The sequence below is a fragment of the Microbacterium sp. PI-SA-G genome, assembly GCF_057215335.1.
The window spans coordinates 1,126,870-2,034,602 of the sequence record NZ_CM170103.1; the positions used below are offsets into that span (position 1 = coordinate 1,126,870).

General features: G+C 68.7%; 837 protein-coding genes, 9 tRNA genes, 6 pseudogenes and 2 riboswitches (1 of these 854 running past the window's edge). Of the genes and pseudogenes, 336 read left to right on the plus strand and 516 right to left on the minus strand.

Going from position 1 to position 907,733, the window contains the following annotated elements; genetic code table 11:
* Positions 1-51: 51 nt before the first annotated feature.
* Positions 52-711: an O-methyltransferase gene (locus AC2D10_RS05635; protein ID WP_484711021.1), complete on the minus strand. Its 660-nt coding sequence runs from the start codon at positions 709-711 to the stop codon at positions 52-54.
* Between the two features lie 51 nt (positions 712-762).
* Entirely contained in the window at positions 763-1,707 is a 945-nt protein-coding gene (locus AC2D10_RS05640; protein ID WP_484711022.1) for a CPBP family intramembrane glutamic endopeptidase, read from the minus strand.
* Between the two features lie 89 nt (positions 1,708-1,796).
* Here AC2D10_RS05640 and AC2D10_RS05645 point away from each other — a divergent pair, with 89 nt between their 5' ends.
* On the plus strand, positions 1,797-3,026 hold the full coding sequence (locus AC2D10_RS05645; RefSeq protein WP_484711023.1) for an APC family permease: 1,230 nt from the start codon (positions 1,797-1,799) through the stop codon (positions 3,024-3,026).
* A gap of 3 nt (positions 3,027-3,029) precedes the next feature.
* Here AC2D10_RS05645 and AC2D10_RS05650 read toward each other — a convergent pair whose 3' ends face one another.
* The 4 genes from AC2D10_RS05650 to nhaA (AC2D10_RS05665) all read right to left on the minus strand — a co-directional run bounded on the left by AC2D10_RS05650 (position 3,030) and on the right by nhaA (AC2D10_RS05665) (position 7,096).
* A complete protein-coding gene (locus AC2D10_RS05650; protein WP_484711024.1) occupies positions 3,030-3,839 on the minus strand; it encodes an SGNH/GDSL hydrolase family protein in 810 nt (269 codons plus the stop codon).
* Positions 3,840-3,888: 49 nt separating this feature from the next.
* Entirely contained in the window at positions 3,889-5,160 is a 1,272-nt protein-coding gene (locus AC2D10_RS05655; RefSeq protein ID WP_484711811.1) for a histidine--tRNA ligase, read from the minus strand.
* An 83-nt stretch (positions 5,161-5,243) separates the two neighbouring features.
* On the minus strand, positions 5,244-5,846 hold the full coding sequence (locus AC2D10_RS05660) for a nucleoside triphosphate pyrophosphohydrolase (protein ID WP_484711812.1): 603 nt from the start codon (positions 5,844-5,846) through the stop codon (positions 5,244-5,246).
* Between the two features lie 59 nt (positions 5,847-5,905).
* Positions 5,906-7,096: a Na+/H+ antiporter NhaA gene (nhaA, locus tag AC2D10_RS05665; RefSeq protein WP_484711025.1), complete on the minus strand. Its 1,191-nt coding sequence runs from the start codon at positions 7,094-7,096 to the stop codon at positions 5,906-5,908.
* Between the two features lie 84 nt (positions 7,097-7,180).
* Here nhaA (AC2D10_RS05665) and AC2D10_RS05670 point away from each other — a divergent pair, with 84 nt between their 5' ends.
* Positions 7,181-9,877 carry a phosphoenolpyruvate carboxylase gene (locus AC2D10_RS05670; protein ID WP_484711026.1) on the plus strand — a complete coding sequence of 899 codons (2,697 nt, stop codon included), beginning with the start codon at positions 7,181-7,183 and terminating at the stop codon, positions 9,875-9,877.
* Positions 9,878-9,924: 47 nt separating this feature from the next.
* A complete protein-coding gene (gdhA, locus tag AC2D10_RS05675; RefSeq protein ID WP_484711027.1) occupies positions 9,925-11,295 on the plus strand; it encodes an NADP-specific glutamate dehydrogenase in 1,371 nt (456 codons plus the stop codon).
* Positions 11,296-11,352: 57 nt separating this feature from the next.
* Here gdhA and AC2D10_RS05680 read toward each other — a convergent pair whose 3' ends face one another.
* The 3 genes from AC2D10_RS05680 to mfd all read right to left on the minus strand — a co-directional run bounded on the left by AC2D10_RS05680 (position 11,353) and on the right by mfd (position 15,830).
* On the minus strand, positions 11,353-11,961 hold the full coding sequence (locus AC2D10_RS05680) for a gamma carbonic anhydrase family protein (RefSeq protein WP_484711029.1): 609 nt from the start codon (positions 11,959-11,961) through the stop codon (positions 11,353-11,355).
* A 43-nt stretch (positions 11,962-12,004) separates the two neighbouring features.
* Positions 12,005-12,166 carry a hypothetical protein gene (locus AC2D10_RS05685; protein ID WP_484711031.1) on the minus strand — a complete coding sequence of 54 codons (162 nt, stop codon included), beginning with the start codon at positions 12,164-12,166 and terminating at the stop codon, positions 12,005-12,007.
* Positions 12,167-12,254: 88 nt separating this feature from the next.
* Positions 12,255-15,830: a transcription-repair coupling factor gene (mfd, locus tag AC2D10_RS05690; protein ID WP_484711033.1), complete on the minus strand. Its 3,576-nt coding sequence runs from the start codon at positions 15,828-15,830 to the stop codon at positions 12,255-12,257.
* Between the two features lie 56 nt (positions 15,831-15,886).
* Between mfd and AC2D10_RS05695 the strand changes: the two genes are divergently transcribed.
* Both AC2D10_RS05695 and AC2D10_RS05700 read left to right on the plus strand, forming a co-directional pair.
* Complete coding sequence (locus tag AC2D10_RS05695; protein ID WP_484711034.1) at positions 15,887-16,450, plus strand: GNAT family N-acetyltransferase; 564 nt, start codon at positions 15,887-15,889, stop codon at positions 16,448-16,450.
* A gap of 69 nt (positions 16,451-16,519) precedes the next feature.
* Positions 16,520-17,383, plus strand: coding sequence for an Fpg/Nei family DNA glycosylase (locus AC2D10_RS05700; RefSeq protein WP_484711035.1), 864 nt, complete (start codon positions 16,520-16,522; stop codon positions 17,381-17,383).
* Between the two features lie 25 nt (positions 17,384-17,408).
* Here AC2D10_RS05700 and AC2D10_RS05705 read toward each other — a convergent pair whose 3' ends face one another.
* The 3 genes from AC2D10_RS05705 to AC2D10_RS05715 are packed head-to-tail and all read right to left on the minus strand — an operon-like array spanning position 17,409 to position 20,438.
* Positions 17,409-18,497, minus strand: coding sequence for a LacI family DNA-binding transcriptional regulator (locus tag AC2D10_RS05705; RefSeq protein ID WP_484711036.1), 1,089 nt, complete (start codon positions 18,495-18,497; stop codon positions 17,409-17,411).
* Positions 18,498-18,525: 28 nt separating this feature from the next.
* Complete coding sequence (locus AC2D10_RS05710) at positions 18,526-19,416, minus strand: PfkB family carbohydrate kinase (RefSeq protein WP_484711037.1); 891 nt, start codon at positions 19,414-19,416, stop codon at positions 18,526-18,528.
* Between the two features lie 20 nt (positions 19,417-19,436).
* Positions 19,437-20,438: an SIS domain-containing protein gene (locus AC2D10_RS05715; RefSeq protein ID WP_484711038.1), complete on the minus strand. Its 1,002-nt coding sequence runs from the start codon at positions 20,436-20,438 to the stop codon at positions 19,437-19,439.
* A gap of 274 nt (positions 20,439-20,712) precedes the next feature.
* Between AC2D10_RS05715 and AC2D10_RS05720 the strand changes: the two genes are divergently transcribed.
* The 8 genes from AC2D10_RS05720 to ribH all read left to right on the plus strand — a co-directional run bounded on the left by AC2D10_RS05720 (position 20,713) and on the right by ribH (position 28,350).
* Positions 20,713-22,032 carry an ABC transporter substrate-binding protein gene (locus tag AC2D10_RS05720; RefSeq protein ID WP_484711039.1) on the plus strand — a complete coding sequence of 440 codons (1,320 nt, stop codon included), beginning with the start codon at positions 20,713-20,715 and terminating at the stop codon, positions 22,030-22,032.
* On the plus strand, positions 22,001-23,008 hold the full coding sequence (locus AC2D10_RS05725) for a carbohydrate ABC transporter permease (protein WP_484711041.1): 1,008 nt from the start codon (positions 22,001-22,003) through the stop codon (positions 23,006-23,008). The genes AC2D10_RS05720 and AC2D10_RS05725 overlap by 32 nt, the downstream gene beginning before the upstream one ends.
* Positions 23,008-23,841, plus strand: coding sequence for a carbohydrate ABC transporter permease (locus AC2D10_RS05730; RefSeq protein WP_484711043.1), 834 nt, complete (start codon positions 23,008-23,010; stop codon positions 23,839-23,841). The genes AC2D10_RS05725 and AC2D10_RS05730 overlap by 1 nt, the downstream gene beginning before the upstream one ends.
* Positions 23,838-24,689 (plus strand): sugar phosphate isomerase/epimerase family protein, encoded by an 852-nt coding sequence (locus tag AC2D10_RS05735; protein WP_484711044.1) that lies wholly within the window; start codon positions 23,838-23,840, stop codon positions 24,687-24,689. The genes AC2D10_RS05730 and AC2D10_RS05735 overlap by 4 nt, the downstream gene beginning before the upstream one ends.
* A 48-nt stretch (positions 24,690-24,737) precedes the next feature.
* A riboswitch (FMN riboswitch) is annotated at positions 24,738-24,882 on the plus strand.
* 54 nt (positions 24,883-24,936) lie between these two features.
* Positions 24,937-25,968 carry a bifunctional diaminohydroxyphosphoribosylaminopyrimidine deaminase/5-amino-6-(5-phosphoribosylamino)uracil reductase RibD gene (ribD, locus tag AC2D10_RS05740; protein ID WP_484711045.1) on the plus strand — a complete coding sequence of 344 codons (1,032 nt, stop codon included), beginning with the start codon at positions 24,937-24,939 and terminating at the stop codon, positions 25,966-25,968.
* The gene (locus tag AC2D10_RS05745) at positions 25,968-26,615 is read left to right on the plus strand and encodes a riboflavin synthase (RefSeq protein ID WP_484711046.1); all 648 of its coding nucleotides are present in this window, start codon (positions 25,968-25,970) and stop codon (positions 26,613-26,615) included. Before ribD ends, AC2D10_RS05745 begins: the two co-directional genes overlap by 1 nt.
* Entirely contained in the window at positions 26,612-27,880 is a 1,269-nt protein-coding gene (gene ribA, locus AC2D10_RS05750; protein WP_484711047.1) for a GTP cyclohydrolase II, read from the plus strand. The genes AC2D10_RS05745 and ribA overlap by 4 nt, the downstream gene beginning before the upstream one ends.
* Positions 27,877-28,350: a 6,7-dimethyl-8-ribityllumazine synthase gene (gene ribH / locus AC2D10_RS05755; protein ID WP_484711048.1), complete on the plus strand. Its 474-nt coding sequence runs from the start codon at positions 27,877-27,879 to the stop codon at positions 28,348-28,350. Before ribA ends, ribH begins: the two co-directional genes overlap by 4 nt.
* A gap of 171 nt (positions 28,351-28,521) precedes the next feature.
* Here the strand turns inward: ribH and AC2D10_RS05760 are convergent, their stop codons facing one another.
* Positions 28,522-29,343: an endonuclease domain-containing protein gene (locus AC2D10_RS05760; protein WP_484711049.1), complete on the minus strand. Its 822-nt coding sequence runs from the start codon at positions 29,341-29,343 to the stop codon at positions 28,522-28,524.
* Between the two features lie 227 nt (positions 29,344-29,570).
* A complete protein-coding gene (locus tag AC2D10_RS05765; RefSeq protein WP_484711813.1) occupies positions 29,571-30,557 on the minus strand; it encodes a LacI family DNA-binding transcriptional regulator in 987 nt (328 codons plus the stop codon).
* 159 nt (positions 30,558-30,716) lie between these two features.
* On the opposite strand from AC2D10_RS05765, the gene AC2D10_RS05770 reads away from it, so the two are divergent.
* The 5 genes from AC2D10_RS05770 (at position 30,717) to AC2D10_RS05790 (ending at position 37,312) form a co-directional block, all read left to right on the plus strand.
* Complete coding sequence (locus AC2D10_RS05770) at positions 30,717-31,634, plus strand: carbohydrate ABC transporter permease (protein WP_484711050.1); 918 nt, start codon at positions 30,717-30,719, stop codon at positions 31,632-31,634.
* Positions 31,635-31,686: 52 nt separating this feature from the next.
* Complete coding sequence (locus tag AC2D10_RS05775; RefSeq protein WP_484711814.1) at positions 31,687-32,532, plus strand: carbohydrate ABC transporter permease; 846 nt, start codon at positions 31,687-31,689, stop codon at positions 32,530-32,532.
* A gap of 61 nt (positions 32,533-32,593) precedes the next feature.
* Positions 32,594-33,955 carry an ABC transporter substrate-binding protein gene (locus tag AC2D10_RS05780; RefSeq protein ID WP_484711051.1) on the plus strand — a complete coding sequence of 454 codons (1,362 nt, stop codon included), beginning with the start codon at positions 32,594-32,596 and terminating at the stop codon, positions 33,953-33,955.
* A gap of 67 nt (positions 33,956-34,022) precedes the next feature.
* On the plus strand, positions 34,023-35,759 hold the full coding sequence (locus AC2D10_RS05785; RefSeq protein WP_484711052.1) for a glycoside hydrolase family 35 protein: 1,737 nt from the start codon (positions 34,023-34,025) through the stop codon (positions 35,757-35,759).
* A gap of 95 nt (positions 35,760-35,854) precedes the next feature.
* Positions 35,855-37,312: an MFS transporter gene (locus AC2D10_RS05790; RefSeq protein ID WP_484711053.1), complete on the plus strand. Its 1,458-nt coding sequence runs from the start codon at positions 35,855-35,857 to the stop codon at positions 37,310-37,312.
* Positions 37,313-37,375: 63 nt separating this feature from the next.
* On the opposite strand, the gene AC2D10_RS05795 is transcribed toward AC2D10_RS05790, so the two are convergent.
* Complete coding sequence (locus AC2D10_RS05795) at positions 37,376-38,407, minus strand: S66 family peptidase (RefSeq protein ID WP_484711054.1); 1,032 nt, start codon at positions 38,405-38,407, stop codon at positions 37,376-37,378.
* A 174-nt stretch (positions 38,408-38,581) separates the two neighbouring features.
* On the opposite strand from AC2D10_RS05795, the gene AC2D10_RS05800 reads away from it, so the two are divergent.
* Together AC2D10_RS05800 and AC2D10_RS05805 are read left to right on the plus strand one after the other, a co-directional pair.
* Entirely contained in the window at positions 38,582-38,788 is a 207-nt protein-coding gene (locus tag AC2D10_RS05800; RefSeq protein ID WP_484711055.1) for an AsnC family protein, read from the plus strand.
* A gap of 66 nt (positions 38,789-38,854) precedes the next feature.
* Positions 38,855-40,741: an ABC transporter ATP-binding protein gene (locus AC2D10_RS05805; RefSeq protein ID WP_484711056.1), complete on the plus strand. Its 1,887-nt coding sequence runs from the start codon at positions 38,855-38,857 to the stop codon at positions 40,739-40,741.
* A 150-nt stretch (positions 40,742-40,891) separates the two neighbouring features.
* Here AC2D10_RS05805 and AC2D10_RS05810 read toward each other — a convergent pair whose 3' ends face one another.
* On the minus strand, positions 40,892-42,754 hold the full coding sequence (locus AC2D10_RS05810; RefSeq protein WP_484711815.1) for a phosphoenolpyruvate carboxykinase (GTP): 1,863 nt from the start codon (positions 42,752-42,754) through the stop codon (positions 40,892-40,894).
* A gap of 109 nt (positions 42,755-42,863) precedes the next feature.
* Here AC2D10_RS05810 and AC2D10_RS05815 point away from each other — a divergent pair, with 109 nt between their 5' ends.
* Positions 42,864-44,306, plus strand: a complete 1,443-nt coding sequence (locus tag AC2D10_RS05815) for a helix-turn-helix domain-containing protein (RefSeq protein ID WP_484711058.1) — start codon at positions 42,864-42,866, stop codon at positions 44,304-44,306.
* Positions 44,307-44,316: 10 nt separating this feature from the next.
* Here AC2D10_RS05815 and AC2D10_RS05820 read toward each other — a convergent pair whose 3' ends face one another.
* Positions 44,317-45,363 carry a winged helix DNA-binding domain-containing protein gene (locus AC2D10_RS05820; protein WP_484711059.1) on the minus strand — a complete coding sequence of 349 codons (1,047 nt, stop codon included), beginning with the start codon at positions 45,361-45,363 and terminating at the stop codon, positions 44,317-44,319.
* A 51-nt stretch (positions 45,364-45,414) separates the two neighbouring features.
* Between AC2D10_RS05820 and AC2D10_RS05825 the strand changes: the two genes are divergently transcribed.
* A complete protein-coding gene (locus AC2D10_RS05825) occupies positions 45,415-46,758 on the plus strand; it encodes an amidohydrolase (protein ID WP_484711060.1) in 1,344 nt (447 codons plus the stop codon).
* A 115-nt stretch (positions 46,759-46,873) separates the two neighbouring features.
* On the opposite strand, the gene AC2D10_RS05830 is transcribed toward AC2D10_RS05825, so the two are convergent.
* From AC2D10_RS05830 to AC2D10_RS05860, 7 genes are all read right to left on the minus strand, one after another.
* A complete protein-coding gene (locus AC2D10_RS05830) occupies positions 46,874-47,863 on the minus strand; it encodes a methyltransferase family protein (protein WP_484711061.1) in 990 nt (329 codons plus the stop codon).
* An 81-nt stretch (positions 47,864-47,944) separates the two neighbouring features.
* Positions 47,945-48,652, minus strand: a complete 708-nt coding sequence (locus AC2D10_RS05835) for an alpha/beta fold hydrolase (RefSeq protein WP_484711062.1) — start codon at positions 48,650-48,652, stop codon at positions 47,945-47,947.
* Positions 48,653-48,686: 34 nt separating this feature from the next.
* Complete coding sequence (locus tag AC2D10_RS05840; protein WP_484711063.1) at positions 48,687-49,274, minus strand: TetR/AcrR family transcriptional regulator; 588 nt, start codon at positions 49,272-49,274, stop codon at positions 48,687-48,689.
* 77 nt (positions 49,275-49,351) lie between these two features.
* Positions 49,352-50,185 carry an ATP-binding cassette domain-containing protein gene (locus AC2D10_RS05845; RefSeq protein WP_484711064.1) on the minus strand — a complete coding sequence of 278 codons (834 nt, stop codon included), beginning with the start codon at positions 50,183-50,185 and terminating at the stop codon, positions 49,352-49,354.
* Positions 50,182-51,993: a dipeptide/oligopeptide/nickel ABC transporter permease/ATP-binding protein gene (locus AC2D10_RS05850; RefSeq protein WP_484711065.1), complete on the minus strand. Its 1,812-nt coding sequence runs from the start codon at positions 51,991-51,993 to the stop codon at positions 50,182-50,184. Before AC2D10_RS05850 ends, AC2D10_RS05845 begins: the two co-directional genes overlap by 4 nt.
* Positions 51,990-52,931 carry an ABC transporter permease gene (locus AC2D10_RS05855; RefSeq protein ID WP_484711066.1) on the minus strand — a complete coding sequence of 314 codons (942 nt, stop codon included), beginning with the start codon at positions 52,929-52,931 and terminating at the stop codon, positions 51,990-51,992. The genes AC2D10_RS05850 and AC2D10_RS05855 overlap by 4 nt, the downstream gene beginning before the upstream one ends.
* 69 nt (positions 52,932-53,000) lie before the next feature.
* Positions 53,001-54,530 carry an ABC transporter substrate-binding protein gene (locus AC2D10_RS05860; RefSeq protein ID WP_484711067.1) on the minus strand — a complete coding sequence of 510 codons (1,530 nt, stop codon included), beginning with the start codon at positions 54,528-54,530 and terminating at the stop codon, positions 53,001-53,003.
* Between the two features lie 210 nt (positions 54,531-54,740).
* Between AC2D10_RS05860 and AC2D10_RS05865 the strand changes: the two genes are divergently transcribed.
* Positions 54,741-55,112 carry a DMT family transporter gene (locus tag AC2D10_RS05865; RefSeq protein ID WP_484711068.1) on the plus strand — a complete coding sequence of 124 codons (372 nt, stop codon included), beginning with the start codon at positions 54,741-54,743 and terminating at the stop codon, positions 55,110-55,112.
* Complete coding sequence (locus AC2D10_RS05870) at positions 55,109-55,432, plus strand: DMT family transporter (RefSeq protein ID WP_484711069.1); 324 nt, start codon at positions 55,109-55,111, stop codon at positions 55,430-55,432. Before AC2D10_RS05865 ends, AC2D10_RS05870 begins: the two co-directional genes overlap by 4 nt.
* Positions 55,433-55,448: 16 nt before the next feature.
* Here the strand turns inward: AC2D10_RS05870 and AC2D10_RS05875 are convergent, their stop codons facing one another.
* The gene (locus AC2D10_RS05875; protein WP_484711070.1) at positions 55,449-56,411 is read right to left on the minus strand and encodes an aldo/keto reductase; all 963 of its coding nucleotides are present in this window, start codon (positions 56,409-56,411) and stop codon (positions 55,449-55,451) included.
* A 130-nt stretch (positions 56,412-56,541) separates the two neighbouring features.
* On the opposite strand from AC2D10_RS05875, the gene AC2D10_RS05880 reads away from it, so the two are divergent.
* From AC2D10_RS05880 to AC2D10_RS05905, 6 genes are read left to right on the plus strand one after another with little or no spacing between them, the layout of a single operon-like run.
* On the plus strand, positions 56,542-57,276 hold the full coding sequence (locus AC2D10_RS05880) for an SDR family NAD(P)-dependent oxidoreductase (RefSeq protein ID WP_484711071.1): 735 nt from the start codon (positions 56,542-56,544) through the stop codon (positions 57,274-57,276).
* A gap of 19 nt (positions 57,277-57,295) precedes the next feature.
* Positions 57,296-58,411 (plus strand): zinc-binding dehydrogenase, encoded by a 1,116-nt coding sequence (locus tag AC2D10_RS05885; RefSeq protein WP_484711072.1) that lies wholly within the window; start codon positions 57,296-57,298, stop codon positions 58,409-58,411.
* A gap of 8 nt (positions 58,412-58,419) precedes the next feature.
* The gene (locus AC2D10_RS05890) at positions 58,420-59,379 is read left to right on the plus strand and encodes an aldo/keto reductase (protein ID WP_484711073.1); all 960 of its coding nucleotides are present in this window, start codon (positions 58,420-58,422) and stop codon (positions 59,377-59,379) included.
* A gap of 44 nt (positions 59,380-59,423) precedes the next feature.
* Positions 59,424-60,446 carry an alpha/beta hydrolase gene (locus AC2D10_RS05895; protein WP_484711074.1) on the plus strand — a complete coding sequence of 341 codons (1,023 nt, stop codon included), beginning with the start codon at positions 59,424-59,426 and terminating at the stop codon, positions 60,444-60,446.
* Entirely contained in the window at positions 60,443-61,453 is a 1,011-nt protein-coding gene (locus tag AC2D10_RS05900; protein WP_484711076.1) for an alpha/beta hydrolase, read from the plus strand. Before AC2D10_RS05895 ends, AC2D10_RS05900 begins: the two co-directional genes overlap by 4 nt.
* Complete coding sequence (locus AC2D10_RS05905) at positions 61,450-62,721, plus strand: multidrug effflux MFS transporter (protein WP_484711077.1); 1,272 nt, start codon at positions 61,450-61,452, stop codon at positions 62,719-62,721. The genes AC2D10_RS05900 and AC2D10_RS05905 overlap by 4 nt, the downstream gene beginning before the upstream one ends.
* Here the strand turns inward: AC2D10_RS05905 and AC2D10_RS05910 are convergent.
* Both AC2D10_RS05910 and AC2D10_RS05915 read right to left on the minus strand, forming a co-directional pair.
* Complete coding sequence (locus AC2D10_RS05910) at positions 62,687-63,352, minus strand: SDR family oxidoreductase (protein WP_484711078.1); 666 nt, start codon at positions 63,350-63,352, stop codon at positions 62,687-62,689. The two genes, AC2D10_RS05905 and AC2D10_RS05910, sit on opposite strands and share 35 nt — an antisense overlap.
* 43 nt (positions 63,353-63,395) lie before the next feature.
* Positions 63,396-63,947 (minus strand): hypothetical protein, encoded by a 552-nt coding sequence (locus AC2D10_RS05915; RefSeq protein WP_484711079.1) that lies wholly within the window; start codon positions 63,945-63,947, stop codon positions 63,396-63,398.
* 66 nt (positions 63,948-64,013) lie between these two features.
* Here AC2D10_RS05915 and AC2D10_RS05920 point away from each other — a divergent pair, with 66 nt between their 5' ends.
* Both AC2D10_RS05920 and AC2D10_RS05925 read left to right on the plus strand, forming a co-directional pair.
* Entirely contained in the window at positions 64,014-64,598 is a 585-nt protein-coding gene (locus AC2D10_RS05920; protein WP_484711080.1) for a TetR/AcrR family transcriptional regulator, read from the plus strand.
* Positions 64,599-64,709: 111 nt separating this feature from the next.
* The gene (locus tag AC2D10_RS05925; protein WP_484711082.1) at positions 64,710-66,707 is read left to right on the plus strand and encodes a primary-amine oxidase; all 1,998 of its coding nucleotides are present in this window, start codon (positions 64,710-64,712) and stop codon (positions 66,705-66,707) included.
* 59 nt (positions 66,708-66,766) lie between these two features.
* On the opposite strand, the gene murQ is transcribed toward AC2D10_RS05925, so the two are convergent.
* Positions 66,767-67,699: an N-acetylmuramic acid 6-phosphate etherase gene (gene murQ, locus AC2D10_RS05930; protein WP_484711083.1), complete on the minus strand. Its 933-nt coding sequence runs from the start codon at positions 67,697-67,699 to the stop codon at positions 66,767-66,769.
* Positions 67,689-68,591, minus strand: a complete 903-nt coding sequence (locus AC2D10_RS05935; protein ID WP_484711084.1) for a BadF/BadG/BcrA/BcrD ATPase family protein — start codon at positions 68,589-68,591, stop codon at positions 67,689-67,691. Before AC2D10_RS05935 ends, murQ begins: the two co-directional genes overlap by 11 nt.
* A gap of 82 nt (positions 68,592-68,673) precedes the next feature.
* Here AC2D10_RS05935 and AC2D10_RS05940 point away from each other — a divergent pair, with 82 nt between their 5' ends.
* From AC2D10_RS05940 to AC2D10_RS05980, 9 genes are all read left to right on the plus strand, one after another.
* Positions 68,674-69,537, plus strand: coding sequence for a MurR/RpiR family transcriptional regulator (locus AC2D10_RS05940; RefSeq protein ID WP_484711085.1), 864 nt, complete (start codon positions 68,674-68,676; stop codon positions 69,535-69,537).
* A 91-nt stretch (positions 69,538-69,628) separates the two neighbouring features.
* Positions 69,629-70,585: an AraC-like ligand-binding domain-containing protein gene (locus AC2D10_RS05945; protein WP_484711086.1), complete on the plus strand. Its 957-nt coding sequence runs from the start codon at positions 69,629-69,631 to the stop codon at positions 70,583-70,585.
* Between the two features lie 216 nt (positions 70,586-70,801).
* On the plus strand, positions 70,802-71,602 hold the full coding sequence (locus AC2D10_RS05950) for a MoaF C-terminal domain-containing protein (protein ID WP_484711087.1): 801 nt from the start codon (positions 70,802-70,804) through the stop codon (positions 71,600-71,602).
* Positions 71,603-71,604: 2 nt separating this feature from the next.
* The gene (locus AC2D10_RS05955; RefSeq protein WP_484711088.1) at positions 71,605-72,015 is read left to right on the plus strand and encodes a nuclear transport factor 2 family protein; all 411 of its coding nucleotides are present in this window, start codon (positions 71,605-71,607) and stop codon (positions 72,013-72,015) included.
* Positions 72,016-72,080: 65 nt separating this feature from the next.
* Complete coding sequence (locus tag AC2D10_RS05960) at positions 72,081-73,250, plus strand: ABC transporter substrate-binding protein (RefSeq protein WP_484711090.1); 1,170 nt, start codon at positions 72,081-72,083, stop codon at positions 73,248-73,250.
* Between the two features lie 114 nt (positions 73,251-73,364).
* Positions 73,365-74,225 carry a branched-chain amino acid ABC transporter permease gene (locus AC2D10_RS05965; protein WP_484711091.1) on the plus strand — a complete coding sequence of 287 codons (861 nt, stop codon included), beginning with the start codon at positions 73,365-73,367 and terminating at the stop codon, positions 74,223-74,225.
* The gene (locus AC2D10_RS05970) at positions 74,212-76,002 is read left to right on the plus strand and encodes a branched-chain amino acid ABC transporter ATP-binding protein/permease (RefSeq protein ID WP_484711092.1); all 1,791 of its coding nucleotides are present in this window, start codon (positions 74,212-74,214) and stop codon (positions 76,000-76,002) included. Before AC2D10_RS05965 ends, AC2D10_RS05970 begins: the two co-directional genes overlap by 14 nt.
* On the plus strand, positions 75,999-76,691 hold the full coding sequence (locus AC2D10_RS05975) for an ABC transporter ATP-binding protein (RefSeq protein WP_484711094.1): 693 nt from the start codon (positions 75,999-76,001) through the stop codon (positions 76,689-76,691). Before AC2D10_RS05970 ends, AC2D10_RS05975 begins: the two co-directional genes overlap by 4 nt.
* A 38-nt stretch (positions 76,692-76,729) precedes the next feature.
* The gene (locus tag AC2D10_RS05980) at positions 76,730-77,380 is read left to right on the plus strand and encodes an HAD-IA family hydrolase (RefSeq protein WP_484711095.1); all 651 of its coding nucleotides are present in this window, start codon (positions 76,730-76,732) and stop codon (positions 77,378-77,380) included.
* Positions 77,381-77,608: 228 nt separating this feature from the next.
* Here the strand turns inward: AC2D10_RS05980 and AC2D10_RS05985 are convergent, their stop codons facing one another.
* Together AC2D10_RS05985 and AC2D10_RS05990 are read right to left on the minus strand one after the other, a co-directional pair.
* A complete protein-coding gene (locus tag AC2D10_RS05985; RefSeq protein ID WP_484711097.1) occupies positions 77,609-78,424 on the minus strand; it encodes an SDR family NAD(P)-dependent oxidoreductase in 816 nt (271 codons plus the stop codon).
* A 49-nt stretch (positions 78,425-78,473) separates the two neighbouring features.
* Positions 78,474-79,313 (minus strand): SDR family NAD(P)-dependent oxidoreductase, encoded by an 840-nt coding sequence (locus AC2D10_RS05990; protein ID WP_484711098.1) that lies wholly within the window; start codon positions 79,311-79,313, stop codon positions 78,474-78,476.
* Between the two features lie 174 nt (positions 79,314-79,487).
* Between AC2D10_RS05990 and AC2D10_RS05995 the strand changes: the two genes are divergently transcribed.
* The 3 genes from AC2D10_RS05995 to AC2D10_RS06005 are packed head-to-tail and all read left to right on the plus strand — an operon-like array spanning position 79,488 to position 83,473.
* On the plus strand, positions 79,488-80,939 hold the full coding sequence (locus AC2D10_RS05995; protein ID WP_484711099.1) for an APC family permease: 1,452 nt from the start codon (positions 79,488-79,490) through the stop codon (positions 80,937-80,939).
* 49 nt (positions 80,940-80,988) lie between these two features.
* On the plus strand, positions 80,989-81,828 hold the full coding sequence (locus AC2D10_RS06000) for a molybdenum cofactor biosynthesis F family protein (protein ID WP_484711101.1): 840 nt from the start codon (positions 80,989-80,991) through the stop codon (positions 81,826-81,828).
* Position 81,829: 1 nt separating this feature from the next.
* Positions 81,830-83,473, plus strand: coding sequence for an amidohydrolase (locus tag AC2D10_RS06005; protein ID WP_484711102.1), 1,644 nt, complete (start codon positions 81,830-81,832; stop codon positions 83,471-83,473).
* A gap of 74 nt (positions 83,474-83,547) precedes the next feature.
* On the opposite strand, the gene AC2D10_RS06010 is transcribed toward AC2D10_RS06005, so the two are convergent.
* The 3 genes from AC2D10_RS06010 to AC2D10_RS06020 all read right to left on the minus strand — a co-directional run bounded on the left by AC2D10_RS06010 (position 83,548) and on the right by AC2D10_RS06020 (position 87,195).
* A complete protein-coding gene (locus tag AC2D10_RS06010; RefSeq protein ID WP_484711103.1) occupies positions 83,548-85,020 on the minus strand; it encodes a GMC family oxidoreductase in 1,473 nt (490 codons plus the stop codon).
* A 3-nt stretch (positions 85,021-85,023) separates the two neighbouring features.
* Positions 85,024-86,463: an aldehyde dehydrogenase family protein gene (locus tag AC2D10_RS06015; RefSeq protein ID WP_484711105.1), complete on the minus strand. Its 1,440-nt coding sequence runs from the start codon at positions 86,461-86,463 to the stop codon at positions 85,024-85,026.
* Between the two features lie 294 nt (positions 86,464-86,757).
* Positions 86,758-87,195 (minus strand): Lrp/AsnC family transcriptional regulator, encoded by a 438-nt coding sequence (locus tag AC2D10_RS06020; RefSeq protein ID WP_484711816.1) that lies wholly within the window; start codon positions 87,193-87,195, stop codon positions 86,758-86,760.
* A 156-nt stretch (positions 87,196-87,351) separates the two neighbouring features.
* On the opposite strand from AC2D10_RS06020, the gene AC2D10_RS06025 reads away from it, so the two are divergent.
* The 4 genes from AC2D10_RS06025 to AC2D10_RS06040 all read left to right on the plus strand — a co-directional run bounded on the left by AC2D10_RS06025 (position 87,352) and on the right by AC2D10_RS06040 (position 92,370).
* Positions 87,352-88,464 (plus strand): thiamine pyrophosphate-dependent enzyme, encoded by a 1,113-nt coding sequence (locus tag AC2D10_RS06025; RefSeq protein WP_484711817.1) that lies wholly within the window; start codon positions 87,352-87,354, stop codon positions 88,462-88,464.
* Positions 88,465-88,565: 101 nt separating this feature from the next.
* Positions 88,566-89,537, plus strand: coding sequence for an alpha-ketoacid dehydrogenase subunit beta (locus AC2D10_RS06030; protein WP_484711818.1), 972 nt, complete (start codon positions 88,566-88,568; stop codon positions 89,535-89,537).
* On the plus strand, positions 89,534-90,931 hold the full coding sequence (locus AC2D10_RS06035) for a dihydrolipoamide acetyltransferase family protein (RefSeq protein WP_484711106.1): 1,398 nt from the start codon (positions 89,534-89,536) through the stop codon (positions 90,929-90,931). Before AC2D10_RS06030 ends, AC2D10_RS06035 begins: the two co-directional genes overlap by 4 nt.
* A 119-nt stretch (positions 90,932-91,050) precedes the next feature.
* Entirely contained in the window at positions 91,051-92,370 is a 1,320-nt protein-coding gene (locus tag AC2D10_RS06040) for an MFS transporter (protein WP_484711107.1), read from the plus strand.
* A 58-nt stretch (positions 92,371-92,428) separates the two neighbouring features.
* Here AC2D10_RS06040 and AC2D10_RS06045 read toward each other — a convergent pair whose 3' ends face one another.
* The 6 genes and pseudogenes from AC2D10_RS06045 to AC2D10_RS06070 all read right to left on the minus strand — a co-directional run bounded on the left by AC2D10_RS06045 (position 92,429) and on the right by AC2D10_RS06070 (position 100,144).
* Complete coding sequence (locus tag AC2D10_RS06045) at positions 92,429-93,730, minus strand: hypothetical protein (protein WP_484711108.1); 1,302 nt, start codon at positions 93,728-93,730, stop codon at positions 92,429-92,431.
* The gene (gene ptsP / locus AC2D10_RS06050; RefSeq protein WP_484711819.1) at positions 93,727-95,412 is read right to left on the minus strand and encodes a phosphoenolpyruvate--protein phosphotransferase; all 1,686 of its coding nucleotides are present in this window, start codon (positions 95,410-95,412) and stop codon (positions 93,727-93,729) included. The genes AC2D10_RS06045 and ptsP overlap by 4 nt, the downstream gene beginning before the upstream one ends.
* A 117-nt stretch (positions 95,413-95,529) precedes the next feature.
* A pseudogene (locus AC2D10_RS06055) lies at positions 95,530-96,240 on the minus strand (HPr family phosphocarrier protein); the annotation flags it as partial.
* On the minus strand, positions 96,240-96,881 hold the full coding sequence (gene dhaL, locus AC2D10_RS06060; RefSeq protein ID WP_484711109.1) for a dihydroxyacetone kinase subunit DhaL: 642 nt from the start codon (positions 96,879-96,881) through the stop codon (positions 96,240-96,242). The pseudogene AC2D10_RS06055 and the gene dhaL, both read right to left, overlap by 1 nt.
* Positions 96,881-97,873 carry a dihydroxyacetone kinase subunit DhaK gene (gene dhaK, locus AC2D10_RS06065; RefSeq protein WP_484711110.1) on the minus strand — a complete coding sequence of 331 codons (993 nt, stop codon included), beginning with the start codon at positions 97,871-97,873 and terminating at the stop codon, positions 96,881-96,883. The genes dhaL and dhaK overlap by 1 nt, the downstream gene beginning before the upstream one ends.
* A 144-nt stretch (positions 97,874-98,017) precedes the next feature.
* Complete coding sequence (locus AC2D10_RS06070; protein ID WP_484711111.1) at positions 98,018-100,144, minus strand: DEAD/DEAH box helicase; 2,127 nt, start codon at positions 100,142-100,144, stop codon at positions 98,018-98,020.
* Between the two features lie 92 nt (positions 100,145-100,236).
* Between AC2D10_RS06070 and AC2D10_RS06075 the strand changes: the two genes are divergently transcribed.
* On the plus strand, positions 100,237-100,656 hold the full coding sequence (locus AC2D10_RS06075; protein ID WP_484711112.1) for a pilus assembly protein CpaE: 420 nt from the start codon (positions 100,237-100,239) through the stop codon (positions 100,654-100,656).
* A gap of 35 nt (positions 100,657-100,691) precedes the next feature.
* On the opposite strand, the gene AC2D10_RS06080 is transcribed toward AC2D10_RS06075, so the two are convergent.
* Positions 100,692-101,303 carry a TetR/AcrR family transcriptional regulator gene (locus tag AC2D10_RS06080; protein ID WP_484711113.1) on the minus strand — a complete coding sequence of 204 codons (612 nt, stop codon included), beginning with the start codon at positions 101,301-101,303 and terminating at the stop codon, positions 100,692-100,694.
* A gap of 120 nt (positions 101,304-101,423) precedes the next feature.
* On the opposite strand from AC2D10_RS06080, the gene AC2D10_RS06085 reads away from it, so the two are divergent.
* From AC2D10_RS06085 to AC2D10_RS06145, 13 genes are all read left to right on the plus strand, one after another.
* Positions 101,424-102,614, plus strand: a complete 1,191-nt coding sequence (locus AC2D10_RS06085; protein ID WP_484711114.1) for a thiolase family protein — start codon at positions 101,424-101,426, stop codon at positions 102,612-102,614.
* Positions 102,607-103,347: an enoyl-CoA hydratase/isomerase family protein gene (locus tag AC2D10_RS06090; protein WP_484711115.1), complete on the plus strand. Its 741-nt coding sequence runs from the start codon at positions 102,607-102,609 to the stop codon at positions 103,345-103,347. The genes AC2D10_RS06085 and AC2D10_RS06090 overlap by 8 nt, the downstream gene beginning before the upstream one ends.
* Positions 103,344-104,201 (plus strand): 3-hydroxyacyl-CoA dehydrogenase family protein, encoded by an 858-nt coding sequence (locus tag AC2D10_RS06095; protein WP_484711116.1) that lies wholly within the window; start codon positions 103,344-103,346, stop codon positions 104,199-104,201. Before AC2D10_RS06090 ends, AC2D10_RS06095 begins: the two co-directional genes overlap by 4 nt.
* Positions 104,198-106,288: a phenylacetic acid degradation bifunctional protein PaaZ gene (gene paaZ, locus AC2D10_RS06100; RefSeq protein ID WP_484711117.1), complete on the plus strand. Its 2,091-nt coding sequence runs from the start codon at positions 104,198-104,200 to the stop codon at positions 106,286-106,288. Before AC2D10_RS06095 ends, paaZ begins: the two co-directional genes overlap by 4 nt.
* Before the next feature lie 8 nt (positions 106,289-106,296).
* Complete coding sequence (paaI, locus tag AC2D10_RS06105; RefSeq protein WP_484711118.1) at positions 106,297-106,680, plus strand: hydroxyphenylacetyl-CoA thioesterase PaaI; 384 nt, start codon at positions 106,297-106,299, stop codon at positions 106,678-106,680.
* A 10-nt stretch (positions 106,681-106,690) separates the two neighbouring features.
* Positions 106,691-107,992: a phenylacetate--CoA ligase PaaK gene (gene paaK, locus AC2D10_RS06110; RefSeq protein WP_484711119.1), complete on the plus strand. Its 1,302-nt coding sequence runs from the start codon at positions 106,691-106,693 to the stop codon at positions 107,990-107,992.
* Between the two features lie 76 nt (positions 107,993-108,068).
* Positions 108,069-109,046 (plus strand): 1,2-phenylacetyl-CoA epoxidase subunit PaaA, encoded by a 978-nt coding sequence (gene paaA / locus AC2D10_RS06115; protein WP_484711120.1) that lies wholly within the window; start codon positions 108,069-108,071, stop codon positions 109,044-109,046.
* Positions 109,046-109,351: a 1,2-phenylacetyl-CoA epoxidase subunit PaaB gene (gene paaB, locus AC2D10_RS06120; RefSeq protein ID WP_484711121.1), complete on the plus strand. Its 306-nt coding sequence runs from the start codon at positions 109,046-109,048 to the stop codon at positions 109,349-109,351. Before paaA ends, paaB begins: the two co-directional genes overlap by 1 nt.
* Complete coding sequence (paaC, locus tag AC2D10_RS06125; protein ID WP_484711123.1) at positions 109,348-110,184, plus strand: 1,2-phenylacetyl-CoA epoxidase subunit PaaC; 837 nt, start codon at positions 109,348-109,350, stop codon at positions 110,182-110,184. The genes paaB and paaC overlap by 4 nt, the downstream gene beginning before the upstream one ends.
* On the plus strand, positions 110,178-110,708 hold the full coding sequence (gene paaD, locus AC2D10_RS06130) for a 1,2-phenylacetyl-CoA epoxidase subunit PaaD (protein WP_484711124.1): 531 nt from the start codon (positions 110,178-110,180) through the stop codon (positions 110,706-110,708). The genes paaC and paaD overlap by 7 nt, the downstream gene beginning before the upstream one ends.
* Positions 110,708-111,874, plus strand: a complete 1,167-nt coding sequence (gene paaE, locus AC2D10_RS06135) for a 1,2-phenylacetyl-CoA epoxidase subunit PaaE (protein ID WP_484711125.1) — start codon at positions 110,708-110,710, stop codon at positions 111,872-111,874. The genes paaD and paaE overlap by 1 nt, the downstream gene beginning before the upstream one ends.
* 11 nt (positions 111,875-111,885) lie before the next feature.
* Positions 111,886-112,656, plus strand: a complete 771-nt coding sequence (locus tag AC2D10_RS06140) for an enoyl-CoA hydratase/isomerase family protein (RefSeq protein WP_484711126.1) — start codon at positions 111,886-111,888, stop codon at positions 112,654-112,656.
* A gap of 55 nt (positions 112,657-112,711) precedes the next feature.
* Positions 112,712-114,235, plus strand: a complete 1,524-nt coding sequence (locus AC2D10_RS06145) for an ATP-dependent DNA ligase (protein ID WP_484711127.1) — start codon at positions 112,712-112,714, stop codon at positions 114,233-114,235.
* Positions 114,236-114,284: 49 nt separating this feature from the next.
* Here AC2D10_RS06145 and AC2D10_RS06150 read toward each other — a convergent pair whose 3' ends face one another.
* Positions 114,285-114,794 carry a phosphoribosyltransferase gene (locus tag AC2D10_RS06150; protein WP_484711129.1) on the minus strand — a complete coding sequence of 170 codons (510 nt, stop codon included), beginning with the start codon at positions 114,792-114,794 and terminating at the stop codon, positions 114,285-114,287.
* A gap of 165 nt (positions 114,795-114,959) precedes the next feature.
* Between AC2D10_RS06150 and AC2D10_RS06155 the strand changes: the two genes are divergently transcribed.
* Entirely contained in the window at positions 114,960-116,621 is a 1,662-nt protein-coding gene (locus AC2D10_RS06155) for a thiamine pyrophosphate-binding protein (protein ID WP_484711131.1), read from the plus strand.
* Positions 116,622-116,648: 27 nt separating this feature from the next.
* Entirely contained in the window at positions 116,649-117,992 is a 1,344-nt protein-coding gene (locus AC2D10_RS06160) for a PhzF family phenazine biosynthesis isomerase (RefSeq protein WP_484711132.1), read from the plus strand.
* Between the two features lie 87 nt (positions 117,993-118,079).
* Here the strand turns inward: AC2D10_RS06160 and AC2D10_RS06165 are convergent, their stop codons facing one another.
* Complete coding sequence (locus AC2D10_RS06165) at positions 118,080-119,999, minus strand: endonuclease/exonuclease/phosphatase family protein (protein ID WP_484711133.1); 1,920 nt, start codon at positions 119,997-119,999, stop codon at positions 118,080-118,082.
* A 220-nt stretch (positions 120,000-120,219) separates the two neighbouring features.
* Between AC2D10_RS06165 and AC2D10_RS06170 the strand changes: the two genes are divergently transcribed.
* Both AC2D10_RS06170 and AC2D10_RS06175 read left to right on the plus strand, forming a co-directional pair.
* Positions 120,220-121,725, plus strand: a complete 1,506-nt coding sequence (locus AC2D10_RS06170; protein ID WP_484711135.1) for an HNH endonuclease signature motif containing protein — start codon at positions 120,220-120,222, stop codon at positions 121,723-121,725.
* Positions 121,726-121,739: 14 nt separating this feature from the next.
* Complete coding sequence (locus AC2D10_RS06175) at positions 121,740-122,132, plus strand: VOC family protein (RefSeq protein WP_484711820.1); 393 nt, start codon at positions 121,740-121,742, stop codon at positions 122,130-122,132.
* 22 nt (positions 122,133-122,154) lie between these two features.
* Here the strand turns inward: AC2D10_RS06175 and AC2D10_RS06180 are convergent, their stop codons facing one another.
* From AC2D10_RS06180 to AC2D10_RS06205, 6 genes are all read right to left on the minus strand, one after another.
* The gene (locus AC2D10_RS06180; protein WP_484711136.1) at positions 122,155-122,529 is read right to left on the minus strand and encodes a VOC family protein; all 375 of its coding nucleotides are present in this window, start codon (positions 122,527-122,529) and stop codon (positions 122,155-122,157) included.
* A gap of 96 nt (positions 122,530-122,625) precedes the next feature.
* A complete protein-coding gene (locus tag AC2D10_RS06185; RefSeq protein ID WP_484711821.1) occupies positions 122,626-123,252 on the minus strand; it encodes a response regulator in 627 nt (208 codons plus the stop codon).
* A complete protein-coding gene (locus tag AC2D10_RS06190; RefSeq protein WP_484711137.1) occupies positions 123,252-124,442 on the minus strand; it encodes a sensor histidine kinase in 1,191 nt (396 codons plus the stop codon). Before AC2D10_RS06190 ends, AC2D10_RS06185 begins: the two co-directional genes overlap by 1 nt.
* 9 nt (positions 124,443-124,451) lie before the next feature.
* Entirely contained in the window at positions 124,452-125,207 is a 756-nt protein-coding gene (locus tag AC2D10_RS06195) for an ABC transporter permease (RefSeq protein ID WP_484711138.1), read from the minus strand.
* Between the two features lie 2 nt (positions 125,208-125,209).
* A complete protein-coding gene (locus AC2D10_RS06200; RefSeq protein WP_484711140.1) occupies positions 125,210-126,184 on the minus strand; it encodes an ABC transporter ATP-binding protein in 975 nt (324 codons plus the stop codon).
* A 112-nt stretch (positions 126,185-126,296) separates the two neighbouring features.
* Positions 126,297-128,174, minus strand: a complete 1,878-nt coding sequence (locus AC2D10_RS06205) for an FAD-dependent monooxygenase (protein ID WP_484711141.1) — start codon at positions 128,172-128,174, stop codon at positions 126,297-126,299.
* 151 nt (positions 128,175-128,325) lie between these two features.
* Here AC2D10_RS06205 and AC2D10_RS06210 point away from each other — a divergent pair, with 151 nt between their 5' ends.
* Positions 128,326-129,030, plus strand: a complete 705-nt coding sequence (locus AC2D10_RS06210; RefSeq protein ID WP_484711142.1) for an IclR family transcriptional regulator — start codon at positions 128,326-128,328, stop codon at positions 129,028-129,030.
* Between the two features lie 183 nt (positions 129,031-129,213).
* Here AC2D10_RS06210 and AC2D10_RS06215 read toward each other — a convergent pair whose 3' ends face one another.
* The gene (locus AC2D10_RS06215) at positions 129,214-130,593 is read right to left on the minus strand and encodes an MFS transporter (protein ID WP_484711143.1); all 1,380 of its coding nucleotides are present in this window, start codon (positions 130,591-130,593) and stop codon (positions 129,214-129,216) included.
* A gap of 142 nt (positions 130,594-130,735) precedes the next feature.
* Between AC2D10_RS06215 and AC2D10_RS06220 the strand changes: the two genes are divergently transcribed.
* The 7 genes from AC2D10_RS06220 to AC2D10_RS06250 are packed head-to-tail and all read left to right on the plus strand — an operon-like array spanning position 130,736 to position 137,994.
* Entirely contained in the window at positions 130,736-132,292 is a 1,557-nt protein-coding gene (locus AC2D10_RS06220; RefSeq protein ID WP_484711144.1) for a fumarylacetoacetate hydrolase family protein, read from the plus strand.
* On the plus strand, positions 132,289-132,990 hold the full coding sequence (locus AC2D10_RS06225; RefSeq protein ID WP_484711145.1) for a GntR family transcriptional regulator: 702 nt from the start codon (positions 132,289-132,291) through the stop codon (positions 132,988-132,990). The genes AC2D10_RS06220 and AC2D10_RS06225 overlap by 4 nt, the downstream gene beginning before the upstream one ends.
* Positions 132,987-134,480 carry a 5-carboxymethyl-2-hydroxymuconate semialdehyde dehydrogenase gene (gene hpaE, locus AC2D10_RS06230; protein WP_484711146.1) on the plus strand — a complete coding sequence of 498 codons (1,494 nt, stop codon included), beginning with the start codon at positions 132,987-132,989 and terminating at the stop codon, positions 134,478-134,480. The genes AC2D10_RS06225 and hpaE overlap by 4 nt, the downstream gene beginning before the upstream one ends.
* A 14-nt stretch (positions 134,481-134,494) precedes the next feature.
* Positions 134,495-135,631: a 3,4-dihydroxyphenylacetate 2,3-dioxygenase gene (hpaD, locus tag AC2D10_RS06235; RefSeq protein ID WP_484711147.1), complete on the plus strand. Its 1,137-nt coding sequence runs from the start codon at positions 134,495-134,497 to the stop codon at positions 135,629-135,631.
* A 14-nt stretch (positions 135,632-135,645) separates the two neighbouring features.
* The gene (locus tag AC2D10_RS06240; protein ID WP_484711148.1) at positions 135,646-136,431 is read left to right on the plus strand and encodes a fumarylacetoacetate hydrolase family protein; all 786 of its coding nucleotides are present in this window, start codon (positions 135,646-135,648) and stop codon (positions 136,429-136,431) included.
* On the plus strand, positions 136,416-137,216 hold the full coding sequence (locus AC2D10_RS06245) for an HpcH/HpaI aldolase family protein (protein WP_484711149.1): 801 nt from the start codon (positions 136,416-136,418) through the stop codon (positions 137,214-137,216). Before AC2D10_RS06240 ends, AC2D10_RS06245 begins: the two co-directional genes overlap by 16 nt.
* A 55-nt stretch (positions 137,217-137,271) precedes the next feature.
* Positions 137,272-137,994 (plus strand): DUF6882 domain-containing protein, encoded by a 723-nt coding sequence (locus tag AC2D10_RS06250; protein WP_484711150.1) that lies wholly within the window; start codon positions 137,272-137,274, stop codon positions 137,992-137,994.
* 104 nt (positions 137,995-138,098) lie between these two features.
* Here AC2D10_RS06250 and AC2D10_RS06255 read toward each other — a convergent pair whose 3' ends face one another.
* Both AC2D10_RS06255 and glyA read right to left on the minus strand, forming a co-directional pair.
* Positions 138,099-138,983 (minus strand): bifunctional methylenetetrahydrofolate dehydrogenase/methenyltetrahydrofolate cyclohydrolase, encoded by an 885-nt coding sequence (locus AC2D10_RS06255; protein WP_484711151.1) that lies wholly within the window; start codon positions 138,981-138,983, stop codon positions 138,099-138,101.
* A gap of 177 nt (positions 138,984-139,160) precedes the next feature.
* Positions 139,161-140,435, minus strand: coding sequence for a serine hydroxymethyltransferase (gene glyA / locus AC2D10_RS06260; protein WP_484711152.1), 1,275 nt, complete (start codon positions 140,433-140,435; stop codon positions 139,161-139,163).
* A gap of 47 nt (positions 140,436-140,482) precedes the next feature.
* A riboswitch (ZMP/ZTP riboswitch) is annotated at positions 140,483-140,569 on the minus strand.
* A gap of 53 nt (positions 140,570-140,622) precedes the next feature.
* Between glyA and AC2D10_RS06265 the strand changes: the two genes are divergently transcribed.
* From AC2D10_RS06265 to AC2D10_RS06290, 6 genes are all read left to right on the plus strand, one after another.
* Positions 140,623-142,143, plus strand: coding sequence for a family 20 glycosylhydrolase (locus tag AC2D10_RS06265; protein WP_484711153.1), 1,521 nt, complete (start codon positions 140,623-140,625; stop codon positions 142,141-142,143).
* Positions 142,140-143,312: an N-acetylglucosamine-6-phosphate deacetylase gene (nagA, locus tag AC2D10_RS06270; RefSeq protein WP_484711154.1), complete on the plus strand. Its 1,173-nt coding sequence runs from the start codon at positions 142,140-142,142 to the stop codon at positions 143,310-143,312. The genes AC2D10_RS06265 and nagA overlap by 4 nt, the downstream gene beginning before the upstream one ends.
* 467 nt (positions 143,313-143,779) lie before the next feature.
* On the plus strand, positions 143,780-145,945 hold the full coding sequence (locus AC2D10_RS06275; RefSeq protein WP_484711155.1) for a sigma-70 family RNA polymerase sigma factor: 2,166 nt from the start codon (positions 143,780-143,782) through the stop codon (positions 145,943-145,945).
* Between the two features lie 9 nt (positions 145,946-145,954).
* The gene (locus AC2D10_RS06280; RefSeq protein WP_484711156.1) at positions 145,955-146,326 is read left to right on the plus strand and encodes a YrdB family protein; all 372 of its coding nucleotides are present in this window, start codon (positions 145,955-145,957) and stop codon (positions 146,324-146,326) included.
* Positions 146,323-147,699 carry an FAD-binding oxidoreductase gene (locus AC2D10_RS06285; protein ID WP_484711157.1) on the plus strand — a complete coding sequence of 459 codons (1,377 nt, stop codon included), beginning with the start codon at positions 146,323-146,325 and terminating at the stop codon, positions 147,697-147,699. The genes AC2D10_RS06280 and AC2D10_RS06285 overlap by 4 nt, the downstream gene beginning before the upstream one ends.
* Positions 147,692-148,102 carry an NUDIX hydrolase gene (locus tag AC2D10_RS06290; protein ID WP_484711158.1) on the plus strand — a complete coding sequence of 137 codons (411 nt, stop codon included), beginning with the start codon at positions 147,692-147,694 and terminating at the stop codon, positions 148,100-148,102. The genes AC2D10_RS06285 and AC2D10_RS06290 overlap by 8 nt, the downstream gene beginning before the upstream one ends.
* A 16-nt stretch (positions 148,103-148,118) precedes the next feature.
* On the opposite strand, the gene nagB is transcribed toward AC2D10_RS06290, so the two are convergent.
* From nagB to AC2D10_RS06315, 5 genes are all read right to left on the minus strand, one after another.
* On the minus strand, positions 148,119-148,898 hold the full coding sequence (gene nagB / locus AC2D10_RS06295) for a glucosamine-6-phosphate deaminase (protein WP_484711159.1): 780 nt from the start codon (positions 148,896-148,898) through the stop codon (positions 148,119-148,121).
* A complete protein-coding gene (locus AC2D10_RS06300) occupies positions 148,891-149,856 on the minus strand; it encodes an ROK family protein (RefSeq protein ID WP_484711160.1) in 966 nt (321 codons plus the stop codon). The genes nagB and AC2D10_RS06300 overlap by 8 nt, the downstream gene beginning before the upstream one ends.
* Before the next feature lie 34 nt (positions 149,857-149,890).
* Positions 149,891-151,078 (minus strand): ROK family transcriptional regulator, encoded by a 1,188-nt coding sequence (locus AC2D10_RS06305; protein ID WP_484711161.1) that lies wholly within the window; start codon positions 151,076-151,078, stop codon positions 149,891-149,893.
* Positions 151,079-151,152: 74 nt separating this feature from the next.
* Entirely contained in the window at positions 151,153-154,452 is a 3,300-nt protein-coding gene (locus AC2D10_RS06310; protein ID WP_484711162.1) for a family 20 glycosylhydrolase, read from the minus strand.
* Positions 154,443-155,660, minus strand: a complete 1,218-nt coding sequence (locus tag AC2D10_RS06315; protein ID WP_484711163.1) for a type III PLP-dependent enzyme domain-containing protein — start codon at positions 155,658-155,660, stop codon at positions 154,443-154,445. The genes AC2D10_RS06310 and AC2D10_RS06315 overlap by 10 nt, the downstream gene beginning before the upstream one ends.
* A gap of 25 nt (positions 155,661-155,685) precedes the next feature.
* On the opposite strand from AC2D10_RS06315, the gene AC2D10_RS06320 reads away from it, so the two are divergent.
* Entirely contained in the window at positions 155,686-156,090 is a 405-nt protein-coding gene (locus AC2D10_RS06320) for a RidA family protein (RefSeq protein ID WP_484711164.1), read from the plus strand.
* 101 nt (positions 156,091-156,191) lie between these two features.
* Positions 156,192-157,676, plus strand: coding sequence for a L,D-transpeptidase family protein (locus AC2D10_RS06325; RefSeq protein ID WP_484711165.1), 1,485 nt, complete (start codon positions 156,192-156,194; stop codon positions 157,674-157,676).
* 85 nt (positions 157,677-157,761) lie between these two features.
* Here the strand turns inward: AC2D10_RS06325 and AC2D10_RS06330 are convergent, their stop codons facing one another.
* Positions 157,762-159,981, minus strand: coding sequence for an NADP-dependent isocitrate dehydrogenase (locus AC2D10_RS06330; RefSeq protein WP_484711166.1), 2,220 nt, complete (start codon positions 159,979-159,981; stop codon positions 157,762-157,764).
* Positions 159,982-160,109: 128 nt separating this feature from the next.
* Here AC2D10_RS06330 and AC2D10_RS06335 point away from each other — a divergent pair, with 128 nt between their 5' ends.
* The gene (locus AC2D10_RS06335) at positions 160,110-160,568 is read left to right on the plus strand and encodes a GNAT family N-acetyltransferase (protein ID WP_484711167.1); all 459 of its coding nucleotides are present in this window, start codon (positions 160,110-160,112) and stop codon (positions 160,566-160,568) included.
* A 64-nt stretch (positions 160,569-160,632) separates the two neighbouring features.
* On the opposite strand, the gene AC2D10_RS06340 is transcribed toward AC2D10_RS06335, so the two are convergent.
* Positions 160,633-161,604, minus strand: a complete 972-nt coding sequence (locus AC2D10_RS06340) for an acetylxylan esterase (protein ID WP_484711168.1) — start codon at positions 161,602-161,604, stop codon at positions 160,633-160,635.
* Positions 161,605-161,785: 181 nt separating this feature from the next.
* On the opposite strand from AC2D10_RS06340, the gene AC2D10_RS06345 reads away from it, so the two are divergent.
* From AC2D10_RS06345 to AC2D10_RS06370, 6 genes are all read left to right on the plus strand, one after another.
* On the plus strand, positions 161,786-162,799 hold the full coding sequence (locus tag AC2D10_RS06345) for a LacI family DNA-binding transcriptional regulator (RefSeq protein WP_484711169.1): 1,014 nt from the start codon (positions 161,786-161,788) through the stop codon (positions 162,797-162,799).
* A 128-nt stretch (positions 162,800-162,927) separates the two neighbouring features.
* On the plus strand, positions 162,928-164,235 hold the full coding sequence (locus AC2D10_RS06350) for an ABC transporter substrate-binding protein (protein ID WP_484711170.1): 1,308 nt from the start codon (positions 162,928-162,930) through the stop codon (positions 164,233-164,235).
* A gap of 56 nt (positions 164,236-164,291) precedes the next feature.
* Positions 164,292-165,254 (plus strand): carbohydrate ABC transporter permease, encoded by a 963-nt coding sequence (locus AC2D10_RS06355; RefSeq protein ID WP_484711171.1) that lies wholly within the window; start codon positions 164,292-164,294, stop codon positions 165,252-165,254.
* Positions 165,254-166,141, plus strand: coding sequence for a carbohydrate ABC transporter permease (locus AC2D10_RS06360; RefSeq protein ID WP_484711822.1), 888 nt, complete (start codon positions 165,254-165,256; stop codon positions 166,139-166,141). Before AC2D10_RS06355 ends, AC2D10_RS06360 begins: the two co-directional genes overlap by 1 nt.
* Complete coding sequence (gene yicI / locus AC2D10_RS06365; protein WP_484711172.1) at positions 166,141-168,375, plus strand: alpha-xylosidase; 2,235 nt, start codon at positions 166,141-166,143, stop codon at positions 168,373-168,375. The genes AC2D10_RS06360 and yicI overlap by 1 nt, the downstream gene beginning before the upstream one ends.
* Entirely contained in the window at positions 168,372-169,814 is a 1,443-nt protein-coding gene (locus AC2D10_RS06370; RefSeq protein ID WP_484711173.1) for a GH1 family beta-glucosidase, read from the plus strand. The genes yicI and AC2D10_RS06370 overlap by 4 nt, the downstream gene beginning before the upstream one ends.
* Before the next feature lie 27 nt (positions 169,815-169,841).
* Here AC2D10_RS06370 and AC2D10_RS06375 read toward each other — a convergent pair whose 3' ends face one another.
* The 9 genes from AC2D10_RS06375 to AC2D10_RS06415 form a co-directional block, all read right to left on the minus strand.
* Complete coding sequence (locus tag AC2D10_RS06375; RefSeq protein ID WP_484711174.1) at positions 169,842-170,648, minus strand: hypothetical protein; 807 nt, start codon at positions 170,646-170,648, stop codon at positions 169,842-169,844.
* Positions 170,649-170,727: 79 nt separating this feature from the next.
* Complete coding sequence (locus AC2D10_RS06380) at positions 170,728-172,539, minus strand: ABC transporter ATP-binding protein (protein WP_484711175.1); 1,812 nt, start codon at positions 172,537-172,539, stop codon at positions 170,728-170,730.
* Positions 172,536-174,401, minus strand: coding sequence for an ABC transporter ATP-binding protein (locus tag AC2D10_RS06385; RefSeq protein ID WP_484711176.1), 1,866 nt, complete (start codon positions 174,399-174,401; stop codon positions 172,536-172,538). Before AC2D10_RS06385 ends, AC2D10_RS06380 begins: the two co-directional genes overlap by 4 nt.
* 349 nt (positions 174,402-174,750) lie before the next feature.
* Positions 174,751-175,800, minus strand: a complete 1,050-nt coding sequence (locus AC2D10_RS06390; RefSeq protein WP_484711177.1) for a dipeptidase — start codon at positions 175,798-175,800, stop codon at positions 174,751-174,753.
* A 91-nt stretch (positions 175,801-175,891) separates the two neighbouring features.
* Positions 175,892-176,404 (minus strand): methylated-DNA--[protein]-cysteine S-methyltransferase, encoded by a 513-nt coding sequence (locus tag AC2D10_RS06395; RefSeq protein WP_484711178.1) that lies wholly within the window; start codon positions 176,402-176,404, stop codon positions 175,892-175,894.
* Positions 176,401-177,909, minus strand: a complete 1,509-nt coding sequence (locus AC2D10_RS06400) for a DNA-3-methyladenine glycosylase 2 family protein (protein ID WP_484711179.1) — start codon at positions 177,907-177,909, stop codon at positions 176,401-176,403. The genes AC2D10_RS06395 and AC2D10_RS06400 overlap by 4 nt, the downstream gene beginning before the upstream one ends.
* A 92-nt stretch (positions 177,910-178,001) precedes the next feature.
* On the minus strand, positions 178,002-179,609 hold the full coding sequence (gene purH / locus AC2D10_RS06405) for a bifunctional phosphoribosylaminoimidazolecarboxamide formyltransferase/IMP cyclohydrolase (RefSeq protein WP_484711180.1): 1,608 nt from the start codon (positions 179,607-179,609) through the stop codon (positions 178,002-178,004).
* A 67-nt stretch (positions 179,610-179,676) separates the two neighbouring features.
* Positions 179,677-180,264 carry a phosphoribosylglycinamide formyltransferase gene (gene purN / locus AC2D10_RS06410; RefSeq protein ID WP_484711181.1) on the minus strand — a complete coding sequence of 196 codons (588 nt, stop codon included), beginning with the start codon at positions 180,262-180,264 and terminating at the stop codon, positions 179,677-179,679.
* 9 nt (positions 180,265-180,273) lie between these two features.
* Positions 180,274-181,578: a cell division protein PerM gene (locus AC2D10_RS06415; RefSeq protein WP_484711182.1), complete on the minus strand. Its 1,305-nt coding sequence runs from the start codon at positions 181,576-181,578 to the stop codon at positions 180,274-180,276.
* Between the two features lie 93 nt (positions 181,579-181,671).
* Here AC2D10_RS06415 and AC2D10_RS06420 point away from each other — a divergent pair, with 93 nt between their 5' ends.
* On the plus strand, positions 181,672-183,144 hold the full coding sequence (locus AC2D10_RS06420) for an NCS2 family permease (protein ID WP_484711183.1): 1,473 nt from the start codon (positions 181,672-181,674) through the stop codon (positions 183,142-183,144).
* Between the two features lie 120 nt (positions 183,145-183,264).
* Here the strand turns inward: AC2D10_RS06420 and sucD are convergent, their stop codons facing one another.
* Positions 183,265-184,167, minus strand: coding sequence for a succinate--CoA ligase subunit alpha (gene sucD / locus AC2D10_RS06425; RefSeq protein WP_056508436.1), 903 nt, complete (start codon positions 184,165-184,167; stop codon positions 183,265-183,267).
* A gap of 29 nt (positions 184,168-184,196) precedes the next feature.
* Positions 184,197-185,363, minus strand: a complete 1,167-nt coding sequence (gene sucC / locus AC2D10_RS06430; RefSeq protein WP_484711184.1) for an ADP-forming succinate--CoA ligase subunit beta — start codon at positions 185,361-185,363, stop codon at positions 184,197-184,199.
* 119 nt (positions 185,364-185,482) lie between these two features.
* Here sucC and AC2D10_RS06435 point away from each other — a divergent pair, with 119 nt between their 5' ends.
* Both AC2D10_RS06435 and AC2D10_RS06440 read left to right on the plus strand, forming a co-directional pair.
* Positions 185,483-186,145: a TetR/AcrR family transcriptional regulator gene (locus AC2D10_RS06435; protein WP_484711185.1), complete on the plus strand. Its 663-nt coding sequence runs from the start codon at positions 185,483-185,485 to the stop codon at positions 186,143-186,145.
* A 104-nt stretch (positions 186,146-186,249) separates the two neighbouring features.
* The gene (locus AC2D10_RS06440; RefSeq protein WP_484711186.1) at positions 186,250-187,485 is read left to right on the plus strand and encodes an acyl-CoA dehydrogenase family protein; all 1,236 of its coding nucleotides are present in this window, start codon (positions 186,250-186,252) and stop codon (positions 187,483-187,485) included.
* A gap of 40 nt (positions 187,486-187,525) precedes the next feature.
* On the opposite strand, the gene AC2D10_RS06445 is transcribed toward AC2D10_RS06440, so the two are convergent.
* The gene (locus tag AC2D10_RS06445; protein WP_484711188.1) at positions 187,526-188,017 is read right to left on the minus strand and encodes a hypothetical protein; all 492 of its coding nucleotides are present in this window, start codon (positions 188,015-188,017) and stop codon (positions 187,526-187,528) included.
* A 70-nt stretch (positions 188,018-188,087) separates the two neighbouring features.
* On the opposite strand from AC2D10_RS06445, the gene AC2D10_RS06450 reads away from it, so the two are divergent.
* Positions 188,088-189,539: a phytoene desaturase family protein gene (locus AC2D10_RS06450; RefSeq protein ID WP_484711189.1), complete on the plus strand. Its 1,452-nt coding sequence runs from the start codon at positions 188,088-188,090 to the stop codon at positions 189,537-189,539.
* A 57-nt stretch (positions 189,540-189,596) separates the two neighbouring features.
* The gene (locus AC2D10_RS06455; RefSeq protein WP_484711190.1) at positions 189,597-190,640 is read left to right on the plus strand and encodes an ATP-dependent DNA ligase; all 1,044 of its coding nucleotides are present in this window, start codon (positions 189,597-189,599) and stop codon (positions 190,638-190,640) included.
* A gap of 5 nt (positions 190,641-190,645) precedes the next feature.
* Here AC2D10_RS06455 and ligD read toward each other — a convergent pair whose 3' ends face one another.
* From ligD to AC2D10_RS06490, 7 genes are all read right to left on the minus strand, one after another.
* The gene (ligD, locus tag AC2D10_RS06460; protein ID WP_484711191.1) at positions 190,646-191,719 is read right to left on the minus strand and encodes a non-homologous end-joining DNA ligase; all 1,074 of its coding nucleotides are present in this window, start codon (positions 191,717-191,719) and stop codon (positions 190,646-190,648) included.
* 43 nt (positions 191,720-191,762) lie between these two features.
* The gene (locus tag AC2D10_RS06465) at positions 191,763-192,950 is read right to left on the minus strand and encodes an SseB family protein (protein ID WP_484711192.1); all 1,188 of its coding nucleotides are present in this window, start codon (positions 192,948-192,950) and stop codon (positions 191,763-191,765) included.
* Between the two features lie 41 nt (positions 192,951-192,991).
* On the minus strand, positions 192,992-195,457 hold the full coding sequence (locus AC2D10_RS06470; protein WP_484711193.1) for an ATP-dependent helicase: 2,466 nt from the start codon (positions 195,455-195,457) through the stop codon (positions 192,992-192,994).
* Positions 195,458-195,628: 171 nt separating this feature from the next.
* Positions 195,629-196,165: an LPXTG cell wall anchor domain-containing protein gene (locus AC2D10_RS06475; RefSeq protein ID WP_484711194.1), complete on the minus strand. Its 537-nt coding sequence runs from the start codon at positions 196,163-196,165 to the stop codon at positions 195,629-195,631.
* The gene (locus AC2D10_RS06480) at positions 196,132-198,516 is read right to left on the minus strand and encodes a lamin tail domain-containing protein (RefSeq protein ID WP_484711195.1); all 2,385 of its coding nucleotides are present in this window, start codon (positions 198,514-198,516) and stop codon (positions 196,132-196,134) included. The genes AC2D10_RS06475 and AC2D10_RS06480 overlap by 34 nt, the downstream gene beginning before the upstream one ends.
* A gap of 123 nt (positions 198,517-198,639) precedes the next feature.
* Positions 198,640-199,656 (minus strand): ABC transporter permease, encoded by a 1,017-nt coding sequence (locus AC2D10_RS06485; RefSeq protein ID WP_484711196.1) that lies wholly within the window; start codon positions 199,654-199,656, stop codon positions 198,640-198,642.
* Complete coding sequence (locus AC2D10_RS06490) at positions 199,653-200,660, minus strand: ABC transporter ATP-binding protein (RefSeq protein WP_484711197.1); 1,008 nt, start codon at positions 200,658-200,660, stop codon at positions 199,653-199,655. Before AC2D10_RS06490 ends, AC2D10_RS06485 begins: the two co-directional genes overlap by 4 nt.
* Positions 200,661-200,916: 256 nt before the next feature.
* Between AC2D10_RS06490 and AC2D10_RS06495 the strand changes: the two are divergent.
* Positions 200,917-201,312: pseudogene (locus AC2D10_RS06495) on the plus strand (YccF domain-containing protein); the annotation flags it as partial.
* Positions 201,313-201,346: 34 nt separating this feature from the next.
* On the opposite strand, the gene AC2D10_RS06500 reads toward AC2D10_RS06495, so the two are convergent.
* A complete protein-coding gene (locus tag AC2D10_RS06500) occupies positions 201,347-202,333 on the minus strand; it encodes a glycerophosphodiester phosphodiesterase family protein (RefSeq protein WP_484711198.1) in 987 nt (328 codons plus the stop codon).
* Positions 202,334-202,421: 88 nt separating this feature from the next.
* Between AC2D10_RS06500 and AC2D10_RS06505 the strand changes: the two genes are divergently transcribed.
* Entirely contained in the window at positions 202,422-203,333 is a 912-nt protein-coding gene (locus tag AC2D10_RS06505) for a Bax inhibitor-1/YccA family protein (protein ID WP_484711199.1), read from the plus strand.
* Positions 203,334-203,512: 179 nt separating this feature from the next.
* On the plus strand, positions 203,513-203,788 hold the full coding sequence (locus tag AC2D10_RS06510) for a GlsB/YeaQ/YmgE family stress response membrane protein (protein ID WP_484711200.1): 276 nt from the start codon (positions 203,513-203,515) through the stop codon (positions 203,786-203,788).
* 86 nt (positions 203,789-203,874) lie between these two features.
* Here the strand turns inward: AC2D10_RS06510 and AC2D10_RS06515 are convergent, their stop codons facing one another.
* From AC2D10_RS06515 to AC2D10_RS06535, 5 genes are all read right to left on the minus strand, one after another.
* Entirely contained in the window at positions 203,875-205,167 is a 1,293-nt protein-coding gene (locus tag AC2D10_RS06515) for an RNA polymerase sigma factor (RefSeq protein WP_484711201.1), read from the minus strand.
* Between the two features lies 1 nt (position 205,168).
* Positions 205,169-205,594, minus strand: a complete 426-nt coding sequence (locus tag AC2D10_RS06520) for a YciI family protein (protein WP_484711202.1) — start codon at positions 205,592-205,594, stop codon at positions 205,169-205,171.
* Between the two features lie 246 nt (positions 205,595-205,840).
* Positions 205,841-207,238, minus strand: coding sequence for a glycosyltransferase (locus AC2D10_RS06525; RefSeq protein ID WP_484711204.1), 1,398 nt, complete (start codon positions 207,236-207,238; stop codon positions 205,841-205,843).
* Between the two features lie 3 nt (positions 207,239-207,241).
* Positions 207,242-208,828, minus strand: a complete 1,587-nt coding sequence (guaA, locus tag AC2D10_RS06530) for a glutamine-hydrolyzing GMP synthase (protein ID WP_484711205.1) — start codon at positions 208,826-208,828, stop codon at positions 207,242-207,244.
* A complete protein-coding gene (locus tag AC2D10_RS06535) occupies positions 208,825-209,355 on the minus strand; it encodes a DUF3817 domain-containing protein (RefSeq protein ID WP_484711206.1) in 531 nt (176 codons plus the stop codon). The genes guaA and AC2D10_RS06535 overlap by 4 nt, the downstream gene beginning before the upstream one ends.
* A gap of 91 nt (positions 209,356-209,446) precedes the next feature.
* Between AC2D10_RS06535 and AC2D10_RS06540 the strand changes: the two genes are divergently transcribed.
* Both AC2D10_RS06540 and AC2D10_RS06545 read left to right on the plus strand, forming a co-directional pair.
* Positions 209,447-209,725: a type II toxin-antitoxin system Phd/YefM family antitoxin gene (locus AC2D10_RS06540; protein ID WP_484711207.1), complete on the plus strand. Its 279-nt coding sequence runs from the start codon at positions 209,447-209,449 to the stop codon at positions 209,723-209,725.
* Positions 209,722-210,117, plus strand: a complete 396-nt coding sequence (locus AC2D10_RS06545; RefSeq protein WP_484711208.1) for a type II toxin-antitoxin system VapC family toxin — start codon at positions 209,722-209,724, stop codon at positions 210,115-210,117. Before AC2D10_RS06540 ends, AC2D10_RS06545 begins: the two co-directional genes overlap by 4 nt.
* Positions 210,118-210,133: 16 nt before the next feature.
* Here AC2D10_RS06545 and AC2D10_RS06550 read toward each other — a convergent pair whose 3' ends face one another.
* From AC2D10_RS06550 to AC2D10_RS06575, 6 genes are all read right to left on the minus strand, one after another.
* On the minus strand, positions 210,134-211,111 hold the full coding sequence (locus AC2D10_RS06550; RefSeq protein WP_484711209.1) for a class I mannose-6-phosphate isomerase: 978 nt from the start codon (positions 211,109-211,111) through the stop codon (positions 210,134-210,136).
* A complete protein-coding gene (locus tag AC2D10_RS06555; RefSeq protein ID WP_484711210.1) occupies positions 211,108-212,316 on the minus strand; it encodes an ADP-dependent glucokinase/phosphofructokinase in 1,209 nt (402 codons plus the stop codon). Before AC2D10_RS06555 ends, AC2D10_RS06550 begins: the two co-directional genes overlap by 4 nt.
* Before the next feature lie 37 nt (positions 212,317-212,353).
* Positions 212,354-213,217: a ketose-bisphosphate aldolase gene (locus AC2D10_RS06560; RefSeq protein ID WP_484711211.1), complete on the minus strand. Its 864-nt coding sequence runs from the start codon at positions 213,215-213,217 to the stop codon at positions 212,354-212,356.
* Positions 213,218-213,263: 46 nt separating this feature from the next.
* Positions 213,264-214,109, minus strand: coding sequence for a carbohydrate ABC transporter permease (locus AC2D10_RS06565; RefSeq protein ID WP_484711212.1), 846 nt, complete (start codon positions 214,107-214,109; stop codon positions 213,264-213,266).
* A 2-nt stretch (positions 214,110-214,111) separates the two neighbouring features.
* A complete protein-coding gene (locus tag AC2D10_RS06570) occupies positions 214,112-215,035 on the minus strand; it encodes a carbohydrate ABC transporter permease (protein ID WP_484711213.1) in 924 nt (307 codons plus the stop codon).
* 80 nt (positions 215,036-215,115) lie between these two features.
* Complete coding sequence (locus AC2D10_RS06575) at positions 215,116-216,420, minus strand: ABC transporter substrate-binding protein (RefSeq protein WP_484711214.1); 1,305 nt, start codon at positions 216,418-216,420, stop codon at positions 215,116-215,118.
* Between the two features lie 233 nt (positions 216,421-216,653).
* Here AC2D10_RS06575 and AC2D10_RS06580 point away from each other — a divergent pair, with 233 nt between their 5' ends.
* On the plus strand, positions 216,654-217,460 hold the full coding sequence (locus tag AC2D10_RS06580) for a DeoR/GlpR family DNA-binding transcription regulator (protein WP_484711215.1): 807 nt from the start codon (positions 216,654-216,656) through the stop codon (positions 217,458-217,460).
* A gap of 66 nt (positions 217,461-217,526) precedes the next feature.
* On the opposite strand, the gene AC2D10_RS06585 is transcribed toward AC2D10_RS06580, so the two are convergent.
* The 3 genes from AC2D10_RS06585 to AC2D10_RS06595 form a co-directional block, all read right to left on the minus strand.
* The gene (locus AC2D10_RS06585) at positions 217,527-222,149 is read right to left on the minus strand and encodes an ExeM/NucH family extracellular endonuclease (protein ID WP_484711216.1); all 4,623 of its coding nucleotides are present in this window, start codon (positions 222,147-222,149) and stop codon (positions 217,527-217,529) included.
* A gap of 237 nt (positions 222,150-222,386) precedes the next feature.
* A complete protein-coding gene (locus AC2D10_RS06590; protein WP_484711823.1) occupies positions 222,387-223,142 on the minus strand; it encodes an SURF1 family protein in 756 nt (251 codons plus the stop codon).
* 58 nt (positions 223,143-223,200) lie between these two features.
* A complete protein-coding gene (locus AC2D10_RS06595) occupies positions 223,201-224,316 on the minus strand; it encodes a GuaB3 family IMP dehydrogenase-related protein (protein WP_484711824.1) in 1,116 nt (371 codons plus the stop codon).
* Between the two features lie 74 nt (positions 224,317-224,390).
* Between AC2D10_RS06595 and AC2D10_RS06600 the strand changes: the two genes are divergently transcribed.
* Positions 224,391-225,476, plus strand: coding sequence for an FAD-dependent oxidoreductase (locus tag AC2D10_RS06600; RefSeq protein ID WP_484711217.1), 1,086 nt, complete (start codon positions 224,391-224,393; stop codon positions 225,474-225,476).
* Positions 225,477-225,493: 17 nt separating this feature from the next.
* Here AC2D10_RS06600 and AC2D10_RS06605 read toward each other — a convergent pair whose 3' ends face one another.
* The 10 genes from AC2D10_RS06605 to guaB form a co-directional block, all read right to left on the minus strand.
* Positions 225,494-227,182: an ABC-F family ATP-binding cassette domain-containing protein gene (locus AC2D10_RS06605; protein WP_484711218.1), complete on the minus strand. Its 1,689-nt coding sequence runs from the start codon at positions 227,180-227,182 to the stop codon at positions 225,494-225,496.
* Positions 227,183-227,277: 95 nt separating this feature from the next.
* Entirely contained in the window at positions 227,278-229,071 is a 1,794-nt protein-coding gene (locus AC2D10_RS06610; RefSeq protein WP_484711219.1) for a PAS domain-containing sensor histidine kinase, read from the minus strand.
* Positions 229,068-229,415 carry a response regulator gene (locus AC2D10_RS06615; protein WP_484711220.1) on the minus strand — a complete coding sequence of 116 codons (348 nt, stop codon included), beginning with the start codon at positions 229,413-229,415 and terminating at the stop codon, positions 229,068-229,070. Before AC2D10_RS06615 ends, AC2D10_RS06610 begins: the two co-directional genes overlap by 4 nt.
* Positions 229,412-229,561 (minus strand): hypothetical protein, encoded by a 150-nt coding sequence (locus AC2D10_RS06620; protein WP_484711221.1) that lies wholly within the window; start codon positions 229,559-229,561, stop codon positions 229,412-229,414. The genes AC2D10_RS06615 and AC2D10_RS06620 overlap by 4 nt, the downstream gene beginning before the upstream one ends.
* Positions 229,558-231,045: a glycosyltransferase family 2 protein gene (locus tag AC2D10_RS06625; RefSeq protein WP_484711825.1), complete on the minus strand. Its 1,488-nt coding sequence runs from the start codon at positions 231,043-231,045 to the stop codon at positions 229,558-229,560. Before AC2D10_RS06625 ends, AC2D10_RS06620 begins: the two co-directional genes overlap by 4 nt.
* Entirely contained in the window at positions 231,045-231,761 is a 717-nt protein-coding gene (locus tag AC2D10_RS06630; protein ID WP_484711222.1) for a PHP domain-containing protein, read from the minus strand. Before AC2D10_RS06630 ends, AC2D10_RS06625 begins: the two co-directional genes overlap by 1 nt.
* Positions 231,758-232,747, minus strand: coding sequence for an ATP-grasp domain-containing protein (locus AC2D10_RS06635; RefSeq protein WP_484711224.1), 990 nt, complete (start codon positions 232,745-232,747; stop codon positions 231,758-231,760). Before AC2D10_RS06635 ends, AC2D10_RS06630 begins: the two co-directional genes overlap by 4 nt.
* Positions 232,747-233,790, minus strand: coding sequence for a PIG-L deacetylase family protein (locus AC2D10_RS06640; RefSeq protein ID WP_484711225.1), 1,044 nt, complete (start codon positions 233,788-233,790; stop codon positions 232,747-232,749). Before AC2D10_RS06640 ends, AC2D10_RS06635 begins: the two co-directional genes overlap by 1 nt.
* Positions 233,791-233,953: 163 nt before the next feature.
* The gene (locus tag AC2D10_RS06645; protein WP_484711227.1) at positions 233,954-234,268 is read right to left on the minus strand and encodes a DUF2277 domain-containing protein; all 315 of its coding nucleotides are present in this window, start codon (positions 234,266-234,268) and stop codon (positions 233,954-233,956) included.
* A gap of 33 nt (positions 234,269-234,301) precedes the next feature.
* A complete protein-coding gene (guaB, locus tag AC2D10_RS06650; RefSeq protein ID WP_484711228.1) occupies positions 234,302-235,807 on the minus strand; it encodes an IMP dehydrogenase in 1,506 nt (501 codons plus the stop codon).
* Between the two features lie 292 nt (positions 235,808-236,099).
* Between guaB and AC2D10_RS06655 the strand changes: the two genes are divergently transcribed.
* From AC2D10_RS06655 to AC2D10_RS06670, 4 genes are read left to right on the plus strand one after another with little or no spacing between them, the layout of a single operon-like run.
* The gene (locus tag AC2D10_RS06655; protein ID WP_484711230.1) at positions 236,100-237,407 is read left to right on the plus strand and encodes a branched-chain amino acid ABC transporter permease; all 1,308 of its coding nucleotides are present in this window, start codon (positions 236,100-236,102) and stop codon (positions 237,405-237,407) included.
* 5 nt (positions 237,408-237,412) lie between these two features.
* A complete protein-coding gene (locus AC2D10_RS06660; RefSeq protein ID WP_484711232.1) occupies positions 237,413-238,390 on the plus strand; it encodes a branched-chain amino acid ABC transporter permease in 978 nt (325 codons plus the stop codon).
* Between the two features lie 49 nt (positions 238,391-238,439).
* Positions 238,440-239,405 carry an ABC transporter ATP-binding protein gene (locus tag AC2D10_RS06665; RefSeq protein ID WP_484711826.1) on the plus strand — a complete coding sequence of 322 codons (966 nt, stop codon included), beginning with the start codon at positions 238,440-238,442 and terminating at the stop codon, positions 239,403-239,405.
* Positions 239,402-240,172 (plus strand): ABC transporter ATP-binding protein, encoded by a 771-nt coding sequence (locus tag AC2D10_RS06670; RefSeq protein WP_484711234.1) that lies wholly within the window; start codon positions 239,402-239,404, stop codon positions 240,170-240,172. Before AC2D10_RS06665 ends, AC2D10_RS06670 begins: the two co-directional genes overlap by 4 nt.
* A 342-nt stretch (positions 240,173-240,514) precedes the next feature.
* On the opposite strand, the gene AC2D10_RS06675 is transcribed toward AC2D10_RS06670, so the two are convergent.
* The 3 genes from AC2D10_RS06675 to groES all read right to left on the minus strand — a co-directional run bounded on the left by AC2D10_RS06675 (position 240,515) and on the right by groES (position 243,252).
* Positions 240,515-241,777 carry an ABC transporter substrate-binding protein gene (locus tag AC2D10_RS06675; RefSeq protein ID WP_484711236.1) on the minus strand — a complete coding sequence of 421 codons (1,263 nt, stop codon included), beginning with the start codon at positions 241,775-241,777 and terminating at the stop codon, positions 240,515-240,517.
* Between the two features lie 146 nt (positions 241,778-241,923).
* Positions 241,924-242,856: an EamA family transporter RarD gene (gene rarD / locus AC2D10_RS06680; protein WP_484711238.1), complete on the minus strand. Its 933-nt coding sequence runs from the start codon at positions 242,854-242,856 to the stop codon at positions 241,924-241,926.
* Between the two features lie 99 nt (positions 242,857-242,955).
* On the minus strand, positions 242,956-243,252 hold the full coding sequence (gene groES / locus AC2D10_RS06685; protein ID WP_484711239.1) for a co-chaperone GroES: 297 nt from the start codon (positions 243,250-243,252) through the stop codon (positions 242,956-242,958).
* 142 nt (positions 243,253-243,394) lie between these two features.
* Here groES and AC2D10_RS06690 point away from each other — a divergent pair, with 142 nt between their 5' ends.
* Positions 243,395-244,612 carry a class I SAM-dependent methyltransferase gene (locus tag AC2D10_RS06690; protein WP_484711240.1) on the plus strand — a complete coding sequence of 406 codons (1,218 nt, stop codon included), beginning with the start codon at positions 243,395-243,397 and terminating at the stop codon, positions 244,610-244,612.
* Positions 244,613-244,618: 6 nt separating this feature from the next.
* Here AC2D10_RS06690 and AC2D10_RS06695 read toward each other — a convergent pair whose 3' ends face one another.
* From AC2D10_RS06695 to coaA, 10 genes are all read right to left on the minus strand, one after another.
* Positions 244,619-245,872: a hypothetical protein gene (locus AC2D10_RS06695; RefSeq protein ID WP_484711241.1), complete on the minus strand. Its 1,254-nt coding sequence runs from the start codon at positions 245,870-245,872 to the stop codon at positions 244,619-244,621.
* A 5-nt stretch (positions 245,873-245,877) separates the two neighbouring features.
* Positions 245,878-246,381: a hypothetical protein gene (locus AC2D10_RS06700; RefSeq protein ID WP_484711243.1), complete on the minus strand. Its 504-nt coding sequence runs from the start codon at positions 246,379-246,381 to the stop codon at positions 245,878-245,880.
* Positions 246,378-247,445: a tRNA (adenosine(37)-N6)-threonylcarbamoyltransferase complex transferase subunit TsaD gene (tsaD, locus tag AC2D10_RS06705; RefSeq protein WP_484711244.1), complete on the minus strand. Its 1,068-nt coding sequence runs from the start codon at positions 247,443-247,445 to the stop codon at positions 246,378-246,380. The genes AC2D10_RS06700 and tsaD overlap by 4 nt, the downstream gene beginning before the upstream one ends.
* Positions 247,442-247,978, minus strand: coding sequence for a ribosomal protein S18-alanine N-acetyltransferase (rimI, locus tag AC2D10_RS06710; RefSeq protein WP_484711245.1), 537 nt, complete (start codon positions 247,976-247,978; stop codon positions 247,442-247,444). Before rimI ends, tsaD begins: the two co-directional genes overlap by 4 nt.
* Entirely contained in the window at positions 247,975-248,598 is a 624-nt protein-coding gene (tsaB, locus tag AC2D10_RS06715) for a tRNA (adenosine(37)-N6)-threonylcarbamoyltransferase complex dimerization subunit type 1 TsaB (RefSeq protein ID WP_484711246.1), read from the minus strand. The genes rimI and tsaB overlap by 4 nt, the downstream gene beginning before the upstream one ends.
* 141 nt (positions 248,599-248,739) lie before the next feature.
* Entirely contained in the window at positions 248,740-249,225 is a 486-nt protein-coding gene (gene tsaE, locus AC2D10_RS06720) for a tRNA (adenosine(37)-N6)-threonylcarbamoyltransferase complex ATPase subunit type 1 TsaE (protein ID WP_484711248.1), read from the minus strand.
* Positions 249,222-250,328 carry an alanine racemase gene (alr, locus tag AC2D10_RS06725; RefSeq protein WP_484711250.1) on the minus strand — a complete coding sequence of 369 codons (1,107 nt, stop codon included), beginning with the start codon at positions 250,326-250,328 and terminating at the stop codon, positions 249,222-249,224. The genes tsaE and alr overlap by 4 nt, the downstream gene beginning before the upstream one ends.
* The gene (locus AC2D10_RS06730) at positions 250,325-250,684 is read right to left on the minus strand and encodes a holo-ACP synthase (RefSeq protein ID WP_484711251.1); all 360 of its coding nucleotides are present in this window, start codon (positions 250,682-250,684) and stop codon (positions 250,325-250,327) included. The genes alr and AC2D10_RS06730 overlap by 4 nt, the downstream gene beginning before the upstream one ends.
* A 219-nt stretch (positions 250,685-250,903) precedes the next feature.
* Positions 250,904-252,751: a glutamine--fructose-6-phosphate transaminase (isomerizing) gene (gene glmS / locus AC2D10_RS06735; protein WP_484711253.1), complete on the minus strand. Its 1,848-nt coding sequence runs from the start codon at positions 252,749-252,751 to the stop codon at positions 250,904-250,906.
* A gap of 62 nt (positions 252,752-252,813) precedes the next feature.
* A complete protein-coding gene (gene coaA / locus AC2D10_RS06740) occupies positions 252,814-253,758 on the minus strand; it encodes a type I pantothenate kinase (protein WP_484711254.1) in 945 nt (314 codons plus the stop codon).
* 73 nt (positions 253,759-253,831) lie between these two features.
* Between coaA and AC2D10_RS06745 the strand changes: the two genes are divergently transcribed.
* The 4 genes from AC2D10_RS06745 (at position 253,832) to AC2D10_RS06760 (ending at position 257,720) form a co-directional block, all read left to right on the plus strand.
* Positions 253,832-254,800: a Ppx/GppA phosphatase family protein gene (locus AC2D10_RS06745; RefSeq protein WP_484711256.1), complete on the plus strand. Its 969-nt coding sequence runs from the start codon at positions 253,832-253,834 to the stop codon at positions 254,798-254,800.
* Positions 254,801-254,810: 10 nt separating this feature from the next.
* A complete protein-coding gene (locus AC2D10_RS06750; protein WP_484711257.1) occupies positions 254,811-255,275 on the plus strand; it encodes a VanZ family protein in 465 nt (154 codons plus the stop codon).
* The gene (locus AC2D10_RS06755) at positions 255,272-256,018 is read left to right on the plus strand and encodes an arsenate reductase/protein-tyrosine-phosphatase family protein (RefSeq protein ID WP_484711258.1); all 747 of its coding nucleotides are present in this window, start codon (positions 255,272-255,274) and stop codon (positions 256,016-256,018) included. Before AC2D10_RS06750 ends, AC2D10_RS06755 begins: the two co-directional genes overlap by 4 nt.
* Before the next feature lie 106 nt (positions 256,019-256,124).
* A complete protein-coding gene (locus AC2D10_RS06760) occupies positions 256,125-257,720 on the plus strand; it encodes a tyrosine-protein kinase domain-containing protein (protein WP_484711259.1) in 1,596 nt (531 codons plus the stop codon).
* Here the strand turns inward: AC2D10_RS06760 and AC2D10_RS06765 are convergent.
* Complete coding sequence (locus AC2D10_RS06765; protein ID WP_484711260.1) at positions 257,711-258,802, minus strand: hypothetical protein; 1,092 nt, start codon at positions 258,800-258,802, stop codon at positions 257,711-257,713. The genes AC2D10_RS06760 and AC2D10_RS06765 overlap by 10 nt on opposite strands.
* Before the next feature lie 542 nt (positions 258,803-259,344).
* On the opposite strand from AC2D10_RS06765, the gene AC2D10_RS06770 reads away from it, so the two are divergent.
* From AC2D10_RS06770 to AC2D10_RS06785, 4 genes are all read left to right on the plus strand, one after another.
* Complete coding sequence (locus AC2D10_RS06770) at positions 259,345-260,241, plus strand: helix-turn-helix transcriptional regulator (RefSeq protein ID WP_484711261.1); 897 nt, start codon at positions 259,345-259,347, stop codon at positions 260,239-260,241.
* Between the two features lie 193 nt (positions 260,242-260,434).
* Complete coding sequence (locus AC2D10_RS06775) at positions 260,435-260,977, plus strand: hypothetical protein (protein WP_484711263.1); 543 nt, start codon at positions 260,435-260,437, stop codon at positions 260,975-260,977.
* A 99-nt stretch (positions 260,978-261,076) separates the two neighbouring features.
* Positions 261,077-262,066 carry a MauE/DoxX family redox-associated membrane protein gene (locus AC2D10_RS06780; protein WP_484711264.1) on the plus strand — a complete coding sequence of 330 codons (990 nt, stop codon included), beginning with the start codon at positions 261,077-261,079 and terminating at the stop codon, positions 262,064-262,066.
* A 69-nt stretch (positions 262,067-262,135) separates the two neighbouring features.
* Complete coding sequence (locus tag AC2D10_RS06785; protein WP_484711265.1) at positions 262,136-262,642, plus strand: hypothetical protein; 507 nt, start codon at positions 262,136-262,138, stop codon at positions 262,640-262,642.
* Positions 262,643-262,711: 69 nt separating this feature from the next.
* Here AC2D10_RS06785 and AC2D10_RS06790 read toward each other — a convergent pair whose 3' ends face one another.
* Positions 262,712-263,761, minus strand: coding sequence for an acyltransferase family protein (locus AC2D10_RS06790; RefSeq protein WP_484711266.1), 1,050 nt, complete (start codon positions 263,759-263,761; stop codon positions 262,712-262,714).
* An 86-nt stretch (positions 263,762-263,847) separates the two neighbouring features.
* On the opposite strand from AC2D10_RS06790, the gene lepB reads away from it, so the two are divergent.
* Complete coding sequence (lepB, locus tag AC2D10_RS06795) at positions 263,848-264,549, plus strand: signal peptidase I (RefSeq protein ID WP_484711267.1); 702 nt, start codon at positions 263,848-263,850, stop codon at positions 264,547-264,549.
* An 18-nt stretch (positions 264,550-264,567) separates the two neighbouring features.
* Here lepB and AC2D10_RS06800 read toward each other — a convergent pair whose 3' ends face one another.
* Positions 264,568-266,421, minus strand: a complete 1,854-nt coding sequence (locus AC2D10_RS06800; RefSeq protein ID WP_484711269.1) for a DUF4012 domain-containing protein — start codon at positions 266,419-266,421, stop codon at positions 264,568-264,570.
* 111 nt (positions 266,422-266,532) lie between these two features.
* Between AC2D10_RS06800 and AC2D10_RS06805 the strand changes: the two genes are divergently transcribed.
* Positions 266,533-267,666, plus strand: coding sequence for a nucleotidyltransferase family protein (locus AC2D10_RS06805; protein WP_484711270.1), 1,134 nt, complete (start codon positions 266,533-266,535; stop codon positions 267,664-267,666).
* 69 nt (positions 267,667-267,735) lie between these two features.
* On the plus strand, positions 267,736-269,355 hold the full coding sequence (locus tag AC2D10_RS06810) for a hypothetical protein (RefSeq protein ID WP_484711271.1): 1,620 nt from the start codon (positions 267,736-267,738) through the stop codon (positions 269,353-269,355).
* A gap of 88 nt (positions 269,356-269,443) precedes the next feature.
* Here the strand turns inward: AC2D10_RS06810 and AC2D10_RS06815 are convergent, their stop codons facing one another.
* Positions 269,444-270,751 (minus strand): UDP-glucose dehydrogenase family protein, encoded by a 1,308-nt coding sequence (locus tag AC2D10_RS06815; protein WP_484711273.1) that lies wholly within the window; start codon positions 270,749-270,751, stop codon positions 269,444-269,446.
* 347 nt (positions 270,752-271,098) lie between these two features.
* Here AC2D10_RS06815 and AC2D10_RS06820 point away from each other — a divergent pair, with 347 nt between their 5' ends.
* Positions 271,099-272,307 carry an O-antigen ligase family protein gene (locus AC2D10_RS06820; protein ID WP_484711275.1) on the plus strand — a complete coding sequence of 403 codons (1,209 nt, stop codon included), beginning with the start codon at positions 271,099-271,101 and terminating at the stop codon, positions 272,305-272,307.
* A 70-nt stretch (positions 272,308-272,377) separates the two neighbouring features.
* Here AC2D10_RS06820 and AC2D10_RS06825 read toward each other — a convergent pair whose 3' ends face one another.
* The 12 genes from AC2D10_RS06825 to AC2D10_RS06880 form a co-directional block, all read right to left on the minus strand.
* On the minus strand, positions 272,378-273,580 hold the full coding sequence (locus AC2D10_RS06825) for a lipopolysaccharide biosynthesis protein (RefSeq protein ID WP_484711277.1): 1,203 nt from the start codon (positions 273,578-273,580) through the stop codon (positions 272,378-272,380).
* A gap of 31 nt (positions 273,581-273,611) precedes the next feature.
* Positions 273,612-274,688 carry a polysaccharide pyruvyl transferase family protein gene (locus tag AC2D10_RS06830; RefSeq protein WP_484711279.1) on the minus strand — a complete coding sequence of 359 codons (1,077 nt, stop codon included), beginning with the start codon at positions 274,686-274,688 and terminating at the stop codon, positions 273,612-273,614.
* Positions 274,685-275,812: a glycosyltransferase gene (locus AC2D10_RS06835; protein WP_484711281.1), complete on the minus strand. Its 1,128-nt coding sequence runs from the start codon at positions 275,810-275,812 to the stop codon at positions 274,685-274,687. The genes AC2D10_RS06830 and AC2D10_RS06835 overlap by 4 nt, the downstream gene beginning before the upstream one ends.
* A gap of 64 nt (positions 275,813-275,876) precedes the next feature.
* On the minus strand, positions 275,877-277,007 hold the full coding sequence (gene wecB / locus AC2D10_RS06840) for a non-hydrolyzing UDP-N-acetylglucosamine 2-epimerase (RefSeq protein WP_484711282.1): 1,131 nt from the start codon (positions 277,005-277,007) through the stop codon (positions 275,877-275,879).
* A gap of 2 nt (positions 277,008-277,009) precedes the next feature.
* A complete protein-coding gene (locus tag AC2D10_RS06845) occupies positions 277,010-278,104 on the minus strand; it encodes a polysaccharide biosynthesis C-terminal domain-containing protein (protein ID WP_484711284.1) in 1,095 nt (364 codons plus the stop codon).
* Positions 278,101-279,153: an SDR family NAD(P)-dependent oxidoreductase gene (locus AC2D10_RS06850; protein ID WP_484711286.1), complete on the minus strand. Its 1,053-nt coding sequence runs from the start codon at positions 279,151-279,153 to the stop codon at positions 278,101-278,103. Before AC2D10_RS06850 ends, AC2D10_RS06845 begins: the two co-directional genes overlap by 4 nt.
* Positions 279,150-280,373 carry a glycosyltransferase family 4 protein gene (locus tag AC2D10_RS06855; RefSeq protein WP_484711287.1) on the minus strand — a complete coding sequence of 408 codons (1,224 nt, stop codon included), beginning with the start codon at positions 280,371-280,373 and terminating at the stop codon, positions 279,150-279,152. Before AC2D10_RS06855 ends, AC2D10_RS06850 begins: the two co-directional genes overlap by 4 nt.
* On the minus strand, positions 280,370-281,035 hold the full coding sequence (locus tag AC2D10_RS06860; protein ID WP_484711288.1) for an acetyltransferase: 666 nt from the start codon (positions 281,033-281,035) through the stop codon (positions 280,370-280,372). The genes AC2D10_RS06855 and AC2D10_RS06860 overlap by 4 nt, the downstream gene beginning before the upstream one ends.
* The gene (locus AC2D10_RS06865) at positions 281,028-281,651 is read right to left on the minus strand and encodes a sugar transferase (protein ID WP_484711289.1); all 624 of its coding nucleotides are present in this window, start codon (positions 281,649-281,651) and stop codon (positions 281,028-281,030) included. The genes AC2D10_RS06860 and AC2D10_RS06865 overlap by 8 nt, the downstream gene beginning before the upstream one ends.
* A 1-nt stretch (position 281,652) precedes the next feature.
* A complete protein-coding gene (locus AC2D10_RS06870) occupies positions 281,653-282,768 on the minus strand; it encodes a DegT/DnrJ/EryC1/StrS family aminotransferase (protein ID WP_484711291.1) in 1,116 nt (371 codons plus the stop codon).
* A gap of 14 nt (positions 282,769-282,782) precedes the next feature.
* A complete protein-coding gene (locus AC2D10_RS06875; RefSeq protein WP_484711293.1) occupies positions 282,783-284,630 on the minus strand; it encodes a polysaccharide biosynthesis protein in 1,848 nt (615 codons plus the stop codon).
* A gap of 237 nt (positions 284,631-284,867) precedes the next feature.
* Positions 284,868-286,058 (minus strand): hypothetical protein, encoded by a 1,191-nt coding sequence (locus tag AC2D10_RS06880; RefSeq protein ID WP_484711294.1) that lies wholly within the window; start codon positions 286,056-286,058, stop codon positions 284,868-284,870.
* Positions 286,059-286,179: 121 nt separating this feature from the next.
* Here AC2D10_RS06880 and AC2D10_RS06885 point away from each other — a divergent pair, with 121 nt between their 5' ends.
* Together AC2D10_RS06885 and AC2D10_RS06890 are read left to right on the plus strand one after the other, a co-directional pair.
* A complete protein-coding gene (locus tag AC2D10_RS06885; RefSeq protein ID WP_484711295.1) occupies positions 286,180-287,559 on the plus strand; it encodes a tyrosine-protein kinase domain-containing protein in 1,380 nt (459 codons plus the stop codon).
* A gap of 77 nt (positions 287,560-287,636) precedes the next feature.
* A complete protein-coding gene (locus AC2D10_RS06890; RefSeq protein WP_484711296.1) occupies positions 287,637-289,070 on the plus strand; it encodes a tyrosine-protein kinase domain-containing protein in 1,434 nt (477 codons plus the stop codon).
* Here AC2D10_RS06890 and AC2D10_RS06895 read toward each other — a convergent pair.
* Positions 289,067-289,528, minus strand: a complete 462-nt coding sequence (locus tag AC2D10_RS06895; RefSeq protein ID WP_484711298.1) for a GtrA family protein — start codon at positions 289,526-289,528, stop codon at positions 289,067-289,069. The genes AC2D10_RS06890 and AC2D10_RS06895 overlap by 4 nt on opposite strands.
* Positions 289,529-289,588: 60 nt before the next feature.
* On the opposite strand from AC2D10_RS06895, the gene AC2D10_RS06900 reads away from it, so the two are divergent.
* Complete coding sequence (locus tag AC2D10_RS06900) at positions 289,589-290,374, plus strand: glycosyltransferase family 2 protein (protein WP_484711299.1); 786 nt, start codon at positions 289,589-289,591, stop codon at positions 290,372-290,374.
* On the plus strand, positions 290,371-291,816 hold the full coding sequence (locus tag AC2D10_RS06905) for a hypothetical protein (protein WP_484711301.1): 1,446 nt from the start codon (positions 290,371-290,373) through the stop codon (positions 291,814-291,816). Before AC2D10_RS06900 ends, AC2D10_RS06905 begins: the two co-directional genes overlap by 4 nt.
* Before the next feature lie 121 nt (positions 291,817-291,937).
* On the opposite strand, the gene glmM is transcribed toward AC2D10_RS06905, so the two are convergent.
* Genes glmM through rplM form a run of 3 tightly spaced genes read right to left on the minus strand, consistent with a single transcriptional unit; the run spans position 291,938 to position 294,270 of the window.
* A complete protein-coding gene (glmM, locus tag AC2D10_RS06910; RefSeq protein WP_484711302.1) occupies positions 291,938-293,296 on the minus strand; it encodes a phosphoglucosamine mutase in 1,359 nt (452 codons plus the stop codon).
* A 14-nt stretch (positions 293,297-293,310) separates the two neighbouring features.
* Positions 293,311-293,796 carry a 30S ribosomal protein S9 gene (gene rpsI, locus AC2D10_RS06915; protein ID WP_484711303.1) on the minus strand — a complete coding sequence of 162 codons (486 nt, stop codon included), beginning with the start codon at positions 293,794-293,796 and terminating at the stop codon, positions 293,311-293,313.
* Between the two features lie 27 nt (positions 293,797-293,823).
* On the minus strand, positions 293,824-294,270 hold the full coding sequence (rplM, locus tag AC2D10_RS06920; RefSeq protein WP_484711304.1) for a 50S ribosomal protein L13: 447 nt from the start codon (positions 294,268-294,270) through the stop codon (positions 293,824-293,826).
* 971 nt (positions 294,271-295,241) lie between these two features.
* Here rplM and AC2D10_RS06925 point away from each other — a divergent pair.
* Positions 295,242-296,240, plus strand: a complete 999-nt coding sequence (locus AC2D10_RS06925; protein ID WP_484711305.1) for a hypothetical protein — start codon at positions 295,242-295,244, stop codon at positions 296,238-296,240.
* Positions 296,241-296,917: 677 nt separating this feature from the next.
* Here the strand turns inward: AC2D10_RS06925 and AC2D10_RS06930 are convergent.
* The 4 genes from AC2D10_RS06930 to AC2D10_RS06945 form a co-directional block, all read right to left on the minus strand.
* Positions 296,918-297,586: an endonuclease/exonuclease/phosphatase family protein gene (locus AC2D10_RS06930; RefSeq protein ID WP_484711306.1), complete on the minus strand. Its 669-nt coding sequence runs from the start codon at positions 297,584-297,586 to the stop codon at positions 296,918-296,920.
* A gap of 43 nt (positions 297,587-297,629) precedes the next feature.
* A complete protein-coding gene (truA, locus tag AC2D10_RS06935) occupies positions 297,630-298,526 on the minus strand; it encodes a tRNA pseudouridine(38-40) synthase TruA (protein WP_484711308.1) in 897 nt (298 codons plus the stop codon).
* 30 nt (positions 298,527-298,556) lie between these two features.
* Complete coding sequence (locus AC2D10_RS06940) at positions 298,557-300,098, minus strand: APC family permease (RefSeq protein WP_484711309.1); 1,542 nt, start codon at positions 300,096-300,098, stop codon at positions 298,557-298,559.
* A 98-nt stretch (positions 300,099-300,196) separates the two neighbouring features.
* Complete coding sequence (locus tag AC2D10_RS06945; protein WP_484711311.1) at positions 300,197-300,562, minus strand: winged helix-turn-helix transcriptional regulator; 366 nt, start codon at positions 300,560-300,562, stop codon at positions 300,197-300,199.
* Between the two features lie 93 nt (positions 300,563-300,655).
* Here AC2D10_RS06945 and AC2D10_RS06950 point away from each other — a divergent pair, with 93 nt between their 5' ends.
* On the plus strand, positions 300,656-301,510 hold the full coding sequence (locus AC2D10_RS06950; protein ID WP_484711312.1) for an SDR family oxidoreductase: 855 nt from the start codon (positions 300,656-300,658) through the stop codon (positions 301,508-301,510).
* A 133-nt stretch (positions 301,511-301,643) separates the two neighbouring features.
* Here the strand turns inward: AC2D10_RS06950 and AC2D10_RS06955 are convergent, their stop codons facing one another.
* From AC2D10_RS06955 to AC2D10_RS06990, 8 genes are all read right to left on the minus strand, one after another.
* On the minus strand, positions 301,644-302,009 hold the full coding sequence (locus tag AC2D10_RS06955) for a hypothetical protein (protein ID WP_484711313.1): 366 nt from the start codon (positions 302,007-302,009) through the stop codon (positions 301,644-301,646).
* Positions 301,991-302,611, minus strand: coding sequence for an Asp23/Gls24 family envelope stress response protein (locus tag AC2D10_RS06960; protein ID WP_484711314.1), 621 nt, complete (start codon positions 302,609-302,611; stop codon positions 301,991-301,993). The genes AC2D10_RS06955 and AC2D10_RS06960 overlap by 19 nt, the downstream gene beginning before the upstream one ends.
* A complete protein-coding gene (locus AC2D10_RS06965) occupies positions 302,608-303,108 on the minus strand; it encodes an RNA polymerase sigma factor (RefSeq protein ID WP_484711827.1) in 501 nt (166 codons plus the stop codon). The genes AC2D10_RS06960 and AC2D10_RS06965 overlap by 4 nt, the downstream gene beginning before the upstream one ends.
* 183 nt (positions 303,109-303,291) lie before the next feature.
* Positions 303,292-303,753: an Asp23/Gls24 family envelope stress response protein gene (locus AC2D10_RS06970; RefSeq protein ID WP_484711315.1), complete on the minus strand. Its 462-nt coding sequence runs from the start codon at positions 303,751-303,753 to the stop codon at positions 303,292-303,294.
* A gap of 118 nt (positions 303,754-303,871) precedes the next feature.
* On the minus strand, positions 303,872-304,348 hold the full coding sequence (locus tag AC2D10_RS06975) for a heme-degrading domain-containing protein (RefSeq protein ID WP_484711316.1): 477 nt from the start codon (positions 304,346-304,348) through the stop codon (positions 303,872-303,874).
* Entirely contained in the window at positions 304,348-304,641 is a 294-nt protein-coding gene (locus tag AC2D10_RS06980) for a hypothetical protein (RefSeq protein WP_484711317.1), read from the minus strand. The genes AC2D10_RS06975 and AC2D10_RS06980 overlap by 1 nt, the downstream gene beginning before the upstream one ends.
* A gap of 4 nt (positions 304,642-304,645) precedes the next feature.
* On the minus strand, positions 304,646-304,975 hold the full coding sequence (locus AC2D10_RS06985; RefSeq protein WP_484711319.1) for a DUF7882 family protein: 330 nt from the start codon (positions 304,973-304,975) through the stop codon (positions 304,646-304,648).
* A gap of 90 nt (positions 304,976-305,065) precedes the next feature.
* Positions 305,066-305,512 (minus strand): MarR family winged helix-turn-helix transcriptional regulator, encoded by a 447-nt coding sequence (locus AC2D10_RS06990; RefSeq protein WP_484711322.1) that lies wholly within the window; start codon positions 305,510-305,512, stop codon positions 305,066-305,068.
* 186 nt (positions 305,513-305,698) lie between these two features.
* On the opposite strand from AC2D10_RS06990, the gene AC2D10_RS06995 reads away from it, so the two are divergent.
* Entirely contained in the window at positions 305,699-306,256 is a 558-nt protein-coding gene (locus AC2D10_RS06995; RefSeq protein ID WP_484711323.1) for a MarR family transcriptional regulator, read from the plus strand.
* An 84-nt stretch (positions 306,257-306,340) separates the two neighbouring features.
* Here AC2D10_RS06995 and AC2D10_RS07000 read toward each other — a convergent pair whose 3' ends face one another.
* The 7 genes from AC2D10_RS07000 to AC2D10_RS07030 form a co-directional block, all read right to left on the minus strand.
* Positions 306,341-306,511: a CsbD family protein gene (locus AC2D10_RS07000; protein ID WP_484711326.1), complete on the minus strand. Its 171-nt coding sequence runs from the start codon at positions 306,509-306,511 to the stop codon at positions 306,341-306,343.
* A 103-nt stretch (positions 306,512-306,614) separates the two neighbouring features.
* A complete protein-coding gene (locus AC2D10_RS07005) occupies positions 306,615-308,654 on the minus strand; it encodes an NHL repeat-containing protein (protein WP_484711327.1) in 2,040 nt (679 codons plus the stop codon).
* Positions 308,655-308,710: 56 nt separating this feature from the next.
* The gene (locus AC2D10_RS07010; protein ID WP_484711329.1) at positions 308,711-309,718 is read right to left on the minus strand and encodes a hydroxyacid dehydrogenase; all 1,008 of its coding nucleotides are present in this window, start codon (positions 309,716-309,718) and stop codon (positions 308,711-308,713) included.
* Positions 309,715-310,626 (minus strand): carbohydrate ABC transporter permease, encoded by a 912-nt coding sequence (locus AC2D10_RS07015; protein ID WP_484711331.1) that lies wholly within the window; start codon positions 310,624-310,626, stop codon positions 309,715-309,717. The genes AC2D10_RS07010 and AC2D10_RS07015 overlap by 4 nt, the downstream gene beginning before the upstream one ends.
* Positions 310,623-311,552 carry a carbohydrate ABC transporter permease gene (locus AC2D10_RS07020; protein ID WP_484711333.1) on the minus strand — a complete coding sequence of 310 codons (930 nt, stop codon included), beginning with the start codon at positions 311,550-311,552 and terminating at the stop codon, positions 310,623-310,625. The genes AC2D10_RS07015 and AC2D10_RS07020 overlap by 4 nt, the downstream gene beginning before the upstream one ends.
* A 2-nt stretch (positions 311,553-311,554) precedes the next feature.
* Positions 311,555-312,850 (minus strand): ABC transporter substrate-binding protein, encoded by a 1,296-nt coding sequence (locus tag AC2D10_RS07025; RefSeq protein ID WP_484711335.1) that lies wholly within the window; start codon positions 312,848-312,850, stop codon positions 311,555-311,557.
* Positions 312,851-312,950: 100 nt separating this feature from the next.
* Positions 312,951-314,045, minus strand: coding sequence for a LacI family DNA-binding transcriptional regulator (locus tag AC2D10_RS07030; protein ID WP_484711337.1), 1,095 nt, complete (start codon positions 314,043-314,045; stop codon positions 312,951-312,953).
* Between the two features lie 149 nt (positions 314,046-314,194).
* Between AC2D10_RS07030 and AC2D10_RS07035 the strand changes: the two genes are divergently transcribed.
* From AC2D10_RS07035 to AC2D10_RS07045, 3 genes are read left to right on the plus strand one after another with little or no spacing between them, the layout of a single operon-like run.
* Positions 314,195-315,124, plus strand: a complete 930-nt coding sequence (locus AC2D10_RS07035; RefSeq protein ID WP_484711339.1) for a carbohydrate ABC transporter permease — start codon at positions 314,195-314,197, stop codon at positions 315,122-315,124.
* Complete coding sequence (locus tag AC2D10_RS07040) at positions 315,124-316,077, plus strand: carbohydrate ABC transporter permease (protein ID WP_484711340.1); 954 nt, start codon at positions 315,124-315,126, stop codon at positions 316,075-316,077. Before AC2D10_RS07035 ends, AC2D10_RS07040 begins: the two co-directional genes overlap by 1 nt.
* 60 nt (positions 316,078-316,137) lie before the next feature.
* Entirely contained in the window at positions 316,138-317,499 is a 1,362-nt protein-coding gene (locus AC2D10_RS07045) for an ABC transporter substrate-binding protein (RefSeq protein ID WP_484711342.1), read from the plus strand.
* 19 nt (positions 317,500-317,518) lie between these two features.
* Here the strand turns inward: AC2D10_RS07045 and AC2D10_RS07050 are convergent, their stop codons facing one another.
* Entirely contained in the window at positions 317,519-318,853 is a 1,335-nt protein-coding gene (locus tag AC2D10_RS07050; protein ID WP_484711343.1) for a cytochrome P450, read from the minus strand.
* A 179-nt stretch (positions 318,854-319,032) separates the two neighbouring features.
* On the opposite strand from AC2D10_RS07050, the gene AC2D10_RS07055 reads away from it, so the two are divergent.
* Positions 319,033-319,470 carry an SRPBCC family protein gene (locus tag AC2D10_RS07055; protein ID WP_484711344.1) on the plus strand — a complete coding sequence of 146 codons (438 nt, stop codon included), beginning with the start codon at positions 319,033-319,035 and terminating at the stop codon, positions 319,468-319,470.
* Positions 319,471-319,492: 22 nt separating this feature from the next.
* Here the strand turns inward: AC2D10_RS07055 and AC2D10_RS07060 are convergent, their stop codons facing one another.
* Positions 319,493-320,677, minus strand: coding sequence for an alcohol dehydrogenase catalytic domain-containing protein (locus AC2D10_RS07060; protein WP_484711347.1), 1,185 nt, complete (start codon positions 320,675-320,677; stop codon positions 319,493-319,495).
* 231 nt (positions 320,678-320,908) lie between these two features.
* Between AC2D10_RS07060 and AC2D10_RS07065 the strand changes: the two genes are divergently transcribed.
* The 3 genes from AC2D10_RS07065 to AC2D10_RS07075 are packed head-to-tail and all read left to right on the plus strand — an operon-like array spanning position 320,909 to position 323,655.
* A complete protein-coding gene (locus tag AC2D10_RS07065; protein WP_484711349.1) occupies positions 320,909-321,790 on the plus strand; it encodes a manganese catalase in 882 nt (293 codons plus the stop codon).
* On the plus strand, positions 321,787-322,830 hold the full coding sequence (locus AC2D10_RS07070) for an SDR family oxidoreductase (protein ID WP_484711351.1): 1,044 nt from the start codon (positions 321,787-321,789) through the stop codon (positions 322,828-322,830). Before AC2D10_RS07065 ends, AC2D10_RS07070 begins: the two co-directional genes overlap by 4 nt.
* Before the next feature lie 21 nt (positions 322,831-322,851).
* Complete coding sequence (locus AC2D10_RS07075; protein ID WP_484711353.1) at positions 322,852-323,655, plus strand: SDR family oxidoreductase; 804 nt, start codon at positions 322,852-322,854, stop codon at positions 323,653-323,655.
* Between the two features lie 60 nt (positions 323,656-323,715).
* Here AC2D10_RS07075 and AC2D10_RS07080 read toward each other — a convergent pair whose 3' ends face one another.
* The 3 genes from AC2D10_RS07080 to AC2D10_RS07090 all read right to left on the minus strand — a co-directional run bounded on the left by AC2D10_RS07080 (position 323,716) and on the right by AC2D10_RS07090 (position 324,868).
* Positions 323,716-324,153, minus strand: a complete 438-nt coding sequence (locus AC2D10_RS07080; protein WP_484711354.1) for a hypothetical protein — start codon at positions 324,151-324,153, stop codon at positions 323,716-323,718.
* Positions 324,150-324,494, minus strand: coding sequence for a PadR family transcriptional regulator (locus AC2D10_RS07085; protein ID WP_484711357.1), 345 nt, complete (start codon positions 324,492-324,494; stop codon positions 324,150-324,152). The genes AC2D10_RS07080 and AC2D10_RS07085 overlap by 4 nt, the downstream gene beginning before the upstream one ends.
* A 68-nt stretch (positions 324,495-324,562) precedes the next feature.
* Positions 324,563-324,868, minus strand: coding sequence for a hypothetical protein (locus AC2D10_RS07090; RefSeq protein ID WP_484711358.1), 306 nt, complete (start codon positions 324,866-324,868; stop codon positions 324,563-324,565).
* Between the two features lie 78 nt (positions 324,869-324,946).
* Between AC2D10_RS07090 and AC2D10_RS07095 the strand changes: the two genes are divergently transcribed.
* On the plus strand, positions 324,947-325,252 hold the full coding sequence (locus AC2D10_RS07095; protein WP_484711360.1) for a DUF7882 family protein: 306 nt from the start codon (positions 324,947-324,949) through the stop codon (positions 325,250-325,252).
* 27 nt (positions 325,253-325,279) lie between these two features.
* Here the strand turns inward: AC2D10_RS07095 and AC2D10_RS07100 are convergent, their stop codons facing one another.
* The 5 genes from AC2D10_RS07100 to AC2D10_RS07120 all read right to left on the minus strand — a co-directional run bounded on the left by AC2D10_RS07100 (position 325,280) and on the right by AC2D10_RS07120 (position 331,747).
* Complete coding sequence (locus AC2D10_RS07100; RefSeq protein WP_484711362.1) at positions 325,280-325,957, minus strand: DUF6766 family protein; 678 nt, start codon at positions 325,955-325,957, stop codon at positions 325,280-325,282.
* 174 nt (positions 325,958-326,131) lie between these two features.
* Positions 326,132-328,501 (minus strand): glycoside hydrolase family 65 protein, encoded by a 2,370-nt coding sequence (locus AC2D10_RS07105; protein ID WP_484711364.1) that lies wholly within the window; start codon positions 328,499-328,501, stop codon positions 326,132-326,134.
* Between the two features lie 144 nt (positions 328,502-328,645).
* The gene (gene ctaD, locus AC2D10_RS07110; RefSeq protein WP_484711366.1) at positions 328,646-330,406 is read right to left on the minus strand and encodes an aa3-type cytochrome oxidase subunit I; all 1,761 of its coding nucleotides are present in this window, start codon (positions 330,404-330,406) and stop codon (positions 328,646-328,648) included.
* Positions 330,407-330,515: 109 nt separating this feature from the next.
* A complete protein-coding gene (locus tag AC2D10_RS07115) occupies positions 330,516-331,268 on the minus strand; it encodes an MBL fold metallo-hydrolase (RefSeq protein WP_484711369.1) in 753 nt (250 codons plus the stop codon).
* Entirely contained in the window at positions 331,265-331,747 is a 483-nt protein-coding gene (locus AC2D10_RS07120; protein WP_484711370.1) for a DUF6098 family protein, read from the minus strand. Before AC2D10_RS07120 ends, AC2D10_RS07115 begins: the two co-directional genes overlap by 4 nt.
* Before the next feature lie 188 nt (positions 331,748-331,935).
* Here AC2D10_RS07120 and AC2D10_RS07125 point away from each other — a divergent pair, with 188 nt between their 5' ends.
* Positions 331,936-332,409 carry a DUF4383 domain-containing protein gene (locus AC2D10_RS07125; protein ID WP_484711373.1) on the plus strand — a complete coding sequence of 158 codons (474 nt, stop codon included), beginning with the start codon at positions 331,936-331,938 and terminating at the stop codon, positions 332,407-332,409.
* Positions 332,410-332,415: 6 nt separating this feature from the next.
* Here AC2D10_RS07125 and AC2D10_RS07130 read toward each other — a convergent pair whose 3' ends face one another.
* From AC2D10_RS07130 to AC2D10_RS07145, 4 genes are all read right to left on the minus strand, one after another.
* Positions 332,416-332,910, minus strand: a complete 495-nt coding sequence (locus tag AC2D10_RS07130) for a GAF domain-containing protein (RefSeq protein ID WP_484711375.1) — start codon at positions 332,908-332,910, stop codon at positions 332,416-332,418.
* Positions 332,911-332,923: 13 nt separating this feature from the next.
* Positions 332,924-333,421 carry a metallophosphoesterase family protein gene (locus tag AC2D10_RS07135; protein ID WP_484711377.1) on the minus strand — a complete coding sequence of 166 codons (498 nt, stop codon included), beginning with the start codon at positions 333,419-333,421 and terminating at the stop codon, positions 332,924-332,926.
* A 155-nt stretch (positions 333,422-333,576) separates the two neighbouring features.
* Positions 333,577-334,521: a PDR/VanB family oxidoreductase gene (locus AC2D10_RS07140; RefSeq protein ID WP_484711379.1), complete on the minus strand. Its 945-nt coding sequence runs from the start codon at positions 334,519-334,521 to the stop codon at positions 333,577-333,579.
* Positions 334,522-335,148, minus strand: a complete 627-nt coding sequence (locus AC2D10_RS07145; RefSeq protein ID WP_484711381.1) for an MSMEG_1061 family FMN-dependent PPOX-type flavoprotein — start codon at positions 335,146-335,148, stop codon at positions 334,522-334,524.
* 240 nt (positions 335,149-335,388) lie between these two features.
* Here AC2D10_RS07145 and AC2D10_RS07150 point away from each other — a divergent pair, with 240 nt between their 5' ends.
* The 3 genes from AC2D10_RS07150 (at position 335,389) to AC2D10_RS07160 (ending at position 337,717) form a co-directional block, all read left to right on the plus strand.
* Positions 335,389-336,537, plus strand: coding sequence for a zinc-dependent alcohol dehydrogenase (locus AC2D10_RS07150; protein ID WP_484711382.1), 1,149 nt, complete (start codon positions 335,389-335,391; stop codon positions 336,535-336,537).
* 2 nt (positions 336,538-336,539) lie between these two features.
* Complete coding sequence (locus tag AC2D10_RS07155; RefSeq protein ID WP_484711384.1) at positions 336,540-337,103, plus strand: hypothetical protein; 564 nt, start codon at positions 336,540-336,542, stop codon at positions 337,101-337,103.
* 77 nt (positions 337,104-337,180) lie between these two features.
* Entirely contained in the window at positions 337,181-337,717 is a 537-nt protein-coding gene (locus AC2D10_RS07160; protein WP_484711385.1) for a hypothetical protein, read from the plus strand.
* Between the two features lie 83 nt (positions 337,718-337,800).
* Here AC2D10_RS07160 and AC2D10_RS07165 read toward each other — a convergent pair whose 3' ends face one another.
* Complete coding sequence (locus tag AC2D10_RS07165) at positions 337,801-338,409, minus strand: hypothetical protein (RefSeq protein WP_484711828.1); 609 nt, start codon at positions 338,407-338,409, stop codon at positions 337,801-337,803.
* Positions 338,410-338,752: 343 nt separating this feature from the next.
* Between AC2D10_RS07165 and AC2D10_RS07170 the strand changes: the two genes are divergently transcribed.
* Entirely contained in the window at positions 338,753-339,841 is a 1,089-nt protein-coding gene (locus tag AC2D10_RS07170; RefSeq protein ID WP_484711387.1) for a YihY/virulence factor BrkB family protein, read from the plus strand.
* 10 nt (positions 339,842-339,851) lie between these two features.
* On the opposite strand, the gene ykgO is transcribed toward AC2D10_RS07170, so the two are convergent.
* The gene (gene ykgO, locus AC2D10_RS07175) at positions 339,852-339,974 is read right to left on the minus strand and encodes a type B 50S ribosomal protein L36 (RefSeq protein ID WP_036311902.1); all 123 of its coding nucleotides are present in this window, start codon (positions 339,972-339,974) and stop codon (positions 339,852-339,854) included.
* Positions 339,975-340,056: 82 nt separating this feature from the next.
* Between ykgO and AC2D10_RS07180 the strand changes: the two genes are divergently transcribed.
* Entirely contained in the window at positions 340,057-341,067 is a 1,011-nt protein-coding gene (locus tag AC2D10_RS07180) for a GTP-binding protein (RefSeq protein WP_484711388.1), read from the plus strand.
* A gap of 29 nt (positions 341,068-341,096) precedes the next feature.
* The gene (locus AC2D10_RS07185) at positions 341,097-341,534 is read left to right on the plus strand and encodes an SRPBCC family protein (protein ID WP_484711390.1); all 438 of its coding nucleotides are present in this window, start codon (positions 341,097-341,099) and stop codon (positions 341,532-341,534) included.
* Positions 341,535-341,562: 28 nt separating this feature from the next.
* Here the strand turns inward: AC2D10_RS07185 and AC2D10_RS07190 are convergent, their stop codons facing one another.
* From AC2D10_RS07190 to AC2D10_RS07210, 5 genes are all read right to left on the minus strand, one after another.
* Positions 341,563-343,227: an alpha-amylase family protein gene (locus AC2D10_RS07190; protein ID WP_484711392.1), complete on the minus strand. Its 1,665-nt coding sequence runs from the start codon at positions 343,225-343,227 to the stop codon at positions 341,563-341,565.
* Entirely contained in the window at positions 343,224-344,189 is a 966-nt protein-coding gene (locus tag AC2D10_RS07195; protein ID WP_484711393.1) for a TIGR03885 family FMN-dependent LLM class oxidoreductase, read from the minus strand. The genes AC2D10_RS07190 and AC2D10_RS07195 overlap by 4 nt, the downstream gene beginning before the upstream one ends.
* Positions 344,190-344,276: 87 nt before the next feature.
* The gene (locus AC2D10_RS07200) at positions 344,277-344,693 is read right to left on the minus strand and encodes a hypothetical protein (RefSeq protein ID WP_484711394.1); all 417 of its coding nucleotides are present in this window, start codon (positions 344,691-344,693) and stop codon (positions 344,277-344,279) included.
* Between the two features lie 718 nt (positions 344,694-345,411).
* On the minus strand, positions 345,412-345,549 hold the full coding sequence (locus AC2D10_RS07205; protein ID WP_484711395.1) for a hypothetical protein: 138 nt from the start codon (positions 345,547-345,549) through the stop codon (positions 345,412-345,414).
* Positions 345,549-346,499, minus strand: a complete 951-nt coding sequence (locus tag AC2D10_RS07210) for a manganese catalase family protein (protein WP_484711396.1) — start codon at positions 346,497-346,499, stop codon at positions 345,549-345,551. The genes AC2D10_RS07205 and AC2D10_RS07210 overlap by 1 nt, the downstream gene beginning before the upstream one ends.
* Positions 346,500-346,823: 324 nt before the next feature.
* Between AC2D10_RS07210 and AC2D10_RS07215 the strand changes: the two genes are divergently transcribed.
* Positions 346,824-347,129, plus strand: coding sequence for a hypothetical protein (locus AC2D10_RS07215; RefSeq protein WP_484711397.1), 306 nt, complete (start codon positions 346,824-346,826; stop codon positions 347,127-347,129).
* A 361-nt stretch (positions 347,130-347,490) separates the two neighbouring features.
* On the opposite strand, the gene AC2D10_RS07220 is transcribed toward AC2D10_RS07215, so the two are convergent.
* The 11 genes from AC2D10_RS07220 to AC2D10_RS07270 all read right to left on the minus strand — a co-directional run bounded on the left by AC2D10_RS07220 (position 347,491) and on the right by AC2D10_RS07270 (position 355,432).
* A tRNA-Met gene (locus AC2D10_RS07220) sits at positions 347,491-347,564 on the minus strand.
* A 34-nt stretch (positions 347,565-347,598) separates the two neighbouring features.
* Positions 347,599-347,670 (minus strand) — tRNA-Thr (locus AC2D10_RS07225).
* 68 nt (positions 347,671-347,738) lie between these two features.
* Positions 347,739-348,959, minus strand: coding sequence for a M23 family metallopeptidase (locus AC2D10_RS07230; RefSeq protein WP_484711398.1), 1,221 nt, complete (start codon positions 348,957-348,959; stop codon positions 347,739-347,741).
* Between the two features lie 121 nt (positions 348,960-349,080).
* Positions 349,081-349,893: an inositol monophosphatase family protein gene (locus AC2D10_RS07235; protein ID WP_484711399.1), complete on the minus strand. Its 813-nt coding sequence runs from the start codon at positions 349,891-349,893 to the stop codon at positions 349,081-349,083.
* Complete coding sequence (locus tag AC2D10_RS07240; RefSeq protein ID WP_484711400.1) at positions 349,890-350,921, minus strand: hypothetical protein; 1,032 nt, start codon at positions 350,919-350,921, stop codon at positions 349,890-349,892. The genes AC2D10_RS07235 and AC2D10_RS07240 overlap by 4 nt, the downstream gene beginning before the upstream one ends.
* Before the next feature lie 116 nt (positions 350,922-351,037).
* Positions 351,038-351,835 (minus strand): enoyl-CoA hydratase/isomerase family protein, encoded by a 798-nt coding sequence (locus AC2D10_RS07245; protein WP_484711401.1) that lies wholly within the window; start codon positions 351,833-351,835, stop codon positions 351,038-351,040.
* Between the two features lie 49 nt (positions 351,836-351,884).
* Positions 351,885-352,370, minus strand: coding sequence for an FBP domain-containing protein (locus AC2D10_RS07250; RefSeq protein WP_484711402.1), 486 nt, complete (start codon positions 352,368-352,370; stop codon positions 351,885-351,887).
* A 17-nt stretch (positions 352,371-352,387) separates the two neighbouring features.
* Positions 352,388-354,361, minus strand: coding sequence for a sigma-70 family RNA polymerase sigma factor (locus tag AC2D10_RS07255; RefSeq protein WP_484711403.1), 1,974 nt, complete (start codon positions 354,359-354,361; stop codon positions 352,388-352,390).
* A 394-nt stretch (positions 354,362-354,755) separates the two neighbouring features.
* The gene (locus AC2D10_RS07260) at positions 354,756-354,938 is read right to left on the minus strand and encodes a hypothetical protein (protein WP_484711404.1); all 183 of its coding nucleotides are present in this window, start codon (positions 354,936-354,938) and stop codon (positions 354,756-354,758) included.
* A 27-nt stretch (positions 354,939-354,965) separates the two neighbouring features.
* Complete coding sequence (locus AC2D10_RS07265) at positions 354,966-355,136, minus strand: hypothetical protein (RefSeq protein WP_484711405.1); 171 nt, start codon at positions 355,134-355,136, stop codon at positions 354,966-354,968.
* Positions 355,133-355,432, minus strand: coding sequence for a DUF3263 domain-containing protein (locus AC2D10_RS07270; protein WP_484711407.1), 300 nt, complete (start codon positions 355,430-355,432; stop codon positions 355,133-355,135). The genes AC2D10_RS07265 and AC2D10_RS07270 overlap by 4 nt, the downstream gene beginning before the upstream one ends.
* On the opposite strand from AC2D10_RS07270, the gene AC2D10_RS07275 reads away from it, so the two are divergent.
* Genes AC2D10_RS07275 through AC2D10_RS07300 form a run of 6 tightly spaced genes read left to right on the plus strand, consistent with a single transcriptional unit; the run spans position 355,427 to position 357,863 of the window.
* Positions 355,427-355,726, plus strand: a complete 300-nt coding sequence (locus AC2D10_RS07275) for a hypothetical protein (RefSeq protein WP_484711408.1) — start codon at positions 355,427-355,429, stop codon at positions 355,724-355,726. The two genes, AC2D10_RS07270 and AC2D10_RS07275, sit on opposite strands and share 6 nt — an antisense overlap.
* Positions 355,727-355,766: 40 nt before the next feature.
* Positions 355,767-355,910, plus strand: a complete 144-nt coding sequence (locus tag AC2D10_RS07280) for a hypothetical protein (protein ID WP_484711409.1) — start codon at positions 355,767-355,769, stop codon at positions 355,908-355,910.
* A complete protein-coding gene (locus tag AC2D10_RS07285) occupies positions 355,907-356,140 on the plus strand; it encodes a hypothetical protein (protein ID WP_484711410.1) in 234 nt (77 codons plus the stop codon). The genes AC2D10_RS07280 and AC2D10_RS07285 overlap by 4 nt, the downstream gene beginning before the upstream one ends.
* A complete protein-coding gene (locus AC2D10_RS07290; RefSeq protein WP_484711411.1) occupies positions 356,137-357,447 on the plus strand; it encodes an oligosaccharide repeat unit polymerase in 1,311 nt (436 codons plus the stop codon). Before AC2D10_RS07285 ends, AC2D10_RS07290 begins: the two co-directional genes overlap by 4 nt.
* Positions 357,448-357,485: 38 nt before the next feature.
* The gene (locus AC2D10_RS07295; RefSeq protein WP_484711413.1) at positions 357,486-357,671 is read left to right on the plus strand and encodes a hypothetical protein; all 186 of its coding nucleotides are present in this window, start codon (positions 357,486-357,488) and stop codon (positions 357,669-357,671) included.
* A gap of 18 nt (positions 357,672-357,689) precedes the next feature.
* A complete protein-coding gene (locus AC2D10_RS07300) occupies positions 357,690-357,863 on the plus strand; it encodes a hypothetical protein (protein WP_484711414.1) in 174 nt (57 codons plus the stop codon).
* Between the two features lie 59 nt (positions 357,864-357,922).
* Here AC2D10_RS07300 and AC2D10_RS07305 read toward each other — a convergent pair whose 3' ends face one another.
* From AC2D10_RS07305 to AC2D10_RS07570, 54 genes are all read right to left on the minus strand, one after another.
* Positions 357,923-359,956, minus strand: a complete 2,034-nt coding sequence (locus AC2D10_RS07305) for a hypothetical protein (protein ID WP_484711415.1) — start codon at positions 359,954-359,956, stop codon at positions 357,923-357,925.
* A gap of 1 nt (position 359,957) precedes the next feature.
* Positions 359,958-360,419 carry a hypothetical protein gene (locus tag AC2D10_RS07310; protein WP_484711417.1) on the minus strand — a complete coding sequence of 154 codons (462 nt, stop codon included), beginning with the start codon at positions 360,417-360,419 and terminating at the stop codon, positions 359,958-359,960.
* Positions 360,420-360,423: 4 nt separating this feature from the next.
* On the minus strand, positions 360,424-360,771 hold the full coding sequence (locus tag AC2D10_RS07315; protein WP_484711418.1) for a hypothetical protein: 348 nt from the start codon (positions 360,769-360,771) through the stop codon (positions 360,424-360,426).
* 3 nt (positions 360,772-360,774) lie between these two features.
* Positions 360,775-361,092, minus strand: coding sequence for a hypothetical protein (locus AC2D10_RS07320; protein WP_484711420.1), 318 nt, complete (start codon positions 361,090-361,092; stop codon positions 360,775-360,777).
* Complete coding sequence (locus AC2D10_RS07325; protein ID WP_484711421.1) at positions 361,079-361,444, minus strand: hypothetical protein; 366 nt, start codon at positions 361,442-361,444, stop codon at positions 361,079-361,081. The genes AC2D10_RS07320 and AC2D10_RS07325 overlap by 14 nt, the downstream gene beginning before the upstream one ends.
* Before the next feature lie 92 nt (positions 361,445-361,536).
* The gene (locus tag AC2D10_RS07330) at positions 361,537-362,349 is read right to left on the minus strand and encodes a M15 family metallopeptidase domain-containing protein (protein ID WP_484711423.1); all 813 of its coding nucleotides are present in this window, start codon (positions 362,347-362,349) and stop codon (positions 361,537-361,539) included.
* 26 nt (positions 362,350-362,375) lie between these two features.
* On the minus strand, positions 362,376-363,077 hold the full coding sequence (locus tag AC2D10_RS07335; RefSeq protein ID WP_484711424.1) for a hypothetical protein: 702 nt from the start codon (positions 363,075-363,077) through the stop codon (positions 362,376-362,378).
* On the minus strand, positions 363,077-364,153 hold the full coding sequence (locus AC2D10_RS07340; protein WP_484711425.1) for a hypothetical protein: 1,077 nt from the start codon (positions 364,151-364,153) through the stop codon (positions 363,077-363,079). The genes AC2D10_RS07335 and AC2D10_RS07340 overlap by 1 nt, the downstream gene beginning before the upstream one ends.
* A 9-nt stretch (positions 364,154-364,162) precedes the next feature.
* Positions 364,163-364,900 (minus strand): hypothetical protein, encoded by a 738-nt coding sequence (locus AC2D10_RS07345; RefSeq protein ID WP_484711426.1) that lies wholly within the window; start codon positions 364,898-364,900, stop codon positions 364,163-364,165.
* 2 nt (positions 364,901-364,902) lie between these two features.
* Complete coding sequence (locus AC2D10_RS07350; protein ID WP_484711427.1) at positions 364,903-367,689, minus strand: phage tail tape measure protein; 2,787 nt, start codon at positions 367,687-367,689, stop codon at positions 364,903-364,905.
* 51 nt (positions 367,690-367,740) lie between these two features.
* Entirely contained in the window at positions 367,741-367,968 is a 228-nt protein-coding gene (locus AC2D10_RS07355) for a hypothetical protein (protein WP_484711429.1), read from the minus strand.
* Positions 367,969-368,003: 35 nt separating this feature from the next.
* On the minus strand, positions 368,004-368,645 hold the full coding sequence (locus tag AC2D10_RS07360; protein ID WP_484711430.1) for a hypothetical protein: 642 nt from the start codon (positions 368,643-368,645) through the stop codon (positions 368,004-368,006).
* A gap of 79 nt (positions 368,646-368,724) precedes the next feature.
* Positions 368,725-369,237: a phage tail tube protein gene (locus AC2D10_RS07365; protein WP_484711432.1), complete on the minus strand. Its 513-nt coding sequence runs from the start codon at positions 369,235-369,237 to the stop codon at positions 368,725-368,727.
* Between the two features lie 3 nt (positions 369,238-369,240).
* Positions 369,241-369,438 carry a hypothetical protein gene (locus AC2D10_RS07370; RefSeq protein ID WP_484711434.1) on the minus strand — a complete coding sequence of 66 codons (198 nt, stop codon included), beginning with the start codon at positions 369,436-369,438 and terminating at the stop codon, positions 369,241-369,243.
* Complete coding sequence (locus AC2D10_RS07375; protein WP_484711435.1) at positions 369,435-369,842, minus strand: hypothetical protein; 408 nt, start codon at positions 369,840-369,842, stop codon at positions 369,435-369,437. The genes AC2D10_RS07370 and AC2D10_RS07375 overlap by 4 nt, the downstream gene beginning before the upstream one ends.
* Before the next feature lie 29 nt (positions 369,843-369,871).
* On the minus strand, positions 369,872-370,249 hold the full coding sequence (locus AC2D10_RS07380; protein ID WP_484711436.1) for a hypothetical protein: 378 nt from the start codon (positions 370,247-370,249) through the stop codon (positions 369,872-369,874).
* On the minus strand, positions 370,246-370,638 hold the full coding sequence (locus AC2D10_RS07385) for a DUF6093 family protein (protein ID WP_484711437.1): 393 nt from the start codon (positions 370,636-370,638) through the stop codon (positions 370,246-370,248). Before AC2D10_RS07385 ends, AC2D10_RS07380 begins: the two co-directional genes overlap by 4 nt.
* Positions 370,638-371,033, minus strand: coding sequence for a hypothetical protein (locus tag AC2D10_RS07390; RefSeq protein ID WP_484711438.1), 396 nt, complete (start codon positions 371,031-371,033; stop codon positions 370,638-370,640). Before AC2D10_RS07390 ends, AC2D10_RS07385 begins: the two co-directional genes overlap by 1 nt.
* A gap of 16 nt (positions 371,034-371,049) precedes the next feature.
* Complete coding sequence (locus AC2D10_RS07395; RefSeq protein ID WP_484711439.1) at positions 371,050-371,361, minus strand: hypothetical protein; 312 nt, start codon at positions 371,359-371,361, stop codon at positions 371,050-371,052.
* 17 nt (positions 371,362-371,378) lie between these two features.
* Positions 371,379-372,335, minus strand: a complete 957-nt coding sequence (locus tag AC2D10_RS07400; protein WP_484711440.1) for a major capsid protein — start codon at positions 372,333-372,335, stop codon at positions 371,379-371,381.
* 48 nt (positions 372,336-372,383) lie between these two features.
* Positions 372,384-373,076, minus strand: coding sequence for a hypothetical protein (locus AC2D10_RS07405; RefSeq protein WP_484711441.1), 693 nt, complete (start codon positions 373,074-373,076; stop codon positions 372,384-372,386).
* Positions 373,051-373,926, minus strand: a complete 876-nt coding sequence (locus tag AC2D10_RS07410) for a VG15 protein (RefSeq protein WP_484711443.1) — start codon at positions 373,924-373,926, stop codon at positions 373,051-373,053. Before AC2D10_RS07410 ends, AC2D10_RS07405 begins: the two co-directional genes overlap by 26 nt.
* Positions 373,901-375,412, minus strand: coding sequence for a phage portal protein (locus AC2D10_RS07415; RefSeq protein ID WP_484711444.1), 1,512 nt, complete (start codon positions 375,410-375,412; stop codon positions 373,901-373,903). Before AC2D10_RS07415 ends, AC2D10_RS07410 begins: the two co-directional genes overlap by 26 nt.
* Positions 375,413-375,427: 15 nt before the next feature.
* Positions 375,428-376,990, minus strand: coding sequence for a hypothetical protein (locus AC2D10_RS07420; protein ID WP_484711445.1), 1,563 nt, complete (start codon positions 376,988-376,990; stop codon positions 375,428-375,430).
* Positions 376,991-377,070: 80 nt separating this feature from the next.
* Positions 377,071-377,502 (minus strand): phage terminase small subunit, encoded by a 432-nt coding sequence (locus AC2D10_RS07425; protein WP_484711446.1) that lies wholly within the window; start codon positions 377,500-377,502, stop codon positions 377,071-377,073.
* A 669-nt stretch (positions 377,503-378,171) separates the two neighbouring features.
* A complete protein-coding gene (locus AC2D10_RS07430) occupies positions 378,172-378,354 on the minus strand; it encodes a hypothetical protein (protein WP_484711447.1) in 183 nt (60 codons plus the stop codon).
* Positions 378,355-379,497: 1,143 nt separating this feature from the next.
* The gene (locus tag AC2D10_RS07435) at positions 379,498-380,055 is read right to left on the minus strand and encodes a hypothetical protein (RefSeq protein ID WP_484711448.1); all 558 of its coding nucleotides are present in this window, start codon (positions 380,053-380,055) and stop codon (positions 379,498-379,500) included.
* A complete protein-coding gene (locus AC2D10_RS07440; RefSeq protein WP_484711449.1) occupies positions 380,048-380,413 on the minus strand; it encodes a hypothetical protein in 366 nt (121 codons plus the stop codon). Before AC2D10_RS07440 ends, AC2D10_RS07435 begins: the two co-directional genes overlap by 8 nt.
* Positions 380,410-380,898, minus strand: a complete 489-nt coding sequence (locus AC2D10_RS07445; RefSeq protein WP_484711450.1) for a hypothetical protein — start codon at positions 380,896-380,898, stop codon at positions 380,410-380,412. Before AC2D10_RS07445 ends, AC2D10_RS07440 begins: the two co-directional genes overlap by 4 nt.
* On the minus strand, positions 380,895-381,710 hold the full coding sequence (locus tag AC2D10_RS07450; RefSeq protein WP_484711451.1) for a hypothetical protein: 816 nt from the start codon (positions 381,708-381,710) through the stop codon (positions 380,895-380,897). The genes AC2D10_RS07445 and AC2D10_RS07450 overlap by 4 nt, the downstream gene beginning before the upstream one ends.
* A gap of 139 nt (positions 381,711-381,849) precedes the next feature.
* Positions 381,850-382,194, minus strand: a complete 345-nt coding sequence (locus tag AC2D10_RS07455) for a hypothetical protein (protein WP_484711452.1) — start codon at positions 382,192-382,194, stop codon at positions 381,850-381,852.
* A complete protein-coding gene (locus AC2D10_RS07460) occupies positions 382,194-382,562 on the minus strand; it encodes a hypothetical protein (RefSeq protein ID WP_484711453.1) in 369 nt (122 codons plus the stop codon). Before AC2D10_RS07460 ends, AC2D10_RS07455 begins: the two co-directional genes overlap by 1 nt.
* A 38-nt stretch (positions 382,563-382,600) precedes the next feature.
* The gene (locus tag AC2D10_RS07465; protein ID WP_484711454.1) at positions 382,601-383,749 is read right to left on the minus strand and encodes a DNA-methyltransferase; all 1,149 of its coding nucleotides are present in this window, start codon (positions 383,747-383,749) and stop codon (positions 382,601-382,603) included.
* The gene (locus tag AC2D10_RS07470; protein WP_484711455.1) at positions 383,746-384,393 is read right to left on the minus strand and encodes a hypothetical protein; all 648 of its coding nucleotides are present in this window, start codon (positions 384,391-384,393) and stop codon (positions 383,746-383,748) included. The genes AC2D10_RS07465 and AC2D10_RS07470 overlap by 4 nt, the downstream gene beginning before the upstream one ends.
* A gap of 192 nt (positions 384,394-384,585) precedes the next feature.
* Positions 384,586-385,257: a DNA-methyltransferase gene (locus AC2D10_RS07475; protein WP_484711456.1), complete on the minus strand. Its 672-nt coding sequence runs from the start codon at positions 385,255-385,257 to the stop codon at positions 384,586-384,588.
* 124 nt (positions 385,258-385,381) lie between these two features.
* The gene (locus AC2D10_RS07480; protein WP_484711457.1) at positions 385,382-385,582 is read right to left on the minus strand and encodes a hypothetical protein; all 201 of its coding nucleotides are present in this window, start codon (positions 385,580-385,582) and stop codon (positions 385,382-385,384) included.
* Positions 385,575-385,853: a hypothetical protein gene (locus AC2D10_RS07485; protein ID WP_484711459.1), complete on the minus strand. Its 279-nt coding sequence runs from the start codon at positions 385,851-385,853 to the stop codon at positions 385,575-385,577. The genes AC2D10_RS07480 and AC2D10_RS07485 overlap by 8 nt, the downstream gene beginning before the upstream one ends.
* A gap of 76 nt (positions 385,854-385,929) precedes the next feature.
* The gene (locus AC2D10_RS07490) at positions 385,930-386,877 is read right to left on the minus strand and encodes a hypothetical protein (RefSeq protein ID WP_484711460.1); all 948 of its coding nucleotides are present in this window, start codon (positions 386,875-386,877) and stop codon (positions 385,930-385,932) included.
* 108 nt (positions 386,878-386,985) lie between these two features.
* Entirely contained in the window at positions 386,986-387,627 is a 642-nt protein-coding gene (locus tag AC2D10_RS07495) for a hypothetical protein (RefSeq protein WP_484711461.1), read from the minus strand.
* Positions 387,627-387,866, minus strand: coding sequence for a hypothetical protein (locus AC2D10_RS07500; protein ID WP_484711463.1), 240 nt, complete (start codon positions 387,864-387,866; stop codon positions 387,627-387,629). The genes AC2D10_RS07495 and AC2D10_RS07500 overlap by 1 nt, the downstream gene beginning before the upstream one ends.
* Entirely contained in the window at positions 387,863-388,681 is an 819-nt protein-coding gene (locus tag AC2D10_RS07505; protein WP_484711464.1) for a PD-(D/E)XK nuclease-like domain-containing protein, read from the minus strand. Before AC2D10_RS07505 ends, AC2D10_RS07500 begins: the two co-directional genes overlap by 4 nt.
* Positions 388,678-389,217: a hypothetical protein gene (locus AC2D10_RS07510; protein WP_484711465.1), complete on the minus strand. Its 540-nt coding sequence runs from the start codon at positions 389,215-389,217 to the stop codon at positions 388,678-388,680. The genes AC2D10_RS07505 and AC2D10_RS07510 overlap by 4 nt, the downstream gene beginning before the upstream one ends.
* The gene (locus tag AC2D10_RS07515) at positions 389,214-389,381 is read right to left on the minus strand and encodes a hypothetical protein (RefSeq protein ID WP_484711466.1); all 168 of its coding nucleotides are present in this window, start codon (positions 389,379-389,381) and stop codon (positions 389,214-389,216) included. Before AC2D10_RS07515 ends, AC2D10_RS07510 begins: the two co-directional genes overlap by 4 nt.
* A complete protein-coding gene (locus tag AC2D10_RS07520; RefSeq protein WP_484711467.1) occupies positions 389,378-389,527 on the minus strand; it encodes a hypothetical protein in 150 nt (49 codons plus the stop codon). The genes AC2D10_RS07515 and AC2D10_RS07520 overlap by 4 nt, the downstream gene beginning before the upstream one ends.
* Before the next feature lie 231 nt (positions 389,528-389,758).
* Positions 389,759-390,013: a hypothetical protein gene (locus tag AC2D10_RS07525; protein ID WP_484711468.1), complete on the minus strand. Its 255-nt coding sequence runs from the start codon at positions 390,011-390,013 to the stop codon at positions 389,759-389,761.
* A gap of 257 nt (positions 390,014-390,270) precedes the next feature.
* On the minus strand, positions 390,271-390,735 hold the full coding sequence (locus tag AC2D10_RS07530) for a hypothetical protein (protein WP_484711469.1): 465 nt from the start codon (positions 390,733-390,735) through the stop codon (positions 390,271-390,273).
* Positions 390,732-390,986 carry a hypothetical protein gene (locus tag AC2D10_RS07535; RefSeq protein ID WP_484711470.1) on the minus strand — a complete coding sequence of 85 codons (255 nt, stop codon included), beginning with the start codon at positions 390,984-390,986 and terminating at the stop codon, positions 390,732-390,734. Before AC2D10_RS07535 ends, AC2D10_RS07530 begins: the two co-directional genes overlap by 4 nt.
* A gap of 448 nt (positions 390,987-391,434) precedes the next feature.
* Positions 391,435-391,698: a hypothetical protein gene (locus AC2D10_RS07540; RefSeq protein WP_484711471.1), complete on the minus strand. Its 264-nt coding sequence runs from the start codon at positions 391,696-391,698 to the stop codon at positions 391,435-391,437.
* 339 nt (positions 391,699-392,037) lie between these two features.
* Positions 392,038-392,340 carry a hypothetical protein gene (locus AC2D10_RS07545; protein ID WP_484711472.1) on the minus strand — a complete coding sequence of 101 codons (303 nt, stop codon included), beginning with the start codon at positions 392,338-392,340 and terminating at the stop codon, positions 392,038-392,040.
* Complete coding sequence (locus AC2D10_RS07550; protein WP_484711473.1) at positions 392,337-392,483, minus strand: hypothetical protein; 147 nt, start codon at positions 392,481-392,483, stop codon at positions 392,337-392,339. The genes AC2D10_RS07545 and AC2D10_RS07550 overlap by 4 nt, the downstream gene beginning before the upstream one ends.
* A complete protein-coding gene (locus AC2D10_RS07555; RefSeq protein WP_484711474.1) occupies positions 392,480-393,265 on the minus strand; it encodes a phage antirepressor KilAC domain-containing protein in 786 nt (261 codons plus the stop codon). The genes AC2D10_RS07550 and AC2D10_RS07555 overlap by 4 nt, the downstream gene beginning before the upstream one ends.
* The gene (locus AC2D10_RS07560) at positions 393,262-393,759 is read right to left on the minus strand and encodes an HNH endonuclease signature motif containing protein (RefSeq protein ID WP_484711475.1); all 498 of its coding nucleotides are present in this window, start codon (positions 393,757-393,759) and stop codon (positions 393,262-393,264) included. The genes AC2D10_RS07555 and AC2D10_RS07560 overlap by 4 nt, the downstream gene beginning before the upstream one ends.
* Positions 393,756-393,941 carry a helix-turn-helix transcriptional regulator gene (locus tag AC2D10_RS07565; RefSeq protein WP_484711476.1) on the minus strand — a complete coding sequence of 62 codons (186 nt, stop codon included), beginning with the start codon at positions 393,939-393,941 and terminating at the stop codon, positions 393,756-393,758. Before AC2D10_RS07565 ends, AC2D10_RS07560 begins: the two co-directional genes overlap by 4 nt.
* Positions 393,938-394,177 (minus strand): helix-turn-helix domain-containing protein, encoded by a 240-nt coding sequence (locus AC2D10_RS07570; RefSeq protein WP_484711477.1) that lies wholly within the window; start codon positions 394,175-394,177, stop codon positions 393,938-393,940. Before AC2D10_RS07570 ends, AC2D10_RS07565 begins: the two co-directional genes overlap by 4 nt.
* 77 nt (positions 394,178-394,254) lie before the next feature.
* Here AC2D10_RS07570 and AC2D10_RS07575 point away from each other — a divergent pair, with 77 nt between their 5' ends.
* From AC2D10_RS07575 to AC2D10_RS07585, 3 genes are read left to right on the plus strand one after another with little or no spacing between them, the layout of a single operon-like run.
* Positions 394,255-394,701 (plus strand): helix-turn-helix domain-containing protein, encoded by a 447-nt coding sequence (locus AC2D10_RS07575; protein WP_484711478.1) that lies wholly within the window; start codon positions 394,255-394,257, stop codon positions 394,699-394,701.
* 17 nt (positions 394,702-394,718) lie between these two features.
* The gene (locus AC2D10_RS07580; protein WP_484711479.1) at positions 394,719-395,156 is read left to right on the plus strand and encodes an ImmA/IrrE family metallo-endopeptidase; all 438 of its coding nucleotides are present in this window, start codon (positions 394,719-394,721) and stop codon (positions 395,154-395,156) included.
* Positions 395,149-396,315 (plus strand): tyrosine-type recombinase/integrase, encoded by a 1,167-nt coding sequence (locus AC2D10_RS07585; protein WP_484711480.1) that lies wholly within the window; start codon positions 395,149-395,151, stop codon positions 396,313-396,315. The genes AC2D10_RS07580 and AC2D10_RS07585 overlap by 8 nt, the downstream gene beginning before the upstream one ends.
* A 62-nt stretch (positions 396,316-396,377) precedes the next feature.
* Here AC2D10_RS07585 and AC2D10_RS07590 read toward each other — a convergent pair.
* Together AC2D10_RS07590 and AC2D10_RS07595 are read right to left on the minus strand one after the other, a co-directional pair.
* Positions 396,378-396,459, minus strand: a tRNA-Tyr gene (locus AC2D10_RS07590).
* A gap of 86 nt (positions 396,460-396,545) precedes the next feature.
* On the minus strand, positions 396,546-397,475 hold the full coding sequence (locus AC2D10_RS07595; RefSeq protein WP_484711481.1) for a PfkB family carbohydrate kinase: 930 nt from the start codon (positions 397,473-397,475) through the stop codon (positions 396,546-396,548).
* Positions 397,476-397,559: 84 nt separating this feature from the next.
* On the opposite strand from AC2D10_RS07595, the gene AC2D10_RS07600 reads away from it, so the two are divergent.
* Positions 397,560-398,153, plus strand: coding sequence for a hypothetical protein (locus tag AC2D10_RS07600; protein WP_484711482.1), 594 nt, complete (start codon positions 397,560-397,562; stop codon positions 398,151-398,153).
* A gap of 230 nt (positions 398,154-398,383) precedes the next feature.
* Here the strand turns inward: AC2D10_RS07600 and rpoC are convergent, their stop codons facing one another.
* From rpoC to AC2D10_RS07630, 6 genes are all read right to left on the minus strand, one after another.
* Positions 398,384-402,259 (minus strand): DNA-directed RNA polymerase subunit beta', encoded by a 3,876-nt coding sequence (rpoC, locus tag AC2D10_RS07605; RefSeq protein ID WP_484711483.1) that lies wholly within the window; start codon positions 402,257-402,259, stop codon positions 398,384-398,386.
* Positions 402,260-402,342: 83 nt separating this feature from the next.
* Positions 402,343-405,846, minus strand: coding sequence for a DNA-directed RNA polymerase subunit beta (gene rpoB, locus AC2D10_RS07610; protein WP_484711484.1), 3,504 nt, complete (start codon positions 405,844-405,846; stop codon positions 402,343-402,345).
* A gap of 207 nt (positions 405,847-406,053) precedes the next feature.
* Positions 406,054-407,739, minus strand: a complete 1,686-nt coding sequence (locus AC2D10_RS07615) for an ABC transporter ATP-binding protein (protein WP_484711485.1) — start codon at positions 407,737-407,739, stop codon at positions 406,054-406,056.
* A complete protein-coding gene (locus AC2D10_RS07620; RefSeq protein WP_484711486.1) occupies positions 407,736-408,686 on the minus strand; it encodes an ABC transporter permease in 951 nt (316 codons plus the stop codon). Before AC2D10_RS07620 ends, AC2D10_RS07615 begins: the two co-directional genes overlap by 4 nt.
* Positions 408,687-408,720: 34 nt before the next feature.
* Positions 408,721-409,725 (minus strand): ABC transporter permease, encoded by a 1,005-nt coding sequence (locus AC2D10_RS07625; protein WP_484711487.1) that lies wholly within the window; start codon positions 409,723-409,725, stop codon positions 408,721-408,723.
* A gap of 120 nt (positions 409,726-409,845) precedes the next feature.
* Positions 409,846-411,519: an ABC transporter substrate-binding protein gene (locus tag AC2D10_RS07630; RefSeq protein WP_484711488.1), complete on the minus strand. Its 1,674-nt coding sequence runs from the start codon at positions 411,517-411,519 to the stop codon at positions 409,846-409,848.
* Between the two features lie 171 nt (positions 411,520-411,690).
* On the opposite strand from AC2D10_RS07630, the gene AC2D10_RS07635 reads away from it, so the two are divergent.
* A complete protein-coding gene (locus tag AC2D10_RS07635) occupies positions 411,691-412,611 on the plus strand; it encodes a sugar kinase (RefSeq protein ID WP_484711489.1) in 921 nt (306 codons plus the stop codon).
* Positions 412,612-412,631: 20 nt separating this feature from the next.
* On the opposite strand, the gene AC2D10_RS07640 is transcribed toward AC2D10_RS07635, so the two are convergent.
* From AC2D10_RS07640 to AC2D10_RS07660, 5 genes are read right to left on the minus strand one after another with little or no spacing between them, the layout of a single operon-like run.
* A complete protein-coding gene (locus AC2D10_RS07640; RefSeq protein ID WP_484711490.1) occupies positions 412,632-413,516 on the minus strand; it encodes a MurR/RpiR family transcriptional regulator in 885 nt (294 codons plus the stop codon).
* 12 nt (positions 413,517-413,528) lie between these two features.
* A complete protein-coding gene (locus AC2D10_RS07645) occupies positions 413,529-415,010 on the minus strand; it encodes a glycoside hydrolase family 3 N-terminal domain-containing protein (protein WP_484711491.1) in 1,482 nt (493 codons plus the stop codon).
* Positions 415,007-415,840 (minus strand): carbohydrate ABC transporter permease, encoded by an 834-nt coding sequence (locus AC2D10_RS07650; RefSeq protein ID WP_484711492.1) that lies wholly within the window; start codon positions 415,838-415,840, stop codon positions 415,007-415,009. The genes AC2D10_RS07645 and AC2D10_RS07650 overlap by 4 nt, the downstream gene beginning before the upstream one ends.
* Complete coding sequence (locus tag AC2D10_RS07655; RefSeq protein WP_484711493.1) at positions 415,837-416,817, minus strand: carbohydrate ABC transporter permease; 981 nt, start codon at positions 416,815-416,817, stop codon at positions 415,837-415,839. Before AC2D10_RS07655 ends, AC2D10_RS07650 begins: the two co-directional genes overlap by 4 nt.
* Before the next feature lie 10 nt (positions 416,818-416,827).
* Positions 416,828-418,120, minus strand: coding sequence for a sugar ABC transporter substrate-binding protein (locus AC2D10_RS07660; RefSeq protein WP_484711494.1), 1,293 nt, complete (start codon positions 418,118-418,120; stop codon positions 416,828-416,830).
* A 144-nt stretch (positions 418,121-418,264) separates the two neighbouring features.
* Here AC2D10_RS07660 and AC2D10_RS07665 point away from each other — a divergent pair, with 144 nt between their 5' ends.
* The 4 genes from AC2D10_RS07665 to AC2D10_RS07680 all read left to right on the plus strand — a co-directional run bounded on the left by AC2D10_RS07665 (position 418,265) and on the right by AC2D10_RS07680 (position 421,598).
* Positions 418,265-419,512: an LCP family protein gene (locus AC2D10_RS07665; protein WP_484711495.1), complete on the plus strand. Its 1,248-nt coding sequence runs from the start codon at positions 418,265-418,267 to the stop codon at positions 419,510-419,512.
* Positions 419,513-419,541: 29 nt separating this feature from the next.
* Complete coding sequence (locus AC2D10_RS07670) at positions 419,542-420,402, plus strand: spermidine synthase (protein WP_484711496.1); 861 nt, start codon at positions 419,542-419,544, stop codon at positions 420,400-420,402.
* 123 nt (positions 420,403-420,525) lie between these two features.
* A complete protein-coding gene (locus AC2D10_RS07675) occupies positions 420,526-421,053 on the plus strand; it encodes a hypothetical protein (RefSeq protein WP_484711497.1) in 528 nt (175 codons plus the stop codon).
* 56 nt (positions 421,054-421,109) lie between these two features.
* The gene (locus AC2D10_RS07680) at positions 421,110-421,598 is read left to right on the plus strand and encodes a SprT-like domain-containing protein (protein ID WP_484711498.1); all 489 of its coding nucleotides are present in this window, start codon (positions 421,110-421,112) and stop codon (positions 421,596-421,598) included.
* A gap of 9 nt (positions 421,599-421,607) precedes the next feature.
* On the opposite strand, the gene AC2D10_RS07685 is transcribed toward AC2D10_RS07680, so the two are convergent.
* The 9 genes from AC2D10_RS07685 to AC2D10_RS07725 all read right to left on the minus strand — a co-directional run bounded on the left by AC2D10_RS07685 (position 421,608) and on the right by AC2D10_RS07725 (position 430,066).
* A complete protein-coding gene (locus AC2D10_RS07685; protein WP_484711499.1) occupies positions 421,608-422,072 on the minus strand; it encodes a DUF3054 domain-containing protein in 465 nt (154 codons plus the stop codon).
* 80 nt (positions 422,073-422,152) lie between these two features.
* Positions 422,153-422,779 carry a 2-phosphosulfolactate phosphatase gene (locus AC2D10_RS07690; protein ID WP_484711500.1) on the minus strand — a complete coding sequence of 209 codons (627 nt, stop codon included), beginning with the start codon at positions 422,777-422,779 and terminating at the stop codon, positions 422,153-422,155.
* 61 nt (positions 422,780-422,840) lie between these two features.
* On the minus strand, positions 422,841-424,298 hold the full coding sequence (locus AC2D10_RS07695) for an ABC transporter permease (RefSeq protein WP_484711501.1): 1,458 nt from the start codon (positions 424,296-424,298) through the stop codon (positions 422,841-422,843).
* Positions 424,295-425,056 carry an ABC transporter ATP-binding protein gene (locus tag AC2D10_RS07700; protein ID WP_484711502.1) on the minus strand — a complete coding sequence of 254 codons (762 nt, stop codon included), beginning with the start codon at positions 425,054-425,056 and terminating at the stop codon, positions 424,295-424,297. The genes AC2D10_RS07695 and AC2D10_RS07700 overlap by 4 nt, the downstream gene beginning before the upstream one ends.
* A gap of 113 nt (positions 425,057-425,169) precedes the next feature.
* The gene (locus AC2D10_RS07705) at positions 425,170-425,805 is read right to left on the minus strand and encodes a response regulator (protein ID WP_484711503.1); all 636 of its coding nucleotides are present in this window, start codon (positions 425,803-425,805) and stop codon (positions 425,170-425,172) included.
* Positions 425,806-425,833: 28 nt separating this feature from the next.
* A complete protein-coding gene (locus AC2D10_RS07710) occupies positions 425,834-427,039 on the minus strand; it encodes a sensor histidine kinase (RefSeq protein WP_484711504.1) in 1,206 nt (401 codons plus the stop codon).
* Between the two features lie 62 nt (positions 427,040-427,101).
* Positions 427,102-427,893 (minus strand): class I SAM-dependent methyltransferase, encoded by a 792-nt coding sequence (locus AC2D10_RS07715; protein WP_484711505.1) that lies wholly within the window; start codon positions 427,891-427,893, stop codon positions 427,102-427,104.
* Between the two features lie 47 nt (positions 427,894-427,940).
* Positions 427,941-429,098, minus strand: coding sequence for an AMP-binding protein (locus AC2D10_RS07720; protein ID WP_484711506.1), 1,158 nt, complete (start codon positions 429,096-429,098; stop codon positions 427,941-427,943).
* Positions 429,099-429,154: 56 nt separating this feature from the next.
* The gene (locus AC2D10_RS07725) at positions 429,155-430,066 is read right to left on the minus strand and encodes a 1,4-dihydroxy-2-naphthoyl-CoA synthase (protein ID WP_484711507.1); all 912 of its coding nucleotides are present in this window, start codon (positions 430,064-430,066) and stop codon (positions 429,155-429,157) included.
* A gap of 158 nt (positions 430,067-430,224) precedes the next feature.
* Between AC2D10_RS07725 and AC2D10_RS07730 the strand changes: the two genes are divergently transcribed.
* Positions 430,225-431,208, plus strand: a complete 984-nt coding sequence (locus AC2D10_RS07730; protein ID WP_484711508.1) for an o-succinylbenzoate synthase — start codon at positions 430,225-430,227, stop codon at positions 431,206-431,208.
* Between the two features lie 6 nt (positions 431,209-431,214).
* On the opposite strand, the gene AC2D10_RS07735 is transcribed toward AC2D10_RS07730, so the two are convergent.
* A complete protein-coding gene (locus tag AC2D10_RS07735; protein WP_484711509.1) occupies positions 431,215-431,838 on the minus strand; it encodes a TetR/AcrR family transcriptional regulator in 624 nt (207 codons plus the stop codon).
* A gap of 132 nt (positions 431,839-431,970) precedes the next feature.
* Here AC2D10_RS07735 and AC2D10_RS07740 point away from each other — a divergent pair, with 132 nt between their 5' ends.
* The 3 genes from AC2D10_RS07740 (at position 431,971) to AC2D10_RS07750 (ending at position 437,416) form a co-directional block, all read left to right on the plus strand.
* Positions 431,971-434,772: an MMPL family transporter gene (locus AC2D10_RS07740; RefSeq protein ID WP_484711510.1), complete on the plus strand. Its 2,802-nt coding sequence runs from the start codon at positions 431,971-431,973 to the stop codon at positions 434,770-434,772.
* Positions 434,769-436,739 carry a YhgE/Pip domain-containing protein gene (locus AC2D10_RS07745; RefSeq protein WP_484711511.1) on the plus strand — a complete coding sequence of 657 codons (1,971 nt, stop codon included), beginning with the start codon at positions 434,769-434,771 and terminating at the stop codon, positions 436,737-436,739. The genes AC2D10_RS07740 and AC2D10_RS07745 overlap by 4 nt, the downstream gene beginning before the upstream one ends.
* 77 nt (positions 436,740-436,816) lie before the next feature.
* Complete coding sequence (locus tag AC2D10_RS07750) at positions 436,817-437,416, plus strand: 2'-5' RNA ligase family protein (protein WP_484711512.1); 600 nt, start codon at positions 436,817-436,819, stop codon at positions 437,414-437,416.
* A 26-nt stretch (positions 437,417-437,442) separates the two neighbouring features.
* Here the strand turns inward: AC2D10_RS07750 and ccsB are convergent, their stop codons facing one another.
* From ccsB to AC2D10_RS07775, 5 genes are all read right to left on the minus strand, one after another.
* Positions 437,443-438,429: a c-type cytochrome biogenesis protein CcsB gene (ccsB, locus tag AC2D10_RS07755; protein ID WP_484711513.1), complete on the minus strand. Its 987-nt coding sequence runs from the start codon at positions 438,427-438,429 to the stop codon at positions 437,443-437,445.
* A gap of 4 nt (positions 438,430-438,433) precedes the next feature.
* Positions 438,434-440,191 carry a cytochrome c biogenesis protein ResB gene (resB, locus tag AC2D10_RS07760; RefSeq protein WP_484711829.1) on the minus strand — a complete coding sequence of 586 codons (1,758 nt, stop codon included), beginning with the start codon at positions 440,189-440,191 and terminating at the stop codon, positions 438,434-438,436.
* A gap of 34 nt (positions 440,192-440,225) precedes the next feature.
* A complete protein-coding gene (locus AC2D10_RS07765; protein ID WP_484711514.1) occupies positions 440,226-440,993 on the minus strand; it encodes a cytochrome c biogenesis CcdA family protein in 768 nt (255 codons plus the stop codon).
* Between the two features lie 16 nt (positions 440,994-441,009).
* On the minus strand, positions 441,010-441,660 hold the full coding sequence (locus AC2D10_RS07770; RefSeq protein ID WP_484711515.1) for a TlpA family protein disulfide reductase: 651 nt from the start codon (positions 441,658-441,660) through the stop codon (positions 441,010-441,012).
* An 84-nt stretch (positions 441,661-441,744) separates the two neighbouring features.
* Positions 441,745-442,374 (minus strand): histidine phosphatase family protein, encoded by a 630-nt coding sequence (locus AC2D10_RS07775; protein ID WP_484711516.1) that lies wholly within the window; start codon positions 442,372-442,374, stop codon positions 441,745-441,747.
* A gap of 168 nt (positions 442,375-442,542) precedes the next feature.
* Between AC2D10_RS07775 and aspS the strand changes: the two genes are divergently transcribed.
* On the plus strand, positions 442,543-444,318 hold the full coding sequence (gene aspS / locus AC2D10_RS07780) for an aspartate--tRNA ligase (RefSeq protein WP_484711517.1): 1,776 nt from the start codon (positions 442,543-442,545) through the stop codon (positions 444,316-444,318).
* Between the two features lie 84 nt (positions 444,319-444,402).
* Here aspS and AC2D10_RS07785 read toward each other — a convergent pair whose 3' ends face one another.
* Entirely contained in the window at positions 444,403-445,248 is an 846-nt protein-coding gene (locus tag AC2D10_RS07785; protein ID WP_484711518.1) for a sulfite exporter TauE/SafE family protein, read from the minus strand.
* 25 nt (positions 445,249-445,273) lie between these two features.
* Between AC2D10_RS07785 and AC2D10_RS07790 the strand changes: the two genes are divergently transcribed.
* The 5 genes from AC2D10_RS07790 (at position 445,274) to AC2D10_RS07810 (ending at position 449,868) form a co-directional block, all read left to right on the plus strand.
* Positions 445,274-445,783, plus strand: coding sequence for a GNAT family N-acetyltransferase (locus tag AC2D10_RS07790; RefSeq protein ID WP_484711519.1), 510 nt, complete (start codon positions 445,274-445,276; stop codon positions 445,781-445,783).
* Between the two features lie 134 nt (positions 445,784-445,917).
* Positions 445,918-447,057, plus strand: coding sequence for an ABC transporter substrate-binding protein (locus AC2D10_RS07795; protein ID WP_484711520.1), 1,140 nt, complete (start codon positions 445,918-445,920; stop codon positions 447,055-447,057).
* Entirely contained in the window at positions 447,054-447,992 is a 939-nt protein-coding gene (locus tag AC2D10_RS07800; RefSeq protein WP_484711521.1) for an ABC transporter permease, read from the plus strand. Before AC2D10_RS07795 ends, AC2D10_RS07800 begins: the two co-directional genes overlap by 4 nt.
* Complete coding sequence (locus AC2D10_RS07805; protein WP_484711522.1) at positions 447,989-448,780, plus strand: ABC transporter permease; 792 nt, start codon at positions 447,989-447,991, stop codon at positions 448,778-448,780. Before AC2D10_RS07800 ends, AC2D10_RS07805 begins: the two co-directional genes overlap by 4 nt.
* The gene (locus AC2D10_RS07810; protein ID WP_484711523.1) at positions 448,777-449,868 is read left to right on the plus strand and encodes an ABC transporter ATP-binding protein; all 1,092 of its coding nucleotides are present in this window, start codon (positions 448,777-448,779) and stop codon (positions 449,866-449,868) included. The genes AC2D10_RS07805 and AC2D10_RS07810 overlap by 4 nt, the downstream gene beginning before the upstream one ends.
* Before the next feature lie 110 nt (positions 449,869-449,978).
* Here AC2D10_RS07810 and AC2D10_RS07815 read toward each other — a convergent pair whose 3' ends face one another.
* The 3 genes from AC2D10_RS07815 to AC2D10_RS07825 are packed head-to-tail and all read right to left on the minus strand — an operon-like array spanning position 449,979 to position 452,378.
* Positions 449,979-450,734 (minus strand): amino acid ABC transporter ATP-binding protein, encoded by a 756-nt coding sequence (locus tag AC2D10_RS07815; protein ID WP_484711830.1) that lies wholly within the window; start codon positions 450,732-450,734, stop codon positions 449,979-449,981.
* Positions 450,731-451,528, minus strand: coding sequence for an amino acid ABC transporter permease (locus AC2D10_RS07820; RefSeq protein WP_484711524.1), 798 nt, complete (start codon positions 451,526-451,528; stop codon positions 450,731-450,733). Before AC2D10_RS07820 ends, AC2D10_RS07815 begins: the two co-directional genes overlap by 4 nt.
* A gap of 34 nt (positions 451,529-451,562) precedes the next feature.
* Positions 451,563-452,378, minus strand: a complete 816-nt coding sequence (locus AC2D10_RS07825) for a basic amino acid ABC transporter substrate-binding protein (protein ID WP_484711525.1) — start codon at positions 452,376-452,378, stop codon at positions 451,563-451,565.
* A 244-nt stretch (positions 452,379-452,622) separates the two neighbouring features.
* Here AC2D10_RS07825 and AC2D10_RS07830 point away from each other — a divergent pair, with 244 nt between their 5' ends.
* The 3 genes from AC2D10_RS07830 to AC2D10_RS07840 are packed head-to-tail and all read left to right on the plus strand — an operon-like array spanning position 452,623 to position 458,436.
* On the plus strand, positions 452,623-453,192 hold the full coding sequence (locus tag AC2D10_RS07830; RefSeq protein ID WP_484711526.1) for a hypothetical protein: 570 nt from the start codon (positions 452,623-452,625) through the stop codon (positions 453,190-453,192).
* Entirely contained in the window at positions 453,182-457,117 is a 3,936-nt protein-coding gene (locus tag AC2D10_RS07835) for a Pls/PosA family non-ribosomal peptide synthetase (protein ID WP_484711527.1), read from the plus strand. The genes AC2D10_RS07830 and AC2D10_RS07835 overlap by 11 nt, the downstream gene beginning before the upstream one ends.
* A complete protein-coding gene (locus AC2D10_RS07840) occupies positions 457,114-458,436 on the plus strand; it encodes a M1 family metallopeptidase (protein ID WP_484711528.1) in 1,323 nt (440 codons plus the stop codon). Before AC2D10_RS07835 ends, AC2D10_RS07840 begins: the two co-directional genes overlap by 4 nt.
* On the opposite strand, the gene AC2D10_RS07845 is transcribed toward AC2D10_RS07840, so the two are convergent.
* The 7 genes from AC2D10_RS07845 to AC2D10_RS07875 all read right to left on the minus strand — a co-directional run bounded on the left by AC2D10_RS07845 (position 458,409) and on the right by AC2D10_RS07875 (position 460,970).
* Complete coding sequence (locus AC2D10_RS07845) at positions 458,409-459,032, minus strand: 4'-phosphopantetheinyl transferase family protein (protein WP_484711529.1); 624 nt, start codon at positions 459,030-459,032, stop codon at positions 458,409-458,411. The genes AC2D10_RS07840 and AC2D10_RS07845 overlap by 28 nt on opposite strands.
* A gap of 33 nt (positions 459,033-459,065) precedes the next feature.
* Positions 459,066-459,368 carry a Dabb family protein gene (locus AC2D10_RS07850; RefSeq protein WP_484711530.1) on the minus strand — a complete coding sequence of 101 codons (303 nt, stop codon included), beginning with the start codon at positions 459,366-459,368 and terminating at the stop codon, positions 459,066-459,068.
* Positions 459,365-459,661: a glutaredoxin family protein gene (locus AC2D10_RS07855; protein ID WP_484711531.1), complete on the minus strand. Its 297-nt coding sequence runs from the start codon at positions 459,659-459,661 to the stop codon at positions 459,365-459,367. The genes AC2D10_RS07850 and AC2D10_RS07855 overlap by 4 nt, the downstream gene beginning before the upstream one ends.
* Positions 459,658-459,960: a rhodanese-like domain-containing protein gene (locus AC2D10_RS07860; RefSeq protein WP_484711532.1), complete on the minus strand. Its 303-nt coding sequence runs from the start codon at positions 459,958-459,960 to the stop codon at positions 459,658-459,660. The genes AC2D10_RS07855 and AC2D10_RS07860 overlap by 4 nt, the downstream gene beginning before the upstream one ends.
* A gap of 83 nt (positions 459,961-460,043) precedes the next feature.
* Positions 460,044-460,142, minus strand: a complete 99-nt coding sequence (locus tag AC2D10_RS07865) for a 30S ribosomal protein bS22 (protein WP_003792170.1) — start codon at positions 460,140-460,142, stop codon at positions 460,044-460,046.
* Positions 460,143-460,280: 138 nt separating this feature from the next.
* Positions 460,281-460,472 (minus strand): helix-turn-helix domain-containing protein, encoded by a 192-nt coding sequence (locus tag AC2D10_RS07870; RefSeq protein WP_045279170.1) that lies wholly within the window; start codon positions 460,470-460,472, stop codon positions 460,281-460,283.
* Between the two features lie 81 nt (positions 460,473-460,553).
* Complete coding sequence (locus AC2D10_RS07875) at positions 460,554-460,970, minus strand: ArsR/SmtB family transcription factor (RefSeq protein WP_484711533.1); 417 nt, start codon at positions 460,968-460,970, stop codon at positions 460,554-460,556.
* 104 nt (positions 460,971-461,074) lie between these two features.
* Here AC2D10_RS07875 and AC2D10_RS07880 point away from each other — a divergent pair, with 104 nt between their 5' ends.
* Positions 461,075-462,505, plus strand: a complete 1,431-nt coding sequence (locus tag AC2D10_RS07880) for a TrkH family potassium uptake protein (protein ID WP_484711534.1) — start codon at positions 461,075-461,077, stop codon at positions 462,503-462,505.
* A complete protein-coding gene (locus AC2D10_RS07885) occupies positions 462,498-463,169 on the plus strand; it encodes a potassium channel family protein (RefSeq protein WP_484711535.1) in 672 nt (223 codons plus the stop codon). The genes AC2D10_RS07880 and AC2D10_RS07885 overlap by 8 nt, the downstream gene beginning before the upstream one ends.
* 14 nt (positions 463,170-463,183) lie before the next feature.
* Here AC2D10_RS07885 and AC2D10_RS07890 read toward each other — a convergent pair whose 3' ends face one another.
* Positions 463,184-463,471, minus strand: a complete 288-nt coding sequence (locus AC2D10_RS07890) for a DUF1905 domain-containing protein (RefSeq protein ID WP_484711536.1) — start codon at positions 463,469-463,471, stop codon at positions 463,184-463,186.
* Between the two features lie 2 nt (positions 463,472-463,473).
* Positions 463,474-464,313, minus strand: a complete 840-nt coding sequence (gene proC / locus AC2D10_RS07895) for a pyrroline-5-carboxylate reductase (RefSeq protein WP_484711537.1) — start codon at positions 464,311-464,313, stop codon at positions 463,474-463,476.
* Positions 464,314-464,375: 62 nt separating this feature from the next.
* Between proC and AC2D10_RS07900 the strand changes: the two genes are divergently transcribed.
* On the plus strand, positions 464,376-465,347 hold the full coding sequence (locus AC2D10_RS07900) for a cation diffusion facilitator family transporter (protein WP_484711538.1): 972 nt from the start codon (positions 464,376-464,378) through the stop codon (positions 465,345-465,347).
* 53 nt (positions 465,348-465,400) lie between these two features.
* On the opposite strand, the gene AC2D10_RS07905 is transcribed toward AC2D10_RS07900, so the two are convergent.
* A complete protein-coding gene (locus AC2D10_RS07905) occupies positions 465,401-465,856 on the minus strand; it encodes a nucleoside deaminase (protein WP_484711539.1) in 456 nt (151 codons plus the stop codon).
* Positions 465,857-465,908: 52 nt separating this feature from the next.
* Here AC2D10_RS07905 and upp point away from each other — a divergent pair, with 52 nt between their 5' ends.
* Complete coding sequence (gene upp / locus AC2D10_RS07910; protein ID WP_484711540.1) at positions 465,909-466,541, plus strand: uracil phosphoribosyltransferase; 633 nt, start codon at positions 465,909-465,911, stop codon at positions 466,539-466,541.
* Between the two features lie 742 nt (positions 466,542-467,283).
* Here the strand turns inward: upp and AC2D10_RS07915 are convergent.
* From AC2D10_RS07915 to nadE, 3 genes are all read right to left on the minus strand, one after another.
* A complete protein-coding gene (locus AC2D10_RS07915; protein WP_484711541.1) occupies positions 467,284-467,976 on the minus strand; it encodes a hypothetical protein in 693 nt (230 codons plus the stop codon).
* Positions 467,973-471,491: a TM0106 family RecB-like putative nuclease gene (locus tag AC2D10_RS07920; RefSeq protein ID WP_484711542.1), complete on the minus strand. Its 3,519-nt coding sequence runs from the start codon at positions 471,489-471,491 to the stop codon at positions 467,973-467,975. The genes AC2D10_RS07915 and AC2D10_RS07920 overlap by 4 nt, the downstream gene beginning before the upstream one ends.
* A gap of 130 nt (positions 471,492-471,621) precedes the next feature.
* Positions 471,622-472,440 carry an ammonia-dependent NAD(+) synthetase gene (nadE, locus tag AC2D10_RS07925; protein WP_484711543.1) on the minus strand — a complete coding sequence of 273 codons (819 nt, stop codon included), beginning with the start codon at positions 472,438-472,440 and terminating at the stop codon, positions 471,622-471,624.
* A 114-nt stretch (positions 472,441-472,554) separates the two neighbouring features.
* Here nadE and AC2D10_RS07930 point away from each other — a divergent pair, with 114 nt between their 5' ends.
* On the plus strand, positions 472,555-473,112 hold the full coding sequence (locus AC2D10_RS07930) for a phosphorylase family protein (RefSeq protein ID WP_484711544.1): 558 nt from the start codon (positions 472,555-472,557) through the stop codon (positions 473,110-473,112).
* A 23-nt stretch (positions 473,113-473,135) separates the two neighbouring features.
* On the opposite strand, the gene AC2D10_RS07935 is transcribed toward AC2D10_RS07930, so the two are convergent.
* The 4 genes from AC2D10_RS07935 to AC2D10_RS07950 form a co-directional block, all read right to left on the minus strand.
* The gene (locus tag AC2D10_RS07935) at positions 473,136-476,138 is read right to left on the minus strand and encodes an AAA family ATPase (RefSeq protein ID WP_484711545.1); all 3,003 of its coding nucleotides are present in this window, start codon (positions 476,136-476,138) and stop codon (positions 473,136-473,138) included.
* Positions 476,138-477,307 carry an exonuclease SbcCD subunit D gene (locus tag AC2D10_RS07940; protein WP_484711546.1) on the minus strand — a complete coding sequence of 390 codons (1,170 nt, stop codon included), beginning with the start codon at positions 477,305-477,307 and terminating at the stop codon, positions 476,138-476,140. The genes AC2D10_RS07935 and AC2D10_RS07940 overlap by 1 nt, the downstream gene beginning before the upstream one ends.
* Positions 477,308-477,357: 50 nt before the next feature.
* Positions 477,358-478,803 carry an MFS transporter gene (locus AC2D10_RS07945; protein ID WP_484711547.1) on the minus strand — a complete coding sequence of 482 codons (1,446 nt, stop codon included), beginning with the start codon at positions 478,801-478,803 and terminating at the stop codon, positions 477,358-477,360.
* Between the two features lie 194 nt (positions 478,804-478,997).
* A complete protein-coding gene (locus AC2D10_RS07950; RefSeq protein ID WP_484711548.1) occupies positions 478,998-479,306 on the minus strand; it encodes a GNAT family N-acetyltransferase in 309 nt (102 codons plus the stop codon).
* Positions 479,307-479,633: 327 nt separating this feature from the next.
* Between AC2D10_RS07950 and AC2D10_RS07955 the strand changes: the two genes are divergently transcribed.
* Genes AC2D10_RS07955 through AC2D10_RS07965 form a run of 3 tightly spaced genes read left to right on the plus strand, consistent with a single transcriptional unit; the run spans position 479,634 to position 481,591 of the window.
* A complete protein-coding gene (locus AC2D10_RS07955; protein ID WP_484711549.1) occupies positions 479,634-480,350 on the plus strand; it encodes a winged helix-turn-helix domain-containing protein in 717 nt (238 codons plus the stop codon).
* A 53-nt stretch (positions 480,351-480,403) separates the two neighbouring features.
* A complete protein-coding gene (locus AC2D10_RS07960; protein ID WP_484711550.1) occupies positions 480,404-481,363 on the plus strand; it encodes a DNA-3-methyladenine glycosylase family protein in 960 nt (319 codons plus the stop codon).
* 21 nt (positions 481,364-481,384) lie between these two features.
* Positions 481,385-481,591, plus strand: a complete 207-nt coding sequence (locus AC2D10_RS07965) for a hypothetical protein (protein WP_484711551.1) — start codon at positions 481,385-481,387, stop codon at positions 481,589-481,591.
* Positions 481,592-481,619: 28 nt separating this feature from the next.
* Here the strand turns inward: AC2D10_RS07965 and AC2D10_RS07970 are convergent, their stop codons facing one another.
* Genes AC2D10_RS07970 through AC2D10_RS07985 form a run of 4 tightly spaced genes read right to left on the minus strand, consistent with a single transcriptional unit; the run spans position 481,620 to position 485,434 of the window.
* Positions 481,620-482,375, minus strand: a complete 756-nt coding sequence (locus AC2D10_RS07970; RefSeq protein WP_484711552.1) for an iron ABC transporter ATP-binding protein — start codon at positions 482,373-482,375, stop codon at positions 481,620-481,622.
* Complete coding sequence (locus tag AC2D10_RS07975) at positions 482,372-483,412, minus strand: iron chelate uptake ABC transporter family permease subunit (RefSeq protein WP_484711553.1); 1,041 nt, start codon at positions 483,410-483,412, stop codon at positions 482,372-482,374. Before AC2D10_RS07975 ends, AC2D10_RS07970 begins: the two co-directional genes overlap by 4 nt.
* Complete coding sequence (locus AC2D10_RS07980; protein ID WP_484711554.1) at positions 483,405-484,394, minus strand: ABC transporter permease; 990 nt, start codon at positions 484,392-484,394, stop codon at positions 483,405-483,407. The genes AC2D10_RS07975 and AC2D10_RS07980 overlap by 8 nt, the downstream gene beginning before the upstream one ends.
* 50 nt (positions 484,395-484,444) lie before the next feature.
* Positions 484,445-485,434 (minus strand): siderophore ABC transporter substrate-binding protein, encoded by a 990-nt coding sequence (locus AC2D10_RS07985; protein WP_484711555.1) that lies wholly within the window; start codon positions 485,432-485,434, stop codon positions 484,445-484,447.
* A 102-nt stretch (positions 485,435-485,536) separates the two neighbouring features.
* Between AC2D10_RS07985 and AC2D10_RS07990 the strand changes: the two genes are divergently transcribed.
* The 6 genes from AC2D10_RS07990 (at position 485,537) to AC2D10_RS08015 (ending at position 489,038) form a co-directional block, all read left to right on the plus strand.
* A complete protein-coding gene (locus AC2D10_RS07990; protein WP_484711556.1) occupies positions 485,537-486,304 on the plus strand; it encodes a siderophore-interacting protein in 768 nt (255 codons plus the stop codon).
* 135 nt (positions 486,305-486,439) lie between these two features.
* Positions 486,440-486,664 carry a hypothetical protein gene (locus AC2D10_RS07995; protein ID WP_484711557.1) on the plus strand — a complete coding sequence of 75 codons (225 nt, stop codon included), beginning with the start codon at positions 486,440-486,442 and terminating at the stop codon, positions 486,662-486,664.
* 73 nt (positions 486,665-486,737) lie between these two features.
* On the plus strand, positions 486,738-487,748 hold the full coding sequence (locus AC2D10_RS08000; protein ID WP_484711558.1) for an FUSC family protein: 1,011 nt from the start codon (positions 486,738-486,740) through the stop codon (positions 487,746-487,748).
* Positions 487,749-487,788: 40 nt separating this feature from the next.
* Complete coding sequence (locus AC2D10_RS08005) at positions 487,789-488,187, plus strand: DUF1801 domain-containing protein (protein WP_484711559.1); 399 nt, start codon at positions 487,789-487,791, stop codon at positions 488,185-488,187.
* 72 nt (positions 488,188-488,259) lie between these two features.
* A complete protein-coding gene (locus AC2D10_RS08010) occupies positions 488,260-488,526 on the plus strand; it encodes a glutaredoxin family protein (RefSeq protein ID WP_484711560.1) in 267 nt (88 codons plus the stop codon).
* Between the two features lie 98 nt (positions 488,527-488,624).
* Positions 488,625-489,038, plus strand: coding sequence for a VOC family protein (locus tag AC2D10_RS08015; protein WP_484711561.1), 414 nt, complete (start codon positions 488,625-488,627; stop codon positions 489,036-489,038).
* 19 nt (positions 489,039-489,057) lie between these two features.
* Here AC2D10_RS08015 and thrC read toward each other — a convergent pair whose 3' ends face one another.
* From thrC to AC2D10_RS08030, 3 genes are all read right to left on the minus strand, one after another.
* Complete coding sequence (gene thrC / locus AC2D10_RS08020; protein WP_484711562.1) at positions 489,058-490,461, minus strand: threonine synthase; 1,404 nt, start codon at positions 490,459-490,461, stop codon at positions 489,058-489,060.
* Between the two features lie 89 nt (positions 490,462-490,550).
* A complete protein-coding gene (locus AC2D10_RS08025) occupies positions 490,551-491,153 on the minus strand; it encodes a response regulator (RefSeq protein WP_484711563.1) in 603 nt (200 codons plus the stop codon).
* Positions 491,150-492,349 (minus strand): sensor histidine kinase, encoded by a 1,200-nt coding sequence (locus AC2D10_RS08030; protein WP_484711564.1) that lies wholly within the window; start codon positions 492,347-492,349, stop codon positions 491,150-491,152. The genes AC2D10_RS08025 and AC2D10_RS08030 overlap by 4 nt, the downstream gene beginning before the upstream one ends.
* Before the next feature lie 157 nt (positions 492,350-492,506).
* On the opposite strand from AC2D10_RS08030, the gene AC2D10_RS08035 reads away from it, so the two are divergent.
* From AC2D10_RS08035 to AC2D10_RS08075, 9 genes are all read left to right on the plus strand, one after another.
* Positions 492,507-493,046, plus strand: coding sequence for a small multidrug efflux protein (locus AC2D10_RS08035; RefSeq protein WP_484711565.1), 540 nt, complete (start codon positions 492,507-492,509; stop codon positions 493,044-493,046).
* 45 nt (positions 493,047-493,091) lie between these two features.
* Positions 493,092-493,451 carry a Cd(II)/Pb(II)-sensing metalloregulatory transcriptional regulator CmtR gene (gene cmtR, locus AC2D10_RS08040; RefSeq protein ID WP_484711566.1) on the plus strand — a complete coding sequence of 120 codons (360 nt, stop codon included), beginning with the start codon at positions 493,092-493,094 and terminating at the stop codon, positions 493,449-493,451.
* Complete coding sequence (locus tag AC2D10_RS08045) at positions 493,448-494,128, plus strand: cation diffusion facilitator family transporter (RefSeq protein ID WP_484711567.1); 681 nt, start codon at positions 493,448-493,450, stop codon at positions 494,126-494,128. The genes cmtR and AC2D10_RS08045 overlap by 4 nt, the downstream gene beginning before the upstream one ends.
* Before the next feature lie 52 nt (positions 494,129-494,180).
* On the plus strand, positions 494,181-494,783 hold the full coding sequence (locus AC2D10_RS08050; protein WP_484711568.1) for a hypothetical protein: 603 nt from the start codon (positions 494,181-494,183) through the stop codon (positions 494,781-494,783).
* Between the two features lie 122 nt (positions 494,784-494,905).
* Positions 494,906-495,571 (plus strand): copper resistance CopC family protein, encoded by a 666-nt coding sequence (locus AC2D10_RS08055; RefSeq protein ID WP_484711569.1) that lies wholly within the window; start codon positions 494,906-494,908, stop codon positions 495,569-495,571.
* Positions 495,568-496,125, plus strand: coding sequence for a copper chaperone PCu(A)C (locus AC2D10_RS08060; RefSeq protein WP_484711570.1), 558 nt, complete (start codon positions 495,568-495,570; stop codon positions 496,123-496,125). The genes AC2D10_RS08055 and AC2D10_RS08060 overlap by 4 nt, the downstream gene beginning before the upstream one ends.
* Positions 496,125-497,363: a Dyp-type peroxidase gene (locus AC2D10_RS08065; RefSeq protein WP_484711571.1), complete on the plus strand. Its 1,239-nt coding sequence runs from the start codon at positions 496,125-496,127 to the stop codon at positions 497,361-497,363. The genes AC2D10_RS08060 and AC2D10_RS08065 overlap by 1 nt, the downstream gene beginning before the upstream one ends.
* Positions 497,360-498,736, plus strand: a complete 1,377-nt coding sequence (locus AC2D10_RS08070; RefSeq protein WP_484711572.1) for a PepSY-associated TM helix domain-containing protein — start codon at positions 497,360-497,362, stop codon at positions 498,734-498,736. The genes AC2D10_RS08065 and AC2D10_RS08070 overlap by 4 nt, the downstream gene beginning before the upstream one ends.
* Before the next feature lie 9 nt (positions 498,737-498,745).
* Positions 498,746-499,639 (plus strand): SDR family NAD(P)-dependent oxidoreductase, encoded by an 894-nt coding sequence (locus tag AC2D10_RS08075; protein WP_484711573.1) that lies wholly within the window; start codon positions 498,746-498,748, stop codon positions 499,637-499,639.
* A gap of 195 nt (positions 499,640-499,834) precedes the next feature.
* On the opposite strand, the gene AC2D10_RS08080 is transcribed toward AC2D10_RS08075, so the two are convergent.
* From AC2D10_RS08080 to AC2D10_RS08090, 3 genes are all read right to left on the minus strand, one after another.
* On the minus strand, positions 499,835-501,127 hold the full coding sequence (locus tag AC2D10_RS08080; RefSeq protein WP_484711574.1) for a hemolysin family protein: 1,293 nt from the start codon (positions 501,125-501,127) through the stop codon (positions 499,835-499,837).
* A gap of 105 nt (positions 501,128-501,232) precedes the next feature.
* The gene (locus AC2D10_RS08085; protein ID WP_484711575.1) at positions 501,233-502,261 is read right to left on the minus strand and encodes a TerC family protein; all 1,029 of its coding nucleotides are present in this window, start codon (positions 502,259-502,261) and stop codon (positions 501,233-501,235) included.
* Positions 502,262-502,465: 204 nt separating this feature from the next.
* Entirely contained in the window at positions 502,466-504,511 is a 2,046-nt protein-coding gene (locus AC2D10_RS08090; protein ID WP_484711576.1) for an alkaline phosphatase family protein, read from the minus strand.
* Between the two features lie 260 nt (positions 504,512-504,771).
* On the opposite strand from AC2D10_RS08090, the gene AC2D10_RS08095 reads away from it, so the two are divergent.
* Both AC2D10_RS08095 and AC2D10_RS08100 read left to right on the plus strand, forming a co-directional pair.
* Positions 504,772-505,716 carry an SDR family oxidoreductase gene (locus AC2D10_RS08095; protein ID WP_484711577.1) on the plus strand — a complete coding sequence of 315 codons (945 nt, stop codon included), beginning with the start codon at positions 504,772-504,774 and terminating at the stop codon, positions 505,714-505,716.
* Positions 505,717-505,836: 120 nt separating this feature from the next.
* Complete coding sequence (locus tag AC2D10_RS08100; protein ID WP_484711578.1) at positions 505,837-507,045, plus strand: metallophosphoesterase family protein; 1,209 nt, start codon at positions 505,837-505,839, stop codon at positions 507,043-507,045.
* Between the two features lie 69 nt (positions 507,046-507,114).
* Here AC2D10_RS08100 and AC2D10_RS08105 read toward each other — a convergent pair whose 3' ends face one another.
* A complete protein-coding gene (locus tag AC2D10_RS08105) occupies positions 507,115-507,783 on the minus strand; it encodes a class I SAM-dependent methyltransferase (RefSeq protein WP_484711579.1) in 669 nt (222 codons plus the stop codon).
* Between the two features lie 37 nt (positions 507,784-507,820).
* On the opposite strand from AC2D10_RS08105, the gene AC2D10_RS08110 reads away from it, so the two are divergent.
* Complete coding sequence (locus AC2D10_RS08110; protein WP_484711580.1) at positions 507,821-509,314, plus strand: dihydrolipoyl dehydrogenase family protein; 1,494 nt, start codon at positions 507,821-507,823, stop codon at positions 509,312-509,314.
* Between the two features lie 9 nt (positions 509,315-509,323).
* Here AC2D10_RS08110 and AC2D10_RS08115 read toward each other — a convergent pair whose 3' ends face one another.
* On the minus strand, positions 509,324-509,965 hold the full coding sequence (locus tag AC2D10_RS08115; protein ID WP_484711581.1) for a CDP-alcohol phosphatidyltransferase family protein: 642 nt from the start codon (positions 509,963-509,965) through the stop codon (positions 509,324-509,326).
* Positions 509,958-510,623, minus strand: coding sequence for a TVP38/TMEM64 family protein (locus tag AC2D10_RS08120; protein WP_484711582.1), 666 nt, complete (start codon positions 510,621-510,623; stop codon positions 509,958-509,960). The genes AC2D10_RS08115 and AC2D10_RS08120 overlap by 8 nt, the downstream gene beginning before the upstream one ends.
* Before the next feature lie 137 nt (positions 510,624-510,760).
* On the opposite strand from AC2D10_RS08120, the gene AC2D10_RS08125 reads away from it, so the two are divergent.
* From AC2D10_RS08125 to AC2D10_RS08140, 4 genes are read left to right on the plus strand one after another with little or no spacing between them, the layout of a single operon-like run.
* Positions 510,761-512,002: an ABC transporter substrate-binding protein gene (locus AC2D10_RS08125; protein WP_484711583.1), complete on the plus strand. Its 1,242-nt coding sequence runs from the start codon at positions 510,761-510,763 to the stop codon at positions 512,000-512,002.
* The gene (locus AC2D10_RS08130) at positions 511,999-512,874 is read left to right on the plus strand and encodes an ABC transporter permease (protein ID WP_484711584.1); all 876 of its coding nucleotides are present in this window, start codon (positions 511,999-512,001) and stop codon (positions 512,872-512,874) included. Before AC2D10_RS08125 ends, AC2D10_RS08130 begins: the two co-directional genes overlap by 4 nt.
* A 4-nt stretch (positions 512,875-512,878) precedes the next feature.
* A complete protein-coding gene (locus tag AC2D10_RS08135) occupies positions 512,879-513,745 on the plus strand; it encodes an ABC transporter permease (RefSeq protein ID WP_484711585.1) in 867 nt (288 codons plus the stop codon).
* Positions 513,742-514,803 carry an ABC transporter ATP-binding protein gene (locus AC2D10_RS08140; RefSeq protein ID WP_484711586.1) on the plus strand — a complete coding sequence of 354 codons (1,062 nt, stop codon included), beginning with the start codon at positions 513,742-513,744 and terminating at the stop codon, positions 514,801-514,803. Before AC2D10_RS08135 ends, AC2D10_RS08140 begins: the two co-directional genes overlap by 4 nt.
* Before the next feature lie 56 nt (positions 514,804-514,859).
* Here the strand turns inward: AC2D10_RS08140 and AC2D10_RS08145 are convergent, their stop codons facing one another.
* The 3 genes from AC2D10_RS08145 to AC2D10_RS08155 are packed head-to-tail and all read right to left on the minus strand — an operon-like array spanning position 514,860 to position 517,902.
* Entirely contained in the window at positions 514,860-515,720 is an 861-nt protein-coding gene (locus AC2D10_RS08145) for a hypothetical protein (RefSeq protein WP_484711587.1), read from the minus strand.
* On the minus strand, positions 515,713-516,366 hold the full coding sequence (locus AC2D10_RS08150; RefSeq protein WP_484711588.1) for a helix-turn-helix domain-containing protein: 654 nt from the start codon (positions 516,364-516,366) through the stop codon (positions 515,713-515,715). Before AC2D10_RS08150 ends, AC2D10_RS08145 begins: the two co-directional genes overlap by 8 nt.
* 51 nt (positions 516,367-516,417) lie before the next feature.
* Positions 516,418-517,902, minus strand: a complete 1,485-nt coding sequence (locus tag AC2D10_RS08155; protein ID WP_484711589.1) for a hypothetical protein — start codon at positions 517,900-517,902, stop codon at positions 516,418-516,420.
* Positions 517,903-518,054: 152 nt separating this feature from the next.
* Between AC2D10_RS08155 and AC2D10_RS08160 the strand changes: the two genes are divergently transcribed.
* The 3 genes from AC2D10_RS08160 to nhaA (AC2D10_RS08170) all read left to right on the plus strand — a co-directional run bounded on the left by AC2D10_RS08160 (position 518,055) and on the right by nhaA (AC2D10_RS08170) (position 520,467).
* Entirely contained in the window at positions 518,055-518,840 is a 786-nt protein-coding gene (locus tag AC2D10_RS08160) for a DNA/RNA non-specific endonuclease (protein ID WP_484711590.1), read from the plus strand.
* 59 nt (positions 518,841-518,899) lie between these two features.
* Entirely contained in the window at positions 518,900-519,073 is a 174-nt protein-coding gene (locus tag AC2D10_RS08165) for a hypothetical protein (RefSeq protein ID WP_484711591.1), read from the plus strand.
* Between the two features lie 65 nt (positions 519,074-519,138).
* The gene (nhaA, locus tag AC2D10_RS08170; protein WP_484711592.1) at positions 519,139-520,467 is read left to right on the plus strand and encodes a Na+/H+ antiporter NhaA; all 1,329 of its coding nucleotides are present in this window, start codon (positions 519,139-519,141) and stop codon (positions 520,465-520,467) included.
* On the opposite strand, the gene AC2D10_RS08175 is transcribed toward nhaA (AC2D10_RS08170), so the two are convergent.
* The 3 genes from AC2D10_RS08175 to AC2D10_RS08185 form a co-directional block, all read right to left on the minus strand.
* The gene (locus AC2D10_RS08175; RefSeq protein WP_484711593.1) at positions 520,401-521,258 is read right to left on the minus strand and encodes a class C sortase; all 858 of its coding nucleotides are present in this window, start codon (positions 521,256-521,258) and stop codon (positions 520,401-520,403) included. The genes nhaA (AC2D10_RS08170) and AC2D10_RS08175 overlap by 67 nt on opposite strands.
* Positions 521,259-521,366: 108 nt before the next feature.
* Positions 521,367-522,890, minus strand: coding sequence for a SpaH/EbpB family LPXTG-anchored major pilin (locus AC2D10_RS08180; protein WP_484711594.1), 1,524 nt, complete (start codon positions 522,888-522,890; stop codon positions 521,367-521,369).
* A 91-nt stretch (positions 522,891-522,981) separates the two neighbouring features.
* A complete protein-coding gene (locus AC2D10_RS08185; protein WP_484711595.1) occupies positions 522,982-527,337 on the minus strand; it encodes a DUF7933 domain-containing protein in 4,356 nt (1,451 codons plus the stop codon).
* Between the two features lie 305 nt (positions 527,338-527,642).
* Here AC2D10_RS08185 and AC2D10_RS08190 point away from each other — a divergent pair, with 305 nt between their 5' ends.
* The 4 genes from AC2D10_RS08190 to AC2D10_RS08205 all read left to right on the plus strand — a co-directional run bounded on the left by AC2D10_RS08190 (position 527,643) and on the right by AC2D10_RS08205 (position 533,100).
* Entirely contained in the window at positions 527,643-530,372 is a 2,730-nt protein-coding gene (locus AC2D10_RS08190; protein WP_484711831.1) for a helix-turn-helix transcriptional regulator, read from the plus strand.
* Positions 530,373-530,460: 88 nt separating this feature from the next.
* Positions 530,461-531,288, plus strand: coding sequence for an alpha/beta fold hydrolase (locus AC2D10_RS08195; protein WP_484711596.1), 828 nt, complete (start codon positions 530,461-530,463; stop codon positions 531,286-531,288).
* A gap of 26 nt (positions 531,289-531,314) precedes the next feature.
* Positions 531,315-532,148: an alpha/beta hydrolase gene (locus tag AC2D10_RS08200; RefSeq protein ID WP_484711597.1), complete on the plus strand. Its 834-nt coding sequence runs from the start codon at positions 531,315-531,317 to the stop codon at positions 532,146-532,148.
* A gap of 82 nt (positions 532,149-532,230) precedes the next feature.
* Positions 532,231-533,100, plus strand: a complete 870-nt coding sequence (locus AC2D10_RS08205) for an alpha/beta hydrolase (protein WP_484711598.1) — start codon at positions 532,231-532,233, stop codon at positions 533,098-533,100.
* Between the two features lie 50 nt (positions 533,101-533,150).
* On the opposite strand, the gene AC2D10_RS08210 is transcribed toward AC2D10_RS08205, so the two are convergent.
* The gene (locus AC2D10_RS08210; protein WP_484711599.1) at positions 533,151-534,002 is read right to left on the minus strand and encodes an AraC family transcriptional regulator; all 852 of its coding nucleotides are present in this window, start codon (positions 534,000-534,002) and stop codon (positions 533,151-533,153) included.
* A gap of 121 nt (positions 534,003-534,123) precedes the next feature.
* Between AC2D10_RS08210 and AC2D10_RS08215 the strand changes: the two genes are divergently transcribed.
* Positions 534,124-534,669 (plus strand): carboxymuconolactone decarboxylase family protein, encoded by a 546-nt coding sequence (locus tag AC2D10_RS08215; protein ID WP_484711600.1) that lies wholly within the window; start codon positions 534,124-534,126, stop codon positions 534,667-534,669.
* Positions 534,670-534,727: 58 nt separating this feature from the next.
* Here the strand turns inward: AC2D10_RS08215 and AC2D10_RS08220 are convergent, their stop codons facing one another.
* On the minus strand, positions 534,728-536,311 hold the full coding sequence (locus AC2D10_RS08220; RefSeq protein WP_484711601.1) for an SLC13 family permease: 1,584 nt from the start codon (positions 536,309-536,311) through the stop codon (positions 534,728-534,730).
* 165 nt (positions 536,312-536,476) lie between these two features.
* On the opposite strand from AC2D10_RS08220, the gene AC2D10_RS08225 reads away from it, so the two are divergent.
* Complete coding sequence (locus AC2D10_RS08225; RefSeq protein WP_484711602.1) at positions 536,477-537,826, plus strand: serine/threonine-protein kinase; 1,350 nt, start codon at positions 536,477-536,479, stop codon at positions 537,824-537,826.
* Here the strand turns inward: AC2D10_RS08225 and AC2D10_RS08230 are convergent.
* Positions 537,823-540,360, minus strand: coding sequence for an MMPL family transporter (locus tag AC2D10_RS08230; RefSeq protein WP_484711603.1), 2,538 nt, complete (start codon positions 540,358-540,360; stop codon positions 537,823-537,825). The two genes, AC2D10_RS08225 and AC2D10_RS08230, sit on opposite strands and share 4 nt — an antisense overlap.
* Positions 540,361-540,430: 70 nt before the next feature.
* On the opposite strand from AC2D10_RS08230, the gene AC2D10_RS08235 reads away from it, so the two are divergent.
* Both AC2D10_RS08235 and AC2D10_RS08240 read left to right on the plus strand, forming a co-directional pair.
* Positions 540,431-541,021: a TetR/AcrR family transcriptional regulator gene (locus AC2D10_RS08235; protein ID WP_484711604.1), complete on the plus strand. Its 591-nt coding sequence runs from the start codon at positions 540,431-540,433 to the stop codon at positions 541,019-541,021.
* Between the two features lie 91 nt (positions 541,022-541,112).
* Entirely contained in the window at positions 541,113-541,523 is a 411-nt protein-coding gene (locus AC2D10_RS08240; RefSeq protein WP_484711605.1) for an ACT domain-containing protein, read from the plus strand.
* 6 nt (positions 541,524-541,529) lie between these two features.
* Here AC2D10_RS08240 and AC2D10_RS08245 read toward each other — a convergent pair whose 3' ends face one another.
* From AC2D10_RS08245 to AC2D10_RS08255, 3 genes are read right to left on the minus strand one after another with little or no spacing between them, the layout of a single operon-like run.
* On the minus strand, positions 541,530-541,793 hold the full coding sequence (locus AC2D10_RS08245) for a DUF6510 family protein (protein ID WP_484711606.1): 264 nt from the start codon (positions 541,791-541,793) through the stop codon (positions 541,530-541,532).
* Positions 541,793-542,518 (minus strand): FAD-binding oxidoreductase, encoded by a 726-nt coding sequence (locus AC2D10_RS08250; protein WP_484711607.1) that lies wholly within the window; start codon positions 542,516-542,518, stop codon positions 541,793-541,795. Before AC2D10_RS08250 ends, AC2D10_RS08245 begins: the two co-directional genes overlap by 1 nt.
* Positions 542,515-543,096, minus strand: coding sequence for a sulfite oxidase-like oxidoreductase (locus tag AC2D10_RS08255; RefSeq protein ID WP_484711608.1), 582 nt, complete (start codon positions 543,094-543,096; stop codon positions 542,515-542,517). The genes AC2D10_RS08250 and AC2D10_RS08255 overlap by 4 nt, the downstream gene beginning before the upstream one ends.
* Before the next feature lie 176 nt (positions 543,097-543,272).
* Between AC2D10_RS08255 and AC2D10_RS08260 the strand changes: the two genes are divergently transcribed.
* Both AC2D10_RS08260 and AC2D10_RS08265 read left to right on the plus strand, forming a co-directional pair.
* Positions 543,273-544,079, plus strand: a complete 807-nt coding sequence (locus tag AC2D10_RS08260; protein WP_484711609.1) for a CGNR zinc finger domain-containing protein — start codon at positions 543,273-543,275, stop codon at positions 544,077-544,079.
* Positions 544,080-544,204: 125 nt separating this feature from the next.
* Positions 544,205-544,465: a hypothetical protein gene (locus AC2D10_RS08265; RefSeq protein ID WP_484711610.1), complete on the plus strand. Its 261-nt coding sequence runs from the start codon at positions 544,205-544,207 to the stop codon at positions 544,463-544,465.
* Between the two features lie 30 nt (positions 544,466-544,495).
* Here the strand turns inward: AC2D10_RS08265 and AC2D10_RS08270 are convergent, their stop codons facing one another.
* From AC2D10_RS08270 to AC2D10_RS08290, 5 genes are all read right to left on the minus strand, one after another.
* On the minus strand, positions 544,496-544,822 hold the full coding sequence (locus AC2D10_RS08270) for a hypothetical protein (RefSeq protein WP_484711611.1): 327 nt from the start codon (positions 544,820-544,822) through the stop codon (positions 544,496-544,498).
* 252 nt (positions 544,823-545,074) lie between these two features.
* Complete coding sequence (locus AC2D10_RS08275; protein ID WP_484711612.1) at positions 545,075-545,959, minus strand: phosphotransferase; 885 nt, start codon at positions 545,957-545,959, stop codon at positions 545,075-545,077.
* A 217-nt stretch (positions 545,960-546,176) separates the two neighbouring features.
* Complete coding sequence (locus tag AC2D10_RS08280) at positions 546,177-547,052, minus strand: helix-turn-helix transcriptional regulator (protein ID WP_484711613.1); 876 nt, start codon at positions 547,050-547,052, stop codon at positions 546,177-546,179.
* A 62-nt stretch (positions 547,053-547,114) separates the two neighbouring features.
* On the minus strand, positions 547,115-547,714 hold the full coding sequence (locus AC2D10_RS08285) for an NAD(P)H-binding protein (protein WP_484711614.1): 600 nt from the start codon (positions 547,712-547,714) through the stop codon (positions 547,115-547,117).
* Complete coding sequence (locus tag AC2D10_RS08290) at positions 547,714-548,595, minus strand: aldo/keto reductase (protein WP_484711615.1); 882 nt, start codon at positions 548,593-548,595, stop codon at positions 547,714-547,716. Before AC2D10_RS08290 ends, AC2D10_RS08285 begins: the two co-directional genes overlap by 1 nt.
* Positions 548,596-548,696: 101 nt before the next feature.
* Here AC2D10_RS08290 and AC2D10_RS08295 point away from each other — a divergent pair, with 101 nt between their 5' ends.
* Entirely contained in the window at positions 548,697-550,100 is a 1,404-nt protein-coding gene (locus AC2D10_RS08295) for an MFS transporter (protein WP_484711616.1), read from the plus strand.
* A gap of 70 nt (positions 550,101-550,170) precedes the next feature.
* On the opposite strand, the gene AC2D10_RS08300 is transcribed toward AC2D10_RS08295, so the two are convergent.
* Complete coding sequence (locus AC2D10_RS08300) at positions 550,171-550,902, minus strand: SDR family oxidoreductase (RefSeq protein WP_484711617.1); 732 nt, start codon at positions 550,900-550,902, stop codon at positions 550,171-550,173.
* Positions 550,903-551,123: 221 nt separating this feature from the next.
* Between AC2D10_RS08300 and AC2D10_RS08305 the strand changes: the two genes are divergently transcribed.
* Positions 551,124-551,579, plus strand: coding sequence for a hypothetical protein (locus AC2D10_RS08305; RefSeq protein ID WP_484711618.1), 456 nt, complete (start codon positions 551,124-551,126; stop codon positions 551,577-551,579).
* Between the two features lie 150 nt (positions 551,580-551,729).
* Here the strand turns inward: AC2D10_RS08305 and AC2D10_RS08310 are convergent, their stop codons facing one another.
* The 4 genes from AC2D10_RS08310 to AC2D10_RS08325 form a co-directional block, all read right to left on the minus strand.
* Positions 551,730-552,806: a family 43 glycosylhydrolase gene (locus AC2D10_RS08310; protein ID WP_484711619.1), complete on the minus strand. Its 1,077-nt coding sequence runs from the start codon at positions 552,804-552,806 to the stop codon at positions 551,730-551,732.
* Positions 552,797-554,854 carry a hypothetical protein gene (locus tag AC2D10_RS08315; protein WP_484711620.1) on the minus strand — a complete coding sequence of 686 codons (2,058 nt, stop codon included), beginning with the start codon at positions 554,852-554,854 and terminating at the stop codon, positions 552,797-552,799. The genes AC2D10_RS08310 and AC2D10_RS08315 overlap by 10 nt, the downstream gene beginning before the upstream one ends.
* 195 nt (positions 554,855-555,049) lie before the next feature.
* Positions 555,050-556,414, minus strand: a complete 1,365-nt coding sequence (locus AC2D10_RS08320) for an MFS transporter (protein ID WP_484711621.1) — start codon at positions 556,412-556,414, stop codon at positions 555,050-555,052.
* Between the two features lie 39 nt (positions 556,415-556,453).
* On the minus strand, positions 556,454-558,622 hold the full coding sequence (locus AC2D10_RS08325) for a glycoside hydrolase family 2 TIM barrel-domain containing protein (RefSeq protein WP_484711622.1): 2,169 nt from the start codon (positions 558,620-558,622) through the stop codon (positions 556,454-556,456).
* A 13-nt stretch (positions 558,623-558,635) separates the two neighbouring features.
* On the opposite strand from AC2D10_RS08325, the gene AC2D10_RS08330 reads away from it, so the two are divergent.
* The 7 genes and pseudogenes from AC2D10_RS08330 to hrpB all read left to right on the plus strand — a co-directional run bounded on the left by AC2D10_RS08330 (position 558,636) and on the right by hrpB (position 567,267).
* Positions 558,636-558,989, plus strand: coding sequence for a hypothetical protein (locus AC2D10_RS08330; protein ID WP_484711623.1), 354 nt, complete (start codon positions 558,636-558,638; stop codon positions 558,987-558,989).
* Positions 558,990-559,131: 142 nt separating this feature from the next.
* Positions 559,132-559,782: a TetR/AcrR family transcriptional regulator gene (locus AC2D10_RS08335; protein ID WP_484711624.1), complete on the plus strand. Its 651-nt coding sequence runs from the start codon at positions 559,132-559,134 to the stop codon at positions 559,780-559,782.
* 280 nt (positions 559,783-560,062) lie between these two features.
* A pseudogene (gene ruvA / locus AC2D10_RS08340) lies at positions 560,063-560,551 on the plus strand (Holliday junction branch migration protein RuvA); the annotation flags it as partial.
* A 172-nt stretch (positions 560,552-560,723) separates the two neighbouring features.
* The gene (locus AC2D10_RS08345; protein ID WP_484711625.1) at positions 560,724-562,169 is read left to right on the plus strand and encodes an MFS transporter; all 1,446 of its coding nucleotides are present in this window, start codon (positions 560,724-560,726) and stop codon (positions 562,167-562,169) included.
* Positions 562,170-562,363: 194 nt separating this feature from the next.
* Entirely contained in the window at positions 562,364-562,792 is a 429-nt protein-coding gene (locus AC2D10_RS08350) for a MarR family winged helix-turn-helix transcriptional regulator (RefSeq protein ID WP_484711626.1), read from the plus strand.
* A gap of 108 nt (positions 562,793-562,900) precedes the next feature.
* Positions 562,901-564,508 (plus strand): SPFH domain-containing protein, encoded by a 1,608-nt coding sequence (locus AC2D10_RS08355; protein ID WP_484711627.1) that lies wholly within the window; start codon positions 562,901-562,903, stop codon positions 564,506-564,508.
* Positions 564,509-564,717: 209 nt separating this feature from the next.
* Positions 564,718-567,267 (plus strand): ATP-dependent helicase HrpB, encoded by a 2,550-nt coding sequence (gene hrpB, locus AC2D10_RS08360; RefSeq protein WP_484711628.1) that lies wholly within the window; start codon positions 564,718-564,720, stop codon positions 567,265-567,267.
* 124 nt (positions 567,268-567,391) lie between these two features.
* Here the strand turns inward: hrpB and AC2D10_RS08365 are convergent, their stop codons facing one another.
* The gene (locus AC2D10_RS08365) at positions 567,392-568,894 is read right to left on the minus strand and encodes an L-serine ammonia-lyase, iron-sulfur-dependent, subunit alpha (protein ID WP_484711629.1); all 1,503 of its coding nucleotides are present in this window, start codon (positions 568,892-568,894) and stop codon (positions 567,392-567,394) included.
* A gap of 141 nt (positions 568,895-569,035) precedes the next feature.
* Here AC2D10_RS08365 and AC2D10_RS08370 point away from each other — a divergent pair, with 141 nt between their 5' ends.
* A complete protein-coding gene (locus AC2D10_RS08370; RefSeq protein ID WP_484711630.1) occupies positions 569,036-569,386 on the plus strand; it encodes a hypothetical protein in 351 nt (116 codons plus the stop codon).
* 104 nt (positions 569,387-569,490) lie between these two features.
* Here AC2D10_RS08370 and AC2D10_RS08375 read toward each other — a convergent pair whose 3' ends face one another.
* Entirely contained in the window at positions 569,491-571,221 is a 1,731-nt protein-coding gene (locus AC2D10_RS08375) for an L-aspartate oxidase (protein WP_484711631.1), read from the minus strand.
* Positions 571,222-571,298: 77 nt separating this feature from the next.
* Between AC2D10_RS08375 and AC2D10_RS08380 the strand changes: the two genes are divergently transcribed.
* A complete protein-coding gene (locus AC2D10_RS08380; RefSeq protein WP_484711632.1) occupies positions 571,299-572,246 on the plus strand; it encodes a LysR family transcriptional regulator in 948 nt (315 codons plus the stop codon).
* Between the two features lie 120 nt (positions 572,247-572,366).
* Here AC2D10_RS08380 and AC2D10_RS08385 read toward each other — a convergent pair.
* Together AC2D10_RS08385 and AC2D10_RS08390 are read right to left on the minus strand one after the other, a co-directional pair.
* Positions 572,367-572,442, minus strand: a tRNA-Arg gene (locus AC2D10_RS08385).
* A 65-nt stretch (positions 572,443-572,507) separates the two neighbouring features.
* A complete protein-coding gene (locus tag AC2D10_RS08390) occupies positions 572,508-573,089 on the minus strand; it encodes an asparagine synthase (protein ID WP_484711633.1) in 582 nt (193 codons plus the stop codon).
* A 136-nt stretch (positions 573,090-573,225) separates the two neighbouring features.
* On the opposite strand from AC2D10_RS08390, the gene AC2D10_RS08395 reads away from it, so the two are divergent.
* Entirely contained in the window at positions 573,226-574,062 is an 837-nt protein-coding gene (locus AC2D10_RS08395; protein ID WP_484711634.1) for an SDR family NAD(P)-dependent oxidoreductase, read from the plus strand.
* 19 nt (positions 574,063-574,081) lie between these two features.
* On the opposite strand, the gene AC2D10_RS08400 is transcribed toward AC2D10_RS08395, so the two are convergent.
* The 11 genes from AC2D10_RS08400 to AC2D10_RS08450 form a co-directional block, all read right to left on the minus strand.
* Positions 574,082-574,939, minus strand: a complete 858-nt coding sequence (locus AC2D10_RS08400; RefSeq protein ID WP_484711635.1) for a hypothetical protein — start codon at positions 574,937-574,939, stop codon at positions 574,082-574,084.
* Positions 574,940-574,950: 11 nt separating this feature from the next.
* On the minus strand, positions 574,951-575,196 hold the full coding sequence (locus tag AC2D10_RS08405) for a hypothetical protein (protein WP_484711636.1): 246 nt from the start codon (positions 575,194-575,196) through the stop codon (positions 574,951-574,953).
* An 85-nt stretch (positions 575,197-575,281) separates the two neighbouring features.
* On the minus strand, positions 575,282-575,941 hold the full coding sequence (locus tag AC2D10_RS08410; protein WP_484711637.1) for a GntR family transcriptional regulator: 660 nt from the start codon (positions 575,939-575,941) through the stop codon (positions 575,282-575,284).
* An 80-nt stretch (positions 575,942-576,021) separates the two neighbouring features.
* The gene (locus AC2D10_RS08415; RefSeq protein ID WP_484711638.1) at positions 576,022-576,663 is read right to left on the minus strand and encodes an NADPH-dependent F420 reductase; all 642 of its coding nucleotides are present in this window, start codon (positions 576,661-576,663) and stop codon (positions 576,022-576,024) included.
* A gap of 51 nt (positions 576,664-576,714) precedes the next feature.
* Positions 576,715-577,656: a GNAT family N-acetyltransferase gene (locus AC2D10_RS08420; protein WP_484711639.1), complete on the minus strand. Its 942-nt coding sequence runs from the start codon at positions 577,654-577,656 to the stop codon at positions 576,715-576,717.
* Entirely contained in the window at positions 577,653-578,096 is a 444-nt protein-coding gene (gene sufU / locus AC2D10_RS08425; RefSeq protein ID WP_484711640.1) for a Fe-S cluster assembly sulfur transfer protein SufU, read from the minus strand. Before sufU ends, AC2D10_RS08420 begins: the two co-directional genes overlap by 4 nt.
* Positions 578,093-579,400: an aminotransferase class V-fold PLP-dependent enzyme gene (locus tag AC2D10_RS08430; RefSeq protein ID WP_484711641.1), complete on the minus strand. Its 1,308-nt coding sequence runs from the start codon at positions 579,398-579,400 to the stop codon at positions 578,093-578,095. The genes sufU and AC2D10_RS08430 overlap by 4 nt, the downstream gene beginning before the upstream one ends.
* 94 nt (positions 579,401-579,494) lie before the next feature.
* Positions 579,495-581,249, minus strand: coding sequence for a malto-oligosyltrehalose trehalohydrolase (treZ, locus tag AC2D10_RS08435; RefSeq protein WP_484711642.1), 1,755 nt, complete (start codon positions 581,247-581,249; stop codon positions 579,495-579,497).
* Entirely contained in the window at positions 581,246-583,594 is a 2,349-nt protein-coding gene (gene treY, locus AC2D10_RS08440) for a malto-oligosyltrehalose synthase (RefSeq protein WP_484711643.1), read from the minus strand. The genes treZ and treY overlap by 4 nt, the downstream gene beginning before the upstream one ends.
* Complete coding sequence (gene glgX, locus AC2D10_RS08445; protein WP_484711644.1) at positions 583,591-585,804, minus strand: glycogen debranching protein GlgX; 2,214 nt, start codon at positions 585,802-585,804, stop codon at positions 583,591-583,593. The genes treY and glgX overlap by 4 nt, the downstream gene beginning before the upstream one ends.
* Positions 585,801-586,127, minus strand: coding sequence for a hypothetical protein (locus AC2D10_RS08450; protein WP_484711645.1), 327 nt, complete (start codon positions 586,125-586,127; stop codon positions 585,801-585,803). Before AC2D10_RS08450 ends, glgX begins: the two co-directional genes overlap by 4 nt.
* A 143-nt stretch (positions 586,128-586,270) precedes the next feature.
* Between AC2D10_RS08450 and AC2D10_RS08455 the strand changes: the two genes are divergently transcribed.
* Positions 586,271-586,918, plus strand: a complete 648-nt coding sequence (locus tag AC2D10_RS08455; RefSeq protein WP_484711646.1) for a LysE family translocator — start codon at positions 586,271-586,273, stop codon at positions 586,916-586,918.
* A gap of 21 nt (positions 586,919-586,939) precedes the next feature.
* Here AC2D10_RS08455 and AC2D10_RS08460 read toward each other — a convergent pair whose 3' ends face one another.
* Together AC2D10_RS08460 and AC2D10_RS08465 are read right to left on the minus strand one after the other, a co-directional pair.
* Positions 586,940-587,560 carry a GyrI-like domain-containing protein gene (locus AC2D10_RS08460; protein WP_484711647.1) on the minus strand — a complete coding sequence of 207 codons (621 nt, stop codon included), beginning with the start codon at positions 587,558-587,560 and terminating at the stop codon, positions 586,940-586,942.
* A gap of 173 nt (positions 587,561-587,733) precedes the next feature.
* The gene (locus AC2D10_RS08465) at positions 587,734-588,597 is read right to left on the minus strand and encodes an AraC family transcriptional regulator (protein WP_484711832.1); all 864 of its coding nucleotides are present in this window, start codon (positions 588,595-588,597) and stop codon (positions 587,734-587,736) included.
* A gap of 166 nt (positions 588,598-588,763) precedes the next feature.
* Between AC2D10_RS08465 and AC2D10_RS08470 the strand changes: the two genes are divergently transcribed.
* Positions 588,764-589,279: a hypothetical protein gene (locus AC2D10_RS08470; protein WP_484711648.1), complete on the plus strand. Its 516-nt coding sequence runs from the start codon at positions 588,764-588,766 to the stop codon at positions 589,277-589,279.
* A gap of 18 nt (positions 589,280-589,297) precedes the next feature.
* Here AC2D10_RS08470 and AC2D10_RS08475 read toward each other — a convergent pair whose 3' ends face one another.
* Complete coding sequence (locus tag AC2D10_RS08475) at positions 589,298-590,629, minus strand: aminotransferase class III-fold pyridoxal phosphate-dependent enzyme (protein WP_484711649.1); 1,332 nt, start codon at positions 590,627-590,629, stop codon at positions 589,298-589,300.
* A 127-nt stretch (positions 590,630-590,756) separates the two neighbouring features.
* On the opposite strand from AC2D10_RS08475, the gene AC2D10_RS08480 reads away from it, so the two are divergent.
* Positions 590,757-592,313: a PucR family transcriptional regulator gene (locus AC2D10_RS08480; RefSeq protein ID WP_484711650.1), complete on the plus strand. Its 1,557-nt coding sequence runs from the start codon at positions 590,757-590,759 to the stop codon at positions 592,311-592,313.
* A gap of 4 nt (positions 592,314-592,317) precedes the next feature.
* Here the strand turns inward: AC2D10_RS08480 and AC2D10_RS08485 are convergent, their stop codons facing one another.
* The 7 genes from AC2D10_RS08485 to AC2D10_RS08515 form a co-directional block, all read right to left on the minus strand.
* Positions 592,318-593,883 (minus strand): CoA-acylating methylmalonate-semialdehyde dehydrogenase, encoded by a 1,566-nt coding sequence (locus AC2D10_RS08485; RefSeq protein WP_484711651.1) that lies wholly within the window; start codon positions 593,881-593,883, stop codon positions 592,318-592,320.
* A gap of 123 nt (positions 593,884-594,006) precedes the next feature.
* Positions 594,007-594,678, minus strand: a complete 672-nt coding sequence (locus AC2D10_RS08490) for an HAD family hydrolase (protein ID WP_484711652.1) — start codon at positions 594,676-594,678, stop codon at positions 594,007-594,009.
* Between the two features lie 25 nt (positions 594,679-594,703).
* Positions 594,704-596,026 (minus strand): M20 family metallopeptidase, encoded by a 1,323-nt coding sequence (locus AC2D10_RS08495; protein WP_484711653.1) that lies wholly within the window; start codon positions 596,024-596,026, stop codon positions 594,704-594,706.
* A complete protein-coding gene (locus tag AC2D10_RS08500; RefSeq protein WP_484711654.1) occupies positions 596,026-596,784 on the minus strand; it encodes an ATP-binding cassette domain-containing protein in 759 nt (252 codons plus the stop codon). Before AC2D10_RS08500 ends, AC2D10_RS08495 begins: the two co-directional genes overlap by 1 nt.
* Positions 596,785-596,795: 11 nt before the next feature.
* Positions 596,796-597,839 (minus strand): ABC transporter permease, encoded by a 1,044-nt coding sequence (locus AC2D10_RS08505; RefSeq protein WP_484711655.1) that lies wholly within the window; start codon positions 597,837-597,839, stop codon positions 596,796-596,798.
* A gap of 4 nt (positions 597,840-597,843) precedes the next feature.
* A complete protein-coding gene (locus tag AC2D10_RS08510) occupies positions 597,844-598,851 on the minus strand; it encodes an ABC transporter substrate-binding protein (RefSeq protein WP_484711656.1) in 1,008 nt (335 codons plus the stop codon).
* A gap of 205 nt (positions 598,852-599,056) precedes the next feature.
* Positions 599,057-599,806, minus strand: a complete 750-nt coding sequence (locus tag AC2D10_RS08515) for a GntR family transcriptional regulator (protein ID WP_484711657.1) — start codon at positions 599,804-599,806, stop codon at positions 599,057-599,059.
* A gap of 188 nt (positions 599,807-599,994) precedes the next feature.
* Between AC2D10_RS08515 and AC2D10_RS08520 the strand changes: the two genes are divergently transcribed.
* On the plus strand, positions 599,995-601,008 hold the full coding sequence (locus AC2D10_RS08520) for an SIS domain-containing protein (protein ID WP_484711658.1): 1,014 nt from the start codon (positions 599,995-599,997) through the stop codon (positions 601,006-601,008).
* Positions 601,009-601,085: 77 nt separating this feature from the next.
* Entirely contained in the window at positions 601,086-601,907 is an 822-nt protein-coding gene (locus AC2D10_RS08525; RefSeq protein WP_484711659.1) for a PfkB family carbohydrate kinase, read from the plus strand.
* Positions 601,908-601,951: 44 nt separating this feature from the next.
* On the opposite strand, the gene AC2D10_RS08530 is transcribed toward AC2D10_RS08525, so the two are convergent.
* The 4 genes and pseudogenes from AC2D10_RS08530 to AC2D10_RS08545 form a co-directional block, all read right to left on the minus strand.
* A complete protein-coding gene (locus AC2D10_RS08530; RefSeq protein ID WP_484711660.1) occupies positions 601,952-602,086 on the minus strand; it encodes a methionine/alanine import family NSS transporter small subunit in 135 nt (44 codons plus the stop codon).
* Positions 602,083-603,708, minus strand: a complete 1,626-nt coding sequence (locus AC2D10_RS08535) for a sodium-dependent transporter (RefSeq protein ID WP_484711833.1) — start codon at positions 603,706-603,708, stop codon at positions 602,083-602,085. The genes AC2D10_RS08530 and AC2D10_RS08535 overlap by 4 nt, the downstream gene beginning before the upstream one ends.
* Before the next feature lie 195 nt (positions 603,709-603,903).
* Positions 603,904-604,137 (minus strand): annotated as a pseudogene (locus AC2D10_RS08540) (MmcQ/YjbR family DNA-binding protein); the annotation flags it as partial.
* Between the two features lies 1 nt (position 604,138).
* Positions 604,139-604,639, minus strand: coding sequence for a MarR family winged helix-turn-helix transcriptional regulator (locus AC2D10_RS08545; protein ID WP_484711661.1), 501 nt, complete (start codon positions 604,637-604,639; stop codon positions 604,139-604,141).
* An 84-nt stretch (positions 604,640-604,723) separates the two neighbouring features.
* Between AC2D10_RS08545 and AC2D10_RS08550 the strand changes: the two genes are divergently transcribed.
* Positions 604,724-605,779, plus strand: a complete 1,056-nt coding sequence (locus tag AC2D10_RS08550) for an LLM class flavin-dependent oxidoreductase (protein ID WP_484711662.1) — start codon at positions 604,724-604,726, stop codon at positions 605,777-605,779.
* Entirely contained in the window at positions 605,776-606,447 is a 672-nt protein-coding gene (locus tag AC2D10_RS08555) for an NADPH-dependent F420 reductase (RefSeq protein ID WP_484711663.1), read from the plus strand. The genes AC2D10_RS08550 and AC2D10_RS08555 overlap by 4 nt, the downstream gene beginning before the upstream one ends.
* 34 nt (positions 606,448-606,481) lie before the next feature.
* On the opposite strand, the gene AC2D10_RS08560 is transcribed toward AC2D10_RS08555, so the two are convergent.
* Positions 606,482-606,913 (minus strand): DUF6069 family protein, encoded by a 432-nt coding sequence (locus tag AC2D10_RS08560; RefSeq protein WP_484711664.1) that lies wholly within the window; start codon positions 606,911-606,913, stop codon positions 606,482-606,484.
* Between the two features lie 103 nt (positions 606,914-607,016).
* Here AC2D10_RS08560 and AC2D10_RS08565 point away from each other — a divergent pair, with 103 nt between their 5' ends.
* Both AC2D10_RS08565 and AC2D10_RS08570 read left to right on the plus strand, forming a co-directional pair.
* Positions 607,017-607,634, plus strand: a complete 618-nt coding sequence (locus tag AC2D10_RS08565) for a TetR/AcrR family transcriptional regulator (RefSeq protein ID WP_484711665.1) — start codon at positions 607,017-607,019, stop codon at positions 607,632-607,634.
* Positions 607,631-609,577, plus strand: a complete 1,947-nt coding sequence (locus AC2D10_RS08570; RefSeq protein ID WP_484711666.1) for a glycoside hydrolase family 9 protein — start codon at positions 607,631-607,633, stop codon at positions 609,575-609,577. Before AC2D10_RS08565 ends, AC2D10_RS08570 begins: the two co-directional genes overlap by 4 nt.
* A 47-nt stretch (positions 609,578-609,624) precedes the next feature.
* On the opposite strand, the gene AC2D10_RS08575 is transcribed toward AC2D10_RS08570, so the two are convergent.
* Positions 609,625-610,077, minus strand: a complete 453-nt coding sequence (locus AC2D10_RS08575; protein WP_484711667.1) for a MarR family winged helix-turn-helix transcriptional regulator — start codon at positions 610,075-610,077, stop codon at positions 609,625-609,627.
* Positions 610,078-610,145: 68 nt separating this feature from the next.
* Between AC2D10_RS08575 and AC2D10_RS08580 the strand changes: the two genes are divergently transcribed.
* Both AC2D10_RS08580 and AC2D10_RS08585 read left to right on the plus strand, forming a co-directional pair.
* Positions 610,146-611,024, plus strand: a complete 879-nt coding sequence (locus AC2D10_RS08580; protein ID WP_484711668.1) for an NmrA/HSCARG family protein — start codon at positions 610,146-610,148, stop codon at positions 611,022-611,024.
* Positions 611,025-611,067: 43 nt separating this feature from the next.
* Entirely contained in the window at positions 611,068-611,964 is an 897-nt protein-coding gene (locus AC2D10_RS08585) for an NADP-dependent oxidoreductase (RefSeq protein WP_484711669.1), read from the plus strand.
* 48 nt (positions 611,965-612,012) lie between these two features.
* Here AC2D10_RS08585 and AC2D10_RS08590 read toward each other — a convergent pair whose 3' ends face one another.
* Positions 612,013-612,960 (minus strand): GlxA family transcriptional regulator, encoded by a 948-nt coding sequence (locus AC2D10_RS08590; RefSeq protein WP_484711670.1) that lies wholly within the window; start codon positions 612,958-612,960, stop codon positions 612,013-612,015.
* A gap of 135 nt (positions 612,961-613,095) precedes the next feature.
* Here AC2D10_RS08590 and AC2D10_RS08595 point away from each other — a divergent pair, with 135 nt between their 5' ends.
* The 3 genes from AC2D10_RS08595 (at position 613,096) to AC2D10_RS08605 (ending at position 616,634) form a co-directional block, all read left to right on the plus strand.
* On the plus strand, positions 613,096-613,737 hold the full coding sequence (locus AC2D10_RS08595; RefSeq protein ID WP_484711671.1) for an isochorismatase family protein: 642 nt from the start codon (positions 613,096-613,098) through the stop codon (positions 613,735-613,737).
* Between the two features lie 134 nt (positions 613,738-613,871).
* Complete coding sequence (locus AC2D10_RS08600) at positions 613,872-616,361, plus strand: excinuclease ABC subunit UvrA (RefSeq protein ID WP_484711672.1); 2,490 nt, start codon at positions 613,872-613,874, stop codon at positions 616,359-616,361.
* Between the two features lie 69 nt (positions 616,362-616,430).
* The gene (locus AC2D10_RS08605; RefSeq protein ID WP_484711673.1) at positions 616,431-616,634 is read left to right on the plus strand and encodes a hypothetical protein; all 204 of its coding nucleotides are present in this window, start codon (positions 616,431-616,433) and stop codon (positions 616,632-616,634) included.
* A 22-nt stretch (positions 616,635-616,656) separates the two neighbouring features.
* Here the strand turns inward: AC2D10_RS08605 and AC2D10_RS08610 are convergent, their stop codons facing one another.
* Positions 616,657-617,319 (minus strand): SAM-dependent methyltransferase, encoded by a 663-nt coding sequence (locus tag AC2D10_RS08610; protein ID WP_484711674.1) that lies wholly within the window; start codon positions 617,317-617,319, stop codon positions 616,657-616,659.
* Between the two features lie 5 nt (positions 617,320-617,324).
* Positions 617,325-618,341, minus strand: coding sequence for an NAD(P)/FAD-dependent oxidoreductase (locus AC2D10_RS08615; protein ID WP_484711675.1), 1,017 nt, complete (start codon positions 618,339-618,341; stop codon positions 617,325-617,327).
* 69 nt (positions 618,342-618,410) lie between these two features.
* On the opposite strand from AC2D10_RS08615, the gene AC2D10_RS08620 reads away from it, so the two are divergent.
* Positions 618,411-618,992 (plus strand): helix-turn-helix domain-containing protein, encoded by a 582-nt coding sequence (locus AC2D10_RS08620; RefSeq protein WP_484711676.1) that lies wholly within the window; start codon positions 618,411-618,413, stop codon positions 618,990-618,992.
* A 3-nt stretch (positions 618,993-618,995) separates the two neighbouring features.
* Here AC2D10_RS08620 and AC2D10_RS08625 read toward each other — a convergent pair whose 3' ends face one another.
* The 8 genes from AC2D10_RS08625 to AC2D10_RS08660 form a co-directional block, all read right to left on the minus strand.
* Positions 618,996-619,130: a hypothetical protein gene (locus AC2D10_RS08625; RefSeq protein ID WP_484711677.1), complete on the minus strand. Its 135-nt coding sequence runs from the start codon at positions 619,128-619,130 to the stop codon at positions 618,996-618,998.
* 134 nt (positions 619,131-619,264) lie between these two features.
* Entirely contained in the window at positions 619,265-620,089 is an 825-nt protein-coding gene (locus AC2D10_RS08630) for a carbonic anhydrase (protein WP_484711678.1), read from the minus strand.
* 74 nt (positions 620,090-620,163) lie between these two features.
* Positions 620,164-620,658: a MarR family winged helix-turn-helix transcriptional regulator gene (locus AC2D10_RS08635; RefSeq protein ID WP_484711679.1), complete on the minus strand. Its 495-nt coding sequence runs from the start codon at positions 620,656-620,658 to the stop codon at positions 620,164-620,166.
* A gap of 81 nt (positions 620,659-620,739) precedes the next feature.
* Entirely contained in the window at positions 620,740-621,690 is a 951-nt protein-coding gene (locus AC2D10_RS08640; RefSeq protein WP_484711680.1) for an ABC transporter substrate-binding protein, read from the minus strand.
* Positions 621,687-622,460 carry an ABC transporter permease gene (locus tag AC2D10_RS08645; protein WP_484711681.1) on the minus strand — a complete coding sequence of 258 codons (774 nt, stop codon included), beginning with the start codon at positions 622,458-622,460 and terminating at the stop codon, positions 621,687-621,689. Before AC2D10_RS08645 ends, AC2D10_RS08640 begins: the two co-directional genes overlap by 4 nt.
* Positions 622,460-623,161 (minus strand): ABC transporter permease, encoded by a 702-nt coding sequence (locus AC2D10_RS08650; protein WP_484711682.1) that lies wholly within the window; start codon positions 623,159-623,161, stop codon positions 622,460-622,462. The genes AC2D10_RS08645 and AC2D10_RS08650 overlap by 1 nt, the downstream gene beginning before the upstream one ends.
* Positions 623,162-623,307: 146 nt before the next feature.
* Complete coding sequence (locus AC2D10_RS08655) at positions 623,308-623,763, minus strand: MarR family winged helix-turn-helix transcriptional regulator (RefSeq protein ID WP_484711683.1); 456 nt, start codon at positions 623,761-623,763, stop codon at positions 623,308-623,310.
* A 1-nt stretch (position 623,764) separates the two neighbouring features.
* A complete protein-coding gene (locus AC2D10_RS08660) occupies positions 623,765-625,525 on the minus strand; it encodes a DHA2 family efflux MFS transporter permease subunit (RefSeq protein WP_484711684.1) in 1,761 nt (586 codons plus the stop codon).
* Positions 625,526-625,637: 112 nt separating this feature from the next.
* On the opposite strand from AC2D10_RS08660, the gene AC2D10_RS08665 reads away from it, so the two are divergent.
* The gene (locus tag AC2D10_RS08665; protein WP_484711685.1) at positions 625,638-626,432 is read left to right on the plus strand and encodes an SDR family NAD(P)-dependent oxidoreductase; all 795 of its coding nucleotides are present in this window, start codon (positions 625,638-625,640) and stop codon (positions 626,430-626,432) included.
* A gap of 32 nt (positions 626,433-626,464) precedes the next feature.
* On the opposite strand, the gene fdhD is transcribed toward AC2D10_RS08665, so the two are convergent.
* From fdhD to AC2D10_RS08690, 5 genes are all read right to left on the minus strand, one after another.
* Positions 626,465-627,337 (minus strand): formate dehydrogenase accessory sulfurtransferase FdhD, encoded by an 873-nt coding sequence (gene fdhD / locus AC2D10_RS08670; RefSeq protein ID WP_484711686.1) that lies wholly within the window; start codon positions 627,335-627,337, stop codon positions 626,465-626,467.
* A gap of 1 nt (position 627,338) precedes the next feature.
* Complete coding sequence (locus AC2D10_RS08675) at positions 627,339-629,675, minus strand: FdhF/YdeP family oxidoreductase (RefSeq protein ID WP_484711687.1); 2,337 nt, start codon at positions 629,673-629,675, stop codon at positions 627,339-627,341.
* A 69-nt stretch (positions 629,676-629,744) separates the two neighbouring features.
* Positions 629,745-630,542, minus strand: a complete 798-nt coding sequence (locus AC2D10_RS08680) for a carbohydrate ABC transporter permease (RefSeq protein ID WP_484711688.1) — start codon at positions 630,540-630,542, stop codon at positions 629,745-629,747.
* Positions 630,535-631,398, minus strand: coding sequence for a carbohydrate ABC transporter permease (locus AC2D10_RS08685; protein WP_484711689.1), 864 nt, complete (start codon positions 631,396-631,398; stop codon positions 630,535-630,537). The genes AC2D10_RS08680 and AC2D10_RS08685 overlap by 8 nt, the downstream gene beginning before the upstream one ends.
* Entirely contained in the window at positions 631,391-632,731 is a 1,341-nt protein-coding gene (locus tag AC2D10_RS08690) for an ABC transporter substrate-binding protein (RefSeq protein ID WP_484711690.1), read from the minus strand. Before AC2D10_RS08690 ends, AC2D10_RS08685 begins: the two co-directional genes overlap by 8 nt.
* A gap of 184 nt (positions 632,732-632,915) precedes the next feature.
* On the opposite strand from AC2D10_RS08690, the gene AC2D10_RS08695 reads away from it, so the two are divergent.
* From AC2D10_RS08695 to AC2D10_RS08705, 3 genes are read left to right on the plus strand one after another with little or no spacing between them, the layout of a single operon-like run.
* Positions 632,916-634,430, plus strand: coding sequence for an LLM class flavin-dependent oxidoreductase (locus tag AC2D10_RS08695; RefSeq protein WP_484711691.1), 1,515 nt, complete (start codon positions 632,916-632,918; stop codon positions 634,428-634,430).
* On the plus strand, positions 634,427-635,653 hold the full coding sequence (locus AC2D10_RS08700; protein WP_484711692.1) for an acyl-CoA dehydrogenase family protein: 1,227 nt from the start codon (positions 634,427-634,429) through the stop codon (positions 635,651-635,653). The genes AC2D10_RS08695 and AC2D10_RS08700 overlap by 4 nt, the downstream gene beginning before the upstream one ends.
* Positions 635,653-636,879: an acyl-CoA dehydrogenase family protein gene (locus tag AC2D10_RS08705; RefSeq protein ID WP_484711693.1), complete on the plus strand. Its 1,227-nt coding sequence runs from the start codon at positions 635,653-635,655 to the stop codon at positions 636,877-636,879. Before AC2D10_RS08700 ends, AC2D10_RS08705 begins: the two co-directional genes overlap by 1 nt.
* Here the strand turns inward: AC2D10_RS08705 and AC2D10_RS08710 are convergent.
* Positions 636,852-637,454 (minus strand): TetR/AcrR family transcriptional regulator, encoded by a 603-nt coding sequence (locus tag AC2D10_RS08710; protein WP_484711694.1) that lies wholly within the window; start codon positions 637,452-637,454, stop codon positions 636,852-636,854. The two genes, AC2D10_RS08705 and AC2D10_RS08710, sit on opposite strands and share 28 nt — an antisense overlap.
* Positions 637,455-637,616: 162 nt before the next feature.
* On the opposite strand from AC2D10_RS08710, the gene AC2D10_RS08715 reads away from it, so the two are divergent.
* Positions 637,617-638,330 carry an SDR family oxidoreductase gene (locus tag AC2D10_RS08715; protein WP_484711695.1) on the plus strand — a complete coding sequence of 238 codons (714 nt, stop codon included), beginning with the start codon at positions 637,617-637,619 and terminating at the stop codon, positions 638,328-638,330.
* Positions 638,331-638,452: 122 nt separating this feature from the next.
* Here the strand turns inward: AC2D10_RS08715 and AC2D10_RS08720 are convergent, their stop codons facing one another.
* Together AC2D10_RS08720 and AC2D10_RS08725 are read right to left on the minus strand one after the other, a co-directional pair.
* The gene (locus tag AC2D10_RS08720) at positions 638,453-639,493 is read right to left on the minus strand and encodes a methionine synthase (protein WP_484711696.1); all 1,041 of its coding nucleotides are present in this window, start codon (positions 639,491-639,493) and stop codon (positions 638,453-638,455) included.
* A gap of 20 nt (positions 639,494-639,513) precedes the next feature.
* Positions 639,514-640,506: a DUF1852 domain-containing protein gene (locus tag AC2D10_RS08725; RefSeq protein WP_484711834.1), complete on the minus strand. Its 993-nt coding sequence runs from the start codon at positions 640,504-640,506 to the stop codon at positions 639,514-639,516.
* A 94-nt stretch (positions 640,507-640,600) separates the two neighbouring features.
* Here AC2D10_RS08725 and AC2D10_RS08730 point away from each other — a divergent pair, with 94 nt between their 5' ends.
* Positions 640,601-641,542 carry a LysR family transcriptional regulator gene (locus AC2D10_RS08730; RefSeq protein WP_484711697.1) on the plus strand — a complete coding sequence of 314 codons (942 nt, stop codon included), beginning with the start codon at positions 640,601-640,603 and terminating at the stop codon, positions 641,540-641,542.
* Positions 641,543-641,977: 435 nt separating this feature from the next.
* Here AC2D10_RS08730 and AC2D10_RS08735 read toward each other — a convergent pair whose 3' ends face one another.
* The 3 genes from AC2D10_RS08735 to AC2D10_RS08745 all read right to left on the minus strand — a co-directional run bounded on the left by AC2D10_RS08735 (position 641,978) and on the right by AC2D10_RS08745 (position 645,319).
* Positions 641,978-643,813, minus strand: coding sequence for a hypothetical protein (locus AC2D10_RS08735; protein WP_484711698.1), 1,836 nt, complete (start codon positions 643,811-643,813; stop codon positions 641,978-641,980).
* Positions 643,814-644,421: 608 nt separating this feature from the next.
* Positions 644,422-644,510: transfer RNA gene (locus AC2D10_RS08740), tRNA-Ser, on the minus strand.
* 80 nt (positions 644,511-644,590) lie between these two features.
* The gene (locus tag AC2D10_RS08745; RefSeq protein WP_484711699.1) at positions 644,591-645,319 is read right to left on the minus strand and encodes a FadR/GntR family transcriptional regulator; all 729 of its coding nucleotides are present in this window, start codon (positions 645,317-645,319) and stop codon (positions 644,591-644,593) included.
* Between the two features lie 119 nt (positions 645,320-645,438).
* Here AC2D10_RS08745 and AC2D10_RS08750 point away from each other — a divergent pair, with 119 nt between their 5' ends.
* Genes AC2D10_RS08750 through AC2D10_RS08785 form a run of 8 tightly spaced genes read left to right on the plus strand, consistent with a single transcriptional unit; the run spans position 645,439 to position 654,472 of the window.
* The gene (locus tag AC2D10_RS08750; RefSeq protein ID WP_484711700.1) at positions 645,439-646,812 is read left to right on the plus strand and encodes an MFS transporter; all 1,374 of its coding nucleotides are present in this window, start codon (positions 645,439-645,441) and stop codon (positions 646,810-646,812) included.
* Complete coding sequence (locus AC2D10_RS08755; protein WP_484711701.1) at positions 646,809-648,548, plus strand: dihydroxyacetone kinase family protein; 1,740 nt, start codon at positions 646,809-646,811, stop codon at positions 648,546-648,548. Before AC2D10_RS08750 ends, AC2D10_RS08755 begins: the two co-directional genes overlap by 4 nt.
* Complete coding sequence (locus AC2D10_RS08760) at positions 648,541-649,011, plus strand: ribose-5-phosphate isomerase (protein ID WP_484711702.1); 471 nt, start codon at positions 648,541-648,543, stop codon at positions 649,009-649,011. The genes AC2D10_RS08755 and AC2D10_RS08760 overlap by 8 nt, the downstream gene beginning before the upstream one ends.
* Positions 649,011-649,769, plus strand: a complete 759-nt coding sequence (locus tag AC2D10_RS08765; protein ID WP_484711703.1) for a triose-phosphate isomerase family protein — start codon at positions 649,011-649,013, stop codon at positions 649,767-649,769. The genes AC2D10_RS08760 and AC2D10_RS08765 overlap by 1 nt, the downstream gene beginning before the upstream one ends.
* A complete protein-coding gene (locus AC2D10_RS08770) occupies positions 649,766-650,560 on the plus strand; it encodes a sugar phosphate isomerase/epimerase family protein (RefSeq protein ID WP_484711704.1) in 795 nt (264 codons plus the stop codon). Before AC2D10_RS08765 ends, AC2D10_RS08770 begins: the two co-directional genes overlap by 4 nt.
* Entirely contained in the window at positions 650,557-651,411 is an 855-nt protein-coding gene (locus AC2D10_RS08775) for a phosphogluconate dehydrogenase C-terminal domain-containing protein (protein ID WP_484711705.1), read from the plus strand. Before AC2D10_RS08770 ends, AC2D10_RS08775 begins: the two co-directional genes overlap by 4 nt.
* A 29-nt stretch (positions 651,412-651,440) precedes the next feature.
* Positions 651,441-653,210 carry a D-apionate lactonase family protein gene (locus AC2D10_RS08780; RefSeq protein WP_484711706.1) on the plus strand — a complete coding sequence of 590 codons (1,770 nt, stop codon included), beginning with the start codon at positions 651,441-651,443 and terminating at the stop codon, positions 653,208-653,210.
* The gene (locus AC2D10_RS08785) at positions 653,207-654,472 is read left to right on the plus strand and encodes an MGH1-like glycoside hydrolase domain-containing protein (RefSeq protein WP_484711707.1); all 1,266 of its coding nucleotides are present in this window, start codon (positions 653,207-653,209) and stop codon (positions 654,470-654,472) included. The genes AC2D10_RS08780 and AC2D10_RS08785 overlap by 4 nt, the downstream gene beginning before the upstream one ends.
* Positions 654,473-654,590: 118 nt before the next feature.
* Here AC2D10_RS08785 and AC2D10_RS08790 read toward each other — a convergent pair whose 3' ends face one another.
* Together AC2D10_RS08790 and AC2D10_RS08795 are read right to left on the minus strand one after the other, a co-directional pair.
* Positions 654,591-655,595 carry a LacI family DNA-binding transcriptional regulator gene (locus AC2D10_RS08790; RefSeq protein ID WP_484711835.1) on the minus strand — a complete coding sequence of 335 codons (1,005 nt, stop codon included), beginning with the start codon at positions 655,593-655,595 and terminating at the stop codon, positions 654,591-654,593.
* Positions 655,592-656,599: a LacI family DNA-binding transcriptional regulator gene (locus AC2D10_RS08795; RefSeq protein WP_484711708.1), complete on the minus strand. Its 1,008-nt coding sequence runs from the start codon at positions 656,597-656,599 to the stop codon at positions 655,592-655,594. The genes AC2D10_RS08790 and AC2D10_RS08795 overlap by 4 nt, the downstream gene beginning before the upstream one ends.
* 231 nt (positions 656,600-656,830) lie before the next feature.
* Between AC2D10_RS08795 and AC2D10_RS08800 the strand changes: the two genes are divergently transcribed.
* From AC2D10_RS08800 to AC2D10_RS08810, 3 genes are all read left to right on the plus strand, one after another.
* Positions 656,831-658,135, plus strand: a complete 1,305-nt coding sequence (locus tag AC2D10_RS08800) for an ABC transporter substrate-binding protein (protein WP_484711709.1) — start codon at positions 656,831-656,833, stop codon at positions 658,133-658,135.
* 81 nt (positions 658,136-658,216) lie between these two features.
* On the plus strand, positions 658,217-659,098 hold the full coding sequence (locus AC2D10_RS08805) for a carbohydrate ABC transporter permease (RefSeq protein WP_484711710.1): 882 nt from the start codon (positions 658,217-658,219) through the stop codon (positions 659,096-659,098).
* A 9-nt stretch (positions 659,099-659,107) separates the two neighbouring features.
* Entirely contained in the window at positions 659,108-660,016 is a 909-nt protein-coding gene (locus AC2D10_RS08810; RefSeq protein ID WP_484711711.1) for a carbohydrate ABC transporter permease, read from the plus strand.
* A gap of 32 nt (positions 660,017-660,048) precedes the next feature.
* Here AC2D10_RS08810 and AC2D10_RS08815 read toward each other — a convergent pair whose 3' ends face one another.
* Positions 660,049-660,879, minus strand: coding sequence for an NAD-dependent epimerase/dehydratase family protein (locus AC2D10_RS08815; protein ID WP_484711712.1), 831 nt, complete (start codon positions 660,877-660,879; stop codon positions 660,049-660,051).
* A 146-nt stretch (positions 660,880-661,025) separates the two neighbouring features.
* On the opposite strand from AC2D10_RS08815, the gene AC2D10_RS08820 reads away from it, so the two are divergent.
* The 10 genes from AC2D10_RS08820 (at position 661,026) to AC2D10_RS08865 (ending at position 675,586) form a co-directional block, all read left to right on the plus strand.
* On the plus strand, positions 661,026-663,632 hold the full coding sequence (locus AC2D10_RS08820) for a family 78 glycoside hydrolase catalytic domain (protein ID WP_484711713.1): 2,607 nt from the start codon (positions 661,026-661,028) through the stop codon (positions 663,630-663,632).
* Positions 663,629-664,315 carry an aspartate/glutamate racemase family protein gene (locus tag AC2D10_RS08825; protein WP_484711714.1) on the plus strand — a complete coding sequence of 229 codons (687 nt, stop codon included), beginning with the start codon at positions 663,629-663,631 and terminating at the stop codon, positions 664,313-664,315. Before AC2D10_RS08820 ends, AC2D10_RS08825 begins: the two co-directional genes overlap by 4 nt.
* The gene (locus tag AC2D10_RS08830; RefSeq protein WP_484711715.1) at positions 664,315-666,297 is read left to right on the plus strand and encodes a glycoside hydrolase family 127 protein; all 1,983 of its coding nucleotides are present in this window, start codon (positions 664,315-664,317) and stop codon (positions 666,295-666,297) included. The genes AC2D10_RS08825 and AC2D10_RS08830 overlap by 1 nt, the downstream gene beginning before the upstream one ends.
* Positions 666,298-666,301: 4 nt before the next feature.
* Positions 666,302-667,555 (plus strand): RuBisCO large subunit C-terminal-like domain-containing protein, encoded by a 1,254-nt coding sequence (locus AC2D10_RS08835; protein WP_484711716.1) that lies wholly within the window; start codon positions 666,302-666,304, stop codon positions 667,553-667,555.
* The gene (locus tag AC2D10_RS08840; protein WP_484711717.1) at positions 667,548-668,921 is read left to right on the plus strand and encodes a four-carbon acid sugar kinase family protein; all 1,374 of its coding nucleotides are present in this window, start codon (positions 667,548-667,550) and stop codon (positions 668,919-668,921) included. The genes AC2D10_RS08835 and AC2D10_RS08840 overlap by 8 nt, the downstream gene beginning before the upstream one ends.
* 71 nt (positions 668,922-668,992) lie before the next feature.
* On the plus strand, positions 668,993-669,370 hold the full coding sequence (locus AC2D10_RS08845; protein WP_484711836.1) for an L-rhamnose mutarotase: 378 nt from the start codon (positions 668,993-668,995) through the stop codon (positions 669,368-669,370).
* A complete protein-coding gene (rhaI, locus tag AC2D10_RS08850; RefSeq protein ID WP_484711718.1) occupies positions 669,367-670,533 on the plus strand; it encodes an L-rhamnose isomerase in 1,167 nt (388 codons plus the stop codon). Before AC2D10_RS08845 ends, rhaI begins: the two co-directional genes overlap by 4 nt.
* 2 nt (positions 670,534-670,535) lie before the next feature.
* Complete coding sequence (locus tag AC2D10_RS08855) at positions 670,536-671,849, plus strand: MFS transporter (RefSeq protein WP_484711719.1); 1,314 nt, start codon at positions 670,536-670,538, stop codon at positions 671,847-671,849.
* A gap of 37 nt (positions 671,850-671,886) precedes the next feature.
* Entirely contained in the window at positions 671,887-673,923 is a 2,037-nt protein-coding gene (locus tag AC2D10_RS08860; protein ID WP_484711720.1) for a bifunctional aldolase/short-chain dehydrogenase, read from the plus strand.
* Positions 673,924-674,173: 250 nt separating this feature from the next.
* Positions 674,174-675,586: a rhamnulokinase gene (locus AC2D10_RS08865; RefSeq protein WP_484711721.1), complete on the plus strand. Its 1,413-nt coding sequence runs from the start codon at positions 674,174-674,176 to the stop codon at positions 675,584-675,586.
* Positions 675,587-675,696: 110 nt separating this feature from the next.
* Here AC2D10_RS08865 and AC2D10_RS08870 read toward each other — a convergent pair whose 3' ends face one another.
* From AC2D10_RS08870 to AC2D10_RS08905, 8 genes are all read right to left on the minus strand, one after another.
* Positions 675,697-676,938, minus strand: coding sequence for an LCP family protein (locus AC2D10_RS08870; protein WP_484711722.1), 1,242 nt, complete (start codon positions 676,936-676,938; stop codon positions 675,697-675,699).
* A 52-nt stretch (positions 676,939-676,990) separates the two neighbouring features.
* Positions 676,991-677,075 (minus strand) — tRNA-Ser (locus AC2D10_RS08875).
* A gap of 46 nt (positions 677,076-677,121) precedes the next feature.
* Positions 677,122-677,943, minus strand: a complete 822-nt coding sequence (locus AC2D10_RS08880; RefSeq protein ID WP_484711723.1) for an HAD family hydrolase — start codon at positions 677,941-677,943, stop codon at positions 677,122-677,124.
* Complete coding sequence (gene serS / locus AC2D10_RS08885; RefSeq protein ID WP_484711724.1) at positions 677,940-679,232, minus strand: serine--tRNA ligase; 1,293 nt, start codon at positions 679,230-679,232, stop codon at positions 677,940-677,942. Before serS ends, AC2D10_RS08880 begins: the two co-directional genes overlap by 4 nt.
* A 29-nt stretch (positions 679,233-679,261) precedes the next feature.
* The gene (locus AC2D10_RS08890; RefSeq protein WP_484711725.1) at positions 679,262-680,455 is read right to left on the minus strand and encodes an aminotransferase-like domain-containing protein; all 1,194 of its coding nucleotides are present in this window, start codon (positions 680,453-680,455) and stop codon (positions 679,262-679,264) included.
* 85 nt (positions 680,456-680,540) lie between these two features.
* Positions 680,541-681,230, minus strand: a complete 690-nt coding sequence (locus AC2D10_RS08895) for a methionine ABC transporter permease (protein WP_484711726.1) — start codon at positions 681,228-681,230, stop codon at positions 680,541-680,543.
* Positions 681,224-682,249, minus strand: coding sequence for a methionine ABC transporter ATP-binding protein (locus AC2D10_RS08900; RefSeq protein ID WP_484711727.1), 1,026 nt, complete (start codon positions 682,247-682,249; stop codon positions 681,224-681,226). The genes AC2D10_RS08895 and AC2D10_RS08900 overlap by 7 nt, the downstream gene beginning before the upstream one ends.
* 42 nt (positions 682,250-682,291) lie before the next feature.
* Positions 682,292-683,245, minus strand: coding sequence for a MetQ/NlpA family ABC transporter substrate-binding protein (locus AC2D10_RS08905; RefSeq protein ID WP_484711728.1), 954 nt, complete (start codon positions 683,243-683,245; stop codon positions 682,292-682,294).
* Between the two features lie 254 nt (positions 683,246-683,499).
* Here AC2D10_RS08905 and AC2D10_RS08910 point away from each other — a divergent pair, with 254 nt between their 5' ends.
* Positions 683,500-684,495, plus strand: coding sequence for a diacylglycerol/lipid kinase family protein (locus tag AC2D10_RS08910; RefSeq protein ID WP_484711729.1), 996 nt, complete (start codon positions 683,500-683,502; stop codon positions 684,493-684,495).
* A gap of 43 nt (positions 684,496-684,538) precedes the next feature.
* Here AC2D10_RS08910 and AC2D10_RS08915 read toward each other — a convergent pair whose 3' ends face one another.
* Together AC2D10_RS08915 and AC2D10_RS08920 are read right to left on the minus strand one after the other, a co-directional pair.
* Positions 684,539-685,294: a hypothetical protein gene (locus AC2D10_RS08915; protein WP_484711730.1), complete on the minus strand. Its 756-nt coding sequence runs from the start codon at positions 685,292-685,294 to the stop codon at positions 684,539-684,541.
* A 38-nt stretch (positions 685,295-685,332) separates the two neighbouring features.
* Positions 685,333-686,349: a LacI family DNA-binding transcriptional regulator gene (locus AC2D10_RS08920; RefSeq protein WP_484711731.1), complete on the minus strand. Its 1,017-nt coding sequence runs from the start codon at positions 686,347-686,349 to the stop codon at positions 685,333-685,335.
* Between the two features lie 157 nt (positions 686,350-686,506).
* Here AC2D10_RS08920 and AC2D10_RS08925 point away from each other — a divergent pair, with 157 nt between their 5' ends.
* The 4 genes from AC2D10_RS08925 (at position 686,507) to AC2D10_RS08940 (ending at position 691,741) form a co-directional block, all read left to right on the plus strand.
* The gene (locus AC2D10_RS08925) at positions 686,507-688,522 is read left to right on the plus strand and encodes a beta-galactosidase (protein ID WP_484711732.1); all 2,016 of its coding nucleotides are present in this window, start codon (positions 686,507-686,509) and stop codon (positions 688,520-688,522) included.
* A complete protein-coding gene (locus tag AC2D10_RS08930; RefSeq protein ID WP_484711733.1) occupies positions 688,519-689,448 on the plus strand; it encodes a carbohydrate ABC transporter permease in 930 nt (309 codons plus the stop codon). Before AC2D10_RS08925 ends, AC2D10_RS08930 begins: the two co-directional genes overlap by 4 nt.
* Complete coding sequence (locus AC2D10_RS08935; RefSeq protein WP_484711734.1) at positions 689,445-690,344, plus strand: carbohydrate ABC transporter permease; 900 nt, start codon at positions 689,445-689,447, stop codon at positions 690,342-690,344. The genes AC2D10_RS08930 and AC2D10_RS08935 overlap by 4 nt, the downstream gene beginning before the upstream one ends.
* Positions 690,345-690,409: 65 nt before the next feature.
* Positions 690,410-691,741: an ABC transporter substrate-binding protein gene (locus AC2D10_RS08940; protein ID WP_484711735.1), complete on the plus strand. Its 1,332-nt coding sequence runs from the start codon at positions 690,410-690,412 to the stop codon at positions 691,739-691,741.
* Positions 691,742-691,848: 107 nt separating this feature from the next.
* Here AC2D10_RS08940 and cls read toward each other — a convergent pair whose 3' ends face one another.
* Entirely contained in the window at positions 691,849-693,309 is a 1,461-nt protein-coding gene (cls, locus tag AC2D10_RS08945; RefSeq protein WP_484711736.1) for a cardiolipin synthase, read from the minus strand.
* A 91-nt stretch (positions 693,310-693,400) separates the two neighbouring features.
* Positions 693,401-693,574, minus strand: a complete 174-nt coding sequence (locus AC2D10_RS08950) for a hypothetical protein (protein ID WP_484711737.1) — start codon at positions 693,572-693,574, stop codon at positions 693,401-693,403.
* Between the two features lie 122 nt (positions 693,575-693,696).
* Between AC2D10_RS08950 and AC2D10_RS08955 the strand changes: the two genes are divergently transcribed.
* On the plus strand, positions 693,697-694,833 hold the full coding sequence (locus AC2D10_RS08955) for a DUF4192 family protein (protein WP_484711738.1): 1,137 nt from the start codon (positions 693,697-693,699) through the stop codon (positions 694,831-694,833).
* Here the strand turns inward: AC2D10_RS08955 and lysS are convergent.
* Positions 694,826-696,364: a lysine--tRNA ligase gene (gene lysS / locus AC2D10_RS08960; protein WP_484711739.1), complete on the minus strand. Its 1,539-nt coding sequence runs from the start codon at positions 696,362-696,364 to the stop codon at positions 694,826-694,828. The two genes, AC2D10_RS08955 and lysS, sit on opposite strands and share 8 nt — an antisense overlap.
* An 80-nt stretch (positions 696,365-696,444) precedes the next feature.
* Between lysS and AC2D10_RS08965 the strand changes: the two genes are divergently transcribed.
* Complete coding sequence (locus tag AC2D10_RS08965) at positions 696,445-698,268, plus strand: DUF2207 domain-containing protein (protein ID WP_484711740.1); 1,824 nt, start codon at positions 696,445-696,447, stop codon at positions 698,266-698,268.
* A 346-nt stretch (positions 698,269-698,614) separates the two neighbouring features.
* Here AC2D10_RS08965 and AC2D10_RS08970 read toward each other — a convergent pair whose 3' ends face one another.
* The 10 genes from AC2D10_RS08970 to hpt form a co-directional block, all read right to left on the minus strand.
* Positions 698,615-699,307 (minus strand): DUF2520 domain-containing protein, encoded by a 693-nt coding sequence (locus tag AC2D10_RS08970; RefSeq protein ID WP_484711741.1) that lies wholly within the window; start codon positions 699,305-699,307, stop codon positions 698,615-698,617.
* A complete protein-coding gene (locus tag AC2D10_RS08975; RefSeq protein WP_484711742.1) occupies positions 699,297-701,315 on the minus strand; it encodes a PH domain-containing protein in 2,019 nt (672 codons plus the stop codon). Before AC2D10_RS08975 ends, AC2D10_RS08970 begins: the two co-directional genes overlap by 11 nt.
* On the minus strand, positions 701,312-701,893 hold the full coding sequence (locus AC2D10_RS08980; protein ID WP_484711743.1) for a PH domain-containing protein: 582 nt from the start codon (positions 701,891-701,893) through the stop codon (positions 701,312-701,314). Before AC2D10_RS08980 ends, AC2D10_RS08975 begins: the two co-directional genes overlap by 4 nt.
* Entirely contained in the window at positions 701,844-702,326 is a 483-nt protein-coding gene (locus AC2D10_RS08985) for a DUF3180 family protein (RefSeq protein ID WP_484711744.1), read from the minus strand. Before AC2D10_RS08985 ends, AC2D10_RS08980 begins: the two co-directional genes overlap by 50 nt.
* Complete coding sequence (folK, locus tag AC2D10_RS08990) at positions 702,323-702,862, minus strand: 2-amino-4-hydroxy-6-hydroxymethyldihydropteridine diphosphokinase (RefSeq protein WP_484711745.1); 540 nt, start codon at positions 702,860-702,862, stop codon at positions 702,323-702,325. Before folK ends, AC2D10_RS08985 begins: the two co-directional genes overlap by 4 nt.
* Positions 702,859-703,254 (minus strand): dihydroneopterin aldolase, encoded by a 396-nt coding sequence (gene folB / locus AC2D10_RS08995; RefSeq protein WP_484711746.1) that lies wholly within the window; start codon positions 703,252-703,254, stop codon positions 702,859-702,861. Before folB ends, folK begins: the two co-directional genes overlap by 4 nt.
* Positions 703,255-703,301: 47 nt before the next feature.
* The gene (gene folP / locus AC2D10_RS09000; protein WP_484711747.1) at positions 703,302-704,111 is read right to left on the minus strand and encodes a dihydropteroate synthase; all 810 of its coding nucleotides are present in this window, start codon (positions 704,109-704,111) and stop codon (positions 703,302-703,304) included.
* Positions 704,108-704,713, minus strand: coding sequence for a GTP cyclohydrolase I (gene folE / locus AC2D10_RS09005; RefSeq protein WP_484711748.1), 606 nt, complete (start codon positions 704,711-704,713; stop codon positions 704,108-704,110). Before folE ends, folP begins: the two co-directional genes overlap by 4 nt.
* A gap of 2 nt (positions 704,714-704,715) precedes the next feature.
* Complete coding sequence (gene ftsH, locus AC2D10_RS09010) at positions 704,716-706,716, minus strand: ATP-dependent zinc metalloprotease FtsH (RefSeq protein WP_484711749.1); 2,001 nt, start codon at positions 706,714-706,716, stop codon at positions 704,716-704,718.
* Between the two features lie 76 nt (positions 706,717-706,792).
* Complete coding sequence (hpt, locus tag AC2D10_RS09015) at positions 706,793-707,344, minus strand: hypoxanthine phosphoribosyltransferase (RefSeq protein ID WP_484711750.1); 552 nt, start codon at positions 707,342-707,344, stop codon at positions 706,793-706,795.
* 138 nt (positions 707,345-707,482) lie between these two features.
* Here hpt and AC2D10_RS09020 point away from each other — a divergent pair, with 138 nt between their 5' ends.
* The gene (locus tag AC2D10_RS09020) at positions 707,483-708,007 is read left to right on the plus strand and encodes a DUF937 domain-containing protein (protein ID WP_484711751.1); all 525 of its coding nucleotides are present in this window, start codon (positions 707,483-707,485) and stop codon (positions 708,005-708,007) included.
* Here AC2D10_RS09020 and tilS read toward each other — a convergent pair whose 3' ends face one another.
* Positions 708,008-708,997, minus strand: coding sequence for a tRNA lysidine(34) synthetase TilS (gene tilS, locus AC2D10_RS09025; protein ID WP_484711752.1), 990 nt, complete (start codon positions 708,995-708,997; stop codon positions 708,008-708,010). It abuts the gene before it with no gap.
* A 121-nt stretch (positions 708,998-709,118) separates the two neighbouring features.
* Here tilS and AC2D10_RS09030 point away from each other — a divergent pair, with 121 nt between their 5' ends.
* Entirely contained in the window at positions 709,119-709,610 is a 492-nt protein-coding gene (locus AC2D10_RS09030) for an inorganic diphosphatase (RefSeq protein ID WP_484711753.1), read from the plus strand.
* A 100-nt stretch (positions 709,611-709,710) separates the two neighbouring features.
* Here AC2D10_RS09030 and AC2D10_RS09035 read toward each other — a convergent pair whose 3' ends face one another.
* Positions 709,711-711,114, minus strand: coding sequence for a M23 family metallopeptidase (locus AC2D10_RS09035; RefSeq protein WP_484711754.1), 1,404 nt, complete (start codon positions 711,112-711,114; stop codon positions 709,711-709,713).
* Between the two features lie 211 nt (positions 711,115-711,325).
* Here AC2D10_RS09035 and AC2D10_RS09040 point away from each other — a divergent pair.
* The 3 genes from AC2D10_RS09040 (at position 711,326) to AC2D10_RS09050 (ending at position 711,646) form a co-directional block, all read left to right on the plus strand.
* Positions 711,326-711,398: transfer RNA gene (locus tag AC2D10_RS09040), tRNA-Glu, on the plus strand.
* A 28-nt stretch (positions 711,399-711,426) separates the two neighbouring features.
* A tRNA-Asp gene (locus tag AC2D10_RS09045) sits at positions 711,427-711,500 on the plus strand.
* A gap of 73 nt (positions 711,501-711,573) precedes the next feature.
* Positions 711,574-711,646, plus strand: a tRNA-Phe gene (locus AC2D10_RS09050).
* 204 nt (positions 711,647-711,850) lie between these two features.
* Here the strand turns inward: AC2D10_RS09050 and AC2D10_RS09055 are convergent.
* Positions 711,851-713,290 (minus strand): HipA domain-containing protein, encoded by a 1,440-nt coding sequence (locus AC2D10_RS09055; RefSeq protein ID WP_484711755.1) that lies wholly within the window; start codon positions 713,288-713,290, stop codon positions 711,851-711,853.
* Entirely contained in the window at positions 713,290-713,541 is a 252-nt protein-coding gene (locus tag AC2D10_RS09060; protein WP_484711756.1) for a helix-turn-helix transcriptional regulator, read from the minus strand. Before AC2D10_RS09060 ends, AC2D10_RS09055 begins: the two co-directional genes overlap by 1 nt.
* A gap of 179 nt (positions 713,542-713,720) precedes the next feature.
* Between AC2D10_RS09060 and AC2D10_RS09065 the strand changes: the two genes are divergently transcribed.
* Entirely contained in the window at positions 713,721-714,035 is a 315-nt protein-coding gene (locus tag AC2D10_RS09065; protein WP_484711757.1) for a hypothetical protein, read from the plus strand.
* Positions 714,036-714,038: 3 nt separating this feature from the next.
* Here the strand turns inward: AC2D10_RS09065 and AC2D10_RS09070 are convergent, their stop codons facing one another.
* Positions 714,039-715,676 (minus strand): amidohydrolase, encoded by a 1,638-nt coding sequence (locus tag AC2D10_RS09070; RefSeq protein WP_484711758.1) that lies wholly within the window; start codon positions 715,674-715,676, stop codon positions 714,039-714,041.
* A 28-nt stretch (positions 715,677-715,704) separates the two neighbouring features.
* Positions 715,705-717,021, minus strand: coding sequence for an MFS transporter (locus tag AC2D10_RS09075; RefSeq protein ID WP_484711759.1), 1,317 nt, complete (start codon positions 717,019-717,021; stop codon positions 715,705-715,707).
* Between the two features lie 114 nt (positions 717,022-717,135).
* On the opposite strand from AC2D10_RS09075, the gene AC2D10_RS09080 reads away from it, so the two are divergent.
* Complete coding sequence (locus tag AC2D10_RS09080) at positions 717,136-718,035, plus strand: LysR family transcriptional regulator (RefSeq protein WP_484711760.1); 900 nt, start codon at positions 717,136-717,138, stop codon at positions 718,033-718,035.
* Positions 718,036-718,056: 21 nt separating this feature from the next.
* On the opposite strand, the gene AC2D10_RS09085 is transcribed toward AC2D10_RS09080, so the two are convergent.
* The 3 genes from AC2D10_RS09085 to AC2D10_RS09095 form a co-directional block, all read right to left on the minus strand.
* The gene (locus AC2D10_RS09085) at positions 718,057-719,145 is read right to left on the minus strand and encodes an alkene reductase (RefSeq protein WP_484711761.1); all 1,089 of its coding nucleotides are present in this window, start codon (positions 719,143-719,145) and stop codon (positions 718,057-718,059) included.
* 54 nt (positions 719,146-719,199) lie between these two features.
* Positions 719,200-720,516 (minus strand): peptidoglycan DD-metalloendopeptidase family protein, encoded by a 1,317-nt coding sequence (locus AC2D10_RS09090; protein WP_484711762.1) that lies wholly within the window; start codon positions 720,514-720,516, stop codon positions 719,200-719,202.
* A 101-nt stretch (positions 720,517-720,617) separates the two neighbouring features.
* Positions 720,618-720,908 (minus strand): hypothetical protein, encoded by a 291-nt coding sequence (locus AC2D10_RS09095; protein ID WP_484711763.1) that lies wholly within the window; start codon positions 720,906-720,908, stop codon positions 720,618-720,620.
* 136 nt (positions 720,909-721,044) lie between these two features.
* Here AC2D10_RS09095 and AC2D10_RS09100 point away from each other — a divergent pair, with 136 nt between their 5' ends.
* Positions 721,045-721,350, plus strand: a complete 306-nt coding sequence (locus tag AC2D10_RS09100; RefSeq protein WP_484711764.1) for a DUF7882 family protein — start codon at positions 721,045-721,047, stop codon at positions 721,348-721,350.
* A gap of 63 nt (positions 721,351-721,413) precedes the next feature.
* Positions 721,414-722,826 carry a cell division initiation protein gene (locus AC2D10_RS09105; protein ID WP_484711765.1) on the plus strand — a complete coding sequence of 471 codons (1,413 nt, stop codon included), beginning with the start codon at positions 721,414-721,416 and terminating at the stop codon, positions 722,824-722,826.
* Between the two features lie 58 nt (positions 722,827-722,884).
* On the opposite strand, the gene AC2D10_RS09110 is transcribed toward AC2D10_RS09105, so the two are convergent.
* The 4 genes from AC2D10_RS09110 to AC2D10_RS09125 all read right to left on the minus strand — a co-directional run bounded on the left by AC2D10_RS09110 (position 722,885) and on the right by AC2D10_RS09125 (position 726,821).
* Complete coding sequence (locus AC2D10_RS09110) at positions 722,885-723,916, minus strand: fatty acid desaturase family protein (RefSeq protein ID WP_484711766.1); 1,032 nt, start codon at positions 723,914-723,916, stop codon at positions 722,885-722,887.
* Positions 723,917-724,137: 221 nt separating this feature from the next.
* A complete protein-coding gene (locus AC2D10_RS09115) occupies positions 724,138-724,425 on the minus strand; it encodes a hypothetical protein (protein WP_484711767.1) in 288 nt (95 codons plus the stop codon).
* Between the two features lie 202 nt (positions 724,426-724,627).
* Positions 724,628-725,596 (minus strand): intradiol ring-cleavage dioxygenase, encoded by a 969-nt coding sequence (locus AC2D10_RS09120; protein ID WP_484711768.1) that lies wholly within the window; start codon positions 725,594-725,596, stop codon positions 724,628-724,630.
* A 67-nt stretch (positions 725,597-725,663) separates the two neighbouring features.
* Complete coding sequence (locus tag AC2D10_RS09125) at positions 725,664-726,821, minus strand: low temperature requirement protein A (RefSeq protein WP_484711837.1); 1,158 nt, start codon at positions 726,819-726,821, stop codon at positions 725,664-725,666.
* A 337-nt stretch (positions 726,822-727,158) separates the two neighbouring features.
* Here AC2D10_RS09125 and AC2D10_RS09130 point away from each other — a divergent pair, with 337 nt between their 5' ends.
* The 3 genes from AC2D10_RS09130 to AC2D10_RS09140 are packed head-to-tail and all read left to right on the plus strand — an operon-like array spanning position 727,159 to position 731,022.
* Entirely contained in the window at positions 727,159-728,691 is a 1,533-nt protein-coding gene (locus AC2D10_RS09130; RefSeq protein ID WP_484711769.1) for a sugar transferase, read from the plus strand.
* A gap of 4 nt (positions 728,692-728,695) precedes the next feature.
* The gene (locus AC2D10_RS09135) at positions 728,696-729,892 is read left to right on the plus strand and encodes a DUF1972 domain-containing protein (protein ID WP_484711770.1); all 1,197 of its coding nucleotides are present in this window, start codon (positions 728,696-728,698) and stop codon (positions 729,890-729,892) included.
* Positions 729,889-731,022, plus strand: coding sequence for a glycosyltransferase family 4 protein (locus AC2D10_RS09140; RefSeq protein WP_484711771.1), 1,134 nt, complete (start codon positions 729,889-729,891; stop codon positions 731,020-731,022). Before AC2D10_RS09135 ends, AC2D10_RS09140 begins: the two co-directional genes overlap by 4 nt.
* Before the next feature lie 28 nt (positions 731,023-731,050).
* Here the strand turns inward: AC2D10_RS09140 and AC2D10_RS09145 are convergent, their stop codons facing one another.
* From AC2D10_RS09145 to AC2D10_RS09185, 9 genes are all read right to left on the minus strand, one after another.
* Positions 731,051-732,382 (minus strand): MATE family efflux transporter, encoded by a 1,332-nt coding sequence (locus AC2D10_RS09145; RefSeq protein WP_484711772.1) that lies wholly within the window; start codon positions 732,380-732,382, stop codon positions 731,051-731,053.
* Between the two features lie 4 nt (positions 732,383-732,386).
* Positions 732,387-735,032, minus strand: a complete 2,646-nt coding sequence (locus AC2D10_RS09150; protein ID WP_484711773.1) for a right-handed parallel beta-helix repeat-containing protein — start codon at positions 735,030-735,032, stop codon at positions 732,387-732,389.
* Positions 735,033-735,218: 186 nt separating this feature from the next.
* Positions 735,219-736,571 (minus strand): tyrosine-protein kinase domain-containing protein, encoded by a 1,353-nt coding sequence (locus tag AC2D10_RS09155; RefSeq protein WP_484711774.1) that lies wholly within the window; start codon positions 736,569-736,571, stop codon positions 735,219-735,221.
* Between the two features lie 55 nt (positions 736,572-736,626).
* Positions 736,627-737,934, minus strand: coding sequence for a hypothetical protein (locus tag AC2D10_RS09160; protein WP_484711775.1), 1,308 nt, complete (start codon positions 737,932-737,934; stop codon positions 736,627-736,629).
* Positions 737,935-738,095: 161 nt separating this feature from the next.
* Positions 738,096-742,802, minus strand: a complete 4,707-nt coding sequence (locus tag AC2D10_RS09165) for a PKD domain-containing protein (protein WP_484707266.1) — start codon at positions 742,800-742,802, stop codon at positions 738,096-738,098.
* A gap of 110 nt (positions 742,803-742,912) precedes the next feature.
* On the minus strand, positions 742,913-743,464 hold the full coding sequence (locus AC2D10_RS09170; RefSeq protein WP_484707267.1) for a hypothetical protein: 552 nt from the start codon (positions 743,462-743,464) through the stop codon (positions 742,913-742,915).
* A gap of 177 nt (positions 743,465-743,641) precedes the next feature.
* Complete coding sequence (locus AC2D10_RS09175) at positions 743,642-744,259, minus strand: arsenate reductase/protein-tyrosine-phosphatase family protein (RefSeq protein ID WP_484707268.1); 618 nt, start codon at positions 744,257-744,259, stop codon at positions 743,642-743,644.
* Positions 744,256-744,975, minus strand: coding sequence for a CDP-alcohol phosphatidyltransferase family protein (locus AC2D10_RS09180; protein WP_484707269.1), 720 nt, complete (start codon positions 744,973-744,975; stop codon positions 744,256-744,258). The genes AC2D10_RS09175 and AC2D10_RS09180 overlap by 4 nt, the downstream gene beginning before the upstream one ends.
* Positions 744,966-745,919 carry a glycosyltransferase family 2 protein gene (locus AC2D10_RS09185; protein WP_484707270.1) on the minus strand — a complete coding sequence of 318 codons (954 nt, stop codon included), beginning with the start codon at positions 745,917-745,919 and terminating at the stop codon, positions 744,966-744,968. The genes AC2D10_RS09180 and AC2D10_RS09185 overlap by 10 nt, the downstream gene beginning before the upstream one ends.
* Positions 745,920-746,150: 231 nt before the next feature.
* On the opposite strand from AC2D10_RS09185, the gene AC2D10_RS09190 reads away from it, so the two are divergent.
* On the plus strand, positions 746,151-748,100 hold the full coding sequence (locus AC2D10_RS09190) for a glycosyltransferase (RefSeq protein WP_484707272.1): 1,950 nt from the start codon (positions 746,151-746,153) through the stop codon (positions 748,098-748,100).
* A 31-nt stretch (positions 748,101-748,131) separates the two neighbouring features.
* Here the strand turns inward: AC2D10_RS09190 and AC2D10_RS09195 are convergent, their stop codons facing one another.
* Positions 748,132-749,331: a glycosyltransferase gene (locus tag AC2D10_RS09195; RefSeq protein WP_484707273.1), complete on the minus strand. Its 1,200-nt coding sequence runs from the start codon at positions 749,329-749,331 to the stop codon at positions 748,132-748,134.
* A 177-nt stretch (positions 749,332-749,508) separates the two neighbouring features.
* Here AC2D10_RS09195 and AC2D10_RS09200 point away from each other — a divergent pair, with 177 nt between their 5' ends.
* The 3 genes from AC2D10_RS09200 (at position 749,509) to AC2D10_RS09210 (ending at position 752,159) form a co-directional block, all read left to right on the plus strand.
* A complete protein-coding gene (locus AC2D10_RS09200; RefSeq protein ID WP_484707274.1) occupies positions 749,509-749,964 on the plus strand; it encodes an FAD synthase family protein in 456 nt (151 codons plus the stop codon).
* A 90-nt stretch (positions 749,965-750,054) separates the two neighbouring features.
* On the plus strand, positions 750,055-750,318 hold the full coding sequence (locus AC2D10_RS09205; RefSeq protein ID WP_484707275.1) for a glutaredoxin family protein: 264 nt from the start codon (positions 750,055-750,057) through the stop codon (positions 750,316-750,318).
* Positions 750,319-750,401: 83 nt separating this feature from the next.
* Positions 750,402-752,159: an aldehyde dehydrogenase family protein gene (locus tag AC2D10_RS09210; RefSeq protein WP_484707276.1), complete on the plus strand. Its 1,758-nt coding sequence runs from the start codon at positions 750,402-750,404 to the stop codon at positions 752,157-752,159.
* 65 nt (positions 752,160-752,224) lie between these two features.
* Here AC2D10_RS09210 and AC2D10_RS09215 read toward each other — a convergent pair whose 3' ends face one another.
* The 4 genes from AC2D10_RS09215 to AC2D10_RS09230 all read right to left on the minus strand — a co-directional run bounded on the left by AC2D10_RS09215 (position 752,225) and on the right by AC2D10_RS09230 (position 755,810).
* Positions 752,225-753,241 carry a phosphodiester glycosidase family protein gene (locus AC2D10_RS09215; protein ID WP_484707277.1) on the minus strand — a complete coding sequence of 339 codons (1,017 nt, stop codon included), beginning with the start codon at positions 753,239-753,241 and terminating at the stop codon, positions 752,225-752,227.
* Between the two features lie 179 nt (positions 753,242-753,420).
* On the minus strand, positions 753,421-753,912 hold the full coding sequence (locus tag AC2D10_RS09220) for a hypothetical protein (RefSeq protein ID WP_484707278.1): 492 nt from the start codon (positions 753,910-753,912) through the stop codon (positions 753,421-753,423).
* On the minus strand, positions 753,912-754,952 hold the full coding sequence (locus AC2D10_RS09225) for a LacI family DNA-binding transcriptional regulator (RefSeq protein ID WP_484707279.1): 1,041 nt from the start codon (positions 754,950-754,952) through the stop codon (positions 753,912-753,914). Before AC2D10_RS09225 ends, AC2D10_RS09220 begins: the two co-directional genes overlap by 1 nt.
* A gap of 45 nt (positions 754,953-754,997) precedes the next feature.
* Positions 754,998-755,810 (minus strand): protein phosphatase 2C domain-containing protein, encoded by an 813-nt coding sequence (locus AC2D10_RS09230; RefSeq protein WP_484707280.1) that lies wholly within the window; start codon positions 755,808-755,810, stop codon positions 754,998-755,000.
* A gap of 144 nt (positions 755,811-755,954) precedes the next feature.
* On the opposite strand from AC2D10_RS09230, the gene AC2D10_RS09235 reads away from it, so the two are divergent.
* The 4 genes from AC2D10_RS09235 (at position 755,955) to AC2D10_RS09250 (ending at position 759,977) form a co-directional block, all read left to right on the plus strand.
* On the plus strand, positions 755,955-756,878 hold the full coding sequence (locus AC2D10_RS09235) for a carbohydrate ABC transporter permease (protein ID WP_484707281.1): 924 nt from the start codon (positions 755,955-755,957) through the stop codon (positions 756,876-756,878).
* Positions 756,879-756,922: 44 nt separating this feature from the next.
* Complete coding sequence (locus tag AC2D10_RS09240) at positions 756,923-757,726, plus strand: carbohydrate ABC transporter permease (RefSeq protein WP_484707282.1); 804 nt, start codon at positions 756,923-756,925, stop codon at positions 757,724-757,726.
* Between the two features lie 41 nt (positions 757,727-757,767).
* Entirely contained in the window at positions 757,768-759,084 is a 1,317-nt protein-coding gene (locus tag AC2D10_RS09245) for an ABC transporter substrate-binding protein (RefSeq protein ID WP_484707283.1), read from the plus strand.
* Positions 759,085-759,323: 239 nt separating this feature from the next.
* Complete coding sequence (locus tag AC2D10_RS09250) at positions 759,324-759,977, plus strand: YdcF family protein (RefSeq protein WP_484707284.1); 654 nt, start codon at positions 759,324-759,326, stop codon at positions 759,975-759,977.
* A 48-nt stretch (positions 759,978-760,025) separates the two neighbouring features.
* On the opposite strand, the gene ypfJ is transcribed toward AC2D10_RS09250, so the two are convergent.
* Complete coding sequence (gene ypfJ / locus AC2D10_RS09255; RefSeq protein ID WP_484707285.1) at positions 760,026-760,910, minus strand: KPN_02809 family neutral zinc metallopeptidase; 885 nt, start codon at positions 760,908-760,910, stop codon at positions 760,026-760,028.
* 51 nt (positions 760,911-760,961) lie between these two features.
* Here ypfJ and AC2D10_RS09260 point away from each other — a divergent pair, with 51 nt between their 5' ends.
* Positions 760,962-761,951 carry a malate dehydrogenase gene (locus tag AC2D10_RS09260; RefSeq protein WP_484707286.1) on the plus strand — a complete coding sequence of 330 codons (990 nt, stop codon included), beginning with the start codon at positions 760,962-760,964 and terminating at the stop codon, positions 761,949-761,951.
* A gap of 84 nt (positions 761,952-762,035) precedes the next feature.
* Positions 762,036-762,506 carry a recombinase family protein gene (locus tag AC2D10_RS09265; RefSeq protein WP_484707287.1) on the plus strand — a complete coding sequence of 157 codons (471 nt, stop codon included), beginning with the start codon at positions 762,036-762,038 and terminating at the stop codon, positions 762,504-762,506.
* Positions 762,507-762,535: 29 nt separating this feature from the next.
* Here AC2D10_RS09265 and AC2D10_RS09270 read toward each other — a convergent pair whose 3' ends face one another.
* The 28 genes from AC2D10_RS09270 to recQ form a co-directional block, all read right to left on the minus strand.
* Complete coding sequence (locus tag AC2D10_RS09270; RefSeq protein ID WP_484711838.1) at positions 762,536-763,309, minus strand: FHA domain-containing protein; 774 nt, start codon at positions 763,307-763,309, stop codon at positions 762,536-762,538.
* Positions 763,310-763,371: 62 nt separating this feature from the next.
* Complete coding sequence (locus AC2D10_RS09275) at positions 763,372-763,932, minus strand: GAD-like domain-containing protein (RefSeq protein WP_484707288.1); 561 nt, start codon at positions 763,930-763,932, stop codon at positions 763,372-763,374.
* Between the two features lie 10 nt (positions 763,933-763,942).
* Complete coding sequence (locus tag AC2D10_RS09280) at positions 763,943-764,584, minus strand: polymorphic toxin type 15 domain-containing protein (RefSeq protein ID WP_484707289.1); 642 nt, start codon at positions 764,582-764,584, stop codon at positions 763,943-763,945.
* Positions 764,584-765,285, minus strand: a complete 702-nt coding sequence (locus tag AC2D10_RS09285; protein WP_484707290.1) for a WXG100-like domain-containing protein — start codon at positions 765,283-765,285, stop codon at positions 764,584-764,586. Before AC2D10_RS09285 ends, AC2D10_RS09280 begins: the two co-directional genes overlap by 1 nt.
* 95 nt (positions 765,286-765,380) lie before the next feature.
* Positions 765,381-766,022, minus strand: coding sequence for a hypothetical protein (locus AC2D10_RS09290; protein ID WP_484707291.1), 642 nt, complete (start codon positions 766,020-766,022; stop codon positions 765,381-765,383).
* 3 nt (positions 766,023-766,025) lie between these two features.
* Positions 766,026-766,727, minus strand: a complete 702-nt coding sequence (locus AC2D10_RS09295; RefSeq protein ID WP_484707292.1) for a WXG100-like domain-containing protein — start codon at positions 766,725-766,727, stop codon at positions 766,026-766,028.
* Between the two features lie 111 nt (positions 766,728-766,838).
* Positions 766,839-767,705 (minus strand): hypothetical protein, encoded by an 867-nt coding sequence (locus AC2D10_RS09300; protein WP_484707294.1) that lies wholly within the window; start codon positions 767,703-767,705, stop codon positions 766,839-766,841.
* A gap of 33 nt (positions 767,706-767,738) precedes the next feature.
* On the minus strand, positions 767,739-768,356 hold the full coding sequence (locus AC2D10_RS09305; RefSeq protein WP_484707295.1) for a hypothetical protein: 618 nt from the start codon (positions 768,354-768,356) through the stop codon (positions 767,739-767,741).
* A gap of 12 nt (positions 768,357-768,368) precedes the next feature.
* On the minus strand, positions 768,369-769,058 hold the full coding sequence (locus tag AC2D10_RS09310) for a hypothetical protein (protein ID WP_484707296.1): 690 nt from the start codon (positions 769,056-769,058) through the stop codon (positions 768,369-768,371).
* Between the two features lie 3 nt (positions 769,059-769,061).
* Entirely contained in the window at positions 769,062-769,760 is a 699-nt protein-coding gene (locus tag AC2D10_RS09315) for a hypothetical protein (protein ID WP_484707297.1), read from the minus strand.
* Positions 769,761-769,842: 82 nt separating this feature from the next.
* A complete protein-coding gene (locus tag AC2D10_RS09320; RefSeq protein WP_484707299.1) occupies positions 769,843-771,528 on the minus strand; it encodes an ABC transporter substrate-binding protein in 1,686 nt (561 codons plus the stop codon).
* 29 nt (positions 771,529-771,557) lie between these two features.
* Complete coding sequence (locus tag AC2D10_RS09325) at positions 771,558-771,779, minus strand: hypothetical protein (protein WP_484707300.1); 222 nt, start codon at positions 771,777-771,779, stop codon at positions 771,558-771,560.
* Positions 771,780-771,908: 129 nt separating this feature from the next.
* Positions 771,909-772,202, minus strand: a complete 294-nt coding sequence (locus tag AC2D10_RS09330; RefSeq protein WP_484707301.1) for a WXG100 family type VII secretion target — start codon at positions 772,200-772,202, stop codon at positions 771,909-771,911.
* A gap of 107 nt (positions 772,203-772,309) precedes the next feature.
* Entirely contained in the window at positions 772,310-776,824 is a 4,515-nt protein-coding gene (locus AC2D10_RS09335; protein ID WP_484707302.1) for a type VII secretion EssC family protein, read from the minus strand.
* Positions 776,825-776,882: 58 nt separating this feature from the next.
* Entirely contained in the window at positions 776,883-778,307 is a 1,425-nt protein-coding gene (locus AC2D10_RS09340; protein WP_484707303.1) for an RDD family protein, read from the minus strand.
* Positions 778,304-779,977 (minus strand): serine/threonine-protein kinase, encoded by a 1,674-nt coding sequence (locus tag AC2D10_RS09345; RefSeq protein WP_484707305.1) that lies wholly within the window; start codon positions 779,975-779,977, stop codon positions 778,304-778,306. The genes AC2D10_RS09340 and AC2D10_RS09345 overlap by 4 nt, the downstream gene beginning before the upstream one ends.
* Positions 779,974-781,443: an FHA domain-containing protein gene (locus AC2D10_RS09350; protein WP_484707306.1), complete on the minus strand. Its 1,470-nt coding sequence runs from the start codon at positions 781,441-781,443 to the stop codon at positions 779,974-779,976. The genes AC2D10_RS09345 and AC2D10_RS09350 overlap by 4 nt, the downstream gene beginning before the upstream one ends.
* Positions 781,443-782,258: a PP2C family protein-serine/threonine phosphatase gene (locus tag AC2D10_RS09355; protein ID WP_484707307.1), complete on the minus strand. Its 816-nt coding sequence runs from the start codon at positions 782,256-782,258 to the stop codon at positions 781,443-781,445. Before AC2D10_RS09355 ends, AC2D10_RS09350 begins: the two co-directional genes overlap by 1 nt.
* A complete protein-coding gene (locus tag AC2D10_RS09360) occupies positions 782,255-783,565 on the minus strand; it encodes an RDD family protein (RefSeq protein ID WP_484707309.1) in 1,311 nt (436 codons plus the stop codon). Before AC2D10_RS09360 ends, AC2D10_RS09355 begins: the two co-directional genes overlap by 4 nt.
* The gene (locus AC2D10_RS09365; protein ID WP_484707311.1) at positions 783,562-785,964 is read right to left on the minus strand and encodes a transglutaminaseTgpA domain-containing protein; all 2,403 of its coding nucleotides are present in this window, start codon (positions 785,962-785,964) and stop codon (positions 783,562-783,564) included. The genes AC2D10_RS09360 and AC2D10_RS09365 overlap by 4 nt, the downstream gene beginning before the upstream one ends.
* Positions 785,961-787,226, minus strand: a complete 1,266-nt coding sequence (locus AC2D10_RS09370; RefSeq protein WP_484707313.1) for a DUF58 domain-containing protein — start codon at positions 787,224-787,226, stop codon at positions 785,961-785,963. Before AC2D10_RS09370 ends, AC2D10_RS09365 begins: the two co-directional genes overlap by 4 nt.
* On the minus strand, positions 787,223-788,194 hold the full coding sequence (locus AC2D10_RS09375; protein WP_484707315.1) for an AAA family ATPase: 972 nt from the start codon (positions 788,192-788,194) through the stop codon (positions 787,223-787,225). The genes AC2D10_RS09370 and AC2D10_RS09375 overlap by 4 nt, the downstream gene beginning before the upstream one ends.
* Before the next feature lie 57 nt (positions 788,195-788,251).
* A complete protein-coding gene (locus AC2D10_RS09380; RefSeq protein WP_484707317.1) occupies positions 788,252-794,311 on the minus strand; it encodes an Ig-like domain-containing protein in 6,060 nt (2,019 codons plus the stop codon).
* Positions 794,312-794,469: 158 nt separating this feature from the next.
* Positions 794,470-800,541, minus strand: a complete 6,072-nt coding sequence (locus AC2D10_RS09385; RefSeq protein ID WP_484707319.1) for an Ig-like domain-containing protein — start codon at positions 800,539-800,541, stop codon at positions 794,470-794,472.
* A gap of 114 nt (positions 800,542-800,655) precedes the next feature.
* On the minus strand, positions 800,656-801,231 hold the full coding sequence (locus AC2D10_RS09390; RefSeq protein ID WP_484707321.1) for a DNA-3-methyladenine glycosylase I: 576 nt from the start codon (positions 801,229-801,231) through the stop codon (positions 800,656-800,658).
* Between the two features lie 42 nt (positions 801,232-801,273).
* Positions 801,274-802,320: an NAD(P)-dependent alcohol dehydrogenase gene (locus tag AC2D10_RS09395; protein ID WP_484707323.1), complete on the minus strand. Its 1,047-nt coding sequence runs from the start codon at positions 802,318-802,320 to the stop codon at positions 801,274-801,276.
* Between the two features lie 192 nt (positions 802,321-802,512).
* The gene (locus AC2D10_RS09400; RefSeq protein ID WP_484707325.1) at positions 802,513-804,579 is read right to left on the minus strand and encodes an acyl-CoA dehydrogenase family protein; all 2,067 of its coding nucleotides are present in this window, start codon (positions 804,577-804,579) and stop codon (positions 802,513-802,515) included.
* Between the two features lie 407 nt (positions 804,580-804,986).
* A complete protein-coding gene (gene recQ, locus AC2D10_RS09405; RefSeq protein WP_484707327.1) occupies positions 804,987-807,023 on the minus strand; it encodes a DNA helicase RecQ in 2,037 nt (678 codons plus the stop codon).
* A 105-nt stretch (positions 807,024-807,128) separates the two neighbouring features.
* Here recQ and AC2D10_RS09410 point away from each other — a divergent pair, with 105 nt between their 5' ends.
* Both AC2D10_RS09410 and AC2D10_RS09415 read left to right on the plus strand, forming a co-directional pair.
* Positions 807,129-807,449: a GNAT family N-acetyltransferase gene (locus AC2D10_RS09410; protein WP_484707329.1), complete on the plus strand. Its 321-nt coding sequence runs from the start codon at positions 807,129-807,131 to the stop codon at positions 807,447-807,449.
* Positions 807,446-808,364 (plus strand): annotated as a pseudogene (locus tag AC2D10_RS09415) (pirin family protein). Before AC2D10_RS09410 ends, AC2D10_RS09415 begins: the two are co-directional and overlap by 4 nt.
* Before the next feature lie 60 nt (positions 808,365-808,424).
* Here AC2D10_RS09415 and AC2D10_RS09420 read toward each other — a convergent pair.
* The 6 genes from AC2D10_RS09420 to AC2D10_RS09445 form a co-directional block, all read right to left on the minus strand.
* Entirely contained in the window at positions 808,425-809,882 is a 1,458-nt protein-coding gene (locus AC2D10_RS09420) for a sodium/solute symporter (RefSeq protein ID WP_484707331.1), read from the minus strand.
* Positions 809,879-810,253: a DUF4212 domain-containing protein gene (locus AC2D10_RS09425; protein ID WP_484707333.1), complete on the minus strand. Its 375-nt coding sequence runs from the start codon at positions 810,251-810,253 to the stop codon at positions 809,879-809,881. The genes AC2D10_RS09420 and AC2D10_RS09425 overlap by 4 nt, the downstream gene beginning before the upstream one ends.
* Positions 810,250-810,969: a LytR/AlgR family response regulator transcription factor gene (locus AC2D10_RS09430; protein ID WP_484707335.1), complete on the minus strand. Its 720-nt coding sequence runs from the start codon at positions 810,967-810,969 to the stop codon at positions 810,250-810,252. Before AC2D10_RS09430 ends, AC2D10_RS09425 begins: the two co-directional genes overlap by 4 nt.
* A 31-nt stretch (positions 810,970-811,000) precedes the next feature.
* Positions 811,001-812,182 (minus strand): sensor histidine kinase, encoded by a 1,182-nt coding sequence (locus AC2D10_RS09435; RefSeq protein ID WP_484707337.1) that lies wholly within the window; start codon positions 812,180-812,182, stop codon positions 811,001-811,003.
* Positions 812,183-812,308: 126 nt separating this feature from the next.
* Positions 812,309-812,554 carry a YbdD/YjiX family protein gene (locus AC2D10_RS09440; protein ID WP_484707339.1) on the minus strand — a complete coding sequence of 82 codons (246 nt, stop codon included), beginning with the start codon at positions 812,552-812,554 and terminating at the stop codon, positions 812,309-812,311.
* A gap of 1 nt (position 812,555) precedes the next feature.
* Positions 812,556-814,838, minus strand: a complete 2,283-nt coding sequence (locus AC2D10_RS09445; protein WP_484707341.1) for a carbon starvation CstA family protein — start codon at positions 814,836-814,838, stop codon at positions 812,556-812,558.
* A 172-nt stretch (positions 814,839-815,010) separates the two neighbouring features.
* On the opposite strand from AC2D10_RS09445, the gene AC2D10_RS09450 reads away from it, so the two are divergent.
* From AC2D10_RS09450 to AC2D10_RS09470, 5 genes are all read left to right on the plus strand, one after another.
* Positions 815,011-815,553, plus strand: coding sequence for an ECF transporter S component (locus AC2D10_RS09450; RefSeq protein ID WP_484707343.1), 543 nt, complete (start codon positions 815,011-815,013; stop codon positions 815,551-815,553).
* 205 nt (positions 815,554-815,758) lie between these two features.
* Complete coding sequence (locus AC2D10_RS09455) at positions 815,759-817,471, plus strand: ABC transporter ATP-binding protein (RefSeq protein ID WP_484707345.1); 1,713 nt, start codon at positions 815,759-815,761, stop codon at positions 817,469-817,471.
* A complete protein-coding gene (locus tag AC2D10_RS09460; RefSeq protein ID WP_484707347.1) occupies positions 817,468-818,286 on the plus strand; it encodes an energy-coupling factor transporter transmembrane component T in 819 nt (272 codons plus the stop codon). The genes AC2D10_RS09455 and AC2D10_RS09460 overlap by 4 nt, the downstream gene beginning before the upstream one ends.
* Before the next feature lie 10 nt (positions 818,287-818,296).
* Positions 818,297-819,466: a siderophore-interacting protein gene (locus AC2D10_RS09465; protein WP_484707348.1), complete on the plus strand. Its 1,170-nt coding sequence runs from the start codon at positions 818,297-818,299 to the stop codon at positions 819,464-819,466.
* Positions 819,467-819,581: 115 nt separating this feature from the next.
* Positions 819,582-820,856 carry an FAD-dependent oxidoreductase gene (locus AC2D10_RS09470; protein WP_484707349.1) on the plus strand — a complete coding sequence of 425 codons (1,275 nt, stop codon included), beginning with the start codon at positions 819,582-819,584 and terminating at the stop codon, positions 820,854-820,856.
* Positions 820,857-821,060: 204 nt separating this feature from the next.
* On the opposite strand, the gene AC2D10_RS09475 is transcribed toward AC2D10_RS09470, so the two are convergent.
* Both AC2D10_RS09475 and AC2D10_RS09480 read right to left on the minus strand, forming a co-directional pair.
* Positions 821,061-822,224 carry an acyl-CoA dehydrogenase family protein gene (locus AC2D10_RS09475; protein WP_484707350.1) on the minus strand — a complete coding sequence of 388 codons (1,164 nt, stop codon included), beginning with the start codon at positions 822,222-822,224 and terminating at the stop codon, positions 821,061-821,063.
* Between the two features lie 152 nt (positions 822,225-822,376).
* Positions 822,377-823,306: a M15 family metallopeptidase gene (locus tag AC2D10_RS09480; RefSeq protein WP_484707351.1), complete on the minus strand. Its 930-nt coding sequence runs from the start codon at positions 823,304-823,306 to the stop codon at positions 822,377-822,379.
* 82 nt (positions 823,307-823,388) lie between these two features.
* Between AC2D10_RS09480 and AC2D10_RS09485 the strand changes: the two genes are divergently transcribed.
* The gene (locus AC2D10_RS09485) at positions 823,389-824,369 is read left to right on the plus strand and encodes an aldo/keto reductase (protein WP_484707352.1); all 981 of its coding nucleotides are present in this window, start codon (positions 823,389-823,391) and stop codon (positions 824,367-824,369) included.
* 101 nt (positions 824,370-824,470) lie between these two features.
* Here AC2D10_RS09485 and AC2D10_RS09490 read toward each other — a convergent pair whose 3' ends face one another.
* The 8 genes from AC2D10_RS09490 to AC2D10_RS09525 all read right to left on the minus strand — a co-directional run bounded on the left by AC2D10_RS09490 (position 824,471) and on the right by AC2D10_RS09525 (position 833,666).
* Positions 824,471-825,985, minus strand: coding sequence for an aldehyde dehydrogenase (NADP(+)) (locus AC2D10_RS09490; RefSeq protein WP_484707353.1), 1,515 nt, complete (start codon positions 825,983-825,985; stop codon positions 824,471-824,473).
* Entirely contained in the window at positions 825,982-827,172 is a 1,191-nt protein-coding gene (locus AC2D10_RS09495) for a fumarylacetoacetate hydrolase family protein (RefSeq protein WP_484707355.1), read from the minus strand. Before AC2D10_RS09495 ends, AC2D10_RS09490 begins: the two co-directional genes overlap by 4 nt.
* Before the next feature lie 148 nt (positions 827,173-827,320).
* On the minus strand, positions 827,321-828,091 hold the full coding sequence (locus tag AC2D10_RS09500) for an enoyl-CoA hydratase/isomerase family protein (protein ID WP_484707356.1): 771 nt from the start codon (positions 828,089-828,091) through the stop codon (positions 827,321-827,323).
* Positions 828,088-829,200 (minus strand): hypothetical protein, encoded by a 1,113-nt coding sequence (locus AC2D10_RS09505; RefSeq protein WP_484707357.1) that lies wholly within the window; start codon positions 829,198-829,200, stop codon positions 828,088-828,090. The genes AC2D10_RS09500 and AC2D10_RS09505 overlap by 4 nt, the downstream gene beginning before the upstream one ends.
* Positions 829,197-830,471, minus strand: coding sequence for a CaiB/BaiF CoA transferase family protein (locus AC2D10_RS09510; protein ID WP_484707358.1), 1,275 nt, complete (start codon positions 830,469-830,471; stop codon positions 829,197-829,199). Before AC2D10_RS09510 ends, AC2D10_RS09505 begins: the two co-directional genes overlap by 4 nt.
* A 38-nt stretch (positions 830,472-830,509) precedes the next feature.
* Entirely contained in the window at positions 830,510-831,559 is a 1,050-nt protein-coding gene (locus AC2D10_RS09515) for a Gfo/Idh/MocA family protein (protein WP_484707359.1), read from the minus strand.
* Positions 831,556-832,515, minus strand: coding sequence for an MBL fold metallo-hydrolase (locus AC2D10_RS09520; RefSeq protein WP_484707360.1), 960 nt, complete (start codon positions 832,513-832,515; stop codon positions 831,556-831,558). The genes AC2D10_RS09515 and AC2D10_RS09520 overlap by 4 nt, the downstream gene beginning before the upstream one ends.
* Positions 832,512-833,666, minus strand: coding sequence for a mandelate racemase/muconate lactonizing enzyme family protein (locus tag AC2D10_RS09525; RefSeq protein WP_484707361.1), 1,155 nt, complete (start codon positions 833,664-833,666; stop codon positions 832,512-832,514). The genes AC2D10_RS09520 and AC2D10_RS09525 overlap by 4 nt, the downstream gene beginning before the upstream one ends.
* A gap of 132 nt (positions 833,667-833,798) precedes the next feature.
* Between AC2D10_RS09525 and AC2D10_RS09530 the strand changes: the two genes are divergently transcribed.
* The 9 genes from AC2D10_RS09530 to AC2D10_RS09570 all read left to right on the plus strand — a co-directional run bounded on the left by AC2D10_RS09530 (position 833,799) and on the right by AC2D10_RS09570 (position 843,576).
* Positions 833,799-834,542, plus strand: coding sequence for a FadR/GntR family transcriptional regulator (locus AC2D10_RS09530; RefSeq protein ID WP_484707362.1), 744 nt, complete (start codon positions 833,799-833,801; stop codon positions 834,540-834,542).
* A gap of 79 nt (positions 834,543-834,621) precedes the next feature.
* Positions 834,622-835,611 (plus strand): type IV toxin-antitoxin system AbiEi family antitoxin, encoded by a 990-nt coding sequence (locus AC2D10_RS09535; protein ID WP_484707363.1) that lies wholly within the window; start codon positions 834,622-834,624, stop codon positions 835,609-835,611.
* Positions 835,608-836,429, plus strand: a complete 822-nt coding sequence (locus AC2D10_RS09540) for a hypothetical protein (RefSeq protein ID WP_484707364.1) — start codon at positions 835,608-835,610, stop codon at positions 836,427-836,429. The genes AC2D10_RS09535 and AC2D10_RS09540 overlap by 4 nt, the downstream gene beginning before the upstream one ends.
* Positions 836,430-836,570: 141 nt before the next feature.
* Complete coding sequence (locus AC2D10_RS09545) at positions 836,571-837,833, plus strand: ABC transporter substrate-binding protein (RefSeq protein ID WP_484707365.1); 1,263 nt, start codon at positions 836,571-836,573, stop codon at positions 837,831-837,833.
* A gap of 4 nt (positions 837,834-837,837) precedes the next feature.
* Positions 837,838-838,812 carry a carbohydrate ABC transporter permease gene (locus AC2D10_RS09550; RefSeq protein ID WP_484707366.1) on the plus strand — a complete coding sequence of 325 codons (975 nt, stop codon included), beginning with the start codon at positions 837,838-837,840 and terminating at the stop codon, positions 838,810-838,812.
* Complete coding sequence (locus tag AC2D10_RS09555; RefSeq protein WP_484707367.1) at positions 838,812-839,639, plus strand: carbohydrate ABC transporter permease; 828 nt, start codon at positions 838,812-838,814, stop codon at positions 839,637-839,639. Before AC2D10_RS09550 ends, AC2D10_RS09555 begins: the two co-directional genes overlap by 1 nt.
* A gap of 3 nt (positions 839,640-839,642) precedes the next feature.
* Complete coding sequence (locus tag AC2D10_RS09560; RefSeq protein ID WP_484707368.1) at positions 839,643-841,787, plus strand: right-handed parallel beta-helix repeat-containing protein; 2,145 nt, start codon at positions 839,643-839,645, stop codon at positions 841,785-841,787.
* A 79-nt stretch (positions 841,788-841,866) separates the two neighbouring features.
* Positions 841,867-842,985 carry an Rv2578c family radical SAM protein gene (locus AC2D10_RS09565; RefSeq protein WP_484707369.1) on the plus strand — a complete coding sequence of 373 codons (1,119 nt, stop codon included), beginning with the start codon at positions 841,867-841,869 and terminating at the stop codon, positions 842,983-842,985.
* A gap of 51 nt (positions 842,986-843,036) precedes the next feature.
* The gene (locus tag AC2D10_RS09570) at positions 843,037-843,576 is read left to right on the plus strand and encodes a YaeQ family protein (RefSeq protein ID WP_484707371.1); all 540 of its coding nucleotides are present in this window, start codon (positions 843,037-843,039) and stop codon (positions 843,574-843,576) included.
* 136 nt (positions 843,577-843,712) lie between these two features.
* Here the strand turns inward: AC2D10_RS09570 and AC2D10_RS09575 are convergent, their stop codons facing one another.
* On the minus strand, positions 843,713-845,980 hold the full coding sequence (locus AC2D10_RS09575; protein WP_484707372.1) for a DEAD/DEAH box helicase: 2,268 nt from the start codon (positions 845,978-845,980) through the stop codon (positions 843,713-843,715).
* Positions 845,981-846,236: 256 nt separating this feature from the next.
* Here AC2D10_RS09575 and AC2D10_RS09580 point away from each other — a divergent pair, with 256 nt between their 5' ends.
* The gene (locus AC2D10_RS09580) at positions 846,237-847,133 is read left to right on the plus strand and encodes an aldose 1-epimerase family protein (protein WP_484707374.1); all 897 of its coding nucleotides are present in this window, start codon (positions 846,237-846,239) and stop codon (positions 847,131-847,133) included.
* A 38-nt stretch (positions 847,134-847,171) separates the two neighbouring features.
* On the opposite strand, the gene AC2D10_RS09585 is transcribed toward AC2D10_RS09580, so the two are convergent.
* Positions 847,172-850,336 (minus strand): efflux RND transporter permease subunit, encoded by a 3,165-nt coding sequence (locus AC2D10_RS09585; protein ID WP_484707375.1) that lies wholly within the window; start codon positions 850,334-850,336, stop codon positions 847,172-847,174.
* A 14-nt stretch (positions 850,337-850,350) separates the two neighbouring features.
* Entirely contained in the window at positions 850,351-850,938 is a 588-nt protein-coding gene (locus tag AC2D10_RS09590; protein ID WP_484707376.1) for a TetR/AcrR family transcriptional regulator, read from the minus strand.
* Positions 850,939-851,230: 292 nt separating this feature from the next.
* Between AC2D10_RS09590 and AC2D10_RS09595 the strand changes: the two genes are divergently transcribed.
* Both AC2D10_RS09595 and AC2D10_RS09600 read left to right on the plus strand, forming a co-directional pair.
* Positions 851,231-851,968 carry an ABC transporter ATP-binding protein gene (locus AC2D10_RS09595; RefSeq protein ID WP_484707378.1) on the plus strand — a complete coding sequence of 246 codons (738 nt, stop codon included), beginning with the start codon at positions 851,231-851,233 and terminating at the stop codon, positions 851,966-851,968.
* A gap of 2 nt (positions 851,969-851,970) precedes the next feature.
* Positions 851,971-853,368 (plus strand): FtsX-like permease family protein, encoded by a 1,398-nt coding sequence (locus AC2D10_RS09600; RefSeq protein ID WP_484707380.1) that lies wholly within the window; start codon positions 851,971-851,973, stop codon positions 853,366-853,368.
* Between the two features lie 32 nt (positions 853,369-853,400).
* Here AC2D10_RS09600 and AC2D10_RS09605 read toward each other — a convergent pair whose 3' ends face one another.
* A complete protein-coding gene (locus AC2D10_RS09605) occupies positions 853,401-853,760 on the minus strand; it encodes a fluoride efflux transporter FluC (RefSeq protein ID WP_484707381.1) in 360 nt (119 codons plus the stop codon).
* Positions 853,757-854,137, minus strand: a complete 381-nt coding sequence (locus AC2D10_RS09610; RefSeq protein ID WP_484707382.1) for a CrcB family protein — start codon at positions 854,135-854,137, stop codon at positions 853,757-853,759. The genes AC2D10_RS09605 and AC2D10_RS09610 overlap by 4 nt, the downstream gene beginning before the upstream one ends.
* Positions 854,138-854,224: 87 nt before the next feature.
* Here AC2D10_RS09610 and AC2D10_RS09615 point away from each other — a divergent pair, with 87 nt between their 5' ends.
* Positions 854,225-855,754, plus strand: coding sequence for an FAD-dependent oxidoreductase (locus tag AC2D10_RS09615; protein ID WP_484707383.1), 1,530 nt, complete (start codon positions 854,225-854,227; stop codon positions 855,752-855,754).
* 9 nt (positions 855,755-855,763) lie between these two features.
* Here the strand turns inward: AC2D10_RS09615 and AC2D10_RS09620 are convergent, their stop codons facing one another.
* The 3 genes from AC2D10_RS09620 to AC2D10_RS09630 all read right to left on the minus strand — a co-directional run bounded on the left by AC2D10_RS09620 (position 855,764) and on the right by AC2D10_RS09630 (position 857,836).
* Entirely contained in the window at positions 855,764-856,564 is an 801-nt protein-coding gene (locus AC2D10_RS09620) for a nitroreductase family protein (RefSeq protein WP_484707384.1), read from the minus strand.
* A gap of 4 nt (positions 856,565-856,568) precedes the next feature.
* A complete protein-coding gene (locus AC2D10_RS09625; RefSeq protein ID WP_484707385.1) occupies positions 856,569-856,949 on the minus strand; it encodes a hypothetical protein in 381 nt (126 codons plus the stop codon).
* Positions 856,950-857,014: 65 nt separating this feature from the next.
* The gene (locus tag AC2D10_RS09630) at positions 857,015-857,836 is read right to left on the minus strand and encodes a MerR family transcriptional regulator (RefSeq protein ID WP_484707386.1); all 822 of its coding nucleotides are present in this window, start codon (positions 857,834-857,836) and stop codon (positions 857,015-857,017) included.
* A 125-nt stretch (positions 857,837-857,961) separates the two neighbouring features.
* Here AC2D10_RS09630 and AC2D10_RS09635 point away from each other — a divergent pair, with 125 nt between their 5' ends.
* Together AC2D10_RS09635 and AC2D10_RS09640 are read left to right on the plus strand one after the other, a co-directional pair.
* Positions 857,962-858,804 carry a DUF4097 family beta strand repeat-containing protein gene (locus AC2D10_RS09635; protein WP_484707387.1) on the plus strand — a complete coding sequence of 281 codons (843 nt, stop codon included), beginning with the start codon at positions 857,962-857,964 and terminating at the stop codon, positions 858,802-858,804.
* Entirely contained in the window at positions 858,801-859,421 is a 621-nt protein-coding gene (locus AC2D10_RS09640) for a PadR family transcriptional regulator (RefSeq protein WP_484707388.1), read from the plus strand. The genes AC2D10_RS09635 and AC2D10_RS09640 overlap by 4 nt, the downstream gene beginning before the upstream one ends.
* A 163-nt stretch (positions 859,422-859,584) precedes the next feature.
* Here the strand turns inward: AC2D10_RS09640 and AC2D10_RS09645 are convergent, their stop codons facing one another.
* Positions 859,585-860,127 carry a universal stress protein gene (locus tag AC2D10_RS09645; protein ID WP_484707389.1) on the minus strand — a complete coding sequence of 181 codons (543 nt, stop codon included), beginning with the start codon at positions 860,125-860,127 and terminating at the stop codon, positions 859,585-859,587.
* Between the two features lie 147 nt (positions 860,128-860,274).
* On the opposite strand from AC2D10_RS09645, the gene AC2D10_RS09650 reads away from it, so the two are divergent.
* Both AC2D10_RS09650 and AC2D10_RS09655 read left to right on the plus strand, forming a co-directional pair.
* Positions 860,275-860,460: a DUF3073 domain-containing protein gene (locus AC2D10_RS09650; protein ID WP_029259537.1), complete on the plus strand. Its 186-nt coding sequence runs from the start codon at positions 860,275-860,277 to the stop codon at positions 860,458-860,460.
* Between the two features lie 97 nt (positions 860,461-860,557).
* Complete coding sequence (locus AC2D10_RS09655; protein WP_484707390.1) at positions 860,558-861,382, plus strand: MOSC domain-containing protein; 825 nt, start codon at positions 860,558-860,560, stop codon at positions 861,380-861,382.
* A gap of 12 nt (positions 861,383-861,394) precedes the next feature.
* On the opposite strand, the gene AC2D10_RS09660 is transcribed toward AC2D10_RS09655, so the two are convergent.
* Positions 861,395-862,543, minus strand: coding sequence for a sensor histidine kinase (locus AC2D10_RS09660; protein WP_484707391.1), 1,149 nt, complete (start codon positions 862,541-862,543; stop codon positions 861,395-861,397).
* A gap of 110 nt (positions 862,544-862,653) precedes the next feature.
* On the opposite strand from AC2D10_RS09660, the gene AC2D10_RS09665 reads away from it, so the two are divergent.
* Positions 862,654-863,310: a response regulator gene (locus AC2D10_RS09665; RefSeq protein ID WP_484707393.1), complete on the plus strand. Its 657-nt coding sequence runs from the start codon at positions 862,654-862,656 to the stop codon at positions 863,308-863,310.
* Positions 863,311-863,325: 15 nt separating this feature from the next.
* Here AC2D10_RS09665 and AC2D10_RS09670 read toward each other — a convergent pair whose 3' ends face one another.
* From AC2D10_RS09670 to AC2D10_RS09695, 6 genes are all read right to left on the minus strand, one after another.
* Positions 863,326-864,630, minus strand: coding sequence for an MFS transporter (locus AC2D10_RS09670; RefSeq protein ID WP_484707394.1), 1,305 nt, complete (start codon positions 864,628-864,630; stop codon positions 863,326-863,328).
* A gap of 23 nt (positions 864,631-864,653) precedes the next feature.
* Positions 864,654-866,126, minus strand: a complete 1,473-nt coding sequence (gene purF / locus AC2D10_RS09675) for an amidophosphoribosyltransferase (RefSeq protein WP_484707395.1) — start codon at positions 866,124-866,126, stop codon at positions 864,654-864,656.
* Between the two features lie 6 nt (positions 866,127-866,132).
* Positions 866,133-867,248, minus strand: coding sequence for a phosphoribosylformylglycinamidine cyclo-ligase (gene purM, locus AC2D10_RS09680; RefSeq protein ID WP_484707396.1), 1,116 nt, complete (start codon positions 867,246-867,248; stop codon positions 866,133-866,135).
* Positions 867,249-867,367: 119 nt separating this feature from the next.
* The gene (locus tag AC2D10_RS09685) at positions 867,368-867,946 is read right to left on the minus strand and encodes a DUF3618 domain-containing protein (RefSeq protein WP_484707397.1); all 579 of its coding nucleotides are present in this window, start codon (positions 867,944-867,946) and stop codon (positions 867,368-867,370) included.
* Positions 867,943-868,356 carry a phage holin family protein gene (locus AC2D10_RS09690; RefSeq protein ID WP_484707399.1) on the minus strand — a complete coding sequence of 138 codons (414 nt, stop codon included), beginning with the start codon at positions 868,354-868,356 and terminating at the stop codon, positions 867,943-867,945. Before AC2D10_RS09690 ends, AC2D10_RS09685 begins: the two co-directional genes overlap by 4 nt.
* Complete coding sequence (locus tag AC2D10_RS09695) at positions 868,353-869,237, minus strand: hypothetical protein (RefSeq protein ID WP_484707401.1); 885 nt, start codon at positions 869,235-869,237, stop codon at positions 868,353-868,355. The genes AC2D10_RS09690 and AC2D10_RS09695 overlap by 4 nt, the downstream gene beginning before the upstream one ends.
* Positions 869,238-869,467: 230 nt before the next feature.
* On the opposite strand from AC2D10_RS09695, the gene AC2D10_RS09700 reads away from it, so the two are divergent.
* Positions 869,468-870,073, plus strand: a complete 606-nt coding sequence (locus AC2D10_RS09700) for a zinc-binding alcohol dehydrogenase (protein ID WP_484707403.1) — start codon at positions 869,468-869,470, stop codon at positions 870,071-870,073.
* Positions 870,074-870,082: 9 nt separating this feature from the next.
* Here the strand turns inward: AC2D10_RS09700 and AC2D10_RS09705 are convergent, their stop codons facing one another.
* Positions 870,083-870,397 carry a potassium transporter Trk gene (locus AC2D10_RS09705; protein WP_484707404.1) on the minus strand — a complete coding sequence of 105 codons (315 nt, stop codon included), beginning with the start codon at positions 870,395-870,397 and terminating at the stop codon, positions 870,083-870,085.
* A gap of 65 nt (positions 870,398-870,462) precedes the next feature.
* On the minus strand, positions 870,463-873,792 hold the full coding sequence (locus AC2D10_RS09710) for an HtaA domain-containing protein (protein ID WP_484707405.1): 3,330 nt from the start codon (positions 873,790-873,792) through the stop codon (positions 870,463-870,465).
* Between the two features lie 161 nt (positions 873,793-873,953).
* Here AC2D10_RS09710 and AC2D10_RS09715 point away from each other — a divergent pair, with 161 nt between their 5' ends.
* From AC2D10_RS09715 to AC2D10_RS09725, 3 genes and pseudogenes are all read left to right on the plus strand, one after another.
* Positions 873,954-875,060 (plus strand): heme/hemin ABC transporter substrate-binding protein, encoded by a 1,107-nt coding sequence (locus tag AC2D10_RS09715; protein WP_484707407.1) that lies wholly within the window; start codon positions 873,954-873,956, stop codon positions 875,058-875,060.
* Positions 875,057-876,129: pseudogene (locus AC2D10_RS09720) on the plus strand (FecCD family ABC transporter permease). The gene AC2D10_RS09715 and the pseudogene AC2D10_RS09720 overlap by 4 nt, the downstream one beginning before the upstream one ends.
* Positions 876,126-876,899, plus strand: a complete 774-nt coding sequence (locus AC2D10_RS09725; protein ID WP_484707409.1) for a heme ABC transporter ATP-binding protein — start codon at positions 876,126-876,128, stop codon at positions 876,897-876,899. The pseudogene AC2D10_RS09720 and the gene AC2D10_RS09725 overlap by 4 nt, the downstream one beginning before the upstream one ends.
* Before the next feature lie 12 nt (positions 876,900-876,911).
* Here the strand turns inward: AC2D10_RS09725 and AC2D10_RS09730 are convergent, their stop codons facing one another.
* Positions 876,912-877,403, minus strand: a complete 492-nt coding sequence (locus AC2D10_RS09730) for a hypothetical protein (protein WP_484707411.1) — start codon at positions 877,401-877,403, stop codon at positions 876,912-876,914.
* A gap of 205 nt (positions 877,404-877,608) precedes the next feature.
* Between AC2D10_RS09730 and AC2D10_RS09735 the strand changes: the two genes are divergently transcribed.
* Positions 877,609-878,940, plus strand: coding sequence for an AMP-binding protein (locus AC2D10_RS09735; protein WP_484707412.1), 1,332 nt, complete (start codon positions 877,609-877,611; stop codon positions 878,938-878,940).
* A gap of 13 nt (positions 878,941-878,953) precedes the next feature.
* On the opposite strand, the gene AC2D10_RS09740 is transcribed toward AC2D10_RS09735, so the two are convergent.
* Both AC2D10_RS09740 and AC2D10_RS09745 read right to left on the minus strand, forming a co-directional pair.
* Entirely contained in the window at positions 878,954-879,424 is a 471-nt protein-coding gene (locus AC2D10_RS09740) for an MEKHLA domain-containing protein (RefSeq protein ID WP_484707413.1), read from the minus strand.
* A gap of 26 nt (positions 879,425-879,450) precedes the next feature.
* Positions 879,451-879,822, minus strand: a complete 372-nt coding sequence (locus AC2D10_RS09745) for a sterol carrier family protein (protein WP_484707415.1) — start codon at positions 879,820-879,822, stop codon at positions 879,451-879,453.
* Between the two features lie 76 nt (positions 879,823-879,898).
* On the opposite strand from AC2D10_RS09745, the gene AC2D10_RS09750 reads away from it, so the two are divergent.
* The gene (locus tag AC2D10_RS09750; RefSeq protein WP_484707416.1) at positions 879,899-880,570 is read left to right on the plus strand and encodes an NUDIX hydrolase; all 672 of its coding nucleotides are present in this window, start codon (positions 879,899-879,901) and stop codon (positions 880,568-880,570) included.
* Between the two features lie 37 nt (positions 880,571-880,607).
* On the plus strand, positions 880,608-881,885 hold the full coding sequence (gene purD, locus AC2D10_RS09755; protein ID WP_484707417.1) for a phosphoribosylamine--glycine ligase: 1,278 nt from the start codon (positions 880,608-880,610) through the stop codon (positions 881,883-881,885).
* A gap of 180 nt (positions 881,886-882,065) precedes the next feature.
* Here purD and AC2D10_RS09760 read toward each other — a convergent pair whose 3' ends face one another.
* The 3 genes from AC2D10_RS09760 to AC2D10_RS09770 form a co-directional block, all read right to left on the minus strand.
* Entirely contained in the window at positions 882,066-882,794 is a 729-nt protein-coding gene (locus AC2D10_RS09760) for an amino acid ABC transporter ATP-binding protein (RefSeq protein ID WP_484707418.1), read from the minus strand.
* Positions 882,791-884,269: an amino acid ABC transporter substrate-binding protein/permease gene (locus AC2D10_RS09765; protein ID WP_484707420.1), complete on the minus strand. Its 1,479-nt coding sequence runs from the start codon at positions 884,267-884,269 to the stop codon at positions 882,791-882,793. Before AC2D10_RS09765 ends, AC2D10_RS09760 begins: the two co-directional genes overlap by 4 nt.
* An 87-nt stretch (positions 884,270-884,356) precedes the next feature.
* Entirely contained in the window at positions 884,357-884,887 is a 531-nt protein-coding gene (locus AC2D10_RS09770; RefSeq protein WP_484707422.1) for a GNAT family N-acetyltransferase, read from the minus strand.
* A 128-nt stretch (positions 884,888-885,015) separates the two neighbouring features.
* Here AC2D10_RS09770 and AC2D10_RS09775 point away from each other — a divergent pair, with 128 nt between their 5' ends.
* The gene (locus AC2D10_RS09775) at positions 885,016-885,234 is read left to right on the plus strand and encodes a hypothetical protein (RefSeq protein ID WP_484707423.1); all 219 of its coding nucleotides are present in this window, start codon (positions 885,016-885,018) and stop codon (positions 885,232-885,234) included.
* A 74-nt stretch (positions 885,235-885,308) separates the two neighbouring features.
* On the opposite strand, the gene AC2D10_RS09780 is transcribed toward AC2D10_RS09775, so the two are convergent.
* Entirely contained in the window at positions 885,309-886,832 is a 1,524-nt protein-coding gene (locus AC2D10_RS09780; RefSeq protein ID WP_484707424.1) for a DHA2 family efflux MFS transporter permease subunit, read from the minus strand.
* A 90-nt stretch (positions 886,833-886,922) separates the two neighbouring features.
* A complete protein-coding gene (locus AC2D10_RS09785; protein ID WP_484707426.1) occupies positions 886,923-887,138 on the minus strand; it encodes a hypervirulence associated TUDOR domain-containing protein in 216 nt (71 codons plus the stop codon).
* 75 nt (positions 887,139-887,213) lie between these two features.
* Here AC2D10_RS09785 and AC2D10_RS09790 point away from each other — a divergent pair, with 75 nt between their 5' ends.
* Positions 887,214-888,092 carry a phosphoribosylaminoimidazolesuccinocarboxamide synthase gene (locus AC2D10_RS09790; RefSeq protein ID WP_484707428.1) on the plus strand — a complete coding sequence of 293 codons (879 nt, stop codon included), beginning with the start codon at positions 887,214-887,216 and terminating at the stop codon, positions 888,090-888,092.
* 14 nt (positions 888,093-888,106) lie between these two features.
* Here AC2D10_RS09790 and AC2D10_RS09795 read toward each other — a convergent pair whose 3' ends face one another.
* Together AC2D10_RS09795 and AC2D10_RS09800 are read right to left on the minus strand one after the other, a co-directional pair.
* Complete coding sequence (locus AC2D10_RS09795) at positions 888,107-888,496, minus strand: type II toxin-antitoxin system VapC family toxin (protein ID WP_484707429.1); 390 nt, start codon at positions 888,494-888,496, stop codon at positions 888,107-888,109.
* Positions 888,493-888,756 carry a type II toxin-antitoxin system VapB family antitoxin gene (locus AC2D10_RS09800; RefSeq protein ID WP_484707430.1) on the minus strand — a complete coding sequence of 88 codons (264 nt, stop codon included), beginning with the start codon at positions 888,754-888,756 and terminating at the stop codon, positions 888,493-888,495. The genes AC2D10_RS09795 and AC2D10_RS09800 overlap by 4 nt, the downstream gene beginning before the upstream one ends.
* A gap of 113 nt (positions 888,757-888,869) precedes the next feature.
* Here AC2D10_RS09800 and AC2D10_RS09805 point away from each other — a divergent pair, with 113 nt between their 5' ends.
* Positions 888,870-890,225, plus strand: coding sequence for a uracil-xanthine permease family protein (locus AC2D10_RS09805; RefSeq protein ID WP_484707431.1), 1,356 nt, complete (start codon positions 888,870-888,872; stop codon positions 890,223-890,225).
* A gap of 69 nt (positions 890,226-890,294) precedes the next feature.
* Here AC2D10_RS09805 and AC2D10_RS09810 read toward each other — a convergent pair whose 3' ends face one another.
* The 5 genes from AC2D10_RS09810 to AC2D10_RS09830 are packed head-to-tail and all read right to left on the minus strand — an operon-like array spanning position 890,295 to position 896,417.
* On the minus strand, positions 890,295-892,025 hold the full coding sequence (locus AC2D10_RS09810) for an acetyl/propionyl/methylcrotonyl-CoA carboxylase subunit alpha (protein WP_484707433.1): 1,731 nt from the start codon (positions 892,023-892,025) through the stop codon (positions 890,295-890,297).
* Positions 892,022-893,569 (minus strand): 5-oxoprolinase subunit B/C family protein, encoded by a 1,548-nt coding sequence (locus AC2D10_RS09815; protein ID WP_484707435.1) that lies wholly within the window; start codon positions 893,567-893,569, stop codon positions 892,022-892,024. Before AC2D10_RS09815 ends, AC2D10_RS09810 begins: the two co-directional genes overlap by 4 nt.
* Positions 893,569-894,369, minus strand: a complete 801-nt coding sequence (locus tag AC2D10_RS09820; protein ID WP_484707437.1) for a putative hydro-lyase — start codon at positions 894,367-894,369, stop codon at positions 893,569-893,571. The genes AC2D10_RS09815 and AC2D10_RS09820 overlap by 1 nt, the downstream gene beginning before the upstream one ends.
* A 1-nt stretch (position 894,370) precedes the next feature.
* A complete protein-coding gene (locus AC2D10_RS09825) occupies positions 894,371-895,135 on the minus strand; it encodes a LamB/YcsF family protein (protein ID WP_484707439.1) in 765 nt (254 codons plus the stop codon).
* 4 nt (positions 895,136-895,139) lie between these two features.
* Positions 895,140-896,417, minus strand: a complete 1,278-nt coding sequence (locus tag AC2D10_RS09830; RefSeq protein ID WP_484707441.1) for an NRAMP family divalent metal transporter — start codon at positions 896,415-896,417, stop codon at positions 895,140-895,142.
* A 170-nt stretch (positions 896,418-896,587) separates the two neighbouring features.
* Between AC2D10_RS09830 and AC2D10_RS09835 the strand changes: the two genes are divergently transcribed.
* The gene (locus AC2D10_RS09835) at positions 896,588-897,226 is read left to right on the plus strand and encodes a GntR family transcriptional regulator (RefSeq protein ID WP_484707442.1); all 639 of its coding nucleotides are present in this window, start codon (positions 896,588-896,590) and stop codon (positions 897,224-897,226) included.
* A gap of 34 nt (positions 897,227-897,260) precedes the next feature.
* Here the strand turns inward: AC2D10_RS09835 and AC2D10_RS09840 are convergent, their stop codons facing one another.
* The 6 genes from AC2D10_RS09840 to AC2D10_RS09865 form a co-directional block, all read right to left on the minus strand.
* The gene (locus AC2D10_RS09840; RefSeq protein WP_484707443.1) at positions 897,261-897,929 is read right to left on the minus strand and encodes a TetR/AcrR family transcriptional regulator; all 669 of its coding nucleotides are present in this window, start codon (positions 897,927-897,929) and stop codon (positions 897,261-897,263) included.
* A gap of 177 nt (positions 897,930-898,106) precedes the next feature.
* Positions 898,107-899,102 (minus strand): LacI family DNA-binding transcriptional regulator, encoded by a 996-nt coding sequence (locus AC2D10_RS09845; RefSeq protein ID WP_484707444.1) that lies wholly within the window; start codon positions 899,100-899,102, stop codon positions 898,107-898,109.
* A 56-nt stretch (positions 899,103-899,158) separates the two neighbouring features.
* Positions 899,159-900,589: a GH1 family beta-glucosidase gene (locus AC2D10_RS09850; protein WP_484707446.1), complete on the minus strand. Its 1,431-nt coding sequence runs from the start codon at positions 900,587-900,589 to the stop codon at positions 899,159-899,161.
* Between the two features lie 5 nt (positions 900,590-900,594).
* The gene (locus AC2D10_RS09855; RefSeq protein ID WP_484707447.1) at positions 900,595-901,485 is read right to left on the minus strand and encodes a carbohydrate ABC transporter permease; all 891 of its coding nucleotides are present in this window, start codon (positions 901,483-901,485) and stop codon (positions 900,595-900,597) included.
* Positions 901,482-902,525 carry a carbohydrate ABC transporter permease gene (locus AC2D10_RS09860; RefSeq protein WP_484707448.1) on the minus strand — a complete coding sequence of 348 codons (1,044 nt, stop codon included), beginning with the start codon at positions 902,523-902,525 and terminating at the stop codon, positions 901,482-901,484. The genes AC2D10_RS09855 and AC2D10_RS09860 overlap by 4 nt, the downstream gene beginning before the upstream one ends.
* Before the next feature lie 100 nt (positions 902,526-902,625).
* Positions 902,626-903,936 (minus strand): ABC transporter substrate-binding protein, encoded by a 1,311-nt coding sequence (locus AC2D10_RS09865; protein WP_484707449.1) that lies wholly within the window; start codon positions 903,934-903,936, stop codon positions 902,626-902,628.
* 164 nt (positions 903,937-904,100) lie between these two features.
* Between AC2D10_RS09865 and AC2D10_RS09870 the strand changes: the two genes are divergently transcribed.
* The 3 genes from AC2D10_RS09870 (at position 904,101) to purQ (ending at position 905,673) form a co-directional block, all read left to right on the plus strand.
* On the plus strand, positions 904,101-904,631 hold the full coding sequence (locus AC2D10_RS09870; protein WP_484707450.1) for an adenine phosphoribosyltransferase: 531 nt from the start codon (positions 904,101-904,103) through the stop codon (positions 904,629-904,631).
* An 89-nt stretch (positions 904,632-904,720) separates the two neighbouring features.
* Positions 904,721-904,969: a phosphoribosylformylglycinamidine synthase subunit PurS gene (gene purS / locus AC2D10_RS09875; RefSeq protein ID WP_484707451.1), complete on the plus strand. Its 249-nt coding sequence runs from the start codon at positions 904,721-904,723 to the stop codon at positions 904,967-904,969.
* Positions 904,966-905,673 (plus strand): phosphoribosylformylglycinamidine synthase subunit PurQ, encoded by a 708-nt coding sequence (purQ, locus tag AC2D10_RS09880; RefSeq protein WP_484707452.1) that lies wholly within the window; start codon positions 904,966-904,968, stop codon positions 905,671-905,673. The genes purS and purQ overlap by 4 nt, the downstream gene beginning before the upstream one ends.
* A 12-nt stretch (positions 905,674-905,685) precedes the next feature.
* Here purQ and AC2D10_RS09885 read toward each other — a convergent pair whose 3' ends face one another.
* Complete coding sequence (locus AC2D10_RS09885; protein ID WP_484707454.1) at positions 905,686-907,125, minus strand: hypothetical protein; 1,440 nt, start codon at positions 907,123-907,125, stop codon at positions 905,686-905,688.
* 251 nt (positions 907,126-907,376) lie between these two features.
* On the opposite strand from AC2D10_RS09885, the gene AC2D10_RS09890 reads away from it, so the two are divergent.
* Positions 907,377-907,733, plus strand: partial view of an SDR family oxidoreductase gene (locus AC2D10_RS09890; protein ID WP_484707455.1) — the 5' end (the start) only. Its footprint extends 540 nt past the window's final position; 357 of the gene's 897 nt are visible here — the first part of the coding sequence; it begins with the start codon at positions 907,377-907,379; its stop codon lies beyond the right edge, outside the window.

A 907,733-nucleotide genomic window follows, 5' to 3' on the forward strand; every position in this document is an offset into this window, starting at 1 on the left:
CGACGGATTCCGGGCCCGCGACCGGCTCGAGGGCAGGAGCAGGCGCCGAGATCAGACGACGAGGGCGAGCGCGACGCCGTCCCAGCCCTTGATTCCGACGGTCTGCAGCGCAGTGGCGTCGAAGCGGGGGTCCTCCCCCAGCATCCGCAGCCCGTCGCGCGTGCCGATCACCTTCGAGTCCGTGGCATCGTCGCGCACGATCTCGCCCTCGCGGCCGATGTTGTCGAGCACGACCACGGTGCCGGAATGACCGAGCTTCGCCGCCCAGTCCAGGTAGATCGTGTTCGACTCCTTGTCGGCGTCGATGAAGACCAGGTCGAACCCGCCCACCAGGGTGGGCAGCACATCGGCTCCGCGTCCGATGCGGATCTCGACCCGCTCGCCGACGCCTGCCGCATCGATGCTGGCGCGGGCTACCGCCGCGTTGTCGGCCTCGGCCTCGACGGTCACGACGCGCCCCTCGGGGCCGACCGCCCGCGCGAGCCAGATCGTCGAGTATCCGCCGAGCGTGCCGATCTCGAGCACGCGTCGCGCACCCGACATCCGCGCCAGCAGATTCAGGAACTTGCCGCTGACGGGTGCGACCTCGATCGCCGGCATCCCCGCCGCGCGCTGTGCCTCGAGGGCAGCCTCGAGTGCGGGGTCGTGACCGACGAGGGTGTCGGCGAGATAGGCGTCGGCCTGCGACCAGGCCGCGGGTGTGGAGTCCATGGGCTCAGCAAACCGCTCAGGCCCGAGCAGCGTCAAGGGGCTCCCGCCGGATCACGGCCGGGGAGCGGAGAGCAGACGCCCTTCCGCGCCGGCGAGCTCGGGCTGCTGACGGAACTGGCCCGTGAGCGTCAGGACGAGCACCACGACGGCGATCACGATCCAGCCGGCGACGCCCAGAGGCCCGGCGAGCGCGAGATCGGGCTGCGATGCGGCGACGATCACGATCAGTCCGCCCGCGGCGTTCAGCGAACCGTGTGCGAGGACCGCGGGCCAGATGGACGCGGAGCGCAGCCGCAACCAGCCCAGGAGGATGCCCCAGGCGACGCACCCGCCGATCATGAACAGCACGCCGGTGATGTCGGTGCGGCCGAAGTTGTAGCCCAGCAGGATCACCGGGCTGTGCCAGACGCCCCAGATCGCACCGCTGAGCAGCAGCGTCGGCCAGGTGCCCAGCGGGCGCAGCGCCGGGATGAGCCAGCCGCGCCAGCCCAGCTCCTCACCGAATGCCGGGATCGCGTTGATGAGTGCGCCGATCGGGATCGACACGATCTGCGCGATCACGATGGCCTCGATCGGCGGCAGCGGCATGCCCGCGGGCATCGCCTTCTCGAGCTCGACCGCGAAGGCGGCGAACGTCAGATCGAGTTGCATGAAGCCCAGCGCAGCCGAAAGCGCGATGGCGAGCGCGATCAGCACCGGCGGCGCCAGCCAGGCGAGCACCATCAGCCACACGACCCGCTTGGCGGGGCGAAGCGGCCAGATTCCGAGGAAGCGCAGGCGCTCCCCCTTCGCCGGCACGCGCAGCACCAGCATCGTCACGAGCGCCGCGACGGCGGGCGTGAACATCATCACCGGCAGGATCAGGGTCGCGGACGGCTCGGCGAGGCCGTCACCCAGCCAGAGCGGGAGCGAGACCAGCCAGGCGAGCACGCAGGCGAGCACGGTGAACAGGATCACGGCGCCCCAGGGAACGCGGCGGGGCGTGGAGATGCTCATGTGCACCATGATGTCAGCCTTGCGCCCCCGGCTGAATCGGTCGGCGCCCCGGACACCACTCGTTCACCCGTGCATGCCACGATGGCAGGATGCCGCTGGCCCGACGACTGACTCTGCGCGACGCGATCGCGATAGGCCTCGGCTCGATGATCGGCGCCGGCGTGTTCTCGGTGTGGGCTCCGGCCATCGGCGTCGCCGGCAGCGGCGTGCTCGTGGCTCTGGGGATCGCCGCGGTCGTGGCCTACTGCAACGCGACCGCATCCGCTCAGCTGGCGGCCGTGCACCCGGTCGCGGGCGGCACCTACGCCTACGCACGGGCCGAGATCGGACCGTGGTGGGGCTTCGTCGCGGGCTGGAGCTTCGTGATCGGCAAGATCGCCAGCTGCGCGGCCATGGCGATGACCTTCGCGGCGTACGCCGTACCCGCTGCGTGGGGACCGGCCGTCGCAGCCGGCGCCGTCGCGGCCCTCGCGATCGTGAACTGCTTCGGCGTGACCCGCACGGCTCTGCTCACCCGCATCCTCGTGGTGTGCTCGCTGCTGGGCCTGACCGCGGTGGTCGCGTTCGGACTCGCGGGCGCCGCGGCATCCGACCCGCTCCCCCTGCCCGACGCCACCGCGTACGGCGTGCTGCAGGGAGCGGGGCTGCTGTTCTTCGCGTCCGCCGGGTACGCCCGCATCGCCACGATGGGCGAGGAGGTGACCGACCCCGCCCGTACGATTCCCCGGGCGATCGTGCTGGCGCTCGGGGGCGCCGTCGTCGTCTACGTGCTCGTGGGTGTGACCGTGGTGCTCGTGCTCGGCGGAAGCGCGGCGACCAGCACCGCCCCGCTCGCCGACGTGATGACCGCCGTCGGCGCGGATTCGCTGACGCCGGTGGTGCGGATCGCCGCCGCCGCTGCCTCGCTGGGCGCGCTGCTCGCACTGCTCACCGGGATCGGTCGCACGACGCTCGCGATGGCGCGGGAGGGTGACGTGCCGCGGTTCCTCGCTGTGGTCGACGAACGCTGGCAGGTGCCGCGGCGCGCAGAGATCGCGATCGCGGCGTGCGTGATCGCGATCGTGCTGCTCGCGGATCTTCGCGGCGCGATCGGCTTCTCGTCGTTCGGTGTGCTGCTGTACTACCTGATCGCCAACGCGGCGGCCTTCCGCCAGCAGGGCGAGGCTCGGCGGTACCCGCGCTGGCTGCAGGTGGTGGGAGCGCTCGGATGCCTCGTGCTGGTGAACACCCTGCCGATCCTGGCGACGTTCATCGGAACGGGCGTGGTGGCGGTCGGCGTGGTCTACCGCCTGGTGCGCCTGCGGGTCGAGCAGCGCTGACGCTCAACCGGCGGCAGTGGCGGTGGCTTCGCGCAGCGCCGCGTCGGCTGCCCGCGACAGCGCCGGAAGCAGGGCCTCGGCGGTGCGTCGATAGCCGAGTGCGCTGGGGTGGAAGCGGTCGAGGCTGAACATCGCCTCGGGCTCGTCGAAGAACAGCGGTCCGACCGAGCGGCGGAGGTCCACGGGCTCGGCGCCCGCATGACGCGCGGTCTCGGCCTGCACGTCGGCCAGCCGCCGGGACAGGCTCGACGCCAGACGCCGCAGGGGCTGCGGCACGGCACGGAGAGCACCGAGGTCGGGGCAGGTGCCGACGACGACCTCGGCGCCCCGCGCGCGGAGTCGTCGGATGGCCTCATTGAGGTGACTCGCCGAGACCGAGATCGGGAGACGATGGGTGACGTCGTTGCCGCCGACCACGATCACCGCGACGTGCGGACGGCAGTCGTCGGCCAGCCCGTCGATCTGCCTCTCGAGATCCGGCGACTCAGATCCGACGATCGCGGCAGTGCGCAGCCGCACGGGGCGATGCAGGCTGCGCGCCAGGCCCTTCGCCAGCCGCCCACCGAGGGTCTCCTTGCGGCGGGCCGCGCCGAGCCCCGCCGCGAGCGAGTCGCCGAGGAGCAGCAGCTCGATCGGCTCGCCCTCCAGCGCCGGACGCCAGACGCGATCGGCATCGAGCGAATCCTCACCCAGCGGCTTGCCGATGCGTCGGCGCGCGATCGCCGCCTGCCGCGAGATCAGTGTGTTCGCGCCGACGGCCAATCCGGCGACGGCGGCGATCCCGCAGGCGACGGCGAGACGTGTGCGACCCATGCCCCGATTCGATCGCGTCCGCGTGAACGCCTCGTGAACGGCATCCGGATCAGGACAGCGGCTTGACCTCGAGAGCGGATGCCCCGGCCGACACCGTCGCGAAGGCGGTGTATCCGTCGGCGGATGCCCGCTCGAGCAGTGCCTTGAGGTTCTTCGTGCGGCGCTCGAGCCGCACGCGGGTACCGCTCGCGATCAGGGTCGTCTTGTGCGCCACCAGTTCGGCCACGGGCACGTCGGCGTCGTGGATCAGCACGATGGCCTTCGCCTCGCTGTCGATGCCCGTCTTGACCAGGTCGACCAGGCGCTCGAAGCCGAGCGAGAAGCCCACCGCCGGCACCTGCTGACCGAGGAAGCGCCCGATCATGCCGTCGTAGCGTCCGCCCCCGCCCAGCGAGTAGTCGACTGAGGGGTGCGCGAGCTCGAAGATGGTGCCGGTGTAGTAGCCCATTCCGCGCACGAGGAACGGGTCGAAGACGAGCGGGATCTCGGTCTCGCCGTTCTCGGAGCCCGTCGACGGGCGTCCGGCGGCCACGGCTTCGCCGATGCCCACGAGGTGGGCGACGATGTCGTCGGGAGCACCGTCGGGCAGCGCCTTGCGAATCTGGCGCTCGCCGTACGGGTGGTACTCCATGGTCTGCGGGCGACGCAGGAACGCCTCGAAGGCGTCCACCGCGGAGGCGGTGGCCGAACGCTCGCGCAGCTCTGCGGCCACGCCGTCGGCGCCGACCTTGTCGAGCTTGTCGATCGTGATGAGCACGCTCGGGCGCTCCTCGGCGGTGAAACCGAAGCTGTCGAGCATCCAGTCCAGCACGCGACGGTCGTTGATGCGGACCGTGGCGCCGTCGAGCCCGAGCGCGTCGACCGCGTCGAGCGAGGCCACCATCAGTTCGGCCTCGGCGCGCGCGGAGTCATCGCCCATGATGTCGATGTCGCACTGCATGAACTGCCGGTAGCGACCCTTCTGCGGGCGCTCGGCGCGCCACACGGCACCGATCTGGATCGACCGGAACACGGTGGGCAGCTGCCCGCGGTTGCTGGCGTAGAAACGGGCCAGCGGCACGGTCAGGTCGTAGCGCAGCCCGAGGTCCGACAGCGCGGCAGGATCGTCGGCTCCGGCACGGATCGCCTCGGCGTCGAGTCCGCGGCGCAGGATGTTGTACGACAGCTTCTCGTTGTCGCCGCCGATCCCGGCGTGCAGACGCGAGTACTCCTCGACGACCGGGGTCTCGATCTCGTCGAAGCCGTGCGCGAGGTACCGCTCACGGATGACGGCGAGCACGAGCTCGCGACGAGCCTTGTCGGCGGGGAGGATGTCGCGCATACCGCGCGGCGGGTTCACAGTGGCCACGACTCCATCTTTCCAGGTCCGGCGGCTTTCCAGATCCGGCCGCGACGCCGTGCGGGTCAGCTGCCGGATTCGACCGCGCGCACCTGCTCCTCGAGCGTGCGCAGCCGTTCGCGGAGTGCGCGCTCAGCGTCCCATCCCTCGGCGCCGGCCTGCGCGACCAGCGCCAGCAGCGCGTCGCCGAGCTCGGCCTCGGAGGTCGGCGGGGCCGACGCGCTCTGCGCCGGCACGACACCGACACCGGCCGCGCGACCGGTCAGCTTCTGCGCGAGCGCGAGCGCCGGCATTCCCCGCGGCACGCCGTCGAGCACGCTGCGCCGCGTGCGCTTTTCGGCCGCCTTCGCGGCGTTCCAGTGCACGAGCACCTCGTCGGGCGTGCGGGCCACCTCACCGGCGAACACATGCGGATGCCGCCGGACCATCTTCTCGGTCAGGGTGCGGGCGACGTCGTCGACGTCGAAAGGATCGTCGGGATCCTGCGCCGCGATCGCCGCGTGGAACAGCACCTGCCACAGCAGATCACCGAGCTCCTCACGCAGGTCGTCCCGCGTGCCGCTCTCGACGGCCTCGATGACCTCGTGCGACTCCTCGATCAGATACGGCACCAGATCGCCGTGCGTGATGCGCTGTGACCAGACGCACTGCTCGCGTACGGCCCGCATCGTCTCGGCAGCGGCACGCAACGGGTCGAGAGCCTCGGGTGCGGTCGGCTGGTCGCCGCTCACAGGGCGACCTCCGACTCGATCAGCGCGAGGCGCCGGTACGAGCGGGCCCGCAGCGAGACGAGGATGCCCGACAGCGCGAGGGCGATGAGCGAGCCGACCAGCACGCCGAGGATGGCCTGATCGCGGACACCGGCATCGTCGGCGAAGGCGAGATTCGCGAGCAGCAGCGACACCGTGAAGCCGATGCCGCCGAGCGCGCCGGCCGCGACGATGTCGGCGAACGGAAGCGCGGGCGGCGTGCCCTTCGGACGGATCCGCATCGCGATCCATCCGAACAGCGAGATGCCGATGATCTTGCCGACCGGGAGGGCCACCGCGATGCCCCAGAACGCCGGCGAGAGCTCGGTCGGCGAGACGGGCGGGATGACGACGAACGCCGCCGCGAACGCGAACAGCGGCAGGATCGCGCCGTTGACGGTGGGCTCGAGCAGGTGGCGCGTGCGCTCGGCCGGACCGGCCGCCATCACGAGCCCGAGCATGACCCCGGCGATCGTGGCGTGGATTCCGGATGCCGCCACGAGCCCCCACGCGACGACACCGATCACGATCATCGCGACGATCAGCAGAGGACGCAGAGTCCCGCGGGAGGCCGAAGCGAGGATCCGGCTCAGCACGGCGAACACGACGACAGCGATCACCGCGAGCAGCAGCAGCACCCACTGCACGTCACGCGCGAACAGCACGGCGATGAACACGATGCCGATGATGTCGTCGAGGATCGCCAGGGCGAGCAGGAACACTCGCACGGCCGGCGGCAGGCCACGGCCGAACATCGCGAGCACGCCGAGCGCGAAGGCGATATCGGTCGCCGTCGGGATCGGCCAGCCCGTCGCGGTACCCTCTCCTCCGGCGATCAGCAGGTACACCGCGATCGGCACCAGCACGCCACCGGTCGCCGCGATGGCGGGCTGCAGGGCCTTGCGCGGCGAGTCGAGTTCGCCGTGGGTGAGTTCGTGGCGCAGTTCGATGGCCACGACGAAGAAGAACACCGCCAGCAGACCGTCGGAGATCCAGTGCGCGATCGACAGGTCGAGTCCGGTGCCGGGGACCGCGAGGTGCAGGTCGAGGAACGCGGCGATCGGGTCGTGCGTGGGCAGGTTCGCCAGCAGCAGGCCGAGGCCCGCCGCGACGAGAAGGAGCACGGCCGGGAACTGCTGACCGCGGAGGGGGTTCGCTGAGATGCGCATCCCCTCCATGGTAGGCCGACGCCCTCTCGGTCATGCCCCGTCATGCGTGCAATCACCCCTCCGCACGCGGGATACTCTCGAACGGTGACCCCCGAACACAGCTTCCCCGAGCCCACCCAGACCGAGGCGATCCGCGTGATCGGCCGTTTCGAGGCCGGCCGCGGCATCCCCGACGCGATGCGATCCGACGTGAGGATGCTGGGCGGTCTGCTCGGCCAGGTGCTGCGCGAATCCGGCGGCGACGACCTGTTCGACGACGTCGAGCGGCTGCGCCTCGCGACCATCCAGGCGTACGACCAGGAGACCTCCGACGCCTTCGAGCGTGCGGCGGCCATCGCCGAGTCGTTCACCGTCGCGCGCGCCGACGAAGTCGCCCGTGCCTTCACCTGCTACTTCCACCTGGTCAACCTCGCCGAGGAGCACCAGCGTGTGCGGGTGCTCCGTGAGCGCGCCGGACAGCCCGGGCGGGAAGACGCGGCCGACACCGTCGCGACCGCGTATGCGCGACTTCGCTCCGAGGTCGGCGACGAGGAGGCACGACGACGACTGGACGGACTGCGCTTCCACCCCGTCTTCACCGCGCACCCGACCGAGGCCCGGCGTCGCGCCGTCTCGTCGAGCATCCGCCGCCTCTCCGAACTGCTCACGCAGCACGACGCGGCGAGCGCCGAGGGTGCAGAAGCCCACCGCGCGCAACGACGGATGCTGGAGGAGATCGACACGCTCTGGCGTACGGCGCCCCTGCGTTCGCAGAAGCCCTCGCCCACCGATGAGGTGCGCACGGTGATGGGCGTCTTCGACGAGACGCTGTTCACGACGGTTCCCCACGTGTACCGCCGCATCGACGACGCACTGCGCGGCGAGGAGTCCGGCTCCAGCGCGCCCGTCGTCCCCGCGTTCGTACGCATCGGCTCGTGGGTCGGCGGCGACCGCGACGGCAACCCCTTCGTCACGGCCTCCGTCACCCGTGAGGCCTCGCAGATCGCGGCCGATCACGTGCTGCGCGGACTCGAGCGGGCTCTCGAGCGCATCGGCCGCACCCTGACGCTCGACGCGGAAGGCACCCCGCCCAGCGCCGAGGTCATCGCGCTCTGGGAGCGTTTCGCCGCCGCCGAGCCCACCCTCGCGGGCGAGCTCGCCGCGCGCTCCCCTGAAGAGCCGCATCGTCGCGTGCTCCTCGCCTTCGCCCACCGTGTCGCCGCGACCCGCCGCGGCGAGAGCATGCTCCGTTACACCCGCCCCGAAGAGCTGCTCGATGATCTGCGTTGCGTGCAGGCCTCGCTCACGGCGAGCGGCGCCAGTCGTCACGCGTTCGGCGGCGTGCAGCACCTCATCTGGCAGGTCGAGACCTACGGGTTCCACCTGACCGAGCTCGAGGTGCGCCAGCACTCACAGGTGCATGCGAAGGCGCTCGCCGAGCTCGAGGGCGGCGAGCCTCTCAGCGCTCAGACCGAGGAGGTGCTGGAGGTCTTCCGTGTGATCGCCAAGATCCAGCGCGACCGCGGTCTGCGCGCGGCGGGTCGCTATGTGGTCTCGTTCACCCAGGCGGCATCCGACCTCGCGAACGTGCACCGTCTCGCCCGGCACGCGCTCGGCGACGACGCACCGGTGCTCGACGTGGTTCCGCTGTTCGAGACGTTCGCTGACCTGCAGGCGGCTCCCGAGATCCTGGCCGAGGTGGTGACCTTCCCGGAGTTCCGTGCTCGCATGGCCGAGACCGGCAACCGCCTCGAGGTCATGCTCGGCTACTCCGACTCGTCGAAGGACGTCGGCCCGGTCGCCGCGAACCTCGCCCTCTACGAGGCGCAGGAGAAGATCGCGCTGTGGGCGAAGGACGCCGACATCGAGCTGACGCTGTTCCACGGCCGCGGCGGGGCACTCGGCCGTGGCGGCGGACCCGCGAACTCCGCCATCCTCGCCCAGCCGCCGCACTCCGTCGACGGGCGGTTCAAGCTCACTGAGCAGGGCGAGGTCATCTTCGCCCGCTACGGCGAGCCGGCGATCGCGATGCGCCACATCGACCAGGTCGCCGCCGCCACCCTGCTCGCCTCCTCCCCCTCGGTCGAGCAGCGCACCAGCGGGGCGGCCGCCCGCTACGCCGAGGTCGCCGCGATCATGGACGCCTCCTCGCGCGAACGCTTCTTCTCGCTGGTGAAGGCCGAGGGCTTCGCGCCCTGGTTCGCCACGGTCACCCCGCTCGAGGAGATCGGTCTGCTCGCACTGGGTTCGCGCCCGGCGCGACGCGGCCTCTCGGTCGAGTCGCTGGAAGACCTGCGGGCGATCCCGTGGGTGTTCGCGTGGACGCAGGCGCGCATCAACCTGGCCGGCTGGTTCGGACTCGGCACCGCGCTCGAGGCCGTCGGCGATGAAGCGCTGCTGATCGAGGCGTACCGCGAGTGGCCACTGCTTCGGACCATGATCGACAACGTCGCGATGAGCCTGGCGAAGACCGACGAGCGCATCGCCCGCCAGTACCTGGCGCTGGGCGACCGCGACGACCTCGCCGCCCTCGTGCTGGACGAGCTCGCGCTCACTCGCGAGTGGGTCATCCGCCTCACGGGCGGCGACGGACTGCTGGTCAACAAGCCGGTGCTGCAGCGCGCGGTGCAGCTGCGCAGCCCCTACGTCGATGCGCTGTCGCTCCTGCAGTTGCGTGCGCTGCGTGCGTTGCGCTCGGCCGCGAGCGACGGGGCGACCGGCTCCGGGGCCGACGCCGAGCAGCAGCGCCTGCTGCTGCTGTCGGTCAGCGGCGTGGCCGCCGGTCTGCAGAACACCGGGTGATCGTGCGTGATCCCCTGTCCCCCGTTCCTCATCAGAAAGCCTCTCGCGTGACCGCAACGACTTCCGCCGACTTCCACCCGCTCGCCCCCGCGGTGCAGCCCGTCTTCGACACGGTTCTCTCTCGCAGCCCGTACGAGCCCGAGTTCCATCAGGCCGTGCACGAGGTGCTGCACTCGATCGCGCCGGTCCTCGAGCGCCGTCCCGAGTTCGTCGACGGCGGCATCCTCGAGCGTCTCGTCGAGCCCGAGCGACAGATCCTGTTCCGCGTGCCGTGGGTGGATGACGCCGGCAAGCTACAGGTCAACCGCGGCTACCGCATCCAGTTCTCCTCGGTGCTCGGCCCGTACAAGGGCGGGCTGCGCTTCCACCCTTCGGTGAACCTCTCGATCATCAAGTTCCTCGGCTTCGAGCAGATCTTCAAGAACGCGCTCACCGGCCAGGGCATCGGCGGCGGCAAGGGCGGATCGGACTTCGATCCGCACGGCAAGTCCGACGCCGAGGTCATGCGCTTCTGCCAGTCGTTCATGAACGAGCTGTACCGGCACCTCGGTGAGCACACCGACGTTCCCGCCGGCGACATCGGGGTGGGCGGGCGCGAGATCGGCTACCTGTTCGGTCAGTACCGCAAGGTGACCAACCGCCACGAGTCGGGCATGTTCACCGGCAAGGGCACGGGATGGGGCGGTGCCGAGGTGCGCACCGAGGCCACCGGCTACGGCGCCGTCTTCTTCGCCCAGGAGATGCTCGCCGTGCACGGCGACTCCCTCGACGGCAAGCGCGTCGGCATCTCCGGCTCGGGCAACGTCGCCATCTACGCGATCCAGAAGGCGACGCAGCTCGGCGCCACCGCGGTCACCGCATCGGACTCCTCGGGCTACGTCATCGACGACGCCGGCATCGACCTGGACCTGCTCCGTCAGCTGAAGGAGGTCGAGCGCGCCCGCATCGTCGAGTACGCGAACCGTCGTCCCGGCGCGCGGTTCGTCGAAGGCGGCAGCGTGTGGGACGTGCCGGTCGACATCGCGGTGCCCTCGGCCACGCAGAACGAGGTCAGCCTGGCCGATGCCGAAGCGCTGATCGCGAACGGCGTACGAGCGGTGTCGGAGGGCGCGAACATGCCGTGCGTTCCCGCAGCCGTCGACGCGTTCCAGGCCGCGGGCGTGCTCTTCGCGCCGGGCAAGGCCGCCAACGCCGGCGGCGTCGCGACCTCGGCACTCGAGATGAGCCAGAACGCCTCGCGCCAGCGCTGGACCTTCGGCGACAGCGAGAACAAGCTGCGCGAGATCATGTCCGACATCCACCGTGCCGCGTTCGACGCCGCCGAGCGGCACGACGTGGCCGGCGACTACGTGGCCGGCGCGAACATCGCGGGCTTCGAACGCGTGGCCGCGGCGATGCTCGCCCAGGGTGTCATCTGATCCCGCACTGAACGGCTCAGAGCCGCCTGACCCTCCGGGGTGAGGCGGCTCTCTTCGTCACGGCTGTGGGTCGATGCGCACGTCGTGGGCGTGTCGCGCGAGGGACCTGCCGTAGCGTTCGGTCAACTGCACCATGAAGTCCGGGGTGTCGCGATCGACGCCGAACACGTGACCGGGGAAATCGATGTCGGGCTGCACGGCGGCGATCTCGTCCTGCTGATCGGGCGAGAACAGCTGCACCGGATCCCCCGCCGCGACCCAGCCGATCGGCACCACCGTCCCTGCGGGCAGCACCGCCCGGCGCATCACGATCGCGTTCACGCGCACCTCGCACGCGTCTGCGACTCGAGCGCCGTTGAACACCCGGGCGCCCGACGCGAGGAACACCTCGGCACCCACCGTCGCGCCGGCGATGCTCGACAGCGTGCCGATCAGGGTGTGCGGTCCGATGTGCACGGAGTGAGCCGCGGTGGCACGGATCAGCGCGTTCTCCATCACGATGACGTTCTCACCGAGCGTGATCGGTGAGCCTTCGGCGGTGATCACGGCGCCGTGCAGGATCTGGCAGTCCGCACCGATCTCGACGTCGCCGGAGATCACGGCGGTGGGAGCGACGACGGCGGTGTCAGGGATCCGGGGCCGAGCCCCGAGGTGCTCGTACAACATGACGTCAGCGTAGTGCGCCACCCGGCCGCCGGTGAAGGGAGGGCTACTCCTTCGTGGCCGCGCGTCCGCGCAGGATCCCGACCACCACGGTCACGAGGAACAGGACGATGCCCAGGATCGCGAGCCAGATCAGCCCTTTGACGACGAAGCCGAGCACTGCGAGGGCTGCCCAGGCGAGCAGAAGAATGATCAGCAGAATCCACATGCGTCCACTCTCCTCTTTTCTCGGGCATGCCACACGCACTTGACCGCGCCGGATGTGTCAGCTAGCGACCGGCGCGGGCGTGGCGCGTTCACCCGACCTTGATCGGCTCGGGGAAGATCGCGGTGAGCAGCTGGTTCACCCACTCCAGCAGCTCCTCGTCGGGCAGGGATTCCAGACCGACGCCGACCGCCGCGGCCACGGTCGGCAGCGGCACCACCATCGCGTCGCCGCTCGCGACGATCTTCGCCTTCGGGTACAGCCGCTGGAGCCGCACCTTGATCGAGTCCTCGAGACGCGCGGGGGCGATGCGCAGGTTCGAGCCCATCACGACGACATCGGTCAGTCCAGCGCGCGCCGCACGTCGGCGCAGTCGCGCCACCGAGAGAAGGCCCTGCACCTCGTCGGGCGGATTGCCGTAGCGGTCGGTGAGCTCTTCGATCACCAGATCGAGGGCGTCGTCCTTCGCCGTGGCCGTCGACGCGGCCGAGAGCTTCTGGTACGCCTCGAGGCGCAGCCGCTCGCTGTCGATGTACTCCTCGGGGATGCGCGCGTCGAGCGGCAGCTCGAGACGCAGCTCCTGCCCGGTCTCGACGTCTTCGCCGCGGAAGGTCGCCACGGCCTCGCCGATCATGCGCAGGTACAGGTCGAACCCGACGCCCGCGATGTGACCGGCCTGCTCGGCACCGAGCATGTTGCCCGCGCCACGCAGCTCGAGGTCCTTCAGCGCGACCTGTATGCCGGAGCCGAGGTCGTTGTTCACCGCGATGGTCTGCAGGCGATCGGCGGCGGTCTCGGAGAGCGGCTTCATCTCGTCGTACAGGAAGTACGCGTAGGCGCGCTCGCGCCCGCGCCCGACGCGACCGCGCAGCTGATGCAGCTGGCTGAGGCCGTACTTGTCGGCGCGGTCGATGATGATCGTGTTCGCGTTCGCGATGTCGAGACCTGTCTCGATGATCGTGGTCGACACGAGCACGTCGAACTTGCGCTCCCAGAAGTCGTCGACGACCTGCTCGAGCTGGTGCTCCCCCATCTGCCCGTGCGCCACAGCGATGCGCGCCTCGGGAACCAGTTCGGCGAGCTCGCTCGCGACACGCTGGATGGACTGCACGCGGTTGTGCACGAAGAACACCTGCCCCTCGCGCAGGATCTCGCGCCGGATCGCGGCGGCCATCTGCTTGTCGCTGCGGGGGCCCACGAAGGAGAGGATCGGATGCCGGTCCTCCGGCGGGGTCGCGAGCGTCGACATCTCGCGGATGCCGGTGACCGCCATCTCGAGCGTGCGCGGAATGGGCGTCGCACTCATCGCGAGGATGTCGACGTTGGTCTTCATCTTCTTCAGGGTGTCCTTGTGCTCGACACCGAAGCGCTGCTCCTCGTCGATGATCATCAGACCCAGATCCTTGAACAGCACCTGATCGGTGAGGATCCGGTGGGTGCCGATGACCATGTCGACCGAGCCTTCGAGCAGACCCTGCAGCGTCAGCCGTGCCTCTTTGTCGGTCTGGAACCGCGACAGTGCGCGCACCTTCACGGGGAACCCCGCGAAGCGCTCGGTGAACGTCTCCATGTGCTGCTTGACCAGCAGTGTGGTCGGCACGAGCATCGCGACCTGCTTGCCGTCCTGGATGGCCTTGAACGCGGCGCGTACCGCGACCTCGGTCTTGCCGAAGCCGACGTCGCCTGAGAGCAGGCGGTCCATCGGGATCGGCCGCTCCATGTCGGCCTTGATCTCGTCGATCGTCTGCAGCTGGTCGGGAGTCTCCGCGAACGGGAAGGCCTCTTCGAGCTCACGCTGCCAGGGTGTGTCGGGGCCGAAGGCGTGACCGCGGGCGCTCATGCGCGCCGAGTAGAGCTTGACCAGCTCCACCGCGATGTCGCGGACGGCCTTGCGTGCCTTGCCCTTGGCCTGCGACCAGTCGCTGCCGCCCATCTTCGACAGGGTCGGCGCCTCGCCGCCCACGTACTTCGACAGCAGATCGAGCTGGTCGGTGGGCACGTACAGCTTGTCGCCGGGGTACCCGCGCTTCGACGGGGCGTACTCGAGCACGAGATAGTCGCGGATGGACTTGGTGGCGTTGCGGCCACCCGTCGACACCTCGCGCTTGGTCATCTCGACGAAGCGGCCGATGCCGTGGGTGCCGTGCACCACGAAGTCGCCCGGCTTGAGCTGCAACGGGTCGACGACGTTCTTTCGCCGCGAGGCGAGCTTCTTGACGATGCGCTGGTCGCCGCCGATCGTGCGGCCGTAGAACTCGTTGTCGGTGAGCACGGCGAGTTTGGCCTCGGCGACCTGGAACCCGGCCTCGACCGATCCGCAGACGAGTGTGGCGATGCCGGCTTCGGGCGCGTCGGTGAGCTTCTCGACGATCCGCGCGGCGAGCCCGCGGTCGGCGAGCACGTCGCGTGCGCGGTCGACCAGTCCGTGGCCGGTGGCGATGACCACGACGCGCCAGCCATCGGTGATGCGCGCCTCGACGAACGAGATCGCCCCGTCGACGTTGCCGTGGAACGACGGGATGACGGTCGCGTCGAGGTTGGTGGCATCGGCGTCACCCTCGCCGAGGCCGGCGCCGAACGGACTGAGCCGCCACCACACCCCGCCACGGTCGCGCACGATCTCGCGCAGGCGGGCGATGGTGAGGAAGTCGCCGGCACCCAGATCGATGGGAGCCGAGGCGCCGGAGGTCGCGGCGCTCCAGGCGGCATCGAGGAACTCGCGGTTCGTGTCGCCGAGGATGATCGCACGGGCCGTCGATCGTTCGGGATCGACCACGGCCGTCGCGGTGCCGGCCGGCATGTACTCGGCCAGTGACTTGAGCGGACCGGAGACGGCGGGCAGGAGGGACTCCATGCCCTCGACCGGAATGCCCTCGGCCATCTTCTCGAGCATGCCCGCGATGGCGGGGAAGCCGCTGGTCAGCGCGCGCGCCCGATCGCGGACGTCGGCGGTGAGCAGCAGCTCGCGGCTGGGAGGCAGGTCGACCCCGTCGACGTCGCCCGGGAGCGAGCGCTGATCGGCGACGGAGAACGCGCGGATCTGATCGATCTCGTCGCCGAAGAACTCCACGCGGTAGGGGTGTTCGGAGATCGGCGAGAAGACGTCGAGGATGCCGCCGCGCACGGCGAACTCGCCGCGGCGCGACACCATGTCGACGCGCGAGTAGGCGCGCTCGACGAGCTGCTCGACGACGGTGTCGAGGTCGTTGCCGCGGCTGCCGGTGCGCAGTTCGAGCGGAGTGATCTCGCCGAGGTTGCCGGCGATGGGCTGCAGGGCCGCTCGCACCGAGGCGACGACCACGAGCGGGTGGTCGCCGGACCACTCGGCGATGCGGCGGAGCGTCTGCAGACGGTGACCGACGGTGTCGGGGCTCGGGCTGAGCCGCTCGTGCGGCAGGGTCTCCCACGCGGGGAAGGTGAGGATCTCGGCGTCGGGCAAGTATGCCCCCAGCGCCTGGGCGATGCTCTCGGCCCGGCGACCGGTCGGCGCGACCGTGAGCAGAGCGGGAGGATGCCCCGCGGCGCCGCGTTTGGAGAGCAGGCCCGACAGCGTCGGGGCCGTGAGCCCGTCGACGAGCCCGAGATCGGCATCAGTCTGCGCCCACCCGAGCGCATCTCGGTACAGGGTCGCCTCTTCCAAGGCGCGCAGAATCCCGGGAACAGTCACGCGGACCAGCTTAGACGCGGCCTCAGACATCGCGGCGCCGGTCCTAGGATGCCGTGATGGAGAAGGTGACCCTCAAGACCGAGCGACTGGTCCTGCACGCCCCGACGGACGACGACGTCGACGCCATCACGGCGGCCTGCCAGGACCCCGAGATCCCGCGGTGGACGACCGTCCCGAGCCCCTACAGCCGCCAGGACGCCGCTGACTTCGTGCGGCTGATCGACCAGTGGTGGGCGGACGGGTCGCAGACGGTGTGGAGCATCTACGCCGACGGCGAGCTGGTCGGCTCGATCGGCCTGCACCGCATCACCGCGCATCCGAGCGGCGGTCACGCCGAGCTCGGGTACTGGGTCGCGGCCCCCGCCCGGGGGCGAGGCTACCTCGTCGAAGCCGCTGCTGTTGTGGTGGAGTGGGCGTTCGACGAGCTCGGTCTGGCGCGGCTGACCTGGCGGGCGGTCGTCGGCAACATCCCGTCGGCGCGCGCGGCTCGCGCCCTGGGCTTCCGCTACGAGGGAATGCAGCGGCAGGGGCTCGCCGGCCCGCGCGGTCGCGACGACGGCTGGATGGGCGGGCTGCTCGCGACGGACGACCGCGCTCCGGTCGACTGGCCGGTGCTCTGACAGCCTGATCGCGGAGGTCACCGTCATCAAGGGGGTGACGATGTCGGATGCCGGTGGCAGGATGACACCATGCCGGAGATGCCCGAGGTGCAAGGACTCGCAGAGTTTCTGGGAGGTCGCGCCGTCGGGCGCACGATCACACGCACGAGCGTCGCGGCGATCGCAGCGCTGAAGACGTACGACCCGCCGATCACCGCGCTGCACGGCGCCGAGATCACCCGCGTCACGCGCCAGGGCAAGTTCCTGGTGCTGACGTGCGGAGACGACCTGCACCTCGTGTTCCACCTCGCGAAGGCGGGCTGGCTGCGGTGGTACGAGACAGTGCCCACAACGCTGATCAAGCCCGGAAAGACGCCCATCGCCGTACGCGTGGCGCTCGACGATGAGAGCGGCTTCGATCTGACCGAGGCCGGCACGAAGAAGTCGCTCGCGGTGTACGTCGTGCGCGACCCCGCCGATGTGCCCGGCATCGCGCGGCTCGGCCCCGACCCACTCGACGCGTCGTTCACCCGAGGGGACTTCGGAGCGCTCCTCGAGGGCCGGCGCACGCAGATCAAGGGACTGCTGCGCGATCAGGCCGTGATCGCCGGCATCGGCAACGCCTACTCCGACGAGATCCTGCATGCGGCGCGCATGTCGCCGTACGCCATCGCCGCGACGCTGAGCTCCGACGACATCGATCGACTGTTCGTCGCGATGCAGCAGACCCTGACCGACGCCGTGGCCGAGGCATCCGGCAAACCGCCCGCCGACCTCAAAGACGCCAAACGCCGCGGTATGCAGGTGCACGCGCGCCGCGGCGAAGCGTGTCCGGTGTGCGGCGACACCGTGCGCAGCGTCTTCTTCGCCGACCGCTCCCTCGAGTACTGCCCGACGTGTCAGACGGGCGGCAAGCCGCTGGCCGACCGGCGGCTGTCGCGGCTGCTCAAATAGCGCAGCCGCTTGGCTGCGCAGATGCTCAGCGCTGCGGCGGCGGCATCACCGATGAGCGCTCGACGAAGCGCGTGCTCAACGTGTGCAGTCCGGCCGGGGCGGTGTCCCCGTCGATGACCGCGAACAGCACCTCGGCGGCGCGTGCCCCCAACTCCAGAGTCGGCTGCTCGATCATCGTCAGAGGCGGCTCCATGACCGCCGCCCACGAGCTGTCGTCGAAGCCGATGAGCGAGACGTCCGCTCCGACGCGCAGCCCCTGGGCCCGGAGCGCCCGAAGCGATCCGGTCATCGCATCGTTCTCTGTGCAGAACAGCGCGGTGGGCGGCTCGGGCAGAGTGAGCATCCTGCTGACCTCTGCTTGCGCGTGCGCCTCGTTCTTCGCTCCGACCATCACCAGATCGGCGTCGAAGACGATCCCCTCGTCGTCGAGCGCATCGAGATACCCCTGAAGTCGCTCGCCGTCGGTCCACAGGTTGCGTGCGGCGATGTCGATCAGATCACGGCGGCGTCGCGGGCGCTCCTCGACCGGTGGACCCCAGACGAAGCCGATGCGTCGGTGACCGACCTCGAGGAGTCGCTCGACGGCCTCGCGCGCCGACGTACGGTTGTCGATCACGACGGCATCCAGGTCGAGGCCCGGCACCGCACGGTCGACGAGCACCACCGGGATGTCGCGGGCTCTCGCCTGCTCGATGTGCCCCGCGGATGCCGCGTCGAGAGCTGCGGACGCCACGATGATGCCGTCGACGCGCTTGTCGATCAGCACGTTGGTCGCGGCGATCTCCTCGGCGAGATCTTCATGCGTGCTGAGCACCAGTGTGTCGAATCCTCGCGCCCGCGAGGCGTCGGAGATCCCCCGCACGACCCCGCCGAAGAACGGGTTGGCGAGGTCGGCCACGATCACGCCGAGCGTCTGGCTCACACCCGTCGACATGCTGCGCGCGAGCGCGTTCGCCCGGTAGCCCAGGCGCTCGGCCGCAGCCAGCACGCGCTCTCGCAATTCGGGGCTCACGTAGCCGTAGCCCCCGAGAGTGCGGGCGGCGGTGGACCGGCCCACGCCGGCCGCCTCGGCGACCTCGGAGATGGTGGGAGGGACGGAGCGTTCGGAGGTCATCGCCCTCGCCCCTTTCCGCATCAGCCGTTCACCACATGCTAGCCGGGACGGGATCCCCGCTCCGGCGACCACGCGCGAACGCGCCCTCGACGAGACACTGATCGCGCGCGGCATCCGCTCCCGCTTCGAGGGCCCTCTCGAGAGCCGATGCCGACGGCCCTGAGGCCCGGCGCCACCCCGAGTCGTGCAGTGCGACGAGGAAACCCGCGAGGAAGGCATCACCGCAGCCCATCGTGTCGACCAGCTCTTCGTCATCGGCGAGGAGGCGTGCCGGCGCCGACCGACGCACATGGCCGTCGGTCACCAGCGCACCCTCCGTTCCCCGCGTGCCCAGCGCGAGACCCGCGCCGCGGCGCACCGTCTCGTCGAGGAGATCGTAGGCGGCGTCCTCATCGAGTCCCGCGCAAGAGAGCAGCACCAGGTCGGCATGCGGAGCCACTCGGTCGAGGTACTCCCCCGATCGGAACTCCGACTCGCTGGACAGGTCGAAGCTCACGAGCACATCGTGCCGGCGCAATCGCGGCAGCTGCGACTCGGTGCGCGAGTACACGCTCGAATGCACGAGGTCGAAGCTCGCCGCGTATGCCTCGCGGCCTGCGTCCAGGTCGATCGGATCCCCGACGGTCACCCCACCCCCGTTCCAGCCCAGGAAGACGCGCTCACCGTCGATGACTCGCAGCGACGACACCCCCGACTCCCCTGCGCGGACAAGCGACCGAGGAGTGCCGACGCCGGCATCCTCGATCGCCGAACGGAGAAAGGTGCCGAGCTGGTCGTCACCGAACACGCCGAGGTACTCGGCCTCCGCACCCAGCCGATGCGCGTACACGGCGACGTTGACCGCATTTCCTCCGGGATAGTCGACGCCTCGATCGAGGAACCGGTCGACGATGTTGTCGCCGAAGCCGAGTACGCGCATCGCCAGGCCACCCTCTCGTCTCAGTAGTCCATCACGCGGTAGTACCGGCGCAGGTCCAGGGAGTGATCGCGCACCCGCTCGAGGTGCTTGCTGACCCGGCCCATGACCGTGTCGAGGACGATCGGGGCGATCAGCGCGCGGTTCTCCGCGCTGAAGCCCTCGAGTGCGTAGTCGCGCGTGTCGAAGACCGTGACGTCCTTCGAGATGCGCTTGCTGAACGCCTCGGCGCGATCGGTGAGCGGGCGCGTGCGATCCTCACCCTGGAAGATCAGCACCGCGGTGTCCTCCTCGAGGAGTTCGAGGGACCCGTGGAAGAACTCGGCGCTGTGCACACGGGTCGTGCGCAGCCACTGCATCTCCTCGAGGATGCACATCGAGTACAGGTACGCGAAGGACCACAGCGGGCCGCCACCGATGAGGAAGTAGTAGTCGGTGTCCTTGTGGGCGTCAGCGAAGGCCTCAGCCATCGACTCCGCCTGCTCGGCTGCCGCGACGAGGGCGTCAGGAAGGTTCACGAGTTCGTCGGCCAGCGAGGTGTAGCCGTCGAAGTCGCCGCGCTGATGCAGCAGGCGACCGACCAGCAGCAGCAGCTGCATGTCGAACGGCCAGGTCTTCGGCTCGGAGACGAGCGGGTGGTCGACTCCGGTCGCGATCGGCGAGTCGGCGTGGCCGGTGAACGAGATCGTCGTCGCGCCCGCGGCCTTCACGAACTCGATGGCGTGGATGACGTCCTCCGTCGTGCCGGTGACCGAGGTGAAGACGACCGCGGTGCGCTCGCCCAGCGACGCATCGCCGGCGACGACGAGTTCGGCGGCGATGGCCGTGCGCACCGGCAGGGTCGACCGCTCCTTCGCCAGGAGTTCGTACGGCCACATCTGGCTGTAGGTGCCGCCGGCGCCCACGAGCAGCACGTTGTCGATCCCCTTCGCGAGAAGCTGATCGACCAGTTCCTCGATCTGCGGTCGCAGCGCCACCGCGCTGGCGATCTGGGTTCGGAAGGCGGTCTCGTCGAAGCCGAGCATCATTGATCCTTTCGCGGGGCCGACGTCCGTCAGCCCTGGTCTATGTGGTACCGGTGTCAGGTGGGGATCATGCTGGCACAACTTCCTCATGAACGTCAATAACGCCTGTTTTAATGCGGTTATGCCGGAGAGGCTTGGACGATCTGAAATCAACACTGGTACCGGTGTCATGTTTTGGCTACACTCCTCGACAAGGCACGCATCGAAGTTCCAACGGCGGATCGGTGACCGCGAACCTCGCGGCCGTCGGCCCGCCCGCTCAGAGAGGCAGACCATGCGCACGTCACGCACACTCCCGATCGCCGCAGTCGTCGCGGCGACCGCCCTTGCCCTCGCGGGCTGCGCGGGCACGACACCGCCACCCGCGGCCGACATCACTGCCGACCCGGTCTTCGAGGGCACGCTCTCGATCCTGACGAAGTTCGGCGGCGCGCCGCTCGAGACGTACTTCGAGGAGGTCGCATCGGCATATGAGGCGCAGCATCCCGACGTCGACGTCGAGCTGATCCAGGAGACGGATCAGTCCATCAAGGACAAGACCAAGACCCTGACCGCCTCGCAGGCGCTTCCCGACATCTATTTCACCTGGACGGGCGACTGGGCCGAGAACTTCGTCGGCGGCGGTCTCGCCGCCGATCTCAGCGAGGTGATCGCGCCGGGCACCGAATGGGGCGACCGATTCGGGGAGGCATCGCTCTCGGCGTTCGAGTTCGACGGCAAGTACTACGGCATCCCGCTCTACAACAACGGCAAGTTCATGGGCTATAGCAAGCCGGCGTTCGCCGCCGCGGGCATCGAGGTGCCGACGACGTTCGAGGAGCTCATCGAGTCGTGCGGCCCGCTCCGCGACGCCGGTTATGAGCCCATCGCCTTCGGCAACAAGGATGGATGGCCCGCCCTGCACTATCTGCAGCAGCTGTTCGCCTACAACGTGCCCAGCGACGTGCTCCACGCCGACTTCGACCCCGAGACCGCCGAGTGGACCGACCCCGGCTACGTCGCCGCGCTCGAGCAGTTCGACACCCTCGTGAACGAATGCACCGACAGCGGCAACGGCACGAACGGCGTGCTCTACACGACCGCGCAGGAGGCGCTCGCCGGTGGCCGCGCCGCGATGTATTACCAGGAGATCCTGGAGTTCGACACCGTGACGGCCGAGGGAACGTCACTCTCCACCGAGGACTTCGGGATCTTCCCCCTTCCCGCCGCCGATGGAGCGGAGGGTGACATCGAGGCCATCGAAGGCTCCCCGGAGGGATACCTGATCAACGCGAAGTCCCCCCAGGCGGCGCTGGCTGTCGACTTCATGAAGTTCGCGACCGAGCCGCAGAACGCCTCCCTCCTGTCGTCACCGCCGTACGGCCAGCCCAGCACCGTCATCGGCGCCGTGACGGACCAGACCTCCAGCACCCCGGTGTTCGAAGGCATCACCGCCGTCAACGAGGCATCGCAGCTCGTCGTCTGGCTCGACACCGTGACCGTGCCCGAGGTCGCCGACGCCTGGCTCGCCGGTGGCGAAGCCGTCATCAGCGGCAGCGCCACCCCCGAGGAGGTGCTGGAGAGTGTCCGCACCGCGAACGCTTCCGCCCGGTGACACCGCGTCGGGGGCGGGCTTCCGCCTGCCCCCGACGGTCACCGAGGCGATCACGACGGGTGAAGGAAGGCGCCGGAAGGGCAGCGGCCCGCAGAGCCGCCTGAAGCGCATCGCCGGGTTCGCCTGGGTGCTGCCCGCCCTCGTGGTGCTGGCCGTCTTCGTCTATCTCCCGCTCGTGCAGAACATCGCGTTCTCGACGCAGGAGTGGGACATCTACTCCGGCGTCACCGAGTTCGTGGGCCTGGCGAACTACGAGAAGCTCCTCGGCGATCCCGTGTTCTGGACGGCGCTCGGCAACAACGTGCTCTACGCCCTGCTCTCGATCGTCTTCCAGGTCGCGGGAGCGCTCGTGCTCGCCGCGATGATCGAGAGTCTGCGCAGCGTCCGCTGGCGCAAGGTGCTCCGTGCGATCTACTTCGTGCCGTCGGCGATCTCGCTCACGGTCGCCGGCCTGCTGTTCTACTTCATCTACGAACCGAACCTGGGCCTTCTCAACCACCTGCTCGCCGCGATCGGTCTCGCCGACCTCTCGCAGCCGTGGCTCGGGCAGGAATCCACGGCGATGCTCGCGATCATCGCCATGAGCCAGTGGCAGGGCTTCGGTTACTCGACACTGCTGTTCGCGGTGGCGATCCAGCGCATCCCGAGCGAGCTCTATGAGGCGGCGTCTCTCGACGGCATCGGGCCGGTGCGCCGCTTCTTCCACGTCACCGTGCCGCTCGTTCGCGAGATGAGCGGACTGATGGTCATCGTCACGATCTCCGGCGCCTTCCAGGTCTTCAACGAGGTCATGGTCATGACCAGCGGCGGACCCAACAACTCCACGCAGGTGCTGTCGACGTGGCTCTATCGCAGTGGTTTCGTGCGCAACGACTTCGGCTACGCGGCCGCCATCGCGACAGTCATCTTCGTGGTGACGCTCCTGATCGCCCTCGGTCAGCTCTGGTACACACGACGCAGAAGGGTGGAGTTCTGATGACCCGCACCGGATTCCTCGGCGCGATCGCCCGCGTCTTCCTCTGGGCTTTCCTGCTCGCACTCGTGGTCGTCGTCGCCTACCCGCTGCTGTGGATGGTGCTCAACGGCTTCAAGACGAACGCCGAACTCTTCGGAAATCCCTTCGCCCTGCCTCTGCAGTTCGGGTGGGAGAACTACGCCGACGCGTGGAACCGCGGCGTCAGCGACTACCTCGCGGCGAGCGTGCTCGTCACGGTGACGTCGACGATCGCCACGGTGTTCATCAGCGCCTGGGCGGCCTACGGCATGACCCGGGTGCGCATGCCGTTCGGCCGGGTCGCCTCCGGCCTCATCCTCGGCGGCCTGATGCTGGCGCCGGCGGTCGCGCTCGTGCCTCTCGTGCGCATGTTCCAGGCCATGGGGCTCTACAACACGTTCTGGGCGCTGCTCATCCTGTACACCGCGTTCCGGATTCCGTTCACCACGTTCCTCATCCGGGCCTACATGATCGACCTGCCGCGTGAGGTCGATGAGGCGGCCGAAGTCGACGGCGCGAGCCGCTGGACGACGTTCTGGCTGATCACTCTGCCGATGTGCAAGCCGATCATCATCTCCACCGTGATCCTGCACGTGCTGTTCGCGTGGAACGAGTACCTCTTCGCGATGGTGTTCACCAGCGGCACGGGCGTGCAGACGCTTCCGGTCGGCCTGACCAGCCTCATGAGCAAGCACGGCACCGACTACCCGGTGGTCTTCGCGGGCATGGTGGTCGCCGCACTGCCGGTGATCGTGCTCTTCTTCGCGAGCCAGCGCTACTTCGTCAAGGGCCTCTCCGAAGGGATCGGCAAGTGACCGGCATCCCTCCGTTGATCGACCGGGTGACCGGATCGAACTTCGCGTATCAGCATCTGCCGCTCGAGACCTGCCTCGACGATCTCGCCGAGCTCGGACGGGATCGGATGGAGCTGTGGGGCATCGCACCCCACGCGCACGTGCCCTGGCTCGACGACGCCGTAGCGCGCAGCATCCGCGATGCGGCGGCTGCACGCGGGCTGCGAATCGCATGCTTCACGCCGGAACAGGTGATGTATCCCGTCAACGTCGCCTCGCGGGACCCGAGGCTGCGCACCGAGAGCGTGGCGACCTTCCGCCGGTCGGCGGAGATCGCCGTGGAGCTGGGCGCCGGGATGCTGTTCCTCACGGCCGGCCGCGGCGGGGAGAACGAGCAGCAGGAGGCGGGGTGGGCACGCGCGGTCGACGCGATCGGCGAGATCACGGCGTATGCGGCCGAACTCGGGCTCGAATGCGTGCTCGAGCCGCTGCAACGCGTGGAGTCGAACCTCGTCAACACCGCCGGCGACGCGGCGCGCATGCTCGACGACATCGGGGCGGCGAACCTCGGGGTCGCACTCGACACGGTCGCCGCAGCCGTGGCGGGAGAGACGGTGGACGACTACTTCGCCGCGCTCGACGACCGGATTCGTCACGTGCACCTGATCGACGGATCGCCCGCCGGGCATCTCGCCTGGGGAGACGGAGAACTTCCGCTCGCCGACATCGTCGACGCCCTCGACCGCCACGCTTACGCAGGTCTCGCGACAGTGGAACTGTTCGGCGACGGCCACTACGCGATGGACCCGAAGGTCGCTCTCTCCCGGTCGCTCGCGGCCGTCGCCGCCGCCTCCTCGCACGCCTTGTAAGACGCGGAATGAAATGTCCTCGGACGCGTTGAGTACACTCAGAGCATCAACGTGCTCCGGGGTCGGTGAGAATCCGAACCGGCGGTGACAGTCCGCGAGCGCTGAGGGAGACCTCGGTGCCGATCCGGTGGAATTCCGGGACCGACGGTGGTGCGAGGGAAACCTCGCTAGTCCGGAAGGGAGGCAGCACGGTGCGCGACAGCGCGCGCTTTCTGCATCCCCCGGAGCCTTCAGAGAAGGACGACCGATGGCAGTGACTGCGACAGAGCGCGAGGCGATGACGCGTGCGCTCGAACTCGCCGTCCGCGGCCCCCGAGGTGTGAACCCGCAGGTCGGCGCCGTCATCCTCTCCCCCGACGGCCGCATCCTCGCCGAGGGCTGGCACCACGGAGCCGGCACCCCGCACGCCGAGGTCGACGCGCTCTCGAAGCTCTCCGCCGGCGAGGCGAACGGCGCCACCGCCGTGGTCACCCTCGAACCGTGCAACCACACCGGTCGCACCGGCCCCTGCGCCGTCGCACTGATCGACGCCGGCGTCTCGCGCGTGATCCACGCTCTCGACGACCCCGGCGTCGTGTCGGGCGGCGGAGCAGAGCGTCTGCGCGCCGCGGGCGTCGACGTCGAAGGCGGAGAACAGGCCGACGCCGCACATCGCGTGATCGACGGGTGGCTCACCGCCCAGCGTCTGGGGCGGCCGCACGTCACCGTGAAGTGGGCGCAGAGTCTCGACGGCCGCGCTGCCGCCGACGACGGCACCAGCCAGTGGATCACCGGACCTGCCGCGCGCGCCGACGTGCACCGCCGCCGCGCCGAGGCCGACGCCATCGTGGTCGGCACCGGCACCGTGCTCGCCGACGATCCGGCTCTCACCGCCCGCGACGGGGACCGGCTCTTCGCCACCCAGCCCGTTCCGGTCGTGATCGGTTCGCGCGACACCCCTGCCGACGCCGCGGTGCGCCGCCACCCGCACGAGGCGCTCTTCTACGACACCCGCGACCTGACGTCCGTGCTCGCGGATCTGCACGCCCGCGGCATCCAGCGCGTGTTCGTCGAGGGCGGGCCGACGCTGGCCAGCGCCTTCGTCGCCGCCGACCTCGCCGACCGAGTGCTCGCGTACATCGCCCCCGTGCTGCTCGGGGGGCGCCGCTGGGCGCTCACCGACATCGGAGTGTCGTCGATCGGCGAGGCACGACGCCTCACCGTCGACGAATGGGTTCCTCTGGGACCCGACCTGCTGGCGATCGCCCACCCGGCGGTCGAGAACGAAGGAGCCGTCTGATGTTCACCGGAATCATCGAGGAGATCGGCGAGATCACCGCCATCGCACCGGCGGGAGACGGCTGGCGACTCACCGTGCGGGCCCCACGAGCGGCGACCGATGCCGTGCACGGCGAGTCCATCGCGGTCTCGGGCGTCTGCCTCACCGTCGTCGGCTCGACGTCCGAGACATTCGACGCCGACGTGATGAAGCAGACGCTCGACGTCGCCGCACTCGGAGGGGCGAGCGTCGGCACCCGCGTCAACATCGAGAAGGCCATGCCGGTGGGCGCTCGTCTGGGCGGACACATCGTGCAGGGCCATGTCGACGGCGTCGGCGAGGTCCTCGACGTGCGCCCCGGAGCCGAGTGGAGCGTGCTGCGCATCAGCCTTCCCGCCGACCTCGCCCCGCTGGTGGTCGACAAAGGCTCCATCTCGGTCGACGGCACCTCACTGACGGTGAGCGCGGTCAGCGACCCGTCGACCGGATCGACCGGCCACTGGTTCGAGGTCTCGCTCATCCCCGAGACTCTCGCCGCGACCACTCTCGGCACCCGCGCGATCGGCGAGCGCGTGAACCTCGAGACCGACATCCTCGCCCGTCATGTCGAACGCCTGCTCGCGTTCCGCGCGGCCGACGCCGCCGCACCGGAAGGAGGCTCACGATGAGCCTTTCCACCATCCCCGACGCACTCGACGCGCTGCGCGCCGGCCGCCCCGTCCTCGTCGCCGACGACGAGAACCGCGAGAACGAGGGCGACGTCATCCTCTCGGCCGAACTCGCCACGCCCGAATGGGTCGCCTGGACCGTGCGCTGGTCGTCGGGATTCATCTGCGCGCCGATGCCGACCGATCTCGCCGACAGCCTGAACCTGCAGCCGATGGTCGCCGCGAGCGAGGATGCACGCTCCACCGCGTACACGGTCAGCGTGGACGCTGCCGAAGGCGTGACGACCGGCATCAGCGCGCACGACAGGGCGCACACGCTGAACGTGCTGGCGAACCCCGACTCGACGCCGCGCAGCCTGATCCGTCCGGGGCACGTGCTGCCCCTGCGAGCGGTCGACGGCGGCGTTCGTGAGCGCAGCGGACACACCGAGGCCGCAGTCGAACTGATGCAGCTCGCGGGTCTGCGTCCGGTCGGCGCGATCGCCGAGGTCGTCGCGGAGGACGGCAGCATGATGCGGCTGCCCGGACTGCTCGAGCTGGGTGCGCGCGACGGCGTGCCGGTCATCACCATCGAGCAGCTCATCGCCTACCTCGAAGAGGTGGACCCGCGTGACGGCACGGCGAGCGCACACCGCAACCGCCGCGTGAGCCTGCGGGCCGATGCCACGGTGCCGACCACGCACGGCACCTTCCGCTTCCTCGCGTATAAGGATCGGGTCACCGGCACCGACCACATCGCCGTGGTCTCGGGCGAACCGGGAGAGACCGCGCTCGTGCGCGTGCACTCCGAGTGCCTGACCGGAGAGGCGTTCGGCTCGCTGAAGTGCGAGTGCGGACCCCAGCTCGACGCCGCGCTCGACGCGATCGAGCAGGAGGGCGGCATCGTCATCTACATGCGCGGTCACGAGGGACGCGGCATCGGCCTGATCAACAAGTTGCGCGCGTACAGCCTGCAGGAGGAGGGGCTCGACACGGTCGATGCGAACCTCGCGCTCGGACTCCCCGCTGACGCCCGTGAGTACGCGGCGGCAGCTGGCATCCTGACCGATCTCGGGGTGTCGAAGGTGCGTCTGCTCACCAACAACACCGACAAGGTCAATCAGCTGCGCACACTCGGCCTCGACGTCGTGGAACAGGTTCCGCTGATCGTCGGCGTGGGCCCGAACAATCACCAGTACCTCGAGACCAAGCGTGACCGGATGGGTCACATCATCGGCGCCGCAGAGCTCGCAGAGGCTCTCGCGGACGGAAAGGACAAGGCATGAGCGGCGCAGGAGCACCTCGCACGGGCGACATCGACGGACGGGGACTGAACGTCGTCGTGATCGCGGGCACGTGGCACGACATCATCACCGACGGACTCATCGCGGGCGCCACGCGCGTGCTCGACGCGGCCGGAGCGACGCATCGCCTCGTGCGGGTGCCCGGATCGTTCGAGCTCGCGCTGGCGGCACAGGCGGCCTTCACCGGCGGCGCCGACGCCGTGGTCGCGCTCGGTGTGATCATCCGCGGTGGAACGCCGCACTTCGAGTACGTCTCGGCTGCGACCACCGACGGCCTCACCCGCGTCGCGCTCGATGCCGGCAAGCCGGTCGGCTTCGGCGTGCTCACCCTCGACGACGAGCAGCAGGGCCTCGACCGGGCCGGGCTCGAGGGGTCGAAGGAAGACAAGGGCGCGGAGGCGGCGGATGCAGCGCTGCGCACGGCACTGCTGCTGAGCGAACTGCGCGGCTGAGTCGCGGCAGCGCCGCTTGATCGCGGGGTCCGGCCTGCGTTTCGGAGGTGTTCTGCGTTTCGGAGGTCGTATTCGACGCCGTAGCCCTCCGCAACGTCGATCTCCTCCGCTGTGATGCAGGAGCGCTGTGATGCAGGAGCGCTGTGATGCAGGAGCGCGGCGGCCAGGAGGTCACCGCGCGCGGTGGAGGCCCTGGGCGACGGCGTAGGTGATCTGCTCCTGCACCTCGGGCCACCGGTGCATCACCTGCTCGTATCCGACCCGGATCACGTGATAGCCGCGCAGCATCAGGCGCACGTCATGCTCGTTGTCGCGGGTGCGCTGCGGGCCCACGTGGTGTCCGCCGTCGATCTGGAACACCAGCCGCTCGCCGATGAGCAGATCGACGCGATGCCCGGCGATCCAGATCTGTCGACGCAGCGGCACATCCAGCCATCGGAGCCGCGGAACCACGACCGACTCGAGTCCGGAGTCAGCGAACGGGGTCGCTTCAGCGAGGAGCCCGCGCGCCGCGGATGTGAGCGGCAGACCGTGGAGCATCTCGAGGTCGGCGAGGCGTGCGTGCAACGCGGAGTTCCAGATCGCGAGCGCCGTGTCGCGCGGCTGACACCGAGCCACGATCGACAGCACGTTCTCGATCGGGTCGACGAGGGCCGCGGCATCCCTCGGAACCACGGGCTTCCCCCAGTGCACGTGCCCGGCGACCTCGACCCTTCCCGCGTGCGACGGCGCGGCGACGTGCAGCGTGGCGTCGCCGGCATCCCACAGCCCCAGCCTCTTCGCCTGCGTGATGCACGTGAGCACGACACCACCCCGAGCCGCCGTGAGCAGCAGCGGATCGGCATCGGGCGCCGCGACCCACCCACGCCGAACACGCAGGAGTTCTTGGCGTTCGATCGCGCGCCTGACGGCATGGCGACTGATGCCCGCGATGAGGAGCGTACGCACGGGCACGACATCGCGCACATCCGAGAGGCGCAGGGGCGGGTGCATGCCTCGACCCTGTCAGGACGTCGCGACGCCGGTCGTCGGTGGCTGCAAGGTATTCATCGGCTGTGGAGAGAGTCACAGTCGCGGCATCCGTGCAGGACGGGTGAGGCGCGGCATCCGGTGTGGTTTGCGGAGGAGATCTGCACAAGGGAGGGCGGATGCTGCGCACGAGACCTCCCTTGCGCAGAAGTCCTCCGAAGCGCGGAGGAGGGAGCGCGGAGCGCGAAGCGTCAGCGCCCGCGCGGCGGGGCGGTGCTCGCGCGCACGATCAGCTCGGTGCCGACGAGGGGCGTCTGCACCCGTTCGCCCTGATCGAGTTCGGCGAGAAGGGCGTCGACCGCGGCGGCCCCGACACGCTCCGGATGCTGCAGCACGGTCGTGAGCGGAGGCCACAGCTGCGCGGCGTCGGGGAGTCCGTCGAAGCCGACGATGCTGACGTCATCGGGCACCGCGCGGCCGATCTCGCGGAACGCGCGCAGCACGCCGATCGCCATCTGGTCGTTCGCGGCGAAGACTGCGGTGACGCCGTCGATCGCGCGCAGCTGCACCCCCGCGGCATACCCCGACTCGGCGCTCCAGTCCCCCGGCAGCGGTTCAGGTACGCGGCATCCGTGGGTCTCGAGTGTCGACTGCCACGCCTCACGTCGGCGTTCGGCCGAGTACGACTTCGCGGGTCCGGCGACGTGCCACACGGTCTCGTGCCCGAGCTGCAGCAGGTGCTCGGTGGCGAGACGCGCGCCCTGCGCCTGGTCGGTGTCGACGAACGGATGCTCGGCTCCGCGGTTCGAGTCGACGAACACGACGGGCAGCCCGCTGGGGATCTCGATGTCGGCCTCGTCGAGCTGGTGCGCCTCGATCACGATGATGATGCCGTCGACCGCGTGCTCCTCGAGTCGGCGGAAGGCGCCCACGACGGTGTCGCGCGCGCTGGACTCGACGGGGATGAGCGTGAGGGCATAGCCGAGCTGCGCGGCGCGCACGGCGATCGCGTCGAGCGTGCGCTGGTTGCCGTAGGAGCTGAACGAGAACATCACGACGCCGATCGTGCGAAAGCGCCCCGACCGCAGCGCTCGTGCGGCGCTGTTGGGTCGGTAGCCGAGGCGATGCATGGCCTCTTCGACGCGCACGCGCGTGTCGGCTCCGACGTATCCTCGGGCGTTCACGACCCGCGACACCGTCTGCCCCGAGACGCCCGCCTCGCGCGCCACATCCTCCATCGAGGGCTCTCTGCGGCGCGGCGACTGCTCTGTCGGGGTTTCCAAGGTCACGGGAGATCATCCATTCATGTGTTGACGTTGACACACTAGCAACACATCACATATGTTGACGTTGACACACGGCGCAGTGGGCGCCAGAACTCGGAGAAGGTCTCGTCGATGACGACTGAAATCACAGCGGCACCCGGAGCCGTCGGCATCCGCCGCCGCGAGAAACGCGACTGGCGAGGATGGGCCTTCGTCGGCCCGTTCATGATCGTGTTCGCACTGGTGTTCCTGACGCCGCTCGCCTACGCGCTGTACCTGAGCTTCTTCCAGGAGAAGCTCATCGGCGGCACGGCGTTCGTCGGGTTCGACAACTACGTGCGCGCCCTCGGCGACTCGCAGTTCTGGGAGGCGTTCGGCCGCGTGCTGATCTTCCTGCTGGTGCAGGTGCCGATCATGCTGATCCTGGCCCTGGCCGCCGCCCTCGCGCTCGACAGCGCGCGACTGCGCGGAGCATCGTTCTTCCGCATCCTGATCTTCCTGCCGTACGCGGTGCCCGCGGTCGTCGCGGTGCTGATGTGGGGCTACATCTACGGCGACCAGTTCGGCCTGGCCTCGAACGTCAACGACCTGCTCGGCAGCGACCTGATCACCCCGTTCGCGAAGGAGTGGATCCTGGTCTCGATCGGCAACATCGTGACCTGGCAGTTCGTCGGCTACAACATGCTGATCTTCTACTCCTCGCTCAAGACGATCCCGACCGACATGTACGAGGCGGCGTCGCTGGACGGCGCCGGCGCGTGGCGCACGATCTTCTCGATCAAGATCCCCTCGGTGCGCGGCGCCCTCATCATCGCGACGATCTTCTCGATCATCGACAGCTTCCAGCTCTTCAACGAGCCCAACATCCTGCGCCCGCTCGCCCCCAACGTGATCACGACGTACTTCACCCCGAACATGTACGCGTACAACCTCTCGTTCGCGGGTCAGCAGTTCAACTACGCGGCGACGATCGCCATCATCATGGGCGTCATCACCGCCGTCATCGCCTACGTCGTGCAACTGCGCGGCTCCAAGTCGGAGGTGCGCTGAGATGGCACTCCCCCTCGCCCGTCCCGTGCGCTCGTCGAAGCGTCACGACCCGATGAACCCGCGGTCGTCGAAGACGCTGCTGATCGTCATGGTCGTCTACGCGTTGTACACCCTGGTGCCGCTGGTGTGGCTGCTGTTCAGCTCGACGAAGACGCAGTCCGGACTGTTCAGCTCGTTCGGTCTCTGGTTCGCCGACGACTTCGCGTTCTTCGACAATCTCGTCGCCACGTTCGCGTACCGCGACGGCATCTTCCTGCGCTGGCTCGGCAACACGCTGCTCTACGTCGTGGTCGGAGCCGGTGGCGCGACCCTGCTGGCGACCATGGCCGGCTACGGTCTGGCGAAATACCGCTTCCCCGGGCGCCCCGCCGTGTTCGCGATCGTGCTCGGCGCGGTCGCGGTGCCCGGCACGGCGCTCGCGGTTCCGACATTCCTGCTCTTCAGTGAGCTCGGACTCACGAACACCCCGTGGGCGGTGATCATCCCGTCACTGATCAGCCCGTTCGGGCTGTACCTGATCTGGGTGTTCGCCACCGAGTCCGTGCCGACCGAGCTGCTCGAGGCCGCCCGCATCGACGGCGCCGGCGAGTTCCGCACGTTCTTCACGATCTCGATGCGTCTGCTCGCCCCCGGCATCGTCACCGTCGCGCTGTTCACCGTGGTCGCGACGTGGAACAACTACTTCCTGCCGCTGATCATGCTCTCGGACCCCGCCTGGTACCCGCTGACGGTGGGTCTGAACCAGTGGAGCTCGCAGGCGATCGGCGCCGGTTCGCAGCCGATCTACAACCTCGTGATCATGGGCTCGCTGCTCACCATCATCCCGATCGTCATCGCCTTCCTGCTGCTGCAGCGGTTCTGGCAGTCAGGTCTCACCGCGGGAAGCGTCAAGCAATGACGCCACCGCTCCCCTCCCACGTCGGTCCGATGAGGGACCGCACCCCCGAAAGGACACAGCAATGAAGCACCTTCCTCACCCCGCTGCGCGCCGCACCCTGACGGTGCTCGCAGCCGGAACCGTGGCAGCGCTGGCGCTGGCCGGATGCAGCACCGGATCCACCGGCGACTCGAGCGGAGCCGCCGCCGGCGACGGCACGTTCGACTCCGTCGAGGCCGCTCTCGAGAAGGGCGGCGAGATCACGTACTGGTCCTGGACCCCTTCCGCCGAGGCACAGGCCGAGGCGTTCATGGAGGAGTACCCCAACGTCACGGTCAACGTGGTCAACGCGGGCACCAACAACGACGAGTACACCAAGCTGCAGAACGCCATCAAGGCCGGCTCGGGCGCTCCCGACGTCGTGCAGATGGAGTACTACGCCTTTCCGCAGTTCTCGCTGACCGACGCGTTCACCGACCTCTCGCAGTTCGGCTTCGCCGACTTCGAGGACGACTACACGGCCTCCACCTGGAACTCCGTCACCGAGGGCGACGCCATCTACGGCCTGCCGCAGGACTCCGGCCCCATGGCGATGTTCTACAACAAGGCCGTCTTCGACGCGGCCGGTCTCGCCGTGCCCACCACGTGGGACGAGTACTACGAGGCCGCGAAGGCGATCCACGCCGCGAACCCGAACGCCTACATCACCAACGACACCGGCGACGCCGGCTTCGCCACGTCGATGATCTGGCAGGCAGGCGGCGAGCCGTTCTCGACCGACGGCACCGACGTCTCGATCGACCTCGAAGACGAGGGCACCCAGAAGTGGACCCAGAACTGGAACCGTCTCGTCGAGGAAGGCCTGGTCGCGCCGACCAGCAGCTGGAGCGATGAGTGGTTCCGTGCCCTCGGCGACGGCAGCATCGCCACCCTCGTGATCGGTGCCTGGATGCCGGGCAACCTGATCTCGGGCGCACCCGACGGCGCCGGTGACTGGCGCGTCGCTCCGATGCCGACCTACGACGGCACTCCCGCGAGCGCCGAGAACGGCGGCGGCGGCCAGGCCGTGACGAAGCAGAGCAAGAACCCTGCCCTCGCGGCCGGCTTCCTGTGGTGGCTGAACAACTCCGAGGAGAGCATCTCGCTGTTCATGGAGAGCGGGGGATTCCCGTCGACCACGGCCGAGCTGTCGAGCGACGAGTTCCTCGCCGACGCCCCCGAGTACTTCGGCGGACAGAAGATCAACGAGGTCCTCGCGGCCGCGGCGGACGACGTGGTCGAGGGCTGGAACTACCTGCCCTACCAGGTCTACGGCAACAGCATCTTCGGCGACACCGTGGGCCAGGCGTACCAGAACGGCAGTGACCTCAACGCGGGTCTGGCCACCTGGCAGGACGCACTGGTCGAGTACGGCAACGCCCAGGGCTTCGCCGTCAACAAGTAACACGACCCGGTCGGGCCGGGCCCCTCGAGGGCTCGGCCCCGACCACTTCGACGAAAGCACTGGGACTGTGACCTCCTTCTCCCTCGGCGAGACCGACTTCCTGCGTGACGGCCGGCCGCACCAGGTGATCTCCGGCGCCCTGCACTACTTCCGGGTGCACCCCGACCAGTGGCAGGACCGCATCCGCAAGGCTCGGCTGATGGGGCTCAACACCATCGAGACGTACGTCGCCTGGAACGCGCACGAGCCGCGCCGCGGCGAGTGGGATGCCACGGGCTGGAACGACCTCGGGCGGTTCCTCGACCTCGTGCACGCCGAGGGCATGGACGCGATCGTGCGCCCAGGGCCCTACATCTGCGCCGAATGGCACAACGGCGGACTGCCGACGTGGCTGACCGCGGGCGAGCGGGCGCTGCGCTCGTCGGACCCGGAGTTCCTCGCCGACGTGAGCGCATACCTGCACCGGGTGTACGAGATCGTCGTCCCCCGCCAGATCGACCGCGGCGGACCGGTGGTGCTGGTGCAGATCGAGAACGAGTACGGCGCCTACGGATCCGACAAGGCGTACCTCGAGGCGCTGGTCGCCCTCACCCAGGACGCCGGGATCACGGTGCCGCTGACGACCGTCGACCAGCCGCAGGATCAGATGCTGGCGGACGGCACCCTTCCGTCGCTGCACAAGACCGCCTCGTTCGGCTCACGCAGCGCCGAACGGCTCGCCACGCTGCGCGCGCACCAGCCGACCGGACCCCTGATGTGCTCGGAGTTCTGGGACGGATGGTTCGACTGGTGGGGCGGCGTGCACCATACGACCGACGTCGACGCCGCGGCATCCGACCTCGACGCACTGCTCGCGGCGGGCGCCTCGGTCAACATCTACATGTTCCATGGCGGCACGAACTTCGGTCTCACGAACGGCGCGAACCACAAGGGGCGCTACCTGCCGATCGTGACCTCGTACGACTACGACGCCCCGCTCGACGAAGCCGGCAACCCGACGGAGAAGTTCTTCGCGTTCCGCGACGTCATCGCCAAGTACGCCCCGGTGCCCGACGAGGTGCCCGAGCGCGCGGCGGCCGCACCGACCGCGACGGTGCCGCTGACGCCCGCGGGCGCGTGGACGGATGCCGCGGCATCCGCTCGGTCGACCGAAGCGCCGCAGACGTTCGACGCGCTCGAGCACCGGAGCGCGCTGATGCGCTACGACGTCGAGCTGCCGGGTGCCGCGGGCGGACTGCTGACGTTCGAAGGCGTGCGTGACCTGGCCTGGGTGAGTGTCGACGGGCAGCCGGTCGGCGCACTCTCGCGCACTCGCCACGACCGCACGCTGCGGATCCCCGCGGGGCGGCGCCTGAGCATCCTCGTGGAGGACCAGGGGCGCGTGAACTACGCCCACCGGCTCGGCGAGGAGAAGGGGCTGATCGGCTCCCCCGTGCTCGACGGTGTGCCGCTGACCGGCTGGACCTCGACGCCGCTCGACGTCGCCGACATCGCCGGCGCGGTCGCGGAGCGCACCGACGCCCACGACGCGGGAGCCGCGCCCGCGGCCTGGACGGCGGACATCGCGCTCGACGCTCCCGCGGACCTCTTCCTCGACACGGCGTCGTGGGGCAAGGGCTACGCGTTCGTGAACGGGTTCTTCCTCGGGCGGTACTGGCGCAACGCGCCGCAGCGGACGCTGTTCGTTCCCGCACCCGTGACGCGGGCGGGCGCGAACCGGCTGGTGGTGCTGGAGCTGGAGGAGCTCGTCTCGCCGCGCGCGGAGCTCGTGAGCGGGCTGTTGCTGGGCGACGCCGAGGAGTGAGTCGCGCGGATCGCGGGCCGCGCGTCCAGCGAACTCCCAGCAAGGCGTAAACTCCTGCGAGTGTCCGGTGCACCGGCACGGATCTAAGGAGCAGCATGAGTACGACCACCGCGCCCGCGAATCCGCGATCACGCGTCATCACCGCCAGCCTCGTCGGCACCACGATCGAGTTCTACGACTTCTACGCCTACGCCACGGCCGCGGTGCTCGTGTTCCCGATCCTGTTCTTCCCGACCGGCGACGACACCACGTCGCTGCTCGCCTCGTTCGCGGTGTTCGGCGCCGCGATGGTGGCGCGTCCGATCGGCGCCGTCGTCTTCGGGCACTTCGGCGACAAGTTCGGCCGCAAGGCGACGCTGGTCGCGTCGCTGCTCACCATGGGCACCGCCACGTTCGTGATCGGCCTGCTGCCGACCTACCAGGACATCGGGTGGGTCGCGGCGCTGCTGCTGCTGATCCTCCGCCTGGCGCAGGGCTTCGCGCTCGGCGGCGAGTGGTCGGGCGCCGCACTGGTCGCGACCGAGAACGCCCCGAAGGGCAAGCGCGCCTGGTACGGCACGTTCCCGCAGCTCGGTGCGCCGCTCGGCTTCATCATCGCGAACTTCCTGTTCCTCGCCATCAACTGGCTGCTGCCGCACGGTGAGAACCCGGTGCTGAAGTCCGAGGCGTTCCTGGCCTGGGGCTGGCGCATCCCGTTCCTGTTCTCGGCCGTCATGGTCATCGTCGGCCTGTGGGTGCGCCTCAAGCTCGTCGAGTCCGACACGTTCAAGAAGGCCGAGGAGAAGGGCGTCATCCGCAAGCTGCCCCTCGCCACGGTGTTCCGTCACCACTGGAAGCAGCTGATCCTCGGCACGTTCATCATGCTGGCCACGTACGTGCTGTTCTACCTGATGACGAACTTCACGCTCGCGTACGGCACCAAGGCCGCGTCGCTCGACACCGCCTCCGCCGCGGCACAGGCCGCCGCGGAAGCTGCGGGCCGGGACTTCGACGCCTCGGCCTTCGCCGCCCAGTTCTACCCGGGCCTCGGCTTCGGCTACACCGACTTCGTGCTCATGCAGATCATCGGCGTGGTGTTCTTCGGCATCTTCACGCTGCTGTCGGGCCCGATCGCCGACAAGGTCGGCCGCCGCACGCTGCTGATGTGGGTGACCGGGCTGATCATCGTGTTCGGTCTGACGTTCAACACGTTCCTGCTGCCGACCGTCGACCCCAAGTTCAGCGGGGCGCTGGTACAGGCGTTCCTGGTGTTCGGGTTCGTGCTCATGGGGGCGACCTTCGGCCCGATGGGCGCACTGCTGCCCGAGCTCTTCCCGACGAACGTGCGGTACACCGGCTCGGCGATCTCGTACAACGTGTCGTCGATCCTCGGTGCCGCCGTGGCCCCGCTCATCGCCGTGTGGCTGTGGGAGCTCGGCGACGGCGCCCCGTGGCTGGTGGGTCTCTACCTCTCGGCGATGGGCGTGCTGACCTTCATCGCACTGTTCCTGAGCAAGGAGACCAAGGACACCGACTACGAGGCGGACCTCGGCATCGCCGCGAAGCAGCGCTGAGCTGCGTGACCGTCGTGACGGGGCACCCGGGTTCTCGGATCCGGGTGCCCCGTCACATCCGCGTCAGTAGTGCGCCGTGAGCGTGCGCGCGGCACCGTCGAGGGTCATCATCCCGCCGTAGGGCACGATCCACTGCGGGCGCGTGTGACCGAAGGGCGGACCGACGCAGACCACGGCCTCGGGGTTGTAGCGCGAGACGACGTCGACGACGGCATCCCGCTGCTCGTCACGCAGACCTCTCGCCTCTGAGGCGGACGGGCGGAACTCGAAGTCGCTGACCGGTGGTCTCGCCACCACGACTCCGGCCACCGCCGAGAGGATGCCGCGCTCCCCCAGTCCGCGCAGCCAGCGGGCGACCCAGCTCGCCGGCGGACGCTCTTCACTGGTCTCGAGAAGCAGGATGCCGCCGGCGAGATCGTCGACCGCGGGCAGCCGATCCGCCAGTGCGAGGCCGTCGATCACCTCGAGGCATCCGCCCCAGGTGCGACCCGCGACCCGCAGCGCAGGGCCCGACCAGGTCCACGGCTCGGTCGGAACGCGGTCGCCGTACTCGGTCAGCGCCCGCGGGTCGGTCCAGCGTCGGCCGACGTCTTCCGACTCCCCCGGCTCGGTGATCTGCACGTCGCCGCCGTCCATCAGCGCAGCCCGCAGGGAGCACAGGTGCACGTCGTCGACGGCCGGGCCCGGGCCGAGGTGCACGGCGGTGGATCCGCCGTAGAACCCCGAGACGCCCGACTGCCAGAGCCAGTTGAGGATGTTCGTGTTGTCGCTGTAGCCGAGGAACGGCTTCGGGTCCGCGACGGCGAGGGCCGGGTCGAGGTGCGGCACCACGAGGATCTGATCGTCGCCGCCGATCGTGGCGAGAATCGCACGGATGCTCGAATCGGCGAACGCGGCGTTCACATCGGCCGCGCGCGCTTCGGGGCTCGCATCGAGCACGCGGGTCGTCGGGTACTCCACCGGCACGAGTCCGGTGAGCTCCGTGAGACGACGCAGCGCCTGCTCGTGCAGCTCGGGAGCGACCGCGGGAGCGGCGAAGGCGGGTGAGAGCACGGCGACGCGGTCACCCGCGCGGAGTTTCGGTGCGGCCAGCATCCGTCCAGTCTGGCGCACCTGCGTTCTTCGGAGGAGATCTGCGCGCGGGAGGAGAGATCCGGCGCAATCGCCCTCCGCACCGCAGATGTCCTCCGAACCGCGGGGTCAACGTGTGTTGACACGAACCGCAAAGTCAATATATGTTGACAGCCAGCACGAACCGAGGAGGACCGCATGACCATCCGCACCGCCGTCGACACCGACCCGGAGGGCGAGCCGCTCGCCGAGCTGAGCCGACTCACGGGGATCCGCCGCGAGATCTCCCGCGCCGAGGAGGCTCAGGTGCGCCGGGCGCGCCTCGCAGGCTACTCGTGGCAGGCGATCGCCAGCGCTCTCGGGGTCAGCAAGCAGGCAGCCCACCGCCGATTCGGACGGGCGTGACCGGCGACCGACGTATCGAACACGAAGTACGGTCGTAGTACCCCCTTTTTCAGAACGAGGTCACCCATGTCCCGCACGGCGACTCCCCGCCGCAGCGGACGCGACGCGCAACAGGACGGCCCGCGCGCCACGTTCCGCCAGCTCCTCCCCTTCCTCTTCGAGCACAAGCGCACCCTGATCATGGTGGCCGTGCTCAGCGTCGTCGGCGCCGCCACATCGCTCGTGCAGCCGCTGCTGGTGGGGCAGGTCATCGAGGCCGTGCAGTCCGACGGCACGATCGGCGTTCTCGTGTGGCTCCTCGTCGGCTTCGTGATCGCGTCGTCGATCATCTCGGGCTTCCAGCACTACCTGCTGCAGCGCACGGGAACCGCGGTGGTGCTCTCCAGCCGTCGCCAGCTGATCGCCCGCATCCTGCACCTGCCCACGTCGGAGTTCGATGCCCGCCGCACCGGCGACCTCGTCTCGCGCGTCGGCACCGACACCACGCTCCTGTACGCCGTGCTGACCCAGGGCCTCGCCGACGCGGTGGGCAACGTGGTGCTGTTCCTCGGCGCCCTCATCGCGATGCTCGTGATCGACCCGATCCTGCTGCTGCTCATCGTCGTCGTGATCGGCGTCTCGGTGGCCGTCGTCGTCGTCCTGAGCGGACGCATCCGCTCGGCATCCACCGCCCAGCAGGAGAAGGTCGGCGAGCTCGCCTCCGGTGTCGAGCGTGCCGTCGGATCGATCCGCACGATCCGCGCCTCGGGCGCGACCGAACGCGAGACGGTCGCCGTGTCGAACGTCGCGACCGAGGCGTACGGCATCGGTGTGCGCATCGCGAAGATCTCGTCGCTGGTCGTGCCGATCGCGGGCATCGCCATGCAGCTCTCGCTGCTGGTGGTGCTCGGCGTCGGCGGCTTCCGCGTCGCCGCCGGCGCGATCACAATCGCCTCGCTCATCGCGTTCATCATGTTCCTGTTCCTACTGGTGATGCCGCTCGCCTCGACCTTCGGCGCGATCACCTCGGTGAACCAGGCCCTCGGCGCCCTCGGGCGCATCCAGGAGGTGCTCGACCTGCCGATCGAGACGCAGCGCGACGCCGAGATCGCCGGCCGCCTCACGCGCGACGAGCCCGACCCGGATGCTCCGGCGCTGGAGTTCCGCGACGTGCACTTCCGCTACCCCGAGAACGTGGTCGCCGCCCGTCGCGCCGCCGCGCGGGAGGCGCAGAACCTGCTGGCCGATGCGCACCTCGAGAAGACGGATGCCGAGGCGGCACCGGCGACGGACCACGAGGTGCTGCGCGGGGTGTCCTTCGCCGTGCCGCGGGGCGCGCGCGTCGCGCTGGTCGGGCCGAGCGGCGCCGGCAAGAGCACGATCCTCTCCCTCGTCGAGCGCTTCTACGACCCGACCGGCGGGTCCATCCGCCTGTACGGCCACGACGCGCGCACCTACACGCGCGACGAACTGCGCGCCCAGTTCGGCTACGTCGAGCAGGACGCTCCGACTCTCGCCGGAACCCTCGCCGACAACCTGCGCCTCGCCGCCCCCGCCGCGACCGATGAGGAGTGCGAGCAGGTGCTGCGCGCGGTCAACCTCGGCGACGTGCTCGAGCGCAGTGTGCTCGGACTCGAAGCCCCGGTGGGCGAAGACGGCGTGATGCTCTCGGGCGGTGAGCGTCAGCGACTGGCGATCGCGCGGGCACTGCTCACGGACGCGCCGATCCTGCTGCTCGACGAGTCGACCTCGTCACTCGACGGCGTGAACGAGCAGCGCATGCGCGAGGCGATCGACGCGGTCTCGACCGATCGCACACTCGTCGTGATCGCCCACCGCCTCTCGACCGTCGTCGACAGCGACCTGATCGTGGTGCTGCAGGACGGCGTTGTCATCGGCCAGGGCACGCACGCCGAGCTCGTCGAGTCGACGCCGCTGTACCGCGACCTCGCGCGCCACCAGCTGCTGGCCTAGGCGCACAGACCGCAGGCAACGCGAAGGCGGGATGCCGGAGACCACTCAGCCATGGGTTCGTCTCCGACATCCCGCCTTCGCGGGTTTCACACCGCCACACGGGCGGAAAGGGAGGTGCCGACTCCCCCGAGCCGGCACCGGTCTGTGGGCCTAGGCGTTCGCCAGGCGGTAGCGCAGCGACGCGAGCTCGCTGCGGAGCGCGGCCGGCACCTTGTCGCCGAAGGTGTCGTAGAACGCCTCGGTGAGGTCGGCCTCGGTCTTCCACGCCTGCGGGTCGACGGAGAAGAGCTCCTCGAGGTCGGCTGTGGGGATGTCGAGTCCGTCGAGGTTGAGGTCCTCGGTGCGGGGCAGGCGTCCGATCGGACTGTCGACGGCGGGCACATCGCCCGCGACCCGACGGATGATCCAGTCGACCACGCGAGAGTTGTCGCCGAATCCGGGCCACAGGAAGCGTCCGTCGTCGCCGCGGCGGAACCAGTTCACCTGGAAGATGCGCGGTGCACGGTCGAACCGCAGTCCGCGACCGACCTTCAGCCAGTGCGCGAAGTAGTCGGCCATGTTGTAGCCGCAGAACGGGAGCATCGCGAACGGGTCGCGGCGCAGTTCGCCGAGTGTTCCTTCGGCGGCGGCGGTCCGCTCGGACGAGATGTTCGAGCCGAGGAACACGCCGTGCGTCCAGTCGGTGGCCTCGACCACGAGCGGCACGTTGCTCGCGCGGCGCCCGCCGAACAGGATCACGTCGAGCGGCACGGCCTCTTCCCAGTCCTCGGCGATCTGCGGGCACTGGGCGGCCGAGACCGTGAAGCGCGAGTTCGGGTGCGCGGCGGGGCGCCCGGAATCCGGCGTCCAGTCGTTGCCCTCCCAGTCCGTCAGGTGCGCGGGCGGGGTGTCGGTCAGCCCCTCCCACCACACGTCTCCGTCGGGGCGCAGGGCCACGTTCGTGAAGAGGGTGTTGCCCCAGAGCGTCTCGACCGCGGTGACGTTGGTCGACTCGCCGGTGCCGGGCGCGACGCCGAAGAAGCCGGCCTCGGGGTTGATGGCCCACAGGCGGCCGTCTTCGCCGGGGCGGATCCACGCGATGTCGTCGCCGAGCGTCTCGACGCGCCATCCGGGAATGGTGGGACGCAGCATCGCCAGGTTGGTCTTGCCGCACGCCGAGGGGAAGGCGGCCGCGACGTGGTACGCCTTGCCCGCCGGATCGATCACGCGGATGAGCAGCATGTGCTCGGCGAGCCAGCCCTCGTCGCGAGCGATCACCGAGGCGATGCGCAGCGCGAAGCACTTCTTGGCGAGGATCGCGTTGCCGCCGTAGCCGGAGCCGAACGAGTAGACCTCGAGCGTCTCGGGGAAGTGCACGATGTACTTGTCGTCATTGCACGGCCATTCGGCGTCGGGCTCGCCCGGGCCGAGCGGGGCGCCGACCGAGTGCACGGTCCGCACCCACGGTGCGCCCTCGGCGATCTGTCGCGTGACGGCATCGCCGACGCGGGTCATGATGCCGATGGATGCCACGGCGTACGCGCTGTCGGTGACCTGCACGCCGATGTGCGAGAGCGGTCCGCCGACGGTCCCCATCGAGAACGGCACGACGTACATCGTGCGTCCGCGCATGGAGCCTTCGAAGATCTCGGTCATCTTCTCGCGCATGCCGGAGGGATCGGCCCAGTTGTTCGTGGGGCCGGCATCCTCCTCGCGCTCCGAGGCGATGAAGGTGCGTCCCTCGGTGCGGGCGACGTCGCTGGGGTGCGACCGGGCGAGGTAGGAGCCGGGGCGCCACTCGGGGTTGAGCTTGATCAGCTTGCCCTCGTCGACGAGGCCACGCAGCAGCCAGTCGTTCTCGGCGCGGGAGCCGTCGACCCAGTGCACCGCGTCGGGCTGTGTGAGGGCGCGGATCTCCTCGACCCAGGCGGCGAGTTCTGCCATCGCCGGAGTGTCGTAGGTCGGAGCCGTCCCGAACGTGCGCGCCGGGGCGACGGGAGACGTGCGGGGGGTGAAGGCTTCGGCGATGGCCACGATTGCTGCTCCTTTGAGGTGGGCGTTGAGTCCATCTTCTTCCGACATCCGCCGGTCTTTCCGTCGTATCCGCGTATAAGAATTGCGGTTCTTTCGCTATGCTCAAGGAATGGCGACCTCCGGCATCCACCTCACGACTCTCGGCCACCGCATCCGTCACCACCGGCTCGAGAACGGGTACACGCTCGACGAACTGGGCGCGCTGGTCGGCGTCGCGGGGTCGCAGCTGAGCCTGATCGAGAACGGCAAGCGCGAGCCGAAGCTGTCGCTGCTGCAGGCGATCGCCCAAGCGACCAAGACCGAGGTCACCGATCTCATCTCGGGCGAGCCGCCGAACCGTCGCGCCGCCCTCGAGATCGAACTCGAGCGCGCCCAGGAGAGCCCGGTCTTCCGGCAGCTCGGCGTCGCGCCCGTGCGCGTGACGAAGGGCATGAGCGATGAGACCATCGAGTCGCTGCTGGGTTTGCACCACGAGCTGCAGCGCCGCGAGCGCGAGGCCATCGCGACGCCCGAGGAGGCCCGACGGGCGAACACCGAGCTGCGACTGCGCATGCGCGCGCAGAACAACTACCTCGGCGACATCGACAAGCTCGCCGAGAAGCACCTGCGCGCCGCCGGCCACGTACAGGGTGCGCTCACGCACCGCACGGTGAGCATCATGGCCGAGAAGCTCGGCTTCGAGCTGATCTACGTCAACGATCTGCCGCACTCCACCCGCTCGGTGACCGACCTCGAGAACGGACGCATCTACCTGCCGCCCGCCTCGATCCCCGGCGGACACGGACTGCGGTCTATGGCCCTGCAGGCGATGGCGCACCGACTGCTCGGGCACACCCCGCCCACCGACTACGCGGACTTCCTGCAGCAGCGGCTCGAGATCAACTACTTCGCCGCCTCCTGCCTGATGCCCGAGACGGCCGCGGTGGCGTTCCTGCAGCAGGCGAAGAAGGACCGCAACCTCGCCGTCGAGGACTTCCGCGACGCGTTCGGCGTGACGCACGAGGCCGCCGGCATGCGCATGACGAACCTCATGACGCAGCACCTCGGCATGTCGCTGCACTTCCTGCGCGTCGACTCCACCGGCGCGATCGCCCGCGTGTACGAGAACGACGACCTGCCGCTGCCGATGGACGTCACCGGTGCCGTCGAGGGGCAGCGCGTGTGCCGCAAGTTCCAGGCGCGAGCAGCATTCACACAGCAGAACCGCACGGTCGAGCATCACCAGTACACCGACACCCCGTCTGGCACGTTCTGGTGCTCGACGCAGACCGGCTCGTCTCGCGACGGAGAGTTCTCGGTGACGGTCGGCGTGCCGTTCGACGACGCCCGGTGGTGGCGCGGACGCGAGACGAACGACCGCGCCGTGTCGACGTGCCCCGACGAGGCGTGCTGCCGTCGCCCCTCGTCGGAGCTGCGCGAACGGTGGAGCGGGCGGGCCTGGCCGAGCGCCCGCGTGCACACGCACATGTTCTCGCCGCTCCCCCGCGGCGCGTTCCCCGGGGTCGACGACAACGAGGTCTACAACTTCCTGGGGCGTCACGCCGACGAGTGATGCCGCCAGGTCACCTCTCGAGGAAGCCGGCGAACCGCGCGAGGGCCGCGTGCATCGCCTGCTCGTCGGTCGGTGCCACGAACAGGTCGGGTGGGGTGCGGTGCGCGGCGCTCGCGTGCGTCCAGCAACCGATCACACGCCCCTGCTCGATGATCGTGGCACGCACCATGCCGTTCTTTCCCGGGCCGACCGCGGCCAGATGCTCGGGTGCGCACACCGCCGTGCGGTCGGCGTAGGAGATGTAGAACTCGTCGAAGGCACCCAGGGCGAAGACGGATGCCGCATGCGGCGAGCGCCACGGACCACCCGGAGCCACGAAGAGCCCGTCCTCGACCTCGGTGACACGGCCGCCCGCGCGCTCACGCGCATCGCGGGACTGGCGCAGCGTCAGCCCGGACCACCACGCGAAGTCGGCGACGCCCGCCGGGCCGTGGCCGGTGATGTAGCGCACGAAGAGCTCGGCGAGCGGATCGTCGGGGCTCTCGTGCGCGCGGATGTGGTCGTCGACCAGCACGAAACGCTGCTCGCGCGCGATGCCGTCACGCGCGACGACCGGACCCTGACAGATCAGGCCGTCGACGGTGAGCCGGAACAGCACGTGCAGCCCTCGCTGCGCGCGCGGGTCGATACCGACGCCCTCGAGCAGCTCGAACGCCTGCGCTCGGGTGCATCCGCCGTCGTGCAATGCGGGGATCAGGGCGGATGCCGCGCGGGCGACCACGTCGTCGTCGATGCCGAGGTCGCGCTCGCGTGACGCCGCCTGCTGCCGCTGCCGCGGAGCCGTGACCGCGAGCACCCAGCCGAGATCGCGGGCCGGGACCGTGTGCAGGGTGCCGCGCATGGTCCACGCGCGCACCAGGTCGCCGCGGTCGAACGCCCGATCGACCGCGCGCAGGCTCGGCTCTCCGCGGGTACGGGCGGCGAGCGCCCAGCGCCCCGCCGTGAAGTCCTGGCTCTGCACCGCGAGCAGATGCGCCGCGGCATCGGTCACCGTCCGCGCCGGTGCTGTGAGCCGGTGCGACCGCAGACGCTCGGACAGCAGTGTCGCGCTCTTCATGGGTCCATCCTGCCGCGCTTCCGAGCACTTTATGTCTACACTGGTGGAATAATGACTGACACACGCATCGATACCGCCGCCGACCTCATCATCCGCGGGGGCCGCGTGCACACTCTCGACGCCATCGACTCCGTCGTGAGCGCGGTCGCCGTCCGCGACGGAAGAATCATCGCCGTGGGCGCCGAGGCCGAGGCGCTCCAGGCACGCGAGACACTCGACCTCGACGGGCGCACGGCCGTTCCCGGCATCAACGACGCACACCTGCACGCGGCGTGGCTCGGAGCCCGCTGGCCGCACCTCTTCTTCTCGGACACCCCGCCCGCGGAGCAGCCGACGGGGCGCCTCGTGTCGACCGCCGACGAGCGCCGGGAGGCACTCCGTCAGGCCTGGCGCCTGCTGGCCGAGCTGGGAATCACGAGTTACACCGAACCGGGCATCGGCCCCGGAGAGGATTCGGGCGAGACGGGCTGCTTCGGCAGCGACATGCTCGCGACCTACCTCGAGCTGCATCGCGCCGGAGCTCAGACCTCACGCGTCACTCTGCTCCGACTGTTCGGCACCATCGACGGCGAGAGCACCCTGGCGGACTTCGAGCGTGGCATCGAGACCCCGCCCCCGCCCGCCGACGCTGCATGGTTGGCGATCACCGGGGTGAAGATCTTCGCCGACGGCATCCCTCCTCTGTCCACCGCCTGGGTCGACGAGCCGTACGCCGACGGGACCTCCGGCGGCCTGTTGACGCGGGGCGGAGAGAATCCCCTCGCGGCATTCCACCGGATGATCGAGCTCGCGTCGGCCCGCGGACTGCAGATCGCCGTGCACGCCACCGGCGACCGCTCGATCGACGAGTTCCTCCGCGCGCTCGAAGGCCTCGTCGATGCACCCCATGCGGCCGGACCGCACTACGTCGTCCACGGAGACCTCGCCACGTCCGCGCAGATCGCGCGAATGGCTCGATACGGCGTCGGCTTCGCGGTGCAGCCGCTGATCGCCGCACACACGCACATCTGGGCCGCGCAGGCGCTCGGGAACGAACGCCTGGCGGCCGCCTGGCCTCTCGCGGAGATGCTCGCCTCGGGAGTGCTGACCACCCTCACGAGCGACTCGCCGATTGCCACACCGGACTGGCGCACGACCCTGGACTCCGGGCTCGCTCTGCTCGGGAAGACCGGCGCACAGGACGATGATCCGACGCGGCGGGGCCTGCTGCGGAGCATGACCGTGGACGCGGCGCGGCAGGACGGCGCCTCTGCGTGGAAGGGTTCGCTCGAGGCCGGCAAGGTCGCGGACATCACCGTCCTCGACGAGGACCCGCTCGAGCCAGGCCGTGCGTTCGCCTCGGTCTCTGTCGAACGCACGATCGTCGACGGAAAAACCGTGTTCGCGCGCGCATGATCTGAGCCCGCCCGGGGGGGCGAACGGCGGGCGGCATGTTCACGCATGCCGCCCGCCCACCGGTATCCCTCAGACCGGCTCGACCCGGGCGTCGCCGTCGCGACGCCCGGGAGCGTCACACCGCCGTCGCGATAAGCACCCGCGGGCTGCCCGGAAGCGCGACCTTGTCGCGCACCTCCCAGCCGGCCTCGCCCAGCCAGCCGCGCACCTCAGCCTCGGGGTACACGACCGTGCCGTCGATGACGAGGTACTCCCCTGCGTGCAGGGCATCGAGTGTCCTCTGTTCGGCGTCGTCGTCAAGGAAGAAGTCGAGCACGGTCAGAGTCGCGCCGTCGACCGCCGCGGCCCGGAGGTTGTGGAAGATCTGTGCGTTCTCCTCGGCGCTGAACCGGTGGATCACATGGTTGGCGAAGATCACGTCGTATGCGCCCTGCGGCGTCGCTGTCGCGGTGTCCGCCGTCTCCACGACGGCTCGATCGGCCACGCCCGCGACCTGCACCGCCTCGGCGACACCGTCCTCGAAGCCCGTCGCGTAGACGAACGTGGTGTGCAGCTGCGGGTTGGAGGCCATCACTGCGAGGGCGAACTCGGCCGAGAGCCCGCCGAAGTCCAGCGCCTTCGTCGCTCCCGAGAGGTCGATGTGTCGGCCGAACTCCTGCGCGTGGAGGCGGTTGTACGTCATGACGCCACCCATGAAGGTCGCCCAGCGCGCGTCATCCATCTGAAGGTCGCCCGGCTCCGTGGTGTCGACCGTGTGCGCGAACTGCAGCCAGTGCGGGTAGCTGATCTGATCGAGAAAGGTCAGGAAGGGAGCGAGGTCGATGGCGGATGCCGCACCGGCGAGGTACGCCTCGGCGTCGGGCGCGAGAGAGTAGCTCGCGTCGGATCGCACGAGCAGACCCTGCGCGGCCATCGCATCCGCGAGGATGCGCGCGATGCGCGCACTCACACCGCAGCGCTCGGCGATGTCGCCTGCGGTGTCAGCGCCGCCACCGACGGCGACGAACAATCCGATTCGGCTGGCCTCGAAGAGCTGCTTCGACGCCATGTAGCCGGTGGCGATGTCGAGGATGCGCGCGGCGTCCGGAGTGGGTGCAGTGGTCATGGTGATGCCTTTCGTGAGGAGGAGTTTAGTCTACGTATGGAGAATAATAAGGACAGCAGCAGGCCCCGCTTCCGAGACGGCTCAGCCCGCCAGGAAGCCGGAGACCGCTTCGCGGAACTCCGGAGTGTGCACGGCCGCGAGGTGATCGCCCGGAACTCGCTGCGTCCGGGCGTTCGGGAGGAGAGCGGCGAGTTCGTCGATCCCGGTCGACATCTCGTCGTCGATGCCACCGAGCAGGAGCACCGGCACCGCGGGTCCACCCGCCTGCGGGTCGAACGGCTCGCGTGCGAGGCCCTCGATCAACTCCAGCAGCTCGGCCGGACGGTTGCCCGGCAGGGACACCATGTGCGCGATCATGCCTGTGAGCGGGTCGGCGGGCGCTGCGCCTCCGCCGATCGCGAGGCGCGCGGCGGCGAGATCGACGGCCGCGAACGGCTCTCGCGCGCTCACGCCCCCGAGCACGACCCGATGCACCCGCAGCGAAGGATGCCCCGCCAGATCCCACGCGAGACGTCCGCCGAGAGAGTATCCGGCCAGATCGATCTCGACCTCCCCGAGAGCGTCGCGGATCGTCTGAGCCAAGGCGTGGGTCACCGCGGATGTGGGCGCGACGCCGAGCGATCCGCTGTCGCCGTGCGCCGGGAGGTCGATGACGAGGCGAGGGCGGTGTCCGAGCACACCATCCCACTCGTCATCCGGCCAGTCCGCGGTACCGCTCGAGGCGAGCCCGTGCAGGAGCACGATCGGTCGTCCGACTCCGGGAAGTGTGCGTGAGAAGAGCGTGGTCATGAGGCGCCGTCCGTTCGGTGGCGGCGCGTCGCGCTCAGCGGAGCCGCGCCAGGAAGTCGTCGATGTAGGTCTGGTAGTCGGCGATCCGCTCGCCCGCCGGGTACATGAGATTGATGATCGTGGCGCCGACAGCCGCCGAGATGTACTCGTTCGCCCGAGCTCCGAAATCCTGATCCCGGATCGCACCCTCGTCGCGCGCCGCCTCCATCCGTTCGATCAGCGAAGCGCGCCACGCCCCCAGATGACTGCGGTACAGAGCCGCAAGCGCCTCGTTGGCCATCGCGTACTCCCAGAGCGCGAGCAGCACGCGGCCCGCCGCGATCTGCTCGGGGTCGCGCGGGATGGTGGCTGCGAGGAATCCTCGCAGCGCGGCGTGAGCCGACGCCGGCTCGGCGCCGGCGGCCTGCACACCCTCGGACATCTCCTGCAGGATCGTCTCGAACGTCGCCGCGACGATGCTCTCCTTGCCCGGGAAGTAATGCTTCAGCGCACCGTTCGCGAATCCCGCTTCGGCGGCGATGCTCCGCATGGTCGCCGCCTCGAAGCCGCCCTTGAGGATGATGCGCTTGGCCACCTCGACGATGTCCCGTCGACGCTGGTCGTGATCGATGATCTTCGGCATGGAGTCCTTCCGGCCGGTCCTGGATGAGCGATCCTCCACGCATCCCGCGACGATGCACGAAGTGATCCGGCCTGCAGCTACCGTACCGCCGCATCGTGCACCTCCCGCAGCGCGAGCCATTGGGCACGCCGCTCGCGCTGCTCCGCCGGATCGGCCACCGGGGAGGCCAGGCGCAGCCTCTCGGAGTACGGATGCTGCGGCGCTCTCGTGACCTGCTCCCCCTCGCCGACCTCCACGAGACGCCCCTGGTACATGACGGCCACGCGGTGGCAGACGCGACGCACGACTCCGAGATCATGCGAGACGAAGAGGTACGCGACCCCAGTATCGCGCTGCAGCTCGATGAACAGGTCGAGGATCGTGGCCTGCGTCGTGAGGTCCAGTGCACTGACCGGCTCGTCGCAGATGATCAGGCGGGGCCCGCGCACCAGGGCGCGCGCGATCGCGACACGTTGCCGCTGTCCACCGGAGAACTCGCTCGGGTACCGGTCCATCGAGGTCGTGGGCAGACGCACGCGATCGAGCATCTCCCGCACTTTCGTCTCGGCCTCTCGCGCGGTCACACCGGTCGTCAGCAGCGGTTCGGCGAGGATGTCGCCGACCGTCATGGCCGGGTTCAGAGAGCCGTACGGGTCTTGGAACACGACCTGCAGGTCGTCGGCGAGTCCACGCCGCGCGCGGCCGCCAAGACCCCCGATCTCGCGACCGTCGAACCGAATGCTGCCGGCGGTGACCGGGGCGAGACCGAGAACCGCCTTGCCGAGCGTCGACTTGCCCGATCCTGATTCTCCGACCAGGCCGAGGCATTCGCCCGGCGCGATCTCGAGGGAGACGCCCTGCAACGCGCGGAACGCGCTCCGCCCGCGACCGTATTCGACGACGAGGTCGTTCACCTCGAGCAGGGGCTTCATGCGGTCACCTCGGCGTTCTCGGCGCTCTCGGCGCTCTGTCGCGCAGCGCGATCGAGCTCTGCGCGACCCTCTGCGCTGTCGAGCGACGCGGCGATCAGTTCGCGCGTGTACTCCTCCGACGGTGCGGCGAAGAGCTCGTCGACCGGACCCGACTCGACGATGTCGCCCCCGCGCATCACGATGACCCGGTCGCAGATGTCTGCGACGACACCGAAGTTGTGCGTGACGATCAGCAGCGCCATCCCGTACTCCGCCTGCAACTCACGCAGCAGTTCGAGCACCTCGGCCTGCACGGTGACGTCGAGCGCTGTCGTGGGCTCGTCGGCCACCAGCAGCGAGGGCTTGCCCGCGATCGCACCGGCGATCAGGACCCGCTGCGCCATGCCGCCGGAGACCTGGTGGGGATAGCTGCGCATGACCCGGTCGGGGTCGGTCAAGCCGACGCGGACCAGCATCGACCGCGCCCTCTCTTTCGCTGCGGCCCGACTCATCCCGTGCGTGCGCCGGAGGGGTTCGACGAGTTGATGACCGATCGTGTACGACGGGTCGAGATTGCTCATCGGCTCCTGCGGGACGTAGCCGATCTCCCTCCCCAGCAGCGCCTGTCGCTCCCTGGCGGAGGCCCGAGTGACGTCCTTGCCGCCCACCCAGATCGCGTCGGCGAGCGCGCGCCCCGTCGCGGGGAGCAGGTTCAACACCGAGAAGACGGTCTGCGATTTTCCGGAACCCGACTCGCCCACGATGCCCACGACCTCGCCCGGAGCGACATCGAGCGTGACACCGTGCACGACCTCCGTCTCACCGGTGGGTGTCGCGTGGATCACCCTCAGGTTCTCGACACGCAGCACGGAATCGGCGGAGTGGTGGCGGGTGGCGCCTGTGGCCGCCACCGGTGCGCCGTGCGTCGCCGGCTCGGCGCGTCGACGAGCCACACGCGGCGTGCGCACCTGCACGAGTTCAGCGAGCGTCGAACCCATGATCGCCAGCACCGCGATGGTCAGTCCGAGGGCGGTCGACGGCCAGAGCAGCATCAACGGGTAGGTGAGCATGAGCCGGAAGCCTTCGAGCATCATCGCTCCCCAGCTGGGCACGTTCGAGTCGCCGATGCCCAGGAACTGAAGGCCGGCCTGCATGCCCATCGCCATTCCGGCAGTGAGCGCGGTCTGGATGATCACCGGCGGATACACGGCCGTGATCACGTGCCGGAAGATGATTCGGCCGTCCGAGAGCCCCGACACCCGCGCCGCGTCGATGTAGGGCTCGCCGCGCACGGCGAGCGTCTGCGAGCGTGAGATGCGGAAGTAGCCCGGGACCATGAAGACACCGACGGTCGCCATGAGCAGTTCGAAGTTGTTGCGACTACCGGCCGCGACCACGAGCAGGATGATCATCCCCGGGATCGACTGCAGCGCATCGCTGATCCACGTCGAGATGCGGTCCAGTGTTCCGCCGAAATAGCCCGCGGCCACCCCGGCCGGCACCCCGATCACCAGCGCGGTGACGATCGTGATGAGCGCCCCCCACAGCGTCGTGCGGGTGCCGTAGATCAACCGCGAGAGGATGTCGCGCCCGGTGGAGTCGCCGCCGAGCAGGTGCTCGGGTCCTGGTGCCGCCTTGGCGGCGGAGAGGTCGACGAAATTCGGATCCGACGGCGCGAGGAAGGGCGCGAACACGCCGATCAGCACGATGAGCAGGAAGATCGACAGCGGGATCCATCCGCCGGGGTGCCGGAGGAACCGTCGAAAGAGGCCGGAGCGGCGCTTCTGAGCGGCACGGTCGAACGCGACGCGGATGTCTGTGGTGGTCATGCGACGCGCACCTTCGGGTTGATCCAGCCGAGCACGAGGTCCAGCAGGAGGTTGACGATCACGACGAAGACGATCGAGACGACCGTGATGGCGAGCAGCATCGGGATGTCCCCGTTCTGCGAAGACTGATTGGTGAGCTGACCGAGCCCGGGGAGGCTGAAGATCTGCTCGACGACGATGGCCCCCGAGAGCAGCCCGACGAACATCAGGGCGATCACCGTGAGGGCAGCGGGCGAGGCATTGCGGAGAATGTGCAGATTGACGCGGGTGGACGACAGCCCCCGGCTGCGCAGCGTGCGCACCCAGTCCTGTCGACTCTGGGCGATCACGGCGTTGCGCAGCTGCTCGGCGACCGCGACGATGCCACCCAGAGCGAGAGACACTGCCGGCAGCGTGATCGATCGCAGCCAGGCGTCGACGGACTGCACCGGCGACACGTAGCCGACAGCGGGGAACCACCGCAGCTGCACCGCCAGCCACATCACGAGCACGAGGCTGACCCAGAACCCCGGCAGAGCGAACAGCACGACCGACACCCCCTTGATGATCCGATCGAACCAGGTGCCGGGCCGGAGCCCCGTGATCATGCCGAACGCGACACCGATGATCGCGGTGATGAGCGTCGCGAGCGTCACGACCGAGAGCGTCACGGGAATCTTGGTGGCGAGTTGCGTGGAGACCGGCTGGAAGTTGCGCCACGAGACGCCGAAGTCGAGCAGCACCGCGTGCGAGAGCCAATCCCAGAACTGCGTGAGCAGTGGGCGATCCAGGCCGATCTTCTCGGCGAGCGCAGCCTGCTGCGCCGGGCTCGCGGACGTGCCGAGCAGGGAAGCGGTGGGATCGCTGATGGCGAGGTGCGCGAGGAAGAACGTCCCCGTGGACACCGCGACGAGCAGAAGGATGCCGGACAGCACCCGCTTCGCCGTGAACAGAAGCATGGCAACCTCTCCCGAGGGTCGGAGGAATGGGCGCCGGGGCGGTCGACGAGCGACCGCCCCGGCCGGGCGTCAGCCCCGGGTGATGTACCGCAGAGTGGGGAACATCATCCCCACGACCGGCTGCAGCTCGATGCCCGCCGCCGTGTAGTAGGTGTTGTTCGCCTGGTACCAGACCGACCACCACGCCTGATCGACGAGCGCCTGGTTCAGCTCCTTGACCGCGTCGGTCTGAGCGTCGCCGCGCTCTGTCTGCACCTTCTCGACAAGAGGCGCGATGACATCGTTCGACGCGTAGTCGGGTTCGGGGTTGAACCACTGAACGCTCGTGACCTGACGGCTGACGCTGGCGACGTCGTTGCCGTCCATCGCGAGGAACGAGATGAACATCGGGTAGTTCGGTGCATTGAGCTGGTAGTCCGGCATCTGCATGTTGTCCCAGGTGACGGTGATGCCGAGCTCGTTGAGCGCCTGCTCGGCCGAGGGCTTCCACATCTCGAAGATCGGCGACATGGGCATCGAGATCGCGAAGCCGTCGGGATAGCCGGCGTCTGCCAGCAGCTTCTTGGCCTTGTCCATGTTGTAGGCGTAGGCGTCGTTCAACGCGGGATCGTTGACCCCGCCGCCGTCAGGGAACACCTGGTTGGTCGCGACGCCCGCCCCGCTCCCGACCGCATCGAGCACGGCCGCGCCGTCGAAGGCGTAGTTCAATGCCTGACGGACCTCGAGCTTTCCGAGGGGCTCGCTCTTGGCGCCGGTGTGGTCGGTGATGACGAGGCCGGCCCAGCCGGAGACGCGCTGAGCGACGTTCCACCCCTGCTGATCGGCCTGTTCGAGATTGGCGACATCTCCGTATTGCACGTTGATCTGCCCGCTGAGCATCGCGTTGTGGCGAGCCGTGGCATCGGTGATCGGGAAGATCGAGAGCTCGGCGAACGGGTAGGTCTCCGAATCCCAGTGATCGTCGACCTTGGTGAAATGGTATTCCGCGCCGGCGACGCTCGTCGTGCTGTCGAGCACGTACGGTCCGGATCCGATCGGCTCCGCGCCCAGCGAGTCGGACTCGATGGATGCCGGCGACATGACGTAGCTGCGTCCGAGGCCCATGAAGTACAGGATCGTGTCATCCCGCTGCGTCAGCACGATGCGGACGGTGTCGTCGTCGACCTTCTCGAACGCCGAGACGTTCAGGTAGGCCTCACCGGAACGCGCGCCGGCCTGAAGGTATTCGAGGCTCGTGACAACGGCGTCGGCGTCGACCGGAGTGCCGTCGCTGAACACGGCATCGGTGCGAAGGTCGAGGTCGATGCTGAGGTCATCCTCGGCGACGGTCCATTCGGTCGCCAGCGACGGGATCGGCTTGCCGTCCTTGTCGAGCGCGATCAGGGCGTCATACACCGCGGAGAGGTAGGGGCCGTCGAAACCGATGTCGGCCAGGGAGGGATCCCACGAAGTGACATCGAGGAAGTTCCCGACATTCAGAGCGTCGGGGCCTTCTCCGGCACTGCCGTCTGTGGCGTCGGGAGCAGCGCCTCCGCTGCAGGCGGTGAGCGCGAGGGTCGCGGCCACCGCTGCGGCGAGCGCGAGGGGCATTCGTTTCATGGTTCCTTCTCTCGGGTGCAGGGATGGTGAAGGAGATCGACGTGCCGGGATCGGGAGCCCGATCGACGCCACATCGATGTGTCGTGAGGGTTAGTCTACATGCGTGGAAAAAGAGCGCAAGAGCGATCTTCGCCGGAGTGGGAATCAGCCCCGAGGTCCGCACGTTCTCCCCCACGTGTTCTCCCGCGAAGCTCGCCCGAAAGGCGCACGATGACCGACTCTCCACGACGCTCCGCCTGGCCGCCGCTGCTCGTCGCCATCGCCCTCGAGGTGTCGGCGACTCTCGCGCTGCGTGCGGCCGAGGGCTTCACGCATCCGCTCTGGCTGATCGTCGTGGTGATCGGGTACACGGGATCGCTGTGGCTGCTGTCGGTCGTGCTGGATCGCGGCATGCCGGTGGGCGTCGCCTACGGCATCTGGTCGGCCATCGGCGTGGTGCTCACCGCGGTGCTCGGGTCACTCCTGTTCGGTGAACTCCTCGGCCCCGTCCAGATCGTGGGGGTCGGCGTGATCGTGGTCGGCGTGCTCCTCGTCGAACTCGGATCTCACACACGCGCGACCGCGACAGAGGTGGCGTCATGACCTGGGTGTTGCTCGCCCTGGCGATCGCGAGCGAAGTCACAGCGACCCTGAGCCTGCGAGCGTCGGAGGGACTGCGCCGGCGGCGTTGGATACCGGTCATCGTCGTCGGCTATCTCGTGGCGTTCACGCTGCTCGGGACGATTCTCGCGATGGGGATGCCGGTGGGTGTCGCCTACGGGATCTGGGCAGCCGCCGGCGTGGCGGTCACCGCTGTGCTCGGCCGCGTGATCTTCAAGGATCACTTCTCAGCGATGATGGCGGTCGGCGTCGCACTGATCGCCGTGGGCGTGGCACTGATCGAGTTCGGCGGCATGCACTGACCGGACGTCGAGCTGGTCACCAGGTCCCGTCAGCCCGGACTTCACGGTCGACCCAGCACTCGCGAAGCGCTGCGCGCACGTCATCCGCGTGGTCGCGAGCGAGCGTCAGCGCGGCGTGATTCTGCTCCAGCTGCTCGATCCGTGATACGCCGACCAGGACGTTCGCGGTCGCAGGATTCGACAGGCAGAACGCGATCCCGAGGGCTGCCGGGCTCACCCCGAACTCGGTGGCGACGCGCTCCACCGTGGGGTACATCGCCATGATCCGGTCTCGGATGCCTCCGACATCGGCACCGATCTTGCGCTGCGGCACGCGCCCGGTGGCGAGGATGCCACCCTCGAACACATCCGAGGCCTGCAGCGTCAGCGTGCCGTCCGCGAACAACGGACCGTAGGCGTCACCCTCGGCCATCGCCCGCCGCGCGATGCCGTATTTGAGCTGCGCGAACACGGGCCCGCGCACGCCGTGCGCTCGTGCCTCATCGAGAGCCTCCCGCGTGTGCTCGATCCGCCAGTTGTTGATCCCCCACGAGTCCACCAGGCCCGCGTCGATCAGATCATCGACGTCGGCGACGAGCCTCGGGATGTCGGGCGGGGCGATGTAGTCCCCCACCACCAGCGTGTCGAAGCGGTCGAGGCCCGCGCGCTCGAGAGACTCCTCGATCTGAGCGCGAAACCCCTGGGCGGGCCAATCCCACAACCACAGCTTGCCGCACACGACGACGTCATCGCGGTCGACACCGCTCCGTCGCAGCGCGCGACCGAAGAGGATGTCGGTCGTGGAGTTCTCGGAATGCGGGCCCATGTTGTAGTACGCCACGTCGAAGAAGGCGGCGTCGAGGTCGACGGCGCGGCGGATGACGGCCACCGCCTCATCCGGCGTCATCCGATCCCAGGTGTTCCATGACCCCAGCGCGAGCGGTGGCACCGGGGTCCCGCCCGAGTGCAGCGGCTTACGGAAGTGCTCCAGGTTGCTCATGCGCGCTCCTTCAGTAGATGCGGGGTTGTGTTTTTCTATGCTTGTGGAATATAACGGAGAGAACGCCAGATCACACCCGACAGCGCATCCGACAGCACATCCGTCAGCACATCCGTCAGCGAGGACGACCATGACAGCATCCACCCGCCGCATCCTGGTGACCGGGGGCGCATCCGGTCTCGGTCGAGGCATCGCCGAGGCATTCCGCGCAGAAGGCGCAGAGGTGATCATCGGCGACGTGAACGCGGAGGCCGCAGCCTCCGTAGCCGCCGAGATCGGTGCCACTGCCCTCACTCTCGACATCGCCGACGAGGCCTCGGTGCTGGCCGCCGCCGAGCAGATCCGCGGCGCTGGCGGCCTCGACGTCGTGGTGAACAATGCCGGCATCGTCGGCGGCGGCGGAACACTGCAGCAGGTCCCTGTCGATGTCGTCGATGCGGCCCTGCGCGTCAACGTGCGAGGCACGTTCCTCATGCTGCGCGTGTTCGGCGCGCTGCTCGCCGAGGCGGGGCACGGCGCGATCGTGAACATCTCGTCGATCGGCGCACGGCAGCCCACTCCCGGCCTCGGCCACTATGAAGCCACGAAGGCCGCTGTCGACGCACTCACGCGGACCGCGGCCGTCGAGCTCGCCGCGGCCGGCGTGCGCGTCAACGCCGTCGCACCGGGCCCCGTGCTGACACCGCTCACCGCCGGTCTCGCATCCGACGCGCAGGCCCGTGCGGCCTGGGAGTCTCGCATCCCCCTGGGATCCATCGCCGAGGTCGACCAGGTCGCACCCCTGGTGCTCTTCCTCGCGAGCGCCGCCGCCGACCACATCACCGGAGTCTCCGTCGCCGTCGACGGCGGACAGCTCCTGGTCTGAACCTCAGGAGACAGATGCCATGACCACGACACTCCCCTCGATCCCCACCACGACTCGCGCCGCCGTGCTCACCGCACACGGCGAGGAGCTCACCCTGCAGGACCTTCCGCTCCCCGCGGAGATCGAGCAGGGCGCGGCTCTCGTCCGCATCTCGTGCACGACTCTCTGCGGCACCGACATCGAGATCTGGGAAGGGCGGATGACGTTTCCCGGCATGCTGCCGATGGTGCTCGGGCACGAGATGGTCGGCGAGATCGTGGCCACCGGCCCTGACACGCGCGATGCTCTCGGGCGGCCTCTTTCGCCCGGCGATCGGATCGGATGGTCCGAATCCACGTGCGGCGAGTGCTTCGGCTGCGTCGTGCTGAGAGAGCCCGTCGCCTGCTCCCGCCGAGGCTATGGGTTCCTGCAGCGCGCCGACGTCTCGCCGTTCGCCACCGCCGGCCTGTCGGAGTACGCCTACGTGACACCCGGGGCGGCCAAACTGCTGCTTCCCGCAATCGTCAAGGACACCTGGGCGTCGATGGCCGGATGCGCGGCCAAGACGGTGCTGCGTGCGTTCGAGCGCGGCGGTCGGATCCGTCCCGGGTCGACCGTGGTCGTGCAGGGATCCGGGGCCCTCGGCATCTTCGCCACGTCGGTGGCCAAGATTGCCGGCGCCGGTCAGGTGATCACGGTCGGGGCACCTGCGTCTCGGCTCGAACTCGCCGCCCGCTTCGGAGCCGACGCCGTCGTCGACTTCCGTGACGGCCCCGTGGTCGCGCAGGTCCAGGAGCTGACCGCGGGCCGGGGAGCCGATCACGTCTTCGACTTCGCGGGGGCTCCCAGCGTCGGCCCCGACGCCATCGGCATGGCGGCGCAACGGGGAACGGTGGTCGTGGTCGGCTCCACCGGCCCCACCGGTGACGGCATCGCCCTGAGCGCGATCATGGGCAAAGAGCTCACCGTCGTCGGCTCCCTGAACGGCGACATCTCGGACTACGCGAGGGCGATCGACTTCTTCACCGCCTTCGCCGGCCGCTATCCGTGGGACGAACTCTTCAGTGCGCCCGTCGGACTCTCCGAGGCGTCGTCGAAGATCGCCCGCATGCACCATCTCGATGAGGTCAAGGCCGTCATCGACCCGAGACTGTGAGGACCGCCATGACTTTTCCCCTCCCTCAGCGCGAGATCGGCCGCAGCGGCATGCGATCGTCGTTGCTTTCCCTCGGCTCGTGGCACACGTACGACCGGATGGACTTCGCCGACGCCGTCACCCTGCTGCGCGAAGCCGTGGAGAGCGGCGTGAACCTGTTCGATGTCGGCGTGTACTCGGCGCCGGGTGCGCCGCCGGTCTTCACGGACGTTATCTTCGCGGGGATGGTCCGGGCGGCCGGGCTGCATCGCGACGAATGGCTGCTCTCCTCAAAGCTCTGGCTGGAGGCGTTCGGCGCGGACGGGTTCAGACCGCAGCTCGAGAACGCCTTGATGCGCGTCGGTGTCGCGCACGCCGATCTGGTCATCCTCGGAGACCTGCGCCGCACCGACCTCGACCTGCGCGAGCTGGTGCTCGACCTGTCGGGTCTCACGGATGCCGGACTCATCCGCGCCTGGGGCGTGAACAACTGGTCGGCCAGCAGCATTCAGCAGCTGATCGACATCGCCGCGGATGAGGGCGTGGCAGGTCCGCAGATCGCGCAGCTGAAATACAGCGTGTCGCGGCGCTCGATTCCCGAGGGCGAGCCCTTCGCGCGTCTCTGGGAGCAGGGCGTCACGCTGCAGGCTTCCGACTGCCTCGAAGGCGGCGTCCTCGCGGGCAAGGTCGACGGACGCCGACAGATCGGGCGCGATCCTGGTGACATCCGCGAACGCATCATCGACGATGTCCCGGCGTTCACCGCCCTGGCGACCTCACTCGAGACGACACCCGCCCAGCTGGGCATCGCCTTCACGCTGACGCACCCGGCGTTGACCACGACGTTGTTCGGGGCGTCGAGCGTGCAGCAGCTGCAGGACAACCTCGACGCCGTCGCGCTCGCCGAGCGCATCGGTGCCGACGTCCTCCGCCGCCTCGTCGAGCCCTTCTGGGCAGACCGCGACGTCGTCGATCCGGAGGGACCGTGAGACACCCCGCATCCGAGCCGCCATTAGATCACCGAGGAGAAACCATGACCCGCACCGCACGCTCTGTCGCACGCGCCACCGCCGCCGGTCACCCCACGGTGGCCCCGGTTCCCTTTGATCCCGAGGTGCTGATGGTGCTCGACGAGATGGCGAAGAACCCTCAGCCCGCACTCACGCGCAAGACCCTCCCCCGCGAGCACACGGACCGAATGTTCCCGGACGATGAGACCGTGATCGCCGGACGCGCGATCGACGCAGAGCACCGTCTGATACCCGGCCCCTCCGGCGCCCCCGACCTCGAGATCACGATCTTCCGACCGCGCGGCAGCGCGGAGGAGGTGCTCCCCGGTTTCGTCAACATCCACGGCGGTGGCATGATCGTGGGCCATCGCTCCTGGGAGACCGGTCGCGTGGTCGACATCGTCGACTCGCACCGCGTCGTCGCGGTGAACGTCGAGTACCGCCTCGCCCCGGAACACCCGTTTCCGGCGGGAGTCGAGGACTGCTACGCCGCGTTCGTCTGGGTGAGCGAACACGCGCCAGAGCTCGGCATCGACCGGAACCTCATCGTCGTCGGGGGCGGAAGTGCGGGCGGCGGGCTCACCGCCGCGGTGGCATTGATGGCGCGGGACCGCCGCGGGCCCGTGATGGCCGGACAGCTGCTGCTGTGCCCGATGATCGACAACACCAACACGACCGTGTCCAGCCGTCAGTACGACGGCATCGGAACGTGGCAACGCGAGATGAACCTGCTCGCGTGGTCGTGTGTGCTCGGCGATGAGCTGGCGTTCAGTTCGGACGCGCCCGCTTATGCCGCACCGACCAGGGCAGCCGACGTCTCGGGCCTTCCGCCCGCCTACATCGAAGTCGGAGAAGCCGAGGCCTTCCGCGATGAGGACACCACGTATGCCTCGCGTATCTGGGCCACCGGAGGCCAGGCGGAATTGCATGTCTGGGCCGGCGGCGCGCACGGCTTCGACATGTACATGCCGGAGGCGGAGATATCGCGCGCAGCCCTTGCGGCACGCGCCTCCTGGCTGCGCCGGGTCTGGGGCGTCCGGCCATGAGCGTCGCAGAGCCTGCGACACACGGTCAGCCCTACGACCCCGTGCCGTACGACCCGGAACTCGTGGCGGGACTCGACGCCTTCGTCGACCTCGTCGAGATCATCCCGCTGCGATCCGACACCATCCGGGCGAACCGCGACCACTTCGCCACCCTGATCCCGCCGATGCAGACGCAGGCCGAGGGCCGGGCCGTGACCTGGGAGGACCGACTCATCCCCGGCCCCGCCGGCGCCCCAGACGTCGAGATCACGATCGTGCGCCCGACCCGGAGTGCCACACGACCGGCCCCGGCGGTGCTCTCGATCCACGGTGGCGGCATGGTTCTCGGCACGCGATTCTTCGGCACAGGCGATCTCATCGACCTGGCCGAACGGCACGGCGTGGTCGGCGTCGCGGTCGAGTACCGTCTCGCGCCCGAGCATCCCGGTCCCGCACAGGCGGAGGACTGCTACGCCGCGCTCGAGTGGATGTCGGCGCATGCCGATGAGCTCGGGATCGACCCCGGCCGCATCATCGCGTCCGGCGTGAGCGCCGGCGGGGGCCTCTCCGCCGCAGTGGCCCTGCTGACGCGCGATCGGGGTGGCCCTCGCCTGGCCGGTCAGCTGCTGGGGTGCCCCATGCTCGACGATCGCAACGAGACGGTGTCGACACGTCAGTACGACGGCTTCGGTGCCTGGGACCGCCACAACAACGACACGGCCTGGGATGCCATCGCCGGTTCGGACCGTTTCAGTGACTCCCTCTCGCCGTACGCGTCGCCGGCACGTGCCAGCGATCTCGGCGGGCTCGCACCGGCGTTCATCGAGGTGGGTGCCGCCGAGACGTTCCGCGATGAGGCGGTCGAGTACGCGCTGCGGATCTGGTCCACGGGCGGTCAGGCCGAGCTGCATGTCTGGGCCGGCGGGTACCACGGCTTCTCCGGCTTCTCTGCCGACGCCACGGTCTCTCGGGCCGCCAACGCCGCGCGCGAGAGCTGGTTGCGCCGGACACTTCGCCTCGAAGGATGAGCATCCCGCATCTGGTGCCGGACCCCGCCGAACCTCCGCGTCCGCGGATGAGCACCCTGCGCGCCATGCTCGTGCTGGGGCTGCTCGAAGCTTTCGGGCCGCTGTCGATGGATCTCTACCTGCCGCAGCTGCCCCAACTCGCTGCATCCCTCGACACCACTGCGGCACTCGGACAGGCGACGATGTCGGCGTGCATGATCGGCCTCGGACTGGGGCAGCTGATCGCCGGGCCGTTGAGCGATCGCTATGGTCGTCGACTGCCGCTGATGGTGGGCGTCGTCGCGTTCGCCGTGCTCTCCGCCCTCTGTGCGATGGCTCCCAGCATCGAGCTGCTCCTGCTGGCACGATTCCTGCAGGGGCTCGCCGGAAGCGCCGGCATCGTGATCTGCCTCGCGATCGCCCGTGATCAGTTCGAGGGCGTCGAGCTGTCACGGATGTTGTCGCTGCTGTTCCTCGTGTCGGGCACGGCTCCGATCATCGCTCCGGTGGTCGGTGGCCAGCTCGCCCTCCTCATGGACTGGCGAGGGATCTTCTGGGTCCTGGCGGCCGTCGGTGCCGCCCTGCTCCTCGTGGTCGTCTTCGCACTGCCGGAGACGCTGCCTGCGGCGGCACGGCACGGTGGCGGGGTACGCGTTCTCGCCGGGCATGCGGGCGCAGTGCTCGGAGACCGCCTGTTCGTCGCGGTGCTCTGCGCGGCCGCCGGCGGCGGTGTCGCCTTCTTCACCTACCTGTCGATGTCGTCGTTCGTGCTGCAAGACGAGTTCGGCCTGTCGCCGCAGGGGTTCAGCCTTGCTTTCGCGGCCGGCGCACTGGCGAGCATCATCGGCAGTCAGGCGAGTCGGCTCGTGGTCGGGAGGTGGGGGCCCTTGCAGGTGTATCTCGGCGGCATCACTTTGTCTCTCGGCGCGACCGTGGCGTTCCTCCTGCTGGCGCTCCTGGGCACGGGCGTCACGGGTGTCGTCGCGGCGCTGGTCGGCTTCATGCTGTGCTCCGGCATCGGGGGCCCGAACGGCCAGACCCTCGCTCTCGCGCATCACCGCGCGAGAGCGGGTACGGCCTCGGCGGTGCTCGGGATGGCCACGTTCCTCTTCGGTCCGGTGATCGCGCCGCTGGCGGCCGGAGTCGGCGGCACCGATGCCGTGACCATGGCTGTGACGATGACAGCGGCCGCCCTCGTGGCCGCTGTCGCCGCATGGTTCTTCGTGCGGCCGGCCGCCCGGGGCCACGGCGACATCAGTACGCCGCCGAGAACGCCCCGTCGCTCTTGAGCAGCTGACCCGAGATCCAGCGCCCTTCGTCCGAGATCAGGAACTCCACCACCGCGGCGACATCGGCGGGACGGCCGAGGCGACCGAGCGGGGTCATCTCCCCCAGCGCGCTGCGGGTCTCGTCGTCCATCCACCCGGTGTCGATCGGGCCGGGGTTGAGCACGTTCGCCGAGATCCGTCGGGGTCCGAGTTCACGCGCCGCCGAGATCACGAGTCGGTCGAGTGCGCCCTTCGAGGCCCCGTACGGCAGGTTGCCGGTCACGTGGTCGCTGGTGAGCGCCAGGATCGCCCCACCGTCGTCGCCCACCTGGCGCGCGAACGCCGCGATCATCAGCAGGCTCGCGCGGGCGTTGACGGCGACGTGTCGATCGAAACTCTCGGCCGTCGTGTCGAGGATGCCGGACTCGACGTCGTGCGCATGGCTGAGGATCAGCGCCGAGATCGTGCCGTGGTCGCGCGTGACCTCGGCGATCAGCGCCTCCGGCCCGTCGACGGTCGAGAGATCGGCCGGGTGGTCGGCGTCGTGCAGATCGCTGGTGACGACGGTCCAGCCGGCGGCGCGCAGACGCGGGACGATGCCGGCGGCGATGCTGTTCGCCCGCGCGGCACCGGTGATGAGAGCGAGGGGCATGCCGCCACGGTACCGGAGGGATGTCAGCCCCGAGGCGATCCGGTCAGTGCGCCGCCCACATGACCACGACCCCCGCCGTCATCGCCCACGACTCGACGGCGAGGAGGCGCGACGCGCCCCGTCGCGCGTGGGGCCGGAGTCTGTCGTACACGTTCCATCCGACGAGCAGCACGACGCCGGCCGTCGCCAGCACGGTCAGCGGATCGCTCGCCAGCTGGGCGCCGTGTCCGGGATGCACGGACACTGGGCTCGTTGAACCACCTGCCGCGTCTCCGCCGTGGACGGCACCGGCGAACGCACACACGCCCATCACGAGCGAGCCCAGCGCCCGGTGACAGCAGTCGCGCACGGAGCGCCGTCCTCGCAGCCCCATCGTGCCGAGCATCGCGGACCCGACCAGCACCGTTCCCGCGATCAGCGCGGCGCCGGGGTCGGCACCGGTGTGGCTTACGGCGCCCCCGAGGGCGACCATGACGATCGCCATCACGATCACGCACTGCCGCCCCTGCCACGGCACCGTGCGGCCGGCTCGGAGACAGCAGACGGCGGCGACGATCGCGCTCGCGGTCATCAGCACCATCGCCGGTTCGGTCATGTCTGGATTATATTGATCGACCGCTCAAAATAGCGAGAGCCGCCGTCGATGCGGGAGGATAGGCACATGCCCCGCATCGTCGACCATGACGCGCGCCGCCGGCAGATCGCCGAGGCGCTGCTGACCGTCGCCGCCCGCGACGGCCACGAGAACGTCACCTCACGCGCCGTCGCCGCGGAACTTGGCGTGGCCACCGGCGCCCTCTGGCACTACTTCGACGGATTCGACGACGTGGTGCGCGCCGCCGCCGCCGAGGTGACCCGCCGCACCGATGCTCGCATCGCCGAGGCGACGACAGGCCTGCGCGGACTCCCCCGCCTGCACGCCCTGATGCGCGAGGTGCTGCCCGTCGACGAGCGCACCCGCACCGAAGCGCGCGTCGTGGTCGGCTTCTGGGGCCGCATCGCCACGCTGGCGTCGATGCCGGATGCCGGCGCCCCGACCCTCGCGACCTGGCAGGACAGCATCCGCTCAGCCCTCGACGAGGCGGTCACCGACGGCGAGCTGCGCGATGACACCCCTCAGGAGGCGACCATGGCACTGCTGCGGGCGATCACCTACGGACAGCAGATCGTCGAGGTCACCGAGGCACAGCCGGCGGCGGCGCATCTCGCGGTGCTCGACAGCATCATCGCCCCCTGGCGCGCCTGAGCCTTCTCGCACCCCGACGCCGCCGATCACCCCTTGTGACCGACGCGGTTCCGTCGTAGCATCGTGCCAACCCGTTTATTGAGCGTTCGCTCGAAAATAGTGAGGTCGACGATGTCCCACCCCGCCCCGCAGCCCATCACGATCGAGAAGATCGCCACGCCCCACCCCCACGACCCGCTCACGGGCCAGGAGATCGCTGCCGCACGCGCCGTGCTCGACGCCGGGGGTCTGCTGGGCGAGACGGTGCGCGTGCCGATGCTGCTGCCCGACGAGCCGACGCGCGAGGAGCTCGCCGCGTGGCGCCCGGGGCAGGCGATAGACCGGCGCGTCGACGTGACCCTGCTCGACACCGCGACCGGAGTCGCCACCGAGGTGATCGTCTCGATCACCCGCGGCGAGGTCGTCCGCACCGCACGCGTGCCGAACGATGCCCCGCCCTACGGCCAGCCGCAGTACCTGTTCGAGGAGTACGAGCGCGCCGAGGCGATCGCGAAGGCTTCGCCCGAGTGGCAGGCCGCCATGGCCCGTCGCGGCCTCTCCGACCACATGACGCTCGCGTTCTGCGGGCCGCTCGCCCCCGGCTACACCGGACGCGCCGACGAGGTCGGGCGCCGGGTCATCCGCTCGCTCACGTTCCTCAAGTACGACGAGGCGGACTCGCCCTGGGCGCACCCCGTCGAGGGTCTGATCGTGCACATCGACCTCACCACGAACAGCGTCATCCGCGTCGAGGACCACGGCGACGTCGCCGTTCCCGCCGGCCACGGCAACTACTACCCCGAGGTGCAGGGCGCCCACCGCACCACCCTCAAGCCCATCGAGATCACCCAGCCCGAGGGACCGAGCTTCGCCGTCACCGGTTCACTGGTCGAGTGGGAGGGCTGGTCGATGCGGGTGGACTTCAACGCCCGCGAAGGTCTCGTCCTGCACGACGTCACCTTCGACGGACGCTCGGTGCTGCGCCGCGGGAGCGTGCCCGAGATGGTCGTGCCCTACGGCGACACGGCACCCGGCCGCTTCTGGATCAGCTACTTCGACGCGGGCGAGTACCTGCTGGGCAAGAACGCCAACCACCTGGAACTCGGATGCGACTGCCTCGGCGTCATCCGCTACCTCGACGGCCATGTCGCCGACGATCACGGTCACCCGGTGCGCATCCCGAACGTGATCTGCATGCACGAGGAGGACGACGGCATCCTCTGGAAGCACACCGACCTCGCGGGCCGCTCCGACGTGCGTCGCGCGCGCCGCTTCGTGGTCTCGTACTTCTCGACCATCGGCAACTACGACTACGGCTTCTACTGGAACTTCGGCCTCGACGGCACGATCGAGGTGATCGCCAAGGCCACCGGCATCGTGTTCACCGGCGCCGGCGAGCCCGGGGTGCCGCAGAGGCATGCGACGGAGCTCGCGCCCGGGGTGTTCGCCCCCGTGCACCAGCACCTCTTCTGCGCCCGACTCGACGTCGCGATCGACGGCGACGACAACCGCCTCGTCGAGATCGACGCGCAACGGGTGCCGATGGGACCCGACAACCCCTTCGGCAACGCCTTCACGTGGTCCGAGACGACGCTGGCCACCGAGCATGCCGCCCAGCGCGAGGCGGACTCAACCGTCGCCCGAGTGTGGGAGGTGCAGAGCACTTCGCGCACGAACCACGTCGGACGACCGACCGCGTACCACCTCGTCCCGCAGCCGACCGCGCTGCTGATGGCGGACCCTGCGTCGTCGGTCGCGGCGCGTGCGGCGTTCGCGACGAAGCACCTGTGGGCGACGCGGCACGAGCAGGGCCAGATCTGGCCGGCCGGGCGCTACCCGAACGCGCATCAGGGCGGCGCGGGGCTGCCGGAGTACTCGGCCGGCGACCGCTCGATCGACGGCGAGGACCTGGTGCTGTGGCACACCTTCGGCCTCACCCACTTTCCCCGCCCCGAGGACTGGCCGATCATGCCCGTCGATCGGGCCGGCTTCGCGTTCCGGCCGAACGGATTCCTCGACCAGAACCCGGCGATGGACGTGCCGGAGTCCTCGCAGGCGCACGCGTCGAGCGCGGCGCAGGCTTCCGGCGGATGCTGCGGAGGAGGCGACGCCTGCCGCTGCGGTCACTGACGGCTGCGGTCGCTGACGACCGCGGGTACTGACGGCGGCAGGCCCGGTGAGGAAACGCGTCAGGAGAGCGCGGTGATCGCGTCGCGCAGGATGCCGTCGGCCTCGCGCAGTGCGACGGATGCCGCAGCCGGCGTCGCCCCGGTCATGACCGTGAGCAGCGAGAGCTTGACCGACCCCTCCGCCGCGTCGAGCGCTGCCGCCGCCTCGTCGACGCTGATGCCGGTCAGCTGCGACACGGTGCGGATAGACCGTGCGCGCAGCTTCTCGTTGGTGGCGAGCAGGTCGACCATCACGCCGTGATAGGTCTTGCCGAGCTTGATCATCGACAGGGTCGTGAGCATGTTGACGACGAGTTTCTGGGCCGTGCCGGACTTCAGTCGCGTCGAGCCCGAGATGAACTCGGCTCCGGTGACGACCTCGATCGCGATCTCGGCCGCCGCACCGATCGCCGACCCCGCGTTCGAGGCGATCGCGACCGTGAGAGCGCCCACGTTGCGTGCGAACTCGAGCCCACCGATGACGTAGGGGGTGCGACCCGAGGCCGAGATGCCCACCACCGTGTCGAGCGCCGACAACTCCAGCTCGCGCAACGACGCCTCCGCCGCACGGTCGTCGTCCTCGGCGTTCTCGACCGCCGAGCGGATGGCCGTCTCACCGCCCGCGATCAGGCCGACCACGAGCGAGGGGTCGGTGCCGAACGTGGGCGGGCATTCGCTGGCGTCGAGCACACCCACGCGTCCGGCCGTGCCCGCGCCGAGGTAGATCAGGCGACCGCCGCGGCGGAACCGCTCCGTGATGCCGTCGACCGCGGCGGCGATCTCGGCGGCACGCTCGGCGACGGCCGCCGGAACCTTCGTGTCCTCGGCGTTCATGCGGCGCACGAGCTCGGTCGTCTCGAGCAGATCGAGGTCGCCGCGCTCGGTCGTCGAGGCCTCGGTGTCGAGGCTCGAGAGTACGGAGAGCAGGTCGGTCAATCGGGTGTCATTCGGCACGGTGCACGAACCTTTCGTGGGGAAGATCGAGGCGACGGGCGAGCAGCAGTGCGCCGTCGAGCGCGGTGCCGATCGCCGCGACGCTGTGGCGCCCGGCGGTCTGCAGCGAAGCGGTGAGTGCGGCGCGGAAGCCGTCGTGGTCGGTGAGGCCGCCGTGCAGCACGACATCGGTCGCGGACGACGCCGCGACCACGGCGTCCTTCAGCAGCCGGATCGCCTCGGCGCGGATCCCGCGTGCGACATCGTCGCCGGCGTCCGCGGCGTCGAGCACCAGCGGCGCGAGGGTCGCGAGGCGGCGTGCGAGCGGCTCGGGCTGCGCAAGCCAGTCCTGAATGCCGGACAAGGGGCCGATGCGTCGGGCCACTGCATCGACGAGCACGGAGTCGGGCGCGAGCGCGACGGTGTTCCGCAGCACGGCGCGCAGCGCCTCGCGTCCGAGCCAGGAGCCACTGCCGAAGTCGCCGAGTTCGGGACCCCATCCGTCGATCAGTCGCGCTCCGCCGGCGTCGATGCCCAGTGCGGCAGCTCCCGTGCCCGCGATCAGCAGCACCCCCTCGGCGCCACCCAGGGCACCGGCGTGGGCGGTCACGACGTCAGAGGCCACGGCGACACGAGCGCCGGTGCGTGCGGCGAGCGCATCGGCCAGCTGCTGTGCGGCGGCGGGCGCTGCCCATCCCCCGGCGGCACCGACTCCGATCCGTGCGATCCGGGCCCCGGTCGGCAGCAGCGGCACGATCGCGCTCAGGGCCGCGTCGACTCCATCACGGGCGGCGAGGCCCGGCGATCCGACACCCTCAGACGCGAACCCCTCGGCGACGACGCGACACCGCGATTTGCCGAGGTCCACGGCGACATCCACGGCGACATCGGTGGCGGGCGGATCCGGAAGCATGAAAATAGTCTACGCAGAGTTGCGCAGTCATGGAACAATTGTTCACGAGCGCGCCGGTCAGGCCGCCACCGACGGGAGAGCAGTGAGCATCCAGACGACCATCGCGACGGCCGCCGAGACGCTCCCCCCTTCCCTCGCTCGCATCGCCCGTGTGATCACCGACGACCCGACCACCGCCGTCGAGAGCACCATCTCCGAACTCGCCGCCCTGTGCGAGACCTCGGTCGCCTCGGTCGTGCGATTCTGCCGCGTGATCGGTCTGCGTGGCTACGCGGCACTGCGCATGGCCCTCGCGGCCGAGCTCGGTCGAGAATCGGTGCAGTTCAGCGCACCCACCGGGTTCGGCTCCGAGATCGCCGTCGGCGACTCGCTGCGAGAGGCCGCGGGAAAGATCGCCGCGCTCGAACTGCTCGCCATCGAGGAGACCGTCGCCAACCTCGACTACGGCGTGCTCGAACAGGTCGTCGATGCGATCGACGACGCCCAGCGCGTCCTGCTGTTCGGCGTCGGGGCGAGCCGCCTCGTCGCCGATGACCTGGGTCACAAGCTGCTGCGCATCGGACGCACCGCGATCGTGCTCTCCGACGCCCACGAAGCGATCGCCGCAGCCGCCCTCAGCTCACCGAAGGCGGTGGCGATCGGCTTCTCGAACTCCGGCACCACGGTCGAGACGCTGCGCTTCCTGCAGGCCGCCCGCGGGGCGGGCACGACGGCGGTCGCGATCACCAGCGCCCTCGGCTCGCCCGTCGCGGACGACGCCGACCACGTGCTGCTCACGCACGCCCGCGAGGCCCGGTTCCGCGCCGGTGCGATGGTCAGCCGCATCGCACAGCTCGCCCTCGTGGACTGCCTCTTCGTCGGCGTCGCCCAGCGCCGCCACGCGCACACCGTGCACGCACTGCAGCGGACAGCGGATGCCACGCAGGCGCTTCGCGCCGACGGATGAATCCCCGCTGACCGTTCGGGCGCATCCGGTGATAACATCACCCCACGGATCGTATACAACGTCGTCGTTCCACCACCCGAGGTGATCTTCCATGAACGGTGCCCCCGCTGCCCCTGCCGAGTCGGTGTCGACTCTCGTCGCGCGCAACATCAGTGAGTTCCGCGCTGCGGTGTCCGAGTCCTTCGTGCCGCTGCAGGTCTCCAGCGGCGGTCCCGACCACTTCCGCGGTGTGATCCGCGGCGCGTCCGTCGACGAGGTCCATGTGACCGAGGTGCGCGCCACCTCGCACGTGGTCGAGCGCACCCCCGAGCTGATCGCCCGCGGAGACCGCTCGTACTTCAAGGTCAGTCTGATGCTCGCCGGCACCGGCCTGCTCATCCAGGACGACCGCGAAGCCGTGCTGCAGGCGGGCGACCTCGCCGTCTACGACACCGACCGCCCCTACTCCCTGGTGTTCGACCAGGACTTCCGCACCATGGTCGTGATGTTCCCCAAGCACCTGATCAGCCTGCCGTCCGACATGATCGGCCAGCTCACCGCCGTGCGCATCTCGGGCAAGGAGGGGCTCGGCGGCATGGTCGTGCCCTACCTCACCCAGCTCGCCGGGAACCTCGACCAACTCGCCGGTACCACCGGAGCGCGCCTCGCGCACAGCGCCCTCGACCTGGTCACGACCGTGTTCACCCGCGAGCTCGGGCTCGACGCGGTCTCGGCCGACCCGCACCGTGCGCTCGTGCAGCGCATCCGCGGCTACATCGACCGCAACCTCGCCTCCACCGACCTGGGTCCGGCGACCATCGCGTCGGCCCACTACATCTCGACGCGGCACCTGCACGGGCTCTTCCAGGAGCAGGGTGTGACCGTGTCGACCTGGATCCGCACGCGCCGACTCGAGCAGTGCCGACGTGATCTGCTCGACCCCATGCTCGCCGACCGCCCGGTCGCGGCCGTCGCCGCCCGCTGGGGCTTCGTCGATGCGGCGCATTTCAGCCGCGCGTTCAAGACGGCATTCGGCATCTCGCCCAGCGAATACCGCGCCGCGCGCTGACCTCCCGCTGACGCCCGCCGAAGCCGCTGAGCGGCGGGTCCGGTCTGGGAGGGCACGTGCTCTTGCCCGGGAGGGCACGCCGATTGACTCTCGGCGCGCGATGGCCGTCGCACGCTTGAGCCGATGCCACAGCACGCCACAGCATGGGGCAAGCGCACCGCGATGACGCGGCGCCCGGAGCAGTGAAGCTCCGCCACGTGCGACGTCTGGACTCCCATGACCGACATCTCCACAGACCGCTCACTCGATCCCGCACTCGACGAGTGGCGCACCTACGACGAGTTCGCCGCCGGCATCGACACCTACCGCCTGCCGAACATCGCACTCGAGGGCACCGGGGTCACGCTGACTCTCGACGACGGCGCCACGCTCACCCTGACCTTCGCCGCCGACACGGTCGCCTGGACCGGCTTCGACGCCTCCGGCACCGACCCGTACGACGCGGTCCGCGTGCGTGACGACGTCGTGTTCGTCAACATCCCGCTCGAGAGCCGCGAACGCGAAGCGGTGACCGTGGTCTTCTCGACGACGACGCACCGCGCGACCGTCGTGCGCTCCCGCATCGCAGCCGAGTCCGTCGAAGGGACTCCGCAGGTCGGTCAGGAATTCTGGGCTGCGACGACCGATGCCGGCCCCGCGACCGGCGACGTTCCCGGCCCCAGCCGCGACCTGATCGGCACGCGCAACGTCTACCGCTACAGCCCCGAGCACCTGTACGAGCACGTCTACATCTCCAGCCAGCGATACGCCTGGCAGTGTCTCGAGGGCGTACAGCGCGGACACGGCGACATGGACCTGTCGACGGTATGGAAGTTCGCCGACGGGCTCTACCTGTTCTGCTTCCGCGAGTTCCGCATCGCTGTCGCGAGCGTCTGGCTGCACGACCTGGGCTACGCGCTGATGACGACCGGGATCTTCCTCGGCCTCAACGGCGAGGGCCAGGCGGAGCACTCCCGCGGCGGCGGTCACATCTACCCCCTCGGGTCGGTCCGCTACCCCGACGCGCAGCCGGTGTGACCATGGGCAACGCCGACATCATCCGCGCCCACTACGCCGCCAACGACCGCGGCGACCTCGACGGCATGCTGGCCCCGCTGGCCGCGGACGTGCGCTGGACCGAGGCCGCCGGGTTCCCGTACGCGGGCACCTACATCGGCCCTGACGCGGTGACCGCGAACGTCTTCGCCCGCATCCAGGAGGACTGGGACGACTACACCGTCGCGATCGACGAGGTGGTCGACGGCGGCGACGTCGTGGTCGGCATCGGCACGTACTCCGGCACCCATCGCACCACCGGCCGCTTCTTCGCCGCCCGCGTCGCCCACCTCTGGCGGCTGGCCGACGGGCAGGTCATCGCCTTCGAGCAGTTCACCGACACCGAGATGGTCAACCGCGCACTGCGCGACGACACCACACGCAGCACCACATGACACAGCACCACACGACACAGCACCACACGACACAGCACCACATGACCATGAGAGGCAGGAAGCACATGAACAGACGAGCATCCGGCACCGCGGCGATCCTCGCCGTGGCCGCCCTCACCCTCGCCGGCTGCGCCGGCGGATCCGGAGACGGCGGAGGCGACGGCGCCCCGATCGTCGTCGGCTCCGTCAACACCATCAGCGGACCGGCGACCTTCCCCGAAGCTTCGCAGGCGGCAGCCGCCGTCTTCGACGCCTTCAACGAGGCGGGCGGCCTGGACGGACAGATGATCGAGTACAAGATGCTCGACGACAAGGGCGACCCGGCGACGGCCACCGCGTCGGCGCGCGAGATCGTGGGCAGCGACGGCGCCGTCGCTCTCGTCGGCTCCGCCAGCCTCATCGAATGCGAGATCAACGCCAAGTACTACGAGCAGGAGGGAATCCTGTCGCTGCCGGGCATCGGCGTCGACACCGGATGCTTCGCCAGCGACAACATCTCACCGGCGAACGTCGGTCCGTTCAACGACATGACCCTGACGCTGCAGTACGGATCCGAGGTGCTCGGCCTCGACGATATCTGCATCCTGCTCGAGATCGCCGGATCCACCCGTCCCACCTACCAGGCGGCCATCGACAAGTGGACCGAGCTGACCGGCAAAGAACCCAAGTACGTCGACGACACCGTGCCGTACGGGGCGTCGGACTACACGCCCTACATCGTCAAGGCGCGGGACCAGGGCTGCAAGGCACTGGCGATCAACCCCGTCGAACCCGATGCGATCGGACAGGTCAAGGCCGCCAACGCCCAGGGCTGGGATGACGTCACCTGGCTGTACCTGACGAGCGTCTACAGCGAGAACTTCGCCGACGCGATCGACGACGCCGGCGCCGGCATCTACGTGCCCGCCGAGTTCTACCCCTTCACCGAGGAGAGCGAGATCAACGCCGACTGGCGTGAGCTGATGGAGTCGAACGACATCGCACTCACCTCGTTCAGCCAGGGCGGCTACCTCGCTGCGACGTACTTCATCGAGGTGCTCGAGGGCATCGACGGCGACATCACGCGCGAGAGCGTCGCGGAAGCCCTGAAGAACATGGAGCCCATCGAGAACCCGATGGTCGGCACGCCCTACGCGTTCGGCACACAGAACACCGCGGGTTGGCCGATCATCCTGAAGTCCGGCACCAACGCCTGGGAGCAGGTCTCCGACGACTGGCTCCGCATCGGCGACTAGCCACCCTCCTCACGCCCTTCGTCTCGCTTCGCTCGCTCAGGAACCGGAAGCAACCCCGTTCCTGAGCGAGCAGCGAAGCTGCGAGACGACGGGCCACTTCAGAAAGGACGCCTCATGCTGCAAGGCGCCATCGCCGGTCTCGCCGCCGGCGGCCTCTACGCCGTCCTCGGCGTGTGCCTGACGTTGATGTCGCGCCTGGTGCGCGTGGTCAACTTCGCCCAGGCCGCGACCGGGATGTTCGGCGGCTTCACGGCCGTCTGGCTCGTGCGCGAACTCGGTCTGCCGATCTGGCTCGGGACCGTGCTGGGCGTGCTCGTCGCGGGCCTGCTCTCGGCCGCGATCGGCTTCATCGCCGCCACGTGGCTGTCGGAGGCCACGACCACCACCCGCTCGGCGATGACCGTGGGCCCGCTCCTGCTGCTGATCTCGATGTCGTTCATCCTGTTCGGCAACAAGCCGCAGCCGTTCACGCCCCTCATCGCCGGCCCCGCGTTCTCGCTCGGCGGCGTCGTGGTCAGTCAGGTCACCGTCGCGACCGTGGCGATGGCGGTCGTGACCGCTCTCGTGGTGCGGACGGTGCTCCGGCGCACCCGGGTCGGCACACAGCTGCGCGCCCTGTCGGAGCGCCCGACCACGGCTGAGCTCCTCGACATCCGCTCGCGTCCGCTCTCCATCGCGGTCTGGTTCGTGACCGGGGTGATCAGCGCGATCGCGATCATGATCGTCGCACCATCGCAGTCCAACGACGCCACCAGCCTGTCGATGCTGATCGTGCCCGCCGCCGCGGCCGCACTGCTGGGCGGATTCCGCCGACTCGATCTCGCGGTCATCGGCGGCATCGTGCTGGGCGTGCTCGGCGGGCTCGTCGCGCAGATCGACGAGGTCGCCCTCGTGCGCAACTTCCTCCCGTTCCTGTTCATCGTCGTCCTGCTGCTGTGGACGCAACGCAAGGAGGTGTGGGATGCCGCTCGCTGACCGCCCCCGTTTCACCGAGAGTCGCCTGTTCCGGGTGTCGTGGCCATTCGCGGCCGGTGTCGCCGCGATCGGCGTCGGCGCCGTGCTGAGCGCCGCACTGCCCGGCTACTTCGTCTTCCTCGCCATCAGCGCCGTGATCGCGAGCATCGCCATCCTCGGGCTCGGCATCGTCACCGGATCCGCAGGAATGATCGCGCTCTGCCAACTGACGTTCGCGGCCGTGGGCGCGTGGATCGTCTCGCTGCTCAACGTGCTGCAGGCACCGGGCGGCTTCGTGGTGTGGCTGCTGCTCGGCGGCATCGCGGCCGGACTCGTCGGCGTGCTCGTCGGCCTCCCCGCCCTGCGCCTGCGCGGCGTGAACCTCGCGGTCGTCACGCTCGGGTTCGCGGCGGCGGCCGACGTGACGCTCGTGCAGATCCAGTTCCCCGGCTCGTCCGAGGGCACCGCGATCGAGCGTCCCGAGATATTCTCGAACGACCGGGAGTTCTTCTTCCTCTCGATCGTCGCGCTGACCTTCTGCGCCTTGGCTGTGTTCTTCCTGCAGCGCAGCCGCTGGGGATCCAGCTGGAAGGCGGTCGCGTTCTCGGAGCGCGGCACGGCCGCCGCCGGACAGAGCGTGCAGCTCGCCAAGCTGACGGCGTTCGCGGTCTCGGCCGCGCTCGGCGGCATCGCCGGCGGTCTGCTCGCCGGTCAGGTGCAGCTGCCCTTCGCCTCGAGCTTCACGCCGCTGCAGTCGCTCGCGCTCTACGTGCTCGCGGTCATGTCGGGCGCGCACCTGATCGACATGGCGATCTTCGGCGGCATCCTCTGGGTGCTGGTGCCCGAACTCCTCAAGCGGTGGGGAATCCCGCAGGACTGGGGCTTCGTGATCTTCGGCGCGCTGGGCGTGCAGGCGCTCACCAGCGGCACGAACCTCGGCCAGGGCATCCGCAATCTCTTCTACCGCCGCGCCGACCGGCGAGCGGCGAGCGCGGCGCTGACGGCCTTGCCCGACGACGCCGCCCCCGACGCCTCGGCCATCACGACGACCACCACGGCAACGGTCGACGAGGCTGCTCTCGACGGCGCGCCCGTGCTCACCGTCGAAGGGCTGACCGTGCAGTTCGGCGCACTCAAGGCACTCGACGACGTGTCGTTCCAGGTGCCGGCCGCGTCGATCATGGGGCTGATCGGTCCCAACGGCGCCGGCAAGTCCACTTTTGTCGACGCGATCAGCGGCTTCCTGCCCAAACACGGGGGCCGGGTGCTGCTCGGCGACCGCGACTTGGCGGGTCTCTCCCCCACCCGGCGGGCCCGGCGGGGGCTGCGGCGCACCTTCCAGCAGGATCGCGTGCCGCCCGCGCTGACGATCGGCGCGTATGTGCGCTTCGTCGCACGACGCCGGCTCGCGGCATCCGACATCGACGAGGTGCTGGCCTTCTTCGGCTGCCCGCCCGCACGGGCGCGCCTGTCGAGCGTCGACGTCGGCACCCGACGCCTGGTCGAAGTGGCGGCGAACGTCATCGCACGCCCGCGTCTGCTGATCCTCGACGAGCCGGCGGCCGGACTCTCGCATGAGGAGCACCTGGCCCTCGCGGCGCGACTGCGCGAGCTGCCGGCGCGCTACGGCGTGGCGCTGATCATCATCGAGCACGACCTCGACCTGGTCCGCTCGGTCTGCCCCACCCTGACGGTGCTCGACTTCGGTCGCGTGCTCGCCAGCGGGCCGCAGGCCGACGTGCTCGCGAACCCCGACGTCGTCAAGGCGTACATGGGAGAGACGGAGCTGCTGAAGTGAGCGAACTCGTGCTGGATGCCGTCACGGTGCGCCGCGGCGCAGGACCGGTGATCTCCGACGTCTCGCTGCGCGTGCGCGGCGGTGAGGTGCTCGCGCTGGTCGGCCCGAACGGCGCCGGCAAGACGAGCCTGATCGAGTCGATCTCGGGGGTGACGCCGCACTCCGCCGGCACCATCACGCTCGACGGGGATCCGATCGACAAGCTGTCGCGCGTCAGCAGGGCGCGCCGGGGGATCGTGCACATCGAGCAGGGTCGGGCCGTGTTCCCCTCGCTCACCGTGCGCGAGAACATCTCACTGACCGCCCGCACGCCGGCCGAGGTGGATGCCGCGCTGGCACAGTTCCCCGAGCTCGAGAAGCGCATCGACTCCCCCACCGCACTGCTGTCGGGCGGCGAGCAGCAGATGGTGGTGCTCGCGCGGGCGTTCGCCGCGAAGCCCCGCGTGCTGCTGATCGACGAGATGTCGCTCGGACTCGCGCCGGTCGTGTTCCTGCGGCTGATGCCCATCGTGCAGTCGATCGCCGAATCCGGGGTGGCGGTGCTGCTCGTCGAACAGTTCACGCAGCTCGCGCTCGGGCTCGCGCGGGAGGCCGTCGTGGTCGCGGGCGGGCAGGTGTCGTTCCAGGGCACCTCCGACGCGCTCACCGCCGACCCCGCGCTGCTGCATCGCGCGTACCTCGGCGGATGAACGGATGCGCCGTCGCGGCGCGGCGATAGCCTGAGGGGGTGACCCAGACCATCCACGCCCGCGCCGTCCTCCTCGACATGGACGGCACCCTCGTCGACTCGACCGCGGTCGTGGAACGGCTCTGGCTCGCCTGGGCCGAACCGCACGGCATCGACCCGGAGCGCGTGCTGCAGGTCGTGCACGGGCGCCAGGGGCACCAGAGCATGGCGATCATGCTGCCCGAGCGCGACCACGCCATCAACCTGCAGGAGAACGAGGTGATGCTGGCGAACGAGTCGAACGACGTCGACGGCGTCGTCGCCATCGGAGGGGCGCACGATCTGCTGACCGCGATCGAGCCGTACCCGCACGCGATCGTCACGTCGGCGAATGTCGCGCTGATGACCGCACGCATGCGCGCGGCCGGGCTCACGGTCCCCGCGATCGCCGTCACCGCCGAGAACGTCTCGGCGTCGAAGCCCGACCCCGAGGGGTTCCTGCTCGGTGCGCGGCTGCTGGGCGTCGACCCCGCGGACTGCATCGTGTTCGAGGACTCGGGCGCCGGCATCCAGGCCGGACTCGCCGCGGGCATGCGCGTGCTCGGCGTCGGACCGCACGCCGGGGCGCACTCCCCCACGTTCCACGTCGACGACCTGTCACAGGTCGCCGTCGCCCCCACAGCCGACGGCTTCACCCTCACGATCGGCTGACGCCCCCGCGGTTCGCGCCGTTGCGCCCCGCCGCACCCCGTTCCGGTCGCACTTCGTGCCGCCGCCCGCCGCCGCGCCCCGTTCCGGTCGCACTTCGTGCCGCCGCCATCGGCCCGAGGCGGCAGCAACTGCGACCGGAACGGCGCCCGCCCAAGGCGGCAGCAACTGCGACCGGAACGGCGTGCGCCCGGCGCCCGGCGCCCGGCGCCCCGCGCCCCGCGCCCCGCGCTACATCCCCGCGTGGTCGAAGGCGATGGTCGGCACGTCCACCACGTGCGACCCGCCGTCGGCGACGATCACGGCACCGGTGATATACGACGACTCCCCCGAGCCGAGGAACCGCACGACCGACGCGATCTCTGCCGGCCGCGCGGGGCGACGCAGCGGCACGTCAGCGGTGACCGCGGCGTACGCCTCCTCGCGCGAGCCGAGCTTCGCCTGCGTGGCGAACTCGTCCATCTCCTCGTCGGCCATCGGCGTCTGCACCCACCCGGGGCAGATCGCGTTCACGCGCACGCCCTGCCGCCCGTAGTCGCGGGCGAGCGAGCGGGTGAGTCCGATCAGCGCATGCTTGCCCACGGTGTAGCCCGCGACCGACGGCCCCGCGAACAGCCCGGCGAGCGACGACACGATCACGATCTGCCCCTTCGACTCGATCAGCGCCGCGAGCGACTCCCGCGCCATCACGAACGCGGTGGTGAGATTCGCTCGGATCGACGCTTCCCAGCTCTCGTCGTCGGTCTGGGCGACCGGTGAGAACCCGTGGCCTCCCGCGTTCGCGACGAGCACGTCGATGCGCCCGAATGTCGCCAGCACCTCGGCGACGGCCGCCTTCGCGGAGGTCGTGTCGGCGGCATCCGCCACCACGGGGTGCGCTCCCACGGCGCGCTGCACCGCCTGCAGCGGCTCGGGTCGGCGGCCGACCACCACGACGTGCGCCCCCTCGGCGGCGTACCGCTCGGCGATGGCGGCGCCGATGCCCGTGCCGCCGCCGGTGATGACGACGACGCGTCCCGAGACCGTCGATCCGACCGTGAGTCCCATATCTGCTCCTGATGCTGTGGCGCGTGTGCGCGATGGATGATGCGGTCCCCTAGGCAGGGAATCCGGACCGGGCGCTGTACCCGAAGTCGCTGAGAAGTGTCGTGCCGTTGATGCTCCGGCTGCGGGGCGAGACCAGGTAGGTCACGTGCGCGGCCACCTCGCCGGCGGTCTGCACCGGGAACGCCGGGTCGTCGAGGGCGTCGGCGCCGAGGTCGCCCCGGCTCATCGGAGTGTCGACGATCGACGGCGCGACGGTGTTCACCCGGATGCCGCTGCCTGCCAGGTCGACCGAGAGCGCCCGCGCGAACTGCGTCAGCGCCGCCTTCGACGCCGCGTACGGCACCATGCCGGGAGAGGCGACCGTCGCGGAGTCGCTCGAGAGCAGGACGACGGATGCCGCCGGCGCGGCCCGCAGCGCCGGAAGCGCGTGCCGCAGCACGAGGAACGCGCCGGTGACGTTCACTGCGAACACGGCGTTCCACTCCGCGAGCGTGGTCTCGTCGATGCCCGAGCCGACCGGGCCCGAGATGCCGGCGCAGCACACCACGGCGTCGAGGCGCCCGAGCGCCGCCACCGCGGCATCCACCGCGTCGCCCACCTGCTGCTCCACCGTGAGGTCGGCGACCAGCAGCACCGCGTCCGGGCAGGCCTCGACACCCTCGGCTGAGCCGCCCGTGCCCGCGGTCTCGCGCAGTCCGGCGGCATCCCGATCGAGCAGGGCGACCCGCACCCCCTCCGCGGCGAGCGCACGCGCCACGGCACGGCCGATGCCGCTGCCCGCACCCGTGACGAGGGCGGTCGTGCCAGCCAGCTGAAGATCCATCATGTTCCCTCGACCGCGTCCGTGCGCCGGTCGGCGCGGTCGGAGGACGGCGGTGTCTTCCGTCATCCTGCTCCGCCGCATCCGCCCGGCGAACGGCTTCACCGGTGGTGTGCGCGCTGGCACACCCGTCTTTCGCTCAGGGTCAAGCGGCGGCTCGGGAGCGCGAGCAGACTCGCTCTATCGACGATCGCCCTGTCGCCGATGCCGCGGAAGCGGCCGTCACCGAGCAAAGGAGCAGACGTGGCACAGCACACCTCCGCATCCACGACCGAGCACACCGCACTCCGACCCGGCGCCCTGGGCGTCGCAGGCATCGTCTTCCTGGTGCTCGCCGCCGTGGCGCCGCTCACCGGCATCGTGGTCGTCGCATCTCTCGCGATCGCCCTCGGCAACGGCGGCGGCACCCCGATGTCGTTCTTCCTCGTCGCCGCGATCCTGCTGCTGTTCGCGGTCGGCTACGCGCAGATGTCGAAGCAGATGGTCAACGCGGGCGGCTTCTACGCCTTCGTCGTGAAGGGGCTCGGACGCACGGGCGGTCTGATCGCCGGACTGATCGCCACCCTCGGCTACAACTTCTTCGTGGTCGGCACGATCGGCACGAGCGGGTTCTTCATGCAGACGATCATCCGCGACCTCACGGGACTCGACGTGCACTGGCTGGTCTGGGGTCTGGTCTCGATCGTCGTGTGCTTCGTGCTCGCCCGCATCGGTGTCGACTTCAGCTCGAAGGTGCTGGGGGTCTGCCTGGTGCTCGAGGTGCTGATGCTGGTCGTCTTCGACGTCTCGGTGCTCGTGCAGACCGGCTACGACCTGGGCGCGTTCAGCCCCGAGGCGGTGTTCTCGGGCTCGCTGCCGATCGGTCTGCTGCTCGCCGCGACCGGGTTCCTCGGGTTCGAGGCGACGGCGCTGTTCAGCGAAGAGGCCAAGCAGCCGCTGCGTACGATCCCGCGCGCCACCTACACCTCGATCATCGCGATCGGCGTGATCCTCGGGGTCACCACCTGGGCCGTCGTCAGTGCGACCGGGGTGGCTCAGGCGCAGGCGACCGCGCTGGAGCACCTGCCCACCGGCGACCTCATCTTCTCGATCTCGCAGCAGTATCTCGGCGGCCCGATGACGACCGTCATGATGGTGCTGCTCCTGGTGAGCCTGTTCGCGGCGATGCTGGCGTTTCACAACTCCGCGACCCGCTACCTCTACTCGCTGGGCCGCGCCCGGATCCTGCCGCATGCCCTCGCCCGCACCCGGGCGAACGGGGCCCCGCAGCTCGCGGGTATCGTGCAGGCGGCGTTCGCGGGCATCGTCGCGGTGATCTTCGCGATCGCCGGCGCCGATCCGATCCTCACCCTGGTGCCGGCCATGCTCGGATTCGGCACCCTCAGCGTGCTGGTCCTGCAGGGCCTGGCCGCGATCTCGATCGTGGTGTACTTCCGCCGTGCGCGTGACCCGCGCTGGTGGAGCACGTTCATCGCTCCGGGAATCGGGTTCCTCGGCATCGCGGCGATCTCGGTGCTGGCGGTCGTCAACTTCAACATCGTCGCCGGATCCGAGGAGCTCGCGATCCGCCTGATGCCGCTGCTGCTCGTCGTCGCCCTGATCGGCGGCATCGCCTACGCCGCGTATCTGAAGCGCGCGAAGCCCGCCGTGTACGACGGGCTCGCCACCGACCTCGAGAAGGTCGCCACGCGCTGACCGGCTCGCCTCCCGATCTCGACATTCCGCCTCCCACCGAAGGAAGAACATGACCACGCTGAACCCCGCCGACACCTCCACCTGGCTGCCGCTGGAGGGCCTCGCGCCCGGATTCGACGCGAACAAGGCACCGCACAGCACCGCGCTGAGCGGACGCGAGATCGCCGTCGTCGACGCCCGCGGCACGCGCATCGTGCACCGTTTCGACGACACCACGGTGGCGTGGGACTACCAGCCCGGAGCGGAGGATGCGACCGCCGCGGCATCCGACACCGACGACTACGAGGCGTTCGAGGTCGACGACGACCTCTACTTCGTGCAGTTCCACCACCGCTACCTGCCGAACGAGGCGGTGTCGCTCGTCGTCGATCTGCGGCACGGACGCGCGCTCGCGATCATCTCGCTCATCCTGGATGCGCCAGAGAAGGGCCGCACTCGCGTGCAGCACATCTTCGTGCCGAGCACGATCGACGGCGCCGAGGTGACCGGTGTCGAAGCGGCGCCCACCACGACGCTCATCGGCCGTCGCGTCGAATGGGTCTACAGCGAGGAGCACGCCTACGAGCACGTGTACCTGTCGTCGCGCTGGTACTCGTGGCAGTGCCTGGCCGGTCCGGAGCGCGGTCTCGCCGACACCGACGAGAACAGCGTGTGGGAGGTGCGGCCGGGCATCTACATCTTCGCGTGGCGCGAGAAGGTCATCCCGTGCGCGTCGGTGACCATCGCCGACCACCGTGACGTGAACGCGATCCGCTCCCACGGCGTGCTGTTCGGGCTCGACGAGTCGGGCGAGGTGCCGACGCACTTCACCTTCGGTGCGCACGGACGGCTGCTGTCCACCACGCTGCACACGCCCGAGCTCGAGCCGGCGTCGTTCGGGGAGAGCTGACATGACGGCGGTCGCCGACCTCATCGTCACGGCATCCGTGATCCGCACCTCCGACCGGCAGAACCCGCTCGCCGAGGCCTTCGCCGTGCTCGACGGACGCCTCATCGCGGTCGGCTCCCGCGCCGATGTCGAGCGATTCTGCGGCCGACGCACGCGGGTGCTCGACGTCGGCGACGCCGCCGTGTATCCGGGGTTCGTCGATGTGCACAACCACCATGCGCTCGCCGGTCGCACCGATCTGTTCGAGCTGTCGCTGCCGGCGTCTCTGAGCCTCGACGCGATCCTCGATCGGGTGCGCGAGAAGGCGTCGACGCTGCCGGCGGACGCCTGGATCGTCGGCGGTGCGGTGGCCACCACCCTGCTGCCGGAGTTAGCGAACACCGCCTCGCGGCTGCTCCTCGACGAGGCCGCCGGGGGCCGCCCGGTGGTGCTCATGGAGGACTCCCGTCACAACCGGTGGGCGAACACGCGGGCGCTGGAGCTCGCCGGCATCACGCCGGGGGACGTTCCGGCATCCGGGGTCACGACGCTCGATCCCGACGACGGCACGCCCACGGGTGTGCTGCTGGAGGCGGCCGGCATCCCGGTGCAGGAGGCCTTCGACCGCACCGGAGGGCTGACGCCCGAGCAGCACGCCGCGGCGTCGCGACGCGGGGTCGAGTTGCTGAACTCCTTCGGCATCACGGCGTTCCAGGACGCCGGGGTCTCGGTCGAGATCCTGCAGGCGCTGGCCGACCTCGACCGGGCGGACGAGCTGCACGCCTGGGTCGTGTCGTCGCTGTTGATCAACGACGAGATCTTCGGCTTCGACCCGATCGGCGTGCCGCTGATCGAGCGCGGCGAGGAGTTCCGCACCGCGCATCACCGGCCTGACTTCGTGAAGATCTTCCTCGACGGCGTGCCGCCCGCCCGCACCGCGTCGTTCCTCGAGCCGTATCCGGCGGATGCCGCGCATGGCGCGCACTTCCACGGCGAGACGACGATGACCTTCGACGAGCTCGCCGGGTGGATGCGTTCCGTCGCCGCACGCGGTCTCGGCGCCAAGGTGCACTGCACGGGTGACGGGTCGGCCCGACTGGTGCTCGACGTGGCCGAGGCGCTGCGAGCGGAGGGCGTGACCACGCCGATCCAGATCGCCCACGGGCAGTTCCTCGCCGAGTCCGACATCCCGCGGCTGCAGGCGCTCGACGTCTCAGCCGACATCTCGCCGTTCATCTGGTACCCCGGGGTCATTCCGCAGGCGCTGTCGGATGTGCTGGGCGAACGCGCCGAGCACTCGCAGCCCAACCGCGCCCTGATCGACTCGGGCGCGCTGGTCGCCGGCGGATCGGACTGGCCGGTCAGCGAGTCGCCGAACACTCTCGAGGGTCTGCAGGGGCTCGTGACCCGGGCGGATCCGCTCGAACGTGCGCCCGGTGTGCTGTGGCCCGAGCAGGCGATCAGCGCCGCGGAGGCCCTGGATGTGTTCACGATCAACGCCGCGACCGCGATGGGCCTCGCGGGCGAGACCGGATCGCTGGAGGTCGGCAAGTCCGCCGACTTCGTGGTGCTCGCGCGCGATGCGATCGCAGGCCCGGCCGAGCAGATCGTGCACACGCCGGTGCTGTCGACGTGGTTCGCCGGTCGCGAGGTGTTCACACGCTGAGGACCCCGGAATAGCGACGAGACCCCGGCCTGCGAACGTCAGCAGGCCGGGGTCTCGTCGCGAAAAGCGGCGTCTCAGCGGTCGAGGTCGAGGAGGAACCGGGCTCCGCGCTCGCCGATCATCGCGGCCGGCGCATTGGTGTTGCCGGTGGGGACGGTCGGGATCACCGACGCGTCGATCACACGCAGTCCGTCGATGCCGTGCACACGCAGCTGCGGGTCGACGACCGCCTGGTCGTCGGTGCCCATCCGGCACGTACCCACCTGGTGGTGGTAGGTGATCGCGGTGCGACGCACCCACTCCTCGACGTCGGCGTCAGACACCTCCGGGCCGGGGTACGCCTCGACCGCGCCCCACTCCTCGGCGAGCGCGGGTCGTGCGCCGATGCGACGGCACTGACGGACGGATGCCGCGAGCGACGCGACATCGCGCTCATCGGAGAGCGCCGCGAGGTCGATGTTCGGCAGATCGGCGAGTCCCGGGCCCGAGAGCGTCAGGGCACCGCGGCTGTGCGGGCTGACCAGTCCGGCCATCATCGTGAATCCGTCGTCTCCGCGCGGTTCGAGCTCGCCCCACATGGGAACGGAGAAGTGGATGGGCTGCGTGTCGGGTTCGGGGAGTCCGTCGCGGCTGCGCCAGAACAGGTGCGTCTGGGTGACCGAGACCCCCGGCTGCGGCGGACCGACCGGTCGTTCCGTGGTGGTGAAGATCACGGGTGAGAGCAGGTGGTCGTGCAGGTTCTTCCCCACGCCCGGGGCATCGTGCACCACAGGGATGCCGTGCGCCTGGAGTTCGGCGGCGGGGCCTATACCGGAGCGCAGGAGGATCACGGGCGAGCCGATCGCGCCCGCCGAGAGGATGACCTCGTCGGCGAACACCTCTTCGGTGGCATCGCCTTCGCCGAGCCGCACGCCGATCGCCCGGCCCTCCTCGACGATCACGGAGTGCACCTCGCGACCGGTGAGGATGGTGAGCCGGTCGGCGACGGGCTGCGCGTACGTGGTCCAGGTGTTCACGCGGCGCCCGTCGCGGATCGTGACCTGCTGCTGCGAGACGCCGTCGAGGGTGCCGCCGTTGTAGTTCGGGTTGTGCGCGAGCCCTTCCTGCACGGCCGCGTCGATGATCGAGGCCTGCACGGGCGACAGCGTGTAGTCGTCGCTGACGTAGAGCAGGTCGTGCTCGATCGCATCGAATACCGGCTCGACGTCGGACCAGGACCAGCCGGTCGCCCCCTGGTTCTCCCAGCGGTCGTAGTCGGATGCCGCGCCCCGCACCCAGATCATGGCGTTCAGCGCGTGGGACCCTCCGGTGACCTTGCCTCGCGGCAGGTGCAGGCGCCGTCCCGCGGCGTGCACCTGCGGCACGGTGAAGAAGTCCCAGTCGTCGGCGGAGTGCCACAGCTCCCCCGCGCGCGAGGGGTCGTGGATGGCCGGGTTCGTGTCGTATCCGCCGGCTTCGATGAGCGTCACGTCGACGCCGGCATCCGCCAGACGACGAGCGACGATCGCTCCCGAGGTTCCGGCACCGACGATGATCGCGGTGCGCACCGGTCAGCCCTTCCGACCGGGGCCGGAGACGACCTGCGTGACGGCGACCGACTTGAGCCCTTCGACGCCGAACTCCAGGCCGTAGCCAGAGCTCTTCACGCCGCCGAACGGCACCATGGGGTGGAGTCCGCCGTGCGAGTTGATCCAGACCGTGCCGGATTCCATGCGGGCCGCGGCCGCGCGGGCGGCGTCGGGGTCGCTGGACCAGACCGATGCTCCGAGGCCCGCGTCGTGCGCGTTGGCCAGCGCGAACGCCTCGTCGACGTCGCTGTAGCGGATCACCGGAAGCGCGGGGCCGAACTGCTCCTCCTGCACCAGGTCGGCGTCGTTCTCGATGTCGGCGACGATCGTCGGCCGGTAGAACAGCTCGCCGAGTTCCGGGGCGGCCTCTCCGCCCGTCGCGATCCGGGCGCCGCGGCTTCGGGCGTCGTCGACCAGGCGGCTCACGATGTCGAACTGGGGGCGGTTCTGGAGCGGGCCGAGCACGTTGTCCTCGTCGAGGCCGTTGCCGATCGGGACCGATGCCGCGATCTCGGCCAGCGCGTCGACGACCTCGTCGTACACAGAGTCGTGCACGTACAGCCGCTTGAGCGCCGCGCAGGTCTGCCCGGTGTTGATGAACGCGCCCCAGAACAGGTCCTCGGCGACCGCGGCGACATCCGTGCCGGGAAGCACGATGCCCGCATCGTTGCCGCCGAGTTCGAGGGTGAGCCGGGCGAGGTTGCCCGCCGAGCTCTCGATGATGCGTCGGCCGGTGGCGGTCGATCCCGTGAACATGATCTTGTCGATGTCGGGGTGCGACGAGAGACGCGCACCGACTTCGCGGTCGCCCGAGACGCCGATGAGGACGTCGGCGGGGAGGTGGTCGTTCATCACCGCGAGAAGGGCGAGCACGCTGAGCGGCGTGTACTCGCTGGGCTTCGCGACGACCGTGTTGCCCATGCGCAGCGAGGGACCGATCTGCCAGATCGTGATCATGAGGGGCCAGTTCCACGGCCCGATCGCGCCGACGACACCGGCGGCCTTGTAGATGAGTTCGGCGTGCAGCGTCTCGTCGTCGATGAGCACCTGCGGCTCGAGGACGGTGGCGGCGTTGGTGCGCAGCCACGCAGAGCAGGCCCCGAGCTCGAAGCGGGCGTTCGGTCCGTTGAGCGGCTTGCCCTGCTCACGCGACAGGAGGTACGCGAGCCCCTCGGCGTTGGCGTCGATCGCGTCGGCCGCGGCGAGGAGTCGCTCGATGCGCTTCTCGTGCCCGAGTGCTTCCCAGGCGGGCTGGGCGGCCCCGGCGCGGGCGATGGCGTCGTCGAGGTCGTCGACCGAATGCTCGGGCGCGCGTCCGATGATCTCGCGCGTCGCGGCATCCGGGATCTCTCGTCCTGCGCCCTCCGGCGCCTGGATGCGGTCGAGCAGCGCGGCGGCTGCGGAGGCGGCGGATTCAGACATCGGGACTCTCCTTCGAGCGTGGTGCACCCCAGCGTCAGGGCTGGTCGTCCTCTCATTCTCGATCGGTGCGTGCGGACGCACTTGTCGAGGAGCGCGCCGCAGATGTCCCAGTGCGAAGGGATCATGCGGCGGGGTGGTTCCGCAGGTGGCTTGCGGTCGCACTTCGTGCCGTCTGCGGCACCGCGGGGCGGCAGGAACTGCGACCGGAACGCCCCAGGCCCGCGGGCGCCCGGCAGGAACTGCGACCGGAACGCCCCAGGCCCGCCGGCGCCCGGCAGGAACTGCGACCGGAACCTACGCCCGCGTGAAGTCCTCGAAGATGAGGATCGTCCGCGTCGACCGGATCGACGGGATCGCCTGGATGTCCTCGAGCACGATGCGTCGGAGGTCGCGCGCATCACTCGCCCGCACGAGCAGGATCACGTCGTAGTCTCCGCCGACGAGCGCCATGTGCTCGATCTCCGGGATCGCTCGCAGCCGCGCGCTCACGTCCTGCCAGGTCGCCTGTTCGATCGCCAGGGTGACGTACGCGCTGGCATGGTGACCGAGCAGCACCGGGTCGGTGCGCACGGTGTACCCGGTGATGATGCCGGCATCCGTGAGCCGCTTGATCCGCGCGTGCGCCCCGGCACGCGAGATGTGCACGGCGTCGGCGATCGCCGTCATCGAGGATCGCGCGTCGCGGCGCAGCTCCTCCAGGATCGCGTGGTCGATCTCGTCGAGCGTCGTCATCTCATCCCACCCCTTCGTGGTCGGCTCCGATTCTGACACTTCGTCACTGAAACCGGCAAGATGCATCGGATCGTCCAGCATCCGCCTCCGACCATTGGATGAGTGACGGTTTCGGAGCACACTTTCCTCATCGAGTTCGGCAAGGAGGGCGAACGGATGCTGCACACCGACCTGCTTCCGCGCGACATCGCGGTGCGACTGATCGACGAAGACGGCACGGCCGTCGCGGACCCGGGATACGCGCTGCCCGACGCCGACACTCTGCTCACCGCCTACCGCGGGCTCGTCGAAGGACGCCGCATCAACGATCAGGCGGGCGCGCTCGTGCGCCAGGGGCGCCTCGCCGTCTATCCCTCGTCTCATGGCCAGGAGGCCTGTCAGGTCGCGGCGTCGCTGGTGCTCGACGACACCGACTGGCTGTTCCCGACCTACCGCGACTCGGTGGCGGTCATCGCCCGCGGCGTCGCTCCGGCCGATGCGCTCGTGCTGCTCAAGGGTGATTGGCACTCCGGGTACGACGTGCGGGCACACCGCGTCGCGCCCCAGGCCACCCCGCTCGCCACCCAGCTGCTGCATGCGGTCGGATTCGCGCAGGCTGCCAAGCACCGCGGCGAGGACACGGTCGTGATGGCCCTGTGCGGCGACGGCGCCACCAGCGAGGGAGACTTTCACGAGGCGCTGAACTTCGCGGCCGTGTTCCACGTGCCCGTGGTGTTCTTCGTGCAGAACAACGAGTTCGCGATCTCGGTGCCCCTCTCACGGCAGACGGCCGCGCCGTCACTCGCGCACAAGGCCATCGGCTACGGCATGCCCGGGGAGCGCGTCGACGGCAACGACGTCGCCGCGGTGCTCGCGGTGCTCGGAGGCGCTGTCGCCCGGGCACGCTCCGGCGGCGGACCGACCCTGGTCGAAGCGCACACCTATCGCATGCAGGCGCACACCAACGCCGACGACGACACCCGCTATCGCGAGCGCGCCGAGGTGCAGGCATGGGCCGCACGCGATCCGCTGCTCCGACTGCGCGCCCATCTCACCCACGCCGGAGTGCTCGATCAGGACACCGAGGCTCGTTTCGCCGCGGGCGCTGAAGACATCGCCGCCGCGATGCGCGCCGCCCTCAACACCGACGCCGACCCCGACCCCGAAGACCTGTTCCGCTTCGTGACCGCGACCCGCTCGCCGCAGCTCGAGGAGCAGTGGATGCTACTGCGCGGAGAGCTCGACCGCGCCGACTCCCCCGCTCCGTCGCACACCGGAGGTGCCGCATGACCCTCACCCACGACCACCCCACCCACGACCACGCCCTCGACGAGCACGCCCTCGACGAGCACCCCGTGCGCGCCTCGGCGCCTATCCGCCCTGTCGCGACGATGAGCATGGCGGCCGCTCTCAACCTCGCCCTCGCCGACGCGATCGAGGCCGATCCCGACGTGGTGGTCTTCGGTGAAGACGTCGGCGCGCTGGGCGGAGTCTTCCGCGTCACCGACGGCCTCACCGCCCGCTTCGGCGAGGAGCGCTGCTTCGACACCCCGCTCGCCGAGTCCGGCATCGTGGGCACCGCGGTCGGCATGGCCATGAACGGACTGCGCCCGGTGGTCGAGATGCAGTTCGACGCGTTCGCGCTGCCGGCCTTCGAGCAGATCGTCAGCCACGTCGCCAAGCTCGGCAACCGCACGCGGGGGCGGGTGCGGATGCCGCTCGTGATCCGCATTCCGTTCAGCGGAGGCATCGGCGGCGTCGAGCACCACTGCGACTCGTCCGAGGCGTACTACGCGCACACGCCCGGGCTCACCGTGATCAGCCCGTCGACCCCGCAGGACGCGTATTCGCTGCTGCGCGCCGCGATCGCCTCGGCCGACCCGGTGATCTTCCTCGAGCCGAAGAAGCTGTACTGGACGAAGGGCGAGGTCGACACGGCCGTCACGGCTGAGATCGGAACGGCGCGCATCGCGCGTGACGGCACCGACGTCACGCTGCTCGCGTACGGCGCATCGATGCCGCTCGCGCTGGAGGTCGCCGATGCCGCCGCCGCCGAAGGGCGCAGTGTGCAGGTCGTCGACGTGCGCTCCCTCTCCCCCTTCGACGACGCCACCGTGATCGCCGCCGTGCGCTCGACCGGCCGCGCCGTGGTCATCGCCGAGGCGCCGGGCTTCGTGTCGGTGGCATCCGAGATTCAGGCCCGCGTCTTCGAGCGCTGCTTCGAGTTCCTCTCGGCCCCGGTGCGCCGGGTGACCGGATTCAACATCCCCTACGCACCTCCGAAGCTCGAGCACTGGCACCTGCCCGACGTCGACCGCGTGCTCGACGCGATCGACACGCTGCACTGGGGTGACGACTCATGACCCTCGAATCGACGACTCACACCGCGCAGGTGTTCCGGCTGCCCGACCTCGGCGAAGGACTCACCGAGGCCGGGCTCGTGCAGTGGCTGGTCGCGGTCGGCGACACCATCGCCACCGATCAGCCGATCGCCGAGGTCGAGACCGCCAAGAGCATCGTCGAGCTGCCCTCGCCGTTCGCCGGAGTGGTGACTGCGCTGCACGGAGCAGCGGGCGACACGATCGACGTCGGCGCGCCCGTGCTCGAGGTGCAGGATCCGGATGCCGCGGCCCGCGGCTCTTCCGACGAGCCGCCGTCCGAGCTCGAGCAGGAGACCTACCGCGCCGAGGAGCGCGCAGGCTCCGGCAACGTGCTCATCGGCTACGGCACTCGCGAAGGCACCGCGACGGGTCGTCGCCGGCGCCCCGCAGTCACGGCGCTCAGCGCTCGCGCTGCGACGCCGGCGACCACGGATGCGGTCGCGGTCCCGGATGCCGTCCCGGTCGCGGCCCCGCTTCCGGCTACGACCGAACCACCGCGCCGCACGGTCGCCGTGCGCTCCCCGCTGGTGCGCCGACTGGCGCGTGATCTCGGCCTCGACGTGCACGCGATCACGCCGTCGGGTCAGGACGGCGCGATCACCCGCTCCGACGTGCTGCGTGCCGCCATCGACAGCGCCGTCGACAGCGCAGGCACGACGGCCACCGAGTCCGTCGACGGCCTCCCGGTCCGCTCGCGGGAACGCCTGTCGCCGCTGCGCCGGGCCGTCAGCGCCAAGCTGTCGCGCAGCCGCGCCGAGATTCCCGAGGCGACCGTCTGGGTCGACGTCGACGCCACCGAGTTGTGGAACGTGCGCGGCCGGATGGTGCCCGACGGCGAGAAGGCGCCCTCGATCACCGCGCTGCTCGCCCGGTTCGTGCTGATCGCACTCGAGGAGCACCCCGTGCTCGCGTCACGTCTCAGCACCGACGGCCAGGAGTTGATCTCCTTCAACGGAGTCAACCTCGGGGTCGCGGCCGACACCGAGCGCGGCCTGATGGTGCCGGTGATCCCGCGGGCGCATGAGCTGAGCATCCAGACCCTCGACGTCGCGCTGCGTGACCTCGCCGCGTCCGCACGCGCCGGCTCCCTGCCGCCAGAGCGCCTGCGCGGCTCGACGTTCACGCTCAACAACTACGGCGGCCTCGGCGTCGACGGATCCGCCGCCATCATCAACCACCCCGATGTCGCGATCCTCGGGATCGGTCGCATCATCGAACGTCCCTGGGTCGTCGAGGGCGAGATCGTCGCGCGACGCATCGCGCAGCTCTCGCTCGTGTTCGATCACCGGGTCTGCGACGGCGGGTACGCGGCGAGCTTCTTGCGACGCGCGACGGAGCTCGTCGAGCATCCGCTGCGCGCCTTCGGGAGGGTGTGACCGCAGCGCTCGATCTCGATGCGCTCATGCGGTATGCTCAGCAATTACTGACCGATCAGTCGGTTATGAAAAGGGGCGTCTCACGCCCCTTTCCCGGTATCAGAACAATGGAGTTCGCAATGACGTCAGCAGTGTCCGATCAGCCATCGACCAGGCGCATGCCCGCCGAGGAACGACGGGTTCTCGCCAGCACCCTCGTCGGAACCTCGATCGAGTGGTACGACTTCTTCATCTACGCACAGGCCGCGGGCCTCGTGCTCGCCCCGCTCTTCCTCGCCCCGATCGCCGAGGAGAACCGCGGCTTCGCGCAGGTGCTCTCCTTCGCCACGATCGGCATCTCGTTCCTCTTCCGCCCTCTGGGTGCCATCGTCGCCGGTCACCTCGGCGACAAGCTCGGTCGGAAGAAGATGCTCGTCTTCACGCTCATCATGATGGGCCTGTCGACCGCACTGATCGGCGTCCTGCCCACGTATGCCGCGATCGGTGTGGCCGCTCCCATCCTCCTCATCCTGCTGCGCATCCTGCAGGGATTCTCCGCAGGTGGCGAATGGGGCGGTGCGGCACTGATGGCCGTCGAGCACGCGCCGCGTGCACGACGCGGACTGTTCGGCGCGTTCCCGCAGATCGGCGTCCCGATCGGCATGATCCTCGCGACGTTCACACTGTGGGCGCTCACGAGCGCGATGTCTCCGGAGGCCTTCCTCGAGTGGGGCTGGCGCATCCCGTTCCTGCTGTCCATCGTGCTCATCGGCGTCGGCTACGTGATCCGCCGCGCGGTCGATGAGAGCCCGATCTTCGAGGACCTGGTTCGTCGCCGCAAGGAGGCGTCGGCACCGCTCAAGCGACTGTTCCAGAAGAACACCAAGCAGGTCGTCCTCACCGCGATCATCTTCATCGCCAACAACGCCGCGGGCTACCTGCTCATCGCGTTCTTCGCGACCTACGCCGTGACCGTGCTCGGCATGGAGCGCCCTCCGGTGCTGCTGGCGACGACACTCGCGTCGTTCGGCTGGCTCGCGTTCACCCTGTGGGGCGGCCACCTGTCCGACCGGATCGGCCGCATCCGCACCTTCCAGATCGGGTACGTCGCCCTCGCTCTGTGGGCCGTGCCGATGTGGATCTTGATCGACACTGCGAACATCCTCTGGTACTTCGTCGCGCTGTTCGTCATGACGTTCGCGCTCGGACTGTCCTACGGGCCGCAAGCGGCTCTGTACGCCGAGATGTTCCCCGCGAACGTGCGGTACTCGGGCGTCTCGATCGGCTACGCCCTCGGCGCCATCCTCGGCGGAGCGTTCGCACCGATGATCGCCGAAGCGCTGATGAACCAGTTTCAGGCGTCGTGGACCATCGGCCTCTACATCGCCGTGGCGGCGGTGATCTCGCTCGTCGGCGTCTCGCTGGTGAAGGAGACGAAGGACGTCGACCTCTCGATCTGACCGCACGACCGAGGCCTGAGGAGTCCGCGGTGTCTCCCTCGGCGGAGACACCGCGGACTCAACCGTCGGTACCGAAGTCGTACTCGCGGCGGAGCGTCCCGTCCTCTGCGGTGATGCCGATGATCGTCGCACTGGCCTCCGCGACGTCGCGATCCGTATGGAAGAGCAGAACGCGGCCATCGCGTGTGGAGACCGCGTAGTGGTAGAGACCCGCCGCCACGATGCGCACGGCCGTCCCCTCCGGGAATGCGGCGACCGCATCTGTCACGGGGTCCCCCGCACCCACGCCCCCGGCGCGGGGAAGCACAGCGCCGTCGACCGATGCCTCGCCGTACAGCGAGATGTCTCCGGCCCGGATGGTGGCGACGACGGTGCCCTCCTCCTTCGGTGCGATCGCGAGGCGTGCGTTCCCGTCCGGGCCGATCAGCTCCCACTCCCCGACGCCTTCATCGGGTTCCACGACTTCGGCGCCCGGGGCGGCTGCGACGACCGTCTCGATCTCTTCGCCGAGTCGCAGCGGGCCGACGCCGTCGAACCCGATCTCCCACGTGTTCCAGGGTGCTCTCGCATCGACCTCGACCACTTCCCGTTCCACGGGAGGATTCCCGGTGAGCTCGTCGACCAGCTGCTCGGAAGCCTGCTCGGCACGATCCGCCAGCATCTGGGCTGCCGCCGCGGCGTCGATCTCGGAATCGCCTTCGAATGGATGCCAGAACTCGACCAGCACGTTCCCCACGGACGCGACCCCGTAGTACGAGCGGTACTGCTCCTCGGGCCCATACGCGAGTACGAGCGTGCCGGCGATCGCCCGTACGCCGTCTCCCTCGTCGATGGCGCTGTGGGCGTACGACGAGGGTTGCTCGTTGAGGGTGAAGTCGGAGCACTGTTCCGCTGCCGACGCATAGTCGTCCATGCGGTTCTGGGCCTGCGCCTCATCGGCGAACTGGAGGACGAGGAAGGTCCCCTCGCGGTTGTCGCCCGACGTTCCCGGCCACGTGACCGTGCGCGCTCCGATCGATCCCAGCGACGCTTCGGTGAGGAAGACGACGCAGACCTCCGGCGCCAGTTCCGCTCCGAATCCGTCCGAGATCTGTACGAGCGACGCGGAAGGCTCGGCGATGTCCGCGGCACCGGGGACCGTGGCGGAGATTTCGGCTGCGCTCGGCAGGAACCAGTCCAGCTCCGCGCCGACGAAGTGCAGCGGTCCGGCATACGGCTCCGGTGCGGGAGTCTCGGGCGCGGGGGTAGCTGTGGCCGTCGGCGTCGGTTCCGCCGCCGGTGCGCATCCGGAGAGGGCGAGAAGTACGGCCGCGGCGGTGGCGCCGAGCGTGGTCTTCGAGAGAGCACGCGATCGCTTCATGAGAACCTCCGTGAGATCGTGCGTATGCCGTCGAGCATGGCGGATGCCGCCGCGCGTGCTTCCGCGGCCGTTCCGGCCGCCAGCGCGACCTCGGCCGCACGCCGACAGGTCGCGTGGTCGACCTCCACGAGCGCGGCCGCCACTCGCCCCAGCGACCGCGACGTCATCGAGAGCGACGTCGCACCGAGGCCGACCAGCACCGGCGCGAGCGCCGGGTCACCACCGGCTTCTCCGCACACGCCGACCTGCTTGCCCGCAGCTCTGCCCGCCTCGCCGACCGCGCCGATGAGCCTGAGCACCGCCGGTTGCCACGGATCGTTCAGGTCGCCGAGTTCGCTCACGAGCCGGTCAGCGGCCAAGGTGTACTGGGCCAGGTCATTGGTACCCAGGCTGACGAAGTCCACGATCTCGAAGAGCTCCGCGGCCAAGAGCGCCGCGGATGGCGTCTCGATCATGATCCCGACGCGCGCCAAGCCCGCCGCGCGGCACCGTTCTGCGAAGTCGCGCGCCTCGTCGACCGTCGACACCATCGGCGCCATGACCTCGACCTGCGCCGCTTCGGCGTCCGCCGCGAGCGCGAGAGCACGCAACTGGTCGTCGAGCAGCTGCGGCGATCGGCGGGCGATGCGGAGTCCGCGAACACCGAGTGCGGGATTGTCCTCATGATCGGCATTCGCGAAAGGCAGTGGTTTGTCGCTTCCCGCGTCAAGGGTCCGCACCACGACCTTCCGTCCGGAGAACGCCGCGAGCACTCCGCGGTAGGCGGCGACCTGCTCGTCGACCCGTGGTGCGTCGACCCGGTCGAGGAAGCAGAACTCGGTGCGGAAGAGTCCGATCCCCTCGGCGCCGGCGGCGGCGGCCGCCTCGGCATCCGCCGCTCCTCCGACGTTCGCGAGGAGCGGCACACGGTGTCCGTCGGCCAACGTGCCCGTGCCATGGAAGGAGACGACGATCGCGGCGGCTCGCGCGGCGGCGATCCGGTCCTCAGGCGGATCGACATCGACCGTGCCGCGGTCGCCGTCCACGAGCACCACCGCGCCCTCGACCACTCCTGCGGCGCCGGTCACGCCGACGACCGCCGGGAGGCCCAGGGATCGCGCGATGATCGCGGTGTGCGAGGTCGGTCCGCCCTGTTCTGTGACGAGGCCCACGCACTTCCCGCCTTTCAGCGAAGCGGTGTCGGCCGGGGAGAGATCCGCGGCGATCAGCACGAACGGCTCCGCACGCTCGGGCACCCCGGGCATGTCGATCCCGAGGATCTCGGCGATGATCCGATCCCGCACATCGCGGATGTCGGCCGCACGCTCGGCCATCCGTCCACCCAGGGCCCTCAGCCCGTTCTCGTGCACAGCCGCCGCTTCCCACACGGCCCGAGCAGAACTCCGCCCCTTCGCCTGCACGAGAGCGCTCGCGTCGGCGACGAGCTCCGGGTCGGAGGCCAGCAGGCGCGAGGCATCGAGGATCGCCCTCGCCTCTCCCGCGGCCCGGGCGGTGCGGGAGCGCAGCTGATCGGCGACGGCCACCGCCGCCCACTCGATGGCGGACACCTCGTCGGCACGGTCTCCTGGTGCGATCACCGTCGTCGCGTCCGGTTCTGGCAGCGGCGGCGCGAGATGCACGACGGGCGCGGCGACCATTCCCGCGCTGACTCCGCGGCCGCGGAGGACGGTGCCCGAGGTGATCTCGGCCGGTGTCTGGACTCTGCTTGCCGGCCTCTCGGGGGCCGACGTGGCCCGCCGGGGCACGTCCTGCGGTGCGGCGGTGTCAGTGCCCTCACCGAATCCGTCGGCGAACAGCGCAGCGACGCGGTCCAGCGCGGCTTCGGCATCCGCACCCCGCGCGCTCAGCTCCAGCTCCTCTCCCTGCCGCGCCCCGAGGATGAGCAGTCGGGAGAGGCTGGCGGCAGAAGCGTCTGGTCCGTCGGGGAGGCGCCGCAACCGCAGCTCCGCTCCCGCAGAAGCCTCGGCGATCAGCGCCGCCGGGCGAGCGTGGATGCCGAGCGGATTGCGCACCAGCACACGGCGAGTGAGAGCCTCGACCTCGTCGTGCGCGGCGTCGGCGAGGACGACCTCGGATGCCCCCGGCGGCAGTTCTTCACCCAGCTGCCCCGTCTTCGCGCCGAGCGCCGCGCCGGCCTCCGCAGAGACCTCGTCGAGTGATCCGCCCGCAGCCGCCGAGACCACCGCGGCGAGAAGCCCCTCCACGAACGGTGCCGGAGCGAGCTTCACCGGGACATCGCTCATGCGCAGTTCGAGCGCGAGCTCCGCGCTGAGCACGGCCGACCCCAGGTCCATCAGCACGAGGACGCCGTCGCAGTCGGCAGCGAGCTCGTCGATGGCGGTCGCGACGGCGACGGCATCGGTCCCGAGAATCGGCGTCCCCTCGGCATCGGTTCCCGCGCCGGCGGCGAGGTGCACCCGCACTCCACCGCCCTGCACCATCTGCAGGGCAAGCTCCAGCGCCGCCTCCCCAAGTCGTGCACTGTGGGAGACGGCGACGATCCCGATCATCAGGAGTTGCCAGAGATCGCCGCGGCGAGTGTCTCGAACAGGAGCGCCGTCGACGCGGCGCCGGGGTCGAGGTGTCCGGCGCTGCGCTCCCCGAGGTAGCTCGCGCGTCCCTTGCGGGCGACGAGCGGTTCTGTCGCATCGCGTCCCGCAGTGGCGGCATCCGCAGCCTTCCGCGAGGCGCTGGTCAGGTCGTCGCCCTCGGCGATCGCGGCGTCGAGCGCATCTACCGCGGGTGCCATCGCGTCGAACATGGTCTTGTCCCCGGACTCGGCCTTGCCGCGCGCGACGATCCCCTCGAGGCCGGCGCGCAGAGCCGCCGCGAGGCTTGCGGCGTCGAGCTCGGACCGCGCTCCTGCGGTCATTCCCATCCGCAGGAAGAACGTGCCGTAGAGCGGGCCGCTCGCCCCGCCCACCGAACTGACGAGGGTCATGCCGACCGACTTGAGCAGTTCATCGGCGGTGGCCGGAGCCCCCGCGGCGAGCTTCTCAGCCACAGCCGACATCCCCCGCGCCATGTTGGCGCCGTGGTCGGCATCGCCGATCGCCGAGTCCAGCTCGGTGAGCCACTCGCGCTTCTCGGTCACCGCCTCCCGGAAGCGGGTAATCCAGTCGACGAGAACGGAGGTGTCCATCGTCGTCATCACGCGCCCCAACGCAGACCGGGCGTGTTCACGGGCGCATCCCAGAGCCGCAGCAGCTCATCGTCAACCTTCAGCACGGTGACCGAGCAGCCCGCCATGTCGAGCGACGTGATGTAGTTGCCGACGAGGTTCCGTGCGATCTGCACGCCGGCCGTCTCGAGCAGAGCAGCGACCTCGGCGTACATCAGATACAGCTCGATCTGCGGCGTCGCCCCCATGCCGTTCACCATCACGATCGCGGGGCCGCTGAAGTCGAGGTCGGCGAGGATCGGCTCGACCAGCTGCCGCGCGATATCGGATGCCGGAGCCAGCGGCTCGCGGTGCCGACCGGGTTCGCCGTGGATGCCGATGCCGATCTCCATCTGGTCGTCCGGCAGGTCGAACGTCGGCTTGCCCGCGGCGGGCACGGTGCAGCTGGTGAGGGCCATGCCCATCGACCGTCCCTGCCCGTTGATCCGCTTCGCGAGCTCGACGACCGAGGCGAGGTCCTGCCCCTCCTCGGCTGCTGCGCCCACGAGCTTCTCGAGCAGCACCGTCAGCCCCACGCCACGGCGCCCGGCCGTGTAGAGCGAGTCCTGCACCGCGACATCGTCATCGACGACGACAGTGCCGACCTCGATGCCGTCCATCTCGGCGAGCTCGGCGGCCATCTCGAAGTTCAGCACGTCGCCGGTGTAGTTCTTGACGATGTGCAGCACGCCGGCGCCGCGATCGACGGCCTTGGTCGCCGCCTGCACGCGATCGGGGGTCGGAGAGGTGAAGACCTGTCCGGCGACGGCGGCGTCGAGCATGCCGGTGCCGACGAACCCGCCGTGGAGCGGCTCGTGGCCCGATCCGCCGCCCGAGACGACGGCGACCTTCCCCTGCTCCTTCTGGGTCGCGCGCGTGATGACGTGCGTCTCGAGGTCGACCGACAGCTCGGGATGAGCGAGAGCGACGCCCTTCAGGGATTCGACGAGAACGTCTTCCGGGGCGTTGATGAGCTTCTTCATCGTTCGATCTCCTTTGATCCTTGACCCTCCGCGACCGCATACGCGACGGCCCGAAAGGGATTCGTCACTGTCGAACATCCTCGGACCGGCTCGGGTTGTCAAGGTCGATTCAACAGATGTGGTCGAAGCGCCGATCCGAGGGGCCTATCCGCGCAATCCGAGGGCGAGAGGGAGCACGTCGGTGGCACCCGCGCGGCGCAGCACCCGTGCGGCGATGGTCACGGTCCAGCGGCTGTCCACCAGATCGTCAACCAGCAGCACCGGCCCCGCAGGAACGTCGAGGTGCTGTGCGCTGAAACGGTCCCAGAGGCCGGCGAGGCGGAAGACGCTGTTGCCGCCGGGCTGCCCGGTCGGTCCGCCGTTCACCGGCTCGAGCGCGCCGAGATACGGCAGGCGTCCGACCTCGGCGACCCCGCGGGCAAGCGAATCGACCAGCAGCGGGCGCGACCGCGACGGCATCGCGACGACCGCCACCGGCCGCTCCGCCCATCCCCATCCGGCGAGCACGCGGACGCATGCCTGGAGCAGCTGCGGCGTCACGACGGCGTCCGCCGCGCCCTCCGAGAACAACTCACGCAGGGTGTTCCCCCACCCGAGGTCGGTCAGACGCGCGAGCGCCCGGCCCTCTGCAGCCTGCTCGTCGGCGGCGATGCGACCCTTGACCGGCACGCTCAGCCGATCGGCTCCGGTCGGCCAGGCGCGCCGCGGCTCGATGGGAACACCGACCCGGTCGAGCGATTCTGAGGCCTGGGTGCTCGCTGCCGCTCCGATCTCCCGCGGAAACCATCCGCCCGCGCAGTTGTCGCATCTCCCGCAGGGCGCCGCGGTGTCGTCGTCGAGGGATCGCTGCAGGAACTCCATGCGGCATCCGTCGGTCTGCTCGTACTCGATCATGTGCTGCTGCTCGGCGAGACGCTCCGCGGCGATCCGCTCGTATCGCTCGGCGTCGTAGGTCCACGGCTCCCCCGTCGCGACCCACCCGCCCTGCACCCGCCGCACGGCGCCGTCGACGTCGAGCACCTTGAGCAGCAACTCCAGGGGCGTGCGACGGATGTCGACCATCGCCTCCAGTGCCGGTGTCGAGATCGGAGCCTGGCCGAGCGCTCCGATCACCCGTTCCGCGCGTTCTCTGTCGGGCATCGACGCCGTGGCGAAATAGTGCCAGATGTCACGGTCCTCGACTCCGGGCAGCAGCAGCACATCGGCGCTCTCGCTGGCGCGACCGGCACGACCGACCTGCTGGTAGTAGGCCACCGGCGACGACGGCGCGCCGAGATGCAGGACGAACCCGAGATCGGGCTTGTCGAACCCCATGCCCAGGGCACTCGTCGCGATGAGCGCCTTGACCTCGTTGCGCTTCAGCATCCCCTCGGATTCCGCGCGTTCATCGGTGTCGGTCTGTCCGGTGTATGCGCGCACATCGTGTCCGTGATCGCGCAGCAGCCGAGCGGTGTCGACCGCCGCGGCGACGGTGAGCGTGTAGATGATGCCGGAACCTGGGAGATCGTCGAGATGGCTCAGCAACCATGCGAGGCGGCTGGCCGAATCGCGCAGCCGCAGCACCCCCATGCGCAGCGAGGTACGGGCGAGGGGGCCACGGATCGTGAGCACCGGCTCGGCGTCGGTCGTGCCCGCATCAGCCTGGAGAGTGCCCAGCTGCTCGGCGACGTCGGCCACCACGCGACTGTTCGCGGTCGCGGTGGTCGCGAGCACCGGCACGTCAGTGGGCATCTGCGCGATGAGGTCACGCAGCCGTCGATAGTCAGGACGGAAGTCGTGGCCCCAGTCGCTGACGCAGTGCGCCTCGTCGACGACCAGCATGCCGATGCGACGGACGAGTGCCGGCAGCTGCTGCTCTCGGAAAGCCGGATTGTTGAGCCGCTCGGGCGAGACCAGCAGCACGTCGACCTCATCGCGGTCGAGCTGCGCGAGCACGTCGGACCACTCGTGCGCGTTCGTGGAGTTGATCGCGACCGCCCGCACCCCGGCGCGCTCGGCGGCCGCGATCTGGTCGCGCATGAGCGCCAGCAGCGGCGACACGAGCACGGTCGGCCCTGCACCCTGCCGTCTCAGCAGCAACGTCGCGACGAAGTACACCGCCGACTTGCCCCATCCGGTGCGCTGCACCACGAGTGCACGACGACGCCCTTCGACCAGCGCCTCGATGGCCTCGTACTGCCCGTCGTGGAAGTCGGCATCGGGTCGGCCGACGAGTTCGCGCAGTGCAGCCAGCGCGGCCTCGCGAGTGTCGGTGGAAGCTGCGAAGGTCATGCCCCCACTCTGCCCCACACCACGGACACGACGTCCCGGGCATCCACAGGTTCACCGACCCCGGGAGTCGTGCCGTCGTCTAGCGTGAGGAGATGATCACCCGTGAACTCGCCGTCGCTCTGCGCACAGCCGGCTTGGGCTGGCACCCTGCGGAGGGCGACCGCTTCCAGTTGGACCTTCCGAACGACGTGGAGCTCGAGGCGGAAGCCGACGTCTTCACCGTCAGCGAGATGACGATCGAGGCCCGCCAGACTCCGAGCGGCACCGATCTGGCCTTCAACGGCACGACCGAATGGGCGCTCGACGCGGTCACTCTCGCTGACGCCGTCTGGCTGCCGCGCGAGGATCAGCTGCGTGACCTCCTTCGCGGCACCTTCCGTTCTCTGGTGCGTCTCGACGACACCTTCCGGGTGGAGGTGGAGATCGCCGGCGCCGCGCTCTCGTACGAGCATCCGGATCCCGCGGAGGCGTATGGCCGCGCCCTCCTGGAGCTGATCTCCCGCTCGCGCTGACGCGGAGCCCGATCGTCGCATACAGGACGCGCCTGTCAGCGGGATTGCAGTCCGTCGAGCGTGACGCGCAGGATGTCTTCACCGAGCTCGGTCGGGTCGACTGCGCCGCCGGGACGGTACCACTCCGCCACCGAGTTGATCATTCCGAAGAGGAGCCTGGTCGCGACCGACGCCGAGATGTCGGCCCGGATGAGGCCCTCCCGCTGCGCCTCCCGGACGATCTCCGTCACGCGCTGGTCGAAGACCCGGCGGCGGTCGAGGGCCGCAAGCTCGACCGCGCTGTTGCCGCGCACTCGAAGCAGCAGCGTGACCGACGGAAGCTTGGCGGTGAGCACGCGCACCGCCCCCCGCACGATCGATCGCACGCGTTCGGATGCCCCTGTGTGCGCGGCCTCCGCCTCGTCGACGACGGTCTCGAGCGCATCGAGAGCATCGTCGAGGGCCAGCGCCAGGATGGCCGACTTCGACTCGAAGTGGTGGTAGAGCGCCGATTTCGTGAGTCCCAGCTTCGTCGCGAGATCGGCGATCGATGTGGCGTCGTAGCCCTGCTCATTGAACACGGTGACGGCGACGGTCAGCACCTGGTCGCGGTCGTACCCGGGTCGCCCGCGGCGGGCGGGGCGCTGCGGGTCGTCGTGTTCAGCCATGACCCCAGTCTGGCATCGCCCGCGCTCCGCGCAGGGTTGCCAACCACGGCGTGATCTGCGATCATTCCTGAACGATCGGTCTGCAAATAGCCGCCAGTGTGGGCGGACGAAAGGATGACGATGTCCGACGCATACCTCGTCGCGGGCACCCGCACCCCTGTGGGGCGTTACGGCGGCGTTCTCGCCGGCATCCGGCCCGACGACCTCGCCGCCCTCGTCGTGGCCGATGCTGTCGATCGCGCCGGCATCCCCGGCGACGCCGTGGACGAGGTGATCCTCGGCGCCGCCAATCAAGCGGGCGAGGACAATCGGAACGTCGCGCGCATGGCCGTGCTGCTCGCCGGGCTCCCCGACACGGTTCCCGGGTTGACGGTCAACCGCCTCTGCGCGTCCGGCATGTCGGCGATCGCCCTCGCCGCCAATGCGGTGCGCGCCGGAGATGCCGACCTCCTCGTCGCGGGTGGTGTCGAATCGATGACCCGCGCGCCCTGGGTGCAGGCCAAACCGGAGCGCGCGTGGGCGAAGCCCGGAGTCGCATTCGACACCTCGATCGGCTGGCGCTTCGTGAATCCGCGCATGGCCGCCCGCGACAAGGCCACCTTCTCGATGCCCGAGACCGCGGAAGAAGTCGCACGCCTCGATGGCATCACCAGGGAGGACGCCGATGCGTTCGCGCTGCGGAGCCACCACCGAGCGCTCGCCGCGATCGATGCCGGACGTTTCCAGGCTGAGATCGTGGCAGTGGAGACCGCCCGAGGACTGATCGACACGGATGAGGGACCGCGGCGCGAGACCTCGCTCGAGGCACTGTCGGGTCTGCGTCCCGTCGTCGCCGGCGGCCGGGTGGTGACAGCCGGCAACTCGAGCTCCTTGAACGACGGCGCCTCCGCGGTCATCGTCGCGAGCGCAGAAGCGGTCGAGCGCCATGGACTGCGACCGCTCGCCCGCATCGTCGCCTCCGCCACCGCCGCACTCGCCCCCGAGATCATGGGACTCGGTCCCGTGCCGGCGACGGAGAAGGCGCTGGCCAAGGCCGGCCTGAAAATCGGCGACATCGGCGCGGTCGAGTTGAATGAGGCTTTCGCGTCGCAGTCCCTCGCCAGCATCCGCCGCCTGGGACTCGATCCCGAGATCGTGAACGCCGACGGCGGGGCGATCGCCCTCGGACATCCACTCGGATCCAGCGGCTCGCGCTTGATCGTGACGTTGCTCGGACGACTGGCGCGCGAGGGCGCCCGGTACGGACTGGCCACCATGTGCGTGGGCGTCGGCCAGGGCGCGGCGATGATCGTGGAGCGCGTCGATGGCTGACGCCGTGCGCATCGAAGAGCGCGACGACCGGATCGTCGCGACGCTCGACCGTCCAGAAGTCCGCAACGCGATCGACCAGGCGATGGTCGACGAGCTGCACCTGCTGTGCGAGCGATTGGAACGCTCCCCGCGTGTGCTGATCCTGCACGGCGCGGGAGGCGTGTTCGCCTCCGGTGCCGACATCGCACAGCTGCGCGATCGCACCTCGGTCGATGCACGTCAGAGCATCAACGCGACCGTGTTCGACCGCATCCGTCGACTGCCGATGCCGGTGATCGCCGCCGTGGACGGCTATGCGCTCGGCGGGGGCGCCGAGCTCGCCTACGCGGCCGACATCCGCATCGGCACCGACCGTGTGCGCTTCGGCAACCCCGAGACCGGACTCGGCATCATCGCCGCGGCCGGGGCGACATGGCGACTGCCCGAGATCGTGGGCCACGCCCGTGCGACCGAGCTCCTGCTCACGGGCCGCGTGATCGGCGCCGCGGAGGCACTGACGTGGGGATTGCTCTCCGCTGTGCACTCCCCCGAAGACCTGTTGCCCGCCGCACACGCGCTCGCCGACCGCATCGCGGCGAACAGCGCGCGGGCCACGGAGCTCACGAAACGGATGCTGCTCACGCCGCCCGCCGAACATCTCCCGCTCATCGGCGACGTGCAGGCGGAGCTGTTCGACAGCGACGACAAGCACCGGCGAATGACCGCATTCCTGGAGAGGAAGAAGAGCCGATGAATCTGCCCGAAAAAGTCGGCGTACTGGGCGGCGGCCGCATGGGTGCCGGGATCGCACACGCGTTCCTGCTCGCCGGCGCGCGCGTGCACGTCGCGGAACGGGATCAGAGCGCAGCCGAAGCGGCACGCCGGCGGATCGAGACGGCCCTCGAACGGTCTGTGGCACGCGGCGGGCTCGAGCTCTCGCTCGACGAGCTCGCCGCAGCTCTCACGGTAGGGACGACGGTGGACGGCTTCGCCGACGCGGGTCTGGTCGTCGAGGCCGTGCCCGAGGACCGTACGCTCAAGTCCGAGGCACTCGCACGTATCGAGGCTGTGATCTCCCGCGACGCGGTGCTGGCCACGAACACCTCCTCGATCGCGATCACCAGCCTCGCCGAGGAGCTGCGCCACCCCGAACGCTTCCTCGGCATGCACTTCTTCAACCCCGTGCCCTCCTCGGCGCTGATCGAGGTCGTGATCGGCGCGCAGACCTCACCCGCCCTGGTCGCCACGCTGCGCGGCTGGGTGGGAGCGCTCGGCAAGACCCCCGTCGTCGTTCGGGACTCGCCCGGGTTCGCCTCCAGCCGTCTGGGCGTGATGCTCGCGCTCGAGGCCATCCGCATGCTCGAGGAAGGCGTCGCCTCGGCCGCCGACATCGATGCGGCGATGGAGCTCGGCTACCGGCATCCGACCGGTCCGCTGCGCACGACTGACCTGGTCGGGCTCGACGTGCGCCTCGGCATCGCGGAGGAACTGGAGCGCGCCTTCGGCGAGCGCTTCGCCCCGCCGGCGCTGCTGCGCCGAATGGTGGAAGACGGACATCTCGGCCGCAAGAGCGGCCGTGGATTCTACGAGTGGAGTGACGAGAGATGACTGCTGCGATCCTGCCCAGCTACGTGCGCGATGCCTGGTGGGCTCCGGACGAAGACCCTGACGCCGCCGTCGTGCGCGACGCATCGACCGGCGAGACGGTGGCCCACATCAGCACCCGCGGCCTGGACGTCGCGGCTGTCCTGGAGCATTCGCGCACCATCGGGCAACGAACGCTCGGCGAGTTGACGTTCCACCAGCGAGCGGTCTTGCTGAAGCAGTTCGCGATCGAACTGACGGCGCGCAAGGAGGAACTCTACGAGCTCTCCGCGCGGAGCGGTTCGACGCGACGCGACTCGCTCAGCGACATCGACGGCGGCATCGGTGTGCTCTTCACGTACTCGTCGAAGGGCAGGCGCGAGATGCCCAACTCCCAGGTGTACCTCGATGGGGCGATCGAGCCCCTCTCCAAGGACGGCTCGTTCCTCGGCAGGCACATATACACGCGGATGCGCGGTGCGGCCCTGCAGATCAACGCTTTCAACTTCCCGATGTGGGGAGCTCTGGAGAAATTCGCTCCCGCCTTCCTCGCCGGGGTGCCGTCAATCGTCAAACCCGCGACGCCCACCGCCTATGTGGCCGAGGCCTGGGTGCGCGTGCTGGTCGACTCGGGGCTGCTGCCCGCAGGCTCGCTGCAACTGATCAGCGGCGGCGTCCAGGATCTGCTCGGCCGACTCGGGCTCGGCGACACGGTGGGGTTCACCGGGAGCGCGTCAACCGCGGCCCGGCTGCGCGCCCAGGTCGATCACGACGTGCGCTTCACGAGTGAGACCGACTCGATCAATGCCTCTGTGCTCGCGCCCGATGCCGTCGTCGGCACGCCCGAATTCGATGCGTATGTGCGCCAGCTCATGGTCGAGCTCACCACGAAGGCCGGTCAGAAGTGCACCGCGATCCGACGTGCGATCGTGCCGGTCGCGGCGCGTGACGACGTCGTGGCCGCCCTTCAGGCGAGCATCACCTCGCGCGTCGTGATCGGCGACCCGCGGGCCGAGGGCGTCACCCTCGGGCCGCTCGTCTCGGTCGGCCAGCGCGACGAGGTGCTGCAGCAGGTCGGCCTGCTCCAGGATGCCGGTGGCACGCTGCTGATCGGATCGACGGAGCATCCCGACGTAACACGAGGCGACGGCACAGTGGGCGCCGCCGCGGACGGCGCCTTCCTCTCACCCCTCGTGATCGGGTTCGACGGCACGGCCCCCGACGCGGCCCACGAGATCGAAGCCTTCGGACCCGTGGCGAGCATGCTCACCTACCGCACACTCACCGAGGCAGCAGAGCTGGTGGGACGCGGCGGCGGCTCGCTCGTGACGAGCGTGGCGACGCACGATCCCCAGACGGCGGCGGAGCTGATCACCCGCATCGGCGCGTTCAACGGCCGCGTGCTGTTCCTCGACCGCGACGATGCGCGGAGCTCGACCGGTCACGGCTCTCCCGTGCCGCATCTGGTGCACGGTGGCCCTGGCCGCGCTGGGGGCGGCGAGGAACTGGGCGGAATCCGAGCCGTGCTGCACTACATGCAACGCACCGCGATCCAGGGCTCGCCCCGTATGCTCACCGCCATCACGGGTGTCTGGCATGCCGGTGCCGATGCCGATGCCACGGGCACTCACCCGTTCCGCAAATCACTCGCCGAACTGCGGATCGGCGACCGGGTCGAGTCAGCCGAGCGCGAGGTGACGCTCGCCGACATCGAGACGTTCGCCCACTTCACCGGCGACCTCTTCTACGCCCACATGAACGAGGAGGCGGCCGCAGCCAATCCCTTCTTCCCGGGCCGGGTGGCACACGGCTACCTGCTGGTGTCGTGGGCGGCGGGGCTGTTCGTCGACCCCGAACCCGGTCCGGTCCTCGCCAACTCGGGACTCGAGAACCTCCGGTTCGTCACCCCCGTCTCCCCGGGTGACCGCATCCGCGTGACTTTGACCGCCAAGCAGATCACGCCGCGCGAGACCGACGAGTACGGCGAGGTGCGCTGGGACGCCCTGATTCGCAACGAACGGGATGAGGTCGTGGCCGAGTACGACGTGCTGACGCTGGTCGCCAAGGAGCTGGCGCCGGTAGACGGGAATCCGGCGGTCGAGGCCGCATGATGCGCCCGATGATGCGACGCGACCGCGCATCGGCGATGCTCGGCATGACCGTCGAGAAGGACGAGCCCGGCGACGCGATCGTCTCCATGACAGTGCGCGACGACATGCTCAACGGCTATGCGATCACCCACGGCGGGCTGGTGTTCTCGCTGGCCGATACCGCCTTCGCGATCGCCTGCAACGAAGACGAGCGGGTGACCGTGGCGGCCGGAGCCGACATCGTGTTCCTGAAGTCCACCACCGCGGGTGCGCGGCTCACCGCCCACGCGCGCCGACGTGCCCTGGCGGGCAGAGCGGGCGTCTACGACATCGCGGTCACGGACGACGATGGTGACGTGGTCGCCGAGGTCCGCGGCCGATCGCTCACCACCGATCGCCGCCCACCGGAATGAAGGAGTCACGATGACGACGCTCGAAACGCCGACCGGTGCCGACGAATCCGTGCTGCACTCGCGCCCGCAGCTCGCGGCGCTCCAGCTGCAGCGCTTGCAGTGGACGGTCCATCACGCGTACGAGAACGTGCCGCACTACCGCCGCCGCTTCACCGAGCACGGCGTCGTGCCCGGCGACATCCGCACGCTGGACGACATCCGCCTGCTGCCGTTCACCACGAAAGCCGACCTGCGCGAGACCTACCCGTTCGGCATGGTGGCGGTGCCGATGGAGCAGGTGCGTCGCGTGCACGCGTCGTCCGGCACGACCGGGCGCCCGACCGTGGTCGCGTACACCGAGCGGGACCTCGACCGCTGGGCGGATCTCGTCGCGCGGTCGCTTCGTGCTGCCGGCATCCGTCCCGGGATGCGCGTGCACAACGCGTACGGGTACGGACTCTTCACCGGTGGCCTCGGTGCACACGCCGGGATCGAAAGGCTGGGCGCGACCGTGATCCCCATGTCGGGCGGTCAGACGGCGCGGCAGGCGCAGATGATCAGGGACTTCGAACCCGATGCGATCCTGTGCACGCCGAGCTACCTCCTCACCATCGCCGACGCCCTCGAGGAGGCGGGCATCGACCCGCGATCGACCTCGTTGCGCATCGCCGTGCTCGGGGCCGAGCCGTGGACGAACGAGATGCGGCGCGAGATCGAGAGGCGGATGAACCTCGACGCGGTCGACATCTACGGTCTCAGCGAGGTGATGGGCCCGGGGGTGGCGAGCGAGAGCGTCCTGACCAAAGACGGCCCGCACGTGTGGGAGGACCATTTTCTTCCCGAGACGATCGACGCGGAATCGGGCGCCCCCGTGGCCGACGGCGAGCTCGGTGAGCTCGTGTTCACCTCGCTCACCAAGGAGGCCTTCCCCGTGATCCGCTATCGCACGCGGGATCTGACGCGCCTGCTCCCGGGGACCACGTTCCCGGCCGCACGGCGGATCGAGAAGATCACCGGGCGCAATGACGACATGATCATCCTGCGGGGGGTGAACCTGTTTCCCACCCAGATCGAGGAGCTCGTGATGGGGATCGAGACCCTGACCCCGCACTTCGTTCTGGAGCTCCGACGCGAGGGGCGTCTCGATTCGCTGACAGTGCGCATCGAGCGGCATCCCCAGCTGGATCGGGACGTCTGCGAGGCGGCCGCCACCGTGCTCCGGCAGCGGATCAAGGTGCATGTCGGCACGACCGTCGAGGTGCTTCTGGAGGAACCGGGCACCCTGCCTCGCAGCGAGGGCAAGTACAAGCGGGTGTACGACCTCCGAGACTGATGGTCGAGCGACGTGTTGAGTCTTCTGTGGAATCGCGGTACCATAACTGAACGATCGTTCTGTAAAGGAGTCGATGATGACCAGCCCCGCGGACCTCTCCCTGGTCCCGACCGAGATCTCCGACGAGGAGCGCCTCTTCGACGAGCTCATCGCGAACGAGCAGCGCATCGAACCCCGTGACTGGATGCCCGAGGCGTATCGCAAGACGCTCATCCGGCAGATCTCGCAGCACGCGCACTCCGAGATCATCGGCATGCAGCCCGAGGGCAACTGGATCACGCGTGCGCCGAGCCTCAAGCGCAAGGCGATCCTGATGGCGAAGGTGCAGGACGAGGCGGGCCACGGCCTCTACCTCTACTCGGCCGCGCAGACCCTGGGCATCACCCGCGACGAGATGATGGCCCAGCTCATCAGCGGCAAGGCCAAGTACTCGTCGATCTTCAACTACCCCACCCCGACCTGGGCCGACATGGGCGCCATCGGCTGGTTGGTCGACGGCGCCGCTATCGTCAATCAGGTGCCGCTGTGCCGTGCGTCGTACGGCCCGTACGGTCGCGCGATGGTGCGGGTGTGCAAGGAGGAGTCGTTCCACCAGCGCCAGGGCTTCGAGATCCTGCTGTCCCTGATGCAGGGCTCCGACGAGCAGCGGCAGATGGCGCAGGATGCGGTGAACCGCTGGTACTGGCCGAGCCTGGCGATGTTCGGCCCGCCCGACGAGCAGTCGCCGAACTCGGCGCAGTCGATGAAGTGGAAGATCAAGCGGTTCTCGAACGATGATCTGCGTCAGCGCTTCGTCGGGATGCTGGTGCCGCAGGCCGAGATCCTGGGCGTCACCCTGCCCGACCCCGAGCTGCGCCTCGATGAGTCGACCGGAGAGTACGTCATCGGCGAGATCGACTGGGACGAGTTCTTCGAGGTGGTGCGCGGCAACGGCCCGTGCAACGCGGAACGCCTCGAGCGTCGTCGCACCGCGCACGACGAGGGCGCGTGGGTGCGCGAGGCGGCCGCCGAGTACGCCCGGAAGAAGGCCACGAAGATGAAGGCCGTGGCCTGATGGCCTCCCCAGGTGCCGACGAGCGCGAGCCGTGGCCGCTCTGGGAGGTCTTCGTCCGCGCGAACCGCGGACTGAGCCACGTGCACGTGGGCTCGCTGCACGCGCCGGATGCCGACATGGCGATCCGCAACGCCCGTGACCTCTACACGCGGCGCGGCGAGGGCGTCTCGATCTGGGCTGTGCCGGCCGACGCGATCACCACGAGCGACCCCGACGCGAAGGGCGCCTACTTCGAGAGCCCGGCCGGCAAGAACTACCGGCACGCCGTGTACTACACCGCGTCCGAGGGGGTGCCGCACCTGTGACCCGCACCCACGACGAACTCGACATCCACGGCGACGTCTCCGTCGACGCGCTCCGGCTGAGTGATGAGCTCGCGGGCGGCAGCGCCGTCGCGGCATCAGCAGACGTCGCGGAGTACGCGCTCCGGCTCGGCGACGACGCACTGATCCTCTCCCAGCAGCTCGGCGAATGGATCTCCCGCGCCCCCGAGCTCGAAGAAGACGTCGCCCTCGGCAACATCGCCCTCGACCTGCTCGGGCACGCCCGCTCGTTCCTGCGTTACGCCGGCTCCTACGACGGCCGCAGCGAAGACGATCTCGCGTTCTTCCGCGATGAGCCGGAGTTCCGCAGCGCCTGGATCGTCGAGCAGCCGAACGGCGACTTCGCGCAGACCATCGCCCGGCAGTTCGTCGTGTCGGCGTACATGTTCGAGCTCTACTCCGCACTGCGCGCGAGCACCGACGAGACCTTTTCAGCGATCGCCGAGAAGTCGCTCAAAGAGGTCGACTACCACCGCGATCACGCCGTGCAGTGGATGCTGCGCCTGGCGGGCGGCACCGAGGAGTCGCGCGAGCGGATCATCCGGGCGAACCGCGACGTCTGGCCGTACGTCGACGAGCTGTTCCGCGACGATGAGCTGATCGAGCGTATGGGTGACGCGGCCGCGCGGCCCTCGGGCCTGCGCGATGCATTCGACAGTGTCGTCGACACGGTGTTCACCGAGGCAGAGCTGTCGGTGCCCTCCGTGGTCGCCTCCTCCGCCGGCGGGCGACACGGAAAGCATGCGACTCCCCTCGGCCATATCCTCGCCGAGATGCAGGTGCTCGCGCGACGGCATCCGGGGGCATCATGGTGACGCGCACCTCCCGGTCGTTGAGCGAGGACACCGGAGGCGACCGAGACGAAACGCGCGCCTGGCGAATCGCGGCTTCCGTGCCCGATCCCGAGATTCCCGTTCTCACGATCGAAGACCTCGGCGTGCTCCGCGCTGTCGAGATCGACGGCGACACCGTGCACGTCGACATCACGCCCACCTACAGCGGGTGCCCGGCGATGGACACGATCCGCGACGACGTGATCCTGTCGTTGACCGCGGCGGGGTTCGGCGAGGTCGAGGTGCGTCTCGTGCTCTCCCCCGCGTGGACCACCGACTGGATGTCGGATGCCGGCAAGCAGAAGCTCCAGGACTACGGCATCGCCCCGCCCTCCGGCCGTGCAGCCGTGTCGACCGGCCCGATACGCCTGGCGATCAGCGTGCGGTGCCCTCGGTGCGGCTCGCTCGATACGCGCGAGACCTCCCGGTTCGGCTCGACCTCCTGCAAGTCGCTGTTCGAGTGCCGGGCCTGTCTCGAGCCGTTCGACCACTTCAAGGTGCACTGATGTCGCTGTTCACATCTCCGCGAGCCGCAGCCGCGGCATCCGTCCCACCGCGTCGTGCCGCCGGAGAGCGAACACGGGCGCGTTTCCACACGCTCACCGTCGAAGACGTGCGCCCACTCACCGACGACGCTGTCGAGGTGACCTTCACAGTGCCGGCAGCACTCGCCCACGACTACGACCACCTGCCCGGGCAATACGTCGCGCTGCGCGCCACGCTCGACGGCGTCGAGGTGCGCCGGTCGTACTCGCTGTGCCGCGCCCCCGAACACCGCGAGGACGGACGCGACACCCGGCTGAGCGTGGCGGTGAAGCGCGACGAGGGCGGACTGTTCTCGACCTGGGCGCAGACCGCGCTCCAGCCCGGCTTCGAGATCGACGTGATGAGTCCGCAGGGCACGTTCACGTCGGGTCTCGACGACCTCGATCATCGCCATGTCGTCGGGATCGCCGCGGGCTCGGGCATCACGCCCCTGATGGCTCTCGCGCACACCGTGCTGACTCGATCCGACACCGCTCGGTTCACACTGCTGTACACGAATCGCTCCTCGCTCGACGTGATGTTCCTCGAGGACCTCGCCGACCTGAAGGACCGCTACCCGACGCGGCTGACGCTGCATCACGTGCTCTCCCGCGAGCAGCGCACGGCACCGGTGCTCTCGGGGCGGCTCGACGACGACAAGCTGCAGACGATCCTCGGCACGCTGATCCGTCCCGACGACGTCGACGAGTGGTTCCTGTGCGGTCCGCTCGCCCTCGTCGACCTGTGCCGCGAAGCGCTGGCGCGCGTCGGCGTCGACCGCTCGCGCATCCGGTTCGAACTCTTCACCACGGGTGAGGAGCCGGTGCGTGCGGCCCGCCCGGTGCAGGTGCGCGCCGATGAGAAGACGGTGCGGATCGAAGTGACGCTCGACGGCGTCTCATCGAGCGTCGACAGTCCGGTCGCGGCCCACGAGTCCGTGCTGAACGCGGCGCTGCGCGTGCGCCCCGACGCGCCGTTCGCGTGCGCGGGCGGTGTGTGCGGAACGTGCCGTGCGCGCGTGATCGAGGGCAGCGTGACGATGACCGAGAACTATGCGCTCGAGCCCGACGAGCTCGAGCGCGGCTACGTGCTCACCTGCCAGTCCCATCCCACCAGCGACCGTGTGGTCGTCGACTACGACGTGTGAGAGGAGACCCGATGATCGATCTCTCCATCGCCGACGACGTCGCGACCGTCGTGCTGAATGCCCCCGCGAAGCGGAACGCCCTCGACGAGCGGGCCCTTCGCGACCTCGGCGCGGCCTACGCCGAGGCCGAGACCGCGGGCGTCCGCGCGCTCGTGCTGCGCGGAGAGGGCAAGGCCTTCTGCGCCGGCCGCGACATCTCAGACGTCGATCCGCGCGACGATGATGTGATCGGCTACCTGGGTGGACTCGTCACCCCGCTGCTGCAGCGCATGTCGCGGTTCCCCGCTCCCACCTTCGCGGTCGCGCACGGCGCGTGCCTCGGCGTGGGGCTCGGTCTGCTGATCGCGACGGATGTGGTCTACGTCGCCGAGTCGGCGAAGATCGGCTCGCCCTTCGCGGCCCTCGGCGCGACTCTCGACTCCGGCGGGCATGCGCTGTTCCTCGACCGTCTGGGTGCGCACCGGACCCTCGACCTCATCTACACCGGTCGGCTGATGACGGGCACCGAGGCCGTGGCATCGGGGTTGTTCTCCCGAGCGTTCCCGGACGATCAGGTACTGGCCGCGACGACGGATGCCGCGACCGCCGCCGCTCGCGGAGCCACGCGCGCATTCGTGGCGAGTAAGCAGCTCGTCGCCCGCGTCCGCGATGAGCGTCTGGCGCTGTGGGAGTCGATCGACGTCGAGAACGCCGCGCAAGCCGCCCTGTGCGACACCGACGACTACCACGAGGGCTTCGCCGCCTTCCAGGAGAAGCGCCCGCCGGTGTTCCGCGGGGCCTGACGCGTCGTCCCGCAACCCCATCGGCGATGTCGGTGGCAGGTGCGAGAATTCGAGGATGCTGCTCTCAGAGCTCGTCGCCACGACCCACGAGGTCACCGCCACCTCCTCGCGCCTCGCGAAGATCGACGCGCTCGCGCGGCTGCTGCGCACCGCCGACGAGAGCGAGATCACCACCCTCGTCGGCCTGCTGCTCGCCGCGCCGCGACAGGGGCGACTGGGCGTGGGGTGGCGCAGTCTCGGCACGCTCGAGGTCGCGCACGCCGACGCCTCCACCCTCACCGTCGCCGATGTCGACGCCTCTCTCGCCGCGCTGTCGGAGACCTCGGGATCGGGGTCCGCCGCAGCGCGCACCGGCGTGCTGGGCGCCCTGGCGACGCGGTCGACGGCGGCGGAGTGGGACTTCCTGACCCGGGCGATGCTGGGCGAATTGCGCACCGGCGCACTGTCGGGCGTGCTGCTCGACGCCATCGCCCGCGCCTCTGACCAGCCCGTCGCCGTGGTCCGCCGGGCGGCGATGCTGTCGGGTGATCTCGGCGAGACCGCACGCATCGCCCTGACCGGGTCCGTCGACGACCTCGAGGCGGTGGGGCTCGCGGTCGGACGCCCCGTCCTCCCGATGCTGGCCTCCACCGCCACCACGCCCTCGGCCGCACTCGCCGAGACGGGCCAGGCGTCGGTGGAGTTCAAGCTCGACGGCGCCCGCATCCAGGTGCACCGTCGCGGCGACGAGGTCGGCGTGTACACCCGCAGCCTCGCCGACATCACGCACCGCGTACCCGAGATCGTCGAGATCGTGCGGGCGCTGCCCGCCGACGACCTGATCCTCGACGGCGAGACGCTCTCACTCGATGAAGACGGCGGACCCCGCCCGTTCCAGGAGACCATGTCGCGCTTCGGGGCCGACACCGCCCGCGAGCTCGCTCTGCGCCCCTGGTTCTTCGACATCCTGCACGTCGACGGTCGCGATCTGATCGATGAGCCGCTGTCGGTCCGGCTCGCCGAACTCGAGCGCGTGGCGGGCGAGTGGCGCATGCCGGGCATCATCACTGATGACGCCGACGAGGCCGAACAGCTGTCGCGCGATGCCCTCACCGCGGGACACGAGGGCGTCGTCGCGAAGGCGATCGACTCCCCCTACACCGCCGGCCGCCGCGGGAAGTCGTGGATCAAGGTCAAGCCCGTGCTCACCTTCGACCTCGTCGTGCTGGGCGCGGAGTGGGGGTCGGGCCGCCGACAGGGCTGGCTGTCGAACCTGCACCTGGGTGCGGCGGATCCCACCGGCGAGTTCGGCGACGCCGGCGGCTTCGTGATGGTCGGCAAGACCTTCAAGGGCCTCACCGACGAGCTGCTGCGCTGGCAGACCGAGACATTCCCCGAGTTCGAGACGCGGCGCACGCAGAGCACGGTGTTCCTGCGACCCGAGATCGTGGTCGAGATCGCCATCGACGGCGTGCAGAAGTCACCGCGCTATCCCGGCGGACTCGCCCTGCGCTTCGCCCGGGTGAAGGGCTATCGCCCCGACAAGACCCCGGCAGACGCCGACACCATCCAGTCGCTGCGCGCGCTGCTGCGCAGCTGACCGCTGCGATCCGTCCGCCGCGCGGAACCGCCCGTCGGGACCTGCGCGCTCAGGCCGACGGCGCCAGCCCGAGGTCCTCTTCGCGCACGGTGCCCTGGAACGACCACGGGAAGTTGATCCACAGATCGGTGTCCTTCCAGGCGTAGTCGGGCTGGATGATCGTCGAGGGCTTCGTGTAGATCGTCACCGAGCGCACCTCGGCCCCCTTCTCCTGCAGCAGCTGTACGGCCAGCGCGAGCGTGCGACCGGAGTCGGCGACGTCATCGACGAGCAGCACGCGACGCCCGTCGAGATACGCCATGTCGAGCTCCGGCGGCAGCACCTCGGGCGCATCGAGCACGGTCCCGATACCCGTGTAGAACTCGACGTTGATCGCGCCGCAGTTCTTCGCGCCGAGACCGTACGCGATCGCTCCCGCCGGCAGCAGTCCGCCGCGTGCGATCGCGACGACGACCTCGGGCTGGAAGCCGCTGTCGAGGATCGTGCGTGCCAGGTCGCGGGTCGCCGCGCCGAATCCGTCCCAGGTGAGCGTCTCGCGCTCGTTCGATGCATCAGTCACCGGCTCATTCTCGCGCATCCGGGGCGCGACCCGCCGGTACACTGAGATCGTCCGGCCGATTCCGCCCGGTGCCCGAAAAAGGGGCACGAAGCTCTCCGCATCGCAGCAGAGGCGAGACACATACGGGTCCTCTGGTTCTCCGTCCCTGTCTCGAAAGGCTTCTTCATGCCCACTGTCTCCGCGCACGTCGCGCTCACCCTCGCCCAGCACATCGACGCGGTCTTCGGCGTGATGGGCAACGGCAACGCCTACTTCCTCGACGCGATCGAGTCGCAGACCGACGCCGTCTTCACGGCGGTTCGGCACGAACAGGGGGCGGTCGTCGCCGCCGACGCGCACTTCCGCGCCTCCGGGCGCATCGCCGCCGGAACCTCGACATACGGCGCCGGTTTCACGAACACGCTGACCGCCCTCGCCGAGGCCGTGCAGGCGCATGTGCCGCTGGTGCTCGTGGTCGGCGACGAGCCGACATCGGGACCCCGCCCGTGGGACGTCGACCAGATCGCACTCGCCTCAGCCGTGGGCGCCCGCACGTATACCGTCGGTCGCACCGATGCCGCGGCCACCACCGTGATCGCGATCGAGCACGCTCTGACGTATCGGGTGCCGGTCGTGCTGGCGATCCCCTACGACGTCGCCGCGCTCGACGCCGGAGCCGTCACCGACGTGCCCGCGCCGCGCCTGCCGGTGCCGCTCGCACCGCGTGGCGAGTTCGCCGAGGGGATGCTCGACGAGATCGCCCATGCGCTGGCGCACGCCGAGCGTCCGTTCCTGCTCGCCGGGCGCGGAGCGTGGCTGTCCGGTGCGAGTGAGGTGCTCGGGCGACTCGCCGCCGCGACCGGCGCGGTGACCGCGTCGTCGGCTCTCGGCCGCGGGGTCTTCCCCGACACGCGCTACGACCTCGGCGTCACCGGCGGCTTCGGCGCGGACGGAGCCATGGAACTCGTGCGCACCGCCGACGTCGCGGTGGTGTTCGGCGCCTCGCTCAACCAATTCACGATGCGCTTCGGCGAGCTGTTCGCGCCCGGGACCCGGGTGTTCCAGATCGACATCGTGCCCGCCGCGACGCACGCGCACATCGGCGGGTTCGTGCGAGCCGATGCCCGTCTCGCAGCCGATGAGCTGCTGACGCGGGTGTCGGCGGTACTGCCGGATGCCGCCCCCGCTCGCCCGTGGCGCGAGAGCGTCGACGTGATGGCCGCGCGCCAGTACGACGCGGGTGACGAGCTCGCCCACGACGGCCGCCTCGACCCGCGCTCGGCCGCGATCCGCATCGCCGAGCTGCTGCCCGAGGACCGGGTCGTGGTGTCCGACGGCGGGCACTTCATCGGCTGGGCGAACATGTACTGGCCCGTCGCCGCGCCTGATCGCATGATGATGATCGGCACCGCGTTCCAGTCGATCGGTCAGGGCTGGCCCAGCGTGGTGGGGGCGGCTCTCGCGCGGCGCGAATCCACGATCGTGCTGACGTCGGGCGACGGCGGAGGACTGATGGCGATCGCCGATCTCGAATCCGCGGTGCGTGCGGCGGGCGGGCGCGGCATGGCCGTGATCTGGAACGACGCCGCCTACGGTGCCGAGGTCAACCTGTACGGACTGAAGGGGCTCGCCCAGGGACCGATGCGCATTCCGGAGGTCGACTTCGCCGCGTTCGGTGCGGCGGTGGGCGCCGAGGGCGTGGTCGTGCGGACTCACGCCGACCTCGACCGGCTGGCGGAGTGGACCACCGAGGACGCCGCGACGCGCCCCTTCCTGCTGCTGGATCTGCGCATCTCGGGCGACGTGATCGCGCCGTATCAGCAGGAGATCATCCGAGTGAACTCCTGACCCCGACGGGTCGCTAGGCTCCTCGGCATGGTTCATTTCGACGTGACGGGTGATCTCGACGTGCAAGACCCCGATGTGCTGCGCTACAGCGCCTTCGCCGCGACGCCGGAGGGCGGAAACCCGGCCGGCGTCGTTCTCGACGCGGGCGGGCTGGACGACGAGCGGATGCTGCGGATCGCCGCCGACGTCGGGTACTCCGAGACCGCCTTCCTCACGGCACGGATCGAGGGAACCGGCGTCCCGAGATACCGCGTGCGGTACTGGTCGCCCGCCGCCGAGGTTCCGTTCTGCGGGCATGCGACGATCGCGACGGCGGTCGCGCTGTCCGAGCGCGATGGGCCCGGGGAGGTGATCTTCGCCACCGGTGCCGGAGACGTCGCTCTGCGCTCATCGACGGATGTCGCGGGCACGATCACCGTGTCGTTCACCAGCGTGGAGCCGGAGGTCCGCGACATGGACCAGGACGTGCTCGATCGATTTCTCGCGCTTCTCGGCCTCGTGCCGTCGGACCTCGACGAGCGCTTCCCTCCGAAGGAGTCATTCGCCGGCAACCGGCATCCGATCCTCGTCCTCCACGACCGCGAGCTGTTCGACCAGTTCCGCTTCTCCCCCGCTGCGGTCGCCGCGCTCATGCGCGAACAGGGGTGGGCAGGCACGGTGACCGTGCTGCACGCTGCGGGACCGGCGGACTTCGACGCGCGCAACCTCTTCCCCGTGGGCCGCATCACCGAGGATCCGGCGACGGGGTCGGCCGCCGCATCCACCGGGGCATATCTGCGCGCGGTGGGTCACCCCGAACGGGAGATCCGCATCCACCAGGGCGCGCACGTGCGGCGGCCGAGCATGCTGGCGGTGACCATTCCCGACGTCGGCGGCATCGTCGTCTCGGGTGGGGCGTTCCGGATCGACACGGGGGTGGGAGCCCCGCGGTCGGAGAAGAAGCGAGCCATCCGCAACATCGCCGTCGGCCTGCCGGTCAAGCAAGGACACGTGCTCGCTCTGTCGGGCTTCGATCACACGCGAGAACTGAATTTCCTCCGCGCGATCGGAGGCGGTGTCGAGTTCGGCGAACGAGCGGAAGACGCTCTGCACCGGGAGTTCATGGAGGAGCTCGGCGTCCGCCTGCAGTCGGTCCGATTGCTGGACGTCCGCGAGAACATCTTCACCTACGAGGGCGAGGCCGGTCACGAGATCTTTCACATCTACGCCGTGACCTCCGCCGAACTCGACGCGCTGCCGCTCGACGCACAGCTGACAGTGCTCGACGAAGGCAGCCCGGTGCGATGGGTGCCGATCGCCGATCTCCGAGACGACACACGGCCGCTGTTCCCGGAAGGTGCCCGCGAACTGCTGCGCACCCTGGGCGAATGACCCGAGGCGGTGCCGACGCGCGGACGTCCGCGTCGACACCGCCTCCGTGTCTGTCTCCGGCTCTGTGTCTGTCTCCGGCTCTGTGACTCAGCCCGCGTTCCTGCGGCGCAGTATGAGCAGCGCGGCTCCGATCGCGAGCAGCAGCGCACCGGCGAACACGAACGGCAGGCTGTCGGCGCCGGTCGCGGCGAGGCCGTCGGCCGCGTTGCCGGACCCGGACGCGGATCCGGCGCCGCCGGGAGTCTGCACGGGCTGGTCGCCGCCGGGAGCTGCCGTGACGGCGAGCGGCACGACGGTCTCGACACCCGCGGGATCGATCACGACCACGCTGTGTGCGCCCGCCGCGGTGTCGGCGGGGATCGTCACCTTCACGCGGAACGCACCGGCTGCGTCGGCCACGGCGCTGCCGATCGCCACCGGCGTCGAGCGCAGTTCGATCCGCAACGCCGCGTCGGCGGCGAATCCCCTTCCGGCGACCGTGATGCTGTCGCCGGCGACCACCGAGTCGGCGCTCACGGTGACGGCCGCAGGAACCGGCTCCGGATCCGTCGCACCGCAGTCCACGTCGCAGATGCGGAACTGTGCGATGACCGCCTTGTGGTCCGAGGGCCACACGGCCTTCGGGGTGAGGATCTCGTCGGCGCTGTCATCCACCACGCGCTCGTTGCGGACGACCGTCGACTGCGGGCCCACCACCGACGACCCGTCGATCACGAGTCGCGCGTCGGGTGTGGCGAAGATGTAGTCGATGCGATCGCGTTCGTCCGCCTCGGGCGCCCAGGTGAGCGACGAGGTCGGGAACAGCTCGTTGTCGGACGGCCAGGTGAACCCGGGGTTCGCGACCGGGTCGGGGTGCACCGTGCGGAACGCGTCGACGAGACCGCCGTCGAGCAGCGTCTGCGTCGTCTGCCACGGGATCACGACGCCGTTGTGGTCGAACAGGTCGGCGGTCGCCTCGGTCCAGTCCTGCGAGGGCGGCTCGTTGAAGTCGCCGCCGACGACCGCGAGGCGACCGGCCGCGCGCTCGATCGCGACGTCGGCCACGAGTTCGGCCGCCGCGGCGGGGCGTCCGGACTGCACGTTCGCGGCCAGGATGGCCTCGACATCGGTGACGGGTGCATCGAGCTTGTCCCAGGTGTTCCACCCGGGAGGCCAGTCGCCGTGGATCTCGCCGCCGTAAGCCCGCGGCAGGTACGTGGTGTACCAGCGGTACTCGAGGTGGCCTCCGTAGACCACGACCTCGGTGCCGTTGACGTCGATGACGGCCTTCGACCACCACTTCCCGACGGTGTCGGTCGAGACGATCGGGTAGCGCGAGACGATGCCCGTGTCGGTGGCGATCAGGTGGTCGTAGCCGAGCAGGGCGCCGACCTGCGCGGGCGCCTGGCCGACCTCAGGCAGGAAGGTCACGTCGGCATCCGTCTCCCGGATGATGTCGGCGATCTGCTGTGCGCCATCGGCGATCTGGGTGCCGCCGTGCCACACGTTGAACGAGAGCACGTTGAGTTCGCTGATGCCGTCGACCTCGGGCTTCGGGTCGGCGGGAGGAGCCGGAGGTTCGGTGTCGTCCGCGGTGACCGTGAGGTCGACCGGGCCCGCCAGCACGCCGTAGCCGTCGTCTTCGAGCAGGTAGATGTCGTACTCGCCGGCGGCGATGGTCGCGGTGTTGCGCGTCCACCCGTCACGGTTCGACGGACCCCACGTCAGCTCGCCGGTGGCCTCGGGCACGTAGCGCCAGTCGAGGGATGCCGGACCACCGGGCGTCGCGCCGTCGGCGTAGATGCCGACCCAGTTGCGCTCGTACACCGCGTCTCCGGCGTCGAAGGTGATCTGGACGGTCTCGTCGCTGCGGATGCTGCTCGCGTCGAGCGAGAGCGACGAATCCGAGGTGGGCGCGGGCGTCGTCTCCGCGTGAGCGGCGGGAGCGACGACGAGTCCGGTGAGGGCGGCGCCGGCTCCGAGGAGGGCGAACAGCCCCCTCCGGCGTCGACGGGGTGCGGAGGTCATGACAGCGGTTCCTTTCCACGGCGTGTGCGTCGCGACGGTAGGAGTCACGAGTGACCGGGGCATGGCTGTCGAGTGAACGGGGGCGCGCTGTCGCGTCAGCGACGCGGTTACCAGCGGGGGTACGGGGAGATCGACAAACGCGATTGCTGTATATCGGGATACTGGTTGTGAGCTGGGTTTTTCGGGTCTGAATGTCGGTGGCCCCGGGTTGACTGGGGGTATGAACAGCACTGCGGAGATCTTGGAGCGGGTCGTCGCCGACCTCGCTCGGGTCGTCGATCCCGATGCTGTGGGCGCGCTGTCGAACGATAACCGGATGCAGGTGCTGCGGCTCGCGGGAGAGGCCCAGCGACACCTGGATGCGGTCGTGGTGGAGACCGTGGCAACGGCCCCCGGCGGGGCCGGTGATGGGTCGTTGTGTGCCGGGTTCGGGTGCCGGAGTATGAACGAGTTGCTGCAGCGGGTGCTGCGCACCGATGCGTTCGGGGCCGGGCGGGTGGTGAAGGCCGCCCGCGCAGTTCACCGGGAGGCGAACCTGTCCACGGGTGGGATGCAGCCAGCGCGGTGGCCCGCGTTGCGGGAGGCGTTGCTGGATGGGACGATCGGAATCGCGGGGCTGCTCGCCGCTGTCGGGCCGATCGACGCCGCGCACCGCCGGATCGGAGACGAGGCGCGGTGGCGGGCGGATGCCGAGCTCGCGAGCCTCGCGAGGGGATTGGTCGCGGCGGACTCCGATCCGGACGACGATTCGGGCGACATTGAGGTCTCGCCGAGTTGCCCGCCGGCGACGCCGGAGGATCTGCGCCTGTTCGCGCGGGTGATGCTGGCATATCTGGACCCGGATGGTCCTGAGCCGTCTGACGATGCGGCGATGCGGGGTCGTGGCGTGCGGTTCGGGCGGGAGAAGAACGGTCTCATCCCGCTGCACGGGGACCTGCTGCCCGAAGTCGCCGCGCAGATGCAACGCATCTGGGATGCGTACTTGAACCCGAAGGTCGACGGGCCGCCGCTCCCGGGCGTGCACTTCGCCCCCTCCGTCAGCAGCGCCGCCGACGCCGCCGCGGACGACGACTTCGCGGAGGGGTGGGTGAAGGACCCGAACTTCGACCCGGAGACCCTCCCGTCCGGTGACGCCGGGGGGATGGTCGACACCCGCTCCCGCGAACAGAAACAGCACGACGCCCTCGCCGCGGTCCTCGGGATCGCCGCCCGGCATGACGAGATGCCCAAACTCGGCGGTGCCGCCCCCACGCTGGTTGTGTCGGTCACCGCGGAGGACTACGCCACCGGCCGGGGGTGGGCGCACTTCGAGGGGATCGACACCCCCGCCTACATGTCTACCGCCGCGCACACCGCGTGCGGAGGAAGCGTGCAGCGGGTGCTGTTCGACCCCGAGGGTCGCATCATCGGCATCGGGGTCACCGACCGCATCTTCACCGCCCACCAAAGACGCGCGATCACCCTCAGAGACAAGGAGTGTTTGATCCCCGGATGTCATGTGTCGGCATCCTGGTGTGAGATCCACCACGTCCAGGAACATTCCCGCGGCGGGCCGACCCATACGGACAATGGTGTCGCCCTGTGCTGGCACCACCACCGCACCCTCGCTACGTCGGGGTGGGAGATCCGCATGCACAACGGCACCCCACACGTCCGCGGACCCGCGTGGTGGGACCCCGCCCGACGCTGGCGCACACCACGCCCGAACCTGACCCTCGCCGCATGAGGCAGACTCGACGCATGCCCGGATTCCACCACGTCGAACTGTGGGTATCGACGCTCGACGAGATCCACACGAGTTGGGGCTGGCTGCTGCCGCGGCTGGGATTCGCTCTGAACGACGAATGGCCCGACGGTCAGTCCTGGCGCGCCGGAGATGCATACCTCACGCTCACCCGATCTCCGAACCTGTCAGATCCTCAGCACGACCGACGCCGTCCGGGGATGAACCATCTCGCATTCCACGGCGGCACCCGCGCCGAGGTCGACGCCCTCATGTCTGACGCCGCCGACCAGGGGTGGACGCCGCTGTACGCCGACCGCTACCCCTCCGCCGGGGGCACCGGTCACTACGCGGGCTGGCTACAGAACGCAGCCGGCTTCAAGGTCGAGATCGTCGCCGACGACGCATGACGGTTTCGGGCGGCGCGAGTACTCAGCTGCCGTAGTCGGGCAGCTCCTGCAACGTCCAGGTGTTGCCGTCGGGGTCGCCGAAGGTCACGAAACGGCCCCAGGCCTGCTCATCCACGCCGTCGGCCTCGACACCCAGGCCGCGCAGGTGAGCCAAAGCCTCATCCGCATCGGGCACCACGACCTGGATCGTGTTCTGCTGCCCCGGCTCGAGCTGGATGCCCAGGCCCGTGCCGAACGCGATCGAGCAGGCCGATCCGGGTGGCGTCATCTGCACGAACCGAAGGCCCTCGACCGGCGTCTGATCATGATCGGGATTGAAGCCGATCTTCTCGTAGAAGTCCTTCGACCTGTCGACATCCGACACCGGCACGAAGATGAGTTCGATCTTCCAGTCCATCGCTCACTCCTCCTGGTGGGCACCGTCGACCCATCCGCGTTCACGGTACGCCGAGGCACCGACAGTCCGCCAGAGCACCGTCGGCCAGAGGCACCGTCAGATCCAGCCCTTGTCGAGCGCGATCCGCACCGCCTGCGTGCGGTTCACTGCACCGGTCTTCCCGATCGCGGCCGACAGATGATTGCGCACCGTGCCGGACGAGAGGAACACCTCCGCGGCGATCGCGGTCGCCGAACGCCCGTCCGCCGCCAGGCGCAGCACCTGCTGCTCCCGCTCGCTGAGGGGATTCGCCCCGTCGAACAGACTCTCCTCGGCGAGCGCCGGATCCACGACCCGCAGCCCCGCATGCACGCGCCGTACGGCGTCGGCGAGCTTCTCGGCCGGGGTGTCCTTGACGATGAATCCGCTGGCACCCGCATCCAGTGCGGCCCGCAGATACCCAGGCCGGGCGAAGGTCGTGACGATCAGCACGCGGGTTCCCGGGCTCACCGCACGGATGCTCCGCGTCGCCTCCACCCCGTCCATACCCGGCATCTGGATATCCATCAGGCACACGTCCGGGGCGAGCTCGCCAACCAGACGCACCGCTTCCGCGCCGTCGGCCGCGGTCGCGCAGACCTCGAGGTCGCTCTCGAGGTCGAGCAGCGCTCCCAGCGCGCCGCGTATCAGCGCCTGGTCGTCGGCGATCACCAGACGGATGCTCTCCCCCTCGCGCTGCGGCATCACCACGTCAACTCCACACGCGTTCCGACGCCGCCCGCGTCTCCGCGCTGCAGCGACGCTCCCGCGGCAGCCGCTCGTTCGCGCATGCCCCGCACGCCGTTGCCCTCGTCCTCCCCCGGGCCCACGCCGTCGTCCTCCACGACCATGCGCCCCGGCTCGATCACCACGCTCATCATCGACGCACGAGAATGCCGGATCACGTTCGTGGTGGCCTCGCGCAGAATCCAGCTCGCCGTCAGCGTCTGCACCGGCGACAGCGCATCCGGCGCCCCCGCCGTGCGCATGCCGATGTCAGCGGCCTGAAGCGCATCGCGGCTGGAGGCCAGCTGCTCGACGAGCGTCGCGCCGCGCGCTCCCGCGACCGTCGTGCGGATGCCGGCGATCGCCTCGGCGGTCAGCTGCTCGATCGCCGCCAGCTCGGCCTTCGCCCGCTCCGGATCCGAATCCATCAGCCGTCGCGCGAGCTGTGCCTTCAGTCCCACGACGGTCAGGGAATGCCCGACCAGATCGTGCACGTCGCGGGCCACCGCTTCGCGCCCTTCGCTGGTCGCGAGCTCCAGACCCAGCCGCTCCGCCTCGACCGAGCGGAGGATGAGCCAGGTCGACACCGTGTTCACCGTGCCCAGCAGCACCACGATCGCGAGGATCGACAGGTACGCCATCCCACCCGGAACGAGGAACACGCAGACGGCTGTCACCAGCACCGCCGACCCGGTGGTGATCCAGTGCCACAGCCGGGTCAGCCCGTACGAAGCGAACGACATGATGAACGGCAGAAAGCTCAGCGCCGACCCGCCCTCCGCCGGCACCGATGCGACGGCGCACACGATGAGCACCGCGTACGTGACCCACTGTCGCGCCGACGGGCGTCGTCCGAGCCCGCCTCCACCGCGCATGCCGTGCATGAAGCCCACGACGTAGAGCACGATGAACACCACGAGCGCCGTCCAGCCGACCACGATCCAGCCGAGCGCGGCATCCGATCGCAGCAGCGCGATCACCGGATAGATCAGGAAGATCAGCCAGACGACTGCCATCATCCACCCGAAACGCGCCCACGGGTCCGTCGGTCGTCCGGTGCGCGCTCCGGGAGCAGCCCAAGCCGCCGTGGGTGCCCCGGCAGCCGCGAACGACGCCACGCCGCGCGCACGATCGCTCGACGGATGCTCCGGCGGGGACTGCTGCCTCATCGTCCCAACCTACTGTCGCGTCCGCGAACGCCTCGCGCCGAACATCACGAGCACGACGAAGACCACCAGCCAGACGGCGATGTTGAGCAGCAGCATCCCCATCCCGTCGGTCTGGCCGGTGGTGAGCTGCCCCTCGGTGAGCGGCCAGCGGCTCAGCGCCACGAAGCCGTAGAGAGGTGTGAAGCGGGCGATGTCGAGCATCACACCGTCGAGCGGCATGAACACGTTCCCGAAGAAGGCGAAGAACGTCATCGAGATCGATGCGAGTGCGGCGGCCGAATCGGAACTGAAGAACAGCCCGACGCCGAGACCGTAAAGACCGAACATCAGTCCCAGGCTCAGGATGATGCCGGCCGTCGCCACCCAGCGCCAGACGTCGTCGACGCTCGCGCCCGTGAACCATCCGGCGGCGAAGACGGCCAGGAGCGCCAGGGCCGCGAACGCCACCGCGGTCAGCAGCTTGGTGATCGCGTAGCCGGTGGTGGTCAGCGGCGTCATCGCCAGCTGCCGACCCCACCCCTGCTTCGCCTCGGTCGCGGCAAGCGAGGTCAGTGAGCTCATCGCGACCGCCGTGCCGTAGGCGGCCATCGAAGTCATGACGTAGAAGGAGACGTTCCCGTTTCCGGCAGAGAGCGTGCCGTAGCCCATGCCGGCGCCGAAGAGCAGGTACATCGCGACCGGCATCCCCAGGGTGAAGGCCAGCGTGTAGGGGTTGCGCAGCTGGCGCATGCCCTCGATACGCAGCATCGTCGGTGAGATCGTCATGGTCAGTCCTCCGTGAGAGCGGTGAAGGCGGTTTCGAGGGTGGGCGAAGCGATCTCCAGATCGCTCGCGCCGGCATCGAGCAGCAGGCGAGCCGCGTGATCGGAGTCGGATGCCCGCAGGCTGATCCGGTCCGCATCCACGCGCAGGTCGACCACCCCGGAGACGCGTTCGAGAGCGGCGACGACGTCGCGCGAGCCGTCGGAGGGCAGTGTGGCCGCGACCGATCGCTGACCGAGCCCCGCCCGCAGTCGTGACGTCGGCGCGTCGGCGACGACGGCGCCGCGGTGCATCACGACCGTGCGGCGCGCGAACTGCTCGGCCTCCTCGAGGTAGTGGGTGGCGAAGACGATCGTGCGCCCGGCGTCGGCATCGGCCCGCATCACGTTCCAAAAGTGTCGGCGCGCAGTGACGTCCATCCCGGCCGTCGGCTCGTCCAGCACCAGGATGTCGGGGTCCGACACCATGGCGAGCGCGAACTTCACCCGCTGCTGCTCCCCTCCGGAGCACTTCGCCACCCGACGACGCGCGAGGTGGGCCAGGTCGGCCGTGTCCATCACCTCGGGCACCCGGGCGAGAGCCTCGCGGCCGTGGAGCGAGGCGATCAGGCGGACCGTCTCGCCGACGGTCAGGTCCGACAGCAGGCCGCCGGTCTGCAACACGGCGCCGATGGAGCCGGTGGCGGTCGCCGCGGCTGGAGACCCTCCCAGCACCCGGACGGTCCCCTCGCTGGGATCGGTGAGCCCGAGGAGCATGTCGAGCGTCGTGGTCTTGCCGGCTCCGTTGGGCCCGAGCAGCGCCACGACCTCCCCTCGGCCGACGACCAGGTCGACGCGATCGACGGCCTGGACGCGACGCCCGCCGGAGCCGTAGTGGCGCCGAACCCCGATCAGCTCGACGACGGGTGGAGCGGTCGTGGACTCGGATGTCATCCGCGGCGCGGCATCCGTCGCCGCCCCGCCCGGAAGTGTGGTGTGCATGCTTCCAGCCTGGCGGCGCGGAACCGCAGGCGCCGGAGGGCGATGTCATCCGCCCGACATGACACCTGTCATGCCGAGCACCTCAACGGGCATCGCGCCGGCAGCAGAACTGTCATCGCGCCGGCAGCAGCGCTCCCGCGAAGAACTCGGCCAGCTCGCTCGCCCCGGCGCCGTCGAGCGGCAGGATCGCGGCGACGTACTGATCCGGCCGCACCACGATCACCACGCCGTCACGCGACAGCTCGCGCGCCGCGAAGATGTCGGTCGTGGTCCACTTGCTCGGCCCCGCCGCGTACACCTTCTCCCAGTCGGTCAGCCCGAGCGGACCCGTCTTCGGCTGGAACAGCGCCGGCGCCGATGTCACCTCGAGCTCCTCGAACGGCTGCTGGTACACGGCCTTCACATCGAAGACCGAGTCGGTGTCGGCATCCACCGGGGTGAAGCGCGCCAGCACGGGGTCGACCGCGGCCGCCCAGGCGGCGAGCGCCTCTCCCGTCCGATCACCGAACGCGTACACGCGCCAGCGTCCGTCCGCCTTCGCATGATGCCCCAGGTGGATCACATTGCCGTCGCCCACCCGCACGACCTCCGCCGACTTGAAACGCTTGCCCAGCGGGTATCCGATCGCGAGCTGCTGGTGCGCGTCCGACCCGGTGATCATCGACGACGTGTACTGCGTCATGAATCCCGACGGGAACTCCGCGGTCGCCAGGTAGTACGTGGCGAGGTCGGTGGGATCCGAGATCTCCTCGGGCTTGCGCGCCATCAGCGTGGACCACTCGCGGTCAAAGTCGATGAGCTGCTGCGCGACCGGACGCCGCTCGGCTCCGTACGTCGCCAGCAGCGCCTCGGGAGCGCGTCCGGTCAGCACCGACCCGAGCTTCCATCCGAGGTTGAACCCGTCCTGCATCGACACGTTCATGCCCTGGCCGGCCTTGGCGCTGTGCGTGTGGCAGGCGTCGCCGGTGAGGAACACGCGGGGCGTCCGGTCCACGCCGTCGGGAACGTCGTCGAAGCCGTCGGTCACCCGGTGCCCCACCTCGTACACGCTGTGCCAGGCGATCTCCTTCACGTCCAGCGTGTAGGGATGCAGGATCTCGTTCGCCTTGCGGATGACGTCCTCGATCGGCGTCTGGCGCACCCGGTGGTCGTCGTCGTCCGCGACCTCTCCCAGGTCGACGTAGACGCGGCTGAGGTAGCCGCCCTCGCGAGGGATGTGCAGGATGTTGCCCGCCTGCGAGTTGATGGCGCACTTGGTGCGCCAGTCCGGGAAGTCCGTGTTGACGAGCACGTCCATGACGCCCCAGGCGTGCGCGGCGCTCGCCCCGACGTGCGTGCGTCCGATCGCCTGGCGCACCCCGCTGCGTGCCCCGTCGCACCCCGCCACGTACTTCGCCCGGATGGTGCGCTCCTCGCCCGCGCGCTCCCCCGCCACATGCCGCACACGCACCTCGACCGGGTACTCGCCGTCGTCGTGCACGGTGAGGCCGACGAACTCGACGCCGTAGTCCGGGACGATCCGCGCCGGCCCGTCGACGGCGGCCTCGGCGAAGTAGTCGAGGACCCGCGCCTGGTTCACGATCAGATGCGGGAACTCGCAGATGTCGTACGCGTAGTCCGCGGTGCGGGTGGTGCGCACGATGTTGCGCGGGTTCTCGGGGTCGGGTCCCCAGAAGTTCATCCAGCCGATGTTGTACGCCTCGGCGATGATGCGCTCGGCGAACCCGAACGCCTGGAAGGTCTCGACGCTGCGCGGCTGGATGCCGTCGGCCTGCCCCAGCTCGAGGCGTTCCGTGCGGCGCTCGATCAGCCGCGTGGTGACGCCGGGGTACTGCGACATCTGCGCCGCCAGCAGCATGCCGGCGGGACCGGATCCGACGATCAGGACGTCGACGGTGTCGGGAAGCTCGGCGGGCCGGTTGATCCCGGTGCCAGCGGCATCCTTCACACGAGGGTCCCCGGAGACATAGCCGTGGTGGTGGAACTGCATCGTCGTCGATTCCTTCCGGACGTCATCGTCGGGCTTGCGCCGCGTGAACGCGTGTTCTATATTCGAACACACCGTTCTACTATTGAACACATCGTAAGCGCGCCGTTCGCGGAACACAAGCGCGCGACCCGCGCGGAACACGAGGGAGCCCATGCCCGACGCCTCTTCCCCGGCCTCGCAGACGCTGAGCCGCGGCATCCGGATCCTCGAGATCCTGACCGACGCGCGTCGGCCGCTCGCGATCGACGAGATCGCCGCCCGACTCGGGGTGCACCGCTCGATCGCCTACCGCCTGCTGCGCACCCTCGAAGACCACGGGCTGATCGGGCGCGACGCCGCCGGCGCGGTCAGCCTCGCCGCCCGCATGGCCGCCCTCGCCGCCGGGGTCGCGCACGATCTGCAGGCCGAAGCACTGCCCGAGCTGACCGCCATCGCGAACGAGCTGGGCATGACGTGCTTCCTCGCCGTGCTCGACGCCGAGGAGTGCATCACCCTCGTGAGCGTAGAGCCCCGCCATGCGGTGGCCAGCGTGGCGCAGCGGCCGGGTGCGCGGCATCCGGTCACCGTGGGCGCGCCGGGCAAGGCGATCCTCGCGCAGCTCGCACCCGCGGAATGGCCGGCCGACGCCTCCGCCGCCCTGCGAGCCGACGTAGCGACCACCCGGACCCGTGGCTATGCGACCAGCCACGACGAGGTGATCCCGACCGTGCAGTCCGTGGCCGTGTCGCTGACGCTGCGCGGCCATCGCCCCGCCGCGATCGCCGTGGTGCATGTGGCGACCGAACTCGACGACGCCGCGATCGCCGAACGCCTGCAGCACTCGGCATCCGTCATCCGCGACGCCCTCGACGGCTAGCCGCGCACGCGCGTTCCGGTCGCACGCGCGTTCCGGTCGCAGTCGCGTTCCGGTCGCAGTTCATGCCGTCGCACCCGCGTTCCGGTCGCAGTTCATGCCGTTCGGCGAGCCGAGGAGCGACAGGAACTGCGACCGGAACAGGGCGAGCGACACGAAGTGCGACCGGAACGCAACGAACCGGCGTCAGGCCTTCGCCAGCCCCCGGATCGGGCTGGCTGACTGCTCGTCCTCGTGGTCCGGTCCGAGCGGAATGCCGGAGCGGTCACGCAGCAGCAGCGTCGCGACGAGGCCGAGCAGCGTCATGCCGGCCAGGTACCAGGTGACGGCCTGCGTCGACCCGGTCGCCTGCACGATGGCCGTGGCGATGGTCGGAGCGAACGCGCCACCCGCGATGGCGCCGATCGCGTACGAGATCGAGACGCCCGAGAAGCGGATGCTGGCCGGGAAGAGTTCCGTGTACAGCGCCGCCTGCGGGCCGTACGTGAAGCCGAGGCCGATCGTCAGGATCGCGAGCCCCGCGAACAGCAGTCCGATCTCTCCTGTGTTCACCAGCGGGAACAGCGTGAACACGCCGACGAGCTGCATCACCCAGCCGATGATGTAGGTCGTGCGACGACCGATGCGGTCGCAGATCCACCCGGCGATCAGTGTCGTGATGAGCCAGGTGACGGCGGATCCTGCGACGGCCCACAGCACGGGTCCGCGCTCGAGTCCGATCGGGCCCTCAGGGTTGGTGGCGTAGTTCTGGATGTATCCGCCGGTGGTCATGTAGCCGACGGCGTTGTTGCCGGCGAACACGAACGCGGCGATGATCACGAGCAGCGCGTGCTTGCGGAACAGCTGCACGATCGGCATGCGCGCCTTCTCCTTGCGCGCGGCCAGCTCGGTGAAGACGGGGCTCTCCTCGACCTTGCGGCGCACGTAATAGCCGACGAGGATCAGCACGACGCTGAGCAGGAACGGGACGCGCCATCCCCATTCGAGGAACTGATCCCCGGGGGCGATCGCGGTCATCAGCGCCATCACGCCCGACGCGAGCAGCAGGCCCAGCGGCACGCCGATCTGCGGCGAGGCGCCGAAGATGCCGCGCTTGTGGCGCGGGGCGTGCTCGACGGCCATCAGCACCGCGCCGCCCCACTCTCCACCGGCCGAGATTCCCTGCAGGATGCGCAGCAGCACGAGCAGGATCGGCGCGGCGATGCCGATCGACTCGTACGTGGGCAGCACACCGATGAGCGCGGTGGCCGCACCCATCAGGATCAGCGTCCACATCAGCACGGTCTTGCGGCCGAGCTTGTCGCCGAGGTGACCGGCGAGGAACGCACCGAGAGGTCGGAACAGGAAGCTCACGCCCACGGTCGCGAACGCGATGAGTGCACTGTCGGCGCCCAGCGGCGCGAAGAACAGCTGACCGAACACGAGCCCGACGGCCGTGGCGTAGATGAAGAAGTCGTACCACTCGACCGTGGTCCCGACGACGGTGGCGAAGACGACGCGGCGCCGATCAGCCGCTGTCGCGATGGTGCCGGTGGGAGTGAATCCCGCCTGTGACTGCCCGCTCATGGGGTTGTCTCCTTTTGATTGTGACTGCATTGTCACGGCCTGCACGGACGTGAATCCGGAGTGCTTGCCGAGGGATGAACCGATGATATATGATTTCGAATACGACGCACAAGGCGTCGACGACAGCGCGAGGAGGCGCCCCGTGACGGATCCCATCGCCCGCCCCGGCAAGATCATCGCGATCCACCTGAGCTATGCCTCCCGTGCCGACCAGCGCGGCCGACGCCCCGCCGCTCCCTCCTACTTCTTCAAGCCGGCCAGTTCGGTCGGCGTCTCCGGCGGAACGGTCGAACGCCCCGCCGGCACCGAGCTGCTGGCGTTCGAGGGCGAGATCGCACTCGTGATCGGCACCCCCGCGCGCCGGGTGCCGGTGTCGGACGCCTGGTCGCACGTGGCATCCGTCACGGCCTCGAACGACCTCGGCCTGTACGACCTGCGCGCGAACGACAAGGGCTCGAACGTTCGCTCCAAGGGCGGCGACGGCTACACCCCGCTCGGACCCGAGCTGATCGATGCACGCACCGTCGACCCCGCGGCCCTGCGCGTGCGCACCTGGGTCAACGGAGAGCTTCGGCAGGACGACACCACGGCCGGCCTGATCTTCCCGCTCGCCCAGCTCGTGGCCGACCTGTCGCAGCACTTCACGCTCGAGCCGGGCGACGTGATCCTCACCGGAACCCCGGCGGGGTCGTCGGTCATCGTGCCGGGCGACGTCGTCGAGGTCGAGGTCGATGCTCCGGATGCCGCGGGCGCGCCCTCGTCCGGACGCCTGGTCACGACCGTCACGCAGGGTGAGGTCCCCTTCGACGCCTCGATCGGGTCGCTCCCCGCCGTCGATGATCTGCAGCGCACCGAGGCCTGGGGTTCGCGCGAAGAGGCCGGGCTCGCGCCTGACCCCGCTGAGAAGTCACAATCCGCCGCATCCGCGCCCCCGCTCGCGACTGTTTCTGACCCCTCAGCGCCGAGGGCAGCAGCACTCTCGCCCGAGCTCCGCGCGAAGCTCCTCGAGGCGCCGACCGCCGGGCTCTCCGCCCAGCTGCGCAAGCGCGGGCATCACTCGTGCTTCATCGACGGCGTCTCGGCGAACATCGCCGGCACCAAGATCGTCGGCACGGCGAAGACGCTGCGCTTCGTCCCCTTCCGTGAAGACCTCTTCGCGGCCCACGGCGGCGGGTACAACGCGCAGAAGCGGGCCTTCGACGCGGTCGCCGAGGGCGAGATCATCGTGATCGAGGCGCGCGGCGATGCCACGACCGGCACCCTCGGCGACATCCTCGCTCTGCGCGCCCAGGTCCGCGGGGCGGCCGGCGTGGTCACCGACGGCGGCGTGCGCGACTTCGACGCCGTCGCCGCGATCGGCCTGCCCGTCTTCTCGCAGGGCGCGCACCCCTCGGTGCTCGGGCGCAAGCACGTGCCGTGGGACGTCGACGTCACCATCTCGTGCGGCGGCGCCGCCGTGCAGCCCGGAGACATCATCGTGGGCGACAACGATGGCGTGATCGTCATCCCGCCGTCGCTGGCCGAGGAGGTCGCGACGGCCGCCGTCGCCCAAGAGATCGAGGATGCCTGGATCGCCGAGCAGGTCGCCGCCGGGCACCCCGTCGACGGACTGTTCCCGTTGAATGAGGAGTGGCGCGCACGGTACGCCCGCTCCCTGAGCGAGGAGCGCAGCGACGAGACGAAGGGCGCTCCCCAGTGAGCACGCCGGCCACCAGCATCCCGGCCACCACGAGCAAGTCCGAGCAGGCGTACGCCTGGATCCGTTCGCGCATCTCCAGTCACGCGTTCGGGCCCGGATACCGGCTGGTGCTCGGATCCCTGGCCGAAGAGCTGAGCATGAGCGTCGTGCCCGTGCGCGAGGCGATCCGCCGGCTCGAGGCCGAGGGGCTGGTCACGTTCGAGCGCAACGTCGGCGCCCGCGTCACCCTGGTCGATGAGAGCGAATACGCCGACACGATGATGACGCTCGGACTCGTCGAGGGCGCCGCGACCGCCCTCTCCGCTCCCCTGCTCGACGCGCAGGCACTCGCCGCCGCAGAAGAGGTGAACGAGAAGATGACCCGCATGCTGGGCGATCTCGACGCGCACGCCTTCACCGAGCTGAACCGCCGCTTCCACTCGATCCTGTTCGAGCCGTGCCCGAATCCGCAGCTGCTCGACCTGGTGCACCGCGGATGGTCGCGCCTCTCCGGCATCCGCGACTCGACCTTCGCCTACGTCCCCGGCCGCGCGCAGCACTCGGTCGAGGAGCACACCCAGATCCTGCAGCTCATCCGCGACGGGGCCGACCCGCTCGAGATCGAGTTCGCCGCCCGCAACCACCGTCTGCGCACGAGGGACGCCTTCCTCGACGCGCTGCACGCCCGTTCCCACCGAACCCATGGAGAAGCATCATGACCGACTCGCGCATCCCCGCCGATCTTCCTGACCACATCCAGCACTACATCGACGGCGCCTTCGTCGACTCGGTCGACGGCGACACGTTCGACGTGCTCGACCCGGTGACCAACAAGACCTACACCACGGCCGCCGCCGGCAAGAAGGCCGACATCGATCTCGCCGTGGCCGCCGCCACGCGCGCGTTCGAGGAGGGGCCGTGGCCCCGGATGCTGCCGCGCGAGCGCTCGCGCGTGCTGCACCGCATCGCCGACCTGGTCGAGTCCCGCGACGCGCGTCTCGCCGAACTCGAGTCCTACGACTCCGGCCTCCCCATCACGCAGGCGCTGGGCCAGGCACGTCGTGCGGCCGAGAACTTCCGCTTCTTCGCCGACCTGATCGTGGCGCAGTCCGACGACGCGTTCAAGGTGCCCGGCCGCCAGATGAACTACGTCAACCGCAAGCCGATCGGCGTGGCCGGGCTCATCACCCCGTGGAACACGCCGTTCATGCTCGAGTCGTGGAAGCTCGGCCCGGCCCTCGCCACCGGCAACACGGTCGTGCTGAAGCCTGCCGAGTTCACGCCGCTCTCCGCCTCGCTGTGGGCGGGCATCTTCGAAGAGGCCGGTCTCCCGAAGGGCGTGTTCAACCTCGTCAACGGACTCGGAGAAGACGCCGGCGACGCCCTGGTGAAGCATCCCGACGTGCCGCTCATCTCGTTCACGGGCGAGAGCCGCACCGGGCAGATCATCTTCGGCAACGCCGCACCGTTCCTCAAGGGTCTGTCGATGGAGCTCGGCGGCAAGTCCCCCGCGGTCGTCTTCGCCGACGCCGACCTCGAGGCGGCCGTCGACGCCACGATCTTCGGCGTGTTCTCGCTGAACGGCGAGCGCTGCACGGCAGGCTCGCGCATCCTCGTCGAGCGCTCCGTCTACGAGGAGTTCGTCGAGCGCTACGCCGCGCAGGCGAAGCGCGTGAAGGTCGGATTCCCGCACGACCCCGAGACCGAGGTCGGCGCTCTGGTGCACCCCGAGCACTACGACAAGGTCATGAGCTACGTCGAGATCGGCAAGACCGAGGGCCGGCTCGTCGCCGGCGGCGGGCGCCCCGAGGGCTTCGACGAGGGCAACTTCGTCGCCCCGACGGTCTTCGCCGATGTCTCCCCCGACGCGCGGATCTTCCAGGAGGAGATCTTCGGCCCCGTCGTGTCGATCACCCCGTTCGACTCCGACGATGAGGCGCTGTCGCTCGCGAACAACACGAAGTACGGACTCGCGGCCTACATCTGGACCAACGACCTCAAGCGCGCTCACAACTTCGCCCAGTCCGTCGAGGCCGGCATGGTGTGGCTGAACAGCAACAACGTGCGCGACCTGCGCACCCCGTTCGGCGGCGTGAAGGCGTCGGGCCTCGGCCACGAGGGCGGCTACCGCTCGATCGACTTCTACACCGACCAGCAGAGCGTGCACATCACGCTCGGCCCGGCCCACAACCCGACCTTCGGCAAGTAAGCAAGGACGCTGACATGACCCACCGCGACGACATGACCCTGACCTCCGCCGGCTACTACGTGTCGCAGGAGGCCCCGATCCGCACCGGCAACCCGGTCGCGACCCCCGAGGCCACCCCGCCCGACATCCTGCGCTGCGCATACATGGAGCTCGTGGTGACCGACCTGGCCGCGTCGCGGCAGTTCTACGTCGACATCCTCGGCCTGTACGTGACCGAGGAGGACGACGAGGCGATCTACCTGCGCTCGACCGAGGAGTTCATCCACCACAACCTCGTGCTGCGCACCGGACCGATCGCCGCGGTCGCCGCGTTCTCGTATCGCGTCCGCACGCCCGAGGACCTCGACCGCGCCGTCGCGTTCTACACCGAGCTGGGTTGCGACGTGCGCCGCGCCGAGAACGGGTTCGTGAAGGGCATCGGAGACTCGGTGCGCGTGGTCGACCCGCTCGGCTTCCCGTACGAGTTCTTCTTCCAGGCCGATCACGTCGAGCGCATGTCGTGGCGCTACGACCTGCACATCCCGGGCGAGCTGGTGCGTCTGGACCACTTCAACCAGGTGACCCCCGACGTGCCGCGCGCGGTCGCGTTCATGCAGGACCTGGGCTTCCGCGTTACCGAGGACATCCAGGACGACGAGGGCACCGTGTACGCGGCGTGGATGCGCCGCAAGCCGACCGTGCACGACACCGCGATGACCGGCGGCGACGGCCCCCGCATGCACCACGTGTGCTTCGCGACGCATGAGAAGCACAACATCCTCGCCATCTGCGACAAGCTCGGCGCCCTGCGTCGCTCCGACTCGATCGAGCGCGGCCCCGGCCGCCACGGCGTCAGCAACGCGTTCTACCTGTACCTGCGCGACCCCGACGGCCACCGCGTCGAGGTGTACACGCAGGACTACTACACCGGCGACCCCGACAACCCCGTGATCACCTGGGACGTCCACGACAACCAGCGCCGCGACTGGTGGGGCAACCCCGTCGTGCCGTCCTGGTACACCGACGCGTCGCTCGTGCTCGACCTCGACGGCAACCCGCAGCCCGTCGTCGCCCGCACGGATTCGAGCGAGATGGCGGTGACCATCGGCGCCGACGGATTCTCGTACACGCGCGCCGACGAGGGCGAGAAGAAGCTGGGCAACCAGCTCTAGAGGAGGAGTGACGGATGCTGTCCGAAGAGACCATCACGCAGATCGCCGCCGAGCTCGCGGAGGCCGACCGGACGCACGGGGTGATCCCGCGCATCACGGCACGCTTCCCCGAGGCGACGATCGAGGACTCGTACGCGATCCAGGGGCTGTGGCGCGACACGCAGATCGCCGCGGGGCGCCGCCTCGTCGGTCGCAAGATCGGGCTGACGTCCAAGGCGATGCAGCAGGCCACGGGCATCACCGAGCCGGACTACGGCGTGATGTTTGACGACACGGTGTACCCGTCGGGGGCGGAGATCCCGGTCGACCACTTCTCGAACGTGCGCATCGAGGTCGAGCTGGCATTCGTGCTGAAGCACCCTCTCGAGGGCCCCGACTGCACGCTCGACGACGCCCTCGCTGCGATCGACTACGCCGTCCCCGCCCTCGAGGTCCTCAACTCGCACATCGAGCTGGAGGGCCGCACCATCGTCGACACGATCAGCGACAACGCGGCCTACGGCGGGATGGTCCTGGGCGACGTGCACAAGCGGCCCGACGAGATCGACCTGCGATGGGTGCCGGGGGTGCTGTCGCGCAACGGCGAGATCGAGGAGACCGGGGTGGCAGCCGGAGTGCTGGGTCACCCGGCGACCGGGGTCGCGTGGCTCGCGAACAAGTTCCATCAGCACGGCGCGCGCCTCGAGGCGGGCGAGATCATCCTGGCAGGATCATTCACACGCCCGATGTGGGTGTCGCGCGGCGACCAGGTGCTGTGCGACTTCGGACCGATGGGAACCATCACATGCCGCTTCGTCTAGACCCGTCCTTCCGAGACCGCCTCGCGGAATCCGATCGACCGCTCGTGGGCATGTGGGCGTGCTCGGGCAGCCCGCTGGTCACCGAGGTCGCGGCGGGCTCGGGGCTCGACTGGCTGCTCATCGACATGGAGCACTCGGCGAACACGCTGGAGTCGGTGCTGGTGCAGCTGCAGGTCGTCGCCGCGTATCCGATCACCCCCGTGGTGCGCGTGCCGGCGAACGACCCGGTGGCGATCAAGCAGGTGCTCGATCTGGGGGCGCAGAACCTGATCGTGCCCATGGTCTCCTCCGCCGACGAGGCGCGGGCAGCAGTCGCCGCGACCCGCTACCCTCCGCAGGGCGTGCGCGGTGTGGGCAGCGCGCTCGCGCGCAGCGCCCGCTGGAACCGCGTCGACCGGTACCTGCAGGAGTCTGCGGCGCACACCTCTCTCACCGTGCAGATCGAGACCGCCGCGGGTGTCGAGGCCGCGGCCGAGATCGCCGCCGTCGACGGGGTGGATGCCGTGTTCGTCGGGCCGTCCGACCTGTCGGCGTCGATGGGCCTGCTCGGCCAGCAGACGCACCCCGAGGTCACCGCCGCCGTGCAGCGCGTGTTCGCCGCGGTCACGGCCGCGGGCGTTCCGGTCGGGGTCAACGCGTTCGATCCGACCGCGGCCGACGCGTACCTCGCCGCCGGTGCGCGCTTCGTGGCGGTCGGAGCCGACGTGGCTCTGCTCGCTCGCGCCTCCGAAGCCCTCGCCACGCGTTTCATCGGCGACGACGCCGCACGACGCGCCAGCTACTGAACCTCGGTGCTGTCACCAGTGGCGCATTCATAGCAATCCGGGCGAGACTGTCACCATGACCTTCGCCGCGCTCCAGCCCCTCGCCGACCGTGCCGCCCTGTTCACCGCACTCCGCCAGGACGCCCTCGCCTCCGCGGCGGACGCGCTGGGCGAGCACCGGTGGGACGCCGATATGACGGCAGGCACCCTCACCTTCACGGCGAACGCCGACCCGTCGCGTCAGCTGGTCGCTCGCGCGCATCTGATCGCGACGATCGCGCCCGGCCCCCGCTCGCTGCTGTGGGCCTGGGCCCACCCGCAGGGCGATCCGCAGGGCGTGGCCGGTCAGCTGCACGCGTACGGCACCGAGCACGGCATCGCCGAACTCACCACCGCCGAGGTCCCGTTCCCCGCCGACAGCGCGGCCGACGAGGACTGGATCGCCCGGGCCGCCCACACGATCGGCGGCGTCGCGGTCGAGCTCAGCGGCCGGTCTCCCTACTACTCGGCGCCGGTGGGCGGCGGAACCCGCGCGGTGTTCCTGCTCGACGCCCCGCTGCGTCCGCTGACGGTGTCGGATGCCGTCACCGCGCTGCCGCGCGTGCTCGCGACCCTGACCCTGCCGGATGCCCGTACCTCAGTGTGGGATCTCGCGCGTCTGGCGAACTGGACCCTCACCTGGACCGACGAGTCCTTCAGCGGCGCGACCGTGGTCGACTCGTCCGGATCCGCGACGTTCCGCTTCGACGACCAGGCGCGCATCGCCGGCATCGAGAGCTCCCTCGCCGCCCCGGCCTGACCCGCATTCTCCCGGAGCCCCGTTCCGGTCGGAAAAAGCACCCGCCCCTCAGAGGGACGGGTGCTTTTTCGTGACGGCGCTCCCCGGAGCGAAGCGTCAGACGTTCAGCCGGCAGCCAGACGTTCGGCGGCCTCGACCACGTTCGTCATGAGCAGCGCGACCGTCATCGGGCCCACACCGCCGGGATTCGGCGAGAGGAAGCCGGCGACCTCGGCCACGTCGGGGTGCACGTCGCCGAAGACGAGGTTCTTGCCCGTCTCCGGGTCGGTCTCGCGCGTCACTCCGACATCGAGCACGGCGGCGCCCGGCTTCACGTCTTCGGCACGGATCAGGTGCTTGACGCCTGCTGCGGCGACGATCACATCGGCCTCGCGCAGGTAGCGGCCCATGTCGACCGTCCCGGTGTGCGTGAGCGTGACCGTGGCGTTGAGGTCGCGGCGGGTGAGCAGCAGGCCGATCGAGCGACCGATCGTCACTCCGCGGCCGACCACGACCACATGCGTGCCCTTGAGGTCGTAGTCGTTGCGCAGCAGCAGCTCGATCACGCCGCGCGGGGTGCACGGCAGAGGCGTGTGGATCGGGCTGTTGACGTTCAGCACGAGACGACCGAGGTTCGTCGGGTGCAGTCCGTCGGCATCCTTCGCCGGGTCGATGCGCTCGAGGATCGCGTCCGTGTCGATGTGCTTCGGCAGCGGCAGCTGCACGATGTAGCCGTGGCAGTCCGGGTCCGCGTTCAGCTCGTCGATCAGCGCCTCGACGTCGGCCTGAGTCGCATCGGCCGGCAGCTCGCGCTGGATCGAGTTCATGCCGACGGCCTCGGACTGCCGGTGCTTCATGCCGACGTACAGCTGCGACGCCGGGTCTGCGCCCACCAGCACGGTCGCGATACCGGGCGTGATGCCCTGTGCCTTCAGCGCCGCGACGCGTTCGGTGAGCTCGGCCTTGATCTCGGCCGCAGCCGCCTTGCCGTCGAGGATCTTCGCAGTCATGTCTTTCTTCCTTCGGTCGTCACGCGAGTGCACGGCATCCCGTCGAGTGCACGGCTTGTTCGCGTCGGAAAGCCGTGCGCTCGGCAGCATCCCGTGCACTCGGCGAGCGGGAGGGGGCTGGGTGCGGGCGCGGCGCGCGCGGCGCGGCGCGGCGCGGCGCGGCGCGGCGCGCGCGGGTTACTGCTGCAGGTCGGGGTACAGGGGGAAGGCTGCGGCGAGCGTGTCGACGCGAGCACGGAGCGTCTCGACGTCGGCCCCGGGGATCAGAGCGAGCGCGATGATGTCGGCGACCTCGGTGAACTCGGCGTCGCCGAATCCGCGCGTGGCGAGCGCGGGCGTGCCGATGCGCAGACCCGAGGTGACCATCGGCGGGCGCGGGTCGTTGGGGACCGCGTTGCGGTTCACGGTGATGTGGATGTCGTGCAGCAGGTCTTCGGCCTGCTTGCCGTCGATCTCGGCGTCACGCAGGTCGACCAGCACCAGGTGCACCTCGGTGCCGCCCGAGCGCACGGCGATGCCGGCGTCGGCGACGTCCTGCTGCGACAGACGCTCGGCGATCAGAGCGGCACCGCGCAGGGTGCGCTCCTGGCGCTCCTTGAACTCGGGAGTGGCGGCGAGCTTGAACGCGGTCGCCTTCGCGGCGATCACGTGCATGAGGGGGCCGCCCTGCTGTCCCGGGAACACGGCCGTGTTGATCTTCTTGGCGAGGTCGGCGTCGTTGGTCAGGATGAAGCCCGAGCGCGGGCCGCCGATCGTCTTGTGCACGGTCGACGAGACGACGTGCGCGTGCGGCACGGGGTTCGGGTGCAGGCCGGCGGCGACCAGACCGGCGAAGTGCGCCATGTCGACCCAGAGCAGCGCGCCCACCTCGTCGGCGATCGCGCGGAACGCGGCGAAGTCGAGCGTGCGGGGGTAGGCCGACCAGCCGGCGATGATGACCTTCGGCTTGTGCTCGATCGCGAGGCGACGCACCTCGTCCATGTCGATGATCGACGTCTCGGGGTTCACGCCGTAGGCGACGATGTTGTACAGACGACCCGAGAAGTTGATCTTCATGCCGTGCGTCAGGTGACCGCCCTGGTCGAGCGACAGCCCGAGCAGCGTGTCGCCGGGCCGGGCGATCGCGTGCAGGACGGCGGCGTTGGCCGAGGCGCCCGAGTGCGGCTGGACGTTGGCGAACTCCGAGCCGAACAGGCTCTTGGCCCGCTCGATCGCCAGTTCCTCGGCGACGTCGACCTCTTCGCAGCCGCCGTAGTAGCGGCGTCCGGGGTAGCCCTCGGCGTACTTGTTGGTGAGCACCGAGCCCTGCGCCTGCAGGATCGAGACGGGAACGAAGTTCTCGGATGCGATCATCTCGAGGAACGTCTGCTGGCGCGCGAGTTCGCGATCCAGAACCTGGGCGATCTCGGGATCGACCTCGGAGAGCGGGGCGTGGAAGTAACGGTCGGTCATGATGACAAGCTCCTCTGACGACGGATTCGACGGATTCGAAGGGTGTACCGATCGGCCCAGGCGCGCGGTCGAATTTTCCGTGGTCAGCCGCTCCCCGGTGGTAGCCCACCCAGACGCCAGTCGCGACGGTTACGAGCATAGTGGATTTCCCCTGCGCACCAGGCGATGCGCGAGGTAGGTTTTGTTCATGGTCCTTCCCCATTCCCTCCCTCTCGTTCCCCTCCCCTCCGACGCCGTCGCCGGAGAGGGACGGATGCTGCTCGGCGCGACGTCGCGCGTGCTCGGCGTCTCCCCCGTGGTGGCGCACCTCACCGACGCCATCGCCGCGCGCAGCGGCATCGCCGTCGCCTCCACCATCGACGGCGACCCCACCGCGGGCGACATCGCGCTGCGGATCGATCCCGCCGCAGGCCCATCCGAGAGCTACACACTGCGCGTCGCCGAGCACGTCGAGATCACCGGCGCCGACGAGGCCGGCCTCTTCTACGGCGTGCAGACGCTGCGCCAGCTGCTGCGCGAGGACGACGACGGCTGGGGCATCCTGCACGCCGAGATCAGCGACAGCCCCCGCTTCGTCCATCGCGGTGTGATGCTCGACGTGGTGCGCCACTTCTTCGGCGTCGACGAGGTCAAGAAGTTCATCGACGCCACGAGCGCACTCAAGTTCAACCGCCTGCACCTGCACCTCAGCGACGACCAGGGGTGGCGGGTGCACATCGACTCGTGGCCGCTGCTCACCGAGCGCGCCTCGTCGACCGCGGTCGACGGAGCGCCGGGCGGCTTCTACACGAAGGACGACTATCGCGAACTGGTCGACTACGCCGCCGCGCATCACATGGTGCTGATCCCCGAGATCGATCTGCCGGGGCACACGCACGCGATCGGCGTCGCCTATCCCGAGCTCGTCGAGGATCCGGTGCTGAGCGACGCGCTGATCACCGCCTCCGAGCGCCGCGGAGAGGCTCTTCCGATCGCCGGCGAGCCGTATCAGGGCTGGGCCGTCGGGCACTCCAGCGTGCGCATCCACGACGAGCGCACCTACGGGTTCGTGGCCGACGTGGTGCGTGAGCTCGCGGAGATGACGCCCGGGGCCTGGCTGCACATCGGCGGCGACGAGTCGCTCGGCACCCCGCAGGCGGACTTCGACCTGTTCGTCGAGCGCGCGACGCAGATCGTCGTGGATGCCGGCAAGACGCCGGTCGCGTGGCACGAGGTGGGAGCGGCCGCCGACATCGCGCAGGGCACGATCGGTCAGTACTGGGGCAAGACCACGCCCGAGGACTCGCACGCGACCGAGGCTGCGCACTTCGTCGAGCGGGGCGGGGCGCTGATCATGTCGCCCGCCGACGCCGCGTACCTCGACATGAAGTACACGGCCGACTTCCCGCTCGGGCTCACGTGGGCGGGCGTCGTCGATGTGCGCTCCTCCTACGAGTGGGAGCCGACCGCGATCCTCGACGTGCCCGAGTCGGCGATCCTCGGCGTCGAAGCGCCCCTGTGGTCCGAGACGACGCGCACCTACAGCGAGGTCGAGCAGCTGGTCTTCCCGCGGGCCGCCGCGCAGGCCGAGATCGCCTGGTCGCCGCAGCGGGCACCCGGGCGCACGTGGGAGTCGTTCCGCGCGCGGCTCGGAGCGCTCGCGCCGCTGTGGAAGGCTGAGTCGATCGACTTCCACCCCGCCGACGATGTTCCCTGGAGCGAGCGATGACCGTGCATTCCTCTGCCACCGGATCCCTGCTGATCCACTCCGTCCGACTCGTCGATGCAGGCGAGATCGTCGACGACGCCTGGCTCCGCATCGAAGACGGCCTGGTGGTCGCGCGGGGAACCGGGGCCGACTGGGCGCCCGCCGACGAGGTCGTCGACGCCACCGAGGTCGCCGGCGCGGGTGCCCTGCTGACGCCCGGGTTCGTCGACATCCACGGACACGGCGGAGCGGGATTCTCCTTCGATGACGGAGTCGACGCGATCCGCGCCGCGCGTGCGCTGCACCGATCGCACGGCACCACGCGCGCCGTCATCTCGCTCGTGACCGCACCGCTCGACGACCTCGCCCGCAGCGTCTCGCTGATCGCGGATCTCACCGAGACGGATGCCGACATCCTCGGCTCGCACTTGGAGGGGCCGTTCCTCGATCCGGGCCACCACGGTGCGCACGAGCCGTCGCTCCTGCGCACCCCCGTGGCGAGCGACGTCGCCGGACTCCTCGCTGCCGGCCGCGGCACCATCCGCCAGGTCACGATCGCACCGGAGCTGCCGGGCGGACTCGACGCCATCCGTCAGATCGTCGCCTCCAGAGCTGCCGCCGCCGTGGGGCACACCGACGCCGACGCCGAGACCGCCCGCGCGGCGTTCGCCGCAGGCGCCTCGATCCTCACGCACGCGTTCAACGCGATGCCCGGCATCCACCACCGCGCCCCGGGGCCCGTCCTCGCCGCCGCGGCCGACCACCGCGTGGTGCTCGAGGCCATCGCCGACGACGTGCACCTCGACCCGCACATCATCGCGCTGCTGTTCGCGACCGCCCCCGGGCGTGTGGCCCTGGTCACCGACGCCATGGCCGCCGCGGGCAGCGCCGACGGGCACTACGACCTCGGCGCGGTCAGCGTGACGGTCACCGAAGGGATCGCGCGCGCCGATGACACCGGTTCGATCGCCGGTTCGACCCTGACGCAGGACGTCGCGCTGCAGCGCGCAGTGCACGCCGGGGTGCCGCTCGCCGACGCGGTGCGGGCGCTGACCGAGACGCCGGCGCGGGCCATCGGCCTCGACGCGCAGCTCGGAAGACTGAGCGGCGGACGCATCGGCGACGCCGTGCTGCTGGATGGCGAGCTGCGCGTCGTCCGCGTATGGCAGGCAGGGCACCTCTCTGCGTGAGGCCCGCCCGCTCATCGCGAGACGACGCGCAGCTCTGCGCTCTCCGGTTCGTCGACTGCCTCGGTGACCACCGTTTCCCCAGATTGAGTGGACCGCCGCAATCAGAGTGAGGGGCCGGGAGCTCCTCCCCCGAGGATCCCGACCCACCCAGCCGATGCGGCTCTCACCGCATCGGCGCCTGAACTCCGCCCCCCGGTGGAATTCGTACGGCTGTCTCTATGGGATGAGACGAAGGCGCGTCCGATTCATTACGCGGACTCGGGAGATATTTTTCAGCCCCGGGGAGCATTCTCGGAAGAAACTGCCAGGGACCTGGACTTCTTCAACGCCGAGCAGGCCGGAAGTTTTTCGAGAAGGGGTGGTGACACGATCCCTTCCGAGGGACAATGGGAATGACGCGTGATGAAAACCCCTCCACCGCGTCTCTCTTGCGAGGGCACACGAATGCCCCGAACAGATTGATGGACGTGCACGAAAACCCTGCTGACCACGCGCCGATCGCCGACGCCGATCTCATCCTCCGCACCCGCTCCGGCGACACGGAGGCGTTCGGCGAACTATGGCGTCGCCACTACCCGTCGGGAATCGTCGTCGCGCGATCCGTGACGTCGTCGATCGACCCGGACGATCTCGTGCAGGAGTCGTACACCCGCATCTACCAGGCGATCGTGAAGGGCGGCGGACCCAACGGCTCGTTCCGCGCGTACCTGTTCACCAGCATCCGCAACACGGCAGCCGCATGGGGACGCGCGCGCCGCGACTCGGCGATCGACGAGCTCGACGCGATCGCCGATCCCGACAGCACCGATCAGGCGGCGAACGACGCCCTCGACCGCAGCCTCACGGCGCAGGCCTTCCGCAGCCTCCCGTCCCGGTGGCAGGAAGTGCTCTGGTACACCGAGATCGAGCAGATGAAGCCGCAGGAGGTCGCTCCCCTGCTGGGCATGAAGTCCGGTGCGGTGGCGCAGCTGGCGTTCCGTGCGCGTGAGGGCCTGCGTGAGGCATGGATCCAGGCGCATCTGCGCAGTGCCGCTCCCGACTCCGACTGCCAGTGGACGATCGAGCACCTCGGCGCGTACTCGCGCGGCAATCTCAGCACCCGCGACCACAAGCGCCTCGAACTGCACCTGAACGACTGCGCACGGTGCATGATCGTCGCGGCCGAGGCCAAAGACGTCTCGATGCGGCTCGGACTCGTTCTCCTGCCGCTCGTGCTCGGCATCAGCGGCTCCGCCGGATACCTCGCAGCGCTGCAGGGCGGCGGCGCACAGATCGCCGCACTCGTGGCTCCCGCGGGCATCCCCGCCTCGGTCTTCGCGAGCGCCACTGCCGTGGCTGCCGCGGGCGGAGCTGGATCCAGTGCTGCTTCCGGTGGTACCGGTTCCGGTGCGGGTGTCGGCGTGACCGGCGGCGCCGGAGCAGGCACCGGCATGGGGGCCGCCACGGGTGGCATCCTCACCGGCATGGGAGCGCTGGTCGGCGCCGGATCCGCCGCGCTCGTGGTGGCGGGCGTCGTCGCCGCGGCCACCATCATCCCCGGGCTCGCCGGCGTCAATCCCGCGACCTCGCTGCCGAGCGCCGGCGACGTGGACTCGTCGTCGATCGCCTCGGACGTCGCTCCCGACGACTCGATGAACACCGAGAAGCCGGTCGTCATCGAAGAGAAACCGCCGGTGCAGGACGAGCCGACCCCGCCGGTCGAGGATGACACCGACGACACCGACGGCGGCGGCGATGTCGCGCCGGCCGAGCCCGTCGAGACCTCGGCGCCGGTGACCGCTCCGCCCGTCAGCGATCCGGTGGTCACGCCCCCGGTGACGGATGACACGAACACGCCTGTCGACCCTCCCCCTCCCGTGGATCCCACCGATCCCACGGAGCCGGTGGATCCGACCGACCCGACCGACCCGACCGACCCGACCGACCCCACGGACCCGACCGAGCCCACGGACCCCACGGACCCGACAGACCCCACGGACCCGACAGACCCGACAGACCCGACAGACCCGACCGATCCGACCGGCCCCGCCGTGCCGACCGAGGCACCGACCTGGGGCACGGCCAGCCTGTGGCTGGACAGCGAGCTCGTGCTGCACTACGCCGTTCCGGTGCAGGGCGTGCCCGGCAACACGATCGAAGCGTTCCTCGGCAGCGGCGGGGGCGGACAGACCGTCGTGCTCGACGCCAACGGCGCCGGCACGGTCGACCTGCGCCCCACCCTGTGGCAGATCCTCGAGCCGACGGCCACGACGGTCACGTTCCGCTACGTGCTCGCGACCGGCGAGGCCCCGTTCGCGCAGACCACGCTGGCTGAACTGACGAGCGGACTGATCGATTCCCCCGTGGATGACGTCATCCCGGCAGACGAAGTCGCAGCGACCAGCGTCGCACCTGTGGTCCCGGCCCCGCCCGTCGCCGAGACTGCACCGGCTGCGCCATCCTCCCCCGTCGTCGAACCGGCTCCCACGCCCGTCGTCGAGCCCACGCCCGCACCCGTCGAAGAACCCGCGCCCGTCGTCGAGCCCACTCCCGTCGTCGATCCCGCGCCCGTCGTCGATCCCGCACCCGCAGAACCCGAGCCAGCACCCGCACCCATCGTCGCCACGGCCGACCAGCCCGCGAGCGCCGAATAGACTGGGACGATGCCCTCGGAACCTGCTCCCGTACCCGGCGTCGAGCGTCCGGTCATCACCGTTCTCGACGTGGTCCGCGCCATCATCCTGGTGATCGCGATGGGAACGCTCGCCCTGTGGGGTTTCGCGACGTGGCCGCTGCCCTGGAACATCGTGGTCGGCATCGGCGCTCCGATCGCCGTGCTGCTGGTCTGGGCGCTGTTCCTCTCGCCGCGGCCGGTGCTGCGCGTGCATCCGTTCCTGCGGGCGATCGTCGAGGTGCTGATCTCTGTGAGCGTCACGATCGCGTGGTGGTCCATGGACCAGGCGCTGATCGGCTCCGCCTTCGCCGTGGTGGCGATCGCGGCCGGGGTCATGACCGGGCGACGCTCTCTGTCATGACACCCCTGGAGTTGCTCCAGGCCGCCCTGGGCCCTCTCGTCGACGTCGACCCGGCAGCGCTCGACGCCGCTCGCGCGGACCGGTCCGGCCATGCGGCCCCCGAGCGTCCCCTGGCCATCGTGCACGCCGAGACCGTGGAGCACGTGCAGGAGACCCTGCGCATCGCCACCGCCACCCGCACCCCCGTCGTCGTCCGCGGCGCGGGCACCGGGCTCGCCGGCGCCGCCAATGCGGGCGCGGGCGAGATCGTCCTCTCGACCCTGCGCATGGCGGCGCTGCTCGAGGTGCGCCCCGATGACCTGCTCGCGGTGGTGGAGCCCGGCATCCTCAACGCCGAGCTCAACCGTCAGCTCGCCGAGCACGGCGTCTGGTGGGCGCCCGACCCCGCGAGCCGCGACATCTCCACCGTCGGCGGCAACATCGCGACGGGCGCGGGAGGGCTGCTCTGCGCCAAGTACGGTGTCGTCCGCGACGCGGTGCTCGGCGTCGACCTCGTGCTCGCCGACGGTCGGCTGGTGCATCTCGGCCATCGCAGCGTGAAGGGTGTCACCGGTCTCGATCTGACCTCGCTCGTGATCGGCTCCGAGGGCACGCTCGGCGTGGTCGTCGGCGCGACTCTCAAGCTGCGACGACTGGTCGTCGGACCGGTGTGCACGATCGCCGCCACCTTCCCCGATGTGCGCACGGCGGCCGCAGCCTCCGCCGCCGTCACGGCCGCCGGGGTGCAGCCAGCGATCATGGAGCTGATGGATGCCGCGAGCCTCACCGCGGTGCACGCACTCCTCGCGCTGCCCGCTCCGCCGCCCGGCGCCGCGCAGCTGACGATCCAGACCGACGGTCCGGCGGCCGTCTCCGAGGCCGAGACGATCGCCACCGTCCTGCAGGCGCATCAGGGAGCGACCGTCCTCACGCAGGACCCCGTCGAGGGTGAGCGTCTGCTCGCTATCCGGCGCTCGATGCATGCCGCGATGGCGTCGCTGGGCACCACCCTGATCGAAGACGTGTCGGTGCCGCGCAGCGCCATGCCGGCGATGTTCGACGAGATCGCCCGCATCGAGCGGGAGTACGGGCTGCCCATCCCCACGGTCGCGCACGCCGGCGACGGCAACCTGCATCCGAACTTCATCTTCGAGGGCACCGAGACCCCCGCCCAGGTGTGGGCCGCAGCCGACGAGCTGTTCCGCGCCGCGATCCGCCTGGGCGGAACGCTCACCGGCGAGCACGGCATCGGCGTGCTGAAGCGCCGCTGGCTGGCCGACGAGCTCGGCGAGACGCAGTGGGAGCTGCAGCGCCAGATCGCGCGGGTGTTCGACCCGCTGGGCATCCTCAACCCCGGCAAGGTCTTCGATCCGGCATCCGAGATCCATGCCTGACATCCACGTCAGCGCCGCCGTGATCGTCGATGCGGCCGACCGGGTGCTCGTGGTCCGCAAGCACGGCACCGTGCGCTTCATGCAGCCCGGCGGCAAGCCCGAGGCCGGCGAGGATGCGACGCAGACGCTGATCCGCGAACTCGACGAGGAACTGGGCCTGCAGCTCAGCCCGAGCGACCTGACGCCGCTGGGCACCTTCGTGTCGGCCGCGGCCAACGAGCCGGGGCACCGGGTGATCGCCGCCGCCTTCGCCGTGTCGATCGACCCCGCGTCGGTGCGCGTTCAGGCCGAGCTCGCCGAACTGCGCTGGATCACTCCCGCCGACCTCGACTCGCTGCCGCTCGCGCCGCTCAGCCTCGAGCACCTGCTCCCGCTCGCCTGGCCGCTGTTGCCCCGCAGCTGAGGCGCTGACCGCCGGGTCAGATGCCCTGCCACTCCGGCTTGTTGGCGAAGGTGTACCGGTAGTAGTCGGCCAGCTTCAGGCGCGACGCCGCCGCCTCGTCGACCACGACGGTCGCATGAGGGTGCAGCTGGATCGCGGAACCGGGCAGGATCGCCGAGAGCGGACCCTCGACGGCGTCGGCGACCGCCTGCGCCTTGCCTTCACCGAAGGCCAGCAGCACGAGGTGCCGCGCCTTCAGGATGGTGCCCAGACCCTGCGTGATGCAGTGCCGGGGCACGTCGTCGATCGAGTCGAAGAAGCGGGCGTTGTCGGCACGCGTCTGCTCGGTGAGCGTCTTCACGCGGGTCTGCGAGGCGAACGACGAGCCGGGCTCGTTGAAGCCGATGTGGCCGTCGGTGCCGATCCCGAGGATCTGCAGGTCGACCCCGCCGGCCGCGGCGATCGCGGCCTCGTAGTCGTCGCCGGCGCGCTGGATCGTGTCGACCGCGCCGTTGGGCACCTGGATGCGCTGCGGGTCGAGTCCGAGCGGCTCGATGACCTCGCGCGTGATGACCGAACGGTAGCTCTCGGGATGAGCCGGGTCGAGCCCGACGTACTCGTCGAGGGCGAAGCCGCGCACCTGCGACAGATCGCGTCCCGCGAGCTGCTGCCGGAGCGCCTCGTAGACGGGGAGCGGAGTGGACCCGGTGGCCAGTCCCAGCACGGCGTCGGGGCGCTGAGCGATGAGCTCCGCGATCTCGGCGGCGACGAGAGCTCCGGCCGCCTCCTTGCTCTCGACGATGACGACCTCAGCCATGGGACACGATCTCCTTCTCGGTGACGGAAGCGCCGACGAGCGCGGCGCCGAAAGCGGCGGCGGGTGACCCGGACGACAGCATCTCGATCCTTTCATCCAGGTGCAGAGACCTCATGAACGATGACGTCTCGGCGTCGGCGAGCAGCGACTGTCGGATGCCGGCGGCCAGGGTGTCGCCGAGTGCGGTCAGACCGCCTCCGATGATGACGGTCTCGACATCGGCCGACAGCACCAGCACGCGGACCGCAGCGGCAGCGCCGCGATACAGGTCGGAGCGCAGGGCGAGCGCCTGCGGATCACCGGCATCGGCGGCATCCATGATGTCCTTGACCGGCAGCGCGCCGGGGCGACCCCACGCGCGAGCCAGGGCTCCTCCGCCGCAGAACGTCTCGACGCAGCCGTGCTGGCCGCAGCCGCAGAGCCGTCCGTTCGGGTCGACCGAGATGTGGCCGACCTCGCCGGCCGTGCCGCGGGCTCCGCGCCAGATCCGACCGTCGATGACGATGCCGGCCGCCACGCCCGTGCCCAGGTTCAGGTACGCCATCGAGCCCGTCGCGCCACGGAGCGTCGCTGCCCCCAGCGCTGCAGCCTTCACGTCGTTCTCGATGCGGAAGGGCACGCCGAGCGCGGCTTCGGCTCGTACGGCGAGGTCGAGCGATTCGACTCCGAGGTTGACGGCGTGCAGCACCCGGCCGGTGTCGGCGTCGACCAGCCCGGGAATGCCGATGCCGACCGACGCGATGTCCGACACCGCGAATCCGGTCTCGTGCGCGAGCGCGGTCACGGCGAGCACGATGCTCTCGACCACCGCCTCATCGCCCCAGCCGGTGGGCCGTCGCAGGCGTCCGAGGATCTCCCCGGCGGGGTCGACCGCGACCGCGTCGATCTTGGTGCCGCCGACGTCGAGGCCCACACGGATGCCCCGACCGTCGAGGTCGGTGAGGTCGGCGAAGGTCATCGGATACGACTCCCGCAGAGTGTCAGCGCGGCCCTCACGAGACGCCCAGCTGAGCGGAGAGCACCATCACGGCGGCACCGCGCAACACGATGTCCTCCTGGACGGTCAGGCGGATGAGGGTGTCCTCGAACACGCCTTCCAGCGTGCGGGCGTGCAGGGTCTCGATCGCGGAATCGATCAGGATGCCGTCGAGCAGATCGGCAGGTCCCGAGACGACGACCTCGGAGAGATCGAGGGCGGCCACGATGGGCGCGATCGCGATCCCCATCCGCGTGCCGGCGTCGCGCAGGATCGCATCGCGCGCGCTCGGGTCGTCGGCGAGCGCCTGCCGCAGGCGTGTGACGCTGAGCCAGGCCTCGAGGCATCCGTCCTTGCCGCAGGCGCAGCGCGGGCCGCCGTCGGTGCCGACCACGACGTGGCCGATCTCACCGGCGGCGAAGCGGCTGCCCAGCAGTGACTGGCTGCCGGTGATGACGCCGGCTCCGACGCCGCGACCGATCTTGATCAGCATGAAGTCGGCCTTGGCGTCGCCGAAGGTGTACTCGGCGAGCACGGCGGCGTTGGCGTCATTGCGCGCAAGCACGGGCAGCGAGAGGTCGGCGCTGAGCTTGGCTTCGAGTGGGAAGTCGGTCCACGCGAGGTTCGGCGAGCTGAGTACGAGCCCGTCCGGGCGCACGACGCCCGGCGTTCCGATGCCCACGCCGAGCAGCGGCTGTGACGACGCGGCGACGAGCTGGCGCGCCAGCTCGAGGGTCGCGGCGTATGCGGCCTCGCCGTCGGGTGCCTCGGGGCGGGCGACCTCGCGGCGTTCGAGCACGTCGCCGTCGAGGCTCAGCACGGCGCCCACGAAGGCGTTCGGCCCCGAGAGGTCGAGCCCGATGATCTGGTGCCCGACGCGATCGATGTCGATCAGGATCGGAGGTTTGCCGGGGCCCACGGTCTCACGGATGCCCATCTCGAGCACGATGCCGTCGGCGATGAACTCGGCGACGAGGTCGGAGATCGTCACCCGGGTCAGCCCGGTCTCGCGCGAGAGGTCGGCGCGACTCATCGCACCCGCGTGGTACAGCGTCTGCAGCACGAGCGCGCGGTTGTGCCCGCGTGCGTGTTCGGGAAGCACCTTCGAGCGCGAGCGCAGATGGCGCCCGGGGCCGAAGGCATGGGTGTTCCCGCCGACGTACTCAGCCGTCATGGCGGGACGCGATTCATCCGAAGCGGACATGTTTGTTAGTAGACCTTACGAACAGCGATTGTGCAACTCCCGCTCCGCGGTGCGCGGGCGGGGTTACCGAAACGTTACTTCTTCTGAACTCGTCCCTCGGCCGCTTCCGCGGCCCGAGCGACGAGTCGCTCGACCAGCCCCGCGACGATCTGCTCACGGGTCTGGATCGTCATCGGCTTCTCCGCCACCCCCGGGCGACGCTGATCGATTATCGGGCCGTCGAGGGGACGATACCGCACCCCGGCCGCCGCGAGCCGACGCAGATGCGTCGGAAGGCGTCGGGCGAAGTCCGGGTAGTCCCCCGCGTCCCCGCCCTCCCACAGACGTTCGGCGATCGCGGCGAGCCGAGGGAACGCCGCGAAGTCCACGCGATCCCTCGTCGGCAGGTGCTCGGTCCAGATGTTCGCCTGTCCGCCCACCACGCCTTCGGGGATACGCAGGGTGTACGCGCGCTCGATCGTCAGCGGCGGCCCGACACGGATCGGCTCGTCCTCCGACTCCGACTGCGCGTAGTCGAGATAGACCTCGAGGTCGGGGCACGCGATCACCGGAATGCCGCGGCGCACCGCCTCGCGCAGGGCCACCGGTCCCCGCCAGGCCAGGATGCGCACGCCCTCGGGCACCTCGCCCTCGAGCACCTCGTCCCAGGCGAGCGCGGTGCGTCCGCGGCTGCGCACATGCGCGACGAACTGCGCGGTGAACCAGGGCTGCACGTCGTGAGGGGTCGCGAGGCCGAGTGCGCGCATGCGCTCCCCCGCCGCCGCGCTCTTCTCCCACTCGGTCACCGGCACCTCGTCGCCGCCGATGCCGATCCACTCCGAGTCGAACACGTCGCACAGCGCGTCGATGGCGGCCCGACCGAAGGCGAGCGACTCGTCCGTCGGCGCCAGCGTGCGCGGATTGACACCGAAACGCTCCCAGGGTGCGGTCACAGGCTCACCGACGTCGGTGTTGCCGAGCTCGGGGTAGGCGGCCAGCGCCGCCTGCACGTGACCGGGCAGTTCGACCTCGGGGACCAGCGTCACGAATCGCGCGGCGGCGTAGTCGACCAGCGCGCGCAGCTCAGCCGTCGTGTAGTGCCCCTCGTGCACCCCGGTTTCGACCCTCGCATGCACGCCGTGACCGACCTGGGTCGCCTCGCGGCGAGCGCCGATCTCGGTCAGCCGCGGGTAGCCCGGCACCTCGAAGCGCCAGCCCTGGTCATCGGTCAGATGCAGGTGCAGCACGTTCAGGTGGTGCTCGGCCAGCAGATCGATCAGGCGACGGACGTCGGCGGCGGGACGGAAGTGGCGGGCGACGTCGAGCATGGCCCCGCGCCAGGCCGAGGCGGGCGACCCCTCCCACACTCCGGCGGGCAGCCGCACTGCGGCATCGGCGGCGGTTTCAGGAGAGCGCAGCTGACGCAGCGTGGTCACGCCGCGGAACACACCGGCGGGCGTCGCTCCGACGATCTCGACGCCGTCGGCCGCGATGGTCACCCGGAAGGCCTCGTCTCCGATGCGGCCGGCGGCGGCGGCATCCGCTCCGACCTCGGCGTCCACGCGCAGCCGGATGGCGGGCTCATCCCGGCGCGCGGGGTCGCCGGCGCCGAGCCGGGCGACCGCGTGCGCGAGAGACGGATGACCGTCGACATCGGCCTCGACCGGTGTCTGCGGCGTCCAGACGAACCCCGGCACGGTCGGATCGATGCGCGAGGCGATGTGCGGCACGGTCGCGCGGTGCGGTGCCGGCGCCATGCGCAGCGCCTGCCCCGGCGTGCGCCCGGTGACCTCGCCGTTCGACACGACAGCGACCCCGGAGACCAAGACCTCGTGCACCCCGATCGGACGCTCGAGAGGGGACTCGAACGTCGCCCCGGCGGCGATCGTCTGCGGATCGAACAGCACGAGATCGGCCGTGGCTCCCGCTCGGATGATGCCGCGCGGGGCGTCGCCGCGATCGAGCCCGAGCCGCGCCGCCGGTGTGCCGGAGAGATGCCGCACGGCCTCCTCGAGCGTGAGCACTCCGAGCTCCCGCACGTAGTGGCCGAGGTAGCGCGCGAAGGTCCCGCGGCCCCGCGGGTGCGGGCGGGCGCCGATCAGGATGCCGTCGCTCCCGGCGGTGTGCCGCGGATGCCGCATGATCTCGCGCACGTTGTCCTCGTCACCGATGTGCATGAGGATGCCGGTGGCTCCCCCGTCGGCGATGATCGTGTCGATCACGACGTCCACTGCGCGTCGTCCTGACGTCTCGGCGATCTCCGCCACCGTGCGGCCGACGAGATCGGAGAGTACGGGGTTGGCGGTGCCCGAGATCTGGATCTCGGTCCAGTCCGCCCGCTCGCCGTGGAAGCCGTCGCAGCCGATCTCCTCCAGCTCGACGCGCACCCGCTCGCGCTCCGCGGCATCGAGCCCGATGAGCACCCGCACGAGGTCGCCGCCCTCGGCGAGGCGGCTGGGCAGTAGCGCCGACAGCGTGGTCGCCCCGGGCAGGTACGGGTAGGTGTCGAGCGTCACGTCGACGCCGTCGGCGATCGCCTCGTCGACCAGCGTGAGAAGTTCTCGCGCCCGGCCGCGGTTCGGCGTGAAGTTCATGGTCGCGTGGGTCAGGTGGATCGGGCATCCCGTGCGGCGACCGATGTCGAGCGCCTCCTGGTAGGCCGCCAGCGCGCCGCCCCCGTAGCTGCGCGTGTGGGGCGCCCAGTACCCGCCACGCTCGGCGACGACCGTGCACAGCGCCTCGAGCTCGGCCGTGTCGGCGTACATGCCCGGGGTGTAGGTGAGGCCGCTCGACATACCGAACGCCCCGGCGTCGAGAGCCTCGCCGAGCAGCTCGGCCATGGTCGCGATCTCGGCGGTCGTGGCCGGGCGGTTCTCGTGGCCGACGACCATCATGCGCAGGTTGCCCTGCGGCACGAGGACGGCGGCGTTCGCGACCGCGGCCTCGTCGATCGAGACCAGCAGGTCGCCCATCGTGCGCCAGGGCGCTGCCGCCGGCATCCCGTTCCATCCGGCGATCTGCGCGGGGATGACGGCCGCACACGCCGCGTCGAGCGGGGCGTAGCCGAGCCCGTCCTGACCCAGCACCTCGGTCGTCACACCCTGGCGGATCTTCGCGTCGTGGTCGGCTCCGGTCAGCACTGCCAGCTCGCTGTGCGCGTGCATGTCGATGAATCCGGGCGCGAGGACGAGCCCGCGGGCGTCGACCTCGATGGCTCCGTCAGGCAGCTCGAGGGCCGCGCGATCGGCGTCGTCGTGGCGCAGCACGGCGACGACGCGCGCACCCTCCACCGCGACGTCGGCCTCGTAGCGCGGCGCACCCGTGCCGTCGACCACGTTGACACCCCGGTACACGCGCACGCGCCCCTCGGCGGCCTTCTCGGCGCTCAGAAGCATGTCGCCACCGCTCCGATCACGCGCGGGTCGTCGGCATCCGGATCGTCGATCACCGCGACCACGCGCCACTTGTCGAAGGCCGTGCACGGGTGCGAGAGTCCGAGGCGCACGACGTCGCCGACCGCCGCGCTCTCTCCGGCGGCGAGCCGCAGGAACGCGTGCTGGTCGTTCAGGGCCGTGATCTCGCCGCCGACCGACTGCGGCGTCGGCAGGTCGATGTCGAATGGCACATCTCGCCTCCCCGCGTCGAGCAGCGCCAGTCCGTCCTCGGGCTGCGAGAGCACCCGAGACCAGGCGTGCATGGCGGAGCGCAGCGGCGCGGTGCCGACGAGCGGACCGAACGGCGACATGCGCGCGTAGAAACCGTCGTCGTGGATCTGGAAGGCGCCGGAGCGCAGCACCACGTCGGCCGAGTCGCCGTGCGCCGACAGCACGGCCGCTGCCCGGTCGGGGAACGAGCTGCCGCCCGCGCTCAGCACGGGGCGGACGCCCTCGGGATAGGTCAGACGGCGGTGCAGGTCGACGAGCGTCTGCAGATAGGCGTCGACGGCCGCCACGGAGCCCGCGCTGCGATCCGGCCCGAACGGCCCTTCGTAGCCCGTGACACCGGCGAGCCGCAGTCCGGATGCCGCCGACACGGCTGCCGCGATGCGCTCGCCCTCGTCGATCGTGCGCGCCCCGGTGCGTCCAGCGGCTCCGCCGAGTTCGACCAGCACATCGAGCGGCCGCTGCGCGCCGTCGAGCGCGTCGGCGAGGATCTCGACGGTGGCGACCGCGTCGGCCCAGCAGAGGATGCGCAGCTCCGAGTCCGCCGCGAGCAACTCACCCAGGCGTGCGGCAGCCGCCCGGTCGGTGACCGCGTTGGCGATCAGCACCGTCTGCACCCCGGCGTCCACCGCGACTCCGGCCTGCCACGGCGTTGCCACCGAGATGCCCCAGGCGCCCGCATCGAGCAGCCGCTGCCAGAGCGCCGGGGCCATCGTCGTCTTCCCGTGCGGTGCGAGGGCCACGCCCTGCTCGCGCGCCCAGGCGAAGACCGTCTCCTCGTTGTGAGTCAGCGCCGCCTCGTGCACCGTGAGGACGGGGGTCGGCAGCTCCGACAGACGCAGACCCGCCGAGGCGAGCTCCGAGAGCGGGAGGCCGGCCACGCGAGCCGGAAATCCCTTCGCCCAGGCGCCGAGAACGGGATCGGGGATTTGTAGAGGCATCTAACAAGGCTACTAGGCTGAGATCATGACTGCGAAGACCCGAATCTCGACCGATGCCGCCCCCGCCCCCGCCCACACCTTCTCGCAGGGCGTGCGCAAGGGCCCGTTCGTGCAGGTCTCGGGCCAGGGGCCCGTCGACCCGGTGTCGAACGAGTACCTCTTCCCCGGCGACGTCGCGGCGCAGACCACCCGCACGCTCGAGAATGTGAAGGCCATCGTCGAGGCGTCGGGCGCGACGTTCGACGACGTCGTCATGCTGCGCGTCTACCTGACCAAGCGCGAGGATTTCCCGATCATGAACGACGCGTACGGCGAGTTCGTCAACGCGCACACGACCACCGGTGTGCTGCCGTCGCGCACCACCGTCTTCACCGGACTGCCCCGTGAGGAGATGCTGGTCGAGATCGACGGAATCGCGATCATCGACTGAGTTCCGCGGACTGTCAAGTCCGGGCGACCGTTGCCGTCCCGTTACCTTGTATCCCGTACGATTGTCAAATAGGACACGTTTGATATCCGGGGGGTGAGTGCGTGACCGATCTGATCTCCGCGCAGAACGCGAAGACCGAGTCGTTCAACGACGACGGTACGACGAAGGCATGGACACCTGCCGAGACGTCAGACAGCGCAGAGCCGCCCACGGGCGAGCAGCCGTTGGCGTGGGCGCCCATCGAGCCGAAGCCGAAGAAGCGCCGCCTCGGGCTGTGGATCGGGCTCGGACTCGGCGTGGTGGCTCTCGGAGCCGGCACCGCCTCGGCGTTCCTGATCGCCCCCGGCACCACGGTCGCCGGCATCCCGGTGGGCTGGATGACTCCGGGTGCCGCCGCCGACGCGGTCAATGCCCACCTGGCTTCCACCGAGGTGACGCTGACCGGTGCGGGCGACGGCGCCGTCCTGTCGGGCGCAGACCTCGGTGCCTCGATCGACGCCACGGCCCTGGCCGAGACCGCGTTCGCCGAGCGTCCGATGTGGAACCTCAGCACCTGGATGGGCGAGGCCGTGCCCGGTGAGATCACGTTCGACACCGCTCAGGCAACCAGCGCGCTGCGTGACGCCGTGCCGACCAGCTACGTCGACCCGATCGATGCCGGCGTCGTCTTCGACGCCGCGACCCTCGCTTACACCGTCACGCCGGCCGAGCCGGGCACCGGGATCGACCTCTCCGGTCTCACCGAGGCGTTCACGTCGGCCGTGGCCGGCGGCGCCACCGCGCTCGAGTTTTCGGGCGCACCCGCCGAGGCCCCCGCCGCCGTCTCCGACGACGACGCCGCGGCGATGGCCGCGTCGATGAACACCATGCTCGGCTCCGTGGGCTTCTACATCGGCGAGGAGCGCACCGTTCCGGTCGCGCCCGATGTCGCCGCGACGTGGCTGTCGGTGGTCGACGAAGACGGCCAGCTGAGCATCTCGGCCGACCCGGCCGCGATCCAGGCCACCGTCGACGGTCTCGCCGGAGTCGTGGACCGCGCTCCCGTGACCCAGAAGAACATCGTCGACTCCGCCGGCACCGTCCTGCGCGAGGAGCAGGTCGGGGCCACCGGCCGCTCGGTGGGAGACACCTCCGGCGTCGCCGAGAACTTCGCCCAGCAGCTCGAGGCCGGAAACGGCGTCTTCGCGCTCTCCGTCACCGAGACTCCCTTCGAGGTCGTCTCCCTCGCACGCCGCATCGAGATCGACCTCGGCTCGCAGCGCGCGATGCTCTTCGAGAACGGCAACGTCGTGCAGTCCTGGGCGGTCTCCACCGGCCTCCCCGGAACCCTGACCCCGACGGGCAACTTCAAGGTGTTCGCGCACACCCGCATGCAGGACATGGGCTGCTACCCCAACGCCCCGTACTGCACCGAGGACGTGCCGTGGATCACCTGGTTCACGACCAACATCGGCTTCCACGGCACCTACTGGCACAGCAACTACGGCCAGCGCATGAGCCACGGCTGCGTCAACCTGCCGATCGACCTGGCCAAGTACGTCTACGACTGGTCGCCCGTCGGCCTCGAGGTCCAGGTCTACAACTGACCGACCGGCGCTGAGCACCCGCACTGCGGACAGACGAAGAGGGGCGGATGCCATCCGGCATCCGCCCCTCTCGTGTGTCCGGGTCTCAGCTGAGCGCGTCGATGATCCCGTTCAGGGTCTCGGACGGGCGCATGACCGCCTCGACCAGTGCGGGATCGGGACGGTAGTAGCCGCCGATCTCGGCCGGCGAGCCCTGCACGGCGTTGAGCTCGGAGACGATCTTCTCCTCGTTCTCGGCGAGCGTGGCCGCGATCGGTCCGAACGCCGCCGCGAGGTCGGCGTCCTTCGTCTGCGCCGCGAGCTCCTGGGCCCAGTACAGCCCCAGGTAGAAGTGGCTGCCGCGGTTGTCGATCGTGCCCAGAGCACGGCCCGGCGAGCGGTCCTCCTCGAGGAAGGTGCCGGTCGCGGCGTCGAGCGTCTCGGCCAGCACGCGCGCCTTCTCGTTGCCCATGCGGTCCGCGAAGTGCTCGAGCGACGCCGCCAGCGCGAAGAACTCGCCCAGCGAGTCCCAGCGCAGGTAGTTCTGCTCGACCAGCTGCTGCACGTGCTTGGGGGCCGATCCGCCGGCACCCGTCTCGAACAGTCCGCCACCGGCGAGCAGCGGCACGATCGAGAGCATCTTGGCGCTCGTGCCGACCTCGAGGATCGGGAACAGGTCGGTCAGGTAGTCGCGCAGCACGTTGCCGGTCACCGAGATGGTGTCGAGTCCGTGGCGCATGCGAGCGAGCGTGTACCGCGTGGCCTCCTCGGGCGGGAGGATCGTGAGCGTGAGTCCGTGCGTGTCGAGCAGCGCGAGGCCCTGGTGCACCTTCGCGATGATCTGCGCGTCGTGCGAACGGTTGGCGTCGAGCCAGAACACCGCCGGCGATCCTGAGGCACGGGCGCGCGTGACGGCCAGCTTGACCCAGTCCATCACCGCGATGTGCTTCGTCTGCGTCGCGCGCCAGATGTCACCGGCGCCGACCTCGTGCTCGATCAGGGCGTTGCCCTCGCTGTCGAGGATCTGCACGACACCGTCGGCGGGGATCTCGAACGTCTTGTCGTGGCTGCCGTACTCCTCGGCGGCCTGCGCCATGAGTCCGACGTTGGGCACCGTGCCGATCGTGGCCGGGTCGAGCGGACCGTTCGCGATCACGTCGTCGATCACGGCCTGGTAGACGCTCGCGTACGAGGAGTCGGGGATGACGGCGATCGTGTCGTCTTCTCCCCCGTCGTGGCCCCACAGCTTGCCGCCGTTGCGCACGAGCGCGGGCATCGAGGCGTCGACGATCACGTCGCTGGGCACGTGGAGGTTTGTGATCCCCTTGTCGGAGTTCACGTACGAGACGCGCGGGCCCTCGGCGAGCGCCTTGTCGAACGCCGCCGCGATGTCGGCGCCGTTCGAGATGCCCGCGAGACCGGCGAGGATCGAGCCCAGTCCGTCGTTCGGCGTGAGACCGGCCTCGGCCAGCTGCTCGCCGTACTGCGCGAACACGTCGGCGAAGAACACGCGCACCACGTGGCCGAAGATGATCGGGTCGCTGACCTTCATCATCGTCGCCTTGAGGTGCACCGAGTAGAGCACGTCGTCGGCCTTGGCCTGCTCGAGGGTCTCGGCGAGGAACGCGTCGAGGGCGGGAGCCGACAGGAAGGTCGCGTCGATGATCTCGCGCGGCAGGACCTTCAGGCCGTCCTTCAGCACGGTGACGGTTCCGTCGGTGGCCGTGTGGCGGATGCTGAGCACGTCGTCGCTCGCGGCGACCCACGACTTCTCGTTCGACTTGAAGTCGTCGTGGCCCATGGTGGCGACACGGGTCTTCGACCCCTCGGCGAACGGCTTGTTGCGGTGCGGGTGCTTCTTGGCGTAGTTCTTCACGGCCTGAGGCGCACGGCGGTCGCTGTTGCCCTCGCGCAGGACCGGGTTCACGGCGGAGCCCTTGATGCGGTCGTAGCGGGCGCGGACGTCCTTGTCCTCGAGCGACGACGGGTCGTCGGGGAACGAGGGGATGTCGTATCCCTGCTGCTGAAGCTCGGCGATCGCCGCCTTGAGCTGCGGGATCGAGGCCGAGATGTTCGGCAGCTTGATGATGTTGGCCTCGGGCAGCGTGGCCAGTCCGCCCAGCTCGGCGAGGGAGTCCCCCACCTGCTGCTCCGGCGCGAGCTTCTGGGGGAAGGCGGCGAGGATGCGGCCGGCCAGCGAGATGTCCCGAGTCTCGAATCCGATGCCCGCCTGTCCGCTGAAGGCCTGGATGATCGGGAGGAACGAGGCGGTGGCGAGTGCCGGTGCCTCGTCTGTGTAGGTGTAGATGATGGCGTCGTCGGTCACCGGGAGGTTCTCCGCTCTTGTGGTGGATTTGTCTCGATACCAAGATACCTGAGGACCCTCCGGGTACCCGACGACGAAATGTTCGTGCGATGCGTGTGCCTCCGTGCGGGAGGCGTTAGCCTGAAGGCATGTCCGAACTGCGCATGGTGGAACTCTCCGCTGCGACGATCGTCGCGGTGAACAACCTGTCGCTCAAGCCCGGACAGGAGCAGTTCCTCGCTCCGGTGTCCTACGGCATCGCAGCGACCGTCATCAACCCGCAGACGTCCTGGCAGCGTGTCGTCCTCGACGACGACACCGTCGTCGGATTCGTCAGCGCCAACTTCGACGACGAGGCCCCGGAGGAGCACTTCCGCTCCGTGCTGTGGCGCATCAACGTCGACGCCGACGACCAGGGCCGCGGCGTCGGCCGATTCGCGGTCGAGAGCCTGCTCGACGAGGCGCGCCGTCGCGGCGTCGACCACGTCAACGTCATCTACGAGGCCGGCGACGAGGGCCCCGAGGCCTTCTTCCTGCGCGTCGGGTTCACCCCGGTCGGCGAGACCGAGTACTCCGAGGTCATCGCGCAGATCCGCATCGACTCCTAGGCCGGCGGCGGAACCCGACGATCCTCCCCCGTCGGGCTCCGCCGCTCACCTCGGAAGCGGGCGCTCAGCCGTCGCGGCGCTCTTCCAGCCAGGCGACCTGGCGGAGCCACTGGTGCGTCTGCCCGCCCTCGTGGCCGTTGAAGGCATACACGGCGATGTCGCGGTCCTCGACGCTCAGGTGGTTGTAGGCCGCGAACACGCTCGACGGCAGGACGACGGGGTCCATCAGTGCGACCGAGAACAGCGCCGGCGCCTGGATGCGACGGGCGAAGTTCACTCCGTCGAAGTACGACAGCGTACAGAACACGCGGTCGTCCTGATCCCGGTGCACCGAGAGGTACTTCGTGATCTCGGTGAACGGCTGATCCGGGGTCAGCTGCACGGAGCGACCGAAGTGGCACAGGAACGGCACGTCGGGCAGCACGGAGGCCAGATCCGGGACGAGGCCGCCCACGGCGATGGCGATTCCGCCGCCCTGGCTCCCGCCGGTCACGGCGATCTGATCGGCGGCGACGAACGGCAGCGTCTTCACCGCGTCGATCAGGCGCACGGCGTCGGTGAACACCCGACGGTAGAAGTACGTCGCCGGATCGCTGATCCCGCGGGTCATGAACCCGGGCACCGAACCCTCGGATCCGTGCGGATCGGGCGTGTCGCCGCCGGTCCCCCAGCCGCTGCCCTGGCCGCGCGTGTCCATCAGGACGTGCACGTAGCCGGCCGCGGCCCACTGCAGTCGCTCTCCGGGGAGTCCTCGCCCGCCGTTGTAGCCGATGTACTCGACGACCGTCGGCCGCGGTGCGTCGCCCTGCGGACGCGTGACCCAGGCACGGACCGGCTCGCCCGCGAAACCGGGGAATGTGAGGTCCTCGACGATCAGCTCGCGGATCGGCGTCTGCGCGGGCACGAGCTGCAGCGCTCCGCCGATCGCTCTGGTCTCGGCCAGCGTGCCCTGCCAGAAGGCGTCGAAGTCCTCGGGCTCGATGACGTCGGGCCGGAACTCGCGGAGTTGATCCAGGGGCAGGTCGGTCAGGGGCATGCGTTCTCCTCGACGGGCGATGGTGCGGAATCTCGCTCGACTGTACCGGTTCTTGCTCCCTCGATATGTTGCCTCTCACCACAAAAAGCTTGCGCTCGGGAGCAGGCGGTGCCTATCATCGCTCAGAGGCGCCAGCGAAGCGCTTCGACGATCAGTCCCGAACGATGACGATGGAGTCTCGATGAGCACGATCCATGAGGTGGCGAATGCCGCCGGCGTGTCGATCAGCACCGTCTCCTACGCCCTCAGCGGCAAGCGCCCCGTCTCGGAGAAGACCCGCAAGCGCATCGAAGACGCCGTGAGCGCGCTGGGCTACGAGCCCGACGCCGGCGCCCGCATGCTCGCCGGGCGCCGCACGCACATCTTCGCCCTGACCGAGCCGTTGCGTGCCGACACGCACGCCCCCACCCACATGGCGTTCGTCCTCGCCACGTCCGTGGCCGCACGCCGACGCGGCTACGACATCCTGCTCCTCACCGACGAGCAGGCGTCGGAGGGCATGAACCGGGTGGCGGCGAGCAACCTCGTCGATGCGATCCTGGTGCTCGACGTCGCTCCCGACGACGAGCGCGGGGCCATCGCCCGGTCGGTCCGGACGCCGACGGTGTTCATCGGCCTGCCCGACGATCAGAGCGGTCTCACGTGCGTCGACCTCGACTTCGAGGCGGCCGGCCATCTGGCCGTCGACCATCTCGCCGACGCCGGCCACACGCGCATCACCCTGCTCGGGCAGACCGAGGTCTCGTACCGCAAGTCGAACTTCCCCCGGCGTCTGCTGCACGGCGTGCAGGACCGTTCAGTCGAGCGCGGCGTCGCGCTCGACTGGGTGACGACCGGCTCCGTCGTCACCGACGTCGCCTCCGTCCGCACGGCCGCCGAGGTCGCCCTCGACCGCGGCGACCGCGCCTTCATCGTGCACGCCGTCAACGACGTGCACGAGGCCCTGCTCGCGGTGCTCGCCGAACGCGGCCTCCGCCTCGGCGAGGACGTGTCGGCGATCTCGGCCGCGGCATCCTTCGACACGTCCACTCTGTCGGCGCCCATCGACACGATCCCCCTGGTGCCGCAGCAGTCGTGCGAGCTCGCTGTCGAGCTCGCGGTCCGCCATCTCGAAGAGGCGAACCTCCCTCCGCAGATCCACCTCATCCCTCCCGAATACCGCTCCGCAGGATCCGTCGTCCCCAGGCGGGGATGACGCATCCGGCGGAGAACGCGTCAGCGTCTCGTTTATCGAAACGCTTCGACGATGCACCACCCCACAACTGAACACCCGACCCAGTGAAGTGTCCGGCCCTCCGGGGCCACGAGAAAGGAGTGCCGACGATGGCACGCACCACCCGCAGGACGAAGGCGATGACCCTGATGGGCGCGCTCACCGCGACCGGACTCGCCCTGAGCGGCTGCGCCGCCGGCTCAGCAGACGAAGGCGGCGACGGCCAGACCCTCAAGCTCTGGCACTACGAGGGCGCCGACAGCGCGATGGGCAAGGCCTGGGCCGAGGCCATCTCGATCTTCGAGGAGGAGACCGGCGCGACGGTCGAGTTCGAGGAGAAGTCGTTCGAGCAGATCCAGAAGACCGCCAGTCAGGTGCTCGACACCGACGCCGCACCCGACCTCATGGAGTTCAACAAGGGCAACGCGACGGCCGGCTTCCTCGCGTCGACCGGGCTGATCACCGACATCTCCGACGCCGTCGAGGAATACGGCTGGGACGACAAGCTCGCCCCCTCGCTGCAGACCACGGCGAAGTACAGCGACGACGGCGTCATGGGCGGCGAGACCTGGTTCGGCGTGCCGAACTACGGAGAGTTCGTCGGCGTCTACTACAACGAAGACGCCTTCGCGGCGGCGGGCCTGGAGATCCCCACCACCTACGACGAGTTCGTCGACGTGCTCGACGCGTTCGTCGCCCAGGGCATCACGCCGCTCGCCGAGGCCGGCGCCGAGTACCCGTTGGGCCAGCTCTGGTACCAGCTGGCGCTGCTCGAGGGCGACCGCGGATTCGTCGACGACTACCAGCTCTACAAGGAGCCGGTCGACTGGGAGGGCTCCGAGGTCACTTCGGCCACCGAGACCCTGATGGAGTACGTCGACAAGGGATACATCGCCTCCGACGTCTCGTCGATCAAGGCCGAGGACGCGGGCGTCTCGTTCATCAACGGAACCTCGCCGATCTTCGTCTCGGGCTCCTGGTGGTTCGGTCGCTTCGTCACCGAGGCCACCGGCTTCGAGTGGTCGATGACCGCCTTCCCCGGTGCCGACCTCTCGCTCGGCTCTTCGGGCAACCTCTGGGTCGTCCCCGAGAACGCCGCGAACAAGGAGCTCGCCTACGAGTTCATCGACATCACGATGCGTCCCGAGATCCAGGCGATCATCGGCAACAACGGCGGCCTGCCCGTCGCCGCCGACACGGCCGACATCACCGATGAGAAGAGCGCCGAGCTCATCTCGACATTCAACGGCGTGCTCGAGGCCGACGGACTGGCGTTCTACCCGGACTGGCCCACCCCCGGCTTCTACGACGTCCTCGTGCAGGAGCTGCAGGGACTGATCACGGGCGCACAGGACCCGAAGACGACCAACACCAACCTCGGCGAGCAGTACGACGAGGGCACCTCGGAATACCGCTGATCCGCGTGGGGGCGGTTCGGACTCCGCGCCGCCCCCACCCTCTCCCGGAGGAGAACATGTCACTCGCCACACGTCAGGGCCGCACCAAGCTGCCGCCCGAAGAACCCTCGATCCCGCAGCGCACCGGTGGCACCGGCGCGTACTGGCTGTATCTGCTGCCCGGCTTCGCGCTGCTGCTCGTCGTCGTCATCGTGCCGCTCATCTGGAACGTGTACCTCACCTTCACGAAGTGGAAGGGCGTGCGCACGCCGGAGTTCATCGGACTCGAGAACTGGCAGAAAATCCTCACCGACACCGACTTCTGGACCTCCTTCACCAACTCGGTGTGGATGATCCTGGCGATGGTGGTCGTTCCCACGATCGTCGGTCTCCTGGTCGCCGCGCTGCTGTTCGACGTCGTCGGACGCAAGTTCGGCGGCAAGGTCGGGAGCTTCCTGCGGGCCACCTACTACCTGCCGCAGATCCTCCCGATCGCGGTGGCCGGCATCGTGATCGGCTGGATCGTCCGCCCCGGCGGCGACGGCGCCCTCAACCAGATCCTCGGAGCCTTCGGCATTCCCGCCTACGACTGGCTGGGCCAGATGCCCTCCGCTCTCATCGTGCTGATGGTCGTCATGGTGTGGGTACAGCTCGGCTACCCGGTCGTCGTGTTCATGGCGGCGCTGCAGCGGGTCGACCCCGAGCTCTATGAAGCCGCCGAACTCGACGGCGCCAACTGGCGCCAGCGCTTCACCGCGATCACGATGAGCATCATCCGTCCGGAGATCTTCGTCGTGACGCTGACCTGCACGATCGCGGCGCTCAAGGTGTTCGGCCCCGTCTACATCATCACGCGCGGCGGACCGGCGGGCGCGACCCTCGTGCCGGCGTACTACGCGTATCAGGAGTTCTTCACCAAGCGGAACGTCGGCTACGGCGCGACGATCGCCACGGTACTCACGATCGTCGTGGTCATCGTGTCGATCATCTTCATCCGCGTGCAGAACTCGCTCGAGCGAAAAGAAAGGGCGGGGCTGTGATGCACGCCACCACCGCGATCGTGACCGGCAAGCCTGTGAAGACCCGCCCGCGCGGCGGCATGACCAAGAAGCGCCCCGTGGACTGGCTGCTTCTCGCCCTCGTCGCCGTGGGTGCGCTGCTGGTCATCGCGCCGTTCTACCTGGTACTGGTCAACTCCTTCAAGTCCCCCGTCGACTACGCCACCTCCGGACCGTTGGCTTTTCCGGAGACGCTCGACTTCGGCGGCATCATCAAGTTCTGGGAGCGGGTCAACTTCCCCGAGAAGGTCTGGAACTCGCTCTTCATCGCCGGCGTCGTCTCGGTGCTCGCGGTCGCGATCTCGATGCTGAACGCCTTCGCGATCGGCATCGGGCGCATCCGCGGGCGCTCCTGGATCGTGCTGCTGTTCCTGATGGCCAACCTGCTGCCGCAGGAGGCGCTCCTCTACCCGCTGTACTACATGTTCAAATCCGTCGGCCTGTACGACAACGTGTGGGCGGTGATCATCGTGTTCACGGTGATCCAGGCCGCGTTCGGCACCTACCTGCTGTCCTCGGTGTACGGCACCTTCCCGAAGGAGATCCTCGAGGCCGCCTCGCTGGACGGCGCCACCCGCTGGCAGATCCTGTGGCGGGTGATCTTCCCGATCAGCCGCCCGACGCTCTCGGTGCTCCTGATCTTCTTCTTCATCTGGACGTGGAACGAGTTCCTCATCCCGTTGACGTTCCTCGCCTCCAACGCCAACCAGACCGTCCCGGTCGCGATCAGCGTGCTGCAGGGCGACCGGCTGATGGACGTCACCACCACGAGTGCGTCGGCCCTGCTGGGCATCATCCCCACGCTCATCTTCTTCCTCATCTTCCAGCGCACCCTCACCCGGGGCATCACGGCAGGAGCAGTCAAGTAATGAAGTTCACCGACGGGTTCTGGCAGCTGCGACCGGGGGTCACCGCGCTCTACGCGCAGGAGGCCTACGACATCGCAGAGACCGACGACACCCCCGACGGCCCCGGGCTGGTCATCACGGCCCCGACGATGGTGATCGCCAAGCGCGGCGACATCCTCAACCGCCCGGTGCTGACGACCACCCTCTCCTCCCCCGCCGAAGGCGTGATCCGGGTGCGCATCGCCCACCACACCGGGCACCGCTGGCACGGCGGCTTCACGCTGCCGGGCGCGGGCGGCTCGGCCGCATCCGCCTCGACCTCTCTCTCGGGCGGCGTGCTGGATGCGGGGTCTCTGGTCGCCCGCATCACGCCGGGAGCGCCCTGGGACCTCTCGTTCGAGATCGACGGACGCCGGGTGACGGGCAGCGGACACAAGGCGCAGGGCTACATCCAGCTCGCCGACGGCGCACAGGTCGATTCCGGGGTCGTCTCCAACGCCCGCCAGGGGGGCGGCGCACCCGCCGCATCCGCGTTCGTCCATGAGCAGCTCGACCTCGGCGTCGGCGAGCACATCTACGGGCTCGGCGAGCGCTTCGGACCGCTGGTCAAGAACGGGCAGACGGTCGAGGTGTGGAACGCCGATGGCGGCACCTCGAGCGAGCAGGCGTACAAGAACGTCCCCTTCCATCTCTCGGATCGCGGCTACGGCGTGCTGGTCAACGATGCGGGACACGTGTCGTACGAGGTCGGATCCGAATCCGTCGAACGCGTGCAGTTCTCGGTGTCGGGCGAGGTGCTGGAGTACTTCGTGATCGCCGGCCCCACACCGAAGGAGGTGCTCGGACGCTACACCGCCCTCACCGGTCGCCCGCCCGTCGTGCCGGCCTGGTCGTACGGCCTCTGGCTGTCGACGAGCTTCACGACCGACTACGACGAGCAGACCGTGAACTCGTTCATCGACGAGATGGCCGCGCGCGAGCTGCCCGTCTCGGTGTTCCACTTCGACTGCTTCTGGATGCGCGAGTTCAACTGGTGCGACTTCGAGTGGGACCCCCGCGTGTTCCCCGACCCCGAGGGCATGCTGGGGCGCCTGCACGCCAAGGACCTCCGCGTCTGCGTGTGGATCAACCCCTACATCGCCCAGCGCTCCCCACTGTTCCGCGAAGCCGCCGACCGGGGTTTCCTGGTGCAGCGTGCCGACGGCTCGGTGTGGCAGTGGGATCTGTGGCAGGCGGGCATGGGGCTGGTCGACTTCACCAACCCCGACGCGACCGCCTGGTATCAGTCCAAGCTCCGCGCTCTCATCGCGCAGGGCGTGGACTGCTTCAAGACCGACTTCGGCGAGCGCATCCCCACCGACGTGGTCTGGGCAGACGGCGCCGACCCGGAGCGGATGCACAACCTCTACACCGAGCTCTACAACCGGGCCGTGTTCGACGTGCTCACCGACGCGCGCGGCGAGGGCGACGCGGTGCTCTTCGCGCGATCGGCGACGGCGGGCGGGCAGAGCATGCCGGTGCACTGGGGCGGCGACTCCACCTCGACGTTCCCGTCGATGGCCGAGACGCTGCGCGGAGGACTGTCGCTCGCGCTGAGCGGGTTCGCATTCTGGAGCCATGACATCGGCGGCTTCGAGGGCACGCCCGACCCGGCGGTGTTCAAACGCTGGACGGCGTTCGGCATGCTCGGCTCGCACTCGCGCTTCCACGGGTCGAGCTCGTACCGCGTGCCGTGGGCCTTCGACGAGGAGGCCGTCGAGGTGACGCGGCGCTTCACGCACCTGAAGATGCGGCTGATGCCGTACCTGTACCAGCAGGGGCTCGACGCCGCCGCGACCGGAGTGCCGCTGATGCGCCCCATGGCTCTGGAGTTCCCCGACGATCCGGCGACCGCGCATCTCGATCGGCAGTACATGCTGGGATCCGACCTGCTGGTCGCCCCGGTGTTCTCGGCCGAGGGCACGGTGGACTTCTACCTGCCGTCGGGCGAGTGGACGTCGCTGCTCACGGGCGAGACGGTGACCGGTGGCTCATGGCGGCGCGAGACGCACGGCTTCGACTCGCTGCCGCTGTACGTGCGACCCGGCGCCGTGATCCCGTGGGGCGCCCGTGTGGACCGGCCCGACTACGACTACCATGACGGGTTGCAGCTCCGTGTCTTCACGGGCGGCACCGGCAGCGCCGCCCTCACCGTGACCAACCCCGACGGGCGCTCCGAGACCTACACCGTCGACCTCGAGGAGATCACCGGATGACCACCCACCCCACCTCGCTCGACGACTACCGGGGCTCCGGCCTCGTCTTCCCCGAGGGCTTCACGTTCGGATCGGCCACCGCGTCGTACCAGATCGAGGGAGCAGCGTCTGAGGACGGACGCACGCCGTCGATCTGGGACACGTTCAGCAAGACGCCAGGCCGCGTCTGGAACGGCGACACCGGTGACGTGGCGTGCGACCACTACCACCGCGTCGACGAGGACCTCGACCTGATGAAGGACCTCGGGCTGCAGGCGTATCGCTTCTCGATCGCGTGGCCGCGCATCGTCCCCACCGCATCGGGCGAGGTGAATCAGGCGGGCATCGACTTCTACTCGCGGCTCGTCGACGGGCTGCTCGCGCGCGGTATCAGTCCTGTCGCGACGCTGTATCACTGGGACCTGCCGCAGTACCTCGAGGACGCCGGGGGCTGGACGGCTCGCGCCACGACCGACGCGTTCGAGCGCTACGCCGAGATCATGGGCACGGCGCTCGGCGATCGCGTGCACACGTGGACCACGCTCAACGAGCCCTGGTGCTCGGCGTACCTCGGCTACGGGCAGGGCGGCCACGCGCCGGGGCGGCACGAACCGGCCTCCGCGCTGTCGGCGGTGCACCACCTGAACCTCGCCCACGGGCGCGCGATCCAGGCGCTGCGGGCGACGTCGACCGGCGACCCGGAATACTCGGTGACGCTGAACTTCCACGTGCTGCGGGGTCAGGGCGACGGGGCCGACGAGGCCATGCGCCGCATCGACGCCCTCGCGAACCGTGCGTTCACGGGCCCGATGCTGCGCGGCGAATACCCGGCGGACCTGCTCGAGGACACGGCATCCGTCACCGACTGGGCGTTCGTGCAGGAGGGCGACCTCGCGACGATCCATCAGCCGATCGACGTGCTGGGCGTGAACTACTACTCGACCGCGACCGTACGGATGTGGGACGGCGTCTCACCGAAGCAGCGGAACGACGGGCACAAGGGCACCGAGGGCGGCACGGCGTGGCCGGGCAGCGACGCGGTGGTGGAATTCGTCGAGCAGCCCGGACCGTACACCGCGATGGGGTGGAACATCGCCCCCGAGGGTCTGGAGGAACTGCTCGTCTCGCTGTCGGAGCAGTTCCCCGAGCAGGCGCTGATGGTGACCGAGAACGGTGCGGCGTTCGACGACGAGGTCGCCGACGACGGCTCGGTGCCCGACCCCGAGCGCACGGACTACCTGCGGCGCCACTTCACCGCCGCGCACCGGGCGATGGAGCGCGGGGTCGACCTGCGCGGATACTTCGTCTGGTCGCTGCTCGACAACTTCGAGTGGGGCTACGGCTATGCCAAGCGGTTCGGGATCGTGCGCGTGGACTTCGACACGCTCGAGCGCACCGTGAAGGACTCGGGCCATTGGTACCGCGAGCTCACCCGCACGCGCACCCTGCCCGCGTCCTGACGAACCGCCGAGACTGAGAGGCGCGACTCAGGCCTTGTCGCGGGGCTTGCGGCCGCGGTTCGTCCACGCAGTGAGGGCGGATGCCGCGGCCCCCGCCGCCCGGTCGAAGGCCTCGGCCGACCGCGCCAGCACGTCCTGCGCGGCATCCTGCCAACCGGGACCCGAGGTGACCTCGCCCGCGGTCGCCCGGGCGGCGTGTTCGGCCACGTCGAGCGCGGTCGCGAGCTGCGACACGGCATCGCGATACGCCGAGAACTCCGCCGGAGTCGGCCGATCGCCCGCATCGCGCCGCAGATCGTTCGCCCGCTCCGCCGCGCGCAGGTACGCCGCCGTCGCGGGCTGCTTGACGTCGGTCATCGACGGATAGGCGATCTGGCGCGCGAGGTCGGTCTCGTACAGCATCCATCGCGCCACCACGGCCTCGTGCTCGGCGCGCAGTCGCTCGAGCGGACGCGGCTCCGACGACGACGGGATCGCGGTCCGTGCGGCGTGCAGCCGGGCCTGGCGCGCGCGGATGTCGGCGGTCGCGGCCCTGACGTCGAGCTCGGTATCGCGCAGCCTCCGCCGCGCGCTGGCCACCTGCTCCGGAGTCGCGCGGCGTGCGGCCCGCTCGGCCACGGCCTGGGCGACCTCGGCGCGGGCCGTCTTCACCGCGGCGCGCTTCTCGGCGATGGCGGTCCGGGCGCGCTTGAGGTCGTGCTGCGCCGCGTCGACGGCGATGCGGCGCCCGCTCTTCCGCGAGCGCCGACGCAGCCCGATCGCTCCGGCTGTCACGCCGCCGGCGGCGACCGGCGCGGTCCACCAGAACTCGGCCAGCAGCAGCAACGGATCCATACTCCGATGCTACTCACGCCACGCCGCCCGCGCTCCGGTCTCGGATGCGGACGGCGCGGCGCGGACGGCGCGATGCCGGCTAGACCAGCGTCTCCTGCCATGCCGCGTGCAGCTGGGCGAACTTGCCCGTGCCGCCGATGAGCGCGGCGGGGGTGTCGTCTTCGATGATCCGTCCGTGCTCCATCACCAGCACCCGATCGGCGATCGCGACGGTCGAGAGACGGTGCGCGATGATGATCGCGGTGCGGTCCTTGAGCAGCGTCTGCAGCGCCTCCTGGATCAGCCGCTCCGACGGGATGTCGAGCGACGCGGTGGCCTCGTCGAGAATGAGCACCGCGGGGTCGGCGAGGAACGCCCGGGCGAACGAGATCAGCTGACGCTGCCCCGCCGACACCCGGCCTCCGCGCTTGTTGACGTCGGACGCGTATCCGTCGGGCAGCGCCGAGATGAAGTCGTGCGCGCCGACCGCCCGTGCGGCCGCCGTGATCTCCTCGAGCGTTGCGTCGGGCTTGCCGAGTGCGATGTTGTCGGCGACCGTGCCACTGAACAGGTAGGCCTCCTGCGTCACCATCACGATGGCGCGACGCAGGTCCTTCGGATGCAGCGAACGCAGGTCGATGCCGTCGAGCTTCACCTCGCCCCGCGACGGGTCGTAGAACCGTGAGATGAGCTTGGCCAGTGTGGACTTGCCCGCACCGGTCGTGCCCACGAGCGCGATGGTCTGCCCGGCGGGGATGTCGAGCGAGAAGTTCGGCAGGATGACCTTCTGCTCCGAGTACCCGAACGTCACCTCGTCGAACTCGACATGGCCCCGCGATTCCCAGAGGTCGACCGGCTTCTCGGGATCCGGAACGGTCGGCACCTCCTCGAGCACGCCCGACACCTTCTCCAGCGCCGCGGTGGCGGACTGGTAGGAGTTGAGGAACATCGCGATCTCCTGCATCGGCGCGAAGAAGTTGCGCACGTATAGCACGGCCGACAACAGCACGCCGACCGTCAGAGCGCCCTCCGAGACGCGGATGCCGCCCCACAGCACGACGATGCCCAGTGTCAGGGCGGCGACACCCATCAGCCCGGGCTCGAACGTGCCGAACAGCACCATCGACCGACGGTTCACGTCGCGGTAGTCCCCGGCGACTTTCTGGAAGGTGTCGTCGTTGCGCGGCTCCTTACGGAACGCCTTGACGGCGCGGATGCCGGTCATCGTCTCGACGAACTGCACGATCACCTTCGCGCTGATGACGCGCGACTCGCGATATACCAGCTGCGAACGCGAGTAGAACCAGCGCATCAGGAAGAACAGCGGGATGCCGCCGATCGCGAGGATCAGCCCTGACTGCCAGTCCCAGATGCACAGCGCGATGAAGGTGAACAGGCCGAACAGCACACCCGAGACGAGCTCGTTCAGGCCCCCGTCGAGCAGCTCCTTGATCGAGTCGAGGTCGCTGGTCTGACGCGAGATGATGCGGCCAGACGTGTACGACTCGTGGAACTCGAGGCTGAGTCGCTGCGTGTGCAGGAAGATGCGCTTGCGGAGGTCGAGCAGCACCGCCTGGGTCAGTCGCGCGGCGATCATGACGTACCAGGCGATGAGCACCGCGGCGAAGAGCCCGGCGACCAGGTAGATGCCGCCGATCATGAACGTCGGCATCCAGTCGGCCTCCAGCGCGGCGGGCAGCGCCCGGTCGAGCCCGATGCTGATGAGGATGGGGCCCGCGACCTGCAGCGCGGTCGAGACGATCAGCACCGCCGCGGCGAGGATGATCTGGGCGCGCAGCGGCGTGACCAGCGATCCGAGCAGACGCAGCGAGCGCCGCCGGATGGCCTTGCTCTCCTCCGGGGTGTAGCTGGAGCGGTCCTCGTCCTGGGTTCCGGTGATCGCGAAGCTCATGAGGGCACCTCCTTCGACTCGATGTCGGACTCTCTGATGATGGGGATGGCCCCCGTGCGCGCGGCTTCCTCGGCCTCGAGGCTCGAGATCACGTAGCGGTAGTGGCGGCTGGTGCGCAGCAGTTCGCTGTGCGTGCCCACCGCGGTGATGCGGCCGGCCTCGAGCAGCGCGACGCGGTCGGCGAGCGCGACGGTCGACGGTCGATGCGCGACGATCATGGCGGTCGTCTCGGCAAGCACCCGGCGCAGGGCCTCCTCGACGAGCGCCTCGGTGTCGACGTCGAGCGCCGACAGCGGGTCATCCAGCACGAGCACCTGGGGTGCGGCGGCCACGGCACGAGCCAGGGCGAGACGCTGACGCTGACCGCCCGACAGGCTCAGGCCCTCCTCGCCGATGATCGTGTCGACGCCCTCGGGGAGCGCGTCGACGAAGCCGGCCTGGGCGACCTCGAGCGCCTCGCGCATCACACGCTCACCCTCGGGGCTGTGCACGTCGAGCTCCGCGCGTCCGAGCAGCACGTTCTCCCGGACGGATGCCGAGAACAACGTCGCGTCCTCGAAGGCCATGGCGATGTGTCGTCGCAGCTCGGCGAGCGGCAGGTCGCGCACGTCGACGCCGTCGAGCGTCACCCGACCGCCGGTCACGTCGTACAGACGCGTCGGCAGGGTCGTCAGCGTGGTCTTGCCGCTGCCGGTCAGACCGACCAGCGCCATGGTCTCGCCCGGGCGCAGCACCAGATCGATGCCGTCGAGCAGGTCGCGCTCGTGGTCTCCGGCGTCCTGGTAGCGGAAGTGCGCGTTCTCGAACACGAGCTCCCCGCGCGGCTCGGCGATGTGCACCGGGTGCTCGGGGTCAGAGATCGAGTTCGTCTCGGAGAAGATGTCGAACACGCGGTCGGTCGCCGTGCGGGCATCGAGCATGAACGAGAACAGGAAGCCGATCGACTCGATCGGCCAGCGCAGCACAGTGGCCATCGCGAAGAAGGCGAACAGCTCGGGCAGCTCGATCTCACCCTGGGAGATCAGCCAGATCCCCGACATCAGGCTCAGGCCGAAGGCGATCTGCGGCATCAGGTCGAGCCAGAACCAGATCGACGAGATCGCGCCGGCCTTGCTCATCTCGGTCTCACGCAGCGTTTCGGCCTGACGGCTGAAGCGGCTGAGCGCGTGCTTGCCGCGTCCGAAGGCCTTCAGCACACGGATGCCGTGCACGCTCTCCTCGACGCTGGTGGCGAGGTCGCCGGCCTGGTCCTGGCTGCGGCGCGTGAGGGCGCCGTAGCGCTTCTCGAACAGGTAGCCGCGGACCCACAGCGGGATCGCCGTGACGAGGAAGATCGTGCCGAGCAGCCAGTGCCAGCGGAACAGCAGGGCGGCGCCGATGATGATGGTCAGGACGTTGACCACCAGCAGCACCAGACCGAACGCGAGCCAGCGGCGGATGAGGCCGATGTCCTGCATCATGCGGCTGAGCAGCTGGCCGGACTGCCAGCGGTCGTGGAACGAGACCGGCAGCGTCTGCAGGCGCGAGTACAGCGTCGTCCGCATCTGGTACTCGACCTCGGTGGCCGGGTTCAGCACGAACCAGCGACGCAGCCACACCATGGCGGCTTCACCGAGGGCGAGGCCGAACACAGCGGCGGCACCCCAGGCGATGGCGCTGAAGTCGCCGGTCTGCACCGGGCCGCGGATGATCTGCTCGAGCACGATCGGGATCATCAGGGCGATGATGGCGGCGATGAGCGCGCTGCAGGCGCCCCCGACCAGGCGCCAGATGACCGGCCGGACGAAGGGCTTGAGCCGCCACAGTGCGGCAGCGGTGGACAGGGATGACTCGGTTTTCTGCGGGGAAGGCGAGGAAGACATGTCTCTCAGATGAGTTTCGATACGGCGTGCGATGACGTGAGAACGGGGGATGCCGAGACGAGCCGGGCATCCCGAGGGGAGCGCGACCTGCGTGATCGATGCGGCGAGTGAGTGAGCGACGGCGTGCCGCGCGGGGGCGGCGAGGAGTGTGTGGGGCGCTACGGGAGCGCGGGCACCGGGGCCGAGCCGAGAGCTGCGATCGTCACGACGGAGATCGTGGTCATGTTGTCCTCCTCAGGGGCTCGGCGACGTCGCCCGGTCGGCGCGACAGCCCACCAGCCTATGTCTGTGAACCCGCTGAGTGCAACAGGAATTCCCGTGCCGCGCGGATCGGTCCGCGCGGATCCGCTCAGGGGCGTCCGGCGCCGCCGAGTTCGGACCGCAGTAGACGCTGCAGGTTCCCGCCCAGCACGGCGACGATGTCGTCTTCGGCCCATCCGCGACGGAGCATCGTCTCGGTGACGTGCGGCAGTCCGCTCGGCCCCTCGAGCTCGGGGATGTACCGGTCGGCCGGGACCCCCTCGACGAGTTCCTGCACGCAGCACGGCGGGGTCGTGTCGTCGAGCACCTCGCGCATGAAATCGGGGCCGAGGCCGATGTGCTCGATGCCGGCGACCGAGGCCATGTGCTCGATGTGGTCGAGGAGCACGTCGAGGGTGTGCGTGTCGGCGTGCAGGTAGGGGGCGTAGAAGTTGACGCACACCACGCCGCCGCCCGCGGCGATGCCCGCCACCTGGCCATCGCTGAGGTTGCGGTGATGATCGAAGAGGGTGCGCGCCGACGAGTGCGACGCCATCACCGGCCGGGTGGCGAGTTCGAGCACGTGGTCCACTCCCCCGATGCCGAGGTGGCTGACGTCGAAGATCATCCCCATCCGCTCCATCTCGGCGAGGGCGCGAACGCCCGCCTTGGTGAGCCTGCTTCCGGCGGCATCCTCACCGCTGCCGTCACCGAAGTAGCTCCGACCGAAGTGAGCGACCGACCCCACGCGCACCCCGAGCCGGTACATCGTCTCGAGCAGTTCGACGTCTTCGGCGATCCCGGGCATCCCCTCGAGCGCCAGCACCAGGGCGATGCGGCCGTCGGCGATCACCCGATCGATGTCGTCGGCGGTGAGGCAGAGGCCCACGGCGTCGGCGTTGCCCTCGGCGATCCGGTGACCGGCTTCGATCATGCGCAGAGTGCGCCGGAGCGAACCTTCCGGGCGATACTCCTCGTCGACGAAGACCGGCAGGATCTGCAGATTCACTCCGCCGTCGTGCAGCTGGGGCAGCCACTGCGCGCGGAAGAAGTCCGACCACTGTTCCGAGGGTCGTGTCGCCACTGCGGAGAGCAGGTCGTTGTGCGCGTCCGCGACAATCGCGCGGTGGTGCAGTTCAGCGGCCTGTTCGTGGGGCATGTGTGCCTTCTCCGGTGTGCTCGTCCGTCAACAGATATGTGGACGAGCCTAAGGCCGGATCGGACCTGCGAATGACCGTGCGTCGAGCAGCTCAGGCCGCGGCGGACTCCCGCGCCAGCAGGCTCTCCTTGACGCCGAGGCCCCAGGCGAAGCCGCCGAGGGTGCCGTCCGTCCGCAGCACGCGGTGGCAGGGGACGAACAGCGCAGGCGCGTTGCGCGCGCAGATGGATGCCGCCGCCCGCACTGCGCGCGGATTGCCGAGTCGCGCCGCGAACGAGGTGTAGGTCAGTGGGGCACCCGCGGCGATCTCGCGCAGCGCCGCCCAGCCGGTCATCTGCAGCGCGGTTCCGCTCTGGCTCACGGCGACCGTGTCGATGGCCGCGATGTCACCGGCGTAGAACGCCGCGACGGCTGCGGCCGCGTCGGTCTCGCGCTCCTGCAGGTCCTGCGGGCGCAGCCGAGCCGAGAGACGCCCGAGGATCGTCTCGACGTCGTCGGTCCACCCGGAGGAGAGCACGCGCTGGCGGTCGTCGGTGAGGATCGTGAAGGCTCCGTCGGGGGTGTCGATCGTCTGGATGAGGGCGGTCGGGATGAGGGCGTTCATGGGGTCTCCTTCGAGATCATCGGTGCGAGGGTGGCGGGCGGGCGACGCACTGTGCGCGACGGCCGGGCGGGAGCCGCACGCCAGAGGTGGGCGGAGAGGTAGCTGCGCCACGGGGCGACGCGCTCTGCCCAGGCCGTGAGAGGCGCGGGCTCGGCGGGCAGTCCCGACGCGGCGGCGCCTGCCCGCATCGCGACGTCGCCGGGGAGCAGGATGTCGGGGTCGCCGAGCACCCGCATGCGCACGTAGTCGGCCGTCCATGGGCCGATCCCGGGCATCGCCAGCAGCGCCGCCCGCTGCGCGGCGCCGTCATCACCGACGGTGAGCGTGAGCGACCCCTCCGCGAGCGCCGCTGCGGCACCGGTGATCGCCCGGATGCGCGCGGCGGGTCCGCGCAGGACCTCGGATCCGTGCTCGGCGATCGCCGCCATGGTCGGGAAGAGCAGCCCGTCGTCGGTGCGCTCCCCCAGCGCGTCGGCGAGCGCGGTGAGCGCGGTGCGGGCTGCGACGACGGTGATCTGCTGACCCACCATCGCGCGCATCAGCATCTCGTGCGGGTCGGCCGCTCCGGGCACGCGGATGCCGGGCGTGCGGGCCACGAGCGGTGCGAGCTCGGCGTGCGACGACAGCGCCTCATCGATCGCGAGCGGGTCGGCGTCGAGGTCGAACAGCCGGCGCACGATCGCGACGAGCGGCGCGAGGTCGGCGAGCTGCGCGACCCGGGCCCGCAGGTGCAGGCGGGCCGCGGGATCCTGTCGCACCTCGAACCACGCCGGACCCCCTGCCATGCGCAGATGCCGCGAGAACGTGGTCGGCGTGGCCTCTTCGACGCCCGGAAGCGCCCGTGCCTGCATCCAAGCGAAGACGCCGCTGGCATCGAGCGGTGCGCGGTGCGGAAGCACGAGGTCGATGGTTCCCGGCGCGGCCGCTGCCGGTCCCCGACGGCGTGCCCGCAGCTCACCGGGCGTGAGGCCGAACACCTCGCGGATCGTGTCGTTGGCCTGGCGGATGCTGGCGAACCCGGCGGCGTAGGCCACGTCGGAGACGGGCATCTCGGTGCCGACGAGCAGCATGCGCGCGGTGTGGGCGCGATGCGCGCGGGCGAGAGCCAGCGGACCTGCTCCGAGTTCTCCGGCCAGCAGCCGCGTGAGGTGACGAGCGGAGTAGCCGAGTCGGGCCGCGAGCCCGGGGACGCCCTCGCGCTCCACCACGCCCGACGAGATCAGCCGCATCGCACGTGCCGCCGTGTCTCCGCGCACATCCCACGCCGGCGATCCGGGCGCGGCCTCGGGAAGGCACCGCTTGCACGCTCGATAGCCGGCTTCGTGCGCCGCCGCACTCGTCGCGAAGAAGGTGACGTTCTGCGGCTTCGGCGTGCGCGCGGGGCAGCTCGGGCGACAGTAGATGCCGGTGGAGCTGACCGCCGTGACGAACTGCCCGTCGAAGCGGGTGTCGCGCGCGCTGATCGCACGGTAGCGCTCATCGAAGTCGGTCAGGGGGAGGCTCATGCCACCACTCTGCCACGCCCCTCCGACACCGACTGGCGGAAATCGGACATCACGGTGGCGCCTCGTACCCCGGGCACGAGGCGCCCGCGGACTCAGTGGAAGAAGTGGCGCTCTCCGGTGAAGAACATCGTGACGCCGGCCTTGCGCGCGGCATCCACGACCTCTTCGTCACGCACCGATCCGCCGGGCTGGACGATCGCGGTGACGCCCGCGTCGATCAGCACCTGCGCCCCGTCCGCGAACGGGAAGAACGCATCCGACGACGCGACCGACCCTGCGGCCCGATCCCCCGCGCGCTCCACGGCGAGGCGGCAGGAGTCGACGCGGTTGACCTGACCCATGCCGACGCCGACGGTCGCGTTGTCCTTCGCGAGCACGATCGCGTTCGACTTGACCGCGCGGCACGCCTTCCACGCGAAGATCAGGTTCTCCATCTCCTCGTCGCTGGGGCGCTCGCCCGAGACGAGCTCCCAGTTCTTGGCGACCGAGCCGATGTCGTCGGGGAACCGGTCGGCGTCCTGCAGCAGCAGTCCGCCCGAGACCAGACGCACGTCCATGCGCTCCTGCTGCCAGTCCTCGGGCAGCTGCAGCAGACGCAGGTTCTTCTTCGTCTTGAAGACCTCGAGGGCCGCCGGCTCGAACGACGGCGCGACGATGACCTCGGTGAAGATGTCCTTGAGGTTCTCGGCCATCTTCAGCGTCACGGTGCCGTTCGCGGCGATCACGCCGCCATAGGCCGAGACCGGGTCGCACTCGTGCGCGCGCAGGTGCGCGCTGGCGATCGGGTCGAGCGCGTTGGGCGCCGTCGTCGCGATGCCGCACGGGTTCGCGTGCTTGATGATCGCGACGGCGGGCTTGATCATGTCGTACGCGGCACGCAGAGCGGCGTCGGCGTCGACGTAGTTGTTGTACGACATCTCCTTGCCCTGCAGCTGACGGGCCTGGGCGATGCCGTGTCCGCCGGCGCGGGTGTAGATCGCGCCGCGCTGGTGCGAGTTCTCGCCGTAGCGCAACGTGGCCAGACGCTCGGCCTGGATGGTCAGGTGCGCCGGCAGGTCGTCCTCGGTGTTGAGCGTTCCCTCGGCGAACCACGATGCCACGGCCGTGTCGTACGCGGCGGTGTGGGCGAAGGCGCGCGCGGCCAGCTCGCGGCGCTGCGCCAGCGACGTGCCACCGGACTGGATCGCGCTGATGACTCCCGGGTACGACTGGGGTGAGACGACGATCGCGACGTTCGCGTGGTTCTTGGCGGCGGCACGCACCATCGCGGGCCCGCCGATGTCGATCTGCTCGACCACGTCATCGCCCTCGGCGCCCGACGCGACGGTCTCCACGAACGGGTACAGGTTCACCACGACCAGGTCGAACGGCGCGATGTCGAGTTCGGCGAGCTGGCGCTCGTGATCCTCGAGGCGCAGGTCGGCCAGCAGTCCGCCGTGGATCTTGGGGTGCAGCGTCTTGACGCGCCCGTCGAGCATCTCGGCGACGCCCGTGACCGCGGCGACATCGGTGACCTCGTAGCCGGCCTCGCGGATCGTGGCGGCCGTCGAACCGGTCGAGACGATCTCGGCACCGGTGTCGGCGAGCGCGGCTGCGAGCGTGAGCAGGTCGGTCTTGTCGCTCACCGAGATGAGGGCGCGACGGATCGTCACCGTGTCGCGATCGCGGTACAGCGAGTGGTCGTGGCGGGGGCCGGCCATGATGGACTCCTTCGTGCGTGAGGACGTGCGGAAGATCGTGCGGGGATCGTGCGTGCGGGAAAGTCGTTCAGTGTGCGGAGGTCAGCGACAGTTCGCCGGTGGCGATGCCGCGCACGACATCGATCAGCAGTCGTCGCTCGACCGGCTTGATGCGCTCGTGCAGGCTGTGCTCGGTGTCGCCCGGCAGAACCTCGACGCGCTCCTGCGCGAGGATCGGCCCGGTGTCGACGCCGTCGTCCACGACGATCACGCTCGCGCCGGTCTGCGTCGCCCCGGAGGCCAGCGCGTCGCGGACGCCGTGCGCGCCGGGGAACTCCGGAAGATACGCCGGGTGCGTGTTGATCAGACGCGGCGAATAGCGGGCCACGAGCGAGGGCGGCAGCAGGCGCATGAGCCCGCTGAGCACCACGAGGTCCGGCGTCCAGACGTCGAGCTGACGTGCCAGCTCGTCGCCCCAGGCCTCGCGGCTGTCGTGCTCGTGCCACGGCACCGTGAAACTGGGGATGCCGAACTCCTCGGCATGCGCCAGCCCGTCGGCTTCGCGGTCGGCACCCACCACGACGACACGCGCCGGAAAATCGGGATGACGAGCGGCCTCGAGGAGGGCGCGAAGGTTCGAGCCGGTGCCCGAGATGAGAACGGCGACCGTGAACACGCACCCACTCTACCGGGGCGTCGCGGTGTCTTCCGGCTCGGGCACAGTGTCATCTGCCTCGTGAGCGTCCGTCATCTCGGCGTTCCAGCGGTCGGTGCGCTCCTCGGCCAGCTCGTCGCGGTTGCGCGGCGACAGCAGCAGGATGGCGGCACCCAGCAGCACCTCGCCGCCGAGGGCGAGCGCGAACGGCAGCGGAGAGGGTCCGATGTCTGCCAGCCGCCCCGGGCCCATCGACCCGCTGACGAGCACAGCGGCCAGCGCGGCCACTCCCGCCGTGACGAGACCGATCCCGAGTGCGATCACGGCACGCGGAGCCATCGCGAGAGGCGTTCCCTCCCAGACCAGGCGGGACCGCACGGCCCACCCGGCGACCGCTCCGGCGCCGATGGGCACGAGCACGACGATCATCATCCAGATCGAGCTGTTCTCGGGGATCAGACCGAAGATCGGGATGCCGGGGACCACTCCGAGCTGCGTGCCCGCCGGCGAGACCGCGGTACCGACACCGATCGCGAACCCGGGTCCGGCGAGCCACGACACGGCCCACACGATCAGCGTCGGCAGGTAGAGGAGCTGCCCGAGCGCGAGAACCGACGCTCCGAGCGCGTCGACCCGTCCCGACTGGAACAGTGTGACGACCTCTCCCCCGCGCAGCAGCGCCATGAGGGCCGTGGCGACGGCCCCCGCGCCGAGCACCGCGACCAGCGAGAAGGCGGCGCCGCGTACGATCGTCGCCGGCACCGGGCCCCAGTCGCCCCAGGAGTCGATGAGGTCGTGCAGCCGATCGATCACGCCGCCGTCGCCGTCCTCCCAGGCGACGCGCACCGCGCCGCACAGCGCGCCCACGAGATAGGCGGCCGACGGGGCGATGATCGAGAGCGCCAGCGAGGTCTCTGCCGCCCCGACGCGGGCGCTGAGCGCCACGACGGCGGCGATCGCCGCGAAGACGACGGTGCCCCCGAGGACGCCAGCGAGCCACGCGCCCGCCCTGGCCGCGCGCGAGCCGGAGCGTGCCGCGAACAGCACCGTGAAGAGCAGGAAGGCCAGCGGGGTGATCGAGACCGTGAAGGCGGCGGCCTCCGGCGGGATGGCCAGCGCGACGACCAGTTCGGGCGGGAGCGCCACGTCGATCGGAACACCGTGCCCGAACGCCCACAGCGTGCCGGTGAGCGGCCAGAGCGCACCCCAGTCGGCCGTGATGCCGAACGCCAGCGTCCACAGCAGCGTCAGCGGAGCGAGCAGCACGACGAGACCGACGGCGGCCGCGATGGCGGCGTCGATGGCGGCGAGGAGCGCGACGAGGAGGCGTTGCATAGCGATTCGAGACTACGACGAGAACCCTGTGGCCACCCGGGGGCGCGCGCGGGTGCGGGCGACGCGATATTGTCTCCTGCGGAGGTTCCCCCGATGACTACTGCCCCGTCCCCTGCTCCCGCGACCGCGGAGCCCAAGAACGCGCTCGATCGCTTCTTCGAGATCAGCAAGCGCGGATCCACTGTCGGCACCGAGATCCGGGGCGGTCTGGTGACGTTCGTCACCATGGCGTACATCGTGATCCTCAACCCGATCATCCTCACCGGCGCCGCCGATGTCGACGGCACCACGCTGGAATTCAGCGCCGTCGGTGCCGCGACCGCCCTCACCGCCGGCGTGATGACGATCCTGTTCGGACTCGTCACGCGCCTGCCGTTCGGATTCGCGGCGGGCCTCGGCATCAACGCGTTCGTCGCCTTCTCCGTCGTCGGCCAGGTCACCTGGGCCGAGGCGATGGCGCTCGTGATGATCAACGGCATCGTGATCGTGCTGCTCGCCGCCACCGGCCTGCGAAAGCTCATCTTCGACGCCGTGCCGTTCCAGCTCAAGATCGCGATCACGGTCGGCATCGGCTTCTTCATCGCGTTCATCGGCTTCGTGAACTCCGGCTTCGTCACCGCGACCGGTGCGTCTTCGCCGCCGGTCGGCCTCGGTGTCGGCGGATCCGTCGCGACCGTCCCGACCATGCTGTTCGTCGCGACCCTGATCGTCACCGGCATCCTCGTGGCCCGCAAGGTCAAGGGCGGCCTGCTGATCGGCCTCGTCTCGGGCACCGTGCTCGCGGTGATCGTCGAGGCGATCTGGCACCTCGGCCCGCAGGTCGGCGCCGACGGCGAGGCCAACCCCGGCGGCTGGAGCCTCACGGTTCCGGCGCTCTCGGGCTCGCCCGTCAGCTTCCCCGACCTCAGCCTGATCGGCGCGGTCGACTTCGGCTTCGACTTCTCGAAGGTCAGCCTCGTCGCCCTGGTGATGATCGTCTTCACCCTGGTGTTCTCGAACTTCTTCGACGCGATGGGCACCATGACGGGCCTGGCGAAAGAGGCGAACCTGGCCGACGAGAAGGGCGACTTCCCGCGCATCAAATCGGCTCTGATCGTCGAGGGCGTCGGCGCGATCGCCGGTGGCGCGACCTCGTCGTCGTCGAGCACCGTGTTCATCGAGTCCGGCGCCGGCATCGGCGAAGGCGCCCGCACGGGTCTCGCGAACGTCGTGACCGGTGTGATCTTCCTGCTGGCGATGTTCCTCACGCCGCTCACCTCGATCGTCCCCACCGAGATCGCCGCGGCTGCGCTGGTGATCGTCGGCGCGATGATGATGGCCCAGATCAAGTACATCGATCTGGGCGACTTCGCCGTGCTGCTGCCGGTGTTCCTCACCGTGACCGTGATGCCGCTGACCTACTCGATCGCCAACGGCATCGGCGCGGGCTTCGTGAGCCGGGTGCTCGTGCAGGCCCTCTCGGGCAAGGCCCGCTCCGTCAGCCCGCTGCTGTGGGCCGTCGCGGCCGGGTTCGTGCTGTTCTTCGCCCGTGGTCCGATCGAGGCGCTGTTCGGCGTCGGCATCTGACACACGATCGCGAAGGGGCGGATGCTGCGGCATCCGCCCCTTTTCGTGCCCGACTGCTTCCGGGCATGAAAGAAGGCCCCAGAGTGGAGTCCGGGGCCTTCAGATCAAGCGTAGCTCAGATCAGAGCGCTTCGACGATCTCACGCATCAGCGCAGCGGTCTCGGACGGCGTCTTGCCGACCTTGACCCCGGCGGCCTCGAGGGCCTCCTTCTTGGCCTGCGCGGTGCCCGCCGAACCCGAGACGATCGCGCCGGCGTGGCCCATCGTCTTGCCCTCGGGAGCGGTGAAGCCGGCCACGTAGCCGACGACCGGCTTGGTGACATGCGCCTTGATGTAGTCGGCGGCGCGCTCTTCCGCGTCTCCGCCGATCTCGCCGATCATGACGATCGCCTTGGTCTCGGGGTCGGCCTCGAACGCGGCGAGCGCGTCGATGTGCGTCGTGCCGATGACCGGGTCGCCGCCGATGCCGATGGCGGTCGAGAAGCCGAGGTCGCGCAGCTCGAACATCATCTGGTACGTCAGGGTGCCCGACTTCGACACGAGGCCGATCGGCCCCTTGCCCGTGATGTTCGCGGGCGTGATGCCCACGAGCGCCTCGCCGGGCGTGATGATGCCGGGGCAGTTCGGTCCGATGATGCGGGTGGTGTTGCCCTTGCTCTGCGCGTAGGCCCACGCCTCGGCGGAGTCGCCGACGGGCACGCCCTCGGTGATGACGACGAGCAGCGGGATCTCGGCGTCGATGGCCTCGATCATCGCGTCCTTGGTGAAGGCACCGGGGACGAAGGCGATCGACACGTCGGCGCCGGTCTCCTTCATGGCCTCGGCCACGGAGGCGAAGACGGGGAGCTCGACGGCGTTGCCGTCCTTGTCGGTGTGCGAGACCGTGGTGCCGGCCTTGCGGGCGTTGACGCCGCCGACGACCTGGGTGCCGGCCTTGAGCATGAGTGCCGTGTGCTTTGTGCCCTCGCCGCCGGTGATGCCCTGGACGATGACCTTGGAGTCCTTGTTGAGGTAGATCGACATTTCTTCAGTCCTTGTGTCTCAGCGCCGGGTCAGGCGTTGGCGAGCTCGGCGGCCTTGTCGGCGCCCTCGTCCATGGTTCCGGCCAGGGTGACGAGCGGGTGCGCGTACTCGGCGAGGATCGCGCGACCCTCGTCGACGCGGTTTCCGTCGAGACGGACGACGAGCGGCTTCGATGCCGTGGCACCCAGCGTCTCGAGAGCGCCCTTGATGCCGTTGGCGACGGCGTCGCACGCGGTGATGCCGCCGAAGACGTTGACGAAGACGCTCTTGACCTGCGGGTCGCCGAGGATGACGTCGAGGCCTGCGGCCATGACCTCTGCCGAGGCGCCGCCGCCGATGTCGAGGAAGTTCGCGGGCTTCACGCCGCCGTGTGCCTCACCGGCGTACGCGACGACGTCGAGCGTCGACATGACCAGTCCTGCGCCGTTGCCGATGATGCCGACCTGACCGTCGAGCTTCACGTAGTTGAGTCCGGACTGCTTCGCCTTCGCCTCGAGGGGGTCGGCGGCGTCCTTGTCCTCGAGCGCCTCGTGCTCGGGGTGACGGATCTCGGAGGCGTTCTCGTCGAGCGTGACCTTGCCGTCGAGGGCGATGATGTCGCCGTCTTCGGTGCGGACCAGCGGGTTGACCTCGACCAGCGTCGCGTCCTCGCCCTTGTAGACGTCGTAGAGCTTGACGAAGACATCGGAGACCTTCTCGATGAGGTCCTCGGGGAAGTTCGCCGCGCGAGCGATCTCGACGGCCTTCTCCTTGTCGATACCCGTCAGCGGGTTGACCTCGATGCGGGCGAGCGCCTCGGGCTTCTCGACGGCGAGCTGCTCGATCTCCATGCCGCCCTCGACGGAGCAGAGGGAGAGGTAGGAGCGGTTCGCGCGGTCGAGCAGGACCGAGAAGTAGAACTCCTCGGCGATGCGGGCGCCCTGGGCGACCATGACGCGCTTGACGATGTGGCCCTTGATGTCGAGACCGAGGATCGCCTTCGCGGCCTCGTATGCCTCGTCGGGGGTCTTCGCGACCTTGACGCCGCCTGCCTTGCCACGACCACCGGTCTTGACCTGAGCCTTGACCACGACGACGCCGCCGATCTTCTCCGCGGCTGCCTTCACCTCCTCAGGGGTGTCGGCGACGATGCCGGCGAGAACCGGCACTCCGTACTTTTCGAAAACGTCTCGTGCCTGGTACTCGTACAGATCCACTGTGGTTCCTTCACTGGGCTGCTGTCTGGTAATTCTCTCGATGTCGAGACATCGACCAGTCTCAAAGCCTACTACCTCGGCATCACCGCTCCTTCTGCCGGAGGTCTAGGCTTTCGCCCATGCACGAATCCGCAGAACTGCGCACCGGCGTCGTCGCCGCCGCGCTCGAGCTCTTCGCCGCGCAGGGGTTCGACCAGACCTCGGTCGAGCAGATCGCGAAAGCGGCCGGCGTATCGAGGTCGACCTTCTTCCGCCAGTTCGGCGGCAAGGAGGACGTGGTGTTCGCCGATCACGAGGCCCTGCTGCAGCGCCTGCGGGAGTTCCTCGCCGAGGGCCATGACGACCCCTGGGGCGCCGTGTGCGCGGCATCCGAATCCGTCTTCTCGCACTTCGCACACGACCCCGAGCTCGCGCGGCGTCGCTACCAGATCGTGCGCGAGGTGCCGGTGCTGCGCGAACGCGAGATCATCACGGTGTTCCGGTACGAGCGCCTGTTCGACGAGTACCTGCGTGGGGCGCTGCCCGGCGTCGATCCGCTGGACGCCGTCTCGTTCGCCGCGCTCGTGACCGCCGTGCACAATCACGTGCTGCGTCAGCTGCTGCGCGGCACGAAGAAGGTGCCGCTGTCGACGCTGCAGACGGCGCTCGGCGACGTGCGCCGCCGCTACGGCGTGCAGGCCGAGACGACGCAGAGCGCCCCGGATGACATGGTGGTCGCCGTCTTCCCGCGGTCGATGCCGATCGCCGAGGTCACCCGGCGCCTGCGCACGACGCTCGACTGAGCCCGCGCTCGATCCGGTCCCTGGGGCCGCGTCGCATCGGCGTACCCGATGTGGTGGAACCGAGTATCGGAGCGTACGATACTTGGTGTCATCGAAGGAGCACCATGAGCAGCGAAGATCTTCCCTTCCCCGGCGAGCGCGTCGCCTCGTACGACATCACCGCACGTCAGGACAGCGACTATTACGCGGTGTTCGCCGACATTCCTGATGCCGACCGCGCCGCCTGGGACCGCGCGAAGGCGTACGTCGACGAGGTCGCCCCGCAGATGGCCGATGCATGGGACCGCGCGGAGTACCCGCTCGACGCCGCTCGCCGCATGGGCGAGATGGACCTCGTCGTCGACGGCATCGACCACCCCGACCTCACGCGTCTGTCGCCGCTGGCCGCCGGCCTGGTGAACATGGAGATCTCGCGCGGAGACGGCTCGCTGGGCACGATCCTCGCGGTGCAGGGTGGCCTGGCCCTGCGCACACTGGCCCTCTTCGGCTCACCCGCACAGCAGGAGCGCTGGCTGGCCCCGCTGGCGAATGCCTCGGTGCTGGGCTCGTTCGCCCTGACGGAACCCGACCACGGCTCCGACTCGGTCTCACTCGAGACGTCCGCTCGACGCGACGGCGACAGCTGGGTGCTGCGCGGAACCAAGAAGTGGATCGGCAACGGCGCCTCCGGCGGCATCACCTTCGTCTGGGCACGCGTCGACGACGAGAGCGCCGAAGAGCACGGCGCCGTCCGCTGCTTCCTCGTCGAGCAGGACACCCCCGGGTACACCGGCACGGTCATCCGCGGCAAGGCGTCGCTGCGGGCGATCCACCAGGCGCACATCGTGCTCGACGACGTGCGGGTGCCGCTCGACGCGGTGCTCCCGGGCACCCACAGCTTCAAGGACGCGTCGATCGTGCTGTACGCCACCCGCTCCGGTGTCGCGTGGTCAGCCCTCGGCCACGCGATCGCCTGCTACGAGGCGGCGCTGGCCTACGCGACTCAGCGTGTGCAGTTCGGCAAACCGCTGGCGAAGTTCCAGATGGTCCAGGAGCGCCTCACCCACATGCTCGAGGACGTCACCGCGATGCAGCTCTACTGCCGCCGCCTGGCCGACCTCGAGAACGCCGGCGAGCTGCGCGCCACACAGGCGTCGCTGGCGAAGTTCCACAACACGCGTGCGGCCCGCCGCGTCGCCTCGACGGCCCGCGACCTGCTCGGCGGCAACGGCATCCTGCTCGAGAACGGCGTCATGCAGCACCTCGCCGACATCGAGGCGATCCACACCTACGAGGGCACCGAGAGCGTGCAGGCGCTGCTGCTCGGACGCGACATCACCGGGATGAGCGCGTTCGTCTGAGTCGGTCGTCCCGCTCAGGCCCATCGCTCGAGCGGGGCGGTCAGTCGCAGCCGCAGCCGCCGGCCGGGGTCTTCACCATGAAGCAGACGTCGCAGACGCCGTAGTCGCGATCCTCGACAGGCTTCGACGGACGCTCCGCGCGGGGCGACGATGCCGCGCGCGGCGTGGTCGAACGCTTGGCCGCGCGTGCCGGTGCGAGCGGGATGAACTCGCTCGGGTGGCTCACGTAGAAGTACGGCGCGCGCCCCTCACTCGGCTGCAGGCGCAGCGGGGCGGAGCCGACGACGAGCCGCTCGTCCTCGGTGAACCCGTTCGTGTACGTGCGACCGATGTGCAGGGCAGCACCCTCACCGAGGCGGATCGCCTCGATGTAGCGGCCTCGGTCGATGAACGAGCTGATGCCGACGGCGTCGACGATCGACGCGATGAACGCGTGGTTGGACGGATCGATGCGGTGCGCGCGAAGCGCTTCGGCGAGCGAACGGTACGGACGGGAGGTGCCTGCGGGGGTCGGCCCCTGTACTTCTTTCATCTCCTCCAGGATCGCACGTTCGGAGCAGCGATTCGACCACTCTTCGCGGAGAGCGTGCAAGACTTGCCCCATGGCACGGGCGACGATCATCGGCTCCGGTCCGAACGGGCTCTCTGCAGCTGTCGCGCTCGCGCGCGCGGGCTACGAGGTGCGCGTGCTCGAGGCGGCCGAGACGATCGGCGGCGGCACGCGGACCGTCGAATCCACGCTGCCGGGCTTCCTGCACGACGTCTGCTCGGCGGTGCACCCGGCCGGCGCGGCCTCACCCTTCTTCCAGGCCTTCGGGATGATGGAGAAGCTCGAGTGGATCCACCCCGAGATCTCGTACGCGCACCCGCTCGACGGCGGTGATGCCGGGATCGCCTGGCGCGACATCGAGCGCACCGCAGAGCACCTCGGGGTCGACGGCTCCGCCTGGCTCGCGCGGCTGCGTCCGCTCAGCACGCACATCGAGGGGGTCTCGGATTTCACGGGCAACCAGGTGCTGCGCATCCCCCGCGATCCGATCACCGCGATCCGCTACGCCACCCGCATGCTCGACCAGGGAACCGCTCTCGCGAGCCGCGCATTCCGCACGGACCGCGCCGCCGCGCTGATGTCGGGGGTCACGGCGCACGCCAACACCCCGCAGCCGACGCTCGCGGGCGCGGCAGCCGGACTGCTCCTCGCCGCTCTCGGACACGCGCGCGGCTGGCCATACCCGGTCGGGGGCACGCAGCGCATCGCCGACGCACTGATCGCCGACCTCGAAGCGCACGGCGGCACCATCGAATCCGGAACCCACGTGACGGACCTCGCCGATCTCGACTGGGGCGACCCCGCCCGCGGCGACCTGCTGGTGCTGAACACCACGCCCCGTCTGGCGACCACCCATCCGGATGCTCCGGCCGGCTACGTGCAGAAGATCCAGGCCTACCGCTATGGACCCGGCGCAGCGAAGGTCGACTTCGCGCTCGACGGACCGATCCCCTGGGCCAACGAGCACGTGCGCGATGCCGCAACGGTGCATCTCGGCGGCACCAAGGCCGAGGTCTGGGCGAGTGAGAACGCCGTCGCCGAAGGACGTGTGAGCGAGCGCCCGTACGTGCTGGCCGTGCAGCCGTCGGTGTTCGATCAGACGCGGGCGCCCGAGGGCAAGGCCGTGCTGTGGGCGTACATCCACGTGCCGAACGGGTCGGACCTCGATCCGACCGAACTGATCACGAAGCAGGTCGAGCGGTTCGCCCCCGGCTTCCGCGACCTCATCCTGGCGCATCACGCCGTGCCCGCCTCGGCGCGCGAGGCGCTGAACCCCACCGAGCTCGGCGGCGACATCTCGGGCGGCGTGTTCGATCTGCGTCAGGCCGTGAAGCGCCCGGTGGTCTCGCCCGCGCCCTGGCGCACCCCGATGCGCGGGGTGTATCTCGCATCGGCATCGACCCCGCCGGGTCCCGCGGTGCACGGCATGGCCGGCTGGTACGCCGCCCGCACCGCTCTCGCCGACGCGGGGACACCGGCCACGCTGGCCGAGCTGTTCCGCTGAGCCCGACGACGGCGCGCGGCCCTTCCGCTCGTCCGGGAGCGCGGCCAGGATGGGTGCATGTCCTACGAGATTCCGGCGCCGATGCTCGCGAAGGCCGCCGCCACCGTGCCCGACCCCGCGAAGACCCCCGGCGGACTGCTGTACGAGCCGAAATGGGACGGCTTCCGCGGGCTCATCTCGTGGGACGGCGAGACCGTCGAGATCGGCTCCCGCGGGGCGAAGCCCCTCACCCGGTACTTCCCCGAGCTCGTCGACGCGGTGCCGGAGCTGCTGCCCGGTCCGTGTCTGCTCGACGGCGAGATCGTCGTGGCCACGGGGCCCGAGGGAGCGCAGCGACTGGACTGGGAGGCGCTGAGTCAGCGCATCCACCCGGCGGCGTCGCGTGTGGCGAAGCTCGCGGCCGAGACGCCGGCGATGTTCATCGCGTTCGATCTGCTCGCCGAGGGCGACGATGATCTCCTGGCCGTCCCGTTCGAGACGCGGCGCTCACGCCTCGAACGCCTGATGGCGGGTGTCGGGCATCCGCTGCACATCACCCGCACGACCCGTGATCGCGAGGCGGCCGTGCGCTGGCTCGCCGAGTTCGAGGGCGCGGGTCTCGACGGTGTCGTCGCCAAGCCGCTCGCTCAGACGTACGCGCCGGGCAAGCGCACGCTGATCAAGGTCAAGCACGCACGCACCGCCGATGTCGTCGCTCTCGGGTATCGCGTGCACAAGTCGGGCTCCGGCGTGGGCTCGCTGCTGGTGGGTCTGTACGACGACGACGGCACCCTGCGCCAGGTGGGCGGAGTCGCCGCCTGGAGCGATGTGCGCCGGCAGGAGCTGGTGCGGGAGCTCGAGCCGCTGGTCGAGCGCGACGACGCCGGCGATGCGGTGACCGGCGAAGGCGAGCGGTCGCGATTCAGCAGCTCGAAGGACGTCTCCTTCGTGCGGCTGCGCCCCGAGCTCGTGCTCGAGGTCCGCTACGACCAGCTCGAGGGCGCGCGGTTCCGGCACACCGTGCAGTTCGACCGGTGGCGCCCCGACCGTGAGGCGCGCTCGTGCACGTACGGCCAGCTCGACACCGTCGCCGGCTACGACCTGGCCGACGTGATCGGCTGACCGACTCAGTCCTCGTCGACGGGGTTGCCGTCGGCATCCCAGTGCGCAGCCACCTTCTTGCTCGGCTGCACCCGCGGCGGCTCCCCCGGCATCTTGGGGAACTCCGGCGGGAACGACAGCTCGCCCAGACCGTCGGCGACGTCACGCTCCCACCACGAGAGCAGTGTGTCGATGCGTCCGGGTGCCGCCTGCATCTGGGCCCATGGGTCGCCCACGTCGGCGAGTCGCTGGGGGATGCTGCGCACGGTGAACCCATGCGGCTCGAGGCCGTCGAGCTCCTCCCAGTGCACAGGGGTCGACACCGTCGCGGTCGGCAGAGCGCGCGGGCTGTACGCGCCCGCCATGGTGCGGTCGCGGTTCGCCTGATTGAAGTCGACGAAGATGCGCTCTCCGCGCTCCTCCTTCCACCAGTTCATCGTGACCTGCTCGGGCATGCGACGTTCGAGCTCTCGCCCGGCGGCGATCACGGCGTGCCGCACGTCGAGGAACTCGTGGGTCGGCTCGATCGGCGCGAAGATGTGCAGGCCGCGGTTGCCACTGGTCTTCGCGAACGCCTCGAGCCCCGCCTCGCGCAGCACCTCGCGCAGCGCGTGCGCGGCGACGACCGCGTCGGCGAAGTCCGTGCCGGGTTGCGGGTCGAGGTCGATGCGCAACTCGACCGGGTTGTCGGAGTCGGTCGCCAGCGACGCCCACGGGTGGAACACGATCGCGTTCATCTGCACCGCCCACACGATCGCGCTCGCCCGGTTCAGCACGATCTGCGGATGCTGACGGCCGCTGTTGTACGTCACGGTCACCGCATCGACGAAGTCCGGCGTGCCCTTCGGCGGGTTCTTCGAGAAGAAGGCCTCGGCCCGGGGGCCGTCGGCGGATCCGACCCCGTCGCGGAATCGCTCGAGCGAGACGGGCCGGTTGCCGTTCGCGGCGAGGAAGGGCGTCGAGACGATCTGCACGTACTCCGCCAGTTCAGCTTTGGTGATGCCGACGTCCGGCCACACCACGCGGTTGGGGCTGGAGAGGGCGACATCGCGCTCCCCGTCGGAGTCGGCGACGGTCACGGTCACACGTTCTGAGGCCATGATCCGACCCTAGAGCGCGACCGTTGCGTACGGAACCCCCGGCTCAGTCGCCGAGGTCGACCGCCAGCACGAGCACCGGCGCGAGCGCCTCGCGGTCCAGCACGATCGACGGCCCCGCGGAGTCGACGATCACGCCCGCCATCTCGGCGTGGCTGGAGAGCACCTTCGCGAGCTGCTCGGGCGCGAACGGCAGCGGACGGTCGCCGCGACCGAGCGCGATCACCTCGAGCGGGTGCGAGAACAGCTGCAGGAATCGCTTGCCGTCGGTGGTCTGCGCCTCGGCGATGCCGACCGGTCCCCCGCCGCCGCCGTCGTTCACGGCGACCCACATGCGCGTGGTCGCGAGCGCCTCGCCGACCTTCTTCATCGTGTCCTGCGCGCGGGGCGCTGCGACCAGCGACTTGACGGTCATGTTCACGTCGGCCTGCTCGAGGGTCTTCTCGAGCAGCTCCGTGGGGAAGACCACACGGTGCGGAGCCGAGGCGTTGTCGACGATGAGCCCGGCGAAGTCTCCGGACACGACCTGCTGCAGCACCGAGGTGACAGGCTGTGCGACCGCGGAGGTCTGCGTCGGATCGGCCTCGAGCTTCACGGAATCGCGCACGGCGCCCGCCGAGCTGAACGCGAGCATGAACTGACGCTCGCCGTCACGCACCACGGCCACCGACAGTGGCTTGCCCTCGCTGATCTGCGCGCGGGCGTCGCCGGTGACCCGGATGTACAGATGTCCCTGCAGCGCCTGACGCATCACGCCGAGCAGCTGCTCGTTCGTCGCACCGGCTTCGATCTGCTTCAGCGACTCCCGCAGCAGGACGTTGTCCTTCATGCCCGTCACGGTCTCGGTCTGCTCGGGCGGCAGCACCGGTGCCAGCGGCAGGCGACGCTCGTCGGGTTCCGCCGCGGCGGCGGACTGCGGCGGTCGCGGTGGGGCTGTCACAGTCGACGCGCTCACGGGCGGCGCGGCGGCCGGCGGCGTGCTCATCGACGATGCCGACGCCTGCGCACTTTGATCCGCCGGATCGGGAAGCGAGACCTCGGGACCGGCGGCAGCGCCGACTCCGCGGAACGCCTGCACCGAGATGCCGATGGTGGGAGCCGCGACCTCCGGCTCTGAGGAGTCGGGCTCTGCAGATGCGGCCGGCGACGTGGCTGTCTGGTCGGTCTCGGGGGCGTCGGCGCCGGAGGCGACAGCATCGTCGACGGACTTCTTGCGGCGGGAGAAGAGGGCCATATCTGCCAGCCTAACCCGCTGCGGCAGCGCTGCGACGCGGTCTAGATCTTCTCGATCGGAGCGACCTTGATCAGGAGCTTCTTCTGCCCGGCGGAGTCGAAGCGCACGTGCGCGATGCGCTTGGCACCCTCGCCCGTCACAGCGTCGACGCGGCCCTCCCCGAAGTCGGAGTGACGGATGCGATCGCCGGCGGTCAGCTCGAGATCGCCGTTGTCGCGCATCTTGGCGGTGACCCGGTTGGGGAACTTGTCCATCGCCGTCGACAGCGGCCGCAGCGAGTCGCTGCCCGACAGCGGCTTGACGCCGAAACGATCGCCGGAGCCGGAGCCGGACCCGCCGAAACCGCCCGAACGCCGGGCGTTGAGCGCGCGTGACTGCATGCCGCCGCGGGAGTTGACGTCGCCGGGAGACTGCTTCCAGTCGATCAGCGCCGCGGGGATCTCCTGCAGGAAGCGACTGGGCATCGCGACGGTCACCTCGCCGAACTGCGCTCTGGTCATCGCGAGAGACAGGTGCAGCCGCTTGCGCGCACGGGTGATGCCGACGTAGAACAGCCGACGCTCCTCCTGCGGGCCGCCGGGCTCCCCCGCCGAGATGCGGTGCGGGATGAGGTCTTCCTCGACGCCGGTGACGAAGACCGCATCGTATTCGAGCCCCTTGGCGGTGTGCATGGTCATCAGCGAGACGCTGCCCGACTCGTCGTCGAGGTCGTCGGCGTCGGAGACGAGCGTGACCTCGGTGAGGAAGTCGACGATCGTGCCCTCGGGATTGTTCCGTGCGAAGTCGCGCGTCACGGCGACGAACTCGTCGAGGTTCTCGACCCGGGCCTCGTCCTGCGGATCGCGGCTGGCGCGCAGTGCGTCGAGGTAGCCGCTCTTCGACAGCAGCAGGCTCAACCCCTCGGCGACCGAGGTGGGAGGCGGGAGCTCACCCGAGGGCGGCAGCAGGATCGCGGTCGCCTCGACCAGCACCGCGTCGAGCTGCGCGATCGCGCCCTGGATCTTGGGCCCGAAGCCCAACTGCGACGAATTCGCCAGCGCATCGCGGAAGCTGATGTCGTGCTCCTCGGCGAAGCGGGCGATCGCCGTCTCTGTCACATCCCCGATTCCGCGACGCGGCTTGTTCAGGATGCGGCGGACCGACATCTCGTCGGCGGGGTTCGCGACCGCGACCAGATACGCCAGGGCGTCCTTGATCTCGGCACGCTCGTAGAACTTGGTGCCGCCCATGATCTTGTACGGCACGGCCGAGCGGATGAAGATCTCTTCCAGGGCACGCGACTGCGAGTTGGTGCGGTAGAAGACCGCCATCTCGGAGTATGGCATGCCGGCGCGGTGGAGCGCCTCGATCTCGTCGGCGACGAACTGCGCCTCGTCGTGCTGCGAGTAGCCCGTGAAGCCGACGATGCGGTCGCCGTCGCCCCGGTCGCTCCAGAGCTTCTTGTCCTTGCGGTCGAAGTTGTTGCCGATCACGGCGTTCGCTGCCGAGAGGATGTTCTGCGTGGAGCGGTAGTTCTGCTCGAGCAGCACCACCCGCGCTCCCGGGAAGTCGCGCTCGAACTCGCTGATGTTGCGGATGTCTGCGCCTCGGAACGCGTAGATCGACTGGTCCGAGTCGCCGACCACGGTGAGCGAGGCCCCGGAGGTGTCGTCGTGCTCGGAGGGCGCCGGGTCGGGCTCGAAGATCATCATGCCGTTGGAGGCATATGGTTCCGGGGCGGACCCGGACGAGCCGGAGACGGGACGCGTGAGTTCGTGGATGAGGGCGTACTGCGCGTGGTTCGTGTCCTGATACTCGTCGACGAGGATGTGACGGAAGCGGCGCCGGTAGGTGTCGGCCACCTGCGGGAACGCGCGGAACAGATAGACGGTCTGCCCGATCAGATCGTCGAAGTCGAAGGCGTTCGCCCGCCGCAGCCGGCGCTGGTAGTCGGCGAAGACCTCGACGAAGACCCGTTCGGCGGGGTCGGACATGTTGGCGTCTCGCGCGTACGACTCGGCATCCGACAGCTCGTTCTTGAGCTTCGAGATGCGCCCCTGCACCGACGCCGGCGTCAGACCGTAGGCGTCGGCCTCGTGCTCTTTGACGAGGCGCTTGATGAGCGCCCGGGAGTCACCGGAGTCGTAGATCGTGAAGGTCTTGGTGAAGCCGAAGTGCTCGGCCTCGCGCCGCAGGATGCGCACGCACGCCGAGTGGAACGTCGAGATCCACATACCGCGCGCCACGTCGCCGACGAGGCCGGCGACGCGCTCGCGCATCTCACCCGCGGCCTTGTTGGTGAAGGTGATGGCGAGGATCTGGCTGGGCCACGCCTCACGCTTGCGCAGCAGCGAGGCGATGCGGCGGGTCAGCACACTCGTCTTGCCGGAGCCTGCGCCCGCGACGATGAGCAGCGCGGGGCCGCGGTAGGTGACGGCTTCGAGCTGCTGCGGATTGAGGCCGGCGAGGAGGTCGTCCTGACCCTGGGGGCCGGCGGTTCCGGAGACGATGAGGGGAGCTTCGGTCATGGCTCTTCGAGTCTAGGCGGCGGTACCGACACCGCGGCACGGAGGCCCTGACACCGCGGCGCGGAGCCCCTGGTGTCACCGTCGCCCGGGCACACGCAGCCTCGGGAACACGAACGACGGGGCGGACGGAGACCTGCTCCGTCCGCCCCGTGGTGGGCGTGCTGCCTGAGGTCAGGCGCTGTGGCGTCGGCGACGGCCGACGATCAGCCCTCCGGCGATCAGCAGCATCAGCGCGAGCGCCACCGCTGCCACCGGCAGCTCGGCACCGGTCGTGGCGAGATCGCCGTCTGCTCCGCTGCCGCCGCCGTCACCGCCGCTGCCGCTACCGTTGCCGTCTCCGTCGCCGCCCCCGTTGCCGCCGTCATCGCCGGTGACCGGCGGGGTGTCGCCGCCGCCTCCCGGGGTCTCGACGCCCGGGAGCGTCCCGACCCGCAGCGACTGCGAGGGGAAGCCGTCGGCGAACCACCACACGGGCCGCTGGCCGTCGACCGAGAGCGAGGCCGGCGCCGTGGCGAAGCCCTCGTTGTTGATGTCAGGCATGCCCGCCGGCCGCGCGTGGTGCGCGAGGCCGGGCTGCGCGGTTCCGTTGAGGGTGATCTCGGCCGACTCGCCGTGGCAGCCGTCGTCGCACACCGCCCACAGCACGTTGCGCACGCTGTCGTAGTCCAGCGCCATCACTCCGCCGAGTCCGGGCTCGATCTCCGACACGAGCGTCGCTGCGCCGTCGGCCGCGAGGGCGAAGGCGTAGACGTGACCGTTGTCCTCGACTGCGACGAAGAACAGCCCGTCACCGTGTCCCGCGTACGACGCGGATTCGAGGCCGCGCCGGTGTTGTCGTCGAACAGCGCTCCGGCGAGCGCCGAGTCCGGCACCCACTGCACGGCCTCCATGCCGAGGTTCGCGCCCACGGCGGGCAGCAGCGCGGTCAGGTCCCACTCCTCGGCGGCGATCAGGTCGCCCGCAGCCGAGTCGGGGTCGACCTTCAGGACCACGTTCTGGTTCACGCCCTTGTCGCTGTTGTCCCGCTCCGAGGCGACGTACACGAAGCCGTCGCCGTCGACCGTGATGCCCTCGGTGTCGGGGCCCGCGGCATCCGGGTTTCCGGCATCCTTCTGGAACCGGACGCGCTTGCCGTCCTCCCAGCCCTCGATCTTCTCGACCGAGCCGTCGGCCTCGGCATCCAGCTTCCAGATGCGACCCTCGCCGTTGTCGACGGCCCACAGCACGGCGCCGTCGGCGGTCTCCTGCACGTCGAGTCCCGAGCTGTCCTCGAGGAACATCGGCGCGTCGTCGAGCACGCGCACCTCGGCGGAGCCGGGCCACGGGGTGACCGCGATCTCGCCTGCGCACACGTTCGGCGCGCCCTTGGTCGACTCGGCCGTCACCGCGAAGGGACCGGTCGTGTCGGGGCAGCGTCCCCAGGTGGTGGCCGCGTGGCCCTCGCCCCAGGAGGTCTCGTCGACGAGCAGGTCGCCGTCGAACAGCCGCACCACGTCTGCGCCGCCGAGTCCGAAGCCGAGGGCCTCGCGCTCGATGACGAGGTGGGCGCCCGCGGCGATCGTCGTGCCGGCGGGGATCGTGTAGGCGTGGCTGTCGTCGTCGTCCTTCACCACGACGCCCGCGACGTCGAGCGTGCCCGAGGTCGGGTTCACGAGCTCGACCCAGTCGTCGGGCGATCCGCCGTCGGACTCGACCTCGTTGATGCGCACGGGGTTGCCGCACGCGTTGCGCATGCCCTTGGTCGAGACCTCGATGTCGACGAAGTCTCCGGTGCCGTCGGCGCAGCGCGCCAGGACTCCCGCGGCGTGAGCCGTGTAGACGTGTTCGGCGACCGTGTTGCCGTTGGCGTCGCGAATCGTGACCGTGTCGCCGTTGCCGAGCCCGAAGACGAAGTTCGTCGGCTGGTCGAAGACGAAGTACGCGCCGGGCTCCAGCATCGTGCCGGCGGGCAGCGGCGTGGTCTCGTTCGCGTGGCTGTTGGGGTCGCTGTCCATCAGCGTCCAGCCCGACAGGTCGACGGCCGCGCTGCCGGTGTTCAGCACCTCGACCCAGTCGGTGGCGTCGCCGTTCGACTCGATCTCGTTGATGACGACCGGGGGCAGAACGCAGGAGTTGGTGGCACCGGGGGTCGTGTAGGCGAGCATGAACTCGCCGACGCCGTCGGGGCAGCGCGCGAACGTCGCAGCAGCGAGGTCTGCGCCGATCGCGGCGTGCGCAGACCACGGCTTCGTGTCGTCCACCAGTGCACCGGTGGTGTCGAACAGGCGGATACGGTCAGTGCTGCCGATCCCGATCGGATCACGGAACGCGGTCTCGACGCCGGCCACCAGGCCGATCGAGCCCTCCTCGACGAGCAGGTACTCCCCCGCGGCGATGGTCGTGCCGGGCAGGAACTGCCACCGGTGGTCGTCGGAATTGTCGCGGATCTCGTAGCCCGAGATGTCGAAGGCGGCGGTGCCCGGGTTGTAGAACTCCACCCAGTCGGCGGGCTGCGAGTCGACCTCGTTGATCAGGATCGAGCCGTCGACCGGTGCGACGGAGCAGTCGTTCGCCGCTCCCGGGGTGGCGGCGGTGGCATGCGCCCACTCCCCGGTGCCGTCGGGGCAGCGCGCCCAGACCGCCAGCGGAGCCGTGTTGGCGTAGGCGTATGAGTCGATGACGGCGCCGGTCGGGTCGTAGAGCACGACCTCGTCGCCCTTGCCAAGCCCGAAGTCGAAGTCGACATCCTTCTCCAGCACCAGGAACGCGCCGGGTGCCAGGGTCGTGCCGGCGGGCGCGGCGCCGAAGACGTCGCGCTTGTCGTCGGAGATCTTCCAGCCGTCGAGCGACACCGCCTCGGTGCCGGCGTTGTAGAGCTCGACCTGGTCGGCCAGACCCGTCTGCGCGTCGTCGTAGACGATCTCATTGAGGACGAGTGCGGATGCCGCGAGCGGCGTCTCGACCTCGGTGGTGCGGGGGCCGGGAGTGGCACCGGTGGCGGCGGCGGGGGCGGCGAGCAGGGCGGCAGCGCTGAGAGCGCAGACCACCGTGACCGAGACCCCGCGATGCAGGCGGGACATGGAGCTCCTGATCGGGTTCGGGACGGGTACCCGTCCAGACCATCGATCACGGATGACGGCGCCACGACTCCTCGGTGGACGCCGGGTGAACGCGCGGTTGCCGTTGCGCTCGGCACACCGCACTCAGGCGATGCGTGTGCCCGGAGGCAGACGACGCGCGGGCGTCCGGGTGCGTGCCCAGGCGCCCGCGAAGAGCCCGCCCGCGATCACGATCTGCACCCCGAGTCCGACGAACCAGCTGGGCACGGTCGAATCGATCACCTCACGCGGGGTGGGACCCATCGCCCCCACCGCGCACTCGTCCCACCGCTGCTCGATCGGCGGCTGCTGCGCACTGCGGACACCGAGCTTGATCTGGCCGAACAGGTCGACCGGATACTCGTCCTTCGAGAACTCGGTGGGGGTCGCGTCGGCGAGCACCACGAACGGGTTCGCGGCGAGCGCCCACCACACGTAGTCGTAGCGGGGCACCTCGTAGGTGTAGGTCTGCCAGCTCTCGCAGTCCACGTTGCCGGCGGAGTCGTAGGGGCGGCTGTAGTTCGTCGCCTCGCTGCGCACCGCGAGCCCGCCCAGGCCGAAGGCGATCAGCGTGCCGATCACCAGTGCGGCCACGACCAGGTAGGTCGCGGCGACCGAGAACAGCGGACGCGCGATGACGCCGCTCAGCCCGACGCCGATCGTCGCCACGATCACGATCTCGGCCGCGAGCACGAGGAGCGAGACCAGCAGCACGAGCGCGTCGGCCCCGCCGCCCAGCAGCGACAGGGCGAGGAACGGGAGCGCGACCAGGAGGAACGCCCCGCCGGTCGTGATCGCCGCGAGGAGCTTGCCGATCATGATGTCGCCGGTCGTGGCCGCCGTGACCTGGATCGCCGCGAGGGTCGCGGCATCCCGATCGCCGTTGATCGCGTTGCCGCTCAGCGTCGGTGACACCAGCACGACCAGCAGCAGCACCATGTTGACGACGATGGAGTAGACCCCCGCGCCGACGGCGTCGCCCCAGGAGTAGACGAGGAAGGCCAGCACCGTCACCGCCAGCAGGATGACCACGAAGACGCCGACCAGCACGTACCACCCGACGCTGCGCAGGCGCTGGGTCAGCTCGAGTCGAGCGATCGTGGTGATGTGCGAGATGCTCATGCGCCTGCCTCCGTGGGGTTCTGCGGGGCGGGCGGCGGGGCGGACGGTGGTGCGACTGCCGGGGGTGGCGGCGCCGGGACCGTGGCGTGCTGGCGCAGGTTGAGGAAGGTGTGCTCGAGGGCGCTCTGCGCCGGTGCGAACTCCGACACGGCCAGCCCCGCCTCGATCAGTCGACGCAGCGCGTGCACCGCGGCATCCTCGTTCTGCATGCCGATCAGCAGGGCGCCGCGATCAGCGCCCAGCGCGTCAGGACTCACGCCGAGCGCGGTGGCCACCTGCCACGCGTCGGCGTTCGCACGCTCGGTGGTCGCGCCCGCGAGCCGCAGCCGCCACGCCCGCACACTCGCCTGGGCGGGCGCGGCGTCGACCACGCTGCCCGCGACCATGAACACCGCGTCGTCGACGACCTCTTCCAGCTCGGAGAGGATGTGGCTCGAGATCAGGATCGTGCGTCCCTCGGCGGCGAGCCGACGCAGCAGCACCCGCAGCTGCACACGGGCTTCGGGGTCGAGGCCGGATGCCGGCTCGTCGAGCAGCAGCACCTGCGGGTCGTGCACGAGTGCGCGGGCCAGCCCCAGCTTCTGCTTCTGGCCGCGCGACAGCACCCGCGCCGGGGAGTCGGCGAGCTCGGTCAGCTCGACGAGGGCGAGGAGCTCGACGGCGCGGGCCGCGGCATCCGTCGGAGAGATCCCATACAGCCGGGCCGTGGTGACGACCGTCTCGCGAGCGGTCAGCGAGGGCCAGGCTCCGAGCGCATCGGGCATCCAGCCCAGCATCCGACGGGCGGCGAGCGTGTCTTCGGCGGGATCGACGTCACCGATGCGGATGCTGCCGGAGTCGGGTGCCAGCAGCGAGGCGAGCATCAGCAGCAGTGTGGTCTTGCCCGCACCGTTCGGGCCGATGAGACCGGTGACGCGGCCGGCATCGGCACGGAGTGTCGCCGCGCGCACCGCCTGCACGGATCCGAACGACCGGCTGACGGCATCCACGACGATTCCACTCATGCGGTCAGTCTGGCATCCCCTCCTCGCGAACCCGTGGACCTCGCGGCGGATGTCCAGCCCGCCGCGCCCTTCGCGGCCGGAGGGGGGCGCGAATGGCCTACTCCCCCGCGCCGAAGCGGCCACTCGCGACCCCTCTCCCCCGCGCTCCCCCGCGCAGGGGACGCGTGTGGCCGCATCCCACCGCACGAAGCGACCATTCGCGTCCCCCGCGGGCCACGCCCGGCCCGTTCCCACCCCCGGATGAGACAATCGCGTCATGCGCACGCTCCTCAACATCATCTGGGTCATCCTCGCGGGCTGGGCCCTGTTCCTCGGCTACGTGCTGGCCGGCGTACTGCTGTGCATCCCGATCGTCACGATCCCGTGGGCGATCGCCTCGTTCCGCATCGCGCGCTACGCCATCTGGCCGTTCGGACGTGAGGTCGTGAGTCGTCCGACTGCCGGCGTCGGCTCGTTCCTCGGCAACGTGCTGTGGGTGATCCTCGCGGGCTGGTGGCTGGCGATCGGACACATCATCTCGGGCCTCGCGCTGTGCATCACGATCATCGGCATCCCGATGGGCATCGCCGACTTCAAGATGGTGCCGGTCTCGCTCGCCCCTCTCGGCAAGGACATCGTCTCCACGCGTCGGGGCGCCTTCGACCGCACCCTGTCACGCCTGCCGGCCGGGCCGCACCACGACCGGCTCAGCGGCGGAAGAACTCCACGCCGAGGTCCGGGTGATCCACGAACACCCCGTCGACACCGCTCGCGCGGATGACCGCCCACTCGGCCTCATAGTCGCCGTAGGCCGCGGCACCGCCCGGCCCGCGGAACTCCGGGTCGAGGAACGTGTTCTCGGGCCGGCACGTCCAGGTGAACACCTGCAGGCCGCGGGCGTGCGCGTCGGGCACGATCGTGTTGCCCCCTGCGAGCAGCATCTTCTTGCTCACGCTGATGCCGTCGACGCGGCCGACCAGCTCGTCGAGCCCGTCGGGCTTCACGGTCGCCTTGTACGTGCGCGCGCGCTTGCCGTGGGCCGACAACAGATCGAACGGGCGGCCCGACGCCTCGATGAGGTAGATGTAGGTCGCCGCGATGGCGGTCGCCTGCAACTGCGACAGCACGGTCGATTCGAACGACTCGACGATCAGGGGCAGCTGTCCGTCGGCCCAGCCGGTCGCGCGCAGATCCCGCGCGATCAGCGGCACCAGGTCGAGACCGATCCCGGCGAAGTAGGTGGCGTGCTTGACCTCGAGCACGACGCCGATCTCGCGCCCGTGCTCGACCGACCCCGCGCGCACCAGCTCGAGCAGGTCCGTCAGCCGCAGGATGCCCCGGGCGCCGTCGAAGCTCGCACTCCCGGCCCGCACCGCCGGGAGCCGCTCGCGTCCGCGCAGCACCGAAAGCTCGGTCCAGGTGAAGTCCTCGGTGAACCAGCCGGTCAGCGCCTCGCCGTCGACTCGCTTGGTGGTCTTGCGGTCGGCGAACTCCGGATGCTCGGCCACATCGGTCGTGCCCGAGATCTCGTTCTCGTGGCGCACCACCAGCACGCCGTCCTTGGTGGCCACGATGTCGGGCTCGACGGCGTCGACGCCCATCGCGAACGCCAGCTCGTACGAGGAGCGGCTGTGCTCGGGGCGATAGCCGGGAGCACCCCGGTGTCCGATGACGAGCGGCGATTTCCTGGGCACGCTCTCAGCGTAGAACACCCCTCTGACGCAGCCACGCGGGTATCTTTATATCAAGCGACCTATGACCCCCTTCGGAGTGAGGCCCACCATGAGCAATTTCGCATTCAACAACCCGGCGTTCAAGCAGCAGGATCCGCGGAACGTCGCGACCTACCCGGGCGGACCCCAGGCTGCTCAGGGTGCGCAGGCCGCCTCCATCCAGCACGGGACGATGGACGCCGCCGCCACCGCACGCCTGGAGGGCATGTACGCCGCTCCTCCCGCCGGCTCGATCGAGACCGACCGCATGTCGGTCGAGGACACGGTGTGGAAGACGGCCGGCCTGTTCGCCATCCTTCTCGTCACCGCCGTCGTCGGCTGGGTGTGGACGCTCGGCGGCACGCGCCTCGACCCGACCCAGGGCGTCACGATGATGCCGATGATCGTCGGCGCTCTCGCCGGCTTCGTCCTCGCGATGGTCATCACCTTCACGTCGCGCAAGAAGGTGCGCCCCGCACTGATCTTCGCGTATGCCGCGTTCGAGGGTCTGTTCATCGGCGGTATCTCGGCATTCTTCGAGGTCATGTGGCCCGGCATCGTCATGCAGGCCACCCTCGCGACCGTCGCGGTCGTCGGTGTGACCCTGGCGCTCTTCGCCAGCGGAAAGATCCGCGCATCGCGCAAGGCCACCAAGGTCTTCATGATCGCCATGGGCGGCTACCTGGTCTTCTCGCTGCTGAACCTGGTCCTCATGTGGACGGGCATCCTCCCCGCCGGCCAGGCCTTCGGTCTGTACAGCGCGACCATCATGGGCATCCCGCTCGGACTGATCATCGGTGTGCTCGTGGTCATCATGGCCGCGTACTCGCTGGTGCTCGACTTCGACCAGATCCAGCAGGGTGTGCGCAACGGCGCTCCCCGTCAGTACGGCTGGCTCGGTGCCTTCGGCATCATGGTCACGGTCGTCTGGCTGTACGTCGAGATCCTGCGACTGATCGCGATCGTCCGCGGCAACAACTGATCACGACCCTCGACATGGTCGGGGTGTGACACGAGGCTCGTCTCCCTTCGGGGAGGCGAGCCTCTTCTCATATCCCGACACTCCGCGCAAGGGGATGCACGAAGTTCTCGGTCGGTGCATAGTAGGGAACCGAACTCCCGGCATCCCGGGAGTCCTACACAGCAAGTAAGGAGCAGACCATGAGTTTCCTCGGATTCCTTCTTCTCGGCCTGATCGCCGGTGCCATCGCCAAGCTCATCCTCCCCGGCAAGCAGGGTGGCGGATGGTTCATCACGCTCCTGCTCGGCGTGGTCGGTGCCCTCCTCGGTGGCTGGCTCGGATCGTTGATCCTGAACCGCCCGCTCACCGAGTTCTGGGACCTCGGCACCTGGCTCCTCGCCATCGGCGGCTCGATCATCGTGCTGCTGATCTACGGCCTGATCGTCGGACGCAAGGGCAACCGCGCCCGTAGCTGACGCATCACGCGTCTTCAGAGCCCGCCCTCTTCGTCAGCCACGCTGACCGAAGAGGGCGGGCTCTTCTTCGTTCCCTGTGCGCTGTGTCATTCCCCGTGCGCCTTGCGCTCGAGCAGCAGGCGCTCCCGGTCGTTGCCCGCCAGGCCCGCCGCCACCGCGAACTCGCTGCGGGCCTCGTCTTCACGCCCCAGGCGTCGAAGCAGCTCCGCCCGGGTGGCCGGAAGCAGGTGGTACCCGCGCAACACCCCGGATGCCGCGAGCTGATCGATGATGCGCAGGGCAGATGCCGGGCCCGTCGCCATCGCCACGGCGGCCGCGCGGTTCAGCTCCACGACGGGTGAGGGCGCGATGCGTCCCAGCGCCTCGTAGAGCAGCACGATCCGCTCCCAGTCCGTCTCGTCGACCGACGCGGCGACCGCATGGCACTCCGCGATCGCCGCCTGCAGGCTGTACGGACCGCGACCGCGTCCGAGCGCGTCGGCGCGTGCGAGGGCGGCCCGGCCCCGCGTGATGCGACTGCGCTCCCAGCGACGGCGATCCTGATCGGCGAGCAGCACGGGCTCCCCCTGCGCGTCGGTGCGAGACGGAAAGCGTGCGGCCGTGAGTTCCAGCAGCGCCAGAAGGCCGTGCGCCTCCGGCTCCTTCGGCGTGAGAGCCACCAGAACGCGCGCGAGTCGGATCGCCTCGACACCGAGCTCAGGGCGCATCCAGTCGCTCCCGCTGCTGGCGGCATGACCCTCGTTGAAGATCAGGTAGAGAACACCCAGGATGGCGCCGAGCCGGGCCGCGTGCTCCTCGCGCGGCGGCACCTCGAAGGGCACGTTCGCCGCTGACAGGGTCTTCTTGGCGCGGACGATGCGCTGCTGCACCGTCGCCGTCGGCACCAGGAACGCACGGGCGATCTGCTCGCTCGACAGTCCCCCGACGACGCGAAGGGTGAGCGCGACCTGGGCCTCGCGCGAGAGCACCGGGTGGCACGAGATGAAGATGAGCCGCAGCACGTCGTCGTCGACCGCATCCGGGTCCCACGGGGCATCCGGGGCCTCGGCCTGCTCGCGCTCGAGATCGTGGGCGAGCACGGCGATGCGCTCATCCATCCGCTCACGGCGCCGCCATCCGTCGACCGCCTTGCGCTGCGCGACGGCGGTGAGCCAGGCGGCCGGATTGCGCGGGATCCCCTGGAGCGGCCACTGCCGCAGCGCATCCACCAGTGCCTCCTGCGCGAGATCCTCGGCGAGCCCGAAGTCGCCGACCCTGCGGGTGAGGGCACCGACGATGCGGGCTGATTCGATGCGCCAGACCGCGGCGACGGCGCGCTCCGTGGCTCCCGCAGAGGGAGCGGAACGCGCCGTCTCGCGACCATCGATCGCTCGGGTCATGTCACTGCTGGGCGCGCTGGGCCTGCTCGTCGCGCCAGCCCTCTTCCTTCTCGACCCACTCGTTGTCGGAGGGGAAGTCCGAGGCGTCGGTCACCCGGCGCACCTCGAGGAACGAGCCCTTACCGAGCGGGGCACGGCTGGCCCACTCCGCCGCCTCTTCGCGGCTCGAGACCTCGAGGATCCAGAAGCCGTTGAACAGCTCCTTCGTCTCGCCGTAGGGGCCGTCGGTGATCAGCGGTGTTTCCGCGCTGAAGTCGACGACGAATCCCTCCGCCGCGTCGGTCAGGCCTTCGCCGGCGGCCAGCACGCCCGCCTTCATCATGGACTCGTTGTACTTTCCCATCGCCTCGATGACCTGCTCGAACGGCATGTCCTTGTACGCCTCGACGGCCTCGTCGGTCGAGCGCATGATGAGCATGTACTTCATGGTGTTCTCCTTGTTCGGTGGAGTCGTGTATCGACCCTCTCACTGAAGACGTCGAACGGGAATCCCGCAGATCGACATCCCCGAGAACTTTTTTTCGCGGCGGCCGGGTTCCGGTCGCAGTTCATGTCGCTTCCCGGGGTCGCCGACGGCACGAAGTGCGACCGGAACCGGGAGGACGCGGGATGCCGGGGGCGGGATGCCGGGGGCGGGATGCCGGGGGGGGGGGGGATGCCGGGGGCGCGGCGCTCAGGCGCGGCGGGAGGGGCGTGTGACGGCGTCGGCGATGACCGCGGTGAGAGCGGCGAGCGAGCGCTCAGGGCTCCACGACGCGGCGACCTCGGGCGCCTCGGCGCTCAGCCGGGCGCGCAGGTCGTCGTCGCTGAGCACCCGCCGCAGCGCCTGACCCAGCGCATCGACGTCGCCGTAGGGCACGAGCACGCCGCCGCCCTGTGCGAGAACGTCGCGGATGCCGTAGCGGGCGTCGTACGCGATCACCGGAGCGCCGTGCAGCAGCGCCTCGACGATCGACAGCGGCTGTCCCTCGAAGGCGGTCGCCGTGAGCACGACCGCAGCCCGGTCGAGGACGCGTCCGGGGTCATCGGTGTACCCCGCGAGCACCACCCGATCGCCCGCGCCGAGTTCGGCGATCAGGGCCGCGAGCGCATCGTGCTCGGGTCCGCCGCCCCAGATCTCCATCCGCGTGCCGGGCACGTCCGCGTCGAGGAAGGCGCGGATCGCATGGTCGACCCGCTTGCCGGGCGCGAGTCGTCCGAGCACGACCACGAGTCCGGGCTCGCGCAGATCGTCGCGACGGGCGACCGCGGGGATCGGGTTCGGCACCACCGCATGCTGCGTCGCGGCGCCGAAACGCGCCACCACGTCGTCACGCTGGGTCGCGGTCGGCCAGATCACGGCGTCGAAGCGGTCGGCCAGGGAGAGCCAGCGCGTCCACAGTCCGTTCATGGGAGCGTCGGCCGTGTACGGCGCCTCGAGGTGGATGGTGTGGATCGTATGCAGGATCCGCACGCGGGGATCGGTCCAGTCCACGATCAATTCGCCGAGTTGCCGGGACTCGCACAGCACCACGATGGGCCGCTCCCCCAGACCCGCGGCGATGTGCTCGAGCCAGGCCCGGTAGAGACCGCCGAACCCGGCGACCCCGCCGACCGACGTGCCGTCGGCGTCGAGGACCAACACCGTCGCGGTGCTGAGATGCCAGTCCGGGTCGCCCGCGATCACCGGCAGCGCGACGAACGGTCTGCCCGCGGCATCCATGATCGTGCGGTACTCGATGCCGTCCTGCGCCGAGAGCCCGGGGTCGGCGGCGTCGCGCAGCCAGCCGGCCGCACCGCCCTCGCCGCCCCGCGCCTCATCGAAGAGATTGCGCAGTCGCGTGGGGTCGGCCAGAGCGCCGCGCGCGGCGAAGGTCGACCGGTGCTCGGCGTGCGCGTCGGAGGTTCCCGGATCGAACGTCAGCAACTGCGGGCCCGCACCACCGGCCACACCCGCTGCAGCGAGCTGACGGGCGCGTGCGAGCGTCGCGATCGTGTACCCGCCGTCGAGACCTGGGATCAACCGGCTCGACAGCACCAGGTACTCGGCATCCGGCAGGACGGCGGTCTGCACGTCAGCGGACTCCGACACCCGTCACTCCCACTCGATGGTTCCCGGCGGCTTCGAGGTCACGTCGAGCACGACGCGGTTGACGTCGCGCACACCGTTCGTGATGCGGTTCGAGATCTTCGACAGCACGTCGTACGGCAGACGGGTCCAGTCCGCGGTCATCGCGTCTTCACTCGACACCGGGCGCAGCACGATCGGGTGGCCGTAGGTGCGACCGTCGCCCTGCACGCCGACCGAGCGCACGTCGGCGAGCAGCACGACCGGGCACTGCCAGATCTCCTGGTCGAGACCGGCCTTCGTGAGTTCCTCGCGCGCGATGGCGTCGGCCTCGCGCAGGATCTCGAGACGGTCGGCCGTCACTTCGCCGATGATGCGGATGCCGAGGCCGGGTCCTGGGAACGGCTGGCGGCCGACGATGGCCTCGGGGATGCCGAGCTCACGACCGATCGCCCGGACCTCGTCCTTGAACAGCGCGCGCAGCGGCTCGATCAGCTCGAAGTCCAGGTCGTCGGGAAGACCGCCGACGTTGTGGTGCGACTTGATGTTCGCGGTGCCCGCTCCGCCACCGGACTCGACGACGTCGGGGTAGAGCGTGCCCTGCACGAGGAACTTCACCGGAGCGCCGCCCGAGGCCTTCGCCTCGGCGACCAGGTCGAGTTGCACCTTCTCGAAGGCGCGGATGAACTCGCGACCGATGATCTTGCGCTTCTCCTCGGGGTCGGTCACACCCTTCAGGTGGCCGAGGAAGGTGTCGGCCGCATCGACTGTGATCAGACGCACGCCGGTGGACTCGACGTAGTCGTTCTCGACCTGCTCGCGCTCGCCCTTGCGGAGGAGCCCGTGGTCGACGAAGACGGCGGTCAGCTGATCGCCGATGGCCTTGTGCACAAGTGCGGTCGAGACCGCGGAGTCGACGCCGCCCGAGAGCGCGGAGATCACCCGCGCGTCGCCGACCTGCTCACGGATGCGCTCGATCTGCTCGGCGATCACGTTGTCGCTGTTCCAGTCGGATGCGAGGCCCGCACCCTTGTGCAGGAAGTTCTCGAGCACGCGCTGGCCGTGGTCGGAATGCTTCACCTCGGGGTGCCACTGCACGCCGTAGAAGCCGCGCTCCTCGTTCGCGAAGGCCGCGACCTTGGTGGCCTCGGTGGTGGCGAGGACGTCGAAGCCCTCGGGTGCCTTCGCGACCTGGTCGCCGTGGCTCATCCACACGTTCTGCGCGGCGGGCTGGCCGCCAAGCAGCGTGCCGCCGTCACCCGAGATGACGGCATCCGTCGCGCCGTACTCGCGCAGACCCGTATGGGCGACCTCGCCGCCGAGCGTCTGCGCCATGTACTGGAATCCGTAGCAGATGCCGAGCGTGGGCACTCCGAGGTCGAACACGGCCGGGTCGAGACGCGGCGCTCCCTCTTCGTAGACCGACGACGGTCCTCCCGACAGGATGATCGCCACCGGGTTCTTGGCCGCGATCTCGGCCGCCGTGGCGGTGTGAGGGACGATCTCGCTGTACACGCCAGCTTCACGCACACGACGGGCGATCAGCTGCGCGTACTGCGCGCCGAAGTCGACGACGAGCGCGGGGCGCTGCTGGGTCTCGGACTGCTCGGTCAACGGACACCTTCCTTGGACGCGGAGGTCCCTGAGCCGGTCGAGGCAGCCGCGGCGGCCTCTCGGGTGGCGAGATAGGTCTTCACTTCACGGGCGACGATCGCCTCCATGAAGAACGACAGCAGCGGGATGACACCGCCGAGGGCGAGCAGGATGAAGCGCGGGAACCGCCACCGCATCAGGCTCCACATGCGGAAGCACGCGAACAGGTAGACGACATAGAACCAGCCGTGGGCGACGAGGATGAACAGCGACAGGTTGAGCCCGTCGCCGAGCGAGGTCATCTCGCAGGAATTGCTCCACGGGGCGAACAGCGACCACCACTGGCAGTCGGCTCCGGCGAGCACACCGGCGAACCAGAGCGGACCGCCCGACCCCCCTGCGAAGAGCTCGAGATGGATCGGCGTGTACTTCAGCACCATCTCGGCGAGCAGCAGGAGCAGCATGACTCCCGTGACGATCGACGCGATCTGATAGAACTTCAGCGCACCACGGATCGCCGGAAAGCTGGCGACTTTCGGTTCGGGCATGAGGCCCAGTCTAGCCGCCGCCCGCGGGCCGATATTCAGCCGCGAGAGTCTGGTCTGGTCAGCCTGACCAGACCAGCGGTAGACTGAGCCCATGACCATGACAGTGAACGTGCAGGACGCGAAGACCCGCCTTTCCGAACTGCTCAGACGCGTCGAAGCCGGCGAGGAGATCCTGATCGCGCGGGCCGGCCGACCGATCGCTCGCATCCAGGCCGCAACACCACGGCGGCGCAATCTCGATGCGCCACTACTCCCGGAGATCCCGCCGATCTCTGTAGACGTTCTCTTCGACGGCCCGACCGAGATCGAACTGGCGGACTGGGAAGATCCGGATCCTGACGACCCTCTCACGGAGACAAAAGCGCCGTGAGCAGACTCCTCCTGGACACTCACGTCGTGCTGTGGCTCGCCACCGATCCCGGCCGAGTACCCCGCTCGGTACGGGATCAGATCGAAGCCGCCGACGACGTCTTCGTCTCAGCGGCAAGCACCTACGAGATCGCGCAGAAAGCCCGACTCGGACGACTCCCGCACGGTAACCGGGTGCTCACCCGCTGGACCTCGCTTCTCGAGTCACTTTTCGCGACGGAAGTGGCCTTGACCGGTGCGCACATGCGCACCGCGGGCGGGCTGGACTGGGAGCACCGGGATCCGTTCGATCGGATGCTCGTCGCGCAAGCACAGATCGACGGCATGATCCTTGTCACAGCCGATACGCGGATCCAGTCTTATCCCGAAGTGTCTTGCCTCGCCTGGAAATGACGGCCGCGCGGCCGGATCAGGGCAGCGGCGGACGCGCGATCAGCAGTTCGCCGGCGCCGTGCACCTGCTGCTCCCCCGCGGCGGCGGGGATGAGGAGCGTCGCACCCGTCGCGTGATCCTGACCGTCGATCGTGACCGAGCCGCGCGAGACGAGCACGATCGAGAAGCCGGCGTCGATGACCGCCGACCCGTCGACCGGACGGCGGTCCAGCCGGAAGTACGCGTCGGCCGCGGGCGGGAACGCCGACCCGGACGCCGGTGCGGCACGCACCAGTTCGCTCAGGTCCTCGGCACGCCGGGCACGCGTGTTCACCGCCGTCAGGGCGAGCTCGAACCCCAGCCCGAGGTGACCGAGCGCGGGGCCGTCGATCGCGAAGCCCTCCCACTCGAGCAGGATCGAGAGGTCTTCCGGCTGCTGCAGTTCGAGCAGCAGCACGCCGGCGCCGATCGCGTGCAGCTCACCCGGCGGCACCCAGACCACATCGCCCGGCGCCACCTCGATCGCGTGCAGGAGTCCGAGCAGCGCATCGACGTCCTGCCGCGCGACGAGTTGTGCGAGGGCCGCCGTGTCGACGTCCTCGCGCAGACCGACGTGCACGGTGCCGCCCTCGAGGATGTACCAGGCCTCGGCCTTGCCGTGCACGCGACCGAGGTGCGCGGCGGCGAAGTCATCGTGCGGGTGGGCGTGCACGGGCAGGCGCTGACCGGCGTCGAGCAGCTTGACGAGCAGGCGCGTGTCGGCGCCCCAGCGGTTCGCGTGCGCAGCGCCGAGCCACGCGGCCGGGTCGGCGTCGACCCCGTCGCGCAGCAGTCGTCCGTCCGCGAGTGTGGTCAGTCCCAGCGCGTCCTCGCCGCGGATCGCGGTCGTCGAGCCGACCCAGTCCTCTGGCTCCCGCTCGGGCGCGACGCTCTCGCCCCGCAGCGACGCCAGCCGCGCCCCTCCGCGGTAGAAGCGCTCGGGCGGTCGGTTGGCAGAGAGAATCACGGGGGTCATCGTGCGAGTCCATCCTGTGCGTGTGCGGCGAGGAACCCGCCGACGAAGCTGTCGCCGAGTCCGATGGTCGTGGGGCGCGCGACGTCGAGCGCGTACGCGGGCACGCCGACGGCATCCGGCAGCGCCGCCTCGACCGCGGCGACCAGCGCCGAGCCGCCCCGGTGTCGCGGCATCCCGGCGGTGGCCTCAGCCTCGGCGGCGGTGAAGCCGTCGCCGATCCGGTACCGCGTCGCGGCCACTCGCACCGCGCTCTCGAGCGCCTCACGGTGGTGCGCGGCATCCGCCCCCACCGCAAGCGCCCAGTGCCCGGTGTGCACGACCAGCGCCGGCACGGGGATGAGGGCGCGGACCTCGTCCAACGCCCGCATCACGTCCGTCGCATCGAGCAGGTCGATCCGGCGTCCGACGTACTCCTGCAGCTCGTCCTCGTTCAGGCTGTACACGTCGATGTGCCGCAGCAGCCGACGACGCACGGTCTCGGCGAACGCGCGCGTGTAGAAGCCGGCGTCCTCGTAGTAGACCAGCGCGTCATCGGGCAGTCGGACGATGGCGGCGAGCAGGGTGTCGAGCCGCTGTTCGAGCAGATCGTGGTCCTGCATGGTGTTGAAGCCCGAGATCAGGAACGCCGAGGCGGCGGCGAGCGCGTCGGGCAGACCGTCGGCGAGCAGCATCTCGCGGTTGGGCGGGTCGTTGGCGAAGATCAGCCGGTTCGCGGCCGGCGAGACGAGGTCGCCGTCGAGCAGCCGCACGCGCGCGCCGACCGGGTACTGCACGATGAGGTGCGGATCGAGGGTGTCGTGCTCGGCCGAGGACAGCACGGTGATCGACGCGGGCAGCAGCCGCCGCACGTTGTCGTCGATGCTGACCAGGTGCTGCACGCTCGGGATTCCGAGGCTGTCGAGCACCAGGCCGGCGCGCACCCCCGTGCCGCCGAGGGTCACGTCGTACGCGAAGTGCGACGCGAACCGCTCGACGATCTCGGATGACGCGACGAATCTCTCCGCCCCGGTGCCCGCCGCGACGAACGCGAGGATCGTCAGCAGCAGCGACCGTTCGTCGGTGATCGGCGCCGTGAACGTCAGCTCGTGCCGTCGTACACGATGCTCGTGCGCCAGTCGTTCGATCACGGTGTCATCCCACCGCAGCTCGAAGTCGACCGTGCCGCCGAGCCCGAGCACGAGCTGCCTGTTCGCGTCGCCGATCATCCGTCGATCGCCCTCCCCCTCGCGTGCGTCTCGTCGATCAGTACAGGTCGGCCTTGCCGTCGGCGCCGAACAGTCTGATCTTCTCAGCCGCGGTGACCTTCATGGCCGCGACCGGCTCGGGCTGGATCGCGTTCGGCTCGCGCAGACGCTCGTCGGTGCCGAGGATCTCGCGCATGCGGTTGTGGTACGACACCTTGATGTCGCTGGAGATGTTGATCTTGTTCACACCCAGCTCGACCGCGCGACGCAGCTCGGAGTCGGGGTTCGACGACCCGCCGTGCAGCACGAGCGGAATGCCGACCGCGGCCTTGATCTGCTCGAGCAGGTCGTGGCGCAGTTCGGGGTTCTTCTCGGCCGGGTACAGGCCGTGCGAGGTGCCGATCGCGATCGCGAGGCTGTCGACGCCCGTCTCCTGCACGAAGCGCACCGCGTCTTCGGGGTTCGTGTAGATGATCTCGGCCGCACCGGACTCGCCGTAGCTGTCGTTGGCGCCGATCGTGCCCAGCTCGCCCTCGACCTGCACGCCCACCGCATGCGCCGCCTCGACGACCTTGCGGGTGAGGGCGACGTTCTCGTCGAACGGCAGCAGCGACGCATCGATCATGACCGAGGTGAAGCCGGCCTGGATCGCGACGATCATCTGCTCGTAGGTGCCGCCGTGGTCCCAGTGGATCGCGACCGGAACGCTGGCCCGGTGCGCCCGGGAGTGCATCGCGGCGATCAGGTCGGTGGTGATGTGCGAGACCTCGTCGGGGTGGATCGCGACGATGACCGGTGCGGACAGTTCCTCGCTGATGTCGATGATGCCGTTGAACATCGCCCAATCGCTGATGTTGAACGCGGGGATCGCGAAGTTGTGCGCGTTCGCGACATCGAGGATGGATTTACCGGTGTAGAGCACGTGATTCTCCTGTTTCAGTGATGGTCGAAGGATGCGGTGACGTCTGTCAGCTCTTCACGGAGCCGGCCGTGAGCCCGCTGATGAAGTAGCGCTGGAAGAAGAGGAAGAGGATGAGCACGGGGATCGACCCGAGCACGCTCATCGCCATGATCTGGTTCCACTCGTAGGAGTGCTGGCCCATCAACAGCTGGATGCCGATCGGGACCGTGCGCATGTCGATCGTGCGGGTCAGGGTCAGCGCGAAGAGGTACTCGTTCCACGCGATCATGAACGTGTAGATGCCGACCGAGACGATGCCCGGGATCGAGATCGGCACCAGGATGCGCCACAGCGCGGTCATCGACCCGGCGCCGTCGACGCGGACGGCCTCGTCGAGCTCCTTCGGGAGCGTGTTGAAGTAGCCGGTCATCATGATGATCGCGTAGGGCAGCGTGAACACCATGTAGGTGAGGATCAGGCCCAGGTACGAGTTGTAGAGACCGAGTCCGACCATGAGGCCGAAGTACGGGATCAGCAGGGTGATGGGCGGCACCGCCTGCACGCTCACGATGACCACGTTGAGGATGCGCTTGCCGCGGAACTCGAAGCGGCTGAAGGCGTAGGCCGCCTGGATCGCGACGATCAGCGTGAGTATCGTCACGGCGCCGGCGACGATGTAGCTGTTCAGGAAGAACCGCATCGTCTCGGGGTTCGTGAAGATCGCGATGTACGCGTCGAACGAGAACGTGTCGGTGATCAGCCGCGGCGGGAGCTCGAAGATCTGCGTGTTCGACTTGAACGAGCTCGACAGCATCCACAGCACGGGGCCGGCGGCGAAGACGGCTCCGAGGATGAGACCGATCGTGACGCCGGTCTTGGCGGCGAGACGCTGATTCTTGACGGTGAGAGCCATGATCAGTCCCTCGCTTTCTGGTGACGGACGTAGAACACGGCGAGCACCATCGACATCAGCAGCACCAGGACGGCGGAGGTCGCGGCGAGCGAGAAGTCGTACTTGGCGAAGGCCAGCTTGTAGGTGAAGGTGCTGAGCACCTCGGTGACGTCGATCGGACCGCCGCCGGTGGTCATCCAGATCAGGGCGAACTGCTGCGAGGTCCAGATGAGGTCCAGCAGCACGAGGCTCACGATGATCGGGCGCAGCTGCGGGATGGTGACGTTCCAGAACCGCTGCACGGCACCGGCGCCGTCGACGGTGGCCGCTTCGTTCAGCTCGTTCGGGATGCCCTGGAGTCCGGCGAGCAGACTCACCATGAAGAACGGGTAGCCGGCCCAGATGTTGATGAAGATGATGGTGCCGAGTGCGAGCTGCGGCGATGCCAGCCACTCGATGTCGGTGTTGAGCAGGAAGTTGATGACGCCGTTGGGGGCGAGCAGCATGCGCCAGAGCACCGCGATCACGGCGACGGTGAACAGCCACGGCAGCACGTACAGGGCCCGGAAGACCGAGCGGGCGAAGCCTCCGAGGAGCGGGCTGTTCAGCATCATGGCGAAGCCGAGACCCAGCACCAGGTGGGCGACCACGCTGGCGACCGTGAACAGGATGGTGTTGCTCGTCGCTTTCCAGAAGCCCGGGTCCGAGAGGATCTGCACGTAATTGGCGATGCCGACCAACTCGGGCGACTTGTTCAGGATCACGTTGTCCTGGAACGAGTACCCGATCACCATCACGATCGGGACGATCATCAGCACGAACAGCAGGATGATGGTCGGCGAGAGGAAGGCGTAGGACTCGGTGGTCTTGCGCAGCTGGCGGCGTCGCCGCGACAGCGACACTCCGGTGACGATCACCTCGGTGTCGTCGGACGTTCTCAGGCTCATGGGAACCGGTGCTCCTTGGTTGGTCGGGTGCCGCATCGCGACCGCGATGCGGCACCCCGTTCAGGCGGGGAGGCGGAGGATCAGAACTCCGCTTCCCAGGCTTCCTGCGCCTTCTTCAGAGCGTCATCGATCGACTGCTGGCCGTCGAAGGCGGCCTGCAGCTGCTCTCCGAGGAGGCGCATCAGCTCTTCCGCCACCGGCAGGCCGGTGAACTCGTTCGCCGGGTATCCCGCCTGGTAGATCTCGAAGGCCTTCTGGAACAGCTCGTCGTCGGCGACGAAATCCGGAACAGACTTCGAGTTGCCGGGGAACGCCTTGGCCATGGTCGACAGCTCGGAGTTGGTCTCCTCGCTCATCAGGAACTCGACCAGCTTGAAGGCGGCCTCCTTGTTCTCGGAGTTCTCGGCCACGCCGATGCCCCACGAGGCGTACGGGATGCCGCGTTCGCCGTCGTAGCCGTCCTCGGCGGGGAGCGCCGAGATCGAGAACTTCAGGTCGGGGTTCGTCTCGCGGATCAGGTTGATATGCGCGAGCGAGTCGATCATCATGCCGACGCGACCGTTCGTGAACTCCTCGACCTTGTCCTGCTCCTTCATCGTGAACGAGCCGGAGGCGACGACGCCGTCATCCCACAGGCCACCGATGAAGTCGACCGCGGAGGTTACGTCGGCGTTGGTCAGGTCCGGCTGACCGTCGGCGAGCATCGATCCGCCGGATGCCCAGACCCACGACATCACGTCGTTCTGCACGCCGTTTGGCGCTTCGAGCGACAGCGGGAGGACCCAGCCCGAGGCGTCTCCGCCGAGAGCGGAGACCTTGGCCGCGGCATCCGCGAACTCGGTGCGGGTGGTAGGCGGCGCCGTGACGCCGGCCTCGGCCAGCAGGGTGTCGTTCGTGAACATCGGGTAGACGAAGTTGACGACCGGGACCATGAAGGTGCTGCCGTCGACCTGGATCTGGCTGGCGAGCTCACTGTCGTCGTAGTCGTATTCCTCCATCAGCGCGGTGAGGTCGGCGATGACGCCCTGCGAGGCGAAGTCGTTCACCCATGCTCCGTCGAGGCCGACGACGTCGGGCATGGTGCCGGATGCCGCGCCGGCGAACAGCTGCTCCTTGGTCGACGCGTACGGGCCGCTCACGAGATCGACGGTGATCTCAGGGTTCGCCTCTTCGAACTTGTCGATGAGTGCGCGGAACTCGCCGTCGGGGAGTTCGGGCTCCCACCACTGCGCGAATTCGATCGTGACGTCGCCGTCTCCGCCGCCGTCTCCGCTGTCACCTGACGTGCCGGCGGAGCAACCCGCCACCGCCAGGAGCGAAAGAGCTGCGGTTGCGGCGCCGACGGTCTTCAGGGTGCGTCGCTGCGCTCGTCCCACTGTGGTCATCACACTTCTCCTCTTCGAGATCGTGCCGCATGACGCGCTTCGGTGCTTGTTCATGCGGTTTTGAGCAATGTTATGCGGACATCTGCTGATATGTCAAGAGTCGGACAGGTCACGATCCTGCTGTCAGTCGCTGTCGGGCCCGCAATGTCGCCCCTATGCTCAGGTACACCCTGCATGCGGTTTTTTGCGCATGTCTGCGTCATCAGGTGCGGTCGTGTGCTACAGATGGGTGCATGGAAGCTTCACCTCCGGCACAGCGACGTCGCCTCCCCGCAGGACGCAAGGCCGATCTCGCCACGTATGTCGAGCAGACCGGCCAGGTCACGGTCAGCGATCTCGCCGAGCACTTCGGCGTCTCCATCGACACCATCCGCCGCGATCTGGACCAGCTCGATCGGGAGGGCGTGCTCGTGCGCACGCACGGGGGCGCGGTGAGCTCCGACAGCGGACCGCTCAAAGATCGCGCGCTCGACGTGCGCATGCGCGTGCAGACCGAGGAGAAGGAGCGGATCGCGCGCCTCGCGGCCGGCCTGGTGGAAGACGGCTCGGTCATCATGATCAACGCCGGCACCACGACACTCGCCGTCGCTCGGGCACTGCGCAATCACCAGGACCTGACGATCGCGACCAACAACCTGCGCATCCCCGCCGAGATCGCGCCCTCGGCGTTCCGCGACCTGTACGTCTTCGGTGGAGCCGTGCGCTCGATCACCCAGGCCACCACCGGTCCGGTGACCTTCACCATGACTCCGGGCGGACCCGAAGTCGACATCCGCTGCGACCTCGCCCTGATCGGTGTCGGCGCCGTGGACGAGGCGGGCTTCTCAGCATCGAACCTCGGGGATGCCGCGATGATGTCCGAGATGATGCAGCGGGCGGAGCGCACTGCGATCCTCGCCGACTCGTCGAAGCTCGGGCGCCGGTTCTTCGCCCAGATCGCCCAGCTCGATCGCGCGGACTACCTGATCACCGACGCTCCCCCGCCCCCGGACGTCGCCGCCGCCCTCGCGCAGGCGAACGTGCAGGTGCTCACGCCGTAGTCGGCGGGCACGACGAAGGCCGCCGGGATCACTCCCGACGGCCTTCGCTGTGTCAGCGGATCAAGCTCACCACCAGCCGGTGAAGAGGTCCCAGATCCAGTCGATGATGTCCTTGATGACGGTTCCGACGCCGCCCGCGCGGTTGACGGTGACCGTGGCCGTGGCCTCGTCTCCGTCGACCTGCGACACCGCGACGGTGTACTTGCCCGGCTGCGTGCTCTTGGGCACGGTCACCGAGGTCTCGAAGGAGCCGTCCTCTGCGACCTGAACGGTGCCGGCGTCGATCGCGGCCCCCTTCTTCGGACGCAGCTGCACGGCGACCGTCTCGCCCGGCTGGTAGCCCTCACCGGTGATCTGCAGCTTCTTGCCCGCAGCCACCTTCGAGGAGCCGAGATCGATGGTTCCGGCGAACGCCTCTTCTCCGACGATCGTGAAGGGCACCTGCACGGTCGTCCCGGTTCCGGCGACGGCGACGGTGAGCTGCTGCTCGCCGAACACACCGGTGGGAACCGTGAACGTCAGGCTCGCGCGCCCGGCCTCATCCGTGGTGTCGACGATCGTGGGATCGACGGCTCCACTGGCGAGCGTGGTGTCGCCCAGCGAGAGCGTCACCTCGCCCGGGGCCGGCTCACCCGCGGTGAACGCGAGCGACGACAGCGACACCGTGACCTGGTCACCGGCGCTGTAGCCGTCGGCGTCTGCCGGGCTGAGCGAGACGCCCACCGCACGCTGCGCCTGGTCGGGCGAGGCGGTCTGGTTGGCGTCGAACCAGTCGACCATGGACTGCAGGTCGATCTTGCCGGTGTCGCGCTTGTCGGCGCCCTCACGGAAGGAGACGAAGTTGTCGCCGCCCGCCGCCAGGAACGAGTTCGCCGCAACGGTGTACTCCGCCGCCGGGTCGATCGGCGTGCCGTCGAGGGTGATCGACGTGATCCGCGCGCCCTGTGCCGCGGCCGGATCGTACGTGTAGACGAGCCCCTCCGAGACGCCGAGCTTGAGGAAGGGACGAGCGGCACCGGTCGGCTGCCACTGCTCCTCGAGCACGGCCTTGAGTTCCGTGCCCGTGAGGGTCAGCGTCACCAGCGTGTTGGCGAACGGCTGCACCGTGGCCGCCTCGCGGTAGGTGACGTTGCCGTCCGGGTCCGAGGCGTTGCTCGACGCGTACGTGAGGTTCGCGCGGATGCCGCCGGGGTTCATCAGCGCGATGTCGGCGCCCGTCGACCACTTCTGCACGTCGGCGACGAAGTTGCCGATGGTGGACTCGCCACCGCGGTTCTCCGAGCCGTTCGTCTGGCGCGCCCGGTTGAAGTCCGCCGTGATCTCGCCGACCTTGACCGCACCGAGCACGTCGGCTTCGGCCTTGGCCTTCGCGACGATCTCAGCCACCTCCGGGTCTGCCGGGTACAGCGGCTTGCCCGCAGCCGTGACGGGCTTGATCTCGTTGGTGATCGAGAGCAGCTCCTTCGACACCGGGTCGACCTGCAGGTTGAGCACGCCCATGTTCTCGCCGTACTGCCCGGCCGAGAAGACCGGTCGACCGTCGATCACGTGGTTGTAGACCAGGTGCGTGTGCGACGACGCGATCGCGTCGATGTCGTCGTTCACGCCGTACACGACGCTTCCCAGCGGGGAGTCCGGCGTGATCGCGCTCAGGTCGGCGCTCTCCGAGCCCTCGTGCAGCAGCAGCACGATGACGTCTGCCTCACCGTTGGTCTCGTCGCCGTCGCTCAGCGCTTCGGCCGAAGCGTTCACGGAGTCGACGATGCTGCGGACCTCGATGTCGGCGATGCCTTCCGGCGACACCAGCGAGTCGAGGTCTTCGGTGACGGCTCCGATGAAGCCGACATCGACCCCGTCGAGCTCCTTGACCCACGACGGAGCGAGCGCAGGCTCACCCGTCGCGCGGTCGGTGATGTTGGCCGCGAGGTACTCCCAGTCGGCGCGGTCCTGCACGCGGTCGCGCAGGTCCTCCCAGCCCTGATCGAACTCGTGGTTTCCGGCGGCGCTGACCTCCATACCGGCCGCGTTCAGCGCGTCGATCGTCGGGTTGTCGTCATTGATGAACGACGTGAACGTCGATGCCCCGATCAGGTCGCCGACTCCGGCGAAGATCGTGTTGGGGTTCGCTGCGCGGAACTGGTCGACCGCACCGGCGACGACCGCGGCACCGGCGGCTGCGCCGTCGGCCTCGATGCGTCCGTGGAAGTCGTTGATCGTCACCACGTCGATGCTCACCGGCGGGATCTCCGACGAGACGCCGACGATGATCGGGTCGTGGTCGCTGGAGCGGTACGGGGTTCCGGCCTCGGTGGCGCCGAACGCGAAGCCGCGGTCGCTCCACTCCGGCGAGTTGATGCCCCAGACGCCGGCACCCGTGATCGATTCGACCAGCGAGGGCGAGGCGATCACGTGGTCGAGCGATCCCAGCTCGCCGTCGAACGAGTAGGTGTACTGGCCCGGCGCCTTGTCTGCCGCGATGTCGCTCCACCCCTGCGAGGTGAAGACGTCGATCGGGTCTTCCTTGCCGTAGGCGTTGAAGTCGCCGATCAGCAGCATATCGCTGCTGCCGGTGGTCTCTTCGATCTCCTCCGTGAACGCGAGGACGGAGTTTGCCTGAGCCACGCGGTCAGCGTTGAAGAAGCCCTGACCGTCGGCCGGCTCCGCACCGGCGCCCGAGGGCGGCGACTTGGACTTGAAGTGGTTCGCGACCACCGTGACGACGCGTCCGTCGATGTCGAACGCCTGGGCGATCGGCTCGCGTGCGTTGCCCCAGGCGGCATCATCGGTGACCGTGGCGCTGTCGCCGACCGTGTCGACGGCATCCTTCTTGTAGATGATCGCGTTCGTGATGAAGTCGGTCGAGGCGGCGTCGTCAAGAGCGTCGGGCGTCGGCACGAAGGCCCACACGTCGCTGCCGGCGTCGTCATTGAGTCCCTCGACCAGGTCGGCGAGTGCGGCGTCGAGCTCTCCGCCCAGCTTGACCGAGTTCTCGATCTCCATGAGCGCCACGATCTCGGCGTCGAGCCCGTTGATCGCCGCGACGATCTTGGACTTCTGCGTCGCGAACTGCGCGGCGTTCGCCGCTCCGCGGGCGTCGGGGTTCTCGGACTTCAGCGTCGTGAAGTAGTTGAAGACGTTGAACGACGCGACCTGCACGTCACCACCCACCTCGGGCGGTGCCGTCGGGCGCGGGTTGGTCGAGTCGAAACTCGCCTTGAGCTCGGGAGCCGAGGCATCGTCGATCGGGACGGTCGGCTGCAGGCGCCAGTCGTCGAAGCCCCACTGCAGCACGTAGCCCACGTCGCTGAAGTCGACCGTGTCGCCGTTGCGCACGACGGTGTCGGCCGAGAAGTACGGCTGCTGACCGGGGTGCGTGTTGTTGTTGATCTGCACCGACCAGCCGTCGTCGAGCAGCACGCGGTTGGCGCGGTTCGCGGCGGCGATCGCTGCGGCGTCGGGGCCCGGACGCGTGGTCTCGGTGCTCTTGACGTTCAGGTCGTCGCCCGCGTTCAGCCACAGCGTGCCGAAGTTGAACAGCTGGTGGCTCGATGCGAGTCGGTAGGTGCCCGACGGTGCGACGAGCATGTTCTCGTACTGCTCGCGGTCGGCGCCCACGACGGTGTCAGGAAGCGGCGTCACCGCGGGCACGCCGACTCCGGCGGTGACCGTCTTGACGCCGGCGAGCGCCGACGGCGTGATCTGCGTCTGGCCGAAGTACTCCCCGACCGAGCCGGTGACCGAGACGAGGTCGCCGATGGCGAGCGTCGGCGCCAGTGCGTCGAGGTACACGAAGATGCCGTCCGAGGCGCCGGGGGTCGCGTCGGTCGCGCCGCCCGAGCCCGCGGTCTGGATGGAGATGCCCTTGTATCCGCCGGTGCGGTAGTCGCCCGTGACGACGCCCTCGACGGTGACCGTCTGGCCGCTCTTCGGAGATATATCGGTCGTGCCCTGGACCTCGGCGATCGTCACGACGGCCGGGTCGGTGGGCGGGTCGACCGGAGGATCGACAGGCGGGTCGACCGGCGGGTCGGTCTCGCCGGAGTTCTGCGGCGTGATGCTGGCCGAGAGCGTGAAGTCGGCACGGTTGTCGTCGGTGTCGACGCCATCGGTGCGGTTCATCGACTTGACGTCGGTGTTACCCGCAGGAGAGACCGCCGCAGCGGTCTCGAAGGTGTTGGAGGTGCCGTAGCCGAGCACGTCGATGACTCCGGCGACGCCGGCGACCGAACCCGGCGTCAGCGCGACCGGCGCCGTTCCCTCGACGAGCGCGAGGGTGCCGTTGGTGCCGCTCGGGGTGAGGGTGCTCACGGCGTCGGGCTGGGGCAGCGCCGCACCGTTCGTGCCGTTGCTGTTGCCCTGCACCAGGTAGTACCCGTCGGCGGGGATGACGCCGGTGAGCGGTGCGACGCCGTTGGAGTTGCCGGTGCCGGTGGCGGACCGGTACTGCAGCGAGAAGCCGTCGAGCGTGATCGGCTCGGTGGTCGGGTTGTGGAGTTCGACGAACTTGTTCGTGAACGCGGCTCCCGCGCTTCCTCCGGAGAGGTACGCCTCGTTGATCACCACCCCCGTTCCCTCGGTGTCGGCGACGGCGGGCACGGCGGTCAGCGAGCCGAAGCCCAGAGCTGCCACGCAGGTCACGGCGAGAGCGCCGACGCGCCCTCTGTTCGAACGGCGCGAGATCGGAACCACGTGGTTCCCATCCTGTGGAGCGGACATCATCGGTGCGGTCTCCTCGATCGGTGTAGCGACATCTCTCATGAATCTGTCACGGTGCGCGCAGAGGCTTCTCAGCCCGCACACATGTTGCGAGCTTACGTACGGGCACCGACATCCTCAACGGTGTTTGCCGTTTGGTAACCGTCTGCTCACCGGCCCGCACGCGACGCGCCGGACGAGAGATGCGCCGCCGGAAGCGACAGCGAAGGGTCAGGCGGATTCGGTCTGGGCGTCTTCGAAGTCCTCGACCTCGCGCTCCCAGGCGTCCTTCGCCAGGCGGTACCAGAGGTAGAACGCGAAGCCCGCGAAGATCGCCCACTCGGCCGCATAGAACACATTCAGCCAGTTGACCGGAGACATCTCGTCGGGTGCGGGCGAGTCGATGTCGACCAGCCCGGCCGACGCGGTGGTCGAGGCGAGGTACGGGCGGTACACGTCGAGCTGCTCGATGTCGTGCCAGCGGCTCAGCAGCGCCGCCGGAGACATCCGGTCCATGCGATCGGGATCGCTGCGCGGCGGGACCGAGGGCCCTTCGTCGGAGATGATGCGGCCGGTCACCGAGACCACATCGCCGTCGGCGCCCTCGTTCAGGCGGACGGCGGCGTCGTCGGCACTCTCGCGATCGGGCGCCCATCCGACGGCCACGGCGATCGAGGTGCGCTCGGCGACGCGCAGCTGTCCGGTGACCCAGTAGCCCTCGACCCCGCCGTTGAAGCGCTGCGAGACGACGAGGAAGTCGTCGGCGACCCAGACGCCCTCGGTCTCGACGCGCTGACCCACGAGAGGCTCGGGCAGGTACTCCCCCGGGGCGAGCGTCTCGTCGAGTGTCTGCACGTTCTCGGTCACACCGGCGGGCGGCGGATCGGTGTCGATGGCCCGCTCCAGCTGCCACTGCCCGAGCCACGCGAACACGCCGGCGACGACCAGGCACAGCACCAGCATCCCGATCCAGCGTCCGCGGAGCATGACCTCACGGAGCGTGGGCGGGAACAGCAGAGGGGAGGTCACGGTCGTGCGGGAGCCTTCAGGCCTCGTAGGGCGCCAGGACGACCTCGACCCGCTGGAACTCCTTGAGGTCGGAGTACCCGGTGGTCGCCATCGACTTGCGCAGCGCACCGATCAGGTTCGCGGTGCCGTCGGCGACCGGCGCCGGGCCGTAGAGGATCTCCTCGAGCGTGCCGATGCCGCCGACCTGCACGCGACGACCGCGCGGCAGCTTGGAGTGGTGCGCCTCGGGGCCCCAGTGGAACCCGCGACCGGGCGCGTCGGTGGCCCGCGCGAGCGCGACACCGAGCATGACCGCGTCCGCACCCATGGCGAGCGCCTTGACGATGTCGCCGGAGGTCCCGACGCCGCCGTCGGCGATCACATGCACGTAGCGTCCGCCGGACTCGTCGAGGTAGTCGCGGCGCGCGGCGGCGACATCAGACACGGCGGTGGCCATCGGGGCGTGGATGCCCAGCGTGGCGCGGGTGGTCGACGCCGCTCCCCCGCCGAAGCCGACGAGCACGCCCGCCGCGCCGGTGCGCATGAGGTGCAGGGCCGCGGTGTAGGTCGCGGCGCCGCCGACGATCACGGGCACGTCGAGGTCGTAGATGAACTTCTTCAGGTTGAGGGGCTCGTCGACGCTTGAGACGTGCTCGGCCGACACCGTGGTGCCGCGGATCACGAACAGGTCGACGCCGGCCGCGGCGACGGTGTCGTAGTGCTCCTGGGTGCGCTGCGGCGTGAGGGAGCCGGCGACGGTGACCCCGGCCTCGCGCACCTCGGCGATGCGCCGGGTGATGAGCTCGGGTTTGATCGGCTCCGCGTACAGTTCCTGCATGCGCACGGTCGCGTGGCTCTCATCGAGTCCTGCGATCTCGGCGAGCAGCGGCTCGGGGCTCTCGTAGCGCGTCCACAGCCCCTCGAGATCGAGCACGCCGAGACCACCGAGCTTGCCCAGCATGATCGCCGTCTGCGGGCTCACGACGGAGTCCATCGGGGCGCCCAGCACCGGGATGTCGAAGCCGAAGGCGTCGATCGTCCAGGCGGTCGACACGTCTTCGGGGTTGCGCGTGCGCCGTGACGGCACCACCGCGATGTCGTCGAACGTGTACGCGCGACGCGCACGCTTTCCTCGGCCGAGCTCGATCTCCATGGTCACCCGTCCAGCCTACCGGGGCGCCGAGCGGTGCGATGGCTGGGAGACTGGATCGGACTCAGGGAGGGCACGTGCAGACGGAGACGGTCGACATCGCGGTCGTGGGCGGTGGCGTGATGGGACTGGCGACGGCGTGGGAGCTGACCCGGCGCGGACGTCGTCCGGTCGTGCTCGAGCGGTTCGGGCGCGGCCACCACGAGGGTGCCTCGCACGGCGCCACCCGCAACTTCAACAACGCCTACACCGAGTCGCACTACCTCGATCTGCTCGAACGGGCGCGGGCGGGGTGGGACGCACTGGGCTCGGTCGACGGCGAACCCCTGCTGCGGCTGCACGGCCTGGTCACGCACGGCGACGTCGACGTGCGCGCCGTGCACGCGGGGCTGACCGCCCGCGGCATCCCCGCCGAGGTGCTGAGCGCCATCGAGAGCACCCGGCGCTGGTCCGGCATGCGCTTCGAGGGCGACGTGCTGTGGTCAGCGGATGCCGGAGTGGTGCGTGCCGCCGCGGCCCTGGGCGAACTCGAACGCCGCATCGTGCAGGGCGGCGGCGCGGTGCGCTGGAACACGCCCGTGGCGCACATCGGCGAGGACCCAGCCGGGGGCGTGCTCGAGCTCGCCGACGGCACGCGGCTGCACGCCGAGACCGTCGTGGTGACGGCGGGGGCCTGGACGCGCACGCTGCTGTCGCGCTTCGGCCTGCCCCGGCTCACGGTCACCGAAGAGACGCCGGCGCACTTCGCGGTGCGGACGGATGCCGCGTGGCCGTCGTTCAACCACTACGTCGGCATGCCCGACTACCCGGCCACGATCTACGGCATGCCCACGCCCGGCGAGGGAGTGAAGGTCGGCTTCCATCGGGTGGGCGACGAGATCGATCCGGACGCGCGGCCGCACGTCCCGACGCATCAGGACGCGCTCCGCGACTACGTGCGCGAATGGATGCCGGGGCTCGACGCCGACACCGCCGTGCCGATCAGCTGCACGTACACCTCGACCGACGACGGCGACTTCGTGCTCGATCGACGCGGCCGGACCGTGGTGGGCGCCGGCTTCTCGGGCCACGGATTCAAGTTCGCGACCGGGGTGGGCGCCGTGCTCGCCGACCTCGCCCTCGACCCGGCCGCGCGCGCGGCGGAGCCGTTCCGCCTGGGCTGAGCCGGCCGGCACCTCCCTCAGCGCGCCCGCACCACCCGGCGCTCGTCCCAGACCGGCTCGTCGGACTCGTACACCTCTCCGTCGGCGCCGAACACCAGGAAGCGGTCGAACGACCGGGCGAACCAGCGGTCGTGGGTCACCGCCAGCACCGTGCCCTCGAACCGGACCAGGGCCTGCTCGAGCGCCTCGGCGGACTCGAGGTCGAGGTTGTCGGTCGGCTCGTCGAGCAGCAGCAGCGTGGCCCCCGAGAGTTCGAGCAGCAGCACCTGGAACCGCGCCTGCTGTCCGCCCGACAGCGACTCGAAGGTCTGCTGCGCCTGACGGACCAGGCCGTAGCGGTCGAGCGCGGAGCTCGCCGCATCGCGGGGCAGCCCATCGCGCCGGTCATCGCCTCGATGCAGGATGTCGAGCAGCGTGCGCCCCACGAACTCGGGGTGCGCGTGCGTCTGCGCGAACAGCCCGGGAACGACCCGCGCGCCGAGCACCGCCTGGCCCGTGTGCGCGACCGGGTGAACCTGCTCCCCCGCCGCGGTCAGGTGCCCGAGCGAGGGGTCAGGGTCGCTCCCGCCCCGGGCGAGCAGGCGCAGGAAGTGCGACTTGCCCGACCCGTTCGAGCCGAGCACGGCGACGCGATCCCCGTACCAGACCTCCGCGTCGAAGGGCCTCATGAGCCCTGTCAGCTCGAGCCGGGTGGTGACGACGGCCCGTTTGCCGGTGCGTGCCCCGCGCAGCCGCATGTCGAAATCCTGCGACGGCGGGCGCTCCTCGGGCGGACCCGCCTCTTCGAACTTGCGCAGTCGCGTCTGAGCGGCCTGATAGCGCGAGGCGAAGCCGTCGTTGGCCGAGGCCTTCACCTTGAGGTTCGCCACGAGGGTGCGCAGCTTCTCGTGCTGCTCGTCCCACCGGCGGCGCAGCTCGTCGAGTCGGTCCATCCGATCCGACCTGGCCTGGTGATACGTGGCGAACCCGCCGCCGTGCACCCAGGCCGATGCCCCGGCGCCGCCGGGTTCGAGCGTGATGAGCCGGTCGGCGGCCCGGGCGAGCAGCTCGCGATCGTGCGAGACGAGCAGCACGGTCTTGGGCGACTGACGCAGCTGCACCTCGAGCCAGCGCTTGGCCGGCACGTCGAGGTAGTTGTCGGGCTCATCGAGCAGCAGCACCTCGTCGGGGCCGCGCAGCAGCGCCTCCAGGGCGAGTCGCTTCTGCTCGCCGCCCGAGAGCGTGCTCAGCTCGCGGTAGCGGGCGCGCTCGAACGGCACGCCCAGCGCCGCCACGGTGCACTGATCCCAGACGGTCTCGTGCTCGTAGCCGCCCGCGTCGGCGTACTCGGCGATGGCCGAGGCGTACGCCATCTGGGTGTCGTGCTCGTCGCGGTCGATCAGCGCGTTCTCGGCCGCGTCGAGCGCCTCGGCCGCAGCTCGGGTCCGACGCGGTGCGACGTGCACGAGCAACTCATGCACCGTCTGGCCCGGCTCACCGTGTCCGACGAACTGGTCCATGACGCCGAGCCCGCCGTCGATCGTCACGACGCCGTCGTCCGCTGTCTGATCGCCGCGGATGATCCGCAGCATCGTGGTCTTGCCCGCGCCGTTCGGGCCGATCAACGCGCTCGTCGATCCGTGCGGGACGCGGAACGTCGCATCGTCGAGCAGCGGTCTGCCGTCGGGCAGGGTCAGCGAGATTCCGGAGACATCGATGTAGCCCACTGTGCGAGCCGTCCTTCCGCCCGCGACTGGCGAGCCGACCAGAATATCAGTCGCCGGACCCGCGCCCCGCCCGCCGCGTGATGACGGCGGGAGGGCTACTCCGGCACGCGCAGCGCCGTGAGCGCTTCCGTGCGCGGGGCGGACGGCAGCGAGACGCGGAACTCCGTGCCCACCCCGACCTCGCTGGTCATGTCCATCGACCCGCCGTGGGCCGTCACGATCGCCCGCGTGATGGTGAGGCCCAGCCCCACCCCGGGAACCGCGTTCTGCGTGGCCGTCGAGGCGCGGAAGAATCGGGTGAACAGCATCCCCTGCTCGTCGGCGGGAATGCCCACGCCGGTGTCGCGCACCGCGAGCTCGACGCCCCCGTCGACGGCGTGCACCCGCGCCGTGACGCTGCCGCCCGCGGGCGTGAACTTGATCGCGTTCGAGAGCAGGTTGTCGATCGCCTGGCCGATGCGGCCCGGATCGATCAGCAGACGCATCGACGCGTCGGGCACCTCTGCGGTGAGCGTGATGCCCTCGCGCTGCGCGTGCGGCCCGGCCGACGTCACCGCCGAGCGCACGATCTCGGCGATGTCGGCATCGGCGCGATCGAGCGGGAAGCGGCCGGACTCGACCTGCGCCGTGAAGAGCAGGTCGCCGACGAGATTCAGCAGTCGCTGCGCGTTGCGTTCGATGATGCCGACGAACTCCTGCTGGTCTTCACTCAGTGGCTGACCCGGATCGTTCTGCAGCAGGTCGAGGAATCCGATGATCGCGCTCAGCGGCGTGCGCAGTTCATGCGAGATCATGCCGACGAACTGGTCCTTCATACGCGCGACCTCGACCGCGCGGCTCTCGTCCGTGACGACGAACAGATACCCCTGCTGCGCGCCGGAGGCATCTTTGTTCGGGGTGACCGTCACACGCGCGGGCACGGTGGTTCCGCCCGCCGTGCGGATCGACAGGTCGCCGTCGACCATCTGCTCGGCGTCGACCGCCGCGAACAGCGCCTTCACCCCGCGGGCGAGCTCGCTGTCCTGCGACGTCGTGCCGGCCGCGGGGCAGTCGGCCTCGAGCATCGTGAGCACGGTGTCGGGGAAGAAGCGGTCCACCCGCACGCCCGCCATCGCCTCGGCGTATGTGAGTCCGAGCAGGCGCTCGGCGCCGGGGTTCCAGGCGGTGATGTTCCCGTCGCGATCGGTGCCGATGACCGCCTGCGCTGTGATCGAGGCCCAGAGCCCCTCATACGAATCGACCAGCGAGCGGTACTGGTGCTCCTTCTCGCGCAGCTGCACGATCATCTCGACGTTGTCTGAGAGCGCGGCCGTGCGTTCGGCGACGAGCTTCTCCGCCTGCTCCGCGCGCACTCTCTGCTGCCGCGACAGCTCGTTCACGACAGCCGCCATGGCCGAGAACACGAGAGGGCCGACGACGCCCCGCAGCCACTCGACCGAGGTCTCCGGCGGGCTCACGAAGTAGGGCATGAGCAGGGCGATCGAGGTCAAGCCGCCGACCACGAAGACGTAGCGGATGCCAGGGGCCGCAGCGATCCACACCACCGGAAGCAGCACCAGCGAACCGAAGATGGATGTCGCCCCGCCGGTTCCCGCGCGGAAAAGCCCGAGTCCGAGGATGTCGATCATCGGGATGAGCAGCACCGCCCAGCCCTCGTACACGCGCATGATGCTGAGCGCCGCCGCCTGCACCGTCGCCCCGAGCACCACGAGAACGCCGGCGAGGGCCGCGAAGCCCTGCGTGAAGGGCAGGTCGGCGTTCAGCCACGCCACGGCCGCCGCAACCAGGATGGCTGCGGTCGTGGGCGCCTGCTTCAGCAGCGGACTCGGGTTGTCGAAGAGCTGGTACCAGCGGTTCTCGGCCCGATCGAGCGGAGTCGCCGCGTTCATCGGGGCACCGACTCCAGCACGGCGTGCAGCCCCGCGCCCGTGATGGGCTTGGGCAGCGCGGCGTCCGCCGGCGGGTAGTCCTTCGCGTCGAGCACCGAGCTGATCACGAGGAAGCACTCCGGGAACCGCTCGCCGATGAGCCGTGCGCACTCCTGGCCCGAAATCCCGGGCAGCAGCAGATCGATCACGGCGACCACGGGATCGATGTCGGGGAACGCTGCGATCGCGGCCTCCGCGTCGGCCGTGGCGAACACCTCGAACCCCTCGCGCTGCAGATACCGCCGCAGCAGCGCGTTCTGGTCGGCGCTGTCCTCCACGATGAGGGCGAGGGGGAGGGACGTCACTGCAGGAACAGCTCTCGCACGATCACGATCACCACGACGATGCCGAGAGCGATCAGGGCTTCCGGCACCAGCCGGCGTTCACGCCGCAGGTCCGCGGCGATCTCCTCGACCTCCGCGTCGTGCGAGGGCATGGGCGTCTCGGTCATGAGTCGACCCGTCCGATCTTCTCGGTCTTGATCCATGCGGCGTCGGCGTGACGCCACTCCTTGATGTACGAGTCCGCCGTGATGGCGCACAGCAGCGAGCCGTAGCCGCAGACGTACAGCAGCAGTCCGGCGAAGAAGCGACCGGCGGGCAGCGGCTCCACCGCGCGCGCCAGCCAGATCCCGGCCATCGAGATCGGGCCCCAGAGGTAGAAGATGACGGCCCAGATGAACCGGTTCTCGTCGGTGATGGCGAGACCGAGTCCTGTCAATCCGTCTTCGAAGAGCCACGGGAACAGCGCGATCGCCATCAGGATGAGGGCGCCGAGCCCGGGGAACATCAGCGCCTCGCGCCAGGACTGCCGTCCGATGCGTCTGTCGAGCTGCACGGCGTACAGCATCGAGAAGAGGTAGATGCACGCGGCCGAGATCCACATGAAGCGGAACACGAACTCGGCGATCTCGCTGTGCAGGAGCAGCAGCGTCAGCATGCCTGCGGCGGCCACCAGCATGAACGCCGGCAGCAGCAGGATCGTGAACCAGGCGAGCCCGAACGCGAAGCTGCCGAGGTTGTGCACGCGGCTCGGGCGGAACCACAGCTTGCGGTAGATCGAGGTGAGCTGCACGTTGCCGCGCGCCCAGCGCAGCCGCTGCTTCCAGAGGCTGTCGATCGTACGGGGCTCTTCGGCGAGCACGACGGCATGCGGCTCGAAGACCATCTGCCGACCCTTCAGCTGCCCCTCGAACGTGGTCATGGTGTCTTCGGCGAGGGTGCCGGTGGGGATGCGCCCGCCGATCGCCTCGAGGTTCGCGCGGGAGTGCAGCTGCGCTCCCCCGGCGAGGCACGCGATGGCTCCCGCGACGTTCTGCGTGCGCCGTGCCGAGAGCTGTCCGATGACGTACTCGATGGCGATGAAGCGCGTGAGGTAGTTGCGGTCGCGGCTGCCCTCGGCGATGTACGCCGTGACGGCACCGACCTTCTCGTCCGCAAGGTGTCGGCTGAGCTTGCGCAGCGAGTCGCGCGCGAAGATGACGTCGGCGTCCATGATCAGCACGGCCTCGGTCCACTCGTCCGCGAGCACGATGTCGAGTCCGTGGTTGAGCGTGTGCGCCTTGCCCTGACCGCCGACGTCACGACGCAGGTGGTGCACGCGCCCGGGGTGGGCCGCCATCTTGGCGGCGAGCAGCTCGGGGGTGTCGTCGGTCGAGGCGTCGTCGATCACGAAGACGCGCAGCCGCTCGGCCGGGTACTCGAGCTGCAGCAGTCGCTCGATCGCGGGCCCGATCACCATCCCCTCGTTCCACGACGGAATGAGCACGGCGACATTCGGGTGGTACGGCGCGGCCTTGCCGTAGTGGTTGCGGAACGCGTGCAGCGGCAGCGAGAGGAACTGCAGCCCGGTGTTGACCACGGGCAGTGTGCCCACGAACACGCAGATCAGCAACAGCACGACCACGACCGTCTGCAGCCAGGTCAGATCCGCCATCATGCGTCCTCCTCCGCAGCGGCCAGCAGTGCCGGGACGCGGTCGTAACGCCCGACATCGCTCGCGACATGGCTGTCGGTGGAGGCGACGACGGTCGCGCCCGCCGCGCGCAGTGCGCGCAGCGTCGCCGGCTCGGGGCAGCCCCACTTCTCGTTGACCTCGACGAGGGTATCGGATGCCGCGGCGGCCCGCGCCCACGCCTCGACGCGCTCCGCGCCGAGCAGGCTCTCCGAGAGGCCGATCTTCGGCAGGATCGAGAAGCAGTGCGCGAGCTGATTGCCGGGGTGCCGCCGCATCGCGTCGATCAGCGCACCGACGAGCTGATCCAGCACGTCATCCGGAGCCCAACCGTCGGCGATGCGTTCGCGCACCGCCGTCGGTCCGAGCGGTGCGTCGACGCCGGGAAACTGATGATCCGCGATCAGGATGCGATCGATGCCCGCAGGCAGCACCGGGATGTCGAGGTCGCCCGCGGCGGTGAGGATCTTCGCCTCCACGCCCGTGAGCACCGTGAGCCCTGCGGGCACCGCGAGAGCGCGCACCGCGCTGACGTACTCCGGCACCCAGGTCGTGCTCTGACGCACGTGGTCGACGAGTCGCAGCGTGGTCAGGCCTGCGGCCGACGCGGCTGCGACGTTCTCTTCGAGGGTCGAGACCGCGTCATCCGAGAACGTCGAATGCACGTGGTGATCGCCGCTCAGCACTGCAGACGTCACGATTCCTCCTGATGCCCCGCATGCTCCGAGACCAGCACGTCGTCGACCTCGACGATGATGTCCTCGAGGAAGCGCACCGACGCGACCTCGCGGAACGGCACCTTCGCGGGGAGCTCGCGCCCCAGGAACAGATCGACCACGAGCGACGGGATGTCGACGCCGGCGGCGATGGTCAGCGGCAGCGCACCGGGAAAGCGCGGGTTGATCTCGAGCAGCACGGCACGGCCCGAGCGATCGCGGCGCAGTTGCACGTTGGCGACGCCGACGAGGCCGATCGCCTGCGCGAGCGATGAGGCGGTGCTCTCGAGCTCGGGGTCGCGGACCGTGCGACCCGCGATCGCGACTCCGGAGTCCACACGGGCGCGGGTGCGCGGAACGGCGGCGACTACGGTGCCCTGTGCGTCAGCGATCACGTCGACCGAGTACTCCTCGCCGGGCAGGTAATCCTGCACGATCAGGTCCTCGTCGAGCGGTAGGGCCTCGAGCGCGGCGCGGTCGGGCACGAGGCGCACTCCGCGGCTGCCGGCGCCCTGACGGGGCTTGGCGAACACCGGGAACTCCCAGTCGACGGCCAGCGCCTCGGGGCCGGCGAGCACGGTGCGCGCCGCGTAGCCGGTCGGCTCGCAGCGCTGCGCCAGGGTCAGCTTGTCGAGCGCGGTGTGCAGCGTCTCGGCCGACGGGGCGGCCAGGATCGCCGGGGCGAGTTCCTCGCGGCGGGAGGCGAGTGCGATCAGCTCGACGTCGACCGTCGAGATGACCAGGTCCAGGGCGTCTTCCTGCACCAGACGCGCCAGAGCGGGAACGAAGTCGTCATCGCGCCCCGGCGGCACGAGCCGGCGCTGCTCGGCGGGCACGAGGTAGATTCCCGCCGCCCAGCCGTCCATGTCGGCGGCGAAAACCGTCAGGTCGGCCCTCCGCAGCAGTGAGCGGATGACCGCCACACCGGCCGGTCCCCCGGCTCCGGTCACCAGCACACGCTGCGTCATCAGCTCTCCCGTCTGGAGAGTTCGTGCGCACCGACGAACTCTGCTGTCTCGCGAATCACTTCGAGCGGCTCTACGGCCACTCCTCCGCCGAAGCGCGACCAGTAACGCGCGGTGGCGCTCACGAACGAGGGCTCGAGGTAGTCGCGGTTCGCAGTCTGCGACCGGAAGCACTCCAGCAGCCGCAGCTTGTCGGGGAGGTACTGGTCGATGCGCACGAACCGCGTCGGCCGGTAGTCGATCGTCGACGAGGGGCTCTGGTAGCAGGCGACGGTGCCGACGCGGCGCGTGGCGACGATCGTGGCCTCGCTGACCGCGCGGTGGTCCTGATGCCGGTCGTTCTGCGAGTGCGTGTAGACGATGGTCGGCTGGACCTCGCGCACGACATCCTCGATCAGGCGCACGGTGCCGCCGCCGCCCGAGATCTCGGTGTCGACGAGGTCTTTGAGAAAGAGCCGGGCGCCGAGAATCTCGGCCGAGGCGAGCGACTCGCTCTGCCTGCTGTCGGCGTCTCCCCCGCGCGAGCCGCGCGAGAGCGTGAGGATCGTGAGGTCGTCGCCGGCCTGCGCGTGCGCGGCGAGCAGACCGCCGACGCCGATCTCGACATCGTCGGGGTGCGCGCCGATCGCGAGCACGATGTTCTTCGGGCCACTCGCCGCGCGGCGTCGCCGGCCTTCCTCGACGAGGCGCAGGACGGCCTCGACGAGCTTGGCGTTGTCGAGCGGCTTGGTCAGGAACTCGTCGGCCTGAGCCCGCAGCGCTGACACCGCGTAGTCCACCGAGACGTGCGCGGTCATCACGATCACCGGCACGGTCGGCACGGTGCGGCGCAGTTCGGCGAGCAGCTCGAGGCCATTGAGCCCGGGCATCTCGATGTCGGTCACGACGACGTCGGGACGCGCGACGGCGACGCGGTCGATGGCGCTCTGACCGTCGCCGGCGACGTCGACGGTACAGCCGGCGCGCCGTTCGAGCACGGTCTTCACGAGCAGGGCGACGTCGGGGTCGTCATCGACGACGAGAACGCGGGGAGCATCCTCCAGCATGTGTGCAGCTCTCCTTGGGGAACTTCCCTCCCGGCGGTGAGGCCGGCATGCTCGCGGTGCCCTTCAACACCAGGAGCTCGAGGGAAAGTCGAGCGAGTTCTTCTTTACAGCGGGGTTTTTCTTTACAGCGGGGTTTTCCTAAATACTGGCATACCAGCGATGTTCAGGATCCCGCCCGCGCCGCCCGCTTCTGCTCCTGGAACACCCGGATCGCCTCGTAGCGCTCGGCCGAGCGCGCGCGCCGCTTCTCGGCCTCGTCCTCACGGCGCTTCGGGGGTGCGCTGGTCACGAGGTCGTCGATCAGCTGACGGGTCGCGCGCTCGATCTCGGCGACGGCGCGATCGAACACCGCCTGGTTGACCCTCGACGGTTTCGTCGTCCCCGCGATCTTGCGCACGAACTGCAGCGCGGCGTCATGGCATTCCTCGTCGGTCGCGGCCGGTTCGAGGTTGTTCAGCGGCAGGATGTTGCGGCACATGCCTGCCAGGGTAGGCCTGTCGACGCCGGGCGACTACTTCTTGTTGTAGTTCGGTGCCTCGACGACGATCTGCACGTCGTGCGGGTGCGATTCCTTGAGACCGGCCGAGGTGATGCGCACGAACTTGCCGCGTTCCTTGAGCTCGTCGATGGTGCGCGCGCCGACGTAGAACATCGACTGACGGAGCCCGCCGACCAGCTGGTACGCGACGGCCGAGAGCGGACCGCGGTAGGGCACCTGACCCTCGATGCCCTCGGGGATGAGCTTGTCGTCGCTGGGCACGTCGGCCTGGAAGTAGCGGTCCTTCGAGTACGAGGTCTGCTTGCCGCGGGTCTGCATCGCACCGAGCGAACCCATGCCGCGGTACTGCTTGAACTGCTTGCCCGACTGGAACACGATCTCACCCGGCGACTCGTCGGTTCCGGCGAGCAGCGAGCCGAGCATCACGGCGTCGGCCCCGGCGACGAGCGCCTTCGCGATGTCGCCCGAGTACTGCAGACCGCCGTCGGCGATCACCGGCACGCCGGCCGGGCGTGCGGCGAGAGAGGCCTCGTAGACCGCGGTGACCTGCGGCACGCCCACGCCGGCGACGACGCGGGTGGTGCAGATGGATCCGGGGCCCACGCCGACCTTCACCGCGTCGACGCCGGCGTCGATGAGCGCCTGGGCTCCCTCGCGGGTGGCGACGTTGCCGCCGATGATGTCGATGTGCGCGAAGCTCTCGTCGGCCTTGAGGCGGGTGACCAGGTCGATGACGCCCTGCGACTGCCCGTTGGCGGTGTCGACGACGAGCACGTCGACACCCGCGTCGCGCAGCGCCTCAGCGCGCTCCCACGCGTCGCCGAAGAAGCCGATGGCCGCGCCGACGCGCAGGCGGCCCTGGTCGTCCTTGGTGGCGAGCGGATACTTCTCGCTCTTGTCGAAGTCCTTGATGGTGATGAGACCGGCCAGCTTGCCGTCGTCGTCGATCAGGGGCAGCTTCTCGACGCGGTGCTTCGCGAACAGGGCGATGACCTCGCCCGCGGCGACGCCGACCGGAGCGGTCACGAGGCCCTCAGACGTCATGACGTCCTTCACGAACGTGGTCTGACGCTCGAAGCCCGAGACGAAGCGCATGTCGCGGTTGGTGATGATGCCCACCAGGTGGCCGTCGGGACCGACGACCGGCAGGCCGGAGATGCGGTACTGGGCGCACAGCGCGTCGACCTCTTCGACGGTGGCGTCGGGGTTCGTCGTGATCGGGTCGGTGATCATGCCCGACTCGCTGCGCTTGACGCGGTCGACCTGCGAGGCCTGGTCGGCGATCGACAGGTTGCGATGCAGGATGCCGATGCCGCCCTCGCGCGCCATGGCGATGGCCATGCGGGCCTCGGTGACGGTGTCCATCGCGCTCGACAGCAGCGGCGTGGCGACCGAGATACGGCGGGTCACGCGCGACGACGTGTCGGCCTCGCTGGGGATGACGTCGGTGTGCCCCGGCAGCAGCAGCACGTCGTCGTACGTCAGTCCGACGAAACCGAAGGGGTCGTGCTGTTCCATGGGGGCTCCTCCTGCGCGGGTCGCGCGATTCCGAGTGCGAGTGAGTCGGTCGACGTCGTCCGATACGGGCCGGAACCCGTATACAGATTCTAAGCGAGACACGCGCGAGAACATTCCCCGGCCAGCATCCGCACACCCCAGGTCTGTCGGCATATGTAGGAGAATCGCCGATCGCACACTACGCTCAAATTCGTCATCCTCACCGCGGTCGACCCGATACCGCGATGAAGGCACTCACAGTGGAGGTTGCGTGGGACCCACAACACTCGCCGTGCAGAGAAAGCGACCTTGGTTGGTCGCGTTCCTCGGCATCCTGATCGCGCTCTCCGCGTTCCTTCTGCAACCGCCGGCACCGGCGTCGGCAGAGACGACGGATGACGGTCAAGAGGTCACGGACTTCTACTTCGCCGGCGTCATCACGTTCGATGACCAAGCAGTCGACGGCGTCGTCATGACGATCGAGGGCAACGGCTTCAAGGGAGAGACCGAGACAGACCCCGAGGGCAAATGGCGTCTGTACGTTCCCGAGAAGGACACGTACACCCTCACCGTCGACGAGACGACCCTCCCCGACGGGGTGATCGTCGATGCGACCCTGCTGCCTCCGGGCACGCAGCCGATCTCGGGCACGACCGCGTCGTTCGACGTCGAGTTCGGACTGACCGGCACGAAGATCATGAACCTCTTCCTCGGTGAGGGCGAGCGCATCACGGTGTCGTTCATCGATCAGCTGGCCTCGCGCCTGGTGGGCGGCCTGAACTTCGGTCTGCTGCTGGCGCTCGCGTCGATGGGCGCCGCGCTGATCTACGGCACGACCCGCCTGTCGAACTTCGCGCACGCCGAGATGGTCACCTGGGGCGGGCTGGTGGCGCTGGTCACCACGACGTTCTGGAACATGCCCCTGTGGCTCGGCATCGCTGCGGCGGTGATCGGCGGCGGTCTCTTCGGCTGGGCGCTCGACGCCGGCCTGTGGCGTCCGCTGCGCCGACGCGGTCTCGGTGTCGTGCAGCTGATGATCGTCAGCATCGGCCTCTCGCTCGCGCTGCGCTACCTCTTCCAGTACTTCATCGGCGGCGGAACGCGGCAGCTCCCTGGCTCCAGTCCGACACCGATCCAGTTCGGGCCGATCTCGCTGTCGTACATCGACATGATCGCGATGGGCGTCAGCATCGTCGTCATCCTGGGTGTGGCCTTCTTCCTCACACGCACCCGCATCGGCAAGGCCACGCGCGCCATCTCGGACAACCCGCAGCTGGCCGCGGCATCCGGCATCGACGTCGACAAGGTCGTACGGTACGTCTGGATCCTCTCCGGAACGCTCGCCGCGATCTCCGGCATCCTGTGGGCGTACTTCCGCCCCGGTGTGAAGTGGGACATGGGCATGCAGATGCTGCTGCTCATCTTCGCCGCGATCACCCTCGGAGGTCTCGGCACCGCGTTCGGCGCTCTCGTCGGCTCGCTCATCGTCGGCATCGCGGTCGAGATCTCGACACTGTGGATCCCGTCCGACCTGAAGTACGCGAGCGCGCTGGTCGTCCTCATCGTCATCCTTCTGGTCAGACCGCAGGGACTGCTCGGACGCAGGGAAAGGTTGGGCTGATCACCATGGACTTCGGAAGCATCTTCTCGAACACCGCCGTCTACCTGTTCAGCCCCGTCACCCTGGCGTACGCGCTGGCGGCGACCGGACTGGCCGTGCACTTCGGCTACGCGGGCCTGCTGAACTTCGGCATGGCGGCGTTCATGGCCATCGGCGGTTACGGCTACGCCATCTCGGTGCTCAGCTTCGGGCTCCCCTGGTGGATCGGCATGCTGATCGGCCTGATCGGCGGCGCGCTCTTCGCGGTGCTGCTCGGCATCCCCACCCTGCGGCTGCGCGCCGACTATCTCGCCATCGCGACCATCGCGGCCGGTGAGATCGTGCGCCTGCTGTTCACCACCCAGCTCTTCGACGAGTTCACCAACAGCGCCGACGGCCTCGCGCAGTACAACGGCAGCTTCCGTGATGCGAACCCGTTCCCTCCGGGCACCTACGGGTTCGGCCCGTGGACGTACAGCGCGAACGATCTGTGGAACCGCGTGTTCGGCCTGATCGTGCTGATCGTCGCCGTGCTGCTGGTATGGGCGCTCATGCGCAGCCCCTGGGGACGTGTGCTCAAGGGCATCCGCGAAGACGAGGACGCCGTGCGCTCGCTCGGCAAGAACGTCTTCGCGTACAAGATGCAGGCGCTGGTCGTCGGTGGCGTGATCGGCGCGGCGGGCGGCATCGTGTTCGTCCTCCCCTCGGCGGTCGTCCCCGGCAGCTACTCGACCTCGCTGACGTTCTTCCTGTGGACGGTGCTGCTCCTGGGCGGCGCGGCCACGGTCCTCGGACCGACACTGGGAGCGATCCTGTTCTGGGTCGTCTTCGCGTTCATGGCGAACCTGCTGCCGTCGATGGCCAAGGCCGGCGTCCTGCCGATGTCCGACACCCAGGCCTCGACGCTCGTGTTCATCTTCGTCGGCGTCGCCCTGATGCTGCTCGTGATCTTCCGCCCGCAGGGAATCCTCGGAGACAAGAGGGAGATGACCTTTGTCAAGTGAACCCACCAACACGGTCCCTGAGCCTGCCGAAGGGCCGAGGACGGGCAGCATCCGCCGCCCCAAGACCACCGGTCTGACCAAGGGCGAGGTGAAGCCCGGCGTCGCCAAGGTCGATCCGATCCTGGTCGCCGACTCGGTGCAGCGGCGTTTCGGCGGTCTCACCGCCGTCGACGTCGACCACCTCGAGATCCCCCGCGGGGCCATCACGGCCCTGATCGGCCCGAACGGCGCCGGCAAGACGACGCTGTTCAACCTGCTGTGCGGCTTCGACAAGCCCAACAGCGGCACCTGGTCGTTCGACGGTGCGAACCTCGCCGGCGTCCCCTCGTTCAAAGTGGCGCGGATGGGTCAGGTGCGCACGTTCCAGCTGACCAAGTCGCTGTCGCTGCTGACGGTGCTCGAGAACATGAAGCTCGGCGCCCCCCACCAGCGCGGCGAGGGATTCTGGGCGAGCCTGTTCCCGTTCCTGTGGCGCGCACAGGACACCGAGATCGAGGGCAAGGCGCGCGAGCTGCTCGCCCGCTTCAAGCTCGACGCCAAGGAGAAGGACTTCGCGGCATCGCTCTCGGGCGGCCAGCGCAAGCTCCTCGAGATGGCCAGGGCGCTCATGAGCGACCCGACGCTGGTGATGCTCGATGAGCCGATGGCCGGCGTCAACCCGGCGCTCACGCAGTCGCTGCTCGACCACATCCTCGACCTCAAGGGGCTCGGGATGACGGTGCTGTTCGTCGAGCACGACATGCACATGGTCCGTCACATCGCCGACTGGGTGGTCGTCATGGCCGAGGGCCGTGTCGTCGCCGAGGGCCCGCCCGACCAGGTCATGGAGGACCCCGCCGTGATCGACGCCTACCTGGGCGCGCATCAGGACGTCGACCTGGGCGCGGTCACCGGCCGCATCCCCGTGGTCGAGGACTCCGCCGCCCGTCGGCTCCGCGAGCAGATCGAGGCCGAGGCCGAAGCCGAACTCGAGGCGACGTCCACCACCGACACCGATCAGAAGGGCACCGCATGAGCGCCGACACCACGGCATCATCCGCGGCCGCGTCGACCGATGACGTCGTCGTCGAGCTGAAGGACGTGCACGCCGGGTATCTCCCCGGAGTGAACATCCTCAACGGTGCGAACCTCGTCGCGCGCAAGGGCGAGCTGATCGGCATCATCGGCCCGAACGGCGCCGGAAAATCGACGCTGCTCAAGGCGATGTTCGGCATGGTCAACGTACGCAGCGGTGGCATCACGCTCAACGGCGAGAGCATCGTGGGCCTCAAGGCCGACAAGCTCGTCAAGCGCGGGGTCGCCTTCGTGCCGCAGACCAACAACGTGTTCCCGTCGCTCTCCATCGAGGAGAACCTGCAGATGGGGCTCTACCAGAACCCGAAGATCTACGCCGAGCGGCTGGACTTCGTCACCGGTATCTTCGCGGAGCTCGGCAAGCGCCTCAAGCAGCGCGCGGGCTCGCTCTCGGGCGGTGAGCGCCAGATGGTGGCGATGTCGCGGGCACTGATGATGGACCCGTCGGTGCTGCTGCTCGACGAGCCGTCCGCAGGACTCTCGCCCGTGCGCCAGGACGACGCGTTCATCCGCGTCTCCGACATCAACAAGGCGGGCGTGACCACGATCATGGTCGAGCAGAACGCGCGACGCTGCCTGCAGATCTGCGACCGCGGATACGTGCTCGATCAGGGCAAGGACGCATACGAGGGCACCGGGCGCGACCTGCTGAACGACCCCAAGGTCATCGGGCTGTACCTCGGCACGCTCGGCACCGACGCCGCCTGAGCCGGACGCAGAGGGGCGGATGCTGCGGCATCCGCCCCTCTGCTGTGTGGCAGGGGTCACAACACGCCGCAACCCCACCCGCGAAGCGGCCATATGCGACCCTCCCGGCCGGGTCGCCGCGCGCTCCGCGCAGCAGGGGTCACAACACGCCGCAACCCTGCCCGCGAAGCGGCCATATGCGACCCCTCCCCGCGCACAGCCCCACCGGCTCCGCGCAGCAGGGGTCACAACACGCCGCAACCCCACCCGCGAAGCGGCCATATGCGGCCCCTCCCCGCGCACAGCCCCACACACGACGAAGGCCCCGAACTCGCGTCCGGGGCCTTCGTATGCGTGCTGTGATCAGTTGGTGCGGCTGATCATGTTGTCGGCACCGTACTCGTAGATGCCGATGGAGGCGCCCTGGGGGTCGCCCGCCTCGTCGAACGTCACGTCGCCGGAGTAGCCGTCGTAGTCAGCCGTTCCGCCGTCGTTGATGATCTTGGCGCAGTCGGCGAAGCTGGTGCACGCCTCTCCGTCGCCGGTGCCGCCCGAGACCTCGGCCATCGCCGCAGCGATGTCCGCACCCTCGGTGGAGCCTGCCACGAGCGAGGCGAGTGCCACGAGCACGACGGCGTCGTATGCCTCAGCCGCGTACGTGAAGTCCTTGACCTCGGGGTTGCCCTCGCCGGTCCAGTACGTCTGCAGGCGGTCGGTGAAGTCATCCGCGAGCGCGGGACCGGCCTTCGTGCCCTGCGCGCCCTCGAGCGAGACCGACAGCTCGTCGCCGTAGTCCGAGAGGTTTCCGTCGACCAGGTAGAACTTGTCGGCCGTGATGCCGGCGTTCACCAGCAGCGGTGCGAGCGTCTTGAACTGGTCGAACGAGACGATCGCGACGGCGTCGGGGTTCTGTGCCTTGATGGACTCGACCTGAGCGTCGAACTGCGCGTCGCCGACGTTGAACGACACGGCCTCGACGACCTCGCCGCCGGTGCCCTCGAACGTGGTGGTGATGGCGTCGTTCAGACCGGTGCCGTAGGCGTCGTTCTGGTAGATGATGCCGAGCGTCTTCGCGCCGTCCTCGGCGATCAGGTTGCCGAGCACCTCGCCCTGGAGCAGGTCGCTCGGGGCGGTGCGGAAGTACAGGCCCTCGTCGTCCCACGCGGTGAAGTCGGGCGACGTGTTCGAGGCCGAGATCTGGAGGATGCCGGCGCTGACGTTTCCGTCGAGGATCAGCTTGGAGACACCGGATGCCGCGGCTCCGACGATGGCCGTGACGCCCGCGCCCTGGAGCTTGGTGATGGAGGTCTCGTACGCCTTGGTGTCGGTGTCGCCCTCGTCCTCAGCGGTGAGGTCGATGGTGACGCCCGCGGCGGCCTCGTTGATCTCCTGAACGGCGAGTCCGACGCCCGATTCCATGGGCGGTCCGAGGAACGCGAGCGAACCGGTCTGCGGCAGGAGCGAACCCAGCTTCAGCGTCAGGTCGGCTGCGGGCTTGTCTCCACCGCCTTCCGAAGGCTCGGCGGCCGGCGTGCTGCTGCAGCCCGCGATGACCAGAGCGGATGCGCTGAGCAGCGCCATCCCTGCGAAGACCTTCGCGGTGCGCGAACCCTTCAGTGCGTTCATTGGTGCTCCCTTGCTTAACAGAACGTGGATCGTGACCACGGTTCGGGTGCTCTAACCCTAGGCCGTTCAGCCCGTTCACAGGTGTCGCAAGTATTTCGGTGCGTTAACGATCCGACACCGAATGCCATCCCGGGTGCGTCCCAGGTTCAGGGGGCCTGGGCGACCGGAGTTCTGCGGCCACGACGGGCGGCGAGCAGCAGGTCGATGACGAACACGCCGATGGCGATCCACACGATGATGAAGCCGATCCAGCGCTCGATCGGCATCGGCTCGTGCAGCAGGGCGACGCCGATGATGAACTGCATCACCGGGGTGATGAACTGGATCATGCCGATCACGGTGAGGTGGATGCGGCGGGCGCCGGCGGCGAACAGCAGCAGCGGCACCGCGGTGGCCACGCCCGCGAACGCCAGCAGCACCGCGTGCCAGGTGCCGTGGGCACCCAGGGTGATGCCCACGGGCGTCGACGCCACGATGACCAGCTGCACGATCGCGATCGGGATCAGCCAGAACGACTCGAGCGTGAGTCCGCTGACGGCGTCGACCGCGGGGCCGATCTTCTTCTTGATGAGGCCGTACAGCCCGAACGAGGCGGTGAGCGACAGCGCGATCCACGGGAAGGCGCGGTAGCCCACGACGATGACGACCACGGCGAGCGCGGCGATCGCGATCGCGGCCCACTGCAGGCGCCGAATGCGCTCCTTCAGCACGAAGACACCCAGCAGCACGGTGGTGATCGGGTTGATGAAGTACCCGAGGCTGGTCTCCACCACGTGACCGGTGAGTGTGCCGATCAGGAAGACCTGCCAGTTGACGTAGATCAGCAGCCCGGCCAGCGCCGTCCACGCGAGCAGCTTCGGGTCGCGGATGATCGCGCGCAGCGCGCCCCAGCCGCGCATGACCGTGAGCAGCGCCAGGCAGAAGACGAAGGAGAGCAGCACACGCCAGGCCACGACCTCCCACGGACCCGTCGGCACGAGCAGCAGGAAGTAGAGCGGCAGCACTCCCCAGAGCAGATACGCTCCCCCGGCGTAGGCGACTCCGGCGGTCTGAGTGGCGCGGGTCGTCTCGGGGATCACCGCACAACCCTACGCCCGCGGGCGGCGGCGACCGGACACGCAGGAAGGGCCCGGATGCACGAAGCATCCGGGCCCTTCCGAGAACCTGAGTTCAGGGGATCAGCGAACCACGACCGCGAGAACGTCGCGAGCCGACAGGACGAGGAACTCGTCTGCGCCGAACTTGATCTCGGTGCCGCCGTACTTGCTGTACAGGACACGGTCGCCCACGGCGACGTCGATCGGAACGCGGTTGCCGTTGTCGTCGATGCGGCCGGGGCCGACAGCCACGACCTCGCCCTCCTGGGGCTTCTCCTTGGCGGTGTCGGGGATGACCAGTCCACTCGCGGTGGTCTGCTCTGCCTCGACCTGCTGGATGACGATGCGGTCTTCGAGCGGCTTGATGGAAACCGACACGGTCTACCTCTTCTTTCTTGACGCTGACACGAAAGACTTGTTCGCACTCTCAACCCGAGAGTGCTAATCCAGTCTATGCGTTCGGCTGGCACTCATGCAATGCGAGTGCCAGCCGGCGGCACCCGCGCCCTAGGCTGGACGCGTGGAGATGACCGAGCTGCGCGCCCTGCTGACCCCCGACGGCCTGGCGCTGCTCGACGGTCTCGATCCGATCGAGTCGACCGCCGAGGTCGCGCACGCCGTCTCGCGGCTGCGGGCTGCAGGACACTCCCCCGAGCTGGTCACCGCGGTGGTCGGGCAGGCCACGCTGCGGGCACGCGCCACGGCGAAGTTCGGCCCCTTCGGGGGGCGGATGCTGTTCACCCGCGCCGGCCTCGAGCAGGCCACGCGTCTCGGGGTCGCCGCACGCCACGCACAGCGCATCCGCCAGGCCGGCATCACGAGCGTCGCCGATCTGGGCTGCGGCATCGGCGGCGACGCCCTGGCGTTCGCGGGTGCCGGACTCGGCGTGCTCGCGGTCGACGCCGACGAGGTCACGGCCGCCCTCGCCGCGTACAACCTCGCCCCGTTCGCGCAGACCGACGCGGGTGAGGCGAGCGTCGTCGTGCAGCACGGCACCGCCGAAGAGACCGACATCAGCGGGTTCGGCGCGGTGTGGATGGACCCGGCCCGCCGCACCGCCGGTCACAGCGAGACCCGCCGCGTCTCGGCCGACGACTACTCCCCCTCGCTGGACTGGGCGTTCGATCTCGCGTCACGCATCCCGACCGGCATCAAGCTCGGCCCCGCCCACGACCGCGACGCGCTGCCGACCGATGCCGAGGCGCAGTGGGTCAGCGCCGACGGCAGCGTGGTGGAGCTCGTGGTCTGGACGCGAGAGCTCGCCCGCGACGGCGTGCGTCGCTCGGCACTGGTGATCCGCGGCGAGCGCTCGCACGAGATGACCTCCGGCGCTGACACCGAAGACGCGCCGGTGCGGCCGCTCGGCGCCTTCGTGCACGAGCCCGACGGCGCGGTGATCCGCGCGCGCCTGATCGGCGATGTCGCCCGCAGCCTCGACGCCGGCATGCTCGATCCGAAGATCGCCTATCTGACCTCGGATGCCGCGCTGACGAGTCCGTTCGTGCAGTCGTTCCGCGTGCGCGAGACGCTGACCGTGAACCCGAAGGCGATCAACGCGGCGTTGAAGGCGGGCGGCATCGGCACGCTCGAGATCAAGAAGCGCGGTGTCGACATCGATCCGGCCGCGTTCCGCAAGAAGCTGACGCTGCGCGGCGACGCGTCGGCGACCCTGATCCTCGCGCGCGTCGGTTCGCAGCGTGTGGCGATCCTCGCCGACCGGGTGCCGGCGGCCGCGTAGTCCGGCTCAGTCGCCCGGGGCGGTGCCGGACGAGACCTCGATCGGGTCGCCCTGCTCGCCGCCGACCTCGACACGATCGCCGTACTCCTGGTACGTCTCGCCCGAGGTCAGGTTCGCCGGATCCAACTCGCGGGCCACCACGAGGTACGGCATCTGGTTCACCGTGTAGGCCACCTGGAGGCTCCATGCCTCCGATCCGCCGGCACCGTCGTCGACGAACACCAGCGTGCTGATGCCGCTGTCGACCGCATCCTCGCTCCGCGCGCACTGCGAGTGCTCCTCGACCGCATCGACGACGAGGCAGCGCTCGACGCCGTCGTCCAGAAAACGATCGATCAGCCAGACCGGCTCGTCGCGGAACGAGCCGACGATCTGAAGCGAGGCGGTCTCGTCGTCCTCCAGAAGCTCTTCCGCGCGTTCGCGTTCCTCACCCGAGAACTGATTCAGCTGCCCGCTGGACTGCGTCCACCGCTGGATCGACACCAACGGCTCACCGTTCGTGGCGAAGAGCAGGAAGGCGTTCACGTTCACGGCCTCGACCGTGTCGGACTCCTCCGTCGCGGTGGTCATCGCCATCACCGAGGCCGCGAGCGAGAACGACGTCACGTCAGCGCGCGGCTGGCACTGCCGCCCGGACTGGTCGGCCACATCGAGGACCAGGCAGGCGTCGACGCCGTCGTTCTGGGTGCCGTACCAGACGAGTGCGTCTCCCTCCTGCCCGATCGGGCGGATGGAACCCTCGTCGTACGGGCCCTTCTCGTACAACTCGAGTCGGCGCTGCTGCTGCTCCTCCGTCAGGGTGATGGCGTTCGGGTCCTGCCCGAACAGCGCCCAGCCCACTCCGACGCCGACGGCGAGCAGCAGAACGGATGCTGCGGCCACGGCCAGTCCGTAGCGGCGGGGCATCGCCCATGCCCCGCGCCGACGGGCCGCTCGCTGCCGCTTCTGGGGCGCCAGCGGCTCGGCGTCCTGATCGGGGTCCTGCTCCGATGCCCGATCCGGCGTCGAATCCTCGGGAAACAGATCCGCGAATGTCGTGTCGGTTCTCACCCGGTCGGGCACGGCCGTCACGAGGGTCGGCTCGTCAGGAGCGGCGGCAGGCCTGGGGGCCGGGGCCGGGGCGGGGGCGGGGGCGGGTGCCGGCGCGGGGCGCTCCAGCTCGCGCAGGCGACGAGCCTCGGCATCCGTCAGCGCGCCGTCCCGACCGTAGGCCTTGCGCTGCAGCATCCGCAGTTCGTCACGGTCCTCGGCGGGCAGCACGGTCTCTATCCCAGCTGCTCGAACTGCAGGGCGGCCCAGAGCAGCCAGCCGGCGCTGTACATGGTCGCGCAGAGTCCCAGCACGAGGGCCCACACGGCCATCGCGCGGCTCTCGACCGGGCGGCGCAGCGACATGATCGCGGCGATCACGGCCACGATCGCCAACGGGATGCCCCAGCCGACGAAGAACGAGGCGCCGAGTGCGACGATCGCCGCGAGCAGGGCCCACGGCGCGAGGCGGGTGTCGTCGACCGTGCTCACACCGGCCGTCGGCGCCCACTCCAGGCGCGGCGTCACCTCGATGTCGGGGCCGGTCGACACCACGGGCTCGAGGGCCACGGGTCCGGTCGGCATCTTCGTGTAGGCCTCGCGCCGGGCGCCGGGGATGCGGGCGGCGCCGACCGGGCGCTCGACCTCGTCGCTCGGCTGGTCGATGCGCGTGGGCGGGATCGGGGGAATGCGGGCGGTGGCCCCGGTGGGCGGTCGCGCGGCGTTCACGTCGTCGCTCATGCGGGCACCGATTCCGCGATCTGGATCTCGGTCACGGGCAGCGTCGAGTCCGCGCCGAACGCCAGCGTCGACGGGCGTCGGCCCGACGCGATGAGCTCGGCGGCGAGCGCGGCGATCATGGCGCCGTTGTCGGTGCACAACGAGAGCGGCGGGATGCGGACAGTGACTCCGGCCGCCTCCGCGCGGGTGAGCGCGACCTCGCGCAGGCGTCGGTTGGCGATCACACCACCGCCGAGCAGCAGTCGCGGCACACCGAGGTCGGCGCACGCGGCGAGCGCCTTGGTCACGAGCACGTCGACCACCGCCTCGCGGAAGCTCGCGGCGACATCGGCGACGGGAACCTTCACTCCGTCGGCCTCGCAGCGCTCCACCCAGCGGGCCACGGCGGTCTTGAGCCCCGAGAACGAGAAGTCATAGCGGTGCTTCGCGAGGTCCGACGCGCGCGACAGCCCGCGCGGGAACCGGATCGCGTTCGGGTCGCCGTCGGCGGCGGCGCGGTCGATCTCGGGTCCGCCCGGGTACGGGAGCGAGAGCAGTCGCGCGACCTTGTCGAACGCCTCTCCAGCCGCGTCATCCATCGTCTCGCCGAGCAGTTCGACGTCGGTCGTGAGGTCGCGCACGTGCAGGAGCGAGGTGTGCCCGCCCGACACGAGCAGCGCGATGGTCGGGTACTCCAGCGGCGTGGAGTCGGCGGTCAGGATGTCGGCCGCGATGTGTCCGACCAGGTGGTTCACGGCGTAGAGCGGCTTGTCGAGCGACACGGCCAGGCCCTTCGCCGCGCCCACGCCGACCATCAGCGCACCCGCGAGACCCGGACCACTGGTCACGGCGACGGCGTCGAGCTCGTCGAGTCGCACGCCCGCTTCAGCCAGGGCGGCATCGATGGAGGGCTGCAGCGCCTCGAGATGCGCGCGGGCGGCGACCTCGGGTACGACGCCGCCGTAGCGGGCGTGCTCGTCCATGCTCGACGCGATCGTGTTCGACAGCAGCGTGCGCCCGCGGACGATGCCGATGCCCGTCTCGTCGCAGCTCGTCTCGATGCCCAGCACCAGCGGCTCGCTCACGCGGTCGCCTCCTTCTCGGCGGTCTCGACGGTTGCGGTGTCTGCGGTGTCTGCGGTGTCTGCGGTGGTTGCGGCAGCCGCCGCGCGGCGACGCAACTCGACCCGCATCACGATCGCATCGACGTCATCCGGCTGATAGTAGTGCGGGCGGCGGGCGAGCTCCTCGAACCCCTCGGAGAGGTACAGTCCCTCGGCGGTCGGGTTGTCGGCCCGCACTTCGAGGAACACCTCGCGGGCGCCGCGTTCGGCCGCGATGTCGAGCAGGGCGCGCAGCAGAGTGCGACCGCGACCGGAGCCCCGGTGCTCGGCGTCGAGGGCGATGGTCTGGATGTCGGCGTCGGCACTGCCCTGCAACGCGCGCACTCCCCCGTATCCGATGATGACTCCGTCGTGCTCGTCGACGAGGTAGCGTCCGTGCGGGCTGACCAGTTCGGCCGCCATCATCTCGGCACTCCACGCATCGGTCGGGAAGGAGCGGTGCTCGATGCGCATGATCGCGTCGAGGTCGTCGGCGGTGGCGGTTCGGAGCGTCATCGTCCCACCTTCTTCGGGGCGCCCGGCATGGTGACGTCGGGGGTGCGCAGATACAGCGGCTCGGCGTCAGTGAGCGTGCGGCCGGCGGCGACCGCGCGTGCGCCGACGCGCGCGAGGTCGACGGCCGACAGCGCGGCGACGTCCACACGACGCAGACCCGCGAGGTGCTCATCGGCGTCGGCGTGGCGCACCAGAACGGTGTCGGCGATCGTCTGGGGAATGCCGTCGGCGTCCGTCCCCTCGAACACGGTGATCGCGAACTCACGGCGGCGGGCGTCGGTCACCACGGCGAAGGGTCCAGCGATGCCGTCGGTCTCAATCGCGGTCAGAGCCGCGGCCGTGTAACTGGGCACTGGCACGACCGGAATACCGCGGCCGAGGGCGAACGTGCGGGCCGCGGCGATGCCGATGCGCAGGCCGGTGAAGGGTCCGGGGCCCATGCCCGTGACGACATGGGTGATCGCGTCGGATCCGGCCTCGGTCAGCACGCGCACCAGCAGTTCGCCGATGACTTCGGCGTGGCCCAGCGGGTCGGCCGTGGCGGCCTCGGCCCGCAGCGAGCCGTCGGAATCGATGGCAGCGACGGCTGTTCCGAGGGAGGTATCGACGGCGAGGATCACTGTTCCAGGGTAGTCGGCGTTCAGTACTCAGCAGCGATCGCCCGTGGGAGGGTTCCCACGGCCGATTCGGCCGGGTTCGGGCGAATTCTTGCTTAGTTGTGAACGGCAGGCGTCGGTGACTTCACCGCGGGCGACCCGAGTTCAGGCCTCGAGGCGCGCGATCGTGACGATGCGGGGGGCGTCGGCGTCGAGTTCTGACGCGTCGACGTCGTCTCCGGAGCTGCCGACCGGCCGTTCGAGCTCGATGTCCCACCAGGCGTCGGCGAGCTCCTCGGCCATGCCGCGCCCCCACTCGATCACGACGACCGAACGGGTGAGGTCGAGGTCGAGGTCGTCGAGTTCGGCGGCTGATCCCAACCGATACGCGTCGACGTGCACGAGCGGCGCCCGCCCCACGAGTGAAGGGTGCGTGCGGGCGATCACGAACGTCGGGCTCTGCACCGGTCCGCGCACACCCAACCCCTGCGCGAGACCCCGGGTGAACGTCGTCTTGCCCGCGCCGAGCGGCCCCGTGAGCACGAGCAGGTCGCCCGCCTCGAGCTGTTCGCCGATGCGCAAGCCCAGCTGCTCCATCGCGTCAGACGTCGCGATCTCGACGCGACCGAGGAATGCCGGATCGATGCTCATGCCGACCGCCGCGGCACGCGAGCCCCGATACGGGTGACGATCTCGTAGTTGATGGTGTCGGCCGCGCGCGCCCAGTCGTCCGCCGACGGCAGCCCGAGCGTGGCGTCGCCGAACAGCACGACCTGATCGCCGATCGAGACGGGGGTGTCTCCGACGTCGACGACGAACTGGTCCATCGCGATGCGTCCGACATTCGTGAAACGGCGACCGCCGATCGACACCGGCAGCTTGCCCGACGCCTGCCGCGGCACCCCGTCGGCGTAGCCCAGGGGCACGAGCACGAGCGTGGTGTCGCGCTCGGTGCGGTGGTCGTAGCCGTACGAGACCCCGGTGCCGGCGGGCACGCGTCGCACCGCGGCGATCGAGGCGCGCAGCGTCATCGCCGGGCGTAGGCCGAGCTGCGCCGAGCTGCGGTCGTCGAAGGGCGAGAGGCCGTAGATGCCCACGCCCACCCGCACGGCGTCGAGGCGCATGTCGGGGCGATCGATCGCGGCGGCGGTGGCGGCGATGTGGCGGATCTCGGGGCGGATGCCGAACGACGCCGCAGCCGCGACCCCCTGCTCGAACTTCGCCAGCGCGGCCTGATCGTCGTCGAGCGAGGTGTTCGAGAGGTGGCTGAAGAGCCCGACGATCCGCAGCCGTCCGATGCGCTCGAGACGCGCGGCCTCGGCGAGCACGCGTCCCCAGTCGGCCGGGGCGATGCCGTTGCGCGAGAGTCCGGTCTCGAACTTCAGGTGCACGCCCACCGGATGATCGACCGACGCCACCGCCGACGCCGCTTCGAGCTGGTCAAACGACGAGATACCAAGCTCGATGTTCTCGGCCGCCGCCTGCGCGAAACGTTCCCCCGGGGCGTGCAGCCAGGCCATGATCGGCGCGTGCACGCCCTGGCGTCGCAGCTCGAGCGCCTCGGGGATCTCCGCGACACCGAGCCGCGTCGCCCCACCCGAGAGTGCGGCGACGGCGGATGCCGCAGCTCCGTGTCCGTACGCATTGGCCTTGACCACGGCGATGACCTCGACCCCGGTCAGACGGCGGAAGTGGCGGACGTTGTCGGCGACAGCATCCAGATCGATCGCGGCTTCGCGGAAGGGATTCGTCACAGCGGCGCTCCTTCGGCGACGACGAACGCGGTGGCGAACCCCGCGTCGTGGGACATGGTGAGGTGCAGCGTCGTGATGCCGCGCTCGGCGACGACCGCGGCGGTCGATCCGGTCAGGACGAAGTGCGGGCGGCCCGAGGGCTCTGATGCGATCTCGATCTCGGTCCAGTGCACGCCGTCCGAACCGCCGAGGGCCTTGATCAGGGCTTCCTTCGCGGCGAAGCGGGCGGCGAGCGACGGCATCCGCAGCGACCGCTCCGACGGGGCGAAGAGTCGCTCGAGAAGACGTGGAGTGCGCTCGAGCGTCCGCTCGAACCGCGGGATGTCCACGAGGTCGATGCCGGTCCCGATGATCACCGCACAAGCCTACTCGCGCGCCCCCGCTCCCCCGCCCTCGCTCCGCGCCCCTGCCGTCTTCCCCACCTCACTGTCGCCGAGTGCACGGGATGCTGCCGAGCGCACGGCATCCGCACGCGCACAAGCCGTGCAGTCGGCGATAAGCCGTGCACTCGGCGCCAGGGAAGGGGAAGGCGAAGAGCAGAAGGGGAAGGGAAGGGGGCGCGCGAAGCGCGCCGCCTACTCGACCGTGACGGACTTCGCGAGGTTGCGCGGCTGGTCGACGTCGAGACCCTTGGCCGTGGCGAGCGCCATGGCGAAGATCTGCAGCGGAACGACCGCGAGCAGCGGCTCGAACATCGCACCCGCGAGCGGGATGTGGATGACCTCGTCGGCGAAGGGCAGCACGGCGGCGTCGCCCTCTTCGGCGATCACGATCACGCGGGCACCGCGGGCGCGGATCTCCTGGATGTTCGAGACGACCTTCGAGTGCACGAGCGCGGAATGACGCGGCGACGGCACCAGCACGAACACCGGCTGGCCGGGCTCGATCAGCGCGATCGGGCCGTGCTTGAGCTCGCCGGCGGCGAAGCCCTCGGCGTGGATGTACGAGATCTCCTTGAGCTTGAGCGCACCCTCGAGCGCGATCGGGTAGCCCACGTGGCGGCCGAGGAACAGCACCGAACGGGTGTCGGCCATCCAGCCGGCGAGCTGCGTGACGTGCTCCTGCTCGCGCTCGAGCACACTGGCGATCTTCTCGGGCAGCGAGAGAAGCTCCTCGACGTCGGTCGAGGCGTCGGCGATGGCACCGCGCACGCGGCCCATGTGCAGGCCCAGCAGCAGCAGGGCCGTGATCTGCGCCGAGAAGGCCTTGGTCGATGCGACGGCGACCTCGGGTCCGGCGTGGGTGTAGACGACGGCATCCGACTCGCGCGGGATGGTGGCGCCCTGCGTGTTGCAGATCGACAGGGTGCGGGCACCGCGCTCGCGGGCGTACTTGACGGCCATCAGCGTGTCCATGGTCTCGCCGGACTGGCTGATCGAGACGACGAGCGTGTCGGCGCCGATCACCGGGTCGCGGTAGCGGAACTCGTGTGCGAGCTCGACGTCGACCGCGACGCGGGACCACTGCTCGATCGCGTACTTGCCGACCAGCGCGGCGTACGAGGCCGTGCCGCAGGCGGTGATGATGACGCGGTTGATGCCGATGAAGAGCTCGTCGAGTCCGTCGAGCTCGGGAATGACGACCTGGCCGTCCTGGATGCGTCCGCGGATCGTGTTGGCGACGGCCTCGGGCTGCTCGGCGACCTCCTTGGCCATGAAGCTCGACCATCCGCCCTTCTCGGCGGCGGCGGAGTCCCACGACACCTCGAACGGCTCGGGCTGCACCGAGGCGCCGTCGAAGTCGATCACGGTGACCGCGTCGGGTGTGATCGAGACGATCTGGTCCTGTCCGATCGCGAGCGCCTTGCGGGTGTACTCGACGAAGGCGGCGACGTCGGAGCCGAGGAAGTTCTCGCCCTCGCCGAGACCGATCACGAGCGGCGAGTTGCGGCGGGCGCCGACGACGAGACCCGGGTGGTCCTGGTGCATCGCGAGCAGTGTGAACGCGCCCTCGAGGCGGGTGACGATGTTGCGGAAGGCGAGCTGCAGGTCGCCGCCGTTGCGGGCGTACTCGCGGCCGAGGAGCGCGGCGGCGACCTCGGTGTCGGTCTCGCTGCGGAACTCCACGCCCTCGGCGAGCAGTTCGGCACGCAGCGCCGAGAAGTTCTCGATGATGCCGTTGTGGATGACGGCGAGCTTGTCGTCGTCGGCCAGGTGCGGGTGCGCGTTGACGTCGGTCGGTCCGCCGTGGGTGGCCCAGCGGGTGTGACCGATGCCGGTCGTGCCGTCGGGCAGCGGCGCGTCGACGAGCGAGTCGCGCAGCATGGCCAGCTTCCCGGCCTTCTTGCGCATGCCCAGCGAGCCCTCACCGTCGATGACGGCGACACCGGCGGAGTCGTATCCGCGGTACTCGAGGCGGGCGAGCCCGGCGAGAAGGATGTCCTGGCTGGGGCGGGGGCCCACGTATCCGACGATTCCACACATGGGATCAAAGATAAGGCGCTTTTTTTGCGAGCCGTCCGAACAATATCCCGGGATGCAGCTGCTCAGAGCTTGCGGAGCAGCACCGTCTCGACGTTGTGATCGGCACCCTTGCGCAGCACGAGCCGCGCGCGGTGCTTGGTGGGCATCACGTTCTCGACGAGGTTCGGCATGTTGATCTCGTTCCAATAGCCGAGCGCCGTCGTGACCGCCTCGTCGTCGGTGAGGTGCGCGAACACGTTGAAGTACGACGACGGGTTGCTGAAGGCGCCCTGGCGCAGCGCGAGGAAGCGGTCGACGTACCACTTCTCGATGTGCGCGGAGTCGGCGTCGACGAAGATCGAGAAGTCGAACAGGTCGCTCACGGCGACGTCGTTGGGCGCGGCGGGCGGCTGCAGCACGTTCAGCCCCTCGACGATCACGACGTCAGGTCGCCGCACCACGATGTGCGCGTCGGGCACGATGTCGTAGCGCATGTGCGAATAGAAGGGAGCGCGCACCTCGGGCGCGCCGCTCTTGACCTCGGTGAGGAAGTCGATCAGCGCACGGCGGTCGTACGACTCGGGGAAGCCCTTGCGATCCATCAGGCCGCGTCGCTCGAGCTCGGCATTGGAGTGCAGGAAGCCGTCGGTCGTGACCAGCTCGACGCGGGGCGTGCCCGGCCAGCGGCTCATGAGCTCGCGCAGCAGGCGGGCGATCGTCGACTTGCCCACCGCGACCGAACCCGCGACGCCGACCACGAACGGCGTCGTGGTGTCCTCCTCCTGAAGAAAGGCGCTGGTCGCCGCACCGAGCCGCTTGGTCGAGGTGGCGTAGAGGCTGAGCAGCCGGCTCAGCGGCAGATACACCTCGCGCACCTCGGTCATGCTCAGGCGATCACCGATGCCGCGGACCTCGACGACCTCGGTCTCGCTCAGTGGCTGGTCGAGATCGGCGGCGAGCCGAGACCACTCCGCGCGCCCGATCTCCCGGTACGGAGACAGCGGCAGTGTGGGGTCGGCGGTGGTCACGCGTCCATCGTATCCGCGCGCAGGCGCCACGACGCCGGGCGGCGAGGTCACTCCCGGCGGGTAGTGTCGACCCGTGCGCCTGGGAGTCCTCGACATCGGATCGAACACCGTCCATATGCTCGCCGCCGATGTTCGCCCCGGTGGTCGGCCTCTGGCGAAGACGAGCGACCGCACGGTGCTGCGGCTCATGCGCTACCTCACGCCCGACGGCGCGATCGCCGAAGAAGGGGTGCAGGCGCTCGAGGCCGCCGTGGCGCAGGCGCGACGCGTGGCCGAGACCGAGCGGGTCGATGCCCTGCTCGCCACCGCAACGAGTGCGGTGCGCGATGCCCGCAACGGCGCCGACGTGATCGCCCGCATCGAGGCCGCCCTCGGGCAGCCGCTGCAGGTGCTCGACGGCGAGACCGAGGCCGAGCTGACGTTCCTCGCGGTGCGCCGCTGGTTCGGCTGGTCGGCCGGGCAGCTCCTGCTGCTCGACATCGGCGGCGGATCGCTCGAGATCGCGGCCGGTGGTGAAGAGCTTCCAGATGCCGCGGCATCCGTCCCACTGGGAGCCGGACGTATGACGGTGCAGTACCTGCCGAACGATCCTCCCGGCGAAGACGACGTCGAGCGGCTGCGCGCCCATGCCACGCAGACGCTCAAGACCGTGCTGCCGCAGTTCGCCGCACTCCCCCGCCCCGATCACGTCGTGGGGTCGTCGAAGGCGATCCGGTCGTTGGCCCGCCTGGTCGGCTACCCCGCGCCGGGCTGGTCGGGAAGCGAGCGGATGCTGCTGCCCCGCGCCTCGCTCGGATCCTGGATTCCGCGGCTCGCGCGCCTGCCCGCCTCGGCGCGGCAGGAGCTGCCCGGCATCACGCCCGATCGCACGTTCCAGATCGTCGCGGCCGCGGTCTCGCTGCACACGGCGATGACGCTGCTGAAGATCGACGAGCTCGAGGTCTCGCCGTGGGCGCTGCGTGAAGGCGTGCTGCTGCGTTACATCGAGCAGCTGAACTGGAGCGGGGAACGCACCGATCCCGCGTCCAGCCTCGCCCCCTAGGCTCTCCCACATGCCCGCGACCCGCATCCCGACGCTTGCCGTGATCGCCCGCGTGCTGCTGGTGCCGTACGCGATCGGTCTCGCCGCGATCGTGTGGCTGCCGGCATCCATCGCCGGTCGTGTGACGGGGCTGGCGTTCCGGCTGGCGCGCTGGGTGTCGGTGAACTTCGACGTCGCGCTGTCGACCAGTTACACCCTGTTCGAGTTCCTCGCGAACATCGCCCTCTTCGTGCCGTTCGGTCTGCTGGCCGCCGCTGCCTGGCCGCGCCGGAGTCCGTGGCTGGTGATTCTCGTCGGGTATGCGGCGAGCGCCACGATCGAGCTCGTGCAGACCCTGCTGCCGAGTCGCTACCCCACGTTGTCTGACGTGATCGCGAACACTCTGGGAACGATCATCGGCTGCGTGGTGGCGCGTCTGGTGCTGCGACTCTCACCCACTCATCGGCGCTTCCGAGCCTCTACGGTGGAGGCATGAGCTTCCCCTTCGACGACGGACCCCCGCCTGGCGTCAGCCGCCGCGAATGGCGGGAGCGCCACGGTGCCTCTCTCACGCCTCCGCCCGACCCGGGCGCGGTGCCTCCGCTCGCCGATCTGCTGGGCGACACTCTTCCTTCGGCAGCCAGGAGCACGCCTCCGACGATCCTCACCGTATGCACGGGCAACATCTGCCGCTCGCCCATGGCGGAGGTGCTGCTGCGGGCCCGGCTCGAGCCGCTCGGGGTGCGCGTGCACAGCGCCGGCACGTATGCGCTGGTCGGCCACAGCATGACCGAGCAGGCGCAGGAACTGGCCGTGCGCTCGGGTGCGTCGCCGGATGCCGCGGCCGGCCACGCCGCCCGCTACCTGGTGGAGCCTCTGCTGACCGAGTCCGACCTGGTGCTGACGATGGCGCGCGAGCACCGCTCGCACGTGGTGCAGATGATGCCGAGCAGGCTGCGGCAGACGTTCACGGCCCGCGAGTTCGCGCGTCTGGCCGCAACGGTCACCGATGACGACGTGCGCGCGGCCGCCGATGCCGCGGGCACCGATCCGCGGGTGCGTCTGGGCGCGGCGCTGCGCCTGCTCGGAGACCAGCGCGGGCTCACGCTCGCCGCGGCTGAGGACGACGACGTGATCGACCCGTACCGCCGCTCGCAGACCACGTACGAGACCTCGGCGGCGCAGCTGATCCCCGCGATCGACCAGGTCGAGCGGGTCGTGCGCGCGGCTCTCGCCTGACGACGCACCGGCTTCACTCGTGTTCACGCGAGGGTCCTGCCCCGTATGCTCGTTCTCAATGCCTTCCCGTGCGTGAATCCTCGGGATATGTGAGGGGAAATCACAGGTGGAACTGAGCGACTACTTCCGAATTCTGCGCGCGCACTGGATCGTGATCCTGGTGGCGACGATCCTCGGCGCCGGGGCCGCGTTCGGCTGGAGTGCCGTGCAGCCTCGCGTCTATGCCGCTGACACGACGGGTATCGTCAGCGCGGCCGGCGGAAGCGACGGCACCTCGGGCAGCGCACTGGTGGGCAACCAGCTCGCGCAGAGCCGCGTGAAGTCGTACCTGAACCTCGGCTCATGGCGGGCTGTCGCCGAGCACGCGATCGACGATCTCGGGCTCGATGCCACCCCCGAATCGCTCGTGCCGCGCGTCACAGTCACCAACCCGACCGACACCACCGCGCTGAAGGTCACCGCCACCGGCCCGACTCCCGAGAACGCGCAAGAGCTCGCCGAGGCGTGGATGCGCGGCATGGCGATCGAGATCGAGAAGCTCGAGGGCGGCACCGAGACCACTCCGGCCGCCGTCACCCTGGTGGTCGGCGACTCCGCGCGCCTCCCCACCTCGCCTTCCTCCCCCAACACGCGCCTGAACCTCATCATCGGCGCGCTCGCGGGTCTCGCCCTCGGCCTCGTGTACGCGTTCGTGCGGCACACGGTCGACCGCCGCATCCGTCACCCGCGCGACATCGAGCGCGAGACGGGCGTCTCGGTCATCGGCACGCTGCCGCTGGAGAAGACGATGGACGGTGAGCGTCAGGTCATCGACTTCTCGCTCGACACGCAACACGGCGTCTCGCACCACACGATCGAGTCGATGCGCGAGCTGCGCACGAACCTGCAGTTCATCGACGTCGACAACCCGCCGCGCGTGATCGTCGTCACCAGCTCCGTGCCCGGTGACGGAAAGTCCACCGTCGCGGTGAACCTCGCCTCGAGCCTCGCCGCCGCGGGCCAGTGGGCGATCCTGATCGACTGCGACCTGCGTCGCCCGGTGGTCGCCGACATCTTCGGCATCTCCCGTGACGTCGGTCTGACCGATATCTTGGCCGGCCGCGCGGAGCTGCAGGATGTCGCGCATCGACCCAACAAGGACGTGCCTCTGGCCGTGCTCGGTGCCGGACGCATTCCGCCGAACCCGAGTGAGCTGCTCGGCTCGCACCGCATGCAGGACTTCCTCGCCGAGATCAGCAAGAACGCGATCGTCATCCTCGACTCCCCGCCGGTACTGCCGGTGACGGATGCCGCGGTGCTGGCCGCGACCGCCGACGGCGTGATCATCGTGGTGTCGTCGGGCAAGACCACGTTCGACATGCTGCAGCGGGCAGTGAAGAGCATTCAGCGCACCAAGGGCCGTGTGCTCGGCGTCGTGCTCAACAAGGTGCCCCGCAAGGGCGCCGAGTCGGCGTACTACGGCCGCGAGTACTACGGCGCATACGAGCGCTACGGCCGCGATGCCGAGGAGGAAGGCGCTGACGGGCAGCCGGCCGCCGCCGGTGCTTCCGCAGGCACGTCCGCGAAAGCATCGTCGAAAGCGTCATCGAAAGCAACGCCGAAGGCGCCGTCGAGTCGCAAGACCGAGAACCGATCGAGCCGCAAGGCCGACGACAAGGTCGAAGCCGAGCCGGGCGTGCGGCGCCGGGGTTCTCAGGACTGAGTCGGGGCGACCAGCACTCCGTCGGCGACCAGCTGCTGCACGGCCGCGTCGACGACCTGCGTGGCGTCTGCATCATCCGGCGTGCCGTGGTGCGCGATCACGGCCGCCACGATCTCGTCGACGGTGCTGCCGTGGGCCGCGTGCCAGATGGCCGGGCCGATGCCGTCGAGCACGCGCAGCATGGCGCCGTCGTCTGCTCCGCTCAGCAGCGCGAGGCGGCCGTCGCCGAGGTCGAGCTCGTCGACGACCTCGGCGCGCACGAACGTTCCCTCCGGCGCCTCTGAGCGAGCCGCGGTGTGGTCGCGGGGCGGCGCCACCGTATCGACCGGCGTGCGGTCGGTGCGCAGCAGCGCGGCGATCGTGTCGTCGATCGTCGAGACCTCGCGGTAGTGCAGCCGAACCGCACCGCCGGTTGCCCGCAGCAGCGCATCGATCAGGTGCAGCGGAGCGCGGGCAGAACCCAGGTAGCTGCTCTGCGGGGCGAGCAGCTCAAGGGCGGTGACCGGGTCGAGCTGTTCGAGTTCGGGCGTCTCGGGGCCGTCGGGGTCGCGATGCAGCACCACGATCTTGACCACGCGCAGCCCCTCGGGCACCGAGCGCCCGCCGTCGAGGCTCGACAGCGCGACCTGCACCTTGTGCGTGACGTCGCGCTCGATCACCGACAGGGGCTTCCGGTACGGGATCGCCGCGCCGCGCGCATCGATCGCGATGGTCTCGTCGCTGATGTACGCGTAGCGGCGGGAGAGATGGCGGGCGGCGGTCGTCTTGCCCGTGCCGGAGGGAGCGCTCAGCACCACCACGCTGCCGTTCTCGTCGGCGAGGCCGGCGGCATGCAGCATCCACAGGTCATCGCCCTGCCGCACTTCGAGCGCGCGCAGCGTCACATCGGTCGAGAGCATCGCAAGGGCGGCGTCGTCCCCCAGCTCTGGGCGCACGGCGGCGACAGCATCGGCCGGGCGGTCACCGGCATAGAGGGCGTCGGCCCACGCGGCGAGCGCTCGTGCCTGGAACGCGGGGTCGCGGCGGGAGACATCGATGTCGATCACGGCGCCGACCGCGCTCACGAGAAAACGATCAGGCATGACGTCAGCCTAGCCAGCATCGCCGCATGGTCGAATGCGCGCTGTGTTCGTCGGTCATTTCGCCCGGCGGTCGTTTCGCGCAATGCATGAGTACAGAACGCGCAAACAGTTCACTATATGAAATTTTCTTTTTCGTGGATTTATTGGGACACACGGCCGGGTTGGCGAGGCGCGCTGCGAGCGCCGGGCGCTTCGACCGCACCTCGATCACAGGCCCCTCGACTTCGCCGCGAATCGCCGTGATCGCGCGAAAAGTCCAGGACAGGGTGCGATATTGAATGGCCGTTCAGTGATGGCATCAGTCACCCGCCGGGACGGCCACGCGCAGGCACGCGCACGCCGGTGCCGCGGCAATCTATCAGCGTTTCCGTGGGGCGCAAGACGCCGACCTTCTACAACCGATATACACACGGCTAACAGCACAATGCGCGCCGACGTAGCGGTAGCCTTTCGAAAAGCGCAGCACGCATCGTCCTTCCAGGGGGGCCTCGGAATCGATGCGATGTTTTGTAGCGCGCTGATTTCCCGGGGAGGAGGGAATCATGAAGCACACCAAAGCACGACTCGTGGACGACCGCGATCTGTCGCAGCACGGCATCATGCGCGTGGGTGATCGAACCCCGCTGCGTTCTCGCGAACGGGCATCCGGGGCCATCCGCATGCTGGCGATCGGTGGCACCTCGACCGAGCTCGCGGTCGACACGGCACGGGCCTACCCGGACCACTCCGTCTTCGCTTTCGTCGAGGCCGAGGCGCTGTGGTCGAAGGTCGACGGCGAGCCGTGGATCGAGACCGAGGGCGGCCTCGTGATCGCGCCGAACGGCATCACGCGCCGACTGCGGTGGTCTGGATCGTGGCGACTCGTCGCCGCATTCGTTCCGCGCAACGCCATCGCGTCCTTCGTGCCCTCGCTCCCCTCTGACGCCACGGTCTACCCCGAGCGCCGCCTGCTCGACACGTCGATGCAGCTGTTCGTCACGAATCTGCTCGAGGCCGAAGGCCGGGCGTCAGCGATCGAGCAGTACGCCATCGAACAGCTCGTGATGGAGATGAGCGGCGCCCTGCTGCTCGACCGCATGGGCGCCGTCACGGGACAGGGGTCTCCGCACGAGGTGTTGCGCGACCGCGCCATCGCCGTGATCGCCCAGCAGTGCGGCGACCCGTCGCTGAATCCGGAACGCGTGGCGCGTGAGGTGCAGTCGTCGCTGCGTCAACTGCAGCTGGTGTTCTCGGAGGGCGGCATCACCGTCGCCGGCGAGATCCGGCGTCAGCGCGCACGGCTCGCGCATTCGCTGCTCGTCGACAGCCGCTACGACGTGCTGAGCATCGAACAGATCTCGCAGCGGGCGGGGTTCCACTCCCCCATGAGCCTGCGTCGCGCCCTCGATGAGGCTTACCAGACGACTCCGCGCGCACTCCGCATCGGGCGTCAGAGCTGACCTTTCCACCCTCGAACGCACAACGCGCGCAGGATCAGCGCACAGTGCGCGGACTTCTTCCATTCGCCTGAATTCCCTCCCAGCGCGCCCATAGCTTTGCTCTCGAACGAGGCTCCTGGGGGATGCAGACAACGTGTCGCCTCTTCACGACACCGCGGTAATTCCGCATCTGCATCTAGAGGGAGACACTCGAATGACCGAAGAAAACCAGAGCAAGGGCTTCTCGCGCCGCACCGTCGTGAAGGGTGCCGCATGGTCGGTTCCCGTCATCGCTGCCGCTGTCGCAACGCCGCTCGCAGCCGCATCCGTCGCCGGCGCTGACCTTGTCCCGACGCTGTCGGGCCCGATCACGCTGGGGCTGTCCGCGCTGGGACTTCCCGTCGCGTCCATCAACACGCCCAGCACGCTGACGGTCAACAACCTCACCGCCGCGCCGTCCACGGCCGGCAACACGGTCAACATCGTGTACCCCGCCTCGCTCCTCTCGCTCAACATCACGGGCACGGGCGTCTCGGTCATCGGCAGCGAGGGCAACTTCACCGTCACGCTGCCGTCGATCCCGGCCAACGGATCTCTGGTGATCCAGCTCGGCACCGTGCTCGACTCCCTGCTGGACCTCAACGTCCTCACCGGTTTGCTCGGTGGCGGAACCCCGCAGATGGTCGCCACGCTCGTGGGCGACGCCAACGCGGCCAACAACGTCACCTCGTCGGCGATCGGCGTCACGCTCCTCTGAGCCACGGTCGTCAAGAAGGGGAGCGCATCACGGTGCGCTCCCCTTCTTCGCGCTCGGCGCGTTCCCCCTTACTTTCTGCTCCGCTCCTGAAGGGATGCGATGACGTCGTTCTATGTGCCGCTGACGCTGTTCCTCGCGGTGATCTTCGGCGTGAGCGCGATCGGCAAACTGCGCACCTCTGACCATGGCCGTGCAGGCTTCGACGCCCTGAAGATCCGAGTGGCACACCCCGACACCGCCGCTCTCGGCCTGATCATCACCGAGGGTGCCGTGGCTATCGCACTCGTCTCGACGGTCGGCTGGCCGTTCGTCGTGGCCAGCGCTGCGGCCTTGGTGCTCACGGTGGGTCTGTTGATCGCCGTGGTGCGCGCGCATCGCCTGGGTGCCACGGATGATTGCGGATGCTTCGGCGACTGGCTGCCCGCCGCGATCGGGCCGCGACTCATCGCACGCAATGTCGTTCTCGTCGTGATCGCAGCGGCGGTCTTCCTGTCGGCGTTCGTTTACCAGGGGCTGATGGGTGTGCCGCTCGGGGTGCCGCACTCGCTCGCGAGCAGTTCGGCCGCGCTCACCGAGTTCGGCGCAATGGTCGCCGTGGTGCTCATCGCTCTCGCCACCTGGGCGACCGCTCGGGCATCGTCCGATGCATCCGGCGCCGATCCCATCGCCCGGGGCGACGGTGCCGTCGTGCTGCCCGCCCGAGGAGAGATCGTCGATGTGCTCGCTCCCGGCACTCGCGCGCGCCTGCTGCTGTTCGTGTCACCCGGATGCCACGCCTGCGTGAGCGCCCTGACCCGGCTGCGTGACGTGCAGACCGAGGTCGCCGCATGGACAGACGTGTACGTCGTGCAGCGGGTCGTGCACGGCACGGTCACCACGGGCTCCGATCACGTGCTGCCCGAGACCGCACAGTTCGCGCTCGACGTGGGTGGATCCCTCGCCAGTGCGCTCGGAGTCGGCATCGCGCGCCCGGTGGCAGCACTCATCGGCGCCGACGGCACGCAGGCCGGCCCGCTCGCCCTGGGCAGCGACGAGACGGCGCAGCTGATCAACAGCATCGTGGCGCTCGCTGACGCCCCCACCGCGTGATCCCACGAGACTCCGCACTTTCGTCCCCCACCGCGGTATATCCGCATTCGCACCCCAAGGAGAACGCACATGATCGAAGAGACCCAGAAGAACAAGGGCCTGTCGCGCCGCGCCGTCGTGAAGGGCGCAGCCTGGTCTGTTCCCGTGATCGCCGCTGCCGTCGCAACGCCGTTCGCTGCGGCATCAGGCATCGTCGACGTGGGCGCGTTCGCGCTTCGAGGCAGCTGCGGCACGCTCGGAGTCCTCGGCCCGGGCTTCACACTGCAGGCCGGCCCGACCACCCCGCTGCCGATCGGCACCACCGTCACGATCACGGGCTCCGGTGTCGCGAACATCGGCGTCTTCAGCGTCAGCGGTGGCACGGCTGACGTCGCGGTGCTGTCGAACACGAGCCGTCAGATCACTCTGACTTCGGCGCTTCCGGCCGGGGCGACGATCTCGCTCCGCACCACGCTGTCGATCACGGTCGCGTTCGGGCTGAACGCCGTCGCCACCCTCCCGACCGGCCTCAGCGGCACCGGCGCGAAGACCGCGGGCAACGTCAGCTCGACGCTGATCCTCTGCTCGGCGAACTGACCGCCAGAGATCCACTTAACGAAGAAGGCCCGTGCTGCATGCACGGGCCTTCTTCTCTTGCATGGGTGGTCAGTTCTTCGGCGTGCGCCACTTCTTGCGTCGACCGGTCGCGAGACCCATCAACCATTCGACCGGACCGGTGCCGATGAACCGCCACCACAGCCAGCCGATCAGGATCATGCCCGGCACGATCAGTGCCCAGCCGAGATAGCTGTTCTCGACGGGCCTGCCGTGCTCAAGGTTCCACCAGGCGATCACCGCGACGTGCAGCAGGTAGAGGCTGAGCGCGAGCTGCCCGCAGGCGCGAATCGGCACGAACACGGCCTCCCAGAAGCGTCGGATGCCGTCGCGCCGGGCTGTTACGGCAAGGACCACGAGCACGTAGACGGCGAAGACGAGGCCGACGTCGTGGAGGGTGTCGAGGTAGTCGCCGGATGCCGTCTGGGCGACGAGACGTTCGCCGACCCAGGAGACCGCATAAGCACCAGCAGCCACTGCCGCGAGGATCCAGAGAAGCGCGTCGCGTCGAAATCCGTGCCGCAGAAGAACGGCCCCGACCAGGAAGAACGGCAGAAGGTTGATGAGTCGATATGAGGGACCGGTGACAAACCACGCTGCAAGCTCGCGAACGGCCGGCGGCTGAGTCATCAACCACACCGAAGCACGTGCCGCTGCAACGACGGGCTGACTGATGAGAAGGACAACCGCAGCGACCACGAGAACTGTGCGTGTCCGCAGCATCAGCAGGGGCACCCCCACGAGAAGAAGCACCCCGAGGTAGGCCAGGATGACCGCAACCCACGAACCCCAGGTCGCCATCCACACGCCGAGCACAACGAGGATGACAGCACGCACGGCCTGCTGAAGAAGGGTGGTGCCGACACGCTTGCTGCGGTCCCAGACGAGTTGCGCCGAGATACCCATGACGAGCGCGAAGAGCGGCGATGCCAGCGCATTAAGTTGCGAGGTCGGAAACTGCACGAGCCAGGGCACGTTCGGTACGAAGGGCGCCGCGTGAGCCACCAGCATCGCGATGATGGCAATCCCGCGCAGCACGTCGGGAACAAGCAGACGTTGAGGCGTGGACCGGCGTACAGCGGCTCGTGTGGTCGTCGTCACGTGCGGTTCTCCTCCGTCGTCGCCCCAGCGCCTCACGGTATTCTGGCAGTTCACGAGTGTTTCACACCGTATCTGGAGTCATGTCGATGAGCGAAGCCGCCCCACGTCCGCTCTGGCAACGCGTCACCGGCAGCGTGTGGTTCCAGCTCGTACTGGCATTCGTGGTCGTCGGTCTGGTGCTGTCGCTCGTCGCGAAGCCCTATGCCGTGCCCAGCGAATCGATGCAGGCAACGCTCGAGCCCGGCGACCGGCTACTGGTGAATCGGCTCGCATACGTCGGATCGGAGCCCGCGACCGGCGACATCGTCGTGTTCGATGCGGACGAGACCTGGGGTGCGCACGCCACCGCCGACGCCAACCCCCTGAAGGCTTTCGCCCGCTGGCTCGGCGAAGCCACCGGCTTCGGACCCTCAGGGGCCCACACGCTCGTCAAACGCGTGATCGCGGGCCCGGGGCAGACCGTGGAGTGCTGCAGCGCTGACGGCGGCGTTGTGGTCGATGGGGAGCCGCTCGATGAGCCGTACGTCTTCAATGATCCGGTGTTCACTTCCGGCGAGTCGGACTGCTCATCAACGCCGGCGTCGATGCGGTGTTTCCCGACCGTGACCGTCCCCGAAGACTCGTACCTCGTGCTCGGCGACAACCGCGGCAACTCATCCGACTCTGCTGTGATGTGCCGCGGCATGGCGACCGCTGACGAGGGATGCTGGCGCTGGATGAAGCGCGACGATGTCGTGGGCAAGGTCGGGCTCATCCTGTGGCCCGTGGGGCGGTGGGCGGTTCCGTAAGAACCGCCCACCGGATGCTCAGCCGCAGCCGGGAGCGTCGATGGTCACGGGCGTCGCACGAACCATCGGAGTCGTCCAGACGTCATATGCCCCATAGTCGGTACCCACCGTTCCCTCGGCGCCCTTCATGACGACGTTGATGATGGCGGCTGACTGCGGTGGAGTGTAGACGCTCAGCCGGATGACCGATCGCCCGAGGTGCGTGCCCTGGGACACCACAGAAGCAGTTGCACCATCGACGGTCCACGATTCGATCGTTCCACCGACGGGGGTATAGACAACCACATCCGTGGCGATATCCCCTGCCTTGTAGTGGGGTCCGGTGATGAAATAAGGGAGATCATCGGCCTGCTCGCGAGTGATGTTGTTGGCGAAGGTGATCGTCTGCTGGAACGTCGGCGGGCCCGCTGCCGTGCACTGATCCGTAGTCGACACAACGTTCGCGTCGGCGTAGTAGTCGGTCTTCGCGCCGGTGGTGTCGTTGAAGTAAACGCCCGCGATCGTGTTCGCGTCGTTGCTCGCCGGCAGAGTGCCCGCGAGCTTTGTGTCCGCGATCATCGACGTGATCTTCTCGTTCGACGACCAGATCTTCATTCGGCTTTCGTCTGAAGCCTGTTTGAGACCGTTCAGGAATGCCATGGGATCGCTCACGCCGGTCGTGAGAGTGCCAAAGATCTGCGCTGCCGCGGATGCGAAGAACAGGTCCTGGGCTGACGCATCCACTACCTCGCCGGGCGTGTACTCGCCGTAGTTGAAGTACACCTCGTTGAGAAGCATGGAGACGGCATTCTCACTCGTCAAGGTCTCTCCCGTCGCGAGCGGGATCGGCCCAGTCGCGTTCAGGAGATAGCTGAGTGCGACGGGATCCGTTGAGATCACGTCGTCGAACGGCGGCAGTCCCTCATCAGCCCACCACGCGCGCATGATGCCGACAGTCGTGGGGAAGTCCGGAGTCGCCGTCATGTTCGGTATCCACCGACCGATGATGTCGGAGTAGATGTTCGTGGTCTCAGCGTCGAGTGGTGCGATGCTTTCAGGCCGTGCGTTCGCAAACTGCACACTTGTCGCTTGCGTCGTGAGTTCGATTCGTCCGTCCGTGGCAGTCACGAGGGCGAGAGCTGCCGGGTTGCCGCCAGAGGCGCGCAGTTCTGAGTTGCCCTGGAACATCAGGAGATAGGTGCGCGGCGTACCTTCGCCAAGTGCGACGGGCAGAACCTCGAGGATGGGCGCGAGCGTGCCGAGAGTCTCATCGACGCCGTTGACTGCTTCGTCGAGAGTTTCGAGCGCATCCGAAACTTGTGGCACCAGGAAGGTGGGATCTGTCGCGTCGATACGGGCATTGATGTCCGCAAAGGTAGCGGCGCCGCCGGACACGATCTCTTCGAGACGGTGCACCGCTGACAGGTCGACAGCGCCATTGACGGGGCGGAAGGCGGACAAATCGAGGTTCGGCAGCGCTTCGACGGCGAAGTCGGCGACCTCGTCCACGCTCTCGGCAGCAACCCGCACCGCCGCCAGATTCTGTCCGACAGCCGGGATCCACTCGGCGATGCGCCAGTCGAGGCCCTTCGTCTCTGCGACAGCCTCCGCCGAAAGTTCTTTGAGAGCCGCGGCATCCGCAGCGGCTCCGGCAGTATCGCCCGCGACGACCTTTGACGGAAGTCCGCTGGCGATCGGCACCGCGGGCGTCAAGGAATCTCGCACAGCAAGAGCCTTCATCGCCGCGAGTCCGCCGATCACGGCGATCGCGACAAGAAGAAGGAAAAGCACACCGACGATGACCCACGCGACCCGACCACGACGACGTCGCGGGGGTTCGGGTCGATCGGCGCGGGAGCGCAAACTGGCGCGGGTCTGAGGCGAAGTGGACATCGTCACCCATTCAAGCGCAACTAGCTGAAGAGATAATGCGTGTTCCCGCCGTACCTGTGTCATCCGTCGGCGGACGGATAGGTTCTCAGCGCATCTGACAGAATGACGCTTGTGTCTTCCTGGGTTGCAATTTGCTTCGGCGCACTCGACGTCCGATCGCACGACCTCGCAGCGGGGAAGTACGACCTGATCGTCACGCCGACGGAGCCCGGCGACCCCCTCATGCTTCATGGCGCGGGGGCAGATCTCTGGCAGCGGCTGGTTGCCGGTCCGCTTCCGGACTCTGAACTGACAGACATCGAACGCGACATCGTAAACGATATGGCGCAGATGGGAATCGCCTCGCAAGACGAACGTCATCCCGCGCGTATTCACAACCTTTCTGAACCGTGGCTCACATCGCCTTTGCACGAGCTCGTCTATGCTCTGCTCGCGCACGTCGCCGAGCAGATCAGCGTACGGCTCTTCTTCATCAAAGGGCCGACGCTGCATGCGCAGGGACTTCGGGAGCGCATCCACTCCGGGGACGTCGACTGCTGGGTCGAGCCCGGTGCTGAGAAGAGATTCGCGGCGGCCATGACGGCTTGGGGATGGACTCCCGCCTACTCTGCGTTCACGGGTACCAGGGTGCTGCACTCCCTCACTCTTCGCGCGAGCGAATGGGGATGCGCGGTGGACGTCCATTCGTGGTTCCCGGGGATGACGGTCACGCCCACGGAAGCATTCGAGATGGCTTACGCCAGAGCTGAGCCTCGAGAGTTTGCCGGGCACCGCGCGCGCACGCCACCCACCGACTTGCACGCAGTCATCAGCGCGTTGAACGAGGTGCGGCCCCTCCGCGGGTCCGTCGCCAGCCGCTCGAGCATCGTCGCAGCAGCTGCGACGCTCCGCATCGTCGGCGAATCCGCTCTGCGCAGGGCCGAAGATTTCGGGGCGGAATACGCCCTGTCCGGCCCCTTGGCTGAGGCATTCCCCGGACACGATCTCGACTACTCCGCCAAACCTGTTCCGCTCGATTGGAGATGGCGCCTCCAGCGCACTCCGTTACGCGTGTACTGGGAAGCGATCCGGATCGTTCCGGCTCGGGAGCGCCCGCGCGTTCTCTTTCGCGTGATGTGGCCCTCGGCAGAAAGCCTTCAAAGCGGCCCACTATCCGCGCGCGACCACCGCAAGACAACCTCGTCGCTTCGTCTCCGCCGCCTCGCCGTTGGTCTTCAGCAAATTCGAAAACGGTCGATTCGCTGATGCGATTGCAGCTCAGCCATCAACCGGGCAGAACTCGTCTTGCTACGGCTCTCCGATATGGTGGCGGCGATGAGTGAGCAGAGAATGAGTGAGCAGAGCGTATCGCGCCGAGGCCTGATAGGGGCCGCGTTCTCCCTTCCCGTCATCGCCGCGGGCAGTCCGGCTAAGGCTGCAGATGTGTCTCTTCGAGACGCGGATATGGCGGACCTCGTCGAGTCGTCCACGTCTCTCACTCGTGCCGCAATCGAGGGCACGATAGGACGCGTTTCTGCCGCCGGACGTACGCGGCGCGACGTGATCGAAACTCTCGACCGCGCCGAGGCGTTGGGTGCGGGGACGGTCGCGTTCTTCCCTGGCGGGGAGCCTTACGACGTGGGCCGAGGAATCAGTCTCGCCGGCTACTCAGTTCAGGTCCAGGGAAGTGGCGCGACGGGGAGCCTTGCAGAACTGGGAGGCACGACGTTTCTCGCGTCATCGCAAGAGGGCCCGGTTCTCGACTTCACCGGATGGGTGCGACCGGAGAGCTTTCTTGGGAAGTCGACCCACGGTGGTTTCAACGTCGTGGGGTCTGGCCGCTCAGACGCGCGCAAGCGCAACAGTGGCATCAGGTTTGACCGGCTCAGTTCCACGCTCTTCGCCGACATCGCCGTCAGGAACACGGGAGGACCCGGGATCGAAGGTGTCGCGCAGGCCGGCGACGCCGTCTACCTCTGCGACTTTGAGCGAATCATCGTGTCGACGCCCGTCGACGCTCAGGTCAATGACGTCCCCTACTGGACCTTCAACGAGATGAACGGCGTCCGAGTGCGGGGCTGCGGTATCCGCTCGATAACTCCGACAAACGACTGCGGCGTGTCTGGGGCGGTCGTCTTCACATCCAATTCCACCTACTCCGCGCAATCGAGCCTCATCGACGGTTTCTGGGTGGAATGGATCCACGTGCCAGCGAATGGCACGATCTTCGCAGTCCAGGCGAACAAGTACGTCTTCACTGATATCCAGTTCTTCGATGCCCACAAACTTCCCGGTGCGACCAGAACCAGCCACATGCGCTTCAGCGCACCCGCCGTCGATTTCGGTGGCAACCTGGTGCGTGGCGTCATCCCGGGCAAGGGAACGAGCGACACAGACCTCGACACCGGAATTGTCATGCACCAGTCCGGAAATGCGGTCACGGGAGTGAAGGGGTACAACGGGCAGAACGTGCTACTCATGCCCGGAGTCGGCGGAACCACGGTCGAACTCCTCGGGGCAGAGGCAAATGCCTCATTGCCCGGCTGGATCGACCTGTCCGGGTCCACCAGCAACACCCTGGTCGACCACCATCTTGGAGAACGACTCTACGGTCACCGAGAAGGCACATACTCACCGTCGAACAAGATCGACGGCGTGCACATCGGGCAAAAAGCCGTCACCTACGCGACTGAAGTCGACTTCACCGTCTCCTACGCGGGCGCAAACTTCCACGTCGTCACCATAGATAACTCCTGCGCATGGACCAATGTCCTGAGTGGCGTCATCGGAGCGGAGCTCACCGTCATACTCAGGCAAGGCACCGCGGGAGGCGCGAAGCTCACCTTTCCATCCGTTGTGGGTTGGAAGACCAAACCCCCTGCCCTCCCTTCCGCGCCCGGCGCGAGGGTAGGAGTCAAGCTGGCCTTCGACGGCGATGCATGGGTCGAGTTGTAACGGCTGCGGATCAGACAGTTCGTTTTCTCTCTCCATTCGAGGAAGGTCCCACGCCTCCTTCAGCGCGACGTCGCGCCGGGACCATTCCTCAGGGGCGCCCCATCCCCCGGTAAACCCAACCGTCAGCTCGCCAGCTTTTCGGGTCAAGCGCATTGCGGCCATCAATAATGTGCGGTCGAGCAACGATTGTGGCCGCATCGGCCGGATCGAGGTCGCGATACTCCTGCCACTCCGTGACGAGAACCACCAGCTCAGCGCCGCGGAGTGCCTCCCGAAGGGACGGCTCGAAGGAGAGCTGCGGATGCCTGCGTCGCGCGTTGTCGATACCCTCGGGGTCCGTGGCAACGACGTCGGCACCCAGGCCCTTCAGCTGGACTGCGACATCGAGTGCCGGTGAGTCGCGAACGTCGTCCGAGTTCGGCTTGAAAGATACGCCGAGGATCGCGATGCGCCTCTGGTTGACTGAGCCGTCGAGGGCATCGACCGCCATATCCACCACGCGCTGACGCTGGCGAAGATTGATCGCGTCAACTTCATTGAGGAATGCAAGCGAGCTGCCGCGCCCCAATTCCTCGGCCCGCGCTGCGAACGCCCGGATGTCCTTCGGCAAGCACCCTCCACCGAATCCAACCCCGGCATTCAGGAAGCGTCGCCCGATCCGGACGTCATGTCCGATCGCGTCAGCAAGCGCTGTGACGTCAGCACCGGACACCTCTGCAATCTCACTGATGGCGTTGATGAAGCTGATCTTGGTCGCGAGGAAGGCATTGGCCGAAACCTTCACAAGTTCCGATGTCGCATAGTCGGTGATGATCCGCGGTGTATCCGCGTTGATGGCGGTTCGATACACATCATCGAGCAGCGCCGCGTCCCGCTGGCCCCGCTCGCCGGCTGCCACGCCGTAGACAAGGCGGTCAGGCTGAAGAGTGTCCTTAATCGCGAATCCCTCTCGGAGGAACTCCGGATTCCATGCAAGCGAGAGAGCGTCGTCCGAGAGGGTGGCAGCCAAACGTTCAGCTGTTCCCACGGGAACCGTACTCTTTCCCACGATCAGTGCGCCGGGCTTGGCAACCGAAACCACGGTCGCGAATGCTGCATCGACGTAGGTCACATCTGCAGCATGAGCGCCCTGCTTCTGTGGCGTTCCCACCGCAAGAAAATGAACGTCCGCAGCAGCCGCATCAGCGGTGTCCACGCTGAACTTCAGACGGCCGGAGCCGAGCCCGCTCGCGAGGAGCTGCTCCAGATCAGGTTCGAAGAAGGGGGCATCGCCCGCAGACAGAGACGCGATCCGCGCGGCGTCCACGTCGACGCCAACGACATCATGACCAAGCTCCGCCATCGCGACAGCATGCACAGCGCCAAGATAACCGCACCCGATTACCGAGATCTTCATCTAGTCTTCTTTCTCTGAAATCGAGACGGCATGCACACACTCGTCGTGGTTCATGCGAAGTTGTTGGAAGGAGGATCACCCGTGTTGCCGCGGATTCCCGAAGAGCCGAAATGACTCGACACCCCGATTGAGACGATCCACGCCCTGGGCAATAGTCGATGACGCGCGATTCGGTTCATCGATACGGTCAGCCCTCCCGCTGTCTCGCACCGCCAATATTCTACTGCTACACGCATCTCGCCCGCAGATCTCCGCCCTCTCTGCGCGCCGGGTGCGCCCGGGCGTATGCCGCATCGGCAAGTAAGGCCCGAATGCGCATATCGCGGACCGCCGAGTAAGCTCGACGCGTGAAGTTCTCCCCGATCGTCCCGCTCAGCGCGTTCGGGCGCATCTCGAGATCGATCCTGATCGTGGCGCTCCTGCTCGGCAGCCTTTTCCCGGCAATTCCCGGCTTTCCGATTGCCGTTGTCGCCGCAGTGATGGCTGCTGGTGTCGTGATCTACGAGTTCTTCCGTTGGATGCCCAAGTTCCATCCGATCGTCGTGGTGCCTCTATTCTTTGTCGCTCTGGCACTGACCGCGCTCTCCATTGCACCCGAGACCGAATACGGGGAGGACAAGCTTCAGAAGTGGCTGACGATCACACTGGTCAGTGCGATGGCCGCAAGCCTCCTGCGCGACCGTCGCTCGGTCCAGACCTTCGCGGTGGTGTGGATCACGGCTGCCTCAGGGCTTGCCGTCGCAACATTGCTGGGCTTTGACGGCAGCCGAGCCGACGCCTTCGGCGCAAATCCGATCTGGCTTGCTCGTGCGCTCGCGAGCGGCATTCTGATCGCCATCTGGCTGTGGTGGAAGAAGTTCGCGTCCGCATGGATGCTATTCGGCGTCATCGCGCTTCTCGCGGCAGGTTTGGTTGCCTCCGGTTCGCGAGGCCCTGTTCTCGGGGTCATCGCTGGCGTGGTTGTTCTCGCACTGTTCGCGGGTAACGGGCGGGTCTGGCGAATCGCACTGATCCTCGCCGGTGGTGCTGGCGCCATCTGGGCTGTCCAGGTTCTTCCCTTCTTCTCGGGCAGCAGGTTCGAGACCCTGCTTTCCGGGGGTCCCGCCGACGACGCGGTACGCACGTATTACTGGGGCATTTCACGCCAGATCATTGCGAGAAACCCTGACGGCGTCGGGTTCGGCAACTGGAACGCCTTCGCTGGCAATCCGCGACACCTCTGGCCCCACAACCTGTTCCTGGAGATCTTCGCCGAGATGGGCACTCTAATTGGCGTCATCACCGTCGCGATGGTCGTGATCGTGGTTGTTCGTCTCCTCATGCGCTCGACGAAAGATCCCGTCGCGCTTCTCGTCTTCGCGTTGTTGTGCGCGGAGCTCGTCAGCGTCAATCTCTCGGGCGATCTCAACGCGCGAACGTTCTGGTTCCTCATCACGCTCGGGTTCCTGGTCACGACGAGGTTCGTGCTGGAAGCTCCCATGAAGATCAAACGGTCGCTCAGGAAGAAGCAGGAGCGCGTCGCAGCCGAAGATCTGCGAAACGCTGTTCCTGCGTAACGTCAGGCCCGCGGGGCCTGGCGTGCAGCGCGGGCCAGCCACTCCGGGCTGATAATTCCCGCCCCAACCCCTAAGGCTGGCGAATAAGCCGCCACACGGCGATGAGCGTCAAGGCGTAGCCGAATGCCGTTCCGACCGCGAAGCCGAGCACGCTCATCAGCACCTCGCCAGTGAGGATCTGAGCGATCCCTGCTCCGGCAAGCGAGAGCGTCAGACGTGCGACCTGCACGCCAAGGAGGAGCCGCTCGCGACCGAGCATGACGAATACCGACATCACCGGCGAAAGCAACAGCTGCAGCCCGATCGGAAGCGCTAGCAACGCGATCACCGGGCCAACGTCGCCCCACCCCGGACCGAAGACGAAAGGCGACAGCAACGGCCCGAGAACCGCGAGCCCAACCGCAGCGAGTAGCGCGATCGGCAGCGTTCCACGGATCTGGCGCAGAATCTCACGGCGAGCTTCGCCTTCACCTGAACGGAGGACCGCGGCGATCTTGGATTGCGAGTACTGCGAGAGCCCTTGGCTGAGGAATGCCACCGGAGCGCTGGCGCTGCGCTGAGCGACTCCGACAGCGCCAGCCGAAGCCGCGCCGTAGCCCACGGTCACATAGACGGTGAGGCCCTGCAATGAGGCGGACGACACCAGTCCGGAAAGGACGGAATACACCGCTCGTCCCGGCGTCCACGGCACGTCCTCAAGGACATCGGGGTCGTCTTCGGTGACGCCGCGTCGTCGCCGCGTCAGCATGATCGCCACCGATCGACCGACGAGGATAGAGAGCGCCAGGAGGAAGATGTTCGGAACCGTCAGGGCAACGAGAATCTGTGCTCCCGCTGTCAGCAAGCCGGCGAGGAGGTTCCTGACTGCGAGCCGATGCATCGCTCCATGTCGGACCAGCAGAGCGTTGTCGACAGCGGTCCATGCATACGCCGCCATCACGACGCCCGCCATGAGTGCGATCTGCCCCGCGTCATGTTCACCGAGGAGCGCGAGTACGACGAACAGAGCCACCGCAACCGTGCCGCAGATGACCTGGGACCACGTCGAGAAGCGGACGAGGCGCCGAAGTTCGCGCTCACCGCGGACTGCGGGGAGAAGGAACTCGAGTCGAAGCGAGGCGAGTGGCTGCAGGATAACACCCAACGCGAACGCTGACTGGTACAAACCCATCGGCGCCGGTTCGAGGATTCGCGTCAGGAGCGGCAACGTGGCGACGGTGGCGAGTTGCCCTGCCGCCTGACCACCGACCACCAGCCAGCGCTCACGGCTCATCCGCGGTCGCCGTCTCTGCCGTCCACACTGATCATCGTGCTTCGGCTGCGATCAGTTCTGCACGGACTCCATCGACGCGAGCTCGTGCCTCCACGATTCTCATGCTGGCATCGGCGGCCAGTTCTGCGACACGCGCGTGGTCGAGCCCATCGATGAGGTCGATCGAAGCAGACTCGCCGGGTCCGACCCAGTCAGCACCGATGACATCGAAGTGGTTGGCGACCTTGACGGTCGTCGCTTCGCACCAGCCCAGCGGGATCGCGCCTTCCGTGGCGGCGATGACGAGACCATGCAGCCGGTCGGACAACGCCAAGACGGACTGCGCGTACACCTCTCGAACGCGCTGTTCCTGTGCCCAATGGTCACCATCGCCCCACGCGACGACATCTGCGCCGAGGTGGTCAGCCACCTGTCGCGCCAGCGCATCGTCGTCCTGCACCTGGACGACACAGACGATCTCTCGTTCCAGACGCTTCGCCAGGCGCGCGACAGCTTCGAGCCATTCTGCTGACGGCTCGCGACGATCCCCACGCAAGGAGATGGCGATCTTCCGCCGAGCCGCGGGGACGGGGGCAGCGATCGCGGGAGCCGATTCGCCGCCGGGGCCGATACCGAAGCCCCAGTCGGGCATCGTCTCACCACGGCCCATGAGCCGGGCAGACGTGACATCGCGCCACCGCAGATCTGCAGCCGACTTTGCAAGCGCGTCGAAGGGCCACATGAAGTACCGGCGGCGGTTCTTCACCCCAGCGCCGACCCAAACGATTCGAGAGCCTTTCGCGCGGGCCAAAAGGATTGCTGGCGCGAGCAGCAATAGCCCGAAGAAATACGCCTTCGTGACCCCGAACTCGCCAGCGTTGAAGACGAAGGTCGGTTTGCCACGGAGAGCGGCGGCAGTGAACTGCCGAGCCCACCGCCCGAAAGAGGGCGCGCTCTCCGCCTCAGAGATGCGTAAGCCAGCGGCATAGCCAGTACCGGGTGCTCCGGACCACACACGGATCGGACCGACCTCGCGGTAGAGATCGGCGAGAGGGCGCCGCAACATCGAGTCGCCCACGTTGCGCACGTGCCCGGTGAGCCAGAGGAAGGTCGGCGTCTGTCTGCTCACTTTTTCACTCTCAGTCCCTGGGCCGTCGCCCGCTTGATCGCCGCGGCAACGCCTTCAGGGTCCCACGTCGCGAGAGCCGTCCTCCTGGCCTCTCGATACGTCGAGAGATCGAGTTCGCCGACGACGGAGAACCATCGCCCGACAGCATTCACAATTCCCTGTTCCTCGCCCGGAGAGAACCTCACCGAGTTCACCATCGGCGTGAGCGCTTCCACCTCTGATCCATTCATCGGGTTATCGGGAACGAGTACCGGTGTGCCGGCGCGAAGCGCATCGATGGCGAGAAGACCCATGTGGTACGGCGAGCAGACGAAGGTGGCGGCGTCGAAATAGCCGGCGAGCTCATCGGTGTCGTACACCCACCCATGAAAGGTGATCCACTCGTCGTCGAAGTCGCGTCGGAGCTCGTCACGGGCATCGCCGTCGCCGATCAGGTCGATCGACAGCCCCGGATACTGCCGGCGAAGCTGCCGTGCCGCGCTCAACAGCACATCGAGATGCTTGTCGCGGTTGAGCCTTCCCACGAAGAGCAGGCGCACTGTGCCGTCCGCCTCCGCTCGGCGAGCGGCTTCCTGAGCGCGAGCGAGCTGAGCGGCGTCGTCCTGCGCGTCCAACACGTCACGGTTGGAGTGGGTCGCGTTGTTGATCACCTGAACACGACGAGCGGAGAGCCCCAGTTGCGTCGCCGCGACGGCTTCGTTCTCGCCGTAGACGAGCAGGCCGGTGGCGAGTCGGTTCATGACTTCCTGAACACGACGCTTCAGCGAACGGTCGCCGAAACGACCGCACTGGCCCCAGAGGAACGTTCTGCGCCCGCGGAGCCGACGCCCCAGAAGGATCGCCCACGTGCTCAGCGACAGAGTTGCCGGGCCGAGCACCACGGTCGAGTACGTCGGGGAGACGGCGCGCGCCACCACTCCTCGGTCCCAACTCACCGGACCGAGTCGGAAGCTCGGAACGATGTCCAATCCGTCGACATCGTCCTCTCCGAGAGCCTTGATGTTGGCACGTGAGCTGCTGCCGGCCACGAAGTCGAAAGTTGGCTCGGGTTCTGCGCGCAGACCGTCGAGAATTCCTCGTCGGTAGTGCGGGAAGGCGAAGTAATACACAAGCGCTTCAGACATGCGCTGACTCGGGCTCCTCAGGATCTGGGATCAGTGGACTGGCCGAACCACGTTCGGCCGGGTGTCATTCGCCGTTGGACAGCAGGCCGAGCCGACGACGATGCGACGGCACCGTGCCGTGGATGAAGTTCACGACGCGCTGCGCGGTGTCGTCGATCTGATAATCGGCAGGCGTCTTCGGACGGCGCTCCTGCGCCAGGACGACACGGACGGCCGCGATCACGCGCTCCGGCTCGATACCGGCCGTGATGATCGCACCGGTGTCGACCGACTCGGGCCGCTCGATGAAGTCGCGCAGCGTGACGGCAGGGAAGCCGAGCAGGCTCGACTCCTCGCTGATGGTGCCGCTGTCGGAGAGCACCAGCTTCGACTGCAACTGCAGCTTGCAGTAGTCGTGGAAACCGAACGGCGGGTGGAACCGAACGTTCTCGCTCTCAGTGATGCCCAGCGCTTCGAGCCGCTTGCGCGTGCGCGGGTGCGTCGAGACGAGAACGGGGAGTCCGTACTCCTCGCTCAGAGCTTGCAGAGCATTCACGGCCGACCGCAGCCGCGCCGGGTTGTCGACGTTCTCCTCGCGGTGGAGGCTCACGAGGAAGTACTCCCCCGGCGTGAGTCCGGCGCGCTCCACGGCATCGCTCGCATCTATCTGCGCACGGTTCTGTTCGAGCACCTCGCGCATGGGCGAGCCGGTGAGGAGGATCTTCGACGGGTGCAGGCCCTCGGCCAGCAGGTTGCGGCGCGCGTGCTCGGTGTAGACGAGGTTGTAGTCGGCGACGTGGTCGACGAGGCGACGGTTCGTCTCTTCCGGCACGTTCTCGTCGAACGAGCGGTTGCCGGCCTCCATGTGGAAGACGGGGATCTTCATGCGCTTCGCGATGACCGCCGAGATGCAGCTGTTCGTGTCGCCGAGCACCACGAACGCGTCGGGCTTCTCGGCGATCAGCACCTCTTCGGTCTTCGCGAGGATCGACCCGAGCGCCACACCCAACGACGAGGTGTCGGCGTTGAGGAAGTGGTCGGGGCGACGGAGCCCGAGATCTTCGAAGAACACCTCGTTGAGCTCGTAGTCGTAGTTCTGCCCCGTGTGCACGAGAATCTGCTCGGTGTGCTCGTCGAGGAGCTTGATCGTCGCGGAGAGGCGGATGATCTCCGGCCTCGTGCCGACGACCGTCATCACCTTGAGTTTGTCAGCCATGGTCACACTGCCTCGGCAATCGTGTCGGGGTGGGAGGGGTCGAAGATGTCGTTCGTCCAGAACGAGGTGTAGAGCACGTCGTCTCCGATGTTGGTGATGTTGTGCGCCCACATCGTCGGCATGTCGACGGCTCCGGGCGCATCGCCTGAGACCTCGAAGGACACGACCTCGTCAGAATACAGTCGGCGCAGCGAGATCCTGGCGCGCCCCTGCAGCACCGTGAAGCGCTCGATCTTGCGACGGTGGTAGTGGTCGCCGCGGGTGACGCCGGGCACCGTGGTGGAGAACGACGACTGACCGGGACCGCCGTGCGTGCGGATGATCTCGAAGAAGGACCCGCGCGCGTCGGCGTGACGCGTCAGGTTGATCGGCGTCTGCGCGGGGAACGTGTACGACCGGAACGTGTTGAAGAGGTCCCGATCGAAGTCGTCAGCCACGCTCGGAATCTCGCCGTGCTTGTACAACTCGGCGTATCCCTGGAGTCGGGCGAGCAAGCCCGACACCGTCTCGGCCTTCTGCAGGTTCTCGAGCTCGGTGAGCGGCACGGCGCCGGTGAGCAGATCGACCGCGTTCTGCGCGTGCAGAAGGGAGAGCTCCTTGTCGTTATCGACCGTCGGGCTCTCTCCTGACGCGATCAGGTGGCTGAAGGTCGCGGTGACGGCGTTGTAGAACGGCCGTCCGTGCTCGCCGAAAAGGTTCGGCAGCTGCACATCGATGAACTCAGCGCCGATGTCGGATGCCGCGGCGGCGAGGACCTCCGCGCCGCGCTTCTTGGCCTCGCCGTAGACCGAGCCGTTGGTCGACTGGGTGGAGTTCGCGTAGACGACGACCGGGGGCGGAGTCTCAGCCGCACGAAGTGCGGCGGCCAGCTGGTCCGCGAACCCGACATTCCCTTCGGTGACCTCGTCATCGGTGGCGCGGTTCACACCGGCGATGTGGATCGCCCGCGCGCTGCCGTTGACCGCCTCGGTGGCTTGCTGAAGGTCGAAGCCCTCCCCCACAGGGATCGCTTCCGTGGCGGTACCCGACTCCTGCAGCGCGGAGCGCAGATGCCAGCCGAGGAATCCGCGCGCACCGGTGACGGCGACTGCGCTCACGAGGTCGACACCGCGGTCTCGGGGAGACCCGCCTGGCGGAGCTCCGAGCGCACCTCGGGCAGGGTGAGCAGAAGCTCCTCGACCTCGCCGAGCGTCATCTGCTGCACCGTGTGCGAGTCGTAGTCCTCGAAGCGGTTCTGCGTGACGTCGCCCTCTTCGAAGTAGACGCTGTAGTTCAGGTCGCGGTTGTCGGCGACGACGCGGAAGTACTCGCCCATGTCGCGGGCGCGTGACAGCTCTTCGCGAGTGGCGAGCGCCTCAGACAGCTTCTCTGCGTGACGTGTGCCGATCACCTCGAGCTTCGCGTCGGAGCGGAACAGGTTGAGCACCGCCTGAGCGAGGTTGCCGATGGACGTCGCCTTGGCCTTGCGCACGAACAGGTCGCCCTGCTGCGCGTTGCGGAACGCGAACTCGACAAGATCGACCGAGTGCGCCAGTGACATCATGAAGCGGGTCATGTCGGGGTTGGTCACCGTGATGTTGTTGCCCGCCTTGATCTGGCGGATGAACAGCGGGATGACCGATCCGCGCGAGTACATGACGTTGCCGTATCGGACGCACGAGACGGTGGTCTCGGTGTTCGGGTTGTTCAGGCCGTGCGACTGCGCGACCTTCTCCATCAGCGCCTTCGACATACCCATCGCGTTGACGGGGTAGACCGCCTTGTCGGTGCTGAGCGCCACGACCGAGCGGACTCCGTTGCGGTCAGCGGCGCGCACGACGTTCTCGCTGCCGTTGACGTTGGTGCGCACGGCTTCCATCGGGAAGAACTCGCACGACGGAACCTGCTTGAGCGCCGCCGCGTGGAAGACGAAGTCCACGTCGCGCGTCGCGCGATCGACGCTGTCGTAATCACGCACATCGCCGACGTAGAACCGCAGTCGCGAGTCCTTGATCTCGTGGCGCATGAGATCCTGCTTGGCCTCGTCGCGGCTGAAGATGCGGATCTCCGCCACGTCGCGTTCCAGGAGCTTCTTCGCGACCGTGTGACCGAACGATCCGGTTCCGCCGGTGACCAGTACGCGCGCTCCGCCGTATGACTCGCTCATCGTCCTCTACTCGTTCCCTTCGCGGCTGCCGTCAGCAGCTCCTCGATACTGGAAATTCCCGACTCGCGGGAGAAATGGGTGTCGTACATCGCCCGGCCGTTGCGCGCCATGGTGGCCCGCTCGTCGGAGGTGAGTGCAGCAGCCTCCCGGAAGGATGCCGCCAGAGAGTCGACGTTCTCGGCATCCGCCGTCAGTCCGACGCCGTCGCCCTCGACGAGGCCGCGCACGTCGCCCTGCACGGTGGTGATCACGGGCACACCCGCCGAGAGGACCGCCTGGAACTTCGACGGGATCGTGCCTCGGAACACGGGCATGTCTTTGAGTGACACGAGTGCGTAGTCGGCACGGGCGTAGATCTCGGGCATGCGCTCGCGTGGCACCGGATCTTCGAAGCGCACGTTCTGCGCACCGAGTTCTGCGACCAGCGTCTGCAGCTCCCCGCGCGCGACGCCATCGCCGACGATCGTCAGGACGACCCCGGCGTCCGCTGCGGCATGCGCCGCACGCACTGCGGTTCCGAGGTCCTGCATGTCTCCGACGTTGCCGGCGTAGACGACCTCAGCTCGGCCTCCCTCGACGGGAGGCAGCGCAGATTCGACGGGGTCGCCAGCATCCGCCCAGTTGTAGACCAGGTGGGCGCGGTCCGGCGCGACACCGCGGGTGACGAGAGTGGAGACCATCGTCGGGGCGATGCCGATGACGGCGGCTGCCCGGCGGTACGCGCTGCGCAGCCAGGGCCCGAGAACGCCCGAGATGACGCGTTCCTTCGTGCCGCCGGCCATCATCGACGAACCGATGATGGAGTCGGGCCAGAGGTCCTGTACGTGCAGGACGTACGGGCGACCTCCGGTGACACGCCACAGCCAGGGGCCGAAACCGGCTGTCATCTGCGTCGCGTACACGTAGATGACATCCGCACCGCCGGAGAGGCGTCGCGCGGTCGCAGAGCTCAGGGCGAAGGAGAAATAGTTCAGCATCCGCTTGATCGCGCTCTGCGAATGATCAGCGAAGAGAGGCACGCGATGGATCTCCACCGCGCCGTCCTTCTCGGTCGAACGCCACTGCTGCCGGTACCCCGGGAACACGCGCCCGGTCGGGTAGTTCGGGTAGCCGGTGAGCACCTTGACCTGGTGCCCGCGCGCCGCGAGCCCCTGTGCGAGGTCGGCGGGAAGCGGCACTGCCTCGGGCGGGTAGTACTGCGAGACGATCAGGATCTTCATGATTCCTTCCCGTTCTCGAACTCCCGCGCCGGAACTCCGACCACGGTCATCCCGGCCGCCACGTTCTTCGTGACGCACGCAGCTGCCCCGACGGTCACGTCAGCGCCGACGGTCAGACCCTGCAGCACGACAGAACCCGCGCCCAGCAGCGTTCCGGTCTCGATCACGACGCTGCCCGAGACGATTGCTCCGGGGTTGACCGAGACGTAGTCGGCGAGCACGGCGTCGTGGCCGAGGATGCATCCGGGGTTCAGGTGCACGTGATCGCCGAGCGTCACGTTGGTCGAGACCTGCACGCCCGATGTGATGACGACGCCTTCGCCGATGTGCGCCCGCGAGCCGATCACCGCCCGGGGGTGCACGAGAGTCTTGGCTCGGAGTCCCGCGGCGGCGAGGCGCGCGGACACGGTCGCACGCACACGCGGCGAGCCGATCGCGACGACGAAGCGCTCGTCACCGGCGGCCGTCGGCAGCCAGTCGTCTTCGGTGCCGAGGTAGCGGATGCCGCGGGCAGCGAGGCGCCCGAGATCCTCCTGGCGCGGGCCCGAGTCGACCACTCCAGCGAGGTGCAGCGGCTCCCCCGCGGCGATGAGCGCTTCGACCACGTCGAGCGTCTCGCGTCCGAAGCCACCGGCGCCGATCACCACGATGCGCTCAGCCATTCGCTTCTCCGAACTTGTGCATCGTGGCGTGGCCTTCGGCGTTGATGCCCTCGCGCGCGACGACCGAGCGGACGGTGTCGACCAGGATCTTCGCGTCGACGGCCAGGCTGCGCGAGTCGACGTACTGCACGTCGAGGGCAAAGCGCTGCTCCCACTGCACGGTGTTGCGGCCGTTGACCTGCGCGAGACCGGTGATGCCAGGCCGCACCTCGTGCCGACGCGCCTGCTCGGGCGTGTAGCGCGGCAGGTACTCCACTAGCAGCGGGCGGGGTCCGACGATGCTCATGTCGCCCTGGAACACGTTCCACAGCGAGGGCAGTTCGTCGAGACTCGTCGAGCGCAGAATACGGCCGAAGCGCGTCAGGCGCTGCTCATCCGTGACCCATCCGCGCGACTCGTCGACGTTGCGCATCGAGCGGAACTTGTACAGACGGAACACCCGACCGCCGCGACCGGGGCGCGGCTGAGTGAAGAGCACAGGTCTGCCGAGATTGAGGCGCACGACGAGAGCCGTGATCAGAATGATGGGGCTCAGCGCGACGAGCAGCACGGCGGACGCCGCGGCGTCGAGCGCACGCTTGACGCCGTCGTACGGCCGACGAGCGGGCCTGGTCATCTCAGCGCCCATCGAGGAAGGCGGCGATGGCCGAGCGCACCTGCTCGCGCTGTTCGGTCGTGAGTGCCGAGCCGCTGGGCAGGGTCAGACCCCGCTCGAACAGCGCCTCGGATGCGCCGGTGATGACACCGCGCGACCCGGCGAAGACCGGCTGCAGGTGCATGGGCTTCCAGACCGGACGGCTCTCGATGTCGTCGGTGGCGAGCACGGCGGCGAGCTCTTGCGGCTGCCACCCGGTGACCTCGGAGTCGACCATGATCGACGTGAGCCAGACGTTGTCGTCGTGGTCGCCCGCGGCGCCGAACACCTCGACGCCGGCGACGTCGGCGAACAGCTCCTTGTACATCTCGCGCACCTCGCGGCGTCGCGCGATCATGCTGTCGAGACGCTGCAACTGCGCACGCCCGAGGGCCGCGAGCAGGTTGCTCATGCGGTAGTTGTAGCCGATGTCGGTGTGCTCGTAGTGCACGACCGGCTGGCGGGCCTGCGTGGCCAGGTAGCGCACGTGCTGCGCGAACTCCGCCTCGTCGGTGAGCAGCATGCCGCCGCCCGACGTGGTCATGATCTTGTTGCCGTTGAACGACACGATCGACGCACGTCCGAAGCTGCCGGCGGCGCGGCCGCGGTGGTGTGCACCCAGCGACTCGGCAGCGTCAGAGAGCACCGGCACGTCGTACTCGGCGGCGGCCTCGAGGATCGCCGTGTAGTCGACGGCCTTGCCGAGCAGGTCGACCGGCACGATCGCCGCGACCCGCTCCCCCGCCGCATGCACCTGCGAGAGCGCCTGGCGCAGCAGAGCCGGGTCCATGTTGCCCGTGACCGGATCGGCGTCGATGAAGTACGGCTCGGCGCCGGTGTAGACGATGGCGTTGGTGGTGGCCGCGAACGTCATGGTCGACGTCAGCACGATGTCACCCGGTTCGACGCCGAGCGTCAGCAGTCCGAGGTGCAGTGCCGCAGTGCCCGAGCTGAGGGCCACACCGTGCGCGACGCCGACTCGCTCGGCGAGCTCGCGCTCGAACGCATCGACGTCGGGTCCCAGCGGGGCGATCCAGCCGGATCGCATGGCGGCGAGGACCGCGTTCTCTTCGAGTTCGCCCACGTCGGGCGAAGACATGTAGATCCGTGCGGTCACTTCTTGTACTCCGTGGTGTCGAGGCGGATCGGCTCGATGATCGAGGTGTCGTTGTTGCGGGGCACCGACTGCATCCGTGCCTCCCAGCCGGCCTTGTCGAGGCGCTGGGGCGAGATGGAATCGGCACGCGTGTGCGACACCTTGGGGTGGAACGGACGCTCGAGGTTCTCGGCCGAACCGACCAGCACCTCGTGCAGCTTCTCGCCGTGACGCAGGCCCGTGAAGACGATCTCGATCTTCTTGCCCGACATCGCGATCATGCGCTTGGCGACCTCGAGGATCGAGACCGGCTCGCCCATGTCGAGGATCAGCACCTCACCCGGGCGACCGATTCCGCCGGCCTGGATGACGAGCTGGCAGGCCTCGGGGATGGTCATGAAGTAGCGCGTGACGTCGGGGTGCGTGACCGTGATGGGCCCGCCCGCCTCGATCAGCGACTGGAACGTGGGGAGCATCGAGCCGCGGCTGCCGATCACGTTGCCGAAGCGAACTGAGAGATAGCGCATGCCGGTCTCTTCGCCCGCCCAGGCCGTGAGCTTCTCGGCCACGCGCTTGGAGTGGCCGAGCACGCTGGTCGGGTTGGCGGCCTTGTCGGTCGAGATGTTGACGAACGTGTCGACGCCGACCTCGCGGGCTGCGGTGAGCACATTGAGGGTGCCGAGCACGTTGGTCTTCCACGCCTCGTCGGGGTACTGCTCGAGCATCGGTAGGTGCTTGAGTGCCGCCGCGTGGAAGACGACCTCGGGCTGGCGCTCGGCGAAGATCGTACGCAGGGTGTCGAGTTCGCGGATGTCGGCGAGCACCACGTCCTTCGAGTCGAGCAGACCGTGCCCGAGCGTGCCGATCTGGGCCATCTGCAGACCTGTCTCGTCACGGTCGAGCATGATCAGGTCGCTGGGGCCGAACTTCGACAGCTGGCGGCAGAGCTCCGAGCCGATTGATCCGCCCGCACCGGTGACGAGCACGCGGCGGCCGGTGACGTAGCCGGCGATGAGCTCGACGTTGGTGTCGACCGGGTGGCGGCCGATGAGGTCTTCGATGCTGATGTCGCGCAGGTCGATCGCCGACTGCTCGCCCGAGATCATGTTCGTCAGCGTCGGGGTGATCGTGACGCGAAGCCCTGCGGACGCGGCGTCGTCGGTGAGGCGGCGCAGCAGCGTGCTGTCGGCGCTGCCGATCGCGATCACCAGCGTCGTCGCGCCGGTCTGCTCGGCGGCGGCGGCGATCTCGCTCGTGCGGCCGATCACCGGGATGCCGCGCAGGCGCAGGTTCTTCTTGTTCGGGTCGTCGTCGAGAATGCCAACGGCCCGCAGCGGCGACGTCGGGTCGGTCGTCATCTGATGCAGCAGCACGTCGCCCACGTAGCCGGCACCCACGATGAGTGCGGGCTCAGCCTCGGCGCCGGGCTTGCGGCTGCGCTCGAGCACCAGGCGGGCGATGTAGCGCACGCCGAACATCAGCAGCAGCACGAAGGGGAAGGCGAGGATGACGGTGCCACGCGGGAGTCCGACGGCGGGGCCGACGATCATCACGAGGATCGAGAGCACGGCCGCCTGGATCACGACGGCGAGGCCGAGCGCCCTGACCTCATCGAACGAGCCGTAGGTGAAGCGTCCGCGATAGAGCGCCAGGTAGTAGCCGACGACGATCTGACCGGCCGCCGCGATGACGGCGAGCATCGTCATGGAGAGCCACCCACGCAGGGTGGGTTCGAACTCGAAGCGCAGCACCACGGCGATGACGATTCCGATGATCCATGCGCCGCTGTCGACGATCGCGGCGGTGAGCCTCCGCCGCCGTTGCCAGACCGATACGCCGTCTTCCGGATTCGAGACCGATGGCACTGTTCCCCCTGCACGCACGTCTCCGCGCGATCCTCCCGGTGCAGGCTAGGGCCTGTCGGAAGCTGTCGATGTCTGCGTTGTTAGCGATGTATTGGTTCCATCGTGGCACATCGAGGGGCATGCAGAATGCTGGTACATCGGTTCGGCGCGGATGGCGTCGAAGAATGACGCTCGATCGATCAGACCGCGAGGCCGAGCGTCACAGAGCGCGCAGGTCGAGCCGGGTCACCATCCGGTTCAGGGGGCGTTCGGGTCGACGGGCGGGTCGACAGGCGGATCCACCACCGGCGGCGGGTCAGTCACCGGCGGGACCGGATCTCCGGTACCGGGATCGGTCGGCTCGGGGTTCTCGTTGCCGTCGTCCGTGCCCTGGTTGTTGTTGTTGTTGTTCGCGTTGTTCTGCTCCTGCTCACGCTCGCGTTCGCGCTCCCGCTCGGCGGCGGCGTCATCCTCGGCGCGAACCTGGCCGTCGCGCAACGCACGAACGGCGTCGCGGTAGGCCAGCAGCGCGGCAGCACCGGCACTGGTAGTCAGGTCGGCCGCCCCGGCGGTGGTCGATGCGAGCGTCACGGCGTCGCGCAGCGTCTGATCGGCGTCCGGCGCGTCTTCGAGGACGGTCGCGGTGCTGGCGGTGAGCCCGGCACGGAAGGCGTCGATCCCCGCGGTGAAGCCCGTGGCGGCAGCCTCGACCGACTGACGCGTCGTGCGCAGCTCGGCGTTCATGTCATCGATGAGACCGGTGCGCCCCTGCACCTCGTCGATCGCGGCGGCGACACTGGTCAGCGACTCCTCGTCGACCTTCGGCGCCTTCCACTCCTCGAGATCCTCCGGGATCACGATCGCCTGCAGCGCCGTCGTGTACTGGGTGGCCGAGAGGTTCGCGCCGTCGAGCAGTGCCTGGTCGAGGAACGGGTCCTCCTCTTCGGCGGGCGTGAACGCGGTCAACGCGGCCTGGAAAGCCTGGGCGGTCGCGAGACCGCTCTGGATCTGCTCCTCGACGCGCACGCGGGCAGCGGTGAGGGCGAGCTCGGCCGACGTGAGCGCGTCCTCGTCGGACTGCAGCAGCGCGACCGCGTCGCCCGTCGGGCTCGCGTTCGCGATCTGCACCGCGGTGAACGTCGAGGCGATCGCGACGGTGACCACGGCGGCAGCACCGACGGCGGCGCTCAGCCAGTCAATGCGACGGCGGGAGCGGCGGACGGATGACGGTGCCGAGCTGGTCGGCATCGGTGCACGGTTCGCGGCGGCGGCGTCGACCATGGCGACCAGACGCGGAAGATCGTGGCCCACACTGTCGGCGACGCGCGGCGGACGACGGCGTCCGAGCAGCCCGTCGAGTCCGCCGGCGATCGTCTCGCTGTCGGCGGGTTCACGAAGACGCGAGCGGTCGCGCGTCTTGTCGAGGTCGAAGATCTCGTCGTTCGTCATGCGTTTCCCCCAGGGTGCCGTCTTGTGATGCGAGGGCACGCTGCAATATACCGGACGCACTTTGGGTAGTGTCTTCAAGGAGTAAGGCGTTCGCCGAGGAATCCGAAGCCGTGGGGGGCCATTGAACATCCAGCTGTCGCTGCGCGCGCTGAGGCACAATCTCGTGCTGATCGTGTCGCTGACGCTCATCGGTCTCTCGCTGGGAGTCCTGCACGCGATCACCACCCCCACGCGCTATACGACCACCGCCGACGTCTTCGTGATCGGACAGGCGCAGAGCACGACCGGCACGCCGACGACGAGCGAACTGAACCTCGCCCGCACCTACGCTCTGCAGGCCGTGACCAGCTACGTCACGATCATCCCGAGCGCGATCGTGCTCCAGCCCGTGATCGACGATCTGCGCCTCGACGAGACGCCCGAGCAGCTCGCCTCCCGCGTCACCGCCACGGCCCCGGTGGCCTCGACCACCATCTCCATCACCGTCGACGACGCGATGCCCGGCCGCGCGGCCCGCATCGCGAACGCCGTGGCCGACAGCTTCGCCACGGTCGTCGCCGAAGAGCTCGAGCGTCCGTCCGAGGGACGCGCGAGCATCGTGCGCATCGACGTCATCCAGCCCGCGGGCGTGCCCACCGCGGCATCCGCCCCGAACGGCACGCTGTCGCTGGCGGCCGGTGGCCTGCTCGGCCTCGCCGCCGGCATCCTGGTGGCCGTGCTGCGCACGACGCTCGACGCCCGCATCCGCTCGGTCGAAGACGCCGCTGCCGCGACCGGGGCCCCGGTGCTCGGAACCACCACCTTTGACCCCTCGGCCGGCAAGCATCCGCTCGTCGTCACCGGCGGCGGCGCCGACCCGCACGCCGAGGCCTACCGCTCGCTGCGCACGAGCGTGCAGTTCCTCACCCCCTCGGGCGAGACGCCGGCTTTCGTCGTCACCAGCGCCGGTCCCGGCGAGGGCAAGTCGACCACCGTCGCCAATCTCGCGATCGCTTTCGCGGAATCCGGAGCGAAGGTGGCGCTGATCGACGGCGACCTGCGCCTCCCCCGCATCGCGGACTACTTCGGCATCGAGGGCGGCGTCGGACTCACCGAGGTCCTGGCCGGACGCGTCTCGGTCGCCGACGCGCTGCAGCGCTGGGGACGCGGCACGCTGTTCGTGCTGCCGTCGGGCACCATTCCGCCCAACCCGGCCGAGCTGCTGGGCTCCGCCGAGATGGCCCGCCTGCTCGCCGACCTGCGGCAGGCCTTCGACATCATCCTGATCGACGCGCCTCCTGTGGTGCTCGTGACGGATGCCGCGGTCATCGCCCGGCGCACTTCCGGCACGATCCTCGTGACCGCCGCCGACAAGGCCGTCGTCCCGCGGGTGCGGAACGCCGTCACCAGCATCGAGAACGTCGGCGCGAAGGTGGTGGGCACCGTCGTCACGATGCTGCCCACGAGCGGCCCTGACCGCTCACTCGCCGGCGCCTACGGTTACGGGCCCGACCGCAAATAGACCTGGCGCCTCCGGGCGTCGTGCATACACTGATCCGAATCGCGCATGAGCGCGACGACAACCAGAGGGAAGACCACGTGGAGCTCCGCGACTACATCCGCATCCTGCAGAAGAACTGGATCGTCATCCTCGTCCTCCTCCTGGTCGGCCTCGCCGGCGGCGGTGCGTACGCGTACCTGCAGGCACCGAAGTACGTCACCTCCACGCAGCTGTACGTGTCGGTGCGCACCGAGGGCGCCGCCACCGGAGACCTCGTGCAGGGCACGACCTTCGCACGCCAGATGGTCACCAGCTACGTCGACACCATCGGCACCGCACTCGTGCTCGATCCGGTCATCGAAGAGCTCGGACTCGACATGACCGCGCGCCAGCTCGCCGGCAAGGTCACCGCCAGCACGCCGCTGAACACCGTCATGATCACCATCTCGGTCACCGACACCGACCCTGAGCGCGCGGCCGAGATCGCCGACGCGACCGCGGTCAGCTTCACCGACGCGGTGCAGAACACGCTCGAGCGCCCGGCCGTCGAGGGCGGCGTCAGCCCCGTCAACGTGACCGTCACGAACCCGGCCGCTGTGCCGACCGCGCCGTCCAGCCCCAATATTCCGCTGCTCGTGATCATCGGCGGTCTGCTCGGACTCGCCGCCGGCATCGGATTCGCCGTGCTGCGGACGGTGCTCGACACCCGCATCCACACCCTGCACGACCTCGAGGTCATCACCGACCGCCCGCTTCTCGGCGGCATCGCCTACGACCCCGAGGCCACCAAGCGCCCGCTGATCGTGCACGCCGACCCGCGCAGCCCTCGCGCCGAGTCGTTCCGCACGTTGCGCACGAACCTGCAGTTCCTCGACGTCGACGGCGATGCCCGCACCTTCGTGGTGTCGAGCTCGGGTCCCGGTGAGGGAAAGTCGACCACCACCGCGAACCTCGCCATCGCCCTCGCCGAGACCGGTGCCCGCGTCGCGCTGATCGACGGCGACCTGCGTCTGCCTCGCATCGCCGATTACATGGCGATGGAGGGCGGTGTCGGACTCACCAACGTGCTCATCGGCCAGGTCCCGCTGTCTGAGGCGCTGCACAAGTGGGGCACCAACGAGCTCTACGTTCTGCCCAGCGGTCCCGTGCCGCCGAACCCCAGCGAGCTGCTCGGCTCGACCGCGATGGACACAGTGCTCTCGACGCTGTCGGAGTACTTCGACTACATCCTGATCGACGCTCCTCCCCTGCTGCTCGTCACCGACGCGGCCGTGATCGGCAAGAAGGCCAGCGGGCTGATCCTCGCCGCGGCCTCGGGCAAGACCCGCAAGCCGGAGCTGCAGGGCTCGATCCGCACGCTCACCACCGCGGGCGTCAACCTGCTCGGCCTCGTCATCACGATGCTTCCGACCAAGGGACCCGACAGCTACGGCTACGGCGCCTACACCTACGGCTCGACGCACGAGCTCGGCGGTGCACCCGGAACCCGCGCCTCGCGCAAGGCCGCGAAGAAGGCCCGCGCCTCCGCCTAACCGGCGGTGGGAGCGGAACGCGGCGTCGGCGAGCGGAAGACGATGAAGTGGTAGAGCACGAAGCGCAGCGCGACGACGATCACGATGCTCACGAGGTTGACCGCGTTGATGACGACGGGTCCGGCCGTGCGGTCGAGAATCCCCTCGGCCATGATCACGCCGAGCCAGACGAGGCCGGCGCCGATCGCCGTGCAGATGGCGTTGGTGATCACGAAGAGCACGAGCTCCGAGACGCGGCCGCGGCGGTCGCGGTGACGGAAGGTCCACTCGCGGTTGCCGATGTAGGCGTTGATGAGGGCGACGAGCGAGGCGACGATCTTGCCCGACACGACATCCCAGCCCCACACGAAGACCAGCAGGTTGAAGACCGCGATCTCGATGATCGTGCTGAGTCCTCCGACGACGAGGAAGCGGCTGCCCAGTCCGGCGAGACGCCGCCATCGAGAGGTGTTGTTCATGACTCGACTACGATACTGGCTGCGCGTGCCCCCGACGAACGCGCACCCTCTGAGGACAAAGTGACGATCACCCATCTCGCCATCGTGATGCCCGCCTACAACGAGGTCGAGGGTATCGGCGGATTCGTCGACGAGATCCGCGAAGCCGTGGCTCCGCTCGCCGATCGGGTGAGCTTTCACATCGCCGACGACCGCTCGACCGACGGCACCGCCTCAGCGTTCGACGGCGTCTCGGATGCGACCGTCGAGGTGCAGCCGCAGAACCGCGGACACGGCCCCACCGCGCTGGCGGCCTACCGCGCCGGACTCGCCGCCGACCCCGATGTGCTCGTGCACGTCGACGGCGACGGCCAGTTCTACGGCTCGGACTTTGCTCGACTCATCTCCGCGCTGCTGCGCGAGGACGCCGACGTGGTGCACGGTGTGCGCGACGGTCGCACCGACCCGTGGTACCGCCAGGCGCTAACCGCCGCGGTCGGCGCCCTGATCGCCGTGACCGCGGGTCGCCGCATCCCCGACGTCAACACACCGCTGCGCGCCTACCGTCCCGCGGCGCTGCGGGTGCTGATCGACGCGCTCCCCGCCGATGCCTCCGTGCCGCACGTGCACTTCTCGCTCGCCGAAGCACGCGCGGGCTTCCGTGTGCGCTACCTGCGGGTCGCCAGCATCCCCCGCCGCGGGTCGTCGACCGTGGGCACCATGTGGGGGCGCGCGAGCCGCGTGAGCCTTCCGCCCAAGCGCCTGCGCCAGTTCGTACGGTCGGCGCTGAGCGAGGCGTGGATGCTCTCGCTCCGCCCTTCCGCGCCGCTGCGCACCCTGCGCCGACCCGAGTCTGCCTCGCGATGACCCGCCTGCGCACGATCCTGTTCTGGGTGCTCGCCGCGGCCCTGGTGATCGGGCACAGCATCGTCGCCTGGCACAGTCTGGTCGTCTGGCGCATCTGGGAGGACGAGGCGTTCAACCTCACCGTGCCGGTCAACCTGCTCGCGGGACTCGGCTACGCCAGCGACGGCGCTCTCTCGGGCTCGACCATCACGCTGTTCGACGAGCGGATCTCGACGGGTCCGACCGTGCTGCTGCCGATCACCGCGGTGCTCGCCACCGGCGCCGACCTGGTCATCGGCGCCCGCCTGGTGCCCCTGGCGTACTGGGTGCTGCTGCTGGCCGGACTCGCCGTGCTCGGACGACGCCTCGGCGGACGCTGGGCCGCGCTCCTCGCCGTCGCCGTGCCCCTCGCGTTCACCGCGAACTCCGGGTTCTCGCCGATTCAGGGGCCCGCCGACATCCTCGGCGAGATCCCCGCGGCCGCCCTCGTGGTGTGGGCGCTGGTCGTGCTCCCCCGCCGCGCCTGGCTCGCCGGCCTCCTCGTCGGTCTCGCCATCCAAGCGAAGCTGATCGCCCTGCTGGCGCTCCCCGCGTTCGCGATTGCCCTGTGGATGCTCGCCGACGGCACCGGCTGGGCGCGCGTGCGGGCCGCGCTGCGGTCGTCGTGGCTGCCGCTGATCTTCGTGGCGCTGCCGACCTTCCTCTTCGAGCTCGCCGCACTGCTGACGTTCGGGGTCGGTGGGTTCATCGAGCATCTGCGGGAGCTCAAGCGGTTCGTGACGAGCGGCGGCCAGGTCGCCAAGACCTCCGTCGGCGAGAAGCTGGCCACGCTCGCCGACTCGTGGTCGCTGCCCGGGATCATCGCCGCGCTCGGAGCCGTGCTGCTGATCGGCCTCGTCGTGGCGGGCGCGGTAGTCGCGCGGCGGGATCGTCAAGAGGCCGACCGGCTCGCGTTCACGTACGCCGCCACGGCAGCCGCGGGAGCTGCGACCTTCGTGCTGTGGTGGTCGACCGCCTCACACCTGCCGCTGTGGGTCCGGCATCCGGCCGTCGGCCTGCTCGCCTTCGTGCCGGTGCTCGCCGCTCTCGCCGTGTGGGCGGTGCGACGGATGCCGCGGGGGACGCTGTCGCGTGTCGCTCTGGGCGCGAGCGTGGCGCTGGCCGTGGTGGTATCCGCTGGTGGGGTGTTGCACGTGCACAACGCGATGCAGGGGCGGCCCGAGACGCTGCAGGACCAACGCGACTTCGCGGCGCCGCTCGCGGAGTGGGTCGACGAGAACGACGCCGACTGGCTCGCGGCAGAGCCCTGGGGCGCGGCGATCTCGATGATCCTGCTCACCGGCGCACACGTCGGTCTCTTCGACGCCCCGGCCATGCAGGATGTGCCGCGGCTGAGCGGCTTCCCCTGCACGACAGAGGTGCTGGCGCAGGGCGGCGGCTACAGCATCTGCGCCGCACCCTGACGCGTGCGCGTCGTGCATCGGTGAACGACGAAACGGCCGGCCGCTGAGATCAGCGTCCGGCCGTTTTCGTTGAGTGGTGCATCGCGTTATGCGCGTCTTGCGCGACGTGCGATGCGGAATATCAGAGCGCGAGGCGCTCCCGCACGACATCGGCGAGGCGTTCGGCGTACATCTGCACCGACTCCGCATCAGCGGCTTCGACCATCACACGCACGAGCGCCTCGGTGCCGGACTTGCGCAGCAGCACGCGACCGGTGTCGCCGAGGTCGGCCTCGACCGCACGCACGGCCTCCTGCACGCCCTCATCGTCGGCCACGCGGTCCTTGTCGACCCCGCGCACGTTGATGAGCACCTGCGGATAGATCGTCATGATCGAGGCGAGCTCGGCGATCGTCTTGTTCTGACGCGCCATCTCGGCCACGAGGTGCAGACCGGTCAGCAGTCCGTCACCCGTGGTCGCGTACTCGCTCATGATCACGTGACCGGACTGCTCGCCACCCAGGGCGTAGTTGCCGCGGTTCATGTCCTCGAGCACGTAGCGGTCGCCGACGCCGGTCTGGCGCACGGTGATGCCGTGCTCGCGCATGGCCACGTGCAGACCGAGGTTGCTCATCACGGTTGCGACGAGGACGTCGTCGGTCAGCCGACCGCGCTCCTTCATCGAGACCGCGAGGATCGCCATGATCTGGTCGCCGTCGATGACCTTGCCCTCGGCGTCGACCGCCAGGCAGCGGTCGGCATCGCCATCGTGCGCGATGCCGATGTCAGCGCCCAGCCGCACGACCGCCTCAGCGAGGTTGTCGAGGTGGGTCGAGCCGACGCCGTCGTTGATGTTGAGCCCGTCGGGCTCGGCACCGATCACCGTGACCTCGGCGCCGGCGTCGCGGAACGTCTCCGGAGAGACGCCCGATGCCGCACCGTGGGCGCAGTCGAGCACCACGTGAATGCCCTCGAGCCGGTTCGGCAGCGAGCCGAGCAGGTGCACGACGTAGCGGTCCTCGGCATCCGAGAAGCGGTCGATGCGACCGACGCCTGCACCCGTGGGACGCAGCATCTCGCCGGCCATGGCCTCTTCGATGCGGCGCTCGACCGCGTCGGGAAGCTTGACGCCCCCGCGAGCGAAGATCTTGATGCCGTTGTCGGGCGCCGCGTTGTGCGACGCCGAGATCATGACGCCGAAGTCGGCATCGCGATCGGCCACGAGGAACGCCAGAGCGGGCGTGGGAATGACGCCGGCCTCGAGCACGTCGACGCCCGAAGAGGCGAGACCTGCAGAGACGGCGGCGGTCAGGAAGTGACCCGAGACCCGAGGGTCACGGGCGACGACTGCGGTGAGACGCTTGCCTTCGGCTTTGCGAGACTCCGCAGTACGGCCCTGGCCCAGGACGACAGCTGTCGCCTGGGCCAGGGTGAGCGCGAGGTCGGCGGTGAGGATGCCATTGGCAAGCCCTCGCACACCGTCCGTGCCAAAAATCGGCATCGGAGCAGTGGACCTTAACGCTTCGAGTACTGAGGCGCCTTACGGGCCTTCTTGAGTCCAGCCTTCTTGCGCTCCTTGACGCGAGCGTCACGGGAGAGGAAGCCGGCCTTCTTCAGCGTCGCGCGGTTGTTCTCCTCGTCGATGCCGTTCAGCGAACGGGCGATGCCGAGACGCAGCGCACCGGCCTGGCCCGAGGGGCCACCGCCGGAGATGCGCGCGATGACGTCGTAGCCGCCGGCGAGGTTGAGGACCGTGAACGGGTCGTTGATCAGCTGCTGGTGCAGCTTGTTCGGGAAGTAGTCCTCGATCGTACGGCCGTTGACCGTGATCGTGCCCGAGCCGGGGATCAGACGCACGCGGGCGATGGCCTGCTTGCGACGACCCACCGCGGCGCCCGGAACGCTCAGCACGGGGCGGGGAGCCGCCTCGACTGCATCGGTCTCGGGGGTCGAGGTGGAGAAGCTCTGGGGGGTTTCGGTGGTGTCCTGGATGTCAGCCACAAGTATGTCCTTAAGTCTTTACGGCGCTTACTGGGCGACCTGGTCGAGGGTGTACGTCGTCGGCTGCTGAGCGGCGTGAGGGTGCTCTCCACCCACGTACACCTTGAGCTTCGACAGCTGCTGACGGCCGATGCTGTTCTTGGGGAGCATGCCACGGATGGCCTTCTCCACAGCGCGGACCGGGTTCTTCTCCATCAGCTCGGCGTACGTGACCGACTTCAGGCCGCCCGGGTAACCCGAGTGGCGGTAGGCCAGCTTCTTCTGGAGCTTCTGACCGGTGAGCGCGACCTTGTCGGCGTTCACGATGATGACGAAGTCACCCGAGTCGATGTGGTTGGCGAAGGTCGGCTTGTGCTTGCCACGCAGGAGCGTAGCGGCGTGCGAGGCGAGACGGCCGAGAACGACGTCGGTGGCGTCGATGACGACCCAATCGCGCTGGACTTCGCCAGCCTTGGGGGTATAAGTGCGCGTCACGATAGTGCTGCTTTCTTGTGTCGAACGGAGAAGTTCGTGAATCCCACTCCGGGGTGGTTCTTCATCTCGGGCTGCAGGAGCTTGTCGAGACGGGAACACGCCAGTGGAGGGCTCACGTTCGGACGGAGACCGGTTCCCGCGCAGCGAGAAACGGCACCAAAGAGACAGCATACGCGACGCGGGGGTGTGGGGGCAAACGCGGGGGGTTCCCTCGCGCGGGGGGTCGCATCTGGCCGCATCCCGCGCCTCGAAGCGACCACTCGCGTCCCCTGCCCTTCGAGGCTCCTCACCGCCTCTCCGCAGGGGTCGCATCTGGCCGCATCCCGCGCCTCGAAGCGACCACTCGCGTCCCCTCCCCCTTCTGGGCGCCCCACCCCCTCCTCGCAGCGGTCACACGTGGCCGCATCCCGCGCCTCGAAGCGACCACTCGCGCCCCCTCCCCCTTCTGGGCTCCCCACCCCCTCCTCGCAGGGGTCACACATGGCCGCAACCCGCGCCTCGAAGCGACCACTCGCGTCCCCTCCCCCTTCTGGGCTCCCCACCCCCTCCTCGCAGGGGTTGCATCTGGCCGCATCCCGCGCCTCGAAGCGACCACTCGCGCCCCCTCGCGCTTCTGCCCTCCCCACCCCTTCCCCGCAGGGGTCGCATCTGGCCGCATCCCCGCGCCCATAGCGACCACTCGCGTCCCCTCCCCGTTCAGCCCTCCCCACCCCCTTCCCTGCAGGGGTCGCATCTGGCCGCATCCCGCGCCTCGAAGCGACCACTCGCGTCCCCTCGCCCTTCTGGGCGCCCCACCCCTCCTCGCAGCGGTCACACGTGGCCGCATCCCGCGCCTCGAAGCGACCACTCGCGCCCCCTCGCTCCCGCGCACTCGTCGTGCACAATCGGTCGCATGAGTATCCCTCCCGAGGTTCCGCAGTGGATGCTTCGCGCGGAGCCCGACGGAGGGACGATACAGCGAGAGTGTCGGGATGCCTCGCACTGCTCACCCTCTTCCCGAGACGCTCGGCGCCCGATTCTCCGTCGCGCAAGCCGCGCGCGCGGACGTATCGCGTCGGCGGCTGCGGGCGAAGGACCTCGACTCTCCCTTCCACGGAGTCCGCCGACTGCGCGTCGAGCAGATGGCCCCGGACGAGGATGCTGACGCTGGCCCGCTTGCTATCGATCGGCGCGACCGGGCGCGAGTGCTCGATCTCGCGCGGTCGTACGCCCCGATCATGAGCCCGCATGCGTTCTTCTGCGGGCGCACGGCTGCCGTCATCCTCGGCCTGCCCGTGAGGCATGGGGACGAACTCGAGGTCGCGGTGCTGTCGCCCGGGCGCGCACCCCGGGGGCGCGGCATCCGTGGCCGGCGGGTGGCCGAGCACCTCGCCAGCGTCGATCTCCGCGATGACCTGCCACTCACGACCCCTGCGACGACTTGGGCCATGCTGAGTCGAGACCTCACGGAGCGGCAACTCATCGTCGTCGGCGATGCAGTGGTGCGGATTCCGCGGGACGAGTTCGGGCACCCGCATCCGGAACTGGCGCTCGCGACGCCGGCCGAGCTGCGCGCCGCGGTCGAGGCCGGGCCACGCCCGCCGGGCACTCGACGGTTGCCGGCAGCACTCGCGGACATTCGAGTGGGCAGCGCATCGCCGTTGGAGACGGAGTTCCGCCTGGACGCCGAGGCGAGCGGGCTGCCGGAGCCGCGGCTCGATGAGGAGATCCGCCAGGACGGGCGTCTGCTCGGCATCTCGGAGTTCGTCTACGCGCAGTATCGGACGGTCGTCGAGGTCGAGGGCGATCATCACCGGACGTCGCGGATGCAGTGGGACCGAGACCTTGCGAAGTATCGCGCGTATGCGGAGGCCGGGTGGGAGGTGGTACGGCTCACCTCGCGCAACATCCGCGGCGAGCGCCCGGATGCGGTGGCCATCGCGCGGCGCGCGTTGCTCCGCCGCGGGTGGGATGGCACTTCCCTCGTGTGACCCGCCCGCCCGGAGGGGACGCAAATGGTCGCGTAGCGAGAGATGAAGCGGCCACATGTGACACCCGCGCGAAGGCGCACCTGCCCAGCCCCGCGCGAGGGGACGCGAGTGGCCGCATAGCGCGCGCGGAAGCGGCCACACGTGACACCTGCGGGGAGGGGCAGCGGCGCAGGAGCACGCGAGGGGACGCGAGTGGCCGCATGGCGAGGAGGGAAGCGGCCACCTGTGACACCTGCGCGAGGGGGGGGCAGCAGCGCAGGAGCACGCGAGGGGGCGCGATTGGCCGCATGGCGACGGCGGACGCGGCCAAGTGCGACACCTGCGGGGAGGGGCAGCAGCGCGGGGCCACGCGAGGGGACTGGGATGGCCGCATAGCGAGCGCCGAAGGGGCCAGGTGTGACACCTGCGGGAGTGGCAGCAGCGCGGGGCCACGCGAGGGGACTGGGATGGCCGCATGGCGACGGCGGAAGCGGCCAAGTGTGACACCTGCGGGAAGGGGCAGCAGCGCGCGCCCACGCGAGGGGACTGGAGTGGCCGCATAGCGCGCGCGGAAGCGGCCACGTGCGACACCTGCGCGAAGGGGCAGCAGCGCAGAAGCATGCGAGGGGACGTGAATGGCCGCTTGGCGCGCGCGGAAGCGGCCATGTATGACACCGGCGGGACGCGCAGCCCCCGCGTCAGTCCGGGCGCGCGGTGACCAGGATCGGGCGGTGGTCGCTCGAGGCCTGGGGAAGGGTCGTGATGCCGTCGATCTGGAAGCGGATGGATGTCGCGAAGTCGTAGTGCCCGCGGAAAACGCGATAGCGCGTGTAGGTGTGGTCGTCGCTGAGCGTGAGCGCGTATCCGTGGTCGCGGACGGCCTGCCCCAGGTTCTCCTTGAACACGGGGTAGTTGTAGTCCCCCACCATGAGCTGCGGCAGGTCCTTCCCGAGTTCGGCGAGAGCTGTCAGCGCGGCCCGGATCTGATGGCGCCGCAGCGAGTTGAGCGCGGTCAGCGGAGCCGCGTGGAACGACGCGACGACGATCTCGCGACCGTGGTCGATGTCGCGCAGCCGGGCGCCGAGCACACGTTCGTGCGCGGGCTTGAGCATGCGGTCGTGCAGCGACTTCTTCAGCTCGATCGCGCGGATCTCCTGCAGCTGGAAGGTGTTCGTGCGGTAGTACAGCGCCAACCCGAGCCTGTTGCCCTGCGTGGCATCGGCCAGCACCAACTCGCCGATCCGGTCGGGCAGCCCCTGCACGTCGCACTCCTGCAGGCAGAGGATGTCGGGGTCATGCGTGTTCACCAGTGCGATGAGCTCGGTGGCGGCACGGTGCTTGCGCAGGTTGTACGAGATGACCTTCATGACCGTCCCCACGCTACTCGTCGCACCTGTGCCTCGGCTCCGTTCACGCCTCGTGTCCCCCAGCAATCTGCGGAGCATCCGCCACGGCATCCGCCACGGCATTCGCATCGCGCCGCGCCCGCGTCTGCTCGGCCCGCGCGCCCAGCAGCTCGTCGGCGGGGTACCCGACCTCGGTGAGGATCAGCCCCCGCGCCGCGAGCACCTTGAACTCGCTGGTGCGGGTGAGGGCGTCGCGCAGCACCACGACGTCGTCGACGTCGAGCCGCCCCTCGCCCACGGCGACGCACGCGCCGACCAGTGCGCGCACCATGCTGTGGCAGAACGCGTCGGCCTTGACCTCGGCGACGAGAACTCCCTCGGCATCCCGCTCCCAGCGGTAGTCGAGCAGCGTGCGGATGGTCGTCGCCCCCTCGCGCGGCTTGCAGTACGCAGCGAAGTCGTGGAGTCCGATGAGGGTGCGTGCGGCAGCATCCATCGCCTCGACGTCGAGGTGCCCGCGCACGCTGGTCGTGTCGTGGCGGCGCAACGGGTCGAAACCCGCGCCGAGGTCGGCCAGTCGGTAGCGGTAGCGCCGCCACACCGCCGAGAAGCGGGCGTCGAAGCCCTCGGGCGCGACCGACGATCGCGTCACCGTGACGTCGGAGTACGCGCCGAGCACTCCACGCAGACGCGCGGCGAGTGTCGCCGCCGGGTCCTGCGGCGCACGACTGCGACGCGCTTCGAGGCGAGACCACTGCGCGTCATCGAGGTCGAGGTGCGCGACCTGGCCGCTCGCATGCACCCCGGCGTCGGTCCGCCCGGCGACCACGAGCCGCACCTCCGACCCGACGATGCGCGCGAGCGCCGCCTCGAGCGTGCCCTGCACGGTACGGAACTGCGGCTGCAGCGCCCATCCGCGAAAATGGGTGCCGTCGTAGGCGATGTCGAGCCGGATGCGCACGGATCCAGCTTAGGACGCAGGCGTGCGGCGTCAGATCCCGCCGTCGATCGATCGGATCGTCACACTCGGGTCGTCGGGCACCATGACCTGGGTGTCGCGGTTGAGGCTCTCGCCGCGGAAGAACCGCTTCGACCGCGGGAACGCGTACCAGGCGAACATCAGCACGAGTCCGAACGCGAGCGAGCCGATGCCGATCACGAACGTGCCGCCGATACCGAAGAGCACCGTGTAGCCGTAGTCGACGTCCCACATGTCGATCGCCGACTGCACGAACGCGTACGTGAGCATGAGGGCGCCGATCAGCGGGAACAGCCCCTTGAAGAAGAACTCTCGCGCCGAGCGCGTGAGGTCCTTGCGGAAGTACCAGACGCACGCGAACCCGGTGATGGCGTAGTAGAACGCGATCGCGAGACCCAGCGAGAGGATCGAGTCCTGCAGGATGTTGTCGCTGATCAGCGTCATGCCCACGTAGTACACCGAGGCGACGACGCCCATCACGATCGTCGAGAACGACGGCGTCTTGTACGTGGGGTGCACGTCCTTGAACTTCGCCGGAAGCGCGCGGTAGACGCCCATCGCCAGCGTGCCGCGGGCCGTGGGGAGGATCGTGGTCTGCGTCGACGAGATCGCCGAGATGATCACGGCGACCACGAGCACCCAGCCGAACGGGCCGAGCAGGCCGTCTTTGATCGCGAGGAAGAAGTCGTCGGCGTTGGCCTCGTTGCTCAGTCCCGTGCCCGTCTCGCCGAGTCCGGCGTACATCATCGCGGCGATCGTGACGCTCACGTAGGTGACGAGCAGGATGACGGTGGTCAGAAGCGCCGCGCGTCCGGGAATCCGCTTGGGGTCCTTCGTCTCCTCGTTCAGCGCGAGGCAGGTGTCCCAGCCCCAGTAGATGAAGAGGGCGAGCAGGATCGCCTCGATGAAGCCCGAGTAGTCGGTGAACGCGAACGGGTTCAGCCACTCCCAGTCGAACGGCGTCGCGTTGGGGGCGTCACCGGAGAAGAACTGCCACAGCGCCGCGACGATGAAGATGACGAGCGCGAGGTACTGGATGCCGAGGAGGATGTTCTGGATGCGCTCGCCGATCTCGACGCCGCGCCAGCTGACCCACGTCATCGACGCGATGAAGAGCACGGCGACGAGGATGATGCGCCAGTCGTTGTTCTCGAGGTCGAAGCCGATCAGCGACCAGAAGTAGACCGAGGCGATCTGCGCGAGGTTCGCCAGCACCACCATGCCGGCCACGGCGACACCCCAGCCGCCCATCCAGCCGACCCACGGGCCGAACGCCTTCGTGCCCCACGTGAACGTGGTGCCGCAGTCGGGCACCGCATTGTTCAGCTCGCGGTATGCGAACGCGATGAGGAGCATCGGGATGAAGGCGATGATGAACGCGATGGGTGCCTGCGCACCGACGGCGAGCACCACGAAGCCGAGCGTGGCGACCAGGGAGTACACGGGAGCGGTGGAGGCGAGTCCGATGACGGTCGAGCCCCAGAGTCCGAGTGTGCCGGTCGCCAGTCCTTTGCCGTCGGGTCGTTCCAGGCGGATTGGCGTGGTTGCTGACATGTTCAGAACAGTAGGGGTGACTGCGGTATCGAGTCAATCCTTTTCTTCGGACGACCGATTCCGCACCAGACACCCGTTGCGACGACGGATTCCGCAGGTCAGCGGCGACCGAGCATCCCATCAGCGTGATCGGCGACCCACCCCACGAGCGGCAGCATGCGCTCCATGAGATCGCGACCCAGCGGGGTGAGGCTGTACTCGACGTGCGGGGGCACCGCGGGGAACGATTCCCGATGCACCAGGCCGTCGTCGGCGAGGGTGCGGAGGGTCGACGCGAGCATCTTCTCGCTGATGCCGTCGACCGCGCGGCGCAGCTCGCCCCACCGCAGGGTGCCATCCGACAACGCTGACAGCACGAGCACGCCCCACTTGCTCATGATGTGGTCGAGGACGACCCGCGTGCCGCACCCCTGCTCGAAGACCTGCGGAGAAGCGGCCTTGATCTGCGCAAAACTCACCGTCATGTATGTACCTTACGTCGAAGTGGGTACCCTCCGGCTGGAATGTTCTGAACCCCCCGAGCGGTTGTCGGTGATGTCACTTACGAAAGGACTCTTATGACCATCCTCGTCACCGGCGCCACCGGCCACCTCGGTCGCCTCATCATCGACAGCCTCATCGAGCGCGGCACGCCCGCTTCCTCCGTCATCGCCGGCGTGCGCGACACCGCCAAGGCCGACGACCTGGCCGCCCGCGGTGTCGCGGTCGCCGTGGTCGACTACGACCGCCCCGAGACCGTCACCGCCGCCCTCGAGGGCGTCGACTCCGTGGTCCTCGTCTCGGGCTCCGAGGTCGGTCGTCGCGTCGCGCAGCACCAGGCCGTGATCGACGCCGCAGCCAAGGCCGGCGTCACGAAGTTCGTGTACACGAGCGCGCCGAAGGCGCCTACCAGCGACCTCGTGCTCGCCCCCGAGCACAAGGCAACCGAAGAGCTGATCGCCGCCGCGGGCCTGCCCGCCGTGATCCTGCGCAACAACTGGTACACCGAGAACTACGCCGCAGACGTGGCCCGTGCGGCAGAGACCGGTGTGCTTGCCGCGGGTGTCGGCGACGGACGTGTCGCCTCGGCCAGCCGCAAGGACTTCGCCGAGGCCGTCGCGGTCGTGCTGCAGGAAGACGGTCACATCGGCCAGGCGTACGAGCTCGGCGGCGACGTGGCGTGGAACTACGACGACCTCGCCGCGGCGATCGCCGAGGTCATCGGTCGCCCCGTCACCTACCAGCGTCTGACGGCTGACGAGCAGCGGGCAGCACTCGCCGCCGCAGGGCTCGACGAGGGCACGGTCGGATTCGTGGTCGCGCTCGACGGCGGGATCCGCGACGGTGCACTCGCCGACACCGACGGAACGCTGGCGCGCCTGATCGGCCGCCCCACCACGCCGCTCATCGAGGGCCTGCGCTCGATCGCCTGAGCCACACCGATCACCGGCGGCGCGAGCTACCGCTCACGACCAGCTGCCGCTCACGAACAGAAGGTGCCGTCTCCTCTCGCGGAGAACGGCACCTTCTGCGTCTGTGTCCTGCACAGCAGCCCTGAGGCAACCGTCAGGAGGCCTCACGTGACTGCACGTAGACGATCGTGAGGGCGATGCGTTCGCGCAGCACTCCCTGCGCGGTCAGCAGCGCGTCGATCGCACCGTGGGCATCGCGCAGCGTGTCTGCCGCGTTGCGGGTGGCGTCGATGCCGATGGACGCCTCGACGGTCATTCCGAGCGCACCGCGGCGGACCGAGATCAGAGGCTCCTCAGCGCTGCGGACTCCGAGCGCCACGGCACCCGCGCCGATCACGTTCGAGATCAGCGATCCGGAGCGGTACACGCTGCGGACCCCCGGTGTCGCGCGCACGGCGGCTTCGATCTCGGCGGTGAGCGCCGCGTTCGACTCGGCCGTCATCAGTTCTGCTCCGTCCACGACGACACCTCCCGGATGTCCTTGATCGCGATGTCGATCGCGACGATGTTCAGTGCGGTGTGCGCGTGCAGCCGCTCGGCGACCTCGGCGCGCAGGCGCTCGGTGACCCGCAGGATCGGATCTCCGTAGAGCATGCTCGCGTCGATCGCGATGCGGATCGACGCGTCGGGCACCGTCACGTCGCCCTCGAGACGACAGCGCCCGACCAGCAGGCCCGGCACGGCGTTCTCGGCCGAGCGGATGAGTCCGCGCACCGCGCCCTCGGTGATCCCGAGGTCGATGTTCGGCTCCACCGACTCGAACGGGATGCGGCGTCCGGCGCGGGCGTCGAGCGCGATCCCTCCGAGGATGCGGTCGACCCAGCTCTGGTCGACCTCGGGTGCCGCTGCGGCATCCGCTTCGATCAGCTCACCGCCGAGCCCCTGCAGGCGTTCGAGGGCGTCGAGAGCGAGTTGACAGCCGGGCGACTCCTCGATCGAGGCGTCGCGCGGCTGGCGACCGGCCTCGAGGTAGTCGGTGAGCTCGTCGAGAGTGTGCCCGTCGAGATCACTCGGGTCGAGACCGAGCGGCTTCAGCTCAGGGATGTCGTGGTCATCGGTCATCGCCACTCCTCCATCCGTACGATCATGAACTTGCGCGCACGGGCCAGCAACCCCCGTGCGGTCGAGGTCGAGATGCCCAGCTCCTCGGCGATCTCGTCGTACGAGTAGCCTCCCATCTCACGCAGCACCCAGCATTCGCGTTGTGCATCGGGGAGCTCGCGCAGGGCGGCACCGAGGGCGGCCACGCCGGCGCGTGCCTCGGCGATCTGCGCAGGCGTCTGGTTCGACGGCGCGGGGCCGTCGATGTCGTCGACGTCGAGCAGCGGACGCAACGCACGGATGCGGTCGACCGCCTTGCGGCTGACGATCCGCATCAGCCAGCTCTTGACCTTCGAGGGGTCGTCGAGCTCGGAGAAGCGCTGCCAGGCGGTGACGAAAGCCTCTTGCACGATGTCGTCGACGTCGGACGACGCGTTGAGCATCCGCTGCGTGTATGCGCGCATCAGCGGGGTGTACCGGCGTACGAGAACGGCGAACGCCTCGACGTCGCCGTCCATGGCGCGGCCGGCGACGATCCCGTCGTCTGCCTGTTCGAGCGCACTGCGAAAACGTTCAGACACCTGCCCACTCCCTCATCGCCGTCACCAGAGCAGTTCGGAGCAGACGCGCCGTCGGATGGGAGGGGAGCCCGCAGGAACCCCTCCCATCCGACGCGGCGTCGCCTCGACTCCGGCATGCGATCACTGCACTCGTGTGTCTGCGGAGACCTCGACGACCTCGACCTCATCCTCGTCGTCGTCCGACGGGATGTGCACGTCGTTGATGGTGACGTTGATCTCGACGACGTCCTTGCCCACCAGCTCGACCAGCGCGCTGTTGACCGATGCGCGCACGTCGGCTGCCACCTTCTGCAGCGACACGGGGTACTCGGCGACGATCGTGATGTCGACCGCGATCTGCGTCTCGCCGACCTCGACGCTGATTCCCTGCGTCAGGTCGGTGGTGTTCAATGCGTCGCGGATGGCACCGACCATGCGTGCCGCTCCCCCACCGAGCGCGTACACACCGGGGACCTCGCGCGCCGCGATGCCGGCGATCTTCGCGACCACTCCGTCTTCGATCGTGGTCGTGCCGACCGCGATGCCCTTCGAGGGTGCGCCGACCTCGGTCTTGACCTGCGTGCCACCAGTCGCGTTCGCCATCATGTGCTCCTTCATGCGGGTTGCCGCCTCGGTTCAGAGAACGGGTCGCGTGTGTGCGACACCACTAAGACGGATGAGGTGCCCGAATCGTCACAGATTCGCGCGAAATACTTCGATCTCATTCCGCCGACAGCAGCGCGAGCGCCTGGACGACGAGGTCGTGGTCGTCTTCGGAGCTGAGGCCAGAGACGGTGGCGACGGCGACGACCCCCACCCCGCGCACGCGCACCGGCACGGCTCCCCCGGCGAGCGCGTACACGGTCGGGTCCAGCCAGCCGGGCTCGAACATGTCGCGGGGACTCCCCGCCGAGCGAGCCTCGAGCAGCGCGGTGCTGGCCTCGAACCGCAGCACGGCCGCCGTCTTGCGCCGGACCCACTCGTCGTTGTCGGCGGTGGCTCCGGGCAGCGAGGCGTGGAACAGCACGCCCGTGGCCGTGCGCACATCGACGGCGACGGGCAGCGACTCCTGCAGCGCCCGTTCGACGATCGCGCTGCCGAGACGCCAGGCGTCGCGGCGATCGAACCCGTCGAGTTGCAGTTCGACGTGCTCGGCTTCGAGGCGCTCGAGCCAGGTGGCCGCCGTGGCCGCCTGCATCACGGCATCACCGAGAGCCGCGAGAGCAGGCTCTGCAACGGGCGGGCCTGGACATCGGTGCGGACCGTCTCGTCGGCGTTCGCCGACAGGACTCCGGTCTTCGCCGCATCGACACTGTCGAAAGCCCCGAGGAAATCGGAGCGCTCACCGAAGGCGGTGATCGAACCGTCCGGAGCGACCGTGACGGACCCGAGGTAGCGGCCGTGGTCGTTGCCCACGTGGAATCCGCGCTCGACCTCGACCCACAGCGCTTTCGGGCGGGTCGTCATCATGCGCTTCGTCATCGACTCCATGGCTTCAGGCACCCACTGCATGCAGGCGTCGCGTCTGACGGACCGGGCGGACCTCGCCCACCACGCGCTCGTCGGCCAGATCGATCCCGCCGGTGGAGGCGGCGGCATCCATCAGCGACGTCAGCAGAGAACGCTGCAGGCTGACTTCCTCGTCCAGCTCGAACTGGATCGGGATCGATGCGTGGATCCAGAACGTGGCACGTGCCTCTTCGCTCGTCGGAACGGTGAGCGCGAAGGACTCGTTGCGACGGAGCTTCGTGACGGTGACGGTCCGGAGATGAGCCAGCAGATCGTCGTCGATCTCGACGGCCGCGTCGTTATTGGCGTATCTCATCTGGCCCATGATTCCTCCCGGTAGGTTTCTATCCGAGATTAGATTACTAGATTAACTAGCTATCTTCGCAAGGAGGATTTCGGAGTCGAATCAGGGCAGGTCGGCGATCTCTTCAGAGAGGCGGCGGAGGAACCGCACGACGGAGTCGAGGTGCTCGGGGCTGAATTCGTCGGCCACGATCTCGACACGACGCGCGAGATCATCGGTCGGCGAACGGAGGTCACCCAGCGACGGCCGCAGCACCTTTGAACGGGCGTCGTCGGGATGCGGGGCGACGACGATGTGGCCGCGCTCCTGAAGGCGACGGATGAGACTGGTGATGGCCGCCGTGCTCACACCGAGATGCGTCGCGAGGGCACCCGGGGTCGCCGGAGCGTCGGCCGGGGCGGCACTGATGAAGCGCATCGCAGCGCGATCGGTGTCGTTAGGGGCACGCATCGCGGCGAGGCGACGCATGAACTGCGCGTCGGCGCGCCGAAATTCCTCGACGCCACTCACCACCTCATGCGTCGACAGCCTCGTGTCGGTCACCATCATCGTCACCTCTGTAAAGTTGCTTTGCCATGCTACTCGTTGATCATGTAGTAAGGCAGGCTAGCAAACCGGTCGCTCGCGGACGCAGGCGCAATGGGATGATGGACACGGCCCTGGCGCCGGCGAGATGCTGGATCACGAACAGGCAAGCGAGCAGAATCGCTCGCGTGACAACGGGGAAGTGGCGTGATGGGGCAACCCGAGGAATTCACTCGCTCGGGGTACTGGTACCCCGACAGCAGCACGGCGAGCACGGTCGACGTGCTCAACATGCTCCGTCGTTACCGCGGCGCCGAGACCGAGATGCGCGCGCGCACCCGCATCTCGATGAAGATGAACGAGACCGACCTCCTCGCTCTGCGCTTCCTGCTGCGCGAACACCGCGCCGAGCGCATCGTGCGCCCGATCGACATCGCGCGGGCTCTCGACATCTCCACCGCGTCGACCACGACCCTGATCGACCGCCTCGAGAAAGGCGGCCACGTGCGGCGCGAGGCGCACCCGACCGACCGACGAGCCAGTGTCGTCGTGCCGACCGTCAGCAGCGACGAAGAGGTCAAATCGACGTTGGGCGCCATGCACCGCCGCATGCTCGCCCTGGTCGACGAGCTCACCGATGAGGAGCGCGCGACCGTCACCCGCTTCCTCGCGGGGATGACACTGGCGATCGAGGAGGCGACGGACCTCGATCAGGAGCTGCGCGACGTGATCCGCTCGCACGAGGGATCCGACGCCACCGAAGAATGACGCCTCTCCGATCCGACACGGGCCCAGACGCACTTCGGGGAGACGGCATGTCGCCGCCTCCCCGAAGTCATTCGCGCTGCGTGGTTACTTGAACGCGTCCTTGACGTTCTCGCCGGCCTGCTTCACGTTGGACTTCGCCTGATCGGTGCGCCCCTCGGCCTCGAGCTTCTCGTTGCCGGTGGCCTTGCCCGCACCTTCCTTCGCCTTGCCGGCGATGTCTTCTGCGGCGTTCTTGATCTTGTCATCGAGTCCCATGGGGGGCTCCTTTCTTCGTGGCGGTCTGAAAGGAGAGGACGAATCCTCGGGAGACACGTTACTCGCCGAACTAGTGAGAAGACAGGCGAGTAACCCGGAATACTCAGGAACCGTGCGGGTGATCATCTACCCTCACCAGCGTCCGCCCTCGCAGCGTGTAGATCGCGCCCTCCTCGTCGACGTTCAGATGCGGCCCGCTGTACCAGCCGCCGTTGATCGAGGGGACCACGGTCGTCACCGCGAACGAGCGCGGATCGATCCGGAAGAGCGTGGTGTCGGAGACCGCGTAGATCACGCCGCGCGCGGCCTTCATCGCCGCGAACCCCGGCACGAGAGAGGCGTGATCGCCCGTGTGCACGATCGTGCGTCGTGGGCGATCGATCACGACGAGCTTGCCCTTGATCGTCAGCGCGAACAGATAGCGCCCGTGGCTGGCGAGCGCGGCGATGCCGTTCGGCTGACCGGTCTCGATACGCCAGAGTTCGCGGTGCGCCACCGGGTCCCACGCGACGACCGTGCCGCGCGGCCCCGTCTTCTGCGCGTTGTCGCCGCCGAGATAGGCGACGCCGTCGACCGCGACGACCGCCCGCACGAGCTGAACGGCGTCGATCGGGTTGATCGCGTACGTGCTCGCGCCGGTCGCGGGATCATATGTCCACAGCGACCCGCCGCCCTCGGTGTCGGCCTGGGCCGCGACCAGCAGCAGGCCATGCTGCTCATCCCAATGGGTGTCGAGCGGCCGGTTCTGCTCGGTCGGGAAGTCGGCCACGCGCCGGATGTCGTCACCCGAGCGCGGGTCGTACGCCCAGATGCCCTGCGAGTTGTACTGGCCGGTGTACAGCACGCCGTCGATGACCTCGGCATCCTTGGCCTCGCCGGGAGCACGCAGGTTCACCACTCCGCCGCCGCTGAGGTCGTGGCGGGCGATGCCGCCGTTGCCGCCGACGTACGCGAAGCCGCCGCCGACCGCGATGCCCATGCAGGTCTGCGCGCTCACCGGCGCCCCGGCCGCGCCCAGATCGCGCTCGACACGCACCGCGCCGCTGCTGTCGAGCTGCGCCACGAACCCGTAGCCCGAGACGACGACGAGGCCGCCGTCGCGGGCATCCATCCCCCAGACCTCGCCCAGGTCGATCGGCACCGGCAGCTGCTCCACCGCATCGGTCCCCGGCGTCCAGCGCAGCACGCCCGCCTCGTTGACGCAGTAGACATCGCCCGCGATGACCGCGAAGCTTTTGGCGGTCGTGCCGATCGCCGTCACCAGCTGGTACGACGAGAGGTCGGCCAGCGAGATCGCCGCGAGCTTCGACGGCTCCGTCGCGCCGGCGGTCGAGGCCAGCAGACGATCGCCGTCGACGGTGAGCTCGCGGATGCTCGGGTCCTTCACCATCTCGGAGGGCGTGATGTCGGTGAACGTCGCACTCGCACGGTCATAGGCGTACAGCGCCGCCTTGCTCGTGCCGGTGCCGCCGCCCAGCGTGCTGCCCGCGCCGAAGAAGACGGTCGCATCGGTCGCCGCCACCGCCCGGGCGAGAGTCGCCTTCGCGTCGGGGATGCCGAGGTTCGTCACCACGCCGGTCGCGGGCGTGTACTGCCAGAGCGCCGGGGCTCCGGGCCCTCCGCCGCCCACCGCGAACAGGGTGCCGTCGGGCGAGACGGCCAGGTCGCGCACGTCGCGGTCGCCGATCTTGCCGATCGCGACGGCGGGAGATGACGGGTTCGTCAGGTCCCAGCGGTAGAGGTTGGTGGCGCTCGCGGCCTTCTGCAGGATGCCGGCGTACAGGACCTTGCGCACGGGATCGACCGCCAACGCCTGCACACTGTGCCCGGTGGCGAGGGTCGTCGAATGCGTCACCGTTCCGGAGGCCACGTCGAAGGCGATCAGCCCGGTCGGCTCGAGGTTGCGCGACCCGATGTACACGACGCCGTCGAGCAGCAGCCCGCTCATCAGCGAGTACTGCATGATGCCGGGGCCGATGTCGGTGACGGTGGTCGGCTTCGCACCGGCGTGGAAGATCGACGGGGTGGCCTGCGTGTGCGCCTGCGCCTGCTGCGGCGACACGATGCCGGCGGCGGCCGCCAGCATCCCTCCGGCGCCGGCGAGCAGAACGGTGCGGCGGGACAGCTTCGGGGATTCGGACATGGGGGCTCCTTCGGTCGTCGTCGAACTGCGGAGGGGGTGGGTTCTGGGTGGGGATGTCAGGCCGTGATGGCGAGGAGCTCGGACTCGATCTCGTGTGCGAGCGGCTCTCCGCGCGCGATGCGGCGGAGCTCGCCCAGCATCGCGCCCGACAGGCGCTCGAGCTCGACGCCGAGCGACCCCGCGATATGCGGGGTGAGCAGTGCGTGCTGGGAGGTGTAGAGCGGATGATCGCGTTCGAGGACCCACGGAACGGTGACGTCGAGGATCGCGAACAGCTCCCCCGCCAGCACACGGCGCGTCAGCGCTTCCTGGTCGATGATCTCGCCGCGGGCGGTGTTCAGCAGCGTCGCACCGTGGGGCATCAGGTCGATCCCGCGCGCATCGACCAGGTGGTGCGTGGAGGGCAGCGAGGGCGCGTGCACCGACACCACCGCGCTGGTGCGCAGCAGCTCATCGAGCGTGACCGCGGTCACCCCGAGCTCGGTCGCCTCGGCATCGGTGAGATACGGATCGTGCACCACGACCTCGAACGTGTAGGCGCGGAGCATCTCGATCACGATCCGGCCGATCTTCGACGCACCGATGATGCCGATGCGCTGACCGTGGTTGCCCACGCCGGGGAACGCGGCCTCGATGTCAAAGGCCTGCTGCCGCTCACGGTAGAGCCGGGCGATCGGAAGCACGCGCTTGCCCGCGAGCACGATCATGGCCACGGCGTACTCCGCCACAGGAACCGCGTTGGCGGCCGCCGCGGAGCTCACACGCACGCCGCGTTCGAGCACCTCGGGCGCGAGGTACGGCTTGACCGTGCCGGCCGCGTGCAGCACGGCGTCCAGACGCGGCGCGGCATCGAGCAGCGTCGCATCGAGCTGCGGAGCACCCCAGCCCGTCACCAGCACCTCGACGTCGGCGAGGATCGCACGCGCTTCGTCGGAGGCGAACTCCGTCACGGTGCCGGCGATGTCGGCGGTGGCCTCGTACTCCCGCATCAGCGCGGCGGGGAACACCCGTGCGCGCACAGACTCGGGCATCGCGAACGCGATCACCGGGCGCCGGGGGCTCATTTGACACTCCCGGCCGACAGACCGGAACGCCAGAAGCGCTGCAGCATCACGAACGCGAGGATCAGCGGCACGACCGAGACGAACGATCCGGCGATCACGAGCGTCGAGAACTCGGGGTTCTGCTGCACCTGGCTCTGCCACAGGGCGATGCCGACGCTCGACGGGAACAGCTCGCGGTTCTGCAGCATGATCAGCGGCAGCATGAAGTTGTTCCAGATGCCCACGAACTGGAAGAGCGCGATGGTCACGAAGCCCGGCACGAGCATCGGAAGACCCACCTGCAGGAAGCTGCGTATCGGTCCGGCCCCGTCGACGCGGGCGGCCTCGAGCGTCTCGTCCGGCAGGTATCCCGACGAGAACACCCGAGCGAGGTACACGCTGAACGGGTTGCACAGCGTGGGGATCAGCACGGCCCAGATCGTGTTCGTCATGCCGACGGATGCGGCGAGGAGGTAGAGCGGGATGACGGTGGCCGTGTTCGGGATGAGCACGCCGACGAGCACCGAGGCGTAGAGTCCGCGCTTGCCCCGGAACTGGAACTTGTCGAACGCGTACCCCGCCATCAGCGAGACGAAGCCGCCGACGACCGCGCCGACTCCGGCGTACAGGATGCTGTTGCCGAGCCAGCGGAAGAAGATGCCGTCGTCCTGCGTGAACAGGCGCTGCATGTTGGCGACGAAGTCCGCCCCGAAGGCGAAGGCGTCACCGGAGTAGAGGTCGCCGGCGTTCTTCGTCGCGGCGAACACGAGCCACAGCAGCGGCAGGATCATGTACGCCGATCCGAGCACCAGCAGGCCGTTCACGCCCACTCGGGCCGGCAGGTCGCGGCGCGTGCGGCGCCGCGGGGCACGCGGAGGCTTCGTGGTAGCCCGCGTCTGGTGCGCGGGGCGCTCGATCACAGCGGTCATCGCGTCGGCTCCTTCGAGGTGAATCGGGTGACGACGAACGAGAGCGCGCCGGCGAGCAGGGCCAGGATGATCGAGGCCGCGGCCGCCTGCGGCAGGTTGTTGCGGTTGAACGCCGCATCGTAGGCCCACATGTTCGGCACCCAGGTGCTGGTCACCGCGGTGGTGGCCGACGAGAGGATCTTCGGCTCGGTGAACAGCTGCAGAGAGCCGATCACGGTGAACAGCAGGGCCACCCCGATCGCGGGCCACACCAGCGGCGTCTTGATCGAGAGTGCGGTGCGGAACTCCCCCGCGCCGTCGACCTTCGCCGCCTCGAGGATCTCGCGCGGCACCGCCTGCAGCGCCGTGAAAAGGATGATCACGTTGTAGCCGGCCCACTCCCACACGGCGATGTTCACCATCGACGGCAGCACCAGCTGCACCGAGAGGAAGTCGATCCCGATCCCGCCCGACTCCAGCGCCTTCACGATGGGGCTGACCCCCGGCGTGTACAGGTACGCCCAGATCAGTGCCGCGATCACACCGGGCACCGCGTGCGGCAGGAACAACAGCAGCTGGAACGCGCGCTTGGCGAAGGCGACGGCCGAGTCGAGCAGCAGCGCGAGCACCAGTGCCACGACGAGGAGCGAGGGCACGTAGAGGAGGCAGTAGAGCGCGAGCCGACCGAATCCGTCGGTGAAGGTGCGGTCGCCCAGGACCTCGGCGTAGTTGCCGAGACCGACGAACTCGACCGTCGCGCCGCCGAACCCGAGGCCGCTGCGCTTCTCGGCGAACAGGCTCATGCCGATCGCGTAGATCACAGGGGCGATCATGGTCAGCGCGAAGAGTGCGAAGAACGGGATCAGGAAGACGGATGCCGTGCGGCCACCCGTTCCCGGGATCGTCTTCCGCGCGCGCCGCGGCTTCGCGACAGTCGAGGTCGTCATGGTCATTCCTTGATGTCGAGGCCGAGCTTCGAGAGCCCGTCGACGGTCGATGCCTGGGTCGCGTCCAGCGCGTCACTCAGAGTGGGCGAGGCGGTGACGGAGTCCTTGAGCGCGGTGGCCGTGAGGTCGTACTTCGGCCCCCACGCCCAGGCGCCGAGGTTCGCGGACGCCTCGTCGAACACCTCGTAGATGTCGTTCGCGTAGTAGTCGACGGGGGCGACCGACGCCGCGACCTCGTTGAGTCCCGGGTACGCGAGGTACGCCGTGCCCACGGCACCACGGGCCTCGACCGCATCGGGCGAAGTCACCAGCCACTCGAGGAAGACCGCGGCCGCCTCGGCGTTCTTCGCGTTCTCGGGGATCGCGAAGCTGGTTCCGCCGCTGAGCGCGCTGGTGGGCTCGTCGTCCCACGACGGCGGCGCCGCGGCGATCCACTTGCCGGCCTGACCGGACGCCTCGGTGCGGGTCTTCAGCGCCGAGGCGCTCCACGACCCGCCGACCCACGCGTTGACCACTCCGCTGTTGAGGTCGGCAGTCCACTCGTCGCTGAAGCCGAGCTGCTTCTTCACGAGGTCCTCGTCGATCAGACGCTGCCAGTAGTCGGCGACCTTCTGCGACTCCTTGTCGTCGACTCCGACCTTCCAACTGTCGTCCTCGACGCTGAACCACTCGGCACCCGCCTGCCAGGACATCGGCGCGAGCTGCGGCTCGTTGGTGAAGAAGCTGGTGAGGTACGCGTCGGGGTTGACGGCCTTGACCGCTCGGGCGGCCTCCTCGAACTCGTCCCACGTGGTCGGCACCTCGACGCCGGCGGCCTCGAGCACGTCCTGCCGGTACCAGATGACCATCGGCGGCGCGTCGTAGGGCAGTGCGTAGGCGGCATCGCCGAACGAGACGAGCGAGCGCACCTGCTCGTCGTACTCGCCGAGCACGTCGGAGGACACGAGGTCGTCGACCGGGGTGAGCTGCTCCGCTGCGGCGAATCCGGGGAGCCGGTCGTACTCGATGCCGACGACATCGGGACCACTGCCCGACTCGATCGCGGCCGACAGCTTGGTGTAGCCGCCGTTGGCTCCGTTGGGGATCTCCTCGAAGTTGACGGTGATGTCATCCTGGCTGGCGTTGAACGCCGCAGCGACATCGGACATGCCGCTCAAGAACGACCAGAAGGTGACCTCTCCCTTCGGGTTCTCGGTCTTCACGGGGTCGGCGGCCGGGGTGGCGGCGGCGCATCCTGCGACGAGGGCGGATGTGGCCAGCAGGGCTGCCACAGAGAGGGAAGTTCGACGCAGGGACATCGCGGGTTCTCCTTCGAATCGTTGACCGTGCGATGTCGATCTTTCGGCACCCGAAGCGATTCACCAACCCGCGGGAGCTTTTCCTCACAAAACCTAACAATCAACCGGATCTGATCGTGGACTCCCGCACCACCAGAGCGGGCAGCAACGCCATGCGCACGGGCATGTGCGAGACACCCGGCGCCTGCTTGAGCCGATCGACGCACAGGCGAAGCGCCGCGTGACCCAGCTCGTGCGTCGGCGGCGCGACAGCTGTCAGCGGGACCGTCGCGAAAGCGGCCACCTCGTCGTCGTAGGCGATGACGGCGAAGTCCTCCGGCACCCGCAGCCCGCGCTCCAGAACGAGGTCGAGGAAGGCCATGGCGTCGGCATCCCCCAGCAGGATGGCCGCGGTGACGCCCGCCGCCACGCACTCGTCGAGTAGGTCGCCCAGCTCGGCGATGTTGGCATCGTCGCCGATCTGCGGGTGCGAGAGCTCCCGACGGAGCGCCGTGGCATCCGTCGCATCCATCGCATCCATCGCTCGGCGGAATCCGGCGTCGAGGCCGGCCACCGTCGCCGACGGCCGGGCGGCGAGGGCGATCCCCCGATGCCCCTGCTGCGCGAGGTGACGCACCGCGACCTCGGCCCCGTGCGCGTGGTCGGTGCGCACCCACTCGACGCGTCCGGCAAGCTGTTCCTCGGCCGACCGCTCGACCATGACCACCGGGATGCCGGCGCTCTCGAGCATGCGCTGCAACGGCGAACTCTCGGCGATCGTGTCGTGCGGGGTGATCATGAGCGCATCGACACCGCTCGCGATGAGGCGTTCGGCCTGACGGAACTCCTCGTGCGAGGAGTAGTTGGTGGCCCCGACCACGAGGCGGCAGTTCGACTCGTGCGCGGCCTGGCTCGCCCCGCGGATCACCTCGGGGAAGTAGTACCGCGTGGTGGGCACGATCATGCCGATCGTCGCGACCGGCCGCGACCTCGACTGGCCCGCGACCCCCTCGTTCCGGGACTGCTGCTGGGCGACCGCGAGCGAGATCGCACCCCCGTGCACCCGCACGAGCAGGTCGCGCTGCTCGAGCGTGACGAGGTCGCGCCAGAGCGTCATCGGGGTGACGCCGAGACGAGCGGCGAGGGCCGTGCTGGTCAGTGATCCGCGCAGTTCGAGCTCACGGAGGATGGCGTCGTGGCGGGCGGCAGCGGTCATGTCGCCTCACGATAGTGGATGCCGCGCGGGACCCTGGCGCATTGTAAGAAGCGCTTCCCCGGTCAGGCAAGGCTCTTTCACCGTTTGCATAAGAAGTGCTTCTTGACAAGCCCCGCGACCACTTCTGGTTCGCGCTTTAGCTTCTCCTCATGAAAATCGACACCCGTCGTCCGCCGCAGCGCGACCGGTACAACAGGCGAGAGGTCATCGCGGGCTACCTGTTCATCTCGCCGTGGATCCTCGGGTTCCTGATCTTCACCGCGGGGGCGATGGCGTACAGCCTCTACATCTCGTTCAGCAACTACAACCTCGCCACGAACACCGCACGCCCGGTCGGCATCGACAACTACGCGCGACTCTTCGACGACCCCCGCGTCGGCCTGTCCCTGGCGAACACCCTCTTCTACGTGGTGATGGCCGTGCCGCTGGAGATCATCTTCGCGTTGATCCTCGCCCTCCTGCTCAACCGGGTCGGACGCGGTGCCGGCTTCTTCCGCGTGCTGTACTACCTACCGAAGATGACGCCCGCCGTCGCCACCGCCGCGGTCTTCTTCCTGCTGCTCAACGGCAACAGCGGAGCGATCAACCAGTTTTTGCGCCTGTTCGGCATCGAGGGTCCGCAATGGCTCGTCGACCCCGCGTGGGTGAAGCCGAGCATCGTGATCATGACGCTGTGGACCGTCGCCGGCACGATGGTGATCTTCCTCGCGGCGCTCAAGAACGTGCCGGTGGAGTTGTACGAGGTGGCGTCGCTCGACGGCGCGGGCGCCATCCGACGCTTCTTCTCGATCACGCTGCCGATGATCTCGGGCGCGATGTTCTTCAACGTCATCGTGCTCTCGATCGCGGCTTTCCAGATCTTCGACCAGGCGTATCTGCTGTTCTGGCGAGACCAGAGCAACGCCTCGCCAGAGGCGTCGCTGTTCTATGCGATCCATCTCTTCCAACAGGCGTTCCGGCAGTTCAACTTCGGATTCGCCGCTGCCATGGCCTGGCTGCTGTTCGTGATCATCATGCTGATCACATTCATCCAGGTGAAGGTCGGCAACCGGTTCGTCTACTACGAAGGAGACCGCTGATGTCGTCGACACTGCGCCAGGTCGCACCCGCCGTGCGGCCCCAGCCCGAGCCGGAGAAGTCGGGGGCCACCGGCCCGCAGCGCTCGAAGTGGCGGCGACGCCTGGGCCAGCCGAAGAGTCTGCTCGCGAGAGTCCTGCTCTCGGCCGTCCTGGTCGCCTTCGGCGCGCTGTTCCTCTACCCCTTCGTGTGGCTGATCGCAGCGAGCCTCAAGCCCCGCGGCGAGGTGTTCGACAACAGCCTCATCCCGAAGACCTTCGTGCCCGAGAACTACACCGAGGTGTGGAACCAGCTGCCGCTGCTGAGCTGGATCGGCAACAGTGTCGCGATCGCGCTGCTCGCCGCCGGTGCTGTCGCCATCTCGAGCTCGATCGTCGCGTTCGGCTTCGCCTACTTCCGCTTTCCGGGGCGACAGTTCCTGTTCGGGCTGGTGCTGGCCACGATGATGCTCCCCGGCGCGGTGACGATGATCCCGATCTACCTCATCTGGAAGGAGACCGGGATGCTCGGCACCTGGGTGCCGCTGTGGGGCGCGAACCTGTTCGGCTCGGCGTTCTACATCTTCCTGCAGCGTCAGTTCTTCCTCGGGCTTCCGCGCGAGCTCTTCGAGGCCGCCAAGCTCGACGGCGCGAGCGCGTGGGGATTGTTCTGGCGCATCGCGATGCCCCTGTCGGTTCCCTCGTTCGTGATCGTCTTCCTGTTCGAGTTCCAGGCCAGCTGGAACAACCTGCAGGCGGCACTCATCTACCTGAACGCGGGAACCGTCGACGAGTTCACCGCGCCACTCGGCATCGCCTACGCCATGACCAAGTACAGCCCCTCTGCGGGCGGTCATGGCGACTACCAGTACGTCATGGTTGCGTCGCTCATCGTGACGCTGCCCATGCTCCTGCTCTTCGCCTTCGGTCAGAGGTACTTCATCGAAGGCGTCGCAACCCAGGGACGCAAGGGGTAGGAGCCCCGTGCGCACTCTGATCGGCGGCCGCCCAGCCGCCTCACACGAATGGAGATCGAAATGAAGACGCGCTTTCTCGGAGCCGCCGCCGTCGTGACGGCATCGGCTCTGCTGCTCACCGGATGCGGCGGAGGATCAGCCGACGACGCCGCGGCCGAGGTGGACTTCGGTGCCGAACCCACCGGCACCGTCAAGGCCTGGGGCTTCGAGAACGCCGACGACGTCGGTACCTCGCGCATGGACCACGCGGCCGAGGTGCTGCCCGACATCGAGGTCGACCTCGACGCCACGGCGTTCGACGCGCAGAAGTTCACCACGCGCATCGCCAGCGGCGACGTGCCCGATGTGGTGCAGATGGACCGTCGGTACGCGACCACCTATGCCTCGCAGGGGCTCATCATGCCGCTCGACGAGTGCTTCGCCGCGCACGACGTCTCGCCGCGCGACCACTGGTATCCCTTCGTGGTCGACGACATCACCTACGAAGACAGCGTGTGGGCGGTTCCGCAGTTCTACCAGCCCTCGGCGATCCTGCTGAACAAGGCGGTGCTCGATGAAGCCGGCGTGACTGCTGCGGAGTTCGACACCTCGAACCCCGAGGCGTTGCTCGGCGCGATCGGCAAGATCTACCAGGAGTCCGGCGGGGTGCCCACTCGCCTCGGCTTCGACCCGGTCGCCACCGGACAGGGTGGCCTGTGGGTGCTCGGCATGGGCGGTCAGCTGAACGACGAGGACGGCAAGCCCACGCTCGACGATCCCCGCAACGTCGCAGGCCTGGAGATGCTCAAGCAGATCACCGACGCCCAGGGCGGATTCGCCTCGGTCAAGAGCTTCAGCGACTCGTTCGACACCTTCGGCGACAACAACCAGTTCGTCACCGGGCAGGTCGGCGGGCAGGTCAACGCGCAGTGGTACCCCAACGTGCTCGCACCCTACGTCGACCAGCTGCAGCTCGAGGCGGTGCCGTTCCGCACCCCCGACGGCGAGCCCTTCACGGTCGCGTCGGGCACGGCCTTCGTGATCCCCGTGGGCGCGGAGAACCCGGGCGCAGCCTGCGCATGGATGGTGGAGCTCACCTCGGACGACGCGTGGACCGCGGCCGGCGAGGCGCGCGGTGCCACCCGCGCCGAGGACGGCGGAATCAACACCGGACTCTTCACCGGCTCCCCCGCACCCGACCAGGCCCTCCGCGAGGAGTGGATCGTCGAGAGCGGCAACCCCGGCTTCGACCAGGTGATCGCCACGTACTACGACGTCGTGGACCACGGCGTGTCGTTCGGCTCGTCACCGGCGGGACAGGAGATCCAGAACGAGCTCAACAACGCCATCACGGCGGCGCTGCTGGGCGAGAAGTCGATCGAAGACGCCCTGGCCGACGCGCAGGAGGCGGCCATGCGGGCCTACGACAACGTGGCCGGCTGAGCCGAGGGTGCGCCGGCGCTCAGTGGAACGGGCAGCCGCGCGCCGGCGCACCCTCGGAACGGACTCGTGCTCCCGAGCGCGGCATGGTCGGCAGCCGTCGCAGGTTCACCTCGAGTCCCTCGTCGAGCACGTGCAGTCGGAGGTCGCTCAGCACGGCGATCGCCGCCGACAGCCCTGCCACGGCCACCTTCTCGCCCGGGCAGCGGTGTCCTGTCGCGACATCGGCGCCGCCGTGCGGGATGAAGGCCGGAAGCGTCTCGATGTCGTCGACGTCGACGAAGCGCTCGGGTGCGAAGCGGTGCGGGTGCGCCCAGAAGCGGTCGTCGTGGTCGGTGCCGAGGATGTCGAGCACGACCCGCCCGCCTTCGGCGACGTGCTGCCCGTCGATCTCGATGTCGGCGATCGCCCGACCCGGGAGCATGGGCACGAACGGCGCGGTGCGGCGGATCTCCTGCGCGAACATCGTCGCGAGCTCCCCGCCGACCAGCCGGCCGTTCTTCACCGTCTCGGCCGCGATGCGGTCGCGCCACTCGGGCCGGTCGTGCAGCTGCTTCGCCGCGAAGGCCACGAACCGCGCCACGGCGATCATCGGGCGGATGCTGTTCTGCAGCTCGATCCCGGCGACGCGGGCGGGTAGCAGCTCGCCGTCGTCGTCGCGGTGGTGCGCCCACGTGTGCAGCGCCGTGCCCTCCTGCGCATCGAGCGTGCCGGCGCGCACAGCCTCGATGAGATGCAGGGAGTGCCGGTCCGACCACAGCCGGTTGAGCGCGGCGAGCGCGTACGCCGGGGAGTACGGAGAGCCGAAGCCGTCGACGATCTGCGCCAGTCGCGCCGACCAGCGGGTCTTCGCCGCGGGCGTGCCGGGAAGACCGGCCCAGCCCATGATCGCCCGACCCAGGGCGCCGATGGCGGCCTCGTAGGCGCTGCGGGTCCCGCCGGCGACCCACGCGTCGCGCTCCGCGGCCCACTCGCGCTCGAGCCACGGCGTCAGGCGCTCGACCTGCTCGTCTTCGTAGGCCACGTCGATGAAGGCGGCCTTGCGATGACGGTGCGCGTCGCCGTCGAGGCTGTGCACGGAGCCGTGTCCGAACAGCGTCTCCTGCACGAGCGCCGGCATCGCGCCGTGTCGGGCGATGCGGGTCTCGTCGTAGAACAGGTTCACGCCCTCGACCCCGCGGACGAACACGGCCTCGTGTCCGAGCAGCCGCATGGGCGCCGAGCGGGCACCGTGCTCGACCCGGCGCCAGATGCGCTTCCCGAAGCCGTAGCCGTGCGTGAGGACGAAGGGGGCATCATCGCGGGCGAATGCGCTGAGTGCTCGAACCGCGCGGGAGGGGATGTTCGTGAGTGCCATGCTTCGACGGTTCCAGGCCTGCTCGCACGGGGCCAGGGGGGCGCGAAGACGGCGCTCCTGTGATAACGGCATATCGGTCAGGATCAGAGGAGAATCGGAGAGACGCGGAGTCAACCCCCTGGGACCCTGATCTCGCGGCATCCACGATGGACACACGACCACCAGCCGAAGGAGTCGACATGGCGAAGAACGTCCGCACGATGAACTGCCGACCCGAAGACGTCTTCCGCGTCCTCGAGAACGCCTGGCTCTACCCCGCGTGGGTCGTGGGCGCCTCGCGTATGCGCGACGTCGATGACGCCTGGCCGAACCCGGGTGCCGAGCTGCACCACTCCGTCGGCGCCTGGCCCGCCCTGCTCGACGACACCACGGTCGTCGACGAATGGGACCCGCCGCACCGCATGGTCATGCGCGCCCGCGGGTGGCCGATCGGGGTCGCGAAGGTGACGCTGCGGGTGCGCTCGTACGACGGCGGCTGCATGGTGCGCATCGACGAGGAGCCCGTGAGCGGCCCTGCGACGCTGTTGCCGAGCCTCGTCGTCACTCCGATGCTGCGCTGGCGCAACTCCGAGACCCTGCACCGCCTCGCCTACCTGGCCGGGGGCGGCGCGAGCTGATCCGGCGCCGCCCCTCGGCTCGTCAGGCTGCGGCGGGGTGCAGCACCACCTTGATGCAGCCGTCTTCCTTGCGCTGGAAGGTGCGATAGAGGTCGGGGGCGTCGTCGAGCGGCGCGTGATGGGTCGTCAGGTCCATGACACCGAGCGGGTCGTCGATCGCCTCGACGAGCGGCATGATGTCGTCGATCCAGCGCTTGACGTTGCACTGCCCCATGCGGATGCTGACCTGCTTGTCGAACATCGTCTTCATGGGCATGATGTCGGCGTCGCCGGCGTAGACACCGCTCAGCGAGACCGTGCCGCCGCGACGGACCAGGTCGATCGACGCATGCAGCGCTGCGAGCCGGTCGATGCCCGCCTTGTCGAGCATCGTGCGGGCCAGCGCATCGGGTAGCAGCCCCACCGCGTGCTGCGCGAAGGCGACTCCGGGGTTGCCGTGTGCTTCCATGCCGACCGCGTCGACCACGGCATCGGCCCCGCGTCCTTCGGTGAGATCGCGCAACTGGGCGACGACGTTATCGGTCAGATCGAAGACCTCGATGCCGTGGCGCGCCGCCATCTCGCGCCGCTCTGGCACCGGGTCGACCGCGAGCACCCGCAGGCCGCGGTGCGCGCCGATACGCGCGGCGAACTGCCCCACCGGGCCGAGTCCCATCACCGCGAGCGTGCCGCCGTCGGGCACGTCGGCGTACTCGACGCCCTGCCACGCGGTCGGCACGATGTCGCTGAGGAACAGGTAGCGCTCGTCGGGCAGATCGGATGCCACGGGAATGTGGTTGTAGTCGGCCAGCGGCACGCGCAGGTAGTCGGCCTGACCGCCCGGCACCTGCCCGTAGAGCTTCGTGTAGCCGAAGAGCGCGGCGCCGCTGCCGTACTCGCGCACCTGGGTGGTCTCGCACTGCGACTGCAGGCCGCGCAGGCAGAAGAAGCAGTGGCCGCACGAGATGTTGAACGGCACCACCACCCGGTCGCCGACCTTCAGCCGGGTGACCTCGCTGCCGACCTCGACGACCACGCCCATCGGCTCGTGGCCGAGGATGTCTCCCTTGTCGAGGAACGGTCCGAGGAGTTCGTACAGGTGCAGGTCCGACCCGCAGATCGCCGATGACGTGATGCGCACGATCGCGTCGGTCGGGTGCTCGATCACCGGGTCAGGGACCTCCTCGACCGTCACTGTGCGCGTGCCCTGCCAGGTCAGTGCCTTCATGTCGTCCTCCTCGAAGCCTCGGAGGGTCCAGCCTCGCCTCGGTCGCTGCGCGGGCACAGAGGGTTGACAGACGCCGGCGAATCCTCGACAGGCTCGTCGCGCCGCCAACCGTCGCCGCGCGCGCGGCGTGCGATTATCCTCGCCGACACCCGATTTGAAAACCCCCTGCGGAGAACACGGCGGATCGCACTGTCATGGCAGTCAACGAGAAACCGACAGAGAGGTGAAGGCATGTTCTTCCATCGTCAAGAGCTCCAGTTCTCCGCGACACCCGAAGCTCCGGATGCCGTCTACGCACGCAAACTGCAGGAGGTGCTCGGCGGCCAGTACGGCGAGATCACCGTGGCCATGCAGTACCAGTTCCAGGCGTGGAACATGCACATCCCCGGCAAGTATCGGGACCTGGTGTTCGGCATCGGCGCGGAGGAGATGGGCCACGTCGAGATGCTCGCGGTCATGATCGCGCAGCTGCTCGAGAAGTCGCCGCTGGGCATCACGGACGACGCCGTGCAGAGCGATCCGACCGTCGCCGCCGTCATCGGAGGCACCGATATTCAGCACGGCATCGTGGCCGGTGCCGGCGCTCGCCCGGTCGACAGCATGGGCAACCCCTGGCAGGGCTCGTACATCACGGCGAGCGGCAACCTCTTGGCCGACTTCATGGCCAACGCGAACGCCGAGATGCAGGGCCGCGTGCAGGTCGCCCGGCTGTACCACATGACCGATGACCACGGCATCCGAGACATGCTGAGCTTCCTGCTGGCTCGCGACACGATGCACCAGAACCAGTGGCTCGCGGCGGTCGAGGAGCTCAAGGCCGAAGGCGCCGAGACCCTGCCCGTGCCGAGCAACTTCCCGCAATCGAAGGAGCACACCGAGGTCTCGTACCAGTACCTCAACTTCAGCGACGGCGCGACGGCCGCGGAGGGATCGTGGGCGAGCGGACCGACGCCCGACGGCCACGGCGAGTTCAGCTACCACGACGGACCCACGACGACGGCTCCGATGCCGCCGCCCACCCACCCCGACTCCCGGTTCTACGGCACCACCGAGCTGCCGAACATGGTGGAGAAGATGGCGGGCACGGTCCAGGACGTGTTGAACAAGGAATGAGCACCGAGACGCACACCGGCCGGGGTCCGCGCACGAAGCGCGGGCTCCGGCCGCTCGCCGACCAGGTCGTCGTGATCACCGGCGGATCCAGTGGCATCGGCCGCGAGACCGCACTGCGATTCGGTCGAGCGGGGGCGACGGTGGTCGTCCTGGCCCGCGGCGAGGACGGACTCGCCACCACGGTCGAGGCGATCACCCGCGACGGCGGCACCGCGCAGGCGATCGTCTGCGACATGACCGACCCCGAGGCGGTGCGCGATGCCGTGTCGTTGGTGGAGAGCCTCTTCGGGCGCGTCGACACCTGGGTCTCGAACGCCGGAACGCTGCAGTACGGGTCGTTCGAGGACACCAGTGCCGAGGAGTTCCGCGCGGTGCTCGAGGTGAACCTGATCGGCACGATCAACGGCATCCACGCCGCACTGCCCGCTCTGCACCGCGCCGGTGGCGGAGCGCTGATCTGCGTGACCTCGGTCGAGGCCGTGATCACGCTGCCGCTGCACACCGCGTACGGGGCGTCGAAGCGCGCGGTCGAGGGGGCGCTCGACGGTCTGCGACGCGAACTGAAGGCGCAGGGAGCGCCGGTGTCGCTCACGGTCGTTCGCCCGTCGGTCATCGACACCCCGATCTTCGGCCACGCCCGCACGCAGATGCCTTGGAAGCCCACGGCTCCCCCGCCCTACTACGACCCTGCGGTCGTCGCTCAGGCGATCGTGTTCGCCGCGACGCATCCCGTCCGCACGATCCACGCCGGCGGCGGCGGGCGCTTCCTCGTCGCCGCTCAGACGATGGCGCCGGGCGTCGTGGACGCGATGCTCGGCCGACTCGGCGATCGACTCACCCGTACCGAGGAGCGCGCTCCCCTGCAGCCGGGCAACTTCCGCGAGGCGTTGCCCGGCGACACCCGGGGCGGCGAGCTGCCGCGCCGGGGTCGCCGCTGGAGCGCGCACACGTGGCTTGCGGTGCACCCGGGAATCCGCAGAACGGCGGCGGTCGCCGCAGCGGGCACGGTCCTGCTCGCCCTGCGACGACGGCATCGCTGACGAACGAGAAGGAGACGACACATGGACACACAGAAGGCACCCCGCCACGCGATCGTGACGGCGGCCGATTCGGGAATCGGCCGTGCGACCGCCGTGGCATTGGCCACCGCCGGGATCGACGTCGGCATCACCTGGCGCAGCGACGAGGCCGGCGCGCAGCTCACCGCAGACGAAGTACGTCAGCACGGGGCCCGCGCGGTCGTCGCGCAGCTGGACGTCGCCGACATCCCCGCATGCGGCGACGTGATCGACGGACTGATCACGGAGCTCGGCGGCATCGACGTGTTCGTCAACAACGCAGGCACCGGTGCCAGCACGCCGTTCCTCGACCTCTCGCTCGAGGAGTGGAACCGCGTGATCGACACCGACCTCACCGGCGCGTTCGTGTGCCTGCAGCGCGCCGCCCGCGCGATGGTCGCTGCCGGCCGCGGCGGCCGACTGATCGCTGTGACGAGCGTGCACGCGCATCAGCCGATGATGGGTTCGAGCGTTTACGACGCGGCGAAGCACGGACTCAGCGGCCTGATGAAGAACCTCGCACTCGAGCTGGGGGCGGCGGGCATCAGCGCCGTGAGCGTCGCACCGGGCGAGATCGCGACACCCATGACTGGCCAGACCGACACCGATCCGCACAGCGAGGATCGCCCCGGCATCCCCCTCGGACGCCCCGGAGACGCCAGAGAAGTCGCCGCCCTGATCGCATTCCTCGCCTCGCCCGAGGCCGCCTACATCTCCGGCACCTCGGTCGTCATCGACGGCGGGATGCTGCAGATGGGTCCGCAGGCGGGCGCGAGCATCGAGTCGCATGACTGGCGGTCCGTGTGACGTGCTGACGCACGGGTACGCCCGGAGAGAGGCCGTCGAACGTCCCGTCGACGGCCTCTTTCACGCGGAGCTCGCCTCCGGCATCCGCCACCCGGCAACACGTCGGCGCGATCGCACAGCCATGCAGATCAGCAGCCCAACGAGACTGACAAGCAAGATGCATCCGGCCGCCAGACGGCCTTCAGGAGCCATTCCGGCGAACTGGACGCTGGGGTCTATGAGCCCGAAAATACCACTCAGCAGCATCAGTCCGCCTCCGAAACCCAGCCCTGCAGCGACGGCCACGCAAGCCCACAGCATCCTGCGGCTCCACGAGCGTGGCGCGAACTCGTCGGCATAGCGCTCCGGAGTGCCGAACGTCTCGAACGGATCTTCGCCGGACTCGATCACGTGGCTGTTCACCTCACGGACGATTCGATCAGCCACGTCTTCCGGCACATCGCGCAACCCGAGTTCCTCCGCGAGATTCGTACCGTAGTCGTCGCGTTCACTGCTCATGCTGTCGTCTCCTTCTCGCTGAGAAGCAGAGTGGTCATCGCGGCGAAGTTCGCCCATGCGTCGCGAAGCTCCTCGCGCCTTCGCGCCCCGGCTGCCGTGATCGTGTAGTACTTGCGCCCTGGCCCGCCTGCCCCCTCTTCCCACCTCGAAGAGAGATCGCCGTCCTGCTCGAGACGCGCCAAAAGCGGATACAACGTGCTGCCCTTGATCACACCGAGGCCCGCTGACGCCAACCGTTGCGCGATCAGATAGCCGTATGCCGCCTCCCGGTCCACGATTGCGAGCACCGCGCCGGGAAGTGCGGCCCGGGTCCATTCGCTCGGCCAGTCGTTGTCTTCCATGACTAGATCATGACACGGACTAGTCCGCAGGTCTACTTAGTCGCGCGGAGCGGTGCGCTCGCAGAAACTCACGCGGGCGGCGGGTGATGCGGGATCGGGATCGGTCGTGTCGCCCGGCATTCGTCGGGAAGGCCTCGGACCAGCTCGAGCACGTCCTCGAGCGAGGAGTGGATGATCGGCAGCGGCAGGTCGCGGATCCACCGCACCTCGATCACCGAGTCACTGACCTCGCGCGCGGCGCAGACGATCTGACGGTAATCGTCGTCGGGGTAGCAGAGATCGCGGATGACCCACTCGGTCGGGCTCGCACGTCGTGCCGTGTATCGCGAATCTGGAGCCTGAACCATCATGTTCCCGTCTGTGTCAGGGTCCACGATGCCCGAATCGTACGCGCTCCGACATCCCCTTGACACCCCCGTGACTATCGCTAGGGAGAGGGCTAGCGTGCAGGGATGGGCACCATGTTCTACGACTCGTCTGCCGGCCCCATCCACATCGAGGACCGTGCGCTCGCGCATCTCAAGGTCGTCATCGCGACCAAGTTGCGACGGAATGAGAGCTTTACGCTCTCGTGGAAGCACCCGGAAGGCACACCGGTGGGCCGCTCGACGATCTGGCTGCACCCCTCGATCCCGCTGCGATTCACCTTCGACGACTCGGTGGCCCCCGAGTTGAATCCGGAGTGGATCGAGCAGTTGATGAACTCCGTCAACTCCAGCGGCGGGATCACCCTCGTCGACGAGATCGTTGCTCTCTAGACGGTTCCGCCCCAGGCATCGTCTCCGTCACTCGGCTTCGACGCTGGTGACATGGTGCGGGATGCCGACCGGCTTCGACTCGCTCGAGCCGCGCTGACGCAGATAGATCGAGAACGCCACCATCGCACCGACCGCCAGGAATTCGGACTGCCAGTTCTGCAGGGTGCGGTTCCAGAACTCGGCCGAGACCACGTAGTCGAGCCAGGAGTCGGGCGGCAGCCCGTGCTGCGCGTTCTGCTCGTTCGCGACGACATGGCCCGCCAGCGACTGCGCGAACCATGACAGGGCGAAGATCGCTCCCATCACCACCAGAAGCGAGTTCGAGAAGATCCACCGCCGGATGCCGTCGACCTTCGCCCAGCGGGGCGAGTCGGCGCGCGCGTAGCGTCCGACCCGCTGATCGGCGTCGGTACCCACGCCCTCATCACCCGGCTTCTTCGACTCGGGCGAGCCGCGCTGGATGAACCAGATCGTGGCGAGGATGAAGAGGAAGAACTGCAGGAACTCCGACTGCCAGTTCTCGGCCACGTCGACGAGGAAGTCGGACGAGCTGATGAACTCCAGGTAGGGCATCGGCGACTGCCCGTGGTTGGCGAGTTCCTCGTTGTTGTAGGCGTGCCCGGCGAGCGACTGGCCGATCAGACTCAGGATGAAGATCGTGAGGAAGACCAGACTGAGGCCGCCGTCACGGAGGAAGCGACGCATGTTCTCACCTCCCCGCCAGCGGCAGGGCGATCATCGTGACGAGGCCGACCACGATGATCACCATCCATGACCAGAAGGCCATGCGCATCGACGCGCGGCCGGTGGGGTGATCGGACATGATTTTCTCTCTTCTCTCGGGGCGGTGTCAGATGCCGCGGACTCCGCCGCAGGGGCTCAGGGGTGAGCGAACGCCTCCTTCGCGGGTCGAGGTGCACGGCCGCGCGGCTGCGCTGGCGGTGGGCCCGGTGGTGCGAGCGGCGGGATGTCGACGGTGATCGGAGCGCCCGCGTCGAGCACGAGCTCCTCGTCGAAGTGATGGACCGTCACCGCAGCCCCGGAGGACAGCCGATACGTGGCGGCCGAGGGCGTGACCTCGATGCGGAGCGTGGACCCGTGGATGCGCACTCCGAACGCGAGGCGGCTCAACGACGACGGCAAGCGCGGGCGGAACATCAGGCCCGAGACGCTGTCGCGCATGCCCCCGAAGCCGGCAGTGATCGCCGTCCACACCCCGGCGAGCGCGGCGATGTGAAGACCCTGCTCGGTGTTCCCGTGCAGATCGTCGAGGTCGAGCGTGGCGACCTCGGCCAGGTAGTCGTAGGCGAGATCGAGATGACCGACCTCGGCGGCCAGCACCGCCTGGACCGCCGCAGACAGCGAGGAGTCCCGGACGGTCAGCCCCTCGTAATACGCGAAGTCACGCGTCTTCTGCTCATCGGTGAACGCCTCGTGCGCGAAGAACAGCGCCAGCACGAGATCAGCCTGCTTCGCGACCTGCTTGCGGTACAGGTCGAAGTACGGAAAGTGCTCCTGCAGCAGGTACTGATCGTCGCGGGTCGCGTCGAAGTCCCAGCGTTCGAGGTCGGTGTAGCCCGCCGACTGCGGGTGCACGCCGCGCTCGTCGTCGAACGGCACGGTCATCGCTGCGGCCGCCGCCTCCCATCCGCCGATCTCGCCGTCGCGCAGGCCGAGCCGATCGGCGACGTCGGGGTGCCGCCGAGCCGCCGCGGCCGCACCACGCAGGTTCAGCTGCGCCATCAGGTTCGTGTAGACGTTGTCGTTCGCGATCGCCGAGTACTCGTCGGGTCCGGTCACCCCGTCGATGTGGAACGCTCCCCGGGCATCCCACCGCCCCAGCGACACCCACAGCCGTGCCGTCTCGACGAGCATCTCGACGCCCACCTCGCGCTCGAAGTCCACGTCGCCGGTCGCACGCACGTGGTGCAGCACCGCGCCGGCGATGGCGGCGTTGATGTGGACGGCCGCCGTGCTGGCCGGCCAGTAACCGGAGCTCTCGCGCCCGTCGATGGTGCGCCACGCGAACGCGGCGCCGTCGAGATGCAGCTGCCGGGCCCTCCCGCGTGCATGGTCGAGGGTCGAGTGCCGCCACCGAAGAGCCTGTTCGGCCGCGTGCGGTGCGGTCGAGGTCAACACCGGCAGCACGAACCCCTCGAAGTCCCAGAAGGTGTGCCCCTCATAGCCCGAGCCCGTCAGCCCCTTGCCCGGCACCGACCGCAGTTCGGCGCGAGCAGCGGCCTGGAAGACCTGGAACAGCGCGAAGCGCACGGCCTGCTGCAGGCGCGGCTCGCCGTCGACCTGCACATCGGCGCATTCCCAGTACTCATCGAGGTGCGCGCGCTGGGCGTCGACCATCGCCGTCCAGCCCTCGTGCAGCGCGTCGGCGACCGCGGTCTCGGCCCGGTCGCGCAGCGTGGCCGCAGCGAGTTGCGTGGACCACTCATGGCCCACCGCCTTCACGATCTCGAGGGTCTCCCCCGCCTGCAGCGAGGCACGCACCGTCGTCCTGGCGCGATCTTGCTCCGCGTCGCTCTCGACCTCGGGTTCCGCGTCGCCCGAGCAGGTCGCGACGTGGTCCATCGCGACCGCGACCGTGATGCCGCTCTCACTGGTGCGATGACTGAGCGTGGCCGCGGTGTCGAGCACGTCGGCCGCAATGCCGTCGAACGGCTCGGACAGGAGCTCCTGCACCCGCGGATCGTCGTGCACGATCGGGAGCGGTTCGTTGGCCTGCAGTTCCGACACCACGGTGACATCGGTCGCGGCATCCGTCGCCCGCACGACATAGCGGATCGCGGCGATCGACCGGTGCGCGAGTGACACCAGCCGCGTCGAGGTCACCGTCACCCGTCGTCCCGCCGGGCTCACCCAGTCGACCTCGCGGTGCAGGGTGCCCTCGCGCAGATCGAGCCGGCGCGTGTGGCTGCGCAGCGTGCCGGTGCTGAGGTCGAACGGCTCGTCACCCACCGTCAGCCGCAGGATCTGCCCGTTCGCCACGTTCACCACGCTCTGCCCGCGCGCGGGGTAGCCATACCCGTCCTCGGCGTAGGGCATCGGATGCTCCTCGAAGACGCCGTTGAGGTAGCTCCCGGCGACACCGCGCGGATCCCCCTCGTCGAGATTTCCTCGCCAGCCGACGTGACCGTTCGACAGCCCGAACACCGACTCCTCGTGCGAGAGATGGTCGTCATCGAGCCCGTCGATGCCCACACTCCAGGGATCGACGGTGAAGCGCGGTCGACTCACGGTGCGTCACTCTCCTCGGGCGCCGCGATCGGTACGCGGCACCGGTTGCCTCGACCGTACCCGCGTCCGTCGTCGGCGGCGAAAGGGTTGCGCGCCGCCGTGTTCGCTACTAGTAGGCGCCCGCGGCCGGGCCCACCAGCGCTGTCAGCGTCGGTCGGGAGGTGTGCCTTCGCCGGACGCTGCCCCCTCATCCGGCGAAGGAGCATTGGGGCGCTCGGGCACCGGCTCGGGGTGGTTCATGTCGAACGCCGGGCGCTCGCTGCGGATCCGCGGCATCGACGTGAAGTTGTGCCGCGGGGGCGGACACGAGGTCGCCCATTCGAGCGAGGCGCCGTAGCCCCAGGGATCGTCGACGGTCACCTTCGGCGCCTTGCGGGCCGTGATCCAGATATTCAGGAAGAACGGTAGCATCGAGGCGCCGAGAATCATCGCCCCGACGGTCGAGATCTGGTTCTCCCACGTGAACTGGTCCTGATCGGCGTAGTCGGCGTACCGACGCGGCATGCCCTCGACACCGAGCCAGTGGTGGATCAGGAACGTCATGTGGAAGCCGATGAACAGCATCCAGAAGTGCACGTAGCCGAGGCGCTCGTTGAGCATGCGGCCGGTCCACTTCGGCCACCAGAAGTAGAAGCCCGAGAACATGGCGAACACGACGGTGCCGAACACGACGTAGTGGAAGTGCGCGACGACGAAGTAGGTGTCGTGGATCGGGAAGTCCAGCGGCGGGGAGGCGAGGATGACGCCGGTGAGACCGCCGAAGATGAACGTCACCAGGAACCCGAGTGCGAACACCATCGGTGTCTCGAAGGTCACCGACCCGCGCCACATGGTGCCGATCCAGTTGAAGATCTTCACGCCCGTCGGCACCGCGATGAACATGGTGAGCAGCGCGAAGAACGGCAGCAGCACGCCACCCGTCACGTACATGTGGTGTGCCCAGACGGCGACCGAATACGCGGCGATGGCGATCGTGGCGTAGACGATCGTCTTGTAGCCGAACAGCGGCTTGCGGCTGAAGACCGGGAAGACCTCCGAGACGATGCCGAAGAACGGCAGCGCGATCACGTAGACCTCGGGGTGGCCGAAGAACCAGAACAGGTGCTGCCACAGCAGCACTCCCCCGTTCTGGGGGTCGAAGATGTGTGCGCCGAGGAGGCGGTCGGCGGATGCCGCGAACAGGGCCGCCGCGAGCACCGGAAACGCCATCAGCACGAGCAGGCTGGTGATGAGCGTGTTCCAGGTGAAGATCGGCATCCGCCACATCGTCATACCGGGGGCGCGCATCGTGGTGATCGTGGTGATGAAGTTCACCGCGCCGAGGATGGTTCCGAAGCCCGAGATGCCGAGTCCCAGCATCCACAGATTGCCGCCGATTCCCGGCGAGAAGGTCGCACTCGCGAGCGGCTGATACGCCGTCCACCCGAACGACGCCGAGCCCTGCGGAGTGAGGAACCCCGACACCGCGATGCAGGATCCGAACAGGAACAGCCAGAACGAGAACGCGTTCAGGCGCGGGAAGGCGACGTCGGGGGCACCGATCTGCAGCGGCATGATCGCGTTCGCGAATCCGGCGAACAACGGCGTCGCGAACATCAGCAGCATGATCGTGCCGTGCATCGTGAACAGCTGGTTGTACTGCTCCTTCGTCGGCACGATCTGCATGCCGGGCGCGAAGAGCTCGGCGCGGATCACCAGCGCCATCACACCCCCGAGCAGGAAGAACACCACCGACGCGATCAGGTACATGTACCCGATCGTCTTGTGGTCAGTGGACGTGATCCACTTGACGACGATGTTGCCCTTCTGCTCGACGCGCGAGCGACTCATGAGGGCGGCCTGACGGGCAGCAGAGTTCGAGGGCGACGGCACGGCGGCGGCGGGCGGCGGCTGTGTACTGGTCATGCGGACTCCGGGGACGAGGAGGCGGAAGGAGCGGAGCACTGGATGCCGCTGACGGTAGAACCGTCAGCGGAATCGAAAAGAGGGCCTTGCCAGAGGAGATGCGCGTGCGCTAGTGCGGTCCGCGTCGTCGGGCCTCTGCGGTGGCGGCAGCCACCCCCTCGGTGTGGGGAGCGCCATGACCGGGCAGGATCAGCTGCGCTCCCGTGTCTTCGATGGTGTCGAGCGAGCGCAGGGCCTCCTCACTGTCGGCGGTCGCCGCCCGCGCCACGATCTGCGCACCCGTGCGGCCCGTATACGGGTCGAGGGTGACGAGAGCGTCTCCCGAGATCAACACCCCGCTGTCCTCGAAGAGATACGAGCAGTGTCCGTCGGTGTGCCCCGGCGTCCACAGCGTGATGGGCGACCCCGGCGCATCGGCCGGATGCTGGTGGTGCACGCGTCCGAGCGCGTCGACTCCACGGATGCCGAGCGCGCCGTTGAGCGCCATGCGCGTGATCACGGGGATGCCGCGGGGGTGCGACAGCAGGTACGGCACCCGCGGGGTCGCCGGGCGGTAGCGATACGGATGCCGCGCGAGACGCGCATCGCGCGGATGCACCAGCACCTGTGCCCCCATTCCACGGATCTCGCGCGCGAGACCGACGTGGTCGAAGTGGCCGTGCGTGAGCAGCACGGCGTCGATGTCGGACTCCTGCGCGCCCAGATGAGCGAGGAGCCCGCGCAGCACCTTCCGCGTGCCCGGCAGGCCGGCATCGACGAGGGTCAGCCCCTCGGGTCGCCGCACGAGGTAGCAGTTGACGTCGGCGACGCAGAGCCGGAAGATTCCCGGCGAGACCTCCGACCACGAACGATGCTCGCTCATCCGTCGCTCCCGTCGTCGTCGGCCGGCCCGCGTCCGGCATCGAACTGCCTCTCATAGCGCTCCCGCGCCTCTTCCAGCAGCTCCTCGTCGAGCACCGCGACCGGCTCGACATCACGCAGCAGCGGCTCGCAGTCCGGACCCCGCCCGCACTCCTCGCCCCGCAGAATCCAGGCGATGCGCTCCGGCTCCTTCTCGGCGAGATGCCGGTACTGCGACAGCTGTCTTGCGAGCCAGTCCTCGAGCGGACGCGTCCACCACGCCTCGGGATCCAAGGGGTTGACCGACAGCCCCGGAAGCTCGAGACCGCTCTCGGTGTCGATGCTGTGCCGGCTCATGTCGTCGTCCGGTCCCGCCGAGTAGCGCACATGCAGGCCGGGGCACGCGCGCACCACGGCGGCGAGCTGGGCGAGATGCGGAACACGGCGGAGAGGCTGAGCGCGGGCGTCCGTGGACCCCCGCGCATTCATCAGATCGGACATGCGGCGAGGTTAGGAAGTGGCTCATCACTGTCTGCAGGGTCTTGACAGATCCCGTGTGGAGGGGACAGGCGAGCGTTCCGCGCGTACCGGCACAGAAAATACCGAACCACGAACGGCCGTGTCAACACCCTGCGCTCGCTTCTGCGGAGACCGCTAACTTCACCAGCATCCATCGACAAGGAGGCACCATGAGTGATGTACGAAACCGCGGCGGCTACGCGGCGACCCCCATCCAGAAGACGGCGCTGATCGTCGGCATCGTCTTCCTGCTCGTCGGCGTGGCCGGGTTCATCCCCGGAGTCACGCACTCGCACGAGAACCTGCAAGGCGCAGGCCCCGATTCCGAGGCCCTGCTGATGGGGGTCTTCCAGGTGTCCGTCCTGCACAACTTCGTGCACCTGCTGTACGCGGTCGCCGGTATCGCGCTGGCCGCCAAGGCGCGCGCATCGCGCTTCTACCTGATCATCGGTGGCCTCGGCTACCTGGTGGTCTGGCTGTACGGTCTGATCGCGGTCAACAACGACCAGATCAACTTCCTGCCCGTGAACGACGCCGACAACTGGCTGCACCTCGTGCTCGCGATCGGCATGGTGCTGCTCGGCATCTTCGTCAGCCGTGACGCGCGGGTTCCGAACAACGGCCCGGGCGCCGCGCGCGCCTGACCACCCTCACGGCTCTCCGTCGCGTTCCCACAACGCGGCGGAGAGCCGTGTCGTGTGCGGATGAGTGATGCGCTGCCAGTTGCGCCCACCGCGGGCGAAGGTCTGTGCCACCGCAGCGGGAACATCGAGCGGATCGACCGGCTGCGGCATCCATTGGCACTCCCGCACGTGCACAAGGTCGACGCGGGCGGCCTCCGGATCCGCGTCGTACCGCCAGGGCCCCCGAAGCCTTCCGAGCCGCAGCATCCCGTCGACATCACGCGTCCAAACGGACGCTCCGTCGGGCACGGCCGCGAACCGTTCGAGTCGACGCGCCATCCGCTCGCCGTGGCGTTCGTCAACCGCGGCGAGCGCGTCGGCCCACGAGTGCGGCGGCGAGTCCAGCCGTCCGCCGATACCGCAGACTCCGAGCGCCAGCGCCCGCTCCACCGCCGCCGCGTCGTCGGCGACCGCATCGTCGCACGACCGCATCGGTGCGCGGTAGGTCCCCGGCTCACTCACCGCATCGGCCCCGTCATGACAGGGGCACGAGCGTCGCGTCGATGCGTCGCTCGTCGATCTCGACCGTCATCATGGTGCAGACCGGCTGACGGCGGCGGTCGGTCGGCGACCCGGGGTTGAGCAGGCGCATGCCGGCGGGCGACACCGTGTCCCAGGGGATGTGCGAGTGTCCGAAGATGAGCAGGTCGGTGTCGGGGAACGCCGCATCCATCCGCTGCTCGCGCCGCGTCGCCGGACCCGTCTCGTGGATGACCGCGACCCCGAGGCCTTCGATCGTCAGTCGTGCGATCTCGGGAAGCCGCGCGTGCAGCTCGGGGCCGTCGTTGTTTCCCGCGACGCCGACCAGCGTGCGGGCGCGGGATTCGAGCAGGTCGAGGGTGGCGACGTCGATCCAGTCCCCCGCGTGCACGACGATGTCGGCAGCGTCGACGGCGCGCAGCACGGCATCGGGCAGATGTTTCGCGCGCGCCGGAACGTGAGTGTCGGCGAGCAGCAGCAGAGAGGTCGTCACCCTTCGATCCTGCCCGACGCCCTCACCGCGGGCCACCCCCGTGCCGGCTCCGGTCCGCCCCGTTCATAACTCAGCAGAAACGTGCGCTGAACGCCCGGATCGAGGCGTTCCGGCACTCGACGCCGAGATTCTTGCTGAATTATGAACGCCCGGGCTCAGGCGTCGACGACCAGGGTCGGCGTGACCGATCGCGACACGCACGGGTAGATCGTGAGCGACTCGTCGTCGCCGGTCAGTGAATCGCGATGCTCGGGCGTTCCGTCGAGCACGTTCAGCGCGCACGAGCCGCAGATGCCGCGCAGGCACGAACCCTCGACCGGCACCCCGGCACCCTGCAGCGCCTCGAGCATCGACCGCTGTGCAGGCACCTCCACCGTCACATCCGACCGGGTGCACACGACCGTGAACACCTCGTTCGGCCGATGCTCGCGCTGTCGGGGCTCGAAGCGCTCGACGTGGATGCTGCCACCCCCGGGCAGCACGCCGTCGAGAGCGGTCAGCGCGTCGATGAATCCCTGCGGACCACAGGCGTAGACCGCGGTCCCCGGTGCCGCCCCTGCGAGCAGTGCCGCGAGGTCGAGCCGACCGGACTCGCCGCTCACGTGCGTCGTGGCGCGCTCCCCGAGGGCGGCGAGGTCGTCCGCGAAGGCGACGTCATCACGGGCCCGGGCCAGATACGTCATCCGCCAGTCCGCGCCTTCGGCGGCGAGGTGGCGCGCCATCGACAGGATCGGCGTGAGACCGATCCCCGCCGCGAGCAGCAGGTATGACGGGGCATCGGCGAGCGAGAACAGGTTGCGCGGCGGACGCACCCACACGCGACTGCCCACGCGCAGGAAGCTGTGGATGTAGTGCGAGCCCCCGCGTGAGAACGGCTCCCGGCGCACGGCGATCCGGTACGCACCGACGTCCGCGGGGTCGCCGCAGAGCGAGTACTGACGTTCGTGCCGGGTGACCAGCTGCACGTCGATGTGCGCGCCGGGCTGCCAGGGCGGCAGTGGCGATCCGTCGGGTGCTTCGAGGCGGATGCTGACGATCGAGGGGGTCTCGGTGACGATCTCGCGCACCACGAGCGTCATCATCCCTGTGCGGGAGCGCATTCAGTACAGCGCCCGGTACGCGCCGGTCATCGCGTCGTCGATCACGTCGCCGACGGTGGGGTCCCAGCCCGACATGCTCGCCCAGATCTGTCCTGAGCTCGGCACCTCGGCGGCCAGATCCTGCATCTCGGCGTCCCAGAGCCCGGCGCGCAGCAGAGCGCGCCCGCAGTGCAGGTAGACCTGCTCGGTGCGGATCACGATGGCGAGATCGGGCACCGCGTGATCCTGCTCCAGCATCCGCAGCAGCGCCGGGTCGTTGGTCACCGTCGCGGTTCCGTTGACGCGCAGCGTCTCGCTCATGCCAGGCACGAAGCACAGCAGTCCGACGTGGCCGTTGTCGATGATGTTGCTCATCGAGTCGGCGATCTTGTTGCCGAGCCGGTCCGGGATCACGAGGGTCTGCGCATCGAGTGCCCGCACGAACCCCGGGTAGTCACCGCGGGGTGAGCAGTCGCAGTTGCCCGCGGCATCCGACGTCGACAGACAGCAGAACGGCGAATGCGCGAGGAAGGCGAGGCAGTTGTCGTCGAGATGATCGGTGATCTTCTGCGTCGTGGGCGGGTCCGGCTCCCCGAGGACCGACCGGAGATAGGCCATGTCGACAGCCGGGAACGCGGAGATGTCCATTCTTCGACGGTATCCCAGCGTTGCGGACAGGTCAGCGTCGCCCGGGCACAGCGTCGCGGGCCGGGGGTGTGCCGTCGACACACAGTCGCGTCGAATCCCCTGTCCTCGCGCACACGGCTCGTCTCGCGAAAATACGCGCTCCTCGCCGCCCCGTCAACACCCTCTCCACCCTCGTCCGCGCCCCGATAGCTTCGCCTGCATCCCAGATATCCACGCCGCCACGGCCGGAGAGGACACCCCATGCGCGCCATGACCTACCGCGGACCGTACAAGATCCAGGTGACCGAGAAACCGATGCCGAAGATCGAGCATCCGAACGACGCGATCGTGCGCGTCACGCACGCCGCCGTGTGCGGGTCGGACCTGCACCTGTTCCACGGGCTCCTGCCCGACACCCGCGTCGGGCACACCTTCGGGCACGAGATCGTGGGGGTGGTGCACGAGGTCGGATCGTCGGTGAGCAGCCTGTCGGTCGGCGATCGGGTGATGGTGCCTTTCAACATCTCGTGCGGCTCGTGCTACTTCTGCACCCGCGGGCTGCTGTCGAACTGTCACAACGTGAACCCGAACGCGACCGCGGTCGGCGGCATCTACGGCTACTCGCACACGGCCGGCGGATACGACGGCGGACAGGCGGAGTTCGTGCGCGTCCCGTTCGCCGATGTGGGCCCCGAAGTCCTGCCCGAGTGGCTGTCGGCCGAAGACGCGCTGATGCTCACCGACGCCTTCTCGACCGGGTACTTCGGGGCGCAGCTGGGCGAGATCAGCGAGGGCGACACGGTCGCGGTGTTCGGCGCCGGCCCCGTCGGTCTCGCCGCCGCCCGCTCGGCGTGGTTCTTCGGCGCCGGTCGGGTGATCGTCGTCGACCATGTGGACTATCGCCTCGAGAAGGCCCGGCAGTTCGCGCACGCCGAGACCATGCACATCGCCGAGGAGAACGACATCGTGCTCTCGATGAAGCGCGCGACCGGTCACCTCGGCGCCGACGTGGCGATCGATGCGGCGGGAGCAGAGGCGGACGGGAGTGTGCTGCAGCACGTCACCGGCGCGAAGCTCAAGCTGCAGGGCGGGTCGCCCGTGGCGCTGAACTGGGCCATCGACTCGGTGCGCAAGGGCGGCACGGTCTCGGTCATCGGCGCGTACGGACCGCTGGGGTCATCGGTGCGCTTCGGCGACGCGGTCAACAAGGGACTCACGATCCGCGCGAATCAGGCGCCGGTGAAACGGCAGTGGCCGCGCCTGCTCGAGCACATCCAGGCGGGTCACGTGCGCCCGAGCGAGCTGCTCACGCACCGCTTCCCGCTCGAGCACATCGGCGAGGCGTACCACGTGTTCTCGTCGAAGCTCGACGACTGCATCAAACCGCTGATCACGATCGGAGAGGACTGACCATGCCGTACGAGAGCGCCAAGCCGTTGCTGGCACCGACCGCCGACGAGCTCCGCGCGCGCGTGCCCGGATGGGGCGCCGACTCCGCTCCCGAGCACCGCCGCACCTGGCAGCAGCTCGAGGACTACGGCGACACCGGAGCGACGTGGACCTTCCCCGACCGCCAGGCCGGAGGAGAAAACCGCGAACGCTCGATCGAGCACGGGATGCTGCCGCCGGTGTTCGGCACGGCGCAGCCCCTGCACGGGGTGTCGGGAGCGATCCGGCGATTCGCCTACGACAACCTCAGCGAGACCAAGAACACCCGGTGGCTGCTGCTGGTGCTCGGGGACCGCGTCGATTCCGTCGGCGCGCACCTGCGGTCGTTCCTCACCGCTCAGCCCGACAACCCGATCACGCAGACCGGGATCCTCGCCGAGCCGAAGCATCACCCGGTGCGGTCGCGCTTCGGCCGGGGCCGCGTCGACACGAAGCACACCTGGATGGACCCGATCATCGTCGCGGGCCCGTGGATCGCGGCAGTATGGCTCGGGGTCTCGGTCGTCCGCCGGGTGTTCCGACGCTGAGATTCCCACGTCTCCCGCGGGCCTCCGTTCCTTCACCCCGGCATCTCACCCCGCTCGCGCCGTCCTATGCTCGACGGGTGCATGACCGACTCATCGCGAAGCGATCGACCCCCACCCGGGCTCTCCTCATCGCAGCCGCGTTCGCGGCGGTGCAGGCGGCGATCTTCCTCGCCATGCTGCCGGTGCTGTCGCTGACCGCTCCGTCGATGCCGCCGGTCTACGCGGTCCTGGCCGGCGTCAACACCGCGCTGCCGTTCCTCGCGCGGGTGATCACCCGGGCACCCGGGACGGCGACGATCACTGCGGGCGTGACGGCGATCCTCGTGGTGGCGCTGTCACCCCTCGGCCTGCTCTCGGCAGTCCCGCTCCTCACGGCGGGGGTGCTGTTCGATCTGGTGTGCGGCCGCTCGGCGGTGTCGACCCGACGCCTCATCGTCGGCGGGGCCGCGGTCGCGGTGGCCCTGTTCCTCATCTCGCTCGCGGTGTTCTCGCCGGAGCACCTGGCTCCGTGGATGCTGGCGGCGACACTGCTCGGCCGACTGCTGGGCGAAGGCGTGGTCGTCGTGCTGGTCAGCGCGACGACACGACTTCTGCGTCGCGCGGGGATCCGCTAGCCGTACACGCCCGGCTCGGGCGTCTCGGCGGACTCGAGCAGACGCAGCTCGTGGCTCCGGGCGATCGCAGCCGAGGCGCCCGATCAGCGCCCGAGACCCACCCGGTCGACCTTGCGGTGGTAGCGCATGCCGGCGATGCCGCCCAGGATGGCGCCGATCAGCGTGACCACGGCGGCTCCGACCGCGGTGAGGACGCCGGTCGTGGTGGCCGTCTCGGGGGTCACGGGGATGCGGGGGAAGCCCTGCAGGTTCGACAGGATGTCCCACTGCGCACCGGCGATCGCGGTGACGACAGCCAGGATGACAGCGATGACCACGGCCCAGATCCAGACCGCGAGGCCCTGCTTGACCCCGCTGAACCGGGCCATGCGGCCGGCGACGTAGCCGCCGGCGAAGTAGGAGATCAACAGCACGAGAGTCAGCACGATCGCCGCGATGATGCCGGCCGGACCCATGACGGATTCCGCGGACTCCTCGGCTGACACGCCGTTGTTCATGCCGATCCCGGCGCCGATCGCCGTGGCGAGGGCGGTCAGCAGCACGGTGGTGCCCATGGCGGTGAGCCAGCCGAAGAAGGCGGAGCCGAACTTGAATCCGCCGAACTCGGCCTTCTCGCGTGCGTGGACGTCGTCGCGCAGGCTGCGGTTGTCGTCGTGGTGCGTCGTCGCACGGGCGGCTTCGGTCGCGCGCATGGGCTCGTCATTCTCGGAGCGGAGGCGGTCGGGCTCGGAGTGGGGGCGCTCGGACTCGGAGAGGGGACGCTCGGAGCGGAGGCGCTCGGACTCGGAGAGAGGACGCTCGGAGTGGGGGCGCTCGGCGCCGCGGTCGCTGCTGTTCATGCTCTGACCATGGCCTGCCCCGCCCCCGCAGCGAAGACGCTTGCACCGGCGGGGGATGGCGCGTATCCTCCCGCGGATTCCCTCACCGGCGTCGCGCTTTCTACACCCGTCGGCCCGCCCGTGCAAGGGCCCTGAACCGCCTGCGCACGCTGACTAGAAAAGAGAGCCCGTTCATTTCGCACGAGAAGGACACGCCATGGCCCGCTCCGCCCCCGCTTCTGACCGCACCGCTCCCGATCCCGAGTCGGGCGGTAAGCCGGACTCGCCCGATGATCTGCACAAGCGCTCCTGGAAGTACATCCTGCAGAAGACGATCCGCGAGTTCTCCTCCGATCAGTGCACCGACATCGCCGCGTCGCTGACCTACTACGCGGTGCTGTCGATCTTCCCGGGACTGATGGCGATCTTCTCGCTGCTCGGCGTCTTCGGCCAGGGCAAGGAAGCCAGTGACGCGGTGCTGGGCATCGTCGAGCAGGTGGCGCCCGGAGGCGCGGCCGAGACGATCCGCGGACCCATCGAGCAGATCGCGGACTCCCCCGGCGCCGGCTTCGCTCTCATCTCCGGAATCGTGCTCGCCATCTGGTCGGCCTCGGGATACGTCGGCGCGTTCAGCCGCGCCATGAACCGCATCTACGAGATCGAGGAGGGGCGTCCGTTCTGGAAGCTGAAGCCCGCGCAGCTGCTGGTGACCATCGTCTCGATCGTGCTGCTGGTGGTCGCGACCGTGATCCTCATCGTGTCCGGGCCGGTGGCTGACGCCATCGGTGACGCACTGGGCATCGGCGCGGTCGCGCAGACGATCTGGTCCATCGCCAAGTGGCCGGTGCTGGCGTTCATCGTCGTGCTGATCGTCGCGATCCTGTACTACGCGACGCCCAACGCGAAGCAGCCGAAGTTCCGCTGGATCAGCCTGGGAGCGCTTCTCGCGATCGTGGTGCTGGTCGTCAGCACCCTCGGCTTCGCGTTCTACGTGGCCAACTTCTCGAACTACGACCGCACCTACGGCTCGTTCGCCGGCATCATCATCTTCCTGCTGTGGCTGTGGATCGCGAATCTCGCCCTGCTGTTCGGTGCTGAGTTCGACGCAGAGCTCGAACGCGGTCGCCAGCTGCAGGCCGGAATAGCCGCCGAGGAGGACATCCAGCTGCCGGCGCGCGACACCCGCAAGAGCGACAAGGCGGCCGAGAAGGAGCAGAAGGACATCGACGAGGGCCGCCGTATCCGTCGCAATGCGGCGAAGGACGGGTCGGATGCCGCGCCCCAGAAGGGACGAGAACGCAGCTGACCCGCAGCGGTCAGCCCTGCCGGCCCTTGAACCGCGGGTTGAGCTTGTTGATCACGAAGACCCGGCCGCGGCGCCGCACGACCTGCGCGCCGGGCTGGTTCTTCAGGGACTTGAGTGATGCGCGAACCTTCATGATGACTCCTTATTGATAATGCTTCTCATTAACAGACTAGGGTGGGACGCAGAGGACGTCAACGAAGGAGAGCAGGTCACCCGTGGAGTTCAGTCAGCCCATCGCCGTCGTCGGAGTGTGCGTTCCGGAGCGGCGGGCATATGCCTCGCGTCTGGCGGACGCGACGGGCGGGCGTTTGCTGCGCGTGGTGGAGCGCACGCCGGGGCACCGCCCTGAGGTGATGGAGCTCGCGGCCGACCGCCCAGTGATGCGCGCCGAGCTGGTTCCTTTCGTGGCCGACGTGGCCGTGGAGCTCGACCTGCCGCATCTCGACCTCGTGACGCGCGGCGGGGCGACGGTCATCTGCGTCGTCGATGCCATGCACCTGCTCGATGATGTGAGCGACGGCGCTCCGCTGGTGGCGGATCCGCCCGCGGGCGACGACCGCGGAGACTTCGGAGCCCGAGCGCGTCGGGCGATCTCGCTGCTTGAAGGCGCAACCCTCATCACCTTCGTGAACTGGGATGCCGTGAGCACCGCCGACCTGTCGCTGTTGATGGCGGTCGCGTCGCACCTCAACCCGGCCGCGCGGGTGCGGCTGTCGCGCGGCCCGGCCGACGACGTCCGCGCACTGTTCGCCTCGCCACCCGCGTCGCCTGCGCTGCTGGAACGCGCGGGCTGGGTGCACGCGCTCAACGACGAGCACGACCCGCACATGACCGACGCGCAGGTCACCACGATCCGTTACGAGCAGCCGCGACCGTTCCATCCGGCGCGACTCTCTGCCGTGCTCGACGAGATCGACTCCGGACGCCACGGCGTCGTCCTGCGCTCGGCGGGCTTCTGCCGCCTCGCCACCCGCGCCTGCGTGCTGGCCCGGTGGGATCATGTCGGCTCCGCGATCTGGATCGATCCGCTGTCGTCCGGTATCGATGCCGCGTCGACCGGTCAGGACCTCGCCTTCACCGGTCACGATCTCGACGGCGCCGGACTGCACGCACTGCTCGATGCGGCCGCCGTCACCGATGCGGAATTCACCGCCGGGCCAGAGGCCTGGAGCCACTTCCCCGATCCTCTGCCGGTGTGGTCGGTGAGCGTGGACGAGAACTTCTGAGTGTCGGTGGCCGGGTCTAGTCTCGGCCCATGATCGACGTCGCCCGGGTCACCGGCCACTCTCCCGTCCACCCGTCACGCTTCTTCGAGCGGTGGTGCGATCTGCCCTCGCATCCGGAGTGGAGCGCGGGCATGGAGTACCTGCGGCTCGCTGAGCCGTTCGCCCTCGGCGCCCGCGGCGAGCTGAAGACGCGCACAGGGTCGCCCGCGCCCTTCGTCGTCACCGAGATCGTCGACGGCACGGTCTACGCCGACACCACGATCCTCGATGGCGCTGAGCTCACGGTGCGGCACGAGGCGGCGCCGGCGGAAGGCGGCGGCAGCGCGCTGCTGCTGACCGCGACCCTCCGCGGATCGCGCGAGTCCGAGTGGGCCGTGTCGATGGGTGATGGCGTGCAGCGCGATATCGAGGCCGACCTCGCGAGCCTGTCGGCACTGCTGGAACGGGAGGGGGCGGAGGAGGCCTGACGTTCGCTGACTGCCCCGCCCCCGCCGCTCAGGTGATGCGACCGTCGCCGGGGCGTGAGACGCGCAACCAGCGGTAGCCGTATGCCGGAACCTCCATCTCTACCCGCCCGTCCGGGCCCAGAGCGCTGCGCGACGGATCGAGCAGGTCCACGAGTGTGGTGCCCTCGGGCTCATCGCCCACTGTGAAGCTCGTACTCACCGGCACTTCGGCGAAGTTGTGCACCGCGATGAAGCGGCCTACATCGGCCGTGAGCGAGTGCACGAGCAGCGATTCCGCGGGCTGGTCGATGATCTGCAGGCTGCCCCAGCCGAGTTCCGGCGAGATCCGGTAGCACGAGGCAAGCGAGCGGATGAAGTGCAGCAGCGATCCGCTGTCATCGAGCTGGGCCGCGACGTTGACGTGCTCCGGCGCATACCCGTCGGACGGCGGTCGGGCGACGAGCCGGCTCGGAGCGACATCCGAGAATCCTCCGTTGCGGTCCGAGGACCATTGCATCGGAGTCCGCACCGCTTCACGCCCGGGGATGTCGATGTTCTCGCCCATGCCGATCTCCTCGCCGTAGAACAGCACGGGGGTGCCGGGCAGGGTGAAGAGCAGGCTGTAGGCCATGCGCACGCGGCGCGGGTCGCCGCCGAGCATCGGCGGGAGGCGCCGTGTGATTCCCCGGCCGAAGACCCGCTGCCGTTCGTCCGGTGCGAACGCCTCGAACACCTCCTGCCGCTCGCTGTCGGTGAGCTTGTCGAGGGTCAGTTCGTCGTGGTTGCGCAGGAAGTTCGCCCACTGCACCTCCGTGCCGAGCATGGGGCGGGCGAGCAGCGCCGAGATCAGAGGCGCAGGGTCGTTTCGGGCGAACGACAGGTACAGCGCCTGCATCCCGACGAAGTCGAACTGCATGGTGAGCTCGTCGCCCTCGTCGCCGCCGAAGTACTCCGCCTGCTTCTCATACGGCAGGTTGACCTCGCCGAGCAGGATCGCCTCGCTCGAACGACGCTGCAGGAACCGCCTGATGTCTCGCAACAGATCGTGCGGTTCGGGGATGCCGGCGCCCTCGGGAATCTCGAGGAGGAATGGCACGGCGTCGACGCGGAAGCCCGAGATGCCCAGCTGCAGCCAGAACCCGATGACCTTGGCGATCTCGTCGCGGACGTGGGGGTTGGCGATGTTCAGGTCGGGCTGGTGCTCGTAGAAGCTGTGCTGGTACCACTGCCCGGACTTCTCGTCTTTGCCCCAGATTCCGTTCGCCTGGCCGGGGAAGACGGCGTTCTTCTGCCCCTTCGGGGGCGCATCGTCGCGCCACACGTAGTAGTCCCGGTAGGGCGAGTCGACGCTGCGCTTCGCCGCGAGGAACCACGGATGCCGGTCGGACGTGTGGTTGATGACCAGGTCGACGATCACACGCATCCCGCGGTCACGGGCGGTGCGGATCACCTCGACGAGGTCGCCGTGCGTTCCCAGACGAGAGTCGATGCCGTAGAAGTCGCTGACGTCGTAGCCGTCGTCGCGGTCCGGGCTCGGATAGAACGGCATCAGCCAGAGGCAGGTGACGCCCGACTGCGAGAGGTAGTCGATCCGCTGGGAGAGACCCTGCAGGTCTCCGACGCCGTCGCCGTTCGAGTCGAGGAATGTCTCCACGTCGAGGCAGTAGATCACCGCCGTCTTCCACCAGAGGTCACTCGTGTCGGTGATCTTCACAGTCGCTCCTTCAGGGCGGGAATCAGTTCGGATGCCGAGGCGTCGAGGAATCGCGACTGCTCGGTGCCGACGTGGTGCACGTAGACGCGGTCGAACCCGATCTCGACGAGATCCGCGATGCGTCCGGCCAGTGCTGAGGCATCGTGGTCGATCAAGACGGACTTCCGCAGGCCCTCCTTGTCGAGCGCGGCGACTGCGGCCTCGAAGTCCTCCGGCTGTTCGAGGTCCCAGGTGGTCGGTGGCGAGAGCAGACCGTTGGTCCACTGATCGCGGGCGATGGCGAACGCCGCCTCGTCCGTCTCGGCGAGGCTGACATGCACCTGCAGGGTGCAGGGTCCCGTGCCTCCTGCGTCGCGGTAGCTGTCGACGACCCGCTGCAGTGCGGCCGGTTCCTGGGCGACCGTCGCGAGGCCCTGCGCCCAGGAGGCGGCCCATTCGGCGGTCTCAGCGCTCACCGCGGTCGCGAACAGCGGGGGCGGCTCGGCCGGCAGGCTCCACACCCTGGCGCGGTGGACCCGCACCAGCCCGTCATGGTCGACCTCCTCGCCGGCCATCAACCGACGGATGACGTCGACGCTCTCACGCAGTCGCTCGTTGCGGATGTCTTTCGCGGGCCAGCCTTCGCCGGTGACGTGCTCATTGACGGCCTCGCCGCTTCCCATCGCCGCCCAGAAGCGGCCGGGGAACATCTCCTCCAGCGTGGCGAAGGCCTGAGCGATCATCACCGGGTGATACCGCTGACCCGGAGCATTCACCATACCGATCGAGAAGTCGGTGCGGGCGAGCGCGGCAGCGATCCAGCTCAGCGCGAAACCGGACTCCCCTTGCGCCCGAGTCCAGGGGGCGAGGTGGTCGGAGCACATGGCTCCGTCGAATCCTGCGCGCTCAGCGCCGATGACGGCGTCCAGGAGCGCGCTGGGCGCGATCTGCTCGTGCGAGGCATGAAAACCAATGAACACCATGGGCCGAGTCTCGCAGGGAACGCGGCCTCGCGGCAGAGGTGGACACCCCGCGGCGGACCTGCGAGGATGCGGGGTTCGAGTCGGCCGTCAGAAGGTTCCCGAGGGTTGCAGGTTCCCGACGTAGACCACCTCGATGCTGCTCGGCGAAACGGTGATCGTGTAGGGGCTCCCAGCGGGGAACGGGCCGAGGATCTGCACAAGGCCGAGGTCACCAGACTCGCCACCCGCCGGCAGTTCGATGTTGTTCGTCAGCGTGACGACGTTGCCGTCTCGAACAGCGGTCCACGTCGGGGCCGCGTTCACGACTGTGTCTTCGATGGCGTCGATGTCGGGAAGGATGATCGTGATCTGCAGGGTACCGACTGGGTAGGAGACAGTCGACGTGGCCCCGTTGTAGTTGGTTCCGGTGAGATAGATTCCTGCGTCAGCGAAGGCGTTGCCGGTGAGGTAGAGAGTTCCACCGTCGATCTGCGAGGCAGCGGCGAGGGGGGCTGTCGTCGCCATGGCGATGACAGGTGTAGCCCAAGCCGCGCTCTGCAGAACGTTACGTCGAGTTATCCCGCGTGGGCTTGGCGTCTGTGGCTCATGTGTGGGTGTCATGGGCGCACCATATGAGGCGGGGCATTCTCCACGAACGGGGTTGCATTCCCTGATGTCGGGGCGTATCCATTGCGGCGAGGAGCGGCCCCCCGAGGTATCCCTTCATGCCTCGACGGGCCGCTTATTGCAACGATCAGCCAGGCCGTCCCCAGAGCATTGGTCGCCGATGCAGCTGGCAACGCTAGACGTGCCCGCCGATAATGCACAGGGCCTATCGAATTGCACGTGGTGACTTGTACCCTGCGATTGGTTGACGAAATGTACCTCGCCGCCTCGGTCGAATCAAGGCCCCATGCGTCACGAACGATATATCGCTAGGGTTTGCGGTAACCGCAGTAGTCCCCGCGGTTGGCCGGTAGAGTCCCCAGCGAAACCGGCCGGCGGTCCCGTTTGAGTTCCCCGGACTCCGGGACCGCTTTCTTGTGCGGGCGTCGTGGCGGCCCGCTAACGGGAGTTTCTTCTCGCCAACCGGAATTGCAGAGCATCCGATATCTCCGGGTCTCATCACGCGCATCGACTCCGTGGAGTGAACGCCTGAACCGAAATGGCCGCTCAGACCGGACGGTCCGAGCGGCCATGTGGCATGGCGCCGTCAGGTGCAGATCAGAATCTCGTCCTGCCCTCAGTCCGCGTCGTCATCATCGATGACCGCGTCTTCTGCGGCCGCTTCGGCCGAGGCGCCCTCGTCCGGCGACTCAGACCCCGCGCTCGAGGCCGAGTCGTCCGAGGCGGCCTCACCGTGCTGCCGCGCTTCGGACATCACTTCATCCGCCCGAAGGTGGCGTCGATGTCGGCCATCTCCATCGCGGCGGTGGCCTCGATCAGCGCGCGGAGCTCGTCGTCAGCACCCGGCGCGAACTCCTCGAAACGCTCCGGGGAGATCGTCATCGGAGAACCGACCGGTGCCTGCTCGCTGGCATCCAGGGTGGTGCCGTCGTTCGAGGGCGATGCTCCCTGGAAGATCTTTCCTGCCTCGGACTGCGAGGTGAGATCGAAGGAGTACTGCTTGCTCTGAAGGCCCAGATCGAGCAGCTTCTTCACCTCGGGGAACTGTTCGGCGTTCGTCTTCGGGATCGGCAGCGAGGTGCGCCAGTTCACACCCAGCGTCTCGAGGGCCTTCGCGTAGGCGTTCTCGTGAGCCTGGTCGCGCACGATCAGGTACGAGATCGTGCTGCGCGCCATCTTGTTGTCGGTCATCTCATACAGACGGCACTTCTGCAGGCGGCCCGTCGACTCCAGCATGAGGTTGTACAGAAGGTCGAGCACCAGGTTGCCGGAGTTGTAGACATAGCTCCCCATCCACGGATTGCCCGCCGCGTCGACCGGCAGCGCACCCTGCGCTCCGACGAGATAGTGGTGGATGTTGCTGGTGTCGACCGCAATCCGAAGCGGAGTGGCCCCACCGGCGCCGGGCTCATCGATCGGGTCGGTCGGCTTGCCCTTGTATTGCGGCGATCCATCGAGGAGCCGGGAGATGGTCGTGCCGATCAGTTCGACATGACTGATCTCCTCGGTACCGATGCCCTGGATGAGGTCCTTGTAGGGCTTACCGTCCGGGCCGCGGAAGTTGATGCTCTGGAAGAGGTACTGCATCATCGTGCGCATCTCTCCGAACTGTCCCCCCAAGCCCTCTTGGAGCGCGTTCGCGGCGGCGGGATCCGGCTCGTCCTGGGCGATCTCGTTGATGAACTCTTGAACGTGGAAATACATTGCAGCAGCCTCCGTAAGGTGTCAGCGTGTGTTCCTCATCGTGCGTCGCCTCAAGGCCTGCGGCCTCCCCCCTCGACGGCCACCTGACGGACCCGTATGATTCACGCTCAAAAAAATGCTGACTCCCGGGCAGGGATCGCTCAGGCGACTTCGAGCACTTCGTCGAGCTCCGGCGCGGCGAACCGTTCGGCTTCACTTGGCGCGAAGACGCCAGTATCGGCGGTGGCCGTGAACTCCCCACTCAGCAACGTGAATTGTCGCTCCCCGCTCCCCGCTGCGCAAGGCCCTCGAAAACTTGACCACACCCGTCTAATTTCTTTGCGCATGAGTGAGAGCAGCGACGAGATTCGAGCAAGGATCACCATCGACGGTCGAGAGTTTGCGATCAGACCTGACCGCGATCTCGTTGATTTGATGCAGCAGCTAGAGAGTGCCGCGGGCTCACGCGCGGCCTTCGTGCACATCCGCGGCGGCGACGAATCCATCAGCGTCCTCGTCACCCCGCATTCGAAGATCATCCTCGCCGTCGACCACATCGGTGCCGCAAAGCCGGAAAACAAACAACCGTTCTCAACCGCGCCCGTGGACGAACAATCGGTCGACCTCACGTCGGATTGGGAGTACTGGTAGCGCGACGACGGGCCCCTGTTTTCGAACTTCGCCAAGTCCGCCTCAGGGGGATGTGCCTTCTCACGCGCACACGTAGGGTTCTGCAGATGACCGAACCAGAAAAGAATCCCAAGAAGCTGGGTCTCGGCGTCGTGTTCGGGATCGCGATCGGCCGCCCGGCTGCGCAGGGGCTGGGCTCCTGCGATTCGACAACGTCGGCGTAGGTGCCGCGCTCGGTCTTGCGCTGGGCCTGGCTTCGGGAGCAGCTTTCGAATCTTCAGGGCAGGACGAGAAGCCAGAAGAGAACTGTAGCCGCGCCGTTCGGCTGAACCGCATCGCTCAGATACGACAAAACCCCCGGAAAACCGGGGGCCTTTATCTGTAGCAGGAGCGGGGCTTGAACCCGCGACCTCACGATTATGAGTCGTGCGCTCTAACCAGCTGAGCTACCCTGCCGCGAGGCATCCGTCCGCGTGAGAAGAATGCTGCGAGCCCCGAGTCAGGATTGAACTGACGACCCCTTCCTTACCATGGAAGTGCTCTACCACTGAGCTATCGGGGCGTGCTGCCCCTCTCGGGGCAACCACACGAGAATACCATCACTCTGGCGTCCTCATGAAATCGAGCCGGTCAGTCGGAGTGCCGACCTGCGTTTTCGCGCAACCACGGCAGCGGGTCGATGGTCGATCCGTTGACGATGATCTCGAAATGCATGTGCGCACCGTACGAGCGACCGGTGTTGCCGGTCTTGCCGACGACGGTGCCGACCTTCACGGTGTCGCCCGCGGCGACCTTCAGCGAGCCGTACTGCATGTGCGAGTAGTGGCTGGTGATGACCTGGCCGTCGATGACGTGATCGATGTACACGGTGACGCCGTAGGCGCCGCCCTGCTCGGTCGCGATGCGCACGGTGCCGTCGGCGATCGACTGGACGGGGGCGCCGTCACCGGGCACGAAGTCGATGCCCTCGTGCAGGCGGCCGCTGCGCATGCCGTAGCCGTAGCTCATGCCGACGCCGACCATGAAGGGCCACTGGATCGCAGCCTCGGGGTCGTTGGTGAAGATCTCGTTCGAGTAGTTGATGCCCTGCTCGGCGGCGACGTCGACCAGCGAGATCGTGCTGAACCCGTCATCGCGTGCGAGGTTGCTGGCCTGCACGTCGGATCCGGCGATGAACGCCTGGATCTCGCCGTCGGCGGCGGTGCTCTTCTCGGCACCCGATGCGGCGACAAGCGAGGTCGCGGCGACGGTGGTTCCCTGCGCGGCGGCGACGGCCTCGGCGGGAAGCGTCATCGACACGGCCAGAAGACCGGCGAGGCTCATCACACCGACGGTGGCGCCCATGGCGAGGAAGCGGCGGGATCCGCGCGGACGGCGGACGGCGACGTGCGGGGCTTCGGCGGCGGCGTCTGTCGCAGCTGCGGCGTCGACCGTTGGTGCAGACTGCGAGACGGTCGAGATCGGACCGGTCGCGGCGCGGAAGGCGCGGGCGGCCTGCTCGAAGGCGTCGGCTCCGGCGTCGGTGGTGGCCGGCTCGAACGCGTCGGTGCGGGCGAGGAACGGAGCAGCGGGGCTCTCGACGTTCTCGGTCAACACTTCGGCGGGAGTGGGGATGCGGGGGCTCGCCGGCTCGGACGACTCGACCGGAGCGGTCGCAGTGGTCGGCAGATCGAAGGTCATCCGCTCCCGCACGGCCCGACGGGACAGTGGGGTCGAAGCGACGGCCGGAGCCGCTGCTGGGGTGGAGTCGGATGCCGTCGTCGCCGCTGCGGCGGCCACGAAGGCCGCGGTGCGGAGCCGGCTGGAACGGCGCGTGGGCGCAGCGTCAGCCTGGTGGTTCTCGAAGGGCAAAAGGATTCTCTCGGGTCGTGCGTCAAACTCGGGGGCGCTCAAATGCGGTTTCACCTTCGGGGGGTGAAAGTAACGATCAGATAAACCCTACCCTGTGCAGGCTGGGAATGCCATGTAACGCTCACCCCTCGTCACCGATCAGCGACCGGAGGCGCGCGTGCACCTCGGGCCCGCCGGCGAGGAGCATCGGCCGCGCCGAGTGGACGTCGAGCCGGGTCACCACTCCCCCGGCCTCCTGCACCAGCAGCGCACCGGCCGCCAGATCCCACGGCTTGAGCCCGCGCTCGAAGTAGCCGTCGAGCCGACCGGCCGCGACATAGGCGAGATCGAGTGCCGCAGCACCCATGCGTCGAACGTCGCGAGCCATGGTCATCACGCGCCGCACTGTCGCGATATCACCGTCGTGGGTCGCGGGGTCGTAGCCGAACCCGGTGCCGAGCAACGCGCCGGCCGGAGTCTCGGTGTTCACGGCCAGACGCACGCCGTCGCACCAGGCTCCATGGCCGCGCACCGCCGTGAACAGCTCGCCGAGCGCGGGCGCGTGCACGGCGCCCGCCAGCGCCTCCCACCTGTCGGGATCCGGCTCGCCGCGCACCGCGGCGATGCTGACGTTGTACGACGGGATGCCGTATGCGTAGTTCACGGTTCCGTCGATGGGGTCGACGACCCAGGTGATGCGATCGGCATCGTCCTGCGGAGTCGCCGATGGTGTCGCACCGGACTCCTCACCGAGGAACCCGTCCTGCGGACGCGCCTCACGAAGGCGTCCGCGGATCAGGTCCTCGACTTCGCGATCAGCCTCGGTGACGATGTCAGCCAGATTCGTCTTGGTGGCGGCCAGGCGCACGCCCTCGCGGCGACGACGGGCGGCGAGTTCGCCGGCCTCCTGCGCGAGGGCCGTGGCGAGTTCGCCGAGCTCGACCTCGAGGGTCACTGCGGCGGCTGGGGCGCGGCGGGCGGGGCCGAGGGGAAGACAGGATGCCCTCCCTGATCCGGTGCCGCAGGCGGAGGCGGACTCACCGGCGCGGGAGGCGCAGGCTGCGTCGGCGGAACCGGGGGCGCCGACTGCGCGGGTGCGGCTGTTCCCTCGAAGGCACTGGGTGCGGGCGGCGCGGGGATCGTCGGTGCCGCTGCGACCGGGAACGACGAGGGCGGCAGCGCTCCGAGCGCGGTCGGCGCGGGCGCCTGGCCCTGCGGCGCGACGGACGGATACCCCGTGTAGTACGCGTTCCAATCGGGCGAGCCGTCGTGGAGAGCCGGCAGCGGCGTGATCCCGTCGGCGTAGGTCGGCCACGACGGGGCGGCAACCGGAGCTGCGGCGCGGGTGCTGGCCGGCTTCTTCGGCGCGAACAGTGCATTCAGCAGCGGGATCAGGGTGGTGCCGACCGCGGCCAGGATCGTCAGGGCGACCACGATGCGCCAGTAAAGCTCGCTGTAGTCGAAGACGTGCGGGAAGGTCAGGAAGAAGATCAGCAGCGCGACCAGGGCACCGAGGAACACGAGCGTCGCGATGTAGATGATGCGCGTGAACGTGGTGACGTGGCGGGCTGCGGCCGGCGTGAACAGTCGCACATGCAGCAGCGCGAGCTGCAGGATGCCGACGATCAGGAGCAGCTGGAAGAACCGTTCCGCTCCCCCGAAGTACTCGTCATCCTCAGGCAGCCAGATCTTCACGGCTCCCGCCAGCAGGGCGACGATCCACGTGACCATGCTCGCGAGCGCCAGCCAGTCGGGACGGTTGGGGGCGAGACCGGCCTCGAGGATCGCGATACCCGCGAACGCGGCGAGGAGCACGATCGTGAGGAACGCCCGGCCGATGAGACCGTCCTGATCTCCGACGAGCACCCAGATCACGCAGACGAGAGCGGCGGCGATGAGAGCCCCGATGGCGATCCAGATCGCCCCCCTGATCAGCAGGGATGTGTTCGTCTTTCCGGTGGTCGCGACCTGTGGTTGAGACATGACTGTCCTCTCGTGGAGCGGCGGTGCCCTCATCCTCCCACGGCGCTTCGACGAAGTGAGTGCGCCTGCCCCCGATGAGGACACTTCACCCGAATCGGTGTGCTGTGCAGAAAGAGTCAGGCGCCCTTTCTGGCCGATGCCGCAGCGAACGCGGCGATGCGGGCCTGCGCGTCAGCAGTCGCCATCGCCGCCCCGATGGACCGGGCCTCCTCGCTCAGCTGCTCGGCGAAAGTGCGCTCGGGTTGCGACCGCACCAGATGCTTGGCCTGGCCGTAGGCGTCGGCGGCTCCGGCCAACCAGAAGCGGGCGACCTCCTCACCACGGGCGCGCACGAGCGACGCCTCGGCGGCAGCATCCTCTCCGGTGACGAACTCCGCGACCAGCCCCCACTCCTGCGCCTCCTGAGCCGTCAGCAGCCGATCCTGGAGCACCAGCTGCAGAGCCCGGCGCTGACCCACCGCGTGCGCGAGTTGTGCCGACACCGACAGGTCGGGCGTGAGACCGATGTTCGCGTAGAGGCTGCCCAGGCGTGACCGCGAGCCCACGACCGCGTAGTCGCCGGCGAGCAGGATGCCGAGGCCGCCGCCCGCCGTCGTCCCGTGGGCGGCTGTGACGACGGGCACCGACGACTCCGTCAGCGAACGGATGCCGGCGTTGATCACCTCGGCGAGCGCGGTGATGTCCGACGAGGTGCCGACCGACGTCGCCATGTCGATCACGTCGCCGCCGGCGCAGAACGCGGGTCCCGCCGCGTCGACCAGGATGGCCTTCACGTCGTTGCGCGAGGTCGCCTCGGCGGTGGCGTCACGCCATGCGTGTGCGAGGTCGGCGTTGAAGGCGTTGAGTCGCGCGGGGCGGTTCAGCGTGAGCCGAGCCATCCCCTCGTCGACCGAGAACAGGATGGCATCGTGCATGGCTTCTCCTTCGAGCGCAGACGGATGCGTCCAGCGTAACGGCCGCTCGTCACTCCCAGACGCGCGAGATGAAGCGCTCCATGCGCCGCCGCGTGCCGTCGATGCGGAAGTCGACCTGCCCGGCCGTGCGCACCTCGTTCGGTGCGAGCGGATGCGCGAGGCGCACGTTGTCATGGCATGAGAGATCGGCGCAGACGTAGGTGCCGACCGAATCGCCGCGGCGTCCGGCATCTCCTGCCCGACGGGCCGAGAGCAGCGTCACCTGGTTGCCCGGCTGCATCGTGTGACAGATGTTGCACATGCCCGAGCGACCGCGCCCGGGCCCGGAGGCCCGGAGCACCACGCCGACGACGGATCCCTCGTGCTGCACCAGAACGTATCCGCGGTCTCCCGCGTTCGGATCGCGCCAGGCGAAGAAGTCGAGGTAGTCCCAGTCGATCAGCACGAAGTCGTGCGGCATCGCCATGATGCGCAGCTCGTCGGCATCGGCGTTGACGAACGATGCACGCACATCGGATTCGGTGAGCGCTCGCATCTCCCCAGTCTAGGAAGTCACCGCGCCTCGAACGTCATCTCGGCGAAGGGCCCGGCGTCGCCGGACGTCGGATCCGCGTATCTCACCCGCACCGTGTGCGTGCCCGGGGGCACGGCGACGGTCTCCTGCCACTCGCCGTCCGACGAGATCGTCACGGTCTCGAGCGGCGTCACCCCGACGATCTCACGCTGCAGCGTCGCTCCCCCCGCACCGGTGTAGGCGAGTGACAGTCCCGCGGCCTCGCCGCCGATCTGTCGGACCTCCGGCGGAGACACAGTCTGGAAGGCCATCTCAGCGCTCGGCGCCGACACCCGGTCGATCGTGACCTGAATCGCGTGCACCGTGCCGCTCGCGAGCCCGTCGTCGATCTTCGCGCGCCAGCTGCCGTCGGACTCGACGGTGCTCGACCCCACGACCACGTCACGTCCGTCGGTGAGGACGATCGTGGCGCCGGGCCACGCCCCGTCACCGCTGATCTGCGGGAAATACCGCGGGTCGGGCTGCGAGAGTGTCGCGCTCAGCGCGGTCGCGCCGTCGGACGGCGGGACCGAGGCGAAATGGAAGAGGCTCGTGTCGTCGCCTGCTCCCAGAGCGCTGAACTCGTCGAAGCCCTCGCCGGTGCCGTCGTCGGTGAACCAGACGAAGCTCGCGTCTCCGTCGGTCGGAACGCCGAGCGGGTACGGCACGGTTCGGGTCGTCAATGACGAGCCGGAGCCGAACGGCATCCGGAAGATGAGCGGCTGCTCACGAGACGGCTCGGCGGGCGATGTCACGCTCGGCACCGGTACCGGCGCGGGGACGGGCTCCGGGGCTGGCGCCGGTGACACGGGCGCCGGCGCGACGGGCGCTTCCGCGACCGGCGACGGCAACTCGCTCGGCTCCGCCGGCAGCTCTGTACTCGATGTCGACACGGGCGCGGTCGCCGCCGCGAGGTACTCCGACCCGGCCTGCACCGGGGTGACCGCAGGGCTCACCGCGATGATCGCCGCCGTCATCACGCTGAGCACCGCCGTGCCCGCCGTCATCGTCAGAGGCGCACCGATGCCGACCGCAGCGCTTGCAGCGACGGGCGCGCCCGTCGTGAGCGCTGCCGCGACGGGGCCGGGAGCACCGGTCACTGAGACGCTCAGTCCAGAAGCGACGGCGTCTGGACGGGCGAGCAGCGCGGCGAGCGCGTGCGAGACCGACGGCGCAGAAGCCTGCGCCGCGTATCCCACCGCACCCGCTGTGCCCGCGATGAGCGGAAGAAGACTCAGGAGCAACGACGACGCGTGCTTCGCTTCGGCGTGCGCCGCCCGGCAGTCCTCGCAGAAGCCCAGGTGTCGTGAGACGGCGGCCGCGGCACGCAGCGACAGCCGTCGGCGGGTATAGGCGCCGAGATCGCGGATCGTCGTCACGCATTCCGGTGTCTTCGCCGAGGCGAGGTGCGCCGACACCCACGCGTCACGCAGCCCTCGCTTGGCGCGCACCAGGAGAGCTGACACCGCGTTGGCGGGAATGCCGAGGTACGTGCTGATGGTGCGCACCTTCAACCCGTCGACCTCGCTGTACCAGAGCACCTCCTGCCACCGCACCGGAAGCGAGTCGAACGCCTGCAGAGCCACGCAGCGCTCGAAATCGGCAACCGCGAGCACCTCTCCGTTGGCCAGATCGCTGCTGCGCCACTCGAAGTCCGCGTCGATGAGCACCGCCTCGCGCACATGGAGCGAGCGGCCGATGTTGCGCACCGTCATCGTGATGTACGGCCGGAAGGCGCGTGCCGGGCCGCCCCCGGAGCGGATCGCGCCGAGCACCTTCGCGAACGCCTCCGAGACGAGGTCGTCGGCGTCGAGCGTGACGAAGCTCCGCGCGACGCCATACGCCGGGCCCGAGTGGCGCCGCCAGAGCGTGGCATACGCCTCGGCGTTGCCGTCGCGCACCAGCGCCACGAGTTCCTGGTCGGACGCCTCGTCGAGCGCTTCGCGCCCTTCGCCGACCGACAGCTCACTCATGCTGTCCGCTTCTCAGTGACCTCGTCGGTCGTGAGCATTCCCCGAATATCGACTGCAACGTACATCCCATTCCCCGGTCGTCTTGCTTTCAGAGCGATCGATGAATCACCGATGGCGCTCTGCCCCAGGAGACAGGACTCTCGGCGCATCAGTTCGTGACGCGGAACCGCGAAGATTCTTCAGCGATGTGAGCGGGAATGCGAAAAGCCCCCGACGAGCGGGGGCTTTCATGGTGGCGAGTGAGGGATTCGAACCCCCGAATGCTGAGCAGTCTGATATGCCGTGCTGTTTACGTGGGGTTACTTGCTCTTACCGATCCGTATGATTCCGGCGCTCGGTAACCACAGGTAAGCGTAGGTAGTTCCTGAAAACAGCCACTAAGTAGCCACTACGGCTACTCCTTGGGCTCGAAGTTGCGCGCGCGTGACGCCGACCAGATGCCGACCGCGACCAGGGCTATCGATATCCAGGTCAAGAGAACCACGGGCTCCTCCATCGCGGCAATGTTGAAGATGAGAAGGATCGCGCCGGTACCGAAACCACACCACGCGAGCGTCTTGTACGAATCCTTGGTCATGGGGGAAGGGTATCTGATCTGCATCGGTCAGAAATCATCCATCCACGCTTCGTACTGAGGCTCCCGGCTCCGGTAGACGCACGTCACATCGGCAGGAATGTCGACCTTCCCGATGTAGTCGATCTCATCCTCAGCCGCGACCGGGTGATCCCACACGAGTGGTCGGCCATCTTTCCGCACGCGCATCTCGTCGCTCATGCCGCAGTCCGCTTCTCCCGCACCCGAGCTCGCCGTTCAGCCGTCTCGCTCACTAGTCGCGCAGTGATCGGATACGCGCGCATCCCTTCGTCGGTTCGTGCTGCACGTGCGAGGAGTACGGCGTATCGGATCTCTGTGATGCGGAGGTCGCGTCTGATGCGTTCGCGTTTGGCGGGGGTGTCGTGTGGCCAGCGTGTTTCGTAGGCGAGCAGTTGCGTGGTTGTCATGTGCCCATGGTCCGCCTGGGGTGTGACATTCCGACTGTCTGCCCTCCCCCGTACGATCACCTCATGCATCCCGACGTCGCACTCTCTGTCCTCCTCGACGCGATCTGTTCACGCAACCAGTACACACAGAACCCGGCACCTGTGATCGTCGAGCTACAGGAGGCCGCTGGTGACCGTGTGAGCGTGTTGACTGAGTCGGTTGGTACGTGGGTGGGCTACTTCGAGGATGAGCACACACGGACGCTGTGTGTGGCATTGCGTGAGTTGCCGGGGTTGGAGCCATGGATCGCTTTGGGGAAGCATCGACGCCACACGTTAGGTCACAGCACGCCGACGAACGATGGGCGTGCGATCGGTCATTGAGACTTGCGCGCATGCACACAGTGTGGCTACAGTTTCCTTCGTGCCCGAAACTCCAATACGCCGCGTCCGAGTCAGCGATGACATCTGGGATGCCGCCAACGACGCCGCGAAAGCAAACGGTGAGACCCTGTCCGTGGTCATCCGTCGCGCTCTCATCCAGTACGCGAAAGACAACGCAGCATGAGCGTCGCAACGATGCGGATCGCTCGCATGGAGATCGGCCGACTTCGACGGGCCGAAGCTCAGCAGTTCTTCGCCACGGCCAAATCGATAGGTTGCCAGGTCTCGTATACCCTGACGACCGGATTCATAGAGGACATCTACACCGGCGTTGCGATCAAAGGTCCGGAATATGAGATCCGGGCGCTGAAAGCCGCTCTCCTCCGGACGTTCGAAGCGGAAGACCTGGCATGACCGAGTATCTGATCCTTGTCTTCGTCCTGCTCGGCGTCTTCCTGATCGGTGCAGGGCGTCGCTTCGGCTACCTGTCCGCGATCAGCCTCTTCGTCTACGCGCAGACCATCATGGCGATCGGCATCATCCCGTCACTGCTCCCGACAGAGCGCGCCGACGAGACGCACGTGTGGCTCATCGTCGGGACACTCGCCGTCGTTGTCCTCACCGCCACGGTCTACGCCGCCTTCCTCGGCGGCGGGCGGCAGGCCTACTCCCCTGAGGTGGACTACGCCTACCCGCCGAAGTCCACGTGGCTGCTGCTCATCATCTCGATCGGCGTCTGCATCCTCTACTATGCGAGCATCGGCTACATCGCCTTCTTCGAGTCGATCCAGAGCATCGCCGGCGGTGGACAGGAAGACATCGCCGACCTCCGCCTCCAGTCCTATTCGGGGTCGCGGTACCTGTTCCCCGGATACGTCAACCAGTTCAAGAACTCACTCCTCCCCGCGCTCGTCATGGTTGTCGGTGTCGCCGCGTTCCACTTCCGCTCGCGAGGCCGCCACATGCTCATGCTGTTGCTGGTCCCGCTCACGCTCGTCTTCGTCCTCGGCACCGGACAGCGCGCCCCGTTCGTCCGCTCTGTCATCTTCCTCACCATCGCCGCCTACCTCATCGCGCCGAAGAACATGCGGAAGTACACACCGAGGATCGCGATCGTCGTGCTCCCCCTCTTCTTCATCGCCACCTTCGCCACGGGCCGCGCGGGACAGCAGATCGCAGCAGCCGATGGACCGTTCGGCATCATCCAGGTGTTCTTCGAGCAGCTCGCGTTCCGTATTTTCGGGTCGAGCCAGCTCGGGTCAGTCGTCGGCTTCCGTTGGGCGTACGACCAGAGCATCCCGACCGGCAGTGAGTGGTCACAGGCGATCGTCGGCCTGCTCCCCGGCCAATCGGGGCCAGACACCGCCAACCAGATTTTTGCACTGCTCTACGGCTCCACACGAGGCACTTCGCCGCTATCACTCTGGGGCTCGTCGTATTACAACTTCGGCATGGAAGGCTCCCTGCTGCTCGCCTTCTTCCTCGCGATCCTCATCTGCCTGATCTCGCAGAAGGCGCTGAAAGTGACGCACACGAACGTCATCCAGGCGACCGGCGTTGCGGGCGTTTCGATGACCTTCGGTCTTTGGATCTCGGACGGCCCTACGACCCCGCTGAACGCCGGCCTGATCGCGTTCGCATTCCTCTGGGTGTGGGGCGCTCAGATTCAGAAACGGCGCACGGCCAAGAACCCTCTACCTGAACTGGTGGCAATCCAATGACTCTTCGACAGTTGGGCGCATTCATATTCGGCGCCGGCATGGTTGTGCTGATCCTCAACCTCGTCATGCTCGCGTTTGAACAACCATTCAACGAGATGATGCTCGTCCTGCAGATGGGCGCGCTTGTTGTCGGCGGTTTGATCATGCTTGCCGCCACGGCTCGCGACAAGTGGATGGAAGAACGCCCACGCCCACCCGTCATCCGCGAACCCCCATTCAACTGAAGGGCGTACGATCGCATCATGGGCAAGACACTCGAGCGCATCGCGAGCTTCTTCGCGCCGATGCCACGCAACGGCTGCGGCACGTGCGGCAAGGATCTAGAGGGCAAGCCCCGTCAAGGCGCAATGGGCGCCCCGGGCATCTACTGCTCAGAGGAGTGCGCCAAAGAGGCGACGTCATACTGGGCATGGTAGGTCGCTAAACGCAAGACTGCCCCCTCCCTGCACTGAGCAGAGAGGGGGCATCTGTGTTTCTACAGGTAGTAGGCCGGGTTCCGATACGGGTCGGCCACAGTGGGGTGGCCGGTCGTTCCGATCGCCACACGGTTACCCATGTACGACTTGACGCGTCCGTCCATCGTGATCGTTGAGGACGCGAGCGCTCCGCTGATCTCGTTGCTGATGAAGTCGTAGCGTGCGTTCCCGACGAACTGGGTTCCGACGAGCCGACAGCGCTCGATCCGGTATGACCCCTTCCAGGCGCTGTTGGTGACCGACCGGGTGAGGATCGCCAGCCCACAGTCCACGTAGTTGACCTGATCCATGGCGGCATCGGGGAGGAAGAGTCGCACGTTCTCACACCGCGTCATCGTCAGATTGAACGGCGTCTGAGCAGTCGGAGCCGCGGGGGCACTGGTGTTCGTCGCGTCGTCCAGATAGACCGCGGTGTACGAGGTCGGGAACGTGATGTCCGTCATCTTGATGTTGCAACGACCGGCGTTCGGGTGCGCCGCGTCGTTGCGCGACTCGATGACGCCGCGACCAGTGGTCACATTGGTCATTCGGTTCGCGCCGATCTCGATGCTGCGCCAGTAGTCACGGGGGAAGGTGTAACCGTTGCCTGTGAGATTGAGGATGTCCACCGGCCCCGCGGTGCCTACGAATCGGATCTCATTCCGCTGGATCGATCCGCGCGTTGGCGTCTTGAGAACCCGGCCGAAATCGAAGGTGCCTGGGTCGCTGAATGAGGAGTATCCGACCATCCACTGCGCCGCCCCGATGACGGGCTGCCAGTAGTTGTCCTCGATGATCAGATTGCCAGCGAGCTCGGGAGTGTCGTATCGGATGCCGAGCACGTTGCGTCCGCCGAGGAAACGGTTGTTGACGATCTTCACGTCGGAGCCGGAGATCAGGATGTGGTTCTCGGCGTTCACCATGGTGATGCCGTCGATCACCAGGCCGTTGTTCCAGTGCGAGTCGATGTTGCCCTCGTAGGAACCGCCGACCACTTTCATGTCCTTGGTGTGACGGCCAGTGATTGCGTGGCGACACTTCACCATCTCGCAGTTGTCCCACGTGAGGGCGCTCGAGTTGAACGCGGCAACACCGTAACCAGCACCGTCCAGACCGAAGAAGCCGGATGCCTTGAAATTGAGGAAGTTCACCTTGCTGGCATCCTGGACGCGTACCGCCGTGGACAGTGTTCCCGTCGACTGGTTGGCGATGTACCCGCCGTCGACCAGAACGTTCGAGCGGTAGATGTCCAGAATGCTCTTGGTGCCGGAGCCCGTGATGTTCACCTTGAGGCCACGGATCGTCAGATCGGGGTCATCCGGGTAGAGCATGAGGCTGGCCGACCCGTAGGTCGACTCAAGCGTGGGAGAGATGTCGCCATCCGCATTGATCACTCGGACCGAGTCGGTCTTCGTGTAAAACGGCGAACCGGTCGCTGTGATTCGTCCGATCAGCACCTCCGAAGATGTGATGATCAGCGTGCCAGTGCGCCCGCCGAGGCCGGTGATACGGGTGCTGCCTGCAGTTAGTCCGCCGACCGCCGCATAGGTGAATGGCACGCCTTCGGAGAGTCGGGAGAACTTGAAGCCCGCCGTATCCGCAGCGTCGATCTTGATGACACCCTTACAGTCTAGGCTTGTGAACGCTTCGACGATGCCGCGCACCTTGTACTCACCGGCGCCCAGCGGCACAGTCCACGGGAGGCCGAGCGTGCGCGCCTCGAGTGCGGCGTTCTGAAACGCCGTGGTGTTGTCCGTGGTGCCGTCTGCGACGGCGCCATGATCCAGCACAGACACATCGCGCTTGAACAGAGTGTTGGCAAGCTGGGCCGTTTCAGAGTCGGGGGCAGCAAGGTAAGTGGCAACCGCCGCATCGTTGTCGAGCGCGTTCACGCCAGGAAGCCCGCGGGGAATCTTCAGCGCGATACTTCGATTCTGGTCTGGTCCAGACAGAATCGGGGTCAGATCTGCGTCGGCAGCAACGGGTGCCGCTGTGACCGCAGTGATCCGTGCGGCAGGGCCGCGAAGATTCGTGATCGGTGTGTAGTCAGCCATGTCAGCTCACCATCCTCAGTTCCCCGATGAGGGGATCGTCCAGGGGCATCGTCTGCCCGATTGCAGGTGAGTACAGCCACCATCCCTTGTATCCGGGGGGTGGGGTGTCGAGCGAGACGAGAACGTTCTGCGGCGACAAAGGAGTGCCGGGCAGGGCAGCGATCGAGCCGTCATACCCCTCAGGCACGAACAGCTTGAAACCTAGGATGTCGAAGTGGTGATACTGACCGCCAGGCTGTAGCGCCTTGATCGAGACCTGGTACCAGACCTCGGGAACGACACCGTCTGTGGACTCCAGGGTTACCGCGGCCGCACCGTTGGCGTTCGGAGTCACCACGACAGGAGAAGCCGCGAACAGTCGCAGGCCCTTCACTCCCGGCCCAGAAGGCGTGAAGATGACTTCGGCACCTTCGAAATGCTCAAGACCGAAATCTGTGAGTTCGAATACGATACGACCGGGCATAGGGCTACTCCCCCTTGAAGTCGCTACGCAGGCGATTCGAGGCGATACGCCCGATCTCTTCCGCATCCATGCCCGGTGCCGCGTTGACCGTCACGACGACGGGCTGTGCGACCTCCGCGACGGGCGCGGTCGAAGTGTTCGCGACGGCAAGGCCGCCAACAGGAACACCGAGATACGCGGCAACAGCAAGCGCAACAGTCAGCCACTCAGGCTGACCCGCACTGATCGCCGCGAAACCCACCTGGATTGCGCCGATGATGACGATCGCCACCACATACGCCGAGTAGATGATCTTGCGGACACGGGCGGACTCGATGATCGTGCCGAGGTTGTTCTGATTCGGGGTGCTCATGGGTTACTCCTTCGAGCTTGGTTCAAGGTCAATGTCATGGGCGGTCTTCTCGGTCGGTGTCAGGTCGAGAGATCCGCCAGAACGGACGCGCGCCACATATTCGCGAAACGCGTCCTGGATGCGGAAAGCCCACCGTGCGCGCGACTCAAGGCGGTCAGAGCGCGCCCAAATCTCAGCCACACTCGGCGACTTCGTTTCCACGTTCCCCTTGCGGCGGTTCCACATAGCGAACGCACCGACGACGATGCCGCCAAGGATCGTGCCGATCAGGGGAAGATACGGGGTGATGTACTCGGTCAGTGTCAGCTCAGTCGCGAACATGCTTCCTCTTCCCACTCTGCGCCGCCAGGTACACGAACCGCACAGCAGGAAGGATGAAAGCGATGAACGCGATGGCCCCAACGAACTGACGGTCGAGATCGCCCTCCACGAACCCGACCCCGTTGAGTCCACCCACGTAAGCGAGCATCATCGCGGAGAGCACCAACGACGCCCACTTCTCGAGCTGCTGCCACCGGTCCGCTATCGACCCGATCGCAGACAGGACCGCAGACGTGCCAAGAAGTACGGCCCACACAGACGTGTACCCCTCAGGCGCGGTCAGGCGAAACACAGGGACGCCAGCGATGAAGGCGATCACTGACGCGTACACGAATCCCAGGTACACGCCCACGAGAGCGATCCGAAGCACGATCACAGGTGACCACGCCCAGACCGCCCAACGTGACCGCTGTGGGACGTGCTCTAGGTACGTGAGAGGCATATTCAACTCGCCTCGGGGGTCTGCTTCGCCGTAGCCAGCAGGTCATCAAGCGTCTTCGTCTGCGCCGCCTGGTTGCCACGAATCGCGACCCCCTCAGCCTGCAGACGAGACCAACTACGCCCATCACCGAACGACACGCCACGCATGCACGCGTCGACTGCATCCCACGGGATCGAGTTGATGACGAGCTCGAGCGTCAGTGCGCCGTTGTCGACCTCCTGAGGCTTCTTGCCCGGTCCGTAGTGATCCGCCAGGTAAGGCAGCCATGCGCCGTTTGTGACGTGGTAGACCTCCTCGGCGCCAATCAGGAAGTAGTGCTGCTTGTTCCACAGAACAAGCTTCTTGTCGGGACCAGGCATATCGTCGTCCTCCTCAGGAACAGGAGCAACGGATGCACCGCTGCCAGTGGGCTTGCCATAGTTGTTGTCGCGCGACCGGATGTACTCGAAGTGATGGTTCTCATTCGGGACGTGCAGACGGTTTCGGATGAACCCGTTATCCGCGAGGATCTGAACGATGCGGGCATTGCGCCAGTCGTCCGAGTCCAGCGCGGTACCGCCCACATGGAACGACTGCGACGGGTGAGCGGCCTTGCTGTGGTTCGGCTTCAGCGACGACTTGTAACCGGAGGCGACATAGCGATTCCAGTTGACGAACATGAGCATCTGATCCGCCCACGACCGGTACGTGGAGTTCACGTCGATGTCGCGGCCGAACTCCTCGCGCACCTGAGCATTCGCACGACGGAACGCTGCAGCAGCATCCGGGATGAACTGCACACCGGGGCGCACTTCTTCAATGACAAGACCGCCCATGCGGCACCACCTATCGCTTGTGCGGCTCAGGCGAGCCGGTAGAAGTTGCCGGATAGGTCGCTGACAATCGCGCCAGCAAACCCACCCGGATAGTCAGCAACCGGACGGGTTGGCATGCCGGGAATGCGGATCGTGTTGTTCAGGAAGTAGACGACCTGACTACCGACCGTGAACGTGAACGACGAATTGCCGCCATCGATCTGGGCGTTACCGAGCTGGATTCGTGGAGCTCCGAAGCTGCTGTCCAGAACAACCGCACCACCACCGCCGTTCACGGTGATCTTGCCTCCGCCCGTGACGGTCATATCGCCCGTCACGGTCGTGCTCCCCGCGATGTCTCCGTCGCCATTCATGTCCCACGGGCCGTTGACCGTAAGGGAAGCGCCGATGGTGCACGTGCCGCCGATGTTCGTGTTGCCGCTGAACGTCGCCGAATTCGAAACGGTGAGCGGACCCGAGATGGACGCACTCCCCTGGATCACAGTCGTGCCGCGCATCCAGGACGGGCCGGTCCAGTCGATCGTCCCGGACCCGTTCAGTGTCCCGTCGATGTTCTGCGTGCCCGTTGTCCGCGATGTGCCCTGGATCGTCAGCCCCTCAGCCGACGCGATACGCATACCGCCACGAGTGATAGACGAATAGCCGAGAGGTGCCGCGCGTTCAACACGCTGCAACCGCTTCTCGACACCCTTCTCCGGGCCTTCACCCAGACGAACACGTGCAACCATCAGGCGTCCTCCACCTCGAAAGTCAGATCCTCAGAACCGACCGAGCCGGCGAACGTCAGAATTCGATGCTGTGACCATCCGTCATCCAGCCACTCGTCGCCCTCAGAGAACACGCGCACGATAGAGCCGACCTGGACCGTCGCGGGATCGAAGTCAGCAGTGCGACCCGTGAACTTCCATTCGACGCGCGGTGACGAAACCCCAGCGAGTTGACCCGCAGCGAGAGCATTCAGCCGACCAATGTCATCCACGTCCTTGAATGGGACGACATAGTCACGCGAAACGCCGGTCGATTCCGGGAGTGCAGCCTGACCCACGCGCATGTCCTGCTCGAACCCGCGGCCGGTTGTGAAGATGCCGGTAGCTTGACGCAAGCCCGACTCCCCGATGTCGACACTCGACAGGATCGAGGTGCCCTGCAGTCGCGTCTCAAATCCGGGACCGGTGAGGAACGGCGTGCCGATACGGCCGACCCACCACAGCGTGTTGCCGTTGCGGTACTCGACACTCAGGTCAACGTCTGGCCCGTCCTCCTGCGTCTCCGCAGTCGACAAGATCGACTCCACGTTCTGGAAGTCGTAGTGGAAGAACTGTGCCCATGGAGACGACCCGAGCTCCCCTCCCCCGACCTCAGCATGAATCGGCCAAGCGCTCGAGAACGGGTGGATGAGTCCGTAGTACAGCAACTGCCGCACGACACCACGAGTCGAGAAACCCCGGAAGTCGGCCACACCAGCCGGGTCATACGTCCCGATGCCGAACAGCATCCGCCGCGCCAACAGGGCTCGGGCATCAACATGCTTCACCACGAGGACGCCAGCAGACGGCCGATATGGTCGCCCGCTGATCAGGCCCGCGTAGATCGGCACATCATTCCACCGGACAACAATCGCCCGCTCCCACGTCTTGAACAGTTCGCGACGCTCAGCACGAGTCCGACCATCACCACGCAGGTTGAACGCGAAGGACTTTTCCTCCACCGCCCCACGAATCCAATCCCCCGACGCCGGCTGTACGAAATCCAGAAACACTCCGGACTGCACGTCATGGACCGCGAACGAATAACCGTCAACCACGAGCGCCTCCTAGTTCCAGGCGTCCGTGACCTTCGCAGTCAACGAGCCACTACCCGACAGTGAATGCACAAGACCCTCACCGGGCGGCACTGACCACAGAGCCGCCGACGAAACCCCGCCGATCTGACGCACGCCATTACGGAACAAGGCGCCCGTCTTCATCTCGATACGGTGCGTCTGACCAGCCGCAAGAGCCTGAGACACCACGTACGACTTGCCACCCGCGCTGACCGTGTACCCAGACGGATACACGCCAGTCACCTCGAGCGTGGGAAACGACGGTGCATTCCCGTAATGATGAGCAGCGACACCAGCAGCAAACTCGCGCGTCTCCCCATAGCGGAGAGGATCAACCGCCCACAACTGCAAGCGGTATCGCGCGAACTGCCCGTACATCTCCTGCGTAATCTCCGGGGCGTCATCCAACTGCACGTCAGCCCACTTGGAGCTCCCCGCGTTGTCGACCACCAGGCGACCCGTCTGCCCATCGCCGAGTAGTCCAGTCAGCCGGGAGAACAGGTGTTCCTGCTCTTCTGGACTCGATGAGTAGACGCGTCCCTCTAGGGTGACGAGTCGCCCCCCGCGATATCCGCGAGAGGGGAAGTCTCCATGGGAGGACGGGCGCGGTGTCGAGTCGCGGCGCACACTGACGCCATCGAACCAACCCCGCAGCCCGTCCTCGAAGATCGAGAACTCCGCGTCACCTTCGTCGCCTTCGAACAGCAGTCCGCCGATGCGTGCACGCATACTCACCCTCCAGCCGCAGCGGCCGCAGCGCCCGCCTTTTCGGCAGCGATGCGACCAACGTCCTCCGGGCTCATGCCGGGTTGCGCGTACACATGGATCGTCTGTTCGATTGGGCGTGCACCCGCGCGAGGAGACACCGCTGACGTCATCGAAGAAACGGTCGGTTGCTGCAACACGCCCAACCGCTGACCCGTCTCTTCCCAGATCTTCACGTTCCGCTTGGACTGCCCCGGGTCACCCGAGATGTACGTCTCCCACGGCAACCACGGCTCAGCGAACTTGTGGATGCTTCCCGACTGGCCCGAGTAGACGCCCGACGCGAAACCACCCGACGCGAACGACTGGTAGTCGTAGAAGTTGCCGACCGCGTTACCTGCGACCAGACCGCCACCGCCGCCAGGACCAGTCGCGACGTGCAGGGACCGGTTGCCCGTCACCTCACGTAGCGCACCCTGAACCCGCATGAGCTCGTCGTAAACCTCAGACGTGCCCGTGACCGAAAGGTTGATCGGCGCCGGCGTCGGCATGTTCGTGACCTGCCAGGCGACATCGCGCAACGCCTGCTCCGTGAGTGCCGCGGAACCGAGGTTCGCGTCAGCCCAGATAGCCGCTTCCTCCCGAGATGCGAAGAACCCTTGAATCTGATCCAAGAGAGCATCGCGACCCCGGTAGTACGCAGCCGTCGCCTCATCAGCAGACAGGCCGTTGTCGATCATCGCCTCCGCAGAAACACGGTGACTCTCCTCGACCTCACGCAATGAATCACGCAATGCGATCGACGCATCATTCGTGCCCCCAATGGACACTTCCTCAGCCTTGGCCGCCTCAACCATCCGGTTGATCGCCGACTGTGCCGCATCCTGCGCGTCACCCATGTCAAGCGCAGTACGCCCGACGTTCTCAAGCGCTTCACGCAGACCATCGAGCTGCTCCTGGGATTCCTCCGCAGAGTCACCCATGCCAGCGATGTCACCGGCAGCACCCTCAGTCGCAGAACCCGCGATCTTGGACTCGTTAGCCACACCCGCGAGAGCGTCCTGGTACTGCGGCATGATCTCGTTCAACTGCTCAACGGAGTAACCCTGCTCCTCGGCCTTATCCTTGAAGTCCGCGAATATTTGAGCGGCCATGTCGCCGTCACCACGGCTGACCATCTCCGCTAGAGAATCACCGAGAAGGGCGAACTGTTCGCGCGCCTCCCCCACCGACGACGTGAGTCCCGTGAACGAGAACACGTCCGAACCCCACCGGTTGAATGCCGCGCCGGGGTCGGACCCCAGTAGCTTGTCCATCGCATCCGCAGCGTCCTCGATGCCGGGAGTGATGCCCTCGAAAATCGCGTCGTAGTCCTTGTCGAGCACAAGAGACAGAGTTTCGTTGGCAGTCTTCGCCCCCGCGCCCATCTGGCCCATTGCAGTCGCAACCGCCTCGGCGCCCTTCGCAAGAGTGAAGAACACCGCCGCAGCGCCCGCAGCCTTGCCGAGCGCACCGACGAGACGAGACGCACGCTGAGCGCCCGTCCCCATGTTGGAGATCGCCCTGTTGTACTCCGCGATCTTCGGGACGGCGAGCATAAAACCGCCCGCGCCCAGAGCCACAGCACCCGTAATGGCACCCACGCCCAACGCGGTCTGCTGAGCCCAATCCGGGAGGCTGTTGAAGTTGTTCACCATGTCGGTGAGCTCCTGCACGAACCCGCGCAGCGGACCATCCGCGCCCTCACCCATGCGGATCAGCGCGGAATCTAGAGCACCCGTGAACGCTTCCCAATCACCCTTGAGGTTGTCGAGACGGTCTGCCGCAGTGTCAGACGCGTAACCCGCATCATCAACCGCATCGGCCCACTTGCGCACCGAGTCGGCGCCACCCTCATACAGAATCGAGGCGGCACGGATCGCGTCCTGACCAAACAGGTTCGCCAGAGCAGCGTTACGCTCCTCCTGCGTCAGATTCTTGAGCTGCGTCTGCAACTGAGACGCGACACCCTCCATGCCGATGAACTCACCCTGAGCGTCATAGAACTGCAGACCAAGCTGCTCCATCTGCGACGCGGCTTCACCAGTCGGGTTCGCCAGCCGCAGCAGCATGTTGCGGAACGACGTACCAGCGTCAGAACCGAGCAGGCCAGCCGAAGCGAACTGCGTCAGAGTGCCCACCGTCTCGTCGAGCGAAAGGCCCATCTGAGCGGCGACCAGACCAGACTGGTTGAGCGCCTGAGACATTTCCTCGACGCCACCTTGGGCCTTGCCTGCGCCAGCCGCCAGGAGGTCAGCAACGTGACCGACCTCGCGACCCGACAGGCTGAACTGAGTCATCGCAGAAGCGGCAATCTCAGCAGCGTCCGCCACGGCAATGTTGCCCGCAGCGGCCAGGTTCAGAGCGCCGTCTAGGGCACCATCGAGAACGTTCGCGGTCGAGATTCCAGCCTTCGACAGCTCCTCGATCGCCTGAGCAGCCTCCGTCGCCGAATAGACCGTACGCGCGCCAGCATCAATCGCCGCGTCACGCAGCAGATCCATGTTCGACTCGGTCTCATGCGTCGCCGCCTGGACCGCCGACATCTGAGCGTCGAACTCCATGAACTTCGAAACCGCCAGAGCGACACCAGCCGCAACAGCAGCACCGAAACCCAGAGCCGCAGTCCCGAGAGTGTCAAACGCTTCCTTCTTCTGCGCCAACTTCTCCGTTTCGGAACCGAGCTCGCGAGTCTTCTTCGCCGCAGCCTCCGCGCCCTGCATATAGCCCTGGGCCTGCATGATCAACGAGATCTTTACGACACGTTCAGCCATCCCTGCCTCCTTCTGGGCGCAGGGAAGCGCCGCATCATGCTTGCGATCTAGCTAGTGGTCAACCCTCACGGCATAGAACCTGCGCGCGGTTGACGGGTCGTCCTTGAAGTCCTTCTCACGCTGCTCAACGGCGTCCTGGTAGAAGTCCCTCACCACGCGACCCTCGTAGTGGTACTTCGCATGGGGATTGTTCGGGTCGGCATCCGTTGACGTCGTCTCATCGACCGGGAGGCCGTGCGAACCCAGCGTCGACTCGTACTCGACGAGGGCGGCAAGCATCGCGTACTGCTCCTCGTCGAATTCGGCTTCACGGGTTACTCGGACTCGACGTCGGCCTTCTTCGTCGGTGTCTTCGACGTGGGCTTCTTCCGGCTCCCAGCCCCAGAGGCGACGCGGGGCGATCCCGAGGTCTCGCGCGATGCGGAGATCCCGAAGGAGTCGCGGGTCGTCTCGGAGGCGTTCACGAAAAAACCGACATCGACCGCCCCGACAGACCGGTTCACATGAATGACAGCCTTCGCGATGCGATCATGCTCACCATCGGTCAGCATCTTGTCGATCGTCGCCCAGTCATCCCCGTCGATGTCGAGCTCTGCGCCCGACTCATCCACGTAGACGGCCGAGTTCTTCGCCGCATGCATGAAGAACTTCGTCGGGTCGTACGGCTCCTGCTTCCCCTTGCGAGGCGGGCACTCGACCAGCCATCGGTTGTACGTCAGTCGGTCCACACCCTTGATGCGCAGAGTGATCGACGCTTCCTGGATCTGCCGCTCGACGTCAGCAATCAGCGTCTTGGCGCCGGCAGGAACAGCCACCATTCGGTCATCCTGGACGCCAGACGGGCGTACGGCCTTCATGGCTTCGTCTCGCTGCTCGAGCAGATCGAGATCGAGGCAGATCGACACATCCTTGTGCGGCATCTTGCGGGAGCTGAGGCGTTCGGACAGGTTCGACACGGGATTCTCCTTGAAAGTGATCACGGGTACACGGGGAAACCTGGGATCCGGCCCCGTGTAACCGGACCCCAGGGGTATGTCACGCTGCGACGAGCTGGTTGAACGAGGACCACTTGCCGCGGATGAACGCCTTCTGCTGAATGCGATCCACCGCGTTGTCCTCGACGGGGATGACCGTCTGCAGCCCCATGCGAACGGGGACCGCCTCATACCAGTCGCCTACCGCGAAGTCTTCAGCGTCCTCATCCACCTGCAGGAAGTGCACGAGCACGCCCTCGACGCCACGTGCGAGGCCGATGCGCGCCTCGTCGTCGGTGGGCTCGTTGAGGTTGAACGTGTACTGGAGGGCGAGCGTGCGCCCCTCAGTACCGGGAAGTTCGAAGTCCTGCACCGAGCAGTACCGCGAGTCCTGAATGACAGCCTCATCCGCAGTGGCAGCCCACCCGTTCTGACGGGTGAGGTAGCAACTGATGTTGTCGGCCGCAGCGACGGCGGTGACAGTCAGCGCTTCGATGTTGGTGACGGGGCCGGGGATGAACACAACGCGACGCGTGCCCATCGACGGGACAGCCGAGGGAAGATTCTGAACCATGGGTTACTCCTTTTTCGAATCCACGGGGGTGGAACGGCGTCCCTCGGCGAGGTCAACCTTGAGCTTGGGACGACGCGGTCGCGTCGTCTCCGGGTAGCGCTTCTTGTCGACGCGCTGGTACTTGGATTCGTCGAAAGACTCGACGGGAAGGTCAAACTCGTGACCCTCGGACTTGGACTTCACCCGCACATATCGGGTCATGGGATCTCCTCAGAAGAAGGGCCGCGACGCGACCAGAACCGGAACGACAGATCACGGAAGTACAGGTCCGACACTTGGTCGTACCCGTCGCCCTCTTCGATGTTCTGAACGAGCTCGATCGGTGTGCATCGGCGACCAGTGACGATGAGCTTGTGTCCGAGCATCTGCTTCAACAGCGCCTCGCCCAGAACGTCCAGGCCTCCCGCGTCGACCGTCACAACTCGGACGTCATACGTGAACCGCTGATCAGACTCGAACCGCTGAGATCCAGCCAGACGCTCATCACCAAGGCGATCAGGCGGCGCCGACTTCGCAACCGCATAGTTGGTGCGGATGACCTCTCCACCCGACGTCTTCCGAACGGTCTGGAAGACCTTTCCGGCGAGGATCGTGGAGCCTTCCATGCGCGCCTTGAATGACGCCCACTCGGCCTTCACAACCCCACCGCCCTGAGCGCATCGGCCACGGCGCGCTCAACGCCGCGCTCGAAGTCTTCCTCGTTATTCTCGAGGGCTGCACGTCCGGCATGCTGCGGGGCGGACTGGACACCCCCACCGGCATCTTCAACGAACCCGAACGAGCCAGCATCGCCGATCGTGGGTCCAATCTCAGCCTCGACGCTGGTCGGCTTATCGTGCGTCTCGTACGTGATGTCAGCCGCATACCGCGACAGGCCAGTGCGATCTGCGGACTCTCGCCATTCGTCCTTGATATTGCGCGCCGTGACCTGCAACGCCTTACGCGCAAAGGGTCGGACGGCGGCGCCCGATGCTGACAGATCAGAAGCGAGGGAACGCAGATCGTCACTCATGACAGCTCCCTCAGCGGGTATCGATGCGACGTCGTTTGTCCCGATTCCGGTGAACCCTCCACTGTGTAGAACCGGCCAACGAGAAGGTCATCGGAATCAGACGCGTCGATCGTCACGCCGTCGCCATCGTTCAGGCGAGGGGAACCAGTCGGGATACTCAGAATCAGCCGCTGAGATGCCAGCGTCTGCGACGAGGCGTCCGAATCAGACACCATCGTCGTCTCGTACTTGATGCGGCCCTTGCCGGCATACGTGACCGACGTGAGTTCGTGGATTGCGTCACCTGAGTCTGGGTCGGTTTCCGACTTGTAGGGTCCAGCCTCAACCGTCTCCGTCATGCGCTGCTCGAGCTTGTAGCGAGCCCTTGCCCGCTGTGATGGGCTCAACATCAGCGCGTCGTCAACGGGATCGAGTAGATCCCGTCCCCGTAGGTGGGAGCGGCTGGCATGAGTGACGCGCGCTCTTCGTCAGTGACGTAGATGCGACCCGAGGCCATCGACGGATCGACTTTCTCGCCGTAGTCGTCACCGTTCCACTGCGCGACCCCATCAGGGTGGCGCACCTTTCGTTCCACCATCGACACGAGTACGTCGATGACGTCTTCCAGGCCGAGATAAGTGGGTTCCGTGGTCGGGAGCGCGGTCCGGACTGCGATGCCGGGGACAACCCGGTTCAGTTCGCGCCACGCCTTGCTCAGCCACGACGGGATGACGCGCTCCTCGTCGGAGGTAAGGGGACGCTCGATGGAGTCTCGAACATCTTCTAGAGTTGCTGGATTCTCCACGAGCGTCCCCTTCCTGCTACTCGACCGAGGTTTCGCCGGTCTCGATGTTGCGAGTGACGGTCACCTTCGTGCCGTCAGGCTTCACCGCTTCGTACTTCTCCGTGCGATCGCTCGACTCGTCACGCTTGGTGACGGTCTTCTTGACCGGCTTCACCGCGTTGACGGTGCCGACTGCGATCGCCTCAGCGCCAGGCTGAGGGGTGACAGAAACCGCGATCTCGGTCGGGTCCGTCGTGTCAGCCGGTCCATCACCAGGTGCGGTGACAGACGGCTTCTTGACATCCGAATCGAGAGTCGTGGTCTCTTCGGTCTTCTTCGTGACTGCCATGTCCAGTTCCTTCCGGGTCAGCCGTTGAGAACGCCGCGGAGACGCGCAGCGGACTTGCCGCCGAAGGTCGCGAGACCACAGAAGAACTCAATGCGGGTGCGGTAGGCGGGCTTGTCGTCGACCTCGCCGAGGTCACGAACATCCACGCCGCCGTTGGTCAGACCAGTGACGGCGCCATCGGTCTCGTCCTCGCCGAAGCGAACCGCGTAGATCGAGCCCGCGACGTTCGAGGAACCCTGCGTCTCGTCGTTCGCGAGGATCGGGGTGCCTGCGAGGCTGTCACCGGCATCCAGCAGAGGGATACCGTTCCAGGTCGCGATGCGCTTCCCGGTCAGATCCTCACGGACCATCTCGGTGCCGCCGACACGGCGACCCGCGGAGATGATCTTCGAGCGGAGCGAGCGGGGCGCGTAGATCGCACCGTTCTCGGCGGTGATGCCGGGGACGGCCGCGATCAGTTCGTCCAGCTTGTCCATGAAGGAGAAGATGTCCGCGTTGCTGGCGCCAACGATCGGGAGACCGTTCGTGCCGGCGTCGATCACCTGAGCACCCGTGAGGCGCTTCTTCAGACCGTCGAACCCCTTGGGGTCAACCGCGACGTCACCATTGAAGAACGCGTCCTGGAACTTGTAGGACGCCGCCTTCACCTTCAGGCGAGTCTGGATGGCACGCTGGTCGTTCAGGTCCGAGCGCGTGCGCTGGATGAACGTGTCCACGTCCGCGTCGCCACCGAGGATGACCAGCGACTCGGTCGCCTGCACCACGGTGCCGGTCGACTCGGTGTAGGCCTCGTTGACGGAACGGAACGCGACGCCGGGGAGAGTCGCTTCCTTGTTGTATGCGTACGCGTTGCCCTGGATCTCCATGAGGGGCAGACGGTCAAGAACCGCCGACTCCTGCACGAAAGTCTCGATGACACCGCGCTGAAGGTCGTTCTGCGAGAGCAGAGCCGCCTGCGCGAGGGTAACAGCCATGTGCTGTGTCCTTTCAGGTTTAGCTCGACCGCAGAACGGCGAGCGTCATTACTTGGTGGGGTTCGCGTAGGCCTGACGCAAACGGTCAGCCCCAGGACGAACATCCGGCTGGTTACCGGAGCCTGTGGCACCAATTCCCGCGTCACGGTGATGCGCGGTCGTATCGGTGGGCTTGAGGAGGTGCGGGGAATCGGTCTTCAACTCTTCGAGGAGCTTCTTGACTGCTGATTCGTCCGCGTCGCCGTCATCGTTGACGGGAATGTCTGCGAGCTTCTTGGGATCGAGCAGCGCGAGCGCCTGAGCGGGCTTGATGAACCCGAGCTCTGCCGCCTGAGCGCGAACCTCAGAGGCGCGAGCCTTCGCGTTCAGACGTTCAGTCTGAGCCGTCTCGACTTCCTTCACGCGATCGGTGATGATCTTCTCGATGTCCTTCTCGGATGTCGGACCCGGCTTTTCCTTGAGCGCCTTGATCTCTTCCGGGGTTAGACCGAGCTCGGTGAAGGTTCGCAGCGTGGCGTCCTTCTGATCGATGACCGCCTGACGCGCCTTGGTCCGGTCTGTCTCGAACTTCTCGAGATAGGTGGCGAGGGCACCCTTGTCGGATACGCCGAGGGCTTCTGCGTCAGCGTCGGAAACTTCAATGGGCATGCTGATCTCCTTGCGAGATTCGTGGCACATTGCGTGCCGGATACCCGAGCCATTGCGGTTCGGGGTGTTACTGGTACCGCGAGATGAAGCCATTCATTCGCAGCAGTTCGATCGCTTCTTCCCGGCTCGTGGCCCGGTCGTAGATGTGATCGACGGTCATCAGGTCCGGGTCTCGGCGAAGTTGCTTGCCGAACCCACGGCCACGGATATTGACGACCTGGTTCATGTCAGCGCCGTCACGGATCGCTTGAGCGTCGTTCTTCCCGAACAGTCGGTCCTGCGTCTTGTCGTCGAGAGTTCGGAAGTAGGCGCGCGGATTGATCGTGAAGTCGCTCGCTTCGGATTCCTGAGAGGGGATATGCCTGCAGTCGCAGTGAGGATGAGATTGGAAGCCCTTGTTCCACCGGTAGAACTGACCACCGAGGACGATGCAGAACTTGCAGGAAGGCGGATTCAGCATCCGCACCCAGCCCTGCACCGTTGGGCGGACCGTTATGCCTGCACCGACCGCTTGCCGGTCAGCATCACGCACCGCATCCATCACCACCGACTGCAACCATTCGCGAGCCGCAGTGAGCGCGAGGGTAGGCGCGAGGCCTTCCGCCACCGCCTGCTTCGCTTTCACTACGGAGCCTGAGAGAAGGGAATCAAGTGCACCGCCATCGGTCGAACCGCCGGCGAACCGGATTGGATTCACTCGGGCGACAGCAGGAGCTTCGACGCCCGTTTCTGCCAGCACCGTTCCGACGTAGGCAACACCCGACACCGCAGCCGCATACTGACCAGCGGCGGTCGCATCGAGAACGGTAGGCGCGATTCGCGCCCATGATTCGTCGAAGTCGACCGTCATCCGGGTCCACAGCGCATCAACTTCCTGCGCTGTGGACACCGTGATGAGTTGCTGTTGCCGGTAGTGACTAACCGCCGACCGTGGGAGCGTCATTCGTGATCTCCGTCTGATCGTTCACCGGTTCGGCTGGAGTGACGTCCTCGAACGCGCGCGCTGCGGCCTGAAGCCGGTTCGCGAACGCCTCATCTTCGGCCATGTCCATCCAGCGATCGACCTTGCTTGTCGTTGCGCCAGGGATCATCTCGAATGCGGCACGACGCGGGAAGCCCTGCGAGATAAGCTTCACGATTGCGTCAATGATCTGAGCGAACGAACGCGCTTCCGCATCCGCCCAAACCGTCTCAGCCTCAGGGGTGAACTCAGTCGTCTCACCCATCGCGTACCACGCGAGCTCGGCAAGAGATTCATTACCCTCCCCCGCGGCGAGCTGCAGTTCCTTCACCAGCGATGCCAGTGTTGACTCGGCGCCGGCCAGAGCATCGCCCGACAGGTTCGCCATCTGTGAAAGCAGGTACTGCGGGGGAATCTGAGCGGTGGAGAAGAACTGCACCAGGAAGGACGACAACACCTCGATGTAGTTCTTCAGGTTCGACTCAGCCAGGTCGAAGACCTTCGTGTCACCGCCTGGGAACGCCAGCAGGCGATCGACGCCCACGCGGCCGGGAGTGTTCAGTAGCGGGATAGCCCGCCCCTGCGCATCAACCTTCGGAGTACCATCCTCGTTCTTCTGGTAGAGGAAGTTGCCGTCCTTGTCGGTCGCGCGCGGGTCGAACCCAGTGACAACGCGCTGCCGAAATGCGGAGAACTGCATCGCGAGAAGCGTGTTGAACCGGATCGTGTTGATCGCATCCTGCTGAGGAATCAGCGCGTCCATCGACGACCACGGCTGACCCATCGAATCAACCTGGAAGTCATACAGCGCGAACGGAACCCGACGCATCGGATGTGTACCCTCAGTGACGAACTCCCAGCCCGCAGACGCCGAGTAGCCTCCACGTTCGAACCGCACCATCGAGTCACCGTCATAGACAATGCCGATCGTCTTCGTTGCCATCACCGACGTCGGGAGCCACATCACCTGTGTCAGAGGCGAGGATTCCTGAACCGTGTAGACCTTCACGGCCCACAGTGGGGTGAAAGCGTCATCCGGGTCCATCTCGACGTGCACAAGCTCGAGCGATTCCGGGCGGATGATCGGCTTGGACTTGTCGTCCTTGTTCGGCCACACCGACACAAGACCCCGACCGTGCTTCAGCATCGACGCGTAGGCCAGATCCTGCCTCTGATCCATCTTGTTCGACTGCCATGCCTTCCAGACGCGCTTGTCGGCCTCCGGGCCCAACCCGGTGCGGATTCCATCTGCGCGGAGCCTCTGGACGGGGGCAGTCATGGCGATGCCGATGTAGTTGGCCGGGGCCTGCTTGCGAAGGTCGTCGTACTCCTCGTTGATGCCCTCAGGGGCATACGGGAGGTCGTGATCTCCGCGTGCGTACCGTTCCCGCTTCGCGAGGACACGCGCGTTTTCCTTGAGGGCACGCTCCCCGCGCAGCAGGCGGTCCATAGCGACGTTTACGTCCATGCAGGCGCTCCCGTCTCATGTGAATCCGTAGAAGGTGGTTGAAATCTCGGGTTGCTTGCGTTTCCCGAGGTCGCCGGCCGCGATCGCGTCGCTGACAGCTTCATGAGCGAGCACCGACGACATCGCAAGGTCGATTTTCTGAGTGGTGCCGTTCGCCTTGCCGAGGATGTATGTCTGTCGGCGCAACCCGTTCGGGTCCGTCGCAATACCTCGCGCACGCTCTACGGCGTTCCGAATGTGCTGCTCCGTGAACTGGCAATCGTCATGCCTGAAGTCCGAATCCGGGTTCGTGACGTCGATCTTGAACGACTCGAGCGCCGCATGCATCGGGTTCAGCCGGTACGTCGGCCACTCGATCACAACCTTGTCGCCGTACTTCCCCTGCAGGTGTGCGATCTCGGACCCCCACAGAGGTGGGTCCATGTATGCACGCACGACGTCATAGTTCGCGAAGATGTCATCCCACGCAGCCATCACCTCGGAGCGCGGAATCTGATTCCCAGGCCACATAGCCGGGTTCCAGATCGTCCGCCTCTCGCCGTTGTGATAGACGGGAGTGAACTGGTAGCGATCGAGAGTCTCGAGCCGAATCCCCGTCCAGTCATCCTTGTCCGAGCCATCGAAACCCGCGCACACAGGAACAGACTTCGGACGATCGCGCACCTCGAGCTTTGTTCGCCACGCGCCATCAGGCATCCACTGACCAGAACCCATCGACGGACGGTTGCCATAGAAGCGAGCAGCCTGGTTCGGATCTTTCTGGACTAGCTTGCCCGCGTCGATCTCGATGCGCTCAAGGTCGACCCAGCCCGAGACTCGGAGCCCCTTGCGGTTCACCTTCAGTGCTGAGTCGCCATAGACGATCTCGTGGATCTTGTGACGGTCACGCTTGTTCGCATACGAGAGCGTCGCGGGCGCCTGGACGTGGTCGACGTAGTCCGTCGCCTCGCCAGCCTCCGCGATCTGCTGCGCCACACTGTTCTCAGCGAGATCCCACGCGTTCGTGGTGAGCATCGCCCGACCACCGGTGCCCGACAGGCCGCGGTACTGCGTGTCCGCCAGGTAGCGCATGTTCGGCGACACCCACGTGCCCACCTCATCCTGAGGCGCGAAAGTGATGCGCGCACCCAGGCGGGACAGGGCCTTCGATGTCACCGGCTCAACCCAACCCTGACCGGGCAGGTTGATCCGCGTCTCGCCAGTATCCGGGATGAGGTCAGCGAGCGGACCCATCTGGATCATCGGCAGCAACACCTTCCAGATGTTGTCCGTCTGATCCTCGCTATACGCCGTCACCTGAATGATCGGAGTAGGCCACGCTCGAGCAACCGGCTCGCCACTCGCATCCCACCCGGCGAAGAGAACATCGCCGACAGCCTCAGCGCAAATCATCGCCGACGTGATCGGAGCCTTGCCCCATTTCTGAGGCTTCACGAGCAAAGAGCGGGTGTGAGCCCACGCCGTCTGCCACCGAGCCTCAGTCGCATTCGGCTTCAACCGGTAATGATGAACCAGGAACCGAAGCTGCTCATCCGACAGAATGAACGCCTCGCCCGCATCCTCACGATCCGGCACCACGCAATGCTCTTCGATCCACTCAGCGACAGCCCAACCCAGAGAGGGAAACTCACCCTCGTACTGCGGGCCACGCCACGGCATTAGCCGACAATCTTCAGTTCAGCCCGCTTCGACGCCGTCCGTGAAACAGCTGGCGTCGTCGTGCGCTTCTCAGCCACCTCATCCGACGTCGCAACCTCCCACAGCAGGGAACGCATCGCCTTCGGGTTCAAGCCAAGAACCGTCTCCTGGTTCCGCTTCTCCGCAAGCAGAGACGCAGACGGGGCATCCTCGCCATACAGCCGAGCTCGAAGAATCGCATAGTCAGCCAGCACCATGTGCATGTGATCGCGCTCCCAAGCCGCAGCCTGAGGAAGACGCCACAAGCTCGCCCACACATATGGCTCATCCACCTCAGGGATCGGCCACACAGGAACAACGCCAACACGACCGCCAGCGGGCAGCACCGTCTTGCCCACGGCAGCATTCCTACGGCGCCGAGAAGCAGGATCTTTAGGTGCAGGACCAGGCATGACAGCCCACTTTCCGAAGCCTTACGCTTCATCAGCAGAGAGGCCCGAGCATTGCGCCCAAAGCCCGCGAAACCGACCTCCAAACCCGTACGCAGCTTTTTTGCCATCCCAGGCGACCTTGAGCAGGTAGGCCTCGGGAGGGTTCCCCCCACCCCTTGGGCCGGCTCAGCGTTGCGCGTGCCATCCTCCGGGTGAGGTTCGTGCTGTGTGGGTGTTGTGGTGGTTTGTGCAGAGTCCGCGACCGTACTGTGGGTCGTTCGGATTGAGTGTGAGTGCGACGAGTTCACGTCGTGTGCGTGGGTAGTGGTCGGCGACGGTGGATCTCTTGTTGCATCCGGGGATGACACAGATGCGGTCGCGCTTCAGCACTGCGGTTCGAAAGTCTCGGTGTGCCTTGGTGGAGTAGGGCTTGTTGTCCACCCTGTGCACCCTGGCTACCCGTGCGTGGGCGGGGCAGCGTCCGCCTGTGCCATCGAACAGGGTCGGGCATCCGGGGACGTTGCACACGCGCATGTCAGTCGTCGTCCCATGCATGCATCGGGCGCATCACACGCGGGCTGAAGTGGTTCTTGCGCGCAGCCACACTCTCAGCGTGACATTCGAACTCACACGCCATCATTGACGCGTAGTTGCCTCGGTCGGTTCCGCAGAGTTCGCAGATGTACCCGGTCATGGTTCGTTGCCGTATGCGTGTTCGATGCTGCGTGCGAGGTCGTGGAGGTTGTTCTCGAGCGTCAGTGCGTACGTGACGAGCTCGGGCTTCTTCATGTCAGCGAGCTCACGACGTCGGATGAGTTCGTTGCGTACGGCCTCAGTGTCAGGTCCGAGTGCAGCAGCCAGCTTGTTGCTCATCAGTTCTCCCTCTGGAATCCGATGCGCGATTCCATGCCGTCGTATTCGCGGCGTGCAGCGTTCTCGATGTAGGCGCCGGTACTGACGTGATCCATGCCCTCAGGTTCGGGACGGTCTGGGCAGTGGTGTTGCGCTCGCCATCGGAGGACTTGGCGCGTGGTTCCGCGTACCCATGCGTTGCAGGAGCAGCCTTCACGCATCTTGCAGTTCCCCTTTGATCCATGCTCGCGTCTTCGCTGACCAGTCGAGGGGTGTGAGGGGCTCGATGCGGAACATGAGCCATGCGATCCAGCGTGATCCGAGTGTGTGGGCGAGGATCGAGAGTGTTATGCCTGCGCTGATGCCGATGAGAATCCGCATGCCTGCTCCCTGCATCTGAACCACTTATGCCCTGTGTGGGTGTGGGGAATCGAAGGAAAGGTTTGGTCCCGGTTCACTCTGCCCGCGCGTGGAAGTCTCTAGGCGGGGGTGAACCGGGAAGTCTTGCCACGCGGCTCCATAGTGAGCTCTTACCTTCGTCCGGCGATGTAGTCCGGCTCTACCTGGCGTGGTCTTCTGCGCGTGATGACCTGCAGGATCAGGCCGGTATTCCAGCCCACATCATGCGCATTGTGGGATGCGACGGATTTGCACCGTTCGATTCGTCCGAAGCCGTCCACCTCTAGCTCATCCCGTGCACGAGAGGCGGGGCATTTCACGGCGAGTGCGACTTGACAGCCGCTGACGTGAATATGCCCCGCTCTCAGCAGGCGACCGTTTGCAGCCCCGGTTCAACGGGCATGTATGAAGTTGTTGTGAACCGACCGGGGTTCACTGTTGGCTGCGTTGACGTGCAGCATCCTCGATCGATCCAGCCGGGTTGGGAGACACCGACATGCCGAGAGGTTCAGGGGGTACAAGAAAAGCCGCCCTCGTGATGAGTGGCGGCTTTGCGGGCTGGGAACATAGTTCTTGAGCCTCGCGGCTACTGTAGCAGGTTTTGCAGATTACTTGCGTGGTCGTCCGGGCGTTTTCTTTGACGCGTTTCTGAGATCGCGGACGTTGTACCAGATGACGTCTCCGGGTCTTACTGTTCGGACGGTCCCTTCTCTCGCCCATCGGTAGACGGTGTGGTTGGATCTGCCGGTGATGGCCACAGCTTCGTCAAGCTGCACCCAGTCGTCTAGTGCCCCCAATGGCTTTCTCCGTTCGCGTGATTTCGGCGTTGACGAGCTCGACGAGAGTCTTGAATTCGTCTTCGGTGTATTCGCGCCCGCAGTCAGGTTCGGTGCAGGCGATCTTGACGGGTTGCCAGATGCCGACTGGCGGTGTGAAGCGGATCGTCTCACCCGCGCACTTCTGGCAGCGGATGTGTCGAACCTTGCGAGGCTTGTCCTCGATGGGCCACCGCGCCATGGCCGTCTCAACCTCGCGCGTGAAGTCCCGTGCGGTCATGGCGCCGATGTCGTCGTTGGCGATGTCTTCGAGGTTCGCCCAGTACCGGAGTTCGTGTGACAGTCGGGTGATCTCTTCGGCCGCAAGCCAAGTGGGCGGGATTCCTACGGGATGGTTCGACGACGGCGCCCGCACTTCCTCGATACCGCCCTTGATGTATCCGGCGACACGGAACCATGGGACGACCTGAACCGACTTGTGCACTGCGCGTCGGAACCGGTCGAACTCCTCCCACGTGAGGTAGCCGACATTCTCGTGATCACTCATCGTCCGCTCCTTCCTGCTCCACCGGCACCCACTCGCGGTAGCGCGTGATCGTGCGATGAAACAGACGGATGCCGTCGCGCGTTCCATCGAGCTTCGGCGTCGCCCAGTAGTGCTCCTCGGCCTGCTCGCGGGTCCGAAAGTCGATACCGCCCGGCCAGCCTGGGTGTCCGAGGATGAACCACTCCTCGCGCACGCTCTCGGGCTTCTCGGCTTCGGCTTCCGCTCGCGCCCGCTCTCGCTTGATGGCTGTCTTGGCGGTGTAGAAGACCGCTTTCTCCAGGTGGTTCGCTTTCTTGAGCTTGAACCGATAGCCCATGATCGCTTCGAATGTGACTTGGGCTGCTTCCTCAACGCTCATCGCTGTTCCTCTCGGTTCTCGGGTGGGGTGGCGGGGTGCTTCGCGGCTCGATATGCGAGCGCTTGGACGACCTGCTGCGGGAGCGGCTCGGGGTGTGGGCGGACGCGGGCCTTCTTCACGACGGCGACCTTCCCGTCTTCGTCGACCGTCCATACGCCGCAGTCCCACACGTCCAGGTCGTGCGTGCCGAAGTTGCCGCCGATCTGCTCGTATAGCGCCTTCGGCACCACGTACACGAACCGGTTGACGATCGCCTGCCACGGTGCGCGCTTGCGGTAGCTGTCGCGTTTCCAGTCAGCGAGGGTCACCTTGATCTCGATCGCAGTGCGCTGGAGGCTGCTGAACATGAGCGCATCGATCCGCCTTGTCGGCTTCGAGTCTGCGAGACGTTCATCCCACAGGTGATCTCCGATCACGACCTCGTGCACGATCGCGGCGTCACGGTGCGCGGCACGGATCGATTCGAGGATGAATGACGCGTTCATCGGCTTCCCTCTCCCTGGTTGGTGACGGCGGTGCCACCGGGCACGGTCACGTCATCGCCGTACTTGCGCCGAAGCTCACGCCCATGCGCCGCGATCGGATCATCCTCCGAGAAGTTCGGGCACCACGTCGGGTGAGGCAGGCCAGGTCGTTTCCCGCAGTGGTAGCAGTGGTGATGACCGTAGCGGTCGCAACCATCGCAGTGCGGCTCGCCGACATGCTCCGGTACTGAGGTGCGACGGAATCCAGCAGCGAGGATGGCGTCCACGATCTGATATCGCTCTTGGGGGAAGATGCTTTGCCAGAGTTCGTCCTGGCCTACCACGCGCCCATCATCGACCGCCTCAATGATCTGACTGAGCATCTCGCGCTCGTCGATCATCTGCTCGTCAGTTGCTGAGGTGCTACGGATAATCGCACTTGCTACGACGCGGATATCTTCGGCCAGCAAGCTTCGCGGCGCGTGTCGATGCTTCGGATTCACATCGCTCAACAGTCGTTGTGCAGCTTCTCGCTCGTCGTCGGTTGGGGTGCTTGGGGTGTGAGCCTTCTCAAACACGGACAGAGCGGCACGCGCCATGTCGGCGTGGCTCCCCACGTTTCGCCACACCTTGGCGATTGCTTCCGCGGCTTCCTCGATCAGGTCCGATGGTGGGGTGTGAGCCTCCTCGGCGGCTTCGAGGGCATCCAGGACGGTGCGCAGATCGCCGAACGCTGATCCACCCGGCGATGTGCACAGGCAGTACATGCCATCGTCCAGGATCGCGTTGAGACGATCCCGCGCCTCGATCAGCTTCTCGGTGTTGTCGGTCATGATGCGTGCTCCTTGGCGTTTTTGCAGTCGGGTCTTCCGTAGCGTGTCCAGGGGTTGCGACGGAATCCGCAGACATGGGTGGATCCGCGTTCCTGGTTCTGTTGTTCGATCTCCGCGAATGTCACCGTCTCAGAGCGCATCATTCGTCCGCGTCTTCGTCGTGGATGCCGAACCTGTTGACCTCGACCAGTTCGGCAGGAGTGAGTGGAGGCGCGGCGGTGTCGTGGTTGACGTTGAGCGTGTCGAATCCAGCCTCGATCTTCACGAGCTTGAGCGTGAGAATGCAGCCGGTCTCGTTCTCGCCGCCTTCGAGCGTGATTGTCCCGAACTGATTACCCCAGTCGATCGTGTCGAGTTCGACGTCAAGGCCGAGATGTTCCAGTTCGTCCTGGGCGCGCGATGTGTCGAACCCTGCGGCGATGGCTTTCATGATGTTCCGGAGATCGGCGGGCTTCGCGACGACCTCGTTGATGCGCTTGCTCATTAGATTCTGCTTTCTGCGATGCTGTCGATCGCGTTTGGTCGGTGGTGTGGATAGCCGGCTTCGATGAGGGTGGCGAACGTCTCGAGCGTCATTGCGACGTGTTGGTCGGCAGGGTTCGCTGATCCGTGACGCTTGTGCACGACGACACCAATCACGGCGTCATCGTTGCCACGTTCGATCTCGGCCTCTCGAAGCCATCCGGGGAGGTCGATCTTGCTGCTGACGTTCTTGACTTCGATGACGACTCGACCGCCGGCAACACGCACACCGCCGATGTCACCGCGATCCTTGTTGCCGTTCTTCGCGCGTCGTTCAATGCGGTCGTCTGCGAGTCGGAATGCGAGGAAGTTCGCGACGAGTGATTCCATGAGCGTTCCTGCTTTTTTCGCTGATGCTCGGTTGCGGGTCATGCGATCTCTCCCCACGGAAGGGTTGGCTGTCGGAATCGCGTCTTGAGCGACATGTCGAGGTAGTCGCTATTGAGGTCGATGCCGACATATCTCCTGCCCTCGAAATTGGCAACGGCCCCGGTGGTCCCGGAGCCACTGAAGGGGTCAAGCACGATGTCGCCGGGCGCACTGCCGGCGCGAATGCACGGGCGGATCAGTTCGGGTGGGTAAGTGGCGAAGTGTGCCGATGGGAACGGGACAGTGTTCACCGTCCAGACGTCACGCTTGTTCTTCGTCCCACCTGTGAGGAACTCGCGGTAATAACCCCCGAGCGCCACCTTCGCCTCGTCCGCGAGCGCCTGCACTGCGGGATCGTTCTTCCCGTTGCCGGCCTGGACCTTCTTCGCCTTGCCTGCATCGTTCATACCGACAGCACGGATAGCCGCAAAGTGATTCTCGGTCAGCCCGTGCTCTTTCGCCAGTGCGAGCGCACGGCGTAGCTGGGGCCTCCCCTCCCACGGGGCGTCCTGCCCGATCCCGCCCTTGCTGATGCTCTCAGGGCGTGCGAAACCATTCCCGGACGATTGACCCGTTGCCGTCTCCGCGATCGCCTCAGCGTCGTAGAAGTACTTCGGGGACTTGGCAAACAGGAACATGTACTCGTGAGCCTTCGTGGGCCGATCGGTGACCGGCTCCGGCATCGGTGAAGGCTTATGCCAGATGATGTCTGAGCGGAGAATCCATCCGTCGTCCTGTAGTGCAAACGCCACACGCCACGGAACGCCCATCAGGTTCTTCGCTGGTAGTCCGGTGGTGACCTTGCCGCGTCCGATGCCAGAGTTTCCATGAAGCGCCGCGGCATGCTTTCCTCCTGAGGAACCACCCCACTTTCCGTCGTTGGCAAAGCTGTCCCCGAGGTTGAGCCAGAGAGTCCCGTCGTCCGCGAGCACCCGTCGAAGCTCGCGGAACAACTCGACCATCCGCGTCACGTACTCCCCGACACTCGACTCTGCGCCGATCTGTCCGTCCTCGCCGTAGTCCCTCAGACCGAAGTACGGCGGCGAGGTGACAATCGTCCGAGCGAGACCATCCGGCAGGATCCGTGCAACATCGAGCGCGTCACCGTGATGCAGCTGCACATCGTGCGTGTCGTAGTACAGGCTCATGTCGCCTCCTTCAACGAAACGGCCCCCGTAGTCACGGGGGCTGGGTTGGGTTCGAGTCCGAGTCGGAGTCTGACGGCGGCAATCGCCCGCCTGTTCGCTTTCCTGGCTCGGTGCTGGTTGATGTGTGCGGCGATCTCGGTGTCGGTCATCCCTTGTGCATGCAACTCGCGGATGGTGTCGGTGTTGATGCTGCGGTTGGGTGCGAGTCCGAGGTTGTCGCGGAGTGTGGTGACTTGTCGTCTGCCGAGTCCGATGTGCCGTCCGATTTCAGCGTCGAGGAGGCCTTCGCCGTGGAGTTTGGCGATGGTGTCGAGGTGTGGTGATGCGATCTGTCGCTCTCGGGCCGCACGTGCCTTTCTGCGGGCCTCGTTGTGACGCTTGGTACCAGCGTCCCGGATTGCGGTTTGTCGCGTCTCCTTGGCGGCACGGGCGGTCTCTGCGGCATGTTCGCGTTCGATGGTGACGATCTCGATTGCGGTCATCCCGTTGTCGAGCTGCTTTCGGAATGCCCAGTCGCCAGCCCATCGAGTGTGAACCGTGTTGCAGGAGACCTCGGATGGGCAGTGACCGGTCGTGCACCCAGCGCGGAAACCATCGAGTGTTCCGTGCGGGTGGTCGAGGTCGGTGATTACGTCGGCGTTCATGCGTTTAGTCCTCTCGATTCGGGCACGTATCCCAGTGCCCAACGTCTTGCGTGCAGTGCTTGCACGAGGTGTCTGGCGCGGTCGCTTCTTCGAGCGCGTCGGCTGCGGCCCTGAGTAGCGGCGCATCTCCGGTCTGGAAGTAGTCGTGACGACGGGCCGCGCCACGGAGGCACTGGATAAGGCGTTCGGTTGTCATGCGTCTAGTCCTTCGAACTGGAAAGCTTGCTGGGCAAGACGACTAACGATCAGCTCGCAGTACTTCTCCTCGACCTCGACGCCGATCGCCTTGCGTCCGAGGTTGCGAGCGGCAATGAGCGTGGAGCCGGAGCCTGCGAACGGGTCAGCGATCGCACCATGCGGGCACTTGGCGATCAGCGCCTCCATCAGCGCGACAGGCTTCGGCGTCGGGTGTCCGGGGCGGGACGAGTCCATGGAGTTGATCGCTGCAGAGTGGAGGATGTTCGCCTCTCTCCGTCCGGAGAATCCGGTCCCGAGGACGTAGATCTCCTCCTCTGCTCCACCCCACGGGATCGAAAGGTCCCCCATGAATCCGCACGGCGTCTTGTCCCAGATGAGGCGCATCCTCGTTGCCGCCGGGCGTGGGATGTTCCAACGGCCGAAAACCAATGCTGGCTTGGTGCCCCACGTCGAGAGGGCTTCATCGCGCGCACTCACATCTCGGTCGCCAGCGATCGCCAAGCGTCCGGTTGCGCGACGAGGTGTCCCCTTTCGCCCACCGAACCCCGTGTAGTCCATGCCGTACGGAGGGTCGGTGACCATCACATCCGCTTCGCGCCAGGCGTCCTCCTGGAGGCAGTCACCGTGATACAGGGTCACGAACTCGTCTTCGTAGTAGAGAGTCATGCCCCGTCTCGCTTCAGCAAATGCGCGGAGCATGGAACGTTTACGAGCTCTCTGGCGTACTCCCCATCGAGAGAACGAACCTGTTGAACGGTGCATCCGCACCCCCCACTCGACTCTGCAGTCCTCATGCGATGCTCTTCTCTCGTTCGCCGGCCATGTATCGCCGTAGCTGTTCGGTTTTCTCGGTGAATGCGCGTGCGAGTGTGGTTCGTGCGGGGACTTCGATTCGTTCACGCCAGAGCTTGTTGCGGCGTCTGGGTGACTGTTCGAGGTTGTGGATAAACTCGGCGAACCAGTCATCCGCCGTCAACCATGAATCAGGCATCAGATTCGGCTTCCCGCATCGCGATCCGAATCTGAGAAATCCGCTGGTTCCGTGCGCGGTAGGGCATAGCGATCAGGGCGCGGTATGCGTGGATGTATGACGCGGCACGGAGCATGTCGGTGCGGTTGATCGTTGAGGGCACGTAGCGGAGTGCGTACTCGATCTCGGTGGGGTCGTTCGGGTTGGGCCACGCCATGATGTCGTTCTCGGACTCCCCACCGCGGATCTCTAGGATGGGCCGGATGCTGCACTTCACGCGGTCGGTCTTCATGTCTCTTCCTCCTGTGGGTATGCGAAAGGCCACTACCCGTCGTGCTGGGTGGTGGCCTTGTGATGTGGTGTTGCGATCAGAAGTCGATGTCTCTCACCGCTGGGCATCGGACGCATGATCCGTCCGTCACCCACTTGTGTCCGTTCGCGCACGGGTCAGGTTTGGTCGATGCCATTGCTGCATCCCATTGCGCGTTGATGATGTCGTTGGATGCGGCAGGGAGGTCGTCGTTCCACCGTTCGCCGTTGAGCCATGCGACGAGTGACGGCACGTACTGGCGGTCGGTGGTGTCCGTGTATGCCTTGCCGAATCGGATGATGTGGTTCACGAGATCGTCTACCGGCATCGTCTTCGCGAGCAGTCTGAACTTCGCGAGCGACTTCTTCTTCTCGACCTTCTTCGGCCAGTTTGACCATGCAGATTCGAAGTCAGACTCAATGTCCCGCACCGCAGGTGCGCGGAGTGAGTAGTCAGTAGTCGGTAGTAGGTAGTTAGTAGTAAGTAGTGGGGCATCCCCTACCGAATCCCCTACCGAAACCCTTACCGAAACCAACTCGGAAGGGTTTACGGAACCCTTCCGAAGTAGTTCTTGAACCATTCCGACCGTGAACGCGCGCCACTCCGGGTGGGCGTCGTGCAACCGTTTCAGTTCATGTACGACGACACCCTTGATGGTCATCGAGTAGGTGCGATCCCATGCCGTCACCATCGCCTTCGCGACGTTCGGCTTCTGCAGCAGGCCATCCCATCGCAGGAACGATCGAATCATCACCTCCTCGGTCTCCTCGTCGATGACGATGTACAGGCCGCGCTGTAGTTCCATTGCAGCATCCTCGACCTCGCCACTCTTCCTGCCTCTCGACAGGACGGCGATACGCTTCGGTCTCCAATCGGCCACACCCGCGTAGGAGAGCGACTTCGAGGTCAGCAACTGCATGTAGAGCAGTTGTGCAGGCCCGCTCAGCATGCGGAAGTCATCGTCGTTCCATATGTCGGTGTTGATGTTCGCTCTATCCCGCGCCATCGTCTACCCCCAGCATGTAATCGATCACCAACTCAGATATCCGCGGAGCAGTGGCGGGCGGCAACTCGTCGATGATCTCGCCCACAAGGTCTGCCCACCACTGTGCTGTCACCGCTTCGGCTTCCGTGTCCTTCCATGCCTCCGCTTGCACCATGTGTTTCGCGATGCGCCCCATGTCGCTCGTATCAACCCCTCGAGCTCGCCACGCTTGGTGATGAGCGCGTTCTGGATCTCGGATACCTTGTCGATCCCGAGTGACTGTGCGTGCTTCTCGATCGCGTCGAGCTTGGTGACGTCCGTTGCAGCCTGGATTGCTCCGATCGCACGCGTGATGTCGTCCGTGTTGGATGACGGCGCTGGTGCATCGGCGAGCGGCTGGACGACGAACGGTGCGCGCTTACCTCGGGTCACCGTGAGCGAGACGGAGAGTGGCTTGTCGATGTGACTGAGTGCGTCGATCTTGATGCCACCGACGACGTTGGCACCGAATTTGACTGTCGGATCACCCTTGAGTCGTATGCGCCGGCCAGCGTAGGCAGATGCTTCCGGTCCCCACGCGGCGACGAGAACGCGACGCATCGACTTCGACGGCTTGTACGGGCGACCAGGGAACTCGACAAGGTGAACCTCGACGGGCTGTTCTGCCGTGCCCTGCTTGACTGACTCGACCGTGACCGTCTTTGGGCCTGAGGTGTAGTCGTCAAAGTTTTGTTGGTCACTGCGTGGTGCTGTGGTCTGCGAGATATCCATCAGTCAGCCTCTTTCGTGTGGACATTTTCACCGTGATGCGGGCAGTCGACGTTCGGTCCATCACTAATCCCGGCGATCGCGGGGGTGCAGACGCACGCGAGCCGAACGTCAACGGGGGTCACCTTCGTCACCTCGGCGTCGGGGTAGAACGTCACCCCGTTCTGCCAGCCGTTCTTTGTGCGCGTCGCCAGCGGGTACTCGGTGAGAGCGCCGCGTGTAACTTCTAGCCGGGCGATCATGCGATCTCCATTTCGTCTTCGTGCTCGTACATGAGCCAGTTGGGTGGTGCGAGCAGTTCGCCTTCGATCCCAGGCCACTCCCCCGTCTCGACGCACCGCTGATACACGTCGCGTGCTTCCTTGGCGAGCTTGCGGCCGATGTCGCGGTACATGACGTCGAGCTCGTAGACGACGACCTGATACGGGCCGCTGGTCTCGACAGCGATGAACTTGAACGTGTCGAGTTCATCGCCAGTTTCGAACTTGTGCACGTCGCGGTACCAGGCTTCTTGCATGAAGTAGCCGTACTCGACGACGTGCTTGTTGAAACCGCGCGGTGTGGCATCGGTGGTCGTCTTGAGATCCGCAGCCGACGTGTTTCCGTAGACGTCGAACCGTGCGCGAACCGGGACACCCTCGGGCGATGCCGAGAAGATCGACGTTTCGCGGTGTGGCATCTCGAGCACCTGTCTGGCGCCCGAGTTCGCGAGTACGGCTTCGGTGATCCGGTTGATGACGTTCACCTCGACGGACTTCATGGGCACGAACCCGTTGTCGCGTTGTTCCTCAGCCCACGCCTTTGCGGCGTTGGTTGATGCGGCACCGTTCGAGGCGAGCACGTCATCCGGGTATGCGACCGCCTGCAGCCCGATACCCAGAACCTTCGCGTGGACCGCGTGACCGATGTCGTACGCCTTCGTGGTGCGTGGGTGCGACTTCTCCCAGATGAACTTCGCCGGCGAGCCCTTGAACTCGGGCAGAAGACGACGCGCCCCGGTGCTCGAAAGCTCGGGGCGCGAATGGTAGGCGTCGTCTGACATGTGATAGTCGATCATGATGCGTCCTCCTCGGGGTAGATGCGACGACCAGCAGTGATCACTGGAGCGCGTAGGCCCAGCTTTGGAGCGAACACGTCATCCATTGGGAACAGGTAGAGAGTGTCGCCCTGAATGTCTCGGGATGCGATCGCCGCGTAGTTGCGGGTTGATCCTTCGGCGGTCAGTTCCCAGATTTCGCCAGCCTTCGCGTCTTCCCATGGCTTCGGTTCCGGGTGAGCCTCGAAGTACTCTTGCGCCACCCGCCGAAAGGGGCTCTCTTCGTGTCCGGGGATGCGATGCACGATCCGGTAGTGCCCGGACACGAAGAGAGCCCCAACCTCGTCGCTGGACACCCGGCGCGCGTAGTAGTTCGGGTCAAGCTTGGAACGCCACCGTCCGAGTTCTTCGTCGCGCTCATGCTGGAAGAACTCGCGCAGCGCCTGAGCCGATCGTGGAGTCAGGGTGACTGCGGTCAGGTGGTCCTCGTAGGCGGCAAAGATCGAGTTCGGGTGGATGTCGATCTTGACCCCGTTGCTTGCGGTGAATGCGGTCATGATGTGATCTCCAAGCCGATGATGTCGAGGTTGTTGTAGGCGGCTTCCCGGCGTGCTTCGTTGTACGCGTGACGCCACATGTGCTTCGGGAAGATGGCGAGTACGTAGGTGTCGCGGAGGACTTGCCAGCACCCGGATCCGCTCGCTTTGACCTTGATGTTCATGCGTCACCACTTTCGATTCGCGCCTTGGTGAGTGCCTGCTGTGCTTGCTGTTCGCGGTAGGTGTGGAGCCGCAACGATCTCTCGGCGTCGGCTTTCGCGTGCTGGGTAAGTTGCAACCGGTGTTCGAGCTCTTCGATTGAGGTCATGGGGTTTCTCCTATCGTCCGAGCCGTGCGTATTTCCGTGCCCATGCGAACTCGATGATCGCGAGGATGATGAGTGCGATTGCTACGAGTGCCATGAGTGCGGATAGGGCGTGTTCGATGGGCGCGTTGAGGGTGAACAGAAGGGCGGCGACTGCTAGTGCAATCGCCGCCCCTGTGAGGTAGACCAGCCCGGTGATGCGACTCTCTCTTGCCCACCGAGACCACATGCCCGTCATGGGTTACCCATCTCAGCGACGCGCGCGGCCTTGAGTTCGGGGTAGCGCACTTCGAGGCAGTCGGCCATGTCGGCAAAGAGTTCCATGACGCACTCGCACGGGAACGTCTGACACCAGCAGTACTCATCGGACTGGATGATTGTCGACAGGACGCTGAACGTGTCCCGAAGAACCGAAACTGGATCTTTAGCCCCGGCGTAAACTCCAAGATCCTTGACTCTGGCGACCATCGTGCGTTCTGGTTCAGTCATTGTTCGTCTCCTTCTGTGCGTCGAATGCCGGTCCCGGAACACGACAAGCATTCGAGTTCGTCTTCGTAGTCGGTGCTGTTGTTCACCGTGTAAGCCCCCCACCCGAGGCATGGCATGCAGTAGTCGCGGATGCCAGGTCTAGGCGAGGCGGGCATGGTTCTCGTTCGCGACGAGTGGCGCAGATGAGGGCGCCGTGGTCCTGCGCGGTACATCGGATGCACCGGAGCAGATCGCGAGCCACGTCGATTCGTTGTCGCTCATCGCGTCACCGTCCGTTCGTTCATCTGCTTGCTGATCGTCTGCACACCGTTCGCGGTTGCAGTGACAGTGACCGCGTATGCACCACGCGCCACATTGTCGAAGCGGACCGTCCAGTCACGTGTTGCGCCCCACGGTGTTGTGATGATCTGCGTGGTCGACTGGGTTTGTGAGACGCCGGCCGAATCGACCAACGTTGCGACGATGACCACCGAACCGACCACATCCGGCCCCGTCGTATCCATCACCGCAACGACCACACCGATACGTGGACGGTTCGCATACGTCGCGGCATCCCACGGGTTCTCATCCCACGTGCGCGCCGTATTGAACGTCAGGCGATCCTTGAGTGGTGCGGGTGGGGTGGATGCTGCTGCGAGAGGTGTTGCGATGGCCATAGCGATCACCGGGACCGACCATGCTGCGGAACGGATGACCGATCTGCGCGAGACGGGGGCGGTCATGACTTCACCTCGGCGGCACGCAGGGAGGCGATCAGAGCCAAGACGGTCTGTGGGTCAACCGCTGCGATGTACTGAATGTCACGCATCTTCTGTTCGACATCAACCCCGTATTCCACGAGGAAAGCGCCAGTTGCCGGAGGTCGCGAGTAGGCTTCCCCATCCTCGTTGAAGTCGGTCCAGGGGCCAGGTGTTGCGGCTTTGGCGACCCTTTCGAGGTAGTCGAGGTTGAGCTGTTCTTCGTTCTCGTTCATGTGTTTCTCCGTTCGGGGTGCAAGAAAGGCCCAGACGTCATGCAGACCCCTTTCGTCGTATATCTGCGTGCCCCGCTGAGTTCTACGCTCAGACAACCGATTTCAGGCTCGGGGCCGCCACGTGACCCTGCGGCATGGTTCGGGTCGACCAACTCCCGCCAAGTTGATGCATGACCCTGCATCTGGTTCCGCCCGTACTGCATGGCGGCGAACTGTCGAATCCTTTCCTTCGACTCCCGAAGACGCCGGCCCACTTACATCCGGCACCCGCAGCCCGTGAACACCTCCCGGCGATCTGGCTTCTGAGTTGTATGTGACGCGTAACCGTTGCCGAGCCAGTGAGAGCCGGGATGGGTGACGCTATGTAGGTGATGCCGTGCACCTGTTTTTGGGTGCACTCGTCCGCCCCTCCCCACGACAGGGAGGTGCGGGGATCGTTTTGCGGTGATCAGCCGGTGAGGTTTGCCAGACGGGTTAGAACGCGCTTCAGGTGGGTGATCTGATTGCCGGTCATGACATCGGCCAGTGCGCCCCAGTTGCGAGGATCGACCATGGCCGGGTCGCGGTCGAGCAGATCAAGCCAGTCCTCGGCCAGATCGCTCAGCTTGATTCGGAACGGCTTGTGGTGCTCGAGGTAGATGGAACGCAGATCGAGGAGCGCGGGGTTGCTCGGGTTCGTCTGCGGGTACAGGGTGGAAGCGAACTGAGTCACGATGCGGCCTCGCTCCTCGTCATGCCACAGCGCTCGCACACGATCTGCGAGTAGCCGTACTGTCCTGCTGGCGGATACGACACATTAAACTTGTGCGTGCCTGGAGCGATGCAGGGTTTGACCTGCTGGAAGGCCTGAGTCCGACCCGGGAGGCTCATCGCACACCTCCGCACGATCGCATGCCACGGTTCGAACGATGACCAGAACCAGTCACCACAACCGGGTCAGACGCTTCACGAGCCGCCCAATACCGCGCAGAAGCACGGAACTCTCGACGCAAGTAACCGACGATCGCGGCGATGGTTGCAGGGATCGCGAACCACAGAGGCAGGTTGTCCATCACGCGCCACCCTTCTGCTGAGTCGGGCAGTCGTCCGTGCACCCATGAACCGGGGCATCGACGTCAACCGAGTACAGCCAGTCGAGGAACCCCGAACGCAACTGTGCTTCGTTGAGCCGCTTAGCCGTCTCGATCAGACCGCTCGCACTGGTCGAACGCTGGATACCGATGTCAGGCCGTGTGTTGTTCGGCCACCGCTTGAGGAATCCCTCTTCATCGGGAACCCAGTGGTGGTCGACGAGCTGAGCCGCACGCTTAGACGCGCTCAGGATGAACATCGGAGGAGAGGCCTTGGTGGTCATGACGCCACCACCTGAACAACGCGGTACTTCTCGTAGCCGACCGTCTTGTTGAGAGCAGCGATGTCCTCGAACGTCCACACTGCGCGTGACCGCTTCCATGTGCCGTTCTTCGAGGGGCGGTATTCCACAGTGAGGTGCATCATGACGCCACCGCCAGAGTGCCCAGACGAACACGCAACCGCTCGAGACCACGAGGCGTCACACGAACCTGAGGCGCGGTCGGAACCAGATCACCATCCGAGTTCAGACGAGGCGGCATTGCGCGCTCAGTCAGGTAGCCGGCGTCCAGTGCAGACGCGTAAGGCCTCCAGCGCTTGCCCTCACCGCGGTAGATCCAGCGGATGAACGCGAGAGCCTCGAACAGACGCTGAGGGCCAGTGTCGACACCCGCACGCTTGAGGATGTTCGCCGCATCAGCAACCGCATAGTCACCCTCAGCCGAAGCGAGCTCATCCCACGCATCCGCTTTGGGCTGTGCAACCGCGAGAGCTGCGAGTGCCGTCTGTGCTGCCTGGATGATCTGAGTCGCACCAGCAAGCGACGTCGGATCGAACACGGGCGCTGCGGTCTCCTGCTTGCGAGTCTGCACCGCGAAGTACTGCTGCAGTGCTGCGATCTCCGGCTTCGAACCATCCGCGTTCTGAAACAGGATGTAGCACGCGTACCGAGTGAGCTCGACGTCCTCTACCTGACGGAAGCCGCCGTTCGGCATCGGGGATGATTTGTTGGACCCAACAAAATGCACGGATGCGTCCAGGCCAGAAGTGTTGACCGATGCGATTGCCCGGTCGATTGCCTTCGACCAGTTGCGCCACTCGTCATAGCCGGCGAACTGCTGCAGGTCACGTGCCGACCAGACTTCACCGTCCGTCAGCGTGACGATCTTGAGATCATCGAGCTGTGCGCTCAAGCTGAGGGTGTTCATGCTGCTACTTCCTGTCGATCGCACTGGCAACGAGTGCCGGTGGCAAGGTGAAGGCGGTGACGTCGCCGCTGATCCTCGGCGAGTTCTTCTGCTGACATAGCGGCCCGACTGGTGATGATGTTCGCCAGCCACTCCGGGAGCGGGGCGGGCTTCGATGCCGGGATGTACGCGGCGAGTGACGCGGCGGAGTAGATCGGACGCAAGTTCTCGTGCCCAACCCGGCGACGGTGCTCTTCACCCGTTACGGCTTCGAGGTGCTTCGGGTTGACGCACGACGTGTTCTCGCAGAGGTGGTCGATCTCGAGCCCCCGCGGGATCTCGCCGACGACAAGCGTGTAGGACATCCGGTGCGCGAGGGCCGATCGTCCCGTGCCGTCCGACATTGAGCCGTAACCCTTGGGATTCTTCGCCCCGGTCCAGGTCCAGCAGTCGCCCTCGATGGCGATCTTCGTCTGCATATTTACGGGGAGGACGAGCAGAGGGGAGACGCTCACGATTCCACCTCGACCAGACGCGCCTTGTTCCAAACATCGAGGTCGGCCTCATAGAAGGCGTTGAGACGTCCCTGCTTGAAGTGCTTGGGACCGGCGCCCTGACTGATCAGGTTGTACAGCGTCTGAACTTCCATCCCGCAGTACGTCGCGGCCTGCTTGGAAGTAAGGATGGGAGTGCTCATGCCGCTCCCTCCCTCTCTAGCGGCGAAGACAGAACGTGAGCGAGAGGCACCTCGAAGTGGGCGGCGATGACAGCCAGCTCATCGATCGTGAAAGGCGTCGTGCCGAGAAGTCGGCGCTTGAGAGTAGAGTGAGCGATGCCAGACTCTTCACTGAGCTGCTCGATCGACTCTCGCCGACTGGCGAGAAGCAATCGAATGGCTCGGGCGGCCTGGTTGCTCGGCGTTGAGAAGTTCATGTGGACTACGTTAGTTCACATGAACTAGAAGTCAATAGGTTCTCGACATCTCGGGTCATATCTGACACAATCCAGTTGTGACTAACTACGAACCGACGCTCATCTTCCGCGAGATCGCCGCCCGACTCAGGGGACGCATCGCCCGCTTCGACCTGAACCAGGCCGATCTGGCGATGATCTGTGGCGTTTCGCAGTCACAGTTCTCGAAGATCATCCGCGGTACGCGCCCGATGACGGTCGATCAGCTAGCCGCTGTGTGCGAAGCGCTGGGCCTCTCAATTGGGGAGCTGGTGAGCGAGGTTGAGGAGTTCGCCCAGGAGAGACTGTCAGGCTCCTCGCCTGTCGCGTACGTCGAGGATGACGAGCGTCTCGACAAGCCCTCTGTCCGCAAGCCGGAATGGCTCGACGGCTTCGGGCGAGAGGCTCTCAGCCGATTCAATGTCCCTGCCCCCATGGATACTCAGAGTGACCACGACCTTGTTGCCCGCAAGCGTTCGAAGGACAGAGGGGAGGACTTGGGTTGATACAGCACTTGTACGACATGGCCGATGCTCTCGGCGTGTCTATCAGTTACGAGGATCTCTCACACCTGGATCGGGACGGCGATTACAACGCCGAGACGAAGCACATGCGCCTTCAGGAGGGCATGGCGCACCGGCTCCTGCGGTGCACCTTGGCTCATGAACTCTGCCACGCGGTGTTCGGCGATGTGGCGTCGAAGTTCGGACCTGTCAACGCGAAGCAGGAACGACGAGCCGATGAATGGGCAGCCCTGCGCCTGATCGATCGAGATGAATACCGCGAGGCCGAGCGCGCCCACGACGGGAACGTGGCCCTGATGGCGCAGACGCTCGACGTCATCGAGGACATCCTTAAGGCCTACCAGCGCGTGCTGCTTCGACTCGGTGACACGGTGTACGTCGCGCCGCGGATGGGCGCCGGTCAATGGGATGAAAAGGTGGATGCCGCGCATGCCTAGGCCACCCCTCCCCCTTGAGACGTACGGCAAGATCAAGCGCACGACGCACAACGGCAAGCCCGCCGCTCGTGCGTACTACCGTGACAGCGACGGCATAACGCGGAAGATGCTTCGCACGGGCAAGACTCCCGCGTCAGCCGAGACGGCGTTGAAGGAAGCTCTTCGCGATCGGCTAGCCCCGGCTGGCGATCTAATCACTGCCGATTCCACCATGGAAGCTCTTGCCGCCGCGTGGAAAGCTGAGATGTTGATCGACGACAAGCTGTCTGATGGCACGAAGCGCACCTATCAGGACGCGCTCGCGACGATCCTGCGCGGGCTGTCGGGCGTGCGCGTCGTAGAGGCAACGCCAGCCAAGCTGCATCGCTACATCCAGGCTGTCGCCCAGAAGACCCCCGGCGCCGCCAGGACGGCTCGCATCGTCTTGAAGCACATGATGGCCCACGCCGTCTACGCGGGCGCGATCAGCGCGAACCCCGTCGAAGAGACGAAGGCCGTCACACCACGAGTTCCGAACGTGAAGGCCCTCCGCGCAGACGACATCCGAGAGATCCGCGATTTGCTCGAGCTGTGGGATTCGGGCGTCGACAAGTACAAGCGCCCACGCAACGGGAGCGTCCGCGACACGATGGACATGTATGCAGCGACTGGTGCTCGGACGTCAGAGGTGCTCGCGCTCCGATGGACGGACTTCGCGTTCGCGACAGACCCGCCGACCGTGACTCTCAACGGCACTGTCGTGCGCGGACTCGATGGGAAGCTCGCCATTCAAGAGCGGATGAAAACAGACAAGTCTCACCGCGAACTAGAGCTACCGCCCTTCGTCGTGCCGATGCTCACAGAGCGAGCCAAGGCGGCATACAACGAGCTCGTCTTTCCATCCGCGGTAGGAACCCCTCGGTGGCCCGACAACCTCCGGAGGGATTGGCGTGCGGCGCTCGCCGGTTCTGCCTATGCGAGAGTGACGCCAGGTGCGTTCCGCAAGGCGGTGGCGACATTGCTGTCTGAGCAAATGGGCGCCGAGGCTGCACGCGATCAGCTCGGGCACACCGGGTTCGGGAACCTCAAGAACTACGTGGAGCGCGCATCGCGCGGGCCTGCGTCGGCAGGCACGGTGCAGCAGCTGTGGCAGAGTAAACCGCCACTAAGTAGCCACTGACGCGAAAAACGCCCCTCCGATCCGAAGATCGAAGGGGCGTCGTGGTCAATGTTTTCTAAGGGTGGCGAGTGAGGGATTCGAACCCCCGAATGCTGAGCAGTCTGATTTACAGTCAGATCCCTTTGGCCGCTTGGGTAACTCGCCAGAGCGCACCCGTCCGACTTGGACAGCCAACCGGGGGCACGAAAATCCATCATACCTGCCCGAGGCAGGGTCAAGAAATCGAGACGTCAGCTCCCGAGAACACCGCGATCGGATGCCGCGAGCGACTCCGGTGTGCGCAGCAGTCCACCTTCGGCCCGGCACGTCGCCGCCGCGATGTCCATGGCGCGAACGAGCAACGTCCGCCACTCCTCCGCCCCCGACGGCGACGCCGAGACGAGGCCAGCCGCAACCGCCGCGAGGGTCGCGTCACCGGCGCCGACCGTGTCGACGATCGGGCCGGGCAGCGTCGAGATGGGAGCGGTGACGACACCCGCATCCCCTTCGAGCGTGGCGCCGTCCGACCCCGCGGTCGCGAGCACGGACGCTGCTCCCAGATCACGCAGCCGTGTGCGGAGGGCGTCGAGGTCACCGTCGTAGAGGATCGCGGCGTCATCCGCCCCCACCTTCACGATGGCGGCATCGGCGGCGATGCGCTCGAACCCGCGCACGAACTCCCCGCGGTCGGTCAGCATGCCGGTGCGCGGGTTGGGGTCGACGGCGACGCGAGCATCACCAAGCGCCTCGCTCAGGGCGTCGACCTCGGCCGGCGCATCGAAGGGGAAGCAGCTGATCGCGACCAGCCCGGCGTCGGCGATCGCCTGCCGCGCCTCGTCGGAGTACCGGATGCTGCGCCGCTGCGCCGCTTCATTGAACACGTACTGCGGTTCGCCGTTCGCCGCGCGCTCGACGACTGCACGGGAAGAGCCGTGCGGGGCCGCGCTGGCGATGAGCCGCACGCCGTGGTCTCGCAGGTACTCGCGGATGTGTGCGCCCGGCTCGTCGTCGCCCACCATCGCGATCAGTGTGGTCTCGACACCGAGGCGACGCAGACCGACCGCCACGTTCAGGGCGGCTCCGCCCACGAGCTCACGCACACCCGCGGCGTCGCGAATCTCGTCGATCAGGGCGTCTCCGATGACGACGACGGATGCTGCGGAGGAAGTCTCAGTACTCACTCGCCGAGGTTACCGCGACGAGGTCACTCCAGCCGCACGGCGGTGCGTCACAGCCATGCGCCGACGCGGGAGTACGGTGTGGCCATGAACGCTCGAGTCGCCGTCGCCGCAGTCGTCCTCGCGCTCACCGCCGGCCTGACCGCGTGCGGGTCATCGACCGGGGGCGGCGAGCCTGCGGCATCCGCTTCGGCATCCGCAACTGCATCCGCCACCGGCACTCCGGAAGCCAGTCCTACGCCGACCCCCACTCCGACCACGCGGGCGATCGCGCTTCCGACCGACTGCCGCGCGATCCTGTCGGACTCCGTGCTGGCGCAGCTCGACGGCATCCCGCTCAACGATGCAGCCTTCGGGCCGTCCGGTGTCGGCCCCGAGGGCACTCTCACGTGCAACTGGGCAGATCCTCGCGCCGACACGACGCGGCTGACCACGACGATTTCGGCCATGAACCGCGGGCCCGCGCTCGACATGCTCAACGCTCTGGCCGACAGCGAGGGGTTCTCGTGCTTCACCCCGGATGAGGGCACGCGCTGCGAGAAGACCTGGCCCAACGCGGAGTACCCGGTCACCGACGGACGCACGCTTTTCTGGCGCGAAGACGTGCTGATCGACACGCGCTACACGAACCTCGCCCCGAGCGGATACACCTCCGCGATCGTCGAGGCCCTCTTCGACTAGCCTCCCGCCGCGGCAGGTGTCACACATGGCCGCACCCCCACGCGCAATCCGGCCATCCGCGCCCCCTCCCGCCCGCACCCCCACGGCAACCCCGCGGCAGGTGTCACACATGGCCGCACCCCCACGCGCAATCCGGCCACCCACGACCCCTCCCGCCCGCACAAAACACGCCCCTACACACGAAGAAGGCCCCGGGCAGCTGCCCGGGGCCTTCTCAGTCACTCAGTACGTCAGTTGTACGTACCGGGGGTGATGTCGTCGGTCGAGAACGCGTCGAAGTCGACGTAACCGAAGTCGCCGTCGGCGTACGCCCCGTCGGATGCGAAGATCCGGTTCGGGTAGCGCTCGCTCTTCGCCTCTTCCGTCGCCTCGACGGTGACGTCGCGGTAACGCGAGAGTCCCGTTCCGGCGGGGATGAGCTTTCCGATGATGACGTTCTCCTTGAGGCCGACCAGCGGGTCGCGCTTGCCTTCCATGGCGGCCTGCGTGAGCACGCGGGTCGTCTCCTGGAACGATGCGGCCGACAGCCACGACTCCGTCGCGAGCGACGCCTTCGTGATACCCATCAGCTCCGGACGACCCGACGCGGGGCGCTTGCCCTCTGCCACGGTCTCGCGGTTGATCGCCTGGTAGCGCTTGAGGTCGACCATCTCACCCGGCAGCAGGTTCGTGTCGGCGTGATCGACGACCGTGACCTTGCGGAGCATCTGACGGACGATGACCTCGATGTGCTTGTCGTGGATCGGCACACCCTGCGAGCGGTACACGCCCTGGACGCCGCCGACGAGGTAACGCTGCACCTCGCGAGCACCCATGACACGCATGATCTCCTTGGGGTCGAGCGTGCCCACCAGGATCGGCTGACCGACCGTGACGTGCTGCCCGTCCTCGACGAGAAGCGTCGCACGCTTCAGCACCGGGTAGATGACTTCCTCGTCGCCGTTGTCGGGCGTGAGGATGACCTTCTTGCCCTTGTCGGTCTCGTCGATCGTGATGCGACCGTCGGCCTCGGCGATCGGGGACGCACCCTTAGGGGTACGCGCCTCGAACAGCTCCTGCACACGGGGCAGACCCTGGGTGATGTCATCTGCCGACGCGGAACCACCGGTGTGGAAGGTACGCATCGTCAGCTGGGTACCGGGCTCACCGATCGACTGGGCCGCGATGATGCCGACGGCCTCGCCGATGTCCACCGTCTTGCCGGTGGCCAGCGAGCGGCCGTAGCACTGCGCGCAGACACCGACGGCGGAGTCGCAGGTCAGGACCGAGCGCACCTTGATGGTCTCGACTCCCAGACCGACGAGCTTGTCGATCAGCACGTCTCCCACGTCGTCGTGTGCATGAGCGAGAACCTCGCCCTTGCTGTCGACCACGTCGGAGGCCAGCGTGCGAGCGAACACCGAGTTCTCGACGTTCGCGTCGCGCACCAGCTCACCCTGCGAGTTCGGAGCGGCGATCGGGAGCTCGAGGCCCTTCGACGTGCCGCAGTCCTCTTCGCGGATGATGACGTCCTGCGAGACATCCACCAGACGACGGGTCAGGTAACCCGAGTCGGCGGTACGCAGAGCGGTGTCGGCGAGACCCTTACGGGTACCGTGCGTCGCGATGAAGTACTCCGCGACCGACAGACCCTCGCGGTACGAGGAGATGATCGGACGCGGGATGATCTCACCCTTGGGGTTGTTCACCAGACCACGCATACCGGCGATGTTCCGGATCTGCAGCCAGTTACCACGGGCGCCCGAGGACACCATGCGGTTGATGGTGTTGTCCTCCGGGAAGTTCGCCTTCATCGCGGTCTGGACCTCGTCGGTTGCCTCGGTCCAGATCTTGATGAGCTCCTGGCGACGCTCGGTGTCGGTGGTCAGACCCTTCTCGTACTGGGACTGGACCTTCGCGGCCTGCTTCTCGTAGCCCGCGACGATCTCGGCCTTGTTCGGCGGCGTGAGGATGTCGCTCAGGGCGACGGTCACACCGGAGCGCGTGGCCCAGTAGAAGCCGGCGTCCTTGATGCGGTCCAGCGAGGCAGCCGTCTCGACCTTGGGGTACTCCTCGGCCAGCTTGTTGACGATCTGCGACAGCTTGTTCTTGTCTGCCTGCTCGCGGACGAACGGGTAGCCCTTCGGCAGCGTGTCGTTGAAGATCGCCTGACCCAGCGAAGCGTCGACGAGACCGTGACGCTCGTAGCCCTCGGGAGCGTCACCCTCGAGGAACGTCAGACCCGGGATGCGGATGCGGACCTTGGCCTGCAGGTCGAGGGTTCCCTCGTCCTTCGCCAGGATCGCCTCGCCGACCGAGCCGAACGCGCGGCCTTCACCGGATGCGCCCGCCTTGACCGTGGTCAGGTGGTGCAGGCCGATGATCATGTCCTGCGAGGGCAGGGTGACCGGACGACCGTCGGACGGCTTCAGGATGTTGTTCGACGCGAGCATGAGCACGCGGGCCTCGGCCTGAGCCTCGACCGACAGCGGCAGGTGGACAGCCATCTGGTCACCGTCGAAGTCCGCGTTGAACGCGGCGCAGACGAGCGGGTGCAGCTGGATGGCCTTGCCCTCGACGAGCTGAGGCTCGAAGGCCTGGATGCCGAGACGGTGCAGCGTGGGCGCACGGTTGAGCAGCACGGGACGCTCGCGGATGATCTCCTCGAGCACGTCCCAGACCTCGGGACGCGTGCGCTCGACGGCGCGCTTGGCCGCCTTGATGTTCTGCGAGTGACCGAGGTCGATCAGGCGCTTGATCACGAACGGCTTGAAGAGCTCCAGAGCCATCTGCTTGGGCAGACCGCACTGGTGCAGCTTCAGCTGCGGACCGACGATGATGACCGAACGGCCCGAGTAGTCGACGCGCTTGCCGAGCAGGTTCTGACGGAAGCGACCCTGCTTTCCCTTGAGCATGTCGCTCAGGGACTTGAGGGCGCGGTTGCCGGTACCGGTGACGGGACGACCGCGGCGGCCGTTGTCGAACAGTGCGTCGACGGCCTCCTGCAGCATCCGCTTCTCGTTGTTGACGATGATCTCGGGGGCACCGAGGTCGATCAGGCGACGAAGACGGTTGTTGCGGTTGATCACACGACGGTAGAGGTCGTTGAGGTCGGAGGTCGCGAAGCGGCCACCGTCGAGCTGCACCATCGGGCGCAGCTCCGGCGGGATCACCGGGACGACGTCGAGGACCATGGCGGCCGGGCTCATGCCGGTCTCCAGGAACGAGCTGACGACCTTCAGGCGCTTGATCGCGCGGATCTTGCGCTGACCCTTGCCCTCGGAGATCTGCAGACGCAGGTTCTCGGCTTCGCCGGCGAGGTCGAAGGCCGCGAGGCGACGCTGGATCGACTCGGCGCCCATGTAGGCCTCGAAGTACTGACCGAAGCGGTCCTGCAGCTCGTGGAAGACGTCGTCCTCGGGGCGCAGTGCACCGACCTCGAGCGTGCGGAAGTCCTCCCACACGCGCTCGAGCTTGGCGATCGCCTCGTCGGCACCCTTGCGGGTCAGCGACATCTCCTTCTCGGCGGCGTCCTTGACCTTCTTCTTGGCGTCGGCCTTGGCACCCTCGGCCTCGAGAGCGGCGAGCTCCTCCTCGAGGCGCGACAGGCGCTCCGCGATCTTCGCGTCGCGACGATCGGCGAGCGTCTTGAGCTCGAGGCGGATGTTGTTCTCCTGCGTGCCCAGGTCGCGGTGACGAGCATCCTCGTCGACCGAGATCACCATGTACGCGGCGAAGTAGATGACCTTCTCGAGGTCCTTCGGCGCCATGTCGAGCAGGTAGCCCAGACGCGAGGGAACGCCCTTGAAGTACCAGATGTGGGTCACGGGAGCGGCGAGCTCGATGTGTCCCATGCGCTCACGACGGACGGAGCTCTTGGTGACCTCCACGCCGCAGCGCTCGCAGACGATGCCCTTGAAGCGGACACGCTTGTACTTGCCGCAGGCGCACTCCCAGTCGCGGGACGGTCCGAAGATCTGCTCTCCGAAGAGACCGTCCTTCTCCGGCTTCAGGGTGCGGTAGTTGATGGTTTCCGGCTTCTTGACCTCGCCGTAGGACCAGGCGCGGATGTGATCCGCGGTTGCCAGGCCGATGCGAAGCTCATCGAAGGTGTTTGACTCGAGCACTGATTCTCCTGTGTCGGAATTCTTTTGTGAGAAATCGATCTTCCGCAGGCTCAGGGACGCGGGTCCCTGAGCCTGCCGAAGGGTTAGATCTCGTCGATCGAGGCGGCCTCGAAGCGGCTGGAGATGTTGATGCCGAGCTCTTCCGCAGCGCGGAAGGCCTCGTCATCGGTGTCACGGAGGTTGACGAGCGTGCCGTCGGCCGAGAGGACCTCGACGTTCAGGCAGAGCGACTGCATCTCCTTCATGAGCACCTTGAAGGACTCGGGGATGCCGGGCTCCTGGATGTTCTCGCCCTTGACGATCGCCTCGTACACCTTGACGCGGCCGAGGATGTCGTCGGACTTGATCGTGAGGAGCTCCTGGAGTGCGTATGCGGCACCGTAGGCCTCGAGGGCCCACACCTCCATCTCACCGAAGCGCTGGCCACCGAACTGCGCCTTACCACCGAGCGGCTGCTGGGTGATCATCGAGTACGGACCCGTCGAACGCGCGTGGATCTTGTCGTCCACCAGGTGGTGCAGCTTCAGGATGTACATGTAGCCGACCGAGACGGGTGCCGGGAACGGCTCACCGGAGCGGCCGTCGAACAGGAGGGCCTTTCCGCTGGATCCGATCAGGCGGTCACCGTCGCGGGTCGGGGTGGTCACGTCGAGGAGACCGGCGATCTCCTCCTCGCTCGCACCGTCGAACACCGGGGTGGCGACCTTCGTGTTCGGGGCAGCCTCGAAAGCCTGCTCCGGCAGACGAGACGCCCACTCGGGCGTGCCCTCGACCTTCCAGCCCTGCTTGGCGATCCATCCGAGGTGAGTCTCGAGCACCTGGCCGAAGTTCATTCGACCGGGGATGCCGAGCGGGTTCAGCACGATGTCGACCGGGGTTCCGTCCGCGAGGAACGGCATGTCCTCGATCGGGAGGATCTTGGCGATGACACCCTTGTTGCCGTGACGGCCGGCGAGCTTGTCGCCCTCGGTGATCTTGCGCTTCTGGGCGATGTAGACCACGACGCGGCGGTTGACGCCGGAGCCGAGCTCGTCATCGCCGTCCTCGGCGTTGAACTCCTTGACCGCGATGATCGTGCCCTGCTCGCCGTGAGGCACCTTCAGGGACGTGTCGCGGACCTCGCGGCTCTTCTCGTTGAAGATCGCGCGGAGCAGACGCTCCTCGGCCGACAGCTCGGTCTCGCCCTTCGGCGTGACCTTGCCGACGAGGATGTCGCCGGGGCGGACCTCGGCACCGATGCGGATGATGCCGCGCTCGTCGAGGTCCTTCAGCAGCTCCGGGCTGACGTTGGGGAGGTCACGGGTGATCTCCTCCTTGCCGAGCTTGGTGTCGCGAGCGTCGACCTCGTACTCCTCGATGTGAATCGAGGAGAGGGTGTCGTCCTTCACCAGGTCCTGGCTCAGGATGATCGCGTCCTCGAAGTTGTAGCCCTCCCACGTCATGAAAGCGACGAGGAGGTTCTTTCCGAGGGCCAGCTCACCGTTCTGCGTGGCGGGACCGTCGGCGATGACCTCGCCGACCTCGACCCGCTCGCCGGCGCTGACGACGACCTTCTGGTTGTACGACGTGCCCTGGTTGGAGCGGTCGAACTTGCGCAGGTGGTACTCCTGCGTGCCGCCCTCGTCGAGCATGACGACGACGCGGTCTGCCGAGACCTCGGAGACGACACCGGCCTTGTCGGCGGTGAGCACGTCACCGGCGTCGATGGCCGTGTAGCCCTCCATACCGGTTCCGACCAGCGGCGAGTCGCTGCGCAGCAGCGGCACAGCCTGACGCTGCATGTTGGCACCCATGAGGGCGCGCTGTGCATCGTCGTGCTCCAGGAACGGCACGAGCGAGGTCGCGACCGACACCATCTGGCGCGGCGAGACGTCGATGTAGCCGATGTCCTCGGGGAGGAACATGTCGACCTCGCCGGAGCCGCCCTTGGGGCGGGCCAGGACGTGGCTCTCGATGAAGCGACCCTTGGCATCGAGCGGGGCGTTGGCCTGCGCGATGTTGAAGTCGACCTCTTCGGAAGCCGTCAGGTAGTCGATGTCCTCGGTGACGACGCCGTTGGTGACCTTGCGGTACGGGGTCTCGATGAAGCCGAACGAGTTGATGCGCGCGAACGTCGCGAGAGCACCGATCAGACCGATGTTCGGGCCTTCCGGGGTCTCGATCGGGCACATGCGGCCGTAGTGCGAGGGGTGGACGTCACGGACCTCGACGCCGGCGCGGTCACGCGAGAGACCACCCGGGCCGAGCGCCGAGAGACGACGCTTGTTGGTCAGACCCGCGAGCGGGTTGTTCTGGTCCATGAACTGCGAGAGCTGCGAGGTTCCGAAGAACTCCTTGATCGCGGCGACGACGGGGCGCACGTTGATCAGGGTCTGCGGCGTGATCGCCTCGATGTCCTGCGTGGTCATGCGTTCGCGGACGACGCGCTCCATGCGCGACAGACCGGTGCGGACCTGGTTCTGGATCAGCTCGCCGACCGCGCGGATGCGACGGTTGCCGAAGTTGTCGATGTCATCGGTCGCGAGACGGATCTCGGCCTTCTTACCCGAGCGGATGCCCGTGAAGGTCTCCTCGGTACCGGCGTGCAGACGCACGAGGTACTTGATGGTGGCGACGATGTCTTCGACGGTCAGCACCGACGAGCTCAGCGGCTGGTCGAGACCCAGCTTGTGGTTGATCTTGTAACGACCCACCTTCGCCAGGTCGTAGCGCTTGGAGTTGAAGTAGAAGTTGTCCAGCAGCGCACGGGCGGCCTCGGCGGCGACCTGCTCGCCCGGACGCAGCTTGCGGTAGATGTCGCGGAGCGCATCTTCCTTCGTGACGATGGTGTCCTTCGCGAGCGTCTCCTCGATGGAGGTGTAGCCGGCGAACTCCGTCAGGATCTCCTCGCTGGTCATACCCAGCGCCTTGAGGAAGACCGTGACCGACTGCTTGCGCTTGCGGTCGACGCGCACGCCGACCTGGTCGCGCTTGTCGATCTCGAACTCGAGCCATGCACCACGGCTCGGGATGACGCGCGCCGAGACGATGTCCTTGTCGGACGTCTTGTCGGGCGTCTTGTCGAAGTAGACACCGGGCGAACGCACCAGCTGCGAGACGACGACGCGCTCGGAGCCGTTGATGATGAACGTGCCCTTGTCGGTCTGCAGCGGGAAGTCGCCCATGAAGACCGTCTGGGTCTTGATCTCACCCGTGAGGTGGTTCATGAACTCGGCCTCGACGTACAGCGGAGCGGCGTAGGTCTTGCCACGCTCCTTGCACTCCTCGATCGAGTACTTCTCCGGCTCGAGGTAGGGGTTGGTGAACGACAGCTGCATCGTCTCGCCGAGGTCCTCGATGGGTGAGATCTCCTCGAAGATCTCGCCGAGGCCGCTGTTCTCGTTCACGTCGGTGCGGCCGGCCTTCTTGGCCTCGGCAACGCGCGCCTTCCAGGCGTCGTTGCCGACGAGCCAACCGAAGGACTCGGTCTGCAGCGCAAGAAGGTCAGGGACCGTCAGCGTGTCGGAGATCTTGGCGAACGAGAGGCGGGAAGCTCCGCGTCCGTTCTTAGTGGTGGTGGATGTGGATGCGTTGCGAGCAGCAGCCAAGGGAATAACCTCCGTGAGCCCCGCAGGGCTTCTCGATTCCTTTGTCGTCAGGTGGAGTGTGCGCTCGAGAGACTCAGAATGCCGACCACCATATGAGGGCAGGGTGAAGCGAGCGCAACTACCAACTATACGCACGATTCGGCGACATGGCAAGCTCAGTCCTTGACCAATGTCGGATGCTGCGGTAAAAGCATCCGACATCGGCCCTCAGGATGCGATGTTGAGCTCGTTGCCGGGGATGGACGCGAGCAGTCGCCGCGTGTACGGGTCGCGCGGATTGGTGAAGATCTCCTCCGACGAGGCGGCCTCGACCAGCTCGCCGTCCTTCATCACGCAGACGTAATCGCTGATCAGCCGAACCACCGCGAGGTCGTGCGAGATGAACAGGTAGCTCAGTCCGTACTCGCTCTGCAGGTCGCCGAGCAGCGTCAGGATCTGATCCTGCACGAGCACGTCGAGCGCCGACACCGGCTCGTCGCACACGATCAGGTCGGGCGAGAGCGCCAGCGCCCGTGCGATCGCCACGCGCTGCCGCTGACCGCCCGACAGCTCCGACGGATACCGCCGCAGCATGGACTGCGGCAACGCCACGTCGTCGAGCAGCTGCCGCACGCGCTTGCGTCGCTCGGCGCCGTTCCCGCGTCGGTAGAAGTCGAGCGGCTCGGCGATCAGCCTCTCGATCGTGAACATCGGGTTCAGGCTGGAGTACGGGTCCTGGAAGATCGGCTGCACGCGCTGACGGAAGTCCTTCGTGTCTGCCTTGTTCAGCGACGACACGTCCTTGCCCTCGAAGCGGATCAGGCCGCTGGTGGGCTCGACCACCTTCAGCAGCATGCGTGCGGTCGTGGTCTTGCCCGAACCGGACTCCCCCACGATGGCCACCGTCTCACCGCGCGGAATCGCGAGCGAGACGTCCTTCACCGCGACGAAGTCCTCCTTCTGTCCGCGCACCGGGTAGACCTTGGTCAGATTCTCGATCTCGACGATGTTGTCTTTCGGCGCCGAGACCTCCTCCGCCTCGGCCACGGGTGCCACCCGCTCCTCGGTGTGGAACGCCTCGGGCCGCAGCCGCGCCGCCGCGACCGAGGGCGCCGCCTTCACCAGCGACTGCGTGTACGGATGCTGCGGATCCTCGAGGATCTGCCGGGCCGACCCCTGCTCCACGACCTTGCCGCGGTGCATCACGATCACCCGCTCCGCGCGCTCGGCCGCGAGGCCGAGGTCGTGCGTGATGAGCAGCACCGCGGTGCCGAGCTCGCGCGTCATCGCCCCGATCTGGTCGAGGATGGTGCGCTGCACCGTGACGTCGAGCGCGCTGGTCGGCTCGTCGGCGATCAGCAGCCGCGGCTTGCACGCGAGACCGATCGCGATGAGCGCGCGCTGGCGCATGCCTCCCGAGAACTCGTGCGGGTACTGCTTGGCGCGCCGTGCGGGGTCGGGCAGGCCGGCCGCCGTGAGCGCCTCGACCACCTTCTCCTGCACGTTCTGCCGGGTGGCGAGATTGTGCGCGAGCAGCGTCTCGGCGACCTGAGTGCCGATCTTGGCGACCGGGTTGAGGTTCGACATCGGGTCCTGCGGCACGAGGCCGATGTCGCGTCCGCGGATCGCGCGCAGGTCGTGCTCCGACGCGCGGGTGATGTCGCGTCCGTCGAGACGGATGCTGCCCGAGGCGATGCGTCCGCCCCCGGCGAGCAGCCCGATGATGGCCATGGCCGTGGTCGATTTACCCGACCCCGACTCACCCACGATCGCGACCGTCTGCCCTTCGGCGATCTCGAGATCGACCCCCTCGACGGCGTGCACGACGCCGTCCATCGTCATGAAGTCGACCGCCAGGCCCTGGACCGACAGCAACGGGGCGCCGGACATCTGATTCTCCTTCGAAGCGTTCATCGTGCTCTCGTCCTCGGGTCCATGGCCTCGCGCAGCGCCTCACCGAACAGCGTGAAGCCGAGCGCGGTGATGGCGATGCAGATGCCGGGGAGGAACGCCAGCCACGGGGCGATGGCGAGTTCCGCCTGCGCGTAGGTGAGCATGCGGCCCCACTCCGCGGTCTCGGGGCGTCCGCCGCCGAGCCCGAGGAACGACAGCGCGGCGGCGTCGATGACGGCGGTGGCGAGCGTGAGGGTTCCCTGCACGATCACCGGACCGATCGCGTTGGGCAGCACGTGCGACATCGTGATCTGGCCGCGGCCGAGACCGAGCGTCTGCGCCGACAGCACGTAGTCGCTCGAGCGCTGCTGCAGCATCGACGCCCGCAGCAGTCGCGCGAAGATCGGCACCTGCGAGGCACCGATCGCGATCATCACCGCGAACGGGGACTGACCGAGGATCGCCGCGATCGAGACCGCGAGCAGCAGGTTCGGCACCGACAGAATGATGTCGACCACACGCATGATAAGCGTGTCGACCCAGCCGCCGAAGGTACCGGCGAGCAGCCCGAGCACCATGCCGCCGACCAGACCGAGCGCGGTCGAGATGACGCCCACGAGCAGCGACGCCTGGGCGCCCCAGATCAGCTTCGACAGCACGTCGCCGCCGAAGCGGTCGAGTCCGAGCGGGAACTGCGGCAGCTCCCCGGGGCCGGGGATGTAGGTCGGCGTGATGAACTTCGCGCCGGGCAGAGCGGTCTCGGGATACGGCGCGAGCAGCGGCGCGAGTGCGGCCACCAGCAGGAACAGCAGCACGATGGCCGCGCCGACCCAGGCGGTCGGGTTGCGGCGCAGGCGACGGAACACGTCGCGCCAGAATCCACCGGGTCCTTCGGTGAGGTCGGACTGGGCGATGGCGACGGTGTCGATCAGCCCGCCGCCCTGGGCGGGAGGAAGTGCGACGCTCATGACGCACCCTCCTTTCGAGCATCGTTGGGACGCATCACTGCACCCTCACTCTCGGGTCGATGAAGCTGTAGGACACATCGACCGCCAGGTTGATCAGCGCGTACGCGATCGCGATGAAGATGATGAATCCCTGGAGCACCGGGAAGTCTCGCGTGAAGATGGCTCGCGCGAGGAAGGATCCGATGCCGGGGAAGGCGAACACCGTCTCGGTGAGCACCGCTCCCGAGATCAGCAGACCGGTCTGCAGACCGATCGTGGTGATGACCGGCAGCATGGCGTTTCGCAGGATGAAGCGACTCCGCAGCGTCGATGATCCGACGCCCTTCGCTCGTCCGGTGCGCACGTAGTCCGCGTTCTGCACCTCGAGGACGCTGGCCCTCGTGATGCGCACGATGATCGCGAGCGGGATGGTGCCCAGCGCGAGAGCCGGCAGCACGAGATGCAGGATCGCATCCCACGACGCGTCGAACTCGCCGGTGATGATGCCGTCCCACACGTAGAACCCGGTGGGATGCGTGGCATCTATTCGCGGATTCTGTCGGCCGTCGGACGGCAGCCAGCCCAGCTGCACCGCGAAGATGTACTTCAGGATGAACGCGAGGAAGAACACCGGGATGGTGATGCCGACCAGGCTCAGCACCACGGACGCGTGGTCGGTGAACTTGCCGTGTCGCCGCGCGGCCCAGTAGCCGAGCGGAATGCCGACGCCGATCGCGAAGATGAGCGCCATGACGCTCAGCTCCAGCGTCGCCGGGAAGCGACGGAGGAACTCGTCGACCACGGGCCGGTTGGTCTGGATCGAGGTGCCGAAGTCGCCCTGCAACAGGCGTCCGACCCAGATGAAGTACTGCTCGAGCAACGGCTTGTCGAAGCCGTAGAGCTCATTGACTCGGGCGATGGCCGCAGGAGTCGCCTTCTCACCGAGAAGGGCGACGGCGGGGCCACCGGGAAGGGCCCTGACCCAGGCGAACAGCAGGATGCTGAGGCCGATCAGGGTGGGGATGAGGAACAGCAGTCGCCTGCCGATGGTGCGCAGCAAAAGATCTCCGTCGATCGGATGCGAGCCCTTCGCCTCGTCGCACTCGCTCAGGGGCCGGCGGAAACCGGCCCCTGAGCGAGGAGCGAAGCGACGAGGCGAAGGGCGTCGCGTCGGTCAGACCTACTCGGTGAGGACGATGTCCGTGAAGACCTCGTCGTTCACCGGGCTGGCGGGGTAGCTCTCGACGCGCGGGTCGAACGCCAGGGTGGGCGCCGGGTGCGCGAGCGGAACACCGGGGATGAACTGCGCGACCATCTCGTTGATCTCCTCGTAGAGGGCCGTCTGGTCCTCGAGGTTGGAGACGCCGCGGGCCTCGTTCAGCTTCTGGAAGAGCTCCGGGTTGTCGAAGCCCCACTCCGAGCTCTGCTGACCGAAGAAGACGCCCACGAAGTTGTCGGTGTCGTTGTAGTCACCGGTCCAGCCGAGCAGGTGGATGCCGTGGTCCGCCGTGCCGGTGGTGCGGTCGAGGTACTCGACCCACTCTTCCGAGACCGGGGTGGTCTCGACGCCGACCTCGGCGAGCTGCGTTGACAGCACGGTGAAGATCTGCTCGGGGTCCGGCATGTACGGACGCGAGACGTTGACCGGGTAGTTGAAGGTGAGCTTCAGCGGGTTGGCCTCGGTGTAGCCCGCCTCGGCGAGCAGCGTCTTGGCCTTGTCCTGGTCGAACTCGTACGTCGTGACGTCCGGGTTGTAGCCGTTGACGACCTCGGGCACGAACTCGATGGCCTTCTCGGTCCCCTCGGGCAGGACCTGGGTGATCAGGGCGTCCTTGTCGATCGCGTACGACAGCGCCTCGCGGACCTTCGGGTCCTGCAGCTCCGGGATCGCCTGGTTGAACGCGAGGTAGAGGATCGTGAACGGAGGACGCGACACCATGGTGAAGCCGTCGTCCTCGAGCGCCTTGGTGTCGGCCGGACCCACGAGGTCGTAGCCGTCGATCGAGCCGGACTCGAGCGCCTGGCGGCGTGCGGTCGGGTCGTCGATCGTGCGGAAGATGATCTCGGTGACCTGACCCTTGTCTCCCCAGTAGTCGGGGTAGGACTTCAGCGTGACCTGCTCGCCCGGGGCCCATTCCTCGAACTGGTAGGGGCCGGTGCCCACCGGGTGCGCCATGGCGTACTCGGAGAGCACGGGAGCCTCAGCCGAGCCGCTGACGTCGTCGGCGCCGAACTCCTGCAGCGCCGAGGGGCTCTGCATCGAGAAGGACGGCAGCGACAGGGAGGCGACGAAGCCGGCGAACGGCTTGTTCAGCTCGACCGTGACCGAGGAGTCGCCGTCAGGGGTGCACGACTTGTAGACGGCGTCGGCCGGGTTCGAGGCGTAGCCCTTGAAGAGCTTGTTGTAGTAGTACCCGAAGGCCTCGGATGCTGCGAGGCCGGTCCAGTTGAACCAGCGGTCGAAGTTGACGCAGACGGCCTCGGCGTTGAACGGGGTGCCGTCGTGGAAGGTCACGCCCTCCTTGAGCGCGAAGGTGTGGGACATGCCGTCCTCGGAAGACTCCCAGCTCTCTGCTAGGAGAGGCGCCGGATCTGCGGTGCCGGGCTCCGTGCCGACGAGGCCCTCGAAGATCTGCCGTGAGACGCGGAAGCTCTCGCCGTCCTGAGCGAACGCCGGGTCCAGGCTGGCCGGATCCGAGGAGGCCCCGAACACGAACGTGCCGTCGACGTCGCCCGATCCTTCTCCTGCGTCATCGCCTCGATCGCTGGCGACGCATCCTGCCAGGACGAGAGCCGCGAGTGTGGCTCCGGCGACGGCGATGAGACCTCGCCGGCGCGTGACTGATTGCTGCATGTGTGTGACCTTCCCTGTCGGGCGCTTCTTTGCGCGTGCCCGAAGCCGTTGCGCCTCGGGTCACGGTGATTCCTCGAAACTACCCAGCGGATCCACAGATGCCAATCACTTCCATGTTGCGATCCGGTATCGACCCGGCCGGGACTGAGTCCATCCGGTAGTGTCCAGAACGTGCCAGACACCTCCCCGATCGCCGTGTGCGTGGGCGAGGGTCTCATCTCGCTCGTGGCCGCCGCTGCCGGTCCCCTCGAGGACTGCCGCACCTTCCACCGCTCGCTCGCCGGTGCCGAGTGGAACACCGCGATCGCCCTCGCATCGGCCGGTGTCCGCACCGCCGTGGTGTCACGCGTGGGCGACGACGGCTTCGGCCGATTCCTCACCGCAGAGCTGCGTCGGCATGGGGTCGACGACGCTGCCGTCGAGGTCGATCCCGTCGCCCCCACGGGTCTGTATGTGAAGGAGCTGGCCCCGCGCCCCGACGGCGCGGTCGACGGCACCATGCACTACTACCGCACCGGATCGGCGGCGTCGGCGCTCTCGCCGGCCACACTCGCCTCTCCCGCGGCATCCGCTCTGCTCAGCGCCGCCGCACTGGTGCACACCTCGGGCATCACTCCCGCCCTGTCGGCATCGGCTCGCGCGGCGCAGGACGCGTTGTTTGCAGACCCCCGCGGGGACCGGCTGCTCAGCTTCGATGTCAACTGGCGTCCGGCGCTCTGGCGCGGCCGCGAAGAAGAGGGGCGGGCCCAGCTCACGGACCTCGCGCGGCGCGCCGACGTCGTCTTCTGCACGCGCCCCGACGCGGTGGCCGTGTTCGGCACCACGGACCCGCAAGAACTCCGTGCCCTGCTGCCCGAGCCGCGACACCTGATCATCACCGACCCGCACGGCGCGGTGGCCTTCGACGGCGCGGAGCGCACGCAGAGCGACGCGATGCAGACACCCGTCGTCGAGACCATCGGAGCGGGCGACGCGTTCGCGGCCGGCTTCCTCGCCGGCATCGTCACCGGGCTCTCGCTGACCGGAAGCCTGGCGCGCGCGCACCGCATCGCCGCCCGCGCGCTGGTCAGCACCCGCGACCATATCGGCTGAATCGCGGGGCCGGAACGGCGTCAGCCCTCGACGATCCGGCGGGACTGAGACCGCGCCACAGCCGCATCGTGGGTGCGCTGCAGCGGCACCACGACCGGTTCGCCGCGGTGCTGCACGACGCGCACGAACAGCACGTCGACGAGCGCGAGCTGCGCGATGCGACTCGACATCGCCGCCATCCGGAACGGCGACTCGTGCGCGTGGGTGAGCAGCACGACGTCGGCGGCGAGGGCCAGGGCCGACTCCCCCACGCTCGTGACCGCGACCGCCAGCGCGCCGGCGTCTCGCGCCACCTCGAGCGCCCGCACGGTCTCGATCGTCTCTCCGCTGTGCGAGAAGGCGATCGCGACGTCGTCACCGCTGCGCAGCGCTGCGGTGGTCACGGCGAGATGCGGATCGGCGAAGTGCGCGACCGAGCATCCGATGCGCGACAGCTTGAGCAGCAGATCTTGCGCGGTCAGCGACGACGCCGCCTGGCCGAACAGGTCGATGTGACGGGCGGCGACGAGCGCCTGCGCCACCCGGTCGAGCGCCGGGGCATCCAGCCCGAGGGCCGTGCGCTCGATCGCGTCGATCTCCTGCGCCGCGAGCTTGGCTGCCACGGCCATGGGCCCGTCGTCCGGGTCGATCGCCGTCGTGTCGAGGCTGAAGCGCGCCTGCTGGGCCTGCTCGAGGGTGACGGTGCGGGCGACCGCGACCCGCAGCTCGCGATAGCCGCTGTAGCCCAGCGACTGCGCGAAGCGGGCCACGGTCGACAGCGACGTGCGGCAGAGCTTGGCCAGATCCGTGATCGCCAGGTCGACGACGAGCGTGGGGTCGGCGAGGATCGTCTCGGCGACACGTGTCTCAGCCGTGCTCAGCCGAGAGACCGAGCGTCGCACCAGCGCGAGGACATCTGCATCCATCGTGGGATCGACTCAGCCGGTTCTGCCGAGAAGTCTCTCGCGGGCCACCTGCGCACCCACGCGGCTCGCAGCGGCCACCTCGACGGTCGGCAACGGCAACGGAGTCCGCACCGGCAGCCCGACGTTCACGACGACCGCGCGCGGATCGCGAGAAGCGGCGCGCTCGACCAGCTCCCGCTGGGCGGGGTCGGTGTCGGGGCGGTCGATGAGAAGCACCGTGGTGCCGACTGCGGCGGCCATCTCGTCGAGCACGTGATCCTGCTCCGCGAGTTCGGCGCTCGCGACATCCAGCCGCACGCGCCGTCCATCGCCCGCGAGGGTGCCGGCGACGTAGCCCGCCGCGCTGTCGACCGCGAGGGTCGAACGGCGTCGCGCATCGACCACGAGCAGTTCGGCCGAGTCGGGCAGCTCGCCTGCGACCGAGAGCGCGCGGCGCACGATCGACGCCGCATCGAAGTCCTCGTCCGGCTGCTCGACCTGGGATGCCGCGCTCCGCAGCTTCGTCGCGAGCGCGGCCACGCGGGCAGCCGCCTCCTCGACGCGTTCGCGTGAGAGCGACCCGTCACGCAGGGCCTCGACGATGCCGTCGCGTGCTGCGCGGAAGTCGCGCTGATCCTGATCGGGCAGCGCCGCGGCGCCGGGGTTCGTGGGGTTGCCGATGCAGAGCAGGTCTGCGCCTGCGGCCAGAGCCTTCGCCGCTCCCCCGCCGATGCCGACGGTCTCGCGGATCGCGGCCATGTCGAGCGCGTCGGTGATGATCACACCCTCGAAACCCCACTCGCGCAGCATGCCGAGCACCCGTGGGTTCAGGGTCGCCGGCTCCTCGCCCCACGCCGGGACGACGATGTGCGCGGTCATGATCGAGTCCACGCCCGCCTCGATCGCCGCACGGAACGGCGCGAGGTGCACGCGCTCGTACTCGGTGATGTCGAGCGAGATCTCGGGCAGCGCGTGGTGCGAGTCGAGGTGGGTGTCGCCGTGGCCCGGGAAGTGCTTCACGCACGCCGCGACCCTGCCGTCCTGGATGCCGTCGATCGCGGCGACCGCGTGACGGGTCACGAGATCGGTGTCGGCGCCGAACGCGCGCACGCCGATCACGGGATTGCGCGGATCGGTGTTCACGTCGGCGACGGGCCCGAGCACGACGTTGGCCCCGACCGCGGCGACCCGGCGCGCGAGCTCGGCACCCGTGCGCTCAGTCGCGGCCACGTCGTCGAGGAGTCCGAGTTGGGCAGCTCCCGGGATCGTCGATCCGTCGGCCGACTCGAGTCGGGTGACGCTGCCGCCCTCCTCGTCGACCCCGATCAGGGCGTCCGGGTTGGCGGCCAGGATCGACGCGCTGAGCGCTTGCAGACCATCACCGATGTTCTGACCGAAGTAGACCACGCCGGCGAGTCCGTCACGCAGCTCGTCGAGCAGCCAGGCCGGCGCCTCGGTGCCGAGGAACCCCGGCCAGAGGACCCCGTTGGCGAGACGGGTGAGCTCGTCGCTCATCCCTTCACCGCGCCCGCGACCATGCCTGCCGACAGACGCCGCTGCACGATGATGAAGAAGATCATCACGGGCAGGGTGATGATGGTGGAGGCCGCCATGATGCTGCCCCAGTCGTTGGCGAACAGGCCGAAGAACGACTTCAGACCGATCGAGACCGTGTACTGGTCCGTCTCGGCACCGAGGATCGTCATCGCGAAGATGAACTCGTTCCACGCCGTGATGAAGCTGAAGATGCTCGTCGCGACGAGGCCCGGCATGACCAGCGGAAGCAGGATCGAGCGGAACATGCGCCACCAGCTCGCGCCGTCGATGTAGGCGGCCTCTTCGAGCTCGACCGGGACCGCGGCGACGAAGCCGCGCAGCATCCAGATGCCGAAGGCGAGCGACAGCGCGACGTAGACGACCATGAGGCCGAGGATGCTGTTGAGCAGCCCGAGCGTCTTGACCTGCAGGAACAGCGGGATCACGAGCGCCTCGAGCGGCACCATCTGCACCACGAGGATCATCATCAGCACGGTGGTGCGGAACTTGAACCGGAAGCGCGCGACGGCGACCGCCGCCAGCAGGCAGACGAGCGCGCTGACGAGCACGGTGACCAGCGCGACGATCGCGGAGTTGCGCAGGAAGGTGCCGAAGCCACCCTCGGTGAGCACGAACGCGAAGTTGTCGAAGGTGAACTCCTGCGGCAGGAACGACTGTCCACCGCTGGAGGCCTTCTTGTCGAAGGCGCTGGAGACCATCCAGTACACCGGGAAGAGCGTGAAGATCAGGACCGCGGCGACCGCGATCCCGATGCCGATCCGCGACCGGAGGGAGGCTTTCGGGTTCACAGCTCGTCCTCCTTCATGAGGGATCGGATGTAGACGATGGTGATGCCGATCAGCACGAGCGTGAGCAGCACCGCGAGCGCGGCCCCGAAGCCGTACCGGTTCTGACCGAACGACTCGACGTACGACCACACGCCGAGGTTCAGCACGGAGCGGTTTCCGCCGCCGCCACCCGGCATCAGGTAGACCTGCGCGAAGACCTTGAAGTCCCAGATCGTCGACAGGATGATCACCACCGAGAAGACGGGCTTGAGCGTCGGGAAGATGATCTTCCAGAAACGCCGCCACGCACCGGCGCCGTCGAGAGCCGCAGCTTCGAGCATCTCCTTCGAGACGCCCAGGAGGCCGGCGAGCACCGTGATGGCCACGAACGGGAAGCCGTGGTGCACGACGTTCAGGAGCACGATCGCGTAGAAGGACCACTGGTTGGTGAACCAGTTGACGGAACCGTCGATCAGGCCGAGGTCGCGCAGGACCGCGTTGAAGATGCCGCGGTCGGCATCGAAGATGAAGGTCCAGACGTAGGTGCCGGTCACGGCGGGCATGGCCCACGCGACCATGATGCAGCTGGAGACGATGGTGCGCCACACCGTGCCCAGCCGCGCGAGCAGCAGGGCCACGAGCGTGCCGACGGCGACCGTGACGAACACCGCGACGACAGCGAAGCCGACCGTGTTCGGCAGGACGACCGTCCAGAGCGTCGGATTCGTGAGCGCTTCGACGTAGTTGTCGAGACCGATCCAGTTACTCTCGCCCGTGTTGATCTCGCGCAGACCGTAGTCCTGCAGCGAGTACAGGAAGACCTGTACGAGCGGCCAGAGCATGAGCACCGCGAGGATGATCAGCCCGGGGGCGAGGAGGAGCCAGGGGCGGGCCGTGACGAGCGAGAGTCCCCGCTTCTTGCCGGGACGGCCGCCGGCCACGGAGGCGGAGGAGGACTCCGCCTTCGTGGCCGGCAGTGGCGGTTGCACCATCGTCATAGGAGAGTACTTACTTCTGGTTGAGCAGGTCGGTCATCTCGGCGGCGGCATCCTTCGTCGCGGTCGCGACGTCCTTCTGCCCGCTGAGGATGGCCTGCATCATCGAGTTGGTCGTCTTCTTCGCCTGGACGGCGCCGAAGTTCGGGGTGACCGGGACGGATGCTCCGCCGTCGACCATCTGCTCGGCGAACGGTGCGACCAGCGGGTCGGTCGAGGCCAGGGCCTCTTCCATCGCGGACTGCACGCCGGGGAAGTACCCGGTCTCGTTCGACCACTGCTCGGCGAAGTCACCGGTGGTCATGAGCTTGACGAACTCCCATGCCAGGTCGGCGTTCTCGGTGGTGTTGAAGACCGAGAGGTGCGATCCGCCGAGAACGGAGGGCGCGATGCCGCCGTCCTGGCCGGGGATGACCGCGGCGCCGATCTTGCCCTCGAGCTCGGGGTTCGCCTCGATGAGCGTCTTCGGGGTCCAGGAGCCCGAGAGCATCATGCCCACGTTGCCCTGCGTGAACGCGTCGCGCAGGTCGGTCTCCTTCCACGTGGTCGCACCGGCCGACGAGAAGCCGTGCTCGGTGGCCAGGCCCGTGTAGAACTCGATGCCGGCCTGCGACTCGGAGCTGTCGAGCTCGCTGGTCCAGGTGTCGCCGTCCTGCGTGGCGATCTCGCCGCCTGCGCCCCAGACCCAGGGGTAGACCTGGAACTCGGCGTCGCCGGCGACGGGGAACGGCATCATGTCGGGCTTGGCGGCCTTGATCGCCTCACCGGCGGTGACGATGTCGTCCCAGGTCTTCGGAGCCTCGAGACCGAGCTCCTCGAACACGTCGGTGCGGTAGACGATCGAGCGGACGCCGGCGTACCAGGGCATGCCGTAGAGCGCGTCCTCGTAGGTGCCGGCCACGGCGAGGCCCTCGACCAGGTCGTCGCGCAGGCCGTCCTCGGCGTCGACGTACTCGTCGAGCGGCTCGAGTGCGCCGGCGTCGGCGAACTCCGCGGTCCACGTGGTGCCGGTCTCGGCGATGTCGGGGGTGGTGCCGCCGGCGATCGAGGTGACGAAGCGATCGTGCGCGTCAGCCCACTGGATCTCCTCGATCTTGACCGTGGCGCCGGTCTCCTCTTCGAAGGCCGTCGAGACCTCGTCGTAGAAGGCGGTGGCGTCGGGGTTGGTGCCCTTCATGATCCAGACGGTGAGCTCCTGGCCCTCGGCGTCGGTGCTGCCGCTGCCACCGGTGCTGCCCGCGCAGGCGGCGAGTCCGAGCGTGGCCGCAGCGCCGAGCGCCACGACCGGAAGAATGCGCTTATGCATCAGAAAGATCTCCTCTTTGAATGACCTTGCGGGCATCGGGTGCTCGCCAGTAGGAAAAGTATCTACGCCTAACTAATTAACTGCAAGTTCTTCTCAGAATTGTCATCTCCCTGTGACAACTCTTTCCATGGGTAGGCTCGCGTCATGGTGCGCACGCGCGAGAACAGAGATCGGGGCACCGTCGCCCGCCATGCCGAGTTGCCGCGGAGAAGCGCGCTGTCGTCGTTCCTGCGCTTCCTCGCGATCTCCGTGGCGGTCGTCGTGGTCGCCGCGATCGCGGTGGGCACCTTCCTGGTCGTCGACCTGTTCAACCGCGTCGGCGACGGCGCCGTGGCGCTGGAGGGCTCGAGCGAGGTGCAGCCGCCCACGATCGGCGCCTACCCCGCCGACCAGGCGTTCAGCATCCTGGTGGTCGGCACCGACGAATGCAGTGAGCAGACCACCGCGCTCCTGGCCGAGCGCTGCACCGAGGCCGACGGCATCCTTCGCAACGACGTCAACCTGCTCGTGCACGTCTCTGCCGAGCCCCGCAATGTCACGGTCGTCTCCCTCCCCCGCGACCTGATGATCGAGGTGCCCGAGTGCACCCGCGAGGACGGCTCAGTGGCGCCCTCCCTGTCGAAGCAGTCGATCAACGCGGTCTTCGAACACGCCGGGCTGTCGTGCGTCGTCAAGACCGTGAGCTCGCTCGGCGACATCCCGATCGATTACGCCGCGAAGATCAGCTTCGACGGCGTGATGGCCGTCACCGACGCGATCGGCGGCGTCGAGGTGTGCATCGCCGGCGACGGCATCCGCGACCGCCACACGGGCATCGACTGGCCCGCCGGCGTGCGGACCGTCTCGGGATACGACGCCCTGCAGTTCATCCGCACCCGTCACGGCGTGGGCGATGAGAGCGACCTGGCACGCATCTCGAACCAGCAGCAGTACATGTCGCGGCTCGCCAAGAAGGTGCTCAGCGAGGAGACCCTCACCGACATTCCCAAGGTGCTGCGACTGTCGAACGCGATCGCCGACAACATCGTGCCCAGCGAGTCGCTCGACGATCCGCTGCGACTCGCGCAGTTCGCCCTCGCGCTCAAGGACGTGCGCTTCAGCGACTTCGTGTTCGTGCAGTACCCCAACCTCACCGATCCCGACGACGAGAACCGTGTGGTGCCCAACGAAGAGGCCGCCGTGCAGCTGTGGACGGCGATGGCGTCCGGCCAGCCGCTGCAGCTCACCGGAGACGTCGCGACCAACGACGGCGTCGAGCTGGTGACACCCGCTCCCGAGGTGGCCCCCGACCCGACATCCACCGAGGTGCCCGAGGTGCGCACGACCCTGCCGCCCGACATCTCCGGGCAGACGCTCGAGCAGGAGACGTGCGCGGTCGGCAACCAGCGCTGACCTTGGGACCTGCCGCGTAGGCTCGCAGCATGGGCCGGAACCGATCACGAGACACCGAGCATCCGCAGGCCCGACTGGACCACGGCGGCATCGCCCGCGTGATCCCCTCGGAGTACACCTCCGGCTTCGAGCTGATCGTCGATGACACCCCGCAGTCGCACGTCGACCTCGACGACCCGACACACCTGCACTTCGAGTACATCGTGCGCATGGGCGCGGTGATCGATCAGCTCGCCGACGGCGCGCTGACCGCCGTGCACCTCGGCGCCGGAGCCCTGACCATCCCCCGCTACATCGACGCGACGCGACCCGGCTCCCGCCAGCAGGTCATCGAGCTCGAGGCGCCGCTCGTGCAGCTGGTGCGCGAGCACCTGCCCCTGCCGCAGGGCGCCTCGATCCGCATCCGCATCGGGGATGCGCGCGAGGGAGTGCGGCGGCTGCCCGCGGCGTTGACCGGCGCCTGCGACCTCGTCGTGTCAGATGTGTACTCGGGCGCACAGACGCCCGCACACCTGACCAGCATCGAGTTCTACCGCGAGCTGACCGCGCTGCTGGCGCCGGGTGGCGTGCTGCTGGTGAACGTCGCCGACGGACCCGGCCTGGCCTTCGCGCGACGCCAGGTCGCCACCATCGCCGAGGTGCTGCCCGAGGTCGCGGTGCTCGCCGACACCCAGGTACTCAAAGGACGACGGTTCGGCAACCTCGTGATCGCGGCGTCCGCCGCTGCCCTGCCCACTGAATGGCTGCCTCGGATGCTCGCGGCCGGGCCTCATCCCGCCAAGATCGCTCAGGGCGCCGAGGTGGCGGCCTTCACGCAGGGGGCAAGGGTCGTGACCGACGCGGATGCCGTCGCGTCACCGCGTCCGGACGCCTCGCTCTTTCTGCGCTGATCTCATGCGTCGATGCTCGCGGCACGGGCTTCGCGGATCGGGATGCCGTGTCGCGGGCGCGCCGACTCGCCGCGCGCGCGCCCGCCAGGCAGACTGGAGAGGAGCGCTGCGGGAGGAGAGCAAATGAGTTTCATCCGGGGATACGACCAGGAGGACCTTCGTGAGCTGGTCGACCTCGCGGAGTGCGCCGCGCGGCTCGAGGAGATCGAGAACCAGCGGAGCCTGCCCTCCCTGCTCGAGCGGGTGTGGCTGCTGAAGGTGCTCGGACGACTCGATGAAGCGCTGACGCTGGCCGACGAGGCCGTGCGCCAGGCGCGGATGGCCGGCACGCGCAAGGACGTCCTGCGTGCACGAGTGCTGCACGCGACGATCCTGCAGTACCGCGGAGCCCATGCGGCCGCCGAGCAGGAGCTCGCGACCTGCGCCGACGAGGCGGAGGGGCAGCGGTGGGTGTCGATCGCCGCCTTCGCGCACCACCACCATGGCAAGAACGCCTACGACGCCGGGGACTACGACACCGCGCGCGAGAGCTTCAAGCGCTCGCTGTTCCTGCGGCGCGAGGCCGGCGCAGCCGACCGCGACCTCGAGGTCGTGCTGCTCGCCATCGAGGCCGCGGAACGTCGCCGCACCGAGCAGCTCGTCGCCGGCTGACCGACATATCGACGCCGCGCGCCCGGGGTGTCGGAGGCATGGCTTAGCCTGATCGCATGGCCGATCTTGACCGTGTGCGCATCTGGGGCGAGGCGCTGATCAGAATGCATCTCGACCCGTCGTGGTCGTTCGGCTTCGACCACGCGAAGCGCCGTGCCGGTCAGTGCGACTACACCAAGAAGCGCATCTCGGTGTCGCGCTACCTCGCCGCGCGCTTCGACGACGACGAGATCCATCAGGTGCTGCTGCACGAGGTCGCCCACGCGCTCGCCGGGCACGCCGCCGCCCACGGCCCGCAGTGGAAGCGCACGGCGCGCGAGCTCGGTTACGTCGGCGGCACCACGCATCACGGCGAGACCGCGGTGGAGCTCGCTCCGTGGGTCGGACGCTGCCCGTCCGGTCACACGACGTACCGTCACCGTCGCCCGACTCGCCCCACGTCATGCGCGAAGTGCTCGCGCTCCTACGACCCGCGATACGTGTTCGCGTGGACGCGACGCGAGATCACGAGCGACACCCGGCTCGCGGCGCAGATGCCGCGCTGAGGGTCACTCTCAGCGGGAGGCCGGGTCGGCGTCAGACGGCGTGTCGTGTCGCACGGTGGGCTGCGGCGTGGGCTCCGGCTCGGTCTCCACGTCCCAGACCATGTCATCCGACGCCCGCGAACGACGCGCACGCAACAGTCCCGCCAGCGCACGCCAGCCCACCAGGAAGACCCCGAGTGTGAGCGTCGCGACGATGATGAAGGGCAGCTCGGCGGTGTCGCCGGTCACGATGCGCAGCAGCATCCCCCCGGCGACGGTGACGAGCCAGACCACGATGCCCCAGACCAGCGACCACGGCTGACGCGGCCTGCGCGGCAGCAGGGCGGCGACCGCGTGCCCGATCAGCAGTGCCACCAGGAACGGCCAGGCGGTGAGCAGGAACCCCGCGGGGTCTTCGTCGTGCGACGCGCGGCCGATCACCGCGAACACGAGCACCAGCACGACATCGACGATCACTGCGGGGACGAACCTCATGACATGACCCTACGCGCGCTCTGCGCTGCGACGCGGGTTGCGCACGCGCGCCGCCCCGCATCCGCTTCTCGGCGCGTCGTTCAGGCGAAGGCGGTGAAGCGGCGCTCGGTGAGCTGCGGAACCGCCGTCACGGCATCGAGCCGCGCGGCAGCCGCGACCGCCGCCGGGTCGGAAGCGTTCTTGCCGGAGCCACTGGCCGAGATCAGGTGCCCGAGCGCACGCCGCAGCGCGCGGAATCCCTCGGCGGCGACGGCCGCGTCCGGCGCCGTGTGGTCGATGCCCAGGTCGGTGAGGGCCGCGGCGATCGCTCCGACGCCCAACTGATCTTCGACGGCGAAGCGCACGTCGTTCGAGGCGTCCCGCTCGCCCGTCGCGACCAGGGCCACCGACGTCCGCGCCTGGCGACGCTCCTGGATGGTCTGCACGGCCCGGGCGACCGCGCTCGCGTTGCGGATGCTGCCGACCAGCACCATCGCGCCGCTCGCCGACGCGGTCACGGCGAGCGCGGGGGCGACCGAGTCCGACGACCAGGTCGCGGCCTCGGACAGCTCGACGTCCGCGCCCTCGGCGACGGCATCCGCCAGCATCGACGAGAAGTGCAGCACGTCGACGACCACGACGACATCGGCCGGCGCGAGCCGCTCGAGCCCGGCCAGGCCCCAGTCGAGGCGGACCTGATACGTGGACTGATCGAACGGCGACGGCATCTCACCAGCCTAGATGAGCACCCCGCCCGGCCTCTCGTGAGGCACGGACGGGGTGTGGCTCTCAGTCGGCGGCGAGCGCCTCGACCGGGGCGACTCGCGTCGCGAGACGCGTGGGGGTCGCGGCGGCGACCAGCGTGAGCACCGCGGTGGCGATGACGATGATCACGACCGGCAGCCACGGCACCTGCGGGGCGATCAGGCCGGCCGGGGTGAAGTCCGGCAGCGTGGGCACCGAGCCGAGCACGGACTGCGCCGCGATCCACCCGTAGACGATGCCGAGCACGAGGCCCGTCAGCGTCGCGGCGACGGTGATGTGCGTCGCCTCGAGCAGCACCATCCGGCGCACCTGACGGTTCGACAGACCGATCGAACGCAGCAGGCCGAGCTCGCGGCGGCGCTGCACGACGCCGATGGTCAGCAGGTTGACGAGCCCGACGGCGGCGATCACCGCCGAGACCGCGACGAGCACCATCATGATCGACCCGAAGGCGTCGAGCGGGGCGAAGAACTCGTCGGGCACATCGCCCTGCTGGGTCATCATGAGCCGCTTGGCCGATTCGAGGGCCACCGCGAACATGGTCACGAGGGTGACCCCCATCACGACGCCGATCGCCATGCGCGAGGACCGTTCCGGGTAGCGGAGGGCGTTCTCGGCGGCCAGGCGCGCCGTGGCGCTCGAGCCGAACATGCGCCCGACCAGTCGCAGCACCGGCGGCATGAACAGCACCGACCCCATCGCGAGTCCGGTGAACGACAGCACGCCGCCGACGAACGCCGGCACCACGCCCAGGGGGGTCATCAGCCCGAGCACGACTCCCCCGGCGAGCAGAGCAGCCCCCGAGCCCAGCAGGACCCAGGCGCCGATATGACGGCCGGGGCGCGCGGCGAGGTCCTCGTGCGTGCGCTCGACCGATCCGCCGATCGCCTGCAGCGGGGTGACCGAGAGCACACGCCGCGAGCCCACCCAGGCCGCGATCCACGTCGTGAGCGCGACCCCGATCGCGGGCAGCACCAGGAACGGCTGCGCGAGAGAGAAGCCGCTCGGATCGTTGTCGATCAGCTGCGCGCCGATCTGCACGCCGAGGGCCGACAGCAGCAGGCCGGCGACCAGCCCGACGACAGCGCCGATCACGCCGACAATGAGTCCCTGACGGCCGACCTCCGCTCGCTGCGACCGTGCCGTCGCGCCGATCAGCCGCATCAGGGCGATCTGCCGCGTGCGCCCGGCGATGATCGTGGCGAAGGTGTTCGCGGTGACGATCGCGGCGACGTACATCGCGACCGCGGTGAGCAGCACCGAGAGCAGACCGACGACGATCGCGAGCGTCTCGCTGTTGCCGATGAACGGATCAGCCTGCAGCACCGCCCCGATGTACGCGGTCATCTCGACCAGCAGCACCCCGAATCCGGCCGAGAGGGCGGCGACGAGGATGCTGGCGCCCATGCCGCGATCGCGCAGCCAGGCCCAGCGGGGTCCGGTCGCCGCGGTCTGCGGGACGACCGTCGCGACCGCGGTCATGCTCCCACCTCGGCGGCGAGCATGTAGGCCGAGATCTGCTCGGCCGTCTGACGCGGGTGGTCGGCGACGATGCGGCCGTCGCCGAGGTAGAGCACGCGGTCCGCGTGGCTGGCGGCGATCGCATCGTGCGTCACCATCGCGATGGACTGACCGTGCTCGCGGCTGGCGGTGGCCAGCAGCTGCAGCACCTCGCGACCGGTCTTCGAGTCGAGGTTGCCGGTGGGCTCGTCGGCGAACACCAGGTCGGGGCCGGTGGCGAGCGCCCGGGCGATCGCCACGCGCTGCTGCTGACCGCCCGAGAGCTGGTGCGGCCGGTGGTGCAGTCGTGCGCCGAGACCGAGCGTCTCGACGAGTCCGTCGATGCGGGCGCGCTCGATCGCGCTCGGGCGGCGTCCGTCGAGCTCGAACGGCAGCATGATGTTGCCGAGCGCATCGAGCGTCGGCACCAGGTTGAACGCCTGGAACACGAAGCCGACGCGGCGGCGCCGCAGGATCGTGAGGTCGATGTCGCCGAGACCGGTGATCTCGGTGTCGCCGATCCACGCACGGCCCTCTGTGGGTGTGTCGAGGCCGGCCATGATGTGCATGAGCGTGGACTTGCCCGAGCCGGACGGGCCCATGATCGCGGTGAACTGGCCGCGGCGGATGCCGACGCTCACGTCGTCGAGTGCGTGCACGGTGCCTTCGCCCGTGCCGTAGGTCTTCTTGAGGTGCTGGACGCGGGCGGCGAGCCCGAGGTCGGTGGTCGTGATCTCCATGTCTTCGACGCTACGGACGCGGCTTCCGTGCGTCGTCGCTCCCGCGACGCATCCTGATACATCGCAGGGATGATCCTCAGGGCGCTCCGCGCGGGAGTGCAGGCGAGCAGGAGTCAGGCGAGGCCGTGCTCGAACGCGAACACCACCAGCTGCACGCGGTCGCGCAGTGTGAGCTTCGCCAGGATGCGGCTGATGTGCGTCTTCACGGTCGCTTCGCTGAGGAACTCGCGCGACGCGATCTCGGCGTTCGAGAGCCCGCGCGCCGCCAGGGCGAAGATCTCGCGTTCGCGCTCGGTGAGCGAGGTGTACGAGGCCGGCACGGGCTTGGGCGCCTCGGCGAAGTGCGCGAACAGGTCACGGGTGGCGGATGCCGCGATCACACTCGACCCCGCGTGCACCGTGCGGATCGCGGCGAGCAGGAACTCAGGATCGGCGTCCTTGAGCAGGAAGCCGCTCGCCCCCTGACGGATGGCCCGTGCCGCAGCCTCATCGAGGTCGAACGTCGTCAGCATCACGATGCGCGGAGCGTCGGGCCGCGTGAGGATCTCGGCCGTCGCGGTCAGGCCGTCCATCACCGGCATCCGGATGTCCATCAGCACGACATCGGGCGAGGTGGCCTGCACGACGGCGAGCGCCTCGCGTCCGTCGCCCGCCTCGCCGACCACCTCGAGGTCGTCCTGCGAGGCGACGAGCATGCGGATCCCGGCGCGGAAGAGCGCCTGATCGTCGACGAGGACGACTCTGATCATGCGGTCGGGCTCCCTGCTCGCGAATCGCTCATGCTGCATCGATCGGATCGCCGGAGGCGCTGATCGGAAGAGTCGCGTGCACGACGAACCGCCCGTCACGATGCTCCGCCTGCAGAATACCGCCGACGAGCTGAGCCCGCTCGCGCATGCCGATCAGGCCATGACCGCCGTGGACGGCGGAAGCGCCCGCCCCCACGGCATTGCTCACGCGGATCTCGACGGTCTCGGGCAGCCACGCCAGATGCACGTCGACGGTGCCGTCGCCGTGCCGGATCGCGTTCGTGAGCGCCTCCTGAAGGATCCGATAGACCGCGAGTTGAATGGCTCCCGGCGGCTCTCCCGGTGGCATCGGGTTGACGGTGATGCGCGGTTCGACGCCCGCCTGGCGCACCTGCGCGAACAGCGTTTCGAGGTCGGCGAGGGTGGGCTGCGGGCCTTCACCCTGACGGTGTCGCAGCTGGGTGAGCAGCATCCGCACGTCGGAGAGCGCGCCGCGGGCGGTCTGGGCGATCGTACCCAGTGCTTCAGTGGCGAGCTCCGGTCTCGCGGCGGCCGCGTAGCGGGCGCCGTCCGCCTGGGCGACGACGACGGCGAGCGAGTGGGCGACGATGTCGTGCATGTCGCGCGCGATGCGCACGCGTTCCTGCTCCTCGGCGGCGCGCATCTCGGCCTGCATCTTGGCGGTCTGGGTGGCACGCCCGATCACGATCACGCGCCACAGGAAGCCGGCTCCCCAGGACATCACCATCGCCAGCACGAACACGGATCCGAGCAGCGCGGCGATCACGGCGGCGCGCATGGCGCTCGCCGCGTCGGTCAGCAGCTCGCCCGACCAGGCGAAGCCGAAGTAGACCCCGCCGATGATGCCGCCGCCGAGCGCCGAGACGCCGCCGATCCACAGCAGCCGCTTCGACCCCCAGGCCGCGGTGGCGAAGAGCACCACCAGCACGGCGATGTCGATGGCCGCCGGCGGCAGGCCCACCGACATCTGCACGAGCGCGCCCAGCCAGGCGAAGGACAGAGCAAGGGTGGGCGAGAGCCGGCTGATCGCAGCGGCTCCCCAGAGGATCACGCTGACGACGACGTAGACCGCGGTGGCCACGGAGGGTTCGGTGATCCACGCGCTCAGACCACCGGCCCCCGAGACGAACGTCATCGGGGTGGTGAGGGCGAACCCGATCACGGCGCCGACGATGTCGACGATGAGCCAGGCGCGGGAGATGGGGCGGATCACCCCTTCACGCTACGCGAGCGCGATGCAGCGGGCGTCCGTCTGAGGATGTATCCACGTGGGCGTCAGACCCGGCAGAGGATCTCGCCGTGCGGCACGAGGTACCAGCCGTCGCCGTCGGCGGCCCACTGCTTCCAGGCGCCGCTGATCTCCTTCAGCTCGTCGGGCGTGGCCATCGCGGCGTCGACCAGCTGTCGGGCGAGCGCGGACTCGAGGATGCGGTCGGCCCACATGCCGCCCCACCACTCCCGCTGCTCCGGTGAGGCGTAGCACCAGGTGGACGCCGTCGCCGTGACGTTCTCGAAGCCCGCGGCACGGGCCCACGAGAGCAGTCGGCGACCGGCGTCGGGCTCGCCGCCGTTCGCTCGCGCCGCCGCGCGGTACAGCTCGAGCCAGCGGTCGAGAGCAGGCAGCAGCGGGAACCAGTGGAAGCCGGCGTAGTCCGCGTCGCGCGCGGCGACGACCCCGCCCGGCGCGGTCACCCGGCGCATCTCGCGCAGAGCCTGCACGGGATCGGCGACATGCTGCAACACCTGATGCGCGTGCACGACGTCGAAGCTCGCATCGGCGAATGACAGCTCATGCACGTCCTCGACCGAGAAGTCGAGGTTGGTCAGTCCTCGGCGCGCGGTGAGCTCCCGCGAGAGCGACAGCGCCTCGTCGTTGATCTCGGTCGCGGTGACATGCGCGACGATCCCGGCGAAGTCCGCCGTGATCGAGCCGGGGCCGGCACCCACGTCGAGCAGCCGGGTGTCCGCACGAAGGAACGGTCGCAGGTACTCGGCGGAGTTCGCGATGTCGCGGACGCTGTGGGAGCGGAGGACGGACTCGTGGTGTCCGTGCGTGTACGTGGCCATGCTTCAGTCTGGCAGCAGCGCTCGAGCGGCCACGCAGCAGCGTCGACTCAGCGCAGGTCGGCCACTGCGGCGCGGATCGCCTCGCGATCGGGCTTGCCGGATGCCAGCACCGCGAGTTCGTCGACGAGGATCAGGCGTGCCGGTCGGGCGTGCTTGCCCAGTTCCGCGGCCACCGCATCGCGTGCCTGCGCCAGCTGGTCGGCCTCACTGCGCCGCAGGGACTCCCCTCGCGCCGCCACGACCACGGATGCCTCGCCCCACTGCTCGTCGTCGACGCCGATCACGACCGCCTGATGCAGACCGGGCACCTGACGCACGACGCGCTCCACGCGGTCGAGTGACACGTTGATGCCGCCCGAGACGATCACATTGTCGGCGCGGCCGTGCACCCGCACCACCCCGTCTTCGACGAGGCCGAGGTCGCCCGTGCGATACCAGCGCATACCGTGCTCGTCGCGCACGAAGGTGCGCTGCGTGAGCACATCGTCGTCGAGGTATCCGTCGGCCAGCTGGGGCCCCGCGATGCGGAGCTCGCCGTCGACCTCGCGCACGGCGACGGTGTCGAGCGGCACGCCGTCGTACACGCAGCCGCCGCTCGTCTCGGTCGAGCCGTACGTGCGCACCAGGCGCACCCCGAGCTCGGCCGCCCGATCACGCACCGGCTGCGGGAGCGCCTGTCCTCCGACGAGGATCGCCCGGTACGCTGCCAGTGCCCCGCGCACCACGGCGTCGTCGGCCGCGTCGAGCAGCGTCGCGATCTGCGCCGGCACGAGCGAGGTGTACAGCTCGGGGATGCCCGCCCCGGCGGTCGCGGGCCGCAGCATCGACAGGGTGGCCTCCGCGAACGACATCGGCGAGAAGCGACCGGACAGCGCGACCGGCTCGGTTCCCGCCAGCTGCGACCGCACCAGCACCTGCAGGCCCGCCACGTAGCCGGCGGGAAGCGCGAGGAGCCAGCGCCCGGTGCCGATGCGCGCGGCGGTCGCATCGGCACTCGCCCGCAGCGCCTCGGCGCTCAGCACGACGCGCTTGGGGATGCCGCTCGACCCCGACGTCGCGATCACGGCGGCGGTCCCGTCGGGCACGTGCTCCGGAGCACCCGCGATCATGCCGAACCCGAGCGCCGGCCCGCCGTCGAGCGCGCGACGCAATGCCTCGTGCAGCAGCGCGGGGTCGTCGGCATCGGTGGGGATCAGGGTGACCACGGTCGCGTCCTCGTCAGTGCCTTGTCAGTGTCTTGTCAGTGTCTTGTCGAGCGGCGTCAGTAGTGCCACGGGAACGACGACCAGTCCGCGTCGCGCTTCTCGAGGAACGAGTCGCGCCCTTCCACGGCTTCGTCCGTTCCGTAGGCCAGACGGGTCGCCTCGCCCGCGAACACCTGCTGCCCCACGAGCCCGTCGTCGACCGCGTTGAAGGCGAACTTGAGCATGCGGATCGCAGTGGGCGATTTGGTCAGCACGGTCCGGGCCATCCGCAGTGCCTCGCGTTCGAGCTCGGCGTGCGGCACCACGCGGTTCACCGCGCCCATCTCGTAGGCCCGCTGCGCCGAATACTCCTCGGCGAGGAAGAAGACCTCCCGTGCGAACTTCTGTCCGGTCTGACGAGCCATGTACGCCGAGCCGTATCCGGCGTCGAAGCTGCCGACGTCGGCATCCGTCTGCTTGAACCGGGCCTCTTCGGCCGAGGCGATCGTCAGGTCGCACACGACGTGCAGCGAGTGCCCGCCCCCGGCGGCCCACCCGGGGACGACCGCGATCACGACCTTCGGCATGAAGCGGATCAGTCGCTGCACCTCGAGGATGTGCAGGCGACCGCCCCGCGCCGGGTCTTGCACGGCCGTCTCGGAGTCGGAGTACTTGTAGCCGTCGCGTCCGCGGATGCGCTGGTCGCCGCCGGAGCAGAACGCCCACCCGCCGTCTTTGGGGCTGGGGCCGTTCCCGGTGAGCAGCACCGCACCGATGTGCGAGTCCTGCCGCGCGATGTCGAGAGCCCGATACAGCTCGTCGACCGTGTGCGGCCGGAAGGCGTTGCGCACCTCGGGGCGGTTGAACGCGATGCGCGCGACGCCCCCGTCGTTAGAGGTGTGGGCGGTGATGTCGGTGTAGTCCTCAGCGCCGGGCGCGAGCGCCCATTCCGCCGGGTCGAACAGATCGGAGACGAATGCGCTGGTCACGGCATCCACCCTATTCCTGCCCTGCGGCGTCGTGCCCCCACTCCGGTCGCAGTTCACGCCGCGGCATCCGTCCGCACCCGGCAGCAACTGCGACCGGAACCACGCTCTTTCGGCAGGGCGGATGCCACGACCAGAGCCACAGAGAGCAGAATGGGCCCATGCTCCCCTCGCTCGAAGACCTGCTCGACTCGGCCAGGGTGGTCGCCCTGCCGATGCACACCCGCTTCCGTGGCGTCGACACCCGAGAGGCGCTCCTCTTCGAGGGGCCGGAGGGATGGGCGGAGTTCTCGCCCTTCATCGAATACGACGACGTCGAGGCGTCGACCTGGCTGGCCGCCGCGATCGACTTCGCCTGGCGCCCCCAGCCCGCGCCGCTGCGGGAGCGGATCGGCGTGAACGCCACGGTGCCCGCGGTCGAGGCCGCCCGCGTCGCCGAGGTGCTCGCTCGCTTCGCCGGATGCCGCACCGCCAAGGTCAAGGTCGCAGAGCCCGGTCAGTCGCTGGCGGATGACGTGGACCGCGTGCGAGCGGTGCGCGACGTGATGGGACCCGAGGGGCGCATCCGCGTCGACGCGAACGGCTTCTGGAACGTCGACGAGGCCGAACGTGCGGTGCACGCCCTCAACGAGTTCGACCTCGAGTACGTCGAGCAGCCGTGCGCGACCGTGCCGGAGCTCGCCGAACTGCGCGCTCGCGTGAAGTACATGGGCATCCCCGTCGCCGCCGACGAGAGCGTGCGCAAGTCCGCCGACCCGCTCGCAGTCGCCCGGGCGAAGGCCGCCGATCTGCTCGTGATCAAGGCGCAGCCGCTCGGCGGAATCACGCACGCGCTGCAGATCATCACCGCGGCAGGACTGCCCGTCGTGGTCTCGAGCGCACTCGACACTGCCGTCGGGCTCTCGCAGGGTGCGGCGCTGGCCGCGGCGCTCCCCCAGCTCTCCTACGACTGCGGGCTCGGCACGTCATCGCTGTTCCTCGACGACGTCGCCGACATCCGCCCGATCGACGGCAGCATCTCGGCGGCTCGGGTCACCCCGGATGCCGCGGCGCTGGACCGACTGTCGGCCCCCGACGAGCGGCGTGAGTGGTGGACCGCACGGCTCGCGCGCTGCCACTACGAACTGGCGTCAGCCGCGCAGTGAGCGCCCCTACGGCTCGATGAGCAGCTGCACGAGGCGGCCGAGCTGCTCGCTGCCCGAGTGGCGCAGCTTCTCCTCGTCATGCCCGGCCATGGCGCCGCGCACGGTCATGCCCTCCCAGAGGATCATGAGCATGCGCCCAGCGTCCTCCGCCGGCAGTCGCAGACGCAGTCGACCGGCGGCGACGATGTCGTCGATGATGCGGGCGATGCTGGCGACCATCTCGCGCTCCTGAGCCAGGTACGCGGCACCGAACTGCGCGTCGCGGAGCGCCCGGATGCGGATCTCGCTCATCAGCATCACACCGAGCCGGTCGTCGCCGCCGAGTTCCATGACCTGCTGCACGAGATCGATCGGGTCGCAGCCCTCGGCGAGCGCGCCGTCGTCCTTCATCTGCTCCACTCGGGTGCGCACGGCGTTCACGCGCACCTCGGCCACGCTGGCGGTGAGCATGAGGAACAGCTCGTCCTTCGACTCGAAGTTCGAGTAGAACGCGCCGCGGGTGAATCCGGCCCGCTCGCACACGGCCTCGACTGAGGCACCGTCGAGGCCGACCTCGGCGAAGACCTGAGCGGCGGCTTCGAGCAGTCGCGCGCGAGTGTTCTCGCGGCTCCGGGTGGCTGGTGTCGTCATCGAGACCTCCTGACCCCTTCACTTTCGCATGATTCACACCCCGCACACAGGCTCCGACGCGCGGGTCACTTTACGATACATCTATGTATTGGATACACCTGTGTATCCGCATGACATCCCCCGGAGGAACGCGTGTCCACTCTCCTGTCTTCGCTCGGTCGCTGGTCGTACCGGCATCCGTGGCGAGTCCTCTTCTCGTGGCTTCTGGTCCTCGGCCTCGCGGGCGGCGGCGCTCTCGCGCTCGGCGCGGGAACCGACAACTCGTTCTCGATCCCGGGCACCGAGTCGCAGGCGGGACTGGAGCAGCTCTCGCGCTCCTTCCCGCAGGTGAGCGGCACCAGCGCGCAGATCATCGTCGTCGCCGCTGACGGCGACGAGGTCACCGATGATCCGTACCGGGAGGACATCGAGCAGGCGATCGACGAGCTCGGCGATTTCGACGGGGTGCTCGCGGCCAACTCGCCGTACGACGAGATGGTCAACGGCATGATCAACGACGACGAGACGTCGGCCATCATCCGGCTGCAGTTCGACGGCGAATCGACCGATGTATCGGACGAGACGAAAGACGCGCTGCGCGCTGCCTCCGACGACCTCGCCAGCACTCTTCCCGACGGCTCTCGGACCGCGCTCGGTGGCGATCTGTTCGCCACGTCCATCCCTGGCCTGACCCTCACCGAGGCCGTCGGACTGCTGATCGCCCTGATCGTGCTGATCGTGACGTTCCGCTCCTTCGTCGTCGCGGGTCTGCCACTGCTGACCGCGGTGCTGGGAGTCGGCATCTCCATGGCCGGCATCTTCGCCGCCACCGCGTTCGCGACCGTCTCCTCCACCACCCCGCTCTTGGCGCTCATGCTCGGCCTCGCGGTCGGCATCGACTACGCACTGTTCATCATGGCGCGTCACCAGGATCAGGTGCGCGAGGGCGTCGACCCCGAGGAATCCGCCTCCCGCGCGGTCGGCACCGCCGGATCCGCCGTCGTCTTCGCGGGCATCACGGTACTGATCGCGCTGATCGGCCTGGGCTTCGCCGGCATCCCGTTCCTGACGACCATGGGCATCGCGGCCTCCGTCGCCGTCGCCATCGCGGTGGCCATCGCCGTCACCCTCACGCCCGCCATGCTCGGGTTCGTGAAGGGTCGCGTCGTCGGGCGTCCGAAGCGCGAGCGCAGCCCGAAGAAGGGCACGCAGTCCGAAGACGGCGCGCCGGGCCGGGCGAAGGGCAGCGCGCGCTGGGTTGGAGGCGTGACGAAGCATCCGATCCTGGTCTCGGCCGCCGTCGTGATCGGCCTCGGCATCGTCGCGGTCCCTGCCCTGAGCCTGAACCTCGCCCTGCCCAACGCGGGCGTGCTTCCCGAGAGCTCCGAGGCGCGCCAGAGCTACGACCTCGTCGGCGAGCAGTTCGGCCCCGGCTTCAACGGCCCGCTCATCCTGACCGGCACCATCGTCACGTCCACCGATCCGCTCGGCGTGATGGAGGACCTGGGCGATGCCGTCGCCGAGATCCCCGGCGTCAAGGAGGTCGCCCTGGCGACCCCGAACGAGACCGCCGACACGGGCATCGTGCAGATCGTCCCCGAGACCGCGCCGGACGACCCCGCCACCGCCGACCTGGTGCGCGAGCTCCGCTCCCACCACGACGAGTGGCTCGACGAGTTCGGAATCGACCTGAAGGTGACGGGCTTCACCGCGGTCGGCATCGACATCTCCGATCAGCTGGGCAACGCGCTGCTGCCGTTCGGCATCTTCGTGATCGGCCTCTCGCTCATCCTGCTGACGGTCGCGTTCCGCTCCCTGTGGGTGCCGCTCACCGCGGCACTGGGGTATCTGCTCTCGATCGTCGCCGCCTTCGGTGTGGTCGGCGCGGTGTTCGAGTGGGGCTGGTTCGCCGACGCCCTGCACGTGGCGAAGGTCGGCCCGATCATCAGCTTCATGCCGATCATCCTGATGGGCGTGCTGTTCGGGCTCGCGATGGACTACCAGGTGTTCCTGGTCTCCCGCATGCGCGAGGACTTCGTGCACGACCCCGACTCGAAGAGCCCCGACCGCGCCACGCGTCGCGCCGCAGCGCTGCGAGCCGTGCGCACCGGATTCACCGGATCGGCGAAGGTCGTCACCGCGGCCGGTCTGATCATGTTCGCCGTGTTCGTGGCCTTCGTGCCCGAGGGCGACTCGTCGCTCAAGCCGATCGCGCTCGGCCTTGCCGCCGGTATCGCGATCGACGCGTTCCTCGTGCGGATGACGCTGATCCCAGCGTTGATGGCGATCCTGGGCGAACGCGCCTGGGAGATCCCGGCGTGGCTCGAGAGGATCCTGCCGAGCGTCGACATCGAGGGCGAGGCCGTCGAGCGCGAGCGGCACCTGGCGTCCTGGCCGGGCGACGAGTCGGTGATCGCCGCCGACGACCTGTCGATCAGCGCCGACGCTCCCGTGGTGTCGGGTCTCTCGGTGCGGGTCGCACCCGGTGGCGCCCTGATCGCCACCGGCGGTGACCGCCACACCCGGCGCGCCCTCGCTCTCACGATCGCCGGCCGGGTCTCGGCGCACGAGGGCCGTCTGCGCGTCGCGGGCCACCTGCTTCCGGGCCGCGGCGCCTGGGTCAGGGCACACGTCGGCTGCGTGCTGGTCGACGATGCCGACACCGCGCTGCTCGATCTCGCCGAGGCCGTGCGCGGCAGGTCGGAGGTGGTCGTGATCGACGGCCTCGACACGCTGTCGGGAGCCGCCCGCGACCAGGCCGTCGCGCTGCTGCGCGGGGCCACCGCATCGCGCAGGCTGGCGGTGTTCGCCACGGCATCGGATGTCAGCGCAGCACGCACCCTGCTCGCGGAGGCCGGCTGGCCCTCCGCCGACGTCGTCGACACGTCGACAGCGTCCACACCGGCCACGACCCGTCGGTCGTCCGAAGACTCTTCCCTCGAGGTGACCGCATGACTCTTCCCATCGAGCGCGCACGCTCCCGCAAGCCCATCACGTGGCTGACCATCCTCGGCATCCTGCTGCTGCCGGCCGCGGTCGGGGGCATTCTCGTCGCGGCGCTGCAGAACCCCACCGAGCGACTCGACTCGATGACGGCCGCGATCGTCAACCTCGACGAGCCGGTGACCATCGACGACCAGGTCACGCCACTCGGACGCCAGCTCGCGTCGGGACTCGTCGAGGGCTCCGACGAGCTCGAGTCGAACCTCACCTGGGTGATCTCGAACGAGGACGACGCGAAGGAAGGACTCGCGGACGGCACGTACCAGGCGGTCATCACCATCCCCGAGAGCTTCTCGGCCGCCGCCACCTCGGCCGGCCAGACGATCGCCGACGGCGAGGGCGACCCCGAGCAGGCCGTCATCCAGGTCACGACGCCCGACGACGGTCTCGTCGCCGACGACCTGATCACCGGTCAGATCGCCAACGTCGCCGCCTCGACCCTCGGCACCATGCTGTCGGAGGCGACCCTGGAGAACGTGCTGGTCGGCTTCACCACCATCGGCGACCAGATCGGCGAGGCCGCCGACGGCGCCGTGCAGCTCGCGACCGGAGCGCGGGATGCCGCGACCGGCGCCGCCGCGATCCCCGAGGGCGCCACGCAGCTGGCCTCGGGTGCCGCGGAGTTGGGATCGGGGGCGTCGGAGCTCGCCTCGGGCCTCGACACCATCGCCGGCAGCACGCGGGACGCCGCGACCGGTGCCGGAACGATCGGCGCTGGCCTCACCGCGGGCGGCGCAGAGCTGCAGACGAACGTCGCCGGGATCAGCCAGCTCGTCGGCGCGGTGCAGTCAGGCGCAGGTGCAGCGCAGGATGCCGCGACGCAGACCGGAACCCTCGCGCAGGACCTCGGCGCGCTGGCCGCCCAGTGCGATCCGGCCACTTCCACCCAGGCCACCTGCGACGCGATCGCCGCCGCGGCCACCAAAGCCGTGAGCGCCGCCACCGCCGCAGGAACGGCATCCGGAACCCTCAACGCGCCGCAGGTCGCGGGGGGCGTCGCTGCTCTGCCCGGCACCTTCGGAACCCTCGCCGGAAGCCTGTCCCAGGCCGGCACCGGCGCCACGCAGCTCGCGGACGGCCTCAACCAGCTCGCCAGCCAGGGCCTCGATCAGTCCGCCGCGGGCGCCCGCGCTCTCGCGAGCGGTGCAACGCAGCTCTCCGACGGTGCGACGGCTCTCGCCGACGGCACGACGGAACTCGCGACAGGCCTCGACACGCTCGCGACGGGCACGGGCGACCTCGCCGGCGGCCTGCGCACGGCATCCGAATCCCTGCCCTCGTTCAGCGAGTCCGAGTCGACGTCTCTCGCGACCGTGATCGCCGATCCCGTCTCGACGAATGCCTCCACGGGCACCATCTTCGGACCGACTGCGATCCCGCTGCTCACCGCCGCCGTGCTGTGGTTCGGCGGCCTCGCGTCCTTCATCGTGATGCGCGCGTACACCGCACGCGCGCTCACCTCGCGGCGCTCCTCGGCCGGTCTGGCGCTGCGCTCGTTCGGCCCCGCCGCACTGATCGGCGCGGCACAGGGCCTGCTGGTCTCGGTGATCGTGCAGTTCGTCGCGAGCTACGACGCCGCCGCCTGGTGGGCCTTCGCCGGCACCGCCGTGCTCGCGGGCATCGCCTTCGCCGCCGTGAACCAGGCGCTGGTCGCCGTCTTCGGCGGCATCGGCCGCTGGGTCAGCGCGTTGATCGGCGTGATCGCGGTCGCGACGGGTCTGATCTCGACAGTGCCCGACTGGCTCTCCGGCCTCGGGGCCGCCCTGCCGACGGCACCGGCGTTCGCCGGACTCATCGCGGGCAACGGATCGGCGGTCGCCGCGCTGGTCGTCTGGGCCGTGCTCTCGCTGGTCGTGACGACCCTCGTCGTGACGCTCCGACGCACCACCTCGACCAAGGCCGTCCTGGCCGCCGCCTGACGCCTGTCGGGCCGTCTGATCCGCTCGGAGGGCCCGACATGCGCGAGCGGATGCCCGCGCACCCGTACGATCAAAAGATGCGTCGTCCGTTCATGTCCTCCCCCGAGCAGCTCGCCACCCTCGAGGGACAGCAGTATCTCGTGCTGCGCCCGACCCGCGCGGTGGCCGATGTCTACCGTGCCGAGCAGCGCACCGCGCTCGCCCGCGTGGCGGTGCCGCACCCGCATTCCGAGCACGTCACACTGCGTGCCTTCCAGGAGCCCGAGCGCCGCGACGAGCTTCTCGCGCTCATCCGCGACTGGGCCGCCTCGCAGCCTCCGATCGACGTGATCGCCGAGGCGGTCGACGCGTTCCCGGCGCCCTGGCAGACCGTGATCCTGCGGCTGACGCGCACCTCGTCGATCGTCGCGGCCTACACGTCTCTGACCGCAGCACTCGAGCAGACCGATCTGCGTCGCCTCGACGAACGGACCGTCGCGGAGTGGACCTTCCACGTGTCACTCGTCTACGCGAAGACGCTGACCCCGGCGAAGTGGACCGAGCTCTCACACAAGTCGCGGCGCTCGCTGGGCTCCCGGCCCGCGGAACGCATCAGCGAGGCCGAGTTCGTCTGGTACGAGGACGGCGTCGAGCACGCCGAGGTCATCCCGCTCGGCCACACCACGACGCGCAACTGACGGTCAGGGCCGCCGCACGCCCGAGCTCAGGAGATGCCGGAGTAGGCGTGCAGGCCCTTGAAGAAGACGTTCACGATCGTGAAGTTGAACATCACGGCCGTGAAGCCGACGATGGCCAGCCACGCTGAGGGGTTGCCCCGCCACCCGCGCGTGGCACGCGCGTGGATGTATCCGGCGTAGAGCACCCAGATCACGAAGGTCCAGGTCTCCTTGACGTCGAAGCCCCAGAAGCGGCTCCAGGCGTAGTACGCCCAGATGGAGCCGGCGATCAACGTGAACGTCCACAGGATGAAGCCGATGATGGTGAACCGGTACGCCATGCTCTCGAGGCGCTCGGCGGTGGGGAACGTGCGCAGGAAGCCGGGGCCGGACTTCTCGGCGCCCTCGCGCACGAGGCGCTCGCGACGGGACTGCATCAGCTGAATGACCGAGAGTGCGAACGCCAGCGCGAAGAATGCGGTGCCCAGCGACGCGACGAAGACGTGGATCACCAGCCAGACGCTCTTGAGCGGATCCATCAGGGGTGAGACGTCGACGTAGAAGTTCGTCGACGACAGGCCCAGCAGCACCACGATCAGTCCGGTGATGAAGGTGCCGAGGAAGCGCAGATCCATGCGCGTGAGCACGATCAGATAGACCGCGATCACGAGCAGCGTGCCGATCATCGCGAACTCGTACAGGTTCGCCCACGGCACGCGGCCGGCGGCGATGCCACGAGTCAGGGTGGCGCCCAGGTGGAACAGGAACGCCAGCACCGTGAGCGACGTGCCGATGCGTGCCATCAGGAAGCGCTGTGGGCTGGCATCGGTCGGGGAGCCGCCCGCGACGACCGCGGCGGAGCCCGCGCGCGCACCGACGCCGGCACCGACCAGCTCGGCCTCGCGTGCCGTCTGCGAGTCGGCGGACAGCTGCGAGCGGCGCGCCAGGTCGAAGGCGTACGCCACGAAGGCCGCGGCGTAGACCGCGATCGCCGTCCACAGCAGGATCGGCGAGATCACGTTGAGGTCGAGCATGATGTCAGTCTACTTTCGGGAGGTCGGAGGCAGGCGGGTCGGAGGGCGCCGACTCCTCGCTGCGCGCGGTGGTCGAGCCGTCGGCGTCGAGAAGTCGCGTGTGACCGCTGACCAGGTCGTCGAGGGCGATCGCGATCGTCGGATCCTCGCCGCGGGCGAGGCCGGCGTACTCGAGGGCGACGCGGTCGTCGGAGGCAGTGGCCTTGACCCACACGCGGCGACGCGGCACGAAAAGCGCCAGCATCAGGCCGCCGAGGGCGAGCAGCGCGAACGCCAGCACCCAGGGACCCGAGTCGTCGCGGTGGATCTGCAGCGACGCGAACCGCTTCACCGACTGCGAGGCGTCGGTGGCGCCGGCGGGTGACTCGTCCTCGAAGGTCACGGTGCCCATGCCGTTGGGCAGATCAGCCGTCTCGCCCGGTGCGAGCTCGATCGAGTCGGTGTCGGTCGCGCGGCCGGTGAGCTGGGTGAGGTCGGTGGTGTCGAGCACGTACACCGAGCGGGGCGTGCCGTCGTTGATGCCCAGGTCGCCCGCGTACACGTCGAGGGTCAGCGTCGGGTTTGTCAGGGCTCCGTAAGCCGAGAAGAACGCGCCGCTTTCCAGCACACCCGTCGTCGGGTAGAAGAAGCCGAGGAGTCCCAGCTGCTCGGGCAGACCGTCGGTCACCTTGATCACGCCGAGCGAGGTCATCTGCGTGTCCTGCGGCAGGAACGGCACGCTGTTGGTGAAGACCACGTCGCCCGCGGCGTTGCGCACGGTGATGGTCGGCGCGTAGCCGTTGCCGAGCAGGAAGACCGCGTCATCGGCCACGTTCACCGGCTCGTTGACCTTGACCGAGCCCGTGCGCTCTTCGCCGTTCTCCTTCAGGGTGACGTTCGCCGAGAAGTCGCCCGCCTGACCGGATCCGGCTTCGCCGAACGGCTGGTAGGTCACGTCGAAGGTGTCGAGGCGCATGGAGTAGGGGGCCAGGGCGTCGTCGCCGACGAAGCGCCCGCGGTTCATCGAGTCGTAGTCCACCAGGGTGTTCGCGAACGTCTCCCCCTCGACCAGCACCCGCTGACCGGTGTACGAGAAGCCGCCGCCGATGCCGACCGTGATCAGCACGCCGACCAGGGCCAGGTGGAAGAGCAGGTTGCCGGTCTCGCGCCAGTAGCCGCGCTCTGCCGACACCGAGAACGTGCGTCCGCGATCGTAGCGCTCGACGCGATAGCCGAGGGCCTTCAGCTGCTTCTGCGCGATGTCGATCGAGGTGGCTGCCGCGGCATCCGCCCCGCCCGAGGCCGCCGTGGGAACCCGCTCCCCCGCGCGGAAGTCCTCGAGCCGCTGCAGCCGAGCGGGCGTGCGCGGCGGGCGGGCCTTGAGCGCCTTGGCGTGGTGCCGGATGCGCGGGATGACGCAGCCGACCAGAGATGCGAACAGCAGCAGGTAGATCGCCGAGAACCACGGCGACAGGTACACGTCGAAGAGCTTCAGACCGTCGAGGACCGGGAAGATGTCGGGGTTGTCGCGCTCCCACTGACTCACGCCGTTGGGGTCGGCCATGCGCTGCGGGAAGATCGATCCGGGGATCGCCGCGATCGCGAGCACCAGCAGCAGCACGAGCGCGGTGCGCATCGAGGTCAGCTGACGCCATCCCCAGCGCAGCCAGCCGACGAGGCCGAGACGCGGCTGGGCGAGCGAATCGTCGCCGTCGACGTGGTCCGACGGCCGCAGCGGATCGCTGGTGTCGTTGGTCTGGGTCTTCACGGCATCCTTGTTCATCGGGTCGGAGTTCTTCTGATCAGAGTTGTTCTCATCAGAGCGGGAGCGGGACACTGCTGATCACCGCCGTCAGTCGCGACATGATGTCGGTCCACAGGCCCGTCACCATCAGCAGGCCGAGGACGATCAGCAGCACGCCGCCGATGATGTTGACCACGCGGATGTGGCGGCGCAGGAAGCCGATCGTCCGGGCCGCCCAGCCGAATCCGAGGGCGACCAGCAGGAACGGGATGCCGAGCCCGAGCGAATACGCCAGACCGAGCAAGCCCGCGCGCACCGGATCGCCCGCGTTGAACGAGAGCGCGATGATCGCCGCGAGCGTCGGGCCCATGCACGGGGCCCAGCCGATGCCGAGCGCGATGCCCAGCAGCGGGGCGCCGACCACGCCGAACTTCGAGTCGACATGAAAGCGGAACTCGCGCTGCGCGAACCCGAACAGGCCGAGGAAAACGAGCCCCATCAGGATGATCACGACACCGAGGATGCGGGTGATCAGGTCACCCCACCGCAGCAGGAACACACCGGCGGTGCCGCCGAGCACGGTGAGGACGACGAAGACCAGGCTGAAGCCGAGGATGAACAGCAGCACGCCTGCCACCAGGCGGCGGCGGCTGGCGGTCGGGGCATCCGCCTGTCCGGTGGCACCCGAGCCGCGCGGGGTGACGGCTCCGCCGAGGAAGCCGAGATAGCCCGGCACCAGCGGCAGCACGCAAGGCGAGAGGAATGACACCAGACCCGCGAGCATCGCGACCGGGATCGCCAGCCAGAGTGCGCCCGACCCGATGATGGATTCGGCGTTCACCGCGCACCCGCCGCGGTCACGGCGTCTCCGCGAGCGCGTCCTTGACGAGCGTGGAGAGGATCGAGGTGCCGTCGATCGGACCGATGATGCGCGCGGCCACGCGGCCCTGCTTGTCGAGCACGAGCGTGGTGGGCGTGGCGGCGATCGGAACGACCTCTGCGAAGGCGAGCTTGGCTTCGGCAGTGTCGACGTCGATCAGGCTCGGGTAGGTGATCTCGAACTCCTCCGAGAACGCCTTGGCTGTATCGGCCTGGTCGCGTGTGTTGATTCCGACGAACGAGACGTCCTGGTCCTCGTACTCCTGCCAGACGCTCTCGAGATCCGCTGCCTCGACGCGGCAGGGGGCGCATCCGGCGTACCAGAAGTTGACGACGGTGACCTGGCCGGCGATGTCGGCGCTGTCGAACTCCTCGCCGTTCTCGGTCACGCCCGCGAATTCGACCGCTTCGCCGCGCTCCGCGACGGGGATCTCGACGATCGCGCCGTCGGCTGCGATGTAGCCGGTGTTCTCTCCGCTGAGGAATGATTCGCTCACCGGATCGGGGGCGCACGCGGTGAGGCCGATCGCGAACACCGCGGCGAGCGCGGCCCCGATCACACGGCGAGAACACCGGGTGCGAGAGGGGCGGCCGCTGCGGAGCGAAAGAACCGTCGAAGCAGGAGGCACGATTCCCAGTTTACGCGCGGGTTCCTATGCATAGGCCCGATGCAGAAGGGGTCTTCGAGGCTCCGCGGGCGAGACGATGCGGTGTCAGACCGCGCCGACGTCGACCGCGCCGTCGACGGCTGCGGGCGCGGCGTAAGCCACCTCGCGCCACACGTCTCCGACGAGTTCGAACGAGGTCACGCTCGACAGGGCACAGCGCCGCGTGCGCGGGTCGTGCCGCAGCGGCAGGCCGGCCACCCGCAGGTGCGTGATCCAGATCGGCGCCTGGTGCGAGACGAACACGACGTCGCCGCCATCGGCGTTGTGCCACGCCTCGCCCATCGCGCTCAGCATCCGCTCCGCAATCGACGAGTACGGCTCGCCCCAGCTCGGCAGCGAGGGCTCGCGCAGATGCCACCAGTTGAGCGGGTTGAGCAGGGATCGCCGCATCTGCGTGCCCTCGAACACGTTGGTCGGCTCGATCACGCGGATGTCGATCTCGGGCACCAGATCGAAGCGCGCGGCGAAGGGCTCCGCCGACTCCTGTGCCCGCTCGAGCGGCGAGGAGTAGAGCTCCGTGACGCCGCGGTCAAGGGAGGCGACGTGGTCGGCCGCGGCCTGCGCCATGCGCCGACCGGCCTTGCTCAGATGAAAGCCGGGCAGCCGCCCGTAGAGCACGCGCTTCGGGTTGTGCACCTCGCCGTGCCGGACCAGATGGAGTCGGGATGCCGGCATGTCAGGCCCTGCGGGAATGCGGGATCGAGACGAGGACGAGAGCGAGAGTCATGAGCACCTTCCGTTACACAGCCACCCTACTGACCGATCCTCGCCGCACCGGAGAGCCGCCGCGCGCCCCCGTAGAATGGGCGGGTTCCCCATTTCCCAGATCAGAAGGAATACTCCGTGCTTCGCACCCACTCGGCAGGCTCACTGCGAGCCGAGCACATCGGTCAGACCGTCACCCTCTCGGGTTGGGTCGATCGCCGTCGTGACCACGGAGGAGTCGCTTTCATCGATCTGCGCGATGCGTCGGGCATCGCCCAGGTTGTCATCCGCGACGAGGAGATCGCCCACCCGCTGCGCAACGAGTTCGTGCTGAAGGTGACCGGAGAGGTCTCTCAGCGCCCCGCCGGCAACGCCAACCCGAACCTCCCCACCGGAGAGATCGAGCTGATCGCCGCCGAGGTCGAGGTGCTCAACGAGTCCGCTCCGCTGCCGTTCCAGGTGTCGACGGCTGTCGCCGACACCGAGACCGTCGGCGAGGAGGCACGCCTCAAGTACCGCTACCTCGACCTGCGGCGTCCCGCGCAGTCCGCGAACCTGCGCCTGCGCTCGAACGTGTACAAGGCGATCCGCGACGTGCTGCACGGCGAGGACTTCACCGAGGTGGAGACCCCGACGCTGACGCGCTCGACTCCCGAGGGCGCCCGTGACTTCCTGGTGCCCGCTCGCCTGAGCCCGGGCAGCTGGTACGCCCTGCCGCAGTCGCCGCAGCTGTTCAAGCAGCTGCTGATGGTCGGCGGTGTCGAGAAGTACTTCCAGATCGCGCGCTGCTATCGCGACGAGGACTTCCGCGCCGACCGCCAGCCGGAGTTCACGCAGCTCGACATCGAGATGAGCTTCGTCGACCAGGAAGACGTCATCACGCTGATGGAGTCGCTCATCGTCGCGATGTGGAAGACCATCGGCGTCGAGGTCTCGACGCCGCTGCCGCGCCTGACCTACGCCGACGCCATGGCGAAGTACGGCTCCGACAAGCCCGACCTGCGCTTCGGACTCGAGCTCGTCGAGGCGACCGAGTACTTCGCCGAGACGCCGTTCCGCGTCTTCCAGGCCGAGTACGTCGGAGCGGTGCGGATGCCGGGCGGCGCGAGCCAGCCCCGCAAGCAGCTCGACGCGTGGCAGGACTGGGCGAAGCAGCGCGGCGCGCGCGGCCTCGCGTACGTGCTGTTCAACGACGACGGCAGCCTGGGCGGGCCGGCCGCGAAGAACCTGTCCGAGGCCGAGCAGGCCGGGCTTGCGGAATTCGTGGGCGCCGAGCCCGGCGACTGCGTGTTCTTCGCCGCCGGTTCCACCAAGGAGAGCCGCGCGCTCCTCGGCGCCGCGCGCGTCGAGATCGGCCGTCGCCTCGGGTACCTGAACCCCGACGAGTTCGCGTTCACCTGGGTCGTCGACGCTCCGATGTTCGAGCCGGCGGCCGACGCCGTCGCCTCGGGTGACGTCGCGGTCGGCGCCGGCGCGTGGACGGCCGTGCACCACGCGTTCACCGGTCCGAAGCCGGAGTTCCAGGACACGTTCGACACCGACCCCGGGTCGGCCCTCGCCTACGCGTACGACATCGTGTGCAACGGCTCGGAGCTGGGTGGCGGATCGATCCGCATCCACCGCGAAGATGTGCAGAAGCGTGTGTTCGAGGTCATGGGCATCAGCCAGGAGCAGGCGGACGAGCAGTTCGGCTTCCTGCTCGAGGCGTTCAAGTTCGGTGCCCCGCCGCACGGCGGGATCGCGCTGGGCATGGACCGCGTGCTGCAGCACCTGTCGAAGACGGACTCGATCCGCGAGGTCATCGCGTTCCCGAAGTCGGGCAACGGCTTCGACCCGCTCACGGCCGCGCCCGCGCCGATCACCGACGCGCAGCGCGCCGAGGCCGGCGTCGACTTCGAGCCCGAAGAGGCGTAACCCCGCCCTCGCGCCTCGTAACCGAGACCCCGCTTTCGTGCCGAGACCCCGTGCTGCAGACGCTCGCAGCACGGGGTCTCGGCGCTAAGACGGGGTCTCGGCGGCAGTGAGGGCGGCGAACGCGGGGGCGATGTTCTCGTTCCACACGTCGACGCCGAGCTTGCCGATCAGCGCGATCACGACGACGAGGAACACCACGCGAATGAACCGGGTGCCGCGGGCGATCGCCATCCGCGAGCCGAGGTAGCTGCCTCCGACGTTCGCCACCGCGAGGATGCCGCCGAGCACCCACAGCACCGACCCGTGTGGGATGAAGAGCAGCAGCGCCCCGATGTTCGTGGCGAGGTTCACGATCTTCGCCTTCGCGCTCGACTGCAGAAAGTCGTAGCCCAGCAGCGCCACCAGCGTGATCACCAGGAACGTGCCGGTGCCCGGGCCGATCATGCCGTCGTAGAAGCCGATCACCAGCCCCGCGGCTCCCGCCATGACGTGATGCTTGCGTCCCTCGAAGCGCAGGGCGGTCGCGGCTCCGAGCGCAGGGCGGAACGCCGTGAACAACGCCACCACGAGCAGCGCGATCACGATGATCGGCTTGAACGCGGCAGACGGGAGCACGGTTGCGACCGCCGCTCCCCCGAAGGATCCGGCGAGCGCGATCGCGGCCATCGGCAGCGCGGTGCGGATGTCGGGTTTCGCGCGGCGGTAGTAGGTGACGCTGCTCGTCGCCGTTCCGAACACCGAGGCGAACTTGTTGGTGGCGAGAGCCTGCACCGGCGCCATCCCGGGGATCAGCAGCAGAGCGGGAAGCTGCAGCAGCCCGCCGCCGCCGACGACCGCGTCGATCCACCCTGCCGCGAATGCCGCCACGACGATGAGGATCAGCATCCCCCAGGTGAGCTGCTCGAGCCCGAGCAGTGCGCCGATGTCCATCCCCTCAGAATGTCAGACTGGGGCCATGCTCGACGCCCTCCCGCTCCCCCACCCGCTCGACTCCCGCGCCGGCATCGCGGTGCTGCGCCGGGCCACCGTCGCCGATGCGGACGCCGTGATCGCCCTGCTCGCCGACGATCTGATCAGCGCGGCCCGCGGTGACGTGGCATCCGACGACGACCGCCCGGCCTACACCGCCGCGCTCGAAGAGATCCTCGCGGAGCCGTCGAACGACCTGCTCGTGGTCGAGCTCGACGGCGCGATCGTCGGCACGCTGCAACTCACCTCCATCCCCGGCATGGCCCGACGTGGCGCGCGCCGCGTGCTGGTCGAGGCCGTGCGGGTGCGCAGCGACCTGCGCTCCTCGGGCATCGGCTCGGGCGTGATGCGCTGGGTATCCGATGCCGCGGCCCCGGCCCTCGGCGCCGCGATCGTGCAGCTGACGTCGGACTCCTCGCGCACCGATGCGCACCGCTTCTACGAGCGTCTCGGCTATGTCGGGTCGCACCGCGGGTTCAAGTACACGGTCTCGTGATCGCCTTCTCGCCCGCATCCGCCACCGGTCGGACACCTCGCGTTCACCCGCGCCGAGATCACCCGTAACCCGCGACCAATAGCGTCCTCTCGCAACCCCGTACCGGCGATCGCCGGTCACCCGAGAGGACACACATGGCTCGCAACACCCGCCGCGCGCGCTTCGGCGCCGGCATCGCCCTGGCCACCACGGCCGCACTCGCCCTGACCGGCTGCGCCGGCGGCACCGATGCTCCCGCATCGAGCAGCGACGCGGTCGACGCCGCCGCCGCGACCTCGCTCGCCGACTTCGGCACCCTGGCTGACCTCGAGGCCGCCGCCAAGGAAGAGGGCGCGCTGAACGTCATCGCGCTCCCCCGCGACTGGGCGAACTACGGCGAGATCATCGATCTCTTCACCGAGAAGTACCCCGAGATCGTGATCAACGAGGCCTCCCCCGACGTCTCCAGCGCCGAGGAGATCCAGGCCGCCGAGACCAACAAGGGCCTCGACACCGCACCCGACGTGTTCGACCTCGGCCTCACGGTCGCGCTGCAGAACACCGACGTCTTCGCTCCGTACAAGGTCGAGACCTGGGATGACATCCCCGAGGCGCTGAAGGAGCCCACTGGCCTGTTCGTCGGCGACTACGGCGGATACATGTCGATCGGCTACGACTCCTCGAAGTTCGAGGCTCCGAGCGAGCTCGCCGATCTGCTCTCGGCCGACTACAAGGGCGCCGTCGCGATCAACGGCGACCCCACCCAGGCCGGCGCCGCATTCGCTGCCGTGGGACTCGCGACCGTGCAGTCGGAGGGCACGCTCGACGACTTCCAGCCCGGAATCGACTTCTTCTCGGAGCTGCAGAAGGCCGGCAACATGCTCAAGGTCGACGTGACCACGGCGACCGTCGCCAGCGGCGAGACCCCGGTCGTCTTCGACTGGGACTACCTGAACGCCTCGCACAAGGCCGACAACGAGAACTGGGAGGTCGTCGTGCTCGACGGCACCGGTTACGCCGGGTACTACAACCAGGCCATCAACGTCGACGCCCCGCACCCCGCGGCGGCTCGTCTGTGGCAGGAGTTCCTTTACAGCGACGAGGTGCAGAACCTGTGGCTCAAGGGCGGCGCGCGTCCGGCTCGCATGGAGGCCATGACCGAGGCCGGCACCATCGACGAGGAGCTCGCCTCGGCTCTGCCCGAGGTGCCGGCGGAGACCGTCGTCCCGACGGAGGAGCAGAGCTCCACGGCCGGCACGCTCCTCGGCGAGAAGTGGGCAGCGGCGGTCCAGTGACCACCCTCACCGCACCGGGGACGGATGCCGCGGCATCCGTCCCCACCCTCCCCGCCGGGTCCTCGCACACAGCGAGGGCCCGGCGGTCCGCACCGTCGTGGGCGTGGCTCGGGCTCGTCCCCTTCGCCGCCTACGTGGTGCTGTTCCTGGCCGTGCCGACCGTGCTCGCGATCGGGTCGGGCTTCTTCACGAAGGACGGCTCGTTCACCTGGTCGAACGTCGGCGCCCTCGCCGACCCCGTCGTGCTGACGACGTTCGCGAACTCGGCCGGGCTCTCGCTGTTCACCGCGCTGGTCGGAGCCCTCGTCGGGGCTCTGGTCTGCTATGCCCTGCTCGGCATGAATCCCGAGGGCGTCGTGCGCTCGACGGTGGATGCGGCGGCGGGCGTGCTCGCACAGTTCGGCGGAGTGATGCTCGCCTTCGCGTTCATCGCCACGATCGGCATCCAGGGCGTGCTGAAGGTCTTCCTCGAAGACAGCTTCGGGCTCAACATCTACGAGAACGGCACCTGGCTCTACGAGCTTCCCGGCCTCGTGCTCCCCTACATCTACTTTCAGATCCCGCTGATGGTGATCACGTTCATGCCCGCGCTGGCGGCGCTCAAGCCCCAGTGGGCCGAGGCGAACCTCACGCTCGGCGGCACCCGCGCGAGCTTCTGGCTGCGCATCGGACTGCCCGTGCTCGCGCCGTCTTTCCTCGCGAGCCTGCTCCTGCTGTTCGCGAACGCATTCTCGTCGTATGCCACCGCCGCCGCACTCGCGAGCCAGGGGTCGCAGATCGTCCCGCTGCAGATCCGTGCCGCGCTGACCAGCGAGACCGTGCTCGGGCGCGAGAACCTCGCCGGCGCGCTCGCGCTCGGCATGATCATCATCGTGGGAGTCGTCATGGCGCTGTACTCGCTCATCCAACGTCGGGCAGCGAGGTGGCAGTCGTGAACGGTCTCGCTCCCTCGCGCGCGACGCGCTGGGTCATCGGCATCCTGGTCGGAGCGTTCTTCGCGATCCCGCTCGTCTCGACCTTCCTGTTCACGCTGCGCGGCACCGAGGGTGTGTCGCTGGAGCGCTGGACGGCGCTGTTCGATCCCGCCGCCTCAGCGGCGATCAAGCCGATCTGGACCGGGCTGGGCAACTCCCTGGTGCTCGCACTCGTCACGGTAGCCATCGTGCTGCTGCTGCTCGCGCCGACGATGATCCTGGTGAACCTGCGCTTCCCGAAGTTGCGGGCGATGTTCGAGTTCGCCGCTCTCCTGCCGATCTCGATTCCCGCGATCGTGCTCGTCGTCGGTCTTGCACCGATCTACCTGCAGATCGGCCGCTCCCTCGGAACCGGCACCTGGACGCTCGCGTTCGCATACGGCGTCACCGTGCTGCCGTTCGCGTTCCGTTCGATTCAGGCATCCATCGACGCCGCCGATCTGCGCACGCTCTCCGAAGCCGCCCGCTCCCTCGGAGCGAGCTGGTCGACCGTGGTGCTGCAGGTACTCGCTCCCAACCTGCGTCAGGGCCTGCTGGCGGCGTCGCTGATCTCGATCGCCGTCGTGCTGGGCGAGTTCACGATCGCCTCGCTGCTCAACCGTCAGGTGTTCCAGACGGCCATGGTCGTCGTGCAGAAGCAGGACCCGTACGCTCCGGCGATCTTCACGCTGCTGGCGCTCCTGTTCTGCTTCCTCCTGCTCCTCATCATCGGCCGCGTCGCCCGCGGCACCGGAAAGGCCCGCTCATGACCCCCGACCAGGCACTCCCCCGCACACAGGACAACCTGCTGCTCGCCGAGGCGGGCGAGGGCACGCGCGTTCAGCTGCAGGGCATCGTCAAGAGCTACGCCGGCACCCGGGTGCTGCACGGCGTCGACCTCGACATCGCTCCGGGCGAGTTCGTCTCGCTGCTGGGCCCGTCCGGATGCGGCAAGACCACGCTGCTGCGCGTGCTCGCCGGACTCGAGGGCGCCGACGAAGGCGCGGTGCTGCTGGGCGGCGGCGACGTCTCGCGCGTGCCCACGAACAAGCGCGACATCGGCATGGTGTTCCAGTCGTACTCGCTCTTCCCGCACCTGCGGGTGGCCGAGAACACCGCCTTCGGTCTGCGCCGACGCGGCGTCGCGCGGGCCGCCGCCGCGAAGCGTGCACTCGACGCTCTCGCGCTGGTGGGCCTCGCGGACTTCGCCGATCGCTTCCCCCACCAGCTGTCGGGCGGGCAGCAGCAGCGCGTCGCGCTCGCCCGCGCGCTCGTGACCGAGCCGAAGGTGCTGCTGCTCGACGAGCCGCTCTCGGCGCTCGATGCGAAGGTGCGGGTGCAGCTGCGCGACGAGATCCGCCGCATCCAGCTGCGCCTCGGCATCACGACCGTCTTCGTCACGCATGACCAGGAGGAGGCCCTCGCGGTGTCCGACCGGATCGCCGTGATGAACTCGGGCCGCATCGAGCAGATCGGCTCGCCGGAGGAGCTCTACACGACCCCGTCGACCGCGGGTGTCGCCGCGTTCGTGGGCCTCTCGAGCGTCGTCTCGGGTGTCGGCGAGGGCGACCACGTCATGGTGTGGGGCCAGCGCCTGCCGCTGCAGACCCCTGCGGTCGGACCGGTCGACGTGTACCTGCGCCCCGAGAACGTGTACTTCGCGTCCGAGGCGGATGCCGCGACCGAGGCCTTCGTCGAGGAGAGCACCTTCCTCGGGAGCATGCGCCGCACCCTCGTGCGCACTGAGGCCGGCGAGCTCGTGCGGGTGCAGCACGCCCCCGGCATCCATCCCGCCTTCGGCGACCGCGTGCACATCGCGGTCTCGCCCGAGCCCGTGGCCGTGCACCCCCGCGGCTGAGCACCCCTGTTCACCGCCGAGACCCCGGGTCTCGCGCCGAGACCCCGTGCGGCAAGCGTTCGCAGCACGGGGTCTCGGCACGAAAGCGCGGTGTCAGCGCCCCACGGGGACTACAGCACGCGCGACAGGAAGTCCTTCGTACGCTGATGCTGCGGGTTGCCGATCACGTCGCGCGGGTCGCCCTCTTCGACGATGTGTCCGCCGTCCATGAAGATCAGGCGCGACCCGACCTCGCGAGCGAAGCCCATCTCGTGCGTCACGACCAGCATCGTCATGCCCTCGTCGGCGAGCTGACGCATGACCTGCAGCACCTCGCCCACAAGCTCGGGGTCGAGCGCCGAGGTCGGCTCGTCGAACAGCATCATGTCGGGGTTCATGCACAGTGCCCGGGCGATGGCCACGCGCTGCTGCTGCCCACCCGAGAGGTGTCCGGGGAACGCATCGGCCTTCTCGGCAAGGCCGACGCGTGCGAGCATCTCCTTCGCGACCTGCGCGGCCTCGGCCTTCGAGCGCTTCTTCACGCGCTGCTGCGCGATCATCAGGTTGCCCATCACGTCGAGGTGCGGGAACAGGTTGAAACTCTGAAAGACCATGCCGATGCGGGTGCGCACACGGTCGATGTCGACGTCCGGATCGGTGATGTCGATGCCCTCGATCAGCACCTTGCCGCCGGTCGGCTCCTCGAGCAGGTTCACCGAGCGCAGCAGCGTCGACTTGCCCGAACCCGAGGGTCCGATCACGCACACCACCTCGCCCGCCTGCACCGTGAGGTCGATGCCCTTGAGCACCTCGTTGTCGCCGAACGACTTCACCAGCCCCTGCAGGTCGATCGCCGGGGCGTGCACATCAATCAGGTCGGTGATCATCGCTGCTTCGCCATCCGTCGTTCCAGCCACGCGCTGAAGCGTGTCAGGGGGATCGTCACGATCAGGTACAGGACCGCCGCCATGATCAGCGGGGTCGCGTTCGTGTTCTGCGTCGCCGCGTCACGGGCGAAGTTGGTGAGCTCCTTCGACCAGATGAAGGTTCCGGCGACGAAGAGCAGCGAGGTGTCCTTCAGCAGCAGCACGAACTCGTTCGTGAGCGGCGGGATGATGATGCGGAACCCCTGCGGCACGATGATCCAGAACGTGGTCTTCATCGGCGACATGCCGAGCGAGCGAGCCGCCTCGGTCTGCCCCTTCGGAACCGCCTGGATGCCGGCGCGGATCGTCTCGGCCATGTACGCCGACGCGACCAGGATGAGACCGATGAGCCCGAGCACCACGGGGCCGCCGAGATCGCGCCCCGAGATCCCCAGCGCGATCGGCACGATGAACGCGACGGCGAAGATCGTCAGGATCGCGGGCAGTCCGCGGAACAGCTCGATCCACGCGGTGGCGATCCACCGGAACGGTCCGATGCTCGACAGCTTCAGCAGCGCCAGGACGATGCCCAGCAGCAGACCCGCCGTGAACGCGACGGCGGTGAACCACAGTGTGTTCACCAGCGCGACGGTGATGATCCCGGGGAACATCTTCGCCGCGACTTCGGGATTGAAGAACAGCGGACCGATCTTCGCCCAGTCGGTGCTGACCGCCGCCCATACGACGAGGGCGATCAGCACCGCATAGACGATGTACCGGTAGAGCTTGTTCTTCGTGGTGCGCCTCAACGCCATTGTCAAGGTCTCCTCGACCTACTCTGTCCGCCGCTTACTTCGCGGTGAAGTAGTTGTCGTAGATCGTCTGGTAGTCGCCGCTGTCGCGGAGCTCCTGCAGAGCGCCGTTGACCGCATCGAGCAGCGCGTCCTTCTCGCCCTTGGCGAAGGCGAAGCCGTACGACTCGCCGGTCTCGTATTCTTCGACGATCTTGTAGGCGGAGTCCGCCTTCTCGTGCTCGAGGTTCACCGGCTGGTCCTGCAGGATCGCGTCGATGTTGCCTGCCTGCATGGCCGGCCACAGCTCGCCGTCCGAGGGGTACTGGACGAGCTCGGCGCCCTCGGCGTTCTCGGTGGCGTAGGTCTCACCGGTGGTGCCCTGCTGGACGCCGACGTTCTTGCCCGAGAGGTCGTCGATCGATTCGATGCCCGAGTCGGTGCGCACCAGCAGCGACTGCAGCGAGTCGTAGTAGGGCTCGGAGAAGTCGATGTTCGCCTTGCGCTCTTCGGTGATGGTCATCGCCGAGGCGCCGATGTCGCAGGTGCCCGCGGCGAGGGTCGTGCCGGACTGCAGAGCGTCGAAGCCCACGTCCTGCACCGAGAGCTCGAGGTCGAGCTGCGTCGCGATCGCGTCGAGCAGGTCGATGTCGAAACCGGTGTAGCCGGTGCCGTTGTCGCCGCCCTCGAACTCGAACGGAGCGTAAGGAATGTCGGAGCAGACGGTCAGCGTGCCCGCCTCGACCAGGTCGTACTCGTCGCCTGCCGCCGGTTCGCCGCTGCCGGCGTCGCCCGAGCCGCTGGCGCAGCCGGAGAGTACGAGGGTGGCGGTCGCTGCGAGCGCGAGCCCGGCGAAGATGGTGCGACGCTGCATGACAGCTCCTAGGAGAGACGGGGCAGACAGCCCACGGACGGTAGGACTTCATCTAAACATGCGGCCTGTCGCTGCGAGCTACGACGGGCGTACGTTGCTGGTTACATTTGTGTTGCAAGTGCCGTCCGCACAGACGTGCGAAACGGCGCCTCACCGGTCACAGCACCGGCTGTTCACCTGGACGCGCTATCTTCTGTGCCGGAAACACACGAGCGCTCGCGCTCTGAGAGCAAGGGAATCGATCATGGCGAAGAAGACGACAGCGCAGCGCGACGCAGAGGCGGCCATCGACGCCGCCAAGCATGCCGCGAAGGACGCGAAGAAGCTGGTCAAGTCGCTGCCCAAGAAGCAGGCCAAGAAGCTCAAGCCTCTCGTCGAGGACGCGAAGGATGCCGCGAAGGTGTCGAAGAAGAAGGTCGCGGACAGACCCAAGAAGGTCCGCAAGTCCGCCACCAGCGCCACCGAGCGCCTGCAGGAGGCGACCGCACGCCTGCAGGAGCCGAAGAAGGACGCCTCCTCGAAGAAGGATGCCTCCTCGAAGAAGGATGCTCCGAAGAAGAAGGGCGCGGTCGCGAAGAAGCAGGATGCCCCGAAGCCGATCGAGGCGCCCGCGGACCTCCCCGCTCTCCCCACTCTCGAAGCGGCCTCGGTGATCGAGCCCACGGCACCCGTCGCGGCGATCCTCCCCGGCACTCCCTCCGACGACCTGACGTCGCTCACCGTGATCGAGCTCCGCGGACGTGCCCGCGCGGCCGGCCACATCGGCTACTCCCGCCTGACGAAGGCCGCTCTGATCGACCTCCTTGGGCGCTGACGTGCAGGCGGTGCTGGATCGTTCGACTGAAGCTCCCACACCGCGCACACTGATCGACATCCTTCGCGAGACCACCGCGCGTCATCCGGAGGCATCGGCGATCGAAGACGCCGACGGCGCCCTCAGCTACTCCGAGCTGCTGGCGCACGTCTGGCGCACCGCCGCGCTGCTGCGCGCTCGCGGCGTGCGTTCGGGCGACCGCGTGGGCATCCGCCTGGCGTCGGGTCGGCGCGAGCTGTACATCGCGATCCTCGGCACGCTCGCGGCCGGCGCTGCCTACGTGCCCGTCGACGCCGATGACCCCGAGGAACGCGCCGAGCTGGTCTTCCGCGAGGCCCGGATCGCGGGCATCATCACCGACGGCGGGGTGTACAGACCGGCCGATGCCTCGGCACCTGCCGAGCTGTTCCCCGGCGATGCTCCGCACCCGAGCACCTCGGCCGTGCCCGTCGTCGCGCCGCCGACCGTCGACGACGACGCCTGGATCATCTTCACCTCCGGCTCGACCGGGGTTCCCAAGGGCGTCGCGGTCTCGCACCGCTCGGCGGCCGCGTTCGTCGACGCCGAGGCGCGGCTGTTTCTGCAGGACGCTCCGCTGGGTCCGGGCGACCGCGTGCTCGCGGGGCTCTCGGTCGCGTTCGATGCCTCGTGCGAGGAGATGTGGCTCGCGTGGGGACACGGCGCCTGTCTCGTGCCGGCACCCCGCGCGCTGGTGCGCTCCGGGGAGGATCTCGGTCCGTGGCTGCTCGGACACGGCATCACCGTCGTGTCGACGGTGCCGACCCTGGCCGCGCTCTGGCCGCAGGACGCGATCGAGAACGTGCGCCTGCTGATCTTCGGCGGCGAAGCCTGCCCGCCCGAGCTCGTGGCCCGGCTCGCCTCCGACGGGCGGGAAGTGTGGAACACCTACGGCCCGACCGAGGCCACGGTCGTCGCCTGCGCCTCACTGATGGACGGCACCGGTCCGGTCCGCATCGGGTTGCCGCTCGACGGCTGGTCGCTGGCGGTCGTCGACGCGGCCGGCGAGCGCGTCGCCGAGGGCGAGAGCGGCGAACTCATCATCGGCGGGGTGGGCCTCGCGCGCTACCTCGATCCGGAGAAGGACGCCGAAAAGTACGCCCCGATGCCGACGCTCGGGTGGGATCGCGCCTACCGATCGGGCGACGTGGTGCGCTTCGAGTCGGAGGGACTGCTGTTCCAGGGCCGCGCCGACGACCAGGTGAAGATCGGCGGACGCCGCATCGAGCTCGGCGAGGTCGAGTCCGCCCTGCAGGCGCTCAGTGCGGTCTCGGCCGCCACCGTCGTGGTGCAGAAGACCGAGAGCGGGATGCCACTGCTGGTCGGCTACGTCGTGCCCGACGAGGGGTTCGACCGTCAGACCGCTCGGGCCGAGCTCGCCGAGACGCTGCCCGCACCGCTGATCCCTCTGCTGGCGATCGTCGACGACCTGCCCGTGCGCACCTCGGGCAAGGTCGACAAGGCCGCGCTGCCCTGGCCGCTCGAGTCGTCCGACGCGGGGGACTCGAACCTCTCCGGCACGGCCGCATGGCTCTCGGAGCAATGGCTCGCCGTCCTGGGCGTACGCCCGACCGACGAGGACGCCGACTTCTTCCAGCTCGGCGGCGGCTCACTCGCGGCCGCACAGCTGGTGTCGCGTCTGCGCACCCGTGCGCCCGAGTTCACGATGACCGACGTCTACGACCTTCCGCGGCTCCGTCAGATGGCGGACGCCGTCGAGGAGGAGTCGGATGCCGGAGCCGACGATGCGGACCGGGTCTTCAGTCAGCCGCGACCGACGCCTCGGCGCATGCAGTGGGTGCAGACGATCGCCGGATTCCCGCTCTTCGTGTTCACCGGCATCCGCTGGCTGCTGTTCCTGCTCGCCGCCAGCTGGCTGCTGCGTCTCGCGCCCGGATTCGACTTCCTGCCTGACGTCTCGGGCTGGGTCGTGCTGGTGGGTCTGCTCGTGTTCGCCACCCCGATCGGCAAGATGACCATCGCGGCCGTGGCCGCGCGGCTGCTGCTCGCGGGGGTCCGCCCCGGCGACCACCCGCGCGGCGGTGCTGTGCATCTGCGGCTGTGGCTCGCCGAGCAGATCGCGCAGCAGGTCGACCCGGTCGGCCTTGCCGGGGCGCCGTGGGTCGTCTACTACGCACGTGCACTGGGCGCGCGCATCCACAAGGACGTCGACCTGCACACCGTGCCGCCGATCACCGGCATGCTCGACATCGGCGCGGGAGCCTCGATCGAACCCGAGGTCGACCTGACCGGGTACTGGATCGACGGCGACACCGTGCGCATCGGCAGCATCCGCATCGGTGCCGACGCGACCATCGGGGCGCGCAGCACGCTGGCTCCGGGCACGAAGATCGGTCGCGCGGCGGAGATCGCTCCCGGGTCGGCGGTGTTCGGACGCGTCCGCGCGGGTCAGCACTGGGCCGGCTCGCCCGCCGCACGCACCGGCGGGGCCTCGCAGCCGTTCGCCCCGCATCGTCCGCCGAGCAAGCGACGCTGGCTCTGGGCCTACGCGGCATCGTCGGCGCTGCTGGGTGTACTGCCGCTTCTCGCCTTCGCTGCCGGGGCCGCGGTCGTGGCGTCCGGCATGCGTGGGGCCGACTCGATCCTCGACGCGATCCCCGGCGCCCTCGCCCTGCTCGTTCCCGGTGTGCTGCTGACGGGAGCGGTCTTCGCGCTTCTGGTGCTCGGACTCGTTCGCCTGCTCGGAGTCGGGCTGACCGAGGGCGTGCACCCGGTGCGCTCGCGGGTCGCGTGGCAGGCCTGGAGCACCGAACGGCTCCTCGACTCGGCGCGCACCTTCCTGTTCCCGCTGTACTCCAGCGGGTTCACCCCGCTGTGGCTGCGTGCGCTGGGCGCCGAGGTCGGCCGCGACGTCGAGGCGTCGACCGTGCTGCTGATCCCGAAGTTCACCACCATCGCCGACGGTGCCTTCCTCGCCGACGACACGATGGTCGCGACCTACGAGCTCCAGGGTGGATGGATGCGGCTGGCGCGGGCGCGCATCGGCAAGCGCGCGTTCCTGGGCAACTCCGGCCTGGCCGCGGGCGGGCACAACGTGCCGCGTGACGGACTCGTCGCGGTGCTCTCGGTCGCCCCGCTGAAGGCGAAGGCCGGGTCATCGTGGCTGGGGTCGCCGGCCACGCGCCTGCGTCGCGTGGTCAATGACGCCGACCTGGCCCGCACGTATCGTCCGCGGCGGGGACTGCGGGTCGCCCGCGCCCTGTGGGAACTTTGCCGTGTCATCCCCGTGATCGTCACCTGCGCGCTCGGGCTCGCCGTGATGCTGACGCTCGCCGCGCTCATCGACGCGGTGGGTCTCGCCTGGGCGGTGGCGCTCTCCCCCGCGGTGATGCTGACCGCCGGCGCCCTCGCGGCGGGCATCACGACCGCCGCGAAGTGGATCATCGTCGGGCCGATCCGTCCGGGTGAGCACCCGCTGTGGTCGAGCTTCGTGTGGCGCACCGAGGTGTCCGACACCTTCACCGAGATGGTCGCCGCTCCCTGGTTCGCCAACTCGGCGTCGGGCACTCCCGCCCTCGCGATCTGGCTGCGATCGCTCGGCGCGAAAATCGGCCGAGGGGTGTGGACCGACAGCTACTGGCTGCCCGAACCCGACCTCGTCACCCTCGGCGACGGCGCCACGGTCAACCGCGGATGTGTGGTTCAGACGCATCTGTTCCATGATCGTGTGATGAGCATCGATTCCGTCACCCTCGAGAACGGTGCGACCCTGGGGCCGCACAGTGTGATCCTTCCCGCCGCGACGATCGGCGCGGATGCCACCGTGGGTCCCGCCTCGCTCGTGATGCGCGGGGAGTTCGTGCCCGTCGGCAGCCGCTGGAGCGGCAACCCGATCGGACCGTGGCGTGCGGTGAAGGTGCGCTCGTACCAGGCGACCGACGCATGATCGTCGACTCCTACACCCCGCACAGCGGCGACCGCCGCTACGGGGTGCGGCACTACGACCTCACGCTCGACTACCGTGTTCCCACGAATCGACTCGTGGGGTCGGCGGTCCTGCACGTGCGCATGCAGGAGGCCGCGAAGCACGTCTCGCTGGACCTCGTCGGGCTCAAGGTCACCAAGGTACGGGTGAGCGGTGATCGCGGGGCCACGTTCCGCCAGGATCAGCGGCGCGTCAAGGTGCTCTTCACCCAGGATCGTGCGGCCGGCGACGAGTTCACGATCACCGTCGACTACTCCGGCGCCCCGGCACCCCGCCGTACCCGATGGGGACTGCTCGGATGGGAGGAGCTCGAGGACGGCGCGCTCGTCGCCTCGCAGCCCACCGGCTCGCCGACGTGGTTCCCGTGCAACGACCTGCCCTCCGACAAGGCGACCTACCGTCTGGAGTTCACCGCCGACCCCGAGTACACGGTCGTCAGCGGCGGTGCGGCGACGCGCTCGATGCAGCGCGGCCGGGTGCGCTGGACCTTCCAACAGCCTCTGCCCACGGCCACCTACCTGATGACCGTGCAGATCGGGCAGTACGCCGACGAGCGCGTGACGCTGGGCGACACCGCCGGGCGGCTGTACTACCCCCGCGCGCTCGCCTCCCGCGTGCAGGCGGACTTCGCCGACCTGGGCGCGATGATGCGGGTGTTCGTCGACGCCTTCGGGCCGTATCCACAGGAGTCGTACAAGGTCGTCGTCACCCCCGACGACCTCGAGATCCCGCTCGAGGCGCAGGGCATGGCGATCTTCGGCGCGAACCACATCGATGGCGCCGGGGGCTGCGAGCGGCTGATCGCGCATGAGCTGGCCCACCAGTGGTTCGGCAACAGCGTGGGCGTGAGCCGCTGGCAGGACATCTGGTTGAACGAGGGCTTCGCCTGCTACGCCGAGTGGATGTGGTCCGAAGCATCCGGCGGTCCGACCGCACACACGATGGCGGTGTCGCATCACGCGCGCCTGGCGCTGCTTCCGGCCGATCTGCTGCTCTCCGACCCGGGTGCGACCGACATGTTCGACGACCGCGTCTACAAGCGGGGCGCACTCGCACTGCACGCACTGCGGATGATCGTGGGATCGGAGCGCTTCTTCGCGTTCGCGCGGGAATGGACCACGCGTTTCACCGGCCTCGCGGTCACCACCGACGACTTCCTCGGTCTGGTCGACGAGGTCGTGGGCCCCGACGGCCGGGCGCTGATGCGCACCTGGCTCGACGAGCTGCCGCTGCCGGCGTTGCCCGGTGCCGGTCAGCCGCGGGCGGCACTGAGGGTGTAACCGGGCGGGCCCGCCAGGGTCATCACCGGAAGGCGCGAGGCGCGGCCGGGCAGTTCTGCCGTCCACTCCTGCGGCGATATCCCGATCGTCTCCGCCTGCAGGCGCACGTCCGCCGGGTCGATCGCGAGCCCGCGTCCGTCCGCCTTGACCGCCGCCTCGATGCGCGTCCACTCCGCGAGATCCGGCGCGGGTCGCGGAGCGAAGAGCGGCGCGAGCTCGGCGACCCGAGTCGACGACGCGGCATGTTCGACATCGATAGCCATGGGTGCAGACCCTCGCGACACGGCCACGGCGACGAGGTCATGCGCGTGGCTGACGCTGAGCACGAAACCCGGGGTGCGCGGCACGCCGTGGTCTCGCCCGCACCGCGCGCACGCGCTGTCGAGGGTCACCGCGGAGGCGCCTCCGAGCCGGAAGATCAGGTCCCGCAGCAGCGCCCGTCCGGCGAGGAAGCCCTCCGCGCGCACCGGATCCAGCGCGCGGTATCGTGCCACCTGCGACTCACCCATCGCTGCGAGATCGTCCTCTGCGAAGCCGCGAACAGCCGAGGGACGCGCCCAGGCGATCGTGATGTCACGCCAGGTGATCTCATCCATCTCGTCGCCGGACGGACGGACCGACGCCGCGCGTCAGATCTCGAAGTCGACGGAGGCACGCGAGGCGACCACCGAGCGCACGAAGCCGGCGACCTCGACGTGCGCGGGGTGCACCTGGTACTGCTCCAGCGCCTCGAGCGAGTCGAAGTCCGCCACCAGAGTCACGTCCCAGTTGGCCTCGGGGTACGCGACGTTCGCTCCGGCCGTGATCGACAGGATCTGCGGAATCTCCGCCTGCAGACCGATCAGTCGGCGCGCGACCTCGGCGGCCTGTTCGTGACGCGTCGCAGCGTCTTCGGCGGCGAGCTTCCACGAGACGACATGGCGGATGGTCACAGGGACTCCTTCTGGTCGCGGGGCGCGACGGATCGGACGGCTTCTTCGAGGGCGACGCGCAGACGGTCGGGCGAGACGCGCCAGTGGGCGTGCAGCCGACCGTCGATCAGCACGACGGGGATCTTCTCCCACCACAGCTCGTACAGCGCGGGGTCGTCCGTGATGGACGCCTCGACGATCTCGAGCTGCTCCGCCGCGGCATCCGGCAGTTCGGCCACGACCGCGTCGATCACCTCGGATGCGACGTCGCAGAGGTGGCAGTCGGGCTTGCCGATCAGCGTGAGCGTGGTCACGCCGAGGGTGTCTCCACCGCGCGGCCCTGGGCGATCCACTCGCCCGTGCCGCCCTCGACGTTCGTGGCGTCATAGCCACGCGCCTCGAGCGCCTCGACCACGCGTGCCGATCGTCCGCCCGCCTGGCAGATCACGTCGAAGGACTCACTCGGAAGCTCGTCGAGCCGGTTGCCGATCTCGGACATCGGGATGTTGACCGCGCCGGGCACATGCCCGGCGGCGAACTCATCGGTCTCGCGCACGTCGATGAGCGGCGTGGCGGTGCGCTCGGCGAGTTCGGTGACGGTGATCGACTTCATGGCGTCCTCACAGTGTGACAGCTGATCGATGGGGCCGGAGACACAAAGCGCCCGTCCGAAGACAGGCGCTCGTGTCTGGCCGCTTACTTCTTGTTGCGACGCTGGTGGCGAGTCTTGCGAAGCAGCTTGCGGTGCTTCTTCTTCGCCATGCGCTTGCGGCGCTTCTTGATGACAGAACCCACGGAAACCTCACTAAGTCAGTGGCTGGGCGTCTCGCAAAGGCGGACACCCGAGTACGGGCACGGAAAAAATGCCTCGGATCAGTCTAGCAAAACCCCAGCACCCCGACGGACACCGCCGGGGAACGCGGTCGCTCGACCTCAGCCGACGTCGGCGATCGGACGCTGGAGGGCGTCCGCGACGGCCGACTCGGGCACGCGATAGCTGCGGCCGAATCGGATGGCGGGCAATTCGCCGGCATGAACGAGTCGATAGACGGTCATCTTCGACACGCGCATGATGTCAGCGACTTCCGCCACCGTCAGGAACCGGACGTCAGGAACTTCGGGCATCCCACGTACCCCTTTCTCAATGTGCACACTCTATGGGGTAGCTGGGACGCGTGTAAACCCATGTGGCTCGTGTGAACTCGCTCAGGCGCCGAGGCGCTTGAGGGCGGTCGCCACCACGTGCTTGGCGGAGGCCGCAGCGCGACCGACGACCTCGGCCGCGTGGGCGGCACTGTCGGGCATCGGGAGCGAGGGGTACTGAATGTCGGGGGCGTCGTCACCGTACGCATCCATCAGGAACGGGACCAGCCAGTCGTCGACGACCTCGAGCGGTTCGACCGCCAGGCTGTAGTAGCGCCGCTGGCCGTCTTCGCGCACGGTCACGAGCTCCGCGTCGCGTAGCACCTTCAGATGCTTCGACACGGTGGGCTGGCTGATGCCGAGTTCGGCGACGATGTGGCTGACGCTCGTACCGGCGTCTCCTTCGGTGGTGCGTCGCAGCAGGAGCTGGAGGATGTCGCGCCTCGTACCGTCTGCGATCACGTCGAAGATGTCCGTCATGAGTTCAGGCTAGTCTCCCCTGGCACGGAGTACCATGACGAAGGCTCGGCGGAGGCTGCCGTGCCGCCGCGGAGTGCGGATCGGTGAGCGAGAAGGGGGAAGCGATGTCGGGCATCGTTTCGGCGTCGTCCCCGAAGCGCGTCCTGCGTGACATCGCCTCGCGCGGCAAGCACATCATCACCTCGTCGCCCTCTCGATTCGCGATCGTCATCTTCGCGCTGCTGATCCTCGTCTTCACCGTGCTGCTGTCGCTGCCGATCGCCTCGTCATCGCGCACCGTCACACCTCTCAGCGACGCGCTCTTCACCGCGGTGTCGACCATCTGCGTCACGGGCCTCGCGACCGTCGACATGGCGAACCACTGGTCGCCGTTCGGACATGTGCTCATCTTCATCGGCGTGAACATCGGCGGACTCGGTGTGCTCACGCTCGCCTCGCTGATGGGACTGGTGATCTCGAAGCGCCTCGGCCTGCGCGCCAAGCTGCTCGCCGCCGGAGACACGAACCCGCTCCGCGCCCACGGCGGCGTGGTGAACGAGAGCCAGACCGTGCGGCTCGGCGAGGTCGGCCAGCTGCTGCGCACGGTCGCCATCTCCTCCCTGATCATCGAGGGGGTGCTCGCCGTCCTGCTCTACCCCGCGCTCGTGATGGCGAAGGTCGACGCGGTCGCCGCGCTGTGGGAGGCCCCATACTTCGCCGCCATGGCGTTCACCAACACCGGTTTCGCGCCCAACGACGGTGGCGTGGCCGTGTTCGCCGACGACTACCTGGTGCTGACCCTGCTGATGGCGGGGGTGTTCCTGGGCAGCATCGGCTTCCCGGTGATCTACTCGCTCGCCAAGCACGTGTGGCACGTCAAGCGCTGGTCCCTGCACACCAAGCTCACGCTCGTGACGACCGTGCTGCTGTTCGTGCTCGGCGCCGCAGTGTTCCTGATCCTCGAGTACGAGAACCCGAAGACGTTCGGCTCGATGGATGCCGCCGACACCACGTTCCAGGCGTTCTTCCTCTCGGCGATGACCCGCTCCGGCGGGTTCAACGTGATCGACATGTCCGACCTCAACGGCTCCTCGCTGGTCGCGGCGAGCATGCTGATGTTCGTCGGCGGCGGATCGGCGTCGACCGCCGGCGGCATCAAGGTCACGACCCTCGCCGTGCTCGCGATCGCGGTGTGGTCCGAGGCCAAGGGACGGCAGTCGGTCGAGGTCTTCGGCCGCCGCATCCCCAGCGACGTGCAGCGCGTCGCACTCAGCGTCGTGGCGTGGGGGGCGACGATCGTGGCGCTCTCGACGATCATCATCGCCCAGATCACCAAAGCCGACATCAGTCATGTGCTGTTCGACGTGATCTCGGCGTTCGCGACCGTGGGCCTGTCGACGGGCCTGACTGCAGAACTACCCGACGCCGGATCGTACGTCCTGGCCGTGACCATCTTCATGGGGCGCATTGGTACAGTGACACTCGCTGCGGCGGTCGCTGCGACGTCACGATCGCAGTATTACTCACTCCCAGTGGAAAGGCCGATCGTTGGTTGAAGTGCTCCGGAGCGACGCTCCCGTACTCGTCATCGGCCTCGGCCGCTTCGGCGCCGCCTGCGCCGGAGAGCTCGACCGTCTCGACCGCGAGGTGCTCGCCATCGACGGCAACCTCGAGCTGGTGCAGAAGTGGTCCGACCGTGTCACGCACACGGTGCAGGCCGACGCGAAGAACATCGACGCGCTGCGCCAGATCGGCGCTCAGGACTTCCAGGTCGCCGTCGTCGCTGTGGGCTCGTCGATCGAGGCATCCGTCCTCATCACCGCCAACCTCGTCGACCTGAAGGTGCCGCAGATCTGGGCCAAGGCCGTCTCGCAGTCGCACGGCAAGATCCTCGCCCGTGTCGGCGCCAACCACGTCATCTACCCGGAGCGCGAGGCCGGCGAGCGCGTCGCGCACCTGGTGAGCGGGCGCATGCTCGACTTCATCCGCTTCGACGACGACTTCGTGCTCGCGAAGATGTACCCGCCGAAGTTCATCCGCGGCGTCGGACTGAACGAGTCGGGCGTGCGCACCAAGTACAAGGTCACCGTCGTCGGTGTGAAGAGCCCGGGCAAGCCGTTCCGCTACGCCGAGGCGAACACCGTGGTCACCAACCACGACCTGATCATCGTGTCGGGCACCAACAGCGACATCGAGCGCTTCGCGGCGCTCGACCGCTGAGTCCGCTCAGCGGCTCACGCGTCGATGTCGAGGATGACGTCGACCACGTCGTCGATCCCAATGCCCTCGCCGTCCTGCAGCGCCTTCTTGATGGGCACGATGTACCCGCCGTCCTTCGGCCACAGCGACGTGGTGACGGTGGTGCTGCCGACGGTCACGGACGCCGGGATCATGCCCCAGCCGTAGGTGACGACGGAGGCGATGTCGTGGATCAGCTCGCAGTCCCCCGGAGGCACCGAGACGAAGTGGTAGGGCGCGGTGCCGCGCCAGAACCAGATCTCCCCCGAGAACCGCAGCCGCATGGTCAGCCGCCCGCCGCGAGTTCCTTGGCCCTGGCGAGCGCGGCAGCCGCGGCATCCGCGAACGTACGGTCCAGGTGCGCGTCCTGCAGCACCGCGATCGCTCGCTCGGTCGTGCCCTTCGGGCTCGTCACGCGTCGGCGCAGTTCGGCAGGGTCGACGTCGGAGGCATCGAGCAGCGCCGTGGCGCCGATGAAGGTCTGCTCGGCCATCAGGCGGGCGTCGGCATCGGTGAACCCCATCGAGACGGCGGCACGGGTCAGCTCCTCGATCAGCAGGAAGACGTAGGCGGGGCCCGACCCCGAGATCGTCGACAGGGCGTCGATCTGCGACTCCGGCACCTCGATGACGGCCCCGACGGTCTCGAACAGACGACGCACGAGTGCGAGATCTTCGGCGTCGGCCGCAGGACCGGCCGCGAGTCCGGTGACCGCCTTGCGCACGGTCGCGGGCGTGTTCGGCATCGACCGGATGACGCGTGCGTCGTCTCCGAGCGACGCGGCGAAGGTCTGCAGGGTGACCCCGGCGGCGAGACTGACGACGATCGCATCAGCGGCCAGGTGCGGGGCGATCTCACGCAACAGATCCGGCACCATGGCGGGCTTCACGCCGACCAGGATGACGCGGGCCGATGCCGCGGCATCTGCGGTGGCGGACGGCCGATTCTCGAGCGCGAGGCTGGTGACGCCGTCGAGACCCGCGAGCGCGTCGGCTTTCTCCTGCGTGCGGTTGGTCGCGACGATCGCCCCGTCGACCGTGATGCCGGACGCGACGACGCCCCGGAGGATCGCGCCGCCCATCGAACCGGCACCGAGGAACGCGAGAGCGGGGAGCGAGTCAGCCATGCCGTCATCCTATGGCGGGGTAAAACCCTGAATCCGGCGGCCCGCCGTCTTAGACTCTCAGCATGAGTGCATCCGGAGGCAACAAGGCCATCGTCGCGGCGTTCCTGGCGAATCTCGGCATCGCGCTCGCGAAGTTCGTCGCGTGGGCACTGTCGGGTTCCGCCTCGATGCTCGCCGAGGCGATCCACTCCGTCGCAGACTCGGGCAACCAGCTGCTGCTACTCCTCGGCGGCCGCAAGGCCCGCCGCGACGCGGACCGCGCGCACCCCTTCGGCTACGGCCGCGAGCGCTACGTGTACGCCTTCGTCGTGTCGATCATCCTGTTCTCGGTCGGTGGGCTGTTCGCGATCTACGAGGGCATCGACAAGCTCACCAACCCCCACGAGCTCGACCGCACCTGGTGGTGGCTGCCGCTGGTGGTGCTGGTGATCGCGATCGGCCTCGAGTCGTTCTCGCTACGCACCGCCGTCCGCGAGAGCAACCTCGTGCGAGAAGAGGGCCAGTCGTGGGTGTCGTTCGTGCGCCGCTCCAAGGCACCCGAACTGCCGGTCGTGCTGCTCGAAGACGTGGGCGCGCTCACCGGTCTGACCTTCGCCCTGCTCGGCGTCGGACTCACGCTGATCACGCACAACCCGGTGTTCGACGCACTCGGCACCCTCATGATCGGCATCCTGCTCGTGCTGATCGCGATCATCCTCGGCGTCGAGACGAAGAGCCTGCTGGTGGGCGAAGGTGCCACCGCCGCCGATCTCGACCGCATCGTCGACGCGATCACCGCGGGCTCCGAGGTCGAGAAGCTCATTCACATCAAGACCCTCTACCTCGGGCCGGACGAGCTGCTGGTCGCCGCGAAGGTCGCCCTCAGCTCTGACAAGACCGTGCGCGAGGCGGCCGACGACATCGACGTGATCGAGGCGCGCATTCGGGCAGCCGTGCCGGTCGCCCGCGTCGTCTACATCGAGCCCGACGTCTACCGCCCCGCGATCGACCCCGAGCCACCGACCGACGTGTTCGTGCTCAAGTCGTCGGACTGACGCGGCCGCTGCGGGTCAGCGGCGTTCGTCTGGGTCAGCGGCGTTCGTCTGGGTCAGCGGCGTTCGGCGAAGAAGGCACGAAGGAGCTCGGTCGCGGCATCCGCCTCGACACCGCCGACGACCTCGGCGCGATAGGGAAGGCGTCGATCGCGCAGCACGTCGTACATCGACCCCGCAGCACCCGCCTTGTCGTCCCACGCGCCGAACACGACACGGCTGACGCGGGCCTGGAGGATTGCTCCGGCACACATGACGCACGGCTCGAGCGTGACGACGAGGGTGTGCCCCTCGAGGTTCCATGAGCCGACGGATGCCGCGGCGGCCCGCATCGCCTCGATCTCGGCGTGCCCGGTGGGATCGTGGGTGTGCTCGCGGGTGTTCCGACCCTCCGCGATGAGGCGTCCCTCAGCGTCGAGCACGACCGCGCCGACCGGGATCTCGTCGGCTAGCGCCGCCTCGGCTGCCAGCGCGAGAGCCCGCTGCATCGCGAGAAGGTCGGCGGCGGTCATGCGTCGAGCCTACGATGTCGTGCCAGACCCGTCAGCGCATTAGCCTGTACCCATGCGTGTTCACGTCGCCGACCACCCCCTCGTCACTCACAAGCTCTCGGTTCTGCGCGACGCGCGCACACCGTCGCCGGTCTTCCGGCAGCTGACCCAGGAGCTGGTGACCCTGCTCGCCTATGAGGCGACCCGCAACGTCAAGGTCAGCCCGATCGAGATCACCACCCCCGTCACCACCACCATGGGCGTGAAGATCTCGGAGCCGCGCCCGATCGTCGTGCCCATTCTGCGTGCCGGGCTCGGCATGCTCGAGGGCCTCGTGACGCTGCTCCCCACCGCAGAGGTCGGCTTTCTCGGCATGCTGCGCGACGAGGAGACCTTCGAGCCGAAGACCTACGCCGAGCGCCTGCCCGACGACCTGAGCGATCGACAGTGCTTCGCGATCGACCCGATGCTCGCGACCGGTGGCTCACTCGCCGCCGCCATCCAGTTCCTCTTCGACCGCGGCGCGAAGGATGTCACGGCGATCTGCCTGCTCGGTACCCCCGAGGGCGTCGCGGCGATCGAGGCCATGGCCGGCGACCGTGACGTCACCCTCGTGCTGGGCGCTCTCGACGAGCGGCTGAACGAGAAGGGCTACATCGTTCCCGGGCTCGGCGACGCCGGCGATCGGCTCTACGGCACCGTCTGAGGTTCGACGCGGTCGCGGGAGGGGTCGCATTCGGCCGGCTCAGCGCCGGTGATGCGGCCATATGCGACACCTCGGCCACGCGCCGAGACCCTTGCCCTGTGGCAGGGGTCTCACTTCGCCGGTTCAGCGCTGGCGAGGCAGCCATATGTGACTCCTGCTCCCCCGCGCCGAGGCGCGATCCCGCGGCGGGGGTCGCACTCGGCCGCATCCACACTGCCTAAGCGGCCATCTGTGACACCTGGCGCCCCCGCCAAGGCCCATCCCGCGGGAGGGGTCGCGTTCGGCCGGTTCAGCGCTGGTTATGCGGCCATCTGCGACACCTGGGCCACGCGCCGAGGCCCTTCCCCTGCGGCAGGGGTCACACTTCGCCGCATCCACACTGCCTAAGCGGCCATATGTGACACCTGGGCGCCCCCGCCAAGGCCCATCCCGCGGGAGGGGTCGCGTTCGGCCGGTTCAGTGCTGGTGATGCGGCCATCTGCGCCCCCTGGGCGCCCCGCCAAGGCACATCCCACCGCGGGAGGGGTCGCGTTCGGCCGGTTCAGCGCTGGTGATGCGGCCATATGTGACGCCTCCTGCGGCGGCGTGAGACCTGCCACATCAGGGGGCGCAACTGAGCGGTCGGGCGAGGCGGCGCCTCAGGACGTGTGGAGGCGATACGCGCGCTCGTCGCCGTACCGGGTGAAACCCGCCCGCGCGAGGATCGGGGCCGATGTGGCGACGCGCCCCTTCACGAGCGCTGTCACCGCGCCGCGCTCGGCGCTGATCCGCAGGCGCTCAGCCAGGACCGCACGATAGGCGCCTCGCCCACGCGCATGGTCGAGCGTCGCCGCGCCCCACAGCCTGCTGAAACCGTCGACGAGGGTGCAGCCGCCCGTGCTGACCGCTGCGCCGTCGATCCGACCGAGCACGCGGAATCCGTCGCGGATGCCAGACCGGACTCGATCTCGGCGAATTCTTCACGCAGACCGTCGTCGTCGAGCGGGGCCTGCTGCCAGACCGGCACGTTGATCGCGTCGACTTCGCGCACCTGTTCGAGGGTGTGCACCAGTTCAGCGGTGGCCGCGCGAGGCACGTCGATCTGCGCGTCAGCGATCCGGAGCGCGAACACCGTGACCGTGTCGATGTGCTCGGCGCCCCGGCGCACGAGCTCATCCTCGAGATCCGGCGTGTCGGACGGGTTCGTCCAGAAGGTGAGCGTGTCTTCGCCCCAGGCTCGCGTGCGTTCGAGCGCGTGGTCGAGCACCTCGGACGCGGTGCGCGACGAGTGGACCTGCGATCCGCGGACGCCGCCGCCGAAGCGCGCGGGATACCGCACCAGCTGCAGTTCGGCGTTCTCATGTTCGCCGTCGCGCGGCACCCAGAACCACGCCGCAGCGGCCTGCAGGATGTCGTCCTGGGTGTGCACGCGCGGGAGATCGCGGGGAGTCATCATTCGTCGACCACCCCCACCAGCCGGGCGAAGGCGCTCAGACGTGCGACTCCCTCGGGCGTGTATGGAAGGTCGTCGAGCAGGGCCGGCGAGTGGATGAGATACGCCACGTATTGCGCGCGCGAGATCGCGACGTTGAGGCGATTCTGCAGCAGCAGGAACTCCGGTCCCCGCGGCGCATCGCGACCGCTGGATGCCGCGAGCGAGGTGATCGAGACGACCGCCTCCTTGCCCTGGAAGTTGTCGACCGTGCCGACCGGAACATGCGGATAGCCCGCGGCGGAGAGCGCGTCGAGCACGAGCTGACGCTGCGCGTTGTACGGCGTGACCACGATGATGTCGGACTGCGTCAGGTCACGGGTCGTGGCCTCGGCGTCGTTGTCGGTGAACGACCGGCCCACGAGGTCTTGCACGAGTCGTACGACCTCGGCCGCTTCTTCGGGAGACTGCGTCGAATTGGCGCGGTGACGCAGCGGCACCACATGGAGTCCGGGCTCGATGCCACGCAGCGTGCGGAGCTCGGTGCCGGGCGCCGGGGCCAGCTTGCCCGCATAGGCGAGGCGCGACACCGGAGCGGCGACGGCCGGATGCATCCGCCAGGAACGCGCGAGGAAGTACCCGTACTCGGGGCGCACGACGGCGTCGCCGTCCATGACCCAGCCCAGCGCGGACGTGTCGACCGGCTCGGGATGCGCGCCCTGACTGACCTGCGGCAGCTGCTGCGGATCGCCCAGGAGCAGCAGTCGCTTCGCCCCGGCCGCCACGGCGATGGTCGACGCCAGGGAGAACTGCCCGGCCTCGTCGATCACCAGGAGGTCGAGCTCCCCGCGGTCGACCCGCGTGGTGTTGCTGAAGTCCCACGCCGTTCCCCCGACGACGACCCCCTCGTCACGGTGCTCGGCGAGGAACGCGGCCATGCCGCTCTTGGGGATCGCGGTGTAGTTCGGCTCGACGGTCGCGTCCTTCGGCGCCTTCGCCACCTCCGCGGGAGCGACGCCGTCCGCCACGACGCGATCGAGGAGCGTTTCGATGATCGCGTGGGACTGGGCGACCACGCCGATCTTGAACCCGTGATCGTTGACGAGCCGCGCGATCACACGAGACCCGGTGTATGTCTTGCCCGTGCCCGGAGGGCCCTGCACGGCGAGGTAGCTGCGGTCGAGATCGATCACCGCGCGGACGATCGCATCGATCACGTCCTCACCCGCGACGGGGATGGGCTCGCCTGACAGCGTGCGCGGCGGGATGCGGCGCAGGATGTCCGTCGATGCGTCTTCGGGGAACGCCGGTGCAGCAGCATGCACCGTATCGGCCCACTCGTCGATGGCGCCCTGCAACGAGACGACCCGCGGCGGAGCGGCCGGCGTCAACGCGATGGGCAGCTCGTCCCACGTCTGGCCCTGCACGGCGGACTCGGTCACGAGGTAGCCGTCGTCGAGCACCTCGGTCACACTCAGGCCGTGGGGGACGTGCACGGCACGCGACGGCACCTCCGCGTCGAACGGCGGCGGCACCTCGTAGAGCGCGAATGGCTGAGCACCGACGCCGAGGGTGGTACCCGGTGACACCTCGCCGCGGATCTCGATGTCGCGCGACATGACCCGGCGTCCCTCGCCGATGCTCCAGTCGCGGCGCACCCGTGACGACGGACGATCCACGCGAACCACGTCGCGCGTGCCGTCCCACATCGTGACCGGCTCGCGCAGACGCTGGAAGTGCGAGACCCAGAAGCTCTTCGCCTCGCGCGGGAAGTAGTCGATCGCCGCCGCGGCGATGCGGTGCACCTGACCATCGACAGGGGATCCTCCGGATCGAGGCCCCTCAAGCCCGACAGCCTCGGCACCGGCAGCGACCGCGCGCTCAGCGTCGGCCAGCAGTGCGACCGACCGCGGCGAGGGCTCGTAGACGAGGTCGTCCGCGGCATCCGGTGGCGCGGGGGTCACGCCTTCGCGCCGCGCGATCTCGATCAGCCAGTTGCGTAGCCGCCGTGTCGAGACGCAGTCGTAGCGGTTGTAGTCGGCCAGGTCCGCGAGCACGGCGTCCGCCTCGCGCTGCTCCCCCGCTGCCGCCATCTCGCGCGCGGCGACGTACTGCACGATCGAGTCGTCGCCCTTCTGCACATCGCTCGTACGCACGTCGTCACCCATGTAGAGCGGCTCGAGCTTCTTGATCGAATAGGAACGCGATCCGACACGCACCGTGCGCAGCACGAGCGGGTAGAGGTCGACGAAGACGCCCTCGCGCAGCAGCCGGTCGACCTCCCCCTCGCGCACGCCGTGCCGTGCGGCCATCGCGACCAGGTGCGAGGTCTCGTACGGCGCATAGTGGTAGATGTGCATGTCGGGATGCGTGGTTCTGCGCAGCTTCACGAAGTCGAGGAACTGCTCGAGTGCTCGCTTCTCATCGGCGAACGTGTGCGCCCACAGCGCGGAGTACTGGTCGTGGTTGTCGACCCACCCGAACAGGTAGTCAATGCCCCAGTGCGCCTCGCCGACGGCCGCCGACTCGGTGTAGAGCGGGTCGCCCTCGAAGTCGAAGAAGATGTCGCCCCTGCTCGGCACCGGCAGCGTGTGGATCGCGGAGGCGTAGTGGACGTCGTACGTGGGCGTGCCCTCGGCGTCGGCGCGCAACTGCACCCGGGCCTGCGCCCGGAGCGCGCCGAAGGTGTCGGTGTTCATGCCGTCGGGGGCGCCGTCGGCGGCAGCGAGCTGATCGATCGTCTCAATGCCGGCGGCACGCAGACGCGCTCGCTGCACCGGACGCATGCGAGCGACCATCAGCAGATCCCGATGCGCGAGCACCTGTTCCTCGCACGTGGCGCATCGCCCGCACGCCACGACGTCGAGATCGCCCCGTCCGTCACCCCAGGCGAGCGCCGACCCCGACGCACCCTGCGTGATGTCGCGATCGGCGATGAGCGCGCGAAGACGTCGACGGCGCACCTGGAACAACGGCAGCAGGTCATCGACGGCGTGAGTGCTGATCGTGCCGTCGCCGAGGATGAGGTCGACCTCCTCGGCGCGTGGGATGCCCAGGCGGTCGAGCTGGTCGACATATGCCGCGAGCTGCATGAGCGCCGTGACGCGAGCCTTGCGTGCGAGCTTGGAGTCCTGCACTCGCCAGCGACCGCCGTCATCGCGGCGCAGGAAGTCCGCGAATCCCACGAACTCCTCCGTCGCGAACGCGGCCTGGAACACGACGAGCGCGTCGGACCGCAGCGCCTCTGCGGTCTCGGCGACCGCCGCGGCCAGCGCCGGCGCATCGACCGACGAGACCTTCTCGACGGAGTGCACCTGATCGGCACCGAGCTCGTCGATGTACTTCGCCAGGACATTGCGCTCATGGACGTCACCGAGCAACGCGGCGCGCGCGAGCGTCGCATCTTCGGGCTCTTCGACGGCGATGACGCGCCCGAGCTTGGCATCGATCGCGCGACACCACGCGAACTCGCATTCGGCGGCGGCCTTGAGGTCGCTCGCGCTCCAGATCACGCGTCGCGCCTGAGTGTCGATCCGCACTGTGCTCCCATCGCTCGGATGATTCGACACTAGCCGCGGCATCCGACACTCGGGCGCGGGCCAGCGCCAAAGCGCACCGACACGCCTCAGGTGAGCCGGTTCGCCCATTCATTCACAAGGAAGGAGCCGCTCAGCGCCACCAGGTGTCGTCCGGCGTGACCGGGAGATGGCGCTTGTGCTGCGTAGCCAGGTAGCGCGCCTCGATGCGTCCGGCGACCTCCGGATCGACGTCGCGCCCCTCGAGGAAGTCGTCGATCTGCTCGTAGGTGAGGCCGAGCTCGTCTTCGTCGGAGCGACCGGGCTGGCCGTCGAGCAGGTCGGCCGTCGGCACCTTGAAAGCGAGACGGTGCGGCGCATCGAGAGCCTGCAGCAGCGAGCGCCCCTGACGCTTGGTGAGCCCCGAGAGCGGAAGGATGTCGGCCGCGCCATCGCCGAACTTCGTGTAAAAGCCGGTCACGGCCTCGGCAGCGTGGTCGGTGCCGATCACCAGGCGGCCGACGTGGCCGGCGAGCGCATACTGCGTCACCATGCGCACCCGCGCCTTGATGTTGCCGCGGTTGAAGTCGCTGATGTCGGAGGTGACGGCGAACTCGATGTCCTCTTCGACGCCGTCGACGCCGTTCTGGATGTTCACCTCGACCGACTCGTCGGCGGCGATGAACGCGAGGGCGGCCTGTGCGTCGTCGGCGTCGTGCTGCACCCGGTACGGCAGGCGCACGGCGAGGAACGTCGCCTCTGCGCCCTCAGCCCGCACGCGCTCGACGGCGAGCTGCGCCAGACGCCCGGCGAGCGTCGAGTCCTGTCCACCCGAGATGCCGAGCACATAGCCCTGGGCTCCGGTCGTGCGGAGGTAGTCGACGAGGAACTGCACGCGGCGCTCCACTTCGGCGGCGGGGTCGATCTCGGCCGAGACGCCGAGTGCTTCAGAGATCTGCTTCTGCAGGGGCACGTGATCCTCCGGTTTTCGTCGATGCAAGTATGCCCCCCCAGTGTTACACCGGGATGACGACGACGGCGTGCCCCTTGACGGCACTCGGGGTCGCGGACCTGGGAGGATGGTCAGGTGAAACTTCTCGTCGCCGCCATGGCCTCCGAACTCGCCGCATTCCCCGACGAGCTCGAGGGATTCGATCAGCTCGTCACGGGCGAGGGCAAGCTCCAGGCCACGTACGCCCTCACCCGGGCGCTCGATGCGAGGGAGTACACCGAGGTCGTCGTCGTCGGAACGGCGGGCGGGATCGACCCGGACCTCGACGCGACCGCGCACGAAGTCGGCAGCGCCCTGCAGCACGACGTGTTCGACCTCGACGGTGTGCCCGGACAGCATGTGTCACTGCCCGCGCGTGTGTCGACGGGCCGCGAGGGCGTGCTCATCGCGACCGGCGACAGCTTCGTGGGCGATGCGGGAATCACGGCTGTGATCCGCCCCTCGGGGGCGGGGCTGGTCGACATGGAGTCGTACGCCTACATCTGGGTGGCCGACAAGTTCGGCGTGCCGATCCGCGTGTTCCGCGCGATCTCGGATCGAGCGGAGGACGGCGCGCTCGTGGACTTCCGCGCCGCGATCGCTCGATGCAGCGTGCAGTTGCGCGAAGTCATCCGCCGCGAGTACGGCGTCTGATACCGCCGCGACCGACGGCCACCTCAGCGCGCCTCGATGACGCTGGGCCCCTCGGGTGTGGCACGCACACGCAGCTGCGCGGGAATCTGCTCCTGCATGGCCTCGACGTGACTGATCACTCCGACAGAGCGGCCGCCCTGTCGGAGTTCGTCGAGGGTGCGCATCGCCACGTCGAGCGTGTCGCCGTCGAGCGAGCCGAACCCTTCGTCGATGAACAGCGTGTCGAGACGGATGCCGCCGGCGCGTGCCGTGACCACCTCGGCGAGCCCGAGCGCGAGGGCGAGCGAGCTGAGGAACGTCTCGCCGCCGGAAAGTGACTGGGCGGGTCTGCTCTGCCCCGTGAACGCATCGAACACCACGATCCCGAGACCCGACGCTGCTCCGCGCGCGGCCAGGGCGTCGGAGTGCTGCAGCTGGTAGCGCCCGGTCGACATGTCGCCGAGTCGCCGGTTCGCGGCATCGACGATCTCCTCGAGCTCTGCGGCCAGCACGAACGTCTCCAACGTCATCTTGCGGGTGTTCGCGCCGCGGCCCGCGATGGTGTCGGCGAGCCCGCGCAGCGTCTCGAACGCAGCCGTGTCGTCGGCGGTGCGGGCATGCTCGGATGCCGCGGACGCAATGAGGTCCGCGAGGCGTTCGGCGGTGCTCGAGGCACGCGCGGCGGCATCGACCGCTGCGGTCCACTCCGCCCGGGCTGCGGCTGCGGCGAGTTCGAACGGGGCGAGATCGATCAGCTCCTCGGGGAGAGTGCGCAGCTCGAGATCGAAGAGGATCGCTCGCTCCTTCTCGCGACGGACGGCATGCTCGGTGGTCCGGGCGTCCAGAGCGGCCTGCTCGGTCTCGGAGCGCAGCGCCGCCTGGGCTTCAGCGACGTCGATGAAGTCCGATGCCGCCAACGCCGCATCGCGCTCTCGCTCCGCCTCATGCGCCGCGCTCGCCCGACGCGCATGCTCGGCGGCGGCCTCGACGAGCGTGCGCGCTGCCGACAGCTGCTCCTCGGCCTCGGCGAGACGCTCGGAGACGCTCGCCGACGAGCCGCGCGCTTCGACGATCAGTGCCTCGGACTCGGTCATGCGCTGCGTGAGCAGTGCCTGCGTCTCACGGGCCGCGGCGAGCGCGGTGACGTCGGCCTCGTGCGCCGACTCGAGACCGTGGATCCGTGCCGTGAGCTCCTGCAGACGCGCGTCGAGTGCGCGCTGCTCTTCTGCGGCGGCGACGCTCTGGGCATGGGCGAGCGCGGCCGCATCTCTCTCGGCAGCGGCCTGCTCGGAGGTGCGCCCGTCGGCGCGAGCCGTGGCTGCGGCGAGGTCAGCCCGCAGAGCCGATACGGTGTCAGCCGCCGCGCGCTCGTGCGTCGCGGCGACATCGCGCTGCTCCTCTGCCTCGGCGATGTCGTCTTCCGACACGGGGTCGGTGTGCGATGCCGGCGCCGGGTGCTCCGGCGAGCCGCAGACCGGGCATGGGTCGCCCTCGGTCAGCCGCGAAGCGAGCTCCCCTGCGAAACCGTCGAGCCGACGCCTGCGCAGCTGGCTGAGCAGCGACTGCGCGTCGGCCAGCACCTCACTCGCCGCGACGAGACCGCGCTCGGCGGCATCGCGCTCGCGCTCGATCCGCGCGGCGTCCTGCGTCGCGTCCCACCGCGCCTCGGCGGCCACCCGCGCGCTGAGCAGATCGGCGATGCGATCAGCAGACCGTCGCGCTTCATCTCTCTCGGCAGTGAGCTCGGCAAGCCGCGCGGGCGCCGCTGCACGCTCGATGTCGCCGGCCTCGATGCGGGCGGTGACGGCGACGATATCTGTCTCGGCCCGCTGGATCTCGACGCGGAGAGCCGGGGCCTCGCTCTCGAGCAGGGCGGCCCGTTCCCAGGCGCCGCTCTCCTTCGTGCGTGCGGCGATCCAGCTCGGCAGGTCGTCGGCCTCGATGCCGAACGCCTCCCAGGCGGTTCGCGCCCGCTGCTCGGCCGCCTCCCCATCGTCACGGGCTGACGCGGCGCGCACCGCACGCGCGATGGGCGCGCGCAGCACCTCAGCCGCCCGCGCCTGCGTCAACTCCGCCCGTGCCTGGGCGATCTGCTGCTCATCCGCGTCGAGAGCCGCAAGCGCTGCCCGGGCGCGATCGCGCTCGATCTGATCACGGCGCTCGTCACGAGCGGTGGCCAGGCTGCGGTCCGCGGCCGCGGTGCGCTTCTCGGCGTCGTCTCGTTCAGAGGCGCGGCGCTCGGCGCGATAGTCGGCGCGGGCAAGCGCGCGGCGCAGATCGTCGAGCCGCTCGTCGGTCGTGGCCGCCGCCCGCGATTCGGCAGCACCGACGTCCGCAGTCGAGCCCTCGCCCTCGGCCGTGTCGCCCCCGAGCTCCGCCGTGGCCACGAGACGCTCGGCTTCATCGACCCGCGCCGTCACGGTCGCGAGCCGCGCACCGAGCGCCTGTTCGGCGGCTCGACGGCGCTCGTCGAAGCGTGCCTGCACGTCTTCGAACCTCTGCGTGCCGAAGAGCCTGCGCAGCAGGGTTTGACGGTCCTTGCTGTTGGCGAGCAGGAACTCCGAGAACCGGTTCTGCGCCAGCAGGATCACCTGAAGGAACTGCTCGCGACTCAACTGCAGGATCTCGTCGAGCTCGTTCGCGACGTCGACGGCACGGGCAGCACGGCCGATCCACCCGGCATCCGTCCATTCGTCGAGCGCCACACCGGCCGCCTGCTTGGTCAGCCCGCTCCCCCGCTTGGCGGGGCGCAGATACTCCGGCGACCGCGTCACCCGATAGCGACCCGACGGCGTGCTGAACTCGACGACCACCTCAGACGCATCGTCGGGCTCGGAGTGGTCGCTGCGCAGGCGCTTCTCGCCGCCGTCGTAGCGAGGAACGCCGCCATAGAGGCCGAAGCAGACCGCGTCGAGGATGCTCGACTTTCCGGCACCCGTGCGACCGGCGATCAGAAAGATCCCGTCATCCGCGAAGGCGTCGAAGTCGACCGTCTGACGGGAACGGAACGGGCCGAAGCCCTCGACCTCCAGCCGGTGCAGCCGCATCAGACCAGCGCGTCGGCGCGCACGCGCTGGTCGAGCACGTCGCGGACGAGGTCGCTCTCGACCTCGGTCGCGCCCTTTCCGTCGCGCACATGCTCGAGGAAGGCCTCGACGCGCTCGACGTCGGTGACGGCCGAGCGGAGTCGCTGCGCATACGTGCGCTCATCGGTCGTGGCAACGGATGTCGGCTGATGCTGAACCATCGCGCAGAAGCCGTAGCTCTCACGCAGCCGACGCATCGGCTCCGTCTGAGGCTGCGCGTCGGTGTAGATCGCGCACACCCAGTGGTCGGCGTGCGCCGCCACGTTCTCGGCGGAGAGGATCTCGTCAAGCGTGCCGGTGAGCGTCACGAGACGTCGCGGAACCGGCAGATCGAGCCACTCGACGGAGCCGAGCCCTGCGGCATCGAGCTCGATGAGCCAGGACCCGCGCGGCTTGTGCTGCTCGCCGAAGCTGTAGTGCAGCGGCGCGCCGGCGTAGCGGACCCGGTCGCTCAGCTGCTGCCGCCCGTGGATGTGACCGAGCGCGATGTAGTCGGGCCCGTCGAAGACGTCGAGCGGCACCACGTCGAGTCCGCCCTGGCGCACCTCGCGCTCGAGCCCGGCCGTGGCGTCGACCCCGGCGGCGAAGCAGTGCGCGATCGCCACCGCCCGCCCGGGATGTTCGCGCATACCCGCGCGGACGAGATCCATCGCGTGCGCCATCGTCTGTGCCTGCGTGCGCAGCTGCCGACCCTCGGAATCGCCCTGGGGCCAGTGTTGACGGACGATCGCCGGCTCGAGGTACGGGATGCCGAAGAAGTTGACCGGCCCGTCGGCGTCGTCGATCACGACGGGCGCCCCGATGGCGAGCGGATCAGTCAGCACGCGGATGCCGTCGCGCAGCAGCCGCGCCTGGAACCCCAGGCGCGCGGCCGAGTCGTGGTTGCCGCTGGTGACGATGACGTGCGCGCCGGTCTCGTGCAGTGCGACGAGCGTGTCGCCCAGCAGCGTGTAGCACGCGGCCGACGGTGTCGCGGAGTCGAAGACGTCTCCGGCGATCACCACGGCGTCGACCGCGTGCTCTCGCACCTGCGCCACCAGGGCCGCGAGCACCTCGGCCAGCGCGTCCATGGTCGAGGTGCCATGGAACGTGCGGCCGATGTGCCAGTCGGAGGTGTGCAGGATTCGCATGTTCCCAAGGTACGAACCCCCACCGACATTCGGTCCGAGGCGTGCCGCGTTCAGCGCGCGGCGACCATCGCCTCTCCCTGCGTCGGCAGGAGCTCCTCCTTGGTCCCGCGCACCAGGAACGCGGCGATGAACGAGGCGACCACCATCAGGATCGAGGCGGCGATGAACGTCCAGCCGTACGCGTCGGTGAGTCCCTCCGGCGACACCTCCGTCTGCGAATGTCCGCCGACCGATGCGGCGTAGACCGCCGTGAACAGCGACAGTCCGATCGATCCGCCGATCTGCATCGCGGAGTTCGCGACCGCCGACGCGACTCCCGCATCGTGCGGCGCGACCCCCGACAACGCGAGGTTCTGCAGCGGGATGAAGATGAACCCCATGCCGACGCCGAGCAGTACCAGGGCGGGTGCGATCTGCACGAGGTACGCGCCGTCGGGCGTGATGCCCGAGAGAGTGAACAGTCCGACCGCCGCGATGAGCGGTCCGACGATGAGCATCGGCCGCGGGCCGATCACGGGCAGCAGCTTGGTCGCGATCGGCGCGATGATCATCGTGGCGATCGGCAGCGGCAGGCTCGCCAGCCCCGCCTGCAGCGCTCCCATGCCGAGCACGAACTGCAGATGGAACGTCAGGTACACCGTGGCGCCGATCATGATGGCACCGGCCACCCCCTGGATGAGGAAGGCGCCGCCGCGGACCCGGTCGGCCACGACGCGCAGCGGCAGGAGCGGCTGCGCCACCCTCCCCTCCACCCACACGAAGAGCGCGAGCAGAGCGACCCCGGCGACCAGGAACGCGATGGTGAGCGGGTGACCCCAACCGTTCTCGGCGAGCGTGAAGCCGTAGACGAGGACGCCCAGCCCGAGGGTCACGGTGATCGCACCCCAGACGTCGTAGCGGTTCTCACCCTCGGCCTTGCTCTCGGTGAGCACGATCGCCCCGCCGACGACGCCGATCACGACGAAGAACAGGTTGACCAGCAGGCACCAGCGCCAGTCCGTGAACTCGGTGAGGATGCCGCCGAGCAGCATGCCGATCGCCGCCCCCGTGCCCGCGACCGTGCCGAACACCGCGAAGGCGATGTTGCGCTCACGCCCCGAAGGGAAGGTGACGGTGAGCAGCGCCAGCGCGGCAGGGGCGAGCAGCGCGGCGAACGCGCCCTGCAGACCGCGCGCGAGGATGAGCTCCCAGCCCTGCTGCGCGAGTCCGCCATAGAGGGATGCCGCGCCGAAGCCCAGCATGCCGATCATGAAGATCCGCTTGCGGCCGACGTAGTCGGCGATGCGACCGCCGAGCAGGAGCAGCGCGCCGAAGGCCAGGGCGTACGCGGTCACGACCCACTGACGCTGACCGTCGGTCAGATCGAGCGCGGCCTGAGCGCGTGGCAGGGCGATGTTGACGATGGTGCCGTCGAGGACGACGACCAGCTGGGTCAACGAGATGACGATGAGCGCCCACCACCGGGTCTGAGGGCGGGCGCGCAGGGATGTAGACATGGAAAAACCTCCGGTGTCTGGTGACGGATGCCGGAGGTTTCGAGCCTCGGACCAGCGCGCTCTGGGCGCCTGACCACCTCGGCCAACGTGGCCGAGCAGAGGATCATCTTATCCCCTGCGGATCATGCTTCGTAAGCGCGGTCCGTCATCCGGTCGTGCGCGCGAGCCCGTAACACGGCGTCATAGACCGACGCTCACCGAGTGCGCAGCAGGTGGGCGTGCTCCGGGTGGGCCGCGAACCAGTCCGACACGTACCAGCACACGGCGTCGACCTGGCGGTCCCCGCGGGCGAGCAGGTCGCCGACGGCACCCTCCACGACCGTTCCCGCGTAGCCGTGGCCGCGGAAAGTCGGGATCGTGAAGGCCCGCGTCAGGGCGACGGTGCTTCCGTCGTCGCGGTAGTCCAGCACGCTCACCAGCTGCCCGTCGCGGGTCAGCGTGTAGCGCGAGGCGTCCTTCTCGTCGGTCAGGATGAAACCGGCAGCAAGCGTCGAGGTGCTCATCGTTCCACGGTACGCCCGCCGCGCGGGAGTGTCGTCGTTTTGACACGGACCGACACGATCGGACATAATCGCCCCCATGACCACCAACGCACGCCCTTTGTCCGCCCAGGAGGCGAACGGGACTGCCGGGATGATGATGCCCGGTCGCGTTGGCATGTGTTGCCGAATGTGTCGCTGAACGAACAGCCACCCCGCCGACCCGGTGATTCGCGATCTGCGAGCACCGAGTCCCCGAGCACCCACCCCTTGCTCGCGTCCCGGCTCGCCCGGTCATTCATGCAACGCATCTGAGCCCATCGGCTCACTCGTCCTGAGGACTTCATCATCATGTCGAACACCGCACTTCTCGAGCGTCCCACCGCCACCGCCGTGATCAACTCCACCAACGCCCAGCCTGAGCCCTCCGCTCCGCTTTCCGGCGCCACCGCCGACCTGCCGGCCGTCCGCTCGCCGCGGGGCTTCGCGCTCTACGTCGGCCTCGACGAGATCAAGGCCGCCGAAGCCGGCGTGAGCCTGCCGCTGCTTGTCGACGCACTGCGCCGCACTCTCGCCGAGCTCGCACCGGGCGCCGAGACGCACGCCACAGTCGCCCTCGCGCCGCACGGCTCCGGCGGCCGCGACCTCGACGTCGTCCGCCTCGCCCTGCAGGAGCCCGGCGCGATCGCTCGCACCAAGGCCGCAGCCGAGGAGGAGACCACCGACGTCGAAGGCGGCGTCGTCGTCGACATCTCACGCAAGCGCGTGCTGATCGATGGCGAGTCCGCCGCGTTCACGTACAAGGAGTTCGAGCTGTTGCAGTACCTCGTGCTCCGCGAGGGCCGCACCATCGAGCGCAGCGAGCTCGTTTCCGCCCTGTGGCAGGCGCAGGATGACGAGACCCCGGGTGAGCGCACCATCGACGTGCACGTGCGTCGACTGCGCGCCAAGCTCGGGCGCTATGAGGACATCGTTCGCACGGTTCGCGGCATCGGCTACCGGTTCGACCGTCACGCCGACGTCGTGATCCGCTACGGCCACGGCACTCCCTCGCCCGACCGCTTCTGATCCGACGCGGCAGCGCCGGTTCCACTGTCAGCCGCCCCGCGTAGGGTGGGCGCATGACCCTGACAGCGGATGCCGGAGCGGCTGCGACCGCCCCCTCCGCCACCGCTCGCGAGACGGTGTACCGTCCAGCACATCCGCTCGATCTGGTGCGCACCGTCGGGTTCCTGCGCCGCGGCGGCACCGACCCGCAGATGATGATCGACGGACCGGTCATCTGGCGTGCGGTCCGGACGTCGGAGGGCCCTACGACCCTCGCTCTGCGCGCCGCGTCCGGCGAGGTCAGGGCCACCGCGTGGGGCGCCGGTGCCGAGCAGGTGCTCTCGGCGCTGCCCGCACTGTGCGGTGCCGACGACGACGCGACCGGCTTCGACGCCACGCGGCATCCGCTGATCGCCGAAGTCGCCCGGCGCAATCCGGGTCTGCGCCTCGCACGCACCGACGGGGTGTTCGACGCACTCGCGACGTCGATCCTCGAGCAGAAGGTCACGGCGATGCAGGCGTTCGGCGCGTGGCGGTGGCTGGTGTCCCGCTTCGGCGAGCGCGCCCCGGGGCCCACGCCGCGGCCGCTGTTCGCGCCTCCGCCCTCTGAGGTATGGCGGCGTATCCCCTCGTGGGCGTGGCACCGGGCCGGCGTGCAGCCGCCCCAGTCGAAGACGCTCGTGCGCGCGGCGGAGCGGGGTCCCAGCATCCATCGCGCGGTGCTCGCGGCCACCGACGGCGCCGACCGCGACCGCGTGCTCACGAGCCTGCCCGGGATCGGGGTCTGGACCGCGGCTGAGACGCGCATCCGCGCGCTGGGCGATGCCGACGCTGTGAGCGTCGGCGACTACCACCTCGCGCATCAGGTCGGCCACGCCCTCACCGGCTCTCGCACCGACGACGACGGCATGATCGAGCTGCTGGCCCCCTGGGTGGGCCACCGCCAGCGCGTCATCCGCCTGATCTTCGCGAGCGGGGTGCAGGAGCAGCGACGGGGAGCGCGTCTGGCCCCCGAGGACCATCGCGACCGGTGACCCCGGGCCTAGGCTGAAGGGATGAACCCTCGCCGTCGCACCTGGCTCCGCCTGCTCGTCCCGCTCGGACTGCTCGTGCTGGGAGTCGTCATCGGCCTGATCTTCCAGAACGTGTGGCTGGGTGTGCTGCTCGCGGCGATCGTCTGGCTCGGGTGGTTTCTCGGCTACGAGTCGCGCCGCGGGCACAATGCCGGCGTCAACGACGAGGACAACGGCATCGAGCTCTGAGAGCCGCCTACCCGACGCCCCGGAGGCGTCAGTAGTAGACCGCGAGCGGACCGGTCGGCCCATCGATGACATGCACGGGGGTCTCGAAGACCCGCGTGAGCACGGCGTCGGTCATGATCTGCGCGGGCGGGCCGAACTCCACCACGGCGCCGTCCTTCATGGCGCAGATGTGGTCGGCGTAGTGTCCGGCGAAGTTGATGTCGTGCAGGACGATCACGATCGTCCGCCCGAGCTCTTCGGCCGCGCGCCGCAGATGCTGCATCATCTGCACGGCATGCTTCATGTCGAGATTGTTGAGCGGCTCGTCGAGCAGCACGAACTCGGTGTCCTGCGCGAGCACCATCGCCACGTACGCCCGCTGGCGCTGACCGCCCGACAGCTCGTCGAGATACCGCTTCTCGAGGGCGCCGAGATCGAGGAAGTCGATCGCCTGGCTGATCACGATCTCGTCCGCCCGGGTCAGGCGGCCTTTGGAGTGCGGGAAGCGCCCGAAGCCGACGAGCTGGCGCACGGTGAGGCGCGTGACGAAGTGGTTCTCCTGCCGCAGGATCGACACGATCTTGGCGAGATCCGCCGAGCGCGTCGATGCGACGTCGTAGCCGGCGATCTCGATGGTCCCGGCATCCATTCCGTTGAGGCGGCCGATCATTGTCAGGAGTGTCGACTTGCCCGCCCCATTGGGTCCGATCAGCGCCGTGATTCCGCCGGTCGGGATCTGCAGGTCGACCGGGCCGATCGCGACCTCGCTGCTGTAGTCACGGCGCACGCCGTCGAGTGCGATCACAGTCGCCCCTTTCTGAGGATGACGATGAGGAAGACGACACCGCCGACGAGTTCGATGAGGATCGAGACCATGCCCTGCGCATAGAACACGTTCTTCATGACGAAGTAGGCGCCCGCGAGGATCGTGAACGCGGTCAGCACCGCCACCGGGAAGATCAGTCGATGGTCGTGAGTGTCGGCGAACTGGTACGCGAGCGTCGCGACGAGGAAGCCCAGGAAGGTCATGGGTCCGACGAGCGCGGTCGATGTCGCCATCAGCACGGCGACGAGGAACAGCACGATCATCAGCTCGCGCCGGTGGTCGAGGCCGAGGGAGCGAGCGGCGTCGGGTCCGAGCGACATCAGGTTGAGGCGTCGCGACCGCATCCAGATCAGAGCCGAGGCGCCGATGCAGAGCGGAATCGCGAGCGGCAGATACGAGGGATCGGCGTTCGAGACGTTGCCGAAGAGACGGGCGGCCAGCACGTCGAACTCGCTCGGGGTGAGCAGGCGCTGCATGAACGTCGAGATCGCGCCGAGCCCGCCGCCGATGATGATGCCGACGAGCAGCATGATCTGCAGGTTCCCGTATCGGCCCGAGAGCAGCCACCCGTAGAGCGCCATCGCGAGGGCCACCATGATGGCGACCTGCAGCCCGAACTGCCAGAGCCCCTGCATCGCCACCAGCCCCGCCACACCGAACAGATAGACGGTCGAGGTCTGCACGACCCGGTACAGCGACTCGAAGCCCATGATCGACGGCGTGATGATGCGGTTGTTCGCGATGGTCTGGAACGCGACGGTCGCCACCGCCTGCGCGACCGCGACCGTCGCCATCACCGTGACGTTCGTGGCGCGGTGCTGCGCGATGCGCCAGAACCCCGCGGAGCCGAACGGCATCGGGTTGTCCCACACGAGCACGCCGGCGCCGAAGACGACCGAGCTGACGATGAGGATGCCGAGGATGACGACGTATCGACGGCGTGCCGCAGCGCTCACGAAGGCGCCGGATGAGCGATCGACGACCGCCGCCGTCGCCGCCGTGCTGACGCTACCCACGACGCCGCTGCCGAAGGAGAAGGAGGACGAAGACGACCGCACCGACGATGCCGAGGATGAGCGACACGGGAACCTCGAAGGGCATGATGATCGTGCGGCCGATGATGTCGCAGACGGTCACGATGGCGATGCCGAGCAGACAGACCCACGGCAGGTTGCTGCGCAGATCGTCGCCGCGCACCATCGCGACGATGTTCGGCACGATGAGTCCGAGAAACGGCAGGTTGCCCACGACGACCGTGACCACGCCGGTCGCGATCGCGATGAGCACCGTGCCCAGCAGGATGACACGGTTGTAGTGCACGCCGACGTTGGTGGCGATCTCCTCGCCCAGGCCCGCGATGGTGAGCCGGTCGGCCACGAGGAACACCACCACGCCCACCACCGCGACGATCCACAGCATCTCGTACTGCCCGCGCAGCACCGAGGTGAAGCTGCCGGCGAACCAGACACCGAGGTTCTGCAGGGAGTCGGTCACGAGTGCGAAGTAGGTGGACACCGCTCCGACGACCGCGCCGAGCATGATGCCGATGATGGGCACGATGAGCGAGGACTTCAGCGAGACGCGGCGCAGGAAGGCGAAGAAGACCATCGTGCCGATGAACGCGGCGATCACGGCACCGGCCATGCGCAGCGGGATCGACGGCTGCGGCACCAGCACCATCACCGCGAGGAGCCCGAGTCCCGCCCATTCCGTGGTGCCGGTGGTGGTCGGCTCGACGAAGCGGTTCTGCGTGAGCAGCTGCATCACGAGCCCCGACATCGCCATCGCGGCACCGGCGAGGACGAGGGCGATCGTCCGGGGGACGCGGGTGATCTGGAACATCTCCCCGCCGTCGGCGGCGCCCGCGATGTCGTACACGCCGGTGAAGAGCGAGACGACCAGCAGGGCGACGACGACCAGCAGCCCGATGAGCAGCTTCACGTCGAACAGCCGCCCGGCAGTGCGGGGCGGCGATGCAGCAGCAGTGGTGGAGGTCATGAGCGATGCGGCGGCATCCGTCATCCAGATGCCGCCGCCCTGTCTGCGGGTCAGGCGCTCTTCTCGAGCGCGTCGGCGAGGTCGTTGAGGAACGTCGTGTACGTCTGGATGCCCTCGTTCAGGTAGGTGTCGGTGGGCATGTAGACGATCTGGTCCTCGGCCACGGCGGTGACGCCGGTCAGCGCTTCGGAGCTCTCGATGATCTCCGCCGCCTGCACGTAGTCCGGCGTCTCGGCAGCGAACACGGCATCGCGGTCGAGCACGAGGATCCAGTCGGGGTTCGACGCGGCGATCGCCTCGACCGAGATCTCGTCGCCCTGGTGGTCATCGCTCGCGTCGTCGACCTCGAGCGCCGGCGTGAGGCCGAGGATGTCGTAGATCGGGCCGAGCGAGCGGCCGACGGTGGGGGCGATGTAGCCGATCGCGCCGCCCGAAGTGTTGACCGCCATCACGGTGTCGGCCTCGTCGTATGCGGCCTTGGCGCGCTCGACGGCCGACTCGAAGTCGTCGACCAGCTTCTGGGCTTCGTCCTGCTTGCCGAAGATCTCGCCGAGCGCGAGCGTCTGACGCGCGAGCTCGGCGTCGAAGGGCTCACCCTCGCGGGGCTCGAGGTCGATGATCGTGGCGTCGGGAACGAGGTCGGCGATCGCGGCGTTGTGCTGCGTGAAGCGCTGTCCGCTGATGATGAGGTCCGGCTCGACGGCGACGATAGCCTCGAGGTCCGGCTCACTGTGGAGTCCGACGTCGACGATTGCGTCGTCCCTCACGTACGACACGGTGTCGGGCATCAGGGCGACCGCGCCGCCCGACAGCTCCACGCCCCAGTCGGAGAGCGTCTGGAACGTCCGGTTGTCGAGCGCGACGACGGAGGTCGGCGGGGTGTCGATCTCGTGCTCTCCGGTGTTGTCCTCGATCGTCACCGACGCCGCGGCCGGGGCCGTCTCGGGGGTGGCCTCGGCGCCGCCGGACGCGCATCCGGCGAGGGCGAGCAGGCCGACGAGGCCGACGCTCGTGGCGGTGAGAGTTCTGGGCACGGACATGGAGAGACTCCTGTTCTGCGGGAATGATCGCGCCCCGTGGGCGCCGGTCTGGGGAGGTAAGGGCAACCTTCCTCGCCCTCCAACATAGGTTAGCCTTACTTTATGAGCGCAATGCAAATCGGCTTCTCCCTGGAGCGTCGCGGACTCGATCTGCGGTTCCGTCACGTCACCCTGACGGCCCGCGAATGGCTCGCGCCGGACTACGTGCGCGTGCGGCTCTCGGGCGCCGATCTGGCCGGGTTCGACTCCCTCGGCGCCGACGACCACATGCGACTGTTCTTCCCCGAGGCGCCGGTCCACAGCGTCGAAAAATTGCGTGCGGCGCCGAGTCGCGAGTACACGCCGCTGGCCTGGGGCGCGGACTGGCTCGACGTCGAGTTCGCGGTGCACGGCGATGCCGGTGTCGCGGCACCGTGGGCGGCAACCGCGCCGTTCGGGGCATCGATCGGGGTGGGCGGACCGCGCGGTTCCGCGGTGCTCTCCGGTACGCCGGGGTCATGGCTGCTCGTCGGCGATCAGACCGCGATCCCGGCGATCCGCCGCTTCGCCGCGCAGATGCCGTCGGATGCTCCGGCGAGGATCGTGATCGAGACCGCGACGGCCGACGGTGCGATCGACATCGCCGCGCCCGTGGCGGTCGAGTGGCTGGCTCGCGGCGATGCTCCGGCAGGCTCCGCGCTCCTTGGATTCCTCGACAGGCTCGGGGTGGCCGACCGTGTCGGCGACGACCCGTTCGTCTTCATCGCCGCCGAGCAGTCGGTCGTCAAGCCCGGCCGGGCTCTGCTCGAGCGCTGGGGCATCGACCCGGCGAAAGCCATCGTGAAGGGGTACTGGAAGCGCGGGGAAACCGAGTACCACGCGCCGCACTGACCACACGCGCTGCTCTCGCTCTGCACCGTTGAGCGCAACCCCGCCCCCTTCACCGAACGTGGTGGCCGGGCGGATCCCCCTGTTCGGGCAGTGGCAGACTGCTCGAGACGGTGCGAGCATATGAGGGTGGGATTCATGAACGATGCGCAGATCTGGACGATGATCGGTGCCTTCACTGCGCTGATGTTCGGCATGCTCACCGTGGTCTCCACGATGTTCCTCCGCGTCGTCCGGTCGGAGATCGGCGGCCTCCGCAACGAGATGAACGCCCGCTTCGACGGGATGGACAAGCGGATCGACGGGCTGGACCGCGACGTGCAGGCTCTCGTGAAGCACACGTTCGGCTTCGATCGGAACTGACGACGTGCGTCCTTCTTCCGCGGCCGGATGAGCACAGGACGGGTACGGGAGTCGAGCGGAGGAGAATGGACGGGTGAGTCTGTTCGCCTTCGCCCCCTCGCGGGGACCCCGATGGCCACTCGCGACCCAGGCGGCGCTCGGGATCGCCGCGCCGATCGCGCTGATGACCCTGCTCGGGCAGCCGTCGCTCGGCTACATCGCGGCATCCGGTGCGTTCACGGTGCTGTTCGCCGGCTCCGCCACGGTCGTCGAGCGCGCCCGCATCCTGCCGTTCGTCGGAGCGGGGCTGATCGCCTGCGCCGCACTCGGCGTCCTGGTCGCGGGGAACGAACTGCTGGTCAGCATCGGTGTGGTCGTGGTGGCGATCGTGTCTGCTGCTCTCGCGTTCGGTTTCCGGCTGGGCCCTCCCGGTCCACTGTTCTTCGTGCTCGTGTTCGGGCTGTCAGCGCATGTGCTCGCGACGAGCGCGGTCGATCCGCTCGTCTACCTCGCCGCGTTCGCGGGCGGCTGCGTCTTCTCGTACCTCCTGGCGATGGCACCGCTGGTACGACGGCGGGTGCGCGCGGTGCCGTCGCGCTCGGTCGGCGAACTCCTGCCCGGGCCCCTGCTCACCACGGACTCGCGCCTGCTCCTGCTTCGGGTGGCGATCGTCGCGGCGATCGGCGTGCTGCTCGGCCTCGTGATCGACCCGGAGCGCACGTACTGGGTCGTCGGCTCGGCGATCGCGGTGATCGGTGTCGCGGCGGCACGACGGGCGGCGTTCGAGCGTGGGCTGCACCGGATGCTGGGCACGGTCGTCGGCGCGGGCGTCTACATCGCGCTGTCACTCCTGCATCCGGCCGGACTGTGGCTCGCGGTGCTGCTCGGGGCACTGCAGTTCACGATCGAGCTGGTCGTGGTGCGGCACTACGCTCTCGCGCTGGTGTTCATCACTCCGCTGGTGCTGCTGCTCACTGGCGCGGCGACCGGGTCGATCGGCTCGGTCGATGTGGCCCTCGAGCGCATCATCGACACGATCGTGGGGGCGGCGCTGGGCGCGGCATCCGGCATCCTGCATCCGCGCGCCCCCGCGACCGAACGCTGAACCTCTCGCGCCTCGGACAAATGCACGAGATACTCAGCGCATGAGCCGTGCACCTACCATCGACGACTACCACCGCGAGCTCTCCCCCGCCGATGCGGAGATCTGCGCGGCGCTCGCCGCCGAAATCGAACGGGAGCTGCCCGAGGCCGAGAGCAGGGTGTGGCACGCGCATCCGGTCTGGTTCCTCGACGGCAATCCGATCGTCGGGTATCACCGCCTGAAGGATGCCGTGCGGCTGATGTTCTGGAGCGGACAGTCGTTCGGGCTCGAGGGGCTGACGGCATCCGGCACCTTCCAGGCTGCGGAGGCACGGTACCTCGACGTCGATGAGATCGACGTCGCCGCGCTGCGCGGATGGCTGCGCGCCGCGCGCGGCATCCAGTGGGACTACGAGCACATCCGCGCGAACCGCGGACTGGTGAAGCGCACCGCCTTCTGAGTTCGGCGGGAACAGCGGGGTGACGCCTGCGGTTGCATCCGACGGGCGCGGATGCGCTCGAGGAGGATGCCGATGGAACTGACACTCGTCACATCCGCGTTCTGCGGTGCGTGTGCCCGCACGCGGTCGGTGTTGAAAGACGCCGTGCGGTTCCTGCCGGATGCCACGATCACCGAGATCGACGTCGCGCGGGACCCCGACCGGGCCGAAGAGCTCGACATCCGCTCCACGCCGACCGTCATCATCAGCGACGCCGCCGGTGCCGTGGTGTTCCGCTCCGAGGGCGTGCCGACCGTGCCGCAGGTGCTGACCGCCGCGGTCAGAGCACTCCCGGACTGACCGGCGAACAGAACCTCTTGCGGGAGACCGCCCGCGCCGCGAGACTGGCTCCGACATCGGTCGGACCGCGACCGGTCACCGGCATCCAGGGAGCAGTCATGGCCGACCTCAACCCGTATCTCTCATTCCGCACCGACGCCCGCCAGGCGATGGAGTTCTATCAGAGCGTGCTCGGCGGCGACCTCGACATCAGCGTGTTCGGCGACTTCGCCGACATGGTGCAGGACCCGAGCCAGCACGACCTGGTCATGCACGCGCAGCTGACCACGCCCGACGGGCTCGTGCTGATGGCCTCGGACACTCCGGACGGCATGCCCTATGAGACGCCGCAGGGGTTCTCGGTGTCGCTCAGCGGAAACACTCAGGCGCGCACGAAGGAGGTGTGGGACCGGCTGGCCGAGGGCGGGGCGGTCACCATGCCGCTCGACGTGCCGCCGTGGGGAGGCACGTTCGGAATGCTGGTCGACCGCTTCGGCATCGCCTGGATGCTGCACGGCGACCCCGAGGAGTGAGCGTCTTCGTCCGCTGATCTCAGCGCAGCGCGTGCGCGGCGATGAAGGACCGCAGCGTCTGCTCGTCGTCATCCATCTCGGTCACGTGCTGCGGGGCATCGAGCATCTGCTGCAGCTCGGGCGAGTACTCGAGTTCGACGTTGATCGCCTCGCGGATGGTCTCGGCGAACTTCTGCGGCTTCGCGGTCTCGAGCACGAGCATCGGCACGCCGTCCTCGAGGTTTTCGTGTGCGACCTTCACGCCGTCGGCCGTGTGCGGGTCGATGGTCTCACCCGTCGATTCGAACACGGCGCGGATCGTCGCAAGTCGGTCGGCGTGCGTGCTGGTGCCGCTGACGATGCCGAACTCCTCGGCGAAACGGGGCTGCTCTGCCGAGAAGTCCACGAAGCCCTGCTCGTCGAGTTCACGCCAGGCGTCGACCACGCGCAGCGGATCGCGACCGACGAGCTCGAAGATGAATCGCTCGAGGTTCGAGGCCTTCGAGATGTCCATCGACGGGCTCGAGGTCGCCAGGGTCTGCGCGGCGCTGCGCGGGCGGTAGACGCCCGTGCGGAAGAACTCGTCGAGCACGTTGTTCTCGTTCGCGGCCAGCACGAGACGGCGGATCGGCAGTCCCATCTGCTTCGCGAAGAACCCCGAGAGGATGTTGCCGAAGTTGCCCGAGGGCACCGTGAACGACACCGGCGTCGGGCCCGAGGCGTCGGTCGCCCGCAGCCACGCCCAGAAGTAGTAGACGGTCTGCGCGGTGATGCGCGCGAGGTTGATCGAGTTGACCGCTCCGAGGCTCTGCGAGCGCTTGAATTCGAGGTCGCCGGCGAGGTGCTTGACGAGGTTCTGGCAGTCGTCGAACACGCCCTCGATCGCGATGTTGTGCACGTTCGCGTCATCGAGTGAGAACATCTGCGCGCGCTGGAACGGGCTCATGCGCCCCTGCGGAGAGAGCATGAACACCGACACGCGCGCCTTGCCACGCAGGGCGTGCTCGGCCGCGGACCCGGTGTCGCCCGAGGTCGCACCGAGGATGTTCAGCACCGAATCCCGGCGCTCGAGGATGTACTCGAGCACCTGGCCGAGGAACTGCATCGCCATGTCCTTGAACGCGAGCGTGGGTCCCTCGGAGAGTCCGACGAGCGTGACCCCGTCGCCGATCGACCGCAGCGGCACGACCCCGTCGGGGAAGGGCTCGTACGCCGCCTCGGTCATCCGGGCGAGGTCTTCGCGCGGGATGTCGGTGGCGAACAGACCCAGCACCTCGGTGGCGAGCTGCGGGTACGTCAGCGCCCGCCAGCGCTCCAGCGTCTCGGCGCTCACGGTCGGCATCTCGGCGGGGACCGCGAGTCCGCCATCGGGCGCGAGGCCCTCCAGCAGCGTCTCGCTGAACGGCTGCGGCTGCATGCCGCCGCGGGTGGAGATGAACTGCACGTCTGCTCCTCGGGTCGGGACTCGGCGTCTCCATTCTCGCAGGCCGGGACACGCCCGGATGACGCGATGACGCGATGACGGATGCCGCCTCAGATCCAGCCGCGCTCCTCGGCGACGACGACGGCCTGCTGCCGCGTGCCCACGGAGAGCTTGCCGAGGATCACCGAGATGTGATTGCGCACGGTGCCGGGGGCGAGCGCCAGCGCCTTCGCGATCTGCCCCGTCGTCTCACCGCGCCGCCCGGCGCGCAGCACGTCGAGTTCGCGATCGGTGAGGGGCGAACGCTCGTCGCTCAACGCGTCGGCGGCGATCTCCGGGTCGACGTAGCGGGCACCGGCGGCGACGCGGCGGATGACGGCGGCGACCTCGTCGGCCCCGCGGGACTTCGGCAGGAAGCCCGACACCCCTGATGCGAGCGCCCGGCGCAGCACACCGGGTCGAGCGTGGCGGGTGACGACCACGCAGCGGGTGGCGATCGTGCGCTGGAGCTTCTCGGCCACCTGCACGCCGTCGAGTCCGGGCATCTCGAGATCGAGCAGGCAGACGTCCGGCAACAGGCGCTGCGCCTCGGCGACCGCCTGCAGACCGTCGGCGCACTCGGCCACCACGTCGATGTCGTCCTCGAGACGCAGCAGGGCGGCGAGCGCCGACCGGATCATGCCCTCGTCATCGGCCAACAGCACACGGATCATCGTCCGGCCTCCCCCGTCATCGGCACCGTGACGGCGACCACGAACTCCTCTGGCCCGCGGATCAGCTCGATCGACCCGTGGGCCTCGGTGATGCGGCGGCGGATGCCGTCGAGACCCGACCCCTCGGCGCGGGCCTCGACGTGCCCGTTCACATCGTTCGCGATGACGTACCTCCAGGAATCGCCGGTACGCCGCAGCTCGAGGCGCGCGCGCCGCCCGCCGCCGTGGCGCAGCACGTTCGTCGTCGTCTCGCGGATCACCGGACCGAGGTCCGATGCGGGGGCCAGGTCGGCGTCTGGGGCGATGTCGGACTCGACCGTGAGCCCCGCCGCCTCGAGCAGGTCACGGGCGTTGGCGAGTTCGTCGCCGAGCGGCACCGAACGGAATCGCATCGCGAGGTCGCGCGTGCCCTGTCGGGCGTCGTCGACACTGGCGCGTGCGGCCTGCAGCTGCTGCAGCGCGGCGTCGGGATCGCGGCTCATCAGCCGTTCAGCGAGTTCGAGCTGCAGGGCGATCACCTGCAGATGGTGCCCCTGCAGGTCGTGCACATCGGTGGCGACGCGCAGTCGTTCCTGGGTGGCGGCCAGACGCCCCTCCGAGGCGCGGGCCCGGTCGAGCGTGACAAGCACATCCCACCACCACAGTGAGCTGACGGTCGTCACCGGGAGCAGGGCGGCGTAGACGACGGGAACCGCCCACGGCGCTCCGGCGTCGAAGGCACCGCGTGAGGCGTCGACGATGCTCAGGCACACCAGCACGAGCGTGCCGGCGATGACCACGCGGTACCGCACCCCGCGCGGCCAGTTCAGCAGGATCAGCGACTGGATCACCGGCATCAGCGCGAGCTGCCAGCTTCCGACCGTCGCACCGGCTGCCATGCCGTACCCCACGGCGACGAGCATCGGCAGCGCCAGTCGGCGCCACGCGACGCCGGGCTCGGCATCGAGGCGGTGCCGGTAGTCGACGAGAAGCTGCAGGGTCGACGCGATCCACAGGAGCCCGCCCCCGGCGACCACCAGCGCGCCGACGTCGCTCTCACCGGTGGCGAACGTGAGCACACCCCAGGAGAACACCATCATGACCTCGAACAGGACCACGGCCGATGCCGTGTACCACCAGGTCGCGGTGATCCCGCGCGACAGCTGACGCGCCCCGGGGGCCGGCTCCGCGACGATGCACTTCGATCCACTGCTCACGACGACCACGATACGGGCGTGACACTTGTCACGGAGGCGCCGTGCGTTATGTCCGGGAGTCGGTGACAGCGCGACACTGTCACGGGGCGCGCGGGGGCGATGGACTGTATTCATCACGACGGAACCTCCGTCGGCACACAGACCACAGGAGCAGATCATGAACCTGATCGAAACCTTCCAGAACCTCGTCGCACAGGTCCCCGAGCTCGTGCAGCCCCTGATCGTCGCCCTCGCCGGCGCGGTCCCCTTCATCGAGGGAGAGGGCGCCGCGTCGATCGGCATCATCGGCGGCATCAACCCGGTGGTCGCGGCCATCGCGGCCATCATCGGCAACTTCATCTGCGTCGCCGTGCTGGTGCTCGCGAGCTCCGGTGCCCGCCAGGCGATCGTCAACCGTTCGCGGGTGCGCCAGAGCGTGGCATCCGATGGGACGATCATCGACGAGAGCGTCGTCTCTGCCGACTCGGGTCGCAAGGCCGCCCGCCGCGAGAAGTTCCAGCGGGCATTCACGCGCTACGGCGTTCCCGGCGTGAGCCTGCTCGGACCGCTCCTGCTGCCCACGCACTTCACCGCGACCATGCTCGCCGCCGCCGGCATCAGCAAGGCACGGGTGCTGTTCTGGCAGGCGGTCGCGATAGTCGGCTGGACCACGGTGTTCACGGTGATCATCTGGAGCGCGGTCTCCGCCATCGGCTGATCAGGCACATACGCGAATGGTCAGCATGCACTGTATAGTCAGTGCATGCTGACCATTTCCACGCGCCTCGATGTGATGAACCGTCTGGGCAGGGCCATGGCCGATCCGAGCCGCTCGCGCATCCTGCTCGCCCTCCTCGACGCCCCCGGGTATCCGGCCCGTCTCGCGGAGGACCTGGGACTCACCCGCACCAACGTGTCGAACCACCTCTCGTGCCTGCGCGGCTGCGGCATCGTCGTCGCCGAGCCCGAAGGACGTCAGACCCGGTACGAGGTCGCCGACCCGCACATCACCGCGGCCCTGCTGGCGCTCGTCGACGTCACGCTCGCCGTCGACGAGAGTGTCCCCTGCCTGGACCCGACCTGCACGGTCGCCGGATGCTGTGAGCCGGTGACCGGCGCATGACCGTCGCGAGCACGGTGACTCCTGCCCGGCGCGCGGTGCTGCACCGGCGCATCCGCCTGATCGTCGCAGTCACGATCGGCTACAACCTCATCGAAGCGGTCATCGCGATCACCGCGGGATCGATCGCCTCGTCGGTCGCGCTGATCGGCTTCGGCCTCGACTCCACCATCGAGGTGGTCTCGGCGGCCGCAGTCGCCTGGCAGTTCACCCGCCGCGACCCGGAGCGCTGGGAGAAACCCACCCTGCGCGTGATCGCCGTGGCGTTCTTCGCCCTCGCCGCGTACGTCACCGTGTCGTCGGTGTTCTCGCTCCTGTCGGCCGAGCGCCCCGCGCACAGCACCATCGGCATCGTGCTGACCGCCGTGAGCGTCGCCGTGATGCCCTTCCTGTCGTTCGTCGAACGCCGGGCCGGACACGAGATCGGATCGGCCACCGCAGTCGCCGACTCGAAGCAGACACTCATCTGCACCTATCTGTCGGCCGCCGTGCTGATCGGCCTGGTCGTGAACTCGCTGTTCGGCTGGTGGTGGGCCGATGCCGTGGCCGGACTCGTGATCGCGGTCTTCGCGCTGCGCGAGGGCATCGAGGCGTGGAAGGGCGATGCCTGCGCCACCTCGGTCGGGATGATCCTCGAGGACGACCACGACGACGAGCACCACGAGCACCACCACGACTGACGGAGCTGCTCCCGAGGGCGCCGCCGCTGCAGGCACCTGGCACAATGGTGCTGTGCATCAGTCCAGGAAGCCCGCGGTCGTTCGCGGCTTCGCGGCGTCTTCGGTGGCGATCTTCGCCGCGCTGGCCGGCCACGTGTCGGCGGGCGGCGAGATGCCGGGTCCGCTCGGCATCGTCGTGCCGTGGATGCTGTCGTTCATGGTGTGCGTGCTGCTGGCCGGTCGCCGGCTGAACGCGATCCGCCTGAGCATCTCGGTCGGCGTGAGCCAGTTCCTCTTCCACGTGCTCTTCGTGCTGGGATCGATCACTCCGACCGGCTCGACCGGGCACGTGCACGGCGCACCCCTCGCGCTGCCCGAAGCCGCCGGCCTCACCGAGACCATCGCCGCGGGCGGCATGATGTGGTTCGGCCATGCGATCGCCGCTCTCGCCACGATCGTCGCCCTGCACCGCGGCGAGCGCCTGCTGCTCGCCCTCCGCGACCTCGCCGAGCAGAGCGTTCGCTGGCTGCAGCGCCGCGTCGACGCGATCCTCGCGCCCCACAGTCTTCACCCGGCACCGCGCCCGGCTCTCCGCGTCGAGATCGCCGTCCTGCGCAGTGCCTTCCTCCTCTCCCCTCTGCGCGGGCGTGCCCCGCCGCGCCTCGCGACGGTCTGATCCTCACTCCTCCGGCGCTCTGCGCCGGACGATGATCCGCTCCTGCGCGCCGCGACCGGCGCTGGGAGTTCCGCACGCACGCGCGGCGTCGGTCGTCGACGCCTGTCGAGAGGTCTTCGTTCATGTCCCCTGTCCGCAGAATCGCCGTGGGTCTGGCGGTGGCGGCTGTCGCGGTCCTCGCGATCGCCGCACCGGCATCCGCCCACGATTCGCTGGTCCACAGCACGCCCGCCGCCGATGAGGCGCTCGCCGCTCCGCCCGAGAGCATCGTCCTGACGTTCTCGGGAGAGCTGCTGGTGCTCGGCGACTCCACCCTGGGCGCCGTCGTCATCGTCATCGATGAGGACGGCCGCGACTGGGCGACGGGCGACGTCGAGGTCGCGGGCAACACCGTGACCGCCGGCGTCGAGCCCGGTATGCCGGACGCCGGCTACCAGGTGCGCTGGCAGGTGGTGTCAGAGGACGGCCATCCGATCTCGGGCATCGTCCCGTTCACGATCGGGGATGCCGCACCGATGGCATCTGCGAGCGCGGGCGGCGACAGCGCGGCATCTGGCAGCTCGAGCGGGAGCGACTCGAGCGGCGCGTCCGCGGACAGCGGGACCGAGGATCAGACCACGACGGACTCCGGCGGCATCCCCCGGGTGCTGCTGATCGGCGGAGGGGGCGCGGTTCTCGCCGCCGTCGCCTTCGCCCTCTTCCGAATCCTTCGCCGTCCTCGCACGGCACCCGCAGCATCCGCCGACGGCGACGCTGCGAACACCAGCTCTGAAAGGTCTGACTCATGAACGACACGACACGCACCACCCGCACCCGCCACTCGACCGCACCCCGGCTCGGCGGTATCGTCGCGGTATCGCTGCTCGCCCTTACCGGGTGCGCGGCCACCGGCGCCGCCGCGCCCGCCCCGTCGGCTCCCGCCGGCGACACCGTCACCATCGAGGACGGCTGGGTCAAGTCCGCCGACACCGGGATGTCGGCGGCGTTCGGCACGCTCGTCAACGACGGCGCCGAGGATGTCACCGTGGTCTCGGCCGAGTCGCCGGCATCGAGCATGCTCGAACTGCACGAGACCGTCGAGAACGAGGCGGGCGAGATGATCATGCGCGAGATCGAGGGCGGATTCGTGATCCCCGCCGGTGGCTCGATCGAACTCGCGCCGGGTGCCGATCACCTGATGCTGATGGATCTCACGGCTCCGCTGAAGGCCGGAGACACCGTCTCGATGACGCTCACCTTCTCGGACGATTCGACGTACGAGTTCGACGCCCCAGTGAAGGACTACTCGGGCGCGAACGAGAACTACGAAGAGGGCGACGAGCACGAAGGCATGGATCACTGATGCCCGCGCCCGCTGAGGGCGCGCGCTCCGATCGCACCGGGTCGACCCGGCGGCAGTTCCTCCTCGGAGGAGCTGTCGCCGGTGTCGGCGCGGCCGCGGCGATCGGTGTCGACTACGCGCTCACCCGGCAGCAGCCCGCTGCCGCCCCCATCCCGCCCATGAACGGCGAGGAGACCGTGCCGTTCTTCGGCGTGCACCAGGCAGGGATCGACACGGCCGCCCAGGCCCATGGCCAGTTCCTCGCACTCGACCTGCTCGACGGCACCGACCGCGACGGACTGACTCGATTGATGCGCATCCTGTCGGACGACGCGTCCCGACTCACGCAGGGGAAGCCCGCGCTCGCCGACTCGGAGCCGGAACTCGCGCTCTCACCCGCGCGCTTGACGGTGACATTCGGGTTCGGGCCGCGATTCGTGGCACGGGCGGCGGGCGTGGCGCCAACGTGGCTCGCCCCGCTTCCGGCCTTCTCGATCGATCGCCTGCAGCCGGAGTTCGGTGACGGCGATCTGCTCATCCAGGTGGCGGGCGATGATCCGCTGACCGTGGCCCACGCCGCGCGCATGATGCTGAAGGACGCCCGCAGCTTCGCCGCGCTGCGCTGGAGCCAAACCGGGTTCCGTCGCGCGTACGGCACCGAGCGCCCCGGCACGACCATGCGCAACCTCTTCGGCCAGGTCGACGGCACCACCAACCCGGAGCCCGGCACGGCCGACTTCGACGCCGTGGTGTGGTCGGACGAGGGCTGGATGGCCGGCGGTACGAGTGTCGTCGTGCGACGCATCCGGATGGACCTCGACACCTGGGACCGGCTGGATCGCAGCGGACGCGAGGCCTCGGTGGGCCGGACGATGGCGAACGGCGCTCCGCTCACCGGCACGAAGGAGTTCGACGAACCCGACTTCGAGGCGACGACAGCCGTCGGCTTCCCCGTCATCCCGCAGTTCGCGCATATGCGTCGGGCCCGCGGGGATGACGGTGAACGGATCTTCCGCCGCGCGTACAACTATGACGAGCGGCCGGTGGGGACGGGCATCTCGGAGTCGGGGCTGATCTTCGTGTCGTTCCAGGCCGACGTCGGCCGGCAGTTCACGCCCATGCAGCAACGGCTCGCCGACCTCGACCTGCTCAACGAGTGGACGACGCCGATCGGCTCGGCGGTGTTCGCGATTCCGCCGGGATGCCGCGAGGGCGGGTTCATCGGCGACACGCTGCTCACGGGCGGAGGGGTGGCATGACGCAGCGCCGCGGCTGGTTCGGTGCCCTGATGCTGCGCCTGCACTTCTTCGCCGGCATCCTGGTCGCCCCATTCATCGTGATCGCGGCGGTCAGCGGGGCGCTGTACGCGCTCACTCCGTCGCTCGAGCAGGCCGTGTACGCGCACGAGCTCCACGCGCCGGTCACCGAGACCCGGCTCAGCCTGGCCGAGCAGATCACGATCGCCGAGGAGCACATCGGCGATGAGGCGACACTCTCGGCGGTGCGTCCAGCGCCCGAACCCGGCGACACCACGCGAGTGCTGTTCGCGCAAGAGGGGCTGGGCGCGAGCGAGTCGCGCGCCGTGCTCGTCGATCCGGGCACGGGTGAGATCCGCGGCGACCTGACGGTGTACGGCACGAGCGGCGCGCTGCCACTGCGCATCTGGGTCGACAACCTGCACCGCAACCTGCACCTCGGCGACGTCGGGCGGCTCTACAGCGAGCTCGCCGCGTCGTGGCTCGGCATCGTGGCGCTGGCCGGACTGGCGCTGTGGATCATCCGGATCCGCACCGCGCGGGCGAAGCGGGACTTCGTGCGTCCGAATCGTGCGCACACCGGGTACCGCCGGATGTTCGGGTGGCACACGTCGCTGGGGATCTGGGTGGTGCTCGGCGCGGTGTTCCTCTCGGCCACCGGCATCACCTGGTCGCAGCATGCCGGTACGAACGTGTCGAACCTGCGCGCGGCACTCGACTGGGGCACGCCGGCGCTCACCACGACGCTCGGAGACGCGGGTGGGGATGCGGGCGCCGACGAGCATGCCGGACACCATGGGCCAACTGCGGCCCCGACCGGCGCCGCGAATCCCGCGACGTTCGATGGCGTGCTGGCGATCGCGCAGCGCACGAACGTGAACACCGGGATGGTCGAGATCACACCGCCCGCCGCGCCCGGTTCGGCGTGGGTGGTGCGCGAGATCAAGACATCGTTCCCGACCGAGGTCGACTCCGTCGCGATCGACGGGACGACGATGCAGGTCGCCGATCGCGTCGACTTCGCGGACTACTCGCTGCCGGCGAAACTCGCGCGCTGGGGCGTCGATCTGCACATGGGGTCGATGTTCGGCCTCGCGAACCAGATCGTGCTGTTCGTGATCGCGATCTCGATCGCCGTGATGGTGGTGCTGGGGTACGCGATGTGGATGACGCGTCGCCCGCCGCGCGAGTCGCGACGCCGCGCGGGCGCTCCCCCACGGCGAGGCGCGCTCGGCGATGCGCCGTGGTGGGGCATCGCCGCGGTGGCCGCGGGTGCCGTGCTGATCGCGATCTGGCTGCCGCTGGTCGGGTGGACGCTGCTCGCCTTCGTCGCGATCGACGTCGTGCTGGGGGCGCGCGCTCGGCGCGGCACCTAGGTTGAGGGGATGGATGCCACGACTGACCTGCACGGACGCACGATCCTCGTCACGGGCGCCAACGCCGGCATCGGCTATTGGTGCGTCGAACAGCTCGCCGCACGGGGCGCGCGCGTGCTCCTCGGGTGCCGGTCGACCGAGCGGGCGGCGCGGGCGGTCGCGGCAGTCCGCGCGCAGGTGCCGGACGCGGATGTGCGCGTGGTGACGCTCGACCTCGGATCGCTCGCGAGCGTGGCGGCCGCGGCATCCCTCCTCGACGAACGCCTCGACGCGGTCATCTGCAACGCGGGAGTCAAAGCCGCCGACCCCGCGGAGCGCACCCACGACGGGCTCGACCTGATGATGGGAACGAACTTCCTCGGGCACTTCGCCCTGATCGCGCAGCTCGAGCACGCGCTAGCGCCGGATGCGCGGGTGGTGGCCGTCGGATCGATCGCACACCGGTTCGCGGCGATCGACCCGGCCGCGCTCTCCGCTCCCTGGCGCGGGTCGTCGCTCACACAGTACGGGCGATCGAAGGCGGCGCTGATGTCGTTCGCGTTCGAACTCGATCGGCGCTGGTCGGAGTCGGCGCGGTCGGCGGTGTGCGCGCATCCGGGTTACGCCGTCGATCCGCTGACCCCACAGCGCCCCGGCGTGAGCGAGACCCCGGCTGCCGTGCGCGCGCTCGCCGCGGTGACACGCGTCGTGGTGCAGGGGAAGGACGGCGGAGCCCTTCCGATCGTGCATGCCGCGACCGATGCGCAGGTCATCGGCGGTGAGTATTCGGGGCCGAGCGGGCTCGCGGAGTTCCGTGGTGCGCCGAAACGCGTGTCGGCATCGGCCGAGGTGCGCTCCCCCGCCATCGGCGCGGCGCTGTGGACCGCGGCCGAGGCTGCGACGGGCGTGCGTTTCTCTCGCTGACCGGGGGCTCGGCGGTTGCGTCGGGTGGCGGGTGGGTCGGCGGGTGGGTCGGTTCCGGTCGCAGTTCGTGCCGCGCTGCCGGGTGGCGGCCGGCGTCAAGTGCGACCGGAAACCGGGGTCCGGCGAGGCGGGCGGCGTCAACTGCGACCGGAACCCGGAACCCGGAACCCGGAACCCGGTACCCGCGGCGGACGGCTACGTCCGCGCCGCGACCTCGGCATCAGCTTCGGCGCGCGGGGTCACCCGCACGCGAGCGATGCGACGGCGGTCGAGCTCGACGACCTGGATCGTCGCGCCATCCACGTCGACCGTGTCGCCGACCACCGCCAGCCGTCCGAGCTGCTCGGTGACGAAGCCCGCGACCGTGTCGGACGACCCGCGCGGCAGCTCGAGTCCCGTCGCCTCCTCGAAGTCCTGAAGGTTCAGCCGTCCGTCGAGGTCTCCGCCGGGCGACTCGAGCTCCGCGGTGTCGTACTCGTCGAAGATCTCGCCCACGACCTCCTCGACGAGGTCCTCGAGAGTGACGAGCCCGTCGGTGCCGCCGTACTCGTCGACGACCACCGCGATGTGATGCCCGTCGGCGCGCATGCGCGTGAGCGTCGGCAGCACCCGCGCGGTCGACGGGATGTACGGGATCGGCCGGACGATCGTGGCGAGCAGACTCGCGGGGTCGGCCGCGAACGCCTCGAACAGGTCGCGCACGTGCACGAACCCGGTGATGTCGTCGATCGACTTGTCTGACACGGGGTACCGCGAGAACGGCAGCTCACGCACCTCGGCCAGCGCCTCGGCGACCGTGGCGGTCTCGTCGAGCGCGACGACCTCGGGCCGCGGCCGCATGACCTCGCTGATCTGCCGCCCGCGCAGCGAAAGCACATCGTCGAGGATCCGGCGCTCGTCGTCGGGGAGACCCTGATGGGTGGCGACGATGTCACGCACCTCTTCGTCGGTCAACTCGTCGGCGGTCTTGTCGGGGTCGCCTCCGAGCAGGCGCACGAGGGCGTTCGTCGAGATCGACAGCAGCCAGATCACCGGCCGCATCACGGTCGCGAAGCCGTTGAGCGCCGGCGCGATGGCATACGCGAACTGCACGTTGCGCTGGATCGCGAGTCGCTTCGGCACCAGCTCGCCCAGCACGAGCGAGAGGTACGCGATGACCAGCGTGAGCACGAGCGTCGCGACGGTCAGTGCCAGCGGCGCCGCCATGCCCCACGACTCGAGCACGGGAGCGAGCGACGGCGCGATCGAGGTGGCACCGTAGGCGGCCGAGGCGAAGCCCGCGACCGTCACGCCGATCTGCACCGCCGAGAGGAACGTGTTCGGGTTCCTCGCGAGGGCGGCGACCTTGATGCCGCGCCGACCGCGCAGACTGATGGCGTTCAGCTGACTCTCACGGAGCGTGACCAGCGCCATCTCGGTCGCCGCGAACACACCGCCGATCAGGACGAACGCGAAGACCAGAGCGATGTTGAAGAACAGATCGCCCATCAGCGGGAGGCCCGCTGGGTCCGGGGGTGAGCGCCCGGGGTGAGCCGGGCGCTTGTACTGTCAGAGTCCGAAGAATCAGAACAGTGGGCGTTCAAGGAGTGCTCCTTATTTGTCGAGATCGGCGTGATCGTGACGATCGACGCGATCGGTGGTGGTGGCGGTGACGGATGCCGGGGCGCGGCGCGTCTTGACGAGGCTCGCGACCGTGGCGACCGCGATGGTCGCGGCGATGAAGAGCAGCGAGAACCAGATCGGGATCTCGGGGGCCCAGAGCACGGGCTCGCCGCCGTTGATGAACGACAGCTCGTTGACGTGCAGGGCGTGGAAGACCAGCTTCACACCGATGAACGCGAGGATCACCGCGAGGCCCTGGGCGAGGTAGACGAGGCGCTCGAGGAGTCCGCCGATCAGGAAGTACAGCTGACGCAGCCCCATCAGAGCGAACGCGTTGGCGGTGAAGACGATGTACGCCTGGTCGGTCAGACCGTAGATCGCGGGGATCGAGTCGACAGCGAAGACCAGGTCGATGAATCCGATCGCGATGATGGTGAGCAGCATCGGGGTGACGAAGCGCTTGCCGTTCTTGACGACCGTGAGCTTGTCTTCGTTGTACTCGTCGCTGACGGGCAGGTGACGACGCACGAACGTCATGAAGCGGCCGTTGGCGGGGTCGCTCTCGTGGCTGCTGAACGCCTGACGGTAGGCCAGCACCAGCAGCAGCGCACCGAAGAGGTAGAAGATCCACGAGAAGTTCTCGATCAGGGTCGCACCGACCGCGATGAAGATGCCCCGCAGGATCAGGGCGATCACGATGCCGATCATCAGCACCTTCTGCTGATACTTCTTCGGCACGGCGAACCCGGTCATCACGATCAGGAACACGAAGAGGTTGTCGATCGACAGGGCCTTCTCGGTCAGATAGCCGGCGAAGTACTCACCGCCGAAGGTCCAGCCCGAGACGACGCCGATGCCGACGCCGAACAGCAGCGCGAGGCTGATGTAGAAGACCGACCAGCGCGCGGACTCGCCGATCGACGGCTCATGCGGGGTGCGCACGTGCGCGAAGAACTCGTAGACGAAGAACGCGATCGTGACCGCGATCGTGATGATCCAGATGAGGGGGGTGATGTCCAAGACAGGCTCCAGAGTCGGCGTAGCAAGAAGCAGCGCCAAAGTCTTCTCCATTCCTGAGATCAGGAACCGATGGCCCGGGATGCGACTGCATCCGTAATGACGAAACCACCGTGGCGGAGTACTCCCCTTGGTCATTTCATTCTATGGGATGGAAAAGGGGCTTCCTGACAATCGCCAGGAAGCCCCTCCGGATCGCTCTCGCGGTCAGTTCAACGTGAACGTGGTGGTCGCGGTGTTTCCCGCGACGTCGTGCACGATGAGGGTGTTCAGACCCTGCACGGCACCGAAGACGCCGGGCTTCACGAAGTTCAGATCCGACCAGGCGTTGTCGGTCAGGTCTTTGACGACGCCGTTGAGCGTGACCCGCGAGACCTTGCCCGCGTCTGCGAGCTTGAAGCTGACGAGGTCGTACGTCCCGTCAGCGCCCACCGTGAACGAGGCACCGTCCTTGACGGTCGCCTTCGGCACCGTCGCGTCGATCGTGAACGCGACCGTGCCCGTCTGCGCGATGTTGCCGGCCAGATCCTCGGCGTTGTACTTCATCGTGTACGCACCGTCGGGCAGGGTCGGCGTCGCCGTGTGGGTACCGGTCTTCGCGCCGTTCATCGCGGACTGCGTGCTTTTGACCAGCTTTCCGTCGCGGTAGATGTTCGCCACGATGCGCTGCAGGCCCCGGTCGTCCGACGCGTCGACGCGCACCTGCAGCGCCGGGGTCGGACCGCCCGTGGTCGGCGCGGCCAGCGTCGCGACCGGCTTCTGCGTGTCGGCGACCACGGCCTCCTGACCGAGGTCGACCGCGTCGATCACCCAGAACGCGCTGTTCGTGCCCGTGTAGTGGAAGCGGAACTGCGCGGTCTGCGCTCCCGCCGGGACCTCGACGGCGAGACGCTCGTTCGTGTTCGTGTTCGCGGTGTACTTCTTGACCGAGCGCGGCTCTCCGCCGTCGAAGCTGACCAGCACCTCGGCCGTCTGGGGTCCGTCGATGACGTAGTTCGTCGTGTACGACAGCGTCGCGGTCGGCGACCCGTTGAGCGGGAAGGCGGGGCTCACGAGCGTGGAGTCGAACGCCCCCGCGGCGTGCGCCTTGTCATCCCACTCGTCGGAGTCGGCCACGGCGAAGACGTCGCGCGCACGGACCGAGGTCTCGCGGCGCTGTCCGAGCTCGACGCCCGTCCAGAACTCATCGGTCGCGAACGACCATCCGGCCCACTCGCGAACGCCACCGGTGGGCATCCGCGAGTTGTCGATGCTCCACCCCTCGGGCGTCGTGTGCGTCCAGCCGCGCACGTCGACTCCCGGGCGGGTCTCGTCGGCCCGCGTCTGCAGCACCGGGCGCAGCGCGTCGAACGCGTCGGGCGTGAGATCGGCCAGCGCGGCGCCGTCGAGGTTCCATGCGGGGTCTGTGGCGATGCCGACCGCCGAGAGCACGGTCGGTGCGATGTCGGACACCTTCACGTCGGTGCGCACCCCCGCGGTGATGCCGGGGCCTGCGGCGACGACGAACACCTTGCGCTCGCCAGCGCTGTTGCCGCCGTGCCCGCCGGTGGGCGTGTGCCCGTGGTCGGCGGTGACGACGACCGTCCAGTCCTCGCCGGCGGACCGGGCGTTGACCGCGGCAAGGATCTGTCCGAGCTCACGGTCGGCCTTCGCCAGGGCCTGCGCGTAGGCGGCGCCGTTCGTGCCGACACTGTGACCTGCGCCGTCGACCTCGTCGAGGTGCACGAAGACGTCATCCGCGCCTCCGGCGATCGCCTCGACGGCCTTCGCGGTGGTGCCCGCGTCGTTGCCGCCACGCACCCGCGAGTCCACGGCTGCACCGAACACGGTGGTCGCGATCGGCGACCAGGTCGCCACCACGGCGGTGGAACGATCGGGGAGCGCCGACTCGATGCGGGTCAGATAGTCAGGGAAGAGGTCGAAACGGGGAGCGGTGAAGTTGTTGTCGACGACCTTGTGCTTGTCGGGCCAGACGCCCGTCGCGATCGTCGACCAGCCGGGGCCTGAGATCGTGCCCGCCATCGGCGAGGCGTAGAGGTTGCTGGATGACACCATGCCGCGCGCCATCAGCGCGTCGAGGTTCGGCATGTCGGCGTCGTCGAGGAAGTCGAACGCGGCGCCGTCGATGCCCACGACGAGCGTCTTGACGGGCTTCGGCTCGACGGCGGCGTTCGCGGGAACGACGACGAGGGCGGACAGAGCACACGCAGCCGCAGCTGTCGCGACAGCTGCTCGCTTGCGATACGAGGACATTGCATCTCCGATGACTCAGGACGGGCGCGGTCGCTTCCGCGCCTCGTGCTCAGTCTCGAACCCGACCCGACGATGCGTGACGGAATACGCGAAGTTGTCAATACACGTTGCGGTTTTGTTCACTCGCCGTCCGACGCATAGGTATCTACCTTCGTGAACGGTGTGCGCGATCCGACGGAGGACCCCGCATCCCGGGACCCTCAGGCCCTGGATAGGTCTCCGCCCGCCCCCGAGGGTGGGAGAAACCGAAGGAGACCGCCATGGCTCGCACGACTGTCGACATCACCCTCCCCTCCCTGGCCGGACGACGTGCCGTCGTCACCGGCGGCAGCGACGGGATCGGACTGCGCATCGCGACGCGGCTCGCCGCAGCCGGAGCCGAGGTCGTGCTGCCGGTCCGCTCCGCGCAGAAGGGCGAGACCGCCGCAGCGGGAATCCGCCGGCAGGTTCCGTCCGCGCAGATCGCACTCCATCCGGTCGATCTGTCGTCGCTGGCATCAGTCGCCCGGTTCGGTGACGCGATGCGGAGCGACGGCCGCCCCATCCATCTGCTGATCAGCAACGCCGGAGTGATGACTCCGCCCGCCCGACAGCTCACCGAGGACGGCTTCGAGCTGCAGTTCGGCACCAACCATCTCGGTCACGTCGCGCTCGTCGCGCAGCTGCTCCCGCTGCTGCGCGACGGCGAGGCGCGGGTGACCTCGCAGATCAGCGTCGCCGCGAACCAGGGCTCCATCCACTGGTCCGATCTGCAGTGGGAGCGCTCGTACAACGGAATGCATGCATACAGCCAGTCGAAGATCGCGTTCGGGTTGTTCGGACTGGAGCTCGATCGCCGCAGCGAGGCGGAGGGCTGGGGCATCACGAGCAATCTCTCGCACCCCGGCATCGCGCCCACCAGCCTGCTGTCGGCGCGGCCGGAGCTCGGACGTTCGCAGGACACGCTCGGGGTGCGGGTGATCCGCTGGGGGTCGGCCCGCGGCATCCTGGCGGGCACACCGGAGTCGGCGGCTCTGCCCGCGCTGTTCGCCGCGACCTCGCCCGATGCGCGCCGGCGTGCGCTGTACAGCCCGAGCGGTTTCGGCCGTCTGGGAGGTGCGCCCTCGGAGCAGCCGCTCTACTCACGACTGCGCAGCGAGGAGGAGGCCCGTCGCGTGTGGCAGGTGTCGGAGGAGCTGACCGGGCTGCGCATCGGACGCGACTGAGCGCGGTGCCGCCGGATCGGACGGGCGCCATCGGTCGTTCACCTGCACGTCAGTCCGACGCCACCGGGCCGACCTAGTCTCACCGCGGCGACGATCGCCCGGAGACGAAGGAGAACACCCATGCCGGACCACCTGCCCATCAGCCGACGTACCGTCCTCACCGCGGGAGCGCTCGGCGCCCTCAGCACCGCACTTCCGCTGGGCACCGCCTCGGCGTCGGCATCGTCGGCGGCGACGTCAACGTCCGCACCGCTGAACAAGGGCGCGGCCGGACGTCTGCGGTTCCGCGCCGACGGCACCTTCAAGGTGGTGCAGTTCAACGACACGCAGGACGACGAGCTCACCGACCGGCGCACGGTCGAGCTGATCGAGAAGGTGCTCGACCAGGAGAAGCCGGACTTCGTCGTCATCAACGGCGACGTGATCACCGGCGGGTGCGAGACGCGGCTCGCGGTGAAGCAGGCGATCAACAACGTCGTCTGGCCGATGGAATCCCGACGCATCCCGTGGGCCGTCACCTACGGAAACCACGACGAGGACTCGCTCCCCCAGTCGGGCGTCGACGAGGCGGGGATGCTGGCGATCTACCGCTCGTACGAGTACAACGTCAACGCCGAGAGCACGCGAGGAGTGACGGGCACCAGCAACACGATCGTGTCGATCGGGTCGGCGGCCAAGAAGAACCGTGAGGCCTTCGCGCTGTGGCTGATGGACTCGGGGCGCTACGCTCCCGACGCGATCGACGGCCAGGACTTCGCCGGCTACCCGGCCTGGGACTGGCTGCGCATGGACCAGGTGGCCTGGTACCGCGAGCAGTCGCAGCAGCTCGAGCAGCGTCGCGGACGCAAGGTGCCCGGACTGATGTTCCTGCACATCGCACTGTGGGAGCACCGCTTCATGTGGTGGGGCGGAGTCGACACCCGCACTGAGGCCGATGCGGCCCGCGGTCGGGCCCGACACGCGATCGTCGGCGAGCGCAACGAGGACGAGTGCCCCGGACCGTTCAACTCGGGGATGTTCAACGCGATCCTCGAGCGCGGCGATGTGAAGGGCGTGTTCGTCGGCCACGATCACATCAACGACTACGTGGGCGACTATTACGGCGTCATGCTCGGCTACGCCCCCGGCACGGGTTTCGGGGCGTACGGGCTCGACGGAGCCGAGCGCAACCGCATGCGTGGCGGCCGCGTCTTCGAGCTCACGGAGGTCGGCGACGAGGTGACGATCGCGACGCGCGGCGTCTACGCGCGCGACCTCGGCATCGACCTGACCGCGAACGACCAGCCGATGGAGCCGCTGCCGCTCGCCCCGCGCCAGCAGCAGATCTGACGGTCGAACGAGCGATCGGATGCGGCGGGGGCTCGACAGCAGGTTCCCGCCGCACCGTGTGACGCGGCTCTAGGCCAGGTTTGCGGCGACGGCGACGATGTGCGCGCCCCTGCGCTCGGCGCGGGCGACGTCGGCGCTCGGCGCGGCGTCGCGTTCGAGCAGACGCCAGGGCGCGGCCGTGATGTCGGCTCCGCCCGTGGCGCAGGCCAGCCGCGCCAGCGGAGAGAACACACGCCAGATGCCGCGCGGAGTCTGCATGTCGACGACGCACGCGCGCGCCCCGGGCCGGAGGGTTGCGGTGGCACGACGCCAGGCGTCGTCCCGCTCACGGATCACGCTCAGCGCATAGGTGGCGAGCAGGGCGTCGGCTCCGGATGCGGACTGGCCGCGCACCGATGCGATGGTCTGAGCCACGTCGTCGACCTCGAGCTCTGCGGCATCCGCCTGGATCAGACGCACGCGGTCGCGCCAGCCCTCACGATCGACCCGGCGCTGCGCCATCGCGAGCATCTCGGTGCTGCGATCGATCCCGATCACGAGGCCCTCCGGACCGGTCGCCTCGACGAGGGCGGGGAAGTTCAGGCCGGTACCGCATCCGAGATCGATGACCACGTCGCCCGGCCGCGGTGCCAGCAGACGGATGCCGGCGCGGCGACCCGCGCCGTAGACCCAGCGTTCGCCCGACAGCACGTCGTACCAGCGCGCACCGAGGCCGTATCGTCGCAACAACGTCGCCATCCGTGCCTCCCGTCCGCGTCCACTCTAGGCTTCAGGAATGAGTACATCGCCTCGTCGGCCGGCTCGCACACTCACCGCGGCGGAAGCCGCCCGACGCACCTGGGATCTGGTGGTCATCGGGGCCGGCAGCGCGGGTCTGGTGGGCGCGCGCACCGCCGCAGCTCTGGGCGCATCGGTGCTGCTCGTGGAGTCGGCGCGCTTCGGCGGCGAATGCCTGCACACCGGGTGCGTGCCGTCGAAGGCGCTGATCGCGGCCGCCGCCACCGCACACGCCGCGCGGCACGGCGCCCATGTCGGGCTGCACACCGACGAGGTGCGGGTCGACTTCGCCGGCGTCATGCACCACGTGCACGAGGCGATCGCCCGCATCGAGCCCGTGGACTCCCCCGAGGCCCTGGCGCGCGACGGCGTGCACACGCTTGTCGGACGCGCCCGGTTCGACGGACCGCAGTCCGTGGTGATCGACGGCGCCCGCATCGCCTTCCGCGATGCGCTGATCGCGACCGGCAGCTCGCCCGTGCGGGCGGATGTCACGGGCTCGGAGTCGGTCGCAGTGCTTACGAACGACACCTTCTGGGACCTCGACGAGATGCCGGCGCGGCTGCTCGTGCAGGGCGGCGGCGCGATCGGCTGCGAGCTGGCCCAGGCCATGGCGCGCCTGGGCAGCGCGGTCACCCTCGTGCACCGCGGCGACCGCCTGCTGCCGAAGGAGGATGCCGCTGCGAGCGCCGTCGTGCTCGCCGCCCTCCGCGCCGACGGCGTCGACGTGCGGCTGAAGACGACCGTCACGGCGTTCGCCTCGGACGGGACCTCGGATCAGCCGTCCCCGGACGGGACCGCGCACCTGAGCGACGGGACGGAGGTGCGCTTCGACCGCGTGCTGGCCGCGCTCGGCCGATCGGTCGACGCGTCCGGCCTCGGTCTCGACGCCGCGGGAGTCGAGCGCGATGCGAAGGGCGCGGTGGCGATCGATGCCGCGCTGCGCACCTCGAACCCCCGCATCCGGGCCGCCGGAGATGCGACCCCCCTGCCGCGCTTCACACACACCGCCGGGATGTACGGCAGCGTCGCGGCGACGAACGCCGTGCTCGGACTCGCGCGCAAGGCCGACACCGACGTCGTCCCGCGCGTCACGTTCACCTCGCCCGAGGTGGGCGCGGTCGGTGTGAGCCCGGCCGATGCGCCGCGTCGCGGCATGCGCGTGATCGTGCAGCAGCACGCCCACGTCGATCGTGCGATCGCCGACGGTCACACCGACGGCTTCACGAGCATCGTGGTCGATCGTCGCGGACGTGTGACCGGCGCCGTCATCGTCGGCCCCCGCGCCGGGGAATCGCTCGCGGAATACACGACCGCGGTTCGCACCGGCATGAACGTGCGGACCCTGGCGACCACGATGCACGCCTATCCCACGTACTCCGACGCCGGGTGGAACGCGGTGGTGAAGGAGGCGCAGCGGGGTCTCGGGAACGGCGTCGTCGCGGCCGGGATCCGGGTGCTGGCCGCGCTGCACCGCCGGCGCTCGCGCTGACCCGCGGGCTCAACGCAGCGAGAGATACCCGACGACGATGCGCTGGACCGCGCTCACCGCGACGAACACCGCCCACACGATCGCGATCTGCCACGACCAGAACGGCAGGATCAGCCAGAGAGAGTGCACCACGATCGTCTCCGTGCCCTCGGCGATGCGACCGAGGAACGACAGCGACCGCCCGTCGTCGAGGGTGCGACCGGCGCGCTCGGCGATCGAGGAGAAGGCCAGGAACGCGGTTCCGTTGACGTAGTAGGCGAGCAGCACGAGCAGGAACGGCCACCACGGGGCGCCGAACTGCGCGGATGCTCCGAATGCGACCCCCACGACGGTGGCGCCGTAGACGACGAAGTCAGCCGTGATGTCGAGGAAGCCGCCGGCGTGCGAGGGCGCGGGCTGCTCGCCTCGTGCTTCTGCGGCGCGGATCCGCCGGCGGGCCAGCGTGCCGTCGAGACCGTCGGCGATGCGTGAGATCAGCCAGAGCGCGAGGGCGAGCCACCACAGCTGCAGAGCAGCCGTGACCGCCGATGCGACGCCGAGCACCAGGCCCGTGACGGTGAGTCCGTCGGGGGTGATGCCTGGGCGGTCGAGTGCAGCCGCGGCCGCGTCGAGCGGACGGGCGAGCACCGCGCGCAGGGATCGATCAAGCATCGCGGGAGCCTTCCGGCGCAGCATCCGTCGTCTTTGCCGTCGCGTCCGCACCCTGGCGTCGCCGCAGCACGGCCGCCGCGACCACTCCCCCGAGCACGAGCACCCCGAGCGCTGCGAGCGCCACCCAGAACGGCGGGCCAAGCTCGAGGCCGAAGGCACCCAGCGCGACGTATGCGGCCGACCCGGGGATGATGCCGACAGCAGTGCCGAGTGCGTAGTCCCGCCGGCGCACCGCGGTGAGCCCGGCGCCGTAGTTGATGAGCGTGAACGGAATGAGCGGAACCAGCCGGGCGCCGAGCACCGCCATCAGTCCGCGGTGCGCGAGAGCCGCGTCGAGACGCGCGACGCGCGCGCCGGTGAGACGCTCCACCGCCTCGCGGCCGAGCGCTCGCCCGATCACGAACGAGGCCGTCGCGCCGATCAGCGCACCGACGTAGACCATGAGCAGCGCCGGCCAGAACCCCCACACCAGACCGGCCGCGACCGTGAGCACGTTCTTCGGCACCGGGGTGAGCGTGAGCCCCGCATACCCGACCACGAAGAGCAGGGCACCGCCGGGACCGAGGTCGGCCGCCCACGCCCGCACGGCCTCGATATCGGTCGGCGCGAAGAGAAAACCAACCGTTCCGACGAGGGCGACGAACAGAAGGAGAAGCACCAAACGGGTGAGAGCCCGTCGCCTCGAGGGAGACCTGCGGACACGCGATTCGTCAGTGTTCACAGCATCCCTCCGACGTCCTATACCCTAGTCCGGCGCGACGCAGCCCGGTCGACGATTCCGAAACGAGGAACCACATGAGCAGCACCGGACGCCGATATCGACAGGGCGCCGCCTTGGCACTCGCCCTGCCCCTGCTCGGATTGGCCGCCTGCGCCGCTCCCGAGACGACCGCGGCCACGTCGTACGACGACTGGGACTCCGTGCTCGCCGATGCCGAGGGGCAGACCGTGCAGCTGTGGATGTACGGCGGCGACGACCAGGGCAACGCCTACGTCGACGACATCCTCGCCCCGGCGGTGGCGGAGTACGGAGTGACGCTGGAGCGCGTTCCCGTCACCGACACCGGCGATGCGCTGAACCGCGTCTTCACCGAGCTGCAGGCGGGCCGGTCCGACGGCACCGTCGATCTGATCTGGGTGAACGGCGACAACTTCCGCACCGGCAAAGAGGCCGACGCCTGGCTGTGCGGCTGGACGGACCTGCTGCCCTCGATGGCCGGCACCGACGCGGACGACCCGCTCCTGCAGTCCGACTTCGGCACACCCGTCGACGGCTGCGAGGCCCCCTGGCACAAGGCGCAGTTCACCCTCGCCTACAACGCCGAGGCCATACCCGATCCGCCCACGACGCTCGAGGGCGTGCTGCAGTGGGCTGAGGAGAACCCCGGACGCTTCACATACCCGGCACCGCCGGACTTCACCGGCTCGGTGTTCGTGCGCGAGGTGCTCGCCAGCGTCTCGGGCGGCGCCGACGAGGTGCCCGCGCAGTACTCCGACGACGCGTACGACGAGCTGAGCCCCGCGCTCTACGACCGCCTGAACCAGCTCGCGCCGAGCCTGTGGCGCGGCGGCGACACCTACCCTGCGAACGAGGCCGAACTCGGGCAGCTCTTCGCCGACCGCCAGATCGACATCACGATGACGTACGGCCCGGCGACGCTGACCGATCTGGTCGCCGACGGCACCTACCCGCCCGGAACCACGGTCCTCCCGCTCGAGGACGGGACCGTGGGCAACGCCAGCTTCCTGGGACTGCCCGCCAACTCCGACTCGATCGCCGGGGCCATGGTGGTGTCGAACGTCGCCCTGTCGGTGGAGCAGCAGGTCGCGAAGGCCCGCCCCGACGTCTGGGGTCAGTTCACCGTGCTCGACATCGAAGGACTCTCCGACGACGACCGCGCGCTGTTCGACGCCCTCCCCGACTCCCCGGTCGTGCCGGGCTACGAGGTGCTGTCCGAGAACGCGCACGGCGAGCTCGCGGCGGACTGGGTGCCGGCACTCGACGAGGGCTGGCGCACCAGCATCCTCGATCGATGAGCTTCGCGCCGGTCGCTCGCCGCGGTGGTAGCCGCGGCGAGCGCCTGCGCGCGACGCTGCTCGTGCTGCCGGCCGTCGTGATCGCTCTCGTGGTGGTCGGCGGCGGGGTCGGCGCGACACTGCTGCAGGCCCTCGGGCTCATGCCGATCGCGGGCCCGGTCACCCCGGGCGTCGACGCGTTCGCCGCGCACCCGGCAGACCTCGCCGCAGCGACGGGAGTCTCGCTCGCGGTCGCCGCGGTGTCGACGCTGATCGCGGTCGTGGTAGGCACCGCGACCGCGGTGGTGATCGTCTCGGCGCGCACGGGGAGCCGGCTGCTGGCCGCGCTCGGCGCGACGACCGTGACCGTTCCGCACCTCGTGGGAGCGGCGACCTTCGGTCTGCTGCTGTCGGATGCCGGCGTGCTGCCGCGGCTGCTCGGAATCCCGCCCGACGCGTGGGCGCCGTGGGTCGGGGGTCCACTGTGGGGTGCGGTGATCGCCGAGTTCGCGTGGAAGGAGTCGGCGTTCGTCGCGCTGGTCGTGACCGGCACCCTCGCCACGCGCATCGCGACCTACGACGAGACCGCGGCGCTGCTGGGCGCGGGGCGTTGGCATCGGTTCCGCCATGTGCTGCTGCCGCTCACCGCCCCGACGATCGTCATCTGCGCCGCGATCAGCTTCGTCTACGCCCTCGGCTCGTACGAGGTGACCTGGCTGCTCGGCCGCACCTACCCCGAGCCGCTGCCGGTACTCGCGGTGCGGCTGTTCCAGGGCGTCTCGCTCGCGTCGCGACCCGAGGCCGCCGCGGTGGCCGTGGTCACGTGCGCGATCGCGCTCGCGGCGGTGGCCGGCACGTTCGCGGCCCTGCGGCGCACAGCGGTGTGGCGGTGACGGCATGAGCTCAAGCGCACTGACGCGTCCGCGCGGCACCGGCCGCGTGCTGCGACTGCTGCTCACCGGCGGGCTGCTGGTGTGGTTCGCGCTGCCCTTCCTGCCGCTCGTGCTGTGGTCGTTCGCCGACACCTGGTCGTATCCCTCGCCCCTGCCGACCGCGTGGGGGCTGCAGGGCATCGACGACGCTCTCGGCTTCGGTCTGCTGCCCGCGGCGGGGCGCTCCCTGCTGCTCGGACTCGTCGTCGCGGCCATCGCCACACCGCTGGGAGCCCTCGCCGCGCGGGCGCTCACCTTCGGCGCCGTGCCGTTCCCGCGCACCGTCTCGGCGGTCATCCTCGCCCCCATCGCCCTCCCTCCGTTCGCCGCCGTGCTGGGCGTCAACGTGCTGCTGCTCCGCGCCTACGTGCCCTCGGCGGTCGGAGTCGTGCTGGTGCTCGTGGTGATGGCCCTGCCGTATACGACCTTCGTCATGCGCGCGGCATACGGCGCCTACGACCTCTCGTACGAGGAGGAGGCCCGGCTGCTCGGCGCCCGGCCCGCGCAGGTGCTGTGGCGCGTGCAGCTGCCGATAATCGCACCCGCCCTCGCACGCGCCGCCTTCCTGGCGTTCCTGGTCGCCTGGAGCGACTACATCGTCACGGTCATCGTGGGCGGTGGCGAACTCGTCACGCTCCCCCTGGTCGTCGCCGGTGCAGCCGCGGGTCTGGGCAACGACGCCGCCGTCGCCGTGATGTCGCTCGGCGCGGTCATCCCGCCCGTCCTCCTGCTGCTCTCGGTGCTGTCTCTGCGGGGGCCCCGCCACTCTCCCGCGCGCCGCCGCACCACCGCCTCGCCGTCCGCCCTCTCATCTTCAGGAGTCCCCGCGTGAGCGCCGACCTCGTCCTCGACGGACTCGACAAGACCTTCGCCGGATCCCCGACACCGGCCCTGCGCGGCTTCTCCCTCACGGTTCCCGCCGGCACCTGCACCGCCGTGCTCGGCCCGAGCGGATCCGGCAAGAGCACGCTGCTGCGGGTGATCGCCGGCCTCGAGGATCCGGATGCCGGTGCGGTGCGCATCGGCGGGCGCGATGTCGCCGGCGTGGCCGCCGAGCGTCGCGGCGTCGGCATGGTGTTCCAGCGCTCCCTGCTGTTCCCGCACCTGTCGGTGCTCGACAACATCGCCTTCGCCGACCGCGTCTCGGGGGTGGCCCGCGCGGCCGCCCGCTCCCGCGCGGGCGACTACCTCGACATGGTGCAGTTGCACGGCTTCGGCGACCGTCGCGTGGGCGAACTCTCGGGCGGCCAGGAGCAGCGCGTCGCGATCGCCCGCGCCCTGGCGGCCGAACCCGCCGTGCTTCTGCTCGACGAGCCGTTCAGCGCCCTCGATCCGGCGCTGCGCAGCGACATGCACGACCTGCTCGAATCGGTGCGCGCCAGCGTCTCGCCGACGATCGTTCTCGTGACCCACGACCGCGACGAGGCCTCGCGGGCGTCGGACCGCATCGCCCTGCTCGAGCACGGCGTGCTGCTGCACGAGGGCACCGTCAGCGAGGCCTACCGCCGACCGCAGACGCTGCGCGCCGCGCAGCTGATGGGCGGACGCAACGAGTTTCCCGGCGAGGTCCGCGACGGACGGCACCACAGCGCGCTGGGCGCACTGCCCGTGTCATCCGCAACGCCGACCGGCCCCGGCATCCTGCTGCTGCGTCATGAGGACGTGACCCTCGTCGACGAGGCGGCACCGGATGCGCGTGCGGATGCCTCGGCGCCGACGATCTGCGGTGCGATCGAGTCCGTACGGGTGGCGGGCGCGCGCTCGGAGGTCGTCGTGCGCTGCGGCGATGTGCGCGTGCACGCCGAGGCGTCGCCCACCCGCCCGCGTGCGGTCGGCGACCGGGTCGCGATCCTGCTGCCGCGCGACGCGGTGCACGTCGTCGCGGGCTGAGGCCGGGGAGTTCGGCGCGTACCGCCGCTCGCTCAACGGTCTCCCTGCCGCTGCTGTCAGTTCGGCGAAGCCCGTGACTTCGCGTCCACGCCACCCGGCTGACCCCAGCGCGCACTTCCCCATCCGGGCCGTACAGCCACGGCGTCCGTCTCCGGCGACTTGTTCCCGAGCTCACGGGCTCGCTGCGTTGCCCTGACGATACCGGCGAGCCGATCCAGCCCATCCTCTCCGTCGTCTACATGTCTCCTTGCGCCGGGTTTGGCGCGCGCACTTCCCAGCGCATTCGACACCAGGCGCAGTTCGCGCTTGTCCAGTGGCGGATGGCCGTCGACATCACTGGGCCGAAGCATGCTGGCTAGAAGAGTCAGGTCGCCCAGATGACGGTCACGATTCCGGTCCAGCTGGACTGTGTATGCCGCCGACTTCCCCACGATCGCTCCGAGCAGGGAGGGGCGCGGCACGGTCCCCTGACGCTCCCCGATCTGGACGCGCACGGCTTCCGAACGGTTGAGCACTTTCTGCGCCCCCGGCGTCTCGATAGTGCGCCCTCCGCCAGCGCCCCTACGGTTCGCACTTTTGGGACCGAGGTGCCGTGGAATCAGCACGTCCACAACGGCGTCCCCGTTCTTCCAGCGATGCTGCACACCCGAACTTCCCGTGACCGGATCGTAACCGCGGGCGCTGAGGGCGGACGTGAACTGCAAGAGGATTTCCGTGTTCGTGCGCACATCAAGGACGGCATCCGCATCGTCAGTGGGACGCGGCATGGTCGCGCCTCGCTCAGCGCACCAGATCAGCACCATCTGCCCGCCGACGATGGTCCAGTCGGACGGGATCTGCTCGTAGAGATCGAGCAGGGTGAGCCAGGCCTGCTCCTGCGGATCCGTCATCGCTGGCAGGACGATGACCTCAGTCACCGTGTGCCTCCCTCGCGAAGAGGATCTCCGCCTGCTGAATCTCACGCGCGTCGCCGTCAGCGAGATCAGCGACGACCGCGAGCCAGGGAACGGGCGCCGACACGGGACCGTCAACAGCTCTCAAGATCACGTTCTCCGGCCCTCGAGCGGGAAGCAACATGTGCATACGAACCACGTCGTGCATGTCGGAAGCGTGGACATACCCTTCCGCGAAGTTCACCGCGGAGATGCCCCCGCGTCGATCGCTCTTTCCGGAGGCGAGAAATCGAGGGTCTGTCAGCAAGCCGGCAGCGTCCGGCGCCGACCATCTCGAAGACTCGGCCCGACGAGCGAGCGCCGAACGCAACGCCGGCACGGCATCCTCTCGTTCGCGCAGCCTCCGCCACCGCAGCCTCAATCGGGAGAGCTCCGACGGCGACACCCACTCGGGGATTCGGCCATCCGCGAGTTCGATGAACGCCCATGCTATTCGCGGGCTGAAAGGCTGACCTGAACTTCGGGCTGATGACCGGAGGCTGGACGCATCGACCATCCACTGGCGTCCGAGGAACTCACCGCTCAGATCGCCGGAGCGCAGCATCGCCCTCACGCGGCGCGGTGATACCCCGAGGCGCGATGCTGCGTCCGCCACACTGACCAGGCTCATAAACAGTATTGTTCCGCTAGCGGAACAATACTGTCAAGTGTCTCCTTGTCGTCAGACGGTCGCCGTGCGCGACGAGCCGGTCTCGCGAACGGTAGTCAGTCCCGACGGTCGCGCGACGACCTGCGGCTCGGCACCGACGCGCACCGACGGAAGCGGCAGCAGCCGACGCAGCTCGACGTTCTCGATCGGGTCGAGCACCGAGTGCTGCACGCACGCGGGCACGAGTCGTCCGTCTTCGGGGTGCGCCATGGCGTACATGCAGGAGCCGAGTCGTTCCTGCGTCTCTTTGAGCAGCGGGTCGTCTGCGACGATGCCCTGCTCCATGAGCTTCCACGCGGGGTCGACCTGCTCGGCGTCCATGAAGTTGTGCACGACGAAGGTCTTGAACGACACCTTGCCGCGGCGGGCTTCGCGGATGACGCGACGCAGTCCTCCCGCACGACGGAGCACTCGGCGGGCGAGACCGATCAGCGGCGGGATGTCACCGGGATGACCGGCCACCGCGCGGATGACCTTCGTCACGAGGATGCCCTTCGGGATGCCGCCGAAGATCATGCCGCCGAAGTGATCGAGGAAGCGGTCGCGCGCGGCGATGTCCTTCGGCTCCTCGGGGTCGAGCAGCGCAGCGAAGCCGCCGCCCACCCGCACGCCCACCGTAGAGCGGTTGCAGCGCGGATCGCCGAACTGCGTGGCCTGCCAGGGGAGCTTGTGGCCCGCGCCCTTCTCGATGCGATCCCACACGGCGTCGATCGTGACCTCGCCGAAGTCCTCGCGCCAGCGCCGGTCATCGCCGATGAAGGCCGCGGGCTGGAACGACATCATGTCGAACGGCATGTCGAGCACGTCGCGCGTGAGCTGCTCGACCTCGTCGACGTTCGACGGGGTGACCGTCATGTTGTGCGCGAGATAGCTGCCCACGCCGTGGTCGCGCTTGAGGTCGACGAACATCTGAGCGAACTTCTCACGGAAGGGGTTCAGCTCGGCCTCGCTGCGCGGACGCACGGCTCCGCGACGGCCGCGCATGAGCGAATCGAAATGCGCCGCGAACGACACCTTGTCGAACCGCGGGGCGCCGTTGTCATCGAGCACCATGTCGAGCAGGTAGTCGTAGTCGAAGTCACCATGCGTCATCGACATGGGCTCGCGGCCCGCCGCGCGCATCGCCAGCAGTGACTGCGCGTGGTCCTCGGCCGACAACAGGCTGACCTCGCCGCCGATCAGCTGGGCGTGCGCGCGGGGTCCGCGAATCTGCTTCAGGAACGACATCTGACGGGCGACGTTGTCGACCGTGTGGTCGCCGTCGATGCGCACCTTGTTCGCGTCGGCCGAGTGGTAGCAGGGCGAGCAGGTCAGGTTGCACTTGGGGAAGACGCCGTGCGTTCCCTCGCAGCCCACGGCGCAGCGGCCGAGCAACTGGTTGGGCGTCTTCGCGTGTTCGGGAAGCTCCGCCCATCGCCGGTCGAGAGCCCTCCGCGTGTCTGGATGGATCGGCCGGGTCTCGAGTTCGAGCCTCTGAAGCGTCGTTGCCAGTCGCATGGCTTCCCTTCCACTCGTGAGCGCTCGCGCCGTCGATGGCACGAGGTCCGAGAGTTGTTCGGTGCGGCCGGGCTCACGGATTGGACTGATTCTCTCCCATCGTTCACCTCCCGTCACCTGCCAATGTCGGCGGGCTCCGGCACGATGGGGTCATGACAGTCGGCTACGACCCCGCGTTCCTCACTTCTCCTGTGCCGCTCCCCCGCCCTGTGGGGCTCGTGCGCGAACTGGAGTACCCCCGTTTCACGGTGCTGATCGACCCCGAACGCCGCCTGGCCGCGGTCACCGCCGTGAACATCGACGGTGCGAGCCTGCGCGATCTGCCGCGCGACGGCGACTGGCGACTGGACTCGCGGATCGACGCGCAGGAGCAGACCGGAGCGGACGTCTATGCGCGCAACGACCTCGACCGCGGGCACCTGGTGCGACGGCGGGACCCGGGGTGGGGCGACGTCGATGAGGCGCGCGACGCGATGGAGGCGACCTTCTTCTATCCGAACGCGGCACCTCAGGCGGCCGGCTTCAATCAGTCGAAGGAGCTGTGGCTCGGACTCGAGGACCACGTGCTCGCCTACGCCGAGACGACCGATCAGCGGGTGTCGGTCTTCACCGCTCCCGTGCTGGGGCCGGATGACCCGGCGTACCGCGGGATCCGCATCCCGCTGCGATTCTGGAAGGTCGCCGCCTGGCAGTCAGTCGACGGCCTGCGCACTGCGGGCTTCCTCCTCGATCAGAGCGAGCTCGTCGACACCGCGCAGGGTCTCCTCGCGCGACCGCCGCTCGGGGCCTTCCGCACCTTCCAGGTGCCGATCGGCGAGATCGCGGGCGTGTCCGGCGTCGATCTCGGGACGCTGGCAGCGGCGGATGTGCTCGGCGCACCGGACGTGCGCGCGCAGGGCTGGCGGTTGCTGGAGACGACGGGCGACGTCACGCTTTGAGGCGCACATCAGCCTTGCTGCCTCGGCCCGCGATCAGGCCACCCCGATAGGCTCGACTCGTGCCTCTTCTCTCGACCGCCGGCTCGACGCGTGCTCCGCATCAGCTGCGTTCGGCGACCCCGATGAAGGAGTGGATGCGCGTCGTGCTGCACCCCGGCACCAACGGCTGGACCAGCGTCTGGGGCACCCTCTCGCACGGCGAGATCGCCGGCTGCCCGCCGCCACGAAGATAGACCACGCCTCGACCGGGGCGATGGTCTTCTGCGCCATTCACCCCTTCTCCGCGTGAGGTCTCTTCGTGTCCGAATCCCGTCCGTCCCCCCGTTTCCGTCTCGCCCCGCATGAGCTGTGGCGCGGCATCCGATCCAACGCCCACAGCGACGTGCTCGGCGGAGCCCTGCTGCTCGCCGCAACCGTCGCGGCCCTGATCCTGGCCAACAGTCCGGCCGCGCCCTGGTACGAGGCCGTGCGGGACTTCCGCTTCGGCATCCCCGAACTCCACCTCGAGCTCAGCGTCGGCGCCTGGGCCGCCGACGGTCTGCTCGCGATCTTCTTCTTCGTCGTGGGTCTCGAGCTGAAAGAGGAGTTCGTCACCGGCCGGCTGCGGGACCCCCGACGTGCGGCTCTCCCCGTCGCGGCGGCGATCGGCGGTGTCGCCGTGCCGGCCGTGATCTTCGCACTGATCAACGCGAACAGCGGAGCCGACGCCCTGCGCGGCTGGGCCATCCCCACCGCGACCGACATCGCCTTCGCGGTGGCGGTGATCGCCGTGGTCGGAAAGTTCCTCCCGCCCGCGCTGCGTGTCTTCCTGCTGACGCTGGCGATCATCGACGACCTCATCGCGATCACCATTATCGCGACGTTCTACACCGACAGCATCAGCTTCCCGTGGCTGACGCTCGCGCTGCTCCCGCTGGCCGGGTTCGCCCTCCTGGTGCAGAAGGGCGTCCGATCCTGGTGGATCCTGCTCCCCCTCGCGATCACCGTGTGGGTCTGCATCCACGCCGCCGGCATCCACGCCACCGTCGCCGGCGTGCTGCTCGGCTTCGTCGTGCCCGTGGTGCCGACGGAGCGCGCCCGCGTGCGGTCCGGGCTCGGCGAGAACGGTGAGCCGCTCTTCAACGGCATGGCCCCGCACCTCGCCGATCGCTGGGGCGTTGTCGCCACGCTGTTCGCCGTGCCGGTCTTCGCCTTCTTCGCGGCGGGCGTCACGATCGGCGGCGTCGACGGTCTGACCTCGGCCCTCGCCGACCCGATCACGATCGGCATCATCGTCGGGCTGGTCGCCGGCAAGCCGATCGGCATCCTCGCGACGACGTTCCTGCTGAGCCGCATCCGGGCCCTGCGCCTGGATCCGACCCTGCGCTGGCCCGATCTCGCCGGCATGGCGTTCCTCGCCGGAATCGGCTTCACCGTCTCACTGCTCGTCGGCGAGCTCGCCTACGGGACGAGTTCGGTGGCCGACGAGCACGTGAAGATCGGCGTGCTCCTCGGGTCTCTCCTCGCTGCGGTGATCGGCGGAATCCTGTTGGCACGCAGCAACGCGCGGGCACGCGCTGCTCAGCGGTCGGTGGTCGCCGAGGAAACGGTCCGCTCGCGCGGCGGGCGCCCCGACCACCAGACGTAGGTGATGGCAAGGGCGAGCACTCCGATGACGATCAGCGCCCACCAGGGGAAGCTGGGGATCTCGGGGCGCTGCCCCGCACCGTCGAGGTCGGCCTGCGGGGTGGGGAGCACGCGCTCGCCGGTGACCAGGATGCGGTGGCTGTTCACGCCGAGCGGCGTGCACGTCACGAGGGTGAGCAGGTCTTCGCCCTCGATCGGGAGGAGGCTCTGGGTGTCGGTCGGGTCGACGATACGGGTGTCGGTGACCCGGTATGTGAGCACCTCGCCGAACACCTCGATCGTGAAGGTGTCGTCGACCTGCACGCGATCGAGGTGGGTGAACAGCTCAGAGGTGGCGAGGCCGCGGTGCGCGGTGAGCACCGAACGCGTGGAAGGGCCGCCCACGGGAACGGCGGTGCCTTCGAGATGGCCGACACCGTGTTCGAGCACCTCGCCGCTGGTGCCGTGCGAGACGGGCAGGTCGACGTTGATCGAGGGGATCTTGATGCGACCCATCAGCCCCGCCCGGTCGGCCTTGAGGATGCTCTCGTAGTCGCCGGCCTGCTCCGGTCGATCGGCGAGGGGAAGCCGCTCGTTCGCGGCGATGTTCGCGCCGCCGCCGATGAGGTTCGCGTTGTAGTCGCGGGCGCGTTCGAGTTGCTGCTGCAGGGTCTCGGCACCCAGATCGGCGACATCCTCGGTCAGGTCGACGATGCGCTGCGACTGCTCGTACTGGCTGAACCACGACACGATCGTCGGGAAGAGCAGGAGCCCCACTCCCAGCACCGCGACCACCGCGATGACGAGTGACATCACCGGCATCCGCCACCGCCGCGTCGGAGCGGGGGCCGCTTCGTCGTGCGGGGACGACGAAGGCGGGGGTCCCGGAGGACGCCCCGCCTTCGTTCTCATCACGCCAGGTTACGCGGAGACGGGTGCGGAAGCCGCACGACGACGCGACACGGCGATCGCGGCACCGATGGCGATCGCCAGGAGGGCGCCACCACCGAGGCCGAACCACAGACCACCGTCACCACCGGTGAAGGGCAGCAGGAAGTTCGCTGCCGACACCTGAGTGTGGTTGAACTCGACGTAGTTCTGCACCGGCGGAACGGTCGAGGTCGGGCCGGCCACGACCACGGCCTGCACCGGGTTGCTCTGCGGCAGGTTGAAGCCGCTGGGCGGGGTGATCTCACGCACGTAGTAGTTGCCGGGCGTGATGATCGGGATCGCGACGAAGCCGGTGTCGTCGGTCGTCCAGTTGGTGCTGCCGTTGATCGAGATGGGGTTCTGCTGGTTGTTCGCGTCGTTCTGGTTCAGGTAGACCTGGTAGACCGCGTTGGCCAGCGGAGTGCGCGGGCCGCCGTTGTTGCTCTCGAACGCGAACACCGTCAGCTGGCCGATCGGGGTCGAGCCGGTCACGGTCTCGGTGGCACCGTTGATGTTGGCCGTGGCGGTGTTGGAGATCAGACCGTTCGGCGGGATCGCCACCGCGCGCGTCAGAACGTTGAACGACACGAGGCCGCCCTGGAGGTTCGTCAGGCGGGCGAGACCGGCCGTCGAGAAGCTGAGCGTCGACGTCGCCTGCGTCGTCGGCGTGCCGGCGACATCGGTGATCGTGTAGTCGACCCCGAGCACGAAGTTCTGCGTGACGCCCGCGGGGTTGGTCACGGTCACCGTCGACGGCGAGACGCCGGAGGGCAGCGTGGTCGGGAACACCAGCGCGTCAGGCACGGCGTCCGTCAGCGTGAAGTTGGTGATCGTGTCACCCGCGGCCAGGGTCGGGATGCTCGAGGCGATCGCCCACCGGATGAGGTCGGGGTTGCGAGCCTCGACCGAGTTGGTCGGCGCCGGGATGCGCGTCTTCGTCGTCTCGGTGACCGCGTTCTTCGGGTACACGTGCACGTCGTAGACCCACTGGTTCGCCGGAGCGCCGGCGGGGCCGGTCGGCAGCGGCAGCGAGACGAGGAACGGCGCGGTCGGGTTGGTCGCGTCGAGCGGCAGCACGGTCTCCTGCACGTAGAACAGGCCCAGCGGCATGTCCGCCGGGAAAGTCGCCGTGCCGTCAGCCGCCGACGGCGTCGACGTGAACGGCGTGCCGGTCAGGCGGGTCGATGCCGACTGCGGGCTCAGGCTGTTGGCGATCGCCCACCCCTCGGGCGTGGTCAGGTCGACACCGGCGACGAGCGTCGCGGTGAAGACGGCGCCCGGAAGGGGCGTGCCGAGGCCGGTGGTGGAGGGCAGCTCCTGGCCTGTGCCGGCGACCTGGCCGTTGTTCGGGCCGAGGGCGAACTTGTGCACCGTGAGGCTGCGGGGCTGGTCGGTGTCGATGTTGCCGGGCAGGGTGACGGCCTGCGCCGGCGCGACGGTCACGAGCGCGGCGCCGGCGGCCAAGGCGAGGGCGCCGATCGCAGCGGTGATCCGCCGAGTGAAGGACCTGGACATTGTTTCTCCTGTCGATGATGAAAGGTGGTGAAGCCTGGGGAAAATCGAAAATCGGTAGGGATGGAAGAGAGGAAGCAGAGGGGTCAACGTGTCACATCACGCTCCTTCGCGAGCGACGACGCCTGTGCCAGAGGGCGAGGACGAGTGCGAGGACCAGGACCGCCGATCCGCCGATGAGGAAGGCGTCGGTGCTCGGGCCACCGGTCATGGGCAGCATGGTGGGCTGGACGGGGGCGTTGACGAACCGGTAGATCGCCGTCTGCCCGGCTGCGGGGGCCGTGATCGTCTGCGAGGGCACGGTCGTCCAGGTGCCGTTCGGCTGACGCACTTCGAGGCGCAGCTGCTGGTACGCGAGGCGGGTGCCGCTGCGGGCGAGCGCCTCGCTGAGCGTGTACGAGTGGCCGGGGCGGACGTTGAAGGTGCTGGCGGGGTTGCCGGAGCTGACGAAGTCGGCGCCGGGAACGGTGGTCGCGCTGAGTCCGGTGAGCGCGGCGGGCGTCGCGGTCACGTTCCAGGTCGACGGCTGGAAGCCCGTCATCGGGTTCTGCACGTTCTTCAGCAGGGTGAGGGATGCCGTGGCGTTCGTCACCGTGCAGGTGACCGCCGCTCCGCGGGTCAGACTCACATCACCGGCGGCCGTGACGGGCACCGCAGCTCCGGTCGATGTCACGCACGCCCAGTCCCCCACCTGCACGTAGGTGGGGGGCCCGCCGGACTCGGCCAAGCGGTACGGGGTGCCGGCCGACACGGTCACCGCGTTCACGGTGCCGCTGCCACCCGCACCGCTGGGACCGGGGAGCGCGGCGGGCAGGCTGCGCGTCGCGGCGAGCTGCCACGACGAGGGTGCGGCGCTGCCGAACGAGACGTTCTTGACGAGGCTCAGCGTGGCCACCGGCCGGTTCGTGTACACGCAGTCCACGACGTTGCCGGGTCCGACGTCGACGTTCAGCGTGCCGCGCACCTGATCACCGACGGTGGTGACCGTGGTCGCCCCGGCGGTGCCGTTCACCGTGCAGACGAGGCTCTGGTAGCGGAAGCCGGTCTGCGCTGTCTCGGCGACCGCGATGCGACCGCGATGGGCCGCCGCCCCGAAGAGCACCTGCCAGGTCGCCGAGCCGTCGGCGCCGGTCTGCTGCGCGGGGTTGCGTGAGGGCAGGACGCTGACAGTGCTGCCGGTGTTGGCCGTCGCGGTGGTGGTCATCGTCCAGCCGGGTGTGGGTGTGCGGTTGGCGCCGGTCCAGTCCTCGACGATCTTCGTCACTCGCACCGTCGCGAACGGCGCGGGCGAATTGGAGAACGTGCAGGCGACGCCGACGCTCAGTCGGTTCGGGATCGTGATCGCCGCCGATGTCGCTGTCCCCGTGAAGATGCGCACGCCGTCAGCCCAGCATTCATAGACCGCGGTGTACGCCGTCAGGGGCGACACCGACCCGGTCGCCATCGTCTCGGAAAGGGTGACCGACGTGTTGATCTGCACCGGCGTCGGGCCGATCCGCGCGCTCTGCACCCCTGTCGCCGTGCCTGTCGTCGTCGCGACCGCCGACTCGACGAGCGGTGACCCGGCCGACACGGCCAGCCGGAACTGGTCGAGCGGGTTCAGGCGCCCGACGACGTTCTTCTCGAGCGAGAGGGTCGACGGCGACGCGCACCCGGCGAGGTCGGTCGCGGTGTTCGGAGCGACGGTGCCGATGGTGGAACGCGCACTGTTCGGCACGCGGACCCACGTCGTCGGATCGAACTGATACGCCGAGGTGCCGTTGCCGAGGTAGACCGTTCCGGTCGGCGAAAACGCCATGCCGTTCACCGCGGTCAGTGCGTTGCCGGCGTCCGTGCCGGTCAGCGCACGGCGGACCGAGGCGCTGGCGGGGATCACACCGCCGGCAGCGGCCAGGAGGGACTCGCGGGTCACGGTGAACATGCCGACGTTGCTGGAGTCTGCCGCGGTCTGCACGATGTGCAGGTTGCCCTGCGCGTCGAACGAGATGTCCCCGTTCTCGACCGCCGCCGTACCGGTCGACACCTGCCCGAGGTAGAGGAAGCGCGTGCCGTTGTTGAGGGCGTTGGGGGTGTACTCCCACAGGCGCACGGAGCCCGCGGCCGACTTGGCCACCACGAAGCGGTTGTTGAGCGGGTCGACCGCGCCGCCGACGATGGTGCCGTCGAGGGCGAGACCGTTGCGATCGAGGAACGACCCCTGCGTGCCCGTGAAAGCGGTGCGGGTGCCCTGAAGCGAGCCGTTGACGATCGCGTAGTTGACCACGCCACTGGCGTTTCCGGCGGCGGTTCCCGTGCGGTCGAGCGAGATGGCGCCCGTGCCGTTGCCGTTCACGCCGAGAGCGTTGATGTCGGTCGCGCCGGTCACAGCGCCGACGAGCTGCGTCGGTGCCGCCGTGGTCGTGGCGTGCACCTGCGCGATGGAGCCGTTGGTGCGCACGGCGTAGTAGTAGGAGCCGTCGCAGTACAGCGTCGCCACCTGCGGGGTGTTGGTGAAGGTGCACACGATCTCGGCGCCCGGCTCGTTCGGGATGGTGATGGGGCCCGAGACCGAGGTGCCGGTGGCGATCGTCGTCGTGCCGCGCAAGCACTGATAGCTGGTCGTGTAGGTGTTGAGCGTCGCCGTGGAGATGATCGACTCGGAGATCGTGTAGACGCTGCCGCGGGTCACCGTGGTGGGCCCGACCTGCGCGGCCTGGAGCCCGGTGTTCGTGCCGGTGGTGGTCGCACTGGCGACCTCGGTGGCGCCGAGGGTGAGGGCGAGGCGGAACTGGTCGGCGACCGCGGCGCGCGAGGTCACGATCGTCTGGATCGTGATGCGCGCCGGTGCCTCGACGACCAGCGTCGCGCTCTCGGGGGCGTTGAGCACGGTGGCGACGTTGCTCGGGCCGTTCACGTACGTGCCCGCGGTATTGGAGACCACGTCGACGTTGATCGTGCAACTGGTCGCGTTCGTGGCGAGGTCGCCGCCGGTCACGGCGATCGAACTCGCACCGGCCGCGGCCTGCACGGCGAACGCGGCGCCGGTGACGTTCGTGCACGTGCCGCCGATCGCGGGCGTCGGGGCGACGACCATGCCCGCGGGAAGAGTGTCGATGAAGCCCCAGTCGTTCTTCGCGGCGAGCTCCGAGGTGTTGGTGACGGTGAAGGTCAGCGTCACCGGGGTCCCGGCCACGGTCTGGTCGGTCTCGAAAGCCTTGTCGAGGCTCGGGGTCGCATCGACGATGCGCAGGTTATCGAAGGCGAAGTCGTTGCCGGCCGAGGCGGAGAGCTGGTTGCTGACGCGGATGCGCGCCTGCGCCGCCTGCGCCGGAGTCAGGCGCACGGACGTGTCTGTGAAGAAGCGCCCCGCGCGCACGGCGGTCTCGGTGCCGAATCCGCTGGTCAGCGGCGGGGAGGTGTAGCGGCCGCCGGTGATGTTGCAGGCGATGATCGGCGCCGTGGTGAGGCCGCTCACGGCGGCGCCGGAGATCAGCGCGACGTCGAGGCGCGAGTTGTTGTTGACCCCGCCGGGGCGGGCCGAGCAGGAGTCCTCGGCGACGTCGATGGATGCCGCGTAGTAGCGGTCGGCCGATGCGGTCAGCCCGACGGCGGCGGCGGATTCGATGACCGTCTGGTTCGCCGTGGCGGTGCCACCGGTCATCGTCAGCTCGGTGACGGCACGGTTCGACTGCGATCCCGTGGAGGATCCGTTGGTGGGTGCGGTGTTGCTGGTGCTGCCGACCACGCCGAGGCGGGATTGGCCCAGAACGTCGGCGAGACGGCGGGCCTGATTGCGCGAGACGACGTCGGTCGCGGTGCCGCAGAACCCGGTCGCGGGGAAGGTCACCGCGTAGTTCGCGATCACGCCGTTGCAGTTGGCGTAGTTCAGCCAGAACGCCGCGGCGGTATATCGGTTCGATGCGTAAGTGCCGAGCTGTGCGGGAGTAGCGCTGGTCTCGAAGTCCTCGAGCCACAGCTGGGCGGGTGCTTCGGGAACCCCTGCGGCCAGGAGCGACACGTCAGCCGCGGCCATGAGCGAGCGTGCCGCTTCTCGTGCGGGCTGCTCGGGAGCCGGGACGGAGTCGGGCTCGGGGACGGAGTCGGGCTCGGTCGAGGGCTCGGGCGCCGGTGGCCCTCGGTCGGTCGGCTCATCGGTCTGGACCGGAGTCGGCTCCTCGGCGTTCGGCGACGTCTCTGCCGGTGGAGCGGTGTCGGCCGGGGGCGGCGTCTCGACGGGCGGAGGGGTCTCGTTCGGCGGATCGCTGTCGACCGGTGGGGCGGTCGACGGTTCGACCGTCGGTGTGTCGGAGGGCGTCGGCGTCGACGCCGACGCACCCGGAGCGGCGACGAGTCCGAGCGCCAGCGCCAGGACCGCGGCCTTCGCCACCCAGGAGAAACCGACTCGACGCAGCACTGCTGCGGTCGGTGAGGTTTCGCGTGCGCGCGCGCGAACGGAGCGGTAGTGAGGCATGTGCCATCCCGGTGGGGGGCGGCATCGTTCGATACCGCCGGCGAGTCGGAGCAGCACCTGCGGTTTACCGGAAGTGCGCGTAATCATGGGTCGCAACCCGATGTCAGCGAGTCACGCGATCAAGAGAATCGGACATGAAGACACACAGTGCCGAACGACGGGGAGGGGATTCTCGTTCAGCCCCCGCTTGATCAAAGCATAAGAAACTCTCATCCGGTGGTCAAGGACACGCGGCGCGCTTCTCCCGATCAGTTCGCGCAGGGACACCTCTCGCCACGAAGCACGGTTTTCAGTACTCTTCCATCATCGAAGCGCGATTCCTCCCCCTCGTCGGTCGCGCGCACGAGCTCGAGAAGCTCAGCGCGGGGCTGGGCAGCGCCCGCAATCGCATCGCCTCGGTGATCGTTGTCGAGGGCGACCCCGGTATCGGCAAGACCGCCCTGCTGGATGCGTTCCTGGCGCGGGATCTGCCGCCGGACAGTCAGACCGTGCGAGTCACCGGTTTCTCGTCCGAATCCGACCTGCCCTACGCCGCCATCGACCGGCTGCTGGCCGAGATGCCCGACGCCGTGGCGGCGCTTCCTGTTCGCCTCCGCCAGGCACTCGCCGTGGCCACGGGGCGCCGTGTGGGCGAGCCGCCGGATCGTTACCAGGTGGGGCTCGCTCTGCTGTCTCTGCTGGGGGCCGCATCGGGGCTGACCGTCGTCGTCATCGACGACGCGCACCTGCTCGACGAGTCCTCGCTCATCGTGCTCGCCTTCGTCGGACGCCGGCTCAAGGCCGAGTCCGTGCTGCTCGTCTTCGCCACCCGGCCGCAACCGTCGGTGCGGGAGGCGCTGTCGGGGTTGGAGACGCAGCGCCTGACGGGGTTGGACGCGGCGTCCGGTGTCGCGCTGATGAACGCGCACCGCGCGCAGGGGCTCGACCCGCTCATCGCCGCCAAGGTGGTCGAGCAGCTCGAAGGACATCCGCTCGCCATCACCGATCTCGCCCGGCATGCAGACGCCGAGCGCCTCGCACTGCGTGCGCTGGCAAGCGAACCCCTTCCTCCCGGCGTGCTTCTGCAGGGTCTCTACCGGAGCATGATCGACGCCTTGCCGCAGGAGTCTCGAGAGTTCGCACTCGTCGTCGCCACCGACACCACCGGTGACCTCGAGGTGATTCGCACCGCTGCGGCCGTACTCGGTCTACCGCGCGACGCGTCGAGCCCACTCGAGCGGGCGGATCTTGTGGAACTACGGGGGCGCGTGCGGCTGCGCCACCAGCTCGTGAGCGCCGCGGTCTACAGCGCAGCAGCATCCGACGAACGACGTCGCACGCACCTCGCGCTCGAGTCCGCAGCGGACGAGCACGGCTTCGCCGCGGCCGCCGCGATGCACGCGGCGGCCGCAGCCGATTCGCATGACCCGGCGGTCGCCGATCGGCTCGAGCACCTCGCGGACGGGTCCGCTGCGCGCGGAGCGCTGCTCTCTCGAGCCGGGCTGCTCTCACGCGCCCGCGAGCTCACGCCCGACGGCCCTCGACGCGATGAGCGCACTCTGTCGGCCGCGGAGGCGGCGCTGGGAGCCGGTGCTGCCGTGCTCACGGCAACCCTGCTCGGCGAGCTCGATGACGATCGCCTGTCACCGCTCAACCGAGGGCGCTATCTGTCGCTGCGCGCGTTCCTCGCCCTGTTCGTCGGCGATGCGGAGGGCGTTCCGCGCGTCGCGGCGACCTTCGCACGCGCAGCGGATGCTTTTCGCCCCACCTCGGTCGAGTTGGAGCAGGCGGCGCTCCAGAACGCTTTCGCCTACCTCCTGACGACGGAGTGGGCGACGCGGGACACATCGATCCCAGACATCGCTGAGCGAATCCTCGCGGGGGTCCACCCCGGCGCCGGCGAGCGCAACACCGTCCTGCGCGCGCTCCACGCCCATCTCGTGCTGCCGTACGCGACAGCATCCGCGCGCATCCACGACGCCCTCGCCGCCGTCCGCGGCATGGATCAGGCCACGCTCGCAGGGGTCAGTGGATGGGCCATCCCGCTCTCGATCACCGTCTGGGACCCGGTGTCGGCGTTGGCGTTCGCGCAGCGGAACATCGCCTTCGCCACGGCTCGCGGCGCTCTGCAATCACTGGATACGACGTACTGGACTCTCTCGACGATCCACGTGCAGCTGCTCAACGTCGAGGCAGCCGGACAGGCACTCGACAGCGTGCGGGAGCTGCGCAGAGCGGTGGGGTATCCGGCCGAGCACGTGGTCAACGCGGCGCACCTCGCGTTGACGGGTGCGCCGATGGAGATCGTCGACGCGGCTGCGGATTCGATTCTCGCCACGGGATTCGGCGGCGCGTGGACCGTCGTGCAGATCGGAATCGGCACCCGTCTGATCGGCGACGGCGACTACCAAGCCGCGTACGACCGGCTGCAGCCGATTCTCGGCAGCGAGTTCGCGCACATCTCGCGGCTCGCGCTGGCCGACTTCGTCGAGGCGGCTGCGCGCAGCGATCATCCAGACGAGGCACGAGCGGCCGTCGACGAGTTCAGATCGCTCGCCGAGGTCACGCAGACACCCTGGCTGCAGGGCCTGCTGCAGCGATCAGCGGCTCTGGTGTCCGACCCGTCGACCGCCGAGGAGCACTACCTCGCGGCGATCCAGGCCCTCGGGAGCGCCGCCGTGCCGGGCGGTGACCTGGCCAGGGCTCACCTCGTCTACGGCGAATGGCTGCGACGCCATCGGCGGCGTCGCGAAGCCCGCGAGCACCTGGCCATCGCGGTCAGAGCGTTCGACGAGCTCGGCGTCGTGCCTTTCGCGGCGCGGGCCCGACGCGAGTATGCGGCGACGGGCGAGTCCGTTCCACCGCCGCTGTCGGAGGCAGACCTCACACCGCGGGAGTCGCTGGTCGCCCGGCTCGCGGCGGAGGGCAAGAGCAACCCCGAGATCGCGGCCGCGCTCTTCATCTCACCGAACACGGTCGACTACCACCTGCGGAAGGTCTTCCGAAAGCTCGGGATCGCGTCGCGCCGGCAGCTGCGCGATCGGAACCACGAATAGGTCCGTCCCGACTACGCACTCTGCGTGGTGCGGTCGCGCGCTGCCCGCGTCATCCTTGCCGTGTTCGCCCACGACGAAGGAGACCGAGATGCCGTTCGTGAAGACCGATGATGGGGCCGAGATCCACTTCAAGGACTGGGGGCCGGTTGACGGGGCCGCTGTTCTGCTCAGCCACGGCTGGCCGCTGAACAGCGACGCGTGGGAGGCCACGGCCTCGTTCCTCGCCGGCCGGGGCTATCGGGTGATCGCTCATGATCGTCGCGGCCACGGCAAGTCGACGCAGACCTGGACCGGCAACGAGATGGACACGTACGCCGACGATCTCTCCTGCCTGCTCGAGGCGCTCGATCTGCGTGCGGTGACCCTGGTGGGGCATTCGACGGGCGGCGGCGAGATCACCCGGTACGTCGGACGCCACGGCAGCGCCCGCGTCGCCAGGATGATCCTCGTTTCCGCCGTGCCGCCGCTGATGGTCCGCACCGACGACAACCCGGGCGGCTTGCCGATGCATGTCTTCGACAGCATCCGCGCCGGAGAGGCCGCCGGCCGATCGCAGCTCTACCGGGATCTGGCCGACGGGCCGTTCTTCGGCAACAACCGAACGGACGACGTCCCGCGAGGCACACGTGATGCGTTCTGGCTGCAGGGCCTCGCGTCCGGCACGCACAACGCCTACGAGTGCATCGCGGCATTCAGCGCCACCGACTTCCGCCCCGACCTCGCGAAAGTCGACGTGCCGACGCTCGTCATCCACGGCGACGACGACCAGATCGTGCCGTTCGAGATCAGCGGCAAGCTCTCCGCCCAGCTGATCCCCCACGCGCGGCTCCTCGTCTACGAAGGCGGCGCGCACGGTCTTCCTGACACGGACCGGGACCGGCTGCACGCCGACATCCTCGCCTTCCTGCAGTCCTGAACCATCCACCACCCGAAAGGCATGTCATGAGCAATCTCGAAGCACCAGACACGATCGTCCTCGTCCACGGCCTCTGGGTCACCCCGCGCAGCTGGGAGGAGTGGAAGGCGCGCTACGAAGCCCGGGGCTACACCGTGATCACTCCCGCCTACCCCGGCTTCGAGATCGAGGTCGAGGCTCTCCGCCAGAAGCCCGATGTCATCGCCGACCTGACGGTCCCCGCGACCCTCGACCACCTGGCCGGGGTGATCGAGGCTCTGCCGAAGCCTCCGATCATCATGGGCCACTCGTTCGGCGGCCTGTTCACGCAGATGCTCCTCGCGCGCGGTCTCGGTGCGGCCGGCGCAGTGATCGACTCCGCCCCGACCGAAGGCGTGCGCGTCACGCCCCTCTCGCAGGCGCGGTCGCTGTTCCCCGCGCTGAAGAACCCGGCAAACCTGCACCGCGCGGTCGGCTTCACCCCCGACGAGTGGCACTACGCGTTCACCAACACCCTGACGCGCGAGCAGTCTGACGCCGCCTACGAGCGGTATGCGATCGCAGCACCGGGCAACTGGGTGTGGTCGTACGGGCTGCTCGCCAACTTCCAGCCCGGCCACCAGGCCACATGGGTCGACTTCTCGGTCGACCGTGCACCGCTGCTGTTCATCGGCGGAGGCGAAGACCACATCATGCCGCCAGCGGTGAACAAGTCCAACGCGAAGCACTGGGGAAAGTCCCCGGCGCTCACCGAATATCACGAGTTCGCCGGTCGTGACCACTGGACGTGCGCGGCTCCCGGATGGGAGGCCGTCGCAGACTACGCGCTCGAGTGGACACTCGCCAACGCCCGCCCCGTCGGCGCGCCCTCGAACGCCTGACACCTCTGCGACCAATACCGATCAACCGATCAACACGATCAACACGATCAACACGATCAACACGACCAGAAAGAACCACATCATGATCCGACGAAAAGGACGCGGCGTCCTCCGCCTCGCCGCCGTAGCGCTCGCGCTCTCCCTCGGCACTCTCGGCGTCGCCGCCTTCCCGGCTGCGGCCGCCAGCTCCGCGACGCCCTCCACCACCGCGGCGATCTCGGATGCCGCCGTCGACGCCTCACAGCCCGGCACCAAGCCCACGATCGTGCTCGTCCACGGCGCCTTCGCCGACTCCAGCGGCTGGAGCCTGGTGGCTCCCGCCCTGCAGGCGCAGGGATACACCGTGCTGGCGTTCTCGAATCCGCTGCGCGGCATCGACCACGACAGCCAGTACCTGCGCGACTTCCTCTCGACCGTTCCGGGACCGATCGTCCTCGTCGGCCACTCCTATGGCGGGGCGCTCATCACCAACGCCGCCACCGGCAACACCAACGTCAAGTCACTCGTCTACATCGCCGCATACGCCCTCGCTGAAGGCGAGTCGGTCGCGGCGGCGAACGAACTCGGCGGCGGGCACAGCGCCGTCACGGAACACCTCGTGGTCCGGCCGTTCCCGGGGGCGAGCGAAGGCGACGCCGATGCCTACATCGACCCGGCGTTCTTCCCCGAGCTGTTCGCCCAGGACCTGCCCAAGATCGTCGCCAAGACGATGGCCGCCTCTCAGCGCCCCGGTTCGTACGCCTCGCTCGTGACGCCGTCGGGCGTGCCGGCATGGCAGACCATTCCGAGCTGGTACATGGTCGCGAAGCAGGACCGCATCATCCCGCCGGAGGCGGAACGCGCCATGGCAGCACGTGCGGGTTCGAAGGTCGTCGAGGTCAACACCTCGCACGTGCCGATGATCAGCAAGCCGATCTCGGTGATCCAGATGATCAAGGATGCTGCGAAGTAACAGATTCGCTGCTGGCCCGCCGGGTACGACATCCGGCGGGCCAGTCTCGTTCAGGCGAGCGGCGCGAGCCAGGCCCGAGGGGACCGCCCCATCCGCTGGGCGAAGGTGCGGGAGAACGCCGACGCGCTCGCGTAGCCGAGTTCCGCGGCCACCGCACTCACCGACATCCCGGACCGCAGCTGTTCCTGGGCGATCGTGAGCCGCCATTGCGTCACGTAGTCGGCCGGGGTGCGGCCGAGCACCTCCTTGAACCGTGCGGCGAACGAGCTGCGCGACATGTTCGCCGCCCGTGCCATGGCATCGAGCGTCCACTGCTCCCCCGGGCTCTCATGCACCGCGACCAGGGCCGGCGCCAGTCGCTCGTCGGACAGACCCGGAACGAGCCCCTGCGGGAGCCGCAGCTCGGCGGAGTGATCGAGCATCCACCGCAGCAGTTGGATGAGCACCACCTCGAACATCCGGTCGGCGAGGATCGGTCGACCGCACTGCACGTTGTCGACCTCGGCGAAGAGCAGATCCAGCGCCGGGGCCAGGGTGGCGACCTCGCGCAGCGGCAGAATGACGACCGACGGCAGGGCTGTGACGAGCGGATGTGTCGCGCCACCGTCGAAGTCGAGGGTGGCGCACGCGAAGTCCGACTCCTCGGTCGGCGCGTTGAAGAAGGTGTGATCGGCGGGGCGCGGGAAGAACAGCAGGCTCGGCTCGGCGATCGTCACCCGCTCGGTGCGACCGTCGGCCCGTGTGATCATCATCTCCATCTCACCTCGTCGCAGCACGTGCAGGAAGCCGCGTCCGATGCTCGCCGAGAAGTCCGTCACACCGCAGAGCGGACCGGTGTGGAAGAGGTGGGTGCGCACGCGGAACCGCTCCAGCAGCGGGGTGAGTCGATCGACGGACGCCATGCATCCATTATCTGGACGATGTGTGATGAAAGCAAGACGTTTCGGTGCGCATCGTCCGAGTCGAGTGACGAGACTGGATGCAGGTCCAATCGGACCGGCCACCTCGCAAAAGGAGCACCTCATGCCGAACGTCCCCCTCATCGATCGCGACGCCACCACCGGAAGCGTCCAGGAACAGTTGGACCAGATCAAGTCGACCTTCGGCGTCGTGCCCGCGATGTTCCGTGCCGTCGCGAACTCGCCCGCCGCGCTCACGAGCATGTGGGGGTCGTTCGGCGCCTTCGGCAAGGGCACCCTCGGTGCGGCGCTCGGCGAGCAGATCGCCGTCGCCGTCGCCGACCGCAACGCGTGCGAATACTGCCTCGCCGCGCACACCGCGCTGGGCAAGAAGGCCGGCCTCTCGCGTGACACCCTCACCGCGGCACAGAACGGCGAGTCCGACGACCCGAAGACCGCGGCTCTGCTCGCGTTCGCGCTCAAGCTCGTCACCGATCGCGGACAGCTCAGCCCCGCCGACGTGCAGACCCTGCGCAACGTCGGCTGGAACGACGAGCAGATCGTCGAGACGATCGGCCAGGTCGCCCTGAACCTGTTCACCAACTACGTGAACATCGCGCTCGACGTGCCCGTCGACTTCCCGACCGTGCCGCTCCGCCGCGCGAGCTGACGGCGACGGGGCGTGCACGGGTCGGTGATCCGTGCACGCCCCGCCACCACAGCCGCCGTCAGAACGGCCAGATCAGCGGCACGTACAGCACCGCGACGGCGACGTACACGACCACGAGCGGGAGTCCGAGACGCCAGTAGTCGCCGAAGCGGTATCCCGCCGGCTGCATGACCATGAGGTTCACGGGTGTCGCGATGGGTGTCAGGAATGCCGCGGCTCCGACGACGGTGAGCGCCATCATGAACGGCTGCACGCTGACGTCCATGCTCGATGCGACCGAGACGGCGATCGGGGCGATGACGAGCACGGTCGCGACGTTCGAGATGAACTGGCCGAGGATCACCGATGCGACGCAGATCGTGAGCAGCGCGAGGTACGGCGAGGTGTTGCCGACGAGCTGGAGCACGGCGTCACCCACGAGATCGGCGGCGCCGGTCGACACGAACGCCGACGACAGCGGGATCATGCCGGCGATCAGTGTGACGGTCGGCCACGAGATCGCCGAGAACGTCTGCGACACGGTGAGCACGCGCGTCAGGATGAGGGCTCCGGCGGCGAGCAGCCCCGCGATCACCGGAGGGACGACGCCCGTCGCGAGGAGCACGACCATGACGCCGAGGATCACCAGCGCCCGGCGGGCCCCGTGCCCGAGCGGCACGGTCCGCTGCATCTGCTGCGGGGAGCTCACCGAGATGACGTCGGGCGAGCTCGTGTAGCGGTGAAGTGCTTCCCACGGGCCCTGGACCAGCACGGAATCCCCCGCCTGCAGCGTCACCGCGTGGGTCGTCTTGCGGCCGACATCGCCCGGGCGGCTGCCGTGCCGCAGCGCGAGGATCACCAGATCCTCCTGCCGTGTGGTCATGCCCGGCGAGACGACCCGCCCGATCAGGCTCGACCGCGGCGCGATGAGAACTTCGGCGACGCCCTCGCCGACCGTGAAGAAGCTGCCTGTGTCGAGTGAGACGTCGTAGGTCTCGCGCCAGGCGCGCGCATCCTGACTCGGGTCGGCAGGTTCGTCGAGCCGATCCGGAACGCGCTCCGGGAGCAGCTTGTCTCCGAGTGCGATCACGAGGATCACGGTCAGGATGACCATCGGGATGCCGACGATGGCGAACTCGAAGTACCCGAACGGCCGCCCGCCGGCTTCGGCGGCGGCCTGCGACACCAGGATGTTGACGGGCGTTCCGGTGAGGGTGAGGAGCGATCCGGCGCCGGCGGCGAACGCGAGCGGCAACAGCATCCGCGACGGCACGATCCCTGCCCGCACCGCCACGAGAACCACGATCGGCAGCAGCGCGGCGACCGCGCCGTTGATGCTGATCACCGCCGAGAGCACGGCGGCGAGCAGGCACACGATCAGCAGAAGCCGTGAGCGGCTCGTGCCGGCGCGACGCATCAGCTGCCGCCCCACCCACGAGGTCACGCCGGTTGCGTCGAGCGCTTCGCTGACGATGAACAGCGCCACGATGAACAGGACGATCGGATCCCCGAAACCGGCGAACGCCTCACCGAGCGAGAGCACTCCGGTGGCCCAGAGAGCGATCGGCACCGCCATCGCGACGATGACCATCGGGATGCGATTCGTCACGAACGCGATCACGGCGGCACCGAGGATGAGGAAGGTGATGATCTCGGGGTTCATCGCGGAGCTCCGTTCATGAGATGCGCGACGGGGCGCGGATGACGACGGGGGCGGATGATGCAGCCTCTCCCTCTCCGATTATCCGGGACTCGAACGACCTCGGAGAGTACGGTTGACAGGAGACACCTCGGTCCATCCCGAGCCGTGGTGTCAGGGGAGGCTTTCATGGCGCCGGAAACACCTCCGACGGAGGCGATGCTCGACGGGCGGTACCGGTTGGGCGAATGCGTGGGACAGGGCGGTATGGCCCGCGTCTATCGCGGTGAGGACGTGCTGCTCGGGCGCACGGTCGCGATCAAGATGTTCCGCCCGACGGTCGACAGCCTGACCAGTCCAGAACGCGCCCGCAGCGAGACCACGGTGCTCGCCTCGCTGAGCCACCCGTCGCTGGTCACCCTGTTCGATGCGCAGCTCGTGCCGGGCAAGCCCGAGTACATGGTCATGGAGTTCGTCTCGGGCCCCACCCTCAGCGCACTGATGTCGAAGGGGCCGCTGCCCTCGCAGGACGTCGCGCCCTTCGCGGCCGATCTGGCCGAGGCACTGCATGTCGCGCACACAGCCGGCGTCATCCACCGCGACATCAAGCCGTCGAACGTGCTCCTCGAACCCTCCCCTCTTCCCGGCGGACGTTCGCGGGCCAAGCTCGCCGACTTCGGCATCGCGTGGCTTGTCGACACCACACGCATGACGACCCCGGGCATGGTCATCGGCACGGCGGCGTACCTCGCCCCGGAGCAGGTGCGCGGAGTCGAACCCTCTCCCCCGGCCGACATCTACTCTCTCGGACTCGTGCTCCTCGAGGCCCTCACCGGCGCGCCCGCGTTCCCCAACGCCGAAGGAGCCGGCGTCGCCCTCGCGCGGCTCAGCAGCTCACCGGTGATCCCCGCGTCGCTCGGATCCGGCTGGGCACATCTGCTCACCCGCATGACGGCGACGGATCCTTCGCACCGCCCCACCGCGGCCGAGGTCGCTGTGACGACGGCCGAGATCGCCACCGGGCACGGCGGCCCGACCGGTCCGAAGCGCGTGATGGCCGCGACCGTCGCCGCCGCCGAGGCGGAGACCACGCAGATCGACGCCCCCACCATGGTGCTCCCGCCCGCCCTCGCGGAGCCCACCCCGGCTGCGGCGGAGCGGCGCCGGCCGCGCCGCGCACTCGTCGGAGTCGGCGCCGCGGCAGCCGCCGTCGCGATCGGCGTGGGGATCTGGGCCGCGGCGATGTCGATGGCTCCGGAACAGTCGGCGACCTTCGGCCCGGCCATCGGCCCCGCCTTCGAGCGCGCCGTCGCTCCGCCGGCTCCCGCTGAACCCGACCCCGCCGACGACGACAGCGGCGTGGTCACACCGGCCGACTCCACCCCCACCGACGATCAGACGGACGAGAAGTCCGACGAGCAGGAGAAGGCCGAGAAGGAGCAGGAGAAGGCGGCCGAGGAGGAGCGGAAGAAGGCCGAGGAAGAGGCCAAGAAGCAGGAACAGGAAGACAAGAAGAACGAGAACGGCAAGAAGGACTAGTCCGCGGCGTTCTCCGCTCCCTGGCCTGTGGGCACCGCGACCGCGCGCATACCGGGGTGATCGCGTTCGAGGGCGGCACCTTCCATGTCGACGTTCGGCAGGATGCGGTCGAGCCACCGCGGCAGCCACCATGCCGAGCGACCGAGCAGGTGCATCAGCGCCGGCATGAGAAGCATCCGCACGACGAACGCATCGAGCAGCACGCCGAACGCGAGACCGAATCCGATGGAACGGATGATCGTCGACTCCGAGAAGATGAAGCCGCCGAAGACCGACACCATGATGAGCGCGGCGGCGATGACGACCGAACGACCTGCGCGGAAACCCTGAGCGACGGCATCCCGAGCCGAGGCTCCGTGCACATAGGCCTCACGCATGCCCGACGCGAGGAACAGCTGGTAGTCCATCGCGAGTCCGAACAGGATGCCGACGAGGATGACCGGCAGGAAGCTCAGAATCGGTCCGGTGCTGTGCAGACCGATGATCTCGGCGCCCCATCCGAACTGGAACACCGCCACGATCAGGCCGTAGGTCGCGAACAGCGACAGCACGAATCCTCCGGTGGCGATGATCGGCACGAGCAGTGAGCGGAACACCACGATCATGATCAGCAGCGACAGCCCGACGACGACCACGAGATACAGCGGGAGCACCGCGGCCAACGCCTCGGAGATGTCGATGTTGATCGCCGCCTGACCGGCGACGCCGAGCGTGATCCCCCCGTCGATCTCGGGAAGAGAGCGGATGTCCTGCACGAGGCGCTCGGTCGAGGCGCTGTTGGGGCCCTCGGCGGGAAGCACCTGGAAGGCGAGGAGCGTGTTGTCGTCGGAGACCGCGATCGGAGCTGTCGCGACCACGTCGTCCTGATCGGCGAGAGTCTGCGCGACGCGCACCTGCGTGGCGAGCAGGTCGTCGTCGCTGACCGCGTCGTCGAGCGAGGCGGTCACCAGCAGCGGGGCGTTCGCCCCCTCGCCGAACTGGTCGTCGACCACGTGGAACGCGCGGTAGCTGGTCGAATCGGCCGGCTCGCTCGCGCCGTCGGGCAGGCCGAGGCGCATCGACATCGACGGGATCGCGATGATCAGCAGGGCGACGACGCTGATCACTGCGGTCGTGATGGCCCGCAGTGTCGACATCTGCCGAACGGGCTTGCCTGCGGCGTGCTGCTCGCCGATCGCCGCGCGGGCCCGACCGCTGAGCAGACGGGTGCCGACGAGACCGAGGATGGCCGGAGCGAGAGTGATCGCGACGAGCACCGCGACCGCGACGCACACGGCACCGACCGTGCCCATGAGCCCGAGGAACGGCACACCGGTCACGTTCAACGCGAGCAGCGCGACAATCACGGTCGCACCGGCGAAGACCACTGCGGTGCCGGAGGTGCCGGTCGCGAGCCCGATCGACTCCCTGAGCGGCACGCCCGCCAGGAGTTGCTTGCGGTGCCGGTTCACGATGAAGAGCGAGTAGTCGATGCCGACGGCGAGGCCGAGCATGACTCCGAGGACCGGCGTGACCGACGCCATGTCGACCGTGCCGGAGAAGGCGAGGGATGCCGTGACGCCGACACCGACGCCGACGATCGCCGTGACGATGGGCAGGGCTGCCGCGATGAGGGACCCGAGCATGACGATCAGCACGACCGCCGCGAAGACGAGTCCCACGGCCTCGCCGACACCGAAGATCTCAGGTACGCCCTGCGCGATGTCGGTGCCGAAGTTCACCTCGACACCGTCGACGGGTGCGTCCTGGAAGTGGTCGATGGTGCCCTGCTTGACCTCTTCGGAGAGTTCGAGCCGAGGGTCGACGAACGAGACGTTCACGATGGTGGTCGAACCGTCTTCCGAGACGACGCCGATACCGTTCGCGAGGTCGAGGAGGGTCGCGCCGAGGCGCGCCTGCTCTGCGTTGGCGTCGAGGTCTTCGCGGCTCTGGTCGATGGTCGCCTGCTGCGCGTCGAGCTGCGCGAGTTGCGCTTGGAGTGCCGCTGCCTGCGCGTCGAGGGCGGCGAGCTGAGCCGCAGGGGCACCGGCCGCTTCGGCCTGTGCCCGACCGGTCTCGAGTTGGGCGATGCCGGCCTCGAGCTGTGAGCGTCCGTCGTCGAGCTGAGCCTGTCCCGCCTCGAGCTGCGTGCGCCCTTCCGCGATCTGCGCCTCGCCGTCGGCGAGCTGCTGCGCCTGCTCGGCCTGCTGCTGCTGAGTCTGGAACGGGTCGATGACCGAGGCGACGCCGTCGAGGTCTTCCGCGCTCGTCGCGAGAGCGGAGATCTCCGCTTTCTGTTCGTCAGTGAACGGCGCGCCGTCTCCGGTCTGGTAGACCACCGTGCCCGTTCCGCCCGCGGTGTCGGGCAGTTGATCGGCGAGCTCGTCGATGACCTGGCCCGAGGCTGTGCCCGGGATGTCGAAGCTGTTGCTGAGAGTGCCGCCGAGGGTGAGGAACGCGCCGACCCCCAGCCCGAGGATCACGATCCAGGAGACGACCACCGCCCACGCCCGGCGTGCAGCGAACGAACCCAAGCGAAAAAGCAGTGCAGCCAATGTGGTCTCCTTCAGACATGAGAGATCATACGGCACGTCTCGTCTATAGATCTGCGACTATTCTGAATGCATGGTGAACGAGCATCGAAGCGGCCCTGTCCGCAGCCTCATCGCGCGCGAGGCGATCCTCGATGCGACCGCTCGGCTCTTCCACAATCACGGCTATGACCGGCTGACGATCGAAGGCATCGCGAAGGAGGCCGGCGTCGGCAAGCAGACCATCTATCGCTGGTGGCCCTCGCGCGGAGCCCTCATCGCCGAGTGCCTCGTCGAGGGACGACTCATCGCGGTCGACTTCGGTGTGCCCGACACCGGCGATCTGCTCGCCGACGTGGAGTCGTGGCTGCGCACCGTCCTGGCCCTCCTCGACGAACCGCGGGGCGGCGTTCTGCTGCGTTCGCTCGTCGCCGCCGCGACCGAGGACCTCGCTGTGGGCGAGCATCTGGGCGAGAGCCTCGGCGTCGAGAAGCACCTCGGATCCCGCCTGCGTACGGGGGTCCGCGCTGGACAGCTGTCGGAGGACGCGCCGGTCGATCAGCTCGGCCACGCCATACTCGGCGCGATCATCGTGGAGTCCCTCGGACACAGAGACGGCGCTCCTCGCGGAGTCCTGGAGCTGGTGCGATATCTGTTCGCTCAGCATCCGGCTGACCGACGCTGACGCCGCGCTCACGCGGGGTATCGTGGCTGTCGCGCGACCACTGCGGCTCCACTCGGGAGCCTTCCGCGCGGTCCCGAAGCGAGTCGCGCCGATGACTTCTCCCTCTGTCCGCCTGCAGCCGTTGCCCGATGAGTACGTCGTCGCGCGCTTCCCCGCCTCGACCGACCTGTCGAGCGTGCTTGCGGAGGTGTTCGCGACCGGCGCGTTCGTCTCGGTCAGCCGCACGCCGCAGGAGCTGTCCATCGTCTGTCCGTCGGGTTCGGCGCCTGCGGGTGCCGAGCTCGACGGGCCATGGACGGCGTTCTACGCCGGCGGGCCGATGCCGTTCGCGTTGACGGGAATCGTGACGTCGCTCGTGTCACCTCTCTCTGCGGTGGGCTGCCCGGTGTTCGTCGTCTCCACCTTCGACGGCGACGTTCTGATGGTGCCGAGCGCCGATGCGGATCGCGCACGCGCCACGCTCAGCGGCGCCGGGCATGTGCTGGCGGAGCTCAGCCGCTGACCGGACTCAGCTCGGCTCCGCCGCGGCGCGCACCCACCGCAGACCCCGCATGCTCAGCGAGCTCCGGTCGCCGCGCTCGACGACGACCATGAGTACGCTCTCGCAGCGGCGGCAGCGCACGACGAAACCCATGGGGTGCGGGTAGACCACGGCCTCTGCCAGCACGCCGACGTCGTCGCAGTGGTGACACTGGCCCTGGGCGGTCGTGGGTTCGAAGGCGAAGAGCCCGTCGAGCCGGCCGGCCAGAACACTTCCGTCGAGAGGCTGCATCAGATCCCTCCGAATCGCTCGGTGCGGATGTCGGCCTCGACGTGTCCGAGATCGATCATCGCTCGCGACACCGCTTCGACGAAACCTGTCGGGCCACAGATGAAGATCAGTGGATCCGCGTCGTGTGACAGCGTGTGGCGCTGCAGGTCCGCGGCGGTGAGGCGGCCCGCCTCGCGATGCCAGCCCTCGGGTGTCTCCCGTGTGTAGTGCCAGGTCGTCGACACCGACGGCTCGGCGGCTGCGATCTCCGTCTGGAACAACGCGTCCGCCGGGCTGCGCAATGAGTAGAGCAGCTGCATCGGAGTGCTGCTCTCCGCCACGGCGTGCGCACGGGCCATCGCGACCAGGGGCACGACGCCCGAGCCGCCACCGATGAGCTGCACGGGACGGGTCTGCTCGGGCCTCCACACGAACCAGCGGCCGAGCGGGCCACGGATCTCGACCGTGTCGCCGATCTCGAGCTCCTCGACGAGGAACGGCGAGACCTCGCCGTCCGGAAAACGATCCACCGCGAGCTCGATCTCGGGTGCGGCTCCGACGCTCGCGATCGAGTAGGACCGCACCGCCTGATAGCCGTCGGGCGCGGTGAGCCGAAGATCGACGTGCTGGCCCGCATCGTTCCCCGGCCAGCCGTCGACCCTGAAGATCAGGCTCCGAGAGGTGGCCGTCATCGCGCTGGCACGCGCCAATGTCGCCGGGTACCATGCGGGAGCGCGGGTGCTCACGCGTAGCGCTCTTCTCGCCAGGGGTCGCCGTGCAGGTGGTATCCGTTCTCCTCCCAGAAGCCTGGAACGTCGTCGCTCTGCATGACGAGCCCCCGCACCCATTTCGCGCTCTTCCAGAAGTACAGATGCGGGATCAGCAGGCGCGCAGGCCCGCCGTGCTCGGGATCCAGGTCGTCTCCGTCGTACTCATACGCGATCCACGCCTGCCCGTCGAGGATCTCGTCGAGCTGCAGATTGGTCGTGTACCCGCCGTAGGAATGCGCCATCACGAAGTCCTGGCCGGTCTCGACTTCGGCGAAGAGAGTGTCCAGCGACACACCCCGCCACTGCGTGCCGAGCTTCGACCAGCTCGTGACGCAGTGGATGTCGACGGTGACGTCCTCCGAGGGCAGCGCGAGAAGCTGCTCCCAGCTCCATCGGTGCGTCACACCGGTCTCGGTGCGGATCTGGAACTCCCACTCCTCCCGCTCGATGGTCGGCGTCGGCCCGGCGGACAGCACGGGAAACGAGTCAGTCAGATGCTGACCCGGCGGCAACGCAGGGTTCTCGTCGCGACGGCGACCTCCGAAGACTGCCATGTGCTCTCCTTCACTCGGTCGCGGGTGCGCTCAGCGGGCGCGGCTCTCGGAATGGACGCTACCGTCGCAGCGGTGTCGAGCAACAGTCCGGAATCGGCCCGACGCCTGATCCGCGACGACGCGGATTCCCGGCCGTACGATTGCGGCGACTCCGGTGAAAGGTGTTCACTGGTGTCATGAAGACAGACGAGGGTGCGGCACCCTCTGCGGCGCAGTTGCTCATCGACTTCGTGAACACGGTCGAATGGCAGACCGACGACGAGACCTGGACGTCGCCGCAGGCTCTCGTGACCTGGCTCCGCACGCGCACCGGGGTGTCGCCGAGCACACTGACGGAGGGCGATCTGGCCTTCGCGTGCCGCACCCGAGAGGGGCTGCGTGAGGTGCTCCTGACGCATGCCGGACACGAACCGCTCCCCGGCGCGATCGCCGGGCTGAACGCGCTGCTCGCCGAGGTTCCCGTGCATCTGCGCTTCGACGCTGACGGCCAGATTCAGGCCGCGGCCGCTGCAGACTCCTTCCTCGCACCGGTGCTCGCCGCCATCGACGCCGTTCGCGCCGACGGGAGCTGGGAACGCGTCAAGGCCTGCTCGCGCGACTCGTGCCGCTGGGCCTACTGGGACGGATCGCGCAACCGATCCGGCCGGTGGTGTTCGATGACGGGATGCGGCAACTACATCAAGATGCGTCGCCGCAACTCGCCGGAGGCGGCAACATCCGATGCCCTGGTGCTGACGGATCGCGCGCCGCGGATGCTCGATGTCGCCGCTCGTGCGGGAGTGTCGATCAAGACGGTGTCGAATGTCGTGACCGGAACTGTTCCGGTCTCCCCGGCGACGCGAGCACGAGTGGAGGCTGCGATCGAGGAACTCGACTTCCGCCCCAATCTGGCAGCGCGCGAGCTGAGGACGGGACGACGCGGGTCGGACGGGCCCGAGGTTTCGGAGGGCTCGACGGGAGCGTCGGAGCCCGACGGGGACTGAATCCCCGGGATCGATCGATCGGCAGCTGGCAGACATCGTCCGATCTCGAGCCGACCAGTCGCGCATGCCGCACTTGGGTACGTCTGCCCATTCGCTGAGCTCCCCATCGGCGCTACGTTTTCTGCATGTCGCATGAGAAGCGGGTGCCGCTGCAGGCGCTGCGGGATGCGAGGGCGAGGGTTCGCGCGGAGTCCATCGCTCGAGCTGCGGAGGTCATTCACGAGGTCGACGGCGCGATGCGGGGGCGCCCCGTCTCCGTTGTGCTCGCTGAACTCGAGCGTCGGCTGGTGCCCCTCGGTCTCCAAGCTTCCGCCAGCGTCGCTGAGTATGCTCGGGCGATCAGCGAGGGAACTCTCACCCAGGAACCGAACCAGGGATCCGTGTAAACGCGTCGCACCCCAGGTCTTCAAGCCGCTCTATTCGATGTCGTGCGCGTTCTCTGAGGGTTCCAGGTGCTCGTCGCTGTACGGGGATACCGTTCCGCGCGTCAGATCACGCAGTCGAGCAACCAACTCCGGGTCCTCGAGTTCCGGGCCGCGACCGTTGACGGTCTTCGTGACGATCTGGCTCGCGGGACCGATGAGGAACGTCGCGGTGACGGTCGTGTCGTCGTCTTCACGGACCGGTATCTGCACGATCTCCGCGCGGACCTCGTCACCGAGAGCTCGGCAGTAGTAAAGCAGGGCGCTCGCGATCTCGTCTCCTGTGAGGTACTCGCTCCCGGCGTACATGATCATCTGCATCGTCTTTTTCTACGCCTGATCCCGCGCAGAAGCCTGGCCCTTGATCGCGCATCATGTCGCTGCTAGGGGCAGACACAGGGGCGAGTCACAACCGGAAGTGGATCGACGCGCTGGCATTCACCGCCAACTCGCCCTCAGGCCTGTACCTGGTGCCGGAACCGCAGAACGTGAACACGGCGCAGGACGCCGACCTGGAGGTCGAGAGGCTGAAGGTATGACGGATGCCGGGAGCACGGGAAAAGCGTGTCGTTCTTATCCCGTCGTCAAGTCCGCCACGTCGCTCAGCACGACATCGCGTGAGCGCCCGTATTTGGTCAGCACCTCTTCCGGGGAACTGATGAGGGCCTTCCACAGCGCCCAGGCAGCTCCGCGCAACCATGCGTCCTGCGGTAGCTCGAGCCGGTCGTGCAGTCGATCACGTTCGCGAGAACTGCAACTCAACCAGGCGAAGGCCAAGTCGCAGGCGGGATCACCCACGCACGTCTGCCCGAAGTCGATCAGCGCCGCCAATTGGCCGCTGCTGCCGAACAACATGTTGCCTGGCGCGACATCGCCATGGACCCACACCGGCGGCTTTGTCCACACTGTGGCCACGGCCGCATCCCAGAGTGCCCGACATCCCGCGGCCTGGTGTCTGGGCAGGAACGGGAGCCGGCCCTGCACCTCCTCGCCCACCACGCTGATGTGACAGCCGCGGTACGCAGATGCGCTCCCCGCCCAGGGACCTCCGACCGTGTCGCAGGCCTGCAACTCCCTCAGGACATCGCCCACGCTGCTGATGGCGCTCTCTCGCTGCCGCGTGTCAACCGCGTCGAGAGTGTGCCCCTCAATCCACTCGCGAACGGACCACGGTCGGTCGAATGCCGCCGAAGGGGCCCCCGTCGCTACGACGCGGGGGATCGCGACGCGAAAGCGGGAGCCGAGGATCGCGAGGGTGTGCTCCTCCCGGACGAGGCCGGCGACGTAGCCGTCAGCGCTCGGGAGGCGGACAGTCATTCGGTCACCCAGCCGAAACGTGCGGTTGTCCCACCCCTGAAGTTCCACCGGGCGGATCGGCAACTCCGACCACTGCGGGAACTGCTCCGACACCAGGGAGCGAACCAGCGAAGAAGTGATCTCCTCGGAAGCGGCAGCCATCGCGCCAGGTTAGTGGACGACCCCGCGAGCACTGGGAGACAGCTGGCGAGACTCGGACACTTGTCGTGAGATCGGACAAGTGTCCCATCTCATGAGAGACGTCGGTTGCTGAGACACAGCATTTCCCGTGCGCCGCCGGCGAGACCCGTTCCGATCACCACGGCTCCACGCAGGAGCCCCCGGCGCGTCAGATACGAGTTGCCGGGGGTCGCCTTGCTCATGCGCTGGTCTGCTCGGAGACGCGGGTCGCTGCGAGGCTGCCGAGCAGTCGCAGCCGATTTTCCGTGGGGGTGTCAAGGGCGGGTGTCATGGTGAACATGAGCAGGCCGGGGTCGGCGGGAAGCTCGAGCGCTTCGTAGTCGAACTCGAGGTCCCCCACTTCCGGGTGGTGGACCCGCTTCGACCCGGTGCGGTGGAACCGCACGTTGTGCGCGGCCCAGCGGTGCCGAAAGACATCGCTGCGGGTGACGAGTTCGCCGATGAGGTCAGTGAGTGCTCTGTCGTGGGGGTTGCGGCCTGCTTCGATGTGGAGCGAGGCGACGATGCTGTTCGCACCGCTTTCCCAGTCGGTATAGAAGTTCTGCGCCGCGGGGTTCAGGAAGGTGAAGAGGGCGTTGTTGCGCCTGTTCGCTGGGTCATCGACGATCGGGGTGAACACGGCGTGCCCGATCGTGTTGAGCGCGAGGAAGTCTTTGCGAGCGTTGGAGATGTAGGCCGGGGCGCCGATGGAATCGAGGAGCCGTTGCAGAGCGGGTCTCACGGTTGTCTTCGGTGGCCGGGGACGCTTGTATCCGGGGCCTCGAGGTCCGGCTGCGTGCGCCAGATCCTGCAGGTGAGCGGACTCCGCATCGTCGAGGTGGAGCGCCCGTGCGAGTGCGTCGAGGATCTCGGGGGAAACACCCGAGAGGTCGCCGCGTTCCATCCGTGCGTAGTAGTCCACACTCATGCCCGCGAGTGAGGCCACTTCCTCGCGCCGCAGGCCGGTGACGCGGCGCCGACCACCGCCGATGATCCCGGCCTGTTCGGGAGTGATCCGCGCCCGTCGGGTCTGGAGGAACTCTCGGACTTCTCCGCGGTTGTCGATCTCGGTCATGCTGTGTCCTCTTCTCTGCGACAGGCGGGGGTCAAGCCCGTGGTTCGCTCGACCTTCACGGTTCAACGCCCGAGTGTGTCGAGATCCTCTCGAACGCTTTCGGGTTCCTCGTCGAGGGGCATGTTGTCCTGGTCGAGGGCGCCGTCGAGTGTCGTGTCCTTGGTCAGTGCACCGAAGACGGTGGCGAGGTCGGCTTGCGCGGTGCCGCTGTCGGCGACCAGCTCGAACGTCGTGTGGTCGGCTTCGTCGGAGCGGAGGCTGTCGACCAGCACGCGGGCGATCTGGTCACGGGCGATGACGCCATCTGCCGGAGATGCGGTGCTGTACAGGTCGCCTTGGCGCATCACGATGCGTCGTTGGTCGGACGAGTTGTAGTCGAACCATCCGGGCCGAGCGATCGTGTACGCGTTGCCGGATGCACGGACGAGGCGTTCCGCGCGGCGCTTCCAGTCGTGTCCCTCGTTCGCACGATCTGTGGTCCCGACAGCGGTCATCAGGGCCAGGTCACCGATGACGATGTCCGCTTCGGCGGGAAGGTTCTGTGTGCGGGAGGCACCGCGGGCGAGTGCGCGCACGCGGTGCCCCTGCGCCATTGCTTCGCCGACGGCGTGCACACCGATGCTGCCGGTGGCGCCGACGACGAGAACGGTCAGGGCACTCATCAGTCCTCCGGAATGTCGCGTCCGAAGGCCTCGAGCGTGATCACCTCGGGCTCCGGGCCGCCACGGACACCGGCGTCGAGAGCATCGATGCGAGCGATCTCGTCGTCGGTGAGCTCGAAGTCGAACACGTCGGAGTTCTCTGCGATCCGTGCGGGCTTGACCGACTTCGGGATCGCCTGCACGCCGTTCTGGATGTGCCAGCGCAGCATGACCTGCGCCGCGCTCTTGCCGTGCGCCTTCGCGATGTCCAGGATCACCGGCTCCTCGAACGTGCTCTGGGAGTCGCCGCCACGGTAGGAGGTGATTCCACCGATCGGGGACCACGCCTGGGTGAGGATGCCGTGCTCAGCGTCGAACTTCTGCAGCTCACGCTGCTGGAAATACGGGTGCACCTCGATCTGGTTCACTGCCGGCACGATGTCGGTCTGCTCGAGAAGAGTCGTGAGGTGGTCGACCATGAAGTTGCTCACCCCGATGGCGAGGACCTTGCCGTCTGCGAGCAACTGCTCCAGTGCCTTGTATGCGGCGATCGTCTTGTCGAACGCGCCGGGGAGAGCCTGGTGAAGGATGAACAGGTCGATGACATCAACCTGCAGCTTGCGGGCACTCTTCTCGAATGCGTGCCGCGTCTCGTCATAGCCGTAGTCGGAGATCCACACCTTCGACTCGACGAACACATCGTTCCGGCTGATCCCGGATTCGCGGATCGCATCTCCGACGCCGCGTTCGTTCCCGTAGGCTGCGGCGGTGTCGATGAGCCGGTATCCGGTGGACAGCGCCGAGGTCACCGCGGTCGTGGTCTCATCCGGCGGCGTCTGGAAGACACCGAAGCCCAGAGCGGGCATCTCAACGCCGTTGTTCAAAGTCAGGTGATTCGTCATGTCACCCACGCTAGGCCCGCACGGCACGGTAAGGGAGGGACTGGTATTACACGGAAAGCCTGTCACTGCTACCCCGCGCCGCGAGGGCGTGTGATGGTTCCATGGCCAGCTCCTTGACCCCTCCCGCCTTGCGCGCGCGGCCGACGTTGATCCTCGCCGTCGTGCTCGCGAGCTATTTCATGATCGTTCTCGACAACTCGATCGTGTTCACCGGTCTCACCCGCATCCGGGAAGACCTGGCGTTCTCGACCAGCGGGCTCTCCTGGGTGCAGAACGCGTACGCCCTCGTCTTCGGCGGTTTGCTGCTGCTCGCCGCACGGGCCGGGGACATCGTGGGCCGGCGTCGCATCTTCATCATCGGGCTGACGATCTTCTCCACGGCATCGCTCCTCATCGGCCTGTCTCCCACCGCCGAATGGATGATCGCCGCCCGGGCGCTGCAAGGGATCGGCTCGGCGATCCTCGCCCCGACTTCTCTCGCGTTGCTGACCGCCAACTTCGCCGAGGGCACGGCACGCACCAAGGCAATCGCCGCATACGGGTCCACGGCCGGAATCGGTGCCAGCCTCGGTCTCGTCGTCGGCGGGGTCATCGCTGACGTGACCTCCTGGCGGGTCGGGTTCCTGATCAACGTCCCCATCGGAATCGCCTTGATCATCGCCACTCTTGTTCTCATCAGTGAAACCCCTCGCGCCCGAGGCCGGTTCGACGTCTCCGGCGCGATCACATCCACCGCCGGCATGACCGCCCTGGTGTACGGCGTCACCCGCACCGCGGACTACGGCTGGTCCGACCTGTGGGCACTGGTCTTCATCGCGGGTGGCCTCGCGCTCCTTGCGGCTTTCGTGGTCATCGAGACTCGCGCAGCCCAGCCGATCCTGCCGTTGCGTGTCCTGCGCGACCGCATGCGCGGAGGTTCCTTCATCGCCCGCATGCTCTTCGCCGGGTCAATCTTCGGCTACTTCTTCTTCATCAGCCAGTACATGCAGACCGTCCTCGAGTTCACCCCTCTGCAGGCGGGAATCGCATTCCTGCCGATGACCGTCGTCCAGTTCGTGCTGTCGCTCATCGTCCCCCGCCTCACGCACCGGATCGGCAACGCCGCCCTTGTGACCATCGGGCTGGCGATCACCCTCGCAGGCATGGCGTGGCTCAGCTTCGTCAACGCCGACAGCACCTACTGGCTCGGTGTCGCCCCGGCGATGCTGCTGCTCGGTGCCGGCCAGGGCCTCGGTTTCGCCCCGCTCACCGCGGCGGGCGTGACGGGAATCGAACCACGCGACGCCGGTGCCGCATCCGGTGCCGTGAACGTCGCACACCAGCTGGGTGGGGCACTCGGGGTGAGTGTCATGGTTGCTGCTGGATCAGCCGCAGCGCAAGGAACCGGAGTCACCGCGGTCGCTGCGGAGACCTCGGCAGGCCTCACCACCGGCGCTGTACTCCTCGCCATAGCGCTGATCTCCGCCCTGGCGCTTGTGCTGCCGGCATCCCGAAGACCGCGATAACACCCCGCAACGCCGCAGAGGCGGGTACTCACATGGGTACCCGCCTCTGGCTTTTTCAGGCTGCTTCAGGTCAGACCTGGCTGGCCGGGCGCAACAGAATCTCGTTGATCGCGAGATGCTTCGGGCGCTGCACCGCGAACACGATGATCTCCGCGACGTCCTCCGCCGTGACCGTCGCCTCGGCATACATCGCGTTGACAGCGGAGTTCGTGGCCTCATGCGTGATGTGCGTGGGAAGCTCCGTCGCCACAACGCCCGGCTCGATGAGGGTGACCCGCACCTCCGGGAGCAACTCCTGGCGCAGCGACTCGGACCAGCCGTTCACCGCCCACTTCGTCGCCGCATACACCCCGTTCCCAGCACGCGCGGTACGGCCGGCGACAGAGGAGATGTTGATGATGTCGCCGCCCCCGTCGACGAGCTGGTCCAGGAAGACCTCCGTCGAGGTGATCGCTCCGAGCAGGTTCACGTCGATCATCCGCTGATAGTCCTCGCGTTGCGCGGACGAGAACGGGCCGAGGAGCATGATTCCGGCGTTGTTGACGAGCGTGTCCACACGCCCCAGCTGTTCCCTCACTTGGGCGGCCGCGGCGACAAGCGCGTCCCTGTCGGTGACGTCCGCCGCGACGGCGACGGCACCCTCTCCTAACTCGTCAGCGATTGCTTCGATCCGGTCGGCACGGCGCGCGAGGAGCGCCACCTTGAAGCCGGCCGCGTGCAAAGCACGCGCGGTGGCCTCACCGATCCCGGAGGATGCGCCCGTGATGAGCGCAACGCGCTCCGTTGCGGTTGACGTTGTCATTGCTATTACTCCTTCTGCGCGAAGGGAACAAGCTCCGGCGCAAAATCCCCGACCGCTCTCTGTGCGCGCGTCTGTTCACCCATGAGAATCCTTTCTCGTACGAGGCCACGTATCGCCTCATCGCCTCCCATCGTCCGGGACCCGACCCGAGATAACCAGGTAACGACAGAGCACCTCAACGAAGTCGAACCCGAACTACCGTCGATGGAGGAAGGAGAACCATGCCCCCCACCGACCCCACCACCTCACGAACTCGACGGGCCGTTTCCGTCGCGGCGATCGTCGCAACGGTCGCATCCGTCGCCGCCTGCACCGCCGACACCGCAGCCGCACCCTCCCCCGCGAACACCGACTCTCAGAAGGCCTCATCGATGCCGGACGCCGTCCCATACGAGAACGGCGAGTACACCGCACGCGGCTGGTACGGATCCAAGCCCTCCCACCACGACGTCACGCTCACTATCGAAGACGGCATCGTCAGCGATGTATCGATCACGACCCCAGCCGAAGACGAGACTTCCCTCGGATATCAGCAACGCTTCGCCGAAGCACTGCCGAACGCGATCATCGGGCAGCCCATCGACGACCTCAGAGTCGACCGCCTCGCCGGATCCAGCGGATGTTCCGAAGGATTCATGGACGCTCTCGAACAGATTCGGGACGACGCCCAGCGATAGCCCTCAGCAAGGTCTCTCCATTACGTGTGTGTCCGATCTCACCGAGAATGGCAGGAGGTGAGACAGGGAGACAGCGAATCTCGCGAGCGCATATAACTCCCATCAGCTCGTTTGTCTCACGAAAGTTGGCAAGAGTGGCGAGCTGAGCCATCACCGGGTGGGAAACTCTTCCACGCGCCATTCGTCTCGCCATTCGACGACGGGATACGGGCCGTCGAAGCTGAGGGGCAACCAAACGTAGGTGGAGATCGCGGTGTTCTCGCCGAGGCCTGCCGCCATCGCGGCCCGGTCTGAGTTACCCGGGGTCGTGGGTGGCGCCTCGCCTCGCGCCATGGCGGCGACGACGTCGTACACGTTTGGCATGTCCTCAGGTAGCTGCGGGAGCCATCGGTCCGCCATCGCGATGTACAAGTCACTTCGGGTTGGGTGCGGGAAAATGCAGCTGATTTGCGAACGGAACGACGTGCGGGTCGCGTCACCCGGGTGAGCGTCACCCAGCACCGTCCATGGGCCGTGGTAGTCAGGCGCCGACGCGATCTCGCTGAAGTTGGGGAAGTATCCGGTCGAGCCCGACGTCACAAGGTAGTGGATACCCTCGCGCTCGAAGTGCGCGGGTGCCTCCCGGGTGAAGGGCGGGCCCGGATGCGGGAAGTGCGAGGAGTACTCGCCGGACACATCGGTGTAGTCATCTGCCAGTTCAACGCAGATCAAATCGGTGTGCACCTTCTCGAAGAAGTAGTAGGCCTTCGCCGTTCGCGGGTCGACGGCGAGGTCGAAGTCGCCGGCGCTCATGCCGAGCGGCTCCAGCCCGGACCGCACGATCTCGTAGGGCCCAAGCAGTGCGTCCGCTGTCAGCACGGTGGACGCCTGGGTATCGTGCGCGCCCTCTCCCATGACCTTGAGCCAGCAGACGTACTTTCCGGTCGCTGCATTGAAGATGATGTGGGGTCGATCCATTTTCTGCGCGGGGTGCAGCGGCGAAGCCGGATCGTCGAGCACCGGAGGGATGATCAGCCCGCGGTCCTCCCAGTTGTACAGGTCGGTCGACGAGTAGGCGCGTACGCCCCAGTGCCAGTTGCCGCTGCCGGGAGTGGTCTTCTCCTTGTTCTCCCCGTACCAGTAGAAGATGCCGTCCTCGTAGTGCATCGAGCCGCCGTGCGCCTGGATGCGTTCGCCTTTGGTGTCGAGCCAGACCTGGCCGGGTCGAATGCTGTTGTTCAGGGCCATGGTGTGAATCCTTCTGTTGCGACGGACCACGACTCGGGGAAGCCGTTGGTGGCGAGCAGGGAGACCGCCGCGAGTAGCGATCCGTTGCCGGGGAGGTAGAGCGGGAGGATGGATCCCATCTGGCTGTTGTGTCCGACGAGAGTGAACTGGTTCTTGGCCTCGTTGCGCAAGAGCGCGTCGACGGCGACATCCGGTCGGCCGAGTCGCGAGGCGGTCATCGCGATCACGGGAAAGTCCCATCCCCACGCTGACGGCCACTCCCAGGTCGCGAGCACGTCGTCCAGGGTTGCTCGCATGATCTCTGGATCGATGGTCGGGGTGGGCGGCACGACGCCGAAAGCCGCAAGCAACGAGGGGTGATCGTCTCGGCGCAGGTACGGTTCTGTCGCGATCGCCGCGTAGCGCCCCTCCCGGATGGGCGGCTGGGCGAGGCCGACCTGCACCTCGGACCACTTCGAGTTCCGGGCGACATCCGAACGTTCGCGCCACTGCTGGGCGATCTCCAGCCCCCACCACCAGGAGGCGAGCTCGTAGGTCGGATCCTCGGTCGTGGTGACGTCATAGAACTCCTGTGCTGGCATCAACGGTGACAGCAGATGGAACACGTCGTCTCGCTTCTCGGCGAACGCCGCCATGAACTCGGCTGTTCCCTCGACCAGTTCGGCGAACTCGGCCACGAGAGCATCGCGCTTCTCGGGCGCGGACGCTCTCCAGACAAGCTCCAGCATGTACAGCAGGTGCGGCTGTTGCCAGACGAGGAACGATCCGATTGGATCTGGGCTCTCCCGCCCGTCCGGCCCCACCTGCTTCGGCCAACGCAGCCCCGGATACCCCTGCCCCTGAGCCGTCGCGCGCGCGCTGCCGGCAATCGATCGATACCATCCGAGACTGCGTTCGAGGAGCTCGGGCCTCCCCCAGGTGGCGAAGTGTGCGGCGTGCCAGAAGTGCATCTCGAGATGGGACTTGCCCGACCACGAGTTCGTGATCAGACCGGTCTCCGACGGCGGCATCACACCCGCTGAGTTCACCGCGGTCAGGTACTGCGAGAGCACAACCCGGCGCTCGAGCTCAGCGGCGCGGACATCTGAGGTGCCGGCGAAGTCGACCGCAGCGCCCGAGGTCCAGAAGTCTGCCCAGGATGTCGCCGATGCAGTGGCGACATCATCGAAGGTCGGCAGGTCGCCCGACTCGTCCTCAGCGAACCTGATGACGAGGTCGAGGTGTTCGCTGTCGGGCTTCACTTCGAAATCGTGCGCACCCGACTGACGGATGCTGCCACTGCTGTATGCCACGTCGACGCGGTAGCGCGTGGCATCCAGTTCGCGGGTGATCGCTGCGGTGCCTTTCTTCGCGTCGAGGGTCGAGGTGTGGCGGTCGGGCGCGTCCCAGTCTGAGGTCTGGAAGAATCCCGGATGCGCGTAGGGAAAGCGCAGCGCCGCTGCGAGCCGGCCCTGAACCAGGAGGCGTGACCGGATCCGGAAGGCCACCACGGCACCGTCCGGTGCGGCCACGGTTGTGACGGCTACGGGTTCGCCCTCGTAGGTGAATGCCGAGCTGATCGACCCGGTCCACAGGTCGAGAGTCTGCCGGGTGTCGGTGAGTACCCGCGGCTGGATCTCGATGCTGTCGAAGACCAACCCGATGCGCCCGAGATCGAGTCGCTGCGGGTTGGCGTTGAGCCACGCACCCGGACGGTTTTCGTCACTGACTTGACCGCGCATCGCGCCTTCCATGTCGTGGCGATCCGGGTACCGCACCGGGCCACGGCGCGTCACATGCTCCGACATCGCGTCGCTGAGGGCGAACCCGTCGGGGTTGGGCATCTCGTGCCATCCCCACGATGTCATCGTGGCGGTGTTGATCGCGGTTCGGCCCTCTCGGATCGCGATGGCCTGGTCATGGAAAGCGATGAAGGTCTGCATCCCCGTGATGTCGGCCGTGTAGGCGAAGTCCCCGTTGCCGACGGTGAGCACGTGCTCGGGGTTCGGGGCGGTGATGCTGACCTCGTGTCGGCGCACAACGCTCTCGCGGTCGATCGGCCCAGCCATCAGGAGACGCCCTGTCGGAATCGGATGAAGCAGACGCGACCAGCGGGGGGAGGCGCCGCGTTCCGAGCAAGCAGGGATGGATCACTCGACATCTGGAAAGTCCTCTATCGGTTGTTCGGTTCGATGCCGGTGGGCGGGTGCAGCCCACCGGCATCGAATGGCGTCGGCTGCGAGATCGTCCGCGGCCGGGGTTGGTCAGTCGACAGACTTCACGCGCAGAACGAGGAGTCCTCCGATGACGGTGAGCACGGCGGAGGCGAGGTACAGGACGGCGTAGTTGTTCTCGCCGTCCGACGTCGCTCCGATGAGGATCGCTCCGGAGGCGACGAACGGGGCAAGGCCCTGCGGGATGGTCGTGGCGAACTGGGTAATCGCGAGGAACCGGCCGGCATCGGTCTTGCGTTCGGGGAGGACATCGAGCACGAGGGCCTGATCGACGGCGGAGAAGACGCCGATGCCGAGGTTGCAGGTGAACATGCCGACGATCAGCAGCGGGAGTGCCGGTGCGAAGAAGACGATGATCGATCCGAGCGCGAAGAGCCCGGCTCCTGCGAGGACGAACGGCTTGCGACGGTGCATCTTGTCGGAGAGGAATCCGCTGCTGAGCGCGCCGCCCATGGTGCCAACGAGACCCAGCAGGCCGATAGTGGCGATGATGCCTCCGATGTCTTCGACCGGCATCTCGAGGCGCTGTGCGAAGAAGAATGCGGTGAAGGTGGTGCTGAGGGTGAGACCGAAGTAGAACGCGAAGCGGCCGGCCCAGTTCCACGAGAAGTCCGGGTATCGCTTGGGGTTGTAGACGTACTTCGCGAAGACAGAACCGAGGGAGAGTCGCTGATCGAACGTCATCGAGCGGCTATCGCGCTCACGGTTCACGAGAAGAAACAGCGGGATCAGCACGACGGCGATAGCGCCGGGGACAAGGAACAGCAGGTACGGGTTCGCAGCAAGACCGCCACCCATGATGGCTCCGAACACAGGCGCCATCTGCGCGGCTACGCCGCTGAGACCGGCGACCTTCCCGCGCTGGAACTCCGGCAGCTTGTCAGCGGCGATCGCGTTGAGGGTATTCAAGACGGTCTGGAGACCGATCTGCGCAATCGCCCATCCCACGCCCAGGACGACGAGCGTCGGTCCCGCGGCCATGACCGCCAGTCCAATCAGTCCGACGGCGAGGCCAGCGAGAACCCAGGGTGCGCGACGGCCGATGCGGGTGCGGGTGCGGTCGCTGAGCTGACCGGTAAGAGGGCCGGTGACCACAGCGGCGAGCGACCCCACACCGAGGATGACTCCGAGGGATGCCTCATTCCCGGGCGCGATGCGGTTGACCTGAATGGCCAGGGCGATCGCGATCGGCGTGACGAGCGCGATGTACGCACCGAACACGGCGAGCGTGTTGAACAGGATCCAGGGCTTGCTGACCTTGGGTAGGTCCTCATTCGCTGCGGCGCGAGCGGCCATGGTCGTGGTGTCGAGGTCGGGAAGCTCGTTCGTGCGTGCGTCGCCCAGGGGGAAGACGCTGGCCGGCGGAATGGTCGGTTGCTGATCGGGGGTGTTCATGGAGACTCCGTTGTCAGTGTTCATGGTCGGGTTTCTGGGTCAGGTCACGTCGAGAGTGATGCGGGCGGGCGAGCAGCCATCGGCTTCGGCCGTGACGGTGATCTGGCCGGTTCCGGTGGGGCGGATGATCGCGATGGCGCGACCGTCGAAGGTGTGGTGTTGGTTGGCGGTGAATGATTCAGCGGTGGCGGGGTTTCCGCTGCCGAGTGCCTGCAGGATGCCGGGCCCCTCGACGGTGACCGTGATGGGCCGGTCGAGAGTGGTGTGGATGTTGCCGGTGTCGTCGGTCAGGGTCAGGTCGACGTAGCCGAGGTCCGTGCCGTCGAGGCGCAGCACATCTCGCTCCGGCGTTGCCTGGAGTACGAGAGCGTCGTCGGCACTGCGGAGTGTCGCGCGTCCTGTTTCCGCGCCGGCGGTGAAGGCGACGGCGGTGAGTTCGCCTGGCTCGTACAGGGTCTCGAACGCGACCCGGAAGGGGTTCTCCTCGCCCACGGGGCGGCGCTCGATCAGTCGGCCGTTGAGGTGGAGTTCGATCTCTTCGGCGTTGCTGTAGACCTCGACGCGGGCGGGGCGATTCTCGAACCCAGGCCACGACCAGCTGCTCACGGAGTCGGTCCACGACCAGGGAGTGGCGGAAGCGATCGTCTTGCCGTGATGCTCGGGCCGATCCACGGCGATGTACGGTTCTGAGCGGAGACCGAACACTGTCTCGCGGTAGTAGGAGATCGGGCGGCGGGTGCCGGCGATGTCGATGTCTCCGCACCAGGCGGTCAGCTCGGGGAACTTTCCGGAGAAGCTGGTGGATGTGGCGAGGTCGATCTCGTCGGCGGACTGGGCGTAGCGCACGGTGCCGATGCCGGTCTCGCCGAGGTAGTCCCACCCGGTCCAGGTGAAGTCACCGATGACGCGGGGGTCCGCGAGGACGAGCTCCCAGTTTCCGGCGATCGATGTCGGCCAGGTCTCCGTTCCGATGATGATGCGGTCGGGGAACCGGTCGCGGTCGACCTCGTACCGGGAGTCGGCGTAGTTCATGCCTGCCGCGTCGAGGACCGAGAAGGACTCCTCGGTGCGGGTGCTGGCCTGCTCTGACGCCTGGACCTGGCCCATCATCTGGCCGAAGCCGGCCATCATCGTGTTCACGCCCCCGCCCTCGGTGGCGAGGTCTGCTGTCACCTCGGCGCGCTTCGCCTTCATCTGCGGCAGGATCAGATCCAGCATGGACACGAACGGGTTGATGCCGTTGGTCACGAATCGGGTCGCATCGAGCGAGCGGACCTTCTCGGCCAGCTTTCGCCCCCACCGGGAGCCGATCGGGGTTCCCGTCTCAGGGATCTCGTTGCCTATGGAGTAGAAGATCACGCTCGGGTGGTTGAAGTCTTTCGCCACGAGAGCCTCCACGTCGCGTTCCCACCACTCGGGGAAATCAAACGCGTAGTCGTAGTCGCTCTTGCTCGACGTCCACACATCGAACGTCTCATCCATTACCAGCATCCCGAGCTTGTCGCACGCATCCAGGAGTGCGGTGCTCATCGGGTTGTGGGAGCTGCGGATGGCGTTGAAGCCCGCCTCTTTGAGTCGTGCAATCTTGCGCTCTTCCACGGCGCGCATGGACACCACACCCAGGGGGCCGTTGTCGAGGTGGATGCAGGCTCCGCGAAGCTTCACGGCCTCGCCGTTGATGCGCAGTCCGTGGCGAGGGTCGAGCTGCAGGGACCGGATGCCGAGAACGACCGCTTCTTCGTCGACGACATCGTCGCCGTCACGCAGCGAAAGCAGAACGTCGTGCAGATGGGGTGAGTCCACGCTCCACAGGAGCGGGTCGGTGATGTGCAGGCGTCGGCGCACAGTCGCCCGCTCACCGGGAAGAAGAGTGACGGGCGAGCGCCCCGCTGCCACCGGGTCTCCTCCGGGCGCGACGAGAACGGCGTCGAGGACGAAGGTCTTCGTGCGAAGCCCCGTGTTGGCGACTTCGGCGACGACCTCTGCAATGGCGGCATCGGTGGCGACGTTCGGGGTGCTGACACGGATCGTGTCCGCGACGATGTGGCCCAGGTTCTTCACGACGAGGTGGACGTCGCGGTAGATGCCTGCGCCGGCGTACCAGCGACTGTCGAGGTGGGTGCGGCACTCGACCCGGATTTCGTTGTCGACGCCGAACTCGAGGAAGGGGTCGATGCGAACCGTAAACCGGGGAGTACCCGAACGCACGCTGCCCCGCGAGGTGTCCGTTCACGTAGACGGCGGCATCGCGGTAGACGCCATCGAACTCCAGAAGCACCTGCTGACCGTTATCGCCCGCAGGGGCGAGGAACGTCTTGCGATACTCGAACGCCCCGTCAGGGAAATACCCGTTGGTCTCGCCACGGCGCACATCCGCACGGCGCTGCTGACCGATCAGCGCATCGTGCGGCAGATGCACCGCGGACCAGCCGGACGCGGAAGACCCGCCGAGCTCCTGGAACGCGGTGGTCTTCGTCCGAAACGACCACCCGTCATTGAACAGAACCCGGCTGATCGACCGCGACGAGTCGACACGGCTCGTCTGCTCATCTTCAGCAATTGCGATCGGCTCTGACAGCACAACATCCTCCTTGACGTCCGCGAAATGCCCCAAGGGCGGCGGGTTTTGACGACGATAACACAAAACCGCCGGAGCGGGGTAGATTCGATTCTGTGGCTATCGCGCAGTCTGCGGAGCCTTCACCGAGGAGGGTGAGATGACCAGCAATACCGCAGGAGCAGCACGCGGCCCCTACGCCAAGACCGCCGCAGTACGGCAGCGGATCCTCGAGGCAGGGATGCAATGCTTCGCACAGGTGGGCTACTTCGCCACGTCCTTGAACGACATCGCCGATCGTGCCGGCATCAGCCGCCGCGGACTCGGGCATCACTTCCGCAGCAAGGAAGAACTGCTGACGGCCGTGTTGGACCAGCGGCAAGAAGAGGATGCGGAACTCATCCGCCACTCTCGAGGCCTCGACTCGCTCTCTGCCGTGTTGACCGTCTCGACCCTCAACACCGAGCGCCCCGGCCTCATCCAGCTCTACAGCCTGCTGCGGGCGGATGCGACAGCCACCGAACACCCGGCGCACGAACATCACCGGATTCAGTACGACCGTCTCCGCCAGTACCTGGTGAGAGCGTTCGACGAGGTCCGCGGCGCCGGGCAGCTAGTGTCGGCTGAGGACTCGGAAACCCTCGCTTCGACATATCTCGCCCTCATGGATGGCCTGCAGATCCAGTGGCTCTACAACCGCGAGAACACCGACATTGATCGCGTACTCCGCTCCTTCTTGAAGAGCGTGATCCCGGAGTTCCCCGCGTCGACCGGCGCAACCGTCGACGCCACGGAGAAGGTGTCGGTCTGACCCGGTAGGCCAATTCGACGCCCCAGGAAAGCGCGAAAGCAGTCGTCCCGGCGACGTAGACTGGCGCTCTGCCCGAGTCTGCTTGGGGCGGTCGGGCGCGATGCGCGGAGATCCGAGGCTTGAAACCTCCAGTCAGTCAAATGACCGGAGTGAGCATGATCTCTGTTGTGAGCGGAACCATCCTTAGCGTCGAGGCTGAAGGTGCCGTCGTCGACGTGAACGGGCTCGGGCTGTTCGTGAGCCTCGTGAGCTCGCATGCCGCGACACTCCTGCCGGTGACACCGTCCTCCTTCACACCGTGTTCGAGAAACACCAGGACGACATCACCCTGTCCGGCTTCCCACGCCGCGAGGATCTGGAGCTGTTCTCCATGGTGACGCGCACCCCCGGCGTCGGCGGGAAGACCGCTCGAGCCGCGCTCGCAACGCTCGGATACGACGGACTCGTGGAAGCCATCCGCCGGGGCAATGAGCCAGCCTTGCGAAAGGTGCCGGGCATCGGTCCGCGAGCTGCGGCGATGCTTCTCGCCGCCCTCCGACCGAAGCTCGGCGCGGACGAACACTCTGCAGCCGACGAGACCTCGAGCTCCCACCCACGCGGGACGGGAGCCTCGGCAGCTGGCGAGGCGATCGCCGCACTTCAGGCACTCGGCTGGAACAAGCGAGACGCCATCCGAGCGGTCGAAGAAGTCTCTACGGCAACCACGGAGACCACACCGGTGGAGGCTCTCATTCGGGCCGCGCTGGCCTCGCTCGGCCCTCGCAGATGACCGCCGGCTTCACTCGCATATCGGCCGTCGTGGACTGAACGCCAGTCATCGATCCGATATAATGAGAGTCTGCCCAGCTATGTAGCTGCGGGGGGTCGGGTGCACTCGCGCACGGAGATCCGAGGCTTGAAACCTCCAGCGACTCATCACTGAGAAGCCTGGAGGTTTCTTTATGTCCAAATTGCTGGATCGCCCCTCTACCCGTTGGTGGGCACTCGCCGTGCTCGCCATGACCGAGCTGGTCGTCGTGCTCGACACGATGATCGTGACGATCGCCCTCCCCCAGGCACAGGCCGAGCTCGGCATGACCGACGGTCAACGCCAGTGGGTGGTCACCGCCTACGCCCTTGCCTTCGGTGCCCTGCTGCTGCTCGGCGGCCGCATCGCAGACTATTGGGGCCGTAAGCGCACGTTCATGGTCGGCATGGTCGGCTTCGGCCTCGCGTCTCTCTGGGGCGGTCTCGCCCAGAGCGGCATGGAACTCATCATCGCCCGCGGAGTGCAGGGGGCATTCGCCGCTATGCTCGCACCCGCAGCTCTCGCCATGGTGACCGTCACGTTCACGCACGGCAAGGAACGCAACATCGCGTTCGCGATCTTCGGAACCGTCGCAGGAACTGGGGCCGCCATCGGACTCATCCTCGGCGGCGTACTCACCGAGTTCGCCGACTGGCGCTGGTGCCTCCTCGTGAACATCTTCTTCGTCGTCCTCGGCCTCATCGGCGGAGTACTGTTCCTCAGCGAAAGCAAGGCAGAGGGCAACAACCGCTACGACATCTGGGGCACCATCACGGTCACCCTCGGTCTCGGCGCACTCGTCTACGGCTTCACCCTCGCTGAGCACGGTTGGGACTCCGTCGACACGATCCTCTTCCTCGCCCTCGGCGTCGTGCTGCTCGTCATCTTCGTCCTCATCGAACGCAAGGCGAAGCAGCCGCTCCTCCCGCTCCGCGTCATCACCAACGGTGTCCGTGCCGGCGCGATCCTCATCCAGGCGGCCATCGGTGCGGTCATGATCGGCGCGATGCTCTACCTCACGTTCTACTTCCAGATCGTGCTCGGCATGGGTCCGCTCGTGTCCGGTCTCGCGAACCTCGCAATGACCGTCGTCATCATGGGCTTCTCCCCCGTGACGACGAAGATCCTCAACAGCTATGGCCCGCGCCCGCTGATGATCCTCGGACCTCTCTTCTCGGCAGCGGGTCTGTTCCTGCTCCTGCTGATCACCCCGGATGGCAACTACTTCGTGCAGGTACTGCCGGCACTGGTACTCCTCGGCATCGGCCTGTCGATGCTGTTCGTCCCCGTGCAGAACCTCGCGCTCATCGGTGTCGAGAACGAAGACGCCGGCGTCGCCTCCGCTGTCGTGAACTCCATGTTCCACATCGGCGGATCGATCGGCCTGGCTGTTTTCACCGTGTTCTACGCGAACGCCACAGCGGGCTCCCTCGAAATGGGAGCGGACCAGCTCACCGCCTTCACCGACGGGTACAAGGCGGCGTTCCTCGCGGCCGGAATCACTATGGTCGCCGCCGCCGTGATCGGCTTCGCGTTCATCCGCGGAAAGAAAGACGACCTCAACCCGGCCTGGGACGACGAGAGCGCCTACGTGCACTAGCGTCCCCAGCGGCTCAAAACTTTCCGTAACCAAACCGTTGCATTCGTTACCCCGCCGTTATACAGTGATCACACGGTGAATGTTTGCTGTGGCATACACCGCATGTGATTGCAGGACACTCTTGGTGCAAGGGACAAGGGCCGGTCGGAAGCCTCTCCGATCGGCCCTTACTTGTTCCCGGCTATCCTGTGAGGATGACCGATCGCAAGCTCGCACTGCAGGCCTGGGAGAGCCTGTTCCGCGCGCAGCACGAGCTGTTCACCGAGATGGTGGCCGACTTCGATCACGGCGACCTCAACCAGGCCGAGTACGACGTGCTCCTCACCGTGACCCGCTCCCCCGACATGGTCGCGCGTCTGCGCGATGTCACCGCGAACATGCTCATCAGCCAGCCGAGCGTCTCTCGCCTCGTCGACCGCATGGTCTCGCGCGGACTGATCTCGAAGTGCGCCGATCCCGATGACGGACGCGGCTCGCTGATCCGCGCCACCGACGCCGGCGCCCGCGCCTTCCGCAGCCTGGCGATGGTGCACGGACGATCGATCGCCGAGCGCATGTCGCGCCTCGACGACGACGAGCTGCGACAGCTGCGCGACCTCGCCGAGAAGCTCCGCGAGAGCTGAGTACCTCTGCCCTCACCGCTGGCCTCTCCGATCTGGCAGGGTGGGTCGTGACGGCGCGCATCACGGCGCGCCAGACCGCCCCCTCGGGGGGAACCAGGGAGGTCATTCATGGAGATTGCTGGAGCTGTCGGCATCCTCATCATCGTCGGCATCGCCGCCGTCGCCGCTGTCGTCATACTGCTGATCCTGCTGCTGTTCGCGCGCAGCTGGATCAAGGTGGCACGCGCCGACGAGGCGCTCGTCATCTCGGGTCGCAAGCAGAAGGTGCAGCTCGCGGTCCTGTCAGCCGACGGATCCAGTCGCGACGAGATGTCAGAGTCGCCCGTCACGGTCATCGTGAACGGCAAGTCGCTCGTCAACCCGATCACGCAGCGCCACGAGATCATCTCGCTGCGCTCGCGGCAGGTCTCCCTCAACGCCGAGGCGCAGTCGCTCGACAGCGTCACCCTGAACGTCGACGGCGTCGCGATCGTGAAGATCGGCTCCGACCCCCTCCTGGTGCGCCGGGCCGCGGAGCGTTTCGCCTCGCAGGACACGGCGATCGAGCAGTTCACCACCGAGCAGCTCGAGGGTGCGCTACGCGGCATCGTCGCCACGCTGTCGGTCGTCGAGCTGATGCGCGAGCGCAAGAAGTTCTCGGACCAGATCGCCGCCGACGTCTCGCAGGAGCTCGCGGAGCAGGGCCTGATCCTCGACTCGTTCCAGATCAAGGGCATCACCGACAAGGTCGGCTACATCCAGTCGCTCGGTGCTCCCGAGATCCAGGCGAAGCGTCAGTCCGCGGAGATCTCGCAGACCAACGCCGACCGTGCGATCAACCAGAAGAACATCGCCAACAAGGAAGCCAACCTGATCGAGCAGACCGCGCTCGACACGAACACGGCCAACTCGAACGCCGGCATCGGTCGTGCACGCGCCGAGGCGGAGCAGGCCGAGAACCTCGCCCGCGAGCAGGCGCAGCAGGCCGTTCTGCAGCAGCAGGCCGAGAACCGTCAGGCGCAGCTCGATGCCGACGTCAAGCGCGTCGCCGATGCGCAGCGGTACGAGGCCGAGACGCGCGCCCAGGCCGAGCTCTACACGCGTGAGCGCTCGGCTGAGGCCGCGGCGATCGAGCAGGTCAAGCAGGCCGAGGCCCGCACCCGCATCGCCGAGCAGCAGGCGCAGGCCGACCGGGCCCGCGCCGACGGTGAGGCCGCAGCCGCAGTCGCCAAGGCCAACGGTGAGGCCAACGCCCTGCGCGCACAGGCCGAAGCCGAGTCCGAGGCACGACGCCTGCGCGCCAACGCCGAAGCCGACGCCATCCGCGCCGAGGGTGATGCCCGTGCGGCTGCGCTCGAGGCTGAGGCGAAGGCCATCGCGTCGAACCAGGAAGCGTTCATGTCGCAGCGCGTGCTCGAGGTGCTGCCGTCGATCATGGCGGAGTTCTCGAAGGGCTACGCCGCGATCGGCAACGTCTCGATCATCGGCAGCTCCGGCGAGGACGGCGCGTCGAACGTCATCGGCGCCGACAGCGCGAAGGCCATGCGGTCGGTGTTCGACACCGTGCACTCCGCAACCGGGCTCGACCTGGCCGGCATCATCCAGGGCCAGGCGGTCGGTCGCAGCTTCGGCGCCGGGGTCGCCGAGACGTCGTCGCCCGCGCCGGCGAAGACCCGCACGTCGACGCCGACCACTCCCCCGCCGCCTCCCGCGGCGCCGTCGCCCAGCGACGAGTAATCCACGAAGAACAGCGGATGCCGCGGCCGAATCGGTCGCGGCATTCGTCGTGTGTGGGCGGGTGGGTGTTCACAATTCAGCAAGAACGTCGCGCGACCGGCCTGATCGGGCCCGATTCAGCCGGGTCCGCCGCGCTCTTGCTGAATTGTGCGCGGGCGGCCGGAGCCACCGCCGACGCCGGCCCCGACGCGACCGGGCAGACTGAGAGCATGACGCCCGCCTTCGACCTCGCCACGATCGGTGCGGGTCTGTCGTTCGCGTCGGCCATCGACGAGCTCTCAGCGACGCTCGACGCGAGCACCTCGGCGGTGGTGAGCGCCCCTCCCGGCACCGGCAAGACCACCCTCGTGCCGCCGCTGCTCGCCTCGCGCTCCCCCGGACGCGTCATCGTGACCCAGCCGCGCCGCGTCGCCGCCCGGGCAGCCGCGCGTCGGCTCGCACAGCTCGACGGCTCGCCGCTCGGCACGCGGGTGGGGTTCACCGTCCGCGGCGAGCGCACGGTCAGCCGCGAGACGCGGGTCGAGTTCGTCACGGCGGGCGTGCTGCTCCGGCGCCTGCTCGACGACCCGGGCTTGCAGGGCGTGGATGCCGTGATCATCGACGAGGTGCATGAGCGCGCGCTCGAGACCGACCTGCTGATCGGTCTGCTGTCCGAGGTGCGCGAGCTGCGCGACGACCTCGTGCTCATCGCCATGTCGGCGACCCTCGACGCCGCGCGTATCGCCGCCGTCGTCGGCACGGACGACCAGCCCGCTCCGATCGTCGATCACCGCGTTCCCGCCTTCCCGCTCACCGAGCGCTGGGCGCCCAGCCCTGCGCCGCGCCTCGACGAACGCGGAGTCACATGGGCGTTCCTCGATCACGTCGCGCGGACAACGGCATCCGCCGCCCAGGATCTGCGCCGAGACGACCCGGCGGCCGACGTGCTGGTCTTCGCGCCCGGCGCCCGCGAGGTGTCGGAGATCGCGCGCCGCCTCCGTGATGCGACCGAGGGATTCGACGTGCGGGAGCTGCACGGCCAGATCCCCGCCGCCGAGCAGGATGCCGTCATCCGCGGCCGCCGCCCGCACGACCCTGCCCGGATCATCGTCACGACGTCTCTCGCGGAGTCATCCCTGACCGTGCCCGGCGTTCGCCTGGTTGTGGACTCGTGCCTGGCCCGGGCCCCGCAGCGCGATGCCGCCCGCGGGATGACGGGGCTCGTGACCAGCGCGGCGTCCCGCTCGTCGAGCGTGCAGCGTGCCGGCCGCGCCACCCGTCAGGGCCCGGGAATCGTCGTCCGCTGCGTCGACGAGCGCACCTACGCCACCGCCCCCGCTCGCCCGACTCCCGAGATCGCCTCGAGCGATCTCGCCGATGCGGCGCTGCTGCTCGCCTGTTGGGGTGCGCCGGGCGGAACCGGTCTGCGGCTGATCGATCCGCTCCCCGCCGACAGCCTCGCCGATGCCGTCGAGGTACTGCACGGCCTCGGTGCGATCGACGACGAGGGCCGCGTGACCGACGAGGGCCGTGCCCTCGCGCGTATCCCGACCGATCCCCGGCTCGCCCGCGCTCTGCGTGACGGCGGCCCCGCGGTGGGCGCGCGGCTCGCGGCCGAGGTCGTCGCGCTGCTGGGCGGCGACGTGCGCATCGCCGACTCCGATGTCGCCCAGGCTCTCATCGCCCTGCGCGGCGGACGCACCCCGGATGCCCGTCGGTGGCGCAGCGATGCCGACCGCCTGGAGCGCATGATCCCGTCGACGCCCGGTATCCGCTCGAGCCTTGACAGCGTCGGCCTCGTGATCGCGCTGGCCTTCCCCGAGCGGGTCGCCCGCCGCGTGGACCACACGGCGGGCGGGGCGACGTTCCTGCTGGCGTCGGGCACCCGCGCGGGCGTGACCGGTGCGCTCGCGGCGGCCGAGTGGATCGCCATCGCCGACGTCGCGCGGGCGTCGGGACGGGCGGCCGCCGGCTCAGGCGCGATCGTCCGCTCCGCCGCGGTGCTGACTGAGGCGCAGATGGAACGGGCGGCGAGCCACCTGATCACCGACCGCATCGAGGCGGAGTTCGTCGCAGGTCGCGTGCAGGCGCGTCGCGAGCGTCGCGTGGGTGCGATCCTGCGTTCGTCTGCGCCGGTGCGGGCGTCGGCCGACGAGGGGCGCGATGCCGTGCGCCGGGCCCTGCGCCGCGAGGGGCTGAGCGTGTTCGCGTGGTCCGAGGCGGCCGTCGAGCTCCGGCGCCGCCTCGGGTTGCTGCACCGTGAGCTGGGATCGCCGTGGCCCGACGTGTCGGATGCCGGACTCCTCGCCGCCCTCGACACGTGGCTCGCGCCCGAGCTCGACGCCCTCGCGAGCGGCACCCCCGCGGCACGGTTGCACCTGTCGACCCCGTTGCGCCGCCTGCTGCCTTGGCCCGAAGCCGCGCGGCTCGACGAGCTGGTGCCCGAACGGCTCGAGGTCCCCACCGGATCCCGCATCCGCATCGCCTACCCGGCTCTCGACGATCCGAACGCCCGGCCGGTCGTCGCCGTCAAGCTGCAGGAGTGCTTCGGCTGGGCCGAGACCCCGCGGCTGGTCGACGGGCGTGTGCCGGTGCTCTTCCACCTGCTCTCTCCCGCGGGGCGACCGCTCGCCGTCACCGACGACCTCGCCTCGTTCTGGTCGGGTCCCTACGCCCAGGTGCGCGCCGAGATGCGGGGCCGCTATCCGAAGCATCCGTGGCCCGAAGACCCCTGGGCCGCGGCGCCGACCCGGCACACGAAGGGTCGCGCGGCGCGCTGAGCGGGCGTGTTGCCGCTGGCCGCGGTTCACAACTCAGCAAGAATCTGCGGCAGACCCCCGGAATCGGCCGAATACGCGTCACCGGAGACAGTTCTTGCTGATTTGTGAACGCCGAGCGGCCGTGTCAGCACTCGATGACGTTGACCGCCAGTCCGCCTTCGCTCGTCTCCTTGTACTTCGTCGACATGTCGATGCCCGTCTGGCGCATGGTTTCGACAACGGCGTCGAGCGACACGTAGTGACTCCCGTCGCCGCGCAGCGCCAGCCGGGCCGCCGTGACCGCCGTGGATGCCGCGATGGCGTTCCGCTCGATGCACGGAATCTGCACCAGCCCGCCGATCGGGTCGCACGTCAGCCCGAGGTGATGCTCCATGGCGATCTCCGCCGCGTTCTCGATCTGCCGGTTCGTGCCGCCCATCACCGCGGTGAGCCCGCCCGCCGCCATCGCGCACGCAGAGCCGACCTCGGCCTGGCATCCGCCCTCCGCACCCGAGATCGACGCGTTCGCCTTGAACAGCGATCCGAGCGCGGTCGCCGTCAGCAGGAAGCGACGGATGCCGCGGCGACGGTTCGCCTCCGCAGTCTGCTCCGCGTCGAGGGCATCGCTGGCGGATACGTCGAGCGCACCTGCATCCGGCCCGAATCCGAGCAGCGCGCTGCCGACGAGTTCGCCGTAGGGGGTGACCGCGTTGCCGGCGCCGAGCCCGGAGTCGGCGAGGAAGCGCCACCAGTACATCGCGACGGCGGGCAGGATCCCGGCGGCGCCGTTCGTCGGCGCGGTGACGACCCGACCGCCCGCGGCGTTCTCCTCGTTCACGGCCAGCGCGAACGCGCCGAGCCATTCGCCCGGGAGCTCCCGATGTCCACCGGATTCCGCCTCCTCGAGCTGTCCGCGGATGACACCGGCCCGCCGCTTCACCTGCAGGAACCCGGGGAGCACCCCGTCGGCGTGCAGTCCCGCGTCGACGCATGCGGCCATCGCGTCCCAGATCGCGTCGAGCCCGGCGGCGACCTCGTCCTCGGAGCGCACCGTCGTCTCGTTCAGGCGCGCGACCTCGGCGATCGACAGGCCCTGCTCGTCGCACAGGGCCAGCAGCGACGACGCGTCGGCGTAGGAGTAGGGGAAGCCGGCGGCGGCGACCGCGGCATCCTCCCCCTCCCGGCGGATGAACCCGCCCCCGACCGAGTAGTACGTCTCTTCCTGCATCGTCTCGCCGTCGGCAGACCAGGCGATGAGCGTCATGGCGTTCGGATGCCCGGGCAGCCGCGTGCGCGGGGCGAACACGATGTCGTCCTTCGCGAACGGCACCTCGTGTCGCCCGGCGAGCATCAGCGTCGCGCCGGCGCCGAGGTCGGTCCAGGCCCGCCGCACCTGCGCGGGATCGCACGCCTCGGGCGAGAGTCCGCGGAGTCCGGCGACGACGGCATCCGGCGTGCCGTGCCCGATTCCGGTCGCGCCGAGCGACCCGAACAGCCTGCCGCCCACGCGCGCGACGCGAGCGAGCGAGCCGCCCGCCGCGAGCCGCTGCACGAAGTCGAGCGCTGCGCGCATGGGCCCCACGGTGTGGGAGCTCGACGGCCCCACTCCGATGGAGAAGAGGTCGAAGGCCGAGACGTACGCTGTCACTCCCCCAGGCTACGCCGCATTCCGCATTTCGGTTCATGATCGTTAACGCCACAGGCACGCGGCGTCGGCGGACGCGTCAAGCCCCTTCCCGAGCGGCTGGCGTCGCGGCATCCTGAAGTCACACATCACGAAAGGGTGACCATGACGAACAGCACACCGGACCAGGACTCCACCGACGAGACGCAGGCGCCCACGCCCACCCCCGCATCCGGCGATGCCGGCGAAGTCGAGGCGATCACGCCCGAGCAGGTGCACACCACCGGCGACACCGACCCGGTCGGCGACGGCGAGGTCGCGGGCGAGGCATCCACTCCCGATCAGGCGGCGTCGCCCGAGCAGGCGGATGCCGACGAGATCCCCGACAACGACGAGCTCGAAGAGCCCAGCACCGAGAAAGACCCGGGCGAGGAGCCCAAGGCCCCGAGCCGCGACGAGCCGGAGCCCGACCACGAGGCCATCGGCATCGGCGTCGACGAGCCGCCGACGGTCTGACGCGCCCACAACGCAAATCTCCCCTCCGGTCGCGGTTCTGTCTTCCGGGGGAACGGTCGGTGACAGTGAGTGCGGCCGGAGGGGAGAAACCCCGAGGGTGCGGGCTATTCGACGAGCTTGCCGTCGGTGTCGACCTCGCGCATGAGCTCGGCGATCTCCGCGGGAATCGCGGGGATGGGCTCACGCGTGACACCGGCTGTGGGCGACCAGACGAGGTTCACCTGCAGCTCGGGATCGAGGTCGGGGTAGTCGCTGCGGTTGTGGCATCCGCGAGTCTCACGGCGCTCGAGCGCGGCCTCCATCGTCGCGCGCGCGGCAAGCGCCGAGGCCTTCAGGTCGAACGCGTGCGCGAGATCCTGGTACCCGGCGATGTCGGGATGGATGCCGATGTCGGCCATCCGCGCCTCGATGCCGTCGAGCTCGGCGAGACCCTGACGCAGGCCTTCCTCGGAGCGCACGACCCCGGCGTGATCGGTCATCGTGTTGCGGATCGCCCGCTGCAGCGCACGCACGTTCTCGCGTCCGTCAGCGGCGAGCAGATCGGCGATCTCGGTGCGCGCCTGGTCGACGGCCTCGGTGGAGCGACGCTGCGCGTCGAGTCCGGCCGCATGATCCATCGCGGCCTGTCCGACGATGCGCCCGTAGACGAGCAGCTCGATCAGGGAGTTGCCGCCCAGTCGGTTCGCGCCGTGCAGCCCGCTCGATGCCTCGCCGATTGCGAAGAGGCCGTCGACGTCGGTCTGGTGGTCGTCCGGACGCACCCACACCCCGCCCATCGAGTAGTGCGCGGTCGGAGCGATCTCGATCGGGTCGGTTGTGATGTCGAGCATCTGCAGCTCCATCATCGTCTGGTAGACGCGGGGCAGACGGCTCATGATCGTCTCGCGGGGCAGGTGTGACACGTCAAGCCACACACCGCCGTTCTCGGTGCCGCGACCTTCCTTGATCTCGGTGTACGCGGCGAGGGCGACGCGGTCGCGGGTCGAGAGCTCCTGGCGTTCCGGGTCGTACTTCTTCATGAAGCGCTCGCCGAGCGCGTTGCGCAGCACGCCGCCCTCGCCGCGCGCTGCCTCGGAGATGAGCGTGCCCGCTGCGTTCTCGGGCTCGATAATCCCGGATGGGTGGAACTGCACGAGTTCGGGGTCGCGCAGTCGTGCGCCGGCGTCGACCGCCAGGCGGAAGGAGTCTCCCGTGTTCTCGTCGCGCCGCGACGAGGTGCGCCGCCAGATGCGGTTGTGGCCGCCGGCGGCGAGGATCACCGAGTCGGCGTGGATCAGGTAGCGGGTGCCGTCGGACTGGTCGAAACCGTAGGCCCCGAAGATCACGTTGTCGCGCACGAGCAGACGCGTGATGTACACGTGGTCGAGGATCGGAACGTCGAGCTGCTCGGCCTTGCGCACGAGCGTGCGCTGGATCTCGAGGCCGGTGTAGTCGCCCGAGAAGGCGGTGCGGCGGAACGTGTGCGCCCCGAAGAAGCGCTGCGAGATGCGGCCGTCGTCCTCACGGGCGAAGTCCATGCCCCAGCGCTCGAGATCGCGGATGCCGCGCTCCGCGCCCTGCGTCACGATCTCGACCGTGTGGGGGTTGGCCAGCAGGTAGCTCTCCTTGATGGTGTCGGCGGCGTGCTGTTGCCAGCTGTCGTCGGCGTCCATCGTGCCGAGTGCGGCGTTGATGCCGCCCGCCGCGAGAGAGGTGTGGGCGTCCTGTCGCGGGCGCTTGCCGACGGCGAGCACGTCGATGCCGTGTTCGGCGACCTCGATCGCCGCGCGCAGTCCGGAACCACCGGTGCCGATCACGAGGACCGTGGTGGAGATCTGACGTTCGCGAGTACTCATGCACTCAACGCTAGGCACGCGCCGCCGATTACTCCAATGCATACTTCGAGTCGTCACGATGCGGCTAGGCTATGGCCATGAACCTCGAGCAACTCCGCGGGTTCGTCGAGGTGGCCCGCCTCGGCCACTTCACCCGAGCATCCGAGCACCTGCATCTCGCCCAGCCGTCGCTGAGTCGACAGATCTCCACGCTCGAGCGCGAACTCGGCACCGAGCTCTTCCACCGGGCCCGCGGCCACATCGCGCTCACCGCCGCCGGTGAGACCCTGCTCCCCCGCGCGCAGCGGATGCTGGCCGAAGCCGAAGCCATTCGCGAGGAGATGGACGAACTCGCGGGATTGCGCCGCGGGCGGGTGAGATTCGGCGCTCCTCCCACCCTCTGCATCAGCCTCGTCGCCGAGGCGATCAGCGTGTTCCACGCCGCACACCCCGGCGTCGACCTGGAACTCACCGAAGCCGGATCCCGCACCCTGGTCGAGCAGCTGGCGGTCGGCGCTCTCGACATCGCTCTCGTCACCACGGCTGAGGGTCAGGCGCCCACCGGAGCCCTGACCCGCACGTCACTGCTCGCCGAAGAACTCGTGGTGATCTCCTCCGCCGCGCAGCCAGCGGTCACGACCGGAGCATCCATCGATCTGGCGCAGCTCGCCGAACTCCCCCTCGTCGCCCTCGACGAGAGCTACGAGTTGCGGGCGATCACCGACGCGGCGTTCCGCGAGGCCGGCCTGTCGCCGCGACCCGTCCTGGCGGGCGCCGAGATGGATGCCGTGCTGCGGTTCGTCGAGCGCGGCATCGGCGTCGCTGTCGTCCCCGCCATGGTCTTGCTCGATCGCCCTGCGCTGCGGTCGGTGCGCCTCGCGCACCCGATGATGAGCCGCACGATCAGCCTCGCGCATCGCTCGGACGTGACGCCTGCCGCCGCCGTGGCGGCGCTCCGTCGCGTGATCGTGTCGACCGCCGCCGAGGTGGCCCGCCGCGACCCGGCGATCACGAGCCTCATCGCTCCCGCACCGCCCAGCCGGTGATGGATCAGAAACGCATCCCGACGCGGCCACTCAGACGCATTTCTGATCCACCGCTGCAGCATCCGCAGTGACCCGGGTACGACGAAACCCCCGCCGCTGTCGCGACGGGGGTTTTCGGTGTGGTGCGCCCGAAGGGACTCGAACCCCTAACCTTCTGATCCGTAGTCAGATGCTCTATCCATTGAGCTACGGGCGCTCCTGGACCGCTCAGCGGGCCGTAGAACAGCCTACAACAGTCCCGACGCGAAAGCGAAACGAGCCTCAGTCGTCGGCAGGCACCGTCTTCTGCTTCTTGGTGCGCTTGGCCTTGGCGCGCTGATTCGACGACAGCGCCTGCAGGTCGACGAGCCTCAGCGCCTGCATCCGCGCTTCGCGCATGCGGTCGTAGTCGGGGTCCTGGTCGGGACGCATGCCCTCGACGCGCAGCCGGCGATCGAGGTTGTGGCGGACGTCGGCCCAGGCCGCGGCTCGGGCTTCTTCGACGATCTCACCCAGCTTCTCAGGGTCTTCCATGACGGCGCGCAGTCGCGCGGCGACGCCGGCGGACTGCTTGGCCCGACGACGCAGATTGCGCACGTCGCGGTCACGGTAGTCGTGCGTGCCGGAGGGGTCGGAGTGGCGCCCGCGCGCACGCTTGCGCAGTGCCGTGACGTTGGCCGCTGCCTCTTCGGACTCCTCGGCCATCGCCCGCAACGCCTCGCGCGCGTCGGCGATGTACTTCTCGGTGTCGAACACCCCGCCCTCGGCGATCGTGCCCATCAGGATGTGGTTCTTGACGGCCAGGCGCGCGGCAGCGGTGGCGATCGCAACGCCCTCAGCGATGGCATCCGCAGTCCGTCCCACCCGAAACCTCCCGCTACGAGCGTACCGGTATCGCTCGCGCCAGGCGTGGGCGACAATGGTCTCACCCGGTTCTCTGGACCCGACCAGAGCATGGGGATACGACGCGCTTCTGGGCGCGCCGAAAGGAGGACGATCGATGCGCCTCAGGCTCAACGGCAGCACCACCGTGATCACCGGCGCGGCCAGCGGAATCGGTGCCGCCATCGCCCGGATCCTCGCCGCCCAGGGCGTCCATCTCGCGCTCATCGACCACAACGCGGTGGCGCTCGCGAGCGTGGCAGCCGAACTGCACTCCACGACCGTCACGACTCATGTGGTCGATGTGCGCAACGACCAGGCCGTGTTCGCCGCGGCCGCCGAGATCACCGCGGTGCACCCCCGCGTGAACGCGCTCATCACCTGCGCCGGATCGTCGATGCTCGGCTCGCTCGAGCAGCTAACCATGGAGGAGATGCGCTGGCTCGTCGACGTGAACGTCTGGGGCACCCTGTCGATCACCAAGGCGCTGCTGCCGGCGCTGCGTCAGGCGCCCGCGGCGCACATCACGCACATGTCGAGCGTCTACGGACTCGCGGCTCCCGCCGGCCGCATCCCCTACGCGATGAGCAAGTTCGCGGTCCGCGGGTTCTCCGAGGCCCTGCGCCACGAGCTCGAAGACACCTCCGTGACGGTCGGGCTGGTGTATCCGGCAGGGGTGCGCACGGGCATCATCCTGCACGGGCGCTATGCGGCGGCGATCGACCCCGCGGTGGCGGTGCGGGCGGCATCGGCCCAGGCGGCGATGTACCACACGGAACCCGCGGATGCTGCGGCGCGGATCATCCGCGCGACGGTGAGACGCCGGGCGCGCACGATGATCGGACGGGAGTCGCGGATGGTGGACATCCTGGTGCGTCTCGCGCCGTCGATGTACTGGCGCGTGATGCGCGGGACCCTGCGCGAGGCCGTCGACACCACCACGCCGATGCGCTGAGCCAGGTGAGCGCGGACGGTCAGCGGACCGCGCCGACCCAGATGCCCGACGCCCAGGCCTGCTGGTCTCCGTTGCACCCCTGGTTGCCCGGGTAGCCGCGCACGACGGCCATGCAGTTGGCGAGGAACTCGGGGTCGCCGCCGAACATCGACGCGTAGGAGCCCGAGGCGTTGAGCGTGCCCCAGATCTGGAACTGGTAGATGTGGGCGAGCTCGTGCGCCATGGCCCAGTTCAGGCGCCCCTCGCTCCACCCGGCGATGTCGGCGCGGTACTTGATGTAGCCGTTGCTGTTGGCGCACGCCGGAGCGGTCCCGCCCGCACACGACGACGACTCGTAGAGACCGACGCCCGCACCGCCGACGCGATCGAGCGCGGCCCGCACGCGGGCGTAGCCGTCGGGTCCGCTGCTCGTGTACACGGGGCCGCCGGGGCCTGCCGTGCGCACGATCCGCGCCGCATCCCAGGCCGCAACCTCCTCGGTCACCTTCTCGGTCAGCGCGTGCACGGTGGCCGTCGCGTTCGTCACCACGACCGGGTCGGCGTACTCGGCCAGCACGGTCTGCTGCGCGGAGCGTGCGGCGGCCAAATGCGCGGCGGTGTCGACCTTGCCGACCGCGGCCGCGACGGCTGTGCCGAGAGCTGCGACCTCGGTGAGGAACGCCGGTCGCTCGGCGAGCACGGCGGCACGCTCAGCGGTGTCGCGCTCGGCACGGTCGACGGCACCCTGCAGGTGGTCCGTGCGCTGTAGCGCCGTGTTCGTGGTGCCGGCAACCGATTCCAACTCGGCGACGGCGGCGGTCCGCTCGGTCTCGAGGGCGTTCGCGCGCGCGACCACCCCGAACGTCAGCAGGAGCGCGAGCGTGACGGTGATCGACATCACCCGGCGCATCACGGCAAAAACCCCGTCGCGTCGAGGAGCGCGGCATCCTGCTCGGCGATCTGCGAACGGAGCGCAGTGAGTCGCTCGGCGAGATCGAGGTTCTGCTCGCGTGCGCCGCCGAGTCGCTGCTCGACCTGCACGATCTGCGTGCGCACGGAATCGAGAGCCGCCTGCCGCTCCTGATCGGCGACGACGACGAGGACGCCTCCTCCCACCAGCAGGAGGCTTCCGACCACGACAGCAAGACGACGCATCTCGCCCCCCAGAACCGCGACTCCGACCGGAACCTTTCCGACATGCTCAATATATAAGCCGGTGGACGGTGCGCCACGCACGCGATCAGGCCGGAGGATCCGAGCTCTGCAGCCGACGAACGGCGACTGCCTGGCCGGACGCCATGTGCTGCGGGATCAGCATGCGCAGGCGGTCGACGTCGCGCGCGGCCACCGCCTCGAGGATGACCCGGTGCTCCTCGGCCATCCCGGGCAGGTCATCGTGCTGACCGAACAGCCAGCGCAGTCGCGTGAGGAAGACGCCCGTGAGCTCGTTGAGCATCTCGTTGCCCGCGAGTGCCGCCGCGACCTCGTGGAAATCCGCCGCGGCGGCCCGCGCCCCGTCGGAGTCGCCGGTGCGCGCCGCGTCGTACTCCGCCTCGTAGGCGGCACGCAGCCGGGCGAGGCCCTCCGCGTCGTGACGCTCTGCGGCGAAGACGAAGATCAGGGTCTCGAACGCCTGACGCACCTCGGCGAACTCGCGGATGTCATGGTGCGTGAACTGCCGGACGACCGCCCCTGACCGCGGGCGCGACGTCACGACGCCCTCGGCGACCAACGCGCGGATCGCCTCGCGCACCGGGAGTCGCGAGACGTTCAGTTCGGCGGCGATGTCGCGCTCGACGAGGCGTGATCCCGGCGCGCGACGACCGAAGATGATGTCATCCCGCAGAATGCGCGTCACCCTCACCGACTCGAGTTCGCCGGCAGTCCCCACCTCTGCCATGCATGGCATTGTGGCACTCGACGCGCCGGATGGCCAATTCCGCATCGGGAATCAGCCATCCGGAGGCACTGATGCGCTGGTCAGGGCAGGCGGTTCGCGCGGGCGAGATTCGCCTCGAGCTCGGCGGCGTTCTGGCGCACGCCATAGGCCGGGCGGTCTCGCTCGACACGCCACGACTCGCTCAGCGCGCCGATGTTCACGGTGTCGAATCCGAGCTCGTCGTAGAAGCGGGTCACGAACGCGACCGCTTCGGCGTCGTCGCCCGCGGTGGCCAGTGCGCGGCGGTTCTCAGTGCCGGCAGGTGCGCCGCCCGTGGTGATGTCGGCGGCGAGGATGTGGTTGAACGCCTTGGCGATCTTCGACGTCGGCAGGTGCTGCTGCACCAGCTCTGAGGTGGTGGTCTCGCCCTTGTCGAGCGCATCGATGTGGCCGTCGCGCTCGAAGTAGTAGTTGTTGGTGTCGAGCACGATCTTGCCGGCAAGCGGCTCGACGGGGATCTGGTCGAGTGCGTGCAGAGGCACGGTCACCACGACGACGTCGCCCGCCGCGCCCGCTTCGTCTGGGGTCGCCGCACGTGCCTTCGACCCGAGCACCTCGACGAGCGAGGCGAGCGTCTCCGGGCCGCGCGAGTTCGCGATCACGACGTCGTAGCCGTGGGCCACGGCCGCGCGAGCGACCTGCGAACCGATGTGTCCTGCACCGATGATTCCGAGAGTTGTCATACGTGAGGGCAACGCGTGGCGCGCACCAGTATTCCGCCCGACGGTCGCGCGTCAGCGATCCAGGACGAGGAGCTCCTGCACCCGGCGGTACCCGAGCTCCTCGTAGAGCGCGACGGCCGCGCCGTTGAAACCGAACACGTGCAGTCCGACCGAGTCGGCGCCGACGCGACGGGCCTGACCCTCGGCGGCCTGCATCAGCGCGCGTCCGTAGCCCCGACGCCGCTGCCCCTCCGCCACCTCGATGTCGAGGACGAAGACGTGCGGGTGGCCGTCGCGCTCACGGACGGCCAGCCAGAGGATGCCGACCTCGGCCCCGTCGACCGTCGCGGTGAACAGCTCCTGCCCGGGGGTCTCGAGTCCGTCCGGAAGCTCCTTCTGGAACTGCCCATGCGCCTCCGCGGCGGCTTCGTCGGCGGTGAGGCGTCCGGACGCGACGAGCTCGGCGGCGAATCCGGCCTCCGACGCGGCGGCGAAGCGCGGGTATCGCTCGGGCGTCATCGGCGACACGTCGACCGACGAGCCGTCCTCTCGTACGGGGAGCGGCTCGAGCAGCATCTCGATCGACGAGATGGTGAAACCCCGGCCGTCGAGCAGCCGGTGCACGCCCACATCGTGCGGAAAGACTCCGGCGCTGATCTGCGAGACCTGCTCGGCCGTCGCGACCGCACTCAGCAGCGCCCAGAGGTCGTCATTCTGCTCGGGGCCGAGCTGCACGGGCAGCGTGACGTCGATCAGGAACATGCGCCCGGATCGGAAGACGATCCAGACCGTCCCGAGCTCGAGGCCGTGATCGTCGACCAGACGCAGGACGCGCGAGGTCAGCGTGCGGAGGCCGTCGGGCAGCAACTCGGCGAAGTAGAGATCGGTCTGCACGGCGGCGTCGGCGCCCGGGTGCAGACCCGAGTCCTGCCGCAGCCGGATCATGCGGGTGCGGGTCTGCGCGCGCCAGACGTCCAAACGCTCGGCGGGCAGCGGAAGCAGCTCCAGGGTCACGCGGACTTGCGGAGGGCGTCTTCGGCGGCGACCCAGGCGAGCATCGCGCACTTCACGCGGGCGACGTATCGCGAGACCCCGCCGAGCGCGGCAGCGTCGCCGAGCAACTCCTCGTCGGGCTCGATCGTGCCGCGCGAGCGCATCGCGGTGCGGAAGGCGTCGATGCGCACCTCGAGATCGGCGACCGAGAGCCCCTCGGCGAGTTCGGCCAGCAGCGAGGCCGATGCCTGCGAGATGGCACAGCCGTGGCCCTCCCACGCGATCGCCTCGATCGTGCCGTCGGGGGCGCGATGCACCTGCAGGGTGACCTCGTCGCCGCAGGTCGGGTTGATCTGATGCGACTGGGCGGCGATCTCGTCGCGCAGCCCGAACCCGTGCGGGGTGCGGGAGTGGTCGAGGATAAGCTCCTGGTACAGGTTCTGCAGGTCGCCGGACGTCATGCGCGCACTCCGAAGAAGTCGATGGCCGCGGCGACGCCGTCGATCACGGAATCCACCTCGGCCTGTGTCGTGTAGAGGTAGGTGCTGGCGCGCGTCGACGACGTGATGCCGAGTCGTCGGTGCAGCGGCTGAGCACAGTGGTGGCCCACCCGCACCGCGATGCCGCGGTCGTCGAGGAACTGCCCGACGTCGTGGGAGTGGATGCCGTCGACGTCGAAGCTCGCGAGTCCGACGCGCGGCAGATCGATGTCGGCGCCCAGCACGCGCACGCCGTCGATCGCCGAGAGCCCGTCGACCAGGCGACGCCCGAACGCGGCCTCATGTGCCGCGATGCGGCCCATGCCGACCGCCGACAGGTAGTCAACGGCGGCCGCGAGCGCGATCGCCTGCGACACCCGCTGCGTCCCCGCCTCGAAGCGCTGCGGCGGCGGAAGGTACTCGGCCTGCGTGGTGGTGACCGTGGTGATCATCGACCCGCCCGTGAGGAACGGCGGCATCGCCTCGAGCAGCTCGCGGCGCCCGTACAGCGCGCCGATGCCGGTCGGCCCGAGCATCTTGTGGCCCGAGAGCACGGCGAAGTCGACGTCGAGCGCGTGCACGTCGAGCGGCAGATGCGGCGCGGACTGGCAGGCGTCGAGCAGCACGAGCGCGCCGGCGGCCCGGGCGAGCGCGATGATCCGCTCCACCGGGTTGATGACGCCGAGCGCGTTCGACACGTGGGTGACGGCGACGATCTTCGTGCGCTCCGAGATGAGCTCCGCGGCCTCGTCGAGCCGCAGCGCGCCGTCGTCGTCGAGCGGGATGACCCGCAGCGTGGCTCCGGTGCGCGCGGCGAGCTCCTGCCACGGGATGAGGTTGGCGTGGTGCTCCATCTCGGTGGTGACGATCTCGTCGCCCTCGCGAAGGCGGAGGCGTTCGGCGGCTGCTCCCCCGCGTCCGATCGACGCGTTCGAGAGTGCGTAGGCCACGAGGTTGATCGCCTCGGTCGCGTTCGAGGTCCACACCAGTTCGTCGTCGTCAGCGCCGATGAAGCGGGCGACTGTGCTGCGGGCGTCTTCGAACGCCTCGGTCGCCTCGGCCGCGAGCGTGTGCGCACCGCGGTGGACCGCCGAGTTGAGCATGCTGGCGAATTCCCGTTCGGCGTCGAGCACGGCGAGCGGGCGCTGCGAGGTCGCGCCCGAGTCGAGGTAGGCGAGCGGATGCCCGTTGACCTGCGTGTGCAGGATGGGGAAGTCCACCCGCAACCGCCCGACTTCGTCCTCGCTCAGCGGGGAGTCGAGATCGAAGACGGGGAGAATGCTCATCCTTCTAGCTTCTCATCTGGCGGTGCGGCCCGGGTCACCCGCTCTCGCCGCTCACATGCCCGGGCGTGTCCGTCCGGGCATGCGAGTCGCTCGGTCAGCCCAGCTGCGGACCCACCACGGCGGCCGACTCCGGCTGCAGCGTCAGGCGCCCCGCGTCGTTCAGGTAGGGCTCGGTCGACAGCAGCACCGTGGCATCCGCGGCGATCTCGAACTCCACGGGCTCGCCGGTCAGGTTGACCAGCACCGAGAGCGCACCGCGGTCGATCCGATACGAGCGGGCGCTCGGCGCTGATCCCTCCGGCGCGGTCGTGGCGACCGTGCGGGTCATGTCGGGATCGGTCAGCTCGGGGCGAGCGCGTCGCAGTGCGGTCAGCTCGCGATAGAGCGCGAGGAGTCGTGCGTGCGCGGTCGTCTCGATCTCGCTCCAGTCGAGGTGCGAGCGCTCGAACGTCGCGGGGTCCTGCGGGTCGGGCACCTGTGCCGGGTCCCAGCCCATGCGCTCGAACTCCTCGATGCGCCCCTCGGCGGTCGCGCGGCCGAGCTCGGGCTCGGGATGCGAGGTGAAGAACTGCCACGGCGTGGAGGCACCCCACTCCTCCCCCATGAAGAGCATCGGCGTGCCGGGCGCGGTCAGCGTCAGCACCGCGGCGACGGCGAGGCGCCCGGGCGAGAGCGTGGCCGACAGGCGATCGCCGGCTGCGCGGTTGCCGATCTGGTCGTGGTCCTGCGCGAACGTGACCAGGCGCCAGTGCGGCACGGTCTCGGGGATGGGGTGGCCGTGCGCACGCTCGCGGAACGACGAGAACGTGCCGTTGTGGAAGAACCCGCTCTCCGAGACCTTGGCCACGGCATCGGGCGCGGCGAAGTCGGCGTAGTACCCCTCGGTCTCGCCCGTCAGCGCGACGTGCACGGCGTGGTGCCAGTCGTCGGACCACTGCGCGGTCAGCCCGTAGCCGCCGGCCTCACGCGGCAGGATCAGCGTCGGGTCGTTCATGTCGGACTCGGCGATCAGCGTGAGCGGACGGTTCTGGTGCGCCGACAGCGCATCGGAGCGCTCCGACAGTTCGCGCAGGATGTGCACGGGGCGGTCGTCGCGCAGGGCGTGCACCGCATCGAGACGGAGGCCGTCGACGTGATAGTCGCGCATCCACATCAGCGCGTTCTCGATGATGTACTCCCGGATGGCGGGCTCGTCGAGGTTGATCGAGTCGCCCCAGGTGTTGCGGTCGCCGTCGCGCAGGTACGGACCGAACTCGGGCAGGTAGTTGCCGCTCGGGCCGAGGTGGTTGTAGACGACGTCCTGGATCACGGCGAGACCGCGCGCGTGGGCGGCGTCGACGAAGCGCTGATAGGCCGCGGGCCCGCCGTAGCCCTCGTGCACCGTGTACCAGAGCACGCCGTCGTAGCCCCAGTTCCAGGTGCCGTTGAAGCCGTTGACCGGCAGCAGCTCGACGTGCGTGACACCGAGCTCGACGAGGTGGTCGAGCCGATCGACGGCCGAATCGAGCGTGCCGTCGGGCGTGTAGGTGCCGATGTGCATCTCGTAGATGACGGCCCCGGGCAGCTGACGCCCGGTCCACGACTGGTCGCTCCAGGCGAACGAGTCGGGGTCGAACGCCGCCGACGGTCCGTGCACGCCCGTGGGCTGACGGTGCGAGCGCGGATCCGGGCGCAGCTCGGTGCTGTCGTCGATCAGGAATCCGTATTGCTCACCGTCGGCGAGAGCGACGTCGGCTCCCCACCATCCGGTCTCCCCGGCGACGAGATCGACGTCCTCGATCGTCGTGCCTTCAGAGGTCACTCTCCTCAGTCGCATCCGCTCGGCGCGCGGCGCCCATACCTCGATCATCGTGCATCCTCGATCAGGGCCACCGGATAGGTGTCGAGCAGCTCGGCCAGGCGCACCGGCCCCGGCTCGATCCTGCGTCCGGTCAGCACATCGGTTCCCGGGATGTCCGGGCGCATCAGTACGGTGTCTCCCCAGCCTCCGCTACGTGCCAGCCCCACCGGGAGGCGGGTCGCCACGGCCGTCACGCCGCCGCGGTGCACGGCCACCACGTGATCGGCGGCGGAACCCTCGACCACGGCCGGGCGGTAGACGCTGAAGAGTTCGGGGTTGTCGCGCCGCAGCCGCAGGGCCCGCGAGGTGACCAGCATCTTCGCGCGAGCGGAGTCGTCGACGGGCGGCAGCACACCGCGAGCGACGTCGGCGTCGAGCTGCGCCAGCATCTCGACGCGCGCCGCGAAGTCCACGGGGCGACGGTTGTCGGGGTCGACCAGCGACAGGTCCCAGAGCTCCGTGCCCTGGTACACGTCGGGAACTCCGGGGCCGGTGAGCTGGAGCAGCTTCGCCGACAGGGAGTTGGAGCGACCGTCATCGACGATCTCGGCGACGAATCGCTCGAGGATCGGTCGGGCTTCTCCTTCGACGGCCTCGGCTATCGCGGTGAGGCCCTTCTCGAACTCCTCATCCGGGTGCTGCCAGGTCGTGGCATCTCCGGCTTCTCGGGCCGCCTTGGTCGCGTAGGCCAGCATGCGATCCGACGGGATCGGCCAGGCACCCACGGCCGCCTGCCAGAGCAGCGCGTCGAGCGGACCGTGGCCGGTCGTCGCGACCCCGCGCAGCTCGTCGAGCACCTCGGCCCAGCGCTCCGGGATCTCGGCCAGCACCGACAGCCGCGCCCGCACGTCTTCGGAACGCTTGGTGTCGTGCGTCGAGAGGGTCGTCATCGAATGCGGCCAGGCCGCCAGGCGCGCGCTCTGCGCCTCGTGGAAGACATCGACCGAAAGGGCCGAGATCGACGGGTCGGCCCCGACCTCGGTGAGCGTGCCGAGATGCGTGTAGCGGTAGAACGCGGTGTCTTCCACGCCCTTCGCCATCACCGCGCCACTGGTCTGCTGGAAGCGCTGCGCGACCTCGCGTTCGGGGTCGGCCAGCAGCGGCGCGAGCTCGGCGAACGTCGCGGCCAGATCGGGGCGTCGCCGACCGGCCTCGTCGAGTGCGTGCTGCAGGTGCGCTGCGCCCTCGGGAAGGTACGACCGATAGACCGGGAAGCAGGCGAGGAGCTCGGCGAGAGCATCCTCCGCGGCGACGATGCCATGGGGCAGGGTGCGCACGAGCCGTCGTACCTCGGAGCCCAGGAGCTCGTCGGCGATCATGCGCTTGGTCGAGTGGATCAGGTCCGGCCACGTCGGGGCGTCACCCAGGCCGGTCTCGGTGCGGAGCCGGGCGTCGAGCCGCACGAGTGCCTCGACACCGGCCGGGTCGACCAGCACGCGGTCGATCTCGGCGAGCGCGTCGTAGCCGGTGGTGCCGTCGGTGCGCCACCACGAGGGCAGTGGCTCTCCCGGCTCGAGGATCTTCTCGACGAGCGTGTAGACGGCGCCCGTGGCATCCGCCAGCTGCTCGAGGTAGCCGGAGGGGTCGACGAGACCGTCAGGGTGGTCGACGCGGATGCCGTCGGCGAGGCCGTCGCGCACCCACCGCACGATCTCGCGGTGCGACTCCTCGAAGACGTCGGGCAGCTCGACCCGGATGCCGCCGAGCTCGACGACCGCGAAGAAGCGGCGGTAGTTGAGCGCCGTGTTCTGGTCCTCCCAGAACCGCAGCTCGTAGTTCTGTGCGGCGAGCAGTGCCGGCAGATCGTCGGCGTGTGCACCCGATCCAGGTGCGAGCGGCAGCACGTGGTCGAAGTACGACAGTGTGCCGTCGGGCGCATCGTCGGCGGGCGTGGTGTCGACGACGAAGTCGCCGTTCGCGATCGCCTCGTCGGGCTGGGCGCCCAGGATCGGCACGAGCAGCTTTCCGCCCCCGGCGGGCCAGTCGATGTCGAAGGCGACGGCGTGACGCGACTCACGGCCGAGCCGCAGCACGTCCCACCACCACGGATTCAGCCGCGGCTGCCCGACGCCGACATGGTTCGGAACGATGTCGACGAGGATGCCGAGGCCGGCCGCGCGAGCCGCGGCGGCGAAGCGCTCCAGCCCCGCTTCGCCTCCGCGACCCGCATCGACCCGCGAGTGATCGACCACGTCGTAGCCGTGGTTTGATCCGGGCACCGCCGCCAGCAGCGGAGAGAGGTACGCCCATGAGGCCCCCAGATCGGCGAGGTACTCCGTGATCGCCGCCGCCTCGTCGAGGGGGAAGTCATCACAGATCTGGAGTCGGTACGTCGAGAGGGGCCGTCGTGTCATGGGTTCTTCTGCTCCGCTCTCGGGGCGGGAGCGACGCTCTCCGCCTGTTCGTTCTGCACTCTCAGTGAGGCGTCGACGGAATCGTCCGTCGAGACCTCCACACCATCGATCTCCTGGAAGACCAGGAGCGACTTGGACTCGATCGTCAGCGAGGCTCCGGCGTCGAACTCGGATCCGTCAGCCAGCTCGCCCGCGGTGTCGACCGCGACCTGCCAGCGATCGCCGTGCCGCTTGTCGGGCAGCACCAGGTCGACGTGTTCGTCTCCGCTGTTGAAGTAGACGATGAAGTTCACGTCGGTGACCGGCTTGCCGCGCAAGTCCTTCTCGCGGATGCCCTGGCCGTTGAGGAACATGCCCACCAGAAGCCCGAACCCGGAATCCCAGTCCTCGGGCTTCATCGGGCTGCCGTCGGGGCGCAGCCACACGACGTCCGGAATCCGCTCGCCCTCCTGCACCCGCACCGGACGGCCGTTGAAGAACCGACTGCGGCGGAATGTGGGGTGCCGACGACGCAGGCGCGCGACCGAGGCGGTGAACTCGACCAGCGGCAGGTCGGCGGCGTCCCAGTCGATCCAGGTCGTCTCGTTGTCCTGCGCGTAGCCGTTGTTGTTGCCGTGCTGGGTGCGCCCCAGCTCGTCGCCGTGCGAGATCATGGGCACGCCCTGCGACAGCAGCAGGGTGGCGATGAAGTTGCGCTGCTGACGGGCGCGTCTGCGGTTGATCGTCTCGTCGTCCGTCGGGCCTTCGACGCCCATGTTGTCGGAGCGGTTGTGCGATTCGCCGTCGTTGTTGTCCTCGCCGTTCGCCTCGTTGTGCTTCTCGTTGTACGAGACCAGGTCACGCAGCGTGAAGCCGTCGTGCGCGGTGACGAAGTTGATCGATGCGACCGGGCGGCGTCCGGAGTGCTCGTACAGGTCGGCCGAGCCGGTCAGACGCGACGCGAACTCGCCCAGCGCCTGCGGCTCGCCGCGCCAGAAGTCGCGGACCGTGTCGCGGTACTTGCCGTTCCACTCCGTCCACTGCGGGGGGAAGTTTCCGACCTGATATCCGCCGGGGCCGACGTCCCACGGCTCGGCGATCAGCTTCACCTGCGAGACGATCGGGTCCTGCTGCACGAGCTCGAAGAAGGTCGACAGGCGGTCGACGTCGTAGAACTCGCGGGCCAGGGTCGATGCGAGATCGAAGCGGAAGCCGTCGACGTGCATCTCGGTCACCCAATAGCGCAGCGAGTCCATGAGCAACTGCAGCGCGTGCGGGCTGCCGGCGTTGAGGCTGTTGCCGGTCCCGGTGTAGTCCGTGTAGTAGCGCTGGTCCTCTTCGAGGCGGTAGTACGCCTCGTTGTCGATGCCGCGCATCGACAGGGTCGGGCCCATGTGGTTGCCCTCGGCGGTGTGGTTGTAGACCACGTCGAGGATGACCTCGATGCCGGCTGCGTGCAGCGAACGCACCATGGCGCGGAACTCCTGCACCTGCTGGCCCGACTCGCCGCTCGACGAGTAGGCGTTGTGCGGCGCGAAGAATCCAAGCGTGTTGTAGCCCCAGTAGTTCGACAGCCCCTTATCCTCGAGCACCGAGTCGTCGACGAACTGGTGCACGGGCATCAGTTCGAGGGCGGTGACGCCGAGACGCTGCAGGTGCTCGATGATCGCGGGGTGCGCGATGCCGCCGTAGGTGCCGCGAAGCTCTTCCGGAACATCGGGATGCTGGACCGTGAGGCCCTTCACGTGGGCCTCGTAGATCACGGTCTGGGCATACGGCGTCTTGGGCAGACGGTCGCCCGCCCACTCGAAGAACGGGTTCACCACGACGCCCTTGACCATCGACGCGGCGGAGTCGTCGTCGTTGCGGGAGTCGGGGTCGCCGAAGTTGTAGCCGAACTGCTCCTGTCCCCAGTTCACGCGGCCGCTGACGGCCTTGGCATACGGGTCGAGCAGCAGCTTGTTCGCGTTGAACCGTTTGCCGTTGGCGGGGTCGAACGGGCCGTGCACGCGGTAGCCGTACAGCTGCCCGGGCTGCACCGCGGGCAGGTAGCCGTGCCAGACGAATGCGTCGACCTCGGTCAGCCTCACCCGCTCCTCGTTGCCGGCGTCATCGAACAGGCAGAGTTCCACCCGTTCTGCTCCCTCACTGAAGAGGGCGAAGTTTGTTCCTTGTCCGTCGAAGGTCGCTCCGAGCGGATATGCCGATCCTGGCCAGATCTCGTGACTCATGTGGCGAGCTTATGCCGCCGCGAGACTGCGGCACGCTCAGCGACGATCTCGACAGCGCGGTCGAAGTCCTGCACGACCTGCGCGACCTCCTCCGCGAGAGCATAAGGATGCCCGACGTAGCAGACGAAGACGGGGGGCACGACCTCGACATAGCCGACCGGGCGATCGAGTTGCACGACGTACCGATCGAGGTCGTCCAGCTCGCAGGTCGGCTCGAGCGCGTTCTCCTCGGGGGCCTGGGGGACCCGCGTGGTCTCGACGGGCTCCGTGGCCTCGTCGACGCGCGTGTCGGAGTCAGTGGGGATGGACGTTCGTACAGACATGAGAACTCCTGACTCGGTTGACGCTGCCAACCATAGGAATCCTCCGAAGAAAGAAAAACATCATTGCCACAGAGGCGGGCACCCGTTATATTGCGCGCGCCTGCCGGGCGACGGCTGGGACCACGCCTGACTATGCTCGGCTCATGATCGCCTCCTCCACGCTCCTCGCCTTCATCGCCGCGGCGTTCATCATGGTCGTCATCCCCGGCCCGACGGTGCTGTTCACGATCGGGCGGTCGATCGCCCTCGGCCGCCTCGGTGGGTTCCTCAGCATCGTCGGCACCGCGGTGGGATCGATCGTGCTGGTGCTCGGCGTCGCGTTGGGCGTGGGGACGGTGATCGCGCAGTCGGTGGTCCTCTTCACCGTGGTGAAGGTGCTGGGCGCGGGCTACCTGGTCTTCCTCGGCATCCAGGCCATCCGCCACCGGAAGGATGCCGCGGAGGCGATCGCGCAGGCCGGTCAGCCGCGGCCGGGATGGAAGCTCCTGGTCGAGGGGTTCGTCGTGGGCGTGACGAACCCGAAGTCGATCGCGTTCTTCCTCGCGATCCTTCCGCAGTTCGTCGATCTGACCGCGGGTTCGGTCGCGCTGCAGCTGTTCGTGCTGGGCGCGATCGTCGTGGTGATCGGCGTCACCTGCGACGCCGTCTGGGTGCTGCTCGCGGGCGCCGCGCGCAGCTGGTTCGGGCGGTCGCCCCGGCGCCTCTCGGCCATGTCGGCCACCGGTGGGGGCATGATGATCGGGCTCGGCGCCTTCCTGCTGCTGTGGAACGACAAGCCCGCGACCGCGTGAGCGCCCCGGCGAACGAGGGCGTCAGCCGACCCTGCTGACCGGTTGGCGCAGGATCGTGCGGCGCTTCACCGGCTCGACCCGTCGGGCGTCGCTGAGGTAGATCTCGTGGTGCAGTCCGCGCATCGCGAGGCCGTTCTCGGGGATGAAGCGGTGATGCAGATCGTCGAGCACGGGGGCCTCGTCGTCGAAGGTGCCCAGGTGCAGTGTCTGCACGCACAGCCCCTCCTCCAACGTCTCGAGCCGCACGGCCGCAAGGCTCGACGGGGCATCCTTCTTGGCCGCGACGGACTCGACGGCGCGCGCGAACGTCGCGCGGTCGATGTGTTCGGGCTGCATGATCATCAGCGTCCAGAACCAGGCCGACTTGTCTCGGTGCACCGTGAACACGTCCATGTCGGGCGCGTGCCAGAGTCCCTCGAGCGGCATCACCACGGTGTCGACGCCCAGCTCCTTCCGCGCCGCGAACTTCAGCGTGTAGGCGACCGGGTACAGCGCCGCCACGGCATCGGCGAACTCGGCCGCCGTGTTCGGGTCACCTGCGCCGTCGATCATCAGGTACTGCGTCGGCGGCACCTCGACCAGCCGGAACTCCCCGCGCTTCGCCCGATACTCGTCGCGCGTCTTCTTCAGATCGATCGCCATCGGTGTCTCCCTCACGTCGCGATCAGTGTGTCAGGGACGGCCGACATCGCTTCGACACCCTGTGGCGAGGGGAAGCCATATCCAAGGATCGGGCCTCATCCTTGGATATGGAGTTCCATATCCAAGGATGAGGCGTCCACTCGGGTGCGGAGACCGGGGCGAAGCGCCCCTGCTCAGGCCGCTTCGACCGGCAGCCACAGCTCGCAGGTCGCGTGCGAGCCGGTGAAGTCGAGATAGCGCACGATCGACGGGCCCGGGCGCAGCCGCCAGGGGTTCGACGGGAACCACTCGGTTGCGGTCGCCGCCCACAGCGTCTGAAGAGTGTCGGGGAACGGACCACTCGCCGAGAAGACGGCCCAGCTGCCCGCCTCGACGTTCAGAGTGTCGAGGCCGTCGGGCACATCCGTCGTCGGCTGCACGGCGACACCGTGCAGATAGGTGAGTCGGGTGCCTTCGGCCGCGTCGGGGTCGATGTCGGCCGTGACGGCGAGGATGCCGCGTGGCTCCGCATCGTTGAGCTGCTTCAGCCGGGCGTGCTCGGCCGCGGGGATCGCGGCGATGTGCTGCTGGATGTGCGGGTTCACGCCCTCGTGGATGAGCGGGACTCGGGCCGCGTGTCCCACCAGGGTGAGATCGGGCTGCGGGGTGATGGTGACGTCCATCGGGATACTCCCTTCGACGCTCAGGCGGAACCGGAGCGTGGGTTGTGTGCGGAGAGGACCACCGTCACGGCGCGCGTCAGCCGCGCTGATCCCGTGCACAGCACGGAATGCGCGCCCGAACGCCTCGACCGAGCCGTACCCATGGCGCACGGCGAGATCGAGCAGGCTCGGTGCCCCGGCGACGAGTTCACTCGCCGCACGAGTCATCCGCCGACGACGCACGTATTCCGACAGCGGCATGCCGGCCAGCGCCGAGAACATCCGGCGCAGGTGGTACTCGGTGGTGCCGTGTCGTCGTGCGAACGCGGCGACGTCGATCTCCGTCGCCGGATCGCCTTCGACGAGATCGACGAGGGCGTTGAGCGCACCGATCATGTGATCCTCCTTGTTCTCCCATCGTGCCTGCGCGAGGGCCAGCACCACCCGATCATTCTGGTCCGATCCGGTCGGACGCTGCCCTGATCACACAGCCGACGCGAAGTGTGAACACCGCCCGCCTATCGTCGGTACGTCTTGTCGTCCGAACAGAAGGTGACGCAGCATGCAGGTGAAGGACGTGATGCTCGGTGTTCCCCTCGACGCCCCGGATCTGGGCCACGGGGAGAACCCGTTCAGTGACATGCGTCTACTCGTCGGTGCCCAGGTCACGCGGATCACGGTCGACGTGCTGGCCGGCACGGCGGCGATTCTGCTCGAGCTGCGTCAGGCATCCCGGCTTCCGGCGACTACGGGCCTGCTGCGCATCGCCGGGCTCGCGCAGCAGAACTGGATCTGCACCTCGGGTGCCAACGAGTTCACCGCCTGGTCGATCACCGGAACCACGTTCCACCAGGGCACCGGCGAGTTCCACCTGACGGCGCAGTGCCTGCCTGCGGGCGCGCTGCGGATCGTCGGCCGAGAGGCGGAGTTCGTGCTGCTGCACGCCGTGAGCCTGCCTGCGGCCCCTCCGGACTACCGTGCCGACTCCCGCGAGCTCATCCGCTTCGGGGTCGCCGACGAAGACACGGAGTGCGAAGTCGTCGGCATCGCGCGCTCGGTCGAGGTGCGGCGGGTCTGAGTGTGTCGACCCGGCGCCTCAGCGTCGGAACGCGCTGAACGCCTCATCGATCAGGTCGAGGCCCCGCGTGGCCTCTGCGTCGGTGATGACGCACGGCGGCACCACGTGCAGCCGGTTGTCGGCGAAGAAGGGCAGCAGGCCGCGCGCGAGCAGGTCGGCCTTGAGCGCTCCGATCGACGCGGCGGCGAGTGGAGCGCGCGTGTCGCGGTCCTCGACGAGTTCGACGGCCCAGAACACGCCGCTGCCCCGCACCTCGCCGATCAGCTCGTGCCGGTCGGCCAGCTGGGCCAGGCGCGGTCCGATGACCTCGGCGCCCACGCGGTGGGCGTTCTCGACGATGCCCTCGTCGCGCATGGCGGTGATCGTCGCGACCACACTCGCGGCGGCGAGCGGGTGCCCCGAGTAGGTGAGCCCGCCCGGGAACACGCGCTCGTCGAAGTGATGCGCGATCTCAGACGAGATCATCACGCCGCCGATGGGCACGTAGCCGGAGTTCACACCCTTCGCGAAGGTGATGAGGTCGGGGCGCACATCGAAGGCGTCGAGCGCGAGCCACTGCCCGGTGCGCCCGAATCCGGCCATGACCTCGTCGAGGATGAGCAGGATGCCGTAGCGGTCGGCGATCGCGCGCACTCCGGCAAGGTATCCGGGCGGCGGGGTCAGGATGCCGGCGGTGCCCGGGATCGTCTCGAGCAGGATCGCGGCGATGCTGTCGGCGCCTTCGGACTGCACCACGCGCTCGAGGTGGTGCAGCGCGCGGGCCGACTCCTCTTCGGGCGTGGTCGCCCAGAACTCCGAGCGATACAGGTACGGCCCGAAGAAGTGCACGTGACCGCGCGAGTACTCGTTGGGGATGCGGCGCCAGTCGCCGGTCGAGACGATCGCCGCGCCCGTGTTGCCGTGGTACGAGCGGTAGGTGGAGAGCACCTTGTCGCGGCCCGTGAACAGTCGCGCCATGCGGATCGCGTTCTCGTTCGCGTCGGCGCCGCCGTTGGTGAAGAACACCTTCTCGAAGCCCTCGGGCGCGATGTCGATGATGAGCTGCGCGGCCTCGGCACGCACGGCGTTCGCGTGCGCGGGCGCCACGGTGGTCAGGATGTCGGCCTGGGCCTGGATCGCCGCGACGACCTTCGGATGCTGGTGCCCGATGTTCACGTTGACCAGCTGGCTCGAGAAGTCGAGGTAGCGGTTGCCCTCGGCATCCCACACCGTCGTCCCCGACCCGCCGGCGAGCGCGAGCGGGGCGAGCGCGCCCTGCGCCGACCAGGAGTGGAAGACGCGTGAGCGATCGGCGTTCGACACCTCGGCGTTGGTGAGGGTCGAGGCGGCTGCGGGGGTGGTCAGCGTCATGGAAGGTCCTTCGGGTCCGATCGGCGGCGTATGCCGATCCTGCCAGCGCCGGCGCCCTTCCCCAAGCGACAATCCGTACATCGGCTCTCGTCTTGACGGACAGATCGGCATCCGTCAGGATGCGTGGATGCCCGCGACTCTGCGCACCCTGCTCGACGACGACCGCTTCGACCTGCGGGCGGTCGGTGACGTCGATGCGGCCGTGCTCGCGCATCCGCTGCTGTGGGCGCACAGCTCGGACCTGCCGGACCCCACCCCGTGGATCGGCTCCGGCGGACTGCTGCTCACCGACGGCGTGCAGTTCGGCGGACCATCTCCCGAGCCCGCCGACGACTATGTGGCCCGACTGGTGACCCAGGGCGTGCTCGCCCTGGGCTTCGCGACCGGCATCGTCCACGAGCGGATCCCCGCAGACCTGGCCCGGGCTGCGGGGACGCAGGGGCTTCCGCTGTTCGAGGTGCCGCGGCGCACGCCGTTCATGGGCATCATCCGCTTCGTGTCCGACGCCGTCGCCGACGACGACCGTCAAATGCTCGAGCGATCGCTGCGCGCACAGCGGTCGGTCGCGCGCGCCGCCCTACGTCCGGACGGACTGGCTGAGATCCTGCGGGAACTCGAGCGCAACCTCGACTGCTGGGTGGCGCTGTTCGACGCCGCAGGTGCGCGGGTGCGGGTTCCGACCCGACGCCAGATTCCGGCGGCGATGGCTCCGGAGGTCGACGCGGCCGTATCACGGATGCTCGTGCGCGGGCGGACCTCAGCCGAACGGCTGAGCCTTGCCGGTGCGGATGCCGGAGCCGGTGAGGTCACGCTGCAGACCCTCGGCCAGCAGAACGAACTGCGCGGCGTCCTCGCCGTCGGCACCGGAACAGGTGCGCTCGATCGCGCGCGGGCCGACCTGGTCGACGCGGTCATCGCGCTGGCCAGCATCGCGCTCGAGCAGAGCCGAACACTCGACGAGGCCCGGCGACGGCTGCGCTCCGGGGTGCTCGAGCTGCTCGTCGCCGGGATCACCGACGTGGCCGCGCGCACGGTCGAGCATCTGTGGGGTGCACTCCCCACCGCGCCGATCCGCGTCGGACGCATCGCTGTGATGACGGACGATGCGGCGGGCGACGACGGCGGGGCGCAGAACCTGCGGTCGGCGATGGAGCTCCTCGCCGGCGAGCGGCAGGGCGCGCTGTTCTTCGCCGAGCACGGCGACGGCATCGTGACGATCACCGCGGCCGACGATCGGGCGGAGCTGCAGGAGCTGCTGACTCGGCACCACACCCGCGCCGGATTCTCGGCCGCGACGACGTGGGATCACGTGGCCGAAGCGCTGTCCGAGGCGCAGTCGGCGCTCACTCGCTCGACGCCTTCTGCACCGCAGAACGACTTCGACGCGCTCGCCCACTCCGGGCTGCTCGGCCACCTCGAGCAGACGAAGGCGCACGACCTCGCCCGCCGCATCGTGCTGCCCCTCGACGATGCCGCAGCTCCGCCCGACCTGCGCCGCACGCTCGAGGTGTGGCTCGCGCACAACGGGGCCTGGGATCCCGCGGCGAAGGCCCTCGGCATCCACCGCCACACCCTGCGCGCCCGCGTCGATGCCGCAAGCGTGCTGCTACAGCTCGACCTGTCGACGTTCGCCGCCCGCGCCGAAGTGTGGTCGGCGCTGCAGCTCACACCGCGGCATCCCTGACCCGCTAGCTGTTCTGGGGGAAGCCGAGGTTGATGCCGCCGTGCGTGGAGTCGTCGCGGGTGGCGGGGTCGATCCATCGGGCGGTGACGGCCTTCTCGCGGGTGAAGAAGTCGAACCCGTGCACACCGTATGCCTTGGCATCGCCGAACAGGGACTTCTTCCACCCGCCGAACGAGTGATACGCGACCGGCACCGGGATCGGCACGTTGATGCCGATCATGCCGACCTGCACCTCGTTCTGGAACCGGCGGGCCGCGCCCCCGTCGTTGGTGAAGATCGCCGTGCCATTGCCGAACTCGCCCGAGTTGATCAGCGCGACCCCCTCGTCGTACGAGGCCACCCGCACGATCGACAGCACCGGCCCGAAGATCTCCTCCGTGTACGCCCGCGATGACGTCGGGATCGCATCGATCAGCGTCGGCCCGAAGAAGAACCCGTCCTCGTTCCCGTCGACCGTGAATCCGCGGCCGTCGACGACGATCCGCGCACCGTCGGCCTCGGCGATGTCGACATACGACGAGACCTTGTCGCGGTGGACATCGGTGATCAGCGGACCCATGTCGGGCTCCACCCCGTCGACACCCGCACCGTCACCGATCGTCAACGCCGCGATCCGCTGCGTGATCCGCTCGATCAGCCCATCGGCGACCGGCTCGACCGCCAGCACCACACTGATCGCCATGCACCGCTCCCCCGCCGCACCGAAGCCCGCGTTCACAGCCTGGTCGGCGACGAGATCGAGGTCCGCATCCGGCAGCACCAGCATGTGATTCTTCGCGCCGCCCAACGCCTGCACCCGCTTGCCATTGCGCGACGCCGTCTCATAGATGTACTGCGCGATCGGCGTCGACCCCACGAAACTGATCGACTGCACCACCGGCGACTCCAGCAGCCCGTCGACGGCGAGCTTGTCGCCCTGCAACACCGTGAACACGCCATCGGGAAGACCCGCCTCCTGCCAGGCGCGGGCAAGCCACAGCGCGGCCGAGGGATCCTTCTCGCTCGGCTTCAGGACCACGGCGTTCCCGGCGGCGATCGCGATCGGCACGAACCACAGCGGCACCATCACCGGGAAGTTGAACGGCGAGATCACACCGACCACGCCGAGCGGCTGCTTCAGCGAATACACGTCGATGCCCGAGGAGGCGTTCTCGCTGAACGCGCCCTTGATCAGATGCGGGAACCCGGTCGCGAGCTCCACAACCTCCTGGCCGCGTAGAATCTCGCCCATCGCATCCGAGACGACCTTGCCGTGCTCCGACGTGATGATCTCGGCCAGCTCGCCCTTACGAGCGTTCAGGATCTCCCGGAACGCGAACAGCACCGACTGACGCTTGGCGATCGAATACCCGGACCACACACGGAACCCCGCGTCGGCCGACGCGATGGCCTCGTCGATCTCGGCCTGATCAGCCAGCCCCACATGCGCCCGCACGGCACCCGTCGCCGGGTTGTACACGGGAGCCGTTCGCCCCGACTGCGACGCACGCGGTGCGCCGTCGATCCAGTGTGCGATCACGGGGACGGATTCGGCTGCGGTGGACGCGGCGGACGTGTCAGTGATGGTCATGCTTCACCTCGGAGTCGGGGACGGATGACATCAGTAAACCAATCCACGACTCCGAAACCCCGTGCCAGTGCGTCCTCCCGGCATCCTGCAACTCGACACTTCGTCGAGTACCCGGGACGGGCGTCACACCTGCCCCGTCGCCACCAGGCGATCCACCGTGCCGGGGAGCTCGGCCAGATCCTCGATGATGCGCAGACGGTCGCCGGTGACAACCGACAACCCGCTCGCGCCCTCGCGGTCGTAGGCGAGGACGAACATCCCCGCCCGCCGCGCCGCCTCCACTCCGAACCGGCTGTCGTCGATCGCGATGCAGCGCTCGGGTGGCACACCGAGCACCTCCGCCGCCCGCAGGTACACATCCGGAGCCGGCTTGCCCGCGGCGACGTCCACTGCGCTGCTGATCCGCCCATCGAAGCGATCCAGCAGGCCGGCCACCTCCAGGCTGATCCGGATGCGATCGGTCGAGCTGTTCGACGCCACTGCGACGGGAAGGTCGATCTGCTGCAACGCCTCCACGATGCCGGGAATCACCGTCAGCTCCGAGCGCAGCGCCTGCTCCAGCCATCCGCGGTAGGGCGCATCCCACCCCGGCTCGAGCGGACGCCCGATGCGGCGTTCGATCTCGGCCTCGAAGAACTCGCGCGATGAGCCGGTGAACATCGTCATGAGCTCGTCGACTTCGGCGTGCCACCCGAGGTCAGCGACCATCCGTTGAGTGACCCGCGCGGAGAGCAGTTCGCTGTCGACGAGGACGCCGTCGCAGTCGAAGACCACCGCGTCGAAGTGGGCCGTCACGCGGGATCCTCCGCACGCCGCACGATCACGAGCCCGACCACCCGAGCGCCGTTCGGGCGATCAGCCGCGCCGCGGCCGGGAGCAGGTCGAGGTCGACGTACTCGTCAGCCGCATGAGCGACGAGGAGATTGCCGGGGCCGCAGACCAGTGCCGGGATGCCATGCGCCTCATAGAACGACGCATCCGACTGCGCGCCGTTCGGCTGGGGCGCGCTCAGGGCGGGCGCCCCGAGATCGGTCGCGACCTCATTGCGCGCCTCGAGCGCGATGCGCGCGAACTCCGATGTCGGGTCCGTGTACGCGGGAGGCCAGGTATCGATCCATTCGAACTCGACGGGATGCGCGGCGAGCCACGGGTCCATGGCCGCAGCCGCCTCGATGTGGGTCTCGATCTCTTGTCTGATCTCCTCTGATGTCTCCCCGGGCGGGAAGGACAGGAGGTAGTCGAACCGGGCGCGATCCGGGAAGTAGGGCGCCGCCGCGAATCCGATGTCGGCGTGGAGCACTCCGGGGTGGATGATGAACGCCCCGGGCGGGAACTGGGGGTGCCTCTTGGTGAACGCCCACTGCTCCTCGAGCTGCCGCATCGCACTGTAGATGTAGAAGCCCTTGTCGATCGCGTTGACGCCGACCGCGTCGCCCCCGCCGCCGGCGCGGATCGCCAGATTGCGCGAGGCCCAGTGCGTCGACTTGCCTCGCACTGTGAGCGAGAAGAGGTAGTTGCCCGCCGCGGTGTTCGCGAGCCGGAACACCTCATCACCGCTCGAGGTCGGCTCGGGGATGAGCACGGCGTCGACGGCGAAGCCCGCATCGAGCACGGCGGTCGTCCCGATGCCGTGGCTCATGGTCTCCTCGCCGACGACCGAATGGATGTGCAGGTCGCCGGCAAGCGTGACGCCCGCGTCCCCCAGAGCCTTCACGGCGAGCCACGCCGCTGCGTGAGCCGCCTTCATGTCGGTCACTCCCAGCCCGTAGAGAAGGTTGCCCACTCGCTCGGCCTTCCACGGATCGGCAAAGCGGCCGTCCTGCGGGGCGACTGTGTCGATGTGCGCATTGACGGCCAGCGATCGTCCGCCGCCCGAGCCGCGGAGGATGCCGACGAGGTTGGCTCGCCCCGGCTCCGCCTCCACAGTGTGCGTCTCCATCCCCGCGCCGCGCAGCCATTCGCCCAGCAGTTCGTTCGCCCGCGACTCGCCTCCGGCATACGTCTCGGGCGAGACGCCCGGCTGCATCGGGTTGACGCTCGGCACCGCGACGAGATCGATCAGCAGGCGCTCGGCGTCCGCGAGGTGCGAGGCGATCGCGGCGTCCACCGCGTCGATCACGGCACCTGACTTCTTCGGCGACATCACGCTGCTCCGCTCAATCCGGTGATCGCCTTGACGAGGCTGTCAGGGGTGAAGGTGCTCGTGGGAGCATCGACCGAGATCCGTCCGAGCCGGAGTACGACGATCCGGTCGGTCACCTCGAGCACGTGGGGCAGCGTGTGCGAGATGAACACCACAGCGAGCCCCTTCGTCTTGGCCTGCTTGATCACTTCGAGGACCTCGGCGGACTGCCGGGCTCCGAGGTGATTCGTCGGCTCGTCCAGGATGATCACCTTGCTCGCCCAGGTGGCGGCGCGGCCGATCGCGACCGCCTGCCGCTGCCCGCCCGACAGGCGCGCGATGGTGCGTGTCGACGACGGCACGGCGATGCCGACCTTCTCGAGCTCCATGCGGGCGGCCTCGTCCATGCGACGGTTGGCCAGGAATCCGAAACGACCCCAGAACCCGGGCACGACCTGCTCTCGACCGAGGAACACGTTGGCGCTCACCGTGAGATCGGGCGCGAGCGACGAGTCCTGGTACAGGGTCTCGATCCCGCTCTCCAACGCCTCCTGCGGGGAGTTCCACTGCACGGGCTCACCGTCGAGCAGCATCTCGCCGCGATCGGGTCGGTGCGCACCCGAGAGCACCTTGACGAGCGTCGACTTGCCGGCGCCGTTGTCGCCGACGAGCCCGACCACCTCACCGGCGGCGACCGAGAACTCGACATCGTCGAGCGCGAGCACGTTGCCGTACTTCTTCGTGACGCCCCTGACCTGGTACACAGGCTCTGCGTTCATGTCGTTCTCCTTCACGTTCGTGAGTTTGCTCGGCCGATGCCCTGCACGGCCACAGCGATGGCGATGAGCGCTCCGACGACGATCTGCTGCGCGTTCGGCTCGACCCCGATGAGGATCAGTCCGCTGAGCACGCTCGCCGTGATCAGCGCGCCGAGTGCGGTGCCGGTCACTCGCCCGACGCCACCCATGAGGCTGATACCGCCGATCACCGCTGCGGCGATCGCCTGCAACTCGCCGCCCCGACCGGAGGCCGGCGAGCCCGACCCGAGCCGGAAGTAGACGAAGAGCCCCGCGACGGCGGCGAGCACGCCACCGATCACATAGACCTTCATCAAGTGCCGGTCGACGTTGATGCCCGCGACCCGGGCGGCGAAGGAGTTCGATCCGATCGCGTAGGTGTGCCGACCGAAACGCGTGCGCGAGAGCGCCAGCCACGCGATCACCAGAATCACGAAGACCACGAGCAGGGGCACGGTGAAGACTTCGAGGAAGCGCGTGTTCCCGAGGAGCACGACCTCCTTCGGCCCGCCGGCGATCTGGACGCCGCCGGTGATCACGAGAGTCGTCCCCATGCAGACGCCCATCGTCGCGAGCGTCGCGATGAAGGGTGCGAGCTTCACCCGGGTGATCAGCAGTCCGTTCACGACTCCGACGGTCGCTCCGACGAGGATCGCCGCGAGGATGCCGAGAGCGATGCTGAGCGCCGGATCGAGCCCGGCCTCGGTCGTACTGCGGATCGCGAGCGCCGCCGAGACCCCGGAGAGTCCCAGGACGGCGCCGACCGAGAGGTCGATGCCGCCCGTGAGGATGACGAACGTCTGCCCGATCGCCATCAGGATGACCGGCGCGAAGTCCTGGAGGATGTTGCCGAAGGACGCCGTCGAGAAGTAGCGCGGGTTCAAAAGCGAGAACACCAGCACCATGACCACGTACACGGCGATCAGCAGCGTCTCCTGCCGCGTCGCCAGTTCCTTCCAGCGTTCGCCGCGCCCCGTGATGATGGGGCTCGTCTCGACGGACTGTCTGCCTGTGTTCGTTCCGAGATCGTTCGTCATCGGGTCACTCGGCGTACTCGTACGAGCGGGTGTCGTCGAGGTTGTCGAGGTTCATCACGACGTTCGGGATCACGACCTCTTCCTCGATCTCGTCCTCGCCCTCGCCCGTGGCCTTGGCGTAGGCGAACTGAAGAGCGAGACGGGCCTCCTGCGCAGGGTCCTGCGCGATGAGGGCTGAGATCGCGCCGGCCTCCAGTTCAGCCACCTGTGCGGCATAGGCGTCGTAGCAGATCAGCTTGACGTCGCCGACCTTGGCCGAGTTGTTCAGTGCGGCGACCGCTCCGGTGCAGGACGTGCCGTCGACGGCGAAGACGCCGGCGAGATCAGGGTGTTCGAGCAACGTGGTGTTGAGGATCGTGGTCGCCTCGGAGGGCTGGCTGTAGGCGAACTGCACGGGCAGCATCTCGAGGCCGTCGTACTCGTCTGCGAGGGCCGCCTCGAACCCTTCGACGCGCTGAGTACCTGTGGTGTTGGTCGGCGATGCCGAGATCACCAGGATCTTGCCGCTGCCGCCGGTCTGCGCGTCCATCTCCTCGGCCGCGCGCTCCCCACCGTCGCGGTTGTCGCCCGTGATGTGCGAGACGAGGTCGGAGCCGTCACTCACCGTGGTGTCGACGGTGATGACCGGCACTCCCTGGGCGGTTGCCTTCGTGACGCTCGGCTGCAGAGCGTCGGCGTCGGTCGGTACGAGAACGAGGGCGTCGAGGTCCTCCGTCAGCGCGGCGTCGACGAAAGGAAGCTGCGACTGCGGGGAGTACTGGTCGGCGGCGCCCTGCCAGATCAGGTTGATGCCGAGCTTCTCGGCCTCGTCCTTCGCCGCGATCTCCATCGCACGGAAGAACGGGTCCGACGCGATCCCGGGGATGAACGCGACCGTGATCTCCGCTGCGGCGTCGCCGCCGGCGTCGTCGCCGGACTGGCCGCCGCTCGACGAGCAGCCCGCGAGGATGAGCACGGAAGACAGGACGCCCACTCCGATGCCGAGTGATGCGCGCTTGGGGGTGATGTTCATGCTGGACCTCGTATCTACTTCGCCGGGTGGGACCTCTGGAGAGGTTGACTAGCAACATAGGCGGATGTCTGACAACAAGTCAAGACATCAGACGACACTTAACATCGCGGACACAAAAAGGCCGACGAGTGCACCGATCCGAAGATCAGGCACTCGTCGACCAGGAGGCGAAGCGGGATGCGTCAGCGCGGGCGCGCGGTTGACTTCATCGTTGCCGCAGCACGCTGAAGGAGATCTCGCTACCGCGATGGTAGTCGGCCGCGTAGAGCACTCGTTCCCCTCCGCGGCTCATGCCGACCTCCTTCACCAGGAGCCACGGGCCGAGGCCGGCGAGGTTATAGCGCTGCTGCCACTCCTCCGGCAGGTCCACCGCCGAGATCGTGGCAAGCGCGGCATTGACATGGTGCCCGTGCGCGGCGAGAGCGAGGGTCAGCGACCCGCTCCAGTCGCGGTGCTCAATGGGGCCGGGAAGGGTCGAGCGAGGAAGGGTGTTCGCGCTGACCACCAGAGGCTCCTCGTCGCCGTAGCGGATTCGCAGGAGGCGGATCACCTCCGCGCCCCCCTCGATCTGCAGGGCATCGGCCTCTTCCGCGTCCGCCTCTCCCAGCGAGACGTCGAGCACCGCGCTGCTCACGCGGTAGCCGCGCGCGTCGAGCACTTCGGTGATGCTCTCGTATTTCGTCATCGGGCGCTCCACGCGCAGAGAGCCGGATGCCGAGATGAATCGCCCCTGCCCCTGGACCGCGTGCACGGCCCCCTCCTGCTCGAGCAGACGCAGCGCCTCGCGGACTGTCGACCGTGAGACGCCGAACAGCTCCGCGAGCTCCGCTTCGGTGTTCAGACGGTCGCCGGGCTTGAGGCCGAGCCGGGAGATCAACTCCTGCACCTGGTCATAGACGCGTTCGACCATGCTCTCGCGCACCCCCGGACTGCTCCGGTTTAGCTTCTCCGACATGTCCCCTCCTTCACGAACGCATTGTCCGACAGAGCCGCCGACAATGACCCCGACCATAGCAACGAAGCAAGCAATCCGTTCATCTCACCGGTCGGATCAGATTCTTGTCGCACATCGGTGGGCCTGGTGTTATGGTTGTCCGACATCTGAGGCTTTGATCAGACAACACGACGGAAAGCAGGTAGTGCATGTTGAATTTCGATGCTGCGAGGTACGTGGAGATCCAGCGCGGAGCCGCGGCGCTCGCGGGGCCGATCCGCGACGCGCTCGAGAAGGAGATCGACGCGGGAGCGGAGAACATCTTCTTCGCCGGTGCGGGAGGCGTGAACTTCCTCACGCAGCCGGCTGCACGCCTCCTGCAGACGAAGTCCACGTTCCCGACCTTCATCGAGATGGCAGCCGAGCTCGTGAACAGCGGCAGCGCCCATCTCGGGCCGCACTCGATCGTGGTCTTCCCCTCGGTGTCGGGAACCACGAAAGAAGCGATCGCGGCGCTCGAGTTCGTGCGCAGCAAGGGAGCCCGCGTGCTCTCCCTCACCGCGCAGGCCGACACTCCGCTCGGGTCGCAGGCCGACATCAACTTCTCCAACTTCTGCGCCGATGACACGTCGAGCGAGAACTTCTACCTGCAGACCCTCTTCATCGCGCTGGCCATCATGGACATCCGCGGCGAGGTCGACGACTACGACTCGGTGATCGGCGAACTGCAGCTGCTGCCCGAGCTGCTCGTCGAGGTCAAGGGCGCCTTCGAGCCACGGGCCGAGGCGTTGGCGATCGAGATCAAGGACGAGCAGAATCACATCGTCACGGGATCCGGCGGCGCCTGGTTCGAGGCCTGGTACTACGCGATGTGCATCCTCGAAGAGATGCAGTGGATCTGGACCCGCCCGGTGCACGCGTCGGACTTCTTCCACGGCACGCTCGAACTGCTCGAGGAGAACACCAGCGTCCTGCTGATCAAGGGTGAGGACGAGCAGCGTGGACTCGCAGAACGCGTGGAACGCTTCGCTCCCACGGTCACCACGAAGCTCCGCGTCTTCGACACCAAGGACTTCGACCTGCCCGGGGTCTCCGAGCGTGTGCGCGGACTCATCTCGCCGATCATCCTCGCGGCGATCTTCGAGCGTCTGAGCGCACACCTCGAGATCGTCCGCGATCACCCGCTCACGACGCGGCGATACTACAAGAAGGGCGACTTCTGATCGACTGACCGGGGGTCCGGTCTGGGCATCGCCGGACCGGACCCCCCGCCTGCACACCCCGCCCTCTGAGGAGACCCATGACCTTCCCCGTTATCGACGTCGCCGTGGTCGGCGACAACACGATCGACCGATTCCTCGACGAGCCCGAACTCGGCGACCTGATCGGTGGCAACGCGCTCAACGTCGCGGTGCAGCTCGCGATGCTCGGGCTCCGCGTCGGCTATTTCGGGGCCGTGGGAACCGACGCGAACGCCGACATCGTTCGTGCCGCCGCCGCAGCACGCGACGTCGACATCTCGGGGCTGGTGACGATGCCGGGAGCGACCGCTCTCACGACGATCCGACGCGATGCCGGCGGCGACCGTCATTTCGAGACAGAGGACTTCGGGGTCACGGTGGAGTACCACCCCGACACCGAGGCCCTCCGCCGGATCGCTTCCGCACGCTGGGTCCATGTCGGGATGCTGCCGACTTCACGCCTGCTCGGCGAGCAGCTCTCCGCGTTGTCTGACGTGCCGGTGAGTCAGGACTGCAGCGTCTCGCCCGACGCGCACCGACTCGCCGTGCACTTCGCGTCGGCCGGTGAAGAGCACGATGCTGCGGATCGCATCATCGCGGAGGCGCTCGCGAGCGGCGCTCAGACGGCGGTGGCCACCCTGGGAGCGCACGGCGCACGGGCGGGCCGAGGTGCCGAGCGTTGGCAGATGCCCTCGGCGCCTGTGCAGGTCGTCGACACGACCGGCGCGGGTGACTCGTTCATGGCCGGCTTCATCGCCGCGCGCCTCGGCGATGCGACGATCGAGCACGCACTGCAGCGCGGCGTCGCACGCGGCGGCTTCACCTGCGGCTACATGGGCGGCTGGCCACAGCTCGCCGCCGACGTCGCTCGGGTCGGCTGAGAGACCGGGGCACCCGAGCGGGCGCCCGCCACTGCGCACGCGACTCAGAGCTCGACCGGCACCGGGGTGTCGTCGTCGGCAGCCTCGGGATGCTTCGCCAGATTCACGACGGCGGCGATCAGGCCGCCCCAGATCGTGACCATGGCGATGATCATCATGATGATCGCGGTGGTGGTCATGCGCCTGCCCCCTTCGTGTCGTCGTGTCGGATGATCGGGATCGCCGAGGTCTCGGGGTCCGCCGGGTACTCCTCGTCGACCAGGAACTCGTCGTACTCGTCGTCGCTCTTCGCGTGCGAGCGTCCGCTCCACGGCAAGGCCGACAGCACGAGGGCGAGCACCACCAGGGCGATCACCATGCCCCAGCCGAAGATGGCGAGGAACCAGCCCGGGTAACCCTCGTACGGCTCAGAGATCTTCGAGATGAGTTCGGTGATGAGCAGGTATCCGAGCACGATCGGGGCCAGGGCGCCGACGAGCAGCATCCAGAAGCGTCCGACCCGGAAGCTCGAGCGGCGGTTGAGGTGCTCCACCAGCGCCGGCAGCTTGTGCAGCAGCCAGGCCACGATCACCACCGCCACGAGCGCCACCGCCATGATGCCGAATGCGTTCACGAACGCGTCGGCCGTGTCGAGCACCGAGAGCGCCGTCGTCGTCGAGAACAGCGCCATCGACACGATCGCGAGGGGGATCGCGACCGTCAGGGTCGTGCGCACGCGCGCCCAGCCGAGCTTGTCCTGCAGCGCCGCCACGATCACCTCGAGGATCGAGATCAGCGAGGTCACCCCGGCGAACACCAGGGCGCCGAAGAACAGCACGCCGATGATCGAGCCGCCGGCGGCCTGCGACACGATCGTGGGGAAGGCGATGAAGGCCAGTCCGATGCCCGACGAGGCGACACCGGCGACCTCGGTCCCCTGCGCCTGCGCCATGAAGCCGAGCGCGGCGAACACGCCGATGCCGGCGAGGATCTCGAAGCCCGAGTTCGCGAACGCGACGACGAGCCCCGAGCCGGTCAGGTCGGTCTTGCGCTTCAGGTAGGAGGAGTAGGTGACCATGATGCCGAAGGCCACCGACAGCGAGAAGAAGATGTGACCGTAAGCCGAGGCCCAGACGGCCGGGTCGGCGAGCGCCTCCCAGTTGGGGGTGAAGAAGGCGTTGAGGCCGTCCATCGCACCGGGCAGGAACAGCGACTGCACCACGAGGATCGCGAACATCACGGTCAGCAGGGGCATCAGGATCATGTTCGCCCGGCCGATGCCGCGCTTCACGCCCAGCGCCATGATGACGATCACGATCAGCCACACGACGATCAGCGGAATGCCGACCTGCGGCACGAACTGCGTCGACACCCCGACCTCGGCGACGTCGGCCGACTGCAGGAAGTCGATGAAGAAGAAGTCGTTCTCGTTGCCCGGCCCCCATGTCAGCTGCGCCGAGAACCACGTGTACATGGCCGCCCACGCGATGATCACCGCGTAGTACACGGCGATGACGACGCAGATGAGCACCTGCCACCAGCCGAGCGGTTCGGCACGGCGATGCATGCGTCGGAAGGCGAGCGGTGCGGAGCCGCGGAAGCGGTGGCCGATCGCATAGTCGAAGAAGAGCAGCGGAATGCCGGCGGTCAGCAGCGCGCACAGGTACGGGATGAGGAACGCTCCGCCGCCGCCCTCGTACGCGACGTAGGGGAAGCGCCAGATGTTCCCGAGTCCGACCGCCGAACCGATCGCCGAGAGGATGAAGACGTTCCGCGAGCCGAAGGCTTCGCGCTTGGGGGTCTGCGTCGCTGACGTGGCCATGCGGGCGAGACTACCCGAGTCTGTGTGTTCGCCGTGGGAATCGGAGCCGCGCTCAGCGCCCGAACGTGTCGGGATCGACGGGGCGATCGCGCTTAGGGACCTTCTCGACGACGAGGCGATAAGACTCGGTGACCGCTCGTCGACGAGCTCCGGATCGATGTCGCCGCCCGGATGCACCGATATCCAGTGCTTCTTGTTCATGTGGTAGCCGGGCGTGATGTCGGGGAACGTGTCGCAGAGCGCCCGTGCGTCTTCGGGCGCCGACTTCAGCGTCACCATCGCGTCGCCCGTCGCGGAGGTGTGCAGCATGAACACCTTGCCGCGCACCTTCCACACGTCCCACTCGGGGCCGAACGGATGGGTGAGCTCCGCGCCGGGCAGTTCGTCGGCGCGGGCGGCGGCTCGCTTCTGCAGTGAGGTGCCCTTCATGTCATCCTTCTTTCTGCGCGTCGGACGCGCTGTCGAGGTGTGCGCGCAGTCTGACGGTGAGCGTTCGCAGCGATTCGAGCTCGTCGGTGGTGAAGGCGTCGACGAACACCGTGCGCACGAGCCGCAGGTGCGCGGCGGAGGAGCTGCGGAAGGTGTGCGCGCCGACCTCGGTGAGCTGCACCGCCGCGCCGCGGGCGTCACCGCCGACGGCACCGCGGCTCACGAGCTGCCGCTCCTGCATGCGCCGCAGATGATGCGAGAGCCGGCTGCGCTCCCACCCCACCGTGTCGGCGAGTTCGGAGGAGCGGAGCGTGCGGTCGGGAGCCTCGCTCAGGGCGAGCATCACGGAGTAGTCACCGGGTGAGATCCCCGAGTCCTCCTGGAACGCGGTGGAGAGCGTGCGGCGCACGGCCTCGGACGTCTCGATGTACTCGCGCCAGATCGTCAGCTCATTCGCATCGGGCGATCGTCTGCCCTTTCGCTGCTGCGTCTTCTCGCCCATGGCGCCTCCCTTGACAGATCGACTGTAACGGTAGATCATTGACACGTCAACCAGATGATTGACGTGTCAATGAAAGAGGGAATCATGTCCGACATCGTCTTCGGCCTCGACACGTTCGGGGACGTCCCCAGCGATGAGACCGGTGCGCAGGTGAGCCACGCGCGCTCGATCCGCCAGCTGGTCGACGAGGCCGTGCTGGCGGATGAGCTCGGCGTCGACGTCTTCACGGTCGGCGAGCACCACCGGCCGGAATACTCGGTGTCGTCGCCCGAGACCGTGCTCGCGGGGCTGGCGACGGTCACGAAGCGCATCCGGCTCGGATCCGGCGTGACCGTTCTCAGCAGCGACGATCCCGTGCGCGTCTTCCAGCGCTTCGCGACCGTCGACGCACTGTCGAACGGACGCGCCGAAGTGATCCTCGGTCGCGGATCGTTCACGGAGTCCTTCCCCCTCTTCGGCTACGACCTGGCCGACTATGAGGTGCTGTTCGAAGAGAAGATCGAGCTGTTCGCCGAGCTGCTCGCCGAGAAGCCGGTGACCTGGTCGGGCACGACACGCGCCGCGCTCACCGATGCCGACGTGTTCCCGAAGACCGAGAACGGCCTCACCACCTGGGTCGGCGTGGGCGGTTCGCCGCAGTCGGTCGTGCGCACGGCGAAGTACGGATTCCCGCTGATGCTCGCCATCATCGGCGGTCAGCCCGAGCGCTTCGCCCCCTACCTCGACCTGTACCGTCGGGCGGCGGAGCAGTTCGGCACGACGGCGCACCCGGTGGGCATGCACTCCCCCGGCTTCATCGCCGACACCGACGACGAGGCGTTGGCCGCCTGGTACCCGCACTACAAGGTCGTGCGCGACCGCATCGGCGCCCTCCGCGGCTGGCCGCCGGTGACGCGGGCGGAGTTCGATCGCGAGGTCGAGAGCGGATCGATGTACGTCGGGTCCCCCGAGACGGTCGCGCAGAAGATGGCGCACACCATCTCGTCGCTGGGCGTGGGCCGGTTCGACATGATCTACACCTCCGGCGCGCAGACCATGTCGTCGCGGCTGCGGTCGGTCGAGCTCTACGGCACCGAGGTCGTGCCGCGGGTGCGGGAGCTGCTGGCCGAGATGCCGTCGATGCGCACGGTGTCTGCATGACGACCATCGCGATCCTCGGCGCCGGCAAGCTCGGCACGGTGCTGGCGCGCCTCGCGATCGGCGCGGGGCATCGTGTGCTCGTCGCCGGATCGGGAGACCCCGACGCGATCTCGCTCATCGTGACGGTGATCGCGCCGGGTGCCGAAGCGGTCAGGGCAGCGGATGCCGTCGCCGACGCCGACATCGTCATCCTGGCGCTCCCGCTGGGCAAGCTCCCCAGCGTCCCGGCCGAGGCGTTGCGCGGAAAGCTCGTCGTCGACGCGATGAACTACTGGTGGGAGGTCGACGGCGAGCGCGAGGACCTCGCCGACGCGGGCGTCTCGACGAGCGAGCAGGTGCAGCGGCAACTGCCCGCCTCCACCGTCGCCAAGGCGTTCAATCACATGGGCTATCACGACCTCGACGAGGGTGCGCGGCCGGCAGGCTCGCTCGACCGCAAGGCGATCGCGGTCGCCGGCGATGATCGGGATGCCGTGGCCCACGTCGCCGCGCTCGTCGACGCGTGGGGCTTCGATCCGGTGATCGCCGGGAGTCTGCGCGAGAGCATCGCGCTCGAGCCGCACGCCGAGGCGTTCGGTGCGAACGTGTCGGCCGCGGAGCTCGAGGCGATGATCGAGCGCTTCCCGGCCACGGTCCGCGGGCTGGAGGTCGCACTCGCGCGATCGTGACGCGGGGCGTCCGAAGGCGGATCCTCAGGGGCCGTCAGGTGCGGGCGCCGCGCGACGCGAGCACGTATGCCGGAACCGCCACCGCGACGACCACGACGTGCATGAGCATGAGCGCGATCACCGCCACCGTGGTCGTGCCGGGGATGAACCGGAAGACGAGCAGCAGCACGTCGGGCACGAAGGTGACCAGCGTCACGAGCGGAACCAGCATCCGCAGTGTGCGCTTCGGGTCGCGCGCGCGGCGAGTCACGAGCATCCATCCGACCCATCCCGCTGCCACTCCCAACACGGTGAACAGCGTGAAGGCGGGGAACGTGAGCGGTCCATAGTCGGAGGGAGCGCCGTTCGCCACCGCGACGGCGGCGATGAGAGCGTTCACGCCCACCGTGATGACCGCGGCAGCGACGAGGATGCCCGCCACAGCGAGTCGGGCGGATCGACGTGGGGTGGTGACAGTCGCGACCATGAGATCTCCTTCGAGGATGAGAGACTTCTCGTTGTTACGGTTCCGATCGGTACCGTAATGCAATAACGGTACCAGCGCGACCCGAAAGGTACAATGGGTTCTCGTGGCGACCATCGACGGGGCGAAGACGACAGGACGACCTCGCGACCCCGAGGTGGAGCGCGGCATCCTCTCCGCCACGCAGGATCTGCTCATCGAGCTCGGATACACCGGCACCACGATCGCCGCCGTCGCCCGGCGTGCTCACTGCGGCAAGTCGGCCATCTACCGCCGCTGGACCACGAAGGCAGACCTCGTCGTCGCCGCCGTGCGTGCACTGCACGTCACCGCGGACCTGCCCGACACCGGCGACCTGCGCGAGGACCTGCTCGCGGCCGCGTTGCACTTCGCGCACTCCGATGAGCGATCCGCCCGCGTGCTGGCGAGCCTGCTGAGCCATCTGGGCAGCGACCCGGAACTGCGTGACGTCGCCTACCGCACGATCGGCCAGCCGCCGGTCGCCGCTCTCATCGCGGTGATCGAACGCTGGATCGAGCGCGGGGTCGTTCCAGCCGACGCCGCCGTGTCGGTCATCGCCGGCGTCGTACCGACGGCCGCGTTCGGCAGCATCACGCTGCGACAACGGGCCCTCGACGCCGAGACCGTCACGAGTCTCGTGGACGAGGTGGTCATGCCGGCGCTCCTGGCGCGTACTCGCCCGTCCCCCACGGCGTCACCATGACGAAGACGCGCGCGCACGTCTTTTCCCCACTCATCGCGACGGCCACACTCATCGCGGCGGCCACATTGGTGATCGGTGCCGCTCTGGCCGGATGCAGCGCCACGTCGCCCGAGACCGACGAGCAGAACTCCACGACAGCGGAGGTCGCACCGGTGGTGCGGGTGGACCAGGTCGGGTACGGGGTCGACGAGACCAAGCGCGCGTTCGCCATGGGCAGTTCGACGCAGCTCGACGACGCCCGCTACGAGGTGCTCGACGCTGACGGGGCGGTGGTCGCGTCGGGCGGGCTCGGCGAGGACACCGGCCCGTGGAGCGACACCTTCGACGCGGTGCGGGCGATCGACTTCACCGACGTGACGACGCGGGGCCGGTACTCGATCCGCCTCACCGGAACCGGGGTGGATGCCGCGTCGCCGCCGTTCTCGATCGCCCCCGCCGCGGAGCTTCTGCAGCCACTGGCCGACCTGACCGTGCTGTTCTTCCAGGCGCAGCGCGACGGGCGAGACGTCGTCCCCACCGTGCTCGATCGCCAGCCGTCGCATGTGCGCGATGAATCTGCGACGGTGTACCGCACGCCCGAGTATGACGACGCCGGATCGACACTGGTCGACCAGCGCCTCACCCCCGCTCCGCGCGAGAAGGTCGACGTCAGTGGCGGGTGGTTCGACGCGGGCGACTTCCTCAAGTTCACCGGCACGACTGCCGCTGCGACGTCAGAGTTGCTGTGGGCGCTGCGCGATCAGGACGACCCGGATCCGGCGCTCGTCGCCGAGGCGCAGGTCGGGCTGGACTGGCTCGACAAGATGTGGGACGAGCAGACGCAGACGCTCTTTCTGCAGGTCGGGCTCGGGAACGGCAACGCCAGCATCCGCAGCGATCACGACGTCTGGCGACTGCCCGAGACCGACGACCTGTCGGACGCCGCGCCCGGCGACTCCGATCACACGATCTCGTACCGGCCGGTCTTCGCCGCGAACGAGCCGGGCGAGGCGCTTCCTCCATCCGTCGCGGGCCGCGTCGCCGCCACATTCGCGCTGGACGCGCAGCGATGCGCCGCTGTCGGCGACACCGACCGGGCCCGCGATCGCCTCGCCACGGCGGCTGCGATCTACGCGCTCGCAGATACCGACCCGCAGGAGGGGGCGGCGCTGGCCACCGCGGTCCCCGCGGAGTTCTACCCCGAGGCGTCCTGGCAGGACGACCTGGAGTTCGCGGCGGTCGAGCTCGCCCACGCCGGCGTCGCACTCGGAGACCCGCGCGCGCCGCAGTGGCAGACGGATGCCGCGGCGTGGGCGCAGGCCTACATCGACTCCGACGCCCTCGGCACGCTGGGCGTCGCCGATGTCAGCGCACTCGCGCACGCCGATCTCATCGCCCTCGATGACCCGCAGACCCCGGCCCTCCTCGCGGATCTGCGGCGCCAGCTGGACGCGGGCGTGGAGCACGCGGCATCCGATCCGTTCGGGGCGGGCGCGAGCACCCTCGACTTCGACGCGGTGCCCTTCACGTTCGGGCTGATCGCCACCGCCGCGCTGTACGAGACGGCATCGGGCGACACCGGATATCGCGACTTCGCATCGGGGCAGCGGGCCTGGGCGCTGGGCGCGAACGCCTGGGGTTCGAGCTTCGTGATCGGCGCGGGCACGACCTACCCCCGCTGCCCGGAGCATCAGGTGGCGAACCTGACCGACACCGACGGCGAACTCGCGGGAGCGGTCGTCAACGGACCCAACGCCGCCGACAAGCTCGACGACCTCAACCGGTTCGAGACCATGCGTGCCTGCGTCGCGGACGGCGCGGACGGTGTTCCGTTCACGGTGTTCGACGGGCAGGGCTCGCGCTATCTCGACGATGTGGGCGCGTGGCAGACCGTCGAACCCGCGATCGACTTCACCGCGACCGCACTCCTCGCCTTCACGCTGACCGGCTCACTGGAGCGCTGAGACGAGCCCCGACAGGGGCGACGTCGGTCACGTCGAGTCCTGCCCGACTACGCCAGAGAGGCGCTCACACGCTCGAGCAGCGCGCGCAGCTGCTGCTGCTCGCCCTCGGTCAGGGCGGCGGTCGTGCGATCCTCGAGCGTCTTCCACACAGCCAGCACCGGCTTCTCCAGCGCCTGACCCGCGGCCGTCAGCGATACGAGCACGACACGGCGGTCAGTCTCGGAGCGCTCGCGTGAGATGAAGCCCGCCTTCTCGAGTCGGGCGAGGGTCTTCGCGGCCGTCGGAGGCTCGACGCCGAGCTGACGGGTGAGGTCGGCCTGCGACTGCGGCGCGGCATCCCACAGCAGCATCAGCACGAACTCCTGGCCCGCTGCGAGGCCCAGGTCCTGCAGCAGTGCGCCGGCGAGCTTGCGGTGAGCCTTCGCCACCGTCGGGATCAGCGAGCTGATCGGTCCGGCCACACGGGCTCCGTGCGAGAGGGCTCCATCGTCAGCATGCATGGAAGCCTCCGGGAATAATCATTAGCCGACTTATGTTTTCTGAGATGACCGATCAGAAGGAGTCAATCATGACCGCAGCATCCACCCCCACCACCGCCGTATTCGCCGCCACCGGAAGCCAGGGCGGCGCCGTGACCGACGCGCTCCTCACCCGCGGCGCGCAGGTACGCGCCCTCGTCCGTGACACCGCGTCGGAGAAGTCCCGCGCTCTCGCCGCGCGCGGGGTCGAACTGGCGCAGATCGACATCGACGACGCCTCGTCGCTGCAGACGGCGCTCGCGGGCGTCGACGCGTTCTGGTTCATGACGACCCCTCCCGGCGGCATGCAGAACGCCGACACCGCGGGCGAGACAACGCAGGGCATCGCTCTCGCCGACGCTGCCGCGGCCGCACGCGTGCCGCGCGTCGTCTTCCACTCCGTCGGGGGCGCCGAACGCGACTCGCAGGTGCCGCACTTCGACTCAAAGTATGCGGTCGAGGAGCACCTCGCGGCCCTCGGCCTGCACACGACGATCGTGCGCCCGGTGTTCTTCATGGAGAACTTCCATGGGTTCGCTCCGACGCGCGAGGACGACACGCTCGTCCTGCGTCTGCCGTTCCCCGACGGCACGCCGCTGCAGCTGATCTCGGTGCGCGACGTCGGCCTGGTCGGGGCGGCCGCCCTGCTCGACCCCCACGCCGCCCCGCAGACGATCGAGATCGCCGGCGATCAGCTCACCGGCAGCGAGATCGCCGCCGCATTCGCCGAGAAGACGGGCACGCCCACCCGCTACGAAGCCCTTCCACTCGCCGTGATGGACGGCCAGGACGACCTGCAGGCGATGTTCCGCTGGTTCGCCGAGACGCCCGCCTACCAGGCCGACATCGACCAGGTGCGTGCGCTCGTTCCCGAGTTGCAGGACCTGCGCACCTGGCTCGCCGCCGTCGACTACTCCCCCGCCTCGTGACCCGCCTCTTGCCGCCGACCGCACACCAGACTCAGGAGCCCTCATGAAAGCCATCCAGTTCACCGCCTACGGCAGCGCCGACGTTCTCGAGCTCGTCGACATCGACGAGCCGCAGCCCGGTCCCGGCGAGATCGTGGTGCAGGTCGCCAGCGCCGGCGTCAATCAGCTCGACACGAAGATCCGCTCGGGCATGATGTCGGGCGGAGTCGCACTGGCGTCTCGCACCGGAACCGGCGTGGAGGCAGCCGGGACGGTCGTCGCCGTCGGAGAGGGGGTCGACGATGTCGCGCCCGGTGCCGTCGTGTTCGGCACCGGACGCGAAACCCTCGCAGAGCGCGCTGTGCTGACCCACTGGGCGACACTCCCTGGCGGAGTGGACCCGGTCGAGGCAGGCGGATGGGGCGTCGCCTCCGAGACCGCCCACCGCCTGCTCACCGATCTCGGGGTCACCGAGGGCACGCTACTGCTCAGCGGAGCCTCCGGCGGCGTCGGCTCGGCGCTGATCCAGCTGGCACGCGGGCGCGGCCTGCGTGTCATCGGCACCGCGAGCGCCCCGAACCAGGCCTACCTCGAGAACCTCGGGGCGACCCCGGTCACCTACGGCCCCGGACTGGTCGACCGCGTGCGAGCGGTCGCTCCCGAGGGCATCGCCGGCGCGCTCGACCTGTCGGGTGCCGGGGTCATCGCCGAGCTCATCGAGATCGTCGGCGACGCCTCACGCGTCATCTCCATCGCCGACTTCACGGCCCCGGCGCTCGGCGCGCGCGTGTCGAACGGCGCCACACGCACCACGAACCCGCGCGACGGGTTCGCTGAAGCGCTCGCCCTGCCGGGGTTCGGCCTGCACGTCGACCGTCGGTACCGGCTCGACGACGCCCGCGCCGCTCACCGGAAGTCCGAGGAGGGTCACACCGTCGGGAAGCTCATCGTGATTCCGTGATTCCGTGATTCCCGCGCGTCGGCAACGATGCAGGGAGTGCCGGGCGGGCTACACCCGGGCGTCGAACCGGCGGCGATAGCTCGACGGCGTGCTTCCGAAGGCCGCGGCGAAGTTCTGCCGAAGGGTGACCGGATTGCCGAATCCGCACGATGCGGCGATCTGGTCGACCGAGAGATCCGTGGTCTCGAGCAGGCGACGGGCCTCGTCGAGCCGCCGCGAGCGCACCCAGGCGGCCGGCGTCGTGCCGGTGGTGTCGCGGAAGGCTCGCACGAACGTGCGGCGGCTCATGTGCGCGGCGGCCGCGAGGCGTTTGATGCTGAGATCCTCGTCGAGATGGCGCTGCGCCCAGGCGGATGCCGCTCCGATCGGGTCGTCGGTCGAGCGGTGGGCGACGGGTCGTGCGATGTACTGCGCCTGACCGCCCTCCCGGTGCGGGGCCACGACGAGGCTGCGGGCGACCTGATTGGCGGCTTCGGCACCCAGCCGGGTGCGGACGACGTGCAGGCAGGCGTCGAGACCCGAGGCTGTGCCGGCCGACGTCATCACATCGCCGTGGTCGAGATACAGCACCCGTGAATCGACGTCGACGTCCGGATGCCGCAGGGCCAACCCTTCCGCGGCGTTCCAGTGCGTCACGGCGCTCCGCCCCGCCAGCAACCCGAGATCGGCGACCGCGATGGCACCGAGGCAGAGCCCCGCGACCGCGGCTCCGCGCTCATGCGCCCGCAGCAGTGCACGCCGCAGCCCGGGGCCGAGCTCGCGGCCGTCATCGACCCACGACGGCAGGACGACGATGTCCGCATCCTCCGTCGCGGCGAGGCCCTGCACTCGACCGATCGTGTACCCCTCGGCTGTGCGCACCGATCCCGCACGGTCCGAGAAGAGCACCGTCTCCCACTCGGCCAGCCCCTGGCGGGCGACCTCGTCGAAGACCATCTGCGGCACCGAGAGATGGAACATCGTCACGCCATCGAACGCGTGGATCGCGATCTTCACAGAGCACCTCCGGGTTGGCCTGAATCCATCGTATCGCCGCACGTGAGCCAGTCGCGGCCAGAAGCATGATCGCGCATGCTGGATGTCAGCGGCTTCCGCGTCGCCCCTCCGAGATCGACCGACTGAAGGAACATCATGACCACCCCGAACCGCGCCCTCGTTCTCGTCGACGTCCAGCAGGAGTACTTCGACGGCCCCCTCGAAGTGCAGCACCCGCCGGTCGAGGACTCGCTCGCCCGCATCACCACGGCCATCGACGCCGCCACCGCCGCCGGCACGCCGGTCGTCGTCTTCCAGCACAGCGCCGGAGATCAGGCGCCGGTGTTCAACCCCACGCAGCCTGGCTTCGCCCTGCATCCCGCCATCGAGGAGCGTCGCACCGAGAACTGGAAGGCGATCACGAAGCAGTTCGGATCGGTCTTCGCCGACACCGACCTCGTGGACTGGCTGCGCGAGAACGCGATCGACACCATCACGCTCGTCGGCTACATGACCAACAACTGCATCATCGCGTCGGCGGCCCAGGCCGAGACGGTCGGCATCGCCGTCGAGGTGCTCTCGGATGCGACGGGGGCGATCAGCATCGCGAACGCGGCCGGCGCGGTCGACGCCCGCACGGTGCACGAGACGCTCATGGCGGTGCTGCACTCGAACTTCGCCGCCGTCGCCGACACTGCGGCGTGGACCGAGGCGCTCGAGGGCGGTCAGGCGCTGCCGAAGGACAACCTGGCGACGTCGGCGATCACCGGTGCCGGACGGTTCTCGGCGGGACGCTGAGGCGCGGCGTCCGGGAGAGGCCTCAGCACCCCCGGATACACTCGACCGATGCCTGAGACCCCGTCTGATGTGACCGATCCCTTCGTTCGCGTCCGGGGGCGAACGAGAACAACCTCCGCAATGTCGATGTCGATGTGCCGCGCGATCGGATCGTCGCCTTCACCGGAGTCTCGGGGTCGGGCAAGTCGTCGCTCGCGTTCGGCACGATCTTCACCGAGGCGCAGCGCCGCTATCTCGAGTCCGTCGCCCCGTATGCACGGCGTCTCATCCAGCAGGGGCATGACCCGCACGTCGAGTCGATCTCGGGGCTGCCGCCGGCCGTGGCACTGCAGCAGCGCCGCGGCGCACCGAGTTCGCGATCGAGCGTCGGCACCGTCACCACGCTGTCGAACTCGCTGCGGATGCTCTTCTCACGGGCGGGCACTTTTCCCGAGGGCTTCACCACGCGACTCGACTCCGACGCGTTCTCACCGAACACGGTCGCCGGGGCGTGCCCGGAGTGCCATGGCATCGGCGTCGCTCACACCGTCACCGAGGACTCACTCGTGCCCGACCCCTCGCTCAGCATCCGGGACGGTGCCATCGCGGCATGGCCCGGCGCGTGGCAGGCGAAGAACCTGCGCGACATCACGATCGCTCTCGGCTATGACGTCGATCGTCCCTGGCGCGACCTCGATCAAGCCGATCGCGACTGGCTGCTGTTCACCGAGGAGCAGCCGGTCGTGCAGATCACGCCGCAGCGCGATCGGGTCGCGAAGCCGTACAGCGGCATGTTCTGGAGTGCGAAGCAGTACGTCTTCCACACGCTCGCCGACTCGAAGAGCGAGAAGATGCGCGCGAAGGTGCTGCAGTTCGTGCGCTCCGGCACCTGCCCGCTGTGCCACGGCACCGGACTGCGCCGCGAAGCCCTGGCGGTCACGTTCGCCGGTCGCACGATCGCCGAGCTGAACGCGCTGCCGATGACCGAGCTCGCCGACGTCATCCGTCCGACGACGCAGCTGACCGACGCCGCACCCGCCCTGCCGACCACACTCTCGGGTGAGCGCACCGACGTCGCGGTGGCCCTGACCACCGACCTCCTGGCACGCATCGAGGTGCTGACCGACCTCGGCCTCGGCTATCTCGGACTCGGCCGCGTGACGACGACCCTCTCCCCCGGTGAGATGCAGCGCCTGCGGCTCGCGACGCAGCTGCGCTCCGGCCTGTTCGGCGTCGTCTACGTGCTCGATGAGCCATCGGCCGGACTGCACCCCGCCGACGCGGAACCCCTGCTCGACGTGCTCGAGCAGCTCAAGCGCTCGGGCAACTCGGTGTTCGTGGTCGAGCACAACATGGACGTCGTGCGGCATGCCGACTGGATCGTCGACGTCGGACCCGGGGCGGGCGAGGGCGGCGGCGAAGTCCTCTACAGCGGGACGGTCGACGGTCTCGGCGCCGTCGATGCCTCGGTCACGCGGCCGTTCCTGTTCCCCGCGGCGGACGGGTCCGAGGTCGTGCGCCGACAGCGGCGCACCCCGTCGACCTGGCTGACCGTCGAGGGCATCTCACTGCACAACCTCGCCGACGTCGACGCGGAGATCCCGCTGGGCACGCTCGTCGCCGTCACCGGCGTCTCCGGTTCAGGCAAGTCGACTCTGGTGAGTCGGGTGCTCCGCGATGTCGTGCGCGACCACCTGCACGCGGGCGGCGACGCGAGCCCGGACGACGCCGATGACGACAGCGGCACCCCCGACTCGGCGTCGACCGTTGCCACCGGTGACGCCGGGCTCGCCGAGGCGACGGTCCCCGAGGCGCGCGTCGACACGTTGTCGGTCCGCCGCGCGACGGGACTCGAGCACATCGACCGCCTCGTGCGCGTCGACCAGAAGCCGATCGGCCGCACGCCGCGATCGAATCTCGCGACCTACACCGGGCTCTTCGACGCGGTCCGTACGACCTTCGCGAAGACCGACCTCGCCCGCGAGCGGGGATACGGCGCCGGCCGCTTCTCGTTCAACGTCGCGGGCGGACGCTGCGAGACCTGCCTGGGCGAGGGGTTCGTGTCGGTGGAGCTGCTGTTCCTGCCCGGCAGCTACGGCCGCTGCCCTACATGCCACGGCGCGCGGTACAACGCCGAGACGCTCGAGGTCACCTACGAGGGCAGGTCGATCGCCGACGTCCTCGCACTGACGGTTGACGACGCCTCCGGCTTCCTCGCGTCCGTCCCGGCGGCCGCCCGCAGCCTGCAGGCCCTCCGCGACGTCGGCCTCGGCTACCTGCGACTCGGTCAGCCCGCCACCGAGCTGTCGGGCGGCGAGGCACAGCGCATCAAGCTCGCGACAGAACTGCAGCGGATGCGACGCGGTCACACCCTCTACCTGCTCGACGAGCCGACCACGGGGCTGCATCCCGCCGATGTCCAGCGGCTGCTCGCGCAGCTGCACGCCCTCGTCGACGCCGGCGACACGGTGGTCGTCGTGGAGCATGAGATGGATGTCGTCGCCGCCGCGGACTGGGTCATCGACCTCGGGCCGTCCGGTGGAGACGCCGGCGGACGCATCATCGCCGCGGGCACTCCGGATGACGTCGCGCAGGACGCGTCGAGCCGCACGGCGCCGTACCTCGCCGCCCGACTCGGGCGCTGACCCAACCACAGCATCCGCGGGATCTCAACCCCCTGGTCGTCCATCGCCCGGCCGACGGAATCTGGGGGCATGAGCCACCCCGACGACATCAAACAGCCCCTGGACCACCTGCCCCCGCTCGACGAGCGCGACAGGGCGATCGAGATCGAGGAGCCGAGCTACCCGACCTCCGAGGCGCCGAACGGCCCGACGCACGCGTCGCCCGACACCGCAGCGGAGCCCGACAAGCCCAACCGCCACGGCGTCGACAAGCTGCCGCCGACGTCGCGCTGACCCCTCGGCCCCCGACCGCTGACTAGAGCGTCGCTCGACGCACCTGCAGCACGGCGTCGACCAGCGTCACGTCGTTGCGGCCGCGCCAGGTCACGACGCGCTCGACGAGTTCGTTCGTCTCGACGTGCCATCCGTCGTCGAGTTCGAGCGCGGCGAGCACCTCGTCGGGCGTGGGCAGCGGCGGCGCGTCGACCTCGTGCTCATGGCCGGAGCCCGGCGGGGATGCGGCATGGCCGACGACCAGCAGCCTCCCGCCCGGAGCCACGGCTGCCGCCGCCCGACGCAGGATCTCCGCGCGCGGGAACGCGAACGGCGCGTGCAGGAACGCCGACGTGACGAGGTCGTACTCCGCGTGCGGCTGCCACGTGGTCAGGTCGGCCTGCTCCCAGGTGAGGCGGTCGGCGAGGCCCTGCTGTGCCGCCTGTTCCGCCGCGACCTCGAGCGCGGCGGACGAGATGTCGACGGCCGTGACGGTCCATCCCCGCGCGGCCAACCAGAGGGCATCCGCTCCCTCTCCGCAGCCGAGCTCGAGCGCGGTGCCAGGGACCAGCTCCAGGACTTGGCGCTCGACGGTCGCGTTGACCGCGCCGCTCCATATGCGCCCGTTCTCGTCGCGGCCGGTGCGGTACCGGGTCTCCCAGAACTCGGCCGCATCGATGTCTTCGTGCTCGGCGGAGTGCCCCATGTCGCTCACGCCTGCCGCGCGTCGGTCAGCAGGTCCGCGACCTCGGCGGTCGCTGCGGCGACTTCTTCGGCGACGAACTCGCCGTTGATCGTGAGCGCGGCGGTGGCGCCGGATCCCATCGCAATCGGCACCAGCGATGCCGGACTGGCGGAGTTGCCGACCGCCCACACGCCCGCGACACTCGTGCGACCGAAGGCATCGACGGCCGTCCACGGGCCGAAGTACGAATCGGCACGCTCGGCGCCCAGCTGCCGCAGCGGCTCATCGAGCGGCGCCGGAGCTGGCTCGGCGAACACGACGTCGACCGAAGCGACCGTGCCGTCGTCGAGCGCCAGACCGGTGAGGCGGTCGCCGTCGGTGACGACGTGGGTGACGGCGCGGTCTTCAAGACGCATCCCGCGCTGCTCGAGTACGCGGCGCTCGAGCTCCGGAATCGGATCGGCGAGCGCCGTGAAGACGGTGATGTCAGCCGAGTACGAGCGCAGCATGTGCGCCTTGTGCGCGCCGGCGGCAGAGCCGAGCAGCACGCCGACCGCGCGGCCGGCGGCCTCGTATCCGTCGCAGTACGGGCAGGCGACGACGCCTCGACCCCACTGCTCGGCGAGCCCGGGGATGTCGGGCAACACGTCGCGCGTCCCCGTCGCGACGATCAGGCGGCGTCCGGTCACTGCCACACCGGAGTCAGTGGTGACCTCGAATCCGCCGTCGACGGCGCGGGTTTCGACCGCCCGGCCGTTCACGACCACGCCATCCACCGCCTGCACCTCGCGGTAGCCGTCGGCGACGAGGTCGAGCGGCGAGTACCCGTCGCGACTCAGCACGCCGTGCATGTGCGGCGCGAAGCGATTGCGCGGCTCCTGGGCGTCGAGCACGAGCACCCGCCGACGCGCACGGGCGAGGATCAGGGCTGCGCTGAGTCCGGCGGCGCCTCCGCCGATGATGATGACGTCCCAGCGCTCGGCGCTGAGGGAGGGGTCGAGAGGAGTGGAGGATGCTGGGGAGTTCGAGATCGTGGTGGTCATGTCCTCAGCGTGCGATACGGTTGAGACAATGGCAAATATCCGTGCCGAATCAGCATGAAGGGACAGGGCATGCCCGACGAATCCGTCGCCCTCATCGGCCCGCGTCTGAAGAGCTGGCGTGAGAAGCGCAGCATGACCCTCGCCGAGCTGTCGGCCACGACCGGCATCTCGGCCAGCACCCTCTCGCGTCTGGAGTCGGGCAAACGCGCTCCGAACCTCGAACTCGTCATCCCAGTCGCCCGCGTGCTCCGCCTCGAGCTCGACGATCTGGTGCCCCGCAAGGCTCCTGATCCGCGCGTCGCGCGCACCAAGAAGCGCGCCGGCGAGATCTGGTACGAATCCCTCTCCCCCGACAGCAGCGCCGTACAGACGTACAAAGTGACGTTCCCCGGCAACCCCGCGGGCGTCACCGGGGTGCCGAATCCGCAGGTCCACGACGGTCAGGAGTGGCTGTACGTGCTCTCCGGCCGTCTGCGCCTCGTGCTCGGCGAGCAGGACATCACCCTCGGGCCCGGCGAAGCGGCCGAGTTCGACACCCGCATCCCGCACTGGCTCAACTCCGCCGGCGCCGCCCCCACCGAACTCCTGTCGATCTTCAGCAAGGACGGCAAGCGCATCCACCTGCGCGCGCGTCCGGCATCCGCGGACTGAGCCTCACGCCTTCATGTCGAGCGCGAAGCGGTAGCGCACGTCGTTTCGGGCCAGACGCTCCAACGCCCGGTCGATGTCGCGAGCGGGCAGTACCTCGACGTCGGCCGTGATGCCGTGCTCGCCGCAGAAGTCGAGCATGGCCTGCGTTCCCGTCGTTCCGCCACTACCCGCCGAGGCCAGGCTCCGCACGATCGTGCGAAGGGCTTTCGGTCCCTCCCAGGACGGACGCGACCAGGTCTAGCGCCAGCCCCGGGAGGTCGGATCGGGTCGCTCTACGAGCCGGCAGGCACGAGGGAGACCTCGCGGTCGTGCAGCGGCTGCGTCGGACGGTGGTTGTCGGGGTACAGCGCGGTCAGCGCAGCGAGCTGTTCGGGCGAGAACGTCACCGGCGCCAGGAACACGTTCCAGTTGACACCCTCGGAGCACGGCGGAGTGGTCAGCGAGCCGTCATAGCGGACGCTCGTCAGATCGGCGGGGATCATCGTCGCGAGATCGATCGGCTGCGCCAGTTCGACCTCGTCGCTCTCGTCGGTCACGGTCGGGGGCAAGGCCGAGAACATCTCGGCGAGCGGGGCGCTCGCAGCCCCGGGCTGGATCAGGAGCGAGAGGACCACGATCTCACCGTCGTCGCTCTTGTTCACCAGGTGCAGCTCGGCCGCCGCCGACGCACCGTTGATGAGGTGCTCACTGGTGGCGTGGAAGTGGAACTGCTGCAGGTAGTAGGTGGTGTCGTCGATGACGATGGAGTCGGCATGCACGTCGGCGGGGATCGCCTCGATCGTGTGGCCGTTGTTCTCGACCGAGAATGACGTCGGAACGTACGAGATCTTCACCGGCGCGCTCGTGGACGGCTTCAGTGCGCTCACGTCGATGTCGATCGGCGACTCGTGCGCGGTCGGGCGGTCACGGCACTCCTCGGCGATGTCGCCCCAGTGAGCGGGGTCGTTGTTGCCCTCGTAGCTCCATTCCGGAGCGGCTGTCGGCGACGCGGAGCTCGAGGCAGAGGGCTCGGCTTTCGCCCCCTGCGGGGTGCAGCCGGTGAGGAGAAGGATGCCGATGCCGGCGGTTGCAAGGACGGTTTTCGGGAGATGACGCATGAGGTCAACGCTGACACCAGGCGCGAGTGCATGGAGGGCAGTTCGAGGATCTGTGGATAAGTCCCCGTCGCGCGTCAGTCGCCGAAGGCTGCCAGCATCTCCGAGAAGCGGTCCAGGTCCTCGGCGGACCAGTGGCGCAAGCGTTCCCCGAGGCGCTCCTCGTAGCGGGCACGGGCGAGCGCGACGCGCTCCTGCGCCAGCTCCGTCGCGACGAGGACGCGTGCCCGACGATCCCCCTCCGCCGGCACGCTCTCGATCAGGCCGAGCTGCTCGAGCTGGCGCACATGGCGGCTGATGGCCGACTTGTCGGTCTGCAGCCGCTCGATGATCGCTCCCGCCGACGTCGCCTTTCCGGTGGCGATCGATGTCAGCACCTGGTATCCGAGGGGCTGCAGATCAGGATGCACGGTGGTCGCCGCCTCACGCCAGCTGACGCGGATGCGGGCGATCAGACGGCCCAGTTCATGCTCGACACGCGAGATGGCCTGATCGAGTTCGGGGCTTCTCGGCGACGCGGCTTCCTGGGCGGGTGCGCCGGGTCCGGCGGGGTCGTCGGAGAAGGCGCTCATGGTCGCCATGATACGGCGAACCCCCGCTGCCGAATCGACAGCGGGGGTTCGATCACATCTCCGGCCGCAGCCGGGAGACGGTCACTTGTCGGTGAGGCCCGAGGCGGCAAGCCATTCCTCGGCCGCGGTCGCAGCCGAGGCCTTCTCATCGCCCTCGACGCGGTCGCGGAGCTCGATCAGGTCGTCCGTCGTGAGCTTCGCCGAGATGGCGTTGAGCACCTCGGCGAGCTTGTCGGAGTAGATGTCCTTCGAGAGCAGGGGCAGGACGTTCTGCGCCGAGATCATGTTCTCCGGATCCTCGAGCACGACGAGGTCCTCGCTGCTGATCGCCGGGGAGGTCGTGTAGATGTCGGCGACCTGGACGGTGCCGTCGACGAGCGCCTGCACGGTGTCGGGGCCGCCGAAGTCCTCGTACGGGACGAAGGTGACCTGGCCCGCTTCGACGCCCACGCCGTAGACGTCGCGGAGTCCGGGAATGCCGTAGCCGAGCTCGCCGAACTGAGGGTTCGAGGCGAGGGAAAAGGGCTCGAGAGCCTTCAGGTCTCCGATCGCCGTCAGATCGTTGTCCTCTGCGGTCTTCTTGGTGACGACGTAGGCGTCCTTGTCCTCGGCGGCGGCCGAGTCGAGCACCTGCAGGTCGTCGGCCTCGACGGCATCCGGCAGCGCGCCGTCGACGTCTTCCGTCGTGCGCTCCGCATAGTCCGTGTCGTAGTAGGCCAGCAGGTTGCCGTTGTACTCCGGGATGAGGTTGATCGAGCCGTCCTGCAGCGCCGGGATCGTCTGCTGTCGCGGGCCGATATTGAACTTGGTGGAGACGTCGAAGCCCTCGGCTTCGAGTGCCTGCGCGTAGATCTCGCCGAGGATCTCGCTCTCGGGAAAGGCGAAGGAACCGACGATGACGGCGTCGCCCTCCGAGGTCTCACCACCGCCGGCAGAGGTGGGGTCGGTCGTCGTGCAGCCGACGAGGGCGACGGCCGTGGTGGCGGCGAGCAGGCTGGCGACCATCCAGGTCTTCGGGGCTCGAGAGGTCATGCGGGGGTCCTTTCATCAAGGATCGGAGCCATCGCGGCATCCGAACGATCGTGAGTCGACCTGCGAGCAGGTCGAGAGTTCTTCTGTCCAGGTGTGCGGACAAGGCGCTGAAGCAGCGCGAGCAGGCCGTCTACCACGAGCGCGAGGGCGGTCACCAGCAGCGCGCCACCGAGGATCACGGTGTAGTCGTTGAGGCCGATCCCCGACGAGATGATGCGCCCGAGTCCGCCGAGGCCGACGTACGAGGCGATCGTCACCGTCGCGATAACCTGCAGGGTGGCCGAGCGGATGCCGCCGATGATCACCGGGAGTCCGAGGGGGATCTCGACCCGGAACAGGATCTGCATCTCGGTCATCCCGATCGCTCGCGCCGCATCGATCGATTCGCGACTGACGCTCTCGAGCCCGGCGTATGCTCCGGCGAGCAGCGACGGGATGGCCAGCAGGACGAACGCGATGATCGAGCCGACCAGGACCGCCGGAGTGGTGCTCAGACCGGAACGGAGCACCATGGTGAGGAAGAAGAGCAGCCCGAGCGTCGGGAGCGCGCGCATGGCGCCGGTGAAGCCGATCACGAACTGCCGACCACGACCCGTGTGACCGATGAAGAAGCCGAGCGGGAGGGCGATGAGGATCGCCAGGACGACCGAGACACCGGAGTAGACGAGGTGCTCGACGAGCCGGTCGCCGATGGGCAGCGGGCTCTGCGAGCCTGGCACCCAGTTCTCGGGATCGAGGATCCAGCCGATCGCGTTCAGGAGGAAGTCCATCAGCCCTCCCTCCTCGCGCCGGCGGTGGCAGGCTGGCTGCTGTCGGAGCGGCTCGGCACCCGCACGTCGGCGGCACGGCTCCACGGCATGAGCATGCGCCCGAGCGCGATCAGGAGCAGGTCGAAGACGAGAGCGATGAGCAGGCTCATCACGATGCCGACGACGACCTCCTCGAGGATGCCGCGCTGCTTGCCGTTCTGGAACAGATAGCCGAGATTCTCGGAGCCGATGATCACGCCCACCGAGACGAGGGCGATGGTCGACACCGAGACGACGCGCAGTCCGGCGAGCAGCACCGGGCCGGCGAGCGGGAACTCGACGCGCCAGAACCGGCCGGCCGGTGAGAATCCGATCGCCCTGGCGGACTCGATGATGGAGCGATCGACAGATCCGAAAGCGTCCGTCGCCGAGCGCAGCATGATCGCGACCGCATAGATCGTGAGCGCGACGACCAGGTTCGTGTCGTCGAGGATGCGGGTGCCGAGGATCAACGGCAGGATCACGAACAGCGGCAGCGACGGGATCGTATAGAGCAGGCTGCCCGTGGTGATGACGAAGCTGCGCACGATGCGATTGCGGCTGGCGAGCCACCCCAGGGGCACCGCGAGCACGAAGCCGAGGATGATCGGCAGGATCGCCAGTCGGACGTGATTGATCGTCAGGTCGGCGATCAGGCCGAGGTTCGCAGCGATCCAGTTCACCGAAGTACCGTTCTGTACGGTCTTGGGACGCCGAATCGGACAGACAAGACAGTCGACTGAACCACAGAAGGGCTCATTCGACAAGCTGGGTCGGCACGACGAAGCCCCGCCGTCAGAGTGACAGCGGGGCTCCGGCGGGGCTTCGGTCAGATCTCCGCGAGCAGTCGGAACACCTTGGATGCCGCCTGAATCTCGTCGGGCGTCAGCTCGGCGACGACCGTGCGCAACCGCGCTGCGTGCTCCTGACGCAGCGCGGCGAGCTCCTCGCACGCCATCGGTGTCGCCGTCAGCACCCGCAACCGCCCGTCGCGCGCGTCGGGGCGGGATTCGATCAGGCCCAGCTCCTCCAGCATCCGCACCTGGCGACTGATCACCGACTTGTCGATCTCGAAGCGCTCGGCGAGCTCATGGGCGCTCGCCTCGCCCGCGCGCTCGATGAACGTCAGCAGTTTGTAGCCCCCGACGGGCAGCTCCGGAGACAGCTTCGCCGCCGACTCCTTCCAGAGCGTCCGGGTTCGCGCGAAGATCATGCTCAGATGCGTCTGAAGGTCTCCCAGCGCGGTGTCGACATCCGGCGACACCGCTGTGTCCGATGCAGCCACGTCAGTTCCTCGACGGCCGATCGCCGCGCTCGAGCGTCGTCACCGATCCGGTGGTCGGCGACGTCGAGTCGGTGCCCTGCGTCCGGATCGCTCCGGTGCGGAGCGCGGCGCCCACCTCGGCCTCGGCGACCTCGATCGCGGAGTCCTCAGCCTGCTCACGCAGCTGCTCGGCGGCGTTCTTCGTCGACAGCGGCTTGTTCTTGATGAACGCGATCGCGACGATCGAGATCACGGCCAGCGGGATCGCGATGATGAACGCGTCGGCGATGCCGTGGCCGTAGGCGCCCTCGACGATCGCGCGGATGGTGTCGGGCAGCTGCGTCACCTTGGGGACGTCACCGGACGCGAGGTGCTTCAGCGCGTCGACCTCGTCGGCCGTGGTCGGCGTGAAGCCCTTGAGTGCGTCGCTCATGTAGCTGGCGACGCTGGTCGACAGGATCGCCCCCATCACCGTGACGCCGATGGTGCCGGCGATCGTGCGGAAGAAGTTGACGTTCGACGAGGCTGCGCCCAGCTGGCGGGGCGAGGTGTCGTTCTGCACGATGAGCGTGAGGTTCTGCATGACCATGCCGAGGCCGGCACCGAGAACGAACATGTAGACGGCCACCAGCGGGAACGGCGTGTCGTAGCGCAGTGTCGCCATCAGGCTCACGCCGACCGTGGTCAGCACTGCCCCGGTGACCATCCAGCCCTTCCACTTGCCGAAGCGGCTGACGAGCTGACCGATGATGATCGACGCCCCCATCTGGCCGACGATCATCGGGATCGTCATGAGACCCGACTCGGTGGGTGTGGCGCCGCGGGCGAGCTGGAAGTACTGCGCGAGGAACACCGACGTGGCGAACATCGAGACGCCGATGGCGATCGAGGCGATCACCGACAGGGTGAAGGTGCGGTTGCGGAACAGCGACATCGGCACGATCGGTTCCTTGACGAAGAACTCGACCGCGATGAATCCGGCGATCGCGAGACCCGCGATGACCGCGAGCATGATGCTCGTCGAGGAGTCCCACTCGAATTCGCTGCCACCCATCGACACCCAGATGAGCAGGGTCGAGACACCGACCGCGAGCAGGACGATGCCGAAGTAGTCGATGGAGACCTTGCGGTCGCGCTGCGGCTTGGGCAGGTGCAGGGTGAACTGCAGGAGCACGAGGGCGAGGATCGCGAAGGGCACGCCGACGAAGAAGTTGGAGCGCCAGCCCCACACGTCGGTGAGGAGTCCGCCCAGCAGCGGCCCCCCGATGGTGCCGAGGGCCATGATGCCGCCGACGACGCCCATGTACTTGCCGCGCTCGCGCGGGGAGATGATCAGTGCCACGGCGATCATGACGAGCGACATCAGGCCGCCGACGCCGACGCCCTGGATGACACGGACGGCGATCAGCATGTTCGTGTCGGTCGAGAACCCGGCGATCACGGTGCCCACGGTGAAGATGATGAGCGAGAGCTGCACGAGGATCTTGCGGTCGACCAGGTCGGCGAGCTTGCCCCAGATGGGCGTCGACACGGCGGTGGCCAGCAGGCTCGCCGTGATGACCCACGTGTACTGGGACTGGGTGCCGCCGAGGTCGGCGATGATCACCGGCATCGAGGTCGACACGACGGTGCCCGAGAGCACCGCGACGAACATGCCGACGACCAGGCCGGAGATCGCGGTGAAGACCTCGCGAGGCGTGCGCGCCGTCTCGGCGGTGGGAGAAGAAGAGGGGGTTGTCACAGTGGAGAGCTCCTGCGTAGAAAGTTGATAAGTGTCAACCATACGCCTGTAGTTGCGAAAGTGCAACCATCTTCGATCGGCGTTGTCGGCATGAATCGGCGCAGGGCACTGTTGGACCGGAATACCGACGTCACGACGGAAGGACACTCACCCCATGCGCATCGACCTCAGCGGCAAGACGGCACTCGTCACCGGTTCCACCCAGGGCATCGGCCGGGCGATCGCCACGACACTCGCCGATGCCGGCGCCCGCGTCGCGGTGAACGGACGCAGCGGCGACACCGTGGCATCCGTCATCGAGGAGTTGCGCGCCGAGAATCCCGACCGCGACCTGATCGCCGCCCCCGGCGACGTCACCGACCAGCCCGGCGCCGATGCTGTGCTCGACGCCGTGGGCGAGATCGACATCCTCGTGAACAACCTCGGCGTCTTCGGCGCGACGCCTGCCCTCGACATCACCGACGACGAGTGGCGCCGCTACTTCGACGTGAACGTGCTCGCTGCGGTACGGCTGATCCGCTCGACGCTTGCGGGAATGAAGGAGCGCGGCTGGGGCCGGGTGCTCAACATCGCGAGCGACTCGGCGGTCGTCACCCCGGTCGAGATGATCCACTACGGCATGTCGAAGACCGCGCTGCTCGCGGTCTCACGCGGATTCGCGAAGGATGCCGCGGGCACGGGCGTCACCGTCAACTCCGTGCTCGCCGGGCCTACTCACACCGGCGGCGTCGAGGACTTCGTGTACGAGCTGGTCGACGCGGACCTGCCCTGGGACGAGGCACAGCGCGAGTTCATGCGACTGCACCGTCCGCAGTCGCTGCTGCAGCGGCTGATCGAGCCCGAGGAGATCGCGAACATGGTCGCGTATCTGTCGTCTCCGCTCGCGTCGGCGACCACGGGCGCCGCGGTGCGCGTCGACGGAGGCTACATCGACGCGATCGTGCCCTGAGGTTCGCGCTGGGGGCTCGTGCGTTTTCGAGATCACTCGACCCGCACGCGCTCCGGATGCGCATACACGTTCATCGACGCGCCACGGACGAAGCCGAGCAGCGTGAGGCCCGACGAGGCGGCGAGTTCGACCGCGAGCGACGAGGGTGCCGAGACCGCGGAGAGGATCGGGATGCCGGCCATCACCGCCTTCTGTACGAGTTCGAAGCTCGCCCGACCCGACACCTGCAGCACCGTGCCGCGCAAGGGCAGTCGGTCGTGGAGCACCGCCCATCCGACGACCTTGTCGACCGCGTTGTGTCGGCCGACGTCTTCGCGCAGCACCAGCAGCTCCCCCGACGTCGCGTCGAACAGCGCCGCCGCGTGCAGTCCTCCGGTCTTGTCGAACGCGGCCTGACCGGCTCGAAGTGCGTCGGGCAGCCGCTGCACGAGCTCCGCGGCGATCGTCACGGGGTCAGAGGCGACGTCATACCGCGAGCGCTTCTGAATGGCGTCGATCGACGCCGTGCCGCACACCCCACACGAACTGGTCGTGTAGAAGTTGCGCGCCAGGTCGGTCGACGGCAGCTCGACTCCCGCGGCGAGCGCGACGTCGAGCACGTTGTAGGTGTTCTCCGACGCCGACCCCGCCCCGGACCCCGACCCCGGGCCACCGCAGTGGATCGCGGAGCGGAACTCCTCCCCCGCGCCGATCACGCCTTCGCTCACGAGAAAGCCGGCCGCGAGCTCGACGTCGTGTCCGGGCGTGCGCATCGTGACCGACAGCGGCGCGCCGGCGACGCGGATCTCCAGGGGTTCCTCGACGGCCAGCACGTCGGGGCGCGCCTCGACGACCGCGCCGCCGCCGGCAGCACCGGCACCCAGGACGATCCGGGTGACGCGCGTACGCGTCGTGATCCGGCCCATCTCAGGCCTTCCCCGGCTCATCGTCAGGCCGACGCTCGAGCCGCACGATGACGGCTTTCGACGTGGGGGTTCCGCTCACGTCGGCGACCGAGTCGAGCGGCACGAGCACGTTCGTCTCGGGGTAGTACGCCGCCGCGTTGCCCCGCGGGGTGGAGTACGGCACGAGGCGAAAGCTCTCCGCCCGCCGCTCCTGCATCCGCCCGTCGTCGCCCGTCCATTCCGACACCAGGTCCACGATGTCGCCGTCTGCGAAGCCGAGGTCGCGCAGATCGTCAGCGTTCACGAGCACCACTCGCCGGCCGCCGTGGATGCCACGGTAGCGGTCGTCCTTGCCGTAGATCGTGGTGTTGTACTGATCGTGCGATCGCAGCGTCTGCAGCAGCAGCCGTCCGGGCGGGATCACGGGGAACTGCAGCGCGTTGGCGGTGAATCGCGCCCGGCCGTCGACCGTGGCGAAGCGGCGTTCATCGCGGGGGCCGTTGGGCAGGAAGAAGGTGCGCCCCTTCTGGATGCGCGACTCGAAGTCGTCGAATCCGGGAATCGTGCGCTCGATGTGCGAGCGGATGAGTGCGTAGTCGTGCTCGAGGGCGTCCCAGTCGGCGCGCGGGGCGTTGGCCGCGGCATCCGATGCGAAGAGATGACCGCAGAGCCGAGCGACGATGGCGACCTCGCTGAGCAGGTCCTCGGCCGGGGGTGCGAGCCGGCCGCGCGAGGCGTGCACCGCTCCCATCGAGTCCTCGACCGTCACGCGCTGCTCGGCGTCGCCGCGCCGGTCGCGGTCGGTGCGACCGAGCGTGGGGAGGATGATGGCCCTCCTGCCGGTGACGACGTGCGAGCGGTTGAGCTTGGTCGACACGTGCACGGTCAGGTCGATCCGGGCCATCGCCGCTTCGACGACGGCGGTGTCGGGAGTGGCCGAGACGAAGTTGCCGCCCATCCCCATGAAGAATCTCACGCGGCCGTCGCGCATCGCGCGGATCGCCTCGACCGTGTCGAACCCGTGCTCGCGCGGCGCCGAGAAGGCGAACTCCCGATCGAGCGCGTCGAGGAACCCCTCGGACGGCTTCTCGTAGATGCCCACGGTGCGATCGCCCTGCACGTTCGAGTGACCGCGCACCGGGCACACCCCGGCGCCGGCCCGACCGATGTTGCCCTGCAGCAGCAGCACGTTCACCACATCGCGGAGCATGGGCACCGAGTGCTTGTGCTGCGTGAGGCCCATCGCCCAGCACACGATCGTGGCCTTCGAGGCGCGCACCTCCTCGCCGATCTCGCGCAGTGCCTCTTCCGACAGTCCCGTCGCCTCGACGAGGTCTGACCAGGGGGTGTCCGCCATCGCCCGGCGGTAGGAGTCGAGGCCGCTGGTGAACGCCTCGAGGAAGGCATGGTCGAGCACGCCGCCGTCGTGTTCCTCGGCCTCGAGCAGGTGCTTGCCGATCGCCTGGAACAGCCCCTGGTCGCCGCCCGATCGGATCTGCACGAACCGATCGGCCATCGTCGTGCCGCCGAGAGCGATGCCGCGCGGCGTCTGCGGGTTCTCGAAGCGGATCAGGCCGGCCTCGGGCAGCGGGTTGACCGCGATCACGCGCGCGCCCCGCTGCTTCGCCTTCTCGAGGGCCGACAGCATCCGGGGATGGTTGGTCCCCGGGTTCTGCCCCGCGACGATCAGCAGGTCGGCCTCATGGATGTCCTGGATCGACACCGTGCCCTTGCCGATGCCGATCGTCTCGGTCAGCGCCGCGCCGCTGGACTCGTGACACATGTTCGAGCAGTCCGGGAGGTTGTTCGTGCCGATGCCGCGCACGAGCAGCTGATAGAGGAACGCGGCCTCGTTGGAGGTACGGCCCGAGGTGTAGAACACGGTCTCGTCGGGGTCGTCGATCGTCGCGACGTGGTCCGAGATCACGCGCAGCACGTCATCCCACCCGATCGGGCGATAGTGCGTAGCCCCCTCGTCGAGGATCATCGGATGCGTCAGGCGCCCCTGCTGCCCCAGCCACCAGTCGTCGTGGCCGCGGAGATCGTCGAGCGAATGCTCCGCGAAGAACTCCGGCCCGACCCGGCGGATCGTGGCCTCCTCCGCCACCGCCTTCGCACCGTTCTCGCAGAACTCGGCGACGTGCCGCTTGTCTTCCTCGGGCCAGGCGCACCCGGGGCAGTCGAAGCCGTCCTTCTGATTCACGCGCATCAGCGTCTGCGCGGTGCGGACGACACCCATCTGCTCCTGGGCGATCTGCAGCGCGTGCATCACCGCGGGCACGCCGACGGCGACCTCCTTGGGCGGTGTCACGCGCACGCGCGACTCATCGATGTCGGTCCGCGGTGCCTTCGTCGCCATCACGCCAGGATAGGTCGGTCTGCGCGTAGGCACACCCCGCCGACCGCTGTCAGCGCACCGCGCCCGCGGTCAGTCCCCCACGAGCCACCGCTGAAAGAACACCGCCGCCGCGAACACGGGGATCACGCCGATGAACGATGCGGCCGCAATCTTGCCGAGATGCGGGGTGCGATCGCCGTAGAACAGCGACAGCGCGACCGGGAAGGTCTGCGAATCGACGCTCTGCGTGAGAAAGGTCGCGAGCAGGAACTCGTTGTAGTTGAGGATCGCGACGATGATGCCGATCGCCACGAGGCTCGGCAGCAGCAGCGGGGTGACCAACGACCACAGCATCCGCACCTGGCCGGCGCCGTCGATGCGCGCCGCCTCCTCGATCTCCACCGGCAGTCGACGGATGAAGCCCTCGAGCAGCCACACCGCCACCGGCACGTTGACCAGCGCGTACACGAGCGTGAGGCCCACGAGCGTGTTGTTGAGCCCGACGATGCGCAGCAGCGTGAGCAGCGGAACCACCGCGACGATCGGCGGCAGCAGCCACGGGCTCATGAGGGTCGCCGCCAGCGTGCGCCCGCCCGCCTGGTACCGCACGATCGCCCAGGCCCCGGGAACCGCGAACACCAGCGAGACGATGGCACCGCCGACGGCGGCCAGGAGCGAATTGAGGATGGATCGCGGGATGTCGGTCGCGAGCACGTCGCCCCAGTTGCTCCAGTGCGGATCCGCACTCCAGAGCACACCGGCGACAGTCTCGTCTCGTCCCATCAGCGACACCGAGAAGAGGTACACGAGCGGCACGAGCGTGACGGCGAGCGCTACCAGGAGCACGGTGCTCGCCAGCGGTCGAGGACGGATGCTGCGCTCAGTCATGACGCGCCTTTCGTGCGAAGGCGGCCACACCCACGGTGACGACCGTGACGATCACCGCGAAGACGAGGGTGATGGCGGAGGCGCGTCCGATGTCGAACTCCTTCAGCGCCACCTGCTGGATCAGATACGTCGTCGTGGTCGACGCCTGCCCGGGACCGCCCGAGGTCATCACGAACACGAGATCGAACACCTTCAGCGCGATCACCAGCCGGATGAAGAACGCCGCCGCCACGGTGCCGGCGATCGCGGGCCAGGTGATGTGACGGAAGAGCCCGACCCCGTGCGCGCCGTCGAGGGCCGCCGCCTCGCGGACACCGGAGTCCTGGGTGAGCAGAGCCGCGTACACGAGGATCACGATCAGCGGCGTCCACTGCCACACGTCGGCGAGACCGATCGCGGGCAGCGCCCACGTGGTGTTCGACAGCGGGGCGAGCGAGATGCCCGGCAGCAGCGTCGCCAGCAGCCCTCCGCCCGGGTTGAAGACGAGCTTCCACAGCGTGCCGACCACGACCGGTGGGGTGATCAGCGGAAGCAGGAGCAGCGTCCGCACGACCGCTCCCGACCGCGTCGCCCGTTCGAGCGCGACGGCCACGGTGACCCCGAACACGACGCTCGCGAGGGCTACGGCGAGCGCGTAGCCGACGGTGCGCACGATCGAGGCCACGACGTCGCCGTCGGTGAGCACGGCGTCGAAGTTCCCGACGCCCACCCACTCCTGGAACGGTCGGCCCAGCGTCGAGTCGGTGAAGGCGGCCGCGAGGATGAACAGCAGCGGGTAGCCGCCCAGCACGACGATCGACAGGATCGTCGGCGCCGTGAACACCCCGCGGACGCGCCGCGCCGAAGCGTCAGCCAAGGATGTCTTCCCACTCGGCCTGGACCCGGTCGAGCGTCTCCTCGGCGGTGCCGCCCTCGCCGGCGATGAGCTTGGCGAGTTCGTCGGTGAGGATCTGCGCGGCCTGCGAGGCGTTCTCTCCGGTCGGCCAGGCGAGCGATTCGCTGAGCGTCGTGCGATTGACCCGCTGAAGGTCGGGGTAGGTCTCGCCGTACGCGGCGCTCTCGAGCGACGACTCGCGGTTCGGATCGATGCCGGTCTGCGGGTCGGCGACGATGAGCTCGGAGTTGACCTCGCTCGACGCCGCGTACTCGATGAACGCCTTCGCGAGGTCGGTCTTCTGCGTGTTCGCCGCGATGACCCAGGTGAACCCGGCGACGAGCGATGCGCGCGCCTCGGTGTTGTCTCCGCCCACGGGAAGGGTCGTGACGCCCCACTTGCCGGCGACCTTCGAGTCGGGGTTCGTCTCCGATCCCACGCCCAGGTCGGTCCAGTTCTCGATGAACGCGACCTTGCCGTCGTACCAGGCGCCGTTGCCGACGCCGAAGTCGGTCTCGGCAGCGGTCGGGAAGGCGTACGGAACGGCATCCACCAGCGCCTGCGCCGCAGCCACCGCCTCGGGCGAATTGATCGTGGGTTCGCCCTCGTCATCGACGAACTCGCCGCCGAAGCCGGCCAGACGGTTCGCGTAGGCGGCGCCGAGGATCAGGGGCGACTTCTGGCCGAAGATCGCCGAGCCGTACACGCCATCGGCGCCCTCGTTCTCGGTGACCGTCTTCACGTCGGCCAGATACTCGTCCCACGTGGTGGGCGGCTCGGTGATGCCGTTCCGCTCGAGGATCTCCTTGTTGTAGAAGAGCACGTGGGTGTCGCCGTCGAACGGCAGGCCGTAGCGGCGGTCGCCCACCAGCGTGTACGGGTCGTTGATCGAGGGGATGAAGTCCTCCTCATCGAGCGAGGGGGTCTCGGCGATCCAGTCGGTGAGGTCCTGGATGGAGCCGCCTTCGGCGAGGTCGCCGATCGACACGTACCAGGGAGCGGCGACGTCGAACGTGTTCGCGCCGGACTGCTGGTCGAGGGCGAGGGTCGAGCCGATCTCGTCGTAAGGCACGATCGTGAGGTTCACCTCGGCGCCGGTCTTCGCCTCGAAGTGCTCCTTGAGCCAGTCGCCCGCGCCTTCGTGCGAGGTGATCAGCAGGGCGTTCAGCGTCTGGCCCGCGAAGTCGCCGTCCGCATCGGACGCTCCCGACTGCGGCGCCTGCGAGGCGCAGCCCGCGATGGCGATGGTCGCTGCCGTGAGGCCGGCGACGCCGAGAAGGAGTCGGCGACGGCCGCGGGTCGGAAAAAGGGACATGGGGGGGCTCCTCAGGCTTCGGGTCGGGGAAGCAGATCGGCGCTCACGCTAGGAGGGGAACGACGGCGGATGCATCGGGGGCGTAACACTTCGTCGCAGGGCGACCCGAAGTGTCATCACCGCCGCGATCGACCGCTCCGACTGGCTACTGTCGCCGAGTCACCCCGACTCTCAGAGGAGCACCGTGTCTCGCCGCATCATCCTGAACGCCTTCGACATGACGTGCGTGACGCACCAGGCTCCCGGCCTCTGGCGGCACCCCGAGAACCAGGCCGACCGCTACCACGACCTCGACTACTGGGTGGATCTGGCGAAGACGCTCGAGCGAGGGAAGTTCGACGCCGTCTTCATCGCCGACGTGCTCGGCACCTACGACGTGTACCGCGACTCCGCCGCGACGGCGCTCGGCGATGCGGCGCAGGTGCCGCTCGGCGATCCGGTGGTGCAGATCTCGGCGATGGCGCATGCGACCGAGCATCTCGGATTCGGTGTGACCGTGGCCACGACCTACGAGCAGCCCTACGCGCTCGCGCGCCGCTTCTCGACCCTCGACCACTTCACCCGCGGCCGCGTCGGCTGGAACGTCGTCACGAGCTACCTCGACTCGGCCGCCCGCAACCTCGGTCTCGACACGCAGATCGCCCATGATGACCGCTACGAGATCGCCGAAGAGTTCCTCGACGTGACGTACAAGCTGTGGGAGGGGTCGTGGGAAGACGACGCCGTACTGCGCGACCGGGAGTCGGGCGTGTTCACCGACCCGGCGCGCGTGCACCCGATCGCCCATGAGGGGCGGCACTACCGCGTTCCCGGCATCCATCTGGCGGAGCCGAGTCCGCAGCGCACGCCCGTCATGTTCCAGGCGGGGGCCTCGCCGCGCGGTCGGCAGTTCGCCGCGAAGCACGGCGAGGCGATCTTCATCAACGGCCTGCGGCCCGAGGTGACGAGACCGGTCACCGACGACATCCGCGACCGCGCCGAGGCGCTCGGGCGCCCGCGCGATTCGGTCAAGATCCTCACCCTGGTCACCGTCGTGGTCGCCGCGACGGATGACGAGGCGCAGGCCGAGCTCGAGGACTACCAGCGCTACGTCTCGGTCGAGGGAGCCCTGGCGCTCTACGGCGGATGGACCGGGCTCGACCTCTCGCAGTTCGACCCCGACGTGCCCCTCGAGTACGTCGACACCGACGCCGGGCGATCGGCGCTGTCGATCTTCACCAAGGCCGACCCGGAGCGCAAGTGGACTCCGCGCGACATCGCGCACTACGTCGGGATCGGCGGGATCGGTCCGGTCATCGTCGGCAGTGCGCAGACCGTCGCCGACGAGCTGGAGCGGTGGATCGAGGTGGGCGGCGTCGACGGCTTCAACATCGCGTACGTGATCACGCCCGGCTCGTTCGAGGACATCGTGGAGCACCTGATCCCCGAATTGCGCCGACGCGGCCGCACCTGGGACGACTACCCCGAGGGCACCCTGCGGGGCCGCCTGCAGGGTGACGGCTCGTCGGTCGTGCCCGCGTGGCATCCCGCCCACGCTTACCGCGGCGCGTATGCCGACGGACCCAGCGCGCTCGACGGAACACTCGGCGGCCCGCTCGTCGACGCGGCGAGCGCCTCCCCCACCGACGACGCCCTGGGCGCCGACGACCTCGCAAACGACGACCTCGCAGAACTCACCGAGAAGGAGGGCGCACGATGAGCGTCATCGCAGAGACCACGAACCGCAGCCGGTGGGCCGGCACGGCCGATGCCGCGGAGCGCGCCCACTGGCGCGGCGTCGCCGAGAGCGTCGCCGCCGAGCTCGCGCGTGATGCGCTGGCGCGCGACCGCGCGAACCAGGACCCGACCGCCGAGCTCGACCTGCTCCGCGATGCGGGGCTGGTGACGCTGCTCCAGCCCGCGGAGTTCGGCGGCGGGGGCGCGCACTGGGAGACGGCGTTCCTCGTCATCCGCATCCTGTCGCGCGCCGATGCCTCGGTCGCCCAGGTGCTCGCGTATCACTACATCAACTCCGGCAACATCGGCTTCGCGGCCGACCCGTCGGTGCAGGAGGAGTGGCACCGTAGGACGGTCGCGGGCCGGTGGGTGTGGGGCGACTCCGTGAACCCGACCGATCCCGACCTCGAACTCACCGCCGTGGGCGACGGCTACCGGCTCAACGGGCTCAAGCGCTTCTCGACCGGCGCCTCCGCCGGAGACGTCGTGCTGGCCGCCGCACTCGTGCGTGGCGGAGAGCGCGACGGGCAGGTGCTGTTCGTCGTGCTCGATCACGACCGCGCCGGCATCCACTACCTCGGCGACTGGGATGCACTCGGACAGCGCCTGTCGGCCAGTGGATCGGTGCGCTTCGACGACGTGCAGGTCTCGGCCGCCGACGTGCTGGGCGAACTGGGCGACGAGCCGTTCTCGACGCTGATCACGCCCGGCATCCAGCTCGCGTTCGGCAACCTCTACCTCGGGATCGCGGAGGGCGCGCTCGCGCGTGGACTGGATCTCGTGCGCGCGCGTCCGCGTGCCTGGTTTCTCAGCCAGGCGGACTCGTACCGCGACGACCCGTTCGTGCAGCGCGTCGTCGGCGAGTTCGTGTCGAAGGCCGCGGCGGTCGAGGCTCTCACTGATCGCGCCGGACGCCTCTTCGACGAGGTCGTGAATGAAGGCGACCGCGTCACCGCCGAACGCCGCGGGGAGCTGGCCATCGAGATCGCCAAGGTCAAGGTCGTCTCGACGGAGGTGGGGATCGAGGTCGCGAACCGGATCTTCGAGATCACCGGATCGAGCTCGGCGCGATCCGATGTCGGACTCGACCTCTTCTGGCGGAACGTCCGCACCCACACACTCCACGACCCGGTCGACTACAAGAAGCTCGAGGTCGGCGCCTGGACGCTGAACGGCGAGCTCCAGCCGATCTCGCTGTACACCTGATGGGCGAGCAGACGCAGCGGCTGGATGCCGCGCGAGAGCACTTCCGTCCGCTGTTCGCCGAGATCGCGGCGGGCACCGTCGCGCGCGAGCAGGATCACCAGCTGCCGTTCACCGAGGTCACCGCCCTGCGTGAGGCGGGATTCGGCCGGCTGCGGCTTCCCGTCGAGCACGGCGGATTCGGCCTGGACTGGCCGTCGTTCGCCGAGCTGCTCATCGAGCTCGCCGCGGCCGACTCGAACCTGCCGCAGATCTTCCGCGGGCACATCGCCTACGTCGAGCACGTGCTCGCCGCGCCCGAGAGCGAGCGGCGCACCCGCTGGCTCGGGCGCCTCGCGGCGGGCGAGTTCGTCGGCAACGCGTGGTCGGAGAACGGCGCGACCACCGTCGGCTCCAACTCGACCCGTGTCTCGAAGCGCCCGGACGGCACCTGGCGCGTCGACGGACGCAAGTTCTACACGACCGGCAGCATCTTCGCCGAGTGGATCGACGCGACCGTCGACCTCGACGGCGCCACCGTCACGGTGCTCATCCCGCGGCATCAGGACGGCGTCTCGATCTCCGACGACTGGGACGGCTTCGGGCAGCCGTTGACCGGAACCGGCACCGCCGTGTTCACCGACGCGACCGTCGGCGACGAGGATGTCGAGCCCTTCGCCTCGCGCTTCCCGTTCCAGACCGCGGTGTATCAGCTCACGCTGCTGTCGGTGCTGGCCGGGATCGCGGCGGCGATCGAACGCGACACCGTCGCTCAGGTGCGCGCACGCACTCGCGTATACAGCCATGGCACCGCCGACCGCGTATCGGACGACCCGCAGGTGCTGCAGATCGTCGGCGAGCTCACCGCGATCAGCGCCACCGCCCGTGCCCTCGTGCTCGACGTGGCACGGGCCGTGCAGCACGCCGCCGACGTACTCGGCACGCCCGAGACCGAGGATGCCGTCGTCACCGCCGAACTCCGCTCCGCGCAGGCGCAGATCGTGCTCACCGACCTCGTGCCCCGCGCGGCCTCGCGCCTGTTCGACACACTCGGCGCCTCGGCCGTGCGCTCGGGCACCGCGCTCGATCGCCACTGGCGCAACGCCCGCACCGTGTCATCGCACAACCCGTGGATCTTCAAAGCCCGTCAGCTCGGTGACCACGCGGTCAACGGGAAGACGCCGGAGTTCGTGTGGGCGGTCGGGGTCGCGGCAGAGCGGTCTCAACCGGGCAGGATCACCGTGAGCTGAGCGGTGATGTCGGCGACGATCTCCTCGATCGTCTGCTCGGCGTTCACGGTGGCGGCCATCGCGACGAACATGACAGCGGAGACGACGCCTGCGAGGGTCTGCGCCGTCTCGGCAGAGACGCCCTCGCCGCGCGCGATGACCTCGGCGACGAGTTCCTGAGTCTGAGTCGTGAGCTGAAGGGCGTCGCGGTGATGCGGCTCCGCGGGGTCACCGAACACGATCTCGCGGAGGTATGTGCGGCCGTTGTCGATCTGTTTTCTGTTGCACTCGACGACCGGACGCACGGCGGCGAGCACGCCCTCCAGCATGCCGTTCGTCTTCGCCGCATCTGCGCGGCCTCGCTCCAGCGCGTCGGCATACATGGAGTTCTGCACGAGCAGCAGCAGCTCGCCCTTCGTCTTCGCATACAGGAACAGGGTTCCGGTGCCGATGTCGGCGCGGTCCGCGATCTCCTGCGTGGTGACGTCGTCGACTCCGCGCTCGGCGAAGAGCTCTCCGGCGGCAGCCGTGATTCGCGCGAGCTTGTCGAGCTTGTTGCGCTCGCGGCGGCCGAGGGCGCGGGTGTCGAGAGTCATGATGTCCTTCGGGAACAAATACTGATCATGCTCAGTTGTGATGAGAGTCAGTAACGCGTGAACTCGGGAAGTGCTCCGGCCATTCTCCCACGCACGTCGTGCGCCGCTCAGTGGTGCTCGCTTCGGACATCCTCCCTCCACCCGACAGAAAAGATCACCCACATGCCTTCCCTCTCTGGAGCAGTCGTCCTCGTCACCGGCGCGAACGGGGGCATCGGCACCCGTTTCGTCCACGAAGCCCTCGCCCGCGGCGCAGCCAAGGTCTACGCCTCCGCACGCACACCCCGCGCGTGGGACGACGAGCGAATCGTGCCGCTCACCCTCGACGTGACGGATCCCGCGTCGATCGCCGCCGCAGCTGCCGCTGCGACAGACCTCAGCGTCCTCATCAACAACGCCGGCGCCTCTGTCTCGAGCCCCGGCATCCTTTCGCACACCGACGAGGAGATCCGCGCGAACGTCGAGACTAACTTCCTCGGCCCGCTGTTCCTGACCAGAGCGTTCGCCCCGATCCTCTCGGCCAACGCGCCGGGCGCCGTCATCGACATCCACTCCGCACTGAGCTGGTACGCGGTCGCAGGCATCTACAGCGCGACCAAGGCGGCAATGTGGTCCGCGACCAACTCACTGCGACTCGAGCTGGCCCCCGCCGGCATCCATGTCGTCGGCGTGCACGTCGGCTACGTCGACACCGCGATGGCGGCGCACGTCACAGACCCGAAGCTTGACCCGGCCGTGCTCGTCGCAAAGGTGCTCGATGCGACAGAGGCGGGCGAGTACGAGGTGCTGGCCGATGAGACCTCCGTGCAGCTCAAGGCAGCGCTGAGCGCTCCGCTTGAAGCGCTCTACCCCGAGCTCACCTCACCCCAGAAGTAGCCCCCACCCCGTGACGCCCCCCTGACGCCGAGTGCACGGCTTCACGCCGAACGCACGGCTCGTTCACGCGAATACCCCGTGCACTCGGCAACTTCCCGTGCACTCGGCGAGCCGGGCTCGCGTCACACGGGACTCGTCCCGCCAAGCTCCTCCCGAAGGATGCCGGCGCCGGCACTGAGCGCGCGCAGCTTGCCGCGAGCCACGTCACGACGCAACGGCGCCAGGCCGCAGTTCGTGCTCGGGATGAGCTTGTCGGCGTCGACGAAACGGAGGGCGTTGCGGAGCGTGTCGGCGACCTCTTCCGGGGTCTCGATCGTGTCGCTGGCGACGTCGATGGCTCCGAGCATGACCTTCTTGCCGCGGATGAGCTCGATGAGGTCGAGGGGGACGTGCGAGTGGTGGCTCTCCAGAGAGATGGTGTCGATGCTCGACTGCTGCAGCAGCGGGAACGACTTCTCGTACTGCCGCCATTCCGCCCCGAGGGTGGCCTTCCAGTCCGTGTTCGCCTTGATCCCGTACCCGTAGCAGATGTGCACCACGGTCTCGGCGCGCAGACCTTCGACGGCCCGCTCCAGCATCGCCACGCCCCAGTCCTGCACGTCGTCGAAGAAGACGTTGAATGCCGGCTCGTCGAACTGGATGATGTCGACCCCGGCCGCCTCGAGCTCCTTCGCCTCCTGGTTGAGGATCGTCGCGAACTCCCACGCGAGCTTCTCGCGGCTCTTGTAGTGGCGGTCATAGAGGGTGTCGATCATCGTCATCGGGCCCGGCAGTGCCCACTTGATCGGCTGATCCGTCTGCTGGCGCAGGAACGTCGCGGCCTCGACGAACACGGGCTTCTCGCGGCTCACGGCACCGACGACCGTCGGCACGCTCGCGTCGTATCGGTCGCGGATTCGGACCGTCTCGCGCTGGTCGAAATCGACTCCGGAGAGATGCTCGATGAAGGTCGTGACGAAGTGCTGGCGCGACTGCTCGCCGTCGCTGATGATGTCGATGCCCGCCTGACGCTGCTCCTCGACGGTGAGACGCAGCGCGTCCTGGGTGCCCTCGACCAGGGCATCACCCTCCAGTTTCCACGGAGCCCAGAGGGTCTCGGGCGAAGCCAGCCAGGACGGCTTCGGCAGGCTGCCGACGATCGACGTGGGAAGAAGCGTATTCATGATCGGTGATTCTCCGTTGGTCATCCGACAGGAACGAGGGAGTCGGCGGCCCACCGCTCGAGGAGGTCTCCGTGGGGCTTCATGAGGTGTTCGTGCGCATATTTCCCCTGCTCGGCCGCGAGCCGGCTGCGCTCGTCGCGATCGTAGGCGATCTTCGTCACCGAGTAGTCCTGCTGGTCGAGGGTCGGCTGGTAGACGCTCGCGGCGGCCGAGTTCGCGTTGTAGATCTCCGGTCGGTAGATCTTCTGGAACGTCTCCATCGTGCTGATCGTGCCGATGAGCTGGAGATTCGTGTAGTCGACGAGCAGATCGCCGCAGAAGTAGAACGCCAGCGGCGCGACGCTGCCGCGCGGCATGAAGTAGCGGACCGAGAGACCCATCTTCCCGAAGTACTCGTCGGTCAGCGAAGGATCCTTCTGCTCGTACTCGACACCGAGGATCGGGTGGTGATTCTCGGTGCGGCGATAGGTCTTGCTCGTCGAGACGCTGATGCAGATTACCGGCGACACCGAGAAGCGCTCCTGGTACGTCTCCGAGTCGAGGAAGTGCTGGAAGAGCTTGCCGTGCAGATCGCCGAAGTCCGCGGGAACAGTGAACCCGCCCGCGGCTTCACTGGCCGCCGGCAGCCGCACGCTGAAGTCGAAGTCGCGGATGTAGGACGAGAAGTTGTTCCCCACGATCCCCTGAGTGCGCTTCCCGGTGCGACGGTCGAGGATGCTGATGTTCAAGACCTCGAGCAGCGGGAATTCCTGGTCGTCGTCCCCGGCGGCGAACTGGATCGCGACCGAGATGATCTCGAGTTCGAGGGTGTAGCGGTCGCGGTCGGGGTTGTCCCACTCCGCCAGATCGTTGAACCGCCGATCGATCATCGTCAGGGCGTTGCGCAGGTTCTGCTGACGATGCTCGCCACGCGCCAGGTTCGCGAAGTTGGTGGTGATCCGCGAGTTCTCCGACGGTGAGTAGTTCTCGTCGAAGCGGGTCGTCGTGATGCGGAATGTGAACTCGTGCGACATGAGCGTGCCAATCGTCGGGGGTGTCTCCATCGTCGCGCCTGAGTGCTCCTATCGAAGAACTCCCTGCGGCTATGGAGAGGTATAGCCTGAAGCTATGGCCAGGCGCTCGAGCGGCATCACGCTGCAACAACTCACGTACTACATCGAGGTCGCTGCGGAGGGCTCGATCAGCGCCGCCGCTGACCTGCTCTACGTCGCCCAGCCCACCATGTCGGCGGCGATGAAAGACCTCGAGAGCCGGGTCGGTCGCGCCCTCCTTCTCCGCTCGGCACGCGGCGTGACGCTCACCACCGACGGCGCGGAGTTCCTCGGGTACGCCAGGCAGGTCGTCGAGCAGGTGGCGCTCCTCGAACAGCGGTACCTCGATCGACCGCCGTCGCGACGCCTGCTGGGGGTGTCGACGCAGCACTACTCGTTCGCGGTCGACGCGCTGGTGCGAATGGTGAAGGCGAGCGGAGCAGCCGAGTACGAATTCTCCCTGCGAGAGACCCGCACGTGGGACATCATCGAAGACGTCCGCACCCTGCGCAGCGAGCTCGGAATCCTCTACCGGAACGATTTCAACCGCAACGTCATCGACAAGCTTCTCCGCGACTCCGGGCTCGTGTTCCATCCGCTCTTCGTCGCCGAGCCGCACATCTTCATCTCTCGCAAGAATCCCCTCGCCGCCCGGGATCGTGTGGAGCTCTCCGATCTCGCCCATGTGCCGCGGCTCACCTTCGACCAGGGCGCGAACAACTCCTTCTACTTCTCCGAGGAGATCCTCTCCACCCTCTCGAGCACGCAGGAGATCCGCGTCTCCGACCGCGCGACCATCTTCAACCTCATGATCGGGCTCGACGGCTACACCATCTCGACAGGCATCATCAGCGATGACCTCGACCCCGAGATCGTCGCCATCCCGCTCGACGTCGACGAACACATCGAGATCGGCTGGATCGGCCACTCCGCGATCCCGCTCACCGAACAGGCGCAGCGTTATCTCGCAGAGCTGCGAACGGTCGTCTCCGGTTTCGGAGTGACGCTGCTCGGCTGAGCCGGAGAGCACAATCAACGGTTCGCTTCGTGGATTCAGGAGCAGACAAGCCTCCGTAGGCTCGAGCGACTTGACTCTAGCGCGCGAGCTCGCGCGCCGAGGCGGCCCTTGCTGGCGAGTTCCCAACTCGACGACTGAGACCTGTATACCTATCCGACCGCCCATGCAGCGCAGCAAAGCGAACGCGACCGGGTCATCCGTCGCGTCGGCAACGACCTCGCTGCACTCACGCGCAGCGGGTGCCGCAGCCAAGACGGCCGAAGGCTGGATGGCGCAGGCGCGGGCGAGCACGTGTGCGAGCGTGGGGAGGCCGACGCAGAGGATGGGACGGACGTCCGTCCAACCTCTAGAACGCGAGTCAGCGAGGCTGATCCGGAGTGAGGTCGGGGTCCGGGGCAGCGCCCCGGGGCGAGTCCCGCGAACTCAATGATCTCGCTATCTCCAGACCCATCCAAGTCGTCGACGGAGCCGCCGTCGAGGTCGCTTCAGCGGCTCCGAAAGCTGCCTCCGCGATTCTCCGGAATCGGAGAGCACCGGCATTGCACAGAAGAGTCCCGCCAGCCGGAGGAGCACAGCGGCATCGCTCGCGGCGAATGAAAACAGGAATCCGTGTGCGGCCATATTTCGCATGTTGGATCCCGGCGAGAGCAGGACTACGCGTAGCGCTCGATCCCAGTCGGGATCGAGGCCCAGTTCAGCGAGCTTGTCGAGGTAGAAATCCATTGCGGGGAAACGCCCCGGCGACTCGCCCCGTTCGATTCGGTAGAGCGCCGCGTCAAGGCGCAGGAGCAGCCCTCGCGCTCCGGCTTCGATTAGCGGAATCAGCAGTCGAGATGCGTCGGAGTATCGCTCGTCCCAGAACAGGTCGAGCGCGTTTCCGAACTCCAGAGCTAGCTCTCGGTCGCACCCATAGCGGTCTTCTAGAAAGGTTGCCGTTTCGGCGATTGAAGGTTTGCCGAATCGGCGACGAATTGCCCTGAGCTCCTCGTTGAGGAGAATTCCGTGCACCCCGACCGAAAGCTGCTCAGTCCGGCGAACTTCTCCGTCTTCGAAATCCGCGTCCGAGCGCTCCGGCAATCCGTGTCTACCGAAGATCGTCGTAGAGAACAGCGAGCGTATGCTCCCAGCGGCAGCGGCGAGAGCTACCCGGCGATTGTTCTCGTAAGAGCCTGCGGGCGATGGAGATGCCAAGAAAACAGACAGCGCCATCCCCCAACCATCGGACTTCGACACTCGGCGGATATGAGTGCGAATGGCAACTGTCGGAACCGGCATAGTGAAATCAGTCGTCTGCCACTCCATAGCGTCGCGCGGTATGGACTGCATCTGCCGAACTGCCAACTCATACGCAGCCGTCGCGCCATGATCGCGCGCTAGATCGGCGGCGCGGGAAGCCCAGTGCATCCTGGCCATGCCTGCAGCTTCATCAGACGCGGCGAGATACCTTTCCACTTGCTCCTCCGTGGCCCGGAGACGCTCTTCATCTGTGCGTGCGAGCCGTCGACGAGCATCGGCGACCCAGTCCGCAGCATCGGGATGACGATACAACTCGTCGGCAAGCGCGATGAGTCGAAGGAGCACCTCGCGCTGTTCCTGCGCAAGCGGATAAGAACGCGGCGGATCCGACAACATGTCTACGAGGCGAGCGGGCGAACCAGGCGCCGCATGGGCATCGATTTTTTCACGCAGGAGATCTAGTCCCGCTGGCCAGATTCGGTCCTCCAAGTTCATACGGCGGCTTCGAGAAATCTCGCCAGCGCGCAGTATCGACATGGCGGCGTGCAACGAATCGGTTTCCGGGCGTGCGGCGACATCGAGGTAGCGGCTAATGACGGCTTCGGCTCGACTCGGCGTCGCATCAGTCCGCGTCGACAACACCAGATCGTGAAGCTGAGCCAGGGCGATTGGGCTTTCAACGGCTTCCGCGAGCTGGCACCAGAAGGCAGCAACCTCTCTCGGAGTTTGCGCGTACGGGCGAACCATCCACCAGCCGTCGCGCTCAGTCTCGGGCGTAAGCCGAACTCGCCCCCCGCTCGCGGGCGACTCATCCAACTCGTAGCCGAAAGCCGTGGTCAACGCGCCCTGCACGGGCACGGGAAGGGACTCGAACTCAGTGTCCGAGTAGCACGCGGATGCGATGCCCGCGGGATCACCGGCCTCCCGTCCCAACCGGTCGATAAGCAGCGCGACAGGGGTCACCAACGAATCGTCGAACGTGAAGTTCGATTCGGTCTCTTCAGCTGCTCCAGGCTCTTGCTCGGGTGCGGGCATGTCTTCCCTCTCAACTGCGTGACGAACGGAACGTGGCTATCGGACTCGCTGCACTTCCGAGTGCGCGGGCGCCAGCCCGCGCCTTGTTCATGTGAAGAACTTCTCCACGCAGAACGTCTGGCGACGCTGAACGCTCGGCAGCCTGACCGGTCTGTGCTGGGGCGGACTACGTGCCGCCCGAGTATCGAGTATGCGCGATGTGCCATTCCCGGCTCTTTTCGTCAGCCGGTCGCACTCAGACGGCTACCACTAGAAGAGCACCAAGAACCGGGAACGTCGGAATGTACCGCTCGTCGAACGCGCCCATGCCATCGCCCGAGAATGGGCAGCGGGCAAGCGTCCAGACGACTACCTCGCGACCAGTGCGGCTGGACTGCAGCTGCGCGGCAACTACTTCCGTCGCTCCGTTGCTTGGACGACCTCTGCAAAGGGATACACCGTTCACGACCTTCGCCACTTCGCTGCTTCAATGTGGCTTCGCCAAGGCCCTGAACCGCTTGAACGCACTCCCCTCACACTCCCCCGAGCGGCTTGACGGGGCAATTAACTACGAGAAGGAGGGTCGAGTGGAAGCATACAAAATTGCCTCTCACCAGGGATTTTCACTGCGGAGACGAGGGGATTTGAACCCCTGGTTCCCGTAAGGGAACTCCACCTTAGCAGGGTGGTGCACTCGGCCGGACTATGCGACGTCTCCAGGCATCCGACCCGAAAGCACGGATGCACCTGACCATCATAACGGGTCGCTGCGACCGTTGACGAACCAGGGGAAGACGCTCAGGCCTCGAGCAGTCGTGCCGTCGCTGTGGCCATGTGCACGGCCATGGCCGAGGCCGCGGCATCCGGATCCCCTGCCCGCACGGCGGCCGACACGGCGTCGTGCTCGGCGACGGCTCGCTCGGCGTGCGCCTGATCGTGTACCGCGCGGTCGGCGTACACCTGCAGCAGCGAGCGCACGACGTGCACGTGGTCGGTGAGCGTCTCGTTGCCGGCCGCCTCGGCGAGCACGTGGTGGAACTCGAGGTCGGCGCGGGCGAACGCGGCGAGGTCGCCCACGCTCTCGCGCATGCGGGCGACGCTGCTCTCGAGCCGTTCGACGACGGCGGCGTCAGCGCGCGATGCCGCCAGGCGCGCGACGAAGATCTCGAGCCCTTCGCGCAGCTCGAGCAGCTGCGCCGTGTTGCGCTCGCCGATCAGCAGCCCCCACCGGAGCGTCTGCGGCAGCAGCTCGCTCGCGGCACCACGCAGGTAGGTCCCTGATCCCGGACGCACGTCGACGATGCCGAGGATCTCCAACGCGGCGAGCGCCTCGCGCACCGCCGAGCGCCCGACCCCGAGCGTGGCGGAGAGCTGGCGTTCCGGTGGCAGCCGGGTGCCTGGCGCGATCGATCCGCCGGTGAAGAGGTCGAGCAGGCGACGAGCCACTTCCGACACCGGAGTCCCCGAGGGCAGCGAGGTCAGAGCGGCGGTGATGTCATCCACCGGTTCGCCGGGAAATGCGGGCATGCATGCCAACCTACCGGGCTGGAATACCGCTTCGGACTTGAGATTGGTCAACCGGTTCGCCAATATAGACGAAGTGCCTCGGACGACGAGGCCCGGTCACCGTCGATTGAGGAGTCATCGTGGACACCACCCAGAGCGAATCACCTGTCGCGAAATCAGCCATCCGTAAGGTGTCGATACGCCTCGTGCCGTTCGTGGCGCTGATGTTCTTCATCAACTACCTCGACCGCACCGCGATCGGGTTCGCCGCCCCCAACGGCATGAACGACGACCTGGCCTTGAGCGCCGCACAGTTCGGCTTCGCGTCGGGCGTCTTCTTCGTCGGCTACATCTTGCTGGAGATCCCCTCGAACCTCGCCCTGCACCGCTTCGGCGCCCGCCGCTGGCTCGCCCGCATCATGATCAGCTGGGGAATCGTCGCCCTGCTGTTCACCTGGGTGCAGAACTTCGAGCAGCTCGTCGCCCTGCGATTCCTGCTCGGTGTCGCCGAGGCCGGCTTCTTCCCCGGAGCGATCCTCTTCCTCAGCCTCTGGGTGCCCTCGCAGTACCGCGGCCGAATCCTCATGCTCTTCTACCTCGCCCAGCCGCTGACCACCGTGATCGGCGCCCCGCTCGCCGGCGCTCTGATCCAGCAGCACGGCGTCTTCTTCGGGCTCGAGGGCTGGCGTTTCATGTTCATGGGCGTCGCGATCCCGGCGATCGCGGTCGGCATCATCGCCTGGTTCTACCTCAAGGACAAGCCGTCCGACGCGAAGTGGCTCACGCTCGAGGAGCAGACCTGGCTGACGTCCGCGCTCGAGGCCGAGCGCAAGACGACCGCCGCAAGCCAGAAGCACGTCTCGGTGCGCTTCGCCTTCGCGAGCGGACGGGTGTGGATGCTGTCGTTCATCTACTTCGGCTTCATCTACGGCCTCTACGCGCTGGCCTTCTTCCTGCCCACGATCATCGAGGGCTTCCAGGCGCAGACCGGCGGCACGTACGACGTCTTCCAGAAGGGCCTGATCACCGCGATCCCGTACCTGCCGGCAGCGATCGTCATGTACTTCTGGTCGCGGGATGCGAGCAAGCGCGGGCTCAAGACGTGGCACATCGCCATCCCGGCCCTGGCCGGCGCGGTGTCGATCCCGCTCGCCCTGTTCACCGGCTCCCCCGTCGCGACCATCGCCGTCATCACGATCACGGCCTGCGCGATCTTCGCCGCACTGCCGAACTTCTGGACGCTGCCGACGCAGTTCCTCACCGGTGTGGCCGCCGCGGCCGGCGTCGCACTGATCAACACGGTGGGCAACCTCGCCGGCTTCAGCGCTCCGTACATCACCGGCGCGGTGCACGACTGGACCGGCGGCTACGAGGTGCCGATGTTCATCGTCGGCGGCTTCATGCTGCTCTCGGCCGTGCTGATGATCCTGCTCGCCCGCGGCAACCGCGTGCGCCCACCGGCTCCAGAGGGCGCCGCGAGCACCGCCGCGACCTCGGTGGGAGACGCCCGATGACCCGCCTCTGGAACGATCCGGCCGACTTCGCGGACGAGATGGTCGAGGGCTTCCTCGCGGCGAACGAGCGGTCGGTGCGCGGAGTTCCCGGCGGCGTGGTGCGCAGCACGGTGGTCCCCGAGGGGCAGGTCGCGGTCGTGATCGGCGGCGGCTCCGGCCACTACCCCGCGTTCGGCGGCCTGGTCGGGCAGGGCCTCGCCCACGGCGCGGTCATGGGCAACCTCTTCGCGTCGCCCTCAGCTCAGCAGGTGCACACGGTCGCGACCGCCGCAGACCGAGGCGCGGGCGTGTTCCTCAGCTACGGCAACTACGCCGGCGACGTGCTCAACTTCGACGCCGCGCAGGAGCGCCTGCGTGCCGAAGGCATCGCGTGCGAGACGGTCGCGGTGACCGACGACATCTTCAGCGCTCCGCTCGCCGAGAAGCACAAGCGACGCGGCATCGCCGGCGACCTCACGGTGTTCCGCACAGCGGCTGCCGCGGCCGAGGCGGGCTACGACCTCCCCGGCGTCACCCGCGTGGCGGCGCATGCGAACGACCGCACCCGTTCGTTCGGCGTCGCCTTCAGCGGCTGCACGCTGCCCGGCGCCCCGGCTCCGCTGTTCACGGTTCCGGCCGGACGCATGGCGATCGGCCTCGGCATCCACGGCGAACCGGGAATCGACGAGACCGACATCCCCACCGCCGACGGCCTGGCCGAGCTGCTGGTTTCGCGACTGCTCGACGAGATCCCCGCGGGAGTCGAGCGCGTCGGCGCCCGGGTCGTGCCGATCCTCAACGGACTCGGTTCGCTGAAGTACGAGGAGATGTTCGTCGTCTACCGCCGCATCGCGCGGCTGCTGACCGACGCGGGCCTGGTGCTCGTCGACCCGCACGTGGGCGAGTACTGCACGAGCTTCGACATGGCGGGCACCTCGCTCACACTCTTCTGGCTCGATGACGAGCTCGAGCAGCTGTGGGAGACCCCCGTTGACACCCCCGCCTACCGCCGTGGATCGGTGGCCCCGGCCGCGCAGGCCGAGGTGACGGAAGCAGGCCCGACCGCCGACGTCGTCATAGCGCGCGGAGACGCGGAATCGGTCGCGGCCGCCGCGGTCGTGCACGCCGCGGTCCAGCGCATCGTCGACACGGTCGACGCGCACGTCGAGGAGTTCGGACGCATCGACGCGGTCGCCGGCGACGGTGATCACGGCATCGGGATGCAGCGCGGCTCGCACGCCGCCCTCGCCGCCGCGACCTCCGCCGTCGAGGCGGGCGCGGGCGCCGGCACCACACTGGCGCGCGCGGCCGATGCCTGGGCCGATCGCGCGGGCGGAACCTCCGGCGCGCTGTGGGGCGTCATCCTCACCGCGGTGGCGACACGCCTCGGCGACGCGGGACGCCCCGATGCCGCTGCCGTCGCGGCAGGGGTCGACGCCGGAGCGCGCGGCGTCATGGAATACGGCAAGGCCGAGCTCGGCGACAAGACGATGGTCGACGCTCTCGTGCCGTTCCGCACCTCGCTGGCCGCCGAGGTCGACGCGGGCTCCTCCCTGGTCGACGCCTGGGGCATCGCCGCGGCGGACGCCACCCGCGCGGCCGCCGCCACCGCCGACCTGCTGCCGCGCATGGGCCGCGCCCGCGCGCACGGCCAGCACAGCGTCGGCACCCCCGACCCCGGCGCGCACTCCCTCGCGCTGATCGTGACCGCCGTCGGCGAGCTGCTCGCCGACCTCGAAAGGAACTCTGATGACTGAACCCCTCCGCCTGGTGATCGGCAGCGACGACGCCGGCTTCGACTACAAGGAGATCCTCAAGAAGGACCTCGAGCAGAGCGATGGCGTCGTCAGCCTCGTCGATGTGGGCGTGGATGCGGACGGCCACACCGCCTACCCCCGCGTGGCGATCGCCGCCGCCGAGCTCGTCGCCCGCGGCGAGGCCGACCGCGCGCTGCTGATCTGCGGCACCGGTCTGGGCGTCGCGATCGCGGCGAACAAGGTCGCCGGCATCCGCGCGGTCACCGCACACGACTCGTTCTCGGTCGAGCGCGGCGTGCTCTCCAACAACGCGCAGGTGCTCACGATGGGCCAGCGCGTGATCGGCATCGAGCTCGCCCGCCGCCTGGTGCGGGAGTGGCTGACCTACCGCTTCGACGAGACGAGCGCCTCGGCCGGGAAGGTCGCGGTCATCGGCGAGTACGAGTCCACCGGATCCTGCTGATGACACCCGTGGTCGTGGGGGTGAGCCTGAAGATGTACTTCGGGCATGAACGGGCGCGCGCGTGGTTCGACGACGTCGCCGCCATCGCCCGCGCCCACCCCGGCGTGCAGAGCGGAGCCGTGCAGCTGTTCATCACCCCCACGTACCTGCAGGTGCTGCCGGCGGTCGCCGCGTTCGCCGGCACACCCGTGCGCATCGGCGGGCAGGATGTCGCGGCCGAGGAGTCCGGCGCGTTCACCGGCGAGGTCGCCGCATCCGAACTGGCCGAGGTGGGTGCGACGATTGCCGAGATCGGGCACGCCGAGCGCCGCCGCCTCTACGGCGAGACCGACGCGGTCGTCGCAGCCAAGACCCGCAACGCGCTGCAGGCGGGCCTCACTCCCCTGCTCTGCATCGGCGAGATCGACCAGCAGAATCCGGATGCCGCCGCCGACGCCTCCACGGCGCAGCTGCGCTCCGCGCTCGCGGGTGCGCCCGCCGGCCCGGTCATCGTGGCCTACGAACCCGTCTGGGCGATCGGCGCCCCCGAGCCCGCACCGCACGACCACATTCGCACCGTCACCGCCGCTCTGCGCTCGGCGCTCGACGCCGACGACGCACGCCGATGCTCGAGCGTCATCTACGGCGGAGCTGCCGGTCCAGCACTCCTGACCGCGCTGGGCGATGCCGTCGACGGCGTGTTCCTCGGCCGCTTCGCGCATGACCCCGCCGCGCTCGCCACCGTGCTCGACGAGGCGACGGCGGTGAGCGCCGCATGATCGGACTCGGCACCTACGCCTACTTCTGGCAGCACTCCGAGCGGGCGCCCGAGCCGCTCAGCCTGATCGGCGCGTTCGACGACACCCGCGCGCAGGGCGTGAAGCTGTTCCAGATCTGCGACTACGCACCGCTCGAGACCATGAGCGACACCGAGCTGCGCGACGCCGCCCGCGCCGCCCGCGACCTCGGGCTCACGATCGAACTCGGCACGAAGGGCATCGTGCCCGAGCACCTCAGCCGCTTCCTGCGTCTCGCCCACATCTTCGACGCACGGCTCGTGCGCAGCATGCTGTTCGGCCCCGGCAGCCGCCCGTCCCTCCGCGAGGCCGAGACGTGGCTGCGCAGCAGCATCCGCGCCTACGAGTCCGCCGGCGTGACCCTCGCCCTCGAGACGTACGAGCAGGTCGCGACCGACGACCTCGTCGGCGTGATCGACCGCGTCGGCAGCCCGCGGCTCGGCATCTGCCTCGACCCGGCCAACGTCGTCGCCCGCCTCGAGAATCCGCGCACGTGCGTCGAGCGGACCGCCCGTCTCACCGCGAACGTGCACGTGAAGGACTTCGCGTTCGCGCGGCAGCCCGGCTGGGTGGGTTTCACCTACTCCGGCACCGCGATGGGCGCGGGGCTGCACGACTACGCCCACCTGCGCGCGACCGTGCGCCCGCACGAGCGCGGCATCAACGAGATCGTCGAGCACTGGCTGCCTTGGCAGGACGACGCCTCGACCACCATCCGTACCGAGCGGGACTGGACCCGCATCACCCTGGAACACCTGAGGAGCACACCATGACCAGCACTTACAAGATCGCCGTGATCGGCGCCGGCGGCAAGATGGGCATGCGCGTGTCCGACAACCTCGTCAAGACCGATCACACCGTCTGGTACGTCGAGAACTCCCCCGCCGGTCAGCAGCGCACGACTGACGCCGGCCGCGAGCTGACCGACGCGACGACCGCCGTGTCCGACGCCGACATCGTCGTGCTGGCCGTGCCCGACCTCGCGCTGGGGCCGGTGACCGCCGACCTCGTGCCGCAGATGCGGGCGGGCGCCATCGTGCTCACGCTCGACCCGGCCGCCGCGTACGCCGGGCTGCTCACCACCCGCGACGACGTGATCCAGGCGGTCGCACACCCCTGCCACCCGTCGATCTTTCTACAGCGCGAGACGCCCGAGCAGTGGGCCGACACCTTCGGCGGCATCGCGGCCCCGCAAGACGCGATCGCCGCGATCGAGAGCGATGACGAGGCCAAGCGGGCCATCGTCGAAGCGACCGTCCGCGCGATCTACGCCCCCGTCATCGACGTGCACTGGGTCACCGTCAAGCAGCTCGCGCAGCTCGAGCCCACCCTCGTCGAAACCGTCGCGTGCATGATCGGCGCCCTGCTCAACGAAGCCCTGCAGGAGACGATCCACACCATGGGCGTGCCCGAGGCGGCCGCCCGCAGCATCCTGTACGGTCACACCCAGGTGGCTCTCGCCAACGGCCTGCGCGGCGACAACCCGTTCTCCGACGCCTGCCTGATCGCGATGGACTACGGCCGCGAGAGCATCATCAAGGATGACTGGAAGGAGATCTTCCGCGATGACGAGCTCGACAAGAACCTCGCCCGCATGCTGCACCTCGACGCGATCGAGCGCTGAGTCGGGCCGACCCCGCGAGAGGATCCGCGATGACGTGGAGTCGCACCGCCCGCGACCGGCGCACCCTCGGCGACTGGAGCGTGGAGCGCCGTGACGACGAGATCGCGGATCTGCGGTGGCGCGGGCGGCGGGTGCTGCGCAGCATCCGCGCCGTCGTGCGCGACCGTGACTGGAACACGGTCCCGCTCGTCGTCGACACGGTGACGGGCGGGACCGACCGGCTCGAACTCGCCGTGCACTCCTCCGACCCCGTGCCGTTCGCGGGCGTGCTGCGGCTGCAGGTCGACGGTGCGGACCTGGTCGTGACGATCGACGTGTGCGCCGCGCACGACGTCGACACGAACCGCACCGGGCTCGTCGTGCTGCATCCGCCCCAGGTCGCCGGGCGGGAGCTCGCGGTCGAGCACCCGGACGGCACGACCGCGAGCTCGCGCTTCCCCGACGGGATCAGCGCCCATCAGCCGGTGACCGACATCACCGCGCTCGGGTGGGACGACGACGGCGTGCGCCTCGACGTGCGGTTCGACGGCGACGTGTTCGAGATGGAAGACCAGCGCAACTGGACCGACGCCTCGTTCAAGACGTACAGCCGCCCGCTTGCGCTCCCTTTCCCGTGCCGGGTCGCCGCCGGTGAGCGGGTCGTGCAGACGGTGCGGATCCGCGCGATCGAGACGGATGCCGCACCGGATGCCCCGCCGGACGCCGTCATTCCCGAGCCCACGATCGCGCTGCACCCCGCCGGCCCCTTTCCCGCGATCGGCGTCGCCGCGTCGTCGGCGCCCGACCCCGCGCCCTCCGTCGATCCGGTCGGGTCCGTGCTGCTCGTCGAAGCGGATCTGGCGGGAGTCGACTGGCGTGCGGCTCTGGTGCGCGCGGCATCCACCGGCCTGCCGCTCGACGTGCGCCTGGTTCTCGACCCCGATGCACCCGAGCAGGTGCCACGGGCGGTGGCCGCCCTCCGCGGCGAGAACGTCGTGCGGATCGGCGCGTTCCACCGCGTCGGCGAGGCGCGGCATGTCTCCGACGCCACCTCCGTCGGGCTGCTGCGCGCGGCGCTCGACGCCCAGGGCATCCGCATCCCGATCGTCGGCGGCAGTCGCGCGCACTTCACCGAGCTGAACCGTGAGCACCACCGCCTGCCCCCGGGCCTCGACGGGCTCGCCGTCACCCTCACTCCGCTGTTCCACAGCGCCGACACCGAGCAGCTTGTGGAGTCGGTGGCGATGCAGCGTCTCGTCGCTGAGGAGACCGTCGCCCGCGCAGCGGGCCTTCCGGTGCACATCGGCCCGATCTCGCTGCGGCCGCGATTCAACGACGTCGCCGCGACTCCGCAGCCGCTCTCGCCGCACGCAGATCTGCGCGACGGCTACGGCCCCCAGCTCACCGGGATCGACGACGCGCGTCAGTCCGCTCCCGAACTCGCCGCGTGGACGATCGCCAGCGCGGCCGCCCTCGCCGTGCCCGGGGTCGCCTCGCTCATCTGGTTCGAGGAGTGGGGGCCGCGCGGTATCCACTCCGCCGACGGCGCCGCGCTTCCGGTGGCCGAGGCGATGCGCCGGCTCGCGGCCCTCGCCGCGCGCGACGACGCCGAGTTGCTGAGCGGTGCGAGTCCCGACGGTCTGGTCTGGGCGATCGGATGCCGCGTGGGCGACCGCGACGAGATCCTGGTCGCGAACATCGCCGACGACGAGCGCTCCGTCCGCCTCATCACCGCCCGCGGCGACGCCACCATCACCCTCACTGCCGCTTCTTTCGCCCGCATCCCGTTCACCGCCGAACCCGAGGACCCGCCCACATGATCGACACCTGGAAGCACGAGCTCCGCGCGCACGTTCTCGAGCACGCCGCGCAGATGACGCGGGAGCCCTCCGGCGCCCTCACCCATCCGTACACGGTTCCGAGTTCGCCCGACTCCCCCTACTACTCGATGGCGCTGTGGGACTGGGACTCCTGGTTCATCAGCGTGGTGCTCGGTCAGGTCGAACTCGAGACCGGCCAGCCCGGCCGCTTCGGCGCGTACGAAGAGGGCACGATCCGCAACTTCCTCGACCACACCGATGCCGACGGCGTGATGCCGCTGCTGCTCAAGCCCGAGGGGCCGCTGCTGCACGGCGACCCCTCGCGCGCCGCCGGGTTCTCGCAGAACATGCACAAGCCGGTGATCGCCCAGCAGGCCGCGCTGCTGAGCCGGCGCCGCGGCAGTGCGAAGTGGATCCGCGACGGCATCCCCGTCATCCAGAGTTTCCTCGAACGCTACCTCGAGAGCCACATCCACGCCGAGACCGGACTCGCGTACTGGCAGACCGACTTCGCGGTCGGCGTCGACAACGACCCCTCCGTCTACTACCGCCCCGACCGCAGCTGCGCCTCGATCTACCTCAACGCCCTGCTGTACCGCGAGCTGCTCGCGTTCGGCTCATTGCTGGAAGACCTCGATGAGCTGCGCGAGGCGACGCTGTGGCGCGGGCGCGCGCAGGACCTCGCCGACGCGATCGACACGCACCTGTGGGACGAGCGCGACGGCACGTACTACAGCGCCGACCTGGCCTTCCGCGATGTCGATCCCGAGGACTGGCTGCACAGCGGCGCCCCGCGCACGTGGTCGTCGCAGCTGCTGCGCATCGACAGCTGGTCGAGCTTCCTGCCGCTCTGGGCGGGCTTCGTGTCGCAGGAGAAGGCGGAGCGCATGCGCGAGCGCCTGCAGGATCGCCGCACCTTCCGCGCGAACCACGGGGTGCGCACGCTGTCGCGGCTCGAGAAGCAATACAGCCTGCGCGCGTCGAACAACCCCTCGAACTGGCTCGGACCCGTCTGGGGCATCAGCAACTACCTCGTGTTCCGCGGGCTGCAGAAGTACGGGTTCGCCGACGACGCCCGCGAACTCGCCGAGCAGACGGTCGAGCTGTTCGGCCGCGACCTCGCCGCGACCGGATGCCTGCACGAGTTCTACCACCCCGACACGGGCGAGCCGATCATGACGCGTAACTTCCAGAACTGGAACTTCCTGGTGCTGAACATGATCGCGTTCCTCGACGGGCGGCCCGTGATCGCGGAATTCTGACCCCGGGCTCGGCCGGCGCCCGTTCACAATTCAGCAAGAACTGCGGCGACAGGTCCGGTCCGGCCCGACACAGCCCGCCAGCGGCAGAATCTGCTGAGTTGTGAACGGGTAGCCAGCGTCACCGGGTCGAATCGCGCGCGATCAGCTCGGGCTGAAACACGATGTGCTCGGGCTCGCGGTCCGGATCCGCGCTGTGCTCCAGCAGCAGTCGCATCGCCGTCTCGCCCATGAGCGCGCTGGGCTGGCGGATCGATGACAGCGGCACGGCGGCCGCAGCGGCGAAGTCGATGTCGTCGAACCCGATCAGGGCCACGTCCTGCGGCACGCGCACACCGTGGGTCAGCAGTCCCTGCAGCACCCCGAGCGCGACCAGGTCGTTCGCGCAGAACATCGCATCGGGGCGCGTCGACTCCGGCATCGCCGCCACCTGATCCCCCGCTGCCCGCCCCGCGTCGACGGTGGAGGCCGCGCTCGGCAGTGTCTGCAGCGTGGCGCCGGCGACCTCGTCGACAGCGCGGCGGGCTCCGGCCAGGCGATCCTCGACCTGACGCATGTCGAGAGGGCCGCCGACGAACAGCAGCCGCCGACGGCCGGTGTCGAGCAGATGCCGCGCGGCGAGGTATCCGCCCATCTCGTCGTCGACCGAGACGCTGCTGAACGTGTCGTCGGCACTGCGCCGGTCGACGAGCACCGCCGGGATGCCGCGCTCGCGCATGCGCCGCAGCCGCGGGCCGACCTCCTGGTACGGCGAGAGCAGGATGCCGCGCACCCGCTGCTGCTCGAAGAGGTCGATGTGACGCGCCTCCTGCGCGACGTCCTCGTCACTGTTCGCGAGTACGAGTGACAATCCGTGGCGGGCGGCCTCGCGCTCGGCCCCGCGTGAGAGCGCCGTGAAGAACGGGTTGCGCACATCGAGCACGACGAGTCCGACCATCAGGCTCCGCCCCGCACGCAGCTGCCGGGCAGCGTCGTTGCGCACGTAGCCGAGCTCGGCGATGGCCTCGTGCACGCGCCGCACCGAGTCCTCCTTGACGCGGTCGACGTGGTTGAGCACGTTCGAGACGGTGCCGACCGAGACGCCGGCCCGGTCGGCGACATCGCGGATACTCGCCGCCACCGTCAGCTCCGCCGGGTGCTGCCGCGCACCACGAGCTGCGGCTCGAACATGCGGTGCGGGGCATCGATCGCGTGTCCGCCGATCGTGTCGAAGAGCAGATCGACCACGGCGATGCCGAAGCCGTCGTGGCGGCCCATCACGCTGGTGAGCGGAATGAGCGAGGCCTCGGCGAACTCGATGTCGTCGTATCCCACGATCGCGGTCTGCCCCGGCACGTCGACGCCGCCCGCGACGAGCGCGTTCATGATGCCGAGGGCGAGCAGGTCGTTCGCGGCGAAGATGCCGTCCGGCATCATCTCGGGCGGGCGTGAGAGCAGTGCCGCACCGATCCTCTTACCGCCGCGCACCGTGCGGTCGGGCTCGTCCATCACCTCGAGCGTGGCGGCGCCGAACTCGCGCACGACCTCGCCGGCGCCGGCGAGACGCCCCGACACCTGCGGGATGTCGAGCGGACCGCCGACGAACAGCAGCCGACGGCATCCGACATCGAGCAGATGCCGCATGGCCTGACGACCGCCCGAGACCTCGTCGAGCGAGACCGAGGGCTGCTCATCGGACTGCCCTCGTTGCCCGACGAGCACCGAGGGCGTTCCGCGGCGCCGTACCTGGGCCAGCCGGTCCTCGACGGGCAGGTGCGACGACATCAGCAGCCCCTGCACGCGGTACTGCTCGAACAGCTGGATGTAGTCGTTCTCGCGATCACGACTGCGGTGCGAGTTCGCGAGGAACACGGTGAAGCCCAGCTCGCTCGCGCGCAGCTCGACGCTCTCGGCGATCTCGGCGAAGTAGGGGTTGCTGACATCGGGGGCGATGTAGCCGATGGCGCTGCTCACGCCCAGACGCAGCTGGCGCCCCGCGTTGCTGGGCACGAATCCGAGCGAGTCGATCGCGGAGCGGATGCGCTCGGCCTTGTCGGCGGAGACGCGATCGGGGTGGTTCAGGTAGTTCGACACCGTGCCCACGGCGACGCCGGACAGGACCGCCACCTCGCGGATTCCGACACGGGCCATGCGCGGACTCCTTCGATTCTGTCGACGATCTGTCACTTTACCCGCTCCGGTTCCTCGCCCCGGGATTGGGACGTTTCAATACTTGCGCATGCTCCCGTCCCCTACGCGCATCGCCCCACCCCGGCGACACCATGTCACGGATCAGGAACGATGTTTGACACCCCTGTGCCGAACCTCTAACATCAGTTTTGAAACGTCTCAATAGCGAGACGCCACTTTCAAGGAGGAAATGTGTTCACAGCAGAACGGCGGCGCCTTCGCAAGCCGCTCCTCAGCGCAGCCGCTCTGGCCGGCGCGGGAATTCTCGTCTTCTCCGGTTGCGCGAGCGGCAGCGGCAGCGGTGCGGATGCCTCGTCCTTCGAGTTCCTGAAGAACTCCGAGAACACCACGACCGAGCCCGTCCTCGAAGCCCTCGGCGCCGGCGAATGCGCCGCTGAAGAAGAGGCCATGCCGCTCGAGGTCAACTCCGTGCCGCAGGCCGACCTCGACGCGCAGGTGCAGCTCCTCGCCACCCAGGAGGAGCTCCCCCAGATGTTCTCGGCCGGCGGCAACCCCTCCGAGGGCGCGAAGCTCGCCAAGGGCGGCTACCTGGTCGACTTCGACGAGAAGCTCACCGAGCTCGGCGTGCGCGACAAGATCGCCGAGGGTGCCGTGTCGACCATCGAGAAGCTCTACGGCGGCGAGTTCAGCTTCCTGCCGTACCAGTACAACATCGAGGGCATCTGGTACAACAAGCAGATCTTCGCCGAGCAGGGCTGGGAGGTCCCGGAGACCTGGGACGACCTGGTCACGATCGCGGGCGAGGCGGATGCCGCCGGCTACACCCCGTTCACGGCATCGGGCGAGCAGGGCTGGCCGATCACGCGCCTGGTCAGCACGTACCTGTTCCGCAGCCTCGGCGACGACGCACTCGAGAAGGTCGCCGCGGGCGACGCCAAGCTCACCGACCCCGAGTACGTCGAGGCCGCACAGGCCATCGCCGACCTCGGAGCCGCGGGCTACTTCGACGAGAACGTCACCTCGCTCGACATCGACAGCTCGTACAACGAGTTCCTGACGGGCAAGGCCGCCATGATCTACATGGGCAGCTGGATCCTGGGCAACATCAACGGCGACGGCAACCAGATCGGCGCCGACAACGTGGGCTTCTTCAACTTCCCCTCCGTCGACGGCGGCAAGGGCACGCAGGACGCGTACCCGTCGAACGTCGGCCTGCCGGCGACGATGAGCGCGGCCGCGTACACCGAGGGCACCGACGCGTGGCTCGGCTGCATCGCCGAGAACTACGGCAACGAGGCACTGAAGCAGGGCCAGATCACCGGCTTCATCGCCGACGCCGACGTCGACCTCCCGGAGATCTCGCAGACGGTCGCCGACGAGATCGCGACCAGCACCGACAGCGTGCTGTGGTTCGAGGCCCTCTTCAACGCCAAGGCCAGCAGCGTCTCCTCCACCAACGCCTCCCTGCTCGTGACGGGCGGACTGTCGGCCGAGGAGTTCATGGCGCTCGTCCAGGACGCTCTCGACAACGGCTGATCCCCATCGGCCCCGCGCGTCCATCGAGCGCGCGGGGCCTGTCCTCCGTCTCCGCCCCTCTCCCCCGAAAGGCCGCCTCGCATGAAGTCCGTTCTCGGCGACCGCAAGACGATCCTGCTGCTGCTCCTGCCGGCCCTGGTCATCTACACGCTCATCACCATCGTCCCCGTGCTCTGGTCCTTCGGGCTCACGTTCTTCACCGGCAGCATCCTCGAGGGCTTCAGCTTCACCGGCATCGACAACTTCAGCCGCCTGTTCAGCGACAGCTACGTCGCCGACGCGTTCTGGTTCACGATCCGCTACGCGATCCTGACCACGCTGTTCCAGGTCGTGCTCGGCTTCGGTCTCGCGCTGCTCTACCACTTCGTGCTGCGGCGTTCGTCAGTCATCGTGCGCACGCTGGTGTTCTTCCCCGTCGTGCTGCCCACGGTGGCGATCGGCATCCTGTACCAGAAGCTTTTCCAGTCCGCCCCCAACGACGGGCTCGTCAACGAGCTGCTGGTGAATGTGGGTCTCGCGAACGTGGACTGGCTCGGCGACGGCGCGACCGCGTTCGTCGTCATCGTCATCATGGACGTGTGGCGCTCGGCCGGCTTCTACGGCATCCTCGTGTTCTCCGGTCTGCTCGACATCCCCGACGAGATCGTCGAATCGGCCCGCCTCGACGGCGCGAAGTCGTTCAGCCTGTTCCGCTACATCATCCTTCCGATGTCGCTGCCCATCCTGTTCGCGTCGATGATCTTCAGCATCAACGGCACGATCAAGGTCTTCGACTCGGTCTACGCCCTCACCGGCGGCGGCCCGGGCAACGCGACCACCCCGCTGACGATGTACATGTATCGCACCGCGTTCCAGTACAGCGACTTCGGGTACGGCTCGACGGTCGCCCTCGTGCTCACGGTCATGTGCCTGCTCGTCACGCTCGTCATCTTCCGCTCGTCGCGACGCGACAACACCGTCTGAGGACCGATCATGACCACCACACTCGAGACGACGGCCACCCCCACCTCGCACGCGTTCGTGCCGCATCGCCGCAGCCCCGGCGCGAAGGCCCTGGGCGTGCTGCGCAAGATCCCGACGTGGCTGACGATCACGGCGTTGATCGTCGTGACCGCGTATCCGCTGTTCTGGATGTTCATCAACTCGCTCAAGTCGAACAGCGACTTCTTGAACAACCCCTCGTACACGCTCCCCGAGGTGTGGCGCTGGGACAACTACGCCTCTGCCTGGGAGACCGGGAACCTGGGCGCGACCATCTCGAACTCGCTGATCGTGACCGTCCCGTCGCTCGTCTTCATCGTGCTGTTGGGCACAGCGGCGGGATATGCGCTCGAGATCATGGTGTTCAAGGGCCGCGCCTCGGTGCTGCTGCTGTTCCTCGCGGGCATCATGATCCCCGGTCAGATGATCATCCTGCCGCTGTTCAACGCGTTCTCGAAGATGGGCATCAGCGGGTCGTATCTGCCCATGATCCTGATTTACATCGCGGGCGGGCTGCCGCTAACGGTGTTCATGACAGCGACGTACTTCCGCGCCATCCCGCGCGAGATCTTCGAGGCCGCCACGATCGACGGCGCCTCGATGCTGCGGTCGTTCTTCCTGATCGGACTGCCGATGATGAAGAACGCGATCTTCACCGTCGCGATCGTGCAGTTCTTCCTGATCTGGAACGACCTGCTCATCGCGCTGGTGTTCGGCGGCAAGAAGAGCCTGAACACGATCCAGGTCGGGCTGCTCAACTTCTCGGGCGAGTACGGGGCGATCAACTACGGTCCGCTGTTCGCCGCGATCTGCGTCACGGTCTTCGGCATCCTGATCATGTACCTGTTCCTGAATCAGCGCATCATGAAGGGCCTGGCCGCCGGTGCGGTGAAGGGCTGATCCCCTCGCTTCGCGAGGGGATCGCCCCCGCCTCAGCGCCAGTCGTACTCGGCGCGGAAGCCCAGCTCGTCGCGGATGCGCCGCGTCGACATGAGCGACTCGTACTCGCCGAGGTCGTCGGCCACAGGTACACCCGGGAACCACCGCGCGGCGAGCTCACGACTGGGGGCGGTATTGCCGGACTCGGGTGCTGCGACGTTGTACACGCGGAAGCCGGGAGCGGCTGAGGCGAGCGCGAGCTCCACCGCGCGGGCACCGTCGCGGGCGTCGACCCACGAGCCGATGAGGTCACGGCGGTAGTCGGGCTCGGCGGCCGACGCGAACGTGCCATACGCGTCGGGGGCGACGACGTTGGTGAAGCGCAGCGCGGTGATCGAGGTCTCGGGGTGCCATCCCGCGAGCTGTGCGGCCATCGCCTCTTCGACGACCTTGCCGAGACCGTAGGTGTTGAACGCACGCGTGTACGTCTCATCGACCGGCAGAGACGGCGGCGCCACTTCGAACGGGAAGCCCATGGCGGTGATGCTCGAGGCGACCACGACGGTGCGGATGCCGGCGCGGTGCGCGGCGAGCAGCACGTGCGACGACGCCAGCATGTTGTTCTCGAAGGTCGCGGCATCGGGGATCAGCCCGTTCACCGGCACGGCCGCGAGGTGCACGAGCGCATCGATGCCCTCATGCCGTGCGGTGACGCCGAGCAAGGCGTCGAGCGTCTGCCCGTAGTCCGACAGGTCGACGCGGGTGAACCCGACTCCGGCGGGGCCTGTGAGGTCGAATCCGACCACGTCCGCCCCCGACGCTCGGAGCCGTTCAACCGTCGCCCGACCGAGCGTGCCACTGCTTCCTGTCACCGCGATCACCATGAGGACCTCCCTGTCCGAGTGTGGCAGGAGCATCGACGGACGCGATTCCCATGCCCTAGGATTGAAACGTCACAATCCTACCTCGCACCGCTGCGAGAACGGTTTGTCTCCAAGTCTGAAACGTTTCGAAATCTTGGGAGTGTCCAATGCCGGCCACCGTATCCGCCGTTCGCTTCGAGCATCATCGCGAGCCTCTGGGCATCGGCGAGTCGCGTCCGCGGCTCTCCTGGATCATCGAGAGTGCCCCCTCGGGCTGGGTGCAGTCGGGGTATCGCATCGAGACCGATGCCGCGGGCACGGTCGACGCGTACGAGGTCGACTCCGACGAGCAGGTGCTCGTTCCCTGGCCGGCGGCTCCGCTCACATCGCGCGAGCGCGTGTCGGTGCGGGTGCGGGTGCGCGGCAGCGACGGCGCCTGGAGCGAGCCGGGCCCGTGGGCCGCGGTCGAGGCCGGCTTGCTGCATCCCGACGACTGGTCCGCCGCGCCGATCGGGTCGATCTGGAACGAGAACCCGGCACGCGACGACCGCCGCCCCGCGCTCGTCCGCCGCGGATTCAGAGTGCGCGACGGGCTCGTCCGCGCGCGACTGTACGCCTCGGCACACGGACTGTACGAGGCCGAGATCAACGGACGACGCGTGGGTTCCGACGTGCTCTCGCCCGGATGGACCGTGTACCGCGAGCGCCTGCGCTACTACACCTACGATGTGACCGACCTGCTGGCGGTCGGCGACAACGCGGTGGGCGCCTGGCTCGGCGACGGCTGGTATCGCGGGCGGCTGGGCTGGCGCGGAGGGTTCCGCAACGTCTTCGGTGACGACCTCTCGTTCCTCGGACAGCTCGAGCTGGCCTACGCCGACGGCACGACCGAGACCGTCGCGACCGACACCCGCTGGAAGGCGGCGCCGAGCCCGATCCTGCACTCCGGCCTCTACGACGGCGAGGTCTACGACGCGCGCGAGGAGATCACCGGCTGGAGCATGCCCGGCTTCGACGACAGCGCCTGGGACCGCGTGCAACTGCGCCGGCGCGACCCCGCCACCCTCGTCGCCCCGACCGGGCCGCCCGTGCGCGTGACCGAAGAGGTGGCGCCCATAGCCGTGCTGCGCACCCCGTCGGGTCGGCGCGTGCTGGACTTCGGGCAGAACCTGGTCGGTGTCGTCCGCATCCGCGCGACCGCACCCGCCGGCACGACGGTCACCCTGCGTACGGCCGAGGTGCTGCAGGACGACGAGCTCTACACGCGTCCCCTCCGCGACGCGGTGTCGACCGACGTGTACACGTTCGCCGGCCGCTCCGTCGCAGAGGAGTGGGAGCCGCGGTTCACGTACCACGGGTTCCGCTACGTCGAGGTCGACGGCTGGCCCGGAGACCTCGATGCCGATGCCGCGGCCGGCGCCCTCGTCGCGCGCGTGCTGCACACCGACCTGGAGCGCACGGGCTGGTTCGCATCGTCCGACCCGCAACTCGATCGCCTGCACGAGAACGTGGTGTGGGGCATGCGCGGCAACTTCGTCGACATCCCCTCCGACTGCCCGCAGCGCGACGAGCGACTGGGCTGGACGGGCGACATCCAGGTGTTCGCCCCGGCGGCGTCGTTCCTGTACGACGTGTCGGGCATGCTCGCCGGATGGCTGCGCGACCTCGCTGCCGAGCAGCTGCCCGACGGCACGGTTCCCTGGTACGTGCCTGTCATCCCCGCCGACACGATGTGGACCCCGCAGCGCCCCGGTGCCGCCTGGGGCGACGCCGCGACGGTCGTGCCGTGGACGCTGCATCAGCGCTACGCCGACGCCGGAGTGGTGCGCGCGCAGTTCGACAGTGCGCGCGCCTGGGTGGATCTGCAGGCCGAGATCGCCGGTCCCTCACGACTGTGGAACACCGGGTACCAGCTCGGCGACTGGCTCGATCCCGCCTCTCCCCCGCAGGACCCGGGAGCCGGCCGCACGGACCGGTACCTCGTGGCCTCGGGCTACTTCGCCTACTCCGCGCGGCTCGTCGCGTCGATGGCGGCGGTGTTGGGCGAAGACGCCGATGCCGCGCACTACACGGCCCTCGCAGATGAGGCGAAGGCCGCGTTCATCGCCGCGCACGTGCACGACGACGGGCGCATGAGCTCCGACGCGCAGACCGCGTACGCCCTCGCCCTGCAGTTCGATCTGCTGCCCGAGGCACTGCGTCTGCCTGCGGCCGCGCGGCTCGCCGAACTCGTGCGCGCGGGCGACAACCGCATCGGCACGGGGTTCGTCGGCACGCCGCTCGTCACCGACGCCCTCAGCGCGAACGGACAACTCGACGCCGCGTATGCGCTGCTGCTCGAGAAGGAGTGCCCGTCCTGGCTCTACCAGGTGGGCATGGGAGCGACCACGGTGTGGGAGCGCTGGGACTCGATGCGACCCGACGGCTCGGTCAACCCGGGCACGATGACCTCGTTCAACCACTACGCGCTGGGGGCGGTCGTCGACTGGATGCATCGCGTGGTGGCGGGGCTCGCTCCGGATGCCGCGGGCTACCGCCGCATTCGCTTCGCTCCCCGACCGGGCGGCGGACTCACCTCGGCATCCGCCCGCCATCGCACCCCGTTCGGCGAGGCGGCGATCGCGTGGACCCTCGACGGCGACACTCTGCAGGCGACGGTCGAGGTGCCGGTCGGCGCCACCGGCATCCTCTCCCTTCCCGGCCAGCCGGAGGAACCGCTCGCACACGGCACGCACACGCGGTCAGTGTCGATCGGGGCGGCGGTGCTCGCATGACCCGGGTCGCCTTCCTGCACACCGGCGCCGTCGTGATCGCGCCGGTCATGGCGCAGGCGAAGGCCGCGCTGCCCGATGCCACGCTGATCAATTACCTCGATGACCGGATCGTGGCCGATCTCGGCGATGCGCAGCGCGCGGCATCCGTCGCCGATCGCCTGGTGCATCTGGCGCAGGCCGCCCGCGAGGCGGGTGCCGACGTGCTGATGCTGACGTGCTCGTCGATCTCGGGATACGCCGACGACATGGCCGCGCGCGCGGGCCTTCCGGTGCTGCGGATCGACGAGGCCATGGCCGACCGCGCCGTCGCCACCGGAACCAGGATCGCCGTGATCGCGACACTGCAGACGACGCTCACCCCGACCGTCGCGCTGCTGCGCGAACGCGCAGAGCTCGCCGGCGTGACGCCGACGCTGACCGAGGAAGTCGTCGACGGCGCGTTCGCCGCCGTCTCGTCCGGAGACCGCGCGCGACACGACGAACTCGTCGCCGGAGCGATCCGACGACTCGCGGCCGAGGCCGATGTCGTGGTCCTCGCGCAGGCGTCGATGGCCTCCGCGGCAGAGGCCGTCGAGGTGCCGGTTCCCGTGCTCACGAGCGTCGGACTCGGGATCGCGCGGCTTGCGGAACAGGTCGCGCCTGCCATCCCGGCGCACGATTCGACCGACGAAGGAGACGACTGATGGATGCCGCCACCCGCGCCCGCGCACTGACTCCCCTTACCGCCGGATCAGCCCGGTGGGCGAGCGGCTTCTGGGGCGCCGTGCAGGAGCGCACGCGCACGACCACCGTGCCGACGATGTGGGAGTCGCTCAGCGATCCCGCGGTGAGTGCGGGGCTGCGCAACTTCCGCCTCGCCGCCGGGCTCGAGCGCGGAGAGCACACCGGTCCGCCGTTCATGGACGGCGACGTCTACAAGTGGATGGAAGCGGCCGTCGCGCAGCTCGAGACGCACCCTGACGCGGCACTCGCCGAGACGGTCGAGATGCTCGCGCAGCTGATCGCCTCGGTGCAGCGCGAAGACGGCTACCTGCACACGCCCACGCTGATCGCAGCGCTCGGACCGACCGAGGCTGTCGCCCTCGCCGACCGCTTTCACTTCGAGACATACAACCTCGGGCACCTGATCACGCTCGGTGTGCGCCACCACGAGGTGACCGGGTCGCGGCTGCTGCTCGACGTGGCGATCGGGGCGGCCGGCTTCCTCGAAGGACTCGCCCGCGACCAGCCGCTCGAGCTCGCCCGCAGCGCCATCTGCCCCTCGCACTACATGGCCGTGATCGAGCTGTACCGCGCCACCGGCGAGCGCCGCTACCTCGAACTCGCCCAGGCGTTCCTGCGCGTGCGCGACGAGTTCGAGGGCGGCGACGACAACCAGGATCGCGTGCCCGTGCGCGAGCAGCGGGTGGTGGCCGGCCACGCCGTGCGCGCCAACTACCTGTACGCCGGGCTGGCCGACCTCGCGCTCGAGACCGATGACGCCGACCTCGTCGACGTGCTGCGACGCCTGTGGGACGACGTGATCGACACGAAGCTCTACATCACGGGCGGATGCGGCGCGCTGTACGACGGCGCCTCGCCCGACGGACACCCGTGGCAGGAGCAGATCAGCCGCGTGCATCAGGCCTACGGCCGCGCGTACCAGCTGCCGCACACCACCGCCCATGCCGAGTCGTGCGCGAACATCGGCATGATCCTCTGGGCCGAGCGCATGCTCGCACTCACGGGTGAGGCGCGCTTCGCCGACGTGATCGAGCAGATCTCGTTCAACGCTCTGCTCGCCGGGATCAGTCTCGACGGCACCGCGTACCTGTACACGAATCCGCTGCGGCAGGTGCGCGACCTGCCCTTCGCGCTGCGCCGTGCGGGCGACACCGGCCAGCATCCCGTGCCGGCTCCGCCGAAGTCCGACGAGCGGCTGCGCGAGCGCTACCTGAGCTGCTTTTGCTGCCCGCCGAACACAGCCCGCACCCTCGCCCGGCTGCATGAGCGCGCGGCCTCGGTCGATAGCGACGGCCTGTACGTGCACCTCTACGGCGGCAGCGAACTGCGCGCCACGCTCGACGACGGGCGGATGCTGGCTCTTCGCGAGCACAGTGACTACCCGTGGAACGGCCGGATCACGTTCATGGTGACCGAGGCGCGCGCGGGCGGGGTACCCGTGCATCTGCGCATTCCCGGATGGTCGTCGGGTGCGACGCTCACGGTCGCCGGAGAGAGCCGCCCGGTCGGCGAACCCGGCGCGTACACGACCGTCGACGGGCCGTTCGCGGTCGGCGACACGATCGTGCTCGACCTGCCGATGCCCGTGCGGGTGCTGCGCGCGCACCGTCTCGCCGAAGAGGCCGCCAATCAGGTGGCCGTGCAGCGCGGACCGATCGTCTACTGCGTCGAAGGCGCCGACCTGCCGGAGGGCGTGCTGCTCGAGCAGGCCGCGCTGCGGCGAGGCGCGCGCTTCGCACCCGAGTCGATCGTGATCGACGGGCAGCGGCTGACCGCCCTCACGACGACGCTCGCCGTCCTGCCCGGTGCCACGGATGACGCGCTGTACGCCGACCTCGACAGCGAACCGCTGTCGGAGGCCACCGCCCGACTCGTGCCGTACTTCGCCTGGGGCAACCGCGGCCCGGGCGAGATGTCGGTCTGGCTCCCGATCGTCTGGTGACCTGATGACCGATTCCGTGATCGCCACCTACGAGATCGAAACCTCGCTGCCGCTGCAGCAGGCCGCCGAGACCCTCGCCGGGGAGCAGTCGACCGGCACCTTCGTGCGCGTCGAACGCGAGTCCGACGCCGTGCGAGCGCGCTTCGCGGCGCAGGTGCTCGACCTCGACGAGATGACCCTCACCGGCGACAGCGCGCTGCCCGGCACGGTCGGCGACCCGGCGCTGCGCCGCAGAGCGCGGCTGCGGCTGCGGTTCCCGCTCGACAACTTCGGTCCGTCGATCCCCAACCTGCAGGCCGCCGTCGCCGGCAACCTCTTCGAGATCAAGGAGCTCGCCGCCGTCAAGCTCACCGACCTCGACCTGCCTGCGGCCTTCGGCGAGCGCTACGGCGGCCCGAGGTTCGGCCTCGCCGGCACCCGGGCGCTCATGGGTCGCCCGGACGGCGCGCTGATCGGCACGATCGTGAAGCCCAGCATCGGGCTGACGCCGTCCGAGCTCGCCGAGGTGGTGGGCGAACTCGCCGAGGCCGGCGTCGACTTCATCAAGGACGACGAGCTGCAGGGCAACGGCCCCGCCTCTCCCCTCGCCGCCCGCATCGACGCGGTGATGCCGGTGCTCGAGCGGCATGCCGACCGTACCGGCCGCATGCCGATGTACGCCTTCAACATCACCGACGACATCCATCTGCTCGAGCAGAACCACGACCGCGTGGTCGCCGCGGGCGGCACCTGCGTGATGGTCTGCATCAACATGGTGGGGCTGGCCGGACTCGCCCAGGTGCGCCGCTTCGCACAGGTGCCGATCCACGGCCACCGTGCGATGTTCGGTGCGATCAGCCGGTCACCCCAGGTCGGCTTCACGTTCCGCGCCTGGCAGAAGCTCGCCCGTCTCAGCGGTGCCGATCATCTGCACACGAACGGCATCTCGAACAAGTTCTATGAGTCCGACGCCGAGGTGCTCGACTCGATCGCCGCCGTGCGCACGCCCCTCGACGGGATCGCCGACACGGTGCCGGTGCTGTCGTCGGGGCAGTGGGGCGGACTCGCGCATGCCACGTATCGTGCGGTGGGCTCGTCGGATCTGCTGGTACTCGCGGGCGGCGGCATCCACGGGCACCCCGACGGCGCGGCCGCGGGAGTCACCAGTATGCGCGACGCCTGGGCCTCGGCCGAGCGCGGAGAGACCGCCGCGCAGGCCCTCGCCGCCTCGCCCGAGCTGCGCCGCGCGACCGAACGGTTCGGGGCGGTCCGTGACTGATCCGCACCTGGCGTACTACGGCGACGACGTGACCGGCAGCGTCGACGTGCTGCTGCAGGTGGCGCGCCGCGGCGCCCGCGGATGCCTCTTCATCGGAACACCCGAAGCGTCGGCGCTGCGCGAAGCGGCGTCGACGCACGACGTGGTGGGCATCGCCGGCATCGCCCGATCGCTCGATTCCGAGGCGCTCGAGGCCGAGGTGCGGCCGGCATTCGAGGCACTGCGGGCGGTGAACCCGCGGTTCGTGCAGTACAAGGCGTGTTCCACCGCTGACTCGTCGCCGACGACGGGAAGCCTCGGTCGCGTGCTCGAGGTCGGACGCGCGGTGTTCGGCGATCACCCGGTGCCGATGCTGTTCGCGCAGCCCGACTTCGGCCGCCACACGGTGTTCGGGCATCACTTCGCCGCCGAGGCGGGTGTGGTGCATCGACTCGATCGGCAGCCCACCATGGCGGCGCACCCCTCGACCCCGATGGACGAGTCCGACCTCGTCGCGCATCTCTCACGTCAGACCCGACTCCCGCTCGCGGCGCTGCACCTGACGAGCTACGGCACCGCCGACGATCTCGCTACCGCGCTCGACGCTGGCGCAGGCACCGGTACCCCGGCCGGCATCCTGCTCGACGCCCTCGACGACGGCCATCTCACCCTCATCGGCGACGCGCTCTCGCGGCTGCCCACGCGCGGGCAGCCACGCTTCGTCCTCGGCGCCGGCGGTCTCACCCGTGCCCTGTTCTCGGGCCACGCTGTGTCTTCAGACAGCGCTGCGACCTTCGTCCGCACCGAGAACCTGCGCACCGAGAACCTGCGCACGGGCCCCGTGCTCGCCCTCTCGGGCAGCCGCTCTCCTCAGACCCGGCGTCAGCTGCGCACCGCACACGATGCCGGCTGGATCGTGCTCCCGCTGTCTCCGGATGCCGCGACACTCGGGGCCGCCCAGCACCTCGAGGTCATCGCGCACCTGCGAGCCGGCCGCAGCGTCGCGCTCACCTCCGACAGCACCGCGACGCTCGACGACACCGGGACCCCCGCGACCTCCGAGAGCACCGAACCGTTCCGCACCGCCGCCGACCCGCTCCCCGCGATCGCCGCGGCTGCGACGGCGACCGCTCGGGCCTCCCTCTCCGCCGGCGCCACCGCCCGTCTCATCGTCTGCGGCGGCGACACGTCGAGCCGTGTGGTGCGCTCTCTCGGCGTCAGCCGTCTGTCGATCGTCGCGAACCCACAGGCCAACGTGGTCGTCCTCCGCGCGAGCTCCCTCGATCCCGCCATCGACGGCACCGACATCCTCCTCAAGGGCGGGCAGGTCGGCGATGACGGCCTCTTAGAGATGATCCGCACGGGACGGATCGCCGACCGCGGTTGACGGATTCCCGATCGTGCTCTAGCTTATGAAACGATTCATATCGCACTTCCGCACCGACAGATCGATCAATGATGCCCCGTATCTGCTTTCAGCTTCAGGTCCGCCCTGAGCTCCTCGACGAGTACGTCGAGCGCCACTCTCCCGTCTGGCCCGAGATGCTGGCCGAGATCGCCGCCGCCGGCCGCCGCGACTATTCGCTGTTCCTCGGCGAAGGCGGCACGCTCATCGGCTACTACGAGACCGATGACGACGCCGCCGCCCAGGCGTACCTCGCCGCTTCCCCGATCGCCACGCGCTGGGAGGCCGAGATGAGCCGCTTCTTCCTCGGGATGGAGGGCCGCCCCGATCAGGCCGCGACGCCCCTCACCGAGGTCTTCCACCTCGAAGACCAGCTCGCAGCCGCCGGCGCGCGCCCCGCATCCGACACCGACGAAAGCAGTGCACTGTGAGCATCCTCTCCTCCGACCATCTGGCCGCTCTCGAGCAGCAGGGCATCGAGCTGCCCAGCTGGGCGTTCGGCAACTCCGGCACCCGCTTCAAGGTGTTCGGCACCCCCGGCACGCCGCGTGACCCGTGGGAGAAGATCGCCGATGCGGCGCAGGTGCACAAGTACACCGCGCTCGCGCCGAGCGTCGCCCTGCACATCCCGTGGGATGTCGTGGACTCGTACTCCGACCTGCGCGCGCACGCCGAAGACCTCGGCGTCACGCTCGGCACGATCAACTCCAACACCTTCCAAGACGACGACTACAAGTTCGGTGCGCTGACGCACGAAGACGCGGCGATCCGTCAGAAGGCGATCGACCACCACCTCGCCTGCATCGACGTGATGGATGCCACGGGCAGCCGTGACCTGAAGATCTGGCTCGCCGAGGGCTCCAACTACCCCGGCCAGGCCGATCTGCGCGGCCGCCAGGACCGTCTGCAGGAGTCGCTGCAGCAGATCTACGCGCGCCTCGGCGACGACCAGCGTCTGGTGCTGGAGTACAAGTTCTTCGAGCCGGCGTTCTACCACACCGACGTTCCGGACTGGGGCACGTCGTACGCCCAGGTCAGCGCGCTGGGCGACAAGGCGATGGTCTGCCTCGACACCGGTCACCACGCCCCCGGCACCAACATCGAGTTCATCGTCATGCAGCTGCTGCGCCTCGGCAAGCTGGGCTCGTTCGACTTCAACTCGCGCTTCTACGCCGACGACGATCTGATCGTGGGCGCGGCCGACCCGTTCCAGCTGTTCCGCATCCTGTTCGAGGTGGTGCGCGGCGGTGGGCTGAACAACCCCGACGTGGCGTTCATGCTCGACCAGTGCCACAACGTCGAAGACAAGATCCCCGGCCAGATCCGCTCGGTGCTGAACGTGCAGGAGATGACGGCGCGCGCGCTGATCGTCGACCGCGACGCGCTGACCGCCGCACAGAAGTCCGGCGACGTGCTCGCCGCGAACGCGGTCTTCATGGACGCGTTCTACACCGACGTGCGTCCGGCGCTGGCCGAGTGGCGCGAGTCGCGCGGCCTCGCCGCCGACCCGATGGCCGCGTACGCCGCCTCCGGCTACCAGCAGCAGATCGCCGCCGATCGCGTCGGCGGCGTGCAGGCAGGATGGGGCGCCTGACCATGACCACTGCCACCCGAACCCCCCGCCGCCCGCTCTCCGCCTGGAAGGCCACGATCGCCGTGGCCATGTCGAACTACATCGAGGCGGGTGCGATCATCGCCCTCGCCACGAGCCTGTCGCTGTGGCAGATCGAGTTCGGCTTCGACAACGGCGCCGTCGGCTTGGTCGCCGCGCTCAGCGCCAACGCCTTCGGCGCGGCCATCGGCGCCGCGATCGGCGGTCCGCTCTGCGACCGCCTCGGCCGCAAGTTCATCTACACCTACGACCTGATCGTGTTCATGCTCGGTGCGCTGCTGGTGACGTTCTCGCCGAACTTCGCCGTGCTGCTCGTCGGCGTGATCCTGATGGGGATCGCGGTCGGCGCGGGCGTGCCCGCCTCGTGGACCTACATCGCTGAGGAGGCGCCGAGCGAGCACCGTGCGGCGCACGTCGGCACGGCCCAGCTGGCCTGGTCGATCGGCCCGGCCGTCGGCTTCCTCCTCGCCGTCATCGTCGGACCGCTCGGCATCCTCGGCGCTCGACTGATCTTCTTCCACCTGTTCGTGATCGCCGCGGTCACCTGGTGGGTGCGCCGCGGGCTCCCCGAGTCGAAGCGCTGGAAGGAGCAGCGGGCGACCGCCACCGCCAACGGCGAGAAGGTGTCGCTGTTCTCCGGCATCATCGGGCTGCTCTCCGACCGCCGCAACCTCGGCGCGCTGGCATTCCTGCTCGGCGTCTACGGCCTCTGGAACACGGTCGCCGGTCAGGCGGGCATCTTCCAGCCCCGCGTGTACGAGGCAGCCGGGCTCGAGGATGCCACGCAGCAGAACCTCCTGCAGGTGCTGGTGTGGACGTTGACGGCCGCCGGCACGTACTTCGGCTTCATGCGCTACGGCGACCGCGTCAGCCGACGCTGGCTGTACTTCGGCGGCGCGGCGCTCGGCGTGGTCGCGTGGGTCGTGCTGATCTACGCCCCTCCCGGACTCTTCTCGCTACTGTTCTTCGCCGTGGCGTGGGGCCTCTCGGCCGGTGTCGGCGCGCAGGCGTTCTATGGCCTGTGGACCGCAGAGCTCTTCGCCACCAAGTACCGCGCCAGCGCCCAGGGCATGCTCTTCATGCTCGCCCGCGTCATGGTGGGCCTACTGAGCCTCGTGTTCCCGGTGCTGCTCGACTCGATCGGCCTCGGCCAGCTGGGTCTGCTCATCATCGGACTGCTCGTCGCCGCCCTGCTGATCGGCACCATCTGGGCGCCCAAGACCGAGGGCAAGACGCTCGACGAGATCGAGCTCGAGCGTTACGGCAGCCCGGTCCCCGCCCAGGACTCGCGCGTCTGACGCGCCCCGCATCCCGACTCTCCCGAAGGACACTGACATGACGAACCCCACCGCCGCCGCCCTGATCGAGCGGTCGAACCTCCTGGGCTCCGACCCGAAGAACACCAACTACGCCGGCGGCAACACCTCCGCCAAGGGCACCGAGACCGACCCGGTCACCGGTCAGCCGGTCGAGCTGCTGTGGGTCAAGGGATCGGGCGGCGACCTGGGCACGCTCACGGAGCAGGGCCTCGCGGTGCTGCGTCTGGACCGCATGCGTGCGCTCGTCGACGTGTACCCGGGGGGCGAGCGTGAAGACGAGATGGTCGCCGCGTTCGACTACTGCCTGCACGGCAAGGGCGGGGCGGCTCCCTCGATCGACACCGCGATGCACGGCTTGGTCGATGCCGCGCACGTGGATCACCTGCACCCGGACTCGGGGATCGCGATCGCGACCGCGGCCGACGGGGAGGCATTGACCTCGACGATCTTCGGCGAGAAGGTCGTGTGGGTGCCGTGGCGTCGCCCGGGCTTCCAGCTCGGACTCGACATCGCAGCGGTCAAGGCCGCGAACCCGCAGGCGATCGGATGCATCCTCGGCGGACACGGCATCACCGCGTGGGGCGACACGTCGGAGGAGGCGGAGTCGAATTCGCTGTGGATCATCGAGACGGCATCCGCGTACATCGCCGCGCAGGGGAAGTCCGACCCCTTCGGCGGTGTGCGCGCCGGCTTCGAGGCGCTGCCCGACGCCGAGCGCCGTGAGCGCGCCGCCGCCCTCGCGCCGACGATCCGCGGCATCGCCTCGCACGACCGCCCGCAGGTGGGTCACTTCACCGATGCGGATGTCGTGCTCGACTTCCTCGCGTCCGAGAAGGCGCCCGCGCTCGCGGCTCTGGGCACCAGCTGCCCCGACCACTTCCTGCGCACCAAGGTGAAGCCGCTGATCCTCGACCTGCCCGCCACGGCATCCGTCGACGAGCAGATCGCGCGCCTGCACGAGCTGCACACCGAGTACCGCGCCGACTACCAGGCGTACTACGACGCGCACGCGACCGCCGAGTCTCCCGCGATCCGCGGCGCCGACCCGCTGATCGTGCTGATCCCCGGTGTGGGCATGTTCTCGTACGGCGCGAACAAGCAGACCGCGCGGGTCGCCGGCGAGTTCTACGTCAACGCGATCAACGTGATGCGCGGCGCCGAGGCGCTGTCGACCTACTCCCCCATCTCCGACGCCGAGAAGTTCAACATCGAGTACTGGGCGCTCGAAGAGGCCAAGCTGCAGCGGATGCCGAAGCCCAAGTCCCACCAGGGACGCATCGCCTTCGTCACGGGCGCGGCATCCGGCATCGGCAAGGCGATCGCCACCCGTCTCGCGGCCGAGGGCGCCTGCGTCGTCGTCGCCGACCTCGACCTCGAGAAGGCGCAGGCCGCCGCTGCCGAACTCGGCAACACCGACGTCGCGATCGGGGTCGCCGCGAACGTGGCCGACGCCGATGCGGTGCAGGTCGCGATGAACGCCGCGCTGCTCGCGTTCGGCGGGGTCGACCTCGTCGTCAACAACGCCGGGCTCTCGCTGTCGAAGCCGCTGCTCGAGACCACCGAGAAGGACTGGGACCTGCAGCACGACGTCATGGCCAAGGGCTCGTTCCTGGTGTCGAAGGCCGCGGCCCGCGCCCTGATCGACCAGAAGCTCGGCGGCGACATCATCTACATCTCGTCGAAGAACTCCGTCTTCGCCGGCCCCAACAACATCGCCTACTCGGCGACCAAGGCCGACCAGGCGCACCAGGTGCGTCTGCTCGCCGTCGAGCTCGGCGAGCACGGCATCCGCGTCAACGGCATCAACCCCGACGGCGTCGTGCGCGGCTCGGGCATCTTCGCCTCCGGCTGGGGCGCCAACCGCGCCGCGACCTACGGCGTCGCCGAAGAGGACCTCGGCCAGTACTACGCCAACCGCACCATCCTCAAGCGCGAGGTCGTGCCCGAGAACGTCGCCGACGCGGTCTACGTGCTCACCGGCCCGGAGCTCAGCCGCACCACGGGTCTGCACATCCCGGTCGACTCCGGCGTCGCCGCCGCCTTCCTCCGATGACGCAGCTCCTCCCGCCTCGCGCCTCGCGCGTCCCTCCCCGCGCCTCGCGCGTCCCTCTCCCCGCTCGCCAGCTCCCTCCTCTCCCCGCTCGCCAGCTCCCTCCTCTCCACCCCTCACTTCGCCGAGTGCACGGGTTGCTGCCGAGTGCACGGCCTGTTGGCGCGGCTACGCCGTGCAGTGGGCGGGATGCCGTGCACTCGACGCGAGCGAAAGCGGCACAAGCCGTGCACTCGACGGGAGCGGAAGCACGATGAGCGTTCGCGCGGTCGCCGCAGTCGACCTCGGCGCGACCAGCGGACGGGTCATGATCGGCCGCGTCGGCGAGGGCGTACTCGACCTCGAGCTCGTCTCACGCTTCCCGAACGGACCGATCCAGCGCGCCGACGGACTGCACTGGGACTTCGACGCGCTGCACGCGCATGTGCTCGACGGGCTGGCCGAGGCGGTGCGGCGCGAGCCGCGCATCGAGAGCATCGGCATCGACTCATGGGCGGTGGATTACGGTCTGCTCGCGGGCGATCACCTGCTCGCCGAGCCGTTCCACTATCGCGACGACCGCACCGCGCGCGGCGTCGACGAGGTGCATGCGATCGCCCCCTTCGCCGAGCTGTACGCCCGCAACGGCCTGCAGTTCCTGCCGTTCAACACCCTCTATCAGTACCGCGTCGACACGCGCCTGGCCGAGGCCGACACGGCGCTGCTCATCCCCGACCTGCTCGGTTTCCTGCTCACCGGCGTGCGCGTCGCCGAGCGCACGAACGCGTCGACGACGGGGCTGCTCGGAGTTCTCGACGGGGAGTGGGATGCTGCGCTGGCAGCGCGCCTCGGCATCCCCGCAGCCGTCCTTCCTCCGCTGGTCGACCCGGGCACCGTGATCGGAACCCTGCGTCCTGAGATCGCCGCCCGCATCGGCGCGGATCTGCCGGTGATCGCCGTCGGATCGCACGACACCGCCTCGGCGGTCGCCGCTGTGCCGATGACGTCTCCGGATGCCGCGTACATCTCGTGCGGCACCTGGGGTCTCGTCGGCGTGGAGCTCGCCGAGCCCGTGCTGACCGACGCCGCGCGCGAGGCGAACTTCACGCATGAGCGCGGGGTCGACGGTCGCTTCCGCTTCCTCCACAACGTCACCGGGCTCTGGCTTTTGAGCGAGACGGTCCGCGCGTGGGAGCAGCAGGACGGAGCATCCATCGACCTGCCGGCCCTCCTCGCCGCGGCATCCGAAGTCGAGGGCGACATCCCGCTGTTCGACGCCGACGACGCCTCCCTCGCCGCCCCCGGCGATATGCCGGCACGCATCTCTGCGCTCCTCGGCGCGCAGGGCAAGGACGTCCCCGCCGACCGCGCCGCGTTCGCACGCAGCATCGTCGAGTCGATCGCGGCCGCCTTCGCCGATGCGGTGGCCACGGCATCCGCCCTCGCCGGCCGCACGCTCGACGTGATCCATCTCGTCGGCGGCGGATCCCTCAACACGCTCCTGTGTCAGGCGACGGCCGATCGCACGGGGCTTCCGGTGCTCGCGGGTCCGGTCGAGGCGACCGCGCTGGGCAATGTGCTCGTGCAGGCCCGCACGCTCGGCGCGGCCCCGCAGTCGCTCGAGGCCCTGCGGGCCCTGGTCGCCGCCACGCACGCCCCCGCGCGCTTCACTCCCACTCCCGCCTGAAAGACCCCGCTTCAACGCCGAGACCCCGCTGTAGAGACGTCTCTACAGCGGGGTCTCGATGCGAACGCGGGGTTTCGGCGCGACCAGGGGCGACGCGAACGCCGCGCGCGTCAGCGCACGTTGCCGTTCGAGCAGGTCTGCTGCGCCGCCGAGTTGCCCTTGATCGTGTCGGGCAGCGCGACGACGTTCTCGGGCGTCGCGTTGGGGTCGGGCGTCACTTCTTCGGCGGGAACCTCGGGCGCTGTCGGCTCCTGCACCACGACGCCGTCGTTGTCGGTGTTCTCGTGCGTGATCTGCAGTTGCGCATTTGCGGCGAGCGCGGCCCACAGCTCATCGGCCGCGGCCTCGTTCGGCACGACCTTGTTGGGGTCCGCCGAGTCGGTGCCGGTCGGGTACTGCACGAAGACGATGTCCTCGAAGGGCACGGACTTCACGGCCAGGGCGATCTGCACGATCTTCATCGGGTCGGCGAGAGACGTGCTGGCCTCGGTGTTGCTGAGACCCGTGTTCGCGAGACGGAGCATCGTGGCGGGGTTTCCGAGCACCTCGCCGCTGATCATCTTGCGCACGAGGCTCGACATGTACTGCTGCTGGTTGCCGATGCGGCCCAGGTCGCTGCCGTCGCCGACGCCGTGTCGGGTGCGCAGGAACTGCAGCGCCTCGAGGCCCACGACCGTGTGCGTTCCGGCGGCCATGTCGAGACCGGTGTAGCGGTCCTTGATCGGGTTCGCGAGGCAGACGTCGACGCCGCCGATCGCGTTGGTGATCTCGATCACGCCCCCGAAGGTGACGGATGCCGCGAACTGCACCTCCTGCCCGGTGAGGTCGGAGATCGTCTTGACGACGCAGTTCAGGCCACCGTCGGTGTACGCGACGTTGAGCGGCTGCTTGTTCATCGCCGAGTGCACCTGACCCTGATCGTCGGTGCATTCGGGGATCGGGATCATGAGGTCGCGGGGGAAGCTGACGACAGTGATGCGGCGCGGCTCGTCGGAGACGTGCACCAGCAGGTTGACGTCGTTGAGCGTGCCCTCGGCGTCGCTGCCGCTGCACCGGTCGCCGAACAGGTCGGCGTACTTCTCCTCGCAGGTGTCGACGCCCGTGAGGACGAGATTGAACCCGCCCTTGTACTCGCCGATGTCGGGCGGCAATGACTCCTGGCCCTCGAGCTCCACCGCGTTGGCGGAGACCGTGCTCGAGAGGTCGTAGACGACGTACGCGGCAACACCGAGGCCGCTGACGAGGACCACGGCCAAACCGATCGCGATGAACTTCAGCAGCTGGCTCACGGGGCCGGGTGTGCGCAGCTGGCCGTGGCGCGCGATGGTTCGGCGTCGGGTCTTCTCGGTCACTCGGGTGGCCTTTCGATTCAGCATGCGGTGCGGGGCCGCCGTGCTCAATGTGCGGAGGGTGTGGGATTCGAACCCACGAGACATCTCTGCCCACTGGTTTTCAAGACCAGCTCCATCGGCCACTCGGACAACCCTCCCGACGGATGCATGCATCTGCCGACAACGCGTGAGTCTAGCCGAGTTCTATTCTCCCGCGTGCACCTGGGCGCGTGCTGGAAGCGTGTCCAGCGCCCGAGCGAGACCTCCATCGACGACGTCGGCCGTGACCTCGGTCGCGGCATCCTTGACCACATCGGGGGCCTGGCCCATCGCGACGGCGCGCCCGCCGAGGGCACTGGCCCACCCGAACATGCCGATGTCGTTGCGACCGTCGCCGGCGACGAAGACCTGCTCCTCGGGCATGCCGAGCTCGGTGCGCACCTGCTCGAGCGCCGTGCCCTTGTCGACGCCCTGCGGCGCGATGTCGAGCCACGCGGTCCAGCCGATCGCGTACGAGACCTCGTTGAGTCCGGCATCGGCCACCAGCCGGTGGAAGTCCTCTTCGTCGTGCCCGGGCGAGACCACCACGATGCGCGACACGGGCTCAGCGCCCAGGTCCTCGAAGCTCACCTGACGGCCCCCGTCGAGCGTCCAGTCGTCCAGCTGCTCGGTGAACAGCCGCTGCCCTGAGGCGAGCTCCACCATGTAGCGGGCGTCGGGCAGACGCTCCTGCAGCAGACCGAGCACGGGGCGGGGGTCGAAGGTCTCGACGTTCCAGCGCTCCCACTCGTCGCCGACGCGGCGCATGGTGACCGCGCCGTTGGAGCACACGACGTACTCGGCGGTCATGCCGAGCTCCTCGACGTAGCGGCGCGTGGCCATCCAGCTGCGTCCGGTGGCGATCGTCACCACGTGCCCGGCATCGCGGACGCGAGCGACGGCCTCGGCCACGCCGGGGCTCATCGTCTCGTCCTGCAACAGGATCGTTCCGTCGACGTCGAGTCCGACCAGCCAGGGGGCGCTCATGCGGCCGGCTCCAGGACCTCGAGGCCGCCCAGGTACGGTCGCAGCACCTCGGGCACGCGGACCGAGCCGTCGGCCTGCTGGTGCGTCTCGAGCAGGGCCACGATCCACCGCGTGGTCGCGAGCGTGCCGTTCAGGGTCGCGACGTGCTGCGTCTTCGCGTCCTTCGGGGCGCCGGCGGTGTCGTCAGCCGGTGGCCGGTGCCGCACGTCGAGCCGGCGCGCCTGATACGTGGTGCAGTTCGATGTGGAGGTCAGTTCGCGGAACGCTCCCTGGGTCGGCACCCACGCCTCGATGTCGTACTTGCGCGCGGCGCTCGAGCCGAGGTCACCCGCGGCGACGTCGATCACGCGGTACGACAGGCCGAGCTCGGTCAGCATCTCCTCCTGCAGGGCGACGAGGCGCAGGTGCTCGGCCTCGGCGTCTTCGGCGTTCGTGTAGACGAACATCTCGAGCTTGTTGAACTGGTGCACGCGGATGATGCCGCGGGTGTCCTTGCCGTGCGACCCCGCCTCGCGGCGGTAGCAGGTCGACCAACCGGCGTAGCGCAGAGCGCCCTTCGACAGGTCGACGATCTCGTCCTTGTGGTAGCCGGCGAGCGCGACCTCGCTGGTGCCGACGAGGTAGAGGTCGTCCTGGTCGAGGTGGTAGACCTCGTCGGCGTGCTCGCCGAGAAAACCGGTGCCCTGCATGATCTCGGGCCGCACGAGCGTGGGGGTGATCATGGGCACGAAGTCGTGCTGCAGCGCCTTGTCGAGCGCGAGGTTCATGAGAGCGATCTCGAGCCGGGCTCCGATGCCGCGCAGGAAGTAGAAGCGCGCGCCCGAGACCTTCGCGCCGCGCTCCATGTCGATCGCGCCGAGGATCTCGCCGAGCTCGAGGTGATCGCGCGGCTCGAAGTCGAACGTGGGCACCTCGCCGACCCGGCGGAGTTCGACGAAATCGGCCTCGCCGCCCGCGGGCACGCCGTCGATCACGACGTTCTCGATGCGCCCGAGCGCGGCGGCCGCGGCATCCGAGGCGTCCTTGGCCTCCTGCTGCGCCTGCTTGACCCGCTCGGCGAGGTCCTTGGCCTGGGCCACGAGGGCGGCCTTCTCGTCCTTCGGGGCCTTCGCGACCTGCTTGCCGAAGGCGTTCTGCTCGGCGCGCAGCTCTTCGAACGCGGTCAGCGCCGCTCGACGCGATCGATCAGCCTCGAGTGCGACGTCGACGGAAGCCTGGTCGTTGCCACGGGCAGCCTGTGAACGGCGGACGATCTCCGGGTTGTCGCGGAGCAGTGCGAGGTCGATCATGACCCAAGTCTAGAGCGCCCGCCCGGGCGTCATCCCCGGGCGGTGAGCGCCCGCCAGGCCTGTGCGAGGCGTGCGACACCCTCGGCCAGGTCGGCCTCGGCGACCTCCGAGAACGACAGCCGCAGGAAGCCTCGGAACTCCTCGCCGGTCGACGCGAACCACTCCCCGCGCTGATACGTCACGCCCCGATCCTGCGACGTCTCGAACAGTTCGCCGAAGTCGATGTCGCCCCGCAGTCGGGCCCAGACGAAGAACCCGCCCTGCGGCTCGGCCACCTCGACGGCGTCGCCGAACTCCGCGCGCAGAGCCTCGGTCAGCACGTGCGCCTTGCGGGAGTAACCCTCCGCCGCGGAGGTGATCGACGCGTCGAGGCGGGCATCGCCCAGCATCCGCTCCACCACGGCCTGCTGCACCCCGCTGGTCTGACCGTCGAGGCGATTGCGCAGCCAGGTGGTGCGCTCGGCAAGTGACTCGGGCACGACGAGCCAGCCGAGGCGCAGCCCCGGGCCCAGCGTCTTCGAGAAGGTGTTCACGCCCAGGACCCGGTCCGAGTCGCGGAACGCGCTCCGGTCGGACTGCGCGACGCCGGGGAAGGTGATGGCGCGGTACGGATCGTCGGCGATGATCGTGAAGCCGTACGTCTCGGCGAGCTCGACCAGTGCGGCCTCGCGAGCGGCGCTCAGTGTGACGCCCGAGGGGTTCTGGAACGTGGGCACCGTGAACAGGGCCTTCGGCCGCAGACCCTCACGCAGTCGCCGCTCGAGCTCGTCGGTGTCGATGCCGTCGCCGCCGACGCGGATCGCCACGACCTCGACGCCGATCAGGTCGAGCACCCGCAGGAACAGCGGATACACCGGGTCGTCGACCACGATCGTGTCACCCGGATCGAGCAGGCTCAGCACGGCGAGCGCGAGTCCGTGCGCGCCGCCGTTCGTGATGAGGACGCGTTCGGTCGACACCCCCTCGCGGGCGGCGATCGCCGCGCGGAACGAGGAGAGCCCCGCCGCGGGCGTGTACTTCAGCAGCGCGCCGAACCCGTCGCTCTCGGTGACCGCGCGGAACGCGTCGCGGTGGATGTCGAGCGGCAGCAGGTCGGTCGCGGGGTTGCCACCGCCGAGGTCGATGGAGCCGGGTGCGAGTCGGATCAGCGTCGCATCGCCGAATCCCTGCCGCGCGGGAAGGCCGGCCAGCAGGGCGCTGGGGGTGAGTGCGGTCTCGGTCATGGGGGTCCGATCGGGTCGGGGCGGAGGGACGAGTCGGGGGCCTGCACCACCGAACGGAGCACGGGAGCAGCCGGCGTTCCCCAGGCTATCCGTCGATGAAGTGCCGGGCGATGCGGTTTCCGATGAACTGCACCAGCTGCACGAGCGCGATCAGCACGATGATGATCAGGATCATGACGCCGTAATCGAAGCGCTGATAGCCGTAGGTGAGCGCCAGGTTTCCGAGCCCGCCTCCGCCGACCGCGCCGGCGACCGCGGTGGCGTCGATCAGGGCGACGAAGATGAACGTCAGCGAGAGCAGCAGCGGGCCGAAGGCCTCGCGCACGACGAAGCCGAACAGGATGTGCAGCGGCGAGGCGCCGAACGCCTTCGCGGCTTCGACGACGCCGGGGTCGACGGCCACGAGATTCGACTCAGCCACCCGGGCGATGCCGACGGATGCGGCGATCGTCAGCGGCAGGATCGCCGCGGCGGGTCCGATGCTGGTGCCGATCAGTGCACGCGTGAGCGGCGTCAGCGCGATGAGCAGGATGATGAACGGGATGGGGCGCAGCGTGTTCACCACGATGTTCAGCACCGTGTGCACCACGCGGCTGTGCAGCAGCTGGCCCGGGCGCGTGGCGTAGAGGAAGATGCCCAGGATCAGCCCGATCACCGACGCCAGGAAGAACGCGACCGTCACCATGAACAGGGTTTCGCCCAGGGCCCGGGCGACCTTGGGGATCACGACGTCGAAGTCGAGCAGCGCGAGCGTCACCATGTCGTTCGTCACCATGTCGTCACCTCTGTGCGGGTCGAGAGTTCGGCGAGGAACCGGTCGATCGCGGCGTCGTCTCCGTGCAGGGCCAGGCTGAGCTGCCCGTACGGCAGGTTCTTCACCCGCGCGACGCCGCCCTGGATGATCGAGAAGTCGACGTCGTGCGCGCGGGCCAGCGACGACAGCAGCGGGCCCTCGGCGATCACCCCGTCCATCGCGACCGAGATGCGCCGGCCCTCGAAGCGCGCGGCGAGCTCGACGCGGTCCTTCTCGCTCAGGAAGGTGCGGGTGTACGAGCCCACCAGGTTGGCGGTGACCGGATGCTGCGGGCGGGCGAGGATCTGATGGATGTCACCCGACTCCACCACGACGCCCTCGCTGAGGATCGAGACCCGGTCGGCCAGCTGACTCATCACGTCCATCTCATGCGTCACGACGACGATCGTGATGCCGAACTCCTGGTTCACCGAGCGCAGCAGATCGACGATCTCGGTCGTGGTCTGCGGGTCCAGCGCGCTGGTCGCCTCGTCGGCGAGCAGCACTGACGGCTTCGCGGCGATCGCGCGGGCGATGCCCACCCGCTGCTTCTGCCCGCCCGACAGATGCCGCGGCCGCGCGAAGGCCTTGCCGCCGAGACCGACGAAGTCGAGCAGCTCCCCCACCCGCCGCGCGATCGCGTCGTCCTTCCACCCGGCGAGCTTCAGCGGCGTGGCGATGTTGCTGAACACCGTGCGCGAGTTCCAGAGGTTGAACTGCTGGAACACCATGCCGATACTGTGCCGCAGCGTGCGCAGCTCGGCCGAGGGCAGCGCCTGCACGTCGACCCCGTCGACCAGCACCCGCCCCGCGGTCGGTGCTTCGAGGCCGTTGATCATGCGCAGCAGGGTCGATTTGCCCGCGCCCGAGCGGCCGATCAGCCCGTACACCTCGCCCGCGCGCACCGAGATGTCGATGTCGCTGAGCACGCGGACGGTCTCACCCTTGCCGCGGCCCGGGTAGTCCTTCGACACCCTGGCCAGCTGGATGCGCTCTGTCATTCGAACCTCGGTCTGATCGTGCGGTCGGGCCGCACTCGGGGATTACTGCGCGACGAGTTCGGCGAGCGCCGAGCGCAGGTCGTCGACGGGCAGCTCGACGATCGTCGCCTCGCCGCGCTTCTCCTTCTCGAGGGCTGAGACCACGCGGTCGTCGCGGTAGGTCTTCTCCAGCAGTGCCCAGGCGGGGTCGTCGGCGCGATCGGCCGTCGTGGCGACCACGATCACGTACGGGCTCGACGTCGTGGCCGAGGAGTCCTCGAGCACGAGGGCGTCGTCGCTGGTGATCTCGAGCGCCGGGTCGAAGTCGTCGGTCGCGATCACCACGGCCGAGATCGTCGGATCGCTGTAGCTGGTCTGCACCGACTCGTGGGCGATGCGCACGAGCTCGACGCCACGCGGGTTCGCGATGATGTCCTCCTCGGTGGGGAAGACGCCCGCGTTCTCGTCGACCTCGAGCACTCCCGCCGTCTGCAGGATGAACAGCGCGCGAGAGAAGTTGGCGGGGTCGTCCGGCACGGCGATCTTCGCGCCCTCCGGAATGGCGTCGGCCGAGTCGAGGTCGTCCGAGAACAGCCCCCACGCCGAGATCACGGTCGAGAACACCGGGGTGATGTCGGCGTCGTTCTCCTTGTTGAACTGGCTCAGCCATGCCACGTGCTGGAAGGAGTTGCCGTCGACCTCGCCCTCGACCAGGGCGGTGTTCGGCAGGTACGGGTCGTCGAAGTTCACGAAGGTCAGGTCGAGGCCGTTCTCACGGCCCACCTCGATGATCGCGTCCTGGAAGTCGCTCTGCGCCGTGTCGGCGATCGTCAGCGGAATGAGGTCGTCGGCACCCGCCGCCTCGGGGGCGGAGTTCTGCACCACGATCGGGATCACGATCGCGGCAGCCACGACCACCGCGGCCACGGCACCGCCGACGAGCCAGAGCCTGCGACGCTTCTTCTGCTGCGCCAGGTGGGTGTCGATCTCGTTCTGCGTGTGGCTCTGCTCTGACATGTGAGGCTCCTGCGGGGCGAGGCGGACGAGTCGGCGCCGTGGCGCTTCGTCTGCGGGACGGCGCACGGGGGCGGTCCGAGGGGTGTGCGGGTGGATTAGACGTTAGCGGCGCGGCCGCCGCATGCACGAGCCCCGCGGTAATGCACCGACACACTGCGCCCGACGCACACTGCGCCCGACGCGCTGCACCCGACACAAGGTGGCATATCGGGCGAAGGCGTTCGTGCCCCGGAAGCGGGTTTAGAGTTGGCGCCATGACGACGCCCGCCGCCCGACGCCAGGCGGCACTCGTCTACAACCCGATCAAGGTCGACGAGAAGCGTCTGCGCACGATCGTGCGCGACATGTGCCGCGACGCCGGGTGGGAGCATCCGGCCTTCTATCCGACCACGATCGTCGATCCCGGTCAGGCCGCCACCGCGGCGGCACTGGAGCGCGGCATCGACGTGATGCTCGTGGCCGGCGGTGACGGCACCGTCCGTGCGGTATCGGAGGCGATGGCCGGCACGGGCGTGCCACTCGCGATCCTCCCCAGCGGCACCGGCAACCTGCTCGCACGCAACATCGGGCTCCCCCTCGGCGATCCGGCCGAGATGATCCGGGCGGCACTCGGCGACTTCCGGCATCCGATCGACATCGGCTGGGCACGTATCACTCGTCCGGACGGCAGTGAATCGGAGCACGCGTTCGTGGTGCTCGCCGGAATGGGGCTCGACGCCGACATGATCGCGAACACCCGCGCCGACCTGAAGAAGTCCGTCGGCTGGATCGCATACGTCGACGGGGCGGCGCGGTCGCTGGCCACCGCCAAGCCCTTCCGCGCGGTCTACCAGATCGACGAGGGGCGCCTGCATTCGACGAAGGTCTACAGCATCCTGTTCGCGAACTGCGGCACGCTGCCCGCCGGCATCCTGCTGATCCCCGACGCCTCGGTCACCGACGGCACGCTCGACGTCGCGGTGATCCAGCCCACCGGCATGCTCGGCTGGCTGGGCGTCTGGCGCAAGATCTGGTGGGACAACTCGGTGCTGCGACGCTTTCGGGCGGGTCGCCGGGTGCTCGAACGCCGCGGGAGGGATGCCTCGGTGCACTACTTCCGGGGACTCGCTGCCGAAGCCGCGGCCACGCGCCCCCTGCCGATCGAGCTCGACGGAGACGAGTTCGGCGAGGCGGGGCGCATCACCTGCCGGGTCGATCCGGGCGCGCTGCTGCTCGCGCTCCCGGAGGGGCATCCGATCGCCGGATTCTGAGCCCAGAGCCGGAGCCGAGAGCCCCGGGCGAGCGGCGCGCCGGTCAGCTGCTGCGCACCGGAACCGTGCCGTCGAGGCCGCCGCCCGTGAGCGTCAGGGTGAAGTCGTCATCGTCGACCGTGTCCTCGGCGAACGCGACGATCGTGGCGCGCGGTGCCATGTCCATGGTGCAGACCTGGTCAGCCACGGTCACGAACGTGACGGTGCCGGTGGCACCAGCCCCTTCGGCGGACTCGACCACCGGAGCGCACGACGACGATCCCCACGTGAGCAGCACCAGGCCTCCGTCGTCGAACCATCCGGCGGACGGCTGGTATTCGGTCGACGAACCGGGAACCGCCGCGAAGTCTGATCCCCCGTCGAGCTCGACGTCGTCGACGATGTCGCCGTAGGTGACCTGCAGCGTGATCTCCTGTGTCGGGTCGACACCCTCGGGAAGCGCGCCGACGCTGGCCCGCGGTGCGAAGTCGGCGGTGCAGGCGACCTCTTCGCCGTCCTGTCCCTCCACCTCGACCAGGGTCACCGAGACGGTCTGCCCTTCGGCCGAGACCTCGTCGACCATCGGGATGCAGCCGGAGGACCCGAACGTCACGACCGCGAACATGCGGCCGTCGTCGAGGAGCGTGCCCTCGATGTCGCTCGCGTCGTCACCGCTGCCTGTACCGGCGTCGGTGCTCGCGCTGGGCTCCGACGAGCTCGTGGGCGCGCCGGTTCCCGATGTCGCGGTGCATCCGACGATGAGCAGACCGGCCGCGATGAGGCCGGCGGCGGACGTGAAGGCACGCAGCGCAGAAGTCATGCCCCCAGGGTAGACCCGGCGGCGGCAGCGGCGCAGTGTCAGGCGGACTCGCGCCAGACGACCTCGCACTCGAGGATGCGGCCCTCGGTGGCGGGCTCCTCGCCGCGCAGCTGCGCCAGCACCGACTCGGCTGCGGCGCGCCCGAGACCGTTCGCGGATTGCCGCATGGTCGACAGCGGCGGATCGCACCGCAGCGCCCAGGAGCTGTCGTCGAAGCCGACGATGCCGACGTCGCGCGGCACCATCCGGCCCGCTGCCTTCAGCACCTCCATCGCGCCCGCGGCGACCGCGTCGCTGGCCGCGAACACACCGTCGATGTCGGGGCATGTCGCGAGCAGCGCCCGCATGCCCTCCTGCCCGTCGGCGTAGGAGTACAGCGGCACGCGCTGCACCAGTTGCGGGTCGAAGTCGTTGCCCCGCGCGTCGATGAACCCGGCGAGGCGGTCGGCGCCAGAGTCACGATCGAGGGCGGCGGCGATCATGCCGATCTTCTTCCGTCCGGTCGCGGCCAGTCGTCGGGTGATCTCGCGGGCCGCGTTGCGGTTGTCGATCGCCACATAGGCCGCGTCGCCGATGTCGTGCGGGTGTCCGACGAAGGAGGCGGGGATGCCGAGGTCGGCGACGGCCTTCGTGATGGGGTCGCCCTCGCGGGCCGAGACGATAATGACGCCGTCAATGAGTCCGCCGGTCAGGTAGCGCGCGAGCCGATCGATGTCGCGCGCGGAGTCGGCGATCAGGAAGGAGAGCTGGTAGTCGGCTTCCGACAGCGCGGCGTTGGCACCCAGCAGGATCGCGCCGATGTTCGGGTCCTCGAGGAAGAGCGAGTGCGGCTCGTGCACGATGAGCCCGATCGCCTGCGTGCGCTGCATGACCAGGCTGCGTGCCGCGCGGTTGGGCACGAAGCCGACCCTCGCGATCGCGGCCTCGATCGCCTCGCGGGCTTCGGACGATACGTACGGCTGACCGTTGAGCACGCGGCTGACCGTGCCGCGCGACACTCCCGCCTCGGTCGCGACGTCTTTGACGGTCGCCCGGTGCCTTCGATCGCTGTTCATCCCGCCCATCGTATGTGCACGCGCACATGTCAGTCGTCGTCCGGGTCGGCGCGGTTGACATCGCCGCGATTCGATGTTTACTCTGTACACGTTCACAGAACCTCAGTGCGGAGATTCAGCACTCGAACCTGTGCACGTTCACAGATCCGAGGAGAGCATGACCACCCCCGCACGGCCCTTCACCCACGACGGCATCGCCTTCGGCTGCGACTACAACCCGGAGCAGTGGTCGCCCGAGGTGTGGGACGAAGACATCGCGCTGATGCAGGAGGCCGGCGTCGACCTCGTCGCGATCAACATCTTCGGTTGGGCGCACATCGAGCCCCGCGCGGGCGAGTACGACTTCGCGCGGCTCGACGACATGATGGCGCGACTGCACGCCGCCGGCATCCGCGTGAACCTCGGCACCGGCACCGCCTCCCCTCCCGCATGGCTGACGACCGCGCACCCCGAGATCCTCCCCGTGGTCGACGATGGCACCCGTCGCTACCCGGGTGGACGCCAGGCATTCTGCCCCTCCTCCGCGATCTACCGCGACGCCGCCCTCGCCCTCGTCGAACAGGTCGCTCTGCGCTACGGCGACCACCCGGCGGTCGAGCTGTGGCACGTGTCGAATGAGCTCGGCTGCCACAACGCGCTCTGCCACTGCGACGAGAGCGCCGCGGCGTTCCGCCTGTGGCTGCAGGCCCGCTACCCCGACATCGATGCGCTGAACGCGGCCTGGGGCACGTCGTTCTGGAGCCAGACGTACCGCGAGTGGGACCAGATCCTCACCCCCCGCGCCACCCTGTCGCTGCGGAACCCCGGCCAGGTGCTGGACTTCCACCGCTTCAGCTCCGACCAGCTGCTCGCGCACTACCGCGCCGAGGCCGAGGTCATCCGTCCGCTGAGCACCCGGCCGATCACCACCAACTTCATGGTCACCACCCACATCGAGAACCTGGACTACTGGTCGTGGGCGGCCGACATGGACGTGATCGCCAACGATCACTACCTCGACCACCGACTCGCCGACCCGACGGCCGAGCTCGCGTTCAACGCCGACCTCACCCGCGGACTCGCCCAGGGAGCACCCTGGCTGCTCATGGAGCACTCCACCGGTGCGGTCAACTGGCAACCGCTCAACCTGCCCAAGGGCCAGGGCGAGATGCTGCGCAACTCCCTCACCCACGTCGCCCGCGGCGCGGACGGCGTGTGCTTCTTCCAGTGGCGCGCCTCGGTGCAGGGCAGCGAGAAGTTCCACTCCGCGATGCTTCCCCACGCCGGCACCGACTCGGCGATCTGGCGCGAGGTCGTCGAGCTCGGCGGCGTCGTCGAGCGCCTGGCGGAAGTCGCCGGCTCCCGCGTCGAAGCGCACGCGGCCGTCGTCTTCTCGTGGGAGTCGTGGTGGGCGATGAGCACCGATGCCCGACCCAGCCACGCGCTGGGGTACCTCGACCAGGTGCACGCCGCCCACAAGGCCCTGCACGATCTCGGCATCACGGTCGACGTCGTGCGCCCCGGCGCCGACCTCAACGCGTACCGACTCGTCGTCGTGCCGGGCCTTCACCTCGTCCGCAGCGCGGATGCCGCGGTCATCACCGACTGGATCGACGCCGGCGGCACGGCTCTCATCACGTTCGCGAGCGGCACCGTCGACGAGCAGGACCGCATCTACACGGGCGGCTACACCGGCCCGTTCCGCGAGGCACTGGGCGTGCGGATCGAGGAGTTCGCTCCCGCTGCCCCCGGCACGGCGATCACGCTGAGCGACGGCACCCACGCCTCGCTCTGGGCGGAGCGCGGTCGGGCGACCACGGCCGAGGTCATCGCGAACTTCGAGGGCGGTGCGGCCGACGGCTCCCCCGCGATCACGCGCAACAGCTGGGGCCGGGGCACCGCGTGGTACCTGGCCACCCTCCCGGACGCCGCCGGATACCGCGCGCTCATGGCTCGCCTGGTCGCCGACGTGCAGCTCGCGCCCCCGGCATCCGTCGACGGCGACCTCGCAACCCTCGAACTCGTCCGCCGCCGCGGCACCGACCACTCCTACCTGTTCGTCATCAACCACGGAACGGCGGAGGTGAGGGTCGAGGCCTCCGGCATCGACCTCGTCACGTCCGCCGCTGCCGAGGGGCACGTGGTCGTGCCCGCCGGCGCCGTGCGCATCATCCGAGAGGAGGCGATCGCATGACCGCCACACAACTGCTCGTCACCGACGGCGCGAGGGGGCGAAAGCAGCCGGGCCGCCGCCGACCGACGCCGCACCGCGGATCGATCATGTTCTTCGCGGCACCCTTCGGGATCCTGTTCCTGCTGTTCTATCTGGTGCCGATCGCGTACGCGATCTACCAGTCGCTGCTCGTCGTGCAGCGAGAGGGCACCTACGGCCAGCCGCAGGAGGTCTTCGGCGGGCTGACCCAGTACGTGAACGTGTTCTCGAACGCGCCGTTCTGGGAGTCGGTCGGACGCGTGCTGCTGTTCGGCGTAATCCAGGTGCCGGTCATGCTCGCCCTCGCCCTGCTCTTCGCGCTCCTGCTCGACTCGCCGGTCCTCAAGGGCAAGAAGTTCTTCCGTCTCGCGTTCTTCGCGCCGTACGCCGTGCCCGGTGTGATCGCGGCCATCATGTGGGGCTTCCTCTACTCCCCGAACCTGTCGCCGTTCACCGACGTCACCCGCACGATCGACTTCCTCTCGCCCGAGTTCGTGCTGTGGTCGATCGCGAACGTGGTCACCTGGGTGTTCGTGGGCTACAACATGCTCATCATCTACTCGGCGCTTCTGGCCATCCCGGCCGAGGTGTACGAGGCCGCCCGCCTCGACGGCGCCGGCCAGATCCGCATCGCCTGGTCGATCAAGATCCCCATGGTCGCTCCCGCACTCGTGCTCACCACGGTGTTCTCGATCATCGGCACCTTCCAGCTGCTCGCCGAGCCGCAGGTGTTCCGCTCGTTCAGCGCCGCCGTGTCGAGCACGTTCACCCCGAACATGACCATCTACGCGACCAACTCGATCCCGAACACGAACCTCGCCGCGGCCTTCTCGGTCGTGCTCGCGCTGGCGACGTTCATCCTGTCGTTCACCTTCCTCAAGGTGACCCAGCGGAAGGCGGAGCAATGAGCATGCTCACTCTGAAGCGCGGCGCCACCGCCGACGATCTGACCCCGACCCGCGGTCCTCGCGAGAGCCTGCTGTCACGCGGCGCCGCCCTGCTGATCATGGGCGTCTTCACGCTGTACTTCCTCACCCCGATCTGGTGGCTGTTCATCGCGTCGACCAAGGACCGTGGCGATCTGCTGACCACCGCACCGCTGTGGTTCGCCGACTGGAACCTGTTCGAGAACATCGGCGACCTGATCAGCTACGACGGCGGCATCTACCTGCGCTGGATCATGAACAGCCTCGGCTACGCCGGCCTCGGTGCGCTCCTCGCCACCGTGTTCGCCGGAATGTGCGGCTACGCGCTGGCGAAGTACCGCTTCCCCGGACGCGAGCTGCTGTTCAACGTCGTGCTCGGCGGCGTGCTGGTTCCGGCCACCGCTCTCGCGCTGCCGCTGTTCCTGCTGTTCAGCCAGGTGAACCTGACCAACACGTTCTGGGCCGTGCTGCTGCCGAGCATCGTCAGCCCGTTCGGGGTCTACCTGACGCGCATCTTCGCCGCGGCATCCGTCCCCGACGAGCTGATCGAGGCCTCCCGTCTCGACGGCGCCGGCGAGGTGCGCACCTTCTTCACCGTCTCGGTGCGGCTGATGACGCCGGCGCTGATCACGGTGTTCCTGTTCCAGTTCGTCACCATCTGGAACAACTTCTTCCTGCCGCTGATCATGCTGCGCAGCCAGGAGCTGTTCCCCATCACCTACGGCCTGTTCGCCTGGAACACGCAGCTGAACCAGATCCCTGAGCTGCGCACCTACGTGCTCGTGGGCTCGTTGCTGTCGATCATCCCGCTCATCATCGCGTTCCTGATGCTGCAGCGGTTCTGGCAGAGCGGGCTCGGCAACGGCTCCGTGAAGTGACTTCCGGCCGTCGGCTCCGGCGGCCTTCCCGTAATCACGAAAACCCCCATCGAAAGAGGAAGATCATGCAGCACACCAAGAGGGCAGTCGCCACCGGCGTCGCACTGCTCAGCGCGATGGCGCTGGCGGGATGCGCGGCAGGCAGCGGATCGGGCGACGGCGCAGGAGCCGTCGACTGCACCCCCGCCGACGGCGACGTCACGCTCGAGTTCACGTCGTGGATCCCGGGCATCGAAGACGTCGTCGCCCAGTGGAACGAGGCCAACCCCGACATCCAGGTCAAGGTCCAGACGGGCCCGAACGGCAACTCCGGCACCTACCAGAGCTTCTTCAGCCAGCTGAAGGCCGGCAACGCGCCCGACCTCGGCCAGATCGAGTACGACGCCCTGTCGAGCTTCCTGGTGCAGGACGGCCTCGAGAACCTCGCCGCGTGCGAGGACGTCGTGGCCGCCGAGTCGCAGTTCATCCCGTGGACCTGGGGCCAGGTCACCCTCGGCGCCGCCGACGGCGTCTACGGGATCCCGCAGGACTCGGGCCCCATGGCCCTGTTCTACCGCTCGGACCTGTTCGAGCAGAACGGCATCGCCGTTCCGACCACGTGGGAGGAGTACAAGGCCGCTGCGGTCCAGGTGCGTGCGGCCGGCGGCTACATCACCAACTTCTCCACCGCCGACATCAACCAGTTCGCCGGCCTTGTCTGGCAGGACAACGGCGAGTGGTTCGCCAACGACGGCGACGCCTGGACGGTCGACCTGACCGGCGACGCGACCACGAAGGTCGCCGAATACTGGCAGGAGCTGCTCGACGAAGACCTGGTGTCGACGTACCCCGCCTGGACCGAGGAGTGGAACAACGCCTACAACTCCGGTGAGGTCTGGAGCTGGAACTCGGCCGTCTGGGGAGCCAACTCGATCTCCAGCGGCGCCCCCGACACTGCGGGCAAGTGGTCCGTCGCGCCCTCCCCGCAGTGGGAGGCGGGCGCGCAGAGCGCCGGCAACTGGGGCGGCTCGTCCGTCGCGGTCTTCAAAGGCTCGGAGCACCCCTACGAGGCGACGAAGTTCGCGCTGTGGCTCAACACCTCGGAAGAGGCGCTGACGGCACTCAACAAGTCCGCGAACATCTACCCCGCCACGACCGACGGCCTGAGCCTGGCGTCGCTGCAGGAGGGCGTCGACTTCTACGGCGGCCAGGTCATCTACGACGTCTTCGCCGAGGCTGCCGAGCAGGTCAACCCCGACTTCGTCTGGGGTCCGACCATGACGCAGACCTACGCCGACGTCTCGGACGGCTTCCAGAAGGCCGTCACCGGACAGGGCACACTGCTGGACTCGCTGAAGTCCGCACAGGAGTCGACGATCTCGACCCTGAAGGCGCAGGCGATCCCGGTCGCCGAGTAAGCATCACCAGGCGGATGCCGCGGGAGTCGGTCACGGACCGGCTCCCGCGGCATCGTCGTATCCGGGGGTCTTCCGGCGCGGCACGTTTCGGCTTCTGAACGCGCGGGCTACTGCAGGGCCGAGGTGAGCCGGGCGAGGTTGTCGAGCACCGTGGAGCGCAGCGGCTGCTGCATCCACTCCTCCAGCGACAGCTCGCGGCTCAGCGAGCGGTACCGGTCCTCGACCTCGCGCATCTGCGTCACGAACTCGTGACCGCGCACCAGCATCGACACCTCGAGGTTCAGACCGAAGGAGCGCATGTCCATGTTGCTCGAGCCGATCACCGCGACCTCGTCGTCGATCGTCAGGCTCTTGGTGTGCAGGATGTACGGCTTGCGATACATCCAGATGCGCACGCCCGCCTTGAGCAGCACCTCGTAGTAGCTGCGCTGCGCGTGGTAGACCATGGCCTGGTCGCCCTGCTCCGAGACGAAGAGCTCGACCTCGACGCCGCGGTCGACCGCGGCGGTGACGGCCAGCAGCAGCGCCTCGTCGGGCACGAAGTACGGGCTCACGATCATGATGCGCTTCTTCGCGGAATACAGCAGTGCCAGGAAGAGGCGCAGGTTGTTCTCGAGCTCGAACCCCGGGCCCGAGGGCACCACCTGGCAGTCGAGGTCGCCGGATCCGGGGTCGGCATGAGCGATGTCGATGCCCTCGAGCACGGTGTCGGTCTCGCTGTACCAGTCGGCGACGAAGATCGCGTTCACGCTGAGCACCACGGGGCCGTCGAGACGCACCATCAGGTCGACCCAGTGCAGGCCGCGCTTGATGTTCTTGGGCAGGTTGTAGGTCGAGTCGGTGACGTTCTGCGATCCGAGGAACGCGATCTTGCCGTCGACGACCAGGAGCTTGCGGTGGTTGCGCAGGTCGGGGCGCTGCATGTGGCCGCGCAACGGACGCACCGGGAGCATGAGGTGCCAGTCGGCACCCATCGCGTTGAGGCGGCGGACGGTGTCCTTGTAGCGCGGCTTCCAGCGGTTCGCCCAGTGGTCGAGCAGCACGCGCACCTCGACGCCGCGGGCGGCGACCTCCTCCATCGCGCGGAAGAAGTTGTCGGTGGCGGTGTCGGACTGCAGGATGTAGAACTCCACGTGCACGTACTGCTCGGCGGCACGGATCGCCTCGGCCATCTCGTCGAGCGAGTCCTGGTAGTCGGCGATGAGCCGGGCGCCGTTGTCGCCCGAGAGCGGCAGCGCCCCGAGGCTCTGGTTCATCTGCACGATCGGCCCGAACCAGTCGGGGGCGTGGGGGCGCAGCGTGCCGAAGTGCAGGTGCTCGCTGGTCTCGGCGATGTACTCGTTGATCTGGTCCTGCTTGCGCCGGCGTGCCCGCGGCAGGCGCGGATTACCGATCAGCAGGAACAGGAAGACGCCGACGAACGGGATGAAGAAGACGGCCAGCAGCCAGGCCATCGCCGCCGTGGGGCGCCGATTTCGAGGGATGACGATGATCGCGGTGACGCGGATCGTGAGATCGAGCACGAGGAGGAAGGCGGCGATCCACCATGCCCAGGTCTCGGCCGTCATGGTGTCCCCTCATTGGCGCGGCGTCGATCACCGCAGGTCCGCGGGGTCACCCGCGCGTTGGCTTCACAGTAGCCGATGGCGCCGACGTCGCTCAGGAGCGGGGAGGAAGGCCGCGGGCTGCCCGCTCCTCGGCCTCGATCTTCGCGTGCACCTTGCGCTCCGTGCGGTCGAAGCGGAGGATGCCGCGGATCACCATGAAGAACACCGCGCTCACGCCGAGGGTCGGCAGGATCGACCATGCCACGGCGAGCCAGAAGTTCTCCATACCTCCATCGTACGCGCCCCTGAGGCAACGACTCCTCGTCCCCATCCACGAGATCGCGACGGCCTGATCCACAGCCCGCCCTTCCTCCGCCGCGGCCCCGATGCGACGGCGACACTCGCTTCATGACCACAGTCCTCCGCGCCACAGATTCCGCCGACTTCCTCCGTATCGTCCCCGCCCTGGCCGGCTTCACGCCGCGCCACAGCATCGTCCTCCTTCCCTTTCACGGCGTGCGCACCCACGGCGCCATGCGCCTCGACCTGCCCGTGCCGCCGACCGATCTCCGGCAATTCGCCGACGCCGCAGTGGGGCGGGCTGCGCGTGTGACCGGGACGGATGCCGTGGCCGCCGTCGTCTATACCGATGAGCAGGCCGAGACCACACCCGACGGCCTCGTGCTGCCGTTCGGCGTCGCCGTCGACGAGCTGCTCGCGCGGGCAGAGGAAGCGGGCCTGCGCGTCGTGGACGCCCTCTGCGTCACGCCCAGCGGCTGGTCGAGCTATCTGGTCGCCGAACCACGGCTGGGCCCGCTGGACGATCTTGCTCCGGCACCCGACGTGCCGGGCCTCGGCGACGTGAGCGGTGATCAGCGGGCCGGAACCACACTCCCGCGCATCGAGCGTGCCGAGAAGCAGCGCGTCGTTCGGGCGCTGCGCGACATCGCCGTGGCGCTCGACCACGACGCCGCAGGGAGACTGACGGGACGGGAGAACCCCGAGGCGCTCGCAGCGATCGCCGCGCTCGACGACATCCCCGCCTTCTACGAGGCCGTGCTCGACGATCCGGCACGCACGCCGCCGTTCGCGACCGCCGCGCTGCTGTGGTGTCTGGACCGCCCGGTCTTCCGCGACGTCGCGATCGCGCAGTGGGCGACGGGACTCGACGGCGGCATCCGCACCCTCGAAGCGCAGTTCGCGTTCGTCCGCGAAGGGCGCACCCTCACCGACGACCTGGGTGCGGTGTTCCTGGGCGCAGGTCCCGCACCGGACCCCGAGCGGCTCGGCCTCGCGCTCGTCGCGGTGCGATACGCCGCCGCCTCCGCACCGCGCCGGTCGCGACGCGGACCGCTCACCGCCGCGGCATGGCTGTCGTGGGCGCTCGGGCGCTCCACGCACGCCGCGCACTACCTCGATCTGGTGCGGGCGATCGATCCGCAGTACGGACTCGCGGCGCTCCTGCGCACCATGATCGATGCGGGCATGCTGCCGGAGTGGGCGTTCGTTCGCGGTGGAGCCGTTTCGAGCGATGCCGTTACTTGACGAGCGGGAAGAGGATCGTCTCGCGGATGCCGAGGCCCGTGATCGCCATGATCAGGCGGTCGATGCCCATGCCCATGCCACCTGTGGGCGGCATGCCGTGCTCGAGAGCCCGCAGGAACTCGTCGTCGATCGGCATGGCCTCGACATCGCCGCGCGCGGCGAGCTTCGCCTGCTCGACGAAGCGCTCCCGCTGGATGACGGGGTCGACGAGCTCGGAGTATCCGGTCGCGAGCTCGAATCCGCGGATGTACAGGTCCCACTTCTCGACCACGCCCGCCGTCGAGCGGTGCTCGCGCACGAGCGGAGAAGTGTCGACGGGGAAGTCCATCACGAACGTCGGGCGAACGAGCTCGCCCTTCACGAAGTGCTCCCAGAGCTCTTCGACGAGCTTGCCGTGCGTGGCCTGGGGCGGCAGATCCACGCCGTTCGCCTCGGCGAAGGCGATCAGGTCCTCGACCGAGTCCTCGGGGGTCACGGTCCGACCGGATGCCGACGAGAGGGAGTCGTACATCGAGATGCGGTCCCACTCGCCGCCAAGGTCGTACTCGGTGCCGTCGGCCCAGGTCACGGTCGTCGAGCCGGCCACGGCGAGCGCGGCCTTCTGCACCAGCTCCTGCGTCAGATCGGCCATCTGGTGGTAGTCGCCGTACGCCTGGTAGGCCTCGAGCATCGCGAACTCCGGGCTGTGCGTGGAGTCGGCGCCCTCGTTGCGGAAGTTGCGGTTGATCTCGAAGACCCGCTCGATGCCGCCCACTACGGCGCGCTTGAGGTACAGCTCGGGAGCGATACGCAGGAAGAGCTCGGTGTCGAAGGCGTTCGAGTGCGTCACGAACGGACGAGCCGACGCGCCACCGTGCTGCACCTGCAACATGGGGGTCTCGACCTCGAGGTAGTCGTGCTCGGTGAAGGTGGCGCGCAGGCTGGCGTTCACCGCTGCGCGGGCGCGCACCGTGGTGCGGGCCTGCTCGCGCACGATCAGGTCGAGGTAGCGGCTGCGCACCCGCCCCTCTTCGCTGAGCTCGGAGTACGCATTCGGCAGCGGCAGGATCGCCTTCGACGCGATGGTCCATGCGTCCGCCATGATCGAGAGCTCGCCGCGGCGGCTCGAGATGACCTCGCCGTGCACGAACACGTGGTCGCCGAGGTCGACGTACTCCTTCCAGTCCGCGAGCGACTCCTCGCCCACGTTCGCGAGCGAGATCATCGCCTGGATGCGGGAGCCGTCGCCGGCCTGCAGCGTGGCGAAGCAGAGCTTGCCCGTGTTGCGGCTGAAGACCACGCGTCCGGCGACGCCGACGATCACGCCGGTCTCCGCGCCGGGCTCCAGGTCGCCGTACTCGGCACGCAGCGCCGGGATCAGGTGCGTCACAGGGACCCCGACGGGGAAGGCGCCGCCCGCGGCATCCGTGCGCTTCTGGATCAGGCGCTCGCGCTTCGCGAGGCGCACGGCCTTCTGCTCGTGGATGTCGTCTTCGCCGACCGGTGCGGTGTCGGTCGGGTTCTGCGCAGGCGCGGCGGACGCGTCGGTCATGAGAGGGGCTCCTTGAAGTCGCACCCAGTTTACCGAGGTCGGGTCCTGTCTCGCGGGCCGCGGCTGGGTAGCCTCGAAGAATGGCCTCCCTCCGGATCGTCCGTGCTCTCGCCGTCCTCGTCCTCGCCGCGCTCGGACTCCTCGCTCCCGCGGCTGCCGTGGCTGCATCCGTCGACACCCGCGTCTCCGCCGACGTCGACGACTTCTCATATGCGTCGTGGAACGCGGAGTTCGAGATCGGGCTCGACGACGACGGCCGCTCGCGCATGCACGTCACCGAGACGCTTGTCGCGCGATTCCCGGACTTCGACCAGAACCGCGGCATCGTGCGCGGACTGCCCACGGGATACGAGGGGGCGCGACTCGGCACCCGCATCCTGTCGGTGACGGACGAGAGCGGCGCGGACGTTCCCTTCGAGACCGAGACCGACGACGGCGTGCTCTACGTGCTCACGGGCGACGACGACTACGTGCAGGGGCTCACCACCTACGTGATCGAGTACTCGATGCGCGACGTCATCCTCGCCGCCGACTCGGGCGTCGACGAGTTCTACTGGGATCTTCTGCCACTCGACAGCACGCAGGCGATCGAGAGCTTCCGGGCATCGGTCGCCGTCGACGCGACGATGAGCGACGCGCTCACCGGGTCGGCCCGCTGCTACGCCGGAGCATCCGGGTCGACGGACGAGTGCGAGCTGCAGGGCCCGCAGAGCGAGGGCGATTCCGCGGTGTTCCGCGTCGAGTCAGGTCCGCGCGCGGCGGGCGACGGCGTGACCGTGGCGATCGGCTTCGAGCCCGGCACTGCGGCGCCCGCGCCGGCACGCGAGCCGAATCCGCTCGCCGACACGGTTCCCGCCGTGGCCGCTCTGGGAGCGGCAGCGCTCTCGGTCGGCAGCTGGGTGGGAGTGTCGATGTTCAAGCGCCGCCGCCGCGTCGCCGACGGCATCGTGGTGGCGCAGTACGACGTGCCGGATCGGATGCCGCCGCTCCTGGCCGCCGCGCTGATCCCCGGAGCGAAGGATCCGGTCCCCGCCGAGATCGTGCACCTGGCCGTCCGCGGCACCCTGCGCATCGAAGACGCGGGCGACGACGAGAGGCCGCGTCTGCGCCGAATCGCGGGCACGCCGATTCCCGACCAGCTCGACGTCGAGGCCCTCGACGCGCTGTTCGTCAAAGCCGATGAGAACGGCGTCGTCACGCTGCCTGCGGCGAGCGAGAAGTTCGCCGCGCGCATGGCTGCGCTCATCGCGAGCGGAACGCAGACGGCCGCCGCGCAGGGCTTCACGGCGCGCGCGCGGGCACGGGGGGCCGTGATTCTGCAGTGGTGCGCGATCGGTGTGGTCGCCGCGGGACTCGGGCTGAGTCTTTGGGGCGTCATCAGCGGGCGCGACTCCGCGATCCCGGCGCTGGTCGGGGTGTCGTTCGCCGCGTTCGTGGTACTGGCCTCGAGCTTCTACGTGTTCGCGAAGCACACCGTGCTGACACGCGAAGGCGCCCGCGAACTGGAGTATCTGCGGGGGGTCGAGGAGTTCATCCGCGTGGCCGAGGCCGACCGGCTGCGCATGCTGCAGTCGTACAGCGGAGCCGAGCGTCGGCAGGACGGCGAAGCCGACGTGATCCACGTTTACGAGCGGCTGCTCCCCTACGCGATGCTGTTCGGGATGGAGGACCAGTGGGGCGAAGTCCTCGAAACCGCGTACTCGCACGAGCAGCGCGGCGCGAGCTGGATCGGCGACCCCACCTCGCCGTATGTGCGCATGCAACTCGCCGCGTTCGCCGTGTCATCCCATGCCGCCGCGACGTACACCGCTCCGTCGACGAGCAGCTCCTCGAGCTCGGGCGGCTCCTTCGGCGGCGGATTCTCCGGCGGCGGCGGAGGTGGCGGCTTCTCCGGAGGTCGCTGACCCCTGCAGCAGGTGTCACATCCGGCCGCATCCGCCCACGCATAGCGACCACACGCGTCCCCTGCCCACCCCCCTGCGCATACCCCTCCCGCAGCAGGTGTCACATCCGGCCGCATCCACCCACCAATAGCGACCACACGCGTCCCCTGCGCACGCCCCTCCCGCAGCAGGTGTCACACCTGGCCGCATCCGCCCACCCAAAGCGACCACACGCGTCCCCTCCCACCCCCCTGCGCATACCCCTCCTGCAGCAGGTGTCACATCCGGCCGCATCCGCCCACCCATAGCGACCACACGCGTCCCCTGCGCGGGAGCCGGACGGCCCCGAAACCCCGCGCCGGGCGCCTCAGAGGAGCGGCGGCGGGCTCGACTCCTCGCGCAGCGCGCGCTCGACGGTGGACTGCACGAGCGCCGAGAGGTATCCGCCCGGGTTCTCGATGCCGATCTCGCGCAGACGCGCCGTGGACTGCCCGATGATCGAGCGCGAGAAGTCAGCCGCGGTCTGAATGGCGTCGGCGTACGTGGCACGGTCCTCTTCGGCGATGACCACGGGCTCGCAGCCCATCTCGACCGCGAGCGCCTGCGCGATCGGCAGCACCGGAGCGGGAGCGGTCACGGCGGCGAAACTCGCGGGCAGCTGCCGCAGGTCGACCGACGTGCCGGTGAAGGTGATCGCGGGGTGCACGGCGAGCGGAATCGCTCCCCGTTCCGCCGCGGGCCTGAGCACCTCGACGCCGTACGCGGGATCGGTGTGCAGGACGAGTTGCCCGACCTGCCACCCGCCGAGCTCAGCGATGCCCGCGACCAGCGACGGCAGCTCGGCGTGCGGCACCGCCAGGATGACGAGTTCAGCGCGCCGCACGACCTCCTGGGCGTCGAGCACCGGCACGTTCGGGAGCACGGCCGATGCACGATCGTCGTCGGATCCGCTCGTGATGCCGACGATGGCGTGCCCCGCGCCGCCGAGCGCCGCGCCGATCACGGGTCCGACGCGGCCTGCTCCGATGATGCCGACCCCGAGGCGTCCGTCACGCACCATCCGGCCGGTCCTCCGGAGGAGCGGATGCCGGCGCCGGCGTCACAGGCGGAGCTGGCGCCACAGGCGGAACCTGCGTCGCAGGCAGTGCAGGCGGTGCAGGCGGTGCAGGCGGCTCTCCTGCCTGACGACGAGCCGACCGGAACTGCGGCGGTGCGGCAGGAGGCGCGGCGGGCCCGGCCGGAGGCGCAGCCGGATAACCGACAGGAGGTGCCGGTGGCGCGGGAGGCGCAGCCGGATATCCCGCAGAAGGGGCAGGAGGCGCACCGAACGGAATCGCCGGCACCCCCGGCGCAGCATCCGGAACCAGCGACGCGGCGGCGTACTGCCCCCACCGATGCGTCGTGTCGCGGAGTGCGGCGGCGGCTGCGGCGCGGCTCACCCCGTCGAGCAGCGCGAGGGCGTCGTCGCGTTCGAGTCCCGACAGCAGGCCGGTGATCGGTCCGGGAGCCGTGTGCACCTGCGCGCCCGAGACTCGCTGTGCGCGGTCGATGGGCCCCTGGCTGAGTGAGACGCCCTGCAGTCGTGCGAGCGGGAAGACCGCGAGTTTGCGCCAGATGACGCCGCGGCGCAGCAACAGTCCGAAGTCGGTCACGGTGAAGCCGTGGCGCTTCCACGACACCGGCCGTCGCCACCAGGCGCGGCGGGGCATCGTGCGATACGGGTCGCCGTCGATGGGTCCGAGCACGCCGTGCTCCCAGATGAAGGGGATGTCGCCCGCGGGTACGTCCGGCAGGATCAGACCCAGCACGCGCTCGACGTCGGCGCGCTTTCCGACGGGCAGCACGATGTTGAACTGCTGCGCGCTGCCGGACGACTGCTGCGCCAGGCTCTTGCCGCTCATGCGGTTGATCTTGACCGTCCACCAGCCGAACGGCCGCCACAGCAGCGACTGCGACACCTCGACCGCGAAGATGCGACCGGGCGGCAGCGTCTCGGTGACCGTGGTGAACAGGCCATAGGTGATGCGCACGCCGTCGGGCGTCGGCGCGATGGAGTACCGCAGCGACTTCGAGATCTGCGCCCAGGTGATACCGACCGCGGCGATCAGGAAAGGAATTCCCATGGCGAGTCCGATGCCGAGCAGGATGATCCCGCCCTCGGGGTCTCCGTCGGAGAGGATGCCGAAGGCGGCGCTGCCCAGCGCGATGGCGAAGATGATGCCGAAGAACAGCAGCCAGAGCAGCCCCGAGATCACCTGCGAGCCGACGAGTCGTCCGGTGGGGATCTTGACGACGCTCTCCGGGGCGACGTCTTCGAGATCGACGCCTGCGATGAGACCGTTCACTCCGTCATTCATCGAGCCGACGAGCTGTGCACGCGCCGACATCGGAGCACCGGGGGCTGCAGGGTTGCCGGATGCCGCGTCGGCGGCGTTCTGCCGCGCTGCGCGCGCGCCCGACGCCAGGCGCAGGATCGACGACCGCACGGATTCGGCGCGTCCGGTGGCGAGGTATTCGAGTTCGACGTTGGCGTCGTTGCCCGCACCGACGACCTCGAGCTTGGCGAGGCCGATCAGTCGCGCGGGGAACGGACGGGTGAGGTTGACGCCCTGCACGCGGTCGAGCGGTGCGCGGCGGTGCGAGCGGAAGATGATGCCCTTGCGCACCTCGACGTGATCACCGGTGATGCGGAACTGCTGGAAGCGCCAGACGAACCAGAATATTGCGACCAGTACGACGACCAGGCCGAGGACGGCCAGCAGCACGATCAGGATCAGGTTGTTCTCGAGCACCCAGTCAACGGGGTCGCCGCCGGTGTAGTCGCCGTAGTGCGTCTCGGGCGAGAAGATCTCGACCACCCACGCGATCACGCGGTCGCGCATATTCGCGATGACGATTCCGGCGATGATGATCAGCGCCAGCCCACCCTTGAACAGGGGAGTGAGCGGATGCATCCGATGCCACTCGCCGTCAGCCAGCGAGGCCGGCGACTCTCCGCGCGGCGCCGATGCCGCAGGCGACTCCGTGGCGGGCGGCGTGGGCGTCGCGGGGAACTGCTGCTCGCTCACAGTCCGGTCCGGCGGGTCTCGGCCACTTCGATCAGGGTGTCGCGCAGCGCCTCGGCCGCCCGCTGCGTGAGTCCGGGGATCTGCACGCCGGTGGTCGCGGCGGCGGTGACCATCTTCAGCTGCGAGACGCCGAACGCGCGGTCCAGCGGGCCCTGCGTGATGTCGACGAGTTGCATGCGGCCGTACGGCACGGCGATCATGCGCTGCCAGAGGATTCCCTTGCGGAACACGATGTCGTCGGCGCGCAGCATGTAGCCGATCGCCTTCGCCTGGCGCGGGAGCACGATGAGTGTCAGCACGGTGATCAGGATGATGACGCCCGCGGGGATCCACACCCAGTCCTGCTCGAGAACGATGTTGAGCACGACGGCCGCGATCACGACCACCGCGAGGAAGATCGCGTTCTGCACGAACTGCGAGACGACGTAGCGCGGCGAGATCTGGTGCCACGTGCCGTCGAGTTCGAGCCGCCCCTCCGAGCGCGCGGTGCGCAGCTGCGTGTAGGTCCCGTCGTCGAGAGCGGGAAGGTCAGTGCCCTCCGCCGGGTTCAGGGGTGAGGTCTCGGGGTTCTGAGTCATCAGGATCCTTTGGCAGGGTGCAGAACTGTTCCGCGATGAGAGCGGCGACCACCAGGATGATCGCGCTGGCGATCAGTGCCAGCATCGCCACTGTCGACCCTACCGGGGGATCGATCGGCCGCGACAAGAGGAACAGCAGCAGCCCCGCCCCGAACCCGGCCATGATCGCTCCGAGCAGGCTGGAGGCGCGGGCCAGTGTCGCGGCGCGCAGCGCGCGGAAGGGATCGATGCGGGTGCCCGATCGCACGCTGTCGCGCACCGGCCACGCCACCCCGAGCGCCGCGCTCGCGATCAGGAGCAGCAGCACGGGCAGGAAGAGCGAGGGCGTGAACGTCGAGCGTCCCGCTGCGGTGAGCACGTGATCGAGCAGGTAGCCCGCGCCGGCCCCGAGCAGCGCGAGCACGGCGAGCAGGCCGACCGAGGTGCGCTTCATGCGTCGCCCCTTGCGCGCAGGTCGGCTGCGAGCGCGGCGACTCGGCCGCGCCCCGGCAGTTCGGCGTCGGGGTCGAGTTCGAGCCAGGGCTCGAGCACGAACAGGCGCTCCGCGGCGCGGGGGTGCGGCAGGTGCACGCGCGGGTCGTCCGTGACCACGTCGCCGTACGCGATCAGGTCGAGGTCGAGGGTGCGATCGCCCCAGTGCGTGTGGCGCTCGCGCCCGTTCTCGTCTTCGATCGCGTGCAGCATCCCGAGAAGGATGCCGGGGTCGAGCCGCGTGATCACCTGAGCGACGGCGTTGACGTAGCCGGGCGCGTCGGGATCGGGACCGTCGGGCCGCAGGGCGACGGTCTCGATGAGCCTCGACAGTCGCACCTCGCTCACGAGCGGCAGTCGAGCGATGCGCTCCGCCGCCTCGCGGATCGTCCGCTCGCGATCGCCGAGGTTCGCACCGAACGCGATGACCGCGACCGCGGGCTCGCGACCCTCGCGCGGCGGAGAGATGGTCGGCGGGATCGTCAGGTTGCGGCTCACGAGGCGGCGTCCTCGAACGCCGGCACGGTGCGGGTGCGGTCAACGCGCACGGCGACATCGGCGAAGGAGAGGGGAATCGGAGCGTGCGGCTTGTGCACGGTGACCGAGACCCGCTCCACCCGCTCATCTTCAAGCGCGACGTCGGCGATGCGGACGGCGAGCGTCTCGATCAGGTTGACGGGTTCTCCCGCGACGACCGCGGCCACCTTCTCGGCGAGCTCCCCGTAGTGCACGGTGTCGACGACGTCATCCGATGCAGCGGCAGGAGCGAGTGACATCGCGAGGCGCAGGTCGATCGTGAACTCCTGGCCGTTCTCGCGTTCATGGTCGTAGACGCCGTGCCGCCCGAACACCGTGAGGCCCGTCAGCGCGATCTCATCGAGGAAGTCCATCCCCCTAGAGTACGGCGCACGGCCCCCGATATTCCGGACCCGATGGCTCAGCGGCCGAGCCACGCGTGCGCGATGGCGAGGGCGTCGCGCGTGGCGGCCACGTCGTGCACGCGCACCGCCCAAGCGCCGGCCCGTGCGGCGAGGGCGCTCGTGACGGCCGTCGCCAGATCACGTCGCTGCTCCGAGACCTCGACCGACGGATCGGCCTCCTGCAGCGCCGAAGCGAGGAACCTCTTGCGCGACGTGCCCACCAGCACGCGCGGACCGAGCGCTGTGATCTCGTCGAGCCCCCGCAGCACGTCCCAGTTGTGGGCGCCGGTCTTGGCGAAGCCGATGCCCGGGTCCAGGATCAGCCGCGAGGGTGCGATGCCGGATGCCGCGGCTTCGCCCATGCGCTCCTGCAGCTCGCCGGCGACCTCGCGGGCCGCGCGGCGGTACTCGGCGTGCGCGTGCATCTCGTCGGGAAAGCCGCGCCAGTGGCCGATCGCGTAGTCCGCTCCCGACTCGGCGACCGCGTCACGCATCTCCGGGTCAGCGAGACCGCCCGAGACGTCGTTGACGATGCGAGCTCCCGCACGCACGGCGGCGGCGGCGGTCGAGGCGCGCAGGGTGTCGATGCTCACGGGAGCTCCGGCGGCGACGAGCTGCTCGATCACGGGGATCACGCGCTGCTGCTCGACCTCCGCCGCGACGCGCTCCGCGCCGGGCCGCGTCGATTCGCCGCCGACGTCGAGCACCGTGGCGCCCTGAGCCCGCAGCTGCAGACCGTGCGCCACGGCACGATCGACCTCGAGGTATCGCCCTCCGTCGCTGAACGAGTCGGGTGTGACGTTGACGATGCCCCAGATTCCGGTCATCCCTGCATCCCCGAGTGCGTCGTCGCGCCGATCAGCGTGATCAGCTCGGCGCGCGCCGCGAGGTCGGTGTACTCGCCCCGCGCAGCGATCGTGAGCGTCGATGCCTCGGGTTGGCGTCCTCCGCGCATGGTGACGCAGCCGTGGGCGGCATCGAGCACGACCAGGACTCCGCGGGTGTCGAGGTGCTCGGCGATGGTGTCGGCGATCTGCTCGCCGAGTCGTTCCTGCACCTGCGGCCGCGAGGCGAGGATCTCGACGACCCGCACCAGCGCTCCGAGGCCGACGACCTGCTCACCCGGGAGGTACGCGAGATGGGCGCGCCCCGCGAACGGCAGCAGGTGGTGCTCGCACACCGACCGGAAGCGGATGTCGCGCAGCAGCACCGCCCCCGACGGCAACGTGTCGGGGGCAGGGCCGCGCGTCACACTGATGGTGCGGGCGAGCGGTGCCGCGGCATCCTCCCCCACTCCCGAGAAGAACTCCGCGTACAGCTCGCCCATCCGCGACGGGGTCTGCTTCAGACCGGGGCGGTCGGGGTCTTCGCCGATCGCCTCGAGCAGCTCACGCGTGAGCCGTTCCACGCGCGCCCTGTCGACGGTCACGCTCAGGCCGTCGCCGGTCGCGCGTGACCTGCGCTCGCCGATCCGGTCTGGGTGCGGGCGGTCGCGGCGGGAGCCTCGACCGTCGCCGCCAGCGAGACATCCTTCTTGGGCACCTCGATCGGAGGACGCTCCGAGACGGGGCGATCCTCGCTCGACAACCACAGCGGGCGCTCGGGCAGCTTCTTGATCTCGGTGAAGATCTCGGCGATCTGGTTGTGGTCGAGCGTCTCCTGCTCGAGCAGTGCCAGCGCGAGGCGGTCGAGGATGTCGCGGTTCGCGCTGATGACCTCGTACGCCTCGTTGTGAGCCTGCTCGATCAGCGCGCGCACCTCGGCGTCGACGCGCTCGGCGACCTTCTCGGAGTACTCGCGTCCGCGGCCCATGTCGCGCGCGACGAACATGTCGCCGCCCTCGGAGCCGAGCTTGACGGGGCCGACCTGCGTGGTCATGCCGTACTCGATGACCATCTTGCGGGCGATCGACGTGGCCTTCTCGATGTCGTTCGACGCGCCGGTCGTGGGGTCGTGGAAGATGATCTCCTCCGCGACGCGGCCGCCCATGGCGTAGGTCAGCTGGTCCTGCAGCTCGTTGCGGGTGATCGAGTACTTGTCGTCGAGCGGCAGCACCATGGTGTAGCCGAGCGCCTTGCCGCGCGGAAGAATCGTGATCTTCGTCACGGGGTCGGTGTAGTTCATCGCCGCCGCCGCGAGCGCGTGTCCGCCCTCGTGGTACGCCGTGATGAGCTTCTCCTTGTCCTTCATCACGCGGGTGCGACGCTGCGGACCGGCGATGACGCGGTCGATCGCCTCGTCGAGCGCGCGGTTGTCGACCAGCTGCGCGTTGGAGCGCGCGGTCAGCAGCGCGGCCTCGTTCAGCACGTTGGCGAGATCGGCACCGGTGAACCCGGGCGTCTTGCGCGCGACGACCTCGAGGTCGACGCTCTGAGCGAGAGGCTTGCCCTTGCTGTGGACTTCGAGGATCTTCTGCCGCCCCTTGAGGTCGGGGGCGTCGACGCCGATCTGGCGGTCGAAGCGGCCCGGGCGCAACAGCGCCGGGTCGAGGATGTCGGGGCGGTTCGTCGCGGCGATCACGATCACGTTCGCGTTCGGGTCGAAGCCGTCCATCTCGACGAGCATCTGGTTGAGCGTCTGCTCGCGCTCGTCGTTTCCGCCACCCATGCCGGCACCACGGTGGCGACCGACGGCATCGATCTCGTCGATGAAGATGATCGCGGGAGCGTTCTCCTTGGCCTGGGTGAAGAGGTCGCGTACGCGGGAGGCACCGACACCGACGAACATCTCGACGAAGTCCGAACCCGAGATCGAGTAGAACGGGGCGCCGGCTTCACCGGCGACGGCGCGGGCGAGCAGCGTCTTTCCGGTTCCAGGAGGGCCGTACAGCAGCACGCCCTTCGGGATGCGGGCGCCGATCGCCTGGAAGCGCGTGGGGTCCTGCAGGAAGTCCTTGATCTCGTGAAGCTCTTCGATCGCCTCGTCGGCGCCGGCCACGTCGGCGAAGGTGACGGTGGGCGTCTCCTTGCTGACCAGCTTCGCCTTCGACTTGCCGAACTGCATGACCTTGCCGCCGCCGCCCTGCATCGAGGAGAGCAGCCACCAGAACAGGAGGCCGAGCAGCACCAGCGGAAGCAGCAGTGAGATGAATCCGTCGAACCACGTGGCACGCGGGACGGCGTCGTTGAAGCCGTCCTTCAGGTCGGCGTCGTTGATCGCGGTGACGACCTCTTCGGCGCGGGCCTCGACGTAGTAGAACTGCACGTTCTCCGAGCCCTCGAACGCCTTCGACAGGGTCATGTCGACGCGCTGGTCGCCGTCGGTCGTGACGACCTCGGTGACCGTGCTGCCCGAGAGCAGCTCCAGACCCTCCTGCGTGGTGATCTGCTTGGGGGCTCCGAGGTTCGAGATCAGCAGGAAGCCGCCGAACAGCAGCAGACCGATCAGCGCCACATAGATCAGGGGATTCCGGGTGATCTTCTTCATCTTCATGATCGGATCAGCGTATCGCGCGCGCCCTAGGCCTCTGCTGTGCGTTCACCCACGGCGTACCCGGTCAGAACCCTGGTCAGGAGTACACGTGGGGTGCGAGCACGGCGACGTCGCGGAGGTTGCGGTAGCGCTCGTTGTAGTCGAGGCCGTACCCGACCACGAAGTCGGTGGGGATGTCGAAGCCGACGTAGCGGCAGTCGATCTCGACCTTGGCGGCCTCGGGCTTGCGCAGCAGCGCCAGCACCTCGATCGACTCGGCACCCCGCGAGCCGAAGTTCTCCAGCAGCCAGCTGAGCGTGAGGCCGGAGTCGATGATGTCCTCGACGATCAGCACGTGCTTGCCGTTGAGGTCGGAGTCGAGGTCCTTGCGGATCTGCACGACACCGCTGGACTTGGTGCTCGCGCCGTAGCTCGACACCGCCATCCAGTCCATCGGCGCATGGAACGGCAGCGCCCGGGCGAAGTCGGCCATCACCATGACCGCTCCCTTGAGCACGCCGACCAGGAGCAGGTTCTTGCCCTCGTAGTCGGCGGCGACCTGGGTGGCGAGCTCGTCGAGCTTGGCGAGGATCTCCTCCTCGGTCACGAGGATCTGGGCAAGGTCATCCTGGATTTCCGAGGCGCGCATGCATCGATTTTAGGCGACGAGATGCGATGTCCGTTCCACGCGGTCGTCGATGCGCGCCACCCCCTCCCCTGCGCGGCCGGTCCGCACTACCCTGAGCGGGGATACGGGTTCGCACCCGCCGACGGAAGGATTCCCCTCATGGCTCTCGACGACATCCTCAACCAGGTGCCCATCGACGACATCGCCGCGAAGCTCGGCGTCTCGCACGACGAGGCGGCGGTCGCGGTCAAACAGGGCGGTGCCGTGCTGCTCGGCGGTCTCGCCAAGAACGCCGAGACCGAGTCCGGATCAGCGGCGATCCAGAAGGCGCTCAAGAAGCATCAGGGCACGGGCGGCGCGTCGAAGGTCGACGACATCGATCAGGCCGACGGCGGCAAGATCGTCTCGCACATCCTCGGCGCGAAGGAGAAGGAGGTCACCTCCACGCTCACCGAGTCGAAGGACACCCCCGGCATCGATTTCGGCAAGCTGCTGCCGATCCTCGCGCCGATCGTCATGGGTCTCATCGCGAATGCGAGCAAGGGCAAGAGCGAGAAGGCGGATGCCGGGGCGCAGGGCTCCGGCGGGATCGGCGATCTGATCGGCGGCATCCTGGGCGGCGGCAAGGGCGGCGGCATCGACCTCGGTGGCCTGCTCGGCGGGCTCCTCGGCGGGAAGAAGTAGTCAGCCGCGCGCGGTGAAGACGATCTGTCCGCCGCGGCGGGTGGCGGAGCATCCGGGCAGGTCGATCGCTCCCTGACCCGACCAGTCGGTGGCGAGGCGGGCGACCTCGATCGTCTGCGTGCGCGTGAGGCTGACCCCGAACTCGCTGTCGACCACGAGGCGGATGACGCGGTTGCGCAGCGCGGCGGGGTTCGCGGCGAGTGCCGCCACGCTGACCGAGATGCCGGCCTCAGCGTGCTCGACGATGTCTTCGATGGTCTCGTGGATCATCTCGTCGAACGCCTCGGCGTCTTCACGCAGCTGCTCGGCGGTGCGAGCGAGCGCCTCGGCGATGCCCGGGCCGAGCTCGGATTCGAGCACCGGAAGCACGCGGTTGCGCACCCGCACCCGTGCGAAGCGGTCGTCCTGGTTGTGCGGGTCGTCCCACACCTCGAGATCGGATGCCGCACAGAATGCCCGCGTCGTCTCGCGCCGAACCCCGAGCAGTGGACGCAGCCATCGCAGCCCGTCGTCGTCTGAGCGCGCGGGGGCCATGCCCTGCAGACTCGTCGCTCCGGAGCCGCGCGCGAGGCCCAGCAGCACGGTCTCGGCCTGGTCGTCGAGTGTGTGCCCGAGCAGCACAGCGGCTGCGCCGGCATCCGTCGCTCCGTTTCGCAACGCGCGGTAGCGGGCCTCGCGCGCCGCAGCTTCCGGGCCGCCGTCACCGTCGACCTCCACCCGCACGGTGCGCGCGTCGATCCCGAGGGATGCCGCCGCCCGCGCCGCGCGCAGGGCGACGTCATCCGACCCCTCCTGCAGACCGTGGTCGACGGTCAGCGATGCCGCGACGAGTCCGAGCTTGGGCGCCTCGAACGCGGTGGCCGCGGCGAGCGCGAGCGAATCCGCTCCCCCTGACAGCGCGACGAGGACGGTCGCTCCCGGCGGCAGGTCTGCGAGCGCGGTGCGCACGGCGAGGCGGATCTCGGCGACGGAAGAGGAGAGAGACGGCACAGGTCAACGGTAGGACACCGGATGCTTCGCGGGTGCACCTCTCGCGTCGACCACGGGCGAGCACGCGCCCCGAGTAGGCTGGTTCGCGGCATCCAACCGAACTTTTCTGAGGAGCACACGCATGGGCGCACACGACGCCGTCATCGAGATCCCGCGCGGCAGCCGCGTGAAGTACGAGGTCGACCACGAGACCGGACGAGTGCACCTCGACCGCGTGCTCTACACGACCTTCGGCTACCCGGCCGACTACGGCTACTTCGACAACACCCTGGGTGAGGACGGCGACCCGCTCGACGTGCTCGTGCTGCTCGACCAGGCGATCTACCCCGGTGTCGTCATGGAGGTGCGCCCCGTCGCCGTGCTGAAGATGAGCGACGAGGCCGGCGGAGACGACAAGCTCGTCGCCGTGCTGGCGAAGGACCCCCGGTGGGCCCACATCCAGGACATCGGCGACATCGCCGAGTACACGAAGAAGGAGATCGAGCACTTCTTCGAGCACTACAAGGACCTCGAGCCCAACAAGTGGGTCAAGGTCGACGAGTGGGGCGACGCCGCCGAGGCGCAGCGCATTCTCGACGAGGCCATCGTCCGCGCGGGCGAGCAGAGCCACTGATCCCAGCGGTCACCGACTCGATCGCGAGTCTGGCCGTACGCGAAGACCCCCGGTACCGCTCAGCGGCCGGGGGTCTTCTGCGTGTCAGAGACGCGGGTGCTCAGATCGAGATGCCGCGGTCGGCCATGAAGTCGGCCGGGTTCGTGTATCGGCCGTTGATGTAGACCTCGTAGTGCAGGTGGCACCCGAAGGAGCCGCCGGTGTTACCGGCATAAGCGATGACCTGTCCGGCTTCGACCCACTGGCCGTTGCGCACGGCGAATCCGCCTTGCTTGATGTGCGCGTAGCCGGTCGAGACGCCGCCGCCGTGCTGGATACGGACGTAGTTGCCGTAGCCGCCGTTGTAGAAGGCGGCGTCGACGGTTCCGGAGTGCGCCGCGTAGATCGCCGAACCACAGCCGTTCGCGAGGTCGATGCCGTAGTGCCAGCTCGAGGAGCAGCCGTTCGAGTTGCACTGCTGCGAGCGGGGACCGTAGCCGGAGCTGCGGTAGCCGCCGTGCGGGCGGACCCAGCCGTTGCCGCCGCCGCCGCCACCGCCGCCACCTCCACCGCCGCCACCGCCACCGTTGTTGTTGCTGTTATTGCGCTCGTTCTCCTCGGCGACGCGGCGCGCTTCTTCGGCCGCAGCGGCTTCCCGGCGCTTGCGCTCTTCTTCGGCGACGCGCACGCCCTCCTGGTAGCCGGCGACCGTCGTGGCCGTGGTGTCCTTGAGGGCGGCGAGCTGTGCCTGCATCGTGGCGAGGTTGGCCGACTGCTCGTCGAGGGCGGCCTGAGCGGCGTCGGCCGCCTGCTGCGCGACGACCATCTTCTGCTCGGCGACCTGCTGCAGGCGATCGCGCTCGGTGCGTGCGACGACGGCCTGGTCGCTCAGTGACTGCGCGGAGTTGCGCGCGGCGACGGCGTCGTCATAGACCGACTGGTTGTATTCGAGGAGCTTGTCCATCGTGCCGAGGCGCGAGAGCAGCTCGTCGGCGTTGTTGGCGGAGCCCGCGAAGAACAGCTCCAGCGAGGTGTCATCCCCACCGTTGCGATACAGCTGCGCGGCGACCTGTCCGGCCTTGCGGGCGGACTCGGTGGCGAGGCCCGCCTGCTCATCGGCCTTGGCCTGGAGTTCGTCTGCACGCGCGATGGCCGCGAAGTACTCCTGCTGCGCCTGGTAGAACTCGTTCGACGCGACCTCGGCAGCGGCCTGCGTCTCGGCGACCTTCTGCGTCAGCGACTGGATGAGGCCTTCGATGCGCGAGACCTCGGCAGCCTTGGCAGCCTCGTTTCCCTTGGCGCGCTGCACGTCGTCCCAGCTCGGGTACGACGCGGCGTAGGCGGCGGAGACTCCCGAAGTGATGCCGAACGCGCTCAGCGCGACGACGCTCAGGGCGCCGAGCCCGAGAGCTCCGCGTCGGGTGATGCCGCTCTTCTGAAAGGCGCGACTCTCGGCCGGTGTGGGCGCACACCCGCAATCTGCTGATGCCGCTGCTGCCGCATCCGCGATCTTCTGATTGTTCACACGGGCCCTTCCGCCGGTTTCACAAATGCCACACTAACAACAACCGTCACATCCGCACCAGGGTCCGGACGCGCGGAATGCCGCACCGCGGATCACCCCATCGTCCTCCTCCGACGCGCCGTTCGAGGGAGGCCGCGCCCTCGATTCGCGATTTACCCCAGACTTCGCTTATGCTTGAGCGTCGGCAAGGAAGTCCCCCGGGACAGACTCCGGCCCCATCGTTTAGCGGCCTAGGACGCCGCCCTTTCACGGCGGTAGCACGGGTTCGAATCCCGTTGGGGTCACTCTTCCGATATAATTGAAAACAAGTATGGCCCTGTAGCGCAGTTGGTTAGCGTGCCGCCCTGTCACGGCGGAGGTCGCGGGTTCAAGTCCCGTCAGGGTCGCTCCGGTTCGTCGGGCTCTTTCTTCGGAGAGGGCCCTTCGTCTAGGACGCGACAGGTTCGCCGGTCGCGTCACGGCTCTGTAGCTCAGTTGGTAGAGCGCACGACTGAAAATCGTGAGGTCACGGGATCGACGCCCGTCGGAGCCACAGGGTGATCGTTACAGTCACCTCAGAAACCCCCACCTAGCTTCTAACATGGTGGGGGTTTTGCTTTGCCCTGGTGCGGGGTTGACCGACCGAGAGACGATCTAACAGTCGGGCACCCCGCGGAAAACCCCGCAACATAGTCGAGCCGCGCGCCGATGGTTGTGCGGAGGTGCTCGAAGGCGGCGTGGGTCGCGAAGAACGCTGTCAGCGCGCGGATCGGGTTCGGTACCTGCCCGTGACCCATCTGCCGCCGCGCCAGTGACCGGGCTCCCAGATCCGTCCCGTGTCGGGACGGGCGATAGACGAGCTGCCCTGGAACCGGGGAAGAGCGTCGATGCCGAGGTCGTCGCCGTCCCATCGCTTGACGAACTCGGCGGCGAACCGCTCGATGCGATCGGGCATCGAGCGCAGCTGATCGGTCACCATGCTCTCGGGAACTTCGGCGATGGCCGCGTCGAACGCGCCGGGAAGCTCGTTAGCCATTTCCTCTAAGACGATCGCGAACGCGCTCCGGGGCGTACCGAGCACGTCGGCCGTCCGCGCGAGGTTTCGCCCGTAGATCTGCCTGTATGAACGCTCCTTGCCGTATTTCACCGCGGCCTTCGCCTCGAACGTCACGCGGTCCTCGCTCCAGAGCCCGTGTGCGGAGATGAGGTCGTAGGCAGGGGCGAGCCGCGTGATCCCGCTCCGGTGCAGCATGCTGTGGTTCTTGGCGTGGGCGTCGACGCCTGCGGTGAGCAGGTTGTAGACGAACAGCTTCGTGAGGATGATCCGGTCCTCGATCCGGTACGCCGGCGATGAGGTGTCATTGACCAGGCTCGCCATGTCAGCCATGGTCGGGCCGCCATCTTCCTCGTACTTGAGCGCAGGGCGAATGCCGAGCGCCTGACAGAAGTCCTCCTGGTGGATCCGCACGACATCTCCCCCTGTCGTCGCGCGGCGGTCGAAGCGCGTGGTGACGAAAGCGGCAACGCCGGCGAAGTCGAGGATGTCCACCTGCGCCGCACGAACGCCGACGGCGCGCGCTGCGCGCATCGTGACGAACTCCACGGCCTGGACATGATCGTCCGTATGCCCGGACTTCAGCACCATGCCCGGCTTCACGATGTGCGTGCTGGGCGCACGGCCGTTCGGCTCGAACCACTCGCCGTTGATCTGTGCGAGCGCGAACTTGCCCTGCTGTCCGCCGAGCGAGAACCGGCTCTCATCGTCGTCCGTGTCGTCGACCCACTGGTCAGGGTCATCGAGGATGGCGCGCACGCGCCGTGCGATGTCGCGTTCGGACATTGGAGACAGCTCTCCGGCGTCGGACGGCACCACTTCCTCGGGCACGACCTGGACGGAGCCTGGGGCATCCTCACCCATGTGCGCGAGGAGCGTGAACGGATCCGTGCGGCGTTCCCCGAACTTCGCTGCCCACCGGCTGCGAACTTCGTCGGCATCCGGAAGCAGGTTCGACAGCCAGGGCATCACCACATCGGGACCATGCCCGATCTGGGTCGTAGGCATGGTCGCGGACAGCGGGGTGGGGCTTTGGAGGTCGAGATAGTCCTCGTCGTAGAGGAACTCGACCTGGTCTGTCTCACCCCGCATGAGCTTGCCGGCGAACCGCCCGTCGAGCCACAGGTCGAGAGCGTCGGCCATCAGAGGTGCTCGAACATCTCGTCGAGAACGCCCGAGCGCTTACTGGGATCCAGCGACACGGTGAATCCCAGGACCGCGGCGACATCTATCGCGGCGCCGAGCGAGGGGTCCACCTTGCCAGACTCCAGGTCGTGCACCCAGCGCCTGCTCTTGCGGACACTCTGGGCGAGCTCGTCTTGCGTCATGTTCGCGCGCAGGCGTGCGCCGCGGACGAACGCGGGGAAGGCAGCTCCGGTGGGCAGTTGCGGCATCCTCAGACCTCCATGTGCAGAATAGTTCTCAGCCCCGTCTATGGGAACGATACTGCACTTTATAGTGGAGGGGAAGTATGCTGCGCATCGAGATCGAAGGTGCTCGTACAACAGCCTTGAACCCGATCCGGCGCACTCGTGCCGAGTGCTCACCGCGTGGCATCTGCGAGACTGCACCCGTGACTGAAGACGACACGACGTCCCGCCGCATCACCCTCACCCTGCACAAGCCCTGGTTCGCGCTGTACGCCGGGGTCCGCCCCACGCTCGTGATAGACGGACGCGGCCAGCCCGCGCAGTGGGGCGTCGGCACGTGGCAGGTGTCGTCGACGCACGCCGTGCCGATCGGCGTCTACCTCTTCAACCGGGTGTGGCGCTTCGGACAGGCGGAGCTGACCCTGGCACCCACCGACCCCGCGATCGAGTACCGCGCCCCGGCACTGCCGTTCCTCCCCGGACGGATGCGCGTCGGCGCAGCGCCGAGCGCGTCCTGACCGTCACTCCGCGTCGCCGAAGACGACCTCTCCGCCGACGACGGTCGTGCTGACCCGCTGCTCGGCGATCCGCTCGGGTTCGATCTCATACAGATCGTCGCTCAGGGCAATGAAGTCCGCGAGCATGCCGACGCGCAGCATCCCCTTGTCCCGCTCCTGGCTCACGGCATAGGCCGAGCCGGAGGTGTAGGCGCGCACCGCGTCGGCGATGCTGATCCGTTCCCGCTCCCCCAGCACCTGACCGCCACTCGTGCGCCGCAACACCATGTCGCGCAGCGACACCAGCGGGTTCGCGTCCGAGATGGGCGAATCGGTCGAGCCGTTGAGCACGATCCCGGCATCGGCCAGCGACTTGATCCGATAGATGTCGTCGCGGCGCTCATCGGCGACCGCGGCGGCCATGCCGTCGCCGAAATCCGAGAGGAACACGCCCTGCGGCACCGGAATCACACCCAGCCGCGCGGCGCGCGCGATGTCGGCATCACTCGCGAGAGCGAAATGCTCGATCCGGTGTCGCACGTCGGGTCGAGGTGCGATGCGCTGCGCCTCCTCCACGGCGTCGAGCACATGCCCGATCGCCCGATCGCCGATCGCATGCGTGGCCACCGTCCAGCCGGCACGGTGCGCGCCGACGATGTAGTCGTGCAGCTGCTCCGGCTCATGCAGCAGCACCCCGAAGTTCTCTGACTCGCCGTGGAAGCACGCGTGCATGGCCGCAGAGCGTCCGATGAACGAGCCGTCCGCCACGATCTTCACCGGTCCGACGCGCAGCATGTCGTCGCCGAGCCCGGTGCGGATGCCCAGGTCGAGCCCCAGCATCCCCTTGTCGGGAAGATCCGTGAACGGGTGCAGCACCGTGATGTACGGCATGAGCGTCGTCCGCACACGCAGCTGCCCCTGCTCGACGGCGCTCTGATACGCGTGGTAGTCGAGCGGGCTGTTGCCCACCATGCGGATCTCGCCGATGCCGGGCTCTGTCACCGAGGTGAGCCCGTAGCTCAGCGCCTGGTCGCTGGCGAGACCGAGATTGCGCCGCACCTCGTTGAGCGCGACCGGCCGTACGAGTGCGAGCAGAGGAGCCATCGCGGACTCCTGCAGCAGCCCTTGCGGTCTGCCCTGCGCGTCGCGAGGGATGCCGCCGCCCGGGATCTTCGGGAATCCCTCCCGCCCGGAATACCCGGCGAGCTCGAAGGCCCGGGTGTTCGCCACCATCATGTGACCCGAGACGTGCTCGAGGATGACGGGGCGACCACCGGCGACCCGGTCGAGCCCTTCGGCGGTCGGATGCTCCTCGAGGAAGTTCTGGTCGTAGCCGGAGCCCCGCACCCATGCGTCGGGTGCGAGCCCGTCGGCATACGTCCGCACGGCCTCGTAGAGCTCCGCGAGAGAATTCACCGCTCCGGGGCGCAGATTCAAGGACGCCAGCCGGAACCCCGTGAGCGAGAGGTGGTGATGCGCATCGTGAAAACCGGGAAGCACCGGCTGACCGCCGAGGTCGACCACGCGATCGGCATCCACCCCGTGCAGGTCGTCGTCGAGCCCCACGATGCGACCGTGCAGCACGCCGATGCGAGTGGCGTGCGGGCGTCGGGGATCGAGCGTGCGGATCCGGGCGTTCGTGAAGACGGTGTCTACGCGCATGTTCTACCTCCGGTGTGCGAATCGACGATCAGGCGGCGGTCGCGTTCTCTGCGCGGGCGGCATCCTGCGTCATCCGCCGCTGCAGGCCCCACACGCCGGCGATCGTGAGGAACACCATCGCCGCATAGAAGGCCGCCACTCCCCAGACGCTGCCGCCGGTGGAGTTGAGGATCCACTGCGCGACGAGCGGGGTGGATCCGCCGAACACGGTCGCACACAGCTGGTAGGCCAGCGAGACGCCCGAGTAACGAATGCGGGCCGGGAACGCCGAGGCGAGCAGGGTGGCGAGCAGTGCGTAGTATGCGGTGCTGCCGATGATCGTGGCGTAGAGGGTGACCGTGATCCACAGCGGATCGGCCGCCTGGATGGCCAGGAAGTACGGCACGATCAGCGCGACGCTCACGAGAAGCCCCGCCAGCATGACGCGGGTGATCCCCTGCTTCTCAGCGATCTTCGCGGCGATCGGCTGCCAGATGAACTGCAGCACCGCCATGCCGAGCAGGATGTTGAGCATCAGCTGGCGCTCGATGCCGAGCGAGCCCGTCGTCCACGCCAGCAGGAAGGTGTTCGAGAAGTAGGCGTTCGAGATGCCCATGACCGATGCGAGCACGCCGAGGCCGATCAGCACCGGCGCGGTGCGGACGGCGACGAGCACCGGAGCGCTCACGACCTCCTTCGACGCCTTGGCCGCGACGAAGTCCGGGGATTCCTCGACCTTGACGCGGATGACGAGGCCGATGATCACCAGCACGGCCGACATCAGGAACGGGATGCGCCAGCCCCAGGTGATGAACTGCTCGTCCGGCAGCAGCCCCACGAGCAGGAACATCAGCGTCGCCAGGATCGACCCTGCGGGCGAGCCCTGCTGCACCCAGGCGCCGGCGAGCCCCTTCTTCTCTGCGCGCGCGTTCTCGGTCGACAGCAGCACGGCGCCACCCCACTCGCCTCCGACGGCGAAACCCTGCAGTCCGCGCAGCACCACCAGGAGCACAGGCGCGAGGATGCCGATCTGCGCGTAGGTGGGCAGCAGACCGATCAGGGTGGTGGCGATGCCCATCAGCATCAGCGTGATCACGAGGACGTTCTTGCGCCCGAGCTTGTCGCCGAAGTGCCCGAACACCATTCCGCCGACAGGACGCATCAGGAAGCCGACCCAGAACGTCGCGAACGACGCCAGGAGTGCGGCGCCCGGCGCGACGTCCGGGTAGAAGACGCGGCCGAAGACGAGCGCGGCCGCCGTGCCGAAGATGTAGAAGTCATACCATTCGATCGCCGTGCCGACGAAGGCGCCGACCATGGAGCGACGTTGCCGGGCAGGAGTGATCTCAGTGTGCAAAGCGGCCATCAGAGGGCCCTCTCTGTCGGGTGATGTGTCGGGTGACTCGGGATCAGCCCATACTGATGGCACGCACTCATGCTCGTCCAATGAGAAAAGCGGGTATCCGTATACGCTTCACGTATGTACGGAGAGCGAGAACTCGAAGCATTCGTCGCGGTGATCGACACCGGTTCGGTCAGTCTCGCGGCGCAGCGCCTCATCCGCACCCAGCCGTCGGTCTCCCGTCAGATCGCATCCCTCGAGCGACAGGTCGGCGCTCCGCTGTTCCGACGGATGCCGCAGGGCATGGTCACCACGTATGCCGGCGAGCGCCTCGAGCCGATGGCACGCGACCTGGTGCGGCGGGGCCGACGGGCACGCGAGATCATGACGGGCATCGTGCAGGAGCAGCGCTCGTTCGTGGCGGCGGCTCCGGAGATGACGAGCGTCCTGGTGCTCGCGCCGTTCATCGCGGGCGGCGGCCCCATCTCGGACGTGGTCGTCGCGACGCCCGTCGAGTCATACGATCGGCTGCGCACGGGGGCGGATCTCGCCGTGACCACCGCTGCACCGGACGTGCGGCTGAGCAGCGTCCGCATCCTGCCGCTGACGCTCCTGTGCCAGATGCCCGCCGATCACCCGCTCGCCGCCGGAGAGCACGTCGAACTCCGCGAACTCCTCGCGGGCCCGTTCTTGACGTCCGGTGCCGGCTCCGCCGCCTGGGGCCAGATCCTACAGGCGGCCGAAAGCGAGGCCTGGTCGTTGGAGATGGCGAGCTTCGGCGCCGACGCCCCCATCATCCAGGCGCGGTCGGCCGCGGGCCACGGCCCCTGCGTCGTCGTCGAGCCGGCGCGCTTCGACCTGGTCTCACGTCCGCTGCACCACCGCGGACAGCCGATGCAGTGCGCGCTCTACGCCGGCTGGGAACGGACGCACTACGCTCGCGACGACATCCGCCGCGTCGCGGAGCAGCTGATCCGCTTCGCCGCCGACCACGTGGCCGGGCTCTACCTGGAAGACACGGGGCGCCCGAGCCGCTGAACCGACGCCCCGCGCCCTCAGTCAGGAGCCGACGGGAACCGACTCGAGCGACGGGTAGTCGGTGTACCCCTCGGCCGTGGTGCCGTAGAAGAGCGCGGGCCTCGGCTCGTTGAGCTCGCTTCCCCGGCGCCAGCGCTCGACGAGGTCGGGGTTGGCGATCACGGGGCGACCGGCGGCGACGGCGTCCGCCCAACCGTCGGCGATGAGCCTCTCGGCCTCGTCGCGGGCGGTCGGAGTGGCGAAGCCCGAGTTGAGGATCAGCGGCGCGCCGACCGTGCGGCGGATGTGCTGCACGAGATCTCCGATCGGTGCGGCGCTGAGGATGTCGATGAAGGCGAGTCCGAGAGGCGCGAGCCCCTCAGCGACAGCGGTGTAGGTCGCCCGCGCGTCGGCGTCGTCCTCTTCCAGCACACCCTGGATGTTGTGCTGCGGCGACAGGCGGATGCCGGTGCGGTCGGCGCCCACCGCTGCCGCGACGGCCTCGGTGACCTCGATCGCGAAGCGGGCACGGTTCTGCGGGGCTCCGCCGTAGAGGTCTTCGCGGATGTTGGAGACCGGGGAGAGGAACTCGTGCACCAGGTACCCGTTGGCACCGTGCACCTCGACGCCGTCGAGACCGGCGGCGATGGCATTGCGCGCGGCCTGGGCGAACTGCTCCACCACGACGGGGATCTCATCCAGCGTCAGCGCGTGCGCGACCGGCATGTCGACCTTGCCCTCGGGCGTGTGGGTCTGACCGGGGGCGGCGAGCGCGCTCGGCGCGACGACGCGGGACTCCCCCGAGATGGCCGGGTGCGACACGCGTCCGCCGTGCATCAGCTGCATGACGATCGTGCCGCCGGCCTCGTGCACGGCGTCGGCGATCAGGCGCCATCCCTCGATCTGCGCGGGCGTCACGATCCCCGGCTGTCCGGAATACGACTTGCCCTCTGCCGCGGGCCAAGTGCCCTCGGTGATGATGAGCCCCTGTCCTGCGCGCTGCCGGTAGTACTCGACCATGGTCGCGTTGGGCACGCCCTCGCTCCCCGCCCTGGTGCGGGTCAGCGGCGCCATCACGACGCGGTTGGACAGGGACAGGGCGCCGAAGGCGGCGGATTCGAAAAGACTCACAACAGGAGGTAAGGCCGCGCGCGCGGGGGCTATTCCCGGCGGAGGCCATCAGCGTCACCCGATCTGCGAGAAACCGCCCCAGCCCGGACCGATCGGGAAGGTACCCCAGAAGGCGCAGGTGCCGGTTCCGGGATAGAAGGTGAGGAGTCCCGAGGAGGAGCGGCCGATGAGATCGACGTACCCGTCTCGGTCGAAGTCGACGCCGCCGGTGAGCGCCGTGGTGTCGGACCACCCGCTGCTGATGACGCGGCGCGCTTCGAAGGAGCTGCCCGTGCCGGGGTAGCATCCGAGAACCCCCGCGCTGTCGATGGTGATCACGTCACCCCGACCGTCGTTGGTGAAGTCGCCGCCGACGAGGAAGCGCGCGTTCTGCCAGCCGCCGCCGCGGGTGGGGTGCGGTCCGACAAGCGCTCCCGCCGCGTTGCCGCGGTAGACCGTCATGGTGCCCGCCGGGGAGACTCCGAGGACGTCCTGCTTGCCATCACCGGTGTAGTCCGCGCCGGATGCCACGTGCAGCATGTCGTACCAGCCGCTGCCGATGATGTCGCGCTGGCCGAAGCCGCCCGTCTCACTGCCGCCGTAGAACTCCAGCGCGCCATCGCTGCGCACCGCCAACATATCGGCGATGCCGTCGTCATTGAGGTCGCTGTGCGTGAGGTGCTTGTAGAGCCCCCAGGCTGATGTCACGACCGACGGTGCATGGAATCCGCCGTTGCCGGCACCCGGGTAGTGCACCAGGTCGCTGTCACCGGCGACAGCAAGCAGGTCGGCCTTGCCGTCGCGGTCGTAGTCCGCCGACAGGACCGCGTTGTTGCGTGGTGCGGCAAGGCCGGGGAAGCTCATCGGGATGAAGTTTCCGCGGACCACATTGGCCAGGCAGGTGAAGCCGTTGTTGATCGCGGTGTACACAGACCCGTTGCGCCGCACCTCGAAGTGCAGATGGTTGGCCGAGGTCGCGCCGGTCTTGCCGATCACGCCGATCTGCTGGCCTCGCGCGACGGGCGTGCCGGGCGCGTACGTTCCGGCCGAGGCCATGTGTGCGTAGCGGGTGACATAACCGCCGGGATGCTCGATGTCGGTGTAGTTGCCGTAGCCGTTGTTCGACGTGCGCGCCTTGATGACGCCGTCATAGGCGGCGAGGATCGGAGTTCCCCCAGGGCCGGTGATGTCGATGCCCTCGTGAGCGCGATAGTTGTTGCGGCAGCCGTCGCCGACCTTCGACTGGATGTTCCCGGATGCCGGATAGACCATCTGCCCGTCAGAGGCCGCCGCTGCGGGCGAGCCGGAGGAGAGTGCGGGCGCTAGCGCACCGATCAGCACGGCCATCAGTGCCACAGCGACACCGAAGCGGGCACGGCGCGGCCGTGTCATTCGCTTCATATCGAGTTCTTCCCTCACCCGGTCGGCCCCACGGACGCTCGTCCTCCGCTGTCACCGTACCAGCGCGCGGAACTGCGGCGGTATCACCGATTTCAGAGCAGGTCGAACGTGCCCCCGTAAGGAGAGGAGTCATCGCCGTCGTCGCGTGCGTCGTACTCGACCGTCTCGATCGAGAACACGACTCTGCTGACCGGTGTGATCAGGACGCTCATCGTGCGGTTGCCCACCACAGTGAAATCCACGAATCCGCCGCCGGCATGCGCTGCTCCCTCGATCTCGCGCTTGAGCCCGGTCACGTCCTGCCCCTGGGCCAAGAGGAAGCTGCTGTCGTCGACGCCGACCTGGGTGCGCACCATGGTCTGGGTCTCCCCGATGTCGCTCATGATTCTCCCTCCGCTGATTCCACGTGTTCTTCGAACCTGCTCCGAGGACGATAGCCCTCGATCTTGTGTTCTGTCTCGGGGATTGCGGCGCGCCTCCGAAAGCGTGATCACGCGGGCGCGGGTGTAGCGTTTCGGTATGGGAAGGCTCAGGTACGACGGCACATCCGATCCGATCCTCATCGAGGATGAGACGCTCGCGCATCTCAAGATCGTGATCTCGACGAAGCTCCGTCGCCAGGAGAGCTTCATGATGACCTGGCTTCCGATCGGCGACGGTCCGGATCGGCGTGCCACGGTGTGGATCCATCCCGCGATTCCGCTGCAGTTCGGGTACGACTCGGCAGAGCCTCCTCGCGTGGACGCGAAGCTGATCGCTGAGATGATGCGGTCGCTCAATGCCACCGGCGAACTGGTCCTCGACCACCTGATCCACTCGACCTGATCCGCGCTCCCGCCCACCCGATCGGGGGGCGCGGCTCGCCGTGCGCGCAACTAGGCTGGAGGCATGAGTGAATCCTCCGGAACGGCCGATCGCGACGGTCAGCGCTCCCCCGACTTCTTCGACCAGCTGATCGAGACCAACCCCCAGCCGCAGCAGGACGATTCGACGTTCACCGTCGGATTCCGCGGGTATGACAAGGCCGAGGTCGACTCCGCCCTGGCCGCGATGCGCACGCGCCTGCAAGAGGCCACGAACGCACTCGCCGAGGCGGAGGAACGGCATTCGAGCAGCCTCGAGTCCCTCCGCGCGGAGGAGCAGGAGGCCCGCGACGCGATCGCGGCCGAGCTGACCGCCGCCAAGGTTCAGGTCGCCGACGCCGAACAGCAGATCACCACCCTCACGTCCGAGCTCGTCGATGCTCCGACACCGGACGGCAAGGAGGCGCCCTCGCGCCAGCAGTTCGAGGCCATCCTGCGTGTCGCCGAAGAGCAGGCGAACGTCCTGATCCAGAACGCGGCCGTGCAGGCCGACCGTCTGATGGAAGCCGCCCGCGACGAGGTCGCCACGCAGCGCGCCGAGGCCGAGGCCGACGCCGAGCGCATCACGGCTCAGGCACAGCGCGACGCCGATCAGGTGCGGCTCAAGATGGACACCGAGTACACCGCGCACGAGGCGCGCATCGAGCGCGAGGCCAGCCACGCCGCCGAGAAGGTCAACCAGGCGTCTCAGGAGGCCACGGCCATCCGCACGGAGGCCGAGAAGGGCGCAGCCGCGCTCCGCTCGCTGGTCACGCGTGAGACGACTCAGCTGCGGGCAGACGCCGAGCGCGACGTGCGCGACATGAACGCACGGGTGCTGGAGTTCGAGGAGACGCTCACGCGCCGTCAGGACGACGCGCAGCAGGAATTCCTCGTGTTGCACAACCAGGCGGTCGCTCACGCCGAGCGCATCACCAACGACGCCAACGAGCAGGTCGCTGCATCTCTCGAGCACGCGCAGCGCATCTCGGGCAAGGCCGAGGACTACGAGCGTCTGATGCGCAGCCAGTCGCAGTCGATCGAGGCAGCGGCCCAGGTGCGCGCCCGCGAGATCCTCGAGCGTGCACGGGTGAAGTCGCAGAAGATCGTCGACTCCGTCACGAATCACACGTCCGCTGTTCTGCGCGACGCCGAGGACCGCACGCGCCAGCTGCGCTGGCAGCAGCAGCAGCTCACGAGCTTCATGTCGGAGGTGCGCGAGCTGATCCGCCCCGACGGCATCTTCTCGGGCGACGGAAGCGACAACACCACCGCCCGCTCCCCGATCACGGCCGACGCCGACGCCGACGCTGACGCCGACAAGGATGACGCCGACCTGAGCGCCCCCACCGAGGAGTTCCTCGGCGACGAGGTGCTCGACGACGAGGTCACCGACAACGACGGGCGCCTCGAGAAGATCACGATCGACGTGGTCGAGAGTGACAACTCATCACGCTAGTCCGCATACGAGAAAGCGCAGCGCCCCGAAAGGAGCGCTGCGCTTTGTCGTGTGAGGCTTACGCGCGGCCGAACTGCGCGACGGCGGGGCAGTCGAACGGATCAGCGCCGGCAGACAGCCCGACCCGGTTCAGGTACTCGATGACGATCATGTACGACTTGCCGAGGCTCGTCTCGGTGTACGGCACGTCATTCGAGATGCAGTAGTCACGCACGATCTCGCGCGCCTTCGACAGGTGCGGGCGCGGCATGTTCGGGAACAGGTGGTGCTCCACCTGGTAGTTGAGTCCACCCATGAGCCAGGTGGCCCACCATCCACCGCGGATGTTGCGGGACGTACGCACCTGCTTCGAGAAGAAGTCCAGGCGGGCGCTCGGATCGACGATCGGCATGCCCTTGTGGTTCGGGGCGAACGCGGCGCCCATGTACACGCCGAACACGGCGAACTGCACGCCCAGGAAGGCGAACGCCATTCCGAGCGGGAGCATCATGAACACCGGGATGAGGAGCAGGGCGAACCGCAGCGTGATGATGCTGAGCTCGATCCAGCGTCCCTTGACGTTCTTCTTCGTCATGAGGTACTTCAGACCGAGGAAGTGCAGGTTCAGTCCCTCGAGCGTGAGCAGCGGGAAGAATAGCCAGCCCTGCTTGCGGGTGATCAACTTGATCAGGCCCTTCGCCTTCGCCGCGTCCTCTTCGAGGAACGAGATCGTGTCGACCTCGATGTCGGGGTCCTTGCCGACCTGGTTCGGGTTGCCGTGGTGCTTGGTGTGCTTCGAGTCCCACCAGGAGTAGCTCATACCGATGCTGGCGATCACGATGCGGGCGAGCCTGAAGTTCGCCGGACCGCTGGAGAGGATCTGGCGGTGCGCCGCCTCGTGACCGAGGAAGGCGATCTGCGTGAGGACGATGCCGAGGCCCGCGGCGATGAGCAGCTGGAACCAGCTGTCGCCGAGCAGGATGAAGCCCGTGATCAGGCCGCCGAGCGCCACGGCGATGCCGGTGGCGACGAGGGCATAGAACCACCGGGCACGGTTCAGGAGCCCGGTTTCGCGAACCACCTGGGAGACCTGCTTGTAGGCCTGCGCCATCGGGGGGAAATCCGCATTGCCCGCGTACGTCTGGCGTACCCGTCCGAGCGTTGCGCTGGTCGTCGTGTCGAGCTGAGTTGAGATGATGCTCTCCCGTCGATCGGAGCCCTTGAGACTTCTGATAAGCCCAAGGCGACCGCCCAACGCTTAACTCAGGTTAGCCCTGGGCCCATGCACCGAACGGAATACAAGAAAGTATGTTCCGTGACCCTGGCAATCGTCTAGACGCGGGCGCGACGCGGACGCCGCCGACCGCCGAGAGCGCGGCCGGGCCGGCTCGCTCGAGGCTCGTCGGCGCGGGCCTTCTGGGCGCTCTCGAGCTCGAGTCGCGCGTCATCCAACTCCGCGAACGAGCCGAGGTCGGTGCCGCGCTCGTCGCGGACCAGGTGCACGGCGCCGTCGAACTCGACGAAGCCTGCGAACTCTCCGTCGCGGGTCGCGACGAACACGTCGGTGTCGGCCTGTTTCCAGGTCAACGGGTCGGAAGGAGGAAAGGTGGTGATGTTCATGGTGATGCTCATTGCTGTGTGGCGGGCGCAGGTCGGCGCTCCGCAGATCGTGAGATCGAAGGCGGATGCCGCGCGCATCGATGTGCGTGGTCCGTGATGGCCCTGATCAGTGGCGACGTGACGGCCGAGAGGGGCGAATCATCCACGTTGCACCATCAGTCTAACAGACCCGCTCTGCGGAGGCTCCGTCCGGGCGTGGTGGTCAGCGAGCGGGTGGTGCTCCGCCGCCGCTGGGCCCGCCGCCGCCGGGTGCCGATCCCGCAGAAGGCGCGGTGGTGGTGTCGACACCGACGACCAGAGTCGCGGTGTATCCGCTCGCGACATCTCCGGTCATGGTGGCGAGTTGGCGCTGTGCCGCGTCGTCGCCGAAGACGTTGTCGCCCGCGAGCGTGACGCCGCTCAGGTTGCGCGTCGAGTCGTCGTAGCCGGCCTCGGCGTAGACCGTCGCGCATTCTGCCTCGGGCAGCGCCAGCTGCGAGGTCGCGATCACGTTGCTCGCGTCGGTGATCGACGCGACGTCGGGGAACACCTCGAAGTGGATGTGCGGCCAGCGGCCGGAGTAGCAGCCGGGGAAGATCGACGTGAAGGCGACGCGCCCCTCGGCATCCGCCACTTGCACCCCGCGCAGATAGGTGACGTCCTCGAGCCCCTCGGAGTACATCGAGTACTCTCCCCCCGCCGTGCAGTGCCATGCATAGACGGCGACGCCGGCGAAGGGAACGCCTCCGGACGCCAGATCCAGGATCTGCAGGGCGACCGTCAGCGGTACGCCGTCTGCGGTCGCGCCCCCGTCGATCGACGAACGGATGTCGGAGCGCACGATGCCCGAGTCCTCGAGCACGTCCGGCCCGTTGGATCCGTCGCCCGGATACGGGCCGGCCGTCTCGTCGGGGATCTCATCGGCGACGGTGCCGGCAGATGACGGGTCCGTCGATGCGGAGGCCGTCGCGGCAGGGGGCGTGGTGGCGCTCGAGTCGCTCGGCGCGCACGCGGCGAGGACGACCGCACCGATTCCCAGCCCGGCGAGGCTCAGCACCCCGCGTCTGCTGATCACGGTGCGGATGTCGAACGCCGCTCCCTGATCCACCACCTCTTCGTCGGCGCGATCCAGGAGGCGCCCCTGGTAGGCGGGGCCGTCGGGGGTCTGGGTGGGCTGCGGGATCCGGCTCATGAGAGGCGCCTTTCGTTCGATGTGCCCTCACTCTCACTGACGCCCCGATCAGGACTGTCTGCGCCGGCTATGCGAGGTCTATGAGCTTCTCCTCGTCAGACGGGCCTCGGCCGGGTGCGCGTACGACGAGAACGACGACGATGGCCACGAGGATCGCGGCGGTGAGGGTGATCGGGATCGGCAGCACGGGATCGAGAAGCACAAGGGCGGCCCCGACCGGCAGCACCGTATTCACGACGCGATCGGCGTTCTCACGGATCGCCACCCACCAGACACCCAGCAGGAACACCGCGATCGGGATGGTGACCGTGAAGGACGCCGTCACGTTCGACAGGTCGCTCTTGCCGGTGAGGACGTCGAGCTCGACCTCGATGCCCGCCGAGAACGCGGCCGCGGCGGCGAAGACGAGGTAGTGCGTGTAGCCGTAGCGCAGTGACCGCCGGAACGACGTGATCGCGCGATGATGCGGCGGCCAGAAGTAGATCCACCACAGCGAGGCAGTGACCACCAGTGTGAGCACCGCGATGGCGATCAGCGGACCGAGCGACTCCACCTCGCTGAGAGCGTCGAGGATCGCGTTGGCCGAGGCGAGCAGGCTCTCGCCCAGCACGATCAGGGTGAACAGGCCGTAGCGCTCGGTGATGTGGTGCGGGTGCGACGGCGTCTGCCGACGGTGCTCCGCGACGATCGGCACGCTCATCTCGAGCAGCGCGAACGCGACGAAGGCGACGATCTGCAGCGGCCCGCCGGGAACGAGCAGGAACAGCACCCACAGCACCTGCACGGCGCCGATCCCGAACGCGTAGCGGCGGGTCGCTCCGCTCAGCGCACCCGCCGATCGCGAAGCGCGCAGCCACTGGGCGATCATCGCGACCCTCATCACGACGTAGCCGAGGACCGTGATGGTGAAGTTGCCGTGCTCGAAGGCGTTCGGGATGCCGGCGGCCATCACCAGCACGCCTCCCATCTGCACGATCGTGGTGAGGCGGTACAGCCAGTCGTCGGTGTCGAACGCGGTGGCGAACCAGGTGAAGTTCATCCACGCCCACCAGATCGCGAAGAAGATCATCAGATACGACGTGATGCCGTGCACGAAGTCACCGTGGCTGAGGGCGTGATGCAGCTGCGCCGAGGCGATACTCACGGCCACGACGAACACCAGATCGAAGAACAGCTCGAGCGGACTCGCAGCGCGATGAGGCTGCGCCGGGTCCCTCGGCACCATTCGCTGAAGGCGGAGAGACGAGGGCAGAGAAGGCGTGTTCACGCGGGTCAGACTAGTCCTCCCCGGGCAGTCGTTCCTCGATTCGTCGAAGTTACCTTTCATCTTCCGTTCACGTCCGCTATGCTTTCGAACGTTCGCAGTGTCCGCTGCCAGCAACCGCCGTGTGGGACGGCGATCGCAACCCGTGGTGTGGGATCACGGAGTGTCAGCGGAAACCCGAGGGGTCGGGAATGCGGACGACTGTCGCGAGCATTTGTTCGCGGCCTGGGGAAAATACTGGGGAACACATGTCGCACTGGGGAATTCTGCGTACATCAACGGCTTTCGGAGCCGGGGCATGACCTCCGTCGAGGATGCCCTGAGCATCACTCGCACGGGATCCGGCTTCTTGCCGGTCGCCGCACCGAGAGCCACCAAGTCGGTGACGCGCACCGTGGTCACGCCGCGCGCGTCCGCCACGCTGGAACGACGCCGGCAGTGGGAACGTCGCTATCGGATGCGTCTGCGGATCACGGATGCTGCAGTCATCCTGTTCGCCGTCGGTCTGACCGCGGCCGTTCAGCTGCTCATCGGGGTCGCTCCGGTCGAGGTACTTCGCGGAGGCGTCCCCCTCGCCGCCGTGTGGTACCTCATGCTCAGCGCGCTGCACACGCGGGACGCCGCGTTGTTCCGTGCGAGCGCAACCGAGTACCGGGGCGTCGTGCACGCCAGCGGGCTCGCCTTCGGGATCATCGCGATCGTCGCGGTGCTCCTGAAATGGGAGTCGATGCAACTGACGCTGCTGCTGGGGCTGCCGCTCGGAGTGCTCACTCTCCTCGTGACCCGCTGGGCCTGGCGCCACTGGCTCCAGGCCCAGCGCGGCCAGGGCAGGTTCTCCTCCCGCACGCTCGTGGTTGGAAACCGCGACGACGTCGAGTACGTGGTGCGCACACTGCACCCGATCGGCGCCTCCGGCTACCAGGTGGTTGGCGCGACCCTGCTCGACGGGAACGCTCGCGAGATCGAAGTCAACGGCGCGCTCTTCCCGGTCCTCGGCAATGTCAACTCCGTCTCGACCGTGGCGGCCGAGCTCGGTGCCGACACGATCATCGTCGCCAGCCGGCCCGAGGGTGACCCGGAGTTCGTGAAGCAGCTCAGCTGGCGCCTCGAGGGCACGGCATCGGAGCTCGTCCTCTCCAGCCGCCTCACCGACGTCGCCGGTCCGCGCATCTCGTTCGCGCCGGTCGAAGGCCTGCCCCTCATCCAGGTGCAGATCCCCCGTTACGAGGGTGGGCAGCACGTGCTCAAGCGCGCCCTCGACATCGCGGTCGCCACGCTGGCGCTGATTCCGATCGGCCTGATCGCTCCGGTGCTCGCGCTGCTCATCAAGATGGACTCGCCCGGTCCGACCTTCTTCTTCCAGGAGCGGGTCGGCCGCGACGGCCGTCGCTTCAAGATGGTCAAGTTCCGCTCCATGAAGACCGATGCCGAGCAGCAACTCGCCGCGCTCAAGGAGCAGAATCAGGGCGCCGGCCCTCTGTTCAAGATGAAGGACGACCCGCGGGTCACCCGCATCGGCAGGATCCTGCGCAAGCTGTCACTCGATGAGCTGCCGCAGTTCTGGAACGTGCTGATCGGCGACATGAGCGTCGTCGGCCCGCGTCCTCCGCTGTCCAGCGAGGTCACCGCCTACGACGGCACCGTGTTCCGCCGCCTGTACATCAAGCCCGGGATCACCGGTCTCTGGCAGGTCTCCGGGCGCAGCGACCTCTCGTGGGACGAGAGCGTTCGCCTCGACCTGCGCTACGTCGAGAACTGGTCGGTCATGAACGACCTCCAGATCATGTGGCGCACCGCGAAGGTCATGGTGCAGCCCAGCGGGGCATACTGATCGAATGAGTAATTCGCAGCCCCTCACCATCGCAATGGTAGGGACCCGAGGAGTGCCCGCCGCATACGGCGGATTCGAGACGGCGATCGAGGAAGTCGGTCGCCGTCTCGCCGAGCGGGGTCACGACGTGGTCGTGTACACCCGCGGCTCCGAGCGCCGCGAGAAGGAGTACCTCGGGATGCGGGTCGTGCATCTGCCCGCGGTTCCGGTGAAGCAGATCGAGACCCTCAGCCATACGGGGCTCTCGACGCTGCACCTCATGTTCCGTCGACGCCCGCATGCCACGTTCGTCTTCAACGCGGCCAACTCCCCCTTCCTGCCCCTGCTCCGCCTGCGACGCGCCCGCGTGGCGCTGCACATGGACGGACTCGAGTGGCGGCGCTCCAAGTGGGGGCCCCGCGGCAAGGCGTACTACCGCTGGGCCGAGCAGTTCGGCGTCCGCACCGCCGACGCACTGATCTCCGACGCCCCCGGCATCGCCGACTACTACCGCCACCAGTTCGACGTGCCGACCGAGATGATCCGCTACGGCGCGCCGATCCTCGACGAGCTGCCCGAGCGCGGAGTGGCCGAGATGGACCTGACGCCGAAGGGCTATCACCTGGTTGTGGCCCGGTTCGAACCGGAGAACCACGTGCTGGAGATCGTCGAGGGCTACCGCCGCAGCGACGCGAAGCTGCCTCTCGTCGTCGTCGGGTCGGCGCCCTACAGCGCCGGTTACACGCAGGAGATCCAGCGCATCGCCGACAGCGACGGGCGGATCCGCCTCGTGGGCGGCGTCTACGACCAGGAGCTGCTCGACGCCCTGTACGCGAACGCGCTGACCTACCTGCACGGCCACTCCGTCGGCGGCACCAACCCCTCGCTGCTGCGCGCCATGGGTGCCGGCACTGCGGTCATCGGATTCGACGTGCCCTTCAACCGCGAGGTGCTCAACGGCGACGGCTGGTTCTTCTCCGACGCCGCCGATGTCGCCGCACACGTGGTCTCTGCTGAGGCGGACTCCGGGCTCACCGCTGCGCGGGGCGACACTGCACGCGAGAACGCCCGCACCCGCTTCCGATGGGACGACGTCACCGACGAGTACGAAGCGCTCGCCCGACGCCTGGCCGACGGTGCGAGCATCCACCGCTCCGCCAAACGCGCTCGGCGACGGTCGGACGACTGGACGCCCGCGCCCGCAGAGACCGCCGCTCCGTGACCGGCGACGCCCGACCCACCGCCCTGCTCGTGCACCCCGGTGCCGAGATGTTCGGCTCCGACCGCATGCTGCTCGAGAGCGCGATCGGTCTGGTCGAGTCCGGTGCCCGCGTGGTCGTCGCACTGCCCGCCCGCGGGCTGCTCGACGGTGAACTCCGCGCCGCCGGGGCCGAGGTCGTGATCATCCCGATGCTGGTCCTGCGCAAGGTGCTGCTGACCCGCAAGGGACTGCCGACGCTCTTCCGCGACATGTTCCGCGGCCTGGGAGCCGCATGGCGGCTGATCGGCCGTGTGCGGCCCGACGTCGTCTACGTGTCGACGATCATCATCCCCCAGTGGCCGCTCATCGCACGGCTGAGGGGCGTCCGTTCCGTGAGCCATGTGCACGAGGCCGAGGCGTCGGGCAGCCGTCTGGTGAACCGCATCCTGTACTCGCCGCACCTCGCCTCGGAGCGCACGCTGGTGAACAGCCGCTTCAGCCTCGAGACACTGGCGGCGGCGCTTCCGAGTCTCGCCCGCCGCTCGCACGTGGTCTACAACGGAGTCGCTTCTCCCCCGCATCCGTCCTCACCGCGCGCGAGGACCTCTGACGCACTGCGCATTCTCTACATCGGGCGCCTGTCGCCGCGGAAGGGCCCCGATCTCGTCATCGAGGCGGCGGCCCGGCTCCACGCCGCCGGCCGCCCGGTGCAGGTGACGCTGCTGGGCGCCGTGTTCGAAGGCTACGAGTGGTTCGAACGCGATCTGCGCGCCCAGGCCGCCGCGGCCGGCGTCGCGGTGGACTTCGCCGGATTCCACACCGAGATCTGGCCGTTCCTGGCGTCGTCCGACGTGCTGATCGTGCCGTCGCGAGTCGACGAGCCGTTCGGCAACACCGCGGTCGAGGGCATCCTCGCGCTGCGACCGGTCATCGCCAGCGACAGCAGCGGTCTCCGCGAGGCGGCGGGCGGCTACGGCACCGCGCTGCTGATCACCCCCGGGGACGCGGAGTCGATCGCCGATGCTCTGAACGACGTCGACACGCGCTGGGACGAGATGGTGTCCACGGTCGCCGAGAGCCGTGCCGAAGCGCTGCGTCGACACGCGCCCGAGGTGTACCGCGCGAGCGTGCGCGAGCACGTCATCGGCTGAGACCGCCCGGGCGACTCGTCGCCGCGGTCTACTCCGGCGAGCCCTGGCCGGGCGTCGCGTCGGGAGTGCCCCCGCCGAGTCGCGCGCGGTTGCGGACGATGTAGATCGAGAACGGGATCAGCTGGCAGACCAGCAACGCGAAGGCGACGCCGATCAGCGGACCGGCGATCCCGAGCAGCGGCGTCAGCACGAACGCGAGGGTGATTCCCACAGCGGCCATGCTGAGCGTCGGGATGACCTGGAAGCGGATGCCCGGCTTGTCCATGATGTACATCCCGAGCGGATAGACCGCGGCCGTCATCATGATCATCAGCCCGAAGGCGAAGATCGTGCTCGTCTGCACGGTCAGCTCGCCCTGCGTGATGAACCCGAAGAGCCACGGCGAGACCCACCAGACCATGACCGTCGCAGCGGCGACCGCCACCGCGAACAGGGCCGAGAGCAGGAACGGACCCCGCTGCTTCGCCCCCTGATGGCGGGCACGGGCGAACAGCGGCCAGAGGGCGAGTCCACCCGCCATCACCAGTCCGTTCAGCGCGAAGAAGACCTGCCCGGCCACCCCGTATTCGGCCACTCCGGCCGGGCCGTCGAGCTGCGCGATCACGTAGCGCTGCGATCCGACCGCGATCGGGTAGGTCACCATCTGCGCCAGCATCGGCCAGCCTACGTCCATGACACGGACGCCGGGATACCGCCGAGGCCGCAGGACCATTCGCGCGGCGGAGGGGATCAGCGGCGAGGTGGTGCGTGCCGTGATGAGGACGCCCAGCAGCGCCACGAGGAATGATGCTGCGAACGACGCGATCGCGACGAAGGAGTGCAGGTTCTCACCCCCGAAGGTGAGGATGAGCCACACGCCGAGGAGCGTCAGCGGCGAGATCAGCCCCTGCAGCAGGATGACGACGTGATTGCGGCGCTGCCCGAGCATGATCCGCGCCCAGATGCCGAGCGGAATTCCGAGGCAGAAGATCGTGACGCAGAAGAACGCCGCCAGCGATGCTCCGGGTCGTCCCCCCGCGTCGCCGAAGACCATCTCCCACGCTCCGGTCGCGACGAGCACCGTGTTGAGAGCCATCGCCGAGCCGGCGAAGATGAGCAGGACCCGCCCGACAGAGGTGAGCTGGTAGCGCAGCTTCTCATCCGTGCGCACATCATCACTCGTCGCCACCGCGTTGACCAGCACCGCCCCGCTGCCGAGGTCCGTGAACGTCAGCAGCGAGGGGATGGTGATCAGCAGCGTGTAGAGAGCCAAGCTGTCGACGCCCGCGTCGCCGATGATCATGCGGGTCGTGAGAACGCCACAGACCAGCGCGATGATCATCGTCAGCGCGCGGGCGCCGACTGCCAGGAGAGAGCTCATACGGTCAGCGCTGAAGCGCTCCCAACGTGGTGCTGTTGGCGGGCAGGCGGGTGCCGGCGGCAACATCGGACGGCACCGGGACGGCGATGGACGACTGCGTGTTCGCATAGCTCGGCTGCAGAGCGAACTCGTCGGTCACCACGGTGGCACCGTCGACCAGGCGCGAGCGGCCGTCCTGGCCGGTGGCCGCCGTGTAGGCGGCCAGGGTGTCGGTCACGCTCGGATCCTTCGACACCGGGCCGACGGACCAGGCGGAGAACCATCGCACCGCACTGGGGTCATCGCGGTGGTACAGGTTGCCGTTGACGCTGGACACCATCTGCGACCCGGTGAACTGCATCGAGAAGTCCTGCACGCAGACGAGGCAGTTTCCATCGCTTTCGGCGACCACGTTGTTCGACATCACCACGTTGCTCACGATCCACGGCGCGAGCGGCGCGTAACGCGTGCGCGGGTCGTGCCCGGCTGCGTTCGGATCGGACGCACGGCGCGAGTCCTGCGCGATGTTCACGTTTCGCTCGAGGTTGTCGACGACCGTGTTGTTCCAGATCTTCACCGAGCCGGAGTTGACCACGTAGAGCCCGAACTGGCCGTTGTCAGCGATGATGTTGTCGGCGACCACCGCCCGCTCCGAGAGCTCCACGAAGACGCCGTGGCCGGTATTGCCGATCACGTCGTTCCCGGTGAAGCGGATGTCGACGACGGACTCGTCGAACCAGGGGCCCCGGCCGAAGTTGCCGGTGAACGCGCTGTCCGTCACCGTCACCCCCTGCGTCCTGGTCACCTTGAAGGCGCCGGAGACCGGCGAATGGTTGAAGTTCTCGGAGTTGTTGCCGACAGACAGCATCTGATCGACCACGAGCCCGTCGGCCTGCGACGCGCCCCCGCCCAGCAGGCCGTTGCCGATCAGCGACACCCGGGTGAGCGTCGTGCGCGGCGACCACGAATAGAAGCCGGTGGTGGAGTTGTCGCGGATCGTGACGTCGGAGAGAGTCACGTCGTTCGCTGCGGCGACGACGGTTCCCATCTGCGGAACGCTCGTCGCGTAGCGGCGCACACCGATGCCCTTGATGACACTCTTGGCGGACTGGATCGACAGCGCCTGGGTCAGCACGCTCGCCTCGACCGGCTTCCCGGTCGGGTCGGTGCCGATGACCAGGCGCTTGGCCGCGTCGTCGACGAAGAAGGTGCCCGTGGTGACCTCAGCCGCCGAGGAGACCTCGCGCAGCGGGGCACCGGCGACCCACACCTGGTCGGGGTGCGCGGCCATTGGGTGGGCCGGATCGACGAAGCGCCACTCGGGCTGCGTGTTGTCGGGGGCTCCCTTGGTGTACGTGGGGCTCGAGTCGAGCTTCGTCGTCCATCCGTCGACAACCCACGTCGTGCCGGACGCCTTCCACCCGGCGACGGGCTTCGCGCCGTCGAGCCAGACAGCCTCGTTCGGTGCCGGCTGAACGGTGACCCGCTTCTGCGCCGGGATCACGACCTCTTCGTGATAGGTGCCGCCGCGCAGCACGACAGTGCCGCCGTTCGGGACCAATCGCAGCGCCGCCGCGATCGTGCGCACGGGCGCAGCCTTGGTGCCGGCTGCGGTGTCCTTGCCGTTCGGCGCGGCGTAGATCGCGTTCGCCGGTGCGTCGTACGCCAGCGTTCCCGGCTCCTTCGCGCCCGGGTCGCCGCGGACGCCGTCCACGGGGTCGGGAGAGGTCGGGGTCGACACGGGAGGGGTCGTCACGGTCGGGGGCGGCGTGGGAGTCACGGGAGTCGTGGGCTTGGGGGTCGGCTTCGTCGTGACGGGCGCGGTGGGCTTCGGCGTCGGCTTCACCGGCGGTACGACCTTCGGCGTCGTGAGCCGGATGTCGTCGATGGCGACCGGTACCGCGGCCTTCGCACCGCCGGACGTGTACAGCGCGAACGCGTAGCCGCCCGCCTTCTGGATGCGCGTCGCCGAGGAGTCCTTGTGCGAGACCTGCCAGCCGGCGGGCTCCTTGGCACCGACGGCCCACGCCTTCGCACCGAGGACCACGGGCGTCTTTCCGGTCACGCTGAGCGAGACGTTCAGCCGGGTTCCGCTCTTCACCGTCAGAGGAAGCCGCTGCTCGGCGAGGCTCTGCACGCTGGTGAGATCAGTCAGCCGGACCAGCGAGATGTACGAGGACCCGTCAGGGTGCACGCGTACGCGGACACCGTAGGAGTCCTTGCCGGAGACGCGCACGGCCTGCGCCAGATACAGCGGCCCGCCCTGGGGCAGCGCCGGCACGGTCAGCGAGAACGTGCTGTTCACGTCGGTCGCCGAGACGCCCGATGCGGTGGCTCGAGCGGTGATGCCCGGCTTGCGGCTGGCGAGCAGAGCCTTGCCGCCGGTGACGCTGGCGGTGCCTTCGACGATGCGCCAGGCTCCCGCCGACGACGAACCCCAACCGGAGCCCACGGTGCGGTTCATCGCGTCGTCGAAGACCGGAACCTGCGTCACGGCGGTCGCGGCCTGCTCCGCAGGTCGTGGCGCATCGGCCAGCGCGGGCGGCGCCACGGCCAGGAAGGCGGACGTGGCGAGCACGGCACCGAGCACACCGGCGACGATTCTCTGGCGGGAGCGTCGGGACGAGCGGGAGCTCACGGTGTGCGCGAGCGGGCGGAGCGGGAAGGACATGAAGTCACCGTCTTCTGGGGAGAACGTACGAACAACCAGCACCTTCACCGCATTTTCTGCCCCGGCGGTGAAGAGCGAGCCCCCCTCGCAACTCCTGAAGAATAACCGGCCCCTCGGCGAATGACAACTCTCCTGAATATCGCAGTGGGTGTCGCGGTCGAGCACGCCCTCTCGACGCGCGGATCATCACTCGCTGTAGTACTCGCTGCGATGCCGGTCGGGGCGGGCGCGGTTGAGCACGGTCCCGAGGATGCGCGCACCACCCGATTCGAGCGACTTGATGCTCTTCGTGAGCGCCGCACGGCGCGTCTTCGTGGCATCCACCACCAGGATCACACCGTCGGTCTGCGTGGCGAACAGGTTCGCGTCGGCGACGCTGAGCGTGGGCGGCGAATCGATCACGACGTAGTCGTACTCCGCCGCCGCGAAGTCCAGCAGCTCAGCCATGCGAGACGACGTCAGGAGTTCGGCCGGATTCGGCGGGACGGTGCCGGCCGGGAGGATGTCGAGTGTGCTGTCGGCCACACTGTGCTTGGCGACGTCGAACTCGACCTCGCCGAGCAGCACGCTCGTGAGGCCGATCGAGCCGTCGATGCCGGCGTGCTCGTGTGCGCGGGGACGACGCATGTCGGCGTCGATGAGCAGCACGGAGTTGCGCAGGCCGGCCAGAGTCATGGCCAGGTTCACCGAGACCGTCGATTTGCCCTCGGACGGCGATCCGGAGGTCACCAGCAGCACCTTCACCCGCGAGCTCACGTTCGCGTAGGCGAGGGCCGATCGGATGCGTCGGAATTCCTCGGAGGTGTGCCCGAGCGGCTCCTGCGACACGGCGATGCCGCGTGTCGCCAGCAGCGGCGACTTCGAGACAACGCCGAGAACCGGATCCCCACCGGACTGGGCGAGCGTCTCCTCGTTGCGGACGCGGGTGTCGAGCACGCCGATCAACAGCGCGACGGCGATTCCGAGGACTCCGCCGAGGAAGCCTCCCAGGAGCGCGTCGCGGGGCTTGCTGGGCGTGAACTGGAACTCGGGCGCCACGGCGTCGTCGATGATCTGCGCTGTGATGGTCGACTCGCCGGCCGGATCCTTCGGCGCCACGTCCTTGACCACGAGCATCAACTGCTCGGCGACGGAGTCGGCGAGCTCGGCTGACGCCTCCGCGTCATCGGCGATGCCGGTGACGCGTAGCGTCACGGTGTCCTGCGGGATCGAGACCTCGATCGACCGCGTGAGCTCACGCGGGGTGGTGTCGAGGTCGAGATCCTCGATCACGGCATCCAGCACACGCGAACTGGTCACCAGCTGAGCGAACGACAGCATCTGGCTCTGGGTGTAGGCGGACCCCTGATTCAGGTCGGACGCGCTGGTTCCCTGGTTGAGGGCGAAGTAGAGCGACGTCGTCGCCTGGTACAGAGGCGTCTGCAGCGATGCGTACCCGAACGAGCCTGCCGCTCCGGCGACGGCGAACAGCACGACCATCCACCAGAACTTCCGCAATGAGCTGACGATGACGCGCAGACTGACCCGGCTCTCGCCCATGACTCCCCGTTCCCCCTGAAACTCCGATTCTAGAGGAGTCATGCCGGCCCCACCCTCACGCGCGCTCAGGCGCGGACGGCGGCGCCGCCGGGAGTGCGAGAGCATCCGGTGCGAGGAGCGTCTCCTGCGACGGATCACCTCGGTGGCTGACGAAGACGTCGGAATCCCGAGCCCAGGTGATCGCCAGACCGGCGCAGAACCAGAGGAACATGCTGTACTGCGTGATCAGCGCCACGACGACCAGACTCGGCAGCTGCCCCACGACCGCGATGGCCGCCGGGCTTCGCGTCGACCGCCGCACGGTCAGCACGGCGGCGCACACGATCGCCGCCATGATCAGGAGCGTCGGCACGTACCCGTACCGCAGCAGAGTGAGGACGAGGGCGTTGTCGATCGACCGCGCGAAGTAGCCGAGGTAGTAGTCGCCCGAGACCAGCGACTGCCAATCGCCCGGGTTGCCGAAGAGCTGAACCTGCTCCATGAGCACGAGCAGATCGGTGCGGTAGTCCGCACTGCCGCCCGCCTCGTCGCCCGCCGCCCCGAACACGGTGTCGATGATCGGAAGCACGACCGCCGTGCCGATGACGCCGGCGGCCGCGACCGACACGCGGAATCGGGTCGAGACGCCGACCAGCAGGAAGGTCGACAGCACCAGGGTCAGGGCGAGCGTGATGAGCCCGGCCCTGCTGAAGGTGAGGACCGTCGCCACCGCGACGATGAGCACTCCGCCGATCTTGGGCAGCAGGCGCCAGCGCGTCGCGACCACGAAGGCGGATGACATCGCGAGTGCCGCCCCGAGAGCGATCGAATGCCCGAACGCGCCCTCCACCCGCAGGACGCCGCCGCGCTCCTGGAGCGGACTCCACGTCTCGTGCACGATTCCGGACCCCGGGATCAGCACGAACGGATTGAGACCGGTGACGAATTCGATCACCGCCAGAGTCGCGGCGATGATTGCCACGATCGAGATGGTGCTCGTGACCCAGCGGACGTCGACGCGGGCGATCACCACGCGCCCCCAGACGTAGGGAATGATCCACTCGAGCAGGGCGGCGACGAGGGAGGCGAGATCGACGGAGCCGAAGCCGTAGAGGCCGATGATCACGACGACGAACGCGGCCACCCACGCGTCCGCAGCCCGCAGAGGAACGACGGACCAGTTGACGATGATGAGCAGTGCGGTGAGCAGCGTGATGGCGGCCCAGTAGAAGCTGATGTTCGCTCCGACCCAGATCGGAACGAAGAACAGGACAGCGGCCCACACGACGAAGGCGGCGCGCGGGCGGATCCGTAACAAGAAGACGGCGATGGCCGCAGCCGCGATCCCTCCGATGGCGAGTAACGCGATCGGCACTGTCCCCATGCGACCTGATGTTACTCCGGTGCCGAGACGCGGAACGAATCGAACGAGACCGTCCCGTGCCCCTGTCCCGCCTACGCGCGCGGGCTGTCGAACGCACGAAGGCCGCTGCCTCCTCGCTCCGTGTGTGGAGATCGAGGAAGCAGCGGCCTGGCGCTGTGCTGTTACTCCGCGGCGGTGACGCGGAAGGTGTCGAACGTCACGCCGACCGGGGCAGTGGCGCTGCCGGATCGGTTGCCGCTCAGGCCCACCGCGCCCGGCGCCAGCGGCGCCGCGTCGGTCGCGTTGAGCTGCCAGTTCGCCGGCTCGGTCGCCCCGGTCGCCCAGATCTTGGCCTTGATCGACGCCTGAGCGGTGCCGGTGACCGTGACCTTGAGCGAGTACGAGGTGTTCGGCGTGAAGGCGAGACCCGACACCGCCTGCGTCAGCAGCACGGTACCGCCGCGGTGTGCGACGAGCCAGATGGTTCCGTCGGGTCGCAGCCAGGCACGCACCAGGTACCGACCGGCGGCCGAGTCGCGGGCGATGACGCCGATGTAGGCACCTCCGGCCGCGGGGGCCTGGTCGACGCGGAAGGTGGTCTCCAGCGCCGGGCTCGGGATCGACGTCGTGTTCAACGTCGCGTGCCGGGTGTCTCCCGCGATGAGGTTCATCTTGCCGACGCCGTCGGCGACCGTCGCCGCGCCCTGTGATCCACCGGTGATGGTCCAGGCCCCGCCCACGAGCGCGTTCCCCCACCCGGAGGCGGACGTGCGCTCGAACTCGTCACTCGCCAGCGGAGTGGCGGGGTTCGGGTTGGGGTTCGGGTTCGGGTCGACGGGAGCGGCCGCCACCGTGACCTGCTTGGTGGTGACGTTCGTCGCGCCCTTGTTGTCGGTGACCGTCAGCGTGACCGTGTACGTGCCTGCGGCCGCATACGTGCGGGTGCTGGTCGCACCGGTTCCGTTGGATCCGTCTCCGAAGTTCCAGGCGTACGACGCGATGGTGCCGTCGGAATCGGTCGAGGTCGCGCCGTCGACATTCACCGTGAGGGCGGATGTCGTGGCCGTGAACGCGGCGGTCGGAGCGACGTTCACCGGGGGCTCCGGCTCGGGCTCGGGCTGCGGTGCGGGCGGCACGAGATCCTTCAGCGTGTAGTTGTCGAAGGTCACCGGGTTCGTGCCCGTCGCGCTTCCGGCGCGGTAGGAGAAAACGGTGGATGCTCCGGCGACCTGAAGGGCCGGTGTCGAGTCGGTGGTCGAGAGCTGCCATGCGGCGGGCTCCGTCGCGTCGGCAGCCCACAGCTTCGCTCGGATCGTCGTGGTCGACGAACCGCTCGTCTCCATCAGGAGGTTGAACGAGCTGCCCGCCTTCCAGGTGAGACCCGCGACCGCCGTGCTGGCGATCGCCGTGCCGTTGCGGTGGATGATCAGCCAGGTGGTGCCGTCGGCCTTGTGCCAGGCGAGCGCCCGGTAGCCGTTGGTGCCGGATCGACGCGAGCCGAGTCCTTCGTAGGCAACACCGGTTGAGGGACCGTTGGTCAGCGTGTAGGTGATTCGCCCGGTGGTGTCGCGCAGCGACGTCCCGGTCAGGAGCATCTCACGCGTCTCACCGGCGGTCAGGTTGATCCGACCGACGCCGTCGACGACCGATGCGGCCGCGGCCGAACCGCTCATCGGCGTCCAGGTGCCGCCCTTCTCGGCCGCACCCCATCCGCTCGACACCGCGCGTCCGAAGGAATCGGAGGCCGCGAAGACATCAGATACCACTGCGACGGCGCGCGTCACCGTGGCGGTGCCGCCCAGGCTGTCGGTCACCGTGAGGGTGATGTCGTACGACCCGGCCTGCGTGTAGGTGTGCGATGCCTTGACACCGTTCCCTGCCGGCGTGCCGTCGCCCCAGTTCCAGGCGTAGCTGAGCGTGGCGCCGTCGGACGCACTGGAGGTGGCTCCCGACACGTCGACCTTGAGAGCCGACGCGGTCGAGGTGAAGGCCGCGACCGGGTTGGCGTGGGTCGTGACCGACTCGCGCGTCGTCGTCGCGACGCCGCCACGGTTGTCGGTCACAGTGAGCGTCACGGTGCGGGTGCCCGCCGTGGCGTAGGTGTGGTTCGAGACCGCACCTTCACTCGTCGTGCCGTCACCCCAGTTCCAGGAGTACGAGGCGATCGAACCGTCGGAGTCGGTGGAACCCGACGCGTCGGCCGAGATCGCGATGCCGGTGCCCGAGAGCTCGAACGAGGCGGTCGGCAGCACGTTGGCCGCCAGCACGACGATCGGCTTCTCGACGGTCGCCGCGAGTCCGTTGTTGTCCTTCACGGTCAGCGTCGCCGTGTAGGTGCCGGCGGCCGTGTAGGTGTGCGTGGTCGTCTGGCCGGTCCCCGTCTCGGAGCCGTCACCGAAGTCCCAGCGGTACGAGGCGATGGTGGCAGAACCGGCGGGCGCCGACGCGCTCGCGTCGAACGCGACGTCCAGGTCGGTCGCGACAGACGTGAAGTCCGCGGTCGGAGCCTTGAACCCCTTGCCGACGCCGTAGTGCGTCGAGACCTGAGTGGCGCTCAGGGCGTAGGTGTACACGGCGACCTCGTCGACCGAGCCCTCGAAGTTCCGGGAGGTCGGCTGCGACGGCCATCCACCGATGTTGTCGCCACCAATCTTCCAGTACCCGCTGTACGCCTCCGCATCCGTCGCCCCCGCCAGGGATCCGGCGAGCTCACCGTCGACGTACAGCTTCATGCCGTCGGCGCTCTGGATGCTGACCGCGTGGTGCCAGGTGCCGTCGTTGAACGACGCCTGGGTCTGGACGGTCTGCGTGCTGCCGTTGTAGGCACCGAAGATCAGACGACCGTTGTTGGCCATGTACAGGTGACGGTCGTAGCTGCCCGAGTCACCGGTCGCCTGGTTGCCGTAGCCCAGGATCTTCCCACCCGAGGTCGACGACGTCTTGAACCAGACCTCCGTCGAGAAGGTCTTGGATGCTGCCACTCGACCGCTCACGACGCGACCGTCGTTCGTGCCGTTCAGGCTCGACGCGCCGGAGGCGGTGTTCTCGACGCCCGACGTCGACGACGTGACGCCCGAGCCGAAGGTCGGCGTGTTGGCGCCGCCCCAGTCCTGCGTGACGGTGCCGAGCGGGTAGTAGAGCTGCGGCTCGTCAGCGGTCACCGCGTCGACGTACGCCGACGGGGCGCCCGTGGTCACCGTGGCGGTGACCGCCTGGCTGGTGACGGTGTTGCCGGCGCTGTCCTTCGCGACGACGGTGTACTGCTGCTGCGAACCGGCCGGGGCCGTCTTGTCTTCGAGGTTCACCGAGGGCATGTTCCACCACGTGGAGTCCAGCGTCTTGGTGGCCACGGGAGTCGTCGAACCCGCACGACGCAGCTCATACGTGAGCGTCAGGTCGTCGCGGTCCCAGTTGGCGGGGATCGAGACCTTCACGCGCCCCGGGATGAACGACTGCGCGGTCGGCGTCCAGTTCGCGCCGGAGAGCCGGGGGCCGTCCTTCGGACCGTTCGGAGGGGTCGTGGAGAATCGCACGAGACCCTCGAAGCGTCCGTTGTTGACCGAGCGGAACTCGCCGCCGATCGAGATCATGTTGCCGGCACCGGTGATCGAGAGACCTGCCTGGCCCATGCCCGTGGTCACGCCGACTGCCCAGTCCGGGGTCCAGTTGTAGGCCGACGGAGCCGGGGTTCCGGCCCAGTTCTTGTAAGTGCCACCGGCCGCGGGCTGGTTGCCGAGCACGCCGCGCGCGTCAGCCGTGTATGCCTCGGAGTAACGGTGCGTGCGCGGGTTCTGCTCGGGGTGCATGTTCTGCGTTCCGCAGGCGTGCGTGTGGCTCGTCGTGTAGACGACCTTGCCGGTCGAGTAGACGCCGTAGTGGTCGCCCAGGCAGTCGGAGATCCAGCGGACGGCGCCGGTTCCGGCCTCTGCCGCGAACGTGCCCTCCAGGTTGCCTGTGGCGGCATCGGCGTAGACCCAGCCGGTGCCGAAGACGGCGGTGGCGTCGGCGGCGAGGCCGAAGATGCCGGCCTTGCCCGAGTTGCCCCCGGTGCTGGAGCCGTTCTTGACCGTCTGAGGCAGTGCCCAGGCGGTGTCGACGGCACCGGTCGACTTGTCGAGCGCCACGGCGCCGCGCATCGTGATGTCGCCGTTGACCTGTGAGAAGCGTCCGGCTGCGATCACGTTCTGACCGGCAGGGTCCATGACCATCGCGTCGACCTGAAGGTCGGTCTGCGGCGACCACGGGAGCAGCGCGCCGTTCGCGGCGTTGAACGCGGCGAGGTTCTTGCGCGCCGTGCCGTTGCCCTGCGTGAACAGGCCACCGACGTACACGCTCGAGCCCGACGTCGACAGGGCATACACGCCGCTGCCGCCGATCGAGGGCGAGAAGCCGGGCACCAGCTGACCGGTCACCGCGTCGAGCGCGGCGAAGTTCCAGCGGGTCTGCCCGTTGACGGAGTTGAAGGATCCGCCGATGTAGATGCGGCTGCCGTCGGGCGATGCCGCGACCGCCTTGATCACACCGTTCACCTGCGGCGCGAACGACAGCAGCGAACCGGTGTTGATGTCATACGCCAGCACGTTGGACCGGGCCGTCAGGCTCGTGCCGGGCACGGCCAGCGGTGCGCGAGCGTTGTCGAACTTGCCCACCGCGTACACGGTCGAGCCGATGGTCGTCTGCGACCAGACATACCCGTTGTCGATCTGCACCGTCGGAATCGGATCCGACGTGACGACGTTGTCATCGCGCTGCAGCAGCGGCGGTACGGTGTTCGGCACTGCTGCAGTGGCAGCCTGTGCGCCGAGCGTCATCCCGGCGGCGAGAAGCGCCACTGTGATGACGGAAGCGAGCACGGATCGTGCGCGCTTCCCCTTGGATGTGTTCCCCATAGTTGACTCCCCAGTCCCCAGAATGGTGTTTCTTCATTTATGAAAGTGCGTTTTGGTGCGTGAGATGTTGAAGTTGATGGTGCCTGATCGCGGGTGATCAGGCGGGCGCGTCAGGAGATCTGGCCGGCGAAACTCGCGACCGGCTCTCCTGCGGCGTAGTTGACGCTGATGGTGACCGCACGACCCTGAGCCGGGTCGAGCATGAAGACGTAGGTGCCCTCAGCGGTTGCTCCCGCGGCGACCTCGCCCTGCAGCGGCGAGTTGGGACCGGCCGTCGTCGCGACGCCGACATCGCCGTCGTCGGTGACGAGGCTGATGACGGCGGAGTCGATGCTCTGCGCCTGCGCGGAGTCGTTCGCCACCGACACGGTGACGACCACCGCGGTCCCGGCGAACTCGCCAGGAGTCTCGGGCGTGATCGTCGTGGTCGAGATCTTGTCGATCGCGACGACCATCTCGGTCGAGAGCGTGACCGCAGCGTCGAGCGCGGCGCTCTCTTCGAGCAGCGCGGGGGCCTCGGTGGGCCCTTCGGCTTCAGGATCGGCAGGCGCGGTCCACTCGGTGGTGACCGTGGTCTCGACATCGGGCGTCTCAGACGCCTCCGGCGTGGCCGTGCAACCTGCGACGACAAGAACGATCGCGAGAAGGGGCGCGACGATCATCGCTTTCCCCATGCGTGAAACGCCGTCGACAGGACGGCATGATGAAACGGTGAACACCGTAGCTCCCCAGCTATAAGACCCCAGATTCCAAAGCCCCCTCGGCCTTGGTTCCCCCCACCGCGCAAACGCGGCGTCGGCTAATGGTAGTGCGAGTTGGGCAGAACCACAAGGGTTCTCTCAGGATGCGTGCCTGCGGTGTCCGGTGAGCTGTGCGACGACGGTGGAGACCGACGCATCGACCTCGGTCACCGTGTCGCGGTGTCCGCGGCTGCCATGTCGATCGGCGATGCTCGTCGGGTCGCCCGAAGCCCGGGCACCGAGCATCCTCCGCATCCGGCTTCGCATGTCTCCGGAGTCGGCGAGGGGCACAGCCCGCGATCGTGCGCGGTCGAGGTGCGCGACGTACTCAGTCACCCGATCGTCCGCTGCCGAGGAGAAGCCCACGCCCAGATGAGCGGCTTCCTTGATCGTGAACATCCAGTCGCGCGAACGGGGCGCAAGTCGCACCAGTTCGCCGCGGATCTCACGCGACGCCGCGAGCACCAGGGTCGACTGCTCGATGAGCTCGGCGGTGACGGCACGCGCCCGGTGGGCATCGGCCTGGCGCCGCCACTCCTCGTCACCGTGCAGCGAGGCGGCCAGCGTGCAGATCGCGTCATCGACGTTCGCGCGCACCCCGGCGCTGCTCACGGTGATGATCGATTCGGCGCCGAGGCCGCGACGCAGCGCCAGCTCGGCCAGCGGTGACCGGCAGACATTGGCCGCGCAGACCACGAGGATGCTCTCGGCGCTCATGTCGTCGCCCCCAGCTTGCCGATCTCGCGGAACCACTTCACGGCGGCGAGCGCGAGGAACAGCACCGCCGCAGCGCACAGCAGCGTGTACCCGACGAGGAACCCGGGGGTCCAGCCCCAGAGCACGAACACCAGGCAGACGACCCCGAAGTCGGTCGGCAGGAGCACGAGCGAGCGAGCGAGCGTGCCGCCACCGCGCTCGTGCGTCGACGCCACCGCGTGCTTGCCCTTGAGCAGGTCGTTGAGGAGCATGCCCGAGAAGGTCGTCGAGGCGACGATGCTGAACACGATCGGGATCAGCAGCAGCGCCGGCGTCTCGGGGATGACACGGAACAGGCCGATCAGCACGGCCAGGTGCAGCGACGCGATCTTCAGCGTGTCGATGAAGTGGTCGAGCCACTCCCCCTGCGGGCTGCCGCCGCCGCGCAGACGGGCGACCTGCCCGTCGGCGGAATCCCAGGCGTAGCCGAGCACGAGCAGCAAGGCGATGAGGATTCCCATCGGAACGGTGACCGGAGCGAAGGCGATCAGTGCGATCGCGGCGAACGAGTGCACCGCGCTGAGGATCGACACCTGGTTCGGAGTGAGCCCGATGCGGAAGGCGACCGCCGCGAGCACCCGCCCGATGCGGCGGTTCACGTAGACGGAGTACGCGGGGGCGCCACGGGCATGGCCCTTCTGCGCGCGGGCAAGACGGTGATACGCCTCTATGACCATTTCGTGTCCTCCTGGTCCGTCCGGTGCGACCGCGAGATCCGCCGGGCGTCGCGCACACCGCGCAGGTACGCGCGGATCGGGGCGACCGACTGGAGCAGTTGTCGGCGACCGCCGCGCAGGATCACCTCGCGAGCGGTGCGCGGAATCGACCGCCGCCAGCGCCGCACGCCTGCGTCGTCGAGATGACGCACGGCGAACAGCATCCGGTTGCGGATGTTGTAGTAGTAGTAGCCCTCGGACTTGGCGCGGGAGAGCTGCGGTTCGGACCGCTGCGTGCCGCCCTCGTCATGCACCGCGCGGGCGTCGTCGACGAGCGCGAGCGCTCCACCGGCTGCGACGACGCGGCGGGAGAAGTCGACATCTTCCCAGTAGAGGAAGTACTCGTGGTCGAATCCGCCCGCGAGCTCCCACACCTCACGGGTGATCCAGAGGCAGGCACCGCTCAGCCAGGGCTCGAACGGCTGCGAGTCTCCGGCCGGGCGCTTGCGTCGCGCACGCATGGTGCCGTCGTCGAGGAGGAGGTCGACGCCGGCGAACCAGGTGCGTCCGTCGGAGTCGGCGATCACGGGCGAGGCGAGAGTCGTGCGCGACGCGGTCGTGACGGCCGCCAGGCTCTCGAGCGAGCGGCGGTCGATGTGCGCGTCGGGATTGATGATGAGCACGTCGCTCGCGCCGTCGGCCAGGGCGCGTGTCACCCCGGTGTTGACGCCCCCGCCGAATCCGGAGTTCGTCTCCGATTCGATCAGGAGCCAGTCGTGCTCGGTGGCGACGTCTCGGGCTGCCTGACGCTCGTCCTCCCCGGACCAGTTGTCGACGACGATGATCGACGCCTCGGGGTCGATCTCCCGTGCGGCACGCTCGACGGTCACGAGGTTGCGGCGGAGGAGGGCGGCGGAGGCGTAGTTGACGACCACGACGGCGAGGCTTCCGGGCACGATCGCCACGCGCTCCTCCATCCCGACTCGCACTGCGAGCCGCCTGGTGTGCCGGCCGACATCCCCGGAGTCGCGACCGACGTCGACTCCCTCAGGAGACCGACTATACGCGGAACCCCGTCAGGATGCCGGAAGAAGACCGCCACGATACGATGAGCCGGCGCCGGAGTGGCGGCGCCGCGATTTGCCATGGGGATGGGGCGGATGACACGGGGACCGGAATCTGACGGACGGATCAGGGTGACGATCGGCGTCCCCACCTACCGGAGGCCGGAGCTCCTCGAAGCGCTGCTGCGCGTGCTGCCCGACCGCATCGCCGAGTGCGAGGGCGTCGACGTCGACGTGCTCGTCGTCGACAACGACCCGGCGGGGTCGGCCCGAGAGACGGTGGCAGCCGCCGACTTCCCCGTCCGGTACGCCGTCGAGTCGACGCCCGGCATCGCCGCCGCTCGCAACCGCATCCTCGACGAGTGCGCCGAGCGCGATCTGGTCGCCTTCATCGACGACGACGAGGTGCCGCGGCCGCACTGGCTCTCCGCCCTCCTCACCGTCTGGCGCGAGTACGACGCCGACGCCGTCATGGGCCGCGTGATCTCGGTCTTCGACGAGGACGTCGATCCGTGGCTGCTCGCATCGGGCACGTTCCGGCGTCTTCCGCGGCAGACGGGCACCGCGCTCGAGGTCGCGGCGGCGGGAAACCTGCTCGTGGATCTGCGCACGATCCGCCGTCTCGACCTGCGCTTCGACACGTCTTTGGGACTCGGCGGCGGCGAGGACACGCTGTTCTCGCGACAGCTCGCGCGCCTCGGCGGACGCATCGTCTGGTGCAATGAGTCCGAGACCGAGGACCTGGTGGTCACCGCCCGCCTGAGCCGGGCCTGGGCCGCGCAGCGCGCCTTCAGCTCGGCCAACGCGAACACGCGCATCAGCTTGCAGCTCACCGACGGAACAGCGCGCCGCGGAGTGCTGCGCGCGCGAGCACTCGTCGGCGGAGCAGCGCGGATCGTGGTGGGCGCGCTGCGCCACACGTTCGGTCGTCTCACATCGAACCTCACGCACGACGCCCGAGGCACGCGCCTCGTGCACCGGGGCCGCGGCACGATCGCCGCCGCACTCGGCCGGCGCTACGACGAGTACCGACGCCCCTCGGAGGACGCAACAGCCATGACCGACACCGCATCGACCGTCCGCGTGATGCAGTCGCTGGGCGCCCCGCGTCCGACGACCAACCCGTACAACAAGATGCTCGACGAGGCACTGGGCACCACGGCCGGTCTGACGCATCTGCGCTTCGACTGGAAGACCGCGCTGTTCGGACGCTACGACGCGTTCCACTGGCACTGGCCCGAGGCGAAGCTGCACGGCACCACGTGGTGGAAGTCGACCGGCAAGTACCTGCTCACGGCGGCACTGGTGTTCCGTCACCGGCTGTCGCGCCGCATCGCCGTCGTCCGCACCGTGCACAACATCGAGCTGCCCGACGACAACCGACCGCGCCTGTGGCTGCTGCGGTTCATCGACCGGCACACCGACTACCGCATCGTGATCAACGAGACCACACCGCTGCCGGACGGCGCCCCGCACAGCGTCATCCTGCACGGCCACTACCGCGACTGGTACGCCGAGTACCCGGCCGCCGAGCGCGTGCACGGACAGCTGGGCTCGTTCGGCGGCATCCGTCGGTACAAGGGGCTCGAGGGGTTCATCGACGCGTACGCCGAGGCGGTCGCCGTCGAACCGGCGTTGAGCCTGCGCATCGGAGGCCGCCCCTCCACTCCCGAGCTCGCCGACGACCTGCGCGCCCGCACCGCCGGCCTTCCGGGCGTCGATCTGGAGCTCGACTTCATCAGCGACGCGACGCTGGTCGACCTGGCCACGTCGTCCGATCTGATCGTGCTGGCCTACCGGTTCATGCACAACTCCGGCAGCGTGCTCGCAGCGCTGTCACTCGACCGACCGGTGCTGGTGCCGCGCAACGAGACGAACGAGGCGCTGGCGCGCGAAGTGGGCCCCGAGTGGGTGCAGATGTACGACGACGACCTCGACGCCGCGTCGGTGCTCGACGGCTGGCGCGCGGCCTCGGCGCTCACCGGAGCACCCGACCTCTCCCGGCGCGACTGGGCCGACGCTGGCCGGGCACACGCGGCGGCGTTCCGCGCAGCGGCGATGGCGAAGCGCTCGCGCCGCTGACCGCAGCGCACGCCCGGGGTGACAGGCGGGGCTAGAGCTCGCCCGGCTTCATGGCCTCGGCGTCGATCGCGCGCATGACGCGCAGCGCCGCCGTGTCGGGCTTCGGCTCGCCTCCCGCGTCACGGCGGCGGCGCGGGGCGTAGACGACGAGCGAGTGGAACAGGAACCGGGCGAAGAAGGCCACGATCAGGGTGAGGCCCGTCGCCAGGACACTCGAGATGTGCCACGTCTCGACCATGAGCGCCATCACCGGGATGCGAATCGCCGCCTCGACGTTGTTGAACGTGAACGACGTGACGAAGCGGATGCCGAGGGCTCGGGCGTCGGTGCGCATGTCAGCGAACACGAAGCGCTCCTGCAGCAGGAAGTTGCCGATGATCGTGACCTCAGCGCCGATGATCGCGGCCCAGATGTAGGGGACGCCGATCAGCGTCAGCAGCCACATGATGCCGATGTTGGCGACCGCACCGATCACGCCGATCATCGCGAACAGCGACATCTTGCCGAACCGGAGCCGGGCCAGGTGCGCGATGAAGGTGCCGCCCTGGCGCAGGCTCGCCTTGGACGTGCCGTGGATCCGCTCGCCGAACTCCATCGGGATCTCGGCGATGCGCAGGTCGGTGCGGGCGAGGATCTCGAGAAGGATCTTGAAGCCCTGCGGACGCAGTCCCTCGACATCGATGCGCGTGCGATCGACCAGGAAGAACCCGGTCATCGGGTCAGTGCTGCCGGCGAGGCGGATCGGGAACATCGCCCGCGTCAGCCAGGTGGCGGCGCGGGAGACCCCGAAGCGCATGGCCGTGCCGAGTCCGGTGTTGTCTCCTCCGCCGACATAACGCGAGGCGGCGACGACGTCGGCGTCGCCCGCCGCATGGCGATCGAGAAGTGCGGGCAGCAGCTCGGGCGGATGCTGCAGATCGCCGTCCATGACGATGCAGAGGTCGGATGCGGCGGCGGCGAGTCCGACCACGACGGCCCCGCTCAGACCGCCGGTGTTGTCGGCACGGTGGATGACGCGGACGGGGAGCGGCGCATCGGCCGCCACTCGCTCGATCTCCTGCGCGGTGTCGTCGGAGCTGTCGTCGACGAAGAGGATCTCGGCGTCGCGTCCCTGCAGCGCCGCCGCGGTGCGCGCCACGAGCTCGGCGACGTTGTCGCGCTCGTTGAAGGTCGGCACGATGACCGTGACCGCTGTCCCCACGGGCCGTCCTCCCCCACCGCTCACCGGCATATCCGGTCCATCGTCGCACGTCCGGCTGTGCGCGCGGAAACCGTGACGACCGCCGTTCCGCCGCGGATCCGTGTCGCGCGGACGGCGACGCATCCGCTAGGCTGTCGGGATGCGGCTGTGGGAGTCGCTGAGCGGATGGGGATCCGCTCTCTGGGGAATCACTGATCTGGGGAGATCATGGCTACGCGTATCGGCTATGCCGCTGGGGCTTTCGACCTGTTCCATGTGGGGCATCTGAACCTGCTCCGTCATGCCAAGCAGCACTGCGACGTTCTGGTCGCCGGTGTCGTGAGCGACGAGATGCTGCGGCAGGTGAAGGGCATCGAGCCCGTCATCCCGACAGCCGAGCGGGCGGAGATCGTCAGCCACATCTCGTTCGTCGACGACGTCTACGTCGAGACGAGTCCGTCGAAGATGGACGCCTGGGAAGACGTGCGCTTCACGCACTTCTTCAAGGGCGACGACTGGCGCGGCACCGAGAAGGGACTGCGCCTCGAGCGCGACTTCTCGACCGTGGGCGTGGAGGTCGTGTACTTCCCGTACACCGCTCACACGTCGAGCTCGTCACTGCGACGCGCACTCGAAGCGATCACCGCGGGTGCGAACGCACCGGCGCTCGCCGGCGTGCGCTGACCTGATCCCGAGCGTCGTCCGCTCGTTCGAGACGCCGAGCGCGCCACATGGGGCGGAGCCGGCCCGCCGCGACGGGCATACCCTGGAGAGATGACTTCTCTCGACGCATCCACCATCACCCTGTTCGGCGCGGACTGGTGCCGCGACTGCATTCGCACCAAGAAGCAGCTCGATGAACTGGGTGTCGAGTACACCTACATTGACCTGGTCGCCGAGCCCGACGCAGCCGACGTCGCCAAGGAGATCTCCGGTCGCACGAACATCCCGGTGGTCGTCTACCCCGACGCCTCGCACCACGTCGAGCCGGCGAACTCCGACGTCGAGGCGAAGCTGCGCGAGCTCTCCCTCATCTGACGCCCGCGTCGTGACGGACCGGCGGTCTCTGCCGGAGCGGAACGCGCGCGCCTAGGCTGGGATCCCGCACGAAGGAGACGACGATGACTTCTGCCGCCGAGACCGTGAACGCGATCGACGAGGGTGAGCGCGCCCGACTCGATGCCGCGATCGTCGAGCTGCACGCCGGTGCCCGCACCTGGTCTGTCCTCACGCTGGCGCAGCGCGTGACGCTGCTGCGACAGGTGCGCACGAGCGTCGCCGCGACCGCCGAGGACTGGGCGCAGACCGCCACGGCCTCGAAGGGGCTCCACGGCGCACACCCGCTGCGGGGCGAGGAGTGGCTGAGCGGACCGTACAGCGTGCTCGGCGCGCTCGACTCCTCGATCGAAACCCTGTCACGTCTGGCACGCGGGGCGAATCCGCTCGACGGCGTCAGGATCGACCGCGCTCCCGGCGGGCGCACGCGCGTGCACGCGTTCCCGCTGACGGGCATCGATCGCTTCCTGCTGTCGGGCTACACGGGCGAGGTGTGGCTCGAGCCGGGTGTGACCCCGAACGCCGCGCGGGCCGCCGCGGGGCTGGCGCAGCGCACACCCACCGAGTCCGGCGGCGTCGGGCTCGTGCTCGGCGCCGGCAACATCACCTCGATCCCCGTCCTCGACGTGCTCTACGAGCTGCTCGCTCACAACCGCACCGTCCTGCTCAAGGTGAACCCGACGCAGGACGCGATGGTGCCGGTCTACCTGCGCGCCTTCGCCCCGCTGATGACACCCGGGCTCCTGCGGATCGTGCGTGGCGGGCCGGCGGTCGGCGCGCATCTCACGCAGCATCCGCAAGTCGTCCACGTGCATATCACCGGATCGGCGGCGACCTTCGACGCGATCGTGTGGGGTCCATCCAGCGGCTCAGCCAAGGCAGACCGCTCCGCGCAGGAGCCGTTGCTGCGGAAGCCCATCACCGCGGAGCTCGGCGGGGTGTCGCCGATCATCGTGGTGCCGGGGCAATGGACCGATGCCGACCTGACGTTCCACGCCGAGCACATCGCGACGATGCGCCTGCAGAACAGCGGACACAACTGCATCGCGGGGCAGGTCGTCATCCTCTCCTCCGACTGGGCGCAGGCGGATGCCTTCCGCGCCGCCCTCCGCCGCGCCTATGCGAACGCCCCCGAGCGACCGACCTGGTACCCCGGGGCTCCGGCGCGCGTGCATCAGGCGACCGACGCCTACCCCGATGCGCTGGTCCTCGGTGACAGGGTGCTGATCGAGCTCGGCGCCGACGACGACGCGACCGCGCTGCAGAACACGGAGTACTTCGCACCCGTGCTGGGCGTGTTGTCGGTGGCGGGCACCGGGCAGGAGTTCCTCGACGCCGCCGTCGCCTACGCCAACGACGAGCTGCAGGGCACCCTCGGCGCGAATCTGCTGATCGATCCGCAGACTGAGCACTCCCTGGGATCCGGCTTCGAGCGGGCAATCGCGGCGCTGCGCTACGGCTCGATCGCGATCAACGGCTGGACGGCGTTCGGCTTCCTCACGCCGACGATGACCTGGGGCGCGTTCCCCGGCAGCACCATCGACGACGTCGGGAGCGGCATCGGCATCGTGCACAACGCGCTGCTGCTCGACCGCGTCGAGCGCTCGGTCATCCGCGGCCCGTTCCGCCCGTTCCCGCGCTGCATTCCCGGTGTGCTGCGGCGGCCGAGGGGCGGCGGCGGACGCGTCACGATCCTGCCCACGCCGCCGTGGTTCGTCTCGTCGCGCACGGGTGCGGTCGTGAGCGAGGGACTGACGCGCTTCCGCGCACACGGCGGTGTCGCGGGCCTCGTGCGCACGCTGCTGCAGGCGCTGCGCGCCTGAGCCCGACCGAGCGTGGGGCCCGCGAGCAGGATTCAGCTCGCAGACCCCCGCCCGGGAACGCTGTCTCAGGGACCTCGATACACGCCGACCCACGCCGGAACCGGCCGAGCGGAACCACTCGGCTGCACGACAGGCGAGAGGCACACCCTTCCGTCGCACTTCAGCGAGCGGGGCGTATCCGCGGATCCGCGGAACTGCACCTCACCTTGGCTCACCGCGACAGCAGAGGAACCGCCGCCGTCCAGTTCGATCGCGAGCGTCGCATCGAGAGCCCTCATCACGGCCGTGATGCTGTCACGAGTGAAGCCGTCGCGATAGCCGCCACCCTGGACGATGAGCAGCCGGTCATGGCCCCGGTCGTAACCGAACGCGATCCTGGCCGTCGAACTCGATCCGCTGTCCGGCGAGACCAGCTGCGCGCCCCCGCCGCCGCGCTGAGGGAGGAGCGAGGTCCCGGAGAACGCCGAGAACTGCTCTCCGAGCGACTGGAGTTCGTTGATCCGATTCGTCGAGGCCAGCGAGCTCGGACTCGTGTTCGTCACAAGCTCGAAACTGCTGGTGGGCCGATGACCGTGGGAACTGTCATCGATGAAGAAGAAGGTGTCCAGCGGCGACATCTTCCCCGTCTTCGCCTCGAAGAATCCAGGAAGGCCCGCGAGGAAAGGGCCTCCCTCCGCCGGAGTGTTGTAGGTCTGACGACCCGGATGGTTGTCGTAGTACACACCTGCCGGCGACGAACAGAGGTTCCCTCCCCATTTCGTCCCGTTCGCTTGCGGACGCACTTCGAAATAATTGGCGTTGAAGACGACGGTGGGCTGATTCAGCTTCTCCCACGCATAAAGCGGGGTATACAGTTCGGCATCCTGATGTCGACCATCGACGACGGCGTTCGCGTTCGACTCACACCGTGCCTCGTCACCGAGGTGCTGGTCTTCGAGCAGCGAGGGACGCGGCCTTTCACGATCAGATCGCAGACCGGATGCGTTCGGGATGATGATGACCGTGGCGTCGGTCGCGACGACATCCTTGCGCGAGGGGCCATAGTCCGCGGGCAGAGGATGGTCGCGGTCCACCTGATACACGATCGTCTTGCCCGACGTGTCGCTCTCCTCTGCGGCGAGATGAAACGAGGCGAGTGCGCGGTTCCAGTCCGGGGAGCTCACGACGGGGTCCGCTGCTGCAGGGACACCGGTCGCCACCGCAGCACAGACGAGAACCCCCGAGAGGACCAGGGCGACACTCCTTCGACGCGTTCGCATGTTCACAGCGCTATCGGCACACGGAGGCTGGTGACCGGAACGACGAAGCTCCCCACCTGCTGACCGGACTTGTTCTTGACGAGCAGATGGCCGTCCATGACCACCTGGTAATCGCCCGGTACGACGATGGGAAGGGTGGCGAGAATGTCCAACTTCTGCGGCGAGCCGTTGGAGCTGCGAGAGAACTGACGCGTCGACACCGTGGCTCCATCTCGCGTGACGACGATGTTGCCTCGGAAGGTCACGCTCGCGCCCAGCAGCTTGATCTTGTCGGCTACGGCGGATATGTACAGGTTGCCGTCCTCGTAGCGAGTGCACAGGTACGTCTCGGTGGAGAGTTCGAATTCGTTGGGCGAGTCGCTTCTCCACTCTTCGAACTCGTGGGCTCCGGTGCATGCGGGCGTGAGCGCAGCACTCGCGGCGACGGGTGAGCCGACCACCAGGCCCAGGGCGAGGGCGGTGGCGAGAAGGGCTCCAGTGACTGACTTGCGCATTATCTTCCTTCGGTTCGTGTGTCTCGACCGCGGCGCTGACTCGTGGCCAGGTCGGCAGTCGCCGGTGGTCCCAGTGTTCGACCAGGAATGAATTCGCCCTCGAGGCGGCGGTGCGTAACGGCGATGTCGGGCTCGTCGAGCAACGAGAGCATGAGGTCCACCCCCGCATGAGCGGTCTCCTCGACCGGGAGTCGATAACTCGTCAAGCCCAGCGAGGGGGCGGCGAACGGGCCGATGTGGTCACAGCCGACGATCGACAGATCGCCAGGAACCGACATCCCCGCCTGGCGAGCCATCGCCAGGTACCGATTCATCACCGCGTCGTTCGCACAGGCGATGGCTGTCGCACCGCTCTCCACCAGCGCCGCGAACCCCGCCGCGTCGTCGTGCTCGCGGGTGTAGGGAACCCGCACCACCTCGCTGCGTGACTCCAGGGCGTCGACCATGGCCCGGGTGCGCACGTGTCCGCTCATCGATTCCGCGGCGTCGACGGTGTGCACCGCAACCGTGGAGTGTCCTGCGCGAAGGATCTGTTCCGCGATCGACCGGCCGGCCACCCTCTCGTCATAGGCCACGCTATGGATGTCCGGGTGTATCTCCGGTCGAGCGAGGGAGATCATGGGGATGCGCCCGACGAAGGGAGCGATCGCCTCCGGAGCGAAGGTCCCACTGCAGACGAGGATGCCGCTCACTCGGAGCTCCAGGAGGGTCTCGATGGCACGGATCTCGTTCTCACGGAGATCGGGATCGACCGCCGTCATCGCGACGATCGACATCCCCACTTCATCCGCCCTCCGCTGAAGTGCGACGTGCAGCGCTCCGTAAATCGGGTTGCTCGTGTCGCGCAGGAGCGCGCCGACGATCGTGGGCGCCGCCGACCGCAACGCCTGCGCATGAGCGTTGACGACATAGCCCATCTGCCGCGCGACGCTCAGGACATGCTCACGCGTGGCCTTCGATGTGTCGGGGTCTTCGCGCAGGGCGCGCGAAACGGTCGCCTTCGAGACACCGGCCGCACGGGCGATGTCGATGATGGTCACTGGTCGACGGTCACCGGACATCGGCAGTCGTCCCTTCTCTGGAGGTCATCGCGACACCAGCACGGTCGCGTCGTCGTGTCTCTTGGCCCGCGGCCAGCGAGAACCCCGCGGGTCGGTTCGTTCAGTGCGCCGGATGTCCTGAATGACGACCTCGGGCCCGACACTGCGCAGCGTGCGGATGAACTCGTCCGCAGTCGCCGTCTGAAAGAGATCGATCGGCCGCGAAGCCCCGTCGGACATAAGCGCGACCACCGCATCGGCGGGAAGCTCACGGACGCCGCAGACCGCCTCGGCTGCTGCTGTCGGATCCGCCGCGGCCACCCAGAAGCCACCTGCTCGATTCCGCACCGCTCGCATGCTCTCCATGTAGTCGGCGATCTCGTTCTGGTGCGCGGCGTTCCCGATGTCCGACCACATTCCCGGCAGCCGAAACCGCTCGCCGACGCTCGCCTCACGCCGGTCAGTGATGACCTCGCACTGCTCGCCATCGCCGATCAGAACCGAGCAGTCGGCGAGCACGGCGTATTCCATCCGCGACCCGACTCGTCGAGCGATCGCTATCGCCGCCGACGGCGTTCCCGGATGCTGCAGGTCGCATTCCCCTTCGTGCAGCTGGGCGACCTGAGCGATCGACGATGCCAGAGCACCCACGAGGTCCACCTGGATGTTTTGGGCGCTCTCCACGACGGCGCCCCCGAGCATCCGGGCGTACCAGGCGACTCCGTGCGCACACCCCGTTCCCAGTGCGGGCGGGCTTCCTGCTCCGTCGACCACGACAAAGACGGAGCCGCCGGCGCCCGCCCAGTCCTCATTCTCGCGTCCGGAATCTCCCGCCGACGAGCTGATCTCGACCCGCATCGCGCCTCCTCCAGAACCGTTATTCCGTCGAGTTGACAGATTCGCCGACCCGCGGAATGCTCGGTCCCGACGCTACCGAGAACGTTCTCGGAAATCCAGTATTCAATTCGGATCCCACCGTTCACCTTCGACAAGGGAAGACTCATGCCCATCCGTGAGAAGCCGGCCCCGCCCACGATGAGTTCCCTGTCACGGCGGGAAGGCCGTTGGGGATATCCCTTCATCGCGCCGACGACGATTCTGCTCAGCGTCTTCTATCTGTACCCGCTCGTCCAGGTGGCCGTATACAGCTTCACGGACTGGAACCCCACCGGTTCGTCGCCGGCGCGAGGTGTCGGCTTCGACAACTATGCGGAGATCTTCACCGACAGCGGATTCCTCGGCGCGATGATGGTGACCGGCGCCCTCGTCATCGGAGTCGTTCCTGTATCGCTCGCCCTGGGAATGGCGCTCGCCGCGCTGATGCGGACGCCACTGAAGGGGCGGGCGATTCTGCGCGCGCTCATCTTCCTGCCCTTCATCGCCCCGACGGTCGGCAGCGCTCTGGTCTTCACGTATCTGCTGACTCCCTTCGGCGGCCTCTTCAACGTGCCGCTGCAGGCTCTGGGCCTCACCCCGATCCCGTTCCTGAGCACAGCCCCCTGGTCACTCGTCGCGACGATCCTGTTCGCGATCTGGAGTCAGGTCGGATACACCATGATCATCTACTCGTCCGCCATGTCGGTGATCCCGGACTCCTACTACGAGGCGGCTCGTCTGGACGGGGCCGGCCCTCTGCGCCAGTTCGCCTCGTTGACGGTGCCGCTGACGGGTTCCACGACGGCCTTCCTCGCGGTGACCGGCACTCTGGGAGCCCTTCAGGCGTTCACGCAGATCCATGTCCTCACCCGCGGGGGTCCCGCCGGCGCATCCACCAGCCTTCTGTACTGGATCTACGAGCAGGGGTTCGTGCGTTTCAACGGCGGCACGGCCACTGCGGGGGCGATCGTGCTGCTGCTGATCGGCCTGGTCATCGCCGGGGTGCAGCTGAAGTTCTTCGGCCGGCGAGAAGCAGTGGAGATGCAATGAACAACCGCCCACGAACCGCTCGCTCTCTCGCTTCGACTCGCCTGGTGGCGACGGCGCGGTACTCCGTGCTGATCATCGCCGCCCTGCTCGCTGCGGGCCCGTTCATCTGGATGCTGCTGTCGAGCCTGAAGAGCAGCGGCGAGATCGCGACCTTCCCGCCGACGTTCCTGCCGCGCGAGTGGCATTGGGAGAACTACGCGGAGGTCTTCCGCCGCTCGCCCTTCCTCGGGTACTACGCCAACAGCCTGCTCGTCACGGTCGGAGCGACGGTCGGCCAGGTGGCGACCAGTCTGCTGGCCGGCTTCGCTTTCGCTCGACTGCGTTTTCCGGGACGGAGGATCGTCTTCGGAGTTCTGCTCGCAGCACTCCTGGTGCCGTTCGAGCTGGTGTTCAATCCTCTCGTCGATCTCCTCTCCTCGTTGGGGTGGATCAACACGTACCAGGGCCTGATCATCCCGAACATCCCCTCGATTCTGGGCGTGTTCCTCTTCCGCCAGTTCTTCGCCAACATGTCGACCGAGATCGAAGAAGCCGCCTCGCTGGACGGCGCGGGAGTCTGGCGAAGGTTCTGGGAGATCGTGACCCCGATGGCCATGCCGATGATCGGCGCCTTCACGATCCTGTCGTTCACCTACAACTGGAACAACTTCTTCTTCCAGCTCGTGGTGGTGACCAAGTCCGAGCTCTTCACCGTGCAGCTCGGCCTCGCCATGTTCCGGACGGCCGACAGCGCCTCGAGCTTCAACGTGCTCATGGCGGCATCAACGCTCGCGATCATTCCGGTCGCCCTCGTCTACCTCCTGCTCCAGAAGCAGATCCTCAACGCCGTCTCGGGTCAACTCCGGTGACGTCCCTCTCCCCACACCATCCACAGCGAAGGAACAATCTCATGTCCACACCTCTGTCTCACTTCCGTCGGGCGGCAGCCGCCGCCCTGGCCGTCTCGAGCCTCGTCGTCGTGACGTCCTGCGCAGCCCAGGCACCCGAGAAGGACAGCGGCGAACCGATCCCGATCACGTTCTGGGACCAGAAGGGCGGCGATGCATCAGCGGTGCTCGACGACCTCGTCGCCGAGTACAACGACTCTCAGCAGGAGTATCGACTCGAGCGGCAGTTCATCGCGGGGTCCGCCGATCAGTTCGCCTCCCAGATTCAGAACGCGATCCGCACGGATGAAACGCCGAACCTCGTCTTCGGTGACAGCAACGCCTCGCGCATCGGAACGCTCCTCGAATCCGATCGGGTGCTCGACCTCGAGCCCTACTTCGGCACGGGAGACCACCCCGTGGAGAAAGAGGACATCTATCCCGGGATGCTCGAGCCCAGCACCTTCGGAGACACGGTGTACTCCCTGCCCACTGACGGCGGGGCGTACACGTTGATCTACAACACGAAGGCCTTCGACGATGCCGGCATCACGCGACTGCCCGAGACCTGGAAGGACATCGCCAAGACGGCGAGAACCCTGACATCCGGAGGAAAGTATGGAATCTACCTGCCGATCGGTGGGAGCGAGTGGACCTCGTTCACCTGGCAGTCCATGCTCTGGAGCGCCGGCGGGGAGTTCCTCGACGCGCAGAACACGTCGGCTGAATTCGACAGCCCGGCCGGCGTCGAAGCGCTGACCACGTGGACCGACCTGGTGAAGGACGGCGTCGCCTTCCCCTCGAGCCTCGACGACGACACCCAGCAGACGGGGATCACGGGGTTCATCGCCGGACAGGTGCAGATGTTCATCGGTCGTCCGGGCGATCTCGCCACTGTCGATGCAGCGCTCGGCGAAGGTGTCGCAGAGGCTCTCCCCTTCCCTCGTATCAAGGAGGCGGCGATGAACACCGGCACGAACGTGTCGTACATCCTCGACGGGAGCAAGGCCGAGAACGACGGGGCCTGGGCATTCCTCTCATGGGTCCTGCAGCCCGAGCAGCAGGCCAAATGGGACATCGGAACCGGATATCTCCCCACGAATCAGAAGACGATGGACAACCCCGCGTGGAAGAAGCACGTCGCCTCCGACCCACGCATCACCGTGTTCACTGAGCAGCTCACGCACGCACGCACGCGCCCTGCGATCCCGCAGTACGGCGCAGTCAGCAGCGCGCTGGCCGCTCAGATCGAGCTGGCCATGCTGCAGCAGATCTCACCGGAGGACGCACTTCGGGCGGCCGCCGCCGAGGCTGACGAGATCCTGCAGGAACAGAAGTGACAGAGCTGGGTCTGACCACTCTCTCGACAAGGGACGCAGCGCGGCGCGTCCGGGAGTGGGAGAAGGAACAGTGGGCGAATGTGGCCGGCGCTCGGGCAAGTCACGAGGCGGTTCACGGCAATCTCCGTGCTGCGGCCTCATGGTATCGCCGTGCAGCAGACATCGCACCGCATTCACCCGACTATCTGCCTTTCCTCGCATCCGTCCTCCGGGCTCTGCGCGACCCTGCGGAGGAGTCGATGTGGGACCGCCTCCGCCGCATCAGCCCGGATTTCGCCGCGCTCGCGCTCGCCACCGTCGCAGCCGTCGACGAGCACACCGGTCCGGCAGAGGAAGTCGAGGCGGGCGCCGTGAGCGCGGATCTCATCATGGTCCTCGGGTTCCGACTCACCGGCGACGGCAGACCGCGCCCTCGACTCGTGCAGCGCCTCGACGTCGCCGTGGAACTGTCTCGAAAGGTACCTGGCGCCAAGGTGCTGGTGTCGGGCGGTGCAGTAGGCGAGACGACGCTGAGTGAAGCATCGGTGATGGAGCGTCACCTGCTCTCCGCGGGGATCGATCCGCGTCGACTCATGGTGGAAAGGCACTCGCGGGACACCCTGGAGAACGTCGAGTTCGCGCATCAGTTCGCCCAGGACGAAGGACTCGAGTCCGTCATCGTCGTCTCTGAGGAGCCACATCTCACACGGGCGCTCACGCTGCTCGAGCTCACCGGGTGGTTCGAGCGATCACTGCCGTACGGGGGTCCGCCCCAGCGCGACTTCTCAGAGGTCGAACTCTTCGCCACCTACCGGGACGCCCTGCGGCTGCGAAAGTTCCGGCTGCATTCCCAACGCTCGGAAGACATGGAGCAGCAGCTCTCCGAGACTCAGGACAACGGCCGATCGACATGACCCGTCATGGTCTCGGTCCGCTGCGCGCCTGAGCCCACGCGGGTACCCTCAGCCCAGCTGGTCCTCGCTCAGCGTGAACGCGTCGGCACAGACGTCGAGCCCGTTCTGGTAGCCGTTCGCGAACCAGTACTGCCGCTGCTCGCTCGAGCCGTGCGTCCAGCTCTCGGGGTTCACGAAGCCGGACTGCTCCTGGATGCTGTCGTCGCCGACGGCCGATGCCGCGTTCAGCGCATCGGTGAGCTCCTGCTCAGTCGGAGCGATCAGGTAGGGGTCGCCGTCGGCATCCTCCTGCTCGGTCATGCGGCCGATCCAGGCGCCCGCATAGCAGTCGGCCTGCAGCTCCATCCGCACGCCGTTGCTGCCCGGGCCCGTGCCGTTGTTCGGGAACTCGGCCATCGTGCCGGTGATGTTCTGGATGTGGTGGCCCCACTCGTGCCCGACGATGTAGAGCTGCGCGAGGTTGCCGGCCGTTGCCCCGAACTGCTCCTGCATGAGCGAGAAGAACGTCGGGTCGATGAACACGCCCTCGTCGGGCGGGCAGTAGAACGGTCCGACTGCGTTCGACGCCGTGCCGCACTGCGTCGAGGTGGCCTGATCGACGACCACCATCTGCGGGGCGCGATAGCCCTCGACGTTCTCGGTCCAGAACTCGTCGAGCGCGAGCTGCGCACCCGCCATCCGGCAGTCGACCTGGGCGTTCGCATCGGCGCCGGTGTCGCAGTTCTCGATGACCGAGCCGCTGCCGGACTCGGAGCCTCCGCCCGGCTGCGTGCCGCCGCCCAGCAGCCCGGTGAGGTCGACGCCGAGCAGCGGTCCGGCGATCAGCGCGATGATGCCGAGCAGGCCCACCGTGCCGCCTCCGGCGATCGCGGCGTTGCGTCCGCGACGGCGCGTGGTGTTGCCGGAGATGTCCGCGTCGGGATTGAAAGTCATGAGTCAGAGAGTACTCCGGACACCGCACCTGATCAGTCGTAGGCTCGGTGCATGACGACCACGATCACCCTCACCGGTGCCGGCGGACAGATCGGCTACGCCCTGCTGTTCCGCATCGCGGCAGGAGACATGCTCGGACCCGACGAGAAGGTGCGGCTGCGGCTGCTCGAGATCCCGCAGGGGCTGGGAGCGGCCGAGGGGGCGGCACTCGAACTGCAGGACGGTGCGTTCGACCTGCTCGAACACGTCGAGGTGACCGATGACCCGGCAGTCGCCTTCGATGGCTGCGATCTGGCGCTGCTGGTCGGCGCCCGACCTCGCGGCCCCGGGATGGAGCGTGGTGATCTGCTCGCCGCCAACGCCGGAATCTTCGGCCCGCAGGGCGCGGCGATCGCGGCGAACGCGTCATCGGACGTGCGCGTCACGGTGGTCGGAAACCCGGCGAACACCAACGCCCTGATCGCTGCGGCCTCGGCCGACGGCGTGCCCGCCGAGCGCTTCTCGGCCCTGACCCGGCTCGACGAGAACCGCGCTCGCGCGCAGCTCGCGCAGATCCTCGGCGTGCCCGTCTCGACGATCCGCCGCGTGCCGATCTGGGGCAACCACTCCGCCACCCAGTTCCCCGACGTCTCGTACGCGACGGTCGGGGGCAAGCCGGTCGCCGACGCTCTGAGCGCCTTCGTCGACGACGTGCCCGGTTGGCTCGACGAGGTCTTCATCCCCCGCGTCGCGAAGCGCGGTGCAGAGATCATCCAGGTGCGCGGATCGTCGTCGGTGGCATCCGCCGCCAACGCCGCGATCGAGCACGTGCGCGACTGGGTGCAGGGCACGGAGGACTGGACATCGGCCGCCGTGATCTCGCACGGCCAGTACGGCGTTCCCGAGGGACTGATGTCGTCGTTCCCGGTGCGGGCGGTCGACGGCGAGTGGCAGATCGTCGACGGCCTCGAGGTCAGCGACTGGGCTCGGGCACGCATCGACGCCTCCATCGCCGAGCTGCTCGAGGAGCGCCAGACCGTACGCGGGCTCGGCCTGCTCTGATCGCCGGAACACCGCATCCGGCGCGCACCGGATCGGGCGCACGGAACGGCTCCGGACAAGGCAGAATGGGTACGGAGGTGCGCGATGACCGAAACGATCGATCCCATGAAGGCCACAGCGACGGTCGACGATGCCCTGACCAGCCCGCTGCACCTGCCGCACGCGGCCGCAGAGTGCCCGAAGTGCTTCACGGAGCTGCAGAAGAACCGTGACTTCTGGCTCGCACGCCCCGACGGCTCACGCCTGGTCGGCCTCGTCGTCTCTCGCGAGGGGATGCCGCCGGTGCACGAGCAGCGTGAGGACCTGACCCGGTTCGGCGTGCCGATCGAAGGCTTCCGTCACCCGGCGCCCGACATCCTCGAAAGCTGGAGCGACCGGCTCACGCGACTCATCGCGACCCTGCGTCCCGGCGACGTGGTCGTGGTCGCGAACATCACCGCGCTCGGACGCGACCCCGAGGAGGGCGCGCGCACGGTCGCCGACCTGCGTCGCCACGGCATCATCGTCAAGGTCCTCAACCACAACGCACGCCACCTCGCCGACGCCGTCCGCTGATCTCGAGTCGACCGCGAACCCGCGGCGGATCAGTCCGCGTCGGGATCGATCTGGTCGCGCAGCGCCTCGTCGTCGAGCAGCGGAAGATCGGCACGCGTGACGACCTGCGAGGTCACCGCGTACTCCACCAGACGGGCCCGACGGTTGGTGGCCAGCTTGCCGGGGCCGCCGCGCAGCCCCTGCACGCCCATGCGGTCGAGCTTGTCGCAGACGTTGTCGAGCTTGCGGTTGAACTTGCTCATCGTCCAGCCCAGCCGCTTGGCGGCATCGCTCGACGACGGCAGCTCGTTCATGCTCACACCCTCGCGCCGCAGCATCGGCTCGGCGAGCGCCACCATGAGCTGCTTCTGCAGTGCGGTGAAGCTCGCCGGCATCACCGTGGTCTCGCCGCTCATCGACGACTCCACCTGACGCGAGACCTCGTACGGGGCCTGCTCGGTGTGCAGGCTCAGCTCGTACGTGAAGGGTCCGGCGGTGAAGACGATCACGCTGCGCTCGAAGACGAGCGGCATGCGGGCACCCGGCGACAGCCACGACTGCACGGCACCGCCGGCGCTCGAGATCGTGGCCGCGAGACGCACGCCGATGTTCGCGAGCCACCAGAGGCCGTCGCGGTACGTCAGCTCGAGGAAATGCCGGTGCAGATACGGATTGTCGTCGATCTCGAGGTCGCCCTCTCGACCGATGATGAACGGTCGGTCGAAGGGCACGTCATGCCACTCCCCCGCGAATTCGACCCGCAGCGGCGCGACCGCTGTCTCCGTCTTCGTCTCGGCGCTCGCCAGCTCCGTCGCAGCATCCACTTCAGTCACGAGATGACCCCCCACGCAACATACTGCCATGGAGGGGCGCGGCTGTGCGGCGGTCAGTGCCCGATGACGCCCTGAAGGTCGACCGCGACCTGGATCGAGGCGATGGTCTCGCGCTTGTGCAGATTCTCGACCTTCGCCTCTCCGCCCAGCGAGAGCAACGGCACGAAGACGAAGGACTGCTCATACGGCAGCTCGCCGTGCGCCTCGACCGCCTGCGGGAAGATGTCCCAGTGCAGGTTGTCGGAGAGCTCGTCGGGCCCGTCGAGATCGACCATGAACAGGAAGTTGTCGACCGTGGTGTTCAGCCCCACCGTCCGGCCCTCACGGTAGAGGATGCCGACGACGCCCGTGCTGGGCTCCCAGGTGATCAGGTCGCCCAGACCGGTGACCATGATCGGGATGGCGATCCCGTCGCCCTGCGTCTTGCCGATGCAGTCGCCGACCTTCTCCTCATAGAGCTTCGGGTCGATGATGCGCAGGAACCCGTGACCGAAGGTCCCGTACCCGTAGCGTTCCCAGACCTCGACGAGCTCGTCAGGAACGCGGCCGCGATACTCCTCGATGATCTCTGCCGGGACGGGGGCGTGAGCGACGAAATCGGAGATCTCAACCATGCTTTCCAACCTATCGGAGGACGACGTTGATGTTGACGTTGTTCAGATCGACGCCGGGGTTGTTCCGCACGAAATCGATGATCGCGGTGTCGATGTCACCCACGCGCGACCTCCACTGGGAGCCGAGCGAGGAGTTGATCCGCGAGTCTCCGACGCCGGAGATATCGGTGACGTTGCCGCCCGCGATGCCGTCGAGACGGTGCAGAGCCGCCTGGGTGCTGAGCCACTCCTCGGCGTGCTGCCTCGCGCTGTCGCGGCTCTCGCCGGCACGACGGAGCTCGGTGATCTTGGCGTTGAGCGCGGCATCCCGAGCGTTCTGCTGTGCCCGGAGCGAATCGGAGGTCCGACCGTTCTCGAGGTAGTCGATGCGGTTGCGCAACCAGTCGGCGGCCGACATGCTCCGCAGCGTGTCCATCTGCTCGTTGTACTGCCGGTCGTACTCGGCGGAGTCGTGGTTCCGGTTGCGGTTGAAGGGGCGGACGCTGACGTCGATGCTGTCGTCGAACCGGTCGATGTCGCGCACCTGCCTCACGACGTTGTCGAGATGGTCGTTCATGTTGTCGGTCAGCTGGTGCAGCCGGTCGCGCGCATGGACGCCGCCCTTGAGCGCGGCCTGCTTGAGTTCCCGGATGATGGGCTTGATCGCGCTCATCAGTCGTCCCCTCCGAAGTCGAGCGCGGAGAACTCCGCGAAGAACGTCGACGTCACGGTCTGGATGTCGGCGCCGTGCACCTTCATCGTCGACTGCGCCTCTTCCAGCGCCGCCAGGTCGGCGTGGAACTCGTCGGAGTCCCCTGCCGTCGCCTCGACCATGGGCGCATCGAGGATCGCGTCGATCACGGCCGGCAGCTGCTCGGCCAGGGGCTCGATCGCCATCGGCGCCAGCTGCATCAGCAGCTGCTCCACAGCGATGTCGACCGCCGCGTTCAGCAGCTTCTTCTTGATCAGCAGCATGGGCCCCGCCCCGGCCGCGGTGATCGGATTGGTCAGCATGGCCACGAGAGTGATCAGCGTGGAGGTCACGTCGACGATGACCTTCATCTTCAGCGCGAAGATGGCCTCGGCTCCGATGTCCATCGCCTCAGCCGCGGGCGGCATGATGTCGACCAGTCTCTGGAGGTTCTGAGAACGGTTGGCGTTCCAGGCCCCCATGGTCGCCGGACCTGTCTGCCCCCGCAGCGCCCCGACGAGATCGCCGTTGACCTTGCGGTCGACGGCCTGGATCACGTCCTCCAGGTCGGTGCCGAGATTGCGCACCAGCGTCGCGCCCTTGCGCACCTCGTCCTCGTCGATGTCCGGCCACTCGAATCCGAGCTTCTCCATGACCCAGACGAGCTCATTCGGCAACATCATCCCCACAGCGACCACCTCCGGAATCGAATGTACGGTTCGGGCGCCAGGGGCACCATGGGTAGGACTTCCCAGGTGGAGGTGCCCATGGGGGCCGGTCAGTCAGCCGGCCGCGAGATCTCGATGCTGACGAACCGCGAGCCCGGGACTTCCTTGACTTCGAACGTCGCACCGTCGAGAGATCCGGGGTCGAGGCCGAACCGGGCCGCGATCTCGGCGTTGCTCAGACCCGCAAGGTCGCCGGCTTCTCCCGCGGGTGCGAGGAACTTCATGTCGCCCTCACCCTTGCGCCCGTACTTGTCGGGATCGTCCTGACCGATCGCGTCCTCGTAGAGCTCCTCGACCAGCTGGCCGGGCACCTTGCCCGGGATGCCCTTAATCTCGTCGCCGATGTCGCCGGGCACGCTCGTGACGCTCTTGCCCACCGAGAGTCCGAAGTCGCGCGCGGCGTTGTAGTCGGGGTCGGCGTGCCTCGGCGTGTGTCTCAGGGCGTCTGCGGTGCTGCGCGCCTCTTCGCGGATGTCGTAGTCCTTCGCGTGCGACGTGGGCTTCTTCGGGGGGTCGGCGCGGTGGCGTGGCACCTCGTTCGACGCGCGGCGGTCGACGCCGCGGATCGCGTCGGCATCGGCTCGATGCTTGCCGCCGCGCTTACGGAACGCGCCGGAGAATCCCTGCTTGAACTCGCGACCCGCGCCGTCGACGGCGTCGACCAGGTCGCGCATCAGCTTCTTGATCATCATGATTCAGTCCCCCGAGATCTGCAGATTGGCGAGGTCGGCGAGCAGGCGATCGGTGAGATCCTCCACGTCGACGGCATGAGCGTCCATCTCGTCGGCAGCCTGGTCGAGCGCCTCGAGATCGGCGAAGAACTCGTCGGTGTCGCCGATGTTGTCCTCGACGACCGGCGAATCGAGCAGCGCCTGCACGATCACGGGCACCTGATTCGCCAGCGGCTCGACCGCCAGCGGGAGCACCTGGTTGATGATCTGCTCGAGAGTCATCTCCATCGTGAACTCGAACAGCTTCTTGCGTGCCAGGATCAGCAGCGCCGCGCCGCCGGCCCCGAAGGGCCCAGCCGCGAGCAGCGGGATGAGCTGCGCGAGCGTGATCGTGATGTCGACGATCACCTTGACCTTGAGGGCGAGCACGATGTCGGCGGCGATGTCGATGCCGCTGGCCGCCGGGCCCAGGACGTCGAGCAGCTGCTGCATGTTCTCGGAGCGATTGCGGTTCCACGCCGTCACATGGGCGCTGCCCGTCTGCCCCCGCATGGCCGCGGCCAGGTCGCCGTTGATCCGACTGTCGGCCGTCTGGACCAGACCCTCCATGTCATCGCGAAATGTGCGCACCAGATCCGCGGCCTTGCGGACCTCGTCCTCATCGATGTCAGGCCATTCCAGACCCAGCTTGTCCATCACCCAGATCAGATCGTCCGGCAACATCATTCCCACAGTGACCACCTCCGAGGATGACGCTATCGGGGCAGGCGCGGCAGACGCGATGGGGAGATCAGCCCATCACCGTGCGGGGCGGCGGCGGACGCCCGGGGATCGGCGTCAGGACGCGGAACGCGGCGGCTCGCCGGGCACGAAGTACCGCAGCGGAGACAGACCGGTGCGCACCACGGCGTCGCCGGCGGCGGTCAGGAACTCATCCATCGTCGCGACACTGACCGAGCCCGACGGATCGGCGACCATCACGTTGTCGACGACGGGCAGCAATGTCGCCGTGCCCTTCGGCCACGCCGCGAAGGTGAGCGTGACACCGTCTTCGCGCACGTGGACCTTGGGGTCGGCGAGGTGCACGTCAGGACGCCGCAGCGCGACGGACTGCGCCTCATACGCGCGAACGCTGAACAGACGGAGCACCCGGTGGAAGCGCGGGGCAAGGTTCGGGAGCCGATCGATCCAGGCGAACGGTGCCCATGCTCCCTCGTGCAGGATGACCGGGTGGGCGCTCACCAGCGGCGTGCCGGCGTCGTAGAGGGCTTCGGCGAGGTCCAGCACGCGCGCGACGCCGGCCTCGTCGTCGCTGCCCACGATCGCGAGTCGGTCGCGCGACAGCGCGAACACGAGGGGTTCCGCGTCGAGCGACATTGCAGCCGCTCGCGCCGGGTCGACGAGCACCGCCGCGGCCACCGACTCGTCGTCGACGAGGATCACGCCGTCGACCGGTTCGGGAAGAGCGCCGGCGGAAGCGACCGCCTCGGCCACCACGTCAGGGAACGGCCGCTCGGAGCCTTCGACCTGCCCCTGGGTGATCGCCACGCCCGCGTCGTCGAGTCCGACGAAGAGCTCGCCGCCCACGTACATCACGCGCGGATGGGCGGCACCCGGAGCCGTCACGGAGAGCACGCCGAGTTCGTTCGCGCCGTAGACCCGCGGAGCGACGATCACGTCGGTGTCCTCGAATGCCTCTGTCATGAGCCCTGCCCCTCGTCGTATGCCTCTGCCAGGCTATCTGTCGCGCGCCGCTTCTCCGGCGTCCTGAGCCGAGTGCAGCGCGACGACGTCGGCCCACGACCAGCGCACGTCGATGCCGCGCACCGGCTTGCCGACCCGCCGCTCCGACACCCAGCTGACCGGCACGACGTGAAGCGCCAGTGAAAGCGTGCCCTCGTCCTCGACACCCGCCGTCACCAGAGCGAGCCCGGTCTTCTCGGAGTACGTCCAGCAGTCGACGTGCGTGGCACCGGCATCGCGCAAGGCAGCCGTGTACGACCCGATGCTGTCGGACCGTTTCTCGGTCAGCGACAGCACCCGCCAGTTGCCGGCCCAGTACATGCCCGCATTCTGCATCTGCGAGGCGAACGCCGCGATCTCCTCTGACCCGACACCCGCGCCCTGCGGCTCTCCGCGCCAGGCGAGCGGCAGGATCGTCGCCTCGCCCCGCACCAGCAGAGGGTTCTCCGGCGACAGCCAGCCGTCAGCGTGAGCGTCGAGCGCGGCCGGTGGCAGGCCACCGGCATCGGTCATCAGCGACCGCCCCTCGAAGGGAAGCAGTGCCCCCTCGGTCACCGAGGCCGGGCCGAAGACGGATGCCGCGTTGCGGTGGAAGTCCTTGTCGATGTCCACGCGAGGGTCCGCCTACGAGCCGTACGGGCGTGCCGTACCCGGCCAGTTGGTCGGGATGTAATCGCCGTTCTTCCATCCGGTCGACGTCTCGGGGATGTCGATGACCGCTTCGGGGATGCCGCTGGGCAGGTATCCGCCCGGAATCCACTTCTCGGCGTCGGTGCCGCCCTCGTTGCCGGACGGCATCCGCAGGCCATCGAGCTCACCGGGGCCGAAGTCGCGGAGCTGCACGTCGGCGCCGACGAAGAAGTTGTCGGGAAGGCCGAGCGAGGCAGCGAGGTCCTGCGGCGTACGGGATTGGTCCATGAGTCGCTGCAGCTGATCGGTGGGGAACACGTACGTGGTCCCGTTGTTGCCTGGCCCATAGGCGTCGAGACTCTCGGTCCGGTAGATCCGGGTGGCACCGTCGGCGAACTGGTCGAGATGGTTCTGGATGTAGTCGGTGTCGAGATAGTCCTGCGGGTCGGGCCGGTCGCCGTTGCCGGCGTTGATGATGTCGTTCGGCGTCCAATCCGTATCGCCCCGCCAGCCCTCGGTGAGCGCCTCGGGCACGCGGTCGACGTCGTTGACCCCGTCGACGTTGCGGTTCTGCTTCTGCCCGTGCTTGCGGAACATGTCGGCGAGCTGGCGCACATGAACCGGCGCGTCGTCGAGGGCGCGCAGCAGCGGCCGGATGGCGGAGGATGCGATGTCTTTACCCATGTGTCAGTCCCCCGTGATGTTCAGGCTCGACAGATCCGACATCAGCCGCTCCGTCAGCGTCTCGACGTCGCCGGCGTGCTGCTCCATCTCGCCCTCGGCCTGCTCGAGCGCCTGCAGGTCGGCGTAGAACTCCTCGGGGTCGCCCGCGACGGCTTCGACGATCGGCGACTCCAGTGCCGCCATGATCACGCCGGGGAGCTCTTCGGTCAGCGGCTCGATCGCCATCGGGAGCAGCTGCTCCAGGAGTTGTTCGACGGCGATGTCGACCGCGGCGTTGAGCAGCTTCTTCTTGATCAGGACCATCGGCCCGGCACCGACCGCGGTGATCGGGTTGCTGAGCATGCCCATCAGCGCGATCATCGTGGTGGTGACGTCGACGATGACCTTCATCTTCAGCGCGAAGACGGCGTCGGCGGCGATGTTCATGCCCTCAGGCACCGGCTGCAGCAGATCGAGCAGCCTGTCGAGGTTCTGGGAGCGATTGGTGTTCCAGGCGCCGACGTAGGAGGGACCGGCCTGACCGCGCATGGCCATGGCCAGATCGCCGTTCACCTTGCGGTCCATGACCTGGATCTTGTTCTCGAGCTCGCCGCGGAACACGCGCACCATCTCCGAGCCCCGGCGCAGTTCGTCCTCATCGACGTCAGGCCACTCGAAACCGAGCTTCTCCATCACCCAGATCAGCTCGTTCGGCAACATCATTCCCACGGCTCCACCTCCACAGATGACTCTACGAGGTGCGGGCGGCACGCGGCGATGGGGAGAACCACCCAGAACGCTCCGTTCACGGCACGACCGCCCACTGCGTGAGGCCCGAGGTGAGCGACCCCGCCGCTCCGTCGCGCGGCGCGATGCCCGTGACGTCCTTGTCGATCAGGGTGACCGTGGGGTTCACGGCGATCGGCAGCACGACCGCCGCGCGCACGATCGTCGACTCGACCTGCGCGAGCTGCTCGCGCGCGGCATAGACGTCTGCGGTCTGTGCGAGTTGCGTGATCAGCGCGTCGCGCTCGGGGTCGGCGTTGCCGGTGAGCGACGCGGCCCCCTGGGTGCCCCACTGCGCGGCGATCTGCTGTGGGGTCTGCGGAATGGGCACGCGCGAGATCACGGCGTCCCATCCACCGAGTCCCACCGCGGTGTCGAGGTCGTCGGTGCCGCAGTCCTCGGCCTTCCAGCCAGCTTCGGCCGCGGCATCGCGCAGGGCCGCGAAGGCACCGGCCGCGAACTCGCTTTCCCGGTCATAGAGCACGCAGACCCCGGCACCGGCTGCGATGCCGGCGCTCTCACGGTCGACGGCCGCGTCCTCGGCGGGCGTACCCAGCGCGGTGGCGAAGCCCGAGTCCGCCGAGACGATGTCGTACGCGCGTGATCCGGGGGCGGACAGGATCGAGGTGGATGACGTGTAGGCCGACGCCCACACGCCCCCGCCCCGCTCGATCAGAGCGCGCGCGGGAACCGCACGCAGGAAGGCGGCGCGCGCCGGTGCCTGCGTGAAGATGCCGGCCGGGTTCAGCGACACGGCCCAGACGGTGCCGTCGTGCGACGTGTTGACCGTGAAGTCCTTGCGCTCGAGCTCGGTGATCGCCGCGCGGTTGACCGTGAGCGGGGCGACCTGCACCGCGTCGAGCGTCTGCCCGACCGCGGTGATGGGGTCGTCGCCCGGCGGGACCAGCTGGATGGTGGCGACCTGCGGCGTGACCAGCCCGCGGTACGACGCGTTCGGCACCAGCGTCACGCTCTGGCCGGCCTCCTCGGCGGCGACGTCCTGCACCCGGAACGGACCGCTCGACAGCAGCAGGTCGGCGGGGACGTCGCCCTCCTCGGGGAGCGTGAACCCCTCGTCCCACACCTTCCCGAGCGACGCGAGGGCGGCACCGTCGCCGTCCTGGATGGCGGTGATCACCGCCTGCTTCGCCTCCATGGCATCGTCGACCCCCAGTGCCCGCTGCGCGACGACGTGCGCGGGCACCGGCGCCGAGACGGCGCTCTGCCACCCGCGCGTCGGCTGCGGGAGGGTGACCTCGATCGACCGCGCGAACTCGTCGATGCGCGGGACCTCGGGTTCGGCATCCGCCTCGGCCTGCTCGCCCCCCAGGAGTCCGGATGCCGCGGCCCAGCTCAGCAGCAGATCGGCGGCGTCGAGCGGGATCCCGTCGGACCACGCGGGCTCCGCGAGGTCGTACCGCACGGTGAATGGGTCGTCGCTGACGATCGTGACGGTGCCGAACCCCTCGTCGGCGACGAACTCCCCGTCGACGATGTCGCCGAAGTCGGCGCGGATCGCCTCGGCGATGTCGAGGTTGCCCCGCGTCGGAGCGGCGGCGGCGTTGGCGGAGGTGAACGTGCCCGCCCACCCGGCCGTGATCTCGGTGCCGGCCACGACGGACTCCGGCAGCGCCGGCGCACACGCTGCCAGGGTCACCGCGAGCACGGCGGCGAGCGGTGCCGCGATGCGGCGTCTTCTCGTCATGGCGCGAGAGCCACGACCGGTCGACCCCGTCACACCAGGTCGGTGCCGGCGTCGCCTTCGGCCATTTCCCGGAAGCGCTCGCTCTCTTCGCTCTCGAGCCAGGCACGCGCGTGCTCCAACAGGACGGCTGGCGACTCCTCCGCCTCGACGGCCGAGCCGAACGGGCCCAGCGTGTCTTCCGACGGGCGCTCGTCGGCGCGCAGCACCGACTGCGTCGTCAGGTTGTACCAGTAGGGCTGTCCACCGCTCATCAGCTCTGCACTCCGCTCATGTTCCCGTTGTCCCTGATTCTATTCGGCGCGCCCCCCCACAGCGCCCCATGCACAGAGGTCGCGGCCCCGTCATCCGACGGAGGCCGCGACCTCGATGCGTGCGATGGATCAGCCGCCGGCGAGCTCGGCGTCCTTGTCGCGGATCGAGTCCGCCATACGGTCGAGCGCCTGCGCCATGTCGTTCACGGCCTCAGCCGCGTCGTCGAGGGAAGCGGTGAGCTCCGAGTAAGCGGTGGAGTACGCCTCCGACGCGTTCTCGGTCTTGAAGCCGTCCTGCACCAGGTCGTCGATGACTCCCTGCAGTTCCTTCAGTGTGTCCGTGACGGTGCTGCGCCCGTCGCGAAGACGCGCAGCCGCGCTCTCCATCTCGCTGTACGTTGCCCCGAAATCATGTCCGGCCATGAGAATCCGCCTCCCGCATTCGTTTTCATCAGGCCGTTTCGGCCTCTTGAGTCGAGGTTAGCCATAAAAGCCCGACCGGCAAACGGGGAGCGGTACCCATGGCACCTCTACCCATCAGAGGACAGATCAGCCACGAACGGCATCTGCATCGTGATGGCGCGACCGGCCTGCACGAAGATTCCTCGACCCACCGGGAAGTCCGCGCGCTTGACACGGCCGAACGGCGACTTGAAGATCGCATCGCCGTCGTACGTCTCGGGCTTGAGCACGATGCCCTGACGGCCGGACTTCCATTCACCCAGCACGCCGATGCTGCCGCTGGCGCGGCTGATCTCGGCCTCGCCGATGAGCATGTGATCGCTGTTGTTCATCGCCTGCAGCAGCGCACGCATCGGCCGGTCGGCCGGTCCGTCCGCCAGGTGCGGCATGTCCTCGATCACGATCAGGATGCGACCGGCGGCCGCGTCGCTCACCACCAGCTCGGCGAGCTCGGTCGCGAGCTCCTTCTCGTCCTCCGCCTTCGTGGCGCTGCGCACCCACGGACGGAAGTCCTTGAGCTCGGAGCGACGCGAACCGAAGTGGTACATGCGCACCGACGGGTCGAAGCGCTCCATGGCCACCACGAGCGCCTTGAGGGCGTTGGTGCGACCGGAGGCGGGCGGACCCGAGATGACGAAGGATCCGATCGGCTCGAAGCCGTGCGGGGCGAGCGTGTCGTCGGCGACGCCGAACACCGGCATCCCCTCGACCGTCGCCGGCATGTCCTCGACCGGGACCATCGTGGGCAGCGCGCCGATCTCGGGCAGATCGCGCACGCCCTCGGCGCGCAGCCGGTCACCCAGCTTCGCGAGCGCCTTGGTCTGCTCCACCACGTTCAGGGTGCCGCCGAGCACGGCGATCTGCGCCTCGTGCCCGTCGACGATGGCCCGGCCGGGAGCCGACTGGTCGTCGAGCACGTCACGCGGAGCGCCCAGCAGCATGTACTGGCTCGGGTCGCCCATGCGCAGCACCACGCGGCGGGAGATGTTCGCGGCGACGGCACTGGGCACCGCGTTGCCTCGGTCGGCGGTGATCACGGTGTGCACGCCGAGCGTGCGGCCCTCGCCGAGCATGCGCATGAAGATGCGGTAGAACGGCCCACGCCCCGGCGCGACCTCCCAGTCCTTCTTGAACTCGGGGTAGTTGTCGATCAGCAGCAGGATGCGTGGCATGCGGGGATCCACCAGCTCGCGGTACTCCTGGACGGAGGCCGCACTGGCCGCCGAGAACGCGGCCGCACGACGATCCATCTCGCCGTCGAGCGTGCGCAGCAGACGCTGGATGCGCTCGACGTCGGCGCCGTCGACGACCGAGCCCACGTGCGGCAGGGCCGACAGCGCACCCAGCGCGCCCGAGGCGAAGTCGAGGCAGTAGACCTGCACGCGACCGAGGTCGGGCCGCATGCCGGCGGCGGTGCCGATCGTCTTCAGCAGCGTCGACTTGCCCGAGCCGGACGTGCCGTAGATCACCAGCGAGCCGTCGCGGTCGGGCACGAACACTCCGGGCTGCTGCAGCTGCTTCTCGGGCACGTCGAGCAGCGCGAGCGGGATGCGCGTGTCGCCCTCGTTCGGCAGGTCGTGCAGGTCGACCAGCGGTGCGAGGTCGTCGAGCCACGGGCGCCGCGGACGCATCAGCTGCGCCTTGTCGGCCGCGTTGATGAGGGTGGACACGATGCGCTTCTGGTCGTTCGGGCCGAGGTCCTCGAGGTGCGAGTCCGACTCGGCCGGACGGTCGGGCTCCCACTCGCCGCTCGCGCCGAAGCGCAGCTCGGCCACCCGCACGTCCGCCGTGGCAGAGTCGTCGTCAGCCGTCCAGCCACCGGCGTAGGCCGACTGGAACGGCACGAGACGGCCGGGACCGGTCTTCGCGATGGCGCGACCGGGGATGGAGGCCGGGAACGTCGAGGCGATGCCGTCGTCGACCACGTCGCGCGAGTCGGCCTCATCGGCCATGCGCAGCGCGATGCGCAGGTTGGTGTTGGCGCGCAGGTTGTCCTTGATCACGCCGGCCGGTCGCTGCGTCGCCATGATCAGATGGATGCCGAGCGAGCGACCGCGCTGGGCGATGTCGACCACGCCGTCGACGAAATCAGGCATCTCGGACGCCAGTGCGGCGAACTCGTCGATCACGAGGACCAGCGCCGGCGGGCACTCCGGGTCCTGACGCTTCTCGAGCTCGAGCAGGTCCTTGGCCTTCTTGCGGTTGAGCAGGTGCTCGCGGTGCTGCAGCTCGGCGCGCAGGCTGGTCAGCGCCCGGCGCACGAGGTGCGGGCTCAGGTCGGTCACCAGACCCACGCAGTGCGGCAGCTCGACGCAGTCGGCGAAGGCGGAGCCGCCCTTGTAGTCGACGAACAGGAACGTGACACGGTCGGGGCTGTGGGCTGCGGCCATGCCCAGCACCCACGCCTGCAGGAACTCGGACTTGCCCGCACCCGTGGTGCCACCCACGAGCGCGTGCGGCCCCTGGGTGCGCAGATCGAGCGCCATGGCGTCGCTGGGTCCCTGGCCGATGATCGCGCGCAGGGTGCCCGACTTCTTCAGCCGCGGGCGCGGAGTGGGGCTGCGGTCGACGATGGTGTTGTTCTGCCGCCAGCGCTCGATCACGACCTGCGGGTCCTCGGCGATCGCGGGGTCGACAAGCTGCAGGAACATCACCGAGTTCGGGATGTCGGAGGAGTCGTGAACCACCGTGCTGGCGTCGACGACCGGGGCGAGGCGGCGGGCGAGCATCTGCATGTAGGCGTTCGAGACGCCCTCGACCCGCACGTGCTCGAAGTTCTCGCCGTTGCGGACCAGACCGACGTGGGCGTCCTCGAGGCCGGTCGTCACATCGATGTAGCTGCGGCACACCGCCGGGAGCGACTCGACCGTGGGTGAGACGAACACCGCGTGCACACCGTGATCGGCGCCGCGCTCGAGCACGTCGGTCAGGCGACCGCGGTCGACGGGGGCATCACCGGTGACGAAGACGACGACCGACACCGGTGGCGTCTTCTTGTGCTCGTTCGCCGCGCGCGAGACGTCGGTGCCGTAGAGCAGCGGGTTCCAGTCCTCTTTGAACGGCCCCCGGGGTTCGCCGCCGCCCTCGGCCGCCGCGGCCCGAGACACGTACTCCTCGAGCGTGCTCAGCAGGGCGGCACTGGTGGGTGCCGAGTCGGCGAGGGCCATGTCGCGGAACGGGCTGCGCTCGCTCGAGGTGTGCGGCATCCACTTGAGCCAGTCGAGCTCGGGCGTCCACGCCGAATCCGCGAAGGCGACCGCGATCAGATCGTTCGGGGCGTGGAGTCCGAACAGCTGCACCGCGACGCCGCGCATGGTGTCGGCGACCGGACCCTGGGGTCCCGCGATGCCGATCGAGCCGGCGTCGGCGAAGGTCTCGAACACCGGCACGTCGTCGACGAACGCGTATCTCTCACGAAGCCGGTCGACGCGGTCGATGAAGTCGGGCAGGCCGTCGGGCGACTCGGCGTCGTCGATGCGGTTGCGCGCCGGGAGTCGACAGCTGCCGAGCCGCAGGCCCAGGAAGTTCCAGTGCTCAGGGCGCCGCGTCCACAGCAGCGGCCCGAGCCGCATCGCGTGATCGAACACCTCGGCCACCGGCGGGGCCTCGGCGTTGCGCGCGCGCTCCTCCTCGGGCTTGCCGTGGAAGAAGTCCTCTTCCAGCTGCTCGTACTGGCGCTCGAAGAGGAGGAACTCGTGGTTCTCGCCCTTCTTGCTCTGCGCGGCCTGGTTGATGATGTTGCCGAACGCCATGAGCGGCGTCATCACGATCATCAGCAGCGAACGCGGGTTGCCGTTGAGCGCGTACAGCGCCATGCCCATCAGGATCGGCGCGATCAGGATCGGCCACGGGAACATGCGGCCGATCTTCTCGGTGGGCAGCCGCGGGACCTTGAACAGCGTGCCCGGGTAGCGCACCTCGACGCGGGGGCTGCGGTTGAAGAGCAGACCGCCGCCGCGCTCGATGATCGGGTCTTCGGTGGCCGAGCCGTCGAACGAGCGCGTCAGACGCAGCACCAGAGTGGTGCCGCCGATCACGAACGGCTCGCCCTCCTCGACGCGCACGCGCTGCACGGCCAGACCGTCGACCAGCACACCGTTGGCGGAGTTCAGGTCGACGACCTCGATGTGCGTGCCGACCTCGAGTCGCGCATGCCGCTTCGAGACCATGGGATCGACCAGGACGACGTCGTTGCCGGCATCGCGACCGAGGAAGACGGGGCCCGCAGCGATCGGGAACTCCTGCCCGGCGAGGGCACCCGAGATCGCGACCAGCACGCCCACCGTGTCGCGCTGCCCCGCGAAGGAGTAGTCGGGGCCGTAGTTGATGATGGATACCGCGAAGCCCGAGCCGATCGCCGCCTCGCCGATCGGCACGTCGGGCTGCAGCGGCACCAGGCGCTCACCCGTGGGCGGTGCGACGGCCAGCGTGAGCACGTCTCCCTCGGCGACCGGGACGGAACGGGTCGGATCCGCCTCGGCCACGTGCCGGGCGACGTCACCCGCGGTAGCGGTCGAGTCGGTCTTGATGACGATGTCGACCGGGTCGCTCGACTGTCGGTGCAGGGTCAGCTTCAGCCTCATGAGGGTCCCTCGGTTCCGTGGCGCCGCGTGGCGCACACCATCAGTCGTGCACGCACGGTCACATCCGGATCACGGCGGCGACGCGGTCGCCCAGCCGGATCATGTCGCCGTCCGTTGTGGCCACGGACGTGCCGGCAGCGACGCCGTACTCCGCGCCCGCACGGATCAGACCGGAGCCGTTCGTGGAGTGGCAGTCGGTGATCTCGAGTCCGCCCGAGACCGGACGCACCAGCATGTGGGTCTTCGACAGCGAGCGGCTGTCGTCGGTCAGCGCGATCGCGCGGGTTCCCGGATACTCGGACGCGTCGGGGTTGCGGCCCAGCAGCACCGGATCGGCGATCAGGATGCTCTCGCCGGTGTCGAAGCGCAGGCCGAAGCGCGGCTCGGGCTCGGGCGTCGGCGCGGGGGCGGGCTCGGGAACGGGTGACGGGGTGGGCTCGGGAACGGGTGTGGGGACGGGCTCGGGAGCCGGTCTCGGGCGTCGCAGGGCCGGTGCAGGTGTCGGCTCGGGGGTGGGAGTCGGGGCCGCGGGCGCCGCGGTCGGAACCGGAGCCGGGATCGGAGCCTGGACGGGGGCCTGCGGCTCTGGGCGCACGGGCGGCAGCTCGGGGGCCGCTGGGCGGTCTCCCTCCGGCATCCGATAGCCGCCGAGCACGGGCTTGCCCGCTTCGGTCGCGCGGGCCTCGGAGGTCGGCGTCGCGAGCGAGAGTCCGACCGTCGGGCGCTCGTTCGGCTCGTAGGGCCGCGCGACGCCCAGCACTCCGGCGCTCACGCGGTTTCCGGGCCGGTAGGCCGGCTGCACGCTCGGGTCCGACTGGGTGGCCAGCGACGGCAGGGCCGAGCGCTCGGGCGTCGGATCGGACTTGACCATCTTGCGCGCGACGCGCATGCGCTTCTCGTCGTAGGGGTTGAGTCCCTTGCGCACATCGACCAGCCAGACCTTGGTCGCCTTGTCGTGCAGTCCACGACCGCGCCCGTCGGGGTCGAACGTGGGCGAGACCAGCAGCAGCACCGGCCCCAGCACCGGCACGATGCCCGCGACGCCGAGGAGCACGAAGCGCAGCAGCACCGGGCCCGCCTTCGGTCGTTCGAGCGTGCGGACGTTGACGGTTCGGATTCCGGCGATGCCCTTGCCGATCGTCAGGCCCTTGCGGGCGTGCAGGATCCACTGCACGACGAGGAACACCAGGCTCAGCAGAGTCGAGACCGATGCCATGACCACGGCGAGCACGAAGTCGGGGTGGTTGATCAGCCCGTACGACGAGATCGCCCCGGTGGCGAACTTCAGCAGCAGCGGCACGGCGCCGAGCCAGAGCGGCAGCTGCAGCAGCACCCAGATCAGCGCATCGAGCGTGGCCGCCAGCGCGCGCCGGCCGAACGGGGCGCGCAGCATCCCCAGTGCCGCGGCGTACGCCGGATCCGGGCGCCCCTGAGCGTCGAGTCCTTCGATCGTCTGCGTCTTCTCGTCGATCTCCCAGATCATCCGGCGACGCACCCTCGCGTCGGCTCGGAGACCCGGCCGTCTTCGCGGCGCAGCAGCACGTCGATGCAGACGGGGCCCGCGGCGGCCGTGAACTGGGCCGTCGGGGTCTCGGTGCTCTGCGGGTCGACCTCACCCGAGATGTCGACGACGGTCCAGATGAACGAGTCGCCGTCCTTCGCGTCGGCGTTCACCCACGTGAACGAGAGCTGGTCGCCCTGGCGGGTGCCGGTCACATCGGTGACCTTGGGCACGAAGTCCGACACCACGTCCTGCGGCTCGGTCGTCTCGGTCGCCTCGGGCGGGGTCTCGATGTTCGAGACGAGCACGTTCAGTCCCACGATCGTGCCGACGACCACCACGACGGCGGCCACGGCGGCAAGGGCGATCCACAGTCCCCGTCGGTTGCGCGGCGGGCGGGCATCGGATGCTGTGCCGCCAGCGCCGCCGCCGACACCGACCGCAGGAGCGACGGGTGCAGAGGGGGCGGCGGGAGCGGGCGCCAGGGCGCTCGGGGCGACGACCATCGGCGGCCGTAGGATGGTGCGCTCGTCGGCGGATGACGTGGAGGGCGCGGAGGGCGCCGGCGTGTTGGGGGTCGGCACCCGCATCTGCGTGGCACCGGTGACGGCATCCGTCCGCTGCGGAGAGTCGTAGCGCGGCACCTCGGGCGAACCCGTGAGCGCACTCTTGGGCTGCGTGGCCGCGGAGGGGCGGGTGAGGGACGCGACATCGGGGTCGATGCTGACGATCTCACGGACCCGCGTCAGACCGTCGCCGTCGTCGTCGCGGTCCTCCGCCGGTGGGTGGTCGTCGACGATGTCGATCGGTGTCACCGAGTGCGACAGCTCGATCTGTACCTTCTGCAGTGCACGCGCGAACGCCACTGCGCTGGGGAAGCGGTCGTCGGGGTTCTTCGCCATGGCGCGCTCGAGCACCCGCTGCAGGCTGGCCGGCGAGTCCGGGCGTCCGAGGGACTGCAGCGCAGCCCGCTCGATGCGCTCGATGAGGTCGGCGCTGGAGTTGCGCTCGCCCGGTCGCTCGAACGGCGATCGCCCGGCCAGCAGCGTGTAGAGGGTGGCGCCGAGCGCCCAGACGTCGGTGCGCGGTCCGCTGGAGGGGACGTCGGCGAACGACTCGGGCGGCGACCACGGGATCGACATGCCGGACGCCTCGCCGGTCGCGCCCGCGGTCGATGCGATGCCGAAGTCGGTGAGGGCGGGACGGTTGTATTCCGTGACGAGAATGTTGGCGGGCTTGATATCGCGATGCAGGACGCCGGCGCGATGCGCGGTCTCGACCGCCCCCGCCACCTGTACGCCGACCCGCAGCGCCTCGGCCACCGAGAACGGCTCGCGTCGCGCGCGCAGTTGCAGGTTGGGCCGCGGGCAGTACTCCATGACCAGGTACGGCCGGCCGTCACCGGCGACACCGGCCTGATATATCGTGACGATCGCCGGATGCGTCGACAGCATGGCCATCACATTCGCCTCGTCGGCGAACTCCTGTGCGGCACCGCTGGTGATGCGGTCGGCCAGCAGCACCTTCACCGCGACGCGACGCCGAGGCATCTCCTGCTCGTACAGGAACACGTCGGCGAAGCCACCCGTGCCGAGCGGTTCCACATAGGTGAAGCCGGGCAGATCGGGTGGCGCAGAGGGGCGTCGATTCACGGGAGATCCTCGAAGGCGACCGTCACGCCGTCACCGAGGTCGACCACGTCGCCCGACAGCACGAGGGTCTGCTCACCCGGGTGCAGCCGCATGGGGTCGGCACCGGGGCGCAGCAGGGTGGATCCGTTGGTGGTGTGCAGGTCGATCACCACGACGGTGTCGGCCTCGGGGCGGATCTCGAGGTGGCTGCGCGAGATGTCCTGCTGCGGGCTCTCGACGGCGACCAGATGCGGCAGGTTCGCGCCGCTCGCCCGGGACGACCGCGGGCGGCGACCGACGATGACGGTGCGATCGAGGGTCACGACCTGTCCCGTCGAGACACGGATGCGACCGGCCGTGGCCGCATCGGTCACGGGCAGCACGGCGGTCGGGGCATCGTTCGCGATCGGCGGCTGCTGGCGCAGAGCGCGCAGCTCCGCGGCGGAGATCGTCGCACCGTCGTGGTCACCCGCTGCGGGCACGCCCGTCGGCGGGAGCGCGACCGGCGGTGTGCTCGCCGGAGGTGCGGCGACCGGGGGTGCGACGACCGGCACCGGAGCGGACGGGACGGAGTGCACCGTCGCGCCCCACAGCTGGTCGAAGTCCTCGTCGTCGGCGGTCAGCGTCTCGCCGGTCGCGCCGAGCGTCGCCTCGGGAGCGGGGATGTCGACCACGTCGAGCGCCTCGGTCGCGACATCGGCCGAGGAGGGCGGGGTCACGATGACATCCGCATCGTCGGCGGCGTCCTCGGGCGAGTCCTCGCTCGGGTCCTCGAGGACGGGAACGGGGACGGCGGACGGCGACGCGTCGGCGTCAGCATCCGCGTCCGCGTCCGCGTCAGCGACGTGCTCGACCGACTCGTGAACCTCGGGCTCTTCGAGCGGCTCCTCGGTCGGTTCTTCGACGGCGGGCTCGACGGCAGCGGGCTCCTCGACGTCAGGCTTCTCGACAGGCTCCTCGACGGCGGGCGCGGGCTCCGGGGCGCTCGGGGCCGCGACGACGACCGGCGACGGCCCGAGGGATCCGGTGAGAGGGGCGGCGTCGCTCGACTCGAGCTCGGCCGTCGCTCCGGCGCCGCGAACGACCCCGCTCTGCACGGGCAGCTCGATGTCGGCTCCGGCTGCCTCGACCGTGATGTCGATGCGGCTCGCGTCGGTGACGAACCGCTCGCTCCACGTCGTCACGTCGACGCCCGAGAGCTCCTGCGTGTCGCCGGAGGCCCCCTGCACCTGCGCGCTCACGTCGCCGCGCAGCGCGATCCGCACATCCGATCCCTCCGCCACCGCAGCGGCGAACGACGGCAGCGCGGCGAACGAGCCGCCCGCATGCGCCGTGAGTACATCGACCACGGTCGCGAGCGTCTTCTGCGTGGGCAGCTGGTCCCAGAGCCGGGTGATGACCTCGCCGGGCACGTCGGGCGGCAGAGCCACCAGGGCCCCCGGGATCACGATCAGGTACCACTGTCCCGGTCGGTAGATCGTCTGCATCAGCGAACCCCTCCTGCTGTGGACTCACGCGGACGCGTATCCATGTCGATGTCCGAGTCGGTCTCCAGGAGCGTCCCGGGCCGCGAGGCGACCGAGACGGCGTCCACGACGACGACGGTGATGTTGTCTCTGCCGCCCGCCGAGACGGCCTCGTCGACGAGGATGTCGGCGGCCGTCTGCGGGTCGGGGTTGGTCTGCAGCACCTCGTGGATGCGCGAGTCCGGCACCTCGGAGGTGAGCCCGTCGGAGCAGACCATGATGCGGTCGCCGAGCTCGGCCGGGAACAGCCAGTAGTCGGCGTCACCGGTGCTGCTCGCACCGATCGCGCGGGTGATGATGTTGCGCCGCCGGTCGGTGGCGGCATCCTCGACCGTGAGCTCGCCGGCTTCGATGAGCTCCTGCACGACCGAGTGGTCGACGCTGATCTGCTCGAGCTCGCCGTCGGCCAGTCGGTACGTGCGCGAGTCCCCGATGTTGACCGCGAGCCAGTAGCCCATGCCGTCGACCGAGGCGATGACGACGCCGCTGAGCGTCGTGCCCGCGCGACCGTTGCCCGCTGTGGAGAGCTCTTCGACCTGCGCGCGTGCCCGCGAGAGGGCCAGGCGCACGTCGTCGAGCTCGAGGGACGCCCGGCCGATGGAGCTGGAGAACTCCGCGATCACCGCGGCGCTCGCGCGCTCGCCCCCTTCGTGTCCGCCCATGCCGTCGGCGACGACGAACACCGGGGGGCTGGCGAGATGCGAGTCCTCGTTCAAGGCACGACGCAGCCCCGGATGCGTCGCAGAACCGGTCGAGACGATCAGCGCGGGCCTCATGCGTAACCCCCGATCGTCACGATGCGGTCGCCGATCTCGATCGCGTCTCCGAGCCGCACCGGCACGCGCTGACCGGCGGGGCACGCGATGCGCTGCCCGTCGCGGACGATCGTCATGCCGTTGGTCGAGTGCCGGTCGAGCACCCATCCGCCCGACGACTCGGCCCCGGCCTCGAAGTGCGTCTTCGACAGCGAAAGCGTCTCGTCGCGGACGGCGACGATGATCGCGCCGTCTTCGGCAGCGGGATTGCGTCCGAAGATCGTGCGGCGGGAGACCGAGACTCGGGTGCCGTCGTCCCACGTGAACACCAGACGATGCCCGGGGATGCTGATGCGGGTGTCCTCGATGTCGTCCGACTCGGCCGCGGTCGTGGTCGCCGGGGCCGCGGCATCCGGCGCGGGTGCTGCCGGCGCCACAGGAGCGGATGCTGCCGCCGGCGCGGCGGGAGCGGGCGCGGCGATCGAGCCGGGCCGCACGGTCGCGTCGAGGTCGTCGACCGGGGCGGATGCCGTCGCGCGGGGCGGCGGGGCGTCCTGCGTGATGCCGGGCACGAAGGCGATCAGCGAGCCGGCGTCGTCGAGCGACGGTGCGGGGGCCGCCGGCCGCAGCGGGGCGGGCGTCGCGGGCTGAACGACGGCGGGCGCCGGAGCGGCGGGCTGTGCCGCAGGTGACGGGAGGATCGGCGCGGCCGGCGTCGGGAGCAGCGGCTGCGCTGGCTGTGCACCCGGGTACGGGATGCCGGGGATCGCCGGAGCGGACGGACGCGGCGAGGCGGCCGGGAATCCGGGCGTGACCGACGGCATCGGCGTCGCGGGAGCAGCGCTCGTGTCGGGTGCGGTGGAAGACTGTGCGGGCGAGACACGCGCGTCGAGCATCAGCGAGCCCGCGACCTTGTCGTGCCAGCCCTGGAAGCGGCCGGATCCGTCGAACAGCGGCGTGAAGTAGCCCACCACGATCGAGCCTGCGAGGCCGAAGATGATGTTGCGCAGCAGCGTGCGTCCGAACCCGAGGGGCACGTCGCCCTGAGCCGACGCCAGTCGCAGGCCCTGTGCCCGCATGCCGATGGAGCCCGTGCCGCTCTGCATCCAGGTGTAGACGACGAACCAGCCCAGCAGCAGCAGCGAGACCAGCGGTCCCCCGATCGTGAGAGTGGCGAGCATGCCCTCGAGCGACCCCGTGAGCGTCGCGGCGACGGCGAGCCCGCCCCCGAGCACGATCACGAGGCCTGCGGCGATGAGCGCGTCAATCACGTAGCCGACCGCACGGCGGGAGATCGGCGCGATCTGGTGAGGCGCGGGCTGCGTCATGGGGTCTCGCTCTCGGGTGCGGCGGGTGTGCTGGTGCTGCTTCTCTCGATCGTGCCAGGTTCGCGCCGCACGCGCGCGGTCGCCGCCTCGCGGAGTCCCTGCAGTCCGGCCGAGATCTGCGATCCGCCCAGCAGCGAGCGCAGACTAAGGCGCGCTTTGGTGCGCTTCCAGAATCCAGCGTCCTTGCCCAGGCCGCCGACGATCGCATCGACCTCGGTCCAGAACGCCTCGACCTCTTCCGGGGTCGGATCGCTCGGGCCGAACACGTCGGCATCGGCCTTGTCGGCCAGCGCCACGACCTGCGGCAGGGCCAGCGACGACACCACGTCAGCGGCCTCCTCGGTGCGCGTGCCGCCGGGAGTGAGTCGGGCGCCGTAGTCCACGGCGCGGTCGGTGAGCTCGTCCCACCCGCCGCTGATGCGGTCGGCGGTGCGGGCAGCCGCGCGGCGCGCACGACGGCGCGAGGCCTTCCAGGCGCCGATCACGATGAAGGGCGAGGCGAGCAGCGCGATCACCGCGAGCGAGATCCCACCGATCAGCAGGATCGCCGCGATGATTCCTGCGAGGTTCAGGCTCTCGTCCTCGGACTCGCGGTCGTCGGGAAGCGTCGGCGGCAGATCGACCGGCTCCTGCGGCGGGGGCGGCGGCTGCAGAACCTGCGGCTTCGGGTCGACCCGCGGCTTGGTGTTCTGGTCGTTCGGGATCTGGTCCTCGGGCGGCGTGGGGTTGAAGGTGACCCAGCCCACGCCCTCGAAGTTGACCTCGACCCAGGCGTGCACGTTGTCGCCGGTCGCCGTGAAGACCGCGTCGTCGGCGTTCTCCTCGTCGGGGTAGTACCCCATGACCACGCGGGCGGGGATGTCGAGCTCGCCGGCGAGCAGGGCCATCGCGACCGCGTACTGCTCGTCGTCGCCGATCATCTGGTCGCCGCCGACGAGCGTCGAGATGCGCTCGGCCGTGTGACCGGCGCGCGAGAGCACCTCGCCCTCGAGACCGTGGCTGAAGAATCCGCCCTCCGAGAGGAAGTCCTCGAGCGCGCGGACCTGCTCGATCGCGGTCTCGGCCCCCGACACCGTCTCGGCGGCCAGCGAGGTGAGCTCCTCGGGGACGTTGCTGGGCTTGGGCATGGCGACCGTGCCGAACGGCACCTCGGCGAGCTGCTCGTCGGAGTACTCGGCGGGCATGATCGCGTCGACCGTGTACTCGTCGCCCTCGGAGAGAGTCGAGGTCGCGACCGCGGTCCCGGTCTCGGTGTTGACGTAGGTGCCCCGGCGCAGGTCCTCGGCGCGGTCGCCGGTGAACTCGATCTCGGAGAGCGCTCCGGCCGTCGGCATCCAGACCCCGTCGTACTCCTGGATCTCGACCTTGAGCGTGACCGGGATGCCCTCGACGTCGGCCGACATATCGGAGCGCACGGGGGTGAAGGCGCTCGACGAGGTGGGGCCGCCGTCGGTGACGTTGAAGACCATGCCGTCGAACTGGTCCATCACAGCGGTGCGGATGCGGGCGCCCTTGGGCAGGCCCTGCACCGTGAACAGGTCGGCGTCGACCTCATCGCGCACGTTCTTGCGGAACGACTGCAGCGGGCTGGCGTAGTCGCGGATGTTGAAGGGCGGGATGATCACGTCGCGGAAGACGTGTCGCGTCTCGGCGGGCGCGGCGACCGCGTTCGTCGCGACTCCGGCGCCACCGGCCACCGCGAGCACCGCGGCGCCGGCCAGCAGACGACGCGTGCGCATGTGCGCCGCGCGCGAAGGATCGACGTCGCCGACCGAGATCGCGGCGTTCTGCGGCGCCCAGATCTGCCGCAGCGCCATCCACGCGATGGCTCCCACCGCGAACAGGATTCCCTGCACGATCGGGAACGCCGGCTCCGGGGTGCCGAGCGCGATCACCAGCATGAGCAGCACGCCCGCCGGAATCAGCGCCCAGGCGACGGTCGACAGCCGCAGCGCGAACGACGCCGTGACCGTCGACACCACGAGCGCGAGCAGGAACGGCACCAGCAGGTGGCCGTCGGTCGCTGAGACCGGGGCGACCGTGGTCAGCAGCTGCTTCCAGGCCGTGACCGGACCGACCGCGAGCTTCTGCAGCGTGTCGAGGGTCGGCACGAAGCCGGCGATCGTGGTCTGCGGCAGGGCGAGGGCGCCGCCGAAGAGGAAGTACGCGGCGATCACCAGGCCCGTGATGATCAGCAGGCCCCACCGGCGCCAGAGAGCGACGGCCGAGATCGCCAGACCCAGCACGATGCCGCCGATCACGGCGGGCAGGAAGGACGGCCCGGCGAACGTCGGCCAGAACCCGATCAGCGCGACACCGACCAGCAGGAACGTCGCCCCGAGATCCAGGATCCAGCGACGCAGCGGAAGGACGGCGGATGCCGTCGACGAATCGGTCATGCGAGAACCTTCTGCAGGGCGAGGGGGACCTGATCGAGCGCGCCCACGGTCACGACGTCGGCCTCGCCGATGCGACGGAGCGCGGGTGAGGTGACGCGGGTGTCGGCGACGACCGCGAGCACCCGGGCGCCGTAAGGCAGGCGCGAGCAGGCCAGACGGAGGTCGTCGGTGCGCACCTTCGAACCGCACACCAGCACCACGACGCTGGCGAGCGGCATCTTGGCCGCGACCACGCCCGCGAGCTCGGCGATACCGCCCTCGCGGGGCTTGCTGTCCTCGAGAGCGGCGAGGGAGTCGAGCAGTTGCTTGCCGGTGCCGGCGGGCAGCTCACGGCCCTGTACGCGCACGTCGACACGCTGCGAGTCGCGGAGGGCGCGCAGACCGATGGAGCCCGCGGCCGAGATGGCGAGCTCGAAGTCCTGGTCGTCGGCGTAGTCGCCGGTCGAGCGCGAGAGGCCGATCACGAAGTGCGAGCGGCGGGTCTCCTCGTACTGACGCACCATCATGGTGCCCGTGCGCGCGGTCGACTTCCAGTGCACGTGGCGCAGGTCGTCGCCCGGCTGGTACTCCAGCAGCGCGTGGAACGAGACATCGTCGCGCGAGAGATCGGTCGCCGGCATCCCCTCCAGGTCGCGGAGGTAGCCGAGTGACTGACCGTCGAACAGCACAGTGCGCGGATGCACGTACAGATCGACCGGGTCGTCACGGCGATGCGCGCGCTCGAACAGCCCGAGGGGATCGCCGCGGACGACGCTCACCGGGCCCACCTTCACGACTCCGCGCCTCTGCGTCGGGATCGCGAACAGCTCCTCGGCCTCGTCACCGGGGGCGAGTCGCTGGATGCCGAACTCACCGCGGCCCGAGCCGACGGGCAGCACGACCCGCGAGGGCAGGATCGCTCGCGCGCCGCGGTTCGCGAGCGTCAGGGCGCCGACCGCCCGCTCCCCCACCACCACGCGGGTGCGGGCGAGGTCGAGCGAGACGTCGTAGGCGGTGCGGCCGATCAGGAACAGCGCACACAGGGCGACCGTGATGGCGATCACGACCGCAGCGACGATGAACTCCGACCACCCGGCGACCTGCCCGATGATCCAGAAGCCGATCGCCAGGCCCATCAGCACCCAGGCGAGCGGGCGGATCGCCGAGGCAATCAGACGGAGGCGCGTGAGGACGCGCGCGCCGAGGAGGGCCGCGATGTCACGCCATCCGGCGTCGCGGTCGACTCCGGCGGGTGCGGCCTGCACTGCCTCCGTGGTCATCATGCCGCGGTGCGCGCCTGCGGCGCCGCGACCGAGTCGAGAACGCGCGCGATCACGGTGTCGCTGGTGGTGCCGGCGAACTCCGCCTCGGCGTCCAGCAGCAGACGGTGCTCCCAGACGGGGCGCGCGAGGGTCTTGATGTCATCCGGCAGCACGAAGTGGCGCCCGTGCGCGGCCGCCCACACCTTGGCCAGGCGGATCATCGCGAGCGCGCCACGCACCGAGACGCCCAGGCGGGTCGCCGGGTCGAGTCGCGACGCCTCGGTGAGCTCGGCCACGTAGCGCAGCACCGCGGGCTCGACGTGCACGGAGGCGCCGAGGTCGGCCATGTCGGCCACCGCACCGGTCGTGATGACGGCGCCCAGTCCGGCCGACGGGTTGCGCTCCGACGCCCCAGCGAGGATGCTCTCGGTCACGGCCAGATCGGGGTATCCGATCGAGGTCTTGATCAGGAAGCGGTCGAGCTGCGCCTCGGGGAGCTTGTAGGTTCCGGCCTGCTCGATCGGGTTCTGCGTCGCGATCACCAGGAATGGACGACCCGCCTCGTGCGTGACGCCGTCGACGGTCACGCGGGACTCCTCCATGACCTCGAGAAGTGCGGACTGCGTCTTCGGCGAGGCGCGGTTGATCTCGTCGGCGAGCACGATCGACGCGAAGATCGGTCCCTTGTGGAACTCGAAGCGGTGGTTCTGCTGGTCGTAGATCGTCACACCCGTCACGTCGGACGGCAGCAGGTCGGGCGTGAACTGGATGCGGGCGCTCGTGCCCTGCACGGTCGCCGCCAGCGCCTTCGCGAGGCTGGTCTTGCCGGTGCCGGGGGCATCCTCGAGGAGCACGTGCCCCTCGGCCAGCATCGACGAGAGCACCAGGCTCACAATCTCGCGCTTACCCTGCACGGCCTTGTCGATGTTGTCCACCAGACGCTGGAACGTCCCCTGGAACCAGGCCGCCTGCTCGGGGGTCATGCTCATGTCAGTTGTGCTTTCTCTTGTGTGTGGGAAGACGTGCGTCGGCGGAGCCCGGGGCGGCTACCAGCCGCGTTTCTCGTAGGCCTTGCCGCCGATCTCCACCCAGACGTTCACGCCCGGGTACCCGAAGTAGCAGTTCAGCTGCACCGTGCCGCTGGCCGACAGGTTCTTGTTGTACGTGCCCGTACCGATCCGACCGCGGTCGGAGTGGCAGGTGATGTTGTAGTTGCCGGCGTTGAAGTCCTTCGTGTTGACCACGAGGTACGCGCACTCGGCACTGGTGCAGCCGTCCTGCCCCTGCGCGCTCGCGCCACGGGTGACCCACGCCCGCGGATCGGGCCGGTTGTCCGTGCGCGCCGAGTCAGAGGCGACGGGCGTCCACGCTCCCGTCGAGTCCTGGGCGCGCACTCGGATGCTGTGCGTCTGCTCGTACCCGTTGCCGACGGTGCGCGAGCCGCTCTGGGACCCCACGTCCTGCCACCCGTTGCCGATGTCGATCTGGGTGAGCGTGATCGGTCGGCCGTTGCCGGACCCGCGCGAATCCCAGGTCAGCTCGACGCTGGTGCCGAGGTTGCGGGCACGGGCGGTCGGGGTCGTCGGGGGGCCGTATGGGCGCGCGCCGACGGCCGCCGAGGGGCCGCCCGTGTAGGTGGTGCCGTCGACCGTCGCGACACCGCGCACCTCGACGTTGTAGTCCTGGCCGTTGGTGAGTCCGCCGATCACGCGGTTGCCCGGCATGCCCGCCCAGCCGCCGCCGTTGAGGCGGTACTGGTACGAGACCTCGCCCTCGCGGGCGCCGTTGCGGGAGCCGCCGTTGAAGGCGACAGTGACCTGCCGGTCGCCGGGCGCCACACTGGTGATCTGCGGCGGAGAGGGAGCGATGACTCCTCGGCGCGGGGCGGACATCGGGCTCCACGCGCCCCACCCGGCCTTGTTCTCACCGCGGATGCGGTAGGTGTACGCGGCTTCGGAGGTCGGTACCACGACGGCCTGGCTGCGCGTTCCGGCGCCGGGCGTGAGGGTGTTGCGCAGGGTCGACCCCTCCCACACCTCGAGCTGGAAGCTCCGGATCGCGTCACCGTTCGCCGGCACGTCGCCCCAGCTGACCTGCATCTGGGCCTGGTCGCCGACCGGCTGGAGTTCAGCGGTCGACGGAGCGCCCGCGGCCAGCGGGGGACCCGCGGGCACCTCGGACGCCGACCACCCACTCCACGTCGACGGCTCGGGTGCACGGTTGTGAGCCTGCACGCGCACCTGGTAGTTGCCGCCGTTCTCGAGCCCCTCCCACGTGAGGGAGTTGCCGGTGGCCTGCTTCTGCGTGATGCCCGACGGCGGTGCCGGCGAGATCTCGAGCGTGTACCGCTCGACCGGAGAGCCAGGGGTCGTCGGCGTGGCCCACGAGACTGCCAGCGACTTGTCGCCGAACTTGAGGGTCGGCGGAGTCGGGGTGTCGGGCCGCGCGTCCGGGCGAGCGACCGCCGAGGCACCGGACGGCTCGGATTCGCCGACACGGTTGGTCGCCGTCACCTGGAACGAGTACTCGACGTTGTTGGTCAGACCGTCGAGGGTGCAGGTGGTCGAGGCGCACTCCTTCGCGTACGCGCTCCCCTGCACCGACTTCACGGTGTACTTCGTGATCTCGGCGCCGTTGTTCGACGGAGCCCCGAACGACACCACGACCGTGCGGTCCTGCACGCTCGTCACGGTCGGCGCTCCCGGCGCCTCGGGCACGCCCTGCACCGTGACGATGATCTGGCCGGTGACCTCGCGCTCGGGGTCCTCGGTCGCATCCTGGATGCGGTACCGCACGACCAGCGTGCCGACGAAGTCCTCGCCCGGGGTGACCGAGACGTTGTCGCCGTCCATCGCCACGCGTCCGGCACCGGTCTCGACGTCGGCGGTCAGCAGCTTCAGCGGCGTCTCGGGGAACGGGTTGTAGTCGTTCGCGAGCACGGGAACCGAGACGGTCTTGCCCTGGTCGGCCTGCGCGATCGTGTCGGTGTTCGCGGCCGGCATCGCACGGCTCGATGCAGTCACCTGCACCAGCACCGTGCCCTCGACCGGCTCAGTCTCGCCGTCGGTGATGCGGAGCGTGAGGGTGGTGGCCGCGCCCTTCTTGGCATTCGACGCCGCCTGCACCGACAGCTTGTCGCCGTCGACATTGGCGCTGATGCCCTTGCCCTCGCCGCTGACGACCGCGTAGGTGTGGTTGCCGGCATCCTCGGGGTCGGGGTCGGTGGTGAGCGCCGCGAGGTCGAGCACCGTGGCATCCTCGCCGGGGGCCACACCCATCTCGCTGTTGACGAAGGTGGGGGGCTGGTTGTCGGGCGGCAGCACGTTGATCGGGATGCTCAGCGTCGCCTTGCGCCCCTCCGGGTCATCCGGTCCCGTGCCGTCGGTGACCTCGAAGGTCAACGCATCCTGCCCGAAGTATCCCGCCGCCGAGGTGTAGACCAGAGTGCGCTCGTCCTGCACCAGGTCGGAGCCATCGGAGTTGATCGCACTGACCTTCGCGTGCTCGGTGATCACGACGTCGCCCCCGCCGGCGACCGTGACGTACTCCGACAGCGGCACTTCCTTCGTCACGCCGCTCTTGACCTCGAGCGGCTTGGTCGAGGTGAGGGTCGGACGCAGGCCGTCGACCGACGGCACGAAGATGAACGCCGATGCCTGCAGGTCGTCCTGATCGGTGAGCGTGTAGCGGATCAGCTGCAGCTCGTCAGTGACCGTGACCCGGACCGAGCCGTTCTCGAGCAGCGTCGCCCCGGCGCCGACCTCGAGGTCGAGGCGGTCGGTGGTGCCGTCGGGGTCCTCGTCGTTCTCGAGGATGTTGAGGTCGGCGGTGAGCGCGCCCTCTTCGAGGTCGATCGGGCGCAGCCGGTCGTCACGTGCCACGGGTGCCTGCAGGGGCACGTTCTCGTCGACGGTGATTTGCAGCACCGCAGTAGCGGTCGCACCGCGCGAGTCGCTGACGGTGTACTGCAGCGACGTCTCGAGGCCGCGGTTGGGTGCCTCCACCAGCACGCGGTCGCCCGAGACCCGTGCCGAGAGTCCTTCGATGTCGGGGACCTCGAGGCCGTCCTCGACCAGCGAGACCTTGTCGCCCTCGGGGTCGGAGTCGTTGAGCAGCACCGGTACCGCGATCTCACGCCCGGGGCGCACGACCACGGCATCCTTCACCGCATACGGCGCCTGGTTGACCCGCTCCGCGGGGGCGATGCCGACGCGGATGGTGGCGGTGCCCTCCTTGCCGAGACGATCGCGCACGCGGTACTTGAACACGTCGACCCCGGTGGAGCCGTCGAAGGCCTCGTAGGTGAGGTAGTTCTGGGCGATCTCGACGATGCGGCCCTTGGTCGGGCTGGAAGACACGTCGATGAGCTCGACCGAGTCGCCGTCGGCGTCGATGCCGTCGAGCGGCACCGCGATGTTGGCCTCGCCGCCGCTGAGGGCACGGGCCACCAGGTCCTTGGGGCGCGGCGCGGCGTTGGTCTCGGCATCGACCGGGAGGATCTGGATCGTGACGTAGCCGGCGGCCTTCTGCTCGCGCGAGTCGACGACCTCGTAGGTGAGGTAGACGGTCTTCGCCTCGGCGCCGGCCTTGAAGCGCACCTGGTCCTGCGAGACGAACGCCTCGCCGTCTTCGGGCTCGACGGTCTCGATCAGCTCGGGGGCGACATGAATCGCGTCGTCGCTGGGGTGGGTGTCGTTGTCGAGCACCGGGATCGTCACCACGTCGCCCGCACGGACGATCGCCGTGTCGGGGTTGGCGAGCGGCTGCAGGATCTGCTCGGGCGCCGGGATGGGCACCACCACCACCTCGCCCTCGGCCGACTGCCGGCCGTTCGAGACGCGGTACGAGATGCGCACCTGCTCCTCGAGCGTGCCCTGGTCGGTGATGCGCAGGGTCTCGTGGTTCAGCACCGACACCGAGACGCCGGTGCCGGGCTCGATCGACACGGACTGCACCACCAGGATGCCGCCGGCCGGATCGGTGTCGTTGCCCAGCACGCCGATGAGCACATCGCCGCCGGACGGCAGCAGCGCCACATCGCGCACCGCGACCGGAGGCAGATCGACGTCGGCCGCCTCGGTGACATCGACGCGGACCAGTCCCTCGCCGTTCTCAGGACCCGCGGTCGCGAGGTACTGCACGTAGTAGACGCCGACGGCCGGAGCCGTGAACGTGAAGGTCTTGTTCGGGAAGTCCGGCAGGACCGTCGCGCCGGGCACCTCGTCGACGCGTCCGAGTCGCAGCGGCTCGCGCCCGGAGCTGGTGTCGTTCGCGAGCGGAGCGACGGTGATCTGCTCACCGACGCGCGTGACCACGTGGTCGGCGTTCGTCTTGGGCTTGGTCGTCCCCTGCGCGCGCACGTCGAGCGTGATCGAGGTCGTGGTGACCTCGCCGCCGCCGTCGGCGACCGTGACCTGCACGTCTTTCAGGCCCTGCAGGCTGGCCGTCGCCTTGTATGTGAGCTGACCGTCGGTGCTGAACTCGACCTCGTCGCCGGGCGCCGCCACGACCTCCTTGAGGTAGATGTCGTCGCCGTCCGGGTCGATCCAGTCCGGAAGGATGTTGTACGACACCGTTCCGCCGGACTCGACCGTGAGGGACGTCTTGCGCTTCGGGGTCGGCGCGGCGTTCTCGTCGAGCGGGTGCACGTCGACCGTGACGGTGGCGGTGTCCTTGCCGCCGCGTCCGTCGTCGATCTCGTACTCGAACGTCGCCGCTCCCGTGGCGTTGTCCGCGACGGCGATCTGCAGGGATGCACCGTTGTAGATCGGCTGCACCGTGCCCGTCGAGGGCTGCTGGCCGACGACCGTGGCGACGAGCACGTCGCCGTCGGGGTCGTTGTCGTTGTCGATCACGGGGAGCAGAGCGGATGCCCCGGGGCGCACGCCGAACGTGTCGTCTTCGGCGACCGGCGGGGTGTTGACCTCGCTGCGCTCGGGGAGGGTGGTCTCGACCGTCTCCTCGGTCGAGTCCTCCTGGTTCTCGGTCTCGCCCTCGGGAGGCGTCAGATCGTTCCAGTTGTCGACCCGCTGCAGGCTCTCGTTCGCCAGCCAGGCCGCGCCGCCGACGGCGTCATTCAGGATGATCACGTCGCGGTTCACACGAAACGTCAGGGTCTTGACGTCTTCGGCGCCGTCGACGGCCGCCTTCACGTCGTTGCCGTCGCCCGCGCATTCGCGAAGGAACATCGCGGTTCCCGCCCACGCGCCGTAGGTGCAGCCGCGCAGGTACACCGGAGCGGTCGGCGAGCCGGTGCCGCCGACATCGGTCGTCACGGGCTCGTCGCCGTTGAGCGGCACCCGCACCAGCTGCGATCCGGTCGCGACCGCCACCGCGTCGGTCTCGGCCGATGCCTCCTGCAGCACGGCGTTCCCGGCATCGGGGATGGTCGTGCGGAAGCCGCCCGGGGTCATCACGACGCCGGCGGCAGGGTCCAGGACCACGGCGGTCTCGCCGACCGCGGTGATGGTCGGCTGCTCGGAGGAGTCGATCTCGCCGACGGACTGCGTGGACGGATCCTGCGCTTCGCCCTCGGCATCGACCGGAACAGTGACGACCTCGCCGCGCTCGCTCGACAGGGCGTAGACGGTGCCGTTGCGTCCGACCGCGACATCGGCCTTCTCGCCGAGCTCGGCGACCGGTTCGGCCGCCTCGATCTCGAAGGAGGCGACGCCCTCGACCGGCACGACGAAGAGGTTGCCCGACTTCTGATCGAGGATCGCGGCCGTCTGATTTCCGAGCGCGACCTTCGCGGCCCCCGGGATGCCGGCGGAGTCGCCCAGCGAGACCCGCGCCGGGTCGACCGCGGTGAGCGTCGACGCGGACTCGTCGACGACGAGCACGGTGGCTGCGTCCTGCAGGATGTCGTAGTCCTCGCTCGTGGTGCGCAGACCGCCGTCGAGGGTGGTGGATTCGTGGTTGAAGTGCCCCACGAGCATGTCGGAGGTCTTCGTGATCCAGACGCCGCCGTCGTTCAGATCGACCTTCGTGGTCGGGAAGCCCTCATACGAGAGCGCCATGGTGGTGATGGCGATGACGCCGACCGTGACCCCGGCCGCCGACGCGAGCGCTTTCGGGCGCGACCGCATCCACGTCAATGCCTTCATTTCCCGGTCTCCCCCCAGGCCTCGCATGGTGAACTGCGATTCGCAGCGCGCACACGCGTGCGATATACAGTCATCCTAATCGCGTCACGAAACGGCTCAATGGGCAGAGTTCCCCATCAGGCCGCGTTTTTCGGTCTTTTCTGCCGCCGGTGCAGGCGTCACCACGCACTCCGTTCATAGTCCGTGCCGCCGATGGTCGCCCAGACGACATATCCGCGGCCGCCGTTGCCGTGGAAGCAGCTGATCTCGATCGCCCCGTTCGCGGGGATGTTCCACGACCGGCCGCCGGCGAAGCGGGCACCGCCGCCGGGCGAATTGCTGTTGCAGTAGACCTGGTAGTTGCCGGCCGGGAAGTTCTGCGTGTTGATCACGAAGTTCGCACAGGTGCCGTCGCTGCACTGCGAGTTGTTGACGGGAGTGCCGCGGGTGACCCAGGCGCGGGGTGCGGGCGGCGGGCCGGACTGCCCCGATGCGGCGGCTTCTGACGTCCACTGCCCCGCGGTGTCCTGCGCGCGGACCCGGATGCTGTGCCCCTCGTTGTAGCCGTTGCCCACCAGCGTGCTGCCCGAGATGGCGACGCCCTGCCAGCCACCGCCGTCGATGCTGATCTCGACGCTGCTGATGTCGCGCCCGTTGGGCGAGCCGCTCGCGTTCCAGCTGAGCTCGACCTGCGTGGCGAGGCCCTGGGCGCCGGCCGTCGGTGTGTGGGGCGCGCCGTAGGGGTTTCCTCGTGCCGAGTTCGACACCGCACCGGAGTAGGTGACGCCGTCGACTGTGGCGACGCCGCGCACCTCGACGGTGTAGTTCTGGCCGTTGGTGAGACCGCCGATCGTGCGGTCGCCGGGCACGCCCGCCCATCCGCCGCCGTTGAGCCGGTACTGGTACGCGACCTCGCCGGCTTTGGCACCGTTGCGCGAGCCCTCGGTGTAGGCGATCCGCAGGGCCCGGTCGCCCTCGGCCTCGATGCGCAGGCTCGTGGGCGCGCCGGGTGCGGTCACGCCACGGCGCGGTGCCGACTGCTCGCTCCACGCGCCCCATCCGGCCTTGTTATGTGCGCGGATGCGGTACGTGTAGGGCGACTCGGAGGTCGGGACGACGACGGCCTGACTGCGAGCCTGCGCGCCGGGAGTGATCGTGCGCACCGTGCGGCCACCCTCGAGCACCTGCAGTTCGTAGGCATCGATCGCGTCGCCGTTGCGATTGGGCTCCGCCCAGTTGACCTGCATCTGCGCCTGGTTGTTCACCGGCGAGAGCTCCTGCGTGGTGGGGGCACCGGCTGCGAGCGGGGGTCCTGCCGGAATCTCCGACGACGACCAGCTGCTCCAGCTCGACGGCTCGGGCGCGCGGTTGTGGGCCTGCACGCGCACCTGGTAGTCCGAGCCGTTCTCCAGCCCCTCCCAGGTGGTCGCGTTGCCGGTGACCTGCTTCTGCGTCACGCCCGAGGGCGGCGCGGGCGAGATCTCGAGCGTGTAGCGCTCGACGGGAGAGCCGGGCGTGCTCGGAGTGGCCCACGTGACCTGCAGCGACTTGTCGCCGAAGACGAGGCGGGGCGGGGTGGGTGTGTCGGGGCGGGCGTCGGGACGGGCGACCGCCGACGCCCCGGAGGGCAGCGACTCGCCGACACGGTTTGTCGCCGTCACCTGGAACGAGTACTCGACGTTGTTGGTGAGCCCGTCGAGCGTGCAGGTGGTCGACTGGCACTCCTTCGCGTAGGCGCTGCCCTGCGCCGACGTGACGGTGTACTTCGTGATCTCGGCGCCGTTGTTCGACGGCGCCGAGTACGAGATGACGACGGTGCGGTCCTGCACGCTCGTCACGGTGGGGGTGCCCGGTGCCGCCGGGACGTCCTGCACCGTAACCACGATCTGGCCATTCACCTCGCGGTCGGCGTCTTCGGTCGCATCCTGGATCCGGTAGCGCACCACGAGCGTGCCGACGAAGCTCTCGGCGGGCGTGACCGTCACCTCGTCTGCGGTGTAGGCGACCTGGCCCGCGCCGGACTCGGTCACGGCCGAGACGATCTTCAGCGGGGTCTCGGGGAACGGGTTGTAGTCGTTCGCGAGGGCGGGGACGGTGATCGTCTCGCCGGCATCCGCCTCGGCCACCGTGTCGGTGTTGGCCGCGGGCATCGCACGCGTCGAGGCGCCCACGAGCGCGGTGACCGTGCCCTCGATCGGTTCGGTCGTGCCGTCGGTGATCCGCAGCGTCAGAGTGACCGCCGTGCCCTTCTTGGCGCTCGACGACGCCTCGACGAACAGCGTGGAGTCCTGCACGCGTGCGGAGACCCCCTGGCCTTCGCCGTCGACGACCGCGTAGGTGTGCTTCCCCGCATCGTCGAGGTCCGGGTCGTCGGTGAGTGCGGCGAGGTCGAGCGGCGTCGCGTCCTCCCCCGGAGCGACATTCACCTGACTCTGCAGGAACGTGGGCTGCTGGTTCTCGGGCGGGAGCACGTTGATCGGAATGCTCAGAGTCGCCTTGCGCCCCTCCGGGTCGTCGGGGCCCGTGCCGTCGGTGACCTCGAACGTCAGCGCATCGGGCCCGAAGTAGCCGTCGGCGGAGGTGTAGACCAGCGTGCTCTCGTCCTTCAGCAGGTCGGCACCGTCGGCGTTGTTCGCGCTGATCTTCGCCTTCTCGGTGATCCGCACCGTGCCGCCGCCGGCGACCGTGACGTACTCCGACAGGGGCAGCGTCTCGGTTTCTCCGCTGACGACCTCGAGCGGTTTCGTGGAGGTCAGCGACGGGCGCAGACCCGCCTTCGAGGGGACGAAGAGGAACGCCGACGCCTGCAGCCCGTCGAGATCGGTCAACGTGTAGCGGATCAGCTGCAGCTCGTCGGTGACCGTGACGCGCACCGTGCCGTCTTCACGCAGGGTGCCGCCCGCGCCGGTCTCGATCTCGAGGCGATCGGTGGTGCCGTCGGGGTCCTCGTCGTTCTTGAGGATCTCGATGTCGGCGGTCAGCCCGCCGTCGGTCAGATCCGACGGCAGCAGCCGGTCGTCTCGCGCGATGGGCGCCAGCAGCGGCACGTCCTCGTCGACGCTCACCTGCACGGTGGCGGTGGCGGTCGCCCCGCGGGCATCCGACACCGTGTACTGCAGAGACGTCTCCATCTCGCGATCCGGCACCTGCACCAGCACCCGGTCGCCCGAGACGCGCGCCTCGATGTCGTCCGGCACGACGAGCCCGTCGGTCACCAGCGAGAGCGTGTCGCCCTCGGGATCAGAGTCGTTCTCGAGCACCGGCACGGCGATCTCGCGGCCGGGGCGCACCACGACGGCATCCTTCACGGCGTAGGGCGACTGATTGATCTGCTCGGCGGGAGCGACGCCCACACGGATCGTGGCGATGCCCTCCTTGCCCAGTCGATCGCGCACGCGGTAGGTGAAGGCATCGACGCCTGACGCACCCTCTCCTGCCTCGTAGCTGAGGTAGTTCTGCCCGATCTCGGTGATGCGGCCCTTCGTCGGGCTCGAGTCGATGCCGACGAGCTCGACCGAGTCGCCGTCGACGTCGAGACCGTCGAGCGGCACGGCGATGTCGATCGCGCTGCCGGCCAGTGCGCGCGCCACCAGGTCCTGCGGGCGCGGAGCGGCGTTGGTCTCGGCGTCGACCGGAAGGATCTGGATCGTGACGTAGCCGGCCGCCTTCTGCTGGCGGGTGTCCGACACCTCGTAGGTCACGTAGACGGTTTTCGGCTCGGGGCCGGCCTTGAAGCGCACCTGATCCTGCGAGACGAAGGCCTCGCCGTCTTCGGGTTCGACGAGCGGTTCGACGAGCTGCGGTTCGAGGTGCATCGCGTCATCGCTCGGGTGCGTGTCATTGTCGAGCACCGGGATCGTGACGACGTCGCCGACCCGCACCGTGGCCGTGTCGGGGTTCGTCACCGGCGCCAGGATCTCTTCGGGCGCGGGGATCGGAATGACCACGACCTCGCCCTCGGCGGACTTCGATCCGTTCGAGATGCGGTACTTCAGCCGCACCTCGCTCTCGAGCGCTCCCTGATCGGTGATGCGTAGCGTCTCATGATTCAGCACCGAGACCGAGATGCCGCTGCTGGGCTCCACCGAGACGGACTGCACCACGAGGATGCCCCCGGCCGGATCGGTGTCGTTGTTGAGCACGCCCAGGAGCACGTCGCCGCCGCGGGGCAGCAGCGCGACGTCGCGCACGGCCACCGGAGGGAGGTCGGACTCGGCCTCGGGCAGCACGTCGACGCGCACCAGCCCCTCGCCGTTCTTCGGTCCCGTCGTCACCTGGTACTGCACGTAGTAGACCCCGGGGCTGGGGGCCGTGAACGAGAAGGTCTTGTTCGGGAAGTCGGGAAGGATCGTCGCGCCCAGGGTGTCGAGCACCCGGCTCAGCCGCAGCGGCTCGCGGCCCGCGCTCGTGTCGTTCGCGAGCGGGGCGACCGTGACCTGCTCGCCCGCCTTCGTGATCACGTGGTCGGCGTTGGTCTTCGGGTTCGTCGAGCCCTGCGGCCGCACGTCGAGCATGATCGTCGAGGACGATTCGAGGCCGGACGAGTCGGCGACGACGACCTGCACGTCCTTGCGACCGGGCAGACTGGCCGCAGCCTTGTAGGTGAGCTGGCCGTCCTGGCTGAAGTCGACCTCGTCGCCGGGTGCCGCGACGACGTCCTTCAGATAGATGTCGTCGCCGTCCGGGTCGATCCAGTCGGGAAGGATGTTGTACGAGATCGTGCCGCCGGTCTCGACGGCCAGTGCCGTCTTGCGCTTGGCCTGCGGGGCGTCGTTCTGATCCTCGTCGTGCACCGAGAGCGTGACGACCGCGGTGTCCTTGCCCTGGCGTCCGTCGTCGATCTCATAGGTGAAGCTCGCCGTCCCCGAGGCGTCGTCGTCGAGCGTGATCTGCAGCGATCCGCCGTTGTTGACCGCCTGCACCGTGCCGAGCGAGGGCTGCTGATCGACCAGCGTCGCGACCAGCACGTCGCCGTCGGCGTCGTTGTCGTTGTCGAGCACCGGCAGGAGTGTCGTGCCGCCCGGCCGCACGCCGTACGAGTCGTCGGTCGCGACGGGCGGGGTGTTGATCTCGCTGCGTTCGGGGAGGGTCGTCTCGACGGTCTCCTCGGTCGAGTCCTCCTGGTTCTCGGTCTCACCCTCGGGAGGCGTGAGGTCGTTCCAGTTGTCGACCCGCTGCAGGCTCTCGTTCGCCAGCCAGGCGGCGCCGCCGACGGCGTCATTCAGGATGATCACGTCGCGGTTCACACGGAACGTCAGACTCTTCGCCTGTTCGGCGCCCTCCACGGCCGCCTTCACGTCGTTGCCCTCGCCGGGGCACTCGCGCACGAACATCGCCGACCCCGACCATGCGCCATAGGTGCAGCCGCGCAGGTACTGCGGCTCGGTCGGGGAGCCGTTCGCACCGACCGTCGTCTCTGCGACCTCCGCACCGTCGAGCGGAACGCGCAGCAGCGCCGTCGGGGTGGCCACGGCGACGGCATCCGACTCGGCCGATGCTTTCTGCAGCACCGCGTCCGCAGCGTTCGGGATCTCGGTGCGGAACCCGCCGGGAGTGGTGACCACGCCGGCGGCCGGATCGAGCACGACCGGGGTGACGCCGACCGCGGTGATGGTCGGCTGCGCGGCGGGATCGATCTCGCCGACGGATGCCGTGGACGACTCCAGCGGTGCGCCCTCGTCGTCGACCGGGATCGTGACGACCTCGCCGCGCTCGGCAGACAGCGCGAACACCGTGCCGTCGTGCGCGACGGTCACATCGGCGCCGTCTCCGAGCTCCACGAGAGGCTCGGCGGCCTCGATCTCGAACCCGGCGATCGCGCCGACCGGCACCACCCACAGGTCACCGGAGTCGTCGTCGAGGATCGCCGCGGTGCGGTTGCCGAGCTCGACCGAGGCCGCGCCCGGGATCGCCGCTGAATCGCCCAGCGACACCCGCGCCGGATCGATCGCCGTCACGGTCGAGGCGCCGTCGTCGACCACGAGCACGGTCGCTGCGTCCTGCAGGATGTCGAAGTTCTCGCCCACGGTGCGCAGACCGCCGTCGAGGATGGTCGACTCGTGGTTGAAGTGACCGACCATCATGTCGGACGTCTTCGTGATCCACACGCCGCCGTCGTTCAGATCGACCTTGGTCGTCGGAAAACCCTCATACGCGAAGGCCATCGTCGTGATCGCGACCATGCCGACGGTCACGGCAGCAGCCGATGCGAGCGTCTTCGGACGCGCGCGCATCCATGTCAACGCCTTCATACCCGGTTCCCCCAGGGTCAACACTCTTTGACTCTCACCACGGCTCGAGGCCGTCCGGCGCACCCGCTCATCCTAACCGCGACCGGTATACCGGTGGCGGGGCAGATCTGCCCATCAGCCCGCCGCCGTACGCCAGCACCCTTCCACGTGGTCGTCGACCATGCCCGAGGACTGCATGAGGGCGTACATCGTGGTGGGTCCGACGAAGCGGAACCCCCGACGACGCAGCTCCTTGCTCATGGCCGTGGACTCGGGCGTGACCGCCGGCACCTCGGCGAACGACGCCGGACGAGCCGACGCAGGCGGCGCGAACGACCACATCAGCGCGTCGAGCTCCCCCTCGGCCATACCCCGAACAATGCGGGCGTTACCGATCGTCGCCTCGATCTTGGCGCGGTTGCGGATGATGCCCGCATCCGCCATCAGCCGCTCCACGTCGGCCTCGCCGAACTGCGCCACCGCCTCGGGCTCGAACCCGGCGAACACCTCGCGGAATCGCGGGCGCTTGCGCAGGATTGTGATCCACGACAGCCCGGCCTGGAAGCCCTCGAGCGCCATCTTCTCGAACAGCGCCCGGTCGCCGTGCAGCGCGGAACCCCACTCCTCGTCGTGATAGCGCCGGTACTCGGCGTCGTCACCCGCCCAGGCGCACCGCGCGAGTCCGTCAGGGCCGAGGAGGAGGGATGTCATGGTGCGACGCTACCGGCCGCCACCGACATCCCCGATCCTCGATCAGTCCGCGAAGGTGGAGGCGTCGATCACGAAGCGGTAGCGCACGTCCGAGGCGAGCACACGGTCGTACGCGGCGTTGATCTCCGAGGCCGGGATGACCTCGATCTCGGCACCGATGCCGTGCTCGGCGCAGAAGTCCAGCATCTCCTGCGTCTCCTGGATACCGCCGATGTTCGAGCCGGCGAGAGAACGGCGTCCGCCGATCAGCGACATCACCTGCACCGGAGGCGGCTCCGCCGGAGCGCCGACGCAGACCATCGTGCCGCCCACGTCGAGCAGCCCGAGGTACGCGCGCATGTCGATCACGGCGCTGACGGTGTTCAGGATCACGTCGAACGACGACCGCAGATCGCGGAAGACCTGTCCGTCGGCCGTCGCGTAGTAGTGGTCGGCGCCGAGTCGGAGCCCGTCGTCCTTCTTGCTCAGGCTCTGCGAGAGCACGGTGACCTCGGCACCCATCGCGTGCGCGATCTGCACGCCCATGTGTCCGAGTCCGCCGAGGCCGACGACCGCGACGCGCGAGCCCGGACCGACGTTCCAGTGCTTCAGCGGCGAGTAGGTGGTGATGCCGGCGCAGAGCAGCGGAGCGGCGACGTCGAGCGCGAGCCCGTCGGGAATGCGCACCGCGAACTTCTCGGTCACGACGACCTGCTCGGAGTACCCGCCCTGGGTGATCGTGCCGTCGCGGTCGGTGGTGCCGTACGTGAAGACCGCACCCTCGGTGCAGAACTGCTCGTCGCCCCGCAGGCAATTGCGGCACTCGCCGCAGGAGTTCACCAGGCAGCCGACGCCGACCCGGTCGCCGACCGCGTGCTTCGTGACCTCGGTGCCCACCGCGGCGACCGTGCCCGCGATCTCATGGCCGGGCGCGAGCGGGTAGCTCTGCGGACCCCACTCGCCGCGCACGGTGTGGATGTCGGAATGACAGATGCCGGCATAGGCGATGTCGATCAGGATGTCGTGGGGGCCGAGTTCGCGTCGCTCGATCGTGGTCTTCTCGAGAGGGGCGGCTTCGCTCGGGGCGGCGTAGGCGGTGACGGTGCTCATCGTGTGCTCCTGCTGTGCTTCGGGCGCCGGATCAGCGCCGGATCGACGTTACACCCCGGTTTTGTGACCGGGCACGGGGGTTGTGCGAACGGTCGTGCGTACACAGCTCAGCAAGAACGTCCGCCGCAGACGCGATCCTGCCCCGAACGGAGCCGTTCGGGGCAGGATCTGCTGAGTTGTGAACGCGCGGCGTCAGCGCTTCTTCGCCTTGAGCGCCTTCTCCTGGATCGGGGCGTCGCCGGATGCCGCCAGCGCGGCGTAATACGCCCGGGCCTCGTCCTGACGCTCCTGCTCGATGCCCGAGGCGATCGGCGCACGCACGTGCTCGGGCTCGTACCCGAACGACTCGACCAGGTCGAGCGCGTGCGGACGCAGCCGGGCGCAGAGCCGGTCGATGTAGCTCGACACCGCCGCCGCGCGCTGCGTCGACAGACGGCCGTGGATCAGGTGCCAGGCCAGGTGCTTCTCGATCAACTGCAGGCCGAACAGGTCACGCAGCCAGGTCAGCACTTGCTTCGTGTCGGCATCCTCGATGGTGTGCACCGCGTCGGTGAACGCCTCCCACAGCAGCAGTTCGCCGTGCGCCCTGGCGGCCTCGATGAGTTCGGCCTGGTTCTCGTTGAACAGGCGCGAGCCGAGAGCCTTGTCCTTCGCACCCGGACGCAGCCGACCGGCGATGTCGGCGACCATCTGCTGCACGCGACCGGCCAGCAGCGCGTGCTGCTGCTCTTCGCGAAGCCCGTTCTCGACCGAGCGCGAGACCTGGCCCAGGTCGGCGAACGCCTGACCGAGCTGACGGAGTCCGGCACCGTGGAACACCTTGCCCGCCGTCATCCCGACCGCGAACTTCGCCAGCGCCGCGGCATCCTTGCCGGTGAACTGCCGGGCGTAGTCGGTGAGCAGACGCTTGCCGACCAGCTGCAGCAGCACGTTGTTGTCGCCCTCGAAGGTGGCGTAGATGTCGAGGTCGGCACGGAGTCCGACGAGGCGGTTCTCGAACATGAATCCGGCGCCGCCGCAGGCCTCGCGGGCCTCCTGCAGCGTGTCGAGCGCGTGCCACGTCGACAGCGGCTTGAGCGCTGCGGCGAGGGTCTCGAGGTCTTCGCGGTCGGCGGGAGTGTCGATGCGACCCGAGAAGACGCCGTCGAACTTCTGCAGGAACTCGTCGTGCGCGAAGATGTGCGCGAACGTCGTGGCCAGGCGCGGCAGCAGTCGGCGCTGGTGCTTGCCGTAGTCGAGAAGCACCACCTCGTGCCCGTCGACGCCGTCGAACTGGCGGCGCTGGGTCGCATAGGTGATCGCGATCTGCAGGCCGAGCGCCGAGGCCCAGGATGCCGCGCCGTCGAGCGAGACGCGACCCTGCACCAGGGTGCCGAGCATGGTGAAGAAGCGGCGTCCGGGGCTGTCGATCTCGCTCGTGTAACTGCCGTCCGCGGCGACGTCGCCGTAGCGGTTGAGCAGGTTCGTGCGCGGGATGCGCACCTGGTCGAACGACAGGCGACCGTTGTCGATGCCGTTGAGTCCGCCCTTGAGGCCGTCGTCCTCGCGGCCGATGCCCGGCAGATCGACGCCGTCGTCGCCGCGCAGCGGCACATAGAAGCAGTGCACGCCGTGGTTCACGCCGTTCGTGATCAGCTGCGCGAAGACGGTCGCCGCCACCCCGTGCAGGGCGGCGTTGCCGAGATACTCCTTCGTCGCGCCGCGGAACGGCGTGTGGATGACGAACTCCTGGGTCGCCGCGTCATACGTGGCGGTGGTGCCGACCGCGGCGACGTCGGATCCGTGGCCGATCTCGGTCATCGCGAAGGCTCCGGGGATCGTGAGGTCCATGACGCCCGGCAGCCACTTCTCGTGGTGCTCCTTCGTGCCCAGCTGCAGGATCGCCGAGCCAAAGAGGCCCCACTGCACGCCCGACTTGATCTGCAGGCTGGGGTCGGCGACGACGAGCTCCTCGAAGCCGGCGATGTTGCCGCCGTTGTCGTCCTCGCCGCCGAGGGACTTCGGGAATGCGCGGTGCACGGCCTTGTTCTCGACCAGCAGGTGCAGCTGGCTCAGCACGCGCTCGCGGTGCTCGTCCTTACCGAGCTCGTCCTTGCGCCAGAACGCGGAGTCCTTGATCATCTCGCGCGCCTTGCGGCGGGTGTCACCCCACGTGCCCATCAGCAGGTCGTTGACCTCTGAGACGTCGATGTGGGGAGTGTGCGAAGCGGGCTTCGACTCGGCGGGTGTCGTCGAGGATCGGACGGCGGCGTCGACCATGAGCATTCCTCTCGAAGAGAAGTAGGGGATGCTCACATGGTAGGTCTGCGACAAACCCTGGCGAAGTCACCTGTGTTGATCCTCCAACGCGGGGTCGGGACACGGGGCTGCCGTGTTGTGCGCAGGCGACAGGTGGGGTGGGGCGGGCTATCCACCCCCACCCACCAGGGGACGCGAACGGCCGCATCAGCGCGCGCGAAGCGGCCAGATGCGACCCCTCCCCAGGGCGCAGCATCCACCCCCGCCCACCAGGGGACGCGAACGGACGCATCAGCGCGCGCGAAGCGGCCAGATGCGACCCCTCCCCAGCGCGCAGCATCCACCCTCCCCCACCAAGGGACGCGAACGGACGCATCAGCGCGCGCGAAGCGGCCAGATGCGACCCCTCACAAACGCGCGCGCGACGGTCAGTTCGCCGCGACGACCGCGAGCACGGACTCGCCGTAGGCCTGCAGCTTCTTCGCCCCGATGCCGGTGATGCCGTCGAGGTCGCCGAGCGATGCGGGCCGGTGTTCGGCGAGGGCGCGCAGCGTCGCGTCGCCGAACACGATGTACGCCGGAACCCCCTGCTCGCGCGCGGTCTCGGCACGCCAGGCACGCAGCGCGTCGAAGAGTGCGCGATCGCCGTCGCCGACAGCATCCGCCGCCGCCGAGGTCTTGCGCGATCGCGTGGTGGTCGCGCGTCCGATCGTGTCTTTGCGCAGCGGCACCGCGGTCTCGCCGCGCAGCACTCCCGCCGCGACCTCACCGGGCGCGAGGGTGCCGTAGTCGCCCTGGGCGAGCAGGATGCCGCGGGCGAGCAGCTGTCGCACCACGCTCCGCCAGTCCTGGTCCGACAGGTCGGCGCCGATGCCGTAGGTGGCGAGCTTGTCGTGGCCCTGCTGGCGGATGCGCTCGGTCGAGGCTCCGCGCAGGATGTCGATCAGGTGCCCGGCGCCGAACGACTGATTGCGCTCGCGCTTGAGGCGCACGATCGTCGACAGCAGCTTCTGCGCGGGAACGAGCCCGTCGAACGTCTCGGTGTCTTCGAGGCAGGTGTCGCAGTTTCCGCACGGCTGCGACTCCTGACCGAAGTATCCGAGCAGGTTCTGCCGCCGGCACTCGACGGTCTCGCACAGGGCGAGCATCGCGTCGAGGTGCTGGCCCATGCGCATCTTGAAGGTGCGGTCGCCGGGGCTCTGGTCGATGAGTCGCCGCTGCTGCACGACGTCGCCGAGCCCGTACGCCATCCATCCGACCGCGGGCTGACCGTCGCGGCCGGCGCGGCCTGTCTCCTGGTAGTAGCCCTCGACCGACTTGGGCAGGTCGATGTGCGCGACGAATCGCACGTCGGGCTTGTCGATGCCCATGCCGAAGGCGATCGTGGCGACCACGACCACGCCGTCTTCACGCAGGAAGCGCGACTGGTTCTTCGAGCGCACCTCGGCCGAAAGCCCCGCGTGGTACGGCAGCGCGTTGAGTCCCTGTGCCGAGAGATAGGTCGCCGTCTGCTCGACCGACTTGCGGCTGAGCGCGTAGACGATGCCGGCCGCGCCCTCTTCCTGCGAGCGGATGAAGGCGACGAGCTGCTTGCGCGGATCGACCTTCGGCACGATCCGGTACTGGATGTTGGGGCGATCGAAGCTCGCGACGAAGTGCTTCGCGGTGTCGAGCCGCAGGCGTTCGGTGAGTTCCTGATGCGTCGCCCGTGTGGCGGTGGCGGTCAGCGCCATGCGCGGCACACCGGGGAACCGCTCGCCCAGGTCGCCGAGCGCGAGGTAGTCGGGCCGGAAGTCATGGCCCCACTGCGACACGCAGTGCGCCTCGTCGATCGCGATCACGCTGAGGGTTCCGCGCTGCAGCAGCGCCGTGGTCTGCGCGCTCGACAGCCGCTCGGGCGCGACGTAGATGAGATCGAGCTCGCCGGCGACGTACGCCCGCTCGACCTCGCGCCGCTCATCGATCGACTGGGTCGAGTTGAGGTACGCGGCACTCACGCCGTTGGCCCGCAGGGCGTCGACCTGGTCGTGCATGAGCGCGATCAGCGGGCTGATGACGAGCCCTGTGCCCTCGCGCACGAGCGCGGGCACCTGGTACGTGATGCTCTTGCCGGCGCCCGTCGGCATCAGCACGACGGCATCGCCGCCCGCGATCACCTGGTCGACGATCTCGGCCTGGTCGCCGCGGAACTCGTCGTACCCGAAGACCGTGTGCAGCGCCTCGCCCGCGGTCGGATACCTGCTGGGCGTGGCGCGGCGGACCGCCGGAGTGGATGCCGGACGAGCGGATGCCGCGGTGACGGGCGTCGTCGGCCCGGGGCCCCAGTCGAGCGGGGGCTCGAACCCGGCGCCCTGCGGCTCCCAGTCCATCGGCTCCGGCGGCTCGGACGGCTCCCAGCCGCCCTCGTCCCACGGCTCGTCGGCGTACGGCAGATCCGCGTACGGGTCACGGGGAGTCTGCGGCATCCCTCCAGCGTAACGACCCCCGCCGACGTCGGTCGCAGGCGTGTGCACAGGCCCCGATGTCGGCGGGCGGGCGTAGGTTAGGCGAAGACCACGAAGGGGCACCCGATGACCGACACCACCGTCCTTCGCAACGACGAGACCTCGCGATACGAGATCCGCTCCGACGACGTGCTCGCCGGCTTCGCGGAGTTCCAGATCCGCCCCGGCGCGATCCGCTTCATCCACACCGAGATCGATCCGGCCTTCCAGGGCCAGGGGCTGGCGAGCAGACTCGCCGCTTTCGCTCTGGCCGACGCCGCGGCATCCGGCGACGCGATCGTGCCGCTGTGCCCCTACATCGCCAAGTACCTCGAGACGCATGAGATCGAGGGCGCCGAGATCCGCTGGCCTCAGCGGCCGGCCACGACCGTTGCCGACCCCGAATGATCGGCGAGCGACGCCTCCTGATCGAACCGCGCGAAGTTCCGCTCGGCGGCGTGCGCGGCATGTCCGTGCTGCGCGCTCTGCCGCATCGCAACCTCCCCACGATCGGCGCGTGGTGCTTCCTCGACCGGTTCGGGCCGGCCGAGACGCGCATGCGCGTCGAGCCGCACCCCCACATCGGACTCCAGACGGTTGACGTGGCCGCTGGTGGGCGAGATCCGGCACCGCGACTCCCTCGGCAGCGACGCCGACCTGCGCCGCGGCCAGCTGAACCTGATGACCGCGGGCAACGGCATCTCGCACTCCGAGTACTCCGTCGGCGAGGGTGCGGTCCCGCTCGACGCCCTGCAGTTCTGGGTGGTGCTGCCCGAGTCCGCCCGTCACGGCGCTGCCGGGTTCGAACGCCATACGACACTGCCCGGGCTCACGCTCACGGCCGTGCAAGGACCGGATGCCGCGGCCACCGTCGTGCTCGGAGAGTTCGCGGGCGTGCGGTCCCCCGCCACGGCGCACACGCCGATCATCGGTGCCGAGATCGTGCTCGCCGCGGGGAGCACCGTGCGACTGCCGCTGCGATCCGACTGGGAGCATGCGCTCATGCTGGTCGAGGGCGACGTCACGATCGCGGAGCATCCGCTCGGGCGCAACGGACTTCTCTACCTCGGCGACTCCCGCGACACGCTCGAGGTGTCGACGAGCGCGGGCGCTCTGCTCTTCCTGCTCGGCGGCGAGCCGTTCGAGGACGACATCGTGATGTGGTGGAACTTCGCCGGACGGTCGCACGACGAGATCGAGACCGCGCGCGAGGAGTGGGAAGCAGCATCCGCGCGATTCGGCGAGGTCGCCGGGCATGATGTGCGCATTCCGGCGCCTCCGCTGCCGCCTGTGCGACTCATGCCGCGCAGTCGCGCGCTCTGAGGGGTGCGTCTCGCCGGGACCCGAGCGCTGCGAAGGAGATCCGCAGTGCGGAGGACGCTCTCACGCCCGCTCAGGCGTATGCACCCGCGCGAGAAACCGGTCGGTCCGCGGCGAGGGCCCGCGCGGATCCAGCAGTGACACGACCACGGTGACGCCCGCGGCGAGCGGGATCGTCCAGGCGGCGGGCTGCGCGAGGTATGGCGCGGCGACGCCCACTCCCCCGACCGCCGCGTGCACGAGCAGCGCGAGTCCGGCCGCGAGTCCGCCCGACAGCATCCCGGCGACCGCCCCGCGTGCGGTCAGCCCCCGCCACCACACGCCCAGCAGCACCACCGGCGACAGGGTCGACGCCGCCACCACGAACACCACGCCCACGCTCGATCCGAGCCCGGCCGGCGCGGTCAGCAGCGCGACCCCGAGCGGCACCAGCGCGCACAGCACGGCCGACAGGCGGAACGAGCGCACCGAGCCCGAGAAGACGTCTTGGCTGATGACTCCCGCGAGCGACACGACGAGTCCGGCCGACGTCGCCAGAAACGCGGCGAACGCCCCCGCGACGATCAGCGCGGTCAGCAGCTCGCCCATCAGCCCGGGGAAGACGCGCGACGGCAGCTGCAGCACCACGGTGTCGGCGATGCCGGGAACGGCCAGGTCGGGTGCGGCGATGCGGGCGAGCAGGCCCATCGTGCTCGACACCGCGTAGAACGCGCTCACCATCGCGATCACGATCACCGTGGTCCGTCGCGCCGCGACCCCGGTCGGGCTCGTGTAGAACCGCACGAGCACATGCGGAAGCCCCATCGTCCCCAGCAGCAGGGCGAGCAGGAGTGACGCGGTCTCGTAGGCGTCGAACCCCGACGGCCCGGCCTCGGCGGGGAACACCAGCGCCGGATCGAACTCGTGCGGCCCGCCGCTCAACGCGAACGCGATGCAGACCACGGGCACCAGCAGCGCGGTGAGCTTGAGCCAGTACTGAAACGCCTGCACGTACGTGATCGCCCGCATGCCGCCGGCCGCCACCGCCACGGCTACGAGCACCGCGACGGTCACCGCGCCGACCCACTCCGGCACTCCGGCGACGACGAGCAGTGTGATGCCGGCGCCGTGCAGCTGCGGCACGATGTACAGCCACCCGATGATGAGCACCGCGATGCTGGTGACCCGGCGGGCCGAGGTCGACGCCAGGCGGGCCTCCATGAAGTCCGGGATCGTGTAGGCGCCGCTGCGCCGCAGGGGTGCCGCGACGAACGCCAGCACGAGCAGGTACCCCGCCGCATAGCCGATCGGGAACCAGAACCCGCGGGCGCCGTCGAGCAGCACGAGGCCGGAGAGCCCGAGGAACGTGCCGGCTGACAGGTACTCACCGCTGATCGCCGATGCGTTCCACACCGGCCGCACAGTGCGGGAGGCCACGAAGAAGTCGCTGGTGGTGCGCGAGATCCGGAGTCCGTAGACGCCGATCAGCAGCGTCGCGATCACGACCAGCGCGACGCCGATCAGATCCATCACGGCGTTCATTCGCGGTCTCGCAGCGCCCGATATCGGCGCTCGTTGCGGTCGGCGGTGCGCACGTACAGCACGGCGAACACGACGATGATCGGGTAGAACGCGTAGGCCTGCAGCAGCCACGACAGCGGCAGTCCCCACACCACGAGCTCGTCGAGCGCGGGAATCAGTGCGATCCCCAGGGTCAGCGCGATCACCACGAGCACGAAGCCGGCGACGGTACCCAGCGCGAGCCGCAGCTGACTGCGCATCAGCGCCCGGGCGTACACCGCGTCGGCCTCGTCTACGCGGGCACCCGGCAGCGCGATCCCCCGGGTCGATGTCGCGGGTCGCCGCGCGGGCAGACCGGCCGTGACCCGCACCCGCTTCGGCGTCTCGGTCATCCCACGCCCTCGCCGCGCACGAGCGCCTCGCGCACCGCCGGCACCAGGCGCCGGCTGACGGCCAGCTCGGTCTCGCCGATCACCACGACCGGCTCGGCGCCCGACAGTCGCACCGCGGTCACGGCGGCTGTGCGCACGAGCGCGGAGCGGTGGATGCGCAGGAATCCGGCATCCGCCCACCGCCCCTCGAGCTCCGAGATCGGCACGCGCACCAGATGCCCGACGCCGTCGCCGGTGTGCAACCGCGCATAGTCCCCCTGCGCGCGCACCCAGCGCACCTCGCTGCGGCGCACGAAGCGCACGGTCGATCCGATGGTCACGGGCAGCATCTCGTCGTCGCCGGAGGCCGCGGTCTCCGCCAACTCGACCACCCGGTCGACGGCCCGCCGCAGCCGCTCGGCGCGCACGGGTTTGAGCAGATAGTCCGCGGCGCGCAGCTCGAAGGCCTCGACGGCGCGCGCCTCATCGGCGGTCACGAACACGACGGCGGGCGGATCGGCGAGGGTGAGCAGCGCCCGCGCGAGGTCGGTGCCGAGCAGGCCCGGCATGTGGATGTCGAGGAACGCGATCCGCACCGCGCGCTCCGAGAGCAGTCGCAGGGCTTCGACGCCGGAGGTGGCAGTGAGGATCTCGCCCACGCGCGCGTCGGTGCGCAGCAGGTGCACGAGCTCGTCGAGCGCCGGCTTCTCGTCGTCGGCGACGAGCACGTCGATCACGGGCGCACCCGCCTGCCGAAGGTTGCCATGATCAGTCGTCGTCCGGGTCGTGCAGCGGCTGCGATTTCGGGACGCGCATGCGCACCAGGGTACCCGCGCCGGTGTTCGTCTCGACGATCAGTCCGCCGTCGTCGCCGTAGAGCTGGCGCAGCCGCGTGTCGACGTTGCGGAGCCCCACGTGCAGGCCGTCGTCGACCGCGGTCAGCGTGGCCCGCAGGGTCTCGGGGTCCATGCCGACGCCGTCGTCCTCGACCGTGATCTCGGTGTGGGTGCCGTCGTCGCGTGAGGCGATGCGGATCTCACCCCCGCCTTCGCCGGGCTCGAGTCCGTGGCGCACGGCGTTCTCGACCAGCGGCTGCACCGACAGGAACGGGATGACGGTCGCGAGGGTCTCGGGCGCGATCTGCAGCGTGACCCGCAGGCGGTCGCCGAAGCGCGCGTGCTCCAGTTCGAGATAGGAGTGAATGCTGCCGAGCTCCTCAGCCAGCGTCGTGAACTCCCCCTGGCGGCGGAACGAGTAGCGCGTGAAGTCGGCGAACTCGAGCACGAGCTCCCGCGCGCGGGCCGGGTCGGTGAGGATGAACGAGGCGATCGCCGTGAGCGCGTTGTAGATGAAGTGCGGAGAGATCTGCGCGCGCAGAGACCGCAGCTCCGCCTCGGCCAGCTGCGTGCGCGAGGCGTCGAGTCCGCCGAGCTCGACCTGCGCGGCGCACCAGTCCGCGACCTCTTCAGCGGCGCGCACGAGAGCGGCCGGCACGGGGGCGGCGAACGCGACCACCACGCCCACGACGCGGCCGTCGACCACGATCGGAGCGCCGACCGCCTCGAGATCATCGGCCGACCGCGGCGCGGGGAACACCTGGCGCCGACCGGACCGCCGCACCTGCGTCGCGATGCGCAGCGCTGCGGACTCCAGCCCGTCGGAGGGGCCGTCGAACGACACCGTGTCATCGGCGCTCACGATCGCGACCGCCGCACTGCCCAGGAGCACGCGCAGATGTCGGGCGGCCTTGACGACATCGGGGCCGGCCAGCCCCGCACGCAGGTGCGGTGCCGCCAGACTCGCCTGATGCAGGGCGGCGAGCGCCGCCTGCTCGGCGTCGCTCCCGAGGTCGGGCGCCCGGCGCGCGAGACGCCGCGCGAGCAGCAGGAGCACCGAGAGCACGACCCCGCCGAGCACGCCGAAGATCGCAGCGAGAACGACGTCGGTCATGGGATCAGCCTAGGCACGGGGATGTCACGGGGCACTGCGGTTCACAACTCAGCAGATCCTTGCGCTGCGGCTCCGAAACGGGCGGAATCGCCGCACAATCCGCAGAATCTGCTGAGTTGTGAACAGTCAGCAGCAGCGCGCTCCGGGGTTGCGGTCCTGGTCGTCCATGCGCTGACGCCAGAACTGCCGCTCGGTCATCGGCTCCTCGTCGGGATGCTGCCGATGCTGATGGGCGACGTACGTCGCGTAGGCACTGTCGCCCATCAGGTTCGTCATGTACCAGCGGATGCCGCGGCCCACCCGCACCACGGCGCCGAGGAGCGCTCGCAGCGGGGTGGTCGCGGCATCCGGCCGAGTCGTGGTGACGACCATCTCAGTGACTCGATGCCTTGCGGTCGTCGGCCAGGATCGGCTCCCACTGCTTCTCGAGCTCGCGCTCGGTCGCGTTGGGGAGGAACCCCGCGGGGGCGAAGCGGCGCGAGGCGACCGGTGCGTCCTCGGTGTTCTCCCCGCCTCCGTTGCGGATGGCCTTGGCCGTGACGATGACCGCGGCCACCATCACGATGACGGCGAGGGTGACGAAGATGATCGACAGCGTCCCCTGCACGGCCGTGTTGCGGATGACGGCGTCGAGCACCTCGGGGGCGCCGAGCGACGTGTCGCCGGAGTCGCGCGCCTCGACGTAGCGGAAGTGGTTCGCCCAGTACCCGATCGCCGGGACCGGCGAGAGGATCTTGTACAGCGACGCCGTGATCGTCACGACCGCGGTGAAAGCGAGCGGCAGCCCGATGATCCACAGCCACTTGATGTAGCTCTTGCCGCGCTTGGCGACGATGGCCATCACCACGGCGAGCGCGATCGCGGCGAGCAGCTGGTTCGCGATGCCGAACAGCGGGAAGAAGGTGTTGATGCCGCCGAGCGGGTCGGTCACGCCGAGGATGAGGATCGCTCCCCAGCCGGCCACCATGATCGCGGTGCAGATCCACACACCCGGACGCCACGACACGTCGCGGAACTTGGGGAACCAGGCGCCGATCGAGTCCTGCAGCATGAAGCGGGCGACGCGGGTTCCGGCATCCACCGCGGTGAGGATGAACAGAGCCTCGAACATGATCGCGAAGTGGTACCAGAACGCCATCATCGCCTGCCCGCCTAGGGCCTGCTGCATGATGTTCGCCAGTCCGAGCGCGAGCGTCGGGGCGCCGCCGGTGCGCGAGACGATCGATTCCTCGCCGACCGCCTGGGCCGTGCCGGTCAGCATCTCGGGCGTGAGGTTCACCCCGGTGAGCCCGAGCGAGTTCACGAACGCGACTGCGCCTTCGACGGTGCCTCCCGTCGCGGCCGAGGGGGCGTTCATGGCGAAGTAGATGCCCTGGTCGATCGAGATCGCGGCGACCAGCGCCATGATCGCGACGAAGGACTCCATGAGCATGCCGCCGTAGCCGATGAAGCGCGACTGACGCTCCTTCTCGATGAGCTTCGGGGTGGTGCCCGAGGCGATCAGCGCGTGGAACCCCGACAGCGCTCCACACGCGATCGTCACGAACAGGAAGGGGAAGAGTGGACCGGCGAACACCGGACCCATGCCGTTCTCACCGAAGACGCTGACCGCGGGGACGGTGATCTCGGGGCGCACGAGGATGATCGCGCCGGCGAGCATGACGATCACGCCGATCTTCATGAACGTCGACAGGTAGTCGCGCGGGGCGAGCAGCAGCCACACCGGCAGCACCGCGGCGATGAAGCCGTAGATGATGATGCCCCAGGCGATCGTGGTGCGATCGAGCGTGAAGACCGCCTGCCCCCACTCGGTGCCGGCGACCCAGCCGCCGCCGACGATCGCGGCCATCAGCAGCACGAAGCCGATGATCGAGACCTCGGTGACCTTGCCCGGGCGCAGGTAGCGCAGGTAGATGCCCATGAAGATCGCGATCGGGATGGTCATGGCGACCGAGAAGACGCCCCACGGGCTCTCCCCGAGGGCGTTGACGACGACGAGTGCGAGGATCGCGACGATGATCAGCATGATCAGCAACGAGGCGATGATCGCCGCGGTGCCGCCGATGCGACCGAGTTCCTGCCGCGCCATCTGACCGATCGTGCGGCCGCCGCGGCGCATCGAGAAGAACAGCACCGTGTAGTCCTGCACCGCACCGGCGAGCACGACGCCGACGATGATCCAGATCGTGCCGGGGAGGTAGCCCATCTGTGCGGCGAGCACGGGGCCGACGAGCGGGCCGGCGCCGGCGATGGCGGCGAAGTGGTGGCCGTACAGCACGCGACGGTCGGTGGGGACGTAGTCCTTGCCGTCCTGCTTGACCTCGGCCGGGGTGGCCCGGCGGTCGTCGGGGCGGGTGATGTACTTCTCGATCACCTTGGAGTAGAAGCGGTACCCGATCAGGTACGTGCAGACGGCTGCGAACACGAACCAGATCGCGTTGACGGTCTCACCGCGGACGATGGCGAGCATCGTCCAGGCGACGGCACCCAGCAGTGCGATCGCCGACCAGATCAGGATCTTCGGCAGGGTCCAGCGGTCCGCCTTCTCGTGATGCTCGTCGGTCAGGGCGACCGGGGGGAGTTTCGGGTCGGTGACGATGTCGGGTCCATCAGCGGTTCCGGCGCCGCCGCGGCGGCGCGACGAAGGTGCGGTCATGGGGTTCTCCTCGGTGTGCGCATCATTGCGTTTCCCCACGGTAGGAAGCGCGCCCCACGCGCGTCATCCCGAAGAGCGGATGCTGCGACGAGCGGCATCGACGGCGCGACGAACGGGCTTTCTCACGGCGCCCGCCGCGCCCCGGCCTGAGCCGCGCAACTAGGCTGGAAGGGTGGCCCGAACCCCCGTCCTGCCGACCCGCGTGCTGCTCGTCTGCGCGGCCATCGGCGTCGCCACCGGCATCATCGGGGGCATCGCGGGGCTGCTGACGCCGGTCGTGCTCGTCGCCGCACCGTGGGCGTACGGACTGCTGCTGGGCTCGCACGTGCTGCCCGGAATCATCGCGCAGGAGGTGCTGCGCCGCCCGCTGGTCGCGATCGTGACCCACCTGATCGCGGCGCTCGTCGCCAGCGCGTTCAACCCGGCCTGGGCGCTGCGGTTCATCGGCACCGCGCTGCTGTTCGGCGCGATCCAGGAGGGCATCGCCGCACTCACCCGGTACCGCGCGTGGGGCGCCTGGCGCTTCTTCGTCTCGGCGCTGGTGATCGGCGTGGTCGTCGCGGCCGCCGTGTTCTTCGCCGCACACCTGGGCACGTTCGCGCTCTGGGCGCAGATCGCGTACCTCGTGATCTCGGTGTTCGGTCCGGTCGCGTGGACGGCGCTCGGGCTCGCCGTCGGCTCCGCGCTCAGTCGCGCCGGCGTCGCGCGTCGCTGAGCAGCATCCTGCGTTTCGATCGCCCCCGCCCCTTCCCCCTTCCCCCATTCCCCCTTCCCCCTGGTGAGGGGTCAGATAGCGTCGCGACGGGGCTCGAGATGCGGCGTGTACTGACCCCTCAGCGAGCGCGGGACCCCGACCGTGCCAACACAGGTAAGGCTCAGCTAAGTTAGAAGCGTCCGTTCCATCGACCCCGGGGACCGCCGTGCGCTCATCCGCGCCTCTTCTCCGCGTGCGTGACCTGTCGCTCACACACGCCGATGCGGCGCGCCCCTCGCCGGGAGACGTGTCGTTCGACATCGCGCCGGGCGAGGTCGTGCTGCTGCTCGGCCCCTCGGGATCGGGCAAGTCCACGCTCACCCTCGCGCTGAACGGGCTCATCCCGCATGCGCTGCCGGCGACCATGACCGGAACCGTCGAGGCGGGCGGGCTCGACACCGCGACAACGCAGACGGCGACGCTCAGCACCCACGTCGCGATGGTCTTCCAGGACCCCGACGCGCAGATCGTCACCGGCACCGTGTACGACGAGGTCGCGTTCGGACCCGAGAACCTGCTGCTCCCCCTCGCCGACGTGCGCACCCGCGTGGGGCAGGCGCTCACCCGCGTGGGCCTGTGGGAGCGACGCGACGAGAACCCCGACCGACTCTCGGGCGGCGGGCGGCAGCGGTTGGCGATCGCCTGTGCTCTGGCGATGGGGTCACCGCTGATCGTGCTCGACGAGCCCACCGCGAACCTCGACCCGCGGGGCATCGACGACGTCTACGCCGCCCTCACCGACGTCGTCGCCGAGGGTGACCGCGCGATCCTCCTGGTCGAGCACAACCTCGACGCCGCGATGGGCTTCGTCACGCGCACGATCGTGCTCGACCGTGCCGGGACGGTCGCGTTCGACGGACCCGCCGCCGAGGTGATCCGTGATCACGCCGACGAACTGGTCGCGATGGGGGTGTGGCTGCCGGCGGCGACGCTCGCCGCGCTGCGGCTGCGTGCCGACGGCATCCGTCTCGAGCCCCTGCCGCTGACGCCTGGCGAGCTGGCCGAAGCTCTGGCGCAGCATCCGCATGCCGTGACCGTGGCGCGTCCGGCGACGCCCGCGCCCCGTGCGGACGCGGCTCCCCTGATCCGCGCCCGGGGCCTCACGGTCACCCGGCATCGCACCGACATTCTGCACGGCATCGATCTCGACATCGAGAGCGGCAGCCTGACTGCGATCGTCGGGGCGAACGGTGCGGGCAAGACGACGCTGATCCAGGCGCTCGCGGGCGTGGTGCCGCCGCCGAAGCGCCAGGTCGACGTCGACGGACTCGACCCGGCCACCGCGTCGCCGCGGGAGCTCGCCGAACGCATCGGATTCGTGTTCCAGAACCCCGAGCACCAGTTCATCGCGCACACGGTCTTCGACGAACTCGCGCACGGACTGACGCTGCGCCAGGCGCAGGGCGCCCGGAGACGCGGCACGGCACCCGGTGAGCGGATGACGGATGCCGAGGTCACGGCCCGCGTCGAGGAGATGCTGCGTCGGTTCGGGCTCGAGCACAAGGCGCAGGTGCATCCGTTCCTGCTCTCGGGCGGCGAGAAGCGGCGCCTCTCGGTCGGCACGGCGCTGATCACGGCTCCGAGGGTGCTCGCGCTCGACGAGCCGACCTTCGGACAGGATCGCGCCCGGGCATCCGAACTCCTCGCCCTGCTGCGGGGTCTGCGCGATGAGGGCACGACGATCGTGATCGTGACGCACGACCTGCAACTGGTCGCCGAGCACACCACGCACACGGTCGTGCTCGCCGACGGTCGCGTGCATGCGGCCGGGCGCACCGACGAGCTCTTCCAGGACGAGCGTGTCTTCACAGAGGCGGGACTCCGGCTGCCGGCGCTGCAGCACGTGCTCGCCGCCCACGCACGGACGGCCGACGCATGAGCGCGACCGTGTTCGACCCGTACGCGGCGATGGCCGCGACCTCCCGCCGGCAGTTCCTGTACGCACTGAACCCGCTGGCGAAGGTCGTAGGACTCGCCCCGGCGATGGTGCTGCTGATCTTCGTGCGCGACCTCGCCACCCCCGCCGCGTTCCTCGCGCTCGGATACGCGCTGATCGTGCTGGGCGCCCGGGTGACACCGCGCATGCTGCTGATCCTCTTCGCGGCAGTGCCCCTCGCGATGGCCGCGGTCGGCGGCGGATTCTCGCTCTGGGTCGACGCCGCCCTCGTCGACCAGACCGCCCCCGCGCTGCAGATCGGCGGCTGGACGCTCTACTCCGGCGCCCTGCAGATCGGCTTCGCCACGGCTCTGCGTCTCGGCGCGATCGTGGCGCTCGCGCTCGTCGGCGGACTCACCACGAGCGGCCCCGACCTCGTGCGCGCGAGCGTGCAGCAGCTGCGGGTGCCGTATCGGATCGGCTACACCGCGCTGGCGGCGTTCCGCTTCGTGCCGCGCTTCGGCCATGAGCTGTCGGTGATCCGCGCGGCGCATCGCGTGCGCGGTCACCACGGCGGCCGCGGGCCCTTCGCCCGCATCGCGCGCGGCTGGGGCTACATCGTGCCGCTGCTCGCCGGCGCCATCCGCCACGCGGAGCGGGTTGCCCTCGCGATGGATTCGCGCGCGTTCGGCGCGCACGCCTCACGCACCGAGCGGCATCTGGTGCCGTTCCGCGCACGCGACGTCGTCTTCGTGGTGCTGTGCCTGGCGGCATCCGCCCTGATCTTCACCGTGTTCTTCCCCTGGAAGCTATCCTGAAAGGCGCGCGATGGCGTACAGCAAGTTGGTCAAACCCGAGACGACCGAGCTCATCCACCTGACGGTGGTGCGCAGTGAACGGCTGTCGGAGCACTGGATGCGCGTCACGCTCGGCGGCGGCGAGATCGAGAAGTTCCGGCCGATGGGCTACGACCAGTGGTTCCGGCTGTTCCTGCCGATCGGCGGCGACGCCGGGCTCGACCGCGTGCCGGCGAAGGCGAACAAGATGTTCGGGTACCTGAAGTTCCTGCGCATCCCCGAGGGCGAGCGGCCCGTGATGCGCAACTACAGCGTGCGCGCGTACCGCGCCACGACCGCCGGCACGGGCGCCGAGCTCGACGTCGACTTCGTGCTGCACGGCTCGGCCGCCGACGGCACGGCGGGTCCTGCGTCGCGCTGGCCCGAGACGTGCCGACCCGGCGAGCACGTGCTGATCATCGACGAGGGCCTCACGTTCAACCCGCAGCGCGGCATCGACCGGGTGCTGCTGGTCGGCGACGAGACGGCGCTGCCGGCGATCTCGTCGATCTGCGCGTCGCTGGGTCCGGATGCCGTCGGCACGGCGATCATCGAGGTTCCCTCCGACGACGATGCACTGGCCTTCCCGCATCCGTCGGGCATCGAGATCGTCTGGATCGTACGCCCGCACGACCTGCCTCCGGGTGCCCTCGCCCTCGACGCGCTGGCTCGCACCGCACTGCCCGATGCCCCGTTCCACGCGTACGCGGCGGGCGAGCAGTCCCTCGCCTCGGGTGCGCGCAAGCATCTGGTCGGCGAGCGCGGCGTCGACAAGAACGCGGTCAGCTTCTGCGGCTACTGGAAGATCGGGGCCTCGTCCCCCGCGTCGAAGGCGGCGCGCGAGGCCGCGGCGGAGCCCGCGCATGAGCGGGACGGATGCCGTGACTCCCGCGCCCCGTTCGGGCGGGCGCTTTCGCTTCCCCACCGCGATCCTGCTCACGTGCGCGGCGCTCGGTGTCGCCGGTGGACTTACGCCGGCGCGGTGATCGTCGGCATCGTGTATCCGCTTCTCGCGTGGGCGTCGTTCGACCTGGGCTCGCTCAGCATCGGCGTGCGCATCGCGTTCTTCGCCATCACGCTCGCAAGCTGCGTCGGAGCGACCGCCCTCGGCATCCTGATCGCCGATCGCCTGCGTCGGGCAGGGGTCGGGCGCCGACGCTGACGCATGCGCGTTCGGCGCTCACGCCCCGTCCCCGGCATCCCGTCGTACGCTGGTGCCATGCAGCCGGTGCGCAGTCCTGTGGTCATCGTCGGCGATCAGATCGGGGCGACGGCGAATGCATGACGTGATCGTGATCGGCGCCGGGCTCGCGGGGCTCCGCTGCGCCGGGCTCCTCGCAGCGGACGGCCTTGATGTCGTCGTCGTCGAGGCGGCGGACGCCGTCGGGGGACGCCAGCGCACCGACACCGTCGACGGGTTCCGGCTGGATCGCGGCTTCCAAGTGCTCAATCCGGCCTACCCGTCGCTGCGCCGCAGCGTCGATCTCGACGCCCTGGCGCTGGGGAGCTTCCCGGTCGGCGTGCGGGTGCGCACGGCGGACGGCATGAGCGAGCTCCGGCATCCGGTGCGGCATCCGCTGTCGATCGTGGCCACGCTGCGCAGCGGCCTGATTTCGGGGCGGGATGCCGTCGCGCTCGCGCGCTGGGCAGCACCGGCGCTGGTGCGCCCCCTCTCGCGCCTCGCTCACGACGATGTCACCCTGCACGAGGCGTGGGATGCCGCGGGACTCCGCGGTCCGCTGCGCACCGCCGTGCTCGAGCCGTTCCTCGCCGGGGTCCTGGCGGAGGATCGCGGCGAGACATCCAACGCCTTCGCCCGGCAGCTCGTGCGGTACTTCGCCCTCGGTCGGCCCGGCCTTCCTGCGCAGGGGATCGCTGCGGTCCCCGAGGAGCTGTCCGCGCGTGCACGGGCAGCAGGGGCGCAGATCCGTCTCGGTGCCGCCGCCGAACGGGTATCGGCGCACGGGGAGGGCGTGCAGGTGGAGGTCGCCGACGGCGATGCCGTCCGCGCAGCTCGCGCCGTCGTCGCGGTCGGACCCGATGCTGTGCCCGGCCTCACCGGGCTGCCCCGGCCGGCGACGAACGGGCTGCAGACATGGTGGTTCGCCGCCGCGAATGCGCCGACCACCTCCGCGCTGCTCACCGTCGACGGTCGCGAACGAGGTCCCGTCGTCAACACCGTGGTGATGACGCACACGGTGCCCTCGTACGCTCCGGCCGGTCGCCACCTCATCGCCGCGACGTGCCTGCTGCCGCGCGGCAGCGATCCCGCCGCCGAGAGCGATGTCCGCCGCCACCTGAGCGAGATCTGGGGTGCGGACGTCAGCGCGTGGCAGGTGATCCGCCGCGATGACATCGTCGACGCGCTGCCCGCCCAACCGTCACCCCTGGGCGCGCCGCGATCACCGCGCTACGCCGAGCGTCTGTACGTCGCCGGCGACCACCGCGACACCGCCTCGATCCAGGGCGCCCTCGCGTCGGGCGAGCGTGCCGCGCGCGCGATCCTGAGTGACGCGGGGTCAACCCGAAGCATCCCCTCGCGTCGCCGCTGACGGCCCGGCCTACACGGTCAACGTCGCAGCAGCGTCACGGAATCAGTGCTCATGCGGTCGCGAGTCCGTCGCCGGTCGCTGCATCCCAGTCCTCATCGACGCCTTCCGCGTACGCCTCGGCGTAGGCATCCGCCAACCGGCTCTCGCGCAACATGAGGGAATGCTACTCCGGTGGCACCGATCTTGCTACCGTCGCTGCCTCGCTCAGCGCTTGCCGGCGATCTGCCGACCGACGATCTCGCGCATGATCTCGTTGGTGCCGCCGTAGATGCGGTGCACGCGGGCGTCGAGGAAGGCGCGGGCGATCGGGTATTCGGTGATGTAGCCGTAGCCGCCGTGCAGCTGCACTCCGGTGTCGAGCACCTCCCACTCCCGCTCCGTGGCCCAGAACTTGACCTTCGCGGCCTCCTCAGCCGAGAGCTTGCCCTGGCTGTAGGCGAGCAGCGCGCGATCGATGTACGCCCAGAGCGCGTCGACGGTCGTCGCCATGTCGGCGATCTTGAAGCGCGTGTTCTGGAAGTCGATGATCCGCTCGCCGAACGCCTCACGGTCCTTCGTGTACGCGATGGTCCAGGTGAGCGCGGCCTGCGCGGCAGCGGCTCCGGCCACGCCGATCGACAGACGCTCGAGCGGCAGGTTCATCATGAGCTGCACGAAGCCCTTGCCCTCGACCCCGCCGATCAGGTTCTCCTCGGGGATGAACACGTCGCTGAACGACAGCTCGGCGGTGTCGTGCCCCTGGAAGCCCATCTTGTGCAGCTTCTTGCCGTGGTCGAAGCCGGCCATGCCGTTCTCGATCAGCACCAGGCTGAACGCGTCGGGGCGGTTGCCCTCCCCCGTCTTCACGAACGTCACCACGAGGTCGGCGGTGGCGCCCGAGGAGATGAACGTCTTGGCGCCGTTGACGATATAGCCGCCGTCGACCTTCTTCGCCGTGGTCTTGATGCCGCGCAGGTCGCTGCCGGCGCCGGGCTCGGTCATCGCGAGCGCGCCGACCACCTCGCCGGTGGCCATGCGGGGCAGCCACTTCTCCTTCTGCGCCTGCGTGCCCATGTGCACGAGGTACGGGATGGCGAGGTCATCCTGAATGCCGAAGGCTCCGGCGAGCGACCCGGCTCCCGCGGCGATGACCTCTTCGTTCACGACCGCGCGGAAGCGGTAGTCCTGCAGCATCCCGGCGCCGCCGAACTCCTCGGGAACGGAGAGTCCGATGATCCCGGCTTCTCCGGCGGCGCGCATCGTGTCGCGGTCGACTTCGCCGTCGGCATCCCAGCGCTCGATCGCCGCGCCCGTCACGTGGCGCTTGACGAAGTCCTTGACGAGGTCGCGGAAGGCCTCGTGATCCTCTTCGTAGATGTCGCGTTCCATCGCGTCCTCCTGAACGTCTCATGCGTCATTGCTGTCGCGATTCTATGTCGGAGCGTGCGCCGAACACAGGGCGTTGTGAGAATGCATCCCACAATTGGTGAGACTGGGTACCGCGATTGTCGGATGCCGCCACACGGCCCCGAACGCGGCGATCAGGGCACGTAGTCGGGCGCCGCAGGCAGTCCGAAGAACTCCTCGAGCGTGTGGAATCCGCCCGCGTGGTACGCCGCAGCCAGGTCAGGACCGACGTAACGGAGGTGCCACGGCTCCGGCGCGTACCCGGTCACACCCGAGCCGACGTCCTCGTAGCGCACCACGAATCCGTACTCCCAGGCGTGCTCGGCGACCCACGCGCTCTGCGCCGTGGACCCGAACGCATCGAGCCCGCCGCAGCGCGCGTCGCACGCCACGACGTCGAGCGCGAGACCGGTCTGGTGCTCGCTGTGCCCCGGTCGCGCCGAGCCGATGTCGGCCTCGGCCTGCCCCTGGTTGCGCACATGCGAGTCGTACGTCGTGACCTGCAGACCGTAGGAGCGGTATCCATTGTTCGCGCCGACGCGGCCGACGCCCGATGCCTCGGCTGCCTCGGCCATCTGTCCGACCGCCGCCGCGACGTCGCCGCGGACCTCTCCCGAGAGCGTCGTCATCTGCAGCGGGATCTCGCCCAGCTCGGCGGGTGCGTAGTCGGCCGGCTGGAGCGGACGTGCCTTATTGACCACGACCCACACCCGGGCAGGATCACTCAGCGAGATGCACGGGGCATTGCCCGCGACCACGGCTGCGCGAAAGGGCTCTCCGCCGCCGAATGCGGCGATCACGGCAGCGTCGTCACCGGCCGCGAGCCCCTGCTGGACGACGGGGTTCGCGCACGGATCGGCGGCCGTCGTGGCATCCACCTCGACCGTCGGCACCTGCACCACCGCGACCGGCTCGGGCATCTCGAGTGCCTCCGCGGGTGCGAGCGGTGCACTGGCAATCGACAGCAGGACCCCGAGCGCGGTGAGGGCGATGCCGATCGGCAATGCGGGACCGCGGAGGGGAGAGCGCGCGGCCGCATGCTGAGCGTGCGGCGTGGAGGGCATGAACCCATTGTCCCCCGAATGCGGAGAACCGCGTACGGATCGCTCGACGGGTCATCATACGTATGAGTAATCTGAGAGCATCATGCAGACCGTCAGCCTCCGCACCGGCACTCCCCTCACACGCTTCGGCCTCGGCGGCGCACAGCTGGGCAACCTCGGCCGGGTGACCACCGACGAGCAGGCCCGCGCTGCCGTCGACACCGCGTGGGACCGCGGCTCACGCCTGTTCGACACGGCCCCGCACTACGGTCTCGGCTACTCCGAGCAGCGACTCGGTGCGCTGCTGCGCGATCGTCCGCGCGACGAGTACGTGCTGTCGACGAAGGCCGGACGCACGCTGGTGCCGCAACCGTACGACGAAGGGCAGCTCGATGACGGCGGCTTCGCGGTGCCCGCCGCCTACCGTCGAGAGTTCGATTTCTCGCACGACGCGATCCTGCGCGGCATCGACGACAGCCTCGAGCGGCTCGGCACGGACCGGCTCGACATCGTGTACCTGCACGACCCCGACCAGCACTGGGAGCAGGCGTCGACCGAGGGCATCGGCGCGCTGATCGAGCTGCGCGACCAGGGCATCGTGCGCGCGATCGGCGTCGGCATGAACCAGTCCGCGATGCCCGCCCGCTTCGTGCGCGAGACCGACATCGACGTCGTGATGCTCGCCGGCCGCTTCACCCTGCTCGAGCAGACCGCCCTGGCCGACCTGCTGCCTGCGGCGCTCGAACGCGGCGTCGGCATCGTCAACGTCGGCGTCTACAACTCCGGTCTGCTCGCCCGCCCGCGCGTGTCCGCGGACGCGACCTACGACTACGTGCCCGCTCCCGCCGCGATCATCGCCCGGGCGAACGCCATCGCCGACGTCTGCGAGGAGTTCGGCACCGACCTTCCGACCGCCGCGATGCAGTTCAGCCTGCGGCATCCGGCCGTGTCATCCATCGTGCTCGGATGCCGCGACGGCCGCCAGGTCACCGAAGGCATCGACCGCCTCGAGGCGAGCGTCGACGACGACCTGTGGGAGGCGCTGATGACGCGCGGGCTGCTGCCGGGGGGTGTGTTCGGCTGAGGTCGGGCTGGCGCTTTGCGGAGGACATCTGCACTGCGGAGGGCCGGATCTCGGCATCCGACCTCCGAACGGCAGATCTCCTCCGCAACGCAGCGCCCGCCTCACCCCGCCGCGAGCTCGAGCACCCCGTCGACCCGACGCGGCACGCCGACCGGGCCGTCGCGCAGCTCGTCCGGAAGCACGTCGGCCGGGGCATCCTGCCAGGCGAGCGGACGCAGGAAGCGCCGGATCGCCGTGACGCCGACCGAGGTGTGCTGCGTGTTGGTGGCCGGCCACGGACCGCCATGGTTCATCGCCCACGACACCCGCACACCGGTCGGGTACCCGTCGTAGACGAGGCGGCCGACGAGGTCGCGCGCGGCCTCGGTCAGTTCGGCGCGGAGCTCTCCCTCACCCGGCTCCGAGTGGATCGTCGCGGTGAGCGAGTGCGGCACGGTCTCGAGTGCGGTGACGACGTCGGCGGTCGCGGAGTACCGCACGAGCACCACGAGCGGGCCGAACGCCTCTTCCGCGACGGCCGGTGTGACATCGGTCGCGTCGATCTCGAGCACGGCCGGCGTCAGGGAGAATCCGTCCGCTCCGGCCTGCGGCGCGACGAGGCTGCGTGCGCCGCCCTCGTCGATCAGCCGCGTGCGGATCTCGTCGAAGGCCCCGTGGATGCGCGAGTTCAGCAGAGTCTGCGCGGCAGCATCCTGCGCGCGGGCGACGACGTCGGCGACGAGCGCGTCGCCCTCGGCGCCGGCGGGCACGAACGCGATGCCCGGTTTGGTACACAGCTGCCCCGCCGATCCGGTCACCGAGGTATGCAGGCCGTCGCTGATCGCGGCCGTGCGCTGCGCCGCCGCGCCCGGGGTGATGACGAGCGGGTTCAGGCTCGACAGCTCGCCGTAGAAGGGGATCGGCGTCTCGCGCTCGTCGATGATCGCCTGCAGGATCCTGCCCGTCGAGAGCGAGCCGGTGAATCCGACGGCGGTGATGCGCGGATCCGCCACCAGGTCGGCACCGGCCTGCTGTCCGTAGACGATGCCGAACGTGCCCTCGGGGGCGCCGAAGGCCTCGGCCGCCCGCGCGAGCGACTCGAACGAGCGCTGCGAGGTGAGCAGATGCGAGCTGTGCGCCTTCATGACCACCGTGTTGCCCCCGGCGAGCGCCGATGCCGTGTCGCCGCCGACCACCGAGAACGCGAAGGGGAAGTTGCTGGCGCCGAACACCGCGACCGGCCCGATCGGCACGAGCATGCGGCGGACGTCCGGTCCCGCCCCGAGCGGGGTGGGTCCGGCGTGATCGATGATGGCCTCGAGATAGCCACCCTCGTCGACGGCGTCGGCGAAGAGCCGGAACTGGAAGACGCTGCGCGAGAGCTCGCCGTTCAGACGGGCGGCGGGCAGCCCCGTCTCGGCCAGCGCCGCGTCGACGAGGGTCTCGCGGTCGGTTTCGAGTCCGTCGGCGAGCGCGCGCAGCAGCCCGGCCCGCCACGCGCGAGGATGCCGGCGCAACTCCGCGAACGCGGCGGCGGACGCCGTGGTGATCGCGGCGACGCCGGCGGCATCCGTCGCGGTGAGGTCTGTGGCCGAGGCCGCGCCCGTGCGCGGGTCGGTGGTGGTGAGCGTGGTCATGCACTCGTCCTTCCGAGCAGGCCTCGCTGAGCGAGGTTGTGGAGCAGTGCGCCGATGCCGAAGTCCCACGGCGCAAGTTCTTCGCTGTGCTGCACGCGGTTCACCAGCGCACCGAGGTGTGGTGACGAGATGCGCACGACGTCGCCGACGTGATGCGTGAAGCCGTGGCCCGGCTCGTCGCGGTCGTCGGTGGGAGCGAACATGGTCCCCAAGTACAGCACGAAGCCGTCGGGGTAGGCGTGGTGCGCTCCGCTGGCCTGGCGCACGAGATCGGCCGGGTCGCGACTGATCTGCGCCATGTGCGAGGCGGCCTCCATGCGGAAGCCGTCCTCACCCTCGACCGCGAGGGTGACGCTCTCGGCACGCAAGTCGTCGAGTCCGAAGTGGTCGTCGAAGAGCCGGATCAGCGGACCGACCGCCGCCGAGGCGTTGTTGTCCTTCGCGCGCCCGAGCAGCAGGGCCGAGCGGCCCTCGATGTCGCGCAGGTTCACGTCGTTGCCGAGCGTCGCGCCGACGATCTCGCCGGTCGACGCGACGACGAGCACGACCTCGGGCTCGGGGTTGTTCCACTTCGACTCGGCCAGTATGCCGACATCCGATCCGCCGCCGACGGTCGCGAGCACGGGGGCCTTGGTGAAGATCTCGGCGTCCGGGCCGATCCCCACCTCGAGGTACTGGCTCCACAGTCCCGCACCGATCAGCACCTGCTTGAGACGCGCGGCCTCGGGAGACCCGGGCACCAGGTCGCGGACATCTCCGCCGAGCGCGTCGAGGATCGTGGCCCGAATGCCGTCGGCCGACTCGGCCTCGCCGCGGGCGCGCTCCTCGATGATGCGCTCGAGCATCGACACGGGGAAGGTCACGCCCGACGCCTTCACCACCTGCAGATCGATCGGCGAGAGCAGCCACGGACGACTGTCGTCGCGGGTGTCGATCGCGGTGTTCGCCCACACGTCGTCGAAGGAGCCGATCGCCGGTCCCTCTGCAGCACGCACGGCCGCGGCAGGATCCGGGATCTCGGTCAGCGCGGTCATCGTCGGGAAGACGGCGGAGACATCGTGCAGGATGCCGTCGCGCAGCGCCACCACGCTCGGCCCTTCCGGCAGCTGCACGCGTCCGACCAGCAGTGCGCTGCTCGCGTCGTCGGGCAGCACGCTGGGGCCGTCGCCGGTCCAGTTCTCACTCATCTGATCCTCGTGTTTCTCGTCGTGGGTGGTCCGTATCGCCGGAGGCGCGTTCACAATTCAGCAAGAACGGGCGGAAACGCCCCGGTCCGGCGCGAACCGGGCGGATTCGACGGGTTTCTGCTGAGTTGTGAACAGCGAACCCCGCGCATCAGCGTCGATGGAACACGCCCGCGCGCTTCTCGGCGAAGGCCGCGCGCCCCTCGGCGGCGTCCTCCGTGGCGAAGGTGATGCCCTGCATCTCGCGCTCATACGCGATGGCCTGGTCTTGCGGCATGTTGACCGCCGCGCGCAGATTCGCTTTGGCGGTCTCGGCGGCGATCGGCGGGCGTGAGGCGATCACAGCGGCGAGCTCGTGCGCGCGATCGAGCAGCGCGTCGGCGGGCACGACCTCGCTGATGAGCCCCCACGCGAGGGCGCGCTGCGCGTCGATCGCGTCGCCTGTCAGCAGCATCAGCGCCGCGTTGCTCGCCCCGATCGAGTTCGCGAGCAGCACCGACATGCCACCTCCGCCGATCCAGCCGAGTGTGATCTCGGGCGCCGCGAAGCTCGCGGTGTCGGCGGCGATGCGGATGTCGCAGGTCAGCGCGGCCTCGAGCCCTCCGCCGAACGCGTAGCCGTTGACCGCGGCGATCACGGGCTTTCGGAGTCCGCGCAGCGCATCGCAGTAGTCGCGGCGGTTGCGGAACTCCCACGGGGTCTCGTACTGGTTCAGCGTGGCGATGTCGCTGCCGGCGCTGAACGCGCGCCCGGTGCCGGTGTAGACGACCACCCGCACCTCGGGGTCGCCGTTCAGTGCGCGCACGATGTCGACGAGCGCGTCGCTCATGTCCTGCGTGACGGCGTTGAGCTTGGCGGGGCGGTTCAGCCGCACGGTCGCGACGTGGCCGACGGTCTCGACGACGATGAGGTCTTCGGTCATGAGCTCTGCTCCTCGGGGGTAAGGAGGGCGGCGAACCGCTCCTCGATCTCGTCGAGCGCCGACGCGGCGGGGCGCTCTGCGGCGACGGCCGCGCGGACGACGGCGGAAGCGGCGGACTGGAAGGGGATGTATCCCGCGACGCGCGGGCGCACCCACGCGGCCTCCATGGTCGAGAGCGTGCGGGAGTAGAACCCGTGCGCGGCGGCGTCGACCGCGGCATCCGTCCATGCGGCGCGACGCCCGGGCTGCCCGTCGTGCTGCGGGATGAAGCCCCGCTGCCGATCCGCGCCGAGCAGGTCGCGGAGGTGAGCGAGCAGAGCGGGGGACGGCTCGGTGCGTCGGGTGACCGCGATGCCGGTGCCGCCGATCGTCGACCCGATCCGTCCCTCGAACGCCGGCGCGCGATCGAACACCACGATCGGCGAACTGTAGTTCACGTAGCCGTAGATCAGCGGGATGCATCCGATGTCGCCGCGGTCGCGCATCCGGTCGAGCAGACCGATCGGGTTCAGCGCGGCGGTGCCGTCGGGCGCGTTGACCGAGAGCCGCGTCAGCAGTTCGAGCGCGCGGAAGGCGATGGCCCGGTCGAAGAACGGAGTCGCGTGGCCGGGGTCATCGCCGAGCGACACCGCGATCGAGCACAGCGACAGGAACGCGTGGGGTCCGGCCAGGCTGGTCGCGACGAGCCCGCGGTCGGCAAGCGCCAGCGCGTCGTCCCAGGTCTCGGGGGCGTCGGTCACGAGATCGCGCCGGCGCACCGAGACCTGGGTCGCGGCATCCAGCGGCAGAGCCCAGAGCCGACCGTCGAGCCGATACGAGGCGATGCTGGGGCCGACCGCGGCATCCGTCCACTCCTGCACCTGGGCGGCAGGAAAGAGGTCGTCGATCGGGCGGATGCTGTCGGCCGCGAGGGCGTCGCCGAGGTGCGGATGATCGAGCACGAGCAGGTCGTAGCGCCGGGCGAGGTCATCGATCGGCGCCGACTCGAACCCCTCGAGCGACTGCACCTCCCAACGGAGTGTGTCGCCGTCACCGAAATCGCCGGCGGCCGCCTCGAGCGCATGGCGGCCGCGCGGGTGATCCCACGTGAGGCCGACATAGCCCGTCACGACGGGACCGCCACCGGCGCGTCGGACTGCACGACGTCCCCCCGTGCAACGTCGGCCGGTGCGACGTCGGTCTGGGCCACGGCACCGGCGTCGAGCAGCTCCTGCGCGCGCTCGGCCGAGAAGCCGAGCTCGGTGAGGATCTCGGTCGTGTGCTCGCCGGTCAGCGGGGCGCCGCGGTCGATGCGCGCCGGCGTCTTGGCGAAACGGTACGGGAACCCGGGGGTCTTGATGTGTCCCTCGGTCGCGTGGTCGTACTCGACGAATGTGCCGTTGTGGATGATCTGCGGGTCGTTCACGAGCTCCTCGTAGCCGTAGACGGGGCCGACCCACATGTCCGCGGGCAGCAGCGTGTCGAGCCAGTGCTGCGTGGTGCGGGTGCGCAGGTGTCGGGCGACCGTCGCGTAGAGCTCGTCGCGATGCGTCCATCCGTGCACCTCGGCGTCGAGTCCGGCGAACGACGGCTCGTCGAGGATCACGCCGAGCTTCTCGAGATCGGCGAAGCCCAGCGCGAGGTACCCGTCGCTGGTTGCGAAGACGCCGTAGGGCGCACGGATGTAGACGTGCGCGTTCGGCTCGGCTCCACGCTTTTGGGGCACGCCGCCCACCGTGTAGACGCTGAGCTCCTGCATCTGCAGCGTCGTGAGCGCGTCGAGCATGTTGACGGTCACGAGCTGCCCTTCGCCCGTGCGCTCGCGGTGCAGCAGCGCGGCGAGCACGGCCTCGAACGCGGTCGACGCGGTCACGGCGTCGGCCAGATACTGGCCCGCGGGTGTCGGCGGCTCACCGGCGCGACCGGCCGACAGCATCGCGCCGCTCATCGCCTGCACGAGCAGGTCCTGCCCCGGGCGATCCTTGTACGGCCCGTCCTCGCCGTAGCCCGACATCGAGACGTACACGAGCGCGGGGTTGATCGCCGCGAGGCTCTCGTAGTCCAGCCCCAGACGGGCGGCCACGCCCGGGCGGTAGTTCTGCAGGAACACGTCGGCGCCCGCAATCAGGGTGCGCACGACCTCGCGCCCCGCGTCGGACTTCAGGTCGACCGCGAGCGAGCGCTTGTTGCGATTGAGCGACAGGAACGACACGTTGATGCGGTTGCCCTTCGCCCCGCCGGCCGAGGCGAAGCGCTGCCACTCGCCGGCCGTCGGCTCGACCTTGATCACGTCGGCGCCCAGGTCTCCGAGCCGCTGCGCGGCAAAGGGGCCGGCCATGGCGATCGAGCAGTCGATGACGCGGTAGCCGTCGAGGACGCCGCGGGGTGATGTGTCGGACATTTCCTACCTCTGTGTGCGGATGACGGGGAAGAGCGGGGTCAGACGGGGGTGTCGACGCCGCTCGCGGCCGATGAGCGCAGCAGCGCGTCGATCAGTTCGACCGAACGTGCGGCGACCGTGACGTCGGAGTTGTTCTCACGGCTCGCGCCGGTGATCAGCTCGATGAAGCGGGCGGGCGGGATCAGGCACTCGTACTCGCCCTCCCCCTCGGCGATCGCGACCTCTTCGCGGCGGCCGTCGTAGCGGCTGAGCGTGACGCGCTCGCGTTCGACATCGATCATCAGCACGCCCTCGGACCCGAACAGGCGGATGTCGACCTGGTACTTGTCGCCGTCGGCGAGCGTCGCCGCTCCCGACAGCGAGCCGAGCGCACCGTTGTCGAACCGGATGACCCCCGCGTCGAACAGGTCGACCGGCGCACCGGCGGTGAGCACGCGCCCGGCGACGGATGCCGCGCGCAGCCCCGTGAGCCAGAACAATAGCGCGGATGAATGTGTGATCTGCCCGTGCGCGTAGCCGCCGCCGTGCGCGGGGCTCGACCAGGTCGACGGGTCGGGCGCGGTGTCGGAGTTCCAGCGCTCGAGCATGTGCGTGGGGTCGGTGCCGAACAGCCCGCGGGTGGGCGAGGCCATGTGGCACAGGGCGTATTGGATGTCGCCGATGGCGCCGGCATCGAGCATCCGCTTCGCCGCGATCGTGAACGGCTTGTAGTTCCAGCCGTACGGCACGAGGAAGACGGTGCCGGCGCGCTCGGCCCTGGCCGCGAGGTCCCAGGCCTCGGCCGCGTGCAGCGTCATCGGCTTCTCACACAGCACGTGCAGTCCGCGATCGAGCGCCTGCGCGGCGAGCGGGTGGTGCAGGTCGTGCGGGGTCGAGATCACGACCGCGTCGATGTCGGCGTCGAGCAGCTCGGTCGCTTCCTCGGTGGCGAAGCCGAAGCCGAACTTCTCGCGCACGCCCTCGAGTCCGTCGCCCCTGCCGCAGACGCCCGCGAGCTCGACGTCGTCGCGGGCGGCGAACAGCGGGAAGTGGTTGCTCGTGGCCCACCAGCCGGCGCCGATCGCGCCGAGACGCACCGGCGCGGTCACGCGACCCACCGCCAGGTGCGCACGCCCGAGCGCTCCCCCTCGACGACCCGCCCCTGCTGCACGAGACGTTCGAGGTTCCCGGTCACCGGAAAGATGAGGTACTCCGCGGCGGCCGGCGGCCACGGCCCGAGGTCCGCCGCCGCCCGGTGGATGAGCTCGAGCGACGTCAGCTCTTCCCCCGCGGCGAGCACCTGCGCGATCGCGCGATCGACCCGTTCGGTGTAGGCGAGCGAGGCGTCGAGGAAGCCGTTCACGGCATCGCCCTCGTACACCGGATAGTGCGCGGTGAGCAGCAGGTCGGCGTCGAGCGCCCGCAGACGACGGATGCTGTCGACATACGCCACCGTGTCGCGATAGGTCGGAGGGAACGCCGGACGCCCGTCGGCGGTCGGCACGGTCTCGCCCAGGACGGCGTCCGAGATGAGCAGCGTGCGGTTCGCGGCATCCCACAGCGCGAGGTGGCCCGGGGAGTGCCCCGGCACCGACAGCACCTCGATGGTGCGATCGCCGAGGTCGAAGGTCTCGCCGCCGTCGAGCGCCCGGTGCACCGGCACGAGGCCGGTCGAACGGCGCACCTCGGCCGTCGTCTCGGGCGGATCATCGAAGCCGTCGCGGGCGGCGAACTCGCCGTAGCGGCCCGAGATCAGCAGCTCGACGTCTTCGGTCATCGGCACATCGGCCCGGCCGGCGAGGAACTCCACGTGCGGGGCGGCGGCGGCCAGGGCGGCGTTGCCTCCGGTGTGATCGAAGTCGCAGTGCGAGTTGATCACGTGCTGCAGGTCGGCGAGGTCGAACCCGGTCTCCGAGAGGGCGGGCAGCAGGGTCCCCTCGACCGAGTCCGCGACGCCGGTGTCGAAGAGGATCGCCCCCTGCGGTCCGGTGAGCAGGTACATGGCGATGAAGCGGGCGCCGAGCGGCGTTTCGATGCGATGGATGCCGGGGCGCAGCTGCATCATTCCCCCCAGGTGCCGAGGTCGACCAGACGGAGCCCAGCCCGCGGCGAGCGCACGTGCGGACCTGCGGGTTCCTGCCAGTCCGCCTCGCTGCGTGCGCGGGTGATGATGCTCTCATCGACCAGGATGCCGACGCCGGGGCGGTCGCCGAGCACGATGCCGCCGTCTTGGAACTCCTGGTCGAGGGTGAGCCCGAACGGCGAGCCGAGGTCCTGCACCTCGGCCGAGAGGTGGTTGGGCACGGCGGCCGCGGCCGCCGTCACGGCGTGGTTCGCGGTGAGGCCGACGGGACTGACCGGCAGGTCGCGGCCGTGCGCGGCGATCGCGACGCGGAGGAAGTGCGTGACTCCCCAGACCGCGCCGGCCTGCACGATGTCGGCGCCGCCCGCGTCGAGGAGGGGGCGGTACTGCTCGAGTCCGGTGAGGTTCTCTCCGGTGGCGACGGATGCCTTGATGGCGGCGCTCAGACGCGCGTGCCCCGCGGCATCCCACCGCCGGAGCGGTTCCTCGACCCAGGTGAGGTCGAGGTGCTCCTCGAGGGCGCTGACGTGCCGGACGGCCTGCTTGAGATTCCACGACTCGTTGGCGTCGAGCATCAGCGCGGGGGGTGCGCCGTTCACCGAGAGCAGGTCGGTGAGGATGCCGAAGCGGCGCAGGTCCGCCTCGACACTGCGCCCGCCCTTGAGCTTCGCGGCCGTGTACCCGCGATCGGCGAAGCGGCGGTAGAGGGCGGCGAGCTGATCGTCGTCGAGCGCCGCGTCGAGGCCGGACGCGTAGCCGGGCACGAAGCGGTCGCCCGCGCCGAGCAGACGCCACAGCGGCTCGCCCGCGAGCTTTGCCTTGATGTCCCACAGCGCCGTGTCGAACGCGCCGATGCCGCCGAAGGTCGCCCCGCCGTGCGATGACTTGAAGACGCGGGCGAGCATCGCGTCGTACAGCGTGGTGACCGCGCGGGGATCCTGTCCCTCGAGCGCGGGGAACAGCCGCTCGAGGTCGGCATGCGAGCCCATGCCCACGCCCTCGACGCCTTCGTCGGTCTCGAGGATCACCAGGGGCACGTCGGTGACCCCGGATGCGATGAATCCGTTGACGTCGCCGACGGGCCGTCCCCAGTCGTGGACGGTGCGCAGCGTGCGGTAGCCGGTGATCTTCATGTCGCCCTTGAGTGTGAGAGATCGAGGTCTGGAACAACGCGTGACGCGAAGTAGAAACACCATACATCATATGTCTGTCGTTTCGTGAGTGTCCACCCCCGGTCTCCCACGCGGATCAATAGAGTGTCAGGCATGACACCGCCCGCAGAGTCCGCCACCGGCCGCGCTCGCGCGCCGATCGACCGCATCGGCGCGACCGTGCTGAACGAGCTCGTCCAGTCGATCGTGACCGGCGAGTTCGGCCCCGGAGACCTGCTCCCGCCCGAGAGCGTGATCAGCGTGCAGTTCGGTGTGAGCCGCACCGTCATCCGCGAGACGATGAAGCGCCTGCAGGAGAAGGGCATGATCACGGTCGCCCAGGGACGAGGGACGCACGTGAACCCCTCGACCAGCTGGAACGTGCTCGACCCTTCCGTACTGTCGGCGATGATCAGCAACGACTCCACCCTCGGCGTGCTCGACGACCTCAGCGTCGTGCGCGGTGCCCTCGAGGCGGCGATGGCCGCGGCCGCCGCCCGCACGGTCGACGACGAGGCGCGGACGCGCCTGCAGGAGAACCTCGCCGAGATGCACGCCTGCGTCGACGACTCCGCCGCCTTTCGCGAGGCGGACCTCCGCTTCCACCGAGCTGTGATGTCACTCGCCGACAACGCGCTCGCCGAGAACATCGCCCGCGTGCTGATCGAGCACGCCGTCGGCAGCGACCGCTTCACCGGCGTCGACCCGGCGCACGCCTTCGAGCTGACCCTCGCCGAGCACGAGAAGATCCTCGACGCCATCTCCGCCGGCGACGAAGAGGCCGCCCGCATCGCCATGAGCGAGCACATCCTCGGCTCGTGGAGCCGCCGCCGGCTTCCGTCGAAGAAGCGTTCCTGACGGGATTGCCAGCGCGTGTTCAGTTTTACGTGATTTTCATTTAAAATGAACACGACAATAAACTGAACGAGGCGGTGTTGTGGACACTCTGGTCACGCAGGACTTCGCGGATCGGCTCGACGAGCTCGGGCTTCGGTTCGCCGAACCCATCGACCTCGCGGACCTCCCGGCTCAGGAAACGGTGCTCGCGACCCTGGTCCACGAACACGGCCGCGCCGAGTACCTGATCGGCTACTCGGACCCGCTCACCATCTCATCGAACGACTGGGTAAAGCCGCACTACCTCGGAAGTCACCGACTGCTGCTTTTCGGGCCCCGAGTCACCGAGCGCGGGGCGCAGATGTTTCGGAAGCTGGGCATCGACTACATCGATCAAGCTGGCAACGCCGCCGTCGATTTCGCCGGTGTGCACATCGATGTGCGCGGGCGCCGACCATCCCCCTCGGCGCGCATCAGCGGGCCCCGCATGACGCGCGGGGGTGTAAACCTCTTCAGCCCGAAGCGCTCGCAGGTGATCTTCGGTCTCCTCGCCTTCCCCGAGCTGACCAGCGCGCCGGTCCGGGTGCTCGCCACTGCTGCAGGCGTCTCACTCGGTCAAGCCCAGGAGACACTGGAACTACTGGCCCAATACGACTTCGCGGACGAGCGGCGCCAGATCACGCGAGGGCAACGCGATCGCCTCATCGACCAGTGGGTGGCGGCGTTCCCGGCGGGACTGGGGTCGTCAGCCAGGACGGGTCGCTTCGCGGGCGAATGGCGCGACACCGACGCGGGCACGACCTCTGCATCCATCAGTGGTGAGGCGGCGGTCCCCGATCTCCTCCGGCCGGAGACAGCCGTGCTGTACACCGACGATTTCCCCGTCGAGATGATCCGCGCGAACCGATGGCGCCGTGACGAGCAGCGGCCGAACATCCTCCTGCGTCATCGTTTCTGGCGTGCGCCGGAGGCCACCGCGACATCGGGGCTTTCGTCTGCTCCCTGGTTACTGGTGTACGCCGACCTGCTCGCATCGCAGGACGGTCGTCAACGCGAGGTCGCGGCAGATGTTCGGGCGAAGCACCTGTGATCGACCTCTCACGGGTGAGTGCTCGCTTCTACGATCTCGTCACACCGGTCGTCGATGAACTCGTTACGGAAATCGGAATCGACCCCGGCCGCATCCTGCTCGTCGGCGCAGCATGCCGGGACATCCTTCATGCCGGCTTCGGTCATACCTTCGCCGTTCGCGCCACCACTGACACCGATGTCGGAATCGCGGTGGATGACTGGACGATCTCCGAGCGGATCGAGTCGCGATTCCCCCGGAGCGGCAGCAACGGGATTCGATATCGGATCGCCGGCACTTCCGTCGACATCATGCCCTTCGGCGGCATTGAGGATCCCGAGGGCGTCAGCCTTCCCGCCGCTCGCGGCGAACAGCTTGTCGTCTTCGGGTTCGGTGACGTGTATGACCGCGCCATCCCGCTGCAGCTATCCAATGGCCGCCAGATACGTCTGCCGCAACCCGCCGGCTACGCGGCACTGAAGCTGCGCTCCTGGATCGATCGATCCGTTCACTATGGACACGATAAGGACGCGAAGGACCTCGCGCTCGCCGCCCATTGGTACCAGAACTCGCCCGTGATCACGGAGCGTCTCTACGGGTCGGACACCGGATTCGAGCTCTTACAGGAGCTCGACTTCGACGCTGAGATCGCCGCCACGAGGCTTCTCGCGCACGATCTGGCAGGGCAGCTTTCGCCCGTCAATCGCGAGGATCTCGCTCGCCGCTGGGCCGAGACCGACCCGCTGAGCCTCGCCCGAGACTTCGTGCTCCCCACCAGCGGCCCGCCGTCGTCAGATCTTGATCGACGCCGAGCTCACGTCGCGCAGTTGCGCTGGTGAGAGGCAACTGAGAGAACCGACCGAACATCGGTCATGTGATGTTTGCTTGATCGTTTTCGTAAGACGTAGTATGTTTCGACGCAGGGACCTGCACCGACGGGTCGCGCAGCACACTTCCTATCACCGTTGAGAGGTATCGCAATGAAGCGAAGGATCGTCATCCCCGCCGCCATCGGCGTCGCGGCACTGGCACTGACCGGCTGCGGCGGAGCATCGCCGAGCGGTTCGAACGAGGGCTCGGGCTCCGGCGACAAGCTCGTCGTGTGGAACTGGGGCGACGCCGACGAGGCCGCCGCCGCGTACACCGAAGACGTCAAGGCGGCGTTCGCCGAGAAGCACCCCGACGTCGAGGTCGAGATCGTCAACCAGCCGTTCGACCAGTACTACACGCTGCTCGGCAGCGCGACCGAAGCCGGCACCGGCCCGGATGTCGCGCTGTTCAACGGCGGCACCCAGCTGAAGAGCCGGGCCTCGACGCTCATCCCGGTGACCGACGAGCTCGCCGACCTCGAGGACACCCTCGCTGGCTGGCCTGCGTTCCAGGTCGACGGCGAGACGTACTCCGCGCCGATGTTCCTGCAGGGCTTCCCGATCTACTACAACAAGGCGCTGTTCACGGCCGCCGGCCTCGACGCCGACACCCCGCCCGCCTCGTGGGACGAGCTGACCGCCGCATGCACCGCGATCGGCGAGAAGACCGAGGCCTCGTGCTTCGCGCTCGGCAACAAGGAGGGCCTCGGCATCGAGTTCTTCCTCTCGGGCTTCGGCTCCGGAATCTTCACCCCCGAGGAATACGACGCCTGGATCGAGGGCGAGCGCGACTGGACCAGCGAGCACGCCGTGCAGGCGCTGCAGATGTGGACCGACTCGGCGGCCGACGGCTGGTACAACGAGGGTGCCAACTCCACGGCAATGTTCAACGACTCCTTCGACCTCTTCTCGGCCGGCAAGTCGGCCATGGTCGTCGGCCTCATGAGCGGCACGGCGCACTGGAAGCAGTTCGATGAGTTCCTCGGCGAGGACCTCGGGTTCATGATGCCGGTCGCGACCAACGACGGCACCACGCTCGCACTCCCCGGCGAGGGCGGCATCGGCTACGCCGTGCTCAACGAGGAGAAGAAGGACCTCGGCGTCGACTGGATCAAGGCCACGGTCGACCACGACGCGCTCTCCGCCTACTCGCTCGCCGGTGGTCAGATCACGTCCGACACCACGATCGAGCTCGACACCGACATCGCTTCGGCCAACGACATCGTCGCCGAACTCGGCGGCAGCAAGCCGCTGCTGCACACCGCGCTCGAGGCCGACACGCTCGACCTGCTGCACCGCCTCGGTCAGCAACTCCTCGGCGGCGAGGTCACGGTGCAGGACGCCGCAGCACAGCTGGCAGCGTCGGAGGGCTGATCTCTTGTCGACCGACACCACCTCGGCCCGGACCCTCGTCCTCGCGGACAAGGGTCCGGGCCGCGGGCGCCCCGCGCGCGGCAGCCGCCGCGACCTGGGCATCCCGCTGCGCAAGAAGCCGTGGACGTCCGAGCGCATCGCGCCCTACCTCATGGTGCTGCCGGTCATCCTGATCCTCGCCGTCTTCCGGCTCTACCCGCTCCTGCTCGGCGTGAACTACTCGTTCACGGGCGACAAGGAGCTCAACGGGCAGTTCGTCGGCTTCGAGAACTACCTCACGCTGCTCGGCGACGCGCGCTTCCAGGCCTCGGCCCGCAATGTGCTGGTCGTGATGCTGTTCGTGCCGATCCAGGTCGCCGTCGCCGGCATCCTGGCCACATTCGTCTTCCTGAAGATCCCGGGCCACCGCTTCTACCGCAGCGTCTACTTCCTGCCGGTCGTGCTGTCGCCGATCATCATCGGCGCGATCTTCAACATCCTGCTCGCCGCCAACGGACCGATCAACAACGCCCTCGGCGCGATCAACCTGCCCGGCGTCGACTGGCTCGGGCTCCCCGGCACCGCGCTCCCCTCGGTCCTGGTCGTGCACATCTGGGCCACCTTCGGCATGGCCTTCACGATCTTCCTCGCCGGATTCGCGACCCTCGACGCCGAACTGCTCGACGCAGCCAAGATCGACAGCGCCACCCTGTGGCAGCAGATCGTGCACGTGATCATCCCGAGCCTCAGCCAGACCATCCAGTTCGTGTTCGTCACGACCACGATCGGCATGCTCACGGGCCTCTTCGGGCTCCTGTACACGATGACCGCCGGCGGCCCGGGCGCGGCCAGCTACCTGCCCGAGTTCCTCATCTGGAAGCTCAACGGCGAAGCGCGTCCGGCGCTCGCGTCTGCGGCATCCGTCTTTCTGCTGCTGATCGTGCTCGTGATCGGGCTGATCCAGATCCGCGTGCTGCGTCGCGCCACGAAGGAGGTCTGATGCGCAAGGAACGCCTGAGCAAGTGGCTCATCGCCGTGCCCATGATGCTGCTGGCCCTCGCCACCATCGCCCCGATGCTCTACGGGCTCAACATCGCCCTGAAGACCCGCAAGGACTACGTGCTCGACCGTCTGGGCATCACCCAGACGTTCAACGTGCAGAACTTCATCGACGCGTGGACCAACGCCGACATGGGTCGGTACTTCGCGAACACGATCATCGTCACGGTGTTCTCCGTCGCGATCCTGCTCGTGCTGGCTTCGATGTGCGGCTACGCGCTCAGCCACCTCACGTTCCGCGGCAGCAAGGTCGCGTTCCTGATCGTGCTGGCGATGATGATGATCCCGTTCCAGGTGATCATGGTCCCCACCATCAAGGTGCTCAGTGACATGGGCCTGATCAACTCGTTCCCCGGCCTGATCATCGCCTACGTGGCGCAGTTCCTGCCGTTCACGGTGTTCTTCATGACGTCGTACTACTCGGGCATCCCGAGGGAGCTCACCGAGGCGGCACGCGTCGACGGCAACGGCCTGTTCGGCGTCTGGTTCCGCATCATGATCCCGGTCGGCAAGCCGGCACTCATCTCGATGGGCATCCTGAACGCGCTGTTCGTGTGGAACGACATCCTCATCGCGCTGCTCATCATGCAGTCGCCGCAGAACCGCACCGTGATGGTCGGCGTCAGCGCCCTGCGCGGACAGTACCCCGACAACGTGCCGACCTACATCGCCGGCGTGCTGCTCGCGGTGCTGCCGATCATCCTGGTGTACCTCGTCTTCCAACGACAGATCTCCGCCGGTGTGACCGCCGGAGCAACGAAGGGCTGACCCATGAGCACGGACCGGATCGAGGTGCATGTCGCCCCGGACGGATCCCCGTTCGCCGACGGATCGCACGGTTACCCCGCGAACGACCTCTCCCACGGACTCGCTCTCGTGCGCGCCCGCCGCGAACCGGGGCAGCGCGCCGTGATCTGGATGGCCGGGGGCGAGTACGCGCACACCGTGCCGGTGTCGTTCCACGGCGCCGACTCCTTCACAGCCGTCGTCGCGGTCGACCCGGCCGATCCGCCGGTGCTGCGCGGGTCGGTGCGCATCACCGGATGGCGTCCGGTCGAGGTGAACGGGGTGTCGGCGTTCGCGGCACCGTCGCCCCGCAGCGCCGCCCGCCGGCTGTACGTCGACGGCGTCGCGGCCGAGCGCCCGCGGTATCCGCGCGAGGGCTTCCTGCGGGTCGAGGAGCAGACAGGGCTCGACCCGGCCGGCAGCTTCGTCGGAACGCTGTTCGACGGCGCGGCATCCTTCCGCTTCGCCGAGGGCGACATCCCGGACCTCGCGCAGCAGAGCGCGGTCGAGATCGTCGTGCCGCACTACTGGGTGCAGGAGCGGATGCCGGTGACCGCGATCGACCGCGAGACCCGCACGATCACCAGCTCGCTGCAGAGCATCTTCGCGCTGCGCGACGACGCCGCGAAGCTGTTCGCCCGCTACTGGCTCGACAACGTCGCCGAGAGCTTCGGCGAGGTCGACGGCGAGTGGTACCTCGATGCGACCGGTGAGCTGGTCGGAGCATCCGGCCCTCACGTGCTCTACCTGCCGGCGCCGGGCGTCGACATCGCGTCCCTCGACGTGCGGATGCCGGCGACTGAGGCTTTCGTCACCCTCGACGGCACCGCGGCGGCGCCTGTGCGCGAAGTCCGCTTCGAGGGCATCCGGTTCGCGGAAGCGGACTTCGACACGGTGCCGCCCGCCGTGCCGCCGTTCGGAGTGCGCGAGGATCCGCAGCTGCCGGCGGAGCGACGCTACGCGGCCGACGTGCAGGCGGCGAGCACGGTTCCCGCCGCGCTGCGCTTCACCTTCGCCCGCTCGTGCGCCGTGATCGGCGGCGGCGTGGAACGCGTCGGCGGCTACGGCGTGAGCCTCGGACCCGGCACGCGCGGCACGCTGATCAGCGGGGTGGAGTTCCGCGATCTCGGAGCGGGCGCGGTGCGATCGGGCGGCGGCATCGATGCGCTCGCGGCCGACTACAACCAGGCGAACGAGGTGTCGGACTGCACGCTGCACCGCGGCGGCCAGGTGTACCCGAACGCGGTCGCGGTGCTCTTCCAGCACGGCTCGCACAACGTGATCGCGCACAACGAGATCAGCGACTTCCTCTACTCGGGCATCTCGGTGGGCTGGATGTGGGACTACCTGCACAGCCCGTCCGAGGGCAATCGCATCGAGGGCAACCACATCCACGACCTCGGCAAGGGCCTGCTCAACGACATGGGCGGTGTCTACCTGCTCGGCATCGCGCCGGGTACCGTCGTGCGCGGCAACCACATCCACGACGTGGAGTGCGCGAACTACGGCGGCTGGGGCATCTACCTCGACGAGGGCTCCTCGCACGTGGTGATCGAGCAGAACGTGGTGCACGACGTCTCGAGCCAGGCGTATCACCAGCACTACGGGCGCGAGGTGATCATCCGCGACAACGTGTGGGCGTTCGGGCGCAACGGGCAGATCTCGATCACGCGACCGGAGCCGCACGTGTCGTTCACCTTCCACCGCAACATCGTGGTCGGCGCGGGCATGCCGGCGTTCGTCGGTTACCCCGACCACCGCGACATCCGCAACTTCGGCATCGACAGCGACCTGAACCTGTTCTGGGACGACTCTCCGCAGGCGGGGGCGGCCCGCGCGGCGAACGCGGCGCGCGAGACGCAGCCCGACGGCAGCGTCGGCTTCGAGATCATCGAGGCGCTCGACGCCGAATGGGCGCGGCTCGGTCACGATCGGCACTCGCTCACGGCCGATCCGCTGTTCGTCGATGTCGCGGGGCGTGATCTGCGGGTGCGCGAGGGGTCGCCCGCCGAGGAGCTGGGAATCCGCGTGCCGGATGTGCGCGGCGCCGGGCCGCGGCCGGTGAGTGCGCGGCGGCATCCGCTCGCGGCGTCGACAGCCGCCGATCCGTTCCTGCCCACCCAGGGGTAGCTCGTCGCTTCAGTTGCCTCAGTCGTCTCTTTCTTCGAAGCTCGCTTGCGTTACCGTCGTTCGCATGTTCGAATGAAGCATGCGTTGGCAAGGACAGAAGCTCGAAGAGACCGATGCCGCCGCGCTCCCCGGCCTCGAGGAACGCAGGGGCGTGCTGCGCACCGTCACCACGCCGGAGTTCGCCGGCATGACGTTCCATGAGGTGCTGTCGAAATCGGCGCTGAACCACGTACCCGGCGCGTCGCGCATGCCTTTCGCGTGGACGATCAACCCCTATCGCGGATGCAGCCATGCCTGTGTCTACTGCTTCGCCCGCGGCACACACGAGTACCTCGACCTCGACGGCGGATCGGACTTCGACTCGCAGATCGTCGTGAAGGTCAACGTCGTCGAGGTGCTCGAGAAGGAGCTGCGCAAGGGCAGCTGGCAGCACGAGACCGTCGCCCTGGGCACGAACACCGACCCGTACCAGCGGGCGGAGGGGCGCTACAAGCTCATGCCCGGCATCATCGAGACGCTCGCGGCATCCGGCACTCCCCTGTCGATCCTCACCAAGGGCACGCTCATCCGCCGCGACATCCCACTGCTCGTGAAGGCCGCCGAGCGCGTGCCGGTGGACGTGCAGATGTCGATCGCGATGTACGACGACGAGCTGCAGAAGGCGATCGAGCCCGGAACACCGACCACGCAGGCACGCCTCGACACCGTGCGCGCGCTGGCGGACGCCGGCTTCCGCGTGACCGTGTTCCTGATGCCGATCATGCCGCACATGACCGACTCGGTCACGGCGATCGACGAGGCGCTCACGCGGATCAAGGCATCCGGAGCGCGCTCCGTGATCTACGGCGCGCTGCACCTGCGGCCGGGCGTGAAGCCGTGGTTCTTCCAGTGGCTCGGCGAGGCGCGACCCGACCTCGTGTCGTCGTACCGCGGCCTGTATCCGGGTATGTCCGCCGAAGCGCCCAAGCCCTATCGGCAGTGGCTCGCGAAGCGGGCGCGTCCGCTGATCCGCGCGCACGGTCTCGACGGACGACACGAAGACGACTACCCGCAGCGGGGAACCCGTCCGGGGCAGGGGCACGCCGAGTCGATCTGGCGCCAGGGCGGCGTGCAGAGCGCCGGCCGCTCGAGCGCGGCTGTCACGTTCCGGACCACGGGGTCGGGCTCAGTCGCCCCCGCGCAGCCCATGCTGTTCTGAGGCACGCCTTCCGGTCGGTGGCGACACCGCAGACGCGTAGGCTCGACAGTTATGGCTCTCGGCGCGACAATGCACACCTTCGACGTCTCACTCGCCGACACCGACCGGGGCGTCTACGAGGACTTCTCGCTGCGCGTGGCCCGGCATCCGTCCGAGACCGACGCCTACATGGTCACCCGCATTCTCGCTTTCGGACTCGAGCACGCCGAGGCCATCGCCTTCAGCGAGGGCATCTCGCAGACGAATGAGCCCGCCGTGCTCGTGCGCGACATGACCGGGGCGATCCAGGCGTGGATCGAGATCGGCGCCCCCGACGCCGAACGCCTGCACTACGGCAGCCGCCTGGCCGAGCGCACCGTCGTCTACACGCATCGTGATCCGGCGAAGGTGATCGCGCCGTGGGTGGGCAAGAAGATCCACCGCGCCGATGCGATCCGCGTCTTCAGCTTCGATCCCGGATTCGTCGAGTCGGTGGTGCCGCACCTCGATCGGCGCAACGCGCTCACGCTCACCGTGACCGAACGCGAGCTGTACCTCGACCTGAACGGCACCTCGCTGAGTTCGTCGATCCACGAGCACGAGATCGCGTAGCCCGGCGCCCGCCGCCCGGGCCGCCGCGCCCCACACCCGCGTTCACAACTCAGCAGAAACAACGCCGAAGGGCCCCGGAACACGTGTTCCGGGGCCCTTCGGGGTGATTCTTGCTGAATTGTGAACGGTTGGGCGATCAGCTCGTCAGGTCGGCGGCGGTCGGCACGCGACCGGCGATCTCCTCGATGACGTCGTCGTCCAGACGGGCGTTCTCGAACGGCGCGTCGATCTCGGCGCGCTCGAGCATCTCGGTCATACGACGCTGGCGCTGACGCGTGATCAGCGTGACGACGCGACCCGAACGACCCGCGCGACCGGTGCGACCCGACCGGTGCAGGTACGTCTTGTACTCGTCCGGGGCGTCGGCCTGCACGACCAGGTCGATGTCGTCGACGTGGATGCCGCGGGCGGCGACGTCGGTCGCGACGAGCACGTTCACGCGACCCGAGGTGAGCCGCTCGAGGTTGCGCGTGCGCTTGGCCTGGTTCAGGTCGCCGTGCAGCGAGACCGCGGGGATGCCGGCGTCGTCGAACTGCTCGGCGAGCATGTCGGCGTACGCACGGGTGCGGGCGAAGACGAGCGTCTTGCCGGCACGGTCGACCAGCGAGGTGAGGATCTCGGCCTTGTCGCGGTGCTCGATCACGAGCACGCGGTGCTCGATCTGGCTGGAACCCTGGTCTTCACCGGCGACCTCGAAGACTGCCGGGTCGATCAGGAACTCGTCGACGAGAGCTGCGACCTCACGGTCGAGCGTGGCCGAGAACAGCAGCTTCTGGCTGCCGTCCGCCGTGTGACGCAGGATGCGCTGCACGGGCTCCACGAATCCGAGCTCGCACATGTGGTCGGCCTCGTCGAGCACCGCGATGCGGCAGTCCGAGAGGTCGAGCTTGCCCTGGTTGATCAGGTCCTCGACGCGTCCGGGCGTGCCGATGATGATGTCGACGCCCTTCTTCAGCGCACCCACCTGGCGGCCCTGCGGCACGCCACCGTAGATCTGCGTGGTGAAGAGGCCGACGCTGCGGGCGATCGGCTGAATCGTGCGGTCGATCTGCAGCGCGAGCTCACGGGTCGGCGCGAGGATGATCGCGCGCGGCGAGCGTCCGAACTCACGGCGCTTGCCGGCCTGCGACTGCAGTACGCGCTCGACGAGCGGTGCACCGAAGGCGATGGTCTTGCCCGAGCCGGTGCGGCCGCGGGCGAGCACATCGCGTCCTTCGAGGACGGCGGGGATGCTGGCTGCCTGGATTGCGAACGGCGACGCCGCGCCCAGCTCGGCGAGCGTGTCGACGATGTTCGAGCCGAGCCCGAGGTCGCCGAAGGTCACACCGTCGACCTCGACGGCCGCGACGGACTTGGCCTCGAGGCGGTCGTGCACGACGTCCTCACCCGGCTCGAACTTCTTCGCGGAGTTCGAGTTCGAGTACGAGATCGGGCTCGACGTGGCGTTCCAGTCGTTGCGGCTCGGACGATCGTTGCGTGCCGGACGCCCACGCGTGTCAGACGTCAGCGGACGCGGACGCTCGGTGCGGTACGCGCCACCGGTCGACGGACGGCTGCGGTCGCCGCCACGGCCGGTCGTCGGGCGCTCGGAGCGCGGACGCTCGTCACGGCCACGCTCGTCGCGGGGGCCGTCGAACGAGCGCTGCGTGCGGTCGCGGTCGAACGCGCGGCGTGCGCGATCGGCGTCGAAGGTGCGCTCGGGACGCTCGGCTCCACGGTTCGGGCGGTCGTCTGTGCGGTTCGGGCGGTCGCCGTAGCCACGACCCTGCGGGGCGCTGCTGCGGTCGTCACGGCGCGGACGCTCGTCACGGTCGAAGCGCTGGCCGCCACGGTCGTCACGGTAGGTGCCGGCGCCGGTCGGACGCTGGCTGCGGTTGTCATGGCGCGAGCTCTCGCCCGAGCGGTGGTCGCCGTCGCGGAAGCCACGACGCTGGTCGCCGGCCGGACGCTCACGGTCGAAGCGCTGGCCACCGCGGTCGTCGCGGTAGGTGCCGGGACCGGTCGGGCGCTGGGCGCCACGGTCGTCGCGGCGCGGACGCTCGTCGCCGCGGTGGTGCGGCGTCTCACGACGGCCGGACTCGGCACGGTTGCGGATGCCGCGGGCCTCGTCGCGACCGGCGCGCTCCTGCGCGTTCCAGCGCTGCTTGGGCGCGCCCGACTCGGCCTCGGCCGGACGGTGTCCGCGGTGGCCGGCGCTGCGGCTGCCGGGACGACGGTCGTAGCCGCCGGCTGCGGGCGCGCTGCGCCGGTCACCGGCATCCGCGCGTCCACCGCGCTCGTCACGAGCACCGTCACGCGACGGGGCCGCGTGGTGACGGTCGTGGAACGAGGTCTTGTTGGCGCCGTAGCGCGGCTCGAAATTGCGGGCTGCTCGCCCGCCCTGGGGCTTCTTGCTCTTGGGCATTGTCGGATCTTTCGTTCTCGCACGAGAACAGCGCTGCACGCACACGCGCGCACCGCGAGCAGAACTCGGATGCGGGGAGAGCGGAGAAGGGGCTATTCCTGTGATGGTTCATGTGCGTCGATGGACGCTCACCATCGGCCCCTGGACTCACACTTCACACTCATAAAACGTCCGCGCCATGCGCGGCTGTCCGAAGCCGACCCGACGAGTCTACCGGACTCACCTGAGAGAGCGCCGGGCACCCTACGCTGAGGGGGTGATCTTCGTTTCTCCCACCGGCACCCAGGTCGCCCTGCAGCTCGGCGACGTCTCCGCTCGCATCACGCAGGTCGGCGCCTCGCTCCGCTCCTTGCGCGTCGGCGAGGTCGACCTCATCCCGTCGTATCCGGATGACGCACCGACGCCGTCCTGCTCGGGAGTCGTGCTCGCCCCCTGGCCGAACCGCGTGCGCGACGGCGCGTGGGACGACGCCGGCACGTCGCGACGCCTCGCGATCTCGGAGCCGAAGCTCAACAACGCCAGCCACGGCCTGCTGCGTTTCACCGCGTACGACATCGCCCAGACCGAGACGGCTGTCGTGCTGAGCGCGATGATCGTGCCGCAGACCGGCTATCCCTACCTGATCGAGACCTCGGTCGCCTACACCCTCACGGCCGACGGCATCGAGGTCACGCACACGCTGACCAACCGCTCGGCCGATGCCGCGCCGGTGGCGCTGGGCACGCATCCGTTCCTGATGATCGGCGGCGTCGACACACACGATCTGGTGCTGACGGTGCCTGCCGAGACTGCGTTCGAGGCGGACGAGCGGATGCTGCCGACCGGTACCCGTCCGGCCGACGCCGCGATGCGTGAGGGCGTGCGCCTCGGCGACATCGACCTCGACACCGGATTCACCGATCTCGCGCGCGACGCCGACGGACTCGTGCGGCATTCGCTCACCGCCCCCGACGGACGCCGCCTCACGCTCTGGCAGGGCGAGGGGTTCGACTTCGCGCAGGTCTTCACGACCGACAAGTATCCGGGGCAGGAGCTCGCGGTGGCGATCGAGCCGATGACCGCTCCCGCCGACGCGTTCAACAGCGGTCTCGGCGTGCGCCGTCTCGCCCCCGACGAGAGCTGGACGCTGCGCTGGGGCATCACCTTCGCCTAGCCTTCTTCCTTCCGCCGAGACTCCGCTTTCGCGCCGACTCAGTCCGCGGAACGCTGACGCAGCTCGCGACGTGTGAGCGCGTGCGCGTTCTCCGCCGCGGAGGTCGAACCCGCAGCATCCGAACCCGCAGCATCCGAACCGTCAGCATCCGGGCCCTTGCGAGCGCGGCGCCGCTCCTTCGCTCCCTCGACGAGGTTGTAGAGCGTGGGCAACACGATCAGGGTCAGCACTGTCGAGGAGATCAGTCCGCCGATCACGACGATCGCGAGCGGCTGCGAGATGAAGCCGCCGTGCCCGGTGATTCCGAGCGCCATGGGCGTGAGCGCGAAGATGGTCGCGAGCGCGGTCATCAGGATCGGGCGCAGACGCTTCTCGCCACCGGCGCGCACCGCATCGACGGTCGACAGCCCCTTCTCGCGATACTGGTTCACGAGGTCGATGAGCACGATCGCGTTCGTCACCACGATGCCGATGAGCATCAGCACACCGATCAGCGAGGCGACACCGAGCGGCACACCCGTGATGATCTGCAGCAGGATCGCCCCGGTCGCCGCGAACGGCACCGAGATGAGCAGCAGCAGCGGCTGACGCAGCGACTTGAACGTCGCCACCATCACCACGTAGACGATCAGGATCGCGGCGAGCATCGCCAGTCCGAGCTGCGAGAACGAGTCGGCCTGCTGCGAGGCGACTCCGCCCACCTCGGCGGAGGCGCCGTCGGGCAGATCCGCGGCGGCGAGCGCGGCGGTGACCGAAGCCGTCGCGACAGCGAGGTTGTCGGATGCCGGGGGCACCGTGATCGTCGAGGTCCGACGGCCCTGCTCGGTGGTGATCGACGTCGGCCCGTTGCGCTGCTCGACGGTCGCGATCTCCTGCAGCTGCACGATGCCGAGCGGGGTCGGGACCGCCAGCGTCCGGAGCGCGTCGACCGTGGTCGGGGGCTCGGGGGCGACGAGGTACACCGTCAGCGCGGTGTCATCGATCTCGACGGAACCGAGCTGCTGGGGACGCATCGTGTTCGAGACGATGGCACCCACGGCGACCTCCGACAGTCCGCGCTGAGCGGCAGCGTCGCGATCCACCACGACGGCGATGTACGGCAGCGATGCGGCGAGGTTGTCGGTCACCTGGCCGACGCCGTCGCGCCCGTCGAGCTCATCGAGCACGGAGCTCGTCGCGGTCTGCAGGTCATCGGCGTTCGACGCGGACACCGTGATCTCGATGTCGCTGGAGCCGAAGCTGGCGGATGCCGCGACGGAGACGTCACCGACCTCGTCGCCGAGCCCGTCGATCGCGTCCTGCACATCGGCGCGCAGCTTCTCCTGGTCGGCGTCACCGTCGGTGAGCACTGAGTAGGTGACGCCCGCTCCGCCGGAGAACGCGTCGCGCAGGGCGGAGCCGCTCGAGCCGATCGACGCCTGCACGTGCTCGATGCCGTCGAGACCGAGCAGAGCGTCCTCGACGCTGACCGCGGCATCCGATTTGGTCTGCAGGCTCGCGGTCGGACCGAGGTCCTGCGTCACCGTCAGGGTGTTCTGACCGGAGTCGCCGAGGAAGTTGACCTTCATCAGCGGCGCAGCGGCGATCGTGCCGCCGAGCACCACGACCGCGATGAGCACGGTGATCCAGGAGTGCTGGAGGGTCCAGCCGAGGATCGGACGGTACGCGCGCTGCAGTTTGGTGGGCGGTGCGTCCTGGTGCTCCGGGTCGATCGCCACGCCGTTCTCGTCGAGCAGCGGCTTGCCGGGGCGCAGGAACCAGTACGCCAGCACCGGCACGATCGTCAGGGAGACCAGCAGGGAGGCGACCATCGCGATGGCGACGGTCACGGCGAACGGTCGGAACAGCTCGCCGACCGCGTCGCCGACGAACACGAGAGGCAGGAACACGGCGACCGTGGTGATGGTGGATGCTGTGATGGCCATCGCGACCTCGCGCACGGCGAGCCTGATGGCATCGCCCTTGTCGGCGTCGCCCACGTAATGCCGCTTGATGTTCTCGATCACGACGATGGAGTCGTCGACCACGCGACCGATCGCGATCGTGAGCGCACCGAGGGTGAGGATGTTCAGCGAGTAGCCGAAGGCCTGCAGACCGATGAAGGTGACCAGCACCGAGGTGGGAATCGAGATCGCGGTCACCAGCGTCGAACGCACGGACAGCAGGAACACCAGGATGACGAGCACCGCGAACACGAGGCCGAGCAGGCCTTCGGTTGCGAGACTCTCGATCGACTGCTGGATGAACGGCGCCTGATCGAAGATGATCGTGAACTCGGCATCCGGGAATGCCTCGCCGATCTCGTCGAGCGCGGCGATCACGCCCTTCGAGACGTCGACCGTGTTCGCGGCCGGGAGCTTGGTGATCGAGATCGAGAGGGCGTCCTCGCCGTCGACGCGCGAGATGGAGGCGACCGGATCGGATTCCTGCGTGACGGTCGCGACGTCGCCGATGGTCGCCGTCGTGCCGACCAGCGGCAGTGCGGCGATCTCCTCGACCGACGTGATCTTCGCGCCCGTCTGGACGGTGAGGGTCTGCCCGTTCTCAGTGATGTCGCCACCGGGGAAGAGTGTGCCGTTCTGTTCGAGTGCAGAGGAGATCGCCTGCGTGCTCTGGCCTTCGGCGGCGAGTGCAGCGACGTCGGGGGTGATGCTGATGCGCTGGCCGACACCGCCGATGATCTGCGCCGCGTTGACGCCATCGACGTCTTCGAGATCGGGGATGGCGACGCTCTGGAGTTCCGCCTGTGCGTTCTCGGCATCCTCGAATCCGGTGACGGCGACCTGGATCACCGGGAAGTCGTCGATCGAGACCGCGAGCACCTGGGGGCTCACGTCCTCGGGCAGCTGACCGGAGATGCGGTTGAGTGCCTGCTGGATCTTCTGCTCAGCCGTCGCGAGGTTCGTTCCGTAGGCGAAGGTCGCCTGCACGATCGACGCGTTCGTGGTGCTGGTCGCGGTCGTGCCCTCGAGCCCCGGCACACCCTGGATGGCCGACTCGACCGGGGTGGAGACGTCGTTCTCGACAACCTCCGGAGACGCCCCGGGGTAGGTGGTCATGACCATCAGGTTGGGCAGCTCGAGCGAGGGGATCAGCTCCTGCTTAAGGCTGCTCAGCGCCAGACCACCGAACACCGCGGCGACGATCGTGACGAGGGCGATGAGCGCGCGGTTCTTCAGGCTCAGGACGGCGAGATTCGACAAGGCTGTTCCTCGGTTCAGGGTGCGGAGGGCGCGGTGGCGGGAGCGGAGACGGGATCACCGAGGATCCGCTCCAGAGTGGTTTCGATGAAGGCGCAGTCGAGCGGGGTGTCGCGGATCTGCGTGCTCCACATCACCCCGTCGATGAAGATCATGGCGGCGGTCGCACGGTCGGCCCCGTAGACCGGTGCGACCAGGCTCACGAGCTGCTCCGACAGGTGGTGCGCGAGTTCGCGCAGTCGCGGGTCGTGGACCGCCGCGGTGACCACGGCGCGCTCGGCCTGCACCGCGCGGGCGTCTTCGAGGCTCTCGGCGATGAGCGCGGCGAGGACGGCGGGGGTGACTCCGCGGTCGGCGAGCACGAGACGGATGCCGTCGAGACGCGTGTCGACCTCTTCTGCGAGCACACCGAACGCGGCGGCACGCAGGTCGTCGAGGGTGTCGAAGTACTGCGTGGTCGCACCGAGCGGAACCTCGGCACGGGCGGCGACGCGGCGGTGCGTGAGGGCGTCGGCTCCGACCTCGACGATCAGCTCGGCGGCCGCGGTGACGATCTCGCGGCGGCGCGCTTCAGGGTCGCGTCGTCGACGCATCACCTTCGTCATGCCCACCCCCCCCGAACATCCGTACATGTACATTTGTACATTCGCCCGGTGGGAAGACGCTGGGAGCAGCACCAGCCAAACGCGAATCATGACGCGAAAACACGAGATCGACGCAGAAGTGATGCCGTGGTACTACCCCGGCGTCGTCCTGTGGGACGAAATGTGCCAGGAAGGCCCCGCGCGGCTTGGGCGCGGGTCACGGCGCTCCCTACTGTGAGAGCGACTCGACGCCCGGCCGCCTGTCTCGGCCCGCGGCATCCTCTTCCCTCTCGCCACGCACAGGAGCTTTCGCATGCCATCCACACCCATCGTCCAAGCCTCCGGCATCACCCGGGTCTTCGGGTCCGGAGCCGACACGACCCACGCGCTGCGCGGCGTCGATGTGGCCTTCGGATCCTCCAGCATCACGGCGCTGATGGGTCCGTCCGGCTCGGGCAAGTCGACGCTGCTCTACAACCTCGCCGGCCTCGACGAGCCGACGACCGGCCGCGCCCTCCTGCTGGGCTCCGACGTGGCCGCGCTCAGCCGCGCGCAGCTCGCCGAGTTCCGCCGCGACCACGTCGGCTTCATCTTCCAGCAGTACAACCTGATCCCCTCGATCACCGCGTTCGAGAACGTGGCACTGCCGATGCGCCTGGCGAAGACGAAGATCGACACCGCGCACATTCTGCGCACGCTCGCCGAGGTGGGCCTCGAGGGCAAGGAGAACCGCAAGCCCAGCGAGCTCTCGGGCGGTCAGCAGCAGCGTGTCGCTATTGCGCGCGTGATCGCCTCGCGTCCCGAGATCGTCTTCGCCGACGAGCCCACCGGCGCCCTCGACACCGTGACCGGTGCCGCGGTGCTCGGTCTGTTGCAGCGATCGGCCAAGCAGTACGGCCAGTGCGTCGTGATGGCGACGCACGACCCCACGGTCGCCGCACAGTGCGACCGCGTGGTGTTCCTGCGCGACGGCCAGCTGGTCTCCGAGATGGTCTCCCCCACCAGCGAGAGCGTGGCCGAGACGCTCGTGCAGCTGCGCAAGGCGGCCTGATCGTGCGCCATCTCGTCATGGCCGACCTGCGGCACTCGATCCGGATCTGGGCGGGCTCGCTCGTCGTGCTCGCCGTCACACAGCTCTGTGCGATGTGGGCCATGGGCTTGCTGTTCATCGGCGTCACGAACTTCGGGATCGCCACCGCTGACGCGTCCACGCTGCCGACGGTGACCACCTCAGCGGGTGAGACCCTGACGCCGGAGATGTTCCAGTTCCTCCCTTCCGCCATCGTCACGGCCATGAGTATCAGCTTCCTCATCGTCGCGATCGTGACCTCGATCACGGTCCGTAACGTCCTGAACGCCATCGTCTACCAGCGCCGGCGTGTGCTGGCGCTCTGGCAGCTCGCCGGCATGACTGACGGGCAGATGGTCGGTGTCCTTCGCGCCCAGGTCGCCCTGCTCTCGCTCGTCGCCTTCGTGCTCTCGGCGACCGCGGCCCTGCTCACCGGAGGGCAGCTCCCAGAGATCCTGCGCGCCGGAGACCTCCTGTACACGCCGCCGATGTCGACCTGGGGCGTGTACCCCGGCTTCGCCGTCGGAGCCCTGGCGTCCGCCCTGATCTGTGTGGCCGCTGTTCGTGGCGTCAGCAAGGAGCTGCGCGCGATCAGCCCGCTCGAAGCGATCCGCTCCGAGGGCGTCCGCGAACTGCCGATGAACCGTCGCCGATGGATACGGATGATCATCTGCGGCGCGCTCGCGGTCTTCTTTAACATCGTCACCGTGACATCCGCGAAGATGGAAGACGCGACCAACGGCTCCCTCCTGGCCGGCATGCTCGGCATCGTCGCGGTGACCGCCGGCGGGCCGTTGGTCGTCATCGGGATCGTGCGCGCCTGGACCAGGATCGTTCCGGAGCACCTGTCGGGCTCCTGGTTCCTCGCGCGGAAAACGCTGATCGCGTCGACCTCCCGATGCGTGGCGTCAGCCGGCTCGATCGCCGTCGCTGTGTTCCTGTTTACCGGGATGTTCTCGCTGCAGACCGCAGGAGGCCAGGACGCCGAGTTCGTGTCGTTCGCGCTCCTCGTCGGCCTCGCCCTGGCGATCTCGGTCACCGGATCGGTGGTGCTGGTGTTCATGGCCGGTCAGCAGCGCGAGCGCGAGATCCACCTGGCGGAGCTCGCCGGCGCGACACCGGCGCAGCAGATCCGTCAGGCGCTGTTCGAGGCGGTGATCGTCGTCGTCACCGGCAGCGGCATCGGCCTGTTCCTGTCGGCCGTCATGATCGCGGTCATCCAGCCCGCTCTCGCCGCCACGACCGGGTCGGCCGCATTCGCCATCGGCTGGGGCTACTTCGCCGGCATCGCTCTCGTGCTGCTGGTGCTCAACATCCTCGCCACCATCGTGCCGACGATGATCGCGCAGGCCGCGCGTGACCGGATCGCCGTTCCCGCGTGATGCGTTCGCCGCGGTCTGAGTCGACCCGTGACTCAGACCGCGGCGCCGAGCGCGAGGCCCGCGCCCGCCGCGAGCAGTCCGAGCAGCAGCATCCCGATCGCATTGGCGGCGGATGCGCCCCGCTCGCCGTCGCGCCAGAGCAACACGGTGTCGAGCATGGCCGTGCTGAAGGTGGTGTATCCGCCGAGCAGGCCCGCCCCGACGATGATCGCGGAGTCGGGAAAAGCCGACGCGACCAGACCCAGAGCGAACGATCCCGAGACGTTGACGAGCAGGATCCCCCACGGGAACCGCCGGCCGGCCAGTCGCGCGACGCCCAGGTCGGCGAGATACCGAAGCCCCGCGCCGAGGCCTCCGGCGAGCGCTGCGGCGACGAAGAGCAGCGGGCTCACGCGGCAGCTCCCTGCTGACGGCGCGGGCGTCCGATGCGCAGCCCTGCGGCCGCGGCGCCGACTCCCAGCACGAGCGACCCGGCGGCGTACGCGGCGGCGATGAGCGGAGCATCCGTCCACAGCGCGAGCGTGCCCGTCATGAATGCGCTGTAAGTGGTGAACCCGCCGAGCACTCCGGTGCCCAGCAGCAGACGCATCTCACTCGACGCCGGAAGGCGAGCCGCCAGGATGCCGAGCAGCAGCGCCCCGAGCACGTTCGCGATCAGAATCGCCACCGGCACTCCGCCCGCGTCCGGGACGACGAGCCCGAGAGCGAGACGTACGGCGGTGCCGAGAGTGCCGCCCGCGACGACGAGCAGGAGGCGGCGGGCATTCACGTTCGCCACTGTAGTCGCCTGCTGGCAGCGCGCCCCACGAATGTCAAGCCGCTGGGCACGAGGCGGTCGAGCACGTTGACTGAAGACATGAAGCCACTGTGGAAGACCGATACGATCCTGCCCGTCGGCTCGCCCTTCGAATCGGGTGCGCACCACGATGTCGTGATCGTCGGGGCGGGGCTCACCGGTCTCACGACCGCCGTCATGCTCACGCGTGCGGGGCTCGACGTGGCCGTGATCGACGCGGGCGAGGTCGCGCAGCTCGCGACCGGGGGCAACACCGGCAAGGTGTCACTGCTGCAGGGTCAGAGGCTCGCGCAGATCCGCCGCCACCACCCGGCATCTCTCGTGAAGGCGTACGTCGACGCCAACCGCGACGGCATGGACTGGCTGACCGCCTTCGCCGACACCGCGGGCGTCTCCTACACGCGGCGCACCGACCACACCTACGCGCAGCAGGTCGACGGCCTTGAATCCGTGCGCGCTCAGCACGATGCCGCCCGCGAGGCGGGACTCCCGACGCGGATGCTGACTCCCGGCGCCCTGTCATCGACGCCGTTCCCCGTGGCCGGTGCCGTCGCGTTGGATGACCAGGTGATGATCGACCCGGTCACCGTGGCCCGGGCGCTCACCGACGAGCTGATCGCGGGCGGCGGAACCCTGCACACCGGCGTTCGGGTGACCGGCGCGCGCGCGCTGCCCTCAGCACGCGTCGAAACGCCCGAGGGACCGATGTTCGCCGACCACATCGTGCTCGCGACCGGCTACCCGATCCTCGACCGCGGTCTGTACTTCACGAAGATCAGCGGCATGCGCTCGTACTGCGTGTCGTTCCGGGTGCCGGGGGCGGTGCCCGACATGACCTTCCTCTCGGTGGACAGCCCGACCCGGTCGATCCGCCCGGTCTCCGATGCCGACGGGCCCGGGAGCACGGCTCAGCTGATCGTGGGCGGCAATGACCACCCCGTGGGGCGGGCCGACAGTGAGGCGGCCGCGATCGACGACATCATCGCGTGGACGCATCAGTACTTCCCCGACGCGGTCGAGACGCACCGCTGGGCGGCGCAGGACTACACCTCGCACAACCAGATCCCGTTCGTCGGCGCGCTGCCGCGCGGGCTCGGTCGCATCCGCCTCGCGACCGGCTACGCCAAGTGGGGCCTGTCGAACGCCCCGGCCGCCGGCCAGCGTCTCACGACCGAGATCCTCGAGGTCAGCCGTCGCGACCGGCCGCAGTGGATGATCGCGCTGGGCACCCGCCTGACGAAGCCCGCCGATCTCGCCAAAGCTGCGTCCGAGGGGATGAAGGTCGGCGCGGCCGCGGTCACCGGATGGGCGAAGGCCGAAGCCACCGCTGTTCCCGTGGCACAGCCGGCCGAAGGTCAGGGCGTCATCGCGAACCGGGCGGGGCGGCCGGTGGCGGTCTCGACCGTCGACGGCGTCACCCGCGCCGTGTCGGCGGTGTGCCCGCACCTCGGCGGCGTCGTCGACTGGAACGACGCGGACTGCACGTGGGACTGCCCCCTGCACGCCTCGCGCTTCGCCCCCGACGGCACGCGGATCGAGGGGCCTGCGCTGAACGACCTGCGCCGGCTGCCGCGCACGACCGAGGGCTGATCCGCGGAGTCAGCCCAGCGGTGCATCCCACCCCTGCTGGGGCGTCTCGCAGCTCTCGCGGAACACGTACTGCGAGGCGAGGCGCCGCTGGCTGCTCGACCAGTCGATCGCCGGACGACGCTGGTCGGGCGGCAGGTAGCCGAGTCGGTACACCGCCATGAGTTCGAGATCGTCGGGCACGCGCAGCAGCTTCACGATCTCGTCCCAACGCCCGGGCACCTCCATGGGGAACGAGATGAACTGGATGCCCATGCCGAGCTCGACCGTGGTGAGCCAGATGTTCTCCATCGCGGCGCCCATGCTGAACAGCGAGTAGAACGACGAGAGCTGTCCGGGGCGATACTCGCTGCGATCCAGCATCACGCCCAGCAGCAGCGGTGACCCGGCGACCAGCTTGCGGTTCTCGCTGCCCAGCGTCTTCGGCACCCCGAACGTGTTCATCAGCGTCTGTCCGCGTTTGGTGAACACCTGGCTGGTGAAGGGGCGCAGCGCCGCGGGCAGCTTGTCGAACAGCATCCCGTTGCGCTTCTCGTCCATCTCGGCCTGACTGAAGCGGAAGTACGGCTTGTAGCGCTCGAAGAACGTGCCGTTCGACATCGCCTCGGTCATGCTCTCGCCCGAGATGCGGGCGACCTCGTCGATCGTCTCGCGGCTCTCGATCACCACGAATCGCCAGGGCTGGCTGTTCAGCTGCGACGGTGCGCGCCCCGCCGCCTCGAGCAGCACCCGCTGATGCTCCTCCGACACCGGGTCGGGGAGGAAGGGGCCGTTCGTGGTCTTACGGCGTCGGATGGCGTCGAGGAGTTCCATGCAGTCACTTCCGGTCGGAGGGGCGAAGCGAGCGGATGAGGCTCGCGAGGAAGAAGGGCGCGGCGGTCAGCGCGATGAGCGGATGCCGTCGGCTGTGCGTGCGCACTCGAGGGATGATCGCGAGCGGCACGGCGGCGGGCGCGAGCAGGAGAACTGCCGAACGGCTGGTGCCGCGGGGGCTGCCCCACCAGCCGAGCACGATCGCGACTCCCGTGGTCACGCAGGTGGCGATGTAGAGCGCGTGATGCACCCACCGGAAGTCGCGGGTGTCGATCAGCCGCATCGCGACGGCGACGCCGAGGGCGCAGTTCGCGGCATACGCGGACGCCGCGACGATGAACAGCGGCACCGCGTTCGTGCGCGCGCGGCGGGCCGTTCGGGTCATGCGACGACCCTACGCCCCTCGTGCGACATCGTCCCGACCCGCGCCGAGCGCGGGCCGGGGGATGCTCACAGGTGTGCTTCCGCGAAGATGCGCAGCGCGTCGCGCACGAACTCGGCGCCCTGCATACCGCCGGCGGCGGTCGCGTAGTTCGCGCCGAAGCGCGGATCGGCGACGTACATCTCGCCGAGCCCGATCACGTACGCCCTGGCGTCGCCGCCAGGGGTGGACGCGGGGGTGCCGGGCACCTCCCTCAGCCACTCGACGTGACGGCGCGCGATGCTCTGCGCCGTGTCGGATGCCGGATCGATGCCGCTCTCCGCGACGGCGATCCAGTCGCGCCCGAGGTCGGACACGCGCTGCTGCCAGTCGGCGCGCTCGGAGTCGGTCATCCCACGCCACCAGCTGTCGCCGTCGGCGTAGGCCTTCGCGCCCCAGCGCTCCTCGACCTCCTCCCGGTACTGGGTGTGGTCGAAGCCGTCGAACATGTTCTCTGCCATGAGGTTCTCACCTCCTCTCACTGCCTCGATGGTGGACTCGACCGCCGCGATCTGTCGCGCCAGCCGTGCCTGCTCCTCGCGCAGCAGCGCGAGGTGGGTCTGAAGAGCGGATGCCTCGCTGCGCTCCCGCGCGAGCACATCGGCGATCTGCGGCAGCCCGAGCCCGAGTTCGCGCAGCAGCAGGATGCGCTGCAGGCGCACCAGAGCGGGGCCGTCGTAGTGCCGGTAGCCGTTCGCCGCGATCCGCGACGGCGGCAGCAGACCGATGTCGTCGTAGTGACGCAGGGTGCGACTCGTCGTGCCCGCGAGTCGGGCGATCTCCTGGATCGACCAGTCGTCCGCGCTCGTGTCCGGCTCCTTTCGCTGCTGTACCGGTGTCGATGTCTCCACGATAGAAGTTGACGTAACGTCAAGGTCAACACCGCAGTGACCGAAAGGCTTGACACGGTCGAGATATATCGTGTTACCGTCGATCAACACGATATATCGTGACCGTCGACACAGGAGAAGCAGACATGACCGAGAAGTGGCTCATCGCCCCCGGCGAGGAACGCGTCATCGACATCGAATCCGCGACCCGGCTCAAGGTGGGCCTCGTCGGCGGGCAGGTCGATGTCATCGCGCACGACGAACCCAACGTCCGCATCGAGGTGCACGGCGTGACCACCAAGGACCTCCGCGTCGAGGTCCGCGACGGCGAGATCGAGATCGACCACCCGCAGCTGGGCTGGGACAACTTCCTCGAGGTCTTCCGCAACTTCGGCTCCGGTGGCCCCCGCGCCGAGGTCAGCGTCGCTGTCCCCCGCGCCATCGCTCTGAACCTCGGAGTGGTCAGCGCCGGTGCCCTGGTCTCCGGCCTCCGCAACGACGCCCGCCTCAACACCGTGTCGGGCGACCTCATCGTCGACACCCTGATCGGCGACCTCACGGTCAACTCGGTCTCGGGTGACGTGCAGGTGCGAGGGCTGACCGGATCGATCAGCGCCAACAGCGTCTCGGGCGACGTCGCGGTCACGGGAACGGTGCGCAAGGCGACCATCGACATCGTCTCCGGCGCGACCCTCGTCGATGCCGCGGGCGACGTGAACACCATCAACGTCAACTCCGTCTCGGGTGGCACGACCGTGCGCCTCGACGAGTCGCTCGCTGCGAACTACGTCATCCGCTCGCTCACCGGCCGCCTGCTGATCGACGGGGTTCAGCGCAACACCTCCGGCCCCAGCAACTACACCGGCACCAAGGGCGAGCTGGCAGGACGCTTCGTCGACCTGCGCGCCAACTCGGTCTCGGGTGGCGTCACCGTGCTCCGCCGCGCTCCCGAGTCCATCGAGAACGACCCCGAATGGGAGGAATCATGAGTCCCGCCGTCTTCTCTCACGGCGACCTGCGTCTGTACCTCCTCTCTCTGCTCGCGGAGTCGCCGCAGCACGGGTACGGCATCATCCAGTCGCTCACCGATCGCACGGGCGGCACCTACACGCCGAGCGCCGGCACGATCTACCCGCGGCTCGCGAAGCTCGAAGAAGAGGGCCTGGTCACCAAGACCGTCGACGGCCGCACCACGATCTACGCGATCACCGACGCCGGGCGCACCGAACTCGCCTCGCGTGAGTCCGATCTCGCCGGCATCGAGTCGGGCCTCGCGGACTCCGTGCGGCTGATCGCGAACGAGGTGCGTCAGAGCGTGAAAGACGCGATGAAGAGCCTGCGGGCCGACCTCGCCTCCGCCGAGAACGACGAGCGCGCGGCCGCGAAGGGCCGACCGCGTGAGGCGTCCGACAACCCGAAGGCGGTCAGCCGCGAAGAGATGCACCGCGCCGATGCCGTCATCAACGCGTTCCGCGCCCGCGTGCGCACGGATCTGCGGACCCATGTCGCGCAGGGCGGCGTGCTGCCGGCATCCGTCGTGTCCGAGCTCGAAGACGCGCTCGACGCCGCAGCCCGCAGCGTCACGGTCAAGCTGGCGCAGCCGTAGCATCCACTCGCGCGCCGGGTGTCACGAATGGCCGCCTCCCCTCGGGGATGGCGGCCATTCGCGTCCCCTCTCTTATGCGCATAGCGCGGCAGGGGTCACAGATGGCCCCTTCACCACCTGGGACGCGGCCATTCGCGTCCCTGCCCCGAGGCGCCCCGCCGAACTACTCCGGCCAGATCTCCTTCTGCGAGTCGGGCACGGGCTCGCCGAGCGGCACGACCAGCACCGATCGATGCTGTCGATGCGTCAGTCGCGCGGCCACGGATCCGGTGAAGAACTCGCGAATCGACTCGCCGATGCCGCGCTTGCGCGTGCCGACCACGATCAGCTGCGCGTCGAGCTTGTTCGCGAGCTGCTTGATCGCGAGCGCCGGGTCTCCGACGAGCTGTCGCGCCGTCCACGTGATGCCCGCGTTCTCGAGCACCGCGGCCGCCTGGCTCTGCACGGTCTCGAACTCGGCCGCTCCGGCGTCGAAGTTGATGTCGATGGGAGCGGAGTGCACGTAGCCGTCCGGGTCCTCGTAGGTCACGAATCGCGTGACGTCGACGTGCGCCACGACGAGCGGCACATCGAGCAGTCGGGCGAAGCGCAGCGCCTCATCGATGACCCGCCGCGGCTGGTCCGGTTGCAGGCCGACGATGACGGCTTTCTGCAAAGCAGCGTTCTGTGCGCTCTCGTCGGACGGAGTGGACGTGTGATCGGTCATCGGATCGCTCCTGTCACCAGCCCGGCGTCAGCCGGGGTGTCTTACCCGCGTGCTATTCTGAATGCTACTCTTACCGGCTGCGCGCCGGTGTCGTGAATGCCTCGGGCTCCTGTCGCCCGCAGCTTAACTCGTGAGGGGGTCTCGCGCATGGGCCGTGGCCGTCAGAAGGCGAAGCACACAAAGATCGCCCGCGAACTCAAGGCGTACAGTCCGTCGGTGAACTATTCCGCGCTCGAGCGCGAACTGGGGCATCCGACAGACGAAGACGCCTATGTCGACAAGTGGGCTGATGACTATGCCGACGAAGACGAGGACGAACTAGAGAAGGCCTGACCGCCGTCTCTCTCGTCACCCCCGTGCGACCCACGGGGGTTTCGTCATGTCCGGGCGGGTTTTCTGCGACCGCCGTCGGACCTGAGAGGATCGTGGCATGCCCCACGTCGTCTCCCTGTATCGCCACCCGATCAAGGGCTTCACCCCCGAGTCCGTCGATTCGCTGACAGTCCGCGCCGACGGACGTGTCGCGGGCGACCGCGTGCTCGCCTTCCGCTTCGCCGACGCGGCGACGCCCGAAGATCGTGACGGGCTCGACCACTGGCCCAAGGCGAAGGGCCTCTCGCTACAGGACTTTCCCGCGCTGGCCGCCCTGCGCACGCGGTACGACGACGCGACCGGGCGCGTGCGGATCGAGCACGAGGGCGCAGTGCTCGTCGACGCGGGCCTCGATGACGACGGCCGCGCGCAGGTCGCGGATGCCGTCACCGAATTCGTGCTCGCGACCCCCGAGGCGCGGCGGCTCGGCCGCCCCGGTCGCCTGCCGCTGGTGCTCGTGGGCGACGGCGAGACTCCGCGCTTCCAGGACCGGGCGCGCGGCTACGTGTCGGTGCACAGTCGCGGAAGCGCCGACGCCCTCGCCGCGGCCGCAGGCACGCCGATCGACGACCGCCGCTTCCGCTCCAACATCGTGATCGACGGTGTTGACGCCTGGGCCGAGCTCGCCTGGGCGGGCGAAGTGCGCATCGGCGACGTGACCCTGCGCACAGAGGGTCCGATCGTGCGCTGCCTCGCCACTCACGCCAACCCCGACACCGGAGTGCGCGACGTCAAGGTGCTCACCACCCTGACCGCTGCGTTCGCGCAGGGCGAGCCGACGCTCGGTCGCCTGCTCCTGCCCGCCGGCGTATCCGATGACGCACCGTCGGCCGGAGTCATCCGGATCGGCGACGAGGTGCGGGCGCATGGGACGTCCGCCTGACGCCCGTCACGCTCAGGTCATCGGGAGAGTGGCCCGCACCACCCACTGGTCTCCCTCGACGAGCTGACTGAACTCGCCTCCGAGTACGCCCATCCGCTCTGCCAAGCGGGTGGAGCCGAACCCGCCCGAGGGGAGACGGTCGCGTCCACGCGAAGAACCGTGGGCGTTCGCGACCTGCAACCACGCCGTCTGCTCATCCGCTCCGACGCGAATGCGCACGGGGCCCACCCGTCCGTGCTTCATGACGTTCGTGGTGCTCTCGCGCAGTACGCGCGACAGCGCGGCATCGACCAGCCGGGGCATCGGCTGGTCGAGCTCTGCGGTCACCTCGGGCGAGTACCCGGCGTTGCGCAACGTCGTCGTCATGTCCGACAGCGTCACCTCGAGGTCGTCGATCCGCTCCGCTGAGGTCTCGCCGACCCCCGGCACGATGAGCCGACGGATGTCGCGCAGTGCGCGCCGCGCCGCGTCGCCGATCTCACGCTGGATCTGCGCGCGCATGGCCGGGTCGTTCTGACGTTCCATGACCCGCGCCTGCATCGCGATCACCGTCAGATCATGCGCGATGACGTCGTGCAGCTCGTCGGCGATGAGGAGCCGCTCTTCCCGGCGGGCCTGGGCCATCGCTGACGCGTGCTCCTGAACGGCCGTGTTCAGTCGTTGCTCTCGCCCTCGCGCCGAACGCAGCAGGAATCCGGCCAAACCCGAAACCACCGCGACGAGAAGCCCGACTCCGATGACCACCGGCTCTGACGGTTGCAGAATGACGATCTTCGCCGCACTCAGCAGCAGCAGCCCCGCGAAGACGAAGATCAATCGTGTGGAACCCGTGCGGACCACCACTCCCGCGGCAAGGGCAAGTGCCGTGAATGCCGGCCCGTCCCACCCGGAAAGGAAGGCCGGAACCATCGCCACAGCGAACAGCGTCACGGCAAGCGGTGGAGAGAACAGGAAGACCGCGAATGTGGCGGTGAGCGCCAGGTCGAGAAGGGTGAGCGGGGCGAAGAGCCGGCCCTCCAGTGAGCTCCCGATCACGGTCGACAGCACAGCCCCACCGACCGCGATGGCCAGGACTGTCTGCTCCGCACGGTTCAGTCGCTCCGCGGCATCGAATCCTCGTGACGCGCTCGAAGGCTCGAGGGCAGGCCGCACTTTGCTCATGCTCTCGATTATCCCGTCACGGACGGATCCTCCGCTGCGACGTTCGTACCGCCTGTCGCCTCGTTCGTCGCTCCTCTGAGGGCCCTCCGCGACGAAGGTAGGCTCGAGGTGTGGGGCTTATCCGAGTGGCGATCGTCGATGACGACCGACTCGTGCGTCGAGCGTTGACCGTCTTCCTCGAAGAGGCGCATGACATCGAGGTCGTCGGTGAAGCGCCGGACGGCATCGCCGGCGTCGCCCTCGTGAACGAAACACGACCCGACGTCGTCCTCCTCGACATGCAGATGCCCCGGATGGGCGGCGCCGAGGCGGCCGCCGAGATGGCAGCCACTTGCCCGGCCACCCGTGTGCTGGCGATCACGACGTTCGGAACGATCGAGATGATCCTGCCGATGATCCGCGCCGGGGCGGCGGGCTATGTGCTGAAGGACGCCGAGCCGGAGACGATCGTCGAAGCCGTGCGCCTCGTTCACGTGGGAGCGATGGCGCTCTCCCCCGCCATCACCGCACGTCTGATGGAGACGGTCGGCGGCGATGTCGGGTCGAACAGTGAGTTCTCGCCGGAGGAACGCCTCTCCGACCGCGAGCACGAGGTTCTCACGCAACTCGGCCTGGGCCTGTCGAATGCGGAGATCGCCGGCAGCATCCACATCGCCGAGAGCACCGTGAAGACCCACATCAGCAGCATCATGACCAAGTGGGGTCTCAACAGCCGGGTGCAGATCCTGGTCCGCGCAGCCCGTGGGGGGCTGATCCGCTTCCACTGACGCGGCGCGTCTCGCTCACCAACGGCCGTTGCGGCGCTCCCACTCGTCTTCGATCGTGCGGCGCCGACCGGCGACGATGCCGGCGGGGATCGACACGATCAGCACCCCCGCGATGACCAGCAGCGGCACCTGCCATCCGGTCGTGGTGTCGTGCAGCAGGCCGATCAGCAGCGGGAACACGGCGGCGACCGCGTAGCCGATGCTCTGCACGAATCCGCTCAGCGCGACCGCGCTCTCGGGGGTCCGGGCCCGGATGCTGAGCAGCACCAGACTCAGCGGGAACATGATCGCGCTCAGGCCGAAGAAGCCCACCCACAGCGGCAGCGCCACGGTCGGCGCGAACAGCAGTCCGGCCAGACCGATCAGTCCGCCGGCGACGGCCACAAGGAACAGCGGCCGTGTGGCCTGGAATCGCACCACGAGGATGGGCACGATCAGCGAGCAGGGCAGTCCGATCAGAGCGAACAGCGACAGCAGCAGACCGGCGGTCGCCGGCGTGACGCCGCCGATGTCGACGAGCAGCGTCGGCAGCCAGGCGAACGAGACGTAGGCCATGGTCGACGAGGTGCCGAACACGAGCGCGAGCGCCCACGCGAGCGGCAGACGCCACAGTCGACCGAAGATCCGCGGGTTCGCCGGCGCTGTGGCGATGGGGCCCGTGGCGACGGCGACCGCATCTTGCATGTCGTGCCGGCCGTCGGTCGGGTCGATGTCCTCGTCGGCGGCAGGCCGGGCGGCAGGTGCAGCATCCGATCGACTGCGCAGCAGCAGCATGAGCCACGGCACGAGCGCGACCGTCGCGAACACACCCCACATACCCAGCGAGATGCGCCAGCCGAGCGAATCCGCGAGGGGCACGGCGACCAGCGGCGGCAGGAACGTCGAGATCGCGAGCGTCGTCGAGTAGACCGTCATCATCACGCCGATGCGGTCGGGGAAGTACTTCTTCACCAGCGGCGGCAGCAGCACGTTGCCTGAGCCGACGCCCGCGAACACCAGTGCCGTGGTGGCGAGCAGGCTGATCGAATCGATCGAGAGCCCGCGCAGCAGCATGCCGGCGGCCATCAGCATGATCGCGGCGACCGCGACCCGCTCGAGCCCGAAGCGGCGCTCGAACAACGGTGTCAACAGGCCGAAGATCGCGAAGCACACCGGCGGCGCGGCGCCGATCAGCCCGACGACCACCGACGACACGGGGAAGTCACGGGCGACGTGGTCGATCACGGGCGACAGAGACGCCACCGCGGAGCGCAGCGAGAACGCGACCAGCACGATCCCCACCAGGGCGAGGGCACGCCCCTGCCACAGCGGTCGGCCCATCGGAGAACTCACGGGCCCGGTCATCAAGACGTCTGCGATCCCTCGACCCACGCCAGGTATTCGTCGCTGACGGTGCCGGTGACGTAGCGGCCGTCGAAGCAGCTCATGTCGAGATCGGTCATCGCCGAGCCCTCCGTGATCGCAGCCTTCAGGTCGTCGACCTCCTGGTACACGAGGTGGTCGCAGCCGAGCACCTCGGCGATCTCGGGAATGGTGCGTCCGTGCGCGATGAGCTCCTGCCGCGACGGCATGTTGATGCCGTACACGTGCGGATGCCGCACCGGAGGCGCTGCCGACGCGAAGGTCACTGAGAGCGCGCCGGCGTCACGCGCCATCTGGATGATCTCCTTCGACGTCGTGCCGCGCACGATCGAGTCGTCGATGAGCAGGACGTTCTTGCCGCGGAACTCGGTCGACATCGCGTTGAGCTTCTGACGCACGCTCTTCTTGCGCACCGCCTGGCCGGGCATGATGAACGTGCGGCCCACGTAGCGGTTCTTGTAGAAGCCCTCGCGGTACTCGATGCCGAGCTTGCGGGCGACCTCCATCGCGGCGGGGCGCGAGGAGTCGGGGATCGGCATGACGACGTCGATCTTGTCCATCGGCACGTGCTTCGCGATCGTGTCGGCGAGGCGGTCGCCCATGCGCAGGCGGGACTCGTAGACCGAGACGCCGTTCATGATCGAGTCCGGACGCGCGAGGTACACGTACTCGAAGGCGCACGGTGTGAGCTGCGTCGTCGAGGCGCACTGGCGGGAATGCATCTCGCCCTCGGTGGTGATGAAGATCGCCTCGCCGGGCTCGACCTCGCGCACGACCTCGTAGTCGCCGTTCTCGAGCACGAGCGACTCGCTGGCCACGACCCACTCGTCGCGTCCCTCGGAGCCGGCGATCGTCGAGCTGCGGCGACCGAGGATCAGCGGACGGATGCCGAAGGGATCGCGGAAGGCGAGCAGACCGTATCCCGCGATCACGGCGATGACCGCGTACGCGCCCTCGATGCGCTCGTGCGTGCGGGCCACGGCTTCGAAGACGCGCTCGGCGTCGAGGTCGACGGTCGAGGTGGTGTTCTGCAGTTCGCCGGCGAGCACGTTGAGCAGCAGCTCGGTGTCGCTGGAGGAGTTCAGGTGCCGGCGGTCGCGCTTGGCCATGTCGGCGGTGAGCTCACGCGTGTTGGTGAGGTTGCCGTTGTGGATGAGGATGATGCCGTACGGCGCGTTCACGTAGAACGGCTGCATCTCCTCTTCGTTCGACGCGGTGCCCTTGGTGGCGTAGCGCACGTGACCGAGGCCGACGTTGCCGAGCAGCGCGCGCATGTCACGGGTGCGGAACGCCTCGCGCACCATCCCCTGCGCCTTGGCGTTGTGCATGACGCCGTTCGCCTCGGCGGTAGCGATGCCCGTCGCATCCTGCCCGCGATGCTGCAGCAGCAGGAGTGCGTCGTAGATGTCCTGATTGACCGGGGCAGACCCCACCATTCCGACGATGCCGCACATGGGGGTTTACTTCGCTCCGTCCGCGTAGGCGCCGACCAGGCGCACTGCTCCACCGTCGACGCCCTTGGCGCCCTGTTCGAATTCTCCGATCGGGCGGGCACTCGTGTGCACCGTGCCGACCTGCCATGCGGGCATGCCCTCTGCCTGGAGCGCGGCGATCGCCGCATCCTTCGTATCGTCGGCGATGACGGCGAGGAAGCCGATGCCGAGATTCCAGGTGCCCTCCGCCGACTCGAGCGTCGAGCCCGCCATGTCGCTCAGCACGCGGAAGACCGGGCTCGGCGACCACGTGCTGCGATCGACCTCGGCCCAGCTGCCCTGCGGGAGCACGCGGGCGAGGTTCGCGGCGATGCCGCCGCCGGTGACGTGGCTCAGTGCGTGCACGCCGCCGGAGAGGGCGTCGATCAGACGCAGCAGCGGCAGCGTGTACAGACGCGTGGGCTCGAGCAGGGCCTCGCCCCACGTCGAGCCGAAGTCGGCGGCGTTGTCGCCGTAGCCGATGCCGGCGTTCGTGACGATGTGACGCACGAGCGAGTAGCCGTTGGAGTGCAGACCGCTCGAGCCGATCGCGATGACCGCGTCTCCGTCGTGCACGCGGTCGGCGCCGAGGATCGCATCGGCCTCGACCACGCCGGTCGCGGCGCCGGCGACGTCGTAGTCGCGCGGGCCCAGCAGGCCGGGGTGCTCGGCGGTCTCGCCGCCGACGAGTGCGGTGCCGGTGGCGGAGCAGGCCTCGGCGATGCCGCGCACGATGTCGGCGATGCGCTGGGGCACCACCTTGCCGCACGCGATGTAGTCGGTCATGAAGAGGGGCTTCGCGCCCACCACGACGATGTCGTCGACGACCATCCCGACCAGGTCCTGGCCGATCGTGTCGTGCTTGTCGATGGCCTGCGCGATGGCGACCTTCGTGCCGACGCCGTCGGTGCTGGTCGCGAGCAGCGGTCGACGGAAGTCGCGCAACGCGCTGGCGTCGAACAGTCCGGCGAATCCGCCGACACCGCCGAGCACTTCAGGTCCGTGCGTCGCGCGCACGGAAGACTTCATCAGCTCGACGGCGAGATCGCCTGCAGCGGTATCGACGCCGGCTTCGGAATAGGGATTGGTGGGGGAGGCAGCCACCCCTCCAGCCTAGCGCCCGCAGCAGCCCTCGATCTCCGGATGCCGCGGCGACGACCGCGCTCCCCGCACGGGAACGGCGCGACGGAGCACGAGGCTCCGCCGCGCCGTTCGCGCGCTGCTCAGTTCTGTTCCGTGACGGTGTCTCGCGCCTGCTCCGCACTGCCCTTGACGGTCTGTGCGGCGTCGGTCGCCTCGTCCTTCACATGGGTCGCGGCATCCGAGACCTGGTCCTTCAGAGCCGCCGCGGCGTCCTGCGCGGGTTCCTTCAGGTCCTGGCCGATGGTCTTGGCGACCTCGGAGGCCTCGTCCAGCAGCGGCTGCGCCTTCTCCTTGACCTCGGCGGCCAGCTCCCGTTCCTTGCTCGATGCCGGGATGACGGCCGCGACGACCAGTCCGACGGCGAACGCCAGCAGGCCCACCCCGAGCGGGCTGCCCTCGGCCTTCGCGGTGACCCGTCGACCCGCATCGCCGACGGACGATGCCACCGACGACCCGGCGCCCGAGATCGAGCCGCCCGCGTCATCCGCCGCTCCCATGACCCGGTCGACGGCCGAGCGCATCGCGCCCTTTACCCGTGCGGTCTGCCGGTGCATGGCCTTGGTGGGGTTGACCTTGTCGGCAAGGGCGTCGACGTCCCTGCCGAACTCCTGCCGAGTCCGCTCGATGTCCGCGCGGATCGCGTCCGGTGAATCGCTCATCGGTTCTCCTCATTCCTCTTCACGGCGTCGGGGATGCGCTTGACGGTGTCGACCGTGCGGGGCGCCCCCTCGATGCTCTTCAGTTGCTTGCGCCCTGTCACGAACAGGACCAGGGCGATGACGCCCCAGATGACGGCGACGATCACGGCAGACCAGCCGAGACCGGTGAGATGTCCGAGCGCCCACCAGAGCGCCACGGAGAGGAAGAAGACGGCCATCAGCGCGGCATAGCCCGCGCCGCCGAGCATTCCCGCTCCGCGCCCGGCGCGCGTCGCCGACTGCTTCAGCTCCGCCTTCGCGAGCTCCATCTCCTGCCGCATGAGAGTCGACAGGTCGGAGGTCACCTCTCCGAGCAGATCACCGAGCGATGTGGTCTCGGCCTTCTGCTCCGACGGCGTGGCATCGGTCATGGTCGCTCCTCTCCGAGGGAGCCGCGTGCGGCATCCGTCTCGTTGAAGACCGGGGTGTCAGCGCGTGCGTCGTTCTCGCCGTCGACTCCCCACGGTGCGGTCCCCGCGTCGATCCCGCTCATGCCGTCCGGGGCGCCGGGGATGGTGCCGTCGGTCGGGATGGGTCCGCTCTCGGAGCCGGCTCCGGCGGACGCCGGGACGGCGCTCACCGTCGCCGCGGCGGGGACGGCGGGGTTGATGTCCGCCGACCCGGCGGCCGAGCCCGTCGACGCGAACGGCGAGGATCCGGCGGGGGATGCGCCGGGAGATGTCACTCCCGAAGCTCCTGTTCCGGTTCCTGACGACGAGCCCGACGCGGACTCCGCTGCACCCTCCGAGAGTGCACGGGTCAGACGCCCGGCGACGAGACCCGCGAGTGCCGCCGCCGCGATGAACATGCCGGGCTTGCGGCGCGCGTACGACTTCACCTCGCTGAGCAGCGAGCCGGGGTCGCGGTCGCCGATCCATCCGGCGACGCCCTGCACGGCGCCCGAGGCCTGGCGCACCAGGTCGGAGGCGACGCCGCCCTGGGCGTTGTCGGCCATCGAGTTCAGCTCGCCGCCGACCGACTTCAGGCCGTCGGCCACGCGGCGCTGCTGCACGGCCGCTTGCTCCTGCAACTCGGAGCGGGTCTGGTGGTAAAGGTCCTTCACCTGGTTCTTGGCTTCGTGGGCGACCGCTCCGGCCTCCGACTTCGCCGTGTCGAGCACTCCGCCCGCCTGTTCGGCGGCCGTGTTCGCCACGCCTGAGGCTTCGTGCGCTGCGGTCTGGACGGTTCCGGACGACTCCGACGTGCCGACGCCCGACGCGCCCGCCGCTCCTTCTCCATAACTCTGCGACATCGTTCATTCCCTTCGGCTGTCACCGGCGATGACCGGTGTGGCACAAGGTTTACCCTGGAGTTTCCGCGTCACAAGCAGGGTTGACGTCGCGCCCTCCGAAGGTCTAACGTGGCCGCCGCGTCGCCCGGGATGCGCCCGGGCGCGTCGAACGCCTAGACAGTGCCGGGAGCGACGTCAAGCCCCGGCTGTCTTCTTGTCACGGTGCCCCGCGCGCCGCCTACGATGGGGCCATGGCCGACAAGCCGCAGTGGCTCATCCGCGAAGACGCGAGCGTTCCCGTCCTCGTCGCGCTCGCGCTGCGTCAGGCGCTCGGCCTGCGCGTGCCCGAAGACCTGCCGTCGCTGCGTGACCTGCCCGTGCGCGCACCGGATGCCACCGACGCCTCGGCCGCGCTCGAGGGGCAGTGGCGCGAGTACTGGGATATGACGGTCGAGCCGCGGGCGCATCGCTCGGAGGTGCCGCTCGAGCTGATCGACGGCTTCGACACGCTCGTCGCACTGCCGGCGACCGGTGCCGAGCAGTTGACCGAGGCGATCGTGCCGCACGCGGCATCCGCTCTGGACTACGCGCGGTCGGCACACGATCGCTATGTCGGGTCGATGACGAACAGCAAGGGCGGCGACGCCTATCGCGCGTATGCCAGCGCGATCGCGGAGTTCGAGCGCGAGGTCGGGCGGCGCGCCCACTCGTTCGAGCTGAACGTGCAGGTGCTGCCGTTCTCGCAGCGGGGAATCTGGTGGATCGGCGCGCTCACGGTCGCCGTGACCGACGGGCTGCGCCGAGACGTGGTCGCCTTCGACGGCGCCATCCGACCCGTGATCGCCGAACTGGCCTGAGGGCGCCGCTCAGTCGGATTCGATGATCGTCTCGCGGTCGACGCGCACGACGCGGTCGTGACGTCGTGCGACGCGCTCGAGGATGAGGCCCGTGATGCCACCGAGCGCGATGCCGGCCGGCACGGTCCACAGCAGCAGGAAGCCGAACACCTGGCCCGCCGGGTAGACGACATCGAGCGCGGCCGACTCCTCGAAGCTGCCGGTGAACGTGAGGATGGCCGCGGCGATGAGGCCGAGCACGCCGCCGATGGTCATCAGCACGCCGTACCGCGGCACGTGGCGCACGGTCGCTTCGACGGTCTGATGGGAATCGGAGGAGGACATGGTCCTATTCTCCCACCGCTCCGGAGCATGCGCACGTTGCAGGGAGAATTACCGGATCACCCGCGTCACGCCTCGGTCGTGACCTCCGCCGACTCGGCAGTGCGGCTGCGCCGGCCGATCAGCACGCCGCCCGCACCCGCCAGGGCCACGACGACCAGTCCGCCGACGATCCACGGCCACACGGGCGCGGCGTCGGGAGCGGCCGCAGTCGTCACGGCGGTCACCGCGGTGGCGGCATCCGATTCGGGTTCCTCCTCGACCGGAGCGGCGACGCCGCACTCGGCGTTCACCGGGATCACGGCGGACACCGGGTCGAGCGCCTCCCCTGCCGCGTACGTGCCGAAGGCCGCAGCGCCCGCCTCGGTGAGCGTGGTGGGGATCGCGTCGAGCGTCAGCGTGCCGTCGACGATCGCCGCGTCACTGAGTGCGAACTCCGCGAGTCGCACGCCGGGCTGGTCGACGCTGGCGCCGTCCTGGGTGGTGCCGATGATGTCGAAGACCAGGTATCCGGTGTCGCCCGCCAGCTCGACGCGGGCGTTCGCGAGTGTGGTGTTCAGCGCCCCGCCGTGACCGGTGAACGCGATGCTTCCGCCGTAGGTGACGAGTCCGGTGCGGTGGGCGTCGTCGAGCGAACCGGTGCCGTTCGTCCACACGTAGTCCGGGTACTCGTAGGCCACGTCGGCGAGGGTCCAGCCGCCCTGCGCGATGCCCTCGATGTAGGTGCGGAACGACTCCTTGTATCCCCAGTTCAGCGAAGCACCCTCGACGGTGCACGCGCCCATCACGGCCGGCTCCCGCGTCAGCGTGAACTCCAGCCCTCGGCTCACCGAGCCCTGCAGGGTCAGGGTGTGCGCGCCGTCTTCGAGGCTGGCAGGGAGTGATCCGTTCCAGCTCGCGACACCCGAGGCATCGGCGGTCACCGTGTCGAGCAGCACGGGGGTCGAGTACACGACGACCTTGATGCCGGTCTCGTTCGGCTGGAATCCGGATGCCGAGAACGTCGCCGCCTTGCCCGACTGGAGGGCGGCAAGGTCGGCCTCTCCGATCTGGATGCCGGTGCTCGCCGGCGGTGCAGCTGGGAGCGTGTCCGTGGCCTTCACGACTGCGGCGGCCACGGTGCCGGTCGTGCCGACGGGGGCCGCGGCGACCGAGCCGATCGTGAACGACACGGGGTCGAGCGTGGTCGAGAAGCCCGAGAGCACCCGGTCGCGTCCGTCTGCGGTGAGTGTCGCGGGCGCCGACGAGTACGTCACGGCACCGTTCGCGGTGACCACTGCGGCCCGGCTGAGGTCGAGCGTCGCGAACGCGACCTGCACGCCGCCGTGGGTCACGAACAGGGTCGCCGCATCCGCCGAGCCGATGCGGATCTGCGGATTCGACACGGTCACGTCGAGCACGCCCGCGTGGCCGGTGAACCGCACGGAACCGCGATACACGACGCTGCCGAGGCCGGTCGCGGGGTCGTAGTCGCCGCCCACCGTCTGACCGAACTGGAACAGTCCGCCCGAGCGGGTCGCTCCGCCTGAGACATCGATCGCACCCTTGGCGATCTGGCCGGTCACGTACTCCGAGAACGAGCTCGAGATCGCCCAGCGCAGCGAACCGCCGGGAACGGTTGCCACCGGCGCGGTCGGGGTGGTGGGCGGAGCGGTCGGCGGGGTCGGCACCTCGGGCTCCTCGGGCTGCGCGCCGAGCAGCGCCGTCCACTGCTCGTCGGTGATCATCACGGCCGTGCGGGCGTGGATGGTGTCGGCCGTGGGCAGCGAGTGCTGCTTCCAGACGATCACCTCGTAGGTCTTCGCGCGGTCGAGCAGCGCGGCGGCGGCCGTGAGATCGGCCTCGAACGCTCCACCCGTGATGCCGCGCACGTACTGCATGGCCAGGAAGCCGCCGCCCGCGGTGATGTCGGCCTCGGTGCCCGTCTCGATCAGGGCGACGTAGGCGCCGGTGATGTCGCCGAGCCTCGTCGCCGATGCGGTCACGGTCAGTCCGTCTGCCGCCGTCGCCGCCTTCACGCTCGCGGCGACCGTGGCGACCGGGGGCGTGGAGCCGTAGTCCAGGGGTACGCTGCGCTCCTGATCGGCGTTGACGACGCCTCCGGCGCCGTAGGTGTAGACGCCGTACGCGCCCGGCGTGGCCGCGGCATCCTTCAACGTCAGCGTCGCCTGGAAGGTGCCGTCGGCGGCGATGCCGACCCACTGCGAGCGGATCGCATTCTGATACTGGGCGGGAACCTGCGCGAGCACGCTCTCGTCGAGCGCCCAGGCCTGCGAGCCGACCGACCGCGTCGCACTCGCAGCGCCCGCAGACGGCTGCCACGTCTCGGCGAAGTTGCCGAACACGACGTACGTGCCCTGGGGAAGGTTCGCGGGGATCGGAACGCCGCGGCCGCCGACGTTGGCGGTCAGGTCGTAGCCGGAGCCCTTCACGACGATCGTGTCGCCGGCCTGCAGCGCGACGCCCTGCGCCGGGGTGGTGCCGTCGGCGAGGAACACGGCGATCGCGGGAACGAACGGCTCGGGCTCGGGGGCCAGCGCATCCCAGTCCGCGTCGCTGATCGCGAGGGCGGTGCGCGCCAGGATCGTGTCGGCGTTCGGGAGCGTGTGCTGCGTCCACACGATCACCTCGTAGGTGCGGGTGCGATCGAGCGCAGCGGCTGCCGCGGTCAGGTCGACGGTGAAAGCGCCACCGGTGATGCCGCGGACGTACTGCATCGCGAGGAAGCCGCCGCCGGCCGTGACGCCTGCTTCGGTTCCGGTCTCGATCAGTGCCGCATACACGCCGGTCGCGGCGCCGAAGTCGGAGCCGTTCACGGTGGCGGTGAGGCCCGAGGCATCGGCCGCGACGGCCGAGGTCACCGCGAGCGCGGGAGATTCCGTCGGCGTCGGCTCGACCGGGTCGGGCTCGACGGGGTCGGTCTCCTCGATGCCGTACACCGCATCCCACTGCGCGTCGGTGATGCTCACGTCGCCACGACCGTAGATGGTCGCGCTGTCGGGGTTCGAGTGCTGCTGCCACACGAGCACCTCGTACACCTGCGCGCGGTCGAGCTTGTCGACCGGCGCGGTCAGCGTGAACGAGCTCGCCCCCGCGGTCACGGCCGGGAACGGGATCGCGAAGGCGGCGTATCCACCCGCTCCGCTGAGGCCGGATTCGCTCCCCCGCACGATCAGGGCCGCATACGCGCTCGTGACGTCAGGGAGGCCGGTGGCGTCGACCTGCACGGTGACCCCCGCGGTGCTCGCCGCGGTCACCGAGGTGGCGACGGCGGCACCGGCGGCGTGCGCGGGCGGCGCGATGACGGCACCGGCTGCGAGCAGCAGGAAGGACAGGAATGTGGCGAGCAGAACGCGGATGCGGCTGCTCGCAGAGGATGCGGTGGCTGTGGTGTTCACGGGTCTCCACGGCTCCGGGCGCGCAGAAGAGACGCGCGTCGGCGGTGCCGCAATGCAGTCGGGGAGGGCGGAATATCGGGTGACGGTCGGCTCAGTCGAGCCCGATCCTGAGCGTAGGGGTGGAGCAGGAGATGCGTCAAGTTTTAGGATAGCCTTGCCTAATGCGCCGCGCTTCTGCCGTCCTCCTCGTCATCGTTCTCGGGCTCGGTCTGACCGCCTGTGCAGACCCGGACGCGAGCGCCGCTCCCGCGGCATCCGAGGCGGCCGACGCGTGTCCGCAGGCATCGATTCCCCTCGCCGACCTCCCCCTCGTCGACGACGTGCGCGCCGTGACCGGGGGCTCCACTGCGTGCCTGTCGAGCGACGCGATCGAGCCGGTCGACGACGACACGGCGCCTGCACTCCCCGTGACGGTGACCGACAGCGAGGGCCGCCAGGTCGAGATCTCCGACGTCGACCGCATTCTGCCGATCGACATCTCGGGCACCATCGCCTCGACCGTGTTCGCCCTCGGCCTCGGCGATCAGGTCGTGGGCCGCGACGCGTCGACGATGTTCACAGGCACCGAGGAGCTGCCCGTGGTGACGAAGACCGGGCACACGCTCAACGCCGAGGCGATCCTCGAACTCGCGCCGACCGTCATCCTCACCGACACGACCATCGGACCGAAGGAGATCCGACAGCAGCTGCGCGACGCCGGCATCGCGGTCGTCGTCATCTCGAGCGACCGCCGACTCGACACGACCGACGAGCTCGTCACCGAGATCGCCACCGCGCTCGGCGTGCCCACGCGCGGAGCGGCCCTGATCGAGCGACTCGACGCCGATCTCGCCGCGGAGCTGGCCGAGATCGCCGACGTCGTACCCCCCGAGGTCGAGGACCGTGCGCGCATGCTGTTCCTCTACGTGCGCGGCAACGCGAACGTGTACTACATCTTCGGCGAGGATTCCGGAGCCGATTCGCTGATCGACGCGGTGGGCGGCGTCGACGTCGCCGCCGAGATCGGCTGGGAGGGCATGAAGCCGATGACCGCCGAAGCACTCGTCGCGGCGCAGCCCGATGTGCTCGTGATGATGACCGACGGGCTGAAGTCGGTCGACGGCGTCGACGGCCTGATCGAACGCATCCCCGCGATCGCCCAGACGCCTGCCGGCGTCAACCGCCGCGTGATCGACATGGCCGACAGCGAGATCCTCAGCTTCGGCCCCCGCTCGGCCGACGTGCTCGGCGCCATCGCTCGCGCGCTCTACGCCCAGCCCACCACGTGAGCGGCGAGGTCGTCACGCGCACTCCTGCGAGCCATCGCGGGCTGCGCTTCACACTCGTGAGCGTCGGCCTGCTGGGCGCGCTCATCGTGACGTGCCTCGTGTCGATCACGAGCGGCCAGTACACGCTCTCCGCCACCGACCTGATCGGCGTGCTGCTGCGCGGCGTCGGCATCGACTCCGCCTGGGCACCGGAGTCGGCAACCGACTACGGCGTGATCTACACCCTGCGTCTGCCGCGGCTCGTGCTCGGGCTGCTGGTCGGCGCGGCCCTCGCCGTGTCGGGCGTGCTCATGCAGGCGATCTTCGGTAACCCGCTGGCGGATGCCGGCGTCGTCGGCGTCTCTTCGGGGGCGGCGTTGGGTGCGGCGGCCAGCATCACGCTGGGCCTTGCCTCGTTCGGGATGTGGACCACGCCCGCGTTCGCCTTCCTGGGCGGGCTGGCCGCGGTGCTCGCCGTCTACTTCCTCAGCCGTTCGGGCGGACGCACCGAGGTCGTGACCCTGCTGCTCACGGGCATCGCCATCAACGCGATCGCCGGGCCGGCATGGCGTTCCTCACGTTCCTCGGCACCACGTCGACCCGCGAGCAGATCGTGTTCTGGCAACTGGGGTCGCTGAACGGCGCGCTCTGGTCGAACGTCTCCCTGGTCTCCCCGCTGGTGGCGGTCGGGGTGGTCGTGGCGCTGATCGTCTCGCCGCGCCTCGACCTCTTCGCCCTCGGCGAGCGCACCGCGCGTCACCTCGGCGTCAACGTGGAGTTGCTGCGGATGCTGGTGATCGTCACCGTCGCGGTCCTGGTGTGCGCGGCCGTCGCCTTCGCGGGCATCATCGGTTTCGCCGGGCTGGTCGTGCCGCATCTGATGCGCATGATCATCGGCCCGGCCCACCTGCCGCTGATGATCGCCTCGGCGCTCGGCGGTGCGCTGCTGATCGCGCTGGCCGACCTCGTCGCGCGCACCGCGGTGCCGCTGGCCGACCTGCCGATCGGCATGATCACGTCGCTCGTGGGCGGGCCGTTCTTCCTCTGGCTGCTGGTGCGCACGCGGCGCCGTTCGGGCGGGTGGGCATGAACGCGCGGCTGCGGGCGCGCGGCATCACGGTGCGCGTGAGTGCCGACCGGACCATCCTCGACGACGCCTCGATCGAGATCCGCGCGGGCGAGGTGCACGCGCTGATCGGGCCCAACGGTGCGGGCAAGTCGACGCTGTTCGGTGTGCTCGCCGGCGATGTCGCTCCGCACGAGGGATCGGTGACACTCGACGACGCCGCACTCACCGGCATCCGTCCGCAGGATCTCGCCCGCGCCCGCGCGGTGCTGCTGCAGGAGAACGCGGTGTCGTTCCCTTTCAGTGCCGAGCAGGTGGTGCGGATGGGTCGTGCGCCCTGGGCGCGCACCGACGCAGCGGACGATGACGACCAAATCGTGGCAGCGGCGATGACGGCGACCGAGGTGCTGCCGCTGGCCGCCCGCGCGGTCACCTCACTGTCGGGCGGCGAGCGCGCCCGCGTGGCGTTGGCCCGCGTACTGGCGCAGCGCACCGGCATCCTGCTGCTCGACGAGCCGACCGCCGCCCTCGACCTGAAGCATCACGAAGACGTGATGCGGTTGATCCGCGCGCAAGCCGATGCGGGCATCGCGGTCGCGATCGTGCTGCACGATCTGAACGCCGCCCTCGCCCACGCCGACCGGGTGACTCTGCTCGACGACGGCAGGGTCGCCGCCGGCGGCACCCCGGCCGAGGTGCTCACCGCCGCGCGGATCGAAGCGGTCTACGGGCAGCCGGTCGACGTCTTCCCGCATCCGGTGACCGGCGTGCCGCTGGTGGTCGCGCGGCGGTGAGCAGCCGGGCGCTCAGGAGACGTGCACGGGCACGCGCACCTCTGCCCCGCCCGGCGTGGAGACGCGCAGCACATACTCGCCCGGCGTCGAGGGGGTCTTGAAGGCATCGGTGAGTCGACCCTCGGGAAGCGCTCCGCCCACAGGCGTGATCAGCCGCAGGGGAGTGATCGGCGAGGAGACGCCGTTGCGTTCCCATGAATAGGTGAGGTCCCCGACGCGTGCGCCCTCGACGACGACGCTGATCTGGGTGATGTACTTGGCGACCGCCGCCTTCACGGTCACCACCCCGAGGTACTGGGAGCCGGAGGTCGCCTCGCCCGAGACGAGGGCGATCTGGCCCGCCAGCCCGGTGCTGTCCAGCGTCGCCTGCTCAGAGGCCCGGAGGTCGTCGACCGGCGCGGCCGATGCCGAGGTGCCGACGGCGAGGCCGGCGATGAGGACCGCCGCTCCGATCGACGCCTGGACCGGACGCGCGACGCGCTGCAGGATGCTTTTCTCGTTCATGAAATTCCCCGTTCTTCTCGATGTGTGGCAGCAGTCAATCAGCCGCTGAGCGCCTGCAGGCCGGATCGGGGATGCAACATCGGGCGGTCGCGCATGAGGGAGTCGCATGCGTCTCGCCGCCTGTCAGCGCGCGGCCGTCCGTATTCTTGGACTCAGATCAGGAACTTATGAGTTAAGAGAGTTCCGCAGCGGGCGGGGGAAGCGAATGAGTCGGTATTGGGATCTCACGGGCGATGAGCCGGCGCTGCGCGGCCCCGGCTATCGCGTCACCCGAGCGCGGCTGCGGGTGCTCGTCGACGAGGCGAAGAGGGTGATGAGGCGGTCGGGCGTCGGCCCCTCTTCGACGCTGATCGTGCGGCTTCCGGCGAGCGCGTCGTTCGTGGCGCGCCTGTTGGCCGCATGGGAGCTCCGGGTCTGCGTCGGGGTCATCGACCACCGCGCCGAGAGGGGGACCTACGCCGACCTCGACGCATTCGCCACGCATGAGGTGTCGGTGGTGGGCAGCCGAGCCTCCGTCACTCCTCTCGCCCCGACCACGTCTCGCCGACCGGTGCCCGCAGGCACGTTCGGCATCCTGCAGTTCTCGTCGGGCACGACCGCTGCTCCGAAGCTCGTCGTCCGCACCGAAGAGGCGATCGTCGCCGAACTCGACCGGTACGAGCGCTTCGGTGCGGCCGTCGACGCCGCCCGGCAGAGCATCGTGCTGGCTTCCTCGGTCGCGCACAGCTGGGCGCTGTTCGCCGGGCTGCTGCTGTCGCTGCGCGCCCACCGCGAGGTCGTCTTCCCCGTCCGCTCCAATGCGGGCGAGCTCGGCCGGGCCCTGTCGACCGCCCCGTTCCCCTCCGTCCTGCTGGGCACGCCGCCGCACCTGGCGGCACTGCGATCGCTGAAGACCGTTCCCCGGGGTCTGGAAAGAGTCCTCATCGCCGGGGCGCAGCTCGGCGAGGCCGAGACCCGTAGCTTCGTCGCGGCGTTTCCCGCGGTGCAGGTCGGGCAGGTGTACGGGATGACGGAGACGGGAGTGATCGCGGCCGACTGGAACGGCGAGCACCCGGGGAGTGTCGGCCGGATCGCCGACGACCTCGTCCCTCGGGTGGACTCCGCCGGCCAACTGAGCCTGCTGCTTCCGTCGTCGCCGTACCTCGATCACGTCCGCACACAGCGGCACCCCACCCCGTATCTGCTGGAGACCGGCGACATCGTCGACCTCGACAGCGAGGGATGCCTGCGCGTCGAGGGGCGCATGAGCGGATACGTGACGTTCCGCGGCATCCCGTTCCACTCCACAGCCCTCGAACGCCACCTGGCCGCGCACCTGGCGGGCCGGGGTGACGCCATCGCCGTGCTCGCCGACGAGCGCATCGAGGTCTACGTCGAGGGTGGACAGCAGGCGCTCCACGCCGTCGCCGCCGCCGTCGGCTCGCTGCCGCCCGAGATGTCGCCCGACGCGGTCCACCTGGTGTCCGCCATCCCCCGCACTCCCGCGGGTAAGGCACTGCGGCGGCGAGAACTGCTGCAGGAGCTCGTGGTCGACTGAGACCGCGTCTCGGTCAGCGCAGGGGCCGTGTGACCTCGAGCAGGATCGCCGCCTGAGCGATGCGCGCGCCGGCGTCATGGCGCACGTTCCACACCACCGAGTCCTCGATCCAGAAGGTCTCCCCCGACTTCATGACGCGGCGGCCGCGGTACCCCGCGCAGTAGTCGCGCTCCTCGAGGTCGGCGAACAGGCGGGCTCGCTCCTCCCGGTCCTGACCGGCGCATGCCGAGAGGCGCGAGGGCAGGCCGACGAACTCTTCGGCCGGATACCCGAAGAGCTCCAGTGCGGTGTGATTCGCGTAGATGAATCGCGGGTCCTCGGCGATGTCATGAGCCAGCAGGGCGAAGGGAGCGCGCCGATGGATCCACTCTCCGCGCTGCGCGTCGACGTCAAGGCCGGGCGGAACCGGGAAGGGCTCTCCGAGCAGGGTCCGGTAGGAGTTCTCCAGCGCCCTCAGCAGGGGCGCGTCATTCAGCGTGTCCACCCGTGCATCAGACCACGGGGCGCGGGTCAGGGGCGAACCGGCAGAATATCAGCGAGGTCGGCGCGGGTTCCCGAGGCGTGGATGCGCCCGGCGCTCGCGGCATCCGACCAGTGCTCTGCCCCGGTGGCGACCGCGATCCAGGTGGCGGCATCCATCTCGACGACGTTCGGCGGCGTGCCCCGGGTGTGCCGCGGGCCCTGGATGACCTGCACGGCGCCGAACGGCGGCACCCGCACCTCGACGCTGTTGCCGGGTGCCTTCTCGTCGAGCAGCTGCAGCAGGTAGCGCACCGCGGTGGCGAGATCGGTGCGTGCGGGCTTCGCGCCCGCCGCATCCGCCGAGCGCACGGCGTCGAGCGCACGGCGTCCGTCGATGATGTCGATCTTGCGCGAGGGCATGGGAACCAGGGTACGCGGACGCGGTCGCGCGGGCACGCGCCGCCCGTTCACCGAGTGCACGGCCTAGGCTCGGAGCATGAGTTCGCAGCATCCGGAAGGCGCCCGCGCCGAGCTGCTCGCTGCCGCGTCGGCGGCATCGTGGAACCGATCGTTCCCCGCGCTGCTCGACCCGGAGACCGCGCACGATGCCGCGGTGCTGATCCTGTTCGGCGTGCTGGATCATCAGCCCGCGCCCGCCGGTTTCGCCCCGGTCGCCCGCGACCTCGACGTGCTGCTGCAGCGGCGCGCGTCGACGCTGTCGTCGCACCCGGGTCAGGTGTCGTTCCCGGGCGGGCGCACCGAGCCCGACGACGCGGATGCCGTGGCCACCGCGCTGCGCGAAGCTCAGGAGGAGACGGGGCTCGACCCCACGGGCGTCGAGATCCTGGCCACGCTGCCCGAGATCCCGCTCGCCGCCAGCAACCACCGCGTGACCCCGGTGCTGGGCTGGTGGCGGACGCCCTCGCGCGTCGCGGCGGTCGATCACGCCGAGACCGTCGAGGTGTTCCGCGTTCCCGTGGCGCAGCTGCTCGACCCCGCGACCCGCTACACCTCGGTGCGCCCCTACGGCGACCAGACCTTCCGTGCGCCGGCGTTCGACGTCGACGGCACGATCGTGTGGGGCTTCACGGCGATGGTGCTCAGCGGCCTGTTCGACGCGGCCGGATGGACCGTGCCGTGGAACGTCGACGACGAGCGACCGGTCTGAGCCTTCGCCGCTCCGCGAGCGTCGGTAGTCTGAACGGGTGAAGATTCTCGTCCTCGGTTCCGGTGCCCGTGAGCACGCGATCATCCTCGCCCTGCGGGCAGAGCAGACGGAGCACGAGATCTTCGTCGCTCCCGGCAATGCGGGCATCGCGCAGGACGCGACGCCGGTGCAGCTCGACCCGCTCGATGGCGGTGCGGTCACCACGTTCGCCAACGAGCACGCGATCGACCTCGTCGTCATCGGTCCGGAGGCCCCGCTCGTGGCCGGGGTCGCCGACGCACTGCGTGGCCGCGGCATCCCGGTGTTCGGCCCGGGCAAGGCCGCCGCGCAGCTCGAGGGATCGAAGTCCTTCGCCAAGCGCATCATGGACGAGGCCGGTGTTCCGACCGGCCGTGCCGCCCGCGCGACCACGGTGGCCGAGGTCGAGGCCGCGTTCGACGAACTGGGCGCCCCGCACGTCGTGAAGGCCGACGGTCTCGCCGCGGGCAAGGGCGTCATCGTCACCTCCGACCGCGCCGAGGCGCTCGCCCACGCCGAGCAGTACCTGCCGTCCGGGCCGGTGCTCATCGAGGAGTTCCTCTCCGGCCCCGAGGTCTCGCTGTTCTTCCTGAGCGACGGCGACACAGTGCGTGCGCTCAGCCCCGCGCAGGACTTCAAACGCGCGTACGACGGCGACGCCGGACCCAACACCGGCGGCATGGGCGCGTACTCGCCGCTGCCGTGGCTCGCGGAGCAGTTCGGCAGCGAGCAGGAGTTCACAGCCCAGGTCACGCGCGACGTCGCCCTTCCGGTGATCCGCCAGCTCGACGCCGAGGGCACCCCGTTCATCGGGCTGCTGTACGCGGGACTCATCCTGACGCCGGCCGGTGTGCGGGTGATCGAGTTCAACGCGCGCTTCGGCGACCCCGAGACGCAGATCGTGCTGCCGCGCCTGGTCACCCCGCTGTCGGAGCTGCTGTTCGCGGCGGCATCGGGCACGCTCGAGGATCAGCCCGAGCCGGTCTTCAGTGACGAGGTCGCCATCACCGTGGTGCTCGCGAGCGAGGGTTACCCCGAGGCGCCGCAGACCGGTCGCCCGATCGAGGGGCTGGCCGACGCCGCGGCGGTCGAGGGCGTGCGCATCGTGCACGCGGCGACGGCGAGTCCGGATGCCCCCGGCGGATCACTCATCGCGACCGGTGGCCGCGTGCTGAACGTCGTGGCCGTGGCATCCGACTTCCGCACCGCCCGCGATCGCGCGTACGAGGCGATCCGCCACATCCGCCTCGAGGGCTCGCACCACCGCACCGACATCGCCGCCCGCGTCGCGGACTGACGCGCGCGCCGCCCGCCCCCTCCCCCTCCCCCTCTACCTCCACCTCCGCCGAGTGCACGGCTTAGCGCCGAATGCACGGCCTCTTGACGCGAAGAAGCCGTGCACTCGGCGAGCGGGAGAGTGGAGCGCGGGGCGAGCGGGAGAGTGGAGCGCGGGGCGGGCGGGCGAGGGATGCCGGGGCTACAGCACCTTCGAGAGGAAGTCCTTCAGGCGTTCGTTCTTCGGGGCACCGAACAGGTCAGCGGGAGCGGCTTCCTCGACGACGACACCGGCATCCATGAAGACCGTGCGGTCGGACACCTCGCGGGCGAAGCCCATCTCGTGCGTCACGAGCACCATCGTCATGCCGCCCTCGGCGAGATCGCGGATCACCTGCAGCACCTCCCCCACCATCTCGGGGTCGAGCGCGCTGGTGGCCTCGTCGAAGAGCATGATCTCGGGGTCCATCGCGAGCGCGCGAGCGATGGCCACGCGCTGCTTCTGCCCGCCCGAGAGCGAAGCGGGCTTGGCATCCGCCTTTTCCGCCAGCCCCACGCGCTCGAGCAGCGACATCGCCCGCGTGCGGGCATCGGCCTTCGACAGTCGCCCCAGCTCGATCGGCGCGAGGGTGATGTTCTCAACGACCGTCATGTGCGGGAACAGGTTGAAGTGCTGGAAGACCATCCCGATGCGCTGGCGCACCTCGTCGAGCTTCACACTCTTGTCGGTCAGGTCGACGCCGTCGATGACGACCTCGCCCGAGGTGGGCTCCTCGAGCTTGTTGAGGCAGCGCAGCAGCGTCGACTTTCCCGACCCCGAGGGGCCGATGACCGCGACGACCTCGCCGTCGTCGACCGTGAGGTCGATGCCCTGGAGCACGTGGTTGCTTCCGAACGACTTGTGCAGGTTCTGCACGGCGATCTTGCTCATGCGGTGAACGTCCTCTCGAGGCGATTCGCGAGCAGCGTCAGCAGCGTGATCACGACGAAGTAGATGATGGCGACGATCGTCAGCACCTGCGCCGACAGGTACGTCGAGGCGATGATCTGACGCGAGGCGAACGTGAGTTCGGCGAGACCGATCACACTGATCAGCGACGTGTCCTTGAGGGTGATGATGCCCTGGTTCACGAACGACGGAATCATGATGCGGAACGCCTGCGGCAGCACGACCTTCTGCATCGTCTTCCAGTGGCCGAGTCCGAGCGAGCGCGACGCCTCGGCCTGGCCGGGATCGACCGCTTGGATGCCGCCACGGATGATCTCGGTCATGTACGCCCCCGTGTTCAGCGAGAGCGTGATGGCGCCCGCGACGAACGGGTTGAACTGCAGACCGGGGAACAGCTGTGGCACGGCGAAGAACACGAAGAACGCCTGCACCAGGATCGGGGTGCCACGGAAGACGTACACGTACGCGGTCGCCAGCCAGCGGAACGGCAGGAAGGTCGAGATGCGTCCGAACCCGAACACGATGCCCAGGACGAAGGCGGCGACCAGCGCGACGAGGGTCGCGAGGATCGTCAGCCACAGACCGCTCATGAGTGCGGGCCAGTACTGCACCGCGACCGAGATGATGCCGGTCGGCTGCGTGCTCGTCTCGCCCTCGCTCAGGTACGTGTCGACGATCTCGTCGTACTCGCCCGATTCCTGCAGGTTCGCGAGCCCCTCGTTGAACATCGCGAGCAGTTCGGGGTTCGTGCCCTTGTTGACCGCGAAGCCGTACTCGCCGCCGAGCTCCGGCTCGCCCACGAGACGGAATCCGGATCCCTGCTGGATGCCGTAGGCCAGCACCGGGAAGTCCTCGAAGTAGCCGACGGCCTGGCCGGCCTTCACGGCGTCGACCATGTCGGTCGTGTCACTGTAGGGCGTGACGCGGAAGCCGTACTCGTCCTGGTTCTCCTCGGCGAAGGTCTGGCCCTGCGTACCGGTCTTGACCGCCACGGTCTTGCCGTCGAGGTCGTCGAGCGACTCGATGTCGCTCGCGTCGAGCACGCCGAGCTGGATTCCACTGGTGAAGTACGGCTCGCTGAAGTCGAACGTCTGCTGACGTTCCTCGGTGATCGACATGCCGGCCATGACGGCATCCACCTGGTTGGACTGCAGCGCCTGCAGGGCCGCGTCGAACCCGAGCTGGCGGATCTCGACTTCGAAGCCCTGGTCTTCGGCGATCGCACGGAGCAGGTCCATGTCGATGCCGACGAGCTCGCCCTCGGCGTTCGTGAACTCGAACGGCGCGAACGTCGTGTCGGTGCCGATGACGTACGTGTCGGTCTCGGTCTCGGCGTGCGCGGCGGCGGTGCCACCGAGCAGCGCGCCGACGGCCACGAAGGCCGTCAGCACCGTGGCCGTGGCGACGCGCCCCAGTCGGTGCAGCCTCCCGGCCGCGGATGAGGGATTTCGGATCACGACGGGTGCTCCTCCGAGTCGGCGATGACGACCGGACGGGCGCCGAGAATCCACCCTAGTCAACAGTCGCGCCCGTCTCGGGCCCGGCTACAGCGTGATCCAGTACCGGCGGACGAGGGTGTAACCGCGCTCGGACTGGTCGCGGACGTCCTGCAGCACTCCGCCGTTGCGCTCGATCGTGCGCGCCGAGGCTTCGTTGTCGTCGTCGCAGGTGACCATCACACGGTCGAGTCCGAGCTCGCGGGCGCGGTCCAGTCCGAGAGCGAGTGCCGCGGACGCATAGCCCCGACGACGCCGCGACGCCCGGACCGCGTAACCGATGTGGCCGCCGACCTCGCGCAGGTAGTCGTTCAGCGTGTGCCGGAACGACAGGAAGCCGACGACCTCGCCCTCATCGAGGATCCAGTAGAGGTCGTTGTGCACGGCACCGGCCGGCAGCTGCGCCGTGGTGTCGGAGAGCATTGCCGCCTTCTCGATCAGGGCGTCGAGCGTCGCACGATCGGGGGTGACCGGCGCCGTCAGACCCGATCCGTCCACGTGGCCGTCGCCGAACTCGGCGACTGCGGCCGCCCAGCTGTCGAAGAGGGCGGTGGTGGGAGGCACGAGCGCAACGGTCATCGCACGATGAAATCACGCGCTCCGTCCGGACCGCAAAACGGGGTTGCGGCCTGAGCCGCGCGATATGCCGGAACTCGATGGCTCGCGGACCTGGCGACGGAGGACGCCGGTTCTAGGATCACACCATCATGGATGAAAGCGAAGAAATGCATGTCATCGAGATCCGAATCGGCATCTTGTCTCACGACCGAACAGCGAGAGACCTCCGAGGGGAGATCGCCGAGCTGCTGGAGCGTCAGCCATACGCCGCAAACCCTTGGTCGTTGACCGTCGTGGACTCCCCCGAGCTCGCAGTCGACTACAGCGAGCTGTTCGATCAAGCAAAGATCGAACGCGGCCTACAGTGAGCGCGCCACTGCGGAACTCGCCGTGACGCCGCCTGGCCTCCGCCGTTTCGATGGCCCGGAGGCCAGGCCTAGGTTCAGCCCTTCGCCGCCCCGGCAGACTGCGGCACACCGCGAAGGAACAGCGACGCGACGAGCGCGACCACGATCACGACGGCGGGCAGCAGGATCGCCTGCGCCATGCCAGCGGAGAACCCGTCGGCGACGGCATCCGGAAGCGTGCCGCCGCCGATCGCACCACCGGTCGCATCATCCATCCCCGGCAGGTTCGCCTCGAGGCGGGCCTGCATGAAGGCGGCGATCGATGCCGAGCCGACGACCGAGCCGACGGTGCGGGTCGTGTTGTAGATGCCGGCTCCGGCACCGGCCTGCGCCATCGGCAGACGCCGGGTCGCCGTCGTCGCGAGCGGCCCCCACATGCCGGCGCTACCGATGCCGAGCAGCGCCGAGGGGAACAGGAACATCCAGGTCGGGGTGTCCATGTTCACCAGCGCGGAGTACCAGAACAGCGCACCGCCGACGGCGAGGAGGCCGGGGATGAGGATGACGCGGGGGTCGGTGCGATCGAGGATCCGGCCGGCGAGGGGCGCGAGCACACCCGACAGCACAGCCATCGGGATCATCAGCAGCGCGGCCTGGGTGGGTGCGAGGCCACAGGCGGTCTGCAGGAAGAACATCAGCGGCAGAGACATGCTCGTCACCGTGAAGCCGACCGCGGCGATCGCGACGTTCGAGGCCGAGAAGTTGCGGTCGCGGAACAGGTCGAGCGGCACCAGCGGCTCGGACTTCGTGCGGCGCTGCTGCACGATGAACAGCGCGAGCACGACGACCCCGGCGATGATCAGGCCCCACACCGAGATCGGACCCCAGATGACGCCCCAGTCGTACTTCTCGCCCTCCTGCAGCCCGAAGACCACGAGGAAGATCGCGACGGCGCTGAGCACCACGCCGACGATGTCGAAGCGGTGCGGGTTGGTCTTCAGCTTGGGAACGAGACGCCACGCGAGCACGAACGCCACGACGCCGACGGGGAGGTTGACGAAGAAGATCCACTCCCACCCGAGGCTGTCGACCAGCACACCGCCGAGCAGCGGTCCCACCAGTGTCGCGACGCCCGCCGTCGCACCCCAGAGGCCCATCGCCGCTCCGCGCCGATCCGCCGGGAAGGTGCGGGTGATCACGGCCATGGTCTGCGGGGTCATGAACGCCGCACCCAGACCCTGCGCCGCGCGAGCGACGATGAGTCCCTCGAGCGACGTCGACAGCCCGCACCACAGCGACGCGAGCGTGAAGATCGCGAGACCGATCAGGTAGATGTTCTTCGGACCGAAACGGTCGCCGAGACGGCCGGTGATCAGCAGCGGCACGGCGTAGGCCAGCAGATAGGCGCTGGTGACCCACACGACGTTGTCGAGGTTGTTGGTGTCGGGGTCGAGCGCGGCCTTGATCGCCGGGTTCGCGACCGAGACGATCGTCGTGTCGACGAGGATCATGAAGAAGCCGATCACGAGCGCCCACAGCGCCGGCCACGGACTCTTCGGACGATGCCCCACTTCGAACGTGCCCGTGTCGGGTCCGGTCGTCTGGCGTGATTCGGTCATTGCTGCGCACCCTTTCGCTGAGTCAGGAAGCTCGGCGTCGAGCAGCATACGCCTGTTCGGAGAACGCGACGGCCGATCCTGGTCGGCTCGTCAGCTCGTCAGCTTGCGCAGCGCCGACCCCTTGTGCGCGGCCTCGTCTCCGCTCTTCTCCGACTTCACGATGTACGCGGGATCGTCGTCGGATGCCGTGAACTTCTGCCCCGCGAAGGTGAAGTCCTTCGTCTTCTTCTCCTCGACGGTGCCGTGCGTGCGCCCCTGCGACGTGTTCCAGCTGACCCGGTCGCCCTTCGACAGATTCTTCGTCATGATTCCTCGTTCCTCGTGTTCCGTCGAGCATCGCCCATCTGCGATCGCCGCGGCAGGGGTTGACATAATGGGCGGGTGAGCACACCTTCAGAAGGCACGGCAGAGAGCATCCCCGGCTGGCGGCACCTCTACTCGGGCAAGGTCCGCGACCTGTACGCCTCGGAGGATCCGGCCGACACCCGCATCCTGGTGGTGGCGAGCGACCGGGTCAGCGCGTTCGACTTCGTGCTCTCGCCCGGCATCCCCGAGAAGGGCGCGCTGCTCACCCGCCTGAGCCGCTGGTGGTTCGCGCAGCTCGACGATGTTCCGAACCACCTCGCCGACGGCGACATGCCCGACGCCGTCGCCGACCGCGCGATGCTCGCGCAGTCTCTCGAGATGCTGCCGATCGAATGCGTCGTCCGTGGGTACATCACGGGCTCCGGCTGGGCGGAGTATCAGGAGAGCGGCACCGTCTGCGGCATCCCGCTCCCCGCCGGACTGCAGAACGGCGACCGCCTGCCCGAGCCACTGTTCACTCCCGCGTACAAGGCGCCGATGGGTGAGCACGACGAGAACATCACCTTCGAGCAGACCGTCGAGCTCGTGGGTGCGGAGCGAGCGGAGGAGTTGCGCGCGGCCTCCCTCGCGATCTACTCCCGGGCCGCGGCGATCGCCGAGGAGAAGGGCCTGATCCTCGCCGACACGAAGTTCGAGTTCGGGACGGATGCCGACGGCACGCTGCGCCTCGCCGACGAGGTGCTCACGAGCGACTCCTCCCGTTACTGGGACGCCGAGGCCTGGAAGAACGGCACGACTCCGCAGGAGCGGATGGCGAGCTTCGACAAGCAGATCGTGCGCGACTGGCTGGCCGCGAACTGGGACAAGCAGGGCGAGCCGCCCGTGCTTCCGGACGACATCGTCGGGCGCACGGCCGACCGCTACCGGGAACTGCTCGGGCGTCTCGGGGTGTAGTCGGGGCCTGTGGCTCAATACATGCGGCGCACATCGGTGTGCGTGAAGTCGTCGCCCTTGTAGAGCAGCGGTTCGTCACGGGCGATCGCGAGCGCGTACGAGAAGCAGTCGCCGTAGTTGAGGCGGGCGGCGTGCCCGGAGCCACGGCCGTACGCCAGATTTGCGCGGCCCATCAGCCGTGCCTGATCGATGTCGACGGGCTGGACGGAGACACCGGCGTCTCGAAGCATCGCTTCGACCTCACGCATTCCGGCATCGCCCGCGATTCGACCGGCGACGATGAAAGCTTCCGCGAGCGTACCTGCAGAGATGGCGACCTGGTTGTCGGCGAGCGTCTGGACGAACTTCGGTCCCTCCGGCTCCCCCTTGAGGATCGCAATCAGCGCTGACGTGTCGACGATCATCGCGGCAGCCCGTTCTCGTCGTACATCTCATCCATGATCTCCTCGTACGAGGGTCCCGTCACCGGGAGCGCTCGGAAGCGCGCGACCACAGCCTCGATGGCCGCACGCTTGCGCTCGACCTCGGCTTCCTTCGTCTGCTGCAGCTCCGCGAGGCGCCGGCGGACGGCGTCTTCCACCGCACTCGTCTGACTCTGCCCGGTCAGCGCCGCGAGTTGACGCACGAGCTCATGCGTCGTCTCGTTCTTGATGTTTAGGCTCATGTCTACCATTCTACCTTTCGCGTCTACCCTGGTAGAAGCATCCAGGGAAAACTCAGGAATCGATAGTGTTGCTCCAGCACTCCCCCTTCCCCCGAACCTTCAGAGGAGCTCGCATGCCCGTGTGGAAGATCCACGGAAACGGCCGCACGGTCGAAGCCGGCGCCGTCGTCACCCCCGAAGAACGCCTGAACTGGCCCGCCACGATCGCGATCGGCGCCCAGCACGTGGTCGCGATGTTCGGTGCCACCTTCCTCGTGCCCACGCTGACCGGCTTCCCGGTGTCGACCACCCTGCTGTTCAGCGGCATCGGCACCATCCTCTTCCTGCTGATCACCAAGAACCGGCTGCCCAGCTACCTCGGCTCCTCGTTCGCGTTCATCGCCCCCATCACGGCAGCGGTCGCCGCGGGCAACATGGGCTCGGCGCTGGCCGGAGTCGTCGCCGTCGGAATCCTGCTGACCGTCGTCGGACTCGTGGTGCAGTTCGCTGGCCTGCGCTGGGTCGACGCGCTGATGCCCCCGGTGGTCGCCGGCGCGATCGTCGCACTGATCGGCTTCAACCTCGCGCCCACCGCGTGGAGCAACTACCAGCTCGACCCGGTCACCGCGACCATCACGCTCGTCGCGATCATCGTGTTCGCGGTGCTGTTCCGTGGCTTCCTCGGGCGCATCTCGATCTTCCTCGGCGTCGCGGTCGGCTTCGTCTACGCGGCCTTCACCGGCTCGTTCGAGGTTCCGAACGCCCTGCGCGGCGGCAAGACGCCCGCCGAGCTGATCGCCGACGCACCCTGGATCGGCCTGCCCGAGTTCCACCTTCCCGACTTCGTCGAGCCCGGCACCTGGTCGACCATCGCGATGTTCCTGCCGGTCGTTCTGGTGCTCGTCGCCGAGAACGTCGGACACGTGCGCGGCGTGGCCAGCATGACCGAGGACCCCGCGATCAACAAGAACACCGGTCGCGCGCTGATCGCCGACGGTGTCGCCACGACGCTCGCCGGCGGCTTCGGTGGATCGGGCACCACCACGTACGGCGAGAACATCGGTGTGATGGCCGCCACGCGGGTGTACTCCACCGCCGTGTACTGGGTGGCCGGACTCTTCGCGATCCTGCTCGCGTTCTCACCCAAGGTCGGCGAGGTGTTCAACTCGATCCCCGCGGGCGTGCTGGGCGGGGCGACCACCGCGCTGTACGGACTCATCGGCATCATCGGCATCAAGATCTGGGTCGACAGCCGCGTGGACTTCTCGCGCCCGGTGAACCAGTACACCGCCGCGGTCTCGCTCGTGATCGGCATCGCAGGCTTCTCGATGCAGCTCGGCGACTTCGCGTTCGGCGGCATCGTGCTCGGCACGGTCGCGGCGCTGCTGATCTACCACGTGGGCAACCTGATCGCGCGTGCGCGCAAGACCGGCGCGGACGACCCGCGGCCGCTCGAGCCGGTCGGTCCGCTCGGCGGCGACCCGGCGTAGGCGGCTGCGGCTGCGGCTGCGGCTGCGGCTGCGGCTGCGGCTGCGGCTCAGCGGACAGCCGTGCACAACTCAGTCGATGACGGCGAGCACCGCGTCGGCGGGGACCGCGGCCGACAGCTCGGCCCGCTGTGCCAGCGTTCCCGCGCGGTGGGCGGCGACGGTGGTCTCCATCTTCATCGCGTCGAGCACCGCCACGGGGTCGCCCTCAGCCACGGTCGACCCGTCATCGACGAGCCAGCGCACCAGCGTGCCGGGTGCCGGCGAGCGCAGTTCGGTCGGATCGGCCGCGGGCGGCTCGACCACCGCACCGGCCGCCTGACCGAATCCGGCGAGTAGCGCGGCCGGCAGACCCAACACCACGCGCCGGCCGTCGATCTCGACGGCGAAGCGCTGCAACGCGGCATCCGCCACGGGCTCCGGACGCAGCTGCAGGTCCAGTGCGGGCAGCAGCGTGCGCTCGATCCACTGGGTGTGCACCGCGAAGGTGTCGGTGGCGAAGGCCGGGTCGTCGAGCGCAAGCAGATCGAACGGCACGACGGTCGCCGGGCCCTCGACCACGAGCTCACGCAGGGCCCGCCGGGCGCGCACGAGAGCGGCGTCGCGGGATGCGGCGTGCACGATCAGCTTCGCGATCATCGAGTCGAACGCCGGCTGCACGACGTCGCCCTCCTCGATGCCGCTGTCCCAGCGCACGCCCGGTCCGCCCGGAGTGCGCAATCGATCGACGCGACCGGGGCTGGGCAGGAAGCCGCGGCCCGGATCCTCGGCGTTGATGCGGAACTCGAAGGTGTGCCCGGCCGGCGTCGGGGTCTCGGACAGAGACATCCCCTCTCCGAACGCGATGCGGAACTGCTCGCGCACGAGATCGACGCCGGTGACCTCCTCGGTGACCGGATGCTCCACCTGAAGCCGGGTGTTGACCTCGAGGAACGAGATCGTGCCGTCGGCGGCGAGCAGGAACTCCACGGTGCCCGCCCCGCGATACTGCACCTCGGCGCAGATCGACCGCGCGGCATCGTGGAACTGTGCGCGCTGAGCGTCGGAGAGTCCGGGCGCCGGGGCCTCCTCGATGAGCTTCTGGTTGCGGCGCTGCATCGAACAGTCGCGGTCGCCCACGACCACCACGCCGCCGAGCCCGTCTCCCAGCACCTGCACCTCGATGTGTCGCGGGCTCTCGAGGAAGCGCTCCACGAAGCACTCGCCCCGGCCGAACGCCGCGATCGCCTCGCGGGTCGCCGCGTCGAAGGCCTCGGCGACGTCCGCGAGCTCGTGCACGACCTTGAGCCCGCGTCCTCCCCCGCCGAACGCCGCCTTGATCGCGATGGGGAGTCCGTGCTGCTCCGCGAAGACCACCGCCTCTTCGGGTCCGGCGAGCGGCTGGTCGGTGCCGGCAGCGAGCGGAGCGCCCACTCGCTGCGCGATCCGCCGCGCGGTCATCTTGTCGCCCAGTGCATCGATGCTCTCGGGTGTCGGCCCGACCCAGATCAGACCGGCATCCTCGACGGCCCGCGCGAACGCCGCGCTCTCCGAGAGGAATCCGTAGCCGGGGTGCACGGCATCCGCGCCGGTCCGCCGTGCGGCGTCGAGCAGCGCGTCCACCGACAGATAGGTCGTCGCGGCCGTGTCGCCTCCGAGGCCGACGGCCTCATCGGCCAGGCGCACGTGCAGGGCATCGGCATCCTGATCCGCATACACCGCGACCGACGTGTACCCGGCTTCGGCGCAGGCACGGATGATGCGCACGGCGATCTCGCCGCGGTTCGCGATCAGCACCCTCGGCGGGGTCGGAACCGTGTTCATGAGGTCTCCTTGATAATGAAGCGCAGACGTACGCCCGGCGAGAGCTGACCGGCGAGGTCGAGACTGCGGTCGGTCACCGCGCCGATGATCGGGTAACCGCCGGTGAGCGGATGGTCGGGGAGGAACAGCACGGGCTGCCCGTCGGGCGGCACCTGGATGGCCCCGGTGACGGCACCTTCGCTGGGCAGCTCCCCGCCGATGGACCTCTCCAGCGGCACGTCGCCCTGCAGGCGGATGCCGACACGATCCGAGCGCGGGGTGACGGTCCACTCCTGGCTCGTGAGTGCCGCGATCGCCTCGGCGCTGAACCAGTCGTCACGGGGGCCGAGTGTGATCTCGAGCGACACGACGTCGCCGGGTGCCGGAAGGTCGCGCTCGACAGCCTCGGGCTCGACGGGACGCACGGCCGAATGACCGACGGCGACGACCGCGCCGGCGCTCAGCGGCTCGGGGCCGAGGCCCGCGAGAGTGTCGGCGGCGCGACTGCCCAGAGCCGCGGCCGCGTCGATTCCCCCGCGCACTCCGATGACGTAGCGGAGCCCGCGTTCCGGATGGCCGAGGGTCAGCTCATCGCCGTCGACCGTGGCGAAGGGCGCGCCGTGCGGCACATCGCGCTCGGCACCGTCGGCCGGGGTCAAGGTGATCGAGCCGACCGCGCCCGTGACCGCGGCGACGCCCGCTCCGCGGAATCGCAGCACCGCTCCGCCCACGCTCTCGAGCACCGCGGTGGTCGGCGCGTTGCCCACCGCCCGGTTCGCGTCACGCATCGCGCGCCGGTCGGCGGCACCGGATGCCGAGACGCCGAGGGCCGCGAAGCCCGGGCGCCCGGCATCCTGCACGAGCAGCTGCAGGGAGGGTCGGACGATCTCGACGGCCGGGCCGTCGACGACGCGCGGCTCCGCGGCCGGTTCGGGGTGGTGATCGGCGAGCAGCGCCTGCGCCCGCACCTGCGTGAAGCGCACCGCAGTGCCCGGCGACAGCAGCGCCGGCGGGTCGCGGTCGATGTCCCACATCACGGCATCCGTGCGACCGATCAGCTGCCACCCGCCGGGGCTCTCGCGGGGATACACCCCGGTGAACTGACCGGCGAGGGCGACGGAACCCGCAGGCACCCGCGTGCGCGGCGACGACCGCCGCGGCACGTCGAAGAGAGGGGCATCGCTCACGACGTATCCGAAGCCGGGGGCGAAGCCCGAGAACGCGACACGCCAGTCGGCCGCGAGATGGCGGTTCACGAGCTCGGCGGCCGAGACACCCAGCAGCGACGCAGCCTCGTCGAGATCCTCCCCGTCGTAGCGCACCGGCACCGTGACCTCGCCGACGCCCGGCAGCTGTGTGGCGTCGACCTCGGTCGCCGCCAGCACGGCCGCGAGATCGGCGGCCGCCACCTCCAGCGGATCGAAGCGCACGAGCACCGTGCGGGCCCCCGGAATGCGCTCGAGCACGCCCGGCACGCCCTCCCACGCGAGGTTCAGGCGCATCGCCTGGTCGAGGTCGGACGCCTCGACCAGCAGGGCACGATCGGATGCCGTGAGGATGCGCATCAGACCAGGTACTCCGCGTCCGGCACATCGGTGACGAACATGTACCCGGGCGCATGCGTGACGGCGAACGGCGGCTTCGAGGCCATGATCGCGGCCTGCGGGGTGACACCGCACGCCCAGAACACCGGCACCTCGCCGTCGCGCACCTCAGGGGCGTCTCCGAAGTCCGGCGTCGACAGGTCGGTGATCCCGAGGGATGCCGGATCGCCGATGTGCACCGGCGCTCCGTGAACGGCGGGAGTGCGCCCCGAGATCCGCACCGCATCGGCGACGCGTCCCGCAGGGATCGGTCGCATCGACACGACCATCTCGCCACGAAGGCGGCCCGCGGGCGTGCACGGGACGGAGGTGCGGTACATCGGCACGTTGCGGCCGAGCTCCTGGTGGCGGATCGGGATGCCGGCCTGCACGAGCCCGGTCTCGAACGTGAAGCTGCATCCGATGAGGAAGGAGACCAGGTCGGGATGCTCTGCCCACGCCGCCCGCGCATCGGTGACCTCCTCGGTCAGCTCGCCGTCGCGCCAGATGCGGTAGCGGCCGATGTCCGTGCGGATGTCGCTGCCCGGCGCGAGCCGCGACTCCACCTGGCCCTGTTCGATGACCTCGAGCACGGGGCACGGCTTCGGGTTGCGTTGCGTGAACAGCAAGGTCTCGAACGCCCAGTCGGCCGGCACCGCGATGAGGTTCGCCTGCGTCAGACCCGCGGCAATCCCGCTGGTCGGCTCGGCGTGCCCTCCGCGATGCGCGGTGCGGGCCGCCCGCGCGTCGGCGAGCTGATCGATGGTGGCGAGGACGGTCATGTCAGGCCTGCACGAACGGCGCGATCGTGATGCCGGCGTCCTGCAGCATCCGCTTCGTCTCGGCCGCCATCGCGACCGACCCCGGGCTGTCGCCGTGCACGCAGATCGACTGCGCTGCCACCGGCACGTCCGTGCCGTCGATCGCCCGGATCACGCCATCGGTGGCCAGACGCACCATCCGCTCGGCGACCGCCTCGGGGTCGTGCAGCACGGCCCCCGCCTCGGTACGCGAGACGAGCTGACCGTCGGGCTGATAGGCGCGGTCGGCGAAGGCCTCGGCGGCGACCGCGAGTCCGGCGCGCTCCGCGACGTCGAGCACCACACCCCCCGCGAGACCGAGCAGGACCAGGCTCGGGTCGATCGCCCGGATTGCGGCCACCACGTCCTTCGACTGCCGTTCGTCGCGCGCGATCGTGTTGTACAGCGCCCCGTGCGGCTTGACGTAGGCGACGCGTCCGCCGACGGCAGCAGCGAGGCCCATGAGCGCGCCGAGCTGATACTCGACGTGCGCCTGCAGGGTGGCCGAGTCGATGTCGACCTTCGTGCGCCCGAAGTTCTCGTAGTCGCGGTACCCCGGGTGCGCGCCGATCACGACGCCGCCCTGCACGGCCGCCGCGAGCGTCTCGCGGATGCCCTCCGGGCTGCCGGCGTGGAACCCGCACGACACGTTCGCGCTGGTGACGAGCTGCAGCATGCTCTCGTCGTCGCTCACGATGCGGTCGGCGACGTTCTCGCCGAGGTCCGAGTTCAGGTCGATCGAGGTCATGCGATCACGCTCCGATTCCGAGGAGGGCGAAGATGGGGCCGACCGAGACGGCACCCATGTACCAGGTGAGGGCGGTGACGAGGGTTCCCGCGATGAGCAGCCACAGCGGGTACTTCTTCGTGCCGAGCAGGTCGCGGCGGAACCACCCGATGTACATGAACACGGTGAGTCCGATCGGCAGGATCAGGCCGTTGAAGCCACCCACGAACACGAGGATCGCCGCCGGCGCCGTGCCGATCGACAGGTACACGATCAGCGACACGACGATGAAGGCGACGGTCGCGAGCTGCAGCGGCCAGCCGCCCCGGAGCTTCTTGGTGTACGTGGAGAGGAAGGTCGCCGACGTGTACGCGGCTCCGATGACCGAGCTGATCGCCGCGGCCCAGAAGATCGCGCCGAAGATGCGCAGCCCGGCGTCGCCGAGCACCGCGCCGAACGCCTGCCCGGCCGGGTTCGCACCCTGGCCCGAGAGGTCGAGGGTGACGCCCGAGGCGACCACGCCCAGGATCGCGAGGAAGAGCACGTAGCGCATGATGCCGGTGACGAGGATGCCGTTGGCCGCGGCGCGCATCACGGGACCGGCGTGCTCCGGTCCGGTATGACCCGAGTCGAGGTAGCGGTGCGCGCCGGAGTACGTGATGTATCCGCCGACGGTGCCGCCGACGATCGTGGTGATCGTGGCGAAGTTCAGCTCGTCGGGGACGAACGTCTGGCGCAGGGCCTCACCGATCGGCGGCTGGGCGATGATCGCGACGATCACGGTCATGACGATCATGCCGACGCCGAGCACGACGAGCACGATGTCCATCACGGGACCGGCCTTCTTCACCAGGAAGATGATGATCGCGAGCGCGGCGGTGAGCACGCCGCCGAGCTTGGGGTCGATGCCGAGCAGGGCGTTCAGCCCGAGCCCGCCACCGGCGATGTTGCCGATGTTGAACGCGAGCCCGCCGATCACGACCAGGAGCGCGATGAGGTGCCCGGAGAACGGGATGGCGGCGTTGGCCAGCTCGCCCGCACGCTTTCCGGAGGAGGTGATCATGCGCCACACGTTCAGCTGCACGGCGATGTCGACGATGATCGAGACGAGGATCGCGAAGGCGAACGCCGCGCCCATGGTCGCCGTGAAGGTCGCGGTCTGGGTGATGAAGCCGGGGCCGATGGCGCTGGTGGCCATGAGGAAGATGGCACCGACGACGGCACTGCGCCCCGCACGCTTCTTCGCGGCTGCGAGGCGGGTTTCGTCTTCCGGAGAGAGGGAGGCGGTGGACTGCTCGGACATGTGGGGGTTCCCATCGTCGTTGGTGGGTGTCGATTGCACCCAGTGTAGAGCGGATAGACCTCGATTGTTCAACAAGATTGTTTCGGTTGTGCTACAACAGCATTGCTTTCGTGTGATTGCTCTGCAGGCTCCGACGACGATCCACGGCATCCGGCCCCTACGATGAAGGCATGAATCACCAGGGCATTCTCGCCGACGTGCTGCGTCAGCGCATCATCGACGGCGACTTCGCCCCGGGATCACGCCTGTCGGAATCGGCGCTCGCCGAGCAGTTCGACGTCTCGCGCAACACGCTCCGCGAGGCCTTCCGGGTGCTCGCCGAACAGGGCCTCGTCGAGCACATCCCCCACCGCGGGGTCTCGGTCGCCTCGCCCACCATCGCCGATGTGATCGACATCTACCGGGCGCGGCGGGTGATCGAGTGCGCGGCGCTCCGTCAGTCCGAGCCGCAGCATCCGGCCGTCCAGCTCATGCGCGATGCACTCGCCGAGGCCGAGGAGCAGCTGCCGCACGAGGACTGGCGCCGGATCGGCAGCGCGAACATGGCCTTCCACGATGCGATCGTCGCCCTGGCCGACAGCGCACGCCTCGCCCGCACCTATCGCGACGTCGCCGCCGAACTGCGGCTCGTGTTCCTCGAGATCGATGAGCCCCGGTCACTGCACGAGCCGTTCGTGCGACGGAACAGGGCGGTGCTCACCACACTGCTCGAGCGCGGGCCCGAAGCCGCCGCCGACGAGCTCGAGCGCTACCTCACCGCATCGGAGCGCAGCGTGCTCGGCGCGTTCGCCCGCATGGGCCGCTCCTGATCGCGCACTGACCCTGCGCTGATCCCGCCAGCCCTCAGCCCTGGGGGTCGCGCACCGCGCGCGACGCTCTCAGGCGCAGATCGTCCTCGCGCGGCGGGAGGTGCAGCGGCAGCGGCGCGGCGGGCTCGGGCAGCGCGTAGAGGCGATACATCCAGCGACGGGCGTCTTCAAGCGGAAAGGAGTCGCCGTAGACGGCGTACTTCATGAAGATGCCCTCGAGCGTGCTGCGCAGCATGATCTCCTCGAGCGCCGGGTCGGCGGCGCCGCGCTCGCGGAACATGCCGCGCACGATGTCCTCCGACCCCTCAGCACTCTCGGCGTGCTTGTCCTCCGACTCGGCGTACAGACGCAGCGTCGCCGGCTGCTGCTGCATCGAGAACACCGCACGCTGCACCGGCAGGGCGTAGGCGGTGGCCGAGAGAGCCCCGTCGATGACCCCGGCCAGGCGCTCGTCGGCCGTGCCCGCGACCTGCGGAATGGAGAACAGCGTCTCGAACCACCGGTCGATCACGGCCGAGATCAGTTGGTCCTTGCCGCCGAAGTGGTAGCTGACCAGCCCCTGCGCGACGCCGGCCCGACGGGTGATGTCGGCGATGCTGGCGTCAGACACCCCGCGCTCGCTGAACGCCTCGATCGCGGCCTGCACGATGGCCTCGCGAGCACGCTCGCGCGCCGCTCGATTCTGCTCTTCCGAGCGCGCCACGGGGTACCACCTCCTGCGTCAGCCGATCGACTTCCGGTTTGGTTCCCCCACCGGATAGATTAGTCACTGAACACTCATTCAATCTATGAGCGTTCCGAGACTCACGGGTGCGGGCTTGTCCTGGAGGGGCGTCAAGCCCGCACCCGTGCATCGGGTCCGTCAGCGACCGCGGGCGACTCAGGCCGAGGCGCGCACCACGAGTTCGGTCGGCAGGATCGTCGTGTGCGCGGGCTCGCCGCCGGCCAGACGCGCGAGCAGCACGCTCGCCATCGTCTCGCCCTGCGCGTACATCGGCTGACGCATCGTGGTGAGCTGCGGATCGGTCGACATCGCCACCGCGGAGTCGTCGAAGCCGACCAGCGCGATGTCCTCCGGCACCCGCACGCCCGCGCCCCGCAGCACCATCAGCGCGCCGCGGGCCATCAGGTCGCTCGCCACGAAGATCGCATCCGGCCGCCCCGCCGCGAGGATTCGCCGCGCGGCATCCGCTCCACTGGCCTCGCTGTAGTCGCCCGCCTCTTCGGCGAAAGGGGTCAGCCCGGCATCCGCCAAGGCGCTCCGGAACCCCTGCAGACGGTCGATCGACGACACCATGGTGAGCGTGCCCGCGATCGTCGCGATCCGCGTGCGGCCGATGTCGATCAGGCGACGGGTGGCCGCGCGGGCACCGAGGACATTGTCGACGTCGACCACGTAGTCGCCATCACGCCGCCGCACCGGACGCCCGCCGTAGACCACGGGCACCGCGTCGGCGATCCGCTCGATGAACGCGTCGCTGGTGTGGTGCGACACGATCAGCGCCCCGTCGACACCGCCGTTGCGCACGAAGCTCGACATCTTGTCGCCCGGGTCGTCGCTGGCGATGAGCAGGTTCAGCAGGTAGTCGGAGCTGCGCAGAGCCCCGGTGATGCCGGCGACGATCGCGGCGAAGAACGGGTCGCCGAAGAAGCGCGTGGTGTCCTCGGGCACGATCAGCGCGATCGCCTGCGTCTGATTCGATGCGAGCGTGCGCGCGGCGCGGTTGGGCACGTAGCTGAGCTGCTCGATCGCGGTGCGCACCGCGACCAGCGCCTCGGGGCTCACCGCGGTCGACCCGTTCACGACGCGCGACACGGTCGATCGCGACACCCCGGCGGCCGAAGCCACCTCTTCGATCGTCGCTCGTGACGGCACGGTTCTCCCTCTGTTCCGGCGGCGGATCGGATGCGCCGCCCGACGCGCCGCCGCGCTCAGATGCGGCGTGCGGCGATGATGCGAGCGTACTCCCGCGCCGAGTCCTTCAGACTCCGCTCCTGGGTGTCGTAGTCGACGCGCACGATGCCGAAGCGCTTGTCGTAGCCCCAGGCCCACTCGTAGTTGTCGAACAGCGACCAGTAGAAGTAGCCGCGCACGTCGACCCCCGCCTCGACCGCGTCGAGCACCGCGTCGAGGTGCAGGCGCAGGAACTCGGTGCGATCGGCGTCGTGCACGCGCGTCTCGCCGTCTTCCTGCACGGCGACGTCGTCATACGCCGCGCCGTTCTCGGTCATCGACAGCACCGTGCCCGCAGGCTGGGCGTACTCGGTCCACACGCGCTGCAGCAGGCGGGTCAGTCCCTCGGGCTGCACCTCCCAGTTCTGCGCGGTGCGCGGCAGGCCCCGCTCGACGTTGTGGATGTTCTCGTGCGAGGGGTAGGGACTGCGCACCTTGCGCGCGGTGTCGGGCACACTCGCCGCGGTCGACGTCTCGGGCGCCGTTCCCGACACCAGGTCACCGTGGTAGTAGTTCACGCCCTGCGTGTCGATGTGCTGCGCGATCGTCTCGAGGTCACCCGCGTGGATCGCGGACTCGAACCGCTGCACCGCATCGGCGTCGACCGCGCGGATGTCCTCGACGATGTCGGCCGGGTACTGCCCGCGGTAGATCGGGTCGAGGAACCAGCGGTTGAACTGGCCGTCGATGCGGCGTGCGGCGTCGACGTCTCCGGCGTTCTGCGGGTCGGCTGGATCGGCCACCGTGTGGTTGAGCGTGATGCCGAGATTGAGGCTCGCGTCGCGCGAGCGCAGCTCCTGCACGGTCCGGCCGTGCGCGAGCAGCAGGTGATGCGAGGCGAGCAGCCCCTCGGCGATGCTCGTGTGCCCCGGCGCGTGCTCGCCGCCGGTGTACGAGAGGAACGACGAGCACCACGGCTCGTTCAGCGTCGTCCACACATTCACGCGGTCGCCGAGGGCGTCGTGCATGGTGCCGGCGTACTCGAGGAAGCGGTCGACGGTGTCGCGGTTCGTCCATCCGCCCTGCTCCTGCAGCGCCTGCGGCATGTCCCAGTGGTACAGCGTCAGCCAGGGCAGGATGTCGGCCTGCAGGAGCTCGTCGACCAGTCGCTGGTAGAAGTCGACTCCTGCCGGGTTCACCGCGCCGCCGTCGGGGCGCACCCGCGACCACGAGGTCGAGAACCGGTACGTCTGCAGCCCCAACTCGCCCATCAGCGCGACATCGTCGCGATAGCGGTGGTAGTGATCGCACGCCACGTCGCCGTTGTCGCCGTTGATGACCGCGCCCGGCACGCGCGAGAACGCGTCCCAGATCGATGCGGTGCGCCCGTCCTCGAACGCCGCCCCCTCGATCTGATACGCCGCGGTGGCGGCGCCGAACAGGAAATTCTGGGGGAAAGCACGGGTCATAGGGGTCATCCTTTCACCGCGCCCGCCATGATGCCACTCACGAGCTGCCGCCCCGCGACCACGAAGAGCACGAGGAGCGGAAGGGTCGCGAGCACGGCACCGGCGAGGACGATGGAGTAGTCGATGTAGTAGCCGGACTGCAGCTGGCTGAGTGCCGTCTGCAGGGTGGGGTTGGTGGGTGAGAGCACGATCAGCGGCCACAGGTAGTCGGTCCACGCGGTCATGAACGTGAACAGACCGAGGATCGCCATCGCAGGTCGGGCGGCCGGGATGCCGACGGTCAGGAAGGTGCGGAACTGGTTGGCGCCGTCCATGCGCGCCGCCTCGATCAGCTCGTCGGGGATGACGTCGACCAGATACTGCCGCATGAAGAACACCCCGAATGCGGTGACCAGCGTCGGCACGATGACCGCGCCGATCGTGCCGGTCCAGCCGAGCTCGCGCATCACCATGAACAGCGGGATGATGCCCAGCTGCGTGGGGATCGCCATGGTCGCGATCACGAAGATCATCAGGCCGTCGCGCCCCTTGAACCGGAGTTTGGCGAAGGCGTATCCCGCCAGCGTCGAGAAGGTCACGACCGAGATCGTGATGATGCTCGAGATGAGGAACGAGTTGCCCAGCGCGAGCCAGAACGGGATCGCGTCGAAGACCCGTGCGGCGTTGGCGAGGAAGTTCCCGCCCGGGATGAGCGGCGCGGTCTCACCGCGCGTGGCGTTCGTGCCGCTCGCGACCACGAACGACCACCACAGCGGATACACGCTGCCGATGATGAACGCGGCGAGCAGACCGTAGGTGAGGAATCCGGGGCGGCTGCCGATGCCGGCGGTCCCTCCGGCGAGTGCCCGCTTGCGGCGGATCTTCTCGGGCACGCTCAGTGCCTGGGTGGCGGTCATCGCGTCTCCTCCTGGGTGGTCGAGCGGACGCGGCGGCGCGCAGCCCGGTTCTTGCGGTCGTCTCCGGTGGAGATGCTGCGCGAGATCATGAAGTTGATCAGTCCGATCCCGACGATGAGCAGGAACAGCAGGATGGCGACGGCGGAGGCCTGACCGAGATCACGGCGGAAGAACGCCAGATCCCACAGGAACAGCACGGTCGTCTGGAACTGCCGGTCGCTGCCGCCGATGCCGCCGGCGGACGACACGTCGAACAGGCGGGGCTCGGCGAAGATCTGCAGACCGCCGATCGTCGCCGTGATGATCACGAAGATGAGGGTCGGGCGGATCGTCGGGATCGTGATCGAGAAGAACCGGCGTCCGGCGCCGGCGCCGTCGAGGGCGGCCGACTCGTAGAGATCGCGCGGCACGGCCTGCATGGCGGCGAGCAGGATCAGGGCGTTGTACCCGGTCCAGCGGAAGTTGACCATCACCGCGATCGCGATGTGCGACAGCGCGGTGTCCTCCTTCCACTGCTGATCGGCGATGCCGATGACGTTCAGCAGGTTGTTGGCGAGACCGTCGGCCTCGTTGAAGATGCTCGAGAAGATGATCGCGATCGCGACGGGCGTCACCACGAACGGGATGAGCACGCTCATGCGCCAGAACGTCGGTGCGCGAAGACCCCGGTCGAGGAGGTACGCGATGAACAGGGCGATGGCCAGCTGCGGGATCGCCGACAGCAAGAAGATGCTGAGGGTGTTGAAGATCGAGTTCCAGAACATCGAGTCGGCGAGGATCGCGGAGAAGTTGCCGAAGCCGACGAATTCCCCCTCACCCCGCAGCAGGTCCCATTCATGGACGGCGACCCAGACGGTGTAGATCAGCGGGAAGAGGCCGACCAGCCCGAAGAGCAGGAAGAACGGCGAGATGTAAAGGTACGGGCTGGCGTGCTGGTCGAACCGCGAGACGCGGTGACGCCAGGGCCGCTTCGGCGCGGCCTCCGTCGACGGTCCGGTTGCCGCGGCCTGCTGCGCCGCGGGCGGGGCGGTGAGAGTCATGGGGTTCCTGTCTCAGGAGGACGGATGGATGCTCCGGTCGCAGTTCCTGTCGCCGGCGGGGCGCCGAGCCGGCAGGAACTGCGACCGGAACGAGGGCAGGTCAGTCGACCAGCTTGTCCAGGAGCGCGAGCGCGGCATCCCAGGCGCCCTGGGTGTCGGTCTCGCCGCGGTCGAGCCCGCTGAGGGCGGGGCCGAACACGTTCTCCTGGATGACGGAGTCGTCGGCGCCCTTGAACTGCGCGACGACGCCCTGGGCACGCTCGGCGAGGATGGCGCCGGTGGGAGCGCCGTTGAAGAACTCGTTCGGCGTCGCGTCGGCTGCCAGCGTCTCCTGCGCCTTGACGGTGGAGGGGAAGTTGCCTGCGGCGGCGGACTGCTTCACCTGCTGCTCGGGCTGGGTCAGCCAGTTCGCGAGCTCAGCCGCGGCCTCCTGGTGCTGCGAGGACTCCGAGACGGACAGCCACGCGCCGCCCCAGTTGGCCTGGCCGCCGGGGAACACGTCGGCGAAGTCCCAGCCGGTCGACGCGTCGCCGCCGCCGGCCTCGACCTGACCCTGGACGATGCCGAGCATCCATCCCGGGCAGACGAACGTGGCGAAGGATCCGTCGACGAATGACTTGCCGCCGTTCCAGTCCCACGCCTTCTGCGCGGCGGACTGTCCGCCCTCGGTCGCCGCCCCGAGCATCGCGAAGCGCTCTTCGAGTTCGGCGTTGCCCTCGACGTTCAGCTCGCCGTCGGCGGTGTAGTACCCCTCCTCGAGCTGGTTGACCATCGCGTTCCACACGAACCCGGAGTGGTCGTACCAGGCCTTGCCGGTCTTGGCGGTGTACTCGGCACCGACGGCGAAGTAGTTCTCCCAGTCGCCGTTCAGCAGCTCGGCTACCGACTCGCGGTCGCTCGGAAGTCCGGCAGCCTCGAGTGCGGGTCCGTTGTAGCAGATGCCGCTCGGACCGATGTCGGTGCCGTAGCCGATGACCCGACCGTCGGGGTCCGTCACCTGGTCGTACTTCCACTCGACCCAGTCGTCCTTGCGGTCCTCGATGCCGTGCTCGCGCAGGTCGATGAAGGTGTCGGGAGCGTCGGCCATGATCGCGCCCAGCCAGCCCTCCTCGATCGCGACGATGTCGCTGAGGCCCGATCCGGCGCCGATCTTGGTGAAGGCGTCGGTGCGGGCGTTGCCGCCGGTGTCGATGTTGTTGGCCTCGATGGTCACTCCGGGGTTGAGTTCCTCGTACTCCTTGTAGAGGTCGTCGTAGCCGAAGGTGCCGAACGTGGTGATCGTCAGTGTGACGTCGCCGTCGGCGTCTCCTCCGCCACCGTCGCCGGATGCGGCGCAGCCGGCGAGGGCGAGAGAGGCGACGGATGCCACCGCGGCGGCGGTGAGCATGCGATTGCGGGCACGGGTGTTCACGGTTCACTCCTTTGTGGGGTCGTGCTGGTGTGGTGCGTCAGGACTCGTGGGACGAGCTATGGGAGCGCTCCCACGGGTTGGTGAGTCACTCTATGAGAGCGCTCCCACGGATGTCAAGGATCCATTCACGCATTCGCCGACGAGAACGCGGGTAGCCTTGCTCGGTGCCCTCCGCCGAGCTTTCCCCCGCCCTCGTCCGCGCCGCCTCGCTGATCCGCAGCATCCCGGATTACCCCGAACCCGGCATCGTCTTCCGCGACATCACGCCCCTGCTGGCCGACGCCGAGGCGCTGCAGGCGACGACCGCCGCGATCCTCGAACCCTTCGCCGGGCAGTTCGACGTGGTGGCCGGCATCGAGGCGCGCGGGTTCATCCTCGCGGGAGCCGCGGCGATCGCCGCCGGCACCGGGCTCATCCCGATCCGCAAGGCGGGCAAGCTGCCCCGGCCCGCGGCATCCGTCGACTACGCCCTGGAGTACGGCACGGCGACGATCGAGATGCACGACGACCTGCCCGCCGGATCCCGCGTGCTGCTGATCGACGACGTCCTCGCGACCGGAGGCACCCTCGCCGCCGGACGCCAGCTCGTCGAGCGCCTCGGCAGCCACGTTGTGGGCATCTCGGTGCTGTTCGAGATCGACGGCCTCGGCGGCCGCGACCTGATCGGCGACCTGCACACCGTCTTCCACGCCTGACCCGTCCCCGCCCGCACCTGCGCGACGCGGGCACAACGCGGGCCGGTAGACTGGGGCCGCCAGCCTTCCCGCGACTTCCGGAGCCTTTCATGCCCACCATCGTCGTCGACGTCATGCCCAAGTCCGAGTTGCTCGACCCCCAGGGGAAGGCCGTCTCCGGCGCATTCACCCGCCTGGGCGTCGAAGGATTCACCGATGTGCGCATCGGCAAGCGCTTCGAGCTCACCGTCGAGGGCGAGGTCACCGACGAGCTGCTCGCCGAGGCCAAGCGCGTCGCCGACGAGGTGCTCTCGAACTCCGTCATCGAGGACGTCGTCGGGGTCGAGGTCGTCGAGTGACCGCGCGCATCGGCGTCGTCACCTTTCCCGGCTCTCTCGACGACCGCGACGCGCAGCGCGCCGTGCGGCTCGCCGGCGCCGAGCCGGTCGCACTCTGGCACGGTTCGCACGACCTCGAGGGCGTCGACGCCCTCGTCCTCCCGGGCGGATTCAGCTACGGCGACTACCTGCGCGCGGGTGCCATCGCGTCGCTCTCTCCCATCATGTCGGAGGTGAAGGATGCCGCGGCCAAAGGTCTTCCGATCCTCGGGATCTGCAACGGATTCCAGATGCTCGTCGAAGCGCACCTGCTGCCGGGTGGCCTGATCCGCAACGACCACCAGCACTTCGTGCGTCGCGACCAGAAGCTCGTCGTCGAGAACGCCGACACCGCCTGGACCAACGCGTTCCGCCGCAACCAGGAGATCGTCATCCCGCTGAAGAACGGCGACGGCGGATACATCGCCGACGAGGAGACGCTCGACCGCCTGGAGGGCGAGGGCCTCGTGGCCTTCCGCTACGCCGGCGTCAACCCGAACGGCTCGCTGCGCGACATCGCCGGGCTCACGAACGAGGCGGGCAACGTGGTCGGTCTGATGCCGCACCCCGAGCACGCCACCGAGGCAGGGTTCGGCCCCAACACGGCGGTCGCCATGCGCAGCGGCATCGACGGCATCGGGTTCTTCGCGAGCGCGATCGCCGCGGTCGCCCGCGTCGCCGCGTAACGACCCGCACTCTCAGCGGCGTCGTCGCCGACGCAGGAGTGCTGCGCCGATGAGCGAGGCGCCCAGCGCCACGCCCCCGACGATGCGCGGCGTCACCGTACCGGCCGCGTCGCCCTCGGCATCCGGACCAGCATCCGGACCGGCATCCGAATCTCCCTCGGCACCGAGCGCGAGCGTCGGCCCGCCATCGTCGGCCGCGAGTCGGAACGGGTTGTATCCGGTAATCGCGAGCAGGTACCAGGCGGTCGCTCCGGTGTGCAGACTCGCGTAGTACTTGTCGCCGAAGCCCGAGTCGAGTCCGTCGGTCGAGGTCGCCACGATCCCCTTGCCGTCGCCGTTCGCAGACTCGCGCTGCGCGAGCTCGGCGCTCGAGAGCAGGGAATCGACCTCCGCGGCATCCCCGGGCTCTCCGCGCAGCCGCAGCGCGAGCGCGAGATGCCCGCTGCCCTCGAACCAGACCTTCGAGACGTCGGCGTCGCTGAACGACGGGCCGCGGTACGGGCCGTCGGCGGCCTGCAGGTTGTCGAGGGTCCAGGTGAGCGCGTCGTCGTATCGCCCGTCGCGCGTGGCGAGAAGACTCCACGTCTGCGGGTCCTCGGGGATCGGCTGCGGGTTGATCGTGGAGCCGTCGAGGTGCGTCCCGGTCGACAGGTGCCCGTCGGGATGCTGCATGGCGGCGACGAAGTCGGAGGCGATCGCCGCGCGATCCGCCCACACACCGTCGCCGGTGAGCTGGGCTAGCTGCGTGAAAAACCCGGTCACGTCGATGTTGTGCTCGGTGGACTTGAACGTGAAGGGTCGGCCCCCGGCATCCTGTCCCCCGGTGTACCCGAAGGGCGCACGATCGGTGTCGGCCGTGTTGTTCTCGATCCATTCGCCGAGTCGCAGAGCGCCGTCGAGGTACTCCTGCTCGCCGGTGAGGTCGTACAACCGGGCCAGCGCCATGCCGACCCAGGCCTGGTTGCCGGTGAACGAGCCGGACCCGGCGACTTCGACACGACCGTCGCGCAGGCTCGCGGGTTCGTACGACGCCCGCGTGCGGCCGTCGTCGTACACGGGATCGTTCGCCTGCAGGAAGAGCAGTGCGTCGCCGATCGCCCGTGCGCGGCGGACGTCGTCGGGCAGCCCTCGCGCGGCATACGCCATGATGATCAGCGCGTCGTCGTACACGAACGATGAGGTGAAGTCCGACGTGGGGGTGGTGAAGTATCCGCCCTGGTAGCTGCGGGGCAGGCACATGCCGTCATCGCTGCAGTACTCGTCGACCCGCGCGTCGAGGAACTCGTACGCCAGTGCGGCGGAGCGCGCGTAGTCGACCGAGTCGTCCGGACTCGTGAACCAGCCGTCGTCGGCGACCGCGGCCACCGGTGCGCCGGCCATGGCGACCACGGCGGCGACGAGGGCAGACGCGAGGATGCCGCGTGACACCGAGCGTCCCGAGGACTGCCTCATGCGAATCCCCCCTGGCCGTGCGACAGCGCCGCGATCGTCCATGGCCCACGGTACTCCTGTCGAGGGCGGTCGGCGGCCCCGCGCCCGCGTATAGCAAGGCCAGCAGAGCGGTGCAAGGCTTTTGCCGCGACCCGACCGCGAGCGCACGATGGGGACATGCCCTCCCCCACCTCGCCGGCGATCGCGTCGTACGCGCCGATCGGCGACGGGCGGACGCTCAGACCGACCGGAAAACAACGAAAGGACGCACCATGACCCGCGACCAGTACACGTTCGTCAACCCCGCCGAGCTCTACGCCGACATCACGCCCGAGAAGCAGCACATGCCCGAGCCCGGTCTCGACGCCGACCTCGCCCCGAAGGCCGACCTCGGCGAGGAGAGCTACCGCGGCAGCGGACGCCTGCAGGGGCGCAAGGCGCTCATCACCGGAGGCGACTCCGGCATCGGCGCCGCGACCGCGATCGCCTTCGCCCGCGAGGGTGCCGATGTCGCGATCTCGTACCTGCCCGAGGAGGAGGAGGACGCCAGCCGCATCGCCGGCATCCTGCGCGAGGCCGGAGCCACGGTCGCGCAGCTGCCCGGTGACCTGCGCGATCCCGAGTACTGC

Bases quoted from the DNA above. Each gene is read 5' to 3' on its own strand.
- AC2D10_RS06520 (WP_484711202.1), bottom strand. From the start codon at position 205,594: ATGAAGTACATGCTCATCATGCGCTCGACCGACGAGGCCGTCGAGGCG.
- AC2D10_RS08430 (WP_484711641.1), bottom strand. From the start codon at position 579,400: ATGAGCATTCTCCCCGTCTTCGATCTCGACTCCCCGCTGAGCGAGGAC.
- AC2D10_RS08780 (WP_484711706.1), top strand. From the start codon at position 651,441: ATGACGTGGAGTCGCACCGCCCGCGACCGGCGCACCCTCGGCGACTGG.
- AC2D10_RS07100 (WP_484711362.1), bottom strand. From the start codon at position 325,957: ATGCGTCGCTTCCTCCGTGACGGCGGCCTCAGTCTGGTCTTCCTCACG.
- AC2D10_RS08245 (WP_484711606.1), bottom strand. From the start codon at position 541,793: ATGCAGCCTCTCGACGGAAGTGTTCTGGCCGGCCGGCTCGACGGGCTC.
- AC2D10_RS09810 (WP_484707433.1), bottom strand. From the start codon at position 892,025: ATGAACACGGTTCCGACCCCGCCGAGGGTGCTGATCGCGAACCGCGGC.
- AC2D10_RS05815 (WP_484711058.1), top strand. From the start codon at position 42,864: ATGGCGACCTCCGGCATCCACCTCACGACTCTCGGCCACCGCATCCGT.
- AC2D10_RS08125 (WP_484711583.1), top strand. From the start codon at position 510,761: ATGAGCAGCACCGGACGCCGATATCGACAGGGCGCCGCCTTGGCACTC.
- AC2D10_RS06335 (WP_484711167.1), top strand. From the start codon at position 160,110: ATGTCCGAACTGCGCATGGTGGAACTCTCCGCTGCGACGATCGTCGCG.
- AC2D10_RS07070 (WP_484711351.1), top strand. From the start codon at position 321,787: ATGAGCACCGAGACGCACACCGGCCGGGGTCCGCGCACGAAGCGCGGG.
- AC2D10_RS06700 (WP_484711243.1), bottom strand. From the start codon at position 246,381: ATGAGCGACGACGTGAACGCCGCGCGACCGCCCACCGGGGCCACCGCC.
- AC2D10_RS06930 (WP_484711306.1), bottom strand. From the start codon at position 297,586: ATGAAGGTCATCTCGTACAACCTGCGCAAGCACCGTGCCGCCACCGAG.
- AC2D10_RS09115 (WP_484711767.1), bottom strand. From the start codon at position 724,425: ATGAACATCACCACCTTTCCTCCTTCCGACCCGTTGACCTGGAAACAG.
- AC2D10_RS09080 (WP_484711760.1), top strand. From the start codon at position 717,136: ATGTACGGAGAGCGAGAACTCGAAGCATTCGTCGCGGTGATCGACACC.
- AC2D10_RS07060 (WP_484711347.1), bottom strand. From the start codon at position 320,677: ATGAAGGCACTGACCTGGCAGGGCACGCGCACAGTGACGGTCGAGGAG.
- AC2D10_RS08210 (WP_484711599.1), bottom strand. From the start codon at position 534,002: ATGGCGTCCGTCGATCGACTCACCCCGCTGCTGGAGCGGTTCCGCGTG.
- AC2D10_RS05790 (WP_484711053.1), top strand. From the start codon at position 35,855: ATGAGTACGACCACCGCGCCCGCGAATCCGCGATCACGCGTCATCACC.
- AC2D10_RS07185 (WP_484711390.1), top strand. From the start codon at position 341,097: ATGATCGACGTCGCCCGGGTCACCGGCCACTCTCCCGTCCACCCGTCA.
- AC2D10_RS07700 (WP_484711502.1), bottom strand. From the start codon at position 425,056: ATGGAGATCACGACCACCGACCTCGGGCTCGCCGCCCGCGTCCAGCAC.
- AC2D10_RS07545 (WP_484711472.1), bottom strand. From the start codon at position 392,340: ATGACCACCAAGGCCTCTCCTCCGATGTTCATCCTGAGCGCGTCTAAG.
- AC2D10_RS08045 (WP_484711567.1), top strand. From the start codon at position 493,448: ATGACCGTCGCGAGCACGGTGACTCCTGCCCGGCGCGCGGTGCTGCAC.
- AC2D10_RS09200 (WP_484707274.1), top strand. From the start codon at position 749,509: ATGGCTACGCGTATCGGCTATGCCGCTGGGGCTTTCGACCTGTTCCAT.
- AC2D10_RS09365 (WP_484707311.1), bottom strand. From the start codon at position 785,964: ATGACCGATTCGTCGACGGCATCCGCCGTCCTTCCGCTGCGTCGCTGG.
- AC2D10_RS08625 (WP_484711677.1), bottom strand. From the start codon at position 619,130: ATGCTCGACTTCTGCGGCGAGCACGGCATCACGGCCGACGTCGAGGTA.
- AC2D10_RS07505 (WP_484711464.1), bottom strand. From the start codon at position 388,681: ATGATCGACTATCACATGTCAGACGACGCCTACCATTCGCGCCCCGAG.
- AC2D10_RS09320 (WP_484707299.1), bottom strand. From the start codon at position 771,528: ATGACGAGAAGACGCCGCATCGCGGCACCGCTCGCCGCCGTGCTCGCG.
- AC2D10_RS08380 (WP_484711632.1), top strand. From the start codon at position 571,299: ATGAACCTCGAGCAACTCCGCGGGTTCGTCGAGGTGGCCCGCCTCGGC.
- AC2D10_RS05910 (WP_484711078.1), bottom strand. From the start codon at position 63,352: ATGCCCCTCGCTCTCATCACCGGTGCCGCGCGGGCGAACAGCATCGCC.
- AC2D10_RS09620 (WP_484707384.1), bottom strand. From the start codon at position 856,564: ATGGAACTCCTCGACGCCATCCGACGCCGTAAGACCACGAACGGCCCC.
- AC2D10_RS07565 (WP_484711476.1), bottom strand. From the start codon at position 393,941: ATGAGCACTCCCATCCTTACTTCCAAGCAGGCCGCGACGTACTGCGGG.
- AC2D10_RS09785 (WP_484707426.1), bottom strand. From the start codon at position 887,138: ATGACGAAGAATCTGTCGAAGGGCGACCGGGTCAGCTGGAACACGTCG.
- AC2D10_RS09745 (WP_484707415.1), bottom strand. From the start codon at position 879,822: ATGCCCTCGCGCAAGATCGACATCATCGACGGACGCCGTGCGCTCGAC.
- AC2D10_RS07645 (WP_484711491.1), bottom strand. From the start codon at position 415,010: ATGAGCGACGAGCTCACCCGTCTCGCCAACGGGGTCCTCTGGCCGGGG.
- AC2D10_RS07945 (WP_484711547.1), bottom strand. From the start codon at position 478,803: ATGTCTACATCCCTGCGCGCCCGCCCTCAGACCCGGTGGTGGGCGCTC.
- AC2D10_RS05885 (WP_484711072.1), top strand. From the start codon at position 57,296: ATGACCACGACACTCCCCTCGATCCCCACCACGACTCGCGCCGCCGTG.
- AC2D10_RS05645 (WP_484711023.1), top strand. From the start codon at position 1,797: ATGCCGCTGGCCCGACGACTGACTCTGCGCGACGCGATCGCGATAGGC.
- AC2D10_RS07355 (WP_484711429.1), bottom strand. From the start codon at position 367,968: ATGCTTGCCGCCCTCGTCGAGTACGAGTCGACGCTGGGTTCGCACGGC.
- AC2D10_RS09260 (WP_484707286.1), top strand. From the start codon at position 760,962: ATGACGACCACGATCACCCTCACCGGTGCCGGCGGACAGATCGGCTAC.
- AC2D10_RS07735 (WP_484711509.1), bottom strand. From the start codon at position 431,838: ATGACGACACCAGCCACCCGGAGCCGCGAGAACACTCGCGCGCGACTG.
- AC2D10_RS07500 (WP_484711463.1), bottom strand. From the start codon at position 387,866: ATGATCGCCCGGCTAGAAGTTACACGCGGCGCTCTCACCGAGTACCCG.
- AC2D10_RS08400 (WP_484711635.1), bottom strand. From the start codon at position 574,939: ATGTCGATCACCGTCACGCTCGCGCTCCTGCTGACGTTCGGGGTGGTC.
- AC2D10_RS07300 (WP_484711414.1), top strand. From the start codon at position 357,690: ATGGGCAAGACACTCGAGCGCATCGCGAGCTTCTTCGCGCCGATGCCA.
- AC2D10_RS08660 (WP_484711684.1), bottom strand. From the start codon at position 625,525: ATGGTTGACACTTATCAACTTTCTACGCAGGAGCTCTCCACTGTGACA.
- AC2D10_RS08265 (WP_484711610.1), top strand. From the start codon at position 544,205: ATGTCGCATGAGAAGCGGGTGCCGCTGCAGGCGCTGCGGGATGCGAGG.
- AC2D10_RS09275 (WP_484707288.1), bottom strand. From the start codon at position 763,932: ATGGTTGAGATCTCCGATTTCGTCGCTCACGCCCCCGTCCCGGCAGAG.
- AC2D10_RS07470 (WP_484711455.1), bottom strand. From the start codon at position 384,393: ATGAACGCCGACGTAATCACCGACCTCGACCACCCGCACGGAACACTC.
- AC2D10_RS06170 (WP_484711135.1), top strand. From the start codon at position 120,220: ATGAACAGCACTGCGGAGATCTTGGAGCGGGTCGTCGCCGACCTCGCT.
- AC2D10_RS08935 (WP_484711734.1), top strand. From the start codon at position 689,445: ATGAGCATGCTCACTCTGAAGCGCGGCGCCACCGCCGACGATCTGACC.
- AC2D10_RS06565 (WP_484711212.1), bottom strand. From the start codon at position 214,109: ATGGCTCTCACCGTCAAGAATCAGCGTCTCGCCGCCAAGACCGGCGTC.
- AC2D10_RS07640 (WP_484711490.1), bottom strand. From the start codon at position 413,516: ATGGATGCAGATGTCCTCGCGCTGGTGCGACGCTCGGTCTCTCGGCTG.
- AC2D10_RS08715 (WP_484711695.1), top strand. From the start codon at position 637,617: ATGCCTTCCCTCTCTGGAGCAGTCGTCCTCGTCACCGGCGCGAACGGG.
- AC2D10_RS05780 (WP_484711051.1), top strand. From the start codon at position 32,594: ATGAAGCACCTTCCTCACCCCGCTGCGCGCCGCACCCTGACGGTGCTC.
- AC2D10_RS07255 (WP_484711403.1), bottom strand. From the start codon at position 354,361: ATGAGTGAGCTGTCGGTCGGCGAAGGGCGCGAAGCGCTCGACGAGGCG.
- AC2D10_RS09280 (WP_484707289.1), bottom strand. From the start codon at position 764,584: ATGAGCGCGATCAAGCCCATCATCCGGGAACTCAAGCAGGCCGCGCTC.
- paaK (WP_484711119.1), top strand. From the start codon at position 106,691: ATGACGACGCTCGAAACGCCGACCGGTGCCGACGAATCCGTGCTGCAC.
- AC2D10_RS09220 (WP_484707278.1), bottom strand. From the start codon at position 753,912: ATGCGCAAGTCAGTCACTGGAGCCCTTCTCGCCACCGCCCTCGCCCTG.
- AC2D10_RS07010 (WP_484711329.1), bottom strand. From the start codon at position 309,718: ATGAGCCCCCGGCGCCCGGTGATCGCGTTCGCGATGCCCGAGTCTGTG.
- AC2D10_RS07020 (WP_484711333.1), bottom strand. From the start codon at position 311,552: ATGACGACCTCGACTGTCGCGAAGCCGCGGCGCGCGCGGAAGACGATC.
- AC2D10_RS05730 (WP_484711043.1), top strand. From the start codon at position 23,008: ATGACCCGCACCGGATTCCTCGGCGCGATCGCCCGCGTCTTCCTCTGG.
- AC2D10_RS06965 (WP_484711827.1), bottom strand. From the start codon at position 303,108: ATGGACGGCGACGTCGAGGCGTTCGCCGTTCTCGTACGCCGGTACACC.
- AC2D10_RS06090 (WP_484711115.1), top strand. From the start codon at position 102,607: ATGGCTGACGCCGTGCGCATCGAAGAGCGCGACGACCGGATCGTCGCG.
- AC2D10_RS09460 (WP_484707347.1), top strand. From the start codon at position 817,468: ATGAGCGCGACCGTGTTCGACCCGTACGCGGCGATGGCCGCGACCTCC.
- AC2D10_RS09795 (WP_484707429.1), bottom strand. From the start codon at position 888,496: ATGATCGTCGACACGTCAGCGCTGATTGCGATCCTCAAGGGGGAGCCG.
- AC2D10_RS06510 (WP_484711200.1), top strand. From the start codon at position 203,513: ATGAGTTTCCTCGGATTCCTTCTTCTCGGCCTGATCGCCGGTGCCATC.
- AC2D10_RS07025 (WP_484711335.1), bottom strand. From the start codon at position 312,850: ATGTCCCTGCGTCGAACTTCCCTCTCTGTGGCAGCCCTGCTGGCCACA.
- AC2D10_RS05875 (WP_484711070.1), bottom strand. From the start codon at position 56,411: ATGAGCAACCTGGAGCACTTCCGTAAGCCGCTGCACTCGGGCGGGACC.
- resB (WP_484711829.1), bottom strand. From the start codon at position 440,191: ATGAACAAGGATGCCGTGAAGACCCAGACCAACGACACCAGCGATCCG.
- AC2D10_RS07385 (WP_484711437.1), bottom strand. From the start codon at position 370,638: ATGTTGAGCCCATCACAGCGGGCAAGGGCTCGCTACAAGCTCGAGCAG.
- AC2D10_RS08620 (WP_484711676.1), top strand. From the start codon at position 618,411: ATGCCCGACGAATCCGTCGCCCTCATCGGCCCGCGTCTGAAGAGCTGG.
- AC2D10_RS07165 (WP_484711828.1), bottom strand. From the start codon at position 338,409: ATGCGCGCGACCGAAGCCGCCCGTGCGACGACGCACCACGACGACAAC.
- AC2D10_RS08295 (WP_484711616.1), top strand. From the start codon at position 548,697: ATGGCCAGCTCCTTGACCCCTCCCGCCTTGCGCGCGCGGCCGACGTTG.
- AC2D10_RS09565 (WP_484707369.1), top strand. From the start codon at position 841,867: ATGCGTTGGCAAGGACAGAAGCTCGAAGAGACCGATGCCGCCGCGCTC.
- AC2D10_RS06340 (WP_484711168.1), bottom strand. From the start codon at position 161,604: ATGCCCCTGACCGACCTGCCCCTGGATCAACTCCGCGAGTTCCGGCCC.
- AC2D10_RS05640 (WP_484711022.1), bottom strand. From the start codon at position 1,707: ATGAGCATCTCCACGCCCCGCCGCGTTCCCTGGGGCGCCGTGATCCTG.
- AC2D10_RS09545 (WP_484707365.1), top strand. From the start codon at position 836,571: ATGAAGCGAAGGATCGTCATCCCCGCCGCCATCGGCGTCGCGGCACTG.
- AC2D10_RS08880 (WP_484711723.1), bottom strand. From the start codon at position 677,943: ATGAGCGCCCCCTGGCTGGTCGGACTCGACGTCGACGGAACGATCCTG.
- AC2D10_RS07615 (WP_484711485.1), bottom strand. From the start codon at position 407,739: ATGAACGCTTCGAAGGAGAATCAGATGTCCGGCGCCCCGTTGCTGTCG.
- AC2D10_RS07335 (WP_484711424.1), bottom strand. From the start codon at position 363,077: ATGGTTGCACGTGTTCGTCTGGGTGAAGGCCCGGAGAAGGGTGTCGAG.
- AC2D10_RS05985 (WP_484711097.1), bottom strand. From the start codon at position 78,424: ATGGGACTCACGGTCGGATCGACGGTCTCGGGACGCGTCGTCGTCATC.
- AC2D10_RS06550 (WP_484711209.1), bottom strand. From the start codon at position 211,111: ATGACCCCCGTGATTCTCTCTGCCAACCGACCGCCCGAGCGCTTCTAC.
- AC2D10_RS08205 (WP_484711598.1), top strand. From the start codon at position 532,231: ATGATCCGACGAAAAGGACGCGGCGTCCTCCGCCTCGCCGCCGTAGCG.
- AC2D10_RS06940 (WP_484711309.1), bottom strand. From the start codon at position 300,098: ATGTCAGCAACCACGCCAATCCGCCTGGAACGACCCGACGGCAAAGGA.
- AC2D10_RS05775 (WP_484711814.1), top strand. From the start codon at position 31,687: ATGAACCCGCGGTCGTCGAAGACGCTGCTGATCGTCATGGTCGTCTAC.
- AC2D10_RS08455 (WP_484711646.1), top strand. From the start codon at position 586,271: ATGATCGCCTCCTCCACGCTCCTCGCCTTCATCGCCGCGGCGTTCATC.
- AC2D10_RS06400 (WP_484711179.1), bottom strand. From the start codon at position 177,909: ATGAGCCTCCCCCTGACCGACTTCGATGAGCGCTACCGTGCGATCAGC.
- AC2D10_RS09070 (WP_484711758.1), bottom strand. From the start codon at position 715,676: ATGCGCGTAGACACCGTCTTCACGAACGCCCGGATCCGCACGCTCGAT.
- AC2D10_RS06435 (WP_484711185.1), top strand. From the start codon at position 185,483: ATGCACGAATCCGCAGAACTGCGCACCGGCGTCGTCGCCGCCGCGCTC.
- AC2D10_RS06825 (WP_484711277.1), bottom strand. From the start codon at position 273,580: ATGAGCCGTGAGCGCTGGCTGGTGGTCGGTGGTCAGGCGGCAGGGCAA.
- AC2D10_RS08405 (WP_484711636.1), bottom strand. From the start codon at position 575,196: ATGCGTCGTCTTGCTGTCGTGGTCGGAAGCCTCCTGCTGGTGGGAGGA.
- AC2D10_RS07005 (WP_484711327.1), bottom strand. From the start codon at position 308,654: ATGTCCGAATCCCCGAAGCTGTCCCGCCGCACCGTTCTGCTCGCCGGC.
- AC2D10_RS06835 (WP_484711281.1), bottom strand. From the start codon at position 275,812: ATGTCTGAAGCGCTTGTGTATTACTTCGCCTTCCCGCACTACCGACGA.
- AC2D10_RS08280 (WP_484711613.1), bottom strand. From the start codon at position 547,052: ATGACCGAGATCGACAACCGCGGAGAAGTCCGAGAGTTCCTCCAGACC.
- AC2D10_RS09110 (WP_484711766.1), bottom strand. From the start codon at position 723,916: ATGGCGCAGGCCTACAAGCAGGTCTCCCAGGTGGTTCGCGAAACCGGG.
- AC2D10_RS08815 (WP_484711712.1), bottom strand. From the start codon at position 660,879: ATGGTGATCGCGGTGACAGGAAGCAGTGGCACGCTCGGTCGGGCGACG.
- AC2D10_RS09120 (WP_484711768.1), bottom strand. From the start codon at position 725,596: ATGAGCCGGATCCCGCAGCCCACCCAGACCCCCGACGGCCCCGCCTAC.
- AC2D10_RS08645 (WP_484711681.1), bottom strand. From the start codon at position 622,460: ATGGACTTCCTCCTGAACGCGATCGGCTGGATCCTCGATCCCGAGAAC.
- AC2D10_RS09775 (WP_484707423.1), top strand. From the start codon at position 885,016: ATGGATGAAAGCGAAGAAATGCATGTCATCGAGATCCGAATCGGCATC.
- AC2D10_RS06280 (WP_484711156.1), top strand. From the start codon at position 145,955: ATGCCCTCGGAACCTGCTCCCGTACCCGGCGTCGAGCGTCCGGTCATC.
- AC2D10_RS08710 (WP_484711694.1), bottom strand. From the start codon at position 637,454: ATGACTCTCGACACCCGCGCCCTCGGCCGCCGCGAGCGCAACAAGCTC.
- AC2D10_RS07055 (WP_484711344.1), top strand. From the start codon at position 319,033: ATGGCGAAGAACGTCCGCACGATGAACTGCCGACCCGAAGACGTCTTC.
- AC2D10_RS08640 (WP_484711680.1), bottom strand. From the start codon at position 621,690: ATGACCTCTCGAGCCCCGAAGACCTGGATGGTCGCCAGCCTGCTCGCC.
- AC2D10_RS05705 (WP_484711036.1), bottom strand. From the start codon at position 18,497: ATGACCTCCGAACGCTCCGTCCCTCCCACCATCTCCGAGGTCGCCGAG.
- AC2D10_RS08595 (WP_484711671.1), top strand. From the start codon at position 613,096: ATGACCACCCCGAACCGCGCCCTCGTTCTCGTCGACGTCCAGCAGGAG.
- AC2D10_RS06320 (WP_484711164.1), top strand. From the start codon at position 155,686: ATGACTGCGAAGACCCGAATCTCGACCGATGCCGCCCCCGCCCCCGCC.
- AC2D10_RS06535 (WP_484711206.1), bottom strand. From the start codon at position 209,355: ATGCCCGAACCGAAAGTCGCCAGCTTTCCGGCGATCCGTGGTGCGCTG.
- AC2D10_RS07080 (WP_484711354.1), bottom strand. From the start codon at position 324,153: ATGAGCAGTGAACGCGACGACTACGGTACGAATCTCGCGGAGGAACTC.
- AC2D10_RS06675 (WP_484711236.1), bottom strand. From the start codon at position 241,777: ATGAACGCACTGAAGGGTTCGCGCACCGCGAAGGTCTTCGCAGGGATG.
- AC2D10_RS07810 (WP_484711523.1), top strand. From the start codon at position 448,777: ATGACCCCCGACCAGGCACTCCCCCGCACACAGGACAACCTGCTGCTC.
- AC2D10_RS07205 (WP_484711395.1), bottom strand. From the start codon at position 345,549: ATGTCCGAAGCGCGGCAGCACGGTGAGGCCGCCTCGGACGACTCGGCC.
- AC2D10_RS07820 (WP_484711524.1), bottom strand. From the start codon at position 451,528: ATGGCGTTGAGGCGCACCACGAAGAACAAGCTCTACCGGTACATCGTC.
- AC2D10_RS07840 (WP_484711528.1), top strand. From the start codon at position 457,114: ATGATCGTCGACTCCTACACCCCGCACAGCGGCGACCGCCGCTACGGG.
- AC2D10_RS08460 (WP_484711647.1), bottom strand. From the start codon at position 587,560: ATGGCGATCGATCTGAAGAAGACGCGCGACGAGTATCGGGCGAAGCGC.
- AC2D10_RS08375 (WP_484711631.1), bottom strand. From the start codon at position 571,221: ATGAGTACTCGCGAACGTCAGATCTCCACCACGGTCCTCGTGATCGGC.
- AC2D10_RS09555 (WP_484707367.1), top strand. From the start codon at position 838,812: ATGCGCAAGGAACGCCTGAGCAAGTGGCTCATCGCCGTGCCCATGATG.
- AC2D10_RS05960 (WP_484711090.1), top strand. From the start codon at position 72,081: ATGAACAGACGAGCATCCGGCACCGCGGCGATCCTCGCCGTGGCCGCC.
- AC2D10_RS08775 (WP_484711705.1), top strand. From the start codon at position 650,557: ATGACCAGCACTTACAAGATCGCCGTGATCGGCGCCGGCGGCAAGATG.
- AC2D10_RS06870 (WP_484711291.1), bottom strand. From the start codon at position 282,768: ATGTCTTCGCCCGACGTGGGCGAACTCGAAGAGAACGCGGTCCTCGCC.
- ctaD (WP_484711366.1), bottom strand. From the start codon at position 330,406: ATGACCAGTACACAGCCGCCGCCCGCCGCCGCCGTGCCGTCGCCCTCG.
- AC2D10_RS06975 (WP_484711316.1), bottom strand. From the start codon at position 304,348: ATGCAGGCGGCCACGGCGGCCACCTGGCTCGAGCGCCTCGAAGCCGAG.
- AC2D10_RS06385 (WP_484711176.1), bottom strand. From the start codon at position 174,401: ATGTCTTCCTCGCCTTCCCCGCAGAAAACCGAGTCATCCCTGTCCACC.
- AC2D10_RS06960 (WP_484711314.1), bottom strand. From the start codon at position 302,611: ATGACCGATGACCACGACATCCCTGAGCTGAAGCCGCTCGGTCTCGAC.
- AC2D10_RS06755 (WP_484711258.1), top strand. From the start codon at position 255,272: ATGAGCTTCCCCTTCGACGACGGACCCCCGCCTGGCGTCAGCCGCCGC.
- AC2D10_RS08605 (WP_484711673.1), top strand. From the start codon at position 616,431: ATGAGCCACCCCGACGACATCAAACAGCCCCTGGACCACCTGCCCCCG.
- AC2D10_RS09700 (WP_484707403.1), top strand. From the start codon at position 869,468: ATGGCCGACAAGCCGCAGTGGCTCATCCGCGAAGACGCGAGCGTTCCC.
- AC2D10_RS09210 (WP_484707276.1), top strand. From the start codon at position 750,402: ATGACTTCTGCCGCCGAGACCGTGAACGCGATCGACGAGGGTGAGCGC.
- AC2D10_RS08725 (WP_484711834.1), bottom strand. From the start codon at position 640,506: ATGTCGCACGAGTTCACATTCCGCATCACGACGACCCGCTTCGACGAG.
- AC2D10_RS08760 (WP_484711702.1), top strand. From the start codon at position 648,541: ATGACTGAACCCCTCCGCCTGGTGATCGGCAGCGACGACGCCGGCTTC.
- AC2D10_RS05770 (WP_484711050.1), top strand. From the start codon at position 30,717: ATGACGACTGAAATCACAGCGGCACCCGGAGCCGTCGGCATCCGCCGC.
- AC2D10_RS07455 (WP_484711452.1), bottom strand. From the start codon at position 382,194: ATGAGCAAGCGCATCAACGAGGTCGTCGCGAAGCCCGCCGATCTCCGG.
- AC2D10_RS07050 (WP_484711343.1), bottom strand. From the start codon at position 318,853: ATGGCACTCACGAACATCCCCTCCCGCGCGGTTCGAGCACTCAGCGCA.
- AC2D10_RS05965 (WP_484711091.1), top strand. From the start codon at position 73,365: ATGCTGCAAGGCGCCATCGCCGGTCTCGCCGCCGGCGGCCTCTACGCC.
- AC2D10_RS05765 (WP_484711813.1), bottom strand. From the start codon at position 30,557: ATGGAGGATGTGGCGCGCGAGGCGGGCGTCTCGGGGCAGACGGTGTCG.
- AC2D10_RS08630 (WP_484711678.1), bottom strand. From the start codon at position 620,089: ATGCGTCATCTCCCGAAAACCGTCCTTGCAACCGCCGGCATCGGCATC.
- AC2D10_RS09060 (WP_484711756.1), bottom strand. From the start codon at position 713,541: ATGCCGCAACTGCCCACCGGAGCTGCCTTCCCCGCGTTCGTCCGCGGC.
- AC2D10_RS09650 (WP_029259537.1), top strand. From the start codon at position 860,275: ATGGGCCGTGGCCGTCAGAAGGCGAAGCACACAAAGATCGCCCGCGAA.
- AC2D10_RS09570 (WP_484707371.1), top strand. From the start codon at position 843,037: ATGGCTCTCGGCGCGACAATGCACACCTTCGACGTCTCACTCGCCGAC.
- AC2D10_RS07860 (WP_484711532.1), bottom strand. From the start codon at position 459,960: ATGAAGTCGATCACCGTCACCGAACTCGCCGAGCGCACCGCCACGCCG.
- AC2D10_RS06580 (WP_484711215.1), top strand. From the start codon at position 216,654: ATGGAAGCTTCACCTCCGGCACAGCGACGTCGCCTCCCCGCAGGACGC.
- AC2D10_RS07695 (WP_484711501.1), bottom strand. From the start codon at position 424,298: ATGACCGCGGTCGCGACGGTCGTCCCGCAGACCGCGGCGACCGGACCC.
- AC2D10_RS08530 (WP_484711660.1), bottom strand. From the start codon at position 602,086: ATGACCACCACCGCGATCATCATGATGATCATCGCCATGGTCACGATC.
- AC2D10_RS08070 (WP_484711572.1), top strand. From the start codon at position 497,360: ATGACGCAGCGCCGCGGCTGGTTCGGTGCCCTGATGCTGCGCCTGCAC.
- AC2D10_RS09355 (WP_484707307.1), bottom strand. From the start codon at position 782,258: ATGAGGCCCGCGCTGATCGTCTCGACCGGTTCTGCGACGCATCCGGGG.
- AC2D10_RS07120 (WP_484711370.1), bottom strand. From the start codon at position 331,747: ATGTCCGATCTGATGAATGCGCGGGGGTCCACGGACGCCCGCGCTCAG.
- ftsH (WP_484711749.1), bottom strand. From the start codon at position 706,716: ATGAAGATGAAGAAGATCACCCGGAATCCCCTGATCTATGTGGCGCTG.
- AC2D10_RS06285 (WP_484711157.1), top strand. From the start codon at position 146,323: ATGACACCCCTGGAGTTGCTCCAGGCCGCCCTGGGCCCTCTCGTCGAC.
- AC2D10_RS09335 (WP_484707302.1), bottom strand. From the start codon at position 776,824: ATGAGGCTGAAGCTGACCCTGCACCGACAGTCGAGCGACCCGGTCGAC.
- AC2D10_RS08635 (WP_484711679.1), bottom strand. From the start codon at position 620,658: ATGAGCGCCTTCTCCGACGACCCCGCCGGACCCGGCGCACCCGCCCAG.
- AC2D10_RS07620 (WP_484711486.1), bottom strand. From the start codon at position 408,686: ATGAGCGTCGCACTTCCTCCCGCCCAGGGCGGCGGGCTGATCGACACC.
- AC2D10_RS07785 (WP_484711518.1), bottom strand. From the start codon at position 445,248: ATGGACATCGGCGCACTGCTCGGGCTCGAGCAGCTCACCTGGGGGATG.
- hpaE (WP_484711146.1), top strand. From the start codon at position 132,987: ATGACCGACTCGCGCATCCCCGCCGATCTTCCTGACCACATCCAGCAC.
- AC2D10_RS09705 (WP_484707404.1), bottom strand. From the start codon at position 870,397: ATGTCCTCCTCCGATTCCCATCAGACCGTCGAAGCGACCGTGCGCCAC.
- AC2D10_RS09350 (WP_484707306.1), bottom strand. From the start codon at position 781,443: ATGCAGACGATCTACCGACCGGGACAGTGGTACCTGATCGTGATCCCG.
- AC2D10_RS06765 (WP_484711260.1), bottom strand. From the start codon at position 258,802: ATGCCTGATCGTTTTCTCGTGAGCGCGGTCGGCGCCGTGATCGACATC.
- AC2D10_RS09265 (WP_484707287.1), top strand. From the start codon at position 762,036: ATGACCGAAACGATCGATCCCATGAAGGCCACAGCGACGGTCGACGAT.
- hpaD (WP_484711147.1), top strand. From the start codon at position 134,495: ATGACCCACCGCGACGACATGACCCTGACCTCCGCCGGCTACTACGTG.
- AC2D10_RS08075 (WP_484711573.1), top strand. From the start codon at position 498,746: ATGGATGCCACGACTGACCTGCACGGACGCACGATCCTCGTCACGGGC.
- AC2D10_RS09655 (WP_484707390.1), top strand. From the start codon at position 860,558: ATGCCCCACGTCGTCTCCCTGTATCGCCACCCGATCAAGGGCTTCACC.
- AC2D10_RS07145 (WP_484711381.1), bottom strand. From the start codon at position 335,148: ATGGACATCTCCGCGTTCCCGGCTGTCGACATGGCCTATCTCCGGTCG.
- AC2D10_RS08805 (WP_484711710.1), top strand. From the start codon at position 658,217: ATGAAGTCCGTTCTCGGCGACCGCAAGACGATCCTGCTGCTGCTCCTG.
- AC2D10_RS06350 (WP_484711170.1), top strand. From the start codon at position 162,928: ATGGCACGCACCACCCGCAGGACGAAGGCGATGACCCTGATGGGCGCG.
- AC2D10_RS07150 (WP_484711382.1), top strand. From the start codon at position 335,389: ATGCGCGCCATGACCTACCGCGGACCGTACAAGATCCAGGTGACCGAG.
- AC2D10_RS06265 (WP_484711153.1), top strand. From the start codon at position 140,623: ATGGTCCTTCCCCATTCCCTCCCTCTCGTTCCCCTCCCCTCCGACGCC.
- AC2D10_RS06255 (WP_484711151.1), bottom strand. From the start codon at position 138,983: ATGACTGCGAAGATCCTCGACGGCAAGGCGGCTGCGGCCGAGATCAAG.
- AC2D10_RS06030 (WP_484711818.1), top strand. From the start codon at position 88,566: ATGAGCATGGCGGCCGCTCTCAACCTCGCCCTCGCCGACGCGATCGAG.
- AC2D10_RS07365 (WP_484711432.1), bottom strand. From the start codon at position 369,237: ATGGTTCAGAATCTTCCCTCGGCTGTCCCGTCGATGGGCACGCGTCGC.
- AC2D10_RS08735 (WP_484711698.1), bottom strand. From the start codon at position 643,813: ATGCCCGCACCCGAGCAAGAGCCTGGAGCAGCTGAAGAGACCGAATCG.
- AC2D10_RS08560 (WP_484711664.1), bottom strand. From the start codon at position 606,913: ATGGTCGCGACTGTCACCACCCCACGTCGATCCGCCCGACTCGCTGTG.
- AC2D10_RS05945 (WP_484711086.1), top strand. From the start codon at position 69,629: ATGAACGGTGCCCCCGCTGCCCCTGCCGAGTCGGTGTCGACTCTCGTC.
- AC2D10_RS07240 (WP_484711400.1), bottom strand. From the start codon at position 350,921: ATGTCTCAACCACAGGTCGCGACCACCGGAAAGACGAACACATCCCTG.
- AC2D10_RS07655 (WP_484711493.1), bottom strand. From the start codon at position 416,817: ATGACGATGGTGCAACCGCCACTGCCGGCCACGAAGGCGGAGTCCTCC.
- AC2D10_RS05840 (WP_484711063.1), bottom strand. From the start codon at position 49,274: ATGCCGAAGATCATCGATCACGACCAGCGTCGACGGGACATCGTCGAG.
- AC2D10_RS06300 (WP_484711160.1), bottom strand. From the start codon at position 149,856: ATGACCTTCGCCGACCTCACCGACCTCGACGGTCGGGGCATCCGTGTG.
- AC2D10_RS09800 (WP_484707430.1), bottom strand. From the start codon at position 888,756: ATGAGCCTAAACATCAAGAACGAGACGACGCATGAGCTCGTGCGTCAA.
- AC2D10_RS08015 (WP_484711561.1), top strand. From the start codon at position 488,625: ATGGCCGACCTCAACCCGTATCTCTCATTCCGCACCGACGCCCGCCAG.
- AC2D10_RS08110 (WP_484711580.1), top strand. From the start codon at position 507,821: ATGAGTACATCGCCTCGTCGGCCGGCTCGCACACTCACCGCGGCGGAA.
- AC2D10_RS07275 (WP_484711408.1), top strand. From the start codon at position 355,427: ATGCATCCCGACGTCGCACTCTCTGTCCTCCTCGACGCGATCTGTTCA.
- AC2D10_RS09400 (WP_484707325.1), bottom strand. From the start codon at position 804,579: ATGGTCGACGCCGCCGTCCGATCCTCGACGACACCCGCCGAGTCGAAG.
- AC2D10_RS08175 (WP_484711593.1), bottom strand. From the start codon at position 521,258: ATGTCACTCGTCATCGCGGTGGTCGCGGTGCTGGGAGTGGGGCTCCTG.
- paaB (WP_484711121.1), top strand. From the start codon at position 109,046: ATGGCCTCCCCAGGTGCCGACGAGCGCGAGCCGTGGCCGCTCTGGGAG.
- AC2D10_RS07370 (WP_484711434.1), bottom strand. From the start codon at position 369,438: ATGACCCGATATGTGCGGGTGAAGTCCAAGTCCGAGGGTCACGAGTTT.
- AC2D10_RS09695 (WP_484707401.1), bottom strand. From the start codon at position 869,237: ATGTCGCAGAGTTATGGAGAAGGAGCGGCGGGCGCGTCGGGCGTCGGC.
- AC2D10_RS09485 (WP_484707352.1), top strand. From the start codon at position 823,389: ATGCAGACCGTCAGCCTCCGCACCGGCACTCCCCTCACACGCTTCGGC.
- AC2D10_RS09725 (WP_484707409.1), top strand. From the start codon at position 876,126: ATGAACGCGCGGCTGCGGGCGCGCGGCATCACGGTGCGCGTGAGTGCC.
- AC2D10_RS08955 (WP_484711738.1), top strand. From the start codon at position 693,697: ATGACCACAGTCCTCCGCGCCACAGATTCCGCCGACTTCCTCCGTATC.
- AC2D10_RS09250 (WP_484707284.1), top strand. From the start codon at position 759,324: ATGTGGGACCGCCTCCGCCGCATCAGCCCGGATTTCGCCGCGCTCGCG.
- AC2D10_RS07195 (WP_484711393.1), bottom strand. From the start codon at position 344,189: ATGGTGTTCATTGGTTTTCATGCCTCGCACGAGCAGATCGCGCCCAGC.
- AC2D10_RS08480 (WP_484711650.1), top strand. From the start codon at position 590,757: ATGCCCGCGACTCTGCGCACCCTGCTCGACGACGACCGCTTCGACCTG.
- AC2D10_RS09420 (WP_484707331.1), bottom strand. From the start codon at position 809,882: ATGAACGCCGTGATGGATCTGATCGGCGTCGCGCTGGTCGTGATCGCG.
- purH (WP_484711180.1), bottom strand. From the start codon at position 179,609: ATGGCCGGCCCCCGCCACGACCACTCGCTGTACCGCGATCGCGACACG.
- AC2D10_RS06660 (WP_484711232.1), top strand. From the start codon at position 237,413: ATGGACTTCGGAAGCATCTTCTCGAACACCGCCGTCTACCTGTTCAGC.
- AC2D10_RS06995 (WP_484711323.1), top strand. From the start codon at position 305,699: ATGGGGCAACCCGAGGAATTCACTCGCTCGGGGTACTGGTACCCCGAC.
- AC2D10_RS07950 (WP_484711548.1), bottom strand. From the start codon at position 479,306: ATGAGCACCTCGACGCTTGCTGCCGGTTTCATCCTGACCGACGAGAAG.
- AC2D10_RS05890 (WP_484711073.1), top strand. From the start codon at position 58,420: ATGACTTTTCCCCTCCCTCAGCGCGAGATCGGCCGCAGCGGCATGCGA.
- purS (WP_484707451.1), top strand. From the start codon at position 904,721: ATGCCCACCATCGTCGTCGACGTCATGCCCAAGTCCGAGTTGCTCGAC.
- AC2D10_RS08310 (WP_484711619.1), bottom strand. From the start codon at position 552,806: ATGGCCCTGAACAACAGCATTCGACCCGGCCAGGTCTGGCTCGACACC.
- AC2D10_RS07585 (WP_484711480.1), top strand. From the start codon at position 395,149: ATGCCTAGGCCACCCCTCCCCCTTGAGACGTACGGCAAGATCAAGCGC.
- AC2D10_RS07380 (WP_484711436.1), bottom strand. From the start codon at position 370,249: ATGAGTGACGATCTGCGTTCCCTCGCTTCTGATCTGTCAGCATCGGGC.
- AC2D10_RS07670 (WP_484711496.1), top strand. From the start codon at position 419,542: ATGGGCCGGAACCGATCACGAGACACCGAGCATCCGCAGGCCCGACTG.
- AC2D10_RS09375 (WP_484707315.1), bottom strand. From the start codon at position 788,194: ATGAGCATGACCCCCGAGCAGGCGGCCTGGTTCCAGGGGACGTTCCAG.
- yicI (WP_484711172.1), top strand. From the start codon at position 166,141: ATGAAGTTCACCGACGGGTTCTGGCAGCTGCGACCGGGGGTCACCGCG.
- AC2D10_RS05825 (WP_484711060.1), top strand. From the start codon at position 45,415: ATGACTGACACACGCATCGATACCGCCGCCGACCTCATCATCCGCGGG.
- AC2D10_RS05935 (WP_484711084.1), bottom strand. From the start codon at position 68,591: ATGCTTCCGGATCCGCCCGCCACCGATGTCGCCGTGGATGTCGCCGTG.
- AC2D10_RS06165 (WP_484711133.1), bottom strand. From the start codon at position 119,999: ATGACCTCCGCACCCCGTCGACGCCGGAGGGGGCTGTTCGCCCTCCTC.
- AC2D10_RS09480 (WP_484707351.1), bottom strand. From the start codon at position 823,306: ATGCCCTCCACGCCGCACGCTCAGCATGCGGCCGCGCGCTCTCCCCTC.
- AC2D10_RS09440 (WP_484707339.1), bottom strand. From the start codon at position 812,554: ATGGTCGTCACCACGACTCGGCCGGATGCCGCGACCACCCCGCTGCGA.
- AC2D10_RS08055 (WP_484711569.1), top strand. From the start codon at position 494,906: ATGTCCCCTGTCCGCAGAATCGCCGTGGGTCTGGCGGTGGCGGCTGTC.
- AC2D10_RS08940 (WP_484711735.1), top strand. From the start codon at position 690,410: ATGCAGCACACCAAGAGGGCAGTCGCCACCGGCGTCGCACTGCTCAGC.
- AC2D10_RS08100 (WP_484711578.1), top strand. From the start codon at position 505,837: ATGCCGGACCACCTGCCCATCAGCCGACGTACCGTCCTCACCGCGGGA.
- AC2D10_RS06375 (WP_484711174.1), bottom strand. From the start codon at position 170,648: ATGGATCCGTTGCTGCTGCTGGCCGAGTTCTGGTGGACCGCGCCGGTC.
- AC2D10_RS06970 (WP_484711315.1), bottom strand. From the start codon at position 303,753: ATGGCGAACGCGACTGGTGGCACGCAGGTCAAGACCGAGGTCGGCGCA.
- AC2D10_RS07490 (WP_484711460.1), bottom strand. From the start codon at position 386,877: ATGGCGCGGGATAGAGCGAACATCAACACCGACATATGGAACGACGAT.
- AC2D10_RS08900 (WP_484711727.1), bottom strand. From the start codon at position 682,249: ATGACAGAGCGCATCCAGCTGGCCAGGGTGTCGAAGGACTACCCGGGC.
- AC2D10_RS05990 (WP_484711098.1), bottom strand. From the start codon at position 79,313: ATGACGGAAGACACCGCCGTCCTCCGACCGCGCCGACCGGCGCACGGA.
- AC2D10_RS08745 (WP_484711699.1), bottom strand. From the start codon at position 645,319: ATGCCCGCATTTCCCGGCGAACCGGTGGATGACATCACCGCCGCTCTG.
- AC2D10_RS08810 (WP_484711711.1), top strand. From the start codon at position 659,108: ATGACCACCACACTCGAGACGACGGCCACCCCCACCTCGCACGCGTTC.
- AC2D10_RS06505 (WP_484711199.1), top strand. From the start codon at position 202,422: ATGAGCAATTTCGCATTCAACAACCCGGCGTTCAAGCAGCAGGATCCG.
- AC2D10_RS06455 (WP_484711190.1), top strand. From the start codon at position 189,597: ATGTCCTACGAGATTCCGGCGCCGATGCTCGCGAAGGCCGCCGCCACC.
- AC2D10_RS06315 (WP_484711163.1), bottom strand. From the start codon at position 155,660: ATGCCTCTACAAATCCCCGATCCCGTTCTCGGCGCCTGGGCGAAGGGA.
- AC2D10_RS09235 (WP_484707281.1), top strand. From the start codon at position 755,955: ATGCCCATCCGTGAGAAGCCGGCCCCGCCCACGATGAGTTCCCTGTCA.
- AC2D10_RS07285 (WP_484711410.1), top strand. From the start codon at position 355,907: ATGAGCGTCGCAACGATGCGGATCGCTCGCATGGAGATCGGCCGACTT.
- AC2D10_RS07570 (WP_484711477.1), bottom strand. From the start codon at position 394,177: ATGAACTTCTCAACGCCGAGCAACCAGGCCGCCCGAGCCATTCGATTG.
- AC2D10_RS06880 (WP_484711294.1), bottom strand. From the start codon at position 286,058: ATGACGAACGACGAGATCTTCGACCTCGACAAGACGCGCGACCGCTCG.
- AC2D10_RS07775 (WP_484711516.1), bottom strand. From the start codon at position 442,374: ATGCCGGCATCCCGACTCCATCTGGTCCGGCACGGCGAGGTGCACAAC.
- AC2D10_RS08585 (WP_484711669.1), top strand. From the start codon at position 611,068: ATGAAAGCCATCCAGTTCACCGCCTACGGCAGCGCCGACGTTCTCGAG.
- AC2D10_RS06905 (WP_484711301.1), top strand. From the start codon at position 290,371: ATGACCCGCCTGCGCACGATCCTGTTCTGGGTGCTCGCCGCGGCCCTG.
- AC2D10_RS09640 (WP_484707388.1), top strand. From the start codon at position 858,801: ATGAGTCCCGCCGTCTTCTCTCACGGCGACCTGCGTCTGTACCTCCTC.
- AC2D10_RS09830 (WP_484707441.1), bottom strand. From the start codon at position 896,417: ATGTCCGAGCAGTCCACCGCCTCCCTCTCTCCGGAAGACGAAACCCGC.
- AC2D10_RS05915 (WP_484711079.1), bottom strand. From the start codon at position 63,947: ATGACCGAACCGGCGATGGTGCTGATGACCGCGAGCGCGATCGTCGCC.
- AC2D10_RS08950 (WP_484711737.1), bottom strand. From the start codon at position 693,574: ATGGAGAACTTCTGGCTCGCCGTGGCATGGTCGATCCTGCCGACCCTC.
- AC2D10_RS08965 (WP_484711740.1), top strand. From the start codon at position 696,445: ATGGCCTCCCTCCGGATCGTCCGTGCTCTCGCCGTCCTCGTCCTCGCC.
- AC2D10_RS09815 (WP_484707435.1), bottom strand. From the start codon at position 893,569: ATGCGCATCCTCACGGCATCCGATCGTGCCCTGCTGGTCGAGGCGTCC.
- AC2D10_RS05685 (WP_484711031.1), bottom strand. From the start codon at position 12,166: ATGTGGATTCTGCTGATCATTCTTCTGCTCGCCTGGGCAGCCCTCGCA.
- AC2D10_RS08240 (WP_484711605.1), top strand. From the start codon at position 541,113: ATGACTTCTCCCTCTGTCCGCCTGCAGCCGTTGCCCGATGAGTACGTC.
- AC2D10_RS08495 (WP_484711653.1), bottom strand. From the start codon at position 596,026: ATGTCGCCGAAGAAGTCAGGTGCCGTGATCGACGCGGTGGACGCCGCG.
- AC2D10_RS06810 (WP_484711271.1), top strand. From the start codon at position 267,736: ATGAGTGAGCAGAGAATGAGTGAGCAGAGCGTATCGCGCCGAGGCCTG.
- AC2D10_RS08675 (WP_484711687.1), bottom strand. From the start codon at position 629,675: ATGGCGACGAAGGCACCGCGGACCGACATCGATGAGTCGCGCGTGCGC.
- AC2D10_RS07210 (WP_484711396.1), bottom strand. From the start codon at position 346,499: ATGTATTTCCACGTTCAAGAGTTCATCAACGAGATCGCCCAGGACGAG.
- AC2D10_RS07665 (WP_484711495.1), top strand. From the start codon at position 418,265: ATGGTGCGCACGCGCGAGAACAGAGATCGGGGCACCGTCGCCCGCCAT.
- proC (WP_484711537.1), bottom strand. From the start codon at position 464,313: ATGGCTGACTCGCTCCCCGCTCTCGCGTTCCTCGGTGCCGGTTCGATG.
- AC2D10_RS08485 (WP_484711651.1), bottom strand. From the start codon at position 593,883: ATGACCATCACTGACACGTCCGCCGCGTCCACCGCAGCCGAATCCGTC.
- ligD (WP_484711191.1), bottom strand. From the start codon at position 191,719: ATGGCCTCAGAACGTGTGACCGTGACCGTCGCCGACTCCGACGGGGAG.
- AC2D10_RS09300 (WP_484707294.1), bottom strand. From the start codon at position 767,705: ATGACAGAGGCATTCGAGGACACCGACGTGATCGTCGCTCCGCGGGTC.
- AC2D10_RS08720 (WP_484711696.1), bottom strand. From the start codon at position 639,493: ATGAATACGCTTCTTCCCACGTCGATCGTCGGCAGCCTGCCGAAGCCG.
- AC2D10_RS08060 (WP_484711570.1), top strand. From the start codon at position 495,568: ATGAACGACACGACACGCACCACCCGCACCCGCCACTCGACCGCACCC.
- AC2D10_RS06570 (WP_484711213.1), bottom strand. From the start codon at position 215,035: ATGAGCCTGAGAACGTCCGACGACACCGAGGTGATCGTCACCGGAGTG.
- AC2D10_RS08290 (WP_484711615.1), bottom strand. From the start codon at position 548,595: ATGACGAATCACCTGACTTTGAACAACGGCGTTGAGATGCCCGCTCTG.
- AC2D10_RS09885 (WP_484707454.1), bottom strand. From the start codon at position 907,125: ATGAGGCAGTCCTCGGGACGCTCGGTGTCACGCGGCATCCTCGCGTCT.
- AC2D10_RS07310 (WP_484711417.1), bottom strand. From the start codon at position 360,419: ATGCCCGGTCGTATCGTATTCGAACTCACAGATTTCGGTCTTGAGCAT.
- AC2D10_RS09315 (WP_484707297.1), bottom strand. From the start codon at position 769,760: ATGATGTTGCCGAACGAGCTGATCTGGGTGATGGAGAAGCTCGGTTTC.
- AC2D10_RS06310 (WP_484711162.1), bottom strand. From the start codon at position 154,452: ATGCTTCTGAGCGCCGAGAAGGCCGCCGAGGGGCGCGTGCGCGTGTAC.
- AC2D10_RS09310 (WP_484707296.1), bottom strand. From the start codon at position 769,058: ATGGGTAAAGACATCGCATCCTCCGCCATCCGGCCGCTGCTGCGCGCC.
- AC2D10_RS08505 (WP_484711655.1), bottom strand. From the start codon at position 597,839: ATGACGAACGATCTCGGAACGAACACAGGCAGACAGTCCGTCGAGACG.
- AC2D10_RS06140 (WP_484711126.1), top strand. From the start codon at position 111,886: ATGATCGATCTCTCCATCGCCGACGACGTCGCGACCGTCGTGCTGAAT.
- AC2D10_RS07465 (WP_484711454.1), bottom strand. From the start codon at position 383,749: ATGAGCCTGTACTACGACACGCACGATGTGCAGCTGCATCACGGTGAC.
- AC2D10_RS09285 (WP_484707290.1), bottom strand. From the start codon at position 765,285: ATGATGTTGCCGAATGAGCTCGTCTGGGTCATGGAGAAGCTCGGATTC.
- AC2D10_RS08615 (WP_484711675.1), bottom strand. From the start codon at position 618,341: ATGACCACCACGATCTCGAACTCCCCAGCATCCTCCACTCCTCTCGAC.
- AC2D10_RS06945 (WP_484711311.1), bottom strand. From the start codon at position 300,562: ATGACGGTGAGTTTTGCGCAGATCAAGGCCGCTTCTCCGCAGGTCTTC.
- AC2D10_RS06145 (WP_484711127.1), top strand. From the start codon at position 112,712: ATGCTGCTCTCAGAGCTCGTCGCCACGACCCACGAGGTCACCGCCACC.
- AC2D10_RS09685 (WP_484707397.1), bottom strand. From the start codon at position 867,946: ATGAGCGATTCACCGGACGCGATCCGCGCGGACATCGAGCGGACTCGG.
- glyA (WP_484711152.1), bottom strand. From the start codon at position 140,435: ATGACCGACCGTTACTTCCACGCCCCGCTCTCCGAGGTCGATCCCGAG.
- AC2D10_RS07750 (WP_484711512.1), top strand. From the start codon at position 436,817: ATGCGTCGTCCGTTCATGTCCTCCCCCGAGCAGCTCGCCACCCTCGAG.
- AC2D10_RS05850 (WP_484711065.1), bottom strand. From the start codon at position 51,993: ATGACCACCACAGACATCCGCGTCGCGTTCGACCGTGCCGCTCAGAAG.
- AC2D10_RS09500 (WP_484707356.1), bottom strand. From the start codon at position 828,091: ATGACCGAAGACCTCATCGTCGTCGAGACCGTCGGCCACGTCGCGACC.
- AC2D10_RS07905 (WP_484711539.1), bottom strand. From the start codon at position 465,856: ATGACCGCCGCCGACCTTCTCGCGATGCAGCGGGCTCTCGCGCTGGCA.
- AC2D10_RS06445 (WP_484711188.1), bottom strand. From the start codon at position 188,017: ATGAAAGAAGTACAGGGGCCGACCCCCGCAGGCACCTCCCGTCCGTAC.
- AC2D10_RS09445 (WP_484707341.1), bottom strand. From the start codon at position 814,838: ATGACCGCACCTTCGTCGCGCCGCCGCGGCGGCGCCGGAACCGCTGAT.
- AC2D10_RS09165 (WP_484707266.1), bottom strand. From the start codon at position 742,802: ATGGGGAACACATCCAAGGGGAAGCGCGCACGATCCGTGCTCGCTTCC.
- AC2D10_RS07845 (WP_484711529.1), bottom strand. From the start codon at position 459,032: ATGGATGAGATCACCTGGCGTGACATCACGATCGCCTGGGCGCGTCCC.
- AC2D10_RS09410 (WP_484707329.1), top strand. From the start codon at position 807,129: ATGACCGACACCACCGTCCTTCGCAACGACGAGACCTCGCGATACGAG.
- AC2D10_RS06250 (WP_484711150.1), top strand. From the start codon at position 137,272: ATGACCTTCGCCGCGCTCCAGCCCCTCGCCGACCGTGCCGCCCTGTTC.
- AC2D10_RS06985 (WP_484711319.1), bottom strand. From the start codon at position 304,975: ATGAGATACGCCAATAACGACGCGGCCGTCGAGATCGACGACGATCTG.
- AC2D10_RS06485 (WP_484711196.1), bottom strand. From the start codon at position 199,656: ATGAGCATCTCGCACATCACCACGATCGCTCGACTCGAGCTGACCCAG.
- AC2D10_RS06075 (WP_484711112.1), top strand. From the start codon at position 100,237: ATGATCACCCGTGAACTCGCCGTCGCTCTGCGCACAGCCGGCTTGGGC.
- serS (WP_484711724.1), bottom strand. From the start codon at position 679,232: ATGATCGACCTCGCACTGCTCCGCGACAACCCGGAGATCGTCCGCCGT.
- AC2D10_RS08450 (WP_484711645.1), bottom strand. From the start codon at position 586,127: ATGTCTGTACGAACGTCCATCCCCACTGACTCCGACACGCGCGTCGAC.
- AC2D10_RS07550 (WP_484711473.1), bottom strand. From the start codon at position 392,483: ATGATGCACCTCACTGTGGAATACCGCCCCTCGAAGAACGGCACATGG.
- AC2D10_RS06185 (WP_484711821.1), bottom strand. From the start codon at position 123,252: ATGCCGCAGCGCGAGGGGGAGAGCATCCGTCTGGTGATCGCCGACGAC.
- ribH (WP_484711048.1), top strand. From the start codon at position 27,877: ATGAGCGGCGCAGGAGCACCTCGCACGGGCGACATCGACGGACGGGGA.
- fdhD (WP_484711686.1), bottom strand. From the start codon at position 627,337: ATGGGCCGGATCACGACGCGTACGCGCGTCACCCGGATCGTCCTGGGT.
- AC2D10_RS06775 (WP_484711263.1), top strand. From the start codon at position 260,435: ATGACCGAAGAAAACCAGAGCAAGGGCTTCTCGCGCCGCACCGTCGTG.
- AC2D10_RS07495 (WP_484711461.1), bottom strand. From the start codon at position 387,627: ATGGATATCTCGCAGACCACAGCACCACGCAGTGACCAACAAAACTTT.
- AC2D10_RS07440 (WP_484711449.1), bottom strand. From the start codon at position 380,413: ATGAGCGTTGAGGAAGCAGCCCAAGTCACATTCGAAGCGATCATGGGC.
- AC2D10_RS08025 (WP_484711563.1), bottom strand. From the start codon at position 491,153: ATGATCCGTGTGCTGTTGGCCGATGACGAGGGCATGATCCGGTCGGCG.
- AC2D10_RS06540 (WP_484711207.1), top strand. From the start codon at position 209,447: ATGACCATGACAGTGAACGTGCAGGACGCGAAGACCCGCCTTTCCGAA.
- AC2D10_RS07265 (WP_484711405.1), bottom strand. From the start codon at position 355,136: ATGAGCGACGAGATGCGCGTGCGGAAAGATGGCCGACCACTCGTGTGG.
- AC2D10_RS08755 (WP_484711701.1), top strand. From the start codon at position 646,809: ATGACCCGCCTCTGGAACGATCCGGCCGACTTCGCGGACGAGATGGTC.
- AC2D10_RS06785 (WP_484711265.1), top strand. From the start codon at position 262,136: ATGATCGAAGAGACCCAGAAGAACAAGGGCCTGTCGCGCCGCGCCGTC.
- cls (WP_484711736.1), bottom strand. From the start codon at position 693,309: ATGACGGCCGAGACCTGGGCATGGTGGATCGCCGCCTTCCTCCTCGTG.
- AC2D10_RS08155 (WP_484711589.1), bottom strand. From the start codon at position 517,902: ATGCGACTGGCAACGACGCTTCAGAGGCTCGAACTCGAGACCCGGCCG.
- AC2D10_RS06440 (WP_484711186.1), top strand. From the start codon at position 186,250: ATGAGCAGCGAAGATCTTCCCTTCCCCGGCGAGCGCGTCGCCTCGTAC.
- AC2D10_RS08065 (WP_484711571.1), top strand. From the start codon at position 496,125: ATGCCCGCGCCCGCTGAGGGCGCGCGCTCCGATCGCACCGGGTCGACC.
- AC2D10_RS09820 (WP_484707437.1), bottom strand. From the start codon at position 894,369: ATGACCGTCCTCGCCACCATCGATCAGCTCGCCGACGCGCGGGCGGCC.
- AC2D10_RS08910 (WP_484711729.1), top strand. From the start codon at position 683,500: ATGACGACGCCCGCCGCCCGACGCCAGGCGGCACTCGTCTACAACCCG.
- AC2D10_RS09625 (WP_484707385.1), bottom strand. From the start codon at position 856,949: ATGACCCGAACGGCCCGCCGCGCGCGCACGAACGCGGTGCCGCTGTTC.
- lepB (WP_484711267.1), top strand. From the start codon at position 263,848: ATGAGCGAAGCCGCCCCACGTCCGCTCTGGCAACGCGTCACCGGCAGC.
- hrpB (WP_484711628.1), top strand. From the start codon at position 564,718: ATGACGCCCGCCTTCGACCTCGCCACGATCGGTGCGGGTCTGTCGTTC.
- AC2D10_RS08920 (WP_484711731.1), bottom strand. From the start codon at position 686,349: ATGAACAGCGATCGAAGGCACCGGGCGACCGTCAAAGACGTCGCGACC.
- AC2D10_RS06800 (WP_484711269.1), bottom strand. From the start codon at position 266,421: ATGTCCACTTCGCCTCAGACCCGCGCCAGTTTGCGCTCCCGCGCCGAT.
- AC2D10_RS09385 (WP_484707319.1), bottom strand. From the start codon at position 800,541: ATGAAGGCGTTGACATGGATGCGCGCGCGTCCGAAGACGCTCGCATCG.
- paaA (WP_484711120.1), top strand. From the start codon at position 108,069: ATGACCAGCCCCGCGGACCTCTCCCTGGTCCCGACCGAGATCTCCGAC.
- AC2D10_RS07315 (WP_484711418.1), bottom strand. From the start codon at position 360,771: ATGAGCACCCCGAATCAGAACAACCTCGGCACGATCATCGAGTCCGCC.
- AC2D10_RS08830 (WP_484711715.1), top strand. From the start codon at position 664,315: ATGGATGCCGCCACCCGCGCCCGCGCACTGACTCCCCTTACCGCCGGA.
- AC2D10_RS08925 (WP_484711732.1), top strand. From the start codon at position 686,507: ATGACCACCCCCGCACGGCCCTTCACCCACGACGGCATCGCCTTCGGC.
- AC2D10_RS07630 (WP_484711488.1), bottom strand. From the start codon at position 411,519: ATGCAGCAATCAGTCACGCGCCGGCGAGGTCTCATCGCCGTCGCCGGA.
- AC2D10_RS07685 (WP_484711499.1), bottom strand. From the start codon at position 422,072: ATGAGGTTCGTCCCCGCAGTGATCGTCGATGTCGTGCTGGTGCTCGTG.
- AC2D10_RS06395 (WP_484711178.1), bottom strand. From the start codon at position 176,404: ATGAACGCCCTCATCCCGACCGCCCTCATCCAGACGATCGACACCCCC.
- AC2D10_RS08795 (WP_484711708.1), bottom strand. From the start codon at position 656,599: ATGGCCCGTGTCGGAATCCGCGAGGTGGCGGTCCTGTCCGGCGTCGCC.
- AC2D10_RS06190 (WP_484711137.1), bottom strand. From the start codon at position 124,442: ATGAGGCAGCAGTCCCCGCCGGAGCATCCGTCGAGCGATCGTGCGCGC.
- AC2D10_RS09855 (WP_484707447.1), bottom strand. From the start codon at position 901,485: ATGACCGCCACCCAGGCACTGAGCGTGCCCGAGAAGATCCGCCGCAAG.
- AC2D10_RS06640 (WP_484711225.1), bottom strand. From the start codon at position 233,790: ATGCTGGAGGATGCTCCCCGCGTTCTCGTCGTCGATGACGACCCCGAC.
- AC2D10_RS09645 (WP_484707389.1), bottom strand. From the start codon at position 860,127: ATGACCGATCACACGTCCACTCCGTCCGACGAGAGCGCACAGAACGCT.
- nagA (WP_484711154.1), top strand. From the start codon at position 142,140: ATGACCGTGCATTCCTCTGCCACCGGATCCCTGCTGATCCACTCCGTC.
- AC2D10_RS08470 (WP_484711648.1), top strand. From the start codon at position 588,764: ATGCAGGTGAAGGACGTGATGCTCGGTGTTCCCCTCGACGCCCCGGAT.
- AC2D10_RS08270 (WP_484711611.1), bottom strand. From the start codon at position 544,822: ATGCAGATGATCATGTACGCCGGGAGCGAGTACCTCACAGGAGACGAG.
- AC2D10_RS09560 (WP_484707368.1), top strand. From the start codon at position 839,643: ATGAGCACGGACCGGATCGAGGTGCATGTCGCCCCGGACGGATCCCCG.
- AC2D10_RS06925 (WP_484711305.1), top strand. From the start codon at position 295,242: ATGCCTCGCACTGCTCACCCTCTTCCCGAGACGCTCGGCGCCCGATTC.
- AC2D10_RS08700 (WP_484711692.1), top strand. From the start codon at position 634,427: ATGAGCGTCATCGCAGAGACCACGAACCGCAGCCGGTGGGCCGGCACG.
- AC2D10_RS05950 (WP_484711087.1), top strand. From the start codon at position 70,802: ATGACCGACATCTCCACAGACCGCTCACTCGATCCCGCACTCGACGAG.
- AC2D10_RS08890 (WP_484711725.1), bottom strand. From the start codon at position 680,455: ATGACCGAGACCGCACTCACCCCCAGCGCCCTGCTGGCCGGCCTTCCC.
- AC2D10_RS07260 (WP_484711404.1), bottom strand. From the start codon at position 354,938: ATGACCAAGGATTCGTACAAGACGCTCGCGTGGTGTGGTTTCGGTACC.
- AC2D10_RS06865 (WP_484711289.1), bottom strand. From the start codon at position 281,651: ATGACCAGGCCCGCTCGTCGGCCGTACGACGGCGTCAAGCGTGCGCTC.
- AC2D10_RS06005 (WP_484711102.1), top strand. From the start codon at position 81,830: ATGACGGCGGTCGCCGACCTCATCGTCACGGCATCCGTGATCCGCACC.
- AC2D10_RS06465 (WP_484711192.1), bottom strand. From the start codon at position 192,950: ATGGCCCTCTTCTCCCGCCGCAAGAAGTCCGTCGACGATGCTGTCGCC.
- AC2D10_RS07095 (WP_484711360.1), top strand. From the start codon at position 324,947: ATGGGCACCATGTTCTACGACTCGTCTGCCGGCCCCATCCACATCGAG.
- sucD (WP_056508436.1), bottom strand. From the start codon at position 184,167: ATGTCGATCTACCTCAACAAGGACTCCAAGGTCATCGTCCAGGGCATC.
- AC2D10_RS08095 (WP_484711577.1), top strand. From the start codon at position 504,772: ATGGCTCGCACGACTGTCGACATCACCCTCCCCTCCCTGGCCGGACGA.
- AC2D10_RS06200 (WP_484711140.1), bottom strand. From the start codon at position 126,184: ATGCACACCACACTTCCGGGCGGGGCGGCGACGGATGCCGCGCCGCGG.
- AC2D10_RS09825 (WP_484707439.1), bottom strand. From the start codon at position 895,135: ATGACCTCGATCGACCTGAACTCGGACCTCGGCGAGAACGTCGCCGAC.
- AC2D10_RS06850 (WP_484711286.1), bottom strand. From the start codon at position 279,153: ATGAGCGAGTCATACGGCGGAGCGCGCGTACTGGTCACCGGCGGAACC.
- treZ (WP_484711642.1), bottom strand. From the start codon at position 581,249: ATGATCGAGGTATGGGCGCCGCGCGCCGAGCGGATGCGACTGAGGAGA.
- AC2D10_RS08215 (WP_484711600.1), top strand. From the start codon at position 534,124: ATGCCGAACGTCCCCCTCATCGATCGCGACGCCACCACCGGAAGCGTC.
- AC2D10_RS08835 (WP_484711716.1), top strand. From the start codon at position 666,302: ATGACCGATTCCGTGATCGCCACCTACGAGATCGAAACCTCGCTGCCG.
- AC2D10_RS07660 (WP_484711494.1), bottom strand. From the start codon at position 418,120: ATGCATAAGCGCATTCTTCCGGTCGTGGCGCTCGGCGCTGCGGCCACG.
- AC2D10_RS07675 (WP_484711497.1), top strand. From the start codon at position 420,526: ATGAGTTTCATCCGGGGATACGACCAGGAGGACCTTCGTGAGCTGGTC.
- AC2D10_RS07795 (WP_484711520.1), top strand. From the start codon at position 445,918: ATGGCTCGCAACACCCGCCGCGCGCGCTTCGGCGCCGGCATCGCCCTG.
- AC2D10_RS06355 (WP_484711171.1), top strand. From the start codon at position 164,292: ATGTCACTCGCCACACGTCAGGGCCGCACCAAGCTGCCGCCCGAAGAA.
- nhaA (WP_484711025.1), bottom strand. From the start codon at position 7,096: ATGCGCATCTCAGCGAACCCCCTCCGCGGTCAGCAGTTCCCGGCCGTG.
- AC2D10_RS05900 (WP_484711076.1), top strand. From the start codon at position 60,443: ATGAGCGTCGCAGAGCCTGCGACACACGGTCAGCCCTACGACCCCGTG.
- AC2D10_RS06450 (WP_484711189.1), top strand. From the start codon at position 188,088: ATGGCACGGGCGACGATCATCGGCTCCGGTCCGAACGGGCTCTCTGCA.
- purF (WP_484707395.1), bottom strand. From the start codon at position 866,126: ATGTGCGGCATCGTCGGAATGGTGGGGTCTGCCCCGGTCAATCAGGAC.
- AC2D10_RS09175 (WP_484707268.1), bottom strand. From the start codon at position 744,259: ATGAGCGCCGAGAGCATCCTCGTGGTCTGCGCGGCCAATGTCTGCCGG.
- AC2D10_RS06855 (WP_484711287.1), bottom strand. From the start codon at position 280,373: ATGAAGATCCTGATCGTCTCGCAGTACTACCCGCCCGAGGCAGTGCCG.
- AC2D10_RS07790 (WP_484711519.1), top strand. From the start codon at position 445,274: ATGCTCGACGCCCTCCCGCTCCCCCACCCGCTCGACTCCCGCGCCGGC.
- AC2D10_RS06470 (WP_484711193.1), bottom strand. From the start codon at position 195,457: ATGACCGAAGCTCCCCTCATCGTCTCCGGAACCGCCGGCCCCCAGGGT.
- AC2D10_RS06040 (WP_484711107.1), top strand. From the start codon at position 91,051: ATGACGTCAGCAGTGTCCGATCAGCCATCGACCAGGCGCATGCCCGCC.
- AC2D10_RS09295 (WP_484707292.1), bottom strand. From the start codon at position 766,727: ATGATGTTGCCGGACGATCTGATCTGGGTGATGGACAAGCTGGGTCTG.
- AC2D10_RS07295 (WP_484711413.1), top strand. From the start codon at position 357,486: ATGGTTGTGCTGATCCTCAACCTCGTCATGCTCGCGTTTGAACAACCA.
- AC2D10_RS06245 (WP_484711149.1), top strand. From the start codon at position 136,416: ATGCCGCTTCGTCTAGACCCGTCCTTCCGAGACCGCCTCGCGGAATCC.
- AC2D10_RS09475 (WP_484707350.1), bottom strand. From the start codon at position 822,224: ATGGAACGCGACATCTACGAAGAGGATCACGAGGCCTTCCGCGACCTC.
- lysS (WP_484711739.1), bottom strand. From the start codon at position 696,364: ATGACCGACGCGTCCGCCGCGCCTGCGCAGAACCCGACCGACACCGCA.
- AC2D10_RS05745 (WP_484711046.1), top strand. From the start codon at position 25,968: ATGTTCACCGGAATCATCGAGGAGATCGGCGAGATCACCGCCATCGCA.
- AC2D10_RS09380 (WP_484707317.1), bottom strand. From the start codon at position 794,311: ATGAAGGCATTGACGTGGATGCGGTCGCGCCCGAAAGCGCTCGCGTCG.
- AC2D10_RS06575 (WP_484711214.1), bottom strand. From the start codon at position 216,420: ATGACCACAGTGGGACGAGCGCAGCGACGCACCCTGAAGACCGTCGGC.
- rimI (WP_484711245.1), bottom strand. From the start codon at position 247,978: ATGACGCTCCGAACCGCCACCGCCGACGACCTCGACGCGATCATGCGC.
- AC2D10_RS09325 (WP_484707300.1), bottom strand. From the start codon at position 771,779: ATGAGCGGTGGACAGCCCTACTGGTACAACCTGACGACGCAGTCGGTG.
- AC2D10_RS08895 (WP_484711726.1), bottom strand. From the start codon at position 681,230: ATGGTGACGAACGACATGGTGACGCTCGCGCTGCTCGACTTCGACGTC.
- AC2D10_RS07045 (WP_484711342.1), top strand. From the start codon at position 316,138: ATGAAGACGCGCTTTCTCGGAGCCGCCGCCGTCGTGACGGCATCGGCT.
- AC2D10_RS09180 (WP_484707269.1), bottom strand. From the start codon at position 744,975: ATGGTCATAGAGGCGTATCACCGTCTTGCCCGCGCGCAGAAGGGCCAT.
- AC2D10_RS07955 (WP_484711549.1), top strand. From the start codon at position 479,634: ATGTCGAACACCGCACTTCTCGAGCGTCCCACCGCCACCGCCGTGATC.
- AC2D10_RS09130 (WP_484711769.1), top strand. From the start codon at position 727,159: ATGACCTCCGTCGAGGATGCCCTGAGCATCACTCGCACGGGATCCGGC.
- AC2D10_RS08510 (WP_484711656.1), bottom strand. From the start codon at position 598,851: ATGAACATCACCCCCAAGCGCGCATCACTCGGCATCGGAGTGGGCGTC.
- AC2D10_RS08160 (WP_484711590.1), top strand. From the start codon at position 518,055: ATGACAGTCGGCTACGACCCCGCGTTCCTCACTTCTCCTGTGCCGCTC.
- AC2D10_RS06180 (WP_484711136.1), bottom strand. From the start codon at position 122,529: ATGGACTGGAAGATCGAACTCATCTTCGTGCCGGTGTCGGATGTCGAC.
- AC2D10_RS09670 (WP_484707394.1), bottom strand. From the start codon at position 864,630: ATGGGCCGACCGCTGTGGCAGGGGCGTGCCCTCGCCCTGGTGGGGATC.
- AC2D10_RS07525 (WP_484711468.1), bottom strand. From the start codon at position 390,013: ATGACTGAACCAGAACGCACGATGGTCGCCAGAGTCAAGGATCTTGGA.
- AC2D10_RS07995 (WP_484711557.1), top strand. From the start codon at position 486,440: ATGAACGATGCGCAGATCTGGACGATGATCGGTGCCTTCACTGCGCTG.
- AC2D10_RS07830 (WP_484711526.1), top strand. From the start codon at position 452,623: ATGGCGAAGAAGACGACAGCGCAGCGCGACGCAGAGGCGGCCATCGAC.
- AC2D10_RS07115 (WP_484711369.1), bottom strand. From the start codon at position 331,268: ATGAGCGAGCATCGTTCGTGGTCGGAGGTCTCGCCGGGAATCTTCCGG.
- AC2D10_RS06645 (WP_484711227.1), bottom strand. From the start codon at position 234,268: ATGTGCCGCAACATCCTGCCGCTGAACAACCTCGAACCGGCCGCGACC.
- AC2D10_RS07680 (WP_484711498.1), top strand. From the start codon at position 421,110: ATGGCCGATCTTGACCGTGTGCGCATCTGGGGCGAGGCGCTGATCAGA.
- AC2D10_RS07690 (WP_484711500.1), bottom strand. From the start codon at position 422,779: ATGCCGTCGCCGTTCGATCAGTCCACGTATCAGGTCCGCCTCGACTGG.
- AC2D10_RS07065 (WP_484711349.1), top strand. From the start codon at position 320,909: ATGTTCTTCCATCGTCAAGAGCTCCAGTTCTCCGCGACACCCGAAGCT.
- AC2D10_RS05805 (WP_484711056.1), top strand. From the start codon at position 38,855: ATGTCCCGCACGGCGACTCCCCGCCGCAGCGGACGCGACGCGCAACAG.
- AC2D10_RS08370 (WP_484711630.1), top strand. From the start codon at position 569,036: ATGACGAACAGCACACCGGACCAGGACTCCACCGACGAGACGCAGGCG.
- AC2D10_RS09170 (WP_484707267.1), bottom strand. From the start codon at position 743,464: ATGATCGTCGCGCCCCTTCTCGCGATCGTTCTTGTCGTCGCAGGTTGC.
- AC2D10_RS08345 (WP_484711625.1), top strand. From the start codon at position 560,724: ATGTCCAAATTGCTGGATCGCCCCTCTACCCGTTGGTGGGCACTCGCC.
- AC2D10_RS06415 (WP_484711182.1), bottom strand. From the start codon at position 181,578: ATGCAACGCCTCCTCGTCGCGCTCCTCGCCGCCATCGACGCCGCCATC.
- AC2D10_RS05715 (WP_484711038.1), bottom strand. From the start codon at position 20,438: ATGCTCGGCTTCGACGAGACCGCCTTCCGAACCCAGATCGCCAGCGCG.
- AC2D10_RS05880 (WP_484711071.1), top strand. From the start codon at position 56,542: ATGACAGCATCCACCCGCCGCATCCTGGTGACCGGGGGCGCATCCGGT.
- AC2D10_RS07000 (WP_484711326.1), bottom strand. From the start codon at position 306,511: ATGGGACTCGATGACAAGATCAAGAACGCCGCAGAAGACATCGCCGGC.
- AC2D10_RS07960 (WP_484711550.1), top strand. From the start codon at position 480,404: ATGACCCTGACAGCGGATGCCGGAGCGGCTGCGACCGCCCCCTCCGCC.
- AC2D10_RS06045 (WP_484711108.1), bottom strand. From the start codon at position 93,730: ATGAAGCGATCGCGTGCTCTCTCGAAGACCACGCTCGGCGCCACCGCC.
- AC2D10_RS06210 (WP_484711142.1), top strand. From the start codon at position 128,326: ATGCCCGACGCCTCTTCCCCGGCCTCGCAGACGCTGAGCCGCGGCATC.
- AC2D10_RS07250 (WP_484711402.1), bottom strand. From the start codon at position 352,370: ATGCGAGCGCTCACCGAATCCGATGTGCGTGCATCGTTCGTCAACGCC.
- AC2D10_RS09465 (WP_484707348.1), top strand. From the start codon at position 818,297: ATGGCGTACAGCAAGTTGGTCAAACCCGAGACGACCGAGCTCATCCAC.
- ribD (WP_484711045.1), top strand. From the start codon at position 24,937: ATGGCAGTGACTGCGACAGAGCGCGAGGCGATGACGCGTGCGCTCGAA.
- AC2D10_RS06515 (WP_484711201.1), bottom strand. From the start codon at position 205,167: ATGACCCGAGCGATCGATGGTCGCGAGACGGCGCGTTCCGCTCCCTCT.
- AC2D10_RS07890 (WP_484711536.1), bottom strand. From the start codon at position 463,471: ATGCGGCTGCGGTTCTCGGGGGAGATCTGGTTCTGGCGCGGCACCGCG.
- AC2D10_RS08865 (WP_484711721.1), top strand. From the start codon at position 674,174: ATGAGCGTTCGCGCGGTCGCCGCAGTCGACCTCGGCGCGACCAGCGGA.
- AC2D10_RS08690 (WP_484711690.1), bottom strand. From the start codon at position 632,731: ATGTCCCTTTTTCCGACCCGCGGCCGTCGCCGACTCCTTCTCGGCGTC.
- AC2D10_RS06780 (WP_484711264.1), top strand. From the start codon at position 261,077: ATGACGTCGTTCTATGTGCCGCTGACGCTGTTCCTCGCGGTGATCTTC.
- AC2D10_RS08105 (WP_484711579.1), bottom strand. From the start codon at position 507,783: ATGGCGACGTTGTTGCGACGATACGGCCTCGGTGCGCGCTGGTACGAC.
- AC2D10_RS07705 (WP_484711503.1), bottom strand. From the start codon at position 425,805: ATGATCAGAGTCGTCCTCGTCGACGATCAGGCGCTCTTCCGCGCCGGG.
- AC2D10_RS07870 (WP_045279170.1), bottom strand. From the start codon at position 460,472: ATGCCCGAAGTTCCTGACGTCCGGTTCCTGACGGTGGCGGAAGTCGCT.
- AC2D10_RS07515 (WP_484711466.1), bottom strand. From the start codon at position 389,381: ATGAACATCAAGGTCAAAGCGAGCGGATCCGGGTGCTGGCAAGTCCTC.
- folP (WP_484711747.1), bottom strand. From the start codon at position 704,111: ATGACCGGAATCTGGGGCATCGTCAACGTCACACCCGACTCGTTCAGC.
- AC2D10_RS08130 (WP_484711584.1), top strand. From the start codon at position 511,999: ATGAGCTTCGCGCCGGTCGCTCGCCGCGGTGGTAGCCGCGGCGAGCGC.
- AC2D10_RS06480 (WP_484711195.1), bottom strand. From the start codon at position 198,516: ATGTCCCGCCTGCATCGCGGGGTCTCGGTCACGGTGGTCTGCGCTCTC.
- AC2D10_RS06895 (WP_484711298.1), bottom strand. From the start codon at position 289,528: ATGAACAACACCTCTCGATGGCGGCGTCTCGCCGGACTGGGCAGCCGC.
- AC2D10_RS09075 (WP_484711759.1), bottom strand. From the start codon at position 717,021: ATGGCCGCTTTGCACACTGAGATCACTCCTGCCCGGCAACGTCGCTCC.
- AC2D10_RS08680 (WP_484711688.1), bottom strand. From the start codon at position 630,542: ATGACTGAGCGCAGCATCCGTCCTCGACCGCTGGCGAGCACCGTGCTC.
- AC2D10_RS09155 (WP_484711774.1), bottom strand. From the start codon at position 736,571: ATGGGCGAGAGCCGGGTCAGTCTGCGCGTCATCGTCAGCTCATTGCGG.
- AC2D10_RS09715 (WP_484707407.1), top strand. From the start codon at position 873,954: ATGCGCCGCGCTTCTGCCGTCCTCCTCGTCATCGTTCTCGGGCTCGGT.
- AC2D10_RS09470 (WP_484707349.1), top strand. From the start codon at position 819,582: ATGCATGACGTGATCGTGATCGGCGCCGGGCTCGCGGGGCTCCGCTGC.
- AC2D10_RS09490 (WP_484707353.1), bottom strand. From the start codon at position 825,985: ATGACCACGCTCACCACCACCGACCCGCGCACGGGCGCGGCCTCGGCC.
- AC2D10_RS05970 (WP_484711092.1), top strand. From the start codon at position 74,212: ATGCCGCTCGCTGACCGCCCCCGTTTCACCGAGAGTCGCCTGTTCCGG.
- AC2D10_RS09510 (WP_484707358.1), bottom strand. From the start codon at position 830,471: ATGTCCGACACATCACCCCGCGGCGTCCTCGACGGCTACCGCGTCATC.
- AC2D10_RS09020 (WP_484711751.1), top strand. From the start codon at position 707,483: ATGGCTCTCGACGACATCCTCAACCAGGTGCCCATCGACGACATCGCC.
- AC2D10_RS08415 (WP_484711638.1), bottom strand. From the start codon at position 576,663: ATGACAACTCTCGGAATCATCGGTGCAGGACACATCGGTTCGCAGGTC.
- wecB (WP_484711282.1), bottom strand. From the start codon at position 277,007: ATGGCTGACAAACTCAAGGTGATGACGGTCGTCGGCACGAGGCCGGAG.
- paaI (WP_484711118.1), top strand. From the start codon at position 106,297: ATGATGCGACGCGACCGCGCATCGGCGATGCTCGGCATGACCGTCGAG.
- AC2D10_RS05920 (WP_484711080.1), top strand. From the start codon at position 64,014: ATGCCCCGCATCGTCGACCATGACGCGCGCCGCCGGCAGATCGCCGAG.
- AC2D10_RS07085 (WP_484711357.1), bottom strand. From the start codon at position 324,494: ATGGAAGACAACGACTGGCCGAGCGAATGGACCCGGGCCGCACTTCCC.
- AC2D10_RS07990 (WP_484711556.1), top strand. From the start codon at position 485,537: ATGAGCGCAATGCAAATCGGCTTCTCCCTGGAGCGTCGCGGACTCGAT.
- AC2D10_RS09095 (WP_484711763.1), bottom strand. From the start codon at position 720,908: ATGAGCGACATCGGGGAGACCCAGACCATGGTGCGCACCCAGGTCGGC.
- ypfJ (WP_484707285.1), bottom strand. From the start codon at position 760,910: ATGACTTTCAATCCCGACGCGGACATCTCCGGCAACACCACGCGCCGT.
- AC2D10_RS09205 (WP_484707275.1), top strand. From the start codon at position 750,055: ATGACTTCTCTCGACGCATCCACCATCACCCTGTTCGGCGCGGACTGG.
- AC2D10_RS08555 (WP_484711663.1), top strand. From the start codon at position 605,776: ATGACGACCATCGCGATCCTCGGCGCCGGCAAGCTCGGCACGGTGCTG.
- AC2D10_RS07915 (WP_484711541.1), bottom strand. From the start codon at position 467,976: ATGATGACTCCCCGCGATCTCCCGCGCGTGCACACCCAGGACGACATC.
- AC2D10_RS07900 (WP_484711538.1), top strand. From the start codon at position 464,376: ATGAGTGCATCCGGAGGCAACAAGGCCATCGTCGCGGCGTTCCTGGCG.
- AC2D10_RS08180 (WP_484711594.1), bottom strand. From the start codon at position 522,890: ATGTCCAGGTCCTTCACTCGGCGGATCACCGCTGCGATCGGCGCCCTC.
- AC2D10_RS09390 (WP_484707321.1), bottom strand. From the start codon at position 801,231: ATGACATCCCTCCTCCTCGGCCCTGACGGACTCGCGCGGTGCGCCTGG.
- AC2D10_RS06770 (WP_484711261.1), top strand. From the start codon at position 259,345: ATGAAGCACACCAAAGCACGACTCGTGGACGACCGCGATCTGTCGCAG.
- AC2D10_RS07345 (WP_484711426.1), bottom strand. From the start codon at position 364,900: ATGCGTGCACGCATCGGCGGACTGCTGTTCGAAGGCGACGAAGGTGAC.
- AC2D10_RS08985 (WP_484711744.1), bottom strand. From the start codon at position 702,326: ATGAAGCGCACCTCGGTCGGCCTGCTCGCCGTGCTCGCGCTGCTCGGG.
- AC2D10_RS06625 (WP_484711825.1), bottom strand. From the start codon at position 231,045: ATGGCGGATCTGACCTGGCTGCAGACGGTCGTGGTCGTGCTGTTGCTG.
- AC2D10_RS07270 (WP_484711407.1), bottom strand. From the start codon at position 355,432: ATGCATGAGGTGATCGTACGGGGGAGGGCAGACAGTCGGAATGTCACA.
- AC2D10_RS08135 (WP_484711585.1), top strand. From the start codon at position 512,879: ATGAGCTCAAGCGCACTGACGCGTCCGCGCGGCACCGGCCGCGTGCTG.
- AC2D10_RS08970 (WP_484711741.1), bottom strand. From the start codon at position 699,307: ATGGTGCGTGACGGACGCCTCGGGGTCGGCATCATCGGAGCAGGCCGC.
- AC2D10_RS06080 (WP_484711113.1), bottom strand. From the start codon at position 101,303: ATGGCTGAACACGACGACCCGCAGCGCCCCGCCCGCCGCGGGCGACCC.
- AC2D10_RS08235 (WP_484711604.1), top strand. From the start codon at position 540,431: ATGGTGAACGAGCATCGAAGCGGCCCTGTCCGCAGCCTCATCGCGCGC.
- AC2D10_RS05695 (WP_484711034.1), top strand. From the start codon at position 15,887: ATGGAGAAGGTGACCCTCAAGACCGAGCGACTGGTCCTGCACGCCCCG.
- AC2D10_RS07410 (WP_484711443.1), bottom strand. From the start codon at position 373,926: ATGACGCTCCCACGGTCGGCGGTTAGTCACTACCGGCAACAGCAACTC.
- guaB (WP_484711228.1), bottom strand. From the start codon at position 235,807: ATGGAACAGCACGACCCCTTCGGTTTCGTCGGACTGACGTACGACGAC.
- AC2D10_RS09780 (WP_484707424.1), bottom strand. From the start codon at position 886,832: ATGACCGAATCACGCCAGACGACCGGACCCGACACGGGCACGTTCGAA.
- AC2D10_RS07520 (WP_484711467.1), bottom strand. From the start codon at position 389,527: ATGACCTCAATCGAAGAGCTCGAACACCGGTTGCAACTTACCCAGCAC.
- AC2D10_RS07140 (WP_484711379.1), bottom strand. From the start codon at position 334,521: ATGCGCTCCCGCACAGGGATGATGACGCTCGTGGTGCGCGAGATCGTC.
- AC2D10_RS06000 (WP_484711101.1), top strand. From the start codon at position 80,989: ATGACCACGCTGAACCCCGCCGACACCTCCACCTGGCTGCCGCTGGAG.
- AC2D10_RS07445 (WP_484711450.1), bottom strand. From the start codon at position 380,898: ATGAACGCGTCATTCATCCTCGAATCGATCCGTGCCGCGCACCGTGAC.
- AC2D10_RS06990 (WP_484711322.1), bottom strand. From the start codon at position 305,512: ATGATGGTGACCGACACGAGGCTGTCGACGCATGAGGTGGTGAGTGGC.
- AC2D10_RS07600 (WP_484711482.1), top strand. From the start codon at position 397,560: ATGAACGCTCGAGTCGCCGTCGCCGCAGTCGTCCTCGCGCTCACCGCC.
- AC2D10_RS09370 (WP_484707313.1), bottom strand. From the start codon at position 787,226: ATGATGACCACGGAGGCAGTGCAGGCCGCACCCGCCGGAGTCGACCGC.
- AC2D10_RS08855 (WP_484711719.1), top strand. From the start codon at position 670,536: ATGACCACTGCCACCCGAACCCCCCGCCGCCCGCTCTCCGCCTGGAAG.
- AC2D10_RS09290 (WP_484707291.1), bottom strand. From the start codon at position 766,022: ATGATGATCAAGAAGCTGATGCGCGACCTGGTCGACGCCGTCGACGGC.
- AC2D10_RS09530 (WP_484707362.1), top strand. From the start codon at position 833,799: ATGACACCGCCCGCAGAGTCCGCCACCGGCCGCGCTCGCGCGCCGATC.
- AC2D10_RS05820 (WP_484711059.1), bottom strand. From the start codon at position 45,363: ATGAAGAGCGCGACACTGCTGTCCGAGCGTCTGCGGTCGCACCGGCTC.
- AC2D10_RS06205 (WP_484711141.1), bottom strand. From the start codon at position 128,174: ATGCAGTTCCACCACCACGGCTATGTCTCCGGGGACCCTCGTGTGAAG.
- AC2D10_RS09100 (WP_484711764.1), top strand. From the start codon at position 721,045: ATGGGAAGGCTCAGGTACGACGGCACATCCGATCCGATCCTCATCGAG.
- AC2D10_RS05660 (WP_484711812.1), bottom strand. From the start codon at position 5,846: ATGCGGGCCGTACGCGAGCAGTGCGTCTGGTCACAGCGCATCACGCAC.
- AC2D10_RS05845 (WP_484711064.1), bottom strand. From the start codon at position 50,185: ATGAAGCCCCTGCTCGAGGTGAACGACCTCGTCGTCGAATACGGTCGC.
- AC2D10_RS08335 (WP_484711624.1), top strand. From the start codon at position 559,132: ATGACCAGCAATACCGCAGGAGCAGCACGCGGCCCCTACGCCAAGACC.
- AC2D10_RS09595 (WP_484707378.1), top strand. From the start codon at position 851,231: ATGCCATCCACACCCATCGTCCAAGCCTCCGGCATCACCCGGGTCTTC.
- AC2D10_RS08525 (WP_484711659.1), top strand. From the start codon at position 601,086: ATGACCTTCCCCGTTATCGACGTCGCCGTGGTCGGCGACAACACGATC.
- AC2D10_RS08545 (WP_484711661.1), bottom strand. From the start codon at position 604,639: ATGGGCGAGAAGACGCAGCAGCGAAAGGGCAGACGATCGCCCGATGCG.
- AC2D10_RS08080 (WP_484711574.1), bottom strand. From the start codon at position 501,127: ATGGGCGATCTGTTCTTCAACATCGCTCTGGTCTTCGCGTTCGTCCTG.
- AC2D10_RS07940 (WP_484711546.1), bottom strand. From the start codon at position 477,307: ATGCGAATCCTGCACACCTCCGACTGGCACATCGGCCGCACGTTCCAT.
- paaE (WP_484711125.1), top strand. From the start codon at position 110,708: ATGTCGCTGTTCACATCTCCGCGAGCCGCAGCCGCGGCATCCGTCCCA.
- AC2D10_RS07075 (WP_484711353.1), top strand. From the start codon at position 322,852: ATGGACACACAGAAGGCACCCCGCCACGCGATCGTGACGGCGGCCGAT.
- AC2D10_RS09330 (WP_484707301.1), bottom strand. From the start codon at position 772,202: ATGGCCGGACATGATTTCGGGGCAACGTACAGCGAGATGGAGAGCGCG.
- AC2D10_RS06670 (WP_484711234.1), top strand. From the start codon at position 239,402: ATGAGCGCCGACACCACGGCATCATCCGCGGCCGCGTCGACCGATGAC.
- AC2D10_RS05865 (WP_484711068.1), top strand. From the start codon at position 54,741: ATGACCGACTCTCCACGACGCTCCGCCTGGCCGCCGCTGCTCGTCGCC.
- AC2D10_RS08570 (WP_484711666.1), top strand. From the start codon at position 607,631: ATGACGAAGACGCGCGCGCACGTCTTTTCCCCACTCATCGCGACGGCC.
- AC2D10_RS06390 (WP_484711177.1), bottom strand. From the start codon at position 175,800: ATGCCCCACGAACAGGCCGCTGAACTGCACCACCGCGCGATTGTCGCG.
- AC2D10_RS07350 (WP_484711427.1), bottom strand. From the start codon at position 367,689: ATGGCTGAACGTGTCGTAAAGATCTCGTTGATCATGCAGGCCCAGGGC.
- AC2D10_RS07200 (WP_484711394.1), bottom strand. From the start codon at position 344,693: ATGGCGACGACAGCCCCCCTCGCCGCTGCCTCGCAGATCGACGGTGGA.
- AC2D10_RS07415 (WP_484711444.1), bottom strand. From the start codon at position 375,412: ATGGACGTAAACGTCGCTATGGACCGCCTGCTGCGCGGGGAGCGTGCC.
- AC2D10_RS09520 (WP_484707360.1), bottom strand. From the start codon at position 832,515: ATGATGCAGCTGCGCCCCGGCATCCATCGCATCGAAACGCCGCTCGGC.
- AC2D10_RS07715 (WP_484711505.1), bottom strand. From the start codon at position 427,893: ATGGCCACGTACACGCACGGACACCACGAGTCCGTCCTCCGCTCCCAC.
- AC2D10_RS06635 (WP_484711224.1), bottom strand. From the start codon at position 232,747: ATGACGCAGCGTGTGCTGGTGACCGGAGCCGGGGGACCGGCCGGTGTG.
- hpt (WP_484711750.1), bottom strand. From the start codon at position 707,344: ATGCGCGCCTCGGAAATCCAGGATGACCTTGCCCAGATCCTCGTGACC.
- AC2D10_RS07450 (WP_484711451.1), bottom strand. From the start codon at position 381,710: ATGACCGACAACACCGAGAAGCTGATCGAGGCGCGGGATCGTCTCAAC.
- AC2D10_RS06155 (WP_484711131.1), top strand. From the start codon at position 114,960: ATGCCCACTGTCTCCGCGCACGTCGCGCTCACCCTCGCCCAGCACATC.
- AC2D10_RS09805 (WP_484707431.1), top strand. From the start codon at position 888,870: ATGCCCGTGTGGAAGATCCACGGAAACGGCCGCACGGTCGAAGCCGGC.
- AC2D10_RS08550 (WP_484711662.1), top strand. From the start codon at position 604,724: ATGTCCGACATCGTCTTCGGCCTCGACACGTTCGGGGACGTCCCCAGC.
- AC2D10_RS07745 (WP_484711511.1), top strand. From the start codon at position 434,769: ATGACTCTTCCCATCGAGCGCGCACGCTCCCGCAAGCCCATCACGTGG.
- AC2D10_RS09730 (WP_484707411.1), bottom strand. From the start codon at position 877,403: ATGAACGAGAAAAGCATCCTGCAGCGCGTCGCGCGTCCGGTCCAGGCG.
- AC2D10_RS06620 (WP_484711221.1), bottom strand. From the start codon at position 229,561: ATGACCGAGACGCCCATGCCCTCGCACGACGCGGAGGTCGAGGAGATC.
- AC2D10_RS07510 (WP_484711465.1), bottom strand. From the start codon at position 389,217: ATGACCGCATTCACCGCAAGCAACGGGGTCAAGATCGACATCCACCCG.
- AC2D10_RS06555 (WP_484711210.1), bottom strand. From the start codon at position 212,316: ATGATCGGCGACGCGAACAGGCAGCTCGTGCTCGGGCTCGGCGGCACG.
- AC2D10_RS06860 (WP_484711288.1), bottom strand. From the start codon at position 281,035: ATGGCTGAGCGCATCGTGGTGATCGGCGCCGGTGGCTTCGGACGCGAG.
- sufU (WP_484711640.1), bottom strand. From the start codon at position 578,096: ATGACGTCCGGCGACCTGCAGAACCTGTACCAGGAGCTTATCCTCGAC.
- AC2D10_RS08225 (WP_484711602.1), top strand. From the start codon at position 536,477: ATGGCGCCGGAAACACCTCCGACGGAGGCGATGCTCGACGGGCGGTAC.
- AC2D10_RS08005 (WP_484711559.1), top strand. From the start codon at position 487,789: ATGAGCCGTGCACCTACCATCGACGACTACCACCGCGAGCTCTCCCCC.
- AC2D10_RS09245 (WP_484707283.1), top strand. From the start codon at position 757,768: ATGTCCACACCTCTGTCTCACTTCCGTCGGGCGGCAGCCGCCGCCCTG.
- AC2D10_RS08845 (WP_484711836.1), top strand. From the start codon at position 668,993: ATGCCCCGTATCTGCTTTCAGCTTCAGGTCCGCCCTGAGCTCCTCGAC.
- folB (WP_484711746.1), bottom strand. From the start codon at position 703,254: ATGGACTTCCTCGATGAGATCGCGCTGACGGGCCTCACGGTGTTCGGG.
- AC2D10_RS09770 (WP_484707422.1), bottom strand. From the start codon at position 884,887: ATGACCGTTGCGCTCGTGCCTCCCACCACCGCCCTCTTCGACAGCTGG.
- AC2D10_RS08395 (WP_484711634.1), top strand. From the start codon at position 573,226: ATGCGCCTCAGGCTCAACGGCAGCACCACCGTGATCACCGGCGCGGCC.
- AC2D10_RS09160 (WP_484711775.1), bottom strand. From the start codon at position 737,934: ATGGGGACAGTGCCGATCGCGTTACTCGCCATCGGAGGGATCGCGGCT.
- AC2D10_RS09030 (WP_484711753.1), top strand. From the start codon at position 709,119: ATGGGCGCACACGACGCCGTCATCGAGATCCCGCGCGGCAGCCGCGTG.
- AC2D10_RS06195 (WP_484711138.1), bottom strand. From the start codon at position 125,207: ATGACGATCTCACCGACGATGCTGCGTATCGAGGGCATGCGCCAGCTG.
- AC2D10_RS05760 (WP_484711049.1), bottom strand. From the start codon at position 29,343: ATGCACCCGCCCCTGCGCCTCTCGGATGTGCGCGATGTCGTGCCCGTG.
- AC2D10_RS08300 (WP_484711617.1), bottom strand. From the start codon at position 550,902: ATGACAACGTCAACCGCAACGGAGCGCGTTGCGCTCATCACGGGCGCA.
- dhaK (WP_484711110.1), bottom strand. From the start codon at position 97,873: ATGAAGAAGCTCATCAACGCCCCGGAAGACGTTCTCGTCGAATCCCTG.
- AC2D10_RS08785 (WP_484711707.1), top strand. From the start codon at position 653,207: ATGATCGACACCTGGAAGCACGAGCTCCGCGCGCACGTTCTCGAGCAC.
- AC2D10_RS06240 (WP_484711148.1), top strand. From the start codon at position 135,646: ATGCTGTCCGAAGAGACCATCACGCAGATCGCCGCCGAGCTCGCGGAG.
- AC2D10_RS06015 (WP_484711105.1), bottom strand. From the start codon at position 86,463: ATGTCTGAATCCGCCGCCTCCGCAGCCGCCGCGCTGCTCGACCGCATC.
- AC2D10_RS08930 (WP_484711733.1), top strand. From the start codon at position 688,519: ATGACCGCCACACAACTGCTCGTCACCGACGGCGCGAGGGGGCGAAAG.
- AC2D10_RS07320 (WP_484711420.1), bottom strand. From the start codon at position 361,092: ATGTTCGCGACTGAGCTGACACTGACCGAGTACATCACCCCGTATCTT.
- AC2D10_RS07395 (WP_484711439.1), bottom strand. From the start codon at position 371,361: ATGGCAGTCACGAAGAAGACCGAAGAGACCACGACTCTCGATTCGGAT.
- AC2D10_RS07935 (WP_484711545.1), bottom strand. From the start codon at position 476,138: ATGCGGCTGCACCGGCTGGAGGTCGAGGGCTTCGGCCCGTTCCGTTCC.
- glmM (WP_484711302.1), bottom strand. From the start codon at position 293,296: ATGCCGATTTTTGGCACGGACGGTGTGCGAGGGCTTGCCAATGGCATC.
- AC2D10_RS08980 (WP_484711743.1), bottom strand. From the start codon at position 701,893: ATGACTCAGAACCCCGAGACCTCACCCCTGAACCCGGCGGAGGGCACT.
- AC2D10_RS08475 (WP_484711649.1), bottom strand. From the start codon at position 590,629: ATGACGCTGACCACCCCCGCAGCCGCCTCGACCCTCACCAACGCCGAG.
- AC2D10_RS08355 (WP_484711627.1), top strand. From the start codon at position 562,901: ATGGAGATTGCTGGAGCTGTCGGCATCCTCATCATCGTCGGCATCGCC.
- AC2D10_RS09090 (WP_484711762.1), bottom strand. From the start codon at position 720,516: ATGACACGGCCGCGCCGTGCCCGCTTCGGTGTCGCTGTGGCACTGATG.
- AC2D10_RS06750 (WP_484711257.1), top strand. From the start codon at position 254,811: ATGCCCGCGACCCGCATCCCGACGCTTGCCGTGATCGCCCGCGTGCTG.
- AC2D10_RS08275 (WP_484711612.1), bottom strand. From the start codon at position 545,959: ATGGCTGCCGCTTCCGAGGAGATCACTTCTTCGCTGGTTCGCTCCCTG.
- ykgO (WP_036311902.1), bottom strand. From the start codon at position 339,974: ATGAAGGTTCGCGCATCACTCAAGTCCCTGAAGAACCAGCCCGGCGCG.
- AC2D10_RS09635 (WP_484707387.1), top strand. From the start codon at position 857,962: ATGACCGAGAAGTGGCTCATCGCCCCCGGCGAGGAACGCGTCATCGAC.
- AC2D10_RS07875 (WP_484711533.1), bottom strand. From the start codon at position 460,970: ATGACGGACATCTTCGACGTGATCGCAGACGGTACGAGGCGCGACATC.
- AC2D10_RS05720 (WP_484711039.1), top strand. From the start codon at position 20,713: ATGCGCACGTCACGCACACTCCCGATCGCCGCAGTCGTCGCGGCGACC.
- AC2D10_RS07125 (WP_484711373.1), top strand. From the start codon at position 331,936: ATGAGTGATGTACGAAACCGCGGCGGCTACGCGGCGACCCCCATCCAG.
- dhaL (WP_484711109.1), bottom strand. From the start codon at position 96,881: ATGACGACGATGGACACCTCCGTTCTCGTCGACTGGATTACCCGCTTC.
- AC2D10_RS08520 (WP_484711658.1), top strand. From the start codon at position 599,995: ATGTTGAATTTCGATGCTGCGAGGTACGTGGAGATCCAGCGCGGAGCC.
- AC2D10_RS09750 (WP_484707416.1), top strand. From the start codon at position 879,899: ATGAGTTCGCAGCATCCGGAAGGCGCCCGCGCCGAGCTGCTCGCTGCC.
- AC2D10_RS09125 (WP_484711837.1), bottom strand. From the start codon at position 726,821: ATGGTGCCGAGGGACCCGGCGCAGCCTCATCGCGCTGCGAGTCCGCTC.
- tsaE (WP_484711248.1), bottom strand. From the start codon at position 249,225: ATGAGCATCGATCCGGCATTCCTCGGTCGCGTCGAGATCGCGACGTCT.
- AC2D10_RS06095 (WP_484711116.1), top strand. From the start codon at position 103,344: ATGAATCTGCCCGAAAAAGTCGGCGTACTGGGCGGCGGCCGCATGGGT.
- AC2D10_RS08285 (WP_484711614.1), bottom strand. From the start codon at position 547,714: ATGAGTGCCCTGACCGTTCTCGTCGTCGGCGCCACCGGCAGCATCGGT.
- AC2D10_RS05860 (WP_484711067.1), bottom strand. From the start codon at position 54,530: ATGAAACGAATGCCCCTCGCGCTCGCCGCAGCGGTGGCCGCGACCCTC.
- AC2D10_RS09135 (WP_484711770.1), top strand. From the start codon at position 728,696: ATGAGTAATTCGCAGCCCCTCACCATCGCAATGGTAGGGACCCGAGGA.
- AC2D10_RS06290 (WP_484711158.1), top strand. From the start codon at position 147,692: ATGCCTGACATCCACGTCAGCGCCGCCGTGATCGTCGATGCGGCCGAC.
- AC2D10_RS06345 (WP_484711169.1), top strand. From the start codon at position 161,786: ATGAGCACGATCCATGAGGTGGCGAATGCCGCCGGCGTGTCGATCAGC.
- glmS (WP_484711253.1), bottom strand. From the start codon at position 252,751: ATGTGTGGAATCGTCGGATACGTGGGCCCCCGCCCCAGCCAGGACATC.
- AC2D10_RS08255 (WP_484711608.1), bottom strand. From the start codon at position 543,096: ATGGCAGTCTTCGGAGGTCGCCGTCGCGACGAGAACCCTGCGTTGCCG.
- AC2D10_RS09690 (WP_484707399.1), bottom strand. From the start codon at position 868,356: ATGACCGATGCCACGCCGTCGGAGCAGAAGGCCGAGACCACATCGCTC.
- AC2D10_RS07475 (WP_484711456.1), bottom strand. From the start codon at position 385,257: ATGACTCTCTACTACGAAGACGAGTTCGTGACCCTGTATCACGGTGAC.
- AC2D10_RS09395 (WP_484707323.1), bottom strand. From the start codon at position 802,320: ATGAGCACCGTCACCGCCTACGCCGCCCCGAGCGAAGCCGCCCCTCTC.
- AC2D10_RS05855 (WP_484711066.1), bottom strand. From the start codon at position 52,931: ATGCTTCTGTTCACGGCGAAGCGGGTGCTGTCCGGCATCCTTCTGCTC.
- AC2D10_RS08220 (WP_484711601.1), bottom strand. From the start codon at position 536,311: ATGAACCCCGAGATCATCACCTTCCTCATCCTCGGTGCCGCCGTGATC.
- AC2D10_RS08730 (WP_484711697.1), top strand. From the start codon at position 640,601: ATGGCCAGGCGCTCGAGCGGCATCACGCTGCAACAACTCACGTACTAC.
- AC2D10_RS05800 (WP_484711055.1), top strand. From the start codon at position 38,582: ATGACCATCCGCACCGCCGTCGACACCGACCCGGAGGGCGAGCCGCTC.
- AC2D10_RS09860 (WP_484707448.1), bottom strand. From the start codon at position 902,525: ATGACTCTCACCGCCCCGCCCGCGGCGCAGCAGGCCGCGGCAACCGGA.
- AC2D10_RS07170 (WP_484711387.1), top strand. From the start codon at position 338,753: ATGGCCCGCTCCGCCCCCGCTTCTGACCGCACCGCTCCCGATCCCGAG.
- AC2D10_RS05635 (WP_484711021.1), bottom strand. From the start codon at position 711: ATGGACTCCACACCCGCGGCCTGGTCGCAGGCCGACGCCTATCTCGCC.
- AC2D10_RS09525 (WP_484707361.1), bottom strand. From the start codon at position 833,666: ATGAAGATCACCGGCTACCGCACGCTGCGCACCGTCCACGACTGGGGA.
- AC2D10_RS06070 (WP_484711111.1), bottom strand. From the start codon at position 100,144: ATGACCTTCGCAGCTTCCACCGACACTCGCGAGGCCGCGCTGGCTGCA.
- AC2D10_RS05905 (WP_484711077.1), top strand. From the start codon at position 61,450: ATGAGCATCCCGCATCTGGTGCCGGACCCCGCCGAACCTCCGCGTCCG.
- AC2D10_RS07535 (WP_484711470.1), bottom strand. From the start codon at position 390,986: ATGAACGAGAACGAAGAACAGCTCAACCTCGACTACCTCGAAAGGGTC.
- AC2D10_RS07035 (WP_484711339.1), top strand. From the start codon at position 314,195: ATGAAAATCGACACCCGTCGTCCGCCGCAGCGCGACCGGTACAACAGG.
- AC2D10_RS05835 (WP_484711062.1), bottom strand. From the start codon at position 48,652: ATGACCACGCTCTTCTCACGCACACTTCCCGGAGTCGGACGACCGATC.
- AC2D10_RS08185 (WP_484711595.1), bottom strand. From the start codon at position 527,337: ATGCCTCACTACCGCTCCGTTCGCGCGCGCGCACGCGAAACCTCACCG.
- AC2D10_RS07425 (WP_484711446.1), bottom strand. From the start codon at position 377,502: ATGCCTGGTCCTGCACCTAAAGATCCTGCTTCTCGGCGCCGTAGGAAT.
- AC2D10_RS08580 (WP_484711668.1), top strand. From the start codon at position 610,146: ATGACCGCAGCATCCACCCCCACCACCGCCGTATTCGCCGCCACCGGA.
- AC2D10_RS07305 (WP_484711415.1), bottom strand. From the start codon at position 359,956: ATGGCTGACTACACACCGATCACGAATCTTCGCGGCCCTGCCGCACGG.
- AC2D10_RS07245 (WP_484711401.1), bottom strand. From the start codon at position 351,835: ATGCACGATGCCATCCTGTTCTCGGTCGACGAGGGGATGGCTCGGCTC.
- nagB (WP_484711159.1), bottom strand. From the start codon at position 148,898: ATGGCTGAGGTCGTCATCGTCGAGAGCAAGGAGGCGGCCGGAGCTCTC.
- AC2D10_RS07880 (WP_484711534.1), top strand. From the start codon at position 461,075: ATGTCGGGCATCGTTTCGGCGTCGTCCCCGAAGCGCGTCCTGCGTGAC.
- AC2D10_RS07400 (WP_484711440.1), bottom strand. From the start codon at position 372,335: ATGGCTGTTACCCTCGCGCAGGCGGCTCTGCTCTCGCAGAACGACCTT.
- AC2D10_RS07375 (WP_484711435.1), bottom strand. From the start codon at position 369,842: ATGGAAGGCTCCACGATCCTCGCCGGAAAGGTCTTCCAGACCGTTCGG.
- ribA (WP_484711047.1), top strand. From the start codon at position 26,612: ATGAGCCTTTCCACCATCCCCGACGCACTCGACGCGCTGCGCGCCGGC.
- AC2D10_RS08320 (WP_484711621.1), bottom strand. From the start codon at position 556,414: ATGAACACCCCCGATCAGCAACCGACCATTCCGCCGGCCAGCGTCTTC.
- AC2D10_RS09340 (WP_484707303.1), bottom strand. From the start codon at position 778,307: ATGATCTGGGAGATCGACGAGAAGACGCAGACGATCGAAGGACTCGAC.
- AC2D10_RS05680 (WP_484711029.1), bottom strand. From the start codon at position 11,961: ATGTTGTACGAGCACCTCGGGGCTCGGCCCCGGATCCCTGACACCGCC.
- AC2D10_RS05700 (WP_484711035.1), top strand. From the start codon at position 16,520: ATGCCGGAGATGCCCGAGGTGCAAGGACTCGCAGAGTTTCTGGGAGGT.
- AC2D10_RS07580 (WP_484711479.1), top strand. From the start codon at position 394,719: ATGGCCGATGCTCTCGGCGTGTCTATCAGTTACGAGGATCTCTCACAC.
- AC2D10_RS09495 (WP_484707355.1), bottom strand. From the start codon at position 827,172: ATGAGTGAGAACTGGACCGGCGACGGCCCCAGCGTGCTGCCCGACGAC.
- AC2D10_RS05925 (WP_484711082.1), top strand. From the start codon at position 64,710: ATGTCCCACCCCGCCCCGCAGCCCATCACGATCGAGAAGATCGCCACG.
- AC2D10_RS06360 (WP_484711822.1), top strand. From the start codon at position 165,254: ATGCACGCCACCACCGCGATCGTGACCGGCAAGCCTGTGAAGACCCGC.
- AC2D10_RS09735 (WP_484707412.1), top strand. From the start codon at position 877,609: ATGAGTCGGTATTGGGATCTCACGGGCGATGAGCCGGCGCTGCGCGGC.
- AC2D10_RS08260 (WP_484711609.1), top strand. From the start codon at position 543,273: ATGAAGACAGACGAGGGTGCGGCACCCTCTGCGGCGCAGTTGCTCATC.
- AC2D10_RS06610 (WP_484711219.1), bottom strand. From the start codon at position 229,071: ATGAACGCGGCGACTCCGCTCGATCGGGCCGAGAACCGCTGGTACCAG.
- AC2D10_RS07290 (WP_484711411.1), top strand. From the start codon at position 356,137: ATGACCGAGTATCTGATCCTTGTCTTCGTCCTGCTCGGCGTCTTCCTG.
- AC2D10_RS08915 (WP_484711730.1), bottom strand. From the start codon at position 685,294: ATGACTTCTGCGCTGCGTGCCTTCACGTCCGCCGCCGGCCTCATCGCG.
- AC2D10_RS08195 (WP_484711596.1), top strand. From the start codon at position 530,461: ATGCCGTTCGTGAAGACCGATGATGGGGCCGAGATCCACTTCAAGGAC.
- AC2D10_RS05650 (WP_484711024.1), bottom strand. From the start codon at position 3,839: ATGGGTCGCACACGTCTCGCCGTCGCCTGCGGGATCGCCGCCGTCGCC.
- AC2D10_RS07980 (WP_484711554.1), bottom strand. From the start codon at position 484,394: ATGACCTCCACCACTGCTGCTGCATCGCCGCCCCGCACTGCCGGGCGG.
- AC2D10_RS05655 (WP_484711811.1), bottom strand. From the start codon at position 5,160: ATGCGCGACATCCTCCCCGCCGACAAGGCTCGTCGCGAGCTCGTGCTC.
- treY (WP_484711643.1), bottom strand. From the start codon at position 583,594: ATGACACGACGGCCCCTCTCGACGTACCGACTCCAGATCTGTGATGAC.
- AC2D10_RS09850 (WP_484707446.1), bottom strand. From the start codon at position 900,589: ATGACCCGTGCTTTCCCCCAGAATTTCCTGTTCGGCGCCGCCACCGCG.
- AC2D10_RS08515 (WP_484711657.1), bottom strand. From the start codon at position 599,806: ATGTCGGAGAAGCTAAACCGGAGCAGTCCGGGGGTGCGCGAGAGCATG.
- AC2D10_RS07030 (WP_484711337.1), bottom strand. From the start codon at position 314,045: ATGACCGCTGCCGCCCGCCACGACGCCATCCTCCGTGAGCTCGAACTG.
- AC2D10_RS06305 (WP_484711161.1), bottom strand. From the start codon at position 151,078: ATGTCCGCTTCGGATGAATCGCGTCCCGCCATGACGGCTGAGTACGTC.
- AC2D10_RS08150 (WP_484711588.1), bottom strand. From the start codon at position 516,366: ATGAGCCTGGTCAGTGTGGCGGACGCAGCATCGCGCCTCGGGGTATCA.
- AC2D10_RS08610 (WP_484711674.1), bottom strand. From the start codon at position 617,319: ATGGGGCACTCCGCCGAGCACGAAGACATCGATGCGGCCGAGTTCTGG.
- AC2D10_RS05710 (WP_484711037.1), bottom strand. From the start codon at position 19,416: ATGCGCGTACTCGGCTTCGGCGACAACATCGTCGACCGGTTCCTCGAT.
- AC2D10_RS09425 (WP_484707333.1), bottom strand. From the start codon at position 810,253: ATGACCGAGACGCCGAAGCGGGTGCGGGTCACGGCCGGTCTGCCCGCG.
- AC2D10_RS08200 (WP_484711597.1), top strand. From the start codon at position 531,315: ATGAGCAATCTCGAAGCACCAGACACGATCGTCCTCGTCCACGGCCTC.
- AC2D10_RS07965 (WP_484711551.1), top strand. From the start codon at position 481,385: ATGAACCCTCGCCGTCGCACCTGGCTCCGCCTGCTCGTCCCGCTCGGA.
- AC2D10_RS08665 (WP_484711685.1), top strand. From the start codon at position 625,638: ATGCGCATCGACCTCAGCGGCAAGACGGCACTCGTCACCGGTTCCACC.
- AC2D10_RS07015 (WP_484711331.1), bottom strand. From the start codon at position 310,626: ATGACCGCTGTGATCGAGCGCCCCGCGCACCAGACGCGGGCTACCACG.
- AC2D10_RS09575 (WP_484707372.1), bottom strand. From the start codon at position 845,980: ATGCCCAAGAGCAAGAAGCCCCAGGGCGGGCGAGCAGCCCGCAATTTC.
- AC2D10_RS09660 (WP_484707391.1), bottom strand. From the start codon at position 862,543: ATGAGCAAAGTGCGGCCTGCCCTCGAGCCTTCGAGCGCGTCACGAGGA.
- glgX (WP_484711644.1), bottom strand. From the start codon at position 585,804: ATGAGTCACGAGATCTGGCCAGGATCGGCATATCCGCTCGGAGCGACC.
- AC2D10_RS08500 (WP_484711654.1), bottom strand. From the start codon at position 596,784: ATGAACGCAGAGCCTGTGTACCAGGTCAGGGGCGTCACGAAGAAGTAC.
- AC2D10_RS09230 (WP_484707280.1), bottom strand. From the start codon at position 755,810: ATGCGGGTCGAGATCAGCTCGTCGGCGGGAGATTCCGGACGCGAGAAT.
- AC2D10_RS07405 (WP_484711441.1), bottom strand. From the start codon at position 373,076: ATGGCTTCATCTCGCGGTACCAGTAACACCCCGAACCGCAATGGCTCG.
- AC2D10_RS08315 (WP_484711620.1), bottom strand. From the start codon at position 554,854: ATGGCTGGGCCGATCGACCGCGAGAGCGTTGTGCGCCGACACGAGGTC.
- AC2D10_RS07730 (WP_484711508.1), top strand. From the start codon at position 430,225: ATGCTCCCCTCGCTCGAAGACCTGCTCGACTCGGCCAGGGTGGTCGCC.
- AC2D10_RS07215 (WP_484711397.1), top strand. From the start codon at position 346,824: ATGAGTGAGAGCAGCGACGAGATTCGAGCAAGGATCACCATCGACGGT.
- AC2D10_RS06025 (WP_484711817.1), top strand. From the start codon at position 87,352: ATGCTGCACACCGACCTGCTTCCGCGCGACATCGCGGTGCGACTGATC.
- AC2D10_RS07155 (WP_484711384.1), top strand. From the start codon at position 336,540: ATGCCGTACGAGAGCGCCAAGCCGTTGCTGGCACCGACCGCCGACGAG.
- AC2D10_RS08705 (WP_484711693.1), top strand. From the start codon at position 635,653: ATGGGCGAGCAGACGCAGCGGCTGGATGCCGCGCGAGAGCACTTCCGT.
- AC2D10_RS09435 (WP_484707337.1), bottom strand. From the start codon at position 812,182: ATGACCGACGTCGTTCTCGCTGCGATCTTCGGCGTGCTCGGCGGGGTC.
- AC2D10_RS08535 (WP_484711833.1), bottom strand. From the start codon at position 603,708: ATGGCCACGTCAGCGACGCAGACCCCCAAGCGCGAAGCCTTCGGCTCG.
- AC2D10_RS09195 (WP_484707273.1), bottom strand. From the start codon at position 749,331: ATGCCGGTGAGCGGTGGGGGAGGACGGCCCGTGGGGACAGCGGTCACG.
- AC2D10_RS06380 (WP_484711175.1), bottom strand. From the start codon at position 172,539: ATGAGCTTCGCGATCACCGGAACCCAGGACGAGGACCGCTCCAGCTAC.
- AC2D10_RS06980 (WP_484711317.1), bottom strand. From the start codon at position 304,641: ATGGAGTCGATGACGAAGCGCATGATGACGACCCGCCCGAAAGCGCTG.
- AC2D10_RS07530 (WP_484711469.1), bottom strand. From the start codon at position 390,735: ATGACCGCCCCCGTCTCGCGCAGATCGGTCATCCGTTCCGCAGCATGG.
- AC2D10_RS07480 (WP_484711457.1), bottom strand. From the start codon at position 385,582: ATGCCTGATTCATGGTTGACGGCGGATGACTGGTTCGCCGAGTTTATC.
- AC2D10_RS08350 (WP_484711626.1), top strand. From the start codon at position 562,364: ATGACCGATCGCAAGCTCGCACTGCAGGCCTGGGAGAGCCTGTTCCGC.
- AC2D10_RS08010 (WP_484711560.1), top strand. From the start codon at position 488,260: ATGGAACTGACACTCGTCACATCCGCGTTCTGCGGTGCGTGTGCCCGC.
- AC2D10_RS06420 (WP_484711183.1), top strand. From the start codon at position 181,672: ATGACTACTGCCCCGTCCCCTGCTCCCGCGACCGCGGAGCCCAAGAAC.
- AC2D10_RS09590 (WP_484707376.1), bottom strand. From the start codon at position 850,938: ATGACGAAGGTGATGCGTCGACGACGCGACCCTGAAGCGCGCCGCCGC.
- AC2D10_RS06370 (WP_484711173.1), top strand. From the start codon at position 168,372: ATGACCACCCACCCCACCTCGCTCGACGACTACCGGGGCTCCGGCCTC.
- AC2D10_RS08825 (WP_484711714.1), top strand. From the start codon at position 663,629: ATGACCCGGGTCGCCTTCCTGCACACCGGCGCCGTCGTGATCGCGCCG.
- AC2D10_RS08305 (WP_484711618.1), top strand. From the start codon at position 551,124: ATGCCCCCCACCGACCCCACCACCTCACGAACTCGACGGGCCGTTTCC.
- AC2D10_RS08090 (WP_484711576.1), bottom strand. From the start codon at position 504,511: ATGTCCTCGTATCGCAAGCGAGCAGCTGTCGCGACAGCTGCGGCTGCG.
- AC2D10_RS09760 (WP_484707418.1), bottom strand. From the start codon at position 882,794: ATGAGCAAGATCGCCGTGCAGAACCTGCACAAGTCGTTCGGAAGCAAC.
- AC2D10_RS07815 (WP_484711830.1), bottom strand. From the start codon at position 450,734: ATGATCACCGACCTGATTGATGTGCACGCCCCGGCGATCGACCTGCAG.
- AC2D10_RS06490 (WP_484711197.1), bottom strand. From the start codon at position 200,660: ATGAGTGGAATCGTCGTGGATGCCGTCAGCCGGTCGTTCGGATCCGTG.
- AC2D10_RS07555 (WP_484711474.1), bottom strand. From the start codon at position 393,265: ATGAACACCCTCAGCTTGAGCGCACAGCTCGATGATCTCAAGATCGTC.
- AC2D10_RS07040 (WP_484711340.1), top strand. From the start codon at position 315,124: ATGTCGTCGACACTGCGCCAGGTCGCACCCGCCGTGCGGCCCCAGCCC.
- AC2D10_RS06215 (WP_484711143.1), bottom strand. From the start codon at position 130,593: ATGAGCGGGCAGTCACAGGCGGGATTCACTCCCACCGGCACCATCGCG.
- paaD (WP_484711124.1), top strand. From the start codon at position 110,178: ATGGTGACGCGCACCTCCCGGTCGTTGAGCGAGGACACCGGAGGCGAC.
- AC2D10_RS06085 (WP_484711114.1), top strand. From the start codon at position 101,424: ATGTCCGACGCATACCTCGTCGCGGGCACCCGCACCCCTGTGGGGCGT.
- AC2D10_RS08905 (WP_484711728.1), bottom strand. From the start codon at position 683,245: ATGTCAGAGCAGAGCCACACGCAGAACGAGATCGACACCCACCTGGCG.
- AC2D10_RS06160 (WP_484711132.1), top strand. From the start codon at position 116,649: ATGGTTCATTTCGACGTGACGGGTGATCTCGACGTGCAAGACCCCGAT.
- AC2D10_RS07460 (WP_484711453.1), bottom strand. From the start codon at position 382,562: ATGGAATCACTCGTCGCGAACTTCCTCGCATTCCGACTCGCAGACGAC.
- upp (WP_484711540.1), top strand. From the start codon at position 465,909: ATGCGTGTTCACGTCGCCGACCACCCCCTCGTCACTCACAAGCTCTCG.
- AC2D10_RS09835 (WP_484707442.1), top strand. From the start codon at position 896,588: ATGAATCACCAGGGCATTCTCGCCGACGTGCTGCGTCAGCGCATCATC.
- AC2D10_RS06595 (WP_484711824.1), bottom strand. From the start codon at position 224,316: ATGGAGATCGAGCTCGGCCGAGGAAAGCGTGCGCGTCGCGCGTACACG.
- recQ (WP_484707327.1), bottom strand. From the start codon at position 807,023: ATGCCGCAGACTCCCCGTGACCCGTACGCGGATCTGCCGTACGCCGAC.
- AC2D10_RS07485 (WP_484711459.1), bottom strand. From the start codon at position 385,853: ATGAAGACCGACCGCGTGAAGTGCAGCATCCGGCCCATCCTAGAGATC.
- AC2D10_RS06175 (WP_484711820.1), top strand. From the start codon at position 121,740: ATGCCCGGATTCCACCACGTCGAACTGTGGGTATCGACGCTCGACGAG.
- AC2D10_RS09615 (WP_484707383.1), top strand. From the start codon at position 854,225: ATGAAGCCACTGTGGAAGACCGATACGATCCTGCCCGTCGGCTCGCCC.
- AC2D10_RS07825 (WP_484711525.1), bottom strand. From the start codon at position 452,378: ATGCAGCGTCGCACCATCTTCGCCGGGCTCGCGCTCGCAGCGACCGCC.
- cmtR (WP_484711566.1), top strand. From the start codon at position 493,092: ATGCTGACCATTTCCACGCGCCTCGATGTGATGAACCGTCTGGGCAGG.
- AC2D10_RS09055 (WP_484711755.1), bottom strand. From the start codon at position 713,290: ATGGCCGACGCTCTCGACCTGTGGCTCGACGGGCGGTTCGCCGGCAAG.
- AC2D10_RS08115 (WP_484711581.1), bottom strand. From the start codon at position 509,965: ATGCTTGATCGATCCCTGCGCGCGGTGCTCGCCCGTCCGCTCGACGCG.
- AC2D10_RS05870 (WP_484711069.1), top strand. From the start codon at position 55,109: ATGACCTGGGTGTTGCTCGCCCTGGCGATCGCGAGCGAAGTCACAGCG.
- AC2D10_RS08410 (WP_484711637.1), bottom strand. From the start codon at position 575,941: ATGGCAGAGGTGGGGACTGCCGGCGAACTCGAGTCGGTGAGGGTGACG.
- AC2D10_RS09360 (WP_484707309.1), bottom strand. From the start codon at position 783,565: ATGACGCAGCCCGCGCCTCACCAGATCGCGCCGATCTCCCGCCGTGCG.
- AC2D10_RS09105 (WP_484711765.1), top strand. From the start codon at position 721,414: ATGAGTGAATCCTCCGGAACGGCCGATCGCGACGGTCAGCGCTCCCCC.
- AC2D10_RS05795 (WP_484711054.1), bottom strand. From the start codon at position 38,407: ATGCTGGCCGCACCGAAACTCCGCGCGGGTGACCGCGTCGCCGTGCTC.
- AC2D10_RS08465 (WP_484711832.1), bottom strand. From the start codon at position 588,597: ATGATCGGTGCGCTCAACGCCCTCGTCGATCTCGTCGAAGGCGATCCG.
- AC2D10_RS06950 (WP_484711312.1), top strand. From the start codon at position 300,656: ATGACCATCCTCGTCACCGGCGCCACCGGCCACCTCGGTCGCCTCATC.
- paaZ (WP_484711117.1), top strand. From the start codon at position 104,198: ATGACTGCTGCGATCCTGCCCAGCTACGTGCGCGATGCCTGGTGGGCT.
- AC2D10_RS06035 (WP_484711106.1), top strand. From the start codon at position 89,534: ATGACCCTCGAATCGACGACTCACACCGCGCAGGTGTTCCGGCTGCCC.
- AC2D10_RS08860 (WP_484711720.1), top strand. From the start codon at position 671,887: ATGACGAACCCCACCGCCGCCGCCCTGATCGAGCGGTCGAACCTCCTG.
- AC2D10_RS07985 (WP_484711555.1), bottom strand. From the start codon at position 485,434: ATGTCCGTGCCCAGAACTCTCACCGCCACGAGCGTCGGCCTCGTCGGC.
- ccsB (WP_484711513.1), bottom strand. From the start codon at position 438,429: ATGCTCGACCTCAACGTGATCTCGCCGATCCTGCTGTGGACGGCGATC.
- AC2D10_RS08765 (WP_484711703.1), top strand. From the start codon at position 649,011: ATGACACCCGTGGTCGTGGGGGTGAGCCTGAAGATGTACTTCGGGCAT.
- AC2D10_RS09150 (WP_484711773.1), bottom strand. From the start codon at position 735,032: ATGTCCTTCCCGCTCCGCCCGCTCGCGCACACCGTGAGCTCCCGCTCG.
- AC2D10_RS08575 (WP_484711667.1), bottom strand. From the start codon at position 610,077: ATGCATGCTGACGATGGAGCCCTCTCGCACGGAGCCCGTGTGGCCGGA.
- AC2D10_RS07330 (WP_484711423.1), bottom strand. From the start codon at position 362,349: ATGGGCGGTCTTGTCATTGAAGAAGTGCGCCCCGGTGTGCAGTTCATC.
- AC2D10_RS09145 (WP_484711772.1), bottom strand. From the start codon at position 732,382: ATGAGCTCTCTCCTGGCAGTCGGCGCCCGCGCGCTGACGATGATCATC.
- AC2D10_RS08820 (WP_484711713.1), top strand. From the start codon at position 661,026: ATGCCGGCCACCGTATCCGCCGTTCGCTTCGAGCATCATCGCGAGCCT.
- AC2D10_RS07435 (WP_484711448.1), bottom strand. From the start codon at position 380,055: ATGAGTGATCACGAGAATGTCGGCTACCTCACGTGGGAGGAGTTCGAC.
- AC2D10_RS07430 (WP_484711447.1), bottom strand. From the start codon at position 378,354: ATGAGCAACAAGCTGGCTGCTGCACTCGGACCTGACACTGAGGCCGTA.
- AC2D10_RS06815 (WP_484711273.1), bottom strand. From the start codon at position 270,751: ATGAAGATCTCGGTAATCGGGTGCGGTTATCTTGGCGCTGTGCATGCT.
- AC2D10_RS05830 (WP_484711061.1), bottom strand. From the start codon at position 47,863: ATGACCACTGCACCCACTCCGGACGCCGCGCGCATCCTCGACATCGCC.
- AC2D10_RS05955 (WP_484711088.1), top strand. From the start codon at position 71,605: ATGGGCAACGCCGACATCATCCGCGCCCACTACGCCGCCAACGACCGC.
- AC2D10_RS08035 (WP_484711565.1), top strand. From the start codon at position 492,507: ATGAACCTGATCGAAACCTTCCAGAACCTCGTCGCACAGGTCCCCGAG.
- AC2D10_RS05895 (WP_484711074.1), top strand. From the start codon at position 59,424: ATGACCCGCACCGCACGCTCTGTCGCACGCGCCACCGCCGCCGGTCAC.
- AC2D10_RS08770 (WP_484711704.1), top strand. From the start codon at position 649,766: ATGATCGGACTCGGCACCTACGCCTACTTCTGGCAGCACTCCGAGCGG.
- AC2D10_RS06590 (WP_484711823.1), bottom strand. From the start codon at position 223,142: ATGCTCCGCGGACGCTGGATCGGGATGCTGGTGCTGTGCCTGGTCGTC.
- AC2D10_RS06020 (WP_484711816.1), bottom strand. From the start codon at position 87,195: ATGACGACGCTCGACGAGATCGACCACGCGATCCTGGAGGAGCTGCGC.